The 660,070-nt window shown below is 66.2% G+C and carries 617 protein-coding genes, 8 tRNA genes, 2 rRNA genes, 5 pseudogenes, 2 riboswitches and 3 other annotated features (1 of these 637 cut by a window edge); of the genes and pseudogenes, 327 read left to right on the top strand and 305 right to left on the bottom strand.

What is annotated here, in order from left to right:
- The first annotated feature begins 92 nt into the window (after positions 1 to 92).
- The 4 genes from KV697_RS11765 to KV697_RS11750 all read left to right on the top strand — a co-directional run bounded on the left by KV697_RS11765 (position 93) and on the right by KV697_RS11750 (position 4,776).
- Positions 93 to 2,883: ribosomal RNA gene (locus KV697_RS11765) — 23S ribosomal RNA — on the top strand.
- 138 nt (positions 2,884 to 3,021) lie between these two features.
- Positions 3,022 to 3,136 (top strand): 5S ribosomal RNA (gene rrf / locus KV697_RS11760).
- Between the two features lie 120 nt (positions 3,137 to 3,256).
- Positions 3,257 to 3,333: transfer RNA gene (locus KV697_RS11755), tRNA-Met, on the top strand.
- Between the two features lie 186 nt (positions 3,334 to 3,519).
- Positions 3,520 to 4,776 (top strand): tyrosine-type recombinase/integrase, encoded by a 1,257-nt coding sequence (locus tag KV697_RS11750; protein WP_219018348.1) that lies wholly within the window; start codon positions 3,520 to 3,522, stop codon positions 4,774 to 4,776.
- Between the two features lie 4 nt (positions 4,777 to 4,780).
- On the opposite strand, the gene KV697_RS11745 is transcribed toward KV697_RS11750, so the two are convergent.
- The gene (locus tag KV697_RS11745; protein WP_219018347.1) at positions 4,781 to 5,293 is read right to left on the bottom strand and encodes a MucR family transcriptional regulator; all 513 of its coding nucleotides are present in this window, start codon (positions 5,291 to 5,293) and stop codon (positions 4,781 to 4,783) included.
- Positions 5,294 to 5,713: 420 nt separating this feature from the next.
- Here KV697_RS11745 and KV697_RS11740 point away from each other — a divergent pair, with 420 nt between their 5' ends.
- Entirely contained in the window at positions 5,714 to 5,989 is a 276-nt protein-coding gene (locus tag KV697_RS11740) for an HU family DNA-binding protein (protein ID WP_219018346.1), read from the top strand.
- A gap of 1,069 nt (positions 5,990 to 7,058) precedes the next feature.
- Positions 7,059 to 7,430: a nuclear transport factor 2 family protein gene (locus KV697_RS11735; RefSeq protein WP_061781465.1), complete on the top strand. Its 372-nt coding sequence runs from the start codon at positions 7,059 to 7,061 to the stop codon at positions 7,428 to 7,430.
- Between the two features lie 209 nt (positions 7,431 to 7,639).
- On the opposite strand, the gene KV697_RS11730 is transcribed toward KV697_RS11735, so the two are convergent.
- Positions 7,640 to 9,070, bottom strand: a complete 1,431-nt coding sequence (locus tag KV697_RS11730) for an IS1182 family transposase (RefSeq protein WP_219018345.1) — start codon at positions 9,068 to 9,070, stop codon at positions 7,640 to 7,642.
- Between the two features lie 379 nt (positions 9,071 to 9,449).
- Here KV697_RS11730 and KV697_RS11725 point away from each other — a divergent pair, with 379 nt between their 5' ends.
- A complete protein-coding gene (locus KV697_RS11725) occupies positions 9,450 to 11,804 on the top strand; it encodes a bifunctional diguanylate cyclase/phosphodiesterase (RefSeq protein ID WP_219018344.1) in 2,355 nt (784 codons plus the stop codon).
- 171 nt (positions 11,805 to 11,975) lie between these two features.
- Positions 11,976 to 13,838, top strand: coding sequence for a methyl-accepting chemotaxis protein (locus KV697_RS11720; protein ID WP_257575293.1), 1,863 nt, complete (start codon positions 11,976 to 11,978; stop codon positions 13,836 to 13,838).
- Between the two features lie 968 nt (positions 13,839 to 14,806).
- Here the strand turns inward: KV697_RS11720 and KV697_RS11715 are convergent.
- Positions 14,807 to 16,528 (bottom strand): thiamine pyrophosphate-dependent enzyme, encoded by a 1,722-nt coding sequence (locus KV697_RS11715; protein WP_219018343.1) that lies wholly within the window; start codon positions 16,526 to 16,528, stop codon positions 14,807 to 14,809.
- Positions 16,529 to 16,686: 158 nt separating this feature from the next.
- Here KV697_RS11715 and KV697_RS11710 point away from each other — a divergent pair, with 158 nt between their 5' ends.
- Positions 16,687 to 17,715, top strand: a complete 1,029-nt coding sequence (locus tag KV697_RS11710; protein ID WP_219018342.1) for an FUSC family protein — start codon at positions 16,687 to 16,689, stop codon at positions 17,713 to 17,715.
- A gap of 451 nt (positions 17,716 to 18,166) precedes the next feature.
- Here the strand turns inward: KV697_RS11710 and KV697_RS11705 are convergent, their stop codons facing one another.
- Both KV697_RS11705 and KV697_RS11700 read right to left on the bottom strand, forming a co-directional pair.
- Positions 18,167 to 19,102 carry a YiiG family protein gene (locus KV697_RS11705; protein WP_257575292.1) on the bottom strand — a complete coding sequence of 312 codons (936 nt, stop codon included), beginning with the start codon at positions 19,100 to 19,102 and terminating at the stop codon, positions 18,167 to 18,169.
- Between the two features lie 235 nt (positions 19,103 to 19,337).
- Positions 19,338 to 20,117 (bottom strand): class I SAM-dependent methyltransferase, encoded by a 780-nt coding sequence (locus tag KV697_RS11700; RefSeq protein ID WP_219018341.1) that lies wholly within the window; start codon positions 20,115 to 20,117, stop codon positions 19,338 to 19,340.
- Positions 20,118 to 20,204: 87 nt separating this feature from the next.
- On the opposite strand from KV697_RS11700, the gene KV697_RS11695 reads away from it, so the two are divergent.
- A complete protein-coding gene (locus KV697_RS11695) occupies positions 20,205 to 20,636 on the top strand; it encodes an Rrf2 family transcriptional regulator (RefSeq protein ID WP_219021369.1) in 432 nt (143 codons plus the stop codon).
- On the opposite strand, the gene KV697_RS11690 is transcribed toward KV697_RS11695, so the two are convergent.
- Positions 20,633 to 21,541 carry a LysR family transcriptional regulator gene (locus tag KV697_RS11690; protein ID WP_219018340.1) on the bottom strand — a complete coding sequence of 303 codons (909 nt, stop codon included), beginning with the start codon at positions 21,539 to 21,541 and terminating at the stop codon, positions 20,633 to 20,635. The genes KV697_RS11695 and KV697_RS11690 overlap by 4 nt on opposite strands.
- Positions 21,542 to 21,647: 106 nt before the next feature.
- Between KV697_RS11690 and KV697_RS11685 the strand changes: the two genes are divergently transcribed.
- Complete coding sequence (locus KV697_RS11685; protein ID WP_219018339.1) at positions 21,648 to 22,475, top strand: oxidoreductase; 828 nt, start codon at positions 21,648 to 21,650, stop codon at positions 22,473 to 22,475.
- A gap of 181 nt (positions 22,476 to 22,656) precedes the next feature.
- Entirely contained in the window at positions 22,657 to 23,643 is a 987-nt protein-coding gene (locus KV697_RS11680) for an alpha/beta hydrolase (RefSeq protein WP_219018338.1), read from the top strand.
- A gap of 371 nt (positions 23,644 to 24,014) precedes the next feature.
- On the opposite strand, the gene KV697_RS11675 is transcribed toward KV697_RS11680, so the two are convergent.
- Positions 24,015 to 24,599 carry a DUF4142 domain-containing protein gene (locus tag KV697_RS11675; protein WP_219018337.1) on the bottom strand — a complete coding sequence of 195 codons (585 nt, stop codon included), beginning with the start codon at positions 24,597 to 24,599 and terminating at the stop codon, positions 24,015 to 24,017.
- A gap of 152 nt (positions 24,600 to 24,751) precedes the next feature.
- Here KV697_RS11675 and KV697_RS11670 point away from each other — a divergent pair, with 152 nt between their 5' ends.
- Positions 24,752 to 25,171 (top strand): DUF3597 family protein, encoded by a 420-nt coding sequence (locus KV697_RS11670; RefSeq protein WP_219018336.1) that lies wholly within the window; start codon positions 24,752 to 24,754, stop codon positions 25,169 to 25,171.
- A gap of 45 nt (positions 25,172 to 25,216) precedes the next feature.
- Here KV697_RS11670 and KV697_RS11665 read toward each other — a convergent pair whose 3' ends face one another.
- Complete coding sequence (locus KV697_RS11665) at positions 25,217 to 26,401, bottom strand: alpha/beta hydrolase-fold protein (protein WP_219018335.1); 1,185 nt, start codon at positions 26,399 to 26,401, stop codon at positions 25,217 to 25,219.
- Positions 26,402 to 26,724: 323 nt separating this feature from the next.
- Between KV697_RS11665 and KV697_RS11660 the strand changes: the two genes are divergently transcribed.
- The 6 genes from KV697_RS11660 (at position 26,725) to KV697_RS11635 (ending at position 30,245) form a co-directional block, all read left to right on the top strand.
- Positions 26,725 to 27,045 (top strand): hypothetical protein, encoded by a 321-nt coding sequence (locus KV697_RS11660; protein WP_219018334.1) that lies wholly within the window; start codon positions 26,725 to 26,727, stop codon positions 27,043 to 27,045.
- 31 nt (positions 27,046 to 27,076) lie between these two features.
- Positions 27,077 to 27,454 carry a CsbD family protein gene (locus KV697_RS11655; RefSeq protein WP_219018333.1) on the top strand — a complete coding sequence of 126 codons (378 nt, stop codon included), beginning with the start codon at positions 27,077 to 27,079 and terminating at the stop codon, positions 27,452 to 27,454.
- A gap of 32 nt (positions 27,455 to 27,486) precedes the next feature.
- Positions 27,487 to 28,974 carry a PAS domain S-box protein gene (locus KV697_RS11650; protein ID WP_219021368.1) on the top strand — a complete coding sequence of 496 codons (1,488 nt, stop codon included), beginning with the start codon at positions 27,487 to 27,489 and terminating at the stop codon, positions 28,972 to 28,974.
- The gene (locus KV697_RS11645) at positions 28,971 to 29,153 is read left to right on the top strand and encodes a hypothetical protein (RefSeq protein WP_219018332.1); all 183 of its coding nucleotides are present in this window, start codon (positions 28,971 to 28,973) and stop codon (positions 29,151 to 29,153) included. Before KV697_RS11650 ends, KV697_RS11645 begins: the two co-directional genes overlap by 4 nt.
- A 2-nt stretch (positions 29,154 to 29,155) precedes the next feature.
- Positions 29,156 to 30,037, top strand: coding sequence for a hypothetical protein (locus KV697_RS11640; RefSeq protein WP_219018331.1), 882 nt, complete (start codon positions 29,156 to 29,158; stop codon positions 30,035 to 30,037).
- Positions 30,038 to 30,098: 61 nt separating this feature from the next.
- On the top strand, positions 30,099 to 30,245 hold the full coding sequence (locus tag KV697_RS11635) for an entericidin A/B family lipoprotein (RefSeq protein WP_082669938.1): 147 nt from the start codon (positions 30,099 to 30,101) through the stop codon (positions 30,243 to 30,245).
- Positions 30,246 to 30,345: 100 nt separating this feature from the next.
- On the opposite strand, the gene KV697_RS11630 is transcribed toward KV697_RS11635, so the two are convergent.
- Positions 30,346 to 30,681 (bottom strand): hypothetical protein, encoded by a 336-nt coding sequence (locus KV697_RS11630; RefSeq protein ID WP_257575859.1) that lies wholly within the window; start codon positions 30,679 to 30,681, stop codon positions 30,346 to 30,348.
- Positions 30,682 to 30,769: 88 nt separating this feature from the next.
- Positions 30,770 to 30,992: riboswitch (cobalamin riboswitch) on the top strand.
- Positions 30,993 to 31,206: 214 nt separating this feature from the next.
- Here KV697_RS11630 and KV697_RS11625 point away from each other — a divergent pair.
- The 5 genes from KV697_RS11625 (at position 31,207) to KV697_RS11605 (ending at position 36,956) form a co-directional block, all read left to right on the top strand.
- Complete coding sequence (locus KV697_RS11625; RefSeq protein WP_257575289.1) at positions 31,207 to 33,336, top strand: TonB-dependent receptor; 2,130 nt, start codon at positions 31,207 to 31,209, stop codon at positions 33,334 to 33,336.
- Positions 33,269 to 34,750, top strand: coding sequence for a hypothetical protein (locus tag KV697_RS11620; RefSeq protein ID WP_257575288.1), 1,482 nt, complete (start codon positions 33,269 to 33,271; stop codon positions 34,748 to 34,750). The genes KV697_RS11625 and KV697_RS11620 overlap by 68 nt, the downstream gene beginning before the upstream one ends.
- A gap of 53 nt (positions 34,751 to 34,803) precedes the next feature.
- Complete coding sequence (locus tag KV697_RS11615; protein WP_007405605.1) at positions 34,804 to 35,475, top strand: glutathione S-transferase family protein; 672 nt, start codon at positions 34,804 to 34,806, stop codon at positions 35,473 to 35,475.
- On the top strand, positions 35,462 to 35,821 hold the full coding sequence (locus KV697_RS11610) for a tRNA-binding protein (RefSeq protein WP_219018329.1): 360 nt from the start codon (positions 35,462 to 35,464) through the stop codon (positions 35,819 to 35,821). Before KV697_RS11615 ends, KV697_RS11610 begins: the two co-directional genes overlap by 14 nt.
- Positions 35,822 to 36,023: 202 nt before the next feature.
- Positions 36,024 to 36,956 (top strand): alpha/beta hydrolase, encoded by a 933-nt coding sequence (locus tag KV697_RS11605; protein WP_219018328.1) that lies wholly within the window; start codon positions 36,024 to 36,026, stop codon positions 36,954 to 36,956.
- A gap of 125 nt (positions 36,957 to 37,081) precedes the next feature.
- Here the strand turns inward: KV697_RS11605 and pepN are convergent, their stop codons facing one another.
- Entirely contained in the window at positions 37,082 to 39,685 is a 2,604-nt protein-coding gene (gene pepN, locus KV697_RS11600) for an aminopeptidase N (protein ID WP_257575858.1), read from the bottom strand.
- Positions 39,686 to 39,823: 138 nt separating this feature from the next.
- Between pepN and KV697_RS11595 the strand changes: the two genes are divergently transcribed.
- Positions 39,824 to 41,530 (top strand): M28 family metallopeptidase, encoded by a 1,707-nt coding sequence (locus tag KV697_RS11595; RefSeq protein WP_219018327.1) that lies wholly within the window; start codon positions 39,824 to 39,826, stop codon positions 41,528 to 41,530.
- 155 nt (positions 41,531 to 41,685) lie between these two features.
- Positions 41,686 to 42,525: an NAD(P)-dependent oxidoreductase gene (locus tag KV697_RS11590; RefSeq protein WP_219018326.1), complete on the top strand. Its 840-nt coding sequence runs from the start codon at positions 41,686 to 41,688 to the stop codon at positions 42,523 to 42,525.
- On the opposite strand, the gene KV697_RS11585 is transcribed toward KV697_RS11590, so the two are convergent.
- The 26 genes from KV697_RS11585 to KV697_RS11460 form a co-directional block, all read right to left on the bottom strand.
- Complete coding sequence (locus KV697_RS11585; RefSeq protein ID WP_219018325.1) at positions 42,435 to 43,355, bottom strand: DMT family transporter; 921 nt, start codon at positions 43,353 to 43,355, stop codon at positions 42,435 to 42,437. The genes KV697_RS11590 and KV697_RS11585 overlap by 91 nt on opposite strands.
- A complete protein-coding gene (locus tag KV697_RS11580; protein WP_219018324.1) occupies positions 43,352 to 44,368 on the bottom strand; it encodes a threonine aldolase family protein in 1,017 nt (338 codons plus the stop codon). The genes KV697_RS11585 and KV697_RS11580 overlap by 4 nt, the downstream gene beginning before the upstream one ends.
- Positions 44,369 to 44,427: 59 nt before the next feature.
- On the bottom strand, positions 44,428 to 45,909 hold the full coding sequence (locus tag KV697_RS11575) for a SulP family inorganic anion transporter (protein WP_219018323.1): 1,482 nt from the start codon (positions 45,907 to 45,909) through the stop codon (positions 44,428 to 44,430).
- Positions 45,910 to 45,978: 69 nt separating this feature from the next.
- Positions 45,979 to 46,034, bottom strand: a sequence feature (sul1 is cis-regulatory element that is thought to sense ions involved in sulfur or methionine metabolism; They are found in Alphaproteobacteria).
- A gap of 104 nt (positions 46,035 to 46,138) precedes the next feature.
- Positions 46,139 to 46,471 carry a hypothetical protein gene (locus KV697_RS11570; protein WP_219018322.1) on the bottom strand — a complete coding sequence of 111 codons (333 nt, stop codon included), beginning with the start codon at positions 46,469 to 46,471 and terminating at the stop codon, positions 46,139 to 46,141.
- Positions 46,468 to 47,031 (bottom strand): hypothetical protein, encoded by a 564-nt coding sequence (locus KV697_RS11565; protein WP_219018321.1) that lies wholly within the window; start codon positions 47,029 to 47,031, stop codon positions 46,468 to 46,470. Before KV697_RS11565 ends, KV697_RS11570 begins: the two co-directional genes overlap by 4 nt.
- Before the next feature lie 4 nt (positions 47,032 to 47,035).
- Positions 47,036 to 47,773: a sigma-70 family RNA polymerase sigma factor gene (locus tag KV697_RS11560; protein ID WP_219018320.1), complete on the bottom strand. Its 738-nt coding sequence runs from the start codon at positions 47,771 to 47,773 to the stop codon at positions 47,036 to 47,038.
- Positions 47,774 to 47,784: 11 nt separating this feature from the next.
- Positions 47,785 to 48,453 carry a flagellar type III secretion system pore protein FliP gene (gene fliP, locus KV697_RS11555; protein ID WP_219018319.1) on the bottom strand — a complete coding sequence of 223 codons (669 nt, stop codon included), beginning with the start codon at positions 48,451 to 48,453 and terminating at the stop codon, positions 47,785 to 47,787.
- The gene (locus KV697_RS11550; protein WP_219018318.1) at positions 48,450 to 48,803 is read right to left on the bottom strand and encodes a hypothetical protein; all 354 of its coding nucleotides are present in this window, start codon (positions 48,801 to 48,803) and stop codon (positions 48,450 to 48,452) included. The genes fliP and KV697_RS11550 overlap by 4 nt, the downstream gene beginning before the upstream one ends.
- Positions 48,791 to 49,063 (bottom strand): FliM/FliN family flagellar motor switch protein, encoded by a 273-nt coding sequence (locus tag KV697_RS11545; RefSeq protein WP_219018317.1) that lies wholly within the window; start codon positions 49,061 to 49,063, stop codon positions 48,791 to 48,793. Before KV697_RS11545 ends, KV697_RS11550 begins: the two co-directional genes overlap by 13 nt.
- A gap of 8 nt (positions 49,064 to 49,071) precedes the next feature.
- The gene (locus tag KV697_RS11540) at positions 49,072 to 49,812 is read right to left on the bottom strand and encodes a FliM/FliN family flagellar motor switch protein (protein WP_219018316.1); all 741 of its coding nucleotides are present in this window, start codon (positions 49,810 to 49,812) and stop codon (positions 49,072 to 49,074) included.
- Positions 49,809 to 50,990, bottom strand: coding sequence for a flagellar hook-basal body complex protein (locus tag KV697_RS11535; RefSeq protein ID WP_219018315.1), 1,182 nt, complete (start codon positions 50,988 to 50,990; stop codon positions 49,809 to 49,811). The genes KV697_RS11540 and KV697_RS11535 overlap by 4 nt, the downstream gene beginning before the upstream one ends.
- Positions 50,987 to 51,436: a flagellar hook assembly protein FlgD gene (locus KV697_RS11530; protein WP_219018314.1), complete on the bottom strand. Its 450-nt coding sequence runs from the start codon at positions 51,434 to 51,436 to the stop codon at positions 50,987 to 50,989. The genes KV697_RS11535 and KV697_RS11530 overlap by 4 nt, the downstream gene beginning before the upstream one ends.
- A complete protein-coding gene (locus tag KV697_RS11525) occupies positions 51,436 to 52,152 on the bottom strand; it encodes a hypothetical protein (protein ID WP_219018313.1) in 717 nt (238 codons plus the stop codon). The genes KV697_RS11530 and KV697_RS11525 overlap by 1 nt, the downstream gene beginning before the upstream one ends.
- Positions 52,149 to 52,592, bottom strand: a complete 444-nt coding sequence (locus KV697_RS11520; protein ID WP_219018312.1) for a hypothetical protein — start codon at positions 52,590 to 52,592, stop codon at positions 52,149 to 52,151. The genes KV697_RS11525 and KV697_RS11520 overlap by 4 nt, the downstream gene beginning before the upstream one ends.
- Complete coding sequence (locus KV697_RS11515) at positions 52,585 to 53,895, bottom strand: FliI/YscN family ATPase (RefSeq protein ID WP_219018311.1); 1,311 nt, start codon at positions 53,893 to 53,895, stop codon at positions 52,585 to 52,587. Before KV697_RS11515 ends, KV697_RS11520 begins: the two co-directional genes overlap by 8 nt.
- Positions 53,892 to 54,569 (bottom strand): FliH/SctL family protein, encoded by a 678-nt coding sequence (locus KV697_RS11510; protein WP_219018310.1) that lies wholly within the window; start codon positions 54,567 to 54,569, stop codon positions 53,892 to 53,894. The genes KV697_RS11515 and KV697_RS11510 overlap by 4 nt, the downstream gene beginning before the upstream one ends.
- A gap of 4 nt (positions 54,570 to 54,573) precedes the next feature.
- On the bottom strand, positions 54,574 to 54,900 hold the full coding sequence (locus tag KV697_RS11505; RefSeq protein ID WP_219018309.1) for a hypothetical protein: 327 nt from the start codon (positions 54,898 to 54,900) through the stop codon (positions 54,574 to 54,576).
- Positions 54,887 to 56,137: a flagellar basal-body MS-ring/collar protein FliF gene (fliF, locus tag KV697_RS11500; RefSeq protein WP_219018308.1), complete on the bottom strand. Its 1,251-nt coding sequence runs from the start codon at positions 56,135 to 56,137 to the stop codon at positions 54,887 to 54,889. The genes KV697_RS11505 and fliF overlap by 14 nt, the downstream gene beginning before the upstream one ends.
- A complete protein-coding gene (locus tag KV697_RS11495; RefSeq protein WP_219018307.1) occupies positions 56,134 to 56,454 on the bottom strand; it encodes a flagellar hook-basal body complex protein FliE in 321 nt (106 codons plus the stop codon). The genes fliF and KV697_RS11495 overlap by 4 nt, the downstream gene beginning before the upstream one ends.
- On the bottom strand, positions 56,451 to 56,882 hold the full coding sequence (gene flgC / locus KV697_RS11490; RefSeq protein ID WP_219018306.1) for a flagellar basal body rod protein FlgC: 432 nt from the start codon (positions 56,880 to 56,882) through the stop codon (positions 56,451 to 56,453). The genes KV697_RS11495 and flgC overlap by 4 nt, the downstream gene beginning before the upstream one ends.
- A 1-nt stretch (position 56,883) precedes the next feature.
- The gene (locus KV697_RS11485) at positions 56,884 to 57,228 is read right to left on the bottom strand and encodes a hypothetical protein (protein ID WP_219018305.1); all 345 of its coding nucleotides are present in this window, start codon (positions 57,226 to 57,228) and stop codon (positions 56,884 to 56,886) included.
- A gap of 10 nt (positions 57,229 to 57,238) precedes the next feature.
- A complete protein-coding gene (gene flgI, locus KV697_RS11480) occupies positions 57,239 to 58,363 on the bottom strand; it encodes a flagellar basal body P-ring protein FlgI (protein ID WP_219018304.1) in 1,125 nt (374 codons plus the stop codon).
- The gene (locus KV697_RS11475) at positions 58,363 to 58,914 is read right to left on the bottom strand and encodes a flagellar basal body L-ring protein FlgH (RefSeq protein ID WP_219018303.1); all 552 of its coding nucleotides are present in this window, start codon (positions 58,912 to 58,914) and stop codon (positions 58,363 to 58,365) included. The genes flgI and KV697_RS11475 overlap by 1 nt, the downstream gene beginning before the upstream one ends.
- Positions 58,911 to 59,537, bottom strand: coding sequence for a hypothetical protein (locus KV697_RS11470; RefSeq protein WP_219018302.1), 627 nt, complete (start codon positions 59,535 to 59,537; stop codon positions 58,911 to 58,913). Before KV697_RS11470 ends, KV697_RS11475 begins: the two co-directional genes overlap by 4 nt.
- Positions 59,538 to 59,568: 31 nt before the next feature.
- Entirely contained in the window at positions 59,569 to 60,342 is a 774-nt protein-coding gene (locus tag KV697_RS11465; protein WP_219018301.1) for a flagellar hook-basal body protein, read from the bottom strand.
- Positions 60,339 to 61,061 (bottom strand): flagellar hook-basal body protein, encoded by a 723-nt coding sequence (locus KV697_RS11460; RefSeq protein ID WP_219018300.1) that lies wholly within the window; start codon positions 61,059 to 61,061, stop codon positions 60,339 to 60,341. Before KV697_RS11460 ends, KV697_RS11465 begins: the two co-directional genes overlap by 4 nt.
- Positions 61,062 to 61,483: 422 nt before the next feature.
- Between KV697_RS11460 and KV697_RS11455 the strand changes: the two genes are divergently transcribed.
- Positions 61,484 to 62,776 carry a dicarboxylate/amino acid:cation symporter gene (locus KV697_RS11455; protein ID WP_219018299.1) on the top strand — a complete coding sequence of 431 codons (1,293 nt, stop codon included), beginning with the start codon at positions 61,484 to 61,486 and terminating at the stop codon, positions 62,774 to 62,776.
- A gap of 70 nt (positions 62,777 to 62,846) precedes the next feature.
- On the top strand, positions 62,847 to 64,952 hold the full coding sequence (locus KV697_RS11450) for a transglycosylase domain-containing protein (RefSeq protein ID WP_219018298.1): 2,106 nt from the start codon (positions 62,847 to 62,849) through the stop codon (positions 64,950 to 64,952).
- A gap of 351 nt (positions 64,953 to 65,303) precedes the next feature.
- On the opposite strand, the gene KV697_RS11445 is transcribed toward KV697_RS11450, so the two are convergent.
- Genes KV697_RS11445 through fliQ form a run of 5 tightly spaced genes read right to left on the bottom strand, consistent with a single transcriptional unit; the run spans position 65,304 to position 70,591 of the window.
- Positions 65,304 to 66,404: a tetratricopeptide repeat protein gene (locus tag KV697_RS11445; RefSeq protein ID WP_219018297.1), complete on the bottom strand. Its 1,101-nt coding sequence runs from the start codon at positions 66,402 to 66,404 to the stop codon at positions 65,304 to 65,306.
- Positions 66,405 to 66,410: 6 nt separating this feature from the next.
- Positions 66,411 to 68,459 (bottom strand): flagellar biosynthesis protein FlhA, encoded by a 2,049-nt coding sequence (locus KV697_RS11440; protein ID WP_219018296.1) that lies wholly within the window; start codon positions 68,457 to 68,459, stop codon positions 66,411 to 66,413.
- Positions 68,460 to 68,465: 6 nt separating this feature from the next.
- The gene (locus KV697_RS11435) at positions 68,466 to 69,536 is read right to left on the bottom strand and encodes an EscU/YscU/HrcU family type III secretion system export apparatus switch protein (protein ID WP_219018295.1); all 1,071 of its coding nucleotides are present in this window, start codon (positions 69,534 to 69,536) and stop codon (positions 68,466 to 68,468) included.
- Between the two features lie 4 nt (positions 69,537 to 69,540).
- Positions 69,541 to 70,308, bottom strand: coding sequence for a flagellar biosynthetic protein FliR (locus KV697_RS11430; protein ID WP_219018294.1), 768 nt, complete (start codon positions 70,306 to 70,308; stop codon positions 69,541 to 69,543).
- A 13-nt stretch (positions 70,309 to 70,321) separates the two neighbouring features.
- Positions 70,322 to 70,591: a flagellar biosynthesis protein FliQ gene (fliQ, locus tag KV697_RS11425; protein ID WP_219018293.1), complete on the bottom strand. Its 270-nt coding sequence runs from the start codon at positions 70,589 to 70,591 to the stop codon at positions 70,322 to 70,324.
- Between the two features lie 199 nt (positions 70,592 to 70,790).
- Here fliQ and KV697_RS11420 point away from each other — a divergent pair, with 199 nt between their 5' ends.
- The 6 genes from KV697_RS11420 (at position 70,791) to KV697_RS11395 (ending at position 89,106) form a co-directional block, all read left to right on the top strand.
- The gene (locus KV697_RS11420; protein WP_219018292.1) at positions 70,791 to 84,575 is read left to right on the top strand and encodes a DUF6531 domain-containing protein; all 13,785 of its coding nucleotides are present in this window, start codon (positions 70,791 to 70,793) and stop codon (positions 84,573 to 84,575) included.
- Positions 84,575 to 85,192, top strand: a complete 618-nt coding sequence (locus KV697_RS11415; RefSeq protein WP_219018291.1) for a T6SS immunity protein Tdi1 domain-containing protein — start codon at positions 84,575 to 84,577, stop codon at positions 85,190 to 85,192. Before KV697_RS11420 ends, KV697_RS11415 begins: the two co-directional genes overlap by 1 nt.
- Before the next feature lie 302 nt (positions 85,193 to 85,494).
- A complete protein-coding gene (locus tag KV697_RS11410; protein ID WP_219018290.1) occupies positions 85,495 to 87,126 on the top strand; it encodes a LysM peptidoglycan-binding domain-containing protein in 1,632 nt (543 codons plus the stop codon).
- Positions 87,092 to 88,018 (top strand): TNT domain-containing protein, encoded by a 927-nt coding sequence (locus tag KV697_RS11405; protein ID WP_219018289.1) that lies wholly within the window; start codon positions 87,092 to 87,094, stop codon positions 88,016 to 88,018. The genes KV697_RS11410 and KV697_RS11405 overlap by 35 nt, the downstream gene beginning before the upstream one ends.
- A 239-nt stretch (positions 88,019 to 88,257) precedes the next feature.
- Positions 88,258 to 88,560, top strand: a complete 303-nt coding sequence (locus KV697_RS11400) for an SseB family protein (protein ID WP_219018288.1) — start codon at positions 88,258 to 88,260, stop codon at positions 88,558 to 88,560.
- 243 nt (positions 88,561 to 88,803) lie between these two features.
- Complete coding sequence (locus KV697_RS11395; protein WP_219018287.1) at positions 88,804 to 89,106, top strand: hypothetical protein; 303 nt, start codon at positions 88,804 to 88,806, stop codon at positions 89,104 to 89,106.
- 583 nt (positions 89,107 to 89,689) lie between these two features.
- Here KV697_RS11395 and KV697_RS11390 read toward each other — a convergent pair.
- The 3 genes from KV697_RS11390 to adh all read right to left on the bottom strand — a co-directional run bounded on the left by KV697_RS11390 (position 89,690) and on the right by adh (position 93,870).
- On the bottom strand, positions 89,690 to 91,204 hold the full coding sequence (locus tag KV697_RS11390) for an acetyl-CoA hydrolase/transferase family protein (protein ID WP_219018286.1): 1,515 nt from the start codon (positions 91,202 to 91,204) through the stop codon (positions 89,690 to 89,692).
- A gap of 50 nt (positions 91,205 to 91,254) precedes the next feature.
- Positions 91,255 to 92,289, bottom strand: coding sequence for an alcohol dehydrogenase AdhP (gene adhP, locus KV697_RS11385; protein WP_219018285.1), 1,035 nt, complete (start codon positions 92,287 to 92,289; stop codon positions 91,255 to 91,257).
- Between the two features lie 69 nt (positions 92,290 to 92,358).
- Positions 92,359 to 93,870, bottom strand: a complete 1,512-nt coding sequence (gene adh / locus KV697_RS11380; RefSeq protein WP_219018284.1) for an aldehyde dehydrogenase — start codon at positions 93,868 to 93,870, stop codon at positions 92,359 to 92,361.
- Positions 93,871 to 94,056: 186 nt separating this feature from the next.
- Between adh and KV697_RS11375 the strand changes: the two genes are divergently transcribed.
- Both KV697_RS11375 and KV697_RS11370 read left to right on the top strand, forming a co-directional pair.
- Complete coding sequence (locus KV697_RS11375; RefSeq protein ID WP_219018283.1) at positions 94,057 to 95,097, top strand: sigma-54-dependent Fis family transcriptional regulator; 1,041 nt, start codon at positions 94,057 to 94,059, stop codon at positions 95,095 to 95,097.
- 83 nt (positions 95,098 to 95,180) lie between these two features.
- Entirely contained in the window at positions 95,181 to 95,717 is a 537-nt protein-coding gene (locus tag KV697_RS11370; protein WP_219018282.1) for a hypothetical protein, read from the top strand.
- Positions 95,718 to 95,850: 133 nt separating this feature from the next.
- Here the strand turns inward: KV697_RS11370 and KV697_RS11365 are convergent, their stop codons facing one another.
- From KV697_RS11365 to KV697_RS11350, 4 genes are read right to left on the bottom strand one after another with little or no spacing between them, the layout of a single operon-like run.
- Positions 95,851 to 96,561 (bottom strand): Crp/Fnr family transcriptional regulator, encoded by a 711-nt coding sequence (locus KV697_RS11365; protein ID WP_219018281.1) that lies wholly within the window; start codon positions 96,559 to 96,561, stop codon positions 95,851 to 95,853.
- Between the two features lie 57 nt (positions 96,562 to 96,618).
- Positions 96,619 to 96,735, bottom strand: a complete 117-nt coding sequence (gene cydX / locus KV697_RS11360) for a cytochrome bd-I oxidase subunit CydX (protein ID WP_219018280.1) — start codon at positions 96,733 to 96,735, stop codon at positions 96,619 to 96,621.
- A gap of 14 nt (positions 96,736 to 96,749) precedes the next feature.
- Positions 96,750 to 97,889: a cytochrome d ubiquinol oxidase subunit II gene (gene cydB / locus KV697_RS11355; protein WP_219018279.1), complete on the bottom strand. Its 1,140-nt coding sequence runs from the start codon at positions 97,887 to 97,889 to the stop codon at positions 96,750 to 96,752.
- 13 nt (positions 97,890 to 97,902) lie between these two features.
- Positions 97,903 to 99,471, bottom strand: a complete 1,569-nt coding sequence (locus KV697_RS11350) for a cytochrome ubiquinol oxidase subunit I (protein ID WP_219018278.1) — start codon at positions 99,469 to 99,471, stop codon at positions 97,903 to 97,905.
- Positions 99,472 to 99,594: 123 nt separating this feature from the next.
- Here KV697_RS11350 and cydD point away from each other — a divergent pair, with 123 nt between their 5' ends.
- Positions 99,595 to 101,229, top strand: coding sequence for a thiol reductant ABC exporter subunit CydD (gene cydD, locus KV697_RS11345; protein WP_219018277.1), 1,635 nt, complete (start codon positions 99,595 to 99,597; stop codon positions 101,227 to 101,229).
- Positions 101,226 to 102,824: an amino acid ABC transporter ATP-binding/permease protein gene (locus tag KV697_RS11340; protein WP_219018276.1), complete on the top strand. Its 1,599-nt coding sequence runs from the start codon at positions 101,226 to 101,228 to the stop codon at positions 102,822 to 102,824. The genes cydD and KV697_RS11340 overlap by 4 nt, the downstream gene beginning before the upstream one ends.
- On the opposite strand, the gene KV697_RS11335 is transcribed toward KV697_RS11340, so the two are convergent.
- Both KV697_RS11335 and hemN read right to left on the bottom strand, forming a co-directional pair.
- Positions 102,821 to 103,510, bottom strand: a complete 690-nt coding sequence (locus KV697_RS11335; RefSeq protein ID WP_219018275.1) for a Crp/Fnr family transcriptional regulator — start codon at positions 103,508 to 103,510, stop codon at positions 102,821 to 102,823. The genes KV697_RS11340 and KV697_RS11335 overlap by 4 nt on opposite strands.
- A complete protein-coding gene (hemN, locus tag KV697_RS11330) occupies positions 103,500 to 104,822 on the bottom strand; it encodes an oxygen-independent coproporphyrinogen III oxidase (protein ID WP_219018274.1) in 1,323 nt (440 codons plus the stop codon). Before hemN ends, KV697_RS11335 begins: the two co-directional genes overlap by 11 nt.
- Before the next feature lie 138 nt (positions 104,823 to 104,960).
- Here hemN and KV697_RS11325 point away from each other — a divergent pair, with 138 nt between their 5' ends.
- Both KV697_RS11325 and KV697_RS11320 read left to right on the top strand, forming a co-directional pair.
- Positions 104,961 to 105,653, top strand: coding sequence for an OmpW/AlkL family protein (locus KV697_RS11325; RefSeq protein WP_374011413.1), 693 nt, complete (start codon positions 104,961 to 104,963; stop codon positions 105,651 to 105,653).
- A gap of 563 nt (positions 105,654 to 106,216) precedes the next feature.
- Entirely contained in the window at positions 106,217 to 106,756 is a 540-nt protein-coding gene (locus KV697_RS11320) for a hypothetical protein (RefSeq protein ID WP_219018272.1), read from the top strand.
- A gap of 126 nt (positions 106,757 to 106,882) precedes the next feature.
- Here KV697_RS11320 and KV697_RS11315 read toward each other — a convergent pair whose 3' ends face one another.
- Positions 106,883 to 107,065, bottom strand: coding sequence for a hypothetical protein (locus KV697_RS11315; RefSeq protein ID WP_219021529.1), 183 nt, complete (start codon positions 107,063 to 107,065; stop codon positions 106,883 to 106,885).
- Between KV697_RS11315 and KV697_RS11310 the strand changes: the two genes are divergently transcribed.
- On the top strand, positions 107,006 to 107,764 hold the full coding sequence (locus tag KV697_RS11310) for an alpha/beta hydrolase family esterase (RefSeq protein WP_219018271.1): 759 nt from the start codon (positions 107,006 to 107,008) through the stop codon (positions 107,762 to 107,764). The two genes, KV697_RS11315 and KV697_RS11310, sit on opposite strands and share 60 nt — an antisense overlap.
- On the opposite strand, the gene KV697_RS11305 is transcribed toward KV697_RS11310, so the two are convergent.
- A protein-coding gene (locus KV697_RS11305) for an IS3 family transposase (RefSeq protein WP_219018235.1) occupies positions 107,728 to 108,959 on the bottom strand; the annotation gives its coding sequence in 2 pieces (ribosomal slippage) (positions 107,728 to 108,668 and positions 108,668 to 108,959; 1,233 coding nt in all). The genes KV697_RS11310 and KV697_RS11305 overlap by 37 nt on opposite strands.
- Positions 108,559 to 108,675, bottom strand: a sequence feature (AL1L pseudoknot). Its footprint overlaps the gene before it by 117 nt.
- A 473-nt stretch (positions 108,960 to 109,432) precedes the next feature.
- Between KV697_RS11305 and tnpA the strand changes: the two genes are divergently transcribed.
- The 3 genes from tnpA to tnpC all read left to right on the top strand — a co-directional run bounded on the left by tnpA (position 109,433) and on the right by tnpC (position 111,766).
- On the top strand, positions 109,433 to 109,807 hold the full coding sequence (gene tnpA, locus KV697_RS11300) for an IS66-like element accessory protein TnpA (RefSeq protein WP_219018270.1): 375 nt from the start codon (positions 109,433 to 109,435) through the stop codon (positions 109,805 to 109,807).
- 50 nt (positions 109,808 to 109,857) lie between these two features.
- Complete coding sequence (gene tnpB / locus KV697_RS11295) at positions 109,858 to 110,151, top strand: IS66 family insertion sequence element accessory protein TnpB (protein ID WP_374011412.1); 294 nt, start codon at positions 109,858 to 109,860, stop codon at positions 110,149 to 110,151.
- Positions 110,152 to 110,212: 61 nt separating this feature from the next.
- Positions 110,213 to 111,766: an IS66 family transposase gene (tnpC, locus tag KV697_RS11290; protein WP_257575282.1), complete on the top strand. Its 1,554-nt coding sequence runs from the start codon at positions 110,213 to 110,215 to the stop codon at positions 111,764 to 111,766.
- A gap of 122 nt (positions 111,767 to 111,888) precedes the next feature.
- Here the strand turns inward: tnpC and KV697_RS11285 are convergent, their stop codons facing one another.
- The 10 genes from KV697_RS11285 to KV697_RS11240 form a co-directional block, all read right to left on the bottom strand.
- Positions 111,889 to 112,545 (bottom strand): NUDIX domain-containing protein, encoded by a 657-nt coding sequence (locus KV697_RS11285; RefSeq protein WP_219018268.1) that lies wholly within the window; start codon positions 112,543 to 112,545, stop codon positions 111,889 to 111,891.
- Positions 112,529 to 113,647 (bottom strand): thiamine-phosphate kinase, encoded by a 1,119-nt coding sequence (locus KV697_RS11280; RefSeq protein WP_219018267.1) that lies wholly within the window; start codon positions 113,645 to 113,647, stop codon positions 112,529 to 112,531. The genes KV697_RS11285 and KV697_RS11280 overlap by 17 nt, the downstream gene beginning before the upstream one ends.
- Positions 113,644 to 114,927: a hypothetical protein gene (locus KV697_RS11275; RefSeq protein ID WP_219018266.1), complete on the bottom strand. Its 1,284-nt coding sequence runs from the start codon at positions 114,925 to 114,927 to the stop codon at positions 113,644 to 113,646. Before KV697_RS11275 ends, KV697_RS11280 begins: the two co-directional genes overlap by 4 nt.
- A 6-nt stretch (positions 114,928 to 114,933) precedes the next feature.
- Positions 114,934 to 115,302, bottom strand: a complete 369-nt coding sequence (locus tag KV697_RS11270) for a hypothetical protein (protein WP_219018265.1) — start codon at positions 115,300 to 115,302, stop codon at positions 114,934 to 114,936.
- A gap of 215 nt (positions 115,303 to 115,517) precedes the next feature.
- Positions 115,518 to 116,108: a dCTP deaminase gene (locus KV697_RS11265; RefSeq protein ID WP_219018264.1), complete on the bottom strand. Its 591-nt coding sequence runs from the start codon at positions 116,106 to 116,108 to the stop codon at positions 115,518 to 115,520.
- Positions 116,098 to 116,625: an HIT family protein gene (locus KV697_RS11260; protein WP_257575278.1), complete on the bottom strand. Its 528-nt coding sequence runs from the start codon at positions 116,623 to 116,625 to the stop codon at positions 116,098 to 116,100. Before KV697_RS11260 ends, KV697_RS11265 begins: the two co-directional genes overlap by 11 nt.
- Before the next feature lie 433 nt (positions 116,626 to 117,058).
- Positions 117,059 to 118,024, bottom strand: a complete 966-nt coding sequence (locus tag KV697_RS11255) for a hypothetical protein (RefSeq protein ID WP_219018262.1) — start codon at positions 118,022 to 118,024, stop codon at positions 117,059 to 117,061.
- Positions 118,025 to 118,028: 4 nt separating this feature from the next.
- Positions 118,029 to 120,146, bottom strand: coding sequence for an ORC-CDC6 family AAA ATPase (locus KV697_RS11250; protein WP_219018261.1), 2,118 nt, complete (start codon positions 120,144 to 120,146; stop codon positions 118,029 to 118,031).
- The gene (locus KV697_RS11245; protein WP_219018260.1) at positions 120,104 to 121,078 is read right to left on the bottom strand and encodes a phosphoribosyltransferase-like protein; all 975 of its coding nucleotides are present in this window, start codon (positions 121,076 to 121,078) and stop codon (positions 120,104 to 120,106) included. Before KV697_RS11245 ends, KV697_RS11250 begins: the two co-directional genes overlap by 43 nt.
- Complete coding sequence (locus tag KV697_RS11240) at positions 121,071 to 122,324, bottom strand: hypothetical protein (RefSeq protein ID WP_219018259.1); 1,254 nt, start codon at positions 122,322 to 122,324, stop codon at positions 121,071 to 121,073. Before KV697_RS11240 ends, KV697_RS11245 begins: the two co-directional genes overlap by 8 nt.
- Positions 122,325 to 122,523: 199 nt before the next feature.
- Here KV697_RS11240 and KV697_RS11235 point away from each other — a divergent pair, with 199 nt between their 5' ends.
- Both KV697_RS11235 and KV697_RS11230 read left to right on the top strand, forming a co-directional pair.
- Complete coding sequence (locus KV697_RS11235; protein WP_219021528.1) at positions 122,524 to 122,685, top strand: hypothetical protein; 162 nt, start codon at positions 122,524 to 122,526, stop codon at positions 122,683 to 122,685.
- 85 nt (positions 122,686 to 122,770) lie between these two features.
- The gene (locus KV697_RS11230) at positions 122,771 to 125,248 is read left to right on the top strand and encodes an NACHT domain-containing protein (RefSeq protein ID WP_219018258.1); all 2,478 of its coding nucleotides are present in this window, start codon (positions 122,771 to 122,773) and stop codon (positions 125,246 to 125,248) included.
- Positions 125,249 to 126,108: 860 nt separating this feature from the next.
- Here the strand turns inward: KV697_RS11230 and rlxS are convergent.
- The 10 genes from rlxS to KV697_RS11180 all read right to left on the bottom strand — a co-directional run bounded on the left by rlxS (position 126,109) and on the right by KV697_RS11180 (position 134,830).
- Complete coding sequence (gene rlxS, locus KV697_RS11225; protein ID WP_374011358.1) at positions 126,109 to 128,073, bottom strand: relaxase/mobilization nuclease RlxS; 1,965 nt, start codon at positions 128,071 to 128,073, stop codon at positions 126,109 to 126,111.
- Positions 128,074 to 128,646: 573 nt separating this feature from the next.
- Positions 128,647 to 129,258 (bottom strand): lytic transglycosylase domain-containing protein, encoded by a 612-nt coding sequence (locus tag KV697_RS11220; protein ID WP_219018256.1) that lies wholly within the window; start codon positions 129,256 to 129,258, stop codon positions 128,647 to 128,649.
- The gene (locus tag KV697_RS11215; RefSeq protein ID WP_219018255.1) at positions 129,246 to 129,827 is read right to left on the bottom strand and encodes a S26 family signal peptidase; all 582 of its coding nucleotides are present in this window, start codon (positions 129,825 to 129,827) and stop codon (positions 129,246 to 129,248) included. The genes KV697_RS11220 and KV697_RS11215 overlap by 13 nt, the downstream gene beginning before the upstream one ends.
- Positions 129,824 to 130,054 (bottom strand): helix-turn-helix domain-containing protein, encoded by a 231-nt coding sequence (locus KV697_RS11210; RefSeq protein WP_219018254.1) that lies wholly within the window; start codon positions 130,052 to 130,054, stop codon positions 129,824 to 129,826. The genes KV697_RS11215 and KV697_RS11210 overlap by 4 nt, the downstream gene beginning before the upstream one ends.
- A gap of 127 nt (positions 130,055 to 130,181) precedes the next feature.
- The gene (locus tag KV697_RS11205; RefSeq protein WP_219018253.1) at positions 130,182 to 130,481 is read right to left on the bottom strand and encodes a DUF736 domain-containing protein; all 300 of its coding nucleotides are present in this window, start codon (positions 130,479 to 130,481) and stop codon (positions 130,182 to 130,184) included.
- Positions 130,482 to 131,298: 817 nt separating this feature from the next.
- Positions 131,299 to 131,703 (bottom strand): DUF2958 domain-containing protein, encoded by a 405-nt coding sequence (locus KV697_RS11200; protein WP_219018252.1) that lies wholly within the window; start codon positions 131,701 to 131,703, stop codon positions 131,299 to 131,301.
- Positions 131,700 to 132,656, bottom strand: coding sequence for an ArdC family protein (locus tag KV697_RS11195; protein ID WP_219018251.1), 957 nt, complete (start codon positions 132,654 to 132,656; stop codon positions 131,700 to 131,702). Before KV697_RS11195 ends, KV697_RS11200 begins: the two co-directional genes overlap by 4 nt.
- Before the next feature lie 363 nt (positions 132,657 to 133,019).
- Positions 133,020 to 133,919 (bottom strand): HEPN domain-containing protein, encoded by a 900-nt coding sequence (locus tag KV697_RS11190; protein ID WP_219018250.1) that lies wholly within the window; start codon positions 133,917 to 133,919, stop codon positions 133,020 to 133,022.
- Positions 133,920 to 133,974: 55 nt separating this feature from the next.
- On the bottom strand, positions 133,975 to 134,658 hold the full coding sequence (locus KV697_RS11185; RefSeq protein ID WP_219018249.1) for a DNA -binding domain-containing protein: 684 nt from the start codon (positions 134,656 to 134,658) through the stop codon (positions 133,975 to 133,977).
- Positions 134,561 to 134,830, bottom strand: a complete 270-nt coding sequence (locus KV697_RS11180; protein ID WP_219018248.1) for a transcriptional regulator domain-containing protein — start codon at positions 134,828 to 134,830, stop codon at positions 134,561 to 134,563. Before KV697_RS11180 ends, KV697_RS11185 begins: the two co-directional genes overlap by 98 nt.
- A 163-nt stretch (positions 134,831 to 134,993) precedes the next feature.
- Between KV697_RS11180 and KV697_RS11175 the strand changes: the two genes are divergently transcribed.
- Genes KV697_RS11175 through KV697_RS11160 form a run of 4 tightly spaced genes read left to right on the top strand, consistent with a single transcriptional unit; the run spans position 134,994 to position 137,949 of the window.
- Positions 134,994 to 135,797: a LuxR family transcriptional regulator gene (locus tag KV697_RS11175; RefSeq protein WP_257575273.1), complete on the top strand. Its 804-nt coding sequence runs from the start codon at positions 134,994 to 134,996 to the stop codon at positions 135,795 to 135,797.
- A 54-nt stretch (positions 135,798 to 135,851) separates the two neighbouring features.
- Positions 135,852 to 136,460, top strand: a complete 609-nt coding sequence (locus tag KV697_RS11170; protein WP_219018247.1) for an acyl-homoserine-lactone synthase — start codon at positions 135,852 to 135,854, stop codon at positions 136,458 to 136,460.
- Positions 136,457 to 137,347 carry a phytanoyl-CoA dioxygenase family protein gene (locus KV697_RS11165; protein WP_257575272.1) on the top strand — a complete coding sequence of 297 codons (891 nt, stop codon included), beginning with the start codon at positions 136,457 to 136,459 and terminating at the stop codon, positions 137,345 to 137,347. The genes KV697_RS11170 and KV697_RS11165 overlap by 4 nt, the downstream gene beginning before the upstream one ends.
- Complete coding sequence (locus KV697_RS11160; protein WP_219018246.1) at positions 137,344 to 137,949, top strand: GntR family transcriptional regulator; 606 nt, start codon at positions 137,344 to 137,346, stop codon at positions 137,947 to 137,949. Before KV697_RS11165 ends, KV697_RS11160 begins: the two co-directional genes overlap by 4 nt.
- Positions 137,950 to 138,057: 108 nt before the next feature.
- Here the strand turns inward: KV697_RS11160 and KV697_RS20120 are convergent.
- The 8 genes and pseudogenes from KV697_RS20120 to KV697_RS11125 all read right to left on the bottom strand — a co-directional run.
- A pseudogene (locus KV697_RS20120) lies at positions 138,058 to 138,390 on the bottom strand (transposase); the annotation flags it as partial.
- Positions 138,391 to 138,621: 231 nt separating this feature from the next.
- Positions 138,622 to 139,683 carry a hypothetical protein gene (locus KV697_RS11155; RefSeq protein ID WP_219018245.1) on the bottom strand — a complete coding sequence of 354 codons (1,062 nt, stop codon included), beginning with the start codon at positions 139,681 to 139,683 and terminating at the stop codon, positions 138,622 to 138,624.
- Positions 139,622 to 140,446 (bottom strand): hypothetical protein, encoded by an 825-nt coding sequence (locus KV697_RS11150; RefSeq protein WP_219018244.1) that lies wholly within the window; start codon positions 140,444 to 140,446, stop codon positions 139,622 to 139,624. Before KV697_RS11150 ends, KV697_RS11155 begins: the two co-directional genes overlap by 62 nt.
- A gap of 237 nt (positions 140,447 to 140,683) precedes the next feature.
- Positions 140,684 to 141,109: a hypothetical protein gene (locus KV697_RS11145; protein ID WP_219018243.1), complete on the bottom strand. Its 426-nt coding sequence runs from the start codon at positions 141,107 to 141,109 to the stop codon at positions 140,684 to 140,686.
- 86 nt (positions 141,110 to 141,195) lie between these two features.
- The gene (locus tag KV697_RS11140) at positions 141,196 to 142,056 is read right to left on the bottom strand and encodes a hypothetical protein (RefSeq protein ID WP_219018242.1); all 861 of its coding nucleotides are present in this window, start codon (positions 142,054 to 142,056) and stop codon (positions 141,196 to 141,198) included.
- Between the two features lie 230 nt (positions 142,057 to 142,286).
- On the bottom strand, positions 142,287 to 142,811 hold the full coding sequence (locus tag KV697_RS11135; RefSeq protein WP_219018241.1) for a hypothetical protein: 525 nt from the start codon (positions 142,809 to 142,811) through the stop codon (positions 142,287 to 142,289).
- A gap of 215 nt (positions 142,812 to 143,026) precedes the next feature.
- Positions 143,027 to 143,890: a hypothetical protein gene (locus KV697_RS11130; RefSeq protein WP_219018240.1), complete on the bottom strand. Its 864-nt coding sequence runs from the start codon at positions 143,888 to 143,890 to the stop codon at positions 143,027 to 143,029.
- Between the two features lie 62 nt (positions 143,891 to 143,952).
- Positions 143,953 to 145,149 carry an SAM-dependent methyltransferase gene (locus KV697_RS11125; protein ID WP_219018239.1) on the bottom strand — a complete coding sequence of 399 codons (1,197 nt, stop codon included), beginning with the start codon at positions 145,147 to 145,149 and terminating at the stop codon, positions 143,953 to 143,955.
- A gap of 301 nt (positions 145,150 to 145,450) precedes the next feature.
- Here KV697_RS11125 and KV697_RS11120 point away from each other — a divergent pair, with 301 nt between their 5' ends.
- The 9 genes and pseudogenes from KV697_RS11120 (at position 145,451) to KV697_RS11075 (ending at position 155,203) form a co-directional block, all read left to right on the top strand.
- The gene (locus tag KV697_RS11120) at positions 145,451 to 146,704 is read left to right on the top strand and encodes an HlyD family secretion protein (RefSeq protein WP_219018238.1); all 1,254 of its coding nucleotides are present in this window, start codon (positions 145,451 to 145,453) and stop codon (positions 146,702 to 146,704) included.
- Positions 146,701 to 148,839, top strand: coding sequence for a peptidase domain-containing ABC transporter (locus tag KV697_RS11115; RefSeq protein WP_219018237.1), 2,139 nt, complete (start codon positions 146,701 to 146,703; stop codon positions 148,837 to 148,839). The genes KV697_RS11120 and KV697_RS11115 overlap by 4 nt, the downstream gene beginning before the upstream one ends.
- A 107-nt stretch (positions 148,840 to 148,946) precedes the next feature.
- Positions 148,947 to 149,867 carry a 2OG-Fe(II) oxygenase gene (locus KV697_RS11110; protein ID WP_219018236.1) on the top strand — a complete coding sequence of 307 codons (921 nt, stop codon included), beginning with the start codon at positions 148,947 to 148,949 and terminating at the stop codon, positions 149,865 to 149,867.
- Positions 149,868 to 150,222: 355 nt separating this feature from the next.
- Positions 150,223 to 150,409: pseudogene (locus KV697_RS11105) on the top strand (IS481 family transposase); the annotation flags it as partial.
- Between the two features lie 131 nt (positions 150,410 to 150,540).
- Complete coding sequence (locus tag KV697_RS20310; protein WP_219021362.1) at positions 150,541 to 150,840, top strand: transposase; 300 nt, start codon at positions 150,541 to 150,543, stop codon at positions 150,838 to 150,840.
- A 177-nt stretch (positions 150,841 to 151,017) separates the two neighbouring features.
- Positions 151,018 to 152,249, top strand: a protein-coding gene (locus tag KV697_RS11090) for an IS3 family transposase (RefSeq protein WP_219018235.1) whose coding sequence is annotated in 2 segments (ribosomal slippage) — positions 151,018 to 151,309 and positions 151,309 to 152,249 — 1,233 coding nt in all. Because the reading frame shifts where the segments join, the coding sequence is not laid out codon by codon here.
- Positions 151,302 to 151,418: a sequence feature (AL1L pseudoknot), on the top strand. Its footprint overlaps the gene before it by 117 nt.
- A gap of 414 nt (positions 152,250 to 152,663) precedes the next feature.
- A complete protein-coding gene (locus KV697_RS11085) occupies positions 152,664 to 152,795 on the top strand; it encodes a benenodin family lasso peptide (RefSeq protein WP_219018234.1) in 132 nt (43 codons plus the stop codon).
- Between the two features lie 333 nt (positions 152,796 to 153,128).
- On the top strand, positions 153,129 to 153,479 hold the full coding sequence (locus KV697_RS11080) for a lasso peptide biosynthesis B2 protein (protein WP_219018233.1): 351 nt from the start codon (positions 153,129 to 153,131) through the stop codon (positions 153,477 to 153,479).
- 122 nt (positions 153,480 to 153,601) lie between these two features.
- A complete protein-coding gene (locus KV697_RS11075; protein ID WP_219018232.1) occupies positions 153,602 to 155,203 on the top strand; it encodes an asparagine synthase-related protein in 1,602 nt (533 codons plus the stop codon).
- On the opposite strand, the gene KV697_RS11070 is transcribed toward KV697_RS11075, so the two are convergent.
- The 4 genes from KV697_RS11070 to KV697_RS11055 are packed head-to-tail and all read right to left on the bottom strand — an operon-like array spanning position 155,192 to position 161,459.
- A complete protein-coding gene (locus tag KV697_RS11070) occupies positions 155,192 to 157,291 on the bottom strand; it encodes an Atxe2 family lasso peptide isopeptidase (RefSeq protein ID WP_219018231.1) in 2,100 nt (699 codons plus the stop codon). The genes KV697_RS11075 and KV697_RS11070 overlap by 12 nt on opposite strands.
- 5 nt (positions 157,292 to 157,296) lie before the next feature.
- Positions 157,297 to 159,855, bottom strand: a complete 2,559-nt coding sequence (locus KV697_RS11065) for a TonB-dependent receptor (protein WP_219018230.1) — start codon at positions 159,853 to 159,855, stop codon at positions 157,297 to 157,299.
- 58 nt (positions 159,856 to 159,913) lie between these two features.
- Positions 159,914 to 160,912, bottom strand: coding sequence for a FecR family protein (locus tag KV697_RS11060; protein ID WP_219018229.1), 999 nt, complete (start codon positions 160,910 to 160,912; stop codon positions 159,914 to 159,916).
- Complete coding sequence (locus tag KV697_RS11055) at positions 160,905 to 161,459, bottom strand: RNA polymerase sigma factor (RefSeq protein ID WP_219018228.1); 555 nt, start codon at positions 161,457 to 161,459, stop codon at positions 160,905 to 160,907. Before KV697_RS11055 ends, KV697_RS11060 begins: the two co-directional genes overlap by 8 nt.
- Positions 161,460 to 162,277: 818 nt before the next feature.
- Between KV697_RS11055 and KV697_RS11050 the strand changes: the two genes are divergently transcribed.
- The 8 genes from KV697_RS11050 to KV697_RS11015 all read left to right on the top strand — a co-directional run bounded on the left by KV697_RS11050 (position 162,278) and on the right by KV697_RS11015 (position 170,807).
- Complete coding sequence (locus KV697_RS11050; RefSeq protein ID WP_219021360.1) at positions 162,278 to 164,344, top strand: conjugal transfer protein TraG; 2,067 nt, start codon at positions 162,278 to 162,280, stop codon at positions 164,342 to 164,344.
- A 3-nt stretch (positions 164,345 to 164,347) separates the two neighbouring features.
- Positions 164,348 to 164,791, top strand: a complete 444-nt coding sequence (locus tag KV697_RS11045; RefSeq protein WP_219018227.1) for a CopG family transcriptional regulator — start codon at positions 164,348 to 164,350, stop codon at positions 164,789 to 164,791.
- Positions 164,788 to 165,792, top strand: a complete 1,005-nt coding sequence (gene trbB, locus KV697_RS11040) for a P-type conjugative transfer ATPase TrbB (protein ID WP_219018226.1) — start codon at positions 164,788 to 164,790, stop codon at positions 165,790 to 165,792. Before KV697_RS11045 ends, trbB begins: the two co-directional genes overlap by 4 nt.
- Positions 165,789 to 166,130 (top strand): TrbC/VirB2 family protein, encoded by a 342-nt coding sequence (locus KV697_RS11035; RefSeq protein ID WP_219018225.1) that lies wholly within the window; start codon positions 165,789 to 165,791, stop codon positions 166,128 to 166,130. The genes trbB and KV697_RS11035 overlap by 4 nt, the downstream gene beginning before the upstream one ends.
- Positions 166,127 to 166,411 (top strand): VirB3 family type IV secretion system protein, encoded by a 285-nt coding sequence (locus tag KV697_RS11030; RefSeq protein ID WP_042485069.1) that lies wholly within the window; start codon positions 166,127 to 166,129, stop codon positions 166,409 to 166,411. Before KV697_RS11035 ends, KV697_RS11030 begins: the two co-directional genes overlap by 4 nt.
- Before the next feature lie 10 nt (positions 166,412 to 166,421).
- On the top strand, positions 166,422 to 168,887 hold the full coding sequence (trbE, locus tag KV697_RS11025) for a conjugal transfer protein TrbE (RefSeq protein WP_219018224.1): 2,466 nt from the start codon (positions 166,422 to 166,424) through the stop codon (positions 168,885 to 168,887).
- Between the two features lie 197 nt (positions 168,888 to 169,084).
- Positions 169,085 to 169,507 carry a helix-turn-helix transcriptional regulator gene (locus KV697_RS11020; protein WP_219018223.1) on the top strand — a complete coding sequence of 141 codons (423 nt, stop codon included), beginning with the start codon at positions 169,085 to 169,087 and terminating at the stop codon, positions 169,505 to 169,507.
- The gene (locus tag KV697_RS11015; protein ID WP_219018222.1) at positions 169,497 to 170,807 is read left to right on the top strand and encodes a type II toxin-antitoxin system HipA family toxin; all 1,311 of its coding nucleotides are present in this window, start codon (positions 169,497 to 169,499) and stop codon (positions 170,805 to 170,807) included. The genes KV697_RS11020 and KV697_RS11015 overlap by 11 nt, the downstream gene beginning before the upstream one ends.
- A gap of 128 nt (positions 170,808 to 170,935) precedes the next feature.
- Here KV697_RS11015 and KV697_RS11010 read toward each other — a convergent pair whose 3' ends face one another.
- On the bottom strand, positions 170,936 to 171,913 hold the full coding sequence (locus tag KV697_RS11010; protein WP_257575266.1) for a serine hydrolase domain-containing protein: 978 nt from the start codon (positions 171,911 to 171,913) through the stop codon (positions 170,936 to 170,938).
- Positions 171,914 to 172,215: 302 nt separating this feature from the next.
- Here KV697_RS11010 and trbJ point away from each other — a divergent pair, with 302 nt between their 5' ends.
- The 7 genes from trbJ to KV697_RS10975 all read left to right on the top strand — a co-directional run bounded on the left by trbJ (position 172,216) and on the right by KV697_RS10975 (position 177,728).
- Entirely contained in the window at positions 172,216 to 172,968 is a 753-nt protein-coding gene (gene trbJ / locus KV697_RS11005) for a P-type conjugative transfer protein TrbJ (RefSeq protein WP_219021358.1), read from the top strand.
- 133 nt (positions 172,969 to 173,101) lie between these two features.
- Positions 173,102 to 174,388, top strand: a complete 1,287-nt coding sequence (trbL, locus tag KV697_RS11000; RefSeq protein ID WP_219018221.1) for a P-type conjugative transfer protein TrbL — start codon at positions 173,102 to 173,104, stop codon at positions 174,386 to 174,388.
- A gap of 3 nt (positions 174,389 to 174,391) precedes the next feature.
- On the top strand, positions 174,392 to 175,210 hold the full coding sequence (gene trbF / locus KV697_RS10995; RefSeq protein ID WP_219018220.1) for a conjugal transfer protein TrbF: 819 nt from the start codon (positions 174,392 to 174,394) through the stop codon (positions 175,208 to 175,210).
- Complete coding sequence (trbG, locus tag KV697_RS10990; protein ID WP_219018219.1) at positions 175,207 to 176,043, top strand: P-type conjugative transfer protein TrbG; 837 nt, start codon at positions 175,207 to 175,209, stop codon at positions 176,041 to 176,043. Before trbF ends, trbG begins: the two co-directional genes overlap by 4 nt.
- A gap of 47 nt (positions 176,044 to 176,090) precedes the next feature.
- Entirely contained in the window at positions 176,091 to 177,266 is a 1,176-nt protein-coding gene (locus KV697_RS10985) for a TrbI/VirB10 family protein (RefSeq protein ID WP_219021357.1), read from the top strand.
- Between the two features lies 1 nt (position 177,267).
- On the top strand, positions 177,268 to 177,498 hold the full coding sequence (locus tag KV697_RS10980) for a DUF2274 domain-containing protein (protein WP_219018218.1): 231 nt from the start codon (positions 177,268 to 177,270) through the stop codon (positions 177,496 to 177,498).
- Positions 177,495 to 177,728, top strand: coding sequence for a DNA-binding protein (locus KV697_RS10975; RefSeq protein ID WP_219018217.1), 234 nt, complete (start codon positions 177,495 to 177,497; stop codon positions 177,726 to 177,728). The genes KV697_RS10980 and KV697_RS10975 overlap by 4 nt, the downstream gene beginning before the upstream one ends.
- Here KV697_RS10975 and KV697_RS10970 read toward each other — a convergent pair.
- Both KV697_RS10970 and KV697_RS10965 read right to left on the bottom strand, forming a co-directional pair.
- A complete protein-coding gene (locus KV697_RS10970; protein WP_219018216.1) occupies positions 177,725 to 179,056 on the bottom strand; it encodes a type II toxin-antitoxin system HipA family toxin in 1,332 nt (443 codons plus the stop codon). The genes KV697_RS10975 and KV697_RS10970 overlap by 4 nt on opposite strands.
- Positions 179,057 to 179,058: 2 nt before the next feature.
- Positions 179,059 to 179,307: a helix-turn-helix domain-containing protein gene (locus KV697_RS10965; protein ID WP_042485091.1), complete on the bottom strand. Its 249-nt coding sequence runs from the start codon at positions 179,305 to 179,307 to the stop codon at positions 179,059 to 179,061.
- 532 nt (positions 179,308 to 179,839) lie between these two features.
- Here KV697_RS10965 and KV697_RS10960 point away from each other — a divergent pair.
- Positions 179,840 to 180,040, top strand: a complete 201-nt coding sequence (locus tag KV697_RS10960; RefSeq protein WP_084220569.1) for a helix-turn-helix transcriptional regulator — start codon at positions 179,840 to 179,842, stop codon at positions 180,038 to 180,040.
- 31 nt (positions 180,041 to 180,071) lie between these two features.
- Here the strand turns inward: KV697_RS10960 and KV697_RS10955 are convergent, their stop codons facing one another.
- On the bottom strand, positions 180,072 to 181,289 hold the full coding sequence (locus KV697_RS10955; protein WP_219021356.1) for a tyrosine-type recombinase/integrase: 1,218 nt from the start codon (positions 181,287 to 181,289) through the stop codon (positions 180,072 to 180,074).
- A 380-nt stretch (positions 181,290 to 181,669) separates the two neighbouring features.
- Here KV697_RS10955 and KV697_RS10950 point away from each other — a divergent pair, with 380 nt between their 5' ends.
- On the top strand, positions 181,670 to 182,575 hold the full coding sequence (locus KV697_RS10950) for a hypothetical protein (protein WP_219018215.1): 906 nt from the start codon (positions 181,670 to 181,672) through the stop codon (positions 182,573 to 182,575).
- Positions 182,576 to 182,796: 221 nt separating this feature from the next.
- On the opposite strand, the gene KV697_RS10945 is transcribed toward KV697_RS10950, so the two are convergent.
- Positions 182,797 to 184,032, bottom strand: coding sequence for a tyrosine-type recombinase/integrase (locus tag KV697_RS10945; RefSeq protein ID WP_219018214.1), 1,236 nt, complete (start codon positions 184,030 to 184,032; stop codon positions 182,797 to 182,799).
- Positions 184,033 to 184,085: 53 nt separating this feature from the next.
- Here KV697_RS10945 and KV697_RS20305 point away from each other — a divergent pair, with 53 nt between their 5' ends.
- Positions 184,086 to 184,490 (top strand): DUF6894 family protein, encoded by a 405-nt coding sequence (locus tag KV697_RS20305; protein ID WP_374011357.1) that lies wholly within the window; start codon positions 184,086 to 184,088, stop codon positions 184,488 to 184,490.
- Between the two features lie 138 nt (positions 184,491 to 184,628).
- Here KV697_RS20305 and KV697_RS10940 read toward each other — a convergent pair whose 3' ends face one another.
- The 31 genes from KV697_RS10940 to KV697_RS10790 form a co-directional block, all read right to left on the bottom strand.
- On the bottom strand, positions 184,629 to 185,438 hold the full coding sequence (locus KV697_RS10940; RefSeq protein WP_306822631.1) for a DNA adenine methylase: 810 nt from the start codon (positions 185,436 to 185,438) through the stop codon (positions 184,629 to 184,631).
- Between the two features lie 356 nt (positions 185,439 to 185,794).
- Positions 185,795 to 186,619: a hypothetical protein gene (locus KV697_RS10935; RefSeq protein WP_219018213.1), complete on the bottom strand. Its 825-nt coding sequence runs from the start codon at positions 186,617 to 186,619 to the stop codon at positions 185,795 to 185,797.
- Positions 186,619 to 187,797, bottom strand: a complete 1,179-nt coding sequence (locus tag KV697_RS10930) for a hypothetical protein (protein ID WP_219018212.1) — start codon at positions 187,795 to 187,797, stop codon at positions 186,619 to 186,621. Before KV697_RS10930 ends, KV697_RS10935 begins: the two co-directional genes overlap by 1 nt.
- Before the next feature lie 235 nt (positions 187,798 to 188,032).
- A complete protein-coding gene (locus KV697_RS10925; protein WP_219018211.1) occupies positions 188,033 to 188,437 on the bottom strand; it encodes a hypothetical protein in 405 nt (134 codons plus the stop codon).
- On the bottom strand, positions 188,434 to 188,982 hold the full coding sequence (locus KV697_RS10920; RefSeq protein WP_219018210.1) for a lysozyme: 549 nt from the start codon (positions 188,980 to 188,982) through the stop codon (positions 188,434 to 188,436). The genes KV697_RS10925 and KV697_RS10920 overlap by 4 nt, the downstream gene beginning before the upstream one ends.
- Positions 188,969 to 189,214 carry a DUF7940 domain-containing protein gene (locus tag KV697_RS10915; RefSeq protein WP_219018209.1) on the bottom strand — a complete coding sequence of 82 codons (246 nt, stop codon included), beginning with the start codon at positions 189,212 to 189,214 and terminating at the stop codon, positions 188,969 to 188,971. The genes KV697_RS10920 and KV697_RS10915 overlap by 14 nt, the downstream gene beginning before the upstream one ends.
- A 41-nt stretch (positions 189,215 to 189,255) precedes the next feature.
- Complete coding sequence (locus KV697_RS10910) at positions 189,256 to 189,447, bottom strand: hypothetical protein (protein ID WP_219018208.1); 192 nt, start codon at positions 189,445 to 189,447, stop codon at positions 189,256 to 189,258.
- Positions 189,447 to 189,728 (bottom strand): hypothetical protein, encoded by a 282-nt coding sequence (locus tag KV697_RS10905; RefSeq protein ID WP_219018207.1) that lies wholly within the window; start codon positions 189,726 to 189,728, stop codon positions 189,447 to 189,449. The genes KV697_RS10910 and KV697_RS10905 overlap by 1 nt, the downstream gene beginning before the upstream one ends.
- Before the next feature lie 17 nt (positions 189,729 to 189,745).
- Complete coding sequence (locus KV697_RS10900; protein WP_219018206.1) at positions 189,746 to 192,214, bottom strand: right-handed parallel beta-helix repeat-containing protein; 2,469 nt, start codon at positions 192,212 to 192,214, stop codon at positions 189,746 to 189,748.
- Entirely contained in the window at positions 192,211 to 194,640 is a 2,430-nt protein-coding gene (locus tag KV697_RS10895; RefSeq protein ID WP_219018205.1) for a hypothetical protein, read from the bottom strand. The genes KV697_RS10900 and KV697_RS10895 overlap by 4 nt, the downstream gene beginning before the upstream one ends.
- A complete protein-coding gene (locus KV697_RS10890) occupies positions 194,640 to 200,417 on the bottom strand; it encodes a phage tail length tape measure family protein (RefSeq protein WP_219018204.1) in 5,778 nt (1,925 codons plus the stop codon). The genes KV697_RS10895 and KV697_RS10890 overlap by 1 nt, the downstream gene beginning before the upstream one ends.
- A 22-nt stretch (positions 200,418 to 200,439) precedes the next feature.
- Entirely contained in the window at positions 200,440 to 200,736 is a 297-nt protein-coding gene (locus KV697_RS10885; RefSeq protein ID WP_257575262.1) for a hypothetical protein, read from the bottom strand.
- 137 nt (positions 200,737 to 200,873) lie between these two features.
- On the bottom strand, positions 200,874 to 201,305 hold the full coding sequence (locus tag KV697_RS10880; RefSeq protein ID WP_219018203.1) for a hypothetical protein: 432 nt from the start codon (positions 201,303 to 201,305) through the stop codon (positions 200,874 to 200,876).
- A gap of 139 nt (positions 201,306 to 201,444) precedes the next feature.
- A complete protein-coding gene (locus KV697_RS10875; RefSeq protein WP_219018202.1) occupies positions 201,445 to 201,894 on the bottom strand; it encodes a hypothetical protein in 450 nt (149 codons plus the stop codon).
- Between the two features lie 69 nt (positions 201,895 to 201,963).
- Positions 201,964 to 202,179, bottom strand: coding sequence for a hypothetical protein (locus KV697_RS10870; protein WP_219018201.1), 216 nt, complete (start codon positions 202,177 to 202,179; stop codon positions 201,964 to 201,966).
- 2 nt (positions 202,180 to 202,181) lie between these two features.
- Positions 202,182 to 202,568 carry a hypothetical protein gene (locus tag KV697_RS10865; protein WP_219018200.1) on the bottom strand — a complete coding sequence of 129 codons (387 nt, stop codon included), beginning with the start codon at positions 202,566 to 202,568 and terminating at the stop codon, positions 202,182 to 202,184.
- Entirely contained in the window at positions 202,565 to 203,107 is a 543-nt protein-coding gene (locus KV697_RS10860) for an HK97 gp10 family phage protein (protein ID WP_219018199.1), read from the bottom strand. The genes KV697_RS10865 and KV697_RS10860 overlap by 4 nt, the downstream gene beginning before the upstream one ends.
- Positions 203,107 to 203,454: a phage head completion protein gene (locus tag KV697_RS10855; RefSeq protein ID WP_219018198.1), complete on the bottom strand. Its 348-nt coding sequence runs from the start codon at positions 203,452 to 203,454 to the stop codon at positions 203,107 to 203,109. Before KV697_RS10855 ends, KV697_RS10860 begins: the two co-directional genes overlap by 1 nt.
- Positions 203,451 to 203,981, bottom strand: coding sequence for a head-tail connector protein (locus KV697_RS10850; RefSeq protein WP_219018197.1), 531 nt, complete (start codon positions 203,979 to 203,981; stop codon positions 203,451 to 203,453). The genes KV697_RS10855 and KV697_RS10850 overlap by 4 nt, the downstream gene beginning before the upstream one ends.
- Positions 203,981 to 204,700 (bottom strand): hypothetical protein, encoded by a 720-nt coding sequence (locus KV697_RS10845; protein WP_219018196.1) that lies wholly within the window; start codon positions 204,698 to 204,700, stop codon positions 203,981 to 203,983. Before KV697_RS10845 ends, KV697_RS10850 begins: the two co-directional genes overlap by 1 nt.
- A 79-nt stretch (positions 204,701 to 204,779) precedes the next feature.
- Positions 204,780 to 206,078 (bottom strand): phage major capsid protein, encoded by a 1,299-nt coding sequence (locus KV697_RS10840; RefSeq protein WP_219018195.1) that lies wholly within the window; start codon positions 206,076 to 206,078, stop codon positions 204,780 to 204,782.
- Between the two features lie 70 nt (positions 206,079 to 206,148).
- On the bottom strand, positions 206,149 to 206,769 hold the full coding sequence (locus KV697_RS10835; RefSeq protein ID WP_219018194.1) for an HK97 family phage prohead protease: 621 nt from the start codon (positions 206,767 to 206,769) through the stop codon (positions 206,149 to 206,151).
- Positions 206,747 to 207,976, bottom strand: a complete 1,230-nt coding sequence (locus tag KV697_RS10830; protein ID WP_257575260.1) for a phage portal protein — start codon at positions 207,974 to 207,976, stop codon at positions 206,747 to 206,749. Before KV697_RS10830 ends, KV697_RS10835 begins: the two co-directional genes overlap by 23 nt.
- A gap of 38 nt (positions 207,977 to 208,014) precedes the next feature.
- Positions 208,015 to 209,697 (bottom strand): terminase large subunit, encoded by a 1,683-nt coding sequence (locus KV697_RS10825; protein WP_219018192.1) that lies wholly within the window; start codon positions 209,695 to 209,697, stop codon positions 208,015 to 208,017.
- A gap of 100 nt (positions 209,698 to 209,797) precedes the next feature.
- Positions 209,798 to 210,175, bottom strand: coding sequence for a P27 family phage terminase small subunit (locus tag KV697_RS10820; RefSeq protein WP_257575259.1), 378 nt, complete (start codon positions 210,173 to 210,175; stop codon positions 209,798 to 209,800).
- A gap of 226 nt (positions 210,176 to 210,401) precedes the next feature.
- Positions 210,402 to 210,719 carry an HNH endonuclease gene (locus KV697_RS10815; RefSeq protein WP_257575258.1) on the bottom strand — a complete coding sequence of 106 codons (318 nt, stop codon included), beginning with the start codon at positions 210,717 to 210,719 and terminating at the stop codon, positions 210,402 to 210,404.
- Between the two features lie 12 nt (positions 210,720 to 210,731).
- On the bottom strand, positions 210,732 to 211,370 hold the full coding sequence (locus tag KV697_RS10810; protein ID WP_219018189.1) for a DUF3164 family protein: 639 nt from the start codon (positions 211,368 to 211,370) through the stop codon (positions 210,732 to 210,734).
- Positions 211,367 to 211,636, bottom strand: coding sequence for a hypothetical protein (locus KV697_RS10805; RefSeq protein ID WP_219018188.1), 270 nt, complete (start codon positions 211,634 to 211,636; stop codon positions 211,367 to 211,369). Before KV697_RS10805 ends, KV697_RS10810 begins: the two co-directional genes overlap by 4 nt.
- 5 nt (positions 211,637 to 211,641) lie before the next feature.
- On the bottom strand, positions 211,642 to 211,938 hold the full coding sequence (locus tag KV697_RS10800) for a hypothetical protein (protein WP_219018187.1): 297 nt from the start codon (positions 211,936 to 211,938) through the stop codon (positions 211,642 to 211,644).
- A gap of 136 nt (positions 211,939 to 212,074) precedes the next feature.
- On the bottom strand, positions 212,075 to 212,818 hold the full coding sequence (locus KV697_RS10795) for a hypothetical protein (protein ID WP_219018186.1): 744 nt from the start codon (positions 212,816 to 212,818) through the stop codon (positions 212,075 to 212,077).
- Positions 212,819 to 212,891: 73 nt separating this feature from the next.
- On the bottom strand, positions 212,892 to 213,230 hold the full coding sequence (locus tag KV697_RS10790; RefSeq protein ID WP_219018185.1) for a GntR family transcriptional regulator: 339 nt from the start codon (positions 213,228 to 213,230) through the stop codon (positions 212,892 to 212,894).
- 60 nt (positions 213,231 to 213,290) lie between these two features.
- Between KV697_RS10790 and KV697_RS10785 the strand changes: the two genes are divergently transcribed.
- The gene (locus KV697_RS10785) at positions 213,291 to 213,539 is read left to right on the top strand and encodes a hypothetical protein (RefSeq protein ID WP_219018184.1); all 249 of its coding nucleotides are present in this window, start codon (positions 213,291 to 213,293) and stop codon (positions 213,537 to 213,539) included.
- A 19-nt stretch (positions 213,540 to 213,558) separates the two neighbouring features.
- On the opposite strand, the gene KV697_RS10780 is transcribed toward KV697_RS10785, so the two are convergent.
- The 7 genes from KV697_RS10780 to KV697_RS10750 all read right to left on the bottom strand — a co-directional run bounded on the left by KV697_RS10780 (position 213,559) and on the right by KV697_RS10750 (position 216,621).
- A complete protein-coding gene (locus tag KV697_RS10780) occupies positions 213,559 to 213,864 on the bottom strand; it encodes an addiction module antidote protein (protein WP_219018183.1) in 306 nt (101 codons plus the stop codon).
- Between the two features lie 37 nt (positions 213,865 to 213,901).
- On the bottom strand, positions 213,902 to 214,195 hold the full coding sequence (locus KV697_RS10775) for a type II toxin-antitoxin system RelE/ParE family toxin (RefSeq protein ID WP_219018182.1): 294 nt from the start codon (positions 214,193 to 214,195) through the stop codon (positions 213,902 to 213,904).
- Between the two features lie 176 nt (positions 214,196 to 214,371).
- Positions 214,372 to 214,719, bottom strand: a complete 348-nt coding sequence (locus KV697_RS10770) for a hypothetical protein (RefSeq protein WP_219018181.1) — start codon at positions 214,717 to 214,719, stop codon at positions 214,372 to 214,374.
- 13 nt (positions 214,720 to 214,732) lie between these two features.
- Positions 214,733 to 215,182 carry a hypothetical protein gene (locus tag KV697_RS10765; RefSeq protein ID WP_219018180.1) on the bottom strand — a complete coding sequence of 150 codons (450 nt, stop codon included), beginning with the start codon at positions 215,180 to 215,182 and terminating at the stop codon, positions 214,733 to 214,735.
- Positions 215,183 to 215,229: 47 nt separating this feature from the next.
- Positions 215,230 to 215,580 (bottom strand): hypothetical protein, encoded by a 351-nt coding sequence (locus tag KV697_RS10760; protein ID WP_219018179.1) that lies wholly within the window; start codon positions 215,578 to 215,580, stop codon positions 215,230 to 215,232.
- Between the two features lie 29 nt (positions 215,581 to 215,609).
- On the bottom strand, positions 215,610 to 216,083 hold the full coding sequence (locus tag KV697_RS10755) for a helix-turn-helix domain-containing protein (protein WP_257575257.1): 474 nt from the start codon (positions 216,081 to 216,083) through the stop codon (positions 215,610 to 215,612).
- Between the two features lie 79 nt (positions 216,084 to 216,162).
- A complete protein-coding gene (locus tag KV697_RS10750; protein WP_219018177.1) occupies positions 216,163 to 216,621 on the bottom strand; it encodes a helix-turn-helix domain-containing protein in 459 nt (152 codons plus the stop codon).
- 124 nt (positions 216,622 to 216,745) lie between these two features.
- Between KV697_RS10750 and KV697_RS10745 the strand changes: the two genes are divergently transcribed.
- The 13 genes from KV697_RS10745 (at position 216,746) to KV697_RS10685 (ending at position 222,345) form a co-directional block, all read left to right on the top strand.
- Positions 216,746 to 217,018 carry a transcriptional regulator gene (locus KV697_RS10745; RefSeq protein ID WP_219018176.1) on the top strand — a complete coding sequence of 91 codons (273 nt, stop codon included), beginning with the start codon at positions 216,746 to 216,748 and terminating at the stop codon, positions 217,016 to 217,018.
- A gap of 250 nt (positions 217,019 to 217,268) precedes the next feature.
- Positions 217,269 to 217,673, top strand: coding sequence for a hypothetical protein (locus KV697_RS10740; RefSeq protein WP_219018175.1), 405 nt, complete (start codon positions 217,269 to 217,271; stop codon positions 217,671 to 217,673).
- Positions 217,670 to 218,128 carry a hypothetical protein gene (locus KV697_RS10735; RefSeq protein ID WP_219018174.1) on the top strand — a complete coding sequence of 153 codons (459 nt, stop codon included), beginning with the start codon at positions 217,670 to 217,672 and terminating at the stop codon, positions 218,126 to 218,128. Before KV697_RS10740 ends, KV697_RS10735 begins: the two co-directional genes overlap by 4 nt.
- Positions 218,125 to 218,493: a hypothetical protein gene (locus KV697_RS10730; RefSeq protein WP_219018173.1), complete on the top strand. Its 369-nt coding sequence runs from the start codon at positions 218,125 to 218,127 to the stop codon at positions 218,491 to 218,493. Before KV697_RS10735 ends, KV697_RS10730 begins: the two co-directional genes overlap by 4 nt.
- A gap of 59 nt (positions 218,494 to 218,552) precedes the next feature.
- On the top strand, positions 218,553 to 218,852 hold the full coding sequence (locus KV697_RS10725; RefSeq protein WP_219018172.1) for a hypothetical protein: 300 nt from the start codon (positions 218,553 to 218,555) through the stop codon (positions 218,850 to 218,852).
- Positions 218,849 to 219,061, top strand: a complete 213-nt coding sequence (locus tag KV697_RS10720; RefSeq protein ID WP_219018171.1) for a hypothetical protein — start codon at positions 218,849 to 218,851, stop codon at positions 219,059 to 219,061. The genes KV697_RS10725 and KV697_RS10720 overlap by 4 nt, the downstream gene beginning before the upstream one ends.
- Complete coding sequence (locus KV697_RS10715; protein ID WP_219018170.1) at positions 219,058 to 219,264, top strand: hypothetical protein; 207 nt, start codon at positions 219,058 to 219,060, stop codon at positions 219,262 to 219,264. Before KV697_RS10720 ends, KV697_RS10715 begins: the two co-directional genes overlap by 4 nt.
- A complete protein-coding gene (locus KV697_RS10710) occupies positions 219,261 to 219,518 on the top strand; it encodes a DUF2312 domain-containing protein (RefSeq protein WP_219018169.1) in 258 nt (85 codons plus the stop codon). The genes KV697_RS10715 and KV697_RS10710 overlap by 4 nt, the downstream gene beginning before the upstream one ends.
- Positions 219,518 to 219,838, top strand: a complete 321-nt coding sequence (locus tag KV697_RS10705; protein ID WP_219018168.1) for a hypothetical protein — start codon at positions 219,518 to 219,520, stop codon at positions 219,836 to 219,838. Before KV697_RS10710 ends, KV697_RS10705 begins: the two co-directional genes overlap by 1 nt.
- 66 nt (positions 219,839 to 219,904) lie before the next feature.
- Positions 219,905 to 220,282 carry a hypothetical protein gene (locus tag KV697_RS10700; RefSeq protein ID WP_219018167.1) on the top strand — a complete coding sequence of 126 codons (378 nt, stop codon included), beginning with the start codon at positions 219,905 to 219,907 and terminating at the stop codon, positions 220,280 to 220,282.
- Positions 220,279 to 220,605, top strand: coding sequence for a hypothetical protein (locus KV697_RS10695; RefSeq protein WP_219018166.1), 327 nt, complete (start codon positions 220,279 to 220,281; stop codon positions 220,603 to 220,605). Before KV697_RS10700 ends, KV697_RS10695 begins: the two co-directional genes overlap by 4 nt.
- Positions 220,602 to 220,835, top strand: coding sequence for a hypothetical protein (locus tag KV697_RS10690; protein WP_219018165.1), 234 nt, complete (start codon positions 220,602 to 220,604; stop codon positions 220,833 to 220,835). The genes KV697_RS10695 and KV697_RS10690 overlap by 4 nt, the downstream gene beginning before the upstream one ends.
- A 166-nt stretch (positions 220,836 to 221,001) precedes the next feature.
- Positions 221,002 to 222,345 (top strand): hypothetical protein, encoded by a 1,344-nt coding sequence (locus KV697_RS10685; protein WP_219018164.1) that lies wholly within the window; start codon positions 221,002 to 221,004, stop codon positions 222,343 to 222,345.
- 13 nt (positions 222,346 to 222,358) lie between these two features.
- Here the strand turns inward: KV697_RS10685 and KV697_RS10680 are convergent.
- A tRNA-Thr gene (locus KV697_RS10680) sits at positions 222,359 to 222,434 on the bottom strand.
- A 137-nt stretch (positions 222,435 to 222,571) separates the two neighbouring features.
- Here KV697_RS10680 and KV697_RS10675 point away from each other — a divergent pair.
- Together KV697_RS10675 and KV697_RS10670 are read left to right on the top strand one after the other, a co-directional pair.
- Complete coding sequence (locus KV697_RS10675; RefSeq protein WP_219018163.1) at positions 222,572 to 223,372, top strand: hypothetical protein; 801 nt, start codon at positions 222,572 to 222,574, stop codon at positions 223,370 to 223,372.
- A gap of 92 nt (positions 223,373 to 223,464) precedes the next feature.
- Positions 223,465 to 228,066, top strand: a complete 4,602-nt coding sequence (locus tag KV697_RS10670) for an NAD-glutamate dehydrogenase (RefSeq protein ID WP_219018162.1) — start codon at positions 223,465 to 223,467, stop codon at positions 228,064 to 228,066.
- 323 nt (positions 228,067 to 228,389) lie between these two features.
- On the opposite strand, the gene KV697_RS10665 is transcribed toward KV697_RS10670, so the two are convergent.
- Positions 228,390 to 230,180 carry an aminopeptidase P family protein gene (locus KV697_RS10665; protein WP_219018161.1) on the bottom strand — a complete coding sequence of 597 codons (1,791 nt, stop codon included), beginning with the start codon at positions 230,178 to 230,180 and terminating at the stop codon, positions 228,390 to 228,392.
- Positions 230,181 to 230,311: 131 nt separating this feature from the next.
- Between KV697_RS10665 and KV697_RS10660 the strand changes: the two genes are divergently transcribed.
- From KV697_RS10660 to KV697_RS10635, 6 genes are all read left to right on the top strand, one after another.
- Positions 230,312 to 231,415 carry a glycoside hydrolase family 43 protein gene (locus KV697_RS10660; RefSeq protein ID WP_219018160.1) on the top strand — a complete coding sequence of 368 codons (1,104 nt, stop codon included), beginning with the start codon at positions 230,312 to 230,314 and terminating at the stop codon, positions 231,413 to 231,415.
- A 206-nt stretch (positions 231,416 to 231,621) separates the two neighbouring features.
- On the top strand, positions 231,622 to 233,688 hold the full coding sequence (locus tag KV697_RS10655) for a S9 family peptidase (RefSeq protein WP_219018159.1): 2,067 nt from the start codon (positions 231,622 to 231,624) through the stop codon (positions 233,686 to 233,688).
- A complete protein-coding gene (locus KV697_RS10650; protein ID WP_257575256.1) occupies positions 233,664 to 234,269 on the top strand; it encodes a DedA family protein in 606 nt (201 codons plus the stop codon). The genes KV697_RS10655 and KV697_RS10650 overlap by 25 nt, the downstream gene beginning before the upstream one ends.
- Positions 234,266 to 234,661, top strand: coding sequence for an acyl-CoA thioesterase (locus tag KV697_RS10645; RefSeq protein ID WP_219018158.1), 396 nt, complete (start codon positions 234,266 to 234,268; stop codon positions 234,659 to 234,661). The genes KV697_RS10650 and KV697_RS10645 overlap by 4 nt, the downstream gene beginning before the upstream one ends.
- Positions 234,662 to 234,710: 49 nt before the next feature.
- Positions 234,711 to 235,208 (top strand): methylated-DNA--[protein]-cysteine S-methyltransferase, encoded by a 498-nt coding sequence (locus KV697_RS10640; RefSeq protein ID WP_219018157.1) that lies wholly within the window; start codon positions 234,711 to 234,713, stop codon positions 235,206 to 235,208.
- Between the two features lie 191 nt (positions 235,209 to 235,399).
- Positions 235,400 to 235,714 (top strand): chorismate mutase, encoded by a 315-nt coding sequence (locus tag KV697_RS10635; RefSeq protein WP_219018156.1) that lies wholly within the window; start codon positions 235,400 to 235,402, stop codon positions 235,712 to 235,714.
- 147 nt (positions 235,715 to 235,861) lie between these two features.
- Here KV697_RS10635 and KV697_RS10630 read toward each other — a convergent pair whose 3' ends face one another.
- From KV697_RS10630 to KV697_RS10615, 4 genes are all read right to left on the bottom strand, one after another.
- Positions 235,862 to 236,263: an OsmC family protein gene (locus tag KV697_RS10630; RefSeq protein ID WP_219018155.1), complete on the bottom strand. Its 402-nt coding sequence runs from the start codon at positions 236,261 to 236,263 to the stop codon at positions 235,862 to 235,864.
- 5 nt (positions 236,264 to 236,268) lie between these two features.
- Positions 236,269 to 238,944, bottom strand: a complete 2,676-nt coding sequence (ppc, locus tag KV697_RS10625) for a phosphoenolpyruvate carboxylase (RefSeq protein WP_219018154.1) — start codon at positions 238,942 to 238,944, stop codon at positions 236,269 to 236,271.
- 154 nt (positions 238,945 to 239,098) lie between these two features.
- The gene (locus KV697_RS10620; RefSeq protein WP_219018153.1) at positions 239,099 to 239,557 is read right to left on the bottom strand and encodes a hypothetical protein; all 459 of its coding nucleotides are present in this window, start codon (positions 239,555 to 239,557) and stop codon (positions 239,099 to 239,101) included.
- Between the two features lie 17 nt (positions 239,558 to 239,574).
- Positions 239,575 to 240,141: an HNH endonuclease gene (locus tag KV697_RS10615; protein ID WP_042485172.1), complete on the bottom strand. Its 567-nt coding sequence runs from the start codon at positions 240,139 to 240,141 to the stop codon at positions 239,575 to 239,577.
- Positions 240,142 to 240,251: 110 nt separating this feature from the next.
- Here KV697_RS10615 and gluQRS point away from each other — a divergent pair, with 110 nt between their 5' ends.
- The 9 genes from gluQRS to KV697_RS10570 all read left to right on the top strand — a co-directional run bounded on the left by gluQRS (position 240,252) and on the right by KV697_RS10570 (position 249,300).
- On the top strand, positions 240,252 to 241,103 hold the full coding sequence (gene gluQRS, locus KV697_RS10610; RefSeq protein ID WP_219018152.1) for a tRNA glutamyl-Q(34) synthetase GluQRS: 852 nt from the start codon (positions 240,252 to 240,254) through the stop codon (positions 241,101 to 241,103).
- A 10-nt stretch (positions 241,104 to 241,113) separates the two neighbouring features.
- Complete coding sequence (locus KV697_RS10605) at positions 241,114 to 241,341, top strand: twin transmembrane helix small protein (protein WP_042485175.1); 228 nt, start codon at positions 241,114 to 241,116, stop codon at positions 241,339 to 241,341.
- 4 nt (positions 241,342 to 241,345) lie between these two features.
- The gene (locus KV697_RS10600) at positions 241,346 to 241,909 is read left to right on the top strand and encodes a cob(I)yrinic acid a,c-diamide adenosyltransferase (protein ID WP_219018151.1); all 564 of its coding nucleotides are present in this window, start codon (positions 241,346 to 241,348) and stop codon (positions 241,907 to 241,909) included.
- Between the two features lie 39 nt (positions 241,910 to 241,948).
- Positions 241,949 to 243,220: an ergothioneine biosynthesis protein EgtB gene (gene egtB / locus KV697_RS10595; RefSeq protein WP_219018150.1), complete on the top strand. Its 1,272-nt coding sequence runs from the start codon at positions 241,949 to 241,951 to the stop codon at positions 243,218 to 243,220.
- Between the two features lie 2 nt (positions 243,221 to 243,222).
- Positions 243,223 to 244,200 carry an L-histidine N(alpha)-methyltransferase gene (gene egtD / locus KV697_RS10590; protein ID WP_219018149.1) on the top strand — a complete coding sequence of 326 codons (978 nt, stop codon included), beginning with the start codon at positions 243,223 to 243,225 and terminating at the stop codon, positions 244,198 to 244,200.
- 201 nt (positions 244,201 to 244,401) lie between these two features.
- On the top strand, positions 244,402 to 245,385 hold the full coding sequence (locus KV697_RS10585) for a ferritin-like domain-containing protein (RefSeq protein ID WP_219018148.1): 984 nt from the start codon (positions 244,402 to 244,404) through the stop codon (positions 245,383 to 245,385).
- Positions 245,386 to 245,419: 34 nt separating this feature from the next.
- Positions 245,420 to 246,454: a ferritin-like domain-containing protein gene (locus KV697_RS10580; protein ID WP_219018147.1), complete on the top strand. Its 1,035-nt coding sequence runs from the start codon at positions 245,420 to 245,422 to the stop codon at positions 246,452 to 246,454.
- Between the two features lie 160 nt (positions 246,455 to 246,614).
- A riboswitch (TPP riboswitch) is annotated at positions 246,615 to 246,705 on the top strand.
- 48 nt (positions 246,706 to 246,753) lie between these two features.
- Positions 246,754 to 248,667 carry a phosphomethylpyrimidine synthase ThiC gene (thiC, locus tag KV697_RS10575; protein WP_219018146.1) on the top strand — a complete coding sequence of 638 codons (1,914 nt, stop codon included), beginning with the start codon at positions 246,754 to 246,756 and terminating at the stop codon, positions 248,665 to 248,667.
- Between the two features lie 15 nt (positions 248,668 to 248,682).
- Positions 248,683 to 249,300, top strand: coding sequence for a hypothetical protein (locus KV697_RS10570; RefSeq protein WP_219018145.1), 618 nt, complete (start codon positions 248,683 to 248,685; stop codon positions 249,298 to 249,300).
- A gap of 9 nt (positions 249,301 to 249,309) precedes the next feature.
- Here KV697_RS10570 and KV697_RS10565 read toward each other — a convergent pair whose 3' ends face one another.
- The 4 genes from KV697_RS10565 to ung all read right to left on the bottom strand — a co-directional run bounded on the left by KV697_RS10565 (position 249,310) and on the right by ung (position 250,949).
- Positions 249,310 to 249,576, bottom strand: coding sequence for a Txe/YoeB family addiction module toxin (locus tag KV697_RS10565; RefSeq protein WP_056435835.1), 267 nt, complete (start codon positions 249,574 to 249,576; stop codon positions 249,310 to 249,312).
- Positions 249,573 to 249,818 carry a type II toxin-antitoxin system Phd/YefM family antitoxin gene (locus tag KV697_RS10560; protein ID WP_219018144.1) on the bottom strand — a complete coding sequence of 82 codons (246 nt, stop codon included), beginning with the start codon at positions 249,816 to 249,818 and terminating at the stop codon, positions 249,573 to 249,575. The genes KV697_RS10565 and KV697_RS10560 overlap by 4 nt, the downstream gene beginning before the upstream one ends.
- Before the next feature lie 39 nt (positions 249,819 to 249,857).
- Positions 249,858 to 250,169: an alkylphosphonate utilization protein gene (locus KV697_RS10555; RefSeq protein WP_219018143.1), complete on the bottom strand. Its 312-nt coding sequence runs from the start codon at positions 250,167 to 250,169 to the stop codon at positions 249,858 to 249,860.
- An 84-nt stretch (positions 250,170 to 250,253) separates the two neighbouring features.
- Positions 250,254 to 250,949 (bottom strand): uracil-DNA glycosylase, encoded by a 696-nt coding sequence (ung, locus tag KV697_RS10550; RefSeq protein ID WP_219018142.1) that lies wholly within the window; start codon positions 250,947 to 250,949, stop codon positions 250,254 to 250,256.
- Positions 250,950 to 251,059: 110 nt separating this feature from the next.
- Here ung and KV697_RS10545 point away from each other — a divergent pair, with 110 nt between their 5' ends.
- Positions 251,060 to 251,434, top strand: coding sequence for a hypothetical protein (locus KV697_RS10545; protein WP_219018141.1), 375 nt, complete (start codon positions 251,060 to 251,062; stop codon positions 251,432 to 251,434).
- Between the two features lie 20 nt (positions 251,435 to 251,454).
- Here KV697_RS10545 and KV697_RS10540 read toward each other — a convergent pair whose 3' ends face one another.
- On the bottom strand, positions 251,455 to 251,898 hold the full coding sequence (locus tag KV697_RS10540; RefSeq protein ID WP_219018140.1) for a DUF1810 domain-containing protein: 444 nt from the start codon (positions 251,896 to 251,898) through the stop codon (positions 251,455 to 251,457).
- A 63-nt stretch (positions 251,899 to 251,961) separates the two neighbouring features.
- Between KV697_RS10540 and KV697_RS10535 the strand changes: the two genes are divergently transcribed.
- Entirely contained in the window at positions 251,962 to 252,474 is a 513-nt protein-coding gene (locus tag KV697_RS10535) for a hypothetical protein (RefSeq protein WP_219018139.1), read from the top strand.
- A 133-nt stretch (positions 252,475 to 252,607) separates the two neighbouring features.
- On the opposite strand, the gene KV697_RS10530 is transcribed toward KV697_RS10535, so the two are convergent.
- The 6 genes from KV697_RS10530 to KV697_RS10505 form a co-directional block, all read right to left on the bottom strand.
- A complete protein-coding gene (locus KV697_RS10530) occupies positions 252,608 to 253,492 on the bottom strand; it encodes a MipA/OmpV family protein (RefSeq protein ID WP_219018138.1) in 885 nt (294 codons plus the stop codon).
- A 72-nt stretch (positions 253,493 to 253,564) separates the two neighbouring features.
- On the bottom strand, positions 253,565 to 253,948 hold the full coding sequence (locus KV697_RS10525; protein WP_257575255.1) for a DUF2141 domain-containing protein: 384 nt from the start codon (positions 253,946 to 253,948) through the stop codon (positions 253,565 to 253,567).
- Positions 253,851 to 254,684, bottom strand: a complete 834-nt coding sequence (locus KV697_RS10520) for a sterol desaturase family protein (RefSeq protein WP_257575857.1) — start codon at positions 254,682 to 254,684, stop codon at positions 253,851 to 253,853. Before KV697_RS10520 ends, KV697_RS10525 begins: the two co-directional genes overlap by 98 nt.
- 339 nt (positions 254,685 to 255,023) lie before the next feature.
- A complete protein-coding gene (locus KV697_RS10515) occupies positions 255,024 to 255,536 on the bottom strand; it encodes a GNAT family N-acetyltransferase (RefSeq protein ID WP_219018137.1) in 513 nt (170 codons plus the stop codon).
- Positions 255,537 to 255,546: 10 nt separating this feature from the next.
- Positions 255,547 to 257,316 carry a DNA helicase RecQ gene (gene recQ / locus KV697_RS10510; RefSeq protein WP_219018136.1) on the bottom strand — a complete coding sequence of 590 codons (1,770 nt, stop codon included), beginning with the start codon at positions 257,314 to 257,316 and terminating at the stop codon, positions 255,547 to 255,549.
- A gap of 49 nt (positions 257,317 to 257,365) precedes the next feature.
- Positions 257,366 to 257,989, bottom strand: coding sequence for a hypothetical protein (locus KV697_RS10505; protein WP_219018135.1), 624 nt, complete (start codon positions 257,987 to 257,989; stop codon positions 257,366 to 257,368).
- 208 nt (positions 257,990 to 258,197) lie between these two features.
- Between KV697_RS10505 and KV697_RS10500 the strand changes: the two genes are divergently transcribed.
- The 4 genes from KV697_RS10500 to KV697_RS10485 all read left to right on the top strand — a co-directional run bounded on the left by KV697_RS10500 (position 258,198) and on the right by KV697_RS10485 (position 261,284).
- Positions 258,198 to 258,482 carry a CsbD family protein gene (locus KV697_RS10500; RefSeq protein WP_219018134.1) on the top strand — a complete coding sequence of 95 codons (285 nt, stop codon included), beginning with the start codon at positions 258,198 to 258,200 and terminating at the stop codon, positions 258,480 to 258,482.
- A 199-nt stretch (positions 258,483 to 258,681) separates the two neighbouring features.
- Entirely contained in the window at positions 258,682 to 259,668 is a 987-nt protein-coding gene (locus KV697_RS10495) for an alpha/beta hydrolase (protein WP_219018133.1), read from the top strand.
- An 87-nt stretch (positions 259,669 to 259,755) separates the two neighbouring features.
- A complete protein-coding gene (locus tag KV697_RS10490) occupies positions 259,756 to 260,337 on the top strand; it encodes an LOG family protein (protein ID WP_219018132.1) in 582 nt (193 codons plus the stop codon).
- Positions 260,334 to 261,284: a phytoene/squalene synthase family protein gene (locus KV697_RS10485; RefSeq protein WP_219018131.1), complete on the top strand. Its 951-nt coding sequence runs from the start codon at positions 260,334 to 260,336 to the stop codon at positions 261,282 to 261,284. Before KV697_RS10490 ends, KV697_RS10485 begins: the two co-directional genes overlap by 4 nt.
- A 138-nt stretch (positions 261,285 to 261,422) precedes the next feature.
- Here KV697_RS10485 and KV697_RS10480 read toward each other — a convergent pair whose 3' ends face one another.
- On the bottom strand, positions 261,423 to 261,653 hold the full coding sequence (locus tag KV697_RS10480) for a hypothetical protein (RefSeq protein WP_219018130.1): 231 nt from the start codon (positions 261,651 to 261,653) through the stop codon (positions 261,423 to 261,425).
- A gap of 118 nt (positions 261,654 to 261,771) precedes the next feature.
- On the opposite strand from KV697_RS10480, the gene KV697_RS10475 reads away from it, so the two are divergent.
- Complete coding sequence (locus tag KV697_RS10475; RefSeq protein ID WP_257575253.1) at positions 261,772 to 263,742, top strand: S9 family peptidase; 1,971 nt, start codon at positions 261,772 to 261,774, stop codon at positions 263,740 to 263,742.
- Between the two features lie 287 nt (positions 263,743 to 264,029).
- Positions 264,030 to 265,856, top strand: coding sequence for an ABCB family ABC transporter ATP-binding protein/permease (locus tag KV697_RS10470; protein WP_219018129.1), 1,827 nt, complete (start codon positions 264,030 to 264,032; stop codon positions 265,854 to 265,856).
- A 123-nt stretch (positions 265,857 to 265,979) separates the two neighbouring features.
- Here the strand turns inward: KV697_RS10470 and KV697_RS10465 are convergent, their stop codons facing one another.
- The 7 genes from KV697_RS10465 to KV697_RS10435 all read right to left on the bottom strand — a co-directional run bounded on the left by KV697_RS10465 (position 265,980) and on the right by KV697_RS10435 (position 272,749).
- The gene (locus KV697_RS10465; protein WP_219018128.1) at positions 265,980 to 266,882 is read right to left on the bottom strand and encodes a hypothetical protein; all 903 of its coding nucleotides are present in this window, start codon (positions 266,880 to 266,882) and stop codon (positions 265,980 to 265,982) included.
- Between the two features lie 76 nt (positions 266,883 to 266,958).
- Positions 266,959 to 267,915 (bottom strand): alpha/beta hydrolase, encoded by a 957-nt coding sequence (locus tag KV697_RS10460; RefSeq protein WP_219018127.1) that lies wholly within the window; start codon positions 267,913 to 267,915, stop codon positions 266,959 to 266,961.
- A gap of 24 nt (positions 267,916 to 267,939) precedes the next feature.
- Entirely contained in the window at positions 267,940 to 268,596 is a 657-nt protein-coding gene (locus tag KV697_RS10455) for an SdpI family protein (RefSeq protein WP_219018126.1), read from the bottom strand.
- A complete protein-coding gene (locus KV697_RS10450; RefSeq protein ID WP_219018125.1) occupies positions 268,578 to 268,874 on the bottom strand; it encodes a metalloregulator ArsR/SmtB family transcription factor in 297 nt (98 codons plus the stop codon). Before KV697_RS10450 ends, KV697_RS10455 begins: the two co-directional genes overlap by 19 nt.
- Before the next feature lie 156 nt (positions 268,875 to 269,030).
- Entirely contained in the window at positions 269,031 to 270,506 is a 1,476-nt protein-coding gene (locus tag KV697_RS10445; RefSeq protein WP_219018124.1) for a phytoene desaturase, read from the bottom strand.
- Positions 270,503 to 271,675, bottom strand: coding sequence for a lycopene beta-cyclase CrtY (crtY, locus tag KV697_RS10440; protein WP_219018123.1), 1,173 nt, complete (start codon positions 271,673 to 271,675; stop codon positions 270,503 to 270,505). Before crtY ends, KV697_RS10445 begins: the two co-directional genes overlap by 4 nt.
- 48 nt (positions 271,676 to 271,723) lie before the next feature.
- Positions 271,724 to 272,749 carry a YncE family protein gene (locus tag KV697_RS10435; RefSeq protein WP_219018122.1) on the bottom strand — a complete coding sequence of 342 codons (1,026 nt, stop codon included), beginning with the start codon at positions 272,747 to 272,749 and terminating at the stop codon, positions 271,724 to 271,726.
- A gap of 160 nt (positions 272,750 to 272,909) precedes the next feature.
- On the opposite strand from KV697_RS10435, the gene KV697_RS10430 reads away from it, so the two are divergent.
- From KV697_RS10430 to KV697_RS10420, 3 genes are all read left to right on the top strand, one after another.
- Positions 272,910 to 273,341: a TIGR01244 family sulfur transferase gene (locus tag KV697_RS10430; RefSeq protein WP_042485259.1), complete on the top strand. Its 432-nt coding sequence runs from the start codon at positions 272,910 to 272,912 to the stop codon at positions 273,339 to 273,341.
- Entirely contained in the window at positions 273,338 to 273,742 is a 405-nt protein-coding gene (locus KV697_RS10425; protein ID WP_219018121.1) for a hypothetical protein, read from the top strand. Before KV697_RS10430 ends, KV697_RS10425 begins: the two co-directional genes overlap by 4 nt.
- A gap of 79 nt (positions 273,743 to 273,821) precedes the next feature.
- A complete protein-coding gene (locus KV697_RS10420; RefSeq protein WP_257575251.1) occupies positions 273,822 to 274,580 on the top strand; it encodes a sulfite exporter TauE/SafE family protein in 759 nt (252 codons plus the stop codon).
- A 13-nt stretch (positions 274,581 to 274,593) separates the two neighbouring features.
- Here KV697_RS10420 and KV697_RS10415 read toward each other — a convergent pair whose 3' ends face one another.
- From KV697_RS10415 to KV697_RS10395, 5 genes are all read right to left on the bottom strand, one after another.
- On the bottom strand, positions 274,594 to 275,028 hold the full coding sequence (locus tag KV697_RS10415; protein ID WP_219018119.1) for a hypothetical protein: 435 nt from the start codon (positions 275,026 to 275,028) through the stop codon (positions 274,594 to 274,596).
- 128 nt (positions 275,029 to 275,156) lie between these two features.
- A complete protein-coding gene (locus KV697_RS10410) occupies positions 275,157 to 275,600 on the bottom strand; it encodes a hypothetical protein (RefSeq protein ID WP_219018118.1) in 444 nt (147 codons plus the stop codon).
- 299 nt (positions 275,601 to 275,899) lie between these two features.
- Entirely contained in the window at positions 275,900 to 276,433 is a 534-nt protein-coding gene (locus KV697_RS10405; RefSeq protein WP_219018117.1) for a DUF3617 domain-containing protein, read from the bottom strand.
- Positions 276,434 to 276,530: 97 nt separating this feature from the next.
- Positions 276,531 to 277,004, bottom strand: coding sequence for a hypothetical protein (locus tag KV697_RS10400; RefSeq protein WP_219018116.1), 474 nt, complete (start codon positions 277,002 to 277,004; stop codon positions 276,531 to 276,533).
- A gap of 101 nt (positions 277,005 to 277,105) precedes the next feature.
- Positions 277,106 to 277,729, bottom strand: a complete 624-nt coding sequence (locus KV697_RS10395) for a flavin reductase family protein (RefSeq protein WP_219018115.1) — start codon at positions 277,727 to 277,729, stop codon at positions 277,106 to 277,108.
- A 25-nt stretch (positions 277,730 to 277,754) separates the two neighbouring features.
- On the opposite strand from KV697_RS10395, the gene KV697_RS10390 reads away from it, so the two are divergent.
- Genes KV697_RS10390 through KV697_RS10380 form a run of 3 tightly spaced genes read left to right on the top strand, consistent with a single transcriptional unit; the run spans position 277,755 to position 280,477 of the window.
- Positions 277,755 to 278,492 (top strand): cytochrome b/b6 domain-containing protein, encoded by a 738-nt coding sequence (locus KV697_RS10390; protein ID WP_219018114.1) that lies wholly within the window; start codon positions 277,755 to 277,757, stop codon positions 278,490 to 278,492.
- Entirely contained in the window at positions 278,489 to 279,232 is a 744-nt protein-coding gene (locus tag KV697_RS10385) for a molybdopterin-dependent oxidoreductase (RefSeq protein ID WP_219018113.1), read from the top strand. The genes KV697_RS10390 and KV697_RS10385 overlap by 4 nt, the downstream gene beginning before the upstream one ends.
- Before the next feature lie 18 nt (positions 279,233 to 279,250).
- Complete coding sequence (locus KV697_RS10380; RefSeq protein ID WP_219018112.1) at positions 279,251 to 280,477, top strand: SAM-dependent methyltransferase; 1,227 nt, start codon at positions 279,251 to 279,253, stop codon at positions 280,475 to 280,477.
- Between the two features lie 10 nt (positions 280,478 to 280,487).
- On the opposite strand, the gene recF is transcribed toward KV697_RS10380, so the two are convergent.
- From recF to KV697_RS10365, 3 genes are all read right to left on the bottom strand, one after another.
- Positions 280,488 to 281,531, bottom strand: coding sequence for a DNA replication/repair protein RecF (gene recF / locus KV697_RS10375; protein ID WP_219021349.1), 1,044 nt, complete (start codon positions 281,529 to 281,531; stop codon positions 280,488 to 280,490).
- Between the two features lie 153 nt (positions 281,532 to 281,684).
- Entirely contained in the window at positions 281,685 to 282,800 is a 1,116-nt protein-coding gene (gene dnaN / locus KV697_RS10370) for a DNA polymerase III subunit beta (RefSeq protein ID WP_056435738.1), read from the bottom strand.
- 151 nt (positions 282,801 to 282,951) lie between these two features.
- Positions 282,952 to 283,560: an outer membrane protein gene (locus KV697_RS10365; RefSeq protein WP_257575250.1), complete on the bottom strand. Its 609-nt coding sequence runs from the start codon at positions 283,558 to 283,560 to the stop codon at positions 282,952 to 282,954.
- 145 nt (positions 283,561 to 283,705) lie between these two features.
- On the opposite strand from KV697_RS10365, the gene KV697_RS10360 reads away from it, so the two are divergent.
- From KV697_RS10360 to rlmN, 3 genes are all read left to right on the top strand, one after another.
- Complete coding sequence (locus KV697_RS10360) at positions 283,706 to 284,362, top strand: histidine phosphatase family protein (RefSeq protein WP_219018111.1); 657 nt, start codon at positions 283,706 to 283,708, stop codon at positions 284,360 to 284,362.
- Positions 284,359 to 284,823, top strand: a complete 465-nt coding sequence (locus tag KV697_RS10355) for a hypothetical protein (RefSeq protein WP_219018110.1) — start codon at positions 284,359 to 284,361, stop codon at positions 284,821 to 284,823. The genes KV697_RS10360 and KV697_RS10355 overlap by 4 nt, the downstream gene beginning before the upstream one ends.
- Before the next feature lie 167 nt (positions 284,824 to 284,990).
- A complete protein-coding gene (rlmN, locus tag KV697_RS10350; RefSeq protein ID WP_042485348.1) occupies positions 284,991 to 286,199 on the top strand; it encodes a 23S rRNA (adenine(2503)-C(2))-methyltransferase RlmN in 1,209 nt (402 codons plus the stop codon).
- A gap of 41 nt (positions 286,200 to 286,240) precedes the next feature.
- Here the strand turns inward: rlmN and KV697_RS10345 are convergent, their stop codons facing one another.
- Positions 286,241 to 286,627: a hypothetical protein gene (locus tag KV697_RS10345; RefSeq protein WP_219018109.1), complete on the bottom strand. Its 387-nt coding sequence runs from the start codon at positions 286,625 to 286,627 to the stop codon at positions 286,241 to 286,243.
- A 208-nt stretch (positions 286,628 to 286,835) separates the two neighbouring features.
- Here KV697_RS10345 and gyrB point away from each other — a divergent pair, with 208 nt between their 5' ends.
- Together gyrB and KV697_RS10335 are read left to right on the top strand one after the other, a co-directional pair.
- Positions 286,836 to 289,328 carry a DNA topoisomerase (ATP-hydrolyzing) subunit B gene (gene gyrB / locus KV697_RS10340; RefSeq protein WP_219018108.1) on the top strand — a complete coding sequence of 831 codons (2,493 nt, stop codon included), beginning with the start codon at positions 286,836 to 286,838 and terminating at the stop codon, positions 289,326 to 289,328.
- A 122-nt stretch (positions 289,329 to 289,450) separates the two neighbouring features.
- The gene (locus KV697_RS10335; protein ID WP_219018107.1) at positions 289,451 to 290,200 is read left to right on the top strand and encodes a class I SAM-dependent methyltransferase; all 750 of its coding nucleotides are present in this window, start codon (positions 289,451 to 289,453) and stop codon (positions 290,198 to 290,200) included.
- Between the two features lie 247 nt (positions 290,201 to 290,447).
- Here the strand turns inward: KV697_RS10335 and KV697_RS10330 are convergent, their stop codons facing one another.
- The 8 genes from KV697_RS10330 to thiD form a co-directional block, all read right to left on the bottom strand.
- Positions 290,448 to 291,482 (bottom strand): sensor histidine kinase, encoded by a 1,035-nt coding sequence (locus tag KV697_RS10330; protein ID WP_219018106.1) that lies wholly within the window; start codon positions 291,480 to 291,482, stop codon positions 290,448 to 290,450.
- Between the two features lie 10 nt (positions 291,483 to 291,492).
- Entirely contained in the window at positions 291,493 to 291,936 is a 444-nt protein-coding gene (locus KV697_RS10325; protein ID WP_219018105.1) for a response regulator, read from the bottom strand.
- Positions 291,937 to 293,436, bottom strand: a complete 1,500-nt coding sequence (locus KV697_RS10320; RefSeq protein ID WP_219018104.1) for a sensor histidine kinase — start codon at positions 293,434 to 293,436, stop codon at positions 291,937 to 291,939. It abuts the gene before it with no gap.
- A gap of 78 nt (positions 293,437 to 293,514) precedes the next feature.
- Positions 293,515 to 294,276 carry an exonuclease domain-containing protein gene (locus tag KV697_RS10315; protein ID WP_056435726.1) on the bottom strand — a complete coding sequence of 254 codons (762 nt, stop codon included), beginning with the start codon at positions 294,274 to 294,276 and terminating at the stop codon, positions 293,515 to 293,517.
- Positions 294,277 to 294,315: 39 nt separating this feature from the next.
- A complete protein-coding gene (folP, locus tag KV697_RS10310; RefSeq protein WP_219018103.1) occupies positions 294,316 to 295,371 on the bottom strand; it encodes a dihydropteroate synthase in 1,056 nt (351 codons plus the stop codon).
- A 149-nt stretch (positions 295,372 to 295,520) separates the two neighbouring features.
- Complete coding sequence (locus KV697_RS10305; RefSeq protein WP_076711879.1) at positions 295,521 to 296,660, bottom strand: site-specific DNA-methyltransferase; 1,140 nt, start codon at positions 296,658 to 296,660, stop codon at positions 295,521 to 295,523.
- A gap of 234 nt (positions 296,661 to 296,894) precedes the next feature.
- Complete coding sequence (locus KV697_RS10300; RefSeq protein ID WP_219018102.1) at positions 296,895 to 297,491, bottom strand: ribonuclease HII; 597 nt, start codon at positions 297,489 to 297,491, stop codon at positions 296,895 to 296,897.
- A 173-nt stretch (positions 297,492 to 297,664) separates the two neighbouring features.
- The gene (thiD, locus tag KV697_RS10295; protein ID WP_219018101.1) at positions 297,665 to 298,492 is read right to left on the bottom strand and encodes a bifunctional hydroxymethylpyrimidine kinase/phosphomethylpyrimidine kinase; all 828 of its coding nucleotides are present in this window, start codon (positions 298,490 to 298,492) and stop codon (positions 297,665 to 297,667) included.
- Between the two features lie 295 nt (positions 298,493 to 298,787).
- Between thiD and KV697_RS10290 the strand changes: the two genes are divergently transcribed.
- The gene (locus KV697_RS10290; protein WP_058746854.1) at positions 298,788 to 299,672 is read left to right on the top strand and encodes a bestrophin family protein; all 885 of its coding nucleotides are present in this window, start codon (positions 298,788 to 298,790) and stop codon (positions 299,670 to 299,672) included.
- 142 nt (positions 299,673 to 299,814) lie between these two features.
- Here KV697_RS10290 and KV697_RS10285 read toward each other — a convergent pair whose 3' ends face one another.
- Positions 299,815 to 301,236, bottom strand: a complete 1,422-nt coding sequence (locus KV697_RS10285) for a sigma-54-dependent transcriptional regulator (RefSeq protein ID WP_219018100.1) — start codon at positions 301,234 to 301,236, stop codon at positions 299,815 to 299,817.
- A gap of 248 nt (positions 301,237 to 301,484) precedes the next feature.
- On the opposite strand from KV697_RS10285, the gene KV697_RS10280 reads away from it, so the two are divergent.
- From KV697_RS10280 to KV697_RS10255, 6 genes are all read left to right on the top strand, one after another.
- A complete protein-coding gene (locus KV697_RS10280; protein WP_257575249.1) occupies positions 301,485 to 301,619 on the top strand; it encodes an aa3-type cytochrome c oxidase subunit IV in 135 nt (44 codons plus the stop codon).
- Between the two features lie 10 nt (positions 301,620 to 301,629).
- The gene (locus KV697_RS10275) at positions 301,630 to 302,751 is read left to right on the top strand and encodes an NAD(P) transhydrogenase subunit alpha (RefSeq protein WP_219021347.1); all 1,122 of its coding nucleotides are present in this window, start codon (positions 301,630 to 301,632) and stop codon (positions 302,749 to 302,751) included.
- 101 nt (positions 302,752 to 302,852) lie between these two features.
- A complete protein-coding gene (locus KV697_RS10270; RefSeq protein ID WP_257575248.1) occupies positions 302,853 to 303,218 on the top strand; it encodes an endonuclease domain-containing protein in 366 nt (121 codons plus the stop codon).
- Positions 303,219 to 303,220: 2 nt separating this feature from the next.
- Positions 303,221 to 303,520 carry a proton-translocating transhydrogenase family protein gene (locus KV697_RS10265; protein WP_058745330.1) on the top strand — a complete coding sequence of 100 codons (300 nt, stop codon included), beginning with the start codon at positions 303,221 to 303,223 and terminating at the stop codon, positions 303,518 to 303,520.
- An 8-nt stretch (positions 303,521 to 303,528) separates the two neighbouring features.
- Positions 303,529 to 305,055: an NAD(P)(+) transhydrogenase (Re/Si-specific) subunit beta gene (locus tag KV697_RS10260; RefSeq protein WP_219021346.1), complete on the top strand. Its 1,527-nt coding sequence runs from the start codon at positions 303,529 to 303,531 to the stop codon at positions 305,053 to 305,055.
- A 141-nt stretch (positions 305,056 to 305,196) separates the two neighbouring features.
- Entirely contained in the window at positions 305,197 to 306,117 is a 921-nt protein-coding gene (locus tag KV697_RS10255) for a hypothetical protein (RefSeq protein WP_219018098.1), read from the top strand.
- Here KV697_RS10255 and KV697_RS10250 read toward each other — a convergent pair.
- Both KV697_RS10250 and dapF read right to left on the bottom strand, forming a co-directional pair.
- Positions 306,114 to 306,938: an oxygenase MpaB family protein gene (locus KV697_RS10250; RefSeq protein WP_219018097.1), complete on the bottom strand. Its 825-nt coding sequence runs from the start codon at positions 306,936 to 306,938 to the stop codon at positions 306,114 to 306,116. The genes KV697_RS10255 and KV697_RS10250 overlap by 4 nt on opposite strands.
- Positions 306,939 to 307,227: 289 nt before the next feature.
- Complete coding sequence (gene dapF, locus KV697_RS10245; protein WP_219018096.1) at positions 307,228 to 308,163, bottom strand: diaminopimelate epimerase; 936 nt, start codon at positions 308,161 to 308,163, stop codon at positions 307,228 to 307,230.
- 107 nt (positions 308,164 to 308,270) lie between these two features.
- On the opposite strand from dapF, the gene KV697_RS10240 reads away from it, so the two are divergent.
- Positions 308,271 to 308,834, top strand: coding sequence for a helix-turn-helix domain-containing protein (locus tag KV697_RS10240; RefSeq protein ID WP_219018095.1), 564 nt, complete (start codon positions 308,271 to 308,273; stop codon positions 308,832 to 308,834).
- Positions 308,831 to 309,616: a glutaminyl-peptide cyclotransferase gene (locus KV697_RS10235; protein WP_219018094.1), complete on the top strand. Its 786-nt coding sequence runs from the start codon at positions 308,831 to 308,833 to the stop codon at positions 309,614 to 309,616. The genes KV697_RS10240 and KV697_RS10235 overlap by 4 nt, the downstream gene beginning before the upstream one ends.
- Before the next feature lie 6 nt (positions 309,617 to 309,622).
- On the opposite strand, the gene KV697_RS10230 is transcribed toward KV697_RS10235, so the two are convergent.
- Complete coding sequence (locus tag KV697_RS10230; protein ID WP_219018093.1) at positions 309,623 to 310,378, bottom strand: hypothetical protein; 756 nt, start codon at positions 310,376 to 310,378, stop codon at positions 309,623 to 309,625.
- Positions 310,379 to 310,570: 192 nt separating this feature from the next.
- Here KV697_RS10230 and KV697_RS10225 point away from each other — a divergent pair, with 192 nt between their 5' ends.
- A complete protein-coding gene (locus KV697_RS10225; protein ID WP_219018092.1) occupies positions 310,571 to 311,071 on the top strand; it encodes an Rrf2 family transcriptional regulator in 501 nt (166 codons plus the stop codon).
- Here KV697_RS10225 and KV697_RS10220 read toward each other — a convergent pair.
- The 7 genes from KV697_RS10220 to KV697_RS10190 all read right to left on the bottom strand — a co-directional run bounded on the left by KV697_RS10220 (position 311,009) and on the right by KV697_RS10190 (position 320,796).
- Positions 311,009 to 312,220, bottom strand: coding sequence for a DUF1501 domain-containing protein (locus tag KV697_RS10220; RefSeq protein WP_257575247.1), 1,212 nt, complete (start codon positions 312,218 to 312,220; stop codon positions 311,009 to 311,011). The genes KV697_RS10225 and KV697_RS10220 overlap by 63 nt on opposite strands.
- Positions 312,221 to 312,229: 9 nt before the next feature.
- Positions 312,230 to 313,741: a DUF1800 domain-containing protein gene (locus KV697_RS10215; RefSeq protein ID WP_219018091.1), complete on the bottom strand. Its 1,512-nt coding sequence runs from the start codon at positions 313,739 to 313,741 to the stop codon at positions 312,230 to 312,232.
- Between the two features lie 250 nt (positions 313,742 to 313,991).
- A complete protein-coding gene (locus KV697_RS10210; RefSeq protein ID WP_257575246.1) occupies positions 313,992 to 315,086 on the bottom strand; it encodes a phosphatidylinositol-specific phospholipase C1-like protein in 1,095 nt (364 codons plus the stop codon).
- Positions 315,086 to 317,749 carry a TonB-dependent receptor gene (locus KV697_RS10205; protein ID WP_219018090.1) on the bottom strand — a complete coding sequence of 888 codons (2,664 nt, stop codon included), beginning with the start codon at positions 317,747 to 317,749 and terminating at the stop codon, positions 315,086 to 315,088. The genes KV697_RS10210 and KV697_RS10205 overlap by 1 nt, the downstream gene beginning before the upstream one ends.
- 298 nt (positions 317,750 to 318,047) lie before the next feature.
- Positions 318,048 to 318,824 carry a Crp/Fnr family transcriptional regulator gene (locus tag KV697_RS10200; RefSeq protein WP_219018089.1) on the bottom strand — a complete coding sequence of 259 codons (777 nt, stop codon included), beginning with the start codon at positions 318,822 to 318,824 and terminating at the stop codon, positions 318,048 to 318,050.
- Positions 318,821 to 319,204, bottom strand: a complete 384-nt coding sequence (locus KV697_RS10195) for a response regulator (RefSeq protein WP_219018088.1) — start codon at positions 319,202 to 319,204, stop codon at positions 318,821 to 318,823. The genes KV697_RS10200 and KV697_RS10195 overlap by 4 nt, the downstream gene beginning before the upstream one ends.
- Positions 319,201 to 320,796, bottom strand: coding sequence for a sensor histidine kinase (locus tag KV697_RS10190; protein WP_219018087.1), 1,596 nt, complete (start codon positions 320,794 to 320,796; stop codon positions 319,201 to 319,203). Before KV697_RS10190 ends, KV697_RS10195 begins: the two co-directional genes overlap by 4 nt.
- A 159-nt stretch (positions 320,797 to 320,955) precedes the next feature.
- On the opposite strand from KV697_RS10190, the gene KV697_RS10185 reads away from it, so the two are divergent.
- Together KV697_RS10185 and KV697_RS10180 are read left to right on the top strand one after the other, a co-directional pair.
- Positions 320,956 to 323,409 (top strand): DUF3772 domain-containing protein, encoded by a 2,454-nt coding sequence (locus KV697_RS10185; protein WP_306822630.1) that lies wholly within the window; start codon positions 320,956 to 320,958, stop codon positions 323,407 to 323,409.
- Between the two features lie 109 nt (positions 323,410 to 323,518).
- Positions 323,519 to 325,927: a TonB-dependent receptor gene (locus KV697_RS10180; protein ID WP_219018086.1), complete on the top strand. Its 2,409-nt coding sequence runs from the start codon at positions 323,519 to 323,521 to the stop codon at positions 325,925 to 325,927.
- Positions 325,928 to 326,108: 181 nt separating this feature from the next.
- Here the strand turns inward: KV697_RS10180 and KV697_RS10175 are convergent, their stop codons facing one another.
- The 3 genes from KV697_RS10175 to KV697_RS10165 all read right to left on the bottom strand — a co-directional run bounded on the left by KV697_RS10175 (position 326,109) and on the right by KV697_RS10165 (position 329,446).
- Entirely contained in the window at positions 326,109 to 327,470 is a 1,362-nt protein-coding gene (locus KV697_RS10175) for a sensor histidine kinase (RefSeq protein WP_219018085.1), read from the bottom strand.
- The gene (locus KV697_RS10170; RefSeq protein WP_219018084.1) at positions 327,467 to 328,147 is read right to left on the bottom strand and encodes a response regulator transcription factor; all 681 of its coding nucleotides are present in this window, start codon (positions 328,145 to 328,147) and stop codon (positions 327,467 to 327,469) included. The genes KV697_RS10175 and KV697_RS10170 overlap by 4 nt, the downstream gene beginning before the upstream one ends.
- A gap of 75 nt (positions 328,148 to 328,222) precedes the next feature.
- Entirely contained in the window at positions 328,223 to 329,446 is a 1,224-nt protein-coding gene (locus tag KV697_RS10165) for a histidine-type phosphatase (RefSeq protein ID WP_219018083.1), read from the bottom strand.
- A 201-nt stretch (positions 329,447 to 329,647) separates the two neighbouring features.
- On the opposite strand from KV697_RS10165, the gene KV697_RS10160 reads away from it, so the two are divergent.
- Entirely contained in the window at positions 329,648 to 332,443 is a 2,796-nt protein-coding gene (locus KV697_RS10160) for a TonB-dependent receptor (protein WP_219018082.1), read from the top strand.
- A gap of 153 nt (positions 332,444 to 332,596) precedes the next feature.
- The gene (locus KV697_RS10155) at positions 332,597 to 333,352 is read left to right on the top strand and encodes a DeoR/GlpR family DNA-binding transcription regulator (RefSeq protein ID WP_219018081.1); all 756 of its coding nucleotides are present in this window, start codon (positions 332,597 to 332,599) and stop codon (positions 333,350 to 333,352) included.
- Here the strand turns inward: KV697_RS10155 and KV697_RS10150 are convergent.
- Positions 333,310 to 334,602: an MFS transporter gene (locus tag KV697_RS10150; RefSeq protein WP_219018080.1), complete on the bottom strand. Its 1,293-nt coding sequence runs from the start codon at positions 334,600 to 334,602 to the stop codon at positions 333,310 to 333,312. The two genes, KV697_RS10155 and KV697_RS10150, sit on opposite strands and share 43 nt — an antisense overlap.
- A gap of 115 nt (positions 334,603 to 334,717) precedes the next feature.
- Here KV697_RS10150 and KV697_RS10145 point away from each other — a divergent pair, with 115 nt between their 5' ends.
- Complete coding sequence (locus tag KV697_RS10145) at positions 334,718 to 335,653, top strand: glutaminase (RefSeq protein WP_219018079.1); 936 nt, start codon at positions 334,718 to 334,720, stop codon at positions 335,651 to 335,653.
- Here the strand turns inward: KV697_RS10145 and KV697_RS10140 are convergent.
- From KV697_RS10140 to KV697_RS10130, 3 genes are read right to left on the bottom strand one after another with little or no spacing between them, the layout of a single operon-like run.
- Positions 335,559 to 335,933 (bottom strand): DUF3325 family protein, encoded by a 375-nt coding sequence (locus tag KV697_RS10140; protein WP_219018078.1) that lies wholly within the window; start codon positions 335,931 to 335,933, stop codon positions 335,559 to 335,561. The genes KV697_RS10145 and KV697_RS10140 overlap by 95 nt on opposite strands.
- Positions 335,926 to 337,485: a PepSY-associated TM helix domain-containing protein gene (locus KV697_RS10135; protein ID WP_219018077.1), complete on the bottom strand. Its 1,560-nt coding sequence runs from the start codon at positions 337,483 to 337,485 to the stop codon at positions 335,926 to 335,928. The genes KV697_RS10140 and KV697_RS10135 overlap by 8 nt, the downstream gene beginning before the upstream one ends.
- The gene (locus tag KV697_RS10130) at positions 337,482 to 337,808 is read right to left on the bottom strand and encodes a hypothetical protein (RefSeq protein ID WP_219018076.1); all 327 of its coding nucleotides are present in this window, start codon (positions 337,806 to 337,808) and stop codon (positions 337,482 to 337,484) included. Before KV697_RS10130 ends, KV697_RS10135 begins: the two co-directional genes overlap by 4 nt.
- Positions 337,809 to 337,887: 79 nt before the next feature.
- Between KV697_RS10130 and KV697_RS10125 the strand changes: the two genes are divergently transcribed.
- From KV697_RS10125 to KV697_RS10110, 4 genes are all read left to right on the top strand, one after another.
- Positions 337,888 to 340,143 (top strand): TonB-dependent siderophore receptor, encoded by a 2,256-nt coding sequence (locus KV697_RS10125; protein ID WP_219018075.1) that lies wholly within the window; start codon positions 337,888 to 337,890, stop codon positions 340,141 to 340,143.
- An 86-nt stretch (positions 340,144 to 340,229) separates the two neighbouring features.
- Positions 340,230 to 341,042: a ferredoxin--NADP reductase gene (locus KV697_RS10120; protein ID WP_219018074.1), complete on the top strand. Its 813-nt coding sequence runs from the start codon at positions 340,230 to 340,232 to the stop codon at positions 341,040 to 341,042.
- Positions 341,043 to 341,357: 315 nt separating this feature from the next.
- On the top strand, positions 341,358 to 344,219 hold the full coding sequence (locus tag KV697_RS10115; protein WP_219018073.1) for a TonB-dependent receptor: 2,862 nt from the start codon (positions 341,358 to 341,360) through the stop codon (positions 344,217 to 344,219).
- 206 nt (positions 344,220 to 344,425) lie between these two features.
- Complete coding sequence (locus KV697_RS10110) at positions 344,426 to 344,929, top strand: hypothetical protein (RefSeq protein WP_219018072.1); 504 nt, start codon at positions 344,426 to 344,428, stop codon at positions 344,927 to 344,929.
- Between the two features lie 24 nt (positions 344,930 to 344,953).
- On the opposite strand, the gene KV697_RS10105 is transcribed toward KV697_RS10110, so the two are convergent.
- From KV697_RS10105 to KV697_RS10030, 16 genes are all read right to left on the bottom strand, one after another.
- On the bottom strand, positions 344,954 to 345,235 hold the full coding sequence (locus KV697_RS10105; RefSeq protein ID WP_219021342.1) for a hypothetical protein: 282 nt from the start codon (positions 345,233 to 345,235) through the stop codon (positions 344,954 to 344,956).
- A complete protein-coding gene (locus KV697_RS10100) occupies positions 345,232 to 346,236 on the bottom strand; it encodes a chemotaxis protein CheB (RefSeq protein ID WP_219018071.1) in 1,005 nt (334 codons plus the stop codon). Before KV697_RS10100 ends, KV697_RS10105 begins: the two co-directional genes overlap by 4 nt.
- Positions 346,237 to 346,285: 49 nt before the next feature.
- Positions 346,286 to 346,729 (bottom strand): chemotaxis protein CheW, encoded by a 444-nt coding sequence (locus KV697_RS10095; protein WP_042485432.1) that lies wholly within the window; start codon positions 346,727 to 346,729, stop codon positions 346,286 to 346,288.
- Positions 346,730 to 346,754: 25 nt separating this feature from the next.
- On the bottom strand, positions 346,755 to 347,132 hold the full coding sequence (locus tag KV697_RS10090; protein ID WP_219018070.1) for a response regulator: 378 nt from the start codon (positions 347,130 to 347,132) through the stop codon (positions 346,755 to 346,757).
- Positions 347,133 to 347,164: 32 nt separating this feature from the next.
- Positions 347,165 to 347,758 carry a chemotaxis protein CheD gene (locus KV697_RS10085; protein WP_219018069.1) on the bottom strand — a complete coding sequence of 198 codons (594 nt, stop codon included), beginning with the start codon at positions 347,756 to 347,758 and terminating at the stop codon, positions 347,165 to 347,167.
- Between the two features lie 8 nt (positions 347,759 to 347,766).
- Positions 347,767 to 348,783: a protein-glutamate methylesterase/protein-glutamine glutaminase gene (locus KV697_RS10080; protein ID WP_219018068.1), complete on the bottom strand. Its 1,017-nt coding sequence runs from the start codon at positions 348,781 to 348,783 to the stop codon at positions 347,767 to 347,769.
- Positions 348,783 to 349,652 carry a CheR family methyltransferase gene (locus KV697_RS10075; RefSeq protein ID WP_219018067.1) on the bottom strand — a complete coding sequence of 290 codons (870 nt, stop codon included), beginning with the start codon at positions 349,650 to 349,652 and terminating at the stop codon, positions 348,783 to 348,785. The genes KV697_RS10080 and KV697_RS10075 overlap by 1 nt, the downstream gene beginning before the upstream one ends.
- Positions 349,649 to 351,907: a chemotaxis protein CheA gene (locus tag KV697_RS10070; protein WP_219018066.1), complete on the bottom strand. Its 2,259-nt coding sequence runs from the start codon at positions 351,905 to 351,907 to the stop codon at positions 349,649 to 349,651. The genes KV697_RS10075 and KV697_RS10070 overlap by 4 nt, the downstream gene beginning before the upstream one ends.
- A gap of 13 nt (positions 351,908 to 351,920) precedes the next feature.
- The gene (locus tag KV697_RS10065; RefSeq protein WP_257575245.1) at positions 351,921 to 352,226 is read right to left on the bottom strand and encodes an STAS domain-containing protein; all 306 of its coding nucleotides are present in this window, start codon (positions 352,224 to 352,226) and stop codon (positions 351,921 to 351,923) included.
- Between the two features lie 87 nt (positions 352,227 to 352,313).
- Positions 352,314 to 353,759 (bottom strand): methyl-accepting chemotaxis protein, encoded by a 1,446-nt coding sequence (locus KV697_RS10060; RefSeq protein ID WP_219018065.1) that lies wholly within the window; start codon positions 353,757 to 353,759, stop codon positions 352,314 to 352,316.
- 175 nt (positions 353,760 to 353,934) lie between these two features.
- Positions 353,935 to 354,438, bottom strand: a complete 504-nt coding sequence (gene gloA / locus KV697_RS10055) for a lactoylglutathione lyase (protein WP_219018064.1) — start codon at positions 354,436 to 354,438, stop codon at positions 353,935 to 353,937.
- Between the two features lie 75 nt (positions 354,439 to 354,513).
- Complete coding sequence (locus KV697_RS10050; RefSeq protein ID WP_219018063.1) at positions 354,514 to 354,939, bottom strand: organic hydroperoxide resistance protein; 426 nt, start codon at positions 354,937 to 354,939, stop codon at positions 354,514 to 354,516.
- Between the two features lie 131 nt (positions 354,940 to 355,070).
- Complete coding sequence (locus KV697_RS10045) at positions 355,071 to 356,459, bottom strand: efflux transporter outer membrane subunit (protein ID WP_219018062.1); 1,389 nt, start codon at positions 356,457 to 356,459, stop codon at positions 355,071 to 355,073.
- Positions 356,456 to 357,628, bottom strand: coding sequence for an HlyD family secretion protein (locus KV697_RS10040; RefSeq protein WP_219018061.1), 1,173 nt, complete (start codon positions 357,626 to 357,628; stop codon positions 356,456 to 356,458). Before KV697_RS10040 ends, KV697_RS10045 begins: the two co-directional genes overlap by 4 nt.
- Entirely contained in the window at positions 357,625 to 359,277 is a 1,653-nt protein-coding gene (locus KV697_RS10035; RefSeq protein ID WP_219018060.1) for an MFS transporter, read from the bottom strand. The genes KV697_RS10040 and KV697_RS10035 overlap by 4 nt, the downstream gene beginning before the upstream one ends.
- Before the next feature lie 169 nt (positions 359,278 to 359,446).
- Positions 359,447 to 361,978 (bottom strand): PAS domain-containing protein, encoded by a 2,532-nt coding sequence (locus tag KV697_RS10030; RefSeq protein ID WP_219018059.1) that lies wholly within the window; start codon positions 361,976 to 361,978, stop codon positions 359,447 to 359,449.
- 287 nt (positions 361,979 to 362,265) lie between these two features.
- Between KV697_RS10030 and acs the strand changes: the two genes are divergently transcribed.
- Positions 362,266 to 364,218: an acetate--CoA ligase gene (gene acs, locus KV697_RS10025; RefSeq protein WP_219018058.1), complete on the top strand. Its 1,953-nt coding sequence runs from the start codon at positions 362,266 to 362,268 to the stop codon at positions 364,216 to 364,218.
- 142 nt (positions 364,219 to 364,360) lie between these two features.
- Here the strand turns inward: acs and KV697_RS10020 are convergent, their stop codons facing one another.
- Positions 364,361 to 365,227 carry a peptidylprolyl isomerase gene (locus KV697_RS10020; protein ID WP_219018057.1) on the bottom strand — a complete coding sequence of 289 codons (867 nt, stop codon included), beginning with the start codon at positions 365,225 to 365,227 and terminating at the stop codon, positions 364,361 to 364,363.
- A gap of 96 nt (positions 365,228 to 365,323) precedes the next feature.
- On the opposite strand from KV697_RS10020, the gene KV697_RS10015 reads away from it, so the two are divergent.
- A tRNA-Ser gene (locus KV697_RS10015) sits at positions 365,324 to 365,414 on the top strand.
- A gap of 637 nt (positions 365,415 to 366,051) precedes the next feature.
- Here the strand turns inward: KV697_RS10015 and KV697_RS20335 are convergent.
- Together KV697_RS20335 and KV697_RS10005 are read right to left on the bottom strand one after the other, a co-directional pair.
- Positions 366,052 to 366,326 (bottom strand): annotated as a pseudogene (locus KV697_RS20335) (transposase); the annotation flags it as partial.
- Positions 366,327 to 367,036: 710 nt separating this feature from the next.
- Positions 367,037 to 367,894, bottom strand: a complete 858-nt coding sequence (locus KV697_RS10005) for an N-formylglutamate amidohydrolase (RefSeq protein WP_219018056.1) — start codon at positions 367,892 to 367,894, stop codon at positions 367,037 to 367,039.
- Between the two features lie 126 nt (positions 367,895 to 368,020).
- Between KV697_RS10005 and cpdR the strand changes: the two genes are divergently transcribed.
- From cpdR to KV697_RS20110, 4 genes and pseudogenes are all read left to right on the top strand, one after another.
- Positions 368,021 to 368,398: a cell cycle two-component system response regulator CpdR gene (gene cpdR, locus KV697_RS10000; RefSeq protein ID WP_219021340.1), complete on the top strand. Its 378-nt coding sequence runs from the start codon at positions 368,021 to 368,023 to the stop codon at positions 368,396 to 368,398.
- A gap of 44 nt (positions 368,399 to 368,442) precedes the next feature.
- A tRNA-Val gene (locus KV697_RS09995) sits at positions 368,443 to 368,517 on the top strand.
- A 340-nt stretch (positions 368,518 to 368,857) separates the two neighbouring features.
- A pseudogene (locus tag KV697_RS20115) lies at positions 368,858 to 369,298 on the top strand (tyrosine-type recombinase/integrase); the annotation flags it as partial.
- A 48-nt stretch (positions 369,299 to 369,346) separates the two neighbouring features.
- Positions 369,347 to 369,751: pseudogene (locus KV697_RS20110) on the top strand (IS5 family transposase); the annotation flags it as partial.
- 226 nt (positions 369,752 to 369,977) lie between these two features.
- On the opposite strand, the gene KV697_RS09985 reads toward KV697_RS20110, so the two are convergent.
- Positions 369,978 to 370,652 carry a TetR/AcrR family transcriptional regulator gene (locus KV697_RS09985; RefSeq protein WP_257575244.1) on the bottom strand — a complete coding sequence of 225 codons (675 nt, stop codon included), beginning with the start codon at positions 370,650 to 370,652 and terminating at the stop codon, positions 369,978 to 369,980.
- A 20-nt stretch (positions 370,653 to 370,672) separates the two neighbouring features.
- On the opposite strand from KV697_RS09985, the gene KV697_RS09980 reads away from it, so the two are divergent.
- The 5 genes from KV697_RS09980 to KV697_RS09960 all read left to right on the top strand — a co-directional run bounded on the left by KV697_RS09980 (position 370,673) and on the right by KV697_RS09960 (position 379,296).
- On the top strand, positions 370,673 to 371,869 hold the full coding sequence (locus tag KV697_RS09980) for an efflux RND transporter periplasmic adaptor subunit (protein WP_219018054.1): 1,197 nt from the start codon (positions 370,673 to 370,675) through the stop codon (positions 371,867 to 371,869).
- A 6-nt stretch (positions 371,870 to 371,875) separates the two neighbouring features.
- Positions 371,876 to 375,064, top strand: a complete 3,189-nt coding sequence (locus KV697_RS09975) for an efflux RND transporter permease subunit (RefSeq protein ID WP_219018053.1) — start codon at positions 371,876 to 371,878, stop codon at positions 375,062 to 375,064.
- A 3-nt stretch (positions 375,065 to 375,067) separates the two neighbouring features.
- Positions 375,068 to 376,570, top strand: coding sequence for an efflux transporter outer membrane subunit (locus KV697_RS09970; protein ID WP_219018052.1), 1,503 nt, complete (start codon positions 375,068 to 375,070; stop codon positions 376,568 to 376,570).
- A gap of 35 nt (positions 376,571 to 376,605) precedes the next feature.
- Positions 376,606 to 377,205: a TetR/AcrR family transcriptional regulator gene (locus tag KV697_RS09965; RefSeq protein WP_219018051.1), complete on the top strand. Its 600-nt coding sequence runs from the start codon at positions 376,606 to 376,608 to the stop codon at positions 377,203 to 377,205.
- Between the two features lie 228 nt (positions 377,206 to 377,433).
- Positions 377,434 to 379,296, top strand: a complete 1,863-nt coding sequence (locus KV697_RS09960) for a methyl-accepting chemotaxis protein (protein WP_219018050.1) — start codon at positions 377,434 to 377,436, stop codon at positions 379,294 to 379,296.
- Between the two features lie 59 nt (positions 379,297 to 379,355).
- Here KV697_RS09960 and eutC read toward each other — a convergent pair whose 3' ends face one another.
- From eutC to KV697_RS09905, 11 genes are all read right to left on the bottom strand, one after another.
- Positions 379,356 to 380,141 carry an ethanolamine ammonia-lyase subunit EutC gene (eutC, locus tag KV697_RS09955; protein WP_219018049.1) on the bottom strand — a complete coding sequence of 262 codons (786 nt, stop codon included), beginning with the start codon at positions 380,139 to 380,141 and terminating at the stop codon, positions 379,356 to 379,358.
- On the bottom strand, positions 380,138 to 381,550 hold the full coding sequence (locus tag KV697_RS09950; RefSeq protein WP_219018048.1) for an ethanolamine ammonia-lyase subunit EutB: 1,413 nt from the start codon (positions 381,548 to 381,550) through the stop codon (positions 380,138 to 380,140). Before KV697_RS09950 ends, eutC begins: the two co-directional genes overlap by 4 nt.
- A 5-nt stretch (positions 381,551 to 381,555) precedes the next feature.
- The gene (locus KV697_RS09945; protein WP_219018047.1) at positions 381,556 to 382,443 is read right to left on the bottom strand and encodes a proline iminopeptidase-family hydrolase; all 888 of its coding nucleotides are present in this window, start codon (positions 382,441 to 382,443) and stop codon (positions 381,556 to 381,558) included.
- A complete protein-coding gene (locus KV697_RS09940; RefSeq protein ID WP_219018046.1) occupies positions 382,440 to 383,687 on the bottom strand; it encodes an MFS transporter in 1,248 nt (415 codons plus the stop codon). The genes KV697_RS09945 and KV697_RS09940 overlap by 4 nt, the downstream gene beginning before the upstream one ends.
- 134 nt (positions 383,688 to 383,821) lie before the next feature.
- Positions 383,822 to 385,399, bottom strand: coding sequence for an alkaline phosphatase D family protein (locus tag KV697_RS09935; RefSeq protein ID WP_219018045.1), 1,578 nt, complete (start codon positions 385,397 to 385,399; stop codon positions 383,822 to 383,824).
- Between the two features lie 17 nt (positions 385,400 to 385,416).
- Entirely contained in the window at positions 385,417 to 388,065 is a 2,649-nt protein-coding gene (locus tag KV697_RS09930) for a TonB-dependent receptor (RefSeq protein ID WP_219018044.1), read from the bottom strand.
- Positions 388,066 to 388,303: 238 nt separating this feature from the next.
- Positions 388,304 to 390,568, bottom strand: a complete 2,265-nt coding sequence (locus KV697_RS09925; RefSeq protein WP_219018043.1) for a glycosyltransferase family 32 protein — start codon at positions 390,566 to 390,568, stop codon at positions 388,304 to 388,306.
- Between the two features lie 129 nt (positions 390,569 to 390,697).
- Positions 390,698 to 391,486, bottom strand: a complete 789-nt coding sequence (locus KV697_RS09920; protein WP_219018042.1) for a DUF1206 domain-containing protein — start codon at positions 391,484 to 391,486, stop codon at positions 390,698 to 390,700.
- A gap of 70 nt (positions 391,487 to 391,556) precedes the next feature.
- A complete protein-coding gene (locus tag KV697_RS09915) occupies positions 391,557 to 392,846 on the bottom strand; it encodes an aminotransferase class V-fold PLP-dependent enzyme (protein WP_219021123.1) in 1,290 nt (429 codons plus the stop codon).
- Positions 392,846 to 395,245 (bottom strand): TonB-dependent receptor plug domain-containing protein, encoded by a 2,400-nt coding sequence (locus tag KV697_RS09910; protein ID WP_219021122.1) that lies wholly within the window; start codon positions 395,243 to 395,245, stop codon positions 392,846 to 392,848. The genes KV697_RS09915 and KV697_RS09910 overlap by 1 nt, the downstream gene beginning before the upstream one ends.
- 159 nt (positions 395,246 to 395,404) lie before the next feature.
- Positions 395,405 to 396,430 carry a substrate-binding domain-containing protein gene (locus KV697_RS09905; protein WP_219021121.1) on the bottom strand — a complete coding sequence of 342 codons (1,026 nt, stop codon included), beginning with the start codon at positions 396,428 to 396,430 and terminating at the stop codon, positions 395,405 to 395,407.
- A gap of 151 nt (positions 396,431 to 396,581) precedes the next feature.
- Between KV697_RS09905 and KV697_RS09900 the strand changes: the two genes are divergently transcribed.
- The 8 genes from KV697_RS09900 (at position 396,582) to KV697_RS09865 (ending at position 413,047) form a co-directional block, all read left to right on the top strand.
- A complete protein-coding gene (locus tag KV697_RS09900) occupies positions 396,582 to 398,630 on the top strand; it encodes a glycoside hydrolase family 31 protein (protein WP_219021120.1) in 2,049 nt (682 codons plus the stop codon).
- Between the two features lie 44 nt (positions 398,631 to 398,674).
- Positions 398,675 to 400,063: an MFS transporter gene (locus KV697_RS09895; protein ID WP_219021119.1), complete on the top strand. Its 1,389-nt coding sequence runs from the start codon at positions 398,675 to 398,677 to the stop codon at positions 400,061 to 400,063.
- 20 nt (positions 400,064 to 400,083) lie between these two features.
- Positions 400,084 to 402,672 (top strand): cellulosome protein, encoded by a 2,589-nt coding sequence (locus tag KV697_RS09890; RefSeq protein WP_219021118.1) that lies wholly within the window; start codon positions 400,084 to 400,086, stop codon positions 402,670 to 402,672.
- A gap of 85 nt (positions 402,673 to 402,757) precedes the next feature.
- The gene (locus KV697_RS09885; protein WP_219021117.1) at positions 402,758 to 405,496 is read left to right on the top strand and encodes a TonB-dependent receptor; all 2,739 of its coding nucleotides are present in this window, start codon (positions 402,758 to 402,760) and stop codon (positions 405,494 to 405,496) included.
- Positions 405,497 to 405,674: 178 nt separating this feature from the next.
- Complete coding sequence (locus tag KV697_RS09880) at positions 405,675 to 407,060, top strand: glycoside hydrolase family 43 protein (protein ID WP_257575813.1); 1,386 nt, start codon at positions 405,675 to 405,677, stop codon at positions 407,058 to 407,060.
- A 240-nt stretch (positions 407,061 to 407,300) separates the two neighbouring features.
- Entirely contained in the window at positions 407,301 to 408,563 is a 1,263-nt protein-coding gene (locus KV697_RS09875) for an MFS transporter (RefSeq protein ID WP_219021116.1), read from the top strand.
- 66 nt (positions 408,564 to 408,629) lie between these two features.
- Positions 408,630 to 411,662, top strand: a complete 3,033-nt coding sequence (locus tag KV697_RS09870) for a VIT domain-containing protein (RefSeq protein WP_219021115.1) — start codon at positions 408,630 to 408,632, stop codon at positions 411,660 to 411,662.
- A gap of 68 nt (positions 411,663 to 411,730) precedes the next feature.
- Positions 411,731 to 413,047, top strand: coding sequence for a chloride channel protein (locus KV697_RS09865; RefSeq protein ID WP_219021114.1), 1,317 nt, complete (start codon positions 411,731 to 411,733; stop codon positions 413,045 to 413,047).
- 33 nt (positions 413,048 to 413,080) lie between these two features.
- On the opposite strand, the gene KV697_RS09860 is transcribed toward KV697_RS09865, so the two are convergent.
- A complete protein-coding gene (locus KV697_RS09860; RefSeq protein WP_219021113.1) occupies positions 413,081 to 415,177 on the bottom strand; it encodes a TonB-dependent siderophore receptor in 2,097 nt (698 codons plus the stop codon).
- A gap of 184 nt (positions 415,178 to 415,361) precedes the next feature.
- On the opposite strand from KV697_RS09860, the gene KV697_RS09855 reads away from it, so the two are divergent.
- The gene (locus tag KV697_RS09855) at positions 415,362 to 416,231 is read left to right on the top strand and encodes an endonuclease/exonuclease/phosphatase family protein (RefSeq protein WP_257575812.1); all 870 of its coding nucleotides are present in this window, start codon (positions 415,362 to 415,364) and stop codon (positions 416,229 to 416,231) included.
- A 34-nt stretch (positions 416,232 to 416,265) separates the two neighbouring features.
- On the opposite strand, the gene KV697_RS09850 is transcribed toward KV697_RS09855, so the two are convergent.
- The 6 genes from KV697_RS09850 to KV697_RS09825 are packed head-to-tail and all read right to left on the bottom strand — an operon-like array spanning position 416,266 to position 422,328.
- Positions 416,266 to 417,228, bottom strand: coding sequence for an FAD:protein FMN transferase (locus tag KV697_RS09850; RefSeq protein ID WP_219021112.1), 963 nt, complete (start codon positions 417,226 to 417,228; stop codon positions 416,266 to 416,268).
- 2 nt (positions 417,229 to 417,230) lie between these two features.
- Positions 417,231 to 418,076, bottom strand: coding sequence for a DUF4198 domain-containing protein (locus KV697_RS09845; RefSeq protein WP_219021111.1), 846 nt, complete (start codon positions 418,074 to 418,076; stop codon positions 417,231 to 417,233).
- Between the two features lie 15 nt (positions 418,077 to 418,091).
- A complete protein-coding gene (locus KV697_RS09840; protein ID WP_219021110.1) occupies positions 418,092 to 418,574 on the bottom strand; it encodes a DUF2271 domain-containing protein in 483 nt (160 codons plus the stop codon).
- A gap of 14 nt (positions 418,575 to 418,588) precedes the next feature.
- Complete coding sequence (locus tag KV697_RS09835; RefSeq protein WP_219021109.1) at positions 418,589 to 419,227, bottom strand: PepSY-associated TM helix domain-containing protein; 639 nt, start codon at positions 419,225 to 419,227, stop codon at positions 418,589 to 418,591.
- Positions 419,224 to 419,907 carry a Fe2+-dependent dioxygenase gene (locus tag KV697_RS09830; protein ID WP_219021108.1) on the bottom strand — a complete coding sequence of 228 codons (684 nt, stop codon included), beginning with the start codon at positions 419,905 to 419,907 and terminating at the stop codon, positions 419,224 to 419,226. The genes KV697_RS09835 and KV697_RS09830 overlap by 4 nt, the downstream gene beginning before the upstream one ends.
- Positions 419,908 to 419,925: 18 nt before the next feature.
- The gene (locus KV697_RS09825) at positions 419,926 to 422,328 is read right to left on the bottom strand and encodes a TonB-dependent receptor (RefSeq protein WP_219021107.1); all 2,403 of its coding nucleotides are present in this window, start codon (positions 422,326 to 422,328) and stop codon (positions 419,926 to 419,928) included.
- A gap of 223 nt (positions 422,329 to 422,551) precedes the next feature.
- Between KV697_RS09825 and KV697_RS09820 the strand changes: the two genes are divergently transcribed.
- From KV697_RS09820 to rarD, 10 genes are all read left to right on the top strand, one after another.
- Positions 422,552 to 423,832 (top strand): HD-GYP domain-containing protein, encoded by a 1,281-nt coding sequence (locus tag KV697_RS09820; protein WP_219021106.1) that lies wholly within the window; start codon positions 422,552 to 422,554, stop codon positions 423,830 to 423,832.
- Between the two features lie 39 nt (positions 423,833 to 423,871).
- Positions 423,872 to 424,369 carry a GNAT family N-acetyltransferase gene (locus tag KV697_RS09815; RefSeq protein WP_219021105.1) on the top strand — a complete coding sequence of 166 codons (498 nt, stop codon included), beginning with the start codon at positions 423,872 to 423,874 and terminating at the stop codon, positions 424,367 to 424,369.
- Positions 424,370 to 424,425: 56 nt separating this feature from the next.
- Positions 424,426 to 426,042: an NAD(P)/FAD-dependent oxidoreductase gene (locus tag KV697_RS09810; protein WP_219021104.1), complete on the top strand. Its 1,617-nt coding sequence runs from the start codon at positions 424,426 to 424,428 to the stop codon at positions 426,040 to 426,042.
- Positions 426,039 to 426,407: a reverse transcriptase-like protein gene (locus tag KV697_RS09805; protein ID WP_257575811.1), complete on the top strand. Its 369-nt coding sequence runs from the start codon at positions 426,039 to 426,041 to the stop codon at positions 426,405 to 426,407. The genes KV697_RS09810 and KV697_RS09805 overlap by 4 nt, the downstream gene beginning before the upstream one ends.
- 92 nt (positions 426,408 to 426,499) lie before the next feature.
- Positions 426,500 to 428,467 (top strand): sialate O-acetylesterase, encoded by a 1,968-nt coding sequence (locus KV697_RS09800; RefSeq protein WP_219021103.1) that lies wholly within the window; start codon positions 426,500 to 426,502, stop codon positions 428,465 to 428,467.
- Between the two features lie 237 nt (positions 428,468 to 428,704).
- Complete coding sequence (locus tag KV697_RS09795) at positions 428,705 to 430,000, top strand: 3-methyl-2-oxobutanoate dehydrogenase (2-methylpropanoyl-transferring) subunit alpha (protein ID WP_219021102.1); 1,296 nt, start codon at positions 428,705 to 428,707, stop codon at positions 429,998 to 430,000.
- 187 nt (positions 430,001 to 430,187) lie between these two features.
- Entirely contained in the window at positions 430,188 to 431,195 is a 1,008-nt protein-coding gene (locus KV697_RS09790) for an alpha-ketoacid dehydrogenase subunit beta (RefSeq protein WP_219021335.1), read from the top strand.
- A gap of 1 nt (position 431,196) precedes the next feature.
- The gene (locus KV697_RS09785) at positions 431,197 to 432,498 is read left to right on the top strand and encodes a dihydrolipoamide acetyltransferase family protein (protein ID WP_219021101.1); all 1,302 of its coding nucleotides are present in this window, start codon (positions 431,197 to 431,199) and stop codon (positions 432,496 to 432,498) included.
- Positions 432,499 to 432,658: 160 nt separating this feature from the next.
- A complete protein-coding gene (locus KV697_RS09780) occupies positions 432,659 to 432,889 on the top strand; it encodes a hypothetical protein (RefSeq protein WP_257575809.1) in 231 nt (76 codons plus the stop codon).
- 44 nt (positions 432,890 to 432,933) lie between these two features.
- Positions 432,934 to 433,827: an EamA family transporter RarD gene (rarD, locus tag KV697_RS09775; RefSeq protein ID WP_219021100.1), complete on the top strand. Its 894-nt coding sequence runs from the start codon at positions 432,934 to 432,936 to the stop codon at positions 433,825 to 433,827.
- A 131-nt stretch (positions 433,828 to 433,958) separates the two neighbouring features.
- Here the strand turns inward: rarD and KV697_RS09770 are convergent, their stop codons facing one another.
- A complete protein-coding gene (locus KV697_RS09770; RefSeq protein ID WP_219021099.1) occupies positions 433,959 to 434,738 on the bottom strand; it encodes an SDR family NAD(P)-dependent oxidoreductase in 780 nt (259 codons plus the stop codon).
- A gap of 373 nt (positions 434,739 to 435,111) precedes the next feature.
- Between KV697_RS09770 and KV697_RS09765 the strand changes: the two genes are divergently transcribed.
- Positions 435,112 to 435,879 carry an enoyl-CoA hydratase/isomerase family protein gene (locus KV697_RS09765; protein ID WP_219021098.1) on the top strand — a complete coding sequence of 256 codons (768 nt, stop codon included), beginning with the start codon at positions 435,112 to 435,114 and terminating at the stop codon, positions 435,877 to 435,879.
- 35 nt (positions 435,880 to 435,914) lie between these two features.
- On the opposite strand, the gene KV697_RS09760 is transcribed toward KV697_RS09765, so the two are convergent.
- Positions 435,915 to 436,463: a Uma2 family endonuclease gene (locus KV697_RS09760; protein WP_219021097.1), complete on the bottom strand. Its 549-nt coding sequence runs from the start codon at positions 436,461 to 436,463 to the stop codon at positions 435,915 to 435,917.
- A gap of 44 nt (positions 436,464 to 436,507) precedes the next feature.
- Positions 436,508 to 437,047: a hypothetical protein gene (locus KV697_RS09755; RefSeq protein ID WP_219021096.1), complete on the bottom strand. Its 540-nt coding sequence runs from the start codon at positions 437,045 to 437,047 to the stop codon at positions 436,508 to 436,510.
- A gap of 62 nt (positions 437,048 to 437,109) precedes the next feature.
- On the opposite strand from KV697_RS09755, the gene rpiB reads away from it, so the two are divergent.
- From rpiB to KV697_RS09730, 6 genes are all read left to right on the top strand, one after another.
- Positions 437,110 to 437,553 carry a ribose 5-phosphate isomerase B gene (gene rpiB, locus KV697_RS09750; RefSeq protein WP_219021095.1) on the top strand — a complete coding sequence of 148 codons (444 nt, stop codon included), beginning with the start codon at positions 437,110 to 437,112 and terminating at the stop codon, positions 437,551 to 437,553.
- 17 nt (positions 437,554 to 437,570) lie between these two features.
- Positions 437,571 to 438,869, top strand: coding sequence for a serine hydroxymethyltransferase (gene glyA, locus KV697_RS09745; RefSeq protein ID WP_219021094.1), 1,299 nt, complete (start codon positions 437,571 to 437,573; stop codon positions 438,867 to 438,869).
- 11 nt (positions 438,870 to 438,880) lie between these two features.
- Positions 438,881 to 439,072: a hypothetical protein gene (locus tag KV697_RS09740; RefSeq protein WP_183950027.1), complete on the top strand. Its 192-nt coding sequence runs from the start codon at positions 438,881 to 438,883 to the stop codon at positions 439,070 to 439,072.
- Complete coding sequence (gene nrdR / locus KV697_RS09735) at positions 439,073 to 439,540, top strand: transcriptional regulator NrdR (protein WP_219021093.1); 468 nt, start codon at positions 439,073 to 439,075, stop codon at positions 439,538 to 439,540. It begins immediately after the preceding gene.
- A gap of 149 nt (positions 439,541 to 439,689) precedes the next feature.
- Entirely contained in the window at positions 439,690 to 440,010 is a 321-nt protein-coding gene (locus tag KV697_RS20280) for a GIY-YIG nuclease family protein (protein ID WP_306822692.1), read from the top strand.
- Positions 440,011 to 440,013: 3 nt separating this feature from the next.
- Entirely contained in the window at positions 440,014 to 440,745 is a 732-nt protein-coding gene (locus tag KV697_RS09730) for an RNA methyltransferase (RefSeq protein ID WP_306822691.1), read from the top strand.
- 200 nt (positions 440,746 to 440,945) lie between these two features.
- Here the strand turns inward: KV697_RS09730 and KV697_RS09725 are convergent, their stop codons facing one another.
- Positions 440,946 to 441,254 carry a chorismate mutase gene (locus KV697_RS09725; RefSeq protein WP_219021092.1) on the bottom strand — a complete coding sequence of 103 codons (309 nt, stop codon included), beginning with the start codon at positions 441,252 to 441,254 and terminating at the stop codon, positions 440,946 to 440,948.
- 104 nt (positions 441,255 to 441,358) lie between these two features.
- Here KV697_RS09725 and KV697_RS09720 point away from each other — a divergent pair, with 104 nt between their 5' ends.
- The 9 genes from KV697_RS09720 to aguB all read left to right on the top strand — a co-directional run bounded on the left by KV697_RS09720 (position 441,359) and on the right by aguB (position 449,227).
- Positions 441,359 to 441,583, top strand: coding sequence for a hypothetical protein (locus tag KV697_RS09720; RefSeq protein ID WP_219021091.1), 225 nt, complete (start codon positions 441,359 to 441,361; stop codon positions 441,581 to 441,583).
- A 159-nt stretch (positions 441,584 to 441,742) separates the two neighbouring features.
- On the top strand, positions 441,743 to 442,357 hold the full coding sequence (gene rpsD, locus KV697_RS09715; protein ID WP_042490485.1) for a 30S ribosomal protein S4: 615 nt from the start codon (positions 441,743 to 441,745) through the stop codon (positions 442,355 to 442,357).
- A gap of 156 nt (positions 442,358 to 442,513) precedes the next feature.
- Complete coding sequence (locus tag KV697_RS09710; RefSeq protein ID WP_184103333.1) at positions 442,514 to 443,209, top strand: bacteriorhodopsin; 696 nt, start codon at positions 442,514 to 442,516, stop codon at positions 443,207 to 443,209.
- Positions 443,209 to 444,069 (top strand): Brp/Blh family beta-carotene 15,15'-dioxygenase, encoded by an 861-nt coding sequence (locus KV697_RS09705; RefSeq protein ID WP_219021090.1) that lies wholly within the window; start codon positions 443,209 to 443,211, stop codon positions 444,067 to 444,069. Before KV697_RS09710 ends, KV697_RS09705 begins: the two co-directional genes overlap by 1 nt.
- Positions 444,070 to 444,081: 12 nt before the next feature.
- Positions 444,082 to 445,713: a M28 family metallopeptidase gene (locus KV697_RS09700; RefSeq protein ID WP_219021089.1), complete on the top strand. Its 1,632-nt coding sequence runs from the start codon at positions 444,082 to 444,084 to the stop codon at positions 445,711 to 445,713.
- A 26-nt stretch (positions 445,714 to 445,739) separates the two neighbouring features.
- Positions 445,740 to 446,714: an agmatine deiminase family protein gene (locus KV697_RS09695; RefSeq protein ID WP_219021333.1), complete on the top strand. Its 975-nt coding sequence runs from the start codon at positions 445,740 to 445,742 to the stop codon at positions 446,712 to 446,714.
- Between the two features lie 114 nt (positions 446,715 to 446,828).
- Complete coding sequence (locus tag KV697_RS09690) at positions 446,829 to 447,281, top strand: hypothetical protein (protein WP_219021088.1); 453 nt, start codon at positions 446,829 to 446,831, stop codon at positions 447,279 to 447,281.
- A gap of 53 nt (positions 447,282 to 447,334) precedes the next feature.
- Positions 447,335 to 448,345: a hypothetical protein gene (locus KV697_RS09685; RefSeq protein WP_219021087.1), complete on the top strand. Its 1,011-nt coding sequence runs from the start codon at positions 447,335 to 447,337 to the stop codon at positions 448,343 to 448,345.
- A gap of 33 nt (positions 448,346 to 448,378) precedes the next feature.
- A complete protein-coding gene (gene aguB, locus KV697_RS09680) occupies positions 448,379 to 449,227 on the top strand; it encodes an N-carbamoylputrescine amidase (RefSeq protein WP_219021086.1) in 849 nt (282 codons plus the stop codon).
- Positions 449,228 to 449,359: 132 nt separating this feature from the next.
- On the opposite strand, the gene KV697_RS09675 is transcribed toward aguB, so the two are convergent.
- Entirely contained in the window at positions 449,360 to 450,034 is a 675-nt protein-coding gene (locus KV697_RS09675; protein WP_219021085.1) for a uracil-DNA glycosylase, read from the bottom strand.
- Positions 450,035 to 450,056: 22 nt separating this feature from the next.
- Here KV697_RS09675 and folK point away from each other — a divergent pair, with 22 nt between their 5' ends.
- Both folK and KV697_RS09665 read left to right on the top strand, forming a co-directional pair.
- Complete coding sequence (folK, locus tag KV697_RS09670) at positions 450,057 to 450,533, top strand: 2-amino-4-hydroxy-6-hydroxymethyldihydropteridine diphosphokinase (RefSeq protein WP_219021084.1); 477 nt, start codon at positions 450,057 to 450,059, stop codon at positions 450,531 to 450,533.
- A gap of 20 nt (positions 450,534 to 450,553) precedes the next feature.
- Positions 450,554 to 450,629, top strand: a tRNA-Lys gene (locus KV697_RS09665).
- A gap of 17 nt (positions 450,630 to 450,646) precedes the next feature.
- On the opposite strand, the gene KV697_RS09660 is transcribed toward KV697_RS09665, so the two are convergent.
- Both KV697_RS09660 and KV697_RS20105 read right to left on the bottom strand, forming a co-directional pair.
- The gene (locus KV697_RS09660; protein ID WP_219021083.1) at positions 450,647 to 451,063 is read right to left on the bottom strand and encodes a DUF2721 domain-containing protein; all 417 of its coding nucleotides are present in this window, start codon (positions 451,061 to 451,063) and stop codon (positions 450,647 to 450,649) included.
- Between the two features lie 383 nt (positions 451,064 to 451,446).
- Positions 451,447 to 451,572: a hypothetical protein gene (locus tag KV697_RS20105; protein WP_257575803.1), complete on the bottom strand. Its 126-nt coding sequence runs from the start codon at positions 451,570 to 451,572 to the stop codon at positions 451,447 to 451,449.
- Between the two features lie 323 nt (positions 451,573 to 451,895).
- Here KV697_RS20105 and KV697_RS09655 point away from each other — a divergent pair, with 323 nt between their 5' ends.
- Positions 451,896 to 452,531, top strand: coding sequence for a phosphatase PAP2 family protein (locus KV697_RS09655; RefSeq protein WP_257575802.1), 636 nt, complete (start codon positions 451,896 to 451,898; stop codon positions 452,529 to 452,531).
- Here KV697_RS09655 and KV697_RS09650 read toward each other — a convergent pair.
- Both KV697_RS09650 and galE read right to left on the bottom strand, forming a co-directional pair.
- Positions 452,508 to 453,347, bottom strand: coding sequence for an HpcH/HpaI aldolase/citrate lyase family protein (locus tag KV697_RS09650; protein WP_219021081.1), 840 nt, complete (start codon positions 453,345 to 453,347; stop codon positions 452,508 to 452,510). The genes KV697_RS09655 and KV697_RS09650 overlap by 24 nt on opposite strands.
- 5 nt (positions 453,348 to 453,352) lie before the next feature.
- Complete coding sequence (gene galE / locus KV697_RS09645) at positions 453,353 to 454,357, bottom strand: UDP-glucose 4-epimerase GalE (RefSeq protein ID WP_219021080.1); 1,005 nt, start codon at positions 454,355 to 454,357, stop codon at positions 453,353 to 453,355.
- 79 nt (positions 454,358 to 454,436) lie between these two features.
- Here galE and msrA point away from each other — a divergent pair, with 79 nt between their 5' ends.
- Positions 454,437 to 454,976, top strand: coding sequence for a peptide-methionine (S)-S-oxide reductase MsrA (gene msrA / locus KV697_RS09640; protein ID WP_219021079.1), 540 nt, complete (start codon positions 454,437 to 454,439; stop codon positions 454,974 to 454,976).
- A 203-nt stretch (positions 454,977 to 455,179) separates the two neighbouring features.
- Here the strand turns inward: msrA and KV697_RS09635 are convergent, their stop codons facing one another.
- Complete coding sequence (locus KV697_RS09635) at positions 455,180 to 456,115, bottom strand: L-threonylcarbamoyladenylate synthase (protein ID WP_219021078.1); 936 nt, start codon at positions 456,113 to 456,115, stop codon at positions 455,180 to 455,182.
- A 103-nt stretch (positions 456,116 to 456,218) separates the two neighbouring features.
- Here KV697_RS09635 and KV697_RS09630 point away from each other — a divergent pair, with 103 nt between their 5' ends.
- The 17 genes from KV697_RS09630 to KV697_RS09550 all read left to right on the top strand — a co-directional run bounded on the left by KV697_RS09630 (position 456,219) and on the right by KV697_RS09550 (position 476,046).
- Entirely contained in the window at positions 456,219 to 457,037 is an 819-nt protein-coding gene (locus KV697_RS09630) for an arylamine N-acetyltransferase family protein (protein ID WP_219021077.1), read from the top strand.
- A 415-nt stretch (positions 457,038 to 457,452) separates the two neighbouring features.
- Entirely contained in the window at positions 457,453 to 457,764 is a 312-nt protein-coding gene (locus tag KV697_RS09625) for an STAS domain-containing protein (protein ID WP_219021076.1), read from the top strand.
- Positions 457,761 to 458,129: a response regulator gene (locus tag KV697_RS09620; protein ID WP_058744781.1), complete on the top strand. Its 369-nt coding sequence runs from the start codon at positions 457,761 to 457,763 to the stop codon at positions 458,127 to 458,129. The genes KV697_RS09625 and KV697_RS09620 overlap by 4 nt, the downstream gene beginning before the upstream one ends.
- Positions 458,126 to 460,093 carry a chemotaxis protein CheA gene (locus KV697_RS09615; protein ID WP_219021075.1) on the top strand — a complete coding sequence of 656 codons (1,968 nt, stop codon included), beginning with the start codon at positions 458,126 to 458,128 and terminating at the stop codon, positions 460,091 to 460,093. The genes KV697_RS09620 and KV697_RS09615 overlap by 4 nt, the downstream gene beginning before the upstream one ends.
- Positions 460,094 to 460,097: 4 nt before the next feature.
- Positions 460,098 to 460,601 (top strand): chemotaxis protein CheW, encoded by a 504-nt coding sequence (locus KV697_RS09610; protein ID WP_219021074.1) that lies wholly within the window; start codon positions 460,098 to 460,100, stop codon positions 460,599 to 460,601.
- A gap of 338 nt (positions 460,602 to 460,939) precedes the next feature.
- Positions 460,940 to 462,751: a methyl-accepting chemotaxis protein gene (locus tag KV697_RS09605; protein ID WP_219021073.1), complete on the top strand. Its 1,812-nt coding sequence runs from the start codon at positions 460,940 to 460,942 to the stop codon at positions 462,749 to 462,751.
- A 133-nt stretch (positions 462,752 to 462,884) separates the two neighbouring features.
- Positions 462,885 to 463,061: a hypothetical protein gene (locus tag KV697_RS09600; protein ID WP_219021072.1), complete on the top strand. Its 177-nt coding sequence runs from the start codon at positions 462,885 to 462,887 to the stop codon at positions 463,059 to 463,061.
- Complete coding sequence (locus KV697_RS09595; RefSeq protein ID WP_219021071.1) at positions 463,058 to 463,543, top strand: chemotaxis protein CheW; 486 nt, start codon at positions 463,058 to 463,060, stop codon at positions 463,541 to 463,543. The genes KV697_RS09600 and KV697_RS09595 overlap by 4 nt, the downstream gene beginning before the upstream one ends.
- A gap of 30 nt (positions 463,544 to 463,573) precedes the next feature.
- Positions 463,574 to 465,499 carry a methyl-accepting chemotaxis protein gene (locus KV697_RS09590; RefSeq protein ID WP_219021332.1) on the top strand — a complete coding sequence of 642 codons (1,926 nt, stop codon included), beginning with the start codon at positions 463,574 to 463,576 and terminating at the stop codon, positions 465,497 to 465,499.
- 169 nt (positions 465,500 to 465,668) lie between these two features.
- Positions 465,669 to 467,351 carry a methyl-accepting chemotaxis protein gene (locus tag KV697_RS09585; protein ID WP_219021070.1) on the top strand — a complete coding sequence of 561 codons (1,683 nt, stop codon included), beginning with the start codon at positions 465,669 to 465,671 and terminating at the stop codon, positions 467,349 to 467,351.
- On the top strand, positions 467,348 to 467,836 hold the full coding sequence (locus KV697_RS09580; RefSeq protein ID WP_219021069.1) for a chemotaxis protein CheW: 489 nt from the start codon (positions 467,348 to 467,350) through the stop codon (positions 467,834 to 467,836). Before KV697_RS09585 ends, KV697_RS09580 begins: the two co-directional genes overlap by 4 nt.
- 70 nt (positions 467,837 to 467,906) lie before the next feature.
- Positions 467,907 to 468,761 (top strand): CheR family methyltransferase, encoded by an 855-nt coding sequence (locus KV697_RS09575; protein WP_257575797.1) that lies wholly within the window; start codon positions 467,907 to 467,909, stop codon positions 468,759 to 468,761.
- A gap of 5 nt (positions 468,762 to 468,766) precedes the next feature.
- Positions 468,767 to 469,840: a protein-glutamate methylesterase/protein-glutamine glutaminase gene (locus tag KV697_RS09570; protein ID WP_219021067.1), complete on the top strand. Its 1,074-nt coding sequence runs from the start codon at positions 468,767 to 468,769 to the stop codon at positions 469,838 to 469,840.
- Positions 469,841 to 469,859: 19 nt separating this feature from the next.
- Positions 469,860 to 471,596, top strand: coding sequence for a hypothetical protein (locus KV697_RS09565; protein ID WP_219021066.1), 1,737 nt, complete (start codon positions 469,860 to 469,862; stop codon positions 471,594 to 471,596).
- Positions 471,597 to 471,728: 132 nt separating this feature from the next.
- Positions 471,729 to 473,453, top strand: a complete 1,725-nt coding sequence (gene poxB / locus KV697_RS09560; protein WP_219021065.1) for a ubiquinone-dependent pyruvate dehydrogenase — start codon at positions 471,729 to 471,731, stop codon at positions 473,451 to 473,453.
- A complete protein-coding gene (locus KV697_RS09555) occupies positions 473,450 to 473,968 on the top strand; it encodes an FUSC family protein (protein ID WP_219021064.1) in 519 nt (172 codons plus the stop codon). The genes poxB and KV697_RS09555 overlap by 4 nt, the downstream gene beginning before the upstream one ends.
- Before the next feature lie 266 nt (positions 473,969 to 474,234).
- Positions 474,235 to 476,046, top strand: a complete 1,812-nt coding sequence (locus tag KV697_RS09550) for a glycoside hydrolase family 127 protein (RefSeq protein ID WP_374011411.1) — start codon at positions 474,235 to 474,237, stop codon at positions 476,044 to 476,046.
- Positions 476,047 to 476,109: 63 nt separating this feature from the next.
- On the opposite strand, the gene KV697_RS09545 is transcribed toward KV697_RS09550, so the two are convergent.
- Together KV697_RS09545 and KV697_RS09540 are read right to left on the bottom strand one after the other, a co-directional pair.
- Complete coding sequence (locus tag KV697_RS09545; RefSeq protein WP_219021062.1) at positions 476,110 to 476,640, bottom strand: hypothetical protein; 531 nt, start codon at positions 476,638 to 476,640, stop codon at positions 476,110 to 476,112.
- 107 nt (positions 476,641 to 476,747) lie between these two features.
- Positions 476,748 to 476,823: transfer RNA gene (locus tag KV697_RS09540), tRNA-Val, on the bottom strand.
- A 187-nt stretch (positions 476,824 to 477,010) separates the two neighbouring features.
- Between KV697_RS09540 and KV697_RS09535 the strand changes: the two genes are divergently transcribed.
- The 19 genes from KV697_RS09535 to KV697_RS09445 all read left to right on the top strand — a co-directional run bounded on the left by KV697_RS09535 (position 477,011) and on the right by KV697_RS09445 (position 492,640).
- Entirely contained in the window at positions 477,011 to 477,490 is a 480-nt protein-coding gene (locus KV697_RS09535) for a hypothetical protein (protein ID WP_219021061.1), read from the top strand.
- Positions 477,490 to 478,800: a DNA-packaging protein gene (locus KV697_RS09530; protein ID WP_219021060.1), complete on the top strand. Its 1,311-nt coding sequence runs from the start codon at positions 477,490 to 477,492 to the stop codon at positions 478,798 to 478,800. The genes KV697_RS09535 and KV697_RS09530 overlap by 1 nt, the downstream gene beginning before the upstream one ends.
- 169 nt (positions 478,801 to 478,969) lie before the next feature.
- Positions 478,970 to 480,073: a phage portal protein gene (locus KV697_RS09525; protein WP_219021059.1), complete on the top strand. Its 1,104-nt coding sequence runs from the start codon at positions 478,970 to 478,972 to the stop codon at positions 480,071 to 480,073.
- Positions 480,070 to 480,375, top strand: a complete 306-nt coding sequence (locus KV697_RS09520) for a DUF6127 family protein (RefSeq protein ID WP_219021058.1) — start codon at positions 480,070 to 480,072, stop codon at positions 480,373 to 480,375. Before KV697_RS09525 ends, KV697_RS09520 begins: the two co-directional genes overlap by 4 nt.
- A complete protein-coding gene (locus KV697_RS09515) occupies positions 480,372 to 480,752 on the top strand; it encodes an HK97 family phage prohead protease (protein ID WP_219021057.1) in 381 nt (126 codons plus the stop codon). The genes KV697_RS09520 and KV697_RS09515 overlap by 4 nt, the downstream gene beginning before the upstream one ends.
- A 1-nt stretch (position 480,753) precedes the next feature.
- Entirely contained in the window at positions 480,754 to 481,749 is a 996-nt protein-coding gene (locus KV697_RS09510; protein WP_219021056.1) for a phage major capsid protein, read from the top strand.
- Positions 481,750 to 481,947: 198 nt separating this feature from the next.
- Positions 481,948 to 482,442: a hypothetical protein gene (locus KV697_RS09505; protein WP_257575792.1), complete on the top strand. Its 495-nt coding sequence runs from the start codon at positions 481,948 to 481,950 to the stop codon at positions 482,440 to 482,442.
- Positions 482,439 to 482,828 carry a tail completion protein gp17 gene (gene gp17 / locus KV697_RS09500; RefSeq protein ID WP_219021055.1) on the top strand — a complete coding sequence of 130 codons (390 nt, stop codon included), beginning with the start codon at positions 482,439 to 482,441 and terminating at the stop codon, positions 482,826 to 482,828. Before KV697_RS09505 ends, gp17 begins: the two co-directional genes overlap by 4 nt.
- A gap of 11 nt (positions 482,829 to 482,839) precedes the next feature.
- Entirely contained in the window at positions 482,840 to 483,247 is a 408-nt protein-coding gene (locus tag KV697_RS09495) for a phage major tail protein, TP901-1 family (RefSeq protein WP_076714791.1), read from the top strand.
- Positions 483,244 to 483,567 carry a gene transfer agent family protein gene (locus tag KV697_RS09490; RefSeq protein WP_219021054.1) on the top strand — a complete coding sequence of 108 codons (324 nt, stop codon included), beginning with the start codon at positions 483,244 to 483,246 and terminating at the stop codon, positions 483,565 to 483,567. Before KV697_RS09495 ends, KV697_RS09490 begins: the two co-directional genes overlap by 4 nt.
- Positions 483,564 to 483,761 (top strand): phage tail assembly chaperone, encoded by a 198-nt coding sequence (locus KV697_RS09485; protein ID WP_219021053.1) that lies wholly within the window; start codon positions 483,564 to 483,566, stop codon positions 483,759 to 483,761. Before KV697_RS09490 ends, KV697_RS09485 begins: the two co-directional genes overlap by 4 nt.
- Complete coding sequence (locus tag KV697_RS09480) at positions 483,754 to 484,290, top strand: tail tape measure protein (protein ID WP_219021052.1); 537 nt, start codon at positions 483,754 to 483,756, stop codon at positions 484,288 to 484,290. Before KV697_RS09485 ends, KV697_RS09480 begins: the two co-directional genes overlap by 8 nt.
- A 221-nt stretch (positions 484,291 to 484,511) precedes the next feature.
- Complete coding sequence (locus KV697_RS09475; RefSeq protein ID WP_219021051.1) at positions 484,512 to 486,785, top strand: DUF2460 domain-containing protein; 2,274 nt, start codon at positions 484,512 to 484,514, stop codon at positions 486,783 to 486,785.
- Positions 486,782 to 487,588 carry a DUF2163 domain-containing protein gene (locus KV697_RS09470; RefSeq protein ID WP_219021050.1) on the top strand — a complete coding sequence of 269 codons (807 nt, stop codon included), beginning with the start codon at positions 486,782 to 486,784 and terminating at the stop codon, positions 487,586 to 487,588. Before KV697_RS09475 ends, KV697_RS09470 begins: the two co-directional genes overlap by 4 nt.
- The gene (locus KV697_RS09465) at positions 487,585 to 487,953 is read left to right on the top strand and encodes a peptidoglycan endopeptidase (RefSeq protein WP_219021049.1); all 369 of its coding nucleotides are present in this window, start codon (positions 487,585 to 487,587) and stop codon (positions 487,951 to 487,953) included. Before KV697_RS09470 ends, KV697_RS09465 begins: the two co-directional genes overlap by 4 nt.
- Positions 487,953 to 490,079, top strand: coding sequence for a phage tail protein (locus KV697_RS09460; RefSeq protein WP_219021048.1), 2,127 nt, complete (start codon positions 487,953 to 487,955; stop codon positions 490,077 to 490,079). Before KV697_RS09465 ends, KV697_RS09460 begins: the two co-directional genes overlap by 1 nt.
- Positions 490,076 to 490,582: a DUF2793 domain-containing protein gene (locus tag KV697_RS09455; RefSeq protein WP_219021047.1), complete on the top strand. Its 507-nt coding sequence runs from the start codon at positions 490,076 to 490,078 to the stop codon at positions 490,580 to 490,582. The genes KV697_RS09460 and KV697_RS09455 overlap by 4 nt, the downstream gene beginning before the upstream one ends.
- A gap of 116 nt (positions 490,583 to 490,698) precedes the next feature.
- Entirely contained in the window at positions 490,699 to 491,826 is a 1,128-nt protein-coding gene (locus KV697_RS09450; RefSeq protein ID WP_219021046.1) for an OmpA family protein, read from the top strand.
- A 292-nt stretch (positions 491,827 to 492,118) separates the two neighbouring features.
- Positions 492,119 to 492,640, top strand: a complete 522-nt coding sequence (locus tag KV697_RS09445; protein WP_219021045.1) for a PilZ domain-containing protein — start codon at positions 492,119 to 492,121, stop codon at positions 492,638 to 492,640.
- Positions 492,641 to 492,653: 13 nt separating this feature from the next.
- Here KV697_RS09445 and ygfZ read toward each other — a convergent pair whose 3' ends face one another.
- Positions 492,654 to 493,403 (bottom strand): CAF17-like 4Fe-4S cluster assembly/insertion protein YgfZ, encoded by a 750-nt coding sequence (gene ygfZ, locus KV697_RS09440; protein WP_219021044.1) that lies wholly within the window; start codon positions 493,401 to 493,403, stop codon positions 492,654 to 492,656.
- A 47-nt stretch (positions 493,404 to 493,450) separates the two neighbouring features.
- On the opposite strand from ygfZ, the gene KV697_RS09435 reads away from it, so the two are divergent.
- Both KV697_RS09435 and KV697_RS09430 read left to right on the top strand, forming a co-directional pair.
- On the top strand, positions 493,451 to 494,770 hold the full coding sequence (locus KV697_RS09435) for a dihydroorotase (RefSeq protein WP_219021043.1): 1,320 nt from the start codon (positions 493,451 to 493,453) through the stop codon (positions 494,768 to 494,770).
- A complete protein-coding gene (locus tag KV697_RS09430) occupies positions 494,767 to 495,168 on the top strand; it encodes a hypothetical protein (protein WP_219021042.1) in 402 nt (133 codons plus the stop codon). The genes KV697_RS09435 and KV697_RS09430 overlap by 4 nt, the downstream gene beginning before the upstream one ends.
- Before the next feature lie 172 nt (positions 495,169 to 495,340).
- Here KV697_RS09430 and KV697_RS09425 read toward each other — a convergent pair whose 3' ends face one another.
- Positions 495,341 to 496,117 carry a DUF1134 domain-containing protein gene (locus KV697_RS09425; protein WP_219021041.1) on the bottom strand — a complete coding sequence of 259 codons (777 nt, stop codon included), beginning with the start codon at positions 496,115 to 496,117 and terminating at the stop codon, positions 495,341 to 495,343.
- Positions 496,118 to 496,283: 166 nt separating this feature from the next.
- Here KV697_RS09425 and KV697_RS09420 point away from each other — a divergent pair.
- The 5 genes from KV697_RS09420 to KV697_RS09400 all read left to right on the top strand — a co-directional run bounded on the left by KV697_RS09420 (position 496,284) and on the right by KV697_RS09400 (position 503,123).
- Positions 496,284 to 496,373 (top strand) — tRNA-Ser (locus tag KV697_RS09420).
- 153 nt (positions 496,374 to 496,526) lie between these two features.
- Positions 496,527 to 497,717: a tyrosine-type recombinase/integrase gene (locus KV697_RS09415; RefSeq protein WP_219021040.1), complete on the top strand. Its 1,191-nt coding sequence runs from the start codon at positions 496,527 to 496,529 to the stop codon at positions 497,715 to 497,717.
- Between the two features lie 582 nt (positions 497,718 to 498,299).
- Positions 498,300 to 498,926 carry a hypothetical protein gene (locus tag KV697_RS09410; protein WP_219021039.1) on the top strand — a complete coding sequence of 209 codons (627 nt, stop codon included), beginning with the start codon at positions 498,300 to 498,302 and terminating at the stop codon, positions 498,924 to 498,926.
- Between the two features lie 12 nt (positions 498,927 to 498,938).
- Positions 498,939 to 502,904: a hypothetical protein gene (locus KV697_RS09405; RefSeq protein ID WP_219021038.1), complete on the top strand. Its 3,966-nt coding sequence runs from the start codon at positions 498,939 to 498,941 to the stop codon at positions 502,902 to 502,904.
- Between the two features lie 27 nt (positions 502,905 to 502,931).
- Positions 502,932 to 503,123: a hypothetical protein gene (locus tag KV697_RS09400; RefSeq protein WP_219021037.1), complete on the top strand. Its 192-nt coding sequence runs from the start codon at positions 502,932 to 502,934 to the stop codon at positions 503,121 to 503,123.
- 91 nt (positions 503,124 to 503,214) lie between these two features.
- Here the strand turns inward: KV697_RS09400 and KV697_RS09395 are convergent, their stop codons facing one another.
- Entirely contained in the window at positions 503,215 to 503,427 is a 213-nt protein-coding gene (locus KV697_RS09395; protein ID WP_219021036.1) for a helix-turn-helix transcriptional regulator, read from the bottom strand.
- A gap of 476 nt (positions 503,428 to 503,903) precedes the next feature.
- Between KV697_RS09395 and KV697_RS09390 the strand changes: the two genes are divergently transcribed.
- The 3 genes from KV697_RS09390 to KV697_RS09380 all read left to right on the top strand — a co-directional run bounded on the left by KV697_RS09390 (position 503,904) and on the right by KV697_RS09380 (position 505,981).
- Entirely contained in the window at positions 503,904 to 504,806 is a 903-nt protein-coding gene (locus tag KV697_RS09390) for an ArdC family protein (RefSeq protein ID WP_219021035.1), read from the top strand.
- Complete coding sequence (locus tag KV697_RS09385) at positions 504,803 to 504,997, top strand: sigma-70 region 4 domain-containing protein (RefSeq protein ID WP_219021034.1); 195 nt, start codon at positions 504,803 to 504,805, stop codon at positions 504,995 to 504,997. Before KV697_RS09390 ends, KV697_RS09385 begins: the two co-directional genes overlap by 4 nt.
- 84 nt (positions 504,998 to 505,081) lie before the next feature.
- On the top strand, positions 505,082 to 505,981 hold the full coding sequence (locus tag KV697_RS09380; RefSeq protein WP_219021033.1) for a HEPN domain-containing protein: 900 nt from the start codon (positions 505,082 to 505,084) through the stop codon (positions 505,979 to 505,981).
- Positions 505,982 to 505,987: 6 nt separating this feature from the next.
- Here the strand turns inward: KV697_RS09380 and KV697_RS09375 are convergent, their stop codons facing one another.
- The gene (locus KV697_RS09375) at positions 505,988 to 506,203 is read right to left on the bottom strand and encodes a conjugal transfer protein TraD (protein WP_257575783.1); all 216 of its coding nucleotides are present in this window, start codon (positions 506,201 to 506,203) and stop codon (positions 505,988 to 505,990) included.
- Between the two features lie 16 nt (positions 506,204 to 506,219).
- Positions 506,220 to 506,606, bottom strand: coding sequence for a conjugal transfer protein TraD (traD, locus tag KV697_RS09370; RefSeq protein ID WP_374011402.1), 387 nt, complete (start codon positions 506,604 to 506,606; stop codon positions 506,220 to 506,222).
- Between the two features lie 109 nt (positions 506,607 to 506,715).
- On the opposite strand from traD, the gene traA reads away from it, so the two are divergent.
- Positions 506,716 to 509,580, top strand: a complete 2,865-nt coding sequence (gene traA, locus KV697_RS09365) for a Ti-type conjugative transfer relaxase TraA (protein WP_219021329.1) — start codon at positions 506,716 to 506,718, stop codon at positions 509,578 to 509,580.
- Positions 509,581 to 509,589: 9 nt separating this feature from the next.
- Positions 509,590 to 510,168, top strand: a complete 579-nt coding sequence (locus KV697_RS09360) for a hypothetical protein (RefSeq protein WP_219021031.1) — start codon at positions 509,590 to 509,592, stop codon at positions 510,166 to 510,168.
- Between the two features lie 76 nt (positions 510,169 to 510,244).
- Here KV697_RS09360 and KV697_RS09355 read toward each other — a convergent pair whose 3' ends face one another.
- Positions 510,245 to 511,030, bottom strand: coding sequence for a WYL domain-containing protein (locus KV697_RS09355; RefSeq protein WP_219021030.1), 786 nt, complete (start codon positions 511,028 to 511,030; stop codon positions 510,245 to 510,247).
- Between the two features lie 75 nt (positions 511,031 to 511,105).
- On the opposite strand from KV697_RS09355, the gene KV697_RS09350 reads away from it, so the two are divergent.
- The 8 genes from KV697_RS09350 to KV697_RS09315 all read left to right on the top strand — a co-directional run bounded on the left by KV697_RS09350 (position 511,106) and on the right by KV697_RS09315 (position 529,373).
- Positions 511,106 to 512,251 (top strand): exonuclease SbcCD subunit D, encoded by a 1,146-nt coding sequence (locus KV697_RS09350; protein WP_219021029.1) that lies wholly within the window; start codon positions 511,106 to 511,108, stop codon positions 512,249 to 512,251.
- Positions 512,248 to 515,325 carry an AAA family ATPase gene (locus KV697_RS09345; RefSeq protein WP_219021028.1) on the top strand — a complete coding sequence of 1,026 codons (3,078 nt, stop codon included), beginning with the start codon at positions 512,248 to 512,250 and terminating at the stop codon, positions 515,323 to 515,325. The genes KV697_RS09350 and KV697_RS09345 overlap by 4 nt, the downstream gene beginning before the upstream one ends.
- Before the next feature lie 103 nt (positions 515,326 to 515,428).
- Positions 515,429 to 516,616 carry a nucleotidyltransferase domain-containing protein gene (locus tag KV697_RS09340; RefSeq protein ID WP_219021027.1) on the top strand — a complete coding sequence of 396 codons (1,188 nt, stop codon included), beginning with the start codon at positions 515,429 to 515,431 and terminating at the stop codon, positions 516,614 to 516,616.
- A gap of 3 nt (positions 516,617 to 516,619) precedes the next feature.
- Positions 516,620 to 517,069: a hypothetical protein gene (locus KV697_RS09335; RefSeq protein ID WP_219021026.1), complete on the top strand. Its 450-nt coding sequence runs from the start codon at positions 516,620 to 516,622 to the stop codon at positions 517,067 to 517,069.
- Positions 517,066 to 518,238, top strand: a complete 1,173-nt coding sequence (locus KV697_RS09330) for an SAVED domain-containing protein (protein ID WP_219021025.1) — start codon at positions 517,066 to 517,068, stop codon at positions 518,236 to 518,238. Before KV697_RS09335 ends, KV697_RS09330 begins: the two co-directional genes overlap by 4 nt.
- An 824-nt stretch (positions 518,239 to 519,062) precedes the next feature.
- The gene (locus KV697_RS09325; RefSeq protein WP_219021024.1) at positions 519,063 to 521,468 is read left to right on the top strand and encodes a hypothetical protein; all 2,406 of its coding nucleotides are present in this window, start codon (positions 519,063 to 519,065) and stop codon (positions 521,466 to 521,468) included.
- Positions 521,465 to 523,492, top strand: coding sequence for a hypothetical protein (locus tag KV697_RS09320; protein ID WP_219021023.1), 2,028 nt, complete (start codon positions 521,465 to 521,467; stop codon positions 523,490 to 523,492). Before KV697_RS09325 ends, KV697_RS09320 begins: the two co-directional genes overlap by 4 nt.
- 4 nt (positions 523,493 to 523,496) lie before the next feature.
- Positions 523,497 to 529,373, top strand: coding sequence for a DEAD/DEAH box helicase (locus KV697_RS09315; RefSeq protein WP_219021022.1), 5,877 nt, complete (start codon positions 523,497 to 523,499; stop codon positions 529,371 to 529,373).
- Here KV697_RS09315 and KV697_RS20100 read toward each other — a convergent pair.
- The 4 genes from KV697_RS20100 to KV697_RS09295 form a co-directional block, all read right to left on the bottom strand.
- The gene (locus KV697_RS20100) at positions 529,332 to 529,724 is read right to left on the bottom strand and encodes a very short patch repair endonuclease (RefSeq protein ID WP_257575779.1); all 393 of its coding nucleotides are present in this window, start codon (positions 529,722 to 529,724) and stop codon (positions 529,332 to 529,334) included. The genes KV697_RS09315 and KV697_RS20100 overlap by 42 nt on opposite strands.
- A 124-nt stretch (positions 529,725 to 529,848) precedes the next feature.
- The gene (locus KV697_RS09305) at positions 529,849 to 530,793 is read right to left on the bottom strand and encodes an Eco29kI family restriction endonuclease (RefSeq protein ID WP_219021020.1); all 945 of its coding nucleotides are present in this window, start codon (positions 530,791 to 530,793) and stop codon (positions 529,849 to 529,851) included.
- A 65-nt stretch (positions 530,794 to 530,858) separates the two neighbouring features.
- Positions 530,859 to 531,977 (bottom strand): DNA cytosine methyltransferase, encoded by a 1,119-nt coding sequence (locus KV697_RS09300; RefSeq protein WP_257575852.1) that lies wholly within the window; start codon positions 531,975 to 531,977, stop codon positions 530,859 to 530,861.
- A 53-nt stretch (positions 531,978 to 532,030) separates the two neighbouring features.
- The gene (locus tag KV697_RS09295; protein ID WP_219021018.1) at positions 532,031 to 532,207 is read right to left on the bottom strand and encodes a ribbon-helix-helix domain-containing protein; all 177 of its coding nucleotides are present in this window, start codon (positions 532,205 to 532,207) and stop codon (positions 532,031 to 532,033) included.
- A 180-nt stretch (positions 532,208 to 532,387) separates the two neighbouring features.
- On the opposite strand from KV697_RS09295, the gene KV697_RS09290 reads away from it, so the two are divergent.
- From KV697_RS09290 to KV697_RS09280, 3 genes are all read left to right on the top strand, one after another.
- Positions 532,388 to 533,203, top strand: a complete 816-nt coding sequence (locus tag KV697_RS09290) for an HNH endonuclease (protein ID WP_219021017.1) — start codon at positions 532,388 to 532,390, stop codon at positions 533,201 to 533,203.
- 240 nt (positions 533,204 to 533,443) lie between these two features.
- Positions 533,444 to 534,295 carry a hypothetical protein gene (locus KV697_RS09285; protein WP_219021016.1) on the top strand — a complete coding sequence of 284 codons (852 nt, stop codon included), beginning with the start codon at positions 533,444 to 533,446 and terminating at the stop codon, positions 534,293 to 534,295.
- Between the two features lie 505 nt (positions 534,296 to 534,800).
- Positions 534,801 to 535,511 carry a VIT1/CCC1 transporter family protein gene (locus KV697_RS09280; RefSeq protein ID WP_219021015.1) on the top strand — a complete coding sequence of 237 codons (711 nt, stop codon included), beginning with the start codon at positions 534,801 to 534,803 and terminating at the stop codon, positions 535,509 to 535,511.
- Here KV697_RS09280 and KV697_RS09275 read toward each other — a convergent pair.
- Positions 535,508 to 536,098, bottom strand: coding sequence for an NADPH-dependent FMN reductase (locus KV697_RS09275; protein ID WP_219021014.1), 591 nt, complete (start codon positions 536,096 to 536,098; stop codon positions 535,508 to 535,510). The two genes, KV697_RS09280 and KV697_RS09275, sit on opposite strands and share 4 nt — an antisense overlap.
- A 150-nt stretch (positions 536,099 to 536,248) precedes the next feature.
- On the opposite strand from KV697_RS09275, the gene pncB reads away from it, so the two are divergent.
- From pncB to KV697_RS09255, 4 genes are all read left to right on the top strand, one after another.
- Positions 536,249 to 537,553, top strand: coding sequence for a nicotinate phosphoribosyltransferase (gene pncB, locus KV697_RS09270; RefSeq protein ID WP_219021013.1), 1,305 nt, complete (start codon positions 536,249 to 536,251; stop codon positions 537,551 to 537,553).
- A gap of 66 nt (positions 537,554 to 537,619) precedes the next feature.
- Positions 537,620 to 538,126 (top strand): hypothetical protein, encoded by a 507-nt coding sequence (locus KV697_RS09265; RefSeq protein ID WP_219021012.1) that lies wholly within the window; start codon positions 537,620 to 537,622, stop codon positions 538,124 to 538,126.
- 93 nt (positions 538,127 to 538,219) lie between these two features.
- Positions 538,220 to 539,314 carry a Gfo/Idh/MocA family protein gene (locus KV697_RS09260; protein ID WP_219021011.1) on the top strand — a complete coding sequence of 365 codons (1,095 nt, stop codon included), beginning with the start codon at positions 538,220 to 538,222 and terminating at the stop codon, positions 539,312 to 539,314.
- 123 nt (positions 539,315 to 539,437) lie between these two features.
- Complete coding sequence (locus tag KV697_RS09255; protein WP_219021010.1) at positions 539,438 to 541,876, top strand: PAS domain-containing protein; 2,439 nt, start codon at positions 539,438 to 539,440, stop codon at positions 541,874 to 541,876.
- A 6-nt stretch (positions 541,877 to 541,882) separates the two neighbouring features.
- On the opposite strand, the gene KV697_RS09250 is transcribed toward KV697_RS09255, so the two are convergent.
- Positions 541,883 to 542,302 carry a DUF4383 domain-containing protein gene (locus KV697_RS09250; RefSeq protein ID WP_219021009.1) on the bottom strand — a complete coding sequence of 140 codons (420 nt, stop codon included), beginning with the start codon at positions 542,300 to 542,302 and terminating at the stop codon, positions 541,883 to 541,885.
- A 141-nt stretch (positions 542,303 to 542,443) separates the two neighbouring features.
- Here KV697_RS09250 and KV697_RS09245 point away from each other — a divergent pair, with 141 nt between their 5' ends.
- Positions 542,444 to 543,298, top strand: coding sequence for an MBL fold metallo-hydrolase (locus KV697_RS09245; protein WP_219021008.1), 855 nt, complete (start codon positions 542,444 to 542,446; stop codon positions 543,296 to 543,298).
- A 114-nt stretch (positions 543,299 to 543,412) separates the two neighbouring features.
- The gene (locus KV697_RS09240) at positions 543,413 to 545,176 is read left to right on the top strand and encodes an aspartyl protease family protein (protein ID WP_219021007.1); all 1,764 of its coding nucleotides are present in this window, start codon (positions 543,413 to 543,415) and stop codon (positions 545,174 to 545,176) included.
- A gap of 135 nt (positions 545,177 to 545,311) precedes the next feature.
- Here KV697_RS09240 and KV697_RS09235 read toward each other — a convergent pair whose 3' ends face one another.
- A complete protein-coding gene (locus tag KV697_RS09235; protein ID WP_219021006.1) occupies positions 545,312 to 547,447 on the bottom strand; it encodes a TonB-dependent receptor in 2,136 nt (711 codons plus the stop codon).
- Positions 547,448 to 547,604: 157 nt separating this feature from the next.
- Between KV697_RS09235 and KV697_RS09230 the strand changes: the two genes are divergently transcribed.
- On the top strand, positions 547,605 to 547,784 hold the full coding sequence (locus tag KV697_RS09230; protein ID WP_042490606.1) for a hypothetical protein: 180 nt from the start codon (positions 547,605 to 547,607) through the stop codon (positions 547,782 to 547,784).
- Positions 547,785 to 547,815: 31 nt separating this feature from the next.
- Here the strand turns inward: KV697_RS09230 and KV697_RS09225 are convergent, their stop codons facing one another.
- Positions 547,816 to 548,382, bottom strand: coding sequence for a phosphoribosyltransferase (locus KV697_RS09225; RefSeq protein WP_219021005.1), 567 nt, complete (start codon positions 548,380 to 548,382; stop codon positions 547,816 to 547,818).
- Between the two features lie 82 nt (positions 548,383 to 548,464).
- Positions 548,465 to 548,815: a VOC family protein gene (locus tag KV697_RS09220; RefSeq protein ID WP_219021004.1), complete on the bottom strand. Its 351-nt coding sequence runs from the start codon at positions 548,813 to 548,815 to the stop codon at positions 548,465 to 548,467.
- Between the two features lie 268 nt (positions 548,816 to 549,083).
- On the opposite strand from KV697_RS09220, the gene KV697_RS09215 reads away from it, so the two are divergent.
- Genes KV697_RS09215 through KV697_RS09205 form a run of 3 tightly spaced genes read left to right on the top strand, consistent with a single transcriptional unit; the run spans position 549,084 to position 552,720 of the window.
- Positions 549,084 to 550,370 carry an MFS transporter gene (locus KV697_RS09215; RefSeq protein WP_219021003.1) on the top strand — a complete coding sequence of 429 codons (1,287 nt, stop codon included), beginning with the start codon at positions 549,084 to 549,086 and terminating at the stop codon, positions 550,368 to 550,370.
- Positions 550,367 to 551,473, top strand: coding sequence for a metallophosphoesterase family protein (locus KV697_RS09210; protein ID WP_219021002.1), 1,107 nt, complete (start codon positions 550,367 to 550,369; stop codon positions 551,471 to 551,473). Before KV697_RS09215 ends, KV697_RS09210 begins: the two co-directional genes overlap by 4 nt.
- Entirely contained in the window at positions 551,470 to 552,720 is a 1,251-nt protein-coding gene (locus KV697_RS09205) for an arsenic transporter (RefSeq protein ID WP_219021328.1), read from the top strand. The genes KV697_RS09210 and KV697_RS09205 overlap by 4 nt, the downstream gene beginning before the upstream one ends.
- Positions 552,721 to 552,816: 96 nt before the next feature.
- On the opposite strand, the gene KV697_RS09200 is transcribed toward KV697_RS09205, so the two are convergent.
- On the bottom strand, positions 552,817 to 554,040 hold the full coding sequence (locus KV697_RS09200; RefSeq protein WP_219021001.1) for a threonine synthase: 1,224 nt from the start codon (positions 554,038 to 554,040) through the stop codon (positions 552,817 to 552,819).
- Between the two features lie 32 nt (positions 554,041 to 554,072).
- Positions 554,073 to 554,690, bottom strand: a complete 618-nt coding sequence (locus KV697_RS09195; protein WP_219021000.1) for a DUF2238 domain-containing protein — start codon at positions 554,688 to 554,690, stop codon at positions 554,073 to 554,075.
- Positions 554,691 to 554,765: 75 nt separating this feature from the next.
- Between KV697_RS09195 and KV697_RS09190 the strand changes: the two genes are divergently transcribed.
- From KV697_RS09190 to KV697_RS09175, 4 genes are all read left to right on the top strand, one after another.
- Complete coding sequence (locus KV697_RS09190; RefSeq protein WP_219020999.1) at positions 554,766 to 555,509, top strand: dienelactone hydrolase family protein; 744 nt, start codon at positions 554,766 to 554,768, stop codon at positions 555,507 to 555,509.
- Between the two features lie 67 nt (positions 555,510 to 555,576).
- Positions 555,577 to 556,161: a TadE/TadG family type IV pilus assembly protein gene (locus KV697_RS09185; protein WP_219020998.1), complete on the top strand. Its 585-nt coding sequence runs from the start codon at positions 555,577 to 555,579 to the stop codon at positions 556,159 to 556,161.
- On the top strand, positions 556,158 to 556,700 hold the full coding sequence (locus KV697_RS09180; protein WP_257575776.1) for a TadE/TadG family type IV pilus assembly protein: 543 nt from the start codon (positions 556,158 to 556,160) through the stop codon (positions 556,698 to 556,700). Before KV697_RS09185 ends, KV697_RS09180 begins: the two co-directional genes overlap by 4 nt.
- 5 nt (positions 556,701 to 556,705) lie before the next feature.
- Positions 556,706 to 558,031: a TadE/TadG family type IV pilus assembly protein gene (locus KV697_RS09175; protein WP_257575775.1), complete on the top strand. Its 1,326-nt coding sequence runs from the start codon at positions 556,706 to 556,708 to the stop codon at positions 558,029 to 558,031.
- A 43-nt stretch (positions 558,032 to 558,074) separates the two neighbouring features.
- Here KV697_RS09175 and KV697_RS09170 read toward each other — a convergent pair whose 3' ends face one another.
- Positions 558,075 to 559,859, bottom strand: coding sequence for an ABC-F family ATP-binding cassette domain-containing protein (locus KV697_RS09170; protein WP_219020997.1), 1,785 nt, complete (start codon positions 559,857 to 559,859; stop codon positions 558,075 to 558,077).
- Positions 559,860 to 559,978: 119 nt separating this feature from the next.
- Here KV697_RS09170 and KV697_RS09165 point away from each other — a divergent pair, with 119 nt between their 5' ends.
- The 3 genes from KV697_RS09165 to KV697_RS09155 all read left to right on the top strand — a co-directional run bounded on the left by KV697_RS09165 (position 559,979) and on the right by KV697_RS09155 (position 562,408).
- Entirely contained in the window at positions 559,979 to 560,290 is a 312-nt protein-coding gene (locus tag KV697_RS09165; protein ID WP_257575774.1) for a PepSY domain-containing protein, read from the top strand.
- Positions 560,291 to 560,337: 47 nt separating this feature from the next.
- Complete coding sequence (locus KV697_RS09160; protein WP_219020995.1) at positions 560,338 to 561,027, top strand: response regulator transcription factor; 690 nt, start codon at positions 560,338 to 560,340, stop codon at positions 561,025 to 561,027.
- A 70-nt stretch (positions 561,028 to 561,097) separates the two neighbouring features.
- Complete coding sequence (locus KV697_RS09155; protein ID WP_219021325.1) at positions 561,098 to 562,408, top strand: sensor histidine kinase; 1,311 nt, start codon at positions 561,098 to 561,100, stop codon at positions 562,406 to 562,408.
- A gap of 230 nt (positions 562,409 to 562,638) precedes the next feature.
- Here KV697_RS09155 and KV697_RS09150 read toward each other — a convergent pair whose 3' ends face one another.
- Positions 562,639 to 563,640, bottom strand: coding sequence for an LLM class flavin-dependent oxidoreductase (locus KV697_RS09150; protein ID WP_219020994.1), 1,002 nt, complete (start codon positions 563,638 to 563,640; stop codon positions 562,639 to 562,641).
- A gap of 49 nt (positions 563,641 to 563,689) precedes the next feature.
- Positions 563,690 to 565,945: a S8 family peptidase gene (locus KV697_RS09145; RefSeq protein ID WP_219020993.1), complete on the bottom strand. Its 2,256-nt coding sequence runs from the start codon at positions 565,943 to 565,945 to the stop codon at positions 563,690 to 563,692.
- Between the two features lie 224 nt (positions 565,946 to 566,169).
- Here KV697_RS09145 and KV697_RS09140 point away from each other — a divergent pair, with 224 nt between their 5' ends.
- Entirely contained in the window at positions 566,170 to 566,832 is a 663-nt protein-coding gene (locus tag KV697_RS09140) for a pyrimidine 5'-nucleotidase (protein WP_219020992.1), read from the top strand.
- Positions 566,833 to 566,834: 2 nt separating this feature from the next.
- Positions 566,835 to 567,662: a 2,3,4,5-tetrahydropyridine-2,6-dicarboxylate N-succinyltransferase gene (gene dapD, locus KV697_RS09135; RefSeq protein WP_219020991.1), complete on the top strand. Its 828-nt coding sequence runs from the start codon at positions 566,835 to 566,837 to the stop codon at positions 567,660 to 567,662.
- 156 nt (positions 567,663 to 567,818) lie between these two features.
- Here the strand turns inward: dapD and KV697_RS09130 are convergent, their stop codons facing one another.
- Together KV697_RS09130 and KV697_RS09125 are read right to left on the bottom strand one after the other, a co-directional pair.
- Complete coding sequence (locus KV697_RS09130; protein WP_219020990.1) at positions 567,819 to 569,360, bottom strand: glycine betaine ABC transporter substrate-binding protein; 1,542 nt, start codon at positions 569,358 to 569,360, stop codon at positions 567,819 to 567,821.
- Entirely contained in the window at positions 569,357 to 570,112 is a 756-nt protein-coding gene (locus KV697_RS09125; protein WP_219020989.1) for an ATP-binding cassette domain-containing protein, read from the bottom strand. The genes KV697_RS09130 and KV697_RS09125 overlap by 4 nt, the downstream gene beginning before the upstream one ends.
- A gap of 159 nt (positions 570,113 to 570,271) precedes the next feature.
- On the opposite strand from KV697_RS09125, the gene glpX reads away from it, so the two are divergent.
- Complete coding sequence (gene glpX, locus KV697_RS09120; RefSeq protein ID WP_219020988.1) at positions 570,272 to 571,246, top strand: class II fructose-bisphosphatase; 975 nt, start codon at positions 570,272 to 570,274, stop codon at positions 571,244 to 571,246.
- Between the two features lie 221 nt (positions 571,247 to 571,467).
- Positions 571,468 to 572,193, top strand: a complete 726-nt coding sequence (locus KV697_RS09115; RefSeq protein ID WP_219020987.1) for a CPBP family intramembrane glutamic endopeptidase — start codon at positions 571,468 to 571,470, stop codon at positions 572,191 to 572,193.
- 148 nt (positions 572,194 to 572,341) lie between these two features.
- Here the strand turns inward: KV697_RS09115 and KV697_RS09110 are convergent, their stop codons facing one another.
- Genes KV697_RS09110 through KV697_RS09095 form a run of 4 tightly spaced genes read right to left on the bottom strand, consistent with a single transcriptional unit; the run spans position 572,342 to position 576,119 of the window.
- Entirely contained in the window at positions 572,342 to 573,103 is a 762-nt protein-coding gene (locus KV697_RS09110; protein WP_058745464.1) for an ABC transporter permease, read from the bottom strand.
- Positions 573,100 to 574,032, bottom strand: a complete 933-nt coding sequence (locus KV697_RS09105) for an ABC transporter ATP-binding protein (RefSeq protein WP_219020986.1) — start codon at positions 574,030 to 574,032, stop codon at positions 573,100 to 573,102. Before KV697_RS09105 ends, KV697_RS09110 begins: the two co-directional genes overlap by 4 nt.
- A 33-nt stretch (positions 574,033 to 574,065) precedes the next feature.
- A complete protein-coding gene (locus KV697_RS09100; RefSeq protein WP_219020985.1) occupies positions 574,066 to 574,773 on the bottom strand; it encodes a DsbA family protein in 708 nt (235 codons plus the stop codon).
- Positions 574,773 to 576,119 (bottom strand): M48 family metalloprotease, encoded by a 1,347-nt coding sequence (locus tag KV697_RS09095; RefSeq protein WP_219020984.1) that lies wholly within the window; start codon positions 576,117 to 576,119, stop codon positions 574,773 to 574,775. Before KV697_RS09095 ends, KV697_RS09100 begins: the two co-directional genes overlap by 1 nt.
- A 114-nt stretch (positions 576,120 to 576,233) precedes the next feature.
- Between KV697_RS09095 and KV697_RS09090 the strand changes: the two genes are divergently transcribed.
- Positions 576,234 to 576,683 (top strand): hypothetical protein, encoded by a 450-nt coding sequence (locus KV697_RS09090; RefSeq protein ID WP_219020983.1) that lies wholly within the window; start codon positions 576,234 to 576,236, stop codon positions 576,681 to 576,683.
- A 129-nt stretch (positions 576,684 to 576,812) separates the two neighbouring features.
- Here the strand turns inward: KV697_RS09090 and KV697_RS09085 are convergent, their stop codons facing one another.
- The 4 genes from KV697_RS09085 to KV697_RS09070 are packed head-to-tail and all read right to left on the bottom strand — an operon-like array spanning position 576,813 to position 579,166.
- Complete coding sequence (locus KV697_RS09085; protein ID WP_042490639.1) at positions 576,813 to 577,700, bottom strand: LOG family protein; 888 nt, start codon at positions 577,698 to 577,700, stop codon at positions 576,813 to 576,815.
- 33 nt (positions 577,701 to 577,733) lie between these two features.
- Positions 577,734 to 578,396 carry an extensin family protein gene (locus KV697_RS09080; protein WP_219020982.1) on the bottom strand — a complete coding sequence of 221 codons (663 nt, stop codon included), beginning with the start codon at positions 578,394 to 578,396 and terminating at the stop codon, positions 577,734 to 577,736.
- Between the two features lie 42 nt (positions 578,397 to 578,438).
- Positions 578,439 to 578,660, bottom strand: a complete 222-nt coding sequence (locus tag KV697_RS09075; protein ID WP_219020981.1) for a helix-turn-helix domain-containing protein — start codon at positions 578,658 to 578,660, stop codon at positions 578,439 to 578,441.
- Positions 578,660 to 579,166 (bottom strand): DUF2975 domain-containing protein, encoded by a 507-nt coding sequence (locus tag KV697_RS09070; protein WP_219020980.1) that lies wholly within the window; start codon positions 579,164 to 579,166, stop codon positions 578,660 to 578,662. The genes KV697_RS09075 and KV697_RS09070 overlap by 1 nt, the downstream gene beginning before the upstream one ends.
- A 306-nt stretch (positions 579,167 to 579,472) precedes the next feature.
- Between KV697_RS09070 and KV697_RS09065 the strand changes: the two genes are divergently transcribed.
- Together KV697_RS09065 and serA are read left to right on the top strand one after the other, a co-directional pair.
- A complete protein-coding gene (locus tag KV697_RS09065) occupies positions 579,473 to 580,630 on the top strand; it encodes a phosphoserine transaminase (RefSeq protein ID WP_219020979.1) in 1,158 nt (385 codons plus the stop codon).
- Positions 580,631 to 580,711: 81 nt separating this feature from the next.
- Positions 580,712 to 582,289 (top strand): phosphoglycerate dehydrogenase, encoded by a 1,578-nt coding sequence (serA, locus tag KV697_RS09060; RefSeq protein ID WP_219020978.1) that lies wholly within the window; start codon positions 580,712 to 580,714, stop codon positions 582,287 to 582,289.
- Between the two features lie 69 nt (positions 582,290 to 582,358).
- Here the strand turns inward: serA and KV697_RS09055 are convergent, their stop codons facing one another.
- Positions 582,359 to 582,571: a hypothetical protein gene (locus tag KV697_RS09055; RefSeq protein WP_219020977.1), complete on the bottom strand. Its 213-nt coding sequence runs from the start codon at positions 582,569 to 582,571 to the stop codon at positions 582,359 to 582,361.
- 114 nt (positions 582,572 to 582,685) lie between these two features.
- On the bottom strand, positions 582,686 to 583,534 hold the full coding sequence (locus KV697_RS09050) for a hypothetical protein (RefSeq protein ID WP_219020976.1): 849 nt from the start codon (positions 583,532 to 583,534) through the stop codon (positions 582,686 to 582,688).
- A gap of 238 nt (positions 583,535 to 583,772) precedes the next feature.
- Here KV697_RS09050 and KV697_RS09045 point away from each other — a divergent pair, with 238 nt between their 5' ends.
- Together KV697_RS09045 and KV697_RS09040 are read left to right on the top strand one after the other, a co-directional pair.
- Complete coding sequence (locus KV697_RS09045; RefSeq protein WP_219020975.1) at positions 583,773 to 584,879, top strand: ATP phosphoribosyltransferase regulatory subunit; 1,107 nt, start codon at positions 583,773 to 583,775, stop codon at positions 584,877 to 584,879.
- 112 nt (positions 584,880 to 584,991) lie between these two features.
- Positions 584,992 to 586,281 carry an adenylosuccinate synthase gene (locus KV697_RS09040; protein ID WP_219020974.1) on the top strand — a complete coding sequence of 430 codons (1,290 nt, stop codon included), beginning with the start codon at positions 584,992 to 584,994 and terminating at the stop codon, positions 586,279 to 586,281.
- Between the two features lie 200 nt (positions 586,282 to 586,481).
- Here KV697_RS09040 and KV697_RS09035 read toward each other — a convergent pair whose 3' ends face one another.
- From KV697_RS09035 to KV697_RS09005, 7 genes are all read right to left on the bottom strand, one after another.
- Complete coding sequence (locus tag KV697_RS09035; protein ID WP_219020973.1) at positions 586,482 to 586,922, bottom strand: hypothetical protein; 441 nt, start codon at positions 586,920 to 586,922, stop codon at positions 586,482 to 586,484.
- Between the two features lie 62 nt (positions 586,923 to 586,984).
- A complete protein-coding gene (gene aroC, locus KV697_RS09030; RefSeq protein WP_219020972.1) occupies positions 586,985 to 588,052 on the bottom strand; it encodes a chorismate synthase in 1,068 nt (355 codons plus the stop codon).
- The gene (locus KV697_RS09025) at positions 588,049 to 588,594 is read right to left on the bottom strand and encodes a GNAT family N-acetyltransferase (RefSeq protein WP_219020971.1); all 546 of its coding nucleotides are present in this window, start codon (positions 588,592 to 588,594) and stop codon (positions 588,049 to 588,051) included. The genes aroC and KV697_RS09025 overlap by 4 nt, the downstream gene beginning before the upstream one ends.
- A gap of 4 nt (positions 588,595 to 588,598) precedes the next feature.
- Positions 588,599 to 588,868, bottom strand: coding sequence for a hypothetical protein (locus KV697_RS09020; protein WP_219020970.1), 270 nt, complete (start codon positions 588,866 to 588,868; stop codon positions 588,599 to 588,601).
- 7 nt (positions 588,869 to 588,875) lie between these two features.
- Complete coding sequence (gene fabI / locus KV697_RS09015) at positions 588,876 to 589,667, bottom strand: enoyl-ACP reductase FabI (protein ID WP_219021324.1); 792 nt, start codon at positions 589,665 to 589,667, stop codon at positions 588,876 to 588,878.
- A gap of 8 nt (positions 589,668 to 589,675) precedes the next feature.
- Complete coding sequence (locus KV697_RS09010) at positions 589,676 to 590,647, bottom strand: YihY/virulence factor BrkB family protein (RefSeq protein ID WP_219020969.1); 972 nt, start codon at positions 590,645 to 590,647, stop codon at positions 589,676 to 589,678.
- Positions 590,648 to 590,654: 7 nt separating this feature from the next.
- Entirely contained in the window at positions 590,655 to 591,623 is a 969-nt protein-coding gene (locus KV697_RS09005) for a DnaJ C-terminal domain-containing protein (RefSeq protein WP_219020968.1), read from the bottom strand.
- A gap of 100 nt (positions 591,624 to 591,723) precedes the next feature.
- Between KV697_RS09005 and KV697_RS09000 the strand changes: the two genes are divergently transcribed.
- On the top strand, positions 591,724 to 591,954 hold the full coding sequence (locus KV697_RS09000; RefSeq protein ID WP_219020967.1) for a hypothetical protein: 231 nt from the start codon (positions 591,724 to 591,726) through the stop codon (positions 591,952 to 591,954).
- Positions 591,955 to 592,091: 137 nt separating this feature from the next.
- On the opposite strand, the gene KV697_RS08995 is transcribed toward KV697_RS09000, so the two are convergent.
- The 4 genes from KV697_RS08995 to ku are packed head-to-tail and all read right to left on the bottom strand — an operon-like array spanning position 592,092 to position 598,813.
- Positions 592,092 to 592,985: a transglutaminase family protein gene (locus KV697_RS08995; RefSeq protein WP_219020966.1), complete on the bottom strand. Its 894-nt coding sequence runs from the start codon at positions 592,983 to 592,985 to the stop codon at positions 592,092 to 592,094.
- Positions 592,982 to 595,438, bottom strand: a complete 2,457-nt coding sequence (locus tag KV697_RS08990; RefSeq protein ID WP_219020965.1) for a circularly permuted type 2 ATP-grasp protein — start codon at positions 595,436 to 595,438, stop codon at positions 592,982 to 592,984. Before KV697_RS08990 ends, KV697_RS08995 begins: the two co-directional genes overlap by 4 nt.
- A gap of 44 nt (positions 595,439 to 595,482) precedes the next feature.
- Positions 595,483 to 597,933: a DNA ligase D gene (gene ligD, locus KV697_RS08985; RefSeq protein ID WP_219020964.1), complete on the bottom strand. Its 2,451-nt coding sequence runs from the start codon at positions 597,931 to 597,933 to the stop codon at positions 595,483 to 595,485.
- Complete coding sequence (ku, locus tag KV697_RS08980; protein WP_219020963.1) at positions 597,926 to 598,813, bottom strand: non-homologous end joining protein Ku; 888 nt, start codon at positions 598,811 to 598,813, stop codon at positions 597,926 to 597,928. Before ku ends, ligD begins: the two co-directional genes overlap by 8 nt.
- A 95-nt stretch (positions 598,814 to 598,908) precedes the next feature.
- Here ku and pdxH point away from each other — a divergent pair, with 95 nt between their 5' ends.
- The 3 genes from pdxH (at position 598,909) to KV697_RS08965 (ending at position 601,243) form a co-directional block, all read left to right on the top strand.
- On the top strand, positions 598,909 to 599,490 hold the full coding sequence (gene pdxH / locus KV697_RS08975; RefSeq protein WP_219020962.1) for a pyridoxamine 5'-phosphate oxidase: 582 nt from the start codon (positions 598,909 to 598,911) through the stop codon (positions 599,488 to 599,490).
- 62 nt (positions 599,491 to 599,552) lie between these two features.
- Positions 599,553 to 600,440: a cation diffusion facilitator family transporter gene (locus tag KV697_RS08970; protein WP_374011410.1), complete on the top strand. Its 888-nt coding sequence runs from the start codon at positions 599,553 to 599,555 to the stop codon at positions 600,438 to 600,440.
- Positions 600,440 to 601,243 (top strand): PhzF family phenazine biosynthesis protein, encoded by an 804-nt coding sequence (locus tag KV697_RS08965; protein ID WP_219020960.1) that lies wholly within the window; start codon positions 600,440 to 600,442, stop codon positions 601,241 to 601,243. Before KV697_RS08970 ends, KV697_RS08965 begins: the two co-directional genes overlap by 1 nt.
- Positions 601,244 to 601,465: 222 nt before the next feature.
- Here KV697_RS08965 and KV697_RS08960 read toward each other — a convergent pair whose 3' ends face one another.
- From KV697_RS08960 to KV697_RS08950, 3 genes are all read right to left on the bottom strand, one after another.
- Positions 601,466 to 604,852: a chromosome segregation SMC family protein gene (locus KV697_RS08960; RefSeq protein WP_219020959.1), complete on the bottom strand. Its 3,387-nt coding sequence runs from the start codon at positions 604,850 to 604,852 to the stop codon at positions 601,466 to 601,468.
- 91 nt (positions 604,853 to 604,943) lie between these two features.
- Entirely contained in the window at positions 604,944 to 605,297 is a 354-nt protein-coding gene (locus KV697_RS08955; protein ID WP_219020958.1) for a hypothetical protein, read from the bottom strand.
- Positions 605,298 to 605,327: 30 nt separating this feature from the next.
- Positions 605,328 to 606,593 (bottom strand): NAD(P)/FAD-dependent oxidoreductase, encoded by a 1,266-nt coding sequence (locus tag KV697_RS08950; RefSeq protein ID WP_219020957.1) that lies wholly within the window; start codon positions 606,591 to 606,593, stop codon positions 605,328 to 605,330.
- Between the two features lie 45 nt (positions 606,594 to 606,638).
- Between KV697_RS08950 and KV697_RS08945 the strand changes: the two genes are divergently transcribed.
- Positions 606,639 to 607,652 carry a 4-hydroxyproline epimerase gene (locus tag KV697_RS08945; RefSeq protein WP_219020956.1) on the top strand — a complete coding sequence of 338 codons (1,014 nt, stop codon included), beginning with the start codon at positions 606,639 to 606,641 and terminating at the stop codon, positions 607,650 to 607,652.
- Positions 607,653 to 607,694: 42 nt separating this feature from the next.
- On the opposite strand, the gene KV697_RS08940 is transcribed toward KV697_RS08945, so the two are convergent.
- The 4 genes from KV697_RS08940 to KV697_RS08925 form a co-directional block, all read right to left on the bottom strand.
- The gene (locus KV697_RS08940; RefSeq protein ID WP_219020955.1) at positions 607,695 to 608,489 is read right to left on the bottom strand and encodes a family 16 glycosylhydrolase; all 795 of its coding nucleotides are present in this window, start codon (positions 608,487 to 608,489) and stop codon (positions 607,695 to 607,697) included.
- Between the two features lie 31 nt (positions 608,490 to 608,520).
- Entirely contained in the window at positions 608,521 to 608,985 is a 465-nt protein-coding gene (locus KV697_RS08935) for a hypothetical protein (RefSeq protein ID WP_219020954.1), read from the bottom strand.
- 218 nt (positions 608,986 to 609,203) lie between these two features.
- Positions 609,204 to 610,406, bottom strand: coding sequence for a M24 family metallopeptidase (locus KV697_RS08930; RefSeq protein ID WP_219020953.1), 1,203 nt, complete (start codon positions 610,404 to 610,406; stop codon positions 609,204 to 609,206).
- A 265-nt stretch (positions 610,407 to 610,671) separates the two neighbouring features.
- On the bottom strand, positions 610,672 to 612,180 hold the full coding sequence (locus tag KV697_RS08925; protein ID WP_219020952.1) for a S10 family peptidase: 1,509 nt from the start codon (positions 612,178 to 612,180) through the stop codon (positions 610,672 to 610,674).
- 149 nt (positions 612,181 to 612,329) lie between these two features.
- On the opposite strand from KV697_RS08925, the gene uvrA reads away from it, so the two are divergent.
- From uvrA to KV697_RS08910, 3 genes are all read left to right on the top strand, one after another.
- Positions 612,330 to 615,230 (top strand): excinuclease ABC subunit UvrA, encoded by a 2,901-nt coding sequence (gene uvrA / locus KV697_RS08920; protein WP_219020951.1) that lies wholly within the window; start codon positions 612,330 to 612,332, stop codon positions 615,228 to 615,230.
- 360 nt (positions 615,231 to 615,590) lie between these two features.
- A complete protein-coding gene (locus KV697_RS08915; RefSeq protein WP_219020950.1) occupies positions 615,591 to 616,001 on the top strand; it encodes a glycine zipper 2TM domain-containing protein in 411 nt (136 codons plus the stop codon).
- A 226-nt stretch (positions 616,002 to 616,227) separates the two neighbouring features.
- Positions 616,228 to 616,551: a hypothetical protein gene (locus KV697_RS08910; RefSeq protein ID WP_257575766.1), complete on the top strand. Its 324-nt coding sequence runs from the start codon at positions 616,228 to 616,230 to the stop codon at positions 616,549 to 616,551.
- Here KV697_RS08910 and KV697_RS08905 read toward each other — a convergent pair.
- The 14 genes from KV697_RS08905 to KV697_RS08840 all read right to left on the bottom strand — a co-directional run bounded on the left by KV697_RS08905 (position 616,539) and on the right by KV697_RS08840 (position 631,045).
- Positions 616,539 to 617,567, bottom strand: a complete 1,029-nt coding sequence (locus KV697_RS08905) for a cell wall hydrolase (RefSeq protein ID WP_219020949.1) — start codon at positions 617,565 to 617,567, stop codon at positions 616,539 to 616,541. The two genes, KV697_RS08910 and KV697_RS08905, sit on opposite strands and share 13 nt — an antisense overlap.
- Before the next feature lie 172 nt (positions 617,568 to 617,739).
- The gene (locus tag KV697_RS08900) at positions 617,740 to 620,583 is read right to left on the bottom strand and encodes a M16 family metallopeptidase (RefSeq protein ID WP_219020948.1); all 2,844 of its coding nucleotides are present in this window, start codon (positions 620,581 to 620,583) and stop codon (positions 617,740 to 617,742) included.
- A 27-nt stretch (positions 620,584 to 620,610) separates the two neighbouring features.
- Positions 620,611 to 620,823 (bottom strand): hypothetical protein, encoded by a 213-nt coding sequence (locus KV697_RS08895; RefSeq protein ID WP_184103594.1) that lies wholly within the window; start codon positions 620,821 to 620,823, stop codon positions 620,611 to 620,613.
- 23 nt (positions 620,824 to 620,846) lie between these two features.
- Positions 620,847 to 621,977: a tRNA guanosine(34) transglycosylase Tgt gene (gene tgt, locus KV697_RS08890; RefSeq protein ID WP_219020947.1), complete on the bottom strand. Its 1,131-nt coding sequence runs from the start codon at positions 621,975 to 621,977 to the stop codon at positions 620,847 to 620,849.
- Positions 621,974 to 622,480, bottom strand: a complete 507-nt coding sequence (locus KV697_RS08885) for an EF-hand domain-containing protein (RefSeq protein ID WP_219020946.1) — start codon at positions 622,478 to 622,480, stop codon at positions 621,974 to 621,976. The genes tgt and KV697_RS08885 overlap by 4 nt, the downstream gene beginning before the upstream one ends.
- A complete protein-coding gene (gene queA, locus KV697_RS08880; RefSeq protein ID WP_219020945.1) occupies positions 622,477 to 623,514 on the bottom strand; it encodes a tRNA preQ1(34) S-adenosylmethionine ribosyltransferase-isomerase QueA in 1,038 nt (345 codons plus the stop codon). The genes KV697_RS08885 and queA overlap by 4 nt, the downstream gene beginning before the upstream one ends.
- A complete protein-coding gene (locus KV697_RS08875; RefSeq protein WP_219021322.1) occupies positions 623,511 to 624,290 on the bottom strand; it encodes a peptidylprolyl isomerase in 780 nt (259 codons plus the stop codon). The genes queA and KV697_RS08875 overlap by 4 nt, the downstream gene beginning before the upstream one ends.
- Before the next feature lie 236 nt (positions 624,291 to 624,526).
- A complete protein-coding gene (gene coaD / locus KV697_RS08870) occupies positions 624,527 to 625,030 on the bottom strand; it encodes a pantetheine-phosphate adenylyltransferase (protein WP_219020944.1) in 504 nt (167 codons plus the stop codon).
- Positions 625,027 to 625,926 (bottom strand): polyprenyl synthetase family protein, encoded by a 900-nt coding sequence (locus KV697_RS08865; RefSeq protein WP_219020943.1) that lies wholly within the window; start codon positions 625,924 to 625,926, stop codon positions 625,027 to 625,029. The genes coaD and KV697_RS08865 overlap by 4 nt, the downstream gene beginning before the upstream one ends.
- A 2-nt stretch (positions 625,927 to 625,928) precedes the next feature.
- A complete protein-coding gene (locus tag KV697_RS08860) occupies positions 625,929 to 626,168 on the bottom strand; it encodes an exodeoxyribonuclease VII small subunit (RefSeq protein WP_219020942.1) in 240 nt (79 codons plus the stop codon).
- Positions 626,169 to 626,227: 59 nt separating this feature from the next.
- Positions 626,228 to 626,407, bottom strand: coding sequence for a hypothetical protein (locus tag KV697_RS08855; RefSeq protein WP_219020941.1), 180 nt, complete (start codon positions 626,405 to 626,407; stop codon positions 626,228 to 626,230).
- On the bottom strand, positions 626,404 to 628,185 hold the full coding sequence (locus KV697_RS08850) for a sensor domain-containing diguanylate cyclase (protein ID WP_257575765.1): 1,782 nt from the start codon (positions 628,183 to 628,185) through the stop codon (positions 626,404 to 626,406). The genes KV697_RS08855 and KV697_RS08850 overlap by 4 nt, the downstream gene beginning before the upstream one ends.
- 158 nt (positions 628,186 to 628,343) lie before the next feature.
- Entirely contained in the window at positions 628,344 to 630,662 is a 2,319-nt protein-coding gene (clpA, locus tag KV697_RS08845; protein ID WP_219020940.1) for an ATP-dependent Clp protease ATP-binding subunit ClpA, read from the bottom strand.
- A gap of 188 nt (positions 630,663 to 630,850) precedes the next feature.
- A complete protein-coding gene (locus tag KV697_RS08840; RefSeq protein ID WP_056430762.1) occupies positions 630,851 to 631,045 on the bottom strand; it encodes a DUF1192 domain-containing protein in 195 nt (64 codons plus the stop codon).
- 127 nt (positions 631,046 to 631,172) lie between these two features.
- Between KV697_RS08840 and KV697_RS08835 the strand changes: the two genes are divergently transcribed.
- From KV697_RS08835 to KV697_RS08820, 4 genes are all read left to right on the top strand, one after another.
- The gene (locus KV697_RS08835; RefSeq protein WP_219020939.1) at positions 631,173 to 632,168 is read left to right on the top strand and encodes an NAD(P)H-quinone oxidoreductase; all 996 of its coding nucleotides are present in this window, start codon (positions 631,173 to 631,175) and stop codon (positions 632,166 to 632,168) included.
- A gap of 70 nt (positions 632,169 to 632,238) precedes the next feature.
- Positions 632,239 to 632,967, top strand: a complete 729-nt coding sequence (locus KV697_RS08830) for a hypothetical protein (protein ID WP_257575763.1) — start codon at positions 632,239 to 632,241, stop codon at positions 632,965 to 632,967.
- 157 nt (positions 632,968 to 633,124) lie between these two features.
- Positions 633,125 to 633,802: a DUF1013 domain-containing protein gene (locus KV697_RS08825; protein WP_374011401.1), complete on the top strand. Its 678-nt coding sequence runs from the start codon at positions 633,125 to 633,127 to the stop codon at positions 633,800 to 633,802.
- Positions 633,803 to 633,917: 115 nt separating this feature from the next.
- Positions 633,918 to 634,226: a hypothetical protein gene (locus KV697_RS08820; protein ID WP_219020938.1), complete on the top strand. Its 309-nt coding sequence runs from the start codon at positions 633,918 to 633,920 to the stop codon at positions 634,224 to 634,226.
- A 195-nt stretch (positions 634,227 to 634,421) separates the two neighbouring features.
- Here the strand turns inward: KV697_RS08820 and KV697_RS08815 are convergent.
- Positions 634,422 to 634,497 (bottom strand) — tRNA-Trp (locus tag KV697_RS08815).
- A 305-nt stretch (positions 634,498 to 634,802) separates the two neighbouring features.
- Between KV697_RS08815 and rpsL the strand changes: the two genes are divergently transcribed.
- The 29 genes from rpsL to KV697_RS08670 all read left to right on the top strand — a co-directional run bounded on the left by rpsL (position 634,803) and on the right by KV697_RS08670 (position 653,929).
- On the top strand, positions 634,803 to 635,174 hold the full coding sequence (gene rpsL, locus KV697_RS08810) for a 30S ribosomal protein S12 (protein ID WP_007406072.1): 372 nt from the start codon (positions 634,803 to 634,805) through the stop codon (positions 635,172 to 635,174).
- Positions 635,175 to 635,240: 66 nt separating this feature from the next.
- Positions 635,241 to 635,711 carry a 30S ribosomal protein S7 gene (gene rpsG / locus KV697_RS08805; protein WP_042491196.1) on the top strand — a complete coding sequence of 157 codons (471 nt, stop codon included), beginning with the start codon at positions 635,241 to 635,243 and terminating at the stop codon, positions 635,709 to 635,711.
- Positions 635,712 to 635,858: 147 nt separating this feature from the next.
- Positions 635,859 to 637,934 (top strand): elongation factor G, encoded by a 2,076-nt coding sequence (fusA, locus tag KV697_RS08800; protein ID WP_219020937.1) that lies wholly within the window; start codon positions 635,859 to 635,861, stop codon positions 637,932 to 637,934.
- A 132-nt stretch (positions 637,935 to 638,066) separates the two neighbouring features.
- Positions 638,067 to 639,260: an elongation factor Tu gene (gene tuf / locus KV697_RS08795; RefSeq protein WP_007406059.1), complete on the top strand. Its 1,194-nt coding sequence runs from the start codon at positions 638,067 to 638,069 to the stop codon at positions 639,258 to 639,260.
- A 594-nt stretch (positions 639,261 to 639,854) separates the two neighbouring features.
- Complete coding sequence (rpsJ, locus tag KV697_RS08790; RefSeq protein ID WP_007406109.1) at positions 639,855 to 640,163, top strand: 30S ribosomal protein S10; 309 nt, start codon at positions 639,855 to 639,857, stop codon at positions 640,161 to 640,163.
- 284 nt (positions 640,164 to 640,447) lie between these two features.
- Complete coding sequence (gene rplC / locus KV697_RS08785; protein WP_056430750.1) at positions 640,448 to 641,182, top strand: 50S ribosomal protein L3; 735 nt, start codon at positions 640,448 to 640,450, stop codon at positions 641,180 to 641,182.
- A 3-nt stretch (positions 641,183 to 641,185) separates the two neighbouring features.
- On the top strand, positions 641,186 to 641,812 hold the full coding sequence (gene rplD / locus KV697_RS08780; protein ID WP_056430747.1) for a 50S ribosomal protein L4: 627 nt from the start codon (positions 641,186 to 641,188) through the stop codon (positions 641,810 to 641,812).
- On the top strand, positions 641,805 to 642,116 hold the full coding sequence (locus KV697_RS08775) for a 50S ribosomal protein L23 (protein ID WP_058733094.1): 312 nt from the start codon (positions 641,805 to 641,807) through the stop codon (positions 642,114 to 642,116). The genes rplD and KV697_RS08775 overlap by 8 nt, the downstream gene beginning before the upstream one ends.
- A gap of 4 nt (positions 642,117 to 642,120) precedes the next feature.
- The gene (rplB, locus tag KV697_RS08770) at positions 642,121 to 642,972 is read left to right on the top strand and encodes a 50S ribosomal protein L2 (protein ID WP_042491179.1); all 852 of its coding nucleotides are present in this window, start codon (positions 642,121 to 642,123) and stop codon (positions 642,970 to 642,972) included.
- Between the two features lie 6 nt (positions 642,973 to 642,978).
- Entirely contained in the window at positions 642,979 to 643,257 is a 279-nt protein-coding gene (gene rpsS / locus KV697_RS08765) for a 30S ribosomal protein S19 (protein ID WP_037569384.1), read from the top strand.
- Positions 643,257 to 643,634, top strand: a complete 378-nt coding sequence (rplV, locus tag KV697_RS08760; RefSeq protein WP_042491177.1) for a 50S ribosomal protein L22 — start codon at positions 643,257 to 643,259, stop codon at positions 643,632 to 643,634. Before rpsS ends, rplV begins: the two co-directional genes overlap by 1 nt.
- Positions 643,634 to 644,344, top strand: a complete 711-nt coding sequence (gene rpsC, locus KV697_RS08755) for a 30S ribosomal protein S3 (protein ID WP_056430744.1) — start codon at positions 643,634 to 643,636, stop codon at positions 644,342 to 644,344. The genes rplV and rpsC overlap by 1 nt, the downstream gene beginning before the upstream one ends.
- A 12-nt stretch (positions 644,345 to 644,356) precedes the next feature.
- Positions 644,357 to 644,791, top strand: coding sequence for a 50S ribosomal protein L16 (rplP, locus tag KV697_RS08750; protein WP_007406071.1), 435 nt, complete (start codon positions 644,357 to 644,359; stop codon positions 644,789 to 644,791).
- A complete protein-coding gene (gene rpmC / locus KV697_RS08745; protein WP_007406063.1) occupies positions 644,791 to 644,991 on the top strand; it encodes a 50S ribosomal protein L29 in 201 nt (66 codons plus the stop codon). Before rplP ends, rpmC begins: the two co-directional genes overlap by 1 nt.
- Before the next feature lie 12 nt (positions 644,992 to 645,003).
- Positions 645,004 to 645,276: a 30S ribosomal protein S17 gene (gene rpsQ / locus KV697_RS08740; protein ID WP_056430742.1), complete on the top strand. Its 273-nt coding sequence runs from the start codon at positions 645,004 to 645,006 to the stop codon at positions 645,274 to 645,276.
- Between the two features lie 234 nt (positions 645,277 to 645,510).
- Entirely contained in the window at positions 645,511 to 645,879 is a 369-nt protein-coding gene (gene rplN / locus KV697_RS08735) for a 50S ribosomal protein L14 (protein WP_007406105.1), read from the top strand.
- Entirely contained in the window at positions 645,879 to 646,196 is a 318-nt protein-coding gene (gene rplX, locus KV697_RS08730; protein ID WP_007406132.1) for a 50S ribosomal protein L24, read from the top strand. The genes rplN and rplX overlap by 1 nt, the downstream gene beginning before the upstream one ends.
- On the top strand, positions 646,189 to 646,770 hold the full coding sequence (gene rplE / locus KV697_RS08725) for a 50S ribosomal protein L5 (RefSeq protein ID WP_042491169.1): 582 nt from the start codon (positions 646,189 to 646,191) through the stop codon (positions 646,768 to 646,770). Before rplX ends, rplE begins: the two co-directional genes overlap by 8 nt.
- Before the next feature lie 57 nt (positions 646,771 to 646,827).
- Positions 646,828 to 647,133: a 30S ribosomal protein S14 gene (gene rpsN / locus KV697_RS08720; RefSeq protein WP_042491166.1), complete on the top strand. Its 306-nt coding sequence runs from the start codon at positions 646,828 to 646,830 to the stop codon at positions 647,131 to 647,133.
- Positions 647,134 to 647,145: 12 nt separating this feature from the next.
- Positions 647,146 to 647,541, top strand: a complete 396-nt coding sequence (gene rpsH, locus KV697_RS08715; protein WP_042491163.1) for a 30S ribosomal protein S8 — start codon at positions 647,146 to 647,148, stop codon at positions 647,539 to 647,541.
- Positions 647,541 to 648,074, top strand: a complete 534-nt coding sequence (gene rplF, locus KV697_RS08710; RefSeq protein WP_042491159.1) for a 50S ribosomal protein L6 — start codon at positions 647,541 to 647,543, stop codon at positions 648,072 to 648,074. The genes rpsH and rplF overlap by 1 nt, the downstream gene beginning before the upstream one ends.
- The gene (rplR, locus tag KV697_RS08705; RefSeq protein ID WP_056430739.1) at positions 648,074 to 648,430 is read left to right on the top strand and encodes a 50S ribosomal protein L18; all 357 of its coding nucleotides are present in this window, start codon (positions 648,074 to 648,076) and stop codon (positions 648,428 to 648,430) included. The genes rplF and rplR overlap by 1 nt, the downstream gene beginning before the upstream one ends.
- Position 648,431: 1 nt before the next feature.
- Positions 648,432 to 649,151, top strand: coding sequence for a 30S ribosomal protein S5 (rpsE, locus tag KV697_RS08700; protein ID WP_082442022.1), 720 nt, complete (start codon positions 648,432 to 648,434; stop codon positions 649,149 to 649,151).
- 6 nt (positions 649,152 to 649,157) lie between these two features.
- Positions 649,158 to 649,334: a 50S ribosomal protein L30 gene (gene rpmD / locus KV697_RS08695; RefSeq protein WP_042491154.1), complete on the top strand. Its 177-nt coding sequence runs from the start codon at positions 649,158 to 649,160 to the stop codon at positions 649,332 to 649,334.
- A gap of 237 nt (positions 649,335 to 649,571) precedes the next feature.
- The gene (gene rplO, locus KV697_RS08690; RefSeq protein WP_219020936.1) at positions 649,572 to 650,102 is read left to right on the top strand and encodes a 50S ribosomal protein L15; all 531 of its coding nucleotides are present in this window, start codon (positions 649,572 to 649,574) and stop codon (positions 650,100 to 650,102) included.
- A gap of 158 nt (positions 650,103 to 650,260) precedes the next feature.
- Complete coding sequence (gene secY / locus KV697_RS08685) at positions 650,261 to 651,625, top strand: preprotein translocase subunit SecY (RefSeq protein ID WP_219020935.1); 1,365 nt, start codon at positions 650,261 to 650,263, stop codon at positions 651,623 to 651,625.
- A 44-nt stretch (positions 651,626 to 651,669) separates the two neighbouring features.
- Positions 651,670 to 652,317, top strand: a complete 648-nt coding sequence (locus KV697_RS08680) for an adenylate kinase (protein WP_219021318.1) — start codon at positions 651,670 to 651,672, stop codon at positions 652,315 to 652,317.
- A gap of 371 nt (positions 652,318 to 652,688) precedes the next feature.
- Positions 652,689 to 653,567 (top strand): tyrosine recombinase XerC, encoded by an 879-nt coding sequence (locus KV697_RS08675; protein WP_219020934.1) that lies wholly within the window; start codon positions 652,689 to 652,691, stop codon positions 653,565 to 653,567.
- A gap of 62 nt (positions 653,568 to 653,629) precedes the next feature.
- Entirely contained in the window at positions 653,630 to 653,929 is a 300-nt protein-coding gene (locus KV697_RS08670) for a hypothetical protein (RefSeq protein ID WP_219020933.1), read from the top strand.
- 13 nt (positions 653,930 to 653,942) lie between these two features.
- Here KV697_RS08670 and KV697_RS08665 read toward each other — a convergent pair whose 3' ends face one another.
- Positions 653,943 to 654,548 carry a DedA family protein gene (locus KV697_RS08665; RefSeq protein WP_219020932.1) on the bottom strand — a complete coding sequence of 202 codons (606 nt, stop codon included), beginning with the start codon at positions 654,546 to 654,548 and terminating at the stop codon, positions 653,943 to 653,945.
- A 126-nt stretch (positions 654,549 to 654,674) separates the two neighbouring features.
- Here KV697_RS08665 and lepB point away from each other — a divergent pair, with 126 nt between their 5' ends.
- A complete protein-coding gene (gene lepB / locus KV697_RS08660) occupies positions 654,675 to 655,493 on the top strand; it encodes a signal peptidase I (RefSeq protein ID WP_219021317.1) in 819 nt (272 codons plus the stop codon).
- Positions 655,448 to 656,155, top strand: coding sequence for a ribonuclease III (rnc, locus tag KV697_RS08655; RefSeq protein ID WP_082442042.1), 708 nt, complete (start codon positions 655,448 to 655,450; stop codon positions 656,153 to 656,155). Before lepB ends, rnc begins: the two co-directional genes overlap by 46 nt.
- Before the next feature lie 129 nt (positions 656,156 to 656,284).
- Here rnc and KV697_RS08650 read toward each other — a convergent pair whose 3' ends face one another.
- Positions 656,285 to 656,506 carry a hypothetical protein gene (locus KV697_RS08650; RefSeq protein WP_056430721.1) on the bottom strand — a complete coding sequence of 74 codons (222 nt, stop codon included), beginning with the start codon at positions 656,504 to 656,506 and terminating at the stop codon, positions 656,285 to 656,287.
- Between the two features lie 138 nt (positions 656,507 to 656,644).
- On the opposite strand from KV697_RS08650, the gene era reads away from it, so the two are divergent.
- Complete coding sequence (era, locus tag KV697_RS08645; RefSeq protein WP_219020931.1) at positions 656,645 to 657,541, top strand: GTPase Era; 897 nt, start codon at positions 656,645 to 656,647, stop codon at positions 657,539 to 657,541.
- Between the two features lie 183 nt (positions 657,542 to 657,724).
- Here the strand turns inward: era and queG are convergent, their stop codons facing one another.
- Entirely contained in the window at positions 657,725 to 658,774 is a 1,050-nt protein-coding gene (gene queG, locus KV697_RS08640; protein WP_219020930.1) for a tRNA epoxyqueuosine(34) reductase QueG, read from the bottom strand.
- A gap of 41 nt (positions 658,775 to 658,815) precedes the next feature.
- Here queG and KV697_RS08635 point away from each other — a divergent pair, with 41 nt between their 5' ends.
- Positions 658,816 to 659,736, top strand: a complete 921-nt coding sequence (locus KV697_RS08635) for an ABC transporter ATP-binding protein (protein ID WP_374011400.1) — start codon at positions 658,816 to 658,818, stop codon at positions 659,734 to 659,736.
- Positions 659,733 to 660,070 carry the start of an ABC transporter permease gene (locus KV697_RS08630; protein WP_219020929.1) on the top strand. The gene runs 889 nt beyond the window's last position, so 338 of the gene's 1,227 nt are visible here — the first part of the coding sequence; it begins with the start codon at positions 659,733 to 659,735; its stop codon lies beyond the right edge, outside the window. Before KV697_RS08635 ends, KV697_RS08630 begins: the two co-directional genes overlap by 4 nt.

Below are 660,070 nucleotides of genomic sequence, written 5' to 3'. Positions count from 1 at the left end.
AATGACCACACCGAGATGCTACCCAATGCTGCTCTGCCGAGTCGGCTTTGTCGAGAGACAAGCCCAGCGTTGATGGTGGTGGTGTGGGCTCTCAAGCGTGAGGTAAGGGCAATTCGTGGATGCCTTGGCATGTACAGGCGATGAAGGACGTGGCACGCTGCGATAAGCGTCGGTGAGGTGTGAGCAACCTTTGACCCGACGATTTCCGAATGGGGAAACCCACCTATCCGATTAATCCTGCACGTTGGAAACGGCGGTCAGGGTTAGTTGGTTCAGGTATCTCTTAACTGAATACATAGGTTTCGAGAAGCGAACCCGGTGAACTGAAACATCTCAGTAGCTGGAGGAAAAGACATCAACCGAGATTCCGTTAGTAGTGGCGAGCGAACGCGGACCAGGCCAGTGCCCATCATTCAAGTAGCAGAACACTCTGGAAAGTGTGGCCATAGCGGGTGACAGCCCCGTATGCGAAACTGATGTGATGGGACTCGAGTAGGGCGGGACACGTGAAATCCTGTCTGAACATGGGGGGACCACCCTCCAAGCCTAAATACTCGTACATGACCGATAGCGAACTAGTACCGTGAGGGAAAGGTGAAAAGCACCCCGATGAGGGGAGTGAAACAGTACCTGAAACGGATTGCCTACAAGCAGTAGGAGCCTCTTTATGGGGTGACTGCGTACCTCTTGCATAATGGGTCTGTGACTTAATGTTTCAAGCAAGCTTAAGCCGATAGGTGTAGGCGCAGCGAAAGCGAGTCTGAATAGGGCGACTTAGTTTGAAGTATTAGACCCGAAACCCGGCGATCTATGCATGACCAGGATGAAGGTGCGGTAACACGCACTGGAGGTCCGAACCGATTAACGTTGAAAAGTTACCGGATGAGTTGTGCTTAGGGGTGAAAGGCCAATCAAGCCGGGAAATAGCTGGTTCTCCGCGAAAACTATTGAGGTAGTGCCTCGAGCGGACACCATAGGGGGTAGAGCACTGGATGGTTGCGGGGGTCGCGAGATCTACCAATACTAACCAAACTCCGAATACCTATGAGTGATACTCGGGAGACAGACGGCGGGTGCTAAGGTCCGTCGTCAAAAGGGAAACAGCCCTGACCTACAGCTAAGGTCCCCAAGTCGTGTCTAAGTGGGAAAGCATGTGGAAATCCCAAAACAACCAGGAGGTTGGCTTAGAAGCAGCCATCCTTTAAAGAAAGCGTAACAGCTCACTGGTCTAAACAAGGGTTTCTGCGGCGAAGATGTAACGGGGCTCAAGACACGCACCGAAGCTTAGGGTGTGCACTTTGTGCACGCGGTAGCGGAGCGTTCCGTAAGCCTGCGAAGCGATCTGGTAATGGGTCGTGGAGGTATCGGAAGTGCGAATGCAGACATGAGTAGCGATAAAGAGGGTGAGATGCCCTCTCGCCGAAAGACCAAGGGTTCCTGCGCAAGGCTAATCCGCGCAGGGTGAGCCGGCCCCTAAGACGAGCCCGAAGGGGGTAGTCGATGGGAACCACGTTAATATTCGTGGGCCTGGTGGTGTGTGACGGATGGTGTGTGTTGTCTGACCTTATCGGATTGGTCAGGCTTCGAAACTGTCCCGGGAAATAGCCCCACCGTATAGACCGTACCCGAAACCGACACAGGTGGTCAGGTAGAGTATACCAAGGCGCTTGAGAGAAGTGTCCTGAAGGAACTCGGCAAATTGCCTCCGTACCTTCGGAAGAAGGAGGCCCCATGTAAGCGCAAGCTCTCATGGGGGGCACAGGCCAGGGGGTAGCGACTGTTTAGCAAAAACACAGGGCTCTGCTAAGTCGGCTTCAAGACGACGTATAGGGCCTGACGCCTGCCCGGTGCCTGAAGGTTAAGTGGAGGAGTGCAAGCTCTGAAATGAAGCCCAGGTAAACGGCGGCCGTAACTATAACGGTCCTAAGGTAGCGAAATTCCTTGTCGGGTAAGTTCCGACCTGCACGAATGGCGTAACGACTTCCCCACTGTCTCCAGGACATGCTCAGCGAAATTGAATTCTCCGTGAAGATGCGGAGTACCCGCGGTTAGACGGAAAGACCCCGTGCACCTTTACTGCAGCTTCAGAGTGGCATTGGACAAGAACTGTGTAGCATAGGTGGGAGGCTTTGAAGCATTGGCGCCAGCCGATGTGGAGCCATAGGTGAAATACCACCCTGTTGTTGTTTAATGTCTAACCTCGTACCGTGAAACCGGTACAGGGACCCTCTGTGGCGGGTAGTTTGACTGGGGCGGTCGCCTCCTAAAGAGTAACGGAGGCGCGCGAAGGTTGGCTCAGGACGGTTGGAAACCGTCTGTTAGAGTGCAATGGCATAAGCCAGCCTGACTGCGAGACTGACAAGTCGAGCAGAGACGAAAGTCGGTCATAGTGATCCGGTGGTCCCTCGTGGAAGGGCCATCGCTCAACGGATAAAAGGTACGCCGGGGATAACAGGCTGATAACCCCCAAGAGCTCATATCGACGGGGTTGTTTGGCACCTCGATGTCGGCTCATCACATCCTGGGGCTGGAGCAGGTCCCAAGGGTTTGGCTGTTCGCCAATTAAAGTGGTACGTGAGCTGGGTTCAGAACGTCGCGAGACAGTTTGGTCCCTATCTGCCGTGGGCGTCGAAATTTGAGAGGAGTTGACCCTAGTACGAGAGGACCGGGTTGAACGTACCTCTGGTGTACCTGTCGTCGTGCCAACGGCGCAGCAGGGTAGCTATGTACGGACGGGATAACCGCTGAAAGCATCTAAGCGGGAAGCCTCCCTCAAGATAAGATTTCTCAGGACGGTCGAAGACCACGACCTTGATAGATCGGATGTGGAAGTGCGGTAACGCATGGAGCTAACCGATACTAATTGTCCTATTCGCGCTTGAGAGCTCCACACCCCCACCATCAGCCCTGGGCTAGATGGCAATACGGGTGCGGTCATCAATACAGCCAGTGCACGCATCGATTTTATACCCACACACCCTCGAGCCAACCCTCGAGGGTCAGTATTCGCGGACTCTATTGCCTGGTGGCCATAGCGTCGGTGTCCCACCCGATCCCATCCCGAACTCGGCCGTGAAACCCGACTGCGCCAATGGTACTACTGCTCAAGCAGTGGAAGAGTAGGGCGTCGCCAGGCATTACAGTCCGCGAATACACACAAAACCCATTCACTCGTCTCCTCGGGCCAATCCAGCCCGGGGCGCTAAGCCCCACGACACCACGCGTGAAGCGTGCCGCCGTGCGGCTCAGCTAGCGTCGCGGGGTGGAGCAGCCCGGTAGCTCGTCAGGCTCATAACCTGAAGGCCGCAGGTTCAAATCCTGCCCCCGCAACCATACTTCCCGATACCATAACCGCCCGGATCATCCCGAGGCGGTTTTTTTGTGTCATTTTTCCAAGAGTTAGCCCTCGCTCAGCGGCTCTCATCGGGTGCCAGTCGACGCCTCTCGATGCCAGGACGGCGATTTGCCTTTGGGGGTATTTTCGTGGGTATCATCGCCGCCTCGGCAGGAGATACCCCCATGGCCCTCAAGGAGCTCGAAGTCCGCTACGCCACCAAGCGGGCAAAAGACTATAAACTCACCGACGGCGACGGCCTTTACCTTCTTGTCCGCCCCAATGGCTCCAAGCTGTGGCGGATGAAGTACAGGTACGGCGGCAAGGAAAAGCTGCTCTCCTTTGGTGCTTATCCCGGCGTGTCGTTGGCAGAGGCGCGGCTGCGCCGCGCCAAGGCTAAAGTGGTGCTAGGCGAGGGGGGCGATCCCGGCGCCGGCAACAAGCCCAGGGCGCAGATGACTTTCGAGGAAGCGGCGCGCAAATGGCATGGTCACCGTCTCGACGGGCTTGATCCCGGGCATGCCACCCGGCTGCTGACCCGGCTCGAGCGCGATGCCTTTCCTGTGCTCGGCAAACTCGCGCTCGGTGTCATCACGCCGGCTGATGTGCTGGCGATGGTACGGCCGGTCGAAGCACGCGGTGCGCTCGACGTCAGTCGCCGCCTCAAGCAGCATGTCAGCCAGGTCTACCGCTTTGCCATCGCTCATGGCTGGGCCGAGCGCGATCCCGCCGAGCATCTCGGCCAGCTGCTCAAGCCCAAGCCGCGCACCCGGCATATGCCGCGGATTGGCCGCAGCGAGCTGCCCGCGCTGATCCGGGCCATTGACGGTTATGATGGTGAAAATACGCTGCGGCGTCGCGCGGTCACCCGGGCGGCGCTGCTGTTTACGCTGCTGACCTGGGCGCGAACCAACGAGACGCGACATGCCCGTTGGGAGGAGTTCGAGGATCTCGATGGGCCTGCGCCTCTGTGGCGGGTGCCGGCTGAACGCATGAAGATGGCACGCGAGCATGTCGTGCCGCTCGCGCCCGCTGTCGTCGCGCTCCTGAAGGATGTGCGCGCCTATAGTTCAGCGGGCTATGTTTTTGTGGGCGAGAAGCCTGACCAGCCGATCTCGCAGAACACGATGATCTATGCCTGTTACCGGATGGGCTATCGCGGCCGCCAGACTGTGCACGGCTTTCGCGGACTCGCCTCGACCTGGGCCAATGAGGCGGAATGCTATCAGCCCGACTGGATCGAGATGGCGCTCGCCCATGTCGAGCGCGACGAGGTGAGGGGGGCGTATAACGCCGCGCTCTATCTTTCCCCGCGCCGGCGCATGCTCGAGGACTGGGCCAGGTTCATCCAAAGCCATCTGAACGCCGTGCCAGCGGTCGATGACGCCTTGGGTCTAGTGGCGAGTGATAGGCAGGGCTGTCTTGAAGCCAGCCCTGCCTGACCAGTTATTCGCCTGACAGATGCGCCTGAGCAGCGCTCTTGGCGGCGCGGGCGCCCTTGGGCTTGGCGGTTGGTGCCACCTTGGCACCCGGCTTGCGGCCGAGGCCGATCTTCTTGGCCATCGCCCGGCGGCTTTCCGAATAGCTCTCGGCGACCATCGGATAGTCGGCCTTGAGGTTATAGCGCTCGCGATATTCCTCCGGCGTCAGGCCATTGGTGGCGAGGTGGCGGCGCAGCGTCTTGTAGGGCTTGCCGTCGATCATCGAGATGATGTGGTCCTTCGACGCCAGCGACTTCCGCACCGACACCGCAGGCGTGTATTCGGTGGTGTCGACGGCGTCCGCTGCCGCCGTCTCGCCGCCGCCGGCCAGCTTCAGGATGGCGCTGTGCATGCTGCCCAGGAAAGCCGGGACCTGCTCGGCGTCGATGCGCGTGTTGGGATTGCCCAGCCAGGCAATGGTCAGTTCGGTGGCGAGTTCGACCGCATGCGCGGTGTCGGTGATGGTTTCGTCAGCCATGGTCTATCCAAATGGGAGTGGCAGGAGTCTTAAACGCTGCGCGGTTCCGGAGAACCGTAAACGGCCATGTCACAGCAATGGTCTTGCAGCAGCAATAACGACACGGCGTCAAGCGACGATTTGATCCGGTATACGGTCGATGTGTTTCATCGGGTCACCAGGTGGAGTGAATCGTCGATTTGTCTCTTACGGTTGGAGACATCGTTGTTTATTTAGCGACGTACCTTCCATTCACGATATGCAAGCTGCCCCGTTCGGATCAAATCGGTGAGGCGGCACGAACGTCGGTATATGCCAAGCGTTATCTCAGCCATTCCAAGTACATGGACAGGCGGTCGGTTTGACCCATTTCAAGAAGTGGGGTGGCGTAACACCCAAACCCACGCATATGGAGGTCGCTCCACAATTTGAGAGCATGACATGAACAATTCCGACCTCGCCGACCGTATCACTACCAGCCACGGCGTCAGCAAGGCTGATGCCCGCAAGCTCGTCGACGGTGTCTTTGCTGCCATTGTCGAGGCCGCGGTCGCTGGCGACGAGATTGCCATTAACGGCTTTGGCAAGTTCAAGGTCAAGGACAGCCCGGCGCGTGAAGGTCGTAATCCCGCCACCGGCGAGGCCATGCAGATTGCCGCTTCCAAGAAGCTCGGCTTTGCGCCAGCCAAGGCCGTCAAGGACAAGCTCAACGGATAAGCGTCCGTCGCTCCGCCCGCACGTCGGGCGGGGCGGCGCTATAAGCGTGTTGGGATAAGCTAACTCCACTGAAAATCGACTTCTTCGCCCAAACCTGGACGCTCAGGCAGGCAATCTGTCTTCCCGAAATCAGCTAATGATTCAGCCGACCATTCCCGTTTCCCCATCCACGAAGGCCTATTTCGGGAAAGAGCAATTGGGAACATATTTTGGGAAAGTCGATGTCTCTGACGCCTCTCGGCACGGTCAAGAAGGCTACTTTCCCGCTACGGGTTCATTTGTGGGGACTAAGCGGAGGCTGCGAAGCGACAGTTCGAAACTACAACGACTGGTCCGCGCCCGTCGATCCTGCGGCAAGCAATGCTCGTTAGTTTTCCAGTGACAAGCCGGGGATCATGCTGGATGAATGCTTTGAGCCGCTCTTTTTGATTTGCGCTGGCTAGGATTACTATATCGACTTGCTTACCAGATTGCAATTCTAGCAGATTCCCCACCAAAAGTAGGTCGTGATCCTTGTAATCGGAGTGTTCGGGAACGGCCCCCGCCTTCACCGAACGCACAAATGCGCTTGCTTCCACGCCTATCGGCCGATTGGCGGGCAGCGATGTAGTGATCGTGCGAGTTTGCGGGGCCGACATCGCGGCTGATGAAACCATTAGCGTAAGCACGGTTGCAACGTAGCGCATCGATCACTTCTCCCTAGAGGGTGCGTATGTCTGCTCTCGATCAATCTGGCCTGCAAGTGGCATGGCGCTCGCGTCGCGACCAGATTCTCGCTTCTCGATCCCAATGGGAAAGCCCGGCCGCCTCGATCGCCGTTCCCAATCGGGAAGGTTTGTCGGTTACGTTGCCGGCTCGACAATCTCACACAGACAGGCATACTGCTCGCATGACCTTCGTTGTTCACATCGCGGTAGCGACCAGCGGACGATTTAATAACCCGGCCTGATACGTCAGGTCGGGTCTGTCCGAGTGACCAATGCCGACAGGCATTGTCAGTTTGAAGCGCGGTCCGCCTTGCCAAAAAAATGGCGATAGGCCCCGCACTTCTGGAAGAAGGGCGATAGCTGTGACGCTACCTGCAATCATTCAAAGCTACATCGATGCGTACAATCGTAAGGACGCAGCCGCGCTGGTGGCGTGTGTCATCGACGATGTTGTATTCGAGAACGTATCGAACTCGGGGCAAAGCATGAAGGTCGAAGGTCGGACCGCCTTCGCCAAACTTGCTGAACAAGCAGCCACGATGTTCACTACCCGTCATCAGACCATCACCAACGCAGTTGTTGATGGCGATCGTGTCGCGATGGAGGTGGATTGGACCGGCACCCCGGCTGTCGATCTTGGACCTATGAAGGCCGGTGAACCGATCGCCATGCGAGGCGCATCATTCATGACGATCAGGGAAGGCTTGCTGACGCGGATCGTAGATTTGAGCTGATTTGTGCGACAGGCGGCGGTGTGAGAAGGGCCTTTGGCCCTTCCCAATTTTCGATCCAGACTGTGCGGAAACTCGCTGTTGGCTGATGCCACGCTTGGGATCCGCTGAATGAACGTCAGGATGTTGGCTGATTTTTATGGGTGGCACAGTGTCGCCGGAAGGGCGGCCATCGGCTGCGGGCGACGGCCGGGGAGCGTTTGAACGTCGGATCAGGTTTGCAAGGCCCGGATCAATCCCTGTACGCCGACTAGGTTTATCGCCCGTCTCAGGTTATAGGCAAACGCCGTCAGACTGAATTCGGCCCGCACCTTGTCGAGACCGCGCATCAGGAAAGTGCCCTGGTTCATCCATTGCTTGATCGAACCGAAAGGGTGCTCGACCGTCTCGCGCCGGATGTCGAGAATGTCGGGCCGGGCGGCGAGGCGTATCGCCATGCGATCGAGCACCGCCTCGCCTTCCCACCGCGTGATGCGACGGAAGTTTCCACGGGCGCACTGCGCCTTGAGTTCGCATCCGTCACAAGCGCGCGGGTTTGAATACTGCACGATGATGTGACCGCCCTGAAGCCATCGGTACCGTGTATCAAGGCGCTGGTCGCCGGGGCAGTGGTAGCAATCCGCGGCTTCATCATAGCGGAACCGCTCCTTGGGAAAGCGCCCGTCGCCAACGGCCGTGCCGCGCTGGGGGCGGGCGACATAGGGCGTGATGCCGGCTCGCTCGCACGCGGCGATGTCCTCGCCCATGTAATACCCCATGTCGGCGACCACATCGATCCGGTCGACGTCGAGAAGGTCCTTCGCCGCGCCGGCTGTCTCAGCCAGGAAACCCAGATCGCTGCCCGCGTTGGTGACATGCTGTTCGACGATCAGCTTGTGCTTTGCATCGACCGCGACCTGCGCGTTGTAGCCGACGCCGACCTTGGGATGCGCCGCCATCGCGCGAGCGTCCGGGTCGGTGAGCGAAATCTGGCTCTCGCCGCTGGCCTTCAGCTGTTCCAGCAGCGCCTGGTTGACCTGACGCTGTTCGCGCACCTTCACGATCTTCGCCGCCAGTGCATCGCTCCGTCTGGTTGTGCCTGCCTCCTCGCCGCGGTCGGCATCATCGAGCTGTGCGAGATACTTCTCGAGCCGCTCGTCAGCGGACCTGATATACTTGTCTAGCTTGGCCTTCGTGAAGTTGCGCGTCCGGCTGTTCACCGCCTTCAGCCGCGTGCCATCCACCGCCAGCAGCTCGCGCCCGAACAGGTCGAGCTTGCGACATAGCACCACGAACGCGCGGAACACCGCCTTGAACGCGGAGCGGTTGTCACGGCGGAAGTCGGCGATGGTCTTGAAGTCGGGCCGCAGCCCGCGCAGCAGCCAGATCAGCTCGAGATTGCGTGTCGCCTCGGCTTCCAGGCGCCGGCTCGACCGCGTTCGGTTGAGATAGCCGTACAGGTACAGCTTCAGCATGTCGCCCGGGTGATAGCCCGGCCGTCCGGTGGCCTTCGGCTGCGAACGATGGAAACCGGCCTCGCCGAGATCAAGATCGTCGACGAAGGCATCGATGAAGCGCACTGGGTTGTCTGCCGATACGTAATCCTCAACCGATGCCGGCAGCAGCAGCGCCTGGTCGCGCGCGTGACCCTCGATATACGCCATGCCCAAAGCATACGCCGACCCGCGGCCCGGCGGAATCGCAGACGCAACTTTTCACACGCTCTGGATCGTTCTCGAGACATCTGACGACCACTCGGACCGCGCTAATGGGGACTGCACAATGGCCACTCCCAACGTGAATGAATGTCGGAAGTTGGGAAGCGACGGAGGTGGCGCGAACGACCGTTTGTGGGTCGTCATGGCGTCCTTGCCGCTGCCACACGTACAGCGGCAGTGCGTCTCACGCGCCCTTGCTGCCAGCCAGTACCGGAATAGGCCACTCTTTGCAGGCATGGCCAATTACGAAGCATTAAGCTGATATGGATTGTTAACCAGTAGGTGGGATGGCCGCAGCCACTCTTGCTGCTGCGATGGGCTTCCCTTGATCTCCTCCCTGTTGCCCTATTCCGCTTATCTTCTGGCGGTTTCCATCGGCATTTGCCTGACGTCGGGCTGGTTGGTGGCACTGCTTACGGCGGAAATTCGCCATGCCCGCATCAGCCCAATTGGCTGGCGCGATGGAGGCTTGGTGCTGGCTGCGGGGTTGGGGGTGTGGTCAACCCATTTCAGCGCGATGACCGCCTATCGTCCTGATCTGATCCTGACTTATGCACCGGATCGCACCGCGATTTCCGCTGCGGTGGGCATCCTACTGGTCGGCCTGCCAATCGCCGCGCTTGCCAGGGTCGAGCATCGACGCAGGCAGATCGTTCTCGCCATGGCGGCAGGAGCAGGCATCTGGTGTATGCACGCCGTCGGCTTGTCGGCACTCGTCGACTGCGGCCACCAATTTTCAACCATGACAAACCTGATCGGCGTGCTGATCGGCACAGCGATCCTGATCGGTTGGCAAATCCGTCGTTCGTCCAATTTTTCACGGCTTGCCACCGGCATCTCTTTTGTTGGCGCTGTGTGCGCCATCCATTTCATCAGCCTGGGCGGGGACGCGGTGACCGCACCCCTAGCCAAGATCCATGGCAGTGCCATGTCGCCAGGCCTCATCGCGGCATGCACCGCCTTTGCCGTCTCGATCGCCTGCCTGGGTGGCGTCCTTTCTGCCTCACAGGCAAGGTTGCGGCGCGAGCGGGAAGCGCAGACGCTTAAAGCTGTTATCGAGAGTATGTCGGACGGTCTGGTCTTTATCGACAAGGCGGGGCGGCTTCGCCAGTACAACAAGCGTTTCCTGACCCTGTTCGATACGCCGCCCGAGGCGCTTCGAACCGGTGTGACCATCGACACCTTTCTGGACACCATTGCACGGTACCGAAACTGGCATCCCGACAAACGGACCCTTGTTGGCCAGTCGATGAAGGCCTGGGTTCATTCCGGTGAGCCTTTCGACCGAGAATGCGAAATGGAGGACGGCCGGACCTACGTCATGCAGTGTCGGCCGGTAATCGAGCAAGGCGTGGTTCTGACGTTCAACGACGTGACGGTCGAACGGCAGGCCAGCCGCACGCTGAGTTATCATGCGCATTATGACGTCCTGACCAATCTCGGCAACCGCCGGGCGCTTCAAGACCACGTGGCGACCATGATCGACAAGGCAGAGACGTTCAGCCTGCTGCTCATTGACCTTGATGAATTTAAGGAGGTCAACGACACCTTTGGCCATGGCATCGGCGACAAGCTGCTGGTCCACTGCGCGGCAGTCCTGAATCGCTTGGTCGACCCGGACAGCTTCGTCGCCCGTATGGGCGGCGACGAGATGGCCATCGTGATGGGCTTGCCGATCGGTCAAGCCACGACGTTCGCCGCAGACGTAGTGACCCAGATGTCGCATGCCGTGACCATTGACGGCTATCGCCTCCTGCCGGGATGCAGCATCGGTGTAGCAGAGTGGGAGCCCGGGCTGTCGGGTGAGGAACTGATGAGGCGTGCAGACCTCGCGCTCTACGACGCCAAACGTGCGGGCCGTCGTCGCGCGCATCCTTACGAGCACGCCATGACAGAGGCGCTCCGGAAGCGACAGGAGATCGTCGACGGCCTTCATGATGCTGTGAAAGGCGGCGGCTTCCGCTTGGCCTTTCAGCCAATCGCCGACCTCGCTTCCGGGATCACCTGCGGCTATGAGGCGCTGCTGCGCTGGCAACATCCCGAACGAGGATGGATCTCGCCTGAAGTCTTCATCCCCATCGCCGAGGATGCAGGCCTGATCGACGACATCGGGCGGTGGGTGATCGCAGAAGCGTGTCGACACCTGGCGGGGTGGTCGCCCCATCTGTACGTGGCGGTCAACGTTTCGGCGGCGCAGCTGGCATCGGACGCGTTGCTCGACCACCTCACGCAGGCTGTCATGACCAATGGATTGGCAGCCGAGCGGCTGGAGATTGAAATCACCGAAACTGCGCTCATCCGTGACCCTGCGAAGGTCGCTGGCCGGTTGGAGCGTATTCGCAAACTTGGCTTTAAAATCGCGCTTGATGATTTTGGAACCGGGCAGTCCTCGCTCTCACATCTGCGCGATCTGTGCTTCGACCGGATCAAGATTGATCGCAGCTTCGTGCTGCGTGCAGCTAACGACCCGCGTTCGATGGCGGTCTTACGAGCCACGGTCACGCTTGGACGCGAATTGGGTGTCGTCACCCATGCCGAAGGCGTCGAGACATCGGACCAACTTGCACTGTGCCGAGAAATTGGTTGCGACGCCGTGCAGGGATACCACATGGGGCGTCCGCTCATCCCGTTGGTCGACATGGGAATACCCCTCTATGCCCATGCCGATAGAGCGGCTTGATGCACACGGAGGACCGCCTCGGGCAAACAGGCAGCGCCTGAGAAGCGGGGTAGTCCCTATCAATATCCGTGCCCGTCACGACATACCCCATTTCGCCTCCCGTCCGGGGTCATTACATATTTGTCATAGATAATTGATTTACATAGATTTGTTATGGGTTTGGTCACCTGAATGGATGGCCCCATGAAAAACATTTCAATCCCACAAAAGCTTGCCGTTGCGTTCCTTATAATTGCTGTAGTCCTTTGTGGCGTGGCAGGTTTTTCGGCCGTTCAAATCGGTAAGATGAACACGGCCATCGACTATGTGTCGAATGACCTCATGCCGAAGACAGTGGCCGCTCAGCAGATTGATACTGCGACGTCGGACTTCCGGATAGCGGAAGTACAGCACATTTTGGCAACTCAGTCCGCCGATATGACGGCTGCCGAGCAAAAGATTTCTACTGCCCAAGGTATCGTAGACAAGAATTTTTCGGTGCTCGATCGAACCATAGTGCGGCCTGAGGCTCGTCAACTTTTGACGGCGTTCCGCCAGAAATGGCTTTCCTATCTCGAGCAGCACCAGAAACTCATCACCCTGTCGCGGCTAAACCGCAATGAAGAGGCGACCGCTATCATGCGGGGGCGCAGCCAGGTGTTGTTTGACGAGCTCTCAGATCGTATCAGCGCGCTTGTATCCTTCGAAATGAAGCTGGCGGCACAGCAGCGTCAGGACGCTTCCGACCTTCACACCCACGTCGTTACGCTGCTTGCGCTGGTCGTCGTGATGGCATGCGCTGCCTTGGTTGGCATATTGCTTCTGCTGGTCCGGCAGATCGCACGTCCGGTGGATCAGGTCACCTCGGGCCTGACGGCGTTGGCCAGTGGCGACATGTCGGTAACGTCGGTCGATCACGATCGCCAGGACGAAGTCGGGCGCTTGGCGGGGGCCTTGAAAAATCTGCGTGGGCAATTGCTCGCGGCTGATGAGGCCAAGGCAGCCCAGACGACGTTGATTGTCGAGAGCATCGGGCGCGGGCTAGGCGCGCTGGCCGACGGTGACCTGACCGCGCGGATCGAAACCGATCTTACGGGGCCATTCGCCAAGCTCCGTACCGATTTCAATCACGCATTAGGTGCGATGAATGACGCGATGGCAGCGGTAACCGATGCGACAAGCGGCATTAACAATGGCGCGAGCGACATCCGTCAGGCGTCCGACGATCTGTCTCAGCGGACCGAGCAGCAGGCGGCCAGCCTCGAGGAAACGGCCGCTGCCATGCACGAGATCACCGAGACGGTTCGCGAAACCGCCGTGAATGCCAAGCGTGCCAATCAGGTCGTTACCGAAACCCGCACCGATGCCGACCAGTCCGCCGATGTGGTTCGCCAAGCTGTTGCCGCGATGCACGGTATCGAGCGATCGTCGAATGAGATCAGCGAGATCATTTCGGTGATCGACGGCATTGCGTTTCAAACCAATCTCTTGGCACTGAATGCAGGTGTTGAAGCCGCCCGTGCCGGAGATGCGGGCAAGGGCTTTGCCGTCGTCGCTTCCGAAGTTCGGGCACTCGCTCAGCGGTCAGCCGATGCGGCCAGGGACGTCAAGGAGCGGATTACCGCTTCGAGCCAGCAGGTCGATGCGGGGGTCCAGCTGGTCGAGCAAGCAGGCAACGCACTGACTCGCATCACCGGGCGGATCGGCGAGATCAATACGCTCGTCTCGGACATCGCCTCGGCCGCGGCACAACAAGCCACGGGGTTGCAGCAGGTCAACACCGCCGTCGCCGAGATGGACGGCGTCACGCAGCAGAACGCTGCGATGGTTGAGGAAGCAACCGCCGCTGCGCGTTCCCTATCAACGGAGGCGGACGAACTGTCGCGCCAGGTAAGGCGTTTCAAGGTGGCCAACGGTCGTTCGGTCGCGCCCGCCGTGCATGAACTTCAGAAACGGGCTGCCACGGCTGGTCGGGTGATCGCTACCTCAGCTTCCGCACGTCATTCTGGCAAGGCCGCGCTTACCGTGGTGCAGGACGGTTGGTCAGAATTTTGATAGAAGTCTGACTGTTTGCGGGGCAGGGGGACGCTCGAGTGTGTTCCCCCGAGCTTCCCCATTCCAGCCATTGCTTGACCGCCAGATAGCTCACGTCCGTGCTTGCCCGTTGGCTTAACAAACGGCCGATATCGAGAAGTCTGAAAAAGTGCATGAACGTCTGGTTTTGGGTCCTCGTTGCGCTGGGGCAGGGTAGCCACTTTCACCCCGTTGCGGGCGTTCACGCGTATGCTATCCAAAGGAGATGACAGGTAGGGCTGACATCACGACCCGGATAGCTGCGGTCTGCTATACCGGCATGGTAGCAGCGGGAGTGTGGTTCACGCTCGCGTGGGCAGGCGCCAATGACCAGTGGCGTCTTGACGAGTTGCTCGGCTTCGCGGTCGTCGCGCTGTCGCCGATACCGGTGTGCATTCTCTGCTTTCGACGTAGCGTGTAGCGGTTCCGCTTCCGCCCAATTGCAGACATAACGCTCAACGCCTAGGTGCGGGAAATTGCCACGTTGCGAGCCCGGTTCATGCTGGATGCCATTGGAAGTGCTCTCTTCTTCGCAGTTGGGCTTGCTGCGATCGTAATCGGAGCGGACACGCTTCGCTACATTGGCAAAGACCATGTTCCGTCGCTTAGCCGAATGTCGCAACGTCGCGTCTCTCGACAAGATGAACCGGTCGGATTTTGGCTTACCATTTTTGCTGGATTGATCTGGCTGGGCATGGGCGTATTCTTGGTCGGCATTGTATCAGGTAGCGTGCTCCGCCTCCTCTAAGAGGCCATGTAGAGTGGCCATTGCGTCCGCTTTCCACCAACGCTGGCCGTTCATCCGTTCAACGCGGCCATGGATGATGCGCTGTTTCCGATGTGAACGAATGGCAGAAACGGGGAACGCTTGTGAGTGTCTCCAACGACCGGATGTGGGTCATCTCATGCCGCAACTGCCCGCTCATGCCGCTCTCGACCAAGTTCACCCTTCATGGAAGAACCGCGTTTTTCAGCATGTCCATGACGGTAGTCGCTTCCTTGGGGCCGGAGAGGATGCCCTTGGCCGAATAGAGGGCCATGCCGAACACTTGTCCGGGTTCGATCTTGGGCGGCATGACGAGTTCGTCGCGCACCGTCACGACGTCGAGCAGGGCGGGGCCGGGTGCGGCAAGCCATGCCCTGACGGCATCGTCGAGCGCATCGGGATGCTCGACCCGTCGGCCCCACCAGCCCATCGCTTCCGCCATGCGGCCGAAATCCGGATTTCTAAGGTCGGTGAAGGTGTCGAGCAGCCCCTCGACCTTCTGCTCGATCTCGACGAAGCCGAGCGTGCCGTTATTGAAGACGACGACCTTGATCGGCAGGTCCTCCTGCACCGCAGTCAGCATATCGCCCAGTAACATGGTCAGCCCGCCGTCGCCCGACATGGAGATGACCTGCCGCTCCGGATAGGCGGCCTGCGCACCCAGCGCCTGCGGCATAGCATTCGCCATCGTCCCGTGGCTGAGGCTCACCACCGTCCGGTTTGCGCCGGTCGACGGGATGTGGCGCAGGCACCAGACCATGGGCGAGCCGCCATCGGCGGTGAAGACGGCGTTCGGCGCGGCATGATGCCCGATCAGCGCGGTCAGATATTGCGGGTGGATCACGTCGCGGTGCCCGGGCGTCTGGCGCGCATCGAGCGCGGCTTCCGCCTTGTGCGCATGGGACAAGGCGTGGTCGAGAAAGCTGCGATCGTCACGCGGCGAAACCAGCGGGATCAACGCCTCCAGCGTGTCCGCGATGCTCCCCACCGCGGCGATGTCGACCGGATGCCGACGCCCCAAATGGGTGCCCTCCACGTCGATCTGGATGATCGTCGCCTTGCTGGGATAGAACTGCCGCCACGCAAAGTCGCAGCCGAGCAGCAGCAGCGTGTCGCAGTCCATCAGCGCCTGATAGCCGCCCGCCGTCCCGAACACGCCGGTCATGCCGACATCAAAAGGATTGTCGTGTTCGAGGAAGTCCTTGGCACGGCTGGTCCGTGTGATCGGCGCCTTGAGGCGCTCGGCCAAGGCGACAACCGCGTCATGCGCTCGCTCGCAGCCCGATCCGCCATAGATGGCGATCTTCTTGCCCGTGTTGAGAGCGTCGGCGATCCGCTGCAATTCCCCATCGGACGGGCGGATCACCGGCGCGGCCCGGTGTACGGCAAAGTCCGGCTCGTCGGGCGCCTCGGCCTTGGACACGTCGACCGGCACGATCAGGACCGCCACGCCACGCTTGGCGAGCGCCGCCTGCGCGGCCATCGCCGTCATCCGCCTCGCCTGTGCGGGGGTGCGGATTTCTTCGCAGAAGACGGTGCCTTTGGCATAGACCGATTTGAAATCGACCTCCTGCGGGAAGTCGAAGCCGAGTTCGTCCTGCACGATCTGGCTGGCGATGAGCACCACCGGCGCGCGGTTCCTGTTCGACTCCCAGACGCCGTTGATGAAATGCAGGCTGCCGGGGCCGCACGATCCGGCGCACAGCGCCAGTTCGCCGGTCAGCAGCGCGTCGGCCCCAGCGGCAAAGGCACCCGCCTCTTCATGCCGGACATGGATCCAGCGCATGTCGCTGCGGCGGATGGCGTCGGTCACGTAATTGAGCGTGTCGCCCGGTACCCCATAGCACCGCTTGGCGCCTGCGGCAGCCAGGGTTTCCACGATCACATCAGCTACACGTCGCGTCATCATCCACCTTGCTGTTGATCAATGGTCGTTTTGATCCCAGTCAATAAATGTCGTAGCGATCTGTTCCCGATGCGAAACGTCATGTGAGTGGGACGGGAGGCTTTGATCTTCGTCCGGGGCTGCGCCATCTGCGTCCGGCCCAACGCGATGAAGGGCTGATGATCGAGGTGGCTGGCATTCGGATGGACACTCGCGAGGGGCTGCATCACATGTTCCGCTTCGAGTGGCGCGGTGCCGTCGTGGCGATGCCAGCGCTATTTCTGTTGCTGCTCGTGGGCGCACTCAGTCATATTCATGTCCCGGCCTCGATCGCGGCCGGTGCCGCCTTTGCGGTCGGGTTCGGCGCGACCAAGCGTGTCCGCCACAGAAACCTGGATGCGATGCTGCTGACCGGTGTCGGGATGACGATCGTCAGTATCCTAGGAACGCTGGCCGGAAGAGACCCGTTGGTTGAACTGATCGTGACGATGGTCATGGGCGGATTGTGCGGCGCTCTCATACGTTGGGATAGCGCGCTCTGGTGGGTGTGGTTGCAGGTCATCATCGCCTTCCTTCTGGCGGCAAATTATCCCGGCGACATGACCGACGGACTGCATCGCGCCGGGCTCGTCACGCTCGGCGCGGGTGTTCAGATCGGCATGGTCTGGCTGATGAAGCGGCGTATCGACACGCCCACCAGTGCGTCTCTGGCCGGGGAGGACGTTCGGGTTGGGGATGTGGCGCTTCACGCGCTGCGCGCGGCGATCTGCATCGGCGTCGCGCTGCTGGCGAGCAGAGCCGCGCACATCGTTCACGAATATTGGGCCCCGATGACGGCGATGATCGTCCTGAAGCCAGGCTTGCGCGACACCGCGCTGCGCGGTGTCGAGCGTATCGGAGGGACCATCCTCGGCATCGTGATCGCAACCGCTATCATCCTCGCGACCGGATCGCCGATCGCGCGGGTCGTGGCGGCGACCGTCTTCGCCGCATCGGCTTTCGGCCTGCAACAGGCCCGCTATGCCGTATTGGCCACCGCGATCACCGCCACCGTCGTGCTGATGATTGCCTTGGCGGGAAGCGGCGTGATCGGTGCTGATTGGGACCGACTGACCGCTACACTGATCGGCGGATCCGTCGCGCTCGCCGGCGCCGCCATCGCGCCGAGGCGGCGGTTGCACGTGGGTAGCCTGGACATCCAAGGGTGATTGCTGCCGTAGGGCACGCAGCACGGTGGGATCAGGCGACCCCCGCAAGGCGTCGTCGACCAATTTGCGATCCCCAAACAATTGCCAAATGACGCATCACCGAGTGTCGGGTTACGATTGATGCCATATCGCACAGCGGTTGTTCGGCGATCGCAGCTATGAAGCCGACGAGTTCCAGTGCGGCCCTGCAAGCCAAAGGCATCCCAGGCCAGCGATCATGCAACCAGCCGGTTAATCTGCGGCATTCCCGTCAGTGACCTAAGCGAGCACCGCTGCAGGAAAAGACATGAACGGATATCTGATGTTGGGGAGCGTGCAAGGACGCTTAAACGTCGCATTGTGGGTCATTTGTACAAAAGTCCGGCGGTTTTTGGTGCCGTTCGCCTCAGCATCCCATTCCTGCGAAGCCGAGGAATGGGATGCCAGTTAATTCACAAAACCCTCTTAGATGTCAGCACTGGCTGACATTGAGGTCGTTGATGACGCTGTTGTAGGTCTGGAGCAGCGTTTCGGCGTCCTCTATCGCCTTCGGCTTCATCATCTGGAACGAGGCACCATTCCTGCGATCCTTGGCATAGGTGCCGTCCTCGGTGCGCTGGATGATATCGCGCCCGGCTGCAAGATAGGCATTGGCGTGCAGCATAAAGCTCGCGCATGCCGTCTTGTCCTTCTCGCGGACCTTGTTGTCGAACTGGACGGCCATGGTGTTGAACTGGTCCAGGGACGCTTTGAATGCCGCCTTCTGGTCGCCCAATCCCTTGCCATCGAGCACGCCGGAGGCATCATCCATGCTTTCCTTGAGATAATAGACGGTGCCCTTGCGATAATAGTCCAGGGTATCCTTCTTCGTCGCCTCGAATGCGGCCTTGATGCGCGCGCGGTCTGCGGCGTCGATGGCTTTTGCATAGGTAGCCTGAGCCGATGCAACATTGTCCAAGGCGGTAAGCAGCGCCGGCTGGAGCTCGCGGCCATGGGCGCCATTGTCGCTCACATAGGTCTTGGCCTCAATATAGTTCGCCATATCACGATAGAGCGGCGCAACCTTGGCAAGCGCTTGGCTATAGGTCCGCGCCGCCCCGTCGAGTTCCGGCATGGCGGGCTTCATGGCTAAAGCCTTGTCCAACTGCGCCTTGATCCGGTCTATGCCCGGATCGGACGGAAAGAAAAGTTTTGTCAGGTCCTTGCCGCTGTCGAAAACCGGTTTGATGGAGCGCTGATAGGTGGCCACTATGTCGGCAAAGGGCGTGCGCGCCGTATTGGCCGCTTCGACATAGGCATTGTATTTCTGCATCTCGTTCTGGTCGGCAGCCGCTGTCACCGCGCTTGAATTTCCTTCTTCCTTGCTCCCGCACCCAGAGAGCGCGAGCACGCAAGCGGGAAGAGCCATGGAGCGAAGCAGTATCCTGAACACAAAAACGACCTCAGTTTGGTTGATGCCAACAGGCGGTTCCAAGTCTTTGGTTGGAAAGACTTTCGGACCGCGGCGCTCCCTATGCCCCCCTTGGGTACGCCTTTCAAATTTGGGAATTTTTATAACTGCACTGATGGGTAGAGTTTTGTGCTCCATCCAAGCGGATCTGCTGTTCTTCGATTGCGATCGCTATCTCGTAGCATAGCGATGGTCAGCGCCTGGCTACACCGATGAGAGCGGTAGAAGGGATGGGCAGGATCATTCGATCACCAGCCATGTCTCGCACTTCAGCGACGACGGCGGCCCTCTCGGTATCACTCAAGCTGATCCAGTCGGGGGACATACCGAACAAGGTATCGGGCTCGGCAAGTGCGCTGACATCGAGCACATAGTCGTGGGTGACATGTTGGATTTGGGGATCCTGATATCCCGCGGCGATGAGTTCGCGGGCAAAATCGCTCGGGTCGCTCAACGCCTTGACCGCATTCGGCATAGTCATGCCGTCGCGCCCGGGAAACAGCTTGCGACGGATCTGGCCGAGCAGGAGAAAGGTCGCCGCCCCGCCATCCTGCCAAGTCGTGATCACGCCGTGGCCACCCGGCCGCGTTACTCGCGCCATTTCCGATAGGCCCTTGCGCCAGTCAGGAAACATGATGACTCCGAAGATCGAGAAGACCGCATCAAAACGGCGGTCTGCCAGAGTCAGGGCCTGTCCATCCATGACGCATGCGTCGACATTGGGCAGGTTCGCAGCGGCGATGCGCGCCACCATGCCGGGGGAGAAGTCGGTCGCTAGCACGCGTGCGCCGGTACGCGCCGCTGCCAACGTCAGCGCGCCAGTCCCGGCCGCCACGTCCAGCACGTGGCTTTCCGATGTCAGAGCGACCTTTGCGAGTGCCGCCTCGGCATAAAGGGACGTGAATGGATGCGCCGTCTTCTCATAATGCTGGGCGGCTGTGTCCCAATGATCTGGGCTTTCATAGGCAGGCATAATCGACGCTCCACGAATCATGTAACATTATAAGTATCGTGATACTGGACCCTTGCCAATCTCGATGGCGCCGTGAAGGATCACATCGTGCGCAACGACAGCCGCCTTTCGCGAATGCTCCATGTGCTGCTCCACATGGCGCGGCATGAGGGACCAATGACCTCCGAAGCGATTGGCCGCATGCTGGGTACCAACCCGGTCGTGGTACGGCGCACGATGGCTGGTCTTCGGAATGCAGGGTATGTGCGGTCGGAAAAGGGCCATGGCGGCGGCTGGGTGATCGCGCAGCCCTTGAAGAACGTTTCGTTGCTGGACGTACACCGCGCGGTTGGCGGACCCCGCCTGTTCGCTATCGGCCATGAGAACGCCAATGCCGACTGCGCTGTCGAGAAAGCCGTTAATACTGCGCTGGAGGGTGTGCTCCGTGACGCCGAGGCGCTGCTGGTGGCGCGCCTCGATTCCGTCAGCCTGGCCGAACTGGCGCGCGATTTCGACGCACACTGCGATGCGGCTAGCTAGAACGCCGCATCCTCACCCGATCTGATCATATCGATTACCGCGCGCAGGGCCGGTGCCATCTGCCGTTGCTGGGGGTAACACAAATAATAGCCGGGAAAGGGAACCGACCACTCCGCCAGCAGCGGAACGAGGGCACCTCGCGCAAAAGCGTCGACGACAGACTCCTCCTTGAGGAAGGCGATCCCGATGCCAGCAAGCGCAGCGTCCACCATCACGGCGCGACTGCTGGTGATCAACGGCCCTTCGACCGCCACCGAGAACCAGTGGCCCTTCTCGAAAAACTCCCATGCATAGGGGCCGGGCTGCCCCGGCCAGCGCCAGCGGATGCAACGATGCTGGAGCAGATCCTTTGGCGTTTGCGGAACGCCGTGCTCGGCCAAGTATGCGGGCGCGGCGACAGCCAGCTGGCGAATATCCTCGCCTAGCCGAAGTGCGACCATGTCGCGTTCGATCACCTCGCCGATACGGATTGCGGCATCATAGCCGCTGCCGACGATGTCGACGACCGTGTCATCAATTGTGAGATCGAGCGTGATATCCGGGAAGGCGCGCAACAGCCTCGGCAGGATCGGCACTACGAACCTGTCTGCGGCAGCATGGAAGCAGTGCAGGCGGACTGTACCGGCCGGCAGCTTCGCGGCAGTACGCGCCTGCTCCAGGGCGCCCGTCAGGCTGTCGATCGCGGGTGCGATATCACCGAGCAGCGCGGCGCCAGCCTCGGTCAACGACACGCTGCGGGTGGTGCGATGGAGCAGGCGGATGCCTAGCCGCTCCTCCAGGCCGCGGATCAACTGGCTCAGCGCCGAGGACGATACCCCCAACTGCTCGGCCGCCCGGCTGAAACTCCGGTGCTCGGCGACGGCTGCAAAGGCGCGCAAGGCACCGAACTCGCTGGGATGGATCATGGCGTGCACCTCAGCATTGTGAAGCTGACCTTACAAGCCTGGGTGGCAAATGATCGATTATCCGCCTGGGATGAAGCGCTACATCTAGCGGCGAAGGAGAACAGCTATGAAGACATGGTTCATCACAGGTATTTCCCGCGGCCTCGGCCAGGCGCTCGCGCAGGCGGCGCTCGCTCGGGGCGACACCGTCGTCGGCACGGTGCGCGAGGCTGCGCCGGATTTGGAAGTGGGTCATGGTACGCTGCATGTCCTGACCGTCGATCTTACCGATGCGGCGGCGATCGCGCCGGTTGTAAGTGCGGCCTTCGACATGGTTGGCCACATCGACGTGCTGGTCAACAACGCCGGCTATGGCCTGCTCGGGGCAATCGAGGAAGCGACGGACGCCGAGTTTCAACGGCTGTTCGCGGTCAACGTCTTTGCACCCTTTGCCATCATTCGCGCCGCGCTTCCCGTCTTGCGGCGGCAGGGCAGCGGTCACATCCTGAACATCACCTCGATCGCAGGCCGTGCGCCAGCGGGATCATCCGGCCTCTATTCGGCGACCAAATCCGCACTCGAAGGCCTAACACAGAGCCTAGCCCAGGAAGTCGCGCCTTTCGGTCTCAAGGCCACAGCCATCGCACCTGGTGCCTTTCGTACCGACTTTCTCAGCGGTCATTCGATCCGCCGCAGTCAGGGCAGCGAGCAGTATGCCGAAAGCGTCGGGACCGGAATCGCACGGCTTGACGCGATGGCCGGGCGCCAGATCGGCGATCCGGACAAGGCGGCTGCGGCGATCCTCGAATTGGTCGACACGCCCAATCCGCCGCTTCATCTGCTGCTTGGGAGCGACGCGCTGCGACGTGCCCGAGAGAAGCTCGACGTGGTGATCGACGAGATGGATCGCTGGGAAAGCGTAACGCGTTCGACCGATTATGAGGAAGATGCCTGAGCGGCTGGGCCAGAGCAGCTATCACCTTAAACGACGGCGCCACCCAGCAGTGCAAGACCAACCCGCTCAAGGTCCGTTTACGGGAACAGGGGAGGGGGCGCTTTGACGCAATGCTTGGGCCCCGTCAGCATTGGTTGCGGCGCAGCTGCGATCCGGCGCGCGTCATGAGGAGCGCAACGACATGACCGACCAGAAGAGCGGCATCATGGTCCAGGGCCGTTTGATACCGTTTCCCTCATCGATAAGCCAGGAAGCTCGCGCCAGTCTCGAGCGACTGGTGAATAACGATGGCGTCCCGATCAACGCGCTCTACTCGATGCCACCGCCGGACGATCATGCAGGCTGGATGAAGATCAAGGCGGCCGCGGACGGGCATTATGCGGCGGCAGTGAAAGGGCTAGCCGGTACGTTGCGTGCCAGCGCCGAGACGCTTCGCATCGGCGAGACCACGATTCACGTCGCGACGCCTGAAGCCATATCGGCACCGAATTGTGCCTATCTGGATTTCCATGGCGGAGCGTTCGTGTTTGGTGGCGGCGAGGCGTGTCGCGTGCAGGCGCGGATGCAGGCGGATCGGCTTGGGGCGCTCAGCTACGGCGTCGATTACAGGATGCCGCCCGAGCATTCCTATCCGGCGGCATTGGATGACGCTATGGCGGCGTATCGCTACGTGCTGGAACGGCATGCACCGTCGCGCATCGTCGTGGGCGGGCGATCGGCGGGCGGCAACCTCGCTGTCGCGATGCTCCTGCGCGCGAAGGACGAAGGGCTGCCCATGCCCGCCGGCATGGTTCTCCTGTCACCGGAGGTCGATCTGACCGAGTCCGGCGACAGTTTCCAGGTCAATCAGATGGTAGATGTCGTGCTGCCCGGATCATTGATGCGGAACAACGCGCTGTATGCCGGTGGGGCAGACCTGTCGCATCCTTACCTCTCGCCATTGTTCGGAGATCTAAAAGACCTGCCGCCGGCCTTCCTCCAATCCGGCACGCGAGACCTCTTCCTGTCCAACGCTGTACGGATGCACCGTGCACTGCGCCAAGCGGATGTGGATGCCGAACTGCACGTCTTTGAAGGGATGCCGCACGGAGGATTTCAAGGGAACACCCCGGAGGACGACGACTTGGCGGCCGAGATAGCCCGGTTCGTTAAAGCTCGCTGGCAGTGACGTACTCTTTCAAAATTGTACCCAATGAAAACAGCGATGCATTCGGTTTCAATGCGACTTGATGCCTCATAGTCGAGCCGCCGCGATTTTGACCATTTGTCGCAGATTTTTACCGCCTCGGCGCTTCAGACCCAGCTGGGGGTATCAATGGGGGTGCTGGCCCGTAGCGCAACAAAAATAGGAACGTAAATCAAGTAGATAGGTATTGGCGTGGGTGCAAAATCATCCTGCCCCCGCAACCATTCCTCCCCACTACCATAACCGCCCGGCATACCCCGTGGCGGCTTTTTGCGTTTGCCCACGCTCCCCATACGCCAAGGGCGGACATGGCATTCGCCATGTCCGCCCCGTTTGCGGGCCAGCGGCCGAAGTTACGCCTTCAGGCCCTTCGCCATGTTCAGATGCGCCGTCACCGTCGGGATGAGGTCGCTGGCAAAGCTCTTCAAAGACGCCACGTCTCCCGTCGTCGCATACCCCTTCAGCGCATCCAGCGTCTGCTGATGCCCCGACCTCTGCGCCGCTATATACGCCGCGTCGAACGCCTCGCCCCGCAGCGACCTCAACTGGTCCAGCGTCGCCTGTTGCTGCGCATTCAGCGTCGCATCGGGTGTCAGCGCCGGGCTCATCCCGGCGGTCAGCGTCTTCAGCTTGGCGGTCGAGCCGGTATGGGCGTCGATCATCTTTTGGGCATAGGACTTCACCGAGGGCGAAGCGCCGTTGGTGAGCGCGAGCCTGGACGTCTCGATCTCGAAGGCGTCGCTGGCTGCGGCCGTGTTTACGAAGCTATGCGCCGCGCTTGCGGCAGGGGTTTGTGCCGGGGCGGGGGCGGACGCATCCGCTTGGTTGTACGTATCGGCGCTGTTCGTCGTGTAGGTCGACGAATTGTCCTGCTTCTGGCCACAGGCCGCCATCGCAAGCAGGGCGGTGGTCGCAATGAAAGTCGAACGGATGGTCATGGCAAACCCCTGAAAAGACGACAGATGCTGTCTAAGCGTCTGTCGCGCCATGACGTTCCCGCAGAGGCCATCTCGTCGGAAGAGCGGACCCGCAGGGCGCTTGCGTCGTTAGAGCGGGCATCGTCGCATCCGATCAGCGAAGGAACCACCCGATGAGCATTTTCGGCAATATCCTGAACAAGATATTCCACCATGGCAGCAAGGGCGAAGCCGCACCTGCACCGTCACCCGCACCGGCTCAGGCACAACCCGCACCCGCCGCCGCCCCCGCACCGGTTCCGGCCCCCGTCGCGGCTCCGACCCCGGCGCCGCAGAATGTGGATGTCGGTGCGGTCCTGTCGGAAATGGCGTCGATGAAGGGCGGCGGGGGCAATTATCAAAGCTCGATCGTCGATCTGCTGAAGCTGCTCGACCTGGATTCGAGTCTGTCGGCGCGTAAGGAACTGGCCAACGAACTAGGCGTGCATGCCGCCGAGGACGGCTCGGCCGAGCAAAATATCGCGCTTCACAAAGCGGTGATGGCGAAGCTCGCCGAAAATGGCGGGATCGTGCCCGACAGTCTGCGGAACTGACGATCCGAAAGGGGCGGCGGTCCGCACGACCGCCGTCCCTTCTCCTCAGTCCCGGAACAGCAGCGGCGCCATCGCCTGAAGACTGCGCCGCCACGTCTGGAATTCGTGGCCCGTGCCCTCAGAGACGTAGAAGACGTTCCTGATCCCGGCCGCCGTCAGCGCGGCGGCATTGGCGCGCGGATCGCTGCGCGGACCACCTGGCGGACCGCTGCGTCCGCCTTCCAACTCGCGGCTGCCGAAGCTGACGAAGGTGAGCTTCACCTTGTCGCGATAGCCCGGCCACGCCTTCACATCGTCCGGCGACATGGTCCCGCCGCTGAGCAACCCGATATAGGCGAACCGGTCGAGATGCTTCGGCGCGATGAGCTTTGTCTCGAAGCCGCCCATCGACAGCCCGGCCATGGCGCGGTGGCGCTGGTCGGACAGGGTGCGGTAATGCCCGTCGACATAGGGGATCAGCTCGTCCAGCAGCAAGGTCTGGAAGGGGCGGATGTCGAAACTCGCCAGCCCGCCGGGCGCGCCGGGGCGGATGGTGTTGGTCATGCCATAGGTCATGACGATCAGGAACGGTCGCGTCTTTCCGGCTGCGATCAGATTGTCCATGATGAGGTTGGCGTGGCCCTGATTGGACCAGGCGGTCTCATCCTCGCCCCAGCCATGCTGGAGATACAGCACGGGATAACGATCGCGCATGTTCCGGTCATAGCCGGGCGGGGTGTAGACAAAGGCGCGTCGCGGCGCGCCGGTGCTGGGTGACGGGAACAGGATCTGTTCGACCCGGCCATGCGGCACATCCTTCAGCGCATAGAAATCCGCGTCATGCGCCGGAATCTCGATGCCGCTTTCCCAGCAGGTGGAGCCATAGAAGTTCAGCGTTCCCGGATCGTTGAAGGTGCCGCCATCGACCGTCAGATGGTAATAATGAAATCCCTCGTCGAGCGGGCCTTCCGACGTTCCCGTCCAGCTGCCATCGGGGCCTTTGGTCAGGACGGTGCCGCCGCGTCCGCCCAGCCCCAGGCTGACCTTCACCGCCTTGGCATCGGGGGCGGTGATGCGGAAGTGGGCATATCCCTGCGAGTTGACCTGCGGATAGGACTGGCCGGGCTGGTTGAGCGAGGAAGGGCGGAAATCCTCGATCACCGCCGGTGGGGCGGTTTGGGGCGTAGTCTGAGCAGGGGCCATGGATGCGGCCATCGTCACCGTTAAGGCAGCCGCCAACAGGATCTTCATCGATCATCCTCCCTCGTCATCCGTTGGTTCATTTCGACCATGTCGGAGGGGGGATGGTGCCGTTTATGGCCCGATCACACAAGGCGGTTTGGTGGAAAATGGCGTTAGGACAATGGCTTGTCGATGGAAATCCTTTGCGGTGCCGCCACGTTCGTCGAATGGGTGATCGCGCTGCGTGCCGGCGCATAGGCCCGCCAGCGCCTCAAAACTGGTAGAAGACTACCAACCATACCGGCAAAAATACCAGGAACGGCTTAACTTATCATAAGTTGTACCCGGCCAGATCGGTCGCATTTCGCCGCCGGTCGCACGGGAGCAACCGGGTGGCCAAAATCCTCGCAAGCATCGGCATCGCGCTCGTCGCGGTGGCGTGCACCCCGCCCTCGACGCGGATCGCCACCGGGCTGGAGCGCTATGGCCTGGACAGCCAACGTTCGACCTGTGTCGGCCAGCGACTGGAGCACAACCTGTCGCTCGGTCAGTTGCAACAATTGGGCAATGCCGCCGCGGCCTATCGCCGCGACGATCCCAATCCCGGCCAGCTGACCGCAGGCGATCTGATCCGGGTCGCGGGCGAGATCAAGGACCCGAAGATCGCACTGGAAGTCGGCAAGGCCGCCGCCACCTGCGGCGTGGCTCCCTGAAACCCCTTCTTTTCATTTTCGGAGACGAACGATGAACAAGCATGAACTGCACGGCAATGCGCGCCATTTCGGTGGCAAGGTGGAAAAGGCGATCGGCGATGCGGTCGACAGCCGCGACTGGAAAGTGGCGGGCGTCACCGATCAGGTCGCGGGCAGCGCCGAGCATCTGTTCGGTCGTGCCCAGTCGGTTGCGGGCGATGTGGCGGATGCCACCCCCAGCCTGATCGAGGAAGCGCGCGAGCGGATCGGCGACGCCACCGATCGGTCGGTCGCGGCCGCGCGGCGCGGCTCCGAAAAGGCCGTGGACGCGGTGCGCGCCCATAACGGCAATAACGGCGTGGTCTGGGCCGTCGTCGCGGCGCTGGGCGGCTATGCGCTCGCCGCGCTGATCCACGGTCGCCGGGACTAAGGGCTGACACTGTGGCGCCTTCGCTGGCCACCATGCGGGATACCGTCGACCTCCGGCACCTGCGACAGATCGTCGCGGGGCTGGACGAGGGGGTGATCCTGGTCGATCCCGATCAGAGTCTGCTCTGGGCGAACGACGCCGCGCTGGCGATGCACGGGGTCGAGCGTCTGGAGCAGCTCGGCCGGACGGTGGACGAGTATCGCAGCCGTTTCCGCCTTCGCTACCGCAACAACCACCGGCTGGAGGCGGACGACTATCCGGTCGAACGGGTCGCGGCGGGCGAATCCTTTTCCGAGGTCGTGGTCGAAGTCGCGGTCGAGGGCGAGAAGGACCCGCGCTGGGTGCATCAGGTGCGCAGCCTGGTGCTGAACGACCGCGACGACGGCGAGCCGACCTGCGTCGTCCTGATCATCCAGGACGTCACCGCCCGTTACGAGGCGGAGGATCGGTTCGAACAGTCGTTCAACGCCAACCCGGCGCCCGCAATCATCTGTCGTCTGGCCGACCTGCGGTTCGTCAAGGTGAACCAGGGCTTTGTCGAGATGACCGGATATCCGCGCGACCAGGTGCTGTGCCGGACCGTCTACGACATCGACGTGCTGCGCGGCGCCGAGCGGCTGGAGCTGGCGAAGGAGCGGCTGGCCGAGGGGCGGACCATACCGCAGATGGAGGCGGAGCTGGCGCTGCCGGGCGGCGGGACCAAGCTGGTCATCGTGGCGGGCCAGCCGATCGACATGGGGGACCAGCCCTGCATGTTGTTCACCTTCGCCGATCTGGAGCCGCGCCGAAAGGCCGAGTCGGCGCTGCGCCACAGCGAGGAGCGCTTCACCCGCACCTTCCAGATGGCGCCGGTGCCGATGGCGATCGGTGCGCGCGATGGCCATGTGCTGTGCGAGGTCAATGCCAGTTTCGCCGAGCTGACCGGATATGGCACGACCGAGATCATCGGGCGCTCGCTGGCCGCTGTCGGACTGTGGGCGAACGACGCGGCGCAGACCGAGATCGAGGCGGCGATCGACGACGGTCGCGACCTGCGCGGGGTCGAGGCGCGGATCGTCGCCAAGGACGGCGGGTGCAGCGACTGCCTGGTGTCGACCGAGCTGATCACGCTGGGCGACGACACCTGCGTCCTCTGGGCGTTCCAGGACATCACCCAGCGCAAGGCGACCGAGCTGGAGCTGGTCGAGGCGATCGACGCGGTGATGAAGGACACCAGCTGGTTCAGCCGGTCGATCATGGACAAGCTGGCCCGGCTGCGCGCGCCGCAGGACGAACTGGGCGGCGCGAGCCTGGACGATCTGACCGCGCGCGAGCGCGAGGTGCTGGGCCTGATCTGTCGCGGGCTGGACGACAAGAGCATCGCGCGGGCGCTGGGCGTATCGGGCAACACGGTGCGCAACCATGTCGCGCGCATCTACGCCAAGATCGGCGTGAACCGCCGCACCGCCGCCGCCGCCTGGGCGCATGCGCGTGGCTTCGACGGCGAGGGTGCGCTTGGCCGACGGGAGATGCCCGCATGAGCGACAAGAATTTCAGGAATCCGACCGATCGCGTGCGTCATGCCAAAGGGGCGGCACGCGAGACGATCGGGAAGCTGATCGGCGACGACGCCGCCATCAGCCAGGGGCGCAAGGAACAAGAGGCGGCGGCCCGCACCAAAAAGGCCGGTCCCGCCCAAGAACCGAAAGAACAGGAGTGAATATGGCTACGCATGTAACGCCCGGCTATGCGCCGGTGGAAGAGGGCGCGATCGTCCGCGCGACCCGTCGGATTTCGTGGGGCGCGATCTTTGCCGGTGTGGTGATCGCGGTCGCGGTCCAGCTGGTGATGGGCATCCTCGGCACCGGCATCGGCCTGTCGATGGTCGACCCGGTCCAGGGTTCGACGCCGGGCGCGGCGGGCTTCGGCATCGGGGCGGGCCTGTACTGGCTGATCACCACCGTCGTCGCGCTGGGTGCTGGCGGCTATGCCGCGGCGCGCGTGTCGGGCGTGACCGAGAAGTTCGATGCGTTGGTCCACGGCCTGGTCGTGTGGGGCGTCACGCTGCTCCTGACCCTGTATCTGCTGACCTCGGCGGTCGGTGGGATCATCGGTGGCGCGTTCCGTACCGTCGGCGCGGTCGCCGGTGCCGCCGGTTCGACCGTGGGCGCGGCTGCTCCGAAGGTCGCGCAGGTCGCGGGTGTCGATCAGAATGACGTGCAGGCCGAAGCCGCCAAATATCTGACCGAAACGCCTGCCGATCCGGCTCAGATGACCCCGGAACAGGCGCAGAAGGAAGTCGCCAAGCAGCTGCCCGCCATGGCGCGTGGCGGTGCGGACGGCGCCCGGGCCGAAGCGCGCGTGGTCGACATCGTCGCCGCCCAGCGCAAGATCAGCCGCGACCAGGCCCAGGCCCAGGTGAATCAGGCCAAGGCCGAATTCGTCCAGACCAAGAATGAAGCGGTCGCAAAGGCCAAGCAGGCCGCCGATGCCGCCGCCGGGGCTGGTGCCAAGACCTCGTTCATCCTGGTGCTCGCGCTGCTGGTCGGCGCCGGTGCCTCCGCCTTTGGCGCAACGGCGGCCAGCCGCCGTCGTCTGCGCTGAGTGTCCGCGGCGGGCCAGCGTATCCGGCCCGCCGCACCCCCCTTTTTTCGAGGAGATCGCCATGACCAAGAAGATCGCTCTGGGTGCTACCCTGTTCGCCGTGCTGACCCTGTCGGCCTGCAACACCGTGAACGGCGCGGGCCGCGACCTGCGCTCGGCCGGGTCCGCGATTTCGGACGCGTCGGGCGAGAACAAGCCGAAGAAGTAGCGGGAAGGGCAGGGGCGATGCGTCCCTGCCAATCCTCCCCGTCCCGGGGAGGGGGACCATGCGAAGCATGGTGGAGGGGGCGCGCCGCGAGGTGCGCCCTTTACCGCATCCCCCCTCCACCACCGCTGCGCGGCGGTCCCCCTCCCCGTACCGGGGAGGATTTTCTATGGCCTTCCGGCGCGTCCGCCTCGACCAGTTCGACGACCTCGAACCGATACCCGACCCAGCCGCGCTGCCGCACCGCCTCTGCCATGGCGGCATCGTTCGCCATCGCCGCCTTGCGCGACTTGGCATGGCCCCAGAACACTTCTGTCTTGCCCCCGCCCAGATCGGCGACGATCCGCCAATAATGGGTGAAGGGCTGCGATGTCGGGCCGATCGTCTTCACATAGCCATCGGGCATCGTCGCGATCAGATAACGGTTCCTGCGTGCCATGCCGCCGCCATAGCGCAACGACGCCGCGACCTCATCCCGCTTGACGCCCTCCATCGCCGCCGCGTAGCGATACGGGGCCGGAATGATCCGGCGATATGATCGCGCCGGTTCTCCCGACAAGGGAGATTAAAAGGGAACACGGTGAGGGGGCTTGGCTCCCCAAATCCGCGGCTGTCCCTGCAACTGTAAGCGGTGAGCGGCGATGCACGGATCGGCCATGGGCGCGATCCAGCCACTGGGGCAACCTGGGAAGGCGCATCCGTCCGCGATGACCCGTGAGCCAGGAGACCTGCCGGCGTCAGGTCGCTCATGCCCGGTCCAGGGGATGGTCGAGGCTAGGTCTGTTCCGACGAGCGACGCCATAAGTGGCGGAGGCGCATGGGTGGCCCTGTGGAATGCGGAAAACGGCGTGCCGCACGCAGGGCACCCGGCTGCCCGAAATCGGGCGGCAAGGCCTCGGCTTGTTCGCGACAAGACGCTATGGGCTTTGAAATGATATATCGTAACAGATTCGGACAGGTTCCTATGGTCCTGTGGGGTGGCGCGGCGCTTCTGCTGGGGGCGACGCAGGCAAGGGCGCAAAAGGCCGAGGAGCAGGGGGGCGACGCCACCGTGCTGGTGATCGGCACGCGGGAGAAACAGGCGCTCGACACACCCAATGCCACCGGCAGTCGCCTGGGCCTGACACCGCTGGAGACGCCCGCCAGCATCGCATCGCTCGACGGCGGGACGATCCGCGCCCAAGGCGATGTGTCGATCGTCGAGGCGGAAACGCGCGCGCCCGGCCTGTCGAGCGTCGCCAATCCCGGCAATGGCGGCACGGCCCTGTCAGCGCGAGGCTTTTCGGGGCAGGGGTCGGTGCTGCAACTGGTCGACGGCGTGCGGTTGTTCCCGGCGGCGGGGACGATCACATTCCCGACCGATCCCTGGATGGTCGAGCGGATCGATGTGCTGGGCGGCCCTGCCTCGGTCCTCTACGGGCAGGGCGCGCTGGGCGGCGCGGTCAATGTCGTGATGCGTGCGCCCACCGCGCAGACCCATGGGCAGGCCGAGATCGGCTATGGCGGGCAGGACAGTTTCCGCGCCGCCGCCGGGCTGGGCGGGCCGCTGACCCCGACGCTCGGCTACCGGGTGGATGCCAGCTATCGCCGGTCGGATGGCTATGTCGATCGGGGACGGTCGGACAGCGTCGCGCTGTCAGGTACGTTGCGCTGGACGCCGTCCTCGACACTGGCGGTGACGGTGCGCGGCGATCATGGCGACCAGCGGCCCATGACCTATTTCGGCACCCCGCTGATCGACGGGCGGCTCGACTTGGCGGTGCGGGATCGCAACTATAATGTCGGCGACGGGCGGATGCGGTTCCGCGACGACCGTGCCTCGATCCGGGTCGACTGGACGCCGAGCAATGCGATCAGCCTGTCCAATATCGCCTATGTCCTGACCAGCGACCGCTTCTGGCGCAATCTGGAGAATTATTGCTGGGTCGGTGCGAGCGGCGCGTGCGCGGACGGATCGACGGGCACTCCGGCCACGATCCGCCGAAGCAGCAATTACGGCATCCGCCACGACCTGACCCAATGGGGCGATCAGGCCAGCGTGACGTGGCGCACGGGACTTGCGCCGGGCATCGCCAACGCGCTGGTCGTCGGGGTGGACGCCAATCTGGTCCGCTTCACCCATGAGAACGACTTCGGCTCGGTCGAGCAGGTCGATGCGGTCGATCCCTTAGCCTTCGATCCCGGCCGTTTCCTCGATACGCAGGGAATCGCCCCACGCTATCGCACCCGCACCACCGCACTGGCGGTGTTTGCCGAGGATCGGGTGACGCTCGGCCCGAAATGGTCGGTGGTCAGCGGCGTCCGTTACGAGGTGGACAATGTCCGTCGCTGGACCGTCGCCACGCCGGATCGCTTCGTGCTGGAAAAGACGTTCCGCAACGCGACGTGGCGCGCGGGGCTGGTCTATCAGCCGGTGCCGACCCTGTCGCTTTATGCGCAATATGCCACCGGCGTCGATCCGCTGGGCACGCTGACCACCGTGTCGACCGGGCAGGTCCAGTATAGCAACGCCAGGGGCCATCAGGTCGAGGCGGGGGCCAAGTGGCTGTTCGCGAACGGACATGGCACCGCCACGCTGGCGGCCTATCGCATCGTCAAGACCGGCCTTCTCGCCCAGCGCACGCTGGCGAGCCCCGTCGAGCAGGTCGGGCAACGATCGTCGCAGGGCGTCGAGGCGGCGGTGACGCTCGATCTGCCGCAGGGCTTCGGAATCGACGCAAACGGCACGCTGCTCGATGCCCGGTTTGACGATTTCCGTTCCGGCGGCGTGGATTATAGCGGCCGCACACCGCCGAACGTGCCCGAGGCGCTGGCCAATCTCTGGCTGCGCTGGGATGCCTCGGCGAAGCTGCAGGCGCGCGCCGGGCTGCGTTATGTCGGGCGGCGCTTCTCCGACAATGGGGAGGCGTTCCGTATCCCCGGCTATGCGACGGTGGACACCACCTTGTCCTATGCGCTGACGCCGCATCTGGCGGTCAATGTCCGTGTCTATAATCTGTTCGACAAGGCCTATGCGGTGACGGCCTATGGCGACCAGCAATGGATATTGGGCCGCCCGCGTGCGCTGGACATCGGCGTTCGTGCCGGGTTCTGACCGGTCCTGGGGGAAGGCGGCTTTGCGGCTCGCCTTCCTCACCCATCGCTGGGTCGGGATCGTCACCTGCCTGTTCTTTGCCATGTGGTTCGCGAGCGGGCTGGTGATGCTTTACGTGCCCTATCCGTCGCTGAGCCCGGCGGAGACATGGAAGCGCGCGCAACCGATCGACTGGGCGCGGGTGGGCCGAGCGCCCATGGCGCCCGATGCCCGGCGGATCACGCTGGAGATGCGCGACGCCGTGCCGGTCTGGCGGATCGAAAGCCGCGACGGCGACACGCGCATTCTGTCGGCGGATGGCGGATCGGTCGCGCCCGTCGATGCGGCACTCGCCATGCGCGTCGCGATCCGCTTCGCGGGGCCGATCCGCGCTGCCGAGCGGATCGCGGACGACCAATGGACGGTGGCGAACGGCTTCGACCGGCATCGCCCCTTGTGGAAGGTCGCGCTGGCCGATGCGGCGGGGACCGAACTCTATATCTCCAGCCTGACCGGCCAGCCGGTGCAGCGGACGACGCGGGGCCAGCGGTTCTGGAACTGGCTGGGCTCGGTTCCGCACTGGATTTATCCGACCCTGTTGCGCCGGGATCGCGAGACTTGGCGGCAGGCGGTGATGTGGGTGGCGGGCCCGTGCATCGCGGTCGCGCTGACCGGCCTGTGGATCGGCATATTGCGACTGCGAGTGGGGCGGCGGCGCTATCGCGGCGGGCGGATGACGCCCTATCGCGGCTGGATGCTCTGGCATCATGTCAGCGGGCTGGCGGGCGGTGTGATGCTGACGACCTGGATCGTCAGCGGCTGGCTGTCGGTCGATCCGGGCCACGCCTTTGCCGGGGGCGAGGCGCCTGCGGCGGCGATGCGGGCCTATGCCGGGCGGGCGGGGCAGCCGCACGATCTTGACCGGCTGTCCCGGATCGCGCCGAATGCGCGCACCGTCGAGTGGAGCGGGGATGCCGGATTCGCCCGAATCGCGATCGACCGCGCCTCGCCGCATCCGCGCTGGCTGGAGCAGGCGACGCTTCAGCCCGCACGCGCCGCCGATCCGCTGCGCGCCGCGATGCTGGTGCCCGGCGGGCGGCGGGTGGCGCGCGAGTGGCTGGCGCGGCCCGATTTCTACTGGACCGACGCGACGCGGCTGCCGCTCTGGAGGCTGCGGTTCGACGATGCGGCGGCGACCTGGCTCTATGTCGATCCGATGAGCGGCGCGCTGGTCGAGCGGCAGGATGGCACGCGGCGCGCCTATCGTTGGGTCTATACGCTGCTCCACACCTGGGACTGGCCGTGGCTGACCGCGCATGAGTGGGTCTGGAATGCGTGGATGTGGCTCTGGTCGCTGGCCGGTCTGGTGCTGTCGATCAGCGGTATCGTGCTCGGGCAGCGAAGGTTGCGCCGCCCTGCGCGCGGGAAAGGGTGAAAAGCGCGCCATCGGGGTTGGCGTCGCGTGTCCCGCCCGCTTAAGTGGGCGGCATGTGGCAACTCTACCAATTCCCGCTCTGTCCCTTTTCCCGCAAGGTCCGGCTGTTGCTGGGCGAGAAGGGCGTCGGATACGAGTTGGTGCGCGAGTCGCCATGGCAGCGGCGCGACGAGTTTCTCGACATGAACCCTGCCGGGCAGACTCCGGTGATGGTCGATGAGGAGCGCGGCGTGCTGCTGGTCGACTCGATGGCGATCAGTGAGTTTTTCGAGGAGACGGTCGAGAAGTCGGCGATGATCAACGGCACCGCCGTCGGCCGCGCCGAGATCCGGCGGCTGGTGACGTGGTTCGACACGCATTTCTACCAGGACGTGACCGGCCCCTTACTCCACGAACGCATGGTTAAGCGTGTCGCACGCACCGGCAGCCCCGATGCCAAGGGCCTACGCGAGGCGATGAAGGCGGCGGTCGGGCATCTCGACTACACCGATTACCTGCTCGACCATCGCAACTGGCTGGGCGGTGCGACGATGAGTCTCGCCGATCTGGCGGCGGCGGCGCAGATTTCGGTCGCCGATTATCTGGGCGGCATCGACTGGAAGGGGCATGAACAGACCGCGCGCTGGTATCGCGGGCTGAAAAGCCGCCCCTCCTTCCGCCCGCTACTGTCCGAGCGGATGGAGATGGTCACCCCGCCGTCGCATTACGACAATGTCGACTTCTGACGCCCCCGCCACCCGTATCGGGATCGAGGATTTCCTGGCGGTCGACATCCGTGTCGGCACCGTCATCGCCGCCGAACCGTTTCCGGAGGCGCGCAAGCCCGCGATCAAGCTGACCATCGACTTTGGTGAGGTTATCGGGGTGAAGCGGTCCTCGGCGCAGATCACGCGGCATTATACGCCGGAGACCCTGGTCGGGCGGCAGGTGGCGGCGGTGGTGAACTTTCCGCCGCGCCAGATCGGGCCGATGATGTCCGAGGTGCTGACCCTGGGCTTTCCCGATGCGGAGGGGCAGGTGGTGCTGATCGCGCCGGATTTGCCTGTACCCAATGGGGGGCGGTTGTTCTGAGGGTTTCCCTTGGCCTTCGACTTCGCTCAGGCTGAACGGAGGGAAGGGAACTGAGTCTGGATACCAAACCCCGTTCAGGCTGAGCGAAGTCGAAGGCCACGCTTCCTTGTTAGCCTTAACATTTTGCCTTGCGTGCGTTCCCAATAGGCGTACCATCCCCGTCCGACCGTAGGGACATAACCCACGGAGGACAGGAGGGGATATGAAGTCCAAACGCTGGGCCGGCCATGCGCTGGCCGCTTTGCTAACGCTCTCGGTGGCGGCACCCGCCATGGCGCAGGCCGACAAGATGGCGCCGATCGCCATACCCGCACAGCCGACCGCCATTCCGCTGAACACCGGGCCGTTGCCGGGTGCGAAGAACAAGGAAAGCTGGCACAGCCAGTATAACAGCGTGTTCGCCCGCAACGTGACGCAAGCGACGCTCACCCCCTTCCTGCCCGATCCCGCCAAGGCGACCGGTGCCGCCGTCATCGTCGCGCCTGGCGGCGGTTTCCGTACCCTGTCGATGCAGAATGAAGGCTGGGACGTGGCCAAGGCACTGGCCGATCGTGGCATTGCCGCCTTCGTCCTGAAATACCGGCTGAACCAGACGCCCGCCGATATGGGCGAGTTCGAAAAGTCGATGGCGGCGATGTTCTCCAGCGTGGCGCGCCCCGCCGCGCGGCCGAACCCGGAGGAGGCGTTGAAGGGCCTCGCGCCGCAGATCGCCGATTCCCGCGCCGCCTTCGCACTGGTTCGCCAGCGGGCGGGCGAGTGGAAGGTCGACCCCAACCGGGTCGGCATGATCGGCTTTTCGGCAGGCGCGATGCTGACCGTCGCGACGGTGCTCGACGGTCAGGCCAAGCCCGCCTTTATCGGCGACATCTATGGCCCACTCCAGCCGATGACGGTGCCCGCCGACGCGCCGCCGATGTTCGCCGCGATCGCCGCCGACGATCCCCTGTTCGCGGGCAAAGGCTTCGGCCTGATCGACCAGTGGATGGCCGCGAAGAAGCCGGTCGAGTTCCACCTCTACGGCCAGGGCGGCCACGGCTTCGGTATGTATCCGAAGACGACGACCAGCACCGGCTGGTTCGACGCCTTTTATCGCTGGATCGTGATGGAAGGGTTTTTGAAGGCCAAGGCCCAGTAATATTCCTCCCCTGTAAGGGGAGGGGGACCATCCGAAGGATGGTGGAGGGGTGTCGTCCTATCGAGAGCGGGACACCCCTCCGTCAGGCTGCGCCTGCTACCTCCCCTGCAAGGGGAGGAATAAGGTTAGTCCAGGCTCTTCGACGCCTGCTCGAACAGATCCTTGGACAGGCCCGGCGTCTCGACGATCCGCACCAGCTCGGCACGCATCAGGGCCGAGCGCTTGGCGTCGAACCGGCGCCAGCGGCCGAGCGGCGGGAGCAGCTTGGCGGCGGTCTGCGGGTTGAGTCGGTCGAGCGCGATCAGCTGGTCCGCCAGGAAGCGATAGCCCGAGCCATCGGCGGCGTTGAACGCGCGCTGGTTCACCCCGAACGCCCCCAGCACCGCCCGCGCCCGATTGGGATTGGCGAGGGTGAAGTCGGGATGCTGGACCAGCCGCTCGACCACCGCGCCGGTGTCGCCGCGCGACGACAGCGCCTGGGTCTGGAACCATTTGTCGAGCACCAGCCCGTTACCGGCATAGCGCGCATGGAAACGCGCCAGCGCTTCTTCCCGCTCGGGGGCGTCGGAACTGACCAGCGTGGTCAGCGCCGCCTGCCGATCGGTCATATTGTCCGCCGCCTCGAACTGCGCGAAGGCCAGCGCGGCGGCATCCTCCGCACCACTGGCGGCGATATAGCCGAGCGCGACGTTGCGCAGGCGGCGGCGCCCCTTGGCCTCGGGCGAATAGACATAAGAACCCTGCGCCAGCTCGGCATAAAGCCGCCGCCAGGTCGGCAGCAGCGCCTGGCCCAATTGCGTACGCAGCGCCTCGCGCGCCGCATGGATCGCATCGGGATCGACGGTGATGAGCTGGTCGCCGATGAAATTCTCCGACGGCAACAGCACCGCCTCGGCGAGGAAGGCCAGCTCCAGCCCCTCGGCCTCCAGCGTGCGGGTGACGGCGTCGATCACCGCCTGGCCCTTTATCTCGCCATGGATCGTGCCCGCGACCAGCGTGTCGAGCATCAGTTGCTGCATCGCCTCGTACCGGGCGAAGGGATCGTCGTCATGCGCTGACAGGAAGGCAAGGTCCTCCGCCGTGCGGTCGCTCTCGATCACGATGGGCGCGGAAAAGCCGCGATTGATCGACAGGACAGGGCGCTCGGTGATCGTCTCGAAGGTGATCGTCTCGGCCACCTGGTCGAGCAGGATCAGCTTTTCCTCGGTCAGCGGTCGGCCGGTTTCCGCGCCGAACAGCCGGACCTTGAGCGGGAGGAGCATCGGCTGCTTGACGCTTTGCCCCGGCGTGGCGGGAACATGCTGGGCGAGGCGCAGTTCGGCACGACCGCCGCCGGGCTGATGGCTAAGCCCCGCCGAGACGCGCGGCGTGCCCGCCTGGGCATACCATAGGCGGAATTGCGACAGGTCGACGCCGCTTGCTTCCTCCATGCAGGCGACGAAATCCTCGCAGGTGGCGGCCGTACCGTCGAAGCGGCTGAAATACAGGTCGGTCGCCGCGCGGAACTTCACCGGCCCGAGCATGGTCGCCATCATGCGGATCAGCTCGGCACCCTTGTTATAGATGGTCGCCGTGTAGAAATTGCTGATCTCGATATAGCTTTCGGGGCGCACCGGATGCGCGAGCGGGCCGGAATCCTCCGGGAACTGGCTGGCGCGAAGCCCGCGCACATCCTCGATCCGCTTGACCGCGGCCGATCCCTGGTCGGCGGAGAAACACTGGTCGCGATAGACGGTGAAGCCTTCCTTCAAGGAAAGCTGGAACCAGTCGCGGCAGGTGATCCGGTTGCCCGACCAATTGTGGAAATATTCATGCGCGACGACGGCGGCGATCGCGTCGTAATCATAATCGGTCGCGGTGTCGGGATCGGCGAGGATGTAGCGGCTGTTGAAGATGTTCAGCCCCTTATTCTCCATCGCGCCGAAGTTGAAATCGTCGACCGCGACGATGTTGAACACGTCGAGATCATACTCGCGGCCATAGACGCGCTCGTCCCACGCCATCGACAGCTTCAGTGCGTGGAGCGCATGGTCGGTCTTGGCAATGTCGGCGGCACGGACCCAGATGCCCAGTTGCACCTCGCGCCCGCTCATCGTGGTGAAGGTCGAGGCATTGACCGCCAGATCGCCCGCGACCAGCGCGAACAGATAGGAGGGCTTGGGGAAGGGGTCGTGCCATTCCGCCCAATGCGTGCCGTCGTCGTTATCGCCCTGCGCAATCGGATCGCCATTGGCGAGCAGCACCGGGTAGCGCAGCCGGTCCGCCGTCATCCGCACGCGGTAGACGCTCAGCACATCTGGCCGGTCGGGGAACCAAGTGATGCGGCGAAACCCTTCCGCCTCGCATTGGGTGCAGAGATTCCCGCCCGAGGCGTAGAGACCCATGAGCTGGGTGTTGCTCTCGGGCGCGATCGACACCTCGGTCTCGACGATATGGGAGTCGCCGGTCAGCGGCACGACCAGCTGCTCGCCCTCGATCCGCCAGTCGTTGACCGCGACGCCGTCGACCTTGACCGACAGCGGCGTCTGGCCCGCACCGTCGAGCCGCAGGGGTTCGTCATGCGGGCCGCTGCGCGTGACGGTCAGCGCGGCGCGGACGCGGGTGTCGGCGGGGTCCAACGCGAAGTCCAGCGCGATCTGCGGCACCTCCCAGGCGGGGGGGCTGTAATCCTCGCGCCGGATGGCGGCGGGGGAGATGCTGGGCTGGGCGGCGCTGCGCTGAATGTCCATGACGCGAATATAGCCGTGCACTCCCCCCGCGACCACCGGGCGCATCAGGAAAAAACGGGATGACACGTCATAGGCGGGGTTGATCGGCGAAGATGGCGTGATACGCCTATGGCACACCATTTCCCCGAAAGGTCCTGCATGTCGCGTTCGACGGCTCTGCTGCCGCTGCTTCTCCTGTCCACCGCCGCGATCGCGCACGATCACGATCACCTGCATTATCAAGCCGCTAGCGCCGCGCCTGCCGAGGCGAAGGCGCAGCGCAGCCCGGCCGAACGCAACGCCGTCATCACCGCACCGCTCCCTGAGGATCAGGCGGCGATGAAGGCGCATGTGATGTTCCTGGCGTCGGACGCGATGGCGGGGCGCGAGGCGGGAACCCGCGACTATGACATCGCCGCGCAATATGTGGCGGCGCAATTCTATGCGGCGGGGCTGCGGCCGGGCGGCGACAGTGGCGGCTATCTGCAAAAGGTGCCACTGATCGCCTATAACGTCGCCGACAAGGGCAGCGCGCTGTGGACCCCGGCGGGCGGCCAGCCGCAGGAGCTGGTCTTCGGCGAGGACTTCGTACCCTCGCCCGTGCCCGACAAGCGCGAGACGAGCGTCAGTGCGCCGGTCGTCTTCGTCGGATACGGCATCGACGCCGCGCAATATGGCCTGACCGATTACAAGGGCGTCGATGTGCGCGGCAAGATCGTCGCCTTCGTTCCCGGCACGCCCGAGGGGCTGGACGGCGAGGCGCGGGCGTTCTTCGGATCGGCGGGCAACAAGGCTTCGCTGGCGGCGGCGCGTGGGGCGGTCGGCGCGATCCAGATCGACATGCCGCGCGCCGGCGGACGGCAGCGGCCCTTCGCCTCGCTCGCCCGCTATTACAACGCCCCGCGCGTGACCTGGGCGAACCCGGACGGCACCGCGCACGCGATGACGCCGACGACCCCGGTGCTCGGCACCCTGTCGCAGACGGGCGCAGCCAAGCTGTTCGGCAAGGGCTGGGACGCGGTGGTCAAGGCCGCCGCCACGCCGAAGCCCGCCTACAAGCCGCTCGCTGCCAAGGGGCAGCTGAGTGTGTCGTCCAAGACCAGCTTCAAGCCGATGGACAGCAGCAACGTCATCGGCCTGATCCCCGGCAGCGACCCCAAGCTGAAGGACGAGGTCGTCGTCCTGTCCGCGCATCTCGACCATATCGGCACCAATGAAGGCGGCGAGGGCGACCGGATCAACAACGGCGCGCTCGACAACGCGATCGGCATCGCCAGCCTGATCGAGGAGGCCAAGCGCTTCAAGGCCGCGACCTCGCCCAAGCGCACGGTCATGTTCCTGGCGGTGACGGCGGAGGAGAAGGGGCTGGTCGGCTCCGACTATTTCGCCAACCACCCGACCGTGCCGCTCAAGTCGATCGTCGCCGACGTCAATCTCGACATGCCGATCCTGACCTACAAGTTCGAGGATATGGTGGTGTTCGGCGCGGATCGCTCGACGCTGGGGCCGATCGTGCGCAAGGCGGTGGGGGCGATGAACCTGCCCGTCTCGCCCGATCCGATGCCGGAGGAAGGCATTTTCGTCCGCTCCGACCATTTCCGCTTCGTGCAGAAGGGCATCCCCTCGGTCTTCCTGTGGCCGGGCCAGAAGGGACCGGGCAAGGCCGCGGTCGAGGATTTCATGAGCCACCGCTATCACCGTGTCGGCGACGAGATCGACCAGGGCATCGACTGGAGCCAGGGGCCGCGCTTCGTCAGCGTCAACTACGCCATCGCCCGCGAAATCGCCGACGCGCCCGAGCGGCCGGTGTGGAACAAGGGCGATTATTTCGGGACGCTCTACAAAGGACCGATGGCGGCGAAGTGAATAGGGCCTGGGTTTGGCACCAAATCCCCCAACCCCCGTTCAGCCTGAGCGAAGTCGAAGGCCACGCGGAACCGCTGGTATGCGCAATTCGGCTTGGCTCGGTGCAAACGGAGGTTGGGATCGGTGGCGATCATGACGATGGGCGCGTTTAAGGCATGAGCCGGTTGTTCGTCTTCGGCATGGGCTATGCCGCTGGTCACTTGGCCGCGCTCTTGGAAGGGCGCGGCTGGTCCGTGGCGGGGACGACCCGTGACGGACGCGGTGGCACGATCCGCTTCGACGACCAAGTGCGGGTGGAGGCGGAAATCGCCGCCGCCACGCATATCCTGTCCTCCGTGCCCCCCGATGGCGAGGTGGACCCGGTGCTCGCTACCTATGGCGATCAGCTGGCAAAGTCGGACGTGTGGCTCGGCTATCTGTCCTCGACCGGCGTGTACGGCGATACCGGCGGCGCCTGGGTGGACGAGACCGCCCTCATCGGCTCCGGAAGGCGCGCGGCGCGGGCGGCGGCGGATGCGGACTGGCAGGCTCTGAGCGCACGGGTGTTCCGGTTGCCCGGCATCTATGGCCCCGGCCGTTCGCCGATCGACCGGGTTCGTGGCGGTCGCGCGCACCGCGTCGGGCTACCCGGACAGGTGTTCAGCCGGGTGCATATCGCCGACATCGTATCGGGCGTGATCGCAGGGTTCGACGGGCCTGCGGGGGCCTATAACCTGTCCGACGATTTCCCGTGCGACCAGGATGCGGTCGTCGCCTATGCCGCCGAACTGGCGGGGGTGGCGCCGCCGCCGCTCGTGCCGCTGGAGAGCCTGTCGGCGGCGGCGCGCGGTTTCTATGCCGAGAACCGGCGGGTGGCGAACGGCAAGGCCAAGCGGGTGCTGAACTGGCGCCCGCTTTATCCCGATTACCGGTTGGGCCTGCGCGCCTTGAGCGCGATCACCAGCCCGACCGCCGTCACCGCCGCGCCCGCGCCCGCCAGCAGCGACCAGCGATAACCCTCGAACACCGTCGACAGGCTCATCGCGATGACCGGCACGATCACGCTGGAATAGGCCGCCTTGGCTGGGCCGATCGCACGCAGCACCCGGTAATAGAGCGGAAAGGCCAGCGCCGAGGCGAACAGCCCGAGATAAAGGATGCCCAGCACATAACCGGTGCGCATCTCGAATACCGGCGGGCCGTTCAGGCTATAGGCGATGATCGCATCCAGCGCCGATCCGATCAGCATCGCGACGCTCAAGGTCGCGTGCATCGGAAAACGCTTGGCGGTCTTGGTCGCCTGCATGACGTTCGCCGTGGAGGCGGACAGGATGGCGACGATGGTCAGCGCGATGCCGGTCAGCGCGCGCGCCGGCCCGGCCGGATCAACCCGTGCCTCATGCACGAACAGCAAGGCCGCGCCTGCCATCGCGATGGCGGAACCGATCAGCAGTTGTCGCCCCATGCGCTGCCCCAGGAAGAGGCGCGCGAACCCCGCATTGGGGATCAGCAGCATCGCGAAGATCACCGCGACCAGCCCGGAGGTGATGTAGCCTTCGGCATGATAGACGAAGTTAAAGTTCAGGACGAACTGGAACAGCCCGATCCCGGCGGCGAACAGGAGGCCGGTGGTGCCGAGGCGGAAACTCTCCCGTCGGGCCAGCGCGAACGCCCCCATGGCGAGCCCACCGACCAGGAAGCGATAGCTGACCGACCAGGTGGCGGGCACGACCGAAATCTGGTCACGGATCACCAGCCAGGTCGATCCCCAGATCAGCGTGACGATCGCAAAGGGGATGAGGACGGCGGCGCGGGTCGAGCGGGGGGCGGTGTCGAACTCGCTCATGTCGTGCTCGTATCCAGGGCGGCGATCGCGTCGGCAAGACGCGCGACATGCTGGCCGTCCGTGTCCCAGGCGGTGACGAGGCGGATTTCCCCGTCCGCCCAGTCGTAAAAGTCGAAACCCTGTGCGCGCAAACGGGCGGCTTCTTCCGGCGTGGCGCGCAGGAAGACCTCGTTCGCCTCGACCGGGTAGACCAGCCGGTTTCCGGCCGCGCCCGCCAGCCGCTCGGCACAGGCATTGGCGAGCGCGCCGTTGGCGATCCACAGGTCGTTCTCGACCATCGAGAGCACCTGCGCGGCGAGATAGCGGCCCTTGGACATCAGCAGCCCGGCGCGCTTGCGGCGGCGGCGGGTGGCGTCGGCGAGACCCGGCTTGAAGAAGACCAAAGCCTCCGCACTCATCGCGCCGTTCTTGACGAAGCCGAAGGACAGTGCGTCCACGCCCGACTGCCAGGTCAGCGCGGCGGGCGTGCAGCCGAGGCGGGCCACCGCATTGGCGAAGCGCGCGCCGTCCATGTGGAAGCCCAGCCCCCGTTCCTTCGCCAGCGCGCCGATCGCGGCGACCTCGTCGGGGTTGTACACCCGGCCATATTCGGTGGCGTTGGTGATCGAGACGGCGTGCGGCTGGACCCGGTGCACGTCATTGGCGATGGCGTCGATCACCGACCGGATCGTGCCGGGGGTCAGCTTGGCCCCCTCGCCATCGGCGAGCATCAGCTTGGCGCCATGCGTGTAGAATTCGGGCGCGCCGCCTTCGTCATTCTGGATATGCGAATCGCGGTGACAGACCACGCCGCCATAGGGCGGGCAGAGCGCGGCCAACGCCAGACAGTTGGCGGCGGTGCCGGTGGGCACCCACAACACCTCCACATCGGTGCCGAACAGCTCCGACAACCGCCCGTCCAGCGCCTTGGACCAGCGGTCGCCGTCATAGGCGGCGTCCATCTGGTCAGCGGCGGCGATGGCCTCCATCACCTTGGGATGGATACGGGCGGCATTGTCCGAGAAGAAGCGCATGGCCCAGCCGTTTGGGGGAGGCGGGGGAGCAGGTCAACACCGCTTCCCCATCTCCGACATCAATGCGGCGCGAGGCCCAGCTCGACGCCCGTCTTGTCGTGCAGCGCGAAGCGGTCGACCAGGTCGGCGCTCGCCTGGTTATAGCCGATCACCGCGACACTGGCCCCGTCGCGGCGCAACCGCGCGACGATCTTGTCGAGCGCGCCGACACCCGAAATATCCCAGAAATGCGCCGCCGACACGTCGATCACGACATCGCGGCCCGGCTCCGCCTGGAAAGCGCGGGTGAAGCGGTCGACCGAGGCGAAGAAGATCTGCCCCGTGACTCGGTAGCGCACCGCCTCGCCCGTCTCGATCCGCTCGACTGCGAACAGGCGGCGGACCTTTCCGGCAAAGAAGATACCCGACAGCAGCACGCCCGCCGCCACACCCTTGGCCAGGTCATGGGTCGCGACGACCACCGCGACCGTGACCAGCATGACCACCGAAGAGGTCGGCGGGTGGCGGCGCAGGTTCGGAATCGAGTTCCAGCTGAACGTCCCGATCGACACCATCACCATGACGGCGACCAGCGCGGGCATCGGGATACGCCCGACAAAGGGACCAAGCCCGGCGAGCAGGATCAGCAGGACGACCCCGGCGGTCAGCGTCGACAGTCGCTTGCGCCCGCCCGAGGTGACGTTGATCACCGACTGGCCGATCATCGCGCAACCGCCCATGCCGCCGACCAGCGCAGCGGCGATGTTCGCGCCGCCCTGTCCCATGCACTCGCGGCGCTTGTCGCTGTCGGTGTCGGTCATGTCGTCGACGATCTGCGCGGTCAGCAGCGATTCGAGCAGGCCGACGGCGGCCATGGTCAGCGAATAGGGCAGGATGATACGCAGCGTCTCCCAGGTCAGCGGCACATTGGGCAGCGTCAGGCTGGGCAGTCCCTCGGGCAGGCGGCCCATATCGCCGACCGTGCGCACCGGCAGGCCCATGGCGATGCTGATCCCCGCCAGCACCAGGATCGCGACAAGCGGCGAAGGCACCGCCCTGGTCACGCGCGGTAGGAGGTAGATGATGGCAAGCCCGGCGGCGACCATCGCATAGCTGTGCCACGTCACGCCGGTCAGTTGCGGCAGCTGCGCCATGAAGATCAGGATGGCGAGCGCGTTGACGAAGCCGGTAATGACCGAGCGCGAGACGAACTGCATCACCAGGTCGAGGCGCAATACCCCGGCGGCGATCTGGATCAGCCCCATCAGGATGGTCGCGGCAAAGAGATAGTCGACGCCGTGTTCGCGGACCAGCGGGGTCACGACGACCGCCACGGCGGCGGTCGCGGCGGAGATCATCGCGGGCCGCCCGCCCAGAAAGGAAATGACGATCGCGATCGCGACCGAGGCGTACAGCCCGACGCGCGGATCGACGCCCGAGATGATCGAAAAGCCGATCGCCTCGGGGATCAGCGCGAGGGCGACGACCAGCCCGGCGAGCACGTCACGGCGTGCGTCTCCCAGGCCGGAGAACCATTGGGTTCGATAGGTTTGAACAGTCATGAAATACCAGAATGTCGCGCATGGCGGCGCGCGTCCTGATGGCAGGAGCGGGGATAGGGCCATGCATTCTGTTGTCCGGCGGATCGGCGGCCGGAATAGCCACCCGGAATTTCACCGGGTCCTTGCGAATGACGGGCGTTTAACGGGGGAGGGGCGGGCAGGGCAAGCCCTTCCGTCTCATAGTTTTGGTTCCCGCAGAGGCGCGGAGGGGGACGAATGTCGATCCGGCTCAACCGTCGCGCAGGGCCATGGCGGCGCGGTCGATCATCGCGCCGCCGCCCGGCATCTCGGCGATGATGCGCAACACGTCGTCGAGCACTGCGCCGAACGCCGCGTCATTGGCGACCGCATCGCCCAGCTCCTCGGCGAGCAGCGCGTGGACCACCGCGCGCCGCCGTTCCTCCTCGCCCAGCGCGTCGAAACCCGCCATCGCCCGCAGCCGGTCGAGGGGGCGCGGATCGGTCCGCGCGGCGGCCGACGGACCGGCGCGCCGCTGCCCCGCCCTGGCCAGCTTCTCGCGCAGCAACAGCAGGACATGCTCGGCGCCGATAATCCGGGTCACGGCGTCGGCCCCCTCCCACCCAGCTGACCCAGCAGGAACGACGTCGCCGACGCCTCTTCGACCGGCTGCGCCTCCGCCGCTGGCTTGGCGACGAGTCCGCCGCATTGTTCGATGATGAGGCCCATGTCGCGATTGAGCGGCGGGTTCTCCATGTTGGCGGCGATCCCGGCGTCCAGGGCGCGGATCGCCTCCGGGAAACGGTCATGGATCAGATGCGTCAGCCCGGCGACGAAATGCGCCAGATAATGATCCTCGGGCAGCGTCGATAGCGGCTCCCACGTCGCCAGAGCCCGCGCGGGTTCGGCGGACGTCAGCTCGAAAAATCCGAGCTGGAAGCGGGCAAGGTGAAAGTCCGGGGCCAGCGCCACCGCCCGCGACAGCGACGCATGCGCCTCGATCGGCCGCGCGCTGCCCGCCAGGAACGATCCGCGCAGGAAATGCAGCCGCGCATCGTCGGGATAGGCGTCGATCAGCCGCTCGGCCAAGCCGATCTCTTCGCCCGTGCCGGTCTCCGCCACCGCGATCAGCCGCGCCATGTCTTCGTCACCGCACATCAGCATGACATCATCTCCTGTAGCCATTTAAGCGCTGTCGCAACCGGCCGATCGCGGCGGCGTGAATCTGGGACACCCGGCCCTTGGTCAGGCCGAGCAGGTCGGCGATCTGGGTAAAGCTGACCCCCGCCTCGTAATGCTGGCGGATGATCCAGCCCTCGCGCTCGGGCAGTTCGGCGATGCCGCGCGCGATCAGCACCTGGAGTTCGCGCCATGCGAGACTCTGATAGGCATCGGGGCGCGGGTCGGGGGCGTCCTCGCCGACCGGGATCGCGCTGCCCTCGATCATGATCCCGAGCGCAAGCCCCGCCGCCAGCGCCGCGAGCGCCGCCACCGGATCGGCATCCTCGGGTTCGGCGTCGGTCAGCGAGCGGGCGCGGTCGACCTCCTGTCGGCGGCGCTGACACCAGGCGGCGTCGATCTCGCTCATCCGCGCCACGCCGTCCGCCACGCTGCCGACGATCCGCCGCCGGGCAAAGGCGCCGAACGGGATGCCGCGCAGCGGATCATAGCGGTCGATCGCTTGGAGCAGGCCTTGGTAAGCGAAATGCTCCATGTCGCCCAGTTCGGCCCCATGCGGTGGGCGGCGGCCATGCTGTCGCCGGGCGATGGCGCGGGCGAGCGCGCGATAGCGGGTGAAGATCAGCTGGCGGCACCCCGCCTCCTTCTCGAAGCGAAGCCGCCGCCACAGCGACGCCTCCACGCGCGGCGGCACCACGACGATGTCCAGACCCGCGCGCGCCTTCATCGCCCGCCCTTTCATCGAAAGCTGCCGAGCACCCCCTGGAGGACCAGACCCCAGCCATCGATCAGGACGAACATCAGGATCTTGATCGGCAGGGAAATCGTCGCCGGGGGCACCATCATCATGCCCAGCGCCAACAGGATCGAGGCGACGACCAGATCGATGAGCAGGAAGGGCAGCAGGATCACGAAGCCGATCGTGAACGACACGCGCAGCTCGTTGAGGATGAAGGCGGGGGCGAGCTTGAGCGTTTCGACATCCTCCGCCCGGCGCGGCAGCGGCGTCTTGGCGATGGCGTAGATCGATTCGAGATCGGCGTCGCGGGTCTGCGCCAGCATGAAGCGCCGCAACGGGGCGACGCCCGCCGCCAGCGCCTGCTCCACGCCGATCCGCCCGGCCATCATCGGTTGCAGCGCGTCGGCGTTGATACGGGTCAGCGTCGGCGACATGGTGAAGGCGGTCAGGAACAACGCCAGCGCGATCAGCACCGGGTTGGGCGGCGTCTCCGGCATCCCGAAGGCATGGCGGACCATCGACAGCACGATGACCGTGCGCACGAAGCTGGTCATGCTGATGACGATGGCGGGGATGACCGCCAGCAGGGTCAGGATCAGCGCGGTGCGAACGACGTCGTTGCCGATGATCCCGCCCGCCAGCGGTGCGGCGACGGCTAGCGCGTTCATGACTGATCCGCGCGTGCGGGGCCGCGGCGCAGCACGCGCTGGGTGGTCGCCGACGACAGGATCAGGAAAGCCTCGTCGTCGCAGCGGAACAGGCAGATATCGGCATGGGCGCTGATCCGCCGCGTCTCGATCAGCGCGATCCGGCGCGCGGGCACCGCGTTCAGCGGCTTCAGCGCCGCCCAGTCGATCCGGCCGCCGCCCCGCTTCAACAGCCATGCCACGCCACCGGCCAGCAACAGGCAGACGAGCAGCGCCGACACGATCCGCCCCAGCGACACGTCGAGCGCCCCGCCACCACCCAGCCGGGCGGGCGCGGCGGCGAGCATCGTCACCAGGCTCATTGCGGCCATTCGACGATCTCGGCGAGACGGACCCCGAAACTCTCGCCCACCGCGACCAGCTCGCCCCGCGCGACCGCGACGCCGTTCAGGCGCAGCTCCACCTGCCGGTTGAGCGCGGCATCGAGCGTGACGACCGATCCCGGTGTCAGCGCGGTCAGCGCGCCGACGTTCATCCGGCTGCTCCCCAGAAAGGCGTCGAGCGCGACTTCGACCGTGTCGATCAGCTTGGCACTGACGCGGGGCGTGATGGGGGTGATGGTGTCTGTCACGGATATGCTCATGCTGGGGTTGCGGCCTGGACGATGTCGAGAAAGGGCGGCTCGGCGGCGACGATGCGGGCGGTGCCGCGTGGCAGGGCGTGGCCATCGACCGCGAGGGGCACCGGCTCGGCGAGCGGGCGGTCGAGCACGATCACGTCGCCGATCTCCAGCGCCCGAAGATCGGCGACGCTGAGTTCGGCCCGGCCGACCGCCGCGCTCACCGTCACCGGCGTCGCGGCCAGCGCGGTCATGCCCGAGCCGAGCGGACCGGCAGGGGCGGGCGGGAGCACGCGCAGTACGAGTTGCGCGAACAGCGTGTCGGTCAGCGCGATCCCGAGTGACAGCGGCGCTGTGCCGATCGTCGCGACCCAGCTGGTGGTGCGCACGACCGGTCGCCACTCGGCGTCGGGGGCCATGGCGACGACCTGCGCCAACCGCGCCCGCAGATCGACGAGGCAGTCCTCCGCCACCTCCTCCAGCAAGGCGCGGTCGGGCGCGGCGCGGTCCTCGGCATCCACCCCCAGCATCCGCGCGCCGATCCGCGCCATGGTATCGGCCGTGGTGCCGAGCATTAGCCCGGCATCCAGCGACCGCCACGACCACGGCCCGCCGCCCTCGCGCCGCAGCGACGACAGACGCAGCCCCTCGCCCGCGAACCAGCGTGCTGACCATGGCTCGACCACCTCCGCCAGCAGCGCACGGAGCGACGCGGGCGGCACGGTATCGACCGGCAACCAGGTGCGCGCGCCGGGCGTCATCCCTGCCCCCGGATGCCGAACAGCTGCTGGATCATGTCGTTGGAGACGCTGACGATCTGCGATGCCGCCTGGAATCCGCGCTGGATCAGGATCAGGTCGCCGAATTGCTGCGACAGGTCGACATTGGACGCCTCCAGCCGCTTCGAGCGGACCTGTCCGACCCGCGGGTCCTCGCTGGCGAGCAGCATGTGCTGCGCATCTCGCGCCGCTGCGAACACCCCGTCGCGCTGTTCCAGCGCGGCGGGGTCGCGGAAATCGGCCAAGGCGATCGCGCCCAGATCGACCTTCTGCCCGTTGGAATAGGAAAGCTGGAGGCGCCCGCCGGTATCCGCCGCCAGCCCCGTCACCGTGCCCGCTCCATAGCCGTCGACCTTGGCCGCGCGCAGCGTCGACACGTCACCGCCCGAAAAGGAGGTGACGCCGCTCGAAAAGTCGAATGCGACGGTCAGGCCGGATGCCTTGTCGGTGAAATCCAGCCTGGTCGTGGTCGGATCGACCGAACCGCCCGCGAATTTCAGCGTCTGGGTGCCGATCGCGCTACCCTTGTCGTCGGTCACCGCGATCGACCAGGCGTTGGTTCCGGCCGAGGCATCCTTGGTGAATTTGGCGGTCCAGCCATGCGCGGTGCCGCTGGCATCGAACACCTTGATATCGCCGACCGTGAAGGCGGACGCGCTGGACGACAGATTGTCGGCGAAGGTCACGGTGGCGGTCGGCCGGGGCGCGCTGGTGCGGCGGCTGTCGATCGACAGGCTGACGGCACGGCCGTCCCCGTCCAGCGTCGCCAGCCGATAGCTGGTCCCCGTCATCACGATATAGCCGTTGGTATCGACCTCGAAACTGCCGGTGCGGGCGTACAGGGTCCGGTCGCCGTCGAGCAGCACGAGGAAACCGTTGCCGTCGACCGACAGGTCCAGGTCGCGGTCGGTGGTGCGCAGTTCGCCCTGCTTGAAGTTGAGCGTGCCGTCATCGACCGCGACGCCATGGCCGCCGCTGCCCCCCTGGCCGGTCATCGCCATGCCCCCGCGATCCGACTGGCCGTACAGATTGCGGAAGCTGACCGTCGCGCCCTTGAACCCCGTGGTGTTGAGGTTCGCAACGTTGTTGCTGACCTGTTGCAGGCCCTTGGAATAGGCGTTGAGGCCGGACAGGCCGACATAGATCGCACCGAACATCATTTCTTCTCCCTGACCTGCGCGATGCTGCCGATCGCGATGCCACTCACCGTTCGCTTGTCGTCGGTCTCGATGGTCAGCGTTGGCGTGCCCCCCGACAGCGCGATCGCCGTGACGGTGCCCGACAGCGTCGCCGACCCCGCCGGGATGTCGACCCGCCGCCCGAGCAGCCCGGTCGCCTGATTCGCCGCCTGCGCGCTGACCAGCGCCTGCAGCCGGTCGTTGGTCGCCTGACCCTGCTGCACCTGGCTGAACTGCGCGAGCTGCGAGACGAACTGGAAATTGTCCATCGGCTTCAGCGGGTCCTGATAGGTCAGCTGGGTCAGGATGATCTTGAGCAGCGCGTCGAAACCCAGCCCGAAGGCGCTGGACGCCGCCTGGCTCGTGCCGGTGTCGGCGGACGCCGCCGCCGCGCCCTGGCCTGTCGGGGTGATGGAAGTGGTCTGCATCAGCGAGGATCCCGATGGGCGGCGTGCGTGGCCGCGATGACGGCGATGCGCGCGGGTGCGTAGCCATGCGCACAGAGAAGGGCCGCGACCTCGTCGGCCAGCGCCGCGCGGTCGCGATCGTCGAGACCGGCGACCTGCGCGGCGACCTCCATCCCGCGTGCCGTACCGTGCAGCGCGACGGCGACCATGGCATTGGGCGGTGGAGCCGGGCGCTGGACCGGTGCCGGAGCACTCGGCGCGCGGCCGGGAGGTGCCTGCTCGACCGGGCGGGGCGGAGTCGGCGGAAGCTGCACGGCCCGCGCGGGGGATCGCGTGTCGGACCTGACGACATGGGATGATCCCGCCACGACGGGATCGGGAAGCGGGACCAACCCATTCCGTCCGGCCGTCCGTTCGGGGCCATGATCCGGCACCGATGGCGTCGCTTCCACCGCAATCGTGGTTTCGCCATCCTCGACGGCGATCGGCGAGGGCTGAAGCGCGGCGACCGGCTGTACGGGGTTTGCCATCGCCCATGGCTGCGCCTGTCCGAAAAAGCCGTCCTGATTGAACAGGCGCGCCTGCGTGTCCGGCGTATCCGGCGGATTGTCCGAAGCCGTGGCCGCCGCTCGTGCCGCGCCCAGAAAATCGGCGAAGCGCGGCGATGCCTCGCCCGCGACGACGGGCGGCGGGATCGGGGCGCCGCCCAAAGCGGCATCGGTCAGCGGCGGGATCACCGTACGCTCCGGCGAAACGTCTCGCGATCCGCAAGCGTGGCAAGCAGCCGCTCGTCGGCGCGGTGTCGGGCGCGACGGCGCGCGGTGGTCGCCAGCGCCTCGACCGCCCGGCGGCGGGCCTCCTCGCCCTGCCAGGTCGCGGCGGTGCGCGCCGCCTCCCGTTCCGCTTGCGTCTGTGTGGTGTCGGCATCGGCGAGAACCGCCGCCCGCGCCCGCACGTCCTGCGCCAGAAGACCTCCCAGCATGGGATCGAACCCGTCCGCCATCTGGCGATGCCATGCCGCCTCGGCCACGAACAGCGCCGCCTGCGCCGCATCGCGCGCCGCCTTTGCCGCAGTCGCCGCACGGATCGCGGCGGCGTGGTCCATCTCCGCGCGATCCACGCGTGCGCGCGCCGCGCTCAGGCAATCGGCCAGCATCGCTACCGCGGGGTCAGCCATGCCGCCCTCCCCGACCGAGCAGGGACAGTCGCCGCACCGTCTCGGTGATGGCACTGCGTTCGTCCTGGCCCTGTCGCAGAAAGGCGTTGAGTGCCTCGCGCCCCGCCATGGCGGCGTCGATCGCGGCGCTGGTGCCTGTCTGATAGATGCCGCTCTGGATCATCACCCGCGCCTCGTCATAGGTCGCGACTTGGCCTGCGACGGCGCGGGCAGCGGCGGCATGGTCGCGCGTGACGAGGCGGGCAGCCTGACGGCTGATGCTGCGCGTCACGTCGATGGCGGGGAAATGGCCCTGATCGGCCAGCCCCCGCGACAATAGGATATGCCCGTCGAGTAACGACTTCATCGTCTCCACGATGGGATCGTCCACCTCGTCGGTTTCGCTCAGCACCGTCATCACCGCCGTGATCGCCCCGCCCGCGCGAACCGCGCCGCACCGCTCGACGATGCGGGGGAGGGCCGCGAAGACATTGGGGGTATAGGCGCGCACCGTGGGTGGCTCGCCCGCCGCCAATCCGATCTCGCGCAACGCCATGGCCAGCCGCGTCACCGAGTCGATGACCAGCAGCACATGCTCGCCGCGATCGCGCCAATATTCGGCCAGGCACAAAGCGGTCGACACGCACCGCGCGCGCATCGCCGCGCTCTCGTCGGAGGTGGCGGCGACCAGCGTGCAGCGACCGGCGTCGGCCCGGTGCGACAGCAGGCGCCAGAATCCCTCGACCTCACGGCCCCGCTCGCCGACCAGGCACAGGACATGGCGGGTGGCGGACACCTGCGCGACGAGCTGTTCGACCAGGCTGGTCTTACCCACGCCGCTGGCCGCGAAGATGCCGATCCGCTGCCCCTTGCCCAGCGTCAGCAGCGCGTCGATCGCCCGAATGCCGGTTTCCAGGACCGTGTCGGGCGCGGTCCGCTCCAGCATTCCCGGCGTAACGCCCCGCGCCGACCGATATTTCGTCGCCCGGATCGCCGCACCGCCGTCCAGCGGGCGGCCGAGCGCATCGATCGCGCGACCGCCATAGCCGTCGCCAACCCCGGCCTGTCCGCCATGCGGCGCAGGCAGCACCCGTGCGCCGATCGGCACCGGCGCGCCATCCTCCACGGGCACGAGCACCAGCCCGTCCTCGCCCACCGCCGCGACCTCGGCCAGTTGCCCGGCTGGGCCGACCCGGCACAAATCGCCCACCGCCGCCATGGGGCCGCTCGCCTCCATCCGGCCGGGCAGGACGCGGCGAACTTCGCCGTAAGGCACCGCCAGTTCGGCCCCGGCGATCCGCGCCAGAAAGGGGTGCGCCGTCATGCGGCCGCCATCTCGTCGAGCAGTCGCGCGAGCACGCTCCATTGCTCGGGCACGTCCAGCGCGACCTGCCCGAGCCGCGCCTCGACCCGGCACGCGCCGGAGGGCAGGTGGCGGTCGATCGCGACGGTCGCGCGCGCGCCATCACGAACCGCCGCCGCAAGCGCCTCGCCATCGGAGAAATCGGCCCCGCTGACCCGCACCGTCACCACGGCGTCGTCGCGCAAGGTGGCGAAGTGGCGGGCCAGCGCCTGCGTCACCATCGCCGCCGTCGCATCGGGCTGCGCGAACACGCGGTCCAGACAGGCGCGGGCCAGGGCCGCAGCCAGCCCCTCGGTGGCGGACAGCCGCGCGTCGAACTGCGCCAAGGCCTGGGTCACGCCCCGCGCGATCGCGGCGACACGTTCCGCCTCCCGCGTTTCGGCGGCGGCCAGACCGGCGCGGCGCCCTTCGGACAGCGCCTCCTCGCGCGCGGCACCGATATGGTCGCGCGCCTGCGTGTCGGCCCGGGCGATGCGGTCCCCCGCCTCCGCCAGTTGGGCTGCCAGCGTGTCGCGCTCGGCCTGAAGCAGCGCGATCGCCTCGTCACGCGGATCGATCAGAATGGCGGTCAGCGGCGGCGGACCCGCGAGCTGACGCACGCCATGGATGCCCTCGGCCTGTTTGATCACCGCCATGCGCTCAACCCCGCCGAAACGCATCGCCGAGCCGTGCGAATAGCGACGGGCTGCGGCGCGGGGCCTCGACCGGCACCGCGCCACCCGCCACGCGGAGCAGCACCTGGCGCGCGGAAGCGGTCATCGTCGTATCGGTCGGCGCGGCTGTGATGCGCGCCATGATATCGGTCGCGAAGCTCTGTGCCGTCCCTCGCGCGGGCGCATGCAGCGCGGCATCGACCCGGCGCCGCTCGGGTGCGCTCAGCCGCGACAGGATCGCGCGCCGGTCGGCGGGCGACAGGCCACGCAGCCGTTCGATCAGCAGGGCGAGCGGGTCCTCAGCGAGCAGCATGGCCATCCCCGTCGGTCAGGGCAAGCTGACGGCGCAGCGTCTGCGCGAACGCTTCCTGCTCCTCCGTCGACAGGTCGCGCGCGGGCTGGGGGCGGAAGCGTGCCGCCAGCACGATCGCGATCAGCGCCGCCACGCTCGCCCAGAGCCACCATGGTTCCCAGCCACTCTTCACCGGTTCGATCACCGGCGCGACCGGGGCGACGATACGGCGCGGCTGACCTTGGTCTGCCACCGCCGGGGCGGGGCTGTCCGCGATCATCGGGCCGGTTTCGAACACCAGCTCGTCGCCCGCCGCATCGTCCAGCGCGGCGGCGGGCCGGATCGCCGCCGCCAGCGCGTCCTGCGCCGCTTGGTCGATCGGGGCGGGGGTGACGATCGTCATCCGCAACCGGAAATTGCGCCCCGCGCCGGTTTCGCCGGGCGTCCATCGCGCAGGATCGACCACGCCGTCCGCCTGCGGCAGCGCCAGCACGCGCAGTTGATAGCGCAGGTCCGGCCGCGCCGCCTCGACCGCCGCGCGGGCACGGGCGCGATAATATTGCTCCACCGCCGCGCGTGCCCCGCCCTCGACCGATCGGTCCTGTCCTTGCGGCGCGTCGACCATGGCCGCCGGGCTGACCACGCGCCCCTCGGCATCCAGCACGACGACGCGCGCGGCGGGCAGGTCCGACACCGATGCCGAAACCAGCCTCTGGATACCCGCCACCATCGCCGCATCGGGGGCCGTGGCCCCGCGCATCTGCACCGTCACCGCCGCGCTGGGCTCGGTGCGGTCGTCGCGGAACAGCGCGCGTTCGGGCAGCGCCAGATGGACGCGCGCGGTCTCGACCCCGTCCATCAGCATGATCGTGCGGACCAGTTCGCCCTGTAGCGCACGCTGATAGTTGATCTTCTGCGCGAAGTTGGTGAGGCCCATGTCGGACTTGTTGAACAGCTCGAACCCGATCTGCCCGCTGGCCGCCGCGTCCGATCGGACCAGTGCCAGCCGCGTCGCGTCCGCCTCGGCAGAGGGCACCAACACCGTGGTCCCGCCGTCCTTCAGCTCATAGGCGGTGCCGCGCTTGTCGAGTTCGGCGACGATCGCCGCCGCCTCGCCCGGCCGGACATGATCGGCCAGCACCGTGTAATGGCCCGACAGGAACCAGTAATAACCCGCGCCCAGCAGCACGACGAAGCCCGCAAAGACGCCGCCGATCACCATCCACTGACGGCGGCGCGAAGGAAGCCCCTCGCTCACAGCTGCATGTTCATCAGTTCGCGGTAGCCCTCGACCAGACGGCCCCGGACCTGCATCGCGAGTTCGAGCGACAGCCGCGCCTCCTCCAGCGCCATGGTGACGTGATGGACCGGCACCCCGTCATCCACCGCGAACTGGCGGACGAGCGCGTCGGCGCTCTGCAGCTTGACGTCGACCGCACCGATGCCGTGCATCAGCATCGCGCCGAACCCGCCCATCGGTGCCGCGGTCGCGGGCGGCGGGCTGACCGGCCTGAGTTGCAGGGCGAGCGGCGACGCGCCGACGCTCCCCAGCGGGGGAATGGCCTCGATCGTCACTGCTGCTTCCCCAGGTCGAGCGCGCGGGCGTACATTTGTTGTGCGATGCCCATCGCGGTCAGGTTCGCCTCGTATGAGCGGGCGGTGCGGATCATCAGCGCCATCTCGCCCGCCTGGTCGATGTTGGGATAGGTCACGAACCCTTGCGCATCGGCATCCGGATGGCCCGGCTCGTGCACCCGGCGGACCCCGTTCGCGACCGGCTCCAGCCCCAGCACCGACACGCCGGAGACGCGCGCGTCACGCTGCTGCACCAGATTGCGGAAATCGCCGTTCGCGCGGGCCGGTCCCGACAAGAGCCGCATCGCGCGATAGGGCGGTCCGCCCGCCGACCGGCTGGTGTTCATATTGGCGATATTTTGGGCAATGACCTGAAGCCGTTGCCATTCGACGTCCAGCCCGGTGCGGCTGATCTGCGCGGCCTGCATCTCAGCGGCCCCCGGCCAGCGCGGCGCGCATCAGGCCCATCTCGCGGCCCAGCACATCGACCAGCGCGGCATAGCGCATCGACGTGGCCGAGGCGGTCGCCAGTTCCAGGTCGAGCCGCGCCTCGTTGCCGAACGCGGGCAGCACCGCCGTCACCCGGTCGGGCCGGACCGCCGCGACCGCCGCCGCGCCCTGCCCGGCGGCGGCGCGCAAGCGGTCCTCGAAATCGACGCGCACGGGGCGATAGCCGCGCGTGCTGGCATTGGCGATATTGGCCGCGCTCGCCTCCGCCCGCGCGGTCAGCCCGTCCAACGCCTTGGCGATAATCAGCGGGGTCAGCGCGTCCACGTCTCTCTCCTCACTTGACGACCAGTTCGGCGTGCAGCGCGCCGGCGGCCTTGATGGCTTGCAGGATGCCGATCATCCGCTGGGTATCGACGCGCGCACGCGACAGCCCCTGGACGAGATCGGCGATGGTCGTGCTGGGAAAGCGGAAGGCGCGGTCGCCGACGCCTTGCGCGACATCCAGTCTGGTGTTGGTCACGACCAGGCTGCGGACGCCCGCGCCGGGCTGGACGACGTCGCTGGCGAAACCGGCATAGAAATCGGGTTGCGAGGCGATATTCTCGGCGACCACCGATACCTTGATGTCGCCCTGCGCGATGACGACGGGCGAGATGGTCACGTCGCCGCCCGCGACGACGGTGCCGGTCCGCTCGTTGATGACGACGCGGCGCTGGGTCGCTGGTTCGACCGTCACCCCTTCCAGGGCGGCGAGAAAGCCGGTCAGGCCGGTCGGCGGCCCGGCGAACCGCACGCGCACCTCATCGGCATTGCGCGCCCAGGCGGTGCCCGCGCCGAAGCGGCGGACGATCCCCGCCGCGATCCGCTCGGCGGTGGCGAAGCTGGGGTCGGACAACAGGAAGGACAGCTCTCCGTCCGGCTTCAGGATATGGCTGTCGACCGGCGCCTCGATCGTCGCGCCGCCCTCCAGGATCGCCGAGGTCGGATAGTTGCGCTGTTCGCGGTTGAGCTGGCTGTCGAAGCGGTGTCCCCCGACCAGCAGCGGCCCCTGTGCCAGCGCATAGGGCTTGCCGTCCGGGCCGAGCAGCGGCGTCATGACCAGCGTGCCGCCCGCCAGGCTGCGCGCGTCCCCGATCGAGGCGATGCTTGCATCGATCCGGTCGCCGACATTGGCGGAGGCGGGCAGCGTGCCGGTGACCATCACCACCGCGACGTTGCGGCTGCTGATCTCCGCTTCCGCGACATTGGTGCCCAGGCGATTCAGGACGTTGCGCAACGCCTGGCGCGTGACGGCGCTGCGCCGCGTATCGCCCGATCCCGACAGGCCGACGACCAGGCCGTAACCGACCAGCGCATTTTCGCGCCACCCCTCGAACCGGCCGAGCGCCTTGATCGGCACCGTCTGCGCAGGCGCGGGGGGCGCCACGATCAGCGTGAGGAGCAGGAACAGGGCGCGCATCAGCCCAGCCCCAGGAAGCTGAAGACCCGGTTGATGATGCCCGGCCGCGACCCGCGCGTCACGAAGCCGCGACCGCCATAATCGATCTCGGCATCGGCGATGCGCGACGACAGTACGCTGTTGTCGGGGCCGATATCGGCGACCCGGATACGCCCGCGCACGCCGATTTCGGTATGCTCGCCGTTGATCGCCATACGCTGCCGCCCGGTCACGACCAGATCGCCATTGGGCAGGACCTGGGTGACGACCGCGCTCAGTCGAGTCACCAGCCGTTCGCTGCGCCGCGCCTCGCCGCGTCCGGCAAAGCCGCCGCCCAGCGTCGCGCGGGCGCGTTCATCGATCGCTCCGGCGTCGAGTGTGGCGGCGGCATCGGTAGCCTTGCGGCTGTTGTTCTGCGCCGAATTGCGCGCGTCGGTCGACTGGAAGACGACGATGGTGATGGCATCGCCCAAGGCCTGCGCGCGCTGGTCGTTGGCGAGCGCGCTCCAGGCGCTGCCGCGAAACAGATTGTCGGGGACGGGGGCCGCGAGCAGCGCGATGGCCAGGATCACCGCGCATCCTCTCGAAGGGCGAGCGGCGCGGCGAAGACCTGTCCTGTCGCATCGCGGACGAACACCCGGCGGCCGGAGCGTCCCACTTGCAGGGTCGTCACCGGGCGCTCGATCGTCACCACGCCTGCGGCCGACCGCAAGGTCAGAGGCGTGCCCGGCGCGACCTGTCCCGCTGCGGCGGGTGCGAACCGGCCCAGCGATCGACCGGCCGGAACGGCGACCCGCACAACCGGCTGGCCGTTCGCGCCGCCGATCGCGGCGACCGTGCCGCCACAGGGACCGGACTCCACATCGCGTGTGGTCACCGTCTGCCCGGCGACCAGCGCATGGCGGGCGATCCAGCAGGTTGCGGCGACGGGCGCGGCCATGCGGCGGGTGATCGTCACCGGGCCGTTGCCCGTCACCGTCAACCCGCTGCGCCGGACGAGCGCGGCAACCGTCGCCCAGCGCAACGTCATTTGCCGCTGCCCCTCCGGCAGACGCAGCACGACACGCTTCGCCGATGCGCCCGCCAGCGGCCGTCCCCGTCCATCGCGCAGGAGGTCCCCGGCCCGCACGTCGCGGGCGTCGACCGTCACCATCGGCACGAGCGTCAGCCCGGCCGCCAAAGCCACCAGCATCATGCCTTTCTCCCGTCCCCCTTTCGCGCCCGCGTCAGCGACGCAGCGTGTTCGCGATCCCCATCATCTGGTCGGCCGCTTGGACGATCTGCGCATTCGCGGCATAGGCGCGCTGCACCAGCATCATCCGCACCATCTCGTCGGTCAGCTGGACGTTGGAGCGCTCGATCGAACCCTGGACCAGCCGCCCCGCGCCATCCTCGCCAGCCGGTGCCTCATCCAGCCGCGCATCCTCGGCCAGGCGGTACAGCCCGCCATCGAGGCGTTCGATGTCCGCCATGTCGTTCAGGCGGACGAGCCGGATCTGCCCGACCTCGACCGGGGCGGCATCCGCGCCGCCCTGCACCTGTACCGTGCCGTCGGCGCCGATGCGGATGTCGGTCGCGTCGTCGGGAATGGTGATCCCGGCCTTCAGCGCAAAGCCGCCCGCACCGGTCAGCACCCCATCCTCGCCGACCTTCAGGCGACCGCCACGCCACAGCAGCGTGCGACCATCGGCGCCCATCAGTTCGATGAACCCGGCGCCTTCGATGGCGACGTCCATCGACGCCCCGGTCTTCTGCAGTTCGCCCTGGTCGCTGAGCATGAGTTGCAGGTCCAGCGCGACCCCCGCCAGCGTCGGGGCTGCGGATTGCAGGTCGGCGGGCAGGACGACCGGATCGGGGCCGCTGGCGACGACATCGGCGAAGCGCACCTCCGACCGCTTGAACCCGCTGGTGTTGATATTGGCGATGTTGTTGGCGATCGCGTCGAGCGCGCGCTGCTGCGTACCCAGACCGACCGCGCCGACATAATAGGCGTCGCTCATTTGCCGCTGCTCCCGAATGCGCTCACCGCCCGTCCGATCAGTTCGTCATAAAGCTGGATCAGCCGCGCCCCGCTCTCCGCCTGGCGCACCGCGACCATGCTCTGCGTCATCTCGTCGCCCAGCGTGACGTTGGAGCCTTCCAACATCCCCTGGCGCACCACCGCGCCCTCGGCCTGGGCCATGGTTCCGTCCGGCGCGGCATAGAAGCTCTCGCCGACCGCCGTCATCGCCGCCGCATCCGCGCCCGTCTCGATGGCGATGCGCGCGATCGGCCGTTCGCCGTCCAGCACCGTTCCGTCCTGTCGGATGCGCATCGTCGTGCCGTCCAGCACGAGGTCGCCGCCGCCCGCCTGCTGCAGCACATAGCCCTGCGGACTGACGACGAGCCCGTCGGCGTCGCGGTGGAATTGTCCCTGGCGCGTGTAGAGGATGCCGTCCCCGGCACGAACCCGGAAATAGCCTTCGCCGCTGATCGCCAGATCGAAGGGGTTGCTCGTCTGCGACAGCTGGGCCTGCGATCGGTCGTGGCGGACCATCAGCTCGACCATGGCCTCGGCGGGAGAGGCGGGCATTGCCGATCCGGCCGCCATGGCCTGCGCAAAGCCGATGCGGCGCTTGTAACCCGGCGTTGCGATATTGGCGACATTGTGCGCCACCACGTCGAGCCGCCGCTCGGCCATGCGCATGATCGCCGTCGCAGAGTCCACCAGCCCCGTCATACGCCCCCCCCTGTCACTCCGGGACGTTCAAGCCCGCACGCCTTTCCCGATCAAGTTGGATTGCGACCGAAACGAATAAGAGCCAGGTTCGAATTTCTATTTTCCATCCGGTTCCGAGTTAATGGGAACCGGATGGGGTAGATGATGCAGCGTGAACGCCACTCATGAACTTGCACGATATTTTGCCGAAATATTTTCAGTGCGGGCCGATCAATTTGCTCGTGGCGTGATGTCGCGGGATCAATTCATGCCACGACCGGCTAATCCTCGCCCGGAATGGCCGGATTTTCCGTCCGGATCGGATCGACATGGTCAGGACGGCTATCGCCCGAACGGTTCGGTGACCCGCGAAATCCGGAGCTTTGCCGCCCCATCATAAAAGTTGGTTGGGATCGTTTCGCAGGCTCGCTAGCTATGATGCGATGAGATTCCGTTTTTCCTTCGGCGCCCAGGTGTTCGTCGGCATGGCCATGGGCCTGCTGCTCGGTCTGCTCGCCCGGTCGCAGGGATTGGCCGGGCTGGCCGAGGCGCTGCGTATCGTCGGCGAAAGCTTCGTGCAGTTGCTCAAGGTGCTGGTGGTGCCGCTGGTGTTCACCGCCATCGTCGCCTCGATCGCGGCACTGCGCGACTTGAACAATGCCGCGCGGCTGGTCGCCGCCACCTTCATCTGGTTCGCTGTCACCGCGCTGATCGCCGTCACCATCGGCCTGACGCTGGGCACCGTGCTGCAACCGGGGCTCCATGCGGGCGTCGCGGCGGGGAGTGCGGTGCGGCCCGATACGGCAGGGTCGTGGCTGGACTTCCTGCGCGGGCTGATCCCGTCCAATATCCTGGGCCTGTCCGCCTCGACGAGCGCGGGTGACGGCGGCGCGTTGAAGACCGGGCTGTCGTTCAACATCCTCCAGATCATCGTCATGGCGGTCGCGATCGGTGTGGCGGCGGTGCGGGTCGGCGACAAGGGCGAGAGCTTCCTGTCGTTCAACGCCTCCGCGCTCGCCATCTTCCGGCGCATCCTGTCCTGGGTGATCCGGCTGACCCCGATTGGCTCGGGCGCGCTGCTCGGCAATGCGATCGTGCGTTATGGCTGGCAGTCACTGTCCGCGCTCGGCAGCTTTGCCTTGGCCGTCTATATCGGCCTGGGCCTCGTCCTGTTCGTGGTCTATCCGTTGCTGCTGCTCGCCAACGGGCTTTCCCCGAAGCGTTTCTATGCCGCCGCCTGGCCCGCCATTCAGCTGGGCTTCGTGTCGCGCTCGTCGATTGCCACCCTGCCCGTGACCGAGGATGCGGTCGAGCGGCGGCTGGGCGTGCCGCGCGCTTACTCGGCCTTTGCGGTACCCTTTGCCGCGACGACCAAGATGGACGGGTGCGCCGCCATCTATCCGGCGATCTCGGCTTTGTTCGTCGCGCAATATTACGGTCTGCCGCTGCATGTCGGCGATTATGTGCTGATCGTGCTGGTGTCGGTGCTGGGCTCGGCGGCGACCGCCGGGCTGACCGGTGCGGTCGTCATGCTGACGCTGACCCTGTCGACCCTGGGCCTGCCGCTGGAGGGCGCGGGGCTGTTGCTGGCGATCGATCCGATCCTCGACATGGGCCGTACCGCGATCAACGTGGCGGGGCAGGCGCTGGTCCCGACCATCGTCGCGCACCGTGCGGGCCTCATCACCGACACGCCGCCGGTCGACCGCTTGCCGGAGGTGCCGCAAACAGGGTAAACGCGTGCATGAGCTTGCGCGCGGTGTTCTGGTAAAGTAATACACGCGAGGCCGATCGCCGGAACCCCAGATGCGCCCCGACCCATTTAATCCCGACCGTACACCCCTGGACCGCCCCTATGAGCCGGTCGGTCCGCATTATCCGCTCTATGACGCGGAGACGCAGAGCTGGACCTTCGGCCCCGATGAGGACGATGCCGGACCCGAGCGTCCGCGTCGGAACATCCGCTGGGGCCGGTGGATCGCGCGCGGGGTCGGCGCGGGCATCATCCTGCTGGTCATCGCGATTGCCTGGCTGGCCGTCACCGCGCCACTGTCGCGTTCGCTTCAGCCGCCGACGCCGCCCTCGATCACGCTGACCGCCGATGACGGCACCCCGATCGCGCGGCGCGGGGCGATCATTGGCGCTCCGGTCGACGCCGCCAAGCTGCCCGCCCATGTGCGCGAGGCGTTCATGGCGATCGAGGACCGGCGCTTCTATTCGCACTGGGGCATCGACCCGCGCGGCATCCTGCGCGCCGCCTGGCACAATGTCGGATCGGGCGGGGTGCGCGAGGGCGGATCGACCATCACCCAGCAGCTGGCGAAGAACGCTTTTCTCGATTCCGACCGCACGGCGGGCCGCAAGATCCGCGAGGCGATGATCGCCTTCTGGCTGGAGGCATGGCTGACCAAGGACGAGATCCTGTCACGCTATCTCTCCAACGTCTATTTCGGCGATAATGTGTACGGTATCACCGCCGCGTCGAAGCATTATTTCGGCCGCACGCCGGACAAGCTGAACATCGGTCAGGCGGCGATGCTGGCGGGGCTGGTCAAGGCGCCGTCGCGCCTGGCCCCCACCACCAACCTGAAGGGCGCGCGGGCGCGGCAGGCCGTGGTCGTCGCGGCGATGGAGGATGCAGGCTTCCTGACCAAGGCGGAGGCCGACGCGGTCCAGCCGCAGCGCGTGCTCGCCTCTCGGCCCGAGACCTTGCCCAGCGGCACCTACTTCGCCGACTGGGTGCTGCCCGAGGCGCGCGACCAGGCAGGCGAGATCAAGACCGAGGCGACGGTCCAGACGACGCTCAATCCCCGGCTCCAGCGGATCGCCGAGCGCACCGTGCGCAGCGCGGGGCTGAACCAGGCGCAGGTCGCGCTGGTCGCGATGCGCCCCGACGGCCGCGTCGTCGCGATGGTCGGCGGCAAGGATTATTCCAAAAGCCCGTTCAACCGCGCGACGCAGGCGCGGCGTCAGCCGGGTTCTGCCTTCAAGCTGTTCGTCTATCTGGCCGCGCTGCGCTCCGGCATGACGCCCGATTCGACCATCGAGGACGAGCCGGTCGACATCGCCGGGTGGAAGCCGCGCAACAGCGACGGGCGCTATCTGGGCAAGATCACGCTGCGTCAGGCGTTCGCGCGGTCATCCAACGTAGCCGCCGCGCGGCTGACCCAGGCGGTGGGCGTCAAGTCGGTCATCAAGGCGGCGCGCGATCTGGGCATCACGACCCCGATCCCCAACGAGGCGACCATCGCGCTGGGCACCTCGACCGTCAGCCTGCTGGAACTGACCGCCGCCTATGCCGCGGTCGCCAATGAAAGCTATCCGGTCGCCGCGCGCGGCCTGAACGACGTCAAGGAAAAGGGCTGGTACCAGTCGCTGACCGACCGCAAGACCGGCTTCTCCTCGGCGGTGCATGACGGGATGCTCGACCTGTTGTCCTCCTCGATCAAGACGGGGACGGGTCGGCAGGCGCTGCTGACCGTCGACGCTTATGGCAAGACCGGCACGACGCAGGACTCGCGCGACGCGCTGTTCATGGGCTTCGCGCGCGATCTGGTGGTCGGCGTGTGGGTCGGCAATGACGACAACACGCCCAATCCCGGCCTGTCGGGCGGCGGCGTGCCCGCCCGCATCTGGCGTGCCTTCATGCAGTCCGCGCTCGACATCCCGCCGGTGCCGTCGCCGGTCGTGCAGGAAGCGGTCGACCCCGACGCGCTGGCGAATGGCACGGACGAAGAGATGATTCCGACCGAAAGCGATCCGGTCGGCGAGATCATCCAAGGCCTGGGCATCGACCTGCGCACCGGCGACGACGGCTCGATCACCGTCGGCCCCGGCCGCCGCCGCCCCGACCGCGCCGCCCCGCCGCCCGAGGATCGCCGCCCGCCCGACGAGCGCGACGAAGAGGAATAACGGGCGCTTTCGAGCGGGAGGGGGCTTTTGCGGCTTAGCGATAGCGCGAAGATGATGGTGTTCGCGCGGAGGCGCGGAGGACGCAGAGAAGCGATCGATATTCTGCCCTGTAAGGGGCCGTGTCGCCATGGCAGGCGCGCGGGTAGCGAGAGCAACGGCCGTCGCCCTACATCCTGACCGCCTCTAGGTGTTTGATCCAGCTGACCTGAACTAATGCCCTACCGCCCCGGCGGAGGCCGGGGTCCAGTTGGGGGTAGGGTTGCGACGCTCCGGCGTGCTCCATTAATAAAGCCTTTGCAACTGGACCCCGGCCTCCGCCGGGGTGGTGCTTCCGCTTGGCTGGATCAAACTCTAAAACGCCCCCAGCCGGGTCAGCGCCTGGCCGATCGTCCGGCCCTGGCCGTCGATAGGGGTGGAGAGGGCGAGCGTCACGATCCGTTCGGCCTTGTCGCGGTCACCGCCGCCTGCCGCGAGCATCGCCGCTGCCAGTGCGCCCGCGAAGCTCTCACGATCCAGCCGCTGGGCGAGCTCGGTCCGCCGCTGCCCCGCCTGCGTATCGCCTGCCATCAGGTCGAGCACCGCGAGCGAGCCATGCGCCTCGGCGAAGCTGTCGTCGATCGCGACCGCGCGCTCGAAACGCGCCCGTGCCGCGTCGGTGTCGCCTGCCAGCACATGCACCCATCCGGCGGCGATCCAGGACCCCAGATGCGTGCCGAACAGCTCCGCGCCGCGATCGAGATCGGCGAGCGCATCGGTGCGGCGATCGCTGGCCAGCGCGACCAGCCCGCGCCCGACCAGCGCGCGGGGATTGTCCGGATGGCGCGCCAGCGCGGCGTCGAACAGCGCGGCCGCATCGGCGATATTCTCCTCCTCCAGCGCCAGCGTCGCCTGGGTCACCAGCGCCTCGGGATGGTCGCCCGCCCGCGCGGCGGTATCGCGCGCGAGGTCGAGGTCTTCGAGGTCGATCGCCAGCGTCGAGACGGCTGCGTTCAGCCCGCGATGATCGGGAAACCGCGCAACCGCGTCGCGGGCGACGGTCTCGGCCCGTTCCATCTCGCCGCGTTCGTGGAGCAGGGCGACCAGCAACTGCGCCGCCTGCGGAATGTGACGCGCGGTCTCGTCGTTCAGGCTGTCGAGCGCACCGTCCCGGTCGCCGGTCATCATCAGCGACCAGCCGAGATTGTACCGAACGGCGGGCTGGTCGACGCCCTTGTCGAGCAGCCCACGAAACGCGGCCGTCGCGGCGGGCCAGTCCCGCACGGCCATGGCGGCCAGCCCCGTCACATGGTCCATCGCCGGGGTCGGTCCCGCCAGCGCGCGGTGACGGGTGGCCAGCGCCGCGGCATCCTCCGGGCGCCCCGCCTCAATCGCGGCGCGCGCGGCATCGGCGATCAGCGCCTCGTTATCGGGGTCGGCCTTCAGAAAGGCGGCAAGCTGGTCGTAATCGGGCATGGCAGGTCAACCTTGCTGTTCGAGGCGGACGATGTCGAAGGATTTGAGCGTGATGCGCATCGGAATCTCGGCCACCGACAGGATAGAAAGGGTCGGCAGGCTGCGCCGGGTCAGCGCCTTCAGATGGCGGCGCAGTTCACCGCCGCACAGCAGGACGGGCGCGCGGCCCTGTCGGAACATCTCCTCGGTCAGCGGCGCGAGGCGGCGGATCAGTTGTTCGGCCAGGCGCGGCTCGACCGCCATCGACGCGCCGCCCGCCGCCGCGCCGAGACTCGCGGACAGCTGGTTCTCGACACGCGGGTCGAGGCTGAGCACGGCCAGGTCGGGATGGCGCCCGCGCAAGGCATGGCAGATGGCATAGTTCATCCGCTGGCGGATCAGCTCGGTCAGTTCGGCGGGGTCCTTCTGCGCGCGGGCCAGATCGACCAGATGCTCGACGATCAGGTCGAGATTGGCGATCGACACGCCTTCGGACAGCAGCGACTGGAGCACGCGCTGCACGTCGGACACCGACAGCGTCTGCGGCACCAGTTCCTCGACCAGACCCGGTTGGCGGCGGCGCACCCCGTCGAGCAGCCCGACGACGGTGGCGCGGGTCAGCAGCGTGCCGACCTCGCCCCGGACGATCTCGCCGAAATGGGTGGCGAGAACGGTCAGCGGATCGATGATCGTGCAGTTGGCGGCCTTGGCGGTATCGCCCTGCGCCGGATCGATCCACCAGGCGGGCAGGCCGAAGGCAGGGTCGACGGTCTCGATCCCCTCCAGCACCGGCTTCTGCCCCGATCCCGACACCGCCAGCACCCGGTCGGCGTGAATCGTGCCCGCGCCATATCGCGCGCCGAACAGGCGGATTTCATAGTCATGGCTGCCCAGCCCCGCCCCATCTTCAAGTCGGACGGCCGGGAAGGGCAGGCCGAACTGCTCCTCATGGGTGCGGCGCAGGCTGGCGATCCGCTCCATCACCAGCGCACCCTCACCCGCCCAGGCCACCGATAGCTGGTCGCCGAGCCGGATTTCGAGCGGCGGCGAGGCGGTGGATTCGGCGGCGATGTCCTCGTCGAGCGGCTGCGCGGCGTCCTCGGCAGTGCGCGTGCGGATACGCCACCAGGCGATGAAGGCCAGCGCGCCGATCACCGCGATCGGCCATTTCGGCATACCGGGCAAGAGCAGCAGCGCGCCCAGCACCGCCGCGACGATCAGCGGGATGCGCGGCACCGAGCCGAGCTGGCGGAACACCTCGGTCGACAATTCGCGGTCAGAGGCGGAGCGGGTGACGATGATGCCCGTCGCGATCGAGATGATAAGCGCGGGCAGCTGGGTGGCGATGCCGTCGCCGATGGTCAGCAGCGTGAAGTGGCTGAGCGCCTGGGCCCATTCCATGCCCATCTGGCTGACCCCGACGATCCACCCGGCGATGATATTGATGAGCAGGATGATGATGCCCGCGATCGCGTCGCCTTTCACGAACTTTGATGCACCGTCCATCGCGCCGTAGAAGCTGGCTTCCTTCTCCAGTGCTTTGCGCCGCGCCACCGCCTCGTCCCGGTCGATCAGCCCCATGTTCAGGTCGGCGTCGATGCTCATCTGCTGGCCCGGCATCGAATCGAGCGTAAAGCGCGCCGCGACCTCCGACACGCGCTGCGCGCCGGCGGTGACGACGACATATTGCACGACGACCAGGATCGCGAAGACGACCAGGCCGATGACGAAATTGCCCCTGACTGCAAAGGCGCCGATCGACCCGATCACGGCGCCCGCATCGCCGCCGGTCAGGATCAGCCGCGTCGCCGCGACATTGAGCGACAGGCGATAGAGGGTCGCCACCAGCAGCAGCGAGGGAAAGGTCGAAAACTCCACCGGCTTGCCGACATAAAAGGTCAGCAGCATGATGGTCAGGCCCAGCCCGAAATTGGCGATGATCGCGAGATCGAGCAGCGCGGGCGGGATCGGCGTGAACAGGATGATGAGGATGCCGATCGTTGCGACCACCAGTGCAAGGTCGCGATTGCCGCTGGGCAAGGAGGGCAGGCGGGGGGCGGCGGAGGTGTTTGGCATGTCGGGTCAGCCTTGCTCGGCGGCCGCCTGGGCGCGGCGAAGTTCGATATAGAGGGTGGCGACCGCCTCGTAGCGGTCGGGCGGGACGGTGCCGCCGATGGGGCAGGCGCGGAACAGGGCGCGGGCCAGCGGCGGGTCGGCGATCACGGGCAGACCACGGCGGAACGCGTCCTCGCGCAAGGCCAGGGCATGGACATTGCGCCCCTTGGCCGCAATCTCGGGCGCCAGCATCGCGGCTTCGTCGTAACGGAGCGCGACCGCGAAATGCTCGGGGTTGACGACCAGCATGTCGGCCCCCGCCAGACTGCCCTGACCCTGCTGGATCATCTCGCGGTGAAGCTGTTTGCGGCGCTGCTTCAGGCGCGGTTCGCCTTCGCGTTCGCGCGCCTCGCGCGTGACCTCGCGGCGGCTCATCCGCATCTGCTTGGTGAACTCGCCCCGGACCATGATCTGGTCGAGGATCGCCACCGCCACGGCGACGAGCAGGAAGGTCCAGATCAGACGCATCCCCGCTGCCTGCAACATGGCGGGCAGCCGCTCGCCATCGCTCGCCGTCTCGGCAAAATGCGTCATCGCCCAGCGGACGACGAACCAGGTCGCGGCGGCATAGAGCGCGAATTTGATGATGCTCTTCAGCGTCTCCTTGAGCATCCGCATCGAGAAGAGGCGCTTCAATCCCTTGGCGGGGTTGAGACGGCTCCAGTCGGGTTTGAGCGGATGGAAGGTCAGCAGGAAGCCGCGCAGCTGGATTAGCTCCAGCGTCACGACGATCGCCGCCATTGTCCCGCCGAGCAGCGCAATGGGGGCGACCAACTGCCAGCCCAGCTCGCCCAGCATCGTCGCCACGCCGTCGGGTTCGCGCGCGCGCGCGATGCCGCCCGACAGCGACACGCGCATCGCGTGCGCCAGCGTCGCCATCAGCCCTTCGCCCGCCATCAGCACGAAGGCGGCGACCGAGAGCAGGGTGGCGAGGAAGCCCAGTTCGATACTGCGCGCGACCGTGCCCTTTTCGCGCGCCTTCTTGAGCTTGAACTCGGTCGGCGCCTCGCTGCGATTCTGTTCGGTCTGCTCGGCCATGGCGTCAGCCCATGCCCTCGCCAAGCGCATTCATCGTATCGAATGCGTATTCCAGGATCGTCGCGAACAGCGAACCCGACAAAGCGAGCGCGACCGGCAGCAGGATCAGGGTGGCCAGCGTCTTCACCTGAAAGCCGAGCAGCAGGACGTTCATCTGCGGCAGGGTGCGCGACATGAAGGCGATGGCGAGATCGAGGATGAGCAGCACCACCAGCACCAACCCCGCCAGTCCCAGCGCGAGCAGGAACACGCCCGAGACGTAACCGATCACGATCTGCGGATCGATCCGCCCCAACGCGCTGCCCAGCGGCACGCGGCGGACCGATGCGCCCCATATCGCGAGCAGCCGCGCGGGGCCTTGCGTCGCGAAGAAGATCGCACCCGCCGCATAGGCAAGGACGGTGCCGACCAGCGGCAGCTGCGCACGGGTCGCGGGATCGACCAGCACTGCCAGTCCGTAACCCGCCTGGATGTCGATCGCCCGCCCCGCGACCAGCAGCGCGGCGAAGGCGAGCTGGAGCGCCAGTGCCAGCGCGATACCGAGCAGCAGCTCGCCGCCCGCGACGGCCAGCACCCCGCCGGGCGGGGGCGTCATGCGCCATGTCGTGTCCGGATTGGCGGCGACCATCCAGCCCGCCAGCGCGATCGCCAGCATGACGCGGACAAGGGCGGGGATGCGGATCAGGGTGAAGGGCTGCGCGAAGGCGAGCGTCGGCACGATCCGCAGCGTCAGGAACAGCGTCGCCACCGCCTGGGCGACCAGAGCGTCCATGCCCGCCGCTCCTTCAGTTCACGAGCATCGGAATGGCAAGGTACAGCCCGCGCGCGAAATCGGTGACGCGCGTCATCATCCACGGGCCGAGCAGGATCATCAGCCCCGCGACGATCAGGATCTTCGGCACATAGCTGAGCGTCGCTTCCTGAATCTGGGTCGCGACCTGGAACACGCTGATGACGACACCGACGACCAGCGTCGCGACGAGGACCGGCCCGGCGACCATCAGCGCCTGCCACATCATGTCGTCGAGCAGGTTGAGCGCCCGGTCGGCTTCCATCGATCCCCCTTCATGCCCTCGGGCTTCCCGTTCAGCATAGGTTGGGGCCTTCGACGCACCACGGGAGATAGGTCCTGAACGGATGCGCCTCGGGCGGTGGCAGCCCCCCGCATGGTCCGGCCTAAACTTCTCCGATCCCTCCCCGACAAAGTCCTTGGCGACCAGCGCAGGGACAGGTCGCGTCGAAGGGGATCTAGTGATGGTCGCGATGTTCACCGGATTGGGTGCGGGTGCCGAGCGCGGTTCGGGCAGTGTGCTCGGCAACGCCGGCATGCTGTGGTCGAGCGGCCTGGGGCGCGCGAACGAGCGGGTCCATGTGAACGCCGCGACCGGCAATCTGCTGATCCAGCAACAGGACGAAATGCTGATCGGGCGCGGACCCGACGTCGCGGTCGGGCGCACCTATAACAGCCTGGGCAATCTGTCGGACGAAAATGGCGACAATTGGCGCCAGTCGACCGATCGTCAGGTCTATGGCCTGACCGGCACCCTCAACACGTCCGGCTCGACCGTGAAGCGGGTATCGGCCGACGGTTCGGAAATCACCTATGCCTGGAATTCCAGCCAGTCGATCTATGTCGCGACCGATGGCGCGGGGGCCTATGACCGGCTGAGCTGGAGCGCGTCGAGTTCGACCTGGACCTGGACCGACGGCGACAGCCAGCAGACCGAGAGCTATGGCTATGCGATCAACGGCCGCTACCTCATCACGCGGGCGGCCGACACCAAGGGCAACGGCCTCACCTTCTCGTATCTGAGCGGCGGCAAGCTCAACAAGGTGACGACCGCCGATGGCGGCTATACCCAGTATGACTGGTCCGGGAACAATATCACCCAGATCGTCACCGGCTATACTGATTATGCGTCGAACAGCGCCAGGACGCTGACGCGCACCCGCTATGGCTATGACTCGTCGAACCGGCTGACCACCGTCACCGTCGACCTGTCGCCGACCGACAACAGCGTCAGTGACGGCAAGACCTATGTCACGACCTATAGCTATGACGGCACCTCGAAGCGGGTCGCCTCGATCAGCCAGACCGACGGGTCGTCGCTGGCAATCACCTATGACTCGGCGCTGCGGGTCAAGACGCTGGAGCAGACGGCGGCGAGCGGCGTGACGCGCATCACCAGCCTGGACTATCAATCAGGCTATACCGGCATCACCGACCCGACCGGCCAGGTCACGCGGCTGGATCACGATAGCAAGGGCCAGCTGACCAAGATCACCGCGCCCCCTGCGGCCAGCGGTGCCACGGCGCAGGTGACGCAATTCGCCTATAACGCGAATGGCGACGTGACCTCGGTCACCGACCCGCTGGGCAACGTCACAAGCTATGCCGGGTTCACCGCCAACGGGCTGGCGCAGACGGTCACCGACCGGCTCGGCAATGCGACGACGCGCACCTTCGGGTCGAAGAACGAGGTCCTGACCGAGACGCGGACCGCCGCCGACCAGAGCGGGGCGGCGGTGCAGCAGACCAGCCGCTGGGTCTATGACGGTAACAACCGCGTCCGCTTCGAGATGTCGCCCGACGGCAATGTCGTCGAGCATCGCTACGACGATTCCTCGGGCAAGGGCGGGGTGGAGGTCCTGACCCTGACCTATACCGCCGCGCGCTATGACGTCGGCGGACTGTCCGCGACCGCGACGCCCAGCCTGTCGCAGATGACGAACTGGGCCTCGAACACCGACAAGACGCAGATCAGCCAGCGCTCCTACACTTATGACGCGCGCGGCAACATGACCGCAAGCTATGGGTACGGCACGCTCGACAGTTCGGGCGCGGGCAATACGCAGGGCGGGGTCTTCTACACCTACGACCAGGCGGGGCAGCTGCTGTCGACCAATGGCTATGCCCATGCCGCCGAGACCTATGTCTATGACGGCATGGGTCGGGTCGTCTCGTCGGTCGATCTGGCGGGCGGCACGACCAGCATCGTCTTCAACGATGCGGCGAGCAGCACGGTGGTCACGCTGGCGGCGGGCCTGGTCCAGACCTCGACCTACAACAAGGCGGGCGAGCTGGTCAGTCTGGGCGAAAGCGGCGCGAATACCGCGACCGGCACCGTCAGCTATAAATATGATGCGCTCGGCCGGATGCGGATGCGGACCGGCACCTTCGGCCAGAACAGCTATGTCATCTATGACAAGGCGGGGCGCAAGGTCGCCGATGTCGACCATTACGGCGCGGTGACCGAATATCGCTACGACGCCAATGACCGGGTGGTCGGGGAGGCGGCGTACGCCAATTATCTGACGACCGCGCAGCTGGCGACGCTCGCCGATCCGCTGGCCAATATCGACATTGCTGCGATCCGCCCGAGCGCGAACGGTGCCGATCGCTGGGCCTGGACCGTCTATGACAAGGAGGGGCGGGTCCTCCAGACGATCGACGGCACCGGCCGGACGGTCGCCAACCAATATGATGCCTCGGGGCGGCTCGTCCGGTCGACCGCCTATTACAACGCGCTGACCTCGTCGCAGGTGAGCGGGTTCAGGACCACGCCGCCGACCGCCGTCACCTTGCCGACCGCCGACAGCGCGCGCGATGCCGTGTCGCGCACCTTCTATGACCGGACCGGCCGGATGGTCGGGATGCTCGATGGCGAAGGCTTCCTGACCCGGATCGAATATGATGCGGGCGGCCGCAAGGTCGCCGAGACCGCCTTCGCAACGGCGACCATGGCGTCGAACCGCGCCAATGGCAGCTTTGCGACGCTGGTCAGCGGGCTGGCCAATGCCGGTGCCGACCGGACCACCCGCATGGTCTATGACGGGTTGGGGCAGATGGTGTTCCGCATCGATGCGCTGAACCGCGTGACCGAGATGGCCTATCCCAATGTCGATGCCGCCGACGTCAACGGCCTGTCCCGGCGGACCATAAGCTATGCCGGATCGATCACGTCGCCCTCGAACTGGACGGTCGCGAGCGTCCGGGCCGCGCTCAACGATGCGGGGCTTGCCGATCATGCCGATAATCGCTCGACCTGGGCGATCTACGACAATCGCGACAATCTGGCCTATGAAGTCGACGCGACCGGGGCGGTCACCGGCTATCGCTACGACGCATCCGGCAACGTCACCAAGGTGACGCGCTATGCCACGCTGCGCTCGACCACGTCGCTGCCGACCGTGGCGGACATGAACGGCTGGGCGGGGGTGAACGCCGACGCCAACAACGATCGCGTCACCCGCCACTGGTATAATTCGCGAAACGAGCTGCGCTATGTCGTCGATGGCGAGGGCTTCGTCACGCGGACCGATTACGATACCGACGGGCGCACGGTCGGCAGGACCGCGTTCGCCAACGCGATTTCGGTCACCGATACGACGACCTATGCCCAGGTCGCCGCCGCCGCGACCGGGTCGGCGATCGCCACCGCCGTCGCGCATGACATGAGCGGGCGGATCAAGTCCGAGACCGACGGGAACGGCGTCGTCACCACCTATGTCTACAATGCGTCGGGCGGCCTGCTCGGCCGGACGCAGCAGGCGAACGGCAGCCCCGATCAGTCGGTGACCAGCTATGGCTATGACGCGGCGGGCCGGGTGGTGACGCGCACCGAGGGTTTCGGGACCGGCGAGGCGGCGACCACGACCATGGCCTATGACGGCCTGGGCAATCTTCTCGTCACCACCGACCCCAACGGCAATAGCGTGACCGCGACCTATGACCGCGCCGGTCGGCGGGTCACGGAGACGGATGGTGAGGGGCTGACCACCACCTACGCCTATGACGCCTTCGACCAGCTGGTGGCCGTCACGGATGCACGCGGCAAGGCCGCCTATAGCTATTACGACCTGACCGGCCGCACCACCACGACGCGCGACGCGATCGGCCGCGTCACCGCCACCCGCTACAACGCGTTCGGCGAGGTCACGCGCAGCACCCGCTACGCCAATGCGGCGAGCAATGCCGCCAGCGCCACCGTGCCACCCGCCGTCACCGCCGACAGCGCGCGCGATACGGTGATCGGCTGGACCTATGACAAGGCGGGCCGGATCACCGCGATCACCGATGCCGAGGCGGCGGTCACAACCCAGTCCTACAGCGCGTTCGGCGACATGGTGTCGCGGGTCGACCCGCTCGATGCGCGCAGCGTCCTGACCACCATGGCCTATGACCGGCGCGGGCTGCTCAAGACTCGGATCGTCGACGCGGCGGGCGGTGGCCACACACTGACCACCAGCTATGGCTATGACGCCTTCGGGCGCGAGGTGAGGCTCGTCGATGCGCGGGGCGGCGCCGTCACCCGCGCTTACGACAAGGAGGGGCGGCTCGCCTCGACCACCGACGCGCTCGGCAACGTCACCGCCTATGCTTATGACAAGCGGGGTAATCTGGCCGCCGTCACCGATGCCAAGGGGGCGGTGACGCGCTATGCCTATGATGCGCTCGATCGGCGCGTCTATACGGTCGACGCGCTCGGCGGGGTCGTGCGCACCGAATATGACAAGGCGGGCAATGCGATCCGCACCATCGGCTATGCCGCGCCGATCGCCCTGTCGGGTCTGTCCGCCGTCACCACCGCCGCGGCGATCACGGCACGGGTGAGCACCAACCCGGCGGCGGACAAGCTGTCCCGCGCGATCTACGACCGCGACAACCGGTTGCGCTTCACCATCGACGGAGCGGGGTCGCTGACCGAGATGGTCCATGACGGCGCCGACAATCTCGTCCGCACCGTGACCTATCCGGTCGCCGTCGCCGACAGCGCGACCTTCACCGTCGCGGGGATGCAGGCGGCGATCGCGGCGATGACGGCGGCCGAGCGTGCCGCCGCGCCGGTCACGCGCAGCGTGTTCGATGCCAGCGGCCAGCGTGTCTACGGCATCGACGCTGCGGGCTTCGTCACCGCCTTCACCTATGACAGCCGGGGCAACAGGACGTCCGAACGGCGCTTCGTCACCGCTTATACCGGCACCGAGGATCCGACCGACGCCGCGATGGCGAGCTGGGCCGCCGCCAACGCCAATGCCGGGGATCGCGTCTCCCGCGCGCTGTACGACCGCGAGGACCGGCTGCGCTTCGATGTCGATGCCGAGGGCTATGTCACCCGATATGCCTGTGATCAGGCATCGCACCTGATCGAGAAGATCCGCTATCCCGACCGCTATCCGGCGATCGACGGGGCGACGACGCTGGACCAGGCGAGTGCGCTGATCGGCACGACCCCGCCGCCTGCGGCGCAGGTCACGGCCTATGCCTATGACTCCGCCGGGCGGCTGGCGAGCGAGACGCGTGACGCAGGCGCCGGGCGGTTCAACCAGCTCACGACCTTCGTCAGCGACGCCAACGGCAATATCGTGGCGGAAACCGATGTGGCGGGTCGCACCACCCGTTACGTGTACGACGCCGCCAATCGCCGTATCGCCATGGTCGATGCGCTCGGGGGCGTGACGGCGATGGGCTATGACGCGCTCGGCCGGGTCGCCTGGACCAGGAGCTATGCGACGCCGATCGCGCGGGCGACGCTGGACGCCTATCCGCCCGCGATCACCCTGGCGCAGGCGAGCGTCCCCGCCGCCGCCAACGACCGCGTCACCCGCACCTTCTACGACGCGGCCGGGCGACAGGCCTTCGCCGTGGATGGCGAAGGCTTCGTGACCGAGCGGCGCTATGACAGCGTCGGCAATCTCGCCACGACCATCCGCTATGCCGCTGCCGTCCCCGGCCTGACCGATGCGACGACGACCGCGCAGCTGGCCGTGCTGCTCCCGGCCGCGATCCCCGGCGATGCGGTGGTGACGCGCTATGCCTATGACCGGACCAGCCGGTTGACCGAGCGGACCGATGCGGACGGCAGCATCACCCGGTTCGAATATGACGCGCTGGGCGATGCGGTCCGCACGACGGCGGCGTTCGGAACGGCGGATGCCGCGACCACGACGCGGACCTTCGACAAGCGCGGTCAGGTCGTGCGCGAGGTGGGCGCGGGCGCCATCACCGGTACCGACTATGGCTATAACGCATTCGGCGAGCGCATCTCCTCCACCGATCCCCTGAGCTCCAGCGTCACTACGGCCTATGACCGTCTGGGTCGCGCGACGGGTGAGACCGTGCCGGTCGGCGCGGCGGTCGCGGGGCTGGCGACGACCAGCGTCTATGACGCGTTCGGCCGGGTGGTGCAGGTCACCGATCCCAACGGGAATTCGGGCTATTTCCACTATGACAATCTCGACCGGCTGACCGTTCAGGTCGACGCCGAAGGCTATGTCACCCAGACCAGCTGGACGCCGACCGGCCAGAAGGACAGCGTGATCCGCTATGCAGAGCGCGCGGTGTCGCCCGGCGACGCCACCGCCCTGCCGGTCGTCTATGGCAGCGGCGCCGACGCGATCACCAGCTTCGGCTATGACCGGCTGGACCGGCTGGTCGCCACGACCGACGCGCGCGGGCATACCGAGCGCTACGTCCTTGATGCGTTCGGCGACCGCGCGGCGGTGGTCAACAAGCTGGGCGGCGTGACCTTCAACACCCATGACCGGCGCGGCCTGCTGGTCGAAGAGATGACCCAGGTCCGCTGGACCGATCCCGCCAGCGGCCTGGCGATGGGGCGCAACATCGCCAACAGCTATGCCTATGACGCCGGCGGCAACCTGTCGGTCAAGGTCGAGGCGGCGGGGCGTCCCGAGGCGCGGACCACCCGCTACACCTATGACGGCCTCGACCGGATGACCGGGACGATCGGCGATGTGGTCGAGATACTGGTCGATCCGGAGATGGGCACGACCGCCATGGTCGCCCCGACCGAGCGCATGATCTATGACCTGCGCGGCAATCTGATCGAGCGGGTCGATGCGAACGGCGCGCGGTCGCTGACCTATTATGACGGCCAGAACCGCAAGATCGCCGAACTGTCGGCGGTCGGTACGCTCACCACCTGGCAATATGACGGCGCGGGCAATGCGGTCCTGCGGCGGGTTTACGGCGACCCGGTCGCGCTGCCCGCGCTGGCCGGGGGAACGCCGCCCGCGCCGGTAAACGCCGCCAATGCGCGCGAAACCGCCTATGGCTTCGACCGCAACAACCGGCTGATTTCGACCAGCGTCGCGGCGGCGGTCGCCGGGCGCTATGACGGGACGAACTACGTCACGGTGCAGGGCGTCACCACCGCCGTCGCCTATGACGGGCTGGGCAATGTGGTGCGCGAGACCGACGGCAACGGCGCGGTCGTCCTCCACTGGTTCGACAGGCTGGGCCGCGAGATCGGCAAGGTCGATGGCGAGGGCTATCTGACCACCTGGGTCCGCGACGCCGAGGGCAATGTCACCGCCGAGCGCCGCTACGCCAACCGGGTCGGCGGCACCTATAGCGAGGCCACGCCGCTGGCGACCGTGATCGGGCAGACGGTGGCGGATGCGGCCAACGACCGCGTCACCCTGTTCGCCTATAACCGCAACGGCCAGCGTATCCGCGAGGAACGGCTGGGCGTGACCGGCCTGATGGACGGCGCCACCGGCGTCGAGGCGGCGGCGACCAGCGCGGTGATCCGCTATACCTACAACGCGCTGGGCGAAGTGCTGAGCAAGCACGAGGCGACCGGCGAGGTCACCCAATATAGCTATGACGATAGCGGCCGCCTGATCCGGCAGCAGGATGCGGCGATCGGCAGCCTGGGCGGCATCCGTCGCACCACCGACTTCGCCTATGACGATCTGAACAACCTGCTGACCATGCGCGAGAGCGGCGCGGCCAATAGCTCGGCCCCGGTCGTGTTCGAGGATATCGTCGCCGCCGTCCGCCCGGTTCCGGTGCCCGTGACCACCGCGACCTTCGGGATCGCGACGGCCGACGGTTACTCGCGCGTCCATGGCAGCAGCGGCAACGATTACATGTACATGATCTCCGCCCAGGAGGGCGGGGGCAATAATTACGGACTGGAGGGCGGCGACGGCGACGACTGGCTGATCAACAGCAGCTGGAACGGCATGATGGACGGCGGCGCGGGCAACGACGTGCTGGAGTTCCGCACGCTTCTGTCCGGCTATGGCGGCGCGGGCAGCGACTATTTCGTCTTCGATCTGGGAAATCTGGTCGGGCAGCAATTCATCTACAATCCCGAGGAACGCTGGGGCGAAATCGCGGACTTCACGCCCGGCGTCGACAAGATCGCCATCCTGAACGCGATCACGGGCTTTGCCGACCTGACCATCGTCCAGAATGGCGCCGATACCCAGATTTTGGTTTCCCATGTGCCGCGGATCATACTGCGCAACACCAATGCGGCGAGCCTGACCGCCGCCGACTTCGTCATCGACCGAGCGGGGTTCACCGGCTCACGACCGATCAGCGACCGGCGCCCCACCCCGCTCATCACCAACAGGCCGACAGGCACGAATTACGAAGCGCAGGCGACGGCGGGCAACGACCTGATCGTCCTTCCTGGCGAGGGACATGGCCGGGCGTTCACCGGTGGTGACGGCGATGACCATCTCATCAGCGAACAATGGCTGAGCACGGTCAGCGGCGGCGACGGCAACGACCTGATCGAGGTGCGCAATGTCGGCGTGCTCGCGATCGGCGGCAGCGGCAACGACACCTTCATCTTCGACGACACGATCTTCGCGCCCAACGACTGGATACGGAACCCCCAATATGACTGGGGCACGATCGCCGGTTTCACCCCCGGTCGCGACCGTATCGTCATTCCGGGCCGCAGCTTTGCCGAGCTGACCTTCACCCAGGTCGGTAGCGACGTTCATGTCACCATGGCGAATGCGCCGCGCATCGTGCTCCGGTCGCTGACGGTCGCGGAAATCCAGCCCGCCGACTTCGCCTTCTCGCCCGCCGACCCGGTGATCGCGATGCCGCAGCGGACCGCCGCGCCGACGAACGCGCCGGTCGCGCCCGCCGCCACCGACCGGGTCAACGCCTTCGTCTATGGCGCGGGCGGGCGGCTGCTGAGCCAGACCGACGCGACCGGCTTCACCCGCTCCTTCGCCTATGACGCGGTCGGCCGCACCCTGCGCGAAAGCTACGACCGCGAGCGTGCGAACGGCGATGTCGTCACCGAAGGCCGCTTCACCCAGTACGACGCGGTCGGCCGTACGGTCGGCACCTATGCCGCGTCGCTGTCGAGCGACCGCTGGTATTGGGGCGACCTGTCCACCACCGGTTACGACGCGTTCGGCGACGCGGTCTACAAGACGATCAACGGCTATATCCAGGAGCGCAACGTCTATGACGCGCTCGGCCGCGTCGTGAAGACCAATGCGCGTGACGGCGTGTGGCGCGAATATGGCTATGACGGCAACGCCAATGCGACGCTGACCGTCGCCAGCAACGGCTTCGACGCGACCGAGGCACCGGTAGGAACGCTGCTCGCACGCGGGCTGGCGGGGCAGGCCGATGCGGTCGTGACCTATGCCACCTATGACCGCCGCGATCTCGCCACCGCCAGCTACGAGGTCGGCCGTCAGCTCGGCCTTCAGGCCGATGGAACGAGCGCGGGGGCGGTGACGCTGTCGCGGACCCAGGCGCACAATGCCTTTGGCGAGGTGGTGTCCGACGTCGATCCGCGCGGTGCGACTACCAGCTATCGCTACAACAGTATCGGCAAGCTGATCGAGCGGAACGGCCCGACCGTGACGGTGACGCTGGCCGACACGACCACGGTCAGCCTGAACCCGACCGACCGCTTCTATTATGACCTGTCGGGCCGCGCGATCGGCACCCGCGACGCCAATGGCTATCTGACCCGCCGGACGTTGCTGGAAGGGCGCGGTTACGGCGACGAGGACCCGCTGGTGCTGGTCGAATATCGTCCCGACGCCAGCACCAATGCGCGCGAATATGATGTGTTCGGCGATGCGGTCGCGGCGATCGACGGACTAGGTCGGCGCACCGAACGGACCTTCGACAAGCTTGGGCGGCTGCTCACCCAGGCGGTGCCGGGCGCCGCCGCCACCCGGCTGACCGACACCTATGCCTATGACGGGCTGGGCCAGCGCATCCGCCACTCCAATTCCGTCTATCAGGCCCCGGTCGTCGGCCAGACCTATCCCTATTATGACGAGGGGGCGGGCGGCACCTTCTATCTGTCGCCCAGCGGCCGCTACCTGATCCAGGGCGATACCGGCGGCGCGGCGGGCACCAACACGGGCCTGACCATGCCGGTCAGCTATCCGGCGACCGGGCCGGAGGGACGGCGCTGGGTCTATGACTCGGTGCGCGGCTATGCCGTGCTGCTGCCCGTCGGGGTGACGACCTATGAAAGCCCCGAGGATGACGGCGAAGGCGTCTTTCCGGGCGAGGTCGTCGCCGGTGCCGAGACGACCGACTATGATCTTCAGGGCCGGGTCGTGTCGAGCATCGACTTTGCGGGCGACCTGACCACCTATACCTATCAGTGGAGCGGCTTTGCCCGCACGGTAGGGCTGGGCGTCACCGGCGGCTGGGTGAAGACGGTCAGCACGTCCGCCGATCGCTTCGGTGTGGACGGCGCGGTGGCGGCGTCCGAGACGACCGACAGCTTCGGCCATGTCCAGCAGCGCACCGATCAGGGCGGCAACGTCACCCTGCTGTCCTACGACCTGGCCGGACGCGCGACGACCGAGACGCATAGCGGCGCGGCGGGCGAGCGGACCGTCTCGTTCGGCTATTACAACACCGGCCTGGTCGCCAGCGTGGTCGAGGCGGGGCAGACCGCGACCTATGGCTATGACGCGTCCGGCAACCGCGCCTATGAGCGGCTGGTCGCGGGCGCCACCGTCAAGCAGGACGGGCGCGCCACCTACGACCTTCTCGGGCGGATGACATCCTGGACGGACCTTGCCGCCGATGGCGGGGCGGCCCATGCGGCGCTGTCCTGGAGCTACGACGCGGTCGGCAATATTCGCAGCCTGACGCAAAGCTACCGGCCGATGGACCCGAGCGGCCTGTCGTCCCTTCAAACCGGACCGCAGACGCGCTGGTACCTGTACGACGCGATGAACCGCGTCGTGCTCGACCAGGGCGAGCAGTCGGGGGGCGTGATCGTGCGGGGCAGCGGGGTCAGCCTGCTCTACGACGCGGCGGGCCAGCGGGTGAGCGCCACCACCGCTGCAGGTGTCGCCGCGGCGGGCCAGGCGGGCGCGACCTCGGCGGCCGAGCACCGCGAACGCTATGCCTATTCCGACGACGGCCAGCTGGTCGCGGTATACCAGTCGGATGCGGTGACCGCCGGGAGCTTCGGGCCGGAGACGCTGCTCGCCAGCTATCAGCGCGACGCGCTGGGCCGGGTGCTGTCGGAACAGCAATATGACCCGGACGGGATGACGGTGGTCCGCTCGCGCTACGGCATTGCCTATGACAATCGCGGGCGGGTGACGGCCGAGAGCGCGACGCAGCGCCGGGGCAGCGAGACCTATAACAGCTATGCGACCAACTGGTACAATCCGGACGGGACGCTGTCGTCCAGCGCGGTGCAGAGCTGGAAGGACGGCGGCGCCGCCACGTCGAACGCCACGACCACCTACAGCTATGTCTGGCGCGACGGACCGCTGACGAGCGCGGTCACGCTGACCAACACCGACGGCACGACCCAGTCGCTTTACGCCTATGACGAGGCCGGGCGGCTGCTCGGCGTGACGCTGACCGGTGGGGTGCGGCCGCGCACCGTGGCGGTGACGACCGACCTGGGCGGCCAGATCCTGACCCGCGACGAGCAGCCGCAATATGCCGGTGCCCCCGCCGCCAACCCGCGCGAGAAACGCTATATCTTCGACGGCGTGGTGATGGGTGAGGTCGGCAATGACGGCACCGACAACACGACCTTCGCCGCCGCCGTGGCGGAGGGAAGAGCGCCCGAGCCGCAATCGACCACCGCCAGCCCGGCGGGGCCTTTCCGGAACGGCGGTTTCTCCGGCGCGGCGCATGCCGACTTCGACCAGAATTACGATGCGGTGAACTATCGCAGCGTCGCGACGACGACGCAGAGCTACACCGTGCGCAGCGGCGATACGCTGGCGGGCATCGCCCAGACGCTGTGGGGCGATGCGAACCTCTGGTACCTGATCGCAGGTGCCAACGGGCTGAGCGCGGACGAGACGCTGGCCGAGGGGCGGGTGCTCTCCATCCCCTCGACCGTGGTCAACCGGGGCAACAGCGCCGACACCTGGCGCCCCTACGACCCGGCCGAGGCGCTGGGCGACGTCCAGCCCAACACCCCCGTCCCCCAGCCGCGCGCGGCGCAAGGCGGGCGCCGACGCAACCGCTGCGGCGTGTTCGGCGCGATCCTGCTGGCGGTGGTCGCGATTGCCGTCACCGTGGTGACGGCGGGGGCGGCGGTGGCGGCCTTTGCTCCGGTGGCGACGTCGCTCGGCACGGGCATCGCCACAGTGCTGGGAGCGGGGGGCGGTATCGCCGGTGCCCTGGGCGGCGGCGTTGCAGGAACGTTGGGCGCGATCGCGATCGGAGCAGGCTCGGCGGCTGTCGGCTCGGCGGTCAGCCAGGGCGTGGGTGTGGCGACGGGTCTGCAGGACCAATTCTCGTTCCGGGGCGTGGCGCTTGCGGCGATCTCGGGCGGTGTCGGTGCGGGCCTTGGTGCGACCGGCCTGGCGAGCCGGGTCGGCGGCGGCGTGGCCGGAGCAGCGGTCAGCGGGGTCGCAGGCAATGTGCTGACCCAGGGCATCGCGGTGGCGACGGGGCTGCAGCGCCGGTTCGACTGGGCGGGCGTGGCGGCGGCGGGCGTCACGGGGGCGGTGGGCTATGCCACCGCACCGCGCGGATCGTCCTTCGGCGCGCAACTGCTGTCCGGCGCGGCCTCGGGCATCGCAGGTGCGGCGACACGGAGTCTCGTCGAGGGCACGAGCTTCGGCGACAATATCCTGTCGGTCCTGCCCGATGTGATCGGCAGCACAGTCGGGCGGCTGGTGGCGCAAGGCGTGGGCGAGGCGAGCCTCCATTCCGAAAGCCGGAGGCTAAGATCGGCGAGGCTGGACGATGGCGGCGTACAGGCCGCAGATGGCGCACCCGTCCCGATCGAGCAGCGCATCGCCGCGCTGCGGGCCAGTGGCCGGATCAGTGCCGAGACGGCCGCCCGGATGGAGAGGCAGGTTGCGCAGATCAAGCGCGAACTCGCCGAGCAGCAAGCCGAGCAGGATCGCGCCAACGGCCAGCCCAAAGCGGGGATCGGTTCGGACGGAAAACCGAACTTGGTAACACGAGATGCCGGTTACGCGATCGACATGGGCACACTCGATGCACGCGTTCAGGCGTATGAGGCGGACTATAGTACTGGCCAATACAGCATTGACGGCAAGCGCCAGTTCGACGCGGCGATCGCCAACAACCGGCGATTGATCGAGCAATGGGATCGCACGGCGGAGTCGCAGGCCAATCGCCTGGTTGGTGGCTTCCTGCTGGGCTCGGCCGGAGGGGCGTTGGTCGGTGTAGCCGGGACTGGGCTGGTGGCGACTGCTGGCTGGGGCGTGGCAACGACCGGGGCGGCCAATGCGGGCGTTGCTGGACTATCCTCAACCGTGACTGGCCTCGGGTATCGACCGGCCTTGGGGGAGACCAACACCGCGTCCAGCTTGGCCACGGACTTCGCGAGCGGCGTGGTCGGCTACGGCATAGCAAGTGCATTTGGCCGGGTAGGGTCTAGCTTGCTCGGCAGGATCGGACTGGGGCGGACGGCCGCAGAGAGTGCAGGGGTTGATCTGGCTCTAAAATACAAGCCGGGTTGGTCTGCTATGCAACAGGCGGAGGCGCTTGCCAAAACGCAAATGCTGAACGACGCAGATACGGTCGTGATGCAGACGACTCGCGGAGGCACTTCGGCGCGAACCATGTTTAGGAGAGCTGGCGGCGAAGTTCCGGCAGGTAGCGATGTCGATCACATGGTTGATCTCCAGCTGGGCGGGGCCGACACGGTCGGGAATATGTGGCCGCTTGACTCTAGCGTGAATCGCAGTCTTGGGGCACAAATCCAGCAGCAGATTAAAAATCTGCCGCCAGGAACGAGGATCAACCGCGTGACGATCGGGCATCGCTAATGTTTGAAGTCTTCCAACGGAATTTCCCCCGGGATCGGCAAGACCGGCGCGGCCATGATGTAGAAGGTCTACGGCCAGATATTCCCGGCTTGCGCGAGTTCTTCGCCGCGTTCGGGGGTAGCTCTTTCCGTGATGGATTGTATCGTGTCATCGCCCCTGCCGACTTGAACGAATGGAATGAACGCATCTGCCTGGGCTTCCCTGAGTTCGAGGGCAGGATCACCTGCTTCGGCTTCGACTGGCTCGGCAGCACCTTCGCCATTGACGCGGGTCGGATCGAAGATGGTCAGAAGGGTGTCGTGATGTTCGAGCCAGGCACGGGAGAGGCATTAGAGATACCCGCCAACCTGTTCACCTTTCATGACGCTGGTCTGCTCGAATTTGGGGAAGCGGCGCTTGCGATCAGCTTTTACGAAAGATGGCGGACAAGCGGGGGGGCGACCCCAGCGTTCGATCAGTGCATCGGATATAAGAAGCCGCTGTTCCTTGGCGGCAGCGATGGAGTCGAGAATTTGGAGCTGTCAGACTTAGACGTATACTGGCACCTCATGGGTCAGTTCATCACGAAAGCTAAGGGACTGCCTCCAAGAACGCCGATTAGCGTCAGCTTGTCTTAATCCCGCTATGGCCAGCGGGCGCATAGCCGTCCACCCGCTGCCGAGCTGACCGGGACGGTGGTGGGCGCCCGCCTCGACGGGGTGGTAGATTTGCCGCGCACGGTGTTCCTGCTGCAGCATGTGGACGATCTTGAGGTGTCGGCGATTGGGGTTCGGCCAAATCACTCGGTTGGGTCTGGAGTGTTGCGGGAGGCTGGTCCAAATGGGGTATAGCGGCTGCGTATGGTGAGGACCGATGCGGGCGCGTCGAGCTTGCGAGGATAAGGGGGCAAGCCGCAAGTCTATCTGCCGTCGTCCGCCGTGTGGTTGGCGGGCCACCCTCACGCCCTAGGGCTGCCGCCCCGCGTTCCCCTGCCTTCCAACGGGGCGCGACGTCGAACGCCACGACGACCTACAGCTATGTCTGGCGCGACGGACCGCTGACGAGCGCGGTCACGCTGACCAACACCGACGGCACGACCCAGTCGTTGTACGCCTATGACGAGGCCGGGCGGCTGCTCGGCGTGACGCTGACCGGCGGGGTGCGGCCGCGCACGGTGGCGGTGACGACCGACCTGGGCGGTCAGATCCTGACCCGCGACGAGCAGCCGCAATATGCCGGTGCCCCCGCCGCCAACCCGCGCGAGAAACGCTATATCTTCGACGGCGTGGTGATGGGCGAGGTCGGCAATGACGGCACCGACAACACGACCTTCGCCGCCGCCGTGGCGGAGGGAAGAGCGCCCGAGCCGCAATCGACCACCGCCAGCCCGGCGGGGCCGTTCCGGAACGGCGGCTTCTCCGGCGCGGCGCATGCCGACTTCGACCAGAATTACGATGCGGTGAACTATCGCAGCGTCGCGACGACGACGCAGAGCTACACCGTGCGTGCTGGCGACACGCTGGCGGGCATCGCCCAGACTCTGTGGGGCGATGCGAACCTCTGGTACCTGATCGCAGGCGCGAACGGGCTGAGCGCGGACGAGACGCTGGCCGAGGGCCGGGTGCTCTCCATTCCGTCGACCGTGGTCAACCGGGGCAACACCGCCGACACCTGGCGCCCCTACGACCCGGCCGAGGCACTGGGCGACGTCCAGCCCAACACCCCCGTCCCCCAGCCGCGCGCGGCGCAAGGCGGTCGCAGGCGCAACCGCTGCGGCGTGTTCGGCGCGATCCTGCTGGCGGTGGTCGCGATTGCCGTCACCGTGGTGACGGCGGGGGCGACAGCGGCGCTCGGTCCCGTCCTCAGCGGCGTCGTCTCGGGTGCGGCGGGCAGCATCGCCAGCCAGGCGGTGGGCGTCGCGACGGGCATTCAGGACCGGTTCTCGTTCAAGAACGTGGCGTTGGCCGCGATCGGGGGCGGGGTCGCGGGTGGCTTGAGCAATGCCATCCCCGGTGCGATCGGTGGCAGCAAGGCGCTGGGCGCGGCAGTACGCGGCGCGGCCGGCAGCGCGATCACGCAAGGGGTGGCGGTGGCCACGGGGCTGCAACGCCGGTTCGACTGGGCAGGCGTGGCGGCGGCGGGTGTCGGGGCAGGCGTGTCGACGGCGGTCGGCACGGCGCTGAGGGTCGATCCGCTGTCGCAATCGGCCGACAATATCAGCCGGACGCTGGTGGCGGGCACGGCGGGTGCGATCGCCAACGCCGTCACCCGCAGCATCGCGCAAGGCACCAGCTTCGGCGACAATATCCTGTCCGCCCTGCCTGACGTCATCGCCTCCACGGTCGGATCGGTGGTGCAGGCTGGCATCTTCCGTGCCCAGCAGGCGCGTCGTAATACGGTCGTTGATCCGGAGACAGGCAAGCGGATCACTCTGGACGAGCCGACGCGGCAGCTCATCCGGCAGGCCAGGCGGGGGGCGGCGTTCGACGACGAAATCCGCTCTAGCGGACGTGGAAGCGCTGGCCCGGGCGGCAGGCTTGATCGAAGCCGACGCGACCGGCGGCCAGAGTGACGGCGTCGCGCTCAATCCGGAACGCCGCATAACCTATTCGCGCTTGGTCAACGAGATATGGGCGCGTGGGTTTACGGTACTCAACGACGCTCGTATCGCAGAGACCGGCCGGGAATTCACCGACGCTCCGGAACTGAGAGCCGCCTATTCGCAACGCGACGTCGAACTCGCCCGCGCCGAGGGGCTGGCCGATGCCAACGTCAACCAAATCTTGTTCGCAGGACTCGGCGCGCCTCTGGCGATCGGGGGTGGCTTGGCCAGCGGTGGCCTGCTTCTCGCGGGAGGGGGTGGCTTTGGCAGTACGCTGGGCACCGCCGTGTCGGTCGACTTCGCACAGGCGAATGTCCGCGGCTATCTCAACGGCCGGTTCACGCAGCAGAGTACGGTGGGCGGCACGACGATTTCGGCCTTGACGAACGGCCGCCTCGGCGAGGGCGCCTATGCGCTTGGTACGCTTGGGGTTGGCGTGGCGGGACTGGCCAAATCGGGTTTGCAACGGTTCGGCATCGGGGCGACAAATGCCGCAGAGAGTACAGTCGCTGCTGGGGAAACTCGGGCTGGGACTGCGCTGCAAACTTACTGGCCGCCTAATCGCGGGTTCCAAGGTGCGCCGATCACGGAAGAATTGGCGACGGGTGCTCGCATCGATCGGTATGGATATGAGGGCGGCACGTTCCTTGCCCCGGAAGGGACGCCGGATTGGATGCGCAGTTTGGCACCGGGAACTACCTCAAAGCCATACAATTTGTATGAGGTCGTCCATCCGATCGAGGTCCAGTCTGGAAAGGCGGCGCCGTGGTTCAATCAGATTGGTGGCGGCACTCAGTATGAGCTTCCAATGTCAGTCAGCGATGCGATAGCTAAAGGCCATCTTCGGAGGGTTGGGCCGTGACCAGAGACGAGTTCTTGCACGCTGTTCGATTGGATAACATCCGGTCGGATGCCTTCGACCTATGTGGTCATGGCGACGAATGTTACGTCTTGGCGGAGCGCGAAGGTCGATGGGATGTGTTTTATAGCGAACGCGGCCTAGAGGCGCGCATCCGCCACTTCTCAACCGAGCCGGCCGCGTTGGCATACCTGCTAGAAGCATTGCGCTCCGACCAGTCCACAAAGCGTTAGGCCTACAACATGCAAGATCAGATCATTGTTATAGGCAGATGGGACGACCCTGCTTCGTGGACACTTCGGCTGCAAAAATTCGTCGCAAATGGGGAGTTGTTCATACCGATCTTCTCTGACGAGGCGGCGTTCGGTCGACAGCTCAAAGGCAGCGGCTTTGAGGAGGATGGTCTTGCGATCAACCGCGATCTGCTCTTGTCTATGCTAAGCGGTGACGAGTTGCTGATCTTAAACCCCGGTGATCCTAACCCGGTGAAGATGACCAGGGCAGACTTGGCCGATCTCCAAGGGGGTATTCGTCGAGAGCAGTAGATGCGCGCCTGACGCCAAGCTGCCGTGCGCTGTGTTCTTGCTGCGGCCTGTGGGCGGGTTGGAGGTGTTCGCGGTCGGGGTTTGGCCAAATCGCTCGGTTGGGTCTGGGGTGTTGCGGGTGGCTGGTCCAAATGGGGTATAGCGGCTGCGTATGGTGAGGACCGATGCGGGCGCGCCAGGCTTGCGAGGATAAGGGTACAAGCCCAATGGGTAGTTACTCTATTGTTCCATGAGGTGATTCTAATGTTCGTGATGGAAAGCGTCGAGGATTTATGGAATCATATAGCCTACGTGATGGGTTATGCTCCCGATCGCTTCCCTTATAGGGACTTCCTCCCGGATGATGAGCAGATGAATCTCGACCGAGCTTTCGATCAACTTCGTAAAGGTGTTGAGGTTGCTTATCCTGAGCCTGCGTATGAGTCGAAGCGAACGCTACTCAATGGAATCTTGGATCGCTCATACGCTGCCTATAAGTCGAACGACGAGATCGCTGCCGGTCACTTGCTCAACGAGTTTCAAGACAACATCTTCAAAACCAAATGAGTGATCCCAGCCTGAATAAAACGGGTTCGGGCATGTGACTTAGCGAGATTGTCGTTCGGGCGCCTAGTCGAACCCGATGCCCGCGTCTTGTCCGTCGATGACGCCGATCTGAGCGCCATCGCGGAAGCCGAGGGCGTCGGTGAGGGATGCGCGTTGTCGGTATAGACGGCTGCTCCGTGTCGGGTACGATCGATCGCGACATAGACCGAGCGTGCGTCCGCCGTGTTCGCCCTGAACGCCTCCAGATGGATGAGCCGCCGTTCGCACGTCGCGCCTTGGGCGGAATGGATGGTGCGTACCTACTCCGGCACGTCCAGTCCTCGCGCTCCAACACCATGCTGGACCCTGCCGGATTGATCTCGACCACATCACCGGCCTGCCTGTTTGGGCGGTCGGCGCGATAATTTTCTACGGGTGAACTGCATCCGGTCGGCGGCTAAACGCCTCGGTGACATTGGCGCCCTAGCGCTCAGCCTCGGGTGCTTTCATAACAGCCTTCCGCTCCGGATGGGGTGACAGCGGAAAGCGCAACGCAGGCGCCAAGCTGTCGGAACCCATCGCAGCTCCGCGACACGGCCCATGGTCAGGACGGCATCATCGTCCCCGTTTCCATGTAGCGCCGATGCCAGGACAGCGCCTCGGCGGGGAGTGCGGGCGCGTGAAGGCCATAGGAGCCGCCCTCGGCGCGCATGGCATAGTCGGCGAGCATCGGGCGATAGTCGGGATGGGCGCAGCGTTCGATCACGGCCTTTGCACGCTGGCGCGGGGACAGGCCCCGCAGGTCGGCCAGCCCCTGTTCGGTGACGATCACCTGCACGTCCTGCATGATGTGGTCGACATGCGAGGCCTGCGGCACGATGGCGGAGATCTTGCCGCCCTTGGCGGTCGAGGGGGTCATGAAGATCGAGACATAAGCGTTGCGCGCGAAATCACCCGATCCGCCGATGCCGTTCTGGATGCGCGATCCCATCACCAGCGTCGAATTGACGTTGCCGTATATGTCCGCCTCGATCAGGCCGTTCATCGCGATGCACCCCAGGCGGCGGACGAGTTCGGGATGGTTGCTGATCTCCTGCGGGCGCAGGATCATGCGGTCCCGGTACGTGGCCATGTTCGCGTTGAGCCGCGCTGCCGCCTGCGGGCTGAGCGAAAAGGCGGTGGCCGACGCCATGCGCAGGCGCCCCGCATCGAGCAGGTCGAGCATCCCGTCCTGGATCACCTCGGTATAGGCGGTCATCGGGTCGAACGGCGCGTCGACCAGGCCGGACAGCACCGCATTGGCGATATTGCCGACCCCCGACTGGATCGGCAGCAGGGCGGAGGGCAGGCGGCCGCGTGACACTTCATGGGCCAGGAATTCGATGACGTGCCCGGCGATGGCGCGCGCGGTGTCGTCGGGCGCGGCGAAGGGCAGGTTGCGGTCGGGGGCCTCGGTTTCGACGATGGCGACGATCTTGTCGGGATCGCAGGCCAGATAGGGCGTGCCGATCCGGTCGTCCGGCCGCACCAGCGGGATCGGCACGCGCTCGGGCGGCAGGCGGGTGCCGTAATAGATGTCGTGCATCCCCTCCAGTGCCGCGTCCTGCCAGCGGTTGACCTCCAGGATGACGCGGGACGCGCGGTCTACCCAAGTCTTGTTGTTGCCGACCGACGACGAGGGGATGAGCGATCCGTCGGCACGGATGCCCGACACCTCGACGATCGCGGTGTCGAGCGGGCCGAGCACGCCCTCCCACGCCATCGGCGCGACTTGGCTGAGGTGCATGTCCAGATAGTCGATCTCGCCCCGATTGATCTTCTCGCGCGCGACCGGGTCGCCGCTATAGGGCAGGCGCTGGGCGATGCCGTCGACCGCCGCCAGTGCGCCGTCCAGTTCGGGGCCGGTCGAAGCGCCGGTCCACAGGTTGACGCGGAACGGATGCCCCGAGCCGTGCGCCTCGGCGATGCGGCGGGCCAGCGCCTGTGGCACCATCTTGGGATAGCCGGAGCCGGTGAAGCCGCTGGTCGCCACCGTTTCGCCGGGGCGGATCAGGGCGGCGGCGGTGTCGGCATCGGTGATACGCGAACGAAGGGCGGCACAGGCGATACGGTCGGTCATTGTTTCTCCAACGCCGGCGGGCGGGGCCGGAGCCACCGCCCGCCGCGATTTCAGGCCGCCAGGTCGAGGACGATGCGACCCTCGATCTGGCCTTTGCGCATCCGGTCGAACACCTGGTTGACATCGGCGAGCGGCGCGGTGGCGACGGTTGCCTTGACCTTGCCGTCGGCGGCGAAGTCGAGCGATTCCTGCAGGTCGAGCCGGGTGCCGACGATAGACCCGCGCACGGTGATGCCATTCAGCACCAGTCCGAAGATGTTGAGCGGAAAGTCCCCCGGCGGCAGGCCATTGAGCGCGACGGTGCCGCCCCGCGCCATCATGCCCACGGCTTGGGCGAACGCCTTTTCGCTGACCGCGGTGACGAGCGCACCTTGCGCGCCACCGCCGGTCTCGCGCTTGATCGCCGCGGCCGGATCGGCTTCGGTCCGGGCATTGACCGTCACCTTCGCACCCAGCCGCCGGGCGAGGTCCAGCTTGGCGTCGTCGACATCGACCGCCGCGACGTTCAGCCCCATGGCGACCGCATATTGCACCGCCATATGCCCGAGCCCGCCGATGCCGGAGATGACGACGGTATCCCCTGGCTTGGTGTCGGTCATCTTCAGCCCCTTATAGACCGTCACCCCGGCGCACAGCACGGGCGCGATCTCGGTGAAGCCGATATTGCCGGGCAGATGGCCGACAAAATTGGGGTCGGCGATGACATAATCGGCGAAACCGCCATTGACCGAATAGCCGGTGTTGAGCTGGCTCTCACACAGCGTCTCCCACCCGCCCAGGCAATGGACGCAGTGGCCGCAGGCGGTGTAGAGCCAGGGCACACCGACCCGGTCGCCCTCCTTGATGTGCTTGACGCCCTTGCCGACCGCCGAGACATAGCCGACGCCCTCATGCCCCGGGATGAAGGGCGGGTTGGGCTTGACGGGCCAGTCGCCCTCGGCCGCGTGCAGGTCGGTGTGGCACACGCCAGAGGCCTGGATCGCGACCTGGATCAGGCCGTCGCCGACCTCGGGCACGGGGACTTCATCGATGGTCAGGGGCTGGCCGAACGCGCGCACGACGGCGGCCTTCATCGTCTTTGCCATGGTGTTTCTCCTGTCGGATGATGATGGGGCAGGGATGGGCGCCCGCGCCGGTCCCTGCCTTGACCGCCGTCAAAAAAAGCCGAGCTTCTTCGCCGAATAGCTGACCAGCAGATTCTTGGTCTGCTGGTAGTGATCCAGCATCATGCGGTGCGTCTCGCGCCCAATGCCCGAGCGTTTGTAGCCGCCGAACGCCGCGTGCGCGGGATAGGCGTGGTAGCAGTTGGTCCAGACGCGGCCCGCCTGGATCGCCCGGCCCATGCGGTAGGCCCGCGTGCCGTCGCGCGTCCACACGCCCGCGCCCAGGCCATAGAGCGTGTCGTTGGCGATGCGCAGCGCTTCCTCATCGTCCTTGAAGGTCGCGACCGAGACGACGGGGCCGAAGATTTCTTCCTGGAAGACGCGCATCCTGTTGTGGCCGCTCAGTACCGTCGGCTTGACATAATAGCCCTCCAGCCCCTCGGGCCGGTTGCGGGTGCCGCCGGTCAGCACCCGGGCACCCTCGTCGCGGCCGATGTCGAGATAGCCGAGGATCTTGTCCATCTGCTCCTGCGACGCCTGCGCGCCGACCATGGTGGCGGGGTCGAGCGGATCGCCCTGGATCATCGCCTCGACGCGGGCGACCGCCTTTTCCATGAAGCGGTCATAGATGGATTCGTGGACCAGCGCGCGGCTCGGGCAAGTGCAGACCTCGCCCTGGTTGAGTGCGAACATGGCGAACCCTTCGATCGCCTTATCGAGATAATCGTCATCCTCGGCCGCCACGTCGCCGAAGAAGATGTTGGGGCTCTTGCCGCCCAGCTCCAGCGTCACCGGGATCAGATTTTCGGACGCATAGGACATGATGAGCTGGCCGGTCGTCGTCTCGCCGGTAAAGGCGATCTTGGCGATGCGCGGGTTCTGGGCGAGCGGCTTGCCTGCCTCGACGCCATAGCCGTTGACGATGTTGAGCACGCCCTCGGGCAGCAGGTCGGCGATCAGTTCGGCCAGCACCATGATCGAGGCGGGGGTCTGTTCGGCGGGTTTCAGCACCACGCAATTGCCCGCCGCCAGCGCGGGCGCGAGTTTCCAGCAGGCCATCAGCAGCGGGAAGTTCCACGGGATGATCTGCCCCACCACGCCCAGCGGTTCGTGGAAATGATAGGCGACCGTATCGTGGTCGATCTCGGAAATGCCGCCTTCCTGTGCGCGGATGCAGCCCGCGAAATAACGGAAATGGTCGATCGCCAGCGGCAGGTCGGCGGCGGTCGTCTCGCGGATCGGCTTGCCATTGTCCCAGGTCTCGGCGGTGGCGAGCAGGGCGAGGTTCTCCTCCATCCGGTCGGCGATGCGGTGCAGGATCAGCGCGCGCTCGGCGACGCTGGTACGGCCCCACGCGTCCTTGGCCTTGTGCGCGGCATCGAGCGCCAGCTCGACATCGGCGGCTTGGCTCCGCGCGACCTGGCAGATGACCTGCCCGTCGATGGGGGAGCGGTTGTCGAACCAGCGTCCCTCGACCGGATCGACCCAGCGGCCGCCGATGAAATTGGCATAGCGCTGTTTGAACGGCGCGGTGCGGGTTTTGATGGTTTCCTGGATCGTCATGGAACCTCTCCTTGGTCTGTTATGACCCAAGGCTCTGCCCGTCGTGCCCGAGGGGCAAGACGATGCGCGACGAAGTATAGGCGACGTGGTGGACTTTCCGGGGCCGAGGCGTAGCATGTGTCGCACGGCGCGACGCGAAAGACGTGCCGGTGTCGCAACTTGCGACAGTTGGAGAAGGATGCGGCGATGGACGGCGCCGGTATAGAACAGGGGCGACGCGCCTATTTCGACGAGGGGCAATTGCCCCTCGAAACCGTGCGCCAGCCGGTGCTGCGATCATGGTTGCGATGCACCGACATGGGGCTGGCGCAGGGACGGCTTCAGGGCGGCGGACCGCTGGCCGAAAGCGAACTCCATGCGCTGCGCCAGCGACGCGAATCGCTACGTCGCCTGTGTCGCCCGGAGCTGGAGATGCTGGCGGGCGAGGCGCGCGATACGGGCAGCGTCGTGATCCTGGCGGACGCCGACGGCATGATCCTCGATAGCATCGGCGACACCGGCTTTCTGTCCCGCGCGGCGCAGGTGGCGCTCAGGCCCGGTGTCTCCTGGACCGAGGCGAGCACCGGGACCAACGCGATCGGCACCGCCATTGCCGAGCGTCGGCCGATCGCCGTCCATGGCCCCGAGCATTTCTTTGCCGAACATGCGGTGCTGAGTTGCGCAGCGACGCCGATCCTCGACCCGCGCGGCGCGATCGTCGGCGCGCTCGACATATCGGGACCGTCGGCCAGTGGCCATGGCCATGCACTGGGGCTGATCCGGCTGGCGGTCGACCAGATCGAGCATCGGCTGTTCCGCGACCGGTTCGCCGATTGCCGCGTGCTGCGGATGCATGACGATGCCGCGATGCTGGGCACTGCGCGCGAGGGGATATTGGTGTTCCGCGACGATCGGCTGGTCGCCGCCAACCGGCGCGGGCTATCGCTGGTCGGGCGCAGCTGGGAGGCACTGGACGATGCGGCACTCGGCGAACTGGTGGATACGCGGGGGCAGGCGGCGCGGGGCCGATTGCGCCTGGCCAATGGCGCGACGCTGATCGGTGGTTGGGATGCCGAAGGGCGGGGCGGCGGCGTCGAACTGCCCCCGCCCGCTCGCCCATTGGCCGACGAGCGGGCGGGGGCGATCGACGCGGCGCTGGCGGCACATGACGGCAATGTCTCGGCGGCGGCGCGGCAACTGGGCGTCCATCGCAGCACCATCCACCGGCACCTCGCCCGCCAGCACTGAACGCAGCCGCCCGACGCTTTGACCATCGTCAATGCGGCGCCCACGTCCCTTCGTCACCAGAGGCGCGAAGGAGAAGACCCGCGATGGATCGCAACCCGCTTCAAGGCAGCGTCGTGCCGTTCGCGCGGCGCTGGCACGTCATCCAGGAGATCGACCTGATCCGCCTGGTGCAGGAGCATCGTCGTCGGCTGGCGCTGTGCGGGCAGGCGGAGGCGATGGCGGATGCCTTGCCCGATCGCCCCGACGCTCCGACCATGACGCAGTTCCTGCACGCGCTGGAGACGCTGGTGACGCGCGGCGAGCAGGCGGACGGCGTCTATCTGGAGGCGATGCTGTCCAACGGGCGGGCCGATCCGCTCACCGATACGCTTCTCGACCATGTCCGCCACCGGCATGAGGCGGATGCGGCGGCGGCGCGCGAACTGGTCGCGGCCTTTGCCGAGGCGGATGCCTTCGCTGCGCCCGAGACGCTGGGCCATATGCTGCGCAGCTTCTTCAACGGATGCCGCCGCGCGGTCGATTTCGAGCAACTGGCCATCATCGCGCTGGCCGGACACCGTCTGACCCCGGAGGCGCGCGGCCTGCTGGTCGATGCGCTGGCCGAGAGTTTGGCGGCTTAGGGGCTGATCCAGTAAAAGCTGGATCAGCGGCGGCACCGGCCCGCTCCCCCACCCGACCTCCCATTCAGGATACGCTGTGGGAGGTTGGGTGGGGGAGCGGGCCGGTGCCGCATCCACGTAAGTGGATCAAACTCTAGGCCGCCTCGGCACGTGCCGCCAATGCCTCGCGGTCGCTGATCGTGATGGCGCGGCCGCCGGGCAGGCCGATCACGCCGCTCTGCTTCATCCGGGTCAGCTGGCGGCTGACCGTCTCGATCGTCATGCCCAGCACATCGGCGATCTGCCCGCGCGTCAGCGGCAGGTCGAACGTCACCGGCCCGTCGCGGCTGGCCCGGCACCCGCTGGCCCCGGCCCGCGCCGCCATGTCGAGCAGGAAACCCGCCAGCTTCTCCCCCGCCGACTTGCGCGCCAGTACCAGCATCCGCCCCCGCGCCTCGTTCAGCGATTCGAAGGTCCGCTGGAGCAACAGGCGCTCCATGCGCTGATGATCCTCCAGCACCCGCTCGAAGGCGGCGCGGGGAAAGACGCACAGCTCCGCCTCGGTCAGCGCGGTCAGGGTGAAGTCGACATCGCCCGCATAGGGCTGTCCGAAGAAATCGGCGGGGTAGAGCAGGCCGACCGTCTGCTCGCGGCCGTCGGCGGTGGCGGCGACCAGCTTCAGCACACCGGTCAGCAGGTTGCCGCAGATCACCGCCTCGTCGCCCGCCCAGGCGATGGTCTGGCCGCGCACGACCCGGCGGCGCTGGCCGATGGCGTTCAGGGCGAGCAGTTCCCGGTCGTCCAGGCTGCCGCACAAGGCCCGGTCGCGCACCGCGCAATCGGCACAGATGTCGTTCGGGATCATGGCCTTGCCCTATAATGCGGCCATGATCCCCTGTCGTCGGACGGATTGTCCTATCTGTTAGCGATCTGGCGACACGTCATCCTCGCGCGGCAGATGGAATTCGTGCCAGATGCCGTTGAGGATGCCGAAGCCGATCGCCAGGCCGAGGCCCAGGACCCAGGAGAAATACCACATGGGTCGTTCCTTTCTCAGTAGAAGTCGGGATGGGTGCGCACCGCGTCCGCCGTCACGCGGCCGAACATCACCCGGTAAGCCCAGGCGGTGTAAGCGAGCACGATCGGTAGGAAGACGAGCGTGACGAACAGCATGATGCCAAGCGTCTTCTGCGTGGACGAGGCGTTCCACACCGTCAGGCTGCTATGCGGGTCGATGCTGGACGGCAGGATGAAGGGGAACATCGCGCAACCGACCGTGGCAATGATCCCCGTCGCGGCGAGCGACGATCCGGCAAAGGCCAGCGCCTCGCGACCGCTGCGGATACCCACCAGCGCCAGCGCGGCTCCGGCAAAGCCCAGCGCGGGCAGCGCCATCATCCACGGATAGGTCGCATAATTGTCGAGCCATGCGCCGCCCGCTTGCTCCGCCGTCATGCGCAAGGGATTGGACGGGCCGAGCGGATCGACCGCGCCGACGATCCGGTAGCCGATATCGCCCCATGCGACGAAGGCGAAGCCGACCGCGAACAGCAGGATCGAGGCGATGGCCGCCACCGTCCCGAACGCCCGCGCCCGGTCATGAACGGGACCATGTTCGACCTTGATCGACAGCCACGCCGCGCCGTGCAGCACCAGCATCGCCACCGACAACAGCCCGCAGACCAGCGTGAAGGGCGTGAACAGCCCGAGCAAAGTGCCGTCGTAAAAGGCGCGCAGATCGCCATCGAGGCGGAAGGGCGCGCCGAGCAGCACATTGCCGACCGCGACGCCGAAGACGAGGGCTGGTACCAGTCCCCCGACGAACAGCGCCCAGTCCCAGCGGGTGCGCCAGGCCGGGTCCGGCTTTTTCGAGCGATATTTGAACCCCACCGGCCGCAGGATCAGCGCGGCCAGCACCAGGAACATCGCGAGGTAGAAGCCCGAAAAGCTGACCGCATAGACGAACGGCCAGGCCGCGAAGATCGCACCGCCACCTAGGATGAACCAGACCTGGTTTCCCTCCCAGGTCGGCCCGATCGAATTGATGACCATCCGCCGCTCGGCATCGCTGCGCGCGACGAAGGGCAGCAGCGCGGCGACGCCGAGGTCGAACCCGTCGGTCAGCGCGAAGCCGATCAGCAGGACGCCCAGCAGCGCCCACCAGATCAGGCGCAACATCTCATAATCGAACATGTCCTGGCCTCCTTCAGGCGGTGACGGGAATGGCGGCGGGGATCGGGCCGGGCGCGGGCTGGTCGTTCCGCTCCTCCGGGCCGTGCGCGATGGCGGCGAGGATCAGGCGGACCTCGATCACCGCCAGCACGCCGTAAAGCGCGGTAAAGCCCGCCAGCGTGGTCCACAGCGCACCGCGCGACAGCGAACTGGTCGCCAGGAAGGTCGGCAGCACGCCCTCAATCGCCCAGGGCTGGCGACCCAGCTCGGCGACCACCCAGCCCAGTTCGATCGCGATCCAGGGCAGCGGGATCGCCGCCACAGCAAGGCGGAGGAACCAGCGCGAATCCATGTGCATCCGCAGCGAGCACAGGGTGAAGGCGGTGGCGAACAGCGCGATCATCGCAAAGCCGATCGCTGCCATGATGCGGAAGCTCCAGAAGAGCAGGCCGACATCGGGCACCGTGTCCCAGGCCGCTGCCTCGATCTGCTGCGGCGTCGCGGTGCGCGGATCGGCCATCTGGCGCTTGAGCAGCAGGGCATAGCCCAGGTCGCGCTTGTGCGCCTCGAACCGGGCGCGCTGGGCGACATCGGTCGGGTTCTCCTTCAGCCGCTGGACCGCGTCATAGGCGATCACGCCTGAAGCGATCCGCTCCTGCGCCTTCAGCACCAGCTCGGACATGCCAGTGACCGTGCCGTCCAGGCTGCGCGTCGCGATCAGGCCGAGCAGCCAGGGAATCTCGACCTTGTACCGCGTCTCGCGGGCCACCGTGTCGGGATAGCCGAACAGGGTCAGGCCGGACGGGCCGGGCTCGGTGTGCCAGACCGCCTCGATCGCGGCGAGCTTCATCTTCTGGTTGTCGGTCAGCGCATAGCCGCTCTCGTCGCCCAGCACGACGACCGACAGCGACGAGGCGAGGCCGAACGCCGCCGCCACCGTCATCGACCGGCGCGCAACGGGCAGGAAGCGGCCCTTCAGCAGCCAGAAGGCGGACACGCCCAGCACCACGACCGAGGCGCAGACATAGCCCGCGCTGACGGTGTGAACGAACTTGGCCTGGGCGACGGGATTGAACAGCACCGCGCCGAAGTCGGCGACCTCCATGCGCATCGTATCGGGATTGAAACTCGCCCCGACCGGATTCTGCATCCAGCCATTGGCGACCAAGATCCACAGCGCCGACAAATTGGTGCCCAGCGCGACCATGAAGGTGACGATCAGATGGCCGAGCTTAGACAGGCGATCCCAGCCGAAGAACATCAGCCCCACGAACGTCGCCTCCAGGAAGAAGGCCATCAGCCCCTCGATCGCCAGCGGCGCACCGAAGATGTCGCCGACATAATGCGAGAAATAGGACCAGTTGGTGCCGAACTGGAACTCCATGGTCAGGCCAGTGGCGACGCCAAGCACGAAGTTGATGCCGAAGATCTTGTCCCAGAAGCGCGTCGTCACGCGCCATTCCGGGCGATTGGTCATGACATAGACCGACTCCATGATGACCAGCATCATCGACAGGCCGAGCGTCAGCGGCACGAACAGGAAGTGATACAAGGCGGTGGCCGCGAATTGCAGTCGCGACAGGTCTACGATGCCGGGGTCCATAGCATGTCTCCATAAGAGGAGCCGCCCCCGGCCCCTTGCCGAGCGACTCGCTAGGCCTGGCGCACCGTGCCGACATTGACCGCGGTCAAAGACGATGGGGGCGGTCGGCGCGACCATCGGGGCATGACGACGATCGCCCATGCCCCCCCGACACCCCGGCTGCGCAACCGCTGGTTGAAGGGGGCGGCCGGGCGGCGCGACGGGGTGGCGGGCCTGTTGCTGCTCGATACGCTGGCGGCGATCGGTTTCGCGGCGGGGATCGCGGGCGGCGTGACGGCGGTGACGGGGCAGGGGGCGGTGCTTCCCTGGGCCGCGCTGATGCTCGGCACGGGGGCGTTGCGCGGGGTGTTCGCGACCCTGGCCTTGCGGCGGGGGGCGGTGAGGGCGGGGGCGGTCAAGCGCGCGCAACGGCTTCGCGCCGTGGCCGCCACGCTGCGTCGCAAGCCCGGTGCCCCGATCGATAGCGGCCTGCTCGCCAGCCAGGCCGTCGATGCGGTCGAGGCGCTGGACGGCTATGTCGCCCGCTTCCTGCCCGCGCGGTGGGCCGCCGCCATCGCGCCGATGCTGGTCCTCGCCGCGACCGCCTGTGCCAGCTGGGTGGCGGCGGTCATTCTCGCAGCCACGCTGCTGCCGTTCGTGGCCGCGATGATCCTGGCGGGCGGCGCGGCGGCGGACGAGTCGCGGCGGCAATTCGTCGCCCTGCACCGCCTGTCGGCCCGCTTCGCCGACCGGGTGCGCAGCTTGCCGGTCGTGCTGGCCTTCCGGGCCGAGGCACGCGAGACCGAGGCGATCGGCACGGCGGCGCAGGAACTGGCCGAGCGGACCATGCGCGTCCTGCGGGTGGCCTTCCTGTCCTCCGCCGCGCTGGAGTTCTTCGCGGCGCTGTCGGTCGCGCTGGTCGCGGTCTATTGCGGTTTCGCGCTGCTCGGCCTGCTGCCCTTCGCCGCGCCCGAGACGCTGACCCTCGCCCGAGCCTTTTTCGTGCTGGCGCTTGCGCCCGAATTCTACGCCCCGATGCGCCGCCTTGCCGCGGCCTATCATGACAAGCAGGCGGCGGAGACGGCCGCCGATACGCTGATGCCGCTGGCCGAACCGCCGGAGCCTGTGCCCGTGGTTCCGGTCACGGCTCCGCTGATCCTGCGCGATGTCGCCATCCATTATCCGGGCAGCGACGCCCCGGCCGTCTCGCACCTGTCGCTGCGGATCGAGGCGGGCGAGACGGTGGCGCTGCTCGGCCCCTCGGGCAGCGGCAAGACCAGCGTCCTGCATCTGCTGCTGGGCCTCGCGCCGCTATCGGGGGGAACGGTCGAGGCGGGCGCTGTCCCGCTCACCTCACTGGCGGGGCAGGCGAGTTGGGCGGGGCAGCATCCCCTGCTGATCGCGGGCACGATCCGCGACAATCTGACGCTCGCCCATCCCCAGGCGGATGAGCTGGTGATCCAGCGCGCGGTCGCGGCGGCGGGCTTGGGGCCGATGCTTGCGGCCCGGCCGGGTGGCCTCGACGCGCCGCTCGATGCGCGGGGCAGCGGACTGTCGGGCGGCGAGCGGCGGCGGATCGCGCTGGCCCGCGCGCTGCTCGCCCCCGCACCCTTCCTGCTTCTCGACGAGCCGACCGCGCATCTCGACCCCGCCGCCGAAGCCGCGCTGATCGCGACCATCGCACGCGCCGCGAAGGGACGCACGACGCTGATCGCCACCCACAGCCCCGCGCTGGCCGCCATCGCGACTCGCGTCGTTCATCTGGGACACACCGCATGACACTCCACAGCCTGATCGCCGCCGAACGCTGGCGGGAACGCCGTCGCCTGCGACAGGCGGGGCTTTGTGCCGCGCTGGTCGCGATCGCGTCGTTGCTGCTGCTGGCCCTTTCGGGCTGGTTCCTGACCGCCGCCGCGCTGGCGGGCGGGGCGGGGATCGTCGCGGCGCAGGCGTTCAACTATATGCTGCCTTCCGCGATGATCCGGTTGCTCGCGATCGTGCGAACCGGCGCGCGCTATGGCGAGCGGCTGGCGAGCCATAGCGCAGCCTTTGGTGCGCTCGCCCGGCTGCGGCCTGCGCTCTACCGTGCGCTGACCGTCGCGCCGCCTTCGGTTGCGCTGGCGCTTGGCCGGGGCGAGGCGACCGCGCGGCTGATCGGCGATGTCGATGCGGTGGAATGGCGCTTCGTCCGTTTGTCGGGTCCATGGGGCGTCGCGGCGGCGCTGGCGTCGGGGGCGGCGCTGACGCTGCTCGGCGGATGGCTGGCCATGGTGGCGACGCTGGTCTGTGTCGGGGGAGCGCTTGGGCTGGCCCGAGCCTGGGCGGACCAGTTGGAACAGCCCGGCCGCGCGGTGCAGCGGGCGATGGGCGCGCTGCGCGAGGAGATGGCGACGATCGGCGGCGCGGCGGCGGAACTCCGCTGCTTCGCGCTGGAGGATTGGGCGACCGCCCGCATCGCGGCGGCGAGCGACCGGCTGGCCGAGGCGCAGGCCCGGCAGGCGGCGGTGGCCGCACGGTTCGAGGCGCTCCATGCGATCAGCGTCGCGCTGGCGGCGGCCTCGGCGCTGGTCCTGTCGGCGGGGGCGGGCGCCCCGATCGCGGCGTTGGTGACGCTGGCGGCGGCGATGACGGCCGATGCGACCGTGCCGATCCTGCGCGCGATGACCGAGCGTGGACGGCTGCGCGAGGCGGAGGCTCGGCTAGAAACACTGTTCGCATCAGCAGAAGCGCGTCCGGCTGCGGACGAGGCGTGCGACGCGACCCTCATGATCGAAGGCACCCGGTTCGCGCCGGGCAACCGGATCGCGCTGACGGGGCCATCGGGTTGCGGCAAGACGACGATGGTCGAGGGATTGCTGGGCCTTCGTCCGCTCCCGCCCGGCCGGATCGTGATCGGGGGCCGGGATGTGGCCTCCATCGCACCTGAAGCCCTGCGCGCGACCTTTGCCTGGGCTCCACAGGACGCGGCGCTGTTGGCGGGCACGGTTCGCGACAATCTGCGGCTGGCCGATGACCGTGCGGGCGAGGACCGGCTGTGGCAGGCGTTGCACGACGCCGCGCTCGACGACGTGGTGCGCGCCTTGCCCGAGGGGCTCGGTACCCGGCTGGGCGAGGATGGGGCGCGGCTGTCGGGCGGCGAGCGGCGGCGGCTGTCGCTGGCGCGGGCCTATCTGGCGGAAGCGCCGTGGCTGCTGCTCGACGAACCGGGCGAGGGGCTGGATGCGGCGGTGGCGGCGCAGGTCGCGCGGCGCCTGGATGCGCGGCTGAAGCGGACCGGGCAGGGGATGATCCTGGTCAGCCATCGCCCGGTGCTCTCGGCCCTGTGCGATCGCCAATGGGTGGCTGACGCGGCAAGCCGTCGATCCGCCGCCTAACCCGCGATCTCGGCCAGTCGGACCGGATCGAGCAGGCGCACGCCCCTCAGCCCGGATAGGGCGATCAACTCGCCCTGCTGGAACGCGGTCATGTGACGGCTGACCGTCTCCACCGCCAGGCCCAGCGCCTCCGCCATCGCAGCCCGTGATAGCGGCAGACGGAATGTTGCGTCCCCTGCCACCTCGCCCCGACGCGCCATGTCGAGCAACAATGCGGCGACCCGCGCCTCGGCCCGCGCGCGGGCCAGCATCGGCATCCAGCGTCTCACCTCGGCCAGCGTCGCCATCGTCCGGCGTAGCAGCAAACGCCCGGCGGCGGGATGGTGGACCAGCAGCGCCTCCAGCGCCGGACGCGGATAGACGCACAGATCGGCATCGCTCAGCGCCGCGACCGTATCGACCGACCTTTCGGCAAAGAGCATGCCGACGAAATCGCCGGGATAGAGCAACCCGACGATCTGAACGCCGCCATCCGCCTCCAAGCGCGACACCTTGAGCACGCCGGAGACGAGATTGGCGCAATGGCTGGCCGGATCGCCGCTCCAGCCGAATGCCTGTCCGGCGCTCAACCGGCGGCGACGACCGATATCGTGAAGCGCGGCAAGCGCCGCGCCGCCCAGTCCGTCGCATAGCGCCATGCCACGCGCGGCACAGGCGGCGCAGCGTGGCGGCAGGTCAGACAGCATGACTGAAACGCGTGTCGTCCTCGTTGCGCCACGCGTCGAAGGCGGCGGCGATGCTGCGCGCATAAGGCCGCGCGTCGGCCGTCAGGCGCAGGCGATGGCCTTCCCATCGGATCAGTCCGGCCCGCTCGAAAGGGGAGAGACGGGCAGGGATGGCGTCGCGCTCCGGCAGGCCGTGCGTATCGGCGACCCCGTGGCACAGCACCCCCGCAATCGCTGCACCCCGCCGCCGGTCGAGCGGCGTCCGCCGGAGACCGCGCGCGGTCGCGAACCGACCGGCGCCGATCGCCTGGTGCCATTCGCCCGCCTTCTTCGCGTTCTGGAGCAGGCGGTCGGGAAACGCGCTGATCGCGCTGGCACCCAGGCCGATCAGGATGTCGGCGGGATCGTCGGTAAAACCCTGGAAATTGCGGCGCAGCGTGCCCTTCGCCGCCGCCTGTGCCAGCGGATCGTCGGGCTTGGCGAAGTGATCGAAGCCGACCACCCGGTACCCCGCCGCCGTCAATCGTTCATGCGCCGCTGCGGCCTGTGCGAAGCGCGCCGCAGCGCCGGGGAGCGAGGTCGCGTCGATCCGGCGCTGGCGCGGGATCAAATGGGGGACATGCGCATAGCCGAAGACCGCCAGCCGCTCGGGCGCAAGCGCGATCGTTTCCTCCAGCGTGGCCCGAAGCGCCGCGTCGGTCTGTCCGGGCAGGCCGTACATCAGGTCGAAGTTGATCGATCCGACCCCGGCCCCGCGCAACAGCGAGACGGCGCGGATGATGTCCTCGCGCGGCTGAACCCGGCCGATCGCCGCCTGGAGCAGGGAATCGAAGGTCTGCACGCCCAGGCTGACCCGCGCGACGCCGGTCTCGGCGATGACGCTCGCCCAGTCCTGCGCGAAGCCGCGCGGATCGATCTCCAGCGATAGCGGCGCGTCTTCACAGGCAAAGGCCCTGCGCAGATGCCCGACCAGCACCGCAAAGGCATCCGGCGAAATGGCGTTGGGACTGCCGCCGCCAAAGGCGATCCGCCCGATCCGTCCGCGCCCCGCCAGCCCGGTGGCGACCCTGTCGATCTCCCCATGCAGCCGGGCCAGATAGGCATCCAGCCGCGCCGTGCGGTTCGCCGCGCCGGTGTTGCACCCGCAATACCAGCAGATCGCCCGGCAATAGGGGATGTGCACATAAAGCGACACGTCCGCATCCGGATCGACGGCATCGAGCGCGGCGGCCATGTCCTCATGACCGACCCCGTCACCGAACTCCGCGGCAGTGGGATAGCTGGTGTAGCGCGGCACGGGCCGGGCGAGCAGGTCGGGATGATGGGGCCACATGGCTGATGGTCTGCTCCGACGATGCGGATGCGCCTTTGACCGCGGTCAAACCGGCGCTTGTCGACCGTCAAGGCGGCGGGCCGGGCGCGCGCCTAATCGGTCCTCCTGTACCGAAACAGGAGACAAGAAATGACCGCCATCAGAACCACCGCCGTCCTGCTCGCGCTCGCCAGCGTGGCGGTCGCCCCAGCGGCTTGGGCGCAGGCGGGGGCGGAGGAGGCGCCACGCGTCGGGGTGCGTGCCGGAGACGTCCTGATCCGCGCCCGCGCCATCCTGGTCGCCCCGAACAAGCGTTCGGGCAGCATCCTCCCCGCCTTTCCCGGTGAGACGGTCAAGGTCGACAACCGCGTCATGCCCGAGGTCGATGCGACCTATATGGCGACGGACCATGTCGGCTTCGAACTGATCGCCTCCACCACGAAGCACGCGATCAGCGGGGTGCGGGGCACGACCGGCAGCATCGGCAAACTCGCCTCCACCTGGGTCCTGCCGCCGACGCTCACCGTCCAATATCACCTTATGCCGACGCGCCATGTCCGCCCCTATGTCGGCGTAGGGATCAACTATACGATCTTCTGGAACGAAGCGGCGTCCGATGGCCTTCAATCTGCAGTGGGTCCGACCGAGGTTCACCTGAAGGATAGCGTCGGCTGGGCGGCGCAGGCTGGCGTGGATATGGACATCACCCGCCGCGTCTTCCTGAACCTCGACATCAAGTACATCGATATCGACACCAGGGCGCGTCTCGACAATGCCGCGCTGGGCCGTCAGCGCGTGAACGTCTCGCTCGACCCGCTGGTGGTCGGCATCGGCATTGGGATGCGCTTGTGATGCTGCCTGGAATAGACCGGAGGTCCGCCCGCAATCGCGGCGCCGAGCGGTGGGATCTCGAGGGTTTCCTGGGCCACCGTTCCGGCAGTCAGACCGAAACCTACGCGATCGGCGAATTTCCGACCGTCGTGACGGCTCTGACCGGCATCATTTCCGATCTGGAAGCTATGGCACCCGTTGCATTGCATCGGACTGTCACCGGAGACGGCCAGTCATATGCTTTCGCGGGATAGGTAAAAATGACGTAGTTTCAACTACGTGTCGATGGTGCGCTTACAGGACTCACATCATTCGATTCAGGCCGCAGAAAAGCTCGGGTTTTCGCCAGCGTCATAATTCGTGGCCCCCACGTGGCCCACATCAAATTCGGTCCCATTTTTGGCGTCGAACCTGCGTCGATTGGGACACCGTGCATTGCATCTAAACCTAATGAGATTGGCGATTCGGGGTGCCTTAAACCTTTCGTTGGGGGGCTACCGGCCACCCTCAGAAAGGAGAACCATTCATATTGTCTCCGATGGCCTGGTTTTTGATCCCCAGCGATTGCGGCGCGTTATGACGCTATGGCGCGCAAGCTGAAGGTATTCCGCACACCGATAGGGTTTTACGACGCCTATGTCGCAGCGCCTAGCCGAAAGGCCGCATTGCAAGCCTGGGGTGCGGATGCGGACCTGTTCGCTCGCGGTATGGCGGAAGAGGTTACTGACGCCACGCTGATGAAGGAGCCGTTGACGCACCCGGGCCAAGTCGTCCGCAAAATCCGTGGAACCATGGATGAGCACATGGCCGCTTTACCGGCGAACCCGAAACGCGAGCCGACGAATAAGACGGATGCCTATCTGCCTAAGGCGAAGCCCCGACCCACAAAGCCAAAGCCTCGCCCGTCTCGGTCAAAACTCGATCAGGCGGTACAATTAATCGAGGAAGCCGAGCAACGATACGATGCGGCGCGGCGTGATCTGGTCGCCCGCGAGGCAGCGCTCCGAAAGGAACGCCAAGCCTTGGAAGACGATCATGATCGAGAGCGCCAACGGCTCAAGAAGGCGCGCGCGGACCAAGAGAGAAGGTACCGCGATGCTATGGAGGCTTGGCGCGGTGGTTAGGCTGACTGAGGTGGGCAGGTTTGAAGGCAGAAAATGCCTTTATTAGGCGGATAGTTGGTGAATGTTCTACCGAAACAAGCCGTGCTTCGGTCTTGTTCAATATCCAGGCGTGATCCGCGGCCACAATCACTGCAAGCCCACCCACAGCAGATCGTAACGGCGACCACGCCTGCTGCCAGCTTTGGACACCCATCCATTGGTGTTGTAATCGCTTCTGAGAGCAACTGGCTGACCTCGGGGATCGGAAATATGGTAATTCTTCGTCTTCTGATTGCCCTGAGCCTTTGTTTCGGTGCTGCTGTCGCTCATGCCGAGTACCGCCTTGGCGACGTTGACGCCTTACCCGAACGACCATTGGTCTACCTTCCCGTGGCGCCCACAGCCGAGCCCATGCCGCTTGTGATTCTACTGCACGGCAGCACAGGCACCAGGGCAGAGATACTGCGCGATAGCCATCTTGCTGACACGGCGGATCGGCATGGCTTTGTGGTCGTAGCGCCTGACGGCGGTATGGCAGCAACTCACGGCTTTGTCTGGAATATTCCTGGCGTCCCTACGGTGGCGGGTACCTTGCCGCCAAAGGGCGCACGCGACGATGTGGCTTATCTGACGGACCTGGCCGACCGGCTTGTCGCAACCGGCTGTGTCGACGGCACACGCATATACGTAACCGGCTTGTCAGGTGGTGGACGGATGAGTTCCTGGCTTGGCTGCGTCGCCCCTCGACGTTTCGCTGCGATTGCGCCAGTCGTCGGACTGCGCGCCGGACGCCCGCTCGCGTCCGATCGAACGCAAGCCGATCCCGCAACCTGTCGCCCAGAAGTGCCGATGCCCGTTCTAGCTTTTGCCGGCGATGCTGATTCCACAAACCCGATCACCGGGGGCGGGGCCTCCTACTGGCAATATGCCCAGACCGTGGCTCTACAACGCTGTGAACCGCTCCGGGTTTGCCGGAGGCCATTGGATGTGAGTCACGCTGCCATATCGATGATGTTGGCGGCAGCATAGAATTGCTCTTCGGCTTCGGCAGGCGGGATGTTGCCGATGGGTTCTAGCAGCCGGCGATGGTTGAACCAGTCGACCCATTCCAGCGTGGCGTATTCGACGGCCTCGAAGCTGCGCCAGGGTCCGCGCTTGTGGATCACCTCGGCCTTGTAGAGGCCGTTGATGGTCTCGGCCAAAGCGTTGTCGTAGCTGTCTCCGACGCTTCCGACCGACGGCTCGATGCCCGCTTCGGTGAGGCGCTCGGTGTACTTGATGGACACATACTGGCTGCCGCGGTCGGAGTGGTGGACGAGGCCGCCACCCCGAAGTGGCCGACGGTCGTGCAGTGCCTGCTCAAGCGCATCAAGGACGAAGCCGGCATGCGCGCTCTGGCTGGCGCGCCAGCCGACGATCCGGCGGGCATAGGTGTCAATGACGAAGGCGACGTAGACAAAGCCTGCCCAGGTCGCGACGTAGGTGAAGTCCGACACCCAGAGCATGTTCGGCGCCGGCGCACGGAATTGCCGGTTTACCCGGTCGAGCGGGCATGACGCCGTCCTGTCGCTGACAGTGGTGCGCACCGGCTTGCCGCGGATCACGCCGGCCAAGCCCATCGTCCGCATCAGGCGGGCAACGGTGCAGCGGGCGATGTCGAACCCCTCCCGCCGCAGCTGGCGCCAGACCTTGCGCACGCCGTAGACGCGGAAGTTCTCCTCGAACACGCGGCGCACCTCCAGCCCGAGCGCATCATCACGCCGAGCCCGAGCCGACCTCCTGGTCGGCTCAATCCTTCTGGCTGCATGCGCATGGTAGGTGGATGGGGCGATCGGCAGAACCCGGCAGATCGGCTCGACCCCGTACACCTCACGATGCGCGTCGATGAACGACACCATCACCTCGCTCGGCGGTCGAGCTCCGCCATCGCAAAATACGCCGACGCTTTCCTGAGTATCTCGTTGGCCTGGCGCAGCTCCCGGTTCTCGCGTTCCAACGCCTTCATCCGGTCGGCAACATCGCTCGGCACGCCGACACGCGTGCCGCTATCGACCTCGGCCTTCTTCACCCACTCGTGCAGAGTTTGGCCGGCACAGCCAATCTTCGCTGCAATCGACACCACCGTTGCCCAGCGCGACGGGTGATCCTTCTCGTGATCCAGCACCATCCGCACGGCGCGCGCGCGCACCTCAGGCGAAAACTTGTTCGTGGTCTTGCTCGTCATAGCCCCTTCCTCTCAGGAGTTGGAGCCTCCGACAAACCCGGCGCGGTTCACTGGGCCGTGCTAAACGGCTGCTCCCAACCTTTTGCTCGCAATCTGAGCGCTATGATCTACGAGCAAGGTTACGCACGGTGCCCAGACGGGGCGGCGGTTGCAGCGCGTGTGACACGCGGCGGACAGCACAGCTGGTCAGTCGTCGACAATGAGGCGATGTGGACGTTCCTGGCAGGCCATCGGCGCTAAACGGAACCTCGGCAGCTTGGACCCACAACTGGTCATTCGCGCGATCTTCGTCGCTTCCCAACTTCAGACGTTCGTTCATGTACGGTTCGGAATCCGTGCGGCGAGCGTCAAGTAAGCGTGGTCAGCAGGCCGCCTTGCGGTAGCGCCGGTAGCCGGGATGCTTGCCGCCTTTGACGAGGGCGCGGGCGGTGCAGGAAGTTATCGGTTCTACGACCAGTCATACGAGCACTCGTATGACTGGTCGGATAGAGGTGGTCGGCCGGGTATCAGGCCGGCGTCGATGGTCGGACACGGAGAAGCTGGAGATTTTGGCCGAGGCATTCCGGCCGGGGGTTCGGGTCTGCGATGTCATCGCGCATCGCGAGGTATCGAGCAGCCTGATCTACACATGGCGCAAGCAGCTGCGCGAAGGCAAGCTGGCCGGGGCGATGCCGTCGCTGCCGGTATTTGCCGAGGTGAAGGTGGCGGAACTGACGCCGCCAGCACCGCAGCCGGTGGCAGGTTCGTCAGGGCTCATCCACATCGAGCTGCCGGGCGGCGTGCGGGTAAGCGTCGACGCAGGTGTGGATGCAGGGGCGCTGGCACGGGTGCTGTCGGTGCTGCGGTGAACCCGGTGCCGTTGCCGACGCGGGTGTTCCTCGCGTGCGGCGTGACCGACATGCGCAAGGGGTTCGATGGCCTGGCGGTGCTGGTGCAGCAGGTGCTGGTGCAGAACCCGCATTCGGGTGCGCTGTTCGCGTTCCGCGGCAAGCGGGGGCATCTGGTCAAGCTGCTGTGGTTCGACGGCCAGGGACTTTGCTTGTTTTCCAAGCGGCTCGACCGTGGCCGCTTCGTCTGGCCGGTGACCGCGACCGGCACGGTGGTGCTGACGCCGGCGCAATTGTCGATGCTGCTGGAGGGCATCGACTGGCGCCGCCCCGAGCGAACGTTCACGCCGACGCTGGTGGGGTGAGAACGGCAGTTTTTCGGCACTTTCCCTCGCTTGTTGACCTGCAATCTGCTATGGAAACGGGGTGTCGGAAGCGCCCGTTTCCCCTGCCGATGCCTCCGCGCGGATCGCCGCGCTGGAGGCCTCGCTCGCCCGGGCCAATGCCGCACTCGCCGCCCGCGACCTGCTCATCGATACTCTGCGCGGACAGATCGCCCGGCTGCGGCGGATGCAGTTCGGTGCCTCGTCCGAGAAGCTGGGACGCGAAATCGAGCAGCTCGAGCTGGCGCTGGAGGAACTCGAGACCGAGCGCGATGCGCCTGGGCCTGAAATGGTTGAACGTGGCGTGGCGGTTCGGCCGGTGCCCGTCCGCAGTCTGCCCGGACATCTGCCGCGCGAGGAGGTCGTCCATGAGCCGGCGTCAGGTGCCTGCACCTGCCCGGACTGTGGCGGTGCATTGCGCGCGCTCGGCTCGGACGCGCACGAGATGCTCGACATCGTGCCGGTGCGCTGGCGCGTCGTGCGCAACGTCCGCCCCAAATACAGTTGCCGGGTATGCGAGAAGATCGTCCAGGCTCCCGCCCCGGTCAGCGCCGTGGCGCGTGGCAAGGCCAGCTTCGCGACGCTGGCGCATGTCGTCGTCTCGAAGTTCGACCACCATTTGCCGCTATACCGCCAGGCCGAGATGATGGCCGCGCAGGGTCTCGACATCGACCGCTCGACGCTAGCGGGCTGGACCGGACAGGCTGCGGCACTCCTCGATCCCATCGTCAACCGCATCCGTGACGAAGTCCTCAAGGCCGACAAGATCCATGCCGATGACACGCCCGTGCCGGTGCTCGACCCCGGCCGGGGCAAGACCGCGACCGGGCGGTTATGGGTGTACGCGGCCGACGACCAGGCGGCCGGCAGCACGGCACCGCGCGCGACCTGGTATCGCTTCACGCCAGACCGTACGGCCGCGCACCCGCTGGCCGATTTCGCGGGGTTTCGTGGCTTCCTCCAGGCCGATGCCTATGCCGGCTATGACGGGCTGTACCGCAGCGGCGTCACCGAGGTCGCCTGCTGGGCACATTTCCGGCGCAAGGTCTTCGATCTGCACGAGCGGTCGCCCACGCCGCTGACCACCGACATCCTCGAGCGGATCGGCGCGCTCTATGCCGTCGAGGCCGAGGTCCGCGGCCAACCACCCGACGTGCGATGTCGAGCCCGACAGGAGAAGAGTCGGCCGCTGGTCGACGCCTTGCGCGAGGTGCTCGACGCCGCCTTGCGTCGGCTGTCGTCCAGGTCCGACATGGCAAAGGCCATCGCCTATGGCACCAAGCGCTGGCCGGCACTGTCGCGCTTCCTCGACGATGGTCGCCTGGAGATAGATAACAATATCGCTGAACGTGCGCTACGCGGTGTCGCGGTCGGGCGCCGCAACTGGCTGTTCGCCGGCTCGCGCGCAGGTGGCGAGCGCGCCGCGGCCATCTACACCGTCATCCAGACCTGCAAGGCCAACGGCGTCGACCCGCAGGCCTATATCGCCGACGTCATCGCCAAAGTCGCGGCAGACTGGCCTGCCAGCCGATGGGACGAACTCATGCCCTGGAACTGGATGTCGCCGGCAGATCAGCCGATTGCGCAGGCAGCATAATCTGCGGCCTCCACATCACGCTTACAATCCGTCAGCGCGGGCCGAGCAGTCGTAAGCCGTCCCAAAAACGATCCTTCCATGCGAACGAAAGGATCGCGTCATTAAGCCGTGAGTTGAAACACCTAGGTAAGCAGTTCAGAGCGACCGACTTCCGCCAGTTCGCCTTCGAGCCACGGCAAAAGCATCGCGGACCAGGTCTCGAGCATTCCAGCATTTTGTAGAAGGTCGGACAGCGAAACTAGCTCGACCTCGCCCACCGCGTCCTCGACCTCACGATCGGGAAGCCCGCTAATGTCCCAGATCCCGATCAGTCCGATATGAACCCTGCCGACCGCCGTCTCGTTGTCGACCAGCAGCCCGACCCAACGACGACGCTCACACGTCACCTCGCCGAGTTCTTCCTGCAGTTCGCGCTCCGCTGCTTGCTCGACGGTGCCAAGCAACTGGAAGCTATCGCCCGAGGTTTTCGAGTCGACGAGATCCACATGTCCGCCGAGCCCGATTGACATGCGGCCATGCAACCTCGTCTCACCGCCCGCGGGCGTGCGCGTGTACCGCACGACGCGATCACCGATACGCAGGACAATGTACGGAATGATCTGCCGGTAGTCCTCGCGCTCTTCGAGCACACGACGGGGGCCAAACCACACACCAGCCTGCTCCAAGAATCCGATCGCAGCACCATGGTCCATTGGAACAAAGCCCGTCGTCCCAAGCTCGGGCGGAAGGCCGTCCGCATCAGTTGCAAGTATCAGACGGAGTTCAGGGCTGACGCTCATCAGCGCTCCTTTGCACGAGTATGGGAGTGGACAGGATGTAATCGAGGTGCCCCTGAAGGCCCGCGTTAAATCCGCGGTCTACGAAGTTCTCATTTCTGACGGGCGTGACAGCGTATTCACAGCCATCGAGGACTGCGTCCATCACGCCCGGCTCGGCGGTGACCCAGCCGAGCGGTCGCCAGTCTAATGAATGCTGGCTGCAAATGCGCTCGAACTCGGCAGCGCGCTCGCGCTCGACGATGACGACGACAGACCAGTCGCCCCAAGTAAAGAACAGGTTCCAAACGCTAGCGACGCGCGGCAAGGCTGCCGCGCTTCTCACTTCTTGCCGCAGAAGATCGTCGTGCAATTCCAGGTCGAACCCGCAACGCGAGGCCCTCCCGATGTTCTCGATGGCCCCAAGCAGACCATCCGAAGTGTCTGAGGCCGCTAGGACGAGGTCGTGCTCAGCGAGCAGCCGCATCGCCTCGATCTGCGGCTTGGGGAGCCTTAGACGATCATCTTTCGGTGACGGCACCGACGAGCCTGCGCTGGCGCGCTCCTCTTCAGCCGCCAGCAGATAGCGCGACATAAACGATCCTGCCGGCCCTACGACCGCCAGCCGGTCGCCAGGTCGGGCGCCTGCGCGACCGATCCTGCGTACGCCTCCCAGCGTGCCGACACCAAAGACGCGTGCGGCAAGCTCGGGACCGTGTCTCAGGTCCCCGCCACCGTTCCGGAACCCGAACTCCCCCATCGCATGGAAGTAGCCACGCATGAAGCGCTCGAGAATGTCGACCTGGAGATCCGCCGGGGCATCGATGCAATTGGTAAGAAAAAGTGGCTTGGCACCGGCGGAGGCGATGTCGCTCGCCGTTGCAACGACGGCGAGCCAACCCGATGCTTCCCAGTCGTCGCGGTAGGCCGCAAGGCTGCGGACGAGTGGACGTGGCCCCACATCGGCAGTGACTGCCAGCGTCTCGTTGCCCGCCTCGATGAACGCGCAATCGTCACCAACCTGCGTAAGGCCGTCAGCCGACATCGCGAGTGGTAGCATGATTTTCTCGAGGAGTCCGAACTCACCGACGTCGACAAGTCTCCTCGTGGCACTCACCGTGCTCATGCAGCTATATCCGACGGCACGATGGTCTCAAGCTCTCTGGCAAGCTGTAGTACCGTTGCGACCAACGCAGGCTGGTTGCGCGCACTGTCGAGGTGAACAAGCAGACCATAACCGACCAGGAATAGCGGGACGAGGTACTCGTGGTCCCAGTCTCCCACGATCGCCCGCCCGCGCGCTTTCTTCCAGATAACGTCGCGAATGATGCGGGCACGCGCGCGCACAGATTCCGGCAACCCATCGACGTCGTCAGCGTCCCTTAGGAAGCCAGCGAGCTGGAGGATAGCTTTCTCGGAAATCTGCGACGGAAGGGTTGTCCCGCGAAGGTTAAGATCGAGAAGGACGTAGTCGAGGATAATATGTCGATCGACGGCGGCCCAGCCGAAGTCGATGATCTGAACCGCGTCGTACGCCCCTAGGACGATGTTCTTCGGATGGAGGTCGCCATGCACCGCGCCGAGAAAACCGGTAAACCGCATACCTCGGTCAATAATTTTACGAACGATCAAGCTCGGATTCGGCCAAGACGAACCAAACATTGATGTCGTTACATCATCCCCAAATAGGGACGAAGGGATATATTTGACGCTCGTGCTATCATCGAGTGTCGTCTTGCGGAGATACCAATCGTACTGAGAGGCGTAGTCAATGTCCGAAGCCGGAAGCTCGGCACGTCCAGCTCGATGCGCAGGCTCGATGGCGTCCAGGGCCTGCGCCACAAGAACCGATATCTTCTCCCAATCTGAAGGCGCACCCGGTGAGAGTTCAGTCTTGTTGTCGAGAAGACGCCAAAGATCGCGCACTTGAACCTCATTCCGGCTACCGCCTTCAGCCAGTTCAGATAAAGACTGGAATGGCGCAAGCAGGATCGCGTGGTCACCGTCTCCCTCGTCGAGGTGCAGAGGGAAGGCAAACTTGTTTCTTTGCAGAGTGCTCAGTGCTGGCCATGCGTCAGCCCCCTTTTTCTCTTCGCGCAGCTTTGCAGGCGACCCGATCTTGACCACCAGCGGCTGGGATGCGGCTAGTCTCGCTTTCACCGCAGTCTTGTGGCTGTAGTAGGCCACATAGACCCCTGCGCCGCTCGCCCCCGCTGGCGCGCCGATCCGATCAAGCGGCAGAACCACGATCTCGACATCAGTCAGCGGAACGCGGTCCGCCGAGACTGCGGCAGGCCAGATACCGGATATCTTGTCAGAACCGTAAAAGCGCTCAAGCGCGCCTTTGACGGCGGCCTCGGCCTTCGGGTGCATCATCTCCGAGACGAGCACGGCTTCACCTAGCATCGTCGTTCAATCCCGCCATGGCAGCGTATGCGCGAAGTTCAACTCGTTCCCCCTGTTCATGATCCACAGGCCGTCGTCAATGGGAAGCGCCGCGGCGCGCACGCGAGCTGGATCGACCGAAATCATCGCCGGAACAGATTCTCCGGAATCGTCAAAAATGGTGATCGACCCACCGTCGCGTACCAGTACGCGCATCACATGCTGCGCGGAGCGGTCGGATGCGACCGTGCCCATCAGCACGTTATAGTCGATACCGAGTCCGACGACCGCTCCACGTGACATCGCGTCATCGAGCACTTCCGTCCAGAGTTCCTCGACGATTGTCTTGAAAGGTACGCGCCGCAGACGCAGCGGCGTATCGAGCTCGCGGCACATGCGGTTAACTTCTCGCTCCGCGTCGGCGCCACGGATACCAGCTGGGTGCGACGCGTCTGCCAGCGCAAGACCTAGCGGGTTCGACTGATCGGCTCTAACGCGCACCCCCAAAATGCTAGGTATCGCCTCGGGATACGGACAGTCGACACCCAATTGCACCAGCGCAGCATGAACGAACGCTGGTACGCAGCATTGGGGAGGCCATATCCTAGGGGTCACGCCGCATTATCCGCATCCGGGCAGAGAACTGCGCTCCACTCCTCGAACAGGAGAGGTTCGGTCAGCGGATCGCTACCCTCATAGATGCTTCGCGGCGGGCTGGCTTCGCCCTGCGTCGCGATCTCGATGAGGCGAAGATGGGCGACCGGCACCCCAGCATGCAGCTCGAGCGGTCGCGAGTTGTGGTTGTACAGTTCCAAGGTAAGCATTGAGGCTGTTGCCCCGCCAAAGCCCGGATTAATAAAGTCAGCGCCACACGTAACGCCAAGCCCGAACCGCGCAACGTGCGAGAGTGGAGATATCTGACCAGCGATGTTGGCCGGAAGACGGATCCGCTCGAAGGTGCAGCCTAGGACTAAAGCTCCCGGATCGATGGTGAGGATGTTCGCATCCTCGGGAGCAGCCAGCGCCGTCCCGGCCGCTGACGGCGACCACATTCGCACCGCCGACTGTCCCGGCAACCAGCGGCGAAAGCGGCGGCCAAGCCGCAGCACGTAGCTGGCGCCCCTGAGTTGAACTTCCGAATACGGATCTATTCCAACCGCGCCTGACACGATGCTCTCGGCGATGGCCGCCCTAGACAGCATCTGCCACGCCTTCTGCGAGAACCCGCACCAGCGATTCCTCAACCGGTGGATAGCTTCGCCAGTCCCATGGCGTCTCGAGCGCGAAGAACTCTGCGATCCGGCGACGGAAGAACTGCGACGGAAATTCGCCAGGCTGCGTGGTCAGGTCGCGGGTCAACACGCGCCGCCCGTCACCAATGAGCAGGTAGTGGGAGGATCCGCGAAGCGCCCGCCAAGCGGTGGCCAGATCGGCGACCTCTGCCGCTGACTCGGGGAACAGTTCTGCAGGCGTCACCCCCCAAGGCAACGGGACTATATGGAGATGGGCATGGTGGATGCCGCAGCCACCGCCACTCACCGAGGTGGCGCCGTGCTCGAATACGATAGGCCTTCCCAGCCTGGAGCAGCGGGCAACCATTTCGTCCGCCAGTTCCAGCATCTCGGCGCGCGCGTCGTCGTCCATCCCCGCACAGGTTTCTTCGTGCTCTATGGGGATGATCAAGAAGCTTCCCTCAAGCATCTGCCCGATGGTCGGCACCGCTACGAACCTGTCCGACCGTGCCACGACCCGGTGGGCGGCGACGCCTCGGTAAGACGACCGGAACCGGGACGGCCCGTCCGTCTGAAACTCGGCGCAAAACTCGCACGCTATCATAGGGCCTCCTCACTATTCCGCGGAACCCTATAACGGCGTTGCTGCCGTGGCGCCAACGCCGCAAATTCACACGTTGATGGCGAACGCGAGCTGGTCCGGTATGCCGGGGCAGCCGCGCTGGACCTCTTAATACTGGTGCCCCTCCCAAGCATCCGTTAGCCGGGAAGCGAATGACCGGTTGCGAGGTGAGCAGACCTTCAAGTCTCAAATGCGGAATGGCCTCGAATGGTCGGAAATCGACAACTTACGGAGTGACAGGTTTCCGAAAACCTTCCGCAAGAGCTGCCGAACTGGTAGCCTGAGTCCGGTAGTATCATCAAAGCTCAACGCGATAAAGCCAAGCACGTGCTAAACCGGTTCCAGTTTTTGGGGAATATCCCTCGCTAAAAGGGAAAACGATGCGAGCGCCAAGCCGCTCGCCCTCGAAGATATGGTAGAGAGCGAAGCCGAGTGCCTGTGCCTTTGTGCCAAGCGGGCAAAGCATCACGCTGGTACTGTGATGTTGAGCCAATCTCTGCTCGACGATCTCGCCTAGCACTGACGCGGTGCCAAAAGGATCATTGGCGGGGGCAAATGATCGATGCGTTTCGGAGAAGTTAGGGTCGCCGAGCTCGTCGGCTGCCCGACGCGATCTCAGTACGCTCTCTTGATACATATCGGCTCGCAGCGACGGGAGGCCGAATACTTGGTGTTTCTCGGCCTTGTCCTTGTTCTCAGCGACCGCGGCAAGCAGGCGATCATCGTACCCCATTCCAACAATTAGAAAGTCTTGGCCACCACGCAAGCTAGAAGCTCCCTCGAAACCACGTACAGGGCGCACCTCGAGTATTGACCCTGTTGAGAACGGTGTTTTTTCTTTGAGAGCGTAGTGTTTAGGCTCCGCATACAGCATGTCGAAAACGCGAACACCGAGGCGCTTCAAGTAGAGCGTAATGAGCATTAAATGAGGTCGGAGCAACCCGGTGATGTCTATGCATAGCCGCGTTGACCCGGCGTTTAATTTACCACTTGCGAGCAGACCATCTATCAGGGCCTTGCAGTAGGTCGCCTCGTCCAAGTTCGCGGATGCAAATTTTTGGGTATCTGGCAACTCAGCCTGAGAAAGACCGTATTCCTCGTGAATCAACCAAACTTTCTCGGTCGCCTGGATGCGCTCGTATACCTCGACGGTTCGTTCGCCGAGGTTGAACGCGGACAGGAACAGATCATAGGTGTCGGGCACCTGCCAGCCTCGGCTGCCAAAGATTTCCTGGCGCAGATAAAGTCCGTAGTCGTGTGTCATGGGCTCAGTCGCGGAAAAGATCGTGTTGGCTGGCAGCCAAGTGGCTCTTGCCGAAGTCCTTGGGCGAGCGCGCACGCTCGAACGGAGCATTCATTCGGCTCGCCCAATCAGCCTTCACCATTTGGAAGGCTCCATCCATCTCTGGATCGAAGATCGCATCCATCTCCGCTTCGCTTAGTGGCTTGATTCCCCTTCGTCCTGTTGGGAGGCCCCACTTAGGCACCAACATTCTGTTCAGCTGGAACTTGCCTGTAACCTGCTCGGAATTGCGCTCAGACTGCCCTCCAAGTATCTCGACAAGAAATGAGTAATCAAGAGCGAGCCGCAGGTTCTTTCGCGAGGTTTCGGATCCGACCCGAGCACTTACGCTGAAGCCGATGAGTGAGCATTCGATGGGATTGTCCGCAAACCTGTTGATTCGAAAGAGCTCCGCCAGTCGGTCAATGGCTATGAGGATAGCCTGTCCCTCACCACCAGCCTTCCTCATGTTGTTATAGAACCAATCTGCTGCGGCAAGCGCGCCTTTGCTTTCGGCATCAAGACTGATGCTACCTGACTCGAATGGGCGTTCGCCTTGAAAGGTAGCCCAGTCGAACGTCTGCTTCAGTAACGTAATTAGAGCCCTAGGTTGCCCCTCGGACATGCGTGTGAACTCGTCGAGGCCGCCGTAGTTATATCTGATGGAGGCATCTCGAAACATTTGTGCGATTAGATCCGACTTGTAGTGGTCAAGCTTCTGCCGATACCGTCCGGCGCCCCCGGAACTGACAAAGGCATTGCAGTCAGACCTGACCGACGTTGCCGCCTGTGCGAGGTCCAAGCCCTTCGCCCACGCATTGTAAATGAGGAAGGTGTTGAGTTTCTCAAGTAAAGGAGCATCGGGAACGGCGATTGCGTTCATGATTCCGGTGATATCTTCGTCGTTTCGAACCCCGTCGATCCCACCGCTTGGAAGCCGCGCTGTCAGTGCGTTCCGCAGATGCGCCATATGCGGCCTCTCTAAAGACGGCGCACCCTTGACCAGTCTTATGAAAAGCGGATCGAAGGGGTCGCGCTTTGGCTCCTCGAACCAGTCTGTCAGACGACGCCTCCGGCCTGCCAGTCCCGTAGACGATTGAGGCCAAAAATTTTGAAGCCGGCGCTCGACTAGTTGGGTCACCAAGTCTCTATAAGTTTTCTCGTTGTGCCGGAACCTGAGATCCAATCGCAATTCCTCAAACTCGGAATCTCTAATGTTTTCCTCACCCGCGCTCATCGTTGCGTGGGTCTTGATCCCGAACTGTCGCGCACCGATTTTGAGAGTGGCTGGCCCTCGTCGATCGCGCACAAGGGTGTTGACATGCCTCTGCTGGGACTCCGTTAGGTTCTCAAGCTCGTCCAGTTGATAGGCAAAGAGGAAGTCTCCCAGATTATCGTAGCAGTTTCGAAAGGCTTGAGGAATTCCAAATATTAGCCTGCCGCGGCTAGCTGTAACGTTTGGTACCAGCTCACCCGTAAATGCGGCGTTGTTGACTTGGTAGTCGAGCTCACGCCTGCGTTGCTCGAATTGGTCAACCAAGCATCCAATCCTACTTGCAGTAGGTAAATCAAAGTCGAAAAGCTGGCAGACCGCCGCACATAGCGTCGGCTCAATTTTATCTTTTTCACCGCCTTCTAACAGATCATCAATGGCCGCGAGCACTGCTATCCCGAGCGAAAGCTCAAGATAATAGGAAAAGACCTCTAGCCAAGCTTCCTCAGACTGGCCCTTGCCCTGGAAGCGGCCGGTCTCAAGCCCACTACACAGCGTGTATATACCCACATACCCATCAACCTGCGCGCCGGCGAGCGGAGTCAGCCTATCCCTTTCGAACCGCTTCTTCTGTAAGGCGAAGGAGGCGTAGCGCATGAGGTGCGTTTTACCGCTGCCCTTGCTGCCCAAGATGAACGTTGGCATTGGCGATGCGAACCTACCAGCACCGAACAAGGAGTCCGGACTATCAGGCGGGGCGATGTCGACCCAAAGTTCCTGGATTTGGTCGTCGCTTAGATCGTTGGCCTTCGTAAGGCTAAACGGGTTATTTGGTGCCCCACTAGACATTACCATGAAACCTTCGGGTATCTGCGGAAGATCGGTCGCCAAGGCCGTGACCCGCCATGGTCTGACCAAAATATTGGTAGACTGTTATCCGGCGTATTATGGGCGAAGCCAATGTAGAGCTGGCCATTGTCCCAACCCAGCGGGTGCGCGGGCATCAGTTCACGTCCATAGCGCCGACAGGTGGCCTCCGTCGGCACCCTGAGTGGGGAGATCTTCGGCTCGACATAAAGGCGGGAATTTGTTGCGAAGGCCCGGAATGTCGTATCGAGCTCTACCACGGGGTAGACTTCGTCGAACGCCGAATGCGTGCGTAGATGTTCGATCCCATCGGAAAGCCCAAAAAGCGGATAGTAGTAGGTTTTCGTCGCAGGACTTATAATCTTGAGCGGCTTAACTATCCGATTGGAATAGTCTAAACCTTGGTGCCCTGAGCCACACAGGTCGTCGATGAAGACGTAGCGGGTGATGTTAGGGTCTTGAATATTCAGGCCGCCTCCTGACCCGACGGCTGATAGATCAAATATATCTGAACCATGCAGGAAGAGGTTTTTCGGTAGCGCATTCTCCTGCCGAAAGTAATAGAAAAGGAGCGCGCTACTCTCCGACGGGTTGCCAAGCGACACGAAGCGCGTACGCCGGAGTTCGGCGTCGACCATGCTGCCAACCAAGCCTAACGTGATCGAGGGGTGCAGACCTAAGCGCACCTCTTTGGCGACCTGCGGGCGGAATGTGTCGCGAAATAGAGAGCGGAGCAGGGCTCGGATCTCGTTCACCCCGAAATACATAAAGTTGGAAAGAAGCCGGAGTGCCTGGAGTTGCTCATCGGCGTCAGGATCATCGTGCTCCTCGAACTGGTTGAGCCAGTCGAGCACTTGGGGCCAGTCCGCTCTTCGCTCCCAGATGGAACTGTGCAGGGTCTTAATCTTCCCCTGCAACTCGTCAGCCACGGCATCATGGCGCGGACCGCTACGCATCAGTGCGCACTCTCTTCAAAAGGAAGACGGACTCCTGCTGAATCAGACCTGCGGTGCGGTTGCGCTTCGTCATTAGGCCCCGCGAATCTATCGAGTCGAGGAGATGTAGCTGGGTGGAGAAGCCAAGCTCTTCAGCGATCTTTTGCAAGAAGAACGGCGTTGGAAATTCGAGGCCGCAGACTAAATTCGGTCCGACCACGAGGACTAGACTACCGTCGTGTCTCATGACGCGTGAAAGCTCAGACAAGGCGTCTCGCATCTCGAGCAGGTAGCGCTGCGCGATGCGTGCACGAAGCGGGTTACGCGTGAGAATCTCTTCCAAGAGGGAGTCGGCTTCCACCACGCCCGTCCCCAAAGGCTCAAGTGCTTCGTCGGCGGCGAGGTGTTCGCGCCCAATCGACTGCCGTTCGATCGGACGCAGCTTGCAAGCTGGGGTTAGGCCGAGCCATCCGAGTGACAGGCTAGACGCTCGCACATATTTTTGGGCCCCAACATAAGGCGGTGATGTGATAGCAAGACTCACCGAGGCGTCTGCGAGTCCGAGCGACCGCGCATCGGAGAAAATTTCAGGCCTATCGGCCGCGAATCGCTGTCCCAGCTCGGAACAACGCTGAATGTTTTGGCTGGCGATGCTCCAGAACAACGCTCCTACGTCGATCTCGGCGAGCCGCGCTAAGCGACGAATGACCTCGTCGCCCTTCGCTCCATACTTCGCGCTTCGGTCCGGGTTGATTTTGACTGGGACCGACAGCCTGGGATCAGCGTAGCTGACACGCCTTACCGTTGCTGAAAAGCTCACGTCAAACACCGGCCGAAGAGTTTCGGACACGCTGCGCTGGATGGCCGTCTTCAACTTTCCCAAGGAATCGGAAATTCTATCCGAGAACCAGTAGTTGCGATTTACGACATCAGGGATGTCCGGCGAGGCCGAAGGATAGGTCGCCATTACCTCTTCGAGTTGTCGTCGCGCGACCTCTCGATCCAACGGCGTGAGCTTCGCCCTCGTAACCAACCGTGCCAATGGATTTGAGTCCGAGCCCACGGGACGCAGACCGGCCAGTGCCCCTTCGTACAAAACCGTCCCGGAGCCGCAGAACGGATCCAATAGCGCGCTGCCCGCCACAGTTGGTAAAGCTGCAAGAAAAAACTGTGGGATGTGTATGAGCAGCTTCGCGGGGTACGGATGAATCGCGTGGGCGCTCTTGCTCGTGCCGCCATCCGAACTGATAAGTTGTCGGAAGTTCACCTCGACGGCTGATCCCTCGGAACTGAAGCGCGCGATTAGGTCAAGCAGACTGCTCTCAGCCGCCCCCCTCCGCTCTCGCTGCCTCGCACTCATCGCCATGAACTTGCCATTCTCCCGCAAGGGATAAACGTCGAGGCGATTAAGGCAACTATTCGATGATTTTTTTGGCGGCGGCTAGCGGAGTCCGCAACGGCCGCCATTGATCTGGCGCCGCTATGTCGAAAAAGCCATCATCGGTGTGGTCCGCGGTTCGGTCTGGTTCAACCATCGCCGGCTGCTGGAACCCATCGGCAACATCCCGCCTGCCGAAGCCAAAGAGCAATATTATGCTGCCGCGAACATCATCGATATGGCAGCGTAACTCACAACTCATGGCCTCCGGCAAACCCGGGGCGGTTCAAACCGCCGAGCTTGGTTCGGCCTGAGCGCGAACCTATAATGCGATCATGGGGACGAAGAACACGACGGCAAAGGGCAATGCGTTCCGCGACGCGCTGGAGAAGGTGCTGAGCGCGGCGGGCTTTACGACCGCGACTGAGAAGAAGGTCGGTCACAAGAACGTCGACGTGTCCGCCGTCTGGACACGTGACGCGATCACAGGCGTGCAGCGCTTCGCGTTCGAGGCGAAGGACTACGACGGCACGCTGCCGGCGAAGGAATGCAGCGAGTTCGCGACCGATCATCTGCCATATTTGCAGACGGGCGAGCTCGATCAGGCGTGGCTCATATCCAAGGGACCGATCGCGCCAGGCGGCCGGGAGGTCGAAAAGCTGCACCGCAACCTTCAGGTGATGACCTTCACCGAACTTCAGCGCCGGCTGCTATTGATAGACTCCTACCTCAAGGATCTCGTCGACCAATATGACCGCTCGCAGCTCGCCAGCTATTACGTGCGGCCGGAGACCACCGACCACGTCGACCTCGAACGGCATGTGGCGCAGTGGCTCGAAGCCGTCGATGCGCCGCCGCTCTTCGTCCTAGGCGCCTACGGCAAAGGTAAATCGACCTTCGCGACCCATCTAGCCGCTGGCATGGCCAGGCGTGCGCTGCAGGACCCCACCGCGCGGGCGCCGATCCTGGTCAGACTGGGAGAGATCGCCGATGAGCAGTCGATCGACGGCCTGCTGGGCAAGGTCCTCGCCAGTCAGCACCGCGTCACCAACTATCACTTCGAGACCTTCCAAGCGCTCAACCGTAACGGTCGCTTCCTCGTCATCTACGACGGCTTCGACGAGATGAAGCACGGCCTTACGCCCGCCAAGTTCCAGCAGGTGCTGACCGAACTGATGCGGCTGGACGAGGGCGACGCGCGTATCTTGGTGCTCGGCCGGGACACCGCCTTCCACGACGAGGACGAGTTCCGCGCGATCGTCGATGGCATTCAACGCACCGGCGCGGGCCGCGAGATCGTCGCCCCGGGCAGGCGAGCATATCGACACGTTGAGATACGCGGCTTCACTGCTGAGGAGGCCCGGACCTTCGTCGAGAGATACTTACCCGTCAGGGCGCAGGCTGAGCGGAATGGCCCAGCCACGGACCCGCAATGGATTCAGCAGCGGGTGACGGAACTAAGCACCGGCCGCTTCGACCGACTACTCGAGCGCCCCGTCCACGCGCAGATGCTCTGCGAGATCGCCATCCAGCCCGACCAGCTGCGGGCGGACATGTCAGTCTACGAACTTTTCGACAGCTTCGTCCACCTGCTCATCCACCGCGAGTTGGAGAAGCGAGGTCGCGATCCATCGTTCCCGCTCGACGTCCGGCGTCGGTTCAACGCCCATCTCGCCTGGTGGCTGTGGGAGAAGGGCGGAACTTCGACGACCACGCTTGCCGACATCCCACAGTCGATATGCGACGCGGCCGCCCGCGACCTGAGCCACTCGCTAAGCCGCGACGAGATGCGCAGGGAACTCATCCAAGGCTGCCTCGTCGAGAAAGGTGTCAGCACGATCTACTTCCACCGTTCACTGCAGGAATTCCTCGCCGCCGAGCATCTTATCGATACGGACCTGCTGAAAGGAGCTGGCTCCTCGAACTGGCTTCGCGAGGTGACTGCCGCCGTGACCCCGGAGGTGATCGACTTCGTCGTCGCGGGCGCGAACGTCTCCCAAGAGCGGAGGAACCGCGCGATCGGCTGGCTGCGGCAACTCGGGGAGGCACCGGCCGACCGCATCGAGCTGCTCGGCTTCGACCTCTTCACGCAGCTCGCCCGATCGATGAATGTCTCGATCAAGAACCCGATGGATTCGCCGTGGCTGATCTGGCTCGCGTTCTTCCAACGGACTGGTGCCAAGGACTTCGCCTTCAGGGGTCAGAACACCTTCTTGGTGCTCGCCGATCTTCTGGCGGCGGCGAGAGGTGCATCGAGAGAGGCGCAGGCGGCGGCGATCTACTTGCTCTGCCGTGTGCTGTTCCATCGCGTGGAGAACCAAGACTTCGGCTTGGCACTCGCCGCCATGGTCCCCGTCGGTAGGCTGGTGGAGGCGGTTGAGAACGCGCGCGCCAAGAAGTCAGAGAAGCAGATCGTCCTGCACGGCGAGGACTTCATGCTCTGGTCGCTTCTGCGGGCGTTGCGGGTAGGCTGGACAGAAGACGATACCCAGAGGCTCACCATCGATCTGATCCGATTGCACCACGACGCGATGACCGTCTTGCCCTTCGGTTTCGGTCAGGACGCTGGCGGCGACATCAAGACCGTCACACTTCCCGTGCAGGCGCTCTACCGGGCGATGTCCCAGATGAAACCGCCGGTAAGCGAACGCGGCATCGACGGGATACGCCCCTTCTTTAACGACGGCGACGTGAGGAAACTGATCGCGCCCGTCGAGGTCGAGCACCGCCGTCCTGCGATCCAAGTGGCCGCACCGAAGCCAGCTGACCGCCCGACGCTGCGCGTCCGTGGCAAGGGGACCTCCGATGCTTAGCCACGCGCGCTTACATCGCCGATCGGAGACGTAACGGTAGCCCTTGCGTCACCGCTTCCCCGTTGGCTGGCTATCACCTCGCGGGCGCAGTCGAGTATCTCGGCTACAGTTGACGAGGCGTGCCACCGACCGCTTCGAAACGAATGGCAGCTTTTGGTAACAGCGGAGCTTGCATCAAGTGACTGGAACTGGGGCGCATAGCTGCTGTAGTGTTCCAGATGAACGAACGGTCGGTAGCGCTACGGCGTTGCCCAAAACCGGCCATTCCGCTTTCCACCAGAGTTCCGACCTCCCTGTTGGCGGCCCAAAATTGAAGGCAGCGCACACGGTCGTCCATTTGGCATATTCCGACCGCGGGCCGTGATCATGGCGAGCGACAACGACTGTCGAGATCAGACGCTAAGAACGATGGGCAACACCTTGGTCAATTCCGGCGCGCCATCAAACACGGCAAAGCGCACCGGATAGTCGCGATAGTTGCCGACGTCACCAGCGCGTCGCAAAATCTCCAAGGTGCGTGGGACTGACGATACGCTTCACACGGGCGGGATGATCACCGGGAATGGTGCAGCTACCGTCCGGATTTCGCTTCGGTGCCGGCAGCCCCCCAATGATACATATCCTGGGGGTCTCCGCATTTTTCACCTAGGATATGTAACACATTACGGCATCGACCCAGCGCCAGCTTTTGATAGACCTGCTCAAGCGACAGATCGTTCGCGTGTTCGAGCTGCGCAACGCGGGCGTCCATCCTCCGACCATCTCGCCAGCAGTAGCCGATGGCGAGCTCGTCCGGATTGCGGGGGCTGGGAACTAGTCGGGCCTTCATATGCGCGCACCCTGCAGGCGCCAATCTAAAATCAGCTGATCGTCGGACCTGATCGTCCTCGCCCGAACTGCCAACTGATGCCGTCCGCTCGCATGATCCCCGAGGTGGCCTTGCCGATGTTGCGCTCCAGCACATCGCGCCATGGTACGAGTGTAAAATCCCGCGACCGTTCGACGACGGCGTAGCTTCCGCTTTCCAGGTCAACGCGACGCGCGATCACGCCCTCGATGCGGTCCCCGTTTTGCGCCGGTTCGAACGGCTTGCCGAACTGCTGGGCGAGCCGGCCGCCGGCATCGCGCATCTCACGCCGGCCAAGCTCATCCAGCGCGCCATTGCGCAGCTGGAATTCCCGGCCTTCGCCCGTCGCCAATTGCTGCTCGATCAGCCACTGCCTCCGCGCGGCCATCGCTGTCCGTACCTCTCGCCCGAAGCCCGCATCGCGCACTGGGGCGCCGATGCCGGTCGCTAGCTCGCTATCGAGCCACGTCGGCGCTTGGACCGTGGAGAGGTCGCCGACTTGCCGTGACGACAATATCGACAGCGTAACCGGATGATCGCGCTGCTGCCGCTGCGCGAACGCTTCGGCGCGGGCGAGATGATCGCCGGGGATGATCCAGCTGCCGTCCGCCAAACGATCCGGTCCGCCGCCCGCGCGGCGCATCGCTTCGAGCCGCCGCACATGGCTAGTCGCAAACGCTTCGCTCGCACCGGGATCGTAGCGCAGGTGCAGGTCGATCGAGTAGCGCCCGCCATTGGCGCGGGCGACGGCATCGACCGTGCGATCCGCCTGGCTTGCCGCGGCCTTGGTCGGCTCGATCCGCACTGTGGCGCCCTCGGGCACCGATGGCGTCGCGTCGCTGCGCCCGATTTCGACATAATGGACACGACCATCGATGCCATCGATCATCATGTAATGGCGATCACGATGCTCATCGGAAAAGCCGCGTTGGATCACGCGTCCGACGAGCGGTTCGCGTAACTCCGTGGCGACCACCTGCTCGACCCCGGCGCGGTCGAGCCGGCGGGCGGTCAGTTCGCGCTGCATGAGCCGGACGATGTCGCCGCGCTCGCCCATCCGGCGCAGCGTATCCTCCATCTCCTCGGCGAGCCGGTAGCGGCCACCACCCAGGTACTCGGCCAGATCCATAGCCTTGAGCTTGCGCAACCGCCCGGCCGCGATCGACTGCTGGAAGGGATCATTGTCGGCCGGCGACACGATGCGATCGGCATCTATCCGGCGCAGCAGCCGCCGGTCGATCGCGGTAAGTCGTTCCTGGTCGACATCGTGGCGCAGGCGATCCTCGATCTCGCGATCGGTGCGCGGCCCTAGGTCGAGCGTCACCAGCTCGGACGCGCGCTCGCGCAGCCCATGGGATATATACTCGCGCGCGATGACCAGATTGTCGCCGCGATCGTCGACGCCGCGCAGCACGATATGGGTGTGCGGGCGCTCGGTGTTGAAGTGGTCGACCGCGACCCAGTCGAGCTTCGTGCCGAGGTCCTGCTCGACCTGCGTCATCAGCCGCCGGACATAGGGCTTGAGGTCGGGATATTCGGTGCCGTCCTCGGCCGAGACGATGAAGCGGAACTGATGCCGGTCGCCGGCGGTGCGCCTGAGGAAATCGTCGCCGTCGGCGCGATCGGTCTCGGGACCGTAGAGCTCGCCCGGCAACCCCTCGCGCGTGACGCCATCGCGCTGGATGTAGCGCATGTGCGCGCGGGCGGCTTGGCCGCCTTTCCCGCGAAGCCGGATCAAACTCGCCTTCACCACCGCCCGCCGCACGCGCATGCCTGTAAATCGATCGCGGCTCGAAAGCAGCCGGCCGACGCTCGCGCCACGCCCGATCCGGCTGCCGTCGAAGCGTCGCGCCTTCACACCCGTCTTCGTGCCGGCGAGCCGCGCCGCTGCAAGGATGCGCCCGCCATATTTCGCCTCGCGCTTGCCGTCCTTGCTCCGGCTCTTGCCCAGCTTGGGCTTGAAATCATCGTCAGGCATCGAAATGCCCCGAAGTCTCGCGATTTCGGGCCGGAAATGACGGATTTCCGCCATTTCTCGCGCGACAGTCTCGCAACCAAAGGCTGATGTCTCTTAAAAAAAGGATGTGCAGACAATCGCTTATGCAGGGTCGCGAGACACTGCCTTTATCTTGTTTCCCCTTCCTCCCTTCCTCCGCATCCCCAAGGCTCGAAAATGGGGCAGAACTGACGCTGAGCCGCCGCCATCTATCCCCGCTAGAGAGCTCCGGTTGAGAGTGCCCCGAGCGTGGTATCGAGCGCCCGGCCCAGCGTTCCTTGCCGCACGTATTCCAGCGGAATGCCGCTTCGCCGGCCCCCGGAAACCGGTGCGCCAATGCCTCGCCGACACCGTGTCCGTACGGACATTCCACCCAAGCGCGCGATGCGTACGTCTCGCGGTCCGACGCCGCACCTGCGCCCTCGACCATGTTCATGACGACCTTCCGGGTGATCATCCTCACCATCGGGAACGGCATCGGCAGGGTGGCCGAGCAGCTATAAGGAGGGCGGCGGAGTATCGCGCCGTGAAGCGAATATGGGAGGCTCATCACGCTCAATCAGCCTTCGACAGCGCGACGAAGATAGACGATTCGACAGCCGATTTTTCGTTACCCGGATCGACCACTCGCACATCCCTTCGCACCGCGAACAGCGATGGCGGCGGGGCTAACTGTATCGGCACCGGTACCCGGCCGGACGGCGGCGGCGCGACCCTGGCGAGATAGGCCGCCGTCTCGATGGGCAGGCGAGCATGCCCCGCGAGATAATTGGCATAGCGCCCCGGGCCGGCATTATAGGCCGCGAACAAGCCGGGATAGCCAAATCGATCGTACATCAGCCGCAGGTAGAGCGTGCCGGCGAGGATGTTGTCGCGCGGGTCGTCGGGATTGTCGCCGAGGCCAAGCCGGGCGCGCATGTCGGCCCAAGTGCTGGGCATCAATTGCATCAGGCCCATGGCACCCGCCGAGGAGCGAATCGCGCGCCCGTCGAGCATCGTCCGCCCACCGCTCTCGGCCTGCATGACGCGCTCGATCCAAGCCGTCGGCACCCCGAAACGGTTGGAGGCCTCGACGATGTAGGGACGCCAGTCGGCGACTGTTTCCGCCTGCACCGGCCCGGCATGGAAAGCCGACGCGGCAGTGATCCAGAGCCTCACCGTGCCCATAGCAGCCGCGCCTTGCCAACAATGTCGACGCCTTCGGTCACCCCGAAGTAGCGTCCGTCGAACGATGCGGGCGCGTCCATCAGGAGGAAGCGCTGGTCCCCGCGCAGCCGCCGACATCCCGACCAATGCGGCAACGAGCGCCCCGCGCGATCAACGTCCAGTCGCTTAGTAACCGGCTGCCCGTTGACGAAAACTTGGTGTCCCAGCGCGCAGACGTCGTCGCCAGCTACTGCTGCGACCCGCTTCACCAGCGGCACGTTCAGGGGCACGTAGCGGCGCGTGGCAGCGAGCCGCCGATAGGGCTCGGGCAGCCGGGCGACCACCATGTCGCCGGGCTCTGCCGCGGTGCCCGGGGCGACCGCATAGAGGCCGATCGGCGCGCTGGCACTCGCGTTCCAGACGAGGCGGGGGGCGGGGGGCAGCGCGACGGTCAACAGCAGGGCGGCGACCCCGACCGCGCCGATGCCGATCCGCCGGACCCGGCGACGATGCCTTGCCTTGGCGGCGCGCAGCGTGTCGCCCCAGTCGAGCAGCGGCGTGCCGGTGATGCCGGTTCGACGCGCGCTCATCGTTCGAAATCCCGCCCGGCATGATCGCGGCTCCAGCCGTCGAGGTCGTCTATATGATATTGGACGAAGCGGCTGTGGCGGCGATAGACCGGCCCCTTGCCGGCGCGACGCAGGCGCTTCAGCTGTCGGGCCGACAGCTTGAGATAGGCAGCGGCCTGGTCGGTGTTGAGGAAGGGCGAACCACGCCTAGCGCGGTTCGCGCGGGCAATCTCGTCGTCGAGGTCCATGCTTCCGGTGTCCTTCGCAAATCGGCGACCCGGGATCGGTCGCCTGGGACCCCAGGACTGCGGGAACCGGCCTTGAGGCGGGAGTGTCGGAAACCGCACAGGCGGTCTTCGACACCCCCTGGGTTGGTCAGCGGGACCAGATGAGCTTCCACTCCGCGCCGTCGCCCTGCACCAGCTGTGCGTAGATGGGTGCGGGCAGCGAGGGATCGTCGATCTTGAGGCTGAGATACTCGGTCCCGCTCTCGCGCGCGGCCTTGGTCCAGGCCGCGCCGATCTCGATCGCACCGGCGTGGATGCGGTGGTCGGGCGCGCGGTCGTTGTCGCGTTCGCAGGGGCGGATCGTCGCCTTGGTGTTGAGCGTCAGGGTGCGGATGGTGCCTGCGAAGACGCCGTTGTCGTCGCGGACGAAGCTGCCGATCTGTGCCATGTCACTGTCTCCTTGCTCGCGAGCGCCGCCCTCTTGCGGCCTCGACAGGCGGTCGACCGGCAGGCGCGCGACGACGCGCACCGAAGGCCGAAACGGACGTGGAGGACGGCGCAGCCGTTGCGCGGGAACAGGAGCGGGCCTGCCAGACCCGCCGTCGGCGAGGCCGTGGGAGGACGGCTCTTGCTTGGGAGACTTGGACACCGAACAGATCGGGAGCGCCGTGATGACCGATGCCGGATTCGCCAGCCGGCCAGTTCCCCATGGGCGTGATCCCGGGCTTGGATCCTGCCGCCGATAGACCGATTACCAAGCGCGGCCACCCCTTGTCCGGCAGCGGTTCGACGGCTGGAAATGAAGGCCATAGGCGGTGAGGAGAGCGACCGCCCAATTGGCCTGATCGACCTGCGTGAGCCGCGATCCTCCCGAGTGGTGACATCCCGACGGGCGGGGGAATGCGGTTCAGGTACGTCAGCGCCGGGTGCCGTGCCACCGCCCGCCGTTGCCATGTATGCCGAGCGGGTCGAGTTGATTGTTGTGGCGATGGCCCCGTTAATACTCGCCGCAGACATCGACGCTCGCGAGGCAGCACGTCCTCGTCCGCATCGATAAGCTGTCATTTTGTCGATGGCGGGTATCGCAACCAAACTCGATTACTGCACTTTCGACAGCGCGCCGCCGCCCCCGCAGCGGGGCGGCGGCGCGCGAACTTTCTCCAGCCCCGGTCGCCGTGGTCGCGTCAGCGCGTCGCGAGGCAATCCCTCGCCTAGCGCGGTATTGGGGAGCCGGTGCGATGGCGACCGGCTCCCCTTCGTACGCGTTATCCGTCCTCCGGTTCGGCGGGTGGCGTCCGCCGCAACAGGACCTCCGCCCAGATGATCGACCCGGCGCTTCGCGCCGTCGCCGCCCAGACCGAGAGCGGTGCGAGGCCTTCGAAGCCGATGTCGCGCTCGATACCGAGCCCGTAGGGCAAGCGGAGAGAGGCGAGTTCGCGCAGCGAGAAGGCACCGAGTTCGGGACAGCCGAAGCCGAGATCGGCGAGGCCGAACAGCGTGTCGCCATCCTCCCAGAGTTCGGTCGCCAGCCATGTTCCGGCGCCGAGCGGATTAAACAGCTTCACCACTGGCACGGGGGCCGGCTCCGCCTCACCGGCACGCGCGGCGGCGCGGCGGGCCAGGTCGTTGGCACGCAAGGCGAAGCGCAGGTCGGGGGTCAGGAGGGTCATGCCGCCGCCCTCCGGGCTTGTGCCTCGGCATGCCGGGCGAGCAGCCAGTCGGCGGCGCGCGACGCGGCACCAGCGGCGCGGAAGATGGCGCGGTTGTCTTCGCGCAAAACGGCGAGCCACGCGGCGATATAATCGGCATGGCGGACGGTCGGCACGATGCCGAGTGCGGCGCAGAGAAAGGCCGATCCCATCTCGGCGACCAGTTCCTCGCGGGCATAGCCGGGCGTCCCGAAGGCGCTGGACAGGTCACGGCCCAGGCGCGCGGGATGACCGGTCGCGTGCGTCAGTTCGTGGAGGCAGGTTCGGTAGTAATTGACCTGGTCGAAGAAGGCCGGCTGCGGCGGCACGACGACGAAATCCTGCGACGGCGCATAATAGGCCTTGTCGCCCCCGACCCGGAACGCGACGCCGGAGGCAGCGATGACCTCCTCGGCGACCGGCACGATCTCGCGCTCGGGCAAGGGCACCGGATCCGCGGCGAGATCGGCGGGCAGCCCCTCGCATTGCGCGGCGTTGAAGACGGTGAAGCGCTTGAGGAACGGGACCGCGCGGGCGTCGCCACCCTCGGCAAGCGCGCGTTCCTTCTCCGCCTCGGGCACGAAGCGATCGGCATAGACGACGGTGGCGCCAACCTCGCCCTTGCGGACATGACCGCCCGCCGCCAGCGCCTGCCGGAAGGTCAGCCAGCCCTGCGACGGATAGCCCTTGGCGATGACCTCGCCCCAGAGGATCAGGATATTGATCCCCGAATAGGGCCGGCCGGTCAGCGCGTTGCGCGGCAGGCCGGGACCGACACTCGACCCGTCCGTTCCCCATGGCCGAACCCAGGGCAATTGCCCCGCCTCCAGGTCGGCGATGATCCGCCCCGTCACCTCGTCATAGAGCGATGCGCGATCCTCGCGCGGCTCCCGGCGCTCTCCCGAAACACGACGTTCATGGGTGTTCCTGTGCATGTCCCGATCTCCTTTCCCCGCCCAGCATGGCCCCCGGACAGCGGGGGGTGGACGGCGACGAGCGACCGGAAGGCCCGGTTCGAGCGGGCGGCGGCACCGAAGGGCGCAAGGCACTGGAGCACCCGCAAGCCTTGCGGGTTGCCGCCGGTCGCGCCGGGCCTAGGAGGGCGCGCCGGCCACTCCCGCTGACCGGGGAGGCCCAGACCACGCCGCCGCCGCACAAGCGGCGACCGCACCCTCGCGCCAGTGATCGACGCCGAATGGCCGAGACGCAGCCGCGGCTCGGCGGCGTGCCGCGAGAGCACGACCGGGTGCGCCAGCGCCCGGGGCGCCGACTGCTAAAATTCCTTGGACATCAACAGATCAGCCCGAGGCGAGCCGTGCCTCGCACGCATCCTTGACCAGCTGCTGGAGCAGCGCCACGCGCTCAGCCAACCATTCGAGCTCGGCGGGCGTCACCTTGTAGTGGGGCGAATAGCGGGCGTTGACATAGGCTTGGCGGAGCAGCTCGAAGCAGCGCTGGGCAAAGCGCGTATCGCGTGGCCAGACGGCGATGAGCTCGTGGACCAGCGGCTCGGCCTGGCTGCGCAGGAAGTTCAGCTTGTGCGACTTGGGGCTGTACAGCGTCAGGGTCAGCAACAGGCAATGGTAGAAGCGTTCGGCTGCTTGGTGGAGCAAGAATGCTGCATCGGCGTGATCGCCTTCGCTGATATAGAACTTTGCACCCTTGAGCGCTGTCTGGCCTTTCGGAAACCACTGGTCGAAATGTTTCCGCGCCTCCGCCAGCGCAGCCTTGGGCTCAAGCGGCTGGGGCGTGACGAACGGATAGTCCTCGACCTCGTAGAGCGCGATGCCCTGCTCGATCGCGTCGATGAAGAAGGGCCGGCCCTGCGTCAGCTGGTTGTTCACGTCGGCGAGGCTGTGGACGATGAAGGTGACCGGCGCGCTGATACGCTTCGAGATCGTCACCTCGCGGACGAACTGGTCGTCGGCCTTGGCCCAGAACTCGGCCGGCTCGGTCAGCCGCTCGTCGCTGACGACGACGAGGATGTCATAGTCGGATTGGTAGCCGCCGATGGGATCATCGACCCAGTCGCCGCGTGCATACGATCCATAGAGGATGACCTTGAGGATGCGGCCCTGCCGGCGCCATTTCTGCGTCGACAGCGACGTCGCCTGCTCGAACTCGGCGAACAGCACTTCGACGATCCGGTCGAGATCGCGGCGCTTCTTGTCCGGCAGGTGTTCGGGGTCGCTTCGCATCGCGTGCCAATCTAGCCCGGGCAGGCGAAAATGGGAACCAAGCCGCCCGGCCGGCTCAGTCTTCCGGCCTGCGGATGTCGCATCCGTTCAACCGCCGGCCTCCACCACGCCGGCGCAGCAGGTCGCGATAGCCCCCGGCTGCCATGGCGCTCGCACCGGCCACGAGGCGGCGGACCTGCGAGTGTAGCGACCGTCCGGGGGCATGCCAGTCGCGCCGGGTGCGCGCCTCGCCGAACAGTACGGCGGCGATGTCCTGGTAGCTGGCGCCGCTCGCACGCGCATCGGCGACCCGCAGGAATTCGATCCAGCGCGACATGCGCCGGTCGGGGGGAAAGAGCGTCGCGGCGAAGCGGCCGGCGCGGCACAGGGTGACGAGCCGCCTGAGCGGCAGCAGCTTGGGCTCAGCGGAGCATAGCCCGCGCACCCGGTACGCCAGGATGACGGTGCCGCCGGCCCTGAGGGTGCCGGCCTCGACATCGACGCGGATGCGATGCCAGCCATCGGACAGGACGGCATGCTCGCGTGCGTCCCGGCCCTCGACGACGGTCAGCCACGGCGCCAGCCGGTCGAGGTCGACCGCGTCGGGACCGGGGCCGGATGCCGGCGTGACGGTGACGGACAGCGTGCCGGGATCGAGCGCTTCATGCCACAGGATCCGTGCGGCGGGCGCGCCGATCCCCGGATCCTCGGCGAAAGTGCACCCCCCAGCGCTGCAGCGCGGCGGAGGACGGCACCGCACCGCGGGTCGCGGTGCTGGCGCGGGTGTACCAGGCGACATAGGCGGGATCGCGGCGCAGCCATTCCCACATCAGGCCGGCGCGATCGGTGCGGGCGAGCCGCCGATAGGGCGCCGGATCGCGCCAATCGACCGGATGCGGCCATTCAACCACGCCGCTGCGCGGCAGGGACATCCACCTGGCGAGCGTTCGCGGTCGCTTCGGATGGATATCGGTTTTGGCCCGGTGCGTGGCTGTGATAGCGTCTCGCGCTTGGGCAAGGGCCGTGCAGCCGGGGTGAGAATCCGGCGGCGCGCGCATGGGGGACGAAAAGGACGGCCGGGGGATCGCCGGTGGCTTGAAACGCCGCCCCGGGCCGGGGTGCCGCGCGATGCAGATGCGTGCGATGGCGTTCGAGCTGATGGGCCTGGCAGAGGCTGCGCGCGATGCCGATGACCTGGCGGCTGCGATGATGCGGATCACCCGCCACCTCGGCTTCGACTATTTCGCGCTGGCGCAGCACGTCGATCTTCGCGCGGCACGCGGCGAGGCGATCCTCCTGCACAATTACCCGCCGGCGTGGGTCGACTATTACGAGGCGAACCGGCTGGGCGTCTCGGACCCGGTTCACCGGGCCAGTCACGTGACCAGCGTCGGCTTCCGATGGTCGCGCATCCCGGCGATGATCCCGCTCACCGCCGCCGACCGCCGGACGCTGGCGCTGGGGTGCGAACAGGGGATCGGCGACGGTTTCACCGTGCCGGCGAACGTCCCTGGCGAAGCGCATGGGTCCTGTTCGTTCGCGCTCGGCGCCGGGCAGGCCATTACGCCCGAGGCGTTGCCGCTCGCCCAGCTGGCGGGCGCGTTCGCGTTCGAGGCGGCGCGCCGCTTGTGGATGGCGCGCGGCGCACGCGCCGAGCCGGCACCCAGCCTGACCGATCGGCAGCGCGACTGCGTGCTGTGGATCGCGCGGGGCAAGACCGACTGGGAGACCAGCCGGATCCTCGGCGTGAGCGAGGAGACGATCACCTGCCATGTCCGGCAGGCCTGCGAGCGATATGATGTGAACAAGCGGACATCGCTGGTCATCCGGACGCTGTTCGACGGGACGATCAGCTTCCGGGACGTGCTTCGCCCAGGCCATCCCCCTTTTCCGGGATAGGCGAGCGGCAACCCTGCCCGTGATCATCGCGGCGGCACAGCAAGGGGAGCCGCCATGATACAATTGATCCGCCATACCACACTACCGCTGGAGCATCCGGTGCTCCGGCGCATGTTCGCGGCGCGCAAGGCCGTGTTCGTCGACCTGCTCGGCTGGGACGTGCCGGTGGTCGACGGCCGCTTCGAGCTCGACCAGTTCGACGATGGCGAGGCGCACTATCTTGTCGTGACCGATGCGGCGGGTGCGCATCGCGCCTCGGCACGGCTGCTGCCGACGACCCGCCCGCATCTGCTCGGCACGCTCTTTCCCGGATTGTGCGCCGATGGGCCGCCGACGGGGCCGGCGATATTCGAGATCACGCGCTTCTGCCTCGACCGGTCGCTCGGTGCCCGCGCCCGCCGGGCGGCACGCGACGCGCTGGTGGTGGCGCTGGTCGACCATGCCCTGGCCAACGACATCGCGCACTACACCGCGATCGCCGGGCTCGGCTGGTCCCGGCAGATCCTCGCCTTCGGGTGGCGCTGCCGCCCGCTCGGGCCCGCGAAGGCGATCGGCGGCGAACAGGTCATGGCGCTCGAGATCGCCATCGAGGCGAACACGCGGGCCAGGCTCGCCGTAGCTGGGATCATCGACACCGCGTCATCCATGGCGGTGGCGGCATGAGCGGGCTCGCGGTGATGGCCCGGCCCGGCAAGGATGCCGGGGCCTGGCGCGCGCAGCTGCTGCGCGATGGCTATTGCATCATCCCCGGCCTGTTGCCGGCCGAGACGCTTGCCCGGCTGGACGCGGATCTTGCGCCCGCCTTCGCGGCGACGCCGTTCGGCCGCGGCGGCTTCTACGGCGAGACGACCCAGCGGTTCGGCCGCCTGCTGGCGCGATCGCGACATGCCGAGCCGCTGGTCATGCATCCGCTGGTGCGCGAGGTGGTGGAGGGCCTTCTCTCGCCATGGTGCGACACGCTCCAACTCAATGTCGCGCAGGCGATCGCGGTGCACCCCGGCGCACCGCAGCAGGTCCCGCACCGCGACCAAGACATGTGGCGGGTCGAACCCGGCGCGATGGAGTATCTCGTCAACGTTATCTGGCCGCTGACGCCGTTCGAGGTCGACAACGGCGCTACGCTGGTCTGGCCGCGCAGCCATGGTCGGCATGCTGCGACGCACGACCCTGAGACGGCACCCTGCGCGGCCACGATGGCGCCCGGCTCGGCGTTGCTCTTCCTCGGCTCGACACTGCATGGCGCGGGACCGAACCTAAGCAACAGCATCAGGCGGGGCGTGGTGGTCGGCTATGCGCTGGGATGGCTCAAGCCCTATGAGAACCAGTGGCTCGCCTATCCACCGGCGGTGGCCCGGAGCTTCACACCCGAATTGGCCGCGCTGGTCGGCTATCGCCAGCATCGGCCCAATCTCGGCAATTACGAGGGTCAATGCCCCTCGATCCTGCTTGGCGGCGACATCGACACGGCCCTCGGTGCGGTTGATGCGCTTCGCCCTGACCAGGCGGAGATGGTCGCGGCCTTCGTCGCCGGGCAACGGCCGGGCGGATGAACGCCGGCGCAACGACCGAGCGGGTCCATGACGCGGTGCGGCGAATGATCCTGACGCGAGGCCTGCGACCCGGCGCGCGGCTCGACCCGGCGGTGCTGGCGGATGGCCTTGCTACCAGCGCGACGCCGGTGCGCGAGGCGTTGAACCAGCTATGTGGCGCAGGGCTGGTCGATGCCCGCCCCGGCGGCGGCTTCCACGTCCCGATCATCGACGCACCCGCGCTGGCCGACCTCTATTGCTGGAACGACGAAGTCATCGGGATCATCCTGCGATCGGCGGGGCGCGTGCTTGCCGTCGTCGACGCGCGTGAACAGGAGTATGCCTGCGATATCGCGGACGCGACGGCCGCGCTCACCGAGCGGCTCGCCCGCGCGTCGGGTAACGAGGAGCATCTACGGGCCGTGCGCGACATCAACGCACGCCTGCATGCGGTCCGCCTGATTGAGGCCGACTTGCTGGCCGACACCGGCGAGGAACTCGCGCGGCTTTCGGCGGCGGCCGACCGCGGCGATGTTGCCGCGCTGCGCACCGGCTGGCGTCGCTATCACCGGCACCGCCAGCAGCTCGCCCCCGAGATCGTCCGCACACTCCTGCGGCATTAGCCGCGTGGCTGGTCCAGCAACTCCTTCGCCGACCGGCTGCAATCTACCGATATGAAACTAGCAATGATGATCGCCGACATATGCAAAATTAGGGCCGGGGCTCGTTGATCACAGCAAAAAGAAGACGGTCTCAGCGAGGGCGAAGGCTGCGAAGAAGGCGGTTGGGCAGCGGTAATAGCGGGTGGCGACGTGATGCCCGTCCTTGAGGCAACGAACATGATCTCGATGGGACTTCGGCGCCGGTAGCGGCGCTTGTCGTACTTGACTGGCTCGTTGCGTGATCGCCAGTCCGGGATGCAGGGCTGAATGCCCTTGGCCTGAAGAGCGTCTCTGAACCAATCCGCGTCGTAGCCGCCGTCTCGGAGCAGCCACTGCGCTTTTTGGCAACTTGTCCAGCAGCGCTGCTGCCCTACTGTAGTCGCTGACTTGCCATGCGGTCATCAAGCAGCTTTGTGTGCATGCCGCCCCCAGCCTTCGCCGGGCTAGGCATTGGTACAGCCGATCAGGCGGCCGAGATCCCTTTTTAACCCGCAGTCGCTCCATCTGCTCATCCCGGTCTCCTCGCCGAGCCTGAATCAGATCGCGACGCTCACATCAATGGGCCATGGCTCTAGACAGAAGCACCGGCCGATTCAAAATTGATCCATACTACCAATCCTTGGGAATATACAGCTAACTAAGAGGTAGGCGTTGCCAACAACTTCCAAGATAACAAACCCCTTGCGCCGCCTCGCCAGCCCAACTGGAACGCCAATCAGTTCGGCCGCTGTCGTCACCGGAACGAATGATGATTGCCTGCCCCCCCAAGAGTGGTATGCTGCGACCGTAGCAGGTATCTTTAAAATTGAATACGGATCCAGCATCACCAAAAGAAAAATGTAGAGACCGGACACGCTGAAGATTTACTCCATTATCAAACCGAGCTGGCACAACGTCAGACACTAACATTTTTCTGACATGAATTCCTTCAATTTCCAACGGCTTAACATTTAATATATTGGCTGCCGCTTTAATGACGTCCTGCACTATGCCAGGAGTGCTACCGTCAATATCGGCCGAAAGGCCAAAACTCTTTTGAACAGGATTGAATATACAATGCTGTAAAAATTTATTCTTTGGAATATCGTAAAATTTTTGGCCGTTACAAAATTGCCGTAAGCGGAAGCATTCCGCTTTAGAAAGAAAGGGGTGAGTAGAAAAGGGCTGAGGAACTTGGCGTAGGTCATCACTGTGGCCAGAAATTTTATCTTCAGTTTTATGAAGAACTATGCCCTCATATATTTCTTCAAAAAAAATCTTGCTTATTGTAAAATTGTCATGATTAAAATCAATAACTTCTACAAAGTTAACATTATGATCTTTGAATTCCATAAGATCGGTTGAGTGAGGCTGATCCCTCCTCCGCCGGACATATACGAGAGCTGGCTCTGCTATCTCATACAGCTCGGTTGGCGTAGCTTTACTAGCTGCTATGCCAGCCCCAGCGGTGTTTAAAGCAACAACCATCTCTCCTATGGTAACAAAAGGAAATCTCTCTATTTTCGATAGCGCGCCGATGAACGATTCTGCGCAAAACGATGAACTAATCAGAGACGCAAATCGCGCTGCTGCACGAACATTTGAATTTTGAACAGCCAAATTAAATAATAGAGAGGCGTGCCCAATCATGACATTATCCAGTATACTGGCAATTTTTGATAAGCAAATTTCTAATATAAGTTCGTACAGGATCATCCATCCGTCTTGCTATGGGATGCATAAAGAAAGCCCCGGGTGCCGAGATCGCTCCATCAACATCGGAGGCTTTCCATGCAGTGCGAAATTTATTCCATCTTCCATCGCAAGGGTTCTGCATTTCATTAAAGCCTAAAAGTCCCGAAATAGTCGGTATCAAGCATTCCTCCGTGGCCCAGGCGCGAGAGCCGCGCAGAGCTCGATCCAGCCGGTCCGTTTTAAACTCAGCGGCGAGGGCGCGTGCAGCACCTGAAGACAGCACCGTGCCGGGCCAGAAAGTCCACCTGACGAATACGTCTTCCCAGCCATCAAAAAGAGATAAATACGGTAGCCAGTTCGCGCGGTCGGCATGGAAATCTTGGACACATAAAACAGGTGAATCGATACCGTGCTGACGAGGCAACGTAGAAAGAACTCCAAAATTTAGAGGAATTTTCTCGCTTAGATACTCAGAATAACCTCTTTTTATCATTAGCTGATCTGAGTCAACAAAGGTGATAGTATCATACTGTCGGTCGGATATGTGATCAATGCATGCAATAGCATATCCATGAAGAGACCCCCAAGCCTGGGGTTGAGGATTTGGAACAACATCCACCAAGAATTGCTGCCAACGTTCCGTCTGTGCGATGATCGATCTATCTTTGCCGCCGTCATACAATACGATCGGAGAGTTTGGATCGCATGTTCTGAGGTTAAGTATAAGATCCTCGACGCAATCCGGTTGCCCGTGGGCGGAAATTGCGAAGACATTTTTTAGCATAGCCGCCTATATCGACACTCGTTGAGGATTTCACACTAGTGCGGCCCGTTGCGGTTGACGGAAATGGGTGCCGTTGAGCACTCGCCGCTCAGAAATGCGAGGCTTACCATGGATCTCCAGAGCAAACGGTTATGGACACACCGTCTGCTCAATCGTCAGCCAGAACAGGTCGCTCACTCACGCTTTCCTCACGGAACCTAATTCAGATCGCGTCACCCAAATCACTGGATCCAGACCCTAATTATTTTGCCCGGACATGTCGTTTTTCACGCCGACATGAAGAATACGGCCCTTTGTCACTTGCAGTTCCATGATGGTCCGAGCCGCACCGCCAAGCCTTTTTATTATAAAATGCAACCGATATCCGATGTCATGTGAGCCAGAACACCACGTCTCAATATAACTGAGATCTGTGGCTTCAGACAATTCGAGCAAGGATTGTTGCTTCAAGTTATTATTGAGGGAGCGTCCATTGACAGAGATGTTTTTAATGGAGATTCCTGAACGTGGTGACCACCCGGCAGTCAGGGTGCTACTTAGGTTAGACGAACAAGTAATCTCAGATGTTTGTATCTGATTGATTTTCTCAGCCGGGAATTCTGAAGCAGGAATTTGTTGAGCGGAGGCGATTATCGCAGCAAAGCTGATGAATGATGGTAACATCATATTCGTCCTGCAAAAACGTCAGCACCATCACTCGGAAGTTTGGTGCTGAGAGGGGTGTCTATCTCTATGAGGTTGTGCATAATTTAGGGAATGTTGTAATTATGGCCGTCACCTGCTCGCCCGCCACCGCCGTTATATGAGGCGCCTCCGCTGCTGCCGGTCCCAGTCCCAGTGCTTGAACCACTGCCTGCCCCGCTCCCGGTGCTTGCCCCAGTGCTGCCGCCCGACGAAGCTGCAGGTAATGTCGTCACGCTATCCCGGGCTGTTCCTGGATATTCGCGGATTTGACCGTTAGACGTATCATATGTTCCTTGATGGGTCACGCGGTCGTATTCATCGACTTGGTTGTCGTGAAGAATGTAGCCCCGGAAATTTGTTTCATCGACCTTAATGTTATGGTTGGGCTGGGCGTAATAGCCTGCGTTAGATATCGCATTTAAATCAAAGTTATCAGGATTTGCGCGTCCGGTAAGTTCCTGACCGTTTGGATTTAGGCTAGGGTGATTATGTATTTGTCCTAGTAATGTTGCACCATCCGGGATATCAAAATCTTGAAGAGGCCGCCCAAAGGGGCTGGTTCCCCAATCGGGACCCTTGAGAATCGTACTCTCCTTGATATTGCCGTTGGCATCGCGGTAAATCCACGCACCGTACTCTTGATGGTCAGAGTCAGGCTTGGCTTTTATTTTTGCTGCAAGATCCATCGATAATGCATCAACTTGTCGATCGGTCGCTTGATCGAATGTTGGTGCAGGCGGTGGGTTAACGACGCCTGTTCCATAATGAGGAGGTGGGCTTGTTGGGGGATAATAGCCAGGCGTCGGGTAATACTGGGGAGGTTGGTAGTACGGGGGATGGTATGGCGACCCGGTGACGACAATGTCTTCGCCGTTATCATAGCCTCCACTAATCAATTCAAGCTCGGCAGCCGTAAGCTCGCGCATAATAACTCTCCTAAGTGATATGTAACGCTTACCGTTCTGCGTTATTAAATATAACACATGGGTATTGATGTATTTTACCTGTCGCGTTTTAATAGAGTTCTATAGCTGCATGATGGGGTCCTCCAGAATTCCGTCCTATAGTGAAGGTGGGAATTTTTTAGGGGCTAACCACTTAGCCAATTTTGCCAAATGTCGGCATGTCTATTAGCGATACCTGTGCAACCGTGACGCTAGAAGGGCGCCGGGGAGGTGCTTGCGAGAGAAATCGTGCAACGAGCGCTACGGCAATCCACATCGAACGTGGATGGAACGCCCCCCTTTTTCTCCGATCCGAAGGTCAGGCTCCACATGCCACCCGCACTTCGCTCGAGCAGACGCAACCGCCTAAGGTTTATTCTTTTGAGCGCATCGCCAACAAGCTGGCGACAATCGGCGTGCTCATGACACTGAAACTGATAGACCGGATCTCCGGAGGCCTGCCGGCCCGACTGAGCCGCGGCGATCGCGGCAAGCGCATAGGATGCGTCCTTCGCAGACGATCCAGACGGCTGCACTTGACCGAAGCCACTGTCTTGAGAGGCGCAACTGCCGATACGCACCGCGACCTGATCATAAATTGCGTAGCCTGAAGGGTGGGCCATGTCGGCCACTATGTAGCTCCGCCGCATGCAGGTGCCCTTGGCGCCTTCCGTCCCTGCCGTATAAAATCGCAGTAGTTTCGAGGAGAATGCATCGGGTACCTGCGCGATTTCCATACCGATTATTTCCCTTGCAATCGCAGCGGGGAGAAAGCGCTCTTTGAGTATTGCGAAAGTTTCGGAGTTCTTTGGTGCACCTTGAGTAGCTGCCGATAGCAACGCAGCGCCTAAGATGGCCCTACCTACTAGGTATTTATGAGATCGCATTCGACAACCTCCCAGGAATATCAAAAGCTAAGGAGCCGATACGAATTAAACGATGCTGCAAGTCATTATTGTATCTGCTCACGACCCCCACCCCCTCTTCCGCCGCCGCCCCCAACGCCACCTCCGCTCCCGCCGCTCGGCGCGGGCGTGCTAAAACCGCTCGCATCAGGAGAGTAACCGTAACCCGGGTTGCTTAGTGGCGTCATACGGCTATAATCGGTAATTGCCTTAGCGGTATCGTTGGCAATTTGCTCCCGCCGCGTGGTTTCTGCACTCGTCCAAACGCCATCGGCATTGGCGGCGTTTATTTGATCTCGAGCTACCGAGCTGAGATGGCCTAGTTCGTGCAGAGCGACGTAATCCAGCCCCCCCGTATTCTTTGCGTAGCCCGCTATCAGGTCGACGTTGAAAGAAACTTTTGGACTGCCATTATTATAGTCGGACTCACCACGAGTCGTGCCATTGGGGTATACATGCCCTTGATCCTCAAGGGTGAAGTTCATTTTTGACCAAAGAGACTTCAGTTCTGAGGCTAACACGTTGTGATATCCCGCCGCAGAGTCATCTTTTACTCTCACGACGGCATTATCGGGTAAGGCATTTATAGCTGCGTCATCATTAGCTATTGACGTTTTCCAGTCATCGAGAGCTTTTTTTTGCTCAGCCGTCAGAGGGACCGTCAGATGAGACGTGTCAACATGATGAACGCCAACGTTGAAAGATTCCGGGATTGTTACTGCAGGGGGGGGATTTGAGCCCCCGCCGCCATAATACGGCGGGCTGGTGGGTGGATAATATCCCGGGGGTTGGTAGTAGTATGGAGGTTGATAATACGGCGGATGATATGGCGATCCGGTCACGACGATGTCCTCGCCGTTATCATAACCTCCGCTGATCAATTCCAGTTCGGCAATCGTAAGGTCGCGCATTGTAGCTTCCTTTCTAATGTCGTAAGATGACTAGATTTTTTCCGAACCTTTGAGTCCGAAAATTATGGTTCGGCAAGCGCTGCATTAATTGCCAAGGGGTGGCCAATCTTGAGGAGTTTCCGGACACGCTCGCTCATATTTTGGAAGCGATCGTCGCGAAAAACGGCCTCCGGATCTTTAAGGAACGTGTTGCGAAGAGAGACATCTCGGCTAATCGCTATCAGAAGTTCGAAAGCTGGAGTCTTTCCCGTAATTAGATAAGACGATTCTGGCTGTAAATTTTGAAAGCAGCGAAGCGCATCGCGTTCTTCGGAACCATATCCAAAAAGAATTTGATCTTTATCAAAATGGCGCGTGACTGCCTCCGGTCCGCCTGGGCTCCTGAGCGAGACAGAACCCGCCAAGCGGGATATTTTCTGCGGTGGAATATAAAACGTCGAGTTGGACGTTATGCGGCTTCGCGTATCATAATGTTTCAAGTCCGAAATGAGGTGTTTATCGATCAGGGGATCTACACCGACATATTGGGGAGCTATATAGTGGTATAAATGCGCATCCGGCCCATACGTATCTAATAAAAGAGTCGATAGGTGCTCGAATGCGCGATTTTCGAAGCCTGTCGGTGAATAGCCCAACTCGCCGGTAACGCCGACTTGCCAAAGAACCGTATGCAGAGAGGGGTCTAACCGCCGGTTCCGTACGAGCAGATCGGTTGCTTCGTAGCTCAGAAGGCCTGGAACCATCGGATCGAAGCCGATGTCAGCGACCATGTAGTCCAAGGCCGAAATGCCTGGGCGCATTACGGCGGTGTGCCCTTCTGCTCGGGCGATATGCACTGCCCGATGTGCCGGAGTAGCAAAAAATCCTGGGTGGCCGTAAAATATTGCTACTACACGACGCCCTTGGCGAACGCGATGAAGCAAAGCTTCGGCCATGCAGATATAGGTGGTGTTTCGCGGCACGGCAGAATTGTAAAGAATTCGGAGATCAAGGGCGTCCGGCCGCATGTCGCTCAGCCAAACTTGGGTCACCCGGTCATATAAGCAATGGAACACATAATCCGCCGAACGAATGTGCTGTTCGTCGTTTAGCATCATGTCGGTGTGGCATAAGCCTGAACCTAGGATTAGCAGGGTGCCTCGTTTCCCGTCAGCGCTCCCTGCATCGTCGGACAGGCCCCGAGTGATCTCTCTCGCATAATCTTGCCAACGCTCGACGGAGTCGGCCGTGGCATTGAGTTGGGACGGTGAACGATTCACCGCCCCCGCTCCAAATGAAACAAACGTGAATTTTGGCCGATCGCCCGTACGTAAATCACGTTAATTCCTTTAATTATGCAGTTAAACATCCATTTTGAATGTGATTCTTAAGGGCTAGAAAGCATCCTATCTAATGATTCCGATATTTTCTTGCTTTGCATAATAGGATTTGTGCATTGTGCGCAATATGGATTCGCGGCGGGATGAGATAGAGAATGCGTCAGCGTTTGAGGAAAAGGGGAGCTGCGCGCGGCCTGGCATGTTAGACGAAGTCAGCGGAGGCTTGGTCAGAGGTGTCACGATGGATCGCACGCCTCTCTTCCGACCCGAAGCCCTTGCCGCAGCTTCCGACAGCGGCCTTGGGGAGCCGATCGCGAAGCTCCCTGTCAGTTGGACACTCCTTTCAATGGCGATGGGAGCGCTACTCTCCGCCTTTATTGCTTTGATGGTCCTTGGTACCTACACGCGACGGGAGGTCGCTCTGGGATTGGTGAGTTCGACCGGCAATAACATTCGAATCACGGTGCCCACCCCAGGTATCGTGAGGGATGTTCTCGTCGCCGATGGCCAGAAAGTTAGGGCTAGGCAACCGTTGGTCACGATAGAAACTTCCCATAACGGTGTGACCGGCCGTTCGGTAGATGAGGAACTGATCAGCAACCTAGATCGCGAGCGTGCGAACTTGAAGCGACGCCTCAATTCGCTCGGCCAAGCTGCAGCAATAGAATTACGGGGCATGCCAGCCCGTCTTGAGGCGCTACGGCAGGAGAAGATGGCCGCAAAGGCGCAGGAGCGCTCGGCCAATAAGCGGCTCGCGATGGCGACGGAAGCTCTCGCTCGCATTGAACCCGTAGCGGAGCGCGGATTCATTTCAGGCGAATCGATGCGACGACGCAAAGAAGAGATTATAATATTACAGCAAGCAATTGCCGACGCTCGTGGCGCGGAAGCGCGACTGGATGGGCAGATAAGCGAACTTGAAAATCAGATCGCTCGACAGCCCATGTTGGTAGCGCAGCAAAGAGGAGAATTGCTCGATCAAATTTCCCGGACCCAGCGGGACCGCGAGATGGCAGCGGCGCAAACCGGATTTACCATCCGATCGCCGACATCGGGGGTCGTAACAACCCTGCAAATTGCAAAGGGGCAGCCGGTAGATGGACAAATGACGCTCATGACCGTCAGTCAGCATCCAAAAGGCAGTATGCTCGCCGAGCTATTCGTTCCTTCCCGAGCAATAGGTTTCCTGGAGCCTGGGCAGAAAGTGAGGCTACGCTTCGATGCTTTCCCATACCAACGCTTTGGAGTGGGGACGGGTCGAATAAAAACAATTTCTTCAACCGTCCTGCGCCCCGACCAAGTGGCTGCGACTATTAGGATAGAGGAGCCAGTATATCGGGTGGTCGTGTCGCTCGACCGCGATACCATCATGGCCTACGGCCGTCAGTACCATATACGCCCTGGCTTTGCGCTAAGTGCAGATATTGTGTTGGAGAGGCGCAGCTTCGCTCAGTGGCTGCTTGATCCTATACTCGCATTGCGGGGAAGGCTGTGATTCCTCCTCTCAACCTGTCTGGTCGCAGACGCTTGCCGATCGTCCGTCAGGCAGAGGCTGCGGAGTGCGGTCTTGCGAGCATTGCCATGATCGCGGGATTCTACGGCCATGACATAGACCTTGCGACAATGCGGCGCCGCTTTGGTCTTTCGATGAAGGGCGTAACCCTCCGGACGCTGATCGATGTTGCTGCTGGGCTCGGTTTCAGCAGTCGACCTGTTCGTTGTGAGGCCGAGGAACTCGCAAACCTCCGGCGGCCAGCCATTCTTCATTGGGGCACCAACCACTTCGTTGTACTGGAACGGGTCACCCGTCGAGGCATCGTTATACACGATCCGGCCAACGGACGTGTAGCCGTTGCCCCTGCGGTCTTGTCGAGGATGTTCACGGGGGTTGCGCTCGAGTTGACGCCGAATGCGGCGTTTCAGCGGGCGCGCGAACGAAACCCCTTGAAGCTCGGCGGCTTATTTACGCTGGAGGGCGGCATCGCAACCGCTCTTCTACAAGTTATTGTCCTTTCACTCGTTGTTGAGGGATTGCTGGTGGCGTCACCATTCTATCTCCAATTTGTGATCGATGACGCAATATTGAAAGGTGATAGAAGCGTACTTCAGGTTTTAGCTATTGCATTTGGTCTGCTGACCATATTTCGCGTGGCTACAACTTTTCTACGTGGACTTACCACCCAATTTATCGCCAATGTTTTGTCTTTCGACATGAAGGGCAGAATATTCCATCATATGGTGCGATTGCCTCTAGACTGGTTCCAAAAAAGGCAAATTGGAGATGTCCAAAGCCGCTTCTGGGCAATCCGATCCATTCAGGCATTCGCATCGCAAGGGGCTCTGACGGGCTTGTTGGACGGCATTCTTGGCTTTGTCGTGCTGGTGCTGATGTTTCTCTATTCGCCCGTACTGGTAGCAATCGTCTTTGGTTCGATAGCTGCCTATGCTTCAATAAAAGGCGCATCTTTTCAACTTACCAAGCGCTTTGCCGCAGACGCGATTATGACCGACGCACGAGAGCAGACGCGCTTCTTGGAAACGCTACGAGCAGCGCAAACAATCAAGGCTGCTGGATCTGAAACGGTCCGTGAAAGCCAGTATCGTAACGCTTCCGCGGCGTCGATTAATGCGCAGATCCGATCTGGAAATATTGGCCTTGGTGCGATGGCGGCGGATCAATTACTAAACGGATTAACCGATGTAATTGTAATATTTATTGGTGCCCGATCCGTCATTTCTGGGCAGCTTACGGTCGGTATGCTTACGGCATTCCTTGCGTATAAAGGGCAGTTTGTGGCGCGCTTTACCAACTTGGTGGAGCAACTATTCTCTTGGAGGCTTTTAGATCTTCAGTTGGAAAGGCTTGCGGATATCGTGCTTACGCCGAAAGAAGCAAGAATAGATAGCGGGGGCCACGAGGGGGTTTTAGATGGAAATATCGTCTGCCAAAACCTGTCTTTCCGTTACGCATACGGCGAAAGTTTGATTCTACAAAATTTCAGTATGTCGGTAAAATCGGGTGAATGCGTTGCAATAATTGGTTCTTCTGGATGTGGAAAGTCAACGCTCGCTAAGTTGATTACAGGATTGTATGAGGCAAGCGGCGGGGAGGTGCTTATTGATGGACGCCCTTTGAAGCACTGGAGTAATCGCTCTCTTCGTAGCCAGATCAGTTATGTTTCACAGGAAGATCAACTTCTTACGGGTTCAATAGCCGAAAATATTGCCTTCTTTGCAGAAAAGATCGATATCGAGCGGGTAAGACAGTGTGCGCGTACTGCCTTTGTCGACGATGAAATTTCGGCGATGCCTATGGGGTACGAGAGCCTAGTGGGTGATATGGGATCGAGCCTGTCGGGGGGGCAGAAGCAACGCATCATCATAGCGCGCGCGCTTTATAGATCACCGCGGATTCTAGTGTTGGATGAGGCTACGGCGCACCTCGATGTGGCAAACGAGAGAGCCATAAGCAAAGCGTTAGCTGCACTCACGATAACAAGGATTGTCATAGCTCATCGGCCTGAAACAATCGCTGCTTCGGATCGAGTAATCTCTCTCGATCGCCGCGAACTACCCTCAGACTTATTGGATTTTATAAAATCTCGTACCCCCGCTGTCCAAGAGAGTTAAAAAGTATGGACCTACCGTCTTGTGAAGTGGCCCGTTACAATACCGCGCTCATTGATCCAACGGTTCGCGTGGCGCTAAGGCATTTTGCGCGAGTGGAGCCAAGATTCGTGTCGGCTGCATTCATAAACGATATCCTAGATGCCAAAGCATTTCCTACGATATCTGTGGGTGAGCTACTTCGCGCAGCAAGGGCCGGTGGTGTTCCTGCGGTTGGTGCTTCTGCCGGACTAGAGGAGATGCGAAATAATGCACCCTTTTTGACGTATCTCAAGCGAGATCCCGACTCTACGGCAGCAAATCTGGTCCGCATTGAGGAGGTTCGGCAAAAGACGGTGATCATTGGGCACGATCGCTTCGGTGCCGACACTCTCACACGTGAAAATGTGGAAGCTCTTTGGACAGGGGTGGTGATATTAGTCAATATTGGTAACGATAAAGTATCCGCTTTTTCGGAGATCGACAATTACAGACAAATGATATCAGTAGAATCGGCGTTCATGTCTAAAGAAAAGTGTTATGAAATTATAGATTATTGTGAAAGTTTGGCCTATAGGCGTAGCCGAATCTCTGAAAATCGAAGCGGGGTTAATACGGATACGATCTCTATAAAAGCTAGAAGTAGTAGCTCGGTCGTCCTTAGAGATAGGTCTAACCCCCTTGTTGCGGAAATATACCGGCGTTGTGCGGATATAGAACGCTTGCCAGAGCAGTATATCGAAACCATACAATCAGTTCGCTACAAAAAGGGGCAGCGCTTTCGCACGCATTTTGATGGCGGCTTGGGATTACCGCGATTAACTACGTTTCTTCTGTATCTAAATGAGGAATTCAGTGGTGGGGAAACCTATTTTCCCATGCTAGATATGGCAGTTTCTCCTAAAACCGGAAGTTGCCTTCGTTTCCCAAGTTGCATGCCGGACGGTCGAGTCATCTGGCAATCTGAGCACGGTGGTTTGCCGGTCACGGACGGCACGAAATATGCGCTAAATATATGGGTAAGGTGCCCCAATGTTCCCGTGTCAGTCTGAGTTTCAGAACCCTGATAAAATCTAGTGCAATGGTGCTTATTTGGGTCATAATCTATTGATATGAGTGCTTTAATCTGGTTCAAACTCGGTAACAAGGCCGGGATGAGCGACCTTTTCTGGCTGACTGATGAGCAGATCGAGCGGCTCTGGTCGTTCTTTCCGAAGAGCCGTTGACGGTCCCTCGGTTTCTCCCCTGGGCTTGATGCGAGATTTTGGCTCGATCGGTCGGCGTTAACCCCGACCGACGTAGCATATTCGGCTAGGTGTTTGGTCCCGGCATTTGATGGTGCATCATCGGCGCAAGCCTAGAAGGAAGCACTATGGGACAGGATCTACACGGGAGCCCCACACGACAGAGGCGACCGTCGAGCGCTATCATTACGACAGCCACGAACAGCTCCGCCGCCGCCTACAACTTCGCCCGCGGGCTCAAGGCACTCAGAGGGCTCACACCCTACGAAGCCATCTGCAAGGCATGGCAAAATGAACCCGACCAATTTACATCAAACCCGCACCATCATATGCCGGAATCAAACAGCTGATCGCGCCGTGGCTTCTGGCTCAAGCTGCTCGACGCGCTGGTGAATGCTGGTATGGTCAATGAGAGTACCGCGATCGGCAGCACCTACATCAAGGTGCAACGCGCAGCTTTCGGCGGAAAAGGGGGCGCTATATCCAGGCGATCGGTCGCTCGCGCGGCCGATGGACGACCAAGATCCACGCGCTCACCGATGTCATCGGCCGCCTCTATGCGCTGATGCTGAAGGCTGGCGATGTCAGCGACTTGAAGGCAGCGCCCGCGCTTATCGAACGGGCGGGCCGAATGCGTTACCTCCTTGCGGACAAAGGCTATGACGCCGACCGACTGCCCGTTCGCTCCGTGAAGCTGGAGCCGTTCCTGTCATTCCCGGACGGCGAAACCGCAAACGCACCACCCGCTATGACAAGGACCGGTACCGCGGCCGACACCTGATCGAGAACGCTTTCTGTCGCCTCAAAGACTTCCGCCGTGTCGCCACACGCTATGACAAACTCGCCGCCAAATTTCTCTGAGGCGTCGCCATCGCAACCGCGATCGCATTATGGCTCTTATTGAGTCTTGAACCGCGCCGGGTTTGTCGGAGGCTCCAACTCCTGAGAGGAAGGGGCTATGACGAGCAAGACCACGAACAAGTTTTCGCCTGAGGTGCGCGCGCGCGCCGTGCGGATGGTGCTGGATCACGAGAAGGATCACCCGTCGCGCTGGGCAACGGTGGTGTCGATTGCAGCGAAGATTGGCTGTGCCGGCCAAACTCTGCACGAGTGGGTGAAGAAGGCCGAGGTCGATAGCGGCACGCGTGTCGGCGTGCCGAGCGATGTTGCCGACCGGATGAAGGCGTTGGAACGCGAGAACCGGGAGCTGCGCCAGGCCAACGAGATACTCAGGAAAGCGTCGGCGTATTTTGCGATGGCGGAGCTCGACCGCCGAGCGAGGTGATGGTGTCGTTCATCGACGCGCATCGTGAGGTGTACGGGGTCGAGCCGATCTGCCGGGTTCTGCCGATCGCCCCATCCACCTACCATGCGCATGCAGCCAGAAGGATTGAGCCGACCAGGAGGTCGGCTCGGGCTCGGCGTGATGATGCGCTCGGGCTGGAGGTGCGCCGCGTGTTCGAGGAGAACTTCCGCGTCTACGGCGTGCGCAAGGTCTGGCGCCAGCTGCGGCGGGAGGGGTTCGACATCGCCCGCTGCACCGTTGCCCGCCTGATGCGGACGATGGGCTTGGCCGGCGTGATCCGCGGCAAGCCGGTGCGCACCACTGTCAGCGACAGGACGGCGTCATGCCCGCTCGACCGGGTAAACCGGCAATTCCGTGCGCCGGCGCCGAACATGCTCTGGGTGTCGGACTTCACCTACGTCGCGACCTGGGCAGGCTTTGTCTACGTCGCCTTCGTCATTGACACCTATGCCCGCCGGATCGTCGGCTGGCGCGCCAGCCAGAGCGCGCATGCCGGCTTCGTCCTTGATGCGCTTGAGCAGGCACTGCACGACCGTCGGCCACTTCGGGGTGGCGGCCTCGTCCACCACTCCGACCGCGGCAGCCAGTATGTGTCCATCAAGTACACCGAGCGCCTCACCGAAGCGGGCATCGAGCCGTCGGTCGGAAGCGTCGGAGACAGCTACGACAACGCTTTGGCCGAGACCATCAACGGCCTCTACAAGGCCGAGGTGATCCACAAGCGCGGACCCTGGCGCAGCTTCGAGGCCGTCGAATACGCCACGCTGGAATGGGTCGACTGGTTCAACCATCGCCGGCTGCTAGAACCCATCGGCAACATCCCGCCTGCCGAAGCCGAAGAGCAATTCTATGCTGCCGCCAACATCATCGATATGGCAGCGTGACTCACATCCAATGGCCTCCGGCAAACCCGGAGCGGTTCAGTCTCGGCCCTAAAAGGCCCCGTACCCGTACCGACACGCGCTGTAGTCCGTGGCCGCTCTCGCCTTCCTCTACGGACTTCGCATCAAACATGCCAAAGGAGGAAAAGGATCTCATGACAACCATCGACGTCGAGCATGCCAGCCATCGGGCAACCAGTTTTCGACCGGTACGGGGGGCGGACAGGCAGACCATACGCACTCTGCGGATGTACTCCCGGGAGCCTGTTAGAAATTAATCTGTCAAAGTAATGCTCATCGGGTGGCGGCTAAGTCGCCGACATTCGGAATATAAAGTTTGTATAAAGTTCGTATATCCGACTGACCCGCACATTCTCCCAAGGTCGCGAATGATCGCGGCATATCAAGGAGAACGTCATGGAACGCGATAACGATAAGGCACCGACGTTGGTCGACCTGGGCGATGCCCGTGCCCTGACCCAGGGGCCGGCGGGTACCCCGATCGACGAGGTCCAGGGGTTCCTCGGCGCCGGCTTGGCCGACGACTGAAAGGGTGGCGGGGTGTTCCCGGGAACATCCCGCCGTTTCGCGATGAGGTTCTTCCTACCCCCGTTGGTCGGCTTCTGCTCAATCGGCGATAGCGTGATCTTCCTCGATGCCCGCTCGGATCGCTACTGGATGCTTCCAGTCGCAATGAGCCAAGCCCTTAACCGACAGTGCGCCGGGGCAGAACTTGCGGGTGATGAGGCGGGACCGCTCCTCGCGCTCGTCCGGGCCGGACTACTTGACAGCACCAAGGGCGAACCTCTCGTGCCTTGCCAACTCCCGCGCGCGCGGACCAGTCGCCTTGAGGTAATCGACACCACGCCCAGGTCCTCGACGATGATTGCCGGACTGTGCTTCGCGGCGAGCACTTGGCGCATACGCAGGCGCGGCCTGGGATGTGAACTTGCACGACTTCAGCGTCGGCAAGAGCAGCAGGCCGGAACTGCCCGCGATGTCGATCGCCATGCGGGCGCCTTTGCGCGACTGCGCCTGCTGGTCAGCCCCACGGGGCACTGTCTTCCCCTGTCGCTGGCGCTGGCCCGGCGATGTGCTTCTGCCGATGCCCGGCTTGTCTTCGGCGTGCAGTTGGCCCCGTTCGCGGCGCATGCCTGGGTCCAGCGCGACACCGAAGTGCTCAACGACGAGTTGCATGTCGTGCACGCGTTCACGCCGATCCTCGTGATATGATCCGGCCGGCATTCGCGGCATGGTTGGCCAAGTCCCAGCCCTTCGGTGGAGGGGAGCAAGCCCGCTTTTCCGAGGCAGCCCGCCGGGCTGGCCTTGGGGTATGGCACATCGACGATCGGATGATGATCGCAGCGTCGCATGCGATTGCCACGCCGGAAGGCTGTATCGTCGGATCGGTCTTCCGGCGCGGAGAAACCACGTCGCTGACGGAAGCGACGCTTCGCGCTTCGTCTGGGACCATAAGCGCGGCAAGTGAACTGACGCGTGACCATTGGGGCGATTATGTTGCCGTCGGCACCACGCGTGACGGCCGCTACGCCTTGCGCGCACCGTTCGGCAGCCTGCCATGCTATTGGCATGAGGCACCCGACCATGTCGTCCTGGCCTCATCCGTTCGGCTGTTGGGCACATTCGACGGTCCGGCTCCGGCCGTCGACTGGGATGCCCTGGGCCATTTCCTCGCGGCCACCGACTTGCGCAATGGGCGCACCGGCCTGCGCGGCGTCGAGGAACTTGGCGGCGGGCAGGCAATCGAGGTCTCCGACCGCGGCATTCATCTCGAGCGGCACTGGTCTCCCTGGTCATGGGCCGACCGGTCGCAGGCTTTCGATACTGGCGATGCGGCGGCGGAAGCATTGGCCCGGGCGATCGACACTGCGGTCGTGTCACGCCTCCCGGTCGACGTGCCGGGGATCCTGCTCCTGTCCGGCGGGCTGGATTCGTCGGTCGTGGCGGCGGCGCTGGCATCCGGCAGGTGCCGCTTCACGTGCCTGACGATGGTGGTCGCGGACGCGCAGGGCGACGAACGCGATCATGCCCGGACCGTCGCGCGCCATCTCGGCGTCCCGTTGGTCGAGGTCGTGCGCGATCCTCGGCAAGTCGATCTCATGCGTCCCCTCGCACGTGGCTTGCCGCGACCGACCGGCGCGCAGTTCCGCCAAGCCACTTTTGCTGCTGCGGACGACTTGGCGAAAGAAACTGGCTCGACGCTGGTCATCGATGGCGGTGGCGGCGACAACATGTTCTGCTCGCTGCAAAGCGTCGCCCCGGTAGTCGACGCCCTGTTCGCCATGGGCAGGGGAGCACGCCCCCTCGCAACGGCGGCCTCGATCGCACGGATGGCCCAGGTCAGTATTGCCGCTGTATTGGCACGCGCCGGCGTGCGCATGATGACGCGTCGTGCGGCCTATCGCTGGCCGGTCGACCACAGCTTCCTCGACCCCGGGATAGTCGATGGCCTTGATCGTTCCCATCCATGGCTCGACGTGCCGCGCGGCACACCGCCGGGCAAGGCAGCGCAGGTCGGTCATCTCCTTGCCGCCATGGCGGTCACGGATGGCCTCGATCCGGACCGACAGCCGGCGCTCCTGTCGCCGCTCGTCTCGCAGCCCATTGCCGAGGCTGCGCTACGGGTGCCGAGCTGGATGTGGTTCGAGGAAGGACGAAATCGCGTGCCCGTCCGACAAGCCTATGCCGCCCGCCTGCCCGCATCGGTGGTCGGGCGGCGATCCAAGGGCACGCCGACCGGCTTCCTCGCGCGACTGGTCGAGCGGGAGGCCGACATGTTGCGGCCTTTCCTGCTCGACGGATGCCTGGCCATCCATGGCGTCATCGACCGGGCGGCGGTGGAGGCCGCGCTGGCGCCGGGACCGGCCCGCGACCTGCGCTTTGCTCGCCTCCTGCAACTCGCCGACGCCGAGGCGTGGGCGCGGTCATGGGGCTGATGCCAGGGGTCGAGTCACGGCCGAATGGTCACGCCAATTCCGCCACCGCCGATACTGCTCGCGCTTGGCGGGATCGGGATCCTCCTCGCCCCGAAGCCAGAAGCGGAACCAGTCGAGATTGCGGGCATAGACTGCGGCCCGGTGCGCCGGCTGCCATTTGATGTGATGCTCGTCCGGGAAGATGCGCAGCTCGACGGGGACGTCGTTCTCGCGCAGGGCCGCGAACGTCTCGAGCGCGAACAGGCCTTCCTCGTCAGCCAGCTGGAAAAGGATCGGCGTGCGCAGCCGAGGGGCCGCCTGGGGCAAGGATATCGGCGCCCAGAATGCGGGATCGTCATCGGTCACCTTGGGAAAGCCCATCGCACGCATCTCGTCGGCGAGGACGGTGCCCCCGTAGATGAGGTCGCTTCGCAGGTAGCGGCAGCAGGTGCTGAGCGAGGCCGCGCGGAACGGCACGCCGGCGACCAGGGCATAGCGCGCCGTGGTCGATCCGTCGCTCAGCCCAGTGATGCCCATCCGGTCGCGGTCGATGTCGCCGCGCGCGGCAAGCTTCGCCAATCCCGCTTCGAGCGATGCATGGGTGCTGCGCCGCTCGTCCCAGTTGCGCAAGACTGCCGCGACGGCCTCGGCGCTTGAGAGACTGGGCTGGGCTTGCACGACAAGCGGCGGCCGCTGAAAGCTCAGCACCGCGATCCCATTCGCCGCCAGCGGCAGGATCGGATATTCGTCGCCCGTGCCGCCGCGCAGGAAGCCGCGGCTGGTGTACTGGACGATGACGAGCGGCCAGCCCTTGGCAGGTGGTCGTCCTGCAGGCAGGACGAGATCGCCCCAGGCGGGAAGACCGGCAGGGTTCGTCCAGCGCAGGCGCTCGACATGGGGCTTGGCTAGTGACGCGAACTCTGGGTTTGGATCGAGGACGGTTCGTGTGGTACCGCTGGCAAGGTCGATCCCGACGATGCGGCGCGGCACCAGCGATGCTTCGCGCAGGCACAGCAGCTCCTGAGGCGCCATGGTGCAGCCGACGAGGGCGTCCTCGGTGGCTAGGAGGCGACGGGCCGCAGCCTCGCCGGGCGTCCAGCGAAAGAGCGACGTACGCTCGTTGTTCGGGCCCTCATAGCGGATGAAGAGAAGACTGCGGCCGTCGAGGGCCCACCATGTCCCGCGGATCGAGCCATGGCATTCGGAGGCGGTACAGGCCAGACGCTGGCCATCGTTCCCGTCGGCCCAGATCCGGCGGCCGGCAAAGGGGGACGGACCGTCCACCTCGGCGCCCGACCTGCGCCCGTCCGACGTCACGGCATTCAGGGGAGAGGGCTCGCTCAATACCGGTTCACCGCCCAGGCGGACGATGTCTTGGCGACGGGCACGCACAACGGGGCCACCATTCCTGGGTACGGACCAAACCACTCTCTCGAGATCGCCCGGCAACTGCGGCGCAAAGCCGTTGGGAGGGATGACGCGATGGTCGAACAGAAATCCGTTGCGGCCCTCGGCGCGCACCCCGTCGGCGAAGGTCGTTCGCCCGGGTCGCGTCGCAAAGACGAGCCTTGCCCCGTCCTCGCTCCATGCGACGGCCTCGACATCGACCGGCGCGTCGGTGATCCGGACGGCGGCGCCGTCGTCGACCGAGACTCGCCAGGCCTGCGTCCGGCCGCCGACGCGCTTTAGATAGGCCAGGTAGCGTCCGTCGGGCGACCATGCCGGGACGATGGTCGCAGGCAGGCCGCTGCCGGTCCGGGACCCGCGCACGACATTTTCCGCGCGTATCGCCTCGCCGCCTTCATCGACGATCCGTGGCCGAGCCTGCGGCTCGAGGCCGAGCACGACCAAGGCCTGGCAGACGCGATTGGCCTCGGGGTCGGCGCGCGAGATGACGAACGCGATCCGGCGACCATCGGGCGACACGGCGAGCGGGCTCGGTCCACCGACCGAGGGGTCGGGCTGGCCGATGTCGCGCAAGGCCAGTAGGTCGTCGAGCGAGACCGGTCGACCTGTTGCGGCGGCCGGGGTGATTGCCGGCATGATGCCGGGGCATGGCAGGGGCGCGGCATTGATACCGGCGACAGAGAGGCCAGCGGCCAGCAGCATAACGCTCACCACGACTTGCTCACCGAAACGGCGAGGACACGCCCGAACGGTGAATAGTTGGTCGAGTCGTAGGGCGTGTCGTACGGCAGGCTCGTCGCGATCGGGCTTGGCCTGGCATCCAGGATGTTCTGTGCGGTCACGACAAGGTCGACGCCATGCCACCATGTCGCCCCCGAACCGGTGCGGTAGCGAAGCGTCAGGTCGCCCTGGGTCATGCCGCCGATGCGGCGTGCCGGTGTGGAGCGCAGGTCCTCGACCCCGCCGATCCGGCTCACCGCGCCGGTGATCGTCAAGCCGCCCTGGGTCCAGCCGAGGGTGGCTCGTCCGCGAAAATGAGGAGGATTGAAGATCGTGCCGGCCAGATCGACGATGGGTTGTGCCGGCGTCAGCTGCTGATCACTTTGCAGATAGGCGCCGGAAAGGGTGGCGTTGATCTGCCCGGCACCAACGCTGCGATCAAGGCGGGCCAGCATGTCGAGGCCCTTCACGCGCTGCCGCCCGGCATTGCGGTTGGCGTTGTCGATGACCGCGACCACGCTCCTGGGGTCATAGGTGCGACCCGTGGCGTTGAGGAACTGCCCCGCCCCGAGACGCAGGCTCTCGAGGGTCGCAAGGCTGGGGGAGCGCAGCACCTGGTCGGCATAGGCGGGATCGGCGAGCGCACGGGCGATGAAGGTGACCGGTGCCACGATGCGATCCCGATAGAGCGTTTCGAAATAGCTGATCTCGATGCTCAGCCCGTCGACCGCGCGGGGATGCAGTGCCAGCGTCGTCGACCAGCTGCGGGCACGCTCGGGCTGCAGGGTATCGCGTCCCCCGGACAAGAGCAGGGCCGTGGCCCCCGATGGCAGGCCGGTGCCGCCGAACACGGTCGCTGGAAGAGCGGCGACCACCAGCGGCTGGTAGCGCTGGAGGAGCGTCGGCGCACGGAAGGACCGGCCCCAGCTCGCTTTCAACGAGACATCGGGCGTCGGTGCATAGACCAGGCCGAGCTTGGGCGTGGTGACCGCATCGATGCCGGGATAGTCTTCATGGCGAAGGGCCAGGCTGGCATCGAGGCGATGGATGGCCGGGATCGCCTGGGTGGGGCCGACGAGCGGCAGGCTCGCTTCGGCATAGGCGTAGCGGCTGTCCTGGTGCGCATCGACGTCCTGCGCGCTATTGTCGCCGCGCTGGCTGACGAGCCGATTATCACGATAGCCAACCCCTAGCGCGATCTTGGCGGGACCGCCGGGCAAGGCGAAGAGCGGACCGTCGGCCGCGAGCTCGACGCTATGGGCATCGTTGCAATAGCAGCCGAAGGTCCGGCTGGTCAGCTGGGTACCGGTGAACTGGTTGGTGGCATAATGGACCCGGTCCCGGCCTGCGCTGCCCGCGAGTTCGAAGCGCCACGCGCCCGGAGACCAGCGCAGCGCGGGCGCGATTGCGGCCGAGTCGCTCTCGGCAGGCTGCTCGGCGTGTCGAAATGGCGTCACCCCGGCGGTGCTCAACGGAAACTGGGAGAGGCTGCGGCGATTGTTGTAGAGCAGGTCGAGCGACAGCTCGACAGTGTCGGCGAGCCCCTGGTGGCCGCTCAGCACCACGCTGTGCCGCCGGAGCGATGGGTAGAGATCGAGCCCGGGCACCCGGTCGCGAGCATAGTCGCGGTCGGCGGCGCGGATGGCGGTGCTGTGCCCGAACTCATAGGCGAGCAGCATGCCGCCGCCCGACCATCGCTTTCCCGCAACGACGCCGTAGACCTGCTCGACATTGCCGCCATCGGTGGAGGCGCCGAGGCGCGCGCTCGTGGTCAGCCCCTCAGCGTCGCGCCGCAGCCGGATGTTGGCGACGCCGGCGATCGCGTCCGATCCGTACAGCGCGGAGGCGCCGTCCGCGACGATCTCAATCCGCTCGACCGCATTCACCGGGATCGCGGAGACGTCGACGCTCTGGCGCGAGGCACTGTAGGCGAGGCGCCGGCCGTTGAGCAGCGTCAATGTCGCGTCGCTGCCCAGGCCGCGCAGGTTGAGCGACGATCCGCTCCCGACATTGACACCGCTCCCCGCCGGCACGTTGGCGCCGATCCCGGGGTTCTGGCCGCCCCCGAAATTCTGCGGGATGGTCCGGATGACGTCGGCGAGTGTCGCTTGGCCTTCGTTGCGGATCGTGTCGGCGGTGCGGACGATCAGCGTCGAGGCGACCGGGGCGCCGCGAATGCGGCTCCCTGTGACCACGATGTCCGTGTCCGGGGACGGCTCGGTATCCGCCCGGACGTACGGCGTGCCGTTCGGTCGAACCACGAATCCCTGGTTGATCGGCTCGGCCCGCAGGCCCGACCCGGCGAGCACGCGTGCCAGCGCGCCTACAGCATCGAAGCGCCCCTTGAGCGGTGGCGCGCGACGGCCGGCGACGAGGGCCGCATCGACCATGACGGCCTGCCCGGTCGCCTGGGCGATCGCCATGAGCGCCGATCCGAGCGGCTGGGCTGGCAGGTCATAGGCGTGTTCGTCGCGTGCCTGGCCATTGGCCGGTGCAACAACGGCCAGGCAGACAAGGCCGGCAGCCCCGAGATAGAAGCGATTCATCGTCGTTCCCCCTGCGGCATGATCGCCGCTCCACCGGGTTCAACGACACGCGATCCATCTACCCCCCTTGCGACGCACGTGAGGTGCCGCTGGTCGGCAGCAGCAGGATGGCACCATCCGCTCGCGTCTCGACGCGCAGGCCGAACATGCGGGCAAGGCTGGCCGCCAGGTCCGCCGGCTTGTCGGCCGGGAATGCCCCGGTGACCCGCAGCTGGGCGAGCGAGGGATCGGCGAGGACCAGCCTGGTTGCCGTATAGCTGTTCGCTTCGGCCACGACCCGGTCGAGCGGCGCAGCGTCGAAGCCGAGCATCCCGCTCGTCCAGGCTGTCGTGCCCGCAGGTATCGTCCTGGGCGCCGAGAGATGCGTCATGTCCGCCGTGGCGGTGACCTGCTTGCCGGCCGTCAGGCGGATGCGTTGCTCCGGCGACTTTGCCGATCGGGCGGTGACCTCGACGATGCCCTGGATCAGCGTCACCCCCGCCCCGCTTGGTCGCATGTCGACATCAAAGATCGTGCCGTGCGCAACGACGGTCATCGCACCTGCCGTCACGGTGAACGGGCGACGCGGATCATGGGCCACGATAAACCGCGCGCGGCCCTGCTCGAGCACGAGTTGTCGCGCTTCCGGCGCGTAATGGATTGCCAGCGTGCTGTCGGTATCGAGCGTGACGCGTGAGCCATCGGGAAGGCGGATGGTACGAAGCTGGCCGACGGCACTGGCGACGCGCTCCGGCACGGCGACGCGCGGCGCATGCGAAACGCTCCATCCCGTGACGACAAGGGCCATGGCGGCGGCGCTGCCGAAGGCGAGGCGGCCGGGCGTGCACCCACCGACATGCCACCAAGGCCTTGTCAGCTGGGCGCCGTAGCGCAGGCTGCTCTGCGCCAGGATGGTGCTGTCCTGCCAGTGCCGTTCGACCCGGGCGAAGGCGGCGGCATGCGCGGGGTCCGCGTTGCGCCATGCCTCGAAGCGAGCACGGTCGCGTTCGCCATCGGGCGCCTGGAGACGCGCGAGCCATGCCGCGGCCTCGCGCTGCAGCCGTCGATCCTCAGCCATTGTCGGCCTGATCCAGTTCATAAGCGAGAATCGCGATCGCCCGGCTCATCTGCTTCTCGACCCCTTTCACGCCGATCCCGCAGGCCTGCGCGATCTCGGCATAGCTCATGCCGTCGACGCGGTGCGCGAGAAAGATGGCACGGGTGCGGGGCCGCATAGCCTCGACGGCGCGCTCGATGCGCCGCAGTTCGTCGCGCGCCTCGAGCTGTCGCTCGACATCGGGGGCAATCAGTTCGATGCCGTCGAGCGGGACGTGCATGTCCGAGGCACGGCGAAGGTCGCGCTTGGCCTGGTCGAGACCGACGGATGTCGCGATCTTCCAGAGATACGCCACCGGTCTCTCCTGCGCGAGGGAGCGCAATCGGTCCGGCCCCAGGCCGAGCAGTCGCACGAACGCGTCATGGACGAGGTCGAAGGCATCTTGGCGATCGGACCGCCTTGCACGCGATCGCGCCAGGCGAGGCGCCTCGACCGCATACAGCGTCTCGACCAGCGCATCGTCGTCTTGGGCGCGACGCGCGCGAGGGAGTGCCGATCCACTGCTCATGGCGAGCAGCGGACACGCGCCCGCGCGGCGCGCGCGGCAGCTTTTCCGGAAGACATGGGACGCCTCCAGCGCCGAGGCGAGCCGGCCGGGCCAGCGATCGGGTCACTCGCGCAAGGGACGTGGCGGGCGTTTTTAGCCGCCGAGCGCGGCCTGGACATCTACGCCAGCAGCCCGGAACGATCGTTCGTCCCGGCCAAAATATCCCAGGCAAGGTCCTCAAGCCTCGATGCGGACCGGGGCCCGCACGCCACCAGCTTATCGCGTCCGATGCCCAATGCAAGGCGGGTAAGCGGTGGACATGCTCCGTCGACGGCAAGGCTGTGCCGCCGAACCGGGCCCTGAGACATGCTTGAACATGCGCCGGCGCCTTTAGCCGCGAGGCCTGGACATACGCGCCAGCGACCCGGTCGCTGCTCTGTTCGGCATGGGCTGCAACTACTTTACGCATTTCCCCGATGTCGACCAAGGGGTCGATGCACCGTCGGCATCGATAAAATAGCGTTTCGCTACCCGGCAGCACTGGATGAAGCCATCCGAGAACGGCCGCCGGATTTCCAAGGACCGATGCGACCACCATCGGCGATGGTCTCGTGCCGGTGCTTCGGTGCCTGCATCGCTTGCATCAGGCCCGTTGCCCCATGCTTCGACTTTGCCTGTGCGACCACGCTGGTTCACGCGCTGGACACGGTCGACGCCGCGCCAATGTCCCCCGACACGTGCTTGCTGGCCCCAGCGAGGGTCTGATCGTGGGGCGGCGATGATGCGATCGTGGAGGCGGCCCGAAGGACAGGATGTCCAGTCCCGGGCTGGAGGCGCTCGTGACACCGACCAAATTGCTTATCGGACAGGTCCTCGTGGTGCTCGCGATCGTCGTTGCGAGTATCTGGACCGCAACCCAATGGGCCGCGGCTCGGCTCGCCTACCAGCCGCAGCTCGGCCCGCCCTGGTTCATCGCATTCGATCGTCCGATCTACCATCCGTGGTCGATCTTTCCATGGTGGTTCTCGTTCGACGCCTATGCGCCGGTCATCTTCGACGAGGCAGGCGCGATCGCTGCGGCCGGCGGCTTCCTGGGGTGCGGCGCCGCAGTCTTTGGATCGATCTGGCGGGCGCGGCAGTCCAGCAACCTCACCACCTATGGCTCGGCTCGCTGGGCGACCCGCAAGGACGTCGCGGCGGCCCGACTGCTCGGTGATCGCGGCGTCGTCCTCGGCCGGTTCGACGGTGACGATCTTCGCCACGACGGCCCCGAGCATGTCATGGCGTTCGCACCGACCCGTTCTGGCAAGGGGGTGGGCCTGGTCGTGCCGACGCTGCTCAGCTGGACCGGCTCGACGATCGTCCACGACATCAAGGGCGAGAACTGGCAACTGACCGCCGGCTGGCGCGCACGCTTCTCGCACTGCCTGCCGTTCAATCCGACCGATGCCCGCTCGGCGCGCTACAATCCGCTGCTCGAGGTGCGGCGCGGCGTGAACGAGGTCCGCGATGTCCAGAATATCGCCGATATCCTCGTCGACCCGGAAGGTGCGCTGGAGCGGCGCAACCATTGGGAAAAGACCAGCCATGCGCTGCTGGTCGGCGCGATCTTGCACGTCCTCTATGCCGAGGGAGAGAAGACGCTTGCCCGCGTCGCGACCGTCCTGTCCGACCCGCAGCGCAGCTTCGCTGAGACGCTGCGCCATATGATGGAGACCAACCATCTCGGCACCGATGATGCGCCCAGCGTCCATCCCGTCGTCGCCTCGGCTGCCCGCGAACTGCTCAACAAGAGCGATAACGAACGCTCGGGCGTGCTGTCGACGGCGATGTCCTTTCTCAGCCTCTATCGCGATCCAACCGTCGCGGCCGTCACAGCCGCGTCGGACTGGCGGATCGTCGACCTCGTGGAGGCGGCGCATCCCGTTTCCCTCTACCTCGTCGTACCGCCGTCCGACATCAGCCGCACCAAGCCGCTCGTGCGGCTGATCCTCAACCAGATCGGCCGCCGACTGACCGAGGAACTCCATGGCCTTGGCAAAGACGGCGAAACCGGTGCCGCCGGTTCCGGAAGCCGCCCCGAAAGCAGACGGCCTCTCTTGATGATGCTCGATGAATTCCCGGCGCTCGGGCGACTCGACTTCTTCGAGACGAGCCTCGCCTTCCTGGCAGGCTATGGCGTGCGCGTCTTCCTGATCGCACAGAGCCTTAACCAGATCGAGAAGGCTTACGGCGAGCACAACGCCATCCTCGACAATTGCCATGTCCGCATCGCCTTCGCGACGAATGACGAACGGACGGCGAAGCGGATATCGGATGCGCTCGGCACCGCGACCGAACAACGCGCGATGCGCAACTATGCGGGTCACCGGCTCGCGCCTTGGCTGGCCCATGTCATGGTCAGCCGGCAGGAGACCGCACGTGCCCTGCTGACACCCGGCGAGGTGATGCAGCTCGCGCCGACCGACGAGCTCCTGCTGATCTCGGGTCATCCGCCGATCCGGGCCAGGAAGCTGCGCTACTATGAGGACCGGCGCTACACTGCGCGCGTCCTTCCGCCGCCGACACTCGATGCAGGCGGATATCGCGACGTGCCCGCCGCCCGCCCTGACGACTGGGCCGGCCGGGTATGCGGAGCCGACCTGCGGCTTGCGGTTAGCACCGACGCTAGCAAGGACACGGAGGACGCCGGTCTTGAACAGGCCCGGCTTCCTGCCCACGAGGTCGAGCCGGCCATGATGGTCGAGCCGGAGATCGCCGACCCACTCGGCCTCGGCGATGACGATGGCGATCAGGCGGCCGAGCGACGCGCGATGGACCGTGCCCAGCAGGTCGGCACCGCTCGCACGGTCTATGGCCTCGACGCCGCCTCGGGCCGCCCCGACGACCTGCAGCTGGGGATTTGAGCGATGGACAAGACGAGCGACAAGGTGCGCCATCAACTCTTTCTCCCGAGACCGCTGTCCGACCGGCTGGAGGCACTCGCGGCCAGGCCCGGCGCGACCAAGTCGGCGATCCTCGTCGATGCGGTGACCGCCTGGCTCAACCGGCGCGGCGCCTCCGAGCTGGAGGACCGGTTCGCGATCCGGCTCGACCGGCTGACCCATGCGATCGGGCGGGTCGACCGGGACACCTATGTCATCCTCGAGACGCTGGCGCTGTTCATCCGGTTCGAGCTCTCGATCCAGACACCGCTCGCCGAGAACGATGCCGCCGGTCGCGCGCTCGGCGCCAAGCGCTTCGAGGCTTTCGTGACGCAGGTCGGGCGACGGGTCTCGACCGGACGCCGCTCGCTCGGTGGATCGCCGCAGGAAGACGATACGACTCCTTCTAAGCGGGGAGGCGACCGATGAGCGCCCTGCTGTCCGCGGAGCGTCGCCGCCGGATGCTGATCACGGCGCTGGGGACCGACATCGCCGTGGCGATGCGGGATCCGCTGGTGGTCGAGATCATGGTCAATCCCGATGGTGCGCTGCGGCTCGACCGTCTCGGCGAGGGCCGGAGCGACACCGGGGTGCGGATGGCACCCGACCAAGTCGAGCGCATCGTCCGGCTGGTCGCCTCGCACGCCCGCGCCGAGGTCCATGCGGAGCACCCGATCATCTCGGCCGAGCTGCCGCCGCATGTCGAAGGCCATGCCGGCGAGCGGTTCGAGGGCGTGCTGCCGCCGGTGGCGCCAGCGCCCTGCTTCGCGATCCGCAAGGCCGCCACCAAGCTCCACACGCTCGACGACTATGTCGCCGATGGGCTGATGTCCGCGATCCAGGCCGAGGCGCTGCGTGGCGCGGTTACCCGGCGCGACAATATCCTTGTCGCCGGCGGCACCAGCTCGGGCAAGACGACGCTCGCCAACGCGCTCCTGGCCGAGATGGCCGAGGAACGCTCGGGGCAGGACGCGCGTGTCATCCTGATCGAAGATACGCGCGAGCTGCAATGCCCGCTGCCCGATACGGTGGCGCTGCGCACGCGCCCGCCGCAGGTGTCGATGGCCCAGCTGGTACGCTCGACGATGCGGCTCCGCCCCGACCGGATCATCGTCGGCGAAGTCCGCGGCCCCGAAGCGCTCGACATGCTCAAGGCCTGGAACACGGGGCATCCCGGCGGGATCGCGACGGTCCATGCCAACAGCGGACAAGCCGCGCTCTACCGGGTCGAGCAGCTCTGCCAGGAAGCGGTCGTCACCGTGCCGCGCCAGCTCATCGCCGAGGCGATCGACCTCGTCGTCTTCATCGCCGGGCGCGGCACAGACCGCCGCGTCTCGACCATCGCGCGTGTCGCCGGGCTCGACCCCGACACCGGCGCCTACACACTCGCCGACTTGTCCCCGTTCAACCCGAAGGAGAACCGACCATGACCCGTATTTCCATCACGCGTCCGACCGCCGCTCGGCCTCTGCTTGCCGGTGCCGCGATCGGCTTGGCGCTGACCTTCGCAACCCAGGTCCAGGCCGCCGGCTCGGGCATGCCGTGGGAGGAGCCGCTGCAACAGGTGCTCGAATCCGTGCAGGGGCCGGTCGCCAAGATCGTCGCGGTGATCATCATCATCACGACGGGGCTGACGCTGGCCTTCGGTGAGACTGCGGGCGGGTTCCGGCGCCTTATCCAGATCGTCTTCGGCCTGTCGATCGCGTTCGCGGCGTCGAGCTTCTTCCTGTCCTTCTTCAGCTTCGGCGGCGGGGCGCTGGTCGCATGACCGCCCCGGCGACCGATACCGGTCGGCACCTCGATGGCTTCGAGGTGCCGATCCATCATTCGCTCGGCGCGCCGCTGCTGCTCGGCGGCGCGCCCCGCGGGCTCGCGATCATCAACGGGACACTGGCCGCCGCGGTCGGCCTCGGCCTCCAGCAATGGGTGGCCGGGGTGCTGCTCTGGGCCGTCGGCCACAGCGCCGCGGTGATGGCGGCGCGCCGCGATCCCGACTTCGCGCCGGTCCTCCTCCGTCACATCCGCCAGAAGGGATATCTCGCATGCTGAGCCAGAGGGCATGATGTACCTCGGCGAATATCGCGACCATGCCGAGCGGCTCGCCGATCACCTTCCCTGGGCGGCGTTGGTCGCTCCCGGCGTGGTGCTCAACAAGGACGGCAGCTTCCTGCGGGTGCTCGCGTTCCGCGGCCCCGACCTTGAATCCGCCAACGAGGCCGAGCTGGTCGGCGCCTGCGCACGGGCGAACAATGCGCTCAAGCGGCTGGGCAGCGGCTGGGCCTTGTTCTTCGACGCCGAGCGGCGCGAGGCCCTGGCCTATCCCGACAGCGACTTTCCCGACCCGGCGAGCTGGCTCGTCGATCGCGAGCGCCGGGCGGCGTTCGAGGCCGCGGGCACGCATTTCGAGAGCCGCTATCACCTGACACTGACCTGGCTGCCACCGGCGGACACGGCGGACCGTGCCGGGCGGAGCCTGGTCGAGCGCCCCGACAGCGACCGGGAGCGCGACTGGCGCGGTACGCTCGCTTCGTTCGTCGCGGAGACAGATCGCGTGCTCGACCTGCTGTCGGGCGTCATGGCGTCGGTGCGTCCGCTCGACGACCGCGAGACGCTGACCTTCCTACATGGCACCGTCTCCGACCGGCGCCATCCCGTCGCGGTCCCTGAGACGCCGATGTATCTCGACGGCCTCCTCGCCGACACGCCGCTCATCGGCGGGCTGGAGCCCAGGCTCGGGCAAATGCATGTGCGCACGCTGACGGTGCTCGGCTTTCCGAATCTCAGCCGCCCCGGCATCCTCGACGCGCTCAACCACCAGGATTTCGGCTATCGCTGGGTCACGCGCTTCATCGCGCTCGACAAGACTCAGGCGACCAGGACGCTCACTTCGCTTCGGCGCCAATGGTTCAACAAGCGCAAGTCGATCACTGCGCTGCTGCGCGAGGTGATGTACAACACCCCGGCGCAGCTGCTCGACAGCGATGCCGACAACAAGGTCGCCGATGCCGACCAGGCGCTTCAGGTGCTCGGCAGCGACCATGTCGCCTTCGGCTATTTGACGACGACGATCACGGTCAGTGACCGCAATCAGGCAGCAGTCGAGGACAAGGTTCGCGCGGTCGAGCGGATCGTCAACGGACTCGGCTTCACCGCCAAGCGCGAGACGGTGAATGCGGTCGAGGCCTGGCTGTCGTCCTTGCCGGGCCACGCCTATGCCAATGTCCGGCAGCCGCTGGTGCACACGCTCAACCTCGCGCATTTGATGCCGCTTTCCTCCGTCTGGGCCGGCCCGGCCGGCAACGACCATCTCGCCGCGGTCACGGGCCAGGAAGCGCCGCCGCTGCTCGTCGCCAAGACCGCCGGATCGACGCCGTTTCGGTTGTCGACCCATGTCGGCGATGTCGGGCACATGATGGTGGTCGGGCCGACGGGCGCCGGCAAGTCGGTGCTTCTGAACCTGATCGCGCTCCAGTTCCGCCGCTATCGCCAAGCCCAGGTCTATATCTTCGACAAGGGCAACAGCGCGCGTGCGTCGGCGCTGGCGATGGGCGGGGCGCACCATGCGCTGGGCGCGGCGGAGGCGGACGGCACGACGCTCGCTTTCCAACCGCTCGCCGATATCGACGATGCCGCTGAACGAGGCTGGGCCGCCGAATGGATCGCGGCGCTGCTGTCGCACGAGGGCGTGCCGGTCACCCCGGAGGCGAAGGACGCGATCTGGACCGCGCTCGGCAGCCTCGCTTCCGCGCCGCGCGATGAGCGGACCATAACCGGCCTCGTGCTGCTGCTCCAGTCCAACGCGTTGCGCCTCGCGCTCCAGCCCTACACGCTCGAGGGACCGCACGGCCGATTGCTCGACGCGGCCGAGCAGCAACTCGACCTTGCCGATGTCCAATGCTTCGAGACCGAGGCGCTGATGGGCCAGGCCGGCGCGGTCGCGCCGGTGCTGACCTATCTCTTTCACCGGCTGGAGGCGCGGTTCGACGGGCGCCCGACGCTGCTGGTCCTCGACGAGGCGTGGATCTTCCTCGACCACCCGCTGTTCGCCGCGCGTATCCGCGAATGGCTGAAGGTGCTGCGCAAGAAGAATGTCGCGGTCGTCTTCGCAACGCAGAGCCTCGCCGATATCGCGGGCTCGGCTATCGCGCCCGCGATCATCGAAAGCTGCCCGCAGCGGATCCTGCTGCCCAACGACCGGGCGGTCGAACCGCAGGGCCATGACATCTACGCGCGCTTCGGCCTCAACGACCGTCAGGTCGAGCTGATCGCCCGGGCGACCCCCAAGCGCCATTACTACCTCCAGTCGGCGCGCGGGAACCGGCTGTTCGAGCTGGGGCTTGGTCCCATCGCACTCGCGCTGTGCGGCGCGTCGGACCCGGCGACGCAGAAGCGGATCAATGCTGTGCTCGCCGAACATGGCCGCGATGGCTTCGCCAGTGCCTTCCTTCGCGACGCTGGCCTCGATTGGGCGGCCGATCTCATGGCCGATGCCCCGCACCCGGAACCTGGCGGAGCATCACTCTAGCGATGCAGAATCACGCGACGCCTGCTGCGGTCACAGCCAGGCTGCCTCGGTCCGAAATTATGGTGCATCTCAGATGCACGATAATTGCAAAAATCGATCGCCTGGACCTACCTGCCGGTAACGGACGAGCAGTCAACGACAGGATGTTTTGGTGGATGCGTGCATCAATCACGTCGCTAATGATTGATGCATACAGCATGTCCGTTGACAACTTGCATTCGAGGATGCATGTGCTGGATGCATCCGGCGTAAAGCCGCTTTATGCTGGTTGGGTGCCACAGATGCCTGCTTCAAAGAAGCGCAGTTATGCGCGGTATACGATGGCAGCGGTAGAGCTCCTCGGCATGCTGGTGCAGCTCGAGCGCAAGTCGCGCAGGATGACCGCGCAAGACTTGGCGGACCGGCTCGGCGTCGACCGCAGCACCTTGCATCGGCTGGAAAAGGGTGATCCGAAGGTCGAACTGGGACTTGCCTTCGAGGCGTGTGCCATCCTCGGCATTCCGCTGTTCGAAGAGGATGCACAGGGGGTGTCGATGCGGCTCGACGAAGCGGGCAAGCGCCTCGCACTGCTCCCTCGCCGCGTGCGGCCGAAGCCGTTGAGCATCAGCGATGACTTCTAAGCTGCCCCATCCGCGCGAGGCCTTTGTCTGGACCTGGCTGCCCGGAGCCACGACGCCGGTCGTTGCTGGCCGGCTGGTATCCGACGGCGAGCGTATCCAGTTCATGTATGGCCGTTCGTATCGCGAGCGGACCGACGCCATCCCGCTTTATATGCCGGAACTCCCGCTCGTGGGCGAACCCATCGCCCCCCTCGGCACACTTGCGATGGCGAGCGCGATCCGCGACGGCGCCCCTGACGCCTGGGGACGGCGTGTCATCCTCAACAGGACCTTCGGGGGCAAGGGCAACGACCTTGACGGGATCGAGCTGGACGAGCTGGTCTTCCTGCTCGAATCCGGCTCGGACCGGATCGGCGCCCTGGATTTCCAGACGTCTGCAACAGCATATGCTCCACGCGGCGGCAGGCACGCGACCGTCGAGGAACTGCTCGCGTCTGCGGAGAAGGTCGAGAAGAACCTGCCGCTCACGCTGGAGCTCGATCAGGCCCTCCATCATGGCAGTTCGATCGGCGGTGCCCGTCCCAAGGCGCTGCTCACGGATGGGGCGCAGAAATATGTCGCCAAATTCTCCAGCAGCGGCGACACCTATTCGGTCGTGAAGGGTGAATATATTGCGATGCGCCTGGCCGCGCTCGCCGGGCTGTCGGTCGCGCCGGTCCGGCTGATCCATGCTGCGGGCAAGGATGTGCTTCTGGTCGAGCGGTTCGATCGCGTGCCGACCGGGAATGACTGGCACCGCCGGGCGATGGTATCGGCGCTCACCATCCTCGAGCTCGACGAGATGCAGGCGCGCTATGCGAGCTATCAGGATCTTGCGGAGAAGATACGCTTCCGCTTCATCGATCCGACCGCAACCCTGCACGAGCTGTTCACGCGGCTGACGTTCAACATCCTGGTCGGCAATGTCGACGATCATGCGCGCAACCACGCCGCGTTCTGGGATGGGGCGCAGCTCGCCCTGACGCCCGCCTACGACATTTGCCCACAGGCGCGAGCCGGCGAGGAAGCCAGCCAAGCGATGCTGATTGTGGGCCGGCACCGCTCGAGCCAGATAGCCACCTGCCTGGCCGCCGCCGGCGACTTCCATATGACGTCCGACCAGGCCATCGCGATCGTGTCCAGGCAGATCGAGACCATTGGCGCACAATGGCTCGCGCTGTGCGACGAGGCGAGCCTAGGACCGGTGGACAGGGCGCTGTTCTGGGGACGGCAATTCCTCAATCCCTTTGCCTTCTACGAGCTTGAAGGGCCGGCGGCCGTACTCGCGGAGCGCGCCGCCACGATCCGCGGCCAAGTCTGAACCGATCGCGATTGGTCGCCTGCTACCGCTCGGCTAAACTGCAACGAAGACGAGAAGGACGTGAGCACGGAGCCGTCGTCCGCAGGACTGCGGCGGCGGCAAGGGCAGTCAGCATGACCTTGGTCCTGTCAGTTCATCTGGCCACGGAGGAAGGCGATCAGCTTCGGGTCGCTGCCGGTGCGTTCGAGGATGGGCAGGATGACCCGCCATCCGTTGTCGCTGTTGGTCAGGATCACGATGCCGTCGCCGCTCGCACGATCGATCGCGGCGAAGGTGAAGGCCCCGGCATCCTTACCGGTGTGGAGCATCGTTGTGCCTCCGGGAAATCCGAGAAGCTGCCAGCCGAGGCCAAAGCCGGTCCAGGGTGGACAGCTGGCTGCTTTCGATCCGGCACATATTCCGGGCGTCAGATCGGCCTGCGATCTGCTGCGCTCCGCCGCGACGGACGCGACCAGGCCCCTGTCGCTGCGCGCATCGATGAGGAAGCGCGCATAATCACGCGCCGTCGCGTGCGCGAGATCGGCAGCGTTGTAGCGCGTCACCCGCTCTACAGGGAGCGGCTTGCCGGCGTCGTCGTAGGGCACGGCGATCGGCGCCGCCTCGCCTTGCGCCGACACATACCCGGAAGCGCGCATGTGGGCGGGTGTGAACAGCCAGCGGCCAGCCAGCGTCTCGAACGACTGCCCGGTGCGACGCTCGGCATAGCGCGCCGCATATTGATACCCCTCGCCCGAATAGCCGGTGGTCGTGCCGGGATCATGATCGAACGCCAGTCCCTTCACATCCCGCCAGTTCGGCAACCCGGTGCGATGGCTCAACGCCATGCGGACCGTCAGCTTCATCCGCCGCGGATCGCGTGACAGGTCGGGATCGCTCCAGTAGCGATCCATCGGCTCGTCGAGCGACAGCCTGTCGGCTGACACCAAGCGCAGGATGACTTCCGCCGTCAGCGGCTTCGTCAGCGAGGCGAGATTATAGGGCGTGGCGACGGTCGCCGCCCGGTTCGGCCCTGCCATGCCCCAGGCGCCCGTCGAGACGATCCGTCCGTTGCGGATCACGGCGACCGAAGCACTCTCCACGTGCAGTTCTCGGAGAGCCGTGGTCATATCCGGCAGAGAGGCGTTGGCTCTGGCGTCCGCCATTGAGGCGCAAGCCAGCAGCGCAATCAAGCCTGCGTGAACTGTCCGCTTCAGACGATTGGCTGTATTACTCATGTGCCACACATAGCGGCGTCGAAGTCTGGCCACAACAACTGCCGGGTCTTCGGAGAAGGTTTCGTGATTGTCCCCACAAGGTCCCGTGCAGACCCCAGCCGGTATCTGACGCCGCGGCGCCGAGAGGCCGACACTCCATGCCGAGCCCGACCGCGATCGACGCGGGTGCGGGTGCCAAAGCACTGGAGATCGTCATGCCGTTCCTCGACCGCCGCCGCGTCATCGCCGCCATGCTCGCCGCCGCTGCCAGGGGCAGTTTCATCATGGGGGTCATGTCGGCGGCGACGCCGGCCCATGCGCAGTTCGGCGGGATCGTGTTCGATCCGCGAAACTATGCGCAGAACATCCTGACCGCCGCGCGCACGCTGCAGAGCGTCAACCAGCAGATCCAGCAGCTCCAGAATGAGGCGCAGATGCTGGTTGCCATGGGCAAGAACCTAAGCCGCATCGATTTCCCGCAGCTGGATGCACTCAAACAGAAGCTTGCCGAGATCGACCGGCTGATGGGCCGGGCGCAGGCGATCGACTTCCGGGTCGGCCAGCTCGACGACCAGTTCCAATCGCTGTTTCCCGGCGACTTCTCCTCGGCGCTCCGCACCGACGCCCGCGTGCGTGGTGCCCGCGCCCGGCTTGATGCCAGCATGGGCGCGTTTCGCCAGACGATGACGGTGCAGGCGCAGGTCGTCGAGAACGTCCGGTCCGACACACAGGCGCTCGCCGACATCGTCGCGCGCAGCCAAGGCGCGGAAGGCTCGCTCCAGGCACAGCAAGCCACCAACCAGCTCCTTGCCTTGACCGCCAAGCAGCAGTTGCAGCTCCAGCAGATGATGGCCGCGCAGTTCCGTAGCGAGGCGATCGAGCAGGCACGGCGCGCGACGCAGGCACAGGAGGCACGCGCGGCGACCAGGAAGTTCCTCGGCTCCGGATCAGCCTACACGTCCCAATAGCCCCACGGCGTAGACAGGCTGGATCCGGCCGGCGGCCGGTGATGCCCCGATCATCTGTCGCCGTCGCGGGGCGCGGTCCCGCTCCCCACCGCGCCCCGCGACATTCTCTCCACTTTGCCAGGAAGAGGATCTCATGAACGACCTCAATGTCATCGACCGCTTCCTGCAGGCGTTCATCACTTACATCGACAGCGGCTTCGGGCTGCTCGGTCCTGACGTCGGCTTCCTGACCGCGACGCTGATCGGCATCGACATCACGCTTGCCGGCCTGTTCTGGGCGATGGGCGGCGAGGACAATGTCATCGGACGCTTCCTCAGGAAGATCCTCTATGTCGGCGCCTTCGCGTTCATCCTCAACAGCTTCTCTCGCCTTGCCGACATCATCTTCCGCTCGTTCGCGCAGGCCGGGCTGACCGCCGGCGGTGGCACGCTGTCCGCGGACGACCTGCTGAAGCCCGGGCGGCTCGCCGGCACCGGCTTCTCGGCGGCGTGGCCGCTGCTCGACCAGGCGAGCGAGATGGTCGGGTTCACGACCTTCTTCGACAACTTCCTGACGATCATGATCCTGCTTTTCGCCTGGGCGCTGGTGATCGTCGCCTTCTTCATCCTCGCGGTGCAGATGTTCGTCTGCATCCTCGAGTTCAAGCTGACGAGCCTGGCGGGCTTCATCCTCGTGCCGTTCGCGCTGTGGAACCGCACCAGCTTCCTCGCCGAGCGCGTGCTGGGCAATGTCGTCTCGTCCGGCGTGAAGGTGATGGTGCTCGCCGTCATCGTCGGGATCGGCTCCAACTTCTTCGCCGAGTTCACGCAAGCGCTGCAGGGCCAGGAGCCCGACATCGGCCAGGCGATGAGCCTCGTGCTTGCCAGCCTGTCGCTGTTCGGCCTCGGCATCTTCGGGCCGTCGATCGCCTCGGGGCTGGTGTCCGGCGCCCCGCAACTCGGCGCCGGCGCGGCACTTGGCACCGCGGTCGGCGCCGGCGGCATCGCGCTGCTGGCGGGTGGGGCGGCCGTCGGTGGCGCGCGCGCCTTGGCCGGCGCTGCGCTAGGGGCGGTGCGTGCCGGCACCGCAATGGGATCCGCGGCCTCGACCGCCGCGCAGCTCGGTCGTGAGACGGGCGGCTCTGCAGTCGGCGGCATGGCCGCCGCTGCCAAGGGTGCGGCGGCCCAGAAGATCGAAAGCACCTTCGGGCTCGGCGCTGCCGCAGAGCGGGGTCGCAACGCCGCCTGGTCGGCGCTCAATCGAACCTCCGACGCGTCGCCGGGCACGAACGACGCCGACGGCGGCACGCCTGCATGGGCGCGGGCGATGCGCGACCAGCAGACGAGCCGCCATCGCCGCCAAGTCGCGATCCACGCGCTCAGCCAAGGCGATCGTGGCGGCGGCTCCGCCATTCCCGACATCAAGGAAAGGAACGACTGAACCATGGTCTTCAAGCGAAGCGTGCAGCGCTACGGGCGAACGCCGCCGCCCGAGACACCCTACCAGCGTGCCGGGCAGCTGTGGGACGAGCGGATGGGCTCGGCGCGCGTGCAGGCGCGCAACTGGCGGCTGATGGCGTTCGGCTGCCTGTTCTTGACCGCAGGCACGTCGGCAGCCCTTGCCTGGCAATCGATGCAGAGCCGCGTCACGCCCTATGTCGTCGAGGTCGACAAGCTCGGCGAGGCGCGCTCCGTCCAGCCGGCCGACGTCGCATACCGGCCGACCGACCCGCAGGTGGCGTGGCACCTGTCGCGATTCATCACCAACATCCGCTCGGTGTCGCTCGACCCGGTGCTGCTGCGCCGCGACTGGCTCGAGGCCTATGACTTCGCAACCCAGCGCGGGGCCGAGTTCCTGGGGGAATATGCCCGTTCGGCAGCGCCCTTTGCCCAGGTCGGCGATCGGACGGTGTCGGTGCAGGTCACCAGCGTTGTGCGCGCGTCCGACACGTCGTTCCAGGTCAAATGGACCGAGACCATGTTCGAGCGCGGCAACCAGGCGGGCGTCCAGCGCTGGACGGCGATCCTCACAATCGTGACGCGCCCCCCGACATCGGCCGAGGTGCTGCGCAAGAACCCGCTCGGCATCTATGTCGACGCAATCGACTGGAGCCGCGAACTGGACACCTCGCCATCGTCGCAACCCACACGCCCCGCCGCCCAGTCGCCCGCGACCCTGCCGCTCGGATCGCCGCTCGACCTTTCCCTCGGCGCCCGACCTGAAGCCGCGAACCTGTCCAACATGCAGGAGAAGAACCCATGAAGCCCGTCATCTTGCCGGCCATAGCCACCTTGGTCCTGGCCGGTCACGCGTGGGCGCAGGATCGGGCCGCGGCACCGCTCAAGGCGGTGCGGTCCGCCACACGCAGCGCCACGATCGAGCCGGCAGCGAACGGGTTCGTCAGCGGCGCGCAGGTCTATCCGTTCAACGACGGCACGATCTATCAAGTCTATACCGCGCCGGGACTGGTAACGGACATTGCGCTCCAGCCCGGCGAGACCCTCGTGGCGGTCGCGAGCGGCGATACCGCCCGCTGGGTGATCGGCGACACGACGAGCGGTTCGGGCGACGGCAAGCAGACGCATGTGCTGGTCAAGCCGGTCTCCGCAGGCCTGCTCACCAACCTGGTCATCACGACCGACCGGCGCGCCTATCATCTCAGGCTCGCCAGCACCCCGGCAACGGCGCTGTCCTCGCTGCGCTGGACCTATCCGCAGGACGAGCTGCTGGCCGTGCGACGCAAGGCGGAGGCCGCACAGGCTGCGGCGCCGGTGGCGACGGGGCTGGCGATCGAGCAGCTGCATTTCAACTACGCGATCAGCGGCGACCGCCCGCCATGGCGGCCACTGCGCGTGTTCGACGACGGGACAAGGACCTATGTCGAGTTCCCTGCCTCGCTGGCCAATGGCGATGCACCGCCCCTGTTCGTCGTCGGCCCAGATGGAAAGGTGGAACTGGTCAATTATCGGCTGCGCGACCGCTTCTATGTCGTCGACCGGATCTTCGACGCGGCCGAACTCCGGCTCGGCTTGAAGAAGCAGCAGGTCGTCCGCATCGACAGGATCGGGCCATCCGCTCAGCGGAGGGGGGCATGACCGAGATTGCCGAACCTTCGTCAGACGCACCTTCGCCCGCCGAAGCCATGCTCGACGCGCCCGCACCCGAGGCGCCCGCCCAGCCGCCGAAGGTCGACCCGGAAACATTGGCCATCCGTTCCCGTCCGGCACGCGCGATCCGCTTCCGCAAGGGTGCGATCATCGGCCTCGCCGCACTGGGCTCGGCCAGCCTGATGGGTATCGCGTGGATGGCGTTGAAGCCGCAGGTCTTCCGGCACGTCGCGCAGGACAGCGAATTGTCTCAGCCGATAGCGAAGCCCGCCGCCGACGCACTCTCTGGCCTCCCGGCCAGCTATGGCGATGCGCCCAGGCTCGGCCCACCGCTTCCCGGCGACCTTGGCCGGCCAATCCTTCGCGCACAGGAACGGGCCGAAGCGACCGTTGCTCCTCCGTCCGTCGATACGGTCGCGGCAGCACGGCAGCAGCGGATGGCCGACCTCAAGGCGGCGCGAGAATCGGGCCTGATGGCGCAGGTCACGACCGGCCATAGCGTGGTCACCCCTGCTTCCTCCGTCGGCCCCGAAGTCCCTGATGCCATCCCTGCGACGGCGACGGGGACGCGCAAGGAGCAGTTCGCCGCGGCCAGAGACACGGGCGGCGATCTCAACGTCGGCGCCCTCGTCACTCCTGCTTCGCCCAACAGCCTGCTGGCGGGCAGCGTGATCGCGGCAAGCCTCATCACCGGCTTGAGTTCTGACCTGCCCGGCATGGTCACCGCGCAGGTCACCCAGAACGTGTTCGATACCGTCACGGGGACGATCCTGCTCGTACCACAGGGTGCCCGGCTGATCGGCAAGTATGACAGCGTCGTCGCGTTCGGGCAGCGCCGTGCGCTGGTGATCTGGCAAAGGCTGATCCTGCCCGACGGCGGCTCGGTGCGGCTCGACAACATGCCTGCCACCGACCCGGAAGGCTATGCCGGGCTTGCCGACCGGGTCGATTTCCACACATGGACGCTGCTCAAGGGTGTCGCGATCGCGACCATGCTCGGCGTCGGTTCCGAGCTGTCGATCTCCGGCGGAAGCGACCTCGTGCAGGCGATCCGCCAGTCCGCCCAGATGAACGTCGCGCGGGCCGGCGACCAGATCACCCAGCGCAACCTCGACGTCCAGCCGACGGTCACGATCCGTCCCGGCGCGCCGGTCCGCTTGCTGGTGACCCACGATCTCATCCTCGCCCCTTATCCGAGAAGGACAAGCTGACATGGCCGATCTCAAGCTTGGCAAGCTGCCCGACCGCACGCCGGTCAAGCTGGCCATCACCATCACGCCGGACCTCCAGTCGTCGTTGCAGGCCTATGCTGCGGTCTATGCCTCGACCTACGGCATCGAGGAGCCGGTCACCGAATTGATCCCCGCGATGTTGTCGGCCTTCCTGGAGAGCGATCGGGCGTTCGTGCGCGAGCGCGACGCGCGAGTACGGGGGCAGAAATGATCGAGCGGGCATGGGAAAGGAAGATCGAGCCGCTGACGGTCCGCGTGGCAACGGCGGTTTGCATCACCGGCCTCAGCCGCTCGCGGATCTACAAGCTCATCCAGTCGGGCGACCTCGAGACGACGAAGGTCGGCCGTGCCACGCTGGTCCAGTATCGGAGCCTCAAGCGGTTGACCGACAATGAGGGTGGCGGAGAGGGGCATGCCGGACATGTTTTGCAACGCGACTAGCTTAGCTCCGTAAACGCCGTGTCGAGACGTGCCAGACGATCGGCGATCGCGCGGCTGACGCTGGCATGGACGTCGTCGGCGAAGTCGTCCGGCATTGCTTCTCGCGCAACGTCCGCGGCCGTGACGGCATTTTTGCGAATGTCGGTGATGACCTTGTCGATAATGGTCGGGCCGATACCTGCGGCTCTCGCGGTCTGGACGAAGTGCCGGCCCAGGACTTCCTCGATCCGGTAATGGCGGCTGGTGCCCGCCGACATCGCCAACCGGAAACTCTTCTGTGCCAACTGTCCGCGATCGACAGCATCCTGGACGCTCAGGACATCGTAGAAGGGCGTCAGCTTGAAGCCGCCGCCCGGACGCAGGAAGAGGCTGAAGTTTTTCGCATGTCCGTCGGTCGCGCCGATGAGCCAGAAGATGATCTGGCTCGACAGGAATGTCACCTGATCCTCGGTCGGATCGTCGCTACCGCCGAGCAGTCTTATGATGTCCGCCGCGGCGGGACCACCTTCGCTTTGGTATTTCTGGGAGGATGGCACGCCGAGTGCCTGGCAGCAGTCTTCCTGCGGAACGCGCAGCAGCCGGCCATCGGCGAGCCATCGGCGATCGAACCGCTCGACGACCAGCGCGCGTCGCGCCCCGAAGGTGACGATCTCGGTTTTCGCCACCGGCAAGCCGAAGGCACCCAGCAGCGCCAGGCAGTAATGCTCGTTGTCGACACTGGCGGTCATGTCGACCATGCCGGTGGATGTCGGGATCTCGCCGAGCTGAGGCTTTAGGATATGCGTTGTCGGAGTCGTTCCGATTGGACGTAGCCACTGGCCGTCGTGGCGCAGCAGCGCGGTCTTCTCCTGCGCACCGGCAATTGAGATTCGAAATTCCTGGCCAGGATCGATCCCGAGCGGCGCACCTTTGAGATTGTCGAGGAGGTGTTCGATATCCTCTTCGCCCAACGCTTCGCCCCGTATATCGCCTATCGCGTCGATGGCCTCACCGTCAGGCAGGAACTGCATCGCACCGACACAATCCCGGCCGATGCGGGCCAAGAGACTGTACGGATCGGTACCTTCGGCACCCGTGCGCTCCGCCACGCGGCGTCGGATATCTACGCTGTCGGGAAGCAGGTTGTCGAAAACGGCGAGTACCGGCGCGCCGCGATAGGTGGTTGCACGAAGCGGCAGTGACAGCGAGGCCGCAAATGCGTGCTCCCACTCGAGCCAGCTCTGATCATAGCGGAACGATACGGCGCCGCTCGTTTCCTTCTCGAGGCGGCCGACGAGGCGATTATTGATCAGCACGTTCAGGGGAACGTGGGTCTTGCGGCGTGCCATTGTCAGAAGATTTCGCTCAGGTCAGCGCTGCCCTTGCTGCGCGGTGCGATCTGCATGTCGAGGTCGAGCGCTGCCAGGATACCGAACAGGGTGTCGAGCTTCGTACCCGTCTGCCCGCTTTCGATGCGGGAGATCGTCTTCTGCCCGGTGCCAACCAAGGCCGCCAGAGCCTGCTGGGTGAGGTTGCGCTTGGTCCGCGCGTTATGGATGAGCGCACCGAGCTGTTTGGGAGAGCGAGCAATGTGGGCCACGGGAGACGCCTTTCAGTGACGGCATACCCTATAAGGGATAAACTAGCGATATACCTTGAAGGGTATAGTGTTTATTTATACCCTGCAGGGAGTAAATGCAATTTATACCCTGTGGGGCATTATCAACGTTAAGGACGCTGGGCTGTATCGGGCGTCCGCGAGGGTAGCGGCCAGAGGCGGGGAAGAGCTATTCTCGTCAGCATGGTTGGACGACGACATGTAACGCGCGCGCGATTCCAACGTTTGCCAGCCTTGCCTTCACGCCCTTGCGCAGATTTGGGTGGGGCGCCGTCGATATCCACCAAGCATTGCGACACTCGCGCTCTTTGCCTCGGGTCACAAAACAGAATGGATCCAGACGGAGCAGCTTGGCACCACGCCAGCGGCGTCGATGCCGTTCCTGCAGCATCGTGAGAGACGGTAGCGAATGTCCCTCGCGAGCACCCCGGAGGACCCAAAGAGGATCTACTCCACTTAGCGGGGAAACAGGACCTTAGCGGTTCCCAACCGCAAAAACCGAAAGGTGGTACCCATGTCCGCTAATCCTGACCGCTTTCTCCGTCTGAACGCCGTCCTGGCGCAGACAGGACTTTGCCGTTCCACCCTATATCGCAAGATGGCCGACGGCACCTTTCCAAGGAGCACTCAGCTCAGCACCCGCTGCATAGGTTGGCGTGCATCGGCCATCGACGAGTGGATGCGCAATCCCGCTTCCTACGATCCTGCGAAATGACGCCATCATCGCATGGCAGGCGTAGCAAGTCCTACGCTCGCTTGCGAAACTTGCCCTTGATGATGGCACCGCCGATCCGGAGTTGGTCGAGATAATCCGACCACCACTGCGCCATGCGCACCCGTTCCGCCCAGTGCGCGCCGCGATGATAGGCGGCGCGCACCTTGTCCTTCTCGCCATGGGCCAGCGCGCGCTCGATGGCATCGGGATGCCACAGCCCTGACTCGTTGAGGAGCGTGCTGGCCATGGCGCGGAAGCCGTGGCTGGTCATCTCATCGTTCTCGAACCCCAGGCGGCGCAGCGCGACGTTCAGCGTATTGTCCGAGATGCAGCGCTTGGTGGTATGAAGCGCCGGGAAGAGGAATTCGCTGTCCCGCGCCAGCGACCGCAGATCCTGCAAAAGGAACAGCACCTGCCGCGACAAGGGTACGGCATGCGGCTGCTTCATCTTCATGCGCTCGGCCGGCACGCGCCAGACTTTTTCGGCGAAGTCGATCTCGCTCCATTTCGCCTGCCGCAACTCACCCGGGCGCAGGAAGACATGCGGCGCGATCCTGAGTGCATGCAGGGTCTCGGGCCGGCCCGTGTACCCGTCTATTGCGCGCAGCAGGTCGCCGACTTTCTTGGGCTCGACGATCGCCGCATGATGCTTGACCCTGGGAACAGTAAGGGCGCCGCGCAGGATGTCGGCTGGATTACGCTCGGTGCGCAGGGTCGCGAAACCATAGCGGAAGACACGGCCGGCGAAGGAGCGGAGCCGAAGCGCCGTCTCATGATGCCCGCGACGCTCGACCCGCTTCAGCACGTCGAGAAGCTCATGCGGGGTGATCGCCGCGATCGGACGCTTGGCGATGCCATCGAGTAGTTCGAGGAACCAGCGCGCTTTCTTGATGGTAGCGGGGGAACGGCCCTCGCGCTCCATCTTCTCGATATATTCCCCGGCGACGAGCGCGAACGTCGTCTGCGCCGCCAGTTCGGCCTTCAGCCGCCGCTGGCGCTTTTCCTCCACAGGGTCGATCCCGTCATCGAGTTCGGCCTTGGCCTCGTCGCGCTTCCGGCGCGCCTGCATCAAGGTGACATCGGGGAAACTGCCCAGCGATAATTTGCGCTCGATGCCGCAGCACCGGTAGCGAAAGCGCCAGAGCAGGGCGCCGGATGGCTGCACCAGTAGATATAGGCCGTCCGAATCGGCCACCTTGTAGGGACGCTCTGCCGGTTTCAGCGCCCGGATCTGCACAACCGTAAGCATGGGGCCACGCCTCCTGCAACGTTCGTGGCCCCATGATTCGTGGCCCCTTTTGAGTGGGCCACGGCGGAACATAATGAGATTTCACGGGACCGCCGAGAGGCATTTTACCGCAGATTTCTGCGGTTTTCCAGGTTTGTTCCGGGGACGTGATGGTGCCGCTTACAGGACTCGAACCTGTGACCCCCGCATTACGAACGCAATAGATGTCCTACATTTTGGGGAATCTTGAGCGTCGTTAGCGCGGTGCCAGCGACAATTTAGCCAGCATTTACAGAGAACGTCTCTGACCTGCGCAGGAAATGCGCAGGACGGCTGTTGGCCAATCCCACCCTCCAAGACCTGGTGACAGGTCTGCCGATTTGCACAGCGCGCGTCTGAAAATGCGATTCAGGCGGCGCTTTCGTGCATCCAAAGCACTTCGGTCACGGGAAGCCGAAATGACGTTCGCCTCAGCACGGGCAACCAGTAAGCTTATCAACGGCCTGACGGCCAAATTTCAGGGGAAGAAGCCGGGCAGCGACCCGGTGCATCGGGGATCGATCGACGAGAACGAACCGGATGCGAAGCCGTGGGAGCATAATCGTTTCGAGACCCCGGCCGAGCGGATTGCGACCGTGGAGACGCTGCTCGACACGGCACAGGAGCTGTCCCAGCTCCACTATAAGCGATACCCGCGCACGGAGCTGTTTGCGCTGAAGGCACGCCATGCCGCGCTCGAGGCGGAGGAACAGCAGCTGAAGGCGATGTCGCCCGCCGATCGCCCGATCGGCCGGCTGGCGACGGTGCGCCAGGAATTCCTGGCGATCGACGCGGAGCTGGAGCGCGCGCGGCTGCGCATGCGGCCCTTCGACGTCTCGATCCTGCGCGCGATCCTGTCGTTCCTGAATGCCAAGACGGGGGAGATATTCCCGTCCGGCGAGGAAATAGCGGCGCGGGCCGTCTGTTGCGTCAAGGGCGTATGGCGATCGCTGGAGCGCCTGCTCCATCACGGCTTTATCGATCGCGTCCGGCGCAGCAGGCGAAAGCCCGACTCTGACGGGCAATTCGGCCCCCAGCGCGAGCAGACCTCGCACGCCTATTTCCTGAACCACCGCAAGGCGATGCCGAACCGCATCTATCAGCGCTTTCTCCAGCTCCGTGGGCGCCGATGGAAACGCCTGGGGCGAAACAAGCCTGCCCCGACGAACGACGCCCCAGCGGCCCCCACGGGCTTCCTGAGCGCTAAATCCGCCCTAGGCGAAGCCGTCCGCAGCCTCGGCGTCTCGGTCGCTAACGCGAGTCCCTGAATGTCCTTGTATCAGGACCTCAAGAGCAAAGTGGATAAGGAGTCGCTATCGCGACACGTTGATTAGGCAGCAGAATTCGAGGCACCCGGTAGCCTGCTGGTCCCCCCAGCTCCGCAAACGGATCACCTCAAGCACCCGATAGCCAAGATGCGGCTGTCGGGACCGGGCGGCTGCGCCGCCCGAGGGCTATCGAGGCGGGGACCGCAGGAACCGTGCCAGCCCTATTTCGACCGATCGCTGGTGGAAGCGTCGCCTTCGAGCAGCTCCGCCCACCGATCGAACAGCCAACGTCGACGGTCGAGATGCTGCGACCGATTGTACGCTGCCTCGACGGCCGACGCCTGGACGTGGGCCAGGGCGCGATCGATCGCGAAGCGGTCATCCGGGAAGCGTTCATTCATCGCCGTCGAGAAGGTCGCTCGCCACCCATGCGGCACATGCCGCCCGGCGAAGCCGCACCGATCATACAGCGCGCCGATCGCGCCCGCGCCGATCGCCTGACCGCCGCGGTGGAAGATCAGATCCCCGCCGCCGATGGCCCGCGCCTGGCGCAGCACCGAAACCGCTGCGGCCGACAGGGGAACGAGGTGGTCATTCGCCGCGTCGGCCTTCTTCGCAACGGCCATCTTCATCCGCGCGGCCGGTATCCGCCACAGGGCGGCGGGCGATGGGGCCTCGGTCGACCAGTCGACGCCCTCGATCTCGTCCCACCGCGCGCCGCGCACGGCCGCGAGGCGGACGGCGGTCAGCGCCAAGAATCGCGACGCCAGCCGGATGGCCGGGGCAGCACGCGCGCGATCGGCGGCATCGAGGAGGCCCCGCGCTTCGCCCAGATCCTCCAGCGCGGGCTGGCGCTGGGCAGGCGCGCCGGTCGCCAGCTCGCGGACCAAGCCAGCGGCGGGATCGCCGTCGACGATACTTCGGGTACGCGCGAAGCGGTAGATTGCCGAGAGGCGCTGCGCGATGCGGCGCGCCGTCTCGGCCGCGCCGGTCCGCGCGATCTTGCCGAGCAGGCGCAGCAGCTGCGGCGTGGTGATGGCGGTCGCCAGATCCTCGCCGATCGCCGGGAAGACGTGGCGCTCGAGGCTGGCCAGGACGTCGGCCGCGTGGACAGCGGTCCAACGATCGCGCCGCGCCGTATGCCAGTCGCGGGCCAGCTGCTCGAGGGTGATCGCTGATTGCGTCAGGCGCTCGGCCATCTTCGCAGAAATGACCTTCGGCTGCACGCCCTGGATGTACATACCGCGCGCGATCCCCGCTGCCTCGCGGGCAGCGTCGAGCGACACGTCGGGCCAGCTGCCCAGCGAAATGACCGTCTCGCGGTGATCGGCCCTGATCCGGACGCGCCACGCCCGCAGGCCGGTAGGCGCGACGAACAGGTGCAGGCCCATCGCGTCCCAAATTTTATAGGCGAGCGGCTTCGGCCGCGCGCTCTTCAGAGCTGCGTTGGAAAGCATATTGATATCCGAAAGCACGAACTCGTCGGACACAGTCTGGCGGTTCGTTAGGGATGGAATATGGTGGGGAGCGAATTTGCGGAGCCGAAATTCTTTTGGCATCGCTTCGCCCCAAAAGGGGATCAGGTCGACCACGAAGATCGCAAATGCTGATGTCGATTATAGACGGATATACGATCTGCCGTCAGCGCCTATGCATGCGATGCTATTTCAACATTTCAGGCGAGGCGCGTGGGCCTGATCAGCTCGGCTTTGAGTTTGGAACGATGGCTAGGGCGAAGGTGGAGGCGTCTTGTTTCTTGGCCGATTTAATCCGCTCTGACCCTATTAGCATATGGCAAGCTGACGAACTGAGCGTCGAAGCGACAGACGAGGCGGGCCTCGTACTGTTCACAATCACGGTGCTCGTATCTGGCGCCCCAGCTATCGAGAAACGACTGCCCCACTCGGATAACTGATCATTCATTGTTTTAAGGAAAGCTGACAGGCGGCTTCTGTTCGATATCGGGGCGGAGGGATTATCCGGCCCGATATTGCCGAATCGGTGGATTTGCGCGGTTTCCGGCGACCGCCATGCGATCGCCGTTCCCCCGCGATTACCCCCCGAAGTTGGACACGATCAGCTCGCCGACCCGCTTCGCGCCCTGAGCGCCGACCGTGTAGGTCGTCTCGACGTCGTCGACATGGAAGCGGGAGAAGACGGCGCGCGCGCCATCGGTGGCATTGATGGACAGGATGAAGCGGCCACGGATGTTAGCGAGCTGGTCGGCCAGGCGCTCGAAATCTGCTCGCTCGAAGACGCCGGGGCCGTAGTCGTCCTCGCAATCCCAATAGGGAGGATCGAGATAGAATAGCGCCCTGGGGTCGTCATATCGTTCGATAACCGACGCAAAGCCTAGCCGCTCGATCGTGACGCCCGCCAACCGCTCGTGCAGGCGTTCCAGATTGGGCAGCACCTTACGCGGATCGAAACGGCTACTGCCCGCCTTGTCGACGCCGAAAACACGGGACCGGATCTTGCCGCCGAAGGTCAGGCGCTGGAGATACAGGAACCGCCCGGCGCGTTCGATGTCGGTCAGGGTTTCCGGGTCGACGCGCCGGAGCCGTTCGAACTCGTCTCGGCTCGACAAACGGGAGCCAATGTCCGCAGCCAAGGCATCCGGATGGCGCTGGGCGACGCGGAAAAAGTTGATCACGTCGCCTGAGATATCGTTGATGACCTCGACGGGTGCGCGGCTGGATCGCTTTAAGAAGATGCCGCCCATGCCAACGAACGGCTCGATATAGGAACGGTGCGGGGTTGCGTCGATCAGCGCGGTGAGGCGGCGGGAGAGGTTACGCTTCCCGCCGAGATACGGGGCGGGGGTCTGGATGGTCGAAATGAGGCAAGTCCTTCGCGAAAGCACGTCGGCTACGCGCGCGAAGTTGGTGGCGTCGATCGGGACGATCGAACGCAGCCCGCGCCGACGCTCTGCACGTCGGAGGGGGATCAGGGTAGCGACCGATAATGATCGCTAATGATGGGGTGTGGTGGGGCGGTCCCGGCCTATCGCATCGCCCGGCCGCGTACCGGGCGGTTAGCCGCGCGATAGTACAGAGACCGCGCCCTGCTTATTTCCCGAACGGGTCTTTCATTCAGCAGGCCACCCGGCGAAGCCGGTGCCTGTACTATCCGCGCGCGGGCTGTTCCTTTCGGCTAAGTCCAGAGCAGCGCTACGGCCTTTAGCTGCCCCGGTCGGAAGGTCAATCGCGGCCGAGGGGATCAGTTGAGCGTGATCCGCCAGCGCTGCACCTGCATCGAGCCGCCATTGCGGACCGGCTCGACGCCGACCGCCGCGCCGTTGAGGTACAGATTGCCGTCGACCAGGCCCTGCCCGACCAGGCTATCGATCACGGCCTTGAAATCGAGCGTCCCGCCGCTCGCGCGCGCGCCGGAATAATACATGATGTACCGCCCCGCCGAGCCATCGGGCAGCCAGCGGCACGCCCATTTCCGCCCGGTCGGATCGGTATAGGTCGAACAGGGCGTGCCGCCGTTGTAATAGGTGATGGTCGTGTCGGCCGCATTCCAGAAGAAGCCGATCTCCACCCGCTTCGTCGACGCAACGCCCGCCACCTCGGTCAGGTAGAATTCGTTCAGAATGTTGTAGTCGGCAGGCGTGCCGGTCGTCGGGCCGATCAGCAGCTCCTGCCGGAAGGTGGTGATGGCCGACGCCTGGATCGGCGTGACGGGCACCGCAGGCTTACCACCGTCATAATTGCCGAAGGTCAGCTCCATGTACCCATAGACCCCCTTCGTCGACGTCTGGGCAGGCCAGCGCCAATTGACGGTGGAGCCATCGAGGCAGGCATCGGTGTTGCGAACGGAAGGCAGCACGACGATGGAGTCGGCATAGTCGACGCCCGCGACGAAGGCGCTTTGCGGGGGCGAGCTGACCGACCAGGGCGCGGCAAAGGCCAGATACTGACCACAGGTATAGGTCGTCTTGTCCGGCAGCACGATCGGACGCTCACCCCAGCGCGCGGCCGCCGGGGTGCAGGTCAGGAGGGCGGCAAGCGCGCCCAGGGCGAGAAGGACCGCGCGCATCACAGGCCGAACCGCGACTGGACGGTGATGTAGGTTTGCGCCGTCGACCCGTTCGTAACGTCGCACTTCCAGTATTTGGCCACCAGGGCGGAGGACAGATACTTGCTGGTGTTCGCCGGTACGACGATCGAGTCACCGGTGAAGAACGTGCTGTTGTCGTTCGATCCTCGCACGGTCAGCGTGAACGACTGATCGCTGCGCGCCCAGCAGCCGAAGCTGCCCCAAGGCGATGGAGCGCCGACAATCGTGCCGCCCGCATCGTGGATGGACCCCATGTAGGTCGCGCCCGCAGCGAGGGGCGTGGAGGTTTCAGCAAAATAGGCGGTGCGGGAAGTTTCCCGGACATTCCCTGCGCCCAGGGAATCGCCCCTCCAGGGTTGGACATTTCCGTCAGCATCCGTGATTCCGCCACGCGTGGGATTGCCCTTCGCAGGCGAACCGGACGGGGCAGGTCCTTGGACAAATGCGCCATTCGCAGTGCCCGCTGCGTAATAGTCGGCCGTCCCATCGCTATAGCCACCAATGGTTTGACCGTAGCGGCCGAGCCAAAGGGGGACTTTCGCCCCGGCCGTTGCCGCAGTCGGCGGGGCCAGGGTGGCCAGCGCGTAGGGCAGCGAATACAGCCAGCCGGTGGTGTCGGTCCGGATCGACTGGTTCTTCCCGTTCAGGTCGGTGCCGCCGATCCGGACGGCGAACCCCTTCGCGTCCTGACCGGCCGCACTCAGCCCCTGGATCATGAGGCCGTTGGCGTCGACCTTGATGTCCTGGAACAGCCCCGCACTATCGAGGCCGCCGACGCGAAACCCACCGCCGATCGCCAGCGTACCGGGGATCTGCACACCCCCGACGTTGCCGATCGTCGCGGTCCCGGCCGGTAGCGGCCCAAGGCTCTGCGAATAGATACCCTTCAGGGCCGACGCGATCGTCGCAGCGCCGGTGCCCGAATAGGGCGCGTCCGCCGTGCTGCCGAGCGTGGCATCCGCCCCATCGTCCGACTTGGTCGTGACGGGAAGCGGGTTGCTCGGGCTGGCGACCTTGGCCTTCCCATCGGAGCCGTTGAAGGTGACACCGGCGGTCGGAGTCATGGTGGACGGCGAGCCGATCTGCGCGACCTGCGCGGCCAGCCCCGACGAAAGACAGGCAAGCGCCAGCGCGCCCGCCCAAGGCAGGAGTTTCATTGTTCGTCCTTTCGGTGAAGGTCAGCAGCCCTTGGGGGCGGCTCCGGTGGCGAGGATGGCGCGCTGGCAATCGCGCTCCTGGTCGGCCGCTACGGCACGGTGATTGCCGCGCTCGACCGCGCCGATCGCCTCGGCAAAGCGCTCGACGATTTCGAGGAAAATGGCCTGATCGATCGTGATCAGCTTGCCGGAGGGCTTGGCGGTCAGCGGCGCCAGGCGCTCGGTCTTCGTCAGCTCAGCGGGCAGCGGTGCCAGGCTCGGCCGCTCGGTTCGCGTGATCGATGGCGGCGTTAAGGTCCGCGCGCACCCGGTCGACAGGAGCGGCAGGCAGAGGATCGCCGGGAGCAACCGGCGGAAGGGATTGGACCGCATTGCGCAGGTTCTCCACGATATGATGGGTGACAGCGGCCGAGGCGACCGTCTGCTGGGCTAGGCTGGTCGCGATGGTGCTCGACGCATTGGCGGCCAGCCGTTCGTCGGCGCGGGCGTCGGCGATCGCGGCCGCATGATCCTGCTGGGCCTTCACGGTGACGTGATCGGCACCCGCCCGCTCGCCCTGGTGGCGCACGACCAGGAAGATGACGAGGAGCGCCGCCAGCAGCCCGACGACGGCGATCGCGCGAAACTTCGCGCCGGTCATGATGGCAGCCCCTGGACGCATATCGCTCGCTCGCGAGCGCGGCGCAGGACCAGGCCGCGCCGCACGGTGCCGCCCGACTTGTTGAACGCGGGAAAGCGATCGCAGCCCGCGCGCCACTGTCCCGCGTTCCAGAGCGTTGCGATGCTGGAGCGGCAAACGCCCTGGGGGCCGAGATTGTAGGTCAGCGACACCCCGGCGACGATCTGATTGGTCCGCCCCTTCAGGGCGGGAATGCACCGGATCAGCGGCTCGGCATGCTCGATCAGCTCGCGCTCGAGCATGACGGTGCACTGCGCCTCGGTGAAGCGCTGGCCCATCTTCACGCCCTTGGTGATGCCATCGCAGGCGGTGGGCACGCCGATGATGTCGAGATAGGCGGTCAGATACTGTTTGCCCGCGACATGCTGGATGGAAATCGACTCGTCGGGATGGACCGTCGCCTTCACGGTGCGGCCGCTTTCCTCCTTGGGGATCAGGACGAACAGCGAGGCGGCCGCCGCGACCGATCCGACCACGCCCGCCAGGGTCTTTTTAGCGGCTGCCATCGGATCGCTCCCTCTGCTGAAGGACGCGGGCGATCGTCACGGCGACGCTGATCGCCAGCGCCAGCGTCTTGCTGTTGGGGATCGCAGCCTGGACGTCGGGCGGCAGGGCATTCCAGATCGCCTGCACCTGGTCGGGCGCGGCGAGCAGGAAAGCGAAAAGGACGGCACCGAACGCGGACACGCGCACGGACCACAGGCGCCAGGCCTGGCGCCAGTTGGGGATGGGCTTCACGATGGTTCTCCGGGGATGACGGGCACCATGCCCGCCACAGGTCAGGGGATCTGATCGAGCAGCGCGGCCATGTCGGGCGCGATGGTCCGGGGCACGGCCGGGCTGCTGTCGCCGAGCAACTGGCGGGCGGCTTCGATCGGCCGATGAAGGATCGCGCGGGCGCAGGCGATCGATCCGGCCGACAGGGTCGCGCCGCCCACCACCATCATCGCGCCGCCAATGATTTCCGGCATCACTTGCCCTCCCGCGATTGGCGCTCGTCCTCGCGGCGGGCGCGCTCGGCCAGATAGCTGACGTCCCGGTTCAGGCCGATCAGGACCGGGGTGTAGGTGTGGTCGTTGGCCTCGACCTGCTCCATCCGCTTGCCGAGCTGGTCGAGCCGCTCGTCGACGCGCGATCGCCAGCTCCCGATCGTGAAGAGCAGCCCGGCGACGCTGATGATCGCCCCCACGCCTGCGAAGAACGCGGAGAGGTGCGCCGTCCAGCGCTGCGCTGGCGGAGAGGTGTCGGTCATCGGTGTCTCCGCGATAATCAGGATTGGAAGACGACGGGCTTGCCATCGGTGGGGCCGGTCGGCTTTGCGCCGGTCTTCAGGTACATCTTGCCGTCGTCGGGATTTCCAAACAGCCACATACCGGCGATCGGCCATGGATAGTCCCAGGTCCCACCTGGCTGCGGCCCGACCGCCCGGCCGTCCGAAGTGCTGGTGGGCTTGCCGTAATTGGTACGAATGACGCCGCCCTGCGGATCGAACCAGACATAGCTTCCAGCCCAGCTGAACGGCTGCTGCCAGCTGCCGATCGGCGGCTGGTAGTTGACCGGCGTGCCATCCGTCTCGCTCGTCGGCTGATTATAATTCCAGTAGAGAACGCCCCCTGCGCTCCAGTAGCGGGTGTACGGCCCCATGATGAACGGCTCTTGCCAATTGCCGCTGATCCGAAAGGAGCCGTCGCTGAAATCCTTCTCCTTGGTCGCGCGGTTCACCTTGAAGACGTTGAACTTGTAGTCCGCCGTGTCGGTGCGTGCGAAGAACGAGAAGTTGCTGCCGGTATCGCCGCCCGTCTCAGGCACCTGCGTCGAGGTGCCGAACGACCAGCGCTGTGTCCCTGCACTCAGGAACTCGAACGTCTTGCCCTTGTCCGGTCCGCCATCCAGGCGGAGCTGCACTTCGTCGGCACCGTTCCCGAACTTGCCGCTGCCATAGACCGCGAACGGCTCGCCATTCGCGTTGGTGTTGCCGAACATGGTGACGAAGGTGCCGACTTCCGGCCCGAGCTTGATCGGGGCGTATGACGGGGTGCCGTCCGGATGGTACGAATTGACCGCCTGGTTGAACGCGATCATGGGCGCGCGGGTCATTCCGCCCGTCACCTCCACCACCGCGATCATGCCGCGCGCCTCGCCGGAACGCAGGTCGCGGCCGATATTGTTCGTGACCGAGATACCGCCCGGCCGGTTGGCCGCCATCAGGATCGCGGCGCAGCGATTGCCCGGCGTGCCTGCGTCGATGATGTGGTTATTCGCGATGATGCCGCTGATATACTGGGCATAGATGCCGGGGCGGCGCGACCCGACGATCGTGTTGTTGCTGATGTTGACTTCGTCATAGTTGAACACGGTGATCGGCGACGCATCCATGTCCGACCGGATCGTGTTGTTCATGATCTTGATGTTCGACAGGCCCTCGGTCGCCTCGAAGTCGAACACGCGGATCGCCTCGCCGGAGATGAGGCGAACGCCGGTCAAATCCTCATAGGTCGACTCGAAAACGTTGTCGCTGATCTCGACGTCATTGTGCCGCCAGACGTCCATTCCTCCCTGGCGGACCCGGTTGTGGTGGACGCGGTGGCCGTTGGAGCCGCGATCGGCGGGGTTGCGCTTGCCGGTGACGGGATCACGCCCGAACGACTGGTAGAAAAAGCCGATGGAGGCCGCGCGCCGATACTTGGGTTGGTACGGCCCGTCGCGCTCAACAGGCGAGTTGCCGTCGCGGAAGTCGAACAGATTGCCCGCCACTTCGATGCCGCACACCGTCTCCTCAAGCTGGTGCCGCTCGATGTCGACGCCTGCGACGAGATAGCCGTCCCCGTGGACCCAGTTGTAATTGAACTCGCCGCCCTCGACGTCGCAGAAAAGTACGCCTTCGCGGTAGATGTCCTTGAACTCATTGTGGTGGACGCGCGCGTTGCGACACAGGAACGTATCCTGGCCGCGCGTGAAGGCGTTGCCGATCACGATGCCGTCGCCGCGCCATCCCCGGAAAACGCACTTGTCGACCTCGAAATTGTCACCACGCATCATCGCGATCGCGTGGGTAAACTGCCACGCTTCCGACCCGCTCTGATCCTCATGGTTGTTGATCCAGGTCTGGTTCTCGATGTTGCCATCCATGATGAGGCCGGTGATGCGAACATTGTCGCACCGGGCGTGCTCATAGAAATTGTGGTAGAAAATGCCCGGAGGCCCGCCGCGCTTCATGGCCACCTCATCGCCCGGAGCAATGATCAGCTTCGCGTTGTTGGACCGGATATGAACGTTGGGCCGGAGCTTGATAACGCCCCGGACCTTGTCCTCGGTATGCTGGGCGTTGCCCGGCGGGTCGCCACGGTATCGAATGACATAAGGGCCGCCGGTGTTGGGGATGGTGATGCCCGACGCCCCCTCTTGCCAGGCGCAATCCAAAGCCCGCTGGATAGAAAATGCCCAGTCCGTGTCAGGGAACATCTGCGGCTTAATCTCTTCGCTGCGCCAATCCCGCATCAGCGCCGGGGCCGCTCCGGTGAAGCGCGGGGTAACGCTGCCCGCCGCGATCTCGGCCACCTTGGCGGGTGACGGCAGCTTGCGCACAAAACCCGTGCTGTCCGTCATCGGGTAAAGCCCGTCGCCGGACGGGCCGCCATTGGCCGCGCCCGCCCGCCAATTGTCCATCTCAACTTGGGCAAGGTTCTTCCTGCCCAGCAAGCTATTCAGCTTGTCGAGGATTTCGGTCGCCACGGTCATACCGCCGCCTTTTTCAATTCGATAACCTCGATCGCCGACCCGGCCTTAATGGTCAGGTCGAGAGGGTCGGTTTCGGTATTGGTCACTTGGAATGTGATCGTGTGGTTACCCGCCGGGATGCCGCTCAAATAGCTGAACGGCGTGATCGGCATCCGCCCTTGGCTGTCCTTGCTGTCGAGGATGATGTTGACACTTCCGGCGGGATAGGCCGTGTTGTTGTCAACGACGAATGAGCCCGCAAATTGCAGGTCGTCGGGCGACCAGAACATGCCAAAGAACTGGACCTTCAAATCGCTGTCATTGTCGTCTTTCACGAAAGCGATTTGGACGACGTTCGCGGTAGCCCCGCGCGACACGCTGACATCCGCGCTCATGATCGCGTAGCGCGTCTTGGTCACCGCCGCCGACTTGATGTCGCCAGCCTGGATGCTGTCCGCGACCACACGACGCGCATACACTTCGGCGGAAAACTCCCACCGCTTCAGCGCCGCATTGTAGGACAGGAGCCGGAGCCGATTGCCTCCGGCCGTGCTGACGAAATTGAAGTTCTCACTGAGAAAATTCAGTTCATTGCCGCGCGTCCCAGCGATGCCACTGATCCCGGTGATATACTGTAGGCCGTTGGCATCGACCGAAGCGGCCATCACGAAACCAGCGATGCCATCGCTGTCCGAGGCAAATGCTTGCATAAGCTGCGTGACTTTGGCGCTGGTGTTTCCCGCCAACGCGCTCACCTGGCTCAAATTTTGAGATAGCGTGCCGGTGATCGTTTGGAGGTCGCTCATCCCCGCGCCCAGGTTGCCGAGCGAAGTGTTGTAGCCCGACAGAACGTCCGCGAAGGTCGCGTTGCCAGCCTTCACCGCCTGGAGGTTCATCGTATAGCCGGTGCCGTCCTTGGCCTTGGCAAAGACGCCCGTGAAATCGCTCGCGGATGCGAACCCGTTCACCGGGTCTCTCGCCTCCGTTCGGAACGCTAAAAATTTCGTCGCTACGGGCTGGCCTTCGACCATCGTTCGCAGGTCGAACACCTGCAGCAGGTCATCCTGGCGCAACGCTTGCGCCAAAATGGCATCGACGTTCACGTCAATGGAGCCGAGCACATCGGTAACGGTTCGATCCCCGATCAGGGATGACGGGTTGCGTGTGTTGGTCGCCTTGTCCTCCGGCTTGTTGCCGTTTCGATCGCCGAGGTCATCCCAATCGACTAGGGCGGCAGGCTTGTCCGCCGCGCTGAAGCCCTCCACCGACAGCGACAGTTTCGAGACCTGCTCGCCAACCTCGATCTCGAAATCGCGGAAGAAGCCGTAAATGGTCAGGCTGTCGTAGCCGTCCTGGCCGATCCAGAGCGACGGTACCGCGCGCACCGCTGCGATGCCATTTGCGACCAGATCCAGCGCATCCGTCCGGATCAGCGCTTTGGCCGACATGCGCTTCGCGTAAGCCCGCCTGGTGATCGACACTTCGCCGAAATCGTCGATGGTCTTGCGGCTGAAATCGTTGATGCCTGCGGTGGGCGCGGCTTCTGTGGTGCCCAGCTTGACCAATCGGCCGACCAGCAGGGTGCCGACCGATACGGTCCCTTGCCCGGCCACTGTGACGGTCACCTGACCTTTGCCGCCCAGATCAAGAAACGTCACGGGGCCGCCCGTGACCTGCTGAGTGCGATCATAACCAGCCGTTTCGACGCGAACCGTGGTAGCCGTCACGTCGAGCAGGGCGACTGCGTCGACGCCGTCCGCAACCAGCGTGACGCTGATCTGCGCCGCAGCGCTGGTCAGGGTGCCGAGCGCCTGGTCGAACATCGCCCACCGATTGCTCGGCCCGATCGCCAGCCATTTGCCGTCCGCCTTCAGCGGGTCGACGCCGCTGTGGGCGACAAGCGCCTCGTAGATCACATGCTGGCGAAGCACGCGCGCGCCGACCAGATAGCCGGTCTGCGTGGACCAGGCCGGCGCGTCTGCCTCCGGCACGCTGCTCGCGCTCAGCACCGAATCGGTGACGGAGACTGGCTGAAGCAGCTGGAGGGTCGAAACCATGCCCTCGGGCGCGGGATCGCCCAGCAGATCCGGTACGACTTCGGTTTCGGTCAGCCCCTCGACGGTCAGGCGGCAATAGCCGACCGGCGCGATCGCCAGATCAATCTCGAAGTCTTTGTAAAAGCCGGTCGGGCTGAGCCAGGTGAAGCGATCGTCGGCGATCCATTGCGCCGAGGTGGCGCGCAGGTCGGCGAGGTGCCGCTGGACCGCATCGATCCGCTCGAGCGGTACCGCCAGTCGTACCCCCAGGCGCCGGGCAAAACCCCGCTGCGTGACGGTGGTGACGCCGAAATCGTCCGTGACACGACGGCTATAGTCGATGATTCCTACGGTCGCGCCTGTTTCCGCCTCGCCAAGGGCGAAGCGGTTGCCGTTCAACAGGACGTCCATCAGGCGGCGGCCGCGACGCTGACAGCGGTTCCGCCGTTCTCACTGGTGATATCGTCCAGCTTCTTGGCGGTTCGGGCGGTGTTACCGGCGATCGCGGCATTGCCCGAATTATTCTCGCTCCGGAGCTGCGCGATCTCGTCCTTCAGCGATTTGATCTCGCTGACCACAGGGTCGTTATTCTGAGCCGAGCTGGTGCTGGTCGACGCAGCGGCATTCTCGACCGTAGCCGTGGCGGTGGTCGTCTTCTTCGACCCGCTCAGCGATCCGATTATGCCATAGGTGGCCTCCAGCGCTGCGGCGGTCGCGGCTTGGATGCGGGCCAGCTCCTGGCGGCTGGTCGCGACGTCGGCAGCCTTGCCGAGCAGAGCTTGGCTGAGCGCAGGCAGGCCCTTTGCCGCCTCCATATCGCCGCCGCGCGCCGCCTGAATGGCGGCATTGAACTGGCCCTGCAGCGACACGAAACTGTCCTGCCCACCCGCGTCGCTCAGACCACGGATGCGCTTGACCTCATCCATGATGCTGTCGCCGACGCTGGTCCAGGCCTGGCGCAGCTCGTCTGCCGCCCGCGCTGCTTCCTGCGCGTCCTGAATCGCATAGATCTGCTCCTGAAGTGGGCGGTTGCTGGCATCGAGCTTCGCCAGATCGAGGGCGCGCAGCGCGGCGGTGTCGCCACGCAGCTCGAGGAGACGACGTTCCAGGTCGGCGCGCTCGCTTGCGATGTCGGCCGCGCTCTTCGCCCCCGACATCGCAGCCTGTAGATCGGCAAAGGCGGGGGCGAGCTTCAGCAAGGCCGCATAGGTCGCCTGGCCCGCTGCGGTCGTCAGATCCTGCGCCTCGACCAGCGCGCGGAACCCCGCCAGCGTCGACGGCATGGTCAGGCCCATCGAGCCGAACACACGGCCGAGCTGCTCGGTCTTCGCAGCGGCCTGTTCGGCCTGGCTGTAATAGGCGCGGAAATAGGTATCCGCCGCGCTGGTCAGCGCACCGATGCTGTCGAACTGACCGGCAAGCGCCATCTTGGCGTCGATGCCCATCGCCGCCGTCGCGTCGCCCAGCTGCCCGAGTGCATTGGTCACCGCCTCGACCGTCGAGGCGACGCGGACCAACGTCTCGAACGCGCCCTCACCGACCTTTGCGAAGCGCTGAAGCCCTGGGAAGGCGGCGTCCGCCATGCGATCGGCCGCAGCGCCGAAGACAGCCGTCAGCTTCTCCTCGATCTGCTTGCCGGTCAGTCCCTTCAGATCGATCTTGCCGATATCGAGGACGAAGGCGTTCAACCGATCCTGGATCGCGCCGGTCGACGCACCGAGAGGGCCTGCGGCCGCGACGATCGCGTCGTTGAAGCTGCGCAGCAGCAGCGTGAACTGGTTCGCCAGCGCCGGGTCGGCCGCTGCATATTGCGTGGAGTAAGATTTCCCCGTCGTTATGCCGAGGAAACGCTTCTTCTTTTCGATCTCGGAATAGTATTCGGCGTCGAAACCACCGGACAGGATCGAGCCAACGCTCTGCGCCTTGCCGGACAGGCCATTCCCGACGACGCTCGTCGTGGAGCCGAACAGCGATCCGATGGCGCTGCTGATAGCGTCGAACACCCCGCCGACGATCGGCAGCTTCGACAGCAGGCCTCCGCCGGTGATCGACGACAGCAGCTTGCCGGTGAAGTCCTTCTGGAAACCCTCGGTCACCCCGGCCGACGCGTTGATATTGCCTGCGCGGACCAGGACGGAGGCGAGTCCGCCGATCTGATTGTCGATCGAGCGAAGCGATCCCATCATTTCGCGGGCGTAGGTGCTGGTCAGCGTGTTGACGTCCTTCAGCGCGTCGATCGATCGCTTGATGGAATCGGACTTGGCGGACGTGTCGCCCAGCACGGTGCCGGTGCCCGTGTTGGTCGGCGCCTGCTGCGATTTGCCCCCGGTGAAGGAATTGACCAGCGACACGCCGAGGGACGCGAGTGCCGCGACCGTCGCGGCACCCGCTGCCAGGTTCAGCGGGAAAGGCAGCCCGGCGATCGCCGACACGACCGCCTCGGTCGCCTTCGCGGCGGTCCGGGCGACGCTCTTGGCAATCTTCTGGCCCGTCTCGATCGCGTCCTGGGCGATCGACCGCACCGACAGCGCGAATTCGACCGCGCGGAAAGCCTTCTCCGCGATCGTCAGGGCGGCATAGCCCTTGCTCTGCTCATCGAAATAGCCCTTTGCGGCATTCGCCATGTCGCCGAAGGCGCCGACGCGCAGGGTGGCGGTCGACAGCTCATAGGCCGTGTTGGCCCGCGCCTGGGCGCGCTGGTCGTCACCGGCTTCGCGCAGCTTGGCGTCGCGCTCCGCCTGAAGGCGGGTTTCGGTCGCATGGAAGCCGACATAGATGTTGGCCATGTCGCCGATCGCGCGGCCGACTTTGCCGAAGGCATCCGCCATGCCCGTCGCAGCGTTCTGGACATTGCGGGCTATCAGGTCCCAGCGATCGGCGGTCTCCGTCAGCCCGGCGTTCCAGTTGCGGGTCGCAGCGGCCGTCTTTTCGGTCTCCTCTGCGATCTGCACCTGCTGCTTGATGTAGGCGGCGCGATCCGTGGGATTGAACTTCTCGGCCTCGGCCGTCGCCCGCACCAGCGCCAATCCCTTGGCGCGTTCCATGCTCGACGCGCCGATCAAGCGCGCTTCTTCGCGCAATTCCGCAAGGCGGGTGTTTCCGGTCGCGGTTGCCGTGTTGAAGGCCGCCGCCCGACCGGCCGCGTCCAGATCCGCGCGCGCCTTGCGCTGGGCTTCCAGTGCGGCGGTCGCCCGCTTCGCCTCCTCTACCTGTCCACGCGCCCGCGCCGCCTCGATCGCGGCCAGCAACGGCAGGTCGCTGATCTGTTGCTGCACAAGGGCCGCTGCGCGCTCGGCTGGTACCAGTCCGGCCGAGACAAGGGCGTTGACCTGATTCTGTGCCGCCGCCTGGTCGCGCATCCCGGCCGTGCTTTTCTCGGCGTCGGCCACACGCTGCGCGATCGCCAGGCGCACCTGCTGGTCGACCATCGCCTCGATATCGGCGCGCTTCTTGATCGCGGCGCTCTCGGCCTTCACCCGCGCTTCGGCGATCAGGGCCTGCGCCCCAGACACGCGATAGGCGTCCGCCAGGGCATAGAGGTTGCGGATCTGCGCCTCGGTCGCCTCGGACTCGCGCGCCAGCTGCTCGGCGTGTCGGTCGACCTTTGGCGTGCGGTCCGCCTTGATCTTGTCCGCCTTGTCCTTCAGCCGCTTTTGGGCTGCATCGACTGCATTCTCGCCGATCTTGTCGACGACCGCGTTGGTGCCGCTGACGAATTCGCCAGCGGCTTTGCTGTACTGGCGACCGAAGGCCTCACCGATCTTTCCGCCGATCGTGCCGAGGGGAGCGACTGCGGCGCTGAAGCCGTTGGTGACTTTCTTGCCCAGCTCGCTGCCAACATTATCCAGCGCGTTGGCGGTCTCGGCCGATCCGAACATGCGGAGCAAGGGCGATACGGCGGTGCTGAGCGTCTTGAACCAACCGCTCGCCCAGTCATAGACCGCGCGGAAAACGCTGACCACGCCGTCGGCTGCCCACTTCGCCGCGTCGACGATCGGCTGGAATATCTGCATCGCGATGCCGACGACCATGCCGATGAACCGGCTGATCGTCGGCACGATGACCGACCACAATTCGACGATCGCGTTATAGCCGCCGACAAAGACGCCGTAGATCTGCGATACGAAGGTTTGGATTTCCTTCATGTCGTTCGGACCGAACAGCCAGTCCATGATCGTCTTGCCGCTGATCTTCATGCCGAAGGCGTCGCTGATCGACTTCCAGACGCCCGCCAGCACGTCCCCGACGGTGACGCTGACATCGCCCAGCTTCTTCATCTCCCGGTGGGTCAGGCCCAGGCCATCGGCGAATTTCTTCAGCGCCGCGTCATTGCCGAGCTGGTCCTGCCAGCGCTTGATCCCGACGCCGACGACGGCAAGCGGTGCGAGGACCGAAAGGGAGGCGCTGGCCCATGGAGCGAGCATGCGCGTGGCGGAAGCGGCCGATGCGTCCGCCGAAGTGGTAACGCTCGCCTGCGCAGCCGCGAGCTGGCGGTTGGCAGCCGCTGCCACCTCGGCCGCCGACGCGGCCTCGAGGCGCGCAGCAGCAAGAGCCTGCTGTGCGGACACGTCCAGAATCCCGGCCCGCGCGGCATTTTCTTCAGCGACGGCCAGCTCGGCCGACGTGATGGCAGCGCGGGCACCAGCACTGCCAGCCGCCGTTTCGGCCGCCGCCAACGCGGTCTGCGCTTCCGTCAGGGCGGCGATCGCCGCAGCGCTGGGACGGGAAACGATCGCCAGGCCAATGATGGCGCCTGCCATCTCCTTAAGGCTGGCGCCGGTCTGCATCATGATGCCGGAGAGCTGCGAACCCTGCTGCAGCAATACGGTCAGGGGCTTCTGGCCGCCCTGCAGGCTCACGATGATGTCCTGAATCTGGAAGTAGATATTGGTCAGGTCATTGGCGCCGAGCTTCCCCCGCTTGCCGATATCGTCGGCGCCGTCCGCCGCGCGCGCCTGGGCACGCTGGACCTCGTCGAGCCGCCCGGCCAGCTCCATTGCGCTGCGGGAATATTCATCCTGTTGGATCGCGCCCGAGCGGTAGAGCCGGGCGGCATTCTCCAATTCCCGGCGCAAACGCTGCTGGGTCGCATAGAGCGGATCGACGGACGCGCGTAGCGAGTCGATCGACGCATCTTGCGCGGCCTGGGCTGCTGCCGCCTCGCGCGCTGCCTTCGCGGTATCGCGCTCTGCATCGGCCAGTCGGCGCTGTTCGGCCTCCAGGGCCTCCGCGCCCCGGCGGGCCTCGGCATAGGCAGCACCGGCCGCACGGATGCGTTCGGCCTGGTCGGTATGCCCTTCGCTCTCGGCCGCAGCGGCACGTCGCGCGACATCGAGGGCGCGCAGCTCGTCGGCGGTCTTGCCGATCGCGGCGGCTTCCGCCTCGAGACGGGCGGCATAGCTCTCGGCCGACGCGATTTCCGATGCGCGCGCCTGGGCGGCTGCGCGTTCCGCCGCCTCATGCTCTCGCAGTGCCTGCGCGCCGCGCCGGGCCGCCGCTTCGAACATGGAATAGGCTAGGGCGGCGCTGCGGATCTCCTGCGCCTCGCGCTCGCGATCCAGGGCGCGCTGGGCAGCCTGCTCTTCGCGATAGGCCTCCATGCCCTTGCGGGCAGCTGCCTCGAATAGCGCATGCGCGTGGGCGGCCTCTCGCAACGCCTGGGCTTCCTGGGCCGCAGCGACGGCCGCTTTCTCGGCCGCCGCCATCTTGGCCTCGGCCAGCTCCTCGGCCTCGAAACGGGCCTTGCGGGCGGCCGCAAATTCCTTGTCGTACAGGGCCTGCTCGGCCTCGCGGATGCGGGTCGCCAGATCGGTGTTCTGGGTGCGCTCGGCCGCCAGGGCGCGCTCCTCGGCGCGCATGCTCCGCAATTCCTCACGGGTCTTGCCATAGGCGGCGTTCTGACGCTCGAGCTGCCGCACCATCGCCTCGCCCGCCTTTTCAGCCGCCCGGCTTTCACGCGCAGCGGCGGCCAGCTCGCGGGTGGCGGCATTGGCGAAGGTCTGGACGGATGCGGTTGCGCCGCCGAGGTCGATCATGCCTCTGGTCGCGTCCCGCATGCGCTTTGCATCGGCTGCGACCTTGACCTCGGTCGACTCCATGGCCGCCGCCAGGCGGGCCATCTCGCCGAAGCTGTCGCCCGCATCGATGACGAAATCGACGCCAAGACCGGGAGTATCGTCATCGAGCATGGCGGTCCTCCCGGTCTGACGGTCAGCCCAGCACGCCGCGCAGCTCGGCGTCCTCGATCTCGCGCTCGCGCGCGGTCACGACGCCGGGCCACCAAGGCGGTGGGCAGGATTCGCTTTCGGCCGACCGGCCTTCAGCGAGGTATGTGATGGACAGGCGGCGCAGGAGCCGCGCTTCCCAAGGCTGGATCGGGACGCCGGTCACTGACTTCCATGCCCGGATTTGCCGCCAGCTCACCGCATCGGCGCCCATGCCAGCCGCTTCCGTCAGGCCGATCTCGATCAGCCAGTCGGTAAAATGTGGCGCCGGATTGGGCGGCATCTTCGGCTCGATCCGACGCCGCTTGCATTCCTCGATCCGGCTCGGCCGTTTCGTGTCGGATGCCTCGCGGCCCCGCTGACTGCGCGGGTCCGGCTTCGGCGTGGCATGATACCACGCCAACTGCCGGACCCAGAGGGTCAGGCAGCGATCGAGCTGGCGCTGAAGTTTCCCCAGTCAGCGAAGAAGCGCGCGGCCTGCTTGGTGATGAAGCCCAGCGCCTGAGTCGAATAGACCGTGCGGTGCAGCTCGGCGCCGGTGGGGCCGTCGGCGCCCAGGTCGAAATTCTCGAAGTGCGAGGTCAGCTCGGCGAGGTCCTCGGCCGTCTCGGCCTTGCGCTCCTCTGGCGAGGCGGCAGTGATCTTGCCGTCGTTGTCCTGCATGCGCTTCAGCGCGCGCGCGGTCTGGCGGGCTTCCACGATGCTGGCCTGTGCGCTGCCCGGACCATGCATGTGGATGCGCACCGGCTTCGTGCGCTCGGCGTCCGAATACATGGGTTCGCCCGCCGCGTTCTTGACGTGCAGGGCGGCGGTGGCAGCAACGGCAAGGCTGAGGATGTTGAGATTGCTCATGGGGGTTCTTTCGCGGGAAGATGGCGCACCGACCCGCCCCGCAAACCCGCGATAGCGGGGCGAGCCGGTGCGTGGGGAACCGGCATCGCGGGTGCCGGTGGGGAAGTGGTGGGTGCCGCCGGAGCGGCGGGGTGGCCGATTAGGCCGCAGCGACCTTCACGATGTCGGTGCAGATCTCGATCGTGGGCGCGGCGGTAACGACGTTGTTCGCGCCGTCGACATTCTCGGGCATGCCGAAGGTCCGGCCGCCGAAATAGCGCTTCGAGCCGTCCTGGTAGGTGACGCGCATGGTGTAGAGCTTCTGACTTTCGTCATCGGCCGAGGTCTGAAGCAGCGCCTGGCCCGCATCAGCGCTATCGAGCGCCATGTTCGGCTGCAGGGCGCCGTTGTCCTTCGATCCCTTATACTTCTGCTTCGTCCCCTTCAGGGGCTGAAACTCGACCTTGGTGAATGTCGCACCGAACGCGCCGATCTTCTCGATCAGGCCGATTTCGATGTACGTCAGGGCGCCATAGCCCTGCGCGTCCTTGGTCGCGGGCGACGCCGCCGAAATGGCGAGCGTGGCGCCAGCGCCGGTCTGCTGTCCCATGTAATTTTCCTCTGGATACGTGGCCGAATGGGCGGCCGGTTATCGCCCGCCGGTCGGCGAGCGAGCGGGTCAGCGCGCCTGGCGGGCGGTTTTCGCGGTGCTGGCGTCACCGTCGGTGGCATCGGCCGGAGCGATCTCGACCAGACCCGCAGCGTGGTAATTGTCGAATTCGCCCTGCGTCAGCTCAAACGGCTTGTTCGGGACGAATGCCCGCTCGGTTCCTGCGTCCGTGAAGGCCTTCACGGCCACCGCGCTCACCTTGGGCGCCTGCTGTTCGTCACTCATGACTATTCCTTTCGGTTGTTGGGTCGGTTGAAGCTCACCCGGAAATCCTGTGCCTGCTCGAAGCTGTCGCCAGGGCCGGTAAGGTCGGGGCCTCGACCGGCGGGCCGCACGCTGACACGGGGGGCGCAGGCATCGACGACCAGGTCCATGATCTTGATCTGCTCATCGTAGGACTGCGCCCGCACTGTCACGGACACGCGATCGAGCATGGCGCTGGCGTTTCCGCGCCGAAGATATTCGCGCTCGACGCTGCTGATCGTCCTGACCAGGAGCGCGGGGAGCGGGGTGTCCTCGGGCAGGCGTCCACCCTTGATGCGGGCGGTCGGCACCTTGGCCGTAAGGGGCGCATAGCCGTGCAGCAGCTCGCCGATGATGTCCGCACCCGTCATGCGTCATCCCCTTCGGTGCTGGCGCCAGAGCGGCGCGCGTTGATGTATTGCTGGGCTGCCGCGATGGCATCGCCCTCCCGCGTATCACGGGCGGGGCGCAGGAACGGGCGGGGCTGCGCACCCGGATGTTCCACCATCGGCCCCACGAAATTGCCGCCGATCATCAGCGAACCTTGCCGCGCCAGGTCATTAATCCGGCGAACGGTTCGGCCCTTCCGATCCTCTGCCGCCACGCTGATGAGGTGGGGCGCGGTCCCATATTCCAGCCAGCGGCCGACATAGGCGCCCGGCCCGTCCAGCATGATCCGCGCGCGGATCTGGCTGTCGTTACGGCGCACCTTGACCTTGATAGAGTCGGCGATCGGCACCTTCACGCCGCCGGTCGTCTCCGCCTCGCGGCCGCCGAGCAGATCCTTAGCCCCATCGGCGATGACCTCGGCACCTGCACGCGCCGCGCCTGGCAGAACGCGCTTCAGATAGGTCTCGGGCAGCTCGCGGATGGCCCGCCAGGTGGCGGGACTGCTCCGACGTCGCACCATCAGGCGGCGTTGCCCGCCGCGCCGTAATCCTCGACCATCATCTCGATGCCCGAGCGGCGTCCCAGCTCGGCGATGGGTGAGACGATCTGCATGACGCGATCGCCAAAGACGATCCTCATGTTAGGCGCTACGTCGGTGCGGAAACGCATCCGGACGCGGGATCGTCGAACGTTGGTGGGAATCGCCTCCGGCTTCGCACTGCGGCTCGGCATGACGTCGCGGACACTAGCCCACACCTCGTCGACCAGAACCCACTCGCCACCGCCAGCCCCACGAAAGCTCTCGTCTGCTACCGGACGCTCGATGCGGAGGCGCTTATCCAGCTCGCGCCTATCGAGAACGATCATGAGTTGAGCCGATAGTTGAAGATCAGGCGCTCAACGTCGGCGGGCTGATCATCGTATCGACCGCGAATGAGGGCAAGAAGCGCGAGCCTCAGCGATGCGGGCACTGCGCTGCCATCGGGGCCGTAGCCGACGGCCAGGTCGACCGCGATCGGCCGCTTGAAGAACGACGTCGGCCAGTTGCCCAATGGGGCAATGCCACGCGCGAGGTCCGCACCCGTCAGGTCGAAAGCCGCGATCGAAGCTGGTTCGATCGCGCCGCCTGGCTGGACGGTCCCGATCGCCACCAGCTCCCGAACCTTACCTACCGTCAGGTGGTCAAGGTCGATCGGCTCATCTGCGATCACGCGCACCGTCTGGTTGACCAAGCGCAGGCCAGTCAGCAGCTCCAGGTCCTCACGCGCTGCCGCGATCATGAGGTTCAGCTCGTCATCCAACGCGCTGCCATCGATGCGGAGATAGGTCTTAACTGTCGCCAGCATAATCGGCTCGACGAGGGGCGGGGAGAGGACCTCGGCCGCGCTGAGCATCAGGCTGGCTCTCCAAACCCAGCAGCGATAAGCCGTCCCGCTTCCTTGGCGTCGATATGCTCGCCGACCGTAAGCACCCGGCCGGGCACCCATGAAATGGTGGGACCCTCTAGCCCGACCAGGATACGTACCGCGGTCACCTCATTAGGCTCAGCACCATGGTCGCCCGCCGGGGCATCCGCGTCGGCCGTGCCGGTATCCGAGCTGGCGCCGTCGGCTGCCGGGGCGCCCGTGTCGGTCGGGCCGGTGTCCGGGCTGGCGCCGTCGGCCGCCGGGGCACCCGTGTCGGTCGGGCCGGTGTCCGGGCTGGCGCCGTCGGCTGCCGGGGCGCCCGTGTCGGCCGGGCCGGTGTCCGAGCTGGTGCCGTCGGCTGCCGGGGCGCCCGTGTCGGCCGGGCTGGTGTCCGGGCTCGTGCCGTCGGCCGCCGGGGCACCCGTGTCGGTCGGGCCGGTGTCCGGGCTGGCGCCGTCGGCCGCCGGGGCACCCGTGTCGGCCGGGCCGGTATCCGAGTTGGCGCCGTCGGTCGACGGGGCGCCCGTGTCGGCCGGGCCGGTATCCGAGCTGGCGCCGTCGGCCGCCGGGGCGCCCGTATCGGCCGGGCCGGTGTCCGAGCTGGCATCGTCGCCCGCCGGGGTGTCCAGCCACGACGCGTCGCCATCGGCGATCGCCGGACTGTTTGCCGCACGCGTCTTGCGGGGATTAGTGGGGGCTTTCGCCATATCGGATCTCCTTTGCGAGCGGCAGCTTCGCCTGCGGCTGGCAAAGGAGGCGGGTCCAGCGGACCCGCCTCCCGTTGCGTCAGGCAGCCATCTTGAGGTGCTTGACCGCCTGGCCGTCGGACAGCTCGCCGTCGTAGCGAAGCAATCCGGCCAGGCCGATCTTCGGCCAGAACCGCTCTCGAACGGTGCCGATCAGGGGCGATCCGACCTTGCGGACCCAATAGCGACCGAGGTCACCGAAGATGACCGCTCGGGCGCCGGCGCCGATCGTCGGCACATCGTCATTGATCGAATAGGGCTTCTCGAGCAGCGTGTTGGGCGCGCCCGCGCGGATGTCGCCCATCTGCCAGAGGAAGTTGCCCTGGCCATCCTTCAACTTGCGGATGGCGAGCAGGGTCGTGTCGGCGAACATCCAGCGACACTTCGGGCTGCGGCGGTACGGAGCGCGGACCGAATGCTGAAGCGTCAGCAACTCGTCCGGGGCGATGCCCAACGCGCTGGCGGCGAGCAACCCTTGCGTCGACGCCGTCACGATGCCGTTTGGCTCGTTGTTGCCGGTGCCGACGGTCAGACGCCGGTTTGCTTTGCGACCCGAGCGTTCGCCGATCGCCTCGGCGACAAAGCCCTCGATATCGAACACCGAGTCCTGCATCAGCTCGAAGCTGATCTTGATCCACGGCGTTGCATCGACAAAGGCATCCAGGCGCTTCTGGCCGAAGGTCAGGTCGCCCGAATTGTCGTCCTTCAGATCGTCGGCCTCGGCCTTCGATCCGGTCGAGTCATTGTCGGTATCGTCGTTCGTCGGGATGTCGAACTCGTTGCCCGACCCGGTAACGATCTCGCGGACGAGATCGCCATCATACATCGGACCCCAGTCCTTCATCGTCTTGACGATCTCGCGCGCCAGCTCGACGGGGACGGTGTAGCCGCCCGCCTGCGCCGTTCCAGCGACCTGGGTCCGAGCTTCCGAATAACCCCGGCGCAGCAGCTCACGCTGCTCGGTGGTGCAGGCGGTGATGTCGCAGCCGCTGCGGAGATATGCGTCGAACGCACCACGATATTCAGGCTGGCCCCCGTCCTGACCGCGCGGGCCGCGCTCTCCGCCCTCATTGCCGTCCTGGCCCCGGACTTCGCGGTCATCGCCGCGCGGGCGCTGCCGCTCGCGGCGTTCTTCCTCCTGATTTTCGATCTGCGCCATGCGCTCTTCGCGCTTGATGTCGATCTCGACCTTGTCGAAATCCTTCATGATCAGGTCGTGACGCTGTTCCAGCTCGGTCGCGCGGGCGTCGTCGGTATTGGAAGTGATGGCGTTGAGCGCCTCGCGGGCCTGCGTGACCAGGCGGCCGCGCTTCTCCTGAAGCTCGGTCAAGGTGGGCATATATGCTCCTGGCAAGAATGGGAGCGTCGGGGAAAAGCGCCGACGCGCGCCTCGGGCTTGCGCCCGGTAATCAGCCGATGCCGCGCTCGATATGCGCCTGGCGCGCTCGGCGGGCGGCAATGCGCGCGCTCCCGCCCTGGCGGTCATGCTGCCGCCGCTCATCCCGGAAATGCTCGAGCGACCGCAGGCCGATCTCCGTCTCGGGATATTGGGGGAAAGCCGTAATCGTTACCTCATACAGCTCGACTTCCTCGATCGTGCGCTTGGGCGGCGTTACCGTCTCATCCCAAGTCTGCTTGCGAGTGCAGAAGCCGAACGACATGCCTTTCACGTCCCCGCGCTCGATCAGCACGGCCAGATCCCGCCCATCGGTGGTGTCGGGCAGATCGATTTCCACCGCCAACCCCTTTTCATCCTCGGCCAGGCGCAGCGTGCCGGAGCTGGTGCGGCCCAGCACCCGATCGGTCCGATGGGCATACAGCGCCAACACGTCGGCCGATCGAAGCGTAGCCTTGAAGGCGCCGGGGGCGATGGTTTCCAGCCAATAGCCGCAGATGTCGGTTTCCGTATCGAACACCGCCGCGTAGCCGCGCACCGTATGTCCGCCCTTGTCGGTCGTGATGTCCCGGACCTCGAGCTTGCGGTCGAGGACGCGAATCTCGCGCCCGTCAGGCTGCTTCTTTGTCGCCATCGGCTTCCTCGTCGTCGTTGAGGGGCGGACCGCCGTTATGACCCATCGACGCGGGCTGATGGCCCAGCGGGACGGTCGCGCCCTGAATGTAAAGCTGGTCGCCGTTGGGAAGGGGCGGGCGGTTTTCGAGCGCTCGGGCTTCGTTCGGCGTAATCTGGCCGGTCTGGATCGCACGGGCCAAGCCCTCGGTCCGGCTCTTGAAATCGCCGCGCTGAAGGCCGTCCATGTTGTGCTTGACCTTGCGGGAGCGACGCCGCTGACCGAACAGCTTCAGGTTCAGCTCGTCTTCCAGGGCCTTTGCCCATTGGCCGACTAGGTGCTTTACGAGTTGCAGATCCTGCTGCTCGGTATTGGAGAAGGTGCCCTTCGACAGGTCCTGAAGAAAAACGGGCGGCAATCCGAACAGCCGCGCAATCTCCTGGATTTGGAAAAGCCGCGCCTCCGTCATCTGACCCTTGGCGGGATCAGCGCCGACGGGCGTCAGCTTGTGGCCTGGGGGTAGGCCGAAAAACGACTGGCCAGCCCGCTTTGCCAGATCGATCGCCCGGCGGATATCAGCCAGGGCGCGTTTGAAAGCCTCCAGGCCTTGCGGCAACGGCCCTTCCAGAGCCAGCGGTGGAATGCCCCCGCCGACAAAGAAACCTGCCGCAAAATCGTTCATGGCGATCGCCAGACCGATCGCCTTGCGTCCCATGTGGATCGGCCCATAGGCATCCAACTGGTTCGCCTTCAGGGCGAACGGGACATCAATGACGTCGGTCGCCGAATATTCGACGTTACCGCAGCGATAGAACTTCCGGCCGTCTTTCCGGCGGACGGAGGTCCTGGTCGGATCGAGTGGCCAGATCGCGACTGGCGTTACGCCGCGACGTTCGATCCAGGCAAGGCCACGGCCGCCGGTGAAGACCTGCTGCCAGAAATACTGGCGAAACGCGAAACTCGACCACTCGGCGTTCGGCGCTTCGTTCAGAAGCATTTGCAGATCGCCGTCGACCTTCTCGGTCTTGTCCTCTCCTTCGCGGAAAGCATGGAGCGGGAGCGATGCCAGCGTTCGCGAGAGGAAAGTCACCGCGTCCAGTACCGCCGGGACCTCCAGCGCCGTGGCAATGGTCACATGGGGGAGCTGCGCCCTTTCGTTGCCATAGCCGAGGAAGGACGACCATTCGTCCCAGCTGGCATCGGACGAGATGGTGTCGGGGCGCTCCATTGAGCGCTGCTCGGCCTTGCCGCCGAATGGCCAGAGCCTCATGCGGCGTTCGCCAACGTGAAATCGGGATCATCCCAGGGAGAAGTCGGCACAGGTTCTTCCTCCCGGCCAAGCGCCACCGCCAGCGCCGCGATTAGCGCCACTGGATTGTCGATCTTGGCTTCAATGCGCGGTTTGCGCGGGTAGACGTTGTCCTTCGCGTCCATCTGCGCGACGACGTTGGCGACCTGCCACTCCATCACGGGACATCCCGCATGGCGGATCAGCTCCGCTTTCATGAAGGCATCGAGCTGCTTCATGGGATCGGAGAAATTCAGGGTGTTCGGCACCACCTCGAGGACGGGGACGCCTTCCTTGACCAGGCGGTTGATCAGCATGGTCGCCTGGGCCGGGTCGTAGGCCACGGTCACCACCTCGAAGAGCCGCCGCGCCTCGCTGATCGCGATCTCGATCTCCTCGAAATCGGTAATATTGCCGACGCTGACATCTAGCAGCTCTTGGGCGTCCCAGCCTTGATAGGCGCTGGTATCCTCAACCGCTTTGCTGGGCAGGAAGTACCTGCCGAGGCGGATGAACGGGTCTTTCCTCGTCGGGCGATCGCCGATCGGCGGGAATAGATACTCGATTGCGGCAATATCGACCTTCGACGCCAGATCGAGGCTGATGATGCAGCGCCGCCCGGCCAGCTGCTCCAGCTTGGATGCTTCGGCAAATTTGACCGGGATGCGTGGACTGGCACATCGGCGCCAGGCTTCGATATCGAAATAGGCTGCTTTCGCCGCGACCCATAGATTCAGGTGCTTGGTCTTGAAGATCGCTCGCTTACGCGGTGTCGATATGGCGTCCCGCTGGCGAGCCAGCAGATACTCCAGGCCGACCGAGACGCCGATGTTCGGGTTGGCCTTGCGAAGCGCGGCCTCCGATTTCCAGTCGTCGTCCTCGTCGATGCTGTACTCGGCGAAGAACGTATCGTCCTCGAGCGGGGGACCTCCATTGTGGCCGATGCCCTGGAGCCGCTCCCGCTGCTCCAGGATCATGGCGTAACATGGACCCGCCAGGTTCTCCCCGGCGGTCGTAATCAGCAGCTGAAGCGGCTGATCGCGCGCGCCCATGCCGGTGATCATCGTATCGACTTGGCCGTCGTCGAGATGTTCGTGATACTCGTCGTGGATCGAGCAGCTCGGTGATTGCCCGTCACCGGGATCGCCGATGATGGTTTCCATCCGGGAACCGTCTTCCTCGCGCAGCAACTGCTTCGCTAGGATGGAGATGCCGAACTTGGCCTTCAGCGCCTTGAGCTTCTGGACCATCAGGCGGGCAGGCCTGAACACCTCCCATGCCTGCTTCTCGACCGTTGCGCCGGAATACACCTCGGCGCCGTATTCGCCGTCGGCGCAGAGCATGTAGAGCGCCACGCCCGATGCGATTGCCGACTTACCGTTTTTACGCGGCACGACCAACAACCAGCGCCGGAACCGTCGGGTACCCTTCTGAGTCCCGGACTTATGCAGCCACCCGAAGACGACGCAGAAATTCCAGATTTGCCAGGGTTCGAGGACGAGACGCTTTTTTTGGCGCGCCCAAACGCCCTTCGTGTGCGGCAATCGCTCGATGAATCGGCACGGCCGCGCCGCCTTCGCTTCATCGAACTCGTAAGGAAAATCTTCCGACGCGCTTCGGATCAGGTCGCTGATGAACCGCTGGCATTGGAGCCGGATCATCTTGCCTGCCGGGACTTTCCCGGAAACTACATCAGCGGCATATTGCCGGGCAATTGCGGGATAATCCCGCTCCGGCAATCCAGGAGCGACAGCCACCGCCCTAGAAGTCGTCGAAGTCGCCCGGCGCGTCCTTTTTGCCGCCGCCCAGCTTCATTGCGGCGGACGGACTGAGCATCAGTTCGCCGAGGAGCGACTGCGCCTGGCGCATGGCATCTGAAAGCATTGCGACCTCAGGCCGCGCTCGAATCATCTCTGTCATGACCTGCTGGCCGTCGACCTTTCGGATCGTCGTGCTGGTGCAGGTGTCACCAGTGCTTTCCAGGACCGCCTGGAACCGCTGGATCTGCTCCAGGCGTTGCGCCAGCAGCGCCACAATCTGCGCCCACTGCGGGTCTGCTCGCCCCTGCGCCTCCAGCTGCGCGGCAATGTCGGCGAACAGCAGCTGCGCCAAATTGGAGAGATGGATCGGCGCGATCATGGTCGGCGTCGCGCCTGGCACAGGGATTTGGGCCTGTTGCGCGGCGGCCAGCGCTATCGCGACGGGCTTTCTCTTTCGCCCAGATCCAGACCGGGGTCCACCACTCGTCATGGGCACCTCCGGAGGGGATCATTTTAGGTTTGAAATCGCCCGCGCGAAAATCTGGCTACGGGTCGGTGTCCGGTTTCGGGACGCCAAAGGGATCGACCCTCCCCCTCCCGGCCGCCTAGTCGGCGTCGGGTCGCGACCGACGGGCGGCTGCGCGCTCGGCCGCCGACTTGGCCGAGTGGCAGGGTTCGCAGAGCGCTTGCTTGTTGTCGCGCTCATCCGTGCCGCCTTCGCTGAGCGGGCGGATATGGTCGACCTCGTCGGAGGCAACCTCCTTGCCCGCCTTCAGGCAGGCACGACAGAACGGCTCCTCGGCAAGCACCTGGGCGCGATCGCGCTGGCCAGCACGGCCGCGCTTGCGCTTGTCCTTACGGTAGGGCGACGGCTCCCAAGCCTTTCGCGGCGCGGCCTGACGACCGAACCGAGGGGGCTGCATCGGCATGAAGGATCAGGCCGACGCCATGTCGAGCGACACGGCACGCCATGCGGCGTCGGCCTGGGGCCGGTCGTAGAAGCGCATGTAAGTCCGCGTCGAGATGACCCGCATCGAGTCCTTCACGGCCTCCATGGCGCGCTGCCAGCGCTCGTTGGTCGACTCGACGCGCAGGAGCATGAACATCGCGTTGTGGTTGATCTTGCCCTGCTGGTCGACCTGGAAGACACGGTTGACCAGCGCCCGCATCTCATGGGCGCTGCCTTCCGACCACTCGGTCAGGCATTCGTCGACCAGCGCCTTCGCGGCCTGAAGCTCGGGGCCGAACTCCAGCAGGTCGGACACCTGCACCTGCACCTTCATGCACCCGTCGAAGGACAACAGGGTGATGTTGCCCTTGGTGCCGCCCACGGTCGCACCGTACTGCTGGGCGAGCAGCTCCTGGAAGGCCCGGACCTGTTCGAATGCCTGCGCCTTGAACGCGGCGATAAGCTCGGACAGCTCCCGCGCCTTGGCCAGCAGCGCCCGCACCGTCTCATCCATGAGCAGGTCCTGCGCCTTCACCGAGGCGAGTGGGACAAGCGAGCCCTTTGCATCGCGCAGATAGGGCGAGCCACCGACATCGATGGCGGCGGGGTGCTGGCCGTCCGTCACGCGCCGAGCGCCCCGATGGCGGAACCGCGATCGCGCCGCCCCGCATAGAGGCTGTCCGTCTCGATCGAAAGGACAGTGACGGAGCTATCGGGATTTACCTTGAAGTGCGGCGAATAGTCGAGCGCAGGCGCCTGCTTTTCAAGCCGCAACGTCTGCATCTCGCGAGCAACCTGGGCAAGCCAGCGCCGCGACACGACGACATTGTCCTTCGGGTCCCCGGCGGCTGCTACGCGGTCCAGCGCGCCCAGATCGATCTGATTATGCATGATCATCACCAGCCTGCGGAACGGCCGTCCGGGCTGACCCAGAGCGGCGGGTGGACGGGACGGGCCTCCGGCCCGCGAAACGGTTTGACCAGGTCGGCCGCGATGCGGTGCGCCTCGGTCTCCTGGTTGTGGAAGTCTTCCTGGGAACGTGCGCCATGACGGGCGCGGCGGATCAGCGCCTCCAGGCGGTCGCGCGCGCTTTCCAGGTCGTCAGCAATGGTGCGCCGCTGCTCGCCCAGGGGGCGGGCGGCAGCGGCGCGGCCCGCGCAACCGGCGGTGGTGCTTCGGTTGGGTAGGGCCATCTCGGCATCTCCAAGACGCGAAAAGGCCCGCCTCTCCGGGGGGGATGAGAGGCGGGCCATGCGGTCGGGTCGCATTTCGCGCGGGGTCGAAATGGCCCGAAATGTGACCGTTTGTGCAGGGTAAAGTTTGGGGGGGTTACAAAATTCCTGCGTGGGCAGCGGCCAGCGTGGCCGGATCGATCTCGCTGCGCGCCGACGCCTGGAAGCGGGGCCAAAGGTCCAGCGCCACGATCAACAGGCGCTTCGCCCGCCGATGCGACATGCGATTGCGCCGCGCCGCGACGGTGAAGCCCAAGCCGCCGACGATCATGTCCAGCACGACGGAAGGATGTGCCAGGGCCTCGCGCCAGCGGGTATAGGCCACCTCGGCCTGCACCGCACCAAGGGCTTCATAGAAGCTGCCATCGCCTTGCGGGGAACGGTCGACCCGTGCCTCCAGGCTGGCGATCGCAATGGTTACATCGCCGACGACACGCTGATGAACGGCCACGATCTGCTCGGCCGCCGCCAGCTGATCCGCATCGATATCGCCGGTTCCATAGAGCCGCGCCAGGCCGCCTATCTTTCGGGTCGCGACGTCGCGGAGCGTTTCGGGCGTCGCTTCCTTGCCGGTATACTCGCGATCAGCCTTCAGGATCTGGTCGTGGGCGCGAACCGCGCTGCTGCGCGCGGCCTTGCGCTCCTGCTTGTTCAGGCCGGTGGTATCGACCGCAGGCATTTCGCGCGGCCGACCGAGTACCAGACGATGCACGCGGTCGGCCTCCCTGGCCCGACTGGCGGCGATCAGCTCCATGTTCTCAGCCGCATTGCGATAGGCGGGACACGGCGTCGCCGCGATGAGGCGCGCCGCCTGTGCTGCCAATCCCGAACCGAATGTCATGCTCAATTCACCCCGTTGTCATGGTGGTGATATGTCGGCCGATACTATCGCGGGAGGGTAAGAAGCGGGGGGCTTATCCGGGATCGAAGTCCAGCTCGGGCACCTGGGGCGGCGGGGGGATACGCACGACGTCGTCGTCGACGATATAGCCATAGGCGCGCAGCTCGCGCAGTGCTTCGGACAGCCGATCAGGCAGGAATATTCCACGCGCGCCCTGGCGGCGCAGGATCAGCTTTTCGTCGGTCAGCGTCCGCAAGGCGTGCCGCACGACGTCACGACTTGAGCCGGTGCCCTCGACAATTTCCTTTATCGACGGCGAACCTCCCCACCGAGCGATGTACGCCCGGATGAAAGCCAGCACCAAGAGCTTCCGGCTCACCATGGCCGGTTGCAAGCGCAGCGTCTCGTCCATCGACTGAAATTGTCCCCCGCCGGATTAATATAGGGAGAATCAGTGCTGTAGGAAAGGCATTTGCCCCTGTCCTACAAGGGCATGTTCCGCTTTCGTTCGCATATGGACGAATCGGAGGAACTCATCGCGGGCTATTTCCACTTCATGCGGTCGCAGCGCCGCAAGAAGAAGGCGGAGTGGACAGCCGCCGACGCCCGCCTGCTGCGCTCGGTCCAGATCCGCGCCGAGGAGGAGCGACGGGCCGCGCTGCGACAGGCGCGCCTCGAATGGGCCGAGGACCGCGACGCGTGGGAACGCCAGTGGCGATAGCCGACAGCCGCGATCGCCGTCAGGCTGCCTGCGGCTCCGGATGGCGAACCCGCGCGAGCAGCTGCAGGTCGAGCGTCCCCAGCACCTTCATGACGGTCGAAAGGGTCGGATTGCCGCCCTTGCCCAGCGCCTTGTGCAGCGCCTGGCGCGACAGGCCGGTGTCCTCCGCGACGCGGGAGATACCGCGCGCGCGCACGATGGTCCCCAGCGCGGCCGCGATAAAGGCGGCATCGCCTTCTGCCAGTGCTTCGCTGAGCAGCTCGAGGTGATCGTCGGTGGAGGTCAGATACTCCGCAGCATCGAATGGAATGGTTTTGGTGGTCATGGTCGCTTCCGTCGTGGTGGGGGCGGATTGGCGCGGCCTATAGGTCGTCTGCCAATTCCTTGGCCTGTCGGATGTCCCGCGACTGGCTGGACTTGTCGCCGCCGCAGAGCAGGATGACGATCTCTCGCTGGCGGATGGTGAAATACACCCGGTAGCCCGGCCCGACGAAAAACCGCATTTCCGACACACCGCCGCCAACCGAAGCCGTGTCGCCCAGCAGGCCCGCCTCGACACGGACCAGACGCTTGGCGATCGCCTTTTGCGCGTTCCGGTCGGTGAGGTCGGCCAGCCAAGCGGCGAAGATTTCGGTCTGGCGAACGGTGTAGGTCATGAGGTAAACTATAGTTTACGACGGAAGGGGCGTCAACTATAATTTACAATCGTTACGGGTGCAGCCCAAGCCTCGCCGTAACACCCGTATTTTGCTTGGGGAAAATGACACCCGCGTAATGTCGGGTACGAAATTGCAGGGGTAGCAAACCCCCAATTTTCAGGGGCACGGGCCGATCAATGCAGCCCGCCGAAGTCCTTCTGCGCGCCTCGCCGATCGAGGTACGCGTCCATTCGCTTGCGCCCGATATCCGTCAGGGACACCTCATCACCATCGACCTGGACCAAGCCCTGGCTCTTCAACCAGGTGATGTAGGGCGCAGCCGTCGCAGCCTCGACTCGCGTGGCTTCGACCAGTTCGGAGGGAGTTTGCGTCGCCCCGCCATGGTCCGCAATATACAGGATGAGGAGCATGTCCCAGGCAGGCTCGCCGAATCCGTCCAGCAACCCCGTGAAGACGTCGTCGCGTGTCCGGCGCGATGCGAAGATGTCGGCCGCGAGCCGCGCGCGTTCGCGCGGCATCATCGCGCCGCATCCTTTACGCCAGCGACCGTTTCCAGTCCGGCTCGCGAATGCCCGCATTCCAGCGCTCGCGGAATCGCCACGCGCCGATCGCCGTCGTCGTCACTATCGGATACGCCCAGATCTGCGCCTGGAACGCATAGCCGGTCGCTTCCATGGCCGGATCGATCAGCTTCGCGAGGTGGGCGACCACGGCCGCCAGTTGCCAGGCCGCGACCCATTGCGTCCAATGCCGCGTCGATCGCCAGGCCAGCACGACCAGCCCCAGCAGCAACGCCGTGTCCAGCGCCAGCGACCCCAGCGCCACGGTCGTATAGCTGCTGCCGTCGATCATCCGGTGCACCAGCTCGTCCACCGCGAACGCGCCCAGGTAAAGCCCGGCCGCGATCCGCTCCGGCGCACCACCGCGCGCCAGAGCGTACAGGCAGGACACCGCGAGCAGCCCGAGGAAAAGAAAGAGGCTCATGGCCTACCCCTTCGGACTGCCCGTGGTGCCAAGTCAACCGGACCCTATCAGGCCGCATTGGCCACGACAGTCAGGCCCAGCTTGGCTTGGCGCGGCGTGTCGCCGTGATCGCCGAATTCCTGGCCGTCGACCTCCATCGTGTCCTGCACCGCGCGGAAACCGTCATGCGCCGCATGGACGGCATCGCGCGTCGCCAGCAGGGCCTGCTGCGCCTCGACGATCCGCGCCAGCGCGTCATGGCCGGTGCGCAGCGGCAGGCGAGCCTTCTCGCGCCCGGCGACCGCCGCGACCTGCACCTCGGCCAGCTTCTTGAAAGCGGCATCGAGCAGCTTTTCGGCTTCGCAGAGCGGCGCGCCCACCGAGCGCACGACTTCGATACGGGTGGCAATGCTCGTCATTCGAATCTCCCCGGCGGGGGAGACCCCGCCTATTGCGTGAGTCGATCGAAGACCTTCAGGACCGGCCGCAGCAGGGGCGACACCCCTGCCGCCAGCGATACGGACAGCGAGAGGAAGATCATGGAGCCGACCGCGATGATCGCGATCTGCCGCAGGACCTGCCCCAGCGACTGCGTGTCAGGCTGCCGCCTCAAATTGGGCTGTGGCCAGAAAGGCGTCTTCGTCGACGCCACCGGGGCTACCGGGGCGGTCGGCTCGGCCGATACCCGTGGAAATTCGGCCCCCAAATTGTCGGGGGGCGTCTCTGCGCCACCGAACGCGATCGCGGCCGCGTGCCGCCGGTCGCGCGCGCCCAGAGTCTCGATCGCTTCCTTGATGTACCCGTCCACCGTCGACGCGCTGATCCCCAGCTCGGCTGCGATCTCCTTCGACGTGTGGCGCGCCCAGACCAGGCGCAGACATTCGCGCTGGCGGGGGCTGAGCTTGGCTGCCGGATCGATCACGGGCGCGCTCCGATGACGCTCGTTCCCGCGACGCCAGGCTGCGACGAACGCTGCTCGCCCTGCAATATCCGATGTTCGGTCATTGTTGGTGTACGGGATCAGCGCTGGGAGGAGCTGCATCGAATTCTGGCGACGCCTCGATCTGGACCGGGGGCACCCCCCAATCGAGACGCAGATCTTTCAGCCGCGACAGCGCTCTGGGAAGCAGCTGTGCGAGCTGCAGAGCGAGCGCGTCCCGCGAAGCCAAATCGTCGATCGCATCGAGCATCCCCGCGAACATTTGCTCCAGGGCCTCCACCGGAGGCAGCACCACCTGCATGGTGACAAGATGAGGCTGTGGGGGCGGCGGGGGCGGCGCGTTCGCGTCCGGATCATCCGTTTCCCCGGAGAGATACTCAGCCGTCGTGAGCAACACCCGCGCGATCTTGTGCAGGTGTTTCGACCCCACCTTGTTGCGGTGAATTAGGCTGTAGATCGTCGGCTGAGCGAGGCCGACACGCCTCGCCAGTTCGGCTTGGCTCAGCTGCAGCGCCTCCATGCGCTCTTTGACTCGCTGCCCTACGATCATTCGCAAAGGCTTATAGTTTTAGCTATTGCGCAACACCGCGCTTTTGCATACGACTCACCAATAGAGAAAACTATTGATGAGTCGGGATGATTCGATGCCGAACGACGACGCTGCAATGGCTGAAGCCCTACGTGAAGCGGTTCGTCGTGTCGGTTCGCAGGGCGCAATGGCGCGTCTGCTCGGCATCAAGCAGCCATCCGTGTGGGCTTGGATCAAGCGGGGCAAGGCATTGCCCCCGCAGCATGTTTTGCTTGTCGAAGAGCATACCGGCGTTTCCCGGTTCATCCTGCGTCCGGACATCTATCGGCAGGAGCATGACGCTCCCTCCCCAGCGGCTCCGCCGCTGATCGAGCAGGCGCAGTCGTGATGCGCCGAATCCATTCCGGTCTCGTCCGCCAGTCGGGTGGCGAGCGCCAGCAGCGTCTCCGTTCGGGGTTGATACCGCTGCTGGCGACCCATTTCGCATCGTGTTCCGATATCGCCAGCGTGGCCGGGCGTCCGTCGCCATCGCCACGACATAAGGCGACCGTGCTCGTCGGGCGACGGCCCGCCGAGGGTCGGCGGTGGGCATTCACCGAGGCTGCCCGCCGCCGACCATCTATCCAGGGAGCGCAGTAATGGGTGGCCAACGCATCCTGAACGACGCGCAAATCCATGAGATGTGCGTCCTCCGCGAACGCGGTTGGTCGCCCCAGCGCATCGCGGACCACTTCACCAACCAGGGTACGCCGATCAGCGTCGGCTCGATCAACTGGCAGTGCCTGGCGCAGGGGGCGGACAGCCCCCCGAAATTCCGGCGAGGCAGCTATCAGGCCGTCGCCGCGTACAGCCGCAAGGGCCGTCTGGTCCGTCCCTTTTCCGCCGAAGAGGACCAGGCAATCACTGCTTTGGATATGGAGGGCGTTGCTCTCTACCTCATCGCCCAGCGCGTCGGTCGGCCGCACAACAGCGTTCGCGCCCGTCTGATGACGCTGGCCCGGCGTGATGCCCGCAAGGAAGCCGGTCAGCGAGGCATGGCATGACCTATGCCCGCGATCCGCTGACTTTCGAGGCAGCGCTGGACATGATCGTCGACCGCCTCGGGCCATCGGCCGTGGCCGCGCTGGTCGAACGCGCCGGGCGCACGATCCGCGACTGGTCGAACCCGCACTTTCCGCTAACCCCGCCGATCGACGCCGCGCTAGCGCTCGATTGCGCCTGGCGCGCGTCCGGTGGCGTCGGTGCGCCGATGCTCGACACCTATCGGCGTCTCTTCGACGCGTCGGCGCCGGCGACGATCGCCGTCGGCAACCTGACGCTCACCGAGGCGACCGTCGCCTGCATCAAGGAAGGGGCGGAGGCGGAAGCGGCCCTCGTCCTTGCCATGCTGCCCAACGCCACCAGGCACGATCGCATGGCCGCGACGCGCGAGGTGGCGGAAAGCATCGCCGCTCATGAGGCGACCTTGATGATCCTGGTGGCCCAGCAGCCACCATGACCGCCCCCGCCGACCGTACTCCCGCCGATCGTACTCCCTACGACCCGCTGACCCGAAGCCGCCCCCGCCGATCCGACGCGATCGGCGGAGCGGTGATTTTCTGCCCGGAGCCTCGCCGCAAAATGCTCTGCGATATCGACGAATTGGTCATCGCGCTGTCCGAAGCGCGGGTGGCGCGCGACCGCATCGCCCGCCAGCTCCCCGAGGGGCATGTCCAGGACACGCCCGAGCAGACACTGCTGGTGCAACGCCTGAACAATGCCTTTCGGCACCTCTCGCAGACGATCCTCGATCTCCGCCAGGCGCTCGACGCCTACATGGATGCGCGGATCATCGTCGACATCACGCCGGAGTGCGGCCGGTGATTACGCCGGGCGCATATCTGAAGGCTCTGCGTTGCGCTGACCGTCGTTCGCTGAATGACATGGCAGCCGCCATCGACACGGTGCCGCACCTGACCGATTTCGAGCGGGCCGAATGGCTGGAGCGCATCGAGGCGGACATCGTGCCGATGGATCTCAGCACACTCGCCGTGCTGAGCCGCGTCTACCCGATCGATATCGCGATCATTTACGAGCTGGAGCGGCACCGCTCCGGCATCGAGGACGCGACCACGCCGCTGTGCATTATGTGCGGCAAGACTGACCGGGCGAAATGCACTGCGGCCCATGAGGCCGCGTGCATCTGGTCTGTGCCACCCATCCCCGCCGGAGCAGCCGCATGACCGACGAGCTGCACCGCCGCGTGACGACCACGCTGCGTACCCTGACGATGGGAACGGGACTCGCCGCCGGGATTGCTCTGGCCTTCCTGCTGATGGGCCATCCGCGCATCGCGCTGGCCGCCGTCATCATCATCATCTTCGCGCAGGTCATCTCGATCGAGACGCTGCGCGCCTTCGCCGAACTCCAGTCACGGGACACACGCTCATGAAGCCGATCGCGCCCACCACGCTGCACCCGATGACGTGCCGCTGTTCCGAGTGCCGCCCGAAGGAAACCCCGGCCGACAGTTACCTGCGGCCGAACGATATCGCCCTGTTGGCGATCGCGGGCGTGATCGTCGGCCTGATCCTCGCCGAGCTGGTCGACTGGATGATCGCTGGCCCCGGCGTCATTCCGGAGCTGGGCCTGTGAGCGACGCACAGGACGACGGCCACAACGTCACGGCCGACGAGCTGCGCCTGCTGATCGAGCGGGCCGAGCGGCTGGAGGAAGAGAAGAAGGGCATCAGCGACGACATCAAGGATGTTTTCGCCGAGGCCAAGGCGCGCGGGTACGACCCGGTGACCATCAAGAAAATTATGCAGATCCGCAAAAAGAAGCGGGAAGAGTACCAAGAGGAAGAAGCGATCCTCGACGTGTACATGAAAGCGCTGGGGATGATCTGATGGGAACCGCTAACCTATCAGCGGCCCAGCGCATCGCTGCGGCCTTCAACGATGATCTCGAGCGGATTTTCCAGGTCCACTTGACTGCGGCCGAGGCTCTCATGACGCCGCAGGAAATCACGGACATGCTGGTGAGGATCGCCACGAACGTCGGAAAGGCGGCGTCGGTCAGTGCCCTGCGGCATAGGGTCGATAGCCTGTCGGCGCAGCAGGTCTGTGACGCCATCGAAGCGACGATCGCCGAACAGGTGCGCGACGCCCGCCCCGAAGTGCTGAAGGCTTCCGACGCGATCACCGCCGCCCAAGCGAATGTCAGATAGATGGCCTTTGCTGATCGAACAGACGTGCCCTTTGAGAAATCCATAGGGGAGGTGGTTGCGCTCTTGGTGCGGTACGGCGCTGACGACATCGGCCAGTTGCAGTCGCGCGACCGCTTCACGCTGCAATTCGCGCTCGACGACCGGACGATCCGCTTCGTCATCCCCTTTGCCGCCCCCGAGCAGATCGAGGCGACGCGCGGCCGTCGTGCTTTCGAGGACGCCGCCAACCAGGCGCGCCGCCAGCGCGGCCGAGCGCTGCTGCTGGTCATCAAGGCGAAGCTGGAAAGCATCGAGTCCGGCATCGAGACAACGGAGCAGGCGTTCCTTGCCAACGTCGTGATGCCCAGCGACCGTACCGTCCACGAACATATCGCCCCGGCGATCGCCGCGCACTATGCGGGCAAAAAGACCGCCACGCCCCTCCTGCCGGGGCCGACGCGATGACGGGCGACGCATTCCACCGCGCCGACCGATGCTTCGCGTTGGCCCGCTCGACCACCTTCCCGGCCGAACGCGAGACGGCGATCGCGCGCGGGACCGCTGTCGCCGAAGCGGCGGGGATCAGCCTCGACCGCTTCGACATTCCTGGGCGGGAACGCGCGCAGCCGCGCATGGCGTTCCGGTCCCAGCCAGCACCCGACGACTACAGCGTCGACGACATTGGCGACCTCATGCGCGCCCATCGTCGCCGCATGCAGGAAGGCGGCTTTCCCGACATGCTGGACGCAGTGAACGGCTGGATCCACGAGCGGGAGGCGCGGCGATGACGGAGCGCCAGACCCGCACTTCCCGCGAGACAATCGCCGGATGCTTCACCTGCCATGGCGGCAACGCCCATTGGACCGGCGCCAATGCCCAAGCCACGGCCGCGCGCCATCACGACGCGACCCAGCATCCGACTTGGTGCGATGTCTCCATGTCCATCTGGTACGGACAGAGGCAAGCCGACCCGCGCCAGATCGATATCGAGGATGCGATCATGGGGGGAGCGGCCTGATGGCGACCAGCTATTCCATTGTCCGACTGGATCAGAAGCTATCCCGCGCCGTGGAGGTGGGCAGGGGCATCCGGCTTGAAGCGTCCGATCTCGATACCCTGGCCAAGCTCGGCCTTTTCGAGATGACACACCGTGCAAAAACAGAATTCTTGAAAGAACAGGCCAAATGTCGGGACGCGAAGCTCCAATCTACCAGCGGGGCAAATACTGGCTCGACCACTACAAGCGGAAAGACGGAAGCCGCCGAAGCGAAAACTTCTACGTCTTCTGGTACGACCCCGCCGCGCGACGTCAATGCAGCGCGTCAACGGGTACGGGGGATGAGGAATTAGCGCGTCGCAACCTCGATCAGCGGTATCTCGCCGATCGAGGCGAAGCAGCGGCATTCTGCGAGACGTGCGGCCAGCCCTTGGCTTCGGCGAGTGGCTATCTGCTGACCGACGCCATGGCCGACTATAATTTGGAATGGGGCGTCAACCAGGTGTCGGGCGACACCATCGTATCCCGTCTGAATCACGTCGCCGCTTTCCTGGATGCCGAGGAGGCTCTGGGGGCGAAGGGGCGTTTCGGACATGCCACCACTTGCGCGGTGGCGTGCAGCAAGCCGTTCGTCACCGCCTTTCGCGCCTGGTCCCGTAAGCAGCCGGTCGTCTGGAAGAACAAGAAGAAGGAAATCACGAAGAGCCGCCCTCGCTCCCCGGCCGCGACGGAAGCCGTCATCGCGCAGCTGATCGCGGCGCTGAACTGGGCGGCCGACGCCGATCCTCCGCGTATCGATAAGCGCCCGATCTACAAGCCGCTCCCCGCCGCACAGGTCCAGAGGACGCGACGGACCCGCATCGGCGTCGAGGATCTCGCGAAGATGCTGACCTATGCAGCCGAGCCGAACGTGCAACGCGAATCGCTTCACGCTTTCCTTGTCGCGTCGATCTGCACGATCGCGCGGCCGGGGGCAGTCGTCGACATCAATGTCTCGCCCGAAAGGGAGCAATGGTGGCCGGGGGCGGCGCAGATCGATCTCAATCCACGCGGCCGCGCCCAGAACAAGAAACACCGCGCCTTGCTGCCCGTCCTGCCGCTGCTGGACGCCTGGCTGCGCGAGGAGCTGGCGATTTTCCAGAGCCTGTCACCCGACGCGCGCGAAGGGCGCGGCTGGCTGGTGAACTATTACGGCCGGGGAATTCAGGACGTGGACCGCGCTTGGGACACGATGCTGATCAACCTCGACATGCCCCAGGTCAAAGAGATGCGACCCTATGTCCTTCGTCACAGCCTAGCGACGCTGGTCCGCAATCGCGGTGCCACGCGCTGGGACCTCGAAGGCTTCATGGGACACCGCTCGGGCAGTCAGACCGAGGTGTACGCGGTCGGAGAATATCCGACCGTCGTCACCGCCTTGGAGGCCATCATTTCCGATCTGGAAGCCCTCGCACCCGGCGCGTTGCGCAGAAAGTGCGCGGGAACAGATCAACCCTACGCATTCGAGGGAGGCGAAAAAATGTCGCCATAACAATGGTTTAGGGTGGTGCCGCTTACAGGACTCGAACCTGTGACCCCCGCATTACGAATGCGATGCTCTACCAGCTGAGCTAAAGCGGCCCGTCTCGTGAACCGGCTGGTGTCCGGTCAGGTGGGCGCGCTTAACAGGTTGGTTGGGGGGTGGCAAGCGGCTTTGTGATCTTTACCAGCGGTTAACTATGTCGGGGCATGACGGAGACATGGCCAGGAAGACCGTCATGAACCGCGAACCCCAGCATCCTTCGGAGCGTGCCGTAAGCGATCCGTCGGCGGGGGGCGAGGACGCGCTCCAGCGGCTGGGCGGGGTGGAGCGGCGGCTTCATGCGCGGGCCTATCATCATTGGGTCTCGCTGTCGGGGGAAGCGCGCTTTCCCTCGATCCGGGCGCTGGATACCGAGGCGATCGGGGACTTTGCCGCCAATTCGGTGCTGCTGGATTTTCGCGGCGACCGGATCGATCCGGCGATCGCCTATATCGGCCAGGCGCTGCGCGACGAGTGCGGGACGGTGGCGCGGCCGACGCGGATCGGGGATTTGCCCGAGGCGTCGCTGCTGGCGCGGCTGACCCGGCATTTTGATCATGTGCTGGCCGACCAGGTCCCGACGGGGTTCGAGGCCGAGTTCGTCAACGCGCGCGGGCGGATGACGCTGTATCGCGGCATCCTGCTGCCCTATTCGTCCGACGGCTTGATGATCGACTTCATCCACGGCGTCCTGAGCTGGAAGGAACTGGCCGATCCGCTGTTGCAGGCGGCGCTCGATTCGGAGCTGATCGATTCGGCGGCAGAAGCGACCCAGGCGCCGCCGCCGGGCTCGGCCGCTGCGCTGTGGAATCGGCCGGAGTCGACTCGCGGCGGAGACCCCCAGGCGGCCGGGCATATCGAATGGCCCATCGATGCGCCGCCGGGAACGCCCGTCGTGCTGGTCGGGCGCGTTGCCGAGGATGGTAGCGTTGCCATTACCGGATCGGTGGTCGGCGACACGCGGCTGGCCGACAGGGTATTGCGCGCCTCGCAATGAAAGTTGCGCTGCGGCGCAACATCTTTTCTCGCTCTCCAAAGGGTTGAGCGGCGCGAAAGCCCGGCCTAGGACTTGGGGCTATGGCACCGAATATGTCGCATCCGATGGCCGACGCGATTGCCGCGCGGCTGACCCAGGGCGCCCTTCCGGCGGAGTTGCAGGGGTTCGGCCCCGCGGAGGTGGCTGCCGCAGCGGCCTTCGTTGCGGCGGTGGCGCAGCAGCGCTCGCCGGGAGAACCGTCGATCGCGCTGGAGCCGATGTCGGGCGACGACACGCATCGCCGGATGCGCCTCGCCATCGTCAATGACGACATGCCCTTCCTGGTCGATTCGATTGCGGCCATGGTCGGCGCGGACGGTATCGCGATCGACCGGGTGATCCACCCCGTCCTGCCCGTCACCCGCGATGCCGAGGGACAGCTTCAGGCGATCGGCGCGGGCGGAAAGTCCGAATCCTTCATCTATCTGGAAATGGAACGCGCCGATGCGCGCGACCGGCGCGGCCTCATCGACGATTTGCGCGCCGTGCTGGCCGATGTGCGCGCCGCCGTGGCAGACTGGTCCGGGTTGCAAGACGCACTCGCCGCCGATGCGACCACGCTGGGCGAGAAGAATGGCGAGGGGGCGGCGCTCCTCCTCTGGTTCCTGAACGGCAAGCTGACGCTGCTCGGCCATGAGAAATGGTATGAGGATGGCCGCGATGCCCCCGCGCTGGGCGTGGCGCGCACGCCCCACAAGGTGCCGCTGCTCGCCGATACCTCGCGCCAGCGGGCGCTCGACTATTTCGTCGAGGGCGGGGCGGCACCGTTGCTGCTCAAGTCCAATGCGATCTCGACCGTCCACCGCTCGGTGCCGCTCGACCTGGTGCTGGTGCCGGTGATCGAGCAGGGCCGCGTCGTCGGCCTGTCGATCCATGCGGGCCTGTGGACCAGCGCCGCGCTGGCCAGCCCGCCGCATGAGGTGCCGGTATTGCGCACGCGCCTCGCCGCGCTTCAGGCCAAATTCGGTTTCGACCCGCGCGGCCATACCGGCAAGGCGCTGACCCATGCGCTGACCGCGCTGCCGCATGACCTTGTCACCGCCTTCCCGGCCGAGGCGCTCGAGCAGCTGGCGCTGACCGCCATGTCGCTGGCCGACCGTCCGCGCCCCGAGCTGGTGCTGATCCGCTCGGTCTTGCAGCGGCATCTGTTTGCCTTCGTCTGGCTGCCGCGCGACGAGCTGACCACCGCGCGCCGCGTCGCGATCGGCGAGATGCTGGGCGAGGCGGCGAACGGCTCGCTGCTCAACTGGTCGATCGCGCTGGAGGACGGCGTCGTCGCGCTGATCCGCTATACCATCGACCTGCGCCAGGACGGCCGCCTGCCCGATACGGCGGCATTGTCGGAGCGGCTGCGCAAGATGGTGCGCGGCTGGATGCCCGATGTCGAGGCGGCGCTGGCCGAGCAGGTGCCCGCGCCCCGCGCGGCGCGCCTCGCGCTGCGCTGGGCCAACGGCTTCCCGACCAATTACCGCAATGTCAGCGATGCGGCGGAAGCGGCGGCGGACATTCTGCGCCTGTCGTCGCTGGAGAATGAATCGAGCCGTTCGGTTCGCCTCTTCCCGGTCCAGCCGGGGCAGGATCGCCAGCTGAAGATCTACAAGCTGAACGGCGCGCTGCCCTTGTCGGACGCCGTGCCGGTGCTGGAGAATTTCGGCTTCCGCGTGATCGGCGAACTTCCGACGCGGCTGCGCGACGATTCCGACCCCTTCGTCCACGACTTCATCGTCGAGACCGAGGCGACGACCGAGCCGAAGGGCGCGGCGGTGCTGGAGGGCGCGATCGCCGCCGTGCTGGAGGGCGCGGCCGAGAATGATGCGTTCAACCGCCTGATCGTCGATGTCGGCCTCAGCCCGCAGGCGGTGGTGCTGTTCCGTGCGTGGTTCCGTTATTTGCGCCAGGCGGGGCTGCCTTATGGGCTGACCACCGTGGTCGATGCGTTGCGCCGCGCGCCGAAGCTGGCGACCGCGTTGATCGAGCGGTTCACCGCCGCGCATGACCCGAAGGCGGGCGGAGACATCGCCGCCGCCGATGCTGCGATCGCAGCCGGGCTGGATGCGGTGTCGGCGATCGACGACGACCGTATCCTGCGCAGCTTCCGCGATATGATCGCCGCGACCTTGCGCACCAACGCCTTTGCCGAGGCAGGCAGGGAAGCGCTGGCCTTCAAGCTGGACAGCCACAAGATTCCGGGGCTTCCGGCTCCGTTGCCGTGGCGCGAAATCTGGGTCTATTCCCCCCGCGTCGAGGGCATCCACCTACGCGCCGGACCCGTCGCGCGTGGCGGCCTGCGCTGGTCGGATCGCCGCGACGACTTCCGCACCGAGATTCTGGGCCTGATGAAGGCGCAGCGGGTGAAGAATGCGGTGATCGTGCCGACCGGGGCCAAGGGCGGTTTCTACCCCAAGCAGCTGCCGTCGCCGGTCACCGACCGCGACGGCTGGGCCGCCGAGGGCAAGGAAAGCTACCGCGTGTTCATCCGCGCACTGCTGTCGATCACTGACAATATCGTCGAGGGCGCGGTGGTGCACCCGGACGGCGTGCGCGTGCTGGACGGCGAGGACCCCTATTTCGTGGTCGCCGCCGACAAGGGCACCGCGACCTTCTCCGACGTGGCCAATGCGCTGGCGCTGGAGCGCGGCTTCTGGCTGGGCGACGCCTTCGCCTCCGGGGGCAGCCAGGGCTACGATCATAAGGCGATGGGCATCACCGCCAAGGGCGCCTGGGTCTCGGTCCAGCGCCACTTCGCCGAGCGGGGCGTGGACGTACAGAGCCAGCCCATCCGCGTCGTCGGCTGCGGCGACATGTCGGGCGACGTGTTCGGCAACGGGATGCTGCTGTCCAAGGCGATCAAGCTGGTCGCGGCGTTCGACCATCGCCACATCTTCCTCGATCCGAACCCCGATCCCGCGACGAGCTGGGACGAGCGGGCGCGCATGTTCGCGCTGCCCCGGTCGAGCTGGGCGGATTACGACACCAGCCTGATTTCGCCCGGCGGCGGCGTCTTCCCGCGTTCGGCCAAGACGATCCCGCTGTCGGACGAAATCCGCGAGGCGCTTGGCATCACCGCCACCTCGCTGGAACCGGCGGCTTTGATCTCGGCGATCCTGAAGGCCCCGGCCGACCTGCTCTGGTTCGGCGGCATCGGGACCTACATCAAGGCGGCGGCGGAGAATAACGTTCAGGTCGGCGATCCGGCGAACGACCGCCTGCGCGTCGATGCCGAGGATCTGCGTGTCACCGCGATCGGCGAAGGTGCGAACCTGGGCGTGACCCAGGCCGCGCGCATCGCCTTTGCCGAGCGCGGCGGGCGGATCAACACCGACTTCATCGACAATTCGGCGGGCGTCGACTGTTCGGATAACGAGGTCAACATCAAGATCGCGCTCAACCGCGAGATGATCGAGGGCCGTCTGGCGGAGGACGATCGCAACACGCTGCTCGCCTCGATGACTGATAACGTCGCGCATCTGGTGCTGGAGGATAACCGCCTCCAGACTTTAGGCCTGTCGATCGCCGAGGCGGACGGCGCGGGCGCGATGCCGAGCTATGTCCGCGTCATCGAGATATTCGAGAGCGCCGGGCGACTCGATCGCGCGGTCGAGGGTCTGGGCAGCAACGACGTGCTGCTGCGGCGCGGGCAGGACGGCATCGCGCTGACCCGGCCCGAACTGGCGGTGTTGCTGGCGACGGCGAAGCTGACCTTGCAGGATGCGATCGAGAACAGCCCGCTGGCGCTGGACGACGAACTGCTCCCCGATCTGCGCGCCGCCTTCCCGCCCGCGATGCAGGACGCATTCGGCGAGGCCATCGACCAGCATCGCCTGCGCGGCGAGATCGTCGCAACGAAGCTGGCCAACCGGATCGTCAACCGGATGGGCATCCTCCACCCGTTCGAACTGGCCGAGGAAGAGGGCGCGGCGATGGCCGACATCGCGGCGATGTTCGTCGTGGTCGAGCGGCTGTTCGACCTGCCCGCCCTGTGGACCGCGATCGAGACGGCGGCGATGCCCGAAGCCGCGCGTATCGCGCTGTTCGACGAGGTGGCGCGCGCCACGCGGTCGCAGATCGCCGACCTGCTGCGCTCGATGCCGGCGGGCACCTCGCCCGGCGCGGCGTTGGAGCGGTTGCAGCCGGGCATCGAGCGGCTGGCCGCGGAAACGCCCGCCTTGCTGCGCGACGAGGCCAAGGCACAGAGCGCCCGCGTCGTCGCGGCGCTGGAAGAGGCGGGCGCACCCGCCGATCTCGCAGCGCGGGTGGTGCGCGTGTCCGAACTTGACGGTGCCGTGGGGTTGGCCGATCTGGGCCAGCGTCTGTCGCTGGACGAGACGCGGCTGACCCATGCCTTCACCCGCCTGGGTCAGGCGCTGGGCCTCGACTGGGCGCAGGGCCAGGCGGCGCGGATCAGCCCGAGCGATCCGTGGGAGCGCCTGTTGATCGCAGGGCTTGCCCGTGACTTCCAGCAGCAGCGGCTCGACTTCCTCGGCCGTGCAGGGACGACCGACCCCGAAGCGGCGGTCGAGGCCTGGCTGGAACGCAATGCCGCGCGCGTGGGCCAGTTCAAGGCGGTGATCGACCGGGCACGCCTCGCGGCACAACCCAACGCCGCGATGCTGGCCCAGATCGCAGGGCAGGCGCGGGTGCTGCTCGGGCGGTAAGGGGGGAGCAATCCCTCTTCTGTTCCCCGGCGAAGGCCGGGGTCCAGTTCCTTTGCCGTTCGAGGCGCGCAAAACGCCGCGTGGGGGGCTCCTTTCGCACGGCGTTCTTGTTCACCCGAAGCCGCGATGACGCGAAGAGTTTTGGTTCGCGCAGAGGCGCAGAGGACGCAGAGAGGTCAGGCCGCGCGCAGCGCTCTCTATTCATCAGCCCCTGAGATAAAAGGCCGCTGGCGCGGCGGGCGAGACACCTCCGCGCCTCCGCGCCTCTGCGCGAACCAACCTTCTTCCTTCTTCTTCGCGTCCTCGCGGCTTCGCGTGAAAAATCAGATCGCCGCACATTTCTCCAGCAACCAGTCCCGCTCCGCCCCCTCCAGCTCCGGCGCCAGAATTTCCGCCACCCGCGCATGATAGGCATTGAGCCAGTCCCGCTCCGCTGCGGTCAGCAACTCGGGAACGATCAGCGTCCGCTCGATCGGGCACAGGGTCAGCGTCTCGAAGCCCAGCATGTCGCGATCCGCACCCGCAATCTCGCGCGGTTCGACCAGCACGAGGTTTTCGATGCGGATGCCGTACTCGCCCGCCTTGTAATAACCCGGCTCGTTGGACAGCATCATGCCCGCGCGCAGCGGCTCCATCGCGGCCCCGCCGGGATAGTTGGGCGCGGCGATACGCTGCGGCCCTTCATGTACCGACAGATAGGCGCCGACGCCGTGGCCGGTGCCATGCGCATAGTCCAGCCCGACCTCCCAGAGCGGCCGCCGCGCCAGCGAGTCCAGATGCCCGCCCAGCGTCCCGTCCGGGAAGACGGCGGTGGCCAGCCCGATATGCCCCTTCAGCACGCGGGTGAAGCGGTCGCGCATTTCGTCGGTGGGCGTGCCGATCGGCATGACGCGGGTGATGTCGGTGGTGCCGTCCTGATATTGGCCGCCCGAGTCGATCAGGAACAGCTGACCCAATTCGATGGCCGCGTTCGATTCCTCGGTGACATGATAATGCGGGCTCGCGCCATGCGCGCCGGTCGCCGAGATGGTCGAGAAGCTGGTATCCTTCAGCAGCCCCGTCGCCTCGCGGCACGCCAGCAGCTTGGCAGCGGCGGACAGTTCCGTCTGCCCGCCCTTGGGGCATTCCTCTTCCACCCAGCGCAGGAAGCGCACCATCGCCGCGCCGTCCCGGACCGAGGCGGCGCGGTGCCCGGCGACCTCGGCGGTGTTCTTGATCGCCTTGGTCAGCACCACCGGATCGCGAAGCGCCAGCACTTTGGCCCCGCCTGCCTCCAATGCCTGCGCAATGGCGGCGACCGCGCGCTCGGGGTCGGCGACGACGCGCTTGCCCGCAAAGCCGGTCAGATATCCTTCGAACGCCGAACGCTCGTGCAGCCGGACGGCATTGCCCAGATGCGCGCGCACCTCGGGCGTGATCTTCTCGGGTGCCACGAACAGGTCGGTCTCGCCGTCGGCATGGACGATGGCATAGGACAGCGCGACCGGCGTATGCGCAACATCGGTGCCGCGCACGTTCAGCGCCCAGGCGATCGAGTCCAGCGCCGACAGCACCACCGCATCGGCGCGCTGCTCGGCCAGCCACTCGCCGATCCGCGCGCGCTTGGCGGCCGAGCTTTCGCCCGCCACCGCATCGTCCTGCACGCGCAAGATGGCGGGGGAGGGGGCGGGACGGTCGGTCCAGATTGCGTCGATGGGATTGGCCGTCACCGCGACCAGTTCCGCCTCGCGATCGGCGAGCGCGGCGATCATGTCGGCGACCTGCTGGCGGGTGTGCAGCCACGGGTCGTACCCGATCCGCTGCCCCGCCGCCGTCTCGCGACCCAGCCAGCCCGCGACGCTGTCCTGCGGCACGGGGATATAGGCATAGTCCTCGCCCGACACCTGCTCGCGCACCTGCAGCGTGTAGCGCCCGTCGGTGAAGATCGCCGCCTTGTCCGTCAGCACCACCGCCGACCCCGCAGAGCCGCCGAACCCGGTCAGCCAGCCCAGCCGCTGCGCATAGTCGCCGACATATTCGCTCATATGCTCGTCGGTCAGCGGCACGACGAAACCGTCGAGACCTTGGGCGGCCAGCGCGTTGCGAAGGGCGGAAAGGCGAGCGGAATGGGACATGGAACGGCCTGACAGCAATGGGAAACGCGGCCGGTCTAGCCCTCCGCCTGCACAGCGTCGAGCCTGTCGGGGCTTGATCCATTTGTCAGACGATATACGATCCTGTCCGAACGACTTGGGAGGGGGTTTGCGTGACGATCGACCGGCGGAGCATCTTGGTGGGGGCGGGCGCGGCGGCGCTGGTCGGTGGCATGGCGCGCGCGGCGGACGCGGACGCGTTCCGCCCCGGCGAGGTCTGGAACGACACGAACGGCGTCGCGATCAACGCCCATGGCGGCGGCCTGATGCGCCATGGCGGACGCTGGTGGTGGCATGGCGAGCACAAGACGGCGGGCGAGGCGGGCAATACCGCGCTGGTCGGCGTCCATGCCTATAGCTCGGCCGATCTGGTGACCTGGCGCGACGAGGGCATTGCACTGCCCGTGTCGGACGATCCGACCAGCCCGATCATGCGCGGCTGTATCCTGGAGCGGCCCAAGGTCGTCTATAACCGCCGGACCCGCCAATTCGTGATGTGGTTCCATCTGGAGCTGAAGGGGCGCGGTTACGGCGCGGCGCAGGCGGGCGTCGCGGTTGCCGACCGGCCGCAGGGGCCGTTCCGCTTCCTGCGCGCCGGTCGCGTCAATCCCGGCATCTGGCCCGCCAATGCCACGGCCGAGGACAAGGCGCCCGGCACCACGCTGGCGCGCGATTTTGCGGGCGGGCAAATGGCGCGCGACATGACGGTGTTCGTCGATGGCGACACCGCCTGGCATGTCTATGCCTCGGAGGAAAATGCCACGCTTCAGATCGCGCGGCTGGCGCCCGACTGGACGCGCCATGACGGCTATTATGTCCGCGCGCTGCCCGATGGCGGCAACGAGGCGCCCGCGCTCTTCAAGGCCAAGGGGCGCTATTACATGTTCGCCTCCGGGCTCACCGGCTGGCGGCCCAATCCGGGGCGGGTCTATGTCGCGGACAAGGTGACGGGGCCCTGGCGTTCGCTAGGCAATCCGGTGCGGGGGAGCGAGGAGGACCGGAAGACGACCTTCCACTCGCAATCGACCTTCGTCCTGCCGCTGCCGCCCGAGCGTCCGGGGGCGGAGCCACGCTTCATCTTCATGGCCGATCGCTGGCGGCCGGAAAATGCGATCGACGGGCGGTACGTCTGGCTGCCGGTGGAATGGGAGGGCGAGACGCCGGTCCTGCACTGGCGGGATCGCTGGACACTGGCCGATGGGTGGAAGACGAAGTAACGCCTCCATAGCCTACCCTCTGTTCAGCCTGAGCGTAGTCGAAGGCCAAGGGAATCCGTTGGCCAAGCGCGGGACGTGCGCTTCGACTTCGCTCAGCGTGAACGGCTGTTGGGGATAGGCTGAACGGAGGGAGGAGCAAAGGCCGTGAGGAAATAGCATGACCCCAACCCCTTCCGGCGGGGCGTAACCCTAGCTACATCCGGGCGATGACCGAACCCGCGCCGACGCCGCCCATTGCCGAAACCCGTCCCCACAGCTTCACCGCGCACGGGATCACCATCACCGACCCCTATGCCTGGCTGAAGGACCCGGCCTATCCGGAGGTCGAGGACAAGGACGTCCTCGCCTATGTCGAGGCGGAGAACGCCTATTTTGAGCAGGTCATGGCCCCGCGCCAGCCGCTGATCGACCGGCTGTACGAAGAGATGAAAGGGCGGATCAAAGAGGACGAATCCTCCGTCCCGCAAAAGGACGGCGACTGGATTTACTGGACTGGGTTCGAGACCGGCGGGCAATATCGCAAATGGTGGCGCAAGCCGGTCGCGGGCGGCCCCGACGAACTGCTGCTCGACGAACCCGCACTGGCCGAGGGCAAGGAGTATTTCCGGCTGGGCGCCTTCTCGATCAGCAACAATGGTCGCTATCTGGCCTATGCGATCGACGACAATGGCTCGGAACGGTTCGAGGTGCGGATCAAGGACCTGACGACAGGCGAGCATCTGCCTGAGGTCATTCCCGGCATGCTGTCGGAGATCGTCTGGGTCGCCGATGATAGCGGCTTCCTCTACGGCGTGGCGAATGCCCAGTGGCGCACCGACAATGCGCGCTTCCACAAGCTGGGCACCGAGGTCGCCGAAGATGTCGAGCTGTTCCACGAGGATGACGAGGGTTACCGCGTCGCCGTCGCGGAGACCTCCGCGCGCAACTGGATCGTGATCGCGACCGGCGATCACGTCACCAGCGAGGTGCGGCTGCTGCCTGCCGACAATGTCTTCGCCGAACCGATCCTGGTCGCCCCCCGCAAGGAGGGCCGCGAATATGACGTGGACGAGCATGACGGCACGCTGTTCATCCACACCAACGATGTGGACCCGCAATTCCGCCTCTGCACCGCGTCGATCGACAATCCCGGCGAGTGGCATGAGTTGATCGGCCCCAACCCGCATTTCTACATGACCGGGGTGGAGTGTTATAAGGACTTCTTCGTGGTCGAGGGGCGCGAGGACGGCTTGGACCGCATCGCCATCCATCGCTACGACACCCCGACCATACCCCAGCGGATCGACTTCCCCGAGGCGAGCTACACCGCCGGGCTGGGCGACAATCCCGAATATGACGTGTCGACCTTGCGCCTGGGTTATGAATCCATGGTCACGCCGGGCACCGTCTATGATTATGACGTGGCGACCGGCGGCCTGACCGTGCTGAAGGTGCAGGAAATCCCGTCGGGCTATGACGGCGACAAGTACCGGACCGAGCGGCTGAAGATCGCAGGCCGCGACGGGACACTGGTGCCGGTGTCGATCGTCTATCCCAAGGACTTTCCGCGCGACGGATCGGGCAAGCTGTTCCTCTATGCGTACGGCGCCTACGGCTATGCCATCCCGCCCGGCTTTTCGACGGGCCGCATGAGCCTGCTCGATCGCGGCTTCGCCTATGCCATCGCGCATATCCGCGGCGGCGACGATCTGGGCCAGCAATGGTATCTGGACGGCAAGCTGGAGAAGCGGACCAACACCTTCCACGATTTCGTCGACGTGGCAAAGGGGCTGATCGAGGGCGGCTGGACCAAGGCGGGCCAGATCGCCATCGCGGGCCGCTCGGCGGGTGGCGAGCTGATGGGGGCGGTGGTCAATTCCGATCCCGAGCTGTGGGGCGCGGTGATCGCGGACGTACCGTTCGTCGACGTGCTCAACACGATGATGGATGCCGAACTGCCGCTGACGCCGGGCGAGTGGCCCGAATGGGGCAATCCGATCCAGGACGCCAAGGCGTTCGAGCTGATCCGCAGCTACAGCCCCTATGACAATGTGAAGGCGCAGGCTTATCCGCCGATGTTCATCTCGGGCGGGCTGAACGATCCGCGCGTCACCTATTGGGAGCCTGCGAAGTGGGCCGCCCGGCTTCGCGCGACCAAGACCGACGACAATTTGCTGCTGCTCAAGACCAATATGGGCGCCGGGCATGGCGGCAAGTCGGGCCGGTTCGAAAGCCTGCGCGAGGGGGCGGAGGAGCACGCCTTCATCCTGTGGCAGATGGGAGTCGAATCCTGAGCATAGAGGCGATCGTCGCGCGCTACGGTGTCGCGGCCATCGCGCTCGGCGCCGGGCTGGAGGGCGAGACGGCGGTCGTGACGGGAGGCATCCTGTCGCATCAGGGGCTGATCGGCTGGCCCGCCGCCTTCCTGGCCGCGGCGATCGGGTCGTTCCTGGCGGACCAGGTCTTCTTCACCATCGGCCGGCGGGCGCGCGACGGGCGCTGGGTGGGCAAGCTGCGCAAGCGGCGGGTCTATACGCGCGTCACGAAGCTGATGGAGCGTTACCCGGTCGGCTTCATCTTCGCCTTCCGCTTTCTCTACGGCCTGCGCACGATCAGCCCGGTGGCGCTGGGCACCAGCCATGTGTCGACCCGGCTGTTCGTCGCGGTCAATGCCGCATCCGCCTTGTGCTGGGCAGCGATCTTTACCGGCATCGGTTATCTGTTCGGCGAGGCGTTTCACGAACTCGCCGCGCGCTATCGCCCGACACTGCCGCACATCTTGATGGCAGCCGGGCTGGTGATGATCGCCGCCGCGATCGGCTGGGGCGTGCGCGCATTGTGGTTGCGATACAAGGAGCCGGACGAACAGGCATGAGCCGTTTCACCATGAGCTTCACCGCCCAGCCCGATCATATCGACGAGCTGGGCCATGTGAACAACGCCGTCTGGGTCCAGTGGATTCAGGCGATCGCGGGCGCGCATTGGGAATCCGTCGTGCCCCCCGAACATGCCGCCGCCCATGTCTGGGTCGTGACGCGGCACGAGATCGACTATCGCGGCAATGTCGTGGCGGGCGAGACGGTGACCGCCGAAACCTGGGTCCCGGACCCGCCCAAGGGCGCGCGCTTCGACCGGCATGTCCGCTTTCTGGATGCGGAAGGCCGGGTCAAGGTGGAGGCGGTGACGACCTGGGCGCTGATCGACCGCGCCACCAGCCGGTTGCTGCGCGTCACGCCCGAGATCGCCGCGCCCTTCTTTCGGGTTTGACCGCAAGAAGCGGGACGCATCACATGCGTCCCTGCGCTAGGGTCGGTTCATGTTGAGCGAATGCACCATGGCCTCGCCAGTGGGCGAGCTGACCCTCGTGGCGAGTGAAAAGGGCCTGCGCGCGGTCCTCTGGGCTGAGGAGCGCGTGGGGCGGGTGCCCTTGCCCGAACGGCGCGACGATCCGGCGCATGCGGTGCTGGCACAAGCGATACGCCAGCTGTCCGAATATTTTGCCGGTGAACGCTGCGTGTTCGACCTGCCGCTCGATCCCGTCGGCACCGCGTTTCAAAAGGCGGTGTGGACCGGGCTCAATGCCATTCCCTATGGCGAGACGCGCAGCTACGCCGCGCTCGCCACCGCGATCGGGCGGCCGGGGGCATCGCGCGCCGTGGGCGCGGCGAACGGGCGCAATCCGCTGTCGATCGTGACGCCCTGCCACCGCGTCATCGGCGCGAACGGCACGCTGACTGGTTTCGCGGGCGGACTGGCGGTCAAGCAATGGTTGCTGGCGCACGAACGCGGCGAGCGGGCCTTGGCGTTGACATGAGCTATCTGCCCCGCACTTTCCGTGAGACGCGGGAGGGCGTGCTGCTGGAGGCCGTGGCGGGATCGCGCTCAGCGTGACGGCAATGTCACTGGCCGGGCCGGAGATGCGGCCGTATCGGGCCGGATCATCGTTCATGTCGGAGATGCCGGATGCGTCCGCTGCCCTGCGCCATGCTTATTGTGGCCGCGCTTATGTCTGAATCTGTTTTCGCGCGGGCGCCGGCCACCCCGTGCTGCCGAACGCTGGGCGAGGTGCGAACCCATATCGACCGGATCGACGACCAGATCCTGCGACTGATGGCGGAGCGGTCGCGCTATGTCGCGCAGGCCGGGCGCTTCAAAACCTCCGCCGCGACCGTGCGGGACGAGGCGCGCATCCGCCAGATCCTGACGCGTATCCGGGCCAAGGCGGCGCAGACCGGGGTCAGCCCCGACGTGGCCGAGGCGACCTTCCGTGCGATGGTCGAGGGATTCACGGCGGAGGAAGCGCGGCAGGTCGGCCGTTAAACTCCTCCCCTGCAAGGGGAGGTGGACCAGCGAAGCTGGCGGGGGGGTGTCGCCCGCGGTGAGAGCGGTCAAACCTCGCCGAACGGGACACCCCTCCGTCAGGCCTGCGGCCTGCCACCTCCCCTTCCAGGGGAGGAATAGTGAGGGTCAGTCATCCCAGATAATTGTGATCGGCGCGTCAATGCCCAGGACGGCATGGACCGGGCAGGCGGCCGCCGCCGCTTCCAGCCGCTTGCGCTGGGCCATGTCGTACCGACCCGGCACCCGGACCGTGACGCCCAGCGTCGTGATCCGGCGCGGCGCATTGCCCATCTGCTTGGTTACGGTCGCCGTCGCGCCCGCCAGTTCCAGTCCGGCGACGCGGCCCGCCATCGCCATGATGCTCAAGACGCAGCCGCCCAGCGACACCGACAACAGGTCGCTGGGCGAGAAATTCTCGCCGCGCCCGCCCAGTTCCTGCGACGCGTCCATGACCAGCACCGCGCCATTGTCGGGATGGGCGACATGACAGCGCAGGCCGCCTTCGTAATGCACGACGAAATCCGCCACCGCTTTTACCCGCTGTTGCGCAACGCCGTGGCGATGCCGTTGATCGACAGCAATATGCCCTCGCCGATGCGCGGATCGTCTTCGCCCGCGCGGTGGCGCTTCATGAGTTCGATCTGGAGCAGGTTGAGCGGCTCGATATAGGGCAGGCGCAGGCGGATCGACGCCTCCAGCGCCGGATTGTCGGACAGCAACCGCGTCTGTCCGGTCACGGTCAGCAACCCGTCACGCGCGCGGTGCCAGCCGTCATGGATTCGCCCGAAGATCGCGTCCCGCAGCCCCTCGTCCTCGACCAGCCCGGCATAGCGCCGCGCGATGCCGATGTCGGACTTGGCCAGCACCATCTCCATATTGGCCAGCGTGGCCGCGAAGAAGGGCCAGTGTTTCGCCATCTCGGCGAGCAACGCCTTATCCTCGAAATTCGCGATCGCGGTGCCAACGCCGTACCAGCCCGGCAGCATGACGCGCGCCTGTGCCCAGCTGAACACCCAGGGAATGGCGCGCAGATCCTCGATCGCGTCGGACTTCTTGCGGCTGGCCGGGCGGCTGCCGATCTTCAGGCCCGCAATCTCGGCGATCGGAGTCATCTGGCGGAAGAAGGTACGGAAACCCTCGGTGCCATAGACCAGCCCGCGATAGGTGGAGAAGGCGGTCGCCGACAGTTCCTCCATCGCGGCGGTAAAGCGCGCGGTGTCCGCCGCCGACAGCCGGTCCGGCTCCAGGCTGGCGAGCAACGTCGCCGACGCCATGGCTTCCAAATTGGTCAGAGCTGAATCGCGGGTGCCATATTTGCCCGCGATCACCTCGCCCTGTTCGGTGATGCGGATGCGGCCCTGCACCGTGCCATGCGGCTGGGCACGGATCGCGGCAAAGGCGCTGCCGCCGCCGCGTCCGACCGCGCCGCCGCGCCCGTGGAAGAGCTGCATCCTGACGCCGAGATCGTCGAAGACCGGGCGAAACGCGCTCGACGCCTTGGACAGGGACCAGGTGGAGGTCAGATAGCCGCCATCCTTGTTCGAGTCCGAATAGCCGATCATCACCTCCTGATGGCCCCGCGCGCGGACGATCGCGGCAATCTCCGGCAGCGCGAAATAGGCGCGCATGATCTCCGGGCCTGCCTCCAGGTCCTCGATCGTCTCGAACAGCGGCACCGCCATGATCGCGGCGGTGGCGGGCTCGCCGGGGCGGTAGAGGCCGAATTCCTTCAGCATCAGATTGATTTCAAGCAGGTCGGACACCGACTTGCCCATCGAGACGATATAGTTGGTGATGCACTTCGGCCCGTAGGTGGCATGGGCATTGGCGGCAGCCTGGACGATGGCGAGTTCGGAGCGCGTCTCGTCCGAATAGTCGGCATAATGGCTGAACAGCGGCCGGGCATTGGCCAGTTCGCGACGAAGCAGCGCGACGCGCGCCTCCTCGTCCAGGGCCAGATAATCCGCCTCGACGCCCGCCACCTTCAGCAGTTCGGCGACGACGCGTTCATGCACCGCCGAATTCTGCCGCAGGTCGAGCGTGGCGAGGTGGAAGCCGAAGGTTTCGACCGCCCGGATCAGCCGCCCGAGCGCGCCGCCGCTGGCCAACGCCCCGTCGCCCTGCGCGGCCAGCCCCCGCGCGATCGCAACCAGATCGGTGCGCAGCGCCTTGGGGTCGGGATAGGGCTCGCCGGTCAGGCGGCCGGGGCGCGGCGGGGTCTTGCCGGTCAGCTTCTGATGCGTGGCCGAAAGCCGCGCATAAATGCCCGACAGCGCGCGGCGATAGGGTTCGTCCGAGCGGCTCAGCGCCTCATCGCCGCTGGCATCGGCCAGCGCCAGCACCGCCTCGTTCACCTGCGCATGGCCGGTCGAGATCGACAGCTCGGCGCCCAGCGCATGAACCCCCTCGCAATAATGGGTCAGCACCGCGTCCGCCGCCTGGGCGAGCGCGGTGGTCAGCGACTCGGCGGTGACGAAGGGATTGCCGTCGCGGTCGCCGCCGATCCACGAACCGGGGCGCAGGAAGGCGGGCACGCGCGCCCCGAACGCCTTGTCCCAGCGCTGGTACAAAGCGGGCAGCACCGGCAGGAAGACGTCGCGCAAATAGGAGAGCGCCGTCTCCACCTCGTCGGTGACGTACAGCCGCTCGCGGCGCAGCACCCGCGTCTGCCAGAGAAGCGCGATCTGGCGGCCGATCGCCGCGTCCACATCGTCGCCATCGGGCGTGACGTCACGGCCCGCATCGCGCATCGCCAGCAGTTCGGCGATGCGGTTGCGGTGGTCGATCATGCTCTTGCGCCGCACCTCGGTCGGGTGCGCGGTCAGTACCGGGACGACCAGCGCCTGCGCCAGCAGCTCCATCGCCGCCTCGCGGTCGATACCCTGTTCGGACAGCGTCGCCAGCACCTCGGCAATGTCGGTGCCCGGCTCCCGCGCAATGCCCTGCCGGTCCTCGGCCAGATTGGCGAGCATCGAGAACAGCATGAAGCCGCGCACGAAATCCAGCGTCTCGTCAAGCGCAAGGCGTTCCAGTTGCAGGTCGACCGACCCGTCCTCGCCCAGCCCGCGATAGCGATCGACCGAGGCACGCCGGATCGCCTCGGTCGCCTCGAACAGCGCGTCGCCGCCATAACGGCGGATCACATCACCGAGCTGGGCGCCCAGGAAGCGGATATCGGCATTGTTGGCGATCGGAGGCAGGGTCGTCATGGGCGCTATTGCTGCAACGCAATAGGGCGTGCGTCAACCGATTGAATGGTGCAACTATGGTATAATATTTTTGCGAACTGCCTTGTTAAATTGCTTAGCGTTCGGCGAGTGTTTGCATGGTCCCGGCTGCATTACCGGGGCGATGCCCAACTCCTTAGTTGGCATTCCCCAGCGAGGTTGTATTCGCCCCCGTTGCGACCGGATTGCTGGGTGTCGCCGGCCGTTCGGTGCGCGATGCTTCCCGCTCCTCCGACGTGACGGTGCCGTCGCGGTTCAGGTCCATCCGGTCGAACCGCGCCAGCATGCCCTCGAAGAACTCGCTCTCGGTGATCTCACCATCCTTGTTGCGGTCCAGCTCCCACAGGCGCGAGTTGGTGGTAGGCATTTCATCGGCGGTGATGATGTCGTTGCCGTCGCGGTCGAGTTCGCGGAAGCGGCGCGCCATCATGCTGCCGAAGTCGACACGGGACGTGACGGAGGGCGGCACGAAGCCCGCCTTGGCGGCGGCGCGGTCGGCCTCGGCGCGGTTTTCCGCCTTCTTGCCACAGGCGGTGGTGGTGGCGGCCAGTGCCATCAATCCCAGGCTGATCAGGCCCCTTGCCCATCCACGCATTCGACACTCCCGCTTCGTTACGCTTCCAGCTCAACGTCCCAATAGAGCCAGTCGTGCCATGTTTCATGCAGATAATTGGGCGGGAAGCTGCGGCCATGTTCCTGTAAATGCCAGTTTGTCGGGCGGATCGGCTCGATATGCAGCGGCATCGCGGCCTGGCGCGGAGTGCGTCCGCCCTTCTTCAGGTTACAGGGCGCGCAGGCCGTGACGACATTCTCCCAGGTCGTCCGGCCGCCTTGCGCGCGCGGGATGACATGGTCGAAGGTCAGGTCGCGGTGCGATCCGCAATATTGGCAGGAGAAGCGGTCGCGCAGGAACAGGTTGAAGCGGGTGAAGGCCGGGAATTGCGACGGCTTCACGAACTGCTTGAGCGCGATGACCGAGGGCAGCTTGACCTTGGCGGTCGGGCTGCGCACCTCGCGCTCATAATGGGCGACGATATCCACCCGGTCGAGAAACACGGCCTTCACCGCGGTCTGCCAGGGCCAGACCGACAGTGGATAATAGGACAGCGGCGTATAGTCCGCATTCAGTACGAGCGCCGGACAACTGTCCGGGTGTCGGATCAAATCGGGATGAAACACAGCTCCTCCCATCGATGTACGCCGACGCTATTCGCGCAAGCGCGTGACATGGCTATGACACTCGGGCGTATGAGAACATGCTATTGGAATCGCGGTCAAGAGGGCGGGCGATGAGTGGAGCGCCACGCGCCACGCGTTTCGCGCCCAGCCCGACCGGGCGGCTGCATCTCGGCCATGCGCTGTCGGCGGTGCGTGCGTTCGATCTGGCGCGGACAAGTGGCGGCCGTTTCCTGCTGCGGATCGAGGATATCGACGGTACGCGCAGTCGGCCCGAACATGTCGATGCGATATTGCGCGATCTGGAATGGTTGGGGCTGGAATGGGACGATCTGTCCTTCCAGTCCGAGCGACTGGACCTTTATGCGGCGGCACAGGCCCGACTCGCCGATCTGGTCTACCCCTGTTTCTGCACCCGTGCCGAGATCGCTGCCAGCCTCTCCGCGCCGCACGGGGCCACGCCGCTCTATCCGGGAACGTGTCGCCATCTGTCGGATCAGGAGCGTGCCGCGCGGATGGGGGAGCCGCATAGCTGGCGGCTGGACATGGCGCGGGCCGTGGAGCGCACCGGGCCGCTGACCTGGCAGGACGAATATGCGGGTGAGGTCGCCGCCGATCCGCTTTCCCATGGCGACGTCATCCTGGCACGCAAGGATGCGCCCGCCAGCTATCATCTGGCGGTGACGGTCGATGATGCGGCGCAGGGTGTGAGCGACGTGGTGCGGGGCGTCGACCTGTTCGACGCCACCCATGTCCACCGATTGGTCCAAGCGCTGCTGGACCTGCCGACGCCGCTCTATCACCACCACCCGCTGATCGTCGGCACGGACGGCCAGCGCCTGGCCAAGCGGCACGGCGCGCCCGCCCTGGCGGCGATGCGCGAGGCGGGCGAGGACGGTCGCGCGCTGGCGGATGCGCTGCGTCGCAATATGCTTCCCGCTGGATTTCGGCTGGGGGAGGCGTAAGCTCACGGGCATGACCACTTTTCTCGTGATCCTGCTGATCGCGGCGATGCTCGCCACCGTCGTCGCGCTGGTGCGCGGCATCATCACCTTTCTCCAAGAGGCGACGGCGGAGGCGAAGGGTGAGGGGCCGACCGCGTCGCAGCTAAAATCCAACCGGATGATGCAGCAGCGCATCTTCTTCCAGGCACTGGCGATCACCGTGGTCGTGCTGTTGCTGTTCATGGCGGGGCGGACCTGATCCCTTGGTCAAGCTGACGAAAATCTACACCCGCACCGGCGACGAAGGCACGACCGGGCTGGTCGACGGATCGCGCCGTTCCAAGGCGGATATGCGCATGGTCGCGATCGGCGAGGTGGACGAGGCGAACAGCGCGATCGGCGTGGCCTTGCTGTCGGTCGAAGGGCCGCTGGGCGAGCGACTGACCATGATCCAGAACGATCTGTTCGACCTCGGCGCGGATCTTGCTACGCCCGGAGAGGTGGAGGGGGGGCTTCGCATCATTCCCGAGCAGGTCGCGCGGCTGGAGGCGGAGATCGACGCGATGAACGCGTCGCTGTCCCCCCTGACCAGCTTCATCCTGCCCGGCGGCAGCGCGGCGTCCGCGCATCTGCATCTGGCGCGCGCCATCGCCCGGCGGGCCGAGCGCGCCGCCGTGGCGCTGGCCGGGCAGGAGGCGATCAACCCGCCCGCGCTCGCCTATCTCAACCGATTGTCGGATTGGCTTTTTGTCGCCGCACGCACGATGAACCAAAGCGGTGCATCGGACGTTCTTTGGGTTCCAGGAGGGGCGCGCATGGTACGGTAAAGGGCCGACCGCGTTTCCCGCAATCCCGGGGAGCGCCCAATGCCGACCCTCGTCCCGTCCTCTGCGGCGACCCTTGACCCCGCAGATTCGCTGGCATCCCGCTATGCGGCGGTGCGCGGCCTGACCCTGGCGCTGGCCGAGCCGCTGTCCGATGCCGATGCGACCGTCCAGTCGATGCCGGACGCCTCGCCTGCCAAATGGCATATGGCGCATACGACCTGGTTCTTCGAAACCTTCGTACTGCGCGATCATGTGCCAGGTTACGCCCTTCACGACCCGCGCTTCCCCTTCCTGTTCAACAGCTATTACGAGGCGGAGGGCAAACGCCATGCGCGCCACCGCCGGGGGATGATTACCCGCCCGACGCTGGACGAGGTGCGCGCCTATCGCGCCCATGTCGACGCCGCGCTGCTTGCCGCCTTGCCGGACCTGCCCGCTGCGGCGCTGGAGCTGGTGGCGCTGGGCTGTCATCATGAGGAGCAGCATCAGGAGCTGTTCGTCACCGACATCCTGCACCTCTTCTCTGAAAATCCGCTCGAACCCGCGCTCTACACGCCCGAGCCGAAGGCGCCGGTCGCGATGCCCGCGCCCGTGGGCTGGATCGAAGGCAAGGCGGGGATCGTCGAGGTCGGCCATGACGGACAGGGCTTTGCCTTCGACTGCGAAGGGCCGCGTCATCAGGCGCTGCTCCAGCGCCACGCGATCGCCGACCGCACCGTCACCAATGCCGAATGGATGAACTTCATCGACGATGGCGGCTATCGCGACGCGCGCCTCTGGCTGTCGGACGGCTGGGCCTGGGTGAAGGGGGAGGGCATTGCCGCGCCACTCTATTGGGAAGAGCGCGATGGCGGCTGGACCCGGTTCGGGCTGGACGGGCGGCGCGCGATCGACCCCGCCGCGCCGGTGACCCATGTCAGCTTCTACGAGGCGGACGCCTTCGCCACCTGGGCGGGCGCGCGGCTGCCGACCGAATTCGAGTGGGAAGCGGCGGCGGCCGCGCATGACGCATCGGGCGGCAACCAGCTGGACCGGGCGGGCGCGATCGAGCCGCGCCCCTCGACCAGCGGCCCGGCTTTTTTCGGCGATGTCTGGGAATGGACGGGCAGCGCGTATCGTCCCTATCCCGGCTTCCACCCCGTCGAGGGGGCGGTCGGCGAGTATAATGGCAAGTTCATGAACGGGCAGTTCGTCCTGCGCGGCGGCAGCTGCGCGACGCCGCGAGGGCACGCCCGCGCCTGTTACCGCAACTTCTTCTATCCCCATCAGCGCTGGCAATTCACCGGCGTCCGCCTGGCAAAGGATCTTTAATCATGCTGAAGCCCGAGATCGAGGACGGCCAGATGTCGCTGGCCGACCCCGCCTTCCGCGCCGACGTCCTGGCCGGGCTGGAGCGTCGTCCGCGCGCCATCCCCGCGCGCTGGTTCTACGACCGCAAGGGGTCCGAGCTGTTCGAGGCGATCACCGACCTGCCCGAATATTATCCGACCCGCGCCGAAACCGCGATCCTGAAGACCATGTGCCCCGATCTGGTGGACCATGTCGGCAAGGGGCGCGCGGTCGTTGAGTTCGGTTCGGGCTCCTCGACGAAGACGCCGGTGCTGCTGCGCTGTGTCGAGCCGTCGGCCTATGTGCCGATCGACATTTCGGGCGACTTCCTGCGCGAATCCGCACGTGGTCTGCAACAGGCGTTCCCGGACCTGCCCATCCATCCGCTGGAGGGCGATTTCATGCGTCCGCTGACGCTGCCCGCGATGGTGGCGGATGCGCCGAAACTGGGTTTCTTCCCCGGCTCGACCATCGGCAACATGACACCCGCCATGGCGACCGACCTGCTGCGCGCGATGCGTGGCTCGCTGGGCGAGGGGGCGATGCTGCTGATCGGGATGGACCGGACCAAGCCCAGCGACGTGCTGGTCCCCGCCTATGACGATGCGGCCGGCGTGACGGCGGCGTTCAACCGCAACCTGCTCGACCGGATCAACCGCGAGCTGGACGGCACCATCCCCGTCGACGCCTTCCGCCACCGCGCGATCTGGAACGACGATCGTTCGCGGATCGAGATGCATTTGGCGGCCGAGCGGGACGTGGATTTCACCATCGAAGGGCGCCCCTTCGCCATGGCCTCGGGCGAGACGATCCATACGGAGAACAGCCACAAATATGGCCCGCGCGACGCCAAGATCCTGCTGCGCGCGGGCGGCTGGACGCCGATCGCCCAGTGGAGCGATCCGGACGAGCTGTTCGCGGTCTATCTGGCCGAGGCGCAATCCGCTCGGCTCGCGCCGTGAACGGTCCGGCGTAGATTCGGCGCATAAATATAATTTTTGTTAAAACCGTGCGTCCTTTTCCGGCACGGCATCGTTGTGCTCTTGGTCAGGCGAAGACTTTGCCCGTAAAGCTAGTCGTCGGCCCGGCCCCGCGAAAAGTACTTCTGATCGTTTCACTATAACAGAAGAACTCATCGCCGGTTCCTGATCGGGAGGAGCATGATGACGGAAAGCGCACAACTGCTCGACGCGTTCGACGCGCGGGTCGAGCGCCGCAACCTGCGGCGCGAATTCTTCAAGACGGCGATGGGCGCGGCAGCGGCCGGCGTGACCGCCTTTTCCCTGGCGGGCAAGGCCGGGGCGCAGACGGCGATCACCGACACCGACATTCTGAACTTCGCGCTGAACCTCGAATATCTCGAGGCGCAGTTTTACGCCTTTGCCGCCAACGGCACGGGGCTGGCCGCCAACCAGCTGACCGGGACCGGGACGCAAGGCGCGGTGACCGGCGGCCAGCAGGTCAATTTCGCGACCGGCAGCGCCGACGACGCCATTGTCGGCCAATATGCCCGCGAGATCGCGGCGGACGAGGCGGCGCACGTCGCCTTCCTGCGGACCGCGCTGGGCACGGCGGCGGTCGCGCAACCGGCGATCAACATCTCGGGCGATGCCAATGGCCCGTTCACGGCAGCGGCCCGCGCGGCCGGTGTCGTCGGCGCGAACGATACCTTCAACCCCTATAGCTCGCCCACGGCGTTTCTGCTGGGCGCGTATATCTTCGAGGATGTCGGCGTCACCGCCTATAAGGGCGCCTCGCCGCTCATCAGCAACAAGACCTTCCTCCAGGCGGCGGCAGGCATTCTGGCGGTCGAGGCCTATCACGCCGCGATCGTGCGCACGACGCTCTATGCGCGCGGCTATGACGCCAACAACCCGCAACCGTCGTTGATCACCGCCGCCGGACAGATTTCCGACGCGCGCGACAGCCTGGACGGCTCGACCGACCTCGACCAGGGGATCGCCCGGTCCACGATCAACGGACAGCTGGTGTCGAACATCGTGCCGCTCGATTCGAGCGGCATCGCGTTCAGCCGCTCGCCCGCCCAGGTGCTCAACATCGTGTACTTGAACAAGGCGGCCGCCACGCTGGGCGGGTTCTTCCCGGCCGGCGTCAACGGAAACCTGCGCGCCAGCGTGGCGAACTGATCCCCTTTTTCCTCCTCTGGAGAGGATTTGCATCATGAGCGAAGAACGCTTCATTCTCGACGTCATCGAAGAGGCATCCGCCAAGCGCCGGTCCGATCGTCGCCGTTTCATGCGCATGGCCGCAGGGGCCGGTGCGGTCGGCGGCCTGGCGATGCTGGGCGCCTGCGGAGACGATGGCGACAACGTCATCGTCGTGCCGACCCCGACGCCCACCACCACCCCGACCGGTTCGGTCACGGACGCGGACGTGCTGAACTTCGCGCTCCAGCTCGAATATCTGGAAGCGCAATTCTACAGCTATGCCGCGTTCGGCACCGGCCTGCCTTCGTCGTCGCTGGGCGGCATGGGCACGCAAGGCTCGGTCGCGATCAACACCAGCGCCACCAACGGTGCCGGACAGCCGCGCCAGGTCCAGTTCCAGGACCCGATCGTCGCGCAATATGCGCGCGAGATCGCCTATGACGAGATCGCCCATGTCAACTTCCTGCGCAATGCGCTGGGCAGTGCGGCGGTGGCGCAGCCTTCGATCAACCTGTCGGGCGACGCCAGCGGTGCCTTCACCGCGGCGGCGCTCGCGGCGGGCGTCATCACCAGCGGTTCGACCTTCGACCCTTATGCCTCGGACGAGGCCTTCCTGCTGGGCGCGTTCCTGTTCGAGGATGTCGGCGTCACCGCCTATATGGGCGGCGTCAGCCTGCTGACCAACAAGACCTTCATCGAGGCGGCGGCGGGCATCCACGCGGCGGAGGCCTATCATGCCGGTCTGGTCCGCACGACCCTGTACCGCAAGGGGCTGAGCAACACGGCCCTCATCACCAATGCCGGCAAGATTTCGGACGCGCGCGACAGCCTGGACGGATCGGCCGATCTCGACCAGGGGATCGTGGCGACGGTGAACGGCGCGCAGGTGGCGAACATTGTGCCCGCCGACGCCAACGCCATCGCCTTTGTCCGCACCCCCGGCCAGGTGCTGAACGTCGTCTATCTCAACAAGGCGGCGGTGAATGGCGGCGGCTTCTTCCCCAGCGGCCTGAACGGCACGGTCCGCACCAGCGCCGCCAGCGGATAATCTTCTCCCTCCCAAGGGTCTCTGGGCCTCGACCGGTCGCTAGTCCCCTGGCCGGTCGGGGCCTTTTTTGTGGGCGGGTCGCGGCGTTCGGGCGTGCGTGCCTCTCCCCCCGGCGCGAAACCGCTTCTTATCCGCCGTGAAACCGCTTATGCAGGGTCCATCCCCGGGGGAGCGCTGGCCTGCGCTTGAGAGGGGGGCAAGAGCCCCTGACCCGCTGAACCTGATCCGGCTGACACCGGCGTAGGGAGGGAGCGGCCCCATCTCTCATGGTCCGTTTCCTCCGCATGGAGTGGACGACTATGGCAGATATCCCCGCAAAGGCCGAAATCGGCGTGACCACCGGCCCCATTCGTGGCTCGAAGAAGATTCACGTCGGCCCGCTGAACGTCGCGATGCGCGAAATCCATCTCGACCCGTCCTCGGGCGAACCGCCCTTGCGCGTGTACGACACCAGCGGCCCCTATACCGACCCGACCGCGCGCATCGACATCATGGCGGGCCTGCCCCAGATCCGCCGCAACTGGATCGAGGGGCGCGGCGATGTCGAGGCTTATGACGGCCGCGAAATCCGCCCCGAGGATAATGGCCAGCTCGGCCCCGACCGTTCGGGCGGCGTGCCGCAATTCCCGCGCACCGGGCTGAACCGTCCGCTGCGCGCGCGTGCAGGCATGAACGTCAGCCAGATGCACTATGCCCGCCAAGGCATCATCACGCCCGAGATGGAATATGTCGCGACCCGCGAGAATCTGGGCCGCGAGATGCTGCGCGAATATGTCCGCGACGGCGAGAGCTTCGGCGCGAGCATCCCCGATTACGTCACGCCCGAATTCGTCCGCGACGAAGTGGCGCGCGGCCGGGCGATCATCCCCAACAACATCAACCACCCCGAATCCGAGCCGATGGCGATCGGCCGCAACTTCCTGGTCAAGATCAACGCCAATATCGGCAATTCGGCGGTCGCCAGCAACGTCGCCTCCGAGGTCGACAAGCTGGTCTGGTCGATCCGCTGGGGCGCGGACACGGTCATGGACCTGTCGACGGGCCGCAACATCCACGACACGCGCGAATGGATCATCCGCAATTCGCCCGTGCCGATCGGCACCGTCCCCATCTATCAGGCGCTGGAAAAGGTCGGCGGCATCGCCGAGGAGCTGACCTGGGAGATATTCCGCGACACGCTGATCGAACAGGCCGAGCAGGGCGTCGACTATTTCACCATTCATGCGGGCGTGCGCCTGCCCTACATCCCGCTGACCGCGAAGCGCGTCACCGGCATCGTGTCGCGCGGCGGCTCGATCATGGCGAAATGGTGCCTGGCGCATCACAAGGAGTCGTTCCTCTATGAACGCTTCGACGAGATCACCGAGATCATGAAGGCGTACGACATCGCCTATTCGCTGGGCGACGGCCTGCGCCCCGGCGCGATCGCCGACGCCAATGACGAGGCGCAGTTCGCCGAACTCTACACGCTGGGCGAGCTGACCAAGCGGGCCTGGGCGCAGGACGTGCAGGTCATGATCGAGGGCCCCGGCCATGTGCCGATGCACAAGATCAAGCAGAATATGGACAAGCAGCTGGAGGCGTGCGGCGAGGCGCCCTTCTACACGCTCGGGCCGCTAACGACCGATATCGCGCCGGGGTACGACCATATCACCAGCGGCATCGGTGCGGCGATGATCGGTTGGTACGGCACGGCGATGCTCTGCTACGTCACGCCCAAGGAGCATCTGGGCTTGCCCGACCGCGACGACGTGAAGGTCGGTGTCGTCACCTACAAGCTCGCCGCCCACGCCGCCGACCTCGCCAAGGGCCACCCCGCCGCCAAGATGCGCGACGACGCGCTGAGCCGCGCCCGCTTCGAGTTCCGCTGGCGCGACCAGTTCAACCTGTCGCTCGACCCCGACACGGCGGAATCCTACCACGACCAGACGCTGCCTGCGGAAGGCGCCAAGACCGCGCATTTCTGTTCGATGTGCGGCCCGAAATTCTGCTCGATGAAGATCACGCAGGAGGTTCGGGAATTTGCTGCGTCTCGCGCAGCAAATAGCGACCTGCTGGGGGCAGGTCGCGATCCCGAACCTCGGGAATTCGCGGCCAAGCAAAACGCGCCGGTGGAGACCTTCGTCGCGGCCGAGGACGCCGAGGCGGGGATGCAGGAAATGAGCGAGCGGTTCCGTGAGAAGGGTGGGGAGGTTTACCTTCCGGCGGAGTGATAGATATATAGCGATATGGCGAGACGTCTGTGGATCCGAATCATTAGGGATTGGGAGAATCAACCCCTCGCCATTATCGGTCAGGCGCTGTCGATTGTAATCGCAGTATCCCTGGCGGTGTGGGGTGCACCAGCCGCATCACCCAAAATGGCTGCCTTTAAACCGCTGGCAGATGCAAGTTACGCATTGGCTATCACCGTGATGATGGCGTCATTATGTGCTGGTATCTCGCGATATGGCTTCCGCAAAAGTTTCGTCGCTGGATTTTGCCTGTCTCTGATTTTGGCATCTGCATGCCTTTTGCTGTTTGCGATCGTAGGTGGGCCTCACTTAGCGAAAACGAGTAGGCTGATTCGTGGTTCGTATGACGGCCCGCTTATGGATATGGGATACTGGGCCGTTTTTCTCGTTTTTGTGGTGGTGTGTAGTTCAGCCGCAGTGAATAGGATGGTTTTGAGCTCGCAAAATCTGAAGTCAGCGAAAGAAGATGAGCAGCAAGATCGTGGTGTAACCGTGTTAGAGGTCTTAATAGTCGTTCTAATCTGGGGTGCGTGTCTTTCTGGCGTGCAGCAGAAGATTGTCGCTGCTTTTGTATTTCAAACGCCTCCGAGCGAAATTGACCCGGCAAAATAGGTCAATCGATCAATAATGATACCGGCACTGCGCCACTTGCAACACTTGCTCATCACCGCTGCCCGCCACCCGGTACACCAGCCGATGTTCATGGCTGATACGGCGCGACCACCAGCCTGACAGGTTGCCGCCCAGCGGTTCGGGCTTGCCTGTCCCCTTGAAAGGGTGACGGCGACATTCCTCGATCAAGGCATTGAGCTTGTCGCAGAGCTTGGCGTCATGTTCCTGCCAATGGCGATAATCGTCCCACGCCGTCGGCCAGAACGCCACTTTCACGGAAAGGGCACGCCTTCGTCACCCGCCTCGAACCCGCGCACCGCGTCCAGCAGGCGTTCGGCGTTCTTGGGGGATTGAAGGAGATACAGCGTCTCTTCGATCGAGGCCCACTCACTGGCCGAGATCAGTACGGCGCCTTCACCCCGCTGGCGAGTGATCGCCACGGGCGCGCGGTCGGCGACGACCTTGTCGATCATCGCCTTCAGATTCTCGCGCGCTTCGGAATAGGAGACAGCCTGCATACAACTCAAGTTGTACAACTACCTGTCCAATGTCAAGGCTCACCGCTTCCGCACAAACTCCGCGCGCAGCACCAGGCCCTTGATCCCGTCGAACTTGCAGTCGATTTCCTGCGCGTCGCCGGTCAGGCGGATCGACTTGATGAGGGTGCCGCGCTTCAGCGTCTGGCCTGCGCCCTTGACGGTCAGGTCCTTGATGAGCGTCACCTGATCCCCGTCGCTCAGCACGTTGCCGACCGAGTCGCGCACCACGACCGCGTCGTCATCGCTGGTCGCTCCGCCCTTGGCGGCGGCGTCGGCGGCGCTGATCCATTCGCCGGTCGCTTCGTCATAGACATATTCGTCGTCGGCCATCGCGCATATTCCTTCGTCCGATAGGGGATGGGCGGCGCTATGCGCGCTCGCGCTAAATGATGCCAGTGCGATTACAGATCGAAATCAGGAAAGCGGCGGCAGCGCCCAGTCGATCGGGGGCTGGCCATGCTCGACCAGAAAGGCGTTGGCGCGCGAAAAGGGCTTCGATCCGAAAAAGCCGCCTCGCGCCGACAGGGGCGAGGGGTGGACCGAGGTCAGGACGCAGTGCCGCCCCGCGCCCATCTCGCGGACGAACCCCGCCTTCTTCTGGGCATAGGCGCCCCACAGGATGAAGACGACCGGCTCGGGCTTGGCGGCGACGGCGCGGATCACGGCATCGGTGAACCGCTCCCAGCCGCGCCCCTGATGCGAGGCGGCCTGTCCCATGCGAACGGTCAGCACCGAGTTGAGCAGCAGCACCCCCTGTCGCGCCCAATGGTCGAGCAGGCCATGGGAAGGCGGCGCGATCCCCAGGTCGGTCGCCATCTCCTTGTAGATATTGACCAAGCTAGGCGGCGGCCGGACGCCGGGCTGGACCGAGAAGGCCAGGCCATGCGCCTGCCCCTCACCATGATAGGGGTCCTGCCCCAGGATGACGACACGCACCCGATCCAGCGGCGTCAGGTCGAGTGCGCGGAACCACTCGGACGGGCGGGGGAAGACGCGCTGGCCGCCCTCGCGCTCCTGGCCCAGGAAGGTCTTCAGCGCCTTCATATAAGGCTCGTCGAACTCGGGCCGCAGCACCGACAGCCAGCTTTCGTGAAGGCGAATGTCACTCATAAAAACCTCATGCCGCTCGCCGCCAAAACGCGCAACCGCATCCGCCGACGATCGTTATGCAAGCGATACGGACGCTCTCCCGGCGGCCGCCAATAGGAAGGAACTGGATCATGCAGCGTTCGACGATTCTGCTGGCCGTCATGGCTGCCGCGCTCCCGCTGGCGGCATGCGGATCGCACGAAACGGCCAACAACAGCGCGGCCGCCGCGACGACGAACGGCACCGAGATGAGCGCCGACACGCTGGGCGCCAAGATCCGTACGCTGCCCGAGGGGCAGCGTCGCGGCGTCCTATTCCGCGCGATCCGCGATGCCGGGCCAAGCGGGGCGAGCTGCCAGTCGATCACCGCGATGAAGGAAGCCGCCGCCACCAACGGCAACCCGACCTGGAACGCGGTGTGCGACGGCACCACGCAATGGACGATCGTGCTGACCGCCGACCAGTCGGCCAGCGTCACCGGCCCCGGCCCCGTCACCATTAAGTGAGCCTGGTGGAGGCTCGACCGTCACCGCTTGGGATGGTCGAGCCTCGCCAGCGTCGCGGGGTCGTCCTGCCCGTCGAAGAAGCGCGTGAGGCCCCGGCGGAACGGTTCGGGGTCGTCTGCGACGGCGGCGAACAGGGTCAGCGAGGATCGCAGCTTCATCGCATCGATTCCGCCGAATATCGCCTCGGCCGAACCGGTTGCCTCGATCGCGGCGGCAACCGCCTGATGCAGGCGCTCCCCCAGCAGCGGATGCGCCAGATAGGCGCGCGCTTCCTCGGCATCGGCGATGGCGTAGAATATCGCGGTCGGGCTGCGGCCCAGCCCCGCGATCTGCGGAAATATGTACCACATCCAGTGGCTTTGCTTCCGACCCGTGCGCAGTTCGGCAAGGGCGGTGGCGAAACTGTCCGCCTGGGCCTCGACAAAGCGGGCGAGCGCGGCATCATGGGTAGGTGGGCGTGACATGCACGGGCAACCGGCCTCGCCGTCAAAGCGTTCCATCGTCAAGATATTCGTCAGGAGAGAGACATGCGCCGTTTCGCCATCCTTGCCCCCTTGGCTCTGCTCGCGCTGTCGGCGTGCGGCGGGCAGGGTGGGGATACCGACTCGGATGTCGCCCCCGGCAATTTCACCCCGCCGGGCACCGCGCGCCCGACCCCGATGCCGGGCGTGGCGCAGGTCAATCCGCTGACCAGCTATATCGGCCATTATCCGGGCGATGCGGTCGACGGGGTCAGCTTCTTCGACCGGACCGAGGTGGCGACCGCGCTGCACGATGCGGTCGGCGACCAGAAGCTCGTCCAGCGGATCATGTCGCGCGGCGCGGTGACGGTGCCGATCTTCCGGCGCGGCGAACAGGGCATCGCCGCGCATGGCTGCACCCCGCATGACTGCGCCGACAACAACTGGACGGTCGAGATCGACATGAAATCGACCAAGGCGCGGGTCTGCTATCATGACCGCGAGACGATGGGCGACCGCAGCCACTGGTATATGGGCGGCGCGCCGGTGACCCAGCCGGGGGAATGTCCGCAGGAGTGAATGCAAAAATTCCTCCCCTGTAAGGGGAGGGGGACCAGCGAAGCTGGTGGAGGGGTGTCGCCCTATCGAGAGCGGGACACCCCTCCGTCAGGCCTGACGGCCTGCCACCTCCCCTTGCAGGGGAGGAATGAGTTTAAAACGTGTACGCTACACCCAGCGCGCTCAGCCACTGGCTGCGCGAGCCGACCTGCGACACGATCGGGCTGTCGGCGAAATTGCCGAGTTCGCGGCCATAGGTCAGGCCGCCGACGACCTTCCAGCCCTTCAGCAGGTTGCCCGTGATCGAATAGGTGGCCAGCCCGCCGACCGACCAGTCCTTCCACCCGGCGCGCGCATTATAGACGGGCAGGCCGCTCGCCGCGCTCTGGTCCGGCGTGATCGAGAAATAGCGGCGGGCATAGCCGCGTCCGGCATGTTCGGCGGTGGCGAACAGCCCGACCGCCGCCTTGGTCGACAGCGGGGTGAAATAGTTGACCGAAGGCTGCCAGATGCCGCTGTCATGCACGCCGGTCACGTCATGGCGATAGCTGACCGAGACGGAGAGCCGGTCATAGGGGCTGGTGACGACGCCGATCTTGCCGATGCCAACATAGCCGCCCAGCTCGACCGCCGCACCGATCTTGCCCAGCGCGGCGACCTGCCGGTTGCCGATCCCCGACGTGGTGGTGCGATCGAGATTGACGACGCCGATCGGCCCCGCCTGGATATCCCAGTCGCGATTGGCCTTGTCGCCGATCAGGTCGACCGAGAGGCGATTGCCGATATAGGTGATGGTATGCCCGTCGATATAGGCAAGCGCGGCGGGCGCGGGGGAGAAGGAATAGTCCTTCGACCCCTCATAGCGCGGCAGATAGGCCGCACCCAGCCCGACGGTGACGGTGTTCTTGCCCAGCTGGCCCGCCATTTCGGCGGCGGCGGGGTTGCTGGAGACCGAGGCGTCCTGCGCGAAGGCGGGAGCCGAAAGGGACAGCGCGCCCAGCGCGATCAGCGGGGCGGAAACGCGCGAAAATAGGCGCAAGACGGAAAACTCCCTGAATTCGGTTATCCGAAATGCAACGCTACGGTAACGATTTCGCTCCGGCCAATTGTGTCAGAAGATGTACCGCATCTTGATCTGTTGTGTTTCGGCAACAGAATCGAGCGTGAACCGCGCCGCCGAAAAGCGCGGCGGGCCGAAGCGGATCACCGGATTGCGCGAAAAGCCGAAGCCCTCGCGCGGGATGCCCGCCAGCGTGTCGAGCTTGGCATTGTTGTTCTCGTCATGGATGACGGCGGCGGCGTAATTGCCGTGCGGCAGGCCGTCGAGGCGGATGCCCCGCTGCCCGGCGGGAACCGAACGGGTCAGCGCGCGGGCATCGTCGACGCATTGCGGGAAGTTATCCGGGTCGGCGGTCAGGCACAGCCGGATCATGCCCTTGGCCGAGCGGAGCTGGTCGATCCCGATGTCCAGCTGGCTGACCGGCGCGGCGCTCATCAGCGGCAGGGCGGCCAGCACCAGAAGCGCGGCGCGCGGCCTGCGCATGGGCGCGCCCGAAATCCCCGAGCCCCCGGTCCGTGCCGCACAGTCGATCCCAGAACCGGAAATAGAGTCCATAATTGCACCCATATTGCTCATGATGCCGTTGATGATGGCTTGCCGTGATGAGCCACCCCCCCAGGTGCCCCTGCCACAGGAATCGCGGAAATATCTCCCAACCCATGTGGTTGGTCACGCCCATAACGGTCATGATGGTCAGCACCAAGCCGAGCGCGCCGATGTGAATCGGAATCACAAACACAAGTAGCGGAATTACCACAGCGCCCGTCACCGCCTCGATCGGGTGGAACGCCATCGCGGCCCAGGCGGTCGGCGGGCGGCTGGCATGATGGACGGCGTGGGCGGCCTTGAAGATCGCGGGCCGGTGCATCCAGCGATGCGTCCAGTAGAACCAGGTGTCGTGCGCGATCAGGTACAGCAGCACCGAAATCGGCCAGTACCAGAGCGGCCAGGCGTGGATATCGGCGTAGATTTGCGTCCATCCCCGATTCTGCCAGCCCCAGGCGACGATCCCGGCGGGCACGCCGTAAATCGCGGCGGAGGCGAGGCTCCACCAGATTTCTCGCCGAATCTGCGGGTCCAGCCCGGCATAGAGGTTCGGATGCCGCGCCTTGGTCGCCAGCGCGAATGCTCCCGAGGCGAGCAGATAGCGGACACCGACGATCAGCGTCATGGCGATGGCGGACAGGATCAGGGCAAGCGTCACGAGGGTCTTGTACCCTATCGGACGCGGGGCTTGAACCGCGAACGTCCGGCGCACGGCCTTTTGTTCGCGCGGAGGCGCAGAGAGGTTTGGATGGGTGTCGGCGTCGGCCATCTATTTGCCCGCTGACTTCGCCGCACCGTCGATGATGAGAAGTGCCTGTTGGCCGAGCGTGACACCTCCGCGCCTCCGCGCGAACTCTACCTCCACCGCCGTTTAGGCTAAGCGAAGTCGAAGCCCACGCCGCAACCTCGCCGCAGGCGTATTCCCATGCACTTCGACTTCGCTCAGTGCGAACGGAGGTTGGGATCAACCCCGGTGGAAAATCCGGATCGGGCGCTCATGATAGACCCCCTCGACCGGCGCACCGTAGCCCAGCTTCTCCGCCAGTCGGATCGAGGCGGCGTTCCCCGGATCGATGATGCAGCATGTCCGCGTCAGGCCTCGTCCATCGGCCCAGTCGAGTACCGCACGCATCGCCTCGGCCGCAAATCCCCGGCCATGCGCCGTCGGAACTAGCGTCCATCCCGTCTCCGGCACCGTCAGTTCGGGCACGATCGCGCGCCGCGATTCCAGAAGGCCCATATCGCCCAGCACCTGCCCGGTCGTCCGGTCGCACACCACCCAGGCGCCATAGCCGAACACCGTCCAGCACCCGACCGAGCGCAACAGCCGAATCCAGACATCCTCGCGCGGGCGCGGCTGGCCACCGATCATTCCATAGACCGCCGGATCGGCCCACATCGCCGCCAGCGCGTCGAGATCGTCGGGATGATGGCCGCGCAAGGTCAGCCGCGCGGTGGTCAGGGTTGGGGCGCTCATGCCCGGCAGCTTAGTCCGCCTCGCGGATCACCGCCAGAAACGCTTCGCCATAAGCATCCAGCTTGCGCGCGCCGATCCCCGACAGCAACGACAGCGCCGCGCGGCTGGTCGGTCGCTGTGCCGCCATATCGCGCAACACCGAGTCGTGGAAGATGACGTAGGGCGGCACGCCCGCCTCCTGCGCCAGCTCGCGACGCTTGGCGCGCAGCGCCTCGAACAGCGGATTGTCCGCCGGATTGGCGGCGACCGGCGCGGCGCGACGGCCCTTCTTCTCGCGCTTGGGCGGCACGACCAGCGACAGCCGCGCCTCGCCCTTGATGAGCGCACGGGCGGCAGGTCCGAACTCCAGCCCGCCATGGTGATTGGTGCGCAGCGCGTCGCGCAGCAGCAGCGCGCGGTGAACGGGCTTCAGCAACGCCGCCTCGTCGCCCGAGACGATGTTCCAGACCGACAGCGCCTCATGTCCGTTCATCAGGCTGCGCTCGGTCGACTGGCCGGTCAGCACCTGCTCGATATAGCCCGCGCCGAACAACTGGCCGGTGCGGAACACGGCCGAGAGGAATTTCTGCGCTACGGTCGTCGCATCGACGGCATCGGGGCTCCCTAAGCAATTGTCGCAATTGCCGCAGTCCTCGACCAGGTCCTCGCCGAAGTGGCGCAGCAGGATGCGGCGGCGGCACCCGCCCGTCTCGACCAGCGCGCCCAGCGCCGCCAGCCGCGCGCGTTCGCCCGGCTGACGTTCGGGCTCGACCTCGGCGATGCGCTGGCGCGCGCGGGCGAAGTCGTCGGCACCCCAGAAGAGATGCGCGACCGAGGGGTCGCCGTCGCGGCCCGCACGGCCGGTTTCCTGATAATAGGCCTCGATCGATTTTGGCAGTCCGGCATGCGCGACGAAGCGGACGTCCGGCTTGTCGATGCCCATGCCGAAGGCGACGGTGGCGCAGATCACCATGTCTTCGCTCGCCACGAAATCGGCCTGGTTCTTCGCGCGCACGGCCGGGTCCAGCCCGGCATGATAGGCACGCACCGGACGGCCGGTCCGCGCCAGCGCCTCGGCCAGCTTCTCGGTCGCTGCGCGCGTCTGGGCATAGACGATGCCGGGGCCGGGCGTGTCGGCGACCACCCGCGCGATCTGCAGGTTCACATTCGCCTTGGGGCTGATCGCATAGCGGATATTGGGCCGGTCGAAGCCCGAGACGATCATGCCCTCGGTCGGGATGCCCAGCTGCTTGGCGATGTCGGCGCGGGTATGCGCATCGGCGGTCGCGGTCAGCGCGAGCCGGGGCACCTCTGGAAAGGCGTCCATCAGCGGTTCGAGCAGGCGATAGTCGGGGCGGAAGTCATGCCCCCATTCGCTGACGCAGTGCGCTTCGTCGATCGCGAACAGGCTGAGCGGCGCGGAGCCGAGCAACTCGCGGAAATGCCCCGACGACGCGCGCTCGGGCGCGACATAGAGCAGGTCGAGCTGCCCGTCGCGGAAGCGCGCGACGGTCTCGGCGCGGTTCTGGTCGACGCTGGTCAGGGTGGCGGCGCGAATGCCGACCGCCTCGGCGGCGCGCAGTTGGTCGTGCATCAAAGCAATCAGCGGGCTGACCACGACGCAGCACCCGTCCATCATCACGGCGGGCAACTGGTAGCAGAGCGACTTGCCAGCACCCGTCGGCATGACCGCCAGCGTCCGCTGCCGCGCGAGCACGCGGTCGACCACCTGTTCCTGGACACCCCGGAACTGGTTGTACCCGAAAACTTCGTGGAGCTTGGCAAGGGGGTCGGCGACCATCGCCGTGCATGTAGCGAGGCTGCGGGGGTGGGGAAAGGGCGGGGGTGGTTCAACTGGATGGTTTGGGCGCGATCCGCTTGTAATAGGTCACGAACATCGGGCGTCCCGCAGCGCCGGGGCCGAAGGTCGACCCTTCAAGTTCATAGCCTTGCGCCGCCATGTCCCGCATCAGCGCCTCGGACTGAACGGCCTCCATGACGTCGCTCATGCTGCCGCCGGGCATGCTCGCGATGCTGCCCGAAACCTGACAGACCGAAAGGCCGCAAATGATATCGATCTTGCGTCCCGCCGAGCCGATACCTTTCAGCCGGTCGTAGCTGGTCTGCAGGACCGCCTCCGACCGGGCCGCCTGGTCGTTCTTGCGCCGTTCATAGGCCAGCCTTTGGCGCATGCTTTCGGTTGGACCGCTGAGCATGTCGACCGGCGGCGGGCCATCGTCGGGCAGGGGGCGCTGCTGCGGCATCGGAGAAGTCGCATCGGCGGGCGGGGTAACGGGCGTGACCGGGGCGACTTTCGGTGGGCTAGGTATCGGCGTCGGTATTGCCGGATCGCGTCGAACGACGAGGACGGGCGCGGATGTCGCGCCGGGCTGTTCGACGGGTTGCCTGCCATAGAAAAGGGCGCCAGCGCCGACGAGGATCAGGACGACACCCATCACTATCGCGTTTCGCATCGCAGACCTCAAGGCCGTTGGGCAAGCCCGGGATCATACCGTCGATCGCCCGCCAAGTCGAAAAATCATAACGCTTGCGATTCAAGCGCGTAGTCGATGGTGCCACTGTGCGTATCGGTTGGTCGAATAGTGCAAAGATACCAGGAAACATTGGCGGCCTTCCGGGTTTTGACCCTCCATCATCCCGAAGCGAATGAGGAGATGTTCGATGAACACCGACACGATGAATGGTGCGGCCACCGACTTCGGCGGCAAGGTTAAGCAGGGCATGGGCGCCATGCTGGGCGACAAGTCGATGGAAGCCGAGGGCAAGGGCGAACAGCTGAGCGGCAAGACGCAGAAGGCGTTCGGCGATGCCAAGACCAGCGTCGACCAGACGGTCCGCCCGCTGATCGACCAGGCGCGCCAGTTCGTGAAGGATCGTCCCTTCGCCTCGGCCGCGCTGGGCGGCGTCGTGGGTCTTGCGCTGCTGAACACGCTGCGCGGCAAGTAAGCCACGCAACCCGTGTCCAAAAGGGACGGTACGGCATGTCCGTGCCGCCCTTTTTCATGCGCGCCGTCATGAGATAAATTCCGATCGGCCCCGATCAAACATGCTTTGTCGGCGCCCTATCCCGCCGATAGCAAAGTCTCCCGTGATGCGGCGGCATGAGCCGTCTTGCGGCATCCACGCCTGCGGAGGAGATGAGGATTTGACGCGGTTCGGATTGATCGCCCCCCTTTTGATGATGGGGCTGGCCGGAAACGCGCCCGGTCAGAGCGAAAAAACGGTCACGGTGCCGAAGGTGGAGCGCGAAGGCGTTTGGCAGCCGACCGATGGCGGCACGCAGATACCGCTCTGGCCCGCCAATGTCCCGCTCGCCAAGCCCGACAGCGGCGATCATCCCGAAGCGACGGGCAACGGGACTCGGGTGGTCGGCGGCCGGTTATGGCATTGGGCAAGCTATGTGACGCGTCCGACCATGACCGTCTATCGCCCGATCGGGCGCAACAACGGGACTGCCATGCTGGTCTTGCCCGGCGGGGGATTCGAGGTGGTGGCGACCGATCTGGAAGGCACCGAAATCTGCGACTGGGTGATGCGACAGGGCATGACCTGCGTCATGCTGAAATATCGGACGCCGCAGGTCTGGCCTAGGGTCGATGGCCGGCAGCAGCGGCCCGAAAGGCTGCTCGGCCTGGAGGATGCGCAGCGTGCCATGGGATTGCTGCGCGAACGGGCCTCCGCCTATGGCATCGATCCGCACAGGATCGGCGTGATCGGCTTTTCGGCCGGGGCCTATCTCGTCGCGAACATGTGCAATACGGACGCGCGTACCTATCCGCTGCGGGATGCCGCCGACCGGCTGTCCCCGCGCCCCGACTTCGCCATCATCGCCTATACCGCGCGGATGCTGGACGACAGTAAGGGGCGTAACAGCCTAGAGCTGCGGCCCTGGGTGAAGATCAGCCCGAAGGCGCCGCCGACGCTCATCATTCATGCGATGAACGATCCCACCGACAATATCCGCCAGCCCATGGCCTATGCGCTGGCACTGAACGATGCCGGGGTGCCGGTCGACATGCGCCTTTACGCCAAGGGCGGTCATGCGTTCGGGATGCGGCCGACCGACGCTCCGGTCACGCGCGAATGGCCGGGACAGGTCGCGCAATGGCTGCGCGATATCGGGATGCTGTAGGAAAAAGGCGCTTCGCATCGCGCCTCGTCGCTCGACAGGCCGCAACCCCGCTTGTCCCGCCCGGCCCCATGGCCTAGCGCTTCTTCCATGAAGCGATTGGCCATTTACTGCGGGTCGGCGACCCCCTCCGACCCCCAATATATCGGGACCGCCCGGGACGTCGGGCGTGGGCTCGCGGAGCGGGGGATCGGCGTCGTCTATGGCGGCGGGCGGCTGGGCCTGATGGGCGCGGTGGCGGATGCGGCGCTGGCGGCGGGTGGCGAGGTGATCGGCATCATCCCGCAGGCGCTGGTCGATGCTGAGGTCGCGCATCGCGGCCTGACCGAGCTGCATGTCGTGCCCGGCATGCACGAGCGGAAAAAGGCGTTCACCGACCTGTCGGACGGTTTCATCACCATTGCGGGCGGCACCGGCACGATGGACGAGCTGTGGGAGGCGCTGAGCTGGGCGCAGCTGGGTTATCATGCCGATCCGGTCGGGCTGCTCAATACCGGCGGCTATTACGATCATCTCGTCGCCTTCTGGGACAAGATGGGCGAGGTCGGTTTCCTGCGGCCGCAGCACCGCGAACTGCTGATCGTCGACACCACGCTGGACGGCCTGCTCGACCGGATGGGTGCGCATGTGCCGACCCAGCCGATCGTGCGCATGAACGCGGACGACCTGTGAGCGACCCCGCCGCCCAGGCCGAACGGGCGGCACTGGTCGCGGCGGCGCGGGACTCGATCGCCAAGGGCTCGAAGAGCTTCGCGGCGGCGAGCCTGTTGTTCGATCCCGAAACGCGCGCGCGCGCCTGGCTGCTCTATGCCTGGTGTCGCCGCTGCGACGATATCGCCGACGGGCAGGATCACGGCCATGGCATGTCCCGCGTCGCCGATGCGCCCGTGCGGCTGGCCGAGCTGACCGAGAAGACCGAGGCAGCGCTGGCGGGCCGGGTGGTCGGCGACCCCGCTTTCGACGCGCTGCGCGTCGTCGTCGCCGAGACAGGGATGCCGCATCGCTGGCCGCGCGACCTGATCGCCGGGTTCGCGCTGGATGCCCAGGACTGGCGGCCCGAGACCGAGGACGATCTCTATCGCTATTGCTATCATGTCGCGGGCGTCGTCGGCTGCATGATGGCGGCGACGATGGGCGTCGCGCCGGATGACGAGGCGGTGCTCGACCGCGCCTGCGATCTGGGGATGGCGTTCCAGCTCGCCAATATCGCGCGCGACATCGCCGAGGATGCGGGCGTGGGGCGGCATTATCTGCCGCGCGAGTGGCTCGCCTATAAGAGCATCGCGCCCGACGCGATCATGGCCCCCTCGCACCGGCCGGGCCTGAGCGCGCTGGCGCGGAGGCTGACCGACCAGGCCGCCCGGTTCGAGGCGAGCGCGCGGATGGGGACGCCCGCTCTGTCCTATCGCTCGGCCTGGGCGGTGCTGTCGGCGGCGGCGATCTATGGCGCGATCGGGCGCAAGGTCGCCAAGCGGGGGCGGCGCGCCTGGGACTCGCGGGTCGGCACCGGCAAGCTGGAAAAGCTGGGCTTCATGACCCGCGCCAGTTTGCAGGCGGCGCGGCGGGACAGGATGCGGATCGTGCCGCGCGATCCGACGCTATGGACGCGGCCGCGCTGATACTCTCCGACCTCCGTTCAGCCTGAGCGAAGTCGAAGGCCACGCTAAAACATCGCTAAGTGGGCCTTGTGACACCCGGATTCCCTTGGCCTTCGACTTCGCTCAGGCTGAACGGGCGGTGATATGGAGGGTAGGGCATTACCCCCGCGTCGGCTTACGCCCGGCCTTCGCCATCTGCGCGCCCATGCGGCGGCAATCCGCGCCGATCACCGGATAGGGCACGTCGGTATTGGCGGCGATGCGATTCGCCAGGTCGGCACGGCACTGGGCCATCGTCGCATAGCGGGCGGGGACCATCCTCGCCTCGGTGCAATCGATGCTGCCGTCGCCACAGCCCAGGATCGCCATCACGTAGAAAATCGGTTCCATACAACCGCCTCCCTGCGACATTCAACGTCGGTGCGTGCCCGGTGTTCCGCATTTCCCCTTGTCGCATCCATCCTTAGGTGACATGCTCATGCAACACAGTTCATGAGGGGGACATGAGATGCTATTCAAGGCTCTGCTGGCGGCGGGTGTGGCGATGATGACGGCGCAGGCGACCATGGCGGCGGACGTGCCGCTGATCCCGCGCGCCAAGCTGTTCGGCAACCCGACCAAGGTCGGCGGGAAATTGTCGCCCGACGGGAAATGGATCAGCTTCATCGCACCGCGCGACGGCGTGTTGAACGTCTGGGTCGCGCCCATCGCCACGCCCGACCAGGCGCGTCCCCTGACCGCGGAGAAGACGCGGCCGATCCGCCAGGCCTTCTGGTCGCCCGATTCCAAATCGATCCTGTTCGTCAACGACAAGGGCGGCGACGAGAACTTCCTGCTCTACGGCGTCAATGTCGCGACCGGCGAGCAAAAGGCGCTGACCCCGTTCGAAAAGACCCGTGTCCAGATCGTCGGTACCAGCGAGACGATCCGCGACCATATCCTGGTCGGCGTCAACAATCGCGATCCGCGCTGGCACGACGTCTATGACCTGAACCTGACCACCGGCGCGCTGACCAAGGTGATGCAGAATGACGGCTATGCCGGGTTCGTCGCCGACGACCAGTTGAAGCTGCGGCTGGCGTCGAAGGCGCGGCCCGATGGCGGATCGGACTATTACCGCGTCAACGGCACGACGGTCGAGGCACAGCCGGTGGTGCAGTTCGGCCTGGACGACTCGCTGACCACCGCGCCGATGGGGTTCACCGTCGACGGCAAGACGCTCTACTGGATCGACAGCCGCAACCGGAACACCGCCGCGCTGATGGCGCAGGACATGGCGACCGGCAAGATGACGGTGGTGGGCGAAAGCCCCAAGGCCGATGTCGACAGCGGGTTGTTCAATCCCCGCACCGGCCGGGTCGAGGCCTATGCCGTCGACTATCTGAAGAACGAATATGTGCCGGTGGGCGATGCGGTGAAGGCCGACCTCGCTTTCCTGAAGGCGCAGAACAAGGGCGAGTTCTCGATCGGGTCGCGCACCGATGCCGACGACAAATGGCTCGTCACCTTCGATCCGGTCACCGCACCCGCCTCGACCTGGCTGTACGACCGCAAGGCGAAGGCGCTGAAGCAGCTTTACGTCAGCCGTCCCGAGCTGGCCGATGCGCCCTTGGTCCCGATGGAGGCGGTGGAGATCCCGGCGCGCGACGGGCTGAGCCTAGTGTCCTATCTCACCCGGCCGAAGGGCGCGACCGGGCCGGTGCCGATGGTGCTGTTCGTCCATGGCGGCCCTTGGGCGCGCGACGGCTATGGCTATAACGGCTATCACCAGTGGCTCGCCAATCGCGGCTATGCGGTGCTGTCGGTCAATTATCGCGGATCGACCGGGTTCGGGAAGAAGTTCATCTCGGCGGGCGACCTGCAATGGGGCCGCAAGATGCATGACGACCTGATCGACGCGGTCGACTGGGCGGTCAAGCAGGGTGTGACGTCCCGCGACAAGGTGGCGATCATGGGCGGCTCTTACGGCGGCTATGCGACGCTGGCGGGCCTGACCTTCACCCCCGATACCTTTGCCTGCGGCGTCGACATCGTCGGGCCGTCCAACCTGTTCACCCTGCTCAAGACGATCCCGCCTTATTGGGAGGCGGGCAAGCAGCAATTCTACAAGCGGATGGGCGACCCCACGACCGAGGAGGGCCGCGCGTTGCTCAAGGAGCGTTCGCCGCTGACCTTTGTCGACCGGATCAAGAAGCCGCTGCTGATCGGGCAGGGCGCGAACGACCCCCGCGTCAACGTGGCCGAGAGCGACCAGATCGTCGAGGCGATGGCGGCCAAGTCCATCCCCGTCACCTATGTCGTGTTCCCGGACGAGGGGCATGGCTTTGCCCGGCCGGCGAACAACATCGCCTTCAACGCGGTGGCGGAGAATTTCCTCAGCCCCTGCCTGGGCGGTCGCGCCGAGCCGATCGGCGACACGCTGAAGGGATCGACCGCGCAGGTAAAGCATGGCGCGGAGTTCGTGACCGGGTTGAAGTAGATCGGAAGCCCCTCCGGCAGGGGGGAGGGGTTTGGGGTGGGGCCTTGCCACGGGCGACGTGGCTGGGTGGCGAAGCCCTCCCCCATCCCCTCCCGCCTGCGGGAGGGGAGCGGCTAGAGGTGATCGGTCAATGTTTATCAAGGGCTGGTAATGGCATTCCTGTAAAACTCCCCTCCCGCAGGCGGGAGGGGTTGGGGGAGGGTAGGCCACAGGCCACGCATTCGATGGTCAGCCCCAAACCATCCCCCCATTGAACTTGCCGCGTACTTCCCCGACATGGGAAAGACATGCCCCCGATAGATCCCACCGCTGGGACGGCCGACCGGCCGCTGCTCCCGACGCTCCGCCGTTTCCTCCCCTATCTCTGGCCCGCTGGAGAGCCCGGCTTGCGTGTGCGGATCGTGGCGGCGATGGCGCTCGTCATCCTGTCCAAGCTCGTCCAGGTATTGGGGGCCGCCTATACGTTCAAATATGCGGTCGACCGGATGGCGGCGAACGATCGGAGCGCGGTGACGCTCGTGATCCTGCTGGTCGTCGGCTATGCGGGCGCCCGGTTCGCGACGACGCTGTTCGACAATCTGCGCAACGCGGTGTTCGAGATGGTCGGGCAGGACGCGACACGGCGACTGTCGGCGGATGTGTTCCGCCATCTCCACCGGCTGTCGCTGCGCTTCCACCTGGAGCGGCGGACGGGCGCGGTGACCAAGGTCGTCGAGCGCGGGACGAAGAGCATCGACACGATGCTCTACTTCCTGCTCTTCAACATCGCGCCGACGGTACTGGAGCTGGCGCTGGTGCTGACCATTTTCGGGCGCAGCTTCGGCCCCGTGCTGGTCGTGACCACGATCGCGATGGTGGTGCTGTATATCGGTTTCACCCGCAAGGTGACCGATTGGCGCAACGCGCTGCGCAACCGGATGAACGATCTCGACACCGGCGCGGTGGCGCATGCGGTCGACTCGCTGCTGAATTTCGAGACGGTGAAGTATTTCAACGCCGAGGAGCGCGAGGCGCGGCGCTACGAAACCGGCGTCGCCGCCTATGCGCGCGCCGCGACCAAATCGGAAAACTCGCTCGCCTGGCTGAACGTCGGGCAGGCGGCGATCACCAGCCTGATGCTGGGTTTCGCCATGGCCTGGGTCGTACGCGAATGGAGCCGAGGCACGGCCTCGCCGGGTGACGTGGTGCTGGTGTCGACCTTGTTGTCCCAGCTGTTCCGGCCGCTCGACCTGCTCGGCATGGTCTATCGCACCATCCGTCAGGGGGTGATCGACATGGGCGCGATGTTCGACCTGATCGATACGCCCGCCGAAGTCGTCGACACGCCTGGCGCGCCGACTTTGCGCGTCACCGGCGGGCATGTCCGTTTCGACGATGTGGTGTTCGGTTACGACCCCGAGCGTACCATATTGAAGGGGCTGACCCTCGACATACCTGCGGGCACGACCTGCGCCGTCGTGGGGCCATCGGGCGCGGGCAAGTCGACGCTCGCGCGGCTGCTCTATCGCTTCTACGATGTGAACTCGGGCGCGATCACCATCGACGGCCAGCCGGTGTCGGCGGTGGCGCAGGACAGTTTGCGGGCCGCGATCGGGATCGTGCCCCAGGACACGGTGCTGTTCAACGAGACGATCGGCTACAACATCGCCTATGGCCGCGAGGGGGCCGACCAGAACGACGTCGAGCGCGCCGCCAAGGGCGCGGCCATCGCCGACTTCATCGAACGCCAGCCGCAGGGCTATGCGACGCGGGTCGGTGAGCGCGGCCTGAAACTGTCGGGCGGCGAGAAGCAGCGCGTGGCGATCGCGCGCACGCTGCTCAAGAACCCGCCCATCCTGATCCTGGACGAGGCGACCAGCGCGCTCGACAGCCGGACCGAGGCGGACATCCTGGCGACGCTGCAGGCGATCGAGCGCGGGCGCACCACGCTCGTCATCGCGCACCGCCTGTCGACCGTGGTCCATGCCGACCAGATCGTCGTCCTCGACGGTGGCCGCGTGGCCGAGCGCGGCACGCATGGCGAGCTGCTGGCCAAGGGCGGACTCTACACCGAAATGTGGGCACGCCAGGCCGCCGAGGTCGAACAGGCCGAGGAAGACGCTTTGCTCGCCTGAATATTCCTCCCCTGCAAGGGGAGGTGGCAGACCGCAGGTCTGACGGAGGGGTGTCGCGCTATCGAGAGGGTGACACCCCTCCACCAGCTGCGCTGGTCCTCCTCCCCTTGCAGGGGAGGAAGATCAGAGACAGCTCAACCGCACCTGCCTTGCGGGCTTGTCGAACACGATCGACGAGCAGCGGTTCAACTGGTCCGCGCCGATCGCCAGTCGGTCGCGGTTGATGTCGTGCTTGCCCTTGCCAGTCACGACAACCTCATTGGGATCGGCATGTTGGTCGGCGTCGGCGATCGTCTCGGTGCTGCCATGATCGACCGTGCGTACGCCCAGCGTCGCGATGGTCAGTGGTCCGACCGCGAAGGGTGCCGTCAACGTCATGGTACGGATGGGGCGTTGGATGCCGAATGCGATTTCGGTCGGGCTGGTCGCCCCCGACAGCGTACCGCCATAGGCCCGCGCCAGTCGCACCGCTGCGCCCGCATTGGCAAGGGTCCGCGGATGGTGGGGATCGAAGCGGACGCGCATCGGCTGGCCCTCGACCATGATGATCGCGAATCGCTCAGCCCAGCCGCCGAACAGGTCGCCCTGGTCCACCATCGGGAATGCCGTGATCCGTTCGCCCGCAACCGCGTCGCGCAGGCGGAAGCGGACAATCGGATCAGGCACGCTACCGGGACCGAAAACCCCCGCAAAACCCGCAGCATAGGGCTTTTCAGTAAAGCCGATCCGTTGTTTGGCGGGCTTTGCGCCGCCGAACGCGACCCGCGCCACGGCGGTTCTTCCGGCGATCATCACTTTAGGTCCAAAACCCATCATGAAACCGAACATGCCTGGCTTCATGCTGGCGGCTTCTGCAAATTCCTTGGTGATGATCGGCATTGCTGGCACGCCCGGATCAATCCGTACCGAGCGCGCGACGCCGTTGATCGTCACTGACACAAGGCCATCCGGTGCGATCACCCGCTCCGATGGCGGCGACGTGGCCGCCGTCAGGGTGGCCATGAACAGGCAGGCAAGACGGCGCATCGTGAACTCTCCCGGTGTCGTGACGACCGGGTAACGATCGGGTGTAATCGTGTCGGCTTTGTGGCCGAACCGGACTTTATTGCGCGGGATGGCTCGTGATGAAATCCGCCACCGCCGTCACCACGCCCGGCGCGATCGGCAGGTTCGGATCGGCATAGGTCGCCAGGTTCGCGCCCCGGCTGTCGCCCTCCACGGTCTTCAGCACATGACTGACCTTGGGCAGCAGCACCAGCGTCGCCTTGGGCTGGGCGGCCTTCAGGATTTTCGCGTCCTCGACCGTGACTTGAAGGTCGGCTTCACCCTGCACGATCAGCAGCGGCTTTGTGGTCGCCGCCGCCAGCTTCGCGGGGTCCTTGGCAAAGCTGTTGATGAGGAAGGGCTGGACCGCGTCGGCGTAGATCATCGACAGCGGCGGCGTCAGGCTGGCGGCGGGGATGGTCCGCCCGGCCTCCAGCGCATCGATCGCGCGGTCGGCATCGGGCAGGAGGGGCGCATTGGCCGGATTGGCGTGGAATTGCGCCCGCATCACCTCACCCAAAGGCCGTCCGGGGGTGGAAATGGCGATGACGCCGCACAGGCCCGCCGGTCCGGCGGCGGCGGTGTCCAGCGCGACCAGCCCGCCCTCGCTATGCCCCAAGACCCACACGCAGGGCGCGCCGGTCTTCGCGCGGATCGCGGCGATCCAGGACCGGGTGTCGGCGGCATAATCGTCGATCGTGACCTTGTTGGCATCGGCGATCGCGCCCGCGCTGGCGAACATGCCCCGCTTGTCGATCCGCACGCTGGCAATGCCCCTGGCCGCCAGTCCTTCGGCGAGCAGGCGCAGCGACGCGGCCTTCAGCCCGCGCGGGCTGTTGCCGTCGCGGTCGGTCGGTCCCGATCCGGGGATCATCAGCACGACCGGCACCTTGGCGCCTTCCGGCCCGGTCCAGCTGCCTTTCAGCGGCCCCTGCGGGCCAGGCGCGGCGACGTCCCGGTCGGCCATCGGCGTGGCGGCGGCGATCATGGCGGAGAGCAGCGCGGTCAACGACATCGGAAAGCCCCTTGAAACCAGAGATCAGCGCGAGCGCGTCACCCGCCAGCGGAAGTAGGAAAAGGCCACCGGCGTCAGGGCGGCGGACAGGAGGGCGGTCGTTACGATCCCGCCGCGCTGCTCGGCGCTCATCGGCAGCAGCGCGACGATGACGATCCCCAGCCCCGTGCCTGCGAACAGCCAGCCGCCGAAGCGGTGCGTGGCGATCCAATTGTCGGTGTCCATGATCGCCCATGGCGTGCGGATGCCGACGAAGAAACCCGGCCGCGACTTGGGCAGGGTGTTGCCGATCGCGATCAGGAAAAAGCCCAGCCCGACCAGCATCAGGCTGCCCGGGGGCGTCCAGCCGAAGGCGGGGCCGGCGACCATCGCCTCGACCCCGACGAACAGCGCCAATATCCCCGCCCAGGCGGCACGGAATAGCGGTGCGCTGCCTTCCAGATTCGTCTGGAGCGGCTCGATCCTGGGCAGCGCCGCCATCATCGCGGACACCGCCACGGTCATCACGACCGGCAGGAACAGCGCATAGCCCGCCTCGGCGAAACCGTCCGCCTGACCCGCCGCATTCCAGTGCGTCGGCAGCATCGTGCCCGGCGGCAACCGGGTAAGGGCGATGGCGGACACCAGGGCCATACCGCTCGCCACCATGGCGGATGCGACGATCAGCGGACGGATCGACATGACGGTGCCTCCTTCTCCTCACCGACGCCGAGACGGGACATGAACCCCATCACCACCTGCTCCAGCATCGACAGGTTCAGCGTGTAGAAAATGGTGGTGCCCTGCGGCTCGGCCTGGATCAGCCCGGCGGCTTTCAGCTTGGCGAAATGCGCGGACATGGTGGGACGCGACACGTCGAAAGCGTCGGCGATAGAGCCCGCCGACATGCCGCCGTTGCGCAGCATCTCTAGGATGCGGCGACGTGTGGGGTGGGCGAGGGCTTCGAACACCGGGTCCATGCGCACTGTTTAGCATGGAAGCTAATTAGCGAGAAGGCTAAATTTATCGGCCGTTCGGCTTGAGCGAAGTCGAATGCCAAGCGACAACTTGGCCTCGCGTCCCATGGCGTGGCCTTCGACTTCGCTCAGGCTGAACGGGGGGTGGGGCTATAAGCCTTACTTCCGCTCCAGCATCAGTGCGGCGGTCGCCTTGGCGCTGCCGACCACGCCTGGAATGCCCGCGCCCGGATGCGTGCCCGCGCCGACGAAATACAGGTTCGGAATCGAATCGTCGCGGTTGTGGACCCGGAAATAGGCGCTCTGGGTCAGGATCGGCTCCAGCGAGAAGGCCGAACCCATATGCGCGTTAAGGTCGGTCGCGAAGTCGGCCGGGGCGTAGTGGAACTTGGTCACGATCCGCTCATGGATATCGGGGATCAGGCGACGGCCCACCTCGTCCAAGATGCGCTTTTCCAGGATCGGCCCGACCTCGTCCCAGTTCATCGGGAACTTGCCCATGTGCGGCACCGGGGCCAGCGCATAGAAGGTCGAGTGGCCTTCGGGCGCGAGGCTGGGATCGGTGACGGTCGGGTGGTGGAGATAGAGCGAGAAATCCTCCGACAGCACGCCGGTGTCGTAGATATCGGTCAGCAGGCCCTTATAGCGCGGGCCGAACAGGATCATGTGGTGCGGGATGCCCGGCCAGGCGCCCTTGATGCCGAAATGGACGACGAACAGCGACGGCGAGTAGCGCTTGCGCTCCAGCCGGTTGACCGTGCGCCGCGCCGAGCGGTTGTCGGACAGCAGGTCGCGGTAGCTGTGCATGATGTCGGCATTGGTCGCGACGGCATCGGCCGGGATGGTCAGGCCGCTCTTGGTCACGACGCCGGTCGCGCGGTCGCCCAGCGTCTCGATCCGCGTGACGGGATCGCCGAGGCGGATGACGCCGCCGATCCGCTCGAACTGCGCGACCATGCCCGCGACGAGGCGGTTGGTGCCACCGCGCGCGAACCAGACGCCGCCGTCGCGCTCCAGCTTGTGGATCAGCGCATAGATGGCGCTGGTCGTCATCGGATTGCCGCCGACGAGCAGCGTGTGGAAGGACAAGGCCTCGCGCAGCTTCTCCGACTTCACGAACTTCGACACCATGGCATAGACCGAGTTCCACGCCTGGTATTTCGCCAGCGCAGGTGCGGCCTTCACCATCGAAGCGAAGTCGAGAAACGCGACATGGCCGAGCTTCTCATAGCCTTCGCGGTACACCCCCTCGGCATAGTCGAGGAACTTGCCGTATCCGGCGATATCGTCGGGGTTCAGTTTGGCGATTTCCGAGCGAAGCTGGGTGTCGTCGTTGCTGTAATCGAAATTGGTGCCGTCGACCCAGTTGAGCCGGTAGAAGGGGCTGACCGGATCGAGCTTTACATCCTCCGACATCGACCGGCCGGTCAGCGCCCACAGCTCCTCCAGACAGGCCGGATCGGTGATGACCGTCGGACCGGCGTCGAAGGTGAAGCCGTCGCGCTCCCAGTAATAGGCGCGGCCGCCCGGCTTGTCGCGCGCCTCGACGATGGTCGTCTGCACGCCCGCCGATTGCAGGCGGATGGCCAGCGCTAGCCCGCCGAAGCCCGATCCGATGACGACCGCGCTCTTCATGCCCGGCCCCCGGACTGGCCTCTCAGGGCCGCGATGGCGCGCAGGATCGGCACCGGCGGCCGTCCGGTCAAAACTCGTGCCTTGTCGGCCATGGTCGATTGCCCCGCATAGAAGCGCCCGATCAGGTCGGGCGGAAGTCGATAGAAACGCTCGAGAACGCGGTATCGCTCATCCGGCTCGGCGGCCTTGAACAACATCGTGTCGAGCATACGGTAAAAGCCGCGCGCGTCCCAGGCGTCGCGCGCCATGCGATAGGTCGCGTCGTGCAGGTCGGCGCCCGCAAAATCGCGCCGCTCGGCCAGCATCGCCGCCATGCGGATCGCATCGGGCAGCGAATAGCCGGTGGTCGGATGGAACAGCCCGGCGCGCATCCCGGCCTTGGGCGTCTTGGCCCCGCCGCTGCGCCAATAGCCGTCGAAATCACCGCCCATCGCGACCGGCAGCACGCCCGCCTCCTCGCGCACCACCTCGGCCCCCACCCAGTCGCGGCTGTCGGCGTAACGCTCGATCCGCTGGACGATGGCGCGGCGGTTCAGCTCGGCGGAGGTGGAGTAATAAGTGTCCTCGACGAAGATCCGGTCCTCGGCGAAGGGCAGGGTATAGACGAAGCGATAGCCGTCGAGCTGCTTGACGGTGGCGTCCATCACCACCGGCCGCTCGACTCCGTGCGGGCGGGCGAGCTTCAACTCCTGCCCGACGAATTTCTGCCAGCCGCAGGACAGCGAGGACAGGTCGCCCGCGCCGCGCGCATCGATCACGCCCGTTGCCTCCACCCGGTCGCCATCGGCGAAGACGGCGGCGGTGGCCGAGACCGCCAGCACCTTGCGCCCCAGCACCAGGGCGTGCGGCGGCAGGACCCGGCGCACCTCGGCGTCGAGGCGGTGGCTCTCGATCGAATAATAGGTCTGGTTCAGGGTGCGCGAATGCGCCGGGAAGGCGACATCGTAACCGCGCCAGCCATGCGCGACGAGCCGCTCGACGATCCAGCGGTCGCGCTTGGCCACGTCGCTGCCGAAAAAGGACCAGAGGTGGTTGCCGCCGATCGTCTCGCCCGCATCGACCAGCCGGACGTCGAGCGAGGGGTGGCGGGCTTTCAGCGCGAGCGCGATCAGCCCACCGGCCAGGCCTGCGCCAATGATCGCAACATCACAGGAGATTTTGGCAGCCATCGCGCTACCGCTACCGGAAAGCGGGGCCAAGGCAAAGGGTCGGTGCCATTACAGAAGGACGGCGGTGTCGGGCGCGTCGCCGGTCGCGAAGCCGCCGGTGATTGTCCACGCCGCCAGATCGACGATGGCGATCCGGTTATTCTCCAGCGCGGCGTACAGGATCGATCCTCCGGCGGGCAGGTTCAACCCCGGCGCGGCGGCGGGGAGCTTCAGGCGCGCTTCCTCGGCCAGGGTGGCGGGGGAATGGCGGGTCAGGCTCTTGTCGGCGGTGTTCGACACGATCAACCGGCCGTCCGCCTGCACGACCACCCGCACCGCCTCGCCGCGCAGGGTGGTGCGGGCACGCGGGCGCAGAGTCACCGCGTCGAGTGCGTGGAGCACCCCCGCCGGGCGGTCGATGACATAGAGCGTCCGCTCGTCGGGGCTGAGCGCCAGGCCCTCGGGCGCCTGGCCGATATGCTGCTTGACCGGCGCGAAGCTGGCATCGTCGGGGTCGACCATGATGACGGTGCCGCTCATCGTGTCGGCGACATAGGCGCGGCTGCCATCGGCCTTCACCACGAAATAATGGCTGCGCGCGCCGCCGACCGGGATCATCCGGTCGGGGCTGTCGGCACTGGCCGGCGTGTCGAAGCGGGCGAGCAGGCTGTCGGTCTCGGACAGGGCATAGAGGCGGCCCTTCGCGTCCATCCGCATCCCGTGCCAGCGGCGGTGCGGCGACAGGTCGATGGCGCGCGCCAGCTTGCGCCCCTCCAGGTCGATCACCCAAAGCTGATGCCCGCCCTCGCCGCCATACTGCCAGCCCTTCACGCCGTACCAGCCGACATAGGCGAAGCGGCCGCCCGCATCGGCGACCATCTCGTGCGGCTGCGTGCCCAGCGGCACCTGGCCCAGCCGCTCGCCATCGGGCACGCGGTAGAAGACGACGCCGCCGGTGCCCTTTTCGACGACCGCCAGCACGCCGCGCTGCGGAGCCGCCGCCTGCGCCCGGCGCGCCCAGGCGAGGGGAAGGGCGGAGGCCACGCCCAGGGCGGCCAGGCTCCACAGGCCCTGACGGCGATCGATCAGCGGCATGGGGACGGCTCCTGGAACAACGGGGGGACGACAGCCAGACGTGGCGCGGGGCCGTATGTTCCGCCGCGCGGCGGAGCCGATACGAAACTGATGCGTCTTTTCCGACAAAGCAGGCCCGCCACCGGTTGCGGTGAAACGGCCCATTGAATAGGTGAACCGCATGATCCGCCCCATCAACGAAAGCGTCGCCGTCGCTCCCCAGATCCGGCCCGAGGACGTCGCCGCGATCAAGGCGGCGGGCTATGCCGCCATCGTCAACAACCGTCCCGATGGCGAGGAGCCCGGCCAGCCGACCGGCGACTCGATTCGTGCCGCGGCCGAGGATCAGGGACTGGCCTATACCGCCATCCCCGTGACGCCCGGCGGGTTCAGCCACGAGATGGTCGACCAGATGACCCAGGCGCTGGTCGAGGCCAAGGGGCCGGTGCTGGCCTATTGCCGGTCGGGCACGCGCAGCTGCAATCTGTGGGCGCTGGCGGCGGCCAAGGCTGGGCGCAACCCGACCCTGATCGTGATGCAGGCCGAAGGAGCGGGCTATGACCTGTCCGGCCTGCGCCCGACGCTGGACGCGCTGGCGGGCAACGCCGGATGATCCTGCCGCTCGTCGGTACGGTGACGACCGGGGCGCTGGCCGGGCTGGGCGCGGGCGTGGTGCTGGGCGGGGCGGGCATCGCCTGGCTGTCCACCCGCCGCCGCGATCGCCGGGTCGGTTCGCCCGAGGATGTCGCCGCTGCGGCCGAGGCGGCGCTGGCGGGTTTTACCGTGGCGGGCGCCGTGGTCGGTGCCGATGGACAGGGCGCGCTGGCGGTGGCGACCGACGGCCGGGTCGCGGCACTGAAACTGCAGGGCCGCCGGATCGCGGTGCGCGAAATTCCCTGGACGCGGGTGCGTTCGACCGCCGAGGGTATCGTCGCGGAGGTCGATGGACGCTTCGGGCCGGTGATGCTGGCCGGGGTGGACGTGCTCGACATCCGGCGACTGGCGCCGCGTTGACGGGGGGCATGCCCCTCCACCATGCTTCGCATGGTCCCGCACGGCGCAGCCGGGTGGTGGAGGGGCATGCCCCCCGATGATGGACTGGACCTTTCTCGCACTGGCCGCTGCCGGGGGTTTTGTCGGGGGCGCGATGAATGCGCTGGCGGGCGGTGGCAGTTTTGCGACCATGCCGACGCTGATCGCGCTGGGCCTGCCCTCGACCGTCGCCAACGCCACCTCCAATGTCGCGCTCCAGCCCGCCGCGATGGCGAGTGTCTGGGCCTATCGTCATGGGCTGGAGCCGGTGATGGGCGTGTCGATGCGGCGGATGGCGGCGCTGACCTTCGTCTTCGCGCTGCTGGGCAGCGTCCTGCTGTTCCTGACGCCGCCGCGCGCCTTCGACCTGATCGTGCCCTGGCTGCTGCTGACCGCGACCATCGCCATTGCGGGCGGGCGCCACGCCTCGGACTGGCTGGCGCGGATCGCCCGGCCGGGTCCGCGTGCACTGATGGCCGCACAGGCGGTGCTGGGTGTCTATGGCGGCTATTTCGGCGGGGGCATCGGCATGATGCTGACCGCCGCCTGGGGGCTGCTCTCGGGGCGGAACCCGGCACAGCTCGCCGCGCCGCGCACGCTGATGCTGGCGACCGCCAATGCGGCGGCAACGCTGGTCTTCGTGGCGACGGGCATGGTCGCCTGGGCGCAGTGCCTGCCGATGCTGGCGGGCGGTATCGCCGGTGGCTGGAGCGGTGCGCTGATCGGGCGCAGGCTGCCCGCCGGATTGATCCGGGGCTGGACGCTGCTGCTGACGACGGTAACGACGGCGGTGTTCTTCTATCGGGGTTATGCCGGCTGACGGAAGCCCGGCATCAGGCTGCGGCTGCGGCCCGGTGTTCGATTTCGGCCAGCATGTCGCGCAGGCCTTCTTCTTCCTGGTGGAGCCGCTGCGTGATCTCATGGCGGAAGGATGCGGCCTCCCGGCGATAGCCCTCCCAATTGGCGGCGATGGCCTCTGCGGGCCAGCGGGCGAGAAAGGCCGATATGGTCTTGCCGAAAGCGGGCCAAGAGCCGCGGAGCGCGAGCAAGGCGGCACCGCCGCTGGTTCCGGCATGGCGTTCGGCCAGCGGCATGACCTGTTCGATCAGGAACTGCATCCGCCTCCGACCGATCTTCGCGAGTTGCCATCGGCCATGGGCCAGCGCGCGATGGTCGGGCTGCGCAGCCTCGCAGAGCACTCGCTGCTGCTCCATCGCCGCGATCGACACGGCGACATGGTTCTGAAATTCGGCCAGTATGACAGGCACTTCCGATGATGCATCGTCGCATAGGGGAAAGTCGTTGCCATTCCGTAACCCTTTCGGCGCGGTCGGCGTGGAGCGGGGCGGGGCGGCGCGGCGCCCGGAAGCAGCCCACCTTGCCTGACGCCAACCGGCTATGTCCGGCAGGCGATGACTGTAAGGGTGACGGTCTCAGCTTCCAGTTCGGCCGCCAGCGCACGGATCGCAAATTCCTCCTTGCGAAGCCAACGCGCGATTTCGGGGCGCAGTTCGACGACGCCACGGCGATAACCGTCCCAGTCGCCGATGATCGTGTCGATCGGCCAGCGCGACACGAATTCGGATATGTATCGGCGATACACACGCATATCCGCCTGCACCGCAGGCCAGGCCGCGCCACCTGGCGTGTGTGCCAGCCTTTCGGCGATGGCGTCGGCCGTGCGGATCATCCAGGCCGCACGACGGCGGCTGGCATTGGACAACAGCCAGCGGTTTCGGCTGAGGGCGACCGGATCGGGTCTGGGTGCATGGCACAGGGTTCGATGCTCGTGCATGAAGCGCACCAGCGTCTCGCGCATTTCGAGCCATTCGAGCAGCATTCGGGGGAGCCTTCGACATAGTCGGGATCGCGTATTGGCCCGAGGTACCCGAATGGCACCGGACCGGCAGCAGGCACGCAATTCAAAGAATCAGTGGCGGACTGGCCCCCCGACCGTTCCGCATCGTCATCGCACGATCGGAAAAGGTCCGAACGCAACGAATATGGCTGTCATGCTAATCGGTCATCAAATGCTTCCCCTTCGGAAGCCCTTGTGACGGACCAATCTAAATCAAGGTTTAACGGGGTGGTGAGAATGCGCTGCCGGGCCGGGGTGTCGCCCCCCGACCCGGCCGTGGATCACTTCGCGTCGTCGCAGGCGCCGATACGGCGGCCCTCGGTATGGACCTTCTGCGACATCGGATGCGCGCCGGCCATCTCCATCTCCTGATCGGTGGCGAAGCTGGTCGCGGTGAAGCTGCCCTTGGTCTTGCTGTGCATGGTCATGTCGCCGGGCATCTTGCAGGTCAGTTCGCTCTCCACCTTGCCGCCCTCGAAGGTCGAGCTCTTGACGGTGCAGTCGGACTGGGCCTGTTTCAGCAGTTCGGCGGGGCCCTTGGCGGCCTGTTCGGCGGTCAGGCAGATGCTGTTGGTCTGGGCGGGCGGGGTCGAGGTGACGCCCTTGGGCATGTTCGCCATCTTCAGGTCGCTCACCTGCGTCTTCACTTCCCATTTGCCAGGTTCCAGCTTGGCGACGGCGGAGCCCGATCCCGTCTGGGTTTCCGTCACCTCGCCGGTCGCGGCGTTGCTGGTCACGGTGGTCGAGCCGGTCTTCTGGTCGCACGCGGCGAGCGGCAGGGCGCCGATCAGGATGAGCGGGACGAACAATTTCATGGGAAACCCTCCTTTGTTGGCGGGCGGTTATCAGTCGCTGCCGTTCCGCCTGTGGTGCACCAACACATGGATCAGCTGCGGGTTTCCATTCGCGACATCAGGGCGTGGCAGGGGGCGCCGGCAGGGCAGGGGCCTGGGTTGAATGGGGAAGGACGCCGCCCGGCAACCATTCGACCTCGCTGATCAACATGCGCAGATGGCGTTCCTCGGCGAAATGCCGCTTGTCGGCATCGCGGCGATAGGCCTCGGCCGCCAGGACATATCCACCCAGATCGGCCATCACCGCCTCCATCGGCCAGCGGGCAACGAAGGCTGACAGGAACTGGCCATAGGCGGGCGTCTCATTTCGAAGCGTCAGCAGTCCGGCGGCGGCCTTCAGATGGCCATGGCGTTCGGCCAACGGAAAGACCGTGGCGGCCAGGAAGGACAGGCGTTTGCGGCTGGCCTGTGCGATCTGCCACCGAACATGGCGCAAGGTCCGATAGTCGGTCTGCGCGGCGTCGCACAGGTTGCGATGGTCATCCAGCCAGCGGACAAGCGTGGCGTGATGGTCCCGAAGCTCGGTTAACATGACGGGCCTTTTCCAAATATCGGCCCGATCATGACAGCGGGGGGTTACAAAGCCGTAACCGTTTGCGGCAATCCTTTGTCGCCCCCAGTTCCAGATGCCGGTCAGGCGTCCGGCCGCCGCATCTCGAATCGTGCGGCCTCCGTCACCTCGAAATAATCGACCGGGCCGCCGCCGCGCAGGATCGGGCGGGCGCGCGCGGTCTGGTAGATGCCGTTTTCGATCAGGTCGGCGGCGATATGGATGCCGACCGCCTCGCCGATGACCAGCCATTGGTCGAGTTCGCGCCCCTCCTTCGTTTCCAGCCGGATCAGCTGGGTCAGGCGACATTCGAACGACACGGGGCTGTCGGCGACGCGCGGGGCCGAGACCAGTCGCCCGTCTTCGGCCCGCACGCCCGCCAGCGCGAACTCGTCCACCTCAGCCGCTACGGTCGCCGCGCTGGCGTTCATCGCCTCGGCCAGCGTCATGGTGGCGAGGTTCCAGGTGAACTCCTTCGTCTCGGCGATGTTGGCGACCGAGTCCTTCCACCCCTGCGACGAAAAGCCGATCAGCGGCGGGCGGTAGTTGAAGACGTTGAAAAAGCTGTAGGGTGCCAGATTGTTGACGCCCGCGCTCGACCGGCTGCCGATCCAGCCGATCGGGCGCGGGGCGATGATCGCGTTCAAGGGATCATGCGCCAGCCCATGACCGTTGACGGGTTCGTAGAAATGCCAGTTGTCGATCATGGATGGTCACCGAAAGGGAATGTGGATGGAAGCCGGAACGCCGACCGAGCCGGAAAGAGCCGGAAATGCTATCCCCGGAACCGTCATTCGTCGCCACGGATGGGTGACGCGCATCTGGCACTGGGTCAATGCGGTCGCGGTGCTGATCCTGCTGGGATCGGGGCTGGGCATCTCCAACGCGCATCCCCGGCTCTATTGGGGGCAGTATGGCGCCAATTTCGATCACGCCTGGGCCAGCCTGCCGCATTTCCCCGCCTGGCTGACCATTCCGGCGCGCTATAATCTGGCGATCTCGCGGCGCTGGCATCTGTTCTTCGCGCTGGTGCTGGGCTTCGGGTTGCTCGCCTATATGATCGGCGGGCTCGTCACGCGGCATTTCCAGCGCGACCTGCGTATCCGGGGGCGCGAGCTGCGGCCCGGTGCCGTCTGGGCGGATTTCCGGCGGCATCTGGCCTTCCGCTTTCATGACGCGCGCGATCCGCGGGCGTATAATCTGTTCCAGAAGCTGAGCTATGTGGGCGTGGTGTTCGTCGCACTGCCGCTCGCCATCCTGACCGGGATCGCGCTGTCGCCCGGCATGAACGCCGCCTGGCCCTGGGTGCTGGACCTGCTAGGCGGGCGGCAATCGGCGCGCTCGATCCACTTCATCACCGCGACGTTGCTGGCGCTGTTCATCATCGTCCATCTGGTGCTGGTCATCCTGGCCGGGCCGCTCAACGAAGTGCGGTCGATGATAACCGGCCGCTGGAGGGTGCCCGAATGATTCGGCGTCGTACGATCCTGACCGGCGGGGCCGGGCTGCTCCTGGCGGGTTGCGACAAGGTCATCCAGCAACCGACCGCGCGCAAGATCCTGTTCGCGGGCGAGGATATGCAGAAAGGGCTGCAACGCGCGCTGATGGACCGGGGCGCGCTCGCCCCCGAATATCGCCGCGACCAGATGTCGCCGATCTTCCGTACCAACGGCACGCGCAATCCGGGCACGCCCGAATATGCCGCGCTGGCCGCCAACCGGTTTCAGGACTGGCGGCTGACCGTCGGCGGACTGGTGGCGAAGCCCTTGTCGCTGTCGCTGCGCCAGATAGGCCAATTTCCCGCCCGCCGCCAGATCACCCGCCACGACTGCGTCGAGGGGTGGAGCGCGATCGGCGAGTGGATGGGGCCGATGCTCGGGAATATCCTGAAGGCCGCCGACATCAGCACCCGCGCCCGCTATGTCGTTTTCACCTGTGCCGACCTGTACGGGGGGCAGCCCTATTACGAATCACTCGACCTGATCGACGCCTTCCATCCCCAGACGATCCTGGCCTGGGGCATGAACGGGCGGATGCTCGACATCGGCCATGGTGCGCCCTTGCGGCTGCGGGTCGAGCGGCAGCTGGGCTACAAACACGCCAAATATCTGATGCGGATCGATGCTGTGCAAAGTCTCGATAACATAGGTTTGGGCAAGGGCGGATACTGGGAAGATCACGTCGATTATGACTGGTATGCGGGAATTTAAGGCACTAGGCGGTGCCATATGGCGCTGATCGATCTCTTTCTGTCGCGCGCGGTCCGCAAGGGCCGCCTGTCCCTCACCCATCATGATGGAAAGGTCCGCGAGTTCGGCTTGCCCGAACCCGGTTATCCCGATGTCGCGATCCGCTTCACCGACTCGTCGGTCGCCGGGCAAATCGTGCGCAACCCCGCGCTGGCGGCGGGCGAATCCTTCATGGATGGTCGTCTGGTCGTCGAGAAGGGCGATGTCCGCGACCTCGTCGAGTTGCTGACCGCCAATGACAAATGGGAAGCGGGCCGGGCGAACCTGAACCCCTCGCGGCTGGTCCGGGCAGCGGGCGCGATCAAGCATCGCATCGACCGGATCAATATGGAGCGCCGGTCGAAGAAGAACGTCGCCCATCACTACGACCTGTCGGGTACGCTGTACGAACTCTTCCTCGACACCGACAAGCAATATAGCTGCGCGTACTTCACCGATCCGAAGAACGATCTGGAGCGGGCGCAACGCGACAAGAAGGCGCATATCGCCGCCAAGCTGGCGATCGAGCCGGGGATGAGGGTCCTCGACATCGGTTGCGGCTGGGGTGGCATGGCGCTCTACCTGCACCAGAAATGCGGCGCCGAAGTGCTGGGCGTCACCCTGTCCGAGGAACAGCTGAAGGTCGCCCGCGCGCGTGCCGAGGCGCTGGGCGTGTCAGACAAGGTGAAGTTCGAGCTGATCGACTATCGCCGGGTGGAAGGGCAGTTCGACCGCATCGTCTCGGTCGGCATGTTCGAGCATGTCGGCCCGCCGCAATACCGGACCTTCTTCCGCAAGTGCCGCGACCTGCTGACCGAGGACGGCGTGATGCTGCTCCACACCATCGGGCGGCTGAACGGGCCGGGCGTCACCGACGACTGGACGACCAAATATATCTTCCCCGGCGGCTATAATCCGGCCTTGTCCGAGATCGTCCGCGCGCAGGAGGGGCTGCGCATGTTCCTGACCGATGTAGAGGTGCTGCGCTGCCATTATGGCTGGACGCTCGACATCTGGTACGACCGGACCGTGGCCGCGAAGGACCGCATCGTCGAGCTGTATGACGAGCGTTTCTATCGCATGTGGCTCTTCTATCTGGCGGGTGCGGGCGCGGCGTTTCGCAATGGCGGGCTGTGCAACTACCAGGTGCAGCTGACGCGCGGGCGGCTCTCGGTCCCGGTGACGCGGGATTACATGTTCGAGGGTGAGCGCGCGCTCCGGGACTGAGGGTTCTGGATCAGAAGGCGATTCGCGTCGCCTCGCCGGGCACATCGGTAAACAGCGCAGGCTCGGTCCCGGTCATCCACACCTGGCCCCGCCCCGCCAGCCGCTCGAACAGCGCGGCCCGGCGCGAGGGGTCGAGATGCGCGGCCACTTCGTCGAGCAGCAGCACCGGCGGCACTCCGCGCCGCTCGGTCACCAGGTCTGCATGGGCAAGCACGATGCCCAGCAGCAGCGCCTTCTGCTCGCCGGTCGAACACAGCGCCGCCGCCTGATCCTTGGCGACATGCGTCACCGACAGGTCGGCGCGGTGCGGCCCCACCAGCGTCCGCCCCGCCGCCGCGTCACGCCGCCGCCCCATCGCCAGCGCATGGGCGAAGGTCGCCGGATCGACCGCTTCCCCTTCGAGGGCGAGCGCGGCGCGGGCGAACACGCTGTCGGGCGCCTCGGCCAGCCGCTGGTCGAGCGCCGCCACCGTCGCGACCCGCGCGGCATCGACCGCCGCGCCGTGTTCGACCATCCGCGCCTCCAGCGCGCTCAGCCAGTCGGGATCGACCGGACCGTCGCTGGCGAGCAGCCGGTTGCGCTCGCGCATCGCCGCGTCATAGCGGGTCGCGTGCATCCCGTGCGCCGGGGCCAGCGCCAGCACCAGCCGGTCGAGAAACCGCCGCCGCTCGGACGCCGGCTCGACGAACAGCCGGTCCATCGCCGGGGTCAGCCACAGGACGGACAGCCAATCGGCCAGCGCATTGGCGCTCGTGGCCGCCCCCTGCACCCTGACGACCCGCCTTTCGGGCGCGGAGGCCAGCGCGCCGGTTGCGATCTCGACATCGCCGTCGAGCGTCGCCGCGACGCCGAACCCGCCCTTGCCGCCCTGTCGCGCCATCGCCGACAGCGCGGCGCGGCGCAGCCCTCGGCCGGGCGCGAGCAGCGACACCGCCTCCAGCACATTGGTTTTCCCCGCGCCATTCTCCCCGGTCAGCACGACGAACCCCGCGGCCGGTGACAGCGCGAGGTCGGCATGATTGCGGAAATCGGTAAGGACCAGGCGGGTGAGCATCATGTCCGCCTTAAACGATCCTCCCCAGCATGGGGAGGTGGCAGGCCGAAGGCCTGACGGAGGGGGGCTTCCACATAGGACGTCCCCGGTGGCGATCCCCCTCCACCACCCTGCGGGTGGTCCCCCTCCCCGCGAGCGGGGAGGATTTGAGTTTTACACCCGCATCGGCATCAGCACGTAGAGCGCGGGCGCCTTGTCATTCTCGCGGATCAGGGTCGGTGCGGCGGCGTCGGCCAGGTGAACCTCGACCAGGTCGCTGTCGATCTGCGCCAGGATGTCAAGCAGATAGCGGCTGTTGAAGCCGATCTCGAAACCCAGCGAGGTATACTCACCCGGCACCTCTTCCGATGCGGTGCCGTTTTCGGGGCTGGTCACCGACAGGGTGATCCGGTCGCGGTCCAGCGCCATCTTCACCGCGCGGGTCTTTTCGGTCGCGATAGTGGACACGCGGTCGACGCCCTGCATGAACGCCTTGGGGTCCAGCTTCAGGATCTTGTCGTTCGCGGTCGGGATGACGCGGCTGTAATCGGGGAAGGTGCCGTCGATCAGCTTCGAGGTCAGGATCGCCTGGCCCAGGTCGAAGCGGATCTTGGTGCCCGACAGTGACACGCCGACCGAGCCGTCCACCTCGTCGAGCAGCTTGCGCAGCTCGCCGACGCACTTACGCGGCACGATCACGTCGGGCATCCCCTCGGCGCCGTTGGGACGCTCGATGGTGACGCGGGCCAGACGGTGGCCGTCGGTCGCGGCGGCCTTCAGCACCGGTGCGCCGTTATCCTCGGCGACGTGCAGGAAGATGCCGTTCAGATAATAGCGCGTCTCTTCGGTCGAGATGGCAAAGCGCGTCTTGTCGATGATCTGCTTGAGCAGTTCCACCGGCAGCTCGAACTGGGTCGGCAGCTCGCCCTCGGCGATGACGGGGAAGTCGTCGCGCGGCAGCGTGCCGAGCGAGAAGCGGGCGCGGCCCGCCACGATGGTCATGCGACCCTCGGCGGCAGTCAGCTGGACCTGTGCGCCCTCGGGCAGCTTGCGCGCGATGTCGAACAGCGTGTGGGCCGACACGGTGGTCGATCCCGGCTGGTCGACGGCGGCGGCGACGCTGTCGTTGATCTGCAGGTCCAGGTCGGTCGCCATCATGCGCAACTGGCCCTCGGCCGTGGCTTCCAGCAGCACGTTGGAGAGGATCGGAATCGTGTTCCGCCGCTCCACCACCGACTGGACATGGCTCAACCCCTTGAGCAGCGTTGCGCGTTCGATCGTCGCCTTCATTTCCTGATCCCCCGCCGGAACGACCGCATGGTCCCCGAGTCCGAATGATAAATGGCCTTGGTTCCTACCCGCTAAGAAGGGGCCGGAGCAAGGCTCCGACCCCTGTTACATTGGGAGTAAAACCACCGTTAATGTGGAAAAGAATCCCAGATCAGAAGCGCAGGCCCAGACCCGCCATCAGCTGGTGACGGTTCGGGTTAATGCCGACGCCGTCCAGCTCGTCATAATGCGAATAGCGATATTCGCCCTTTACGAAGGTGTTGGGGCTGATCGCATATTCCAGACCGGCACCCAGGCGATAGCCGCCGACTTCCTGGTCGTTGGACGTGGTGACGCCCGCCGTCGTGTAGCGCGCATCGAACTTGGCGTTGGTGTAGCCGGCCTTCAGATAGCCCATCGCGACCGGCGAGATGATGTAGCCGACGCGCGCACCGGCATAGAGGTCGCGGCCCGCGCCGAGGCGGAACTGGTCGCCGGGCACGCGGATGCCGTTGCTGCGCGTGTCCGAGCTGCTGCCCGAGATTTCACCCTCGGCGCCCAGCACCACCGGGCCTGCGGGAATGTCGTAACCGATCGCGGCGCCATAGAGCACGCCGTCGCTCGAACTCTTGTCCTGACCCTGACGATCGTTGAGGCTGTCATAGCCGATCAGACCCTCGACGCGGAAACCGGTGAAGGGCTGCGCGGTCTGCGCGGCGGCGGGGGCCGCAGCGGCGATGGCTGCCGAGGTCGCCAGGGCGGCGAGCATGAGCTTACGCATACACTATACTCCATTACTGTACCGGCCGCCGTTACATTCGGCGGTCGCAGCACCAATGGCGCGAAAGCCCGCGCGTTGCATGAACCTCAGCTAAACAGGAAAAAGCGTTGCATAGACGCAACAGCCGCGACAGGGATGGTGGATCATGACCAGTCGCCCCGTCCCGCCTGCCCGCCCGTCAGTCCGCAGGGGCCGCGACTATATCGCCCGGCATGGCGAGACGGTGTTCAACCGGATCGGGCGTATCCAAGGCGACCGGGTCGACCTGCACACGCCGTTGACCCGGCAGGGATTCGCCCAGGCGGAGGCACTGGGGGAGGTGCTCCACGAGCGACTGGGCACGGCGCCCGCGCTGACGCTCTGGTCCTCGCCGACCGGCCGGGCGCTTCAGACGCTGGCGGTGATCGCCGAGCATCTGGCGCTCGCCTGGCACGACACGCGTCAGGACATCCGGCTGATCGAGCTGGGCTTCGGCAGCTGGAGCGGACAGGACTCCGCCGCGCTGGCCGCGATCCATGGTTCCATCGTCCACCCGCATGGCATGGCGGTGGGTGCGCCCGATGGCGAGCGCTATGCGGCGATGGCGGCGCGGCTATCGGCGTGGATGGCGGATACCGCCGAGCATGACGGCGACCGGCTGATCCTGATGCACGGCCTGTCGAGTCGGGTGCTGCGCGGATTGCTGCTGGGCCTGCCCGACGATTCGCACTGCGGCGTGCCGGTCGCCGAGCGCCTGCCGCAAGGCTCGATCGTGATGATCGAGGGCGGTGTCGAAACGGTGATCCACCGGGCTGGCCCATGAAGCGGCTGGCATTGTGCCTCGCACTGGTCGCGGCGCCGGTTCTCGCACGCGAGACGATCGGCATCTACAAGGGCTGGGGCGCGTTTCGCGATCCCGATCGCTGCTACGCCATCGCCAAGCCGGTGCTGACGAACGGGCGGGTCGGCGGATTCGCCAGCGTCGGCACCTGGCCCGCCAAGCGGCTGCGCGAATCCTTCCATGCGCATCTGAGCCTCCCGCGAGACCGCGCGGCCGCCGTCACGCTGGCGATCGGAGAGCGGCGCTTCCCGCTGGTCGGCACTACTCAGGACGTCTGGGCGCCCGACGCCGCGACCGACCACGCGCTGGTCATGGCGATGCGCTCGGGCCGCAGCATGAGCCTCTCCGCCGTCGACCCGCGCCACCGGCCCTTCGCCGACACCTATGCGCTGGCGGGTGCGGCGGCCGCGATCGATGCCGCGACCGTGGCGTGTGTGGGGTGACCTAATTCCTCCCCGGCACGGGGAGGGGGACCATGCGCAGCATGGTGGAGGGGGATCACCGCACGGGATGCCCTGTGTGGAAGCCCCCCTCCGTCAGCACTCCGCGCTGCCACCTCCCCTTGCAGGGGAGGATGGAAATCCCCCCGATTTTGCGCTATGGCCGCGCGATGCAGACAGTTTCGGCCGCCCTCATGCCCATTCCGGGGCACATCGATCCCGTGCCCGTGCCGCGCGGCGTACAACCGCGTCCTGATGGGCGCGTCGACCTGATCGGCCTGACCAAGGACCAGCTGCGCGAGGCGTTGCTCTCGGGCGGTATGGAGCTGAAACAGGCCAAGCTGCGCTCCAAGCAAATCTGGCACTGGCTCTACAATCGCGGCGCGACCCGCTTCGCCGACATGACCGACATCGCCAAGGCGCAGCATCCCTGGCTGGAGGAACGCTTCGTCATCGGTCGTCCCGAGGTGGTCGAGGCGCAGGTGTCGAACGACGGCACCCGCAAGTGGCTGCTGCGCTCGGCCGATGGGCAGGATTACGAGATGGTGTTCATCCCCGACGCCGATCGGGGAACCTTGTGCGTGTCGAGCCAGGTCGGCTGCACGCTGAATTGCCGCTTCTGCCATACCGGCACGATGCGGCTGGTGCGCAACCTGACGGCGGGCGAGATCGTCGGGCAGGTCATGCTGGCGCGCGACTCGCTTGGCGAATGGCCCAGCCAGCCCGAGGGGCGGATGCTGACCAACATCGTCATGATGGGCATGGGCGAGCCGCTCTATAATTTCGATGCGGTGCGCGATGCGCTGAAGCTGGTGATGGACGGTGACGGGCTGGCGCTGTCGAAGCGCCGCATCACCCTGTCGACCAGCGGCGTGGTGCCGATGATGGCGCGGGCGGGCGCAGAGATCGGCGTGAACCTGGCCGTGTCGCTCCATGCCGTGACCAAGGACGTGCGCGACGAGCTGGTGCCGCTGAACAAGAAATACGGCATCGAAGAGCTGCTGCAGGCGTGCGCCGACTATCCGGGTGCGAACAACGCCCGGCGCATCACGTTCGAATATGTGATGCTGAAGGACAAGAACGACTCGGATGCCGATGCGCACGAGCTGGTCCGCCTGCTGCGCCATTACGACCTGCCCGCCAAGGTGAACCTGATTCCGTTCAACCCCTGGCCCGGTGCCGATTACGAATGTTCGACGCCGGAGCGCATCCGCCGCTTCTCCGACATCGTGTTCGAGGGCGGCATCTCCGCCCCCGTCCGCACCCCGCGCGGGCGCGACATCGATGCGGCGTGCGGCCAGCTCAAGACTGCCGCCGAGAAGAAGAGCCGCGCGCAGCTCGACCGCGAGGCGGAGGAGAAGTTCGCGGCCCTGGGGTAAGGCGACCCGCGCTGCGGCGTCGGAGGTGCCGGACCGGCGGCTCAGCGGCAGATCGCCGTCGCCACCATGTCGAGCGCCCGGTCATAGCTGGCGACCTCGCCCGCGCTGAGAAAGCCTTGTTTCGCCACGGCCCTGTTGGTGTCGCGTCGCACCAGTTCGACGCGCTGCCACAGCTTTTGCGCCTGGGGCTGGGACAGGCGGCGGGCCTTGCGGGCGTTGCTGATGTCCGCCTCCAGGATGTTGGCGCGCATCGATATATGCGCCTGGCGAATGTCGCGGATCGCTCCGCCGGTCTGGCCACGTACGCGGTGCTGCTGCGCCAGATCGCAGCTGGGATAATCGCGCCGGACCGAGGCCGATTGCGCCGATAGCTGCGTCGCGCCCAGCGTGAGAAGCGCGGTGGCCAGGATCAGGGATGAACTGTTCATACACACGTCTCCGGATCGAATGGACGCGCAGACATACGCGCCAGTCCCGCCAACGGCTCCCGTCCGCGTTCGTGAATTCGGCGTCAGCAAAGCCGATCGGCCAGCACGTTACAGCCGCGTATTCCCGGCGCTGCATCCTGTGCGTCGAAGCGGCGCTTTCCCTCCCATTTCGCTTTCCCTGAGGGCCTGTAATTCCTATATACTCGCTATGGCAGATACCCCCCAGACGAACGAATACGGCGCCTCTTCGATCAAGGTGCTGAAGGGCCTCGACGCGGTGCGCAAGCGGCCGGGCATGTATATCGGCGATACCGACGACGGCTCGGGCCTCCACCACATGGTGTTCGAGGTTTCGGACAACGCGATCGACGAGGCGCTGGCGGGGCATTGCGACCGCATCGACATTCAGCTGAACGCCGACGGCTCGGTCAGCGTCACCGACAATGGTCGCGGCATCCCGACCGGCATCCACCCCGAAGAGGGCGTGTCGGCGGCCGAGGTCATCATGACCCAGCTGCACGCAGGCGGTAAGTTCGAGAACACGTCGGACGACAACGCCTACAAGGTGTCGGGCGGTCTGCACGGCGTCGGCGTGTCGGTGGTGAACGCGCTGTCCGAATTCCTGGACCTGACCATCTGGCGCGACGGCGAGGAGCATTATATGCGCTTCGCCCATGGCGATGCGGTTGCGCCGCTCAAGGTCGTCGGCAAGGCGGAGCCGGGGCAGAAGGGCACCCGCGTCACCTTCCTGCCGTCGCCCGCCACCTTCAAGATCACCGAGTTCGACTTTGCGAAGCTCGAGCATCGCTATCGCGAGCTGGCTTTCCTGAACTCGGGCGTCCGACTGTTCCTGACCGATGCGCGGCATGAAGAGCCCAAGACGGTGGAACTCTATTACGAGGGCGGGATCGCCGCCTTCGTGAAGTGGCTGGACCGGTCCAAGTCGCCGCTCTTCCCCGAACCCATCGCCATCCATGGCCAGCGCGATGCGATCGGCATGGACGTCGCGCTGGAGTGGAATGACAGCTATTACGAGAACGTCCTGGCGTTCACCAACAACATCCCGCAGCGCGACGGCGGCACGCATATCGCGGCGTTCCGCGCGGCGCTGACCCGCACGCTCAACAATTATGCCGACAAGTCGGGCCTCCTGAAGAAGGAGAAGGTCACGCTGACCGGCGACGACATGCGCGAAGGCCTGACCGCGATCGTCTCGGTCAAGCTGCCCGATCCGAAGTTCAGCAGCCAGACCAAGGACAAGCTGGTCTCCTCCGAGGTGCGCCAGCCGCTGGAATCGCTGATCGCCGACAAGCTGGCCGACTGGCTGGAGGAAAATCCCGCGAACGCGCGTGCGATCATCGCCAAGGTGATCGACGCGGCGGCGGCGCGCGAGGCGGCCAAGCGCGCCCGCGAGCTGACCCGGCGCAAGGGCGTGATGGACATCGCCTCGCTGCCTGGCAAGCTGGCCGACTGCCAGGAGCGCGATCCCGCCAAGTCCGAACTCTTCCTGGTCGAGGGTGACTCGGCAGGGGGCTCGGCCAAGCAGGGACGCAACCGCCATTTCCAGGCGATCCTGCCTTTGCGCGGCAAGATCCTGAACACCGAGCGCGCGCGGTTCGACCGCATGATCTCGTCCAAGGAAATCGGCACGCTGATCCAGGCGATGGGCACCGGCATCGGCCGCGACGACTTCAACGCGGACAAGCTGCGGTACCACAAGATCGTCATCATGACCGACGCCGACGTCGACGGCGCGCATATCCGCACGCTGCTGCTGACCTTCTTCTATCGCCAGATGCCCGAACTGATCGAGCGCGGCCACCTCTACATCGCCCAGCCGCCGCTCTACAAAGCGACCAAGGGGCGGTCGGAAGTCTACCTCAAGGATGATACGGCCCTCGACGAATATCTGGTCGAGGCGGGCGTCTCCACGATGGTGCTGGAGGGCGCGGGCGGTGCGCGGTCCGGCAACGACCTGAAGACGCTGGTCGATCATGCGCGGCGGATGCGGACCCTGATGCGCTACGTGCCGCGCCGCTACGATGCCTCGATCATCGAGGTGCTAGCGCTGGCGGGTGCGCTCGACCCCGTGCTGACCCGCGAGCAGCGCATGGCGACGGTGGTCGAGACCACGCGCCGTCTGGAGTCGGGCGATCATGAGGCGCGCTGGTCGGCGCGTCTCACGGAAGATGGCGGCGTGCATTTCGAGCGGCTGTGGCGCGGCGTGACCGATCACCACATTGTCGAGGCCAGCTTCATCGCCTCGGCCGAAGCGCGCAAGCTGCATACGCTGGCCGCCGAACAGGCCGAGAGCTTCGCCCATGCCGCCAAGCTGGTGCCGCTGCGCAACGCCGCGACCGAGCCGTCGGCCGATGTCGTGCCGACCGATGAGGACGGCAACGCCACGACGCTGGCACGCGGCGAAACCCGCGTCGCGCGGCCGAGCCAGTTGCTGGAGGCGATCCTGACTTCGGGCCGCAAGGGGCTGGCGATCCAGCGCTACAAGGGTCTGGGCGAGATGAATGCCGAGCAGCTGTGGGAAACCACGCTCGATCCGGCGGTCCGCTCGATGCTGCGCGTGACCTCGGACGATGTCGCGGCGGCGGACGAGGTGTTCAGCCGTTTGATGGGCGAAGTCGTCGAGCCGCGTCGCGAGTTCATTCAGGACAACGCGCTGAACGTGGCGAATCTGGACGTGTAAGCCAAATTATCCCGCCCTCCGTTAGGGCTGAGCGAAGTCGAAGCCTAAGGGAATCCCGTGGCCTTCGACTTCGCTCAGGCTGAACGGGGCGGGGGACATATCGGTCAAAGGAGAGAGCAGGCATGAGGGCGATCGCACTGGGACTGATGCTGGCGGCGGGCACGACCGTCGCGGTGGCGCAGCAAAAGCCTGCCGCTCCGGCCAAGGTTCCGGCTTATATCACCGCCGCGCTGGCCGACCCCGCGCGCGCCGATCAGGCGGGGGACGACGAACGGCGACAGGCCGCCGCCGTCCTCGCCTTTTCCGGTGTGAAGCCTGGCGACACGGTGATCGATTATCTGCCGGGCAAGGGCTATTGGACCCGCATCTTCTCGGGCGTCGTCGGGCCGAAGGGCCATGTCTATGCCTATTGGCCCGCCGCCGGGCAGAAATATGCCGAGAAGTCGCTGGGTACGATCCTGGGCTGGAACCTGCCCAATGCGACCGCGCAGGTGCAGGCGGTGAACCTGCCCGCCTCGGACAAGCCGGTCGACCTGTTCTGGACCGTCCAAAACTATCACGACGTCGCCAACAATGCGGGCGAACCGGCGCTGCGGGCGTTCGACCAGGCGGTGTTCAAGCTGCTGAAGTCGGGCGGCACCTATGTCATCATCGATCACGCCGATACGGTGGGCAAGGGGCTGGCCAACACCAACACGACGCACCGGATCGACCCGGATGCCGTCAAGCGGCAGGTCCAGTCGGTCGGCTTCCGCTTCGTCGGCGAGAGCAAGGTGCTGGGCAATCCGGCGGACGATCATTCTAAGAATGTGTTCGATCCCGCCATTCGCGGGCGGACGGACCAGTTCGTGTTCAAGTTCCGTAAGCCGTGAGGTCGATGACTTAAGCCCCTCCCGCAGGCGGTAGGGGTTTGGGGAGGGCGGGTGCCTCGTAGAGACGGTCGCTCGTGGCGTTCCCTCCCCCATCCCCTCCCGTAAACGGGAGGGGCGTGATGCGCGTAGAGGGCAGGGCTTGGCCTTCGACTTCGCTCAGGCTGAACGGAGCGAGGGAGCGGCCCTCCACAACAGCCGTTCAGCCTGAGCGAAGTCGAAGGCCACAGACAGCCCCTAACCGCAAAGCCTAAACCGGCACCCGCAACACCGCCCGGACCCCGGAATGCGCCGGGTCGTACTCCACCGCCGTCTGCAAACTCTGCGCCATCGCCCGGATCAGCTTCGCGCCCAGTCCGGTGCCTTGCGGCTTCTGGTCCGCCGCCATGCCGCAGCCGTCATCCTCGACCACCAGCACGCAGTACCCGTCCGTCTGGGTCACGAAGATCCGCACCTCGCCGCCGCTATCGGGATAGGCATATTTGCAGGAATTGGTGACGAGTTCGGTGACGATCACCCCGATCGACACCGCGCGGTCGGTCTTCACACGGATCGGTTCGGCGATCAGCGTCAGCTTGCGGGGCAGCGCGTCGCTCGACCAGCTTTCGCCCAGTTCAGCGATCAGCGCGCCCAGATAGTCGCGCAGGTCGACCTGCTCGACGTCGTTGGCGGTGTAGAGCCGCCGGTGCACCTGCGCGATCGCGCGGATGCGGCGTTGCGTGTCCTCCAACGCGTCGCGGGCGCGCGTGTCGGTCAGCACGCCCTTCTGCAAACCGATCATCGCCGAGACGAGTTGCAGCGAGTTGGCGACGCGGTGGTTCACCTCGCTCAACATCGCCTCCAGCCGGGCGTTGGTCGCGCGCAGCTCGGCCTCGGCACTGGCCTTGGCCCCTTCCAGCCGGGTGCGGTCGAGCACCTGCGCGAAGGTGGCGGACAACAGGTCGAAGAAGTCCTCGCCGACCGTCTTCACCACATAGTCGGCGGCTCCCGCCTTCAGCGCGGCGACGGCGATGCGGCCCTCGTCCGATCCGGTGACATAGACGACCGGCGGAGGGCTGGGCAGCGCGGTGATCGCGGCCAGCGTCTCCAGCCCGTCCATGCCCGGCATATAATGGTCGACCGCGACCAGATCGAAGCCGCCGTCCGCCGCCATCGCCACGCCCTCGGCCCCCGAGGCGGCCGACGTAACGTCATAGCCATGCCGCCCCAGCGCGCGCGACACCAGTCGCCGCAGCGCGTCGTCATCGTCGATATAGAGGATGCGGGGTGCCGCGCCGCTGGTCATGGCAGGGCGTTCAGCCCTCGACCTCGGGCACCTGGATCACCGACAGGAACAGGCCCAGCTGGCGGATCGCCTGGGCGAAATTCTCATAGTTCACCGGCTTGGTGATATAGACGTTGCAGCCCAGATCGTAGCAGCGCTGAATCTCGACCTTGTCGTCGGTGGTGGTCAGCACGACGACCGGGGCGCGGCGCAGCGGGCTGGTCTCTTCCTTGATCTTGGCCAGGATGTCGGTGCCGCTCATGTCGGGCAGGTTCAGGTCGAGCAGGACCAGCGCCGGGCCGCTCTTGGCCGGGCCATCGGGGGCGTTGAACAGATAGTCGAGCGCGGTCGTACCGTCGGTGAAATGCCGGATGTCGTTCAGTATGCCTGCGCGCCGGATGTTCTTCTCGATCAGGCGGGCATGGCCCTCATCGTCTTCGATCATGACGATGCCCACGGAGCGATGGTCGTTCATTCAGGCACCTTCGATGGAAAGGGAGGGGGGTAGCGACAGGAAGAAGGTCGCGCCTTGACCCAGTTGAGATTCGACGGAAATCGTGCCGCCCAGACGATAGGCGAGCGCGCGGACATGGGCGAGGCCGATACCTTCGCCCGGCTGGTCCTGCTGGCCCGAACGGCGGAACAGATCGAAGATGCGCTGATGGTCGCGCGGATCGATGCCCCGGCCATTGTCGCGCACCGCCACGATCACCCGGCCCGGCGTCTCCTGTGCGGAGACATGCACCTCGGCGGGGCGCGACGGGTGGCGGTATTTGGTCGCATTCTCGATCAGGTTGGACAGGATTTGTTCCAGCGCGATGCGGTCGCTGACGACGACCGGCATCGGCCGTTCGATCGTCACGGTGACGCCGCGATCGTCGATGACATGGCGGATCGAATCGGTGATCTGTTCGACCAGCTGATCCAGCGCGATCATCTCGGGCGCCAGCACCCGGCGCCCCTCACGACTGAGCTTCAGGATGGCGTTGATCAGCCGGTCCATCTTGGCGGTCGAGGTGCGGATGAAGCCGATCGCCTCGGGCAGGTCTTCGCGCGCGGCCAGCCGCGCTTCCTCGGTCACGATCTGCGGCGCTTCCGCCTCGGCGCGGTCGATCAGTTCCGCCAGCGGCTGGGTCGCGGCCGACAGCTCGGCGGTGAAGCCCATGACGTTGACCAAAGGCGAGCGCAGATCGTGGCTGACGATATAGGCGAAGCGCTGGATCTCCTCGTTCGCCAAAGCGAGGTCGGCGGTCCGCTCCTTGACCTGATCCTCCAGCGTGGCGTTGAGCACGGCCAGCGCGCTGCGCGAACGATGCAGGTCGCGGGTGTAGCGGCGGATCGTCAGGAAGGTGACGACCGCGACCGCGACGAACAGCAAGGCGGCGATCGCCATGACGGTAGAGAAGGTCTGGCGGCTGGCGACCTGCTCGGCATCGCGGAGGGCGAGCAGGCGGCGTTCCTCGCGCGACATGGCGTCGAACACGCGGCGCAGCTTCTGCATCCGCTGCAACCCGCTATCGGCGCGGAATTGGCGCAGCGCATCGGCCCCGCGCCCTTGCTGGACCAGGGCGTTGGTCTGGCGCTGCGCGGCGTCGAGATCGGCGAGGCGCTGCTCGACCAAGGCCATGGGCGCGCGTTGGCGGGGGTTGTCGGCGGTCAGGCGGCGGAGTTCGTCGACCTGCGGGGCCAGCTCGGTATGGGCGCGCTCGAAACTGTTCAGAAAGGCTTGGGAGCCTGCCAGCATGTAACCGCGCCGGGCGGTCTCCTGCTGCTCGGCCAGACGGCGCACCTCGATCAGGACGCTTTCCACGCGGTAGGTGTGGATGACCCAGTCGCTATGCCGGTTCGTCTGGCGCACGACATACCCCGCCGCTCCCGCCGCGACGAGCAGCGCCAGAAAGCCGATCGCCATGGCGGCGACCAGGATGCGGCCGATGGGATTTTCGACCGGTGAGAGCGTGGGAGACCCCTGCATGGCGTCATGCCTTATCGAAGGAAAAGCAGCGACGCCAGAGCCGTTACGTCAGCATTACGGTATCAATTAAACGTGGCATTACAGCAGCAGTTCCTGCGGGCTAGGCCGCCCGACATGACCGCCGCCACGCCGCCGCGCCATCTCGGTCTCGGCGGTGAATCGGACGTCGGGGTCGCGGTCGCTGAGGAAGCCGATCAGCGAGTCCTCGTCGATCTCGCGCCAGTCCTTGCCGCGATCCGGGCCGTAGCGGACACGCGGCAACAGCCCCGGACTGCGCGACCATTCTAGCAGCTGCGCCAGGCTCGCCTCGTTCAGCTGGTCGCGCAGGTGATGCGCGGTGACATAGGCGTCCGGGAAGGCGCGGTGGATGGGCAGGCCGCGCTCGTGGACCAGCCCGTGCGGCTTGCGCCAGTAACGCAGCACCTGGTTGGAGAAGCTGGGGCTGTCGGGCCACAGGCGCAGCGCGCATTTCCAGGTGCAGATCCAGTCGGCCGACTGGGTCATGGCCGGGGTGCAATATTGCTGCTCGAAATCCGCGCGATGTGCCGCCAGCGCCAGGCGGCGCGGCCAGGGATCGAGGACGCGACGCGCGACGTCATGCCACCAGGGGGCGTCGGCAACCTGTTCGTCCAGGATATGGTGGATGGCCTGGGTGATCGGCGGAATGGGGCGGCCGGGATTGACGAGAATGCTGCCGCCTTCGCCCTCCAACTCCCAGCGGCCGTCCTTGCCCAGCGCGACATCCTGCCAGCCGATCTCGCACACGCCATGCGTTGGTGGGGCCTGTCCGGTGGTCTCCAGGTCGATGACGCGGATGATCTGGGGCTGGGGACGCTGCATCGCCCCTATGTGGGCGTTTGGGCCCCGAAAAGCGAGGGCTTATCCGATCAGCGCACGGTCGCGCAGGCCGCGCCAGACGTGCAGCGCCTGTACGGTTTCCGCCACGTCATGCACGCGGATCAGCTGGACTCCCGCTTCCGCGCCCTTGATCGCCAGCGCCAGCGATCCGCCGAGCCGCGCATCGACCGGGGCCTCGTTCGACAGCGCGCCGATCATCCGCTTGCGGCTGGCCCCCAGCATGATCGGGCAGCCCAGGCCGTGGAAGATGGCCAAGCCATTGATGAGCGCCAGATTGTCGGTCAGCGACTTGCCGAAGCCGATGCCGGGATCGACCATGATCCGCGACCGGGGAACCCCCCCCGCCTCGACCGCCGCGATGCGTGCCTCCAGCCAGTCGAACACTTGCGTGAGGACATCGGCATAACCGACCCGGCCATGGCCGCCCTTGTCGGGGTCGGGGGAGTGCATCAGGATGACGGGGCAGCCCGCCTTGGCCACCACCTCCAGCGCGCGGTCGTCCCATAGCAGAGCGGCGACATCGTTGACGATCCCCGCGCCCGCCGCCAGCGCGGCCTCCATCACGGCGGCCTTGCGCGTGTCGATCGACACCAGCGCGCCGCCCTTGGCCAGTCGCTCGACGACGGGGGCGGTGCGCGCGACCTCGTCACCTTCCCAGACGGTCGCGGCACCGGGGCGGGTGGACTCGCCGCCCAGGTCGATGACCGCCGCGCCCATCGCCGCCATCGCCATGCCGCTGTCGGCGGCGGCAGCCGGGTCGCCGATATGCTTGCCGCCGTCGGAGAAGCTGTCGGGGGTGACGTTCAGGATGGCGGCGACCTGCGGCTGGTCGAAGCGCAGGGTGCGCGGACCCATGGCCCAAGGCGCACGGGGCGACGTGAAGGCGGCATGAAGGGCCTCGGCACGCGGGGAGCCGCCCAGTTCCTCCGCGAACCGCGCGACGGGGACGATGCGGCAGCTTGTATCTTCGCGGACCTCATAGGCGGCGAACCACTGCATTCCGCCCGCCAGCCGCGCGACGCTGCCGTCTTCCAGTCCCACGGGGGTGTCGACGAATTGGACGGGGCGCAGGTGCATGGTCGTGTTCCTAAAATCCTCCCCGGCACGGGGAGGGGGACCGCCGCGAAGCGGTGGTGGAGGGGGCGTGCCGCTAAGCGAGTCCCTTGTGGAAGCCCCCCTCCGTCAGGCCTGCGGCCTGCCACCTCCCCGTGCCGGGGAGGATCGTTTTATGGCTGCGTCGCCAGCAACCAGGTCTGGCGCATCGCGTCGATCGGCTTTAGCGCGCCTTCCAGCTCGTAATGCCAGAAGGTCCAGCCATTGCAGGTCGGCCGGTTCTGCAACACCGAGCCCAGCCGGTGGATCGACCCCGCCTGCCCGCATTCGGACAGCAGCGACCCGTCCGCGCGCACCGTCGCGCGCCACTTCCGCTTGGCGTCCATCAACGGCATGCCAGGCAGCAGATAGCCATTTTCGACCAAGGTCCCGAACGCGACCTTGGGCTGCGCCTTGGGGCTCTGCATCGTCGCCAGCGCGCTTTCGTCGAGCGGCAGGGCGGCCTCGATCCGCTCGATCGCCGCGGCGCAATAGGTCGGCTCGCGCTCGATCCCGATCCAGCGGCGGCCGAGTCGCTTGGCGACCGCCCCGGTCGTGCCGGTGCCGAAGAACGGGTCTGCGATCACGTCGCCCGGCCGGGTGCATGCGAGCAGAATGCGATAGAGCAAAGCCTCGGGCTTCTGGGTCGGATGGACCTTGTGCCCATCCTTCTTCAGCCGCTCCTGACCGCCGCAGATCGGGAACTCCCAGTCCGAGCGCATTTGGATTTCGTCGTTCAGCGTCTTCATCGAACGATAATTGAAGGTGTATTTCGCCTTCTCGCCCTTCGACGCCCAGATCAGTGTCTCGTGCGCGTTGGTGAAACGGGTGCCCTTGAAATTGGGCATGGGGTTCGACTTGCGCCAGATGATGTCGTTGAGGATCCAGAAGCCCAGATCCTGCACTGCGGTCCCGACGCGGAAGATGTTGTGATAGCTGCCGATGACCCAGAGCGAGCCATTGTCCTTCAGGACGCGGTAGCATTCGGCCAGCCACAAGCGGGTGAAGGCGTCGTAGGCGGCGAAGGTGTCGAACTTGTCCCAGGCGTCGGTGACGGCATCGACATGGCTGCCATCGGGGCGGAACAGCTCGCCGCCGAGCTGGAGATTATAGGGCGGGTCGGCGAACACCATGTCGACCGACTTGTCGGGCAGCGAGCGAAGCGCCGCGATACAATCGCCCATCAGGATCTGATCGAGCGGCAGGTCGCTTTCGCGGTGCGCCGATACCGGCCGCGTCCCGATCGGCTTTCCCACCGTCTGGATCACCCCCATGCTACCCGTTCCTTCTACCCTCGAACCCTCGCATCGGCCCGGAACGAGTCACACGTCAAGAGGCGATTCGCACCTGCGACTCGCGCGATTCCGCCAGATTCGACGGCATGTTGCGATTTCGTGGCAGATATGGGGGCTGTGGATAACTCCGCCCCCAAGACGTGGGGGTGTGGCGATTGCGACTCGGGTTAACCGTAAAATCCTCCCCAAGCTTGCTTGGGGAGGAATGAGCGATCAAAGGTCCAGATAACATTGTGCCACCGGCGAGAAGCTGCGGCGGTGGAGGGGCGTAGGCCCGTGTTCGCGAAGCGCCGCCAGATGCGTGGCCGAGCCGTAACCCTTGTTGCTGTGCCAGCCATAGGCGGGCCATGTCTCGGCGGCGGCGATCATCATCTCGTCGCGGACATGCTTGGCGACGATCGAGGCCGCGCCGATCGCCAGCGACTTGGCATCGCCCCCGACGAGTGCGGTGGCGGCATAACCCCATTTGGGCAGTTTGTTGCCGTCGACCAGCACATGCGCGGGATGGCATCCAAGCGTTTCGACCACCGCGTCGACCGCCAGCGTCATCGCCTTCATCGTCGCCCAGAAGATGTTGAGCCGGTCGATCTCCTCGGGGTGGACGATTCCGACGCCGACCACCGCGCAAGACCGGATTTCGGCACACAGGCGCGCACGCGTCTTCTCGGTCAGCTTCTTGGAATCGTTGATGCCGCCAGGGCAGTCACGCTCGGGAAGGATCACGGCAGCCGCGACCACCGGCCCCGCCAGCGGCCCGCGCCCCGCCTCGTCCACACCGCATAAGGGTGCGGGAAAACCGGTATCGACCATGAGGCGGGCTTTATCGCGGTGGGCGCAGGATGGGAAGATGATCCTCCCCGGCACGGGGAGGGGGACCAGCCGCAGGCTGGTGGAGGGGGCGGGCCGCAAGGGATGCCCTTGGTGGCAAGCCCCCTCCACCAGCACTTGGTGCTGCCACCTCCCCGTACCGGGGAGGAAGGGATTTACCCCCAACGCGCCGCGAACGCCGCCGCGTCCCATCCTTCACGGCTCAGCGCGGCGAGCAGGTGGTAGAAGGGCACCATGCCCAGCCCATGCCCCATCGGCCCATGGCCCTGGCCCAGTCCCGGTGCCGCGGCCAGCGCGGCCTGGACGAAGGCGACGGCGCGGTCGACCGCATCGGCGAGCGGCAGACCCTGGCCCAACCCCGTCGCGATCGCGCTGGCGAGCGTGCAGCCGGTGCCGTGGGTCGAACTCGTCTCGCGCCGGGGATGCTGCCAGCGCTGCTCGCCGCCGGGCTCGACCAGCCGGTCCTCGATCACCGGGCCTTCGCCATGCCCGCCCTTGACCAGCAGCGCGCGGGTCTGGTGCCGCACCACCGCTTCGCCGCCGAGCGCCGCCAGTTCGGGCAGGTTGGGCGTGGTCAGCGCCGCCAGCGCCAGGAAACGGCGAAAGGCCGCGATCACGTCCGCGTCCGCCAGCACCGATCCGCTGGTCGCGATCATGACGGGATCGAACACGACCGGCAGTTCCAGCGCTTCCAGCCGGTCGGCGAGCGCGTGCGCGGTCTCGGCCGATCCGATCATGCCGATCTTCACCGCATCCGCGCCGATGTCGGACAGCACGCTGTCGATCTGCGCCATCACCATGTCGGTGGGGACGGGGTGCACCGCCTGCACCCCCAAGGTATTCTGCGCGGTGATCGCGGTGATTGCGGTCATCGGATAGCCGCCCAGCATCGCGACCGTCTTGATGTCCGCCTGTATGCCCGCGCCCCCTCCGGAATCGGAGCCGGCGACGATGAGAATGCGGGGCGGGGTCGGCACGGTCATATTATTTTCCGCCATGCCTTTTCGACAGGGCAGGGGCAAGCCGAACGGTGGCCGGTCATCGGCCAGCGGCAGGTTGGCCTTTCAGAAAAGTAAAGCGATCGAACGACTTGGGTTTCTGTCGGCTTCGCCCCCGATGTGGCAAGTCGATGGCGGCTTCGTAACGTTTCGTTGCCATTCCGGGCCAGGCTCTTTCCTCGCCGCGTCGCTCCATTATTTCTGCGCGCATCCAACGACAGTTTGTCGCGTTGCTGCGCCGTGGAACCTCTCCTGGGTGGCCGCACAAGGGAGACCGAATTTGATCGTCGATGCCGTACCCCGCACCCGCATCATCATTGCCGAGGTATGGCGTCCCTTGCTGGCGCTGTTCATCTGGGACGTGATCGTCACGGTCGCCTATTATGTCCTGCCGTTCAAGGCGCCCTCGCTGCCGCTGACGCTGTTCGGCACGGCGCTGGCGCTGTTCCTGGGGTTCCGGACCAATTCGGCCTATCAGCGCTGGTGGGAGGGGCGGCAGCTCTGGGGCCTGATGATCAATGCGTCGCGCAACATCGCCCGCAGTGCGCGCAATTTCCTGCCCGAACCGGAAGGGCACGACCTGAAGCGCTCGATCGTGCTGCGCCAGATCGCCTATGTGAACGCGCTGCGTTGCCAGTTGCGCAAGCAGCCGGTCGACGGCGAAGTGCTGCGCTTCCTGTCGCGCGGCGAGGCGGAGCCTGCGCTCGCCCGCACCAACACCGCCAACGGCCTGCTCGACGGCACCGGCCGCCGGATCGCGGATGCACAGCGGAAAGGATGGATCGACACCATCCAGCAGAGCCAGATGGAGTCGGTGCTGGTCGACATCGCCAACTCGCAGGGCGGCATGGAGCGGTTGAAGAATACCCCGCTGCCCAACCAGTATCGCTTCATCCCGGCCTTCTTCACCCGGCTGTTCTGTGTGCTGCTGCCGATCGGGCTGGTCGAGACGCTGGGCTTCGCGACGCCGGTGGGCTCGTCGATCGCGGGGCTGATGTTCCTGGCCGCGCTGCAGATCGGCGACGACCTGGTCGATCCGTTCAGCGACACGGTCCACGACCTGCCGCTGAGTGCCATGTGCCGGACGATCGAGATCGACCTGCTCCAGGCCATCGGCGACCCCGCGCCCGAACCGATGAAGCCGGTCGACGGGGTATTGTGGTAATTTCCTGATTCCTCCCCGGTACGGGGAGGGGGACCAGCCGCAGGCTGGTGGAGGGGGAGAGCCGCAAGGAATGTCCTGCGTGGAAGCCCCCCTCCGTCAGGCCTGACGGCCTGCCACCTCCCCGTACCGGGGAGGATATGTTTCAAGCCGCGTTGTCGATGCCCAGTTCGCCGAGCTTGCGGTACAGCGTCGACCGGCCGATCCCCAGCCGCCGCGCGACTTCGGTCATGCGGCCGCGATAATGGCCGATGGCGAGGCGGATGACATCGGCCTCGATCTCTTCCAGCGGGCGGAGATGGCCGTCGGGGCGGAACAGGCTGACCCCGCCATTGGGGCTGCCCGTCGCGGCGCTCGTCGGGACGGAGGGGCGATCGCCCAGTGAGGCGATCTGCGGGAAATCGGCGGTGGTCAGGGCATCGCCCTCGCACAGCACGGCGGCGCGGAAGAGCGCGTTCTGCAACTGACGGACATTGCCCGGCCAGTCGTAGCGACGCAGCAGGTCGAGCGCGTCGTCGGTGATGTCGAGTTCGCGCAGGCCCGGCTGCTGCGCGATCCGCTCCAGCAGATGATGGGTCAGCGCGGCGATGTCGTCGGCCCGGTCGCGTAGCGGCGGCACCGCGACATGGACGACGTTCAGCAGATAATACAGGTCTTCGCGGAAGCGCCCGGCCTCGACCGCCTCGACTAGGCGGACGTCGCTGGCCGCGATGATGCGGACATCGACCTCGCGCGCATGGCGAGCGCCCAGCGGCAGGATCGTGCCGGTCTGGAGCATGTCGAGCAGCCGCCCCTGCGTCTCGGGCGGCATCCCCGACACTTCGTCGAGGAACAGGGTCGATCCGTGCGCCTCCACCATTTTGCCGACGCGCCGTTCGAACGCGCCCGCAAAGGCGCCTTCCTCATGGCCGAAGATGATGCTGTCGAGCAGGTTGGTGGCCGTCGCGGCGCAGTTGACGCGGATCATCGGCCGCTCGGCGCGCGGGGAGGCTGCGTGGATCGCCTTGGCCAGCGACTCCTTGCCGACGCCCCCTTCGCCCTCGATCAGGACGGCGGCGCGGGTGTGCGCGGCCTTGGCCGCGACCGCCAGCGCGGCGCGGAAATCGGGGGCGTCGCCGACGATCTCGTCAAAGGCGAGGAGGGCGGGAATCTTCTCGGTCAGCGGGCGCAGCTCGCCGCTGGTCTGGCCCGCGACACAGGCTTCCAGCGCAGCGAGCAGCCGTTCCGGGGCCAGCGGCTTGACCAGGAAGTCGGTGGCGCCCGCGCGGATCGCCGCGACCGCCTGCGCCACCGAGTCGTTGGCGGTCAGCATCAGGATGGGCAGTTCGGGGCGGAGCGCGTGGCAATCGGCGATCAGCGCGGTGGCATCGGCGCCGGGCGCCCAATGGTCGATCAAGACCGCGTCCAGTTCGCGCCCCTGCGCAGAACCCAGGACGGAAGCCGCCATGTCTGCATCGGTGGCGAACAGGGTTCGCCAGCCGCCCCGCTGCGCCAGCGCCGCGATCAGGCGTTGCTGTGCCGGCTCATCGTCGATCAGCAGCAGCAAACGTTGGCCGTTGCGCGTCATAACTTGTCCTGTTGCCCCAGTTGGAGACTCTATAGCGCAACTTTGTTAAAATCTGCGTTAATTCGGGACAATCCCTTTTACGGCTTGGCAGCGCGCCGCATCACGATCGAGATTCATTCGCACGTCCCGGACATTGCACGGACCCGGCGGGTCGTTTCGGGGTTGATCCCGGTGCGCCGGTGAATATTCTTCGGACAGGTTCATGCGGCGCGCTCGATCGTGGCAGGACCATAGCGGAGGTGAGGATCATGGCGGCCAACGACACCGGCACCGGCGAGATGAAGGCGCATGTCGCCACCTATGACCTGATGATCGGGATGCTCAAATGGGGCGCCGTCGTCGCTGCCATCCTGGTGGCGATCGTCCTCTGGCTGATCGCCTGATCCCATGGCCTTGCGCATCGCGGTCCTGCGCGAAACCGCCCCCGACGAGGCGCGGGTCGCTGCTACGCCGGAAACCGTCCGGAAGCTGACCGCGCTGGGCGCGACGCTGGCGGTGGAGCGGGGCGCTGGCATGGCGGCGGGCATCGCCGACAGCGATTACGAACAGGCAGGGGGCGAGGTCGGCGAACGCGCAGAGATGCTGACGGGCGCCGCGATCGTGCTGGCGGTGCAGGCACCCGACCCCGCGACGCTGGCGGGTGCCGCGCCCGGTGCGTGGGTCGTCGCGGCGTTCGATCCGTTCCGTCGCGCCGAGACGGTGTCGGCCTATGCGGCGGCGGGGCTGGAGGCGCTGGCGATGGACTGGATGCCGCGCATCACCCGCGCCCAGTCGATGGACATCCTGTCGTCCCAGTCCAATCTGGCGGGGTATAAGGCGGTGCTGGAGGCGGCGAGCGCCTATGGTCGCGCCTTTCCGATGATGATGACCGCGGCGGGCACGATTCCCGCCGCGCGCGTCTTCGTCATGGGCGTGGGCGTCGCGGGGTTGCAGGCGATCGCGACCGCGCGGCGACTGGGGGCGCAGGTGTCGGCCACCGATGTCCGCTCGGCCACCCGCGAACAGATCCAGTCGCTGGGGGCCAAGCCGATCTTCGTCGAGGGCGTGGCGGGGATCGAGGGCGAGGGCACCGGCGGCTATGCGGGCGAGACGAGCGAGGAATATCGCCGCGCGCAAGCCGAACTGGTCGCCGGGCATATCGCCAAACAGGATATCGTCATCACCACCGCGCTGATCCCCGGCCGCCCCGCGCCCCGCCTCGTCACCGATGCGCAGATCGCGACGATGCGGCCCGGCAGCGTGATCGTCGACCTGGCGGTCGAGGCGGGCGGCAATGTCGAGGGTGCGGTGGCGGGCGAGGTGGTCGAGCGGCACGGCGTCAGGATCATCGGCCACCGCAACATGCCCAGCCGGTTGGCGGCGGACGCCTCGGCGTTGTTCGCACGCAATTTGCACAATTTCCTCGCGGCCTTCTGGGACAAGGAGGCCGGGCGGCCGGTGCTCGACGCCGAGATCGGCGATGCGATCCGGCTGACGCAGGGTGGACAGGTGGTGAACCCGAGGCTTTCAGCATGACAATCCTCCCCGGAACGGGGAGGGGGACCGGCGAAGCCGGTGGAGGGGGCGTGCGGCAAATGCCTCGGCCCGAAGTATCGCTGGCGCGCAAATTGAGACGGATGATGACGCTGCCGGAAGTGCTTCTTTGGCAACAGCTACGCGGTGAGCTACGCGGTGCGCCCGGCGGTTTACGATTCCGGCGACAGCATCCTGTCGGATGTTACGTTGCCGATTTTTATTGCTCGAAAGCGCGCCTGATCGTCGAAGTCGACGGCGCCATACATGGCGTCGAGGCACGGCCTATTCGCGACACGGCGCGCGACCGATATTTGAACGAAAACGGGTACAGGGTCATGCGGATCGGAGCCGCCGATATCCTACGCGATGCCGAGGCGGTGGCCGCTTCGATCGTCTCGCTGGCGGCGGCCCCCCTCCACCACTCGCCTTCGGCGAGCGGTCCCCCTCCCCGTACCGGGGAGGATTAAGTATGGACTTCATAGCGATCCTGTCGATCTTCGTGCTGGCGTGTTTCGTCGGTTATTATGTCGTCTGGTCGGTGACGCCCGCGCTGCATACGCCGTTGATGGCGGTCACCAACGCCATCTCCTCGGTCATCATCGTCGGCGCGCTGATCGCCGCCGCCGCGTCTTCCGGCGCGACGGGATCGGGCGTGGCCAAATGGCTGGGGCTGGGCGCGGTGGTGCTGGCCAGCATCAACATCTTCGGCGGCTTTGCGGTGACACAGCGGATGCTCGCCATGTACCGCAAGAAGGAGAAGCGCTCGTGATCGCCCCCGTGCCGCCCGCGCCGCTCGCCCCTGCGGTCGAGACCGTTGCCGCCAATCCCTGGGTTTCGCTCGCCTATCTGGTAGCGGGGGTGTGCTTCATTCTGGCGCTGCGCGGGCTGTCCAGCCCGACGACCAGCCAGCGGGGCAATCGCTTCGGCATGATCGGCATGGCGATCGCCATGGTGACGACGCTGGTGACCCATGTTCCGCTAGGCGGCGTGAGCGGTGCGCACGGCCCGTCTTTGGCGTTCGACGGTGACTTCGTCGATCTGGTCACGGCCTTCGAAATCCTCGCCGCGATCGGCCTGGGCGCGGCTATCGGCATCACAACCGCCCGCCGTATCGCGATGACCGCGATGCCGCAGCTGGTTGCCGCCTTCCACTCGCTCGTCGGTCTCGCCGCCGTCGCGGTCGCCTGTGCCGCCTTTCTGAATCCGGTCGCCTTCGACATTGCCGATATGGTGGTGCCGATGATCGGACAGCCCTTTGCCAGCATCCATGTCGTCAGCCGGGTGGAGATGGCGCTGGGTGTCGCGATCGGCGCGATCACCTTTTCAGGCTCGGTGATCGCCTTCCTGAAACTCAACGGCAATATGGGGGGCAAGCCGATCCTGCTGCCCGGTCGCCACGCGCTGAACGCGGGGTTGCTGGGTGCGATCGTGATCCTGGTGGCGATGTTCACGCGGGATCAGGCGCCGTGGATCTTCTGGACGATCACCATATTGTCCTTCGCCATCGGCTTCCTGCTGATCATCCCCATCGGCGGCGCGGACATGCCGGTCGTGGTGTCGATGCTGAACAGCTATTCGGGCTGGGCGGCCGCCGCGATGGGCTTCACCCTGCACAACAGCGCGATGATCATCACCGGCGCGCTGGTCGGCAGCTCGGGCGCGATCCTGTCCTATATCATGTGCCGGGCGATGAACCGCAGCTTCATCAGCGTGATCGCGGGCGGCTTCGGCGCGAGCGATGCGGGGGGCGCTGGCGGCGGCGCGGCGGTCGACCGCCCGTGGAAGCGCGGCAGCGCTGAGGATGCGGCCTTCCTGATGAGCCAGGCCGAACAGGTCGTCATCGTCCCCGGCTACGGCATGGCGGTGGCGCAGGCGCAGCACGTCCTGCGCGAGATGGGCGACTTGCTGAAGAAGGAAGGCGTGCGCGTCAAATACGCCATCCATCCGGTCGCGGGCCGGATGCCCGGCCATATGAACGTCCTGCTCGCCGAGGCGAATGTGCCTTACGACGAGGTGTTCGAGCTGGAGGACATCAACGCCGAATTCGCCCAGACCGATGTCGCCTTCGTGATCGGCGCGAACGATGTAACCAACCCGGCGGCCAAGACCGACAAGTCCTCGCCCATCTACGGGATGCCGGTGCTCGACGTCGAAAAGGCCAAGACGGTGCTGTTCATCAAGCGCTCGATGGGCGGCGTCGGCTATGCTGGGGTCGATAACGAGCTATTTTATCGCGATAATACGATGATGCTGCTGGCGGACGCGAAGAAGATGGTCGAAGAGATCGTCAAGGCACTCGGCTGAGTGTCCGATTCGGACTGACGTCGACTCCCGGACGTCGGTCGGGGTCGCATCGGTGCATGGGCGAAGGGGCGGGGGCCTCGCGCCCCTAGCGGCCGTGCGACCATGACGAAGGGCCCGCCTTATGGCGGGTAGGGGAGCGGCATGGACGAACAGGATGGTTACGGCACCGGCTTTGCGGTCGTGGTGATCGGCGCGCCCGCGCTGGCCCAGGCGGCGGCCGATCTGGTGCGGCAGGCGGGCGGACGGGTGCTGCGCCACGTCCTCTGGCCCGCAGTGGCGGCGGAGATCGGGCAACAGGCGGGGCGCCCGCTGCTGCTGATCGATACCCACGGCGCGGAGGCGGCGGTGATGGAGATCGCGCTCGCCCGGATCGACGCGGTCGCCACCGCGCTCGATCTGCCCATCGTCGTCAGCATGGTCACGGGCGATATCGATCTGGTTGCCGCGATGCTGCTCGGCCCGCGCGTCGCGATGCTGTGCGATGCCAGCGCGCTGGAACTGGTCGCCGCGCTGGCGCTGGCCGGGGCCAGCCAAAGCGGTGCGACCATGCTTCATGCCCATGTGCGGGAGGGTGAGTCCGAACGGCTGCGCAAGCTGAATGCCGAGGTCGCGCGCATCGCCGAGGCGCTGGCGAAATTGTCGGTGCAGGAGGATGAGGACCGGCACGGCGGCGTCAGCGATCGGCATCAGAGTTTCCACGCCGCCCCGCCGCGCGCCCAGCCGGGCGACGCCGAGCTGATCCGCCGGATGATCCGCGCGCGGCGGCTGCGCGACGGGTTTTTCGAGGGCGGACTGTTCGAGGAACCGGCCTGGGACATGCTGCTCGACCTTTATGCCGCGCATCTGGAGGGGGTGCGCGTGTCGGTGTCGAGCCTGTGCATCGCCGCTGCCGTCGCGCCGACGACCGCGCTGCGCTGGATCGGCAAGATGACCGAGGCGGGGCTGTTCGCGCGCCAGCCCGATCCGCTGGACCGCCGCCGCGCCTTCATGGTGCTGACCGAGCGCGCGCTGGAGGGGATGCGCGGCTATCTGAACGCGCTGCGGCGGCTGGAAAATTCCTAACCCGCCAGCGCCCAGCGGATCGCGCCGCCCAACCCCCGCGTGCCCGCCCGGATCGCCGGTCTGACCGCGCCATAGCCGTCCAGTCCGTGCAGCCGCGCCGCCCAATCGGGCAGCAATGCGGTCCCCGCCTGGGTCAGCCAGTTGCTGACCGGCGCTAGCGCGGGGCTGGGCGCGGGCTGGTTTAGGAGAGTGCGGGCCACCGCCCGCGTCCGCGCATCGACGCGCAGTTCGGGGCGGATCGAATCGAGGAAGCGCGCCAGTTCGCGCCGGTTCTCGGGCACCTGCTCGGCGCCCAGCCGCCGGGCGATCCCCGCCATTTCGGCGAGATAGCGATCCGCTTCGGCATCGGAAAAATCGGGATCGCGATAGGTGCGGTGCGCGCGCAAGAAGCTGTCGACCTCGGCGGCATGGACGAAGGTCAGCAGATGCGGGTCGTTCGCCGAATAGGGCGTGCCGTCGGGCAGGGTGCCGCCGACCCGGTCATGCACTGCCCGCACGCGCGCGATCATCCGCTCGGCCGCCTCGGTCGCGCCGTACGTGGTGACCGAGATGAACCCCGCCGTCCGCCGCAGCCGCCCGGCCATGTCGCGGCGGAAATCGCTATGGTCCCATACGCCCGCGAGCGCGGCGGGATGCAGCATCTGGATCAGCAGCGAAGCGATCCCGCCCGCCATCATCGCGGTGAAATCGCCGTGTACGGCCCATGTCGCGGAGCCGGGACCGAACAATCCGTCATCGCCCGGCGGCCGGGTCAGGTCGAGATCGCGGCTGCCCACCACGTCGCGTATCTGGTCGGCGATCTGGCGGCGGACGGGAAGCATGAATGGTGAATGCGCCGCGCGGCGGGGTGTTGCGGACTGTTGGACGTTCTTAGTCCCCACCTCCGTTCGCACTGAGCGAAGTCGAAGTGCACGCCCGGCGCTTGCGGCTAGGTTAGTCCCGTGGCCTTCGACTTCGCTCAGGCTGAACGGGGTTTGGGGTGATGAGGCGGGTGGCCGCTTCCTCGCTCGGTTTGCGCGGAGGGCAGGTTGGGGAGCCGTACAACTCCACCTCCGTTCACGCTGAGCGAAATCGAAGCGCACGTTCCACCCCTCGCCGCAGACGACAGGATCACCCCCGCTTGGCGGCATCCCAGGCGGCGATCTCGTCGGGGAAGTGCCGTTCCACCACCAGATCGCTCGCCGTTTCGGTCGTCAGGTCGACCTCTACCGAACCCGCCCATTCGTAGGTCGCATTGCCCGACAGCGTGACCATCCCGTCCTGCCCCGCAAAGGCACGGACCAGGCCGCCGCGGTTGAACACCACTGTCGGTCTGTCCCAGGCGATTCGCCCCGTCAGGCAGGCCGCATAGGTCGACGCCGCCATCGCGCTGCCGCAACTGTCGGTCAGTCCGACCCCGCGCTCGAAGGTACGGACGAACAGCGACTCCCCGCGCACCTCGACGAAAGACACGTTGGCGCGGTGGGGCAGCCAGTCGGGTGCGGCCTCGCAGATTTCGCCCAGCCGGACGAGTTCGGCTTCGTCCACGGCCTCGACGAAATGGACGAGGTGCGGATTGGGCATGGTGACGGCGGTAAAGCGCTTGTCGGCGTCGAGCATCGGCAGCACCGCCTCGACCAGCCGCTCGGGGGCGCCGTGGATCGGCCAGGCGGCGGTGGACAGGCCGGCGGGACCGGCGGTTTCGCGCACCGTATAGACGCCGGGCGCCAAATCCGCGTCATGCACCGCATCGGCGTGCGAGGTCTTCAACCGGACGGTGGCCTCCTCGATCCCCAGCGCCTCGAACCCCGCGCGCGCGACGCAGCGCACGCCGTTGAGGCAGGTTTCCGCCTCGCTGCCGTCGCTGTTGCGCATCACCATGCCGAACGCCGCGCGCGCGTCGCCGGGGACCAGCAGCAACAGGCCGTCGCCGCCCACCGGCCCGCGCCGGTCGGCCAGCGCCCGCGCGACGCCCGCCCATTCGGCCTCGCCCAGCGAAAGGTCACGCGCATCGATCATCGGGAAATCGTTGCCCGATCCATGACATTTGACGATCGCGAACCGCATGGCGATAACTCCGGCAAGACAGGCTGTGGCGCTTAGCCCAGCCGGACCCGCTTCGCCAGAGAGGCGGGCAGGGCAGACGGCCGGAAGGACGGGAGGGGAAGAAGGGGATGATTACCGCGATCCGCGAGGTGCGCCGGGCCAAGGGGATGACCCTGGACGATGTCGCCCGCGCCTGCTCTCCCCCCACCACGCCGCAGACGATCGGGCGCCTGGAGATGGGGACGCGCACCGTGTCGCTGCCCTGGCTGAACCGGATCGCCGCCGCTTTGGGTTGCACACCCGCCGATCTGGTGACACTGCCGATCCGCGAGACCCTGCCGGTCGCGGCGCTGCTCGGCCCGCGCGGGGCGGTGGCGCCGCGCAGCGCGCGTTCGGTGTCGCCGCCCTGCGCGACGCCGGGGATGCTGGCGGTGACGGTCAGCGGTGCGGTGGGCGACTACCGTGCGGGCGATGAGCTCTGGTGTGAGCCGCTGGGTCCCGATAGGTTCGCCGATGCCATGAATCGCGATATCCTCGTGCCCCGCGCCGCCGGTGGCTATGTCTTTGCCCGGCTGGCGGGCGTGATGCCGGACGCGCTGCACCTGTTGCCGCTGGAGCCGGGCGCGGCGGGGGTGACGATCGCCGCGCCCGCCTGGATCGCGCGGGTGGCGCGGCTGGTGCGCACGCTATGATCCGCGCCCTCCTATCACTGGCCTTCACGCTGGCTCTGCCCGCCGCCGCGCAACAGGCGGTGCCGCCCGCACCGACCCCGCCGCCGATCGAAAAGCCGGGCTTGGTCAAGGCTTATCCGCACGACCCCACCGCCTTTACCGAAGGGCTGCTGATCGCCGACGGCAGTCTGTACGAAAGCACGGGGCGTGAGGGGGAGAGCTTCATCCGCCAAGTCGATCTGGCGACCGGCAAGAAGCTGCGCCGCGCGACCGTGCCCGATGGCCTGTTCGGCGAGGGGATCGTCGCCTGGGGGCCGGAGCTGCGCAGCGTCACTTGGCATGGCGGACGCGGGTTTCGCTGGAGCCGCCCGGCGCTCAAGAAGCTGGGTGAGTGGCGCTATGACGGCGAAGGCTGGGCGATGACCGATGACGGGCATCACATCATCCTGTCGGACGGCACGCCGCGCCTGCGCTTCCTGGACCCCGCGACGATGAAGGTCGTCCGCACGCTGGACGTGACGGTCAATGGCCGGCCGCTCAAATATCTGAACGAGCTGGAATATATCGACGGGCAAATCTGGGCCAATGTCTGGATGACGCCCTATATCGTGCGGATCGACCCGGCGACGGGCGTGGTCGCGGGGGTGGTCGACCTGGGCGATCTGGTCGCGCGCGAGGGGCTGACCGATCGGGACTCCGTCCCCAACGGCATTGCCTATGACCGGGCGAAGCACCGCATCTTCGTGACCGGCAAGAACTGGCCCGAACTGTTCGAGATTCGCCTGCCCAACGCCGCGCGCTGATCGCGGTCAGTCGGTGTCGCCGGGATCGCGGAACAGCGCGAGGCTGAGCGCGGCGGCGATCGCGGCCGGGCGCAAGGCGGGATCGCGGGTCAGCAGCAGGCGGCGGCCGCGCCAGCCATTGGTCTCGACCAGCCCCGCCAGCCGTCCATCGGCTATGGCCAGGCGATAGCCCATCGGACTGCCGGTCTGGCCGCGCGCGCCCTCGACCCCATGGTCGGAGCGGAGTTCCAGATCGTAACCGTCGAAGCGGATCATACCGATGCGCGGCTCGGCAATCCCGTCCACGGGCGGTTGCGCGGCCAGCGTCAGCGTCCCCGCATCGCGCCCGTCCAGCCGATAGGCGCATTGCAGCCGCAGCGGTCGTCTGGCCATCGCCATGTCGATGCCGAACAAATGCGTCCGTTCCTCGGTCCGACCAAAGCGGCAACGCCCCTCCAGACGCCCCGACACCGCCCCGCCGTCGAGCGAGAAGGCGCCCAGCCCGAACCGCGCCACCTGACCCACCCGCACTTGCTCGGTGGGGGCGTCTCCTTCCGGACCCCAGCCCTGCGCCGCGCTGCCCGATTGCCAGGCGACATGGCCGATCGCGGCACCCAGCCGGAAGTCGCCCTCGTCGCTCCACGGTAGCCCATTGATCGGCAGCGCTTCCATATTTGGATCGCTGGCGAGCGCATCGAACCCCTGCAACCGCGCGATCGTACAGCCCGAAGTCGCCAGCAACGCCGTGGCCAGCACCACCCAGCCCATCCCGACCCGCTGCATCCGCTTATCCCCCGATCCTGATGCCGGAGACTTGGATACGACGCATGACTGGCGCGTTAACGTAGTATATGGGTATAAATATAACATGGATTATAGCGGAAAAGGCCGCCATGGTCCGATCCTGATAAGGTCTCCGTGTCGTTGCCCGAACGGTCGATGATGCGGCCCAAATGGATAAGGGAGCGCAGTTTCTTGCCGACCAGTACTCGTTTTGTCGTCTCGCTGCATATGCTCGCGTTGATGGCGGAGCATGGCGACACGCCGCTGCGCTCCGAGGATATCGCGGTCAGCGTCAATTCCAACGCCGCCGTGGTGCGCGCGCTGCTGCTGCGGCTGGCGGCGGCGGGGCTGACCCGCTCGCAACTGGGCAATCGCGGTGGCGCCATGCTCGCCAAGCCATCGTCCGGCATCAGGCTGGTCGATGTATACCAGGCGGTCGAGGACCGGAACTTCTTCGCCTTCCACCGCCAGCCGCCCGAGGGCGAGGGCATGATCGACCGGCATATCACCTCGAGCCTGGAGTCGATCCTGACCCCGGTGAGGGAGGCGCTGGAGGAAAAACTCGCCGGACTGACGCTGGACGACGTGCTCGACGATATCCGCGCGCGGGCCGGGGTCGAGACGCTCGAGTCAGACGAGTTTCAGATCGACCGGGCGCGTGTCGGGAAACAGCGACGCGAGGCGGTCGCCTGACAGCCCGAACTGCCGCTGGACCAGCCCGCCGATCAGCGTGCGGTAATCGGTCAGCACCGGCAGATCGCGATTCTGGTTGAGCGTGGCGGCGGACAGGGCGACCTGTTCGCCCGCCATGCGTCCGCCCGAGACGCCGCCGCCCATCACCCAATAGATGCTGCCATGGCCGTGATCGGTGCCCCGGTCGCCATTTTCGCGGAAGGTGCGGCCGAACTCCGACACGACGACGACCGTCGTGCTGCGCCATGCATCCGGCCCGATCGCCTGCGCAAAGCTGGCGAGGCCCCGTCCCAGATCGCCGATCCGGTCGGCCAAGTATCCGGTCGCGCCACCCTGATTGACATGGGTGTCCCAGCCGCCGACATCGACGAACGCCAGGTTGAACCGGTCGCGCATCAGCGTGCCGATCCGCTGCGCCGACAGGGCGAAGCCCTTGGCGGAGACGGCCCCCCGGCTGGCGGCCTTCATCTCCTGATCCAGCGTCTTGTAGACGGTGTCGCGCACGGTAAAGCCCTCGCTGACCGAGCGGGCCAGCTCCGGGTGCCCGGCATACATGCTCTGGATCAGCGCGGCCTGACGCTGGTCGATCGGCTTGCCGACATTGGCGAGCGCGAGATTGGGGATCGGGTCGTCGCCGCCCCGGAAACACAGCGGCAACTGGTCAGTAAAGGCGATCGGCTTGTCGCCGGTGCCCAATATGCCCGCCAGTCGCGCCATGAAGCCCGAGCCGTAATCGCGATGCCCGCCGACCGGCTGGCCCAGCTCGATCGTGTCCTGCGTCTCGAAATGGCTGCGGCTCATATCGTCGGTGCCCGCGAACGGCACGAAGGCGATCTGTTTCGCTTGCCAGAGGGGCAGGATGGAGTCCTTCAGCGCGGGGTGCAGCGCCCAGTCGGCGTCGAGCGGCAGCGGCGCGTTAGGATTGGCCGGATCGGGCTTGGGCAGTGCGATGGTCGGGCGCGACTGGTGGTAGAAGTCGCTGCCGCTGGGCACGACGATGTTCACCGCGTCATAGGCACCGCGCAGGAACACGACGAGCAACCGGCTGCCTGCCTGCGGTGCGGCAAAGGCGCGGCCTGCCATCACCATGGGGGCCATGGCGGCGGCGCCCAGCAACAGGTCGCGGCGGTGCATATGGGGAATCCTCATGCGATCCTCCTATCGGTGCATGAATTCGGGTGACGAGAAATAGAGCGCATTCCACTCCGCCGGGGAGCGCGCCTGGCCCAGCGCGGTCAGCGTCGGTTTGCCCAGCGTCGGCATGCGCGCGGCGAGGATGGGCGAATCCTTCAGCATGGGCACGGGGGCGGGCGGGGGCGGGGTGCCCGGTGCGGCGTCGGCGGGTTGGAACAGCCGCGCCGCGCCGTTCCCCAGCTGCCGCGCGATATCGAACCGCGTCGCCATCTGCCCCGGCGCGGACCAGGCGGCGCTCGCCAAGTCGTAACCGTCGGGCGTTTCGTGATCGTACAGCCCTTCGCCCATCTGGCGGATCCAGCCGACCACCGGCTGCGGGTTGGTGATCGCGCGGTCGCCATAGGCCAGCCGCACCGCCGAGAGCGTGTAGCCGACCGGGTCCTTGAACCCGCTGCCGAGCGACCCCGAAAACTCGCGCGAGCGGATCATGGTCTTCAGCACCTCGGCGATGGCACCATGCGTCTTGCGGAACGTCGCCGCCATCCGGTCGACCAGTACGGGCGGCGGATGGTCGCCCATGAAATAGGTCGCCAGCTTCAGCGAGACATGATGCGCGGTCGCAGGACTCTCCGCGATCAGGTCCAGCGCCTGCTCGACCTCGCCGAAGCCCGAGCCTTGGATGGTGTGACCCAGGAAATGCTTGGTGCCGAAATCGTGGCGGGCCGGATTGAACTCGAACAATCCCGCCCGGATGTAGAGCGGCTGAAGCGCGGGCTTCAGTTTCGGCGCATCGGGTTTCTGGTCGACGCCGACGCCGGTCAGGATGCGCGCCAGCTCCTGCACGTCCTGCTGGCTGTAGCCGGAGCTGACGCCCATGGAGTGCAGCTCCATGATCTCGCGCGCATAATTCTCGTTGATCTTGCCTTTGGCGTTCTGGTCGTTGTCCAGATAGCGCAGCATCGCCGGGTGGCGCAGCGTCGCCTCCAGCAGGTCGCGATACCGGCCCAGCGCATGGGCGCGGATCGTCTCTTCATAATCGCCGACCATCGCGCGGATGTCGCGCTTGCCCGCCTGGACATTGAAATGGTTGAACCAGAACCAGGTCATCCGCTCGCGCAGCTGATCGGGCGAATAGAGCGCGCGCAGGACGAAGCGTTGCCGCGCCTCGTCGGCCAGACCGTTCATCGCCTTCTGATAGGCTTCGCGCGCGGCCTTTTTCTGATCGGGGTCGGTGATCGCCTTCAGGTCGCGCTGCATCGCGTCGGTCTCGACCACCAGCGCGGCGACGCGTTCCTTCGAGATGCGCATCGCATCGATCTGCGCCTGCACCGCCGGGGGCAGGGGATCGAGCCGGTCGTCGAGCTGATGGCGCAGCCATGCGTCGCTGCCCGGTGCGGGGCCGGTATCGGACGCAGCGGACGGTCCCCAGCCCAGCCGTTCGGCCCAGGCCGCATCACGCGCGGTGTCGGCGGCAGAGGCCGGAACCGGGGCCATCAGCGCCGATGTCAGTAGCAGCCAGGAAGCGATCCGCGCCATGCCTCGCTCTCCGTTACCGCCTGCCGCCAACGGTTTGGGCGCAGGCTTCTTCGGAGGATAATATGCCGTGGGCAGGCTGAACCCCGGCTTGCCCGGACATGAAAAGGGCGTCAGCGGCCCTCCACCTTTCCTCCCCTGCAAGGGGAGGGGGACCATCCGAAGGATGGTGGAGGGGTGTCACCCTATCGAGGGCGGGACACCCCTCCGTCAGGCTGCGCCTGCCACCTCCCCTTGCAGGGGAGGAGAGTCATTACTTCGGCAACCTGCACCCCACCGGCTGCGTTACCGGGTTGCAGCGTTCCATCACCCCGCCGGGCAGGGTCACGGTGAAGCCGCGATTCCACCCCCGCGTCGGTGCACCGGGATAATAGTCGGTCGACACGGCCTGCGCACCGCTATCGATAGCGGCTTTTGCGCGAGCATGGTCGTTCTCGCGCGCTTCCTTCGTGTCGGCGTCGCTGCGGGTGCGGACGATGAAGCCCTGTTTCACCCACTCGCGAATCTTCGCGCCGTCGGTGCGCGGATCGCCGACGATCTCAACCGAGGCCTCGGGCTGGTCGGTGTCGTACCAGCCAAAGATCGGGCGACCTTTGAGCGAGGGATGCCCGGCGCGGTAACGGTCGGACACGTCTGCAGGCGTATCCAGCACGAAATAGATTTTGCCGCGCGCTCTCTCCAGCGTCGGCCAACCCCTGGTGGTGACCGCCTCACGCAGCGTCGGCGCATTCCCGCGCACATCGTCGGGCGTGATGATCCGGTTCGGCTTCAGCACGTCGCGAATCTCACCATCCAGCGCGTCGAGCAGCGGCGCGGTCAGCGGCAGCGGATCGGTGACGCCGGGCTTGTTGATCGGCCGGTCGGCGGCATTGATCGTCACCATGATCGGCAGATGGCGCGGATGCGCGCGCGACCAGGCGTCGATCTGGCCGATGCACTGCTTGAACGTCCCGCAGGAGCGATAATCGACCTCCGGGATGTGGAAGACCTTGAAGCCCGGCTTCATCATCGCGGCCTCGTCGAAGCCGGTCTGTTCGCCCGCCGCCTTCGCCATCGCCTCACCCTTGGGATGCGCGAAACGCCCGCCTTGCGGGTCGGCGAAAATGTCGATCTCCAGCTGGCGCACGCCGCGATCCAGCTGCTGCGCCAGCGTCAGATGATCGTAATCCAGCGCGGCGGCGAGCTTTGGATCGCGCCGTTCCAGTTCGGCAAAGACGGCAGGCGCGATCCGCTTCTTGTAGCTGTTGTGCGAACCGACGACCTGGATGTCGTTCATCCGAAGCGGCTTTTGCGGCGCCGGGGCGGCGGCGGTCGCGAGGACCGCCGCCAGAGTGAGGAAAGCCTTCATCAGAACTCCGCCCGTACGCCGAACAGGATCGTCCGGCCGTAATAGTTGATCTCGCCGAAGCGCAGGTCATTGTCGTTATAGGTGTCCTGATGCGCGCCCGCGATGTTGATCGCCTCCAGGCTGAGCGTCAGATTGTCGGCGGCGCGCACCGACAGCTGGCCGTCGAGCGAACCGAAGGCCGCGACATAGGTCGGCGCCTGCACCGTGCTGCCCGTGCTCGACAGATATTTGTCGCGCCAGACATAGGAGAGGCGGGCGGACAGCGGCCCCTTGTCGTAGAAGCCGACCAGGTTGAAGCTGTTCTTCGACAGGCCGATCAGCTGGTCCTTGATGGTGCGCGACCCCGCCGTATAGTCGGCCTTCACCTCGGTATGGGTGTAGGAGCCCTGCACGCCGAAGCCGTCGAACGGCGCGGGCAGGAAGGTGAAGACCTGGCTATAGGCCGCCTCCGCACCGTACACCTTGGCATCGCCACCATTGACCGAGGTGGTCAGGCGCACGGTGCCGCGACCCGGAATGTTGATCTCGGTATTCGACTGGGTGATGTAATCGTCCATCGCCTTGTAGAAGACCGCACCCGACAGCATGCCCGAGGGGGCGAAATACCATTCCAGCGACCCGTCAAACTGGGTGGCGAGGAACGGCACCAGCTGCGGGTTGCCGCCGCTGGCGGTCGGCGCGTCGGTCGACACGGTGATGCGCGGCGCGGTGTCGGTGACGTTGGGACGGGTCAGCACCCGGCTGGCGGCCAGGCGACCGACCAGCTTCGGCGACAGGTCGGCGCGCAGGTTGAAGCTGGGCAGGACGTTGTTGAACGTCTTCGGATAGCTGACCGGGGTGGCGGTGTTGCCGCTGGTCAGCGTACCGCTCGCCACCTGATCGGTGTGGACATAGCGGACGCCCAGATTGCCAGTGACGGGCACCTGACCCGCATCGAACTGGTAATCGGCGCGCAGGTATGCGGCGGCGATCTTTTCCGACACGACGAAGGACGAGCGGCGATCGCCATTGGTGATCGGCTGCGCCTGGATCGCGGGCGTGAAGAAATTGCCGACATAGGCCTGGGTGACGGGCACCAGCCAGTTGCGGAAGCCGTTGCCGCTGACGCCCGACAGGAAGTCGTCATAGGGAATCTGCTGATAGGCGCCCGCGCCCAGATTGGTCAGCGGCTGGTTGGTCGCGGTGTCGATCAGGTAATCGCGGCGGAAATAGTCGCGCTTGCGCCAATGATATTCGCCGCCCGCCTGCAGCTTCGACAGGAAACCGTCGAAATCATGACCGACGTCGAGGCGCGAATAGAAGTCCCAGTCCTTGCTGTCCTTGGGCGCGATGTTGAACTGGAACAGCTTGTAATTGGCCGGGTTGGTGACATCGACCGGCGTCGTGAAGGTCGGCATCGTCTGATAGCCGCCGCTGGCGTCATAGGTCAGCGGTGCGACGAAATAGGCTCGGCTGCGGACCGTACCGGTGCGGTAATCGGGGTGATAGCTGTGCGCCGCCGACCAGTTGACGCTGGCGGTGACGTGCCAGCGATCGGGGTTCCACGTCTGCTTCAGCCCGACGGTCAGCAGGTCGTGGCGGTTGAGGCTGTATTCGCGCGTGCCCATGAAGCGGACATTGTTGATCGTCGCCTTGGTGATGGTGTCACCGACGACGGTATAGCCCGGCTGGATCTGCGCCGGGGGCCCGCCCGCCGTGCCGCCGTCATCGGGATAGATGTCCAGGCCGAACTCGTCATAGGCCACGTCGAGCCGCGTCGCGATCAGGTCCAGCGTCGTCTGAAGCTCTGGCGTCGGCTCCCACTGGGCCGAGACGATGCCGGAGATGCGCTTGCGATCCTCGGTCTCGACGGTGGGGCGGGTGCGGGTCGGCGAGTAGAGACCGGCGGGGATGCCGCCCTTGTTGGCCGCCGTATAGCGGTCGGTCAGCCAGCCGAAATTCATGAAGCGGTCGTTGCGGACCGTCTTGCCCCAATATTGCGCGCCCGCGAGGATACCGAAGGTACCGTCGCCATTCTTCGCGCTGGTCAGCACGGTGACGTTGGGGCGGACCTCCTTGGTCATGGTGGTGTAGGTGCCGCGGATATTGACGGTCGTCTTGTTGCCGACCTCCAGCGGGCGGAAGGTCTTCACGTCGATATTGCCGCCCAGCGCACCCTCGCTCATGTCGGCGGTCGGCGTCTTCACCACGTCGATGCTGGAGGTGAATTCCGCAGGGAGCATCTCGAAGCGGAACTGACGCCCGGCGGCACCGCCATTTTCGATCAGGTCGTTCAGCGCGACGGTGCGGCCGTTCATCAGCGTGTTCTGGAACTGCGGCCCCAGGCCACGGACGCTGACATACAGGCCTTCGCCGCGCGGGCGGGTGATCGCCACGCCGGGGACGAGCTGCAATGCCTCGGCGACGTTCTGGGTCGGGAACTTGCCGATATCGGTCGAGCTGATCGAATCGACGCCATAGGCGGCACGGCGCTTGGTCTCGATCCCGGCGGCCAGGCTGCGCGCATAGGTGCCGTTGACGACGATATCCTCGCCCTCGGTCCCTGCGTCGCTCGCCTGCGCGGTCTGCGGCGGGGTGGCCGTTTCCTGCGCCTGGACGGACAGCGGCCCGGCCGTGAGAATGAGCGAAACCGATGCCTTCAGCAGGCTGCGAAACGTCAGCATGTTCTTGATTCCCCCTCGGCTGTCTTGCCGGTTCGGCGGGGGCGTTAGGAGCGGTCGGTGTCAGCTTGGCGTAAAATTGATGACGTCTGTGTGAAACGCGCCGAGGGGGTCAAAAATCCATCAGAATGATGCGAGATTGATGAGTATTCGGTTAAACCATGTGAATGTTCCTCCCCTTTAAGGGGAGGTGGCAGGCCGTAGGCCTGACGGAGGGGTGTCACCTTCTCGATAGCGGGGACACCCCTCCACCATGCTGCGCATGGTCCCCCTCCCCTTGCAGGGGAGGAATTTTCAGGGATCAGTCCGCCTTGGCCTGCGGCATGGTCTGGGTGCCCGTCACCTGCGGGCTGAGCCGGCCGATGGCACGTGCGGTGCGCTCGGGATCGCGCAGCAGCACGCGGCCCGATTTCCACATCAGGTCGCCGTCGCGTCGCGCCTGCTGGATCATACGGTTGACATGGACCGGGGTCAGGCCGAGCGCGTCGGCCAGCATTTCCTGGGTCAGCGGCATCTCGAAACTGCCGCCCACGGTCAGCCCGGCGAGCGACAGCCGCTCATAGATTTCGAGCAGGAAGTCGCTGATCCGCTCCTGCGCGTTCAACCGGCCGAGCTGGACGACATGACCCAGCAGATAGGCCTCGTCCAGCGCCTCGCCGACTGCATAGGCCTGGGTGAGGCCCGATCCGGCCGGGGCGGCGGGGGCGGGGCAGGCGACGCATTCGGTGATGGCCACGACGGTCGCCGGTGCGATCGGCCGCGCATGTTGCGCCGAGCCGATGATGTCGCCGGGCAGATAAAAGCTCATGAACTGCCGCCGCCCGTCGGGCAGGATGCGCACCCGCGCGGCCCATCCCTGCAGCAGCAACAGCGGGTCGGCCATCGGGCGACCGATCGTCTGGAAGGTGTGGCGCAGCGGATAGGTGAGCGCGCGGTCGGCGGCGGTGTCGAGCAGCGCCATGTCCGTGTCGGCCAGCGGAGTCAGCGCGGTCAGCCGGCGGATGGCGGCGGCGGCGATCCCCTCCGACGCGGCGGTCGAGGCGGAAGAGGGCGACAGGGCGGCGTTAAAAGAAGTCATGCGCATCCTTTGTCGGGTATCAGGGCGCCGATCGCGCGGATGATACGATCGGGCTGGAACGGCTTGGCGACGATCGACGCCGATCGATAGGGGGCGGGCAGCGCCCATTCGTCATAGCCGGTCAGGAAGGTCCAGGGCACGTCGCGCGCCGACAGGCGGTCGGCGATCTCGAAGGCGCGTTCCCCCGCCAGATTGACGTCGAGCACGGCGGCGTCGAGCGGCTGGTTCTCGGCCAGGTCGAGGCCCTGTTGCAGCGTGGCGACGGGGCCGACCACGATCGCATCGGCGGCACTCAGCGCGCGCTCCAGGTCGCGGGCGATGAAATACTCGTCCTCGACCACGAGAATACGCTTGTCGGCCAGCGGCGATCGGCGATTCATCCCTCGGTGCTCCGGTTCAGCGCGTCGGCATCGTCTGCGGTCAATGGTAGCGTTATCACGCACAGGACGCCGCCACCGCGAAATTCCAGTCTGGTCCGCGCGCCCAGCCCGTAAGGCAGGGCTTCACGGATCAGTTCGGTCCCGAATCCCTGACGAGCAGGCGGTACCGCCATTGCTGGTACACCCGTTTCATCCCATTTTACAATCAGTTCGCATTTGCTGTTTGATTTAAGTTCAATCGCCCAGGCAATCGACAGCCGTCCGGCGGGGTGGCGCAGGGCTCCGTATTTGAGGGCGTTGGTGGTCAGCTCATGGATCGCCAGCCCCATGGTTTCCGCCGTATCGGCGGGTAAAGACACGTCCGGCCCTTCGATCGACAGCCGGTCATCCTCGATCGCGCCCACGCCCAGAAGCTCGTCGCGGATGAGATTTTCCAGGTCGACCCGACCCGAGCGCGTCTGGGTCGCGACCACCTGGGTGCGCGCCAGCGAATCGAGTCGTCCGCGGAAATGATCCGCAATCTCGTCGATCGGCCCGCCGCTCTCGACCGTGCGGGTGAAGATCGAACGGACGATGGTCAGGATGTTGCGGACCCGGTGCTGCAACTCGGCGACCAGCGTCTCCTGCCGCTCGCGCAGGCGGCGCAGTGTGTCGATATCGGTCGAGGTGCCGAACCATTCGACGATAGTGCCGTGATCGTCGCGCACCGGGGTCGCACGCGTCTTGAACCAGCGATAGCGGCCGGTCTGGCCGTGGCGCAGCCGCCCCTCCATCGCCAGATTGCCACGCTCGCCCGCGCCCTCCCAAAAGCGTCGCGCGGCGTCGCGGTCGTCGGGATGGACGGCGGCCAGCCAGCCATGGCCCAGGCTCTCTTCGACGCTCAGCCCGGTCATCGCCACCCATTGCGGGCTGGTCCAGGTCCATTGGCCGTCGCGCGTCGCGGTCCAGACCAGCTGCGGAATACCCTCGATCAGGCTCAGCAGTCGCCGCTGGCTGGCGCGCGAGGCGACCTCGGCCCGTTTGCGCAGCAGCGCCTGGACGATGGCGGGCGCCAGCTCCTCAGCGATCGCGCGTTCGCGCTCGGTAAAGCCGGTCGGGTGGTTACCCAGCGCGAACATCGCGAAGGTCTCGCCATCGCGGCGCAGCGGCACCCCCAGGAAGTTGCGCAACATGGGATGACCCTCCGGCGTGCCCACCCGGTCGGGGTGGTTGGCGGGGTCGTTCACGATCATGCTCCGATCCTGAAGGATCACTTGGCCGAAAATGCCGTGGATCTTCATGCCGTTGGGCAACTGGCGCTGGCTGAAGTCGGGATCGTCGCCCGCATAGGCGGCCCAGCCGCGCTCGCTGATCGCGATATGGTCCAGCCGGTCGTGCGAGTCCCGCCGCTCGCCGAAAAAGCTGAACGCCGCGCCGGTGAGGTCCTCGGCCACCGCCAGGCAAAGCTGCCCCAGTTCCTCCTCGGTCGAGGCGCGCAGGGCCTCTTGGAGGATGCGGTTGATCCCCGCCAGCACATGCGAATCATGCGGCAGCGGCCCCCTGGGGGGAGCGGGCAAAGGCGTCTGCCCGTGGAGGGAAGCGAGTTCAGTCATGCGCGAAACAGTCCGATCGGCGTCAACGATCCCGGCCGGTGCGGGGTCCCCGATACACACGATTTCGGATCAACTGGCAAATGTCCGGGGCGGACCGATTGGAACGCGGGAACCGCCAGCCTCTCGCCTGACCGGCGGCGGGGGGTTATGAGCCGGTCCATGTCCCAGGCTTTTCCCGTGCGCGCAAAAATCCTGCGCTTCTTCACCTTGGTCTGCATGATGGCCGGGCTGGTCGCAATGGGTGTGCCGGTGGCGGCGCAGGGCAATCCGGCGGCGGCCTCCGCCACCCGTATCGCCGAGGCGGAGGCGGACGTACGCGCGGTCGACCGAGCGCTCGATTCCAAGGTCGACGACGACGATCGGCGTGAGCTGCGCGACCGGGCGCAGGGGGCCAAGGACTCGACCGACCAGGCAGTGGCCGACCTGACCGAGCAGCTGGCGCTGGTCAACGCCCGGATCACCGGACTGGGCACGCCGACGCCGGGCGAGGTGGAAGCGCCCGAACTGGTCGCGCAGCGCAAGGCCCTGTCGATGCTGCGCTCGACGCTGGATGCGGCGATCAAGCGCGGGCGGCTGGCCGGGGTCGAGGCGGGGCAGCTGGTCGACGAGATCGACCAGAGCAAGGCCGCGCAGTTCAACGAGAAGCTGTCCTCCAAGACACCGTCGCCGCTCAGCCCGGCCTTTTGGAGCATCGTGCTGGAACAGGCGCCGCGCGACTGGCGGCGGGTCGGTCTGTTCCTGAAGCAGGGCGGCGAGCAGATCGCGGCGCAGTGGCGCGGCGGCATTCCGTGGCAGGCGCTGCTGGGATTTGCCCTGGCGGTCATCCTGATCGGCCCGGTACGGCTGGGCGGACACCGGCTGGCGCAACGCCGCCTGATCGCCGAGGCCCCGCCCAGCCGGGTGCGGCGCTCGGCCTATACCTTTTGGCGGGTGGCGGTGGGCACGCTCTGCCCGCTGGCCGCCGCCTTCGTGCTGGTCCAGGGCTTGCGCTGGGCCGGGCTGTTGCCGCAGCGCTGGACCAGTTTCCTCGACGGCTTCGTCTTCGCCTCGGGCGTGGCGGGGTTCACCGCCGCCGTCACGGGCGCGGTCCTGATGCGCAGCCAGCCCTCGTGGCGGATCGCGCCGCTGGACGACGAAACCGCCACCCGCCTGCGGCCCCTGTCCTGGGGGCTGACCCTGCTGACCTTCGTCACCGCGACGGTGATGTCGTTCGAGGGCGCGATCGGCAGCAGCCGCAGCGCGGTGATCGCCACCCAGGCGGTCGAGGCGCTCCTGCACCTGTTGCTGATCGTCGGGACGCTGGTGGTGCTGGGCCAGTTGCGCGCGCGTCGTGCCGCGCAGGCCGAAGAAGCGACCCATGCGGGCGTCAGCGCGGGGTTGAGCGTGGCGACGCTGATCGCCTGGATCGCGGTCGGGGTGGCGGGCCTGGCGCTGCTGATCGGCTATATATGGTTCAGCTGGTTCGTCGCGGTGATGATCGGCTGGACGGTGCTGCTCGGCTCGGCGCTCTATCTGATGATGGTGGCGGCCGACGACATCGCCACCTCGGTCTTCACCCGCGACAGCAAGGTCGGCGTCACCCTGACCCGTGCGCTGGGCGTGCGCGGCAGCATGGTCGACCAGTTCGGGCTGGTCCTGTCGGGCATGATCCGCTTGGCGCTGGTGCTGCTGGTGCTGGGCGTATTGCTGCGCCCGTTCGGGGCGAGCGGCGATCCGGGCGCGGTCTTCGACCAGCTCGCCAGCGTGGCCGACGGGATCAAGGTCGGCAATGTCTGGATCTCGCCCGGTGCGATCCTGCGCGGGCTGGCGGTGCTGTTCGTCGGGCTGGGGCTGGTCCGCCTGTTCATGCGCTGGCTGGAGCAGCGTTACCTGCCCGCGACCGATCTGGACGGGTCGGGGCGCAACTCGGTCAGCCTGGTCGCGCGCTATATCGGCATCGCGCTGGCGGTCATCTGGGCGCTGGCATCGCTGGGCATCGGGGTGGAACGGATCGCGCTCCTCTTGTCCGCCCTGTCGGTGGGTATCGGTTTCGGTCTTCAGGCGATCACCCAGAATTTCGTCTCCGGCCTGATCCTGCTGGCCGAGCGGCCGATCAAGATCGGCGACCTGATCCGCGTCGGCACCGACGAGGGCGACGTGAAGCGGATCAGCGTGCGCTCGACCGAGATCGAGCTGGCCGACCATTCGACGCTGATCGTCCCCAACTCCGAGCTCATCACCAAGTCGGTGCTCAACAAGACGCTGGCCGGGCCGCTGGGGCGTATCCAGATCCAGTTCTCGGTGCCGATCGAGACCGATGCCGACATGGTGCGCAGCATCGTGCTCGACTGTTTCACCGCCGAGGAGGCGGTGTTGGCCGACCCTGCGCCCAAGGCGTTCATCGACTCGATCATCGACGGACGAATCCATTTCAATTGCTTCGCGCATGTCGAAAGCCCGCGTGCCGCCTATGGCACGCGCAGCGCCGTGCTGTTCGCGCTGCTCGGCGCGCTCAGGGACAAGGGAATCGAGATCGGCACCCTGCCGCAGAAGATGGAGCTGGTGCGCCATAGCGGGACGGCGAACGCCGCCGCCCCGGCTCAACCGGGTGAAGATGAAACCAGGATGAAATGAACAAGTCCGCATTGGTCATAGAAAGGTAACACCAGCTTCTTGGAGCGCTCCTATCCGCGCGGCCAGCGACGACCGGAAGGTCGATCGGGGGATAGGGATAATAACCACCATGAACACCAATTTCGTTCGCGCCGCGCTGCTGGGCGGTTCCGCGCTTCTGGCACTCGCCGCCACGCCTGCTTTCGCGGCCGACACCAAGCCTGCCGCCGATCCGGCACCCGCCGCCGCAGCGACCGATCCCGCCACCGATTCGGGTGAGCTGAAGGACATCGTCGTCACCGCGACCAAGCGTGAGACCAGCCTCCAGAAGACGCCGATCGCCATCTCGGTCATCGACCCGACCGTGCTGAAGGACCGTCACGTCCAGAGCCTGCTCGACCTGGCCGACGGCACCGTGCCGTCGCTCCGCGTCGCCACCTTCGAGGCGCGCCAGTCGGCGCTGACCGTCGGTATTCGCGGCATCGTGCCGTTCGACCAGAACCAGACCGCGCGGGACACCGGCGTCGGCGTCTATTTCGACGGCGTGTATCTGGGCCGTTCGCAGGGCCTGAACGCCGCGCTGTTCGACATCGAGCGCGTCGAAGTGCTGCGCGGTCCGCAGGGCACGCTGTTCGGCCGCAATACCGAGGGCGGCGCGCTGTCGATCGTCACCGCCAAGCCGACCGGCAAGTTCGGCGGCTCGCTGACCGCGGGCTTCGGCAATTACGGCGCGTACAACACCGCCGCGCACGTCAACCTGCCCGAGTTCAATAACATCTCGATCAAGCTGGACGGCGTGATCCAGCACCAGAACCCGTTCGTGAAAAACCCGCTGCCGGGCAGCGTGGGCTGGGGCGCGTACAACCGCGCGGGCGGCCATGTCGCCGCCGTCTGGAAGCCGGTCGACGGTTTCTCGGCCGAGCTGTCCTATGATCAGGCGAAGGACGAGAACTCGCCCTTCTACAGCCAGTTGCTGAACTACAACCCGCGCGGCCTGCCGGTCGCGACGATCGCGCAGATCAATGCCAATGGCGGCAAGCTGCCCTCCGGCACCATCGCGCCCCTGTCGCCGCTGGTCGTCGTGTCGGGCGACAATCGCATGAAGACCGCCGATATCGGCGTGCCGCAGCAGTATAGCGTCGACCGCACCCATGGCTTCTCGGCCAAGCTGAACTACGACGTGGCGCCGAACCTGGAGCTGCGCTCGATCACCGCATGGCGCGGCGTGTCGACCGACCAGTGGGACAATTCGGGCGGCGCGCACCGGACCGTCTTCCTGCCGAACGGCAAGTTCAGCCGCTACAGCCTGTCCTTCATGCAGCAGCACCAGTTCAGCCAGGAATTTCAGGCGGTGGGCAGCCTGCCGCAGCTCGATTACGTGGCGGGCCTGTTCTACTTCACCGAAAACGCGCGTGAGACGGCGGCGACTCCGTCGACCAACCAGTGGAACGGCGACGGCACCGGCTACACCATCCTGTCGCAGACCGCGCTGGGCACTATCGGTTCGGGCAACCAGGGCTGGGCGCCGGGTTCGTTCTTCTTCCAGCGCGGCAGCTTCGCCCGCGCCTATAGCTATGCCGCCTTCGCGCAGGCGACCTACACGCCGGAGGGTTTCGACGCCTTCCACCTGACGCTGGGTGGCCGCTATACGAAGGACAAGCGCAACGGCACGCTGTACCTGGTGCAGGGCAAGTCGACCAACTTCCCCTTCACCTTCGACAACAGCCGGTTCGATCCGATGGTGACGGCGGCGTTCGACGCGACCGACACGATCCATCTCTATGCGAAATACTCGACCGGCTATCGCGCTGGCGGTGCCAACGACCGGTCGCAGACCTTCGCCTCGTTCGGCGCCGAAGCGGTCAAGTCCTATGAGATCGGGTCGAAGATGGACCTGTTCGAGCACCGCGTCCGCCTGAACCTGGCGGGCTATATCATGGACCGCACCGGCACCCAGATCGACTTCGACAATGTCGACACCAACCCGGCCAGCCCGACCTACAACCTGCATACCGAGGAAACCCGCAACGCGCCGGGGACGTCCAAGATTCGCGGGGTCGAGGCCGACATCACGACCAACCCGGTCGAGGGCATGACGGTCGGCGCGTCCTATGCCTACACCTACACCAACGTGCCGCTGACGCCGAACCCGTTCCTGGGCAACGCGCTGACCCAGGTGTTCGTGGTCTATACGCCGCGCAACGCCGCCTCGGCCTATGCCGATTATGAGGTGCCGCTGGCGGGTTCGGAGGCCAAGGTCCGTTTCCACCTGGACGCCAACTATGCCGACCCGGCCTACAGCTTCCAGAACGAGACGACGCGCACCGACAAGACCTTCGTGATGAACGGCCGCATCGCGCTGGCCGACCTGCCGCTGACCGAGGGCGGCACGAAGATGACCCTGTCGCTGTGGAGCCGCAACCTGCTCAACAACAGCTTCGTCTATCGCCGCTCGGCGGCCAATGCGACGACGCTGGGCGATTACGGCAACTTCAACCCGCCGCGCACCATCGGCCTGGAAGGCACGGTTCGCTTCTGATCCCGATCCGATACCCCAACTTCAGGGCCACCCTTCGGGGTGGCCCTTTTTTGTTTATCCTTCCTACCCTGCAAGGGGAGGTGGCAGGCCGAAGGCCTGACGGAGGGGTGTCCCGGCTGGGCGACTGGGGACACCCCTCCACCATGCCGCACACCCTCCCCTTGCAGGGGAGGAATGAGTGTCAGCGACGGGGAAGGATCAGCGATACGACCAGCCCCGGCGCGGCGTCGCCCAGCGTTAGCCGCCCGCGATGCAGCCGCGCGATCGCCTCGACCAGCGGCAGGCCCAGGCCATGGCCTCCCGCCGCTTCCCGCGCGGGATCGAGCCGCCCGAAACGGCGTAGCGCACGGGCGCGATCCTCGGGCGCGATGCCGGGGCCGTTATCCGTGACGCTCAAGGTCACGCCCTCTTCGCCGGCATCGAGCGACACGGTGATCGTGTCGCCGCCATATTTGATCGCATTGCCGATCAAATTGACCAGCGCCTGGGTCAGCAACTGCCGGTCGCCGACTAAGTCCGGCGCTGCGGCATCGATCGCCACGTCCAGACGATGCCCGGCATCCTCGGCGACGGGGATCATCATCGTCGCGGTGTCGCGGACCAGTATGGACAGGTCGAAGGGGGCGAACCCCGCCTTGCGATGCCCCGCCTCGATCTCGGCGATGCGCAGCAGCGCGGCGAACATGGCGAGCAGCGCGTCGCACTGGGCTAGCGCGGCGTGGGCGCGCTCGGCCTGGGCGGGATCCCGCGCCTCCTCGACCATCCGCGCCAGTTGGCCGCGCAAGCGCGACAGCGGCGTGCGCAGGTCATGGGCGATGTCGTTGGACTGGCCGCGCATCGCCTCCATCAGTTCGGCGATGCGGTCGAGCATGTGGTTGAAGGCGGCGGCCTGGCGGTCGAACTCGTCGCCCGATCCGGTCAGGGGGACGCGGTGGCGGATGTTGCCTGCGATGATCGCCTCGACCGTGGCGCGTTGGTCGGCGATGCGACGGCCGACCAGCATCGAAAAGGCGGTGAGGCCGCCGACCACGATCAGGATGATCGAGCCGAACCCGATCAGATAGATACGCGTCCGCGTCGCGCGGTAGCGGTCGAACGGCTCGGTTTCCGCCACCACCGCCAGCCGCCGCCCTTCGCCCGCGTCGCGGACCAGCGCGCGGCCATGCGACAGGCCGATGATCCCGTCACGCTGGCGCAAATCCGAACGGCCCATCGGCAGGGTGAAGCGCGGCGCGATATTGCCGCCCAACCTGCGCCCGTCCGGCCCCAGCAGCAACAGACCGATATCACCGGTGTCGCGCTGGCCCGACAGGGTGGCGATGCGTTCGAGCAGCAGGGGGGTAGGAAGCCGCGTCTCGCCCGCGTCGCGCTCCAGCACCAGATCGGCGACGACTTCGATCCGGCGGTCCACCGCGCGCGCCACCGTGACGCGGTTGGCGGCCAGGATCGCAATGGCGGTGGCGACCGTCGCGATCAGGAACAGGGCCAGGACGCCGATAGTCAGCCCGCGCAGCGACAGACGACGGATCGCACCCTGGATCATGGTTTCAGCGAATAACCGATCCCGCGCACCGTTTCGATGGGATCCTCGCCGCCATTCTCGGTCAGCTTGACGCGCAGGCGCCGAATATAGACGTCGACGATATTGGTCTCCGGCTCGAAATCATAGCCCCAGACCCGCTCGATCAGCATGGCACGGGTCAGCACCTCGCCCGCATGGCGGGCCAGTTCGGCCAGCAGCTTCAGCTCCAGATTGGCGAGCGTGATCGGCTGGCCGCCGCGCCAGGCGCGAAAGCCCGTCGGGCTGACCACGATGTTCCCTGCGCGGATGGTGTCGCTTTCGCTGACCGTCCAGCGGCGGCCCCGGATCACCGCCTGGATGCGCGCGACCAGTTCCTGCGGCTCGACCGGCTTGACGACATAATCGTCCGCGCCCGCTTCCAGCCCGTCGACCTTGTCGGTCGCCATGGACAGCGCGGTCAGCATCACGACGGGCACTGTGATGCCGCCCCCGCGCAGCGTCTCGACCACCGACAGCCCGTCCAGGCGCGGCATCATGCGGTCGAGGATCACCGCGTCATATTGCTCGCGGTCCATCGCGGCGAGCGCGAGGCGGCCGTCCCCGACATGCTCGACCCGGTGGCCCATTGCGATCAGGTCGGCGGCGAGGCCGTGCGCATAGGTGGCATCGTCCTCGACCAGAAGCAGGTGCAGGCTCATCTTCACTTTCCAAACCGTGACCGCCTTCGCCCTACCGGGCAAAAGCGCGGTGGCAAGCCCTACCCCGCCAAAGCCCTACCTCGCCAGCGGGGCCAGCCGCTCGCCGAACAACGTTACGAAGCGGTCGAGCGGGCAGGGGGCATCGGCTGGGCAACCGCGCACCTGCACCGGCTTCACCGACACGGCGGCGGCGTGGGCGCGGATCTGCTCCGGCGATTGGGTGCGATAGCGGACGGTGACGAAGGCGCGGCCCTTGGCATCATGCCAGCGCTCGATCAGGATCGCGCCGCCTGGGGCGGCATCATTGGTCGCATAGCCCGGCGCGACCAGATCGAAGCCGAGCAAAGCCGCCAGCGCGGTGACATTGGTGTCGTGTCCGACCAGCATGTCGATCTTCGCGCCGTCCCTGGCGGTCAGCGCCTCGATCATGTGCCGCCCGAACGCCGCCGACTGGTGCGCGGCCATATAGGGCGAGCGCGAATAGACGTCGAACAGCGCGGCATGGACCGCGCCCAGCCTCGCCAGCACCGCCCCGTCAACCGGCAGGCCGCCGACCGAAGGCGACAGCCCTTCGGCATATTGCAGCAACAGCACCTGCGCCGTGCCCGAGGCGGTGCGGATCGGCCCGGTCAGATCGATGCCATGCCCGTCGGCCGAGGGCGTCAGCCGCGCCGGTCCCGCCGGGTCGCAGCCCTTGGCATCGCCGCAGCCCAGTACCCGATTCAGCAATTGCAGCGCGGGGCGGTTCCGCGCGACCAGCGCGTCCATACCGCCGGTGAAGCGGTCGATATCCGCCACCGCCGTCGTCGCGTCGAAGCGGGTGGCGCGGGCGCGCAGCGGCTCGAACAGCGGATCGACCTGACCCAGCGGGTTGTGCGCGACCGGCACCGCGCAACCGGGGGCCAGCGCCTTGGCATAGGCTTCGCCGCTGGCGATGGTGCGGGACGAGCTGTTCGTCCAGATGCGGATGCTGCCGGGCGCGGGGCAGTTCCGGGTCAGCAGGCCGCGCGCGATCCAGTCCGCGCGGTCGGCGCGGGCCTCGGCGGCGAGGGCTTCGGCGCCGTGCGGGGTCAGTTCGCTCTCCGGCGTGGTCCAGATCGGCCAGGGCTTGGCGGTGCGGGTGCCGTGCGGCACCTCGCCGTCCAGCGGGGCGCGGACGCCGTGCCGCATCAGCACGACGACCCGGTCGAGCGTCAGCCCCTGGGGCGCAGGGGCCTTCTGCGCCGCGACCGGCACCGCCAGCATGGAAAGGGCGAACAGGGCGAGCGGCGCGCGCAGGCGGCGGGGGAGAGCGATCATCGCGCGACTTTGGACCGATTTCGGGTCAGGACTGTGACATTGCCCACGCCTCCGGGGCGATGATCGGCGGTGGCGCCAAGAATTTTTCAAAGTCATCAAAATTCGGTCAATAAGTCATCGGACTGTCACAGGGCACCCCTAGCGGAGCCGTCGAAGGCGCCCGGGGGGCGTCGCCATCAGAATTGATCCAGGGGGATTTCCATGACCGCTTCGTCCAAGCGGGCGCATGTCGTGCGCCTGTTGTGCAGCACTGCCGCCACCTTCCTGCTCGCCGCGCCTGCGCTGGCCGCCGAGCCGGTCGTCACCAGCGAGCCGGTCGTTGCCGATACCGATCCGCAGGCGGGCGAGGACGTGGTGGTCAAGGGCCATCGCCAGGCGGTGGTCGATGCGCAGGACGAACAGCTGCGCAGCCAGTCGCTCGCCACCGTCGTCTCGGGCGAGGAACTGCGCCTTCAGCCGCAGCAGAATCTGGCCGACCTGCTGACCCACCTGCCGGGCATCAGCTCGTCGGTGGACCAGTCGCGCAACGCGGCGGCGACCGGCGAGGCGCAGTATGTCTCGATCCGTGGTCTCGACACCTCGTACAACGCCTATTCGCTCGACGGCGTGCGCCTGGCGCAGACCGATGCGCGCACCCGCGCCATCTCGATGAACCTGCTGTCGCCTTTCTCACTCCAGACGGTGCGCGTCGACAAGGCGCCGACCGCCAAGTATGATGGCGACGTGATCGCGGGCATCATCGACATGGTGCCGATCACCGCCTTCGACCTGCCCAATCATCGCAGCCAGATCCGGCTTCAGGGCCAGGTGGCGGGCCGTGCGGCGGCGCGCGGCGAAGACCCCTGGGGCGGCACCGCGCAGGTCGAGACGGCGCAGCGCTTCGGCAATTTCGGTATCTATGCCTCGGCCTATTACGGCCTGAAGCATGTGCTGGGCGAGTCGACTGCCGTGCAGCACGACTGGGAGAAGTATAACAACGCCATCCCCGGCATGATCCGCGACAATCTGGACAATCTGTTCGCGCGCGGCGCCCAGTGGCAGGCTTTCCGCAACCGGATCGAGCGGATGGGCGGCACGCTGAACCTCGACTGGAAGGGCGAGGGGACCGACCTGTACCTCCACTCCACCTATGGCCGGTACCAGCTGAAGAGCTGGATGGACCAGACCGCGCTGCGCCAGACCAGCCTGGCCCCCTATCAGAAGAACCCCAACCCCAATGGCGGCTCCTATGACGCGGCGGGCTACCGCGCCGATTACGGTCTGACCGCCACCGACTATTTCCGCACCGAGCACAGCAACCAGGAACTGGTGACGACCAAGCTGGGCGGCCAGACCCGCTCGGGCGACTTCACCTTCGACTATCACGGCGCCTATTCGCGCGGGTCGCAGGATTACCCCTTGCGCATCCAGTCCGGTTTCGCGGGCGCGCCCTATATCGGCACCGCCGACAATACGGGCACGGCGGCGTATCGCATGGTTACCTCGATCGGCCAGCGCACCTTCCCGCAGGTCGTGCTGACCGACGCGGCGCGCGCCTATCTGACCGACCTGACCAAGCTGAAGCAGTGGTACGTCACCCAGCAGTTCGAGAATACCTGGGAACGCCGCCTGGAGGGGCAGTTCGACACGACCTGGCACCATGCCGACCAGGGCCTCGTCTCGATCTCGGCGGGCGCCAAGGTCGAGGATGCCAAGCGCTACGCCAATGCGCTGGGTGACGACGGCGCGCTGCAATATACCTTCCCCAATGCGGATGGCAGCAATTCGCCGCGTTACGCCGCGACCGGCCCCGGCCTGATGACGCTGCCCGGCCGGATGCTGGGCGGGTTCATGAACAATGCGGCGCAGGTGCCGATCTTCCTGATCGACACGCGCTTCATCGAGGACGAGGTCGCCCGCCTCTCCAGCCCGAAGATCGCAGGCCTGGACCCGGTGAAGCTGAAAGAAAACCGCCTCGACGGGCGCGAGAACCGGCTGTCCGGCTATGTCATGACGACGCTGCAGTTCGGCGACCTTCAGGTCGTGCCGGGCCTGCGCTACGAATATAACCGCTTCAAGGGCACCTATTGGCAGGATCAGGGCAACGACACCGGCCAGTTCGCCACGTCCAGCCGCCACTACGACATGTGGCTGCCCAGCGTGATCGCCAACTACCGGCCGAACGACGACATGGTCGTCCGCGCCTCGATCCGGAAGAGCTATTCGCGTCCGGCCTTCGACCTGCTGCTCGGGCCGACCAGCGTGTCGCGCAACGATCTGGGCGAGGTGACGGGGGTGTTCATTCCGAACCCCAATCTGAACGCGCAGACCTCGTGGAATTACGACGCTTCGGTCGAATATAAGGGGCAGGGCACCGACTTCTTCTCGATCAGCCCCTTCTACAAGCAGCTGAACCACGTCCTGTTCGCGACCGGCACCACCAACGCGAGCGGCGACTACAACATCTGGGGCAATCCCCAGTCGGAACAGCAGGGCGGGGTCGAGGTGTCGAGCCTGACCACCGACGCCACCGGCAAGATCTATGGTGTCGAGCTGTTCGGGCGCTATTCGCTGAAGGGTCTGCCGGGGCTGCTCGACGGGCTGGGCCTCCAGGCCAATGTCACGGTGCAGCGCGCCACGGCGCGGGTCTTCGTCAACGGCCAGATGCGCGACCAGCGCATGACCCAGGCGCCCAAGATCATGTACAATGCCGCGCTGTTCTACAGCCATGGCGGCCTGTCGGCGGAGTGGAACTACAACTATACCGGCGACCGCCTGTACGATCTGCGCTCCAGCCGGCCGGATACCTATATCCAGCCGACGACCATCTCGAACCTGATCGTCAACTATGTCCTGCCCTCGGGCCTGACGGTCGGCGCGTCGGTGCAGAACCTGTTCAACGAACACAGCTATTGGGCGACGACCAGCGAGCGCAAGGCGTATCTCTCGAACGACCGCAAGGGCGGTTATGTCGAGACGGGGCGCATGTACATGCTCAACCTGACCTACGCCTTCTGACCTTATCCTCTCCCCGATCCGGTGCCCGCCCCCCGTAGGCACCGGAGCGCACCTACGCCGACGGCGCCCTCGCGTGCCGTCGGCGGTTTTGTGTGGGGTTCCTGACCGAACGGCCCCGCGCTAGCATGGCTTCAAAGAGAGGACCTGCCGAAGATGATGAAACGCCAGCGCCGCCAGCATGAGATCGTGGCGTTATTGGGAGAAGGCGGGTTTCACGGGATCGGCGAGCTGGCCGGGGCGCTGTCGGTATCCGAGGAGACGGTGCGGCGCGAACTGCGCGTGCTGGAATCGTCGGGCGCGGTCGTGCGCGCGCACGGCGCAGTGCGCCTCGCCAAGGTCGAGACCGAGGGTTCCTTCGCCACCCGTCTGCAACGCCATGCCGAGGCCAAGCAGCGCATCGCCGCCGCCGTCGCCCAGCTCGTGGCGGACGGGCAGACCGTCTATATCGATGCCAGCACCACCGGCCATTATGTCGCCAGGGCGCTGCGCGAACACCAGAAGCTGACCGTCGTGACCAATGCGGTCGGCGTCGCGGCCGAGCTGGGCGGACGCAACGACAACCGCATCATGCTGGCGGGCGGCGAGATGGATTACGAGTATCGCGCCTGTTTCGACGCCACCGCGCGCGAGTATCTCAGCATGTTCACGCCTGCGCTGGCCATCGTATCGGTGGAGTCGGTCAATCTCGACCACGGGTTCGCCGACTATCATGCGGGCGAGGCGGCTTTGTGCCGGATGATGATCGCCCGCTCGCGCCGCACCCTGATCGCCGCCGACCAGAGCAAGTTCGACCGCCCCGGCACGATTCAGGTCGCGGCGCTGAACGCGGTGGCGATGCTCGTGACCGACGCGCCCCTGTCGCCCGCTTATGCGGAAGCGCTGGCCGGGGTGGAGGTGGTCGTCGCCTGACCGCGCGGGATCAGCAGCGCCGTGACCGCCCCCGTCAGCGCGAGCGCGGCATGGATCGCCCAGAAGTGCGGCTGCGCCATGCGTGGATAGAGCGCACCGAGCTCTCCCACCGCCAGATGCGCGACGAAGCCGTGGAGATAGAACAGCCCGGTCATCAGCCCGCGCCGTGACGGCGGCGTGGCGGCGGCGACGATCGCCAGCGCCGAGGGCCAGGACAGCACGACACCCAGCGAGAGCAGCGCGATCGCACAGACCGGCCCGATTAGCCCGACTGGCGCGGTGCCGCCGGACAGCCAAGCGAGCAGACCATAGGCCAGCACCATCGCCATCCCCCCGGCGGCCAGCTTCATCGCCGGACCCGGCTCGTGGCGCAGGCGCGGCCAGAGGCGATAGGCGACCAGCGCCAGTCCGATGGTGAACAGCCCGTCCGCCGCCGCCAGCCAGCCCGGCGGGATCGCCAGCCCGCCCAGCCTCAGCTCGACCCGCTGCTCCGCCCAGAGCAGCACCATGTTGTTGAGCTGCTCATAGGCGCAGAAGCACAAAGTCACGGCGACGATGGCGAGGATGACGCGCGGCCAGTCGGTGCGGTGTCCGTCCGCTTCGCGCGCTTCGATCAGCCGAACGGGCGGCGCGGTGCGCAAGGTCAGCATCGCCGCGATCATGCTGCCCGCCATGACGATGAAGGCGGCGGCGAACCCGACCCGCAGCGCCAGCCACCCGCCGACGAGCGGTCCGAGCAGCGCCCCGCCATTGAGGAACGCCAGATAGGCCGCATAGAGCCGCTCCCCCGCCGAGGCTCCGCGAAGCGCGCCCACTTCGGCGGCCAGATTGCCCTTGAGCAGCCCGATCCCGCCGATCAGCAGCGCCAGCCCCGGCAGCGCCCAGCTACGGCTCGCCAGCGCGACCAGACCCAGCGTCATCAATATCGCTCCGCCATACATGGCGCGACGCCGCTGGCCGCTGCGATCCGCGATCCATCCGCCCAGCGGCAGGACCAGATAGGTCAGCGCACCATAGAGGCCGTAAAGCTGAGACGCGAAGGCGATGTCGCCATGCGCGCCGGTCACGCCCTCGATGCCGGTGCGCAGGCCCGCCATGCCCCACACCGCATCGCCCTTCGCGAGCAGATCGGTCACGAGGAACAAGGTCAGCAGCGACTTGGCGCCCTGGATCGCGCAACGCTCCCACCCCTCGACGCTGGCGAGCGTCCAGAAACCGGGGGCGGGCGGGGCGATGTCCCTGTCGCGCATGGTTGTGATGTCGGTCCGTCTAGGCTTGGGGAGGAAGCGACGGCTCCCTAACGGCGGTTTGTGACGGGTTCGCGGCGGCCTCGACAAAGCCTCGGCCACGCGGCACCACGGAACGATGGACCTGTCCGCGATCGTCTCCGATATCGCCGCCGAGATGGCCGAGGCCCCCGACCGGGGCACGCCCGCCGATTACATCCCCGCGCTGGCGGGCATCGACTCGCGCCGCTTCGGCATCGCCATCGTCGAGGCGGACGGACAATGCCATCTGGCAGGCGATGCCGAAGAGAGCTTCTCGATCCAGAGCATTTCCAAGGTCTTCGCGCTGACGCTGGCGCTGGGTGCGGTCGGCGACCAGCTATGGCGGCGGGTGGGGCGCGAGCCGTCGGGAACCGCGTTCAACTCGATCGTCCAGCTGGAAACGGAGCAGGGCATCCCGCGCAATCCGTTCATCAATGCGGGCGCGATCGTGGTCGCCGACGTGCTGCTGGGCGGATACGAGCCGCGCGAGGCGATCGGCGAGATGCTGCGCTTCGTCCGCGCGCTCACCGGGGAGGACGACATCGTGATCGACGCCGCCGTCGCGCAGGCCGAGATGGAGACGGGCCACCGCAACCAGGCGCTGGCGCATTACATGCGCGCCTTCGGCAATCTCCATCATGCCGTGGAGCGGGTGCTGGGCGTCTATTTCCACTTTTGCGCGCTGGCGATGAGCTGTCGGCAACTGGCGCTGGCGGGGCGCTATCTAATGGCGCGGGGCGTCAATCCGGGGACGGGGCGCTCGGTCGTGTCACCGCAACGCGCGCGGCGGATCAACGCACTGATGATGAGCTGCGGCCATTATGACGGATCGGGCGAGTTCGCCTTTCGCGTCGGCCTGCCGGGCAAGTCGGGGGTGGGCGGCGGCATCCTGGCGATCGTGCCCGGCCGTGCCTCGATCGCCGTCTGGTCACCGGGCCTCAACGCGCGCGGGAATTCGCAGCTTGGTACGCTGGCGCTCGAACGGCTGGTGCAGCGGACCGGCTGGTCCGTGTTCGACCCGCAAGCCGGTTGACCGCCCGTAAGGGCGCAAAGACCGCGCCTGCGCGCACCGACAGGATCAGGTTGAGCGCGACCCCGGCGATCGAGGCGGCACCGAACATGCGCACGATCCGTTCGCCCGTGACCGCCGTGCCGCAGGACGACAGCGCCAGCAGCAGCACCGCGCCGCCGAGCAGCTTCAATCCGGCGCGCAGTCGCGCGTCATGCAGTGTCCCCGCCTCCTTGGCATGGCGATAGGACCCGGCGGCGATCAACCAGAAGCCGACAAAGCAGAGGGCAATCGTATCAAGCATGGGAAGGCTCCAGGGAACGGCGAGTCCGTGTGGGCGTACGGGCGGCGGGGCGGGCGCTGATCCGGGCGGCGACGGCAAAGCCGATGCCGATGGCCAGACAGGCCAGGTCGAAGGCGACGAACAGCTGGTCGCCGTCGAGCAGCGAAGGGACCAGCCAGCGCGTGGTGGTCAGCGCATTGACGACCGGAATCGCGCCCCAGCAAACGGCGGCGACGGCGAACAACACCGTCCAGGCGCGCCGGGCAGGCAGACCCAGCTGCGCGATCGCGAGCAGCCCCCAGGTCCAGAACATCGCCGACACTTCCATATCGGCGCGGCCCTCCAGCGTCGCCGGGATCAGCCGGTTGGCGAGCAGATAGGCGGCCATGCCCGCCGGGAAGGCGGCGATGACCGCGATGTTCAGCCGCTCGGCCAGCTTCAGGCCGAAGAAGGGCGCGGCACCCGGCTTGCGTCGCTTGGCGGTCCATAGCAGCAGGCCGGTGCCGACCATCGCCGCGCCGGTCAGCCCCATCACGAAATAGGCCCAGCGCAAAGCGGGTCCGGCGAAGGTGGCGAGGTGCAGGCCCAGCATGACGCCCGCCGTGTCGATCGCGACGGCGGCATCGCCGCTGCGGCTGAGCAGGCGGCCGGTCGCGCCGTCATAGGTGGCGATGGGGGTGCGCGAATTGATCGCGCCGCGCTTGGCCTGCGCGATGCTGACCCGCGCCGCCGCGTCGCCGGGATTCTGGATGATGACGCGGGTGGCCGGGCCGCCCAGCCGGTGTTCGGCGTCGCGGACCAAGGGCGCGATCGCGACCAGCGGGCGCCGTACCCCGCTGGCGGGAACATCGGCAGGGGTGCCATAGGCGGTCTGCATGAACTGGGCGGGCGAGGCATAGTTCATCAGCACCGGCCAGGGCATGTACATCGTGACCAGCGTGATCAGCCCGGTATAGGTAATCATCGCGTGATAGGGCAGGCCAAGCACCGCCGAGACGTTGTGCGCGTCGAGCCAGCTGCGCTGCCCCTTGTTCCAGCGCAGCGTGAAGAAATCGGCGAAGATGCGCTTGTGCGTGATGACGCCCGAAATGATCGCGCCCAGCATCGCCATCGCGCACAGTCCCGCCAGCCAGCGACCCCAAGGATACGGCAGCTGAAGCTGGAAATGGAAACGATAGAATTGCTCGCCGCCCCGGGTCTCGCGGGCGGTCAGGGGCGCGCCGCTGACCGGATCGAGGTCCAGTTCGTCGCCGCGTATTCTGGGATCGGGCTTGGCGGGAATGCGGAAGATGCGCGTCGCGACCGTGCGCGCGTCGGGCAGGTAGATATACCATTGCAGATCGTCCGGCCCGACCCGCGAAAGATAACGAACCGCCGAGTCCGCCGCCTGTGCGGGCGGGGCGGCCTCGGTGCGGATTTCGGGCTGCATCCAGCGGGTGATCTCGGGCCGGAAATAGGCCGAGGTGCCGGTCAGGAACATGGTGAAGAGAATCCACCCGGCGATCAGGCCCAGCCAGCCATGCGCCCAGGCCATGGTCTGTCGCCAGCCGGACTGTACGCTCTTGCTGCTCATGCGCGCACGCCCAGCAGCTTGAGCAGCACCGCCATGCCGATCGCTCCGCCCCAGACCAGCGCGCTGACCCGGCCCAGCCGGACCTCGTGCAGCGACCACAGGCCGATACCGGCATAGAGCATGAAGGACAGGATCATCGGCCAGCCGGTCGCCTCGACCCGCGCGGTCGCATCGGGGGCGGGGAGCAGGCGCGCGGTCAGCATCGCCGCCGCGACCGTGAAAGCATAACCGCCGAGAATCGCGGTGATCCAGCGCCACGCCATGGCAATACCGCCACGCCAGCGGCGTCCGGATTGTTCGTCAATGGCTCGGCCCGATGCCACCCGCGCTTTCCCCTTGTCATCCTGATGGCATCGCTTTAGCAGCATTTGAGAGTCACTATCAATAGCAGGGAGTAAATTTATGCGCGCACTTCGCGGAGCGCTGCTGGCAGCGTGCGCCACCGGGGGAATGCTGGGCGGCGCGCTTCCTGCCCATGCGATGACCCTGTTCGACGACGACCAGCAGCGGCTGCGCAACGAGGACATCGTGGTCGAGGGGCAGCGCGAGAAGAAGAGCGCGTCCTCGGGCACCAAGACCGACGTGCCGCTGATCGCGACGGCGCAAAGCATCACCGTCATCGACCAGGAGGAACTGACCCGGCGCAACGCGCTGTCGATCAACCAGGCGCTGGGCTATGTCGCGGGTGTCGCCCCCAACCAGCGCGGCAATGTCGCCACCCGCTACGACCAGTTGTTCCTGCGCGGCTTTGCGCCGGGGATGTTCATGGACGGGATGCGGCTGATGGGCGGCGTCTATGCCAGCCCGCAGATCGATTTCCATCTGGTCGAATCGGTCGATGTGGTGAAGGGTCCGGCGGGCGTCACCTATGGTTCGGGCACGCCCGGCGGCCTCGTCAACCTGACCAGCAAGCTGCCCTATGCGGGGCCGGGCGGGCGGATCGAGCTGGCGGCGGGCAATTATGCGCTGCTACGCTCCAGCATCGACGTGAATCAGCCGCTCGATGAGAATGACCGCTGGCTGTTCCGGATGATCGCAGGCGCCGAGGAATCGGACGGCTTCATCCGCAACACCGCCAATCGCCGCTATTATGCGCGCCCCATGCTGACCTTCGCACCCGACAAGGCGACCAGCGTGACGTTGATCCTCAACTATCAGCGCGACCCGGAATCGGGGTCGTATAGCGGCGTGCCCGTCTATGGCTCGGCGCTCCCCAATCCGTTCGGCGTGCTGCCGGTCGATTTCAACACCTCGGAACCGTCCTACGAGGCGTTCGACCGGACGCAGAAATCGGCGACGATCCTGTTCCGCCATGACCTGAACGACCGGCTGAGCTGGACCACCAACGCCCGCTATCTCGCAATCGGACTGCATTACCGGCAGATTTATGGCTCGGGCTATGTCACGCGCGGCGGGAATAGCGATCTCTCGACGCTCCAGCGCGGCGGCGGCGGATCGGACGAGGCGTTCCAGACCTTCACGATCGACAATCATCTGGTCGGCAAGCTCGACACCGGCCCGGTCAAGCACACCATCCTGGGCGGCGTCGACTGGCAGCATAATCGCGGCGAGAATTACCAGGCATTCTTCACCGGGCAGAACGCCAACCCGGTGTTCAACATCCCGAACCTCAGCCTGTTCGCGCCGGTTTACGGCATGCCGCTGCCCAGCTTCCCGATCACCCAGACGCACAATTACACCAAGCGCGATCAGGTCGGCGTCTATCTGCAGGACCAGATCGCGATCGGCGGCCTGCAACTGATCGCCAGCGGGCGTTGGGACACCTACAACCAGACGACGCAGAATCTGAACACCAACGTCGTCACCCGGCTGAACCAGACGGCGTTCACCACCCGGCTGGGCGCGCTGTACGAGACCAAGATCGGCCTCTCGCCCTTCGTCAGCTATTCCGAGAGCTTCGAGCCGCAGGCGGGCAGCACCTGGGACGGCAGCAATTTCATCCCCGTCACCGGGCGCCAGTACGAGGCGGGGCTGAAGTATCAGCCGCGCGGCACGACCGCCTTGTTCACCCTGTCCGCCTTCGACCTGCGCCGCCGCAACGTGCCGGTCGCCGATCCGCGCGCGGGCACGGGCAATATCCCCAGCAATTCGCAGGTGCAGATCGGCGAGGTGTCGGTGCGCGGGATCGAGCTGGATGGACGTGGCACGGTCGCCCCCGGCTTCGACGTGGTCGTCGCCGCCACCTATAACGACCCCTATGTCCGGCAGGGCACGCCGGTGGTCGGCAACGGCGATCAGATGAGCGGCGTCACCGGCACGCGGCCCTTGGGCGTGCCGCAATGGAGCGCGTCGAGCTTCCTGTCCTATGATCTGGGCAAGGCGGGTGTCGGCAGCGCGCTTGGCGGCCTGAGCCTGGGGGCAGGGGTGCGCTATGTCGGCGAATCGGACGGGACCGCGACGACCGTGGCGGCGGGCCGTACCGTCGTCCGTCGCTTCCAGTCGCCCGATTACTGGCTGGCCGACCTGATGCTGGGTTACGATCTCGGCCGGGTCAGCCCGGCGATGGAGGGGCTGAGCTTCACCGCCAATGTCGCCAATCTGTTCGACAAGCGCCACATCACCAGCTGTTTCTTCAACAATGGCTGCTATTATGGGGCATCGCGGACCTTTGTAGGCAGCCTGCGCTATTCTTGGTAAGGGCGCATTCGATTCATTCGCATTTGACGTGTCCGTCCCGCCCGCCGACCGATCGGCGGGGCCGGGGCGTAAAGGAGTTTTGAGGTTTGTCGACCGATACTGCCCTGCCCGAACTGACCCCGACCACCGCGCTGAGCGTCGAGACGGTCCAGAGCGTCCATCACTGGAACGAGCATCTGTTTTCGTTCTCGGTGTCGCGCCCCGACAGCTTCCGTTTCCGCTCGGGCGAATTCGTGATGATCGGCTTGCAGGGCGACAACGGCAAGCCGCTGCTCCGCGCCTATTCGGTCGCCAGCCCGTCCTATGATGAGAAGCTGGATTTCCTGTCGATCAAGGTCGAGGACGGCCCGCTGACCAGCAAGCTGCAAAAGGTGCAGCCGGGCGATAACATCTATCTGGGCCGCAAGCCGACCGGCACGCTGGTCGCCGACGCGCTGCTGCCCGGCAAGCGGCTGTTCATGCTGTCGACCGGCACCGGCCTGGCGCCGTTCCTGTCGGTGGCGCGCGACCCGGACATCTACGACATGTTCGACGAGGTCATCATCGTCCACTCGGTGCGCCGGGTCAGCGACCTGGCCTTCCATGACGAGCTGGCGGGCAAGCTGGCCGAGGATCCGCTGGTCGGCGACGTCGCGCAGGAGAAGTTCCACTATGTCCCGACCGTCACGCGCGAGCCGTTCCACACCACGGGCCGCATCGACGCGCTGATCGAGGACGGACGGTTGTTCGCAGGACTCCCCAGCGCGCATGGCTTCAACCCGGAAACCGACCGGATCATGATGTGCGGCAGCATGGAGATGATCAAGTCGCTGGGCGCCAAGTTCGAGGAAATGGGCTTCCCCGAAGGCTCCAACGCGCAGCCGGGTGCGTACGTGATCGAGAAGGCGTTCGCTGGGTAAATCCCGCCGCTTCTGTTCCCCGGCGAAGGCCGGGGCCCAGTTTCCGAAAGGCTGAAAGCGCGCGGAACATGGCGGGGGAGGCGAGAGCGACGGTATCGCGATGGCCTCCCCCGCCTTGTCTGCTGCCCCGTCGACGGTGTCGATACTGGGCCCCGGCCTTCGCCGGGGAACGGGTTATCGTTGGTGTCACGACACACCTCAAATGGAGCCGCGCCCGCTATATGTCCCCCCGCGACATTTGTCGGCACGCACGGCACATTTGTGCGACATTTGCGTCCTAACGCCCAAGCCTCGGATAAGGGAAAAGGGACGGACATGCGGCTTTGGGCGGGTTTGATGCTGGCGAGCGCGATGCCGGCGATCGCACAGGCGCAGGTGACGGCTGCGCCCGCGCCCATTCCGCAGGCTCCTGCGACCCAGGCCCCCTCGACGGCCGCCACCCCCGCCACCGCGACGCCGCAGGGCCAGACGACCAGCCCGACCCGCACCCAGACGCAGCCCGAGGCCGAGGACGAAGGCGAAGAAGCCGAGCCCGACGTCGTCGTCACCGCGCGCCGCGAGCCGGGCAAGGTCATCGGCGACATCCCGCCCGACCAGCAGCTCAGCCCCGCCGATATCCGCTCCTACGGCGTGTCGAGCGTCTCCGACCTGCTGACCGAACTCGCGCCGCAGACGACCAGCGGGCGCGGCGGTTCGCCGGTGATCCTGCTCAATGGACGCCGCATCGCGGGCTTCCAGGAAATCCGCGACCTGCCGACCGAGGCGATCCTGCGCGTCGACATCTTCCCGGAAGAGGTCGCGCTGAAATATGGCTATCGCGCCGACCAGAAGGTGGTGAACTTCGTCCTGCGTCCGCGCTTCCGCTCGCTGGCGGCTGAGGCTGTGGGCAAGGTCCCGACGCAGGGCGGGTCGGCGATGGAGCAGGGCAGGCTCGACTGGCTGCAGATCCGCAAGGACAAGCGGCTGAGCATCCACACCGATTTTTCCAACACCTCGCGCCTGACCGAGGCGGAGCGCGGCATCATCGCGCCCAATTCCAACGCCTCGCTGGGCGGCAATATCGTCACCGCGGATCCCGGCCTAGTCGCACTGACCGGCACCAGCCCCAGCGTGGTCGGCGTGCCCGCCGGCCTGACCGCCGCGCCCAGCCTGGCGCAACTGGCGGGCAGCCCGGCGACCAGCACCGACGTCACCCCCTATCGCACGCTGCAATCGGCGCAGCGGCAATGGGACGCCAATGTCGTCTATTCGCGCAACATCTTCGACAAGGTGTCCGCCTCGTTCAATGCCGAGGTGCAGACGACGCAGAGCAACAGCTGGAACGGCCTGCCCTCGGCCAATCTGGTGCTGCCGGCGGGCAATCCCTATTCGCCCTTCACGACCAATGCGACGATCAGCCGGTTGACCGATGCTTACGGCCCGCTGGTCCAGAACAATACCGGGCTGACCGCGCATTTCGGCACGGTGTTCAACGGCGACCTCGGCAAGTGGCGCTGGTCGGTGACGGGTGCCTATGACCGGGCCGAAAGCCGGGTGGCGACCGATACCGGGCTGGACGTGACGGGCCTGCAGGCGCGGCTGAACGCGGGCGATCCGACCGCCAATCCTTACGGTCCGCTCGACGGATTGAGCCTGGCGGCACGGAACTTCGCCCGGTCCACCTCGTCCGCCGGACAGGTCGACGCGCTGCTCAACGGCCGGGTCTTCGCGCTGCCCGCGGGCGATGTGCAGGCCAGCGTCAAGGTCGGCGGGCAGACTAGCGATTTCTCCAGCAGCTCGACCCGGTTCGGCATTTTCCAGCAGGGCGACGTCTCGCGCGACATCGTCAACGGCCAGGCCAATCTGGACCTGCCGATCGCCAATCGCGACCGTCAGGTGCTGGGCGCGATCGGCGACCTGTCGCTGAACCTGAATGTCGGGGCGGACCATCTGTCGGACTTCGGCACGCTGACCACGGTCGGTTACGGCGCCAACTGGTCGCCGCTGGAGGGGGTGCGGGTCATCGCCTCCTGGACCGATCAGGAGGACGCGCCCACCGCGCAGCAACTGGGCAATCCGTCGATCACCACGCCCAATGTCCGCCTGTTCGACTATGTGCGCGGCACCACCGCGACGATCACCGCGATCACCGGCGGCAACCCCAATCTGGTCGCGGACAACCGCCATGTCATGAAGCTGGGCCTGACGCTGAAGCCCTGGCGCGACCGCGACATCAACCTGACCGCCAACTACTACCGGATCGACACCGACGATCCGATCGCGTCCTTCCCGACGCCGACCGCCGCGATCGAGGCGGCGTTTCCGGGGCGCTTCTCGCGCGACCGGGCGGGCAATCTGCTGAGCGTCGATTCGCGCCCAATCAACTTCGCCGGGACCGAGCGGTCGCAGCTGCGCTGGGGCCTCAACTTCTCCAAGCCGATCAAGTCGAAGATCCAGAAGGAGCTGGAGGCGTTTCGCGCCGGGACCGGCCCCAATCCTTTTGCCGGGCTGAATTTTCCCGGTCGTCGTGGTGGTGACGGCGAAGGCCCGCGTCGCGAAGGGCAGGGTGGCCCCGGTGGGCCGGGTGCAGGCGGCCCTGGCGGCGAAGGTCGCGGCGGACCCGGCGCGGGTGGACCGGGCGGTGAGGGCCGTGGACCGGGCGGGGGCGGCTTCCGTGGCGGCGGCTTCGGCGGCGGTCGCGGTGGCGGCGGCGGGCGTGTCCAGTTCGCGCTCTATCACACCTGGACCTTTGCCGATCGGGTGACGGTGGCGGAGGGCGGCCCGGTCCTCGACCTGCTGCGCGGCGATGCGATCGGATCGAGCGGCGGCACCTCGCGCCATCAGGTCGAGGCGCAGGCGGGCTATTCCAATAACGGCATCGGCGTGCGCCTGTCGGGCAACTGGCAAAGCGCGACGCGGGTCAATGGCGGCACCCCCGCCAATCCACAGGCGCTCGACTTCGGCAGCCTGGCGACGGTCGATCTGCGCCTGTTCGCCGATCTGGGGCAGCGGCTGGACCTGTTGAAGGCGCATCCCTGGCTGCGGGGCACGCGGGTCAGCCTGTCCTTCGACAATCTGTTCAACCAGCGCCAGCGCGTGACGGATGCCAACGGCACCGTGCCGATCGGCTATCAGCCGGGCTATCTCGATCCGCTGGGCCGCACCGTGCGTCTGTCGATCCGCAAGCTGTTCTTCTAAAAGCTCGCGGGTCCGCTTGCGAAAGTGCATCCGAACCGGGATCAATTCCGGGTATTTTAGACAAGTTTCTGGTTAACCTAGTCTAATTTTCCTGTCATCGCATGTTTTCGGGAATTGCGGCGCTGCGGCGGAACCGGAATAGCTTCGGGGACATCGTGGCGACCGGCGTCGATGGCGGGGGGTGCATGGATCGAGGCGGAGAGGTCATGAGCGACCGCTATGATGGGCGGGGTGAGGAGTCGTCGGACGGGATCGACGATCGCCTCCGCCGGATTCGCGACGAACTGGCCGCCGTCGAGTCCATGGTCCGCCACGATTCCGACGTGCGGATCAGTGCGGCCGATATCGGTGCCGTCCTGCGCACCGCGCGCGAGGGAATCGGGGGCTTTTTCAGTGCGGACCTGTTCGCCGATCCGGCTTTCGACATGCTGTTGTTCGTCTTCCTGGAGGAAGAGTCGGGGCGCAGCGTGGAAACCAGTGCCTGTTACCGCGCGTCGGGCGTACCGCGCACCACGGCCGTCCGCTGGATCAACATGCTGGTGTCGATGGGCATGTTCCGCAGCACGCCGCATCCGACCGATCGTCGGCTGGCGCTGCTCAGCCTGAGCGAGGAGACGCGCGCCTCGGTCCGGCAATGGCTGGAGGGCCTGCGTCCGCTGGTCGAGCGGATGACGGCACGGGTGGGCGCCGCTCCGAAAACCGTCGCGTGACGGTGGGTTAAAGGGGCAGGAGGCTCAGGCCGCTTTCGCCATTCGGGTGCGCAGCCGGTCGGCCAGCGTCTCCAGCGTCACCCCGTCGATCCGCGCCGCGACCGGCGCGTCGGACCGCAGGATGTCGGCGATCGCCAGCTGCGACTGGGTGATCCGGTCGACCGCCTGGATGCTGACCATATGGCGGCGCAGCGTCTCGGGATCGCTGCCCAGCTCATAGGCCAGGTCGGCGAGCGAGCGGGTCAGGTCGACCAGCTCGTCCGCCAGTGCCCGGGCCAGGACCGGGTCCGTGCCCGAGGCGCTCATTTGCTGCACAGCTTCACGATATTGGCGAAGATCGTATCGCCCGCGATCGGCTGCGACACCGCGCCCTTGTTCAGCGTGAAGTCGGTGCCTTCGCGACCGATGGCATAGGCGCCGCCCGCCAGCATCGCGCGCAGACCCGCCGAGCCGTCCTCGTCGTCCAGCGCCAGCAGCACGCCCAGGCCGTTGCTACCTGCCGCCTTGGCCACCGACGCGAAGAGCAGCGAGATGGACGGCCGCTCGCCCGCCACCGGCTCGCGTGCGAGCAGGCGCAACGTGCCGTTCGGCCAGGTGTCGACGACCATGTGCGTCTCGCCCTGCGGAGCGAAATAGATGGTGCCCTGTTCGACCTTCATGCCGTCGGTCGCCTCGACGACCTTGGGCGCGATCTGCTCGCGCAACTGCTCGATCATCGGGGTTAGCAGGCCCGGCGACATCTGCTGCACGACCAGGGTCGGCGGGCAGTTGGCGGGGAAGTTCTGGAACAGGTCGAACAGCGCCTGGGTGTTGGCGGCATCCGCGCCGATCGCCAGCAGGCGGCCGTTCCAGTTGATGTCGGCGACCGGACCCTTGCGCCCCTTGGCCGCCTTGCCGCGCTTCAGGTCGGCGTTGCGCGCCGACTTGATGCGCTTGCCCAGCTTGCCGATGATGGCGTCCAGCTCGGACTGGACCGCGACCTTGGGCTTGGGGAAACAGTCGATCGCGCCGAGGCGCAGCGCCTCGACCGACTCGGCGGCGCCAGCGGCCGTCCGGGTCGAGAACATGATGACCGGCATCGGCCGCTCTTCCATGATCTCGGCCAGATATTCCAGGCCGCTCATGCCGGGCATTTCGACGTCGAGCGTCATCACCTCGGGGCGATACTGGTCGACCATCTTGCGCGCTTCGGCCGCGCCGTCGGCGGCACCCACCACCTGGACGCCCTTGATGCGTTCGAGCGCGCCCGAGATGAGGACCCGCATCGTCAGCGAGTCGTCCACGACCAGAACCTTAACGTCCGCCATTACTCAATACCTTCCAACGGAAACGCCGTTACGTCTTGAAAAACCGGGATTATGCGGCTTCGGCCGTCAATGTCACGCTATCCGTCAGGCGATCAAGCGCCAGGATCAGGATCAGCCGCTGTTCGATGGTGGCCAGCCCTTCAAGATAATGCGCGGCCGTCGCGTCACCCATGTCGGGCAGCGGCTGCATCGCTTCGGGCGGAATGGTCACGATGTCGTTGACCGCATCGACGATCAGGCCCTGAAGCTGCTCGCCGATCCGCACCACGATGATGACATGGCGCGCGCTCGGATCGGTCACGCCCCAGCCCAGCCGGTGGCGCAGGTCGAGCACCGGCAGGACCACGCCGCGCAGGTTCACGACGCCGCGCACATGGGCGGGCACGTTGGGCAGCGGGGTCGCGGGCGACCAGGCGCGGATTTCGCGGATGGCCATGATGTCGACGCCCAGGATCTGGTCGCCGAGCTGGAACGTGATGAGCTGACGCGACATGGTCGGTTTCCTCGGGAAAAGGGGATCAGTGCAGCACGCGGCGGATGGCCGCGGCGAGCTTTTCGGGGTTGAACGGCTTGACGATCCACCCGGTCGCGCCCGCTTCGCGCGCCCGCGCCTTCTTCTCGTCGGAGCTTTCGGTGGTCAGCACCAGAATGGGCAGGTTGCGGCGGTCGGGCTGGCGACGCAGCGCCTCGATCAGGCCGAAACCATCCATGCGGGGCATGTTGATGTCGGTGATGACCAGATCGGGCACGGTGTCGGCCGTCACCCCGTCCAGCGTATCGAGGGCATGAACGCCATCCTCGGCCTCCAGCACCCGATATCCCATATCGGTGAGCGCGGCGCGCAGAAGCATTCTCATGCTGGGCGAATCGTCCACGGTCATGATGAGTTGGGACACGAACTGGCCTTTCGGGTAAGGGTCGAGAGACATTAGAAAAACTCCACGTCGCCGGTGGCGGCGGGTGGCGGTGGCGGAGCCGGGCGGGCAACACGCGGCGTCGGGAGTGCGGTGTCGGTGACGTGGCGGCAGCGGGCCAGGCCCAGCGCGGGCCGGAACTCGACCCGGCGGGCGCTCATGCCGCCGACATCCTCGCCGACCAGCGCGATCCGCTCGTCCGCCAGGAAGCGGCGCGCGAACTGCGCATTGGCCGAGCCGATGTCGCGAAACCCGTCGCGCATCATCGCGCCGCCGAACAGCCTGGCTTTCAGGCTGTGCCGCTGCGCCCCGAGGGCCATCATCGCGTTGATCAGAACTTCCATCGCATACACACCATAGCGCTGCATGGATTTAGGATCGGTTTCCGCGACGCCCGGTTCGGCGAGCAAAAAGTGATTCAATCCGCCGATTCCGGCTATCGGATCGTACAGGCACGCCGAAATGCAGCTGCCCAGCACGGTGGTCAGCACGACATCCTTGTCCTGGCTGACTCGCGTCTCACCCTGGATGATGTTGATTCGGCGAAGGCCGTCACCCCGCGCAAGCCGGGTGAAGGGCGGCGGCGGCGGGGGGAGGGAGCTGGCCATGGCGGGGATCACGCCCGGCACCGGTCGATCAGCGCGGGCGCGATTCGCGTCAGCGTCAATTGCTTGGTCACCGCACCGATCTCCTGCGCGACGCCGGGCATCCCATAGACGACGCAGCTGTCTCGGTCCTGGCCGATGGTCATGCAGCCCTTGCCGCGCATGGCGAGCAGGCCGTCGGCGCCGTCGCGGCCCATGCCGGTCAGGATCGCGCCCACCGCCTTGGCCCCCACGGTCTTGGCGACGCTGTGGAACATGCGGTCAACCGAGGGGCGATGACCGCTCATCGGATCGTCGGGGATCAGGCGGGCGCGATACTGGCCGTCGACGCCGCCGACTTCCATATGATGGGTGCCGCCGGGTGCCAGATAGACATGGCCGGGCAGCAGCGGCTGGCCGTGACGCGCCTCCGCCACGGTCGGCTTGGACAGCCGGTCGAGCCGCGCAGCGAAGCTGGTCGTGAAGGTTGCGGGCATATGCTGGACGATGACGGTCGGCGGACAGTTCGCCGGAAAGCCGCTGAGCACCTGGATCAGCGCCTCGACGCCGCCGGTCGACGCGCCGATCGCGATCAGCGAGCCGGGGATCGGCTTGAAATCGGCCATCGGCGCAGGCGCGGCGGGCGCCATGTCGCGCACCCGGATGCGACGGCTGCTGGCGGCGGCCTTGACGCTTTCGGCGATGCGCGGATCGACGCAGTTGGTCGCGGGCTTGGCGCAACATTCGACCGCGCCCAGTTCCAGCGCGCGGATCGTGGTGTCCGCGCCCGCCTGGGTCAGCGTCGAGAGCATGACGACCGGCATCGGGCGCAGCCGCATGACGCGCTCGAGGAAGTCGAGGCCGTTCATGTCGGGCATCTCGACGTCGAGGGTGATGACATCGGGATCGAGCGCCTTGATCATCTCACGCGCCTGGTGCGGGCCGTTGGCGGCGCCGACCACTTCGATATCGGGGTCGCGACTCAGCATGCCCGCGATCAGCGCGCGCATAGTGGGGGAATCGTCGACAATCAGGGTACGGACGGCCATCAGGATACTTTCTGGAAAGCGGTGCGACCGATGCAGTGAAAGCGCGCCGATACTTCCGGCGGGATGCGCTCGGCATGACCAATATAAAGGATGCCGCCGTCGACCAGCTGGTCGGCAAAGCGGGCGAGCAATTGGGCCTTGGTCGGTTCGTCGAAGTAAATCATGACGTTGCGGCAGAAGATGACATCGAAGGGCCGCCGCATAGGCCAGTTGCGAAGCAGGTTGAGTTCACGAAACGCAATTGGATTGCGCAGCGCGGGGAGCAGTTCGTCCATGTCGCCGACGCGGCGACACCAGGTCGATCGCATCGCGGCGGGCATGGCGCGGGTGGTGTCCAGCGGATAGCGGCCCGCACGGGCGGTCGCGATCACGCTGGGCGACAGGTCGGTCGCGAGAATCTTGAAATCCTGGTTTCCCAGCTTCTCGGCGGCGCGAGTGTCCTGGCCCGCGATCGTCATCATCAGCGAATAGGGTTCCTCGCCGCTGGAACAGGCGGCCGACCAGATCCGCACCCGCCCGCCGCTCGCCAGACGCTGCGAGAAGCCGGGCCAGAGCTGGTCGTGGAAATGCTCGAAATGATGATTTTCGCGGAAGAAGGAGGTGTGGTTGGTGGTCAGCGAGTCGACCGCGCGGGCGCGCTCGGCCGGATCGTTCTGGATCAGCGCCAGATAATCGGGAAAGTTGCTGAGGCCGCAGGCGCGCAACCGCCGGGCCAGCCGCCCATAGATCAGCTTCGCCTTGGTCTCGGGCAACAGGATGCCCGATTCGGCGTAGATGATGTCGGCGATCGCGCGGTGGTCGGACGCCGAGAAGGCGAACTCCATTTCCCGCTGCGGCTCGCGCGAGGCCAGGGCGGCGATCGCGTTCACGCGGCCATGTCCTCGATGAAGGCGCTGGGCCCACGCCCGTCACGGCGCCAGCGGCCGATCAGCGCGTCCACGTCGAGAATGAGCGCGACCCGGCCGTCGCCCAGAATGGTCGCACCGGCCAGCCCGTGGATGGCGCGGTAGTTCGCCTCCAGGCTCTTCACGACGACCTGGCGCTGGTCCTGGATCGAGTCGACCATCAGCACCGCCTGGCCCTGGTCGCTTTCGACCACGATCAGCACGGCATTTTCGGGCTTGGCGATCGCGCCGGTCACGCCCAGCTGCTCGCCGACGCGGTGGACGGGGACATAGGTGCCGCGCACGTCGAGCAGCGGCGACTGGCCGCCCACGACATGCACCTCGTCGATGCCCGGACGCAGGCTTTCGACGATATGGGTCAGCGGAATGACGAAGGTCTGGTCGCCCACCGTGACGATCATGCCGTCGAGCACGGCGAGCGTCAGCGGCAGGCTAAGCGAGAAGCTGGACCCCTTGCCGAGTTCGGACTGGATGCCGATGCGGCCGCCCAGCGCCTGGATGTTTTTGCGCACCACGTCCATGCCGACGCCGCGGCCCGAGATGTTGGAGACGACGGCGGCGGTCGAGAAGCCGGGGGCGAAGATCAGATTGTCGATCTCTTCCTCGGACAGCTGCGCATCGGGGGCGATGATGCCGCGCTCGATCGCCTTGGCCTTGACGCGCGCCCGGTCGATACCGCGCCCGTCATCGGCGACGGTGATGACGATCCGGCCCGACTGATGCGCGGCCGACAGCGTCACGACGCCCTCGCCGTCCTTGCCCGCCGCCTTGCGATCGGCGGGGGTTTCCAGGCCATGGTCGACGGCGTTGCGGATCAGATGGGTCAGCGGTTCGCCGATGCGCTCGACCACGGTCTTGTCGACCTCGGTCATCTCGCCCTCGACTTCCAGGCGGACACGCTTGCCGGTCTCGACCTCCAGCTCGCGGATGATACGCGGCACGCGGCTGAAGACGGTCTTCATCGGCTGCGCGCGGATCGCCATGGTCGAATCCTGAAGCTCGCGCGTCAGGTGATCGAGGTCGGACAGCTCGGGGATCGAGCCCATTTCGTTTTCGGACAGGCGCTGCGCCAGCATCGCCTGGGTGATGACCAGCTCGCCGACCAGATTGACCAGCCGGTCCAGCTTGTCGAGATCGACGCGGATCGTCTGCGCGGCGGCGGCGGCGACGCGCGGACTGTTCGCCGCCTCGACCACCGAGACGACCGGTGCGGGGGCGGCGGCCGGAGCGGGCGCGGGCGCAGGCGCAGGCGCGGCGACCGGCGGCGGCGCAGCGGCGACCACCGGAGCTGGCGCAGGCGCGGGGGCCGGGGCGGGCGCCGGTTCGGCCTGCGCAACCGGCAGCGGGATGATGTCCGCGGTCGGTTCGGCGGCGGCGGGTTCGACCGCCATGTCCGGCTCGGCAACGGCCAGCGCGGCTTCGGCGCGCGTGACGGTCAGGCGGCATTGCGGATCGGCAAAGTCGAAGACCGCGCGAATGTCGTCCTCGTCCAGCGTGCCCGGCATCGCCATGGTCACGCCGATATAGGCGCGCTCGGCATCCAGTCCGTCGAGCTGCGGCAGTTCGGACAGGTCGGCCGACAGGGTGCGGCCGCCCATGCGCGACAATTCGCGCAGCGCCAGCATCGGCTCGGCCCCGTGATCGAAGGCGCGCGGACCAGGGTGGACGGTAACGATCCACTCGGCCGGACCTTCAGGCTCGGCAGCGGGCGCGGGGTCTTCGAGCATCGCGAACAGCGCGTCGAAATCGTCGAGTGCGGCGGCGGCCACGTCGGAAGTCGGCGCGGCAGCCGCGACTTCGACCTCGGCCACGGGGGCCGGCTCGGCGGCGGCGCCACCGATCTCGCCCTTGGCGGCGGCGTCGAGGCGGTCGAGCATCGCCTGGTCGGCGGGCGTCCCGCCCTCGCCGCGCGCGGCGGCGACATGGTCGGCGAGCGTATCGAACGCCGCGACGATCAGGTCGATCAGCGGCTCGCTGAGCGGCAGCGTGCCGTTGCGAACCAGGTCGAGCACCGTTTCGTAATGGTGCGAGAAGTGCTGGAGCCGCTCATGCCCGAACGCGCCCGCGCCGCCCTTGATCGAGTGGACCGACCGGAAGACCGTGTTGATCGTCTCGTCATCGTGGCGATCGCGCTTCAGGTCGGCGAAGGCGGTTTCGAGCGCGCCGAGACCTTCCTCGCATTCCTGGAAGAAAATCTGCTGAATCTCGTCGAGGTTCATCGGGTCAGGCCTTTCAGGCTTCGGCGACGAGGCTGTCGAGCCCCGCCAGCGCGATCATCGAAGCCAGCGGCTCGGATGGGCTGTTCAGTTCGAAATCGGTCGGGATCGACGCGGCCATCGCCTGCGCGCTGGCCAGCACCTGGAGGCAGGCCTGGCCCGCCTGCGCCACCTGCGACCCGTCGAGCGTGATCGGGTCGCCCGACGCGATCAGGTCGAGCAGCGCCTGACGCAGCGGGACGGCGGCGGCGGTGTCGAGCACGGGGGCAAGGGACAGAGCGGTCACGGCGAGACTCCAGTCGCGGGTTTCGTCGCGCAGCATGGCGCGAAGGTCGTTAAGAAAGCGTGGGTTAACCGATTTTTACGCTTGGCCCCGGCCGGGCACCCGCCCGCGCCGGGGAAAGGACGATCAGAATTCGGTCCAGTCGTCGTCGCTGACCGCCAGTGCGGCATTGCCCGTCGACTGGGGCACCGGCGCCGGGGCGGCGGGGCGCGCGCTCTGGACGATGCGGCGCCCGGCGGCGGCGACGCGCTGCTGCATCTGGTGGACCGGCTGGACGGGTGCGGGGGCGTGGCCCGGCTGATTCGCGACTCGGAAGCGCGCGATTTCGCGGGCCAGGCCATCGGCTTCGATCGCCAGCGAGCGGGCGGCGGCGGTGGCCTGTTCGACCATCGCGGCATTCTGCTGGGTCACGCCGTCCATCGCGGACACGGCGGTGTTGACCTCCTGAAGCCCGGTCGATTGCCGCTCGGCCGAGCTGGCGATGTTTTCGACCAGCGTGCTGATCTCGGCGATCTGGCCGATGATGCGCTCCAGCGCCTTGCCCGTCTCGCTGACCAGGCTGACGCCCGATTCGACCTGTTCGGAACTGGCGAGGATTCGCGACTTCACGTCCTTGGCGGCGTCAGCCGACCGCTGCGCCAGCGCGCGGACTTCGGAGGCGACGACCGCGAAGCCCTTGCCCGCGTCACCGGCACGCGCCGCTTCGACGCCCGCGTTGAGTGCGAGGAGATTGGTCTGGAAGGCGATGCCGTCGATGACGCTGATAATCTCGGAGATTTCGCTCGACGCGCGTTCGATTCCGGCCATGGCGTCGACCGCGCGGCGGACGACCTCGCCCGATTGCTGCGCCTCGATCCGGGCATCGGCGACGGCGCGATTGGCGCGATTGGCACCCTCGGCGGTCTGGCGGACGGTCGAGGTGATCTCGTCCATCGCGGCGGCGGTTTCCTCCAGGCTGGCGGCCTGCTGCTCGGTGCGCTGCGACAGGTCGTCGGAAGCCTGGCGGATGTCGCTGGCGCCCGCATTGATGCCGTGGGTGGCGACGGTGACGGCGCTCATGGCCTGGCCCATCGACTCCATCGCGCGGTTGAAGTCGTGGCGCAGCTTTTCATATTCGGCGGGGAAGGGCGTGGGAATGGTCACGGTGAGGTTGCCGTCGGCCAGCTCGCTGAGCCCCCGGCCCAGCGAGGTCACGACGATCTGTTGCGCCTCGCCCGCCTTCTTCACCTCGGCGGCGTTGCGGCGGAAGACGTGCATCGCCCGGGCCATACGGCCGATGCAGTCGCGATAATCGTCATAGAGGATCTCGCGCTCGACATCGCCGGCAGCCAGATGCTCCATCGCTATGACGCTGCCGACATAAGGATCGCAGATCAGCTTGCGGGCGACGCGCATCGCGACCAGCGAGAAGACCAGCACACCCGCCGCCACGATGACGGGCAGCGAGAAGGAAAAACTGCCCTGGGCGGCCACCGTCGCCGTCAGCCCGACCGTGCCGATCGCCCCGTAAAGGGCGGTCAGCACATCGAATTTCAGGCGGATCGGGGCCGTCTTGGCAAACCAGGACAACATAGCGGCATACCCTCCAAAACCATTGGGCGAGCGGGAGCACTCGCTTGGCGCGGCGGAGGATGCGGGCGGTCACCAATTCCTCCGGCGTGTGTGACCATAATGGGCAGGAACGGTAAATATCCCGTTTCAATTCCGTCACATGGCAGTAGGAATTTTGGTGAGTTATTGATCTGGATTAAAGATTTGTGGCCATGCCATTGGCGGACAGGATTTCTATCCAATAGCCGTCCGGGTCGGTGATGAAGGCGATGTCCTTCATCTTGCCGTCCTGAGGCCGCTTTTTGAAAGTCACGCCAAGAGATTCGAATCGTGCACAGGCGGCGGCGACATCGTCGACACTGATGCCGATATGGCCAAAGCCTCTCGGATCACTGTTGCCGTCGTGATAACCTTTAAAGTCGGTGTCCGACTCGGTGCCCCAATTATGGGTGAGCTCTAGCGTCGTCTCGCGATTGAAGATGAAGCGGGCGCGCTCGGCGGGGTCTTGTGGGATCGTCTCGCCTTCGTGCAGATAGGCGAGGAAGTAGAGCGAGAAGCGCATCTCCTCGAAGTCCAGCTTCTGGAGCAGGGTCATGCCCAGCACGTCCTGGTAGAAGGCAAGCGACGGCTTGGGATCGCGGATGCGCAGCATCGTCTGGTTGAGCGCGAAGCTCTCGGTTCCGGCGGGGCGGGTCGTCATCATCGGGTCCTTGGAAACGGCAAGGCCCTCCGCCGCTGGGGACGAAGGGCCTCGGATTGCGTGAAGCGGGACGGCTCAGGCGAGCGTCAGACCGACATCCACATTGTTGCGGGTCGCGTTGGAATAGGGGCAGACCTGATGCGCGGCGTGCATCAGCTTTTCGCCGTCCGCGCGGTCGACGCCGGGCAGGTTCACGAGCAGGTCGACGGTGATGCCATAGCCGCCTTCCTCACGCGGGCCGAAGCCGACCTCGGCGGTGACGGTGGCATCCGGCGGCACCTTCACACCTTCCTTGCCGGAAACCGCCTTCATCGCGCCCAGGAAACAGGCCGAATAGCCCGCCGCGAACAGCTTTTCCGGGTTGGCGCCGTCGCCGCCCGGACCGCCCATTTCCTTGGGGACGACCAGCTTGACGTCGACCGAGCCGTCGTCCGAACGCGCCGCGCCGTCGCGACCGCCGGTCGCCGTCGCCTTGGTCTTGTAGATCACATTTACGCTCATAGCGGATCTCCCATTGCTCATTCGGTTGGCAGTGTCGGTTCGGGGGCGTCAGCGCGCAACCCCGCCTTCCCGTTCCATTGACCGTTGCGGACAGTGAAAGCGATTGCGGCGATCCTCCCCGAATCCGCGATCTATCGTGCCGTCGCCTGAATGGCGTCGGGCGACCAGCCGCCGCCCATCGCCTGATACAGGGTGATATAGGCGGTCAGCTGACTGGCCTGCGCCTCGGCCAGCGCCAGTTCCGCGTTCAGCAGCCCGCGCTGCGCATCGAGCTGTTCGAGATAGGAGGAGTAGCCCGCGCGGTAGCGGTTGGAGGCGATCCGCAGCGCATCCGCCTGTGCCGCCCGCTGCCCGGCTAGCGCCACCGCCTGCTCACCCGAGCGCCGGACCGAGGCCAGGCTGTCGTCCACCTCGCGAAAGGCGGTCAGCGCGGTGCGGCGATAGGCGAAGGCCGCCTGATCCCGTCGCGCCGCGCTGGCATCGGCCTGCGCCCGCAACCGCCCTGCGTCGAAGATCGGGGCCAGCACGCTGCCGCCGATCGAGAACAAGGTGATCGGATTGTTCAGCGCATTGGACAGCGCGACGCCCGCCGAGCCGGTCAGCCCCAGGCTGGGTAGCATCGCCGCGCGCGCGCTGTCGAGCGAGCGGTCGGCGGCGACCAGCGCCTGTTCGGCCTGGAACAGGTCGGGGCGGCGGCGCAGCAGGTCGGCGGGCAGGCCGTCGGGAATGGCGGGACGGATCAGCCGATCGATGGACAGGCCGCGCGGGATCGGGCCGGGCGCGCCGCCGATCAACACGCTGAGCGCGTTTTCCTGCCGGGTGACGGCCAGCCGGGCGGCGGCGACCAGTTGCTCGGTCGCGCGATACTCGCCCTCGGCCTGTCGCAGTTCGAGGTTGGAGGTATAGCCCGTGGTGGCCCGTCGCCGGGCGATGCGCAGCGCGTCGGCGCGCGCGGCCAGCGTCTCCTCGGCGATGTGCAGCCGGTGGTCGAGAGCGCGCAACGAGACATATCCGCTCGCCACCCCGGCGGCGAGCGCGAGGCGGACGGTGTCGCGCGCCGCCTCGGTCGCCAGCAATTGCGCGCGCGCCGCCGCCTGGGCGTTGCGCAGCCGTCCGAACAGGTCGAAGTCGTAACTCGCCTGTACCAGCGGCTGCGCGCCGAACTGGTCCAGCCCGGTGCCGAAGGCGCTGACGGTGCGCCCCTCCGACAGCGGCAGGCCCGCCGTGACGTTGGGGGACCGCTGCGCACGTGCCAGCCGTTCCTGCGCGCGTGCCTCCTCGATCCGCGCCGCCGCGCTGCCCAGATCGGGATTGTCGGCTAGCGCACGGGTGACGAGCGCGGTCAGCTGCGGATCGCCGAACGCCTGCCACCAATCACCCGCGATCGGACTGCCCGGTCCCAGTGCGGTGCGCCAGGCGGGCGGCGGCACGACGGCGCTGGCAGTGGGCGCGGCAGGACGCGGCCCGATGCACCCGGCGAGCAGCAGCGCGGCGGCGAGGGGTAGGGCGGCGTGTCTCATCGCACCTTCGGCCCGCCGGTCGTGTCGACGCTGGCCTGTACCGACATGCCGGGGCGCAGGCGGGCGGCCAAAGGTTGGCCCGCATCGACGCGAATCCGCACCGCGATACGCTGCGGCACCTTGGTGAAGTTGCCGGTGGCGTTGTCGGACTTCAGCACCGCGAATTCGGACCCGGCGGCGGGCGAGATTCGCTCGACATGGCCCTTCAGCCGGGCATTGCTCAGGCCGTCGACGGTGAAGCTGGCGGGCTGACCCACCGCCATGCGCGCAGTCTGGGCTTCCTTGAAATTGGCGATGACCCAGGTTTCGGGCGGCACCAGGAACATCAGCTGCGATCCTGCCGTGACATATTGGCCCAGCCGGACGCCGACTTCGGACAGGCGACCATCCTCGGGCGCGCGGACGACGGTGTTGGCGAGGTCGATCTGCGCCAGCCGCCGTGCGGCCTCCGCGCCCGACACGCCCGCCTGCTGCCCGCCGCGTCCGACCTGGACGGTGCGCACATCCTGCTGGGCGATCTCCCGCGCCGCCTTGGCCTGACGCAGTTGCGCCTGGGCTTGGCGGAGCGCGGCAAGCGTCTGGTCGCGTTCGCGTAAACTGACCGAGCCGTCGGTCACGAGGTCGTTGACCCGCGCCATATCGGCCTGGGCGCGCATCAGCTGCGCCTCGGCATTGGCGACGCCGGCATCCTGCGCGGCGAGGCTGGCGGTGCGCGAGGCCTGAGCCTGGCGGCTGTTGGCGAGCGTGGCCGCCTGCGCCGCAACCTGCGCGGTCGCCTGGTCGACGCGCTGGCGATAGATGCGGTCGTCGATCCGCACCAGCGGCTGACCGGCGCGTACCGTCTCGAAATCCTTGACCAGCACGGCGGTGACGTAACCGCTGACCTGCGGCGCGATCACCGTCGTCCGGCCGCGGACATAGGCGTTGTCGGTCGACTGGCGATCGCTGGAAAAGGGCGGCAGCCGCCACGCCGCGAGCACCGCCGCAATACCGCCGATGACCAGCAGCGCGATCAGCGCGCGCGACCGCCATCCGCCCGAGGGCGGTCGCCAGCCCGACGCGGGCGCGGGCGGCGGCACGGGGGTGGGTGTCGGTGGCGGCACCCCCGCTTCGGCGGCGGCCTGCTCGGTCATCGGGGTGGGGGAGACGGGCGATCGTGTGTCGGTCATGACTGCACCTTGGCCGCCGCACGGGCGCGGCGCGCACGCCGCCAGGTCAGCAGCGCGAGGAAAAGGGTAACGGCGGCCGCCAGTGCGGCGACCAGCCGGAAGACGTCGTTATAGGCGCGGATATTCGCCTCGCGCGTGGCGGCCTGCGACAGCAATGCGGCGCCCTCCGCCCGGGCGAGCGTCGGGTCGCCGACCACGCCCGACACCCGCGCGCCGCCCGCCGCGATACGTTGCGTCACTTGCGGGTCGGTGGGGTCGATATTCTGGACGATGGCGGCGCTGTGCGTCTTTTCGCGGACCACCTGATAGGTGCCGAGCAGGGCGGTGCCGCCCAGACTGCCCACCGAATTGAGCATCCCGAACAGCGCGATGAAGCTGATGACGTGTCCGGCCCCCTGTTGCAGCGCGCGGGTCATGCCGAACAACAGCGACGGGCCGAGGAAGAAGGTGGTCGAAAAGGCGATCACGGCTTGCGTCGCGTACAGCTCGGGCGCGCGGGTCAGGTTGGTCGAGAAGCTGTCGGCATAGGCGGCGATGGCGACCAGTCCGATCGCATACATGACCGGATGGGTCAGCTTGGTCGGGTTCAGCGTCACCGCGCTCATGATGACACCTGCGACCGAGGCGATAAAGGCGATGGCGAAGAGCGTACCGAACTGATCGTTATTCTGGCCCAGCGCGGTCAAAAGGCCGACCGCGCCGAAATTCTGTTCGGAAAACACGATGCGCGCCATCAGCGTGACGATGGCGAAGCGCACGATGTCGATCGAGCCCAGCCAGCGTGTGTTGAGCAGCGGATTGGCCCGGTGATGCTCGATCCACAGGGCGAGCGCCAGGAGCGGGATGGCGACGACCAGCGCCCAGCCGATCCACGCGGCCTGCGTCCACCAGACCAGCCGCCCCTGGCCCAGCACGGCGCAGAACAGGCCGATGGCGGGCGCGTAAAGCACGAAGGTCAGGAAATCGAGCGGCTCGAACGCCTTGAGCTTCTGGGTCGGCGGCAGGCGCAGCGCGATGATCGAGGCCAGGCTGATCGCCGCCAGCCCGAACTCGAATAGATACAGCGTGCGCCACTGCGACATGGCGAGCAGTTCGGGCGAGAATAGCCGCGCCAGCGGTGTCGCGCATTGCGGCACGCCGATGCCCAGCACGATCGCCTTCAACCGCCATTTCGCGGGCAGCGCCTGCATCATGTAATAGAGGCCCAGCGACGACAGCGCCGCCGCCGCCATGCCGCTGGCCCCGCGCACCGCGATGGCGGTGGCGAAATCGCGCACGAACAGATGGGCGAAGGCCAGGATCGTATAGAGGCCCGAGAATAGCAGCGCGAAGGGCCGCAGGCCGAATTGCTGGCGGAACTTGATGAGCAGCAGATTGATCGACGCGTTGGTCATCACATAGGCGATGGGCAGCCACGCGATCTCGGTCGGGTCCAGCCCCAGTGCGCCCTGCAACTGCACGGTATTCACCTGGACCAGCGCGTTGCCCAGCCCGCCGGTCAGCCCGATCAGCACCGCGATCACGCCGTAAGCGATGCGCCGCCGGTTGGGGTGATCGAAATTGCCGGGCGAGCCGGGGATGGTCGGCCGCTCATGGGGAGCGAAGGACCATTCCTCCTCGCTCCAGAATTGCCGAAACCGCGATGCCATCCCTGTCCTTTCGTCCCGTCGCGCTGAACGCGCAACCCGCCGACTCGGGTGCGTCCGGGAAAGCGCACCGTCATCGGCTCGAAAGAATGGGGGATTTTTAAGGTGTTGCGGGGTCGTTTGACGCCGATGGTTTGACGGGCGGCCATCCGCCTTCACGCCCCGGCCTGGCTTATTGGCCGTCCAGCATCGCCCTGATCCGTGCCGCCAGGTCGGCGAAGTCGAACGGCTTGGTAATCAGCGCGACCCCGGCGTCCAGCCGCCCGCCATGGACGATCACGTCGCGGGCATAGCCGGTGGTGAACAGCACTTTCAGCGCGGGGTGAAGCGACCGCGCGGCCGAGGCCAGGTCGGCTCCCGTCATCCCGCCGGGCAGCACCACGTCGGAAAATAGCAGCGCGATCCGCGACGCCTCCGGCGCATCGAGCAGCGCCAGCGCCGAAGCGCCGTCCTCCGCCTCGATCACGTCGTAACCCAGCTCGCGCAACGCCTCGGTCGAATAGGTGCGGACATCGGCATCATCCTCGACCACCAGGATCGTCTCCGACCCGCGCATGGGATGCGCGGCGGGCTGGGGCGGCTCGATGGGCGTGGTCGCCTGTCCCCGGAAGCGGGGCAGGAACAGCGTGACGCAGGTGCCTTCGCCGGGGCGCGATTCGATCTGCACCTGCCCGCCCGACTGTTTGGCGAAGCCATATACCATCGACAGGCCCAGGCCGGTGCCCTTGCCGACCTCCTTGGTGGTGAAGAACGGCTCGAACACCCGGCCCAGCGTCGCGCGGTCCATGCCGGTGCCGGTGTCGCTGACGTCGATGGCGACATAATCGCCCGGATCGGTAGGGTAGGGGACCGGCCCCGCCGCCATCGTGGCCAGCCCGTCCAGCGTCGCGTTGCGCATCGTGATCGACAGGGTGCCGCCATGCGGCATCGCGTCGCGCGCATTGACCGCCAGGTTCAGGATCGCGCTTTCCAGTTGGTTGGGATCGGCCTCCGTCACCCACAGATCGGGGGCGGATGCGACCGTCAGGCTGACCTGCTCGCCCAGCGTCCGGGTCAGCAGGTCCGACAGGCCGTCAACCAGCCGTCGCGCGTCGACCGATTGCGGCGCCAGCGGTTGCCGCCGCGAAAAGGCGAGCAGCCGCTGGGTGAGCGTCGCTGCACGCCGCGCGCCGGTCATCGCGTTGGTGGCGGCACGGCGCGCCCGCAGATGCTCGTCGATCGGCAGAAGGCGGTCGAGCATCTCCAGATTGCCGACCACGACCTGTAGCAGGTTGTTGAAATCATGCGCGATGCCGCCGGTCAGCTGGCCCACCGCCTCCATCTTCTGGCTTTGGCGCAACTGCGCCTCCATGTCGTGCAGCCGCTCCTGCTGCGCCAGCCGTTCGGAGACATCGGTCGCGAACTGATAGGCGCCGATCGGCGTACCCTCGGCGGAGACCAGCGGACTGAAGCGCAGTTCGTAATGCCGCCGCTCGCCATCGCCATGATCCAGCGCCTGGATGACCGAGAATTCCTCGCCCGCCAGCGCACGGGTCCAGTAATCGCGCATCACCGACAGGATTTCCGGTCGCTGGGCCATCGCCTCGGCCTTGTGCTGGCCGATCTGCGGGCGGACGCCGAAGATGCGCTCGAAATCCTCGGCGGCGGCGCGGTTGATCGCCAGATAGCGGTGATCGAACCCCAGCACCTGGACCATCGTGCCGGTCGAATCGATGATGTCGGCGAACAGCTTGCGCTCGGCCAGCGCCTCCATCACCCGGCGCTCCAGCACCGCATTGACGTCGCGCAGCGTCGCCTCGGCCCGGCGGCGCTCGTCGATGTCCACGACCGACCCGATCATGCCCAGAAAGGCACCATCATCGTCGAAGCGCGGAACGGCGGTGGCCATGACCCAGTGATAGCCGCCCTGCACCTGGGCCAGGCGATATTCGGTCTGGAAGGCACGTGGTTCGGCCATGGCGGCCTGGAACGCCTGTTGCGCGGGCTGGCGGTCGTCGGGATGGACCATGTCGACCCAGCCGAAACGCAGGCCCTGCGCGACGTCCTGACCGGTCTGCACCTGCCAGGCGCGGTTGATATAGGTGCAATGGCCGTCGGTATCGGTGACCCAGATGACGATCGGCGCATGATCGGCGAGGTTGCGGAACCGCGCCTCGCTCTCGCGGGCGGCGGACAAGGCGATCTCGCGATCCTGTCGGTCGCGCATTCGTGCGCTGCTGTCGATCACGGTGGCCATGATCCCCGACGGGCGACCGCTCTCGTCGGCGATGGGGATATAATCGAGGTCCAGCCAATGCTGCTCGGGCCTGCCCTGGCGATCCAGCATCATCGCCTGGTCGCGGTAGGCGAGCGTACGGCCTGCCAGCCCCTCGGCGATGACCTGCGCGTTGAAGGCCGCCGCTTCCGGCCAGACCCCGACCAGCGGCGCGCCGAGCATCGCCGGATGCCGGTCGCCCGAAAATTCGGCATAGCCCGCATTGTAGATCAGGATGCCCTCCGCCCCCCAGATGGTGGCGATCGGGATGGAGGAGGCGAGCGCGATGGCGATCGCGGTCAACCGGCTCTGCGGCCATGCCGAAATCGGTCCCAGCGGCGTCGCGGCCCAGTCATGCCCCGCGATCAGCCGACCCATCTCGCCGGCGCGCGCCAGTACAGCGGCGAAACCGGCAGGGAGGTCGGCAGGGTCGTGGGCAGTCGCGGTCATGCTCGGTTCGTCTCCCCTCGAAACCCGGCGCACTTGCCGCTGTAGCGTTGCTTTATCGGCAGGAATAGAGGGGGAGGGCGGTATCTTGCTCTGGATGGATGCAAATGTCCGGCACGCGCCTTTCGACTTGGCGCAGCCGCCCCGGCATTATGACGATCGGTCGTCATGGCAGCGACATTTTAGCGCGGCATCCGAACCGCGTTACCTGACGCACTTTGTCACGGAGCCGATAGGCAATTGTGATGTTGGACTGCTAAAGGTTCGCCAAAGATATAGGAGAGACAGGCATGAGCGCCCATGTTCACCCCGTTCCCGAATGGGCCGATAGCGCGTCCATGGATGCGAAAGGGTACGCCCGCGCCTATGAGGCCGCGAAGACCGACCCGGACGGCTATTGGCGCGAACAGGCGAAGCGGCTGGACTGGATCACGCCCTTCACCAGCGTCAAGGACACCAGCTTCGACGAGGCGGATTTCCGCATCGCGTGGTTCGCCGACGGCCAGCTGAACGTCGCGGCCAATTGCATCGACCGCCATCTGGAAACCCGCGCCGACCAAGTCGCGATCCTGTGGGAAGGCGATGCGCCGGGCACCGATCGCCGCATCACCTATCGCGAGCTGCACGAGCAGGTCTGCCGCCTCGCCAATGCGATGAAGGGGCTGGGCGTCGCCAAGGGCGACCGCGTCACCCTGTATCTGCCGATGATCCCCGAGGCCGCCTTCGCGATGCTGGCCTGTGCGCGGATCGGCGCGATCCATTCGATCGTATTCGGAGGTTTCTCCCCCGAAAGCCTCGCCAACCGGATCGTCGATTGCGACTCCCGCATCGTCATCACGGCGGACGGCGGCTGTCGCGGGGGCAAGGCGGTGCCGCTCAAGGCCAATGTCGACGCCGCGCTGGAGCATCATGGCGTGGCGGTCGACCATGTCCTCGTTGTCCGCCACAGCGGCGCCGAGGTGACGATGAAGGACGGCCGCGACCATTGGTATGGCGATCTGGTCGACGCCGCCGCCACCGACTGCGCACCTGAGCCGATGGGCGCGGAGGACCCCCTGTTCATCCTCTATACCAGCGGCTCGACCGGCAAGCCCAAGGGCGTGCTGCACAGCAGCGGCGGCTATCTGCTCTGGGCGTCCTATACGCACCAGCATGTGTTCGATTACCGCGAAGGCGAGGTCTTCTGGTGCGCCGCCGACGTGGGTTGGGTCACGGGCCACAGCTATGTCGTTTATGGCGCGCTCGCCAATGGCGCGACGACGCTGATGTATGAAGGCGTGCCCAATTACCCCGATTTCAGCCGTTTCTGGCAGATCGTCGACAAGTATCAGGTCGCGACCTTCTATGCCGCGCCGACTGCCCTGCGTGCGCTGATGCGCGAAGGCGACGAATGGGTGAAGAAGACCGACCGTTCGTCGCTTCGCGTGCTGGGATCGGTCGGCGAGCCGATCAATCCCGAAGCCTGGGAATGGTATTATCATGTGGTCGGCGAGGGGCGCTGCCCGATCGTCGATACCTGGTGGCAGACCGAAACCGGCGGCCATATGATCGCACCGATCCCCGGCGCGGTGGCGCTGAAGCCCGGCTCGGCCACGCTGCCGCTGCCTGGCGTTCTGCCGCAGATCGTCGATGCCGAGGGCAAGGTGCTGGACGGCGCGGTCGAGGGCAACCTCGTCATCGCCGACAGCTGGCCGGGGCAGATGCGCACCGTCTGGGGCGATCATGACCGTTTCTTCCAGACCTATTTCACCACCTATCCGGGCAAGTATTTCACCGGCGACGGATGTCGCCGCGACGAGGATGGCTATTACTGGATCACCGGCCGGGTCGACGACGTCATCAACGTCTCCGGCCACCGTATGGGCACCGCCGAGGTCGAGTCCGCGCTGGTCGCCCATGCCAAGGTCGCCGAGGCAGCTGTCGTGGGCATGCCGCATGACGTGAAGGGACAGGGCATCTACGCCTTCGTCACGCTGAATGCGGGCGTCGAGGAAGACGAGGCCCTGCGCGCCGAGCTGGTCCAATGGGTCCGCCGCGAGATCGGTCCGATCGCCACCCCCGACGCGCTGCAATTCGCGCCTGCGCTGCCCAAGACCCGCTCGGGCAAGATCATGCGCCGCATCCTGCGCAAGATCGCGGAGAATCAGGTCGATGCGCTGGGCGACACCTCGACGCTCGCCGATCCGGCGGTGGTCGATCACCTGGTCGCCAACCGGATCGAGTCGGGGAAAAAGGCGGCGTGATGGGAAAAGGGGCCGCTGGTTGGCGGCCCCGTTTTCCCGTGGCCGTCGACTTCGCTCAGGCCGAACGGCTGTTGGGAAAACGGTTGATACCAAACCTCCGTTCAGCCTGAGCGAAGTCGAAGGCCACGCCCCAACGCCAACCTCAGGGCGCCTTGCGCACCGGCGGCAGCGCCGCACAAATATCCACACCCCCCGCAGGCACGGTGAAGAACTCGTTCTTCCGATTCTCTCGCCCCTTGATCCAGGCGGCAAAGCGCGGCGACACCGTCTCGCGATACTGGAAGTGCGGTCGCTCGGCGGCGGGGATATCGCTCGCCAGTCGCGCCGAGACGATTCCCAGCCGCTGCCCCTCCTCCTTGTAGAAGCCCAGATCCCCCGTCCCGCGCGGCAGGGTGGAGAGCGCATCCATGCCGTCGACCACCCGCCCGACCACCGCAATATTGCGGTCCAGCCCGCGCGGCGAGTGGCCGATGATCGTGTAAAGCTCGGCCCCCGACCCCGTGCTGGGCGCCAGATCGCGGGCGACGCCGACCATGCCATAGCAATGCGGCACCCACTCGTTGGTCGCATCCCCCGCCAGCGGCCAGCCGTCACGGCTATAGCCCGCCCAAGCGGCATAGGGATCGGGCTTGCTCAGCCGCGCTACCGCGCTGTTGCCGCTATGGACATATTCGGCCGGAGGATTGGCGATCACGCTGGACGGCAGCGGCTTCTTCTCGGTCGCGTCGCCCCATTGCGCGACGTAATTCTCCTGCACGCGGTACACGCTCGTCCCCGCATCCCACCAATGCCCGCGCGCCAGCGCGCGGATATTGGCGACATGGACCGGCGCCTGTCCCGGCGCCAGCCGCAGCGTCACCGTCCGTCCATTGGCGAGCGTAAAGACCAGCAACTCGTCATCGGGCACCGCGATCCAGTCGCCGGGCAGCGGATCGCCGGCCTGCGCGACAGGGGCGGGGGAGGGCGAAGCCTGCGTCAGAAGCGCGGCGAGCAGAAGCGCGATCGTCATCGCAGCACAGACTGCCCCAGCGAACCGGCACACGCAATCGCTTGCGCGGGGCGAGGAAGCACATTAGGGGCGCGTGTTCCAGGCATGGACTCATGCGGAGCGGTGGCCGAGTGGTCGAAGGCGCTCGCCTGGAAAGTGAGTATACGGCAAAACCGTATCGAGGGTTCGAATCCCTCCCGCTCCGCCATTCCTGCCCTCTGCGGGCCTCGCCCAACTCCGAAAATTGCTGTAAAAGCACGGAAATCAGCGATTTTCTGGTGCCGCTGCGTTTCACTCGATCCAACACAATCTGACGCGAAGTGTTGGAAAAGTGTGGAGAAAAATTGAGGTGAGGTAGCATGGGAAAGCTCACTGCCCCTAAGATCCGTTCGCTGGTCGAGCCTGGCCGCTATTCGGGCGAGGACGGCCTGTTTCTCAAAATCAACGGCAAAGGGGCAGGCGCGCACGATTGCCTTTCTCAAGCGCTTCACCGTCTCCAACATCGACCAATGTGAAGGCCCGCCCGAAGCGCTCACACGAGCGCCCGAGGTTCGGCCCGAGATAGAGATTCTGCCCGAGGTCGCAGCCATTCTCGAGGCCAGCGGTGTGGCATGCCGACTATATTGGGTCGTGGCTCAAGGTACTGCGGCGTGACTACAAGGCCATCGGTCATGCCGCGAGCGCTGCCAGCAAGTCAGCGAACTATCTGCTCGGCTTCGCAGCGGATGCGGGGCAGCCGTCATGACGCGATCACCACTTCCAGGCGCGCTTGCGCGCCTGGAACGCACTGCCGCCGGGTGACCGTGCGATCTTTGCTGGAGCAAATTCGGATCAGTCGGGATCGTACCGGCAGCGGCGAAGTAGTTGGCGCACTTGGCATGCATGAACGTGTCGATGGCGGCACCGATGGCGGTACAGGTCGTCGCAGGTGCGGGCGGCGGCTTTGCGCAGGAGCGCCTTGAGCTTTGGCGAAGGCGTTTTCGATCGGGTTGAAGTCAGGCGAGTAAGGCGGAAGGAAAAGCAGCCGTGCCTCCCTTGCCTCGATCGCCATGCGTGCCACGACGCTCTTGCGGGCGGGCAGGTTGTCGAGGATCACGACGTCGCCGGGCTTCAGCGTCGGGGCGCGTGCGCCTATGCCGGTGGCGCGCCAAGAAGCGCCATAGCGTCGATACCGCCACCGCGATCCCCTCGGCGGCCAGCGCCGCGCGCCACTCGGCAAGGGTGTTTCGGAAGCCGCCTCGTACAGCGCCGATATGCGCGCCGCCTTGGCCTCCGTTGCGACCAAGCGCATGTCACCTCCCTGCGGCTTGGCCACGGGCTTTGCCTGATCGCGCTGACGCGCCGCCCACCGCACTGGCTGCGCTCACCCCGAACCGTGCTGCCGCCGCACGGCGCGACATACCCTGAGAAATCGCACCAACCACCCGCTCGCGCAGGCCCATCGACAACGGCTTGCCCATCTCAGCAGCCTCCCGTCACCCGTGAGGGTCATGAATCAGACTTCAAGACGCTCGGGAATCCCTACTCGATTCAAGGCGCTCGGATTTTGTTCTAGCCTTATGGCGCACGCAAATGGGCGATTGCAGACGGCGGGTTTATTGAGCGCCGTCGTCTGGCGCTCATCGGAAGTCGTTCACCGGTGCCGCCACCACCCGTTACGAAAAAATGACGAATTGTGGGGGCGGGGGTTGAACCAAATAGGCCCCTTCCTATTTATACCAGTACGACATCGTGTCCCCCCTTTCGCGGTGTCGTGCGACACGCTTTCAGCGTGTCTCCTCCCTGAACCTTGGCCGCCTCGCGCTCTTCCCCCTTGCGCGAGGCGGTTTTTTATTCGGCGGCCATCGCCGTCGGTTGGCCCAGAGCTTCGGCCGCCAAGGCGGACAGGATACGGCATACCAGCGCTACCGTGGCGTCGAAGCCCGGCCCTGGCGCCTCCAGCGCGGCATCGAGATAGAGCGAGCGGTCGAGTTCCAGCTGGATCGCGTGGATGCCTCGTCGGGGATCGCCGTGCCGCTCGACGATATGTCCCCCGGCATAGGGCGCATTGCGGGTCACGGCGAAACCACCCCCACGCGCCTCCGCCTCGACCCGGCGGACGAAGCGGGTGGCCGCCGTCGTGCCATGCCGGTCGCCGATCACGATGCGCGGCACCAGCCCCGGCGCACCGAGCGGCGGCATCGAATGCAGGTCGAGCAGCACCGCCACCCCGAACCGCGCCCGCGCCGCCGCCAGCCGCTCCGCCAAAGCGCTATGATAGGGGCGATGATCGTTCTTGATGCGCGCGACGATCTCCGCATCGGCGAAGCGCCGTGTCCAGATATCGCCATGCCCCGCCACCCGGCGTGGCACCAGGCCCAGCCCGCTGCGCAGCTTGGCCGAGGCGCGGGGCGCCATCGTCGCGCCCTCGTCGATCAGCGCATCCCGCTCGCGCTCGTCGCGGTTCAGGTCGATCCAGGCGCGCGGCGTGGTCTGGACCAGCATCGGCTCGTCCCCTTGCGCGGCGATGCCGACCAGATCAATCAGCCGGTCCTCCAGCGCCGTTACGGCGGCGACCGGCACGCGCAGCGCCGCGACCATCTCCGCCGGATAGGCGCGCCCGCCATGCGGTACCGAGATCACCACCGGCCCCGAAGGAACCGGATCGCCAAATGTCTGAAAGGATGTGCCGAAGCTCGGGCTGGCCATTGCCGTGATCCTATGGCGAGCATCAGGGGCACGCAATCGGCTATGGGCGATTGAATACGGCAATGGTCTGGAAATCTTAACCGCCGCGCCGCTAAGCTGGCTTTCGACATGAATCGGGATGACGCGATGTTCCATATCCTGCTGGCCGAAGACGACGAGGTCATGCGCGAATATCTGACACGGGCGCTGACGCGGTCCGGCTACCGGGTGACGGCGGTCGATCGCGGCACGACGGCGCTGCCTTTGCTGGAGAGCGAACACTTCGACCTGCTGCTGACCGATATCGTCATGCCCGAGATGGATGGCATCGAACTGGCCCAGCGCGCCGCCTCGCTGGTCCCCGACTTGCGGGTGATGTTCATCACCGGCTTCGCGGCGGTCACGCTGAAGGCGGGGCAGGCGGTTCCCAACGCCCGTGTACTGTCCAAACCCTTTCACCTGCGCGACCTGGTGATGGAGGTGGACCGACTTTTTGCAAAAGAATCGGCAGACGGCGCGATTTAGGGCTTGCCAGCCCCGCCGAAACTGCTAATTGCCCGGCCTCCGGCGGGCGTGTAGCTCAGTGGTAGAGCACTGTGTTGACATCGCAGGGGTCGCAAGTTCAATCCTTGCCACGCCCACCACTCAAAAAGCCTCGGAAGTCTTCGGATTTCCGGGGCTTTTTAGTATCTGTCGCTTGGCAACCTGAAACCCTTTCGCCGCTCCTGATGCAATTTTGACACAGGAAGCACAGTGGCCACGCTTACCAAGCGAGCGAAGGGCTGGTTCGTACAAATCCGGCGCAAGGGATACGAACCGGAATACAAGTCGCTGCCGACGAAGGAAGCAGCGAAAAAATGGGCTAGGAGCGGGAAGGGCGGATTGATCGTGGCGACGAGCCGTTAGATCGCCGACAGCTTAAGGGGATCACCCTTGGCGACGTTATCCGCCGCTACATAGACGAAGTGACCCCTAAGAAGCGAAATGCCGATTCGGAGGGTGCTGGACTCTCTAGGATACTTGACGCGCCATACCTTGCTCGACCTTAAATCGGCTCCTATCGCAGCCTACAGGGATATCAGGGCCAAACAGGTCAAACCTGGAACCATCGCCCGCGAGTTGGGGCTGCTCCATACGATCATCGAAGTGGCTAGGCTCGATTGGGGAGTGGCCATACCGCACAACGTCGTTGCACAGGTCAGGCGGTTGCCCGTCCGAAACGCAAGGGACAGGCGCTTAAGACCGGGTGAACTCCAACGGCTTCACGAGGCTTTGAAGGAAACTCGGAACAGCCTGATCCGACCGGCAATCCTATTTGCGCTTCAGACGGCTTTGCGGCGAGGCGAACTGCTCAACTTTACATGGTCCAACATCAATGTCGAAACGCGCTTGGCGAATATACCAGAAACCAAGACAGGCCACCCGCAAACGATCCCACTGACAGGGGACGCAATAGCCATATTGGAGCGTTGCCGGTCCCGTGGTGGCCTGACGACCAAGCTACATGCAGCCGTCGATGCCATCGGCCCGCCGATCCGCATCCATCCAACGCCCGGCCAACGAGGCGATCGTCCTGAGGCCGAGACGCTGCTGGCCCGCTTGGAGGGCGTGGGCCAGGTCATCGCCGATGCCGCTTATGATGCCGATCCCTTACGCACCTTTATCGCCGACGATCTTGGCGCCACCGCGCAGATCAAGGCCAATCCGAGCCGAACCGCCAAACCTCCCATCGACTGGCGCCTCTACAAGGAACGCCATCAGGTCGAATGCTTCTTCAACACGCTAAAGCGCTTCCGGCGCATCGCCCTATGCTGCGAGAAAACCATCACCGCCTTTATGGGTTTCGCTCACCTCGCGTGCGCCATGATCCGGCTGCGCGAAATGCAGACGCGAGCCAGGCCGCTGCACTTAAAGACCGAACGGCATCGTGTGGAGAGCGGTTCGCATTGGACTGACAGCACCGCCACACAGTCCCGACCCGTCCCAATAAAGTGGCTTCGACGCAATGTGCGCGGGAGACCTTGGCGTTTCCGCGTGGATCAATCCCGCGATCGCGAAGGAAGAGCGCCTCAAGGCCGCCTGCGCGACGACGGCGCATCGAATGTCAGGGACGGGCTCCATCGATCAGGCAGGTAATGAGCCTGTCACTGGCGGGCTTCACATTCTCCTGATGAAGGGTTCTGGCGCAGACCGAGCCGAGTGAGATCACCATGAAAGCCTGAGCGAGGGTTTGATGCTCGTCCTGTACCACGTCGCTACCCATCAGGCCTGCAAAGGCGCGGCTGATGTTTTCGAATGCCCGCTCGCGAACCTCGAGGAAGATGGCCCTGATCCGGTCGTTGCGCGCCGCTTCCGCCGCGATTTCCAGAAACAGGCGGTCGCCCGCTTCGTCCTTGCGGCACGGGGTGCCCACGAGCCAGGCGACGATGCCTTCGCGATCCCTGTTGGACAGTGCGGTGTTCAGGGTATTCTGGTCCGCGATACGCTCGCAGTCTGCCGCCACGATGGCGGCGATGATGTCCTCCTTGGACGGGAAGTCGCGGTACAGCTGCTGGACGGCGACGCCCGATTCCTTGGCGATGGCGGCGATGCCGGTGGCGTGAAAGCCGTTCTCCACGAACAGGCGACGCGCTACCTCCTTGATATTGTGCCGTCGCAACTCCGCACGGGTGGGAGGCGAGCACTTGGTATTCGACACGGTAGAACCTCTCTCAAGCATGTTGACGCACTCGACCGGTGGGTCTAACGACGCAAAATGTGAGTGATCGATCTCATACAATTTTTCAAGCGGGAAATGATATGTCGTCCAATCGGCTTATGGGTCGTGTGTTGGCATCCGGCGCCTTGCTCGCACTGGCCGCTTGCGGCGCCGGTGGCAACCAGCAGCAGCAACAGGCGGCGCAGGGACCGGCTCCGGTGGGGTATGTGGTGGCGAGCGAGCAGCCTGTCACCCTCACGACCGAATTGCCTGGGCGGACGACCGCATTCGAAACCTCCGATGTCCGCCCGCAGGTCAACGGCCTAATTACCCAGCGGCTGTTCGTCGAGGGCGACATGGTCCGCGAGGGCCAGCCGCTCTACCGTATCGATCCGGCGCCCTATCAGGCCCAGGTCGCCAGCGCCCGCGCCGCGCTGACCCGCGCGCAGGCGGGTATCGCGTCGAGCGCCGCACTGGCGCGCCGTTACGGCGAACTGGTCAAGATCAACGCGATCGCCCGCCAGGAGTTCGAGAATGCGCAGACGAGCGCGGCGCAGGCGCGCGCCGATGTCGCCGCGCAGCAGGCCGCGTTGCGCACCGCGCAGATCGATCTGGCCCGCACCACCATCCGTGCGCCGATCACCGGCCGGATCGGCCGGTCGGTATTCACGACCGGCGCGCTGGTATCGGCGTCGCAGACCGATGCGCTGGCCACCATCCAGCGGCTCGACCCCATCTATGTCGACATCCAGGAGCCGAGCGCCGAACTCCTGAAGCTGCGTCAGCAGATCATGAGCGGCCAGCTGACCCGTGACGGCCATGCCCCGGTCAAGCTGAAGCTGGAGGACGGCAGCGATTACGGTCCCCAGGGCACGCTGCGCTTCGCCGACGTCACCGTCGACCCGACCACCGGATCGCAGGTGATCCGCGCACTGTTCCCCAACCCCAACGGATTGCTGCTGCCCGGCATGTTCGTGCGCGCGTCCCTGGTCGAGGGCACCCAGTCCAACGCCTTCCTGGTGCCGCAACGCGCCGTCAGCCGCGACGAAAAGGGGCAGGCGACCGTGATGGTGATCGGCGCGGGCAACAAGGTCGAGGGGCGGACGCTCCAGACCGGCCGCTCGGTCGGCGACAACTGGATCGTGACCAGCGGGCTGAAGGCCGGGGACAAGATCATCGTCGAAGGCGGCATGATGCTCCGTCCGGGCATGCCCGTGCAGGGCAAGCCGTGGAACCCCAACGCCAAGCCCGCGGCCGCACAGCCGCGACAGGGTGCGGCACAGGCACAGGCGAAGTAACCAGCCATGTCACGCTATTTCATCGATCGCCCGATCTTCGCCTATGTGCTGGCGGTGATGGTCGTCATCGCGGGGCTCTTGTCCCTGCGCTCGCTGCCCATCGCGCAGTTCCCGGCGATCGCGCCGCCCGCGGTATCGATCACCGCCAATTATCCGGGCGCCGACGCCCAGACGCTGGAGAATACGACCACCCAGATCATCGAGCAGCAGATGAAGGGGATCGATCACCTTCGCTACTTCTCGTCCTCCTCGTCGTCGGCGGGCAGCGTGACGATCACGCTGACTTTCGAACAGGGAACCGATCCCGACATCGCGCAGGTGCAGGTCCAGAACAAGCTGCAGGCGGCGACCCCGCTTCTGCCGCAGGAGGTTCAGCGCCAGGGCATCATTGTCGCCAAGGCGACGCAGAATTTCCTGCTGTTCGTCGGCCTCTATTCCGAGAACGGCCAGCATGACGCCGACGACCTCGCCGACATCGTCGCCTCGCGGATTTCCGATCCGCTGTCGCGCGTCACCGGCGTCGGCGATACCCAGATCTTCGGGTCGCAATATGCGATGCGCATCTGGGTCGATCCGATCAAGCTCAACAATTACGCGCTGACCATGGCGGACGTGACCAATGCGGTCACGGCGCAGAACGCACAGGTTTCGGCGGGCCAGATCGGCGCGCAGCCCGCGCCCAAGGAACAGATGCTCAACGCGACCGTCTCGGTCTCGTCGCGGCTGACGTCCCCTGAGCAGTTCGCCAAGATCCGTCTGAAGAGCAACACCGACGGTTCGATCGTCCGGCTCGGCGATGTCGCGCGCGTCGCGATCGGCGCGGAAAACTATGCCTTTTCGGCGCAGTGGAACGGCAAGCCCGCCTCGGGCATCGGCATCAAGCTGGCGCCCGGCGCCAACGCGCTCGACACCGTCACCGCGGTCAAGGAGCGGGTGAACGCGCTGGCGAAGGAATTCCCCTCCGACGTCAAGGTCATCTTCCCCTACGATACCTCGCCCTTCGTGCGGCTGTCGATCGAGCAGGTGATCGAGACTCTGGTCGAGGCGGTCGTGCTCGTCTTCCTCGTCATGTTCCTATTCCTCCAGAATTTCCGCGCCACGCTGATCCCGACGATCGCGGTGCCGGTGGTGCTGACGGGGACGTTCGCAGTGCTGGCGGCGTTCGGCTATTCGATCAACACGCTGACCCTGTTCGGTATGGTGCTGGCCATCGGCTTGCTGGTCGACGACGCGATCGTCGTCGTCGAGAATGTCGAGCGCCTGATCACCACCGAGCATCTTTCGCCCAAGGAAGCGGCGCGAAAGTCGATGGACGAGATCACCGGCGCGCTGATCGGCATCGCGGCGGTGCTGTCCGCCGTGTTCCTGCCGATGGCGTTCTTCGGCGGGTCGACCGGCGTCATCTATCGCCAGTTCTCGATCACCATCGTCTCGGCGATGGCGCTGTCGGTTGCGGTCGCGCTGATCCTGACGCCCGCGCTCTGCGCTACCATCCTGAAGCCGCACGACCCGAGCAAGACGGAGGGCCATGGTCCGCTGGCGCGCTTCTTCCGTTGGTTCAACGACCGGTTCGATCGTGGGCGCGACCGCTATGAAAAGGGCGTCCGCTCGACCGCGCGGCGCTGGGGGCGGTCGCTGATCGTCTATGCGCTGATCGTCGTCGGCATGGCCTTCCTGTTCATGCGCTTGCCGAGCGGCTTCCTGCCCGACGAGGATCAGGGCGTGATGATCGCGCTGGTCCAGGGCCCGCCGGGGGCGACCACGGCGCGGACCCAGAAGGGCCTCGATCTCGTCCGCGACCATTTCCTGAGCGATGCAGGGAGCGCCATTCGCGGCGTCTACACGATCAACGGCTTCAGCTTTGCGGGCCAGGGCCAGAATAGCGGTATCGCCTTCATCCCAATGAAGGAATGGAAGGACCGCCCCGGCGCGCAGAACAAGGCGCAGGCGATCATCGGCCGCGCCATGGGGGCGTTCGCCCGCTACAATGACGGCCTGATCTTCGCGGTCATCCCGCCCGCCGTCCAGGAACTGGGCAATGCCACCGGCTTCGACATGCAACTGGTCGACGAAGGCGGCATCGGGCACGAAAAGCTGCTCGCCGCGCGCAACATGTTGCTCGGCATGGCGTCGCAGAACAAGTCGCTGGTCGGCGTGCGCCCCAACGCGCTCGACGACGCGCCGCAGCTCAAGGTCAATGTCGACCAGGACAAGGCCCGTGCGCTCGGCCTCGACCTCTCGACCGTCAACAGCACGATCGCGACCGCTTGGGGTGGTGCTTACGTGAACGACTTCATCGATCGCGGCCGGGTGAAGCGCGTCTATATCCAGGCCGATGCCGCCTATCGCATGGCGCCCGAGGATATTGGCGACCTCTATGTGCGCGGAGCGACGGGCACGATGGCGCCGTTCACCGCCTTCTCCTCGTTCGACTGGCACCAGGGGCCGATGCAGCTGACCCGCTATAACGGCCAGCCCTCGATGGAAATCCTGGGCCAGGCTGCACCGGGCGTGTCGTCGGGCGCCGCGATCAAGGCGATGGAGGAGATGCAGGCCAAGCTGCCGCCCGGCACCCGGCTCGACTGGACCGGCCTCAGCTATGAGGAACAGCTGTCCGGTGGTCAGGCGCCTGCGCTCTATGGCCTGTCGCTGCTGATCGTCTTCCTGTGCCTTGCCGCGCTGTACGAAAGCTGGTCGGTGCCGATTTCGGTGATGCTGGTGGTGCCCTTGGGCGTCCTCGGTGCGCTGTTGGCCGCGTGGCTGACCGGGCTGAACAACGACATCTATCTTCAGGTTGGCCTGATCACCACGATCGGCGTGTCGGCGAAGAACGCGATCCTGATCGTCGAGTTTGCCGAGGAGAAGATGCGCGAGGGGCTGAGCGCGTTCGATGCGGCGATCGAGGCCGCCAAGCTTCGCCTTCGTCCGATCCTGATGACCAGCCTGGCTTTCGTGTTCGGCGTGTTCCCGCTGGCCATCGCCAATGGCGCAGGGGCAGGGGGGCAGAATGCCATCGGTCGCGCCGTGGTGGGCGGCATGTTGTCGGCGACGATCCTGGCGATCTTCTTCGTGCCGATGTTCTTCGTCGTCGTCATGCGGCTGTTCGACCGCAGCAAGCAGCGCAAGGCCGAGGGGGATATGCATCCGCACGACGATGGCCACCCCGATACGCCATCCGTGCCGCAGGGAGTTTGATCCATGATCCGTTCCAAATCCATGCTCGCCCTGCTGGCCGCCACCATGCTCGCCGGGTGCAACCTCGCCCCCAAATATGTCCGCCCGGTGGGCGCCGTCCCCGCGACGCTGCCCCAGGACGGCATCTATCCGCCCGCCGCGTCCGACGCTCCCGACGTTTCCAAAATCGGGTGGCAGTCCTTCTTCACCGACGACCGCCTGCGCCGTACCATCGCGCTGGGGCTGGAGAACAACCGGGATCTGCGCGTCGCGGCGGCCAATGTGCTTCAGGCCAGGGCGCAGTATCGCATTCAGCGGGCGGACCTGGTCCCCTCGACCAACCTGTCGGGTTCGGGCACCTATACCAACAATATCCAGGGGGCGGCGGGCGCCTTGGGCGGGGCCGCCGGTGGCGGGACCGGATCGGGGTCCGGCGCCGGAACGGGGGCTGGCGCGGGCACCGGTACGGGGGGAGCGGGGCTTGGCTCGTCCTCGCCCAATCTCCAATTCTATTCGGTCAATGCCGGTTTCTCGGCCTTCGAGCTGGATCTGTTCGGCCGTGTCCGCAATCTCAGCCGCGCGGCGCTGGAGCAGTATTTCGCGACCGAAGAGGCGCAGCGTGCGACGCGGATCAGCCTGATCGCCGAGATCGCGACCGCCTGGCTGACCTATGCCTCCGACCGGGACCAGCTGCGGATTTCGCAGGAGTCGCTGAAGTCGTTCGAACAGTCGCTGGAGCTGACCCGTGCCCAGTTCCGCATCGGTGTCGCCTCGGAACTCGAGGCGCGGCAGGCCGAGACGACCTATCAGGGCGCGCGCAACGATATCGCCGTCCTCAAGACGCGCGTCGCCCAGGACAAGAACGCCCTCGACCTGCTGGTCGGGACGCCGGTGCAGACCGACCTGCTGCCGCAGGGCCTCAATAGCGGCGGTGCCGCCTTGCCGGTGCTGCCCGTCGGCCTTTCGTCCGATGTGTTGCTGCGTCGCCCCGACGTGCTGCAGGCCGAGCATCAGCTGATCGCGCAGAACGCCAATATCGGCGCGGCGCGCGCGGCGCTGTTTCCGCGCATCTCGCTGACTGCGACGCTGGGGACGATCAGCACCGCGCTGAGCGGCCTCTTTGCCGGGGGCAGTTTCACCTATACCGGCGCGCCGTCGGTGTCGCTGCCGCTGTTCGACGGGGGGCGGCTTCGCGGCAATCTGGACGTCGCGCGGGCGCAGCAGCAGGCCGCCGTCTCGACCTATGAGAAGACGGTCCAGACGGCGTTCCGCGAGGTGGCCGATGCCCTGGCCCAGCGCGGCACCATCGACGAGCAGATTGCGGCGCAGACCGCGCGGGTGGAGGCGGCCAATGTCGCGCTGAAGATTTCGGACGCGCGGTACAGGACGGGCGTCGAGTCCTTCCTGACCACCCTCGATTCCCAGCGCACGGCCTATTCGGCGCAGCAACTGCTCGTCACCACGCGTCTCAATCGCGAGAGCAATATGGTGGAGCTGTACCGCTCGCTGGGCGGTGGCCTGAACTGAACGACGGTCCGGGCCGGTTTCATGGGACGAACGTCATGACGAAGGCGCGCGCATCGCGCGGCCGGCCCAGCCTGGCGCGGGCGGCGGAGATCGGCAATCTGGTCGTCGACGCCGCCATCCTCGCCTTTGTCGAGCAGGGGCTGGACATCTCGATCGAACAGATCGCCCAGTCCGTCGGGGTGAGCAAGCAGGCGATCTACCGGCGCTGGCCCAGCAAGATCCATCTGTTGATGGATGTGATGGGCCAGGTGATGGACAAGGTCTATTGCCAGCTCAGCGACGATCTTCCCGAAGACCCGCGCGCCGCGTTGAAGGAACTGTCCTGGCGTATGTGCAGGCCGGATGGCGGCGTGCGCGAGCGGAGCCTGACGATCCTGATGTCGGAGGCGCTGCACGACCGTTCCCTGCATATCTGGCTGGAATCCTGGCGCGAAAACAACTTCGATTTCTACCTTCCCTATGTCGCGGCGGTACGGGCGGCGGACGACAGTCGGGATAGCATTGCGCTGACGGCGAGGCTGTTGCGGGATATCGTCGAGGGAGTGAGCAGGGATTGCTATTGGAGCAAGCTGTCCGATCCAGAATGCGAATCGCTGTTCCTGCAGAAATGGGATGCCGTCTCGAAGCTGTTGTAGCGGCGCGCCCATGTTACGCGGGGCATCGCCATCCGGTATCGTGCGGCCGTAAGTAGTTGCGGCCAAGGGGTTCTTCCAAGCCACAATACTGAAGGCCGATTGTCGAAGAACCATCCTATAGCTTCGCCGCGATGCACCCGGCGGGCCGGCCTGTGCTTGGGCGGCTAATGGGATCTTAGGTATCTGCCATGTAGCGATGCGCGTGATTGACCTTTTTGGAGGCAAAGAATGCGCTCGATCAACAGGATGGTTTCGGCGGCTTTCGCCGCGATCGTGCTGCTGGTGCTGGTTTCGGGTGCCGCCAGCGTGTGGTCGAACAGCCGGCAAGCCGAAGCGCGTACGCGGATCACGGAAGGGTCGGCGTTGCTGCGCAATCACATGACCGCCGACATGATGCATGACTCGGTGCGCGGCGACGTTCTTTCGATCCTGCGCGCGGTCAGTGCCGGGGACGTCGATCTTGCCGAAAGCCGCAAGGCGCTTGCCGATGACGCGGCCGTGCTGCGCAAGGCGGTCCTGACCGACGCCGCCTATGCCGCCGCGCCCGATGTCGTGGCGCAGGCGAAGCGTATCCAGACCCAGGTGGACGCCTATATCGAGCAGGCCGATGCCATGGCCCGCACTGCGGCGACCGATCAGGCGCGCGCGGCGGCGTCTCTTCCCGCCTTCCTAAAGGCGTTCGATGTGCTGGAAGGGGGGATGAGCACCCTCTCGGACGCGATCGAGGCGCATGTCGCCGACGTCAACCGGCAGGCTGCGGAAATCGCGCGGCTTGCCAACATCATGCTGGCCGTCACGACCTTCGCGACGTTTGCGCTGATCGTGATGATCGCCGTGGCGACCCGCCGCCACATCGTCGCGCCCCTGCTGATGCTGATCGACGCGCTGCGTCGCATGACGTCCGGCCAGATGGACGTGCCGGTCACCGTCACCGGGCGGCAGGACGAGCTGGGGCAATTGGCCGATGCGACGGTCGCGCTGCGCGATCAACTCGCCGCCGCCGAGCGGGCCAAGCAGGAGCAGACCACGCTCATCGTCGACAGTTTCGGCGCGGCGCTCACCCGCCTGGCGGAGGGCGACCTGCTGGCGCGCGTCGACGCCGAGCTTGCCGGGCCGTTCGCCCGCATCAAGTCCGACTTCAACGCCGCGGTGGCCAATCTTCAGGCGACCCTCGCCACCGTCAAGGAGGCGGTGAGCGGGATCAACAACGGCGCCAGCGACATTCGCCAGGCGTCGGACGATCTGTCACAACGGACCGAGCAACAGGCCGCGTCGCTCGAAGAGACGTCGGCGGCGATGGACGAAGTCACCTCCACGGTGCGGGAGACGGCCGCCGGTGCCAATCGTGCCAATGTCCTGGTCAGCGAAACGCGCGTGGAGGCGGAGCAGTCGGGCGACGTGGTCCGGCGGACCGTCGAGGCGATGAGCGGCATCGAGCGCGCATCGACCGAGATCGGCGAAATCATCTCGGTCATCGACGGCATCGCCTTCCAGACCAATTTGCTGGCGCTGAACGCCGGTGTCGAGGCGGCGCGCGCCGGTGATGCGGGCAAGGGCTTCGCGGTGGTCGCGTCCGAGGTGCGGGCGCTGGCGCAGCGCTCGGCGGATGCCGCCAAGGATGTGAAGGTCAAGATCACCGCCTCGTCCGAACAGGTCGAAGCGGGGGCCGCGCTGGTCAGCGAGACCGGCAAGGCGCTGCAGCGGATCATCGCCCGGATCGGCGAGATCAGCGTGCTGGTGGAGACGATCGCCGCCTCGGCCGAGCGCCAGGCGACGGGCCTGCAGCAGGTCAATACGGCCGTGTCCGAGATGGACGGCGTCACCCAGCAGAACGCCGCTATGGTCGAGGAGGCGACCGCCGCCGCCCGAAGCCTTGCCGAGGAGGCGGACAGTCTGGCCCGACAGGTCGCGCGATTCACGCTGGACCATGGGCCACGAAGCCAGTCGTCCCCGGCGACCGTCCACGCCCTGCCGCTGCGCACCGCAGCGAAGGCCGGACGGGAGATCGCCCACATGGCCCGGCAAAAGGTGGCGAACGGCTCTCGCGGCGCCATGGTCGATGCGGCGGCCGATGATTGGTCCGAATTTTAGAGCAGGATGACATGAGACGGCCCCACCCCTGCCCTGACGGGGGCGGGGCTCGCGTTGATTCAATGCGATCTTCCGTCGTCTTCGCGTGACCTTGGGTCCGGCAGCGCTGCCGGGGCGCTGCCGGGATCACGCAAATCCTTCAGGTGGACGCCGGTGCCGCCGCCGAGCCGCGCCTGGCGCATCAGCCACAAGAGCGTGTCGGTCGCCGCCTCATAGGACAGGCCGTGCGGCGGGCGGATGTTGGAGACGCAGTTGCGCTCGCTGTCCAGCCGCCCGACGCGCGGGGCGGCGGTCAGATAGACGCCCAGGCTGTCCGGCGAGGTCAGCCCCGGCCGTTCGCCGATCAGGACCAGTATCATCGCCGCGCCGAGCGCCGCGCCCGCTTCGTCGCCCAGCGCCACCCGCGCCTGATGCGCGATGATCGGCGGCGCGATCCGCCAGTCGGGCAGCGCGGCGACGATCCGGTTGGCCAGAGCCGTGCCATGCGCCTGCACCGCCGCCGCGGACAGGCCGTCCGCCAGCAGGATGGCCAGGTCGTATCCTCCCGCACACGCCGCCTCCAGGGTCGCTGCCCCTTCGGGAGCGAGCCGCCGCCCGAGATCGGGCCGGGTCAGATAGGTCGCGCGGTCGGCCGCCCGGCTGTCGACGCGCAGCGCGGGCGCCCAGAGGGCCGCCGCCAGCCGCTCCGCATCGAGCGCGCCGTGCACCGCATCGCAGGCACGGGCATGGTCGAGCTGGAAGGACAGCATCGCAGCGGTCGGCAGGCCACGTCCCGCCCGGCCCAGCCCGATCCGCGCCTGGGTCGCCCGCCGCACCCAGGCCATCGGATCGCGTTCGTCGCTCATGCGTGTCCGGCTCCGGGGGCGGGCAAGGCCCGGTCCAGCGCCAGCCGCCGCGCGCCGTCCTCCAGCGTGCGGATCGTCGGCGCGCCGCTCGCGTCCGCCAGCCCCATCGCCTGTCCCCAGGCGGCGAATTCGGGGGCGGGCGTGCGGTTCAGGAGATGGCGCACATAGAGCGCGTCGTGAAAGCTGGTCGATTGATAGTTCAGCATGACGTCGTCCGATCCGGGCACGCCCATCACGAAATTGACGCCCGCCACGCCCAGCAGGGTCAGCAGCGTGTCCATATCGTCCTGATCCGCCTGCGCATGGTTGGTGTAGCAGACATCGACCCCCATCGGCAGACCGAGCAGCTTGCCGCAGCAATGATCCTCAAGCCCTGCGCGGATGATCTGCTTGCCGTCGTAAAGATATTCCGGCCCGATAAAGCCGACGACGCTATTGACCAGAAAGGGATCGAAGAGCCGGGCGACGCCATAGGCGCGGACTTCCATGGTCTGCTGGTCGACGCCGTGATGCGCCTCGGCCGACAGGGCCGAACCCTGGCCGGTCTCGAAATACATCAGCTGGTCGCCGATCGTGCCGCGGTTCAGCGACTGCGCGGCATCCCGCGCCTCGGCCAGCAGCGACAGGGTGACGCCGAACCCGGCATTGGCGCCCTGCGACCCCGCGATCGACTGGAACATCAGGTCGACCGGCGCGCCGCGTTCGATCGCGGCGATGCTGGTCGTGACATGGGTCAGGACGCAGCTTTGCGTCGGAATGTCATAGGATCGGCGCAGCGCGTCGAGCAGGTGGAGCAGCTCGACCGTGCCCGCCAGATTGTCGCGCGCCGGGTTGATGCCGATCATCGCATCGCCGCATCCCATCAACAGCCCGTCCAGCGTCGAGGCGGCGATCCCCGCCGGATCGTCGGTCGGGTGATTGGGCTGCAACCGCACGCCCAGCGTGCCCGGCAGGCCCATGGTGGTGCGAAAGCGGGTGACGACGCGGATCTTGGCCGCGATCGCGATCAGGTCCTGGTTGCGGCACAGCTTGGAAACCGCCGCGACCATCTCCGAGGTGAGGCCGGGCGACACCGCCGCGATCGCCGCGCCGTCGGTCTCGTCCGCCAACAGCCATTCGCGCCATTGCCCGATCGTCATATGCGCGATCGGCGCGAAGGCCTGCGCATCATGCGCGTCGAGGATGGCGCGCGTGACCTCGTCCGCCTCATAGGGGACGGTCACCGCGTTCAGCACATCGCGCAGCGGCAGATCGGCGAGGATATGGCGGGCGGCCACCCGCTCGGTGGCGTCGCGCGCGGCGATCCCCGCCAGCACGTCGCCCGACCGCAATGGCGAGGCGGCGGCGAGCAGGGCGGCCAGATCGCGGAACCGATAGCGTGTACCGCCCAGATCGATCGCCAGCCGCATCGCCGTCAGCGCCGCCCCGTCACCTGGTCGAGAAACCCGGTCAGCACCGCGAAATAGGCGTCCGGCTCTTCGTAAAAGGGCATGTGCGAGCTGTTGGGAAAGACATGGATGCGCGAATCGGGCATGGCGCGATGCATCTTTTCCGAACAGGCGGGCGTCAGCTCGTCATGCGCGCCGGTCAACACCAGCGCGGGCGCGGTGATCCTGTGCATGGCGGGAATGCGGTTCCAGTCGGTCATATTGCCGGTGAAGGTGAACTCGTTCGGCCCCTGCATCGTGTGATAGGGGCCCATATTCCAGTCGGCGAGCGCCTGGGTCAACGGCGCGGGCCAGTCCTTCAGGCGGCAGACATGGCGATAGTTCAGGATGGTGATCGCCGCCTGATATTCCGGATGTTCCATGGTGCCAGCCGCCTCGTGCGCGGCCATCATCGTCACCGTTTCATGGCCCAGACCCAGCTTCAGCCGCTTCAGCTCGTCGACCAGATGGGGAATGTCGCAGGCGCCGTCAGCCAAGATCAGGCTGGCGATACGGTCGGGATGGGTCAGGGCATATTCGGTGCCCAGCCATGTCCCCCAGCTATGGCCCAGGAAATGCACCCGCTCGACGTCGAAGGTCGCGCGGACGGCCTCGGCCTCCTCGACATAGCGTTCGAGCGTCCAGAGCGCGGGGTCCTCGGGGCGGTCGGACGCGCCGCAGCCCAGCTGATCCCAGGTCACGACGCGGTATCCGGCGTCGGTCAGCCGGGCATGGGGATCGCGCAGATACAGGCTGGGCAGGCCGGGGCCACCATTGGCCAGCATCACCGCCTCCGGGCCATCGCCATAGGAATAGCCGGTGACTTTATGGCCGCTCGCCAGCGTGATGCGGGTGATCTCGGGCACCGTCGTCATATCGCTCCTCCTTCAACGGCTGGCCCCATCGCGGACATCCGCGTCGCGCGCCGCCGCCATACCCAGCCCAGCGCGACCAGCGCGATCACCGAACAGGCGGCGAGCGACGCCCCCGCATCGGTCGCCAGCATCAGGTCCAGTCCGCCCCGGTCGAACGCATCGCCGTCGACCGCCTGCATATAGGCGATGGGCAAGCAGGTCGCGGCCTGGAGAAAGGCGAACTGCGTGGCGGCGAGCGGATTGTCCTGGCCGATGCTGCGGAAGACGATGGTCGTCTCCACCGCGAAGGCCGCCGCCTGGAAGATATTCTGTCCGAACAGCGCGACGGCGAAGACGATCGGCGTGCGGGGCAGGGCGATCAGCGACAGGGTGAAGCACGCCCCCAATGTGCCGATGGCGAGATAGAGAATCAGCGGCTCGATCCGCTTGACCAGCGCGGGCACGAACAACGTGCCGACGATCCCCGCCGCCGTCACGCCCAGTCCCGCCATTGCCGCCACGAACGTCTCCGACGCCCCGAACCGCGCGCCCAGCCCGCCCAGCGTGTTCGTCAGCGCGAAGGACGAAGCGGGCAGGCAGAACAGCGCCAGCGTGCGCAGCACCACCGGGCGGCGGATCAGCGCGCCGAGATCGCGGGCCAGCGTCCGGAAACTCTCCTTGGCGCCGCGCCGCTCGGCCAGCGGCGCGGGAATGAAGGCCAGCAGGATAAGGGGCACGAGGATCAGCAGCGCGCAGGCCAGCGCCGACAGCCCTGCGGGCAGGTGATGCAGGAACAGGATGAACAGGATCGCGCCGACGCCGAAGCCGCCGACATTGCCGACCGTGAAGCCAGCCGCCAGCCGCCCTTCCTGCCCCGGCGGCACGACCACCCCCAGCCATCCACCCAGCGCGTTGTAATAGAGCGCGGCGCAGAGGAACCCCAGGATCAGGAGCGGGGCCAGCCATTCCAGCCGGTCGATCTGGCTGAGACTCGCATAGGCCAGCAGCGCGGTTAGCACGCCGAAGACGATGGTGTAGGTCCGCCGCGCGAAACGCACGTCCAGGATCGGCGCGACTAGGAAACCGGCAAAGGTCGGGATCAGCGCGGCGGCGGTGATCGAGGAAATGGTGAATTGCGACACGCCCGCCGCCGCCAGCCGCTGCGGCACCGTCATCAGCGCCATCGCGCCGTACAGGCCATAGGTCATGTTCGCCAGGCCCATTAGCGCGGGCGGCAGGCGAAGGCGATCCTGGCTTTGCGACATCACGGTCCCCGCACGACGCACTCGCCGCTGCGACAAATGCTGTTCGGTATTTCGTATATTATGATGATGGTGCGGGTCTAGTCGCAGAATGACGATCCGGTGCCACCGATCCGGCACCCCATCTCGCGTACCGCCTAGGCCCGGTGCAGTCCCGGCTTTCCGCGTTCGGACACGAAGCTGGCATAGGTCGACAGGCGTCCGTCGGGTACGGCAACAGTATCGAGTATCTTCAGGTCGCCGCGAAAGCTGTCGCGGCCCACGTCGCACAGCACATAGCCGCGCCGGTCGGTCATCGCCATCAGCTCGGGCGTGTGCGCCTTGGCCGAGCGGGTGAAGGCGTCGTCATCGCCGACGCCGTCCGCGCCCGAGGTGATCGAGGTCGCGAGGAACTCGCTCGACACGATCGTCCCGCGCTGGTCGTGGATCAGATCGCCAGCATAATGGCGGTGCGCGTCGCCGCTGACCGTCATCACATTGCCCGGACAATGATTGGCGATGTGGCCGAGCAGGCGGCGCTGGCTGTGCATATAGCCCGACCATTGGTCCATCGAAGCGACGGGAACGTCCTTGCCCGGCCTGGCATAATGCATGTTCATCAGCCGCACCTGCTGGGCGACGAGATTCCAGCGCGCGGTCGAGCGCGTCAGGCCGTCGAACAGCCACCCCTCCTGCGCGTCGCCCAGCATCGTGCGATCGGGCGCATAGACGTCCGGCCCCTGCGCCACGTCATCGTCGCCATAGGCTTGGTCCGAGCGATACTGGCGGGTGTCGAGGAAGAAGCCCTGCATCAGGTCGCCGAAGCGCGCGTCGCGATACATGCGCATCTGCGCGCCCACCGGCATCGAGCGCCGGCGCAGCGGCATATGCTCGTAATAGGCCTGCATCGCCATCGCCCGGCGCATCAGGAACAGCTCGGGCGGGGTGCCGTCCTGGTCGTGGTCGCCCGCCCAATTGTTGTCGACCTCATGATCGTCGAAGCTGACGAACCACGGTGCGGCGGCATGCGCGGCCTGCAGGTCGGCGTCCGCCTTGTAGAGGCCGTAGCGCAGGCGATAATCGGTGATCGACTGGATCTCGCCATGCGTGTGGCGGCGGATCGGCGTCACCACCCGGCTACCGATGCGGCGCGCGGCGGGGCCGCGATCGGGGCCTTCATAGATATAGTCGCCATAATGGAAGACGAAGTCGATCGGCTCTTCGGATATCTTCCGCCAGGCGGTGTAGAGCCCTTCCTCATAATGCTGGCAGCCCGCGACCGCGAAGCGCAGCCGGTCGAGCCGCGCCTGCGGCAGAGGCAGCGTGGCGCTGCGCCCCGCCGGGCTGCGATGGCCGCCGCAGGTGAAGCGATACCAATAGGGCCGCGCCGGTTCGAGGCCGGTCACTTCAACATGCACCGCATGGGCCAGCTCGGGATGGGCGATCGTGTCGCCCTGGCGGACGATCTGGCGGAAGTCGGGATCGCGCGCCACCTCCCAGCCGACGCGCACGGGTGCTGCGACCATGCCGCCATCGGGTTGTGCCGGTTCGGGGACGATCCGCGTCCAGGCGACGAAGCCGTCCGCATCGGGATCGCCGGACGCGACGCCGAGCGTGAACGGCGTGGTGAGGAAGCCCGGCGCGTCGATCAGGTTGCGCGGACCGGCCGGCAGCGCGCCGGCGCGCGCCGCCATCCACAGCATCGGAAAGGCGGCGAGCAGGTGACGGCGATCCATCCTAGTCTCGGGTCCGATCAGTTCAGCACGATGTGGAAGAAGGCGGCGCGACCATAATCGTCGATTTCGTTGACATATTGAAGACGGTTGCCGACCAGGAAATTGGGCTGGTCGTCAAACAGGTTGTTGATCTCGTACTTGAAGGTCACGTGCGGCAAGACCTTGTGCCACAGCGCGGCGTTGACGACGGTCAGGGGCGCCCGGCCGGTATCGTCCTTGGGCGTGACGCCCAGCGCGGTCAGCGAGTCCGAACGGTGGCTGACCGTCGCCCGGAACGCACCCGCGATCTCGGGCAGACGCACCGTCGCCCCGGCACCGACCGTCACGCGCGGCTGGTACATCAGCCGGTCGACCGTGCGCGTGCCGGTTTCCTCGCCGGTGACATGCATCTGGCCGTCGAGCAGCGTCACGTTGAAGAAAGGATCGACCTTGCGACCCAGCACGTCGACATTGCGCTCGGCGATCTGGAACTCGATCCCGTACAAACGCGAGCGTTCGGCATTGGTCGGCTCGCGCACCGCATAGGTGGTGCCGTCCACCTCCTGCAGCGAGCGCAGGACATAGATGTCGTCCTTGATCCACTTGGCAAAGGCGGCGACGCCGATCACGCCATGCGTGCCGAAATAATATTCGGCACCGACGTCGAGATTGTCGGCGCGGCGCGGCCTCAGATTTGGGTTGCCGCGCCGGATCGAGCAGTCGGGACCGCCCGCCTCCTCGTCCTCCACGCCGCAGCTGATCGTCTCGGGCTGGGCGATGTCGCCCGGCGTCGGGCGGCCCAGCGTGCGGCTATAGGCGAAGCGCAGCTTGGTGCCGTCGGCCAGATCATGATCGGCCGCGAACGAGGGGAGGAGATAGGCATAGCCGCCCTGCTTCACCGTCTGCCCCGGCGCCACCACGCCGCTGCGGATCACCGGCTGATAGGCGTCGAACCCGATATGGTCGTAGCGAAGCCCGGCCACCAACCGCGTCGCGTCGCTGGCATGGTGGAGCGACAGATAGGGCGTCCACAGCCGCTCGACATAGCGATAGTCGCTGGCCGCCGCCTGATAGGCGGTCGCGCGCGCGTCCAGCCCGATCTGCTGCCACAGGCTGCCCCTGGCGCGGTTATAGTCGATCCATGGGAAGGACATGGCCGACCCGACCGGCAGATAGCCGGGATCGACCATATAATCCGTCATCACCCGCCCCAGCCGGTACGTATTGACGTTCAGGTCGCGTGACAGGTCGAGGCGGCGGAACTCGACACCCGTGGCCAGTCCGAAACCACGGTCGTTCGCTTCGGTGTTCCAGGCATAGTCGACGCGCAGATCGGCCAGCCCCTCGCGCGCGGATCGTTCGGTGATGTTCGCGGTGCTGAGCTTGTAGACCGACGAGAAGGGCGCATTGGGGTCGCTGATCCCGGTCACGCGCGGGATGCCGCCGGTCGCATCGCTGCCGTCCTCCCAGTCGAGGAACAGGCGCGCCGGATAGGTGCGCACGCCGACATAGGGCTGCACATTGTCGTAGATCGCGCGGGTATAGCCGCCGCGCACGTCGAGATGCGAGGCGTCGCCGCGCCAGCCGACCGAGGCGATGCCGCCATAGGTCTTCTTGTCCCAGGTGTCGTAGCGGTAGCGCGAATAGATGCTGTTGACCTGCGACCGGCCGCCGGTCGCCGTGCGCGCGACGATGGTGCTGCGCGTATAATAGTCGTTCTTGTTCATCGTCGAGGATTCCCACAGACGATAACCGAAGCCGAGCAGCGAGGCGCGGATGCGGTCGCTCGCCTGCCATTCCAGCTTGCCGCTGCTGCCCGCGGTGCGCAGCCGGTTGGTGTAGCTGCCATAGCTATGGTCGCCCGGCACCGCGCGACCATCCCAGTTGCCCGCGTCGGGACCGGCAAGCAGCCTGCCCCTGGTGTCGAAATAATTCTTCACCGGCTGCCACCATTTGGCGGAGTTGCGCGTGCGGCTCTGGTAACGGGCCGACAGCAGGATGCCGAACTGGCCTTGCGCGCCGAAACGGTCGGCGAATACGCCCTTGGCCCCGCCGCCCCAATGCTGCGCGCTGCCACCGATCGTGTTGCGTCCGTCGGGGCCGCGGAACGACTGATAGCTGCCATAGCCGTCGAGCAGGGTATAGCGGCGCTTCAGGTCGAGGGGGCTGCGCGTCACGATGTCGACGATGCCGCCGATCGCGCCGCCATCCTGTTCGGCGGTGAAGGTCTTGTAGACGTCGGTGCGCTGCGACAGTTCGGACGGGATGATCTGCAGATTGATCATCCGCGATCCCTCGCCGTCATTGCCGATCGAGGCGAGGGTGATGCCGTCGATCGTCGTCTGGTTGAGATCGGGCGAGATGCCGCGGATCGTCACGAAACGCGGCGCATCGCCCTCGTCGATCGTGCTGATACCGGGCAGCAGCCGTAGCTGCTCGGCGATGTTGCCGTCCGCCGCGATCGTCTCGACGTCGTCATAGACGATGCTGTCGACCACGGCGGGCGACTGTTCCTTCCGGGCGGTCGCCAGGCGCTCCGCGGTGACGACGACGTCCGACTGCGGGGCGGTCGAGTTCGTCCCGTCGGATGAGGTCGCGTCCTTCGCATGAGCCGGGACCGCCGTCAGCAACAGGCCGGACGCGCAGCACAACAGGCGCGCCCGGTGGGCGCGCGAAAACATCGTCATGATCAATCCCCCGTTATGATGGCGAACCCGGTTGATCCGAGTGCATCATCGACGCGACGAGGATGCCTGACCGCATCGAGTCGTTCGTCGTCGTGGGGGGAGCGCTAATCGTCGAAGTTTACGGCTGCATGGTTGTTTGATGACAATTCTGTAACGATTAGCATTACGCAAAGGCGCCGTTGCGACCGTCGAGCGGCACGGTCCGTTCGGCATCCGCCCGCACCGGACCGTTCGCAGGTTACAGCCCGTTCAGCATCCTCAGGCCGTTGCGGTAGATCGTCGGCATGCCATGCTCGATATACAGCGTCCGCGCATATTCCGCGATCACGTCGGAGCGGTAGGCGGTCATGTCGTTACCGAAGCGCAGGATCACATAGTCGCTCTCCAGCGCCGTGAGCAGCGCGTGCTGCTCCTCGGCTTCGAGGCACTGGATTTCGAAATGGATGACCATCGGCAGCGCGCCACGGGCGAGGATGTCGAGGATGATCGCCTTGTCCATGCCCTCGGCATCGACGACGAGGATGTCCGCCGCGCGTCCGCCGGTCTTGGCCAGTACGTCCTGATAGGTGACGACCGGCACCGCGATCTTTTCGATGCACGACTGGATCTGCAGCTTCGTCGCCTCGTCGACCGTCTTGCCGCCGATCGCGTTCTTGTCGTCGTAGATCGAGGACAGGCCGATCACCCAGCGCGGCAGGCCCAGTTCGGTCACCTTGCCCGGATTGATCGCGTTGAGGACGAGTTCCCCGCCCTCGATCCCATAGGCGAAGGGCAGCAGCATCGCGTTGCGGTTCTTGCGATAGCCCCGCTCCAGCGCCGCGAACATATACGGGTTCGGCTCCAGCAGGACGGCGGGCGGATCATAGTTGATCATCACCGGGCGGAGCGGATCGACCAGCATCCCGTCGGCCGCGCCGATCTGCCACACCATCCGGTCGGCGTCCTGATCGAGCAGCCAGGCGACGACCTTGGCGAACTCGAACGCCATATGGTCCTCCGCGTCGATCGACATATTGGAGTTCAGCACCGATGCGATGGCGACGCTGTTGGTGCGGTTCTCCCGCATCCCGGCGATCAAGACACCGATATCCTGCGACCATTCATCGTCATACCCCGCCAGAATGGCGGCGGGTTCTTCCAGATCACCCTTGCGGAGCAGGTCCATCGCCTTGTCCTTGCGGACCTGCGCGGGCAGCCATGAGCCGCCCCAGATGTGGATGCCCAAGGTGCCTTCCAATGTCCGGTGGCGTACCGAGGCCAGCGGCTGGTCATAGAGATAGGGGTAGAATGCCTCGGTGCCGAGCCGACGATGCGCGTGCCGCTTCAGGAATGCGCCGAACAGCCATGGTCCGGTCGACACGTTGGTACGTGTCTCGTCCAGGTCGTGGCTCATGATATGGTCGAGCAATTCGCGAAAGATCGCGTGCCCCTTCGGCGCGCCGATGAAGCCGATCGAGCAATAATCGGTGGAGGCGTCCTCGTTGCAGACGGTCAACATGCGGGACATCTCGGCGACATCGAAATGCTGATACGGCATGACGTCGCAGTCGAGGCAAATGCCGCCGAAGCGATAAAGGATTTCATAGCGCGCGATATCGGCGCGCATCGGCATGACCGAGACGGACTCGATCTTCTCGCGCGAGATGGTCAGCGTCGGCAGATCGGCATCGGTCCAGGTGATGAAGCGCGCGTCCGGGAATTGCCGTTGCCATGCCTCCCAATAGGCCTCGTAATGCGACGGGATCGGCGTGTCGCCGAACCAGACACGGTGAAACAGGCCATGCTCCAGATCGGGGTCCTGTTCCGCCAAGGGGGCAACCGGCTGCATGACGGGAGCAGGAGCAGCAGCGGACGCCTTGGTGCTGACGAGCGCGTGTTGGTGGATGACATCATAGGCACCGCGCGTCGATCCCCAGAGCTGGTGCGCATAGATGGGATCGGGGCCGTCATAAGCGATGCCAGTGAAATGCTCGGGAATGAAATAATGGCTGGGATAGATGCGCATCCGATTATAGCCATAGGCGCGATAGGCATCGGTCACGCGCTGCGGCCCGACACTCTGCCATGCCATCCGGTCGATGACACTGGCCTCGGCGGCGATGTCCTTGATGATCTGTCCGACGAACGGATTTTCGACCTCGGCTCCGAAATAGCCCGCCGCGATCAGGCCGGGACGCGCCACCTCGCTTTCCCAACTGGCAAAGGCCTCGCATTCTAGGAGGTGATCGTCCAGCGGGCGGACGCAGATGCTGTCGGCATCGACCAGCACGCCGCCATGGTGATACAGGATTTCCCAGCGCATCATGTCGGCGACGCCGTTCAACTCGCGTCCCCACATCGCGTCCATATGGGCCTGGTTGACCCATTGGGTGGCGGCGAAGTCGTCATTGCCCCACAGCCGGAACTCCCAGTCCGGGTGCATCGTGCGCCAGGTGTCGATGCAATTGTCCGGTCGCTTGGATTCGTCGCCGACCCAGATGACGTGCAAACGCTTGGGGATCATAGCGGCGTTACCTTCTGGCTTGGTCGGAGATGTTGGCCGGATGGTAAACAGGCGTGTTTAATAATGCGTTATCGCGATCGGCGCGTCGAGACGGTGGTGATGTGAGGGCAGGGGGCGCTCCCCGATGGCCTAACGCCAGCCGGTCGCACGCTGGATGGCTTCGTCCACCGGCACGTCATGCAGCTGCCGATAGCGGGCCTCGACCAGGCTGAAGAGGCCGAAGGCAAGGAGCCCGGCGCCGACGATGATATCGAACGGGTTGGTCAGCCAGGACAGGACGCGCGCCATGCCGCCCGCCTGGCTCGCCTGCTCCGCGATCCCGGCCTTGGCCAGAAGATAGCCGCTGATGAGGAAAACGAGGCCGCGCGCCGCATAGCCTGCGCGCCCGCTCCACCGCACCCAGGATTGTCTCGCGACCGATGGCGCGAGATAGCGCAGGAACGAGCCTTTCACGGCCTTTGCAAGCTGGACCACAGCAAGCACGACCATCACCGCCGCCCCGACCAGGACCAGCGCCCAGCCGCCCGGCATCTGCATGGCGGTGCGCGCGCTTTCCTGGGTGCCGTCGCCCGAGAGCGCCGCGCCGCGCATCAACTGGACGGACTGGGATGCGAGCAGGAGGTGAATGGCGCCGCTGACGCCCGCCCCGACCCGCTCCATCATGCCTTTGCGATCGGTGCCGTGACGCTCGATATCCAGGGCCGCATCCGCCAGGCGCCATATGCCGTACGCCGTCAGTCCGGCGGCGATGATCGCCAGCAGCACCTGACCGCCGCCCCGGCCGAGATAGGCGATCGCGCCGCTCGGGTCTTCCGCCCTGCCGGTTCGCAGGATGAGCAGGGCGATGACGATGTAGAGCAGCCCCCGCGTCGCGAAGCCGATCCGGGTCAAGGTCGTGAGGCGCGCGTTGGCGTTCATATGTTCTCCCTTACCTCGGCAAAACAAGAACTAAGCCATCTCGTTCCAGCAGGAGAATGACCGATCCCGATTAGGCCGGCCCCGATCCTCCGGGCGATGGCGACAGGCTCGCGGAGAGATCGCGCAGCGCGTCGGCCAGCCGGTCCATGGCGGTCGCCGGGGTGAACAGGGCGGGCGTCACGCGGACGCAGGCGCCCTTGGCGACGCCGGTCCGATGAACGGTGAAGATGCGATGCTGGTCGAGCAGGCGTTGCGCGATGGCGGCATTCGCCTCCGCGCTATCCACGCCCCGGAACCGGAACGACGTGATTGCGCCGTGCATGGCGGGATCGTCCGGGGTCAGGATGTCGAGGCCGGGGATGGTCTGCGCCCGCCGGACCCAGCGATCGCGAAGCGCGCGCAGCCGGGCGGCGCGTGCGGCCCGATCGATCCGGTGCTGAAAGGCGAGCGCGGCGGGCACGGTGAGCCAGGACGCGTAATCGAGCGTGCCGGTGTGGACGCGCGCCATGACGGTGTCGGGACCGCCAGCGTCTTCGGCCGGGTCGCGATCGATCCGGGTGAGCGCGCTTTTGCGGATATGGAGGAACCCCACGCCAAGCGGCGCGCCGAGCCATTTGTGACCGTTCAGGCCGACGAAATCGCAATCCAGATCGGGCAGCGCGAAGTCGAGCTGCTGCCAGCTGTGCGCGGCGTCGACGATGACGTCGATACCCCGCGCACGCGCCATCGCGGCGATTTCGCGGACCGGGATGACCAGCCCGGTGCGATGGCTCATATGGGTGAGGAGGATCAGCTTCAGCCGAGGTTCGTCGGCCATCACCTGGGCATAGGCGTCGATCAGGCTGGCGCGGGTGGCTGGCTCGGGCAGCGCGATGCGGCGGACGTGGACGCCGCGACGTTTCGCTAGGCTCTCCATGCACGCCTGCATGCTGTCATAATCGAGGTCGGCATAGAGGATCGCATCGCCTGGCGACAGGCGGTTGTAGCCGAGGATCAGGGCCTTGAGTGCCTCGGTCGCGTTGCGGGTGAAGGCGATCTCGTCCGCCGGCACCCCGAGTTCGGCCGCGACGGCGGCGCGGGCGGCGTGAAGGTCGGCAAGCATCCCACGCCGGGCATAATAGCTGGTGTCGCGGTTCACGCGCGCGACCATTTGCTCGTACGCGGCGCGCACCGGGCGGGGCATGGCGCCCCAATTGCCGTTTTCGAGCTGGATGACGTCCTGCGGTACGTCATAGTCCGCCGCCACGCTCGCCCAGAATGCCTCGTCATCCGGGGCGGGGCGGGCCGGACCACCGGCGCGCGCGGGCAGGGGCAGGGTGGCGGCCATCCCGCCCGCCAATAGCGCGCGCCGATCGATCATCAGAAGCTCAACCCCAACCGGACATAATAGCGGCCGCCATCGGTATCGTAGGGGGCGTTGCGCGAATAGATCAGGCCGCGATTGGCTTGGTTGGTCGCCTCGGCCGGATAGGTGCCGAAGACATTCTCGGCCCCGCCGCGGATCGAGATGTTCGGCGTCATGCGATAGGTGAGCGACGCGTCGAACAGCGCGATCCCGCCGAAGCGCTGGAACAGCTCGCCGGTCGCATTGCCCGTCACGTCGGTCCACGGCCCGTAATAGCGGCCGCGCAGCATCACGCCGATGGCGCCGATGTCGTAGCCCAGTGTGCCGGTCGCATTGTGCTGGGGCAGGCGTTCCTGGAAGATGCGGCGCTGCGTGTCGTTGGCGATCGCCGCGCTCGTCCCGCTGCGGACGGTGGTGCGGTTGTAATTATAGGCCAATGTCGCGCTGGCCCGACCGTCGCCCAGATTGCGGGCATAGCTGACCACGACATCAACGCCGCGCGTGCGGGTGTTGAAGTCGTTGGTGAAATAGCTGATCGAGGTGAAGCGGTTGGGATTGGCGAAGCCCGCCGGAATGGGGATGGTCGCCGACTGGCTGAAGCGGTCGTCGACGTCGATCTGATAGAGGTCGACCGTCGCGCCCAGCCCGATATGCGTCTGCGCGACGAGGCCCGCGCTGATGTTGCGCGAGGTTTCGGGGCGTAGCGGCTTGGCGCCGAGCGCCACCGCGAGCGGGTCGGTGGGGGCCAGACGGCCCTGGTTGAAGACCTGGAGCGTACGGGTGTCGAGGCCCTGGCTCACCAGCCGCGTATTGAGCTGGGCCGGGGTCGGCGCGCGGAAGCCGGTGGAATAGGTGCCCCGTAGCGCCAGCCATTCGACCGGCTCGACCCGGCCGGAGAATTTATAGGTGAACTTGTCGCCGAAGCTGGAAAAATCCTCGTAGCGGCCCGCCGCGCCGAGCGTCAGCATCGTGATCGGATGCCAGGCCAAGTCGACATAACCGGCATTGCTCGTCTGCTGGAAATGGCCCGCCTGTTGCGGGCCGAAGCCGGGGAAGCCATTCGAATTGGGGGCAAGGCCGGTCGCGGCGCCCGCACCGATCGCATAGGAGGCGGGATCGCCGGTGCCGACTGCATAGCGCTCGATCCGCCGTTCGCCGCCAAAGGCGATGTTGAGCGGCTCGACCCCGCCGACGGGCAGGCGATAGACGAAATCGGCGTTGAAGTTGGTCTCGCGCTGCGTCAGGCGACCCAGATAGAAGCTGGTCGGGCTGGCCGGGCCGAGCGAGGCGTTGAGGGTCTGGTCGATGGTATAGTCGATGCGGCTGCGCCCCGCCGACGCGCTGAGGTCGTAGCTCAGCGCGTCCGACAGGTTGCCGCGCAGGCCGCTGACGAGTTGCAGATCGGCGAATTGCGTGCCGAAGCGCGGGGTGAAACCAGCCGGGTAAAGGCTGCGGAAGCTGAACCCCGGAAAGGCGCTGCTGGCGTTATAGACGCTGCCGGTGTTGCTGGGATTACGCCAGTTGAAGTCGGTGACCCCTTCGCCCTGCTGCACGGTGCCGAAGGCATAGACCGTGGCGGCGTCGGCCAGGTCGTAATGCATGTCGACCGCGCCGCGCACCCGCTCTTCGTCGGGCTGGCCCCAGCGCTGTACGGGGTTGGGAACGGCGAGAGTGGGGTTCGCCGCCTGGAAGGCGAGGGCGTCGGGGCGCTGGCGGGTGCGCGACGTCGCCTCGCCATGTTCGAACTGCCCGGTGAAGACGATCGCACCCTTGTCGTCGAGCGCGATGCCGCCGCGCGCGCCCGACTGGTAGTTGTTGCCGTCACCGGCATAATATTGGCTGAACTGGCCGTACGCCTCCATCCCCGGCTGGTCATCGAGAATGATGTTGATGACGCCCGCGATCGCGTCGGAGCCATATTGGGCGGACGCACCGTCGCGCAGCACCTCGATCCGCTTGATCGCCAGGCTGGGGATGCTGGCGAGGTCGGGGGCCTGCGCGCCACGCGTGCCGAGCAGCGCCGAGCGATGATAGCGCTTGCCGTTGACGAGGACGAGCGTCTGGTCGGCGGAAAGGCCGCGCAACGTCGCCGGGCGCACGAAGGCCTGTCCGTCGGCGGCGGGCAGGCGCTGCACGTTGAACGACGGCAACAGCTGCGCCAGCGCATTGTTGAGATCGCCCGAGACGGCGGAGCGCACCAGGCTTTCGGGCAGCACGTCGACCGGTGCCAGCGTATCAAATTGCGTGCGGCCGCGCTCGCGCGTGCCGGTCACGACGACATCGTCGCCACCTGCGGCATCGGGCGTCGTCTGGCTGGCCTGCGGATCGGCCTGGGGCGCGACGGCCTGTGCCGAAACGGCGGGCACGAATAGAAGATGCAGCGCGACAACGGCGCTGGCGGTTGCGAATTTCATGAAGCGGCTTTCCCTGGAAGGCGGCTCTTTCGGCGCCTGTGGGCTGCGCGCTAGGGCAGGTTTGTTGCACCGCCATGGAGCTTCTGCGTCGCCATCGGGTCAGAGCCGTGACCGTTTCGCGTCACATCGGGCTGGCACGACGCACCGCGCGACTTCGTTTCAGCCCCGTGCCAGATGGCTCTGCCCCAGGCGCAGCGACATGCGCCACAGCGTCTGAACCGATGGCCCCGTCCGGTCGGACTGGCCGGGCAGCATCGCGACCAGTCCCTGCGCCAAGGCCAGCCCCAGGTCGCCCAGCTCTAGCGAAAAGCAGGTCAGGTCGGGCGACAGCGCGCGGCAGGCGGGATTGTCGCGCAGGCCGATCACCGCGACGTCGCGCCCCGGCTCCAGGCCCAGGCGGCGGAGCGCGCGATAGGCGCCGACCGGCGCGGTCTCGCCCATCAGTAGCAGCGCGGTCGGGCGGTCGGGCAGCGCCATCAGCTCGCTGGCCGTCGCCTCGCCGTCGCTTTCGTCGGTCTCTCCGTGATGGACGAGGGCGGGGTCGAAGGGGATGTCCGCGCGCGTCAGCGCGTCGCGATAGCGCTCGACCACGATATGGCTGTTGTTGATCGTCGCGGGCGGCGCGACCAGTCCGATACGGCGATGCCCCGCCTCGGTCAGCAGCGTCATCGCATCGGCCATGACACCCTCGAAATCCAGGTCGATCCAGGCATAGTCGCGTGCGATCGCGGTGCGGCCCAGCGCGACGAAGGGGATGTTGCGGTCGAGCAGGAAGGGGATGCGCGGATCGTCATGCTGCGTGCCCGACAGCACCCAGCCATCGACCGTGCCGCGTGAGACATGGCGCCGCAGGAAGGTCAGCGCGTCCTCGCCTTTCCGCGCCAGCAGGACGACGAGGTCGAGGTCATGCTCGCTCAGACCGTTCTGCAGCCCCTCGAGCAGCGCCATGAAGAAGGGGTCGCCATGGATCGCGCTGTCATGTTCCAGCGTCAGCATGAAGCCGACCGTCCCCGTCCGCCCGCTGCGCAGCGTCCGTCCCGACTGGTTGGGGATATAGCCATGCTTGGCCGCCGCCTCGACCACCCGCTTGCGGGTCGCCGGGCTGACGTCCTTACGATCGTTGAGCGCGCGCGACACCGTGCCGATCGACAGCCCCAGGTGATGCGCAAGTTCGCGTATGTCCATGCGCCCGTGATCGCGGCGCAAGCGGTTTCGCACAAGTCCCCCCCTGCGCGGGGGAACCGCAAACAAGATCATTGACAGACGCGGCCAATCGGTCGAAAACCCGTAAACGTTTACGGCCATCGAAGAATGGCGATGAGAGGACCTTGTCGTTTTGGACACGCTTGTTCTGGAAACCCGCGCGATCGCGTGGCGCTATAACGGGGTCTGGTTGCGGATCGAGGCGCATGGGCCGGATGGGTTGCGGCTGCGCGCATCGCCCTTTCCCGACGCCGGGGCACGGGCCGGGGCGTTGCTGGACGATGGTGTGGGCGCCGATCCGATCGTTACTCGCGACGGGGCGACCGCGCGGATCACGCAAGGCCGGATCACCGCCGAAGTCGACCTGCAGGGGCGCGTCCGTTTCCTGAATGCGGACGGAGAGCTGCTGCTGGAGGAAAAGTGGCGGCAGCGCGACACGATCAGCAAATTCTGGACGGTCGGCACCGAGGAGGTGCGCACGATCAGCGCGCTGGGGCTGGCGGGGCGCGAGTTCAAGCCGCTGACCGGCGACACCGCGCGCATCACCGTCCGCTTCGAGGCGAAGACCGGCGAGCGACTATACGGCATGGGCCAGTATCAGCAGCCCAATCTCGACCTCGCCGGATGCACGCTGGAACTGGCGCAGCGCAATTCGCAGGCCAGCGTGCCCTTCGTCGTATCGAGCCATGGCTATGGCCTGTTGTGGAACATGCCCGCCATCGGCGCGGTGCATTTCGCCGCCAATGGCGCGACCTGGACCGCCGAGGCCGCGCGCGAGATCGATTACTGGATCACCGCGGGCGACACCCCCGCCGACATCGTGCGCAACTATGCGCAGGTGACGGGTACGGTGCCGATGATGCCTGACTATGCGCTGGGGCTGTGGCAGAGTAAGCTGCGCTACCGCACCCAGGACGAACTGCTCGCGGTGGCGCGCGACTATCATGCGCGCGGTATCCCGCTGGCGGTGATCGTCGCCGATTTCTTCCACTGGCCGGTACAGGGCGACTGGCGGTTCGACGAACGCGAATGGCCCGATCCCGCCGCGATGACCGCCGAGCTGAAGGCGATGGGCACCGAGTTGCTCGTCTCGATCTGGCCGACGGTCGACCATCGTTCGGAAAATTATCCGGAGATGGTCGAGAAGGGCTATCTGGTGCGATCCGCGCGGGGGCTGGACGTGCAGCAGGAATTTCTCGGCAATACCCGCTTCATCGACGTCACCCATCCCGGCGCGCGCGGCTTTCTGTGGGACCGGGCGAAGCGCAATTATCGCGACAAGGGCGTTGCGCTGTTCTGGCTGGACGAGGCGGAGCCCGAATACAGCGCCTATGATTTCGACAATTATCGTTATCACAGCGGCAGCGTGCTGGAGGTCGGCAACGCCTATCCGCTGCATTACGCCCAGGCCTTTTACGATGGCCTGGCGGCGGACGGCGAAAGCGAGATCGTCAGCCTGATCCGCTGCGCCTGGGCGGGCAGCCAGCGTTACGGCGCGCTGGTCTGGTCGGGCGATATCCATTCCTCGTTCGAGGCGATGCGCAACCAGCTGAGCGCGGGGCTGAACATGGGGATGGCGGGCATCCCGTGGTGGACGACCGATATCGGCGGCTTTCATGGCGGCCATGTCGAGGACCCGGCCTTTCACGAACTGATGATCCGCTGGTTCCAATGGGCGGTGTTCACGCCCGTCCTGCGGATGCACGGCCACCGCGACCCCGTGACCCCTCCGGCCGAGCCGTTCCGCGACGGCGTGGCGCAATGCGACACGGGCGCGGGCAATGAATTGTGGAGCTTTGGCGAGACGGTCTTTGCGGTGCTGCGCCGCTATGCCGCCTTGCGCGAACGGCTGCGGCCCTATGTCGCGGAGCTGATGCAGGCGGCGCATGAGCGGGGCGATCCGTTGATGCGGCCCATGTTCTACGACTATCCCGCCGACCCGCGCGCTTGGGCGGTGGACGACCAGTATATGTTCGGACCCGACCTGCTGGTCGCGCCCGTGACCGAGGCGGGCGTCAGCGAGCGGAGCGTCTATCTGCCCGAGGGCATCTGGCGCGATGCCTGGACGGGTGAGAGGGTCGAGGGTGGCGGTGACGTGGCCTGCCATGCGCCGGTCGAGCGAATTCCGGTCTTCATCCGTGACGGGGCCGGGGTGGCGCGGGCTTTCGACGCAAACGACTGAACGACACCGTCAACAAGGCGGGTCCGGGGATAAGGGAGAAGGACATGGCGACAGCGGCACAGGCCGGGGACAGGGAAGGGAGGCCGCGCGGCGACGCGCAGGTCGCCCGCATCCCGTTCGTCGAAAAGATCTGCTATGGCTTCGGTGACGCGGGCGGGACGATCGTCACGGGGCTGATCGCCAATTTCCTGACCTTCTATTATACCGATGTCTTCGGACTGGCGCCGGGCATTGTCGGCGTGCTGTTCCTGTCGCTGCGCATCTTCGATGCCGTCTCCGATCCGCTGATCGGGATCATGGCCGACCGCACTTCGACCCGCTGGGGACGGTTCCGCCCCTATCTGCTGTGGACCGCGATTCCGGTGGGCTTGAGTTGCTTCCTGACCTTTCAGGCACCCGATTTCAGCTATGACGGCAAGGTCGCCTATGCCGCGATCACCTATTTCCTGCTCGCGCTGTCCTATTCGCTCAACAACGTGCCGTACTGCGCGCTCATCACCCGGATGACCGACAGCGAGCGCGAAGGCGTGTCGTGCCAGTCGGTGCGCTTCGCGATGGTGGCGATCGCGTCCTTCTGCGTCTCGGTCGGACTGCCGATCCTGGTGCGCCATCTGGGGGGCGCGGACATCGCGCGCGGTTACCGCGACGGGGTCGCGATCCTGAGTGCCGCCGCAGTCGTCATGTTCCTGATCTGCTTCCTGTTCGTGCGCGAGCGGGTGGTCGCCGCCGACACCGCCGACGTGCCGTTGAAGACCGCCATCGCCAACACGTTGAAGAACGACCAGCTGCGCTGGACCTTCCTGATGACGCTGCTGCTGATCGCGATCTTCAATACCAAGGGCGGCGCGGCGCTCTACTTCATCACCTATGTCTTGAAGGGCGATGCGACCTATCAGGCGCTGTTCTTCGGCACGGCGACCGCCGGGGGCTTTCTGGGTTCGATCGTGGTGCAGGCCTTTACCCGGCGCTACGACGTGCGCAGCATCTATATATGGGTGAATCTGATCCTGGTCGCCGGACACTTCGCCGCCTTTTTCGTGCCTGGCGACTATCCGACGCTGTGGCTGGTGCTGGTCGGGCTGTGCTGTGTCGTCTTGGGTTGCACCCTGCCGCTGCACTTCACCCTGATCCAGCTGGCCGACCAATATGGCGAGTGGAAGCTGGGGATGCGCTCCTCGGGCATGAGCTTTGCGTTCAACCAGTTCTTCGTGAAGCTGGCCTGGGCGGTGGCGGGTGCGCTGATCAGCGGGGTGCTGGTCGCTGTGTCGTACAAGGCGGGGGCGGGCAACCAGACGCCGCTGTCGCTGACCGGCATCCGCCTGTTGTCGACGATCATCCCCGGCCTGATGCACCTGGCGCTGGCCTTTGCGATTTCCCGCCTGATCCTGAACCGCGACACGATCGCGCGCATGACCGCCGCGCGCGCCGTATGACCCTTATCCCGGAACCCCTGATGGCCCAGACCCTTCGCTCCGCCCCGATCCTTCTCGCCGCGCTGCTCGGCTCGGTAGCCATGCCCGCGCTGGCGCAGGAGCGGATGACGGTCGACCTCGCCAGCGACACCGGCGCCTTTCACGGCGGCGCGTCGGGTACGCTTTATGGCCTGTACGATGCGCGGCTGCCGCATCCCAATCTGGTCGAGGGCATCGGGCTGCGGACCGTTTCGACCAAGGCGCAGGACGGGCCGCAGCATCCCGGTGCCGATGCGCTGGAGGTGTCGACGCTGCTGACCGACGCGTCGGGCGGCGACACGTACATCTACATGACCGACATCAACCGCGAATTTCCCTATGACTGGAAGACCGGGGACTGTGCGCAGTCGGTGACCAACTATATCGAAAAGCTGCGCGCGCAGGTGCGACAGGTGAAGGACATGGCGCCGCGCTACCGCGACCGGATCGTCTTCGTCCCCTTCAACGAGCCCGACGGCAACATGTTCGCCGAAGGGCCCAAGAGCTGCAACAATGTGCGGTGGCAGAAGGACCCGACCGCGTTCAACGACGCCTGGGACCGGGCGGTGCGGATGATCCGCCGGGAACTGCCCGGTGCGCGGATCGCGGGGCCGAACACCAGCATCCTCTATCCGGAGGTCGAGGGGTTCCTGCGCCACGCCATCGCGGCCGACACCATGCCCGACATCGTGACATGGCACGAACTCAGCAACCCGGCGGCGGTGCGGACCAGCGTGCGCAAGTACCGCGAATGGGAGGACAGGCTGTTCGCCGGGACCAAGTGGCAGGGCCGCCACCTGCCGGTGAACATCAACGAATATGCCTATAACTACCACACCTCGGTCCCCGGCCAGATGGTGCAGTGGGTGGCGGCGATCGAGGATTCCAAGGTCGATGCCGACATCGCCTATTGGAATATCGACGGGAATTTGAGCGACTCCGCCGTCCAGGCCAATCGCGGCAACGGGCAATGGTGGCTGCTCAACGCCTATGCGACGATGAGCGGCCACACCCTGGCCGTCACCCCGCCGCATCCCGACCAGAGCTATACCTTGCAAGGCGTGGCAACGCTCGATCCCGCGCGCGGCCAGATGCGCCTGCTGTTCGGCGGCAAGTCGGGCGATGCGACCATCGCGCTGACCCATGTGCCCGCCAGCTTCGGCCATACGGTACGCATCCGCGTGCGCGAGATCGACTGGACCGGGCAGCTGGGTGACTCGCCGCCACCGGTGGCGGTCGGCGACCGCGTAGTGCCGGTAAAGGACGGGCAGATCGACCTGACCTTCGGCCGCGATGGTTGGCCCGCCCTGCGCGAGGAAGCGGCCTATGAGCTGGTCCTGTCCCCCGGACAGGACGTACGCCCCGCCGCCGTCGCCCCCCGCTGGCGGCAGGATTACGAGGCGGAAAAGGCAACCCGCCAAGGGCAGGGCCTGATCGTGCGCGGACCGGAAGGCTCACCCGATCACGTCGACCGCTTCCATGTCTCGAACGGCTATCTGGTCGAGGGGTTCAAGACCGGCACCGACGCCGCACTCGACTTTGCGGTCGATGTGCCGCGCGACGGCCGCTACGACCTGAGCGTCCTCGCCAACAGCTTCAACAAGGATCCGCTGGTCGAGCCGCAGGGGGCGACCAATGTCTTCCTGCGCATCGACGGCAAGCCGCAGGGCGAGCTGTTCCTTCCGTTGGGCTACAAGCCTGCCGTGCTCGATCATGTCGACACGGTCGTCCATCTGACGCGCGGCCGCCATGTCCTGACGCTCGCCACCCGCAGCCTCGACGGCACGCGCCGGACGCAGGGCAATGCGATGGTCGATCGTATCACCCTGACCGCTGCCGATCCCACCGTGACCGCCGCGCGCTATGACGTGGCCGACGCGGTGGTGAAGGGCGGCCGTGCGACCTTCTGGGTCTATGCCGCAAAGGATGGACTGGTGCGGCTGAACCCCGAGGTCAGCGGCGGCGCGGTGCGTATGGCGGTCAACGGCCGTGAGACGAAGGGCCGCGCCTTCCTGCTCGGCGGAATCAACAAGGTGGTGCTGACCAGCACGAGATCGTCGGCCATTCGCGGCCTGTCGGTGACGCCCGAGAACGGCCCCGCGCCGCATGTCTATGAGGCGGAGGATGCCCAGGTCGCCGGGACCGCGCGGATCGGCACGGCTTCGCGCGCGAGCGGCGGCTGGGCGGTGTTCGCCATCGGCGGCGCGCCGGGGAATGGCAACACGCTGACCTTCCCTAGGGTGACGGTGCCGCGCGCGGGCAGCTACGCGCTGACCCTGCGCTTCTCAAACGAGGAACAGGCCAAGGCGACGCATTACAATCCCGACCCGCTCGCCCGGATCGCGCGCATCTCGGTGAACGGCGGCAAGGCAATGCTGGTCAGCGCACCGCACAGCTTCAACGCCAACAACTGGTGGGAAATGACGGTGCCCGTGGTCCTGAAGGCAGGCGCCAACACCATCCGCATCGCCGGTGAGGAACAGCCCAATTGGGATGGCCGCAGCTATGCGTCGCAGACCTGGCCGGGCGTCCAGCTCCGCTCGGCCTATGCTCCCAATATCGACCGGATCGCCATCACGCCGCTGCCCTGAACGCAGACTCGCAAGAGCGGGCCGCCTCGGGCCTTTTGCAACCATCGACCGTAAACGTTTCTGAAAAAAACAAGGAGGGGTTCTCATGAAACAGCATAAGATCGGCACGCTGCTCGCCTCGGTTTCGACGATGATGGCGTTCGCCACGGCCGCGCCCGCTCAGGCGCAGGACGCGCCGCCGCCTGCCGATGTGCCTGCCCCCGCCGATCCGAACGGGGCGAGCAGCGCCGACATCGTGGTCACCGGCATCCGCCAGAGTCTGAGCAGCGCGCAGAACATCAAGCGCAACTCGGATGCGATCGTCGACGCGCTGGTCGCCGAGGATATCGGCAAGTTCCCCGACAACAACGCGGCCGAGGCGATTGCCCGCGTCACCGGCGTACAGGTGACGCGCTATGCCGACGAGGCGAACGGCGTGCTGATCCGCGGTCTGCCCAACGTCCAGACGACGGTGCAGGGGCGCGAGATCTTCACCGCCGATGGCCGCTCGGTGTCGATCCAGGACTTTCCCGCCCAGGCACTGTCGCGGGTCGAGGTCTACAAGGCGACGACCGCGGAGAATTTGGAGGGCGGTATCGCGGGCCTGATCGATGTCGGCCTGCGCCGTCCCTTTGACTTCAAGGGCTTCCAGCTCGCGGGTGCGGCGCGCGGCGTCTATAATTCGGAATCGCGGAAAGTGGACCCGATCGGCAGCCTGCTCGTCAGCGACCGCTGGCAGACCGGGATTGGTGAGATCGGCGCGCTTATCAACGCGTCCTTCACCCAGACGCGTTACCTGAACTCGGTCCGCTATCAGGGCTTTCAGGACAATGTTCCGGCGAACCAGCAGATCCTGCCCGCCTCGGTCGGCCGCAGCTTCACCTTCCCGCAGGATATCGGCCTGTTCTACGGTCGCGGCACCCGCCAGCGTCCCTCGGTCAACGGCTCGATCCAGTGGAAGCCCGCCGACAATCTGATGATCTATCTGGATGGCCTGTATCAGGGTTATCGCAACCGCAACGCCAACGACTTTTTCGGCATCCCGATCCAGTCCAACCCCAATGGCGGCAATCCGCCGACGATCCGCAATGCGGTGCTGACGCAGGACGGCACGACGCTCCAGTCGTTCGACGTGGACCTGGGGCTGGTCAACGGGCCGTCCAAGGAGTTCGGCACCAGCCGTACCGACACCTATCAGGGCGCGCTGGGCGCGAAGTGGGAAACGGGCAATGCGGTCTTCACCACCGATCTGGCCTATACCAAGTCGACCTCGAACAATAACTGGGGCCAGTTCCAAACCCAGGTGGCGACGCCGCTGTCGCTGGCGGTGAAGCTGAACGATCAGGGCAGCGTCAATTTCACGCCGAGCGGAGTCGACTTCGCCAATCCCAACAGCTTCTATATGCGCGGCCTGATCGAGAATCGCAGCCGGTCGATGGGCGACCAGTGGCAGTGGCAAGGCAATGTGGTGCTCGACACCGACTCGTCGCTATTCCCCAAATTCCAGTTCGGTCTGCGCTACGGCGATCGCAGCGCCAGTTCGGTCTATGGCGACCGTTATGCCTCGCTGGTCAGCCTGAAGGACACGATCGACAAGGTGCCGACCGTCTCGCAGGGCGGGATCATCCGGCCGGGCTTCTGGGGCGACGATGTGCAGCAGTTCCGCAGCTGGTACGCGCCCAACGCCTTCCTGTTCAACGACCGGCTGAACGATGTGCGCGACTATATCCGTCAGGCGCTGGTCCGGGCCGGGGCCGATGCCGGAACACAGTCGGCGTGGGCGCCCGAACTGCCCAATCTCAACCCGCTCAATGCCTTCAAGGCGCGCGAGCAGGTCTATACCGCCTATGCGCAGGTCAATTACGCGTTCAACATCGGTATTCCCGTCGACGGCGCGATCGGCGCGCGCGTGATCCTGACGCGCAACCGGCTGAACGGCACCAACCAGCTGCCGACCGCTACGGGCGGCACCGTGTTGGTCCCGATCGACTCCTCGACCCAATATACCGACATCCTGCCCAATATCAGCGCGCAGCTGCACTTCACCGACCAGCTGAAGCTGCGCCTGTCGCGCACCCAGGCGCTGTCGCGGCCCGGTTTCAACCAGATCAACCCGACGCTGACCGTCTCGCAGGGGACCGTCGGTGGCAACATCTCCTACACCGGCAATGGCGGCAACCCGAACCTGCAACCGATCCGGTCGGACAATTACGACGCGTCGCTGGAATATTATTTCTCGCGCACCGGATCGGTGTCGGTCGCCGGTTTCTATCGCAAGATCAACGGCTTCATCAATTCGCTGCCGCAGATCGTGAACGTCGCGCCGTTCGGCGACATTCTGGTCTATCGCCCGTCCAATGCCGGGTCGGGCACGATCAAGGGCATCGAGGTAGCGGGCACCACCTTCTTCGATTTCCTGCCCGGCGCGCTGCGCGGGTTCGGCGCACAGGCCAACTTCACCTATATCGACGGCGAGCAGGTGCTGCCCTCGGCCGCCAACTTCACCGGCGGGCGCAACACCCTGCCCGGCGTGTCCAAATACAGCTTCAACGTGATCGGCCTGTACGAGCTGGGGCCGACGAGCGTTCGGCTGGCCTATAATTACCGCAGCTCGAACGTCGACGGGTTCGGCGCGCCGGGTGTCTTCACCACCGTCTATTCTGGCGGTGTCGGGCGGCTCGACCTGTCCGCCAGCTATAATGTAAACGACAATGTCACGCTGACGGTGGACGCGACCAATTTGTTGCAGACGCCCTATCACAGCTATGTGAAGGACCCACGCTATCCGCGTGACATCCGTTGGGAGGCGAGCCTGTTCTCGGCGGGTGTGCGCTTCCGGTTCTAAAGGATCACGCAGGAAATCCTCCCCTGCAAGGGGAGGGGGACCATGCGAAGCATGGTGGAGGGGTGTCCCCGGCCGCGAGAGAAATCCACCCTCGCCAGCCGGGACACCCCTCCGTCAGGCCTTCGGCCTGCCACCTCCCCTGCGAGGGGAGGAATAGGATTAGAAAAGGGGGAGCGGCATGAAACAAGGATGGCGGTCGGTTCTGGGCATGGTGGTCGGCTTGGCCACGGCGCTGGCACCCATGAGCGTGGGCGCGGACAATCCAATCGTCCAGACGCGCTTCACCGCCGACCCCGCGCCTTTGGTGCATGACGGCATCGTCTATCTCTATACCGGTCATGACGAGGACGACGCGACCGGCTTCAGGATGCTTGACTGGCGGCTCTACAGTTCGACCGACATGGTCAACTGGACCGACCGGGGCTCGCCCGCCTCGCTCAAGACCTTTGCCTGGGCGCAGCAGGACAATGGCGCCTGGGCGCCGCAGGTGATCGCGCGCGACGGCAAATTCTATCTCTACGCACCTGTCCGTGTGGCGGGGAACCCCGATACCGCCATCGGGGTCGCGGTGGCAGACCGGCCGGAGGGACCGTTCCGCGACACGCTGGGCAAGCCGCTGATCGCCGCGCGGTTCGGCGCGATCGATCCCACGGTCGCGGTCGACGATGACGGCCAAGCCTATCTCTACTGGGGCAATCCCGACCTCTGGTACGTCAAGCTCAACCGCGACATGACCAGCTATTCCGGCGAGGTCGTGAAGGTCGCCAAGCCGATCGACTATCAGGAAGGCCCCTGGTTCTACAAGCGCGGGCCCCATTACTATATGGCCTATGCCTCCAGCTGCTGCCCCGAGGGGATCGGCTATGCGATGAGCGACCGGGCGACCGGCCCCTGGGTGCATAAGGGCCCGATCATGGATCCCAATGCCGCCTCGACCGGCAACCATCCCGGCATCATCGACTATAAGGGCCACTCCTATCTGTTCGGCTTTCACTACGAGCTGAACTTCGCGACGACGCCGATCCATCACGAGCGCCGCTCGGTGACTTTGCGGGAGTTCCGCTACAACCCGGACGGCACCATTCCGCGCCTGCCCTGGTGGAATGACGCGGGCGTGGCGCAGATCGCACCCCTCGATCCCTATCGCTGGGTGGAGGCGGAGACGATCGCCTGGACCTCGCGCATCGGGCGCGACCGCGACCGGCCCTATCGCTGGGCCCCGGGCGTCACGACCACGAGCGGCGCGGACGGGCGCGTCCATGTCACCCGCATCGCCGATCGCAGTTATATCAAGATCGGCGGCGTCGACTTCGGACGCGGGGCGGCTGGCTTCGCCGCCAGTGTGGCGCGGGTGCGCGGCCGCCCGACGATCACGCTCCATCTCGACCGGGTCGATGGCCCGCAGATCGGCACGCTGGCCCTGACCGGCGGCGAAGGCGCGGATTGGGTGACGCAGACGACGGCGGTGACCGGGGCGAACGGCGTCCACGACTTGTTCCTCGTCTTCCAAGGCGACGGCGACAGCCTGTTCGACTTCGACCGCTGGCAGTTTCGCCGGCGCTAGGTTTTGATCCACTGACGTGGAAGCGGCACCAGCCCACTCCCCCACCCGACCGCCCATTCAGGATACGCTGTGGGCGGTCGGGTGGGGGAGTGGGCCGGTGCCGCGACGATCCAGCTCTGCTGGATCGGACTCCAGGAGCGCCGTGTCCGGACGGAAAGGCCCTGTTAAGGGCCTGGCCGTATCGATCGCGGGGAGCCTCGGCGCCCTTGGGTGGTTGACGCCGCGCGATGGGAGCCGCCGATGCATGACCAGACGGGCCGCGACGACGCCCTAACCGAGGCATTGGTGTCCGGAACGCCGGGTTATCGCCGCCTGACCTGGGCGATGCTGTTCGCCGGTTTCTCGACCTTCTCGACGCTCTATGCGGTCCAGCCGCTGCTGCCGTTGCTGGCGGCGCATTACCGGATCAGCGCGGAGGCGTCGTCGCTGGCGGTGTCGCTGGCCACCGGGCCGATGGCATTCGGCATATTGGTGGCGGGGGCGGTGTCGGATCGGGTGGGGCGGCGATCGCTGATGGTCGCGGCGATGATGATCGCCGCCGCGCTGACCCTGGCGGCGGCGGTGGTGCCGGGCTGGCACGCGCTGTTGGCCCTGCGTTTCCTGGCGGGGCTGGCGCTGGCGGGGGTTCCGGCGGTGGCGATGGCCTATGTCGCCGAGGAGGTGGATGCGCGGTCGATCGGTGCCGCCATGGGGCTGTATATCGCGGGCAGCGGATTGGGCGGCATGGGCGGGCGGCTGGTCGCCAGCATGGTGGCCGCGTTCGCCGACTGGCGCTGGGCGCTGGCGGCGGTCGGCGTGAGCGGCCTCGTCATGGCGGAGGCGTTCCGGCGTCTCGCGCCCCCGTCACGCCGCTTCGTGGCTAGCGAGGCGGACTGGCTCGCCCTGCCGCGCGGGGCGGCGGTGCTGTTCCGCGATCCCGGCCTGCGGCTGCTCTATGCCGAAGGGTTCCTGCTGATGGGAATCTTCGTCACCATCTTCAACTATGCCGGGTTCCATCTGCTCGGTCCTCCTTACGGCCTGAGCCAAGCGATGGTGGGCGCGGTGTTCCTGCTCTACATATTGGGGTCGATCAGCTCGAGCCTGTTCGGTAAGCTGGCGGGCCGGGTCGGGCGTCGCCGGATATTCTGGATGCCCGTGGCGCTGACGATGACGGGCGTCGCCCTCACCGCCGCCCGGCCGCTCTGGCCGGTGGTGTTGGGGATCGCGGTGGTCACGATCGGCTTTTTCGGGGCGCATTCGATCGCCAGCGCCTGGGTCGGGCGACGCGGAGGCGCCGCGCGTGGGCAGGCGGCGGCCTGGTATCTGTTCTTCTATTATATGGGGTCGAGCGTGCTCGGCTCGGCGGGCGGCATCGCCTGGACGCGCGCCGGATGGCCGGGCGTCGTGGCGTTCTGCTTAGTGCTGGGCGGGTTGGCGCTGGTGGGCGGCATCCTGCTGTTCCGCGTCCGCCCGCTCGCCGAAACGGAGCAGGCGCGCCCCATGGGACCGGTCACGCCGGGCTGAGCGGTACGTGCCGCTTGTCGGGAGCAGGGCGGCAGGCTAGCGTCCGGGCGATCGGAGGGGGCGAAGATGCTGGCACGGTGGCGTGGACTCGTGGCGCTGGGGCTTGCCCTGATCCTGGGGCAGGGGGCTTGGGCGCAGAGTGCCAATCCCGTGCTCAAGGCCCATGCGGGCGGCATCCGCGACGCCGCGCACGAGCGCAACCTGACGCTGAAGCGGCTGGACATCGCGGTCGAGCAACGCGGCAGCGTCGTCGAAACCACCGTCACCGCTGCTTTCGCCAACCCTGAGTCCGAGCAGCTGGAGGGCGATTTCCGCCTCACCCTGCCCGAGGGTGCCGTCGTCACCGGCTATGCGCTGGATGTCGGCGGGCAGATGGTCGACGGCGTGCTGGTCGACCGCCCGCGTGCCAAGGCGGTCTATGAAGCGCGCGTGCGCCAGCGGATCGATCCCGGTCTGGCCGAGGTCAGCGCGGACAATGTCTTTTCGACCCGTGTCTTTCCGATCTGGCCGGGCAGCGGGCGGACGATCCGGGTGCGCTTCGTCGCGCCCGTCGGGGCGGAGGGCTGGCGCCTGCCGCTGGGGTTCGAGGGTTCGGTGGGCGACTGGTCGATCCGCGTCCATGCCAGCGGCACGACCAAGCCGATGGTAACGCTGGACGACACGCCGCTGGCGATCACGGCGGACGGCGAAGGCTGGGGCGGTTCGGTCGGCGGCAAGGACAAGCCGCTCTCCGGCGGTTTGACGATCGCGCCGGGCCGCGCCGCCGATCTGGTCGCGAGCGCCCATCATAATGGCGAGCGCGATCTGGAACTGGGCGGCGACCTGCCCGCCGCTGCGGGGGGCGAGGCGGCTCCGGCGCATCTGCGGATCTATTGGGATCGGTCGCGTTCGCGGCTGAAGGCCGACACGGCGCGCGAGGTCGCGCTGGTCCGTACGGCGATCGATCGCTGGCATCCCGCCAAGGTCGAACTGGTCGCCTTCAACAGCAGCGGTGGGCAGACCAAGGCGGTCACCACCGCCGGGGAAGCCGCCGCCTGGCTGGGCGCGCTCGACTATCGCGGGGCGACGAGCTTCGCGCCGCTGTCGCAGGGTGGCCCCGCCGATCGCTGCCTGATCTTCACCGATGGGCGGGCGACCATCGACCGCGATACGGCGATCACGCTGCGCTGTCCGCTCGACGTGGTCAGCAGCGCGGGCAGCGACGACCGGGCCTGGCTGGGGCATCTGGCGCGCGCGCATGGCGGGCGGCTGATCCCGCTGGGCGACGATCCGGCGGCGGCGCTGGCGCTGTTGCAGGCCAGTGCGCCCGGCGTGATCGCCGTCACCGACCGCGACGACCGCCCCTTGCCCTTCGTGCCGCTGGCCGCCGCCCAGGGACGCTGGGCGGTGCTGGTCCGCGCGCCGGGCTTCGGGCCGGTGAAGATCCGGCTGGGTGCGGGGCAGGATTTGGTCCGCACCATTGATGGCGGCGGCGAGGCTCCGGCCTTTGACGGTCCGGGGGCGCTCCTGGCGCAGGATGCGCTGGCGACGCTGGGCGCGACCGAGCAGCGCGACGCCTATGTGGCGCTCAGTCGCCGCTATGGCATTGCCAGCCCCAGCCTGTCCTTCCTCGTGCTGGAGAGCGTTAGCGACTATCTGAACGCCAAGATCGATCCGCCCGCGACCCTGCCCGCCGAGTGGCGCGATGATTATGCCCGTCAGCGCAAGGCGATGGAGGCGGACGCCGCTCGCATCGCGCAGCGCCATTTCGATACGCTGCTCAAGGAATGGCAGGACGAGGTGGCGTGGTGGAAGACGAAGTTCGACCCCGCCACGCAGCCCAAGCGGATCGCGACCTCGCGCAGCTTCGACCGGACGACCTCGACCGTCGTCCCGCTGGCGCAACCGACCGCGTCGCCTGCAGCGCCGCCACCGCCACCGCCGCCACCGCCGCCACCGCCGCCGCCGCCGCCGCCACCTCCGCCCGCGCCGGACGAAGTTGTCATGTCTGCGCCGGGCGCGCCTCCCGCTCCCGCGGCTCCTCCCGCGCCGCGCGTCAGTCCGGCGACAGGAAATGTCATCGCGACGGGCAGCCGGTTTCGTGTGACCCCCGGGGCAACAGCGACCCCGGCGGCATCCTCGGTCCAGATCGACGCGTGGCAGCCCGATCGCCCCTATCTGGAACTGTATGACGGCAAGCCCGCCGATTTCGCCGAACGCTTCCGCGAGGCGGAGGCGCGGCACGGGGCCTTGCCGATCTTCTATCTCGACACCGCCGCCTGGCTGGCCAAGCGGGACCGGATGGCCGAGGCCCGCGAGATGGTGTTGTCGGCGCTGGACCTGCCGACCGCCGACGACACGACGCTGGGCATGGTCGCCGACCGCCTGGAGCGGTACGGCGACTGGGACCGTGCGGTCGAGCTGCGCGAGCGGCAGGCGGTGCTCGACCCGGACCGACCGCAGCCGCGCCGCCTGCTCGCGCTGACGCTCGCGCGCCGTGCCGCCGCCCGTCCGGCGCAGGCCAAGGCGGACCTGACCCGCGCGATCACCCTGCTCTATGAGGTCGCGACCAGCCCGCAGGCCGAGACATGGGACGGCATCGACCTGATCGCGCTGAACGAGGCCAATGCGATGCTGCCGCGCCTGCGCAAGCTGGGCGGCACGGTGGCGATGGACCTCCGGCTGGTCATGCTGCTCGATGTCGATATGCGCGTGGTCATCGATTGGACCACCGACGGCTCGGACATGGATCTGTGGGTCGACGAGCCGACGCGCGAGCGGGCGATCTACAACAACAACCGCACCGCGATCGGCGGGCGGCTGTCGCGCGATATGACGCGGGGCTATGGGCCGGAGGAATATATGATCCATGCCGCGCCGCCGGGCACCTACACGGTGCAGGCCAATGTCTTTGCACCCGACCGGATCGACCCCAATGGCGCGACCATCCTGACCGCGCATCTGTTCCGCAATTTCGGACGGCGCGACGAGACGGTCGAGAGCGTCGACATCGAGCTGAAGCGCGATGAAAAGGGCGCGCGGATGATCGGCCGCGTCGTCGTGCCGGGCAAGCCGGTGTCGGGCAAGGTCGCGGCGAAAGGCGGAGCGCCGCTGCCCTGACCGTACCGAATCCGGGCCGGTCCGGTTCGGCTGGTTTTACGGAGCGATAAGGGTGTAGGGGACAGGACATGGCCGAGCAGAGTCCGCCCCTTTCGTCGTTCCGCAAATGGACGCCCGCGCGCTACCGTGCGCTGTTGCGAAAGCAGGGGCCGGGGTCGGTCAAGTTCCGCACCCGGCTGGCGATCCTGATCGGCGCGGTGGCGATCGGGCTGGCCGCGACCGTCTTTGCCGAGGCGGCGGATGCGGCGGGCGAGATGTTCCACCATTTCTCGCACCGCTATCACTGGGCGCCGCTGGTCGTGACCCCGCTGCTGTTCGCCGCGCTGGTGTGGATCACGCGGCGGTTCGCGCCGCTCGCGCGCGGATCGGGCATTCCGCAGGTGATGGCGGCGCAGGCCGATCCCGAGCGCGCGACCGGCGGGCTGGTGTCGATCCGCACCGTCGTCGCCAAGGCCGGGCTGACGCTGGCGGCGGTGCTGGGCGGCGCGTCGGTCGGGCGCGAGGGGCCGACGGTGCAGATCGCCGCCGCGATCATGGGGCTGACCCACCGCATCCTGGGCGTGCCGCTACGCGGGGCGGTGCTGATCGCGGGCGGCGCGGCGGGTGTCGCGGCGGCGTTCAACACGCCGCTGGCCGGGCTGCTCTTCGCCATCGAGGAACTGGCTTCGGCCTATGAGCAGAAGGTCACGCTGCTGGTCATCGCCGCCATCGCGATCGCGGGCATGGTCGCCCAGTCGGCGCAGGGCGATTACGTATATTTCGGGCTGATCGGCGCGCATATGCCGATCGTGACGGCGCTGGTCGCCGCTCCCGTCGCCGGGATCGTCGGCGGGCTGGCGGGCGGCGGCTTCGCCCGGCTGATGCTGATGATGGCGACCGGCACCAACCGCGTGACCCAGTGGAGTAAGGCGCGGCCGGTGATGTTCGCCGGGCTGTGCGGGGTGGTCGTCGCAGGTCTGGGCGTCGGCACCGGGCTGACCTGGGGCACAGGCTATGGCGCGGCGCGGGCGATGATCGTCGGGGTCGATGCGCCGCTCTGGTACGGCCCGGCCAAGTTCCTGGCGACGCTGGCCACCGCCGTCGCCGGGCTGCCCGGCGGTATCTTCGCACCGTCGCTGTCGGTAGGGGCGGGGCTGGGCAATCTGTTGCACTCGATCTTTCCCGGATCGCCCGCCTCGGCGATCGTGATCCTGGGCATGGTCGGCTATTTCGCGGGCGTGGTTCGCGCGCCGCTGACCGCCGTCATCATCCTGTCGGAGACGACCGCCAGCCGCGGCCTGATGCTGCCGATGTTCGCCACCGCCTTCATCGCCGACGGGGTCAGCCAGCTGATCTGCCGCGAAAAGCTGTACCACGGCCTGTCGCACACCTTCACGATGCGGTGAGCGGCGGGGGAGGGGGTGCCTTCCCCGCGAAGATCAGAACCGCCCGCGCAGCGTCACGCGAACGTTGCGCGGCGCGCCGGGCATCGTCCAGACATCGGCATAGCTGCTCGAAATATAATAGGTGTCGAACAGGTTATCGAGGTCGAGCCGCACGTCGAAGCGCGGGTTGACCGCCCAGCTCGCATCCAGCCGCGCGACCGTATAGGCGGGCAGGCGGTAGCCGCTGGCATAGGGATCGCCGTTGCGCGCGCCGACATGGGTCACGCCGCCGCCGATCGTCACCGCGCCCAGCCGCTGATGGAGGTCGAGCGCGGCGAGATGCTTCGGGACATTGGACAACATCGTGCCGATCAGCGCGGGGTTCTTGTCGTTGCGCACCGTGGCGTCGGTATAGGTGTAGGTCGCGGTGCCGGTCAGGCCGCTGGTCAGGTGAAGATCGGCGACCGTCTCGATCCCCCGCGATCGCTGCCGCCCGATCTGCGTCTTGACGAACGGGTCGGTGGCATTGGGGTTCAGCACGTTACGCTTGGTCATGGTGAACAGCGCCGTCTGTCCGGTCAGCGCGCCGCCGAACAGGCTGTACTTGGCGCCGATCTCGGTCGAGTCGCTGCGCTCCGCATCGAAACTGCTGATCCCGTCCGAGGGGTTGAGCCGCAGCGACTGGCCCCAGCTGGTGAAGAGCGAGAATTGCGGGCTCGCCGCCCAGGTCAGCGCGGCGCGCGGAGTGATGCCGCGATCGATCGTATCCAGCACCAGATTGCCGCGCAGATAATTGGTCATCGTCTCGCGGAAATTATTCCAGCGCGCCCCGATCAGCGCGGTGAAGTCGCCGAAGCGGATCAGGTCCTGCGCATAGACGCTCTCGCTGCGGAACGAATGATGGCGATCCTGAAAGGGAGTGGGTACCGGCAACGGCTGGCCATAGACGGGGTTGAAGGCGTCGATGGTCAGGATCGGCGCCCCCGGTCGCCCGCGCGCCTGATCCATGCGGAAGTCCAGGCCGTGCCGCACCCGGTCGACGCCGACGCGAATGTCGTGCGACAGGCCCAGCCAGTCGGCCTTGGCAGTCAGCTCGAAGCGGGCGGTCAGGTCCTGCCAGCGGAAATCGTGGAAGCGCCGCGACCGGCCGATCGTCCGGCCATCGGCCTGCACCCCGCGTGCGCCGAAATCGACCTGGGTGGCATAGCCGGTGAGGAAACCGTCGCGGCTGGACAGTCCGGCCTCCAGCGAGATGCGGTCGCTCAGCGCGGCGAACACGCTGCCCTGCTGCCACAGCATCCGCTGGGTCATGCGGCCATCGGCAGGCTCGCCGAGAAAGGTGTCGCGGTCCATCGCGCGGGCATCGCCCTTGATCGCCGCCACGCCGCGATCGATCGGCGCGCGGTTGCGCATGAACTCGCCCTGATAGAGGAAGCGCAGGTCCTGGCTCGGCGTGAAGGACAAGGACGGCGCGAGCAGCAGGCGGTCGGTATGGACATAGTTGCGGAAGCTGTCGCCCTGTTCCGACACGCCGATCAGCCGCGCGGACAGGGTGTTCGTCACCGGGCCGCTGATGTCGCCGGTCGCGCGCACCCGGTTCCAGCTGCCATAGCTGAGCGATGCCTCGCCCTGGGGCGTCGCGGTCGGCGCCTTGGTGACGATGTTGAGCGACCCGCCCGGCTCGCCCAGCCCCGACAGCGCGGCGGCGGCGCCCTTCAGGAACTCGAACCGCTCGACCGTGGCGACGTCGACCGGTGCGTTGAAGCCGAGGTTGCTGCTGAAGCGGTTGATGAGGATATCGGGACCGCTATTCTCGTTCCCCGCGAAGCCGCGAATGGCATATTTGTCCCACAGCCCGCCAAAGTCGTTCTGCCGCGACACGCCGCCCGCCAGATCGATCGTGTCGTCCAGCCGGGTCGCGCCGGTCCGGTCGATGATCGCGCGATCGATGACGCGCAGGGACTGTGGATAGCGATGGGGTGGCGTGTCGGTGCCGGTGATGCTGGCATTGGCATCGCGCAAGGCCGTGACGACGATATCCTTCTGATCGTCGCTGCCGCCATCGACGGGGGCGGCCAGCGTCTGCGCCACCGCACCCTGGCTCACCGCCACCCCGGCCAGCAGAATCGCGCGCCAGATTACCTTCGACATATACGGCCCCCAATCGATTTCGGCGCGGCCAATATCGATAATGCTAATAACTCTCAATCGGAAATTGGACCTGTTTTGGTTTTGGTGGCGTGATGACGAAGCGTGTCACGCGCATGCCATGTGATGCAGCCATGACCCACGGGCGGCGTTGCGCCATGGTGTAAGTCTATGAGGGGTAATGGGAATGACGGTGGTGCGGCGGACGATTCGGGGTGTGGCGCTGGCGGCGGCGGGGCTGCTCGCGGCGACGGGGGCGATCGCCGAACCGATCCCCGAACCGATCAGGGTCATGACCTTTAACGTACGCTATGCGTCGGACGAGGGGGCGACGCGCTGGGCAGTGCGGCGGCCGGTAATGGCCGAATTGATCCGCCGCGATGCGCCCGATGTGATCGCCACGCAGGAACTGCTCCAGCGGCAGGGCGACGACCTGACCCGTGCGCTGCCCGGCTATCGCTGGTTCGGGCGCGACCGGATGGGTGGGCATGCCAATGAGCATATGGGGATCTTCTATCGTCCCGACCGGCTGACCCTGGTCGCGCATGGCGATTTCTGGCTGTCCGACACACCGGATGTCGTCGGCAGCCAGAGCTGGGGCACCGACCTGCCGCGCATGGCGAATTGGGCGGTGTTCGAGACCAAGGGGGAGAAGCCGCACCGCTTCCTGTTCCTCGACACGCATCTTGCCCACCGCGACGAGGATGCCGACGCGCGCGACAAGGCGGCGGCGCTGATCCTGGCGCGGCTCCCCGCACTGGCCAAGGGGCTGCCGGTGGTGGTGGCGGGCGACATGAACGCGCGGCCCGACACGGCGGCCTATCGCCGCTTCGCGGGCGCGCTGACCGACGCCTGGCCTACCGCCGCACGACGCGAGGGGCCGGAAATGACCTTCCACGACTTCACCGGTACGCCCGACCGGCGGATCGACTATCTCTTCCTGCGCGGCTTTCGCGCGGAGTCGATCGCGACCGATAGCTATCATCAGGACAAGACCTATCCGTCGGATCATTTTCCGGTCCGGGCGACGCTGGAATTTGCGGACGAGGATCGCTGACGCCCTGCAATCCTCCCCTTGCGCGGGGAGGATGTCAGCCGAGCAGCGCCTGAAGCGGCTCGGTCAGGATTTCGTCGATGCGGCCATCCCGGCGGACCAGAATGCGTGCCGCGACCTGTAGCGGCGCCAGTGCCGACAGGTCGGGGAACAGTATCGCCACCGCCGTCGCCAGCGCATCGGCGAGCATCCCGGTCTGCGCGATGACATGGACCGCGACCACGCCGTTGTCCGGCGGGTGGCCGGTGCGCGGGTCGAGGCCATGCTCGCCCTTGCGATAGGTCCCGCTGCCCGCCACCGCCATCTGGTGCAGCGCCACGCGCATCGGGGCCGCGTCGACGCGCGGCGGGGTTTCGAGATCAACCCACCAGGGATCGCCATCGGGCCGCGTGCCGCGCCCGACCAGTTCCCCGCCCACCTCGACCAGACAATGGCCGAAGCCCAAACCTGCGAGCATGTCGGCGACCGCATCGGCGGCATAACCCTTGGCGATGCCCGACAGGTCGAGCGCGACGCCGCCCGGCTGCCAGAGCCGCGCCGCGCCTGCGTCCCAGCGCAACCGTCGCCAGCCGCCCGTCGCTTGGGCCAGTGCAATCGCCGCCGCATCGGGCAGGGGCTGCGGCCCCTTCGGCCCATGGCCCCAGAGATCGACCAGATGCCCGATCGCCGGATCGAATGCTCCGTCGCTCAGCGCCGCGACCCGCAACGCCGTGTCGATCACGGCCGCAAAGTCGGGCGACAGCGCGATCCAGCTTTCCGATGGCGATCGCTTGAAGCGTGAGAGCACCGAGTCGGTCGCCCAGTGGCTCATCTGCGCGACCAGATCGTCGAGCCGCGCCTGCACCGCTTCGCCCACGCCTTGCGCACCGGCCACGTCGCGGGTGGCGTAGCGCACGCGCCACATCGTCCCCATCGTCTCGCCACCCAGCGTGACGATGGCCGCCGGATCGCCACTCGCCACGGCGTTCGGGTCGATCCGGGGCGGCAGGACGATGCGCATGGTTACGGCGTCATGACTTCAAGGGTGGTGGTGTAGCTCATCCGCCGCTGCGTCGCGCGCGGGGCGGTCGGCTTGTCGTCGGTCAGCGTCGCGTTCAGCCAGTACATGCCCGCCGCCGGCCAGGCATAGCTCAGCACGCCTTGCGCGTCGGTCGTCACCTCCTTGGCGCCTTCGGCATCGCGGTAGCGCTTGCCGCCGGGGACGATCGTGACCTTCAGGTTCGGTGCGGGCTTGCCGTCGACCAGGAAGCGGAACTTCGCCGTCTCGCCCGCGACCAGTTCGTCCGGGTGGGTGACGGGATCGAACTCCAGCCCCTTGCCCGTCGGTTTCAGCACGGTGCGCGTCGGCTCGCCTGCGGTGACGAAAATCTCGTTGCGGCCGAGCGTCTCGGTCAGGGTCACATCGGTCGCGTTGGCGGGGATGTCGGCGACGGTCAGCGGCGGCTGGCGCATGCCGCTCGGCCCCGGCGGCCCGCCGCGCCCGCCGACGCGCTTCTCGACGCCGTCCACCTTGAAGCTGCCCATGATGCCCGCCATCTCGGTCCCGATCTTCCAGGTGCCGGGCTTATCGAGCTGCACGTCGAAAACCGAGCGATAGCGCCCGGTCGAGCCGTTCTGGATATGCCCCGGCGTGCCGTCGGGCTGCCAGACCTTCACCATCTCGATCCGGCCGGGCTGGTGGTCGGCATAGAACAGGTCGTTGGACACGGCGCTGTCGACCGTCACCCAGCTGTCGGTGCCCGAAAAGATGGTGCCAGAGGGGAGCAGCCACATGCGATGCGCCGAGGCCAGGCCCGGTATCGCCAGCAAGGCGGCGGCGGCGAGCAGTCGGAGGCGATGCGTCTTCATGATGACCCTTCCCTGTCAGCGGGCCGAAATGGTGACGGCACCCAGTTCATGGCTGCCCGCAGCGCGGCCCTGGGGATTGGGCACGGTCAGCGGCACCTGCACCAGCTCGCGCCCGCCCGTCTCGCGCGCGGCCTCGACATTCAGGACATATTGGCCGGGCTTCAGGTCGGCGGGCAGCGGGATGGCATGGGTGCCGGGCGCGCGGGTCGCGCCGCTGATGCCGTTTGCGGGCATCGCCATGCTCCGTCCGCCCTTCCGCCACCAGGCGCGCAGATCGGCCAGCCATTTGGTGCCGGGCTCGCCGACGGTCTTGTTGACGGCATACCAGACCGCCAGCGTGCGCGCCGGGCCGCCGCTCGCGGGCTCCAGCCAGACCGCGACATAGGGCTTGTGATATTCGGCGACGTTGAGGCGCGGGATGGTGACGTTCACCGTCGCGGCCCCTGCCGCCCCCGGCAACGCCACCACGCCCAGCGCAAGAACAGCGGTCGATCGCATCGTGAAACTCTCCATCAGTGCAGGAAGAAGACGGCGATCGCCGCCGGAAGCAGGAAGCCCGCCGCGACCAGCGGCCAGGTCGAGGGCCGGTGCCGCGCGTGCATCTGGAGCAGCAGCAGCCCGGTCAGGGTGAAGACGATACAGGCGACCGCAAAGGCGTCGATGAACCAGAACCAGGCGGTCCCGGCATTGCGCCCCTTGTGCAGGTCGTTGAGGTAGGAGACCCAGCCGCGATCGGTCCGCTCGGACGTGATCGCGCCGCTCGCCCGGTCGATACTGACCCAGGCGTCGCCGCCGGGGCGCGGCATGGCGACATAGACCTCGCCGTCCGACCATTCGCCCGGCCGCCCGGCGGGATCGAGATCGACCGCGCGCGCCACCGCCTCGGCGACGCGCGGCGGCAGGGGGGCGTCATTCGTCTTCGGATTGGCCAAGAGCGGGCGCAGGCCGGGGGCGAGCAGCCCGCTCTTCTGCACCGTCTTCGGGCTGGCCGAGATGCTGGCGGCGTGGTTGAGGGTCAGGCCGGTGATCGCGAACAGCATCATGCCGACCAGCGACACCGCCGCGCTGATCCAGTGCCAGGTGTGAAGCTGTTTCAGCCACCAGCCGCGCCATTTGCGCTTCTTGGGGCTGGGGGCGGTGGCCGCGCTCATGCGTCGGCCCAGCGGCGCAGCAGGTTGTGATAGACGCCGGTCAGCTCGACCACCGAGCGATCGCCCTGCCCCTTGTCCGCCCCCACCCGCTGCACCGCGCGGTCCAGGTCGAACAGGATGCGCCGTTCGCCATCGTCGCGGACCATGGATTGAATCCACAGGAAGGAGGCGACACGGGCCCCTCGCGTGACGGGCTCGACCCGGTGCAGGCTGGAGGCGGGATAGAGGACCGCGCTGCCCGCGGCCAGCTTCACCCGCTGTTCGCCGTACAGATCCTCGACCACCAGCTCGCCGCCGTCATAGGCGTCCGGGTCCTCGAGGAAGAGGGTCAGCGACAGGTCGGAGCGCATCCGGAAGTCGCTGCCCCGCTTCAGCCGCACGGCATTGTCGACATGCACGTCGAACGCCTGGCCGCCCGCATAGCGGTTGAACAGCGGCGGATAGACCTTGAGCGGCAGGGCCGCCGCCACGAACAGCGGCGACCGCCCCAGCGCGTCGAGGACCATCCGCCCCGCCTCGACCGCCGCCCCCGAATCCTCCGGCAACTGCTCGTTGCGCTTGGCGAGCGCCGCCTGCGGGCCGGAGGTGGCATTGCCGTCCGCCCAGGCTCCCGCATCGATGACGCGGCGGACCTGGGCGACCCCGGCGGGATCGAGGATATCGGGAAGGACGATCAGCATCGACGAAGGCTAGTCCGGTCAGAAGTTGTAGAACAGGCTCAGCGTCGCCTGACGCCGGTCGCCGGGGATCGCCCAGCCGCCGGTGATGTTGCCGGTCGTCGCGTTGATGTTGTTGCGCACGCCCGTGACATATTTCTCGTCGGTGAAGTTCTGGACGTTGAGCTGCATCGTCCAGCGCTGGGCGATGGTATAGGCCAGGAAGGCGCGGTGGATCAGATAATCGTCCACATCGAACTGCACCGGATTGGCCGCGACCGGCGCATTGGTCGCGAACGATCCCTGATAGGTCAGGCCGTAACCGACCTCCAGGCCGAAGGGCAGCTTATAGGTGGTGAACAGGCTGCCCGAATGTTTGGGCGTCTGGATCAGCTGGCTGCCCGCCTGCGGATCGAGCACGCCCGCCGCCTTGTCGCGGTTGGAGATGCTCTGCAGCACCTTGCCGTCGAGATAGGTATAGTTGGCGAAGATCGTCCAGGCCGGGGTGATCGATCCCGACGCACCCAGCGCGATGCCGTCCACCCGGCTGCGCCCGTCCAGCACCTGCAAGCCCACCGGCAGCGCCGGATCGTTGGAGGGCACGCGGTAATTGGTCCGCTCGTTGCGGAAGACGGCGGCGGTCAGCTCCAGGCGACGGCCGAACAGCCCCGCCTTCACGCCCGCCTCATAATTTTTGGCGGTTTCGGGCGCGACGGCACAGGGGTTCGCAGCGGTCGCGGTGGACGGCACGCCGCAACCGAGCCGGACGGTCGTCGAGGACGGTGTCTTGGCGTTGCCATAGCCCGCATAGACGCTGACATTCTCGACCGGGTGGAATACCGCGCCCGCCCGCCAGGAGAACAGCTTTTCGCGGCTGGTCTGCGGAGCAGCCTGAAGCGCGGTCAACTGGGTCGAGCCCGGCGGCACTACGGTGAGCGGCAGGGCGCGGAAATTCGCTTCCTGATATTCCCAGCGCACGCCGCCATTCAGCTCGAAGAAGCGGTTCAGCGCCAGCGTGTCGAAGGCATAGACGGCCAGATTGCGCGTCTCGCTGCGCGATTGGGCGGTGGTCGTGAAGTTGACCGGGCCGGTATAGTTGGTGTTCGGATTGGCGATGTTGATCAGCGGCAGCGGCGACACCGCGCTGCCGTCTGCATTGCGCAGCAGCGAGCCTTGGGTGATCTGGTAATTCTCGATCATGCCCGACATGCCGATGTTCAGCACATTGTGGAAACCACCCTTCGCGCCTGCTTCATGGCGCAGGTCGATCTGGTCGGTCAGCATCTGGTTCTGCTGATCACGGACCAGCCCGCGCGGGCCGGAGGGCAGATAGAAGCCGGCGGGCACATTGGCGGGGCAGGCCGCGCCGACGGTTGCGCCCGGCGTCGCCGTCACCGGCTGGCGACCAGTGGCGGCGAGGCAGAACGTCCCCTGCGGCGCTGAGGTGACGCTATCCTGCGTAACCTGCTGCCAGCGGGTCAGGTTGCGCACGCTCCAATGCTCGTCGATCTGGTGGCGGAAGGTCGCGGTGAAGCGGTCGACAATGCTGTCCTGCCGGTCGAGATTGGCGATGCCGAAATAGCTGGAGCGCTTGGCCCCCGGCACGAAGCCGTCGACCAGGCCATTATCGAACCAGGGGATGCCGTAGACCGGCGTGTTGCGATCCTCCTGATGGACATAGGCGAGCGTCAGGCTGGTCGGGCCGCCGATGCCGATCGTGACCGAGGGCGCGATGCCCCAGCGCTGCATCTTCTCGACATCGCGGCCGGGCACGTCGTTATGGTGGTACGCGCCGTTCAGGCGCACCGCGACCAGATCCGACACGCGGACATTGCTGTCGATCGCGCCGCGATAATAATTGTCGGTGCCGACCGAGCCCTGCACGATGGTCAGCGTCTCGGACGTGGGCACCTTGGAGACGAGGTTGATCGTCCCGCCGACCGAACCCGATCCGTTGAAGACGCTGTTCGCGCCATTATAGACCTCGACCTGTTGCAGGTTGAACGGGTCGGTACGGCTGTACTGCGCGCTGTCGCGCACGCCGTCGATGGTGATGTCGTTGCTGGCCGAATAGCCGCGCAGATTGATCGAATCGCCGTAACCGCCGCCGCCCTCGCCCGCGCCGAAGGTGATGCCCGGCAGCGTCTGGAGCACGTCGCGCAGCGTCTGGAGGTTCTGCTTACGGATGATCTGCTCACTGACCACGGTGATCGTCTGCGGCGTGTCGAGCAGCGCGGCGGTCGCCTTCGGGCTTTCCAGGCTCGCGGCGTCGGTCGCACGCTGGCCGGTGACGATCACGTCGCGCTGGCCGGTCGAATCCTGCGACTTCGCGGCGGCGGCGCTCGGCGCTGCGTTATCGGCACGCGGGCCGGTTTCGGCGGCGGCGACATGGGGCGCGGTGGCCAGGAAGCCCACGCACGACAGGGCGATGAACGAATGTGACATGAATCTTTCCCCTTTGCCGCGCCAGCTATTGAGAAACATTCGCACTGTCAACGCGATTGATAATGATTATCAAAATGTCATCGAATGATGGAGGCGAGGCAGGGGAGCCGGTCCGAAATGGACACCGGTCGGCATCGGGATCGAGGCGCCATCCGGCTCCAAAAATTCGAAATTTGTCGATCCCGAAACCAAAATTTTACGTCACATGGGTTAGATTTCAGGAATGGAAGAGACGTCGACCACGAATCGTTACATCCAGATCGGGAGCAATCAGGTCGCGCTCGGCATGTATATCCACGCGCTGCACTGTTCATGGCTGCACAACCCGTTTTGGCGAAAGTCCTTCCTGCTCACCGAGCCAGAAGACCTGGCGAAGATTCGCGAGTCGGTTCCGACCGTCACCATCGACCTGGCCAAAGGGCGCGGACCGACGATGATCGACGCGAACGAGACGGTGGAATTGCCCTTGGCACCTCCCGCCGAAACGCCTGCGACGCCGGTCGTCACGTCGCTCCGCCCGCGCCGCGCCAAGCCGCCGACCGAGCTGGAGCGGGCGAGCGCCGTGTCCGAGCGTGCCACCGCCGCCGTCGCGCACCTCTTCGACGAAGCGCTGCTGGGCCGCACCATCCGCACCAGCGATCTGGTCCCGATCGTCGAGGACATCGCCGAGACGACCGCCAAGAGCGCTGCCGCGATGATCGCCGTCACGCGGCTGAAGGATAAGGGCCAGTATATCTATATCCACTCGGTCGCGGTGGGCACGCTGATGATGAGCCTGGCGCGTCATCTGGGTCTGAGCGAGGAGGAGGTGCATGTCGCGGGCATGGCCGGACTGCTCCATGATATCGGCAAGATGCATATCGCCGCCGACATCCTCGACAAACCCGGTCGCCTGAATGCCGAGGAAATGGTGGAAATCCGACGTCATCCGGGTCTGGGCCACAGGATCTTGGTCGACATGAAGGATCTCGACCCGCGCATCCTGGACGTGTGCCGCCACCATCACGAGCGGATGGACGGGGCGGGCTATCCCGACGGTCTGAAGGGCGACGAGATCAGCCAGTTCGTCCGCATCTCGTCCGTGTGCGACGTCTATGACGCGGTGACGTCGATACGCCCCTATAAGCGCGCCTGGTCGCCGCACGAGGCGCTGGCGCAGATGATCGAATGGGACGGTCATTTCGACCCGGAGATGCTGCGCGTCTTCATCTCCAGCCTGGGCGTCCAGCCATTCGCCGCGCTGGTCCGCCTCCATTCCAACCGGCTGGGCATCGTCGTGCGCGAAGGGGAAAGCCCGACCCGGCCGATCGTGCGCACCTTTTTCGACATTCCCAACCATGTTCCGACCGCGATCGAGGATGTGGCGACCGCGCACGACCCCATATTGCGCGCCGAGCGCGGCGATTACTGGTTCGGCGAACGCTGGCCTGCGCTCCAGGCCGAAATCCTGGCCGAACCCGCCGTCCCCGAAGCCCCGCTGAAACGCGTGGTCGGGGGGCTGTAACTCCAGCCGGTGACACCGAAACCGCCACTGGATAAGGCCATGGACCAACCGCAAGCATGGGGTGCCGCGATGCTGATCCGCCAGGCGACAGAGGATGACGCCTTGGCCATGAGCCAGGTGCTGAGGGAAATCATCGCCCTTACTGGCCGTTCGCGCCCGCACGATCCCGCCTTTACCCTCTCCCACTATATCGCGGCACCGGACGGCATTTTGTGCAGCGTCGCGCTCGACGACCATGGGGCGATGGGATTCCAGTCGCTGAAGCGCGCGGCGGCGGGCAATCGCTATAACTTGCCCGAAGGCTGGGGCATCATCGGCACGCATATCAGCCCGCGTGCCCATCGGCGGGGCATCGGCAAAGCGTTGTTCGCCCGCAGTCTGCACGCCGCCAGCGAGGCCGGGCTGACCCGAATCGACGCCACGATCGGCGCGGATAATCCGATGGGCTTACGCTATTATGCAGCCATGGGTTTCCGGACCTATCGGGAAGGGAACGGGATCGTCCAGAAGCTCTTCGAGCTGACGCCAGACGGCTGAACCTGAGTAGCACGCCGCGATGGCGGGAGGACGTGCAATTCTGTATGGCGCGCGGGATGATCCGCCTCAGTGAATTGAAACTGCCTCTCCACCATGCGGACGAGGCCCTGCCCGCCGCCATCTGTCGCCGGTTGCGCGTGACGCCGCGCGAGCTGGTGCGCTTCGTGATCGCCCGGCGCGGGCATGATGCGCGCGACAAGAACAATATCCAGCTCGTCTATTCGGTCGATGTGAACCTGAAGAACGAGGCCGCCGTGCTGGAGCGGTTCCGCCGCGACCGCGATGTACAGCGCACGCCCGATACCCGCTATCACCTGCCAAGCGGGCCGCCGCCGGGCACCAAGCGCCCGGTGGTGATCGGCGCGGGCCCCTGCGGCCTGTTCGCCGCGCTGGTGCTGGCGCAGGCGGGATATCGCCCGATCATCCTGGAGCGCGGCAAGGTGGTGCGCGAGCGGACTCAGGACACCTGGGGCCTGTGGCGCCGGAGCGTGCTCAACCCCGAATCCAACGTGCAATATGGCGAAGGCGGGGCGGGCACCTTTTCGGACGGCAAGCTCTACAGTCGGATCAAGGACCCGCGCCACCTGAACCGCAAGGTGCTGACCGAGTTCGTGAAAGCGGGCGCGCCGCCCGAAATCCTGACCGAGGCGCATCCGCATATCGGCACCTTCCGCCTGGTCACGATGGTCGAGAGCATGCGCGCGACCATCGAGGAGCTGGGCGGCGAATATCGTTTCTCTACTCGCGTCGACGGGCTGGATGTCGCGACGGACGGATCGGGCCAACGCCGGGTGCGCGGGCTGCACCTGAACGGCGGCGGCTATCTGGAGGTCGATCATGTCGTCCTCGCCATCGGCCATAGCGCCCGCGACAGTTTCGCGATGCTCCAATCGGCGGGCGTCTATGTCGAGGCCAAGCCCTTTTCGATCGGCGTACGGATCGAGCACCCGCAGGGGTGGATCGACCGCGCGCGCTTCGGGCATCAGGCGGGCAATCCGATCCTGGGCGCGGCCGAATATCACATCTCGCACCACTGCCAGAACGGGCGGACGGTCTACAGCTTCTGCATGTGTCCGGGCGGCACCGTCGTCGCCGCGACCAGCGAAGAGGGCCGCGTCGCGACCAACGGCATGAGCCAATATTCGCGCAACGAGCGCAACGCCAATTCGGGCTTCGTGGTCGCGATCGATCCGGAGCGCGACTTTCCCGGCGATCCGCTGGCGGGCCTCGCGCTGCAACGCCATTGGGAGGAGCGCGCCTATGTCGCGGGCGGCTCCAACTACAAGGCCCCGGCGCAGCGGGTCGGCGACTTCCTGGCCAAGCGCCCCTCGACCAGCCTGGGGTCGGTCACGCCCTCCTATCGCCCCGGCGTGACGCCGACCGACCTGTCCGAATGCCTGCCCGACTTCGTGGTCGAGGCGATGCGCGAGGCGATTCCGGTCTTCGGCCGCCAGATCGCCGGATACGACCATCCGGACGTGGTGATGACGGGGGTGGAGACGCGCACTTCGTCGCCCGTCCGCTTCACGCGCGGCGAGGACGGGCACAGCCTGAACACCTACGGTCTCTATCCTGCGGGCGAGGGCGCGGGCTATGCGGGCGGCATCCTGTCGGCGGCGGTCGACGGCATCAAGACGGCCGAGGCGGTCGCGCGCAGCATCGGTACGTCTTGAAGATCTTCTTCGACGGCGGCCTTCGCCCCGGCGGCATGGAATATGCGGTGGTGCTGGGCGGGAAGGCGCATGTCGTGCGCGACCTGGGGCCGGGGACCAGCATGACCGCCGAGTGGCTGGCGCTGATCGCCGCCACGCGCGCGGCGCACGAGGCCGGGCTGGCGGACGCGCTGCTGTTGGGGGACGCCGCCGCGGTGGTCGCGCAGGCCCTGGGCAAGGTGCGGGTGCCGCCCGCGCATCTGGTCCATTTCGCGACCTGGGCCGCCCTGCCGCGTCCGCCGCGCTTTCGGTTGCGCCATATCAAGCGCACCCAGAACCTCGCCGGGATCGCGCTGGCGCGGCTCCAGGCTGACGTTTCCCGATAGCGTTATCATTTTGCCGATCCTATGATCCGCGCATGGCCCATGGCCGCGCGGAATCGGGCGCGAGCCGGGCATAGGAGAGGGATGAGATGCGGATGGGGCATTCACGGTCCGGCGCCGGGCGGCGCATGGGTTTGATGGTGTTGCTGGGCACGGCGGCAGCGTGGCCCGCCATGGCGGAGGCGCGACCGCGCATCCTGACCCCGATGAGCGCGCACGCCGTCCTCCAGCGCGACCGCCCGATCATCGTCGAGGGTGCGGCCGATGCGGGCGAGGGCGTCACCGTGACGCTGGGCGGGGCGAGTGCCAGCGCGACCGCCGATGGCAAGGGCCGGTGGCGCGCCACCTTGCCCGCCATGGTGGCGACCGCGACGCCTCTGACCCTGACCGCCACCGGCAAGGATGGCGCAGTGGACACGATGGACGACCTGTTGGTCGGCGATGTCTGGCTGTGCTCGGGCCAGTCCAACATGGAATATCCGACCAAGCAGGCGCTGAACGGCGAGGGTTTGGTCAAGGGTGCGGCCAACGACCATATCCGCCTGCTCGACGTGGCGCATCATGTCGGCCTGTCCGCCGACGAGCCGCTGGAAAAGCGCCCGGTCTGGGCCGCCGCTTCGCCCGCCAGCGTCGCCGATTTCTCCGCCGCCTGCTATCTGATGGTCAAGGATCTGGCCGCCAAGTCGAACGTGCCGATGGGCGCGATCGATTCGAGCTGGGGCGGGACCAAGATCCTGCCTTGGGTCGATGCCACCGATGCGCGCAAGCTGCCTGGCCTGAGCGCCGATGCCGACCTGCTGGCGCTTTATGCCCGCGACCATGCAGCGGGGCTGCGCAGCTTCGGCGACCGCTGGGGCGACTGGTGGCGCAAGGCGAGCGGGACGAAGCGCGGGCAGGAGCCATGGAACGCGCCCGATCGGCTGAGCTGGACACCGGTGCCCAAATTCTCCCCCTGGGAGGAATGGGGCGTGCCCGCGCTCGCGGATTACAACGGCCTGGTCTGGTTCCGGCAGGGCTTCGACCTGCCGACCCCTCCCACTGGCGACGGGGTGATCGAGCTGGCGGGGATCGACGAGCTGGATACCGTCTGGATCAATGGCGTGGTCGTCGGCGCGACCTTCGGCTGGGGCGACTGGCGGCGCTACACCGTGCCGCGTTCGGCGCTCAAGAAGGGGCATAACGAGATCGTCGTCGGGCTGGGTGACACCTATGGTCCGGGCGGCATGTTCGGTCCCGCCGACAATATCCGGTTCACGCCCGCCGGGGGGCAACCGATCCCGCTCGGCACCGGCTGGCGCTATTCGGTCTACAAGGCGAACGACCAGAGCTATCCCCGCAGCCCGTGGGAAAGCCATGCAGGGCTGGGCACGCTCTATAACGGTATGATCGCGCCGCTGGGGCCGATCGGGTTGAAGGGCGTCGCTTGGTATCAGGGCGAGTCCGATGTCGGTCTCGCCAGCTATGGCGATCGGCTGGCGGCGCTGATGACCGGATGGCGGCGGCAGTTCCAGAACCCGGAATTACCCTTCCTGATCGTGCAGCTCGCCAATTTCGGATCGCCGCCGGTCAGGATTGGCGACAGCGGCTGGGCGGCCTTGCGCGAGACTCAGCGTCTGGCGGTGCTGCGCGATCCCCATGCGGCGCTGGCGACGACGATCGATATCGGCGTACGCAACGACATCCATCCGGCCGACAAGAACGAACTCGCCAAGCGGCTGGTCTTCGCCGAACAGCATCTGGAGGCGGGTGATCGTGCCAATGCCTCCGGGCCGATGATCGCCTCGGCGACCCGTGCAGGGAGTGAGGTGGTGCTGCGCTTCAGCGGTGTGCAGGGCGCGCTTCATGCGTGGAGCGCCGCCGCGCCGATCGGGTTCGAGCTGTGCGATGCCTCGGCCTGCCGTTATGCCAATGCGACGGTGAACGGGGCGGAAGTGCGGCTGGCCGATGCGAAGCCGGGCGATGTACGGGTGCGCTATGCCTGGGCCGATGCGCCGGTGGTCAATTTCTATGACGAGGCCCCGCATCCGGTGGTGCCGTTCGAGATGGCGATTACGGGGAACTGACCTGTAACACCCTCACCCTTCCCACCCGCTAAAGCGGGCGGGCCCCTTCCCTCTCCCAGTGGGAGAGGGAGGGAGGCGCGAAGCGCCGGAAGGGTGAGGGTGGTTCATCACAGGAAACACCACCACTCGACGCGTTCGACCGACCAACGTCCCCAAAATGCGCTTGAAATAAAATGTCATCCGGTTGAAAGATAGCAACGACCCGAGCAGACTCGGGCAAAGCGTTGAGGAGAGAGCATGGCCGTGCCGCCAGAAGGCATTTCGCGCGCCAACCTGGCCCCGTTGCAGCTGCATGTCCCTGAGCCGAAATTTCGGCCGGGCGATGCGGTCGACTTCGCCAGTGTCGAGGTTCCGCCCGCCGGAGCGCAGCGCCGCCCCGACACCGCCGCGCCCGCCGACAGCTTCCATGAACTCGCCTATACGCTGATCCGCGTGCTGGATGAGGAGGGCCGCGCGGTCGGTCCCTGGGACCCTAAGCTCTCGCCCGATCGCCTGCGCCGGATGCTGCGCCACATGGTGCTGCTCCGCGCCTTTGACGAACGCATGTTCCGCGCCCAGCGTCAGGGCAAGACCAGCTTCTATATGAAGGCGCTGGGCGAGGAGGCGGTCGCCGTCGCCGCCGCCCATGCGCTGGATTATGAGGATATGTGTTTCCCCTCCTATCGCCAGCAGGGGCTGTTGATCGCGCGCGACTGGCCGCTGGTCGACATGATGAACCAGATCTATTCCAACAGCGCGGACCGGCTGGGCGGCAAGCAGTTGCCCATCATGTATTCGGCGAAAGAGGCTGGCTTCTTCTCGATCTCGGGCAATCTGACGACGCAATATCCGCAGGCGGTGGGCTGGGCGATGGCCTCGGCCGCCAAGGGCGACACCCGCATTGCCGCCGTGTGGTGCGGCGAGGGTTCGACGGCGGAGGGCGACTTCCACTCGGCCTGCACCTTTGCCGCCGTCTACCGTGCGCCGGTGGTCATGAACGTCGTCAACAACCAGTGGGCGATCTCCAGCTTTTCGGGCTTCGCGGGCGCGGAGGCGACGACCTTTGCAGCGCGGGCGATCGGCTATGGCATTGCGGGTCTTCGGGTCGACGGCAACGACGCGCTAGCGGTCTATGCCGCCACCCAATGGGCCGCCGAGCGCGCGCGGACCAACCAGGGCGCGACGCTGATCGAGCATTTCACCTATCGCACCGAGGGGCACTCCACCTCGGACGATCCGACGCAATATCGCTCGGCGGGTGAACCGACCGCCTGGCCGCTGGGCGATCCGATCCGGCGGTTGAAGGATCACCTGATCGGCCTGGGCGAATGGGACGAAGAGCGCCACGCCGCGCAGGACCGCGAAGTCGCCGAGGAGGTCCGCGCCGCGCAAAAGGCGGCCGAGGCGAACGGTATCCTCGGCCACGGCCTGCACCAGCCGCTCGACAGCCTGTTCGACGGTGTATTTGAGGAGATGCCTTGGCATTTGCGCGAGCAGCGCCAGCAGATGCTCGACGAGGAAGAAGCGAGCGGACGGCCATGGGCGCGGAAGTGACGGCCGTCGCCTGTTCCCCGGCGAAGGCCGGGGCCCAGTCGCCACGCAGCCTGTGGCGCGCCCCGCCGCCCCGCCGCGATGACACCGCAACTGGACCCCGGCCTTCGCCGGGGAACGGTGCTGGTAAGGGTTCTGTCCTGTGAACGAAGTCACCGTAACCGTGCCCGAAACGGGCGAAACCACCCGCATGAACATGATCCAGGCGATCAATTCCGCCATGGACGTGGTCATGGCGCGCGACCCGGATGTGGTCGTGATGGGCGAGGATGTCGGCTATTTCGGCGGCGTCTTCCGCGCGACTGCGGGTCTCCAGAAGAAGTATGGCAAGACCCGCGTGTTCGACACGCCGATCACCGAATGCGGCATCATCGGCGTCGCGGTCGGTATGGGGGCCTATGGCCTGCGCCCGGTGCCCGAGATCCAGTTCGCCGACTATATCTACCCGGCGCTCGACCAGCTGGTCAGCGAGGCGGCGCGGCTGCGCTATCGCTCGGCGGGCGAGTTCACCGCGCCGATCACGGTGCGCTCGCCCTTCGGTGGCGGCATCTTCGGCGGCCAGACGCACAGCCAGTCGCCGGAGGGCATCTTCACCCATGTCTCAGGGATAAAGACGGTGATCCCGGCGACGCCCTATGACGCCAAGGGTCTGTTGATCGCCGCGATCGAGGACAATGACCCCGTCCTCTTCTTCGAGCCCAAGCGCATCTATAACGGCCCGTTCAACGGCCATTGGGATCGCCCGGCGGAGAACTGGTCCAAGCATCCCGGCGGCGAAGTCCCGACCGGCTATTACCGCATCCCGCTGGGCAAGGCGGCGACGGTGCGCGAAGGCGAGGCGGTGACGATCCTGTGCTACGGCACGATGGTCCATGTCTGCGCCGCCGTGGTCGCCGAGATGGGCGTGGATGCCGAGATCATCGACCTGCGCACGCTCGTCCCCCTCGACATCGATGCGATCGAGGCGTCGGTGAAGAAGACCGGCCGCTGCATGATCGTGCACGAGGCGACGCGCACCGGCGGGTACGGTGCGGAGCTGTCCGCGCTGGTCCAGGAACGCTGCTTCTATCACCTCGAAGCGCCGATCGCGCGCGTGACCGGCTTCGACACGCCCTATCCGCACAGCCTGGAATGGGCCTATTTCCCTGGCCCGGTCCGTATCGGCCAGGCGCTCAAGACCTTGTTGAAGGACGCCTGACATGGCTCGTTTCACCTTCCGCCTGCCCGACATCGGCGAAGGCATCTCCGAGGCCGAGATCGTCGCCTGGCACGTCAAGCTCGGCGACCGGGTCGAGGAGGACCAGTCGGTCGCCGACATGATGACCGACAAGGCGACCGTCGAGATGGAATCGCCGGTGTCGGGCACCGTCGTCGAACTGGCGGGCGAGGTCGGCGATCAGGTGCCGATCGGATCAGCGCTGATGGTGATCGAGACCGATGCGGTGGAGGAAGCCGCGTCGCCTGCGACCGAGGAATCGGTGCTGGAGGCGGAAAATCCCGGCGTCGAAGAAGCGCCAACTCCCTCTCCCCTTGTGGGAGAGGGGCGGGGTGAGGGGGCGCCGCAAGCGACGTCCCCCGTGGCCACCCCTCACCCCGACCCTCTCCCACAAGGGGAGAGGGAGCAGGAGAAGAAGGTGTTGGCCTCGCCCGCCGTCCGGGCCCGCGCACAGGACCTGGGCGTCGACCTTGCCAGCGTGAAGCCCGCCGAGGGCGACCGGGTGCGCCATTCGGACCTCGACGCCTTCCTGCGCTATGGCTCGGGCCAGGGCTATACCCCCGCCCGTGCCCCCCGCGCCGACGAAGCCGTGCGCGTCATCGGCATGCGCCGCCGGATCGCCGAGAACATGGCCGCCTCCAAGCGTTCCATCCCGCACTTCACCTATGTCGAGGAAATCGACGTCACCGCGCTGGAGGAGACGCGTGCGCAGCTGAACGCAGGGCGGGGCAGCCGGCCCAAGCTGACGATGCTGCCGCTCCTCATCGTCGCGATCTGCAAGACGCTGCCCGACTTCCCGATGCTCAACGCGCGTTATGACGACGAGGCGGGCGTGGTGAACCGTTCGGGCGCGGTGCATATGGGCATGGCGACGCAGACCCCCGCCGGGCTGATGGTCCCCGTCATCCGCAATGCCGAGAGCCGCAATGTCTGGCAGCTGGCGACGGAGATCGGCCGCCTTGCCGAGGCCGCGCGTGCAGGCAGCATCGCCAGCACCGACATGGGTGGCGGCACGATCACCCTGACCTCGCTGGGGCCGCTGGGCGGTATTGCGACGACCCCGGTCATCAACCGGCCCGAGGTGGCGATCATCGGCCCGAATCGTATCGTCGAGCGGCCGGTCTTCCGCTCCGACGGGCGCGGTGGCGAGACGATCGCGCGGGCCAAGCTGATGAACCTGTCGATCAGCTGCGACCACCGGGTCGTCGATGGTTATGACGCGGCAAGCTATGTCCAGGCGCTGAAGCGGTTGCTGGAGACGCCGGTGATGCTGTTCGCGGATTGAGGTTGCGCGCTGGGCGAAGGCGGGGCGTGCGCTTCGACTTCGCTCAGCGTGAACGGCGTTGGTGTTTTTTCCCAACATCCGTTCAGCCTGAGCGAAGTCGAAGGCCATGCGTGAACCTATCCGCCGGGCGCGCGTCCTATCCTCGAGACAGGAGGATGCCATGCGCGGAATGACGGCGGGATCGCTGGAAATGACGTCGGACGGGACGGTGCGCGGGATGGTCGGCGGTGACGTCATCGTCGCCTCGGGCGTGCACGCCACGATCAAGGGCATGGTGGCCGGCGACGTCATCGTCGAGCGCGGCGCGACCGTGCGGATCACCGGCATGGTATCCGGCCGAGTCGTCAATCTGGGCGGCGCGGTGAAGGTGAAGGGCATGGTCGCGGGGTAACGCCCGGCTTGCCATCCGCCCCCCAAGCGTGAACAGGGGGCGGCATGACGACCGATCATAATGCGCGCACCGGCCTGTTGCTGGGCATCGGCGCCTATATCAGCTGGGGTATATTGCCCCTCTATCTCAAGCTGTTGAAGGGTGTGCCCGCGCTTCAGGTGCTGGCGCATCGCATCCTGTGGTCGCTGCTGTTGCTGGCGATCGTCGTGCAGGTCGCGCGGCGGGGCAAGGCGATCATCGCGGCGGCGCGGGGGCGTACCCTGTTGCTGCTCTGCGCCAGCGCGGCGCTCATCGCGGTCAACTGGCTGATCTATATCTGGTCGGTCCAGAACAACCATGTGCTCGAAGCCAGCCTGGGCTATTTCATCAACCCGCTGGTCAATGTCGTGCTGGGCGTCACCCTGCTTGGCGAACGGATCCGGCGGGGGCAGGCGATTGCGGTCGGCGTCGCCGCAATGGGCGTGGCGGTGCTGGCGATCCATGGCGGCGGCGCGATCGGCATCTCGCTCGCGCTGGCGCTTTCCTTCGGTTTCTACGGCTTCGTGCGCAAGATCGCGGCGATCGATGCACTGGGCGGGCTGACGGTCGAGACGCTGCTGCTCGCCGCGCCTGCGCTGTTCGTGCTGTTCCAGGCGAGCGGCCACGGGACGGCGGCGTTCGGGGTGGATCGGCATCTCGACATGCTGCTGATCCTGGCGGGCGCGGTGACGGCGGCGCCGCTATTGATGTTCGCGGCGGCGGCACGGCGGATGCGCTACGCCACGCTCGGGCTGCTGCAATATATGTCCCCGACCCTGCAATTCGCGCAGGCCGTGCTGCTGTTCGGCGAGCCGTTGAAGCCGGTGCACATCGTCACCTTTGCGCTGATCTGGACGGGGTGTGCGCTTTACGCCTTCGATAGCGTACGGGGGAGCCGGACGCCGGTGACGGCGGAATAGGTTCGCGCGGAGGCGCAGAGGGAGATTGCCCAGCCGAAGGCGGCCTTCCCTGTCATCAGCGCGGCTTTGTCTGCGGGTTGATAGGAGGGTGCCGGTCAGGCTCGTCTAAACATCTCTGCGCGGACCAAAAATCACCTCCGCCCACCCTGCAATTTGGCGACCGCCCGCCGTAGCACTCCGCGCGGCGCGACCCGCGTGCTGGCGGCGGTCAGCCGGTTGAGCAGCCCCGACACCATCACCGCGTCCCCCCGCTCCAGCGCGGCGAGGCCATCGCGCACCACCTGTTCCGACCCAGAAGCGAAGCGCTCGAACAGCGGCGTTTCGGCCATGCCCGCGACATCGGCGAACTCGGTCTTCGTCGGCCCCGGACACAGCGCGGTCACCGTCACGCCGCGTGCGCGTACCTCTTCGTGCAGCGCCTCCGAAAAGTGCAGCACGAACGCCTTGCTGGCATAATAGACCGCCATATACGGCCCCGGCTGAAAGGCGGCGGTCGACGCGACGTTCAGCACGCGCCCCCGCCCGCGCGCCAGCATAGGCGGCAGGACGGCATGGGTCAGCGTCACCAAGGCCCGGACGTTGAGATCGATCATCCCCATCTGCGTCGCCAGATCGCTGTCGGCAAAGTCGCCCAGCGCGCCGAACCCGGCATTGTTGATGAGCGTATCCACCACCAGTCCCCGGTCGGCGATCCCGTCGAGCAGCGCCTTCACCCCTTCGGGCCGTCCCAGATCGGCGGAAACGACATGCACCTCGACATCCGGCCGCGCGCCCAGTTCTTGCGCCAGCGCTGCCAGCCGGTCGGTCCGCCTGGCGGTCAGCACCAGCGTCACGGGTTTCTTCGCCAGCGCCCGCGCGAAATCCGCGCCCAGGCCGGCCGAGGCGCCGGTAATCAGGATGGTGTCGGGCATCGCCATGTCTCCCAAGAAGCGGCCATGCCTTCGGCCAGCCGCCGCCAAATCCAGACCCTTAGCAATCCGCATCGCGGAGGCGGGTTCCGTGAGATCGTCGTCGGCAATTTGGGTGAGGTCGGGCGTGGGGGAAAGGGCGGCCCGTTTTCCAGGCCGCCCGGCATCCCCTCCCGGCACGGAGCGCTTGGCTCCCGATGCCTAGGCGCCGTCCCGTGTTCGGCCGGTCACCCTGACATGGCCATTCTCTAATCCGGTCCGGGCGATGGGCTCAAGCACCTGTTTGCACGCGCGCGAAAGAAGTCCTGCGGCTGTGTCTTTCGAGCAACGGGTATGGTGCTGGCATCGGGTGCTCCAGGCGGGCTAATAGGAGGGCATGACCATCGAAATCCATCATGACGGCCCTGTCGCCATCCTGACGCTACGGAATCCGCCAAATAATCATCTTGGACTGGGAACCATTTTGCAATTGGCGGAAGCGTTCGACGCTGCGGATTCGGACCCGGCGATTCGCGCCATCCTGCTTCGATCAGAAGGTCGGGTATTTTGCGCGGGCGCGGACCTGGTGAACGCGAACCCGGTCGCCGATCCGTTGCCGCCGGGCGAGCGCAGCCCCTTTTACATGGCGGCGGCGCGGCTGTTCGGGGTGGCGACGCCCGTGGTCGCGGCGGTGCAGGGGGCGGCGGTCGGCGCGGGGCTGGGGCTGGCGCTGGTCGCTGACTTCCGCATCGCGACACCCGAGGCGCGGTTCGTGGCGAATTTCGTCCAGCTCGGGCTGCATCCGGGCTTCGGCATCTCGGCGGTGCTGGAGCGGGTGATCGGCCGCCAGCGGGCGTCAATGATGCTGCTGACCGGGCGGCGCATCCGGGGCGAGGAGGCGGAGGGCTGGGGGCTGGTCGACCAGCTGGTGTCGGCGGACATGCTGGAGGCGACCGCGCTGGCGCTGGCGCACGAGATCGCGGGCACCGCGCCGCTCGCGGTGGCGTCGACCCGGCGGACGTTGCGGGGGGATTTGCGCGCTCTGGTCGAGGCGGCGACCGATCATGAACTGGCCGAACAGGCGATATTGATGCGCACCGAGGATTTCGCCGAAGGCGTGCGCGCCGTTACCGAGCGGCGTCCGGGGCGCTTTCAGGGGCGCTGAGAGACGCGTCGCGCCGATCCGAAAACCGGGGGCCGTCAGTCGAGCGTGATCGCCGCATCGCTCCCCGGCACCGGCAAGGCTTCGCCGAACCGCACGGTGCGGACGCTGGTATATTCCCCGTCCACCGGTTCGGCATGGACATGGATGATGCGGCGTGTGCCGTCGATCGCCCAGTAAGTGGGGATGTCGGCGCGCGCATAGAGCATCCGCTTCAGCCCCAGATCGCGCGCTTGCGTCGTCTGCGCGATCTCGACCACCAGCAACAGGTCCGCCGGGGTGAGGAAGCGATTTTCGGCGACGGGCGCGCGGAGCAGGGCTGCGTCGCACGCCACGACGGTCGAGTCGTTCAGCATCAGGCCCGTTTCGCCACGGACCAGGGCTGGTCCCATCTTTTGGGCAAGATAGAAGACGACATGGGCTTGAGCCGCGGAATGACCGTTCATTGGCGGGTTCATCCGTTCCAGCTCCCCCTCGATCAGTTCGACCTTCATGCCCTCGAACGCCCCGCTTTCGACCATGTGCAGGAATTCTGCGCTGGTGAAGCGGGCGCGGGTGTCCGGGGAGAGGCGGGCCAGTTGGTTCACGGTGGCGATCCTATCATGACGGCCTGGGCGAGCCTAGCCGCGCCCTATTTTCTGCAATAGCCTTCGCCCGGCTTCACCGTCAGGCATTCGGTCTTGCCCGCCAGATATTTCAGCCCCGTCGCATCGCCGTTCGTCGGGCGCAGCGTCTCGCGCACGCCATTGCGATCGAAGACGATGGTGTCGCCGACCTGCTCGCCCCGGAACTCGCCCTTGTGGTCGAGGTCCCATTGCATCTCCAGGCGATAGCGGCCCGGCGTCGCGGCATGCCGGATGGTCAGATACATGCCCTCCACCCCGACATAGCGTCCGACATAATCGGGCGCCTTTTTCTTCGGCAGGCCGGTGAAGGTCGATCCGTCCCCGGCCGGACCGGCCGTGGCGGCGCCGCTGGGGGTGTTCGTCGGCGCCGCCGCGTTCTTCACCTCGTCCGGCGTCTCGCGCGAACAGGCGGGCAGGGAGCATAAGGCGGCGAGGATCAGGATGCGCTTCATGGCGCGCAGAACAGCCGAACCGGACGGCGCGTTCCCCCCCGCAGTTTCCCAGCGCCAGCGTGTGTCGCGGCCCGTCCGCGAAGGGGTAGCCATTCACCCCGCACGCGCGTAAAGGCGCACCCATTCCATCCCCATCTGCCTGGAGCGCCCGTCCCATGCGCATCGCGATCGCATCCGATCATGCCGCCGTCTCGTTGAAGGTCGTGCTGGCGGACTGGCTGCGCGAACAGGGTCATGAGGTACTGGACCTGGGGACCGACGGGACCGCCAGCGTCGACTATCCCGATTTCGGCCGCGCGATCGGCGAAGCGCTGGCCGATGGGCGCGCCGAACGCGGCGTCGCGCTGTGCGGATCGGGCATCGGTATCTCGATCGCGGCTAACCGCAACCCCGCCTGCCGCTGCGCGCTCGTGTCCGAGCCGCTGTCGGCCGCGCTCGCCCGTCAGCATAACGACGCCAACGCCATCGCTATGGGCGCGCGCGTCATCGGCGAGGAAATGGCCAAGGCCTGCCTCGAAGCCTTTCTGTCCACCCCGTTCGAGGGCGGACGTCATCAGCGCCGTGTCGACATGCTGTCCACTGCGCCCGCCCAGAATTGAACGCCAAGGATACCCTCATGAGCACGCTTAACGACGTCCAGCCCGCCGGTTTCTTCACCCGCACCCTCGCCGATGCCGACCCCGCCGTCTTCGCCGGTGTCGCGCACGAGCTGGAACGCGAGCAGACCCAGATCGAGTTGATCGCCTCCGAGAACATCGTCTCCAAGGCGGTGATGGAAGCGCAAGGGTCCGTCTTCACCAACAAGTATGCCGAGGGCTATCCGGGCAAGCGCTATTATCAGGGCTGCGCGCCGTCGGACGAGGTCGAGCAGCTGGCGATCGACCGTGCCAAGCAGATTTTCGGCTGCGACTTCGTCAACGTCCAGCCGCATTCGGGCGCGCAGGCGAACGGCGCTGTCATGCTGGCGCTGGCCAAGCCCGGCGACACGATCATGGGCCTGTCGCTCGACGCCGGTGGCCATCTGACGCACGGTGCCAAGGCGGCGCTGTCGGGCAAGTGGTTCAACGCGGTCCAGTATGGCGTCGATCCCGAGACGCACCTGATCGATTATGACGAGGTCGCCCGGATCGCGCGCGAGAGCCAGCCCAAGATCATCATCGCGGGTGGCTCGGCCTATCCGCGCGTCATCGACTTCGCCAAGTTCCGCGCCATCGCGGACGAGGTCGGCGCCTATTTCATGGTCGACATGGCGCACTTCGCGGGCATCGTCGCGGGCGGTTTGCACCCGACCCCGTTCGGCCATGCGCATGTCGTGACCACCACCACGCACAAGACGCTGCGAGGTCCTCGCGGCGGCATGATCATGACCAATGACGAGGCGATCGCGAAGAAGATCAACTCGGCGGTCTTCCCCGGTCTTCAGGGCGGTCCGCTGATGCACGTTATCGCCGCCAAGGCGGTCGCGTTCGGCGAAGCGCTCCAGCCGGAGTTCAAGACCTATATCGCGGCGGTCGTGGAGAATGCCCGCGTGCTGGCGGCGACGCTGAAGACGCGCGGGGCGAATCTGGTCGCGGGCGGCACCGACACGCATCTGGCGCTGGTCGACCTGACCCCGCTGGGCATCACCGGCCGCGACGCCGACGAGGCGCTGGAGCGGGCCGGCATCACCTGCAACAAGAACGGCATCCCCAACGATCCGCTCCCCCCGATGAAGACCAGCGGCATCCGCGTCGGCTCGCCCGCTGGGACCACGCGCGGTTTCGGTCCGGCCGAGTTCGAACAGATCGGCCATATGGTCGCCGATGTGCTCGACGGTCTGAAGGCCAAGGGCGAGCATGGGGATCCTGAGGTCGAGGCGAACGTTCGGACCCGTGTGCGCGAGCTTTGCGCGCGCTTTCCGATCTACCAGGGATAAGGACGTTTCAAATGGCCAAGTTCGACCAGAAATTTGCCGAGGTGCAGAGCGACATCAAGTCGACGCCGGGCCTGGGCAAGAGCATGGCGAAGTGGGGCGCGCTCGGCGCCGTCGTCGCGATCCCGGTGCCGTTCGTCGGCCCGATCTTCGGCGCGGCGGCGGGTGCCGGCTACGCCTATTTCAAGGCGAAGAAGAAGATCTGAATGCGCTGCCCCTTTTGTGGCCATGAAGACAGTCAGGTAAAGGATAGCCGCCCCACCGAAGATGGGGCGGCGATCCGCCGCCGCCGCCAGTGCGAAGGCTGCGGCGCGCGCTTCACCACGTTCGAGCGCATCCAGCTGCGCGAGCTGTTCGTGTTGAAGAGCGAGGACCGGCGCGAACCGTTCGACCGGGAAAAGCTGCTCCGCTCGATTTCCATCGCGACGCGCAAGCGGCCGATCGATCCGGTGCGGGTGGAGAAGCTCGTCTCCGGAATCCAGCGCCAGCTAGAGACGAGCGGCGAGGGCGAGGTGTCGTCCAAGCGGATCGGCGAGATGGTGATGGAGGGGCTGAAGGGCCTCGACTCGGTGGCGTATATCCGGTTCGCGAGCGTGTACCGCGAGTTCGGCGAGGCCAGGGATTTCGAGGCGTTCGCCGGGACGGTGGAAGAAGTGGCTCCTCGGGGGGAGTGATTTGGTGAGGTCCGGGCGTGGGCTTCGACTTCGCTCAGCCTGAACGGAGGTATTGAATAGCAGATTGTACAAACAGCCGGTCAGGCTGAGCGAAGTCGAAGCCCAAGGGAATCCCTTGCCCTCAACCTGGGAAGCGATAGCCTCAGGGAATGGCCTTCTATTGCTACATCCTCCGCTGCTCCGACGGCAGCTATTACACCGGCCACACCGAAAACCTCGAACACCGCATCGCCCAGCATCAGACCGGCGACGTCCCCTGCTACACCCAGACCCGCCGCCCGATCGAACTGGCGTGGTCGCAGGACTTCCCAACGCGCCACGAAGCCCTCGCTGCCGAACGCCAGATCAAGGGTTGGCCTCGCGCCAAGAAGACCGCCCTGATCGCAACCGACTGGACGGCGCTAAAAGAAGCCGCGATACCCCGCGCCGAACGTGCCCTTCGACTTCGCTCAGGGCGAACGGAAGATTGAATTTTGTCCCAGCCCCAATCCCAGCCCCCCGTCATCGTCCTGGTCCGCCCGCAGCTTGGCGAGAATATCGGCAAGGCCGCGCGTGCCATGCTGAATTTCGGGCTGGTCGAGATGCGCCTCGTCACCCCGCGCGACGGCTGGCCCAATCCGCAGGCGGGACCGGCGGCGTCGGGCGCCGACATCGTGCTGGAACAGGCCAAGGTCTATGAGAGCGTCGCCGATGCGGTCGCCGACTGTTCGCAGGTCTATGCCACCACCGTCCGCAAGCGCGGCGTGACCAAGCCGGTCGTCACCCCGGAAGAGGCGGCGCGCGAAATCCATGCCGACGCTGTGGGCCGCGCGGCCTTCCTGTTCGGGCCGGAGCGCTCGGGGCTGGAAACCGACGATGTGGCCATCGCGCGCAAGATCGTCACCGTGCCGATCAACCCCGAATTCGGCAGCCTGAACCTGGCGCAGGCGGTGATCCTGATCGCCTATGAATGGTCGAAGGGGATCGCACTGGCCCAGCCGCCCGAAGTCGAACTGCCCGAAGTCGCGCCGCAGGGCGAACTGGACGGCATGATCGGTCAGCTGGAGGATATGCTGGAGAATGCGGGCTTCTTTTTCCCGCCCGACCGGACGCCTGCGAGCAAGCGCACCCTGCGCACCCTGCTGACGAAGCCCGGCTGGTCGAGCCAGGAAGTGCGGACGCTGCGCGGCGTGCTGTCGACGCTGGCGCGGCCGCGTCAGCGATAAAGGGGAAAGTCCCCCACCTCCGTTCCGGCTGAGCGAAGTCGAAGCCCAAGGGATGGCGTTCGCCAAACGCTACCTGTGGCGGAGGTCGGGGCGTGGGCTTCGACTTCGGCGCAAAGCGCCGAAGTTTATCCTGAGCGGCTGGCTTGCCAGCCAGCCGAAGGGCTCAGCCTGAACGGGCGGGGGTTAAGGGGAGGGGGCGCTTACCCCCGCGTCCGGTCGAACGTCGCCAGCTCATAGGCGATCGAACCTTCGACCAGCACTTCCCAGATATCGGCCACCACCGCCTCGGGCACGCCCAGGCGCTGCGCTTCGGCTCGGGCCTGGTCGATCACCTGGCGCTTGCGGTCCTCGTCGCGCACGCGGTCGCGGGTCGGTTTGATCCGGGCGGCGGCGTCCATATAGGCGAAGCGGCGCGCGAGCAGGGCGACCAACTCGCGGTCGAGCTGGTCCACGCCCGCGCGGACCTCCGCCATGGTGGTGCAATCGGGTCCGGCGAGAATCTGGGTCATGTTCCAAGGCTCTGCCGGGTGGCGTCCGTGCTGTCCAGTCCGGCTTGCCGATCGGAGCGGGCGCGGGTTAGCATGGCGCTGCGTTCGAATGGGGAGATAGGACGATGCTGACCGCGTTGCTGCTGCTGGCCCTGACCGGGCAACAGGCCGAACCCGCGCCCGCCCCGGTGAAGGAGAGGAAAATCTGCCGGGTTCAGGAAACCACCGGCTCGCGCCTGGCGTCCAAGCGGATCTGCAAGACCCAGGCGGAATGGGACGAGATCGCCGCCAATGCGCGCAACGACGTGCAAAACGCGACCGATCGGCTGAACACCGCCGCGGGGCGCTGACCACCGCTTCGCTTGACTCCGGCGTGCGTGTCGTCTAGGCGCGCCGCTTCGCAATTGCCCCCGCATCCCGGTGAAGCGGTGGGCCTGCGCTTGTCCCCATAAAGGCTTGCATGGTGCGATACCGGGACCAACGTCGTTCGTAATTGCCAAGGATTACACATGTCGAAGCGTCAGAGCGCAAAGTACAAGCTCGATCGCCGTATGGGCGAGAACATCTGGGGCCGCCCCAAGAGCCCCGTCAACAAGCGTGAATACGGCCCCGGCCAGCACGGTCAGCGTCGCAAGGGCAAGATGTCGGACTTCGGTCTGCAGCTGCGCGCCAAGCAGAAGCTGAAGGGCTATTATGGCGACGTGACCGAGAAGCAGTTCAAGGCCTGCTACCAGGAAGCCGCCCGCATGAAGGGCGATACCTCGCAGAACCTGATCGGCCTGCTCGAGCAGCGCCTGGACATGATCGTGTACCGCGCCAAGTTCGCGCCGACGATCTTCGCCGCGCGCCAGCTGGTCAGCCACGGCCACATCCGCGTCAACGGCGTGAAGTGCAACATCGCGTCGCGTCGCTGCTTCGTCGGCGACGAGATCTCGCTGGGTTCGAAGGCGACCGAAATGGCGCTGGTCATGGAAGCACAGCAGCTCGCCGAGCGTGAAGTGCCCGACTACGTCACCGCCGACGGCAACACCAAGGTCGCGCTGACCCGCATTCCGACCCTGGACGAGGTGCCCTATCCGGTGAAGATGGAACCGAACCTGGTCGTCGAATTCTATTCGCGCTAAGTTTCGGGTCTTACCGAAGTTTCGGAAAGGGCGGTCCTTCGGGGCCGCTCTTTTTGTTTTCCATTCTAACATTTGCTTCATGCCGGATCGACAAACCCGATGCGCTGTTCAGGTAATGGGTCGGCCCACTGTCGCCCCTTAACCGGAGGGTTGCAGATGGATTGGATGGCGTTCCTGATCGGCTTCACGATCATGTCTCTGGCCTCGCTGGCCATTTACGCAAAAGGCAGCAAGACGTCGCCGTCGCTGCATCACACATTGCTCCATGCCGCCGTGCCATTTATCGCCGCGACGGCCTATCTTGCCATGGCCTTTGGCATCGGCACGCTGATCAACATCGACGGATCGGTGACCTATCTGGCCCGTTACGCCGACTGGTCCGTCACGACGCCGATCCTGCTCGCCAGCCTGGTGCTGCTGGCCTTTCACGAGCGGGGCAAGACGGGGGAGGTCGGCGGCTATCTGACCGCGATCATCGTCCTCGACGTCCTTATGATCGTCACCGGCCTGATCTCGTCGCTGGCGCTCGTGCCCGTGCTGAAATGGGTATGGTATCTCTGGTCGTGCGCAGCCTTTGTCGGCGTGCTGTATCTGCTGTGGGTTCCGCTGCGCGCAATGGCGGCCGAACGAGGCGAAGCCCTGGGCACGGCCTATCGGAAAAACGTCGTGTTCCTGACCGTGATCTGGTTCCTGTACCCGATCGTCTTCCTGGTCGGGCCGGAAGGACTAAAGATCATCAGCGATCCGACGTCGGTTTGGGCGATCCTGATCATGGATGTGCTGGCGAAGGTCGTCTACGCCTTCTATGCGGCCGCCAATCTGAAGACGGCGCTGCACGACCATCGCGCCTGATGACCCGCGCCCCGGTGATCGGCTGGACCATGTTGGCGGGGGCGGCGCTGGCCGCCTCCGCCGGTTCCTTGCCCATCCAGCTGGGCTTTGCGATCCTGGCCATCGGTGTCCTCGGCATGGCGCATGGCGCCAGCGATCTGGCGATCGTCGCGCCGGGCCGCCGTCCCCTGTTCCTGTTCCTATATGTCTCCGTGTCCCTGATCTGCCTGGCGTGGTGGACGGGATACCCTGAGATTGCATTGCCCCTGTTCCTGGCGGCCTCGGCCATTCATTTTGGGGTGGAGGATGCGCCCCATGGCGGTCTGCCGGAGCGGGCGGCGCGGGGCATCTCGCTGGTGGCGACGCCGGCGATCCTGCATCGCGAGGGTTATGGCGACATTCTCGCCTTTGCGGCAGGCCATGACATTTCGACGACCGTGCTTTTCCTGCTGATCGGTGGCGGAGCCGTTGCGACGGCGCTGGTCCTGATCATGGCGATACGGCGCCGCGACGGGCGCCTGCTGGTCGGCACCGGCGCCCTGTTGGTTCTGCCGCCGCTAATCGGTTTTTCGATCGGCTTTCTGGTTCTGCACGCCCTTCCGCAGACCGCTCAGCGGCGGAAAGAGATCGGCTGCGTCAGCCATCGCGCCTATTTCCGGGCGGTCGGCCCCGTCCTCCTGGCGGCCCTTCTCATCGCGGCGGCGGTGGGAGCATTTTTTGTCGATCGGGAGGGGACCGGCGTCCGCGCCCTGTTTGCCGGTATCGCGGCCTTGGCGATGCCCCATCTGCTTGTGACACCCTGGTTCGAGGGGCGGGCAGGCCGTCCCGTCGCATACTCTTGCCCCGCGATCAGCGGCCGGGCACAACATCCCCAAACATAAGGGGAAATCATCATGCGCCGTCTGCTTATCCTGTCCCTCCTACTCTCCGGCACCGCGATGGCGCAGGACAAGCCCGCCATCTCGGTCGACACGCTGAAGACGGTCACCCAGACCCTGTCCTCCGACGAATATGAAGGCCGCGCGCCGACCACCCCGGCCGAGGACAAGACGGTGGCGTACATCATCGACCGCTTTCAGAAGGCGGGCCTGAAGCCCGGCAACAAGGGCAGCTGGACCCAGGACGTGCCGATGGTGGAGATCACCGCCACCGACGTCCAGCCCTTCACCGTCAAGGGTAAGGGAGCGCCCATTCCGCTCGCCTATCGCACCGATATGGTCGTCGGCACCTATCGCGTGACCCCGCGCATCGACGTGAAGGACAGCGAGCTGGTCTTTGTCGGATACGGCATCACCGCGCCCGAAAAGGGCTGGGACGATTATGCCGGGGTCGATGTGCGCGGCAAGACGGTGGTCATCCTGATCAACGATGCCGACTGGCAGACCATGGGCCGCGAAGGGCCGTTCGAGGGCCGCGCCATGACCTGGTATGGTCGCTGGCCCTACAAGTTCGAGAATGCCGCTAGGCACGGCGCCGCCGCGGCGCTGATCGTCCACCAGACCGAACCCGCCGCTTACCCCTGGGCGGTGGTGCAGTCCTCCTGGACCGGGCCGCAGCTGGAGCTGGACGAGCCGGGCGACCATCAGGACCAGAGCCAGGTCATCGGCTGGATTCAGGAGGCGGTGGCGCAGAATATCCTGAAGGCGGCGGGCAAGGACTTGCCCACGCTGACCAAGGCGGCGCAGCAAAAGGGGTTCAAGGCGGTGCCGCTCGGCCTGACCCTATCGGGCGGCTTCACCAACACAATCCGGCGTCAGGCATCGAAGAACGTGATCGGCGTCCTGCCGGGGACCACCGAGCCGGGCGATTACGTCCTCTATTCGGCGCATTGGGACCATCTGGGCCGCTGCGACGCGGTGGATGGCGACGATATCTGCAACGGCGCGCTCGACAATGCGACCGGCGTGGCGGGGCTGGTCGCTTTGGCCGAGGCGCAAGCCAAGGCGGGACCGGCCAAGCGCTCCATCGCGTTCCTGGCGGTGACGGCGGAGGAAAGCGGGCTGCTCGGCTCGGGCTATTATGCGCAGCATCCCGTCTTCCCGCTCGCCCGCACCGTGGGCGGGGTGAACATGGACGGGCTGAACGTGACGGGCCGGTCGAAGGACTTCGTGCTGGTCGGCAAGGGCAAGTCCGAGATCGAGGACCTCGCCAAGTCGCTGGTCGGCGCCCAAGGCCGCTATATCGGCGAGGAGGCCAATCCCGAGCGTGGCAGCTATTACCGCTCCGACCATTTCTCGTTCGCCAAGCTGGGCGTGCCGATGCTCGACGGCGGCTCGGGGCAAGACAAGGTGATGGGGGGCGTCGCGGCGGGCAAGGCGGCGTCCGAGGACTATGTGGCCAACCGCTATCACAAGCCCGCCGACGAATATGATCCTCGCTGGGATTGGTCGGGTGCGGTCGAAGATTTGACGGTCTATTATCAATTGGGCAGGACGCTCGCCGACCGGCCGGGCCTGTGGCCCAACTGGTATCCCACCGCCGAATTTCGCGGCATTCGCGATCAAAGCAGGAAGAACGTCCAGTGACCACGCCATCGGTGACCACGCCAACCGTGACCACGCCCCCGCCGCCCGAATGGGCCCCGCATGACGCCGTATGGATCGGCTTTCCCAGCCATCCGGAGCTGTGGGAAGAGGATCTCGACCCTGCGCGCGAGGAGGTGCTGGCCTTTGCCCGCGCCGTCCATGCCGATGGCCGGGGCGAGCGGGTGATCCTGGTCGCCGCCGATGGCGAGGCGGCCGATGCCGCACGTGCGATGGCGGGCGACATGGCGGACGTGGTCGTCCAGCCCTTTGGCGATATCTGGCTGCGCGATACCGGCCCGATCATCACCGGCGACGGCTCGGCACGGCTGTTCCAGTTCAACGGCTGGGGCGGCAAGTACGACCTGCCCGGCGACGACACGGTCGGTGCACGGCTGGCCGAGGATCGTGGGCTTTCCGCCACCCGTTGCGAATGGGTGCTGGAAGGTGGCGCGATCGACGGGGACGGCACCGGGCTGGTCGTGACGACGCGCCAGTGCCTGCTCAACCCGAATCGCAACCCCGACCTGACCGAGGGCGCGATCGCCGAGCGGCTGGCCGGAGACTTGGGGCTGACCCGGATCGTGTGGCTGGGCAACGGCCTGCTCAACGACCATACCGATGGCCATGTCGACAATCTGGCGCGCTTCGTCGGCCCCAACCGCGTCGCCATTCCCGAAGCCGCCGAGAATGATCCCAACTGGCAGGTCTATGCCGCCGCCAAGCGCGACGCGCAGGCCGCCGGTCTGGAGGTCGTCGCCATCCCGTCGCCGGGCCGCGTGCTGCGCGACGACGAGGTCGTGCCCGCCAGCTATATGAACTTCTACATCGGCAATGCCGCTGTCGTCGTGCCGCTTTATGGCAGCGAGAATGACGATGCCGGGGTCGCCGCGATCCAGGCGATCTTCCCCGACCGCCAGGTCGTGGGCCTGCGCGCCGATGCGATCCTGACCGGCGGCGGCAGCTTCCACTGCATCTCGCAGCAGATTCCGACCATCGCCTGATTTCGTTCCTCGGCCCGTGCGTCTGCCTCGACGCGCGGGCCTTTCCCTTTACCGTGCATAAACCGTGGGTCGGTTAGGATGGTGCATTCACCCGTCCGGGATCGGAACCACGCCTTGCAAGTCACCATCAATCTGCTCCGCGCCCAGCATGAGGACATCGCGCGGGCCGTCCGCGATCTCGTCGACCTGTTCGAAAAGAGCTATGCCGAGGCCGCACCGCTGCTGGGCCCGGCCCGCACGCGGATCGCGCAGGTCATCACCAAGCATCTCAAGACCGAGGACGAACTGCTGCTGACGCCGCTGCGCGAACGGCGGCTGATGGCCAGCATCCCCGGATGCGAGGCGATCGTGGTCGAGACGCGCGAGCTGCGCCTGACCTATTCCAAACATATCGGCATCTGGACCGCGCGCGCCATCGAGGAGCAGTGGAGCGAATATGTCGGCGTGACGCGCCTGCTGTACCAACGACTGATGGCGCTGTGCGATCTGAAGATGACAAGCTTCTATCCGGTGGTCCTGCGCTACATCCTGTTCGATCCCGCCCCGGCATCCCGCATGACGGCGTGACGCGGGGGGCGGCAGGGGTTAGCATCGCGGCGCCACCGATCAGGGGAGTCGCCATGACCGCCGTCCGATCCGCCAACGGGTTTGATCGTCCGATCCTGCCCATGATTGCGCCTGTCCTGGTCATCGTCGGCGCGGCCGCGTTGCTTCGCCTGCCGATTGCGCAGGTCCATCCCCGCGCCGCGGCGCTGCTGTTCCTGTGGATCGCCTCGGACGCGATGATGCTGGGGCTGTTGAGCCGGACGCGTCGGCCGGGTTGGCGCGCGGGAATCGCTGCGATGGCGTCCGCGGGCATGGCGGTGCTCAGCCTGTCGCCGCCGCCGATCCGGGCGGCGCTGTTCACCATGCCCTGGGCGATGATGGTTCCGGTCGTCGCGATCGCGCTGCATGGCGGATGGGGGCTATGGCGGGTGGCGGCGCGGCTGCGGGCGTGGAACCCGGCCGATCCGGATCGCTGGTCGGCGCTGCTGGAGGAGATGCTGCCCCGGCCGCTGGTGCGATTGGCGCTGGCGGAGGCCCGGCTGCTCCACCTCGCGCTGTTCCGCTGGCGCGCGGTGCCCGACATCCCGGCGGGGGCGCAGGGTTTTGCCTATCACCGCCATCTGCAACCGATGATGGTCGCGCTGCTGGTCATTTCCTGCATCGAGATCACCGTCACCCACCTGCTGGTCGCGCATTGGAGCCGGACCGCGGCGATGGTGATGTTCGTCATCAGCGATGTGTCACTGCTGTACCTGATCGGGCTCATCAAGTCGCTGCGCCTGTCGCCGGTTTTGCTCACCCCGGCGGGGGTGCGGCTGCGGGCCGGACTGCTGGTCGACCGGACCATCTCCTATGCGGCGATCGCGGCGGTGACGGCCAATCCCGATGGCGAGACGGTGCGCGCACTCGATAGCTGGAACATCGCGCTGCTCGCCTGGCCCAACATGCTGATCCGCCTGTCCGAGCCCTTGCCGCCGCGCTCGCGGTGGAGGCGCGATCCGGTGCGGGCGGTGGCGTTGCGGCTGGACGAGCCAGGGCCGTTTCTCGATGCCTTGCGGGCCAGGTTGGATGCGGAAGCGGGGTGACGCCCGCGTACGGAGCCATTAAAGGGCAGGGCCATGACCCAGATCACCGTCGCCGCGCTGCAACTGGCCTTTACCGCCGATATCGACCGCAACATCGCCGAGGTGTCGCGCCTCGTCCGCGAGGCGGCGTCCCGGGGGGCGCAGGTGATCCTGCCGCCCGAATTGTTCGAGGGCGAGTATTTCTGCCGCGTCGAGGACGAGGGACTGTTCACCAACGCCAAGCCGACCGCCGAGCATCAGGCGGTGCGCGCGATGCAGGAACTGGCCGCCGAGCTGAAGGTCCATATCCCGACCAGCTTCTTCGAGGCGGACGGGCCGCATCATTATAACTCGCTGGCGATGGTCAACCCGGACGGCAAGGTCGCGGGCGTCTATCGCAAGAGCCATATCCCGGATGGTCCGGGCTATGAGGAGAAATTCTATTTCCGCCCCGGCAATACCGGGTTCAAGGTGTGGGACGGCCCCGCGACCAAGCTGGGCGTCGGCATCTGCTGGGACCAATGGTATCCCGAGACGGCGCGCGCGATGATGCTGATGGGCGCGGAAATCCTGTTCTATCCGACCGCGATCGGCAGCGAGCCGCATGACGACAGCCTCGACACCGCGCGGCTGTGGCGCCGTGCGATGGTCGGTCATGCCGTGTCCAACGTCGTGCCGATCGTCGCCGCCAATCGCGTCGGCTGCGAGCACGGCCAGACCTTCTACGGCACCAGCTTCATCTGCGACGAGCGCGGCGACATCCTGGCCGAACTCGACCGCGAGGAAGAGGGCGTGATCGTCGCCACGCTCGACATCGAGCGGGTGAAGCGCCACCGCGCGGCGTTCGGCTTCTTCCGCGACCGGCGGCCCGAACTTTACGGGCGGCTGGTCCAGGATATCTGAGCTTAAATTCCTCCCCTGCAAGGGGAGGGGGACCATGCGCAGCATGGTGGAGGGGTGTCCCGCTCTCGATAGGGTGATACCCCTCCGTCAGGGCTTCGCCCTGCCACCTCCCCTTGCAGGGGAGGAATAAGTTTAGCCCCGCAACTCCATTGCCCGCGCGAACACGGCCTCGAACATTTCGGGCGTCAGTCTCCCGGTATTCTGGTTGTAGCGCGAGCAGTGATAGCTATCGAGAATTACCGGTCCGCCGCCGGGCAGGCGATGTTCGGCCATATGGCCGAATCGCGCCTTGGGCAGGCGACCGCCAAGCGCCTTGACCACCGAACGGTGCGCGATCTCGCCGAGTGCGATCACGACCGAAAGTCGCGGCAGTGCAGCCAGTTCCTGCTCCAGGAAATTCCGGCAGGTGCGAATCTCGTCCGGCGTCGGCTTGTTCTCGGGCGGCAGGCATTTGACCGCGTTCAGGATCACCGCGCCCTTCAACGTCAGGCCGTCATCGACCTTCGCGGCGAACTCACCCTCGGCAAAGCCGAATTTGGCGAGCGTGCCATAGAGCAGCGGCCCCGCGCCATCGCCGGTGAAGGGGCGGCCGGTGCGGTGCGCGCCATGCTTGCCGGGGGCGAGGCCGACGACCGCCAGCCAGGCTTCGCCATCGCCGAACGGCGGCACGGGGGCGTTCCACCAATTGGGATATTCGGCGGCGACGGTCTCGCGGACCTCGACCAGGCGGGGACAGAGCGGGCAGTCGCGCGGCGGCTGGATCGGGGCCAGGGGCGCCGGGATGACAGGAAAGGATGCGTCAGGCATCGCGCTCGGGTAGTCGGAGGACATGACGACGACAAGCTATGCCATCGCGCTGGGTTCCAACCGTCCGGGGCGGCATGGCGGCCCGCGGGATGAAATCCGCGCGGCGCTGGCGGCCCTGCCCGGCGTCTATGCGGTGTCGCCGATCCTGACCACTGCGCCCATCGGCCCGTCGATCCGCGCCTTCGCCAATGCCGCCGCGCTGGTCGAAAGCCCGCTGGACCCGCCCGCGATGCTTCGCGTGCTGAAGGCCGTCGAGCGCGATTTCGGGCGGCGGCGGGGGCAGCGCTGGGGTGCGCGGGTGATCGACCTGGACATCATTTTGTGGTCGGGGGGGCAGTGGCGCTCGCCTGGGCTGATCGTGCCGCACCTGGCCTATGCCGCGCGCGACTTCGTGCTGCATCCGCTGGCGGCGATCGCGGCGGACTGGCGCGACCCGCGTGACGGGCGGTTTGTACGCCATATGCGACATGGTGTTGACCGCAGGCGTCCGCGCCCCTAGGTCGCTTCCACCCCGATGGAGGGTCCGTAGCTCAGTTGGTAGAGCAAGCGACTTTTAATCGAGAGGTCCCGGGTTCGAGTCCCGGCGGACCCACCACGGGGATGATACAGGGATCAGCCTTCGCCATTGTCGTCGCGAAGCGCCCGTCCGGCGATGGTGATTTCCCCGACGAAACACGCCAGCCCCGCCACCGCGCAGAGCAATCCGCCGCCGAAAAAGAAGAACAGCACCCCGGCATGACGGGAGTCGCGCAGCGTGCCCAGGAACAGGGTGATCGCCGAGCAGCAGGTCATCGCGCCAGCCGCTGCGGTCAGCGTGACCGCGATGTCGAGAATCTTGGACCGGAGGCGAAGGCGGCGCATTTCATAGCCGTTCGTCCGGCCGTCTTTCTTCAATCCCTGGATCCGGTCGCTGATCCGCCCCAGCCGCGTCGCGAAGACATTGAGTAGCGACCCTACGGCGGTCAGCAGGAAGATCGGCGTCAGGGCCAGCTGGATGACGCGGGCTGCGGCGTTCAGGGGTTCGGTCATCATGGCTCGCTGTTCCGAAGACCACCGATCGAACAAGCGGGCGCAATGTTCCCGTTTTCGAGATTGGAGTGCGGTCAGCGATGTCGGAGCATCTTCTGCTCATCCACAGGAGAGAGGGTGTGAAGCCAGTGGAGAGGGTCTCATCCTCTCGATCGGGCGCCACCCCTCCGTTAGGGCTTACGCCATGCCACCTACCCTTGCAGGGGAGGAACGAAGTCGACGTGACGCAGCGCCAGCGGCCGGCAACACCCGGCTATGGCTGGACCTTCGCTCGCTCGGACCCGGCGGCGCGGTGACGAGAATATGGTTGACCAGCCTCGGGACGCAGGCCGGTCCCTATGACAATCCCCGACCGCCAGAGGTGCCGGGGATTGCCGTTTGTCTCAGAACAAGTGGCCGATCAGCTTCGAGGCGCCCAGCGCAACGCCGCCGACGGCGAGCCAGCTCGACACCGCACCGATGGTCAGGATCATCAGGCGATCGACCGGGGTAATGATATGCTCTTCCATCACAGTGCAGTCCTCTCCCGCCAATCGTTTTCGTCGGCGTGCCTCATTTATGAAACAAAACCGGTTAACAGACAAACCCATTTTTCGAATATTGGTGATCGATCCTGCGATCGGGGCAATACCTGGCTTTGGATCAATGGGTTGAAGCTCATATCCCGGCTGGGAAAGAGTGGCTTGATCGCCGATCGGCTTGCCCTTTGAGCCCGTTCCCCGCAAAGCTCCGGCATGATGGCGCGCCCCAGATGACCGATCCGACCCCAGTATCTGGCCGTGATTCGGCGGGCGATTCGTGTCCTCCCCCACCGAAGCTATCGACCATGCCGATGGCGTTGCGCGGCCTGGCGGCGGGGGCGATGGCGCTGGCCCTGTTGCTGATCGTGGGGCTGGCGGTGGATCACTGGCCCTTTGACTGGGATCGCGCGATCCTGACGGGACTGCGCGCCCATGCCGGGTCGGAGGCTCTGCGCGCCGCCGCGGTGGATTTCACCGCTTTGGGCAGCGTGCCGGTATTGATCCTGATGGTCGCGGGGGCGTCGATCCTGTTGCTGGCGCGCGGCTGGTGGCTGCTCGCGCTGGCGACGGTCGCTTCGGGGATCAGCGGCGGCGCGGTCGTGACCTGGGTGAAGCTCATGGTTGCACGCCCACGCCCCGATCTGGTGCCGCACTGGGTCGACGTTCACAATGCCAGCTTCCCCAGCGGCCATGCGGCGGGCAGCGCGATGGTCTATCTGACGCTGGCGGCGCTGGCGACGCAACTGACCCGCCATCGTCAAGTGCGCCATGCCATCGTCGCGATCGCGGTGCTGCTGGTCGGCACGATCGGGGCCAGCCGCGTCTATCTGGGCGTGCATTGGCCCTCCGACGTGGCGGCGGGATGGTGCTTCGGTACGCTCTGGGCGCTGGGCTGGTGGTGGGCGACGGCGGCCGCCCGCCGGTCATGGCGCGGCGCGCGCCAATAAGGCTTGGGCCGCCTTCAGATGCGGCGCATCGACCATCTTGCCATCCAGTTGCAGCGCGCCTGCGCCGGGATTGGCGAGGAACAGATCGACGATCGCCCTGGCCCGCGCGAGATCCTCTGCCGAGGGCGTGAAGGCGGCGTTGATGACCGGCACCTGCGCGGGATGGATCGCCATCATGCCGGTAAAGCCGTCCCGATTGCCGCGCGCGGCATAGGCGGCCAGCCCGTCCAGATCGCGAAAGTCGGGATAGACGGTTTCGATCGCGGCGATCCCGGCGGCATGGGCGCCGAACAGGGTCAGCGAGCGCGCCAGCTGATAGGGGGCGGTATAGCTGCCGTCCGCCTCGCGCGAGGTGGTCGCGCCGATCGCGGCGGGCAAATCCTCCGCGCCCCAGGTCAGGCCGGTCAGCTTCAGGCTGGACCCTGCATATTCGTGCAGCCGGAACAGCGCCATCGGCGTCTCGGTGACGATCGGCAGGATCGGGATATGCGTCACCCCGCGCGCCGCCAGCGCATGGAGGCTGACCAGCCCTTCGGCCTTGGGCAGGACGATGCCATCGGGCCGGGCGGGCAGGATCGCCGCCAGATCGTCCGCCGCCAGCGGTCCGTCGACCGGGTTGATCCGCACGAACAGCTGCACGCGGGTGTCACGCGGCTGGGACAGGAACCGCGCCACCTCTTCACGCGCACGCGGCTTGGCATCGGGGGCGACCGCATCCTCCAGGTCGAGGATCAATGCGTCCGCGCCCACGCCCATGGCCTTGGCCATCCGCTCGGGGCGGTCGCCGGGCACGAAGAGGAGCGAGCGCAGCGGCATCGGCTTTAGCGGCCCATCTCGGCCAGCTTGCGCTCCCAGGCCAGCGCGTCGCGGACGATGCCTTCCAGATTATCGCGCTCGGGCCGCCAGGGCAAAGTTGCGAGGATCGCACTATTGTCGGCGACCAGCTCGGCCGGGTCGCCCGCGCGGCGGCCTTCCATGCGGCGCTCGATCGTCAGGTTGGTTACGCGGTCGACAGCGTCCAGCACCTCCAGCACCGAGAAGCCACGGCCATAGCCGCAGTTCAGCGTGTGGCTCTCGCCCGGCCGCTCGATGAGCAGTTCGAGCGCTGCGACATGCGCGGCGGCGAGGTCGGAGACGTGGATGTAATCGCGCACGCCCGTCCCGTCGCGGGTGGCGAAGTCGGTGCCATAGACGCCTACGCCCTCGCGCTTGCCGATCGCCGCCTCGACCGCGATCTTGATGAGATGCGTCGCGCCGACCGTCGACTGGCCCGACCGGCCCTGGGGGTCGGCGCCCGCGACGTTGAAGTAGCGCAGCGCGCAATAGTTGATCGGATGCGCGGCGGCGACGTCCTTCAGCATGATCTCGGTCATCAGCTTGGACATGCCGTACGGGTTGATCGGCGCCTTGGGATCGCTTTCCTTGATCGGCACCCGCTCGGGCGTGCCATAGGTGGCGGCGGTCGACGAGAAGATGAAGTGGCCGACGCCCTCGGCCACCGCGCTTTCCATCAGCGAGCGGCTGGCGGCGGTGTTGTTGCGATAATATTTGAGCGGGTCGGTGACAGACTCGGGCACGATGATCGAACCGGCGAAGTGCATGATCGCGCGGACGTTATGCTCGCGGATCGCGGCGCGCACCGCCTCGTCGTCGGCGACATTGGCGACGACCAGCGATGCGCGCGGATCGACCGCCCAGTCGAAGCCGGTGACGAGATTGTCGAGCACGACGACCTCATGGCCCGCGTCCAGCAGCGCCAGCACGGCATGGCTGCCGATATAGCCGGCCCCGCCCGTCACCATTACCTTGCCGTCGATCGTCGCCATCACATTTGCCTCAAGTCCCTGGATTGCCGTGGCCTAGCCGCTTCCTATCTAGGCACACAAGACGACAAGGAGATTCCGAGTGACCGAATATGTAACGCTGGCCGGGGGCTGTTTCTGGTGCACCGAGGCGGTGTTCAAGGACGTGATCGGGGTCGAATCGGTCGAAAGCGGCTATATCGGCGGCACCGTGCCCAACCCGACCTACAAGCAGGTGTGCGGCGGCGACACCGGCCATGCCGAGGCGATCCGCATCGGTTTCGATCCGCAGCAGCTGGTGCTGGACGATCTGCTCGACATTTATTTTGCGACGCACGACCCGACGCAGCTCAACCGGCAGGGCAATGACGTCGGCACGCAATATCGCTCGGCGATGTTCCCGGCGGACGAGGCGCAGGCGGCGGCGATGAAGGCGGCGATCGAACGCGCCCAGGCCGGGCTGGACAAGCCGGTCGTGACGACCATCGAGCCGATGGCCGAGTGGTATCCGGCCGAGGATTATCATCAGGACTATTGGGAAACTTCGGGTCGGTCGAACCCCTATTGCATGGCGGTGATCCCGCCCAAGTTGCAGAAGCTGCGCAAGAGCTTCGCCGCGCGGTCGAAGGCGGTGACGGCGTAAGGGTTTCCCGGGCGAGGTCGGGCATGCGCTTCGACTTCGCTCAGCGCGAACGGAGGTCCTGGGTTAATTCCAACCTCCGTTCAGCCTAAGCGTAGTCGAAGGCCACGCACGGACTTTCGCCTAAAATGCCCTTGGGGCAGCGGTCATCCCTTGGCCTTCGACTTCGCTCAGGCTGAACGGGGGTGGGGACGGTCCCCCAAACCCTAACGCGTCGCCGCGCGCCGCAGCCGGTCGTTGATCGCCTCTCCGATCCCTTCGTCCGGGATCGGCGCCACCGCCAGCCTCGTGCGATCGCTCGCATCCGCGCGGTGGAGCGCGTCGAACAGCCGCGCCGCCGCTTCGACCGGATCGCCGCGCTCCGACAGGCTGTCCTGCCCACATACGTCGCCGAAGCCGATCAGCCACTCGTCCGCCGCCGCTTGCGTGACATTCAGGCGCAGGGGTTTGCGCGGCGCATAATGGCTGGCGAGCTGGCCCGGCGCGGTGACGATGGCGGGGGTCTGCGGACCTTGCTCCACATCGCCGAGCACCTGCGCCAGCATCGCCGCCGTCACCGGGCCGGGGCGCAGGATGGTGCGGCCCGCGACGATGGTCGACTCCAATCCAGCCTCGGTTGCGCCGTCGTCGATGACCGGCACGCCCGGTCCCAGGCTCGCGCGGACATGCGCGGCACGGGTCGGGCTGATCCCGCCGCTGGCATTGGCCGACGGCGCGGCGAGCGGACGGCCGCTTTCCGCCAGCAGCGCCTGCATCGCGCGGTGGCGCGGTACGCGGATGGCGACCGTATCCAGCCCCGCCGTGACGAGTGACGCGATGCCAGCCCCGGCCTTGAGCGGGCGCACCAAAGTCAGCGGTCCCGGCCAGAAGGCGCGCGCCAGCGCCAATGCATCGTCATCGAATTCCGCCAGCGTCTGCGCCGCCTTCAGATCGGGAACGTGGACGATCAGCGGATTGAACGAAGGCCGCCCCTTGGCCGCATAGATGCGCGCCACGCCTGTCGCGTCGGTCGCGTCGGCGGCCAGGCCATAGACCGTCTCGGTCGACACCGCGACGATACCGCCGTCCAGGATCATGGACGCGGCGGCGCGGATCGCATCGGGGCCGAAGGGCAGGGTCGGGTCGTCAGGGGGAAAGGTCATGGTCGATGCCGCCTATATCCCCTCGTGCGCACTGACTAAAGGGGGCGAGGACGCGGCCGGTCCCCTTCGACAATTGGCCTTCGCCCCCTTAAAGGACGGGCGCATGTTCGATCTCGATTCCTATCTCGCCCGTATCGCTCTGCCCTCGCGCGTGACCGTCGATGCCGAAGGGCTGGGGCGGCTGCAATGGGCGCATCGCCAGGCCATTCCGTTCGAGAATATCGATGTCCGGCTGGGCCGTCCCATCGCCATCGACAGCGCGGGCGTCTTCGCCAAGCTGGTGACGGCCAAGCGCGGCGGTTACTGCTTCGAGCAGAACCGGCTGTTCCTTGATGCGCTGGCGGCGCACGGTTTCCATGCGCGGCCGCTGCTCGCGCGGGTCTGGCTGGCGGCGACCGACGTGCCGCCGACCACCCATACGCTCAGCCTCGTTCATATCGAGGGACAGGACTGGATTGCCGATGCGGGCTTCGGGGGTAGCTATTCGCCGCCCATGCCGCTCGTCGAGGGGGCCGAGGCGACCGCACCCGATGGCGCGCTGTTCCGGCTGGAGCGTGATCCACAGCATGGCTGGATGCTGCTGCGCAACGGCCATCCCGGCTTGACCGATGGCCGCGCGACGGGCGAGGGGTGGCAGCCGCAATATAGCTTCACCACCGATCATGTCTGGGACGCGGATCTGGCGCTGGCCAATCACTGGACGTCGACCGCGCCGGAAAGCCGTTTCCGCCAGGCGACGATCGTCAGCATCATCCTGCCGCGCGGGTTCGCATCGCTGACCGACCGCCATTATCGCCGCCGGGTCGGGGAGGACGAGACCGCCGGTACGATCACCGACCCGCGCGTCTATCGGATGCGGCTGAGCCTGATGTTCGGAATCGACCTGACCGTCGAAGAGGCGGGGACGCTGTTCGGCGAATAAGCGATTCGGCGGCCCCCGCGACAGGGGGGGCGCTGACCGATTTGCTACGTTCTTCGTGGCGGGCGCGGGGCATCGGCACGCTGCGTGTAACGATAACGCCTACGTAATGATATGAAAACGAACGCAATTCGGCGTTCGGCTGGCGGCGGCCCGGTGGCCGAGCGCCATTTTCGCCATGTGCCGTGTATATTTAAGCTGGATTTTACGATTGCCCGCTACACCAGCAAATGAACTGGGGGGCATTACAGATGACAAGCTATGGAATGGCCTTGCTGAAACCGACGGGTTTTCGGTCGGACCACCCCTTTTGACCGGGGGATTGGCGCCCCGGTCGGGTTTGCTTGGTATTTCGTGAGCTTTTGATTGGGCCGCAGGGCGATCCTGCGTGCCGGACCTTTGACCTGAAGGATACATCATGTCGATCACCATGGTGATGGCAGGCGAGGACGTGTGCCTGCCGACCATCGGCGCTTTGGCCGAAGATTTGAAGACCGCGATCGTACCCGATGCGACCGTTCGGCTGGACCTGTCGGGTGCTGCTACGCCGGACCTCAGCGTCATCCAGCTCGTCCAGTCGGCGCGCGTCAGCGCGGCGGCGGTGGGATGCGATTTCGCGCTGTCGGCACCGGCCGATGCGACGCTGCACGCTCTGCTGACCCGCGCGGCCTTCCTGCCCGCTTCGGCGGAAGACACCCAATTCTGGCTTCACGGAGAGACCGCCCAATGACCGCTTCCATCCTGACCGTCGACGACAGCGCGAGCCTGCGCATGGCGATCCGCATCGCCCTGACCGGCGCGGGCTATACGGTGACGGAGGCCGCCGATGGCGCCGAGGGGCTGGCCAAGGCGACCGAGACCCGCTTCGACCTGATCGTCACCGATCTCAACATGCCCAATATGGACGGGCTGGAGATGATCCGCGCGCTGCGCCAGCAGCCTGCACAGGCTGGCGTGCCGATCATCTTCCTGACCACCGAGTCGGATGATTCGATGAAGGCGCAGGCCAAGGCGGCGGGCGCGACCGGCTGGCTGGTCAAGCCGTTCCAGCCCGAACAGCTGATCCGCGTCGCGCAGAAGGTCCTGGCGCGATGAGCACGGAAGATCCGACAGCCGCCTTCCGGATCGAGGCGGGCGAGCTTCTGGAGCAGGTCGAACAGGGTCTGCTCGACCTGGAGCACCGGCTGGACGACATGAACCTCGTCAACGCCGTGTTCCGTGGCCTTCACACGCTGAAAGGCTCGGGCGCGATGTTCGGCTTCGATGCGCTGGCGGCCTTCACCCATCACTGCGAAAGCGCGTTCGATCGCGTGCGCAAGGGCGATGTTCGTGCGACGCCGGAACTGGTGTCGGTGATCCTGTCGGCGGCGGACCATATGCGGGCGCTGGTCGATGGCGATGCCCCGGCCGCGCATGGCCAGGCGATCCTCGACCGGCTGGCAGCGGCGGTCGATGCCGCAGCCGGTGGCGGGGCGCCCGTCGCTGCGCCTGCACCGCGCAAGCAGGGCTGGACGCTGTCCTTCCGCCTGCCGCCCGACGCCATGACCAACGGGACCAGCCCGCTGGCGCTGCTCGACGAGCTGCGCGAACTGGGCGAGGCGACGATCGTGGCGAGCTTCGACACGGTGCCCGCGCTCGACGACCTCAACCCGGGCCATTGCCTGGTCGGCTGGGACTGCACGCTGATCGGCGACATTTCGCGCGAGGCGATCGAGGACGTGTTCCTGTTCGTCATGGACGATATGGAGATCACCATCACCCCGCTGGCGGTCGGAGAGGCCGAGGCGGAGGTGGCGACGACCTCCGAACACGCCCCCGTGGCCGTGGATGCGCCGGTCGCCGCCAACGACACCACGCCGCGCGGTGCCTCGGCCAACCGGTCGCAGGGCGAGCATGTCCGCGTGCCCGCCGAGCGTCTGGACGAGCTGATGGACCGGGTCGGCGAGCTCGTCATCGCCCAGAGCCGCCTGTCGCAGCTGGCGGGCCATGGTCACGACCTCAGCCTGCGTTCGGTGTCCGAAGAGATCGAGCGTCTGGCGGGCGAAATGCGCGACACGATGATGATCCTGCGCATGGTGCCGGTGTCGACCCTGTTCGGCCGTTTCCGCCGCCTGATCCACGATCTGGCGAACGAGACCGGCAAGGCGATCGAGCTGGTGACCGAAGGCGAGACGACCGAGGTCGACAAGACCGTGATCGAGCGTCTGTTCGACCCGCTGGTCCACATCATCCGCAACAGTTGCGACCATGGCCTTGAAAAGGCCGAGGACCGCGTCGCGGCGGGCAAGTCGGCCAGTGGCGTGATCCGGTTGAGCGCGCATCAGGCGGGTGGCGAAGTCCTCATCACCATCACCGATGACGGTCGCGGCATCGATGTCGAGCGGGTCCGCGCCAAGGCGGAAGCCAATGGCCTGATCCAGCCCGGCCAGGTGGTCAGCGAGGACGAACTTCTCGGCCTGATCTTCCATCCCGGCTTCTCGACGGCGGCGCAGGTCACGAACCTGTCGGGCCGGGGCGTCGGCATGGACGTGGTCAAGCGCACGATCGAAAGCCTGCGCGGCTCGATCGACGTGAAGAGCGTGTCCGGCCAGGGATCGACCATCACGCTGCGCATTCCGCTGACGCTGGCGATCATCGAGGGGCTGCTCGTCCGAGTGGGTGAGGGACGCTATGTCATCCCGCTCGCGGCGGTCGAGGAATGCCTGGAGCTGTCGCTGGAGGAGGATCTGCGCTCGCGTGGGCGCAGCATCATCACGCTGCGCGAACGGCTGGTGCCCTTCCTGCGCCTGCGCGACCTTTTCGCGACGGGGACCAAGCCCGACACCTATCAGAAGATCGTCGTGGTCGGCACGGGGGCGGAGCGCGTCGGATTGGTCGTCGACCAGATCGTCGGCAACCACCAGACGGTCATCAAGGCCATGTCGCCGCTCCACCGCAACGTCGCCGCCTTTGCGGGCGCGACCATCCTGGGCGACGGTTCGGTCGCCCTGATCCTCGACATCGCCCAGCTCATCGCGCTGAGCCAGCCTAGGGAGGAGCGGCGTCTGGCCGCTGGATAAGCCCATGCCGTATCACAAAGTACCCAATTGGACGCCCGAGAACGGCCTGGAGGTCCTGACCTTCGGCCTGGGCGGCGAGACCTTCGCGCTGGAGGCGGGCATCGTCCGCGAAATTCTGGACATGATGCCGGTAACGATGGTGCCGGGCGCCGATCCGCTCGCCGCCTCGGTCATCAACTTTCGCGGCCGCATCGTGCCGCTGGCCGATCTGCGCGGCTCGTTCGGGATGGAGGCGCATGCCAACACCGCCGACAGCCGGATCATCGTGATCGAGCTGGACGTGAAGGGCGATCCGTTCCTGATCGGCCTGACCGCCGATCAGGTCAACGAAGTCACGGTGCTGCACGCGGGCGATGCGGAGGAGGTGCCCGTCATCGGCATGCGCTGGCCGCGTGAGAATGTCCGCTGCCTGGTACGGCGCGGGGGCGACGTGGTGGTCCTGCCGGACCTGACCGCGCTGTTCTCCCGCCTGACGAACGACGCCACCGAGACCACCACCATCCACTGACCGGGCGCACGGTCTGCGCCAGCGCCTTTGAGGCCATCATCATGCGATACAACAGCGTATCGACGCCTCTGCGTGCGGAACAGACCGCACTGCACCGGGTCGGGTTATCCATCGCGACCATCCCGGTGCAGCCCCTGGCGGGGGAAATCCCGCCCGAGCCGCGCCCCTATGGCGCCTCGCGATCCGGCTCCGGCACGACGCCCCGGCGCCCGGACCTTCCGCCGCCGTGCGCGCGGCGGCCGATATCTTTCCGTTCCATGCCGAAACCCTGTTCGGCCTGAACGTCGATTCCACAGATCACGACTTTACATCCATTCTAAATCGGGGGGGACCCACTCATGCGAGCAACGATCAAAGTGAAACTGGGCGCGACATTCGCGCTTATCGTCTGTCTTCTGTTGGCGGTCGTCGGCGTCGGTGTGATGAAGATGAGCGCGCTCAACACCGCGATCAGCGAAGTCATCGCCGGTCCTGCCAAGCGAATGGAAATCGCGCAGAGCATCGACGCCGAAGTCGGGCGCGTCGTCCGCAACGAAAAGAACATGGCGCTGACCGAAGATCTCGACAAGACCCGGGACTTCAATCAGCGCGTGATGACGCAGCGTGCGCTGGTCGATACCTATTTTGCCGAAGGGATGAAGGCCGCCACGGCCAACGGGCGCATCTACTGGCAGGACGCGCGGGACCAATGGGAAGGGTACAAGCCCCTCAATGACCAGATTCGTGCCCTGGCGCTTGAAAACAAGAACCAGGAAGCGGCCAAGGTGTCGATGACGGCGGCCCGTGAAAAGACGATGAAAATGGCGGATTCGCTGGCCAAGCTGGTCGAACTCGGTCGTCAGGACATGGCGGCTGCCGATCGGGACACCAACGCCCAATATGCCAATGCCCGCACCGTCCTGTTCGCCACGGCGGCGCTGGCGCTGCTGGTCGCGGTCGGCGGCGCCTTGTGGATTTCGCGTCTCGTCTCGCAGGGTCTGAACAAGGTGTCGGTGGCGATCGATGCGGTGGCGATCGGCGATCTGTCGCAGGACGTGACCGTCACCTCGAATGACGAGATCAAGGATCTGGTCGACACCGTCAACCGCATGACCACCAACCTGCGTGAGAGCGCACAGCTGGCCGATACGATCGCGGGCGGCGACCTGACCGTCAATCACCAGCCGCTGTCGGACAAGGACGTGCTGGGCCATGCGCTGGTCGCGATGGTCGATCGCCTGCGCGGCGTCGTCGGCGATGCGACCCAGGCGGCGCAGAACGTCGCGGCGGGCAGCCAGCAGCTGTCGTCCTCGTCGGAGCAGGTGAGCCAAGGCGCGACCGAGCAGGCCGCCGCCGCCGAGGAAGCCTCTGCCTCGATGGAGCAGATGGCCGCCAACATCAAACAGAATGCCGACAACGCGACCCAGACCGAGAAGATCGCGCGCCAGTCGTCGCTCGATGCCGAACAGAGCGGCACGGCGGTACAGAAGGCCGTGATCGCGATGCGTACGATCGCGGAGAAGATCGGCATCGTGCAGGAAATCGCTCGCCAGACCGACCTGCTCGCCCTTAATGCGGCGGTCGAAGCGGCGCGTGCGGGCGAACATGGTCGCGGCTTCGCGGTCGTGGCGGCCGAAGTCCGCAAGCTCGCCGAGCGCAGCCAGACGGCCGCGGCGGAGATCAGCGGCATGTCGTCCGACACCGTTGGTGCTGCCACTCAGGCGGGCGAGATGCTGACCAAGCTGGTGCCCGACATCCGCCGCACCGCCGAGCTGGTCGCCGAGATCAGCGCGGCGTGCCGTGAGCAGGATATCGGCGCGGTCCAGATCAACGAGGCGATCCAGCAGCTCGACAAGGTGACGCAGCAGAACGCGTCTGCCTCCGAGCAGATTTCGTCGACCTCGGAAGAGCTCGCCAGCCAGGCCGAGGAGCTTCAGGAAAGCATCGCCTATTTCCGGGTCGAAGCCGGTGGCCAGCACGTCCGTGCCAAGGCGCCAGTCCGCAAACCGCTCGCCCGCCCGGCGACCAAGGCGACCAAGGCAGCCAAGCCGGGCAACGCGCCGCGCGCGGGCTCGGTCGCCGACCAGCAGGCGCGTGTGCGCGGCTTCGCGCTGGACCTGACCAATGGCGGTCCCGACGGCGAGGACGCCGAATTCGGGCGTGCCGCCTGAGACGACATGACCGGGGGCGGGCGCTGACCCGCCCCCCAAAGGTCGGGATTTTTCGCGACCATCCCGCCGCTTCGCAGCCCCAGGGGGGGCTTCCGAAACGCACGACGCGCTGGCCACCCTTAAGGACAAGACCATGCTGGGTTCCTTCAATCACCTGTCGATGCCGAAAAAACTCACCGTCTGTCTTGGTGCGATCATCGCGATCACGGTGGGCGTCGACGGTGTCATGGGCGCCAGCGTGCTCTCCGCGCTCGACCTGAGCAATGGTGGCCCGGACGGCGAGGACGCCGCCTTCGGACGCGCGGCATGAGCGGCGCGCACGACATCCAGGTCGTGGTCTTCGGTCTCGGGGAGGAGGAATTCGCCCTTCCCGTCACCACGGTCCGCGAGATCCTGGACCACCGTAACGCCTATCGGGTGCCGCACGCACCCGACTGGTTCCTGGGGCTGACCGATGTGCGCGGCGAATCCGTGCCCATGGTCGACCTGCGTGTCCGGCTGGGCCTCAGCCCGGTCGAGCCGACGCTGACGACCCGCATCCTCGTCGTCGACGTGGCGGGGGCCGGTGGCAAGCCGCTGTCGCTGGGGATGGTCGTCGACCGGGTCCTCGACGTGGCGACCTTCCCGGCCGAGGCGGTCGAGGGCGCGCCCGATCTGGGCGGTCGCTGGCGGTCGGAGCAGATCGAGGCGATCCTGCGGCGGGGCGCAGGCTTCATCGCGCTGCTCGACCCGGTACGCCTATTCGGCGCGGCGGACCTTGACGTCGCCCGTGCGGCTGCGGTTGCCGCCTGATTCAAACTTTCAGCATAGATAGAAATGGGGATGATCATGCGTTTCCACGCTTCGTTGAAAGACACTTCGCATGTCGACGTCGCCACGACGGAGATCGGCCGTCTGCAGCGCGCCTTTGCCCAGGGGCGGGTGAGCGAGCGGGCCGACCTGTCAGGCGCGACCGGCAAGGCGCGCGACATGCTCGTGGCGGTCAACGAGTTGCTCGAAACCGCCGCCCTGCCTGCGGCCGCGTTCAACCAGCGGCTGGCGCAGGTCGCGGCCGAGCATGAGCGGGGCGACATCGACGCGGCGCTGCCGGTCGACGAATTTCCGGGCGAACTGGCCGTCGCGGCGCGGACCGTCAACGATCTGGTCGCCAGCCATATCGCCGTCAAGAAACAGGCGATGGCCTGTGTCGCCGCGCTGGCGCAGGGCGATTTTGAGGCGCCGCTGGCGCAACTGCCGGGCAAGAAGGCCTTCATCAACGACACGATCGAGCAGCTTCGCGCCAATCTGAAGGGCCTGATCGCCGAGATGAACACCATGTCGGCCGAGCATGACCGGGGCGATATCGACGTGTTCGTGCCGGTCGAGAAGTTCCAGGGCGATTTCGGCGTCATGGCCCGGGGCCTGAACGAGATGGTCGCCAACCATATCGCCGCCAAGAAGATGGCGATGGCCTGCATCAAGCAGTTCGGCGAGGGCAATTTCAACGCGCCGATGCAGCAACTGCCGGGCAAGAAGGCGTTCATCAACGACACGATCGAATTGCTGCGCGCCAATTTCCAGGCGATCATCGGTGAAATCCAGCGCCTGATCGCGGCCTCGACCGCAGGAAAGCTGAGCGAGCGCGGCGACGCGACCCGCTTCCCCGGCGACTTTGCCGGACTGGTCAGCGGGATCAACGGGATGCTCGACGCGATCCTGCTGCCGATCGGGGAGGGCAATCGCGTCCTCAACCTGGTCAGCACCGGATCGCTGCTCGAACGGGTGGAGATCGAGTGCGACGGCGATCATCGTCGCATGAAGGATGCGATCAACAATCTGGTCGACAATCTCACCCAGTTCGCGGGCAATGTCGCGGGCGCGGCCGATCAGGTCGCCAGCGGCAGCCAGCAGCTGTCCTCGGCCTCCGAACAGGTGTCGGAAGGCGCGACCGAACAGGCCGCCGCCGCCGAGGAAGCCTCGGCTTCGATGGAGCAGATGGCGGCCAACATCAAACAGAATGCCGACAACGCCACCCAGACCGAGAAGATCGCCCGCCAGTCTTCACAGGACGCCGAACAGAGCGGCCAAGCGGTGCAGAAGGCGGTCGTCGCCATGCGTACGATCGCGGAAAAGATCGGCATCGTGCAGGAGATCGCCCGCCAGACCGATCTGCTCGCGCTGAACGCTGCGGTCGAGGCCGCACGCGCCGGCGAACATGGTCGCGGCTTCGCGGTCGTGGCGGCCGAGGTGCGCAAGCTCGCCGAGCGCAGCCAGACGGCGGCGGCGGAGATCAGCGGCATGTCGTCGGACACGGTGCTCGCCGCGACTCAGGCGGGTGAAATGCTGACCAAGCTGGTCCCCGACATCCGCCGCACCGCCGAACTGGTCAGCGAGATCAGTGCCGCATGCCGCGAACAGGATATCGGCGCGGCGCAGATCAACGAGGCGATCCAGCAGCTCGACAAGGTGACTCAGCAGAACGCATCCGCGTCCGACGAGATTTCGAGCACCTCGACGCAGCTCGCCGGTCGTGCGGAGGATCTGCAGGAGAGCATCGCCTTCTTCCAGATCGCCCAGGGCGCCCGGCCGGTTGCGGCCAAGCCAGCGGTTCGCAAGCCCGCCACCAAGCAGGTCATCGCCAAGGCGGGTAAGGCCTCGGCACGAGCGGGTTCCGTCGCCGACCAGCAGGCACGGGTTCGCGGCTTCGCGCTCGACCTCAACGAGGGCGGGCCGGACGGCGAGGATGCGGAGTTCGGCCACGCGGCCTGAATTTGGTGGGCCCGCAGAAATGCAGGGGGGCGTTCCGCGGGTCCGTTTACATGACGCGAGTATCACGGATCTGAACCAATAATTCATCACTTTCGGCCTATGGTATTCCGAGGTTCCGAGGGGTTGGTTCCGTAATATTCGAAGCGTCTTTTCCTATTGGGGTGGGCATATGCGGGTTACGATCAAGGCCAAGCTGGCCGGTACATTTGCGATAGTCTTGCTACTTGTGGCGGTCGTCGTCGGAGTCGGAATATCGAAGGTCAATGCGTTGAACGTGATGATCGCCGAGATCATCGACGGGCCGGCGCAGCGTATCAAACTGTCCTTGACCGCCGATGGCGACATCAGCCGCGCGATCCGCGCGGAAAAGAACATGATGATGACGCAGGATATGGCGCAGAAGCGCAGCTTCGACAGCAGCTTCGGCCAGTATGACGCCAAGATCGAGGAAAGCCTGAGCGAGGGTCTGAAGATCGCCACCGTGCAGGGGCGCCCGGTTTGGACCAAGGCGCTGGAGGAATGGCACAGCTACAAGAATATAAGCGACCGTGCCCGCGCTCTGGCCCTGCAGAACCAGAATAGCGAGGCGGGTGCCATGTCGATGACCGAAGGCCGTGCCGTCGCGGTGCGCCTGAGCGACACGCTGAACAAGCTGGCGGGCATCACGCAAGGCCAGATGGATAAGGCGAAGATCGACTCCGCCGCGCTTTATGCCTCGGCGCGTACCACCCTGATGGGTACCGCCGCCGTCGCGCTCCTGATCGCGATCGCCGGCGCGCTGTGGATCGCGCTGCTGGTCTCCAAGGGCCTGCGCAAGATCGACGAAGCCGTGTCCGCCGTCGCCGATGGCGATCTGAGCAACGAGGTGCATGTCGCCAGCAATGACGAGATCAAGGATCTAGTCGACACCGTCAACCGCATGACCGTGCGCCTGCGCGAGACGATCGGCCAGACCACCCAGGCGGCACAGAATGTCGCGGCGGGCAGCCAGCAGCTGTCGTCTTCGTCGGAACAGGTGAGCCAGGGCGCGACCGAACAGGCCGCCGCCGCTGAGGAAGCCTCTGCCTCGATGGAGCAGATGGCTGCCAACATCAAACAGAATGCCGACAACGCCACCCAGACCGAGAAGATCGCACGCCAGTCGTCGCAGGACGCCGAACATAGCGGTCAGGCGGTGCAGAAGGCGGTGATCGCCATGCGCACCATCGCGGAGAAGATCGGCATCGTGCAGGAAATCGCCCGTCAGACCGACCTGCTGGCGCTGAACGCAGCGGTCGAAGCGGCCCGTGCGGGCGAACATGGTCGCGGTTTCGCGGTCGTCGCCGCCGAAGTCCGCAAGCTCGCCGAGCGCAGCCAGACGGCAGCGGCGGAGATCAGCGGCATGTCGTCGGACACCGTCGGTGCCGCGACCCAGGCGGGCGAGATGCTGACCAGGCTGGTGCCCGACATCCGTCGTACCGCCGAACTGGTCGCCGAGATCAGCGCCGCGTGCCGCGAACAGGATATCGGCGCGGTCCAGATCAACGAGGCGATCCAGCAGCTCGACAAGGTGACGCAGCAGAACGCTTCGGCCTCCGAGCAGATCTCGTCGACCTCGGAAGAGCTCGCCAGCCAGGCCGAGGAGCTTCAGGAAAGCATCGCCTATTTCCGCGTCGATGGGCACGGCCACCAGACCCGTTCGACTGCGCGCCGCGCCGCGCCGGTTCGCAGCAAGGCCAAGCCCAAGGCGGCGGCTCCGGCACCGCGGCCCGGCTCGGTCGCCGACCAGCAGGCCCGCGTGCGCGGCTTCGCGCTGGACCTGACCAATGGCGGGCCAGACGGCGAGGACGCCGCCTTCGGACGCGCGGCATGAGCGGCGCGCACGACATCCAGGTCGTGGTCTTCGGTCTCGGGGAGGAGGAATTCGCCCTTCCCGTCACCACGGTCCGCGAGATTCTGGACCATCGCAATGCCTATCGGGTGCCCCACGCACCCGACTGGTTCCTGGGACTGACCGATGTGCGCGGCGAATCCGTGCCGATGGTCGACCTGCGCGTCCGGCTGGGCCTCAGCCCGATCGAGCCGACGTTGACCACGCGTGTCCTGGTCGTCGATGTCGCCGCCGCCGGTGGCAAGCCGCTGTCGCTGGGGATGGTCGTCGACCGGGTCCTCGACGTGGCGACCTTCCCGGCCGAGGCGGTCGAGGGCGCGCCCGATCTGGGCGGTCGCTGGCGGTCGGAGCAGATCGAGGCGATCCTGCGGCGAGGGAGCGGCTTCGTCGCCTTGCTCGACCCGGCGCGTCTGTTCGGTGCCGATGGCGCCCAGGCCGCCCTGGCCGATTTCGGCATGGCGGCGTGATTCCATCTTCGTCCGGCCGCCCCGTGCGGCGGCCGGTCCTTTCTCTTCGATTCCGACAGGAGCCGTCCCTTTGAGCAGTCTTGCCCGCGCGACATCGTCGTCGCCCGACGCGCTCCAGCGTCGCGATTTCGATCGCATCTCCGCTTATGTGTACAAGGAGTGTGGCATTCGCCTGCCGCCCGCCAAGATGACGATGATCGAGGGCCGCCTGCGCCGCCGGGTGCGCGCGACCGGGCTCAGCAGCCTGAGCGACTATTGCGCCTGGGTGTTCCAGGCCGATCATCTGGAGGGCGAGCGCGAGCATCTGTTGAACGCGGTCACGACCAACAAGACCGACTTCTTCCGCGAGCCGAAGCATTTCGACTATCTGATGGGCACGGTGATGCCGCGCCTGCGCGACGCGGGACAGCGCCGGGTGCGGGTGTGGAGCTCGGCCTGCTCGACGGGTGCGGAACCCTATACGCTGGCCATGCTGCTCGACGCCTTCGCCGCCGACAAGGGCGGCCCCGATTACGGCATTCTGGCGACCGATCTGGACAGCGAAGTTCTGCGCACCGCGCGCCGGGGCATCTATCCGGCCGCGCTGCTCGATCCGGTGCCGACGGCGCTCCGCAAGCGCTATGTGCTGAGCGCGACCGATCCGAAGCGTGACGAGATGCGCATCGTGCCCGCGCTGCGTTCGTCGATCGGCTTTGCCCGCATGAACCTGATGGACGAGCGCTATCCGGTGGGCGATCCGATGGACATCATCTTCTGCCGCAACGTCCTGATCTATTTCGACAAGCCGACCCAGGAAAAGGTCGTGCGCCGTCTGGCCGACTGCCTGCGTCCCGGCGGCTGGCTGTTCCTCGGCCATTCCGAATCGATCACCGGTTTCGACCTGCCCCTGAAGACGGTGTCGAACACCGTGTTCCAACGGATTTGACGGCCATGAGCAAAGTCCGCGTGCTGGTGATCGACGACAGCGCCAGCGTCCGTCAGGCGATGACCGCGATCCTGTCCGCCGATCCCGAGATCCAGGTGATCGCCGCCGCTGCCGATCCCTTCGCCGCTGCCCGCTATATTCAGGAAGAAGTGCCCGACGTCATCACGCTGGACGTCGAGATGCCGCGCATGGACGGCATCACCTTCCTGCGCAAGCTGATGGCGCAGCGCCCGTTGCCGGTGGTGATGTGCTCCTCGCTGGTCGAGGAAGGGTCGGAGACGCTGCTCCAGGCGCTGGAGGCCGGGGCGGTCGACGTCATCCTGAAGCCGCGCGTCGGCGTCGCCGATCACCTGAACGAAGCGCATATGATGATCCGCGAGACGGTGAAGGGCGCGGCCAAGGCCCGGCTCGGCGCGCGGCGCTCCCAGGTCAAGCTGAACCCCGCGCAGAAGCTGACCGCCGACGCCGTCCTGCCGCCGCCGACCGGCCGCGCGATGAGCCGCACGACCGAGATGGTGGTGTGCATCGGCGCGTCCACCGGCGGGACCGAAGCGCTGCGCGAGGTGCTGGAGGCGCTGCCCGCCAATTCGCCGGGCATCGTCATCGTCCAGCATATGCCGGAGAGCTTTACCCGCGCCTTCGCCAAGCGGCTCGACGGGCTGTGCGAGGTCGACGTCAAGGAGGCCGAGGACGGCGATACGGTGATGCGCGGCCGCGTCCTGATCGCGCCGGGCGGCCTGCGCCACACCATGCTGGAGCGGCAGGGCGCGCGCTATGTCGTATCGGTGCGCGAAGGGCCGCTGGTGTCGCGCCATCGCCCCTCGGTCGACGTGCTGTTCCGCTCGGCGGCGCGCAATGCCGGGTCCAATGCGGTCGGTATCATCCTGACCGGCATGGGCGACGACGGCGCGCGCGGCCTGCTGGAGATGAAACAGGCGGGTGCGCGCACCTTTGCGCAGGACGAGGCGACCTCGGTCGTGTTCGGCATGCCCAAGGAAGCGATCGCGCGCGGCGCGCACGACAAGATCATCCCGCTGGGCAGCGTCGCACGCGAACTGCTCCACGCCACGGCCCGCTAAGAAGGAACGACAGATGTTTGTGGCACGGATAGATACCGACAACGCGGCCCCGCTGACCCGCGACATGCTCGCGTCCACCACCTCCTTCGCGGCGCTGGCGCAGCAGGTGCAGGATCGCATGGGCGGCCTGGAGGACGCATTTCGCGAGACCGGGGAGACGCTGGCCACCGCGATCGGCACGATCGACGGCATGGCGCAGGGGCTGTCGAGCATCCGCCAGGACCTGTCGCACGACACCGCCGGTGTGGCGGTGTCGCGGCTGCGCGACGTCGCCTATCGCCTCATCACCCTGCCGATCATCCAGAAGCGACGCGCGATCGAGGTCGAAACGCTGACCGGCCGCACCCGCGAACTGCGCGGCCTGTTGAACGAGGTCAGCACCATCCTGAAGCTGCTCGGCATCTATGGGATGAACATCAAGATCGCCTCGTCGGGCGAGGCGGCGTTCTTCAACTTCGTCGTCGGCATGGACGAAAAGCTGACCACGGGCCGCCAGGAACTGCGCCAGATCGAGCGGCAGCTGGACCAGTTCGGCCGGGTCGTGGGCGACGTGCAGCAGGCCGACCGCCTGCTCGCGACCGAATGCGACCGAGCCGGGGCCACCGTGCCCGCCGAGCTGACCGCCAACGCCAATGCGCTTCAGGATCATATAGAATCGGTGATGCGCATGACCGACGAGGTCGGCGGCATCGTCCGCACCGTGCAGGGCGAGGTCGCCCGCATCCTGGGCGCGATTCAGATCGGCGACAGCGTGCGCCAGCGTGCCGAGCACGCCATCGCCATGCTGCGCCGGGTCGCGACCGAGGATGCGAATGGCGGCGTGCCCGAGGGGGCGAAGGCGCATATGGCCCGGCTGGTCGCCGCGCAGCTGAACGCGATGGCGGACGAGTTCGGGCGCGAGATCGCCTCGATCGTCACCTCGCTGGAACGGCTCGCTCCGCTGACCGACCATTTGCGCGACCTGCTGGGTGCGCAGGGCGGCGACGACGGCCAGCTGCTGTTCCGGCTGGAGCATGGCATTTCGACGCTGGGTAACGTCACCGACCAGCTGTGCGACGCCGACGGCCATCTCGCCGAGTTGACAGGTTTCGTCAGCCGCACTTTGGCCGACCTGACCGAGGGGTTGAGCCGTATCCGCAATATCGCGGTCAATGTGCAGGACATCTCGACCAACACCCAGCTGCTGTGTCGTCGTCATGGCGCCCTGGGCCGCGCGGTGGCGGTGATCGCCAAGGAGGTCGCGCCCTGCGCCAGCCGACTCGACCAGCTGAGCTTGGCGGTCGGATCGCTGATCGGCGTGTTGAGCGGGATCGATCTGGTCCAGCAGGACGGCACGCATGGCGAAAACGGCGACACGCGCGGTGCGCTGCAGGAGGCGCTGTCGGTCGTCCGCCGCGCCTGCGAAAGTTCGGCGGGTGCCATGGTCAAGGGCGGCGGCGATGCCGAGCGGATCGTCACCTCGCTTCAGGCCAGCGCGAGCGATCTGGGCCAGCAGCGCGATTTCGTGGAGACGCTGTGCGGGGTCGCGCAGGAGTTGATCCTCTATGCAGACCAGGTCGCGCCCGAAGGTCCGGAAGGCGCCGAACTGACCGCGGCGGACGAGGCCGTGCTGGCCGAATGGATGCCCTGGGCGGCCAGCCTCTACACCATGGCGTCCGAACGGCTGATCCACGCAGCCTATCTGCTGCCCGGCATGGAGCCGGTCGCGACGGTCGCGGCGGTCACGTTCGACGATGATGACGACGGGCTGTTCTGATCCCGATCGCGGGACGGTTCGGCCATCTTAAAAGAAGTTCATCTCCGGGGTGCGAAGCCATTCGTACCCCGGATCGTTTCGCTCTTGCAGCATGACGGGCACCGGCCCCGTCGATAGTGAGGGAAACGAACCATGGCCGAGACGATCGCCGATCTTTTGAACCGCACGCTGGTCGAAGCGGGCGTCGAGCGGATCTGGGGCGTGACGGGCGACAGCCTGAACGCCTTTAACGACTCGCTCCGCAAGTCGGGCACCATTCAATGGATGCATGTCCGCAACGAGGAAGCCGGTGCCTTCGCCGCCGGGGCGGAAGCGGCGGCGACGGGCGCGCTCGCGGTGTGCGCGGGCAGCTGCGGGCCGGGCAATCTTCACCTCATCAACGGGCTGTTCGACTGCCACCGCAATCATGTGCCGGTGCTGGCGATCGCCGCGCATATCCCGTCGAGCGAGATCGGCCTCAACTATTTCCAGGAAACGCATCCCACCGAGCTGTTCCGCGAATGCAGCCATTTCTGCGAAATGGTGCAGGATCCGCGCCAGATGCCCGAACTGCTCCACCGCGCGATCCGTACCGCGATCGGCAAGCGCGGCGTGGCGGTGCTGGTCATCCCCGGCGATGTCGCGCTGAAGCCCGCACCGGAGACGCGCAGCGTCGCCTTCCCGCCGCTCGCCACCCCGCGCCTCGTGCCGCAGCAGGACGAACTGGCCAAGATCGCCGGGCTGCTCAACGGGTCGAAGGCGGTGACGCTGCTGTGCGGTTCGGGCACGGCGGGCGCACATGACGAGGTGGTCGCGCTGGCCAAGGCACTACAGGCGCCGATCGTCCATGCCTATCGGGGCAAGGAATGGATCGAATACGACAACCCCTATGATGTCGGCATGACCGGGCTGATCGGCTTTTCATCGGGCTATCACGCGATGATGGAGTGCGACACGCTGCTGATGCTGGGCACCGACTTCCCCTATCGCAACTTCTATCCCGAAAAGGCGAAGGTCGTGCAGGTCGACCGCGACCCGAGCGCGCTGGGGCGGCGCGTGCCGCTCGACCTGGGCGTGGTCGGCGACGTGGCCGAGGTGGCGCGCGGACTGATCCCGCTGATCGCGGGCGAGCGGGACGGCCACTTCCTCGAAAAGGCGCGCGCGCATTATCGCGATGCGCGCAAAGGGCTGGACGACCTCGCCACCCCGCGCGACGGCGACAAGCCACTGCATCCGCAATTCGTGGCGCGGACGATCGACCGCCTCGCGAACGAGGATACCGTCTTCACCGCCGATGTCGGCACGCCCGCCGTGTGGGCGGCGCGCTATCTGACGATGAACGGCAAGCGGCGGATCATAGGCTCGTTCAACCATGGCTCGATGGCCAATGCCCTGCCGCAGGCGCTGGGCGTGCAGGGCGCCTATCCGGGGCGGCAGGTCGTGTCGATGTCGGGTGACGGCGGGCTGACCATGTTGATGGGCGACATGCTGACCGCCGTGCAGATGAAGCTGCCGGTCAAGATCGTCGTCTTCAACAATTCGACCTTGGGCTTCGTCGCGCTGGAGCAGAAGGCGGCCGGTTATGTCGACGACAATGTCTCGCTCCAGAACCCGGACTTCGGCGCGATCGCGCGGGAGATGGGCTATTTCGGCGTGCGCGTCACCCGCTCCGACGCGCTGGAGGGGGCGCTGCGCGAGGCGTTCGCGCATGATGGCCCCGCGCTTGTCGATGTCGTGACCGAGACGCAGGAACTCATCATGCCGCCCAAAATCCAGGCCGAGCAGATCAAGGGGTTCAGCCTCTATGCCGCGCGCGCGGTGCTGAGCGGTCGTGGGGACGAGGTGCTGGAACTGGCACGGGCCAACCTCTTCCGGTGACGCCGCCGCCCGCCCTGCGAAGCTGGGTGACGACGCATGTCTCGCGCGAGGAGACGGTGCGTGGCCTCGCCTTCGTCGCGCGCTGTACCGGCGCGGCGGTGCTGGCGCTCAGCATCGCCGACCGGCTGCACCTCGACCATCCGGTCTGGGCGAGCGTGTCGGCGCTGGTCGTCTCGCAGGACCGGCTAGGCGACACGCATCGCTCGCTCGGCTGGCGGATCGTCGCGACGCTGATCGGCGTGGCGGTGGCGCTGCTCGTCGCCTTCGCCATGCCCGGTGCGGGGGCGGTGGCGATGCTGGCGGTGGCGGTCGGCGTCACCGCCGCCATCGCCCGGATCCGCACCGAATTGCGGGTGTGCATGTGGACCTCGGTCATCGTCCTGCTGACCGTGCCGCCGGGCGGTACGATCCTGGTCTCCGCACTCGCCCGCGCGCAGGAAGTGCTGCTGGGCGTCGCGATCGGGGCGCTTCTCCACTGGAGCTTCGACCGGTTGCTGTTCCGCCGAGCCGGCTGATCGGCTGTCCGACAAATAAACGCTATTCGGCGGTCGCCGGGACGCAAATTTCGCGTTCGGGCTCGAAAACGTTTGCGGATTTAGGCCGTGCGACGCAAACTGCTGAAAAATAGAATAGTCGGAGAAGATCGGTGCCTTCATGCTGTCCCGCCCCGTCGCGGCGTCAAGTCCTTGCCACGGCCAGTATCGGTGCCCTGGCGACCGGATGGGGGGCGGTGATGCCCGCCTCCGCCTGGGCGCAGAACGGCGCGAAGCCTGCAGCGCCCATGCCCGTCAACGCGGTCCAGCCCTTCGACATGGCCGACGTCACGCTGGCCGACAGCCCCTTCCTCCACGCGCAGAAGATGACCGAGGCGTATCTGATGCGCCTGCAACCCGACCGGATGCTGGCCAATTTCCGCACTAATGCCGGATTGAAGCCCAAGGCGCCGGTCTATGGCGGCTGGGAGTCGGAGGCGCAGTGGGCCGACATCAACTGCCATGGCCACACACTGGGCCATTATCTCTCAGCCTGCGCGCTGGCGTACCGCGCGACCAAGGACAAGCGCTACCGCCAGCGCATCGACTATATCGCGAACGAGCTGGCCGCGTGCCAGCAGGCGGCGGGCAGCGGATTGGTCTGCGCCTTTCCGAAGGGGGCGGCACTGGTCGCGGCGCATCTGCGCGGCGAACCGATCACCGGTGTGCCCTGGTACACGCTGCACAAGGTCTATGCGGGCCTGCGCGATGCGGTGCAGCTGGCGGGGAGCGAGGCGGCGCGGCCGGTGCTGATCCGGCTGGCCGATTGGGGCGTCGTCGCCACCAAGCCGCTGTCGGATGCGCAGTTCGAGACGATGCTGGAGACCGAATATGGCGGCATGAACGAAGTGTATGCCGATCTGTATTTCATGACCGGCAAGGACGACTATCGCCGCCTTGCCGAACGCTTCTCGCAAAAGGCGGTGATGAAGCCGCTGGGCCAGGGCCGCGACTATCTCGACGGGATGCACGCCAACACCCAGATCCCGAAGATCATCGGTTTCCAGCGCGTCTATGAGGCGAATGGCGACGATGCCTATCACAACGCCGCCGCCTTTTTCTGGCGCACGGTCGCGCATACCCGCGCCTTCGCCACCGGCGGCCACGGCGATGGCGAGCATTTCTTCGCCATGGCGGATTTCGACAAGCATGTGTTCTCGGCCAAGGGGTCGGAAACCTGCTGCCAGCACAACATGCTGAAGTTGACCCGCGCGCTGTTCCTGCGCGACCCGCAGGCGGACTATGCCGATTATTACGAGCGCACGCTCTACAACGGCATCCTCGCTTCGCAGGACCCGGACTCGGGCATGGCGACCTATTTCCAGGGTGCGCGGCCGGGCTACATGAAGCTGTACCACACGCCCGAGGACAGCTTCTGGTGCTGCACCGGTACGGGCATGGAAAATCATGTGAAGTATCGCGACTCGATCTACTTCCATGACGACCGTGCGCTGTACGTGAACCTGTTCATCCCCTCGACCGTGACCTGGGCCGACAAGGGGGCGTCGCTGACCCAGGCGACGAACTTCCCCGAGGCGGCGAACACCCAGTTTCGCTGGAAATTGCGCCAGCCGACCGAGCTGACCCTGAAGCTGCGCCACCCCAAATGGAGCCGCACCGCGACCCTGCTGGTCAACGGCGCGGAGGTGCAGCGTTCGGACAAGCCCGGCTGCTATGCCGAACTGACCCGGACATGGAAGACCGGCGACACGGTCGAATGGCGTATGGTCATGGAGCCCGCCGTCGAGAGCGCCCCCGCCACGCCCGAGATCGTCGCCTTCACCTATGGCCCGCTGGTGCTGGCGGGCGCGCTAGGCCGCGAGGGGCTGGCCCCGGGCGCGGACATCATCGTCAGCGAGCGGAAGTACGGCGAGTATAACGACACGCCGTTTCAGGCCCCGACGCTGTCGGGTGAGCCGGATGCCCTGGCAAAGACGATCAGCGCGACCGGCAAGCCGCTGGAGTTCACCATCCCGGCGGCGGACGGCCAGAAGGTGCGGCTCATCCCCTATCACCAGATCGCGCATCAGCGTTATGCGACCTATTGGAAGCTGGCTTGAGTTCCTTAGCTCCCCGGTGCGAACCGGGGAGCTAGCGGCTCTGCCACTTTAAGAAGCATTATCTTATGGCCCGTCAGGCGTAGGCCATTCAGGCCGCTTCAGTTCTTCGCCAGCGAGCATCTGTCGGGCAAATTCGAGCCTGTCGGTGAGGAATGCTACTAGCACATCTCGTTCATCTTCGGTCGCCTCGCGATTTCCGAGATCGTTGGCCGTATTTTCAATCACAAATCGCGCGGCAACGAGAGTTCCATTCATGGCGACAAGATAGCGCGCCAAGGACCGGCTACCCTGATCGTCCAATTCATAAACCGGAAAGCGTCCAATTTCGTCGATGATCCCACCGAAAGAGAGGGCGGCTGCGCGAAGAGTAAGTGATGTCGGCAAAAAATTCGGCGTCGTTCTGTGATAGCTCTCCAAGACCTCATACCCATGCGAGAGCAGTCGAGCCGCAGCTTTTCGGAGCTGGCGTTTGCGATGCCAAATCGGCATGAAAGCCGTGAAATACGTGACTAGCAAAGCCAGAACGGCACCAGCAAATTGTGCCCAGCCTGCGAGTTTGTCGTGGCTCTGCAGCCACAACAGAAATTCACGCATCTTGATTGCCTCCCTGACTCGCCATGTTTGGTCAAGCATCGAGCAGAAGACAATTTGAAAAGAAAACCGCAGGCCAATTTCAGCTGGCAATTAGGTCTCTGGAAAGATGGTGGGCGATGACGGGCTCGAACCGCCGACATTCTCGGTGTAAACGAGACGCTCTACCAACTGAGCTAATCGCCCCCTCTCGGGAAGGCCGCCTAATGCCGATGCGGTCCGCATCTGGCAAGTCGCTTTTATGCCTCCAACCCATCTGGTTCGTTTGTTGGATACAAACCCCACCGCCATGGGTACATAACGGGAACATCGAGGGGCGGATGCGACCGGGGGAGCGGTCGGGTTCGCGCTCGGTGTTTCGGGGGGAGTGGGGATGGCCGGAACGGGGGAGGGCGCGCGGTGGACGCTGGCGCGGCGACGGCAATTCCTGGCGGCGCTGGCGGTCAGCGCCGATGCAGGCGCGGCGGCACGGGCGGTAGGAGAGACGCTGCGGGCTGCACGCGCCTTGCGGGGGCGCGACCGGGCCTTTGGCGAGGCCTGGGACACGGCGATCGGCGCAGCACACGCGCTGGTCGAGGAAGGGCTGCTGCGCCGGATGCTGACCCTGTTGGCGGCTGAGGACGGGGAGGAGGGCGGAGAGGCCGGTGCGGGGACCACCGGCCTCTCCATCACCCCGCCGCTCGGCGCCACCGAGGTGCAATTCTATCTGAAGCTGCTCGCACGCCGCGATGCGCTGGCCAAGGCCGGTGACGGCGCGAGCGAAGCGGCACGGGCCGACGCGGCGGAAACCGATGCGGCGCTGGAACGCGCGCTCGATGGGCTGGCGCGGCGGCGGTTGAAGGGGATGGCGTGATGGCGGGACAAGATGCGGCAACGCGGCTCGCCACGCTGGCGATGCTGGAGCCGGGTGTGCGCGAACAAGCGCTGGCCGTGCTGACGGCCGCCCAGAAGCGCGAACTGGTCGAGCGATGGGAATTATGGGCGCATGACGGACAGGTGGCGCCGCCGGGCGACTGGCGGGTCTGGCTGATCCGCGCCGGGCGCGGGTTCGGCAAGACGCGTGCGGGGGCGGAGTGGGTGAGTGCGCTCGCCCGCGAGCATCCGGGGGCACGGATCGCGCTGATGGGCGCGACCTTGCGCGATGTCGAGCGGGTGATGGTGCGCGGCGAAAGCGGGCTGCTGGCGGTGGCGCGGAAAGGTGAAGCGCCCAAATGGATCGGAAGCCTGGGCCAGGTGCATTTCGCGTCGGGCGCGATCGGCTTCGCCTATTCGGCCGCCGCGCCCGAGGCTTTGCGCGGACCGCAGCATCATGCGGCGTGGTGCGACGAACTGGGCAAATGGAAGGGGGAGGCCGGATGGGACAATCTGATGATGACGCTCCGGCTGGGCGAGCGGCCGCGCGTGCTGGTCACGACCACGCCGCGCGCGACGCCCTTGATGCGCAAGGTCATGGCGCTGCCCGATTGCGTGGAGACGATCGGGCGGACCAGCGACAACGCGCATCTGCCCGACAGCTTCCAGGACGCGATGCTGGCGCAATATGGCGACACGCGGCTGGGGCGGCAGGAACTGGACGGCGAGATGATCGACGACCGCGAGGGGGCCTTGTGGCCCCGCGCACTGCTCGACCGGCAGCGGGCCAAGACGGTGCCCGCGCTCGACCGGGTCGTGGTCGGCGTCGATCCGCCCGCGACGAGCAGCGGCGATGCCTGCGGGATCGTGGCGGTCGGGCTGGGGCGCGACGGGCATGGCTATGTGCTGGAGGACGCCAGCGAGGCCGGGCTTTCGCCGGAGGGCTGGGCCGCGCGGGTGGCGGGCTGTGCCCGGCGTAACCGCGCGGACCGGGTGGTGGCCGAGCGCAACCAGGGTGGCGACATGGTGGAAAGCGTGCTGCGGCTCGCTGATCCGACCCTGCCGGTGCATCTGGTGTACGCCTCGATCGGAAAGGCGGCGCGGGCGGAGCCGGTGTCCTTTCTCTATGCGCAAGGTAGGGTATGGCATTCGCGAGGCTTCCCCGCGCTGGAGGATGAGCTGTGCGGGCTGGGGGTGGCGGGGGCCTATGACGGGCCTGGCCGCTCGCCGGACCGGGCGGATGCGCTGGTCTGGGCACTGACCGAGCTGATGCTGTCCGGGCGCGGGGCCCCGGGGATACGGAATTTGTGAGGACGCCTTTTCCTCCCCTGCAAGGGGAGGTGGCAGGGCGAAGCCCTGACGGAGGGGTGTCCAGGTCGGAGAGGTTGGGCTGTCCTCGCGGGCAGTGACACCCCTCCACCATCCTACGGATGGTCCCCCTCCCCTTGCAGGGGAGGAATGTTTTTCGAGGAGTTCGATCATGAGGATGTTCGGTCGCAAGACCGGGCGGGGGGCCGCGCGTCCTTTGCTCGGGCTGGGGTTGGCGCGGTCCGGCGTGCCTTTGACGGGGGCGGCGCCCTCTTACGAGACGCAGGTCCGCGAGGGTTACTTACGCAATCCGGTGGCGCAGCGGGCGGTGCGGATGGTGGCGGGCGGGCTGGCCGATGCGCCGCTGACCGCCTCGCACTCCGAGCTGATCGCGCTGGTCGCAGCGCGCAGCGAGGGGCAGGCGCTGCTGGAGACGGTCGCGACGCACATGCTGCTGCACGGCAACGCCTATGTGCAGATCCTGCGCGATGCCGAGGGCGAGGTAGCCGAGCTGTTCGCGCTGCGCCCCGAGCGGGTGACGATGGAGCTGGACGCGAGCGGCTGGCCCGCCGCCTATCTCTACCGCGCGGGCGGTCGCGTGACGACCTTGCCGGTCGATCCGGTGAAGCCGTCGGTGGTGCATCTGAAAAGCTGCCACCCGCTCGACGATCATTACGGGCTGGGCTGTCTGGGCGCGGCGGCGGGGGCGATCGCGATTCACAATGCGGCGGCGGCCTGGAACCGCGCGCTGCTCGACAATGCGGCGCGGCCTTCGGGGGCCTTGGTCTATGATCCGGGTGACGGTTCGACCCTGACCCCGGACCAGTTCGAGCGGCTGCGCGCCGAGATGGAGGGCTTTGCGGGCAGCGGCAATGCGGGGCGTCCGCTGCTGCTGGAGGGCGGGCTGAAGTGGCAGGCGCTGAGCCTGACTCCGGCCGAGCTGGACTTCATCGCGGCCAAGTCGTCGGCGGCGCGTGAGATCGCGCTGGCGTTCGGGGTGCCGCCGATGCTGCTCGGCCTGCCCGGCGACAACACCTATGCCAATTATCGCGAGGCGAACCGTGCGCTGTGGCGGCAGGCGATCCTGCCGCTGGCGGGCGGAATCCTGAGCGGCCTGTCGCAGGGACTGGCGGGCTGGTTCGAGGGAGCGAGCCTGTCGGTCGACATCAACCGCGTCACCGCGCTGGCCGAGGAACGCCAGATGCTTTGGGCCATGGCGGCAAGCGCCGACTTCCTCGATCCGGCGGAGAAGCGCCAAATGATCGGCCTGTCATGAGCGGGGACGTTCTGGCGCGGCTGTTGGCGCAGGCGGCGGACAGCGGTGCGGACCTGGTGACGCTGCGCGCCGTGGCGGAGGAGGCGGGTGAGCTGGGCGCGACGCGTGCGCTCACCCGATTGGGCCTCGCCGATGCCGACGCCGCGGGCGATGTCGCCGAACTGCGCGAGCTGCTGAGCGCGTGGCGCGAGGCCAAGTCGTCGGTGTGGAAGAGCGCGGTCGGCTGGCTGACCCGACTGCTGGGCGCGCTGCTGCTCGCGGGGATCGCGATGCGGCTGGGGATGGAGGACTGGCTGAAATGAGCCTTTCCTTCACCGGCTATGCCGCGATCTGGGACCGGATGGACCGGGCGGGTGACGTCATGCGGCGCGGCGCCTTTGCCGGTGCCGACCGGGTTCCGCTGCTCTGGCAGCATCGCGGCGAGGCGATGGGGCGCATCACCGCGCTGGCGGAGGACGATACGGGCCTGGCGGTCGAGGGCGCGGTCGACGACCCCGCGCTGGCCGCGATGGTGCGGGCGGGTGCGGTGGCGGGCCTGTCGGTCGGTTATCGCCCGCGTGTCATTCATCAGGGGGCGGCCCGCGCGATCCTGTCGGCCGAGCTGCTCGAAATCAGTCTGGTGACGGTGCCGATGCAGCCGCTCGCCCGCGTCACTCGGATTTTTACCAAGGGGGAATGATATGGACATGATCGAACGGCCCGTGCTGGACGGGGCGCGCAAGACCGGCGGCGCTTTCGACGGCTATGTGCGCAGCGGCACCACCGTCGAGCTGAAGGCCTTTACCGGCACCACCGGCGACAGCGGCGGCTTCGCCGTGCCGCGCGAGATCGATGCGGCGATCGGATCGGTGCTGCGCAACGTCTCGCCGATTCGCGGCATCGCCAATGTCGTGACGGTCGGCTCGGCGGGCTATCGCAAGCTGGTGACCACCGGGGGCACGCCGTCGGGCTGGGCGAGCGAGACGGCGGCGCGGCCCGAAACGGCGACGCCCAGCTTCGTCGAACTCGCGCCGCCGATGGGCGAGCTCTACGCCAATCCTTCGGCCAGCCAGGCGATGCTGGACGACGCGGCCTTCGATGTCGAAGGCTGGCTGGCCAGCGAGATCGCGACCGAGTTCGGCCGCGCGGAAGGACAGGCCTTCGTCAGCGGATCGGGGGTGAACCGGCCGAAGGGCTTCCTGACCAACCCCGTCTCGACCGCCAAGGACGGGGTGCGTCCGTTCGGCACGCTGCAATATCTGGCGAGTGGCGGGCAGGGCACGTTCGGCGCCAAGCCGGAGGAGCGGCTGCTTGATCTGGTCCAGCTGCTGCGTGCGCCGTACCGCCAGGGGGCGTGTTTCGTGATGAACGCCGCGACCTCGACCAACATCCGCAAGATGAAGACGTCGGACGGCCAGTTTCTATGGGCGCCGGGGCTTGCGGCCGGGCAGCCCGCGACGCTGCTCGGCTATCCGGTGATCGAGGCGGAGGACATGCCCGACATCGCGCAGGACGCCTGTGCCATCGCCTTCGGCAATTTCCAGGCGGGGTATCTCATCACCGAGCGCGCCGAGACCGCGATCCTGCGCGATCCGTACAGCAACAAGCCGTTCGTCACCTTCTACGCCACGCGGCGAGTCGGCGGCTGTGTCAGCGACTCGGAGGCGATCAAGCTGATGAAGTTCGCGACGGCCTAAGTCCCTGAAAAATCGGGGCAGCCGACAAAGGGCTGCCCCGTAGTTCAGGGAGGATGCCGAACCGGCCGGGGGGCGCGGGGTCGGCATGGCCGGTGCCCAAGGGGGAGGCGGGCAGCGGCTGTCCGACTCTCTGCGCGCCAACTGTGACGCCCGTGTGTCGAGCCTGTCGCAACTTGTATCGGTGAAGGAGAATTCATGATGAGCGGGACGAAGGAGGCCATGCCCCTTGCGACCGTGACGGTGGCGGCGGGCGCGGTGCGCGCATTGCTGCGGCTGGAAGAGGGCAATGAAGCGGCGCTGGTCGAGCGCGTCGCGGGTGTCGCACTGGGGCTGGCCGAATCCTTTTGCGGGCAGATGCTGATTCGACGACTCGTCGAGGAGCCGATGCTGGGATCGGTGGCGTGGCAGGCGCTGGCGGTGACGCCGGTCGTGACGATCCTGTCCGGCGGGGAAAACGCGATCGACCGGGACGGGCGCGGCTGGGTTCGCACGCGGGAGGCCGCGACGGTGCGCTATCGTGCAGGCCTGGCCGAGGCTTGGGACAGCCTGCCGCCCGAGATCGCACATGGCGTGGCGATCATGGGGGCGCATCTGTTCGACAATCGCGATGCCGCCGCCGTGCCGCCCGCCGCCGTTGCCGCACTCTGGCGGCCCTACCGGCGGATGCGGCTCGACGGGTCGAGGCGGGCATGACCGCGCGGGAGGCGTTGCGCGTCGGGTTGATGACCGCGCTCCGCCCCGCGCTGACGCCGCTGGGGGTGGCGCTGTTCGATGCGGTGCCGGTGCGGGCGAGCGTGCCGCAAGCCGTGCTGGGCGAGCCGAGCGACAGCGATTGGGGCGCGGCGGGGATCGAGGGGCGCGAGCTGCGCGTCGCGCTGACCCTGACCGATGAGGGCGAGCAGCCCCGGCGGCTGCGCGCCTGCGTCCAGGCGGCGGAGGCGATCGGATTGGCGGAGATTTTGGCGGACGGCTGGCGGGTGGCGGGGCTGAGCGTGACGGCGACCCGCATGGGGAAGACGGGCGCACGCTGGACCGCGAGCGTCGAATGGCGCGCCCGGCTGTGGCGCATGGGACAATAGGGGGACGGGATATGGCAATCGAAAAGGGAAGCGCCTTTCTGCTCAAGATCGGCGACGGGGCCGAGCCGCCCGCCTTCGCGACGATGGCGGGACTGCGCACCACGCAGCTGTCGATCAATGGCGAGACGGTGGTAGTGACCAGCAAGGATTCGGGCGGCTGGCGCGAATTGCTGTCGGGGGCGGGCGTGCGGCATGTCAGCGTGGCGGGTGCGGGCGTCTTCACCGGATCGGCGGCGGAGGCGCGGATGCGCGGCCATGCGCTGGCGGGCACGATCGAGACCTATCGGCTGAGCTTCGAGAGCGGCGGGTCGATGACCGGGCGGTTCCTGGTCACGCGGCTGGATTACTCGGGCGATTTCGGCGGCGAGCGGACCTACACGCTGGCGCTGGAAAGCTCCGGCCCGGTGGTGTCGGCATGAGCGCGAATCCGATGCGCGGCGAGGCGAGCGTTCGGGTCGGCGGCAGCGAGCTGGTCGTACGGCCGAGCTTCCAGGCTCTGGTCGCGGCGGAGGGCGAACTGGGGCCGTTGTTCGAGCTGGTCGTGCGGGCGGGCGAGGGCAAACTCTCGCTGGGCGAGGCGGCGGCGCTGATCTGGCATTGCCTGCGCGAGGTGCCCGAGGGGCTGAGCCGCGAACAGCTGGGCGAGGCGCTGGTCGATCTGGGTCTGGCGGCGCTGGCGCCCGTGCTGCGGCAATTGCTGCGCCAGATACTGGGCGGCCAAGCATCGGACGGCCGATGACCTTTGCCGAGGCGGCGGCGCGGCTGGCGGGGATGACGGGCGCGGTGCTGGGCTGGTCGCCCGACCGTTTCTGGCGCGCCACCCCGGCCGAGCTTCAGGGAATCGTGGCGGCGATGACGGGCGGGGCGGAGGGTGGCGATCCGCCCTCGCCCGCCACCCTCGCCCGCTTGCGGGAGATGTATCCGGATGGATGAACAGGATTTTGCACCCCGCATCGATATGCGGGGCTTCATGGCGGACATGGGGTCGATGCGCGCCGAACTGTCGCGCGGGCTGGCCGACGCGGCGGAGATCGGCGCGCGATCGGTCGAGGGGGCGCTGCTGCGCGCCGCGCGGACCGGCAAGTTCGGCTTCGAGGAACTGAAGGCGACCGCGCTGTCGGTGCTCGACCAGATCGCGCGCCTGGCGCTGAAACAGGGCTTGGGCACACTCCACGATGGCGGGTTGCTCAGCCTGCTGGGCGGCCTCGCCTCGGGTCTGCCGGGGCGGGCGACCGGTGGGCCGGTATCGCCCGACCGCCCCTATCTGGTCGGTGAGCGCGGGCCGGAGGTGTTCCTGCCGACGAGCAGCGGACGGGTCGAGACGCTGCGCCCCGGTGGTTCCCCGCGCGACGTGCGGGTGGCGATCACGATCAACGCGGGGGCGGGCGAGGCGGCGGGCGTGCTGCAACGCTCCAGCCGACAGGTGGCGCGGGCGGTGCGCGCGGCGCTGGCGGAGGATTGAGCATCTTTCCTCCCCTGCAAGGGGAGGTGGCAGGGCGCAGCCCTGACGGAGGGGTGTCGCGGTGAGAGAGACGGTGGAGCCTCACCACTGGGGACACCCCTCCACCATGCTTCGCATGTGCGCGGGCGAGATGGTGCCCCCGGCACCATCTTGACGTGCCGGGGGCACGTCAAAGCTCGCGCACCCTCCCCTTGCAGGGGAGGAATTGAAGGAACGAAATCATGCAATGGTGCTTGCATAGCGAACGCCGCGACCAGCGGAGCGACACGTTGTCGCGCTTCGACCCGCGTTACTGGACGGTCGATTTTCCGCGCCCGATGATGGCAGCGGTGGTCGCGACCGCACCGGACGCGCTGCGGATCGACGCAGTATTCTATCGTGCCGACGATCTGGCGGGGCTGATCTGGGAATCGGCCGACCGGCACGACCATCCGCTGCTGCGCTACGACACGGTGCGCAATTATCGCGATTGCCGGTTGCGGTTCCGCTGGCGCTCGGGCGGGATCAAGCCGCTGGATGCGCGGCATGGGCCGACGTTGACCATTGAGGGGCGCGACGAGAGCGGCAAGGCCCGTGCCTGGTATGTCCGGCTGTGGAATTATGCGACCGGCACGCCGGAGGATGCGGAGGTCGTGATCGACTTCGCGGACCTAGCGGGCGGGTTCCGGTTTCCGGAGGATCGCGATCTCGTCTGGGCGGGCGATATCGACCGCATGTTCGTCTCTTTGGTCGCACCCGATTATGATGCGGGCGCGACCCTGCTGGCGCAGCCGCGCGAGGGCTGGGTGGAGCTGACGGGCATCGCCTGTGACGGACCGGGCGCGGTGATCGGGGTCGGGGCAGGCGTTATGCCCGAACAGGGGCTCCGCATCGCCAGCGGTTATGACGACAGCTATCACCTGACGCCGCAGCGTTTGCTGCGCAACATGCTGCACCTCGGCTATCGCGGCGGCATCGTCCATTATGTCGGCATGAGCCATTATTTCCGGCTCGAACGCAGCGGCGATGGTCTCTACGCCAGCCTCGCGGGCGGTGCGCTGAACGTGGCGAGTGCGGCATGGCATCGCGCTTTCGCCAGCGAGGCCAAGGCGCTGGGCTACGGCCTGATCTGGTCGTTGTCCTATGAGCTGTTCGACGCGCATTGCTGGGGCGACTGGAAACAGCGCTCTGCCGATGGCGCGCCTGCACTGACCGGATGGGAGCCGCCTTCGACCCTGCTCAGCCCGGCGCATGGCGGCGCGATGGCCTATCTGCAGGCGGTGGCGCGCGCGTTCCTGGCGATCGGCGAGGGGGCGGGGCTGGCGCCGCAATTCCAGGTCGGTGAGCCCTGGTGGTGGGTGCGCCCTTCGGACGGCGCGCCGTGCCTGTACGATGCGGCGGCGGTGGCGGCCTTCGCGCCGGTGCCGATGGCGAGCATGGCGGGGGCGAAGACGCAGGCGCAGCGCGAGACGCTTGACCGCGCGGGGGCGTGTCTGGCGGCGTCCACGGCGGCACTGTGCGCGGTCGCCAAGGCGGCGGCACCGGGCTGCGTCACCCATCTGCTCACCTATCTGCCGACCGTGCTCGACCCGCAGGCGCCAGAGGCCAAGCGCGCCAACATGCCGATCGGCTGGGCGAGCCCGGCCTTCGATGTGCTGCAGCTGGAGGATTATGACTGGGTGACGGCGGGCGACACCGCCTCGACCCGAAAGGGCGTCGCGCTGGCCAAGGCACGACTCGGCTATCCGCCTGCGCGCCAGCATTACCTGGCGGGCTTCGTGCTGCGGGGGGATCAGCGGGACCAATGGGGCCGCATCGCCGACGCGGCGCAGGTGGCGCGCGAGCGGGGCGTCGCCGCGACCTATGTGTGGGCGATGCCGCAGGTGATGCGCGATGGATTTGTGTGCTGGGAAGGGGAGGAGGACGAGGTGCAGGCTTTCGACGATGTGCTGTTCCCGCTGGCGCTGGGGCGCGAGGCGGAGGTGACGCCGGGCTTCTCGACCGCGATCCTGACCAGCGCGGGCGGGCGCGAGGCACGCAATGCGGCTTGGGCGGAGGCGCGGACGACCTATGATGTCGGACCCGGCATCCGCTCGGCCGAGGACATTGCCACGCTGCTCGGCTTTTTCCGGGCGCGGATGGGACCGGCGCGGGGCTTCCGCCTCCGCGATCCCTTCGACAGCATCGGCACCGACGAAGCGATCGGCATGGGCGACGGCACCACCCGCCGCTTCGCGCTGGCCCGCCATTATGGCGACCAGTCGCGCCGTATCACCCGGCCGGTGCCGGGCAGCGTGTCGGTGAAGGTCGCAGGCCGTGGCGTCACCGGCTTCGGGATGGAGCTGGGCGGCTGGCTGCTCTTCGACACCGCCCCTGCGGCGGGCGCGGCGATCACCGCCAGCTTCCTCTTCGACGTGCCCGTCCGCTTTGCCGAGGATCGGCTGAGCGCGACGCTGGCCGGGTTCCGCGCGGGCGCGGCGGCCTCGGTCCCACTGGTCGAGGTGCGGGAGGCATGAGCGCCGATACGCTGACGACATGGGTGCTGTGCTGGCGGATCGAGCGGCGCGACGGAGTGACGATCGGGCTGACGGGCCACGACCATGACCTGTGGATCGAGGGGCTGCGCTATCGCGCGGCGCCCGGCCTGACGCCCAGTGCGATCCTGCGCGGCGATGGCCTCGCCCCCGATCTGATGGAGGCATCGGGGGCGCTGACCAGCGCGGCGATCGGCGAGCGCGATCTGCTGAGCGGGCGTTCGGATGGGGCGAGCGTGGCGGCGATCGCGGTCGACTGGAGCGGCGAGAACGCCCCCGTGCCGCTGGGACAGGGAACGATCGGCGCGGTCCAACTGGGCGAGGGCGGCTTCACCGCCGAATTGCGCGGGGTGGCGGCATCGCTCGACCGGCCGGTGGCGGAGGAAACCTCGCCCGACTGCCGCGCCTCGCTGGGCGGCAAGCGGTGCCGCGTGGCGATGGCGGGGCGGCGGCGGTTCGTGCGGGTTGCGGCCTGGGACGGCGAAGTCGCGCTGACCGTCGACGCCACCGAGCCGGTCGCCAACGCCTATGGCCAGGGGCGGCTGATCTGGTTCGGCGGCGACAATGCCGGACTGGAGGCCATGGTGGCGCGGTCCGAGGGGAATCGGCTGTGGCTGTCCGCCGCGCCCGCCTTCGGAGTCGCGCCGGGCGCGCTGATCGAATTGGTCGAAGGGTGTGACAAGCGCCTCGAAACCTGTCTGTCGCGCTTCGGCAATGTCGTGAATTTTCGCGGCGAGCCGTTCCTGCCCGGCATCGACCTGCTCACCCGCTATCCCGGCGCATGAACGGCGTGGAGGCGGCGGCGCGGGCGCTGATCGGCGTGCGGTTCCGGCTGCACGGGCGCGACGCGGTGCATGGGCTGGATTGCGTCGGGCTGGTCGCGCTGGCGACGGGGCGGGATGCGCCGACCGGCTATGGCTGGCGCAGCGGCGACGAGGGGCGGGTGGCGGCGCTGCTCGATGCGGCATTCGAGCGCTGCGAGGATGAGCCGGGTGCGGTGCTGCTGATGCAGGCCGGGCCGGGGCAGCTGCATCTGGCGATCCGGGTGAGCGACGGGATCGTCCATGCCGATGCGGGGCTGCGCCGTGTCGCCTGGCGACCGGGCGTGCCGCCTTGGCCGGTGCTGGGATGTTGGAAGGGGGAGGGGTAATGGCGACCTTGGTCTTGGGCACGGTGGGACGTGCGCTGCTGGGGCCGGTGGGCGGCGCGATCGGCGCGCTGATCGGTAATCGGGTCGATCATGCGGTGCTGGGCCCGCCGCGCAGGCAAGGCCCGCGTCTGGCCGAACTGTCGGTGCAGACATCGACCTATGGCACGCAGATGCCCGCCGTCTTCGGCACGATGCGCGTCGCCGGGCCGGTGATCTGGGCGACCGATCTGGTCGAGGCACGGGGCGTGACCGGCGGCGGCAAGGGGCGGCCGGGTACGGAAAGCTACAGCTACTCCGCCAACTTCGCGGTCGCCTTGTCGGGGCGGGCGATCCGGCGGGTCGGGCGGATCTGGGCCGACGGCCGGTTGTTGCGCGGAAGCGCGGGGGACTTCAAGGTCACGACCGGTTTTCGCCTCCATCCCGGCACCGAAGACCAGACTGTCGACCCGCTGATCGCCTCGATCGAGGGCGCGCGGGCGTCGGCCTTTCGGGGCATCGCCTATGCAGTGTTCGAGGGGCTGGCACTGGCCGAGTTCGGCAACCGTATCCCGCAATTGACCTTCGAGGTGGAGGCCGATTCCGGTCCCGTCTCCTGCGACGGGATCGCGCAGGCGCTGTCGCCCGTGGTGCGGCCTGGCGATGCGGGGATGAGTGTGGCGGGCTTTGCGGCGAGCGGCGGCAGCGTGCGCGCGGTGCTGGAGATGCTGGCCGACATGAGCGGCGGACAATGGGTCGCCGAGGGCGCGGGCGTGCAGCTGGCGGTGCCGGGCAGCGGTGCTGGGCAGGTGATCCGTGACGAGGGCATGGGTGCGGACGGACCGGGCCGTCGCGGCACGCGCGCGATCGCCAGCGAGGCGCTGGTGCCCGCCAGCGTCACGGTCGCCCATTACGATCCGGCCCGCGATTATCAGATTGGGGTGCAGCGGGCGCGGCGTCCCGGCGGCGTGCGCGACGATCGGCTGGAGCTGGCCGCCGCGCTCGACGCCACGACCGCGCGCACGCTGGCGCAGGACCGGCTGGCGCGTCACGCGGCCGAGCGGGTGCGGCGTATCGTGACGCTCGGTCCCGAGGCGCTGACCGTCACGCCGGGCAGCATCGTGCGGATCGATGGCGAGGCGGGGCGCTGGCGTGTGACTGAGGCAGCGTGGGAGGCGATGGCGGTCCGGCTGACCTGCATGCCGCTGGGGCAGGGCGGGCCGATCCTGCCTGCCTCACCCGGCCGGATCGCGCGGGCGGCGGATCGGGTGATCGGCACGACCCGGCTGATCGCGTTCGAGGCACCACCGCTGACCGACGAACTGCTCTCGGCGCCGCGCCTGTCGGTGGTGGCGGCGGGCGGCCCGGGCTGGCGACAGGCGGAGCTGGCCTATAGCCTCGACGACGGGGCAAGCTGGACGGCGCTCGGCCCGACCGCGCTGCCCGGCATCATCGGCGTGGTCAGCGCGGTGACGCCCGGCGGCGGCAGCGCTCTGGTCGATCGTCGGGGAAGGTTCGACGTGCAACTGGCCGAGGATCTGGCGGATGCCGATGACGCCGCGCTGGATGCGGGCGCCAACCTCGCTTGGATCGACGGCGAGCTGATCCAGTTCGCCCAGGCGCAGCCGCTGGGCGATCGACATTGGCGGCTGAGCGGCTTGCGGCGCGGGCTTCGCGGGACCGAGGCGATGATGGGACAGGCCAAGCCCGGCGCATCCTTCGTCCTGATCGCGCCCGGTTCGGTGCGGACCGTGGACGTGCCGATCGCCATGCTGGGCCGCAGCGTCCGCGTCATGGCGCATGGCCTGGGTGACCCTGTCGAGGGTGTTCAGGCGGTGGCCGAGGTCACGGGCCTATCGGTCCTGCCGCCGTCGCCGGTCGGCTGGCGGTGCCGTCGCGGGGCAGAGGGGCGCGTGACGATCGGGTGGACGCGGCGGAGCCGGATCGGCTGGCGCTGGCTGGACCGGGTCGACGCGCCGCTGGGCGAAGAGGCGGAGCGCTATCGCATCGCGATCGGCGACCGGGTGGAGGACCTGACCGCCGCTGGCTGGAGCGGCGCGGCACCCGATGGAACGCGGGTGACCATCAGGCAGATCGGGACCTGGGGCGCTTCGGCGCCGCTGGTCGGAATCGTGGGAGAGGGCGCATGACGACGAACGATACGCCGCGCTGGACGCTGCCGCTGCTGGCGGCAGGCCAGGCACAAAAGGAAATGACGCATAACGAGGCGCTCAGCCTGCTCGACCTGATGGTGCATCCATGCGTCGAGTCGGTCGGACAGAATGTGCCGCCGGGCACTCCGTCGCCTGGTCAGGCGTGGATTGTCGGCAGTCAGCCGGGCGATGTCTGGACGGGCCGTGCCGGAATGCTGGCAGGCTGGACCGATGGCGGCTGGCGATTCCTGGTTCCCCGCGTAGGATTGTCCGTGTGGAGTCGGGCGGATGATTGCCGCTGCGAATGGGACGGAAATCAGTGGCGGCTGGGCAGGGTCGTGGCCCGGTTCCTGATGGTGGAGGGAAAAAAAGTTGTTGGCGCGCAACGACCTGGCATTGCGTCGCCTGCCGGCGGCCAAGTCGTTGATTCCGAAGCGCGATTGGCCCTGAATGCGGTAATCGCGGCGCTGGCGGATCATGGTCTTGTCGCCTCCGGCTGAACGAAAATCTGTGCTTTTAATGCCACAGTGGCGGGCTTTTGTTCGCTTGCGTGGAAACCAACGCTCCGATAGTGGGTTTGCGCTGTCCGTAGTGACAACCAAGAAAGGGGACTATGATGCGGAAGCTTGCCATTGTTCTGGCACTCGCCTCCACCGCTCTGGCTTCGCCTGCCCTCGCCCGCGACAAGTCGTGGTACGTCGGCATCGAAGGCGGCGGGATGATCGTCGAAGATATCGATTATGATATCACCGGCACGCGCACCGGCACCGCCACCGTCGACCATGACTATGGTTATGACGTTGACGGCGTGATGGGTTACGACTTCGGTGGTTTCCGTCTGGAAACCGAAGTCGGCTATCGTCGTGCGACGGTTGACGGCTTCAGCTCGACCACGCTGACCAACACCGGCATCGGTGCTGGCACCGTTCCGGCTGGCAGCTACAGCTACGCCGGTGGCTCGACCTCGGCGCTCAGCTTCATGCTGAACGGCTTGCTCGACTTCGGTGCCGACGACGGCATCCAGGGCTTCGTCGGCGGCGGTGTCGGTGTGGCTCGCGTCAAGGCGAACTACGCGCTCAACAACCGTGCTGACTTCCTGAACGACTCGGACACCGTGTTCGCGTGGCAGGCTCTGGCGGGCATCCGTGCACCGCTGACCGACCACATCGACGCGACGCTGAAGTATCGCTTCTTCAACGCCGAGAACGTCAAGCTGGTCGACGTCGCCAACAACACGCATGACGGCCGCTTCCGGTCGCACTCGCTGCTGGGTGGCGTGGCGTACAACTTCGGTGAGCCGGCTGCTCCGCCGCCTCCGCCGCCGCCCCCGCCGCCCCCGCCGCCTCCTCCCCCGCCGCCCCCGCCGCCGGCTCCCGAGGCCGTGCCGTGCTCGCCGGGTCCGTTCATCGTGTTCTTCGAGTGGAACAAGTCGGACATCACCCCGGAAGCAGCGTCGATCCTCGACAACGCGATCACCCAGTACCAGAGCTGCGGCAATGCCCGCGTGATGGTTGCAGGCTTCACCGACACGTCGGGTACGCCGAAGTACAACATGGGTCTGTCGCAGCGTCGTGCCGACGCGGTGAAGGCGTACATGACCTCGCACTCGATCCCCGATGGCTCGATCGCCACGGAAGCCTTCGGCGAACAGCGCGACAAGCTGCGCGTTCAGACCGCCGACGGCGTCCGCGAGGTCCAGAACCGTCGCGTCGAAATCACCTACGGTCCGGGCGCTGGCCAGTAAGCCACGCTCAACCAAGGTTGATTGCGAAAAGAGGGAGGTCGGCGAAAGCCGGCCTCCTTTTTTATGGGCTTATGGCGCGAGGGGTGAACTGCCCGTGCCGATCCCGTTGGCCTTTCCTGCCAACAGGCGGGGGGATTGGATCATCCTGTGCGGCACCGAGAACCGCAAGCCGATGCGGTGCGACCGACACCCGATCCCGGTGTGAGCATCCATGAAAGGCGATTCATCCTTTCTTCGTCTCTGCTCCCTATGGACTGGCCTTTCCAATGGGGAATGCAGCAGGGGAACTGCCATGGGGCGGTCCGGGTCGGGCTATAAAAATCGCGAAGCGCGCCGACAGGTTCTGATCCCCTGTCGCATCAAGTCCGTCCGGGGCTGGGGCGATGCGTGCATCCACAACATCTCGTCGCGCGGCATGATGATCGCTTGTGACGATCCGCTCGCGCCGGGCGAATATCTCGATCTGCGACGCGGTAGCCAAGTGGTGATCGGGCGCGTCGTCTGGCGGCGCGATCGCTTTTCTGGCGTTCGGACCCAGGATGTCATCAGCGCCGAAGCAATGATCAACGAACCTCGTCTGGAGGCCAAGCCGAACGGCTCGCGTCGTAGCGAGGAACGCTGCGTCACGCGTCAGGGCATGGCAGGGGAGATCGACGCCGCCCGCCGGATGGAACGCAGCCGTTCGCTATCCCAGGCGATGCAGTTCGGCGCGCTCGGCATTTTCGGACTGGTCGCCGCCGTCACGATCGCGACCCAGATCGGCCATGTGCTCGCCGCACCGACGGCCAGGATCGCCCGGGCCCTGTCGCAATAGGTCGACCGGCCGTTCAGTCCTGATCGGCCAGCAGCGCCGCCGCCAACCAATCGGGGCGGATCGCATCGCCAAGGGAATCGACACGGCGATGCTCCACCATCAGGCTTAGCTCGGGATAGACCGCGCGGGTCCGGTCGCCCGCTTGCGCCAGCGGTGCCACGACCAGCCGCCGGTTGACCTTCGAGCGATGGTGCATCCGCGCGGTATTCTCCTGCCCGACATAGCAGCCTTTGGTGAAGCTCACGCCGTTCAGTTCGCGGGCATTGCACTCCAGCCAGAGCGTCTCGCCCGATCCCAATTCGCCTACGCCTTCGGTTACGCCCAGCGACAGCCGGTGCGCCGTCCAGCCGCTTGCGGCCTCACCCGTCGGGGCCAGCCAGCGATGCCCGAGTTCGGCCAAGCGCGGATCATGCGGATGCTCCTCGGCATCCCGGCTCCAATGGGCCGCCAGCCCCTCGACCGGATCGATGGTGATCGCGCGGCGCAGCCGGTACATGGCCAGCCGCCGGGCCAGCGCCTCGGCCTGCGATGCCTCTGCGTCGATCAGCACCGCCTCGCCCTGCGCCCACAGGATGAAGTCGAACAGCGCCTTGCCCTGCGGCGTCAGCAACGCGGCCCAGCGCGGCGCATCGGGCGTCAGTCCCGCTACATCCTGCGTTACCAGCCCTTGCAGAAAACCGCGCACATCCTCGCCCGCGACACGGATCAGGCGGCGGTCGGCCAGAGTGGTCGCGGCGGGCGTTGCTGGGGTGGCATCGGTCATGACCGCAAGGTAGGAGGGCGTGACCCTATGCGAAAGGCCCGTTTGCCATGACCTTCGATCTGCTTCTCTCCGGCGGCACCGTTCACACCCCCGGCGGCCCCGTCCGCGCCGATGTCGGCGTGCGCGACGGCCGGATCGTGGCGATCGGGGCAAAAGGCGATGCGGGCCGGGTGATAGACTGCACCGGCCTCGACATCCTGCCCGGCGTGATCGACAGCCAGGTGCATTTCCGCGAGCCGGGCCTGATGCACAAGGAGGACCTCGCCTCGGGCAGCCGCGCCGCAGTGATGGGCGGCGTCACCGCCGTCTTCGAAATGCCCAACACCAAGCCGAACACCGATTCGGCCGAGGCGATCACCGACAAGCTGACCCGCGCCAGGACGATGTTCTGCGACCATGCCTTTTACGTGGGTGCGACCAATCACAATGCCCGCGACCTGGCCGAGCTGGAGCGGATGCCGGGCACGGCGGGCGTCAAGATCTTCATGGGCGCCTCGACCGGCGACCTGCTGGTGTCGGAGGATGCGCGGCTGGCCGAAGTGCTCGCCTCGGGCCATCGCCGCGTCGCGATCCATGCCGAGGACGAAGACCGGATGAACGCCCGCGCCGACGAGCGGATCGAGGGCGATCCGTCCTCGCACCCGGTCTGGCGCGACGATGAAAGCGCGCTGCTCGCCACCCGTCGCATCCTGCGCCTGGCGCGCGAGGCGAACCGCCGCATTCACATTCTGCACGTCACCACCCCCGCCGAGCTGGAATATATCGCCCAGCACAAGGACATTGCGACCTGCGAAGTGACGCCGCAGCATCTGACGCTGGCGGGCGAGGAAGCCTATCCGCGCCTCGGCACGCTGGCGCAGATGAACCCGCCGATCCGTTCGGGCGCGCATCGCGACGGACTGTGGCACTGGCTGAACCAGGGCGTGCCGGACGTGATCGGCTCGGACCATGCCCCGCATACGCTGGAGGAAAAGGCCAAGCCCTATCCGGGCAGCCCCAGCGGGATGCCGGGCGTGCAGACGCTGCTGCCGCTGCTGCTCGATCATGCCGCGAACGGCCGCCTGTCGCTCCAGCGGGTGATCGAGCTGACCAGCGCGGGGGCGCAGCGCATCTTCGGCATCGTCGGCAAGGGGCGCATCGCGGCCGGCTACGACGCCGACTTCACCATCGTCGACCTGAAGAAGCGCTGGACGATCGAGGATCACTGGCTCCAGTCCAAGTGCGGCTGGTCGCCTTTCACCGGCATGGAGCTGACCGGCAAGCCGATCGGGACGATCGTTCGCGGACAGGTGGCGATGTGGGAGGACCAGTTGGTCGACGCGCCGACCGGCCAGCCGATCCGCTTCGAGGCGGTCGACTTCGGATGAGCCAGAGCCGGTGGGTGCGGGACATCCGGGTCTATTGCCCGGTCGCACCCGCCACGCTCGCGGCGCTGATGGCGGGCCATCCGGCGGCGGTGGAAGACGATCCCACCGCCGCCGCGCTGCTGGCGATCCTGCGCACCCCGCCGCTCGGGGATTTCGGGCGGTATCGCGAGGTGGTGGAACTGGCGATCGGCTATGAGGGGTTCCGGCCGGGCGATGGTGCTGTGCCGACGCTGGGGGCAGTCGGCAAGGCGAGCTGGTCGCCGACCGTGATCCTGACCGCGATTTATGACGCGGAGGCCGATGTGGCGGCGCTGGCGGATGCCCTACTCGCCGCGCATCCTTGGGACGTGCCGGTGATTGCTGTCAGCGAGCCTTATCGGTTGCTGATGCGCGGATAGGAGGGGGCTAGGAGGGGGCGTGGGCTTCGACTTCGCTCAGCCTGAACGGCTGTTGTAAAAGCCCAGCCTATCTATCCTAAACCCCGTTCAGCCTGAGCGAAGTCGAAGGCCAAGGGAATCCGCGCGCCCCAGGGAATCGGGGCCAAGGGAAACCTCGGCCTTCAAGACCCGATCAGAACGGCAACCACCGCGCCTTATGCGTGAAGTTCATATACCCGACATTGACGCCCGCGCGCCAACCGACCCCCAGCCGCACCGGGATCAGCACGACATTGCCGCGCCGCAAATAGGTCGCGGCGAACCCACCGACGAAATACAGCCGCCCCTCGGCCGCCGGGAAGCGGTGGAACAGCTCCTCGGTGTCGTAGAGATTATATACCAGCACGAACACCTTGTTCGCGTCGCCGCCGATATCGAAGCCCAGCGACGGCCCGGTCCAATAGACCGGCATCTGCCCCTCGACCTTGTGGGTCATCACGCCGGAGCCATAGCGCAGCCCGACCACGAACGCGCCCGATGCCTCGCGCCCGGCGATATAGGCGTTCGGGCGGCCCTGTTCGCGCAGGATACGCTCGATGATGCCCGCCAGCCCCTCGGCGCCCTGGCCGAACACGCCTTCGCCCGCGGCCAGCAAATCGTCACGCTCGAAGGTGTCGGCGGCCTGCGTCGTCTGGGCCGCGCGCGAATCGGGGGTGCCGGGCGTGGTCGTGACCGGCGGTTGCTGGGCGGGCGGGGTCGACTGAACCGGCGGATTATAGTCCTGCGGCGGCGGGCTCTGCTGGGGCGCGGGACGCGAGGGCTGGGTTCCCAGGTCGCTGTCGATGCCCTGATTGGGGTCGATCGTGCGGACCTGCGCCGCAACCGGCGCAGCGACGACCATGGCAAGGCCGGCCAACAGAGACACCAACAGGGACAGGCGCCGTGACAGGCCCGGACAGACGATACGCATGACTTTTCCAACTCCCCCGGCGAACCGATTGCCGACGTTAACCAGTCCGCAGCTTGCGGCGCAATGAATGACAAAAGGGGGACTAGTCGATTTTCCTGATAAAATCCCGCCCAGACCCGGTTGATTGCCTCCACCGGCCCCGCTATAGCCGCACCTCGCCGCAGCCGGAGACGTGGGTGAGTGGCTGAAACCAACGCTTTGCTAAAGCGTCGTACGGGAAACCGTACCGAGGGTTCGAATCCCTCCGTCTCCGCCATTTATGCCCCTGTGCGGCTGGCAAAAAACCCTGAAATCTGCTACAAAAGCTCGGAAATCAGCGGGTTTTTGATGCCGCTGCGTTTCACTCGATCCGACACAATCCCACGCGAAGTGTGGGGAAAAGTGTGGGGAAAAATTGAGGTGAGGTGGCATGGGAAAGCTCACTGCGCTCAAGATCCGATCACTGATCGAGCCCGGACGCTATTCGGACGGGGACGGCCTGTTTCTCGAAATCAATGGCAAAGGGGCAGCTAGTTGGGTCCTTCGCGTCCAGAATAAGGGAAAACGCCAGGACATCGGGCTGGGATCACTCAAAGCGGTTTCTCTCAAGGATGCCAGAGAGGCCGCGTTCTTCACGCGCCAGAAGATCGCCCAAGGCATCGACCCCGTCGCGGAGCGGAAGCAGGAGCGGCAGGTCATTCCGACGTTCCGCAAGGCCGCCGAGATGGTCCATGAGGAACACAAGGAGGCGTGGAAGAACGGCAAGCACCAGGATCAGTGGATCGCGACGCTGAAGAGCTACGCCTTCCCCAAGATGGGTGACCGCTTGGTCAGTGAAATCGAAGGCCCCCTGATCCGGGACGTGCTGGCTCCCATCTGGCTGACGAAGCCGGAAACGGCGCGTCGCGTACGGCAACGTATCGGTACCGTTCTCGACTGGTCCTACGCACGCGGGTTTCGCGCGACCGAAGCGCCAATGCGGTCGCTTTCCAAGGGGCTGCCTCGTCAGCCCAAAAAGGAGAACCATTTCGCGGCCCTGCCTTATGCATCCGTACCGAACTTCCTTGAAAAGCTAGGCGAGCGGGAATCGGTGGGCCGCGTTGCGCTGGAAGCGCTTATCCTGACGGCGGCGCGGTCGGGCGAAATCCGGGGGGCGACCTGGTCTGAGCTCGACCTCGAAGCTGCATTGTGGACGATCCCCGCCGAGCGGATGAAAATGGGGCGAGTACATGTCGTGCCCCTCGCACCCGAAGCGGTGGCGGTGTTCGAGCGCGTCAAGACTTTCAAGATTGGCGCTAGCGAGTTGGTGTTCCCCGGCCAGAACGTGAAGAAGCCGCTGTCGGATATGACGCTCCTCAAAATCCTTCGAGATATGGAGCTCACTGTGACAGTACATGGGTTTCGGTCGGCATTCCGGGACTGGGTGGCGGACCAGACGGACTACTCGGGAGAGATCGCAGAAGCGGCGCTCGCCCACACAGTCTCGAACAAGGTCGAGGCGGCCTATCGCCGAACCGACTTCCTCGACAAACGCCGGCTGCTCATGCGTGAATGGGCGGCGTTCTGCAAAAAGACGCCCCCTCCGTCGACGGATGGCCGGGACGACGAGTCCAACGCCTGAGCTTGGCCTCGAATAAGAAAAGCAGTTGTAGGGTGGGAAATGCGCCAAGAACTTTTAGGACAGCACGGCCCGTGTTGGTCCTCGACCTGCCCGCTGATAACTAGTTGCGCTAAGCCGGCAACTGGCGCGGTCGGCTGCCCCCAATGACCAACTTACGCTGTGGAGCGCTGACGGCCTCAATTAAAAAGTGGAGCGGCCGTTTGCGACCAAAGCCAGCCGTTCAAATGCGCCAAAGTGAACGGCGGCTTCTGGTGGAAACTGCCGTTCGATTGGTCCAAACCTTATGCAGGCACGCCGCGATAGTGGTTCAGAAACGTCGGCGCCATGTCGTTACGCCAACGCATGGTTCCGTACTCGACAAGAAGCGCCTCGCTCTCGAAAACTAGCATAATCCCCGCGTCAGCAAATGGAGCATTTCCGGCACCACTCTCCGTCGAGGTCATCGAACATTCTACATGCATAGTGGTTGATTCCCGAACGACCTTACGCGATTTCATGGCTGCGGGCGGTTGCCCTCCTATCTAAAGATAGATCATTGCCGGCTCGATGATGAGTCCGGCGAGTGTCTCACCGAGGTTATTGATGGCCAACGACGACCTGCCGCCCGAACATCACAGAGTCGTACCGATGCCGGGATCGCTGACGGATGTCGCGCACGCTGTCCGTACGCTGTTTGATCTCTTTGGCCTAGGCGAGAAGACCTATGCTGCCTGGGTCGACTTCTTCGACCGCAGGCAGGCCCGCATCGCCGCGCGCGGCATGGCGCGGTTCCGGTTCGGCCCCGGCGGCGCGAAGGCGATCCTCGCGAAGCTTGCCGAGGAGCCGGTGGAGGCGGCCGAGCTCGCCCGCCTAGCGGCGTGGCACCGCGAGACCCAGGACGAGATCGATCAGGCGCTGCGCACGCTCATCCGGTATGAGGACCAGCTCCGCGAAAATCATGGCATCAAACTTTCCGACCGGTTCGCCGAGCTTCTCCATGGCCCCGTCAGCAAGGGCGCCATTCGCCTGACCATCTCTGACATCTGTGCGCTCCCGTATGCATCGGCCGAGGAGCGCGCTGAGGTGTCCCGCAAGGCGCGGCACCTGTTGATGATGATTGACGACCTCAACACGGGCTTCGCAGAGCTTCACGAGGAGATCCTGCCGCCGCGTAAAGGGCCTGCCGCTCGACGCAAGCCAGTGCCCCGCCGCGCGCCTCGGAAGGCGTAAGCCGCAGCCCCTATGCGCAGCCGTCCTCTCGCGATCCTCAATCGCAATGTCACCGTTCTGGGTGATGAACCCCCGTCCCGCCGACGCATCGCCGACTATCGAAGCGCATCCGCCTACGTCTTGCTGGGCGAGCCCGGCAGCGGCAAGACGCGAGCCTTCGAGTTGGAAGCGTTGGCCTCCGGAACCGAGGTGGTCAGGGCACGGGATTTCACTGCCGGCGATCGGCCAGTCGGCGAGATCGTCTTCATCGACGCGCTGGAGGAATATCGGATCGCCGAAGCGGGCGGCGACCATCTCGGCAAACTGATCAGCGCGCTGGCGGGCGCGGGCTATGCCCAGTGGCGGATCGCCTGCCGCGCGATCTCGCTGCCGCAGATCGATGCCGAACGGCTTGCCCGGCGGGTAAGCTTCTTCGAAACGCTCCAGCTTGAGCCGCTTGATCGCGTCGAACAGCGCGCCATCCTTAACGTTTACGGCGAAGCGCAGCCTGTGGATTTCATCCAGCGGACCATGGCGATCGGCGCGGACGCCCTGCTCGGCAATCCCTCGACGCTGCTCTTGCTGCACAGCACGTTCGCTCGGTCGAAGCGCCCGCTCCAGACTCGAGGCGCTCTGCTTGATGAGGCGACGCGGCAGATGGCCTATGCTTCAGACGAGCTGCCCGACGATCCGAAACGGCCGTCACCGGCCCAGATCATCGCCGCCGCCGAACGGGCTGCCATCATCCTGCTGCTCTCGGATCGCACCGATATCTGGCTTCTGAACTCCAAGCCGCCGGGCGATCATGTCGTGACGCGCGACGATCTCGTCCTGTCGGGCGTCGATATCGAGGCTCTGCGCGAAGCACTCGATACTGCGCTTTTCTCGGGTGACGGCAGCAGCCACACGCCAACCCACCGCTTCGTCGCCGAATATCTAGCCGGTCGGGCCCTAGCCCGTGCGACTGCCCCCGAGGACGGACGGGCGGCGCTCTCGCTCGATCGCGCCATCGCCTTTCTTCAAGGCGATGACGACCGGCCCGCACCCGCGCTCACCGGCATCTATGCCTGGTTCGTCATCACCCTTTCTCAGACCGTTCACGAGGCACGCGCTCTCGTTCTCGTCGCGCGGGATCCCGCCGCGATCCTCTTTCATGGCGATGCCGCGATGATGCCGACGGCGCATCGCGGCGTCCTCCTAGACGCGCTGGGGCGCGACGACCCGTGGTTCCTGGGCGGCAACCGCGGCTCGACCGGGATCGCCGGCCTCGCCGGATCCGACCTCGCGAATGAGTTCAAGGCGATCCTCGCGGATCCCCTTGAACTCGCTCATCGCCGCAGGCTGGTACTAATGACGCTGGCCGCCGGCCGTCCCGTACCCGAGCTGGCCGACGCGGTGCATGCCATCTTCGTCGACAGGCACTCCACCGACTTCTACGACCGCCGTACCGCGAGCGAGGCCTATGCCCGTATCAAGGGCGAAACGCCCGCGCTCTATCGCGAGATGCTCGACGGGCTTGCCGATCAGAACAGCGTGACCGCGCTCCAGCTCCGGGTCGGCCTCATGGCGAAGTGCGTGCCCGGGGCGACCGCCGACGAGATCCGGGAGCTCCTTATCGCTTATGCCGCAACCGGGAACGGGGTCATGGGCTATGCCGACCCGCTCGGCCGTGCGCTCCACGATCATCCGCTCCCCTCGCTGTTCGATCGCTCGCTGGTAGCCCGCCGCCATAGCGGTAACACACGCGCCCACGAGATCGCGCGGGTGATCGACAAGGCACTTGCAGCTGCCATCGCAGCGACGCCCGATCTGTCCGCCGACCGGCTGATAGACTGGCTCCACCATGCCGGTATCGAGCGGTACGAGCAGCCTGAAGACGCGATCCGGGATGCAATCGTCGCCTGGCTCGATCTTGCTGATCCACATGAAGTGGACTTGATCGAGGCATTGCGTCGACGTTTCGGCAGCTCTGCCGCAGCCATCCACGAGTTCAAGCATTTGACCGGCTTGCGGCCCAGCGACGATTCCGCCCGGACGCTGATCGCGCTGATTGACGCCCAGCCGTCAGGTCCCGGCAGGATTGCTGCGGCTGAGCTCGCTGCATGGGCGATCCGCCCCTTCCCTGAAGATGGCATTCTCTATTGGGAGCTTTGGCCGGCGGTCGCGCGCCACGCCGACCTGCACCATATTTTGGAGCAGATCGACCGCTGCCCGCTCACGATTTGGGAAGGCGGGGAAGGCCGCCGCAAGCGCAAGGCGAGCGCCGAGGACGTCGTCAGGCAAGAGCAGGATCGGCGCTCGTTCGACGACCATCTCGACCAGATCCGTGCGGGGGACGAGGAGCGGCTGGCTTACGCCGCTCTCCTCTATCTCGGCCAAACGGACGTCGCTGCGGCCGGGCGGGGCCCTGACGGATTGCGTTCCTGGCTCGGAGATGCCGCCTTCGCGGCGGTCGTCGAAGGCTGGAACGCTCTCGTGGCAGGCGCCACCGAGCGGGCCTACACGGCGGGCCGCCGCGTGGCCCGGAAGCGCATCGCGCTACTGGCCGAGATTTTCGTTTGCTGGGCCGATTGTCGCGAACGTGCGGGTGAAACCATCACCGCTCCCGCCGTCGTGCTGCTGACGGTCGCGCATTACACCTTCCTTCTGCCGACCGAACGTGCCAAGCCTGTCGGTAAGGCGGCGATTGCCCGCTTCCTCCGATTGGCGGAGGCGAAGGCAACTTTGCTCTCTTTCTGGAAGGGCGCGATCGTCGGGCGCGACACCCGCCTACCACTGCTCCAGGATCTGCCGCGTCGGACCGGGCCCGTCGGCGGCGCGCTGGCGCAGCTTCTGGAAAAGCGGCCGGTGCTGCGCGACCAACTCCTCGGGGATACGTTGGACGAAGCTGCCCGCCACATCGACGCAGCGCGGCTGCTGGCCTTGGCACAGACGGCATTGTCGCGAACCCTCCCGGACTTTGCACGCCGGCGGTGGGCTTTCATCGCTTGGACTCTTGGTACACCCGCGCCGGACCTGTTCGACTGCGACTTCTCGACTGCCGCTGAGCACCGGATTTTTGCCGAGCTCTGGCAGGGTAATATCGGCAAGCTCTCCAAGGATGGCGGTGCATCAGGGATTGGGCGGCTAGAGGCGATTATTGCGCGTCTCGGGCCGCTCTATCCACCGTCGAAGGAGGCGCGCCGCAGTGGCTCGGGACCCTCTGCGATGATCGAAAGGGCGATTGGCCGGCTGGCCGAAAGCCCGCGGCGGGAGGCAAGCGAGGCTTTCGTGCGGCTGCTCGCGACGGCCGGCCTCGACGCCTGGTCGAACGACCTCGCGCACAAACGCATGGCGCAGAGTAAGGTGCGCCGGCACGCGGCCTTCCAGCCGCCTGCGCCGCGCGCGATTGCGGCCGCACTGCTCGCCGGGCCGCCGGCGACGCCGGGCGACCTGCGCGCCGTTGTCACCGAATGCCTGGTCGAGCTCACGCACGACATTCGTTTCGCTCCGACCGCGCCCTGGAAGGGGTTCTGGAATCGGCCACACGGTGGCAAGTCCACACCAAAGGTTGAGAATGACTGCCGCGATCTCCTCGTCGACCGTCTGAGTGATCGGCTCCGCCGCTTCATGATTCCTGTCCAGTTCTCGACTACCGAGACACGCAGCGGCGACGACCGGCGCACCGACGTATTGGTCACTTCCTTCCACCCGATTGAGGCAGGCGCGCGGGCCGTCGCGGTCCCGATTGAGGCCAAGCGGCACTGGAACGCCGAGCTCTGGACCGCAGTCGAAGACCAGCTCATCCCATACTGCCGGACGGCCGGTTCAAACGGGCACGGCATCTATCTTGTCTTCTGGTTCGGAGGCGATCACCAGACTCCGGCGCACCCAGATGGCGAGCCCAAACCTGAAAGCGCAACGTCGCTAAACGTTGCTCTGGAGGCGCGCTTGAAGCCCGATCACCGCGACGCAATCAAGGTCATCGTCGTTGACGTCTCCGAACCGCAGCAGGCTTGACCCGCGATCGCCTGAACGAGACCTGCCATGCTGTTTCCGGGCCTTGCCACAACTCTCGCGAACGACGCTGATCCCGTGATCGCCGGCGTGTTCGCCTCGGGCGGCGTACAGACTACCGTTCAAGCGGAAATGTCCGGTCGTCCCGGAAGCGGTCGTTGGCAGAGGCCAGCGGAAACGGCGGGTTTGTCCGACATCACGCCATTTGCATTTGAAAGATAATGCATCTTCGAAATCCAAGCGTTACGGTGCGGCCGATTTCTAGGTAGTTTCCGAAACCGAGTTGGATGGCCGCGATGGGGAGTGAAAGCGCTCATCCGGCAGGATGATCATCAACATGGTATAACATCGGATTGCGCAGCCATTGGTCGATCGCAGATGCGCGCCATCCCACGCAGCGGGTGCTGAGCTGGATGTTCTTCGGAAAGGTGCCGTTGGCCATCTTGCGGTAGAGGGTGGATCGGCAAAGCCCGGTCTGGTCGAGGACGGCCTTCAGACGCAGGATGCGGTCGGGGTTGGTGGACATGGCATTGCCTCGCAGCTCTTGAGAGTGAAGGCGCCAAGGTCCTGCTTTTGCCTGATCGGCAGTAGGGCCTGACTGAGGTCACGACGACACTGTCGAGGGACATCCAGAAAGCTGAGTGCTGCCGTCTCCTGCGATGCCGCAGGACCGGGCTCTACGCCGCTGGCGCGGCGCCGAGCCGTACCGTCTCGGCCCATGCGGGTTGCGATCCCTGACGGGTGACGGTGCGCATGGCGCACCGTCAGCGGACAGCGTGGGGTGCCCCCACGCTGGCGTGACGTGCCGGGCGCGTCTGGCGAGGGTGGGCGTCACGGCCCTGTAGTCCCGCCGCGGCGTGCTGCAACCGGCTGTGCCGGTCCTCCACTTCGTTTCGTCCCTATGGGTGCAGCCCGCCTCATCTGGCGGGACTGTCGGTCCGCTCCTGCCGCCCACCCTCGCCATTCCGGCCGGGCTGCGGTGGTTTTGAAGGAGCGAGGATCATGTCCAGGACCATCGACCAACGTCAGACCCTGTATGCCGAAGTGACGGCCCGTGTGATTGCCGAACTGGAGGAGGGGCGGCTGCCCTGGGTGCAGCCTTGGGACAGCGCGGCCTGTGCCTGTACCATGCCGGCAAACGGGGTGACCGGGCGGCGCTATTCCGGGATCAACGTGCTGATCCTGTGGGCCAGGGTCATCGAGGGCGGGTACAGTTCACAACGCTGGCTGACCTACCGCCAGGCTCAAGCGGCGGGCGGTAATGTCCGCAAAGGAGAGCGTGGCACCACCGTTTGTTATGCCGATCGCTTCACGCCAAAGGGCAAGGATGACAGCGCGCACGACGACAAGCAGGAGGCGCGCACAATTGCCTTCCTCAAGCGCTTCACGGTCTTCAACATCGACCAGTGCGAAGGCCTGCCCGAGACGTTGACGCAAGCAGCAGAGGTTCGGCCCGAGATCGAGATCCTGCCGGAGGTCGCGGCCCTTATCGAGGCGAGCGGCGCGGATGTGCGGATCGGCGGCGATCGTGCCTATTACCATCCGGCGGCCGACTATGTCGCGGTGCCGCCGGTTTCGGCCTTCCACGAGCCGATCAACTGGTATCGCACCGCTCTCCACGAGCTTGGCCATTGGACGGGTCACCAGACGCGATTGGATCGCGACCAGAGCGGCGCATTCGGTAGCGCCAATTATGCCCGCGAAGAGCTTGTCGCCGAGATGGCGAGCGCCTTTGCCTGTGCGTCGCTGTCGATCAAATCCACGGTGCGGCATGCCGATTATGTCGGGTCGTGGCTCGAGGTGCTACGCCACGACGACAAGGCGATCTTCCGGGCGGCGAGCGCCGCCAGCAAGGCGGCAGACTATCTGATCGGCTTTGCCGCGGATGAGGGGCAGCCGTCATGACGCGCGATCACCACTTCCAGGCGCGCTTGCGCGCCTGGAACGCACTGCCGGACCGCGACCGTGCGATCTTCGCTAGCGTTCGGATCGACGGACTGGCTTATGACGAAGCGGCGCGCAGCCATGGCTGCACGGCAAACGACGTCGAACAGGTTATCGTGCGCGTCCTCGTTGCCCTCATGGGAAGCGGATGACGACGCCCCGCCATGAGGCGAGCGCCGGCATCTCACGAGTACAAAGGATGTACGCATCCGTAACGGTTCGCTAGGAATGCCATCATGCGCGACGACGTTGCTCATCTGCCGGACAAGAAGCGCCGCGATCTCGACCGGATCGTGGAAGTGCTGTTTGCCGAGTTCGAGCAGGCGACATCGCTCTCGACGCAGAAGTGGCGCCGGCAGGGCCGCATCCTCAAGGTCATCCTCTACGGCTCCTATGCGCGCGGCGACTGGGTCGACGATCCGATCGGCGGCTACCAGTCCGACTATGATATCCTCGTCGTCGTCAGCGACGAGCGGCTGACCGAGCCGGGCGAGTTCTGGGCCAAGGCCGACGATCAGTTCGTCCGCGAAGTGACGATCTCCAAGCGCATCAGCGCGCCGGTCAGCTTCATCGTCCACAGTCTCGCGGACGTGAACAATCAGCTGACGCAAGGGCGTCCATTCTTCATCGACGTGATCGACCAGGGCATCGCCCTATATGAGGTTGAGGACTTTCCGTTCGTCACGCCGAAACCACTGGATCCGAAAGCCGCGTTGATTGAAGCGCGAAAGCATTATGCTGAGTGGTATCCGAGCGCAGTTGGCTTTCTTGAACAGGCTAAATTTGCCGCTGCCAATGGCCGCGCAAAAATCGCTGCGTTCGAATTCCATCAGTCTACCGAACGCTTTTATCACTGCCTTCTGCTGACCCTAACGCTTTACAGCCCGAAGTCGCACAAGCTGAACTTTCTCCGCAGCCAGGCCGAGCCCCTCGTGCATGAGCTTATCGCTGTCTGGCCACGCGATACCAAGTTCGCCCAGCGCTGTTTCGAACTGTTGCGCCAGGCCTATGTCAACGCGCGCTACTCAGCCCATTACAAGGTGACGCCAGCCGAACTCGAATGGCTCGCTGAGCGGGTCGAACTCCTCCAGCAGATCGTCAAGCAGGCCTGCGAAAAGCGGCTCGCGCAGGCCTGACGTTCGTCAGCCCGCGCTCGCGTCATCGGCAAAGGCGCGGCGTCCGCGCCGGGTCCAGATGAGCCGGTAATGATCGCTGTCCTCGCTGCGCAGTCTGCTCGCCACGTCGATGAGCGCGCCGTATATCAGCGCGCGGTCATCTTCGGTCAGATCGATCAGTCCCGCCTTGGCGACCAAGCCGCCCAGCTCGATCAACTGGCGGGTGCGTTCGCGCCGCTTCACCCGCCACTCGCGTACGTCATGCCGCGCCCGGCGCAGTTGGAGCCTCGCTCGCAGGACTGTTGTCCGTCGCAGGGCCGTTGTCGTCATGCCGAGCGCCTTGGCGTGCATCGGATTTCGCGCGAAAGAACGCCGCCCCGCGCGCCCGCTCCGCCTCCTTTGTTCGCTCGTCTGTCGCCTCCGCCGCCAGCAGCAGTGCCCCGGCCAGTTGCTCGATCGGTAGCATATCGGCACCGGTCGCGATGACCAGCTCGCCGAGCTGTTCGCGCTTGCGGGACTTTAGCTGTCTGGCCTTGGCATCAAGCGCTTTGAGCTCAGCATCATAATCACGAGGTTTGCGCATGGGATCATCCTTCCGTTGTGCGGAGAGGATAATCCAGTTATCGGGGTGTTCGATCAGCTGCAATGCGCCGGGATGACTTGGGACAACCGCGTCCCAAGACAGATGAAATCTTCGAAGGGCGCGCTTATACGTCGTGCCGACGTCGCTTGTTTGGTGTAAATGGTTGACCGCCATGGCGATCTACCATTTCTCTGCCAAGATCATTAGCCGAGCGAACGGCTCGTCCGCGCTGGCGGCGGCCGCCTACCGCTCCGCCTCGCGGCTCCACGATCAGCGGCTCGATCGCCACCACGACTTCTCGAACAAGGCCGGCGTCGTGCATTCCGAAGTGCTGCTGCCCGATGGCGCGCCCGAGGCGTGGCGCGACCGCGAAGCGCTGTGGAATGCAGTCGAGGCGGTGGAGGTACGGAAGGACGCGCAGCTTGCCCGCGAGGTGGAGTTCGCCATCCCGCGTGAGCTCGACCGGGCCGAGGGCATTCGGCTGGCGCGTGACTTCGTTAGCCACGAGTTCGTCGCCCGCGGCATGGTCGCCGATCTCAACGTGCATTGGGACATCGGCGCAGACGGGGAGGCCAAGCCCCATGCCCATGTCATGCTCGCCCTGCGCGAGGTAAACGACGAGGGCTTTGGCCAGAAGAACCGCGACTGGAACCGCACCGATCTGCTCGAGACCTGGCGCGAGCGCTGGGCGGGGCATGTGAATGCCAGGCTGGCCGAACTCGACATCGACGCACGGGTCGATCACCGCAGCCTGAAAGCGCAAGGCATCGACCTCGAACCCCAGCACAAGATCGGCCCCGCCGCCTCGCGCATGGTGGCGCAGGGGTTCGCCAGCGAGCGGCTCACTGAGCATCACGCCATTGCCCGCGCCAATGGCGAAAAGCTCATTGCTGACCCGGCGATCGCGCTGGATGCGATCACGCGTACCCAGGCGGCCTTCGCCACCCGTGACCTGGCGATGTTCGTCCATCGCCACAGCGAGGGGAAAGAGCAGTTCGACCAGGTGATGGCGGCGGTCCGCGCATCCCCCGAATTGGTGAGGCTCGGCAAGGACGGGCGCGGTCAGGAGCGCTTTACCAGTCGAGATATGATCGACACCGAGGCACGGCTGCAGCGCGCCACGATCAAGCTCGAGGCGAGCCGCCGCCATGGCCTGATCGACCAGCACCGCAAGCTGGCGCTCGTGCGTGCCGAGATGCGCGGGCTCACTCTGTCGCCTGAGCAGCGCAGCGCCTTTGATCATGTCACCAGCGGCCGGGGTCTGGGTGTCGTCGTCGGCTATGCCGGGACCGGCAAGTCGGCGATGCTGGGCGTGGCGCGTGAAGCATGGGAGAGCGCCGGCTATCAGGTCCAGGGCCTGGCACTGTCGGGTATTGCCGCCGAGAACCTCGAAAGTGGCTCGGGCATCACGTCACGCACCATCGCCAGCCTTGAGCATCAATGGAGGCAAGGGCGTGAGCTGCTCACCGACAAGTCGATCCTCGTCATCGACGAGGCCGGCATGATCGGCACGCGCCAGCTCGAGCGGGTGATCGCCGAGGCGGAGAAGCGCGGCGCGAAGGTGGTGCTGGTCGGCGACCCCGAACAGCTCCAGGCGATCGAAGCGGGCGCTGCCTTCCGCAGTGTCGCCGAGCGCCATGGCAGTATCGAGATCACCGACATTCGCCGCCAGCGTGAAGATTGGCAGCGCATGGCGACCCGCCAGCTCGCCACTGAGCGGACGACTGAAGCGCTGTCGGCATACCAGCAGCATGACGCGATCCATGTCGCCGAGACGCGTGAGGCTGCGCGCGTCGATTTGATCGATCGCTGGGACCGGCAGCGCCAGGCCGAGCCCGACGCCAGCCGCATCATCCTCACCCACACCAATGACGAGGTAGCACTGCTCAATCAGGCAGCGCGGAGCCGATTGCGTGCGCGCGAGGAACTTGGCGACGATGTCGCCCTGCAGGTCGAGAAGGGCGAGCGTCACTTTGCCGCCGGAGACCGAGTGATGTTCGGGCGCAACGAGCGCAGCCTTGGCGTCAAGAATGGCTCGCTGGGGCGGATCGAAAGTGTGACTGCAACCCGCATGGCGGTGATGCTCGACAACGGCACGGCCGTCGCCTTCGACCTCAAGGACTATGCCGCTGTCGATCACGGCTATGCTGCCACTATCCACAAGTCGCAGGGCGTGACTGTCGACCGGGTGCACGTGCTGGCGACGCCGGGGCTCGACCGGCATGCCGCCTATGTCGCGCTGTCGCGGCACCGCGACGGTGTCGATCTCCACTATGGCCGCGATGATTTTGCCGACCATGACCGACTTGCCGCCACGCTGTCGCGCGAGCGGGGCAAGGACATGGCGTCCGATTACCCGGCCGCAGACAAATCGACCGAGATTGCCGCGGCAAAGCCACGCGACCGGTTTGCTGGTCTCAGGCTCACCCGGATCGCACGCGACGAGGTCGTCCGATCTCCGCTCGATCACGCGGTCGAGAAGGTGGGCCGAGCGGTTGCTGACATCATGCGAAGCCGTCGCCAGGGCTTCGAGCCGCTCCCCCACCAGCAGGCCGCCCTCGATACGGCGGTCTCGGCGCTGAAGGCAGTTCGTCCCGACGGTGTTCGCGACATTCGCGCTGTCTTCAATGGCGATCATGGGCTCATCGAAGAGGCCGCCAAGGGAAGAACGACGCAGGTCGTCCGCGCCATGATGATGGAAGCCGAGATGCGCGATCAGCGCGCTGCTCGCGCATTGGCGCTGGACGAGAAGATGCGTGAGCAGCGCGCTCTTAGCGCAGACCGGTTCGTCGAGGACTGGACCAGACACGCAAGACGCGCGGCGGCATTCGATCGGAACGGCGAGCGCTGGCGCGGCGATGAGGTTCGCGAGGCGATGACCGGCATGGCCAAGAGCCTCGAGCGCGACCCCCAGCTCGAGTCGCTGTTGCGTAACCGTGTCAAGGAACTCGGAATCCGTTCGTCCGGTGGGGCTTCATTGTCCCATGATCTCCAGAACTGGCTCGGCCTCTCGCGGGGCCGCGGGCTGGGCCGGTAGGCTGCGGTCATGACCCAGCCCACTGACGTATCCGCCGGCGAGACCGCGCTCGCCTTCGAAGATCTCCGCGCCGAGATCAGTCTGCTGCGCCGCGCCGTAGAAGGCCTCACCGCTGCTCGCGAACGGATGCCGGACTACACTCCGACGCTTGGATCGATGATGGCGCAGCTGAAAACGACGCAGGAAGCCCTGCAGCGGATCGAGCGCAGTCCCGCCGTCGCGCTGACGCCTGTCGCACTCACCAAAGAGATCGTGCAGGCGGCCGCAAGTGCCAGGGCCGAAGATGCCCGCAAGCTTGACGAAGCACGCGACACCATCGCGCGATCGATCGGGAGGGTCGATGGCATCGTTGAACGCGGCCAATCGGTGAAGGGCCAGTCTCGCCTGCTCCGCCGGAGCTGCGCAGCAACCGCGTTGGCGACGATATTGCTCTGGTCAATACTGCCCGGCGCGATTGCCCGGTCACTCCCGGCGAGCTGGCATGTGCCTGAGTGGATGGCAGCCAGGATCGTCGGATCGAAATTCGTCAATACTGGCGAAGACGGCAAATTGGTGACCAACCATGAAGCGCCGCCGAACGGGCTCTAGTTAGCCAAATCCTGCAATTCGCTGGTGTCGCTGCCGAGTCGGATCGCCTCGCCCCCTTCGGCGGACGGCGCAGTCATCATTCGACCGGGACGCGCTCCAGTCTAGAGCCGGGAAGGTCGAGACCCCAGCGGCGGTCAAGATAGAAGGCTAAGGCTGCCCGCGTTTGGACGGCAATCAGCTCCTTGCCGTCGAAGCCATACTCCTCGCGCGCAGCCTGCTGCTGCTCCGCCGAAAGATCGGACCGGGGTCGGAGCGCGACGCGGACGATGGTCTCCCACTCCTCGTCGCGGGGCAGGGGTTCAGCTAGCGGCTCGGTCGCGAAGGTGCTGGCGTCCGACACCCGCACGGGCAGATAGTCGCGCCATTCCGCATGCCGGAAGCTCCACGCCCGGAAGTGGAGCCGCTCCCCGTCGAAGCCGATCCGAGCCGGCGCGATCCACTGCGAGGTGGTCCGACCCGAGCTCATCGAGACGTAGTCGATCTCGATCCTCACGTTCCGGTCCATGGCCCGGTAGAGGTGGCGCATGACGGTCGCGGGGCACTGCCGATCGGGCATCGGCAGCGAATCGAACCGGTCGCCCGCCCCGTCGGCGACGACGTCGAGCATCGGCGGAAGGTCACCCGCGTCCTCGAGTCCGAGATGCCGGTCCGATGCGACGTACGTCTTGCGCACCGTGTCGTAGACGGGAAGCGGCTCGCGGCAGCGGGCGAGATACTCGCGGAAGTCGACCGCCGCCTGCGCCTGCGAGATGCCGAACCTCCGGATGAGGGCACCGCGCGTCGCCTGACCACGCCAACGGAAGCACTGGTCGAGGTACGCCAGCCGCATCCTGACCGTCGGGCGAAGTTCCTGGGCTTCCATAATCCGGACGCTACTTGACGACTCACCCAATGTCCATCTAGCTTCTATATGTATAGTCACTGTACGGAGGGGCGCGTGAGGATCCTACACACTGCCGACTGGCATCTCGGGCGTCAGTTCCACGGGGTGCCGCTGGACGAGGACCACGAGTCGGTGCTGTTGCAGGTCGAGACGGCGATCGCCGCGCACGTGCCCGACGTCCTCGTCATCGCCGGCGACATCTTCGACCGTGCGACGCCGCCCCAGTCCGCCCTGAGCCGCTTCGGCGACTTCGTCCGTCGAGTCGGGCGGGACGGAGGCCCGGCGATCGTCCTGATCGCCGGAAACCACGACTCGGCAGCCCAGATCGGGATGATGGGCGTGCTCGCCGACGCCGATCGCTCGCTGGTGCGCGGTCCGCTCGACGCGGAGGAGAAGCCGCTGATCCTCTCCGACGAGCACGGATCGGTTGCGATATCGGCTCTACCCTTCTCGTACGAGTTCGCGGCCAGGGCCTGCTACGGCAGCGACGACATCTCCTGCCCCGCCGACGTGCTGCGCGAGCAGGTCGCCAGCGCCAGACGGCATCTGCCCGACGGTGCGCGCTGGGTGGTGGTGGCCCATGCGTTCGTGGAGGGAGCGGCGACCAGCGACGGGGAGCGACCGCTCACCCGGGCGGTCGGCGGGATCGAGACGGTCCCCTCGTCGGTCTTCGAGGGTGCCGACTACGTCGCGCTCGGTCACCTCCATCGGCCGCAGGCGGTCGGCGCGGAGCACTTGCGCTATTCGGGATCGCCGCTGGCGTTCGGCTTCGACGAGGAGGGACACGAGAAGTCGATGACCCTGGTCGATCTCGCTGGCGACGGATCGGTCACCATCACCCTCATTCCGTTCGTGCCGCATCGGCGCATCCGCACGCTGCGCGGCAGGCTGGTCGAGCTGCTCGCCGCGCCCGGGGGTTCGAACGACCTGATCGGCATCCTCCTCACCGACGAGGCGAGGCAGATCGATCCCATGAAGCGGATCCGCGAACTGTACCCCAACGCGGTCCAGCTCGCCTACGAGCGCGACGTGTCGACCGGCGAGCAGCGGCTGCGCGACGGACGGGCGGCGCTGGAGAGCCCGAAGGAGATGGTCGCCCAGTTCGTGGGCTTCGTCCGCGAGAAGGGGATCACGGAGGCGGAGAGCGCGCTCGTCGCCGAGAAGCTCGCCGCTCTGGCGCCGGCGGGAGAGGATGCGTGAGGCCGGTCCTGCTCACGATGACGGCATTCGGACCGTATGCCGGGACCGAGGCGGTGGACTTCCGGGAGGCGACGGATGCCGGCCTGTTCGGCATCTACGGCGCCACGGGCTCGGGCAAGTCGTCGATCTTCAACGCCATGACGTTCGCGCTGTTCGGCGAAGGCGCCAAGCGCGAGCAGCCGATCGGGACGATGCGGTCGGGCCATGCCGATGCGGACCGGCTGACCGAGGTGTCGCTCCTCTTTGAACTCGGGGAGAAGCGCTACTTCGTGCGCCGTCAGCCGGACCAGAGTCGACCCAAGAAGCGCGGTGAAGGCGAGACGACGGACGCGCACAAGGCCTGGCTGTTCGACGCCACCCTCGTTCCGGTGGACGAGGTCACCGTCGACAACTGCGGCACGGTCCTCGCCGAGACGAAGGTCGGCGAGGTGCTGAGACAGGTGAAGGAACTCCTCGGCTACGGCGTCGAGCAGTTCCGTCAGATCGTGCTGCTGCCCCAGGGGCGGTTCGAACGCTTCCTGGTCGCCGACAGCGACCAACGTCTCGCGATCCTGCGCGAACTGTTCGACGTGAGCCTCTACCAGCGTCTGGCGGCGCGCATGAAGGACGACGCTGCGGCGGCGAGGCGGGAATACCAGGACGGACGTCGCGTCGTCGGGCAGCGTCTCGCCGACGTCGGCTTCGCCAGTACGGACGAACTCGCCGCCGGCATCGCCGCGGCGGCGGAAGCGGCCGCTGCACGCCACGTCGAGGCGGACGGGGCCGAGGCGGCTGCCGGGATCGCCGAACAGGCCCATCTCGCGGCCGAGACGGTCGAAGGCCTCTTCCGAGCGGCGGAGAAGGCCGAGAGCCGGAAGCTGGATCTCCTCCGCGAGCAGCCCGCCGTCGATGCCCTCCAGCTCGTGGTGACGCGCGCCGAGAAGGCCCAGCGGGCGATGGACCTCGCCTCGCGTCTGACCGAGATGGACGCTTCGCGCCGCATCGCCGTCGAGGCGGAGGAGAAGGCGCGCGGCGCCGCCCGCGATGCCCAGATCGAGCACGGCAGGCGCGAGGAGGCGTTCCGGATCGCGAAGGAAGGCGCGGAACGGATCGACGGCCTGAAGGCGCGGATCGTCGAGATCGACCGCCGGAAGGAACTGCTCCGGAGCGCGGAGGTTCTGAAAGCGAAGCTTGCGGTCCGTCGGACGGAATTGCGGGCAGCCCAGACGGCGTTCGACGCAGCCGAGGCCGAACGCGCGAGGCTCGACCGCCTCCGCATCGATCTAGCAGACCGTGTCGACGGTGCTCGCAGAACCAGCGTGGCGCGTGCCGGCCTCTCGGCCGAGCTCATCTCGGCGAACGCCGATCTCTCCGCAGCCAAGGCCTACGACCTGGCCGAAAGGAGGTCCGTCAAGGCGAAGGAGGATCTGGCGGAGGCGCGGAAGGCGCATGAAGCGGCGGCGGGCGAGGTGGAGCCCCTCCGTGCCGCAGCGGCCGCCACCGAACGGTCCTTCATCGATGCCCAGGCGCAGGTGCTCGCAGGCATGCACCTCGTCGACGGCGAGCCGTGCCCGGTCTGCGGAAGCGCCGAACACCCGTCGCCCGCAGAAGGCGAGGGTGACCCGCGCGAGTTCGAGATTGCGATGCGCTCCGCCCGCAGGCGGCTCGACGACGCGGTGAGCAGGGCCAACCGCACCGAGGCCGACGTCGCATCCGCCGGGGCGGTGTCGAAGGAGCGCGAAGCCGAATTCGATGCGCTGACGCGTCCTGCGTTCTCGATCGAAGAAGCGGCGAAGGTCGTCGCCGAGGTGGAGGCCGGGATCGAGGCGCTGGGCGAGGTCGTCGCGCCGGCCGAACTGGAGCAGCAGGCGGCGGCCGCCGGGACGGACCTGGCCACCGCCGCTGCGGCTGCGGAGGGCACGCGCGAGACCCTGCAGCAGGCGCGTACCGACGAGGCCTTGGCCGCACGCGCGTACGACGACGCCATCGCCGCCGTCCCCGAACCGCTGCGAGCGCCAGGCGCCCTCGATCGCGAGGCAGTCGTGGTCTCGTCTTCGATCAGGACGCTGTCCGAGGCGCTCGCCGAGGCCGACGAGGGGCTGCGCCGGGCGGCGACCGCGCGGGACACGACCGCTGCGGCGGTGACCGGCGCGGTTGATGCCGTCACCCAGGCGAAGAACGCGGTCGCCAGGGCCCGGGCAGCCTTCGAAGCGAGGCTGGCCGAGGTGGGGCTCGATCAGGCGTCCTACGATCTTGGCCGCGCGGACATCCCCGTCGTCCCCGGGCATGTCGAGCGCATAGACACCCATCGGAAGGAGGTCGCCATCGCCGAAGCCCAGGCGACTTCCGCGCATGACGCGATCAGGGACGTGGAACGACCCGACGTCGGTGTTCTGGCGGCCGTGCGGGACGAGGCGCGCGCCGAGCGCCTGAGGACGCGCCAGGTGGCGGCCGATGCCGACGCCGCGAGGAAGGTGCTCGACGATCTGCTGGCGTCGTTGAACGATCAGCTGACGCGTCTGGACAGGCTGGAGGAGGAGACGGGACCGCTGCGGGAGCTGGCCGAGGCCTTCGCGGGCGAGAATCCGCTGCGGACGACGCTCGAAGCGTTCGCGATCGGCGCGATGTTCGATCACGTGCTCGACGCCGCGAACCTCCGGCTCGATCCGATGACCGGCGGCCGGTACCGCTTCGAACGTGACGTGCAGTCCGTCGGCGGCAGGACCAAGCGCGGCCTCGACGTCCGCGTGCACGACGTCCAGACCGGACGGCTCCGCGAGATCAGCACGCTGTCGGGCGGCGAGACGTTCATCGCCGCGCTGTCGCTTGCGCTCGGTCTCGCGGACGTCGTCGAGATGAGCCACGGGCGCATCCGGCTCGACACGATCTTCATCGACGAGGGCTTCGGCAGCCTCGACACCGAGAACGACGGCGGGACGCTCGACCGCGTCCTGCAGGTGCTTCAGGAGATCGTCGGTCGGAACCGTGCCGTCGGGCTGATCTCGCACGTGCCGCTGGTCCAGCAGGCCGTGCCGAACGGCTTCTCCATCGTGGGGAGCATAGGTGGAAGCCGCGTCGAGCGGAGGGCCATGTAGTCCGATGTCACGGACACATCTCCGGACGGCTCGGCGTGCGGAAGAGCACGTATCGGAAGTATTACAGTCGGCGGCTTCGGTCGCGAATGGAGATCGATGAGCCATGAGGATCGAGCCGCACGACCAGTTCCGCAAAGCCCGGCTGACGGGGGCACTGGAGGCCATCTGCCAAGAGTTGGAACTGACCGAGACCCAGTATCGTGAGGCGCGGAGCCGCTATGAAGTTGTCGGTAGCTGGATGGCCGACTCCTCTAACCCTGCTCTCTCCGGTCTCGTGATCTACGTTCAGGGCTCGACCGCGATCGGGACCACCGTGAAGCCGATCGGGCGCAACGAGCACGACGTCGACCTCATCGCCCGATTGACGCATGCCGCGATCGGCCTGCCACCGGCGGTGGTCAAGAGGATGGTGGGCGACCGGCTCAAGGAGCACGGCACCTATCGTCGGCTGCTCGAGGAGATGTGCCGCTGCTGGCGGCTAGACTACGCCAACGAATTCCACCTCGACATCACGCCGTCGATCCCGAACGTCGGATGCGCGAACGGCGGCGAACTGGTCCCCGATCGCGAACTCCGGTCCTGGAAGGCCTCCAACCCCAAGGGCTACAAGGCGCTCTTCGAACGACGGGCTCTTCTCCGCCCGCAGTTCCGTCTCGAGAAGCGGGACGTGACCTTCGCCGACCGCGCGGCGAACGCGAGCGTCGAGCCCTATCCCGAAGCGGGCGGGTTCAAGGGGCTGCTTCGCCGGGCGGTGCAGATCGCCAAGCGTCACCGCGACGTGCATTTCGAGCGTCGTAGGGGCGAGTGCGCGCCGATCTCCGTCATCGTAACGACGCTGCTCTCGCGGAGCTACGAGTGGTGCGTGTCCAACGCCGTCTACGACGACGAGTACGATCTGCTCGTGGACGTCGTGCGGCACATGCCCGACACGATAGGCCACGAAGGCGGGCGCTGGTGCATCTGGAACGAGACCACCGCGGGCGAGAACTTCGCCGAGCGCTGGAACGATCACCCGGATCGCGCCGCCTCCTTCTTCTCGTGGCACCGCGAGCTCACGGCCGACCTGGCGGATCTCCGCTCGATCGACGGCCTCGATCTCATCGGCGAGCGGATCGAGAAGGCGCTTGGCGGGACCCCCGCCAACGTCGCGATCGGTCACATCCGGGATACCACCGCTCGCGAACGGGCGGCGGGGACGCTGCGGTACGGCGCCGCCGGGCTCGTGGCGGCGACTGCCGCTTCGAGGGCGTCGTCGGCGCCCGTCCGGTCGAACACCTTCTTCGGCCGCTGAGCGATGGAACGCCGGGCACTGACCGCAGCCGAGCAGTACCTGGCGCTGCGTACCGCGACACACGTGTCTGGCGAGGGGCGGTTGCGACGCGAGCGCCTCACCTGGCGGTTCCCGGTGAGGCCGGACCCGCTCGGGCGCAGCTACGTCGCGCGGCTGGACTATGCGCTGAAGACGGCGCCGCGGATCGTGATCGAGTCGCCCGACCTCGTCGCACTCGCCGCAGGTCGTCGCATTCCGCACGTCTACTCCGAAACGCCGATGCAGCTCTGCCTGTATCTTCCCGACGCCTATGAATGGACGCCGGATCAGCGGTTGGACCGGACGATCATACCCTGGACCGCCCTTTGGCTGTTCTACTTCGAGGAATGGCTCTGGTCCGGCGAATGGCGTGGCGGCGGCGTGCATCCCGGGGACAGGCCCAGGACACGTCGGCGCAGGAGGATGTCCAGGTGACGACGGCGCTGAAGGCGGCTGCCCCCCGGGGTCGAAGCAACAGGCTGCGCAACGTCACGCGTCAGATCATATGGGCACGCGGCGCGGGAAGGTGTCACATGTGCAATGTCGATCTGATCGGCGATCTGGTCTCCGGAGCGGAGGACGCCAACTTTGGCTTCATCGCCCACATCGTCGCCGACGCGCCTGACGGTCCGCGCGGGGATGCGGAACTCAGCCATCTTCTCGCGGACGACCCGGGCAATCTCATGCTGCTCTGCCACGTCCACCACAAGGCGATCGACGTCGAACTGGTCGATGAATATCCGGTCGAGCGCCTGCTGAGGATCAAGGCCGATCATGAGCGGCGGGTGTCGATCCGGACCGGCGTCCTGCCCGAGAGGGCGAGCCACGTCGTCCGCTACGCCGCGAACGTCGGGCAGCATCGCAGGACCATGCCCTACCAGGAGATCGCGCGCGCGATGATGCCCGATCGCCATCCCGCGAATGGTCGCGAGACCATCGACCTGTCCCTTCACGGCAGCGTGATCGAGGACGACGAACAGGCCTACTGGGCATTGGAGGCGGCCAACCTCCGGCGGCAGATGTCGCACCGCGTTAGCGAGCGCATCGAGGTCGGCGAGATCGACCATATGTCGGTCTTCGCGTTCGCTCCCCAGCCCCTGCTGATCCTGCTTGGATCGCTCCTCGGCGACATCACGCCTGCCGACGTCTATCAGCTGCACCGGGAGCCGGCCGGCTGGGCTTGGCCGGAGGGCGGGTCGGAGATGCCGCTGGTAGCCACGTCTCCGGCCGTACTGGGGAAGGGCCCGGTAGCGCTGAAGATCGCGCTGAGTGCGGACGTAAACGATGCGCGCGTCAGAGCGGTTCTGGGCGACGACGTCGACATATGGACGCTGACCACACCCAAGCCCAACAACGACGTACTCAAGCGGAAGGAGGACCTTTTGGCCTTCAGAACCGAGCTGCGGCTCCTGTTGAACCGGATCAAGGCCGACCGACCTGATGCGGACGTGATCAACATCCTGCCCGCGATGCCCGTGTCGGCTGCGGTCGAGGTGGGTCGTGCCTGGATGCCGAAGGCCGACCTTCCGTTGGATGTATGGGACGAGAACCGGAAAATTGGTGGATTTGGTCGAGCGCTGCGGATCGACGGTGCGTTGGGATGAATGCCGGCTCCTCCATCATTCGTGGTGATTGAGCTAGAAGGGACGGACGTCCTCAGGGGTGCGTTCCTCAAGTTGTCGGCGAGGGAGCGCTGCAGCATTTGAGCGAGGCTTAATCTGTCGAATCCATCGCACCTTGGAATTCGGAATACTCGACCATTGTCCTGATCGCCGATGGCTTTCCACTGCCGCCAGCCACCGATGGATATTGCCCATGACCCAAGACGGCGCTCATCGCACGATCGCGCCGAGCGTGGTCCTACGTCTGCTCTTCCCCGATGCTAGGCATTTGGTCATCCGATTTGGATGTGAACTGCACGCCTTTTTGAAGAATGAATAACGGCGGAACTCGGGGAACGGCAAGGCCTCGATAAATGACCGCAACTGGGTCCTGCCTTCGGCAGGTGTCGACCAAAATGGGCCGTTCACTGATCGGGCTTAGGACGGCAGCACCCGCTGAAACCGGTCATTCGCCCAGCGTGAAGCCGTCTAGCAGCGTGCGCCAATGTCGGTCATCTGGCCGTTCCCAGGCTGATTCAGAAAGCCGAATTAATACGACTGGTGGCAAACGTACTGGCTGGTATGGAGCGAGGAAGCAGCCTTGGCGCCCATTCGTCAAGGTAGTTTTTTGAGAGCAATATGCGACGATTGGTTGCACTGTTCTGCTAGCTTTCGATTTCATTTCGTGTTGTCGTCGTTAGTCTCCCACATAGGTCGGCATCATCATTGGAGGGGGTTTGTTCACAATCCCGTTGGCTGCTTGGAAGAATGGTCTCTGGTCAGAACTGTTCGATGATTCGACTGGCGATGGTCGTCCCGTATCCATCATGCATATCGACGAAGGGCTGTTCGCGCGCGCCGCTCATCAGCAGGGCGCGACCCTGTCGGATGTTGCCGCGCGCGAAGCGTTTCTCGCGGCTTTCCCAGATCGACTGAACGTACAGCGCTGGCTCGCCGGATCAGAGAACCCGGGGGAGGCGCTGCTGCCACTGCTAGTGCTCTGCTGCCTCGCCGCCAGCGAGGCGGCTGATAGCGATGACAATGATTATCGCGGCCGCATGCGCGATCTGATGGGTTGGGATGAGCGGATCATCAACTGCGCGGGCCTACCCCGACTCTGGTCGAGGCTGACCAGGCTAACGATCGAGTGCGATGCGCGGACGCCGACGCGTAGGTTAGTGCTGCCGGATCCCCGCTACCGCACCCAGATCGGACATGCGATTGAGCTGACCTTCCCTTCGCGCAACGACGCCAGGCGGTTGGCGCAAGAGCTCGCGGGGGAGGTTTTCGATTTCGATGCGCCCCGAGCGGTGCTGGCCTGGCTCGTCCCGCTCATCGATCGGGGCCGCTTCTCACCGACGTTCACAGAGACGTTCAACGATTTCCGGGCGGCGTGGATGAATGCGGAGAGAGCTCTTGCAGATCATCGCTTTTGGTCGGGATGGCGGTTGGCGACACAGGGATTACGCGCGACGGTCGCGGCTGATTACTTTGAAATCGTCACGGATGAATGGGGTGGTCGACATCTCATCGAGCCTGCGAGCGAGGCCGTGATGGATCTTGAACGCGCGCTCAAGGCGCGGAGTCTTCCGTTAGCGCTCGCAACTGCCGCAACGCGAGATCACGTCATCCCGCTCGTCGAGAGCGAATGGGGCAAGCTGCGTTGGATCGGGAACGATCGCGGCCGGGCGCCTAGTGCGCTGCTCATTCGTCAGCGGGCGTTTGGATCTCGCGTCGCCGCGCTTCGCTGCCTCCCCGTCGCCGGTGCCGATGGCTGGGGGCTGACCTTCGACGTCGCGGGCGCGCTGGGCGAACGCGGTGGGACGCTGGACCGGGACCGATTGCTCGATGTCACGCTGACCGGCTGCACCCGGGTCGATGGCGGGGTGCTGGCGAGGCCCGCACTGCCATTCGTCGTTGAGACGACTGGCCATGTCAGCGCCATCTCCTTGGAAGGCGATGCCGCCGATCAGCTTACTCTAGCCAAAATCGGTATAGGGGTGTGGCGGATCACGCCCAACCAGCCCTTGGAGGGCGAGGTCCGCATCATCGCGGAACCGCGCGGCGGTGGGGCGAAGCTCGACCGGGCATTGCGCTTGCGACGGTCCAGCCTCGCGCCGTCGTTCAGAGATGTCGTGCCTGACCGGCTGTTTGACGCCGACCCGGCGCCGCGTCATGGCTGGCCATTCGTCGCTGAGCCTAGCCATGCCTTGCCAGATCTGGCCGCTGACATCGCGCTCAACGCCGCGCCGGCGCTGCTCGACCTGATAGAGTATCTCGCGATCCGCACCGCGCCAATCCCGCTCGGCGCGCTTGTCGATGTAACGCGCCAAGTGATTGGCGACGAAGCGATCAACCCTTGGGATGTTGTCCAGTCGCTGCGCGACGCGGGCGTTGTGAGGATCCTCGACGTCCGGGGCTGGCGCGGCCGAATGATCCTATCACGCGCGCCGCGCGGCGCGCTTATCCATGTGGGCGACGCCTGGTCGCTGGTCTTCGAGGGATGCGTCAACGAGACGTGGATCGCCCGACTTGAGGCGTCGATGGCGCGCCATGGCGCCTCGCTCGAACGGCGTTCAGGCGTGAGTCGGTGGTCGCCCCCGACCTTCGTGGCGCGTAATCCCGACGTCGATCCGTTGCGCGAGATCGCGAAGGCGATCGACACGCCCGTCGATCACCTGCACGCCGGGCTGGAGCCGCTGTCTTCGCTCTTAGCCGGCATCCCGATCGCGAGCGCACCCGCCGGCGCCTTGCGTCGGGCCATCCGGCTTGCTGGCCAGCACGCTCCGATCAGCTTTCTCGATCCGAGCCGAAGCAACGCGTCGCCGCTTTGGGCGGTCGATGCGGGCGGCACGACGCGTTATTGGAAGTTCCGGGACGACGCCATCCTCGACGCTTACGCGTCGATCAAGGCGCGCCCGTTCACGACTTCCGATGCCCGGGTCGTTGCGCGCGACGCCCGGCTGCCGAGCCATGTTGCCCGCTGGATGCGCCTCACTGGCGGCGTCGCGGCGGGGCCAACCGGGGAGGACTACGCTTATGCGTGGAATACCGCGATCGCGCGCGAACTGATGCGGGTCGCACCTGAATTCTTCGGGACGGTCACAATGGACAACGACATCGACACCTCGCCAATCTCGCGTCGATGGCGGGCGCGGGCGATCGGGTCGGCATTGGGGCCACAGGTCACTTCGGTTTGGAACGCCGCGCGGGGCGCGCGGGGGGGGGAATGAGCTTGGTCGACGTCCTGAAGTGCCAGTTTCTTGGCGAGGTCGAATACGCGCAGCATAATTTCGCCCGGTTGCGACCGCTCCTCTATTCCGCCGACGGTCGAGCTTGGACCGGTGTCGCCGAGCGCGCTTGGTTTCCGCAGATCGGGCTAGTCTTCTCGATCGCGACCGAGCTCCGATACGCGCCGTCCGGTTCCATGTGGGTCTTCCAGGTCAGGCCCAATGAGCGCGGCGCGGGCGAGGACGCCTTCATCACCCTCCAGGCCAAACCGGCCACACGCTTCCTTACCGAGCTCGATTCCATGCCGAGCGAGGAGCTCCGTGTCCTTGCGACAATCGATGGGTTCGACCCGAAAGCGACTCAGGGCGGCATCCTGTTTCCCGAGGCAGAGGATCGCTGGGTCCTCGCGTCCGAGTTCGAGCGAGGCGCCGACGATCGTGCCCGGGTTACCAACACCCGCGCACTCGGCCGTATGCGCGTGCTCGAGGGCACCCTCGAGGCCTTGGCCGGCCGCCCAACTCAGGATGGCCGGTGGTTCCTACCGGTTATCCACTCGGGCCATGGCTCGGACGTGCGCAATTGGCGCCCTCCTGGCGAACTCGCTGCGCAAATCGCGGCCGACCTGCGCCGCTGGATGCCGCACGCCCCACATAAGGCGCGGGCGGCGACGGCGGCGATCGCGCTGCGTGATCTCGCGCCGGTCCTCGATACGATCCCGGCGACCCGCTCGCTTGAGGTGCGCGCCGCGCTCGATCGCGTCCTAGCGTTGAGCGAGGATGCTGAGGCGCTCACAGGCTCAGTCAATCAGTTGGTCGAGGCACTGCTGGCATCGCCTGCGATCGCGACCGCGATCGAGGCGGAGAAGCTGGCGATCCGCCGCGATCTCGAAGCGCTGGCGCTCGATTCAGCTGAACGCCTCGAGGCCGAGGCGCGCGCGCGCCTCACCACTGAGCAGGCCGAGATGCGCGAGGCGCTAGCGCGCGATCAGGCTAGTCTTGACGCCATACGCGGCGAGATCGCCGGCGGCGAGGCTGCGATTGAGGAACTGCGCCGCCGTCAACGTGGCGAGACCGCCGCCTTCACCAAATCGCTCGAGACGCTGATCGCGCGAGCGCGCAAGGAACCAGCGGCCTACGCCGCTGAATGGCTCGGCAAATTAGGCGTTGATCAAAGCTTGATGGGCGCGGGTGGCGCCACCGCGCCAGGTCCGGATCCTCTGAGCGACTTCGCCGACCATGATCTCATACCGGAGGTCGAGCTCGGACGCGCGTTGATGGCCGCCAGCCCAATTCGTAATGATGGGCTGCCGCGCTTCCTGCTCATGGACGCGGCGATCCGGGCACGCGAACTGGTTGTTGGCTTGGGGCCCAAGGCGCGCGACGTAATCGAGACGTGGCTCGCCGCCTTCGCGCCTAACTGGATCGTGGCCCGCGCCGCCGATCCGTCCCTGCTCGCTCTTGACGACCTGCTGCCAACGGGACCGCGCGGGGCCGCCGCACCGCTGGCGGCCGCAATCGCGCGCGCTAACGCTGCGCCCGATCGCGCGATCGTGGCGCTACTCGATGACGTGGATCCCGTCGCCGGGGCCTTCTGGCTGCCCCAAGCCGCGCGCGCCGGCCGATGCCCGGCCGCTCATGGCCTGCCGCCGAATCTCATTCTCATCGCCTTGATCGAGGGCGAGCCTTCGAAGCTGGCGTTCAGCCTCACGCGCGTCGGTGAGTTATTTCCGCTGGCGTTTGACGATGTCGAGGCGGTCGCAGCCCGCAGCGCCGACATTGTACCACGCGAGATCGGCCTCGAATTGTACCGCCCGCCATCGCTTCGCAATGGGGTCAGCGAGCGCGTTACAGCGATGCGCGCTGCGGCCGATCAGATCTTTTCAGAAGAGGACGCCGAACGGCTCCGGGATGAGTTCACGGCCTATCTCCACTGGACCAAATATGGCGCGACCAAACCGGCGGCTGAATTGAGGGTCGCGGGCGCGCTCTCCAACGCCGCGACAATGACCCGCAAGGGAGAGGACTGACACAATGCTGGACCCGATCGGCTCTTTCGAACGGATGCGCGATTACTTCGTCTCTTATCTCGACACCGCCTTCAAGATCCGCCGGCGCGATGTCGCCGACGCGCGCCGGACCCTGCTCGCCACCGCTGGCCGGATGTGCGCGGAGCCGTTCATCGAACCGGTGCTTCGCTACCAATCGGCCGAGCGCCCGCTCGAGACCCTCATCGACGACCCGCGAGCGCTTTCTCATTTCTCGCGTGAGGGCCGGCTCGCGTTTGTCGAGCTAGTCGCTTCAGGCCTGTTCGATGGCGTGCCTGGCATGCCGGGCGCTGGTCCGCGCCGTATTCCCGAGCACCGGCCATATCTTCATCAATTCGAGATGCTCGAGCGCGGCGTCGGGGCGGGCACGCCCGGCATCGTCACCTCGGGTACTGGCTCCGGTAAAACGGAGTCTTTCCTTTTACCAATCCTCGCGCGCGTCGCCGAGGAGGCGGTCCACTGGCCCGCGCCCCTGGCCGAGCTGGGCAATGAGGACTGGTGGTCGGGCGATGATGATTTCCGCGCGGCGCGCGCACGCGAGCACCCCGACCGGCCAAAGGCGGTGCGAGCGCTCATCCTGTACCCGATGAACGCCCTAGTCGAAGATCAGCTCACCCGTTTGCGCAAAGCGCTGGACTCCAATGAGGCCCGCGCGGTGTGCGATGAGCGCTTTGGCGGCAATCGCATCTTCTTCGGTCGATACAATAGCGCGACCCCCCCGACCGGATTCGAGCGCCATCCGGTCCGGTCGGACCGCAAGACGCTCGACAAGCGCGACCGCGCGGTAGAGCGGACGCGAGAGCATTTGCGCGATCTCGCCGAGAGCCAGCGCCTCGCGGCGGACTATGACCGCTCGCTCGCCGAGCAACGCGGCCGTGAGATCGTCGATGAGACCCGCTTCCTCTTCCCGTCGGTCGATGGCGCCGAACTCAACACCCGTTGGGACATGCAAGCGACTCCGCCCGATGTGCTCGTGACCAACTCATCCATGCTCAACGCGATGCTCGCTCGCGAGGTCGAGGAGCCGATTCTCGACCAGACGCGCGATTGGCTACGCGACGACCCCGACGCCTATTTCTACCTCGTCATCGATGAGCTCCATCTCGTGCGCGGTTCATCGGGCAGCGAAGTCGCGGGATTGCTGCGCATGCTCGTCAACCGGCTCGGGCTCGACCAGCCTGAAACTCGGCACAAGTTGCGCGTCCTCGCGTCAAGCGCGTCGCTCCCTGTCACCGGCGATCAAGCGGCCGCGTCGTTGCGCTACTTGTGGGATTTCTTCGGTGAGCTCGGTACCTTCGCGGCCGGAGCTAGTGGAGCGACCGATCCAAATTTCTGGCGTGAATGCATCGTCCAAGGCGAGCCGGTTCTACCGCCCACGCTGGTCGAGACGATCAACCCAGCGCCGTTTCGCGCGTTGATCGATCAAGCGCTTGGCGGCGCCACCGGCGCCGTGCTCACGGCGCCAAGCCTCGACGCTCTAACCGCACCCGTCACCGCGGCGCTAAACGCGATCGCGCCCGGCGCACCGCCGGCGACGACGCCCGAGCGGATCCGCGCTTTAGCCGAGGCGGCCGCCGCGTGCCTCGTCTCCGCCGCGCATGGGGAGGATGGCCTCAGATCGCGGAGCCTCACGCATCTGAGCCGCGCGATCTTCGGCGCTGACGATCCGCGCGCTGTGCGGGGCTTGCTCTTCGCCCGTGGCCTGGGCGACGCGCTCTCGACGCTCGCGTCCGATGGTCCGCGTGTCGACCAGACGACGCCGTCCTTCCGCGTCCATCTGTTCTTCCGCGCGCTCGAGGGCCTGTTCGCGGCGCTGGAGGGCACTGAGACCGGCCAGCCCGACATCGCCAGCCTGTCGATCGAGCGCGGGTCCGGCCTAGCGCGCGCCGGCGCTGGCGCGGAGGCGGCGCTCGCGCGGCGCATGGTCGAGCTGCTCTACTGCGAAGCGTGCGGCGAACTGATGATCGGTGGGATGCGCTCGAACACCGATCCGGGGCGGCCCATCGAACTCCTGCCGACGACGCAGAAGCTCGAGGCTCTGCCCTTCGCCGCCGCTGGCACCGAGTTTGAGGATCTGAGTTACGACGATTACGCGATTTTCTGGCCTACGGTGCGACAACAAGCCGAGCCGCCCGAGGTCACCGGGCGCAAGGATCGAAGTCAGCCCTCTTGGGTTTCCGCGCGCTTCGATCCGTTCGGCGCCCGTGTGCTACCTTCAACGGCCGAGGCGAGTGAGACCGATCTCCCCGGCCTGCTCTATCGTCGCGGTACCGCGCCAGCCGACAAGGACGCGCGCGATCGGGGGCCCGCCGATCGCGGCTCAGCCTCACCGGTCGCCTGTCCGTGTTGTGGAACATCCTATCTACTGAGGCGCAAGGGTCGATCGAGCCCGATCCGGAATTTCCGGACGGGCTTCGCCAAGACCTCACAGTTGCTCGCCAGCGAGCTGTTCGAGTTGCTCCATGCCGGTGGTCTCGACTCTCCCAAGGCGATCGTCTTCTCGGATAGCCGTCAGGACGCCGCGCGATCCGCCGTCGAACTCGAGGCCAATCATCACCGCGCGCTGATCCGCGATATGACGGTGCGCCTACTGCGGGAGCGGGTCGATCACAGCTACCGCGCGGGTGAGGTGGAGGGCTTGCGCGCGGCGCTGGAGGAGGCGATCGCCGCGCGGCGCTGGGCCGACGCGGATCGGTGTGAACGCGAACTCGCGGCGGCCGACCAACGCGGAGCGGCGGTCGCGCGCCTCAACCAGATCGGCCAGGATCCCCGCGACGCCAGCTATCAGAGCACCCAGCCCGGGCAGCCCGCGCCGATGGCGCCGCTGATCGCGTCGCTGGTCCGTCTTGGAATGCATCCCAGCGACGCGACCGTCACCGACGACGAACGCTGGTGGTCCCTGTTCGAGAAGTCCGGCGAACAGGTCGATTGGGCGCTCCCAATTGATCCAAGAGCGCAGGGCCAAGTCACCGCCGCGCGCCGCGAGATCGTCGACGAGCAAGAGGAGGCTATCTACGACACGCTCTTCAACAAGACCTACTTCTCATTTGAAGAGGCGGGGCTTGGCTATCCAACGCTCTATCCGGACGGCGAGCGCACTATCGAACGCGATCGGATGGACGCCGCGCTTCGCGTGTTCGCAGACGCCTATCGCGTGATCGCGTCACGCTGGGTCGATCCTGACGAGGCCCCGCTTTGGCACAACGCGGGCGACGTGCCGACGAACAACCGCGTCGCGAGGCTCGCCGCCCGCGTTAACGCGACCGACCCCAGCCGCGCGATCGAGGGCATGCTCAGCGAATTGCGCACGCTGGGCCACGATGGTGGATTGATCCATCTGTTCAACCTCGGCGTGCGGTTGACCCAGGCGGAGGATCCCTATTGGCGCTGCGCCCAGTGCGACCGGGTGCATCTGCATCAGGGTCACGGTCTATGCACTCGCTGCTTCGCGCCGCTGCCAGGACAGGCGGCCGGGACGGTCGATGAGCTGTGGCGCCGTAACTTCCTCGCGCATCGCATTGCACGCGCAGGAAACACCGCCACCGCGCCATTCCGGCTGCGCAGCGAGGAGCTGACCGGTCAGACCCGCGACGGCGCCGAGCGGCTGCGGCGCTTTCGCGGCATCCTGGTCGAGGATGGCGCGGACCCCACTGGCGAGCTGGCGCGGCTGGGCAAGGAGATCGACCTGCTAAGCGTCACAACCACGATGGAGGTTGGCATCGATATCGGCCCGCTTCAGGCAGTGTACCAAGCCAACATGCCGCCGCAGCGGTTCAATTATCAACAGCGCGTCGGCCGAGCCGGTCGGCGGGGTCAAGCCTTCTCGCTCGCGCTGACCGTCTGCCGTAGCCGCAGCCACGATCTTCATTACTTCCGCCATCCTGACCGGATCACGGGCGACCCGCCGCCGCCGCCTTTCCTAGCCACCGGCTACGAGGACATCCCGCTCCGCGTCATCCGCAAGGCCTGGCTGCAGGCGGCGTTCAAGCATTTACGGATTGCGCATGGTGCGACCTATCCAGGCTATGACCTCAATCCGCCCGACATCCATGGCGAGTTCGTCCTGTCGGCGCTCTACAAGGAGGCGGATTCGCCTTGGCCCGCCCGCCTCGAAGCGGCGTTGCGCGCCACCGAGGCGGCGCGCGACCAAGCGGTCGCGATCACTTTGACCAGCTTCGAGACGGGCCTGCGTGACCAAGTTTGCGCCGCGCTCGATGTCGAGACGATGATGACGGCGATCAGCACCGTGATGGACAATGAGAGCCGATACGACATTGGCGTCGCGCAGGCGCTCGCCGAAGGCGGCCTCTTGCCGATGTACGGCATGCCGACCCGGGTGCGGCCCCTCTATCTCGGCCTCGAGCAGGGCAAGGCCGACACTTACAGTTGGGACACAACCGACCGCGACGCGGACGTCGCAATCTACGAGTTCGCCCCAGGCGCTTCGCTGGTGCGCGACAAGCGACTGCACCGCGCGGTCGGCATCACCTCGACATTACCCGATCCGCAGAAATGGGGCGGCTGGGTCCTGCCAAAGCAAGAGGACCGCTCGCCCATCTCCGAACAGTGGTGGATTGGCCGCTGTGAAACTTGCGGCGGATGGACCAGGCGGGACGCGGCCGAGGCGACGAACTGCGTCGCGTGCGCCGCGTCGATACCGGCGGATCGCTTCCACCACTGCGTCACGCCAGCGGCGTTCCGGACCGACTTCACGCCTGCCAAAATCGGCGAGGAGGAAATCCGCGTGGTCCGCGCCCGCATCGTTTGCGCCGAGGCCTCGCCCGTGGTGCCAATCGCAATTCCTGACAGCCGGATCGCGATGGCGCTCGAGCGATCGGCAAGCGTGATCCGGTTGAACCCCGGGGCGACCGGGGACGATATCTTCTCCGGGGGATATGATCTGGCCGCCGGCGACCAGCGCTTCTGGCGACCCGGACGTCCTCGCTTCCCGATGGCGCGGCAGATCATCATGGATGAGCATGCCACCGAGCTGCGACAGTCCTGGACGCCGACGGATCGTCCAGGAGAGCTGTGGCTGGCGTCGCGTAAGGTGACCGACAGTCTGTTCCTAACGCCGACGACAATGAATCCAACGCTGGACATCGCCTCGGTCGCGGGCGATGCGGAGGTGACCGCCATTCGCGCGGCGGCACTGACGATGGCGTTCCTGTTGGTCGATCGCGCCGCGCTCGAGCTCGACGTCGACCCGGGTGAGTTCGAGATTCTCCCGGCGCGCGTTACGCGCGTCGCCGATCGCGAATGGCCAGTAATCCAAATCGCCGACACGCTCGTCAACGGGTCGGGGCTGTCACGGCACTTGTCACTCCCCGCAGATCGCCCTTGGGCGCTCGACCTTTTGCGTGACATCGTTGGCAATGAGGAGGCGTGGCCAATGCGGGACTTCCTCGGAGCGGCGCACCGCGCGAGCTGCGATCAGGCCTGTTACGAGTGCCTGCAGCGCTACGGCAATCGCAACTATCATGGACTGTTGGACTGGCGGCTGGGCATCTCCTACGCGCGCGCCTTTCTCGATCCCAGCGCGCAAATAGGCGGAGATGGCGATTTCAGCGCGCCCGAACTGGCCGACTGGCGTGCGGTGGCTGAGGAGGCGCTGAGCCGGGTCGCCCATAGCAGCGCCAGGATCAACCTGATCGCGAACGGCCCGCTGCCCGCGATCGCGGTCGATCAACCCGGGGGCCGGCGCGTCATCGCGGTACGCCATCCGCTATGGCGCGACACGGCCGACGCCTCGCCCTTGGTCGTCGAACAAGCGCGTCGGACGTTTGGCGCGGAGACGAGGTGGATCGACAGTTTCGAGCTATCAAGGCGGCCCTTCGTCGCGATCGCCAGGCTTCTCACCTGAGCGATCGCGTAGTCGCGTAACGTCCTCGACAAAGGCACCGAGTCGCGTTGCGTCGCGCGCCTCGCATTCCCAGATCGTCTCGACCCTCCAACCGTCGGCGATGAGGCGGGTGGCGACCGCAGCGTCGCGCGCGACGTTCGCAGCAAATTTCTCCTTCCAGAAGTCGACGCGCGACTTGGGCATCCGGCAATGCGGACAGCCGGGGTGGCGGTGCCAAAAGCAGCCATGGACAAAAATCGCGAGCCGATCGCCACGAAAGACGATGTCGGGACGGCCAGGCAGATCGCGCGCATGTAGCCGGAAGCGATGACCCCGAGCGTGAAGTGCTGAGCGTACGAGCCGTTCGGGCATGGTATCCGCGCCCTTCACCCGACGCATAACCTCGGAGCGGGTTAAAGCGGATCTTCGCCGCGCCTTGGATCTCCGCCGGGTTATTTGCGGCCCCAATACGAAGGTTCGAAGCGGTGGCACCGTCTCACGCGACGTCTGGACCGCCCGCCTCGCCCTCAGTGGGGCCAATCGCTTCAGCCATCGGCGCCGAACTCTCGTCGAGCTCAGCGTCACCATCCTGACGGAAGCCGCGCAGCATCTCCTCAAGCAGCTCGGCATGATTGCGACGCGCCGGAACCCGGTCCAAAGTGGCAGTGATTCTAGTCGCGATCTCGTCAGGTTCGATGGAGTTCACGAGGCTAGCGTCAAGCGCCCATTGTCGACCGGGATGTACGACGTCCCAAGGCGAGCGCTTGTTCGCGCGGGTCTTCGCCGCGTCCCCATGCTTGCTCATGCCCCAACACGCCTTGGTCTCGGCGTTCCACACGGGCCAGAAGGTGCGGATCAAATGCTTCTCCGCCACCAGCTGCGCGTTCGTCGCGCAAACCAGTCGGCGGGAAACGAAATCCTCTAGGCGGATCGGACTGAGCCCCTCCGGAAGCTGGTCAGCGTATCCTGCTGCCGTGGCGATTGTCCCAGCATGCTCCAGCAAACGCGCGGTGAGCTTGGCGCCCTGCTCGCGCGTGGTGCTGGCGTCATCATTGGCGGGATCGGCCTTGCCGACATAGATCGGCGTCTCGGAGCCGGTAATCCCTGCGTAGAGCGGATGATCCCCGGTGTAATATATCGCGTACACCCCCGAGCCATAGGATGGCCGGATGTCAGCCAAGCGGATCAGGGGCTGCGCCAGCAAGGCGAGCGACACCATCCGACCAACAACCTTGGGATCGGACGGATCGAACGTCCCCTTGGGCATCCGGATAGGGTCGCTCGATGAGCGCGCGGCCTCGACCGCGTCAGCGTGGGCCGCGAGCCCTTCGCGGATGCGTTTGACCACAGCTTGCGGTGGCGTCTCACCGGCTGCAGCGAGGACCGCTTCCAGCGCTTCATTTAGCGCTTTGATCGCCGCGCGATCGGGTGACAATGCCATCGTTTCTCCCGCTCAGGTGAAGAGCGGAAGGCCGAATCACACCACCGCTTTCATTAAGCTTCTAGCTAAGCCGCACGGCGCCGTGGCGCCAGCGCTCTTGGCAAGCCGAGATGGGCGATGACGTTCCTTCCCGCCGCCAGCGCCAGTTGGACCGGCACCGCGTTTCCCATCTGCCGCATGCTCTCACTCCACGAGCGCGGAAAGGAGAACGTGTCAGGCAGTCCGACCAGACGCGCCGCCTCGCGCTTGGTGAAATAGCGCACCGACCCATCGTCGCGAACCATCATGTTCTCTCCGCCAGGAACACCGTGATCGCCCGCCTTGAGCGCCTTCGCCGGTAGATCTAGCGGGCTGCCTGTATGCCCGGGATAGACCCGCGCGCCGTGCTGCGCGACATGATCCCTATCGCCATTGGGTTCACCCAGATTCAACAAAGCATCGCGCACCGTCGTCCAAGGCGCACCCTTTGGCTCCACGCCCGCCGCTCGCAACATGGCGACGCGACGCGCGTCATCCCGCCGCGTTGGATTGGCGCGCCGCTTCAAGCCATGCCGATCCCAATAGGTCCCGGTGACATATTGCTCCCATAACAGACGATCGCGGGAATGCGTTGGGGGCATTGGTACAGGCACCGCCCCCACATCCGCCCGGATTCCGAAGATGATCACACGGTGGCGAATCTGCGGAGCCCCAAGATCGGCCGCATTCACGACCTGCCAACAGGTGCGATATTCCGGCGCGCTATCGCTCGATCGTAGGCGGATCGTGTGATCGACCAGCGATTCGCCAGGGCGGCGTGTGATCGAGGGGCGCTCAAGATGCGCGACGATCCACTCGAGGTAGGGACGGAAGCGCGGCCCTGCGAGGTTACGCACATTCTCGAACATAAACGCTCGGGGATGACCTTCGCGTACCGCTCGGATGGCCTCCGGCCACATGTCGCGCGCGTCCGACTGCCCCATCTTTTTGCCGCCAATGCCGAACGGCTGGCACGGTGGCCCACCGGAGATCAGGTCGAGGCCGGTGTGCGAAAACCAGTCGATGTCACGGACATCGATTCGCTCCATGGGCCAATGCGCGACATGCTCGACGCCGTTCGACCGATTGTAACGCACAGTCTCGACCGCGTCATGGTCGAACTCCGCCATCAGCTCGTGACGAAAGCCAGCGAGGGACGTTCCCATCGCCAGCCCGCCGCATCCAGCGAAGAGTTCAGCGCTGCGCATCCTCGCTTCTCCTAATCCAAGGGCAGCATCGGGCCACCGGCCTTCTGCTCAAGAAATTGCTCCACCGCTCGTCGGACGAGCCACGCCACTTTGACGCCCTCAACCTCGGCGAGCCGATCAAGCTCGGCCTTCTGTCGGCGGCTAAGCGTGGTGGTCACCCGCTCGGCGTCACGACCATCCTTGCCCAATCAAACCTCCGCAGCGATCCGCAGCTTTCCGCGGCGCTCAGATCCTTGCCTCATTTCGCCGAACCACTCAAGTGATACCATGAGCGTGCGAACAAAGAAAGAACATTTAAGGCTGATTGGGCGGGATGAAGTTTCTAATCCGAACTTGACGGGTAAAGCGGCGGATCCGAGATCATCACCATGAATTACCAATTGCGGCATCCCAATGGCGACCTCATCGCCGCCACAATCGAACTTGCTGACCGCAGGATCACCTTGCATAGCCGCGGTGGCGCGACAGGCGGACGCCCGGAGCGTAACCCGCAGTATTCTGCAGCATTCGACGCGATTATAGATCGCCTAAGTCCACAGGCGCGCGTGATCTCGCGCGTTTTGCTGGACAGCCGTCGCGCGCACGCCTCAGGGGCAGAGGTCGTGCTAGCCACCGCCGAGGACTTCGCGAATCTCCCGCTCGACGAGGTCAAGCGTCTCATCCGGCGATCCGCGAGAGCCTTTGGGCGGGCTGAGGGCTCGACACCGAACCAAGGTAACTCGACCAAGCAGCTCCGTTTCGATGTGAGCCTCGAACTGCCCGAGCTAGCCTTGCGGCTATCCGCGACCGAAGCTGTCGTCGGACACGGCGTCGATGGGCGCGACGATGAGAATGGGCGATCTGGCGACGGTGAAACCAGCATCCCGCCAAGCGACAACGATCGCTCTTGGGCGGAGGGTGACAAGAAAAAAGTGGCACATCTCCGACGCGAGCGTGCGAGTGGGCTCGCCATGCGGAAAAAGTCCGATTTTATGGAGAGGAACGGCAAGCTGGCGTGCGAGCGATGTGGCCTCATCCCAAGCGAGACCCTTGGGCCGAATGGCGAAGCGGTCATCGAGGTCCACCACAAGCGGCCCTTGGCAGAGGCGGAGATCAATACCCGAACCCGGCTGGAAGACCTCGCCTGCCTTTGCGCAAACTGCCACCGCATAGCCCATCGGGAAATGAGCGGCAATCGCGCCTGAAGCGCCGAAAAATTGCTCGGTCATAAGGCGTGACGGGACAGTTCGGGCATCTGGCGCGATGCCGTCTTTAGGTATCCGAAGCTCTCGATGTCATAATTTCTATAGAACGTTGTGCCAGATTAACGCGTGTCGAGATTTGAGTAGTGATAAGGGGCGAGCTGAACGTCGTGTTCTGGGTCGCAAGGATCGATTGACCGTTGTAACCACTCCGAGCCAAACTGCCGTAAGTTAGGAAACGCGATGCCCATGCTCGATTGGTGGAACGACGGGACGAAGTCGTCAGACTGGGCGATGGCGATGGCGCCAATCCTAGTGCGTCAGGCGAAGAGTGAACATCCACTAACCTACGGCGCGGTCGCGCGTGAATTGGGAATGACGCATCATAGGCCGGTCCAGCGAGCGGCGGGGTGGATCGCCGAGGCCTTGGGGGAGATCGGCAGAATGAAGGGGTGGCGCCGTCGGCCACCGCCGCCATTACAATCGCTTATCGTGAACAAGACTACCGGTCTCCCCGGGCATGGTGTAGACAAGTTCATGAGCCAGTCGTTCCGTCAAGCGCGCACCAAGCGGCAGAGGGCTGCCGCGCTTCTCCGCGTTCACGGCGACATATATGCTTATCCGCACTGGGAGGAAGTACTCGCTTTGCTAGGAGTGGAGTCGCCTCATAGTCTCGACATTATCAGCGAAAAGGCAGCCAATAGCGGACCCAAGGGAGGAGAGGGTTCCGAACACCGGACGCTAAAGGAATTTATTGCGTCACATCCCGAGATTGTCGGTCTAAACGCTTCCCAAACGTCTGGGCTGACCGAACAGCCGTTGCCCTCCGGCGATGTCGTCGACGTGCTGTTCGAGGGCAAGGCGTGGAAGATGGCGGTCGAGATCAAGTCGCATATCTCTGGCGAAGGCGACATTGCGCGTGGTGTTTACCAATGTGTGAAATACAGGGCGGTGCTGGACGCCCGATCGAGCGTCGCCGACAAACCCTACGACGTGTCCGTAGCGCTAGTGATCGGCGGATCCGCTTCTCCTGAAATCATCAGACTGGCGCACGCTTTTTCCATTCCGATCATCCAGAACGTTCACTCAGGCTGAGGCCCTCACGTGCGTCTTACGCGGATGTTGCATGCTCGCGTTCAGGCGCGACGGCGTTCCCGACGAGGCGGCACCCGGATTATTCTGTGCAAGTGCGCCCGCTCGGCTCAGTAAGATGGAGCTTACTACATAGCCGCTGGGGCAAAATGAACGAACGGCGAAAACCAGGAAATGAAAAGAGCGGTTTGAACGTCCACAATTGGGTCATATCGTTGAAAGCTCTCGCAACCGAACTGCTATAGGGAGGGTGCAAAGCGGATGAGCCATCTCCAGCCCCTAAAAATTTTTTACATCAATTGTGGGGAGAAATGTGGGGAGAGTAGCTACGCTGCTAAAAATATCAATTTATTTCAAACAGTTAACTGGGGAGTCGAGATCCCTCCGTCTCCGCCATATTGCGCCGCTCACCGACATTCCATTCATCGAACCGGGACCAGCCCGCTCGCCCCCGCCGTGCCGGGATCTGGCGTCGTCGCCGGCCGTTCACCGCGCCGGAGGAAACCGCATGAGCCAGACCACTATCCACGCCATGGGCGAACAGCATCTGGTCCACCGTACCGGCTGGCTGCGCGCCGCCGTGCTGGGGGCCAATGACGGGATCATTTCGGTTTCCAGCCTGATCGTCGGCGTCGCCGCCGCGCCGGGTGCGACGGCAGGCGCCGTGCTGGTGGCCGGGATCGCCGCCTTGGTCGGCGGCGCGCTGTCGATGGCGGCGGGGGAATATGTCTCGGTCAGCTCGCAGGCCGATACCGAGCAGGCCGATCTGGCGCGCGAAGCGGCCGAGCTGGTCCGCGCGCCGCTGGCCGAAACGCGCGAACTGGCCGCGATCTACGAACAGCGCGGGGTCGAGGCGGGGCTGGCACGGCAGGTGGCCGAGCAGATGATGGCGCATGACGCGCTGGGCGCGCATCGCCGCGATGAACTGGGACTGGCCGATGACGGCGGCTCCAACCCGGCGCAGGCAGCGCTGTTCTCGGCCGGAGCGTTCAGCGCGGGCGCGATCCTGCCGGTGCTGACCGCCGCCCTGTCGCCGCATGCCTGGGTTCTTTACCTGACGCCCGCGACGGCGCTGGTCCTGCTGGCGGTGCTGGGGGCGCTGGGTGCCAAGGCGGGCGGGGCGCCGGTCGGGCGCGGCATGGTACGTGTCGTCCTCCTGGGCGCGCTGGCGATGGGGGTGACGGCGCTGATCGGGACGCTGACCGGCACCGTGGTCTAATAAGGCGGAGCGACCCGCGCCCGCTGTTCGCGCGCGGCCTGGGTCCACCAGGCGAGGTCGTCGGCGAAGCGTGGGAAGCTGCGGGACAGCGCCGCCCCGCCATCGCCGGTCGGCCGTCCCTCGGCATCCAGCGTCTGGGCGATGCCGCCGACCGTCAGCGTGCTCGACACCACGACCATGCCCATTTCGCTAAGCGTCCCATGCCAGGCGACGCTGGCATGGGCGCCCGCCAGCCGCCCGGCCGAATAGCTGGCGATGGCGGCGGGGCGCCAATACCATTCCTCCAGGAAATGATCGGTCAGGTTCTTCAGCCCCGGCTGCTGGCCCCAATTATATTCGCCGGTAACGAAGACGAAGGCATCGGCGGCGCGGATCTTGGCGGCCAGCGCCTCCATCGCCTCGGGCGCTTCGCCAGCGGGATATTCCTTGTACATCCGGTCGAGCATCGGCAGACCGACCGCCTTGGCGTCGATCAGCTCGGCTTCGGCCCCGCGTTCGCGAAAGGAGCGGACCAAATAATCGGCCAGCCGGATGCCCTGCCGATCGGATCGGTAGGAGCCGTAGAAGATCAATATGCGGTCGGCCATCTGCGTCCACTCCCTCGGCGCTTGCCACCGGATAACGCCGCTCGGGGCGGGGTGATCCGGCGGGGCGGGGCGTACGCTTGCCCCTGCCGGGGCAATGGTGCATCGCCTTCGCTCCACGGCCCAGCCTGGTCCACGGCCTAGGGAGCATCCATGCCCGTCACCGACATCGCCACCCGCGTCTATAATCACGGCTGGCGGCTCGACCCGGTCGTGCGCAGCCTGCTCGATACCGATTTCTACAAGCTGTTGATGTTGCAGATGATCCGGCGGCTTCACCCGGAGGTGACGGCGACCTTCTCGCTCATCAACCGCAGCCGCCATGTCCGGCTGGCCGAGGTGATCGACGAGGCGGAATTGCGCGAACAGCTCGATCATGCCCGCTCGCTCCGGTTCGGTAAGAAGGAGCTGATCTGGCTGGCGGGCAACAGCTTCTACGGCAAGCAGCGCATGTTCAGCCCTGAGTTTCTAGACTGGCTCGCCCGCTTCCAGCTGCCCGATTATGAGCTGCGCACCGTCGACGGGCAGTTCGAGCTGCATTTCGACGGCCCTTGGGCCGAGACGACGATGTGGGAAATCCCCGCGCTCGCCATCGTCAACGAACTGCGCTCGCGCGCCGCGCTGAAGGGCAAGGGGCGGTTCGAGCTGGACATCCTCTATGCCCGCGCCAAGGCCAAGCTGTGGGACAAGGTCGAGCGACTGCGCGAGCTGCCCGACCTCGTCATTTCCGATTTCGGCACGCGGCGGCGGCACGGCTTCCTGTGGCAGCGCTGGTGCGTCGAGGCGCTGAAGGAAGGGCTGGGGGATCGGTTCATCGGCTCGTCCAACGTGCTGCTGGCGATGGACAACGACCTAGAGGCGATCGGCACCAACGCGCATGAACTGCCGATGGTCATTGCCGCGCTGGCGCCCGACGATGCGGGCGTGGCGGCGGCGCCCTACCGGGTGCTGGAGGAGTGGCAGGCGCTGTATGACGGCAATCTGCTGATCGCGCTGCCCGATGCGTTCGGGACCACCGCCTTCCTGCGCAACGCGCCCGACTGGCTGGGCGACTGGACCGGCTTTCGCCCCGACTCCATGCCGCCGATCGAGGGCGGCGAGCAGATCATCGCCTGGTGGCAGGCGCATGGCCGCGACCCACGCCGCAAGCTGCTGATCTTTTCCGACGGGATGGATGTCGACAGCATCGAGGCGACCTATCGCCATTTCCATGGCCGCGTGCGGATGAGCTTCGGCTGGGGCACCAACCTGACCAACGACTTTCGCGACTGCGACCCGGCGGGCGCGGCGGGGCTGGAGCCGATCTCGCTGGTCGCCAAGGTCATCAGCGCGGACGGGCACCCGGCGGTCAAGCTCTCCGACAATCCCGCCAAGGCGACCGGCGATCCGGCGGAGATTGAGCGCTATCTGCGCATCTTCGGCGAAGACGGGCGCAGGGCCAAGGCGGTGAGTGTGTAATATCGAGGGGCATGACGCCACGGGACTTTTCCGATAGCCTCGCGGCAAAGAACCCGAGGAGAGGTCATGCCGAAGATCGGCCTTGCGCTTGCCCTGTTGTGTGCGTCCGCATCCGCTCATGCCGGGGGTGCCGATACCTATAGCTGGGGCAAGCCCGGCGCCTCGCGCGAGGCGTTCGAGGGTGGCAGCCGGGCCTGCATGTTGCAGGCCGCCCGGCGCGACGTGACCGGCGACGGCGCGACCCAGCGTTACGTGCAAGGCGCGCGTGTCCTGGACCGCGAAGCCAATACGCCCCCGACAGTCCCGACCGACGACATCTTCACGCAGAGCGAAAGGCAGGTGCTGCTGCGTCGGATGTACCGTCCGGACAAGCAGGTGGACGCGCTCCAGGCCACGCTGCAAGGCGAAGTGGATCAGTGCCTCGTCCGATCCGGCTATGTCCGCTTCGCCCTGACCCGCGAACAGGCGCGGACGCTCAAACGCTATCGCCCCGGTACCGAGCCACGGCGAGCCTATCTCTATACGCTAGGCAGCGACGCTGGAGTCGTCGAGGCGCAGAAAGTCACGGACTGACCCTTGCGGCACCTTGCCAGCATCGGACGGTGTCGTTCATGATAAGCCACTGATCGAACGGGCAAACATGCCTGGCGAACACGGGAGAGCATCATGCGGGACGCCGATCGTCGGACCATCATCGCGGGACTGGGGGCGGGGCTGGCCCTGGCGGTCGGTAGCGGGGCCTGCGCCGCGCCGCGTGGGCGCAAGGCGGGGTATGCGATCGTCGGGCTGGGCCGCTATGCCGAGCTTATCATGTCGAAGTTCGCCGAATGCGAACATTCGCGGCTCGTCGCGCTGGTCAGCGGCACGCTCGAAAAGCTGGCGCGCTTCGGCGAGAAATATGGCGTGCCCGAGAGCCACCGTTATTCCTATGCCGATTTCGACCGCATCCGCGACAATCCGGATGTCGACATCGTCTATGTGATCCTGCCCAATTCCATGCACGCCGAATATACGGTGCGCGCGGCCAAGGCGGGCAAGCATGTCATGTGCGAAAAGCCGATGGCGATCTCGGTCGCCGAATGCCGCACGATGATCGCAGCGTGCCGGGCGGCGGGGCGCAAGCTGATGATCGGATATCGCTCGCGGTTCGAGCCGCACAACCGGCTGGCGATCGACATGGCGCGGAAAGGTTTCGTCGGGCCAACGCGGATCATCACTGCCGACCATGGCTTCAACGCGCAGCCCAACCAGTGGCGGCTGGACCGCAAGCTGTCGGGCGGCGGCTCGCTGATGGACATCGGCATCTATAGCCTGAACGCCACGCGCTATCTGACCGGAGAAGAGCCGGTCGAGGTCAGCGCGATCGAGTCCACCGACCGCAGCGACCCGCGCTTCCGCACCGTCGAGGACCGGATCAGCTTCCTTCTGCGCTTCCCTTCGGGCATCGAGGCGACCTGCGTGTCCAGCTACAGCTCCAACCACAATATGTACCGCATCAGCGGCACCGATGGCTGGATCGAGCTGGAACCCGCCACCTCGTACGAGGGACAGAAAATGTGGGTCCGCCGCAACGGCCGGACCGAGGAACAGCAGGTTTCGGCGGGCAAGGGCCAGCATGCCGGACAGCTCGACCATTTCGCCGAATGTATCGCGAACGGTGCCGATCCGCTGGTGCCCGGCGAGGAGGGGCTGGCCGATATGCGGGTGATCGAGGCGATCTATCGCTCCGCAAGGGAAGGGCGACGGATCAGCCTGGCCTGATCCCCCTCCCGACTGGCGCGACCGGTTTCGGCCTGAAATCCGTCGCATAGCGCGGCAAATTGGTTTATCTTCGCGCCGCCGCCCCGACCCCGTCAGCGGGGCTTAGGAGGACTGCACCCACTCATGGCCACCGCCCCCGGCTTTCGCGACAGCCTCCATGGTGGCGGGGCATGCGGCGCGCTGATCGCGGAGCGCGACTGGTCGACGACGGTGCTGGGGCCGATCGAGGGCTGGAGCGCGCCGCTGCGCACCGCCACGCTGATCCTGCTGCGCTCGCCCGTGCCGATGGTGATGCTGTGGGGCGAGGACGGCGTCATGATCTATAACGACGCCTATGCGGGTTTTGCGGGCAAGCGGCATCCCCAGTTGCTGGGATCGCGGGTGCGCGAGGGCTGGCCCGAGGTCGCCGACTTCAACGACAACGTCATGCGCGTCGGGCTGGCGGGGGGGACGCTGCGCTATCAGGATCAGGAACTGACCCTGTACCGCAATGACGTGCCCGAGCAGGTCTGGATGAACCTGGATTATTCGCCGGTCATCGATGACGACGGGCGACCCGGCGGGGTGCTGTGCGTGCTGGCCGAGACGACCGGCCATGTCACGGCGCGCGCGGCGCTGATCGAAAGCGAGGCGCGGTTCCGCCTGATGGTCGATGCGGTGCCGCAGATCATCTGGATCGCGGATGCCGAGGGCCGAATGGAATTCCTTAACCGGCAATTCTCCAACTATACCGGCGCCGCGTTCCAGTCGCTGTCCCCGGCGGAGATTGCGGGGGCCTTTATCCATCCCGATGATGCCCCGCATGTCGTGGCGACCTTTCAGGCGGCGCGCGACAGCGAAGGCGTGCATCGGTCCCAGCATCGCATCCGCTCGGCCGCGGGGGAGTATCGCTGGTTCCTCGATCTGGCGCATCCGTATCGCGACCCGCGTACCGGCAAGATCGTCCGCTGGTTCGGCGCATCGGTCGACATTCACGACCGCAAGATCGCCGAGGACCGGCTGCGCGACCTGAACGCCACGCTGGAGCAGCGGGTCGCCGACCGCACCGCCGAGCGCAACATGCTGGCCAAGCTGGTCGAGCATACCGACATCATGGTCATGGCGATCGACATGGATTTCAATATCCTGGCGATGAATGCCGCCAATGCCGACGAGTTCGAGCGGGTGTTCGGCGTGCGGCCGCATACGGGCGACAATATGCTGGCGCTGCTCGACGATCAGCCGGTGTTGCGCGAGGAGGTTCGCGCGGGCTGGTCGCGCGGCATGGAAGGTGCGCGCGTCACCTTCGTCGAGGAGTTCGGCGATCCCGACCGCGACCGGCCTTGTTACGAGATCAGCTTTCACCCGCTGTTCGACGAGGCGGGCGTGCAGGTCGGCGTGTACCAGTTCGTGACCGACGTGACCGACCGCCTGCGCCGCGAAGCGCAACTGGTCGAGGCGCAGGAGGCGCTGCGTCAGGCCCAGAAGATGGAGGCGATGGGCCAGCTGACCGGCGGCGTCGCGCACGACTTCAACAATCTGCTGACCCCGATCGTCGGGACGCTCGACCTGTTGCAGCACAAGCAGCTGGGCGGTCCACGCGAACAGCGGCTGATCGCGGGCGCGGCGCAGTCCGCCGAGCGTGCCCGCACCCTCGTCCAGCGATTGCTCGCCTTTGCGCGGCGCCAGCCGCTGCAACTGATCCCGGTCGACATGGCCGCGCTGGTGGCGGGCATGGGCGATCTGGTCGCCAGCACCACGGGGCCGCAGATCGTGGTCGAGGTCGACATCGTCCCCGGCCTGCCGCCCGCCGATGCCGATCCCAACCAGCTGGAAATGGCGCTGCTGAACCTGGCAGTGAATGCGCGCGATGCGATGCCGGACGGCGGCACGCTGCGCATCACGGCGTCACGCCGCGCCGCGCGCGCGGGTGGCGAGCCGGGCGACTATATCTGCCTGTCGGTCGCCGATACGGGCAGCGGCATGGATGCCGCCACGCTGGCGCGCGCGGTCGAGCCGTTCTTTTCGACCAAGGGCGTGGGCAAGGGCACGGGCCTGGGCCTCTCGATGGTCCATGGCCTGGCTTCGCAGCTCGGCGGTGCGCTCGATATCCAGAGCGTTCCGGGGCAGGGGACGCGGGTCGCGCTGTTGCTGCCGGTCAGCGGGTCGGCCTCCCTGGTCGCCGCGCCGGGACCGGCCTGTGCGGGGCCTGCCCGGCGCAGCGGCCGGGTGCTGCTGGTCGATGACGAGGAACTGGTGCGCCACAGCACCGCCGACATGCTGGGCGACTTGGGCTATGCGGTGATCGAGGCGGGCTCGGCCGAGGAAGCGGTCCGGCTGGTCGAGGCGGACACTGCGTTCGACCTGCTCGTCACCGACCATCTGATGCCCGGCATGTCGGGCACCGATCTCGCCCGGCTGGTCCAGGCGCGGCGGCCGGGCGTCGCGATCCTGCTCGTTTCGGGCTATGCCGAGGCGGAGGGGGTGGAGCCTTCCATGCCCCGCCTCACCAAACCGTTCCGCAAGCAGGAGCTGGCGCAGATGCTGGCCCAGTTCGCCCAGGCGCCGGAGGCGGTGGCCTGACCGCCCTTACCGCAGCGTGCTGTCAACGACATGCTCGCGGTGGACGAAGCCGAAATAGCCCGCGACCAGCGCCAGCAGCGCGTGCAGCCAGATGTCGTTGCCATAGAGCGGCACCAGCCCGAAGGTCGTCGCGGTCAGCGGGATCAGCCCCATCACCGTCAGCACCGCATAGATGATCGCCACCCCCTTGGCATAACCGAAGGCGGCAGGCACGCTGCGCGCCGCCAGCACGCCCCACAGGCCGAAGGCGAGGTGGACCAGATTGTGCAGGATGTTCACCGGGAACAGCCCCAGCGCCAGCCGCGACGAGGCGGTGACGCTGACCCCCGGATGGGCATGGGTGGGCGACAGGCCGGGCACGAACCCCGCCGCGCCCGCGACGAGGAAGACGATGCCGAAGATGGTGGCGAAGTGTCTGACCGACATGAGGATCCTCCCGTGGCGTTGCCCTTCCCAGCGTATCGGGCAGGCGGCTTGTTCCCCGCGCCTGATCCAGATGAGGCTGTTTAACCGATTGTAAGAACAGGAAATAAGGAACCGTCTTTCGCGTCGTCCGGTTGATGGGGCATGCGGATTCACCATCTCAATTGCGGCACCGACTGTCCGCTGGGCGGCGCGCTGTTCGACGGGCGCAGCCGGGGACCGATCGGCCAGCTCGTTTGCCATTGCCTGTTGATCGAGACCGAGGCGAACGGGCTGGTGCTGGTCGATACCGGCTTCGGCCTGCGCGATGTGGCGCATCCCCATCGCCGTCCCGAACCGCGTATCCAGCTGGCGTGGCGGGCGATGCTCAACATCCGGCTGCGCGAGCAGGAGACGGCGATCCGCCAGATCGAGGCGTTGGGTTATGCCGCGCGCGACGTGCGGCATATCGTGCTGACCCATCTCGACTTCGATCATGCGGGCGGGCTGGAGGATTTCCGGCACGCGACCGTGCATGTCATGGCCCGCGAATATGACGATGCGACCGGCCCCCATCGCGGCATCGTCGCGCGCAACCGCTGGCGCTCGCCGCAATGGAACGGAGTCGATCGCTGGCGCCGCTATACCGCCAGCGGGGAATCCTGGTTCGGCTTCGACGCGGTGCGCGATCTGGCCGGACTGCCGCCCGAAATCCTGATGGTGCCGCTTCCGAGACACACATGGGGCCATGCCGGGGTCGCGGTTCGCCAGCCGGGCGGGTACTGGCTGCTCCATGCGGGCGACGCCTATTTCTACCGGGGTGAGATGCGCAGCGCCCGGCGGCATTGCACGCCCGGCCTGCGCGCCTATCAGCGACTGATGGAGGTCGACGCCACCGCACGCATGAACAACCAAACCCGATTGCGCGCCCTGTCGATCGAACGGCGCGGCAGCGTCACCATCGCCTGCGCGCATGATCCCGTGGAATGGGAACGCTGCCGCGACGGCCATCCGCTATAGCAGAATAGCTGGCGGGAAACGGTCCCGCATTTCGACAATGTCAGCCGCGCGTCATCTTGGCCCGCCTGACCCGCTGATATGCTTGGCCCCTATAGCTGGCATGGGGATGGTGGCATGGTGATGGGGGTGGGGACCGGGCGGATCGCGATCGCGGCGCTGCTGGCCGGGGTGGCATCGAGTCCGGCGATGGCGGAGGGCTGCAAGGTCGGCCAGATGGCGGCGATCCCGGTCACGATGCAGGGCCTGCGCCCGGTGGTCGAGACGCAGATCAACGGCAAATCCGCCCCCTTCATCCTCGATAGCGGCGCCTTTTTCAGTAACATCTCGCCGCCCGTCGCGCGCGAGCTGGGGCTGCCGCAACAGCCCTTGCCCTTCGGCTTCCGGGTGAACGGGATCGGCGGCAGTTCTGATGCCACCGTCGCCACGGTCAAGCACTTCACGCTGGCCGGGACCGACATTCCCAATATCCAGTTCATCGTCAGCGGCAGCGATGTCGGCCAGACCGGCCTGCTCGGCCAGAATGTCCTGGGTCTGAGCGATGTCGAATACGACCTGCCCGGCGGCATGGTCCGGCTGTTTCGCCCGAGCGGCTGCGCGCACGCCTCCATGGCCTATTGGACCGGCGGTAAGCCCTATTTCGAGATTCCGATCGAAACCAAGGAACTGGCGCATAGCCACACCGTCGGCACGGTCGAGCTGGACGGTGCGAAGCTGAACGCGACCTTCGACACCGGTGCCGCGCAGACCGTCCTGACGTTGCGCGCCGCGGCCCGTGCGGGCGTCCATCCCGGCGATCCCGGTGTCGAGGTGGCGGGATGGGAGCGCGGCCTCGGCCGCCACGTCGTCCAGGGCTGGATCGCTCGGTTCAAGCTGCTGAAGATCGGTAATGAGGAACTGCACAATGTGCGGCTCCACATCGCCGATCTGGGGCCGCTGGAGACCGACATGCTGCTGGGCGCGGACTTTTTCGTGTCGCACCGGCTCTATGTCTCCAACCTCCAGCATCGCATCTATTTCACCTATACCGGCGGGCGGCTGTTCGACGCGGTGGCGCATGCCGATCCAGCCGCGGCGGCGGTCGTCGCGCAAAATGCCAGCGAGACCGCGCCCCCCACCGATGCCGAGGGCTTTAGCCGTCGCGGCGCGATGCTGGTCACGCAGCACGACCTGCCCCATGCGATCGACGCCTTTACGCAGGCGATCGCGATGGCGCCCAAGGACCCGCGCTTTCCCCGTCAGCGCGCGCTTGCCTATCTGGATCAGCATCGGCCGGTACTGGCGATCGACGATCTCAACACCACGCTGACGCTGAACCCGGCCGATACGCAGGCGCGCCTGATCCGCGCCGAATTGCGGCTGCGCGCGGGCAACCCGGCGGGGACGATCACCGATCTCGACCTGCTGAACGGGCAGTTGCCGCGCGAGGATGCGGCGCGGCTGCAAATGGCGCGGCTCTATTCGGGAGCGGACGCTTTCGACGCGGCGATCGCGCAATATGATCTGTGGATGGCCGCGCACCGTGACGATTCGCGTCGCAGCACCGCGCAGAACGGCCGGTGCTGGTCGCGGATGCTGGCCAACAAGGATATCGACAAGGCGCTGGGAGACTGCAACGCCGCCGTCCATGCGATCCCCAGCGATCCGAGCTTCCTCGACAGCCGGGCCTTCATCCATCTCCGCCAGAAGGATGACCGGGCCGCGCTCGCCGATTTCAACGCCGCGCTGGCGATCGATCCGAAGCGTGCCTGGGCGCTGTACGGCCGCTCGCTCGCCGAGACGCATCTGGGCATGACCACCGAGGCCGCGCGCGACCGGACGCTGGCGACGGCGCTGGACAAGCGCATGCCGGAGCGGATGCGGAAATACGGGATCGGCTAAGTTCATTCCTCCCCTGCAAGGGGAGGTGGCAGCGCCTATGCGCTGACGGAGGGGGGGGCGCCACAAGGGCCATTCCTTGCGGCCCGCCCCCTCCACCAGCTTCGCTGGTCCCCCTCCCCGTGCCGGGGAGGAGTTTTAGAACGCCTTGGACACCCCGACGAAGAACCCGCGACGCGGGCCATATTGCGGCGCGCCCACACCCACGCCGGTCCCGTCGCGGATTTCATATTTGTGGTCGAGCACGTTGATGACGTCGAACCGGATGTCGAGGTTCGGCCCGGCCAGATGCTGGCTCGCGGTCAGGTTGAATTGCGCATAGGGCGACAGCTTGGCGCCGTTCGGAATGCTGTTCACATCGTCGTCGCGGCGAAGCCCCGAACCATAGATCATGCTGCCGCCCAGCTTGGTCCCCTGCGCAAAGGCATAGGACAGGCCCGCCGATCCGGTGAACGTCTGGTCGTGATCCAGATAGATGTAATGCCGCGCAATATAGTCCAAATCGTCCTGGCCGAAGCTGAACTGGCTGGACACGATGTTGCGCCCCTTGGCCTTGGCGGCGGCGAAATTGGCATAGGCGAGCAGGCCGCCGCGCGCATAGCTCATATTCGCCTCGATCCCGCCGATGCGCCCCTGTTTGTAGTTGAACGGGGTCAGGATGATCGGCGCGCCGAACTGCCCCTCGTCGATCAGGTTCTTCGAGATGCGATAATAGGCGTCGATGCCATAGGTGAAGTAGCGGCTGAGCTTGGCCTGGAAGCCGACATCGAAATAATCCTGCCGCTCGGCATAGGGTACGTCGTTGGCGGTGACGGCCGGATAGGCGCTGGTGCCGACGAACTTGGCGATGCTGGTGTTGCCGACCAGCTCGAAGGGCGGCGGCACGAAATAGCGGGAATAGCCCGCGTGCAGCGTGTAGATATCACCCGGCTGCCAGACCAGATTGACGCGCGGCGACAACTGCCCCTCGCGCCGATAGCCATTATACAGGTCGTAGCGCGCGCCATAGTTGAGCGTCAGCCGGGGCAGCAGCTTCCACTCGTCCTGAAGATACGCGCTGAAGCTGGTCGCGGTCTTGCCGCTATTGTCGACGATCGCGATCGGTTCGCCCGCCTGGGCGCCGCTGGTGTCGACGGGGAAGACATTGGTCGTGGTTGCACTGGTCGATCGGTCGCGCGTCACCAGCAAACCGCCGCGCAGCGTGTGCGCATCGCCGACATGATAGACCGCATCGACCTGTCCACCGATCGCGAAGTCCTGCTTATACGCCTGTTGCGCCTGCCCGTTATAGAGCAGCTCGCCCAATATGTCGGGGCGATAGCGCAGCGACGAATAGCGCGCGAAGAGCGACGCCTGCACCGTCAGCGGCTCGGCATCGTGGAGGAAGGCGACCTGGCCGAAGCCGGTCTTTTCCAGCTGCGTCTCGTTCAGCTTCTCGCTGGGGAAAGCGGTCTGGCCGCCGACGCTCCACCCGGCGCTGGGCTGCTGCCCGACGGGGTTGGGAATCTGGAACCACTGATTGGAATAGCCGCCGACAAAGGACACCCGGTTCTGGTCGTCCAGGATATGGTCGACATAGGCGAAGCCCTGATACTGGTCGGTATCGTCATGCACCGGGTTGGAACGGCCATCGACGCTCTCGATGCCGAGCCCGCTGTGCCGGTAATCGCCCGACACGAAGTAATTGGTGCTTCCCGACGAGCCGCCATAGGTCAGGCTGGGCTGGATGGTGTTGTGGCTGCCGCCATAGATGGACGCGGTGCCACCATTGTCGAACAGCCCGCTCTTTGTCGTGATGTCGATGACGCCCGCCGTGCGCAGGCCATATTGCGCGGGCAGCGCGCCGGTCAGGATGTTGACCTTGTCGACCAGCCGCGGGGATAGGGTCTGGCCGAACACCGCCAGACCTTCGGGCAGGATGGTGCCGTTGATGCGATATTGCAGGCCGTTATGGTCGTCGCGGACGTGGAACTGGCCGAAACCGTCCTGCACGACGCCGGGCGCCTGGAGCAGGATCTGGTTGAACTGCTGGTTTTCGCCACCGGGCAGCGCCTTGATCGTGTCGCTGGTGATTTCATAATTGGAGGCGCCCAGGCTCGGCTGGATATGCGCGCGTGCGGTGTCCAATCGCTTGGCGGTCACGACGATGTCGCTGGTCTGGTCCGCCGCCTGAGTCGAATCCGCGTCGGGCGTCGGCACGCCGCGCGTCTGGGCCAGCGCGGGAAAAGCGATCGCGGACGACGCGACACAGCAGAGGAGAGCAGAAAAACGCATTGACGACCCCAAATGTTATAACGTCTCCCGATCCGGCTATTTTGCTGCGCCGCGATGCGAAGGCAAGGCGGGTCGGGGTTCATGACGCATTTGTAAGCCAGCCATCATGCAGGGCCGCCGCCATGGTCAGGGCGCTGCGATCCCGCTATAAGGGGCCATGGCCGAACGCTTCGAAAGACACCGCCAGCCCTGGCGTCAGGACGAAATCCAAAAGCTGCACACGCTCGCCAAGAAGGGCATGGCGCTGAAGGCCATCGCCAAGGCGCTGACCCGCAGCGAGGAGTCGGTCAAGGCGCGCGCCAAGGAAGACGGGCTGTCGATCGCCAAGCTGCACTGAGGTTTCGGAGGGGCGGGATACAGCCTCGCCGTCAGCGCAGGATGATCGCGGCCCCGTGCTTGTGCGCGCGGATTTCCTCTTCGGTCAGGCCGTTGATCTCGTGCGGGAAGATCAGCCAGTCGTTTGTCTCATGGACGAAGAAGTCGGGCGTGAGGTCGGTCACGTTGCGCGACGGCTTGTAATAGACGGTCGCGACCTTCACCTCGTCCGGGATGTTGTTCCGGCAGCGCTGCTTGAGTTCCTTCAGCAGGGCGCGGATCGAACGCCCGGAATCGAACACATCGTCGATCAACAGCAGGCGATCCTCGGGGTTGAGCACGTCGACCAGATGGCCCAGGCCATAGATGCGGACCTGCGGCTCCTGCTGGTCGATGCCGGTATAGGAGGCGGTGCGGATTGCGATATGGTCGCTCTGTATCCCGCGATACTCGAGCAGTTCCTGCACCGCGATGCCGACCGGCGCGCCGCCGCGCCAGATGCCGACGATATGGGTCGGGCGAAAGCCGGAGTCGAAGACCAGATTGGCGAGACGGAAGGAATCCTCCAGCAGGCGGTCGGCGGACAGGTAGATTTTGGTGGTCACGACATCGTCCATCATCGTTGCGGAGCGCAGGGGTGCGAAGCGGGCGCGCTCGGATAGACGGGCTATCTGGCGTCCTGCGGCCGACAGGGCAACCGCGTCATACGATGATCCGCCCGATCCGCACCAGCACGCCCGTCGGGTCGCTGACCGCGAATTCATAGGTGCCCCAGGGCTTGGCATGCGGCGCACCGCGCTCGATGATGCGGTCGCGCACCCGGTCGGCGACCGTATCGACATCCTCGACATAGAGGTACAGGCCGAACGGATTGTCCTCCGCGCTCTTCGGCCAGCCGGGCATGTGGTTGAGATGGAGATGCCAGCCGCGTCCATCCTCCAATATGCGATAGCTTCCGAAATCGGCCGCGACCTCGAAGCCGAGCAGCGAGTAGAAGGCGGTGCTGGCGTCCAGATCGTCGGCGGGGACGATGGCGACGCAGTGGTGGTTCATCACTATCCCTCCGTTGTCGCCGACAGAATGACTCGTCCCCGCCACGTCAGGCGAGTCCTATTTTTCCCTGCCGTCGAAAAGTTCCGCTGGCGTTTCATGAAGTTAACGTCATGTTTGCGGGGCCGTCCTTTCGGGTCGAGGACGGGTTTGTCCTTGTATTGCAAAGAGATGACTTGCCGATCGGCGGCGCCTCAAACATAAATCATAAAATAGACGGATATTTCAAATCATTGCCGGGTTTGGCCCCCGCATCTCGCGGAGACCCGTCATGGCCACAGCGGCATTGCCCGATACCCCGAATTCCCAGTCATCCGATGGCGACCGTCGCCGCGCGACACGTTGGCTGCAAGCGCTCAACTTCTTCATGGCCGATATGCAGGCGGGCATCGGCCCGTTCCTGGGCGTCTTCCTGCAACAGCGCGGGTGGCAGACGGGACCGATCGGCACCGTCATGACGCTGGGCGGCGTGGCGGGCATGGCGATGACCGTGCCGGCGGGCGCGTTCATCGACCATACCGACAAGAAGCGCTGGGTGGTCGTCATCACCGGCATCTGCACGGTGCTGGCGTCCTTCCTGATCCTCTGGTCGCAATCGGGGATCGTCGTCGGGGTCAGCCAGGTGGCGACCGCGATCGCGGGTGCGGCGATCGGCCCCGCCGTCACCGGCATGACGCTGGGCGTCGTCCGGCAAAAGGGCTTCAACGCGCAGAATGGCCGCAACCAAGCGTGGAACCATGCAGGCAACATGGTGGGCGCGGGGCTTTCCGGCTTTCTCGGCTGGAAGTTCGGCATGCCCGCCATCTTCTTCCTGGCAGCGGCGTTCGGCGTGCTGGCGATCATCTCGGTCCTGTCGATCCCCGAACGCGCGATCGACCACCGCGTCGCACGCGGGCTGGAGGATGAAGACGGCGACGATCAGGACGGCGGCCAGGCCGAGGGTTTCAAGGCACTGCTGTCCAACAAGCCGATGCTGATCCTGGCAGGTGCGCTGGCGTGCTTCCATCTGGGCAACGGCGCGATGCTGCCGCTCTATGGCATGGCGGTGGTCGGCGCAGGGAAAGGCGATGCGGCGATGTTCACCGCGACCACCGTCATGGTCGCGCAGGCGGTGATGATCATCGCCAGCCTAGTCGCGATGAAGGTCGCCGCCGGGCGTGGTTACTGGCTGGTCCTGCTGATCTCCTTCGCGGCACTCCCCTTGCGCGGCTTCCTGGCGGGCAGCTTCATCGAGCATTGGGGCGTGTGGCCGGTCCAGGCGCTCGACGGCATCGGCGCGGGGCTTCAGAGCGTCGCGGTACCCGGCCTCGTCGCCTGCCTGCTCAGTGGTACCGGCCGGGTCAATGTCGGGCAGGGCGCGGTGATGACCATCCAGGGCGTCGGCGCCTCGCTGTCGCCCGCCATTGGTGGCTGGCTCGCGCAGGAACTGGGTTATCACATCGCCTTCTACATTCTGGGCGGTTTCGCGGTGGCGAGCTTGGGGTTGTGGATCGGCTTTGCAGGGACTCTGCGCCCCGCCTGCTCCGGTGGAGCCAAGCCCGAGGAGGCACAGGCATGAGCGGCATCGCTTGGGTCCATATCGGTGATCTGCATCTGGACGAAGCCGACGACTGGCAGGGGCTCGACCGACTGGAGACCATCGTTGCACAGGTGAACCGCCACATGGGCGAGGCGGACTTCGTCTTCGTACCCGGCGACAACGCCAATCATGGCACGCCCGAGCAATATGCCCGGATGATCGAGGCGCTCGCCCCGCTGTCGCTACCGTGGCGGATCATCCCCGGCGACCATGATTTCGAGCCGGGCGACCTGTCCTACTACGAAGCGGCGATCCCCGAGGCGAACCGGCCCGAGATGGAAGTGATCGCTGGGCATCACTGCCTGTTCCTGGACGTGGTGTCCGCAGGGGCCGGTGGTCCCGATTTCCGGCTGACCATGCACCACCGCAACAAGCTGGCCGAGGAGCTAGCACGGGCGAAGGCGTCGGGCGAAGTGCCTTTGGTCTTCATGCACGCCTATCCCGGCGATCTGGCGGCGGACGGCGACCTGATCGCGCGCCAGGTCATCGACGGCGAGGTCGCCTTCGTCGATACCGGCCATACCCATTACAACGAGCTGCTCAACGACGGCCGCGTGATCTATGGGGCGACCCGCTCGACCGCGCAGATCGAGGAGGATGGCGGCGCACCGGGCTTCACCATCGTGTGTGTTCAGGACCGGGTGGTCAGCTGGCGCTTCCGGCGGCTGGATGCGGCTTGGCCGCATGTCCAGATCGTGTCGCCGGGCGATGTCCGGCTCATCACCCGCCCGACCGACCCGTATCAGGTGCCCCGGCCGGGCGCGGTCGAGATCGTCGCGCGTCTGTTCGGTGCGGATGCGACGCCGGTCGCGCGGGTCGGCGATAGCGACACGCCGATGACGCGGGGCGAGGACGGCCTGTGGCGGGCGACCGTGACGCTGGTCGAGGGATTAAACGCGATCGAGGTCCGCTGCGGCGAGGCTTATGACCGGGTCGACTGCCTAGTCCGCGACGCCCATTCCATCCCGAAGCGCCGTCTGCCCGTCGCACCGGGCGAGGATTGCCACGCGATTGGCGCCTGGCCTATCGCCGGGATCGATGGCGCCCGGCTCGGGCCTAACAAGAATGGGTGCGGATGGTGACGCTGGCTTATGGAGCCACCTGGGCGATTGCGGGGCTGTCGACCGCGGGCGTGATCGCGCGGCCGATGCGCTGGCCCGAATGGATCTGGGCGGTGACGGGTGCGGTGTTGCTGATCGTACTGGGCCTGATGCCTTGGCACGAAGCGGGGCAGGCGGTGGCCAAGGGCACCGACGTCTATCTTTTCCTGATCGGCATGATGCTGCTCAGCGAGACCGCGCGCGAGCATGGCGCGTTCGACTGGATCGCCGCCACCGCCGTCAACATGGCGGGCCGGTCGCGGGCGAAGCTGTTTGCGCTGGTCTATGCGACGGGCGTGGTCGTCACGACCTTCATGTCCAACGACGCCACCGCCGTGGTGCTGACGCCCGCCGTGTTCGTCGCGGCGAAAAAGGCCAAGGCCGATCCGCTGCCTTTGCTGTTCGCCTGTGCGCTGATCGCCAATGCGGCCAGCTTCGTGCTGCCTATCTCCAACCCGGCGAACCTGGTCCTCTATGGCGGGCACATGCCGCCGCTGGGCGCATGGATGGCGGCGTTTGCGCTGCCCTCGCTGGCGTCGATCCTCGTCACCTTCGCGGTGCTGCGCTTCACCCAGCGAGCGCGGATCGCGGGGGACTGCGAGAGTGATGTGACCCGCGACCCGCTGTCGACCGGAGGCAAGCTGGCCATTGCGGGCATCGTGCTCACGGCGTTGCTCCTGTTGGTCGTGTCGGCGCTCGATGCCGAACTGGGCCTGCCGACCGCACTGGCGGGGATCGCGACGGCGGTGATCGTGTCACTGCTGGCGGGGCGTTCGCCGCTGACGCTCGCCAGGTCGGTCAGCTGGGGCGTGCTGCCGCTGGTCGCGGGGCTGTTCGTACTGGTCGAGGCGCTGGACCGGACGGGCGTGATCGCCTGGGTGGCGCGGGGGCTTCGCGACATGCTGGCCGATCCGACGCGGGCGGCGGCGGTGTCGGGGACGACGCTGGCCTTTGTCAGCAACGTGATGAACAACCTGCCCGCTGGCCTCGTTGCCAGCAGTGCCATCGCGCAGGCGCATCCGCCGCAGATCGTCACCGACGCATTGTTGATCGGCGTCGACCTCGGGCCGAACCTGTCGGTCACGGGGTCGCTGGCGACGATCCTGTGGCTCCAGGCGATCCGGCGCGAGGGGGAGGATGTGAGTTTCCTCGCCTTCCTGAAGGTTGGCGCGGTAGCGATGCCGCTCGCGTTGCTGGCGGCGTTGGGGATTCGGTTGTTGATCGGGTGAGGGCCCACCTCCGTTCGCAATGAGCGAAGTCGAAGTGCACGCGGGACGGTCTCCCCTTGGCCTTCGACTTCGCTCAGGCTGAACGGAGGTGGGGAATCAAAGCGCCGCCAGATCGATCGCCCCGTTCTTGTCCAGCCACTGCCCCGCCTCGGGCATCGGGTATTTCAGCCCGGTGGCGCAGTTGAACAGCACCACCCGCTCGTCCTCGTCGACCAGATTGTCGCGCACAGCCTGTTGGTACGCCGCCAGCGTCGCGCCGCCCTCGGGGCAGAGCAGCAGTCCGTCGCGCTTGGCGCAATCCTCCACCGCCTTCAGGATCGCGGGGTCGCCCACCGCCAGCGCCGCGCCGCCGGACTCACGGACCGCGCGCAGGATCAGAAAGTCGCCGACCGCCTTCGGCACGCGGATGCCCGCCGCCACGGTCGCGGCATCCTCCCAACGCTCGGCATGCTCCTCGCCCGCCTCATAGGCACGGACAATGGGCGCGCAGCCGCTCGCCTGCACCGCGTACATGCGCGGGCGTTTCGGGCCGATCCAGCCCAGCCGCTCCATCTCGTCGAACGCCTTCCACATGCCGATCAGGCCGGTGCCGCCGCCGGTCGGATAGAAGATCGCGTCGGGCAACTCCCACCCCAACTGAGCGGCGAGTTCCAGCCCCATCGTCTTCTTGCCCTCGATCCGGTACGGCTCCTTCAGCGTCGAGAAGTCGAACCAGCGCCCCTCGGCCGCCCCGCGCCCGACGATCGCGCCGCACTCGTCGATCTGGCCGTTGACCCGCCAGACGCGGGCGCCCTGTGCGGCGATCTCGCGGACGTTCACTTCCGGCGTTTCTTCCGGGCAGAGGATGACCGTCTCGATCCCGCAGCGCGCGGCATAGGCGGCCAGCGCCGCGCCCGCATTGCCGTTGGTCGGCATCGCGATGCGGGTCACGCCCAGCTCGCGCGCCATGGCGACCGCCATGACCAGCCCGCGCGCCTTGAACGATCCGGTCGGCAGCCGCCCCTCGTCCTTGACCAGCACCGATCCGCCGCCCGAGCGGGGAATGGGGATCAGCGGCGTTTCGATCTCGCCCAGCGACACGATGCTTGTCGTCCGGCGCACCGGCAGCAACTCGCGCCAACGCCACAAATCGGTCTCGCGCGCGGCGATGGCGTCGCGCGACACCGCCTTGCCCAGCGCCTCCAGATCGTAGCGGACCAGCAGCGGGCGCCCGGCGCGCGACAGGCCATGAAGCTGGTCCGCTTCATAGCGTTCGCCGGTCAGCGAACATTCCAGATGGGTGACGAAGGTCGGGCGGTCTTCGGTAAGATTGCGATTCATGGGCACAGCGTATCCGCCGCCATCACCGGATGCTATAACCTTGCGATCGCGGCGATCTGTCGGTCATGCGCCCGCGACAGCGTCACCACCGCCGCGACCGCGCCGATCAGGCACATCAGCATGTCCCATTGCGTGTCCCATGGATCGCCCTGCGTCCCCAGAAACTCGTCCGCGCCCTGACCCAGCGCCATCGCCGCACCGAACTCGACCAGCTCATAGGCGGCGCTCAACGCCAGACAGCAGGCGATGACGAGGAAGCGGAGCATCCCGCCCCGCGCCAGGCCACCCCGCCGGATCAACCATTCGCGAAATATGATGGCGGGCACGAAGCCTTGGGCGAAATGGCCCAGCCGATCATAGGGATTGCGGGCCAGATGCAGCCAGTCCTGCACCCAAAGCCCGGCGGGCACCCGCGCATAGCTATAGGCGCCACCCAGCATCAGGATCAGCCCGTGCGCCCCGATCAGCACCAGCGCGAGCCCGGTCAGCGGGAATCGTCGCCGCAAGCCCCAGAGCAAAGGCAGCGCGATCAGCACCGGCGCGACCTCCATCCACCAGGTCGCCCGGTCGAACGGGCGCAGTCCCGAGGCGATCAGTCCCGCCACCCAGACCGCGCTCAGCAGCGCCAGTCGCTTTCCGCTCCCCGTCATGGCCCGAGGATAACGGCGGGTGTCGCGGACGCAACCCGATTGCCCTGGCCGGACGGGGGTGCAAAGGATGGAGCCATGATCATACGCAGCGACGAAACCCAGGATGTCGAGGTAGCCGGAACGGGCACGATGCGGATGCATCTGTTCCGCCCCGCGATCGAGGGGCGCTTTCCGGGCATCCTATTGTTTTCCGAGATCTATCAGGTGACGGCGCCGATCCGGCGGCTGGCTGCGATGCTGGCCGGGCAGGGCTATGTCGTCGCGGTGCCCGAGGTCTATCACGAATATGAACCCGCCGGGACCGTGCTCGCCTATGACAAGCCGGGCACCGACCGGGGCAACGACCTGAAATTCGCCAAGCCCGTCGCGGCCTATGATGCCGATGCGGCGGCGGCGCTGGGCGCGCTGGCGGCGCATCCGGCGTGCAACGGGCGGCTGGGCACGTTCGGCGTCTGTCTGGGCGGGCATCTGGCCTATCGCGCCGCGCTTGACCCGCGCGTGTCGGCGGCAGCGTGCTTCTATGCCACCGACATCCATTCGGGCTCGCTGGGCGAAGGGCGCCGCGACGACAGCCTCGCGCGGATGGACGAACTGAAGGCCGAGGCGATGTTCGTCTGGGGACGGCAGGACCCGCACGTCCCCTATGCCGGGCGCGAGGCGATCCGCGCGCGGCTGGAGGAAGTCGGCGCATCCTACGAATGGCATGAGGTGGCCGGGCAGCACGCCTTTCTGCGTGACGAAGGGCCGCGTTACGACCCGGCGCTGTTCCTGCAGGCGATGGGCTGGACGCTGGCGCTCTATGCCCGCGCGTTGCGTTAGATCGGACGTGTTTGCCGAAGTTTAACCGATTCAGACCAAGATGGGCGGGAAGGATATCCGCCTGCCCATGTTCGCCTCTCTTCCCTTTCGCCGTCTTCGGCCTGCCCGACCCGCGATCCTGACCGATCGGCGGGGGGCGGTGCTCGTCGAGTTCGCGCTGGTCGCCGCGCCCTTCATCGCGCTGCTGCTGGCGATTCTCCAGTCGAGCCTCGCCTATCTGGCGCAGGAGGCGCTGGAGAGCGCGGTCGAGACGGCGGCGCGCGGCATCGTCACCGGCCAGACCCAGGCCGCCGATCTGGCGGGCCTGGGCAAGGGCATGACCAAGGCCCAGCTGGCCGAGCGCTTCCGCAGCAAGGGGTGCCAGGCGCTGCCCGGTTTCCTGTCCTGCGCGCGCCTGTTCGTCGATGTGAAGAGCGTGGCGGCGGGCACCGCCATTCCGACCAACGGCTCCCTGCCGCTGACATTCGATGCGGGGACGGGAAAGTTCACCGATCTTTCTTATGACGTGGGGTCGCAAGGATCGCTCGTCACGGTGCGGTTCATCTATCTCTGGCCGATGCCGGTCGCGCCCGCCGCCGACCTGTCGCCGCTGAGCGGCGGGCCGACCATATTGGTCGCGACCTCGGTGTCGAAGACCGAGGCCTATCTGTGATCCCGCGGTCGTACCGGGCCTTGCGCGGGGATGCGCGCGGCGTCGCGCTGGTCGAGTTCGCGCTGATCCTGCCCGTCATGCTGATCCTGTATCTGGGTGGCGTGCAGTTGCAGGACGCGATGGCCTGCAAGCGCAAGGTGACGATCACGGCTCGCGCCGCGGTCGACCTGATCGCCCAGAACACGACCGGCAAGATGACGGGGGCGGAGGTACAGTCCAACCTGATGGCCGCGTCGCAGGTGATGCAGCCCTATACCGCCGGGGATGCGCAGATCCGCGTCAGCGAGGTTTCCACCGACGCCAAGGGGCAGACCAGCGTGGTGTGGAGCCGGGGTCTGAAGATCGCCGCCTATGCCAAGGGCGAGGCGGTCGACATTCCGCCTGCGATGAAGACCCCGAACGCCACCTTCCTGCTGGCGCAGGTCAGCTATCCCTATCGCCCCCCCACCAGTTTCGGTCAGTTCGGCCCGATGACGCTCAGCGACTCGCTGTGGATGGTTCCGCGCAACACTGACCAGATCGCCTGCCCGGATTGCTGATGCCCATGATCCTCTCCCTTTATCGATCCGTGCGGGATGTGCTGCATAATCGTCGCGGTGCGGTGATGATGATGTTCGCCATGGCCCTGCCCGTCCTGATCTTCACGATCGGCATGGGCATCGATTATGCACGCGCGAAGAAGGCGCAGACCAAGATGAACGCGGTGGCCGACTCCGCCGCCCTGTCGGCGGTCAGCAAGGTCGCAATGGGCATGAAGGACGGCGACGCGGTGGCCTATGCCCGCAAGATCTTCGAGGCGCAGGCACTGTCGCTGACCCAATCGGGCGACATCGTCATGGGTGACGTGACCATCAACGCACCGACCGACGGCAATGGCCGTCGCAACGCCACGGTCACCTACAAGGCCGTGTCGAACAACGTCTTCGCCAAGATCCTGGGCCTGAACACGTTGGCGATAGCGGGACAGTCGCAGACGACGAACGCCATCGCGCCCAATATCGATTTTTACATGCTGCTCGACGTATCCAGTTCGATGGCCCTGCCAACGACGACGGCCGGACTGGCGAAGGTGGCGGCGAGCAACTCCAGGAAATGTCAGTTCGCGTGCCATGCCACGAATGACCTGACCGGAAAGGATGCCTTCAACAATACGACGGATCTGTATGCTGTCGCAAAATCCTATGGCTTGAAGCTCCGTATTGATGAAGAGGGCACGGCCGTGGCCAAGCTCACGGAAACCGCGAGAGCGACCTCCAGCAAAACGGGGGCGACCTACCAGATCGCCATTGCCTCATTCCGGGCGCGCGGTGCCTTTAATGTGTTGCAGACGCTGACGCCGCATCTGGATCACGCTGCGCTGGCCACTCACGACCTGAAGCCGGTCCTGTTCTACAAGAATGGCTGCCCGACCCCGGCCTGCAAATCGAACGAGCCCGGCTTTAACGATACGGATAGCGGTAGCAGCGATGCCATGGACCAGATCAACAGGCAGTTGATCACCGTCGCGCCCGGCACTGGCATCAACAAGGCTCAGCCTCAGGCGGTGATGTTCATGGTGACGGACGGGATGCGTGACGAAATCCGCAGCAACGGCAAGCCTGAGATCGCGATCGACACCACAAAGTGCGATATGATCAAGGCCCGGGGGGTGCGCATCGCGGTACTCTACACCGAATATCTGCCGCAATCGCTGACTGGTGATGCCTGGTCGCAAAAGAATATCGCGCCCTATCTCTACAAGATCGAACCCGCGCTTCAGGCCTGTGCCTCGCCCGGCCTCTATACCAAGGTATCCACCGATCAGGACATTTCGGCGGCGATGGCCGCGCTGTTCCAGAACGCCGTGGCGACGGCGCGCATCACCCAGTAAGTCGATGGGGCGGGGGGCTCCCGCCCCGATCATCCCGCCCCGATCACCCGGCCAGGGCCTCGACCTGCTCGGCGAGTTCCAGCCAGCGCATCTCGGCCTCGTCCTTTTCCTCGCGCGCCTTTTCGATCGCCTTCATCAGCCGGTCGAACTGAGCCGGGTCCTTGGCGTAGAGGTCAGGGTCGGCGAGCTTCGCCTCGTCGCGCGCGATCCCGGCCTCCAGCTCCTCGATCCGCTTGGGCAGCAGTTCGTAATCGCGCTGGTCCTTGTAGCTCAGCTTGGTCCTGGCCTGCGCCGGAGCGGCGGGGGAGGGGGCGGCCTTGGCCGGGGCCTTTTTCGCCTCGGGCGCCGCTTTGCGCTTGGCGACCCAGTCGGCATAGCCGCCCGCCACCACATCGACATGGCCCGATCCGTCCAGACCCAGCGTCACCGTCACCGTGCGGTCGAGGAAGTCGCGATCGTGGCTGACGATCAGGACGGTGCCCTCATAATCGCCGATCACCTCCTGCAACAGGTCGAGCGTTTCCAGGTCGAGGTCGTTGGTCGGCTCGTCGAGCACCAGCAGGTTGGATTCGCGCGCGAACTCGCGGGCGAGCAGCAGGCGCGAACGCTCGCCGCCCGACAACGTCCCGATCTTTGCCTCGGCCAGCGAAGGGTCGAACAGGAACTCCTTCAGATAGCCGTGGATGTGCTTGCGCGTGCCCCGCACGTCGATCCAGTCGCCGCCGTCCGCCAGCACCTCGCGCACCCGCTTTTCAGACGCCATCAGCTTGCGCTGCTGGTCGATGATGACGCCGTCCAGCGTCTTGGCCAGGAAGACGCTGCCCTCGTCGGGTTGGATCTCGCCGGTCAACAGGCGGAGGAGCGTCGTCTTGCCCGCCCCGTTCGAGCCGACGATGCCGATCCGGTCGCCGCGCGTGACCTTCAGGCTCAGGTCCTTGATGATCGTGCGGTCGCCGTAACGCTTGGTGACATGCTCGGCCTTGATGACCTCCTTGGTCTTCACATCGTCCGAGGCGATGCCGAGCTTGGCGGCACCCTGCGGCCCGATCATCGCGGCGCGGGTGGCGCGCATCTGGACCAGCTTTTCCAGACGGCCCTGGTTCCGCTTGCGCCGCGCGGTGACGCCGCGGTGAAGCCAATGCTCCTCGATCTTGAGCTTGGCGTCCAGCTTCTCGGCGGCGCGCTGTTCCTCGGCATAGACCTGTTCGGTCCAGGCGTCGAAACCGCCGAAGCCGACCTCGTTGCGCCGCATCTGGCCGCGATCGAGCCACAGCGTCGACTTGGTCAGGCGGGTCAGGAAGGTGCGGTCATGGCTGATGACGACGAACGCGCCGGTGAAACGCTTCAGCCAGTCCTCCAGCCATTCGATGGCCGCGAGGTCGAGATGGTTGGTCGGCTCATCGAGCAGCAGCACGTCCGGGTTCATCGCCAGCGCGCGGACGATCGCCGCGCGCCGCCGTTCGCCGCCGCTGGCGGTCGATGCCTCGCGCGTCAGGTCGATGCCGAGCTGTCCGGCGATGGCATCGGCCTCATAGGCTTCCGGCGCGTCGTCGCCCGACAGGACATAATCGCCCAGCGTTGCGCACCCGGCCAGATCGGGGTCCTGTTCCAGATAGACGACATGGGTGCCCGGCACGATCACGCGCCGCCCCTCGTCCGAATCGATGATCCCGGCCATCAGCTTCAGCAGGGTCGACTTGCCCGCCCCGTTGCGCCCGATCAGCGCGAGCCGGTCGCGCGGACCGACATGGATATCGAGATGCCGGAAGAGCCAGCCCGAGCCTTGAACAAGGCCCAGGTCTTCGTAGGAAAGAACGGGTGCTGCCATGATAGGCCAGCAGTTAGGGGCGGATGGGGAACCCGGCAAGCGGTCCATGCGCTGTCGCGCGGCTGCATGATCCATTCAGAGGCTGTTCAACGGTTGACCGCTATGCCACCTTCATGTCGATGACCGTCCTTCTGGCTCTGCTCGCCGCACCGATGGGTTCACCGCCGATGATCGAAGCCCCGATGGAAATGGGGGTCGATCAGCGTCGCGGCGACCAGATGCGCGCCTATCAGCAGCGCAAGGAAGGCAATCTGTCGCTGCGCGAGATCGAGGCGCGGGTCGTGCCGGCGATGCGCGATTCGCAATATATCGGCTTCGATTACGACGCGCAGGCGGCGGTTTACACGCTCAAGTTCCTGCGCAATGGCACGGTCATCTGGGTGGAGGTGGACGCCCGTACCGGCAAGGTCATCGGCCGCACCGACGGCTGATGACCGGGCCGGTCGAATAGCACCACAGGATTAGAGGGAGTTTTGCGATGCGCGTTCTGATCGTCGAGGACGAGCCCAATCTTGGCCAGCAGCTGAAATCCACGCTGGAAGGGGCCGGCTATGCCATCGACCTCGCCACGGACGGCGAGGAGGGGCATTTCCTTGGCTCGACCGAAAGCTATGACGCGATCGTGCTCGACTTAGGGTTGCCGGAAATCGACGGGCTGACCGTGCTCGACCGTTGGCGCAAGGAGGGCAAGACCACGCCCGTCCTCGTCCTGACCGCGCGCGACAGCTGGTCGGACAAGGTGGCCGGGTTGGACGCGGGCGCGGACGATTACGTCGCCAAGCCGTTTCAGACCGAGGAACTGATCGCCCGTCTCCGCGCCCTGATCCGACGCGCCAGCGGCAATGCCTCGTCCGAACTGACGGCGGGCGATGTCCGCCTCGACACCCGTTCGGGCAAGGTCACACGGGCGGGCGAGCCGGTGAAGCTGACCGCGCAGGAATATAAGCTGCTGTCCTATTTGCTCCATCACAAGGGCAAGGTGGTCAGCCGCACCGAGCTGATCGAGCATATCTACGATCAGGATTTCGACCGCGATTCGAACACGATCGAGGTGTTCGTGACGCGCATCCGCAAGAAGCTGGGCCAGGATGTCATCACCACCATCCGGGGCCTGGGCTATAGCCTGGACGATCCGGCGGCGGGGGCTGTGGCGGGTTCGGCGGCCTGATCCGGTCTTTCCCGTGACGGACGGAAACACCTCGCGCCCGACGCTGCGCACGGGATCGCTGTCGCGTCGCATGATCCTGATCGCCGCGGGGTGGATCCTGGTCCTGCTGACCGGCGGCGGCTTCGCGCTCGACCGGGTGCTGGTGTCCGCCGTCACCCAGAATTTCGACGACCGCCAAGCCTATGTGCTCCAGTCGCTGCTGGTGTCGGCGGCGGTCGATTCGGAGGGCGAGGTCTGGTTCACCCGCGAACCCGCCGATCAGGGTTTCCTGGAGCCGGGATCGGGCATCTACTGGCAGGTGTCGGGCAAGGGGCATGAACCCTTTCCATCGCGTTCGCTCTGGGATCGGCGGCTGGCTTATGGCTCGCCGCACAATGACGACACGATCCACGTCTATACCAGCACCCAATTCGCGGACGAGAAGCTGCGCGTCGTCGAACGCGATGTGAAGCTGCCCGGCTCCAATGTGCGCTGGCGGTTCCAGGTGGCGCAGCGCACGACCGGCCTCGATGCGCAGATCGGCGCGCTGCGGCGGACCTTGGTGCGCAGCTTTGCGCTGCTGGGCGTCGGCCTGTTGCTGATGGCGGCAATGCAGACCTTTTACGGCCTCTATCCCTTGCGCCGGGTGCGCGAGGAGATCGCGGCGATGCGCGCAGGCAAGGCCGACCGCATCTCCGACGCGATGCCCAACGAGGTTGCGCCGATGGTCGAGGAGCTGAACGCCCTCATCGCGCATAACGAGAAACAGGCAGAGGAAGCGCGGCGCCACGCGGGCAATCTGGCGCATGCTCTCAAGACCCCGTTGACCGTCATCATGAACGCCGCGACCGCCCGGTCGGAGGATCTGGCCGAGACGGTGATCCGCGAGGCGCGCACGATGCGCCGCCAGGTCGACCACCACCTCGCCCGCGCCCGCGCGGTCGGACGGCGCGGCTCGGCTCACAGCCGCGCCGAGGTCTGGCCCAGTCTGCAATCTGTCGAGCGCGCGGTGGGCCGTCTCTATCGCCATGTCCGCATCGACGTGGACGGACCGAAGGACCTGGTCGTCCATGTCGAACGCCAGGATCTGGACGAGATGCTCGGTAACCTCGTCGAGAACGCGGCGAAATATGGCGGCGGCAGCGTGTTCGTCACGGTGGCGGCGCAGGCCGGGTTCGTCGAGATTCTAGTCGAGGACGACGGCACCGGCATCCCCGAAGACCAGCGCGTCCGCATCTTCGATCGCGGGGTGCGGCTGGACACGGGCAAGCCGGGGACGGGCCTGGGCCTCGCCATCGTGCGCGACGTGGCGGAGATTTACGGCGGCACCGTCGCGCTGGAGGAAAGCGAGGATCTGGGCGGGTTGCTCGTACGGCTCAGGCTTCCGGCAGCGGTGGGGTAGTCTGGTTCACGCGAAGCCGCGAGGACGCGAAGAAGAATTTTGTTCGCGCGAAGGCGCGGAGGACGCGGAGGTGCCGTACCCGATGGCACCGCCATCCCTTATCCTCACCGGCTCGTGAGGAAGTATTGAGGGTGCCATTCGACACGCCCCCTCTGCGTTCTCCGCGCCTCCGCGCGAACCATCCTTTCTTCTCTCTTCGCGCCATCGCGGCTTTGCGTGAAATTCCTAGCTCAGGCCGCCACCCTCTCCAACGCCTGCATCGCCCGCGCCGCAATGCCGATGGACCGCTTCCGCGCCTCATGGTCGAAGATGGAACTGACGATCATGACCTCGTCCACCTTGGTCCGCTCGACGAAGGCGGCCAGCTGCCGCTCCACGCTCGCGGGCGCGCCGATCGCCGAGCAGGACAGGACATGGTCCAGGATGGCCGACCCCTGCGCGCCCAAGCTTTTGCGATAGCCCGGAACGGGCGGGGGCAGCTTGCCGGGGCGGCCGGTGCGTAAGCTGACGAAGGCCTGTTGCTGCGAGCTTGCCAACAGTTCGGCTTCCTCGTCCGTATCGGCGGCAAAGACGTTGAAGCCTGCCATCGCATAGGGCTTGTCGAGCACCGCCGAGGGCCGGAAATCGCGGCGATACACGGCCAGCGCATCGTCCAGCGCGTCGGGCGCGAAGTGCGAGGCGAAGGCGTAAGGAAGGCCCAGCGCGGCGGCGAGTTGCGCGCCGTAGAGGCTCGATCCCAATATCCACATCTGCGGCCTGGCGCCTGCGCCCGGCGTCGCGACGATGCCCGTTTGCCCGTCGTCCGCGAAATAGCTTTGCAGCTCCATCACGTCGCGCGGGAAAGCGTTGGGATCGCTGTCGAGCGTCCGGCGCAGCGCACGGGTGACGCGCTGGTCCGATCCCGGTGCGCGGCCCAGCCCCAGGTCGATCCGGCCGGGGAACAGCGCGTCGAGCGTTCCGAATTGCTCGGCGATGGTCAGCGGCGCATGGTTGGGCAGCATGATGCCGCCCGCGCCGATACGGATCGTCTTCGTCGCCTGCCCGACATGCGCCAGTACCACGGCGGTCGCGGCGGAGGCGATGCCTGCCATGCCATGATGCTCGGCGGTCCAGTACCGATGAAAGCCGACCGCCTCGGCATGGGCGGCGAGGTCGGCGGCGTTGGCCAGCGCCTGGGCCACGGTGCCGCCCTCGATGACGGGCACCAGATCGAGCAGGGAATAACGTGTCATAAGAGCAAGATGGGGACGGTGCACCGCCCCCGCCAGCCAAGACCGGGTATCAGAAGGTCAAGCCATACTTCACCGCCATGCCCCGCTCGGGCGGCAGCATCGCGATATTGCCGGGGTCGCGCCGCCAGAACAGATGCGTCGACCACTCGCCGCCGCCCAGCCGGATGCCGTGGCGCAGCTCGACCAGCATTTCCTGACCCGTCGGAGCGAGTGAGAGGCGGTTGGTCGTCCAGCCGTCTACCTGCCCGCTGGCATAGTCCCAATGGCCGGGCAGCCGCAGGTCCAGCCCGCCGCCGCCGACCCGCAGCGGACGCGACAGGCGCAGGTCGATCCGGTCCTGTCCGAGCAGCCCGACCTTGCCCGCCTCGATCGACCAGGCCCGGCTGGTGAGCATTCCACCGCCCAACGCCCCGGTCGCGCGGGTCCAGCCGCTGCGCCAGCGTGCGCCGAGCGTCCAGCCGCCATCGTCCTGCCAGCGCGCGGCGCTGTCGGCGAACCAGCTGAGGCCACGCGCCTGTCCCAAGGCACCGCCGAACCAGCCGCCCAGCACCGTCGACCGCTCGTCCAGCCGGGTAAGCCCCAAGGTCGCCGCGACCGGCCCGATCCGGCGATCGAACGTCACTGCCATCTGGTCGTAATCGGGCGCGGCCATGCCCGGCATCGGCGCAGCGAAGCGCCCCGTCTCCGCCGTGACGCTGACGCCCACCCGGCCCATGCCATGATGCAGCGCGGCGGCGGCGCGCGGCGCACGGTCCATGCCCGCGCCGGGGTCGGTTAGCAGATAGGCGGGGCCGGACTGGCCGGTCCAGCCGGCGACCATCGTCTCGCCGCCGCTGGCAAAGCCGAATCCGATCGCGGTGTCGGGGCTGAGTATCTGGGTGACGCTGCCCGCGACGATGCGCTGCGCCGCGTTCGGCGCGTCGGCGGGGACGATGGCACGCAGCCGGGCCTCGCCGGGCATGGTGATCGCGCGGGTCAGGGCGACGGTGCGGGTGCCGTCGCTGACCACCGCGCCCTCGATCCGGCCGAGCAGCGACGGTGCCAGCATCGGGCGGGGCGCGGCCTGCGCCACCGTGCCCGACACATCGATGTGATAGGCGCGGGCATAGCCGTCCAGCGCGACCAGGCTCAGTCCTTCGGCCCGCGAATCGCCCATCGCCGGGGATAGCCGCGCGTTGATTCCCATCGACACCGCCGCGCCGGTGCCCGCGACACTGGTGCCGCCGACCGGCTGGAAGGCGGCGGTCAGGTCCAGCGTCCCCCGGCCATAGACATCGTCGGTGCCGCTCGTCCCCGCCTCGCGCGCGGTGCGCAGCAGCAGGTCGGCAATCTGCGCACCGGTCAGGTTGGGAAAGGCCTGCGCCAGCAGGGCGGCCGCACCGCTGATCTGCGGCGCGGCAAAGGACGTGCCCGACCAGAGCATCCGCGTGCCGCTGGCATCGGGTGCCTCCACCCGCTCGCCCAGCGCGGTCAGATAATGGGCGGCCGACTGGCCCGCCCGGTTGCTGAACGACGAGATGGCGCCGGTCGCGCCCACCGATCCGGCGATGATGACCTGCCCGCGCGCGACCGCGCTGTTATTGGCGATCTGCGCCATCAGCGTGGGATTGGATTCGCCCTCATTGCCCGCTGCGATCACGATCACCATGCCCGCCGCCGTCGCCCGCCCGATCGCGGCGAGCAGGGCGCTGGGCGGCTGGTCGTTGGAGCCGAGCGAGATGTTGACGACCCGCGCGCCTGCGTTGCGGGCGGTGTCCAGACCCAGCGCGATCGCGTCCGAGGAAAAGCTGCAATTGCCGCCCAGCCCGCCATTCTCGCTGGAGCCGCCGCAACTGCCCGGCTGATCGGCGCGCAGGGCGACCAGCGTGGCATCGAACGCGACGCCCTGCGCCCGGTTGCCGCTGCGCCCGCCCAGAGCGGTGAAGGCGACGGCGGTGCCGTGCCCGTCCTGATCCCCGATCCCCCGTGTGCCCGCGACATCGGTGGAGGCGGTGGAAATCCGTCCGGTAAAGGCGCCGGTTCGCTCGTCCACCCCCGAATCGATGACGCCCAGCGCGATGCCCGCGCCCGTCGCTCCGCGCTGATACGCCGCCAGCGCGTTCATCGAAACCGCGCCTGCCGTCGCGCGGTATCCCGCCGTGTCATAATTCTGAGTCGGCGTCGGCGTCGGAGTGGGCGTCGGAGTGGGCGTCGGGGTAGGGCTGGGCGTCGGGGTCGGCGTGGGTGTCGGCGGCGGCGGGGTGGATTGGACACCCGACCCGGCGCCGCCACAGCCCGTCAGCATCGCGCTCGCGCCAGCCATCATGATACAGACTGTCGCGATGCCCCCTGCACCGCGCCCGCGCGTTCTTGCCAAGCCCCAGCCCCTCTTCCCATCTCGCGACACCGGCTCCCTGATAAGGGCGAGCCGGGGCGCTGCGATAGCAGCACTTTCTTGCGCCGTCGTTAAGTGGTGGCGGGGCACGGGAGCGGGATACGCACCACGGGGCGGCTTGCGGCCATGGGGCCTCACGCCTACACGCTGCCGCCATGCTGCCTGCGCTCGCCCATATCGACGCCTGGATCTTCGATCTGGACAACACGCTGTATCCAGCGAGCGCCAATCTGTTCGCACATATCGACCGGCGCATGACGCAGTTCGTCGGCGACCTGCTGGGCCTGGATGCGGCCGAGGCGTTCCGGGTGCAAAAGGACTATTTCCACGCGCACGGCACGACGCTGGCGGGGCTGATGGCCGAGCACGACGTCGATCCCGCCGCCTTCCTGGCCTATGTCCACGATATCGAGATGGACGTGCTGGAGCAGGACGCGCCGCTCGCCGCCGCGCTCGCGAAGCTGCCGGGGCGCAAGCTGGTCTTCACCAATGGCGACAAGCCCTATGCGCTGAAGGTCCTCGACCGGCTGGGGCTGGGCAGCCATTTCGAGGCGGTGCACGACATCACCGCCATGGGTCTGGTGCCGAAGCCGCAGCCGTCCGCCTATGCGGGGCTGTGCGCGGCGTTCGGCATCGATCCGACCCGCGCGATCTTCTTCGAGGACATGGCGCGCAATCTGGTCCCTGCCAAGGCGATCGGGATGACGACCGTGTGGGTCGACAACGGCTCCGAGCAGGGGCCCGAAGCCGCCCGCGACCATATCGACTATACCGTCCACGCGCTGACGCCGTGGCTGACGAGCATATTGGAGGACTGACGATGGCACATGAACTGGCCGCCACCATCGACGCCGCCTGGGAAAACCGGGCCGAGCTGAACTTCGCGACGCAAGGCGAGTCGCGCATCGCCGTCGACCGCGCGCTGGCGCTGCTCGACAGCGGTGAAGCGCGCGTGGCCGAACCGGACGGCCATGGCGGCTGGACCGTCAACCAGTGGCTGAAAAAGGCGGTCCTGTTGTCGTTCCGCCTGAACGACAATGTCCTGATCGACAATGGTCCGGGCGCGGGCTACTGGTTCGACAAGGTGCCGTCGAAGTTCAGCGGCTGGTCGGAAGCCGATTTCCGCGCCGCCGGGTTCCGCGCGGTGCCCGGATCGGTCGTGCGGCGCGGCGCCCATGTCGCCAAGGGCGCGATCCTGATGCCGAGCTTCGTCAACATCGGCGCCTATGTCGGTGAGGGCACGATGGTCGACACCTGGGCGACCGTGGGCAGCTGCGCGCAGATCGGCAAGAACGTACATCTGTCGGGCGGTGCGGGCATCGGCGGCGTGCTGGAGCCGCTCCAGGCCGATCCCGTCATCATCGAGGATGGCGCGTTCATCGGGGCGCGTGCCGAAGTTGCCGAGGGCGTTCGCGTCGGCGAGGGCGCGGTGCTGTCGATGGGCGTGTATCTGGGTGCCTCGACCAAGATCATCGACCGCGAGACGGGCGAAGTCTTCCGTGGCCATGTGCCGCCTTACTCGGTGGTGGTGCCCGGCACGACGCCGTCGGTGGACGGCAAGCCGGGCCTCTATTGCGCGGTGATCGTCAAGCGCGTGGACGCGCAGACCCGCTCGAAGACCAGCATCAACGACCTGCTGCGCGACTAATTTGGCGCTGAACGCCTGATCTTTTGCACGCCCCTCCCGTAAACGGGAGGGGATGGGGGAGGGAACGCCACGGGCGACGGTCTCGGTGAGACTCCTTGCCCTCCCCAAACCCCTCCCGTTTACGGGAGGGGCTTACCGTGTGGGGAGAGGTTTTCCTTATAATCCCAGGCGTTTCGCCAACCACCGCGCCGCCCTCTCCGGGCTTTCCTTCGCCGCATCGTCACGGTCCACCCGGTAGTTCGCCTCACGCATCGCCTCGACCGGAATTCGGTTCAGCATCGGCCGCAGCGCGTCCACGAACTTCGCGTCCCCCGCCCGGTTCTTCGCCACCAGCAGCACCGCGTCATAACCGGGGATAGCATGGCCAGGATCGCTCAGCACTGTCAGCTTGTCCGCCGCGATCCGCCCATCGGAGGAAAAGGCGGAGATCACATCCGCCCGCCCGCTCTCCAGCGCGCGGTACATGAAGGTCGGGCTGTACGGCGTCATGCTGGCGAAGCGCAGGCCATAGGCGTCACGCACCGCCGCCCATTCAGGCCGGTCGAGAAACTCCAGGTCGCTGCCCAGCTTCAATCGCGGCGCGGCGGCGGACAGATCGGCGAGCGACCGCACCCCCAGTCGCTGCGCCAGCGATGCCTTCATCGCAAAGGCATAGGCATTCTCGAACCCCAGAGGCCCGAGCATCGCGACATCACGCGTCGCCGCCCAGTCCTTCAGCGCACCCAGCATCGCCGCGCGGGGCGGGGAATCATGCCGACGCATCGCGGTCGTCCACAAGGTCCCGGCATAATCGACATAGACGTCCACACGCCCGCCCGCCGTCGCCTCGAACGCCACGGTCGAGCCCAGCCCGTCGCGATAGCTGACATCATAGCCCGCGCGCGTCAGCCGGTCGCCGATCAGCCGGGCGAGGATATATTGCTCGGAAAAGTTCTTCGCCCCGATCACCACCTGCCGCCGTGCATCGCCACCGCGCGGCCAGAGCGGCTGGGTCGCCAGCGCGATCCCCAGTGCCAGCGCAACCAGTCCGCCCAACCACATCCAGCGCCGCCGTGTCGCCAGCCCGCGCTCGATCAGCCCGATCAGCGCGTCGACGACCAGCGCCAGCGCGGCGGCGGCAAAGCATCCCGCCAGCACCAGCGCCCAGGCCTGAGTCTGAAGGCCCGCAAAGATCAGGTCGCCCAAGCTCGGCTGGCCCACCGTCGTCGACAGGGTGGCAGCCCCGATCGTCCACACCGCCGCCGTGCGGATACCCGCCGCCAGCACCGGTGCGACCAAGGGCGCCTCGACCAGTCGCAGCTTTTGGCCTCGCGTCATCCCGACCGCATCTGCCGCCTGCAACACCGCCGGGTCGAGGCCGACCAGCCCCGTCACGCCGTTGCGCAGGATCGGCAGCAGCGCATAGAGGGTCAGCGCCAGCAGCGACGGCAGGAAGCCGAGCGCCGGTATCCCGCCGCCGACCAGCCCCGACAGGCTGAGCAGCACAGGGTAGAACAGCGCCAGCAAGGCCAGCGCCGGGACGGTCTGCACCAGGCTGGCGAAGCCCAGCGCCACGCGCGACAGCCCTGGCCGCCGCGCGCAGGCAAAGGCCAGCGGCACCGCGATCAGGATTCCGAGCAGCAGCGCGGCCATGCTGACCAGCACATGCTGGGCCAGCAGCGGGGGGACGCGGGCAAGGGCGTCGAGAAAGGGGCTCATGCCCGGAGCGCCGCAAGCCGTTCGGCCTGACGCCGGGGGACCGCCATCAATTCCTGCGCCGTGCTGCCGCCTTCGCCATGTACCAGTTGGGCAGGGGGGGCATCGGCGACGATCCGGCCGGCCTTCATCACCAGCACGCGGGCGGCGGTCAGCAATGCCTCGGCCATGTCATGCGTGACGAGGATGGTGGTCAGCCCCAGCCTTTGGTGCAGTTCGACCAGCCGCCCCGCCACCGCATCGCGGGTGACCGGATCGAGCGCACCCAGTGCCTCGTCGAGCAGCAGAATCGGGGGTTCGGTCGCCAACGCGCGGGCGATGGCAACGCGCTGGCGCTGGCCGCCCGACAGCGCATCGGGCATACGCTGCGCCACGTCGCGCGGCAGGTCGACGAGATCGAGCAGTTCGTCCACCCGGTTGCCCTCATCGCGCCCGGCGATACGCAGACCGATGGCGATATTGGCCGCGACCGTCATGTGCGGGAACAGGCCATGTTGCTGAAAGACATAGCCGATCCGGCGACGGAGCAGGGGCGGGGGCTCGGCGGTCACATCCTGTCCGTCGATCAGGACCCGGCCCGTATCGGGCTGCTCCAGCCGGTTGATCATGCGCAAGAGCGTCGACTTGCCCGATCCCGATGCGCCGACGAGCGCGACGAAGGCGCCCCGCTCGACGGTCAACGACACAGTGTCGACCGCCGCGATCGTGCCGTAGCGGCGGCTGACATTCTCCAGCGCGATCATCGGTTTGGGCATGGGGCCATCTTGGGAGGGAAGCGGGAACGGGTCAAACGCGGTGGCGTGCCGTTTCGCTGCACCGCCTTCGCGGCTTTCAGGCTATGCCTGTGCCGCCACGCGCGATATGGCGCTGTAAAACATGTTCAACATGGCCGCACGTCAGTGGCAGGAGAGTTTATGAGCCAGACCGATCTTCAGAGCGCCAGCCAGGTTCTCGACCGTGTCCTCGTCCTCGAAATGGTGCGCGTGACCGAGGCGGCGGCGATCGCGGCCTCGACGCTGGTCGGGCGCGGGGATGAGAAGGCGGCGGACGCGGCGGCGGTCGAGGCGATGCGCGCCGCGCTCAACGAGCTCGACATGGACGGCACCGTCGTCATCGGCGAGGGCGAACGCGACGAGGCCCCGATGCTGTTCATCGGCGAGAAGGTCGGCACCGGCAACGGCCCCGAGATCGACATCGCGCTCGATCCGCTGGAGGGTACAACCATCTGCGCCAAGGCGGGGCCGAACAGCCTGGCGGTGCTGGCGATCGCGGAGAAGGGGCATCTGCTCAACGCACCCGACGTCTATATGGACAAGATCGCGGTCGGCCCCGGCTATCCGGCGGGTGTGATCGATCTGGACCGCAGCCCCAGCGACAATATCCGCGCCATCGCCGAGGCCAAGGGCGTGGCGGCCAAGGACATCGTGGTCTGCGTGCTCGACCGGCCGCGTCATGAAGGGTTGATCGCCGAACTGCGCGGTTTGGGTTGCGGCGTCGTCCTGATCGGCGACGGCGATGTCGCGGGGGTGATCGCGACGACCGATCCGGACACGACCATCGACGTCTATATGGGCTCGGGCGGTGCACCCGAGGGGGTGCTGGCCTGCGCCGCGCTGCGTTGCGTCGGCGGGCAGTTCAAGGGGCGGCTGCTGTTCCGCAACGATGCCGAGCGGGCGCGGGCGCACAAATGGGGCGTGACCGATCTCGACAAGCAATATGACCTGACCGAGCTGGCGCAGGGCGACTGCATCTTCGCGGCGACCGGCGTGACCGACGGCTCGCTGCTGGCCGGGGTGAAGCGCCGGCTCAAGGTCATGACGACCGAAAGCGTGGTCATGCGCGCCTCATCGGGTACGGTGCGCTGGGTGAAGGGGCAGCATCGGCTTTGATCTTCGTATGTTACGGTCTTTTCCGAAACCGCCGTTCAGCCTGAGCCCTTCGGCTGGCTGGCAAGCCAGCCGCTCAGGATAAACTTTGGCGCGCCGCGCCAAAGTCGAAGGCCAAGGGATGACGCATCGCCAAGCCGCGAACATTGGGCGTGCGCTTCGACTTCGCCCAGTGCGAACGGGGCGGATGAGGAGGGATCGACCGTGACGGAAGGATTACCCTGATGTCTTCTGCTCTAGCCGCCGCCCTCCTACTGCTGGCCGCCTTGGCGGGCGTCTGGTGGTTCCAGAAAGGCGATCTGGGCGAGTATCGCCGGTTCAGCGCGCTGAACGACAGCCATTCGCGGCGGATGCGCTTCCGATTGTGGCTGGCGCGGTCGGCGCTGGCGTTCCTGTTGCCGGTTCTTGTCGGGCTGGCGCTGCTCGGCCGGAGCGATGCGCTGGTCGTGATGCCCGGCGAGTTCGCCCCTGTCGCTGCAACCATGCCGCCGATCTTCGACAGCGGCGAGGCGATGCAGGGGATGCTGCTCGGCGGCGCGATCGGGGGATTGGCCGTGGGGGCCGTGCTGGCGCGCCTGCGCAAGCGCAAGCCGCTGGGCAATATTTCCGCGCTGCTGCCGCGAGAGCGGCGTGAGGTGAAATATGCCGCCGCGCTCAGCATCATGGCGGGGGTGACGGAGGAGGCGTTCTTCCGCCTCTATCTGCCGCTGCTGGTCGCGATGGCGACGGGGCAGGCGGGGATCGGCTTTCTCGCCTCGCTGATCCTGTTCGGGGCGATGCACCGTTATCAGGGCTGGGTCGGCGTGGTCGCCACCACCGCGCTGGGGGCGGTGATGACCGGTCTTTACTTGATGACCGGCAGCCTGTGGGTGGTAATGCTGGTCCATGTGCTGGTGGACCTGAACGGGTTGGTGGTGACGCCGGTGCTGGGCGGGGTGCTCAGAAAGTGACCTGTTCCCCGGCGAAGGCCGGGGCCCAGTTGCGGCAAAGTTCATGGTGCGTCGGAACGGCGAGGGGGAGGCAAAAGCCAGACATCCTCGATAGCTCACTGCACCTGGGCCCCGGCCTTCGCCGGGGAACAGGTAGATTTTGGGCCGCTTAATTCTTCAGCCGCCAGCCGGTGCGGAAGATCCAGCCGATCCACGCCAGGCACGCCAGCAGGAACAGCGCCGTCACCCCCAGACTGACCCCCGGCGTCACGTCCGAGGTGCCGAAAAAGGTCCAGCGGAAGCCGTTGATGAGATACACGACCGGGTTGAACAACGTCACCGTCCGCCACGGCTCGGGCAGGATCGTCACCGAGTAGAAGGCGCCGCCCAGGAAGGTCAGCGGCGTGACGATCAGCAGCGGGATGACCTGCAACTGCTCGAACCCGCGCGCCCAGATGCCGATGGCAAAGCCGAACAGCGAGAAGGTCACCGCGACCAAGAGCAGGTAGAAGAGCATCGCGACCGGGTGCAGGATCGTCAGGTCGACGAACAGATGGGCGGTGGCGAGGATGACGAGGCCGATCACCATCGACTTGCTGGCCGCCGCGCCGACATAGCCCAGCACCGTCTCGATGGGTGACAAGGGGGCGGAGAGGATTTCGTACATCGTCCCCGTGAACTTCGGCATGTAGATGCCCAGGCTCGCGTTCAGGATGCTCTCCGAAAAGATCGACAGCAGCATGAGGCCCGGCACGATGAATGCGCCGTAGGGCACGCCCGAAACCTGGTTCATCGCCGAGCCGATCGCGGTGCCGAACACCACGAAATAGAGGGTCGTGGTGATGACCGGCACCATCAGGCTGGTCCACACCGTCCGCCGGAACCGCGCCATTTCGAAGCGATAGATCGACCAGATGCCATGCAGGTTCATGCGCGTGTCCCCTCGACCAGATCGACGAAGATATCCTCCAGCGAGGATTTATAGGTTTCCAGATCGACGAAGCCGATGCCGCTGTCGCCCAGCTTGCGCAGCAGCGATGGGATGCCGGTATGCTCGGCGCGCGCGTCGAAGATGTAGCGCAGGCGCTTGCCCTCGTCCTCCAGTGTCAGGTTCCATTCGGCCAGTTCGGGCGGGATCGTCGCCATCGGCTCGGCCAGCGTCAGCACCATCTCGCGCTTGCCGAGCTTCTTCATCATCTCGGCCTTTTCCTCGACCAGGAGCAGCTTGCCCTTGGCGATCACGCCCACCCGGTCGGCCATCTCCTCGGCCTCTTCGATATAGTGCGTGGTCAGGATGATGGTGACGCCGCGTTCGCGTAAGGCATGGACCAGCTTCCACATGTCGCGGCGCAATTCGACATCGACGCCTGCGGTCGGCTCGTCGAGGAAGAGCAGGTCGGGTTCATGGGACAGCGCCTTGGCGATCAGCACGCGGCGCTTCATCCCGCCCGACAATTCCATCAGCTTGGCATGGCGCTTGTCCCACAGCGACAGGTCGCGCAGCACCTGCTCGACATAGGCGGGGTTGGGGGCGCGCCCGAACAGGCCCCGGCTGAAATTGACCGTGTCGATGACACGCTCGAACATGTCGACCGACAATTCCTGCGGCACCAGTCCGATCTTGCGGCGTGCGCCCTTGTAATCGCGCAGCGCGTCATGCCCGTCGACCCGGATGGTCCCGGCGGAGGGCGTGACGATGCCGCAGACGATCGAGATCAGCGTCGTCTTGCCCGCGCCATTCGGTCCCAGCAGCGCAAAAATCTCGCCGCGCCGGATGCTCAGATCGACCGGCTGGAGGGCGGTGAACCCGCCCTTATAGGTTTTGGTCACGCCCTCGACGGACAGGATCGGGTCGGTCATGCGGCAGTCCCCCGTTGGAAGACCGCCGCCTTATCAACGGTTTCGCGCTTCGGCGACGGCCTTTTGCAATTCTTCCAGCGGCAACGCGCCCGACAGGATGCGGTTGCCGACGATCCAGCTCGGCGTGCCGGTCAGGCCCAGCCGCCCGGCGGCCTGCATATTGCGGGCGATCTCGGCATCGGCCTGGGGCTGGAAGGCGGCCATCTTGCTCATATCGACGCCCGCCTTGGCGGCGGCGGCGGCGATGGTCGCGTCGCTGACCGGGCCCCCGGCGTAGAGCGCATCGTGGAAGGCGGCGAACTTGCCCTGCGATGCGGCGAGCAGGCTGGCGCGCGCCGCCGCCCTGCTCGACGGCGCCAGGATCGGCAGCTCGCGATAGACGATGCGCAGTTTCGGATCGGCCTGGGTCAACTGCGTCAACAGCGGCAGGCTGGCCCGGCAATAGCCGCAATTATAGTCGTAGAACTCGACCAGCGTGACATCGCCCTTCGGGTTGCCGGTATAGGCATTGCCGAACGGCTTGGTCAGGTCGCCGCCGATCGCGGCCACCGCCTTGCCCTGTTCACGGTCCTGCAACCGCTGCATCGCCTCGGGAATAACTTCAGGATGGTCGAGCAGATAGGCGCGCACGCTGTCGCCCGAAGCGGCATTCGGCGCAATAATCGGGGCGAGCGCCAAGGCGGTGCCGCCACCGACCAGGCCACCCAGGACCGCGACGGCGGCCAGTGTCTTCAGGCCCATCAGCGGCGCTTCTTCTTGGAACTGGCGGCGGCGTCGGTAGAGGTCATGGCGATATCCTGCGCCCGAATCCATTCGGACGTATTGGGAGTGAGATTGGCCATCGCATAGCGGGCGCTCTGGATGGCAGTGCGTGTGTCGCCCATCATGCTCGCCCGTTCGGCGGTGGCGAGCGCGGCGCGGGGTTCGTCGCCCATCTGTTCATAGGCGGTGCCCAGCTGGACCCAGGCAAAGGGATTGTCCTCGTCGCGCTGGACCGCGACCTTCAGCACCTTCACCGCCTCGGGCAGGTTGCGCTTGTCCTCGGTCGCGATCAGCGCATGGCCGAAGGTCGTGGCGATCAGCGCGTTCTGGCCCGAGCCGATGGTCGCGGCGCGTAATGGCGCCAGCGCTTCTAGCGGCTTGCCCGATTCAAGCAGGATCTGGCCCTGGATTTCCTCGAAATAGGGGTCCTTGGGGTCCTTGGCGATCAGCGCGGCTGCCTCCGCCTCGGCTTTGTCGGGATAGGCGGCCTTATGATAGGCATAGGCGCGCGCGTAATGCGCGTAGACCGACTGATCGCTCTCGGGATATTTGCTGAGCGTCGTCTCGGGCGGCGAGACATAGCCGAACAGCTTGGCCTTCACCCGCAGGAACCGCTCCTGCAGCTTGGCGTCGATCGGCTTGTTCCAGGCGGGCGAGGCCTGGAGATCGGCGGTCAGCGACTGGATGCGCACCGACGACAGCGGGTGGGTCTGCGCGAACGGATCGATATTGGTGTAGCCATAGCGATATTGCTGGTTCTGCAATTTCTTGAAGAAGCTCAGCATCCCCTTGCCGGTGACGCCCGCCGTGGTGAGGTAGCGCGCACCCGCCGCATCGGCCGCCGACTCCTGGTTGCGGCTGAAGGCGAGGACGTTGCTCATCGCCGCCTGCTGCCCCGCCGCCATCACGCCCATGCCCGCCGCACCACCGCCCAGCGCCACCGTGGCCAGACCCAGCACCATCGAAAGCAGCTGCATCTTCATCGCGGGCTTCATCGCCTGTTCGCCCAGGATGACATGGCCGTCGGCGATATGGCCCAGCTCGTGCGCGACGACGCCCTGCACCTCGTTCACATTGTCCGCCGCCTGGAGCAGCCCCGAATGGACATAGACGATCTGCCCGCCCGCGACGAAGGCGTTGATCGAATCGTCGTTGATGAGGACGATCTTCACGTCGCGCGGCGACAGCCCGGCGGCCTTGATCATCGGCGCGGACATCTCGGCGAACAGCGATTCGGTTTCGGCATCGCGCAGGATCGACTGCGCGGCGGACGGCTGCGCCCAGACCAGGATCGTAACGGCGAAGGCGGCGATCAGACGCTTCATGCTTCCTCTATCGACGGGTCGGCCGTGGTAGACAACCGGGTTTGCGGCGGTGATAGTTATTGCCTCTGACACCGGGCGGCTGAACGCCCGGCGAACGAAAAGGGTGGCGCGGCCATGCTGATGATCGATACCGGACAGGTTTCCCCGATGCCCGCCTTGCCGTCCTGCGCCATTCCCGGCGCCCGGCCCGCGACCAAGCGCATGGCGGACCTGCCCACGCCGGTGCATGATGCGTTGCTCGCATCGGTCGGACAGCCGATCGCCGAGGCGGGGGCGCCGTTCAATGCCTCGGACGTGGTGCCGCCGAACGCCCCGCCGCGCGTGCGCTTCCTGCGCGCCTACCGCGTGCGCGACCTGTGGCTGGTCTGGGTCGAGAAGGGCGGCATCGGCCACGACTTCCGCCTGTTCGCCTTTCGCGATGCGGCGAAGGGGGCAAGTGTGGCGGTGCCCGTGCCGCAGGAGGCAAGCCGCAAGCTATGTACCGCGTCGCGGGCGATGGCGGGGAAGGGTTCACACGACAATTATTCCTCCCCTGGCAGGGGAGGTGGCGGGCCGAAGGCCTGACGGAGGGGTGTCGCCCCTATCGAGAGCGGGACACCCCTCCACCAGCTTCGCTGGTCCCTCCCCTTGCAGGGGAGGAATAGGAAAAAAGCCCGCCTTCTTGCGAAGACGGGCTTTGCAAATCGACCGGCGTTAGGCCTGTTCGGCTTCCTTGCGGGCGCGTTCCTCGTAGAAGTTGCGGACCACGTCCCACGCCTCTTCGGCGGTCTCGACATAGGTGAAGATGCCGAGATCGCGCTCGGACACCACGCCTTCCTCGACCAGCGCCTCGAAATTGACGACGCGTTCCCAGAAAGCGCGGCCGAACAGCAGGACGGGAATCGGCTGGATTTTGCCCGTCTGGATCAGGGTCAGCAGCTCGAACAGCTCGTCGAACGTGCCGAAGCCGCCGGGGAAGGCCGCCAGCGCACGCGCGTGCAGCAGGAAGTGCATCTTGCGCAGCGCGAAATAGTGGAACTGCAGGCTCAGCGACGGCGTGACATAGGGGTTGGGCGCCTGCTCGTGCGGCAGGACGATGTTCAGGCCCACCGACTCGGCGCCCACGTCAGCCGCACCGCGATTGGCGGCTTCCATGATCGACGGGCCACCGCCCGAGCACACCACGAACTGGCGCATCCCGCGATCGTCGCGGGGCAGGCGGCTGGTGATCTGCGCCAGCTCGCGCGCGATGTCGTAGTACTTGCTCTTGGCGACGAGATTCTCGGCGATCTTGCGCGACTTGTCGTCATGCGCCAGCGCCAGCAGCGCCTCGGCCTTGGCGGGCTCGGGGATGCGCGCCGAGCCATAGAAGACGAAGGTCGAGGCGATCTTGGCCTCTTCGAGCAACAGCTGCGCCTTTAGCAGTTCCAGCTGAAAACGGACGGGACGAAGGTCTTCGCGTAGCAGGAAGTCCATGTCCTGAAAGGCCAGCGTGTAAGCGGGGCTTTCGGTCTGCGGCGTCGAGACGATCGTCTTGGCGCTCTCGGCGTCCTGGCTGGCATTAGGGAAGACGCGGTTCGGTACTTGGGTTTTATCGGTCATTTTGGAAGATGTAGGGGATCGCCGCCCCTCGCGCTACCGGCAAAAATGCGCGGCATCGTCCTCCAGATGCAGGTGATTGCGGTGCGCCGCGTTATAGTCGGGGCTGAGCACCGTACCGAAGCGCTTGCAGGCGGAGGCGCGGATGACGGTCCAGAATTGCCGCACCTGCGGATCGGCGGAATACCAGTCGTTCAGCAGCGTGATCCGCCGCCCGTCCTTCAGCACGAAGCCGCCGACATCCACCGCGTTGGCCAGCGCATGGCCCGAACGCCGGTCGCCGATCCGCTTGGTCCCGACGATGTTGCGACAGGCATAGGTGCCCATCCCCTCGACCTTGGCGAGCGGCGAGCCCAGGATCTGCCAGGCGGCGGGCGCGACGGCGTTGCGCACCCATCCGGCAAAGGCGCGCGCATTGCCGCATCGCATCGCGGTGACGCCGGTGACGGGCACGCCGATATCGGTCAGCTGCACCGCGCCGTAGAGGCCACAGCCGGGGCCGAGGTCCTTGTCGGGCAGGCGGCGATAATCCACCCCCTCGCGCCGTAGATCGGCCTCGCACTGCGCGGTCTCGCGGATCGGCGGGCGATAGGGTTCGGGGCGGGCGGCCTGCTGGACGGGCCGGTCGGGACGGCCGCAGGCGGAGAGGAGCGAGGCCCCCAGAATCGGAATGACGAGAAACAAGGGGACGCGAACCATGCGGCCCCTTGTTCCTCGCCGTTTCGCTTTTGTCAGCCCCGATCAGTCATGCGGAGGCGTGCCTGCGACATGCTCCAATATGTCGCCCGGCTGACAGTCGAGCGCGGTGCAGATCGCATCGAGCGTGGTGAAGCGGATGGCGCGCGCCTTGCCGGTCTTCAGGATCGACAGATTGGCCAGCGTCAGGTCGACCCGCTCGGCCAGTTCGGTCAGCGACATGCGCCGGTCGAGCAGCAGCCGGTCGAGATTGATGCGGATCGCCATCAGATGGTCCCTTCCGCATCCTCGCGCAGGCGCACGCCCTCGCGGAAGATCTGCGCCAGCACCAGGGTCAGCAGGATCGCGAAAACGCCGTCCACGCCCATCGGCTTGACCATGCCCTGCGCGTCGAAGGGCAGGATAGGGGGCAACACGAATTGTAGCAAATAAGCGACCGCGATGGTGCCCGCGATCCAGTTCAGCCGCCTGACGTTGGCGAGGGTGAAGGGCGCGCCCGCCGCCGTGCTGCGCAGCATCTGGATGAGGGGCAGCAGCGCAGCCCAGGCCAGAGCGAGCACCATCAGCATGACCGCCAGCGCGGCGGCGACCACGCCGGGGGTCTTCATGTCCAATGCCTGTGCATTGATGTGCACCACCCCCAGCGCGCCGGGCGAGATCGCATCGACGATCAGCACCCCAACCGACGCCAGGATGACGGCGGTGACGAATGCCAGAATGGCGAGCAGAACAGCATAGAGCAGTGTGCTGATATGACTGGCGAAGCGTGTCATGGCAGTCTCGTCCTCCATCTCTTGAGAATATTGCTATTCGATAAATAAATATTGAATATCGTGCAACATATTTATTGAAAAACAATATGTGAACGGATTGGAACGATCGGCTGGAGCCGGCCATGCGTATCTGGGCGGTACAGGGTGAAGCGGCCGGACGTTCCGAAACCGCCGCCTCAAGCCATGTGGCGTATGCAAAATTGCGTCATCGCGATTGTGGTTGTCATCTTCGTTCGACATCGCTAGGGCCGTCGACGGGCCACGCGGTCCCAACGCCGCGCGTGCTCTCTGTGAGGAGAGTCTTAAATGACTGATACGACTGCTGCCGACTCCACTCTTGCGCCTGCGAAGCCCGCCACCAAACCGGCGCGTCCCTATTTTTCCAGCGGCCCCTGCGCCAAGCCTCCCGGTTGGGACGCGGCAAAGCTCGCGACGGACAGCCTCGGCCGTTCGCATCGCTCGAAGATCGGCAAGCAGCGGCTGCAATATTGCATCGACCTGATGCGCGAGCTTCTCAAGCTTCCCGACACCCACCGCATCGGCATCGTCCCCGGCTCCGACACCGGCGCGTTCGAGATGGCGATGTGGACCATGCTGGGCGCGCGCCCCGTCACCACGCTCGCCTGGGAAAGCTTCGGCGAGGGCTGGGTGACCGACGCGGTCAAGCAGCTGAAGCTCGACCCCACCGTCCTGCGCGCCGATTACGGCCAGATCGCGGACCTGGATGCGGTCGACTGGTCGAACGACGTGCTCTTCACCTGGAATGGCACTACCTCGGGCGTGCGCGTGCCGAACGGCGACTGGATCGCCGACGACCGTGAAGGCCTGTCCTTCGCCGACGCGACCAGCGCGGTGTTCGCCTATGACCTGCCCTGGGACAAGATCGATGTCGCGACCTTCTCATGGCAGAAGGTGCTGGGCGGCGAGGGCGCGCATGGCGTCCTGATCCTCGGCCCGCGTGCGGTCGAGCGTCTCGAAACCTACACCCCCGCCTGGCCGCTGCCCAAGGTCTTCCGCCTGGTGTCGAAGGGCAAGCTGGCCGAGGGTGTCTTCAAGGGCGAGACGATCAACACGCCGTCGATGCTGGCCGTCGAGGATGCGATCTTTGCGCTGGAATGGGCCAAGGGGCTGGGCGGCGCGGATGCGCTGGTCAAGCGCTCGGACGCCAATGCGGCGGCGTTGAACCGAATCGTCGAGGAGCGCGATTGGCTCGGCCATCTGGCGGCCGATCCGGCGATCCGCTCGACCACCAGCGTCTGCCTCACCGTCGAGGGCGCGGACGAGGCGCTCATCAAGAAGATGGCCTCGCTGCTCGAAGCGGAAGGCGCGGCCTATGACGTGGCGGGCTACCGCGACGCGCCCGCCGGCCTGCGCATCTGGTGCGGCGCCACGGTCGAAACCGCCGATATCGAGGCGCTCGGCCCCTGGCTCGACTGGGCCTACGCCACCGCCAAGGCGGCCTGATCCTTATCCTTGCCCCGGCCAGCGTGCCGGGGACCTTCCCCATTCCACAACCCCGGCCAGCCTGGGGTGACGAGGTGAACCATGCCCAAAGTTCTCATCAGCGACAAAATGGACCCCAAGGCCGCCCAGATCTTCCGCGAGCGCGGGGTCGAGGTCGACGAAATCACCGGCAAGACGCCCGACGAGCTGAAGGCAATCATCGGCGAATATGACGGCCTGGCGATCCGCAGCTCGACCAAGGTGACCAAGGACATTCTGGAGCATGCGACCAACCTGAAGGTCGTCGGCCGCGCTGGGATCGGCGTCGATAACGTCGACATCCCCGCCGCCAGCGCCAAGGGCGTGGTGGTGATGAACACGCCGTTCGGCAACTCGATCACCACCGCCGAACACGCCATCGCGCTGATGTTCGCGCTCGCCCGCCAGCTGCCCGAGGCCGATGCCTCGACGCAGGCCGGCAAGTGGGAGAAGAACCGCTTCATGGGTGTCGAGCTGACGTCCAAGACGCTGGGCCTGATCGGTGCGGGCAATATCGGCTCGATCGTCGCCGACCGCGCGCTGGGGCTTCGCATGAAGGTCGTCGCCTTCGACCCGTTCCTGACGCCCGAGCGCGCACTGGAAATGGGCGTCGAGAAGGTGACGCTGGACGAGCTGCTGGCGCGCGCCGATTTCATCACGCTGCACACGCCGCTGACCGACCAGACCCGCAACATCCTGTCGGCCGAGAACCTCGCCAAGACCAAGAAGGGCGTGCGCATCATCAACTGCGCGCGCGGCGGCCTGATCGACGAGGAGGCGCTGAAGGCGGGTCTCGACTCGGGCCATATCGGCGGCGCGGCGCTCGACGTGTTCAAGGTCGAACCGGCCAAGGAAAGCCCGCTGTTCGGCACGCCCAACTTCATCTCGACGCCGCATCTGGGCGCGTCGACCACCGAAGCGCAGGTCAATGTCGCGATCCAGGTCGCCGAGCAGCTGGCCGATTTCCTGGTCTCGGGCGGCGTCACCAACGCGCTCAACATGCCCAGCCTGACCGCCGAGGAAGCGCCCAAGCTGAAGCCCTACATGGCGTTGGCGGAAAAGCTGGGTTCGCTGGTCGGCCAGCTGTCGCACGGCGCGGTGACGGGTATCGCGATCGAGGCGGAGGGCGCGGCCGCCGCGCTCAACCTCAAGCCGATCACGGGCGCCGTGCTGGCGGGCTTCATGCGCGTCCATTCGGACACGGTGAACATGGTCAATGCGCCGTTCCTCGCCAAGGAGCGCGGGCTCGACGTGCGTGAAGTTCGCCATGACCGCGAGGGCGATTACCACACGCTGGTCCGCGTGACGGTGACGACGGCGGACGGCGAGCGTTCGGTCGCGGGTACGCTGTTCGGCGATCAGGCCCCGCGCCTGGTCGAACTGTTCGGCATCAAGGTCGAGGCCGATCTGGCCGGTCCGATGCTCTATGTCGTCAACGAGGACGCCCCCGGCTTCATCGGTCGTCTCGGCACCACGCTGGGCGAGGCGGGCGTCAATATCGGCACCTTCCACCTAGGCCGCCGCTCGGCGGGCGGCGAGGCGGTCCTGCTGCTCTCGGTCGACGAGGCGGTGGATGCGGAGCTGCTGGCCAAGGTCAAGGCGCTGCCGGGCGTGAAGACCGCGATGGGCCTGGTGTTCTGATCCGATAGGGTTGGATTTTCGGCAAAGGGGTCGGGTGCCAAAAGGCATCCGGCCCCTTTTGGTTTGCGGTCAGTCGAGCGTCGCTTCCGCTCCGCCGAGAAGGGGGCGCGGAGAAGGACCCGATGGCGGCTCTATGGGTTCGAGTCCATCGTCGCGACGCAGCGGCGGGAATTTGGGCGGCGGACGGCCACCCGCCGCAAAAATCGCGGTTATCGCGGCTCGTATCTCTTCCCGCTCCGCATCGGTCATGCGGGGTGGGCCGGTCAGATCCTTGATCGGCATGGGCGATCCTCAGGCGATTCAGACGTCTGCAGGATAGCATGGTTCGGCGAACCGCGCGACGGTCATGGTCCCGGACGGAAGGGCGGGACCTTCTATCGTCCCGCCACTCGTGCCTTAAGCGACGGGGGCCTGCGGAAGCAGCGCATCACGACGCGCACGGATCGCGTCTGCTTCGTCTGGCGTCAGGTCCAGTCTGTCCAGACGCTCGTCGAGCAGAACCGGCAGCGCCGCATCGGGATGCACGACGGCCAGCGTGAAGGTCTCATCCTGAGTGGCGTCGTAATGGGTCCAGGGGCGCTCGTCTTTGGCGAAACCGCTGGCGATCGCCTTGCCGGTCATGGCCGGGTCGATCGGCGCATAGGTGATCCGGCTCCGGTCCTTCTTGTCCGTACGCTGGGTGATCCGCGCCCAGACCGGCCGAAGAGGCGCCGGGTGGCGCATCGCCTTGATCGATGCCGACTGATGCAGGAAGCGTCGCATCATCAGGACCGAAAACAGCGCAAAGACCACCACGACCAGCAGCGAGCCGAGGAAGCGGTTCCAGAACTCGTCGATCGCCAGCGACAGGGTGATATTGTCGGGATTGCCACGCTCGGCGACGATCCGCGTTTCGCGATCCTCGTTGCTGAACGCCAGGTAGGAGAAGTTGACCGCCCGCGACTGGATCACGCCGTCGCGGGGATAGGCGATGGTCGCGTCGCAATGGACACTGAACTTTCGCATCCGGCATTCGCCATCGACCATCGAGGCTTGCGGCACCTCGACGGGCGCGCGCAGGATGCGGTAATCGGCATAGAGTCCCGGCCAGATCGTGGCGACGACGGCAAGCGCGCCGAAACCCAGCAGGATGCTGAACACCAGCAGCCTGTAATGATCGGCAAATCCTGCCCGCCGTACCTTGATGGGCCGCGCGGGCAGCAGCCCCGATGGATCGGGAAGGCCGTAGTCGGTGGTTTTCAACATGCTCCTCCTTGGGTCGGCGGCTATCTATCATCGTTGCGCCAACAGATGCGAAAGCGTTGGGTGGCCAAGGGGTTGCATGCGTAACGAGAAAAGCGAGGGGCAATCGCGGTTGACGCCGCAGGCCTTAGTGACCAATCACGAAACCCATCCGTCGCAGGCCGACGATCGAACGACAGGGTTTTTTGCGCGTGATCCGCTTCCCCACATCCGACCGTGCATGCTTCAAGGACAATGCCCGATGACCGCGCTCCTTCCCGAAGGCTATCACGACCGTCTTCCCCCCTATGCCGATGCCGCCGCCTCGGTGGAGGCGCGGGTGCTGGAGGCGGCACGGCTGCATGGCTATGAGCGCGCCGATCCGCCGTCGATCGAGTTTGCCGAGGCGCTGGGATCGCGGTTGAAGGCGGGCGGCTTGCATGATGCGGTGCGCTTCGTCGATCCGGTGTCGCAGCGCACGCTCGCCATCCGGCCTGACCTGACCGCGCAGGTGGCGCGGATCGCGGCCACCCGCATGGGCCACCACCCGCGCCCGGTGCGCCTCTCCTATGCGGGTACGGTCGTCCGCCTGCGCGGCTCCGAGCTGGCGCCCGCGCGTGAGTGGCGGCAGATCGGGGCGGAGCTCATTGGCCTCGACTCGACCGCCGCCGCCACCGAAGTGGTGCGCGTGGCGGTGGAGGCTTTGGTCGCCGCGGGGACGACCGGCATTTCGATCGACTTCACGCTGCCCGATCTGGTCGACCTGCTGGCTGCCGGGCCGCTGCCTGTCGCGGCCGATCAGGTGGCGGCGCTGCGCGATCGGCTGGATGCCAAGGATGCGGGCGGGGTCGCGGCGATCGCGCCGGACTATCTGCCGCTGGTCGAGGCGGCCGGGCCGTTCGCGACCGCGATGGAGCGGCTGCGCGCCTTCGACACCCAGGGTGTTCTCGCCAGCCGTCTCGACGCGCTGGAGGCGATTGCCGCCGCTTTGGGCGAGGGGGTGTCGATGACGCTCGACCCGACCGAGCGGCATGGCTTCGAGTTCCAGAGCTGGCTGGGCTTTTCGCTCTTCGTCGCGGGCCCCCCGCGCGAGGTTGGGCGTGGCGGCACCTATACGATCTTCCACGAAGACGGCGCGGAGGAGAAGGCCACCGGCTTCTCGCTCTATGCCGACGCGATCGTCGCCACCGCGCCACCAACCGAGCGGCGGCGGCTGTTCCTGCCCTTCGGCACCGCGCCCGCGACGGGTGCCAGCCTGCGTACGCAGGGCTGGGTGACGGTGCAGGCGCTGGAGGCGGGCGACACACCCGAGGCGCAGCTCTGCACCCATATCCTCGACAACGGCCAGCCGCGCGCCATCGCCGGTTGACATACGGGGCCGCGTCCCGCTAGGCGCGCCCCGCACATCATTGGAAACCCCCTCGCGCCGAGTCCTGTCGAAGGGCGCATGGGGTCCGTCCGGCAGGCGGAGCATAGCATCCATGGCAAATGTAGCAGTCATCGGCGCGCAATGGGGCGACGAAGGCAAGGGCAAGATCGTCGACTGGCTGGCCGAGCGCGCCGACATGGTCGTCCGCTTTCAGGGCGGGCATAATGCCGGTCACACGCTGGTCGTCGGCGAGAATGTCTACAAGCTGTCGCTCCTCCCCTCGGGCATCGTGCGGGGTACTCCCAGCGTCATCGGCAACGGCGTCGTCCTCGACCCCTGGGCTTTGAAGGCCGAGATCGAGCGTCTGGGCGAGCAGGGCGTCTATGCCAGCCCCGAAACGCTGCGCATCGCCGACAACTGCCCGCTGATCCTGCCGATCCACCGCGATCTGGACGGTCTGCGCGAGGACGCCAGCGGCGCGGGCAAGATCGGTACGACGCGGCGCGGTATCGGCCCGGCTTATGAGGACAAGGTCGGCCGCCGCGCGATCCGCGTGTGCGACCTGGCGCATCTGGACGACCTTGGCCCGCAGCTCGACCGGCTTTGCGCGCATCACGACGCGCTGCGCGCCGGGTTCGGCGAGCCGCCGGTCGATCGCGAGCGGCTGCTGGCCGATCTGCGCGAGATCGCGGCCTTCGTCCTGCCCTTCGCCAAGCCGGTGTGGCGCGATCTCAACGAGGCGCGCAGCGGCGGCAAGCGCATCCTGTTCGAGGGTGCGCAGGGCGTGCTGCTCGACATCGACCATGGCACCTATCCCTTCGTCACCTCCTCCAACACCATCGCGGGTGCGGCGGCGGGTGGTTCGGGCCTGGGGCCGTCGGGCGTCGGCTTCGTGCTGGGCATCGCCAAGGCGTACACCACCCGCGTCGGCTCGGGCCCGTTCCCGACCGAGCTGGAGGACGAGACCGGCCAGCGTCTGGGCGAGCGCGGTCATGAGTTCGGCACCGTCACCGGCCGCAAGCGCCGCTGCGGCTGGTTCGACTCGGTGCTGGTGCGCCAGTCGGCAGCGGTCGGCGGCATCACCGGCATCGCGCTGACCAAGATCGACGTGCTCGACGGGTTCGACGAGGTGAAGATCTGCGTCGGCTACAAGCTGGGCGACGAGACGCTCGACTATTATCCGACCCATGCGGCGGATCAGGCCAAGGTTGTCCCCGTCTATGAGACGATGGAAGGCTGGCAGGAATCGACGGCGGGTGCGCGGAGCTGGGCCGATCTGCCCGCCCAGGCGATCAAGTATATCCGGCGGATCGAGGAGTTGATCCGCTGCCCCGTGGCGCTGGTGTCGACCAGCCCGGAGCGCGAGGATACGATCCTGGTTCGCGATCCCTTCGCGGATTGATCTTAGAGGCCCCGGCGATGCGTCGGGGCCTTTTTGTTTGCGCGTTTCTCTTGGCCTTCGACTTCGCTCAGGCTGAACGGGGTTCAGTACCAACCTCCGTTCAGCCTGAGCGAAGTCGAAGGCCACGCCCCGAACCGATGGCAAAAGGCCCGGCCGCTTGCGCGACCGGGCTCTTGCCGTAGTGACGAACCCGAAAGGGGTTACATGCCGCCGCTGCTGCCCGGTGGCGTGGTGGTCCCACCGCTGGTGCCGGTGCCGACTTGGCCGCTGGTGGTCGCATCGGCGCCCAGCGTGCCGCCGTTTACCGAGCCGCTGCCGCTCATCGTCGACGATCCGGTCGCGTCAGGCAGGGTCGAGGGGGTGTTGACCGTGCTGTCCGGCGTGGTCGTCCGGCTGCGGCTCTTGCCGCGGGTCGTCGAGCGGGTGGTGGTACCCGGCGTCGTGCTCATCGTGTCACCGGGTTGGCCCATGGTGGTCTGACCCGGCATGGTGCCGGTCTGGCCGGGCATCTGCCCCGGCATCGTCTGGCCCGTCGTGCCGGTCTGCCCGGACATCCCGCCAGCGGTGCCGCCCGATACCTGCGCAAAGCCCGCGGCGGGGATCACAAGGGCGGCGGCGGCGATTACATGCATGTAACGCATTGATTCTCTCCTGCTTTATTCTCGTAATGGTTAACGAGGCAGGGGAACGTCCGTTCCTTCAGTTAACCACATTGGCCGCGATGAAGCAACGCCTGATCGGCTAAAACCAGGGCGACCATCGCTTCGACCACCGGCACACCGCGAATCCCGACACAGGGGTCGTGGCGGCCCTTGGTGGCGATCTGCGTTTCCTCGCCGGTGCGGGTGATGGTGTCGACCGGGGTCAGGATCGAGCTGGTCGGCTTGAACGCGACGCGCATGGTGACGGGCTGGCCGGTGGCGATCCCCCCCGCGATGCCGCCCGCATGGTTCGCCAGAAAGCGCGGGCCACCATTGCCGGCGCGCATCGGATCGGCATTCTGCTCACCGGTCAGCGCAGCGGCGGCGAACCCGTCGCCGATCTCGAAACCCTTGACCGCATTGATGCTCATACAGGCGGAGGCGAGTTCGCTGTCCAGCTTGGCATAGAGCGGCGCACCCCAACCGGCGGGCACGCCGGTCGCCTCGCACGCGACGACCGCGCCGACCGAGGAGCCGGACTTGCGCGCGCCGTCGACGATCGCTTCCCAGCGTTCGGCGGCCGCCGCATCGGGGCAGAAAAAGGGGTTGGCGTCGATCTGCGCATCGTCGAACGCGTCGTAATCGATCCGGTCGCCGCCGATCGACTCCACCCAGGCGCGAATCTTGACCTGAGGGATCACCGCGCGCGCGACCGCGCCCGCCGCGACCCGCGCCGCCGTCTCGCGCGCCGAGGAACGCCCGCCGCCCCGATAGTCGCGAAAGCCGTATTTGGCGTCATAGGCATAGTCGGCATGGCCGGGGCGATAGGCGAGGGCGACGTTGGAATAGTCCTTCGATCGCTGGTCGATATTCTCGATCATCAGGCTGATCGGGGTGCCGGTGGTCCGCCCCTCGAACACGCCGGACAGGATGCGGACCTGATCCGGCTCGCGGCGCTGCGTGGTGAAGCGGCTGGTGCCCGGGCGGCGCTTGTCGAGCCAGGGCTGGATGTCCTCTTCGGACAAGGCGATCCCCGGCGGGCACCCGTCGACCACCGCGCCCAGCGCCGGGCCATGGCTCTCGCCCCAGGTGGTGAAGCGGAACAGGCGGCCGAAACTGTTGAAGCTCACGCAGCATCTCCCAGCCGGGCAAAGGCCGGCGCATGTGTGGCGGCCCCGCGCACGCCGCAGGGGATCAGGCCGCCCTGGAGCGGGACGGCGAGGAAATAGTCGCCCGCATAGGGGCTGTCGAAGCCGCTCGCGACATCGGCGGCGAAACCGAAGCGGCCGTAGAAAGCGGGGTCGCCCAGCGCGAAGCAGAGGACTACGCCCTCCTTCTCGAGCCGCTCCAGCCCGGCGGCGACCAAAGCCTCGCCGACGCCCTGCTGCCGCCAGTCGCGCGCGACCGCGATGGGGGCGAGCGTGACCGAATTGATGGGCTTGCCGCCGATCTCGACGGCCATCCGGCTGAACGCGATCGCGCCGATCAGCCCGTCCGTGGCCTCGTCGATCGCGACCAGCATCAGCACCATGTCGCCCTCCACGCACAGGTCGCGGACCAAGGCGGCTTCGGCGGGGGCGGGGAAGCTGGCGACTAGCAGCGCGTCGAGCGCGGCGACGTCCTGCCCTTGAGCCGGGCGGATGGTGATGGCGACTGGATCGTGGCTGGACATGTTTTCAGCCTTTACCGGCGCGTCTGCGCAGCGCGACATAGATATTATTGACGATCAACGCGGATAGGATCGGCAAAGCTGCCGCGATCCACCCTTGAAGCATCGGCTCCCTTGCCTTCAAGGCGAGATTAAATCCGATGACGGACAAAGCAGAAAACAGTCCGAGTCTACCGGCTTCCAGCATCGCATGGATGGTAGTGCCCAGCCGCAATCGCTCGATAAGGAACGTGGCGGCGGCACATACTGCCGCCGCCGCCAATCCCGCCGCAACCATCCTCGCTTTACGCCAGCGCGATGTCCGGCGCGTCTTCGGCCTTCATGCCAATGACGTTGTAGCCTGCGTCGACATGGTGGATCTCACCCGTCACGCCCGATGACAGGTCCGACAGCATATAGAGGCCAGCACCGCCAACATCCTCGATCGTTACAGTGCGACGCAGCGGCGCGTTCAGCTCGTTCCACTTCAGGATATAGTTGAAGTCGCCGATGCCGCGCGCGGCCAGCGTCTGGATCGGGCCCGCAGAGATGGCATTGATGCGGATATTCTCCGGTCCGAGGTCGACCGCGAGATACTTCACGCTGGTTTCCAGCGCCGCCTTGGCCACGCCCATGACGTTGTAATGCGGGATGACCTTTTCCGCGCCATAATAGGTCAGCGTCAGGATCGAGCCGCCCTCGGGCATCATCGTCCGCGCGCGCTGGGCGACGGCGACCAGCGAATAGGCCGAGATGTTCATGGTCATCAGGAAATTGTCGAGCGTGGTATCGTAATATTTTCCACGCAGCTGCGACTTGTCCGAAAAGCCGATGGCATGAACCACGAAGTCGATCGTCGGCCACTCGGCCTTCAGATCGGCGAACAGCGTGTCGAGCGACTCCATCTCGGACACGTCGCAATCGAACAGGCGCGCCACGCCCAGCTGTTCGGCCAGCGGGCGGACCCGCTTTTCCATCGCCGCGCCCTGATACGAAAAGGCGAGCTCCGCGCCCGCCTCCGAAAGCTGCTTGGCGATGCCCCAGGCCAGCGATTTGTCATTGGCCAGGCCCATGATGAGCCCCCGCTTGCCTGCCATCAATCCGTTCACGCCGTTACCGCTCCTGCCGGTTCACTTCCATCAATCCCCCTCTCTAGCGCCGGTTCGGGGGGTTCCGCCAGTGCCGCGTTCAAATGCGCGCCGAAAACCAGCCCCAGGCCGATCAGATAGAAGAACAGCAGCATCACGACGACGCCCGCCAGGCTGCCATAGGTCAGGTCATAGCCACCCAGCTTGGACAGCACCCAGGGCAGCAGCGCGGTCATGCTGACCCACCAGGCGGCGGTGAACAGCGCACCCGGCCATTTGGGGCAGTCGCTCTCGCGATATTTGCCGGGCGTGACCGAATAGAAGAGCAGGTAGAGCGCGCCGAACATGACGGCGCCGGGAATCAGTCGCGACAGCCCGATCCAGCCCGCCATGTCCTGCGCGAACGGCACCAGGCGATAGATGAACTGCTCCGCCGCGGTCAGGATACCGGCGGCGAGGAACGACAGCAGCGCGACCACGACCGAGGCGATCATGACCAACGTCGAGGACAGCCGCGATTTCCAGAAGGCGGCGGTCGCCTTCACGCCGTAAGCGCGGTGGAAGATGTCGCGGATCGTCTCGATGAAACCGCCGACCGTCCACAGCCCGACCAGTCCGCCCAGCCACAGCAGCGATCCTGTGCGCGCCGCCAGCACGTCGGCGATGGGCTTGCGCAACAGCTCGCTGACATCGGGGGGCAGGACGTGGAGGAAACTCTCCACCGCATGTTGCGTCTCGTTGCTCTGCCCGAACAGCGACAGCAGCGCGGCAGTCGTGATGAAGAACGGGAACAGCGTCATCAGCGCCAGATAGGCGAGGTTCCCGGCGTGGATGAACCCGTCATTGAACACGCCCAGGCTCGTTCGCTTCAGGATTTCAAAAGCATAGGAGCCGGGCCGGACTTTGGCGATCTGCCGGTCCAGCCGCTGGCGAGCCCTGCCGGGATGGTGTGCGCGTTCTTCTGGAGTCAGGCCGTTCACATCGCTCATGGAACGATCAGACGCCCATGGCGGCCCTCGGGTTCCTGCCGTCGGTCCATTCCGCCACAAACTGTTGCAGCGCGGCATCATCGGCGGGGATGTCGATCATCAGCGTGATCAGCTGGTCGCCGCGCCCGCCATCCTTCTTGTGAAAGCCCTTGCCCTTCAGGCGCAGCGTCTTGCCCGAGCTGGTGCCCTTGGGCACGGTCAGCATGACCGGACGCTCGACCGTCGGCGCCTTCACCTGGCCGCCCAGCACCGCCTCGGTCAGGCTGATCGGCAGGTCGAGCCGGACATCGTCGCCGTCACGGGTAAAGAAGGCGTGGGGTACGACCTCGATCGTGATGATCGCGTCGCCCGCGCCGCCCGGACCCTGCTCCCCCTTGCCGCTCAGGCGCATCTGGGTGCCGCTCTCGACCCCGGCGGGCAGTTTTAGCTCGATCGCCTTGCCGTCGGCCAGCGTGATCCGCTGTGGGCTGAGCGTGGCGGCATCGACGAAGGGGACGCGCAGCGCATAGGCGGTGTTCGCGCCCTTTTCGGCCGAACGGCCCCGGCCGAACCCACCAAAGCCCCCTGAAAAGCCGCCGCTGCGTCCGCCGCCGCGTCCGGTGCCGCCGAACATCCCCTCGAAGATGTCGGACATGTCAGCGCCCTCGCCGCCGAAATCGAATTGCTGGCGAAAGCCCCCGCTGCCACCGGCACCGGGCCGCGCGCCGCCGCCGAAGCCGCCCGCTCCGCCGCCATAGCCGAAGGGCGAGGTGGGGTTGCCGTCGCCGTCGATCTCGCCCCGGTCGAACCGGGCGCGCTTGTCCTTGTCGTTCAGCAGGTCATAGGCGTTGGTGACCTGGCTGAACTTCTCCGACGCCTTGGGATTGTCCTTGTTGCGGTCGGGATGCAGTTCCTTCGCCAGCTTGCGATAGGCTTTCTTGATATCCGCTTCGCTGGCCATGCGGCTCACGCCCAGCGTCTGATATGGATCGGCCACTCTGTTCCCCGTTGGCAGTGTATTACCGATCTATGTGGGGAAGTCCGTGCCGGAGCGCAATCCGTTCCCCATGCGTTGAAGCGGGCGAAGGAGACGGATCATGACCCAGCCGATGCAGGCGGTTGAAAAGGACGGCAAGAAAGGTGCGCCCGACGGCGTGTCGGATGCGCCGGGCAAACATGGCGGCGAGAGTCAGGGTGGCGGTTACGAAGGCGTGCCGAAGCGCAAAGGCGATTTTCACGGCGGCCAGAGCGGTGCTGCCTATCATGGGACGGGCGGGCATCCGGACCCGGACAAGGACAATCCCAATGCGGTGACGGAGGAGGGGTAGGTCCAAATTTTACACACCCCCCGTTCAGCCTGAGCGAAGTCGAAGGCCTAGGGAAAAAGCTCGCGGCCTAACGCGGGACGTGCACTTCGAATTCGCTCAGTGCGAACGGCGGTGGGGTTGGGGATTATATGGCTAGGCTACCCCGCCACCATCTCCTCCACCGGCGCGACGTCCACGCTGACGTCCATCTTCTGCGCGCCTGAACCTAGGACGACGCCATCGACCGGTGCGATCTCGGCATAGTCGCGGCCGACCGCGACGATGATATGGTCGCCCGCCATCCAGATGCCGTTGGTGGGGTCGACCCCGACCCAGCCATGCTCCGGCCCGCCCCAGATCAGCACCCAGGCATGGGTCGCATCCGCGCCCACCAGCCGCGCCTGGCCGGGCGGCGGCAGGGTGCGGATATAGCCCGAGGCATAGGCCGCCGGGATGCCCGAGGCGCGTAAGCCCGTGATCATGATCTGCGCAAAGTCCTGGCACACGCCGCGCCGCTGGCGGAACGCCTCGGCCGGGGGCGTATCGACCAAGGTGGCAGCGGGGTCGAAGGCGAATTCGCGCTGGATACGGTTGGCGAGCGCGAAGCCCGCCTCCAGCGCGCCGCGCTCCGGCGACAGGTCGGCCGCGCACCACTCGGCGATGGCGGGGTCGAGCGGGATCAGCGGCGAGGGGAAGATGTAATTGGCCGGTCCCGCCGCCGACAGGTCGCGGCTCGACCGGGCCAGCGCGGAGACCTCGGCCAGCGTCGGATCGTTCGGCGAGGGCATCGGCACCGGGCGATCGACGATCATGCGCGCGCGGCTCTCGATGGTCAGGCTGCGCACCGGACGATCGACCACCAGCCGGGTGACATGCGCCAGCCCCGCCTCGGCATGGGCGGCGCGGGTGCGGCCGACCGGCTCGACGATCAGGTCATAGGATTCCAGCGTCTGGCCGGGCCAGTCGATCGGTTTCAGCCGCAGGTTGCAGCGCGCATATTTGACCTGCGCGCCGTAATCGAAGCGGGTGATGTGGCGGATGTCGTAGATCATGCCAGCGTCAGGCCTCCGGCGCGGAGAGGCTCGGCCCCTTGCAAGAAATAGCGGCGCGCGATCGCTTCGGACAGCAGGCCCAGCCGCCGCTCGACATCGCCCAGCGTATCGGCGTCGAGCGTGCGCGCATCCGCCGTCTCGATCGTGGCGCGGATGGCGATCGCCTGGGCCTGTTGCGGCTCGGCCATGTCGTCGTCGGACAGAACGGGCAGGCGCGCCAGGCAGTCGGCGATGCGCGCGGTCTGATAGGCGAGCGCGCGCGGATTGTTGGGGTCGAGCGCGACCAGATCGACCACCGCGACCCGCGCCAGGCCGGTCGGATAACGCTGGCGATAGCTGATCTGGCTGTTGGCGAGGTCGAGCAGGGTGGACAGGTCGTCCGCCGATGCGCCCGCCATGCCGAACAGCCGCGTCGCGCGCGCCACCGCCACCGCCCGCTCGACGCGGCGACCGAGATCGTGGAAGCGCCAGGCGGTGGTGCGCACCATATGCTCGGCCGACAGTCCGGCGATCGCGGCATAGCGGCGTTGCAGCGACCCCGCCCGGTCGAGCATCCCGGCATGGCTGGGGAAGGGGGCTTCCAGCAGCCGCACCATGTCGGCGGACAGGCGGTCGCGCGATCCTTCGCTGATCCCGCGTGCCAGCCGGTTGATGCGGGCAACCGAATGAAAGCCCTCATCCTCCATCGCGGTGCGGGCGAACTGGGTCAGCGCGGCGCGGTGCAGGCTGTCGGGATGCGGCGCGGCCCCGCCGCCGGTGATGAGGCCGACCAGCCGCCCGACTGTGCGCGGGTCGAGTGCGGCGCCGCCATCGACGTCGATGGAATTGCCCAGCATCACCCGGATCGCGGCAAGCAGCGCCTCGCCCCGCTCCAGATAGCGGCCGAGCCAATAGAAATTGTCCGCCACCCGGCTGGGCAACGTCCCCGGATTGCGCCGGACGTGCAGCGAATCGGGGTCGGCGAGCAGCGATATGGGCGTCACCGGCTCCGGCCCATGGACACAGACATCGGCGGACCACAGCCCTTCGCCGATCATCGCCGCCGTCGCCTCGGGATGGTCGCCGATCCGGCCGAAGCCGCCGGGCATGACCGTCCATCGCCCCTCGCCGTCGCGCGCGGCAAAAACGCGCAAGGTAAAGGGGCGCGGCTCCAGCCGGTCGCCGATGACCACGGGCATGGTCGACAGGCGCACCATCTCCTGCCCGACATAATCCTGCGGGCGCTTCGCCATGTCGGTGAGCAGCGTGGCGCGCTCCTCGACCGACAGGCTCGCGCCCGTTCGAGCCCCATCGGGCAGGCCCAGCGGGCGGGGGCCGAAGGCGGGCGCGATCAGCAGCGTGTCGAGATGCTCCGCGACATGCGCGGCCTGGCGCGGCCCACCGCACCACCAGGTCGCGATATTAGGCAGCATCAGCGGCACACCCGCCAGAGCCTGTGCCAGCGCGGGTAGGAAGGCGGAGACGGCAGGGCTCTCCAGCACGCCCGCGCCGGGGGCATTGGCGATGACCACCTGCCCCTCAACATAGGCGTCGATCAGGCCGGGCACGCCGATCTGCGAATGGCTGTCGAAGGCCAGCGGATCGAGCATCCGGGGATCGAGCCGCCGCCACAGCGCATCGATCCGCTTCAGCCCCGCGACGGTGCGGACATAGACCTGTCCCTCGATCGCGGCGAGGTCCGCGCCCTCGACCAGCAACAGGCCGAGATAGCGCGCCAGATGCGCCTGTTCGGGATAACTCGGGTTGAAGCGGCCCGGCGTCAGCAGACCGATACGCGGATCGGCGCGGCGGCATTGCGCGGCGAGTCCGGCGCGGAAGGCGGCGAAGAACGGCGCATGCCGCTGCACGTTCAGCCGGTTCTGAAGGCCGCCCAGCGTCCGGCTGACCGCCAGCCGGTTCTCCAGCGCATAGCCCGCCCCCGCCGGGTTGCGCAGATGATCCGCCAGCACCCGCCACTCGCCGTCCGGCCCGCGCGCCAGGTCGAAGGCGACGAAGCTCAGATGATGGCCGCCGGGCGGGCGCACCCCGACCATTGGGCGCAGGAAATAGGGGCTGCCAGTCGCCAGTGCGGCGGGAATGAGCCCTTCCGCCACCAGCCGTCCGGGGCCGTAGAGATCGGCGAGGATCGTCTCCAGCAGCGCGGCCCGCTGGATCACCCCCGCCTCGATCCCCGCCCATTCCCGCGTATCGATCAGCAGGGGGACGGGCGAGACGGGCCAGGGCCGCTCGTCGGTTTCGCCGATGATGCGAAAGCCGGTGCCGATATCGGCAGCATGGCGCTGCACTCGCTCGCGCGCATGGGCCAGGTTGCTGGCGACGGCGGCCAGTTCCTCCAGCATGGCGGGCCAAGCCGGGTCGCCGGACCGCGCCAGCACGTCCGCGCCGGGGGCGGCCGCGCGATAGGCGTCGATCCAGGCGGCGGCCTGCGCGGGGCTATCCTCGGAGGGGTCCATTGGCGGGGAAAATCGCCGGATCGGCCCAAGGTTGCAACAGGCGATTAGAGATCGGGCAGGATTTGATCCGCCACACCCCAGCCGCGCAAGGCCGCGCTGCCCGCGCGCGTCGCCAGTTCTCCGGCATCGCGGATCGTCCAGCGCGCCGCCGTGTCGATGCCGTCCAGCTCGCGCCACGCCACCGGCGCGGCGACCGGCGCCCCCGCCCGCGCGCGGGCCGAATAGGGCATGACGGCGGTCGCGCCGCGCTGGTTGCGCAGCCAGTCGATGAAGATGCGGCCCTTGCGTTTGGCCTTGGTCGCCACCGCGACGAAACGGTCGGGATCGCCTTGTGCCAAGGCTTTGGCGAAGCGTTCGGCGAAGTCCGACACGGCGGGCCACTTCGCATCCGGGGTCAGCGGCACGACGACATGCACACCCTTGCCGCCCGACAGCATCGCAAAGCTGGTCAGCCCCAATTCGGCGAGCTGGTCATGGATATGCACCGCGGCGCGCTTCACATCGGCGAAGGTCACGGACGGATCGGGATCGAGGTCGAAGATCATCCGGTCGGGCTGTTCCAGCGTGGCGATGGACGATCCCCAGCCATGAAACTCGATCGAGCCCATCTGGATACAGGCGCGCAGGCCCTCCGCGTCCTCGACATAGAGATAGGGTTCGGTGCCGCCGTCCTTTTCCCGGATCGGCACCGAGTGGACATGCGGCCCGAAACTGCCCGCGTCATGCTTCTGGAAGAAACACGCCCGCGCCCGACCTTGCGGACAGCGGACCAGGCTGACCGGTCGGCGCGCGACCCAGGGGAGCATCAGCGGAGCGATGGTGGCGACATAATCGGCGAGGTCGCCCTTGGTCAGATCGCTATCGGGAAAGATCACCCGCTCGGGATGGGTGATGGCGATATCGCTGTCCTTGGCGGAGGGTCCGGGGGCGGGGCGTTCCTCGACCACTTGATCAGCGGGCTTGTCCTCGCGAAGGCCGATGAAGCTGGGATGGCGGAGCAGGCCGTCGGGCGTCGTCTCGGTAAAGGCGATCTCGGCGACCAGATCGGGGCGCACCCATTTCGCACCGCGTACCATCGCGCGCGGCGCCTCGACGCGGGCGGTCTTGCGGGTGCGGGCGTCGAGCAACGTGCGCAACTCGGCCATGCGGTCTTGCGTAAAACCGGTGCCGACCTTGCCGACATAGGCCAGCTCGCCGTCGCGGTTCACGCCCAGCAGCAGCGACTTCAACCCCCGCCGCGCCTTGTCGGAAGGGAGCCATCCGACGATCACGAACTCCTGCCGCTTCAGGCATTTGATCTTCAGCCAGTCGCGGCTGCGCGCCGATGGGTAACGACTGTCGGCACGTTTGGACACGACGCCTTCCAGCCCCTCGGCGCAGAGCTTGTCGAAGAGCGCCTCGCCCGAGCCGGTGATGTGCTCGGCGAACTGGATAACCTCGTCGCCCTTGGGGACGACCCCGCGCAGCCGTTCCTTGCGCTGGACCAGTGGCAGGCCGGTTACATCCTCGCCGTCCAGCGACAGCAGGTCGAAGGCGAACAGGCTCATCGGCTTGGTCGTGCCGATCGCATCCTTCAGCGTCGAGAAGTCCGGCCGCCCGTCCTTGAACGCGACGATCTCTCCGTCGATCAGCGCGCTGGCGACGGGCAGATCGGCGGCCGCCGCGACGATGCCGGGAAACTTATCGCTCCAGTCCAGCCCGCTGCGGGTGAAGACCCGCGCCTCTCCCCCGCCCACCGCGATCAGCGCGCGGTAGCCGTCATATTTGATCTCATGCACCCAGCCATTTCCGGCCGGGACCTGATCGACCAAAGTGCAGAGCGCCGGGGGCTGAAATTCGGGCATCGTGCCCGCTTTCGCCTTGGCCTTCGTTTTCGCCTTGCTCGGCCGCGCCTTCGGTGTGTTGGTCGACTTTGGCTTCGCCGCTTTCCCCTCGGCGATCTGCGCCATGGTCCGCCCGGTCGACACGCTGGTCAGCGCCTGATCGGTCAGCGTGTCGGTCCCCCCGGCCTGGGCGTCGGCGACCTTGCGGAGCAGCCAGTTCTCGCGCTTTTCCTTGCCCCTGGGCTTCATGCGGACAAGCAGCCATTCGCCCTTCATCCGCTCGCCATCGAGGATGAAGTGGAGATGCCCGTCTTCCAGATCCTTCGCACTCTTGCCCGCAACCGGTGACCAGGTGCCGCGATCCCACAGCATCACCGTGCCGCCGCCATATTCGCCCGCCGGAATCGTCCCCTCGAACGTCGCATAAGAGAGCGGATGATCCTCGGTCCGCACCGCCAGCCGCTTTTCGTCGGGATCCAGGCTGGGGCCGCGCGTCACCGCCCAGCTTTTGAGCACCCCATCCACCTCCAGCCGGAAGTCCCAGTGGAGCCGGGTCGCGTCATGCTTCTGCACGATGAAGCTGTTGCCCTTGCCGGGCGCCAACGTCCCCGCAGGCTCGGCGGTGCGGGTGAAATCGCGCTTGGCGTTATAGCGTTCGAGCGGATCAGCCATGTTTGCGCGCCGGGGTTTTGCGGGTGGTCTTCTTCACGGGCGTCTTGCGGGTGGTCTTGGCCGGGGCCTTGCGGGATCGGCTGCGCGTCTCGCCCGTCTCCATCGACTGTTTGAGTGCCGCCATCAGGTCGGCGACATTGCCGCGCGACTTGGGCGTTGCGTCATCCTCGTCCTCGATGACCTTCTTGCCCTTGGCCTTGCGCTTGCGTTCGATCAGGCGGTGCAGAGCCTCGACATAATGGTCGTGGAATTGCTTGGGGTCGAAGGGGCCGGACTTCTTCTCGATCAGCGCCTCGGCCAGATCGAGCAATTCGGCGTCGGGCTTGGCATCGCCGATGTCGCTGAAATAGGCTTGCGCCTTGTTCACCTCATCGGCGTAGCGCAGCGTCTCCAGGATCAGCCCCCGCCCGCACGGCCGCAGGCTGACGATATATTCGCGCCCCCGCAGCGCCAATTGGCCCAGCCCGACCTTGCCCGTCCGCTTCAACGCCTCGCGCAGGACGATAAAGGCTTCCTCGGCCAGATCGTCGGCGGGCACCACGAAATAGGGGCGTTCATAATAGAGGACGTTGATCTCGCCCGCGTCGACGAAGCGGGTCAGTTCCAGCGTCTTCTTCGACTCCAGCTTGACCGCGTCGATCTCGTCCTGATCGAGCAGGACATAATCCCCCTTGGCGACCTGATAGCCCTTCACGATCTCGTCGGTGTCGACCGGGCCGATGTCGTTGACGACCTTCTCGTAGTGAATCGGCTTGCCGCTGGGTTCATGGATCTGCTTGAACTGGATCGTCGCGCCGCTTTTTGTCGCCGGATAGAGCTCGACCGGGATCGACACCAGCGCGAGGCGAATCTGACCCTGCCAGTAAGCGCGTGCGGGCATTGGAAAATCTCCGTATCGTCACCAGCCCAATGACGGACTCAGCGTTTCCGTTCCCGACATTGGTTTTCGTGGCCCACAGGCGTATGGGCGGGCGCATGGCTGACGATCCCTTTGCCCTGTTCGAGACCTGGTTTGCCGAGGCGCGTGCGAGCGAAATCAACGATTCCAACGCGATGGCGCTGGCGACGGTCGATGCGAGTGGCCAACCCTCGGTTCGCATGGTCCTGCTGAAGGGGCATGATCCCTCCGGATTCGTGTTCTACACCAATCGCGAGAGTCGCAAGGCGCAGGATCTGGGCGAGGGCAGCAAGGCCGCTTTGCTGTTTCACTGGAAGTCGCTGCGCCGCCAGATCCGCATCGAGGGGCCAGTCTCCCGCGTCGATGATGCCGAGTCGGACGCCTATTTCGCCAGCCGGGGCCGCGACTCCCAGCTGGGCGCCTGGGCTTCGGACCAGTCGCGTCCGCTCGCCGATCGCGAGACGTTCGAGGCGCGGTTCGAGGAGATGCGCGCCCGCTTCGAGGGCGGCGACGTGCCGCGCCCGCCGCATTGGGGCGGATACCGCGTCACCCCGCAGCGGATCGAGTTCTGGCTCGACCGCGAACACCGGCTGCATGAGCGCCGTGTCTTCACCCGCACCGGCGAACAGGGCTGGGACGAAGGATTGCTGTTTCCGTGACCCAGGACGAACGCAAGAAAGTCATTCCGCTGGCGACCCGTGCGGCGCTGGCCAGCGTCGCGATGGCGCTGTTCCTGCTGGCGCTGAAGGGGTTCGCCGCGTGGCGAACGGGCTCGGTCGCGATGCTGGGGTCGCTCGCCGACACCGCGCTCGACCTGCTGGCCAGCCTGGTGACGCTGTACGGCGTGCGGCTGGCGGCGACCCCGGCCGACCACGACCACCGTTTCGGCCATGGCAAGGCGGAGGCGCTGGCGGCGCTGTTCCAGGTCGCGCTGATCACCGCCTCGGCGGCGGGCATCGCCTGGCGCGCGGTTATGGCGCTGGGCGCGGACAATCCGACCAGCGACGCCGAGTTCGGCATCGGCGTATCGGTGATCGCGATCGCCGCGACCGTCGTTCTGCTGGCCTATCAGCGCAGCGTCATCCGTCGCACCGGATCGGTCGCGATCCTGGCGGACAATGTCCATTATCAGTCGGACGTGATGCTCAACGGATCGGTCATCGTCGCGATGGTGCTCGACCAGTATCTCGGCTGGCACGGCGCGGACCCGATCTTCGGCATCGCCATCGCGCTGTGGCTGGCCTGGGGCGCGTTCCAGGCATCCTCGACCGCGATTGACCAGTTGATGGACAAGGAATGGTCCGACGATCAGCGCGCCGCCTTTCTCGACGTCGCCGCGCGCCAGCCGGGGCTGAAGGGCATTCACGACTTCCGCACCCGTCGTTCGGGCAGCCACGACTTCGCGCAATTCCATATGGAGGTCGACCGCGACATGACGGTCGCCGCCGCGCATGACGTGGTTGAGGGCGTAGAGCGCGCGCTGCGCCGCGCCTTCCCCAAGGTCGAGGTGCTGATCCATCTCGACCCCGAAGGCCATGTCGACACCGACAATCCGCTGGTCGAGGCGGATGTGACCCCGCACTGGTTCGGCAAGCGCGTCGGATATTGATGCGTATTCCCTTTACCCAGGTCGACGCCTTTGCCGATGTCGCGTTCGGCGGCAATCCGGCGGCGGTGATGATGCTGTCGTCCTGGCTTGACGACGCCACGCTGCTGGCGATCGCGCAGGAGAACAACCTGTCAGAAACCGCCTTCCTGGTGCCGATGGACGGCGGTGAGGCGGATTTCGAGCTGCGCTGGTTCACGCCGGGCGACGAGGTGGAGATGTGCGGCCACGCCACGCTGGCGAGCGGGCATGTCGTGCTGTCGTCGGATACGACGCGCGAGCGCGTGCGGTTCGCGACGCGCCATGCCGGGGTACTGGAGGTCGCGCACGACGGGCTGGGCTACAGCCTGACGCTGCCGGAGCGTACGCCGTCGCCCGAGGCGTTGCCGGGGGTGGTCGAGGCGCTGGGCGTGGACGGCGTGGTCGAGACGCTGCGCCACCCGGCGGGTTACGCGGTGGTCGTGGTCGACGATGCGGCGACCGTGCGGGCTTGTACGCCGGACTTCGCGGCACTGGCCGAGGCGGGGCGGTATGTCGTGATCCTGACCGCGCGCGGCGGGGAGGGCGAGGCGGATGTGGTCAGCCGCGTCTTCGTGCCCGCCTTCGCGATCGACGAGGACCCGGTGACGGGATCAGCTCATGCGGTGCTGACCCCGTATTGGGCGCAGAAACTCGGGCGCGAGTCCTTCGTGGCGGAGCAGGCGAGCGCGCGGGGCGGGCGGTTGACCTGTCGGCTGGCGGGTGACCGGGTGATCCTGGGCGGCGGATGCGTCACGGTGATCGAGGGGACGTTCCTGCTGCCGTGAGGGTTTCGCGTGGCCTTCGACTTCGCTCAGGCTCAACGGAGGTTTTGAAGATACAGCCGTTCCCCGGCGAAGGCCGGGGCCCAGGCTCCACCAAGTCGGTGGCGCGCTATTCAACGCGGGGGAGGCAAAGGCGCTGACCCGCGATAGCGCAGCGCAACTGGACCCCGGCCTTCGCCGGGGAACGGCCATATATTCGTCAGGTTGGCGTTTTGAAACGCGGCATCACTCCGCCGCCAGCAACGTCTCCGCCGCCTGCAAATCCACCGACACCAGCCGGCTGACGCCGCGTTCGATCATCGTCACGCCGAACAGCCGGTGCATCCGGCTCATCGTCACCGCATTGTGCGTCACGATCAGGTAGCGCGTATCCGTCTCGCGCGTCATCCGGTCGAGCAATCCGCAGAACCGGTCGATATTGGCGTCGTCGAGCGGCGCATCGACTTCGTCCAGCACGCAGATCGGCGCCGGATTGGTCAGGAACAGGCCGAAGATTAGCGCCACCGCCGTCAGGGCCTGTTCGCCCCCCGACAATAGCGTGAGCGACTGGAGCCTCTTGCCGGGCGGCTGCGCCATGATCTCCAGCCCCGCCTCCAGCGGATCGTCCGAATCGATCAGTGCCAGATGCGCCGAGCCGCCGTCGAACAGCGTCGCGAACAAGGTCTGGAAATGGCCGTTCACCGCCTCGAACGCCTCCAGCAGCCGCTGCCGCCCCTCGCGGTTGAGCAGCCCGATCGAGCTGCGCAGCCGTGCCACCGCCTGCACCAGATCCTCACGCTCGGCGGCACTGGCGGCGCCGCTCGCCTCCAGATCGGCCAGTTCCTGTTCGGCGACCAGATTGACCGGGCCGATGCGTTCGCGGTCGGCGGACAGCTTGTCATGTGCGGCGGCCTCGGTCTGGGGCGAGCCGACGCTGGCGCTGTCGAAGGCCAGTTTCTCGGGCAGCACCGGCGCGGGGCAGGCGAAGCGTTCGCCCGATACGCGGCCCAGTTCGACCCGGCGCAGTTCGTGATTCTCGACCCGCGCCAGTGCCCCCGCGCGCGCCTCCCGCGCGGCGGACAACAGCGCATGGGTTTCGGCATGCGCGGCCTCGATGGCACGCAGCGCGCGTTCGGCGTCGGCTTCCTCGATCTGGGTCCGCTCCGCCTCGGCCTTGGCGGTGTCATGCGCGGTGGCGAGCCTGGCGATCTCGTCGGCCAGCAGGCTGGGCTGGTCGGCCAGGGCGGCGGCGTCGCGGTCGAGAGTCGCGGCGCGGTCGTCCATCTCGGCGATCCGGCCCGCCGCCTGCCCCGCACGCTGGTCCCAGCCCTGCGCCTCGGCCATCGCGGCGGACAGCCGGTCGCGGGTCTGGGTCAGGCTGCGTTCCAGCGTCGTCCGCTCCGACCGGGCCAGCGCCACCGCCGAGCGCGCCAGCTGCGTCTCCTGCTGGAGCCGCGCCGTCTCCGCCGCGCTGGCGGTGCCGTCGGGCAGTCCGGCCAGTGTCGCCTGGGCGCGGTCGCATTCGGCCAGCGCCTCGTCCATCTCGGCGGCGATGCGCTCGGCGCGGGTGGCAAGGTCGGTGCGCTGGGCGGACAGCCGCTCGATCACCGCCTGCGCCCGGTCCTCGGCACGCTGGGCATCGCGCAAGGATGCTTCGGCGGTGGCATGGAGGTTCCGCGCGCTGGCGGCAGCGGCGCGGGCGCGGGCGATCCGATCCTCGATCGCGGCGCGCGCCTCGGTCGCGGTCTGGACCGCCGCCTCGGCCGCCGGACGTTCGACCTCCAGCGCGGCGAGCCGGTTGCGCCGTTCCATCCGCTCGGCCGCCGCCGCGCCGCCGCCCTCGCCGATATAGCCGTCCCAGCGCCGCAGCCGCCCCTCGCGCGTGACCAGCCGCTGCCCGACGCTCAGATGCTGGCCCGAATCCGCCTCGACCAGGAAAATCTGCGACAGCCGCCGGGCAAGCGTCGGCGGCGCCTTGATCCGCTCACCCAGCCTTAGCGTGCCGACTGGCGCGGCGGGGTCGTCGGGCGCAACGGGGGAGCCATGCCAGTCGACCAGCGGCGTCTCCAGTTCGTCGCCCAGCGCGGCCGCCAGCGCGCGTTCGAACCCCGGGTCGGCCTGCACCTCGTCGAGCAGCCGGTCGCCGCCCTTGCTCGCGGTCGCGCGGGTCAGCGTCGTCGCCTCCGCCTCCAGCGCGGCCAGCGCGGCGATGGCGCGGGCGCGGGCGCCCTCGGCCGAATCCCGCTCGCCGGTTGCGGTCAACTCGCTTTCCTCGGCCCAGCCCAAAGCCGCGCGTGCCTTGTCGGCATCGACCTTGGCAGCGGCCTGGGTCGCGATGGCCGCCTCACGCGCCGCTTCCTGCTCGGCCATATCGGGCAGCGCCTCGATCGCGGAGGCGACCGCGCGGGCATCGCGTTCGGCACGGGCATGGCGGGCGCGGGCGGCGGCCAGCGCGGCCTCCGCGATGCGGCGCTCGGCGGCCTCGGCCGCCTGGGCCGACAGTGCGCGGGCCAGCGCGACCTCGGCATTGCGGTTCTTCGTCTCCGCCTCGGCCAGCAGCGCGTCGAGCCGGGGCATGGCCTGCACCGCATGGGCGATGCGCGCCTCCAAATCCTCGCACTCCTCCGCCAGCCGCCGGATCGCGGCGGCCGCGTCGTGCGCCAGCGCATCCTCGCGCGCGCGGTCCTCGTCGATACGGGTGCGCGCGGCGGCCAGTTCCTCGATTCGCCGTTGCAGCCCATGGCGGCGATCGCGAGTGCGAGACAGGGCATGACCCGCCTCGCTGAGCGTATCGCGCGCGGCGAGCGAGGCGGCGCGGGTCCCGGCGGCGCGCGCTACCGCCTGTTCCTGCGCAGCGGCGGCTTCGCGCTCGGCGGCGGTGGTTTCGGTGACGCGGCGCTCTGCCGCTTCCGCCTCGATCTTGGCCGCGCCCGCCGCCTCGGCCGCATCGCGCCAGCGGGCGAAGATCATCCGCGCCTCGGCCACCCGGATCTGGTCGGAGAGCAGGCGATAACGCTCCGCCGCGCGCGCCTGTCGCCGCAACGTCGCGATGCGGGCGTCCTGGTCGGCGATCGCCTCGTCCAGCCGGGTCAGGTTCGTCTCGGTCGCGCGCAGCTTGGTCTCGGCATCGCGGCGGCGGACATGGAGCCCGGCGATCCCTGCCGCTTCCTCCAGCATCGCGCGGCGCTCGGCGGGCTTGGCGGCGATGACCGCGCCGATCCGGTTCTGGCTGACAAGGGCTGGCGAATGCGCGCCGGTCGCGGCGTCGGCGAAGAGCAGCGCCACGTCCTTGGCGCGCACGTCGCGCCCGTCGATCCGGTAGGCGGACCCGGCGCCGCGCTCGATCCGGCGGACGATCTCTGTCTCATCCCCCTCGCGTTCCGCCAGGATCGTGACCTCGGCAAAGTCGCGCGGCGGGCGGGTGGCGGTGCCCGCGAAGATCACGTCTTCCATGCCCGCGCCGCGCATCGAGCGCGCGCTGTTCTCGCCCATCGTCCAGCGCAGCGCTTCGAGCAGGTTCGACTTGCCGCAGCCATTGGGCCCGACAACGCCGGTCAGCCCCGGTTCGATGACCAGATCGGCCGGATCGACGAAGCTCTTGAAACCCGAAATGCGAAGCCGCTTGATCTGCACGGACCCGGTCGCCGCTCCCCCGATACGCTGTGGTTAACCGATAGCGAATGGGGGCGGGATGTCGAGGGGGGACGCCGACGAGGAGTCGGACCTATCGGGCGCGACCTTTAGGTAGCTTTTTGAGTGGGGCCCTGTTGAAACGAATGTTCGATACCGCGCCGTCACAAATGGCGATTTCCATACTGAGGCCCTCACCGTCGAGGAATCTGAGTCCTTTTACGGCGGATATGGGCGTCTGAATGACCTCCCAGCTATGCGAACCGGAGGAGTGTCGCGTGGCGAGCGTGTAGCCCATGACATTCCTGGGCAGCGGCGTCTTCGGGGCGGCCGCAATGACGGCCGCCGCGATGGTGAGCGCTGTCGCCCTGTCGGCCACCACGGGAAAGGGCAAGGGGCAGGATGAAGGCATCGGATCGTTCATGCCAATCAGCAACGCGAGCAGCATGGGGTGTCTCCCAAATTCGGATGATCAGGATTATCCGAATCGTTCCAAATCGAAGGGCTGCAACGGCACCGCCGTCGCGTTGCCCTTCAGTATTTCCGCCACCAACTCGCTCGTGATGGGCGCGAGCGTCAAGCCGAGATGGTTATGCCCGAAGGCATAGGACACACCCGTCGTCCCCCGCACCCGCCCGATCGCGGGCAGGTAATCCGGCAACGTAGGCCGTGCGCCCATCCAGAGCTTCGCGTCCTCGCCGATCGGCAGGCCCAGCGCGGCGATGTGGTGGCGCAGGCGGTTCCACTTGGCGGGGTCGGGGGCGGCTTCGGCACGGGCGAACTCGACGATGCTGGCGGCGCGCAGGCCGCCTGCGAAGCGGGTGACGATCATCGAGCGGTCCTCGAACACCACCGGCGGCAGGTCGGCGGGCCAGTCGACGTCGGGGCCTGTCTGGAGGTGATAGCCGCGCTCGGCGATGATCGGGGCCTTCAGGCCGAAGGGGCGGAGCAGCGCGGCACTCGCCACGCCCGCCGTCACGACGATCTGGTCGGCGGTCAGGCGGCGATGGTCGGTCAGGCAGACCTCGCCGTCGCTGATCGCCTCGACGCGCGCGATAAGGCGGGTGCCGCCGTCCGCCAGGAAGCGAGCGGTCGTGGTTTGGGCGAGGCGGGTCGGGTCGGCGATCTGGCCACTGCCCTCGAAACGGATGCCGCCCGCGATGGGCGCTCGGACGCGGGTGCGCCAGTCCTGCAACTCCGCCTCGGTCAGCGGGCGGAAACGCGCGGTGCCGGTGTCCGCCGCCTGCCAGTTGGCGAGACCGCGTGCGGCACTCTCCGGCGTTTCCCATAGGACGACATGGCCGTCGGGGCGGAGCAGATCGGGTGCACCGAGGGCGGCGACATGCCGCTCCCAGGCGGGCATCGCCTGGGCGAGCAATGCCGCCAGCGCCTGGTGCGAACGCTCATAGCGCGCGGGGCGGGCGGCCTTCAGCAGGCGGAGCGAGAAAGGCAGCCAGGTCGCGATCTCGCGCGGGGGCAGGGCGAGTGCGCCGCCGCGGAAGAACAGCCGCTTGGCGAAACCGCGCACCATCGCGGGCGAGGCGATCGGCTCGGCCTGTTCGGTCGCGATATGGCCCGCATTGCCCCAGGAGGCGGCGCGAGGGTTTTCCTCCGCCTCGATCAGCGTGACCGCCCAACCGGCGCGTTGCAGCGCCAGCGCGGTGGTCATGCCGATGACGCCGCCACCCACGACGATGGCGCTGCGATGATCTGATGATTGCGCGTGATTTTCCGGCTTGGGCATGACCCTGGTCATATCGTATACGGATTTTACAGCAAGGGAATCCCGATGACGTCACCCACGATCCGCCACACCTTTTTCTGCATCGACGGCCATACGGCGGGCAATCCCGTCCGGCTGGTGGCGGGCGGCGCGCCGCTGCTGCGCGGGTCCAGCATGGCCGAGCGGCGGCTGGATTTTCTGGAGCGGTTCGACTGGATTCGCACCGGCCTGTGCTTCGAGCCGCGCGGGCATGACATGATGTCGGGCGGCTTCCTCTATCCGCCGTGCGAGCCGGACAGCGACGCCGCGATCCTGTTCATCGAGACGAGCGGCTGCCTGCCCATGTGCGGGCATGGCACGATCGGCATGATCACCTTCGGCCTGGAAAACGGTCTGATCACCCCGCGGGAGCCGGGCAAGCTGAAGGTCGAGGTGCCCGCGGGCACCATCCATATCGAATATGAGAAGGAAGGGGCCAAGGTCACGGCGGTCCGTATCCGCAACGTGCCCGCCTATCTGGCGGCCGAGGGCATTCAGATCGACGTGCCGGGCTTCGGGCCGCTGACGCTGGATGTCGCCTATGGCGGCAATTACTACGCCATTGTCGAGCCGCAGGGGGCCTATACCGGACTGGACGATCTGGGCGCGTCGAAGCTGGTCGAGCTGAGCCGTACAATCCGCGAGCTGGTGCGCGAGAAGTTCGAGCCGGTGCACCCGCTCGAACCCTCGATCCGGGGGGTCAGCCATGTGCTGTGGGCCGACAAGCCCTCGGCGGAGGATGCGGACGGGCGCAACGCGGTCTTCTATGGCGAACGCGCGATCGATCGCAGCCCGTGCGGCACCGGCACTTCGGCGCGGCTCGCGCATCTGGCGGCGAAGGGGCGCTTGAGCGTCGGCGACCGCTTCGTGCATGAAAGCTATATCCGCAGCCGCTTCATCGGCCGGGTCGAGGAAGCGACCGAACTGGGCGGTCAGGCGGCGATCGTGCCGTCGATCCAGGGCTCGGCGATCGCCACCGGCTACAACACGATCTGGATCGATCGCGAGGACCCGTTCTGGGCGGGGTTCACCGTCGTCTGACGGAAGGGCGTGGCGGCTTTCAGGGGCCGCCACGCCGCTCGATCAATAGTCGATGAACTGGATCCAGTCGTACACGGCGCGACCCGACGCGCCGCTATAGCGCTTGGGGAAGTAATTCACCGAGTCCGAGTTGGCGTTGTTGCCATGCCAGTAGTTGGCGAAGATCCGGGCCGGATTCGACGGCCAGGCGCTGGCGGGGATGCAATCGCAATTGGTCTGGTCGCTCTTGGTGATCGTGCGGATATAGACCTTGTTGCCGCTGCCGTTGATGACGTACCAGGCGATCTTGCTGGCGGTCCAGTCGAAGCCCGCCGTCACCGGCCCGTTCATCGGGTTGATGCCATAGCCGTCGAGCGAGACATATTTCTCCCATTGGCGATAGGTGCCGGTCTGGCTGGCCTGGAAGATGACGTTGGTGTGCAGCGTGTTGCCGTAGGACGGCAAATACTCGATATCGATCTCGGTCCACGGTTTGCCGGGGCTGTCGTACCAGCTGTTATAGGTGAATAGGCTGGCGACCGTGCCGGGGATGTTGCTGAGTTGCAGCCGCGCCTGCACGGTGCCGTACTGATACAGCGCCTTGCTCTTCAGTTCGGAGCATGAGCCGTTTTGCAGGGTCAGCGCGACGTTGCCGCCCTGGCCGTTGACGATCATGCCGGGCTGGAAGGTGCAGCCGAACGGATCGCCGTTCCGGCCGCTCTCCGCGATCCACAAATTGGGGTTGTAGCTGTTGCTGTCGAAGCCATCCCAGAAGGATTGGGCCATTGCGGTTCGTGGCGCCAATTGCGGAGCCATCATCAGCGCCGCCGCCGTCAGCGCCCGGTAGATTGTCTTCATCATCCTCTCCTGTCGTTTTTGTCGTTGGCCTTCAGAACATCATGTCGATCAGATAGCCGCTTCGGTCCGGGCGATCGTAGGGCGTGACCCGGACCGCTTGCGCCCCGGCGGCGCGGGTCAGCGCGGTGAAATCCTCGGACTCGTAGAATTTGCGCCCGCGCTGGACGTAATCGTCGGTCTGATAGACCGCGACGCGGCACCGCGATCCCGAGCAGGTCGAGGACTCGATGGCGAGCGGAGCGGAGGCGTGGGCCGCGAAATCGGTGATGACCGATTCCGCCCGTTCCGTCGTCGGCGCGTTTGGGACCGGCGTCTCGGCGATGACGGGCGGGCTGGATTTCGGAAGGGGCGGTGCCGGCTTGTGGGCGGCGCTGCTCCCGGCAACCACCATGATCGCGGCAGGCCGCGCCGTGTCCGTGGACCAGCCGTGCCAGAGGGCCGCTGCGGCCAGCGCCACGCAGCCCGCCGTCGCGAGAAGACCGGCTCCCGGTCTCATCGCACGGCGGATGCGACGGCCGTCGATGACGGCCGCGATGTCGCGTATGTTTGCCCTGCTTTCACAGCGCCTCTCCCATGGGACGATATCGTTGATCGTCCCTGGGCGGCATTTGAAGTCGATCGCCGGACAGGCGTCAACTTATAATAGGGAAGTTGTTTTATTTATTATCGTGTCTGACGGCGGACGGAGCATCGGCGCCGCCCGCGTCATCGGACTCAGCCCAGATCGTCGATGGCGGGCTGGGGCTGGGTGAACCAGGCGGCGCCTGTATCGGTGACATAGAAATGATCCTCCAGCCGCACGCCGAAGCGCTCCGGCACGACGATCATCGGCTCGTTGGAGAAGCACATGCCCGGCGTCAGCGGGGTCTTGTCGCCGCGCACCAGATAGGCGGGTTCGTGGATCGACAGGCCGATCCCGTGACCGGTGCGATGCGGCAGGCCGGGCAGGCGATAGTCGGGGCCGAGGCCCGACCGCTCCAGCACGGCGCGCGCGGCATAGTCGACCGCCTCGCACGGCTCGCCCGGCCGGACGGCGGCGAAGGCGGCGGTTTGCGCTTCCTTCTCGATGTTCCAGATGCGGCGAACCTCGTCACCGACCTTGCCGAACGCATAGGTCCGGGTGATGTCGCTGTGATAGCCGTCGATCAGCGTGCCGGTGTCGACCAGCACCACGTCACCGTCGCGCAGCACATCGTCCTGCGGCAGGCCATGCGGGAAGGCGGTCGAGCGGCCGAATTGCACCGCGCAGAAATAGTTGCCGGTCGACGCACCCAGCGCCCGGTGCGCCTGATCGATGAAGCGGATGACCTCCGACGCGCGGATGCCTTCGTGCAGGATGCGTGCGGCGCGGCGATGCACCTCCAGCGTGATGTCCATCGCCTGTTGCATCAGCGCGATCTCGGCAGGCGACTTGATCATGCGGCAACCGTCGACGACCGGCCCACCATCGACCAAGGTGACGCCCGGCGCGGCGGCGCGGATACGCTCGACGAACAGGAAGGCCATGGCGGGGTCGATCGCCAAGGTCTGGGCTCCCGCCGCCTTCAGCGCGTCGGCGACCAGCGCGGAGGGGCTTTCATCCTCTTCCCACAGGCGGATGTCGGTGGCGGGGATGGACAGGCTGGCCTCGAACGAGCCCAGTTCGAAGCCGGGGCAGATGAAGATCGGCTCGCCCGCGATCGGCAGCAGCATCGCCACCAGCCGCTCGGTCGCGCCCCAGGCGACGCCGGTGAAATAGCGCAAGCTGGCCCCCGCGCCGATCAGCAGTGCGTCGGCGCCCATCTGGCCCATCAACTCGCGCGCGCGGGTCAGCCGCTGCGCCCGTTCCTGTGCCGTGATGACCGGCGCGGGGTTCGCCCAGGGCGACAGGCTCGCCAGTTCGCGCTCTGCGGTCGATCCGCCGATCATTCCTGCCATGTCACTCGCTCCGTTTCGTATACGGTTGCGCGTGTAGCGTGGCTTGGCGCGGAGGGCCAGTCGGGCGTTGGGGGCATGGGCTTCGAGTACGCTCAGCCTGAACGGAGCGGGAAAGCCGGGGGCAAGCTACACCCCACCCCCCGTTCAGCTTGAGCGAAGTCGAAGGCCAAGGGATAGACTTCGCCAAATGCGCATCGTCCGGCGTGCGCTTCGACTTCGCTGAGCGCGAACGGCTGTGGGATATGGCTGGCCAGAGGGGTACGATTTACCCCCCGTACATCGCCATCGCATCGCGCCGGAACGCCGCGCCGCTGTCGGTGCGGCTGTAGAACATGTGCCCGCCCGGATAGACGTTCAGCTTCACCCGCTGCGCCACGCCATAGCTCGGCATCTGGTCGACGATCAGCCGCGAGGCGAAGTACGGGCAGGACAGGTCGTCCCAGCCGTGCACGATCATCACCTTCATCTTGGGATCGTTGGCGATCGCCTTGCGCAGGTCGGTAACGGGGGCATCCTCGGGCTTGCCGCGATCCCAGGCGCTGTTCACCTCATAGGATAGCGCATGATAGCGGGCGTCGGTCTTCCAGCCCACTTCGCGCGTCACGAAATCGACCATCGCACTGGTCGTCGGCGCGATCAGCGAGTCGAGCAGCGGGTCGTTGGACCGCTGCTGCGAAGACCAGGGGAAGGGATCGAAGGCGGTGACGTTCGAGTCGTAGATGCTGCCGATCGTCAAATCGTTGCGGTGAATCTCGCGCAGGTAGGTCCGCGTATCGATCCGCCCGCCCAGCTTGCGGACCAGCGCCGGGTCCAGCCCGGTCAGCTCGGTGACGCGGGTCACCATCCGGTCGACGGCCTGCGTATCCGACCGCCCGCGCATCAGGTCGCGCAGGTAGTCGCCGCGCGCATAGGCCTCGACCCCGGCCATCGCTTCGGGCGTCAGCTTGCCCTGCCGCTCCAACTGGGCGGCGGCCATCGAGGGCAGGTCGATCATCCACGGCAAAGGCGACAGCGCGGTGGCATCGTCGCCCGAGGCGGGGTCGAGATAGGGCGACACCATGATCAGGCCGTTCACCCCGACGCCGATCTGCGACTGGAGCTCATAGGCGATGCGCGGCGCGCGATAGCCGCCATAGCTTTCGCCCATGACGTACTTCGGCGAACGCAACCGGCCTTCCTTGACCAGCCAGTCATAGACGACCTTGGACAGATATTTGATGTCCGGGTCGTTGGCGAAGAAGGCCTTTTTGGTTTCGGCCTCGTCGACGAGGCTGCGGCTGAAGCCGGTGCCGATGGGGTCGATGAAGACCAGGTCGGTGAAGTCCAGCCAGCTATTGGGATTGTCGGTCGTCACCGGCGCGTCGGAGGGAGCGTCGCCCTGCGCACCGAACGGCACCCGCTTCGGGCCGACCGCACCCAGGTTCAGATAGACCGAGGCCGCGCCCGGCCCGCCATTGAACGCGAAGGTGACGGGCCGCCGCACATCGCCGCCGGGCACGGTATAGGCGGTGTAGACGACCTGCCCGATCTCCTTGCCCTTGTCGTCGCGCACCGCGATCTTGCCCACGGTCGCCTTGTAATTGATGACCCGGCCACCGATCCGCGCGCTCTGGCTGATCGTCTTGTCGGCGGGCAGGGGCGGGCGCTTGCTGTCGTCGTCCTTCGTTTCTGTGGTGGTCTTGGTTTCGGTCTTCTCGGCCTTCTGCGCGAGGGCGGGCGTGGCGGCGCTGCTGGCCAGCAGCAACAGGGCGGTCAGGTGCAAGGTCTTCGACACGTTGGAAACTACTCCCCCTCGAACGGCGATCGGAAGGGATCATGCGCCGGACTTCCGCGTTCCCGCAAGCCCGCCCCTCTCGAAACGGCCGCCTCCGCTTCCTATCTCGCCTCTGGCCTTCCTCCCGGAACAGAAGTAGAACCTGCCTCATGCTGACCAAGATTTCCGTCCGCGGCGCGCGCGAGCACAATCTCAAGGATGTCGATATCGACATTCCCCGTGACACGCTGACGGTGATCACCGGCCTGTCGGGGTCGGGCAAGTCGTCGCTGGCGTTCGACACCATCTATGCCGAGGGGCAGCGGCGTTACGTCGAGTCACTGTCGGCCTATGCGCGCCAGTTCCTGGAGATGATGCAGAAGCCGGACGTCGACCATATCGAGGGGCTGTCTCCCGCCATCTCGATCGAGCAGAAGACGACCAGCCGCAATCCGCGCTCGACCGTGGCGACCGTCACCGAAATCTACGACTATATGCGCCTGCTCTGGGCGCGCGTCGGCATCCCGTACTCGCCCGCCACCGGCGAGCCGATCGCGGCGCAGACGGTCAGCCAGATGGTCGACCGGGTGATGACCCTGCCCGAGGGCACGCGCCTCTATCTGCTGGCCCCCGTCGTGCGCGGCCGCAAGGGCGAGTATCGCAAGGAAATGGCCGAGTGGCAGAAGGCGGGCTTCACCCGCGTGCGCATCGACGGCCAGCTCTACGAGATCGACGAGGCGCCTGCGCTCGACAAGAAGTTCAAGCATGACATCGAGGTGGTGGTCGACCGTCTGGTGGTGCGCGAGGACATCGCGACGCGTCTGGCCGACAGTTTTGAGACCGCACTGAAGCTGGCGGATGGTCTGGCCTATGTCGACCCCGCCGATCCGGTCGAGCCCGCCACGCCCAAGTCCGCCGTGCTGGGCAACAACGCGCCCGACGGCCGCATCGTCTTCTCCGAGAAGTTCGCCTGTCCGATCAGCGGCTTCACCATTTCCGAGATCGAGCCGCGACTGTTCTCGTTCAACGCGCCGCAGGGGGCGTGCCCGGCCTGTGACGGTCTGGGCGAAAAGCTGATCTTCGACGAAGACTTGGTCGTCCCCAATCACGAGCTGTCGATCAAGAAGGGCGCGGTCGTACCCTGGGCCAAGTCCAACCCGCCCAGCCCCTATTATATGCAGGTGCTCGGCAGCCTGGCGCGTGAGTTCGGCTTTTCGCTGGAGACGCCGTGGAAGGATCTGGAGGACAAGGTCCGCGACGCGATCCTGCATGGCACCAAGGGCAAGGCGGTCACGCTGACCTTTGTCGACGGCAAGAAGTCGTACGACGTGAAGAAGCCGTTTGAGGGCGTGATCGGCAATCTCAACCGCCGGATGCTCCAGACCGAGAGCGCCTGGATGCGCGAGGAACTGGCCAACTACCAGTCGTCGCAGCCTTGCGAAGTCTGCCACGGCGCGCGGTTGAAGCCCGAGGCGCTGGCGGTGAAGATCGCCATGCAGGACATCAGCTACGCCACGCATCTGTCGGTGGTCGATGCGCTGGCCTTCTTCACAAGCCTGCCCGAACATCTGACCGACCAGCAGCGCGCCATCGCGCAGCCGATCCTCAAGGAAATCGTCGAGCGGCTGGGCTTCCTCAATAATGTTGGCCTCGATTATCTGAATCTCGATCGGACCAGCGGCACGCTATCGGGCGGCGAGAGCCAGCGCATCCGGCTGGCGTCGCAGATCGGCTCGGGGCTGTCGGGTGTGTTGTACGTGCTCGACGAGCCGTCCATCGGGCTTCACCAGCGCGACAACGACATGCTGCTCGCGACGCTGCGCCGGTTGCGCGATTTGGGCAACACGGTGCTGGTCGTTGAGCATGACGAGGATGCGATCCGCACCGCCGATTATGTCATCGACATGGGGCCGGGCGCGGGCGTGCATGGCGGCCAGATCGTCGCGCATGGGACGCTGAAGCAGCTGCTTAAGTCCAAGACCAGCGTGACGGCCGACTATCTGAACGGCACGCGCGAGGTTGCGGTCCCCGCCAAGCGCCGCAAGGGCTCGGGCAAGAAGCTGACCGTGCACAAGGCGACCGCCAACAATCTTCAGGGCGTGACCGCGAGCATTCCGCTCGGCACCTTCACCTGCATCACCGGCGTGTCGGGATCGGGCAAGTCGAGCTTCACCATCGACACGCTCTACGCCGCCGCCGCGCGCTCGCTGAACGGTGCGCGCATCCTGGCGGGCAAGCATGAGAAGATTACCGGGCTCGACCATCTCGACAAGGTGATCGACATCGACCAGTCGCCGATCGGCCGCACCCCGCGATCGAACCCGGCGACCTATACCGGCGCCTTTACCCAGATCCGCGACTGGTTCGCCGGGCTGCCCGAGGCGCAGGCGCGTGGCTACAAGCCGGGTCGTTTCTCGTTCAACGTCAAGGGCGGGCGGTGCGAGGCGTGCCAGGGCGATGGCGTGCTCAAGATCGAGATGCACTTCCTGCCCGACGTTTATGTGACGTGCGACGTATGCCACGGCGCGCGCTACAATCGCGAGACGCTGGAGGTGAAGTTCAAGGGCCACTCGATCGCCGATGTGCTCGACATGACCGTCGAGGATGCCGCCGAGTTCTTCCAGGCGGTGCCGCCGATCCGCGACAAGATGGCGATGCTGGTCGAGGTGGGGCTGGGTTACGTCAAGGTCGGCCAGCAGGCGACGACCCTGTCGGGCGGCGAGGCGCAGCGGGTGAAACTGGCCAAGGAATTGTCGCGCCGCGCGACGGGCAACACGCTCTACATCCTCGACGAACCGACGACCGGCTTGCATTTTGAGGACGTTCGCAAACTGCTCGAAGTGCTCCATGCGCTGGTCGAACAGGGCAATACGGTGGTGGTGATCGAGCATAATCTCGACGTCATCAAGACCGCCGACTGGATCGTCGACCTCGGTCCCGAAGGCGGTGTGAAGGGCGGCGAGATCGTTGCGGTCGGAACGCCGGAAGTGGTCGCCGCCGAACCGCGCAGCTTTACGGGCAAGTATCTGAAGCCGTTGCTCGACAAGGGGCAGGCGCAGGCGGCAGAGTAACGATCCTCCCCGGCAGGGGGAGGGGGACCGCCGCGAAGCGGTGGTGGAGGGGGCTTTCCGGTAGGGACGCCCTTTGAGGAAGCCTCCCTCCGTCAGGCCTGCGGCCTGCCACCTCCCCGTGCCGGGGAGGATTGGGCTGCATTCGAGCGGTTTCCTCGGCCTTCGACGGCGCTCAGGCTGAACGGAGCGAGGGGATTGGGTCCGTAGCGCGCGAGCGGTCCTCCACCCCGTTCGCACCGAGCGAAGTCGAAGTGCACGCTACCGCCGCGCCACATGACCGACCGCTTAAAACCCCTTAACATATCGCAACCTTTGGCCCCGCAAAGCGATTCCCCCGCATCACCCATGAGGGAGGATGTGATGCGTGCACTGACATTCGGCCTGATCGCGGCCGCGACGCTGGTTTCCGGTTGCTCCACCTATGGCGACGGCTATGGCGGCTTCGGCGGCGGCCCGCGCTATGCCTATGACTATAACCGGCCCGATCCCGCTTATGGCGGCTATTATGCCGACCGTTATTATGTCGACAATGCGCGCTACCGCGAGCGGCGCTTGAGCCGGAACGACCGTGTCTATGTCGGGCAGGACGGCCGCTATTATTGCCGCCGCAATGACGGCACCACCGGCCTGATCGTCGGCGGTATCGCCGGCGGCGCGCTGGGCGCGGCGATCACTTCGGGCGGTTCGCAGACGCTGGGCACGCTGCTCGGCGCGGCGGGCGGTGCCCTGGCCGGTCGCGCGATCGAGCGGGACAATGTCCGCTGCCGCTAAACCCGGCTGTTGACGTTCGACAAAGGATTGGGCCGGTTCTCTCCCTGTCGCAAGGAGAGAACCGGCCTTGTCATGCCCGGCGCCAATAAACGCCAGATGAACGACATGTTATTTTCTGCGACAATTGGCGACAATATGGCTAAGTCGTTGGTATAGCTTTGCGATTGTCGCGACCCATATTGCGGATCGGGCCAGTAATCGCCCGCTTTATTAAGGGAGTGTCATCATGAAGGCCATGATCCTTGCAGGCTTGGGTTTCGCCACCATCGCCGTCCCCACGGTCGCCGAGGCGCAGCGCTGGACCCCGATCGCGCAGCGCCAGGGCCAGTTGCAGCAGCGGATCGACCAGGGCATCCGCTCGGGCGCGCTCAACCGTCGTGAAGCCAACCGCCTCCAGTCCGAACTGCGCGGCCTGAGCCAGCTCGAATATCGTTATCGCCGGTCGGGCGGTGGCCTGAGCGTCTCGGAGCGCAATGATCTGGACCGTCGCTATGCGATGCTGAGCCGTCAGGTCCGCTTCGAGAAGAACGACCGCAATTATCGCCGCTGATCGGTGGCGGCCGCGCCCGAGGCATTCGGGCGTGGTGCGTCGGGCCGCTCGATCAGGCGGCCGCTATCCTTCCATTTGTCGAGTATCTGACCCGATGTGGCCAGCTGGTCGCTGATCCCCGTTTCGCGTGGCGGAGCGGGGGTCGGCGTTTCGTGCGTCTGGCTGGGTCGCGGCGGAGCGGGCGTCGCGCCGGGCAAAGGTGGTGCGGGAAGGCTGGCGGGGGCGGGTGGCAGAACCTCGCTACTTGCCGTTTCAGTGGCCGGAGCAGGCGCGAGCACGGGAAGTGCCTCTCCCCCCGCATAGGCCCGGTTCATCGCGGCGGCGGTGCCCCAATAGCCCTTCCAGCGGTGAAACAGATGTGCGCCCACCATGTCGGTCATCACCATCGCGCGGTTCCAGACGGGCGCGACGGCGAAGGTGTGGTAATGCGTCGCCAGCCCGACCGGCGCATAGACCCCGCCCGACAGCGCCGCCGCCGCGACCTGCGCCGCGCGTGACCAGCCCGCGATGGCAGGAGTACGGGACAGCGCGCCGTCACAGGCGAAGCTGAACTGGCAATGGGAGCGCTCGACCCCCTGATAGACGACGCCGCAGACCGTGGCGGGAAAGGCCGGGTGGCGCGCGCGGTTGAGCACGACCTGCGCCACCGCGCGCTGGCCCTCGATGCTTTCGCCCCCCGCTTCGTAATAGATGGCGGCGGTCAGGCATTGCATCGCGCGCGCACGATCGATCGCGCCCGTGCGGCCCCAGGCGAAGGGCCTGGCCGCCACCACGCCGCTATCGGTGAGACGGGCTCCGGGCGGGATCGGCAAGGCGGGCAGGGCGACGGTCCCTGTGCTGCCATCGCTGGCGGGCAGCGCATCGGCGACGGGAACGGCGGTGGTCGCGGCTTGAGGGGTTTGCGGCGATGCCGCGACCGCAGTCGGTTGTCTGGCCCGTCGCAAGGCACCCTGTGCGGCCAGAACCAAGCCGAACGCCAGCATCAGGCCGAGCAGCGCCAGCCAGACCTGTATCATCCGCCTTACTGTCCGCTTCGCCACCCGCAATGTGGGGAATCCTCCAGCCCTGCCGCTCTCGGGTTATGGTTATACCCGCGAGGGTTAAGGATTTTGCGTAGCGGCGGATCTGCCCCTCCACCATCCTTCGGATGGTCCCCCTCCCCAAGCAGAGCCTGGGGAGGAATGGGGGTCAGCGTAGTTTCGGCGAGTCGAGATTGACCGAGGCGGCCGGGATCACCTCCACCTCGGGATGCGCCTGACGCAGCGCGGGCAGGAACTGCCTGGCGTCGCCGACCACGATGATGCTGGCCGCCTTGGGATCGAGGAGCGTGGCCGAAACCGACTCCACCGCCGCCGGGTCCACCGCCTGGACACGCGGGATATAGCGGCTCAACTCTTCCAGCGGCACGCCTTGCAGCGTGTAATTGGCCAATATGTCGGCGATGCCGTCCGTCGTCTCGATCGTCCGGCCGAAATTGCCGACCAGCACCGCCTGCCGCGTCGCCAGTTCGTCCTGCGGCACGGGCGCGGTGCCCAGCTTGCGCATCTCGGCATCGATCAGCCCGACGACTTCGGCGGTCGAGGGGTTCTTGGTCTGGGTCCGCGCGGAGATCAGGCCGATGTCGCGCCCCGTCGCTAGCGAGCTGCCCGCGCCGTAAGCCAGCCCGCGCTTGATGCGGATTTCCTGGTTGAGCCGCGACGAGAAGCCGCCGCCCAGCACGGTATTCGCCACCGCCAGCGGATAATAGCGATCATCGGCGCGGCGGATGCCCGAACGTGCGACGACCACGCCCGCCTGTCCGGCATCGGGCATGTCGACGACGATGACGCGCGGCGCGGGGAAGGCGGCTTCGGGGGGCTTGGCCGTCGTCGTCGCGGCGGCTCCGACCACCCGCCAATTGCCCAGATAGCGCTCGGCGACCTGTTGGGCCTGGGCGGGCGTCACGTCGCCGACCAGCAGCAGCGTCGCCTGACCCGGCTTCCAGCTGCGCGCATAGGCGGCGGTCAGGTCGGCATGAGTCAGCCCCTTCAGCGAGGCGGGCGTGCCCGACAGCGGCTGGCCATAGGGACGCGCGCCATAGACCACGCGGTCGGCCACCATCGCCGACAGCTGCGCCGGATTCTGCATGGCGACGTTCAGGCTGTCGATCGACTGGGTGCGGGCGCGGTCGATCTCCTCCTGCTTGAAGGCGGGGTTGGTCGCGACATCGGCCAGGATGGTCATCGCCGTGCCGAGCTGCGCCGAGGGGACGGTCAGGTCGATGGTCGCGCCGTCATCCGAGGCGCCTGCTGCAATCGATCCGCCCAGGCTTTCGACCGCGCGTGCGATCTCGGTCGCCGAGCGGGTCGTGGTGCCCTTGGTCATCAGCTCGGACGACAGGCTGCTGGCGCCCGCCTTGCCCATCGGATCGGTCGCCGCACCACCCAGCGCCACCAGCGAGGCGGTAACGAGCGGCAAATCGTGCCGCTCGACCGTCACGACGCGCAGGCCGTTGGGCAGCGTGATCGCAACCGGTTGCGGCAGGGTGGGGGCAATGGCCGCGCCGGGCGCGGGAGGCAGGATGCGCTGGCCCTCGGGGGCGGGCGTCACCACCTCGATATTGGCGGGCGGGGTCAGCGCCGCGGTCTGGACCGTGGGCGCGATCTCGATCGGCATCACGCGGACGTTCGCCGGGCGTTCGCTGTCGGGCAGATAGCGGATGGTCGCGCCCTGGCTGTCCTTCAGATAGGTACGGGCAACGCGCTGGATATCGGCGGCCGTCACCTTCTGCACGGCGGCGATCTGGCGATCGGCGGCGCTGGGATCGCCATCGACGATGACGCTGTTGGCGATCAGGTTCGCCTTGCCCTCGGCCGTTTCGCGCTGCTTGAGCGCGGCGGTCAGCAGCTCGTTCTTCGCCTCGGCCAGTTCGGCGGCGGAGACGGGCGCGTCGCGCAGCCGGGCGATTTCCTTCTTCAGCGCCGCTTCGCCCTCGGCCACCGGCTTGCCGCCCGCCATCATGGCATAGGCGACCAGATTGCCGGTCGACTGCTTGGTGTCGAGGAAGGTCGAGGCGGATTGCGCCAGCTGGTCGCGATAGACCAGATCCTCGTACAGCCGCGAGCTTTCGCCCGCCGACAGGATGGCGTTCAGCACCATGATGGCGGGGGTGTCGGCGCTCCGCTCGGGCGGGATATGATAGCTGATAAGGACGGCGGGAAGCGGGACATTTGCCTCATAGACGGTCCGCGTGACGGCCTCGGTCCGGGCCGGTTCCTGCACCGTCACGCGCGGGATGGCGGCGGCGGGGCGCTTGATATTGGCGAAATACTGGTCGACCCAGCGATCGAGCTGGGCGGGATCGAAATTGCCCGAGACGACGAGCACCGCATTGTCGGGCCGGTAATAGGTGGCGTGGAAAGCGCGCACATCGTCGATGCCCGCCGACTCCAGTTCCTCCAGGCTGCCGATGCCCGGCCGCGCATAGGGGTGCGTCGTGTAGGCGAGCTTGGGATAATAGATGGAGAACAGCTTGCCATAGGGCTGGGCGAGGGTGCGCTGGCGCAGTTCCTCCTTCACCACGTCGCGTTCGCTGGCGAAGCTCTTGGGCTCGACGACCAGCGCGGCCATGCGGTCGGCTTCCGCGAACAGCAGGCGCTGCAGATGGTTGGCGGGCACCACCTCGAAATAATTGGTGTAGTCGTCGGCGGTGGAGGCGTTATTATAGCCGCCGACATCCTCGGTCAGGCGATCCATCTGTTCGGGGACGAGGTTGCGCGTCGCCTTGAACATCAGATGTTCGAACATGTGCGCGAAGCCCGAGCGGCCCTTGGGATCGTCCTTCGACCCGACATCATACCAGACCTGGACCGAGACGTTGGGCGTCGTCGTGTCGCGAATGGCATAGACGCGCAGGCCGTTGGGCAGGGTGCGCGTGGTGAAGTCGATGGGCTTCACGCTTTCCGTGCGCGCCGGGCTGGGCGCGGTTTGCGCTCCTGCCAGCGAGGGAAGGGCGGCGACGCCGAGCAGAAGCGCGGCACGGAAAAGGCGCATGAAAACCCTCGTTTCAGTGGAAGCGGATTATTTGGACTTGTTGCGCGTGCCGTACAGCACCGCCGCCGCGATCGCGGCCGAACCGATGCCGACGCCCAGGCCGATCTTGCCCATCGGCCAGTTGCGCGTCTTTTCCTTGATCGACGTGGCGGTCGCCTCGGCGGCGGCGACGGCGTGATCCTTGGCCTCCTTGGCGGCGGCGAGGATTTCGTTGGGGGCGTCTTCGCTATGATCGGTCATGCTACTCTCCTACTCGACCCGAATTATTGACCGGCAGCGTAGCGCGCCCGGAAGTCGTCCGCAAAGGCCGTGAGGCGACCTTCGGCGATGGCGGCGCGCAGATCGGCCATCATCTGCTGATAGAACCAGATATTATGCTCGGTCATCAGCATCGCACCCAGGATTTCGCCTGCGCGCACCAGATGGTGGAGATAGGCGCGGCTCCAGGTCGCGCAGACCGGACAGCCACAGGCGGGGTCGAGCGGCCCCTGATCCTCGGCAAAGCGCGCGTTGCGGATGTTGATCGGGCCATTCCGGGTAAAGGCCTGCCCCGTGCGGCCCGAGCGGGTCGGCAGCACGCAGTCGAACATGTCGACGCCGCGCTCGACCGCGCCGACGATATCGGTCGGCTTGCCCACACCCATCAGGTAACGCGGCTTTTCGACCGGCAACTGGCCCGGTGCGAAGTCGAGGCAGCCGAACATCGCCTCCTGCCCCTCACCGACCGCCAGGCCACCGATCGCGTATCCATCGAAGCCGATGTCGATCAGCGCGTCGGCCGAGGACTTGCGAAAACCCTCGTCCAGCGCACCCTGCTGGATGCCGAAGATCGCATTGTCCTCGGCATGCTGGCCACCCGCATCGAAGGCATCTCGGCTGCGCTTGGCCCAGCGCATCGAGCGTTCCATGGCGCTCGCCTGCACCTCGCGCGTCGAGGTGGTCGGGACCAGTTCGTCGAACGCCATGACGATGTTGGAGCCCAGCAGCCGCTGGATCTCGATCGAGCGTTCGGGGCTGAGCAGGTGGCGGGTGCCGTCCAAGTGGCTCTTGAACGCGACGCCGTCCTCGGACCGCTTGGTCAGCTCGGCCAGACTCATCACCTGATAGCCGCCCGAATCGGTCAGGATCGGCCGGTCCCAGCCCATGAAGCCGTGCAGGCCGCCCAGCCGGTTCACCCGCTCGGCACCGGGGCGCAGCATCAGGTGATAGGTGTTGCCCAGGATGATGTCCGCGCCGCTCGCACGCACATCGCCGGGCTTCATCGCCTTGACGGTGGCGGCGGTGCCGACGGGCATGAAGGCGGGGGTGCGAATTTCGCCGCGCTTCATGGTGATGGTGCCGGTGCGGGCGCGGCCGTCGGTGGCGTGGATGGCGAAAGAGAAGCGGGCGGTCATTTTCTGTCTCGGGGCCGCAGCGGGCCGGTCGGGCCATTGGCGTCGGCGGGGGTGGTACGGATAGTCAGCGCTTCGGCGCGGCTGATCGCGCCGTCATGGTCGCGGTCGAAGCGCGAGAACAGGCGCGAGAAATGCGCCTGCAACTCCGCCAGGGTGATCCGGTTGTCGCTGTCCTTGTCGACATCGAAGGGGCTGGGCAGCGCATTGCGGTCGCCCAGCCAGCGCTCGGCCCAGTCGGCGAACTGGAGATAGCCGATCGACCCCTGATGCGTGGTGTCGATCGCGTCATAGCTGTGCTTGACCCCCGCTTCCATTTCGGCGCGGGTCGTTTTGCCGTCGCCGTCGCTGTCGAGCGTGGCGATCATCATCGCCACCGGCTCGACCACCATGGTCGCGGGCGTCTGCGCGAACGGCTTGGGCCGCGCGGTAACGACGACGGTGTTGTCCGCTTCCTGCGCAGGCGGCGGCGTCGCCTGCATCAGGAGCAGCGCGAGCAACATCATGCGATGCGTTCCGGCAGCAACAGCGAGGCGTCGCCGTAGGAGTAGAAGCGATAGTCGTGTCCGATCGCATGGGCATAGGCCGCCTGCATCCGATCCAGCCCCATCAGCGCGGAGACCAGCATGAACAGGGTCGAGCGCGGCAGGTGGAAATTGGTCATCAGCCCGCCGATGCCGCGGAAGCGATAGCCCGGCGTGATGAAGATCGCGGTGTCGCCCTCGAACGGACGGATCACGCCGTCCTCGCCCGCCGCGCTTTCGATCAGGCGCAGCGAGGTGGTGCCGACCGCGATGACCCGGCCACCGCGCGCCTTCACGGCGTTCAGCCGGTCGGCGGTGGCGGCGTCGATGCGGCCCCATTCGGCGTGCATCTTGTGGTCGACGGTATCCTCGGCCTTGACCGGCAGGAAGGTACCCGCACCGACATGCAGGGTCAGCGTCGCATGTTCGATCCCCGCCGCCGCCAGCGAATCCAGCAGGCCCGGCGTGAAGTGCAGCGCCGCCGTGGGTGCGGCGACCGCGCCCGGTTCGTTGGCGAACATCGTCTGATAGTCGGCGGCGTCCTGCTCGGTCACGCCACGCTTCTGTGCGATATAGGGGGGCAGGGGCATGGTGCCCGCCCGCTCCAGCAACAGCTCGACCGGCTCGTCGCCCGCGAAGTCCAGCGCGAAGCTGCCATCCTCGGCTCGGTCGCGGGCGGTCGCGGTGACGCCTGCGCCGAAGTCGATCACGTCACCGTCGCGCAGCCGCTTGGCGTTGCGGATGAAGGCGCGCCAGCGCCGCGTCCCCTCGCGCTTGTGCAGCGTCGCGCCGATCCGCGCCTCTCCCCGCACGCCTTCCAGCTGGGCGGGGATGACGCGGGTGTCGTTGAACACCAGCAGGTCGCCCGCGCGCAGGGCAGCGGGCAGGTCGCTCACCCGCTGGTCTCGGGTGGAGTCACCGTCCAGCACCAGCATCCGCGCCGAGTCGCGCGGAGATGCGGGGTAGAGCGCGATCCGCTCGGGCGGCAGGGTGAAATCGAAAAGGTCGACGTTCACTTGGTCGCCGTGGCCGCCTTCTTGGCCGGAGCCGGTTTGGGAGCAGCGCGACGCGCCGGGGCGATCGACACGGGCTTGGCCGTCGCGCCGGGCAGCGTCACCGGCGCACCCAGATTGGGGGCGGGCGCAGGCGCCATCGGCACATAGGCCGGGGGATTGTCCGCCGCGATATAGGCATGGACGATCTTGCTGGGGTTCGCGGGCGGCTCGCCGCGCTCGATCCTGTCGACATATTGCATGCCGTCGATAACCCGGCCGAACACCGTGTACTTCTTGTCGAGCGCGAAGCGCGGCTGGAAGACGATGTAGAACTGGCTGTTCGCGCTATTGGGATCATCGGCGCGCGCGGCGGCTACCGATCCGCGCACATGCGGCAGATAGTTGAATTCGGAGGGCACGTTGGGCAGGTCGGACCCGCCGGTGCCGTCGCCCTTGGGATCGCCGCCCTGCGCCATGAAGCCGTCGATGACGCGGTGGAAGACCAGGCCGTCATAGAAGTGACGGCGGGTCAGCGTCTTGATCCGCTCGACCATCTTGGGCGCGACATCGGGGCGCAGCCAGATCGTCACACGGCCGCCGGTCGACAGGTCGAGCAGCCAGAGATTCTCCTTGTCGGTAACGGGCGGCGGCGTGGCGCGGCCGGTGACATTGTCCTCCAGAACCTGCGCGGCCTTGGCGGGGGAGGTGAATTTGGGCGGAGCTTCGGATTTCTGCGCCTGTGCCGGAACGGCGATCAGGCTGGCCATCATCATGGCAAGAGCGGCGAGAACGCGCATCATATCTCTACGACAAGGGAAGGAATGGGGAGGCTGTAGAGCAAATCGCCCTTTGCGCCAATCTGAACCTGTGTTGGGGGGCGGGGGGAAACATTTTCCTCCCCTGCAAGGGGAGGTGGCAGGGCGAAGCCCTGACGGAGGAGTGTCCCGATTTGAGAGGGAGGGCATCCTCGCAGACGGTGACACCCCTCCACCAGCTTCGCTGGTCCCCCTCCCCTTGCAGGGGAGGAATGGGGTTACGACCCCTTCCGCCCGATCGCCTCAACGCGCGCGACCACATCCTCGCACACGGCGGGCGTCACGAACTTGGCGATATTGCCGCCGTACATCGCGATTTCCTTCACCAGGCGGCTGGCGATGGGTTGCAGCGCGACATCGGCCATCAGGAACACGGTTTCGACCCGCGGATTGATCTGCTGGTTCATGCCCGCCATCTGATATTCATACTCGAAATCCGCGACGGCGCGCAGGCCCCGGACGATGACCTTCGCGCCCTCGCGCTCGGCGAAATCCATCAGCAGCGAATCGAAGGCGACGACATGGATCTCGCCCGCGACATCGGCGACCTCGCGCCGGACCATCTCCATCCGTTCGTCCAGCGTGAACATGGGCGATTTGGACGGATTGGTGGTGACACCGATGACCAGCCGGTCGACCAGCTTCGCACCGCGCCGGATGATATCCATATGGCCGAGCGTCACGGGATCGAAGGTGCCGGGATAGACGCCGATCCGGGTCATCGGTCGCGCTCCACCACATAAGCGGCGATCGCACGGAGCAGATCGGCCTCGGGGCCATAGTCGCGCAAATGCTCGATCGCCTGATCGACCAGCATCCGGCATTGCTCGCGGGCGCGCTCGACGCCGAGCAGGCTGAGGAAGGTCGCCTTGCCCGCGTCCTGGTCCTTGCGCAGCTTCTTGCCCGCCGTCGCCTCGTCGCCCTCGGCATCGAGCAGGTCGTCGGCGATCTGGAAGGCCAGCCCCAGGTCATGGGCATAGCCGCGCAGATGGGTGCGACCCTCGGGCGGCACACGGCCCAGGATCGCGCCCGCCTCGACCGCCGCGCAGATCAGCGCACCGGTCTTCATCTGCTGAAGCCGGGTGACGGTGGCGAGGTCGAACACCTGCCGCTCCGCCTCCAGGTCCATCTGCTGCCCGCCCGCCATGCCGCTGGGGCCGGAGGCGCGCGCGAGGTCGAGGATCAGCTCGGAGCGGACGAAGGGATCGGCATGGGTGGACGGATCGGCCAGGATCTCGAAGGCCAGCGCATGGAGGCAGTCGCCCGCCAGGATCGCCGTCGCCTCGTCGAACGCCTTGTGCACGGTCGGCTTGCCGCGCCGCATATCGTCGTCGTCCATCGCGGGCAGATCGTCATGGATCAGCGAATAGACGTGGATCGCCTCCAGTGCGGTCGCCACCCATCCCGCGCAATCGCGGTCGACCGCGAACAGGTGCGCGGTGGCGAAGACCAGCAGCGGGCGCAGCCGCTTGCCGCCGCCGATCGCGGCATGGCGCATCGCGGCATAGAGCGAGGCGCGGGGATCGCCCGGATCGGCGAGCAGCTCGGCAAAGCGGCGGTCGATATCGTCTGCGACTTCGGCCAGGGCCTCGGGCAGGGTGGTGGCGGCGAGCGTCACCCTCAACCCGCCTGAAACGGGCGGGTGCCCGCAGCCTTGCCGTCGGCGTCGAGGCGGATCGCCTCGATCCGGGCCTGGGCGGCGTCGAGCCGTTCGGCGCAGCGCTGGCGCAGACGATCGCCGCGCTCATAGAGGCGGATCGATTCGTCGAGCGTCGCTTCGCCGCTTTCCAGTCGGCCGACGATCCTCTCCAATTCCTTGAGGGCGTCCTCGAACGTCAGTTCTTCGATGGGCGTATCCATAACGCCGCTATGCGTCACATGGCGCAGAGGCGCAAGCAGCCGTCCGCCCCGGAAGGGCCTCAGCGCAGCCGGTTGACGGTCCAGGTGTAGAGAAACGAGACGCCGAACAAGCCGACATCGACCGCCGCCTGCACCCGGCGGGGCGAGCGGTCGGTCAGGTCGTGGGTGATGAGGCGGACATCGGCAGTCGGGTGGCGCCAGGCCAGTGCGATCAGCGCCAGCCCCAGTGCAGCCGTCATGATCCGCCGTTCGCGCACAGTCCCGTCCCCCTGCTTATCGTCTTACGATGGGAGCGAATTGTGGGCAATAGGCTGCTCGGCTGGGGCGGCGGCGTAATCGTCACGCCCCAGCAGGCGCGGTCGCGCCCGGCGTCCTTGGCGGCGAACAGGGCCTGGTCCGCCTCGCGGTACAAAAGCCGCCAGTCCGATTCGTCGGCGACCGGGCCGGTGCAAATGCCGAGGCTCGCCGTGACGGTCAGGCCTGAGGGGTAGCTCGTGGCGCGCAACCGGGCGAGCAGTGCTTCCGGGTCGGGCGCACGCTCGGCATCGGCGAGCAGCGCGAACTCCTCGCCGCCGATCCGCGCGACCAGCATGTCCAGCCCGACCGCCTCGCCCAGCATACGCGCGAAGATGCGCAGCACCTCGTCACCGCCGTCATGGCCCAGCGTGTCGTTGATCCGCTTGAAATGGTCGATGTCGGCCAGGATCAGCGTCTGCGGACCGCTGCGCCCGATCGCCTGTTCCAGGAAGGCGCGACGGTTGAACAGTCCGGTCAGCGGATCGGTATCGGCCAGACGCCGCGCCACCCGCTCGTCGGCGCGCGCCAGATCGCGCTCGCGGCTGAGCAGATAGATGCGATAGGCGACGCCCAGGCTGGCGATCAGCGCTTCGACACCCATCGACAAGACGGTCGACTGATCGATCCATGGCCGCCACGCGATCAGGTGCATCGCGTTGAGCACCCGGAACATGGCCAACCCGATCGGCGTGCCCCAGGCGATGGCGAAGGCCCACAGGAAATTGCTCCGGCGTCGCCAGGCCCGCACCAGCACCGCGATCAGGAAGATCAGCAGCACCATGAAGCCCATCAGGACCGCCTGATCGAGCGGGAGGATCCAGCGCGGCGCGAGCAGCGCGAAGGCGATGTTGGGAATGGCGATCAGGATGAAGCAGATCGCCGCCATCCGGTCCAGCCAGCCCTCGAACACCTTCCGCTCGAAGAAATGGCGCGAAAAAACGACTAGGGTCATCGCGACCCCGCCCAGCATGATCGCGTTCCACCGATGCCGCTCGTTATTGTCGAGCCAGGGCAGCCACTGACCGATCAGCCCGGAGGATGACAAGGTGTAGCCGGTGATGAAGAACAGCAGCAGGCAATAGACCGGCTGGAGTGGCTGGCGCAGCGCGGGCCACAGGGCGAGATTATACACCGCCAGACCGACGACCACGCCCAGGATGATGCCATAGATCAGCCCAAGCGAGGATTCGACCGCCAGCATGTCGGCGTGCAGGCCGATCCGGGCGCCGCGCACGACGCCGCGCATATTGGCCGCGCCGCGCGCCTCCCACAGGATGCGGACCGGCTGGGTCGCTTCATGGGGCAGCGGCACGGCGATGGTCGGGCCGAGCAGCAGATAGGGCGCGGTCGTCGCGCTGGTGAAGGCGACGGTGCGATTCGTGCCGTCGGCATACAGAATGTGGAGCGCGGTCGCATCCTGCCAGGTGCTGGCGAAGCCAACGGCCAGCCGGTCGCGAAGGTCGCCCGATATTTTCGGCAGCGGTTGCGAGACCACCCAGAAATCGCCGACGCCATAGGACGACTGGTCGCTGGTGCAGTCGAACCCTTCGGCGCGTGTCAGCAGGGTGCGGACGTCATCACCCGCGCGGATCGGGCGAATACAGGTGGTCAAACTCTGGCCGGCCTGGGCGCTGGCCTCCGCCAACGGCCATAGGACTGCCAGCACCGCCAGCAGCAACGCGCCTATCGTGATCGGCCAAGCGCCCTTCATGCGTTCCATCTGTCTGCGAAAGGCCGAAAATCTGGTTAACGGCGTCATAACACAGATTGCCTATATCGCCGAGCCTCACCGGTGAGACAATCCGAAACGCCCATAAAAAAGGCCGGGTGTCGCCACCCGGCCTCCTTCGGCAATTGTCACCATTTCGGTGCGATCGATTAGCCCGCGTCTACCGAGGCGGGCTTGCCGCCTTTCTTCTTCGGCTTCTTGGGCGCCGCCGGCTCGATCGCGAAGGACAGTGCGCCGTCCTTCATCTTCACCGTCACTTCGCCGCCATGGACCAGCTTGCCGAACAACAGTTCCTCGGCCAGCGGCTGCTTGATCTTCTCTTGGATCAGGCGGCCCATCGGACGCGCGCCGTACAGGCGGTCATAGCCCTTTTCGGTGAGCCAGCTCTTCGCCGCCTCGTCCAGGCTGATATGGACGTGACGGTCGGCCAGCTGGAGTTCGAGCTGGAGGATGAACTTGTCCACCACCCGTGCCACGACTTCGGGCGGCAGGTAACCGAAGGGCACGATCGCATCCAGGCGGTTGCGGAATTCCGGCGTGAACATCTTCTGCACCGCCTGCTCATCCTCGCCCTCGCGGGTGAGGGTGCCGAAGCCGACCGTCTCGCGCGCCATGTCGGCAGCGCCCGCATTGGTCGTCATGATCAGGATCGTGTTGCGGAAATCGACCGTCTTGCCGTGGTGATCGGTCAGCTTCCCATTGTCCATCACCTGCAACAGGATGTTGAACAGATCGGGATGCGCCTTCTCGATCTCGTCGAGCAGCAGCACCGAATGCGGATTCTGGTCGACCGCATCGGTCAGCAGACCGCCCTGGTCATAACCGACATAGCCCGGAGGAGCACCGATCAGGCGGCTGACCGAGTGACGCTCCATATATTCGGACATGTCGAACCGCTGGAGCGGAATGCCCAGGATCGTCGCCAGCTGGCGCGCAACCTCGGTCTTGCCGACGCCGGTGGGGCCGGTGAACAGATAGTTGCCGATCGGCTTGTCCGGATCGCGAAGACCCGCCCGGCTCAGCTTGATCGCCGAGGACAGGTTCTCGATCGCGGCATTCTGGCCGAACACCACGCGCTTCAGGTCGGTCTCCAGCGTCTCCAGCTGCTGGCGGTCGTCGGTCGACACGCTCTTGGGCGGGATGCGCGCCATGGTGGCGATCACGGCCTCGATCTCCTTGGGCGTGATCGTCTTCTTGCGCTTGCTGACCGGCACCAGCATCTGCATCGCGCCGACCTCGTCGATCACGTCGATCGCCTTGTCGGGCAGCTTGCGGTCGTTGATGTAGCGCGCCGACAGCTCGACCGCCGACTTGATCGCATCGGGGGTATATTTGACCTGATGGTGATCCTCGAACGCCGAGCGGAGCCCTGCCAGGATCTTGATCGTATCCTCGATCGTCGGCTCGTTCACGTCGATCTTCTGGAACCGGCGCAGCAGGGCGCGGTCCTTTTCGAAGTGATTGCGGAACTCCTTATAGGTGGTCGAGCCGATGCAGCGGATCGTGCCGCCCGACAAAGCGGGCTTGAGCAGGTTCGACGCGTCCATCGCCCCGCCGCTGGTCGCGCCCGCGCCGATGACGGTATGGATCTCGTCGATGAAGAGCACTGCGTGGGGCAGCTTCTCCAATTCGTTGACGACCGCCTTCAGCCGCTCCTCGAAATCGCCGCGATACCGCGTGCCCGCCAGCAGCGCGCCCATGTCGAGCGAATAGATGACCGCGTTGAGCAGCACTTCGGGCACGTCGCCCTCGACGATCTTGCGCGCCAGGCCCTCGGCGATGGCGGTCTTGCCGACGCCGGGATCGCCGACATAGAGCGGGTTGTTCTTCGACCGGCGGCACAAAATCTGAACGGTGCGGTCCACTTCGGGGCCGCGCCCGATCAGCGGATCGACCTTGCCGATCTTGGCCTTTTCATTGAGGTCGACGGTGAACTGCTTGAGCGCGCTCTCCGCCTTGCCCTTCTCAGGCGCTTTGGCGGGCTTTTCCTCCTCGACGCCCTTGGGCGGTGTGGATTCGCTCGTCGCGCCACCCTTGCCGACGCCGTGGCTGATGAAGCTGACGGCATCCAGACGGCTCATGTCCTGCTGCTGTAGAAAATAGACGGCATAGGATTCGCGTTCGGAGAACAGCGCGACCAGCACGTTCGCGCCGGTTACTTCGTCGCGGCCCGAGGACTGAACGTGCAGGATCGCGCGCTGGACGACACGCTGGAACCCGCTGGTGGGGGAGGGGTCGGTCGCCGCCTCGACCTTCAGCGCGTCGAGTTCGGTGTCGAGATACTGGGCGACCGTCGCCTTCAGTTCGCCCGTGTCGACATGGCAGGCTTCCATCACCTTGGAAGCATGGTCGTCGTCGATCAGCGCGAGGAGGAGGTGCTCCAGCGTGGCATATTCGTGGCGCCGCACGGTCGCGGCTTCCAGCGCCTTGTGAAGCGTGGTCTCGAGCGCGGGGGCGAAAGATGGCATCTACGATACTCCTTCCGAAGCGTCATGGACTGACGCCTCGTTTCGACCAATGTCGGGACGGGGAGGCCCGGCATCAAGCGGGTGTAACGCGCGGCAGCTGAACAAAGCGTATCGCGCGAAACAAAAAACATTGTGCGAAGAAGAGGGGGCCGCCTCGGTGCGTGTGCGCCGGGTGAGGCCCATGCGCGTCACCGCTTGAAGAGCGCGTCGGCGCTGGCGCGGTGGAGCGTGGCGCGCTCCATGTGGCGGCGGGTTCGCGCGATCTCCTGCTCCAGCACCGCGATCCGCGTCTCCAGTTCGGCAAGCGACAGCGGATCGAGATCGGTCTGGACCAACGCGGCCAGGGCGTCGGGAAGGCGGATCGGAGAATCGTCCTGTTCCATAATGGGATACAGCGTTGACCCCAACGCCGCCGATGTCAATAACGGTGGGACGAGAGCCGATGATGGGGGATGGCAGCCGGTGCACGCATTTGGCGAGGGAATGGGGATCGGCGATATCCCGAAGACGATGACCGCCATCGACCCTGAGGAGGCGGGTGGTCCCGAGGTGCTGGTGCCTGTCCGGCGCCCGACGCCCCATCCGGGCGAGGGCGAGGTGCTGATCCGTGTCGCCGCCGCCGGGGTGAACCGGCCCGACGTCATGCAGCGCCAGGGTCTCTACCCGCCGCCGCCGGGCGCGCCCTCGATCCCGGGGCTGGAGATCGCGGGCCAGGTCGTCGCGGTCGGTGAGGGCGTCGGGCCCGAGATGCTCGGCCAGCCGGTCTGCGCACTGATCGGCGGCGGCGGCTATGCCGAATATGCGGTGGCGGTCGCCGATCATTGCCTGACCGTCCCCCATGGCCTGTCGATGGTTCAGGCCGCCGCCATCCCCGAGACGCTGTTCACCGTGTGGACCAACGTCTTCGAGCGCGCCTATGCCGATGAGGGCGACACGCTGCTGGTGCATGGCGGGACCAGCGGCATCGGCACCATGGCGATCCTGCTGGGGCGCCTCTTCGGGCTGACCGTGATCGTCACGGCGGGCTCGGATGAGAAATGCGCGGCGGCCGAAAAGCTGGGCGCGGCCAAGGCGATCAACTACCAGGCGGTCGATTTCGTCGAGGCGGTGAAGGACTTCACCGAGGGGCGCGGCGTCGACATCGTGCTCGACATGGTCGGCGGCGATTATGTGCCGCGCAACCTGAAATGCCTGGCCGAGGATGGCCGCCACGTCTCGATCGCGGTGCAGCGCGGGGCCAAGGCGGAAATCCCGATCTGGGAGATCATGCGCCGCCGCCTGATCCTGACCGGCTCGACGCTGCGCGGACGGGACCGGGATTTCAAGGCGATGGTCGCCGACGAATTGTCGCGGCTGGTCTGGCCGCATGTCGAGGAGGGGCGGTTGCGCCCGGTCATCGATCGCAGCTTCCCGCTGGCCGAAGCTGCCGAGGCGCATCGCCGGATGGAGGCGGGCGACCATCTGGGCAAGATCGTGCTGACCATCAACGAGGCGGCGGACGACTGACCGAAATGCCGGTCTTGATCCCGGTGCAAAAGATTGCAACGGATCGAACGACCGGATCGGCCGTCTCCCCGTGCCGAGTCCATGGGGGATGGCGATGGTGCAGCATGGTGGCCGGATCGGGCTGGTTTGCATGGGTCTGGCGGCCGGATTGGCGATGGCGGCTCCGGCCCAGGCGCAATCGGCCCGCGAGCTGCTGACCCAGGCGTCGTTCGGCGATTCCGACGAGGCGAGCGCGCTGCGCCGCGTCTCGGGTGCCTATACGGTGGCGGCCAACGCCCTGAAGCGGACGCCCGACGATCACGAGTCCCTGCTGATGCGCGCCACCGCGCTCGGCTACCGCGCCAAGCTGACCGGCAATCGCAGCGACGCGATCACTGCCCGTCGCCAGTTCGAGGCGCTGGTGACGCAGAATCCGCGCGATGCCGAGGCGCAACTGGCACTCGGTGCCTGGCATATCGGCGCGGTCAAGAAACTGGGGGCGATCGTCGGCCGCGCGGCGCTGGGCGCGCAGAAAGGCGTGGGCTTCGCCTCGCTCGACCGGGCTATCGCGCTGGGCGGCGACCGGGCGCTGTTTCCGGGGCTTTCGGCGCTGCTGCGGCTGGAGCTGGACCCGCGCGATCCGCGCGGCCGGACCCTGGCGGAGGCGGCAGTGCGCGCCGAGGCGGTGACGCCGATCGACCGCATCCTGCAACGTGCCTGTGCCACCGTCTTGGGCTCGCTGCGCGCCGGGGACGGGCAGAAGACGCGGGCGCTGGCCTCGCAATCGCTGCCCTTCGGACGCTTCGACGACGACAACTGACCGGCTGGACGCGCGTGCGGCCAGCGTCTATTGCGCCCCCTCCCGGCAGTTTGTGGCAGCGCACCTTGCTCTCGGGGACGGCTTTCATTAGATTTGTCGCAGCTACGGCCGCTCCGGTGAGGGGCGGCCCTTTTATTTTCCGACTGGAGTGATCCCCGTGGCCCAGCCGCTCATGCCCCATGCGACCGCTTCCTGGCTGGTCGACAACACGTCGCTCTCGTTCGAGCAGATCGCGGATTTCTGCGGCCTCCACATCCTCGAAGTCCAGGCGATCGCCGACGACACGGCGGCGACCAAGCTGACCGGCCGCGATCCCGTGCGCGCGCACGAACTGGCGCAGGTCGAGATCGAGAAGGCGCAGGCCGATCCCAATTACCGGATGAAGATGATCAAGGGCCCCGAGCAGGTCCGCCGCACCAAGGGCCCGCGCTACACGCCGGTCAGCAAGCGGCAGGACAAGCCGGACGGCATCGCCTGGATCATCCGCAACCACCCGGAAATCTCGGACGGCGCGATCTCGAACCTGATCGGCACGACGCGCACGACGATCGCCGCGATCCGCGACCGCAGCCACTGGAACATCGCCAACATCACGCCGAAGGACCCGGTGACGCTGGGCCTGACCACCCAGCGCGAGCTGGACTCGGCGGTGGCGAAGGCGGCCAAGGCGACCGGCGGCAATACCGACGCGCAGCCGACCGACACCCGCCTGGAAGGCGACCGCGAAGCCCTGCTCGCCTCGCTGCGCGCCGAGCGTGAGCAGCAGAGCCGCGACGTCGACTCGGTCGGCCATAACGACGACGTGATCGATCCGCACTCGCTGTTCCGCAGCTGAGCGCAGGCGACGGTCTGACGAAAAGGGGCGTCCACCTCGGCGGTGGGCGCCCCTTTTGCATGTTGGGGAACGGCGTCTCCCCAGCCCCGTTGAACGGGGCCAAAGGAGACCATGCATGTCCGAGCAGGAAAAGCCCTTCGACCATGATCGCGGCCATAGCGGCCAAGCCTATCACCGCGACGACGAGCAGGCGATGGGGCGTGCCGAACCCTCGGGCAGCGTGACGACCACCCCGCCCGCTCCGGGGGACCGCAACGCGGATACGTCGCTGCCGGACGACAATGGCAAGCGGGCCACCGTCGATCCGAAGACGGGCGAGGTGCATGGCAGCGGGGCAGGGGCCGGTGGCGGCAACCGGGGCGACGAGATCGATGAAGTGGACCCTGCGACTCCGCCGGGCGTGGGGCCGCGCCCGGTGAACTGACCCCTATTCCTCCCCGCTCGCGGGGAGGGGGACCGTGCGAAGCATGGTGGAAGGGGCGTGCCGCGAGGGGTGTCGCTTGTCGAAGCCCCCCTCCGTCAGACCTTCGGTCTGCCACCCCCCCGTACCGGGGAGGATAAATGCGCAGGTGCATTCACCGCAAACGCGGTGTCACATATCCGGCGATGTCTTGAAAAGTGGCAGGAGTGCACGGACTCGAACCGTGGGCCCTCGGTTTTGGAGACCGATGCTCTACCAACTGAGCTACACTCCTGCGAGGCGGTCGCCATTAGCCCGGCTCAGCCGTCGGGGCAATAGCCTGTTTCACAATTTTCGCGAATAGCGTAGCTGGATGTCTGTCGGCCTTCCTCCGCCGACATTGACCCTGACCCGACTCCCGCGTATAGGCCGCCGCTGCACGAAGGCGATTTCTCGAGATTCGGGACTTATCCGTCGGGCAAGCTTGAACATTGCTGGATGCGAATGAGGGCCGGGCGAAAGCCGCGAAGGCCCCTTTTTGTATTCCGAAGTGCTGTGATGGCTCCAGCAAAGTAACCTCATGGAAAGGTGAAGGCTTCAATGCCGACGATCAACCAGCTGGTCCGCAAGGGCCGCGAACTGCAGAAGGCCAAGTCCAAGGTCCCTGCAATGGAGCAGAACCCGCAGAAGCGCGGCGTTTGCACCCGTGTCTACACGACGACCCCGAAGAAGCCGAACTCGGCGCTTCGCAAGGTGGCCAAGGTCCGTCTGACCAACAGCCGCGAAGTCATTTCGTACATCCCGGGCGAAGGCCACAACCTGCAGGAGCACTCGGTGGTGCTCATCCGCGGCGGCCGTGTGCGCGACCTTCCCGGCGTGCGTTACCACGTGCTGCGCGGCGTTCTCGACACGCAGGGCGTGAAGGATCGCAAGCAGTCCCGCTCGAAGTACGGCGCGAAGCGTCCGAAGTAAGCCGGTCGGGCCTCAACTGAGGCTCCTCGACCATCAAAGGCTGAAGTTTTGTAAGGAAATACGAGAATGGCTCGTCGTCGTCGTCCCGAAAAGCGGGAAATTCTGCCGGACCCCAAGTTCGGAGATGAGGTCCTGTCGAAGTTCATGAATTCGGTCATGCTGGACGGTAAGAAGTCCGTGGCCGAAGCCATCGTTTACGGTGCTCTGGAAACCGTCGAGACGCGCGCCAAGCGCGATCCGATCGGCGTGTTCCACGATGCGCTGAACAACATCAAGCCGGGCATCGAAGTCCGTTCGCGCCGCGTCGGCGGTGCGACCTATCAGGTTCCGGTCGAAGTCCGTCCGGAGCGTGCCCAGGCTCTGGCCATCCGTTGGCTGATCGGCGCGTCGCGCGCCCGTTCGGAGAACACGATGGCCGCCCGTCTGTCGGGTGAGCTGATGGACGCTGCGAACAACCGCGGCAACGCGGTCAAGAAGCGCGAAGATACGCACCGCATGGCGGAAGCGAATCGCGCCTTCTCGCACTACCGCTGGTAAGGGTCTTGCGGCGGACCGGATGTATTTCCGGTCTGCCGCAACCTTTTCAGGGTGCGGTGCCGGCGGTCTTCCGCTGGTCACGCAAACAGCCTATATAAGGGGGAGCCGGGCCAACCGGCTCCCCCCTACGCTTGAGGAAGATCGATCATGGCCCGCAGCCATCCGCTCGAGAAGTATCGCAACATCGGCATCATGGCGCACATCGATGCCGGCAAGACGACCACGACCGAGCGCATTCTTTATTACACCGGCAAGTCCTACAAGATCGGCGAAGTGCACGAAGGCACCGCCACCATGGACTGGATGGAGCAGGAGCAGGAGCGCGGCATCACGATCACGTCGGCCGCGACGACCTGTTTCTGGAACGACAACCGCATCAACATCATCGACACCCCCGGGCACGTCGACTTCACGATCGAAGTGGAGCGTTCGCTCCGCGTGCTCGACGGCGCGGTCGCCTGCTTCGACGGCGTGGCGGGTGTTGAGCCGCAGTCGGAAACCGTGTGGCGTCAGGCCGACAAGTACGGCGTGCCGCGCATGTGCTTCGTCAACAAGCTCGACCGCACCGGCGCCGACTTCTATTTCTGCGTGAACTCGATCATCGAGCGCCTGGGCGCGCGTCCGGCAGTCCTGTATCTGCCGATCGGCATCGAGGGCGGCTTCAAGGGTCTCGTCGACCTGGTCGAGAACCGCGCGATCATCTGGCTCGAAGAGTCGCTGGGCGCGAAGTTCGAATATCAGGACATCCCGGCCGACATGGCCGAGAAGGCCGCGAAGTATCGCAGCGACCTGATCGAAATGGCCGTCGAGCAGGACGACGCCATGATGGAAGCGTATCTCGAGGGCAACGAGCCGTCGGTCGCCGACCTCAAGAAGCTGATCCGCAAGGGTACGCTCGAGATGGCGTTCGTTCCGGTCGTCTGCGGCTCGGCGTTCAAGAACAAGGGCGTGCAGCCCCTGCTTGACGCGGTCATCGACTATCTGCCTTCGCCGCTCGACGTTCCGGCCATCAAGGGCGTGAAGCTCGACGGCGAGACGCCGGACGAGCGTCCTTCGTCGGACACCGAGCCCTTCTCGGCGCTGGCGTTCAAGATCATGAACGACCCGTTCGTCGGTTCGCTGACCTTCGCCCGCATCTATTCGGGCAAGCTCGAGACCTCGTCGCAGGTCCTGAACTCGGTCAAGGACAAGAAGGAAAAGATCGGCCGCATGCTGCTGATGCATGCGAACAGCCGTGAGGACATCCAGGAAGCCTATGCCGGCGACATCGTCGCTCTGGCAGGCCTCAAGGACACCACGACCGGTGACACGCTCTGCGCGCAGAACGCCCCGATCATCCTCGAGCGCATGGAATTCCCCGAGCCCGTGATCGAGCTGTCGGTGGAGCCGAAGACCAAGGCCGACCAGGAGAAGATGGGCGTCGCGCTCAATCGTCTCGCTCGCGAGGACCCCTCGTTCCGCGTGACCTCGGACGCCGAGTCGGGTCAGACCATCATCAAGGGCATGGGCGAGCTCCATCTCGAGATCCTGGTCGACCGCATGAAGCGCGAGTTCAAGGTCGAGGCGAATGTCGGTGCGCCGCAGGTGGCGTATCGCGAATACCTCAAGAAGCCGGTCGACATCGACTACACGCACAAGAAGCAGTCGGGCGGCACCGGCCAGTTCGGCCGCGTCAAGGTCAAGCTGACCCCCGGCGAGCGTGGTTCGGGCTTCGTCTTCAAGGACGAGATCAAGGGCGGTAACATTCCGAAGGAATATATCCCCGCGATCGAGAAGGGCTTCCGTGAAACCGCGGAAACCGGTTCGCTGGTCGGCTTCCCGATCATCGACTTCGAAGTCCTGCTGTATGACGGCGCGTACCACGACGTCGACTCGTCGGCGCTGGCGTTCGAAATCTGTGCCCGCGGCGCGATGCGCGAAGCGGCTCAGAAGTCGGGCATCACGCTGCTCGAGCCGGTCATGAAGGTCGAAGTCGTGACCCCGGAAGACTATCTGGGCGACGTCATCGGCGACATGAACAGCCGTCGTGGCCAGATCCAGGGCACCGACACGCGCGGCAACGCGCAGACGGTCGAGGCGATGGTCCCGCTGGCGAACATGTTCGGCTATGTGAACGCGCTCCGCTCGTTCACCCAGGGCCGTGCGCAGTACTCGATGCAGTTCTCGCACTATGACGAAGTGCCGCAGAACGTTGCGGACGAGGTCAAGGCGAAGATGGCCTAAGCGTCTCCCGCGCCTCCGGGCAACCGAAGGCGCGGACACGCTAGGGGCTGGCAATCGCTTCCAACACCCGCTATGGGGCCGCGTTCGCGTGGCCTCGGATGCGGCACCGAATTCGATTCAGAAGGTAGGAAAATGGCAAAGGCAAAATTCGAGCGGAACAAGCCGCACCTCAACATCGGCACCATCGGCCACGTCGACCACGGCAAGACCTCGCTGACCGCAGCGATCACCAAGGTTCTGGCCGACAACGTCGCCGGCAACGCGGCGGTGGACTTCGCGAACATCGACAAGGCCCCGGAAGAGCGTGAGCGCGGCATCACCATCTCGACCGCCCACGTCGAGTATGAGACCGAAGCGCGCCACTATGCGCACGTCGACTGCCCGGGCCACGCCGACTATGTGAAGAACATGATCACCGGCGCGGCGCAGATGGACGGCGCGATCCTCGTCGTTTCGTCGACCGACGGCCCGATGCCGCAGACCCGCGAGCACATCCTGCTCGCCCGCCAGGTCGGCGTGCCCGCGATGGTCGTGTTCATGAACAAGGTCGACCTGGTCGACGACGAGGAAATCCTCGAGCTGGTCGAGCTGGAAATCCGCGAGCTGCTGAGCTCGTACGAATTCCCGGGCGACGACATCCCCGTCGTCAAGGGTTCGGCGACCTGCGCTCTGTCGGGTTCGAACGACAAGTTCGGTAAGGATGCCGTTCTCGAGCTGATGAAGCAGGTCGACGAATACATCCCGCAGCCGGAGCGTCCGCTCGACAAGCCGTTCATGATGCCGATCGAAGACGTGTTCTCGATCTCGGGTCGCGGCACCGTCGTCACCGGCCGTGTCGAAACCGGCATCATCAAGGTTGGTGAAGAAGTCGAGATCGTCGGTATCAACGACACCCGCAAGACCACCGTCACCGGCGTCGAAATGTTCCGCAAGCTGCTCGACTCGGGCCAGGCTGGCGACAACATCGGCGCGCTGATCCGTGGCGTTGCCCGTGACGAAGTCGAGCGTGGTCAGGTTCTGGCCAAGCCGGGCTCGATCACCCCGCACACCGACTTCCAGTCGGAAGTGTACGTCCTGTCGAAGGAAGAAGGCGGTCGTCACACCCCGTTCTTCGCGAACTACCGTCCGCAGTTCTACTTCCGCACGACCGACGTCACCGGCACCGTCGAGCTGCCTGAGGGCACCGAGATGGTCATGCCGGGCGACAACGTCGCTCTGGGCGTGAAGCTGATCGCTCCGATCGCGATGGACATCGGTCAGCGCTTCACGATCCGCGAAGGCGGTCGTACCGTCGGCGCCGGCGTCGTCAGCTCGATCGACAAGTAAGTCTCGGGCGAGAGCCTGAAACTGCTCAGGAAAGGGCCGGCCCCGGCGACGGGGTCGGCCTTTTTCGTTTGTGGATGTTCGGCTGCCCTCACCCTTCCGGCGCTAAAGCGCCTCCCTCCCTCTCCCGGCGGGAGAGGGAAGGGGCCCGCCCGCGTGAGCGGGTGGGAAGGGTGAGGGCGGCTTGTTCCCCACCTCCGTTCGCACTGAGCGAAGTCGAAGTGGACGCCCTCGCTGTCACCGTCTTGCGTGGCCTTCGACTTCGCTCAGGCTGAACGGCGGGCGGGATTCGGGGCGTTTCGCGGCGGGTTCCATCCCTTCCAACAAAAACCCATCACCACCCCTTGCGGCCCCAGGCCCATATGCGTATAGGCACACGCCTTGAGGGAATCGGCTGGCACCGGAAACACCGGAGTCGGCCTTTTGCTTTTAGTGAGGGCAGGGGTGGTTCGCCGCCGCTGCCGTAACCCAGAGTTTGTTTCGGCCCAAGGTCGCCTTCACGGCGGACGGTCGAGTGCCTGGTCGGACAGACCGATCGCGCTCGCCCTTCATCGTGATCGCAACCGGAAAGCCCGCTCTTTCGCATCGGTAGGGATCATGGACAGCAATATCCGCATTCGTCTGAAGGCGTTCGACCATCGCGTGCTCGATCAGGCCACTGGCGACATCGCCGACACCGCGCGCCGCACCGGCGCTCTCATCCGCGGTCCGATCCCGCTTCCGACGCGCATCGAGAAGTTCACGGTCAACCGTGGTCCGCACATCGACAAGAAGTCGCGCGAGCAGTTCGAGGTCCGCACCTACAAGCGGATGCTGGACATCGTGCAGCCGACCCCGCAGACCGTCGATGCGCTGATGAAGCTCGACCTCGCGGCAGGTGTTGATGTCGAGATCAAGCTGGCGTAAGAGGGTCAGCGTTCCCGTGGTCGACGATTCCGTCCCACGGGATTTTGGCGTTTCCCGGTTCTGAAGCTACCAGGAAACGCGCCGAGGTCGCTCCCGCGATCCGGCACTCTTTAGGGATACCGCCCGGTGGTTTCGCGCAAGCGAGATGGTGCCGGGGCAGCGTCCCCCGTCTGACCGGCTTGCCGGTCGCCAGCCCGGGACGGGGGCTCGTTTCGCTTTAATCGGGCTGGATATGCCCCCCTTGAATGGTTCTTGGGGGCCTCTGTCGAGGAAGGAACAGGATCATGCGTACCGGCGTGATCGCGAAGAAGCTGGGGATGACCCGCCTGTTCCAGGACGATGGTCGGCACGTGCCGGTCACCGTCCTGGCGCTTGAAGGCGTACAGGTCGTCGCTCGCCGCGAGATGGATCGTGACGGCTACACCGCCGTCCAGCTTGGTGCAGGTGTCGCCAAGACCAAGAATGTTGCCAAGCCGCAGCGTGGCCACTTCGGCAAGGCCGAAGTCGAGCCCAAGCAGGTGCTGGTCGAGTTCCGCGTGAACGAAGACGGCCTGCTGGACGTCGGCGCGGAAATCTCCGCTGACCATTTCGTCCCCGGCCAGTATGTCGATATCCAGGGTCGTACCCAGGGTAAGGGCTTTGCCGGTGCGATGAAGCGCTGGAACTTCGGTGGTCTGCGCGCGACCCACGGCGTCTCGGTCTCGCACCGTTCGCATGGTTCGACCGGTAACCGTCAGGATCCGGGCCGCGTCTTCAAGAACAAGAAGATGGCCGGCCACATGGGCGACAAGAACCGCACGCAGCAGAACCTCGAAATCGTGTCGACCGACGTCGAGCGCGGCCTGATCTTCGTCAAGGGCTCGGTGCCCGGCTCGAAGGGTGGCTGGCTGATCGTCAAGGACGCGGTCAAGGTCTCGCGCCACGCGGACGCCCCGTTCCCCGCCAGCATCAAGGCGGCCGCCAACAACAACGCTTCTGCCGAGCCTGCTCCGGAAGCCACCGAGAGCCAGGAGGGCTAAGTCGTGAAGGTCAAGGTTCAATCCTTCGCCGGCACCGACGCCGCGGACATCGAGCTCAACGACGAGGTCTTCGGCCTCGATCCGCGCGCCGACATCCTGCACCGCGTTGTGACCTGGCAGCTGGAAAAGCGTCGCGCCACCGCGCGTGGCACCCGTGAGCGCGCCGATGTCGCCCGCTCGGGCAAGAAGCTCGGTCGCCAGAAGGGCGGCGGTGTCGCTCGTCACGGCGATCGTCGGGCCCCCGTCTTCATCGGCGGTGGTAAGGCGCACGGCGCCCGCGTCCGCGACTTCAACCCGGGTCTGAACAAGAAGGTTCGCGCCCTGGGTCTGAAGATGGCGCTGTCGAGCCATGCCAAGGCGGGTTCGCTGATCGTGATGAACGATCTGGCGGTTGCCGGTAACAAGACGAAGACGCTGCAGGGTGATCTGGCGAAGCTCGGCTTCGGCAAGACCGCGCTGGTCATCGATGGCGACGCCGTCGAGACGTCGTTCGCACTGGCCGCAGGCAACCTGAAGGAAATCAACGTCCTTCCGGCCGCTGGCGCCAATGTCTACGACATTCTGAAGCATGACACCCTGGTGCTGACGCGCTCGGCTGTCGAAAAGCTGGAGGCCCGTTTCCATGGCTAAGCAGCAAAAGGCGGTCGATCCGCGTCATTACGACGTGATCGTTGCGCCGCACATCACCGAGAAGGCGACGCTCCTCAGCGAGCACAACGCCGTGGTGTTCAAGGTCGCTTCGGGCGCTTCCAAGCCCGAGATCAAGGCGGCTGTCGAGGCTCTGTTCGACGTGACCGTCACCGGCGTGAACACGATCGTCCAGAAGGGCAAGACGAAGCGTTGGAAGGGTGCTCCCTATCAGCGTTCCGACATGAAGAAGGCGATCGTCACCCTCAAGGACGGTCAGTCCATTGACGTGACGACGGGGATCTGAGGCGATGGCACTCAAGCACTATAACCCGACGAGCCCGGCCCGCCGCGGCCTGATCCTCGTCGACCGCTCGGCGCTCTGGAAGGGCGCGCCCGTCAAGGCGCTCACCGAAGGTAAGCGCAAGACCGGCGGCCGCAACAACAAGGGCCATGTGACCAGCCGCGGTATCGCGGGCGGCCACAAGCAGCGCTATCGCTTCATCGACTTCAAGCGTCGCCAGTGGGACGTCGAGGGCACCGTGGAGCGGATCGAATATGATCCCAACCGCACCGCCTTTATCGCGCTCATCAACTATGGCACCGACGAAGCCGGCAAGGTTGACCAGTCCTACATCATCGCGCCCCAGCGTCTGGCTGTCGGCGACAAGGTGATCGCGGGCAAGAAGACCGACGTGAAGCCGGGCAACGCCATGGAACTGGGCCAGATGCCGGTCGGCACGATCGTCCACAACGTCGAGATGAAGCCCGGCAAGGGCGGTCAGATCGCACGTTCGGCCGGCACCTATGTGCAGGTCGTGGGCCGCGACAAGGGCATGGTCATCGTCCGTCTGAACTCGGGCGAGCAGCGCTACATCCATGCGAACTGCATGGCGACCGTCGGCGCGGTGTCGAACCCCGACAACGGCAACACCAACCTGGCGAAGGCTGGTCGCAACCGTTGGAAGGGCCATCGCCCGCTGACCCGCGGTGTTGCGAAGAACCCGGTCGACCACCCGCACGGCGGTGGTGAAGGCCGGACCTCGGGCGGCCGTCATCCGGTCACCCCGTGGGGCAAGCCGACGAAGGGTGCGCGCACTCGTCACAACAAGGCGACGGACAAGATGATCATCCGTAGCCGTCACGCCAAGAAGAAGGGCTAACACGCAATGGCTCGTTCCGTTTGGAAGGGTCCTTTCGTGGACCTCCATCTCCTGAAGAAGGCCGAAGTGGCTCAGGATGCTGGCAACCGCGCAGGTCCGATCAAGACCTGGTCGCGTCGCTCGACCATCCTGCCGTCGTTCGTCGGTCTGACCTTCAACGTCTACAACGGTCGCAAGTTCGTTCCCGTCTCGGTGAACGAGGACATGGTCGGCATGAAGCTCGGTGAATTTGCGCCCACGCGCTACTTCCCCGGCCACGCTGCCGACAAGAAGGGTAAGCGCTGATGTCGAAGCCCGCATCCCCCCGCAAGGTCGGTGACAAGGAAGCGCTGTCGGTCGGCACGCAGATCCGTGGTTCGGCGCAGAAGCTGAACCTGGTCGCGGCGCTCATCCGCGGCAAGAAGGTCGGCGACGCGATGAACATCCTCGCCTTCTCTACGAAGGCGATGGCTGTCGACGCGCGCAAGATCCTGGCCTCCGCGATTGCCAATGCCGAGAACAACCACAACCTCGACGTCGACTCGCTCGTCGTCGCCGAGGCGTCGGTCGGCAAGTCGATCACCATGAAGCGTTTCGCGACGCGCGGCCGTGGCAAGTCCACCCGCATCCTGAAGCCGTTTTCGCGGCTCCGCATCGTCGTCCGCGAGCAGGAAGAAGCATAATGGGTCAGAAGAGCAATCCGATCGGCCTGCGTCTCCAGATCAACCGTACCTGGGACAGCCGCTGGTTCGCCGAAGGCCATGACTATGGCCGCCTGCTGCTGGAGGATCTGAAGATCCGCCAGTTCATCATGAAGACGCTGCCGCAGGCCGCGATCTCGAAGGTCGTCATCGAGCGTCCGGCCAAGCTGTGCCGCATCTCGATCTTCGCGGCGCGTCCGGGCGTGATCATCGGCAAGAAGGGCGCCGACATCGAAAAGCTTCGCAAGAAGCTGGGTTCGATGACCTCGTCCGACGTGTCGCTGAACATCGTCGAAATCCGCAAGCCCGAGATCGACGCCAAGCTCGTCGCCCAGGGCGTGGCCGACCAGCTGGAGCGCCGTATCGCGTTCCGCCGCGCCATGAAGCGTGCGGTGCAGTCCGCGCTCCGTCTGGGCGCCGAAGGCATCCGTATCACCTGCGGCGGCCGTCTGGGCGGCGCGGAAATCGCGCGTACCGAATGGTATCGTGAAGGCCGCGTTCCGCTGCACACGCTGCGTGCGAACGTCGACTATGCCGAAGCGCAGGCGCACACCGCTTATGGCGTGTGCGGCGTGAAGGTGTGGATCTTCAAGGGCGAGATCCTGGGCCATGACCCCATGGCGCAGGACCGGCTGATGATGGAGGCTCAGACCTCCGGCGTGCGCCCGGCGCGCGACGATCATCGCCGCTAAGGATCAAAGAACATGCTGCAACCAAAGCGCACCAAGTTCCGCAAGGCCTTCAAGGGCCGCATCCACGGCGATGCGAAGGGCGGCACCAGCCTGAACTTCGGTTCCTATGGCCTGAAGGCCATGGAGCCGGAGCGTATCACGGCTCGCCAGATCGAGGCGGCTCGCCGCGCGATCACCCGTCACATCAAGCGCCAGGGTCGTCTCTGGATCCGCATCTTCCCGGACGTTCCCGTCTCGTCGAAGCCTGCCGAAGTCCGCATGGGCTCGGGTAAGGGTTCGCCGGAATTCTGGGCCGCCCGCGTGAAGCCGGGTCGCATCCTGTTCGAACTCGACGGTGTCGACGGCCCGCTGGCCGCCGAGGCATTCGAGCGCGCGGCGATGAAGCTGCCCATCAAGACCAAGGTCGTTGCCCGTCTGGGCGACACCTCGCACCTCGGAGGCGAGTAATGGCCAAGACTGAATATACCGGCCAGAGCGACGACCAGCTCGTCGAGGCGCTGGGCAACCTGAAGCGTGAGCAGTTCAACCTGCGCTTCCAGGCGGCCACGAGCCAGCTCGAAAAGCCCAGCCGGGTCAAGGAAGTCCGTCGCGACATCGCGCGGATCAAGACCATCCAGGCGCAGCGCACCGCTGCGGCTGCCAAGTAAGGACCGAGACACATGCCGAAGCGCGTGCTGACCGGGGTGATTGTCTCGGACAAGACCGACAAGACGGTCGTCGTCAATGTGGAGCGGAAGGTTAAGCACCCCCTCTACGGCAAGATCATCCGTCGGTCGAAGAAGTACCACGCCCATGACGAGGCGAACGAGTACAAGGCCGGTGAGACGGTGCGGATCGAAGAGACCGCCCCGATCTCGAAGCTGAAGACCTGGAAGGTCGTCGAGCGGGTCGATACCCACATGACGCCGGAACGGGCCTCGGCCGAGGGCTGAACCCTTTGACTTCGGGCCCCGTCCCTCCGGATCGGAGGGGCGGGGTTCGGATTTGAGGGTGCCCTTCGGGGCAAAGAGCGGATTGGTCGAAAGCCGCGGGGCGACTCGCTTGCCTTTCGAGCCAGGAGTGGCTATGGGGCCTCTCCCCCTGGCGCGGACACCCGCGCCGGGGGTCGTTTTTTAAGGCGGGGTAGGGTCGGTATCCTCCCCCAGAAGAGAGAAGGAAGCGGATCCATGATCCAGATGCAGTCCAATCTCGACGTCGCTGACAACAGCGGCGCGAAGCGGGTGCAGTGCATCAAGGTGCTGGGCGGCTCGAAGCGCCGTACGGCATCGGTCGGCGACATCATCGTCGTCAGCGTCAAGGAAGCGCAGCCGCGTGGCCGCGTGAAGAAGGGCGACGTTCACCGCGCGGTGATCGTGCGTACCGCCAAGGACATCCGTCGCGCCGACGGTTCGGTGATCCGTTTCGACGGTAACGCCGCCGTGCTGGTCAACAAGAACGAGGAGCCGATCGGCACCCGTATCTTCGGCCCGGTCGTGCGTGAGCTTCGCGGTAAGAAGCACATGAAGATCATCTCGCTGGCGCCGGAGGTTTTGTAATGGCCGCTGCACGCATCAAGAAGGGTGACAAGGTCATCGTCCTGTCCGGCAAGGACAAGGGCAAGACCGGCACCGTGTCGCTGGCGATGCCGAAGGACGGCAAGGTCGTCGTGGACGGCGTCAACATCGCCACCCGTCACCGCAAGCCGACCCAGGCGAACCCGCAGGGTGGCCTGGAGCGCACCGCTGCTCCGCTGCACATCTCGAAGGTTGCGCACGTGACCGCCGATGGCAAGCCGACCCGCGTCCGTTTCGAGACGCAGGATGGCAAGAAGGTCCGCGTGGCCGTCAAGACCGGGGAGAAGATCGATGGCTGATTACAAGCCCCGCATGAAGGCTATCTATGATGATAGCATCGTCAAGGCAATGACCGACAAGTTCGGTTACAAGAACGTCAACGAGATCCCCCGGATCGAAAAGATCGTGCTCAACATGGGCGTGGGCGAAGCGACGCAGGACAAGAAGCGCGTCGACCAGGCCGCCTCCGAGATGGAGTTGATCGCGGGTCAGAAGCCCGTCATCACCAAGGCGAAGAAGTCGATCGCGCAGTTCAAGCTGCGTGAAGGCATGCCGATCGGTGTGAAGGTCACGCTGCGTCGTGAGCGCATGTACGAGTTCCTGGACCGCTTCATCACGATCGCGCTGCCGCGCGTTCGCGACTTCCGCGGCCTGAACCCGAAGTCCTTCGACGGTCGCGGCAACTATGCCTGCGGCATCAAGGAACAGATCATCTTCCCCGAAATCAACTATGACCGCATCGACAAGGTGCGCGGCATGGATGTGATCGTGACCACCTCGGCGAAGACCGACGACGAAGCGCGCGAGCTGCTCCGTCTGTTCGGCTTCCCGTTCCCCAAGGAAGACGCTGCCGACGAGAAGAAGGCGGCGTAACCGGACTGCCCCCTCTCCACGCCGGGGAGGGGGTCCTTACAGAAAGAGCTTAAGTCCATGGCGAAACTGAGTTCAATCAATAAGAACGAGAAGCGTCGCGCTCTCGTCAAGAAGTATGCGGGCAAGTACGCGAAGCTGAAGGCGATCGCGAACGACCAGAGCCTCGATGAGACCGAGCGTCTGATCGCGCGCCTCAAGATGGCCGAGATCCCCCGCAACGGCAATCCGACCCGTATCCGCAACCGTTGCGAGATCACCGGTCGCCCGCGTGCGTATTACCGCAAGTTCCGTCTCGCTCGCGTCATGCTGCGTGAACTGGCCAACAAGGGCCAGATCCCCGGCGTCACCAAGTCGAGCTGGTAAGGACCATTTGAGATGGCAGTGACCGATCCCCTGGGTGACTTGCTCACCCGCATCCGCAACGGCCAGCGTGCGCGCAAGGACTCCGTCCTGACGCCTGCGTCGAAGCTGCGCGTCCGCGTGCTCGACGTGCTTCAGCGCGAGGGCTATATCCGTGGCTACAGCGAAGAGCAGATGGGCCCCGCGGCCGGCATCCGCATCGAGCTGAAGTATTTCGAAGGCCAGCCCGCGATCAAGCATGTCGCGCGCGTGTCGAAGCCCGGCCGCCGTATCTATTCGGGCGCGCAGGACCTTCCCCGCGTTCGCAACGGCCTGGGCATCACCATCGTGTCGACGCCGCGTGGCGTTCTGTCGGACGCCGAAGCGCGTGAGCAGAACGTCGGTGGCGAAGTCCTGGCGGAGGTGTTCTGATGAGCCGCATCGGTAAGAAGGCGGTCCCGGTTCCGGCCGGCGTCACCGCGACCATCGCCGACAAGGTGCTGAGCGTGAAGGGTCCCAAGGGCACCCTCTCCATGCCGCTCGCCGACGAGATCACCTATGACGTCCAGGCGGACGCCATCGCGGTGCAGCCTGCCAACGCCACGAAGCGCGCCCGCGCGTTCTGGGGCATGCAGCGCACCATGGTGCAGAACCTCGTCACCGGCGTGACCGCAGGCTTCTCGAAGAAGCTGGTCATCACCGGCGTCGGCTACCGCGCCGCCGCGCAGGGCAAGACCCTGAAGCTGCAGCTCGGCTACAGCCACGACGTCAACATCGACGTGCCGGAAGGCCTCGAGGTGAAGACGCCGGACGCCACCACCGTCGAAATCAGCGGTGCGGACAAGCAGAAGGTCGGCCAGCTGGCCGCCGAGATCCGCCGCTGGCGCAAGCCCGAGCCGTATAAGGGCAAGGGCATCAAGTACGACGGCGAGTTCATCTTCCGCAAGGAAGGGAAGAAGAAGTAATGACCAAGGGTCTCTCTCTTTTCGAGAAGCGCCGTCGGCGCAACCGTACCGCGCTGCGTGCGCGTGCGGGCACTCGTCCGCGCCTGTCGGTGCATCGCTCGGGCAAGCACATCTATGCCCAGGTGATCGACGACGAGGCAGGTCGTACCGTGGCTTCGGCCTCGACGCTGGAGAAGGACGCACGCGGCCAGTCGGGCGCGAACGTCGCAGCGGCGACCGAAGTCGGCAAGCGCGTGGCCGAAATGGCCAAGGCCGCCGGCGTCACGCAGGTCGTTTTCGACCGTGGCGGCTTCCTGTTCCACGGTCGCGTCAAGGCGCTGGCCGAGGCGGCACGCGAAGCGGGATTGGAGTTCTAATATGGCTGACGAGAACAACGTGGCCGTTGCCGGTGCCGAAGGCGCCGCGCAGGACGCGACCCAGGGTCGTGGTCCCCGGGGCGGCCGTGGCCGTGGTCCGGGCGGTGGTGACCGCGGCCGTGGCGGCCGTGACGGCAACCGTGGTCGTCGCGACGACCGTCGCGGTGGACCTGAGGAGCAGGGCGAAGAGCTGATCGAAAAGCTCGTCCACATCAACCGCGTCTCGAAGACCGTAAAGGGCGGTAAGCGTTTCGGCTTCGCCGCGCTCGTCGTGGTCGGCGACGGCAAGGGACGTGCGGGCTTCGGTCATGGCAAGGCGCGCGAAGTGCCGGAAGCCATCTCGAAGGCGACGGCTGCCGCCAAGAAGGCGATGGTCCGCGTTCCGCTGAAGGACGGTCGCACGTTGCATCATGATGGCAATGGCCATTTCGGTGCGGGCCGCGTGACGGTGCGTTCGGCGCCTCAGGGTACCGGCATCATCGCCGGTGGTCCGATGCGCGCCATCTTCGAATCGCTCGGTGTTGCCGACGTGGTGACGAAGTCGGTCGGGACGTCGAACCCGTACAACATGATCCGTGCCACCTTCGAGGCGCTGGGCGAGCAGACCTCGCCCAAGTCGGTGGCGCAGCGTCGTGGCAAGAAGATCGCCGACCTGCTGGGTCGCGGTCACGGTGCCACCCAGCAGACTGCCGAGGCGGAAGCCGCGGCCGTCGTGGAGTAAGCGACCATGGCTACCATCAAGATCAAGCAGACCGGTTCGCCGATCCGCCGCACCAAGGACCAGCGCGCGACCCTCGTCGGCCTGGGCCTGAACAAGATGCACAAGGTCTCCGAGCTTCAGGACAGCCCTGAAGTCCGCGGCATGATCCGCAAGGTGCAGCACATGGTTCAGGTGGTGGACTGAGGCCAGACGGGATTACTTCCGCCCCGTTCGCATCGAGCGAAGTCGAGATGCAGGCCCTTGGCCTTCGACTTCGCTCAGGCTGAACGGTGGTTGGGAACAGTCCCGGTCTCAAATCCGTCACATTGAACAGTGACAAATACGGGGAAGGGGGCTATGCGGCCCCCTTCCTTTTATCCAGCGGCCGCGATTCTCAACCATCACGGCCATGCGCGAAACAAGCGAAAGCGAGTGCAAATCATGAAGCTGAACGAACTTTTCGACAACCAGGGTGCCCGCAAGTCCAAGATCCGCGTCGGTCGCGGTATCGGTTCGGGCAAGGGCAAGACCGGTGGTCGCGGCGTCAAGGGTCAGAAGAGCCGTGAGGGCGTGTCCATCGCGGGCTTCGAGGGCGGTCAGATGCCGCTCCACATGCGTCTGCCGAAGCGTGGCTTCAACAACATCTTCGCCAAGGACTATGCCGAGGTGAACCTGGGCGCGATCCAGAAGGCGATCGACTCGGGCAAGCTGAAGACCGACGGCACGATCGATCACGCCGCGCTGAAGGCCGCTGGCCTGGCGCGTGGCGGCAAGGACGGCGTGCGTCTGCTGGCCAAGGGCGAGCTGACTACCAAGCTGTCGTTCGTTGTGCAGGGCGTGTCGGCTTCGGCGCGTGAAGCCGTCGAGAAGATCGGTGGTTCGGTCGACGTGCCGCACGTCGTGCCCGCCGCCGAAAAGGCTGCCGCGAAGAAGGGCCAGACCCGCGCCGCGAAGCTCGCCGCCAAGGCCTGAACCGGATAAGATCCGCCGCTGTCGAAGGGCTTTGCCCCATGAAGACAGCGGCGGATTTTGCATCCGGGTTAGACAAGCGCGTCTTCGCGCCTATATGAGCGGCGGGGCGGTTCAAAACGCATCCCGCCGTTTTTCGTTTCCAGGATAACGCAACAGCTATGGCATCCGCAGCCGACCAGATGGCGCAAAGCATCAGCCTGGCGAAATTCGCCAAGGCCACCGACCTCAAGAAGCGGCTGTGGTTCACCATCGGCGCGCTGATCGTCTTCCGCCTGCTCAGCTATGTTCCGCTGCCGGGTGTCGACCCGACCGCGCTGGGCCTGCTGAGCCAGAAGACCACGGGCGGCGTGCTCGACTTCTTCAACACCTTTTCGGGCGGTTCGCTCAGCCGCATGTCGCTGATCGCGCTCGGCGTGATGCCGTACATCACGGCGTCGATCGTCGTGCAGCTCGCGACCTCGCTGTCGCCGCAGCTCGCCGCCATCAAGAAGGAAGGCGAGAGCGGCCGCAAGAAGCTGAACCAGTATACCCGCTACGGTACGGTGTTGCTGACCGCGATCCAGGGCTATTTCATCGCCGTGGGCCTCGAGACGCTGGGCGCCAGCCAGGGCATCCAGGCGGTGATCGAGCCGGGCATGACCTTCCGCATCGCGGCGGTCATCTCGCTGATCGGCGGTACGATGTTCCTGATGTGGCTGGGTGAGCAGATCACCAGCCGCGGTATCGGCAACGGCGTGTCGCTGATCATTATGGCGGGCATCGTCGCGCATCTGCCGACGACGCTGGTCAACCTGCTCGAAGGCGGTCGTACCGGCAGCATCGATCCGGTTCGCCTGATCGGCATCATCGTCGCGGTCGTCGTGCTCGTCCTGTTCATCTGCTTCATGGAGCGCGCCCAGCGCCGCATCCTGATCCAATACCCGAAGCGCGCGACGCAGCGGGGCATGCAGGCCGACCGCAGCCACCTGCCGCTGAAGATCAACACCGCGGGCGTGATCCCTCCGATCTTCGCGTCGTCGCTGCTCCTGATGCCGCTGACCATCTCGCAATTCGCGGGCCAGCGCGTCGCGGGTGAGAGCCGCTGGGGCGACTTCATCATCAGCCTGAACCAGTATCTGCAGCACGGCAGCCCCGTGTACATGCTGCTCTATGGTGCCGGCATCATCTTCTTCTCGTTCTTCTACACGGCGGTTGTCTTCAACCCGGAGGAGACGGCGGACAATCTGAAGCGCTATGGCGGCTTTATCCCCGGCATCCGTCCGGGCAAGAATACCGAGAATTATCTCGATTACGTGCTGACCCGCGTGACCGTGATCGGTGCGGCCTATCTGACGATCATCTGTCTGTTGCCGGAATATCTGGTCTCGGCACTGCAGATCCCCTTCTATCTGGGTGGCACCAGCCTGTTGATCGTCGTCAACGTGACCATGGATACGGTGACGCAGATTCAGAGCCATCTGCTCGCGCATCAATATGGCGATTTGATCAAGAAGGCGAAGCTGAAGGGTGGCCGCCTGCGCTGAGCGCGGGCGGATCGCCAGGGTAAAGAGGGGAGATTGACGTGGGCGTGAACATCATCCTGCTGGGGCCGCCGGGCGCGGGCAAGGGAACCCAGGCGCAGCGGCTGGTGGCCAATCGCGGCATGGTGCAGCTGTCGACCGGCGACATGCTGCGCGCAGCGGTCAAGGCGGGCACCCCCGTCGGCCTTCAGGCCAAGGCGGTGATGGACGCGGGCGAACTGGTGTCGGACGCGATCGTCTCGGCCCTGATCGGCGAGCGGCTGGACGCCGCTGAGGCGGAAGGCGGCGCGATCTTCGACGGCTATCCCCGGACCGAAGCGCAGGCGGAGGCACTGGACGTGCTGCTTGCCGAGCGCGGCAAGTCGCTCGATCACGTCATCGAGCTGGCGGTCGACGAGGACGCGCTGGTCGAGCGCATCACCGGCCGCTTCACCTGCGCATCGTGCGGGGCGGGTTATCACGACAGCTTCAAGCCGACCCAAGTCGAGGGCGTCTGCGACGTCTGCGGTTCGACCGAGTTCAAGCGTCGCCCCGACGACAATGCCGAGACGGTGCGGACGCGTATGGCCGAATATCGCGCCAAGACCGCGCCGATCCTGCCGATCTATGAAGCGCGCGGCATCGTGACGCGGGTCGATGGCATGGCGGTGATGGATGCGGTCGGGGCGGGGATCGATGCGATCCTCGATCGCTGATCCGAACCAGAGTGTTTGAAGAGAGGCGTTTCCGAAAGGAAGCGCCTCTTTTCGTTCCGGGTGGGCGCGGAGCCGTACGCAAAGCCCCTCTCCCGGCAGGGGGAGGAATTGGGGAGGGGCGAGGGCCACAAGCCGAGCGCTCGGTGAGACACCGTGGCCCTCCCCCATCCCCTCCCGCCTGCGGGAGGGGAGCGGCAAGAGGTGAAGCCGGCCTATCCTCACCTCCGTTCAGCCTGAGCGAAGTCGAAGGCCAAGGGAATTCGGTGCCGCAGGCTTTAGACGAAGGTCGCAGCGTAGCCTTCGACTTCGCTCAGGCTGAACGGAGGGCGGGAATGGTTCAATCGGGTTCGGTGTTGGGCTAAACCCGCCCCATGACCGCGCTGATCGCCGATTATTACCGCCACCTGACGGTCGACCTACGCCGCTCCGACCATACGGTGCGCGCCTATGTCGCGACGGCGGAACGGCTCTGCGGGTTCCTGTCTGCGCATTGGGGTGAGGCCGTGGACGGGGCGACCCTGGCCCGCGTCACGGCGGCAGACCTGCGCGCGTTCCTGGCCGCGCGTCGCGGGGAGGGGCTGACCGCCGCCTCGACCGCGCGGGAATTATCGGCGGTACGGACCTTCCTCCACTGGGCCGGGGTAGAGCCGCCCCCTCTCAAAGGCCCACGCCGCAAGCGTAGCATTCCGCGCCCGCAGTCCCCCGCCGACATCATGGCGCTGGGCGAGGACATGGCGGAGAACGCCGCCGAGCCGTGGATCGCGGCGCGGGACTGGGCAGTGTTGCTGCTGCTCTACGGCGCTGGCTTGCGCATCGGCGAGGCCATGGCGCTGTCTGCCGACATCCTTCCCCTGGGGGAAACGCTTCGCGTGTTGGGCAAGCGCGGCAAGACGCGGATGGTGCCGCTGCTTCCCGAGCTGCGGACCGCGATCGAGGACTATGTTCGCCAGACGCCCTATCCGCTCACCCCCGGCGAGCCGCTGTTCCGGGGGGCGAAGGGCGGGCCGCTATCGCCCGCGATCATTCGCCGCGCGGTGCAGGGCGCGCGCGAGCGATTGGGGCTGAGCGGACGGACGACGCCACATGCGCTTCGCCACAGCTTCGCCACGCATCTGCTGGGGCGGGGGGCGGATTTGCGCCAGCTACAGGAACTGCTGGGCCATGCCAGCCTCAGCTCGACGCAGATCTATACGGCGGTCGACGCCGCGCATCTGCTCGACATCTATCGTACCGCACATCCACGGGCATGACGATTGACGAATTGGTCGTCATGGCCTGATACTCTCTAGGCGGCGGGATTTGGAGCGTCTTCATGGCATTGGGTCCGACATGCCCCCATTGCGGCACCCGAGTGCCGTTCCGGCAAACCCAGTCCGGCATCGGAAAGGTCTTTGCTTGCTCGGGCTGTGGCGCGCCGCTGATCATGTCGCGGTGGCAAGGTTTTATAATCACCTTTCCGATCCTGACCGTCTACATGGTCATGCGGATCCGCTTGTCCGATGGCCCGCCATTTTGGCTCTGGACGGCCGCCATGGCGACAAGCATTATGGTGATGGCGTGGCTCTTCATGAAAGCGCGGCCAGCCGAGAGCGGCGCCTCCGAGGCCAACTAGACGCCGGGCCTGCCTATCGTTCGCTGCGCGGCTTCCAAGTGAAGACGCGCCAGAGATAGCCGCCGACCATCAGCACGGTCATCGCGATCGCGGCGGGGCCGACATAGCGGTTGATCGCCTCGAAATTGGCACCCAGCCACAGGCCCGCATAGGCGAGGATCGCGTTCCAGATCGTGCTACCCGCAAAGGTCCAGATCAGGAACTTGGCCAGCGGCATCCGCGTGATCCCGGCGGGAAGCGAGATCATCGTGCGAAAGGCGGGCATGAAGCGGAAGACGAACACCACCCATCCGCCATGCCGCACGAAGAACAGGTGCAACCGCTCGACATCGCGCCACTCCATCGTCAGCCAGCGGCCATATTTGTCAACGAAGGGGCGGAACCGCTCATAGCCGATATATCGGCCGACCGCGTACCAGGCGTAATTGCCGATTGTCGTGCCTGCCGTACCCCACAGGATCAGCGGGACCATCGCCATGTCGCCGCGCGCGACCGCCATGCCGCCCAGGCCCATAATGACCTCGGATGGGATGGGCGGCACGATATTTTCCAGCGCCATCAGCAGGAAGATACCGAAATAGCCGCCCCAGGCGATGAGGTTGAGGATGAAATCGGTCATGGGTGAAGGGATGTACCGATGAAGAGAAGGGCGGTTCCCCTAAAGCTGCCCAGAGGGGAGGGAAAGAGGCCGGGCCGCCCGCTGGCGACACTTGACGACGGGGGCGGCTTGCGCGAACCCGACGCGATGGCCGACACCCCGCAAAAATCACCTGAAACGTCGCCGGAGAAGTCGGAGACGAAGGACACGTTGCGTTTCTTCCTGAAGCTGGCGCTGTTCGTCTTCATCCTGCGCAGCCTGATCGTCACGTCCTTCGTGATCCCGTCGGAATCGATGCTGCCGCGTCTGCTGATCGGCGACTATCTGTTCGTGACCAAGTGGAATTACGGCTATTCGCGCTGGTCTTTCCCCTTCGGCCTGCCGCTGCTGCCCGGCCGTATCCTGGGGCGCGACCCGGCACGCGGCGATGTGGTGGTGTTCCGCTCGCCCGAGCCGGACGACCATGACGTCATCAAGCGGGTGATCGGCCTGCCCGGCGACACGATCCAAGTGACGAATGGTCAGGTCATCCTGAACGGGCGCGCCATCCCGAAGCAGCGGATCGCCGACTTCATCCTGCCACTGACCCCCAATTTCGACGCGAACAAGTGCGGGCCGTTCCTAGACACCGTCTCCGGCCAGCCGGTGTGCCGCTATCCCCGGTTCCGCGAGACGCTGCCGAACGGCAAGAGCTATGACGTGCTCGACCAGGGCAATTTCCCCGAGGCCGACGATACCGGCATCTATACCGTGCCTGCCGATCACGTCTTCCTGATGGGCGACAATCGCGACGACTCGGCGGATAGCCGTTTTGCCCCGCCGCGCGGCATGGGCATGATCCCGATGAACCGGCTGGAGGGCCGCGCCGCCGTGACCTTCTTCTCGACCGACGGCTCGGCCGAATGGATCAAGCCCTGGACCTGGGTGTCGGCCGCGCGCTGGAACCGGATCGGAGAAGGGTTTTGAGCGCCGTCGATGACTGGCTCGCCGGGATACTGGGTCGCGCGCCGAGCGATGCGACTCCCTTCCACCGCGCGTTGACCCATGGCAGCCAGGCCGCCGAGAATTACGAGCGGCTGGAGTTTCTGGGCGACCGGGTGCTGGGGCTGATCATGGCCGAATGGCTGTGGGAGCAGTTCCCCGCCGAGCCCGAGGGGCAGTTGTCGCGCCGTCTCAACTCGTTGGTGACGGGCGCGGTCTGCGCCGATGTCGCGCGCGACCTGGGCGTGCGCGAGCATCTGCGGCTGGGCAAGCAGGCGCGCGACGACGGCGCCTCGGATAGCGACAATGTGCTGGGCGACGTGATGGAAGCACTGATCGGCGCCTGGTATCGCGAGGCGGGGCTCGAAGCGGCGCGCGCCTTCATCCGCAAGGCGTGGGGCGACCGGGTGCATTCGCAGGGGAAAGCCCCGCAGCATCCGAAGTCGGCGCTTCAGGAATGGGCGGCCGCGCATAATCGCAAGGCGCCCGAATATGTGGTGGTCGACCGTTCGGGGCCGCACCATGCGCCGCGTTTCACTGTCGCGGTGCGGATCGGCCGCACCGCGGAAGTGACGGCGACGGGGGCCAACAAGCAGGAAGCCGAGACGGCGGCCGCGAAGGCGATGCTGGCGAAGTTGAAGGCTTGAGAAGGGGGGGCGTGGCCTTCGACTTCGCTCAGGCGGAACGGAGGTTTCGCCCTTTGACTGTCATTTACAACAGCCGTTCAACCTGAGCGAAGTCGAAGGCTACGCCCCGACCTCGCCCAGTCACCGGAGTCACCGCCCCTTGGCGGCCGCCGCTTCCTTCTTGGCCTGCACCTTCGCCCGGTGATGGCCGATGGCGCAGCCCGCGGCGGCCCCCAGCACCGCATGGCCCTTGCCGACGAAATGCCCGCCGACGCCGCCCACGGCTGCGCCCTTCAGGCAACCCTTGGCCGAGGCGGGGCCGGCGACGGTCAACAGCGCGGCGGCCGACAGGGCGGTGAGAAGGGTCTTCATAACGTCTCTCCTATCACGCGAAATCGTGGCCGGAAAAATGCGCGCGGGGCGGTGGCCGTTCCGTGATCCGACCATTACATTCTCTCCATGTGGGCGGACCGTTGCGGGAAGGGGGCGGGACCTGTACCGCTGGCTGTCATGACTGAACAACGTTGCGGCCTCGTGGCCGTCGTCGGCGCGCCCAATGCCGGCAAATCCACCCTCGTCAATGCCCTGGTCGGCCAGAAGGTCGCGATCGTCAGCCCCAAGGCGCAGACGACTCGTGCCAAGCTGCTCGGCGTCGCGATCGAGGGGGAGGCGCAGATCCTGCTGGTCGACACGCCCGGCATCTTCGAGCCGAAGCGCCGCCTGGACCGCGCGATGGTCGCCGCCGCCTGGGAAGGCGCGGAGGGCGCCGACATCCTGGCGCTGGTCGTCGACGGCAAGGGCGGCATCGGCCCCAAGATCCATGCCATCGCCGAGTCGATCGCCCACCGGCCCGAGCCGAAGCACCTGATCCTCAACAAGGTCGACATCGCCGACAAGGCGCGGCTGCTGACCCATGCGGAAAAGCTGAACGAGGTCGTGAAGTTCGACGAGACCTGGTTCATCTCGGCGCAGACGGGGGATGGCTTGCCCCAGCTTAAGACCCGGCTGGCCTCGCTGATGCCCGAGGGGCCGTGGCACTACCCCGAGGATCAGGTCTCAGACGCGACCGAGCGCGCGCTGGCCGCCGAGGTGACGCGCGAGCAGCTCTATCTCCAGCTTCACGCCGAACTGCCTTACGCCAGCGCGGTCGAAACCGAGGCCTATAAGGAGCGCGAGGACGGATCGGTCGAGATCCACCAGCAGATCCTGGTCGAACGCCCGACCCAGCGCGCCATTGTGCTGGGCAAGAACGGCGCGCGGATCAAGGAAATCGGCGCACGGTCACGGGCGCAGCTGTCCGAGCTGCTCGGGCAGAAGGTGCACCTGTACCTGCATGTGAAGGTCAAGCCGGGCTGGGACGAGGATCGTTCGGTCTACAAGGATATCGGGTTGGACTGGGTGGACTGATTTTTGGGGTTGGGGCTCGGTGAGACACCTTTGCCCTCCCCCATCCCCTCCCGCCTGCGGGAGGGGTGCGTTGCTGGGCGAACGTTAAGCGTAAACCGCGAAGTTAGGATTTGTTGAAGCGCACGTAGGTGCCGCTGGGCACACCCCTCCCGCAGGCGGGAGGGGATGGGGGAGGGCAGGGGGCTAGGCGATAGACCCGCCAAGCCGCCCCAAAGCCCACTCTACCGCCTCGACCACCACCGAGTCATCATCCCCCAACAACCCCCGCAACACCGGCACCAGCTCCGCCGCCCCGCTATTCCCCGCCGCGATCGCGGCGTTGCGCACCATCCGGTTGCGCCCGATCCGCTTGATCGGCGACCCTGAAAACACCTGTCGGAACGCGGCATCGTCCAGCGACAGCAAGTCCCCCAGCTCCGGCGCGGTCAGCTCGGCGCGCGGATGAAATGCCATGTTCGCCTGCGCCGCCGCCGCGAACTTGTTCCACGGGCACACCGCCAGACAATCGTCGCAGCCATAGATGCGGTTGCCCATCGCGACCCGGAACTCCTCAGGGATCGGCCCGGCATGTTCGATCGTCAGATAGGAAATGCAGCGCCGCGCATCGAGTTGGTACGGCGCCGGAAAAGCATCGGTCGGGCAGGCCCGCTGGCACGCGTCGCAGCGCCCGCAGGTGTCGCGCGCCACCGCATCCGGCTCCAGCGCCAGCGTGGTGTAGATTGCGCCGAGGAACAGCCAGCTGCCATGATCGCGGCTGACCAGATTGGTGTGCTTGCCCTGCCAGCCCAGCCCCGCCGCTTCGGCCAGCGGCTTTTCCATCACTGGGGCGGTGTCGACGAAAACCTTCAGGTCGCACGCCGCCTCCTGCGCCAGCCAGCGCCCGAGCGCCTTCAGCTGGCGCTTCACGACATCGTGATAATCCGCCCCCTGCGCATAGACCGAAATACGGCCGATCCGCCCCTGATCCGCCAGCCGCATCGGGTCTTCGGCGGGGGCATAGCTGACGCCGAGCGAGATGATGCTCCTCACCTCGGGCCACAGGCTGGCGGGGCTCTGCCGCTGATGCGCGCGGTCGGCCATCCAGATCATCGATCCGTGGCGTCCCTCGGCGAGCCATTGGTGTAGCCGCTCGACCGTCTTGGGTGCGGCATCGGCATGGGTGATGCCGATCGCGGCAAAGCCCAGTTCGGCCGCCTTCGCCTTGATCCGGGTTTCCAGCTTGTCTTGCGCCACATACGCCCGCTACCACAGGCGATCAGGGAGGGACAATCTGCGTGGATAATCAGTGGGCGGTCAGCGCCTCGGGCCTCGCCAAACGCTTCGGCGACCGGCGTGTCGTCGACGGCGTCGACATCGCCGTGCCGGCGGGTGCGGTGTACGGGGTGCTCGGCCCCAATGGCGCGGGCAAGACGACGACGCTTCGGATGCTGTTGGGCATCATCGAACCCGATGAGGGGGAGCGCAGCCTGCTGGGCCATGCCCACCCGCGCGACGCCAGCGATCTGGTCGGCTATCTGCCCGAGGAGCGTGGCCTGTACCCGGCGATGAAGGCGCGCGAGGCGATCGCCTTCATGGGCTCGCTGCGTGGGTTGGACTGGAAGACGGGCCGTGCGCGGGCCAACGAGCTGCTCGAGCAGGCGGGCCTGGGCCATGCCGCCGACAGCAAGATCCGCAAATTGTCCAAGGGGATGGCACAGCTGGTCCAGCTGCTCGGCTCGGTCGTCCACCGCCCGAAGCTGCTGGTGCTGGACGAGCCGTTTTCGGGGCTGGACCCGGTCAATCAGGAACGGCTGGAGGCGCTGATTCTCGGCGAGCGCGACCGGGGGGCGACGATCCTGTTCTCCACCCACGTCATGGCCCATGCCGAGCGGTTGTGCGATCGCCTCGCCATCATCGCGGGCGGGTGTCGCCGCTTCGAGGGCACGGTGGACGAGGCGCGCAGCACGCTGACCGCGCGGGTCCGCTATCGCCCGCGTGACCCGGACCGGGTGACGCCCGCGCTGCTGCCCGCCGACGCGGTGCGTGACGGCGCGGACTGGCACTTCCCGCTGCCGGAAGACGGGATCGAGCCGTTGCTGGGCCGCCTTCTGGCGGCGGGGGCGGGCATCCTGAACCTTTCGATCGAGCGTCCCAGCCTTCACGAAGCCTTTGTCCGCATCGTCGGCGAACAGGCGCAACAGGAGATGGCGGCATGAGCCCGACCCGCCGGTTGATCCGCCAGACCCTGACCATCGCGCGGCGCGATTTCATCGCGACCGTCTATACCCCGATCTTCTTGCTGTTCCTGTTCGCGCCGCTCATCATGGTGGCGTTCAGCACCATCGGCGCGATGGGCGCGGCGCAGGCGGCGGACCATGGCACCGACCGGGTACGCATCGTCGCGATCGTGCCCGGCACGGTCGCCCAAGCCTTTGTCGATGCGGATCGCCAGTCGCGCACCATCTTCCGCCGCGACGAGGAGCCACCCGAGTTGGTGACGCTGCCCCCCGCGCGCGATCCGGCGGCGCAGGCACGCGCCGCGTTCGAGTC

It is taken from the genome of Sphingomonas sanguinis (assembly GCF_019297835.1).
In the GTDB taxonomy this organism is placed as follows: Bacteria; Pseudomonadota; Alphaproteobacteria; order Sphingomonadales; family Sphingomonadaceae; genus Sphingomonas; species Sphingomonas sanguinis_D.
The sequence above is the reverse complement of the archived record's forward strand: the minus strand, read 5'-3'. Positions and strand labels throughout refer to the sequence as shown.

What these genes read in the sequence shown, in the direction of transcription:
- KV697_RS11750 (WP_219018348.1), top strand. Translation starts at nt 3,520, where the DNA reads ATGGCCCTCAAGGAGCTCGAAGTCCGCTACGCCACCAAGCGGGCAAAA.
- KV697_RS11745 (WP_219018347.1), bottom strand. Translation starts at nt 5,293, where the DNA reads ATGGCTGACGAAACCATCACCGACACCGCGCATGCGGTCGAACTCGCC.
- KV697_RS11740 (WP_219018346.1), top strand. Translation starts at nt 5,714, where the DNA reads ATGAACAATTCCGACCTCGCCGACCGTATCACTACCAGCCACGGCGTC.
- KV697_RS11730 (WP_219018345.1), bottom strand. Translation starts at nt 9,070, where the DNA reads ATGGCGTATATCGAGGGTCACGCGCGCGACCAGGCGCTGCTGCTGCCG.
- KV697_RS11720 (WP_257575293.1), top strand. Translation starts at nt 11,976, where the DNA reads ATGGATGGCCCCATGAAAAACATTTCAATCCCACAAAAGCTTGCCGTT.
- KV697_RS11715 (WP_219018343.1), bottom strand. Translation starts at nt 16,528, where the DNA reads ATGACGCGACGTGTAGCTGATGTGATCGTGGAAACCCTGGCTGCCGCA.
- KV697_RS11710 (WP_219018342.1), top strand. Translation starts at nt 16,687, where the DNA reads ATGATCGAGGTGGCTGGCATTCGGATGGACACTCGCGAGGGGCTGCAT.
- KV697_RS11705 (WP_257575292.1), bottom strand. Translation starts at nt 19,102, where the DNA reads ATGGCTCTTCCCGCTTGCGTGCTCGCGCTCTCTGGGTGCGGGAGCAAG.
- KV697_RS11700 (WP_219018341.1), bottom strand. Translation starts at nt 20,117, where the DNA reads ATGCCTGCCTATGAAAGCCCAGATCATTGGGACACAGCCGCCCAGCAT.
- KV697_RS11690 (WP_219018340.1), bottom strand. Translation starts at nt 21,541, where the DNA reads ATGATCCATCCCAGCGAGTTCGGTGCCTTGCGCGCCTTTGCAGCCGTC.
- KV697_RS11685 (WP_219018339.1), top strand. Translation starts at nt 21,648, where the DNA reads ATGAAGACATGGTTCATCACAGGTATTTCCCGCGGCCTCGGCCAGGCG.
- KV697_RS11680 (WP_219018338.1), top strand. Translation starts at nt 22,657, where the DNA reads ATGACCGACCAGAAGAGCGGCATCATGGTCCAGGGCCGTTTGATACCG.
- KV697_RS11675 (WP_219018337.1), bottom strand. Translation starts at nt 24,599, where the DNA reads ATGACCATCCGTTCGACTTTCATTGCGACCACCGCCCTGCTTGCGATG.
- KV697_RS11670 (WP_219018336.1), top strand. Translation starts at nt 24,752, where the DNA reads ATGAGCATTTTCGGCAATATCCTGAACAAGATATTCCACCATGGCAGC.
- KV697_RS11665 (WP_219018335.1), bottom strand. Translation starts at nt 26,401, where the DNA reads ATGAAGATCCTGTTGGCGGCTGCCTTAACGGTGACGATGGCCGCATCC.
- KV697_RS11655 (WP_219018333.1), top strand. Translation starts at nt 27,077, where the DNA reads ATGAACAAGCATGAACTGCACGGCAATGCGCGCCATTTCGGTGGCAAG.
- KV697_RS11650 (WP_219021368.1), top strand. Translation starts at nt 27,487, where the DNA reads ATGCGGGATACCGTCGACCTCCGGCACCTGCGACAGATCGTCGCGGGG.
- KV697_RS11645 (WP_219018332.1), top strand. Translation starts at nt 28,971, where the DNA reads ATGAGCGACAAGAATTTCAGGAATCCGACCGATCGCGTGCGTCATGCC.
- KV697_RS11640 (WP_219018331.1), top strand. Translation starts at nt 29,156, where the DNA reads ATGGCTACGCATGTAACGCCCGGCTATGCGCCGGTGGAAGAGGGCGCG.
- KV697_RS11635 (WP_082669938.1), top strand. Translation starts at nt 30,099, where the DNA reads ATGACCAAGAAGATCGCTCTGGGTGCTACCCTGTTCGCCGTGCTGACC.
- KV697_RS11630 (WP_257575859.1), bottom strand. Translation starts at nt 30,681, where the DNA reads ATGGCACGCAGGAACCGTTATCTGATCGCGACGATGCCCGATGGCTAT.
- KV697_RS11625 (WP_257575289.1), top strand. Translation starts at nt 31,207, where the DNA reads ATGGTCCTGTGGGGTGGCGCGGCGCTTCTGCTGGGGGCGACGCAGGCA.
- KV697_RS11620 (WP_257575288.1), top strand. Translation starts at nt 33,269, where the DNA reads ATGGCGACCAGCAATGGATATTGGGCCGCCCGCGTGCGCTGGACATCG.
- KV697_RS11615 (WP_007405605.1), top strand. Translation starts at nt 34,804, where the DNA reads ATGTGGCAACTCTACCAATTCCCGCTCTGTCCCTTTTCCCGCAAGGTC.
- KV697_RS11610 (WP_219018329.1), top strand. Translation starts at nt 35,462, where the DNA reads ATGTCGACTTCTGACGCCCCCGCCACCCGTATCGGGATCGAGGATTTC.
- KV697_RS11605 (WP_219018328.1), top strand. Translation starts at nt 36,024, where the DNA reads ATGAAGTCCAAACGCTGGGCCGGCCATGCGCTGGCCGCTTTGCTAACG.
- pepN (WP_257575858.1), bottom strand. Translation starts at nt 39,685, where the DNA reads ATGGACATTCAGCGCAGCGCCGCCCAGCCCAGCATCTCCCCCGCCGCC.
- KV697_RS11595 (WP_219018327.1), top strand. Translation starts at nt 39,824, where the DNA reads ATGTCGCGTTCGACGGCTCTGCTGCCGCTGCTTCTCCTGTCCACCGCC.
- KV697_RS11590 (WP_219018326.1), top strand. Translation starts at nt 41,686, where the DNA reads ATGAGCCGGTTGTTCGTCTTCGGCATGGGCTATGCCGCTGGTCACTTG.
- KV697_RS11585 (WP_219018325.1), bottom strand. Translation starts at nt 43,355, where the DNA reads ATGAGCGAGTTCGACACCGCCCCCCGCTCGACCCGCGCCGCCGTCCTC.
- KV697_RS11580 (WP_219018324.1), bottom strand. Translation starts at nt 44,368, where the DNA reads ATGCGCTTCTTCTCGGACAATGCCGCCCGTATCCATCCCAAGGTGATG.
- KV697_RS11575 (WP_219018323.1), bottom strand. Translation starts at nt 45,909, where the DNA reads ATGACTGTTCAAACCTATCGAACCCAATGGTTCTCCGGCCTGGGAGAC.
- KV697_RS11565 (WP_219018321.1), bottom strand. Translation starts at nt 47,031, where the DNA reads ATGCTGATGTGCGGTGACGAAGACATGGCGCGGCTGATCGCGGTGGCG.
- KV697_RS11560 (WP_219018320.1), bottom strand. Translation starts at nt 47,773, where the DNA reads ATGAAGGCGCGCGCGGGTCTGGACATCGTCGTGGTGCCGCCGCGCGTG.
- fliP (WP_219018319.1), bottom strand. Translation starts at nt 48,453, where the DNA reads ATGAACGCGCTAGCCGTCGCCGCACCGCTGGCGGGCGGGATCATCGGC.
- KV697_RS11550 (WP_219018318.1), bottom strand. Translation starts at nt 48,803, where the DNA reads ATGGCCGCAATGAGCCTGGTGACGATGCTCGCCGCCGCGCCCGCCCGG.
- KV697_RS11540 (WP_219018316.1), bottom strand. Translation starts at nt 49,812, where the DNA reads ATGACGCCCGGCGCGCGCACCTGGTTGCCGGTCGATACCGTGCCGCCC.
- KV697_RS11535 (WP_219018315.1), bottom strand. Translation starts at nt 50,990, where the DNA reads ATGATGTTCGGTGCGATCTATGTCGGCCTGTCCGGCCTCAACGCCTAT.
- KV697_RS11530 (WP_219018314.1), bottom strand. Translation starts at nt 51,436, where the DNA reads ATGCAGACCACTTCCATCACCCCGACAGGCCAGGGCGCGGCGGCGGCG.
- KV697_RS11520 (WP_219018312.1), bottom strand. Translation starts at nt 52,592, where the DNA reads ATGGCTGACCCCGCGGTAGCGATGCTGGCCGATTGCCTGAGCGCGGCG.
- KV697_RS11515 (WP_219018311.1), bottom strand. Translation starts at nt 53,895, where the DNA reads ATGACGGCGCACCCCTTTCTGGCGCGGATCGCCGGGGCCGAACTGGCG.
- KV697_RS11510 (WP_219018310.1), bottom strand. Translation starts at nt 54,569, where the DNA reads ATGGCGGTGATCAAACAGGCCGAGGGCATCCATGGCGTGCGTCAGCTC.
- KV697_RS11505 (WP_219018309.1), bottom strand. Translation starts at nt 54,900, where the DNA reads ATGCTGCTCGCTGAGGACCCGCTCGCCCTGCTGATCGAACGGCTGCGT.
- flgC (WP_219018306.1), bottom strand. Translation starts at nt 56,882, where the DNA reads ATGCAGGCCGCGCAGATCAGCCGCACCGGGCTGGACGTCGAATGGCAA.
- flgI (WP_219018304.1), bottom strand. Translation starts at nt 58,363, where the DNA reads ATGCGCGCCCTGTTCCTGCTCCTCACGCTGATCGTGGCGCCCCCCGCG.
- KV697_RS11470 (WP_219018302.1), bottom strand. Translation starts at nt 59,537, where the DNA reads ATGATGCTGGTGGCTTTGGCGGCCGGGCTGACGCTCGTGCCGATGGTG.
- KV697_RS11465 (WP_219018301.1), bottom strand. Translation starts at nt 60,342, where the DNA reads ATGAGCGACGCCTATTATGTCGGCGCGGTCGGTCTGGGTACGCAGCAG.
- KV697_RS11460 (WP_219018300.1), bottom strand. Translation starts at nt 61,061, where the DNA reads ATGACGGGGCTGGTGGACTCTGCGACGGCGATCATGCGCATGGCCGAG.
- KV697_RS11455 (WP_219018299.1), top strand. Translation starts at nt 61,484, where the DNA reads ATGAGATTCCGTTTTTCCTTCGGCGCCCAGGTGTTCGTCGGCATGGCC.
- KV697_RS11450 (WP_219018298.1), top strand. Translation starts at nt 62,847, where the DNA reads ATGCGCCCCGACCCATTTAATCCCGACCGTACACCCCTGGACCGCCCC.
- KV697_RS11445 (WP_219018297.1), bottom strand. Translation starts at nt 66,404, where the DNA reads ATGCCCGATTACGACCAGCTTGCCGCCTTTCTGAAGGCCGACCCCGAT.
- KV697_RS11440 (WP_219018296.1), bottom strand. Translation starts at nt 68,459, where the DNA reads ATGCCAAACACCTCCGCCGCCCCCCGCCTGCCCTCCTTGCCCAGCGGC.
- KV697_RS11435 (WP_219018295.1), bottom strand. Translation starts at nt 69,536, where the DNA reads ATGGCCGAGCAGACCGAACAGAATCGCAGCGAGGCGCCGACCGAGTTC.
- KV697_RS11430 (WP_219018294.1), bottom strand. Translation starts at nt 70,308, where the DNA reads ATGGACGCTCTGGTCGCCCAGGCGGTGGCGACGCTGTTCCTGACGCTG.
- fliQ (WP_219018293.1), bottom strand. Translation starts at nt 70,591, where the DNA reads ATGGAAGCCGACCGGGCGCTCAACCTGCTCGACGACATGATGTGGCAG.
- KV697_RS11420 (WP_219018292.1), top strand. Translation starts at nt 70,791, where the DNA reads ATGGTCGCGATGTTCACCGGATTGGGTGCGGGTGCCGAGCGCGGTTCG.
- KV697_RS11415 (WP_219018291.1), top strand. Translation starts at nt 84,575, where the DNA reads ATGTTTGAAGTCTTCCAACGGAATTTCCCCCGGGATCGGCAAGACCGG.
- KV697_RS11400 (WP_219018288.1), top strand. Translation starts at nt 88,258, where the DNA reads ATGCAAGATCAGATCATTGTTATAGGCAGATGGGACGACCCTGCTTCG.
- KV697_RS11395 (WP_219018287.1), top strand. Translation starts at nt 88,804, where the DNA reads ATGTTCGTGATGGAAAGCGTCGAGGATTTATGGAATCATATAGCCTAC.
- KV697_RS11390 (WP_219018286.1), bottom strand. Translation starts at nt 91,204, where the DNA reads ATGACCGACCGTATCGCCTGTGCCGCCCTTCGTTCGCGTATCACCGAT.
- adhP (WP_219018285.1), bottom strand. Translation starts at nt 92,289, where the DNA reads ATGGCAAAGACGATGAAGGCCGCCGTCGTGCGCGCGTTCGGCCAGCCC.
- adh (WP_219018284.1), bottom strand. Translation starts at nt 93,870, where the DNA reads ATGACGATCCAGGAAACCATCAAAACCCGCACCGCGCCGTTCAAACAG.
- KV697_RS11375 (WP_219018283.1), top strand. Translation starts at nt 94,057, where the DNA reads ATGGACGGCGCCGGTATAGAACAGGGGCGACGCGCCTATTTCGACGAG.
- KV697_RS11370 (WP_219018282.1), top strand. Translation starts at nt 95,181, where the DNA reads ATGGATCGCAACCCGCTTCAAGGCAGCGTCGTGCCGTTCGCGCGGCGC.
- KV697_RS11365 (WP_219018281.1), bottom strand. Translation starts at nt 96,561, where the DNA reads ATGATCCCGAACGACATCTGTGCCGATTGCGCGGTGCGCGACCGGGCC.
- cydX (WP_219018280.1), bottom strand. Translation starts at nt 96,735, where the DNA reads ATGTGGTATTTCTCCTGGGTCCTGGGCCTCGGCCTGGCGATCGGCTTC.
- cydB (WP_219018279.1), bottom strand. Translation starts at nt 97,889, where the DNA reads ATGTTCGATTATGAGATGTTGCGCCTGATCTGGTGGGCGCTGCTGGGC.
- KV697_RS11350 (WP_219018278.1), bottom strand. Translation starts at nt 99,471, where the DNA reads ATGGACCCCGGCATCGTAGACCTGTCGCGACTGCAATTCGCGGCCACC.
- cydD (WP_219018277.1), top strand. Translation starts at nt 99,595, where the DNA reads ATGACGACGATCGCCCATGCCCCCCCGACACCCCGGCTGCGCAACCGC.
- KV697_RS11340 (WP_219018276.1), top strand. Translation starts at nt 101,226, where the DNA reads ATGACACTCCACAGCCTGATCGCCGCCGAACGCTGGCGGGAACGCCGT.
- KV697_RS11335 (WP_219018275.1), bottom strand. Translation starts at nt 103,510, where the DNA reads ATGCTGTCTGACCTGCCGCCACGCTGCGCCGCCTGTGCCGCGCGTGGC.
- hemN (WP_219018274.1), bottom strand. Translation starts at nt 104,822, where the DNA reads ATGTGGCCCCATCATCCCGACCTGCTCGCCCGGCCCGTGCCGCGCTAC.
- KV697_RS11320 (WP_219018272.1), top strand. Translation starts at nt 106,217, where the DNA reads ATGGCGCGCAAGCTGAAGGTATTCCGCACACCGATAGGGTTTTACGAC.
- KV697_RS11310 (WP_219018271.1), top strand. Translation starts at nt 107,006, where the DNA reads ATGGTAATTCTTCGTCTTCTGATTGCCCTGAGCCTTTGTTTCGGTGCT.
- KV697_RS11315 (WP_219021529.1), bottom strand. Translation starts at nt 107,065, where the DNA reads ATGAGCGACAGCAGCACCGAAACAAAGGCTCAGGGCAATCAGAAGACG.
- tnpA (WP_219018270.1), top strand. Translation starts at nt 109,433, where the DNA reads ATGACTGGTCGGATAGAGGTGGTCGGCCGGGTATCAGGCCGGCGTCGA.
- tnpB (WP_374011412.1), top strand. Translation starts at nt 109,858, where the DNA reads ATGCGCAAGGGGTTCGATGGCCTGGCGGTGCTGGTGCAGCAGGTGCTG.
- KV697_RS11285 (WP_219018268.1), bottom strand. Translation starts at nt 112,545, where the DNA reads ATGAGCGTCAGCCCTGAACTCCGTCTGATACTTGCAACTGATGCGGAC.
- KV697_RS11280 (WP_219018267.1), bottom strand. Translation starts at nt 113,647, where the DNA reads ATGAGCACGGTGAGTGCCACGAGGAGACTTGTCGACGTCGGTGAGTTC.
- KV697_RS11275 (WP_219018266.1), bottom strand. Translation starts at nt 114,927, where the DNA reads ATGCTAGGTGAAGCCGTGCTCGTCTCGGAGATGATGCACCCGAAGGCC.
- KV697_RS11270 (WP_219018265.1), bottom strand. Translation starts at nt 115,302, where the DNA reads ATGTGCCGCGAGCTCGATACGCCGCTGCGTCTGCGGCGCGTACCTTTC.
- KV697_RS11265 (WP_219018264.1), bottom strand. Translation starts at nt 116,108, where the DNA reads ATGCTGTCTAGGGCGGCCATCGCCGAGAGCATCGTGTCAGGCGCGGTT.
- KV697_RS11255 (WP_219018262.1), bottom strand. Translation starts at nt 118,024, where the DNA reads ATGACACACGACTACGGACTTTATCTGCGCCAGGAAATCTTTGGCAGC.
- KV697_RS11245 (WP_219018260.1), bottom strand. Translation starts at nt 121,078, where the DNA reads ATGCGTAGCGGTCCGCGCCATGATGCCGTGGCTGACGAGTTGCAGGGG.
- KV697_RS11230 (WP_219018258.1), top strand. Translation starts at nt 122,771, where the DNA reads ATGGGGACGAAGAACACGACGGCAAAGGGCAATGCGTTCCGCGACGCG.
- rlxS (WP_374011358.1), bottom strand. Translation starts at nt 128,073, where the DNA reads ATGCCTGACGATGATTTCAAGCCCAAGCTGGGCAAGAGCCGGAGCAAG.
- KV697_RS11220 (WP_219018256.1), bottom strand. Translation starts at nt 129,258, where the DNA reads ATGGGCACGGTGAGGCTCTGGATCACTGCCGCGTCGGCTTTCCATGCC.
- KV697_RS11215 (WP_219018255.1), bottom strand. Translation starts at nt 129,827, where the DNA reads ATGAGCGCGCGTCGAACCGGCATCACCGGCACGCCGCTGCTCGACTGG.
- KV697_RS11210 (WP_219018254.1), bottom strand. Translation starts at nt 130,054, where the DNA reads ATGGACCTCGACGACGAGATTGCCCGCGCGAACCGCGCTAGGCGTGGT.
- KV697_RS11205 (WP_219018253.1), bottom strand. Translation starts at nt 130,481, where the DNA reads ATGGCACAGATCGGCAGCTTCGTCCGCGACGACAACGGCGTCTTCGCA.
- KV697_RS11200 (WP_219018252.1), bottom strand. Translation starts at nt 131,703, where the DNA reads ATGACCCTCCTGACCCCCGACCTGCGCTTCGCCTTGCGTGCCAACGAC.
- KV697_RS11195 (WP_219018251.1), bottom strand. Translation starts at nt 132,656, where the DNA reads ATGCACAGGAACACCCATGAACGTCGTGTTTCGGGAGAGCGCCGGGAG.
- KV697_RS11190 (WP_219018250.1), bottom strand. Translation starts at nt 133,919, where the DNA reads ATGCGAAGCGACCCCGAACACCTGCCGGACAAGAAGCGCCGCGATCTC.
- KV697_RS11180 (WP_219018248.1), bottom strand. Translation starts at nt 134,830, where the DNA reads ATGTCCCTGCCGCGCAGCGGCGTGGTTGAATGGCCGCATCCGGTCGAT.
- KV697_RS11170 (WP_219018247.1), top strand. Translation starts at nt 135,852, where the DNA reads ATGATACAATTGATCCGCCATACCACACTACCGCTGGAGCATCCGGTG.
- KV697_RS11165 (WP_257575272.1), top strand. Translation starts at nt 136,457, where the DNA reads ATGAGCGGGCTCGCGGTGATGGCCCGGCCCGGCAAGGATGCCGGGGCC.
- KV697_RS11160 (WP_219018246.1), top strand. Translation starts at nt 137,344, where the DNA reads ATGAACGCCGGCGCAACGACCGAGCGGGTCCATGACGCGGTGCGGCGA.
- KV697_RS11155 (WP_219018245.1), bottom strand. Translation starts at nt 139,683, where the DNA reads ATGATCCTGTACGAACTTATATTAGAAATTTGCTTATCAAAAATTGCC.
- KV697_RS11150 (WP_219018244.1), bottom strand. Translation starts at nt 140,446, where the DNA reads ATGCTAAAAAATGTCTTCGCAATTTCCGCCCACGGGCAACCGGATTGC.
- KV697_RS11145 (WP_219018243.1), bottom strand. Translation starts at nt 141,109, where the DNA reads ATGTTACCATCATTCATCAGCTTTGCTGCGATAATCGCCTCCGCTCAA.
- KV697_RS11140 (WP_219018242.1), bottom strand. Translation starts at nt 142,056, where the DNA reads ATGCGCGAGCTTACGGCTGCCGAGCTTGAATTGATTAGTGGAGGCTAT.
- KV697_RS11135 (WP_219018241.1), bottom strand. Translation starts at nt 142,811, where the DNA reads ATGGAAATCGCGCAGGTACCCGATGCATTCTCCTCGAAACTACTGCGA.
- KV697_RS11130 (WP_219018240.1), bottom strand. Translation starts at nt 143,890, where the DNA reads ATGCGCGACCTTACGATTGCCGAACTGGAATTGATCAGCGGAGGTTAT.
- KV697_RS11120 (WP_219018238.1), top strand. Translation starts at nt 145,451, where the DNA reads ATGGATCGCACGCCTCTCTTCCGACCCGAAGCCCTTGCCGCAGCTTCC.
- KV697_RS11085 (WP_219018234.1), top strand. Translation starts at nt 152,664, where the DNA reads ATGGAACGCGATAACGATAAGGCACCGACGTTGGTCGACCTGGGCGAT.
- KV697_RS11080 (WP_219018233.1), top strand. Translation starts at nt 153,129, where the DNA reads ATGATTGCCGGACTGTGCTTCGCGGCGAGCACTTGGCGCATACGCAGG.
- KV697_RS11075 (WP_219018232.1), top strand. Translation starts at nt 153,602, where the DNA reads ATGATCGCAGCGTCGCATGCGATTGCCACGCCGGAAGGCTGTATCGTC.
- KV697_RS11070 (WP_219018231.1), bottom strand. Translation starts at nt 157,291, where the DNA reads ATGCTGCTGGCCGCTGGCCTCTCTGTCGCCGGTATCAATGCCGCGCCC.
- KV697_RS11065 (WP_219018230.1), bottom strand. Translation starts at nt 159,855, where the DNA reads ATGAATCGCTTCTATCTCGGGGCTGCCGGCCTTGTCTGCCTGGCCGTT.
- KV697_RS11060 (WP_219018229.1), bottom strand. Translation starts at nt 160,912, where the DNA reads ATGGCTGAGGATCGACGGCTGCAGCGCGAGGCCGCGGCATGGCTCGCG.
- KV697_RS11055 (WP_219018228.1), bottom strand. Translation starts at nt 161,459, where the DNA reads ATGAGCAGTGGATCGGCACTCCCTCGCGCGCGTCGCGCCCAAGACGAC.
- KV697_RS11045 (WP_219018227.1), top strand. Translation starts at nt 164,348, where the DNA reads ATGGACAAGACGAGCGACAAGGTGCGCCATCAACTCTTTCTCCCGAGA.
- trbB (WP_219018226.1), top strand. Translation starts at nt 164,788, where the DNA reads ATGAGCGCCCTGCTGTCCGCGGAGCGTCGCCGCCGGATGCTGATCACG.
- KV697_RS11035 (WP_219018225.1), top strand. Translation starts at nt 165,789, where the DNA reads ATGACCCGTATTTCCATCACGCGTCCGACCGCCGCTCGGCCTCTGCTT.
- KV697_RS11030 (WP_042485069.1), top strand. Translation starts at nt 166,127, where the DNA reads ATGACCGCCCCGGCGACCGATACCGGTCGGCACCTCGATGGCTTCGAG.
- trbE (WP_219018224.1), top strand. Translation starts at nt 166,422, where the DNA reads ATGATGTACCTCGGCGAATATCGCGACCATGCCGAGCGGCTCGCCGAT.
- KV697_RS11020 (WP_219018223.1), top strand. Translation starts at nt 169,085, where the DNA reads ATGTCCGTTGACAACTTGCATTCGAGGATGCATGTGCTGGATGCATCC.
- KV697_RS11015 (WP_219018222.1), top strand. Translation starts at nt 169,497, where the DNA reads ATGACTTCTAAGCTGCCCCATCCGCGCGAGGCCTTTGTCTGGACCTGG.
- KV697_RS11010 (WP_257575266.1), bottom strand. Translation starts at nt 171,913, where the DNA reads ATGACCACGGCTCTCCGAGAACTGCACGTGGAGAGTGCTTCGGTCGCC.
- trbJ (WP_219021358.1), top strand. Translation starts at nt 172,216, where the DNA reads ATGCCGTTCCTCGACCGCCGCCGCGTCATCGCCGCCATGCTCGCCGCC.
- trbL (WP_219018221.1), top strand. Translation starts at nt 173,102, where the DNA reads ATGAACGACCTCAATGTCATCGACCGCTTCCTGCAGGCGTTCATCACT.
- trbF (WP_219018220.1), top strand. Translation starts at nt 174,392, where the DNA reads ATGGTCTTCAAGCGAAGCGTGCAGCGCTACGGGCGAACGCCGCCGCCC.
- trbG (WP_219018219.1), top strand. Translation starts at nt 175,207, where the DNA reads ATGAAGCCCGTCATCTTGCCGGCCATAGCCACCTTGGTCCTGGCCGGT.
- KV697_RS10985 (WP_219021357.1), top strand. Translation starts at nt 176,091, where the DNA reads ATGCTCGACGCGCCCGCACCCGAGGCGCCCGCCCAGCCGCCGAAGGTC.
- KV697_RS10980 (WP_219018218.1), top strand. Translation starts at nt 177,268, where the DNA reads ATGGCCGATCTCAAGCTTGGCAAGCTGCCCGACCGCACGCCGGTCAAG.
- KV697_RS10975 (WP_219018217.1), top strand. Translation starts at nt 177,495, where the DNA reads ATGATCGAGCGGGCATGGGAAAGGAAGATCGAGCCGCTGACGGTCCGC.
- KV697_RS10970 (WP_219018216.1), bottom strand. Translation starts at nt 179,056, where the DNA reads ATGGCACGCCGCAAGACCCACGTTCCCCTGAACGTGCTGATCAATAAT.
- KV697_RS10960 (WP_084220569.1), top strand. Translation starts at nt 179,840, where the DNA reads ATGTCCGCTAATCCTGACCGCTTTCTCCGTCTGAACGCCGTCCTGGCG.
- KV697_RS10955 (WP_219021356.1), bottom strand. Translation starts at nt 181,289, where the DNA reads ATGCTTACGGTTGTGCAGATCCGGGCGCTGAAACCGGCAGAGCGTCCC.
- KV697_RS10950 (WP_219018215.1), top strand. Translation starts at nt 181,670, where the DNA reads ATGCGATTCAGGCGGCGCTTTCGTGCATCCAAAGCACTTCGGTCACGG.
- KV697_RS10945 (WP_219018214.1), bottom strand. Translation starts at nt 184,032, where the DNA reads ATGCTTTCCAACGCAGCTCTGAAGAGCGCGCGGCCGAAGCCGCTCGCC.
- KV697_RS20305 (WP_374011357.1), top strand. Translation starts at nt 184,086, where the DNA reads ATGGAATATGGTGGGGAGCGAATTTGCGGAGCCGAAATTCTTTTGGCA.
- KV697_RS10935 (WP_219018213.1), bottom strand. Translation starts at nt 186,619, where the DNA reads ATGCGCGCGGTCCTTCTCGCCCTGGGCGCGCTTGCCGCCCTCCTGACC.
- KV697_RS10930 (WP_219018212.1), bottom strand. Translation starts at nt 187,797, where the DNA reads ATGAAACTCCTGCCTTGGGCGGGCGCGCTGGCGCTTGCCTGTCTTTCG.
- KV697_RS10925 (WP_219018211.1), bottom strand. Translation starts at nt 188,437, where the DNA reads ATGACCGGCGCGAAGTTTCGCGCGATCGCCGTCGTCGGGCTGCTGGCG.
- KV697_RS10920 (WP_219018210.1), bottom strand. Translation starts at nt 188,982, where the DNA reads ATGGCAGCCGCTAAAAAGACCCTGGCGGGCGTGGTCGGATCGGTCGCG.
- KV697_RS10910 (WP_219018208.1), bottom strand. Translation starts at nt 189,447, where the DNA reads ATGCCGGAAATCATTGGCGGCGCGATGATGGTGGTGGGCGGCGCGACC.
- KV697_RS10905 (WP_219018207.1), bottom strand. Translation starts at nt 189,728, where the DNA reads ATGACCGACACCTCTCCGCCAGCGCAGCGCTGGACGGCGCACCTCTCC.
- KV697_RS10900 (WP_219018206.1), bottom strand. Translation starts at nt 192,214, where the DNA reads ATGACCGTGGCGACCGAAATCCTCGACAAGCTGAATAGCTTGCTGGGC.
- KV697_RS10895 (WP_219018205.1), bottom strand. Translation starts at nt 194,640, where the DNA reads ATGGACGTCCTGTTGAACGGCAACCGCTTCGCCCTTGGCGAGGCGGAA.
- KV697_RS10890 (WP_219018204.1), bottom strand. Translation starts at nt 200,417, where the DNA reads ATGCTCGATGACGATACTCCCGGTCTTGGCGTCGATTTCGTCATCGAT.
- KV697_RS10885 (WP_257575262.1), bottom strand. Translation starts at nt 200,736, where the DNA reads ATGCCGCCCAATCCGGCGCCACATTTTACCGACTGGCTGATCGAGATC.
- KV697_RS10880 (WP_219018203.1), bottom strand. Translation starts at nt 201,305, where the DNA reads ATGAGCAATCTCAACATCCTCAGCCTTGCCGTTGCTGCCACCGCCGCC.
- KV697_RS10875 (WP_219018202.1), bottom strand. Translation starts at nt 201,894, where the DNA reads ATGGGACAGCAGACCGGCGCTGGCGCCACGCTCGCCATTTCGGCGGCG.
- KV697_RS10870 (WP_219018201.1), bottom strand. Translation starts at nt 202,179, where the DNA reads ATGAGTGACGAACAGCAGGCGCCCAAGGTGAGCGCGGTGGCCGTGAAG.
- KV697_RS10865 (WP_219018200.1), bottom strand. Translation starts at nt 202,568, where the DNA reads ATGACGGGTGCGGACATCATCGGCGAGCTGCTGCACGGCTATGCGCCC.
- KV697_RS10860 (WP_219018199.1), bottom strand. Translation starts at nt 203,107, where the DNA reads ATGGTGCGACGTCGGAGCAGTCCCGCCACCTGGCGGGCCATCCGCGAG.
- KV697_RS10855 (WP_219018198.1), bottom strand. Translation starts at nt 203,454, where the DNA reads ATGATCGTTCTCGATAGGCGCGAGCTGGATAAGCGCCTCCGCATCGAG.
- KV697_RS10850 (WP_219018197.1), bottom strand. Translation starts at nt 203,981, where the DNA reads ATGCTCAGCGCGGCCGAGGTCCTCTCCCCGCCCCTCGTCGAGCCGATT.
- KV697_RS10845 (WP_219018196.1), bottom strand. Translation starts at nt 204,700, where the DNA reads ATGGCGAAAGCCCCCACTAATCCCCGCAAGACGCGTGCGGCAAACAGT.
- KV697_RS10840 (WP_219018195.1), bottom strand. Translation starts at nt 206,078, where the DNA reads ATGCCCACCTTGACCGAGCTTCAGGAGAAGCGCGGCCGCCTGGTCACG.
- KV697_RS10835 (WP_219018194.1), bottom strand. Translation starts at nt 206,769, where the DNA reads ATGGCGACAAAGAAGCAGCCTGACGGGCGCGAGATTCGCGTCCTCGAC.
- KV697_RS10830 (WP_257575260.1), bottom strand. Translation starts at nt 207,976, where the DNA reads ATGGAGCGCCCCGACACCATCTCGTCCGATGCCAGCTGGGACGAATGG.
- KV697_RS10825 (WP_219018192.1), bottom strand. Translation starts at nt 209,697, where the DNA reads ATGATCCGGCTCCAATGCCAGCGGTTCATCAGCGACCTGATCCGAAGC.
- KV697_RS10820 (WP_257575259.1), bottom strand. Translation starts at nt 210,175, where the DNA reads ATGATCGCGCCGATCCATCTCTCCAATTTGGCGCAGCTGCTGTTCGCC.
- KV697_RS10815 (WP_257575258.1), bottom strand. Translation starts at nt 210,719, where the DNA reads ATGCAGCCCCCTCGGTTCGGTCGTCAGGCCGCGCCGCGAAAGGCTTGG.
- KV697_RS10805 (WP_219018188.1), bottom strand. Translation starts at nt 211,636, where the DNA reads ATGCATAATCAGATCGATCTGGGCGCGCTGGACCGCGTAGCAGCCGCC.
- KV697_RS10800 (WP_219018187.1), bottom strand. Translation starts at nt 211,938, where the DNA reads ATGGCCCTACCCAACCGAAGCACCACCGCCGGTTGCGCGGGCCGCGCC.
- KV697_RS10795 (WP_219018186.1), bottom strand. Translation starts at nt 212,818, where the DNA reads ATGACATTCGGTTCGGGATTGGCAGCACAGGCGGCGCGCCTCATCGCG.
- KV697_RS10790 (WP_219018185.1), bottom strand. Translation starts at nt 213,230, where the DNA reads ATGGACGAGACGCTGCGCTTGCAACCGGCCATGGTGAGCCGGAAGCTC.
- KV697_RS10780 (WP_219018183.1), bottom strand. Translation starts at nt 213,864, where the DNA reads ATGACCACCAAAACCATTCCATTCGATGCTGCGGAGTATCTGACCTCC.
- KV697_RS10775 (WP_219018182.1), bottom strand. Translation starts at nt 214,195, where the DNA reads ATGACCTACACCGTTCGCCAGACCGAAATCTTCGCCGCTTGGCTGGCC.
- KV697_RS10770 (WP_219018181.1), bottom strand. Translation starts at nt 214,719, where the DNA reads ATGATGCCGCGCGAACGCGCGCGGCTCGCGGCCGACATCTTCGCATCG.
- KV697_RS10765 (WP_219018180.1), bottom strand. Translation starts at nt 215,182, where the DNA reads ATGAGCCTCTTTCTTTTCCTCGGGCTGCTCGCGGTGTCCTGCCTGTAC.
- KV697_RS10760 (WP_219018179.1), bottom strand. Translation starts at nt 215,580, where the DNA reads ATGACGAGCATTGCCACCCGTATCGAAGTCGTGCGCTCGGTGGGCGCG.
- KV697_RS10750 (WP_219018177.1), bottom strand. Translation starts at nt 216,621, where the DNA reads ATGGAGGCGCTGCAGCTGAGCCAAGCCGAACTGGCGAGGCGTGTCGGC.
- KV697_RS10745 (WP_219018176.1), top strand. Translation starts at nt 216,746, where the DNA reads ATGCCGAACGACGACGCTGCAATGGCTGAAGCCCTACGTGAAGCGGTT.
- KV697_RS10740 (WP_219018175.1), top strand. Translation starts at nt 217,269, where the DNA reads ATGGGTGGCCAACGCATCCTGAACGACGCGCAAATCCATGAGATGTGC.
- KV697_RS10735 (WP_219018174.1), top strand. Translation starts at nt 217,670, where the DNA reads ATGACCTATGCCCGCGATCCGCTGACTTTCGAGGCAGCGCTGGACATG.
- KV697_RS10730 (WP_219018173.1), top strand. Translation starts at nt 218,125, where the DNA reads ATGACCGCCCCCGCCGACCGTACTCCCGCCGATCGTACTCCCTACGAC.
- KV697_RS10725 (WP_219018172.1), top strand. Translation starts at nt 218,553, where the DNA reads ATGGCAGCCGCCATCGACACGGTGCCGCACCTGACCGATTTCGAGCGG.
- KV697_RS10720 (WP_219018171.1), top strand. Translation starts at nt 218,849, where the DNA reads ATGACCGACGAGCTGCACCGCCGCGTGACGACCACGCTGCGTACCCTG.
- KV697_RS10715 (WP_219018170.1), top strand. Translation starts at nt 219,058, where the DNA reads ATGAAGCCGATCGCGCCCACCACGCTGCACCCGATGACGTGCCGCTGT.
- KV697_RS10705 (WP_219018168.1), top strand. Translation starts at nt 219,518, where the DNA reads ATGGGAACCGCTAACCTATCAGCGGCCCAGCGCATCGCTGCGGCCTTC.
- KV697_RS10695 (WP_219018166.1), top strand. Translation starts at nt 220,279, where the DNA reads ATGACGGGCGACGCATTCCACCGCGCCGACCGATGCTTCGCGTTGGCC.
- KV697_RS10690 (WP_219018165.1), top strand. Translation starts at nt 220,602, where the DNA reads ATGACGGAGCGCCAGACCCGCACTTCCCGCGAGACAATCGCCGGATGC.
- KV697_RS10685 (WP_219018164.1), top strand. Translation starts at nt 221,002, where the DNA reads ATGTCGGGACGCGAAGCTCCAATCTACCAGCGGGGCAAATACTGGCTC.
- KV697_RS10675 (WP_219018163.1), top strand. Translation starts at nt 222,572, where the DNA reads ATGAACCGCGAACCCCAGCATCCTTCGGAGCGTGCCGTAAGCGATCCG.
- KV697_RS10670 (WP_219018162.1), top strand. Translation starts at nt 223,465, where the DNA reads ATGTCGCATCCGATGGCCGACGCGATTGCCGCGCGGCTGACCCAGGGC.
- KV697_RS10665 (WP_219018161.1), bottom strand. Translation starts at nt 230,180, where the DNA reads ATGTCCCATTCCGCTCGCCTTTCCGCCCTTCGCAACGCGCTGGCCGCC.
- KV697_RS10655 (WP_219018159.1), top strand. Translation starts at nt 231,622, where the DNA reads ATGACCGAACCCGCGCCGACGCCGCCCATTGCCGAAACCCGTCCCCAC.
- KV697_RS10645 (WP_219018158.1), top strand. Translation starts at nt 234,266, where the DNA reads ATGAGCCGTTTCACCATGAGCTTCACCGCCCAGCCCGATCATATCGAC.
- KV697_RS10640 (WP_219018157.1), top strand. Translation starts at nt 234,711, where the DNA reads ATGTTGAGCGAATGCACCATGGCCTCGCCAGTGGGCGAGCTGACCCTC.
- KV697_RS10635 (WP_219018156.1), top strand. Translation starts at nt 235,400, where the DNA reads ATGTCTGAATCTGTTTTCGCGCGGGCGCCGGCCACCCCGTGCTGCCGA.
- ppc (WP_219018154.1), bottom strand. Translation starts at nt 238,944, where the DNA reads ATGACGACCCTGCCTCCGATCGCCAACAATGCCGATATCCGCTTCCTG.
- KV697_RS10620 (WP_219018153.1), bottom strand. Translation starts at nt 239,557, where the DNA reads ATGCGTGGATGGGCAAGGGGCCTGATCAGCCTGGGATTGATGGCACTG.
- gluQRS (WP_219018152.1), top strand. Translation starts at nt 240,252, where the DNA reads ATGAGTGGAGCGCCACGCGCCACGCGTTTCGCGCCCAGCCCGACCGGG.
- KV697_RS10605 (WP_042485175.1), top strand. Translation starts at nt 241,114, where the DNA reads ATGACCACTTTTCTCGTGATCCTGCTGATCGCGGCGATGCTCGCCACC.
- egtB (WP_219018150.1), top strand. Translation starts at nt 241,949, where the DNA reads ATGCCGACCCTCGTCCCGTCCTCTGCGGCGACCCTTGACCCCGCAGAT.
- egtD (WP_219018149.1), top strand. Translation starts at nt 243,223, where the DNA reads ATGCTGAAGCCCGAGATCGAGGACGGCCAGATGTCGCTGGCCGACCCC.
- KV697_RS10585 (WP_219018148.1), top strand. Translation starts at nt 244,402, where the DNA reads ATGACGGAAAGCGCACAACTGCTCGACGCGTTCGACGCGCGGGTCGAG.
- KV697_RS10580 (WP_219018147.1), top strand. Translation starts at nt 245,420, where the DNA reads ATGAGCGAAGAACGCTTCATTCTCGACGTCATCGAAGAGGCATCCGCC.
- thiC (WP_219018146.1), top strand. Translation starts at nt 246,754, where the DNA reads ATGGCAGATATCCCCGCAAAGGCCGAAATCGGCGTGACCACCGGCCCC.
- KV697_RS10570 (WP_219018145.1), top strand. Translation starts at nt 248,683, where the DNA reads ATGGCGAGACGTCTGTGGATCCGAATCATTAGGGATTGGGAGAATCAA.
- KV697_RS10560 (WP_219018144.1), bottom strand. Translation starts at nt 249,818, where the DNA reads ATGCAGGCTGTCTCCTATTCCGAAGCGCGCGAGAATCTGAAGGCGATG.
- KV697_RS10555 (WP_219018143.1), bottom strand. Translation starts at nt 250,169, where the DNA reads ATGGCCGACGACGAATATGTCTATGACGAAGCGACCGGCGAATGGATC.
- ung (WP_219018142.1), bottom strand. Translation starts at nt 250,949, where the DNA reads ATGAGTGACATTCGCCTTCACGAAAGCTGGCTGTCGGTGCTGCGGCCC.
- KV697_RS10545 (WP_219018141.1), top strand. Translation starts at nt 251,060, where the DNA reads ATGCAGCGTTCGACGATTCTGCTGGCCGTCATGGCTGCCGCGCTCCCG.
- KV697_RS10540 (WP_219018140.1), bottom strand. Translation starts at nt 251,898, where the DNA reads ATGTCACGCCCACCTACCCATGATGCCGCGCTCGCCCGCTTTGTCGAG.
- KV697_RS10535 (WP_219018139.1), top strand. Translation starts at nt 251,962, where the DNA reads ATGCGCCGTTTCGCCATCCTTGCCCCCTTGGCTCTGCTCGCGCTGTCG.
- KV697_RS10525 (WP_257575255.1), bottom strand. Translation starts at nt 253,948, where the DNA reads ATGAGCGCCGCGCCGGTCAGCCAGCTGGACATCGGGATCGACCAGCTC.
- KV697_RS10520 (WP_257575857.1), bottom strand. Translation starts at nt 254,684, where the DNA reads ATGACGCTGATCGTCGGTGTCCGCTATCTGCTCGCCTCGGGAGCATTC.
- KV697_RS10515 (WP_219018137.1), bottom strand. Translation starts at nt 255,536, where the DNA reads ATGAGCGCCCCAACCCTGACCACCGCGCGGCTGACCTTGCGCGGCCAT.
- recQ (WP_219018136.1), bottom strand. Translation starts at nt 257,316, where the DNA reads ATGGTCGCCGACCCCCTTGCCAAGCTCCACGAAGTTTTCGGGTACAAC.
- KV697_RS10505 (WP_219018135.1), bottom strand. Translation starts at nt 257,989, where the DNA reads ATGCGAAACGCGATAGTGATGGGTGTCGTCCTGATCCTCGTCGGCGCT.
- KV697_RS10500 (WP_219018134.1), top strand. Translation starts at nt 258,198, where the DNA reads ATGAACACCGACACGATGAATGGTGCGGCCACCGACTTCGGCGGCAAG.
- KV697_RS10490 (WP_219018132.1), top strand. Translation starts at nt 259,756, where the DNA reads ATGAAGCGATTGGCCATTTACTGCGGGTCGGCGACCCCCTCCGACCCC.
- KV697_RS10480 (WP_219018130.1), bottom strand. Translation starts at nt 261,653, where the DNA reads ATGGAACCGATTTTCTACGTGATGGCGATCCTGGGCTGTGGCGACGGC.
- KV697_RS10475 (WP_257575253.1), top strand. Translation starts at nt 261,772, where the DNA reads ATGCTATTCAAGGCTCTGCTGGCGGCGGGTGTGGCGATGATGACGGCG.
- KV697_RS10470 (WP_219018129.1), top strand. Translation starts at nt 264,030, where the DNA reads ATGCCCCCGATAGATCCCACCGCTGGGACGGCCGACCGGCCGCTGCTC.
- KV697_RS10465 (WP_219018128.1), bottom strand. Translation starts at nt 266,882, where the DNA reads ATGCGCCGTCTTGCCTGCCTGTTCATGGCCACCCTGACGGCGGCCACG.
- KV697_RS10460 (WP_219018127.1), bottom strand. Translation starts at nt 267,915, where the DNA reads ATGTCGTTGACCGCGCTGCTCTCCGCCATGATCGCCGCCGCCACGCCG.
- KV697_RS10455 (WP_219018126.1), bottom strand. Translation starts at nt 268,596, where the DNA reads ATGTCGATCCGTCCGCTGATCGTCGCATCCGCCATGGTGGCGAGCGGT.
- KV697_RS10450 (WP_219018125.1), bottom strand. Translation starts at nt 268,874, where the DNA reads ATGGACCCGGTGTTCGAAGCCCTCGCCCACCCCACACGTCGCCGCATC.
- KV697_RS10445 (WP_219018124.1), bottom strand. Translation starts at nt 270,506, where the DNA reads ATGAAGAGCGCGGTCGTCATCGGATCGGGCTTCGGCGGGCTAGCGCTG.
- crtY (WP_219018123.1), bottom strand. Translation starts at nt 271,675, where the DNA reads ATGGCTGCCAAAATCTCCTGTGATGTTGCGATCATTGGCGCAGGCCTG.
- KV697_RS10435 (WP_219018122.1), bottom strand. Translation starts at nt 272,749, where the DNA reads ATGCCGCTGATCGATCGCCGTCAGGGCCTGTGGAGCCTGGCCGCCCTG.
- KV697_RS10430 (WP_042485259.1), top strand. Translation starts at nt 272,910, where the DNA reads ATGATCCGCCCCATCAACGAAAGCGTCGCCGTCGCTCCCCAGATCCGG.
- KV697_RS10425 (WP_219018121.1), top strand. Translation starts at nt 273,338, where the DNA reads ATGATCCTGCCGCTCGTCGGTACGGTGACGACCGGGGCGCTGGCCGGG.
- KV697_RS10420 (WP_257575251.1), top strand. Translation starts at nt 273,822, where the DNA reads ATGGACTGGACCTTTCTCGCACTGGCCGCTGCCGGGGGTTTTGTCGGG.
- KV697_RS10410 (WP_219018118.1), bottom strand. Translation starts at nt 275,600, where the DNA reads ATGCTGCTCGAATGGCTCGAAATGCGCGAGACGCTGGTGCGCTTCATG.
- KV697_RS10405 (WP_219018117.1), bottom strand. Translation starts at nt 276,433, where the DNA reads ATGAAATTGTTCGTCCCGCTCATCCTGATCGGCGCCCTGCCGCTCGCC.
- KV697_RS10400 (WP_219018116.1), bottom strand. Translation starts at nt 277,004, where the DNA reads ATGTTAACCGAGCTTCGGGACCATCACGCCACGCTTGTCCGCTGGCTG.
- KV697_RS10395 (WP_219018115.1), bottom strand. Translation starts at nt 277,729, where the DNA reads ATGATCGACAACTGGCATTTCTACGAACCCGTCAACGGTCATGGGCTG.
- KV697_RS10390 (WP_219018114.1), top strand. Translation starts at nt 277,755, where the DNA reads ATGGAAGCCGGAACGCCGACCGAGCCGGAAAGAGCCGGAAATGCTATC.
- KV697_RS10385 (WP_219018113.1), top strand. Translation starts at nt 278,489, where the DNA reads ATGATTCGGCGTCGTACGATCCTGACCGGCGGGGCCGGGCTGCTCCTG.
- KV697_RS10380 (WP_219018112.1), top strand. Translation starts at nt 279,251, where the DNA reads ATGGCGCTGATCGATCTCTTTCTGTCGCGCGCGGTCCGCAAGGGCCGC.
- recF (WP_219021349.1), bottom strand. Translation starts at nt 281,531, where the DNA reads ATGCTCACCCGCCTGGTCCTTACCGATTTCCGCAATCATGCCGACCTC.
- dnaN (WP_056435738.1), bottom strand. Translation starts at nt 282,800, where the DNA reads ATGAAGGCGACGATCGAACGCGCAACGCTGCTCAAGGGGTTGAGCCAT.
- KV697_RS10365 (WP_257575250.1), bottom strand. Translation starts at nt 283,560, where the DNA reads ATGCGTAAGCTCATGCTCGCCGCCCTGGCGACCTCGGCAGCCATCGCC.
- KV697_RS10360 (WP_219018111.1), top strand. Translation starts at nt 283,706, where the DNA reads ATGACCAGTCGCCCCGTCCCGCCTGCCCGCCCGTCAGTCCGCAGGGGC.
- KV697_RS10355 (WP_219018110.1), top strand. Translation starts at nt 284,359, where the DNA reads ATGAAGCGGCTGGCATTGTGCCTCGCACTGGTCGCGGCGCCGGTTCTC.
- rlmN (WP_042485348.1), top strand. Translation starts at nt 284,991, where the DNA reads ATGCAGACAGTTTCGGCCGCCCTCATGCCCATTCCGGGGCACATCGAT.
- KV697_RS10345 (WP_219018109.1), bottom strand. Translation starts at nt 286,627, where the DNA reads ATGAACAGTTCATCCCTGATCCTGGCCACCGCGCTTCTCACGCTGGGC.
- gyrB (WP_219018108.1), top strand. Translation starts at nt 286,836, where the DNA reads ATGGCAGATACCCCCCAGACGAACGAATACGGCGCCTCTTCGATCAAG.
- KV697_RS10335 (WP_219018107.1), top strand. Translation starts at nt 289,451, where the DNA reads ATGAGGGCGATCGCACTGGGACTGATGCTGGCGGCGGGCACGACCGTC.
- KV697_RS10330 (WP_219018106.1), bottom strand. Translation starts at nt 291,482, where the DNA reads ATGACCAGCGGCGCGGCACCCCGCATCCTCTATATCGACGATGACGAC.
- KV697_RS10325 (WP_219018105.1), bottom strand. Translation starts at nt 291,936, where the DNA reads ATGAACGACCATCGCTCCGTGGGCATCGTCATGATCGAAGACGATGAG.
- KV697_RS10320 (WP_219018104.1), bottom strand. Translation starts at nt 293,436, where the DNA reads ATGCAGGGGTCTCCCACGCTCTCACCGGTCGAAAATCCCATCGGCCGC.
- KV697_RS10315 (WP_056435726.1), bottom strand. Translation starts at nt 294,276, where the DNA reads ATGCAGCGTCCCCAGCCCCAGATCATCCGCGTCATCGACCTGGAGACC.
- folP (WP_219018103.1), bottom strand. Translation starts at nt 295,371, where the DNA reads ATGCACCTGCGCCCCGTCCAATTCGTCGACACCCCCGTGGGACTGGAA.
- KV697_RS10305 (WP_076711879.1), bottom strand. Translation starts at nt 296,660, where the DNA reads ATGGGGGTGATCCAGACGGTGGGAAAGCCGATCGGGACGCGGCCGGTA.
- KV697_RS10300 (WP_219018102.1), bottom strand. Translation starts at nt 297,491, where the DNA reads ATGGTCGATACCGGTTTTCCCGCACCCTTATGCGGTGTGGACGAGGCG.
- thiD (WP_219018101.1), bottom strand. Translation starts at nt 298,492, where the DNA reads ATGACCGTGCCGACCCCGCCCCGCATTCTCATCGTCGCCGGCTCCGAT.
- KV697_RS10285 (WP_219018100.1), bottom strand. Translation starts at nt 301,236, where the DNA reads ATGACGCGCAACGGCCAACGTTTGCTGCTGCTGATCGACGATGAGCCG.
- KV697_RS10280 (WP_257575249.1), top strand. Translation starts at nt 301,485, where the DNA reads ATGGCGGCCAACGACACCGGCACCGGCGAGATGAAGGCGCATGTCGCC.
- KV697_RS10270 (WP_257575248.1), top strand. Translation starts at nt 302,853, where the DNA reads ATGATGACGCTGCCGGAAGTGCTTCTTTGGCAACAGCTACGCGGTGAG.
- KV697_RS10265 (WP_058745330.1), top strand. Translation starts at nt 303,221, where the DNA reads ATGGACTTCATAGCGATCCTGTCGATCTTCGTGCTGGCGTGTTTCGTC.
- KV697_RS10255 (WP_219018098.1), top strand. Translation starts at nt 305,197, where the DNA reads ATGGACGAACAGGATGGTTACGGCACCGGCTTTGCGGTCGTGGTGATC.
- KV697_RS10250 (WP_219018097.1), bottom strand. Translation starts at nt 306,938, where the DNA reads ATGCTTCCCGTCCGCCGCCAGATCGCCGACCAGATACGCGACGTGGTG.
- dapF (WP_219018096.1), bottom strand. Translation starts at nt 308,163, where the DNA reads ATGCGGTTCGCGATCGTCAAATGTCATGGATCGGGCAACGATTTCCCG.
- KV697_RS10240 (WP_219018095.1), top strand. Translation starts at nt 308,271, where the DNA reads ATGATTACCGCGATCCGCGAGGTGCGCCGGGCCAAGGGGATGACCCTG.
- KV697_RS10235 (WP_219018094.1), top strand. Translation starts at nt 308,831, where the DNA reads ATGATCCGCGCCCTCCTATCACTGGCCTTCACGCTGGCTCTGCCCGCC.
- KV697_RS10230 (WP_219018093.1), bottom strand. Translation starts at nt 310,378, where the DNA reads ATGCAGCGGGTCGGGATGGGCTGGGTGGTGCTGGCCACGGCGTTGCTG.
- KV697_RS10220 (WP_257575247.1), bottom strand. Translation starts at nt 312,220, where the DNA reads ATGAGGATTCCCCATATGCACCGCCGCGACCTGTTGCTGGGCGCCGCC.
- KV697_RS10215 (WP_219018091.1), bottom strand. Translation starts at nt 313,741, where the DNA reads ATGGCGCGGATCGCTTCCTGGCTGCTACTGACATCGGCGCTGATGGCC.
- KV697_RS10210 (WP_257575246.1), bottom strand. Translation starts at nt 315,086, where the DNA reads ATGAAGGCTTTCCTCACTCTGGCGGCGGTCCTCGCGACCGCCGCCGCC.
- KV697_RS10205 (WP_219018090.1), bottom strand. Translation starts at nt 317,749, where the DNA reads ATGCTGACGTTTCGCAGCCTGCTGAAGGCATCGGTTTCGCTCATTCTC.
- KV697_RS10200 (WP_219018089.1), bottom strand. Translation starts at nt 318,824, where the DNA reads ATGACTTCTTTTAACGCCGCCCTGTCGCCCTCTTCCGCCTCGACCGCC.
- KV697_RS10195 (WP_219018088.1), bottom strand. Translation starts at nt 319,204, where the DNA reads ATGAATCGCCGATCGCCGCTGGCCGACAAGCGTATTCTCGTGGTCGAG.
- KV697_RS10190 (WP_219018087.1), bottom strand. Translation starts at nt 320,796, where the DNA reads ATGACTGAACTCGCTTCCCTCCACGGGCAGACGCCTTTGCCCGCTCCC.
- KV697_RS10185 (WP_306822630.1), top strand. Translation starts at nt 320,956, where the DNA reads ATGTCCCAGGCTTTTCCCGTGCGCGCAAAAATCCTGCGCTTCTTCACC.
- KV697_RS10180 (WP_219018086.1), top strand. Translation starts at nt 323,519, where the DNA reads ATGAACACCAATTTCGTTCGCGCCGCGCTGCTGGGCGGTTCCGCGCTT.
- KV697_RS10175 (WP_219018085.1), bottom strand. Translation starts at nt 327,470, where the DNA reads ATGATCCAGGGTGCGATCCGTCGTCTGTCGCTGCGCGGGCTGACTATC.
- KV697_RS10170 (WP_219018084.1), bottom strand. Translation starts at nt 328,147, where the DNA reads ATGAGCCTGCACCTGCTTCTGGTCGAGGACGATGCCACCTATGCGCAC.
- KV697_RS10165 (WP_219018083.1), bottom strand. Translation starts at nt 329,446, where the DNA reads ATGATCGCTCTCCCCCGCCGCCTGCGCGCGCCGCTCGCCCTGTTCGCC.
- KV697_RS10160 (WP_219018082.1), top strand. Translation starts at nt 329,648, where the DNA reads ATGACCGCTTCGTCCAAGCGGGCGCATGTCGTGCGCCTGTTGTGCAGC.
- KV697_RS10155 (WP_219018081.1), top strand. Translation starts at nt 332,597, where the DNA reads ATGATGAAACGCCAGCGCCGCCAGCATGAGATCGTGGCGTTATTGGGA.
- KV697_RS10150 (WP_219018080.1), bottom strand. Translation starts at nt 334,602, where the DNA reads ATGCGCGACAGGGACATCGCCCCGCCCGCCCCCGGTTTCTGGACGCTC.
- KV697_RS10145 (WP_219018079.1), top strand. Translation starts at nt 334,718, where the DNA reads ATGGACCTGTCCGCGATCGTCTCCGATATCGCCGCCGAGATGGCCGAG.
- KV697_RS10140 (WP_219018078.1), bottom strand. Translation starts at nt 335,933, where the DNA reads ATGCTTGATACGATTGCCCTCTGCTTTGTCGGCTTCTGGTTGATCGCC.
- KV697_RS10135 (WP_219018077.1), bottom strand. Translation starts at nt 337,485, where the DNA reads ATGAGCAGCAAGAGCGTACAGTCCGGCTGGCGACAGACCATGGCCTGG.
- KV697_RS10125 (WP_219018075.1), top strand. Translation starts at nt 337,888, where the DNA reads ATGCGCGCACTTCGCGGAGCGCTGCTGGCAGCGTGCGCCACCGGGGGA.
- KV697_RS10115 (WP_219018073.1), top strand. Translation starts at nt 341,358, where the DNA reads ATGCGGCTTTGGGCGGGTTTGATGCTGGCGAGCGCGATGCCGGCGATC.
- KV697_RS10110 (WP_219018072.1), top strand. Translation starts at nt 344,426, where the DNA reads ATGAGCGACCGCTATGATGGGCGGGGTGAGGAGTCGTCGGACGGGATC.
- KV697_RS10105 (WP_219021342.1), bottom strand. Translation starts at nt 345,235, where the DNA reads ATGAGCGCCTCGGGCACGGACCCGGTCCTGGCCCGGGCACTGGCGGAC.
- KV697_RS10100 (WP_219018071.1), bottom strand. Translation starts at nt 346,236, where the DNA reads ATGGCGGACGTTAAGGTTCTGGTCGTGGACGACTCGCTGACGATGCGG.
- KV697_RS10095 (WP_042485432.1), bottom strand. Translation starts at nt 346,729, where the DNA reads ATGTCGCGTCAGCTCATCACGTTCCAGCTCGGCGACCAGATCCTGGGC.
- KV697_RS10085 (WP_219018069.1), bottom strand. Translation starts at nt 347,758, where the DNA reads ATGGCCAGCTCCCTCCCCCCGCCGCCGCCGCCCTTCACCCGGCTTGCG.
- KV697_RS10080 (WP_219018068.1), bottom strand. Translation starts at nt 348,783, where the DNA reads ATGGCCGTCCGTACCCTGATTGTCGACGATTCCCCCACTATGCGCGCG.
- KV697_RS10070 (WP_219018066.1), bottom strand. Translation starts at nt 351,907, where the DNA reads ATGAACCTCGACGAGATTCAGCAGATTTTCTTCCAGGAATGCGAGGAA.
- KV697_RS10065 (WP_257575245.1), bottom strand. Translation starts at nt 352,226, where the DNA reads ATGCTGCGCGACGAAACCCGCGACTGGAGTCTCGCCGTGACCGCTCTG.
- KV697_RS10060 (WP_219018065.1), bottom strand. Translation starts at nt 353,759, where the DNA reads ATGTTGTCCTGGTTTGCCAAGACGGCCCCGATCCGCCTGAAATTCGAT.
- gloA (WP_219018064.1), bottom strand. Translation starts at nt 354,438, where the DNA reads ATGACGACCCGCCCCGCCGGAACCGAGAGCTTCGCGCTCAACCAGACG.
- KV697_RS10050 (WP_219018063.1), bottom strand. Translation starts at nt 354,939, where the DNA reads ATGAGCGTAAATGTGATCTACAAGACCAAGGCGACGGCGACCGGCGGT.
- KV697_RS10045 (WP_219018062.1), bottom strand. Translation starts at nt 356,459, where the DNA reads ATGAGACACGCCGCCCTACCCCTCGCCGCCGCGCTGCTGCTCGCCGGG.
- KV697_RS10040 (WP_219018061.1), bottom strand. Translation starts at nt 357,628, where the DNA reads ATGACCGACACACGATCGCCCGTCTCCCCCACCCCGATGACCGAGCAG.
- KV697_RS10035 (WP_219018060.1), bottom strand. Translation starts at nt 359,277, where the DNA reads ATGGCATCGCGGTTTCGGCAATTCTGGAGCGAGGAGGAATGGTCCTTC.
- KV697_RS10030 (WP_219018059.1), bottom strand. Translation starts at nt 361,978, where the DNA reads ATGACCGCGACTGCCCACGACCCTGCCGACCTCCCTGCCGGTTTCGCC.
- acs (WP_219018058.1), top strand. Translation starts at nt 362,266, where the DNA reads ATGAGCGCCCATGTTCACCCCGTTCCCGAATGGGCCGATAGCGCGTCC.
- KV697_RS10020 (WP_219018057.1), bottom strand. Translation starts at nt 365,227, where the DNA reads ATGACGATCGCGCTTCTGCTCGCCGCGCTTCTGACGCAGGCTTCGCCC.
- KV697_RS10005 (WP_219018056.1), bottom strand. Translation starts at nt 367,894, where the DNA reads ATGGCCAGCCCGAGCTTCGGCACATCCTTTCAGACATTTGGCGATCCG.
- cpdR (WP_219021340.1), top strand. Translation starts at nt 368,021, where the DNA reads ATGTTCCATATCCTGCTGGCCGAAGACGACGAGGTCATGCGCGAATAT.
- KV697_RS09980 (WP_219018054.1), top strand. Translation starts at nt 370,673, where the DNA reads ATGTCGTCCAATCGGCTTATGGGTCGTGTGTTGGCATCCGGCGCCTTG.
- KV697_RS09975 (WP_219018053.1), top strand. Translation starts at nt 371,876, where the DNA reads ATGTCACGCTATTTCATCGATCGCCCGATCTTCGCCTATGTGCTGGCG.
- KV697_RS09970 (WP_219018052.1), top strand. Translation starts at nt 375,068, where the DNA reads ATGATCCGTTCCAAATCCATGCTCGCCCTGCTGGCCGCCACCATGCTC.
- KV697_RS09965 (WP_219018051.1), top strand. Translation starts at nt 376,606, where the DNA reads ATGACGAAGGCGCGCGCATCGCGCGGCCGGCCCAGCCTGGCGCGGGCG.
- KV697_RS09960 (WP_219018050.1), top strand. Translation starts at nt 377,434, where the DNA reads ATGCGCTCGATCAACAGGATGGTTTCGGCGGCTTTCGCCGCGATCGTG.
- eutC (WP_219018049.1), bottom strand. Translation starts at nt 380,141, where the DNA reads ATGAGCGACGAACGCGATCCGATGGCCTGGGTGCGGCGGGCGACCCAG.
- KV697_RS09950 (WP_219018048.1), bottom strand. Translation starts at nt 381,550, where the DNA reads ATGCGGCTGGCGATCGATCTGGGCGGTACACGCTATCGGTTCCGCGAT.
- KV697_RS09945 (WP_219018047.1), bottom strand. Translation starts at nt 382,443, where the DNA reads ATGACGACGGTGCCCGAGATCACCCGCATCACGCTGGCGAGCGGCCAT.
- KV697_RS09940 (WP_219018046.1), bottom strand. Translation starts at nt 383,687, where the DNA reads ATGTCGCAAAGCCAGGATCGCCTTCGCCTGCCGCCCGCGCTAATGGGC.
- KV697_RS09935 (WP_219018045.1), bottom strand. Translation starts at nt 385,399, where the DNA reads ATGGATCGCCGTCACCTGCTCGCCGCCTTTCCGATGCTGTGGATGGCG.
- KV697_RS09930 (WP_219018044.1), bottom strand. Translation starts at nt 388,065, where the DNA reads ATGACGATGTTTTCGCGCGCCCACCGGGCGCGCCTGTTGTGCTGCGCG.
- KV697_RS09925 (WP_219018043.1), bottom strand. Translation starts at nt 390,568, where the DNA reads ATGATCCCCAAGCGTTTGCACGTCATCTGGGTCGGCGACGAATCCAAG.
- KV697_RS09920 (WP_219018042.1), bottom strand. Translation starts at nt 391,486, where the DNA reads ATGAACGCCAACGCGCGCCTCACGACCTTGACCCGGATCGGCTTCGCG.
- KV697_RS09915 (WP_219021123.1), bottom strand. Translation starts at nt 392,846, where the DNA reads ATGATCGATCGGCGCGCGCTATTGGCGGGCGGGATGGCCGCCACCCTG.
- KV697_RS09910 (WP_219021122.1), bottom strand. Translation starts at nt 395,245, where the DNA reads ATGAAATTCGCAACCGCCAGCGCCGTTGTCGCGCTGCATCTTCTATTC.
- KV697_RS09905 (WP_219021121.1), bottom strand. Translation starts at nt 396,430, where the DNA reads ATGGACATACGCGAACTTGCGCATCACCTGGGGCTGTCGATCGGCACG.
- KV697_RS09895 (WP_219021119.1), top strand. Translation starts at nt 398,675, where the DNA reads ATGGCGACAGCGGCACAGGCCGGGGACAGGGAAGGGAGGCCGCGCGGC.
- KV697_RS09890 (WP_219021118.1), top strand. Translation starts at nt 400,084, where the DNA reads ATGGCCCAGACCCTTCGCTCCGCCCCGATCCTTCTCGCCGCGCTGCTC.
- KV697_RS09885 (WP_219021117.1), top strand. Translation starts at nt 402,758, where the DNA reads ATGAAACAGCATAAGATCGGCACGCTGCTCGCCTCGGTTTCGACGATG.
- KV697_RS09880 (WP_257575813.1), top strand. Translation starts at nt 405,675, where the DNA reads ATGAAACAAGGATGGCGGTCGGTTCTGGGCATGGTGGTCGGCTTGGCC.
- KV697_RS09875 (WP_219021116.1), top strand. Translation starts at nt 407,301, where the DNA reads ATGCATGACCAGACGGGCCGCGACGACGCCCTAACCGAGGCATTGGTG.
- KV697_RS09870 (WP_219021115.1), top strand. Translation starts at nt 408,630, where the DNA reads ATGCTGGCACGGTGGCGTGGACTCGTGGCGCTGGGGCTTGCCCTGATC.
- KV697_RS09865 (WP_219021114.1), top strand. Translation starts at nt 411,731, where the DNA reads ATGGCCGAGCAGAGTCCGCCCCTTTCGTCGTTCCGCAAATGGACGCCC.
- KV697_RS09860 (WP_219021113.1), bottom strand. Translation starts at nt 415,177, where the DNA reads ATGTCGAAGGTAATCTGGCGCGCGATTCTGCTGGCCGGGGTGGCGGTG.
- KV697_RS09855 (WP_257575812.1), top strand. Translation starts at nt 415,362, where the DNA reads ATGACGGTGGTGCGGCGGACGATTCGGGGTGTGGCGCTGGCGGCGGCG.
- KV697_RS09850 (WP_219021112.1), bottom strand. Translation starts at nt 417,228, where the DNA reads ATGCGCATCGTCCTGCCGCCCCGGATCGACCCGAACGCCGTGGCGAGT.
- KV697_RS09845 (WP_219021111.1), bottom strand. Translation starts at nt 418,076, where the DNA reads ATGAAGACGCATCGCCTCCGACTGCTCGCCGCCGCCGCCTTGCTGGCG.
- KV697_RS09840 (WP_219021110.1), bottom strand. Translation starts at nt 418,574, where the DNA reads ATGCGATCGACCGCTGTTCTTGCGCTGGGCGTGGTGGCGTTGCCGGGG.
- KV697_RS09835 (WP_219021109.1), bottom strand. Translation starts at nt 419,227, where the DNA reads ATGAGCGCGGCCACCGCCCCCAGCCCCAAGAAGCGCAAATGGCGCGGC.
- KV697_RS09830 (WP_219021108.1), bottom strand. Translation starts at nt 419,907, where the DNA reads ATGCTGATCGTCCTTCCCGATATCCTCGATCCCGCCGGGGTCGCCCAG.
- KV697_RS09825 (WP_219021107.1), bottom strand. Translation starts at nt 422,328, where the DNA reads ATGTCACATTCGTTCATCGCCCTGTCGTGCGTGGGCTTCCTGGCCACC.
- KV697_RS09820 (WP_219021106.1), top strand. Translation starts at nt 422,552, where the DNA reads ATGGAAGAGACGTCGACCACGAATCGTTACATCCAGATCGGGAGCAAT.
- KV697_RS09815 (WP_219021105.1), top strand. Translation starts at nt 423,872, where the DNA reads ATGGACCAACCGCAAGCATGGGGTGCCGCGATGCTGATCCGCCAGGCG.
- KV697_RS09810 (WP_219021104.1), top strand. Translation starts at nt 424,426, where the DNA reads ATGATCCGCCTCAGTGAATTGAAACTGCCTCTCCACCATGCGGACGAG.
- KV697_RS09800 (WP_219021103.1), top strand. Translation starts at nt 426,500, where the DNA reads ATGGGGCATTCACGGTCCGGCGCCGGGCGGCGCATGGGTTTGATGGTG.
- KV697_RS09795 (WP_219021102.1), top strand. Translation starts at nt 428,705, where the DNA reads ATGGCCGTGCCGCCAGAAGGCATTTCGCGCGCCAACCTGGCCCCGTTG.
- KV697_RS09790 (WP_219021335.1), top strand. Translation starts at nt 430,188, where the DNA reads ATGAACATGATCCAGGCGATCAATTCCGCCATGGACGTGGTCATGGCG.
- KV697_RS09785 (WP_219021101.1), top strand. Translation starts at nt 431,197, where the DNA reads ATGGCTCGTTTCACCTTCCGCCTGCCCGACATCGGCGAAGGCATCTCC.
- KV697_RS09780 (WP_257575809.1), top strand. Translation starts at nt 432,659, where the DNA reads ATGCGCGGAATGACGGCGGGATCGCTGGAAATGACGTCGGACGGGACG.
- rarD (WP_219021100.1), top strand. Translation starts at nt 432,934, where the DNA reads ATGACGACCGATCATAATGCGCGCACCGGCCTGTTGCTGGGCATCGGC.
- KV697_RS09770 (WP_219021099.1), bottom strand. Translation starts at nt 434,738, where the DNA reads ATGCCCGACACCATCCTGATTACCGGCGCCTCGGCCGGCCTGGGCGCG.
- KV697_RS09765 (WP_219021098.1), top strand. Translation starts at nt 435,112, where the DNA reads ATGACCATCGAAATCCATCATGACGGCCCTGTCGCCATCCTGACGCTA.
- KV697_RS09755 (WP_219021096.1), bottom strand. Translation starts at nt 437,047, where the DNA reads ATGGCTACCCCTTCGCGGACGGGCCGCGACACACGCTGGCGCTGGGAA.
- rpiB (WP_219021095.1), top strand. Translation starts at nt 437,110, where the DNA reads ATGCGCATCGCGATCGCATCCGATCATGCCGCCGTCTCGTTGAAGGTC.
- glyA (WP_219021094.1), top strand. Translation starts at nt 437,571, where the DNA reads ATGAGCACGCTTAACGACGTCCAGCCCGCCGGTTTCTTCACCCGCACC.
- KV697_RS09740 (WP_183950027.1), top strand. Translation starts at nt 438,881, where the DNA reads ATGGCCAAGTTCGACCAGAAATTTGCCGAGGTGCAGAGCGACATCAAG.
- nrdR (WP_219021093.1), top strand. Translation starts at nt 439,073, where the DNA reads ATGCGCTGCCCCTTTTGTGGCCATGAAGACAGTCAGGTAAAGGATAGC.
- KV697_RS20280 (WP_306822692.1), top strand. Translation starts at nt 439,690, where the DNA reads ATGGCCTTCTATTGCTACATCCTCCGCTGCTCCGACGGCAGCTATTAC.
- KV697_RS09725 (WP_219021092.1), bottom strand. Translation starts at nt 441,254, where the DNA reads ATGACCCAGATTCTCGCCGGACCCGATTGCACCACCATGGCGGAGGTC.
- KV697_RS09720 (WP_219021091.1), top strand. Translation starts at nt 441,359, where the DNA reads ATGCTGACCGCGTTGCTGCTGCTGGCCCTGACCGGGCAACAGGCCGAA.
- rpsD (WP_042490485.1), top strand. Translation starts at nt 441,743, where the DNA reads ATGTCGAAGCGTCAGAGCGCAAAGTACAAGCTCGATCGCCGTATGGGC.
- KV697_RS09710 (WP_184103333.1), top strand. Translation starts at nt 442,514, where the DNA reads ATGGATTGGATGGCGTTCCTGATCGGCTTCACGATCATGTCTCTGGCC.
- KV697_RS09705 (WP_219021090.1), top strand. Translation starts at nt 443,209, where the DNA reads ATGACCCGCGCCCCGGTGATCGGCTGGACCATGTTGGCGGGGGCGGCG.
- KV697_RS09700 (WP_219021089.1), top strand. Translation starts at nt 444,082, where the DNA reads ATGCGCCGTCTGCTTATCCTGTCCCTCCTACTCTCCGGCACCGCGATG.
- KV697_RS09685 (WP_219021087.1), top strand. Translation starts at nt 447,335, where the DNA reads ATGACCGCCGTCCGATCCGCCAACGGGTTTGATCGTCCGATCCTGCCC.
- aguB (WP_219021086.1), top strand. Translation starts at nt 448,379, where the DNA reads ATGACCCAGATCACCGTCGCCGCGCTGCAACTGGCCTTTACCGCCGAT.
- KV697_RS09675 (WP_219021085.1), bottom strand. Translation starts at nt 450,034, where the DNA reads ATGCCTGACGCATCCTTTCCTGTCATCCCGGCGCCCCTGGCCCCGATC.
- folK (WP_219021084.1), top strand. Translation starts at nt 450,057, where the DNA reads ATGACGACGACAAGCTATGCCATCGCGCTGGGTTCCAACCGTCCGGGG.
- KV697_RS09660 (WP_219021083.1), bottom strand. Translation starts at nt 451,063, where the DNA reads ATGACCGAACCCCTGAACGCCGCAGCCCGCGTCATCCAGCTGGCCCTG.
- KV697_RS20105 (WP_257575803.1), bottom strand. Translation starts at nt 451,572, where the DNA reads ATGGAAGAGCATATCATTACCCCGGTCGATCGCCTGATGATCCTGACC.
- KV697_RS09655 (WP_257575802.1), top strand. Translation starts at nt 451,896, where the DNA reads ATGGCGTTGCGCGGCCTGGCGGCGGGGGCGATGGCGCTGGCCCTGTTG.
- KV697_RS09650 (WP_219021081.1), bottom strand. Translation starts at nt 453,347, where the DNA reads ATGCCGCTGCGCTCGCTCCTCTTCGTGCCCGGCGACCGCCCCGAGCGG.
- galE (WP_219021080.1), bottom strand. Translation starts at nt 454,357, where the DNA reads ATGGCGACGATCGACGGCAAGGTAATGGTGACGGGCGGGGCCGGCTAT.
- KV697_RS09635 (WP_219021078.1), bottom strand. Translation starts at nt 456,115, where the DNA reads ATGACCTTTCCCCCTGACGACCCGACCCTGCCCTTCGGCCCCGATGCG.
- KV697_RS09630 (WP_219021077.1), top strand. Translation starts at nt 456,219, where the DNA reads ATGTTCGATCTCGATTCCTATCTCGCCCGTATCGCTCTGCCCTCGCGC.
- KV697_RS09625 (WP_219021076.1), top strand. Translation starts at nt 457,453, where the DNA reads ATGTCGATCACCATGGTGATGGCAGGCGAGGACGTGTGCCTGCCGACC.
- KV697_RS09620 (WP_058744781.1), top strand. Translation starts at nt 457,761, where the DNA reads ATGACCGCTTCCATCCTGACCGTCGACGACAGCGCGAGCCTGCGCATG.
- KV697_RS09615 (WP_219021075.1), top strand. Translation starts at nt 458,126, where the DNA reads ATGAGCACGGAAGATCCGACAGCCGCCTTCCGGATCGAGGCGGGCGAG.
- KV697_RS09610 (WP_219021074.1), top strand. Translation starts at nt 460,098, where the DNA reads ATGCCGTATCACAAAGTACCCAATTGGACGCCCGAGAACGGCCTGGAG.
- KV697_RS09605 (WP_219021073.1), top strand. Translation starts at nt 460,940, where the DNA reads ATGCGAGCAACGATCAAAGTGAAACTGGGCGCGACATTCGCGCTTATC.
- KV697_RS09600 (WP_219021072.1), top strand. Translation starts at nt 462,885, where the DNA reads ATGCTGGGTTCCTTCAATCACCTGTCGATGCCGAAAAAACTCACCGTC.
- KV697_RS09595 (WP_219021071.1), top strand. Translation starts at nt 463,058, where the DNA reads ATGAGCGGCGCGCACGACATCCAGGTCGTGGTCTTCGGTCTCGGGGAG.
- KV697_RS09590 (WP_219021332.1), top strand. Translation starts at nt 463,574, where the DNA reads ATGATCATGCGTTTCCACGCTTCGTTGAAAGACACTTCGCATGTCGAC.
- KV697_RS09585 (WP_219021070.1), top strand. Translation starts at nt 465,669, where the DNA reads ATGCGGGTTACGATCAAGGCCAAGCTGGCCGGTACATTTGCGATAGTC.
- KV697_RS09580 (WP_219021069.1), top strand. Translation starts at nt 467,348, where the DNA reads ATGAGCGGCGCGCACGACATCCAGGTCGTGGTCTTCGGTCTCGGGGAG.
- KV697_RS09570 (WP_219021067.1), top strand. Translation starts at nt 468,767, where the DNA reads ATGAGCAAAGTCCGCGTGCTGGTGATCGACGACAGCGCCAGCGTCCGT.
- poxB (WP_219021065.1), top strand. Translation starts at nt 471,729, where the DNA reads ATGGCCGAGACGATCGCCGATCTTTTGAACCGCACGCTGGTCGAAGCG.
- KV697_RS09550 (WP_374011411.1), top strand. Translation starts at nt 474,235, where the DNA reads ATGCCCGTCAACGCGGTCCAGCCCTTCGACATGGCCGACGTCACGCTG.
- KV697_RS09545 (WP_219021062.1), bottom strand. Translation starts at nt 476,640, where the DNA reads ATGCGTGAATTTCTGTTGTGGCTGCAGAGCCACGACAAACTCGCAGGC.
- KV697_RS09535 (WP_219021061.1), top strand. Translation starts at nt 477,011, where the DNA reads ATGGCCGGAACGGGGGAGGGCGCGCGGTGGACGCTGGCGCGGCGACGG.
- KV697_RS09530 (WP_219021060.1), top strand. Translation starts at nt 477,490, where the DNA reads ATGGCGGGACAAGATGCGGCAACGCGGCTCGCCACGCTGGCGATGCTG.
- KV697_RS09525 (WP_219021059.1), top strand. Translation starts at nt 478,970, where the DNA reads ATGAGGATGTTCGGTCGCAAGACCGGGCGGGGGGCCGCGCGTCCTTTG.
- KV697_RS09520 (WP_219021058.1), top strand. Translation starts at nt 480,070, where the DNA reads ATGAGCGGGGACGTTCTGGCGCGGCTGTTGGCGCAGGCGGCGGACAGC.
- KV697_RS09515 (WP_219021057.1), top strand. Translation starts at nt 480,372, where the DNA reads ATGAGCCTTTCCTTCACCGGCTATGCCGCGATCTGGGACCGGATGGAC.
- KV697_RS09510 (WP_219021056.1), top strand. Translation starts at nt 480,754, where the DNA reads ATGGACATGATCGAACGGCCCGTGCTGGACGGGGCGCGCAAGACCGGC.
- KV697_RS09505 (WP_257575792.1), top strand. Translation starts at nt 481,948, where the DNA reads ATGAGCGGGACGAAGGAGGCCATGCCCCTTGCGACCGTGACGGTGGCG.
- gp17 (WP_219021055.1), top strand. Translation starts at nt 482,439, where the DNA reads ATGACCGCGCGGGAGGCGTTGCGCGTCGGGTTGATGACCGCGCTCCGC.
- KV697_RS09495 (WP_076714791.1), top strand. Translation starts at nt 482,840, where the DNA reads ATGGCAATCGAAAAGGGAAGCGCCTTTCTGCTCAAGATCGGCGACGGG.
- KV697_RS09490 (WP_219021054.1), top strand. Translation starts at nt 483,244, where the DNA reads ATGAGCGCGAATCCGATGCGCGGCGAGGCGAGCGTTCGGGTCGGCGGC.
- KV697_RS09485 (WP_219021053.1), top strand. Translation starts at nt 483,564, where the DNA reads ATGACCTTTGCCGAGGCGGCGGCGCGGCTGGCGGGGATGACGGGCGCG.
- KV697_RS09480 (WP_219021052.1), top strand. Translation starts at nt 483,754, where the DNA reads ATGGATGAACAGGATTTTGCACCCCGCATCGATATGCGGGGCTTCATG.
- KV697_RS09475 (WP_219021051.1), top strand. Translation starts at nt 484,512, where the DNA reads ATGCAATGGTGCTTGCATAGCGAACGCCGCGACCAGCGGAGCGACACG.
- KV697_RS09470 (WP_219021050.1), top strand. Translation starts at nt 486,782, where the DNA reads ATGAGCGCCGATACGCTGACGACATGGGTGCTGTGCTGGCGGATCGAG.
- KV697_RS09465 (WP_219021049.1), top strand. Translation starts at nt 487,585, where the DNA reads ATGAACGGCGTGGAGGCGGCGGCGCGGGCGCTGATCGGCGTGCGGTTC.
- KV697_RS09460 (WP_219021048.1), top strand. Translation starts at nt 487,953, where the DNA reads ATGGCGACCTTGGTCTTGGGCACGGTGGGACGTGCGCTGCTGGGGCCG.
- KV697_RS09455 (WP_219021047.1), top strand. Translation starts at nt 490,076, where the DNA reads ATGACGACGAACGATACGCCGCGCTGGACGCTGCCGCTGCTGGCGGCA.
- KV697_RS09450 (WP_219021046.1), top strand. Translation starts at nt 490,699, where the DNA reads ATGCGGAAGCTTGCCATTGTTCTGGCACTCGCCTCCACCGCTCTGGCT.
- KV697_RS09445 (WP_219021045.1), top strand. Translation starts at nt 492,119, where the DNA reads ATGGGGCGGTCCGGGTCGGGCTATAAAAATCGCGAAGCGCGCCGACAG.
- ygfZ (WP_219021044.1), bottom strand. Translation starts at nt 493,403, where the DNA reads ATGACCGATGCCACCCCAGCAACGCCCGCCGCGACCACTCTGGCCGAC.
- KV697_RS09435 (WP_219021043.1), top strand. Translation starts at nt 493,451, where the DNA reads ATGACCTTCGATCTGCTTCTCTCCGGCGGCACCGTTCACACCCCCGGC.
- KV697_RS09430 (WP_219021042.1), top strand. Translation starts at nt 494,767, where the DNA reads ATGAGCCAGAGCCGGTGGGTGCGGGACATCCGGGTCTATTGCCCGGTC.
- KV697_RS09425 (WP_219021041.1), bottom strand. Translation starts at nt 496,117, where the DNA reads ATGCGTATCGTCTGTCCGGGCCTGTCACGGCGCCTGTCCCTGTTGGTG.
- KV697_RS09415 (WP_219021040.1), top strand. Translation starts at nt 496,527, where the DNA reads ATGGGAAAGCTCACTGCGCTCAAGATCCGATCACTGATCGAGCCCGGA.
- KV697_RS09410 (WP_219021039.1), top strand. Translation starts at nt 498,300, where the DNA reads ATGGCCAACGACGACCTGCCGCCCGAACATCACAGAGTCGTACCGATG.
- KV697_RS09405 (WP_219021038.1), top strand. Translation starts at nt 498,939, where the DNA reads ATGCGCAGCCGTCCTCTCGCGATCCTCAATCGCAATGTCACCGTTCTG.
- KV697_RS09400 (WP_219021037.1), top strand. Translation starts at nt 502,932, where the DNA reads ATGCTGTTTCCGGGCCTTGCCACAACTCTCGCGAACGACGCTGATCCC.
- KV697_RS09395 (WP_219021036.1), bottom strand. Translation starts at nt 503,427, where the DNA reads ATGTCCACCAACCCCGACCGCATCCTGCGTCTGAAGGCCGTCCTCGAC.
- KV697_RS09390 (WP_219021035.1), top strand. Translation starts at nt 503,904, where the DNA reads ATGTCCAGGACCATCGACCAACGTCAGACCCTGTATGCCGAAGTGACG.
- KV697_RS09385 (WP_219021034.1), top strand. Translation starts at nt 504,803, where the DNA reads ATGACGCGCGATCACCACTTCCAGGCGCGCTTGCGCGCCTGGAACGCA.
- KV697_RS09380 (WP_219021033.1), top strand. Translation starts at nt 505,082, where the DNA reads ATGCGCGACGACGTTGCTCATCTGCCGGACAAGAAGCGCCGCGATCTC.
- traA (WP_219021329.1), top strand. Translation starts at nt 506,716, where the DNA reads ATGGCGATCTACCATTTCTCTGCCAAGATCATTAGCCGAGCGAACGGC.
- KV697_RS09360 (WP_219021031.1), top strand. Translation starts at nt 509,590, where the DNA reads ATGACCCAGCCCACTGACGTATCCGCCGGCGAGACCGCGCTCGCCTTC.
- KV697_RS09355 (WP_219021030.1), bottom strand. Translation starts at nt 511,030, where the DNA reads ATGGAAGCCCAGGAACTTCGCCCGACGGTCAGGATGCGGCTGGCGTAC.
- KV697_RS09340 (WP_219021027.1), top strand. Translation starts at nt 515,429, where the DNA reads ATGAGGATCGAGCCGCACGACCAGTTCCGCAAAGCCCGGCTGACGGGG.
- KV697_RS09335 (WP_219021026.1), top strand. Translation starts at nt 516,620, where the DNA reads ATGGAACGCCGGGCACTGACCGCAGCCGAGCAGTACCTGGCGCTGCGT.
- KV697_RS09325 (WP_219021024.1), top strand. Translation starts at nt 519,063, where the DNA reads ATGCATATCGACGAAGGGCTGTTCGCGCGCGCCGCTCATCAGCAGGGC.
- KV697_RS09320 (WP_219021023.1), top strand. Translation starts at nt 521,465, where the DNA reads ATGAGCTTGGTCGACGTCCTGAAGTGCCAGTTTCTTGGCGAGGTCGAA.
- KV697_RS09315 (WP_219021022.1), top strand. Translation starts at nt 523,497, where the DNA reads ATGCTGGACCCGATCGGCTCTTTCGAACGGATGCGCGATTACTTCGTC.
- KV697_RS20100 (WP_257575779.1), bottom strand. Translation starts at nt 529,724, where the DNA reads ATGCCCGAACGGCTCGTACGCTCAGCACTTCACGCTCGGGGTCATCGC.
- KV697_RS09305 (WP_219021020.1), bottom strand. Translation starts at nt 530,793, where the DNA reads ATGGCATTGTCACCCGATCGCGCGGCGATCAAAGCGCTAAATGAAGCG.
- KV697_RS09300 (WP_257575852.1), bottom strand. Translation starts at nt 531,977, where the DNA reads ATGGGAACGTCCCTCGCTGGCTTTCGTCACGAGCTGATGGCGGAGTTC.
- KV697_RS09290 (WP_219021017.1), top strand. Translation starts at nt 532,388, where the DNA reads ATGAATTACCAATTGCGGCATCCCAATGGCGACCTCATCGCCGCCACA.
- KV697_RS09285 (WP_219021016.1), top strand. Translation starts at nt 533,444, where the DNA reads ATGCCCATGCTCGATTGGTGGAACGACGGGACGAAGTCGTCAGACTGG.
- KV697_RS09280 (WP_219021015.1), top strand. Translation starts at nt 534,801, where the DNA reads ATGAGCCAGACCACTATCCACGCCATGGGCGAACAGCATCTGGTCCAC.
- KV697_RS09275 (WP_219021014.1), bottom strand. Translation starts at nt 536,098, where the DNA reads ATGGCCGACCGCATATTGATCTTCTACGGCTCCTACCGATCCGATCGG.
- pncB (WP_219021013.1), top strand. Translation starts at nt 536,249, where the DNA reads ATGCCCGTCACCGACATCGCCACCCGCGTCTATAATCACGGCTGGCGG.
- KV697_RS09265 (WP_219021012.1), top strand. Translation starts at nt 537,620, where the DNA reads ATGCCGAAGATCGGCCTTGCGCTTGCCCTGTTGTGTGCGTCCGCATCC.
- KV697_RS09260 (WP_219021011.1), top strand. Translation starts at nt 538,220, where the DNA reads ATGCGGGACGCCGATCGTCGGACCATCATCGCGGGACTGGGGGCGGGG.
- KV697_RS09255 (WP_219021010.1), top strand. Translation starts at nt 539,438, where the DNA reads ATGGCCACCGCCCCCGGCTTTCGCGACAGCCTCCATGGTGGCGGGGCA.
- KV697_RS09250 (WP_219021009.1), bottom strand. Translation starts at nt 542,302, where the DNA reads ATGTCGGTCAGACACTTCGCCACCATCTTCGGCATCGTCTTCCTCGTC.
- KV697_RS09245 (WP_219021008.1), top strand. Translation starts at nt 542,444, where the DNA reads ATGCGGATTCACCATCTCAATTGCGGCACCGACTGTCCGCTGGGCGGC.
- KV697_RS09240 (WP_219021007.1), top strand. Translation starts at nt 543,413, where the DNA reads ATGGTGATGGGGGTGGGGACCGGGCGGATCGCGATCGCGGCGCTGCTG.
- KV697_RS09235 (WP_219021006.1), bottom strand. Translation starts at nt 547,447, where the DNA reads ATGCGTTTTTCTGCTCTCCTCTGCTGTGTCGCGTCGTCCGCGATCGCT.
- KV697_RS09230 (WP_042490606.1), top strand. Translation starts at nt 547,605, where the DNA reads ATGGCCGAACGCTTCGAAAGACACCGCCAGCCCTGGCGTCAGGACGAA.
- KV697_RS09225 (WP_219021005.1), bottom strand. Translation starts at nt 548,382, where the DNA reads ATGATGGACGATGTCGTGACCACCAAAATCTACCTGTCCGCCGACCGC.
- KV697_RS09220 (WP_219021004.1), bottom strand. Translation starts at nt 548,815, where the DNA reads ATGAACCACCACTGCGTCGCCATCGTCCCCGCCGACGATCTGGACGCC.
- KV697_RS09215 (WP_219021003.1), top strand. Translation starts at nt 549,084, where the DNA reads ATGGCCACAGCGGCATTGCCCGATACCCCGAATTCCCAGTCATCCGAT.
- KV697_RS09210 (WP_219021002.1), top strand. Translation starts at nt 550,367, where the DNA reads ATGAGCGGCATCGCTTGGGTCCATATCGGTGATCTGCATCTGGACGAA.
- KV697_RS09200 (WP_219021001.1), bottom strand. Translation starts at nt 554,040, where the DNA reads ATGAATCGCAATCTTACCGAAGACCGCCCGACCTTCGTCACCCATCTG.
- KV697_RS09195 (WP_219021000.1), bottom strand. Translation starts at nt 554,690, where the DNA reads ATGACGGGGAGCGGAAAGCGACTGGCGCTGCTGAGCGCGGTCTGGGTG.
- KV697_RS09190 (WP_219020999.1), top strand. Translation starts at nt 554,766, where the DNA reads ATGATCATACGCAGCGACGAAACCCAGGATGTCGAGGTAGCCGGAACG.
- KV697_RS09185 (WP_219020998.1), top strand. Translation starts at nt 555,577, where the DNA reads ATGTTCGCCTCTCTTCCCTTTCGCCGTCTTCGGCCTGCCCGACCCGCG.
- KV697_RS09175 (WP_257575775.1), top strand. Translation starts at nt 556,706, where the DNA reads ATGATCCTCTCCCTTTATCGATCCGTGCGGGATGTGCTGCATAATCGT.
- KV697_RS09170 (WP_219020997.1), bottom strand. Translation starts at nt 559,859, where the DNA reads ATGGCAGCACCCGTTCTTTCCTACGAAGACCTGGGCCTTGTTCAAGGC.
- KV697_RS09165 (WP_257575774.1), top strand. Translation starts at nt 559,979, where the DNA reads ATGACCGTCCTTCTGGCTCTGCTCGCCGCACCGATGGGTTCACCGCCG.
- KV697_RS09160 (WP_219020995.1), top strand. Translation starts at nt 560,338, where the DNA reads ATGCGCGTTCTGATCGTCGAGGACGAGCCCAATCTTGGCCAGCAGCTG.
- KV697_RS09155 (WP_219021325.1), top strand. Translation starts at nt 561,098, where the DNA reads ATGATCCTGATCGCCGCGGGGTGGATCCTGGTCCTGCTGACCGGCGGC.
- KV697_RS09150 (WP_219020994.1), bottom strand. Translation starts at nt 563,640, where the DNA reads ATGACACGTTATTCCCTGCTCGATCTGGTGCCCGTCATCGAGGGCGGC.
- KV697_RS09145 (WP_219020993.1), bottom strand. Translation starts at nt 565,945, where the DNA reads ATGATGGCTGGCGCGAGCGCGATGCTGACGGGCTGTGGCGGCGCCGGG.
- KV697_RS09140 (WP_219020992.1), top strand. Translation starts at nt 566,170, where the DNA reads ATGCTGCCTGCGCTCGCCCATATCGACGCCTGGATCTTCGATCTGGAC.
- dapD (WP_219020991.1), top strand. Translation starts at nt 566,835, where the DNA reads ATGGCACATGAACTGGCCGCCACCATCGACGCCGCCTGGGAAAACCGG.
- KV697_RS09130 (WP_219020990.1), bottom strand. Translation starts at nt 569,360, where the DNA reads ATGAGCCCCTTTCTCGACGCCCTTGCCCGCGTCCCCCCGCTGCTGGCC.
- KV697_RS09125 (WP_219020989.1), bottom strand. Translation starts at nt 570,112, where the DNA reads ATGCCCAAACCGATGATCGCGCTGGAGAATGTCAGCCGCCGCTACGGC.
- glpX (WP_219020988.1), top strand. Translation starts at nt 570,272, where the DNA reads ATGAGCCAGACCGATCTTCAGAGCGCCAGCCAGGTTCTCGACCGTGTC.
- KV697_RS09115 (WP_219020987.1), top strand. Translation starts at nt 571,468, where the DNA reads ATGTCTTCTGCTCTAGCCGCCGCCCTCCTACTGCTGGCCGCCTTGGCG.
- KV697_RS09110 (WP_058745464.1), bottom strand. Translation starts at nt 573,103, where the DNA reads ATGAACCTGCATGGCATCTGGTCGATCTATCGCTTCGAAATGGCGCGG.
- KV697_RS09105 (WP_219020986.1), bottom strand. Translation starts at nt 574,032, where the DNA reads ATGACCGACCCGATCCTGTCCGTCGAGGGCGTGACCAAAACCTATAAG.
- KV697_RS09100 (WP_219020985.1), bottom strand. Translation starts at nt 574,773, where the DNA reads ATGGGCCTGAAGACACTGGCCGCCGTCGCGGTCCTGGGTGGCCTGGTC.
- KV697_RS09095 (WP_219020984.1), bottom strand. Translation starts at nt 576,119, where the DNA reads ATGAAGCGTCTGATCGCCGCCTTCGCCGTTACGATCCTGGTCTGGGCG.
- KV697_RS09090 (WP_219020983.1), top strand. Translation starts at nt 576,234, where the DNA reads ATGCTGATGATCGATACCGGACAGGTTTCCCCGATGCCCGCCTTGCCG.
- KV697_RS09085 (WP_042490639.1), bottom strand. Translation starts at nt 577,700, where the DNA reads ATGACCGATAAAACCCAAGTACCGAACCGCGTCTTCCCTAATGCCAGC.
- KV697_RS09080 (WP_219020982.1), bottom strand. Translation starts at nt 578,396, where the DNA reads ATGGTTCGCGTCCCCTTGTTTCTCGTCATTCCGATTCTGGGGGCCTCG.
- KV697_RS09075 (WP_219020981.1), bottom strand. Translation starts at nt 578,660, where the DNA reads ATGGCGATCCGCATCAATCTCGACCGGCTGCTGCTCGACCGGCGCATG.
- KV697_RS09070 (WP_219020980.1), bottom strand. Translation starts at nt 579,166, where the DNA reads ATGACACGCTTCGCCAGTCATATCAGCACACTGCTCTATGCTGTTCTG.
- KV697_RS09065 (WP_219020979.1), top strand. Translation starts at nt 579,473, where the DNA reads ATGACTGATACGACTGCTGCCGACTCCACTCTTGCGCCTGCGAAGCCC.
- serA (WP_219020978.1), top strand. Translation starts at nt 580,712, where the DNA reads ATGCCCAAAGTTCTCATCAGCGACAAAATGGACCCCAAGGCCGCCCAG.
- KV697_RS09055 (WP_219020977.1), bottom strand. Translation starts at nt 582,571, where the DNA reads ATGCCGATCAAGGATCTGACCGGCCCACCCCGCATGACCGATGCGGAG.
- KV697_RS09050 (WP_219020976.1), bottom strand. Translation starts at nt 583,534, where the DNA reads ATGTTGAAAACCACCGACTACGGCCTTCCCGATCCATCGGGGCTGCTG.
- KV697_RS09045 (WP_219020975.1), top strand. Translation starts at nt 583,773, where the DNA reads ATGACCGCGCTCCTTCCCGAAGGCTATCACGACCGTCTTCCCCCCTAT.
- KV697_RS09040 (WP_219020974.1), top strand. Translation starts at nt 584,992, where the DNA reads ATGGCAAATGTAGCAGTCATCGGCGCGCAATGGGGCGACGAAGGCAAG.
- KV697_RS09035 (WP_219020973.1), bottom strand. Translation starts at nt 586,922, where the DNA reads ATGCGTTACATGCATGTAATCGCCGCCGCCGCCCTTGTGATCCCCGCC.
- KV697_RS09025 (WP_219020971.1), bottom strand. Translation starts at nt 588,594, where the DNA reads ATGTCCAGCCACGATCCAGTCGCCATCACCATCCGCCCGGCTCAAGGG.
- KV697_RS09020 (WP_219020970.1), bottom strand. Translation starts at nt 588,868, where the DNA reads ATGGTTGCGGCGGGATTGGCGGCGGCGGCAGTATGTGCCGCCGCCACG.
- fabI (WP_219021324.1), bottom strand. Translation starts at nt 589,667, where the DNA reads ATGGCAGGCAAGCGGGGGCTCATCATGGGCCTGGCCAATGACAAATCG.
- KV697_RS09010 (WP_219020969.1), bottom strand. Translation starts at nt 590,647, where the DNA reads ATGAGCGATGTGAACGGCCTGACTCCAGAAGAACGCGCACACCATCCC.
- KV697_RS09000 (WP_219020967.1), top strand. Translation starts at nt 591,724, where the DNA reads ATGACCCAGCCGATGCAGGCGGTTGAAAAGGACGGCAAGAAAGGTGCG.
- KV697_RS08995 (WP_219020966.1), bottom strand. Translation starts at nt 592,985, where the DNA reads ATGATCTACGACATCCGCCACATCACCCGCTTCGATTACGGCGCGCAG.
- KV697_RS08990 (WP_219020965.1), bottom strand. Translation starts at nt 595,438, where the DNA reads ATGGACCCCTCCGAGGATAGCCCCGCGCAGGCCGCCGCCTGGATCGAC.
- ligD (WP_219020964.1), bottom strand. Translation starts at nt 597,933, where the DNA reads ATGGCTGATCCGCTCGAACGCTATAACGCCAAGCGCGATTTCACCCGC.
- ku (WP_219020963.1), bottom strand. Translation starts at nt 598,813, where the DNA reads ATGCCCGCACGCGCTTACTGGCAGGGTCAGATTCGCCTCGCGCTGGTG.
- pdxH (WP_219020962.1), top strand. Translation starts at nt 598,909, where the DNA reads ATGGCTGACGATCCCTTTGCCCTGTTCGAGACCTGGTTTGCCGAGGCG.
- KV697_RS08970 (WP_374011410.1), top strand. Translation starts at nt 599,553, where the DNA reads ATGGCGCTGTTCCTGCTGGCGCTGAAGGGGTTCGCCGCGTGGCGAACG.
- KV697_RS08965 (WP_219020960.1), top strand. Translation starts at nt 600,440, where the DNA reads ATGCGTATTCCCTTTACCCAGGTCGACGCCTTTGCCGATGTCGCGTTC.
- KV697_RS08955 (WP_219020958.1), bottom strand. Translation starts at nt 605,297, where the DNA reads ATGCTGCTCGCGTTGCTGATTGGCATGAACGATCCGATGCCTTCATCC.
- KV697_RS08950 (WP_219020957.1), bottom strand. Translation starts at nt 606,593, where the DNA reads ATGCCCAAGCCGGAAAATCACGCGCAATCATCAGATCATCGCAGCGCC.
- KV697_RS08945 (WP_219020956.1), top strand. Translation starts at nt 606,639, where the DNA reads ATGACGTCACCCACGATCCGCCACACCTTTTTCTGCATCGACGGCCAT.
- KV697_RS08940 (WP_219020955.1), bottom strand. Translation starts at nt 608,489, where the DNA reads ATGAAGACAATCTACCGGGCGCTGACGGCGGCGGCGCTGATGATGGCT.
- KV697_RS08935 (WP_219020954.1), bottom strand. Translation starts at nt 608,985, where the DNA reads ATGAGACCGGGAGCCGGTCTTCTCGCGACGGCGGGCTGCGTGGCGCTG.
- KV697_RS08930 (WP_219020953.1), bottom strand. Translation starts at nt 610,406, where the DNA reads ATGGCAGGAATGATCGGCGGATCGACCGCAGAGCGCGAACTGGCGAGC.
- uvrA (WP_219020951.1), top strand. Translation starts at nt 612,330, where the DNA reads ATGCTGACCAAGATTTCCGTCCGCGGCGCGCGCGAGCACAATCTCAAG.
- KV697_RS08915 (WP_219020950.1), top strand. Translation starts at nt 615,591, where the DNA reads ATGCGTGCACTGACATTCGGCCTGATCGCGGCCGCGACGCTGGTTTCC.
- KV697_RS08910 (WP_257575766.1), top strand. Translation starts at nt 616,228, where the DNA reads ATGAAGGCCATGATCCTTGCAGGCTTGGGTTTCGCCACCATCGCCGTC.
- KV697_RS08905 (WP_219020949.1), bottom strand. Translation starts at nt 617,567, where the DNA reads ATGATACAGGTCTGGCTGGCGCTGCTCGGCCTGATGCTGGCGTTCGGC.
- KV697_RS08900 (WP_219020948.1), bottom strand. Translation starts at nt 620,583, where the DNA reads ATGCGCCTTTTCCGTGCCGCGCTTCTGCTCGGCGTCGCCGCCCTTCCC.
- KV697_RS08895 (WP_184103594.1), bottom strand. Translation starts at nt 620,823, where the DNA reads ATGACCGATCATAGCGAAGACGCCCCCAACGAAATCCTCGCCGCCGCC.
- tgt (WP_219020947.1), bottom strand. Translation starts at nt 621,977, where the DNA reads ATGACCGCCCGCTTCTCTTTCGCCATCCACGCCACCGACGGCCGCGCC.
- KV697_RS08885 (WP_219020946.1), bottom strand. Translation starts at nt 622,480, where the DNA reads ATGATGTTGCTCGCGCTGCTCCTGATGCAGGCGACGCCGCCGCCTGCG.
- KV697_RS08875 (WP_219021322.1), bottom strand. Translation starts at nt 624,290, where the DNA reads ATGCGCGTTCTCGCCGCTCTTGCCATGATGATGGCCAGCCTGATCGCC.
- coaD (WP_219020944.1), bottom strand. Translation starts at nt 625,030, where the DNA reads ATGACCCGGATCGGCGTCTATCCCGGCACCTTCGATCCCGTGACGCTC.
- KV697_RS08860 (WP_219020942.1), bottom strand. Translation starts at nt 626,168, where the DNA reads ATGGATACGCCCATCGAAGAACTGACGTTCGAGGACGCCCTCAAGGAA.
- KV697_RS08855 (WP_219020941.1), bottom strand. Translation starts at nt 626,407, where the DNA reads ATGACGGCTGCACTGGGGCTGGCGCTGATCGCACTGGCCTGGCGCCAC.
- KV697_RS08850 (WP_257575765.1), bottom strand. Translation starts at nt 628,185, where the DNA reads ATGGAACGCATGAAGGGCGCTTGGCCGATCACGATAGGCGCGTTGCTG.
- clpA (WP_219020940.1), bottom strand. Translation starts at nt 630,662, where the DNA reads ATGCCATCTTTCGCCCCCGCGCTCGAGACCACGCTTCACAAGGCGCTG.
- KV697_RS08840 (WP_056430762.1), bottom strand. Translation starts at nt 631,045, where the DNA reads ATGGAACAGGACGATTCTCCGATCCGCCTTCCCGACGCCCTGGCCGCG.
- KV697_RS08835 (WP_219020939.1), top strand. Translation starts at nt 631,173, where the DNA reads ATGACCGCCATCGACCCTGAGGAGGCGGGTGGTCCCGAGGTGCTGGTG.
- KV697_RS08820 (WP_219020938.1), top strand. Translation starts at nt 633,918, where the DNA reads ATGTCCGAGCAGGAAAAGCCCTTCGACCATGATCGCGGCCATAGCGGC.
- rpsL (WP_007406072.1), top strand. Translation starts at nt 634,803, where the DNA reads ATGCCGACGATCAACCAGCTGGTCCGCAAGGGCCGCGAACTGCAGAAG.
- rpsG (WP_042491196.1), top strand. Translation starts at nt 635,241, where the DNA reads ATGGCTCGTCGTCGTCGTCCCGAAAAGCGGGAAATTCTGCCGGACCCC.
- fusA (WP_219020937.1), top strand. Translation starts at nt 635,859, where the DNA reads ATGGCCCGCAGCCATCCGCTCGAGAAGTATCGCAACATCGGCATCATG.
- tuf (WP_007406059.1), top strand. Translation starts at nt 638,067, where the DNA reads ATGGCAAAGGCAAAATTCGAGCGGAACAAGCCGCACCTCAACATCGGC.
- rpsJ (WP_007406109.1), top strand. Translation starts at nt 639,855, where the DNA reads ATGGACAGCAATATCCGCATTCGTCTGAAGGCGTTCGACCATCGCGTG.
- rplC (WP_056430750.1), top strand. Translation starts at nt 640,448, where the DNA reads ATGCGTACCGGCGTGATCGCGAAGAAGCTGGGGATGACCCGCCTGTTC.
- KV697_RS08775 (WP_058733094.1), top strand. Translation starts at nt 641,805, where the DNA reads ATGGCTAAGCAGCAAAAGGCGGTCGATCCGCGTCATTACGACGTGATC.
- rplB (WP_042491179.1), top strand. Translation starts at nt 642,121, where the DNA reads ATGGCACTCAAGCACTATAACCCGACGAGCCCGGCCCGCCGCGGCCTG.
- rpsS (WP_037569384.1), top strand. Translation starts at nt 642,979, where the DNA reads ATGGCTCGTTCCGTTTGGAAGGGTCCTTTCGTGGACCTCCATCTCCTG.
- rplV (WP_042491177.1), top strand. Translation starts at nt 643,257, where the DNA reads ATGTCGAAGCCCGCATCCCCCCGCAAGGTCGGTGACAAGGAAGCGCTG.
- rpsC (WP_056430744.1), top strand. Translation starts at nt 643,634, where the DNA reads ATGGGTCAGAAGAGCAATCCGATCGGCCTGCGTCTCCAGATCAACCGT.
- rplP (WP_007406071.1), top strand. Translation starts at nt 644,357, where the DNA reads ATGCTGCAACCAAAGCGCACCAAGTTCCGCAAGGCCTTCAAGGGCCGC.
- rpmC (WP_007406063.1), top strand. Translation starts at nt 644,791, where the DNA reads ATGGCCAAGACTGAATATACCGGCCAGAGCGACGACCAGCTCGTCGAG.
- rpsQ (WP_056430742.1), top strand. Translation starts at nt 645,004, where the DNA reads ATGCCGAAGCGCGTGCTGACCGGGGTGATTGTCTCGGACAAGACCGAC.
- rplN (WP_007406105.1), top strand. Translation starts at nt 645,511, where the DNA reads ATGATCCAGATGCAGTCCAATCTCGACGTCGCTGACAACAGCGGCGCG.
- rplX (WP_007406132.1), top strand. Translation starts at nt 645,879, where the DNA reads ATGGCCGCTGCACGCATCAAGAAGGGTGACAAGGTCATCGTCCTGTCC.
- rplE (WP_042491169.1), top strand. Translation starts at nt 646,189, where the DNA reads ATGGCTGATTACAAGCCCCGCATGAAGGCTATCTATGATGATAGCATC.
- rpsN (WP_042491166.1), top strand. Translation starts at nt 646,828, where the DNA reads ATGGCGAAACTGAGTTCAATCAATAAGAACGAGAAGCGTCGCGCTCTC.
- rpsH (WP_042491163.1), top strand. Translation starts at nt 647,146, where the DNA reads ATGGCAGTGACCGATCCCCTGGGTGACTTGCTCACCCGCATCCGCAAC.
- rplF (WP_042491159.1), top strand. Translation starts at nt 647,541, where the DNA reads ATGAGCCGCATCGGTAAGAAGGCGGTCCCGGTTCCGGCCGGCGTCACC.
- rplR (WP_056430739.1), top strand. Translation starts at nt 648,074, where the DNA reads ATGACCAAGGGTCTCTCTCTTTTCGAGAAGCGCCGTCGGCGCAACCGT.
- rpsE (WP_082442022.1), top strand. Translation starts at nt 648,432, where the DNA reads ATGGCTGACGAGAACAACGTGGCCGTTGCCGGTGCCGAAGGCGCCGCG.
- rpmD (WP_042491154.1), top strand. Translation starts at nt 649,158, where the DNA reads ATGGCTACCATCAAGATCAAGCAGACCGGTTCGCCGATCCGCCGCACC.
- rplO (WP_219020936.1), top strand. Translation starts at nt 649,572, where the DNA reads ATGAAGCTGAACGAACTTTTCGACAACCAGGGTGCCCGCAAGTCCAAG.
- secY (WP_219020935.1), top strand. Translation starts at nt 650,261, where the DNA reads ATGGCATCCGCAGCCGACCAGATGGCGCAAAGCATCAGCCTGGCGAAA.
- KV697_RS08675 (WP_219020934.1), top strand. Translation starts at nt 652,689, where the DNA reads ATGACCGCGCTGATCGCCGATTATTACCGCCACCTGACGGTCGACCTA.
- KV697_RS08670 (WP_219020933.1), top strand. Translation starts at nt 653,630, where the DNA reads ATGGCATTGGGTCCGACATGCCCCCATTGCGGCACCCGAGTGCCGTTC.
- KV697_RS08665 (WP_219020932.1), bottom strand. Translation starts at nt 654,548, where the DNA reads ATGACCGATTTCATCCTCAACCTCATCGCCTGGGGCGGCTATTTCGGT.
- lepB (WP_219021317.1), top strand. Translation starts at nt 654,675, where the DNA reads ATGGCCGACACCCCGCAAAAATCACCTGAAACGTCGCCGGAGAAGTCG.
- KV697_RS08650 (WP_056430721.1), bottom strand. Translation starts at nt 656,506, where the DNA reads ATGAAGACCCTTCTCACCGCCCTGTCGGCCGCCGCGCTGTTGACCGTC.
- era (WP_219020931.1), top strand. Translation starts at nt 656,645, where the DNA reads ATGACTGAACAACGTTGCGGCCTCGTGGCCGTCGTCGGCGCGCCCAAT.